Below are 684016 nucleotides of genomic sequence, written 5' to 3'. Positions count from 1 at the left end.
CGCCATGTCGCATGATCAGGATAAACCCACCACGATCAAACACCCCTTTCTCGCGGTCACCCTCGCATTCCTAGCGGTCGCGCTATTGCCGTTCTTAGTCTACTCCCTGGCCCCGGCCGATCCTTTGGCCGCGGGCCACGTCGTCTATTCCGCTGGCAAGGAGCGCGTCACGTTGCTCCATCCCACCCGTTATGAACGGTACGGATACGACGCCACCTGCATTCTCGAAGCCAAAGAACAGATCATCATCATGGAGAGTCCGGCCACGCGGATTGACCATACGTTGATCGCCCGCATGCACGAATCGTCCGATCCGATTCAATTCCCTTACTGTCCCCCGCGTGCGGAACTGATCGTGCAGGTGCATCAAGTGAAGGCGAAGGAGGGGCTGCTGACGGTGATGAGGGATGCGGTGAGAAGCATGATCGGACGATAGGCAGATTAGGTAGCATAATCGTCGTGCTCGCAGTGGCCAATAGGGAAGGATACGACCTCTCGCTTCCGCACCTCTCGCGGCAGCCCTCCACGGCGCTCTGAAGCGGAAGCCTTCTGAAATTCTCTCAGCCACGATCCTCGATCGCGGTGCTTCGGTCAGTTCCGGCTTTCCTGCTTCAGCCGCCGGGTGGCCCCAGCCGCTCCGGCGCAAGTCAGTCGTTGCCGCATCCCTCCCTTTGAGGAGAGTGGGCGGGGACAAGCCACCAATGGACTTGTCCCCGCTCGGAGCGGTATTACCGCAGGACAAAAGGGGTAGAGGAGCGGTAAGCTCCCCAAAGCCGAGAAGCTCCAAGAGTCAGGTGCTTTGCTTTCCATAGTACTCATCAAGAGCCGAACGAAACTTCTCTATTGCGTAATCGCGCACAATTCTAACCGATTCTTGCTTACCTGCTTTGTACTTCTCGATCATTTGTGACCAGTTGACTCGCACGCTTCCAAGATTTTGCCTGAGCACTGGATGCTCTTCTACTCTTCGTTGCGGATGCTCGAGTAGCAGATCATCAAACGACATTAGGGACGTATATCTGGTTGATAGCACGACCCAATAGGGAAAGAGTCCATAAAACGTCACGAATGCCCCCAGGATAGGGTCCTGCGGATGTCCGATTATTGCCACTCCGTGATTCGGAAGCGGAAAATTAAGTGATCCGTTCAACAACTGAAGGTCCGAGACCAGTCCGCAGCACAGGGAAGCTCCTTCCCCGTCTCGGATAAACCGTCGTATATCATCAAATTCCTGGCCCAAAAAAATTTCCGATGCTCGAATTTGGCTCAGCCGCTCAAAGGCAACTTTCGCAGCCAAACGGCGAAATTTATCGCCGCAGAGATTAAGCTCGATCCTTACTTCTGACTCCGCGGTATTTCCCAATGGGAGTTCAGTCCATTGGACAGATGGATACTTCCTTTCGATCTCCAACCTCTTTTCTTCAACCTGATCGCCGCGTCCGATCACCGAAAAAGATTTACTACTACTCTTCTTGTCGGACTTAAGCACCATGGGGCCGACGGGAGTGCCTGTCTCATCAAGCACGACATCCCCCTCCAGTCCCGCGATCCGCAGGACCGCCCGCAGACGAGGAACCTTCCCTCTTCTACTCTCAATGCGCCAGATGTTTTGGAAGAAAGCCAGACCTCGAATCACGGGATTTTCAACCTGACTATTGATCTGGTTGTTACAAGTCACGCAGACCGTATTCGTCGTATAGGACAATCCTCCGATTGCATCCGGAAAACAATGAGAGACAGATGGCGGATTACTGCCGGCCAGTTCATTGCGACAGTAGATGCAGAGATTGGGCATATTCATCGCACTACCAATGCTATCTTGGGTGCACTAAGGATACGTAACTATTCCAATGAGAGGGTACGGGCATTTAAGCTCCAATGCACCATGGCAACGATGTAGATGTCCTGCACATTGAAGATAACGGCGCGGAAGGGGAGAACCGCAGGCTCATGAAGTTGAAGCTGAAATTGAAGAAAGGAACAGAGCAACTCTCAGGTGCGATTTCTTGAAGAGGCTATGCAGAAACGCTTCCGGTCGAGTCGTATAGTGACCGCGTTTCTCATGTCACCTAATGTATTACAGATTCGAGGCCAGCGCGAGTCAGAGGCCTCCAAACTCTCCGTACCACCAAAATTCACTTCCTCGCCTTGATTTCGCCTGCGCCTCCGTCTACAGTCCCCTTCGCTGCACAAGTCAGACCCCACGGAGTCGGACATGGGCGAAACTCGGGTTGATCTCGAACATCTGCTGGAGGACCTGCGGGACGCCTATCCCTCGAGCCTCGAAGAAACGATTCTTACGGAGATCATCGCCAACTCGCTCGACTCCGGGGCCGACCGGATCGCCCTCGCGGCCGATCCCGCGTCGTCCACTCTGACCGTCATCGATAACGGCTCCGGCATGCAGCGAACGGCGATGCGCCGGTATCACGATATCGCCTCCAGCACGAAAGTGCGCGGGCAAGGCATCGGGTTTGCCGGCGTCGGGATCAAGCTCGGTCTCCTGGTTTGCGAGGAAGTGATGACGGAAACCAGGCGCGGCAAGACTCATGTGGCGACACGTTGGCATTTGGCGTCGCACCACCGTGCGCCTTGGAACTGGATGCCTCCGCCGGGACTGGTCGGTGAACAGGGCACCGCGGTGCGGCTCAAGCTCAGGACCCCACTGTCTCCGCTGTTGGACCCCGGATTCATCGAAGGAGCGCTGCGTCGGCATTTCCAACCGTTGCTGGAACCGTTGTTCGATTCCATTCTGGCTCCTCACTACCCAAAAGGCATTGCATTCGAAATCGATGGGCGGGTGATCGAACGGCATCCCGCGCAGGCGCCCGATGAAGCGCCCTTAGCGATTCGCATGGCCCGTCGGCGCAAGCCTTCGGCGGTGGGATATCTGCTGCGCCAAGCCGCACCGTTGCCTGAGGATCAACGGGGCGTCGCCGTCAGTACATTGGGCAAGGTCATCAAACGAGGGTGGGACTGGCTGGGTCTCACTCCGTCACAGTCCGAGCGGATCACCGGCGTGATCGAAGTGCCGGATCTGGCCGCCTCGCTCACCCTCAACAAGGGAGATTTTATCCGGACGGGCGCCCGAGGAGCGACCTATCTCGCCTATCGCAAGGCGATCCAAGAAGCCGTCTCCCGGCAACTGGAGACCTGGGGCGATGCGCGCACCGGAACTCCGGAAGCCTCGTCCCGCCTCATGCGTCCGCTGGAACGGGACCTGGACCGTGTGCTGGAAGAATTGTCCGATGACTTTCCGTTGTTGGCCTCGCTGGTCGAGCGCAAGGCCGGAGGCCAGAAGCGGCTGCCGATCAAGAGCGGGAATCTTGACCTTGAAAGCAACAGCTTCACGGCGGTGGCAACCCCGCCAGCCGGTGCAGGACCGACCGACAGTGCGATTCCCGATCAGCCACCAGCAACGGCTCCGCCGCCTGAACAAGACGCCGCAACGACCGAGCCGCCGAGTCCCTCGGTCCCACCGCCGGCCTCCACCACGTTGCCGGGCCAGGGCCGTTCCCGTGCTCCAATGCGGTATGGGCTCGGAATTCAGTTCGAGGATCGGCCCGACGATGCCGAGTTGGGACGGCTCGTCGAATCCACCGTCTGGATCAATCAGGCCCACCCCGCATACCGGCGAGCGTTGGCCTCCCGCTCCGTGGGCTACCACATTTCGCTCGCCGTCGCCCTCGCGCTCGCCCCGCTGGCTGTGGAGCCGGCTCAGGAACATACCTTCCTCACCAGATTTCTTGCCTACTGGGGCCAGGCACTTGAGCAGCCGCAAGGTGGCCGGCGACGCAGGCGATGACAATCGCATCGAAGCATCACGTGGCGACCGTCAACCCCAGCCCTGGCGCAGTGTTGAGTGAATCAATCGCGATCCGTCCTTCTTTGCTGAACATCAGAACCGGCTGGCAGATCTCGCGTTCCAACAGGTAAGTCCCGAAGGCCCCTTCTTGCGCGACCACCATATCTCGATAGGCATTGGCCACGGTAAGAGCGGCTCGTGTGAGAATGCTGGTTTCCCCGACCTGTGCGCCGACGATGATCGGTATGCCGACCTCCTTCGCCCGTTCCGCCACGGCAAGCGATCGCAGCAGGCCGCCCATCTTGGAGATGCGAATATTGATGATCCAGGTCGATGGCGTATCCTGAATCGACGCAAACTGTTCGGTCCGAAGAAAGCTCTCATCCAGGATGATCGGAAGCCCCAACTCCCGCGACAAGACCCGACAGCCATCGTAGTCGCCGACTTGAAGTGGTTCTTCTATCGCCCAGAACGGATAGTTCAAACGCTCGACATAGTCGGAGGCTTCCTGCGGGGTCTTCCACAGATTATTCGCGTCGAGACGGACAGGAAGTCCCGGATCCGAGGATTCTTTGAGACGGTCGATCTTGTGCCGGTCCATCGGAACATTTCCGGTCACCTTGATCTTGAAGTCGGTGAAGCCGATGGCAAGGTATAGGGCCAGTTGTTGCTGGAAGGTCTCCGGGTTGTCGGTTCCCAACACCGCGGAATAGCGGAAAGGCCCCGATAGGCAGGGGACCGAAAGCAGCGACTCGATCGGGCGGCACAACTCCTTCCCCAACAGGTCGAGACAGGCCGTTTCGAGCGCGCACCAGGCGGCGGGATTGCAGTCGATGAGTGCTTCATGGCTTGCCGCCCAACATCGCAGATCATTGAGAGTGGACCATTGTTCCCAGATGCGTCGATGAGTTTCGACAAAAGCCCTGGCTGATTCCACGGATTCCCCCGTCACATAGCGCCGCGGACAGCCTTCTCCGACCCCCACCAATCCCTCTGTGGAATGGGCCGTGACCAAAACGCTCTCGGTGACGGACCGGGAGGCGGACGCATGACTCACGGTCTGCTTGAAGGGAATCTCAAGGAACGTCAGATGGAGGCTGCTGATCTTCAATGGGACGATTCCCTCGCGTGGGATGTGAAACCAAACTGGCACTCGTGGGCATACTGCAGCCGCACAAGTTTAAATTGCGCTTCCCGTTGCCCGTTCTGGAGGCAATGTCGTTTATAGGCCTCGCCGGTGCCGGGCTCGAGCAGGCACACGTGCAGAAGCTGTAGCCGGCCGCTCTCTCGCTTTGCCTTGTACTCGACGTTCAGTCCAGCCAGTCGCTCGTCCACCATGCGCTCGAGACAGGGTTCGTCAGGCGGAGGCTCCAGATAGAGCCGGTATCGACCTTCATCCACATCCGCGAGCATCATGAAGAACTCACAGCTTGTCCCGACTGACTTTGCCACATCCTCGACCGCCTGGATCACCTGATGCTCGTAGACTTTTTCTCCCGTGATGTTGGTAACGCCCTTTCCCTTTTGGACGAAGCGAATCGCCGGCGTCTGATTGAACCGCCCCGTCACCTCCACGATGTCGTTCATCGCATAGCGGTACAGGCCGTTGGAAGTTGTCACGATCACGGAGTATTTCCGTCCCTCTTCGAGTTGGTCGAGCGTCACGGTGGGCGGCTGATCCCGTTCCCAGTGATGGGCCTCCACAAACTCGAAGACCTGCTCATGCAGGGTCGGCACACAACGATTGCGCACCACGTCGACATTCAGGCTTCCCAGACATTCGCTCGAGAGGTACCCCATTTCAATGATGGCGGCACCTTGTGGCAACAGGGCCGTCAGCTTCGGAATCAACAGCGCGCAATTGCCTCCGGTCCAGGTCACCACCGCGCGAAGAGACGGCCAGAGCGACGCCAACGTCAGGCGATCCTCCTGTCCGATCAATGCCCGCAGGTGGGACAGCCGCGCGGGCGAGGCGGCCGGCAGCGGCACAGGGGCGGCTCCAGCATGACCCCGTCGGGATGACAGCGCTTCGATCAGCTCGGGATATTCCCGGCGGATAACTTCCAGCAACTTGAGAATGGTCGAGGGATTGGGCGTAGCGAGGACAGACAGCGACGGCTCGGCCAGCGCGCAGGCCGCAATATGCCGATACTTCTGACCGTAATCCGCGAGCCCGCGCACGGCATCCGGCAAGCAGGATTTTCGCCGGATGGCCCAGGGGAGCGAATCCGTCATGACACCGGACATCGCCCCGTAGCCGGTCCCGGTCGGCAGGTGCCCTTCGATCGTCGCACCCGCGATGACCAGGGTCTTTCCTTGGTAGACCCCTGGCGCCCCTTGATATTGCGCAAAGGCGAAGAGTCGTTGATAGAGCCTGATCCCGCGAGCCGTGTCGCTCAGAATCGGAATCAGCTTCGGCTTCCCCGTGGTGCCGCTCGTCTGCGCGTATAACAAGGGCGGATCGGCGTTGACTCGGCGTTCGCTCGTCTGTTCCTGGCCCTCGATGTAGGGCCGCAAATCCTCATAGACCTGGATCGGCACGGCCCGGCGATAGTCGTCGAACGTGCGAAGAGCCCGAAACCGGTGCTGCTGTCCAAAGGCCGTCTCCGCCTGCCTGGCCAGAATGCGTTGGAGCAGGGCCTCTTGAACCGGTCCGGGACGGCAGGTCTTCCGAATGAAGGGAGCCCAGTCCCGCCGCTCGATCACCCACATGGAGGCGCGAACGGCCGCGTTGAGCAGGCGATCGTGCATCTGCCTCAGGCCGCCCGCTGATCGAGATGCCGGGTGAAGGGTGCGGCCATTTGATCCATGAATCCCTCAGGATACCGTCGATTGACCAGACCCAAGGTCTCGACCTCCTGATCTGCCGGCAAATATCGTGAGCCAAATACGAGGTCCCAGATGATGAGGTTGTTGCCGTAATTGCGGTTGGATTCGTCCTTCACCATGGAATGGTGCCAGCGATGCAACTCTGGCCCGCTGATGAGGTAATTCAGGAGGCCGAGCCGCACATCAATATTGCAATGCTGGAAAAAGCCGTTGACCGCATATCCCACGAAGTACAGGCTCAGGACGTCCTCGCCGACTCCCAGCACGATAAAGGGCACACTGTCAAAGAGGAACTGCAAGGCCTTGTCGATGGGATGAAACCGCCCGACGTTGAGCCAATACAGCTTGTGCGGTGCGTGGTGCACCGCATGAAATCGCCAGAACGGCTCCCATTCGTGACTGAGGCGATGGAGCCAATACCGCATCCCGTCCGCAAGCACGACCATCCACCACGCTTGCCATCCGACCGGCCAGTACGAAGGCCACCAGGCGCGCAGGGACCAGGTTTCCCCCTGGAGCCAGTGGAAGATGACCAGCACCGCGGCAAACGACAAGCATTTGGGCAACAAGACCTGAACGGTCGTCAGGAACAAGGAATCATGGGCCACCTCGCCCGGGGAGGGTCGCCACGCTCGCCGATAGGGCAGATACAGTTCGAGCAGGGTGACGAGCAGCGCGCCCAGCGTCACCGGGACGTAGGCAGCCATAAGGGATCCGACATCTCGATCAATGAGAACGAAGTGGAAGGCGACACAGACCGTCATGACGACCGGATAGGCGCCATATTGCATCAGCCGCTTCATAACACTCCCTCACGGCTCCGTTCAGTCCTCTCTCGGCGACAGGCAGAGTGAAGACGGCCGTAGAGCAGCACAAAGGCCGCCAGCACGAGGTGGAACAGAGTGGGGAGCCTGGCGCCGAACCAAAAGTGATCCGGGGCCAGGAACACCCCCACCGCCAACCGCAGGGCCATCACGCCGAAATAAACCAGCCCCAACGCCAACAGGATTCTTCCTTTCCGTGGCGACAACACGACTGAACCAGCCAGCACCTTCCAGACGGCGCCGAGGCACAGACCGATGATGATGAGTTGGATGAGGACGAGCGCCGGATAGGGGAGCACCCCGCTGTGCCAGGCGTCAAACGGCGGGAGAAACCGAACGGGAACCCACGCTTGAATGAGCTGAGCCAGGACCCTCCCGCTGAACAGGATCAACAGAACCAAGAGCACATACCCGTAGGACCTGAGCGGAAGGGAGCATGGTTGGGCGGTTTGCGGGTCGCTCATTCCGCCTTTATTGTAGAGGGGTGTCTCCGACGGACAAGCAAAAAGCAGATTACCAAGCCGTCATCCCGGCGGTCAGCCCAGCAACTCACCCAGCTCGCGCTTCGTCGCCGGCCGCCATTCGCCGGGCCGAAGCGTCCCCAAGGTGATCGGCCCGATCGCGACCCGGACCAGCCGTAATGTCGGATGCCCGACCGCAGCCGTCATTCGACGCACTTGACGGTTCTGTCCCTCTCGGATCGTCAACTCCAACCAGGCAGTTGGGACACTTTTTCTGTATCGAATCGGAACAGGACGCTCGGGCAGTTCCGGCTCGTCGGACAACAGCCGCGCCTCGGCTGGTCTCGTCCGCACACCCTTCAGCATGACCCCCTGGCGAAGCCGACGCAGCGCATGCTCGTCAGGGACTCGCTCCACCTGAACCAGATAGACCTTCGGCCAGGCATGCTCTGGATCGGTGACGCGATGGATCAAGACGCCGTTCGACGTCAGGATCATCAGCCCCTCGCTGTCGAAATCCAGCCGGCCGGCCGCATAGACGCCGGGGAGCTTGATATAGTCCGCCAAGGTCGGCCGTCTCTCCGGATCGGTAAAACAGGGCAGCACGCCGTACGGTTTATTGAAGACGATGGTAGGAGCTGGCGTGGTCAGGTCCATCCGGCGTGGTCGCGGTTTCAGAGTCCTGTGCACTGGTGTTGACTTCACGCGGCAGTCGGCGACCTCAGCTGTGCCGCTTGGTTCGCCGGGGGAGGTGCGAATCTGGTCGGATGGTCGCGAGTGGATTTCCGGAAAGTCCTGCGGCGGCCTTGAACATTCCGCGCGTGACGCAGCCTGCACCGCCGCAATTTCGGCGCGGGCCATTACAGGCTGATCACACGACGCCGGAGTAATAACGCAAGATATTCGAGACCGAGATTAGGCCGGTGATCTCTCCCCGGTCCGTGACGGCTAGGTGCCGAGTGGCCCTGTCCTTCATCATCCGCACGGCCTCGATGATCGGCCGATCGCCTTCAATGGCGGGGATCGGACTGCGCATGCAGGCCTTCACCTTGGTGATCGCCGGATCCAAGCCTTTCGCGACGACCTCGCGGGCCAAATCGGAATCCGTGACCAACCCGACAAAGGCCTTGTCGTCGGTCACCAGCAGCGACCCGACCGCCCATTGCTGCATAAGCCGGCCTGCCTCCTTAAGGGAAGCATTCACGTGCACGCTGCGCAGCTCGGACGTCATATGATGAGCCACATGGGGTCCGATCACGGCCTCGACATCGTGCCCGCTCTGAGCGACGACCGCCGCCCGGTCGGCTTCCAACTCGGCAATGCAGCTTTCCAGCACCCGCTTGCGCTGGTTGAGACTTTCCCGCTTGTGATCGCGGGTGGTCTCCCCGCCCTCCGGCGCCTCGTCAGGAAAATTTACGAGCCCGGCGGCGGCTCCGAGCTGCGCATACTCATAGGCTTCCACCATCCTGGACGTGTCGCCCAAGGCCTCTCGTATCAGTTGCTCTGCCTTGGAATCGAAGTCGTCGAGCACCTTGTCCTGATGATCTTTCCATTCGGCGATCAAAGGCACCAACTGCGCGAGATGTTGCCGAAGCCGGTCGATGCTGCGATCCAGAGAGGCTGTGCGCGAAGAGCCAGGCGTGGTCTCGTTGATCATACGCGACCCCCTTGTGGTGAGAATGGCCATGATGATACGCCCGATCACCTGATCTCGACAAGAGCCCTGGTTATCGCTTCGCCCCCGGCAGGGCTTGATAAAAGCCGTTGATCTGGACCAGTTCGATGGGCATGCCGTACAAGGACGTCAGCGCGTCACTTGTCAGCACCTGTACCTTGGGACCGTCGGCGACGACCCGTCCACCTTTCAGCAGCACGACACGCCCGATTTCAGGAGGAATCTCATGGAGATGGTGGGTCACGAGGAGCAAGGTCTTGCCCGCACGCATCAGTTTCCGCATCGTCTCGAGGTAGGCAAAACAGGCCGGCAGGTCCAGTCCGCTGGTCGGCTCGTCAAAGACCAGCACCGCCGGATCATGCACCAACGCCCGGCCCAGCAGGAATCGGCGCTGTTCTCCGGTCGAGAGCGTGCCGAAGGGCCTGGTGATCAGATTGCCGACGCCCACCATGTGCGCGATCTCCTGCGCCCTGATCCATTGCTCAGAACCGAACCGTTGATGATCATAGGTGCCGATGCTCGCATAGTAGCCTGAGAGGATCACATCCAACCCCGAGACATGCTCGAGATACCGGTGCTGGAGGTCATGGGAGACAACCCCCAAATGCTTCCTCAACTCCCACACGTTCCATCGATCGCTCCCAAACAGGCTAACCACCGTTTCGTCGTCAGGAGCCGGGTGCAGCTCGCCGGAGAGCAGCTTCAGCAAGGTCGATTTCCCCGCCCCGTTCGGGCCGAGGATGGCTGTATGTCGTCCTTGCCGAAACGAGAGGGTCAGACGGTCGAACACCTTGCTGTTGCCTTTGAAAGCCGTGACATTTCGCAGTTCGATCATCGGCGTTCGCTCGATCACAGCCAAAGACTCCGCTTCATCTCGCCTGCCGAGCTTAGCCGGGAGGGAATCGATCCTGCAATCGCCGCAGAAAGCCGATGGATCAGAAGGCCATGGCACATCGACGTTCCGCCTCCTTGATCCGGGCGTTCTTCATATGCTGTGCTAAGACCTCGTTCCGGAAGAGGGTGCGGCCATGCGATGGGAGGGGCATCGTCAGAGCGACAACATCGAAGATCGCCGCGGAATGGGTCCCATTCGTCCCGGAGTCGGCATCGGGCTCGGCGGGATTGTCCTGGTGCTTGCCGTCAGTTTCTTCACCGGGACCAATCCCCTTCAGATCCTGAACATGATCGGCGGCCTCCAGGATGGTGCTCTCCAATCAGCGGTCGAGTCTCCGGGCCCGGCACAGCCACCGCAGGATCAATTGGGGACATTCGCCTCCCTCGTGCTGGCCGACACGGAAGACACCTGGCGTTCGCTGTTCTCACAGAAAGGCCGCTCTTACAAAGAGCCCCGCTTGGTCCTCTTCACCGGTGCGGTCCGTTCGGCCTGCGGCACGGCCTCTTCGGCGGTCGGACCCTTCTATTGCCCCGGTGACCACAAGGTCTATCTGGACCTCGCCTTCTTCCAAGAGCTGTCCCAGCGGCTGGGCGCTCCAGGAGACTTCGCGCAGGCCTACGTCATCGCCCATGAGATCGGCCACCATGTGCAGAACCTGCTCGGCGTGGCCGAGCAGGTGGCCCATCGGCAGCGCCAGACCTCCGCAGCCGAGGCGAATGTGCTGTCGGTAAAGATGGAATTGCAGGCGGATTGCCTGGCCGGAGTCTGGGGCCACCACGCTCGTCGCGAACGGCGTGTGATTGAGCCGGGCGATTTCGAGGAAGGGCTGCGGGCGGCGGCCGCCATCGGCGACGACCGGTTGCAACACAGGTCGCAGGGGCACGTGCAGCCGGAAAGCTGGACGCACGGCTCGTCGAAGCAGCGGGCAACCTGGCTCCGGCGCGGCCTCGAATCAGGCGATCCCGCCGCCTGCGACACGTTCGCCGATCCCGCCGCGTAGCTCGGAGAAACGGGACGAATCGTGATAGTCTCTCCCTGGCTGCGGACACCATTCTCTCATTTTCACTCAAGTCTCCAGCCTGTTGACCGATACAGTGAGGCAAGAGCAGCAGAACAGTCTCCTCGTGTGACCACACACAAACATGATGAGCTGCACTCAGAGCTCCATGCCAGCTCGATACACGATCACCCGAACAATTCCGATCTGATGTAACCGCTCAGCCCGATGCTGAGCGCATACCGAGAGCTGAAAGGCCACCGACACATGGACTCCAAACGGAAGATCGTTCCCGTGAACGCCTCCAGAGATTTTTTCATCAACGAACTCTTTTTCTCGACGACCACTCACAAGGGCATCATTGTGTCTGGCAACGAGGTGTTCGCCCGTGTCAGCCACTACCGGCTCGAGGAGATGATCGGCCAGCCGCACAATCTGATTCGTCACCCCGACATGCCGCGCACCGTCTTCAAGTTGCTGTGGGACTATCTCCTCGCTGGGAAGTCGATCGCGGCCTATGTCAAAAACATGGCGTCTGACGGCCGCTATTACTGGGTTGTCGCGCTCGCCACACCAATCGAGGGGGATGGCTTCTTGTCCGTGCGATTCAAGCCGTCGAGTCAGCTATTTGCGCTCATCCCGGATATCTACAGCGAGTTGCGCACCATCGAACAGATGCACGAAAAGCAAGGCGACGGGCCCAAAGCCGGTATGCAGGCCGCCGGGGCCAAACTCGGCGAGATCCTGCAGGCGAAAGGCTTTGCCGACTATGACGCGTTCATGCAGGCCCTGCTCTATCAGGAACTGAACAGCCGGGACGGCATCCTGGCTCGTGAACATCTCACTATGTTCCCGCCGCTGACGCCGCGGCGTGCCGAGGAGGACCCGCTCGACGCCGCGCTCCGTATGCTGTATCAAGATTCCCAACAGATGTACCAGCACATCAACGGGGTGTACGCCCAACTCGATGAGTATGTTCACCGTAATGAGGAGCTCTGCACGCAATCACGCGCGATTCTCTCGTTGACCCGTGAATTCCAGCTCATTTGCCTGAACCTTTCAGTGGCATCGAGTCGGTTGGCGAATGCCGGCCATACGCTCACCGTGATCTCTGCACACCTTCGCGAAGCTTCCTCCTGGATTGCCAGCATCGTCTCCGGACTCGCCGCGCAGGCGGCCAAGATCTCCCAATATCTTGGGCAGACAGTGTTCGGCTTGGCGTGGGCACGCCTGCAATTTGAGATGGTAATTGCCTACTATCGTGAATTCCGGGCCGGACTTGCCGACCTCGACAATAAGACACAGCCGACCACGCACCTGAGCAGACTGGCCGATCTGCGTTTTGCATTTTGCAAGACCATGGCCTCCGTGGAACGCTCGCTACAGGATTTGTCCAAGGAACTGAAGGGGTTGAATATCGAAGTCGAAGAGCTGCGCAAAGCCATGCTCTCACTTCAGGTCACGTACGTCGGCGGGTTGGTCGAAGCTTCTCGCCTGACGGAGAACGGCGTGTTCACGACGATCTTCCATGATATTCAGAAGCACATGGACGATACCAAAATGAAGCTGGACATGTTCGATAAGGTGGTCCGCGCCCTCGATACCCTCGCCCGCCAAACCCCGAAGATCATGCACATCGCCTCCTGTGCAGGAGAGCAGATGAGGCGAGACCAGGAAAGACTGGCGGCGCTCGTCGGTCACAGTGCTCCTGACCCGGTCGTATCCGATGCATTACCGGACGACCAGCGGACACGGTCGTCGAGCACAGAATTCTTGGCTGCATAGATCCCGCCCCGGCCTTTGCAGGCGGGGACCTCCCGCTGGAATGAAGGTGGATGTGCAAGCCGACTGCTTAGCCGGCGTGTAGGGTCATCACCCCCGTCGTGAGCGGCATCTGATCGAGTCCGTCGATTTCAAGGGTTAGGGAAGGTCCTGGACGAGACGGACGCCGACACCGGTGGTCACACCAGTTGATCAAACGTCCGGCGGAGAAGGACACTGTTTAAGAGTCGGTAATCATCGACTCCTGTACGAACAGGACGACCGGAAGGAGAAGGGTCAACCATCGTCGACAGCGTTCAGGCAACCATGATCCGCTTCATTCTTTTGACTTCTTGCTCCAGCCGATTAAGGCGAGTCTCCATGGTGGCTCGCCTGTCCTCGTCCATCCTCAAGAGCCAGCTTATCAAGGTTTCATAAGGCACACCGGTCTCCCGAGCAACCCGTCTCAGACCTCGGTAGCTTCCGGGATCGATATTGATGGTGATTCGTACAGCCTTCTGCCGCGCAAATGTTGCCCGAAGCTTGGCCGTGCCTGCCTCATCCACCTTCAGGTGTTCGAGCTTTGGTTCTCTCATCGTATAACCTCCGAAACTTTCGCCATTCGGCTGATCCAATGAGACGAATCCTGCTGCCTCTCATGGTAAACCGTGTTGTGATGAGCCGTCCTGTCGAGGTTTGACCCACCCAGAACAACCGCTTCTCCTTCACAGAATGCTTCGCGTCAACGAGTTGAAAACCCTTCTTATCGAGGAACGATTCCACCGCTTCTGAAAATGTCACCCCGTGCTTGCGTATGTTCCTCAGTTCCTTTGATAAATCCCACTCGAATTCCATCTACGCGGCGATCCTCGATTGGGATGGATCATACCATAGGCCACAGCGCACGAGAAAACGCACGAAATCCGACGCCGCCGCTCACATCCTCTCCTGCTGTCACCTCCTGCCGTGCGATCGGCACATTGAGCTTGGGTGCCGGATCGTCAGAACCATGTCGTCATCCGATCGTTGCGTCCTCCCATTGGCAGCGGTTGATCGAGACTCGGAGGCTGGACGGTGGGTCTTGAGGGACAGACGATGGTCTCTGTCCTTCCTGTTCTCATGAGAAAGGGACGGGGCAATTTCTTTCAGGAGAGCAACGGGTCAGGGAACAAAGGGTTATTGGTCCCTGTCCTGGACGAGACGGAAGCCGATGGTACCGTCCCGGCCGCCGGCCTGGACCCCGTACCGGTTCGAGGCACGGAGGTTCTCCGGTTTGTTGTTCCAGGAACCGCCACGGATCACGCGCAGGCCGTCGCTTGGCCCGCTCCCCTCGTAAACACAGCCTGGGAGAAGATCGCCCGGCGCAGGCCCTCCGTATCGGCATGCTGAGCGTGCCCGATCCAACTCTGAACCGAGGCCGCCACCTTGACCCATTCCAGTCGCCCGGCTCCATAGGCCCGCGCCATCCGGCGGAATCGGCGCGCGAACCGGTGGCCGTTGTCGTTCCGCAACCGACGGCGATTCGGGAACACGACATAGCCGAGCAGGTTCAACCCATCGGCCGTGCGCGTCACATGGGCCTTATCGGGATGGAGCCTGAGCCGATCGGCGGCAAGCCGCTCACGGACGGCTGCGCGAATGTCTGCCAACCGGGTCTTGTCCTGGTCCAGCACCACCATGTCGTCCACGTAGCGAAGGTACGGCCGGACCCGCAGGACCTGCTTCATATGGTGATCCAGATCGTCGAGATAGAGATTGGCAAAGAACTGGCTCGTCAGGTTGCCGATGGGAATAGCCACGGCCCGATCGATCGGCGTGAAGAGGTCGTCGCCGGGAAAGTAATGGGGCTCACTGTCTCCTCCAGGAGATCCATCGATGATGCGATCAAGCAGGTCCAAGACGCGCAAGTCTGTGATCCGTCGCCGCAGCTTTTCCTTCAGAAGGTCGTGATCGATGGACGGGAAGTACTGGCGCACGTCCATTTTCAGGGCATACCGATAGGTCTGCGCCCAGGCTTGATAGCGGTCCACCGCCGCATGGACCCCCTTGCCGTGGCGGCAGGCGTAAGAATCCTCGATAAACGTCCGGGCGAGCGGCCGTTCGATCACGTTCATGACCGCGTGGTGCACAACCCGGTCGCGAAACGGCGCTGCCGCGATGACGCGCGGCTTGCGCTCGTAGATCGTGAACAGACGATACTTGCTTGGGCGATACGTCCCGTCCTGAAGCTCGCGCCGCAAGCGCAACAGTTCGCGCTCCAGATTCAGGCCGAACTCCGCGACGGCAACACTGCCCACGGCGCGCCTTCCGATACGCGTCGAGTAGGTTCTTAAAACTCACCAGTTCCGGCCAGAGATTGGCAAGGCGTGTCATGGCTGCATCTGAGACGGATCGCGACTGCGGAGCCAGCCGCCGATCTGCCGCCCAAGGTCATCAAACAGCCGCGCGCCATGCTCATACTGGCGCAACGCGATCACCTTCAATTCGTGAGCCAGCCTCCAGAGATGGCGCACGACTTCCAATCGCAGGTTCGCGCGATGCAGGGAGGCTGTCTTATGGTGCGTATAGGCCGCTTCAACCAGCAGCTCCAAGACCTCGATCGACCCGGCCTCCAACCGTTCGCCCAATGTAAACCGGCGCGAGCGGGGAAATTTGTCGAGCTGCGGGATCAGCCAGAGCAGCAACTCGTGGCAGGCTTGCACGGCTTGCGGAAGAGTGGTGGCCATGATTCCCTCACCCCAACCCTCTCCCAATCACAATTCGGGAGAGGGAGCATTTCGGAAGGGTAAAGGGTCAAAGGACAAAGGGCAAAGGGTTATTCGGAAATGTCCTGGACCAGACGGAACCCGAGGGAGCTGTCCCGGCCGCCGGGCTCGATATGGAAAAGTCGCCAGGCACGCAGGGACGGTGACTTCTGGCACCAGGCCCCGCCCCGGACCGCACTAGGAAGTTGTTTCTGTTCATACCAAACCGCACACCATTCCCCCACGTTGCCGGCCATGTCGTAGCAACCATACGGGCTCACGCCCTCGGGATACTTGCTGACAGGCGAGGTGCTATCCAGACGGGATTCGAGGCTGTTGCATTTGTTCTTATCGAACTCGTCACCCCAGGGGTAGATGCGCCCGTCCGTGCCCCTTGCCGCCTTTTCCCACTCCTGTTCCGTCGGCAAGCGCTTGCGCGCCCAGGTGGCATAGGCCTGAGCTTCGTGAAAGCTCACCCCAACCACTGGATGGTCGGGCTTAATAAATTTGGGGTTATTCCAAGACGCCGGAATCCGAATGTTCTCTTCCGTCTTCCATCTCCACCCCTCTTGGGACCAGTAGGCCTGATTTTCGTAGCCACCCGCCAAGATGAAGGCACGAAATTCCTCGTTCGTCACGGGATAGATGCCGATCCAATAATCATGATCGATCGTCTCACGATGTCTATCCTCCCCGTAGAGGAACGGGCCCTTGGGCACTTTCACCATGCCGGCTGGCGCTTCGGCCGACCGTGACTCCACTCGCGGCCTCGCTGAAGGAGCACCAGGGGATGGCTTTGGGTCCTCCCTTGCGGATTCACGAGCGATTTCTTGACGTGTCTTTTCAAGCCTTTGCTCGACAGCGGGTATTTCACGCTCCGGTGTCGCCTGAATTGGTCCCTGCACCGGCTTTCTTAAATATCGTTCCCGGAGCTTCTGCATGGCTGCGTCGAAGTATTCATGTGGCACGGTGAGGGCGTTGTACCTCGGCAGTTCTTGTAGCCGACCTGGGGGCGGTGTGATCTTCTCGAACTTGAAACCCTCTTCAAGAATCGGAATGATGTTACGTTCTAAGCTGATGGCATGCTCGATTTCTTGACGGAGCCAATCTTGAGGATTGTCGAAGCCTTCCATCGAACCAGGACCGAGAACAACTAGAAAATGCGCCCGCGCCGCGATTTGATTCCTGATAATGGTATCGAATTGGCCGCTGTCGATACTCTCGACATCCATGAAGACGTCATAGTCATGCGCGCGTAGATGCGAGTATATGAGGCGCGCAGTTTGCCAACTTTGCCGTCGTCGATAACTGATGAAGACTGTTTTGTGAGTCTCAGGCCGTTGATCGCTTGGCATGTTGGCGCCTCAAGGAAGCTAGTTCTTCTATTCGGGTCAGTCTGTCGCATAGTGTTTCGGTGATAGTGGAGCATAGGCCAACAGAGATCGTCGCCATGGCGGTGAGAGCGCCGGAGAATGGGTCAGGACGACAAAAGGCTACTGGTTCCGTAAAAAGGTGTCAACCAGCGGGTCTGGAGAAATACCAGTATTTACGGAGGTGGGCAACCGCTGCTCCGACGCGGCCGTCACAGGGAAAGCGCTGAACAATGATCGCACGAGGGCAACAGGACAACAGCGCGAGGACACCGACAATAACGCATCAGGGTGAGGCCTGGAATCGCGGGGCACCAGTTGCCCGGCTTTGAATGCAACGGGTCGAACGTCAGGCGAGGCGATCTGAGCCATTCGCTCTACCCACTACCTACACGATTTTCAGAAGAGCCGTCATAGCTAACCCTAATCCGATAATAATGTCTGCTGACGAGGTGACCGTCCCTGCGTCAATCCTGCTTCCTCGCCCTCGGGTACCCGTTGCTCCCCTCAATGCAACGGGTGTTGAGGGAGAGGAGAAAGGTGAGGGTGGGACCGTGAGGATGTGCCCCTCACCCTCCCCTCTCCCCCGCCCCGATGGGGCGAAGGAAATACGGGGTTATGGGGTCTCGCTTATTCTTGGATTAGGATTAAAAGCCCGTCCCGATGCTGATGCCGCCGCCGGTTCTCGTTCCCCCGCCAATGCCCACCCCGCCGGAAATGCCCCACCAAGGACCCGACCTCGCCCGCTCTGCATAGTCCTCCAGTCTCCAAAGGTGCAGGTGTTTGATGTCAAGCGTGGGGTATCGATACTCCACTTCGTCCAAGCGACCCGTCCTCGTCCCCGTCACCTGTCCGACGATCGTGATTCGGGCTCGATCCCCGACGGCCGCCGGATCCAAGAAGGTTTCCTGTCTGGCCAGAAACCGCCCCTGGCTTTCCGTTCGCTCGCGAGCGGGCCGCTGCCCCTCGTCCAAGGGAAGCTGCAACACCTCCAGCACCGTTCCCCCGTCGGCCGTGGAGGCTTTCAACACCTCGCCCCCCACCACGACCATCTTCCCCTGGTACGAGTCCGGACTCGCCAACAGTTGCTGGAACGAGACCGACGGATCAACCTGTGACTCGAGCGCGTCCGGCATAACGAATCCGGATGATCCGCAGCCGCCGAGCAGCAGCGTGATCACCGGGATGAGCGGTCGTCCCATACAACCAGGCATGTGGATACCTCCAGTCATCAGAAACAGACGATACAACGTGCCTACGGCGAGACTACCTCAGCGGCATCGCGTGAGCAAACGCCGGACCTTGGCAACTGCTCCGTCGGCATCTTGACTTCTGCAATCGCTGCATCGGACTATGCGCTGGTTTCGGTTGTTTTCATCGACACACCACCGACCCAACAAGGCCCTATGCGAATGCCTATCTCCCTGACCCGCTTCGTGCCCTGTGTGCTGATCGGATTGATGCTGGCCGGCTGCGACACGCTCTACATGGGCGCGATGGAGAAGATGGGCTATGCGAAGCGCGACATCCTGAGCAGCCGCGTCAAGGCGGCGCGGGACGCCCAGGAAGAGGCCAAGCAGGAGATCCAGAGCGCGCTCGATCAGTTCGGCAAGGTCGTCAATTTTTCCGGAGGCGATCTGGAGGCCACCTATAAGAAGCTGAGCGGCGAGCTGGAAACGAGCGAGGAGCGGGCCGAGACGGTCAGGAAGCGGATCAGCGATGTGGAATCGGTCGCCGACGCCCTGTTCAAGGAATGGAAGGAAGAACTCGATCAATACTCGAACAAAGATCTGCGCCGCAAGAGCGAAGCCAAATATGCGCAGACCAAAACGCGATACGGAGAGATGCTCGCCGCGATGAAGAAGGCCGAGCAACGGATCGACCCCGTGCTGCGGCCGATGCGGGACCAGGTGCTCTACCTCAAACACAACCTCAACGCCCGTGCCCTGTCCTCCCTGAAGGGCGAACTGATCAAGGTGGACGCCCAGGTTGATCAGCTCGTCAAGGATATGAACCGCTCCATCGCGGAGGCCGATAAATTCATCCAGGGCTTGGAGAAGGATGAGGGGTAGGCTTCCTCATCGCCCGATGCGCCAAGTTCATCTCCTTGCACAACAGGCTGAAATGAGGCTCCGACCGCCCATGAGACCCGGTTGGCGGAACATCGGCCTCATGGTTCTCGCCGCAACCTTGTGTTTCTCCGGTTGCATGCTGCTGGATCGGCCGAGTCAGCGCGTGCAAGACCTGACCAAGACGGCGACGCAGGGCCACGTCGAATCCGCCTACGAACTCGGCCTGGCCTATGAAAAGGGCCGCGGGGTCGGCCAGAATCTGAGAAAAGCCGAGCAGTGGTACAGGAAGGCGGCGGAGAAGGGCCACGTCGAGGCGCAGAACAATCTCGGCGGCCTGTACCAGGACGGGATCGGCGTCGGACAAAACTACGCTGAATCATTGCAGTGGTATCGGCTGGCCGCCGACCAGGGGCACCCCGGAGCCATCCGTAATCTCGGCTACCTGTATGACAATGGTCTGGGTGTGGCCCAAGACAAATCACGGGCTGCCACCCTCTATCGACAGGCCGCCGAGAAGGGCGACCGTGGCGCGATGATTGACCTCGGCATGCTCTATGTCCAAGGGCAGGGGGTTCCGAGAGATCCTGTGCAGGCTTACATGTGGCTGGACCTCGCGCAATCGCGATCACCGGAATCCCTGGACGTCCAGACCCAGTGGCGCATCCAAGGGACATTGGAGCAATTGGCCGCCGGCATGAGGAAAGAGCAGGTCCAACAGGCGCAGACCTTGTCGAGGCGGTGGATGGCCGCTCACCCCGTCGATCCATCACGGTAACCCGGTTACCCCCACGCCTTTTTTCCCCGCTTCTCCAGCTTCTTCCAGGCCAGGGCAAACTGTTCTCTGGCCCGCAACTTCCGCTGACGTTGGCGTTCCACCATCCGGCCGGCCGCAAAGGCCGCCGTCCGACTCTGTGATCCGTCCAGATACGACCGGACCCGCCCTTCCGCCACCACGGCATCCTGATGCATGCCCAGGATGTCCTGCAGCTCCTTGGCCCGTTGAATAAACCGGGAGGCTGGGCGCCCGACCGTGGTCTCGGCCAGCTCGGCCGCATAACGGGCCCGCTTGACCTTGATTCGGACCCGGTGCAATTCCTCATCCGATGGAAGCTCGGGCAGAGCGCGGACGGCCTTCCGCAGCTTGCGAAACTCCGCCGCCGCAATCTCGTGCAAGGACACATCCGACGGTATCACCTGCGGATGCCGGCTCCCCGCCTCCGCGAGGTCCAGCGCCGCGAGATACCGATCGGTGCGCAACGCGGAGATCAGCTCCTCCTGAACCGATGCACGATCCCGTCTGAGCCTCCGGATCAACCGGCGGACCGGCGGCGCCTCGCGCGGCTCAAGCGTGGCCAGCTCCTGTTGAAAATACTCGATCAGGACGTCCAGATCCCGAGCCGGTCCCAAGACTCCCGCCAGCCAGGAGAGCTCGCTTCGCACCTGCTCGCTCCATTCCGGCACCAACAGCGGGCGGGCGGCCCGCAGCAGGGCACGCAGCCGCCGCGTCGCCACCCGCATCTGATGCACCGCCTCCACGGTTTCCCCGATCCGGACGAGCGGATCGTGCCGCAACCACGAGGCCACTTGCGCGGACAGCAGCGCGCGCAGATGGTCGATGATCGGCGCATTCGGCGCGACCGGGGGAACCGGCTCCTGTAGCGACAGGTCCAGCGCGCGAAACATCTTCGGGCGACCGTCGTGGTCGCCGGCCCCCGCCTGCCGGAGCTGGTCTTCCAGCCGGTCGAGCACCTCCTCATCCCCGTCGAGCAGCTCGATCTCGACCTCGCGGAAGTGCCGGACCACACGGCGGTCCACGAGCACGCTGACCGCATCCAGCACGACTTCGGCGACAGGCCGGCCGTTGGTTGAGATACGTACGCCGGTACGCCAGGTCCTCATCATGACGACCGGCGCGACCGGTGTTCCCCGTAGATGCGCGAACAGCGGGTCCAGGAGCTGAACGGGCGGCCGACCCGGCCCTCCTTTCGCCTCGACTTCATATCGGCCTTCCGCACAGGGCAGCTTGAGCTGCCAGCCACTGCGTCGTTGCTGCACTCGCCGGCGCAGCGTAATGCCGGCTGTCGCTAATCGATACCCCTCTGTATCGAAATAGGTGGAGGTCAAGAGGCGTGGAGGGAACGGCGCCCCCTGAAGATCGGGCAGACGAAAACTACGCCCGGCGGAGAGCTTCCGTTCGCGTTCCAAGGAGAGCGTGACCGTCATTGCACCGGTTGCCGAAGACCCGACGGCCCGCTTTCGCGCCCGCACGCTGTCCGCCGGCAGATCCGTCACCGCGCCGCCCGAGGACCCGGACGGTTCGCCATGGTGGGAGCCGGACGGTTGCGGCATCGGAGACGACTCCAGCAGGACGATGGGAGTATGAGGATACCGGTCGCCAGACGAGAGTGCAACGCGGACAGCCGGACGTCCGGCCGGAGCGGATGATCAGGCAATCTCGATTGTTCGGGGCTGAGAGGGAGGGAGATTAGCCCGCATTATTCATGACGGTTCGTCGCGTTGCACCCGTTGCATCGGGAAGAGCAACGGGTACCCGGCAGTCGCCAGGCGTTGGACCCATTGCATGGAAAAGGGCAATGGGTACCCCCAAGCACAGCCGCGAAGGACCACGGCGTACTTGAAACAGGTTACGCTTCGTCCGGGCTTGGATTGCGCTTGACGGAACTCTTGACGCCTGTGGCCTGCGGGACCTGTTCTCGGTTGCCGGCAAGCTTGGGCGTCGGTGTGGACACGTCGGCGTTCTGGGCCCGATGCAACAGCGCATGGTCCATGAGCACCAGCGCCATCATGGCCTCGGCGATCGGGGTCGCCCTGATACCCACGCAGGGATCGTGGCGTCCGAGCGTCTCGACCGTCACCGGACGGCCCTGCTTGTCGATCGACTGTCTGGGAATCCTGATGCTAGACGTGGGCTTGATCGCGATCGTGACGACGACATCCTGCCCCGACGAGATGCCGCCCAGGATGCCGCCGGCATGGTTGCTGGCAAAGCCCTCCGGGGTCAGCTCGTCTCCATGTTCCGATCCTCGCTGGGCCACGGACGCGAATCCGGCCCCGATCTCGACTCCCTTCACCGCATTGATGCTCATCATGGCCGAAGCCAGGTCCGCGTCCAACTTGGCATAGACCGGATCGCCCCACCCGACCGGCACGCCTTCCGCCACGGCTGTGATTTTCGCCCCGACGGAATCGCCGGATTTGCGGAGTTCATCCATGAAGGATTCCAGTTTTTCCACCATGGTCCCATCGCCGGCAAAGAACGGATTGCTCCGCGCCGCATCCCAGGACACAAACGGAATTTCGATCGGTCCTAACTGGGCCAGATAGCCGCGGATCACGATGCCATACTTCTCCCCGAGCCATTTCTTCGCGATGGCGCCGGCCGCCACGCGGACCGCTGTTTCCCTGGCCGACGACCGGCCTCCGCCGCGGTAATCCCGGATGCCGTATTTCTGCCAATAGGTGTAGTCGGCATGGCCTGGCCTGAAGGTCTCGGCCAGGTTGCCGTAATCCCGGCTCCGCGCGTCTTCGTTGCGGATCAACAGCGCGATCGGCGTTCCGGTCGTCTTGCCCTCAAAGACCCCGGAGAGGATCTCGACCCGATCCGATTCCTGCCGTTGCGTGACATGGCGGGACGTGCCGGGTTTCCGGCGATCGAGTTCCTGTTGAATGTCTTCGACCGAGAGGTTCAAGCCGGGCGGACAGCCGTCGACCACACAGCCGATCGCCGGCCCGTGACTTTCGCCGAAGGAGGTGATGCAGAAGATCTTTCCAAAGGTATTTCCGGCCATGTCAGCCTTGATGGGAACGAATCGCTGCTGGCGAACCGGCTCGCCGCTCGCACTACTCGATCGTGTCGAGCTTGATGAACAGCTCTTTCAGTTGCTCGGGGGTGACGGCCGAGGGAGCGTCGGTCATCAGACATTGCGCCTTCTGGGTCTTGGGGAAGGCGATCACGTCCCGAATGGAGTCGGCTCCGCCCAGCAGCATGACCAGCCGGTCCAGCCCGAACGCGATCCCGCCGTGGGGCGGCGCTCCATAGTCCAGCGCGTCGAGCAGGAATCCGAACTGGCGCTGCGCCTGGTCCTTGCCGATCCCCAGCAGATCAAGGATTCTGAGCTGGATCTCGCGGCGATGGTTGCGGATGCTGCCGCCGCCGATCTCGTTGCCGTTCAGCACCATGTCGTAAGCCTTGGCCCTGGCCTGGCCGGGATTGCCGTCCAGGAGCGGCAGGTCTTCGTCCATCGGCGCCGCAAAGGGATTGTGCATGAACACGTAGCGGCCAAGCTCCGGATCGTAGTCCAGCAACGGAAACTCGATGACCCACAGGGGTTTCCACTCCCCTTCTCGGATCAAGCCCAGTTCCTTGCCGAAGTAGAGCCGCAGCCGTCCGAGCACGTCATGAACGACCTTCGCTTGATCCGCCACGAACAGCAACAGATCGCCGGGCTTGGCGTCCGGCACGGAAGCGAGGAACTGCTCGCGATGCAGGAACTTGGCGATGACCGATTCGAGCTGCCCCTCCCCCGTGATCTTAACCCAGGCCAATCCTTTGGCGCCGAACCCTTTGGCCAGTTCGCCGATCGCATCGATCCGGCTCCGGGGAATCTCCGCTCCCCCTTTCACAATGATCGCCTTGACGAGGCCGCCCTTGGCCGCCGTGTCCCGGAAGACCTTGAACTCCGTCGTCTTCGCAAACTCCGTCAGGTCATGCAGCGGCATGTCGAACCGCAAATCAGGCTTGTCGGACCCATAGCGCCCGACCGCCTCCTGGTAGGTCAAGCGAGGGAACGGCATCGGAAGATCCACGCTTCCAACAGCCTTGAAGGCCCGACTGATCATCTGTTCCATCGTCCCCATGACCTGGTCGCGATCGACGAATGACATTTCCAGGTCGATCTGCGTGAACTCCGGTTGGCGGTCGTTCCGCAGGTCCTCGTCGCGGAAACAGCGGGCAATCTGGTAATACCGGTCGCAGCCGCTCACCATGAGAATCTGCTTGAACAACTGCGGCGATTGAGGCAGCGCGAAGAAATAACCCGGATTGACTCTCGACGGCACCAGATAGTCGCGGGCCCCCTCCGGCGTGCTCTTGGTCAGGATCGGGGTTTCGATCTCCAGAAACCCTTCCCGGTTCAAAAAGGCACGGACCTCTTGCGTCAGCGCATGGCGGATCTGCAACAGCCGCTGCATCGGGGGGCGGCGTAGGTCTAGAAACCGGTATTTCAGCCGCAAGGCCTCGGTGACGTCCCCCTCCCCATCGATCATGAACGGCGGCGTCTTGGCCTCGTTCAGGATCTCCACCTCGTCGATCATGACCTCGATCTCCCCGGTGGCCAGATCGGGATTGGCCGAGCCTTCCGGGCGGCGCGCCACGGTCCCGCTGACGGAGACGACGAATTCGCTTCGCAGCCCATGCGCCTGCCGGTGCGCGCCGGCGCTGATCTCGGGGTTGAACACCACCTGCGTCAGGCCATACCGGTCGCGCAGGTCGATGAAGATGACGTTACCATGGTCGCGACGCCGGTGGACCCACCCGTTGAGCACGACGGTCTGCCCGACATGCTGCTTGGTCAATTCACCGCAATGGTGTGTCCGGAACTTCATGCAACACTCGCTTTCTTCGGCTGATGCTTCTTCGTCCTCGCAGGCTTGGCCCAGCCCGCTCGCCTGACCGGCCGTTTGGCCCGCGCGGGTGCTTCTCCACGTTCGACCGCCGCGACCCGCTCCTCGACCAGCTCACGGAGGACATTGGCTTCCCGATCTGTCAGGAACCGGTATTCGCCCGGCTCCAGATTGTCGAGCGACAACGGCCCCATCTTCACTCGAACCAGCTTGATCACCGGATGGCCGACGGCGTCCAGCATGCGCTTGACCTGATGCTTGCGTCCCTCGCGGATGGTGAGCTCCAGCCAGGAATTCTGCTCGGCCTTCTTGATCTTCTTGACGTGGGCCGGACTGGTCATGCCGTCTTCCAAACTGACACCCTGTTCCAACCTCCTGATCTCTTCATCCGTGAGCACGCCCTTTACTTTGATGAGATAGGTCTTGGGGACATGGTACCGGGGGTGCAACAGGGCTTGAGCCAGATCACCGTGGTTCGTCAGCAACATCAGGCCTTCGCTGTCGAAATCCAACCGGCCGACCGGAAACACCCGCACAGACACGCCGCGCAGATAGTCCTTCACGGTGGGACGCCCACCCGGATCATCCAACGTGGACATCACGTTCTTGGGCTTATTCAGGACCAGATACACGAACGGCTGCGCCGCGCTGAGATGCTTGCCGTCCACTTTGACGTGATCGCGCGCCGGATCAACCTTCGTCCCCAGCTCGGTGATCACCTTCCCGTTGACCGTCACACGGCCTGCCGCGATCAACGCCTCCGCCTTGCGACGGGAAGCCAGCCCACTACCGGCGATGAGTTTTTGGAGACGAATTGTCATCTCGTCATTCGTCAATCGTCACTCGATAAGAGTTCTCTGCTCGCGTTTGACTGTTGACGGTTGACGTCTTACTCCCACTCGATCGTGCTTGGCGGTTTCGAGCTGATATCGTAGACTACCCGGTTTACGCCCCGCACCTCGTTGATGATCCGCGATGAGATGGTCGCCAGGACTTCGCCTGGCAGACGCGCCCAATCCGCCGTCATCCCGTCCAGACTGGTCACGGCGCGGACGGCCACGACATGCTCATAGGTCCGCTGATCGCCCATGACCCCGACGCTCTTGATCGGCAAGAGCACGGCGAAGGCCTGCCAGGTGTCGCGGTACAAGCCGGCGCGTTTGATTTCCTCCAGCACGATCACGTCGGCTTCCCGCACGATCCGGAGCCGGTCCTCCGTCACCGTACCGATGATGCGGATAGCCAGCCCCGGGCCGGGGAACGGCTGCCGCCACACGATCTCGTCGGCAATGCCGAGTTCCTTGCCCAAGACACGTACTTCATCCTTGAACAGCTCGCGCAGCGGCTCGATCAGGCGCAACTTCATCCTGGTGGGAAGGCCGCCCACGTTGTGATGGGTCTTGATGGTGGCCGACGGCCCCTTGAAGCTGACGCTTTCGATCACATCGGGGTAAAGGGTCCCCTGCACCAGATAGGCAGCCTTGCCGTTCCGCATCGCTTCCGCCTCGAAAAACTTGATGAACAGCCGTCCGATGATCTTGCGTTTTCGTTCCGGATCGATGGTGCGGGCCAAAGCCGCCAGGAATTCCCGGCCCTTCCCCAGCACCCGCACGTTCATCTTGAACTGCGCGGCAAAGGTCTTGCGGACCTTCTCGACTTCCCCCTGCCGCAACAGCCCATTGTCCACGAACACGCAGGTGAGCCGATCGCCGATCGCCCGGTGCGTCAGGACCGCCGCGACCGACGAATCGACTCCGCCGCTAAGCGCGCAGATCACGCGGGCGTCCCCGACCTGCTCGCGGATCTGCTTCACGCTGGTCTCGACATAGGAACTCATCGTCCAGGTCGGCTTGCACCCGCAGATGTCGAGCACGAAGTTCCGCAGCATCCGCGTGCCTTCCGGGGTATGGGCGACCTCCGGATGAAACTGGAGACAATAGATCCGCCGCTTCGCATCCACGGCCTTCATGGCCGCGACAGGAGAATTGGCGGTATGCGCGATCGACCGGAATCCCTTGGGCATGCGCTCGATCCGGTCGCCATGCGACATCCAGACCGTTGTGGTCTTGCCCCCGCCGATGCCTTTGAAGAGATCGGAGGTATCGTCCAGCAGAAGTTCCGCGCGGCCGTATTCCCGCTTGGCCGCCTTCTCCACCTCGCCGTCCATCAGATGCGTGACTAATTGCATCCCGTAGCAGATGCCCAGCACCGGGATCTGTTGATTGAGGACCTCAACCGAAATCTTGGGCGCCTTTTTCTCGTAGACGCTCGCCGGCCCGCCGGAGAGGATAATGCCGCTGGGACGGTAGGCCAGGATCGTCGCCAGCGGAACGGTGCAGGGCAGGATTTGCGAATAGACCTGCGCCTCGCGGATGCGGCGCGCGATCAGTTGCGTGTATTGAGATCCGAAGTCGAGGACGAGAATTCGATCGTGCCAGAGTTCCATTGAACGTCAACCGTAAGTCGTCATACGTCAAGCGAGGGGATCGGAGGAAGGTCAAGCGATGAGGCCGATTGACGGTTCACGATTGACGTGCGCCGTGAACCCTACTCCCAATCCATGCGGTAGTTCGGGGCTTCTTTGGTGATGATCACGTCGTGCACGTGGCCCTCCCGCAAGCCGGCCACCGTCTGGCGGATGAAGCGGGCGTTCTGCTGCAATTCGGCGATCGTCTTGCATCCGCAATAGCCCATTCCGGAACGGAGGCCCCCGACCAATTGAAACACGACGTTCGAAAGCGGCCCCTTGTAGGGCACGCGGCCCTCGATGCCTTCCGGCACCAGTTTGGCCTCCGGCCGTCCCGCCTGCCCGTACCGGTCCTTGCCCCCGCGCTCCATCGCGCCGATGGAGCCCATGCCCCGGTACACCTTGTAGGTGCGGGCCTGGTACAGCACGGTTTCACCGGGCGACTCTTCCGTCCCGGCGAACAGGCTCCCGATCATGACAGCCGACGCGCCGGCGGCCAGCGCCTTGGTCACGTCGCCCGAAAACTTGATGCCGCCGTCCGCGATGACCGGCACGCCGGACCCGGCGGCGGCCTTGGCGCACTCGGCGATGGCCGTGAGCTGCGGCATGCCGGCTCCGGACACGATGCGCGTGGTGCAAATCGACCCGGGACCGACCCCGACCTTGATGGCGTCCACGCCGGCTCTCAGCAGATCCTTCGCCGCCTCGGCGGTCGCAATGTTCCCCGCCGTCACCTGCAACCGGGGATATTTCTTCTTTACCATCTTGACACGGTCGAGCACCGCTTGCGAATGGCCGTGGGCCGTGTCCACCACGACCAGATCCACGCCCGCCTTCACCAGCAATTCCACCCGCTGATCCGTATCCGGCCCCACCCCGATGGCGGCGCCCACGCGGAGCCGACCGTGCTCGTCCTTGCAGGCGTTCGGATACTTGATGCGTTTTTCGATGTCCTTGATCGTGATCAGGCCCTTCAGCTCGAACTGCTTGTTGACGACCGGCAATTTTTCGATGCGGTGCTCGTGCAGGATCTCCCGGGCCTTCTCCAGCGTCGTGCCTTCCGGCGCCGTCACAAGCTTCTCGCGTTTCATGACCTGCGAGACCTTCAAATCCATCCGGGTCTCGAACCGGAGATCGCGGTTGGTGAGTATGCCGACGAGCTTGCCGTGCTTCGTGACCGGAATCCCGGAAATGCGGTAGCGGGTCATCAGCTCATGGGCGTCCCGGATGGTCTGATCCGGCGAGATCGTCACGGGATCGAGGATCATGCCGCTTTCCGACTTCTTCACGCGATCCACCTCGGCCGCCTGGTCAACCGGCGAGAGGACGCGATGGACGATTCCGATCCCTCCTTCCCGGGCCATGGCGATCGCGAGGCGGGCTTCCGTGACCGTGTCCATCGCCGCGCTCATGATCGGGATGTGCACTCCGACGGTCCTCGTCACCATGGTGCGCGTATCGACCTCATTGGGCAGCACGTTCGACCGCGCCGGCACCAGCACCACGTCATCGAACGTCAGACCGATCGGAGTATTGTCATCCAGCATGAGTCACCTGTAGGAGCATACGCCTCGGCCGCGCATAGGACGCTCGTCCCGAACCCGCAAGCCTCAAGTAGAATGGAACACGAAGATGAACGACGGCCGGCCGACCAGGCGAAGATCAGAAACGCGAGGGCTCTACTCGTCAGGACGGTTGCGCGGTCCGCTGGTCGCTCAACGCCGCGGCCGCTTCCGCCTCCTCCCTCAGCCGCTCTTCTCCTTCTTCCGCCGGCATGAACTGCTGAATTCTGGCGTTAGCGCTGTCCACGACGAAGATGCTGCCCCGCGGACCCACCGCAATTCCATAGGGGAAGTTGAATTGCCCGTCGCCGTTGCCGAAGCCGCCCCATTGCGTGATGAAATTGCCCTCGCGGTCGAACTTTTCGATCCGATGGTTGCCGGCGTCGGACACATAGACATCCCCGTTGGCATCGACCGCGATGCCCCACGGGTTCCGAAGCTGCCCCGCCTCGACCGCGGTCGGACTGCTGGCATGGCCGGCGTCCACGCTACCGCCCCACTTGGTCAACAGTTGCGGCAAGACGTTCGTGCTGGTGTCGAACTTCTGGATGCGGTGGTTGCCCATGTCCACGACGTAGACAGACCCGTCGGATTCGTCGACCGCAATGCCGCGCGGAAAATAGAACTGCCCGTCGTGGTTGCCGAAGCTGCCCCAGGCCATGATGAATTCGCCCGTGAGGTCGAACTTTTGCACGCGGAAATTCGCGCTGTCCACCACGTACACATAGCCCCGCACGCGGTCGACGGCGATGCCCCAGGGCGCGTTGAACTGTCCTTCGCCGTTGCCTCGCGAGCCAAACTTCATGAGGTAGCCGCCGAGCTTGCCATCGAACTTCTGCACGCGGTGGTTGTTGGTGTCCACCACCCACACGTCGCCCTTCGCGTCGCAGGCGATTCCCGTCGGGTTGTGGAAGCTCCCGTTGGCCGACCCGAACGACCCCCAGAGAATGATGAAATTGCCCGCGCTGTCGAACTTCTGGACGCGATTGTTGCCGTTGTCCACCACGAATACGCCGCCCTGTTGATCGACGGCCAAGCCATACAACGGGGGCATGAACTCGCCGCCGTGCAGCAAGGAGGCTCCACGTCCCGGCTTCCCCCACTTCGACACGCAGAGATAACCCGACGTATTGACCAGGATCGTCGCGCTGGCCGGGACCGAAATGTTCTGCCCCAGATCCTTGAACCACACGTAGATCGTCTTTTGCCCGTCGCCCGGCGACAGCACGAACGGAATCGTCGCTCCGAACTTCAGGGCCGGCTCGACCTCCACCCACCCGGGACTGCCGGCCATCGGAGCCATCGGGTTCTCGGAGATGTAGTAGGCCCCCACACCAGAATCCACGTCGTTGGCCGAAATCGTGACGATGATTTCCGGGGTATTGGTCATGAACGCGCCGTGGTTGATCACGGCGGACGGGGTTTGCGGCGCGGTCATGTCGATCAGCACCGGGGTTGCCGTCACCTCCGCCGAGAGCCCGCTCTCGACCTCGCCTTCGTAAACCGCGGTCAGCGCATAATAATAGGCGGTGTCGTTACTGAGCCCGCTATGGACATAGGGATTCTCCACGCCTTCAATCTTGGTGGCCCCTTCTTTCGTGAAGCCGGAATTGGTGCTGAAGTAGAGGTTGTAGGAGACGGCTCCGGGCATCTCCATCCAGCTCACCGTGACCTCGGTATCACCGGCCTTGGCCACGACGCCGCGCGGAGTCTTGTCGTCCCCGGCTTCCTCCCGTTTCGCCTGGAGCGTGCGGTTCAGCTCTTCTTCGGTCGGCACGTATTTGATGATGCGGTTGTTGCCGCTGTCCACCACGAACACGTTGCCTTCCTTGTCGATGGCGATGCCGGACGGGAAATTGAGCTGGCCTTCGCTCAGACCCCGGTTGCCCCACGAACAGAGAAAGGTCCCGTTGCCGTCGAACTTCTGGATGCGATGATTCTCCTGATCCACAACATAGACGTACCCCATGGCGTCACAGGCGACGCCCCAGGGACGCTTGAATTGCCCCGGTCCGCCGCCCTCGCGCCCCCACTTCGTCAGGAAACTCCCGCGGGTGTCGAATTTCTGGATGCGGTGGTTCCCCTCTTCTGACACGTAAATGTTTCCGACGAAATCGACCGCAATGCCCCGCGGGTAGAAAAATGCGCCGTCATAGCTGCCATCGCGCCCCCACTTGAGGAGCGGCGTGCCGTCGTGGGCGAACTTCTGAATGCGGGCGTTGCTCGTGTCCGACACGTAGAGGTTGCCTTCGCGGTCGGTCGCCACTCCCCAGGGCACATCGAAACGCCCGATGTCGGCGCCTCGCCAGGCAAAGCCGAATTTGCCCCAGGTATGCATATAGTTGCCGTCCGAATCGAACTTCTGAATACGGTTGTTCCCGCTGTCCGCTACGTACACCTCGCCCTCGGACCCGACGGCCACACCGCGCGGATAATAAAACTCGCCCTCGGCGGCCCCGGGATTGCCGCCCCACCGAGCGAGAAACTTGCCGGTCTTGTCGAATTTCTGAATCGAATGGTTGTCGGTGTCGCCCACGTAGATATTGCCATCCTTGTCGAGGGCGACCCCGGTCGGAGAGTTGAATTCGCCGTCATCCACCCCCTCGCAGCCGATGATCTGGGCGACCAGATAGGGCGACGGAATCGTCATGACTTCTTCGGACTCCGGGCTTTCCCCCTTCTGCGTGACCACCGTGACGACATAGTGGTAGCAGGTGCCGTTGGCGAGGTCTTCATGCAGGTAGGGCGAGGAGGGGCCTTCGATGCAGGTGCCCTTTTCTTTGGTCACACCGATCTTGGTCTTGAAGTCCTGGGGGCCTGCGATCGGCCGCGTCAATTCGGAGAATTTGATCTGCACGCCTTTGGTCGTCATGTAGTAGATGTTGTAGTACATGGCGTCCGGAACCGGGTCCCAGGTCAGCAACACACGGCCGTTGCCCGGCTGAGCCTTGAGATTCGCCGGCGCGGGAGGAAGTTCTTCTTCTGCCGTCACTTCGCCGGTCCCCCACTCGTCCGACCCGGACTGGGCGGACAGCAGCAGGCGGGATCGATGATCTTCTTCCTCGAAAAGCCAGGTGAGACTCATGGGGTTGCCTCGTTCCTTTGTTCAGGATTTCAACTGCTTAGATTGCGCTCGCGTCATGACGATTCTTAAGAGGTGGGAGTCTAGCAAAGGCTCAAGAAGGGCGTCAAGGAGCGGAGCCGAGCAGGGCTTCAGCAGGGATACAGAGCAGGCCGCGGGCCATGGAACAAGCAAGATCTGCGGCCGCCGGCATTATTCCAGCCCATCAGAACACAGGGGAGGAAGGCTGCGGAAAGACGGACTGATCAGGCGTTGGCCGACTCCGGAATCAAATCCGGCATGGTCTCAGCCTCATCCGTGGCTTCGATCCTATCGTTGGATTCGTCGATCGTGAGGCAGGGAGCATCGTGCAATTCCGGCGATAACGAATCTGCCGAGGCCAGTCCCGCCTGTTCCTCGGCCATCGCATGGGAGCAGTCCGGCTCGGGATCGCGCTCGTCGCCCGTCCCGCCGAGGGCCTCTTCGCTCAGGAGCGACACTTGATCGCCCTCACCCAACTCCTTGAATTCACGCAGCGGCGGCAGATCGGCCAGACTCTTGAGCCCAAAATGTTCCAAGAAATGCTTGGTCGTGCCGTACATGATCGGGCGGCCAGGCTCGTCCTTGCGTCCCACCATCCGGACCAACTTGCGCTCGAGCAGCGTCCGCAGGACACCGGACGTCTCCACGCCGCGGATTTTTTCGATCTCTCCGCGGACGATCGGCTGGCGGTAGGCGATGATCGCCAACGACTCCACCGCCGACCGGGACAACTTGGCCGGCGCCTTGGCCTTGTCCAAGCGCCTGATCCAGGGCGCAAACTGTTCTTTGGTGGCCAGCCGGTATCCGCCGGCCACCTGGACCACCTGGAGCGCGCGTCCCTCCTGCTGATAGTCCTGCTGGAGTTCACGCAGCGCCATCTGCACGTGACTTTTGGTCACATGGCCGAGAATCGCCGTGCAACGCTCGACCGAGAGCGGCTCGCCGGACACGAACAGCAGGGCTTCCAGTACGGCCTTGATCTCCGCATCGGCCGGGTGCGCCTCGTCCCGTTCGCCAGTCATCGCTGGATTCGTGACGCCGGATGGATCGACTTCGGCCGTTTCGTTCGGATCGCATATCCCGCCCACATACGCGCCGTCTCCGTTCGATTCATTCTGCGCCGATATTTCAAACGACTCGGCCGCCGGCTCGATTCGATCACCGAGGTCACTCATCGCCCCACCTCCTCGTCCTTCTTAACTCTCTTCGACCTGGTCTTCGACGTCGGCCATAGCCGTAAACGTCCGCGAGATCAGGATCGTGCCGAACAACTCCGCTTGATAGGCGCGGATGATTCGCAGCCGGATCAATTCGAGCAATGCCAGGAACGTCACGATCACCATCGCCCGCGTGATCGGCCCTTCGAACAACTCACCGAACGTCGCCGATTCCCGAGCCTCCAGCCGTTCCACAATGACATTCATTTGGTTCCGAACCGTCAGGTGATCGGGAATGATGTCCATGACGGTCGCGGCCGGCGTACGGGCAAGGATGTCGTGCAAGGCATCGACCAACTCAAACAAAGAGACATCCTCCGCGAGATATTCCTCCGGTTCCTCGGCCGGCAAGGGTTCAGGCGGCCTGGTGAAGACGTTCCGCCACCGCCGCGACTGGTCTTCCAGTTCAGTCGCCGCCTCCTTGAACTGCTTGTACTCCAAGAGACGACGGACCAATTCTTCGCGCGGATCGGGCCCGTCCTCGTCGTCAAGGGCGCGCTCCTCCACCGGCAGCAACATGCGGGATTTGATCTGCAATAGGGTCGCGGCCATGACGAGGAATTCTCCCGCCACGGCCAGATTCAACGAGCGCATGGTTTCCAGATAGTCGAGATACTGCTGGGCAATCAGCGCGATCGGAATATCGTAGATGTTGATCTGGTTCTGCCGGATGAGGTGGAGCAACAGATCGAGCGGACCTTCAAACTTCTCAAGTCGGACCTGATAGGGAAGTTCGACCTGCTCCACAGTATCCTCGGCTTTATAGTTGAATGTTCTCGTACAAGGCGGGCCGTTTTTTCTTATAGCAGCTTATTGGGGGTAGGGGCAAGCCAAAACTCTATATGTGGTAGGTTTTTCAGCCGTTTCGGCTGGACGGGCTTCGCGATCGATAGGTCTGCTTGAGGATCAACAGGGTGAAGATCACGGCGACCGCCGCAACCAGATAGACCGGCAGATAGACGGGCCAGGACGCGGACCCGCTGGAGGGCAACAACCGCTCTCCCTTGAACTTCGTCCTCATAAATTCAGGCGCCTGCTCGAACACGGCGGTCGAAAAATCCCCGGTCCCATTGAACTCCGCATCCGCATAACTGTTGACCGAACGAAAGCCCGCCCCGCGAAACAAGGCAGGCTGCTCAAAGACCGTGAACATGAAATAGACCTCCCGTTCGAACAGGCTCCGCGAGAAATCGGCCACCGAATGAAAATGGCTTCCGGAGAAGCCCGAGCCCTGCGTGAACCGGGCGCCGGCGAAGCGCGCCGGTCCTTGGAAGGTCACTTCCAACAGTTCCGCCAATCCGTTGAACGTGGCCTCGCGAAAGGACACCGCTTCCTGAAAGTGCGCACGGTGAAATCGTGATCGGCCGCTGAACGTCGTCCGATCGAACGTCGCGTCGTGCCAGAACCGATCCTGCACAAAGAATCCTTCGCGCGCAAATTCTGCGCCGGACCAGTCCACTGGACCCAGAAAGATGACCCGCGACCAGTCCTGGAATCCCTCGAACCTCGTGCCGGCCATCGTCACCGGCCCCTCGATCAGCAGGTATCCTTGCTTGCTGCGATGGGTTATCGATCCCCGCACCGTGGAATCCCGGATGGCAATCCCGCCCCTGACAAGGCGAATGTCCTGGGTGCCTTGCCGCGCAATCCAGTCACGCACCGCTACGGGCAGTTTTCGCATCTGTTCGTCCGATGCGACCGGCACCGCATCCAAGCTCAGATCGCCGGTTACCAGAACTCCTTGGAGGTCGACGCCCTGCCCGTCTTTCAGCGCCCGCAAGAGATCCTGTGAGGCGACGGCCTGTTGTTCCCGCTCCAGCGCGGAACAGTCCGCCCCAAGATGCCGGACGTACACCACATTCTGAGATTCACGGCCGACCGAGAGTTCACAGGACAGGACAGGGCCGACGCCGGACAAACCGCTCATCCAGATGATCACAACACTGCCGAGTTGCAGGACCCTCTTGATTGGAGAGTGAAGACTCTGACAAGTCTCCTGCCACACTCGCGGTTTCTCGACCGGCGAGATTCGCGGGCGCGCCCCATTTCTTCGAGATCGATTCACGGAATCTGCCTCACCGGCTACACTATCGCCATGATGCCCTTTGGCAGATCGCGGCTCTCCGGCCTCGCGCAGGCCGAAATGGCGGGGCCCTGTCCGCGCGCCGCCTGGTCGCCGCTCGGCATCGTCACATCCCTGGCTCTATCACTGGCCCTGGCCGCTGCCCCGCCATCCTCTGCTCAGATTGAGTCGGCAATCGAAATTCCCCTGCTCGCCGCTTTTCACGGCAATGATCGGGGCGTCCTTGAAATGGTGCTCATCCATTGGGACAAGAAACCGTCCCCCGATCCGATCGCCCTCCGGTGGATCGCCCGGGAGGTGGTCTATGGTCCCACTCATCTTCAGGCGATGGAAGCGGCCTTTCGGTATGCCATCCAGCGGGCCTCCGTCTCCTCGCACGGCACCCACACTGGAACGGTCTCGGTGCGCGGAGATTCCTACCTCCCCACGACCAGCGACGGACCCAGCGCCGGAGCCGTGATGACAGTGGGGTTTCTAGCGCTGCTACGGGGAGATCCGATTCAACGGGGCATTGCATTGACCGGAACCATTGATCCGGACGGACACATCGGTCCGGTGGGGACCATTCCGGACAAGGTCCGTGCTGCGGCTCGTGAAGGATATCGGACGATCCTGATCCCCGGAGGGCAGTATTACGATCCCCATTGGAACCTGGATCACTTGAGCGTAGAGTTGGGCGTCACCATCCGGGAAGTGAACACGATCGAGGACGCCTACTACCTGATGACTGGACGGCGATTGTAGCCGGTTGATTCGTCGGGAGGAGCAGGGATTGACAGCATTCTCGCCGTCTTCGCAACGGCGGCCTTAGTCGCGAAGGGCACCGTGGCGGACTCGCCGGACTCAGCCAGACGGATGACCTGGAAGCAAAGGTGGGAAGAGTCGACGCCCCTCCTTCTGCCCGTAAGAGGGAATGGGCTACTCTCCCGGGAATAATCCGATCCTAAACGGTTGCAGAACGGCCTCCGCTCCTGCTCCTATCGTTCGTCGTAATCGTCTCCTGAATTGCCGAGTAGATCGTCCGACTTGTCGAGGTAGCCTACGTCCTCGTCTTCGTCGTCCAGCGCGAGGTCCTCGGACATTTCATCTTCCAACGGCTCTTCTCCGAGGTCGATCTCCTCCTCTCCCAATTCTTCGTCCATCTCCTCCATTTCGTCCGGTTCGATGGGCGGGAGTGGCTTCCCCGCTGAAGCCGGCTTTTTCTCAACCGGAGCCGCCGCGGCCTTCCCTACCGCGACCGATTTCTGTTCCGATTTGTGTTCTGTCTTGCCCGCGCCCTTGCTCGCAGGCTTCTTGACCGGCTTGGCCTTCTTCGGGAGATTCCGCTTCGTCTTCTTGGCTACTGACCCCGCTCGGCGAGCCGATGCCGCTTTCGCGCTCTTCTTCTTGACGGGTTTCTTGGCAGGCTTTATGGCGGCCTTCTTCGTGGACTTTTTACCGGCTTTCTTTCCACCCTTTTTCGCAGGGGCCATCGTTCGCGTTCCTCCCTCGTCACAACCGATCGATGCTGATCACGAGGGCACCATCTAGCACGAATGAATAGAGGGTTTCAACCGCGGAATCGTACTCGATGATTCGGGCCTGACGTCTACGGTTCGACCCAAATATTGAGATAGGCCGGCAGACTGTCCGCGCCCTTGACCGTATCGGGGCCTTTCATGTCGGTGACCTGCAACCGGAACCGAAGCAGCCGCTTCGCAGAGACCTTGGGGGCGATGAACGTGGCTTTGGCCTCATTCGGTCCGGTCAGATCGACCTTGAGGCCGCGCACTTGGCTCCATTCGTATCGAAGCGGATCACCATCCGGGTCCACGCTTTGAACCCCGCTGAGCACGACCCGAGCCCCTCCTTTGACCGTCTGGTCCTCACCCGGGTTTGCCAAGGGGGGTCGGTTCGGTTCATCATCGCCGATCACCTGAACATCGAGCGTTCCGACCTTGCCGCGGTTGGCGACGTGAAGTGAGGCCCGGCCTGGGCCTTCCACTCGAATCCAACCGTCTTCGAGCACCCGGACGATGTTCGAATCGCTGGACTCAAATTGGCTGCCTGTCGAGGGGGAATCGATCGCCCGCACCAGCCCGTCCTGGAACAAGCCCACGGCCGGCACTCGCGTGAGCTTGCCAACTGGTTGGACCATCCAGGGCTTCTCCGTCTCGAACTCAATGGTCTCAATCGGAGCCGGCGGTTCCACCTGCAACAGCACCTCATCAAAGTCGGGCCTGGTTCCCAATCGCCCCTGCGTCACCTCGGCGACAGCCAGCAGACGCATCCGCCCTGCCGCCGCCAACGGCACGGTCAGGTGGCCCCCGAACGGAGGCGTGGCCGAGCTATCGGCGATCAGCGCCGGTTCGGCCAGTTGCGGCGGAACCGGCTCCTCTTCATCCCGATACCAGTAATAGGTGATCTTGCGAATTCCTGCCTCGCGCTCGACCTCAACCGAAACAGGGATGGATTGACCAGCCGTCACCACCGTCGACGGTCGCGGGGCGACCAATTCAAAGGCGGCGGTGGTCGCCACGTTCAGGCTGAACGCGCTCAGCCAGAGGAAGCCCCAGCAGATGAGACTGGGTCGCATGCCGCAACACGATTGAGCAGGTGGATCCGGGGGATCAACGGTCTGGTGCGGGCTGGCAGATTCGTGAATGGAAGGCGCCCTACGGCGCGACGAAGGAGAGAAACCGTTCGATGGCATAGGTCGTCACCTGCCCGCATGGCCCGTGGAAGTTGCTGTCGCAACCATGGGTGGCCCAGGGCAGTTTGACATAGACATGCGGAACCCGCAATTGATGCAGCCGCTCGGCCAAGCGATCGCTCTGGGCCGAAGGAATCACCGGGTCGCGGAGACCGTGAATCAACAACGTCGGCGGGGCTCCGTTGGCGAATGTGCGCGGTGAGGCGCTTTCGTAGAGGGGGCGGGCCCCAACCATCTCAAAGGCAACGCCGAGATGGCTCTGAAGCACTCTCCTGACGTCCACCACGGCCTGGCTCCCCGGATTCAGGTACCAATAGCCAAGGTCAGTGGGAGGATACAAAGCAATCACCCCGACGATTGCGGGATCGACTCGCCGATAGGCCGCCAACAGCGCCAGTTGGGCGCCGCTTCCCCGCCCCAACAGGATGATCCGCCGCGAATCGAACCCCACGCTGAGCGCCTGGCCCTTGAGGTATTGGATGGCGTCAAAGAGATCGTCAAGCGCGGCCGGATAAGGAGCGGAAGAGCCCAGCCGATAATCGATCGCGGCGACCGCATAGCCATGGTTCGTCAGGTACACGTTCAGATTCATCTGCTCGGTGCGCGAGCCCGATTCCCAATTCCCGTCATGCAGCACGATGACCAACGGACGCCTGATCGGCTCCCCGGAACCGGGCGCATTGCCCGGCGGGCGGTAGAGATCCACCTCCAACACGACATCCTCCCCGCGCTTGGCATAGCTCATGGCATAGGACTCCACCTGCGGCAAGCTGACACCGCGGAAGAGGTCCTGCCAGACGAGCGGGGCGCCGCGCGCCGGGTGTTCCGCGTTCGCGCGCGGCGCGATATGGCCCATGGCCACAGCCATATCCGCCTTCAAGACCTTTCCGTAGGCCCAGGCCTTGAACACCGGAGCGATCAGCAATACGAGGGCAAACAGTCCCAAGCATGCTCCCATCCGGCTCATGGCGCTCCCCCGCCACCCCGGCAGCCAGAGCAGCAGGACGGGAATCAGAAACCAATAGCCCCATTCCGTCCCGGCCAACGAGACGATCCAGAGGGGTCGGTTGAGCGGCGGCAGCAGGGTCAGGACCCCGACCGCCACGCAAAGCAGCCCCCAAAGTAGGCGTCCCATCGAATGAATCCTTCTCCCAAGCGCGGTCTCTCATGTAGTACAATAGCACGTGGTGGAGGGGACCCAAGGAAATTCCATGAAGGCGCCGATTGTTCGAGCCCTGATTCTGGCTGTCAGCACTATCGGCCTTGTTGGGCTTCCGCTGGAAGCCAGCATGCCGCCGCTTCAGATCACGATTGACAGCGGAGCGCCCTACTTCGTGCCGGTGTCGGCCAACGTGCCATCGGGAACCGCGATTCATTGGACCAATCCGACCGCGTCCCCCCACACGATCACCCACATGGGCTGCGTGGATGAAGAAGGGCGGTGCATGTTCGATTCCGGCACTATACTGCCGGATGGACAGTTCACGGTTCCGGGCCTGCCTCCCGGACGCTATCCCTATTACTGCCAACTCCATCCTATTATGCGAGGTATGCTCGTCGTGACCGATTCGCAGTCCGGCTCGTCGGAGACATGACCTCTGCTCTTCTCGTTCCCTTCCTTGCCCACAATAACCATCGAGTTCACGCTACCTACTCAGCTTGCACCGGCAAAAGGTCATCGTGTAGGCTGACCTGCGCTTATTCGCGCCCACAACACCTGCACACCGCACGATGAAACCATCCGTCGCCCTCCATGACCCGCTGACCCTCACGGATAACATCCTTGTCCAACGGGCCTGGCGCATCCCGGACCTCGTAATCTATCAACAGGGGCAGGACGAATGGTGGGTTGCCCCCCTCGACGACAACCTGCCACTGGTCCGCCTCAATCGGGTCGGCATGGAAATGCTCGGCTCCATGACCGGCCAAATCACGGTCGGCGCGCTGGTGGAGAAGTACGGCAAATGGGTCTGCGGGCCGGATGGCCAGTCCGGTCTCTGGCATCTTCAGCGTTGGGCCCTGCCCAACTATTCCCTTTGCTATTTTGGCACGGAACCGCCCGGCGGCCATCGGCACAAGGCCAAGTGGGATGTATTACTCCAGCAGATTCGGGAGGGCTGGTCCGGCCAAGAGGGCTTCGAGGGAGAAGCCCACCTCGCCGATTTCCACGTGCAAGACCTCAAGGAGGCGGCGGAGGACGACGGCCATTTCGACCTGATCGAAACTACGGTCTCCCACCTGTTTCGTGAGCCCAACGAAGCCCTGGGGGGGCTGACCTACGGGCGACTGTTGATCAAGCAATTGCGCCGGCTCGGCTGGTTCACCCCGAAGCCGAAGGTCATCCTCGAAGTCGGCGGCGGACTCGGCTACGTCGCGAGGGAAATGGGCAAGGATCTGTTGCCATTCGAGAAGCAGGGTATCCACTACCTGTCGCTCGATGTGACGCGGCCGTTTTTGTCTTTGCAGTGGCGACGCGCGAAGGAAGGCGGTTGGACCTGCACCGGCACTCAAGCCAACGGGGAATTCCTTCCATTGAAGGACCATTCCATCGATCTCGTGATCGATAATGAGAACATGGCCGACATGACGCCGGCGAAACTGTCGAAACAGGAACTGCTCACCGGAAGGGGCGAGACACCGTTGCATCAAGAAGCGTTGGACTGGATTCGCCGGCTCCGGCTGCCGATCGAGACCGACCCACCAGATGAGGTCATCTTCAACCTCGGGCCGCTACGATTTGTCGCCGAACTCTGGCGGGTGCTCAAGCCGGGCGGGCGGGCGTTTCTGACCGAGTTCGGAATCGAGGAAGGGTGGCCGGCTCCGGTGAAATTACCGGGCCACACGGAGTATGAAGTGCAATACACCCATTTGCGGCAGGCCGTGCGGTGGCTGGGCTTTCAGGAACGGTACCTGCCGCTTCCGCCGTTCCTCGGCATCAAGCCGGATACCAAGGTGCTCTGCACGGGCGCGGCCTATACCATCCAGCGTTTCTGTCAGGCCTTGGGAAGACCCTTCGCCGTCCGCGCCTACACCGAGCAGGAGCTCGCCGGTGCGATCAAAGAGATGTTGCCGAAACTCATCGGCTGCCACTATCACGACATTGCCGATCCGGCCTGGTTCGGCCTGATCGACTTCAAAGTCCTGCTGCTGGAAAAGCCTGGCGGCGCGCCCCGGCCCGCCTATCAGAACGCTTCGGGCTATCGGTGGTATTCGCAAAAATAAAAGGTTGGACCAACACCCATGTTGGTCCCCTGCTCCCGGAGTGCGCGCCCTCAGAAGGGCCTCACTCGACGGCCGCAATAGGACCAACATGGGTGTGATCCACGGAGGGAACGATCAGCAAGCTCGGAAGGAGCATTTAATCGCCCAAGGCAGGTACGCCAGGCAGGTTGACCCGGGCCGCCCTTCGTGCTCGCGCAACGCGCACACCAAACCAATCCGATTCTCATCAAAGGGCGGTGCTCGTTGAACGCTTCGTGCTCGCGCAACGTGCGGCCTCAGAAGGCCCTCATTGGACGCGCGCAGTTCAGGGCAGCCTGGTCGCCCTGCTGAAAGGGACAACCAAGCGAGCGCGGCTTTGCATTCCTTCTCCTTCTGAGGGTCCATGCTTCGTCTGACTCCAATCCTTGTAAGTCAGGACATCGGTCATCGTCTGATCATCCGGACTGCCAGATCGGTCAGCACTCCCTCGCGTAGCCCTAGGTCGCTCACCAGAACGCTCGGCATGCCTAGCGTTTCCATCACCGTGCGGAGAATGATCGTGCCGGACACGATGACTTCCTCGCGGCCACGTTCGAGGCCGGGCAGCCCAATCCTTTGTGCTTTGGTCCGGCTGAGCAGCGTCTGCTCAATCTGCTGGACGGTGGCGAGCGTCAATCGATAATTGTGGATCCTGGCCGGTTCGTAGGCCGGGAGTTGCTGCGCCATCGCAGCGAGCGACGTAATCGTGCCGGCCGTGCCGACAAACGTAAGGCCGGATAGTCTCGGCATGCCGGCAACGGCTGCCTCCGTTTCCTTTCGGACCCAGTCCCTCGCCTGTTCCACTTCCTCGACCGTCGGTGGATCGTGATGGAGCAGCCGTTCGGACAGACGCACCACCCCAATGTCGATCGAACGGATAGTCGGCTGTTGCCCCGGCCGGTCGAGGATGAATTCCGTGCTCCCGCCCCCGATGTCGAGTGCCAGCATGTCCGCCACGCCGGCCGGCAATCCTGAGCGAATGCCGAGCATGGTCCGGCGGGCTTCCTCCTCTCCCGAAATCAGCTCGACTTCAAGGCCGGTCTCCTTCTTGACCAGGTCCAGAAACTCGTCGCGGTTGACTGCATCACGCACGGCGCTGGTCGCCACGACCGCCACCCCGTCCGGCCGGTACGCCTCCAGCACCCCGCTCCATTCTTTCAGGGTCTCGACGACCCTCGCCATTGCCTCGGACGCCAGCCTCCGAGTCTGATCCACTCCCTGTCCGAGGCGGAGAATCCGGCGGTCGGACCGCAGCTCATGCAACCGCCCTTGTTCATCCAAGCGCGCGATCAAAAGCCGGCATGTCAAGGTGCCGACATCGACGCCGGCGAGGATGAGCCCCGCCCTCTCACGCTGATCGGTCATTCCATGCTCCGGATGCTGTCCATGTCCGCCTCGATCCGCGCCCCTTGGTCGCGCAGCTTGCGAACCTCTTCGATCCATGCGGTAATTTCTCGATCCGTCTTGATCGCGTCCAGCGTGCTCCCCTGCTCGGTCAGCCGAACGGTCCGTTCCCCGATATCCTCGTGCACTTGATCCAGTTGATCTTGAATCTTTCGCAGTTCCAATCGCAGCTTGAGCAACTCGGACTCCTCCATGGCCCGGTTGGCGGCCTCGGCCGTCCCCTGCCGGAGCGTGGCCCATCCTGCCTTCAGATCCAACTTCAGACGTTGCAACAGACCCATCGCCGTTCCTTACTCTGCCATGAACCCGTTATCCAAAACTTTTGGTTACCCCACGTCGCCGAGGGCCAGTTTCGCCTGCCACCGTCGCAACATGGCGTTCCGCAGCGGTTGATGCTCGGGCGTCGATAACCCCGGATCTTGCTCCAGGAGCGCGAAGGCCTCCTTCCGCGCCTGCTCCAACAGCGCTGCATCGCGTATGAGGTTGGCGACGCGAAAATCCGGGAGCCCCCATTGGCGCGTGCCGAACAGTTCCCCCGGCCCGCGAATCCGAAGGTCCTCCTCCGCGATCACGAACCCATCAGTCGAACGGAGCAAGGCGTCCAACCGCTGCCGGGCCGGTGAAACCTGATCGTGCGGTTGCCCCGCAGCGCCTCGGCTACCCATGTGCGACCCTGCAGCCCCGCTGAGAAGCAAGCAGTAGGACTGTTGCGCGCCTCGTCCCACCCGCCCGCGTAATTGATGCAACTGGGCCAGGCCGAATCGCTCGGCATGTTCGATGACCATGACCGAGGCATTCGGCACGTCCACTCCCACCTCGATGACGGTCGTCGCAACCAGCACCTGGATCCGGCCGGCCTTGAAGGCCGACATCGTCGCGGTTCGTTCCTCCGTCTTCAATCGGCCATGGACCAGGCCCACGTGATAATCCGCGAACTCCTCTTGTTGGAGACGCTCGGCCGCCTGCATCGCCGCCTCCAGATCAACCTTCTCGGATTCCTCGACCAGCGGATACACGACATAGGCCTGTCGGCCGGCCCTGATCTCGTCTCGAACCACCTGATAGGCCCGGCGCCGCTGGGATTGATGAAAGGCCAGGGTGCGAATGGGTTTGCGGCCCGGCGGCAAGCTGTCGATGACCGACACGTCCAAATCGCCATAGACGGTCATCGCGAGGGTCCGTGGAATCGGCGTGGCGGTCAGGACCAGCACATCCGGCTGGTACCCCTTCTCGGTCAGGGTCTTTCGCTGCATCACGCCGAACCGATGCTGCTCATCGATCACGACCAGGCCCAACCGGGCAAATCGGACGGTTGATTGGACCAACGCATGGGTTCCGATGACGACCTGCGCCCGGCCGTCGGCAATCTGCTCCAGCCGCTCCTTGCGCAGCTTCCCCCGCTCCTTGCCGCACAAGAGGACACAGGACAGCCCCAGGCGATCGAGGAGCCCCGTGAGATTCAGATAGTGTTGCTCTGCCAGCAGTTCGGTCGGGACCATCAAGGCCGCCTGGTGGCCGGACGCACAGGCGGCCACCAGCGCGTGGAGCGCCACCACCGTCTTCCCGCTGCCGACATCGCCTTGGAGCAGCCGGTTCATGGGATGAGGCGAGGCCATGTCCTCGAAAATGTCCCGGATCACCCGTTCCTGCGCCACGGTCAGTCGAAACGGCAGGATGGATCGCAGCCGTTGCACCATCGCCGGAGCCGCCTGGCTGCGGAGCAGTTTCTGCTCGCGCTGCACTCCGCGATGCCGGTCTGCGAGCGCCAATTCAAGCAGGAAGAGTTCTTCGAACGCCAGTCGCCGATGGGCGGGACTGACGCCCCGGTCCAGTTCCTCCAGCCGCACCGGCTCCACCGGACGGTGCGCCCATCGGAGCGCATCGGGCATCGCCATAAGCTTCTGTCTTGCCTCAATCGAGTGTGGAAGGATATTGACGACATCCGCCAAGCTGTCGTGAAGCACGTGATCGATCAGCACCCGCATCTGGCGCGAAGTCCAGCCGCGGGTCTCATGATAGATCGGCACGATACGGCCGATATGCAGGGTGCGTGGACTCGTCGAATTGACCGAAGCCGCTGGATTGACCGAATCGATCCGCTCGTACTCCTCGACTTCCATACGGAGATCCATCCAACCGCTCCGCCCCATGACAACCCGGCCGAGCAACAGCACGGGAGTGCCGACCGCCAACTGCTCTTCCAGGTAAGGTTGATTGAAGAACAGGGCCAGGAGCCGGCCGGTCGCATCCTCGACCGTAACTTCCAGAATCGACAGCCGCCGCTGGGGGATCTTCTTGAGATGCGTTCTCCAGACCGTCCCGCAAATGATCCCGCGAGACCCGGGGGTCAGCCGGTTGATGCGGGTCAATCGAGACCGGTCTTCATACCGCCAAGGGAGAGACCAGAGCAGGTCCTCCACGGTGACAATGCCCAATCGAGCCAGGAGGGCGGCCCGTTTGGGACCCACCCCCTTGAGAAACTGCACGGCCCGCTCCCAGAGGGGCCGCCGATCTCCGACCGGTTTGGTTGAAGAGGTTGGCCTGGTCGTCGGAGGCGACGCAGTTCCTCCTTGAGCGACCTCGACCCGCTCCGACGCCAACTGCCGCAACAGCATCCTCGCCCGCTGGACGCGGCGCTTGCGCTCTTCCGCATCGGAGGTCTGATCGAAATCCTGGAAGAGTTGTCTCAGGACCAGCAGGTTGATCTCCACCGGCACGGCATGCGGGCCCCGCGCCAGCGCTTGCAAGACCTGCTCGCAGACAAAGGGCCCCAGGCTTTTCACTCCATGGACATGGGCATAGTTGTCGCGCGCGGCGAATTCGATCGGCCGGCTCAGCCGCTGAAGAATATCTTTGAACTCGGTTGCGGACGCTGGCGCTGTGGGGGGCTGCACCGGGTACTTCCAGGAGCCTGGGTCTCAACCGTTTGGGTAGAAGCGGCATCGTAGCATAGGGTCGGAGGCGGCACAACGAGACCACCCGCGACATGTGGGAGGATTGCGCAGGGAGCCGGCCGTTCTCTCAATTCGGAGATTTGTTCGACAGGCGAAGAAACATTGCTACACTACGGCACAGATCCGTAGTGGACCGTTGAAATACGATTTTGACATCCCTCATGTATCGACGGAACATTTCGCATCTCCTCAGTTCGGTGGGGATCGCTCTGGCCCTGTTCGTCGTCTATCAGGCGTGGTTCAAGCCGGTCTATCTTCCACCCTCCCAACCGATTTCCACTCCGTCGTCCACGGCCGACAAGGCGAAGCCTGAGTCGCCCCCTCCTCCCTCCCAGATCGAGCAGGATCAAGTCCGCGAACAACGGAGACAGATGCGCCTGCTCGCTCCCGGCAATCCGCCCCCCGATCACCGGTACGCCAATCTCTTGCAAGAAGCCCAGGAAGAGTTGGAGAAGCACCAGGCCGGCGGCGCGCAAGCCAAACTGATGGAGTTACCGCCGACAGCCTTGGCGGAGGCCAAGGTCGCGCGGTATGCGGCGGCGCTCTGGAATAACCTCGGCTTGGAACATGAGCGGACCGGGGATACAAAGGCGGCGGCCCAGGCGTACGCCAAGGCCGTCTCGATTGAACCGGGCAACCGAATAGCCTTGCTGAATCTGGCCCATGCCTACTGGGCCCAGCGCGACCCGCAGCTCACAACGGATTTTCTTGAGCGCCTTATCGGCCTTGCGCCGGATGAGCCGTTTCCCCACCTGGCCATGGCGGACCTGCTCCAGGAGCAGGACCGGCTCGCGGATGCGGCTCAACATCTGGACCAGGCCGCCAGCCGGGCCCAGCAGGACCCCAGCCTGCGCTCCTATCTGCAAGCGGTGACCGCCAAGGTGAAACGGACGGTGCAGGTCGAACAGCAGTTCACGGCCCAATCGTCCGCCCACTTCACCGTGAAATGGGATGGAGAAGAAGATCAGACTACCTGGATGGCGGTGCTGGATATCCTCGAAGAGGCCTACCGGGACATCGGGCAGCGTCTGGGCTATTTCCCGCAGAGACCGATCATCGTCGTGCTCCACACCAAAGCCACCTTTCAAGGAGCCACGGGCAGCCCGGCCTGGGCGGATGGGCTTTTCGACCCCGTGTTGGGGCGCATTCACATCCCCACCCAAGGGGCGCTGACGGACCTACCCTGGTTGACCCGGGTGGTGCGGCATGAATTCGTCCATGCGTTGCTGCACGAGCGGCTGGGGTTGGAAGCCGGCAGCCTGCCGACCTGGCTTAACGAAGGGCTTGCGATGCACCTGGCCGGTGACCCCTGGCCGGATCTCGATGAGGTGCTGAGCGGCGTCGCCGCCGGAGAGATCACGCTGATCCCCTTGAACATGCTGGAAGGGGGCTGGGGCCGATTTCCCGGTGAACTGGCTCTGGTCGCGTATCTGGAGGGCAATTCGGCGACAGGTTATCTGATCGACCGCTTCGGAATGGAGAAAGTCAGGGAACTACTCACCGCCCTCAAATCGCGCGAACCCATCTCCGGAGCGATCCAGGACCGCCTCTACCTTCCCTACGATCAGTTCCAACGCCAGTGGGTCGAGTCGATCAATGCCAGGCTGAGCAAAGCCAAGGGATAAGTCACCGGTAGACAGCGCCACTCTCCTCTTCTATCGTGCCGACACTCCATGCCCACAGCTTGCCAAGGCGAGACGGGCGAACCGGCCAGCCAGGAATGAGCTGCGCCCGCTCCGGCTCCTCTCCGCTCACCTCATCGATCACGTCGCTGGTGGACAGCCGGTCCGTCCAGACCAACTCCTCGGTGTCCCGGTCGTAGGATCGGACGATCACTTCATAGTCTCGATTGTCCGTGTCCGCCTCGGTCCGATCGGCTTGTGAGTCCAACGCCACCCGCTCCGACTGTTCCTTCTTTGGCGTGAACAACTGCCGCCAGACCGGCTGGCCGCTGAGGCGGTCCACGGCCTGCACGATCAGGCTCGATTCGACCGTTGGGACTGTCGCGTCCCCGACAGGTCGCACGAAGGAATGCGACCACATTCCGGCGCTGGTGTGTTGGCGCGGATCGCCGCTGTCCGTGGTGACAAAGTTAAGATTGCCCTGCCACAGATAGGCGCCACTCCGCGCGTCATACACGCGCATGGGAAATTCCGTGATCGTCCGCGAGTCCAGATAGGCCGCGCCGGCAAACACCCGATCGCCCTTCGATTCCGGTTTCGTCGGATCCTCACCCACCACGTTCAGATCGAATCGTTCCTCGGAGAGCAGGTCTCCTGTCTCGGCGTCATACGTACGAATGCGGATCAGTGATGTCTTGCCTCGCTGGTACCCGAACCCCACCGCGACCACACGGGCGGGCATCGTTCCTTTATGAACGGAATCCGGATTGGTTTGAGAATTGAAGGCCGAGAGGGGAGCTTGTCCCGCCCACAGGGTAGCCGGCAGCAGAACCAGGGCGGGGAGGACCGTGAGCCAGTTCCGCATAGCCGACGCCTTTCTGTTTGGAGTTGTCCCAAAGGCCATAGTGTCTATCGAGCCATCCATTGAATGGGAATGAGGCTCAGTGTGCGCGTACGCGACGCGCACGGTAAATTCCACCGAGGTACGTTCTCCACCTAGAAAGAGCTATGGGTCCGTGGCTCGCCCGAAGGCTGGATGGAACACCTCGACCGGCTATCTTGGAAATTCCTCAAAAGTACGGGGGAAGCAGTGGCGACATGAACCGAGTCAGGCCGCATCAGAGGGCTTGACCGCGCCGAACCATCGATAACGGTGGCGGGCAAATAAGCGATAGGCCAACCGGGCGATTGGCCGGATCGGAGGAAGCTTTAACAACCTCGCGAGGAATCGACCTTTTTCCAAGTGAGGCAGCAGCTCGATGAACGCGTCAAGCCCCCGGTACAGGGTCCCGTCCGCGGCGACAAGCACCGCCACATCGGGGCGGGACGGCCGTGGAAGATCGCCCAACCATGGTTCCGCCTCCTGGCTCTGATAGGGCACGTAGGCGATCCGATGCCCGTCCTTCTCGCGCCACCGTTGAAGATGGGTCTTGGCGGCCATGCAGACACGGCATTCGCCGTCGTAGATCAGGATACATTCCCGGGAGGGTCGCGGCCGTTCGGATGGCATGATTCAGCATGGCAGACCGGTCCATCGATCCGCAAGCCTCCGGCGCGAGCCGCTGTTGATCGAGTCGCCAATACCTTGCGGCAAGCGAGCCATCCCAGTAGCATGCGGACATGGCAACCAGGCATGTGGTGATGGCGGTTTTGGCGGCATTGATGGTGACGGCCGGCTTGGTGCGGGTCAATACACCAGCCCCGGCCGACCAGGCTCAGCTCGCGTTGACGATGTGGAATATGTTCCTCTTCGGCATCCCGACCCTGTTGATCGGGGCCCTGTTGGCACGACAACGGTGGGCGCTGATGGCCGCGGTGATCTATGGGACGGTGGGACTGGCCCTGGATATCTCCACGCTCGTGTACGTGCTGACTCACGAGACGGCAGGGAGGTTCTACGGCTCGGCAGTCGGCCTGTCCGGGCTGCTGAATTTCCTCTTGATTGCCTTCGGCGGCAAGGGATTCCTCTCCGTCATCGACTCAGGGACGCTTCCAAAAGGCCGCCCTCCCAGTCACCCGTCCCCTTCTTGATCGGGATCGTGCGGACCCGCCTGAACCCAGCCTGCCGCAGCCATCCCGCCGTTTCCGACAGCGAATAGGTGTTGCCCCGCTCGGTGCAGAGCAGCATCGTCCCGGCAAACAGGTTGGCCTCCGCCGGATATAGCCCCTCTCGATCCAGGAGGAACGCATCCTGAATGATCAGGCGCCCTCCCGGGGTCAGGATGGGCACTAATCGTTTGAACAGAGCCTGGTTGTCTTCCGGGGAGTAAATGTGCAGGACATTCGAATACCAGATGACGTCATATTGTCCGGGCACATCGGCTTCCATGAAGTTCAACGGGAGATAGGAAAGCCGGGCGCCGCCCTTGTGAGTGGCGGCGATTTCACGCGCGACCTCCAAGGCCGGAGCCCGATCGCACAAGGTGGCTTGCAAGCGGGGATGCCGCGCGAGAAATTCCAGCGCATAGGTGCCGGGGCCGCCGCCCAGATCCAGCAGAGTCTTGACTCCTTTTAACGGCACTTGGACCACCACGCGAGGAGCGGGTTCCACCGCTCGATGGTGCATGGCCCAACTGAACTGGCGGCGATAGGCCGGATCGTCGGGGCTCGTATCCGGATCGACCTCGCGCCCGGTGCGCACCGATTCAGTCAATTGTGACCAGTTCGCCCAACCCTCCCGCAGCAGCTCGACATAGGCCTGCCGGTGATGGGGGCTCTTGGCATTGAGTTCGACGGCGGCCAGCCGGCTGCTCCGATACCGGCCCCCTTTTTTGATCAAGAGGCCGGCGCTCGCCAGGTTTCGGCAGAGGATGTTCAAGCCCCGTTCGCTTGCCGCCACCTGCTTGGCGAGGTCCGGGATCGACCAGGTCCCTGTTCCGATGTGGGTGAACAGATCCAGGTCCAGCGCCGTCAGGATCAGACGAGGCAGGCGATAGCCGTTGACCGCATCACGAAAGTCTTCGAACGTCCGGATGGTAGGCAGAGGCTTCATGCGAACACCCTCTCAGAACGGCCTGATGAAACAAACCATTCCAGCCTGCATGGAAGAGTGAATTGGAGCTGCGTTTACGAGGAGGCTCATAGGCGGAGCTGCTGCCGGCACCAACGGAGCAGATCGAACACCGCCTCGGGTTTCTGATAATCCACCGGCCGGGAGAACTGCACGGCGACGAAATGTTCGTTGATGTCCGTGCGCTCGGCAAACCCCGATTGCAGCAACAGCGGGCGGTACTTGGACACGGTGCGGTTCATCAAGGTCTTGGCCTGCTTCGCCAGCTCGTCGGTCGGGAGATCCTCGCAGGTGCCTTCGGAGAGCAGGCTTTTCAAGTCCTCCAGATCCATTCCGGTTTGGCAGATGAGCTGCCCGTCCGGCGACAATTCCAGCATCCACCCATCCGCGTTCAAGTCCAAGGCAAGCGCGCCGCCCGGCTCCAGCTCATAGAGCGCCGGCTCGGCCTGGACCAACCTGGTCCGCACCTGGTCCCAATCGAATGTTTGAGAAGACCCGTGGCTCATGCCAAAGACCCTGTGCCCGACTTGCGTGGGTCGACCGACGCCCTGGTGAGCCGCTGTCTGAGCACCTGCAACCGGATCGTATTCTCTTCCAACTTGGGCAACCGATATTTCCGATCCATGGCAACGACCCGCTCCAGCAATTCCGCCGCCTCCTGCAAATGGCCCTGTTCCTCGTGGCACTGCGCCATCACATACCGGGCCCCACCCGCGCGCAATTCATCGCGATGACGCTCGGCCATCGCCAGGCTGGTTTGGCAACAGGCCAGGGCTTCTTCGTAGCGCTTCTGAGCCAGATAGGTGCGGCCTTTCATCCGCCAGGCGTCCGCAATTCCGCCTGGGTTCCCTACCCGCTGCATCAGCACCAGCGATTGCTCATAATAGTCGAGGGCGCCGGCCAGATCGCCCGTTTCCCTCGCGACCAGCCCCAAATCGGACAACAGGATCGCCTTGGCCGCGGCGTCCTTGGTCCGGTTCATGATATCCAGCGCTTCCAGGTAATAGGCCCGCGCCCGGTCCCATTCTCCCGCATCCGCGCGCAGGTTGCCGAGGTTGGCCAAGGTCGTGCCGATTCCCCGTTCGTCCCCGAGTATCTTTTGCAGCTCCAGGACCTCAAGGTAATAGGCCTGAGCCGGATCCCGCCGCCCGCTGACGGCACAGATGTTTCCCAGATTCCCCAGGGTGGCGACCAACGAGCGCCGATCCCCGCTGAACCGATCGAACTCCAGCGCCTTCATGTAACAGGTATAGGCTTCGGTATAGCGTCCCGCGGCAAAGTATTCGTTTCCCCGCCGATTGAGTTCTTCGGATGAGGTGTGCATGGGGCCGCCGTTCAGGAGTTGAGGCAGGCTTCTACGGCCGTCTTGGCGCCGGTCACCAGCGACATGCCGTCGCCGACAAGGATCGTATCGAATTGGTATTTCAACAGCCGGCGTAATCCGTCCTTGGCCAGATGCGGATCAGCGTATTTCTCGGCCGGGAGCATGGACAATGCACCGGCCGGCTTCCCAATCAAGGCATCGCCGACGATGATGATGCCCCCGCCCTGTTGGATAAACAGGGCGCATTCCCCGGGGGATTTCTGATCCCGCAGATGTACGGCCCAGATGCCCCCCGGCAAAAGTTCCCCGTCCTTGTAGGTCCGGGTCGCTTTCACATCCATCTGGGGCGCATCGAGCTCCGGCACATAGAGTTGGCACTGCCATTCTCTTTGATAAACGGCGGCCTCGCGAAGATGGTCGCGGTTGGTCACGACGATGTAATCGATCCGGCCGCCCCGCCTCAATTGGCCCGCCTCTTCAGGGGCCAGCGGAGGGGGGTCCACCACGATCCGGTGTTCGCCGACGGCGAGCAGGAGGCCGTTGAAATCGAGCTGTTTCTCCGGTGAAAACCACGACCACTGCCAGACGTTGGGAAGAATCGGTTTCAGCATGGCGTGATGTCGGCCGTTCACCCGAGCGACGCCACGGCGTCCTGCACGATCTTGGTGACCTTGGCGCGGATGTCCTGCTCGGCCGCCAGATCGATGATGTCGTCTTCCGGCACCGTGATGAACTTGCGGTTGGCTCCCTTGGTGAGGGAAATCAGGAACATGCTGTTCGAAGGCGCCGTCGGAATCACCACCTGCACCGCCGGATCGACTCCCCGCACCAGATCCAGAAACTGTTGTTTGCCCTCATCCGTCTCGCTCATCTGTTCCCTTTCGCGCCGCTCGACAGCCCAATTCTCAGGCCCCGCCGCTTGCGAGCAGTTTCTCGACCTCCTGGAGGATCACGTCGGCCCCGGCCAAATCCATATTCCCCACCCGTTGCCAGCGGATCACCCCTTGCGGATCGATGACGTAGACGTTCGGGATGAACTTGCCTCCGCCATAGAGCTTATCCGTGACTTTTTTAGGATCGAGCAGATAGGGATAGGTGACCTTGACCGGGAACTGAGCCAGGAACTCCATCACATCGTTTTTCGAATTTCCCGACGAATTCACGCCGATGACCGCCACGTTCTTGCCCCTGGTCCCTTCATAGACCTTTTGCAGGTTCGTGCCCTGCATCAGGCAGGGCTCGCAAATGTGAAAGAGCCCCAGCACCACCACTTTTCCACGAAGGCTTTCGAGCGAGACGGCCTCTCCGTTGAGCGACGTCAGGCTGAACGAAGGCGCCGTCTCTCCGATCTTGAAGAAGCCGGCGGCCAAGACGAGTGGCGCCGTGACGAGCGACACCAGCAGACTTATGATGATCCAGTGCGAACGTGTCATGATGGCCTCCATACCAAGCTTCGCTTGAGCCGGCGCCCCTTTTTCGTTTTATCGAATATGATGGCGCCGGAGAAATACCTCCAGTGGCTCTTCTCCTACTTTCCATACCAAGCTTCGCTTAAGCCGCGGGCTCTTCATCGCTTCTGAGTAATCTGACACCCGCGAAGAAACACCGCCAGCGATCCTTGTCTGTTTGGATCAGCGACTCGCTATCCTAGCACGATGAATTTTTGAGCGGCAACAACGAGGCGGGGGCTTCTCGTCCCGAATGCGAGAGCGACGGGGTGACGGACCTTACGCAGACAGAGAGGAATCCGGCCGGCCGATCGACGCAATGGCTTCCCGGCCGGCTGCTCCGTCGGGAGGAAACGAGAAGGTGACGGCAAACTGCGCCCACTGATTCGTCGATTCCAGCAAGGCGCGGTCCTCCATCAGCAGCCAGGCATGTCCGCCAAGTTGCGTGCCCTGCCGTTGGACGCCGCACTGAAAGCGAACGGGGAACCCGTAAGCCCGGGCCAGACGATACAACGCGACCGCCCGAGGCAAACAGTTGCCGTTGGGATTGGCGGGAAACAACGCCAACCAGCGGTCTGTGTAATAGGCCAGCTCGGTCAGGGTGGGGAGGTCCTGCTGCCGCGGCACAACATCACGATGCAGCCAGCGCAAGACCTGCGGCAGGCGGGCGACCCGAAGGCCGAGGCGCACAACCAGCAGTACTGCCGCGCTTCTGGCGATCAGCCTGATCCTTCTCCATGAGGTGAGAGCCTCCGGGATCATAATGGACAGCAAGGTTGTGTCGTGCGTGATTCTGCCGTGAGCACAGGAGCGACCGAAAGGCCACCGAATCGTAATCCGTCACCCGTCTACCGTGAAGGTGCAACAGCTTGGCACCGCGCCGTGTCTTCACAGACGGCTGACGAATAACGTTCGCCGCATGACGACCGTTGGACTGGTCAGTGGTGAGGCTCGAACAGCCCTAACTGCAACTCTTCCGCTTTCGTGAAGGGAATCGGATAGCGGTCGGTGAAACAGGCCGCACAATACCGTTCCGCCGAGGCCGGCGCGGCCTTGAGCATGCCGTCCAAACTCAAGTAGGCTACGCTGTCGGCCGTTACGTACTTGCGGATCTCCTCGACCGTGTGGCTGGAGCCTATCAGTTCCCGCTTGGTCGGCGTATCGATTCCATAAAAGCAGGGGGCGACGATCGGGGGCGAGCTGATTCGCATGTGGACTTCTTTAGCCCCGGCGTTCCGGAGCATCTTCACGATCTTGCGGCTCGTCGTCCCCCGGACGATGGAATCATCCACGACGACGACGCGCTTGCCTTCCAACACTTCCGGAATGGCATTGAGCTTGACCTTCACGCCGAAGTGGCGGATGGATTGCTCCGGCTCGATGAACGTACGGCCGACATAGTGGTTCCGCATGAGCCCGGTCTCGAACGGAATGCCCGATCCCTCCGAATACCCGAGCGCCGCCGGCACGCCGGAGTCCGGGACCGGCACCACCAAGTCGGCGGCAACCCAAGCTTCCTGCGCCAGTTGCCGGCCGAGGGCCTTCCGCACCTGATAGACCGCATGCCCTCCGCCGAAAATCCTGCTGTCCGGCCTGGCGAAATAGACGTATTCAAACACGCACATCGCCGAATTGGCCGGGGCGAACGGACGATAACTCGCGACCTTTTTTTCGTTGATCACGACCAGCTCGCCCGGCTCGATCTCCCGCACATATTCCGCGTCCAACAGATCGAAGGCGCAGCTTTCGGAGGCCACCATCCAACTATCTCGCACCTGACCGAGACAGAGCGGCCGGAAGCCGTGGGGATCGCGCACCGCCATCAACCCTTCGTCGGTCATCAGCACGAGCGAGTAGGCGCCCCGCACCTGGCTCAGCGCGTCCACCACCCGCGCGAGCAATGTATCGGCCCGCGAATGGGCGATCAGATGGATGATGACTTCGGTATCGGAGGTCGATTGAAAAATCGCGCCGTAGGCCTCCAGCTCGTTGCGCAACATCTGGGCGTTAATGAGGTTGCCATTGTGGGCGAGCGCGAGGTTGCCCAGCGCGAAATTGACGGTGAGCGGTTGGACGTTCTTGAAATCGCTGCCGCCGGCGGTCGAATAGCGGTTATGGCCGATCGCCATATGGCCGGGGAGTTGGGCCAGCACCGATTTGGAATAGATGTCCGCGACCAGCCCCTTGCCCTTTTGAACGTAAAAGTGCTGCCCGTCCGATGAGACGATGCCGGAGGCTTCTTGCCCGCGATGCTGCAGCGCGTACAGACCCAGATAGGCCAGGTTGGCAGCCTCGGGGTGGTTGAACACCCCGAAGACGGCGCACTCGTCGTGAAATTTATCGGGCGTGATCAGTTGCATATTCCCATCGTCATTCGCCATGCGTCACACGTCATACGGCACCCGCCAACGCTTTCCGATTGGCGGGGTGACGATCGACGGTTGACCCGCCTTACGTCCCTGTGAGCGCCCGTTCAATGGCATCGGCCCAGGTCTCGTATAAGGTTTCGACGGGAAGATCGATGCGGCAACCGGCGCCGGATTCAATCGGCAGCTCAATCGTCAGCCGCTCGCCCCCGACCTTTCCGATCACGGCTGCCGGCACTCCAGCCTGCTCCGCGGCGGACAACACGGCATCACGATGCTCCGGAGTGACGGAGAGCACGGCGCGAGACTGGCTCTCGCCGAACAATTGGGCATCACGTCTGAATTGGGAGCGGGGCAATTGTACCACAGCGCCGAGTCGAACCCCAGGGGAGGAAAGGCTGCATTCCGCCAGGGCCACGGCTAGCCCCCCGTCCGAACAGTCGTGGGCGGACTGGATCAACCCCTCCCGGATCAGCCCGAGCAAACAGGTCTGTAAGGCCCGTTCTTTGTCCAAATGGAGCACCGGGGGACTCCCTTGCTCGCGTGCATGGACCACTTTGAGGTACTCGGTCCCTCCCAGATCTTCGCCGGTCTCGCCGAGCAGGATGATGTCGTCATCTACCTGCTTGAACCATTGCGTGACAGCCTGTTCAGCCCGGTCGATCACCCCCACCATGCCGATCATGGGCGTTGGATAAATCGACAGGCCGTTCGTTTCGTTGTACAGGCTCACGTTGCCGCTGACCACCGGGACGTTCAAGGCCTCGCAGGCGTCCTTGATGCCCTCAATACCGAGCACGAGCTGCCACATGATGTCGGGCCGCTCGGGATTGCCGTAATTCAAACAATCGGTGACGCCGATCGGTTCGGCCCCGGAGCAGACCAGATTGCGCGCGCATTCGGCCACAGCGATCTTGGCCCCTTCATAGGGATTCAGCAGGCAATAGCGGCTGTTGCAATCCACCGAAACAGCCAGGGCCTTCTCCGTTCCCTTCACCCTGATGACCGCCGCATCCGATCCGGGCCGCACCTGCGTGTTCGTCCGCACCATGTGGTCGTATTGTTCATAGACCCAGCGCTTGCTCGCGATGGTGGGCGAGCCGAGCAGGTCCAGCAGGACCTTGTTGGGATCGCTCACGTCGCGGATCGCGTCCCAGTTCACCATCTGGAGCATGTCCTGATAGGGAGGCTGGGCCCGGGGACGATCGTAACGAGGCCCCTCGTCGGCCAGGGCCTTGGCGGGGATGTCCGCCACGACCGTCCCGTTGTCCATGACGACGACGCGCCCCGTATCCGTCACCTTCCCGATCACCGCGACGTCCAGCTCCCATTTCTTGCAGATCCGGACGACGTCGTCCTCGCGGCCCGCCTTGGCGACCATTAACATGCGCTCTTGCGATTCCGACAACATGATCTCGTAGGGCGTCATCCCCGGCTCGCGGCGGGGGACATTCGCAAGCTCAATTTCCACGCCCGTCCCCTCCCGCGACGCCATTTCGCAGGACGAGCTGGTGAGGCCCGCCGCCCCCATGTCCTGAATCCCCACCAAGAGGTCCTGGTCCATGATTTCCATGCAGGCTTCGAGCAGAAGCTTTTCGGTAAATGGATCGCCCACCTGCACGGTGGGACGTTTCTGCTGAGCTTGGTCGTCGAATGAGTCCGACGCCATCGTGGCCCCGTGAATCCCGTCCCGCCCGGTCTTCGACCCGACATAGATCAAGGGATTGCCGACACCGGCCGCCTTGCCGAGAAAAATCCGGTCCTTCCGCGCGATCCCGAGGCAAAAGACGTTGACGAGCGGGTTGAGCGTATAGATGTCATTGAAAACCGTTTCACCGCCCACCGTCGGCACGCCCATACAGTTGCCGTAGCCCGCGATCCCCGAAACGACCCCCTTCATGAGGTGGCGGTTCTTCGGATTCTCGAGCCCGCCGAAACGCAGCGAATCCAACAGGGCCACCGGCCTGGCGCCCATCGTAAAGATGTCCCGCAGGATGCCGCCGACTCCGGTCGCGGCTCCCTGATAGGGTTCGATGAACGAGGGATGGTTGTGCGATTCCATCTTGAAGACCCCGCAGAGCCCGTCGCCGATGTCCACCGCGCCCGCGTTCTCGCCCGGCCCCTGCACCACCCTCGGTCCCGTCGTGGGGAGCTTCTTGAGATGAATGCGCGAGCTCTTGTACGAGCAATGTTCCGACCACATGGCCGAGAACATGCCCAGCTCGGTCAGGTTCGGCTCCCGCCCGAGAATCTCGACGATCTTCTTGTATTCCTCCTCCGTCAGCTTATGCTGCACGAGGAGGTCTTTGGTGATGATCATTCGGTCACATCCCACTGGCCCGGTTCATAATGCCTCATCAAATCCCGGCTTGAGTGAATAACAGCTTCAATGTAGCAGGTGTCTTGGCGAATTTCGTAGATGATGCGGTATGCCCCATGAATCAACTCTCGAAGGTTCGGCAATTGGTATTCTGGCACCATCTTCCAAGAGATGGGTACTGTTTCAGCACGCGGGGGGCCTGAACCAATCGCTTCGAGAATCGCTCCGCATACCGCGGAGAATCCATAGCGATATATCTGACAATAACTTCTAGATCCCTTAACGCTGTCCCTGTCCAGACGACTTTAGCCACTGCTCCACCTTCTTTTCCGCCTCCTCTTGAGAAATAATGTCGCCGGCGTCCGCAGCGGCCATTCCACGTTCAATCTTTTCCCTGACGTAGATGTGATATTGAATATCTTCCCAGGTGCAATCTTCTGGAAGGGATTCCAACATCTTTCTCATCTCCTCCTTGACGGTGGCTTTACTCATAGTTCATCCTCCCAGATCGTCCACCAAACACCACCCTCCGCCAGTCTCACGAATAAAGGCAACGTCTATCTCATCGGATTTTCAAGAGGCCTGTTTAACTGCCGGCGGTATATGCTCGGCAACATGCGCGGCATACCGGAGCGCAGCCAGAATTGCTCGTTGGTGAGTGAATAGGCCTCCTGTACAGCGTCAAAGCTTTCACCGGCCGCGAGGGCTCCCACGACCGTGGCCACATCAATAATTCTGGTGCCCGTCAAGCAGGGCTTCCGAAGCGAATATTGGGATCCATCGAAATGCCAGGAAAGACTTCCATAGCACCTCCGCTCACATCCCTTGACACTGCCGATTCCTTGCCCTTGTTGCCTCTTCATTCTCAAGTTTTGCAAAGGAATCCATGGCCTTGGGACACCGTATTTGCTTCAAGTGACTTTACCATCAACAAAATTGTTGACGATATTGCTGTACAGACCATCAGAAGGATCGAAGAAATCAAACACCATAAATAGGGGGTGGACCAGAGTTTTGACCAATGGCACCAGGTCAGACTCAATGCGTGAGAGCGGAGCCGCAATTTCAGATGGCACTTCTTTTTCCATCGTAGAGTAATTCCAATGGAGATCCCTTAAACCGCCTGCACTGCTTAAGACACGTTCTGTAAGCCCTCCGTGAATAACATGAATGTTAACAACCGTAGTGCTCTGAATACCAAGCCTCGAATAAAGCCTTGCGCAATACAGAAGTGCTTCCGTCATTCTAACAATGCGCGTATTGAAATAGATCTGCCCAGTCCCTTGCATGTCTTCAAAAAGGCTTTGCAGAAGATAGAAGTCTCCATTGCGCCTGAGTGACCAGTAGTCATAACTCTTCCGATCCTTCACCGCGATTTCGGCGACGATCCCGTCAGATGTAGGGCGAGGACGATACTCATCACGCGTGTCTAAGACGACCCCAATTGGCCAGCCAAAAGTCTTGATCTGAGCGTCCTTGGCAGCCTCAAGCAAAACAGTTTGTACTAGAGTGGGCTTGTCGCCGGATAGGGTAAACGTAATCTCTAAAAACCCAGGGTTGGCGGTTTTTTGGACAGCTTGCAATCCTGATATTGCTTTAGCTCGATGAACTTCTATCCAATCGTTATCCCATACCCTCAGAGGACTAACGGACGTGGGAGCGAGAATCGCCTGCCTCCGTCTAATACGCTTCTCAAGTTCAGATCGAAACTCATTCAAGTTATCCTGGTGCCAGAAAAGAATATCGTACCCACTCAGATCAAAATGAATTTTGGGGCCGCCTCGGACATGATTGTTGCTGTCGTGGTTATGGTCTTCTCGCGCCGTTAATATTAGGTTGCGAAATTTGTCAACGCCCATAGCGTACCCGACCTCTAGATAACAGTTTGGTCTTTCATTGGTTAGGTCGGCGACAATGATGTCTGAATTCTCAATGAAGGAAATGATTTCACTCTTAAGGAGTTCGCCCCTGTTGTGCTTATCCACACGCTTAGGTGCCAATCCGCAAGCGGTAAGGGCTGGCACAATCGCTTGCTCACAAACACGATCCAGATCAGCATTGCCAATCTGCATGATGATGAAGGCTTGACTCATCTACCACTCACTTTTCATACGACTGACGAAGGGCAGGGCCAGAGCGGTATTGCCGGGAGCGGTCGGGACCCATCGAGAGTGACGCAGACAGGAAAGCTGGAACTGACCGACGCTACACAGGCTGCACAGCCAGTGGCGGAGGTAATTCCAGAAGGCTTCCGCCTGACGAACTCCGAAAGGGTGACCGCGAAGGCGTCAAAGCGGCTGGCCATGCCTTTGCCCACTATCTTCATCCTAAATATTTCCGCTCTACTTACCACGCGCGACGGCCGGGATCTGCGTCGCGAATCACACGCTGGCTCGGGATACCGCTCTTGCCGATCAGATGCGTCCGCAAAGCGGCGGCGAGGACTGCCCGCAGGTCGCTTCACGCGCAGCGTCCAAGCGAACAAGTTCCGCAGCCGAGCAAATGGAGGCAGCGTGCGGTCGAGCCGGCGTGTTGAGCAGGCAGACTCCGGCCGTCACACCCCCACCTTCTTCATCGCCTCCAGCATCGACAAGAAAATCAGCTTCCCGTCCTCGTTGCCCAGCAACCCCTCGGATGCCCGCTCCGGATGCGGCATCATGCCTAGCACGTTTCCCGCCGCATTCCTGATGCCCGCGATGTTGTCGAGCGAGCCGTTGGGATTCGCCTCCGGCGTCACCCTGCCGTCCGCCGTGCAATAACGAAAGACGATCTGCGCATTGGCCTGAAGCCCAGCCAAGGTCACCGGATCGGTGTAGTAATTGCCGTCCGCATGGGCAATCGGAAGTTTCAACACCTGCCCCGGTTCGCAGCGGCCGGTAAAGGGCGTGGCCGCGTTCTCGACCCGAACGTGGACATCCTTGCAGATGAAGTTCAGCGAGCGGTTGCGCAGCATCGCCCCGGGGAGCAACCCGGCTTCGAGCAGGATCTGAAAGCCGTTGCAGATACCGAGGACCAGCCCGCCCGCCCGGGCAAACTCCTTCACGGCCCCCATCACCGGCGAGAACCGCGCGATCGCGCCAGTCCGCAGATAATCGCCGTAGGAAAATCCGCCCGGCAGGATCACGGCATCAAGCCCGGCCAGCGACGTCTCCTTGTGCCAGACCATCCGCACCGATTGCCCGAGCAGGGTCTTAAAGACATGCTCGCAGTCGTGATCGCAGTTGCTGCCGGGAAAGACAATGACGCCGATGTTCATACTTGAGTCCTGAGTGCTAAGTGCTGAGTGCTGAGAGAATCACAGACTACTACGAGGTCAACTCGTATCGGTACTCCTCAATAACCGTATTCGCCAGCAGCGTCTCGCACATCTGTTTGACCTGCGATTCCGCCTTGGCCCGGTCTTGTTCCTGCACATCCAGCTCCATGTATTTGCCGACCCGTACATTGCCGGCGTTCTTGAACCCCAGCGACTCCAAGGCATGTTCGATGGCCTTGCCTTGCGGATCGAGAATTCCCTGCTTCAACGTGACATGAATCTTCGCCTTCACGGTCGTTTCTCCTGCGCGGACGGTTTCGACAGACTGTTGATATAACGCCTGATCCGGACGATGCCGTACACGGTGGCCACCCCGGCGATCGAAAGGCCGGCGAAGACCCAGCGCCAGGGACTCTCGGGCAGGTTGATGGCCATCAGACCGACGGCTCCGGCCCAGACCAGGATGGCAGCCATGAGCCCATAGTCCATGAGCCGCTGGGCGGTCGTGGGTTTCGGCGATGGAGGCTCAGGCGCAGACACGCTTCAGCACCTCTTGATAGGCCTCTTCGATCTTGCCGAGGTCCTTCCGGAAGCGGTCCTTATCCATGGATTCCTTGGTCGTCTGGTCCCAGAAGCGGCAGGTGTCGGGAGAGATTTCGTCCGCGAGCAGGAGCCGGCCGTCGGCTAACCCGAACTCCAGCTTGAAATCGACCAGGATCATGCCGCGCTCGCGAAAGAACGGCTGGAGCAGTTGGTTGGTTTTCAGCGCCAGCCGCTTAATCTCGGCCAGTTGCTCCGGTGTGGCCAACCTGAGCAGCCGCACATGCTCGTCGGCGAGCAACGGATCGCCCAGCGCGTCGTGTTTGTAATACCACTCGACCAGCGGCGGCTCGATCGGCTCCCCTTCCTTCAGTCCCAAGCGCTTGGCCAGGCTGCCGGCCACGACGTTGCGGACCACCACTTCCAAGGGCACGATCGCGACCTTCTTCGTCAGCATCTCGCGGTCGTTGAGCCGTTCGAGAAAATGCGTCGGCACGCCACCCTGCTCCAGCAGCCGGAAGAGCCGCTCCGACACCTTGTTGTTGACCACACCCTTCTCGACGATCGTGCCGCGCTTCTGCGCATTGAAGGCCGTCGCGTCGTCCTTGAAATACTGGATCACCCGGTCCGGCCGGTCCGTGGAGAAGATCTTCTTCGCCTTGCCCTCGTACAACATCGCCCCTTTGGTGATCGTGTCGGCCATGGGTCCATCCTTCCCGTTCGCCTACCGCCGCCCCGGTTTCTCCTTGCCAGCCGGTGCCGCGCCAAAAACACGCCGGTAGATCTTGCCAAGATGTCGCAGATAGTACATCGGATCGAAGCAACGCGCGATCTCCTGCCGGCTCAAATACTTGGTGATGAAGGGGTCCTTCCCGGCCCCCTCTTCCAGCGGCGGCCCGCCCTTCCACGCCGCCATTGCGTTGCGCTGTACGGCTTCGTAGGCCTCCTTGCGCTGCGCCCCCTTCCCGATCAGAGCCAGCAACAGCCGCTGCGAATAGACCAAGCCGCCGGTCAATTCCAGATTGCGCTTCATGGCCTCGGGGTACACCAGTAGGTTCTTCACCAGGTCGGTGATCCGCACGAGCATGTAATCGACGAGGATCGTGCTGTCCGGCATGATGATGCGCTCGACCGACGAATGGCTGATGTCGCGCTCGTGCCAGAGCGCCACGTCTTCCATGGCGGCCAGGCTGTTCGCGCGCACGACCCGGGCCAGCCCGCACAAATTTTCCGAGGCGATCGGGTTCCGCTTGTGCGGCATGGCGGAGGAGCCCTTTTGCCCTTCCGAGAAAAATTCCTCGGCCTCCAGCACCTCGGTCCGCTGAAGATGGCGGATTTCGGTCGCGATCTTCTCGATGCTCGCCGCCAGCAATGCCAGCGCCGTCTGGTAGGCCGCATGCCGGTCGCGCTGAACAACTTGACTCGACACGGGATCGGGAGCCAAGCCCAATTTCTTGCACACGTACTCCTCGACCTCCGGCCCCTGATGGGCGAAGGTGCCCATCGCGCCCGAGAGCTTCCCCACCGCAACCTCAGCCCGCACCGCCCGGAGCCGCGCCAGGTGGCGTTTCATCTCTTCGTACCAGATCGCGAGCTTGAAGCCGAACGAGATGGGCTCGCCGTGGATGCCGTGCGAGCGGCCGACCATGACCGTGTCGCGATGCTCCAGGGCCTTGGCTTTGAGGATAGCCAGCAAGGATTGGACATCGCTCAGAATGATGTCCAAGGCCTGCGTCATCTGGACCGCGAGCGAGGTATCGACGATGTCCGAGGAGGTCAGCCCCTTGTGCAGGTGGCGGGCGTCCGGCCCGACCGACTCGGCCAACGATTCTAGAAACGCGATCACGTCATGCTTCGTGACCAGCTCGATCTCCGCGATCCGCTCCGGGTCGATCCGCGCCTTCTTGCGGATGCGCCTGGCCGTGCCCTTCGGCACCTCTCCGTTTCGCTCGCAGGCCTCGCAGGCGGCCAGCTCGACCTCCAGCCAGATCTCGTATTTGCGCCGGAGGTCCCAGATGGCCTTCATGCGCGGCAGGGTGTAACGGTCAATCATGGACGGGCTCGCTTATGGAAACAGTGGACACTCTGACACCCTGGCTCAATTCGTCGAGAGAATCTCGGCCCGCTTGGCAGCCAAGCGTGGTTCGCTGTTCAGAATCTTGTCGAGCACGCCGTTGACAAAACCGCGGGCCTCTTCGTCCGCGAAGGCGCGGGCCAGCTCCAAGGCCTCGTTGATGCTCACCTTCGCCGGCAGTTCCGGCATCCACAGCAGCTCGTACAGGCTCAAACGGAGGATGTTGCGATCCACGATCGGCATGCGGCTGACTTTCCAATTCGTGGCGTAGCGGCCGAGGACGGTATCCAATTCCGGCAGGCACTTGCGGACCCCGGCCACCAGACCGGTCGCGAACTCCTTGGCCTCCTCTTCGAGCGGGAACTGTTCCCAAAAATCCTGCTCCCAGGCCCCGCCCTGCTCGTGGATGTCCCATTGGAACAGCAACTGGAGCGCTCGTTCCCTGGCCTCATGTCTGGTCGATGGACGGCGGCTCATATGGGTTTCTTGCGCGGCCGCGTCCGGCGCACGGGTCTCGATTGTCCCTTGACTCCGGCGGCGGCGTCACCGGCCTGCAACTGCTTCATCACGTTGGCCATCTCGATGGCCGTCTTGGCCGCCTCCGCCCCGCGATTGTATTTCTGCGGGTCGGCGCGCTCGATCGCCTGCGCCACGGTCTCGGTGGTGAGCACCCCGAACACGACCGGCACGTCGGAATCCAACGAGGCCTGCGCGATCCCCCGGCTGGCTTCGGCGCTGATGTATTCGAAATGCGGCGTGTCCCCCCGGATCACCGCGCCCAGACACAGCACTGCGTCAAATCGCCCTGACCGCGCCATGGTCCGGGCGACCAGGGGAATTTCAAACGCCCCCGGCACCCGCACGACCTCGATCTGGTCCTCGCCGGCTCCGGCCTTGGTGAGGGTCTCCATCGCGCTGCTCAAAAGCCGGCTCGTCACGAACTTGTTGAACCGGCTGACCACGATGCCGAACCGCAATCCCGACGCGTCCGAAGAGCCTTTGATCGCTTTCATGGGTTCATGGATCGGCCGCGCAGAACCGGCTCACACCTTCCGGAGCAGGTGCCCCAATTTCGCCTTCTTGGTCTTGAGATATTTCACGTTGGCGTCCCGCGGCGCGATCTCGATGGGCACCCGCTCCACGACGCGCAACCCATACCCTTCGATCCCGACGATCTTGCGAGGATTGTTGGTGATGAGCTTGATCTGGTGCAGACCCAAATCCGCCAGGATCTGGGCGCCCACGCCGTAGTCGCGGAGATCGGCCTTGAAGCCCAGTTTCAAATTGGCCTCCACGGTATCGCTACCCTGGTCCTGCAGGCCGTAGGCGCGGATCTTGTTGAGCAGGCCGATGCCGCGTCCTTCCTGGTTCAGATAGAGCAGCACGCCCCGGCCCTCTTTCTGAATGATCTCCATGGCGCGATGGAGCTGATCCCGGCAGTCGCAGCGGAGCGAGCCTAGCGCATCGGCGGTCAGGCAGCCCGAGTGCACCCGCACGAGCGTCGGCTCGCCGCTGTCCACCCGGCCCTTGACCAGCGCGATGTGCGTCGCCCCGTCGATTTCGTTCTCGAACGCCACCGCCTCGAAATCCCCGAAGATCGTCGGCAGATGCGCGCCGGCAATACGCTTGATGAAGGTCTCGCGACGCATCCGATACTCGATCAGCGCCTTGATCGTCACGATCTTGAGCTTGTGGGTCCGCGCAAACTTCATCAGCTCCGGCACCCGCGCCATCGTCCCGTCCTCGTTCATGATTTCGCAGATGACGCCGGCCGGATAGAGCCCTGCGAGCCGCGCGAGATCGACGGACCCCTCCGTCTGGCCCGCCCGCTTCAGCACGCCGCCCTTCTGCGCCTTCAGCGGAAAAATATGCCCGGGTCTCGCCAGGTCGGAGGGTTTGGACTTGGGATCGATCGCCACATGAATGGTCGTCGCCCGATCCGCCGCGGAAATGCCGGTCGTCACGCCCCGGCGCGCATCGATCGACACCGTGAAGGCCGTGCCGAACGAGGCCGTGTTCTCCACGGCCTGCTGGGGTAGTTGCAGCTCTTCCACCCGTTCCGGGGTCAGGGCCAGGCAGATCAGCCCGCGGGCGTGTTTGGCCATGAAGTTCACGGCCTGCGGGGTGATCTTCTCCGCCGCGATCACCAGATCGCCTTCATTCTCCCGATCCTCGTCGTCGACCAGGATAACGAAGCGTCCCTTCTTGATGTCCCTGATCGCGTCTTCGATCCGGTCAAATTGTGTTTTCATAGGCTGTCGTACTTTCTCGGCCTCCCCGGACCTACCGCATTACGTGACGGCGTCACTCTTAAAGGGTTGCCCGCCGGGAGTCAATGGAGAACCGTGGCGCCGCAGCGATCCAAACGCGCCAAACATGCCGCCCATGCCGCACACCCGACCCACGGCACTATACCATCGGTAGGTCGCCGGCATACCGGGGCTGTCCCTTGAGATACCTGGCCCCGACCAGCCCCCAGCCGGCGCAGGCCGCAAACAGCCAGAATCCGAACGAGAAGGTGCCGGTCAGATCCTTGAGCCAGCCCAAACAGAGAGGGAGGAGAAAGCCACCCAGACCGCCGGCGGCTCCGACGACCCCTGAAACAATTCCCATCTGTTTGGCAAATCGGCCCGAGGCCACTTGAAACACCACGCCGTTCCCAAATCCCATGGCCGCCACGGCCGTGACGATCAGTACTACGGCCCAGGGCAGCGTGGGCAGGCTTCCGACGAAGGCGAGCAACAGGGTTATGGCGCCCAGGATCGTCGGCAGCACCGTCAGGCCGCCGACCCGGTCGGCAACGTACCCGCCCAGGGGACGGATGAGGCTCCCGACCAGCCCGCAAAGAGCGGTCAGCGATCCGGCGGCGACGACACCCACTGCATAGTGGTCGTGCAAAAAGAACGGGAGCGAACTGGAGAGCCCGACGAACCCGCCGAAGGTGATGGCGTACAGGCCGCACAACCAATACATGAACGGATCTCGCCCAACATCAACCAGAGCCGGCCGCCATGCGACCGCTCCCGTCCGTCCCAGGCGCCGGTCACTCTGGACAAGCCCGGCGAACAACAGGGTCGTCATCAGAACCGGAGCCGCCATCACGCCGAACGCGCCCTGCCATCCGGTCAACTCGGCGATTCGGGGAGCAAACCACATTGCGAGGACGGTCCCGCTGTTCGCCGAAGCCGCGATCCCCATGGCCAATCCCTGATGGGCCGGTGGATAGACGCGGCTCGCCAGCGGCAGCGCCACCGCGAAACTGGCTCCCGCCACGCCGAGCAGCAAGCCGGTGAGCAGCATGTGGAGATAGGAGGACGCGCCGAGCCAGGCCCAGCCCAAACCGGCTAACTCACACAGCAGAATGGCCAAGCCCGTCCGCTTTGCACCCATACGATCACTACTGATCCCCACCGGAATCCGAAGGAGCGCCCCGCTAAGCAGGGGCACTGCCACGAGCAGTCCCGTCTGCGTGGCGCTCAATCCTAACTCCGATGCGATCGCGATGCTCAGGGCTCCCACCAAGAGCCAGACCATGAAACTGACTTCGAAGTGCAGCCAGGCCCCAAGGAGTGTTGGCCAATGGCCTGACCGCAACGCCCGGACGATCTGCAACGGCGCTCCCCTCCGTCCGATCAGGCTACCGCCCGTCCGCCTGTGGTCATCCATCAATAGGCACCCCTTGGATCAGAATCGTCACCACTATAGGGGACCGTTCGGCTTTGCAGCAAGTTGCGGCGATTCTGGATCGAGAGGGATTCACGCGGGCTCATGGCTGAATCAGATTTGGTCCCGCGCGGCCGTTCTGTTTATAATGAGCCTTTTTGATCCGCCTGCGTTCAGACCGGCAGGCAACATGCGCCATGTCGCGCATGCACTCACGATAGACCACTACGATCGCCCAAGACGCATGAACGACCCGGACCTCCCCTTGCAGGACTCCCCCGAGACAGAAGACGAGTTGGACGAGCCGACCGAGGCGGATCTCGCGGAGGGGCCGACTCCCGGGGAGAACCAGCCACCCGTCGAGGAGATGCCCGAACCGCCCCGGGACAGCGGCACGGCGCTCGTACCGGTGTCCTCGCTCCAGTTGTACCTGGCCGAGGTTCGGAAGTATCCCTATCTCTCCAAGGAAGAAGAGCTGGAACTCTTCCATCAATACCGGGTGCTCGGCAGCCGGGAGGCCGCCGTCAAACTCATCCTCGCCAACCTGCGCGTGTCCGTCGCCGTCGCGTCTGAATATTTCCACACCGGCTTCGATCAGATGGACCTGATCCAGGAGGGGAACGTCGGCCTCATGCAGGCCATCAAGAAATTCGACGTGACGAAGAATGTCCGGTTCCATGCTTACGCCGCCTGGTGGGCGCGCGCCTACATTCTCCGCTATCTTCTCAACAACTTCCGCCTCGTTAAAATTGGCACGACGCAGGACCAGCGGAAGCTGTTTTACAACCTGCGGAAGGAAAAGGCCAAGCTGGAACGGGAAGGCTATGCCCCGGACACCAAGCTCCTGGCGGATCGGCTCCAAGTCCGGGAGCGGGACGTCATCGAGATGGATCAGCGGCTCGGGAACTGGGAATTGTCGCTGGATCAGCCGCTCAGCGAGGATTCGGACGGCACCCTGTTGGACGTGCTGCCGTCCGCCGAAACCGGCCACGACGAACGATTCGCCCAGGAGGAGCTGCGAGCGCTCTTCCGGAAGAAACTGGCCGAGTTCACCAAAACTCTCGATGAGCGCGAAGAGGATATTCTCCGCAACCGTCTCCTCTCGGAGACCCCCCTCACCCTGGAGGATCTGGGAAAGAAATACGACATTACCAAGGAACGGACCAGACAGTTGGAGGCCCGGATCATCAAACGGCTTCGCGACTACCTGAAGAAAGAGGTGAAGGATTTCGAATTTCTGCGTTCATGACCTGACCGGACAGAAAATTTTTCATCGATATTTCCATAACTTATATCAATCTTCCCGAACCGGACAGACCGAAGCAAAGTTTTTTCCATTCCGCCTCTTGACTCGGCTGGCTTCATCACTATCTGTGGGGGCGATCCGGAGAGACGGAATTTACCTGGTTTCGGCGTCATCGACGATCAACTCACAGGTTCGCTCAACCGTCCACATCAACAGCAGGCTCTGACCCTAACAGGAGGTTTTGGTATGGCTACGGAGACGAAGGAGAAGCAGGAAGAGAAGACCGGGAGCGCCTACAAGAATTTCCAGCCGCTCGGCGACCGGGTGTTCATCACCTACACGGAGGAGATGGAACGGACGGCCGGCGGGATCTATGTGCCCGAGACGGCCAAGGAAAAGCCACAGCGAGGGACCGTGCAGGCGATCGGCGAAAAAGTCGAGAAGTTGAAAGTCGGCGACCAGGTGCTCTTCGACAAGTACTCCGGCACCAAGCTCAAGATCGACGATACGGACTGCCTGATCCTCAAGGAAGAGGACGTGTTAGGCAAGTTCACAAAGTAACGACCCTCACCGGTATTTCATCACACGCACATCACTGTTGAAGACGATCGTAAAGGAGGATCACGATGGCAAAGCAACTGCTGTATGACGAGCAGGCGCGGGCGGCGATTTTGAAGGGTGTCAACCAATTGGCTGACGCCGTCAAGGCGACGCTCGGGCCCAAGGGCCGGAATGCCATTCTCGATAAGAAGTTCGGCGCGCCGACGATCACCAAGGACGGCGTGACCGTGGCGAAGGAAGTCGAGTTGAAGAATCCGTATGAAAACATGGGCGCGCAGCTCGTGCGCGAAGTCGCCAGCAAGACCAGCGACGTCGCGGGCGACGGCACGACCACAGCGACTGTGCTGGCTCAGGCGATCTATCGCGAAGGGGCCAAGAACATCACGGCCGGCGCCAATCCGATGGACCTCAAGCGCGGCATCGATCGCGCGGTGGAAACCGTGGTCGCCGAGTTGAAGAAGCTCAGCAGGCCCTGCCAGAGCAAGAAGGAGATCGCGCAGATCGGCACGATCTCGGCGAACAGCGACGCCACGATCGGCGAGCTGATCGCGGAAGCCATGGAGAAGGTCGGCAAGGACGGCGTCATCACCGTCGAAGAAGCCAAGTCGATGTCCACCTCGCTGGATGTCGTCGAGGGCATGCAGTTCGACCGCGGATACATCTCCCCCTATTTCGTCACCAACGCCGAGCGGATGGAAGCCGTCCTGGACGAGCCGCTCATTCTGATCAACGAAAAGAAAGTCAGCAGCATGAAGGACCTGCTCCCCTTGCTGGAGCAGGTGGCCAAGATGGGCAAGCCGCTGGTGATCATCGCCGAGGAAGTCGAAGGCGAAGCGCTGGCGACCCTGGTGGTCAACAAGCTGCGCGGCACGTTGAACGTCTCCGCCGTCAAGGCGCCGGGCTTCGGCGACCGCCGGAAGGCCATGCTGGAGGACATCGCGATCCTGACCGGCGGCCAGGTGATCTCCGAGGATCTCGGCCTCAAGCTGGAGAACGTGAAGCTCACCGACCTGGGCCGCGCTAAGCGCGTGACGATCGACAAGGACAATACGACGATCGTCGAGGGCTATGGCGACCAGAAGAAGATCGAGGGCCGCGTGAAGCAGATCAAGGCCCAGATCGAAGAAACCACGTCCGATTACGACCGCGAGAAGCTGCAGGAGCGGTTGGCCAAGATCGTCGGCGGCGTGGCGGTCATCAATGTCGGCGCGGCGACCGAGACCGAGATGAAGGAGAAGAAGGCGCGCGTGGAAGACGCCCTGCACGCGACCAAGGCGGCGGTGGAAGAGGGCATCGTGCCCGGAGGCGGAGTCGCCTATCTGCGCTGCCTGAAGGCGCTTGAGAACCTCAAGCTCGACGGCGATCAACAGGTGGGCGTGAACATCGTCCGCCGGGCCCTCGAAGAGCCGATCCGCCAGATCGCGGAGAACGCCGGCGTCGAGGGGTCCGTCGTGGTCAACAAGGTGAAGAGCGAGAGCAAGTCGAGCCTCGGCTTCAACGCCGCGAACGACCAATATGTGGACATGCTGGAAGCCGGCATCATTGATCCAACCAAGGTTTCGCGCTGCGCGTTGCAGAACGCGGCGAGCGTGGCCGGCCTGATGCTGACGACCCAGGTGATGATCACCGAGCTGCCGGAAGAGAAGAAGGAACCGCTCGGCGGCCACGGTCACAATCACGGGATGGACGGCATGTACTAAGCCGCACGAACAGCGGCTGTGTCTCGCGGGCCGGGCGGGGAGCATCCCCGCCCGGCCCGTGCGTTTTTTACGGCGCTGCGGCTCTGCCTCCTCAGCCCTGCCCTCTTCCCCAAAGGGGAGAAGGCAATCTCGCGACTCAGCCGCGGGCCGCGGAGACCCGCTTCATGACCCGGCGTAAGAGCGCAGACTGTTCCGGGTGCACGAAGAACGTGCGGAACAAGCCGTTCACATATTCCGTATGGCTTCGATGGTCCGCGAGAAAACACGCCATGGCCTCGGAGCGATTCGCGGCGTCGTATCCGAGCCGAACCGCGCAACGGGTCAGTTCCTGCGCGTCTTCCGGCAGGGCGTGGGTCTGGAGATCGTGCACCATTTGGAGCTTATGCTCCACGTCGCGCAGAAACACATAGGCTTTGGCCAGTGTCTCCGCTTCCGACCTTGCCAGCAGCCCCGCTTCCTGGAATCGTTTCAACGACGCCTGCGTGCCCCGCTGCCAGATCGCCGGCATCCGTCGCCCCCCGAGCAATTGAATGCTTTGGACCAGGAACTCGATTTCGCGGATGCCGCCGGTCCCGAGCTTGACGTTGCGCGACTCCTGGCCTCGCTTCGCGATCTTCCGATCGATCATGTCCTTCACCCCCCGGACTTCCAGCAGGAGGCGGCGGCTGTCACTCTCGGTCGGATGCCCGTGCCCCAGGATGAACGGTCTCATGCGCCGAAGAAACGTCCGCCCCACCTGCTGATCACCGGCTACCGGCGCCGCTTTCAGCAATGCCATCCGTTCCCACGTTTGGCCGCGGGTCGCGTAATACTGTTCATAACTTTTGAGCGAGCGGCACAACTGTCCCACCGTGCCCTCGGCCCGAAGCCGCAGATCCACCCGGAAGACGGTCCCCTCCGTGGTCACGTCGGTCAATGCATGGGTCAGTTCCCGGGCAAGATGTTCAAAATATTCCTCATTGGTGATACCGCGCGCGCTTTGTGATGCCCGCTGCCCTTGGTTGTCCGGGCCGGTGGTCATCCCGTCGTCCGAATAGACATAGATCAGATCAACGTCCGAGCTGTAGTTCAGTTCCCGCCCTCCCAACTTCCCCATGCCGATCACGGCGAATCCGCTGTCCAACCATTCGCCCCGGCGATTCCGCTCGCGCGGACGGCCGTAGAGGCTTCGCAGGTCCGCCTCTACGATCCCATAGGCCGCGTGAATCAGCACACAGGCCAGGTCAGAGAGGGCGGTCGTCGTCTCCGACACGGAGGCCAGCCGCAAGAGATCGCGCATTCCGATCCGCAGCATCTCCCGCCGCTTGAATCGTCGCAGCGCGTCGAGTTGCAGTTCCTTGGCCGACACGTTGCTGAGCATGTGATCAAGCGATATGCGCAATGTGCGCGGCGTCGGAGCCTGATCCAGCACTCCCGGACTGGCCAGCCAATAGACCAGGGTTGGGTCTCGGATGAGCGTATCCGCCATGGCCGGACTGTTGCCGAAGATCACGCAGAGGTAATGGAGCAGCCGGGGCGACTCCCGGAGATAGTCGTATAACGTCCCCCGGTTGAGGGTGGCCTGGACGTACCGATCCCAATGGACCAGAGCCCGGTCCGGATCGGCCGTCTCGGCAATCCCGGCCAGCAAATCGGACAGGATGGCGCCCAACTTCTGGCGTGTCAGCGGATCGCCCGCCAGGGATTGGATGTTCGCGTCCGCCTCGCGCCAGTCGGTCAGCCCGTAAGGACGGAGCAGCCGTGCGACCTCCTGCGGATCGAGTCCTTCCGCAAAGAGCAAGGGGGTCGGGTCCGGCCGGTTGTGTTGAGACATAGAAGACACAGGCGCGCGGACGAGGGATCGATGTTTACTTCGCATCGCGATGGATTATACTGGCGGGACTCTGCAAGGACAACGAACCCTCATCTCGGAATCCTGGAGGTCTTCACAGGGCCATGAAGCGGGCGGCCGCATCCGCGATTGATCGTCCGGAACTGATCGAGCGGCTCCAGCGCCACTGTCAGCAGATCGACCCGGCTGTCATCCGCGACTTCGTCACGCGGATGGACGAGGACTATCTCCGGCAACAGCCGATCGACTTGATGGCGACGCACCTCACGCTCGCCGATCGCCTGACCCTGCGGGAGCCTTGCCAGGTGCAGATCTCACCGTATGCGGACGGCCTTCTGACGATCTCGATCGTGGCCTACGATTATTTTTCGGAGTTTGCGGCCATCTGCGGCCTCCTCTCGGCCTTCGGGTTGGACATCCGCGAAGGGCTCATTTACACATTCGAGGAAGCCGGCCCAGCCCCTGCTGCGCCGGTCCGTCACCGGTTCGGACGACCCCGCGCGACTCGCCCCGGTCTCAGTCGCAAAAAGATCGTCGATCTCTTTCGCGTCCGGCCGCTCGACCATGTCCGCTTCGGGCCGCAGGAACAGCACCAACTGATCGACGAGCTGAGCCTGATCGTCCGGTTGCTGGACGAGTCCCGCCTTGAAGATGTCCGGCGCCAGGTCAACCGCCGCCTGGTGGAAATGCTGAGCCGCCGCCGCGGGGCCTTCACCACGTTGCTTGAGCCGGTGGAGATCCGCTTCGATAATCAGTCGTCTCCTACCGACACGATCATGGTCATTCAATCGACCGATACGCCGGCCTTTCTCTACGCGCTGGCGAACGCGCTGGCCATGCGCAACATTTATATCCATAAGGCCCGGGTCGAAAACCGCGGCCTCCTCGTCCATGACGAATTCCACGTGCGGAACCGGCAAGGCCAGAAACTCTCGGACCAGGCCGAGCAGCAGGAGCTGCAACTCACCGCGACCCTGATCAAGCAATTCACCCACGCCCTCACCTTCGCTCCGGACCCGGCCAAGGCCATCGCCCATTTCGATCTCTTTCTCGACGAGCTGATGGGGGCGCGACGCGGGACACGAATCGCAACCAGGCCGGTCGGCCTCTTGCGGATCATCCATAAGAAAACTCTGCCGCTGCTCGCCCAACTGCTCGGGGCCAGCGATTTTCTCTGGGAGGACTTCCTCCGGCGGCAACACGCGAACCTGCTGCCGATGCTCGAAGACTACCAATCGCTTCCCATGCGGGTGCCGAAAGCCAAGCTGGCGACATCGCTCAAGCAACGATTGGCGCGCTGCCGCACGGAAAAGCAGCGCCGGCAGGCCTTGAATCAGTTCAAGGATCAGGAGCTCTTCAGGATCGACATGAAGCACCTGCTGGAGAGTGATTCCGGCTTGCCGGAGTTCTCCCTGGCCCTCACCGAACTGGCCGAAGTGATCCTTGCTCAAACCTTAGAGGACTGTCTGAAGAAACTGACCAAGCTCTTCGGCGTCCCCCGCCTGGCCGGCGGAAGCCGTTGTCCATCCGTGCTGCTCGGCGCCGGCAAGCTGGGAGGGCGCGAACTGGGGTATGCCTCCGACATCGAGATCATGCTGGTCTATGAGGGGTCCGGCCACACGGCCGGAGCCTCCAAGATGGCCAACAGCGAGTTCTTCGAGCGGCTCGTCCAGGAATTGTTGCAATGGATCGAGGCAAAACAGGAAGGGATCTTTCACATCGACGTCCGCCTGCGGCCGCACGGGAGCAAGGGCTCGCTCGCCAACACGCTGGATGAGTTCAAACAGTATTACAGCCCCATCGGGTCCGCCGCGCCGTTTGAACGGCAGGCCTTGATCAAGCTGCGTGCGATCGCCGGCGACGAAGGGCTTGGCCGGCTGGTTGAGCGCCATCGAGACGATTTCGTTTACAGCGGCGCTCCCTGGGATTTAACCATCGCGCTCGATCTCCGGCACCGGCAGGTCGCGGAATTGGTCGAGCCTGGACGCTTCAACGTGAAGTACAGTCGCGGCGGGCTCATCGATATCGAATATGCCGTCCAATATCTGCAACTCATGCACGGGCATCAGCATGCGACGCTGCGCACGCCCAATACCTTGGCCGCGCTCGCCGCGCTCGTCTCCTGCGACATCCTGCCGGCCGAAATCGCAGCACAGCTCCGCGAAGCCTATCTTTTTTTCCGCCGGCTGGTCGACGGATTGCGCATGGTCCGGGGGAACACGAGGGACCTGTTGCTCCCGCCGGCGGACTCGGACGATTTCGTTTTTCTCGCCCGGCGGATCGGCTACGGGCGCGAGGACTGGGCAGCCGGCGCGCGGCAATTCCAGGCCGATCTCGATCGTCATTCGGCAACCGCCCGAGGTTTCTTCGATCGGTCGTTTGGCGCGTGAGAGGTAAGAGCACCCAGCGACTCGCCTCCGAAATACATGCTGCGCGACGAGAAATAGTGCCAAAACTCAATACTCATGCCTGACCCTATCTACGACCCTTCAGGATGGCGAACCCTGCCATGACTAAGGATGAATTCATAGAATGGATGTTATACATAATGAAAAGGAGTCCAGCGCGAGATTCCGGAGAAGTGACATACGAATATCTCAGAGAACACATGGCGAGGCTTCTCGTTCAAGAGCCTGATGAACGCAAAGTAGCGCTGGACGCACTGCGCTCGTGGTTGGCGCTCCGAAGAGAACCTGAGAGCATGGCCGCAGCTATGCTTGCTGCAGGCCTAGGGTTTATTGAGTTGCGCGAGGACCTTCATCGACTTCTTGAGGATATTGAAGCGGGACGATCAAACTTCAATCCTCGTATGAAGGCTTATTATGCCGAAAGGGCTCACAACTATTTGACCGCATTATACAACATCGTGCCTGAGTGAATGTGCGATAGAACTAACCGCGTTGTTCCCGAGCGAGCCGAATTGGCCTAGGTTTGAAATGGCCCTGATTGGACACTCGCCAGGAGCGATCGTTCCTACCAGGATGACTGTGTCGGGAGTCGTTGATTCGTAAATCCGAGGGCTCGCCGAGGCAGATTCCTCTGTCTCCCTAGGAGGCCGGTGCTGATCTTTCAATCTGTGTCGATTCCCGTCGCGGTTTCTTGCAGTAACACTGCTACTGGCTCGAGCTGCCGGACGATGATAGCCCCTTCCACCAAGTTCCTTTCCCGCACGATATCGATCTCGTTGCCCTTCCCGAGAAATGCCTGGCTCGTACCTTCCTGACTAACAATCCCAGGTAGCTGTGCTGGGTGAGTTGCTGCTTTCCCCGCTGCCGGTTGGAATTGTGTCTTCCTGTCCGCTTCCCGCTTCGTGAGTTCTTCGGGCGATGGCCGCGACGGGGCAATCTACAACTACGACGCCAACGGCAACCTGATCAGCGGCGGCGGGCGGACGTACACGTATAACCTCGAGAATAAGCCGCTGACGATCTCCCACAACGGTGAAACGACTTCGTTCGTCTACGACGGCGATGGCGGGCGGGTGAAGAAGATCGCCGGGACGACGACCACACGCTATATCGATCGGTTCTATGAGTGCGACAACACGAGTTGCACGCGGTTCATCTTCGCCGGGGACACCCGCATCGCCTCGGTGGCGGTCACGACGGGGGCCGTCCACTATTGGCATCAAGACCACCTGGGCTCCAGCAGCGTCATCACCGACGGTACGGGCGCTCTGGTGCAAACGCTGACCTACTATCCTTACGGGGAGACGCGGACCAACGAGAGCAGCGCCACCCCGACGGTGGATGTTCCCTATAAATACACCGATCAAGAACTCGACAATGAGACGGGGCTCTACAACTACAACGCACGGCTGTATGATGCCGAAATCGGAAGGTTTATCTCACCGGACAGCATTGTGCAGAACTATACCGACCCGCAGACACTGAATCGATATAGCTATGCACGAAACAGTCCGCTGCTCTATACCGATCCAAGCGGGCATATCTTTGGCATAGACGATATTCTCATTGGGGTTGCAATCGGGGCCATATTGAGGGGTACCACATCGGCAGTGACAGGCGGGGATTTCTTGCAGGGCATGGCAATCGGCGCGGTTACCGGTGGTTTTATGGGAGGGGCAAGTGCCATTACGTCCGGGATCGCAGCAACAGCAGAACAAGCAGCGCTCATATATGGCCTAGCGGGGGGAGGCGCAGGTGCGACATCTTCGGCGATGACCCGTTCAGATATCGGAATGGGGGCCTTGACTGGCAGCGTGTTTGGCGCGGCAAGCTCATTCGGGACTCCGAGCTTCAGACCATTTGGGAATATGGAATGGGGAAGTATCGGGAACAGACTGTTCAACAGCGCTTTGACAGGATCGGTTTTTGGTGCAACCTATGCCGGGATAACCGGAGGCGAGATTGGACGGGCTGCGATGTGGGGAGCGGTAGGCTGGGCTGCCGGAGAAGCGGCGAACATGGCGATCGGGCATGCCTATGGTTATATTGCATCGGACATGACAAAGCCTACATTCAACGACGGAGTGTTTGTCTATAATGTCGATACACCAGGATTGGTTACCTTCGGAAATGTCATCGCTGGACCAGAAATACAACTTGGTGATCCTTTATATAGGGATAAGCAGTTAGTTCCAGGAAAGACCATTAGAGACCATGAAGTTGGTCATATGCCACAAGGGACTCAATTTGGGCTGGCATACATTCCAGCTCATGCAGCTTCTTTGACCGTAGGTGGAGCAGTTGGATTTATAAATGGAACGGGGTTCATAGATGGTTCTCATAGGTTTGGTCTCCTTGAACGTTATTATCATCCGGTGCCACAATGGTAACGTGAAGAGGTGAAGTAGAACGAATTATGAAACTCTTTTTAGTGGCGGGATTACTGCTATGCTTAGCCGGTTGCGAGAAAACGGGTTATGAGATCATCTTGACAACTGACTCTCTGAGCTACAGTGATATTTCCACAATGGAATCTTTACTCAGCAGCAAGGGGTTTGTAGTCGAAGGAAGAGAAAAAGAGGTTACCTTTAAGCACTATCCGAACGAGGTGCAAAGTACTTTTTTAAAAATTATACCTGATAAGCCCTACGGTGTTTTAGTGGCCAAATTGGGGGGGGCCAGGCATGAGTATTGACTTTTGAAGCGCTCCGTCAAATCAGCGATTTGAGCCATTGCTGCTGACCCCGAATGTGGCGAGCCACTGCTGCGCGAACTCGACGGACTGTGGAAGTTTCGCGTTCGCCGGTTCCGCATTGTCTACGCCGTCAATCGGAAGACCCGCACGATTCGCATCATGACCGTCTGCCATCGCCAATTTATCTATGAAGAGCTCGCCTCGCAGCATCGAAAGAAGGATGAGCCCGCATTATTCATGACGGTTCGTCGCGTTCCACCCGTTGCATCGTGAAGAGCAACGGGTACCCGGCAGTCGCCAGGCGTTGGACCCATTGCAATGAAAAAGAGCAATGGGTACCCCCAAGCACAGCCGCGAGGGACCAAGGCGTACTTGAAACAGTACGTCGAGGGACTAAGCGGCGAGCACGCCCGCCATACCAAGCTTCGCTTGAGCCGCCGCGTCCGATCACATCGCGGCGGAGAGGTACGTTGCCTTCGACTTCTCATTTTGGCTCTGTCGCAGCGGCGAATCGGGGCGCCCGTTGCTCCTCTGTTGCAATGGGCCAAAGCAGCAGAAGCGTTCATGAATAATGCGGGTTAGGCCGGCCTGGTAGACTCTGGTTCCTGACGTGCGGCAGGTGCTATTCCACCCACACCAGATTGAGGGATAGCGCTTCCGCCGCTTCGCGCTGCCTTATATCAGCGGTAACGAAGGGAATGGTCAAGCTAACAGCAGCCTGGAAGCTGAGTGCGGATGCGACATGCAGGGCATCGAGCGTTCTGAGCCCTGTTTTCTCGACTAGCTCTTCGGCATGACTGAGCACGATTGGCCCGACTTCAATCAACTCCCAGTAAGCCCGATCCTTGTGAAGTCTTGCCCGAATAGCGAGAAAGTCACGCTGGGTCAATTCGCCGGCGGCTCTCCTTCGGGCCAACGCAGAGAGGACTTCGACTGGAGCCACGGCGGAAGAAAGAAACCGATACCGCTGGAATAGTTTTCGCGCAACAGAGGACCCTGCTTCCTTGACGTATCGTTTCACCAACATGCTGGTGTCAAAATAGGCCCAGGGCGCCGGCGTCACCGGTCATCTCGCCCTTCGCGAACCGTCTTGGACAGTGATTCACCACGCAGCACCCGTGGCTTCCAGGACGGCAGTACCCCCCGCTTGGCTGCCGGCCTCAGGAATCCGGCCGTCTCAAGCCTTCGGATGGCCGACTCGGTTTGGTCAGAGGGGTGAATGGGCCGAATCACTGCGAGCGGCCTACCACGCTCCGTTAACAACACTTCCCGGCCACCCCTGACAGCCTTTATCAGCCGAGAGAATTGCTGGTTCGCATCACGAAGACCAATCTGCACCAGTGCACCCCTATGAAGTAGTGACATCACTACTGTATATCTGGACGCGAGGCAACGTCAAACTTCCCCTTCACGCGACCCGGCAGGCCGCGCGCTCAGTCGCCGGAGGCGCAGCCGCCGCCGGCTTCCTTTGTTCGCGGCCCCGCACCCGATGCATCTTCTCCCTCGTGTGATACGGGAGCAGCCCTTCGAGGACCATCGGCAACCTCTCGCAGGGGATGTCCTCCATGAGCTTGATCGCCGGTTTGGGGTCCGGCCCGGACCGCCCACCGATATAGACATCCACCGCCTCGACCACTTTGCCATCGACCTTGGCTTTTTTGCCCAGCAAGCCCACGTCCGCCACCAGATGGTTGCCGCAGCCGGCCGGACAGCCCGACCAGTGCATGGTGATCGGCTTCAAGGTCGTGCTCAGTCTTGCCTCCAGCGCCTTGGCCGTCTGGACCGCTCGCGATTTGGTTTCGATCACCGCCAGGTTGCAGTAGTCGCTCCCGACACAACTCACGAGACCCCGATAGAGGGCATTGGGATTGTAGGTGAATCGTTTGAGCAAGGGTTCCTCGGCCAGCTCACCGACCTTCCGATCGCTGACATTGGGAATGATCAGCGCTTGATTGGGCGCCAGGCGCACCTCCCCGTTGCCGTACTTATCAGCCAGATCGAGCACCTTCACGAGATCGCCCGCCGTGACCCGTCCAACGAGGACCTTCAGTCCCACATAGTTCATCCCCCGTTGCCGTTGCCGGAAGATCCCAACATGGTCTTGCTCACCATGCTTCCGAGCATCGACGCCGGCCGGCCGCAGAGGTTTTCCCACCCGCGCTTCAACCTCCGCTCTGAACCGGGCCTCTCCCCAGGCGTCGATCAAAAAGGCCAATCTCGCCTGCGTGCGATTCTCCCTGGGCCCATGGTCGCGATAGACTTCCAGGATCGCCCGACAGACTTCCAGCGCCTCTTCCGGACTCACAAAGACATCCAGGGGCGTGGCGATGCGATACCCGCCGGAGCCAAGCTTGCCGCCCACCAGCACATTGAAGCCGACGCAACGGTCATGGCCCAGATCGTAGTAGGCGGGGACCAAGGCCAGATCTTGCGTTTCCATGTGGACACAGTTGTGCGGGCAGCCGGTCACGGCCACATTCAGTTTCCTGGGCAAATTGGAAAAGGTCGCGTTTCCGATAACCTCCTCGTTGATAGCCCGCGCCAGTCCTATGCTGTCCACGATCTCATCCGGACTGAGCCCTGACACCGGACAGGTCATCACGTTCCGCACGTTGTCCATGCCGGTTTGCAGCGATGTCAGTCCGACTTCTTCCATCCTAGCAAACACTGCGGGGACGTCTTCGATCCGCAGGTGCCGAAGCTGGATTTGTTGGCGCGTTGTCACATCCAGCAAACCGTTCCCATAGGTCCCAGCCAGGTCCGCCAACACCCGCAACTGGCACGTCGTCGTCAGCCCTCCGGGAATCCGCACGCGGAGCATGAAGAACCCCGCCGTCGGGTTGCGCAAGAAGAGGCCATGCCACTTGAGCCGCTGGACGTCAGCCTCCGGAATCGATTGCCACCCGGCCGCCGCGTAGTGGGCAATCAGGTCCCGAACCACCAGTCCGTCTCGCTCTCGTTTGATGGCCTCGATCTTGTTCATAACAATCCTTTCGTGCCTTTTGTGCCTTTCTCGATTATCCGCCGCCGCGCTTGCCTTGCATCTCCTTGTCGTAAAACTCCAGCATCTGTGCAATCTCGTCCTTGGTCATGCCTTTCTCCATCCATCGGTGTGTCTCCTGCGCCAGGAGATCCTTGGCGACCGCCGGAGACAGCTCCCTCACTTTTGGAAGAAATTTGACATAGAAGTGTTTGGCCACCTCGTAAAAGCCCTGCCAATGCACGTAATCCGGCGCCATCTTGGACAGGCCATGGCGGGCGCGCCGGCCTTCATGGTGCCAGAGTTCGTAGAACACCCATTCGATTTCCTCGTCGAACGGCGTGGGCGTGATCTTCCCCAGTTCCTTCAGCCGGTCCATGGCGACCTTCGCCGGCTTGCCGAACTTCTCGTTATAGAGCGCGATCCCGCTATCCATCTGCGTGAAGAACCGCTCGACGATCTGCTCGCTGTGGCAGGACGAGCAAACCTGGGTCATGGCCTTGCGCCTGGCCTCGTGGTTTTCCAAGCGCGTCGAAATCACCGGACGCAGGGTCCAACTGATTCGGTCTCCGACATCGTGCGTCACCTCCTGGGTCGAGGTCGCGCTCATGTGGCAGGTGGCACAGGTGGGGAATTGATAGTCCTTCCCGGGCAACCAGGCGTCTTTTGGATGGCTGAGCTTCATCTTGTCCTTGTTTGCCGTGAACAGGACCCCGTGCTTGCTTTCATAGTAGGCCTCGATTTGCGGATGGTCCGGCCCCATGTGACAACGCCCACAGCTCTCCGGCTGCCGCGCTTGCGCCACGGAGAACCCGTGCCGCGCATGGCAGGCAGAACAGGTGCCTTTCGATCCGTCGGGGTTCACCCGGCCAATCCCCGAATTCGGCCAGGTCGAGGGATGGAGCTTCCCGTTTTCCATCACCTTGACCACGCTCCCATGGCAACCGGCGCATCCGGTCGTGCCGACCTCCGGCCCCTCCACGACGTTGCCGAGAAAATTGTCCAACGAACCGATGAATTGGGCGGCCTTGGCATGATGGGACCGTTCGAACTGACCAGCCTCCTTGTCATGGCAGCGCATGCAATCCTTGGGGGTCACGAGCGTGGAGATCAGGAAACCTTCATGGTCGTAGGCATCGGCGTCGCCCTTTTCCGCCCGGTGACATTCGACGCAGCCGATCCCTTTCGGCGCGTGGCGGCTGACCTTCCAATCGTTGATCCCACCTACCGAGACATCCTTCGCCAGGTGGCAATCAATACACTTCTTGTTCTCCGCCGAGACAAACGGCCTGATGCCGCCCTCGCGTCGCTCTTCCACCTGCACGTAACCGACCCCGGTCAGGGCCAGAAACAGGATCAGACACAACCCGCCGATCATGTAGCGAGTGAAATTCAGGGCGCCGTTGCCCCCATGCGCCGGCTCTGTCTTGTTCTCCAGTTTGTTATCCAGATCATCCATTGCTAGCTCCCTCCAGAACTGTTCCCTTGCCCGACTAGGTTCCGGTTACACTCACATCCTCGTGTCCAGATACATCAGGACGATCATCGTCCCAAGGGCGATCGCCCCCACCACCCCATTGATGAGACCCATCGGCCAACCCCGCTGCGCCAGCGCGCGATCCACGAACGGATAGACGACGAACAACCCCGCGCCAGCAAGCAACCCCCACAAGGCGACCGGTCCCGGGAGCAAAGAAATCACCATATAAGGCGCGGAGAAATACCAGGGCGGCGACACGTCCGCTGCAACCTCTTGAAGATTGGCGGGCGGCCCCAAGGTCGGCGGAAAGATCATGACCAGATCCACGATCAACAACAGCAGCCCCACGGCGACGGCCCCCATATACAGGGTGTGAACCGGATAGAACGGATGGAAGCTGCGGCTCCCGGCCACATCCGCGAAGCCGATCAACCGCACGGTGATGACGTGCCCGCCCACCAGCACGACGAGCAGCACCGGCAGCAACTTGGTGTGCAGGTCATAGAGCCGCAACAACGTGTTGTCGGAAACCTCTTCGCCTCCGCGCAGCAGGTAGAGAAGCGGTGTCCCGACGATCGGCAACGAGCCCAGCATATTGGTGACGACCGTCATGCCCCAGTAGGAGACATTGTCAAAAATCAATGAGTAGCCGGTGAACCCCATCGCGAACGTCACGAACAGGACGATCGAGCCACTTACCCATTTCAATTCTCCCGGCGTCCGGTAGGCGCGCGTGAGAAACACACGGATCACGTGGAACAGCAGGAACAGGATCATGAGATCCACGGAAAACTTATGGACGCCCCGTATGAACCAGCCCAGGTACACCTCGTGCGTAATGTGCTCGACGCTCTCATAGGCCTTCCCCGGCGACGGCACATAGTAGAAAGTCAACAGCAGCCCGGTCGTCACCAGGAACCCGAACAACGTCAGCGGAATCGCTCCGAGCGTGTAGGGCCACCAATCCAGATGCTCGGGCAGGTCCTTCTGGATATAGTCGATCCAGCTCTTGCTTTCACTTTTCGATTCGGCTACTTGCGGTGTTGGTGATGTAGTCGATGCCATGTTGCCCCGTTATGACTGAGTGCTGAGTGCTGAGAACTGGGTACTGAGAAGGAAGCTACCAAGTCCCTAACCTCACTCTTCACCGTCGATCTCTGTCACGCGCTCTGAATGTTGACGTACAACTGTCCTCCCCGTTTGACGATGTCAAAGCGGTCCAACGGGCGAGGCGGCGGTCCCGCGATGTTGAGTCCACGCTTATCGTAAATGCCCTGGTGGCAGGGACAGACAAACTCTTCGCGCCGCTTGTCCCAGGACACCAGGCAGCCCAGATCGGTACAACGCCTGGAAAAGGCGGCGATTCCCTCGCCGGTTTTCAGCACGAGCAGCTTGTGTCCGCCGAACTCCATCGGGACGGCATCGTCCAGCGGCAGGCTCTCCTCGGTTCCCAGCAGGACCGACTCGATCCGTTTCGGTCTGTGCGCCGGCACCAAAAACTGGAAAAATCTCAGGCCGAGTAGACCCATCCCGAACAGCAGGCCGAAGCCCATCACTGCTTGGCTCAAAAATCGCCGCCGCCCCACATCATCGTGAATGATGGCCATAAGCCTCCTATCCCTTCTCTCCATGTTGTGACAGATCCAATCCCATCGCTTCCGCCGATTCGTCCACGCGCGGCGAGACCACGAACGCCAAGCCCTTCAACAGGAGCAGGGTCATCCCTGCGGCGAAGGCCGCGACGGCGCCGGCGGCGACCAACTGCGCGAAGAACTGATAGGGATAGCCGTAGAACAGCCCGTCGCTTCCGTCCGGATTGACCTCGGTCGACGCGAACAGGCCCGTCGCCACCATGCCCCAGGCGCCGCCGACCCCGTGCATACCGAACACGTCCAGCGAGTCGTCATAGCCCAGGATGAGCTTGACGTAATTCACGGCCATGTAGCAGAGCCCGCCGGCCCCGATCCCGATGACGACGGCGGATAAGGGACTCACGTAGCCGGCTCCCGGCGAAATGGCCACCAGACCGGCCACGACCCCGCTGGCCATGCCCAACGCCGTCGGTTTATCCCGTTGCAGCCATTCCGCCGCCATCCATACCAGACCCGCCGCCGCGCCGGACAGTTGGATCGCAACAAAGGCGGTCGTTACGGTGGACATCGAGGCCGGTCCCGCTCCGGCGGACAAGCCGAACCAGCCGACCCACATCAAGCCGGCCCCCAGGAACGAGAACGGCAAGTGATTGGGCAGGATTTCGACCTGACCATAGCCCCGCCGCTTCCCCATGACGACGGCCGCGACCAGGGCGGTCACGCCGGCGCTGAGATGGACGACCGCGCCTCCGGCAAAATCCAGCGAGGCCAGGTTCGCGAGCCACCCTCCGGCCCAGAGCCAGGACACGACCGGTCCGTATACCAGCAGGCTCCAGAGCAGGCCGAACAGGAGAAAGAACAGGAAGCGGACCCGCTCCACGATGGCGCCGGCCACCAGAGCCAGCGCCAGCGATGCCATGACGGCGTGAAAGAGCGGACGCAGCGATCCGACCCCATCCCGCCCGTAGGTCAATCCCTCGCCGACGCACAACCACGCAAGCGAGACGACCGCCAGGGCGCTGAATGGCATGCCGATCGTGTTGAGCACGTTCTTTCTCCGCACCATCCCTCCGTAAAACAGGGCCACGCCCGGGACGACCAGGGTCGCGAGGCTCGTCGCGATCAGCGACCAGAGGGTCTGGGCCGCCGCCTGCGTCATCTCATCCCCGTCAGCGAGACCTGGTAATGGCGTTCCGTCGCACGCCGCAACGATACTTCTCCTGATCGACTGAGGTGGTCGATCGCGCCGAACACTTGCACCCAATCCAACCCGGACCGATGCCAGAGACTCTCAAGGGTCTGCTCGCCCTCTTGACGTAAGATGTCGATGACCATGGTTTCCGTCGTTGTCATAGCCATGTTCGCCTCCATACCAAGCTTCGCTAGAGCCGGCGGCTCATCGGGCGTAGCCCCTCTTCATTGATGCCGCCGGAGAAACACCGCCGCTGCTTCTTCTCCTTATTACCCATACCAAGCTTTGCTAGAACCGGCGGCCCTTCATCGTCTTTTCGTCACTGTGCCGGCGGAGAAGCACCCACGCCCGTTTCCCTTCCGTCGTTTTTCATAGGCCGCCGGAGAAACTGTTCATCAACCCATCACCAAAAACAAAAGGCGCCGCGATGCAAGGGAGGGCGCCTCATCACCCTTCCCGCTCACCGCCGGCGCCTTTGCCAGCCAATCCGACAACACTGCCGGATCTGTTGTTCTATTCTGCGCTTACATCCTCACTCCATTGTGAGGTGCCTGCGATCAAACTACCGGGGCCAGCTCATCCCTCAACTAAACCTGTGCCCACACCAGCCGCTCTAAGATCACGGGCAACGCATGAATCAGAGGCCGTTTTCAGCATCAGGAATAGGCACGCTCGTTGTGCTGGCTGAGATCCAACCCCATCCGTTCTTCCTCTGCCGTCACGCGCAGGCCGACCACCCGATCGACTAATTTCAAAATGACCAGCGTCCCCGCGGCGGAAAAGAAGCTCACCGCCACCACGGCTAGGATCTGGACTCCAAAGAAATGCAGGTTGCCGCTCCAGAGCCCGTCGGCCCCGGATGCGTTGACGCCCTTGGAAGCCAGCAATCCCGTCATCACCATTCCAAACACTCCGGCCACTCCATGGATGCCGACCACGTCGAGCGCGTCGTCGTAACCGAGCTTGCCCTTCTTCATGATGGCCCAATAGGACAGGGCTCCGGCCACCCCTCCGATCAGCAGCGCTGAAACCGGGCCGACGTAGCCCGCCCCTGGCGTCACCATCGCCAGCCCGGCCACCGCGCCGCTTGCGATTCCCAGCACCGTCGGGGTTCCGCGATGGGCCCATTCCACTGCCAGCCAGGCCAGCGCCCCCGCGGCGGCGCCGATATGGGTGGCCGTAAAGGCGATGACCGCGGTTTCGTTCGCGCCCAGGGCGCTGCCCGCGTTGAAGCCGAACCAGCCGAACCACAGCAAACCGGTCGCGAGAAGCACCATCGGAAGATTGTGCGGCGCCAGATAATCCGTCCCGTAACCCTGACGCGCTCCGAGGACGAGCGCGCACACCAGCGCGCTCACGCCCGAGCTGAGGTGCACCACTGCGCCCCCGGCGAAATCCAAGGCTCCCAAGCGGGCCAGCCATCCGCCGCCCCACAGCCAGTGCGCGATCGGGCAATAGATCGCCAGCGACCAGAGTCCGGCGAAGAGGACGAGCGCGCTGAATCTCATGCGCTCGGCAAAGGCGCCGGTGATCAAGGCCGGCGTGATGGCCGCAAACATCATCTGAAAGACCATGAAAGCTTGATGCGGGATCGTGGGGCCATAGGCCGCATGCGGCGCCAGCCCCACGCCGCTCAACCCGATCCAGTCCAGATTGCCGACCAGGCCCTCGGTGTCGGGACCGAACGCCAGGCTGTAGCCGACGGCCATCCACAAGAGACTGACCAGGCACACGACCACAAAAGTCTGCATGATCGTCCCCAGCACGTTCTTGCTCCGGACCAATCCGCCATAGAACAGCGCCAGCCCCGGCAAGGTCATGGCCAAGACAAAGGCCGACGACACGAGGACCCATGCGGTGTCGGCCTCGTTGATCGCCGGCGCCGCTGCCGGCACTTGGCCCCAGGCCGACCCGGCTGAGGCCAGACCGGCGATCACTGCCAGCCCGAACCGTGCAAGACCCATTCGATGCATGATGCTTGCTCCGCGATAGACAGAAAATCTCGGGTTCCGGATTCAGAAGGTCTTGTACTCCAGCCATTTGCCATTGAGCGTGATCTTGCAGCGGGCCTCTCCCTGGCTGCCGGTCACCTTTTCCATATCAATGGAGAAGTCGATCGCGCTCATGATCCCATCGCCGAACATCTCGTTGGCCTGTTCCCGCAGGGAATCGCCGTACACGCCGATGATTTCCAACAATCGGTATTTGAAGGGGTCCGTGGTGTTCGGATAGTCGGTCCGGACCGGAAATTTGCTCAGGGCCTCCGTGGTCGCGCCATCGAGATCCAACAGCGCGCCGACTTTCTTGGCTTCGTCGAGCGTGAACCGATGATTGCCGTTCAGCGCCGCCGCCACAAAGGTCGGGTTCTTCCCGACCGTCTTGGCGATTTCGGCGATCGTCACGTTCTTCTTCATCCGCTTGTCTTTGATCGTATTGCGCACCGTCTCCTTGTCCATGTGCCCCTCCTCGGTTATGCCGCCCTGTCGACGGAACGGCTATGTGTGCCTGCCTCGCTTAGAACCGCACCAGCACCGGCTCTTCAACGGAACGCCCGCCGGAGGCCGACCCGACCCCGCCGGCATGGGCCGCATGCCGGACCAGGAAATGAATCACGTGATTTCTGATCTTGTAGTAATGGGGATGATCGATGATCGACTCCCGCGAGCGCGGTCGCGGGATCGTGACGTCCACGATCTCGCCGATTCGAGCGGACGGTCCATTGGTCATCAACATGATCCGATCCGACAACAGAATGGCCTCATCCACATCATGGGTGACCATGAACACCGTGTTCTTCGACGTGTTCCACATTTGAATCAGCTCTTCCTGGATCACGCCGCGGGTCAAGGCGTCGATCTGGGCAAACGGCTCATCGAGCAGCAGGACTTTCGGTTCAATGGAAAAGGCCCGCGCCAACCCGACCCGTTGCTTCATGCCGCCGGACAAGGCCGCCGGCCGTTTCGCCTCCGCCCCCTTCAACCCCACCAGCGCAATGTATTTGTTGACGTGCGCCGCCACTTGCGAAGGCTCCCAGTCCTGATAGGCCGATCTCACAGCCAGGGCGATGTTCTCGAACACCGTCATCCAAGGCATCAGGGAAAAATTCTGAAAGACGACCATGCGGTCCAGCCCCGGCCCCGAGACTTCACGGCCTCCGAGCAGAACCCCGCCTTCTGACGCCTCATCCAGCCCGGCGATGATATTTAGCAGGGTGCTCTTGCCGCAACCCGAATGGCCGATGACCGTCACGAACTCGCCCTTGTCGATCTTGATTGTGACGTCCTTGAACACGCAGACCCGCCCCTCGCCCAATGGGCTGGGAAAGTACTTGCTGACGTTGTCGATTTGCAGAAAGGCCATGGGTTACTCCTGATAGGTGACCAAGCCCGCCAGCTTGTTGAATCCCGAATCCAAGATCACTCCCACGCAGCCCACGACGAGAATGGCGAAGATGACGCCGGAAATATCGAGGTTGTTCCATTCGATCCAGCTCAGATACCCCACCCCCAGCTCGCCGAGCAGCATTTCCGCCGGGACCACCGCGACCAGCGCGCTGCCGAAGGAGATCCGCAGGCCGTTGACGATCGTCGGGGCCGCGCCGGGCAAGATCACCTTGAAGAGCCGCTTGAACCAGGACAATTGGAGGATCGCGGCGACATGCAAATAGTCCTTGCGCAGACCGTTCACGCCGAAGGCCGTCGTCGCCAGGGTGGGCCACAGCGCCGCCATGAAGACGACCAACACCGCAGTCCACTTCGGATCCTTGACCGTGTAGAGCAACAGCGGCATCCAGGCCAGCGGCGAGATCGGTTTCAGAATCTGGATGTAGGGGTTCACGGCCTTGAAGAGCACCTTGTTCAGTCCTAACAACACGCCCAGAATGATCGCCACCACCGAGGCCGCCAGGAGGCCGGCGCCGAACCGCGCGACCGTGTAGAGCACGAGGTAGCCGATCCCGTGATCGTTCGTCCCCTTCTTCACGAAGGCCTCGCTCAGCTCGACCCGCGCCTTCTCCAGCACGGCCAGGGGGCCCGGCACTCCCTTGACCTTTTCCTTTTCGGGATTCCACTGATAGGTGCCGCTCTCCGTGCGGACGATGTCGCCATTGAACTCCATCAACTGGAGCTGTTCCTCGGTCATCCCTTTGGGATCGAACGGGGCTCGCAGCGTGAAGAGCTGCCACCCCAGTAGAAATAGAAACAGGATGAATCCGGAAATGAACCATGGGTTGCCGCCGGTCTGTCCGGCCATCGCGCGGACCTTCTTTCCATTTGCCGCCGGGCCGGTCCGTACCGTTGCCTCGACTCCGATCGACTTCCCGCCCGCCACCGCCGTCTCCGTCAGCATATCCTGTTCTCCTCCTCCCGGCGTCACGTGCTGCTCACGCCATCCCGTGGATCTTGAAGCTCTTCACGTAGGCCTCGGCTTGCTGCGGATCGAACTCGCGGCCCATGATCACGTGTTTCGTCGTGGTGCTGGCATGGGTGGGATAGCCGAGTTCTTTTGCGATCCGATCGCAGTCGGCGGCGCGATAGACCTGCTCCGCCACCGCCTTGTAGTTGACGTCCCCCTTGAGATGGCCCCATCGTTTCATTTGGGTGAGAATCCAAACGGCCATCGAATGCCAGGGGTACGGATCGAAGTCGATCCGGTTCGGCTCCTTTTTGATGGCGCCCAGCCCATCCGCGTAGGTGCCGGTCAGGACCTGCTCCAGCACCGTGACCGGCTGATTCAAATAGTTGGTCGGCGCGACGGCCGCGGCGATCTCTTTGCGATGCGCGGGGTTCGAGGCATAGTGCGTTGCATCGACGATCGCGCGGAAGAGCGCCCCGAAGGTATTCGGATAGCGCGCGGCGAAGTCCTGCGACACGGTGAAGGCGCAGCAGGGGTGCCGGTCCCAAATCTCCTTGGAGAGCTTGAAGATGAACCCCACGTTTTCATACACCGCCCGTTGGTTGAACGGGTCGGGTCCGAGATAGCCGTCCACGTTGCCGGCCTTCAGGTTCGCGACCATCTCCGGCGGCGGCACGACCCGAATCTGCACATCTTTGTCCGGATGCAGGCCTCCTTCGGCCAGGAAATACCGCAGCAGATAGTTGTGCATCGAATAATCGAACGGCACGCAGAACCGGAATCCCTTCATGTCCGCCGCCGCTTTGACGTTCTTGTGCTTGATATGCAGCGTGATGGCCTGTCCGTTGATGTTCTCGACAGCGGGCATGTAGAAGGGCTTCGGGACGGAGCCAGCACCCAACGTGATGGCCAGCGGCATCGGCGTCAACATATGGGCCGCGTCCACCTCGCCATTGATCGCCCAGTCGCGGATCATGGCCCAACCGGCGGCCCGCTTCACCGAGGCGTTCAGCCCGTGCTTCTTGTAGAAGCCGAGCGGCTCGGCCATGATGATGGGGGTCCCGCAGGTGATGGGAATGAAGCCCACGCTCACATCCTTTTTTTCCGGTTTCCCTATCGGATCCGCCGCCAGCGCGACGATCTCCCGAAGGGGGAGGATCTGCTCGATTACGGTCATCAGCGTCGTCGCTCCTAGCGCCGCGAGGAATCGGCGCCGCGAGGTCCCGGCGCTCTCAAGGACGGCATGAGCCAGCGACTCCTTGACCGTTCGCTCGAAATACTCGTCGGATGAGAGCAGCGGTGCCTCGGACGTGCCCGCTTCGCGTGTTCCCCTGTCATCGCTCATAGTCGGCTCTCCTTTGCCGGTTTTTCCGCTCTTCGCCGGCACGCCGTGAGTCATCCTGCGTTCCAACTCCAAAAAAAAGCGTCCTCGATCCCCATGACCGGGAACGGAGGACGCCATTGTCCTGCCTGAGCCTGTCGGCCACCGGCCCGAGACCGCCCTGTCTCGTCGTGACCGCTAAAACGAACGGCGTCCGCCACCCTTTTCAGAATGACGGACGCCGTTGTCCGTTGACTTGGTTATGAGAGCCGTACTGACGACGCCGTTGTCCCAGTTCGACTCTTGAGCGTGGCTTATACCACGCTTCCCCGCCCGCCGTCAACCGCCACGTGGGAACGGTCCGCGACAGGCCGGTCTCTATGCGTCGTAATAGAGGAAATACTCGTATGGATGCGGCCGGAGGCGCATCGCATCGACTTCCTTGGTCCGCTTATAAGCGATCCAGGATTCGAGCAGATCCTCGCTGAACACTCCGCCCTTCAGCAGGAACTCATGGTCCTTTTCGAGCGCCACGAGCGCCTCGTCCAAGCTCCCAGGCATGGTCGGAATCTTCGCCGCCTCTTCCGGCTCGAGATCGTAGAGGTCCTTGTCCGCCGGTTCTCCGGGGTTGATCTTGTTCTCGATTCCGTCCAGACCGGCCATCAGCATGGCCGAGAAGGCCAGGTACGGGTTGGAGGTCGGGTCCGGGAACCGCACCTCGATCCGCTTGGCCTTCGGGCTTGGTGAGTACATGGGAATCCGGATGCCCGCCGACCGGTTCCGGCTGGAATAGGCCAATAGCACCGGCGCTTCAAACCCGGGCGTCAGCCGCTTGTACGAGTTGGTCGTCGGGTTCGTGAGCGCCGCCAAGGCCTTGGCGTGCTTCAGGATGCCCCCGATGTAGTACAGGCACAGTTGGGAGATCCCCGCATATTCCTTCCCGGCGAAGAGCGGCTTCCCCTCTTTCCAGATGCTCTGATGGGTATGCATGCCCGAGCCGTTGTCGCCGAAGATCGGCTTCGGCATGAACGTCACGGTCTTGTTGTGGCGCTTGGCGACGTTCTTGACGATGTACTTGTACATCATCATCTTGTCGGCCGTAGACACCAACGTGTCAAACCGGATGTCGATTTCCGCCTGGCCGGCCGTCGCCACCTCGTGGTGATGCTTTTCGACCATCATGCCCGCTTTTTGCATCTCCAGGATCATCTCGCTGCGGATGTCCTGCTGGGTATCGGTCGGGGCCACCGGGAAGTAGCCTTCCTTGTGGCGGATCTTGGACCCCAGATTGACGCCGTCATGCCCGGCGTTCCAGATTCCTTCTTCCGAATCGATGAAATAATAGGAGCTGTGGCTGGTTTGGTCGTACCGCGCCTGGTCGAAAATGAAGAACTCCGCCTCGGGTCCCCAGTAGGACACGTCGCCGATCTTCGTGCTCTTCAGGTGCTGCTCGGCCTTCTGAGCGATGTAGCGCGGATCGCGGTCGTAATTCTCGCGCGTGACCGGATCGACCACGTTACAGATCAGGCTCAGGGTCGGCACAGCCGCAAAGGGGTCCATGCAGGCCGACTTGGGATCGGGGATGGCCAGCATGTCGCTGTTATTGATAGCCCGCCATCCCCTGATCGACGAGCCGTCGAATCCCGACCCGTCTTTGAAGAGTCCTTCGGTCATTTCCTCCACGGGAATGGAGAAATGCTGCCAGGTGCCGATCAGGTCGACGAACTTGAGATCGACCACGGCGACCTTGTTCTTCTTGGCAAGTTCCAACACTTCCTTCGCTGTCATCCCCCTCCTCCTTTCAGAACACTGGCTCCAACGGTGTTGCCAGAACTGTTCGGTGACTAATAGTCGCGGGGCCGTTGATCGAGATACTCGTCGATGGCCTTCTTCAGGGTCGTCCGAATCTCCTCCCGCCTGGACGACTCCTCGATTTTGCCGCCGCCCCTCGCATCCGTCACGTAGAACACGTCCGCGACCTGATCGAGCCTCGTCGAAATCCTCGCCGCATGGACCGACAGGCCCAACTCGAAGATCGTCTTCGCGATCACGTACAGCATGCCTTGGCGGTCGTCCGCGAACACATCGATGATTGTCAAGCGATCATGCGTTTCCTGATCCAGCCTGACCTCGGTGCTCTGCCGCAACACCGAGGCCCGGCGGTCCACCCCGAGACGCCCGCCGCGGGCCAACAGCGCCTCCACGGATTCCAGGCCTTTCAGCACCCGGCGGATCGTCTCGCTCACCTCCAGGCGGCGCTCAAGCGGCGGCGCGCCCATAAAGTCCGGGTCCTGCACCTGGAAACGGTCGAGCACCACATCGTCCCCTCTAGTCAGGATTTGAGCATCCAGAATGCGCAATCCATGGGCAGCCAACACGCCGGCGATTTTCGAGAACAAGCCGGGTGTCACCGAATTCCACGTGATCACCGTGTACTCGCAGGTCCCCAAGTCGGCATGGAAGTCGGTTTCCACCACGACCTCGCCCGGCGCCAGCCTGCGGACCGCGGTGAGGTGCATGGCGATTCTGGCCGGGGGCGTGGCGTGCATGTACCGGACGGGGAACCGGCCCAGTTCCTTTGCGATGTCACTGTCCGACATTGGATCGGCTCCCATCGCCGTGAGGGCCGCCTGCACCTCCCGCACGACCCGCAGCAGGCGGCCCGGATCGTTGGGCGCTTCGCGCTCGCCGGACAGCTCCGGCAGGGCGCGCAAATACAATTCGATCAGCAACGACTCCTTCCACTTCGTCAGGACCCCCGGCCCCACCGCGGCGATGTCCGCCGCGGTCAGCACGAGCAGTTTCCGCAACACCTCCGGGGTCCCCACCGCCCTGACGAACGGCAGCAAGACCTTTTCATCATACGGATCGCGGCGAAAGGCCGTGTGGGACATGAGCAGGTGCTGGCGGACCAGGAACGTCAGTGTCCGCCGGTCCTGCTCGTCCATCACCAGGCGGTCCGCCAGATCTTCGGCGATGCGCTGTCCGACCTCACTGTGGTCCTCCTCGCACCCCTTGCCGAGATCGTGCAACAGCACGGCCAGATGCAAGATGTCCTTACGATGAATTTCCCGATAGACCTCGCCCAGAATTCCCTGATCCGTAGCCAACGCTTCCGCCTTGCCCACCGCGAGCAAACTGTGCTCGTCCACCGTGTATTTGTGGTACTGATTGAATTGCATCAACCCGCGCACGGTGGCGAACACCGGCACGAACTTTTCGAGCAGCCCGACCTTATGCATGGTGGACAGGATGCTGGACACCGGACCAGGTCCGGCGACAATCCGCAGAAAGGCCCGTCCCACCTCGGGGCTCCGGAAGGGCTCTTCGTCCATCTCCTTCACGCTGTGATGAATGAGATCCAGCAGGTGCGCGTCGATGCGGAGATTCCTGGCCTGCGCCAACTCGAACAGGCGTAACAGCAGGAGCGGGTCGTCCAACACCCGCATACGGAGATCGGCCGGCACGGTAATCGTCTCCCCTTCGACCGTAAAGACCCCCTCCATCCTCGGCCCCGGAATCCAGCGCGACAGCTTCGTCCAGAGGGATACGCTGCGCGAGCGGTCCACGAACCGCATGCTCAGGTCATGCAGCCCCATCGTGCAGCGGTAATATTGTTGCATAAACTGCTCGACCCCGCGCAGGTGCGGCCGATCTTCGTACCCAAGCCGCTCCGCCAGCCAGATCTGCTCATCGAACGAGAGAATCTCCTGCGCCATGCCCGCATGGAGATGCATGAGGCTCCGCACCAGCCAGAGAAAATCCTTGGCCTCGGTCAGGGCGAGATAATCCGACCTCGTCAGCACGCCGCGATTGGCCAGCTCGGTCAACGTGCCCACCCCGAACCGCGCCAGCGCCACCCATTGCAGGAGGTGCAGATCCCGCAGCCCGCCCTTGCTCTTCTTGACGTTCGGTTCGAGCAGGTACACCGTTTCGCCGAACTTTTCGTATTCCCGCTGACGCTCGTCGATCTTGGAGAGAATGTACCAGTCCACCCGCCGGTTGACGATCCGGCTGGTAAACCGGTGCCGAAATTCCTGGAACAGCTCCGCGCTGCCCGCCAAGAATCTGGCCTCCAACATGGAGGTGCGGATCGTCAAATCGTTCGCCGCCAGGTCCAGGCAGTCCCCGATCGTTCTGACGCTGTGTCCGACCTGAAACCCCAAATCCCACAGGTGATGGAGCACGGCCGTGGAGAGGGCGGCCCCCTGGTCGGCCGCTTCCGGCCGGTACAAAAACATGACGTCGATGTCGGAAAAGGGAAACAGTTCCCGACGGCCATATCCGCCGAGGGCCACCAGGCAGCAATGTCTGAGCCCCGTTTCCGTCAGGCGGGAATCTCCGGACCGGACCACGTTCCGGTAGCGCCCGGCGATCAATCCATCGACGAAATCGGTGAAGCCGGCCACCACGTCGCCTGGCGGAGCGCCGCCGAGCAGGCGCTGAAAGATGGCCCGCCGTTCATCGGAGAGCGTGGCGCTCATCGGCTCGCCGGTCGCACCCGGACTTGACCGAGCGCCGGTCACCTGAGGGACAGCCTGATTCACAATGCGCTCTCGCCGGTTTCTCCGGTGCGGATACGAATCGCCGACGCCAAGTCCCGAACGAAGATTTTGCCGTCGCCGATGCTGCCGGTTTTGGCGCTTCGCGTGATGGTTTCGAGCACACGCGGCACCTGCGCGTCGGTCACCGCGACTTCGACTTTGACTTTGGGAACGAATTCGATCGTGTATTCCTGCCCCCGGTAGGTCTCCTTGTGCCCCTTTTGCCGGCCGAAACCCTTCACCTCGGTCACCGTCATGCCCTGGATGCCGATTTCGAGGAGCGCGTCTTTCACCTCGTCCAGCTTGAAGGGTTTGATGATGGCCTCAACAAGTTTCATGCGTCTCTCCTCTCCTCCTCATCGGACGGACTGTGGTGCGATGAACATGACCGAGACGGCCTACGAATAGGCGCGCTCGTTGTGCTGCGCCAGATCGAGGCCGCTCGACTCCTCATCCGGCGTCACCCGCAGTCCGGTCAGGACATCCAGGACCTTCAGCAGCACATAGGTCATGACCAGCGAAAACCCGGCGACGACGACGACCGTCAACGCCTGGACGCCGAAGAACCCCGGGTTGCCGAACAACAGACCGTCGGCTCCTCCGGCATTGACGGCTTTGGAAGCAAACAGGCCCGTCGCCAGGATCCCGGCGATCCCTCCAACACCGTGAATTCCCACGACATCGAGGGCGTCATCATAGCCGAACTTCCCCTTCCACACAATTGCGAAGTAGCAGAGAAATCCGGCGATCGCGCCGATCATCAAGGCCGAAAGGGGACCCACATAGCCGGCTCCGGGCGTCACCGTGGCCAGACCTGCAATGACGCCGCTGGCCATGCCCAGCACGGTCGGCTTGCCCCGGTGCATCCATTCCACCAGCATCCAGACGAGGCCGCCGCATGCGGCGGCCGTATGGGTGGCCACGAAGGCCCCCACGGCGACGCCGTTCGCCCCGAGCGCGCTGCCCGCGTTGAAGCCGAACCACCCAAACCAGAGCAGTCCCGTCCCGAGCAACGTCAGTGGGAGGTTATGGGGCGCCATATAGTCCGTCCCGTAACCGCGCCGCTGGCCGAGCACCAGCGCGCAAACCAGCGCGCTGACGCCCGACGTGATGTGCACCACGGCCCCGCCGGCAAAGTCCAAGGCTCCCATCTTGGCGAGCCACCCCCCGCCCCAAATCCAATGGGCCACAGGCGCGTACACGACCAGAGACCAGAGAATGCTGAAGAACAGCATGGCGCTGAACTTGATCCGCTCGGCATAGGCTCCCGTGATCAACGCGGGCGTGATCGCCGCGAACATCAGTTGAAAGACCATGAATGCTTGATGCGGGATGGTCGGCCCATAGGCCGGATGCGGGTCCATGCCGACTCCCGCGAGCCCGACCCAATCGAGCCCGCCGATCATCCCGCCTTTGTCCGGTCCGAACGTCAAGCTATACCCCAGCAGGATCCAGAGCAGGCTGATCACGCTCAAGATGCTGAGGCTGTGGAGAATGGTCGCTAGCGCGTTCTTTTTCCGGACCAGCCCCCCATAGAACAGGGCGAGGCCCGGCACGGTCATGGCCAACACGAGGGCCGAAGAGGCCAAGACCCATGCCGTGTCGCCCGTGTCAGCCTTCAGTGAAGGCTCGGCTCCTTGCGCGAAACAGATGCCGCCACCAGCCGCGCTCACGATGAGCAGCACGGCACCGATCACGAGAGCCGGCCCCACGGTTTTGGATCCTCCTCGATATATCCTCACTCCTCCCTCCCTTGCTGCCGCGGTCGTTGCTTTCTGCCTGGCCCTTGTGCGGGCGGCGCGACGGTCCGCGCCGCCCGCGCCCCCGTGATGAGCGTGACTAGAACGTCTTCGTGAATTTGATCTTGTAGAAGTCCTGATTGTCGGTCAGGTCCCGCCCCACCGTGAAGCGGAGCGCCATGCCCCCCGCCAGCTTCATCTCCGCATAGGGGCCGACCCACCGGTAGTAATCCTGCTGGGCCCCCGGCGCGCTGTTGTCCCGCGTTGTCAACAAGTGCTCGTAATGCCCGCCGATCGACCACATGCTGTTCAGCCGGTACCCCGCGTTCACCCAATAGTGCAGAAAATCCCAGGTCCCCCGGTTCCCGGTCGTGCAATCCGGAAAATCAGACACACAGCCCGCTCCAGCCCCGCCCGGGCTGCCCCCTTCGTTGCGCCCCGCCTTGTAGTAGCCCATATAGAACTCGCCCTCGAACCGGCTGTCCAAATAGTTCACGGTGATGTTCGGCACCCAGCCGTCGAAGGCCGTTGTCCGTTCGTTGCGGCTGCCGCCGCCCTTGGGGAAGGCCCCGCCGCGGGAAGAGAGCAATTGGCCGTGCACCGTCCCGATCATCGGGGTGATCGAGAGACGGTCGTCCAGGAATTTGAGGTTCACGCCGAGGTCCAGTTCAAGCCAGGGGTTGGAGTCATGCACGCCGAGGCCCTGAATGTCGGTCCAGTAGGTGACGTTGAAGGCCAGGGCCAGATTCTTGGTGAGTCCATAGGTGCCGTAGACCTGCGGGTTGAAGCCGAAGAAGCTGTCGGCCTGCAGAGCCATGGTCACGGAGACCGGATGTTTGGTCGTGTCCATCAAATCGTCCTCGGCTCCGACCGGCATCGGACCGCCGCCCAGCCCTCCTGCAACCATGAGCCAGATCAAGAGCCCCTTCCTCCATCGATGCGCTTGCGCCATGCTCCCTGCCTCCTCCTCAGTAATGTGAGTTGCTTGAACCGGCGATCGTGTCTCACTCATGATCCGCCGCTCCCCTTTTGTGAGCCCAGGACTTCCTGGAACCTCCGCGCTCGGGCTCGCCGGTCAGCCTCGATACCGATTGGTGATCGGCATCCGGCGGTCCTTCCCCAAGCCCCGATGCGTGATCTTGATGCCCACCGGCGCCTGCCGGCGTTTATATTCGCTGTGGTCCACCAGCGCGATGACGCGCTCGACCGTCGCCCGGTCGAACCCCATGGCGGCAATTTCGTCGGGAGATCGGTCATCCTCGACATAGGCCTTGAGGATCGGATCCAGCACCGGATAAGGAGGCAGCGAATCCTCGTCGCGCTGATTCGGCCGCAGCTCAGCGGTCGGCGCCCGCTCCAACACCCGCTTGGGAATTATGGTCGCCTTGCCGAGGCTGTTTCGGTACCGGGCCAGTTCATAGACCATCGTCTTTGGCACGTCCTTGATCACGGCGAAACCCCCGGCCATGTCCCCGTAGAGCGTCGCGTAGCCGACGCTCAACTCGCTTTTGTTCCCGGTCGTCAGCACGAGGTGTCCGAACTTGTTCGAGATCGCCATCAGAAGATTGCCGCGGATGCGGGCCTGAAGGTTCTCTTCGGTGACGTCCGACGGATGGTCTGCGAACGTGGGTGCCAGCGCAGCCCGATACGATGCGAAGAGTTCTGCAATCGGAACGGTTCGGTATTCGATGCCGAGCCGGCTTGCCAGATCAGCCACGTCCTCATGGCTTTCGATGGACGTGAACGGGGACGGCATGAAAAGCCCCAGCACATTCGCCGCTTCCAACGCATCCACGGCAATCGCAGCGGTCAAGGCCGAATCCACTCCGCCGCTCAGACCGATCACCGCCCGTTGGAATCGGTTTTTCCGCACGTAATCCCGCACGCCGAGCACCAGGGCCCGGTAGACTTCTTCGAGTTGATCCATCGGCTGGGCCAGGCTCGGCACGGCCCGGGGCGCATGACTCGGCGTTTCGTACGCCGGCACGACCATGCGTTCGACCGAGCTGGGGAGACGGCCGCCAGCGGCCCTTCTTCTCCCCTGGACCAGGCGACCCCGCCCGACCGCGGTCGCATTGAGATCCGTCACGAGAAAGTCCGCTTCAAACGCCTTGGCCCTGGCAACCACTTCGCCCGTTTGGTCCAGCACCACGCTGTTGCCATCGAACACCAATTCATCCTGGCCTCCCACCGTATTGGTGTAGGTCACGATGACGTGGTTGTCCCGCGCGCGCGTGGCCAACATCTGCTCGCGTTGACGGCTCTTGGCGATATGGAAAGGGGAGGCGTTGATGTTGACGATGATCTCCGCCCCGGCCGCAGCCTGGAACTTGGTCGGCCCTTCGGGTAGCCAGATGTCCTCGCAGATGTTCACGCCGATCGTCGTGCCGTTCAACACGATGACCGGGCTGCGCTGTCCCGGATAGAAGTACCGGCTCTCATCGAAGACGCCGTAGTTCGGGAGGTACTGTTTCGCGTAGGTCGTGACCAGGCGGGCATCCACGATGACCGCGGCGGCATTGTAAAGTTCGTCCCGTCCCGCCGGGACGGCGGTCGGCTTCATCCGCTTGGGTTCGGCGCCGACGCCCTGGGCCACGTAGCCGACGACCACCGCCAGGCCGTGACATTCCGGGATGAGCGCTTCCAGGGCACGGCGGGTGTCCTCGATGAACCGCGGCTTGAGCAGGAGATCCTCCGGCGGATACCCGGTGAGCGCCAGTTCGGGGAAGGCCACGAGGTCGGCCTTGGCCTTGCGGGCTTCCTTCACTCCGGACATGACCGCCTGAAGATTTCCGTCGAGATCCCCCACCGTGGGATTGATCTGGGCCATGGCCACTCGAAACGTCCGCATCAGTCCTGCCCTACCGTCTTGGAGATCCGCTGAGGAAGCCCAGGCACCCCCGTCAGCATCCCGCGGCCAAAAAAAAACGCCCTCAATCCCCATCGCTGGGAAAAGAGGACGTCGTTGTCCCTTGTGCTTTGTCAGACCATCCAGTCAGACGCCGTTGTCCCCGGATGTTGGGCGCACTTATAACAGCCTCCCCGCGGTCCTGTCAATCTCTTCATGACATCATGACCTCGTAGGCATCCTCCCTTACCGCCAGCAACTGAGCGGCTAGTTCACCGGCTCCGGACCCCAGGCCACTCCCACGGCCACGGTTTGTCACTCCCGCGGAAGCTGTCGGAGCTGAGCCACGACCTGTCTCGCATCGTGGAACAGGTTCGCGCCTTCCGGAATCCTCCCCTTATGGACGCGCAGCAGCACCGAGGTGGTCCTGGAGAGGATCACATTGTCGAACCGTTCCCCCATTTCGAAATAGTCATACCCTCGCTGAAGCGTGACCTCCGCGCAGCGGAGCTTGATATAGTCATCCATGCGTTCCTGCGGCGTGAAGAGTCCGGCCCGATACTCCACCCGAAATTCATTCTCGGCGACTTGCGTCACGTCCTGGCCGGTCGTCTGCTCCAATGGCTTGTAGCTCGTCGTCGCGCATCCGGAGAAGCTCAGCAGCAGCGCAACGCCGACCATGACTGCTCTGGGCCTCCGCTGGATCAGCAGTCGATCAGACATCGCTTGACCTTTTCCATGCTCACCTCGGTGGGGCTTTCCTTGCGGGGCGGCGACGGCCCCTTTTGCCATAATGGCCGACCGGTTCGCAAGCCGTGCGTCGAAGGAGGGTTGCTCGACCGCCCAAATCGCGATTCGGGGCGGCGCTGTGACTCCTGACATCGTCTTCCGCACCTCCCGCAAGCGCTGAGCTGACACCCATACCAAGAGGTGCGCATTTTTGATACACTGGCCCCTCAAACAATCATGAAAGCACCAGAAGTTTCTCCCCCTGTTCGTTCGTCTTCTGCCTCGCGACTTATCCTGTTGCTGCTTGTCAGTCTCATCGTGCACCTGAGCGGCTGTGGATTGTTCTCGCCGAAGCGAACCCTGCTGTACGACGGACCGAGAGGATCCATCCTGCTCGAAACCGTTCCTCAACGGGGCTCCACCGCTGGGTTTCGGTCGGTGACGGGACTCCAGGCTTCTCATCCGATCATTCTGGAATCATCGGTCATTCTGGCAAGCTTGCGCGGCCTTTCGATACGACCAGACTCGGCCACTGTCTCAGCCTCAAACGGCTCGATACGCGTCAGCCCGGTCCTTTCATACGAAGATGCGCAGTTTCTGGCTCCGTTGATCAGCACCGCCCTCTCCGCGGCTACAGCCGATCAATATGTCATCTTTCGAGTGCGGAGCTCTCCCGGAAGCTCGGAAACGGACCACAGAGCCGGCACAGGAGTCGATTCGGGGCTATCGCAGATGCCTTCGATCGAGCAGAAAGAAACGGCGGGCGCGCTCTATGTGCGGGGGCGGGCGCTGCACATCATTTTGACGAAATATCGCGGTCGTCCCGACGCAACCCGCGCTCTGGACTCTAGTCCCGCCGACTCGAAAGACCTGGCTGGCCGTACCCTGCTCTTCACGCCGGCCTCAGCCCTACGGACTGACTTGTCTCGGCGTGAGGTATTGCCGCTGCCCGCCGAGCTGCCATCGGTGTCCGTGGACTATCAAGCCCTTCCGCGCACGCCGGAACCACCGGCGCCTGCGCCGGCTCCTACGGCAGGAGCGCCCGAATCACATCTGGCGCCGCCCGCGGCATCCACAGCCGAAGAGGTCCGAGAATTGAAAGAACTGGTCGTGAAGAAGGATCTGGAACTGGAACGACTGCGGGATGAGATTAATCGCTTAAAGCAAGACTTGAAAGACCTGGCCGCTCAACAACGTGGGACCGCCGGGTCCCACAAACAGCCACCGCGAACAACGCCCTCCACACCGAAACCGTAACGCACAGGTTCTCTTAGGCGAGCTTGCCTCCACCTGCCGCCTGTTCCTCGATCTCTCCCGCGAGAAGAATCGCCTCGGCGACCTCCCGCATCGATTTGCGCAAGGTCATGCTTTGCCGTTGGATCAGGCGGAACGCTTCCTCCTCGGTCAGTTTCCGGGTCCGCATCAGATAGCCCTTGGCCCGCTCCACGACCTTCCGAACCGCCAGCGCCTCCTGCATCTCAAACGACTTGTCGAGCAACGTCGTATGTTCGATGGCGATAGCCGCCTGATTGGCGATGGCCTGGACCACCTTGGTTTCTTCGGCCGTGAAATGGTGCGAGACGGACGTGTAGGTATTGATCACGCCCAGCGCCTTGTCCCTCACCAACATGGGCACGGACAGCAGCGAGCAGAGGCCTTCCTTCCTGGCGATGTCCGGGAACATATAATCGTGTTCTTTGGTCACATCCGGCACGATGATGGGCCGCCGCTCCTGCACGGCCCGGCCGCTGATGCTTTGACCGACTTTCAGGTGCGGCTTCCGGCGGTAGGCCTCGCTCAAGCTCTGCGTGGCCACGATGCGCAGCTCGCCCTTCTCATGGTCCAAGAGCATAATCGAGCAGATCTTGGAGTTCATCAGTTGCGCGACCATGGCCACGATCAACTGAAAGATGTCTTCAATCAGCCGATTGGATGTCACGGTCTCGGAGACCTGCGAAAGCGTCTCCACCTGCAGGACTTTTCTCCGCATTTCTTCATAGAGGCGCGCGTTCTCGATGGCGCCGCCCACTTGATTGGCGATGGTCGTCAGCAGCGCCAACTCGTCGGCCTGATATCGGCGGGGACGTTTGTGTTGGACGTTGATCACGCCCACCACTTCCTTTTTGGTCAGAATCGGCACCGACACGAACGCCTGATACCGATCTTCCGGCAGGTTGTGGAACACCTTGAACCGCGGGTCATCGCTTGCGTTGCTGGGAATCACCACGCTCATGCGCTCCCGCGCCACCCAGCCCGTGATGCCCTCTCCCAAGCCGAGCGTAATGCGGCCGATCAGCCTCGGGTGGGGATTTTTGGAGGCACGAAGCACCAGTTCGTCCTTGCCCGGCGACAGCAAATACAGGAGGCAGGCATCGGCGTGCGTGACTTCCACGACCACCTCCACAATATGCTTCAGGACGGATTCGAGATCTAACGTATTGCTGATGGAATCGCTGATGCGGTGAAGCACTTCCACCTCACGCGATTTCTCTCGTAAAGCCTGTCGGAGACGATCTGTGGAATTGTGCAAGGCTTTGGTCATACGAGGAGTGTTGTCGCTGGTACCTGACATTGCGTGGGCCGCCACGGCCGGCTGTTAAGCATGCTCTTTCCTTACCCGGGCGAACCACTGCCGAAACTCATCACGCTGCACGGGGGCGATGCGTACCTCTCCGATCCGAACGGGCCACACCCCATAGACCGTGCCCTGGACCACTTTCTTGTCATGCTGCATGGCCGTCCACATTTTCTCCATCGAAACCCGAGGAAGACGGTACGGCAATCCGGCTGCCTGCGCCAACGTACGAATCCGTTGGACCACATCCGGTTGGCAATAGCCTAAATGAACCGCCAACGAGGCTTCCGCCACCATCCCGATCGCCACCGCCTCTCCATGAATCAGCGACCGATAGGCCCCGAGCGCCTCCAGCGCGTGGCCGATGGTATGGCCATAGTTCAAGATCCTCCGGCGATCGCCTTCCCGCTCATCCGCCCCCACCACGGCGGCTTTGATTTCACACGATCTCCGAATGACCGCAGCCGTCGCCTCCCGATCCAACTTGAGCACGGCCGAGATGTGCTGCTCCAGGTATTGAAAAAAATCGGGGTCGGCGATCACGCCGTACTTGATGACCTCGGCCAACCCGGCTGTGATTTCGCGAACAGGCAGAGTCTGGAGGGTCACCGGGTCGATCAACACCGCCCGCGGTTGATAGAACGCGCCGATGAGGTTCTTTCCCAACCGATGATTGACCCCGGTCTTGCCTCCCACGCTCGAATCGACTTGCGCAATGACCGTGGTCGGAACCTGGACGAACGGCACTCCCCGTAGATAAACGGATGCGGCGAAGCCCGTAAGGTCCCCCACGACGCCGCCGCCCAAGGCAACAAGGAAGGAACTGCGTTCGAACCGCTCCTTGACCAAGATATCCAACACCTTCCCCATCCAGGCAAGCGTCTTGGCCCGCTCACCGGACGGAACCGTGATCAGATGCACACGATATCCTGCCCGTCGGAGCGCCGCCATCACCTCAGGCGCGTACAAGCGAGCGACGGTTCGATCGGTGACTAACCCCACCTTTCCTTTTGCGCCCAACCCTTTGAGCCGAGCCCCCACCTCCCCCAGCAATCCGGGCTGGATCACAATCGGATATCCCCGCTCTCCGAGGGAGACGGTCACCTGCGTAGAGAAAGGTATGGTCGTAGCCGACATACGCTGACAGCACTCGGATGCACCAGCCCAACCAGATTTATCAGCGCGCGCTCTGTCTGTGGAACGCTTGAGGAATGCCATCCGGCTGCCGGGCAGGCGAGATGCCGAGATAGTAGCACAGGATCGTGGCCAACTAAAAGTCTGGTCAGGGGCTGCGACTCGAGTGCTGTGGGGCATCCGAACAACGACGAACAGATGGCTTGCTGACGGGCGCCAGCGGGGATATCGGAAGCAGCCGGTTCAGAATGACGGTGAGAGTGATGCCGCAGGAGGCTGAGCGCGTCTCTTATGCGTGCCGGGCTAGGGTGCACCCGCCGCGCAACTCGGCTTCCGGCCGAGCAAGCCACACGGCGACCTCGGACCTACCGGATCTCGTCAGCTCTTGACGATGTTCGGCGTCAGGAAGATAAGCAACTCCTGTCTCGCAATATCCTCGACTTTGTTCTTGAACAACCAGCCGAGTACCGGAATCCGCGAGAGATACGGAACCCCGTTCACGTTGTTCTGCTGTTGATCGACGTACACGCCGCCGATCACCATGGTCTCGCCATCTCGAACCAGGACTTGCGTTTGAGCCTCCCGCTTGTCGATGCTGGGCCCCGCGGGATTGCTTCGCGCTCCGACGGCGTTTCTGGTTGCCCGTACCTTGAGCATGATTCGCTTGGTTACCTCGTTCGGATCACGCGACGTGATCTGCGGCGTCACCTGCAGTTCCAGATTCGCGTCAACGAACGTGGTCTGCGTGCCCTGCAACGAGACGGTTTGGAACGGAATGGATTCGCCCTGAGAAATCTTGGCCTCCCGGTTATCCAACGTCGTGATTTTCGGCGAGGCGATCACCTTGGTCAACCCCAGGGCCTCTCCAGCGGAAAGACGAAGATCCAGCAGCGCGCCGTCCGTCTTGCCGAATTGAAATCCGACCGCCGGAATAGGCTGAAGACCGGCCACCGTCGCCGGCAAATTTACCAGGAAATCGCTGACCGGCTGGCCGAACGACCCCGTGGTGCCGGCCCTGAAGTTGGCGACTCCGTTCGCGGACCCGAGCGTATTCACATTTTGAAAGCCCCATTGAATGCCGAGGGAACGGGTGTAGTTCGTGTTGGCTTGCACCACCCGCGCTTCGATTTCCACCTGCGGCAATTGCAGGTCGATTCCATCGACGAGCTGCCGGAACATTCCGATTCTGGACTCGATGTCCCGCACAATCACCGCATTGCTCGCGTTGTTGAATTGCATCTGTCCCCTTGGGCTCAGATACTGCCGCAACGACGTCACCACCTCCTGCGCAGGAATGTTGCGCAGATAAAAAATGCGCGTCACGATCTCTTCGGCTTTACTCTTGGCTTCCTTGGCTTTCGCTTCCTCCTCCTGCTGTTTGGACAGATTCATCAAGGTGTCCACCCAGACGATGTTGCCCTGCTTCATCATTCCAAGGCCGTTCATGCGCAGCAACATGTCCAGCGCCTGATCCCACGGCACGTTGGCCAGCTTCATCGTCACCTTGGATTTAACCCCTTCACCCACCACGATATTGAAGCCACTGACCTCGGCGATCAGCCGCAGGACGTTGCTGATTTCGGCCGCTTGGAAATCCAGCGAAATCCGCCGCCCGACGAAGCGCGGCTGGTCGACGACAACCTCATCCTGATTTTTTTGATCGATTGCGGCGGTGAGTTGCACCAGTTGCGGCTTCATGGCCGTCCCCTGGTTCGGGTGCTGAACGGCGTGGACGGCGCGCGGCGCAGAGCCGAGAGTGGCAACAGACCGTACGGACATTTCAGGAGATGAGCCGGCGCCCGAAAAGCGTTCCGGCTCTTGCGCTTGAGCTTTTGGAAGCACGGTCTTTCCCGCCGTTCCCGCAAGGTGCACGATCAGGCCGCTCGGCGTCGACTCAACAGAATAGGCCGCTGGCTCCGTCAGATCCACGACTAGCCGAACCTTCTCGCTGTGACGTCCGAGGCGAACCCGCTGGATCAGTTGATCCTTCCTTCCGACCTCCGGGACAACGGCCTCGGACGACACACGTGGCAGATCGATAACGAGACGATTCCCCTCGATGAGGCGCACGTCGTGGGACAGCCGCCCGTCGGCCGAGACCACGATTTGGACGCCCTGCGCATTCGGATGCACCTCGACGGCCTTGATTGTCGTGGCCGTCATGGACAACGCCATGTGGATCGGGAACTCCACCTGCAAGCTGTCACCATCCCGCGAGATATCGGGATCGGCCGGCTCTGTGAGCTGAAAGACAATGCGCGAACCCTTGATTGGCGAGGCGATATTTTCACGGATGAGTTTGACCACTGGACCTTGGTTCACGACTGCTTCGCCGGAGGCCGTACCCCAGGAATGGCCGGGCAGCACAATGGACACCATGGGCGGCACCGAGCTCTTTCGAACTTGATAGACCTCATCTTTCCTTACCCCTGCAATTGTGACACGCACCCGGTCCGGGTAGGGCGTGATATGCAGTCCGGAGAGCATCGGCCGCTCCTCAGCAGGTGCCGGTGGTTGACTCGTCTCACCCTGAGCTAACGACGCTCCACCACCTACCATCACCAAAACCGCCGCACCCGCGAGCCAGTTATGCCGTTTCATTCTGCCGCCTCTTTTGGATGAAGGAGCTTAACGTATTCCCGCTCCTGTTTATTCCCGTAGACGTCTGTAAATCGCTCCACAACGATCACGCCTCGCTCGGTAATCGATGTCACAAGGCCGTTATTGGTTCCTAGCCGCGTCCCCTTCCGGATGACGTAACCCTTCCCATCGGGAGTTTGCACCATGCCTGTGTATCCATACCCTCCCCACACGACGGCAATGAGATTGATCTCGGTTACGGCAACCCGTTGCAGAGGAGGCAGGGCTTCGTCGGTTTTTCTGTCGTCGAGTTGCACAATGGCGACAAAGGGGTCACGGCGTCCTGCAGGATCATACACCGGCACCTCGGTCTCAAATGCGCCAAGGACCGCCCCCGTCCCGGCCAAGGCTTCCGGTTGCCCCGGAGTGCTTTGAGGGGGACGCAAGGTGGACGTCGCTTCGCCAACGGCCTGGCTCGGGATGGATGCCGGCGACACAGGCACCATGCCTCCAGGTTGTTTAGCTTCGGAAGCCGGTTGTGCGAATCCCATAGCGGGCACGATGAGAGCCATTAAAATAATTGGAGGGCCCACCCAACCCAATTTGACATTGACAGGCAACAGCTTCACATCGCTCATCTTCATCGCTTGACATTCCCCGGAAGCGTCGCGGGAACAGCAGGACTTGACGCATTGACCGATGCGACTCGCTCTTCCGGCGCCGCAAAGGCCACCAAATCAAATACAGTTTGCGTCACAACCCGTCCTTTTTCGACCTGTGGATTCCCCATCCTCAAGTCCGACACATTGATAATACGGGGCAAGCGGTTGACACGGTCAAAGAAAATAGCCGCCGTATGGTATCCGCCGGTCACCTCGACGCTGACCGGCATCCGGACAAAGAGCTTGGAAGGGTCTTCAGCAGGAGGAGCAGGTTTCCACAGTTTGATATCCAACCCAAGCCGAGATCCGAGATCCGACAGTTGCTTCAGCAGCATCACGGCCTCCTCGGATGGCGGCAGCCGCTCTTTTTTCTTGGCGAGCTCGATCTCCAACTGTTTAGTCGCCGCGACCAGTTCATCGAGATGTTTCACTTTGATCGTGAGATTCTGAACTTCCGCATCCAGTTGGACAATCTGAGTTTGGAGCTGGCTGATCTGTTCGTTCTCGGGCTCGATATAGTAGTAGTACACTCCGGCCATGATCCCGGCGATGATGAGTCCCAGCAGCGCCAGCTTCTGGGACAGTGGCACGCTATGCAGAGAATCCAGATTCAGTTTGGGCATGTCCACTGTTTAGGTCCTCAGCGCGAAAGTGATCTTGAAGCTGAATACTCCTGTCTTGCCTTCGGTCGCTGCGCGGGACTCCATCAGTTGAATCGCGGTAAAATATTCCGTTCGACGCAGATTATTCACGAACTCTACGATGTCATCGTTCGTAAGCGCCCGTCCTTCGACCTCCACTCGCCCTTCCTTCATTGACATCTTCGACAGCCACAACTTCAGCGGATCAAGACTCCGGCTGAGATGGTCCATCACTTTCACTGGACCGGACCGTGATTTTTCGAGCTGATCGATAATCCGATTCTTATCTTCGAGCGTCTTCTTCTTTTGTTCAAATCCATCAACTTGCTTGACCTGTTCCTTGAGCGCGGCGATTTGTCTCCCCTTTTCCTGCTTCTCCTGTTCTTTGGCTTGACGCTCCTCTTGAAGCGCGCCCACGTACCACCAGGCGATCAGCAGCGTGAGCCCGATGATGGCGGCCCCACTCATGGCCTCCGCTCGTGCCCCCCACTGCGCGGGTTGCGCTTTCTTGGCCCGAGGTCCGGCGATAAGATTGATCCGAATCATCAGTCCCCCATTACACGCAACGCAAGGCCAACGCCCACCGCGGCAACGGCGCTCATTTCATCAAGCGTGGCAGGATCGACATCGGCTGCCGTGCAGTCAATCTCCTGAAAGGGATTGGCTAATTCGACTTTGACCCGCATACGATCACGAAGTTGTTCGAGTAATCCACTTGCTTTGGCCCCCCCTCCACAAAGAAGGAGGCGCTCCACATCTCCGTCTCCAGCCGTACTTTTATAGTAATCAATGGTGCGCCCGATCTCCGACGCCACCTCCGCATTGAGGCTCTCCATGACGCTCCGAACGACCTCCTCTTGGCTGCTGCTCGGACGTTCGCTCTTCTTCACTTCTTCCGCCTCTTCGAAGGATAGGCCCAATTCTCTTTGAATGGCTTCCGTGTAACGATTGCCTCCGAGAGGAATATCCCGGGTAAAGAGCGACGCGCCATTCTGAACGATATTGACGTTCATCACGCTGGCACCGATATTGACGATCGTCGTGACGTCTCCCTTGGTCATCGGGTAATTGACCTCATGCATGTTTTGGATGGCAAAGGCATCCACGTCCATAACACTGGGGGTCAATCCCGCGGTCTTGACCAGTTCGCAGAGCTCATTCACCTTGTCCTTCTTCGCCGCTACGAGCAAAATCGACATCTGGCCGTCGCCGTCCCCACTGCCGTCCGTCCCGTTCAACACATGAAAATCCAGATTGACCTCATTGATATCAAAGGGGATGTATTGTTCAGCAGCCAGCTTAACCTGCTCTGCCAGTTCATTATCCGGCATCGGCGGCAGGCTGATCTTTTTCACAATCACCGCATGTCCTGAAATCGAAATGGCCGCCTGTTTGTGCTTGATTCCTTGCTCGGACATGAGCTCCCGAATGGCCGCGACGACGCGGCCTTCGTCCATGACGGTTCCGTCGACAATGACCTCCGGCTCAAGCGGTTTCACCGCACACTTTTGCAGGACGTACCGACCCTTCACTTCCTTCAACTGGACCAATTTGATCGCGCTGGAGCCGATGTCGAGTCCGATAAGCTGCCGCCTGGAAGAGAGAAGAGTTGAAAAATCGGCTGACAGGACGTTGCGTAGTTGTGCCAACATAGATGAACCGCCTCTATCGCTCGACACACTCCATCGAAGACATTCCAGCACAGACCTTTATGCCTAGTTCTTTATAGGGCCTGATCTGTACTTGACTTTTCGTTTTAGTTCACACGCAGTGTGGGACATTGCCAAGTATAGTCCATGTCCTACATGTGTCAAGCAAAGCGCCGTTCAGTGCGCGCGTTGCGGGAGGACTCGACCGATTAAGACTTGTGAATGTCGCGATGAAACAGGATGGGCTCGAATCCTTGGGCGGCCAAGGCGTCCCGGACATGGCAGGCCACGGCGATAGAACGATGGCGCCCCCCCGTGCATCCGATGCCGATATTCAGGTAACTGCGGTGTTCCCGTTCAAACAGAGGGATCAGAAACTTCAGCAGATCGAGCAGCTTCTCGACAAACTCGCAGGCCGCGGAATCCTCCAATACGTACGCTTGCACCCGCTTGTCTTCGCCCGTTAAGGCTTTCATCTCCTGATGAAAATACGGGTTCTTCATAAAACGCACGTCGAAAAGCAGATCAATGTCATACGGAACGCCGAACTTGAATCCGAAGGTGATGAGAGAAATCGTCATGCGGCGACCCGCCGCCTCTTTGTGTATGTATCGGCTCAGCACCCCTTTGAGGTCATGAACGGTCAAGTCCGAGGTGTCGATGATCAGGTCCGCGATGTCGCGGAGGTCCTGCAACCGTTCCTTCTCGACACGAACGGCGTCCAGGAGAGGGGCTTGGGGCATGACCGGATGAGGCCGACGCGACTCAGAGAACCGCCTGACCAGCACGTCTTCTTTTGCTTCAAAAAACAGCAGGCGGAGCTTGTAGTCTCTTCGCCTGATGCCTTCCAGATTCGCTCTCAGATCACCGAGAAACGCGCGCTCACGAATATCGATACCCAAGGCGACGTTTCTGACCTCATCGCCCTGCTGCCGACACAACTCGACGAAAGTTGGGAGCAGCGCGGGCGGCAGATTATCCACACAGAAATACCCTTCGTCCTCAAAGCACTTCAGGGCATGCGTTTTCCCGGAACCCGACAGGCCGCTGATGATCACCAACTGAAAATCCGTCATTGAACTCCGCCCTATGGTTGAGCCTGCGGCACAATCAGTTCGACCGCGCCGCCGGCGCCGCGGCGCAATGCCAACACTGATCCTGATGCAGCTTCCGTGAAAAAGAGCAACGAGGCCGCTTCCATCGGCAATCGACTGAGCGCTTCATGAACCGTCAATGTTTCAGCCTGGGTCCGGTTGACCGAAACGCTCTGCGCCTCTTCCGCTTCTCGGGACGGGATTCTGGCCAGTGTCTCCCGGCGCCTCGCTCCTTTATGGCTGACGAGCTTGTCCTTCTTTTTCCGCATCTGCCGATCGAGTTTATCGGTCACGTCGTCGATCGAAGCATACATTTCATGCGACGAGGCTTTGGCACGATATTGTTTCCCGTTGAAGACGCAGACGATCTCGGCTTGATGGCGAAATTTCTCCACGGACAGAATCATCTGCACACTGCTGAGCGGCAGGCTGTATCGCCCCAGCCGCTCGACTTTCTGCTGCACATACTCCCGCAAGGCATGGGTAATGCGAATGTGACGCCCCGTAATTACAATGTTCATCGCTCGCTCCGTTTCATTTGGAATAGGCGACCGGCTTGACTCTTGAACACCTCGACGCTTATGCATGGAGATTCAATAACTGGCGGGAGCATGGCCTCGCCTCCCCTTCAGTGAGGAGAAGCCCAGAGGTGAGCTCGATTCGTGGTCAGAAAAAACGCTTCCGCTGGCTGGCAGAGGGGATGTTCTCTTCGGCTCGGTACTTGGCAACGGTCCGCCGTGCAATCATGATCTGTTGGCCGCGGAGCCGGGCGGCAATCTCCTCATCCTTCAGTGGGTGAGCGCTGTCCTCTTCCGCGACCATTCGGCGAATCATTTCCCGCACCGTCACCGACGAGAGCATCTCTCCCTGCAGGTCGGTCCGCTGAAGCCCCGCATTGAAGAAATATTTCAACTCCACCATTCCTTGAGGACAATACAGATATTTGTTCGCGGTGACGCGGCTGATCGTCGACTCATGCATCCCCACGTCGTCGGCCACCTGCTTCAATACCAACGGACGCAAGTGCTGCACGCCCTGTTCAAAAAACGCTTCCTGGAATTTCACGATGCTGCTGACGACCTTGACGATCGTTTTGTTGCGCTGTTCGATACTGCGCAACACCCATTGGGCCGCACGCATTTTTTCATCGAGGTAGGCTTTGGTTTCCCCCGAGGCCCCCTGCGTCGCCAGAAGCTGCTTGCAATAGGGGCTGATCCGCATCCGTGGCAGACCTTCGTCGTTCAGGAGCACAACCCATTGGCCTTCGTGTTTGACCACGAACACATCCGGCACAATCACATGATTGTCTGTCGAGGAGAACGGACGGCCGGGCTTGGGCTCCAGCCCCTCGATGACGCGCGTGGCTTCGAACACCTCCTCGCAACTGACATCCAGGGTCTTGGCGATCTTGGCGTACTGCTTTTTCTCCAGATCCTTCAGATGATGGAGAATGATGGACTCCACGACCGCCCCCCGCAAGGCCCCGGGCCTGGCGCCGATGGACCCGATCGGGCTGCGGCCGAGATAACCCAATTGCAGCAATAAACATTCCGGCAGGTTGCGCGCGCCGACGCCGGCCGGGTCGAACTTCTGAATTTCGCTGAGGACGTTCTCCGCTTCGGTCGGCGTGAAATCGGTGCCCGCGACGACTTCCTCCAGCGAAATCCTCAAATAGCCGTCGTCGTCAAGATTGCCGATGATCAGACGTCCGATCATCTTCTCCCGTTCCGATAACCCGCACAGGGAAAGTTGCCAACGCAAATGCTCCTCCAGCGACGTGGCCGTGGTAAGCGTCTGTTCGAAGGACGGCATCTCATCCTGCCCCCCGGAAGGATACTCCACATCGCCGGCACGGCGGTCGCTGTCGAAATAGTCCTCCCACCCCGAGGCCGACAGCTCTTCGGGGTTGTCGCGATCGTTCGCGGTGCCGGCCGATTCGGCCGAGGCGACGGTGTCGTTGGAAGGCTCGACGGGCGGAACACCGTCCTCGCTTGCCGCCGCCTCGGCCTCTTCCACCTCCGACTGCACTTCTTCGAGAACCGGATTCTCGAGCAGATGCTGCTCCAATGTCTGTTGCAGTTCCAGACGGGACAATTGCAACAGCTTGATCGCCTGCTGGAGCTGCGGCGTCATGATCAACTTTTGGCTGAGTCTGAGATCGAGCCTGAGTTTCATGATGGATATCCCGTGAACCGGCGCTACAATTGGAAGCGGTCTCCCAAGTATACCGCGCGTGCCACCGCACTATTCACGATGACTTCCGGCGTTCCCGCTTCCAAGATCGTGCCCTCGTTGATGATGTAAGCACGATCGGTAATGGACAAGGTTTCCTGCACATTGTGGTCGGTAATCAGAATGCCGATGTGCCGGTGCTTCATGCGGGTGATGATGTGCTGAATCTCCGCCACCGCAATGGGGTCAATGCCCGCAAACGGTTCGTCGAGCAACAGGAAGCGCGGGCGGGTGGCGAGCGCGCGCGTAATTTCTAGCCGCCGCCGTTCGCCGCCCGAGAGCGCATAGGCTTTGCTCTTCCGAAGCGGCGTCAGGTCCAATTCCTTCAGCAAGGCTTCCAACCGTTGTTCCTGTTCTTCATTCGACAGCTCGAGCATTTCAAGAATCGCCATGATGTTGTCTTCCACCGACAAGCGCCGGAACACGGAAGACTCCTGTGGAAGGTATCCAAGGCCGAGACGAGCCCGTTGGTACATGGGCAGCGCGGTCACGACCTGCTCGCCGAGACTGATGGTCCCGGCATCCGGCTGGCAGAGCCCCACCATCATGTCGAAGATCGTCGTCTTGCCGGCGCCATTGGGCCCCAGCAACCCCACGATTTCTCCCGCGGTCACATCAAGCTGGACTCCTTTGACGACCGTCCGGCCTTTGAAACTCTTGACCAGTCCTTCCCCGGCCAGGCGGTCTTCGACGCGAGCCTGACTCCGAGCGACACTGTCCACAGGGATGAGGCTCACGGCCTTTCCCTTACTCATGGCGACCGGCGTTCTCCTTCTGGAACGATGGTGACATGGGAACCGCCTTCCACAACGCTGCGATCTTCCGCCAGGAACATGGTGATCTTCTGCCCCGTGACACGGGTTCCACGTTGCCACACCACGGGATCTCCCGTCAGCACAATTTTCTCTTCCTCCTGATAGAACACCGCCTTGCGGCAGATGGCGCGCCCCTCATCCTTTTCGATCGTGACGTTCCCGCTGGCTTCGATCAGGCACACCTTGCGGTCGGATACCGTCGGCATGGCTTGGCCAGCATTAGGCTTCTGATCCCGTCCCGCCGCGGGCTTTCCGCGCGAAGCCCCCTCCCCAGACCCGCACGAAGCCGTTTGGCCGCCCGGTGACGCCGCGCTGTCGGCTTTTCCCTGATACAGCATCACCATGGTATCTGAATGCACCACCAGCGGCCCCCGTGTGAGGACCACTGCCCCTTCAAAGATCGCTTTGTTCTCCTGATTCCGGACCGTCATCTTCTTCGCGGTAATGGTCGTTTTCTCATCGGGTGTGGCCCGCTGTTCCTGGGCCAGAGCCGAAGCCGCGCAGAGAAGGCCGGCCACGACGACACGGCTACTGAGCCGCGTCAAGGTCCACACGCACATCGTCCAATACTTGAAACTCTTCACGCTCCACCTTCCCCAATAACCCCCGTCCCGTGATCCGCATGCCCTTGCCTTCAATGATCACGGGGTCCTGCGTCTCCAATTCCTGGCGCTTGTCGGTCCACTGCACATGATTGGTGTAGATCGTATAGCCTCCATCGAGATGAATGACAAGGTCCCGTTCGCGGTTTTCGATTTCGAAGTTCTTATTGGACGTATTGAGCCGTGCCTCGTCTCCTTCAACCGTCAACTCACGCCCGCGCACGCCAAACAACGTCACCTCGACCGTCTTTAACAATGCATGGTTTTGTTCTTCATAGAGGCTAGCCTGCTTGGCCTTCACCTCCCATTGGACCACGCCGTCTTTCGTCTGCGTAAAGGTAAACTGCTCCATCCCGGCATCGGCTTGATCACGCAACGGCTTGGGCGCAGCGGTCCGTGGGGACGTCGACTCAGTTCGGGTCAGCAGGAGGTACGCGAGAAAGGTGCTAGAAACTACCGCAAGCGCGAGCAGAAACCCCCGAACCCACTGTTGCCAGGACATCACAGAAGCGAAGGTCACGACACAACGCGATCTTTAACTGGCATGATAGTAGCATGGAGGTCGGTCCAAGTAAATAAGTCGCAGGTAGGGAAGCGCGAAGCGGGAGTGTCCAGATGCAGCGGCGTATCCGGCTGAAGCTAGATACGCCGCGGAGAGAGTGAGTCAGGGAAACGCTTAGGTGCTGCTGATGGGAGCGGCCGCCTCACCGGTGCCGGTAGCTGGGCCGGATGATGCAGATCCGGGCTTGGATTTCTTGGCCGCGGGAGCTTCCTTCTTCGAAACCTGCGCCGCCTGAGCCACCAGTTCGATGGCCACCATATGCGCCGCATCTCCGACGCGCCGCCGGGTCTTGATAATCCGGGTATAGCCTCCGGGCCGGCTCCGGAACCGATCCGCCATCTCTCCGAACAACTTGGAGACCACGTCCTTGCGCCGGATAAACCCCAGCGCCCGCCGACGGGCCGCCAATGTCCCCTCCTTGCCGAGCGTGATCATGCGGTCGGTGAACCCCCGGACCTCTTTCGCCTTGGCCTCCGTGGTTTCGATCCGCTCATGATCCAGCAGCGACGTGACGAGGCTGCGAAACAACGCCCATCGATGCTTGGTTTGCCGTCCGAGTTGTCTTCCGCGTTTGCCGTGTCGCACGGTAGCCTTCCTTTTCCCTTAAGAAGAAACGTCGGGTTTGCTGTTGGATTCGCCGGCGCCTTGCAGCGCCGCCGGCTCAAGCTTCATCCCGAGGCCCAGTCCCATCTCCGTCAAAATTTCCTTGATTTCGTTCAAGGACTTCTTTCCGAAATTCTTCGTCTTCAGCATCTCCAATTCGGTCTTCTGTACCAAGTCGGCGATGGTCTTGATATTGGCGTTCTTCAAGCAATTGGCCGCGCGGACGGACAGTTCGAGTTCGCTGACATTGCGATACAGATTGCGGTTCACCGCCTGGAGCTGCTCTTCGGCGCCGGCTTCCGGCTTCGCCTCCAGCCGATCCTCCGGACTCACGAAGATATCCAAATGGTCGCGTAGAATCGACGCAGCCGTCGACAGCGCGTCCCGGGGGGAAATGGTGCCGTCGGTCCAAATTTCAAGGGTCAGCTTGTCGTAGTCGGTCATCCGTCCGACCCGCGCGTTCTCAACCTGGAAATTGACGCGCTTGACCGGGGAAAAAATGGAATCGACCGCGATCACCCCGATCGGCAACCCTTCCTCTTTGTTGCGTTCGGCCGGAACATAGCCGCGTCCGTGCTTCACGACCATTTCGATGTCGATCGTGGCGTCCTTGTCGAGCGTGGCGATGTGCAGATCCGGGGTCAGGATGCTCAAATCTCCGTCATGAACGATATCGGATCCCTTGGCTTCCCCCGGACCCTTCTTGCGGAGACGGATCGTTTTCGGTTTTTCCCCTTGGAGGGCGAGGCGCAGGCTCTTGATATTGAGCAGGATGGTCGTCACATCCTCGGTCACTCCCGGAATCGTGGAGAACTCATGCAAGACTCCCTCGATACGGACACTCGTGACCGCCGCGCCGGTCAATGACGACAACAGCACGCGCCGCAAGGCATTCCCCACAGTGGTACCAAAACCTCGCTCAAACGCCTCCGCCGTGAACTTCCCGTAGACCGGGGAGAGCGTTTCTTTGTCGACTTCGACCCGCAGCGGGATCTGAAAGTCCTTCATGAGCTTGATCATGGGTCCCCCTTCATCTCACCAATGTTAGACGCCGCCTCCCCGGCACAGATGCGGGAGGCCGGCGGAATTCCGATCATGCGATGTTATCGTGAATACAACTCGACCACGAGTTGTTCATTCACCGGGACGGCGGCGTCCTGTTTCGTCGGCGTGGCCTTGACGGTGCCGCGAAAGGCCGTCCGATCCAATTCCAGCCAGGCCGGCACCCCGCGCGAATCGACGGCATCCAGAGCCGACAGCACGGTCGTGATCTCCCGGCTGCCCGGACGAACCTCGATCACGTCTCCGGTCTTCAAGACCTGCGACGGAATGTCAACCTTACGGCCGTTCACGGACACATGCCCGTGGCCGACCAACTGGCGGGCCTGTTTGCGGGAGACGGCGAAGCCGAGGCGATACACGACATTGTCGAGCCGACTTTCGAGCAACGACAGCAGGATCTCGCCCGTGACCCCGGTCCGCCGCTCGGCGCGCTGGAAGACGCCCCGGAATTGCCGCTCCTGCAGGCCGTAAATTCTTCGCAGCTTCTGTTTCTCGCGTAGCTGAACGCTATAGTCCGTCGTCCGTTGCCGTCCCTGCCCGTGCTGACCAGGGGGATAACTCCGTCGCTCGATGGCGCATTTCTCGGTCATGCACCGGGAGCCTTTCAGAAACAGCTTTTCTCCCTCTCGACGGCATAATCGGCAGACGGGACCTCGATACCTCGCCACGACATCACCTCGTTGCTTGAGAATGAACGCTCATTTGCAATGGACTCCTATGCCCGGATTCCGGACCGCTCACCGATTAGACACGCCGGCGCTTCGGAGGCCGGCATCCGTTGTGGGGGATCGGCGTCACATCCCGAATCAAATTGATCCGCATGCCGGCACCCTGGAGCGCCCGGATCGCCGACTCGCGTCCGGCCCCCGGCCCGTTCACATAGACGTCGACCTGGCGCATGCCGTTTTCCATCGCCTTCCGGGCGGCCGCTTCACCGGCTCGCTGCGCCGCGAACGGGGTGCTCTTCCGGGATCCCTTGAACCCTTGATTCCCGGCGCTGGACCACACAACCGTGTTGCCGGTCATGTCCGTAATGGTCACGATGGTGTTGTTGAAGGAAGCTTGAATATGAGCTACGCCGCTCTGAACGATCTTGCGCTCTTTCTTTTTGCCCTTCTTGACACTCATAGATCAATCCTTGTCATCGCTCACGCCACTCGGCTATGCGCCGGCCGGGGTCAGCTTTTTGGGTTTACTGCCGGCGGACGACCGCCGTCCCTTCCGGGTCCGCGCATTGGTCTTGGTCCGTTGGCCTCGAACCGGCAACCCCTTCCGATGGCGCAGCCCCCGATAGGTCCCGGTATCGACCAGCCGCTTGATATTCATGGCGACTTCTTTGCGCAGATCGCCCTCGACTTTGTGCTCGCGCTCGATGACCTCGCGCAACTTGATGATATTGTCCTCCGTCAGATCCTTGACCCGTATCGTCCCGTCGACGCCCGCCTTGGCGAGAATTGCCTGGGCGGCGGCGCGGCCGATTCCGTAGATATAGGTCAAGCCGACATCCGTGCGCTTCTCACGCGGCAGATCTACTCCTGCAATCCGAGCCATATTTCCTCCAGCGCGTTAAACGCGAAACGTGAGCAGCCGCGATCCGTTTAACGTTTCACGGTTTACGTCTTCTAACCTTGCCGTTGTTTGTGGCGGGGATTCTCGCAGAGGACCCGGACCACCCCGCGCCGACGCACCACTTTACATTTTGAACAGATGGGTTTCACCGACGACTTCACCTTCATACCACCCTACTTTCCTGTACAACCCGGCTTCCTAAAACCGGCTTGTCCTCGTCATTTGAAGCGATATGTAATCCGTCCCCGGGTCAAATCGTACGGCGAGAGCTGCACCGTCACCTTATCTCCCGGCAGAATCCGGATGAAGTGCATCCGCATCTTGCCCGAGATGTGAGCCAGGATCTTGTGCCCGTTCTCCAGCTCCACCCGGAACATGGCATTGGGAAGGGTCTCGGAGACCGTGCCCTGCACCTCGATGACATCTTCCTTGGACACGCTCGTGACGCCTCCTTCAGGCCCTGCCGTGCAATCGCGCCCCCGATGCCTGCGACAGCACGCGGGCCGGACCGCTCGGCTGAATGGCAATCGTATGCTCAAAATGGGCGGACAGGCTTCCGTCCACCGTAACGGCCGTCCACTGATCGTCCAGCACCCGCACCGCGCTCCCGCCCGCATTGACCATCGGTTCGATCGCCAGGACCATGCCCCACTTCAACCGCGGCCCTTGTCCGGGCTTCCCGTAGTTCGGCACCTGCGGCTCTTCGTGCAGTTGCCGCCCGATCCCGTGCCCGACGAAATCCGTGACAACGGAGTAACCAGCGGCCTCGACACAGGTTTGCACGGCATGGGAGATATCCGACAGCCGGTTCCCGACCACGGCCTGCTCGATTCCGGCATACAGCGCGGCTTCGGTCACGCGGATCAGCCGCTCGACGGCGGGATCGACGGTCCCTACGGCAACCGTCAACGCCGAATCTCCGTAAAACCCTTCCACGATTGCGCCGAGATCCAACCCGATAATGTCGCCCTCTTTGAGAACCCGCTTTGATGGAATCCCGTGCACGACTTCCTGATTCACGGACGCGCACAGCGTCCTCGGATAATTGCGATATCCCTTGAACGCGGGAAGCGCCCCTCTCATCCGGATATTCTCTTCAGCGATCCGATCGAGATATTCGGTGGTGATTCCCGGCCTGACTTCTTTCTTGAGCACCTCAAGCGTTTCAGCCACCACCCGCGCTGCTTCTGCCATCGTGTCGATTTCGCCGGCGGTCTTTAGGATGATCATGTATGCATCAGCGGGCCCAGCACACGCTGGAGGCGACCACTGACGACCTCGACGGAACCGGATCCGTCAAGATCCGCCAGAAGATGCTTCCCCTGATAATACCGAATCAACGGCGCGGTCTGCTCCTCATAGACCCGCAACCGGGCTTCGACGGTGTCGGGCTTGTCATCGCTGCGCTGGACCAAGGCCGCGCCGCAACGGTCGCAGATCTCCGCGACGCGAGGGGGCGCGAAGTCCACGTGGTACACGGCCTGACACTTGCCGCAACTGCGGCGCCCGCTCAACCGCTTGACGATGTCGCCGACCGGCACGGCAAAGTTCACGACGCGATCGAGCGTCATCCTGTTGTCTTCAAGCAGCCGCTGCAATGCTTCCGCCTGGGCGACCGTGCGCGGGAACCCATCCAGAATAAAGCCCTTGGCACAGGCCGGTTCGCCGAGTTTTTCGCGGACCATGCCGATGACCACCTCATCCGGAACCAGAGCCCCCCGATCCATGTAGGATTTGGCTTGAAGCCCCAGCGCCGTCTGTTTCTTGACCGCTTCGCGCAACAAATCGCCGGTCGAAATTTTCGGCTGATTGGTTTGTGCCGCGATCCGATCGGCCTGCGTTCCCTTCCCCACTCCCGGCGCGCCTAAGAAGACGACTCGCATGGTTTCGTTCCGTCCGCTTCCGCCGTGCCGGCTACCGCCGGCCCGGCAGCGGCTTATGGCCGCCGAGAAACCCTTCGTAATTTCTCATCAGCATGTGCGACTCGATCTGCTGGGCCGTGTCCAAACCGACGCCGATCACAATGAGCAACGAGGTGCCGCCGAAGTAAAACGGCACGTTCAACCGATAGATCAAAATCTCGGGGATCACGCACACAATCGCCAGATAAATGGCGCCGGCGAAGGTGATCCGCGTCAGCACTTTATAGATGAAGTCCGAGGTGTTCTGTCCGGGCCGAATGCCGGGAATAAACCCCCCGTACTTCTTCATGTTGTCCGCCATATCGACAGGGTTGAGCACCACCGCCGTATAAAAGAAACAGAAAAACACGATCAGCCCGACATAGAGCAGGGTGTAGAGGACGGATCCTGGTGCCAATTGCCCCCCGATCGATTGCACCCACGGGACCTGGATAAATCCAGCGATCGTCGCCGGAAACGCGATCAGCGAGGATGCAAAAATCGGCGGGATCACCCCCGCCGTGTTGATCTTCAACGGAATATGCGTGCTCTGCCCTCCGTACACCCGACGGCCGACCACCCGCTTGGCGTATTGCACGGGAATCTTTCGCCGCCCACTTTCCAAAAACACGATGGCGCCGACGACGGCCAACATGATCAGGCCGAGCAACAGCAGCACAAAGAAGTTCAACTGGCCGACCTGGTACAGATCGTAGGTCTGGGCCACGGCGCTCGGGAGGCGCGCCACGATCCCCGCGAAAATGATCAACGAAATGCCGTTCCCGATGCCTCGTTCGGTGATCTGCTCGCCCAGCCACATCAGGAACCCGGTGCCGGCGGTGAGCGTGATCACCGTCATCAAGCGAAAACCCCAGCCCGGATTGAGCACGAAGGCGCCCTGGTTCATGCCTTCCAGGCCGATCGCGATGCCAAACCCCTGAATCAGAGCGATGCCGATCGTGCCGAACCGCGTGTACTGGATGATCTTCTTCCGTCCCCGCTCTCCCTCCTTGGCCAGCTTGGCCAGATGGGGAATCACCACCGTCAGCAACTGTAGGATGATCGATGCGCTGATGTAGGGCATGATCCCCAACGCAAAGATCGTCAGCCGGGACAGGGCCCCGCCGGAGAAGATGTCCAGAAACCCCAGTAACGACCCTCCCTTCTCGATCAGGAACTTCGCGAGCTCGTCATTATTGATTCCCGGCGTCGGGATATGGGCCCCGATCCGATAGACGACGAGCATCCCCAGCGTAAACAGGATACGCGTCCGTAGCTCGGGAATCTTGAGAATGTTGTGGAAGCTTGTGAGAAGTCGCTCAAACACCTCGGATGACCTCAGCCCTCCCACCAGCCGCCTGGATTTTTGCTTCGGCGGACTTGCTGAACTTGTGCGCCTGAATCACAAGCGGCCGAGTCAGTTCGCCGCTTCCCAAGATCTTGACCGGCCAGGTTTTGTGCTTGACCAGCCCTGCTTCGACCAACATCTGCGGCGTGACTGGATCCCCGGCCGACAGCCTGGATAAGGCGTCCAAATTCACCACCGCGTATTCGATGCGCGTGGGATTCCGGAACCCGAACTTCGGCACACGGCGAATCAGCGGCATTTGTCCGCCTTCGAAGCCCGGTTGCTTTCCCCCGCCGGAGCGCGCCAACAGCCCCTTGTGTCCTTTGGTGGACGTCTTCCCGTGGCCTGAGCCGGGCCCTCGTCCGATTCGCTTTCGTGGCTTCGTCGCCCCTTTTGCCGGAGCCAGATCAAAGAGCTTCATTGATGCGTCACCTCAAGAAGGTAATTGACCTTCTGGATCATGCCTCTCACTTGCGCCGTGTCCGGGAGGATCACCGACTGGTTCGGCCGCCTCAGGCGCAGCCCACGCAGCACCAGGCGATGGCGCATGGGCGTGCCGATCATGCTTCGCTTCAGGGTGACCACCAGTTGTCGTGTCTGCGCCGGCTTGTCCGCTTGTGCCACGTCTTCACCTCATCTCAGCCGGCTGTTGCGGCCGCGGGGCCTTCCGCCTGACCGCGGCGGATTCGGAACACTTCGTCTGGATTGCGGAGCTGCGACAGTCCGTTCAACGCCGCTCGAACCGCGTTGAAAGGGTTGCCTCTTCCCAATGTCTTGGCGATGATATTGTGCACGCCGGCCAGTTCGACGATGGTGCGTACCGCGCCGCCCGCAATGATGCCGGTCCCCGGGGCGGCGGGCTTCAAGATAATATGCTCGGCGCCGAACCGTCCTTCCACTTCGTGCGGGATCGTGCCCTTCAAGACAGGAATCTGAACCAGGTGTTTCTTGGCCTGTTCGACGGCCTTGGAAATAGCCGCCGGCACTTCCGCGGCCTTGCCCTTCCCAATTCCCACCCAGCCTTGTCCGTCGCCGACCGCCACAAGCGCACAGAAGTTGAATCGTTTCCCGCCCTTGACGACCTTGGCCACACGGTTAATAAAGATGACCTTGTCCTTCAGACTCAACTCGTCGGCGTTAATTCGTGCCAAGTGTGATTCCCCTTCTCAGTACGTGGTCAAAGACGAGATGGTATCGGCGGCGCTCATCGCCATCCTGCCTCTCGACCACCTCGGCCGCTAAAATTGAAGGCCGCCTTCGCGGGAGGCATCGGCCAACGCTTTGATGCGCCCGTGGTACGGCCGCCCCCCTCGGTCAAACACCACCGCACCGACATGGGCGGCCTTGGCCCGTTCAGCCAACAGGAGTCCGACTGCTTTGGCCGCTTCGACGGTCCCCGTGGATTTGAGTGATTGTTTCAACGCCGCGTCAAGCGTCGAAGCGGACACCAGCGTACGGCCCGTCAGATCATTGATGATCTGGGCGTAGATGTGGCTCCGGCTCCGATACACGCTGAGCCGGGGCCGCTCTTCCGTCCCAAAAATTCGCTTGCGAATGCGCTGACGACGGCGCTCAAGGGTCTCGGCTTTCTTTGCGGTGAACATGCGACGATCTCCTACTTCCCGGTCTTGCCTTCCTTCTTACGAAGCGCTTCACCCGCGTACTTGATGCCCTTCTGCTTATAGACGTCGGGCGGCTTGATCGCGCGCAATTTCGCCGCCACCTGCCCGATCAACCGCTTGTCGATCCCGCGAAGCGTGATCACGGTCTGCTTGTCGATTTTCGCGTCGATCCCGGCCGGCAATGGAAACTCGATCGGGTTGATGTAGCCGACGTTGAAGCTCATGGTCTTGCCCTGCAACTGCGCCTTGTACCCGACCCCGTTGATCTCCAAGGTTCTCTCATATCCCTTGGTGACTCCGGCCACCATATTGCCCAATTCCGCCCTGGTCAGCCCGTGCATCGCTCGCACATTCCGCTCCTCGCTTTGCCGGGTCACGTTGACCGTGTTGTCCTGAACGGCCACCGAGAGGCCCTGGGCCAGCGGCCATGTCAATTGGCCCAACGGCCCCTTGACGGTGACCACGTTCCCCGCGACTTTGACATCAACCCCAGCCGGAATCTGAAGCGGTTTTTTCCCGATTCGTGACATATGGATAACTCCACAACCTGCCGCGAGCGCCCGGACTCCTTACCAAACCGAACAGAGCACCTCTCCGCCCAGCCCTGCCCGCCGGCATTCTCGTTCCGTCATGACCCCCTTGGATGTCGACACGATGGTCACGCCCAGCCCGCCTCGAGTCTTGGGAACGTCTTGCTTGCCGACATACACCCTCCGGCCCGGTCGGCTGATGCGCGCCGTGCCCGCGATGACCGGTCGGCCCTGCTCGACGTAGCGCAATTCGATCTTGAAGGCCGGATGTCCGCCGGCGTCCGATTTTTCAAACGGGCCGATGAATCCCTCCTCCTTGAGGATGCGCAAAATCTCGCCCTTCATCTTCGACGCGGGAACGACCACCGCATCATGGCCCCGTTGGGCTGCGTTTCGGATTCGGTTCAATAAATCTGCAATTGGGTCCGTGACCATCGGAAACTCTCACCTCACGTGAATTCGCCCGCCCTCGCCTTGCTCACCAACTGGATTTGCGGACTCCGGGAACTTCCCCCCTGAGACTCAAGAACCGAAAGCAAATGCGGCACATCTCAAAGCGGTTCAAATAGCCGCGCACTCGGCCGCAGAGGGGACAGCGATGATACGCCCGCACCTTGAATTTGGGATCTCTTGCAGCCTTCAGTTTCAGCGCTAGTCTTGCCACGCCCTTGTCCTCCGTTCACCGGAAGCGGCCTTCAACCGCCTCGCCCCATGAGCCGCCTTCTGCCCGCTCCTTACGTACGGAACGGAACTCCCATATGTTTGAGCAAGGCCTTCCCTTCGTCGTTGGTCTTGGCCGTCGTCACGAACGTGATGTCCATGCCGTGGATCGAGGCCACCGAATCGTATTGAATCTCGGGAAAAATCAACTGCTCCTTCAGCCCGAGCGTGTAATTGCCGCGGCCGTCGAACGCCTTGGCGGACACCCCGCGAAAATCCCGGATGCGCGGAAGGGCGACGCTGACGAGCCGGTCGAAAAACTCATACATGCGTTTGGCCCGCAACGTGACCTTGACGCCGATCGGCATGCCCTGTCGGAGCTTGAAACCCGCGATGGCCTTCTTCGCCCGGGTGATCACCGGACGCTGCCCGGTGATGATGCCCAACTCCGTCGCCGCGCTTTCCAGCAACTTCACGTTCTGGATCGCCTCCCCCATCCCGACGTTGAGGACGATTCGATTCAGCCTCGGCACCTGCATGGGATTCTTGTAGCCGAACTCCTTGATCAGCGCCGGCACAACCTGCTCCTTGTATCGCTCAACCACCCGCGACATTCCGGCCTGACTATCGGGAGTCGATTCGGTCTCCGCCGCCGCCAGCGCCGGCTCTTTCTTTCTCCCGCCCGACGGCTTCCCGGCCGCAGGCTTTCCGCCCGCGGGCTTTTCCGACTTGCCTTTTGGAGAATCTTTCGGACTCATGATTATTCAATCGCCTGCTGAGATTGCTTGCTCATCCGCACGCGGCGGCCATCGTCCATGACTTTGATGCCCACGCGCGTCGGCTTCTGCGTCGCCGGACAGAGCAGCATGACGTTGGAAATCGGCAACGGGGCCTCCCGTTCGACAATCCCGCCTTGCCGCACTTTCGGATTCGGCTTGGTGTGCCGCTTGATCATGTTGAGTTTTTCAACCAGAACCTTGGCCGTCCCCGGGTGAACCGAGAGGACCTTGCCGCTCTTTCCCCGCTCCCGACCGGAGATCACGACGACGGTATCCCCTTTTTTGATCCGAGACTTCTTCAGCGCCTGCATACCGAGCCGTCCTCTCTCCCGCCGTTCACAACACTTCCGGAGCCAGAGAAATGATCTTCATGAACTTTTTCCACCGCAGTTCCCGCGCCACAGGGCCGAAGATGCGCGTCCCGATCGGCTCGCCCTGGGCATTGATCAAGACACAGGCGTTCCGGTCGAACTTGATGTAGGAGCCGTCTTCCCGGCGCACCCCCTTGGTGGTCCGCACAATGACCGCCCGGCTGACATCGCCCTTTTTTACGGACGCCTGGGGAATGGCTTCCTTGACGGCCACCACGACGACGTCCCCCAGCGATCCGTACCGCCGGCCGGAGCCGCCGAGGACGTGAAAACACATCACTTGCCTGGCGCCGGAGTTATCCGCCACATCCATGTATGTATAGTTCTGAATCATCGCGTGCTCGACTCTCGCTTCGCCGACATCAATCCGCCTCGATCATCCTCGCTTGGCCACGATCTCAAGCACACGCCAGTGTTTGTGCTTGCTGATCGGACGCGTCTCCACCAATCGCACGAAATCGCCGACCTGGCATTGCCCCTGTTCGTCATGCGCCTTCAGCTTGGTCACTCGCCGCATGACCTTGTGATACTTGGGATGCGTGACGGTCCGTTGCACGCCGACCACCACGGTTTTCATCATCTTGTTGCTAATGACGTGCCCGACGCATTCGCGCCGACCCGATCTGTCCTTCTCCGTTGTGTCCATCGTCCTTCCCGATTCGGCGTTCACGACTACAGTGTCTTCTTGGCCAAGGCCGCTTCGCGGCGAATACCCTTGACCCGCGCCAAGTCTCTTCTGGTCTTCCGGACCAGCATGGGATTCTCCAGCCGACCCGTGGCCATTTGGAACCGATAGTTGAACAGCTCCTGCTGCAACTGGCGTTCTTTCTCGCGCAGTTCTTCGTCCGTCAGACCGCGCACATCCTTGGCGTCCATGGCGTTGCGTCTCCCTATGCGTCCAGTGCTCCCCGCGTCACGACCTTCGTCGCCACGGGCAGCTTATGCGCGGCCAACCGAAGCGCCTCGTGCGCCACGTCGTGCGTCACGCCGTCCATCTCATAGAGAATGCGGCCGGGCTTGACGACCGCCACCCAATACTCCGGGTTGCCCTTCCCCTTTCCCATACGGGTTTCAGCCGGCTTCTTGGTGATCGGCTTGTCCGGAAAGATTCTGGTCCAGACTTGCCCTCCCCGCTTCACAAACCTCGTGATGGCGATGCGGGCCGCTTCAATTTGGCGACTCGTGATCCAGCCCGGCTCGAGCGCCTTGAGCCCATACTCACCCAGGGTGAGCGAGGATCCGCGATAGGCTTTCCCCCGCATCCGCCCTTTCATCATCTTCCGAAACTTGACTTTCTTTGGCGCTAACACGATTCCCCCGATTTCACGCGCGCACGATGGCGATGAGACGGCGCTACAATGTCACCGCGCGGCCGTCCTGACGAGCCAGCCCGAGTTCAGCCTTGCCTTGTTGTTGAGGAACGACTTCGCCCTTGTAGATCCACGTCTTGACGCCGATCTGCCCCATGGTGGTCTTCGCTTCGGCGAATCCATATTCGATGTCGGCCCGCAGGGTATGCAGCGGCACACGGCCTTCCCGATACCATTCAGTCCTGGCGATCTCCGCTCCGGCCAGTCGACCGGCGCAGGAAATCTTGATCCCCTGGGCGCCCAATCGCAGCGCCGCGGCCACACTGCGCTTCATCGCCCGCCGAAACGCGACCCGCTTTTCCAATTGGGTGGCGATATTTTCGCTGACCAGTTGAGCGTCGAGCTCCGGCTTCTTGATCTCTTTCACGTTGATATAGACCTGTCCGCCGTATTGCTTTTCGATCGCCGCCTTCAGCTTATCGACCTCCGCTCCTTTGCGCCCGATGATGATGCCGGGACGAGCGGTGTGGATGATCACCCGCGTTTGGTCTCCCGATCGTTCGATTTCGACTTTGGCGACGCCGGCGTGGTACAGCCGGTCCTTCACCATCCGCTTGATCCGGATGTCCTGATGCAGCAGCCGCGCATAGTCCTTGGATGCGTACCAGCGAGATGTCCAGTTGGTGCTATACCCCAGGCGCAGTCCGTACGGATGAGATTTCTGTCCCATACACCCTTCTCTACGTTAAAGCATGGCGGCGCGGCGCAAGGCCCCGCCGGCAATTCGATCAGGCCGATACCGGCTTCCCTTTGGTGCCGACCACGATCGTAATGTGGCTGGTTCGTTTATGGATCGAATTGGCGCGGCCCATAGACCGCGATCGAAAGCGCTTCAGAATGGGCCCCCCGTTCACGAAGGCGCGGGCTACCCAGAGATTGTCCGCGTCATCGATGTTCTTTTGCTCGGCGTTGGACACGGCGGAGCGCAGCAGCTTCTCCACGACCTTGGCCGCGGCGCGCGGCGTGTGGCTCAACAACGCCAGCGCCTTCGGGACCTGTTGGCCGCGGATCAGATCCACCACCGGCCTGGCTTTTCGAGGCGACACACGCACATACCGGAGCACCGCTCTTGCTTCAGCCATCTCGACAACCCCTACTTCAACGGCACGGCCTTTTCCGTTTTGGCCTGTCCGTGTCCCTTGAAAAATCGCGTGGGAGAAAACTCGCCCAGTTTGTGCCCGACCATATTTTCCGTCACATAGACCGGCACGAACTTCTTCCCGTTATGCACCGCGAAGGTATGCCCGATCATGTCCGGCACCACCGTGGACCGGCGCGACCAGGTCTTGATGAGCTTTTTGTCCCGCGACGCGTTCATTTGCTCGACCTTCTTGAGCAAGTGCCCATCGACAAACGCGCCTTTCGCGACTGATCTCGGCATCCTCTTCCTCCGCGCTACTTCTTCCGCCGGGCGATGATGAATTTCTCGGTCGATTTATTATTCCTGGTCTTGTATCCCTTGGTGGGAAGCCCCCAAGGCGAGACCGGATGCGGATTCCCCTGGCCGGATTTTCCTTCGCCGCCGCCGTGGGGATGGTCCACGGGGTTCATTACCACCCCTCGCACATGCGGGCGTCGTCCCAGCCAACGGGACCGGCCCGCCTTCCCGACGGCGATATTTTCGTGGTCCAAATTGCCGACCTGCCCGACGGTGGCCATACAGGCCCCCAGCACCTTCCGCATCTCACCAGACTTGAGTCGGATCTGCACATAGCCGCCGTCGCGCCCCATGACCTGCGCAAAGCTGCCGGCGCTCCGGATCAACTGCCCTCCCTTGCCCGGCCTGAGCTCAATATTGTGCACGGTCGTGCCCAACGGCATATTGGCCAACGGCAACGCATTCCCCACTCGCACTTCCACCTCGGGCCCTGACTCGACGGTGCGGCCCACCGCGAGGCCGTCGGGGGCCAGGATATAGCGCTTCTCGCCGTCGCGGTAATGCAGGAGGGCGATGCGCGCCGACCGGTTCGGATCGTATTCAATGGCCACAACTTTGGCCGGAATCGCAAGCTTGTTCCGCTTAAAGTCGATCTGGCGATACAGGCGCTTGTGTCCAGCCCCACGGAATCGGAGGGTTTGATGCCCGTCGGAATTTCGCCCCCCCGTCCGGTGGAGAAACACCGTTAACGCCTTTTCAGGACGCTTTTTCGATAATTCCTCGCCGGTCAGCGCCGTCATGCCGCGACGACCGGGGGAAGTTGGCTGATAGATTCGCAACGCCATCGTCAACCTATTCGCAATGCGTGATCAGACGCTTTCGTACAATTCGAGCTTTTCGCCGGCTTTCAACGTCACCAGGGCCTTTTTCCAGTCCTGCTTTTTTCCGACAAAACGCCCCAATCGCTTGGTTTTTCCCATCACATTCAGAATATTGACCCGCTCGACCTTGACCTTGAGCAACGACTCGACCGCCCGCCGGACTTCCACACGGTTGGCCCGTGAGCTCACAACGAACGCCACGGTATTGCCGGACTCCCGGAGGCTGGTCACCTTTTCTGTGATCAGAGGACGGATGAGCACTTGATGCAACTTCTCACTCATGCCCAGGCCTCCTGAATTCGGCTCAGAATCGGCTGCGCAATCACGAGCGAGTCGTACCGCAACACATCGTAGACGCTCAGCCGTTCAGGCGAAACCACCTTCACGCCGGGAAGATTGCGGGCCGCCTTGACCACATCCCCCGCCCCTTCGCCGACCACCAGCAGGCTTGTTTTCTTCACCCCCAGTTGCGCCAGGACCTTCTCCAATTGACGAGTTTTAGGAGCCGCCATGGTGAGGTCGTCCACCACCACCAGGTCGCCGGCCGCTACCTTTGAGGACAACGCCATCTGCAGCGCGCGATGGTATTTTTGCTTGGGAATGCCGTACCCATACGAACGCGGCTTAGGTCCGAACACGCTGCCGCCGTGGCGCCATACCGGAGAGCGCACCGACCCGGCTCGCGCCCGCCCCGTATGTTTTTGCTTCCACGGCTTCTTTCCCGACCCGCTCACCTCTCCGCGCCGAAGCGTGGAGGCGGTGCCTTGCCGCTCGCCGGCCCGCTGCATCACCACCGCCTCATGCACCAAGACTTTGTTGGCAGTTTGGCCGAAGACGGCGGCCGGCAATTCCACCGTACCCACTTTGCGCTTATTGAGGTCAACCACATCGACGGACGGCACGGCTTAGCCTTTCTTCGACTTTCGAATGATCACAATCCCGTTCTCCGCTCCCGGCACCGATCCCCTCACAAGCAGCAGATTTTCATCGGGCCGAGCCTCGACGACCTGCAGCGCCTGCGCGGTCACCCGCTCGTTCCCCATCTGCCCGGGCAGGGTCTTGTTCTTCCACACGCGGGAGGGGTACGAGCTGCTGCCGATGGACCCAGGAGCCCGATGGAACATTGACCCGTGCGATTCGGGACCTCCTGCATAATGGTGCCGCTTGACGACACCTTGAAAGCCCTTGCCTTTGGAGATTCCGATGACGTCCACCACATCGCCCTTTTTGAAGAGATCGGCCTTCACCACCTGCCCGAGCGCCACGTCCCCGACAGGCTTGAATTCGCGCAGGATCCGGCTGGCCGGACTTTGGGACGCCTTCAAGTGCCCGCGAGCAGCCCGAGACACCTTCCGCTCCTTCACCTCTCCATAGGCCAACTGAACCGCCTCATACCCGTCCCGGTCCCTGGTCTTGACCTGCACCACCCGACAAGGCCCCACCTCGATCACCGTCACGGGAATCAAGGCGTTCCCGTCCCCGTAGACCTGCGTCATCCCCAACTTTTTGCCGATCAGTCCGTTTGTCATCTCTGTCACGCTTACAGCTTGATCTCGACGTCGACTCCGGCCGCCAGATTCAACTTCATCAGGGAATCCATCGTCTCGGGGGTCGGCTCGACAATATCGAGCAGGCGCTTGTGCGTGCGCACTTCAAACTGCTCCCGGGACTTTTTATCGCAGTGGGTGGCGCGTTGTACGGTGATCCGTTCGATCCTGGTCGGCAACGGAATGGGCCCCACGACCTTGGCGCCGCTTCGCCGAACCGTATCGACGATCTCCGCGACCGATTGGTCCAACACGCGGTAATCGAACCCCCTCAATCTGATCCTGATCCGTTGATCGACTCTCACCAGACCACACTCCCCATGCTAGAAATCACTGTCCCTTACGCCAAGATTTCCGTGACCACGCCAGAGCCGACGGTCTTGCCGCCCTCCCGCACCGCGAAGCGCAGCCCCTGATCCATCGCGATCGGACTGATCAACTCCGCCGTCACCGTCACATTGTCCCCCGGCATCACCATCTCCACCCCCGGATTCAACTGCACCACCCCCGTCACGTCCGTCGTCCGGAAATAGAACTGCGGCCGGTACCCGTTGAAGAACGGCGTGTGCCGCCCCCCCTCTTCCTTCGTCAACACATAGATCTCCGCCTTGAACTTCGTATGCGGCGTGATGCTCTTCGGCTTCGCCAGCACCATCCCCCGCTCCACTTCCTCTTTTTCTTCGTCCCCGCAGCAGCACCCCGATGTTGTCCCCCGCCTGCCCTTCATCCAAGACCTTGCGGAACATCTCCACCCCGGTCACCACCGTGCTCTGCGTCGGCCGCAACCCCACGATCTCAATCTCATCCCCCACCTTCACCACGCCCCGCTCGCACCGCCCCGTCACCACCGTCCCCCGCCCGCTGATCGTGAACACGTCCTCGATCGGCATCAAAAACGGCTTGTCGATCGCCCGCGTCGGCGTCGGAATGTAACTGTCGATCGCCTCCAACAACTTCAAAATCGACGGCACCCCCAACGGCCCTTGATCCCCCTCCACCGCCTTCAGCGCCGAACCCTGGATGATCGGGATCTTGTCCCCCGGAAAATCGTACTTGCTCAGGAGCTCCCGCACCTCCACCTCCACCAACTCCAGCAGCTCCGGATCATCCACCTTGTCCGCCTTGTTCAAAAACACCACGATGTAGGGCACCCCCACCTGCCGGGCCAACAGAATATGCTCCCGCGTCTGCGGCATCGGCCCGTCCGCGGCACTCACCACCAGGATCGCCCCGTCCATCTGGGCCGCCCCCGTGATCATGTTCTTCACATAGTCCGCGTGGCCGGGACAGTCGACGTGGGCATAGTGCCGCTTGTCCGTCTCATACTCCACGTGGCTGATGGCGATCGTCATGATCTTCGTCGCGTCCCGCCGCCCCTGGCTCTCGCTCGCCTTCGCCACCTCGTCGTAGCTCACGAACTTCGCCATCCCCTTGTCGCTCGAAATCTTCGTCAGCGCGCTCGTCAAGGTCGTCTTGCCGTGGTCCACGTGCCCGATCGTCCCAATGTTCACGTGCGGCTTCTTTCGCTCAAATTTCGCCTTCGCCATGCCTCACTCCTCCCCCATCATCCTCACAACGACTGTCATTCGCCTCGATTCTTAGCAATGATGGCTTCCGCTATCTGCTTCGGCACCTGATCGTAGCGATCAAACTCCATGCTGTACGTGGCACGCCCCTGAGTCCGCGACCGAAGGTCCGTGGCGTACCCGAACATTTCGGCCAGCGGAACCGCCGCCTCGATGGCCTGGGATCCGGCCCGAACCTTGATCCCCTGCACCTTGCCGCGCCGTCCATTCAGGTTGCCGATCACATCACCCATAAATTCCTGCGGGACGAGCACCTCAACCTTCATGATCGGCTCGAGCAACACGGCATCGGCCTTTCGGCAGGCCTCCTGGAAGCCCATCGAGGCCGCAATTTTAAACGCCATCTCGCTCGAATCGACATCGTGGTACGAGCCGTCGATGACCGTCACCCGAACATCCCGCATGGGATAGCCGGCGAGGACGCCCGTTTCCATCCGCTCCCGGACTCCCTTTTCGATCGCGGGGATGTATTCCTTGGGGACGGCGCCGCCGACGATCTTGTTGACGAACTCCAGCCCCTTGCCCGGCTCGGACGGCTCCACCGTCAGGACCACATGGCCGTACTGCCCTCGACCGCCGGTCTGCTTGATATATTTCCCCTCGGCTTCGGCCTGGCGCTTGATAGTCTCCCGATAGGCCACTTCAGGCTTTCCGACATTGGCCTCGACCTTAAACTCGCGCAGCAATCGATCCACGATGATCTCAAGATGCAATTCGCCCATTCCCGAGATAATGGTCTGCCCGGTCTCCTCGTCCGTCTTCACGCGGAAGGAAGGATCTTCCTGCGCCAGCTTTTGGAGCGAGAACCCCAACTTCTCCTGATCCGGCTTGGTCTTGGGCTCGATCGCCATCGCGATAACCGGCTCAGGAAATTTCATGACCTCAAGGAGGATCGGCTGTTTCTCATCACAGAGCGTATCCCCGGTCCCGGCGCTTCGGAGACCGACCGCCGCCGCAATATCGCCAGCATAGACGGTGTCGATCTCCTCACGCTTGTTGGCGTGCATCTTCAAAAGCCGGCCGACGCGCTCCTTGGTGCCCTTGGTCTGATTGAGCACCGCGGTGCCGGTCTTCAACATGCCGGAATACACCCGGAAGAAGGTCAACTGTCCGGCAAACGGATCCGTCATGATCTTGAACGCCAGCGCGGAGAACGCCTCGTCATCGGCCGTGCGCCTGGTCAGCTCCTTGCCGGAATTCGGGTCCACGCCCGCGACCGGCGGAATATCCAACGGAGAAGGCAAATATTCGACCACCGCGTCGAGGAGCTGCTGGACGCCCTTGTTCTTGAACGCCGACCCGCAGAGCACCGGCACAGCCTTCATCGTGACGGCCCCGGCCCGAATGGCGCGGATGATTTCTTCTTCGGTCAGCGGCTGGCCGTTGAGATATTTTTCAAGCACCTGTTCATCATGCTCGGCCACGGCCTCCAGCATCTTTTCACGGTACTGCTGGGCCTGCTCCAACAAGTTCGCCGGGATCTCTCTCACTTCATACTTGGCCCCCAGCGTCTCGTCGTCGTAATAAAAGGCCTTCATTTTGACCAGGTCGATGGTGCCGCGGAATTCGGCCTCCCGCCCGATAGGAATCTGGATCGGCACGGGATTGGCGCCCAGACGATCGATGATGGACTGGACGCTGGCATAGAAATCTGCCCCGACCCGGTCCATCTTGTTCATGAACGCGATCCGCGGCACCCGATATTTGTCGGCCTGCCGCCAAACGGTTTCCGATTGCGGCTCGACGCCCTGCACCGAATCAAACACCGCCACCGCGCCGTCCAACACGCGGAGCGACCGCTCCACTTCGATCGTGAAATCCACGTGACCCGGCGTGTCGATGATATTGATCCGGTGGTCGCGCCAAAAACAGGTGGTCGCCGCGGCCGTGATCGTAATGCCGCGCTCCCGCTCCTGCTCCATCCAGTCCATGGTCGCGGCGCCTTCGTGCACCTCGCCGATCTTGTGCGACACGCCCGTATAGTACAGAATGCGCTCGGTCGTGGTCGTCTTCCCCGCATCGATATGCGCCATGATGCCGATATTTCTGGTCCGCTCAAGCGGTGTCTGTCGAGCCACGGACAATCTCCTCGGTCACACGAACGATCACAACAAAACAACGATGCCGCCGAATTGCTTCAGCAGAACGACGATGCGGTCTTGTGCAGGTCTCTACCAGCGGTAGTGAGCAAAGGCCTTGTTCGCCTCTGCCATACGGTGGACATCCTCTCGCTTCTTCACCGCGGCGCCGGTATTGTTGGCGGCGTCTATCAGCTCAGCCGCGAGCTTGTCGACCATGCTCTTGCCCGAGCGCGTTCGTGCATACTCGGCAATCCACCGGAGGGCCAGGGACAAACGACGGGTAGGACGAATCTCGACAGGAACCTGGTACGAGGCACCACCCACACGCCGAGACTTCACTTCAACCACGGGCTTGACGTTATCCACCGCCGCACGGAAGACCTTCATCGGGTCGCCGTTGGTCTTTTGCTGAATCAATTCAAACGCGCCGTAACAAATTTGCTCCGCCGTGCTCTTCTTCCCGCGCGACATGAGCACATTGACGAACTTACCCACAAGACGGTCCCCGAATTTGGGATCAGGCAGCGTCTCTCTTAACGAAACTTGTCCACCACGAGGCATCGGCGAAAATCCTCACGAAAAAGTTCACAACCCGCGAACCGGCGGGTGACGGCCTTAATGATTCCCTACTTCGGACGCTTCGCGCCGTACTTCGACCGCCCCTGCTTGCGGCCGGCCACCCCGACGGCGTCCAGCGTGCCGCGAACAATGTGGTACCGCACGCCGGGCAAGTCCTTCACACGACCGCCGCGCACCAGCACGATCGAATGCTCTTGCAAATTGTGCCCGACGCCGGGAATGTAGGTCGTGACCTCGATTCCATTGGTCAGTCGCACCCTGGCGACCTTGCGGAGAGCGGAGTTCGGCTTTTTGGGAGTCGTGGTATAGACGCGGAGACAGACGCCCCGCTTCTGAGGGCAGCGCTTGAGCGCAGGACTTTTCGTCTTGCTCCGGACCAAGCGTCTCCCGCGCCGGACTAATTGATTGATCGTGGGCATGGTGTCAGAAAATTTCCTTCTTGAATGGCGCGTTTCCGGACAACGCCGGCTCCGCAACAAAATTCATATGCAAAGCCGGCGGATTATAATGATCTCGCTTGCCTCTGTCAAGGCCTCCGCGGCGACGCGATGGCCTTTCGCCCCCTCAGCCCTCGTTGTCACCGGCCGATGCGCTTCCTTCCGTCGCGCCAACCGGCACGGCCGCAGGAGGAGCCAATTCTTCCTCTCTCTTCGGGCTGATGACGAAGGTATCGCGGTATTCCGCAAACCCGGTACCGGCCGGAATCAGCCGGCCGACGATCACATTTTCCTTGAGCCCCCAGAGACGATCATCCTTGCCGTTGATCGCCGCTTCCGTCAGCACGCGCGTCGTCTCCTGGAACGACGCGGCCGACACAAAGCTCTCGGTGGTGAGGGCCGCCTTCGTGATGCCGAGCAGGACCGGCTTGCCGAGGGCGGGACGGCCGTTTTTCTGCAATACCTTTTCATTCTCGGCCTCGAAGGCGAATTTGCTGACCTGGCTGCCCGGCAAGAACTCCGTGTCGCCGGGATCTTCGATCCGCACCTTGCGCAGCATTTGCCGCACGATGATCTCGATGTGCTTGTCGTTGATCGAGACTCCCTGGAGCCGATAGACATCCTGCACTTCGTCCACGAGATATTTTTGCAGCTCCTTGGGACCCAGCACGTCCAGAATGTCGTGGGGATTGGCCGAGCCGTCCATCAAAGGCTCGCCGGCCCGCACCCAATCGCCCTCATGCACGTTGACGTGCTTGCCCTTCGGAATGAAGTACTCCTTCTGATCGCCCATCTTGTTATCCACGACCACCTTCCGCATGCCCTTGACGAATCCGCCGAAGGAGACCTCGCCGTCGATCTCGCTAATCACGGCATGTTCTTTCGGCTTCCTGGCCTCGAACAATTCCGCCACGCGAGGCAGACCGCCGGTGATGTCCTTGGTCTTGGTCGTTTCGCGCGGAATCTTCGCCAGCACGTCGCCGGGCTGCACGGTCGCACCCTTCTCGACCAGGATGTGGGCGCCAACTGGAAGCAGGTAGCGGGCGACGCCCGTCGCGCCGGACACCTTGGCCGTCTTGCCGTGCTCGTCCTTGATGGACACGCGGGGCCGGAGGTTGGCGCCCGTATGCTCGATCACGACTTTTCTCGACAGTCCGGTGACTTCGTCGACGTCTTCTTTCATGGTCACGCCTTCGACGATGTCGCCGTACGCCACGCGGCCGCCCACCTCGGTCAGAATCAGCAGCGAATAGGGATCCCATTCGACCAGTTTCTGCCCGACCGTGACGGGACCGCCGTCCTTGATCTTGATCTTGGCGCCGTACACCACCGGATATTTTTCACGCTCCCGGCCGGTGTCGTCCACGATCGCGATCTTCGCGTTTCGGCTCATCACCACCCAGTCGCCTTCCTTGTTTTTCACGGCAACATTGTGATTGTGAACGTCGGCTCCCTTCTTGGCGTCGAAGCTCAGGTACTTGATGTGGCCGCCGTGCTTGGCTTCCAAGACGGTCTGCTCGACCACCTTGCTCGCCGTGCCGCCGATGTGGAAGGTGCGCATCGTCAACTGCGTGCCGGGCTCGCCGATGGACTGGGCGGCAATGACCCCGACCGGCTCGCCACGCTCCACCAATCGGCCGCGGGCCAGATCCCGTCCGTAGCAACGCTTGCAAACGCCGCGCGGCGTCTGACAGGTCAGCACGGATCGAATTTTCACCCGGTCCAACCCAGCCTCGACGACCGCCTTGGCGCGCTCTTCGTCGATCTCTTCGTTCAACCCGACGATGACCTCGCCGGTCACCGGATCGCGAATGTCCTCCCCGGCCAGACGGCCGAGAATCCGCTCTTCCAACGGCTCGATGACTTCGCCGCCTTCGACCAGGGCCGTGACCATGATGCCGTCGGTGGTGCCGCAATCGTCCTCCGACACGATGACGTCCTGCGCGACATCCACCAGGCGGCGCGTCAGGTATCCCGAATTGGCGGTCTTCAGCGCGGTGTCGGCCAGACCCTTGCGGGCCCCGTGGGTCGAGATGAAGTACTGCAACACCGTCAGCCCTTCCCGGAAATTGGCGGTGATGGGCGTCTCGATGATTTCGCCGGACGGCTTGGCCATCAGTCCGCGCATGCCGCCCAACTGGCGGATCTGTTGCGCGCTGCCCCGCGCCCCGGAGTCGGCCATCATGAAGATCGGATTGAAGGCTTCGGGCCGCTTGGGATCGCCCCCGCCGCCCAACTCCTTCATCATCTCGCCCGCCACCTGCTCCGTGACATGCGCCCAGATGTCGATCACCTTGTTGTAACGCTCGCCGTTGGTGATCAATCCGTCGCTGTATTGCCGCTCGATCTCGTTCACCTCGTGCTGGGCCTTGCCGATCAGCTCTTCCTTTCGCGTCGGAATATGCATATTGTCGATGCAGATCGACACGCCGGCCTTGGTGGCATAGTGGAAGCCCGTCGCCTTGATCTTGTCCAGGAACATGACCGTTTCCTTGTGCCCGGCCTGCCGGTAGACCGCGTCGATCAGCCTGGTCATTTCCTTCTTCGTCATCAACTGATTGGCGAAACTGAACGGCAGCGAGGCCGGCAGAATCTCGCTCAGCAACACGCGCCCGACGGTGGTCTGCACGAGATTGCCTTTGATGCGCACCTTGATGCGCGCATGCTCCTCGATCTCCCGCGCATCGTACGCAATCCGGACCTCTTCCGGGGACGCGAAGATCTTGCCTTCTCCTCGCGCCCCGGCCCGTTCCTTGGTCAGCCAATAGCAACCCAACACCATGTCCTGCGAGGGCACCGCGATCGGCTTCCCGCTCGCGGGGGACAGGATGTTGTTGATCGACATCATCAGGACGCGCGCTTCGATCTGCGCCTCCACCGACAGCGGCACGTGCACGGCCATCTGGTCGCCGTCAAAGTCCGCGTTGAAGGCCGCGCAGACCAACGGATGCAGCCGGATCGCCTTGCCCTCGACCAGCACGGGATCGAACGCCTGAATGCCGAGCCGGTGCAGCGTGGGCGCGCGGTTCAGCAGCACAGGATGCTCCCGAATCACCTCGTCCAGCACGTCCCACACCTCGGGACGCTCTTTCTCGACCAGCCGCTTCGCGCTCTTGATCGTGGTCGCCGCGCCGCGCTCCTCCAGCTTGTGGAAGATGAACGGCTTGAACAGCTCCAGCGCCATTTTCTTGGGCAAGCCGCACTGGTTGAGCCGCAGTTCCGGTCCCACCACGATCACCGTCCGGCCCGAGTAGTCCACCCGCTTGCCCAGGAGGTTCTGCCGGAAGCGCCCCTGCTTCCCCTTGAGCATGTCGCTCAAGGACTTGAGCGGCCGCTTGTTGGGGCCACGGATCGCGCGCCCGCGCCGCCCGTTGTCGAACAGGGCGTCCACGGCTTCTTGCAACATGCGCATTTCGTTCCGGATGATCACGCCCGGCGCCTTCAGCTCGATCAGCCGCTTGAGCCGGTTGTTGCGGTTGATCACCCGGCGATAGAGATCGTTCAGGTCCGACGTCGCGAACCGCCCGCCGTCCAGCGGGACCAGCGGCCGCAGCTCCGGCGGCAGCACCGGGATAACGTCCATGATCATCCATTCGGGCTTGTTGCCCGAGCGGCGGAAGGCCTCCAGCACTTTCAGCCGCTTCGCATATTTCTTTTTCACCGCCGCGGACGTCGTCGTGCGCGCCTTCGCGTGCATGTCGTCCCACAGCACGTTGATATCGACGCGGCGGAGCAACTCGCGGATCGCCTCGGCGCCGATGCCGACCTTGAAGGCTCCGGTTCCATATTCGGCTTGCAGCGCCCGCAGCTTGTCCTCGGACACCAATTCCTTCTCGCTCAAATTCGTCGTCCCGGGATCGATGACGACATAACTTTCGAAGTAGAGAATTTTCTCGAGCGACTTCAGGCTCATGTCCAGCAACGTCCCGATGCGGCTGGGCACGCCCTTCAGGAACCAGATGTGCGCCACGGGCGCGGCCAGCTCGATATGTCCCATCCGCTCCCGGCGGACCTTGGACTGAATCACCTCCACGCCGCACTTATCGCAGACGATCCCGCGGTGCTTCATCCGCTTGTATTTGCCGCAGTTGCACTCCCAATCTTTCGTCGGTCCGAAGATCTTGGCGCAGAAGAGCCCGTCTTTCTCCGGCTTGAATGAACGGTAATTGATCGTCTCCGGCTTCTTCACTTCCCCGTAGGACCATGAGCGGATCTTTTCCGGAGAAGAGACACGAATGCGGATCGAGTCAAACGACACACTGTCTCGAGGTTTCTCAAACAGTGTATATACGCCTTCCAAGGTAGGTCCCCCTTGTCAGATGGTGAACTGCTCAACGCCGGCGCGGCCGACATTGGGCGTGATGCCGCGCCGATTGTTGATTCTGTCTCATGACCCGACTCGAACGCTCCAGACGCTCATGGAACGGCTCAGTCCTGCGACTTCACCAGCTCCACGTCCAATCCCAAACTCTGCAATTCTTTCACCAGCACGTTGAAGGACTCCGGCAAGCCCGGCTCCAAATATGGCTCGCCCTTCACAATCGCTTCATACATCCGCGAGCGGCCCGGCACGTCGTCCGACTTGACCGTCAAGAATTCCTGCAGCGTGGAGGCGGCCCCGTAGGCCTGCAGAGCCCAGACTTCCATCTCGCCCAGCCGCTGGCCGCCGAATTGGGCCTTGCCGCCCAACGGCTGCTGCGTCACCAGTGAGTACGGGCCGATGGACCGCGCGTGGATCTTGTCGTCCACCAGGTGGTGGAGTTTCAGCATATACATGTGCCCGACCGTCACCGTGCTGTCGAACTTCTCTCCAGTCCGACCGTCGTAGAGCACCGTTTGCCCGCTGGCCGGCAGGCCCGCCTTCTTGAGCAGGTCCTTGATCTCCCGCTCCGAGGCCCCGTCGAAGACCGGGCTGGCCACGTGCAGGCCGAGGACCTTAGCCGCCCACCCGAGATGGGTCTCCAAAATTTGGCCGACGTTCATCCGGGAGGGCACGCCGAGCGGATTCAGCACGATATCGACCGGCGTGCCGTCGGGCAAGTACGGCATGTCTTCCTCCGGCATCACGCGGGAGACGACGCCCTTGTTTCCATGGCGGCCGGCCATCTTGTCGCCCACCTGAATCTTGCGCTTCATCGCGATGTGGACCTTGACCAGCTTCAGGACGCCGGGCGGCAGTTCGTCGCCCCGTTTCAGGCGGCCGACTTTTTCATCGTACATCGTCTGCAGGATCTCGATCTGTTCCTTGGCCCGCCGCTCGATCTCGTCCAGCTCCTGCTGTTCTTCCGGGTCAGCGAGAATGGTATGGCGCAGCTCGTCGTCCGACAATTGCCGCAGCACGTCCGCCGTGAGCTTGCCCTTTTTCTTCAGGACGACCTCGCCCGAATCTGGGTCCATGATGTCCCGGCCGACCACGCGTCCCAGCATGAACTTCCGGATCTTCTTGATCTTCTCTTCTTCGATGATCCGGATTTCGTCCTGGTGGTCGCGCTGCAGCTTCATTGCGTCTTCGCTTTCGATGCTCCGCGACCGTTCGTCCTTGTCGAGCCCCTTGCGCGAGAAGATCTTCACATCAACCACGATGCCTTCCACCCCAGGCGGCACCGTCAGCGACGTGTCCTTCACATCCCCGGCCTTCTCACCGAAGATCGCGCGCAACAGCTTCTCTTCCGGGGTCAGTTGCGTCTCGCCCTTCGGCGTGACCTTGCCGACCAGGATATCGCCCGGCTTGACCTCGGCGCCGATCCGGATGATCCCGCTCTCGTCCAGGTTCCGGAGGGCTTCCTCGCCCACGTTGGGGATGTCCCGCGTGATCTCTTCCTTCCCCAACTTGGTGTCCCGCGCCTCGACTTCGAACTCCTCGATATGAATGGACGTGAACACGTCCTCGCGGACCACCCGCTCGCTGAGCAGGATCGCGTCCTCGAAGTTGTATCCGCCCCACGGCATGAAGGCGACCAGCACGTTCTTTCCGAGCGCCAGCTCGCCGCGATCGATCGCAGGCCCGTCCGCCAGCACTTGCCCCTTTTTCACCGGCTGACCCAGCCGAACGACCGGCATCTGATTGATGCAGGTGTTCTGGTTCGAACGCTGGAACTTCACGAGGTCGTAGACATCCAGGCCGGTGTCGCCCTTCTTGCGGACGTCTTTCCCCACGTCCGCACGGACGACGATTCTCGTCGCATCCACGCTCTCAACCACCCCGGCGCGCTTGGCCAGGACCACGTAGCCGGAATCACGCGCGACCACGGCTTCCATCCCGGTCCCCACCAGAGGACTTTCGGTCTTGAGCAGCGGCACGGCCTGCCGTTGCATGTTGGAACCCATCAAGGCGCGGTTCGCGTCGTCGTGCTCAAGAAACGGCACCATGGCCGTCGCCACGCTCACGACTTGCTTGGGCGACACGTCCATATATTCCACACGGTCCGGTCCGGTCATGACGAAATCGCCGGCGGAGCGGGCGGTGATCGTCTCCGAGACCAATTTCCCGTGCGAATCGACTGCGGAATTGGCCTGCGCGACCACGTACCGGTCTCCCTCGATCGCCGAGAGATACTCGATTTCATCGGTGACCCGCCCCTTGACCACCTTGCGATAGGGCGCTTCGATGAAGCCGAACTCGTTGATCCGCGCGTAGGTGGCGAGCGAGGTGATCAGGCCGATGTTCGGGCCTTCCGGCGTCTCGATCGGGCAAATGCGGCTGTAGTGCGACGGGTGCACGTCGCGCACTTCGAACCCGGCCCGTTCCCGAGTCAACCCCCCGGGCCCCAGCGCGGACAGGCGCCGCTTGTGGGTGATTTCCGCCAGCGGGTTCGTTTGATCCATGAACTGGGACAACTGGCTGCTGCTGAAGAATTCCTTGATCGCCGCCACGACCGGCTTGGCGTTGATCAGATCGTGCGGCAGCACCGTCTCCATATCGAGCAGGTTCATCCGCTCCTTGATGCTCCGCTCCATGCGCACGAGGCCGAGCCGCACCTGGTTTTCGAGCAGCTCGCCGACCGACCGCACCCGCCGGTTCCCCAAATGGTCGATGTCGTCGACTTCGCCCTTGCCCATCTTGAGGTTGACCAAATAGCGGATGACTTCGACGATATCTTCTTTGGTCAGCGTGCGTTGCTCGAGCGGCAGATCGAGCCCGAGCTTCTTGTTCAGCTTGAGCCGTCCGACCGGAGACAGATCATACCGCTTGGCGCTTTGAAACAGGTTTTCGAACAACGCCTTGGCGGTCTCGATGGACGGCGTTTCGCCCGGCCGCAGCCGCTTGTAGATCTCGACCATGGCCTCTTCCTTCGAGTTGGTCCGCTCCATCTCAAGCGTATCCAAAATCACCGGCGTGGCGGTCGCCTGGTCGAGATAGATCACCTTGAAGGCCTCGGCCTGGCTCTCCACCACCTTCTCGAGAATCTCCGCCGTCAGGCGTTGATTCTTCTCCGCCAACTTCTCCTTGGTTCGCGGATTGATGATCTCGCTCAGGACGGCACGTCCGACCAACTCGGCCGGAGCCACCGGGATCTCCTTGATCCCCGCCGCCTTCAGCTTGTTGATCATGACCTTCGAGAGCTTGGCCCCTTCCCGCACCAGCACTTCCTTGCTGCCCTTCTCCGTCAACTCGGTGGATGACTTAAGACCGTGGTGGATCTCCGGGTCGAGCTTGCGGTACAGCTTGCCCTGCGAGACATGGACCTCCTCGACGGGATAGTACATCTTGAGGAGATCGTCGCTGGAAAACCCGAAGGCCTTCAGCAGGATCGTGACCGGCATCTTGCGCCGGCGGTCGATCCGGACGTACAGGATATCCCGCGCGTCGAACTCGAAATCGAGCCATGACCCGCGGTAGGGAATGATGCGCGCGGAATACAGCACCTTCCCGCTCGCGTGCGTCCGCCCCTTGTCATGGGTGAACGAGGCTCCGGGAGACCGGTGCAACTGGCTGACGACGACGCGCTCGGTGCCGTTGATGATGAAGGTGCCGCGCTCGGTCATCAGGGGCAGTTCGCCAACATAGACTTCCTGTTCCCGCACGTCGAGCACCTTGCGCTTCGGACCCTTGTCCTCCTTGTCGAACACGACCAACCGCACGCGCAGCTTCAAGGGCACCGCATAGGTCATCCCCTGCTCAAGACATTCCCGGACGTCGTACTTCGGCGTCCCGAGCGCGTAGCTCGTGAATTCGAGCACGGCGGTATTGTTGTAGTCGGCGATCGGAAAGACGCTGGCCAGCGCGGCCTGCAACCCCCGATCGTCTCGACGCTCGGGCTCTTTTTCCATTTGGAGGAACTGCTCATACGAACGCCGCTGGATCTCGATCAGATCCGGGATCTCGATGCTCGTCTGAATCCTGGAAAAATCTTTCCGAGGGACCAACTCAACCCCACTCGTTTCCGGCATGCGTGTCGCTCCTTTGTCTCGATCCGTCCCACATCCCGGCCCCGCGGCTGCGCGTGGAGCACGGGTCAAGCCCACAGACTCGCGTGATTACTTGATCTCGACCTTCGCGCCCGCCTCTTCCAGCTTCTTCTTCATGCTGTCCGCTTCTTCTTTCGCCACGCCGGTCTTCACGGGCTTCGGCGCGCCTTCGACCAGATCCTTGGCTTCCTTCAAGCCCAGGCTCGTGAGTTCCCGCACAACCTTGATGATCTGAATCTTCTTGTCCGCCGCCGCGCTGGCGAGAATGACGTCGAACGAGGTCTTTTCTTCGGCCGGCGCCGCCGCTGCGGCCCCCGCCCCGCCGGCCGCGGCCACCGCCACCGGCGCCGCCGCGGTCACGCCGAAGCGCGACTCCAATCCCTTGACGAGTTCGGCGAGTTCCAGCACGCTCATGCCCTCGATCGCCTTGATGAAATCTTCCTGAGACAGCTTTCCTTCCGCAGTAGGCATCGTTCCCTCCCCTTTCTTGGTGTCCTGAATCGCGCTCAACACATAGACGAATTTCCTCACCACCCCGCTCAACACATAAACCAAATTCCGCGCCGGCCCCTGCATCGCGGAAAGCAGCATCGCCAGCAGCACGTCCTTCTTCGGCAGCCTGGCCACGTCGTGGATCTGGGCCGCCTGAAGCAGCTTGCCCTCCAGCACCCCGAGCAGGATCTTCAGTTTCTCGTCGCGCTTCTCCGTCCCGACAAATTCCCTCAGCACCTTGGCCGGGCTGACCGGGTCGTCATAGCCCAGAACCACCGCCGCCGGCCCCTTGAAATGAGACCGGAGCGGCGCGACCTCCGTGCCCTCCGAGGCCCGCGCGGCCAGGGTGTTCTTCACGACCTTGTATTCCGCCTTCACCCCGCGGAGCTGTTTGCGCAGCTCGGTCAGGTGCGCGACCGGCATGCCGGTGCATTCCGTCAGGATCGCCAGTCGAGCCCGCTTGAACTTGTCATTCAGTTCGGCAACCGCGACCGCCTTCTCTTCCCGTTTCATGATCGTCCTCTTCCGTTAAGCGTCACGACTCGCTCACGCCCATTGCTTCGCCAGCGCAACGGCATCCAGCCTGATGCCGGGCCCCATGGTGCTTGAGATGGTGGCGGTCTTGAGATAGCGCCCCTTGCAGGAGGCGGGCTTGGCCTTGACGACCGATTCCAGCACCGCCTGGGCGTTCTCCAACAGCCGCGAGGCTTCGAAGGAGACCTTGCCCACCGGCACGTGCACGATGCCGGCCTTATCGAGCTTGTATTCGACGCGCCCCTTCCGAATTTCACCGATGGCCTTCGCGACCTCAAACGTCACCGTGCCGGTCTTCGGATTGGGCATGAGCCCCCGCGGGCCGAGCACCTTCCCGAGCTTGCCCACCGCGCCCATGAGATCCGGGGTCGCAATCGCGCAATCGAATTCCATCCACCCGCCCTTGACCTTCTCCATCAGATCGTCAGCCCCGACATAATCGGCGCCGGCTTGCCTGGCCTCCTGCTCCTTCTCGCCCTTGGCAAAGACCAGGATGCGGATCTGCTTGCCGGAGCCATGCGGCAGCAGGGTTGTACCCCGGACCATCTGATCGGAGCGCTTGGGATCCACGCCGAGCCGGAGCGCGAGATCGACGGTTTCATCGAATTTGGCGTAGGCCGCCTGCTTGACCAGTTCGACGGCGTCCTTGAGCGGATAGGCTCGCGGCTCCACCTTCTTCAAAGCCGCCTGCATTTTCTTTCCCATGACCAACTCCTCGCGCGAATCGTTATGCCGCTGCTTACTGGATGACGATGCCCATGCTGCGGGCCGTCCCCGCGATAATGTTCATGGCGCCCTCGACATCGGCCGCATTCAAATCGGCCATTTTCTTCTTGGCGATTTCCTGAAGCTGGGCCTGCGTAATCTTGCCCACCTTGTCCTTTTGGGGCACGCCGGATCCCTTGATGATGCCTGCCGCCTTCTTCAACAGGTCCGATGCCGGCGGCGTCTTGCAGATGAACGTGAAACTGCGATCCTTGTACACGGTGATGATGACCGGGATGATGCTGTCCCCGTCCTTTTGAGTCTTGGCGTTGAACTGCTTGCAGAACTCCATGATGTTCACGCCATGCTGACCCAAGGACGGCCCCACCGGAGGAGCGGGATTCGCCTTGCCGGCCGGGATTTGCAATTTGATCTGCGCCGAAACTTCCTTCGCCATGCGCTACTCCTCTGAATGTAGAATGATGAATGTTAAATGGTGAGTCGTCTCGGTCGTCCGTTCATTTCACATTCAACATTCGCCATTGCAAATGGCTAGATTCGTTCCACCTGCAAAAATCCCAGCTCAACCGGGGTGGACCGCCCGAAAATGCTCACCATCAGCTTGACCCGGTTATGCACCTGATCCACGTCTTCCACGGCGCCGTTAAACCCCAAAAAGGGCCCGTCGATGATGCGCACGTTATCGCCCTTGACGAAGCGGATCTGCTCCCGCGGCCGCGCCGTGCCGGAATCAATTTGCTTCAGGAGCGATTCGACCTCTTCCTGAGACAGCGGGGTCGGTTGCGCGCCGCCGCCCACAAACCCCGTGACCTTCGGCGTCTCCTTGATCATCTGCAGCGTTTCATCCGTCAGCGGCGTTTCCAATTCGACCAAAACATAGCCCGGAAAAAACTTTCGCTTGGACGTGCGCCGCTTCCCGTCCTTGATCTCGATGACGTCTTCCGTCGGCACGAGGACTTGCCCCATCCTGTCGGTCATGCCCATCTGGCCGGCCCGCTCGATGAGACTGGCCTTGACCCGACCTTCAAAGCCGGCATAGGTATGGATCACATACCATTGCTTGGGCGTCGTCGCGGTTTCTTGTTCACTCATGGCTTGGCTTCCTCACAGCGCCTCTCACTGCACGATGGCCCCTCGGGGCGTCGTCCCCCCCCCACGCGGGACCGGCCCCACCGGACTAGATGATCTTGCTCACGAGCCAGACGAGAAATGAATCCAAGACGGACAGGTAGAGCGACATGATAATGCAGAAGACGATCACCACCGTGGTCGATCCGATCGTTTCAGCCCTGGTCGGAAAAGAGATCTTCTTGATCTCGCCCCGCACGTCCGTCATAAATTCGACCACCGACGCCCACAGTTTCTTGAACACGGTCTCCCTTTCCGCTCCGCGCCGTCCGGCGTGGCGACCGGCACGCCCCCCCGGCGCTGAGAATGATCCTCTATGGCCGACGATCCAGATTGGCAGGGGCACTAGGATTCGAACCTAGACTCTCGGTTTTGGAGACCGATGTGCTAGCCATTGACACCATGCCCCTCTTTTATGGTGCTGAGTACCAAGTGCTGAGTTCTGAGTAAATCGGCTCCCCGCCCCACAGCTCAGCACTCAGAACCCAGCACTCAGCACTCATTTCACTTCCTTGTGCGGCACGTGCTTCCGGCAAAACCGACAAAACTTCTTCAGCTCAAGGCGGTCCGGATCGTTCTTCTTGTTTTTCATCGTCGAGTAATTCCGACGCTTGCACTCCGTACAGGCCAGATCGATGATTTCGCGCATCTTCTTCTCCGTAATTCGTCATCCGTCATGCGTCAAGCGTAGGGCCAGTTCTCCTGTCGATTGACGGTTGACGGTGAACGTTTCTCTACGCGAGGATTTCCGTGACCACGCCAGAGCCGACGGTCTTGCCGCCCTCCCGCACCGCGAAGCGCAGCCCCTGATCCATCGCGATCGGACTGATCAACTCCGCCGTCACCGTCACATTGTCCCCCGGCATCACCATCTCCACCCCCGGATTCAACTGCACCACCCCCGTCACGTCCGTCGTCCGGAAATAGAACTGCGGCCGGTACCCGTTGAAGAACGGCGTGTGCCGCCCCCCTCTTCCTTCGTCAACACATAGATCTCCGCCTTGAACTTCGTATGCGGCGTGATGCTCTTCGGCTTCGCCAGCACCATCCCCCGCTCCACTTCCTCTTTCTTCGTCCCCCGCAGCAGCACCCCGATGTTGTCCCCCGCCTGCCCTTCATCCAAGACCTTGCGGAACATCTCCACCCCGGTCACCACCGTGCTCTGCGTCGGCCGCAACCCCACGATCTCAATCTCATCCCCCACCTTCACCACGCCCCGCTCGCACCGCCCCGTCACCACCGTCCCCCGCCCGCTGATCGTGAACACGTCCTCGATCGGCATCAAAAACGGCTTGTCGATCGCCCGCGTCGGCGTCGGAATGTAACTGTCGATCGCCTCCAACAACTTCAAAATCGACGGCACCCCCAACGGCCCTTGATCCCCCTCCACCGCCTTCAGCGCCGAACCCTGGATGATCGGGATCTTGTCCCCCGGAAAATCGTACTTGCTCAGGAGCTCCCGCACCTCCACCTCCACCAACTCCAGCAGCTCCGGATCATCCACCTTGTCCGCCTTGTTCAAAAACACCACGATGTAGGGCACCCCCACCTGCCGGGCCAACAGAATATGCTCCCGCGTCTGCGGCATCGGCCCGTCCGCGGCACTCACCACCAGGATCGCCCCGTCCATCTGGGCCGCCCCCGTGATCATGTTCTTCACATAGTCCGCGTGGCCGGGACAGTCGACGTGGGCATAGTGCCGCTTGTCCGTCTCATACTCCACGTGGCTGATGGCGATCGTCATGATCTTCGTCGCGTCCCGCCGCCCCTGGCTCTCGCTCGCCTTCGCCACCTCGTCGTAGCTCACGAACTTCGCCATCCCCTTGTCGCTCGAAATCTTCGTCAGCGCGCTCGTCAAGGTCGTCTTGCCGTGGTCCACGTGCCCGATCGTCCCAATGTTCACGTGCGGCTTCTTTCGCTCAAATTTCGCCTTCGCCATCGCCTGCTCCCCTTGGAAAATTCGTGCCCGTTAGGTTACCCACCCCGATCCACCTGAAGGCGCCGACCCGGCCGCGTGCGCGACGACGAAGCGCGCCGGTTCAAGCAAAGCTTAGTATGGAGCCCACGACGCGGATCGAACGCGTGACCTCGTCCTTACCAAGGACGTGCTCTACCAACTGAGCTACGTGGGCGTCACAGTTCGTCATTCGTCAACCGTCATTCGCCAACCGTCCCATCGCGCTGTCTACTTTTAGATTTTTCGCTTCACGAATGACGCTTGACGCTTCGCATTCTCATTTTGGAGCGGGCGACGGGATTTGAACCCGTGACAGCCAGCTTGGAAGGCTGGGACTCTACCACTGAGCTACGCCCGCCTTGATTGTTTCATCCATATCAGACAGAAGGTGTTTCTCCGGCTCGCCCCCGAACAAGCTCGCCGGCTCACGCGAAGCTTGGTATGGTGGTCAGGCAAGGATTCGAACCTTGGAAGCTCGTAAGCAGCAGATTTACAGTCTGCCCCCGTTGGCCACTTGGGTACCTGACCATGAAACCGTTACCACGATGATGCCCACACGATGCAGGCAGACCACCACACAAAGACAAAGACACCCTCTCTGCACGGTAGCAGCCGTTTCTCTTCGGATGGCTGGATTACACTGAGCAGGAAGGCCTGGTTTTTGAAACGCCCGATTGTATTGATGAAAGGCAGCGATGTCAAGTGGTCGGGAGAACAAACGGCGACGGCGGGCCCGTCGGCTATCGCGCACCGGTCGAACCGGCTCCGGACGGCATGGGGTAGGGCGAACAGCCGTGACCGGGAAACGGGGGGCGCTTGTCGCCGACAATGGTCCTGGCTGCCTGCTTGGCCACTTCACGCGGCACTTCCAGCACCAATTCCAACAGCGCGCGAAGCTCCTCTTCGGTGATGCGGTAGGCATGCGCGAGGTAGCGTTTCTTGGTGAGCGCCTGCTCGGCCGCATCTTCCGGTTCGTAATATCCACGAAATTCCCCATTTCTTTCAGCGACTTGTAGCCTCCTGACCCATTCACGCCGCACCGTACCTTCATCAGCCGTTTGACCGTTCCGTGGAGCCGCAGCCTCCAGCCTCGTCCAGACCGCCCACCCGATAAAGACAGCCCAGGTTTCATTCAACGCCTCCCAGGCTTCCCGCTCACTCAACTCCCGCTCCTCGGTGGCCCCTTTCCTCTGCACGATCGGCGTGATCAGGACAGTGGTATACCGGCAGGCCTGCCGATCCTCCGCAAGGCGGAACAACTCCCGGCCGGGTCGGCTTCGATCCGCCGCCGGTACGGCCATCAAATAATCGAGATAGGCATGAAACAGTTCATGAAAGAGCGTGCCCAGGTCACGCCGGTTGAGGTGCCGCAACGGCCGCAAGACCAGCCCCGCCTGGTTGAACGAGAGCGCGCGATTGAGCACCATGCGGTGCTCCGCCGGATGGTATTCGGCGGCATAGGTATGCAGATCTTCAAACTCGATGGTCACAAAGGAGGCGGGAATTTCGCGGAGAAAGCCGGTGGGTAACCCCAAGGAAGCGGCCTCGCGGATCAATTGCGTCCAGGGGTCCGGCACCGCTTGAGCGGCGTGAGCGGAATCTCCGCTCCCGGCCTGGGCCACATCCGGCGCGCCGACGCCTCCTCCGGACAGGTAAAGGGCGGCACCAACCGTGAGCGCGACCCATTGCTTCAGCATGACCGATCCGAGGGCAATCTCCTACCAGGCGAAAACGGCGGCTTACCAGGATGAGTGGGAGCGCGTGCGCCACTCCGGCGAGTCTTCCTCCTGGAGTTTCCACGTTTCCCAAAGATGAGACGGGAGGTCGTCGAGAAAACGCGACGGCCGGGAGAAAACAAAGCCGCTGCTGCGCTCGTACACATTGGTCGGATAGGTGAGATAGAGATGCCGCTTGGCCCGCGTCACGGCGACGTAAAACAGGCGCCGTTCTTCTTCGAGGTCGTCGTCGCTCGTCGCGGAGTAGATGGAAGGGAACCGTCCGTCCGCCACCCAAATCACGAACACGCTCCGCCATTCCAATCCCTTGGCCGAATGGATCGTCGAAAGGATGAGGGCCTCCTCCTGATCGTCGCCCTCGGCCAAGCCCCTGGTCGCCCCCTCCGGCGGTTCCAGCGCGAGGTCCGCGAGAAACGTCTCCAACTCCTGATAGCGTCCGGCCATGGCGTGCAATTGCTCAAGGTCCCGCATCCGCTTGGGATAGTCGTCGTGCTGCTGCTTCAACAGGGGGAGGTAGTATTCATAGGTGCGTCCGACGATGTTCCCGACCTGCTCCAGCGGCTTCCCGGACAGCTCCTCCAACATCGCGGCCAGATCCCGCAACCCGCCCCCCGATCGCCCTCCCACGGCTCTCAGGATGTCCCAGGGCCGGTCGGTCTTCATCACGGCGGCAATCACGTCGCGCGCCTTCTTGGGCCCCACGCCTTCGATCAAGAGCAGCACGCGGTTCCAGCTCACGACATCGAACGGATTCTGGACGACGCGCAGGTGCGCCAACAGATCTTTGACATGGGCCGCTTCGATGAATTTGATGCCGCCGCGCTTGACGAACGGCACATTGCGGCGGGAGAGTTCCAGCTCCAAATCAAAGGAGTGGAAGCCCGACCGAAACAGCACCGCCACCTCGTTGAGCGGCACGCCTTCCTCGCGCAGCTCCAGGATCTTTTGGACCACGAACCGCGATTGCGTATTTTCGCTTCCCGCCTCGACCAGGACCGGCAGCGGCCCATCCAGTTGCCGAGTAAACAGCGTCTTCTCATATTTCTCGGCCGCCCGTTGGATGATGGCGTTCGCCAACTGGAGAACCGGCTGGGTGCTCCGATAATTTTCTTCGAGCTTGTAGATCCGCGTGCCGGGAAAGAGTTGCGGAAAGTCCATGATGTTGCGAAATGTGGCGCCGCGGAAGGCATAGATAGACTGCGAATCGTCCCCCACCACCATCACGTTGTGGTGCCCGCGCGCCAGCCGGCGGATCACCTGCGCCTGCAATCGGTTCGTATCCTGATATTCGTCCACGAGAATATAGCGGAACTGCTCCGCCACCTTGCCGCCCACCCCGTCGGTTTCCGCCAGCAACCTGGACAATTTGACCAACAGATCGTCGTAGTCGAGCAACTGGCGTTGCCCCTTTTGCGCGTCGTAGGCCGCCTTGAGTTTGAGCAAGTCCTCCAGGAACTCGCTGAAGTGGGCAAACTCGTCCAGGACGACATCCTCGATCGGCTGAAGGGTGTTCTCACACTTGCTGAAGATCTCGGCAATGGTGCCCTTGCGGGGGAACCGCTTATCCTTGTCGCTCAAGCCGAGCTGGCCGCGGACGAGGTTCACGAGGTCTTCGGCATCGCTACGGTCGAGAATCGTGAAGCCGTGACCGATCCCGATCGCCGCGCCGTACCGCCGGAGCAGCGAATTGGCGATCGAGTGGAAGGTGCCGCCCCACACCCGTTCCGCTCCGGGGCCGATGAGCGCGCTCGCGCGCTCCACCATTTCCTGAGCCGCCTTGCGGGTGAAGGTCATCAAGAGAATCGACGCCGGATCCGCCCCGGCATCGATCAGATAGGCGAGCCGGTAGATGAGCGTGCGGGTCTTGCCGCTGCCCGCGCCGGCGATCACCAGCGCCGGGCCGTCGACCGCCTTCACCGCCGCCAGTTGTTGGGGATTGAGGGCGCGCTCGTAATCAAGCGACAGCCGGCGAGCGGCCGGCTCTTCGCTCCGCCGAAGGATGTAGGGCTTGACGTCAGGGTTCACAGCGCAGGGGGAACCGGTAAAATCGGGCGGCGAGAGAATCGCGCGACCCGGTTCGCGCTGTATAACATAGCGCCGACTTGACCGCAACGCACCATGGCGCCCGCCATTGCATGGTCCTTCGCCGGCTCATCGTGCTCGAACCGACCCCTGTGGCGTTAAATACCTTGGAGGTCGCGCATGAGTCGGCTATAATACGACGATTTTGAGGATACGCGGTGGCGACGTCGTTGCTCCCATACAAAGACCAGATTCGGGCGTTGGCCGAACTCATGCTGGCCATCGCCGGCGAATCGGTCACGCTCGTGAAGAAAAGCGCGCCCGATCGCGCCCTGAAGCTGAAACGCAAGGAGGAGTGGGAAGTCTATCTGGAGTTTCTCAAGGTCCTGTTCAACCTGGCGGATCGGTTGTCCGCCATGCACGTGCCCCTGGCGGACCAGCCGGAATTCATGAATCAATTGGAGGACGCGGTCAGCCATCGGCTGAAAAGTCTGCTCGCCCAAGCCATCAGCAACACCAGCGATCCCATGGAACTGGTCATGACCGTGGGCCTGACCGTGGCCGAGAGCCGGCGATTGTACGAACCGTTCAAGTTCATGGTCACCGAAGATTCGAAGCAGAAGCAGGAGATGCTGGCGCAGTTCGGGACACGGATTGCGCAGGTGATGGGCGATCCGGCGAACGGGCAAATTTCCACCTCGGCGGTGTTGTGCGCCGGCGCGGTCATTCCGGCGATGAACGCGCTGTTCGAAGGCAGGCAGCCGGAGCCGCAACCGGCGTCGCAACCCACTTCCTCACAGGGTCAGTCCGAACGCCCGGCCCAGTCCTCGGGCACCGGCAATGAGATCAAATTGGTCAGTGTTGTCGCCGCCATCACGGGAGAAGAAGTGGAGACCCGCTGGGGTTTGCATCCCCGATTCCGCCGCGATCTCACCGCCCAGGAAGTTCAGGAACTCACGCGCCTGATGAACCGCGTCACCAAGATTCTCGGGGAACGGTACGCCGCGGTGGCCTTTTCGGACCATTGGGCGACCTGGCACGAGGCGGGACATGCCTGATAGGGAGGGATCGGCGTAACACGCATGTCCGCTCACCGTCTTCCCCATCCGATCGCCCGGCTGCATGATCTCGCCCAAAACCCCTGGTGGAGTTGGCGGCTGGACGCGCGCCGGCTCTTCGAGGCCATCGATCCCGTCCTGTGGTTTCATTGCCACCACAACCCGGTGCTCCTGCTCCAGAGCGTCAACCCTGAACGGCTGACCGCTCTGGCGACCGATCCCGGATTTGCCCGGCAATACTCCGCCGTCATCAAGGCGTTCGATGAATACCGCTCGGATCGACGGACCTGGTTTGCGACTCGTTATGCGACCTTGACCAATTTTCAAGTCGCCTACATGTCGGCCGAGTTCGGATTCCACAACTCCATCCCGATTTACAGCGGCGGGCTCGGCATCCTGGCGGGCGACCATTGCAAGGAAGCCAGCGACTTGGGCCTCCCTCTGATCGGCCTGGGATTCATGTATCCGCAAGGCTATTTCCGCCAGTCCATCACCCCCGATGGCTGGCAGGAAGCGGAATATGCCCCGTTCAACCGGGACGAGTCTCCCATCAACCCGGCTCTCACGCCCGAGGGGACTCCCTGCCACATCAGCGTGGAAATGGGCGGCCGCCAGGTCTCGGCGACGATATGGAAAGTCCAGATCGGGCGGATTCCCATCTACCTGTTGGATACGGACGTGCCGAACAACGCCCCGGAGGATCGCGGGCTGTCGGCCCGGCTCTATGGCGGCGGACAGGAAATGCGGCTGTGCCAGGAGATTCTGCTCGGCCTCGGCGGAGTCCGCGCCTTGCGCGCCCTCGGGCTCAATCCAACCGTGTGGCATGCGAACGAAGGCCATTCGGCCTTTCTGACCCTGGAGCGGTTGCGCGAACACGTGCGCGCCGGCCTCACCCACAGTGAAGCCGTGGAGGCGGTCCGGCACAGCACGGTTTTCACCACCCACACGCCGGTTCCCGCCGGCCACGATGTTTTTCCTCTGGACCTGATGGAGCGATATTTCAACGGCTACTGGGATCAGCTTGGACTGACCCGATCGGCGTTTTTCCGTCTGGGCGAGCACCCGGACCATCCCGGAGCCGGTTTCAACATGACGGCGTTGGCGATGCGCCTGTCCGCGCACGTGAACGGTGTTAGCCGCGAGCATGGGCGCGTCACGCGCCAGATGTGGCAGAGTCTGTGGCCCGGACTATCGGAAGACCTAATCCCGATCCGCAGCATCACCAACGGCGTGCACGTCCCGACCTGGATCGCGCCGGAACTCCATCAACTGTACAGCAAATACTTGAGCCCTGATTGGGTGGATCGATCGGATGATCCGGCCATCTGGCAACGGGTGCCGGACATTCCCGATGCGGATCTCTGGGCCGTCCGGCAATTGATGAAGCGGAAACTGATGTCCTTTATCCGCGAGCGCGCCAGAGGGGGATGGGCCGAGGGTCGCCTGCTCGCCTCTCAAGTGCTCTCCCGCGGCACCATGTTGGACCCCGAGGCCCTGACGATCGGATTCGCCCGCCGGTTTGCGACCTATAAGCGCGCGACGTTGCTGTTTCGAGACCTGGAACGGTTGCGCCGCCTGCTCCATGACCGATGGCGGCCGGTCCAGATCGTCTTCGCCGGCAAAGCCCATCCGGCGGACGAGCCGGGCCGGCAATTCATCCACCAGGTCTTGTCCTATTGTCACGACCACAAGCTGGCCGGCCATATCGCCTTCCTTGAGAACTACGACATGCACATGGCCAAATATCTCGTGCAGGGCGTGGACGTGTGGCTCAACACGCCGCGAGCCCCCATGGAAGCCAGCGGGACCAGCGGGCAGAAGGCCACGCTCAACGGCGTGCTTCATCTGAGCGTGCTGGACGGCTGGTGGCAGGAAGGCTACGACGGCAGCAACGGATGGGGCATTCCCCCCTCCAGCCACCTCCAGGACCCGGCGGCGGAAGATGATCTCGACAGCAAGGAACTGTATCGCCTGTTGGAGGAGGAAGTGATTCCCCTCTATTACCAGCGGGATCTCGACGGAGTGCCCCGTGCGTGGCTCCAAGTCGTCAAGCAATCGATCCGAACCAATGCGCCCCGATTCAGCGCCAGGCGGATGGTAAAAGAATACATGGATCTCGTGTACGCCCCTGCCTCGACGAAAGCTCCCTCTTCATGGTAGGACGGGCGACGCATGGGTGACGGAGCCGGAAGCCGGTTCCGCTCGCTCGATCTCCAGGTCGCCCCGGACAGCTCCTCGAGAAATGGACGACGATGCCGTCCCTGAATCCTGTCATCCTCTCTCTCATGCTCCTGGCCTTATCGCCCCACCAGATTATCCCTGCGTCGGCCAAAGCGAAGCCCGCTCGTCACAAGCAGGCGGCCAGTCCCGCCGCGCAGGCATTCGACGCAGGAGAATATGATCAGGTGATCCGCTTGTATCAGACCGCGCGAGCGGACGGTGCTCAGACTCCGTCCACAGAACTCTCTCGACTGGCCCTGCGCAGCTATGCCCGGCTGGGGCGTCCGGAAGACGCCTGGCCCTTGTACCAACAGTTGATTCCGGACGGCTCCCCCGACGATCTTCCCCTGCTGCGCGAGATCGCCTGGGCGACGGTCACCAGCCGGATGCGAGACCCGCAGGAACATATCCGGCTCGCCGCCTTCGCCGTGGTGGCCGAGTCCCGAATGCAGGATGTCGGTCCGCTGCTGGAGGACAGCCTCCTGGATCCTTCGGTCGTCATCCGCGCGAAAGCGGCCGAGGCCATTGGACGGGCAAAATTGACATCCCGAGCCGGAACGTTGATCAGAGCCCTCGACGACCGCGCCCCCTCCGTACGGATTGCCGCCATGACCTCCCTGGGCGAACTGGGCGTCCTCTCGGTCCGTGAGCGGCTCATCGAAATCGCGCGACGGGAGGAAGGTCCGGAGTCGGTATTTGCCGCCGGCGCCTTGATTCGGCTCGGCCGGGAAGACATGCTGGCGGACGTGTTGGGCGCGGCGACGTATCCGGACGCGGAAATCCGCATGGCGGCGCTGGGGGTGCTCGGGCGGTTGAAACGGCCCACCACGCTCTCCGTGCTCACCCAGGCGGTGTATGATCCCGACCCATCCGTCCGTGCCTTTGCAGCCGGCGCGCTCGGAGAGTTTGGGCAGAAGTCAGGGCTTTCGGCGCTGACACATGCGCTGGCGGATGAGGACGCACGGGTCCGGGCGATCGCGGCGACGAGCGCCGGCCGCTTGGGCGGTCCCCACATCCGGTCATTGCTGCAGCCGCTCCTGCGGGATGCCGATGATTTCGTACGGGCCAGCGCCTTGGAAGGGTTGGTGCGGGCCGGAGATCAGGACGTGCTGTTGACCGCCGCCCACCTGGCCAAACATGCGGCCCCGCAAGTGCGGGCGGCCGTGGCACAGTCGCTCGCCGTCAACGGCTACAAGCAGGCCATCCCCCTGCTTGAGCAACTGGTGCGCGATCCCCAGCCGCAACCTCGATTGGCCGCCGCCCGCGCCCTGGGCCATGTCGGTGCACCAGCAGCCATCCCCGCGCTGAAGAAGGCCCTGCAGGACTCGGAACCGGCCGTCAGGATCACCGCCGGCGGCGGGTTGCTTCGCGTCATCGACCGCGGGCGCACCAGAACGAGTTGACGCAGGGTGATACGGCTATGTTGAGATTTCTCGGCCTGCTTGTCCTGATCTCGCTCTCGTTCGCCGCCGGGTATGTGTTCGGGCAGCTTCCGCTCAAGCCGTTGACGGAGAAGGTGCGGGAACTGTCCAAGAACGTCATGGACACCACGCTGGGAATCGAGCGTGACCTCCGTCGCCGCCATGGGCTGGTCGACGCCAAGGCCCGGTTGGTCCAAGCCAAGCTGGAGCTGGCCGACCGGAACTACGGCAACGCGACAAAGGAACTGGCGGAGACCATCGACGCGATGGAGCAGGCGCTCCACGGCACCAGGGAGCCGGCCGCCTCAGCACGGTTGCGGACGCTGGTGGCGCAGGTCAAGGAAGTGCGGCTGGAACTGACCATAGGGAAGAAATTCGGTCCGGGGAAACTGGACGGCATCCAGAAGGATCTTGACGAGCTGTTACAAAAGTAAACCCAGTCCGACCGCGCTCAGGCGTTGACCTCCTGTTGCCTCTTCTTCCACGCGGCGAGGATGCGCTCGACCCGCATGCGGACGACGAGATCCGGATCTTTCAACAGGGGCTTGATCGCTTCCCGCCCCCGCTCATCGTGAATGGCTTCCAAGGCAGCCGCCGCGGTGAGGCGAACAAACCAGTCTGAATCCCCGAGCATCTCGATCAACGAATCCACCGCGCTTCCATCTTTAATCCGGCCCAGGATGATGACCACTTGCTTGCGGACGGCCTCGTCCTTGTCTTTGAGGGCCTTGACCAACCGCTCCACCGCTGGCTTGCCCAGCTCGGAGAGCGCGGTGGTGGCGTCTTCCCGAAATTCATCGCTGCGCAACTGCGCGACCAGCGGCTCCAAGACCCGTTCATCTTTGATCTTGCCCAGGCTCTGGATGGCGTACTTCCGCACATCCCAATCCCGCAACAGCTTAATGAGCAGCTCGACGGCCGGAGAGCCGACGTTCGCCAGGGCTTCCACCGCCGCCTCACGCACCTGCCAGTCACCGTCGCGGAGGGCCTTGCACAACGGCTCCACGCACCGCTCATCGGCCATTTCCCCCAGGGTGACCACCGCCTCACGCCGAACGACCCAATCGGGGTCTTTGAGGAGATCGATCTGGATATCGATCTCATCCTTGACCTCTTCCTCTTCAAGAACGACGGTTTCCTCGCCCGCTTGATCCGCAGGACCTTCTCCTACGCCAGCGGCCGATGCGTCGGCGGTCAGCCGGTCGGATAGTTGATCGGTCAGCTCATCCTGAGCCGCTTGATCCGCGGAAGCGGAGGTCCCTTCGGGAGGGGTCGGTTCGTGGGTCGGTTTATCCATGTCTGTCATGCTCCTGTCGATCGAATCCGTTTTCCAGCCTTATTTTTGCTCGGAACTTGCGGCCCCGGCCGCCCGGGCTTTCCGTGCCGCCAACGCGCGCCGCTTGCGTTGGGCCCGCTTCAAGCGCTTGTGCAGCGCCCGCATCGCCGCATCCCCTTCCGGATTAGCGTGACCCGCCAACCGTTCGCGCAGTTTGGTTTTCAACCGTGATTCATCTTTGTCTTCTTGATTCTTCTTGGGCATAGCAATACGCCGCTCCTTCACGCAGATGAGACTGCAATCAAATCCGGATTTGTCGAAGTGTAGTGTGTTGTTTTGAGCCCTGTCAACGGGCCGGATCGCTAAGAGAATGAGGTGACGCTTCGACCGACCGAGAGGTGGGCAGCAAAGGCCGGACCAATACGACGCTCCCGCCGCAATCCCCACACATCACCAGGCCGGAAAAGGGTCAGGCGTTCGACCGAGGGAATCGAAACGGCCGCCGCGGGCCATTTCCGGTCTCTGTTCGGGATGACCGCTGTTTCGAGGGAGGCGAGCGCGGCGCGGACATTGTGAACCAGCAGGTCGTGACTTCCGACCACCTGAACCAGAACCGGAGAGAGGCCCTGCTCCACCATGCCCAAACGCTCAGCCGCAGCATAGGACAGGTCGAGCATGCGGCCTTCGATATAGGGCCCCCGGTCGGTAATCCTGATCAGCACAGACCTGCCGTTCACGGCGTTCACGACTCGGACCGCCGTGCCCAGCGGCAAGGTGCGGTGGGCGCCGGTCAGGGCGTACATATCAAAGACCTTGCCGTCCGCGGCCAGCCTGCCGTGAAAGGGTTCGCCATACCACGAGGCCACGCCGCGGTCCTGCGCGCCCACATCCAAGGTGACAGAGCCCTTTGGAAGCACGCTGCAGCCGCTCAGGCCAACCAGCAAGACGCCGGCCAACGCGGCAGCCAGACGGCGGTCGTGAGTGATGGCGTACATCCTGCGCTCGCCCCGTTTGTGGTTCTTGTCTTTCGCGACGATCATCTTCATGACGACCTACCGTAAGCCAGCCGCCGGTGAGCGCCAACCCCCTTGAGGTAGTCCTTTCCTCCCATCCGCGGGAGGCCAAAATTCGTCGGACCGCAAGCCGCACGGACCTGCTTCATCCTGAACAAAGACGTCGCCGTCGGGCCTGTGCCCGATCGACCTCACCCCGGTGGTGCAAGAAAATGAGGAGGCAGGGACGGAGCGGGCCCGTGCCCTGCCGAGATCATGAGGTCAGTTGAGGCGTAGCGCGCCGTTTTCAAACTTCGTCGAGGAAACCAACTTCGAGAAACTTTCCGCCATCACATCGTTGACCAAACCTTGCGCATCATCCGGACTGAACCAAAACACGCTGTCCGTGCCGCTGCCGGTCAAGGTCATTCGCACCTTGCTCCCATCGTTCTTGTTGTTGCCCTGGACCAGCACCTTCACTTTGGACGAGAGATCGGTCGAAAAGAACCCGTTCTTGGCATCCACCTCCATTTCCTGGATCTCGCCGGACACCATCACATCGGCCGAACTGGCCGCGCTTTCGGACATGACCGATGCATTCCAGCCTTTGCTTCGCAGATAATCGGCAAGGGCCGTAGCCGCCGCTTGGCCCGGATCGTTGCCACGAACCCCGAAATGCTCGATGCCGCCCAGTCGGCCGGTCTTCGTCCCGAGGTGCGACCGGTTCGCCCGCTTGTCCTCGAAACGAACGACTCCCACTGTCGGGCCGGCCCCCTTGGCCTGCTTGGCCGCCGCAGGGTCGCGCAAACTGGGAATCGACAAGCTGATCATTTCACTTTGCCCCGAGCAGCCGAGCATCATCACGACCCCGAGGCCGATTCCAAGTCCAGCAATTAGTCTCTTCACAATCCCCTCCCTTACCTAAGGATACTCTGGTGTATCTGCCTTCACCATCCAAGAACTCTTTGTTGATCCCACGGATCAGCCCGACGCCGTTGCATGCAAACCTGATTGACGCCGGCCCTAGCGCGTGGAAGAGACCGGCCTCCGAGTACCCGCCTGTGTCTGAGGTAGCTTTGGCAAGAACGAACGGCTCCTCGGGAACGGCTGCGAACTATAACGAGTCCGGCCCGTTCTGTAAAGACGCTTCTCCTTCTTGACTCGGGCCGGGCCGTGCTTATTATCAACAGGCTGACCATGCCAGGCGCGGATACCTTGACGCTGCGGCAGCGACTTAGTAGTATCCGCGAACGCCGGTGCCGCTGCGCGCGATGCCGTTAGACGTTTGCTTCGCAGAGACCGCCTCACACCCCCGTATACCGACGTTCATGACTTCGGCTCCATGATCCACGTTCACCACGTCACAAAGCGGTATGGCCAACTGACGGCCATTCAGGACGTCTCCTTCTCGGTGGAAAAGGGTGAAGTGCTGGCCTTCCTGGGCCCGAACGGCGCCGGCAAGACCACCACGATGCGCATCCTCACCTGCTTCATGCCGGCGACCGAGGGCCGGGCCACCGTCGCGGGATTTGATTGTTTCGAGCAACCGACCGAAGTCAAGCGCCATATCGGCTATCTGCCTGAAACCCCTCCGGTCTATCAGGAACTGACCGTCGAGGAATACCTGACCTTCGTCGCACGATTGCGCGGGCTGACCGGCACGACCTTGCGGCAGCGGATGGACGCGGTGGTGGACCGCCTCTCGCTGGGCACGGTGCGCGGCCGGCTGATCGCGAACCTCTCGCGCGGATACCGGCAGCGGGTCGGGCTCGCCCAGGCGCTGATTCACGATCCGCCGGTCTTGATCCTGGACGAGCCCACAGTCGGGTTGGACCCGAAGCAAATCATCGAGATTCGGCAACTGATCAAAGATTTGGCCCAATCCCATACGATTATCCTGAGCACGCACATCCTCCCGGAGGCGACCGCCCTGTGCCGGCGCGTGGTGATCATCAACGGCGGGCGCATCGTGGCGGAGGACAGCCCCGAACAGCTCTCCGCGCGCCTCCGCCGGTCGGAGAAAATCAGCGTGACGCTCAAGAGCCCGCCCGCAGATTGGGTGGAGCAATTGCGGACGATGCCCGGCATCCTGTCGGTCTTCCCCGCCGAGCACGCCCAGTCGGCCTTGATCGAATCCGAACTCGGACGCGATATGCGGGATGAGATCGCCCGCTTCGTGGTCGCCCGCGATTGGGGGCTCTTGGAGCTGCGCACCGTGTCGATGACGTTGGAAGACGTCTTCCTGCGCCTGACTCAACATGAAGAGGGTGTTCCGGCCGGACCGGCGGCATCCCCATCCCAAGGCAAGAACGGATCCGCCAGCGACACTGCTCCGCCAGCGTGACATGACGCCGATTAAAGCCATCATCGCCAAGGAACTGCGGTCCGCCTTCGTGTCGCCGATCATTTACGTGGTCGCGGCGGTCTTCCTCCTGATTTTCGGCGTCCTCGCCCAGATTGCAGTGGTCAGCGCCGGCAACCAGGCCATCCGCATGATGCAGATGCAGGGCGGGATGGCCCAGGTCAATTTGAACGACCTGGTCTTCCGTCCGATTTTCGGCACGACCTCGACCATTTTGCTGTTAATTCTGCCGCTGCTGACCATGCGGCTGTTCGCGGAAGAACGTAAACTGCGGACGTTCGAATTCCTGATGACCGCGCCGATCAGCGTCAACGACATGGTGCTGGGGAAATTCTTGAGCGCCTTCTTGATCTTCCTCGGCATGCTTGGACTGACCGGACTGGTGCCGCTCGTGCTCTCGCTGTTCAGCAGCTTCGATTGGTATCCGGTGTTGACCGGCTATCTGGGGCTCGTCCTGCTGGGCGGGTTTCTGTTGGCCACCGGCCTGTTCGCCTCGACCCTGACGGAAAACCAGATCATCGCCGCGTTCCTGAGCTTCGGCCTGTCCGTGCTGATTTGGTTTTTGTATGCCGTGGGTTCGCTCCTCGGGGACAACCCGCTCGGCCAAGCCATTTCATACCTTTCCGTCATCGAACACTTCGATCGGCTCGTGCGGGGGCTCGTGAGCACCAAGGATCTGGTGTATTTCGTCTCAGGGATCGCCTTGATGCTCTTCCTGGCCCATCGCGTCGTGGAGTCACAGCGATGGAAGTGACGCGCTTCGGCCCGGTGGCAGGACTCGCCGGCGGCATCCTCGCGTTGACGAGCGTCATCATCTATAGCCTGGCGCCGGGCCAGATATGGCTGGTCTGGCTCACATTCGGGCTGGGGGTCTGCGGGCTGGCCCTCTTTCTGGTTTCTCACCTTCACCGGCTCAAGGAGTTTTCGGCCCGGCGAACCACGAGGCTCGGCGCGAACAGCTTCCTCATGGTCGCGATGTTCGTGGCGATCCTGGGCATCATCAATTTTCTCGCTGCACGGCACGCCAAGAACTGGGACCTGTCCGAAACCCAGAGCTTTACCCTGGCGCCGCAGACCCACAAGGTCCTCCGCAGCCTCAAACAGGACGTGCATGTCACGGTCTTTGCGCAGGACCGGAGTCCGGGGTCCAATGCGTATCGGGACCTGCTAGACAGTTACCGAGGCGTCACCAACCGGGTGACGGTAACGTTCGTCGATCCCGAGCGCAGACCGGACGAAGCCCGCAAACACGGGATCACCAGGCTGAATACGGCTGTGCTCGAAAGCGGAACGGAAACGGTGCGCATCACGACGCCCTCGGAAGCCGAACTGACCAGCGCCCTGATCCGGGTGACCCGCGACAGCAAGAAACGGATTCTGTTCCTGGAGGGTCACGGCGAACATAGTCTCAACGACCGGGAGCGGACCGGATATGAAACGGTGAAAGAGGCCCTGACCAAGCAGGGCTATGAAGTGGCGTCCCTCTCCCTGCTCCAGGAATCGGCCGTGCCGGACAACACGTCCGTGCTGGTGATCGGCGGTCCCCAACGGGGAGTCACCTCCGACGAGCGGGAACGGCTGAAACAATTCGTCGCGAAGGGCGGGCGTCTGCTGATCATGGTCGATCCGGAAATCAAGACCGGGCTGGACGAGTTGTTAGCACAGTGGGGAGTCACCCTTGGGCCGGGCGTGCTGGTGGACATGCAGGACCGGTTGGCTCTAGGGGACCTGACCGCCCTGCTCGTCCGCACCTTCACCGAACATGAGATCACCCAGGACCTGAACTCCGCGGTCTTGATGCCGAGCACCCGCCACCTGTCATTCTCCGAAGAAGCCGCCAAGGAGTGGGAATTTGTGCCGCTGGCCCGCACTTCCCCACGCAGTTGGGCCGAAACGGAACTCGACGGCAAGGTAATCAGCTTCAATACCGGCAAAGACGTGCAGGGTCCCCTGCCGCTGGCCGGCGCCCTCACGCCCAAGAAGCCCCCGGCCGAAGGCCAGCCGCGGCCCGCGGTCGTCGTCGTCGGCAACTCCACCTTTGCCAGCAACGCCTACGTCAATTTTCCCGGCAACACGGATTTCTTCCTGCACGTCGTCGGCTGGCTGGCCCAGGAGCGCGACCTGGTCTCGATCACCCCGAAGGAACCGGCCTTCCGTCCGTTCGTCCCCAATCCCAACCAGGAGCGGATTCTGCTCTACGTACAGGTGTTGCTGCTCCCCGCCGCCACGTTTTTCTACGGGCTGTCCGTCTGGCGCCGCCGCCGTCGTTTGTAAACCATGTCCCGCTATCGTGCCACCATCGGACTGGCGTTACTCTTGGCTGGCCTGGGCGCCTACCTCTATCTGGTCGAATTGCCGAGCCAACAACGAGAGGAAGAGACCGAAGCGCAGAAATCCAAACTGCTCTCGTTCGACGAAAAGGCGATCACCGGCCTGACAGTCACATCCGATCACGGTGTCATCGAGCTGAAGGCGGGCGAGGCCCGCAACTGGCAGATGACCGCGCCGGTGCAGGCCGAGGCGGACACCCGCGAGGTGCAATCGATGATTCGCGCCTTGGTCCTCGGGAAGGTCTCGCGCATCATCGAGACCTCAGAAGACTCCCTGCGCCCTTTCGGATTGGAGAACCCTCCGGTCACGGTGACGGTCAGCACGCCGGATCAGCAGGAGACCTTTGCGATCGGAGACGTCGGCCCCCTCTCCTCCACGCTCTATGTCCTGCGCGGATCCGACAAACAGGTGCTCCTCACCGACTTGGCCGTGAAAGATTTTCTGAACAAGACGGTGATGACGTTCCGCCGCAAGGAGATTCTCCCGTTTGAACACGCCCAGGCCGATCGCCTCCGCTTGACCTATCCGCCGACGGAAATCGTCCTGTACCTGATGGATGCGAAGCCAGCCAAGAAATGGAAGATCCGCGCCCCCATCGAAGCCAATGCCGACCAGAGCGAGGTCCGCTCCTTCCTGTTTCGGCTGGAAGATCTGAAGGCGGTGGGCATTATCGACCCGGGCCCGGAACGGGAGGCGATCGCCAAGACCCTGAAAAAGCCGCAGGCCCAGATCACCGTCCATGCGGCCGGCGCGGACCACACGGTCAAGCTGTATCAAAGCGAGGCCAACAGCGGCGAGGCCTTCGCCGAAACCTCCGCGGCCGGACCGCTCTACCGCATCAGTCCGGCCGCGATCAAAGACCTGACCAAGGATCTCTTTACCCTCCAGGACAAGCGATTGCTGGGGCTCGACTTTGAAGAAATCGCCATGCTGGCCGTCAAGACCCGCACCGAGCAGTACACCCTTATCAATCAAAGCGGCCAGTGGGTATTGGAGGATCGGCCGGAAGAGAAACTAAGCCAAGAAACGGTGGATCTTTTCGTAAGTCGCGTGGTGAACCTGCCGGCCGAGAGCCGTGTGGTCAAACAGACCGGGTCCCTCGCGCCCTACGGGCTGGTCTCTCCGACCGCCGAGTTCACGGCCACCGGAAGAGACGGCAAGCAGAGCGGCCGCTTGGTGCTCGGCAACCAGTCGAGCGGCCTGGTCTATGCCATCGGCCAAGCCATGCCGGGCGTCTTCCAGGCTCGGGCCGATATCCTGGCTCAAATTCCTGAGAAATCGTCACTGATCAAGCCGGCGGAGCCGGAGGGAAAGAAGTCCTAGCCTTCTTATGAAGCTTGCCTTCGGCGGGCCAGTTCGTTATAACCCATCCCTCAGCCGACAGGCCTCTACCTATCGCCGATCATGGTTATCCTATTGAGGAGGGTTCACCGTATGAACAGGATCTCCGTCCGATCAACTGTGCTCAGTAGCGTCTTCCTTCTTGGACTGGCTGCGTGCGCCACCGAACAGGGCAGTATGACGGGCGGCTCCGGGGCGACCCCATCAACCGGGACCGCTGTGCGAGGCGGAGCCGATGCCACCGGAGAGCTGAATGCCTGTCTGGCCAGAATCCCGAAGGATTCCACAGCCGGCGCCCGCATGGTGGCCGAAGAAAGCTGCCGGCGCGATGAAGCCGTTCGCCAAAGCATTGTCGGCACGGCCTCGACGAAGAGCGGAGATCGGGCCTCGTCAGGAACCCAGGGCGACACGTTGGATGCCTGCATGGCGCGCATCCCCAAGGACGCCTCAGCCGGACAGCGCATGCTGGCGGAAGAGAGCTGCAAGCGGGATCAAGCCAACCGTCAATAGGGCTGTTGCCTCCTGAGAATCAAGGTTCTGCTCCGAGGGTGCTCGACGCCCTCGGAGCCTGTCGATCCTGACCGGTTTCCCTTCTCTTGCCTCCTCAGACAGGACTGTGCGAGACTCCATTTCACGCCCCCGTAGCTCAGTTGGATAGAGCAGCGGTTTCCTAAACCGCGTGTCGCACGTTCAATTCGTGTCGGGGGCACCAATCTTTTCCCCAACAGTCACGCCGACTTCCGCAGCTTCAAGATTACCGCTCTTCTCTCCAACCGAACCCGGCATCACGGTTTCGGTCACGGTTCCATCCGAAATCGAGGTAGACTCCTCGACTCGGACTCCTCGCTCCTGACTCCGTTCCGAGGTCTTCCCAAACCCTGCTACACCTTCAACAGCCGCCTTCAGGTGCGACGGACTCAGGTGAGCGTAGCGTTTGACCAGGGCCGTGGTCGAATGTCGCAGCAGGGCCGCAATAGTGCCCTCGTTGTGGCCTGTCATCGCAAGCCGAGAGGCGAAGGTATGGCGGAGGTCATGCCATGTAGCCCACTCTATCCCCGCATCCTTGACCGCGGGCATCCACACACGGCCATAGAAGTTCCGAGCATCCAGAGGGGTAGCCGGATTTTCGGATGGGAAGACCCACTTCGACCGCTGCCACGAATCGAACCCCCGCAGAATCGCCTTCGCCTCTTCGTTCAGGTGGACATACTGCACCCCACCCGCCTTGGTGGTCAGCAACGTCAGGATGCCTCGCTCCAGGTCCACATCCTTCCACTGAAGCCGGAACTGTTCGGCCTGGCGCAATCCGGTGAGGATCGCCAACCGTGCCCAAGAACCGTGAACCGACCCCAACTGCTTCAACAGCGCCTTCTCTTCCTCCAGCGAGAGAAATCGCGTCTTTCCCTTCGGCTCCTTGTACATCGACAGCTTGAGGACCGGATTATTTGCCAGCTTCCCTTGCCGCGCCGCTCCATTAAGCACATGTCGCAACCATTCCATGTAACGGTTTACCCGCTGAGGGGTCATGAGCCGATCCGTTCCCTTTTCGTCCTTGGCCTCGACAACTACGGTCGCCAGCAGCGATTGCCGCGCCTCTTCCAATGCCGTAACAGTGATTGCATTCAGCCGTTTCCCAGCAAAGTAGTTTTTCCACCACTCAGCAAAATAGCGCTCTGCGACCTGAGTCATCTGTTTCTTTGCTCCTATGGTCAACAGGTAACGGTCTATCACCGCATCGACCGGTTCATAGCCACCGTGCTGATACCGCTCTGGGAAAAATCTGCCCTCTTTCTGCTCAAGCTTGGCCTTCTCATAGAATTCCCGGGCCTTCGTCTTGTTGGGAAAGCTGCCGAACCGGCGCTCCCGGCCTTCGTGATACAGCCGCACAAACCACACCAACTTGCCAGCCGAATCCTTCTTAGCCAGCAAGCCTCGATCCTTTCGTCCCACTCGCGCCATCGCTCACCTTCCTTTCTGCCCCGTCACTGGAGCGTGTTTGAAATGTTCCTCCAACAGATGCCGAATAAACCCGCTCGCTGTCGTGCCCCCTTGCCGCAAGGTATCCAATTGCGCCTTGATCGGCTCAGGCACCTGAATCAACAACCGGACCATTTTCATTTCCCTCACCCCCTTTCCGCGATGATAAGTTAACTATCATATGATATTTAACTATGTCAAGTTATATTTGACGCATAGGGGAGTCTGGTGCTAGCCTTGGCTTCTAATGGCACGGACCCCGCCAGAAGGCACCGGAGCCTGGAACTTCCGGGACATCCCCCGCGACCTCATGCGCCGCGTGAAAATGGCCGCTGCTCACGAAGGCAAGACGGTGAAGGACTTTTTGATTGAATTGGCCGAAGCGAAGATCCAAGAGCTAGAGCGGAAGGGAATTTTACCGAAGGGGAAATAGGAAGCGAGTGGAATAGGAGGAGGCGGAAGCCGTTGACTACAAGCGGGCGGAGAATTGTCCGTTGCCGGGGTCCGGCAGATCGGCTAGAGCTGGCCTGAGCCATCTCGCGTTGAATGGTCTTCCAAGGCGGTTGCCTGCGCCTCCACGATGTCCTTGCAGGAGCGATCCACAATGATCGTGACCTGCCTTGCTTCGAGGGTGGTTTTCGGTTTCCCATACGTGTAGTGGTGCAACAGGACTTCCATGTGCGGAGCCTTGCCGCTGAGAATCCGAGCCCTGAGCCTTGTCTGGTATTCGGGATCTTCGAGCAGTCCCAGTGCGAACGACTTCATTTCAATGGTGCCTTTGTTCGGCGTGCCTCGTTTCCGCCCGCCTGTCTTGCGCCGGCCCTTCTCGAATCGCACTTCTCTACTCCCCTTCTACTTTTCGGAGGAGGTCCTCCCGAACCCAAACCAGTCGGCCCCGATAGGAAAGGCAGAACCAGCACCGCTCAACACCCGCGACATCCGTCGCCAGGTGTAGGTGATCCAGGACCGCCGGCCCGTTGATTACCCCGTCCATGGACTGCCAGTAGAGGGGACAGCTTTTTTCTTTTTTCGTACTAAGCGAAGCCGGGTCCACATTCTGAGGTCCTTCGGAATCAGGCATAGGACTATTTCCCTGTTCCACACGGCGGAGAATGTCCAGGTAGCTCATGGTGTTTCCTCTCATGGGTTACGAAATAAACGAAAGAAACGAAATAAGCCTCTTAGCGCATTCCCTTTTTTCGTTTAATTCGTTTTTTTCGTACCTGGTCGCCAGACTTTCCGGGACCGTCCATCTGTCTTGATCGTGTCCCAGTGAATCAACCCTGCCGTCGCAAGGATCGTCTTCGCTCGTTCCAGTCTGTGCCCGGACACATTTCGTGAGAACAGGTCTGACACCTGTGAATCGGAAACTTCGCCGCTCGTTCTGACGGCTCTCAAAATTGCATCTGCGACAGGATCTCCAGTCGAATCGCCAAAGATCAGACGGCTAGAAGCTTCGGCGTATTGCCACAAGGCCGACGCGGCTTCCAGGTGCACGAGGTTAATGTCCGTCTGCCCGTCCAGCACCGCGTAGAGCGCCGAGAGGCGCATGACGTGCGCCTCACCCCGCGCCAGGAGGGCACCCGCCAGGCCAGGCCGATCCGCAGAGAGATCGTGATAGATCGCCTTCCAGCCATCGCGAGCAGAAGGCGATAGACCTAACGCCCCGATGGTCCGACCGCGTCGAATCACACGCCCGAGTTCTTCCGCCAAGGTCCGAAGGACGGTTTCGTCCGGCACGGAGGGGAATGGCAATTCCTTAGACCGTCGCACGACAAACCACACAAATCGATTGCCGAATCCATTCGAGCATTCCGTGTCGGTCAAGTTGCGGAGCAATTCGTCCCTCGTCACATGCCCCACAATGCCGATATGTGGATCTGTCGCGCGAATCCGGTTTGCCTTCGTCATGGGAGCAAGGCTCAGTCCGTCCCAGGCATCGCGCAAGACCCCTGATAGCGAGTTCCCTTCTCGCGCCATGACACGAAGAACCGCGCCGAATTCGGTTTGAACAAGGAACAGCCGCTTATCTTCAACGCCAGGATCAAGACAGATCGTCACTGTCTCACCGATCAGTCGGCCTTTTTCCTTGATCGGCTCCTCCTTGTACTGTGCATCGCGCACAGCAAAGGCGAGACCTTCACCGCTGGAAAGGGTGCCCCGATACTCACCACGGGTCCACGAATCATCTGCCAGGCTCAACACCGTGTTGATCCGTTTCCCAGCCGTTCCTTTCCGGCTTTTGCTGGTTTGTCCGACCAATACCGGCCAGAAGATGAGGGGATGATAACTTCCGTCGAGAATCAGGTGAGGTGCCCGATTCAGCATAGTGCCTACTTCGGCCAAGCAAGACACCAGCAACGCGATAGGGTCAGCCTCTGTATGCGGTTCGATCAATTTGACCATTTCACCAGCCAGACCATACAGCGCGGCTTGATCGAGTACCGGCCACTCATCCGGCACAGGAGTATTAGTCGAACTGGCGTCCTGTTCGGGATCATGGTCCATTAGGCCCATCGCGGCCTGCTCCTTCCGTTGACTATCTTCGAACTGCCGGCAGGCCGCTTCAAAGCGTTGCGAGCCATTCATAGTAATCCGCTCCTTGTTCGCTCAGGACCGCATGCGCAGAGGCGATCGTGTCCAGTGCCCGATCTAGCTGTCCATCACAGCATTGCGAGATATTGAGAAGGCGCGCCGCGAGAATTGCTTGCTCCGCATCGCGTAAGGTATCCGCATGACAGCCGTCAGCTATGTCCGCTCGCTCGCGTTCCGTCCGTCGCCGCCGAGACTCCGCCAAAGCAGCCGGATCAGGCCGCTGGTCATAGAACAGATCGGCTGGTCGAATGCCAAGCGCCGCACAAATAGCCGCCAGGTCGCAGCCGGCCCAACATCGAAGCAAAATGCCTCGCTCGCCTTCAGTCACCGATAACGAGGGCGAGCGATCCGCATGCGCCGGGCACCTTGCCGTCCATCGACCAGGACCGCGAGAGCGTACGCGGTCCACTCGGCTCAAGAGATCATCGGTCGTCATAGCCCCCCCGCTGTGTTAAAGCTGGTCGTCGGAGCGCTTCTAGAACCTCACCCACCCGAAAGCGAACTCCCCTCCCAGAGCATCCCACAACATAGTGGGGCAACTGATTGTTCGCGGCCATTCGATAGGCCGTGCCCTTCCGCATCACCCCCAGCGCTTCTAGTTCCTGCGCCGTCACAAGTCGATCATCGCTATTCATCCTTTTTCTCCCCTGCTATGTGAGAGCCTCCCGTGCCGTGCCGATGCGCGGCCTCTACAAGAGGAGAATCGCGGACAAAGTCGGGGAGTTTGTTCCTAGGGGGAAGAGATGCGAACTAGCCTAATTTCTTGATGAAGTCTTTTGCATATCCGCAAGTATCTGAGCAGTCTTTGCCATGATCCGGGCAGTTAAAGCTCTGTATTTCAGCGTCTAAGCGGGTATTAGCCCGATGGGATAGAGTTTTGCGGGCCTTGAAGGGGCGGCTGAAGACAATGTAGTGGACTCGCTCAACGGACTCACGGATAGAGGATTCTTTAGGCACTGCCATATCGAAGGGGCCTTTTGGCAGTGCCCCCGTCTTTTCATATGCCGCGATCCAACGGTAGGGCACCGCCCGATAAAAATGTAGATAGAAGCGATGGTAGTCACGTTTCACGTTCTGTTGCCAGGTGGACGCCGGTTTCCTCCGGCTTCTCGGAAGTTCTTCCAGACATCGCTTCACCGCCTCTTTGAACTTTGTGGCCAAACCAGCAAGGTGATTCCCTTTGACCTTCGATAGATCCAGATGAATTGTCAGAATAGGCAGAGAATCCGCCGGAACTTTTTTGGGCAGGGAAGGCAATTGGCATACTATTCTGCTGTGGGAGTGAAAGACCGCAGCATCCTTCGGGAGAACATAGAACTGGACGCGCGGAGAATAGAAAGAGGATTGCCAATTAGTCTCTATCGTAAGAGGTTGGCTTAATGGTACGCGGAGGGTCTCAAGCCAATTGTCACGTTTTACGATATACGGATCGCCACCATGAAAACCACTAATGCGGTACTTTTCACAGATTTGTTTGTCAAGACGGGCATGCCGCTTCAACAATGATCTCCGCTGAGCGGCAGAGAGTGGGGTTGTGTGTTCTCTACTTGCAATGCGTTGACCCGTCGCTTGAAGTTGGTCAAGGACGAGTTGGTAGTGAAGGTCTCTATATTGATGAACAAGAGGTTCATCCCGTAAGGCAAGAGTCTTCAGCTCTAAGGTCGGATCAAACTCTTCCTCCTTCGATTTTCCCTTGGGCACGTCCCCTCCTACAGCCTTACCATGCAGGTCGAATCCGAGTAAGGGTCCGTTACGGGCAGGTCTTATCTACCGAAGCGAAATCTCAGCAGCTCATACAGGTGATTGAGCAGTGAGGGCTTAGAGTCTTGTAAACGCACCACAGGCAAGTCTTTTACAGTGATCTCATACGTGTGAATTACGAGCTTACGGTGTGACAAGGACGAATCACTGATGAATGTTCCTTCCCGCATTTTTGTCTTGTCATTCTCCTCTAATGGGAACTTGAGGTTATGAATTGACGGGCTCGTTTCAAGCGATACTTCAAGAAATTTCGCTCGCCAGTTGAGATTGAGCAAATCATGAAACTTGTCAGGTGCTAAGTAGAGCCATACCCGTACTTCCGCCCCGTGCTCGATGGCCACACAATCTGTATAGAGGTCGTCAGGGTGTTCTTTGTTCCATGCGAGCATTTTCACATCGGTATCCGGCGTGCGATTGACGATGGTAAAGGCAAGTCCGTTGTATCCTTCTTCGGCAACATTGAGCGTTTTCCAGCTAGTGGCAAATTCCTCACCCGTCTTTCCATTCGGCATCTCTCTGTGAAGTAAGATTTCTCCTATCCCCTTGGGAATTTGGACTTTTGTGAAATGCCCATTGTCGAAATGTACAGACTGTCCCGTTTCTTCACCAAAGGCCATACCAGGCCTCGTATACCGAAACAGCTTCTGTTCTGGGGCGTAGAGAAAGAAGAACAGCTTGCTGGTGTCGTCCCAACTCACCACATTTCACCTAGGATACGAAACTCCAGGAAATGCGTCGGCGGTTTCCTTTTTGGGAAACATGGAAACTCGAACGGCCGGGGGAAGGGGTCGCCATATGCCTCTGGCCATGTCTACGAGGGCCTCCCATCGGCCACCCGGCCCACCGGGAAACCTACCCCCGGCCTCGTCCTTAGCCAGGCCGAGCAGAAAATAAGACCCCCACCCCCTGTCTTCCGCGTCACGGTTCCAGTCGCGGTTCGAGTCCGAAAACAGTCACGGTGAGGGGATACCACAGGAGGACACAAAGAACAACGGCAGGTCACAAACCCGTTGATAGGCCTGTGCCTGCCGTTGTATGGTGTGTCTTGCTATGGTTTGGTGTTTATACCTAATTCGTGTTCCTAAACCGCGTGTCGCACGTTCAATTCGTGTCGGGGGCACCATACCGCACTTTGTGTGAACCGGCGGCTCATCGGGCGTAGCCCCTCTTCATTGACGCCGCCGGAGAGAACCTCCAGGCCTTTCAGTTCTCTTCGTTCTGAATCCTCACTTCGTTGAACCGCAAGCTCTTCATCGTTGTTTCGTATATGTCGCTTATGGCCCCCTACTTTCGTTCGCTTCCCGATTCTTCCCGGTTGCCGTAGGATGCTCTCACGTCGCACACAACGGAACTGCTTCGCCCCGTCCGAGCCTTTGGTCCGAGAAGATACATGAATCTCCGCTCCAGCCCACGAACGGTGCTTCGACTTCCGATCCACTTCCTGGGTGATTGGGGGGCCGGCCTGGGTCAGCTCATCAACCTGTCCACTCCAGGGTGCGCCATCGAAAGCCACACCTCGTTACAACAGGGAGCCTATGTAGCCCTCGAAATCCTTCAGGAAGCCTCCGCTCCGGTTTCCATCCCCCTGGCCAAGGTCCGTTGGGTCCGTCATGGCCGGCTCGGCCTTGAGTTTCTCCGTTACGACAGCGGCGCGAGAGAGCAATTGGATCGCCTCCAGAACATGTAAGCCTGGCAGCCGCCAATCCCCTTCTTCACTCAAGGAACGGACCGCTTTCTGAGCATCGCCCCTCACATCAAGGTCTCAGGCTGATAGCCACTCCTCTTTTCCCCCTCCCTGATTCATTCTCACAATACTCCGCACGACGACCAGATCCGCCGGTTTGCTGGCTGAAACCCGGATTATCGACTACATTTGGTGAAAACGGCGTCGGGCTCATAGGTTGCAAGCCCGTCTGTCGGCAGGCCTCTGGAAGGAAGGTCCATGCGCCCCAGGTCACATCACCGAGTGTCGCTGCGCTACCCTGTACGGTTTTGCGGGGACGACGTTGCCGGAAAGGGCAGGCTGGTCGATCTGTCCGGACCGGGCTGCGCGGTTCGGAGCGAAGTCACCCCGGCAGTCGGCACCTACCTCTCTCTCCAAATCGAATGTCCGGGAGGGGAAGACCCCATCGCGATTGCCCTGGCCCGCGTCCGTTGGGTCAAAGCGCGCACGTTCGGCGTGGAGTTTCTCAAGTATGCTCGAAGCGCCAAAGAACGGCTCTCCGGAATCCGACGCCTTCGCAACCACGCAGGGTCCTCCGGACATGACATCGCCTGGAGCGGGTAGCCCGGGTCCGGTTCGATCGACTCCGTTCGCGCCTGCACAAATTGCCATGTTTCTTGCCGGCACGGATACCCTCGGCTAGACTTCGACCCATGTAATGGTCCCAACCGACCAACGCCGCATCCATCGTCCGATGCCTAGAACCGCCGCCAAGGACCCGGCCCGCACCAGAGCCAAGCACGCCGCCGCGATCGAAGCGGTGAACGACAATATCCGCAAGCTGCAAGATCAACTCACCCAGGTCGAAGATCTCAGACAGGAAGGGTTCCCGTACCGGGATGCAATGAGGGCGCGGGCGGAACTCCAGGTTCGCGAATGCATCAAGTATATCTTTGGGGAGCGCTCACCTGAATTTCAACAGTGGAAGACCTATCACCTCCGCACCAGTTCCCCGTCGGAAGTGGCCGAGACAATCTCGTTGCTCCAAACCTTGATCGCCCAGTTGGAACGGAAGAAACTGGAATTGCAGGGGCTCGCCCCGCCCGCTTCCGGCCACGCCTCGACCATCCGATCGGCGCCGGCTGCGCTGCCGCCCGTCTCGACAACAGCCACGGCTGGACCGGTGGCTTCCGCAACGCCGGCCCGGATGACGACTCTATCGCCCGCTGCACCCGCTGCGATACCAGTCACAGCCACCCTCATGGCGGACCACACCGGCAGGGTCGATGATCACTCCGTCCCTTTGAGCCGACAGGCGAACACACCCGTTCATTCCGACGACTTGTCCCACGACTTGCCGCGGCCGCTTCCAGAGCAGGGCGATGCCCGTCACGGACTTTCGCCTGTGGACCAGGCCCCGGCGCCCCAGACAGCCCCTTCTCCCCCACCGCCCGGGACCAGTCAGGGTCCGGGCGTCCCAAGCATGCCCGAGCCCCGTGAGCAGGTTCGGGATTCTGCGAATCAGGGAGACGCGCCTGCTGCGGCCCCGGGGCCCCTCTCCGATCCTCCTACGCGCCTGCCGGATCCCATCGCCACGGCCCGGCATCCGACTCAAGAGCACGTCCCTGACCGCCTACCCGACCACGTCCAGCCCGAGCCGCCCTTCCCCTCCGCCATCTCCGTGCAACCGACCGAAATCCGAGCGGAAGTCTCTCCGCCGCCGGCCACCACAGCAGGCGCTGTCGGACAGATCTCCGGCCCATCAGATCGGAGCGAAGGCGAACCGGAGGACCCCCTCGATCTCGTCAGAAAGGTCTGTACGAGGTTCCACGCCGTGGTCCGGCAACTCCGGCTCCGCGGGGACGATCGAACCACCCTCGACGTGCAGGACGAGCAGGATGTTCACGACCTCCTGTACACGCTGTTGCGATACGAGTTCGACGAGGTGGCTCAAACGGAATGGCCGGCCAGCCGGCCGGCGACGGCGCCGCGCGCCGTGTCTCTCCTGCCGCGCCACCGTCTCGCCGTCCTGGCGAAGATGACCAGGAGCGGGCTGGGACCCCGCGAAATCGCCGAACAGTTGACGGCCGAGGCCGCATCCTTTCCCGCCGCCGGGCACCAAACCCTGTTCTGTTTCATTTACGATCCGGAAGGCCGGATCGGCAATCCCCGCGGGCTTGAAGCGGAACTGACCCGGGTCAGCGATGCGCAGATCGTCGAGGTGTTCATCGCCCCCAAATGACCGCCCCGGACCGGCTGCAACCTCTTCGTCCCTTTCATCGGCCGCCACGTTGACTTCGTCGATCACGATCCGTTAGTGTCCTCGCGCTGCATGGTGCTCATCCTATCTTCGGAGTAGCAATATGGCAGACCGCGCCTACATTCTGATCAACGTGGCTCCAGGACAGACCCGGGATGTGGTGAAATTCCTCTCCCAGATCAAGGAGATGAAGACCATCGACACCTGTTGGGGCAAACCCGACATCATCGCGCTGGTGGAGGTGCCCGATCAGGACGCGCTGACCTCGCTGGTATTGCAGAAAATTCACGCGATCGAAGGCGTGACCCAGACCCAAACGCATCTGGTCCACCGTTTGGCAAGCTAGTTCCATCATGACGACCGTCTCCCACCCTCGGCTCCGACGGGCCTTATTCATCGTCGCGCTGTTGGCGGGCGGCTGTGCCTCGCCCTCCGTGCCCCAGCAAGCCGATTCGGTGGAGGCCCTGCTGGACGCGCCGATGGATCAGGTCCGGGCCGCGGTGCTCGAGGTGTTCGCCTCGGAGGGCTATACCGTCGAATCCGCTCAAGGCCGCGCCGAAAACCGGACGGAATCGATTCAAACCGGCTATCGGGAGGAAATTCGCGCGCCGTGGGACTGGATGTTGCGCGTTCGTTTCGGAGTCGGCCGCACGCAGGCCGAGGCCAATCTGAACGAAGAGGGGGAGCGTTCCACCAAACTCCTGCTGACGGTGCTCCACGAGAGCAAGGGATCGCTGGCGGGAAGCTGGACTCCCTCCGATCCGCCGTTGCGGCAGAGCGCCGAACATTATCTCCGTCTGATCAAGAACGAGCTTAAGCTTTTGTAGGGTTCTCTCCGGTCCCTTCCGTGTCCTCTCCCAGATCGATGCCGAACCGCTCGGCCATCCGGTAGAGCGTCCGCCGGTCGATCCCGAGAATCTTCGCCGTCTTGACCTTGTTGCCTTTCATTTCCTTCAGCACACGGAGCAGGTGACGCCGCTCCACTTCTTCGAGCGTCAGGAGAAATTCGGACCGGTCGTCCTTCTCGAGGACGGGCGCCGCCTGGTGAACCGAGGGCGGCGCCAGAGCCGTGCGGCGGAGGGATTCCGGCAGGTCCTCCGGCAAGACCACCGGCCCATGGCTTAATGACACGGCCCGCTCGATCGCATTTTCCAATTCCCGCACATTGCCAGGCCAGGAGTACTGGTCGAGCAGCGCCAAGGTTTCTCTGGCGAAGCCCCGCACTGGATGGTCGGCCGTCCCCGTGTACTTCTGCAAGAAATGATGGGCCAACATCGCCAGGTCCTCGCGCCGTTCGCGAAGCGGCGGCAACTTGATCCGCACGACGTTGAGCCGATAAAAGAGATCCTCCCGAAATCGGCCCTCCTTGACCAGGGTTGGCAGGTCGCGATTGGTCGCCGCGATCAACCGCACGTCCACCTTGACTGAACTGGTGCCGCCGACGCGGCGGATTTCCTGATCCTGCATCACGCGGAGCAGTTTCACCTGCAACGCCTGCCCCAATTCCCCGATCTCGTCCAGAAATAACGTGCCGCCGTTCGCGGTTTCGAACAGGCCGTGCTTGACGCCGACGGCGCCGGTGAACGCGCCCTTTTCATGACCGAACATTTCGGATTCCAGCAGCGCGTCGGGCAAGGCGCCGCAGTTGACCGGCACAAACGGCATCTCGTGGCGGGGGCTGTTCCCGTGGATGGCCCGGGCCACGAGTTCCTTGCCGGTGCCGCTCTCGCCTTCCAGCAGCACGGTGCTCTTGCCCTGCGCCACCCGCGCCACGAGCTTGTACACCTCCAACATGGCCGGGCTGCTCCCCACGAGGCCGGTCAGGACCGCCCGTTCACGCAGCTCCTCCCGGAAACGGCTGTTCTCCCGGAGCAGCCTCGCGTGATCGAGACTCCGCTGGACCACCAAACAGACCTCCTCCTTGCGGAAGGGTTTGGCCAGATAGTCGTAGGCGCCCTGCTTGATCGCCTCGATCGCCCCTTCCAACGAGCCGAACGCCGTCAGCAGCACGATCGGGGTTCCCGGCCTGATGCGTTTGAACTCGCGGAGCACATGAAATCCATCCACGGCTCCCATTCGGATGTCCGTCAGCACCAAATCGACCGGGAGCTGCTGGCCCCGCTCGATCGCCTCCTGGCCGCTCCCGAAGCTCTCGACGTCATAACCTTCCTTCTGCAGCGCCTCCACGAGCAGCTCGCGCGCGACTTGGTCGTCGTCCACCACCAGGATTTTTGCCTTCGGCTGCATCATCGGTTCCTAGGAGCCTGTCCGACATTGACCTTTCTACTGCGGCAAACGATGTACCGGCATCTGCTTCGTTCTCGGCCCCGAAACATCCTCAACGTATTCCAGCGAATACGCTTCCCGTCTTCGCGGCCTGCGGCCTGGCATCTGCCAGCACCTCCTTCACCTCGTCACGAACGGCAATGTCGGACAGGCTCCTACGCGGCTCGATCCGCTCGATCCTCCATCGGCAGCGCAATGAGCACCTTCGTGCCCTTGCCGACTTCGCTGTGGATTGAGAGCCTCCCCCCATGCGCCTTGACGATTTCCCGGCTGAGAAACAGGCCGAGCCCGCTGCCCTTTCCGATCTCTTTGGTCGTGAAGAACGGCTCGACCGTTTGCCTGACATGCTCGGGCGGCATCCCGCACCCGTTGTCGTCCACCGACAGGACGGCCACGTTCCCCGGCACCTCTTCTCGAATCCGTTGCCACTCTTCCGCTTCGATCGGATCCACGGCCTGCTGTTCCGCGGACAACAGCACTTCGCCGCCCGACGGCGTGGCCGCCAGGGCGTTGGACAACAGATTGACCAGCACCTGTTGCATCTGCTCCGGATCGGCCCAAAGAACCAGGCTCTCGGGCCGGCAGGTCACGGACAGCTTCACGCCTTTGGTCACATAGGTCGGCTCCATCAGAGCCGCCACGGAGTGGAGCAATTGGAGCGCTGGCGTCCAGGCCGGATTGGGCTTGCGCTGCCTGGTGGTGCTGAGCAGGTCCTGAATGATCAGCACGACCCGATTGATTTGGGATTCGACCGTGTCGAGGCGCTTGGCCATGTCCGGCGTCAAGGCAGCCTCCTCGCGGAGCGCGCGCACATGCCAGGCGATGGAATGAAGCGGCGTACCGACTTCATGGGCCACGGAGGCCACGAGTTGCCCGACGGCCGCCAACCGCTCCGCCCGGTTCAAGGCATCCTTCACCTCGGCCAACTGCGCATGGGCCTTGAGGAGATTTTCCGTTTGCAGGGCCAGGGCCGCCCTGGCCGCTTCCTCCCTGGCCTTCCGTTCCTCCCATGTCAGCCCCAGATAGGCGACCCCTCCAAGCACACAGACCACCAGGGTTCGGTTGATGACGGCGGATACGAAGCGGCCCGGCTTTGTCGGCCGCATCAGCCCGATATAGGTCGCGATGATGCAGAAGACCAAGGTGAGGTAGAGCAATTTGCGGTTGCGGGTGGAGGCGACCAGCAGGATCGGCAGCACAAAAGCATAGGCCCCGACGACATTGGCCGGCACGAGCGTCTCGACCACCACCACAGTGACAAACAGCAAGGCGGCGATGACCAGGACGATCCGGTTGCGGTTGGTCATGGTGTCGTGGGCCGTGATGGAGGGTCAGTGCCGATCCCTGGCTCCGCATCATCGGGACGGCGAGGCGGCCGCTCCTCGCGCATGACCTGCGCGAGCCTGCGCACCAGGCGTTCGCCCTTCATGGCTTCAAGGGGAACCGAGAGCTTGCGCGACCAGTTGGGGTACTGATCGACCGTCCCCGGCAGGTTCACCTGGGAGACTTCCCTGAGCCAGTCGTCCAGGCTGGCCAGCGCCAGACAGGACGAAGAACGGGCCAGGAACCGATGGACCGGCTCCAAGAGTCGCTCGGCCTGAACCGCGCGGGAGGCTTCGACGCGGTCCGGCGATTCGGAAAGCGTGGAGGCGCGGGCCAGGGCCTCCAGGATTTTCGTCTTGTCCCGCTCCCGTTCTTCCCACGCCTGTCGCCGTGCCTCCTCCGTCGGAAACAACCCGAGCTTCGCCCGCGTCTCGAGATCTTCTCCGGTCCAAAACCCCAGCCACGTCGGCAGATCGTGGGTCGTCGTCACCGCCAGGGATCGGACCGGATAGTCGCTCGGCTGTTTCCATGATCCGTCCGCTTCCCGCTCAAAATAGAAGACCCGGTACGAGAGGATGTTGACCGCCTCAAGCTTCTCGCGTACCCAGTCCGGCACGGTCCCGAGATCCTCCCCGACCACCACGGTCTTCGCCCGCACGCTTTCCAAAGCCAGGATGCCGAGCAGATCGTCGAACGGATAGTGCACATAGGTGCCGGCCGACGCCGGCCGCCCCCGTGGAATCCAGAAGAGCCGAAACAACCCCATCACATGGTCGATCCGCAAGGCCCCACCGCGGGAGAGGTTCTGCCGCACCAACCGGATAAAGGGTCGATAGGCCTGCTCGCGCAAGGCCACCGGGTTGAACGGAGGAAAGCCCCAATTTTGTCCCTGCATGGCAAAGGCGTCGGGAGGACAGCCGCAGTCGGCCTCCATGGCCAGGACATCCTGGAGCAGCCAACCTTCCGCCCCGCTCGGATCGTTGCCCAGCGCCAGGTCATGGTATAGGCCGACCGGCATCCCAAGATCCGCCGCCACACGGGAGACCTCGGCCAACTGTTCCTCGGCCACCCATTGCATGTATTGGTGGAGCCGGATTCGATCCCGGTGACGCTCGGCGAAGGCCCGGACCGCGTCATTGTCGGGATGCTGATACTCGGCGGGCCATTTGCGCCAGACCCAGATGGGAGGCGACAACCGTTGAAAGTGCTCGGACAGGGCGGCGTAGGTGGCGTATCGCTCAAGCGATTCTCCCTGTTCCCGGCAATAGCGCTCGAAGGCTTCGCCGCGACCGGTACAGGCCCTCCGCGCTCCCTCTGTTTCGAGGAAATGCGTCGCGTCGAACGTGTGAAAAAGCTGCTCAAACACCGCCCATTTCGCGGCCTGCACCCCTTCGTAGTCCACCCAGTCCGATTTTCGACAGGCCTCGATGCGGGACCGCAATTCATCGCTCGCCACCAGACGCTGGGCCCCCGGGCTCGAGGCGAATTCGGGCACCCGCTCCACATCGACATAGAGTTCGTTCAGGTACACCCGGCTGTTCGGCGAGTAGGGACTGATATGGTGGGGACGCCGATTCTTGAGCGCATGAAGAGGGTTGACTCCGATCGCCTCGGCACCGAGATCGGCCGCGGCCCAGCGGACCAAGGCCTCAAAGTCGGTGAAATCGCCGAATCCCCAATTGCGCTGCGACCTGAGCGCATAGAGTTGGGTCCACAGGCCCCAGACACGTCCGCCGTCTTGAAAGGCGCCGGACGTGTAGCAGCCGGACGGCGTCACGATCAGGAGCGTATGGCCTTGGATGCTCCGGGACCCAACGGTCGCCACCACCGACAGGTCATGGTATCCAAGGGGCACGGCCAACGGGATGTCGAGTTGAAACTGAATATGGCGGGTCCCCTCGATGGATTGCGTATCGACAGGGGCCAATCCGGGACCGGCGCGGTCGTCGGCAACTGTCCGGCCTGCTTCGTCGCGGAGGGACCAGGCGAGAGTCCATTCGCCATCCAGGCCCTCTTCGGAAGGAACCCGCACCGCACAGGTGACGGAGGGTTGCCCGGCCTGGACGATGACGACAGGATCACAGATCCGCCGCCACGGCCGGAACCTCACCGCCTCCCAAGACCGGGTCAGGTGCTCGGGAGAGCCGGCCGGCACGCCCATGGCCTCCAGCACCGCCCGCTTGGTCTCCTCCGAAACGACATGGTGTTGCCCCCAGACATCGTAATAGTGATCGGCGATGCCATAATGGCCGAGCAGTTCGGTGAGGCAATCGGGTTCGTGATGGTCGGTCATGGAATCGGGTAGAAGTCTGCGAGATGCGCCGAGACCTGTCAAGTCACGATGACGGCGACAGCCGAACAACAGTACAATCGGACGCCGGCACGATGGAGCGACGGAGGTCCTGCATGGTCATGGACAAGCTTTCCGGCCGATATTCGTCATGCGATCAACGATACGCCTGCCCGTGAGCGCCGATTTCAACAAGCAGGACAGAGCCGATCCTTCCGATGGTCCCGGCCGTCCCCCTATTGGCGACGCCCTGGTTCGCTTCGGAACCAGCTCATGGGCCTATGAAGGCTGGCAAGGCCTGATCTACCATCGCCCCTATGCCAAGAGCCGCTTCAGCCGGGAGTGCCTCTCCGAATACGCCGCCTTTCAGCATGAGGACCGCCCCCTGTTCGACACGGTCGGGATCGATCATACCTTTTATCGTCCGGCAACGTCTTCCCAATTAGCATCTTATGCCGCCCAGGTCCCGCCGACCTTCCACTTCTGCCTCAAGGTCTGGGAAGAGCTGACGATCCCTGCCTTTGCGCGGCTTCCCCGTTACGGAAGCAAGGCGGGAAGCCGAAACCCTCGATTCCTCGATGCGGATCTCTTTCGAGATGTAGTCTATGAGCCGGCGCGACAGGGCCTCGGTGAAACCCTAGGGGTCTTTCTCTTTGAATTCCAGCGGACCGGCCTGACCGTCGAGGAGTTGCTCCGCCGACTAGAGCCGTTTCTGAATCGCCTTCCGCCTGGCCCCCGGTACGCGATCGAGATCCGCAATCCGGCCGTCCTTGGCCCTCGCTACCGGGATCTGCTCGCGGCCTACGGCGTCGCCCATGTCTACAACCACTGGTCCCTCATGCCGGACCTGGCGTCACAGCATCGGTCTCTCGGCGGCCGGTTCTCCGCCCCGTTCATCGTTGCCAGACTCATGACCCCCTTGGGCCTGGCCCACGCGGAGGCGGTCGAGCGATTCGCCCCCTACAATCGGCTGGTTCTGCCTCAGCCGCGGATGAGGCAGGACACGGTGGCCCTGATCCGGCAGGCCCGGTCCGAACATCGGACGGCCTATGTGCTAGTCAACAATCGCGCGGAGGGCAACGCTCCCATGACGATCCGGCAACTTGTCACGCTGCTCAAGTCCTGACCTGGCCCGCCTCCGCCGGCGATTGCTCGGCATCGACGTGGTTGGTAAGATGACATACGAGTTCGGCGGGAATCTGGTTCTGGTTTATGACAGCTCCCGCCCCGGAGGTTTCCATGAACAAGCCTCGACGATCACCCGGCATCGCTTCGCTCATCGGTCCGCTCACGATGGTCTTCCTCTCCGGGCTGGCTCAGACCGCGGAGGCCTCCAAGATCGAGGTTACCGGAGATTACCGCTATACCTTCCATGCGCCCGAATCCGCAGCCGACGCCAAGGCATTGGCCTGCCGTGAGGCCGCACGGATGGCGGTCAGCGCCTCATCGGTCTATCGGGACGCGACGGCTTCTCTGGTGGACTCGGCCTTGAACCGACAGATCCTCGACCAGGTCGTGAAGGACGCGCTGAAGGAGACCCGTGTGCTCGAGCAGACCGAGAAGGGGACGACGGTCTCCTGCAAAATCTCCGGCTCGCTGGAGTCGGAGGATGTCTCCCGCATCGTGCTGGCCGGCGCCAGAGGAAGCAGCGATCCCGCCGCGCTCGGAACGGATCAGAACCGCGCCATTAAGATTCTCAATGTGCAGGACGATCGGGAAGGCCACCTCCTGGTGACCTTCCAAGCCCTCCGCCGGCTGGACTGGCAGAATACGGCCTATCAAGGGACATTGCGCGATCAAGCCGACGTGATGGTGGAGTTTTTCGACGCCCAGGGACTCCTGCTCGCGACCGCACGCATTCCGGCCAGAAAGACCCAGGGAGGCGACGATGTCATGAATGCCGGCCAGGTCGGCGTGCACAAGATTGCCAAACCCCTCAATACCGCCTCCCACCGAGTCTGGGTTGCCCCTTAAGTCAGCAATCGATCAGTTACGAACAAAAAACCGGGTGAGAGGCGCCTCTCACCCGGTTTTTTCATCCCACCACCGTGTCCCGACAGTCGGGTGTTATTTCTCCGCTCCCAAGGGAGGCAAGTTGATCCCCATCCGCTCCAACCCCATGATGACGGTCAGAGCCGACGGCGAATGTTGCACGATCTCCTTCTGGACCTCGATGCGGCGCAGATCCACAAATTCCGGGGCAGTGAGCCCCAGCGCTTCCCGATAGGCGCGGTCCGCAATTCCCCGCTGTTTTTCCGCCTTCTCCCGGGCCTCTTCGGCCTTCTGAAATTCGATCATCGTGATCCGGCGCTGTTCCTGAATGATTGTTTGGGCGGTCTGTTCCAGTACGCCCTTGGGCGGCAGGATGCTGCCGACGACGACTCGGTTGAGGCGAACCGGGATGTTCTGCTTCTCCAGCAGGTTCACGCGCAACTGCTGCGCGATGGCTTCCTGCAATTTCGTGCGGGTCGTGGGATCGGTGGTCAACTGAAACAACGGATACTTTTGGACCTCCTCCCGAACCATCGTCCGGAAGGCCTCCTTCACGTTGTTGACATACCAGTTCGGCCCGAAGCGGCTGATCAAATCAGGCGACCGTCCTTCGATCACGTTGGCGATCATGAAGGCGTCAAACGAGACGGGCGCGTTTTCCGACGAGATGATGTCGAAGTGCTCGGAGTATTGGATCGGGCGCACATCCACATCGATCACCTGCGTCGTGAGCGCCACCGCCTGGCGGCCCGTCTTGACTGGGTCGGGATCGACTCCCCCATGTCCGAAGAAGAATGGCTTTTCGACCATGACCCCTTCGTGCCCCGCGTCGATCGCCACCAGGGCACAACCCGCGGTGAGGGTCATCACGCCCAGCATGGCGGCCGTGAAGACACCGGCCTGAATACCGTTCCGCATAAGGACCTCCATACCAACCTTCGGTTGAACCGGCCGCCCTTCGATGGCTCTTGGCGGCCGGAGAAAACACCTCAAGAGATTCCTCGGCCTCTGGCCTTTCTCCATACCGACCTTCGGTTGAACCGGCGCCTCTCTTACGTTTTCACAAATTTACCGGCGCCGGAGAAACCACCGCACGGGATTCACCTCGATTGTTCTAATACCAACCTTCGGTTGAACCGGCCGCTCTTCGATGGCTCTTGGCGGCCGGAGAAAACACCTTGCCGCCGACAACACCTAACGTAGCTTACGCACCGGAAAATCAGGCTGTCAAACGGGGTCGTGTGTGAAGCTCCTCATGGATGGGGCTCAATAAATCCCCGCCTGCCGTTGCAGCCATCGGACGTATCGGATGATCTCCGCCACATCCTGAGGCGTCACCCCGTCAATCTTGGGCATATCCCCGAACTGCCAATGATGCGCCCGGACCCCGTTGGCGGCCGCGCGTTGAAAGGCCACGTCGGCGTGATGGTTCGGCTCGTAGATCTTATGGACCAGCGGCGGCCCCTGGGTTGTGCCGGTGCCCCGCTCTCCGTGACAGCGGAGACAGTTCGCTTTGAAGAGCCCTTCGCCCTTGAGCACATCGGCCGGAGTTGTCCCGGCCTCCTGATTGGCACAGGACCCGCTCGCCAGCAGGCCGACCAGTCCCGCCACAATCCCAAATCCGAGGACGCCGCATTGCCGCAAGCGCCGCCGGATCGCTCTTGATGTCGGTTGGATCACCCGCCTTTTCCTCTCCTGATCTCCTCGCCTCTGGTCCGATCTTCTCTTCTTCAGCAGCGGGAGGAGCCTCCCGACATCTACGGCCTCTTCGAGCCTGTCGATGGATCGGAAGCAGGCGCGTCCGGATCAACCCCGAACTCTTCCTTCAACATCTGCGCCGTGCGGTTCATGGTGAGGCGGCGATAGATCCGCACCGACACGGGGATCACGACGATCAGCCCGATCGTCAGGTACATGAAAAATTCTTCGGGTGAGACGCTCATACTGACTCCTCGCGTCCGGCGTAGGTAATGGGATCGGTGAACCCCGCCGCCTCGAATCCTGCCAGGCGAATCTGGCAACTGTCGCATCGGCCACAGGCCGTCCCGTCGGGAGCGGGATCGTAGCAACTGTGCGTCAGGTGCAAAGGAGCCTGGTGGGCCATGCCGAGCCGGACGATCTCGGCTTTGGACTTGTGGAGCAACGGGGCGCAAATCTCGATCCCTTGCCCTTCCACGCCGGCCCTGGTGCCCAGGCGGGCCGTCGTCTCAAACGCGCGCAAGAATTCAGGCCGGCAATCCGGATAGCCGGAATAGTCCACCACGTTGGCGCCGATGTAGACACGCCGGGCGCCGATTGTTTCGGCATAGCCCACGGCCAGAGACAGGAACAGGCTGTTGCGCGCCGGCACGTAGGTGACCGGAATAGCCGCCGCTCGATCCGCCGCGGACCGTCCTTTCGGCACCGGCACGTCGCCGGTCAGGGCGGAGCCGCCGATCGAGCGGAGATCGACCTGGACAATCCGGTGATCGGACACCCCCAGCGCCCGCCCGATGGCCAAGGCCCGCTCGACTTCGACCTCGTGGCGCTGTCCGTATTGCACCGTGAGAAAAAACAGTTCGTGCCCCTCGCGCTTGGCAAGGGCCGCGGCAACCGTGGAATCCAGTCCGCCGCTCGCAAGCACCACGGCTTTCATGTCTGGGTCTCGGTCGCGGGTACGAGAGTCGGTCCGTCATGGACCAAACAAAGACTCACATACCGTTCAGAGGGAAATCAACCGTTCGAACCGAGAGGAACACACCTGAAGCAGGCGGGTCAAGCGGCACCGACAACCACGTTTGAGTCGAAGGACGGGACATTGTCCGGCGCGGCGGAGGCACGGCCTACGCGGCTAGTCCCGCTCCTCTTCCTTTTCAATTCGCTCCAACAACTCTTGCCGCGCCTGACATTCCACGCAGAGCTTCGCAAACGGCATCACCGCCAATCGCCGCTCGCTGATTTCCACACCGCACTCGGCGCAGATGCCGTATAATCCGTCGCGCAACCGCCCTAAGGCTTCGTCGATCAATTGGCGCTTGCGATTGCGCATCTCCATCAGGGAAATCCCGACTTCCCGCTCGAGATCCATGAGGGCCTGATCGCCGACATCCTTGGCCGATTCCAACCGCTGCTGCTGATCTTCCGTCACCGACTGTCCGAAGCTGCCGCCGATTTCCTTGAGAATCTCCTGCCGCTTGGCCATCAACATGCGGTGCAGCGAGTCGTACCGTTCCTGCTGGTCCGGCGTCAGCATCGCCGGCCGCTTCGGCTTGGCTTCGGGCTCCGGTTCGACCGGAAGCGCCGCGGCCCCTGCCGGCTCTTTGCTGCTGTTCGAATCTTTCATCGGGGATATGGGTTTGGTTTTGCTCATGGTCTTGACCGGCTGCTTGGCCTTCTCAGCGACCTGCTTTTTGGGTTGCGCTTTCGCCGCCATGGGGTCCTCACGTGAGGCGTGACGCGTGGGGGCCGAAAAAAGTTCGGAATCTATAACACGCCGTCATGGCTTTTACAAGGGCGCGAGCCGGCGGTCTCTCGGCCGCCTGTCGATCGAGAAGGCCTGCGTCCTACCGGATTCGGCGGTTATGGATAGGTCACCGCGGCGAACAGGTTGTACCCCTGCAACCGCTCCCGCCCCTTGAGAAACTCAAGCTCAACCAGAAATCCCAATCCGGCGACCCGGCCCCCAAGTTGCTCCACCAGATGCACCGTCGCCTCAGCGGTGCCGCCCGTCGCCAGCAGATCATCCACAATCAACACACGTTCGCCCGGCACGATCGCGTCCCGATGGATGGCCAGCGAGTTCGACCCATATTCGAGATCGTACTTCACTTCGAAGGTATCGGCCGGCAGCTTGCCCGGTCGCCGGACCGGCACAAACCCCGCCTTGAGTTGTGTCGCCAGAGCGCCGCCCATGATAAACCCCCGGGACTCGATGCCGACGACTTTGGTGACGTGATCGCGATCGAATCGGCGCTGGATATCGGCCAGGATGGCCCGAAAGGCCTCCGCGTCTTTCAGGAGGGTCGTGATGTCGTAGAACAGGATGCCGGGCTTGGGGAAATCCGGGACTTCCCGGATCAGCGCTTTATAGTTCACGTCGAGATCGAGTTCTACAGGAGGTCATCCTGCCTGATGGTCTGCCGCTCCATCGCCGCCCGGATCTTCCCCAGCGCCGCCATTTCAATCTGGCGGACCCGCTCGCGGGTCAACCCCAGTTCGCGGCCGATCTCTTCTAACGTTTTTGCCTCCCCTCCATCAAGTCCAAAACGCGAGATGACGACCATCCGTTCCTTGTCCGGCAGTTGGCGGACCCAGTTCATGAGTTCTTCCCGTCGCTGAATCCCCTCCGCGCTGTCCGCCGGCGACACCACCCCGGGGTCTTCGATCACGTCCCGGAGGAACGTATCGCTGCGGTCGTTGATGGGGCTGTCGAGCGAACAGGTGGTCCGGATCAACTGCTTGAGATCCTCCACGTCTTCTTTGGGCAGCTTGGTGCGCAGGGAGATCTCCTCGACCGTCGGTTCGCGTCCGAGTTCCCGAACCATCTTTTCGACGTCTCCGAGGTACCGGTTCAGCCGTTCGACGACATGGACGGGCAGCCGCACGAGCTTCGATTGGTTGATGATCGCCCGCTCGATGAACTGGCGAATCCACCAAGAGGCGTAGGTGCTGAAGCGGAACCCGCGCTTGTAGTTGAACTTCTCGACGGCCTTGATCAGCCCGAGATTGCCCTCTTCGACGATGTCGGCGAAGGGAAATCCGCGGTTCATGTAGCGCTTGCCGATGCTGATCACCAGGCGCAGATTGGACTCGATCATCTGGGTCCGGGCCTGTTCATCGCCGGCCATCACCCGCTTGCCGAGTTCCTGTTCCTGTTTGAAGTCGAGCAACGTGGAGCTGCGGATCTCTCGGAGGTAGGTCTTGACGGTATCCAACCCCTCCGAGCGGCCGGCGCCTCGGCCGCGTCCCTTGGAGGGCTCCGATCCGTCGAGACTTTCTTCTTCACCCACCCCCGCATCCTCGTCGGCGTCGACGGCCCGAGCGCGCTTCCGGTTTCCATAGGCCATGGAGGTCTGTGCTCGCTTTTGCACGGGATTAGTACCAGATCTGGAAGGTCTGCTCAGTGCCGGACGGCGCTCCCCACTCGATTTCCACTCTCTCGACCCTGGCCATGGGCGGCCCCTGCCGCAGCAACTCGATCAGCGCGTCCACGTCCTTCCGCACGCCTTCGATGATGGCCTCCACGCGGCCGTCGTCCAGATTCCGAACGCCGCCGAGAAGGTTCAGGCGAAGGGCCTGACGCTGCGTAAACGCCCGGAACGCCACCCCCTGGACGATCCCGCTGACCAGCACACGCGCACGAACCAACTCGCTCATGGTCAATGCTCCTGGCAGATTAGCACAACATCCTCGTGACACAAGTAAATGGGCGAATCGTGCGGCCACACACCTGTCCCCTCGTGCGTTGTCCGCGCCCGCAAGATTCTTCACAAAACGCTACCATGCTCAACCTCCCTCTGCACAGGCGAGCACAGGCGGTTCAGGCTGCTGGTTTGTGCGTATCGCATCGACTGAGAAAAGTCGAAAGAGCGACCATGAGGAGGAAATGCGGCGGGATTTAACAGCAATCCGCGAAAGGTTTCTCCGCCGGCCTCAGAGACGATCAAGCTCGGATGAACCGGCGGGTCACACAAAGGCTGGCAAAAACAAGCCAAGAACGAATCACTGAAGGTGCTCTCGGCGGCGTCATATAGGAAGGCTTCGCCTGAAGAGCCGCCGGATCACAGGTACGAATAGAAAAACCCTCACTGGAGGTGTCTCTCCGCCGGCGCAAAGAAGAGGGCTTCGCCCGATGAGCCGGCGGAACACACGAAAGACGGCACACATCTGACAAGATTAAACTGTGGTGTTTCTCCGGTGGCGTCAATAGGGAGAGGCTTCGCCTAGAGAGCCACCGGTACTAGCAAGCTTGGTATGGTCGGGGCGAGAGGATTTGAACCTCCGACCCCTGCGTCCCGAACGCAGTGCGCTACCAGTCTGCGCTACGCCCCGACAAGGCATGTATCTATCGGAGGGAGTGCGGCTAGGTCAAGGGCTCGAATCGGAGACCGTGGGCTTCCGCCACGCCTCTGTGCGTGACCGTCCCGTAGGCCAGATTCACACCCTTGGCCAAGGCTGGATCAGAACGGATGGCCCGTTCCGCTCCCTCCGAGGAAAGGCGGACTATAAAGGGCAGGGTGGCGTTGGTCAAGGCTAAAGTGGAGGTTCGCGGCACAATGCCCGGCATGTTCGGGACGCCATAATGGAGGACGCCGTCAACCTTGTAGACCGGATCCGAATGGGTGGTGGGCCGGATCGTTTCCACGCACCCGCCTTGATCGACCGCTACATCGACGATGACCGACCCGGGTTTCATCCCGCTGACCACGGCGCGGCTGACCAGCTTGGGCGCCTTGGCTCCCGGCACCAAGACGGCTCCGATCACCAAGTCGGCGTCCAGCACGGTCTGATCGATCGCCCATTGATTGGGCGCCAAGGTGACAATCCGTCCCCGATAGAGGGCATCCAACGCGCGCAGCCGCTCCAGATCCAGATTAATCACCGTTACCCTCGCTCCCATTCCCACGGCAATCTGCGTGGCGGCGCTGCCCACGACGCCGGCCCCCAAAATCACGACATGGGCCGGTGCCACCCCGGCCACTCCTCCGAGCAACAGGCCCCGGCCTCCGTGGAGCCCCTCCAGGTAATGCGCGCCGATCTGCACGGCCATGCGGCCGGCGATTTCGCTCATCGGTTTCAGCATCGGCAGGCTGCCGTCGGCCAGGGCCGTCGTTTCGTAGGCGATCGCCAGCACGCGCGCGTCAAGCAAGGCTTTGGTCAGTTGCGGCAGCGAGGCCAGATGAAGATAGGTGAAGAGCGTCTGTTGCGGACGGAACAAGGGACATTCTTCCAGCAGCGGCTCCTTCACCTTGACGATCAACTCGGCCTCGGCGAACAGGTGCGCCTTGTCGCGGGCGATCTGCGCGCCGGCCTTTCGGTACTCTTCGTCCGGAAACCCGGACCCGTCCCCAGCCGAGGGTTCCACCAGCACTCGATGGCCCAACCCGACCAGCGTCCTGGCTCCGTCCGGCGTAAGGCTGACCCGGTACTCATGGTCCTTGATCTCTTTGGGTATCCCGATGATCATCGATACCTCCCGGGTATTGCGTACTGCCACGAGTCATATTATACGCCGTTCATGCCAGGCTCAGAAGCGCTGCGCCCTCCACGTGCACCGACAGCCATGCCGGTCGCATCCGGCGCGGTGGACAGTCAGGAAAGCCCTGTTGTACACTCCTGCGACAGCGAGACCGGAGCGACGTTCAGGCGAACGTCACAGGATCAAGGACCGCGATGATGACGACGTGTGACGGATGTGGAACAGAAAAGGGGCCTCTGATGAAGCTTTCGCTCGGGAAGGACTTCTTCGGCCGTCCCTATGACCGGCTCTCCCCGTCCGCCGACCAAAGCCCGAAATGGTATTGCGAACCCTGTTCCATGCAGAAAAACCTGCAGCGCGACTATCGCGACATCCGCGGCGAGTTCGAGAAACTCAAGCAGCGTGACGGCTCCCTGCTCGATCGCCCAGAGGAGTTGCAGCGCGCCCAGTTGCGCCTGCGCGAGATCGTTACACTCCTGAGCGCCTCCGCAACGCCCCAGGCCCTGCTCGCTCCGGGAGAAGTGACGCAACTTCTCGGAGACATTCAAGCCCGCTCGCAGGCTCAGCCGGCCTGACCGCATTGTGAGACACCATGTCAGGCTTCAAGCATCACATCTTCGTCTGCATCAACCAGCGCCCCAAAGACGATCCGCGCGGCTGCTGCGCCAATCAGGGATCGGAGCGGCTGCATGCCTTTTTCAAGAAGGAAGTGGAGCGGCTCGGGCTCAAGGGGATGGTTCGGGCCAACAAGGCCGGCTGTCTCGACCATTGCGAATACGGCCCCAGTGTCGTGATCTATCCCGAAGGGGTCTGGTATTGGGTAGGCTCGGAGGCCGATGTCACGGAAATCATGGAACGCCATATCGTCAAGGGCGAGATTGTCGAACGGCTGTTGATGCCCAATCATCAACCAGGCACCCCGCCCGGACTCCCTCATCTGCACCTGTAAGCCGTCCGCGGCTCGCCCGCGCCGACACCATGGCCACCGAAGACAAATGGAAAGCCAACGCAGAAAAGGTCGCGTTTATGAAGCGGTTCCCCGGTCTGGTGACGGACTGGACCCAACTCATCGGCAAGACGGTCGAGGCCGTCGAGCCGCTGGCCGGCAAGCCGGGCGCCGTGGTGCTGGTCTTCACCGACGGGTCATTCGCCGTGGCTCCGCCGCTTGCGCCGGAACCCTGGGAGATCGGCGAGGCATTGAAAAACGCCCGTCCGCACCTGGCAGGCACGCATGCACAGGCGTATGCTGAGTATGATCGGCTTGTTCAGCAAGACCGCGAGGCACTCCGCGCGGCCAGGTTGGAAAAGATTCTGGGAGCCATCCACAACAATCTGGAACAGATCCCCGAATTGAAAGACCGGTTGAAAGAGCTGGTGAAGGAATGGAAGTGAACGAGTCCCGCGCCAAGAACATGTTCGAGATCTTCTCGCAGGGACTTTTTGAAGGAGTCAAACCGATGATGGTTGTTCGTGATCATCTGGTCCGCCACCCCGACCGCTGCACGCATCAAGCGATCTGCGTGCCGATCTGCCCGACCGGCGCCTGGCTGTCCACGCCGCCGTTCAAGTTCGACGCGTCACGCTGCCTCGAAAGCTGCCGCCTCTGCCTGGATGCCTGCCCCTCCCACGCCATCTACGGCGTGTTCAGGAAGGGGGAGAAGCTGCTGGTGCCGCAGCCAAAAAGCTGAGGGAGGTCCGGATTCCCGGCCAGAAGCTGGGCGAGATGTCGGAAACCTTCTGAAATTCACTCACGGGCTCGTTTAATTTCTGCCCTCCTTCTGACTGACTCCTGAAACTGATCAACACGTTATTCCTTCGACAATTGTTCCATGAATCGCTGAATGCGGTCTAAATACAGAGGAATCTGACGAACCGCGATAGGGAGCGCCTCGTACACTCGCTCAGGATCGATCTCATCGTATTCGTGCACGATGCGGTTGCGGAGTCCGGCGGCCATCGTATTTGCTTGGCAAGATCAGCCGTCATAACGCCGAGCGTGCCGAGCGCCAAAAAGGAATTGTAATAGTCCTTGGGCGGTGCCTGGCCCGACTCGGTGACAAGGTGGAAGTTAATGTCGATCATCCGTCCAATAGTCCGCTCCAAGTACCGCTCGGCCACAACCTCATGTATGGGATCACCGACATACTGCTCTCGCGGCAATCGCGCGAGATCGGTCAGCTTCGGCAGGTCCTGCAAGATCAAGGACATTTTTCTGGTGATCAGGGCACAATCGATCATGGGCGGGACGTCTCCGAACACAAGGCCGCCAGGCGACGAGCAACATACCGCCGCTCCAATTCCAGATAGGGCCGAAAGTCCTGGTATTGCTTGAAGGCGGAAAGACGAAGACGCGCAAATTCCTTTTCATTGCCGTAGAGCAACCGACCGGATTCGAGAATCTTCTTTAGAAACAAAGGGTCCGCGCGATTCAGGATCGCCAGATCTATGTCAGATCCGGGAAACAACACCTGAAAAGCCGCCTGGATATCGAGCATAGTCTACAAGGACACATCAGGATCGATCAGCTTGACCGCAACATCCAGGTCGCTTTTTTTATGGCTCGTCCCGCTGACTGTTGACCCGAACTGAATCACCAGGCGAATACCAAAGCGCTCGGCAAGGGCGCCCAACCCCTGAATCGAGCTGACGATGGCGTCGCGAACCGATGGCTGCCCCATAGTTTCCTCCCCAGAACCGGCCTACAGGCAGGTAGCCTAACCGAAACCACTATCGGTGTCACGCGAGGATAACAGTCATGGTCCAATGCCACAGACGAGGGAGAGAAGCTGTGGCGGGCGAACCGGCCTTTCCCGACCTTGCCCCAAGGGAGAAGGGGGAGTTAGCATACAAGACACATAGCCCTCGCCTGGGACATGCCTTGCGCGAACGGAATTCTTTGCGCGCGGTCGTGACTCCCCGTTTGATCCCCGCAGCAAGGACTCCTTGTTCCCGCAACAGGTAAGCCGCCTAGCCCGCATTATTCATGACGATTCGTGGCGAAATCGCGCAGTCGCCAGGCGAGACGGGCAAGCACAGCCGCGAAGAACCAAGGCGTACTTGAAACAGTACGTCGAGGGACTGAGCGGCGAGCACGCCCGCCATACCAAGCTTCGCTTGAGCCGCCGCGTTCGATCACATCGCGGCGGAGAGGTACTTTGCCTTCGACTCCTCATGTTGGCTCTGTCGCAGCGGCGAATCCGCGATTGCAGCAGAAGCGTTCATGAATAATGCGGGCTAGCCAAAGCAGAGGCCCCGCGCGCGTCAGCTTCGCCGTCGTGCGGTCAGAGAAGGGCAGGAGGTGGAAGGTCCCGACCTGGTTGAAACAAGGGCACCCAGGAGGTTGAACCATGGAACCAGCCAGAAAATTTCAGCCGTTCCCACGTTGGGAGGCGCCGACGTATCAGGAAGACGAGCCGGATTTCAGCTCGGGCGACCGTGAGGTCCCGGAGTGGGAGACGAAATTGGGGAAGACCATTTTTTACATCACGGTGGCGCTGAGCATCTGGTTTTTCTATTGGCTGAACGGCATCCAATGCCCCTGTTAGTCGGAACTATTCGAGTTGCTTTCTCAGCCGGTTCCAGTAGGCCGTGCCGACGTAGCCGCAGCCGGCGGTCCCGGCGGTCAACGCCATGATCTGATAGACCCTGCTGCGGGGAATTTTCACCTTGACCGCGGGATTCAACAGGTTGGGTGAGTTCTGGACCAGCTTGAGCGATTCGCCGGCCGAGAGAATCGGCCACATGCAGGCAAGCCGGAGCCGGATCTCCCGGCGCGGGATCGCCATCGTGTAGAGCCAGCCCTGGTCGAGATGTGACACGGCCAGTTTGACGAGCGTGCGCAGCGCCGGCCTGAATTGCGGCAACCGTGCGGGATCGAGCAGGTCGGTCGGCGCGAGACCCGCCTCATGGAGCAAGGGTTCCGGCACATAACAACGGCCGCGCTGCAGATCCTGCGCCACGTCCTTCACGATGTTAGTGAGCTGCAATCCCTTGCCGAATCGGATGCCGACCTGTGCCATCTCGCGCAGGTTCCACCCTGCCAGCGCCGGACGGTGCGCACACATGAGGTCCGTCCAGAATTCCCCGACGCAGCCTGCCACGTAATAGGTATACCGATCCAGATCGTCGAGGCTCTTGAGCGCCGCCGCCTGCTTTGCCGAGTCGCCGGGGAAACAAATCAGATCCAACTCCATCCCCTTGGTCAACGTGGTCAGCAGCCGTTGCACCCGTTGCCGATCGTCCGGCCGGAACTCGCCGAACAGGCGGAAACACTCGTCCAGCCGCTGGAGCAGCACCCGTTCCGCTGAATCCTGTTGAAGCGGGGCCATCTCGCGCTGGATCGAGCGGATTGACTCACGGTCCAGGTTGTCGTGCTCGAACTGCTTCTGATATTGTTTTAGGTAGGCCAGTCGCTTGGACCGGTCGATCAAATCGGTGTCCGCAATCGTATCGGCCGCCCTGGCAAAGAGGTAGGCCAGACTCACCTGATCCCGCACGGTCCGCGGCACAACGGCCAGAGTCGTATAAAACAGGCGGGAGACTTGCTTGAGAAGGTCGCGGAGGACGAGATCTTTGTCGGGCTGCGCAGGTGGAATGGTCACGGCCTCACGTCCAGACGGCCTTCCATACCCTTTTCTCGATGGCTTTTGAAGAACAGCAATTGCTTGTCGCAGTAGAACGTGAATTGTCCCTCTTTCACAGGGACGAATCGGACGGTCTTGGTTTCGCCGGCGCTGACATCCTGCTCGATGGAGACCCCGCCTTCCTTCAAGACAAAATTGTGGGGGGTGAGCACCGTCACGCTCTTCAACAGGAGCTCGACCGGTTTGCCCGCTCGGACCGCGATTCGGTTTGGAGCATAGGAATAACTGTCCAGCGTGACCGTGAGCCGCTGTATCCCGTCCGGCCCTAATTCGGCATCAACGGATGATTCTGGGGAGCCCTGGCCTGCTTCCTCGGCATGGGACCAGCCGGAAGACGCCAGCATCGCAAGCGCCGCGCAGGAGAGGACGAGCGGAGCTTTTCTCGGTTTACGCGCCTTGGTCGTCCCCATGAGCCCTTCTAGCAAATGGAATCGCCGGGGGTCAACTCGGCGACGATCGCACCCGTTCTCCCGTCGGCCCCTTGGACGCCTCTCCTCCAACCGCTTCTCGCCCTTGACCTCCGGCGGCATCCGGCTTATCTACTTCAGGGTCTCGCAGGCCCCAGAGAGGAGCCTGGATCAATATCCAGGAACATACCGAGTCCTTGTAGTATAATCTGGCAAGTTTACGATCGGGTCGGTTCCCGGCATCCAGTTCCGGCGATCCGGCGAAGGAGGAGAAGACAGATGAAGTCGTTGAAGGGAATCGTGCTGTTGCTCGCCGCCAACATCCTGATCATGGTGACGCTCTCGATCACGGTTCCGATCGTGATCAACGTGATCTTGCCGATGTTCGGCATCGACGTGCGCGGGTCGGTCGACCTCACGTCCTTGGTTTGGGCGATGGTCTTCGGGTTCGGCGGCGCCTTTATCAGCTTGGCGTTCTCGAAGCAGATGGCCCGCGCCATGCTCGACTGCTATCAAATCACCAATCCACGGACGCAGGCGGAACAGCTCGTCTATGGATCGGTCAGAGAGATTGCCGCCCGCCTCAATATCGACATGCCGGAGGTCTGGGTGTATGAATCGCCCGATCCCAATGCGTTCGCGACCGGCCCCAGCAAGAACAACTCGATGGTGGCGGTTTCGACCGGCCTCTTGCGCAACCTGAATGAGCAGGAGGTCAAAGCGGTCCTCGCCCACGAAATGGGCCACGTGTTCAACGGCGACATGTTCGCCACCACGGTGCTGGCCGGCTTGATGAACACCTTCGTGTACTTCATCGCCATGTGGGTGCGGCGTTTCTTTGCGGAGCGCGACCAGGCTGCGTTGGGGTTCGGGCTCTCGCTCGTGCTGCAAATCGTGGTCAGCATCCTGGCCTCGATCCTGATCAGTTGGTTCTCGCGCCACCGCGAATACGGCGCCGACGCCTTCTCGGCGAAGGTCTACGGCAAGGATTCGATGATCTCGGCGCTCCGCGCGATCGACCGGTGGGTGACGCAGACCCAGTTCGAGCCGGCTCCGCAGGACGCGCTGGCGACGATGAAGATTTCAGGACGCACGGGAGGCGTCATGAGCCTGTTTGCCACGCATCCGCCCATCGAGGACCGGATTGCGGCGCTGCAGCGGCTGCGGGCCTGACCAAGCGTGACCGAACGGAAAGGCGGGAGACTCTACCGTGGAGTCTCCCTGCCGCCGTCAGAGTCGATAAGACGAGAAAGAGGCGCCGGATCAAGCAAGCTTTGGTATGGCGCCCGGTTTAACCAAAGCTTGGTATGGGAATCACGCGGAGAATCACGTGAGGCGTTTCTCCGGCGCCATCATATTCGATAAAGCGATAACGAGGCGCCGGATCAAGCAAGCTTGGTATGGAGGGGTGCCATGTCTACGGTCCGTCGGTGGGTGATGAGCATCGGTCTCGGGGCAGGACTCGTCGCAGGCTGCAACTCCGGCTATCTCTTTGAACCGGGCGGCGCCCAGGCGGCCCAGGAAGGCATGCTGGCGATGGCGGCTAAGACGACCGGCCTCTATGATTTTACCCTGGACGATATCGACGGCCGTCCCCTGTCCCTCGGACAGTTCAAAGGTAAGGTCCTGTTGCTCGTGAACACGGCCAGTTTCTGCGGCAATACCCCGCAATACTCCGACTTGCAAACGATGTACGACACATACAAGGAGCAGGGCTTTGAAATTCTGGCTTTTCCAGCCAACAATTTCGGCCAGCAGGAGCCGGGGACGAATCAGGAGATCAAGAGCTTCTGTTACACGAAGTACAGCCTGACCTTTCCGCTGTTCGGCAAGATCAGTGTCAAGGGACCGGACAAGCACCCGCTCTACCGATATCTGACGGAAGAAAGCCCGTTCCCCGGCGAGGTCGAATGGAACTTCCAGAAGTATCTGGTGGATCGATCCGGCAGGGTCGTGGCCAAGTACCATCACCGGACCAAACCCCTGTCCGCCCAGATCGTTCAGGATGTCGAGAAGGCCTTGGCCAACTGACCGGGGCCTTCTCCATTCCCACCCACGCGCTTACGCTTTCCGATAAAAACTGATGTGGTCGCGGTATTGCTCGATCGCCGCCCCGAGCGCAGCTTTGCCCATCGGAATATTGGCTTCGAGCACGTCTGTGACGTGGGGCTTGTTGATTTCGACGTCATACCGAACCTGCACATTCGTCAGGACCGGCCCCTGTTTGACGTCCCGCGGCATGTAGATTTCAGTCCAGACTTCCTTCTCCACCAGGCAGACATCACGAAACCGCTCGTAGAGCAAGGTCAATTTCTCCGGGTCGGTCTCCTTCACGCGCTCGGCCATCTCCACCGGTCCTCCCCTTCCTCGTCACGCCCCGCCTCCGTGATCATGGCCATGGCCCCCGCAGGCTCCTCCCCCTTCTGCGCTCGGCATCGAAGCCGGAGCCTGAATCCCGGTGATATTCAGCGGGGTCGGATCCGGCGTTGACACACCGACGGCGCCCGTTCGGGCCGCAAAGGTGGAGAACACCCGCTGGATGGCCGCCCCGCATTCGCGGCAGCGGCTCAGGGGAGCCTCGCTCATGGATTGCAGATACTCCAATCGCTTGGAGCAGGGCTGTGGGCGCAGGCAGCGCTGCGCCAGATATTCATAGATCGGCACCGCGGACCTCGATGGACGTGACTCTACAAAGGAGGGCCGAACGAACGCAAGACCGTGAATCTCGCTATGGCTTGGCCTGGCCGGTCTGCTGAGGCTGATCGGTAATGGTGAACTTCATCGTCCCCACCTGGTTTGCGGCATGGAAGGCTTGCTGGCCAAGCGGGGTAATGTAGATTTTTACCACGTAGTTGCCTTTGGGCCAGGCGCCGTCAGGTTTCTTCAATTCCAGGTACCCGTATCGCGAGTGTCCCGGCACCTCCAGGGCATCCTTGCCGATCGGATTCTCGGAGAGCTTCCCGCCTTCTCCTTCCAAGTACCATTGAGCGCTGAACAGCGCAGGATCCTCCAACGGAGCCGCTTCAAAGACAATATAGATGACCGGGGTCTCAGGCTTGAACACCGAGCTGCCGCCCCCGATCGGCTTCAGTCTCGGGTCCTGCGTGTACCACCCCTTCCGGCCGAAGCTGTCCCATTCCTCCTCGAACCCTTCCGCCAATTTGATCCAGACGAAAATCGCCTGTGGCGCGCCTCTCCGCTGCTGGTCGAACTCCTGCAACTGCGTATGATCCACTTCCGTATTCTGCTGCTCCTTCGGCGCCATCAGGTCAACCGCTGCCGCAGTTCCCGGCCAGGCGAACAGAGACAGGGTCCCGAGAAGACAGAGTCGCAGGAGATCGCCGGCCTCAACCGATCGATTCTTTAATGTCCAGCTCTTCATGACATCCCTCTCAACAATTGGCCCCTTCCCTCTTGGAATCGGTCGCTCCCTTCTTCCCTCTATTCCTCTATTGTGCCATGGCGGCCAAGCGGACGATAGGGCCCCTCTCGACAAGCGCCGGGCGGCTTGGCCGGGATTTGCTATAATTCAGCACCGATCACGCTTCCTCAAATGGATTCACTGCCGGCTTCCTCGTCTGAACCGTGAACCAAGCCTCTGCGACAGTTCAGGCGTCTCAGGATTCTCCCCACGCCGCTGTTCGCAATGCAATAGCCTCCCGGCCTGAAGCTTTGGGAGAAGCCGATGCCCCTGACCGGGACCACCGGCATCCCCTAGCCAGCCTCCCCAAGAAGGATCAACAAGAGAGCCGGACCAGCGGAATCCGCGACGGCCTTTGCCAGGCCGTTGCGCAGGGAATCGGCGAACATTATTTCTCGGCCTTTGCGCTGATGCTCAAAGCGACGCCGCTTCAAATCGGATGGCTTTCGGCGCTTCCACAATTGGTCGGCGCATGGGCGCAGATCTATGCCACCAGCCGGGCACTCTCGCACCTTTCTCGCAAGAAGCTCATCCTTTTCGGATCGTTCGGACAGGCAGTCGCCTGGTTTCCCTTATTTCTGTTGCCCTTGCTCATCGCGGACCAGGCCGCCGCGCTGTTCATCATCGGGGTGGTGGTCTACGCCGCGCTGGGCCACGTGACAGTCCCGGCCTGGAACAGCCTCATCACCGACATCGTCGGTCCCAACCTGCGCGGCCGATATTTCGGCCGCAGGGCTCAGCTTATGGCAGTGGCCAACTTCGCCGCCCTGGCCGCCGGCGGATTCCTGCTCCACGTCAGCGAGCGTTGGTCTTCAACCTGGGGCGGCTTTGCCCTGCTCTTTCTGCTCGCGGCAACAGCCAGGGCACTGTCCTCCTTTTTTCTTGGACGGCTAGCGGACGTGCCGGTTGCCCACTCGGCCATCCAATCGGCCGGGTTTATCGACCTCCTGGTCCGCCGAAGCAGCCCCGACTTTAGGCGGTTTCTCTGCTTTTCCGGACTGATGCATGCAGCGACCCTGCTGGCCGGCCCCTATTTCGTCGTCTATCTGCTACAGGACCTCCATCTGAGCTATGTGGAATATGGCGTCTGGCTCGCGGCTCAAATGGTGGGCCAATTCGTCTCGCTTAAGGCCTGGGGACGGCTGGGCGATCGTTGCGGACATGCCGCGGTGCTGACCGTCACCGGCTACCTCGTGCCGGTGCTGCCCATGTTGTACCTGTTCAGCAACCACGTGACCTTTCTGATCTGCGTCAATTTCGTCGCCGGAATGGTCTGGTCCGGCTTCTCGCTTGGGCTCCAGAATTATATTTTTGACGCAGTCCCGGCGGGGGACAAGGGCCGAGCGGTGGCGCTGGCGAACACGATCAACGCGATGGGCTGGTTTGCGGGGGCCCTGGTGGGCGGATGGTTGGCCGGATGGCTTCCAACTCGCCTATTGGGTTTCGGGATCGAGTGGTCCCTCGTCTCGAATCTCCCTCTACTATTTCTCGTCTCCGGCTGTCTGCGGCTGGCCGTGTCGGCCCTGTTTCTACCCGGGCTGCGGGAGCTGCGAACGGAGGGACTTTGCTCGATCCGTCGCCTCCTGGCTCATCTGCCGGTCCTTCAGCCCCTCCACCGGGTCGTCCGCCGAAGCCGGGGCAAGCCTCGCGCGCCTGTGCGCCAATCGTCCGAATAAACCGCCGGACGGCCGCTACCGCATCGGCTGAGTGACATCCCTCCCCTGCCGCTCTTCTTCTTTCAGTTTGTCGAATGTTCTGTCGGCATGGCCTCTGACTTCCTGATTGGAGGGGGAAGGCGGCCCCTTGACCGGTTGCGGCGAGCTACAGCCGACCGTGGCCAGTATCCAGATGGCAAGCAAGCCTCCCGTCACGATGCTACCCGACCCTGTTCTCATCCCATTCCCTCGTCCAATCCCCATTTTCATGGCGCCTCCATACCAACCTACGGTTGAACCGGACGCCCCTCCAATTATTCTTGGCGGCCGGAGATGACTCCTCCAGTGATTCACCGATCTTCCTTGTGCAAGTGTGCCGGTCGCTCGTGTACCACATGCGGCCAAATCTTACTCTATGATCGATATGAACGCCACGGACACATCGATTTGGGACCGCGGCTCCGATTGACGGCCTCTCCGGGATTGGCTAAGGTGACTAGGTTCTTGTCGTTGTCCTGCAAGGAGGCCGCCCATGTCATTGTCCGACCGCCTGACGCACGATCTCCAACAAGCCATGAAAGCCAAAGACCAACTACGTATGGACGTCATCCGGATGATCAAGGCCGCGATCCAACGCCGCGAAATCGAACTCAAGCGCGACCTTGACGACGCCGAAATGAGCCGCGTGATGACCAACCTGATCAAGCAACGCCGTGAATCGGTGGAACAATTCGAAAAGGCGCGGCGGGAGGACCTGGCGGCCAAGGAGCGTCAGGAAATCTCGATCATCGAGGGCTATCTGCCCCAAGCCCTCTCATCCGACCAACTCACGCAACTGGTCGAGACGGTCATCCGGGAGTTCGGATCGCCCACCATGAAGGACATGGGGGCCGTCATGAAGGCCGTCATGGCGCAACTGGGCGGCCGGCCGGCGGACGGGAAGGTGGTGAGCGATCTCGTCCGTTCCAAGCTCGTCTAGGAGCCTGTCCGTCACTGACCGTTCTACTGCGGCGAATGATGTACCGGCATCTGCTTCGTTCTCGGCCACGAAAAATCCTCAACGTATTCCAGTGAATACGCTTCCGGTTTTTCGCGGCCTGTGGCCTTGCATCTGCCAGCACCTCCTTCACCTCGTCACGAACGGCAATGTCGGACAGGCTCCTGACGCTCGCGGACGAACCGCTCCTGCTATACTTGCTCCGGTACAGGCGATCGATGTGCGTCGTCCCTGACTCTTGCCGGTAATCCTGTCATGAACCCACATCATGCCTCCCTGTCGCAGCGACCGGCCGCAGAAGCCCCAATGAGCATCCTGATCGTCGATGATTCGCCGGACCAGCGCGTCCTGCTCGAAACCATCCTCCGACAGGCTGGGCACGGGCACGTGCGTCTGGCGGGGTCGGCCCTGGAGGCCTACCAGGAATTGGGCATGGATCATGGCGGCCGGCCCGGACCGGCACCGGACTTGATGCTTCTCGATATCATGATGCCCGGCATCAACGGGGTCGAGGCTTGTCGAACGATCAAGGCCTGCCCCTCCGTCAGCGACATCCCGGTCATCATGGTCACCGCCAAGACCGACACTTCCTATTTGCAGGACGCGTTCGCCGCCGGCGCCATCGACTTTCTGACCAAGCCCGTCAACAACGTCGAGCTCACGGCACGCGTGGCCTCGGCCCTGACGCTGAAGCGGGAGATGGACCGCCGGAAAGCCCGCGAGACTGAATTAAAGGAACGGAACCAGGAACTGGAGCGCGCGCTCGCCGAGGTGAAGGTGCTCCGGGGGCTCATTCCCATCTGCGCCGGCTGCAAGAAGATCCGCAACGACCATGGTTACTGGCAGCAGATCGAGGAATACATTCAGGACCATTCCGAAGCGGCCTTCAGTCACGGACTCTGTCTTCCCTGCGCCAAACGGCTTTATCCTGGCGTTTATCCGGAGTAACTGCTAGCATTCCGGCGGGTCACGAACCTGACGCGCCACACAGTCCGCGAGCATCTCCGATGGCCATCCTGGTTGTTGACGATTCCCCCGACGATCGATTGCTGTTGAAATCGATCCTGACCTCGGCCGGCTATACCGACGTCCTCCTCGCCGAGTCCGCCGCGGCCGCCTTTCGCTATCTCGGCTTGGACGGCCAGCCCCCCTCCGTTCACCATGTCGATCTGGTGCTGATGGACATCATCATGCCGGAGATGAACGGGATCGAGGCCTGCCGCCAACTCAAGGCGGTGGAGCGGCTGCGCGACATCCCGATCATCATGGTCACGGTCAAGACCGACCCGGTCGATCTCCAATTGGCCTTTGCCGCCGGCGCCATGGACTATGTGGGCAAGCCCATCAACAAGATGGAACTCCTGACCCGTGTGCGGTCGGTGCTCCGGCTGATCCACGAGATCGAACGCCGCCGATCCCGGGAGCAGGAGCTGCTTGAGGTCATGCGGCAACTGCAGGAAGCCAATCAAATGCTCCTGAGGCTGTCGAGCCTGGACGGTCTCACGGGCATCACCAACCGACGCCAGTTCGACGAGTTCCTCGACCAGGAGTGGCGCCGGGGCGCCCGTGAAAGCACGCCGCTGTCGTTGATCATGGTCGATATCGATCGGTTCAAGGAATACAACGACTCGCATGGGCACCAAGCCGGGGACGAGTGTTTGAAACAGGTGGCCGACGCGCTGATGGGAGCGGTCAACCGTCCCGGCGACCTCGTCGCGAGGTACGGCGGGGACGAATTCACGATCGTCCTTCCTGGCACGCCCGCCGAGGGCGCCGCGCAGGTCGCCGAATCGCTGCGCCGGCGAGTCGAAGCCCTCGACATTACCGACGCCAAGGGACACCGGGTCACGATCAGCCTCGGCATTGCCTGCATGGTCCCTTCGCGGGACAAGCACCACACCGACCTGATCCGGGCTGCGGATCAGGCGCTGTATCAAGCCAAAGAAGAAGGGCGCAACCTCGTCCGCCGAGGCTCATAGCCGAAGCGGCCCCTTCTGAGCCATGCCCCATCGCTGCCGTATCGACCGGTTTCTGATTCTTCAACGATTTCACGCGCACCCCTTGTTCACAGTCTAACGACCGATGCCGAAAGCACGGATTCGTCCGGTTTCCCACCCCAATCCGAGTGGAAGTCCTGGTCCCAAGGATGCGCCTTCCTCCGAAGAACGGGACCACCCCGCTCATGCCGAGTCCCATAGGATGTTGCTGGCGCTCCTTGAAGCCGGCGGCGCCGGCGCCCTCCTGTTCGACCGTCAGGCCCGTTTGACCGGAATCACCGCCAGAGCGAGGCGTCTCCTGGGAATTCCGTCGGATGTCCGTCCCGCATCCGCCGCTCACTCGGCGCAACAGAGCCGGCGCCTCTCGCTCCCTGCCGAGATCGACCACATCCTTCAGCCCCTGAAAGAGCGCCTCCTCTCGCGCCAGGCCGGCCAGGAAGCCGCAGATCCCTCCCCCCTGACGCTCCCGGTGAAAGTCGGCGGCGCAGCCGGCCTTCAGGCCGCCGTCTTTCCCTGCGGTCCGGCTTTTGACGGAATGTACACGGTCCTGTTGTCTCCGGCTTCCACAGACCTCTCGGACGTGACCACCCATTTGCGCGCCCTCACAGTCGAGCATGCGACGGACGCGATCTTCTGGGTCGATGTCCACGCCCGCATCCTCTATGCCAACGAGGCGGCGGCGCGGACTCTGGGTTATACCGCGGCGGAATTGCTGGCCATGACCTATGACCAGATCGATCCCCATTTTGCTCCGGATGTCTGGGCGGATCATTGGGAGCAATTGAGAACCCGGGGCTCGTTCTCCTTTGAATCGGACCATCGGCGGAAAAACGGGCTCGCGTTCCCGGTCGAGGTCAACATGAACTTCCTGGAGTTCGGCGGGAAGGAATACAATTCCATCTTCGCCCGAAACATCACGGACCTCCGGCAGGCGGAGACCCGCGAAATCCTGCGCCGGGAAACGCTGGAATCCTACCAGCAGGCCATCGTCAAGTTGATCAGCGACCCGACTCTGCACGACGGCCACCTGGAGACGGCCTTCCGGGCCATCACGGAAACCGCCAGTTGGTTCATGCGGGTGCGGCGCGCGAGCATCTGGCTGTATGACGACGAGCGACAGTCGATCCGCCTCCATGATCTGTATGAGCGCCAGCGGGGCCTGCACACCTCCGGCTTGGTCCTCAAGGTCGCGGACTATCCCGCCTATTTTCGGGCGCTCGAGGTGGAAGAGTTGGCGCTCGACGCCACGGACGCGAAGCAGGACCCGCGCACGAGGGAGTTTGCGGACTCCTACCTGACCCAGCTCGGCATCGGCGCCATGCTCGACGCGCCGATCCGCGTCAACGGGCGAGTCGTCGGGGTCCTGTGCCACGAGCATGTCGGCGGCCCACGGAACTGGTCGCCCGAGGAAATTTCCTTCGCCAACTCGCTCGCCTCGATCGCCACCATGGCGCTCCAGGAATGGGACCGGCAACGCACCGAGCAGGCGCTGCGCGAAGCCAAAGACACGGCGGAAGTCGCCAATCGGGCCAAGAGCGAATTCCTCGCAACCGTGAGCCACGAAATACGGACGCCGATGAACTCCATCATCGGCATGGCCGATCTCCTCTGGGAGACCGACCTGAATCAGGAGCAACGGACCTACGTGCGGATCTTTCGGCGCGCCGGCAACACACTGCTGTCGCTGCTGAACGACATTCTCGACCTGTCCAAGATCGAGGCCGGGCGGCTGGAGTTGGAATGCATCGACTTCGACCTGGGCGAGCTGCTGGAAAAGACGGTGGAGATGCTGGGCCTCCGCGCGAATGAGAAAGGCATTGAACTGGCCTACCACACCGCGCCCGACGTGCCGATGGCGCTCCGCGGCGATCCCAACCGGCTCAAGCAGATCCTCACCAACCTCCTCAGCAACGCCGTCAAGTTTACGGAGAACGGACACGTGTTGTTGCGGGTGGAGAATGACCCGGATGATCCCGCGCCGGGCGCGCTGCGGTTCAGCGTGGCCGATTCGGGCATCGGGATTCCGGCCGAGAAACTGGACGCCATTTTCCACAATTTTACCCAAGCCCACAGCGCCATTCACCGCCAGTATGGGGGAACAGGCTTGGGCCTCTCCATTTGCCGCCGGTTGACGGCAATGATGCAAGGCCGGCTTTGGGCCGAAAGCCGGTTGGGGCAGGGCAGCACGTTCTTCTGCACGGTTCGCCTGATCCCTCAAGACACCGCTCCAGGGTCAGATCCCCTCCCCGTGTCGGGGCTCCGAGGGCTGCACGTGCTGGTGGTCGACGACTACCCGGTGAATCAAGCGATCGTCCGCGAGGCCTTGACTCCCTACGGCACGTCGGTGGTGTCGGCCGAGGACGGAGCGCGGGCGTTGATCGAAATCAAGACGGCAGCGCATCAGGGGCGCCCCTTCGACCTGGTGCTGCTGGATTCGATCATGCCCGGCCTGGGTGGATTTGAGATCGTCGAACGGATCCGGACGGCCTCGGAGGAATACGGCACTCCCACCATGGTCATGCTGGTGTCCCAGAACTGGGCCGATGAAATCGCCAAGATTTATGAGCTGGGCCTCGGCGGCTATATCGTGAAGCCGATCCGCCGCTCGGAACTATTCCAAACCATCAATATCGCCCTCGGGCGCGCCAAACAGACCCAGGCTCAGGCTCAGGAGCCGGCGCCCGCCCCCAAATCCAGCGCCATGCCGGCGTTTCATCCGCTGCGCCTGCTGGTGGTGGATGATTCCCAGGACAACCAACTCTTGGTTCAGAGCTACCTGAAGGCGACTCGCGACCAGATCACACAAGCCGAGAACGGACAGGTCGCCGTCGACCTGTGCCGGACCCACCCGTTTGACGTCGTGCTCATGGACATGCAGATGCCAGTCATGGACGGACTCACGGCCACGAGGAAGATTCGGGAATGGGAACGGTCCCACCGGCGTCCGCCCATGCCGATCATCGCCCTGACCGCGCTCGTGCTCAACGAAGAGCTGGCCAAAGTCCAGGAAGCCGGCTGTACCGGCCGGCTCACCAAGCCGATCAGAAAACCGACGCTTCTCGCAGCCCTGGAACCCTATCGAAAGAAGGAGCCATGCTGAACCAGCAGACGCGGCGCGACCCGCAGCCCGCCATTTCGGTGCAGATCGACGAATCGCTCAAGGATCTGATTCCGGGATTCCTGGAGAACCGGAAGAAAGATGTGGAGAAGATTCGCCTGGCGCTGGAGCAGGCCGATTTTTCGGTGATTCAGACCCTGGGGCACCGCATGAAGGGAGACGGCGGCGGGTACGGGTTCGACGGCATCGGCGAGATCGGCGCCGCCTTGGAGCTGGCCGCCGCCAGACGCGACTGCGAGAGCATCCATCGGCAACTCGCCAAGCTGGCCGATTACCTCGACCGCATCCACATCACCTACGTATCATAGTTCCCTTCGGCTCAAAGCGTGCCCGGCGTGGTCGCTCTTTTGCCCCTGATCGCGTTTCTCGATTCTCAGTCGGTCCCGTCCAACGTTCTCGTGTAAATACGTCCATTTTCACCGTCCCCCTACAAGCCGGGTTGCTTTCAAAGACAGAATCGCGTATGCCTTTCCGCAGCAGTGGCCGTGCTGATGAGAAAAGGTGGCCGCCCCTAGGGAGAAAGGATTCTAGGGAAACTACATGCTGCGCGCGTTTGCCATGGCGCATTTCAGGTTCACCCTCGAACCGGTAGATCGCCTGGCCCTGCATCCCCGCAATCCCGGCAACACGCTCCGCGGTGCCTTTGGCGCCACCTTCAAGCGGCTGGTCTGCCCGACGCCGGCCGACTGTCGCCAGACCTGCGCGATGAAAGCCACTTGCCCGTACGGGCAGATCTTTGAGCCGAGCCCTCCGCCGGGGGGCGAACGGTTTCAGCCTAAATTGCGCCTGTCCTTCATCCCTTTGTCTCATGCATCACTCCGGACTCACACATGCGAGAGATCTTAATTTCAGTGGCGGGGTTAACGCCGCAGATCATCACCGAGACCTTGTATCACTTGACTCAAGTTCGTAAGCCACCTGCAACGATTTCCGAGGTCTGGGTGATCACGACGACTGCCGGCAAACAAAAAGCTGAGCGGGAACTGCTTCACCCACGCCACGGCCACTTTTTCCAGTTCTGCCGCGAGTACGACATTGACGCGAAGAAGATTCTCTTTGGCCATGAGCAGATTGTGGTCGTCCGAAATAAGGACGGCCAACCGCTGGGTGATGTCCGCACACCTGAAGACAATGCCGCGCTGGCTGACTTCGTCACCACATTTGTTCGGAAGAAGGCCTTGAACCCGGATATCGCTTTGCACTGTTCAGTCGCCGGTGGCCGCAAAACGATGGGCCTGTACCTGGGCTTAGCCCTTCAGCTTTACGGTCGCCCTCACGATACTCTGTCTCATGTGCTCGTCAGTCCTCCCGAACTCGAAAGCGATCCTGCCTTCTATTACCCACCAAATCAATCCAAGAGGATCACGGTGAAGGGACGGAAGCTTCACACCAGCCAGATTAGGGTCGAACTCGCTGAGATCCCTATTCTCAAGCTTCGCGGCAAGCTTCCCGCTCTCGACACGGGCGAAGTGCCCTACAGCGACCTAGTCAGGCGTGCTCAGCAAGACTATGCCCTCTTGAACACACCGCCGCAAGCCGTGGTGGATACACGAGCACTCAGTCTGCTGGTTAATGGCCGCCGTATTCGCCTGTCTCCTCTCGAAACCGCCGTGTATGTGCTCTTTGCCGAAGCCCGGCGCAGCTCTTGTGGCAAGACCGGATGTCCTGGATGCACCAAGTGCACGTTTGCGGCCTCAGACTTTCTCGGGGAAGAAGGAGTCACGCGGGTGCGCCAAGCCCTGCGAAGCCTAAAGGCCAAGGATGCTCGACTCGAGGAACTGCGAGGCTGGGGAGCCAGAGAGCCCACCGATCCGGAGAAACGGTTCCGCGAGGTCAGGAGTCGTCTGAACCGGAAGATCCAGCGAGGCTTAAGTGGGGAAACATGGCCGGCGCTTTACACCATAGCTTCGCTCCGGCCGCCTGACGCAGACCGAGTTCGCTACGGCATCCGGCTTGATCCACGGCTTCTGAGCATACGGTAGATAACAATGTTGCCGGCAAGGTTGCCAAGCTTTCTTCGCCCTTCCTTCGATGATAGTTTGGCCGTGAAAGGAGAGAGCTGATGAACCTGAATCGGCGGTCGTATGAGATCAAGCTCGTGACCCCGGCATTCCTGGCCGGCGCAGATCAACAACAGCCTGAGTTGCGCGTGCCTAGCATCCGAGGTTGTCTCCGTTGGTGGTTTCGTCTTGCGGAACATGGAGCAGGCACCTCATTGGAACAGATTCGGAAGAAGGAATCAGATTTGTTTGGTTCGACAGATAAAGGACAACGTTTGATCTTGAGGATTCGCCCGGATGGTCCTTTGAAGGCAGAAACCCCGAGCTATCGCGACCTCCCGTTTGACCATCAGTATCTCTGGTTCCCATTGAGGCCGGAGAGAAACTCAAGCCAACCGATCACACGGCCGGCACTCGCGGCAGGAACCAGTTTCAAACTGGAGGCGATCGTTCCCCCATCTATCCAGAATGGGGAACAAGTTCTAAGGCAACTGGACGATCTGGTCGCCCAATGGGTCCTGTTTGGCTCAATTGGTATGAGGAGTCGGCGATGTGCGGGATCACTGTGGTTTTCGTCGCAATTGCCCTCAGGCAGCAGCATGCCTGCTGGCAAGACGAATATTGAAAGGACCCTTGGTGATGCTCGGAAGTCGCTTCCAATTGAGCTTGTTGTCGGCTCAGAGTCTTTCGCAAAGTGGCAAGACGCAGTCAAAGCTGCTGGCAACCATTACAGAGGGCAACGCACCAAGGTGAAGGAGAACAAAGGCCGCATGGCTTTGCCAGGTCTCGGATGGCCCATCATGAAATACCGGGGCGCCAATGGGGACAAGATTATTGTGGATGGTCATGACAGTGAACGATTGGCTTCTCCAGCGATGCTGAAAGTGATTCCGGACGGCCAAAAGTTTCGTTGGCTTCTCGTCGTGATTAAACGACCGTTTGTCGATTGGATCAAATCCGGCGAAGGGGAAGTTCGTCAGGCTGAAGTGGTGGGCAACTTCGCACAAGGTTTTGAGACAGCCAGCGCGCCACAACCAAGCTTTAGTCGAGGTCCAAGACGATGAACATGAGAGGGAGAAATTCATGACCGACGAGGCAGTGTGGCGTCTGAAAGTCCACGCGTTTCTGCACGATCCGCCTGAGAAGGCACTGATTTTGTTTGAAGGTGGGCACGCAGCGCGCGGACGAGAACTGGCTGAGCGGCTTGTAGGCCCGGCTCCGCAAGGAGCCGAAGATGCAATTAAGGAAGCCGATCATCTGGCTTCTGCCGCCGACCGGGAAAAGTTCCTGGGAGGCGCTCCGGACCTTCGGTGGAGCAATAAGCCAGTATTGCGCCATCCTTTGTCCGGGGACGCAATTGATCTAGGCCAGTGGGGATGGATTGGAGTTGAACCCGACAAAGCCCGTGCTGAGGTTGACCACGCTGTGAAGCAGCTTCTTGATGCACTGGATGGTAGCGGGTCAACGACGTCGGAACGGAGATTCTGGGCTCTCTGGCGACTGTTGCCCGAATATCTGGCAAAGGGCGGAGAAGGCCGCGACCGGATGGGAATTCTATGGGAGTATCTACCGGCTGAAACGAGAATGCCGGACCACTCGATCTGGGACCACCAACGGCTGGTGTCGGCGCTTGCACCGATCTTGTGGCAGAAGCAAGAACCTGCGTTACTGCTCGTGTCGTTCGGCCCCGTGCAGGGATTCATCGGAACTGCCCGCCGCACTGCGGATCTCTGGGCCGGTTCGTTCATCCTGTCCTGGCTTGCCAGCCGGGCGATTCTTCCTCTCGCGCAAGCCTTCGGTCCGGACGCGGTGCTGTTCCCCGCTCTCTGGCGGCAGCCCCTCTTGGATCAGTGGCTCCAACAAGAACCACTCCATTTACCGATTCCCGGAGCACGAGACCCTGGTCGGGAAGCTTCGCTCCCGAACCGTTTTCTCGCGGTCGTTCCACAGGATAAGGCCAAGGGGATTGCCGAGGACTGTGTCTCAGCCCTTCATAAGGCATGGAAGAAGCTTGGACAGGATGCGTATCAGGAGTTTGCCAGGTACACCAATACATCCACCGATGACATCGCGGCATTTTTTGACCGCCAGATCCCGGCGCACCTGGAGGCCTATTGGGCGGCCTTCCCATGGCCGAGCGATCTTACCCGATGTGAAACCATCCTCAAGACACGTCTATGTGGTCTGCCGAGTATTTCAACGATTAACCTTGATGGGATCCGCGAGTACCGCCCAAACGCGGGGGCTTTCTATGGAGCCGCATACCGAGCCGTGGATCTTACACTGGGTGGAGCCAAAGCAACCCGCGTCTTTGAATCGGGCGAAGAGCCGGGATTGAAGTGCAGCCTGTGCGGTCATCGGGGGGTGATTCATCCGTCAACGCACGAGGGTAAAGGCTGGTGGAGGAAGCTTGGCGACGCAAAAGCTATCCGCGTCAAGAAAGGAGAGGCCTTGTGTGCGGTATGCCTCGTGAAACGTCTAGGGCCAGAAATTCTCACAAGCGAACTCAATAAAGCTCACGGCGTGCCATCCACGAGCGAAATTGCCGCCGCTCCCTTCAAGTTCGCAGTCTTACAGAGTGGAACCTTTTCTCGTCTAAAACCGGCCATTCAAGCGTTGGTTGATACTGCCAAGGCAGATGGGAACCTGGACGCATGGACTCTCTCGAAGGTCTGGCAAGCGACCAAGTGGCTACCCGAATCCGATCGCGGACACGCACAAGATTTCGCCCGGATTGACGGCGAATGTTTCTGGGTCTCCACCGAGCCGGAACATGAGCTTGAAGAAATTCGTGTCGCTCCCGAAATGGCGAAAGCTGCTCGCGCCCTTGTTCGGGAAGCAGAGCATCTGGACATTGCTCCCCCATTCCAATATCTCGCCCTGCTTCGAATGGACGGCGATGACATGGGGAAATGGCTTGGTGGAGACCGATCAGTCCTGCTGGATCAAACACTGCATCCTGACATAGGCGATTGGCTTCGTGGACTACTTCCCACAGATCACCCTTTGTGGCAAAAGCAACGCCGGATGACGCCAGCCACCCACGCGGCGATTAGCCGGGCCTGCAATGCCTTTGCCCTGACCGTGGTGCCGACTTTGGTCCGCGAGAAGCTCGCATACTTGATCTATGCCGGAGGCGACGATGTCCTCGCGTTGGTGTCGCTCAATGACGCCTTAGAGCTAGCCCACGACATACGACTGGCCTTTGGTGGCCACATGGAAGTCGAAGACAGCAAGAAAATTCCAGGGTTCAGCAAAGGGCGAGGCTTTTACTGGATCAACGGTGAGTTAATCCAGACATTCGGGAGCCGAGCGGGCTTGTCCGGCAGCCTCGTGATCTTCCACCACAAGTATCCGCTTCAAGTCGCAGTGGAGGAATCACGGCGTGCTGAAGAGTGGGCGAAGTCCACCGATAGCAAAGATGTGCTGGCCGTACGGATCATGCGCCGGAGCGGCCAGCCCACCCACTGCCGGATTCGCTGGACGAATAAGGACCGGAGTGCCGATCCCGTTCACGACCTTTCCGCGATTACCACAGCGGTGCGAGAAAAAGCGCTCTCTCCGCGATTCTTTTCGATCCTGAAAGGTTTGCTTGAACGGCCAGAGGCCAAACAGCTTCCGCCGGAGGCAATTCAACTACTTGTCAAACGTGAACTGGGCCGTCACTGGGACAATGGCCAGGCCGAGAAGACTCAACTCTCTCAGGACACTGTGCGATCTGCAATCTGGGAACTGCGGAACCAGACGCCATGCCGCGAAGAATGGCTTGCAGCCTTGGAGGCCGCGGTATTTTTAGCGCGGGGAGGACGATGAGGACCATCTTTCTAGAACCGCTCGATGTGTGGGTCTTCCGGGATGGTCGTCCATTCTCAGCGGGCGAGGACCATCATGCCAAGTCGGTCTTCCCTCCTTCGCCGTTCACTGTTCAAGGCGCGTTGCGATCCAAAGTGCTGGTGGAAAACTGCGGCAACCTGGACAAGTACGCTGAACGTGATGGTGGTCCGGCTTGCCCGAAGTGTGGTTCAGTGCCCGAGTGTCCCCTCCGCCAGGAAGTTGGCACTCCCGGCAATCCCGGACCGTTTCGCCTTCGCTATGTTTTGCCGGCCCACCAGATAAAAGGTTCACTTACCACCTACTTCCCTCTCCCTAGACACGTGGTCCGCGTCAAGGGGAAGACAAGCTGGCATTTCCTTTGTCCCCAGCAGGGAGCTGAGGTGACAGGGCTTCCTGCCGGCCTCCGTCCGCTGGGTGTTGCCGGAGCAGAGCCGGTGGAACACCTTGAAGGGTGGGTGGATGCTCCTACGCTTCAAACGCTCCTGGAAGGTGAAATTCTCCAAGGTCTCGACCCAACTCGCACGCGTGGAGAAAACGGAATCCTCGTCGAGGAACCCAGGGTCGGAATCGGTTTGCAGCGAGGCCGCAGGACGGCACAGTCCGGTCAGTTCTTCATCGTGGACGCTCTTCGGCTCCAGGATGACTGGGGGCTTGCTATCTCCTTCACCGGATTACCAAGCCTGCCGGTGCAGGGATTTCTGGACATTGGCGGCGAAGGTCGAGCGGGACACTATCAGACTATCTCAGATATTCAATGGCCGGCGTTGCCTGCTGAACATATCGGACGAGAGCGTCGTTTTCTCCTTTACTTCGTTTCACCCGCCCTATTTGGCAGTGACACGGCTAGATGGACATGGAAGCCGAGCTTCTTGGGAGATCAACTCACCGGGACACTGCCCGGAGCGAAAACCCGTGTCCGTCTGGTTGCGGCAGCCATCGGCTCGCCGCTCAGAGTCAGCGGCTGGGAACTTGGGAGAGGTGGCCGTGGCGGGCAGCCTCGCCCGATGCGGCCGACCGTGCCTGCAGGAAGCGTGTATTTCTTTGAACTCATCGATGGGCCAGGAGAGGACGTGTTCTCAGTCCACGGTCAGACGATGACGGATTGGGGAGCCGAGTTCGGTTTTGGGCTCGCCCTCGTTGGGAGGTGGTAAGCATGGCAAAGCTCGCAATTCCGCTTTTTCTCTATACCGAGACCCCCTTGCATCCGGGAACAGGAGCGCAGGTGGGGACGGTTGACCTTCCGATTCAGCGCGAACGCTACACAGACTATCCCATCATCCAGGGATCGAGCCTCAAGGGTGTCTTTCGATCTCTAGCACGGGAGTGCAACTGGCAGTCTGACGAAATCGCGGCGATGTTCGGGCCTGAGACTGGCGAAGCCGATAAACATGCTGGCGCGATTTCGTTCACAGACGCACGTATCCTCCTGTTCCCTGTGAGGGCGATTGGGACCGTCTTTGCTTGGACGACTTGCCCTCATGTGTTGGCACGGCTCAGACGCGACCTTACACACTGCGGCCTCGACGGTCTGCCTAATGTGCCGGCTCCACCGGCCAAGGACGGTGCGCTTGTCCCCACTGGTTCAGCACTTCTTTCGGGTTCTGCACAGCAGGGTCCAATCATCCTCGAAGAATTCTCCTATACTGCGGAGGCGAATCAGGACATTAAGCAGTTAGGCGACTGGCTGAGCCGACAACTGTTCACAAACGACGCGGCCTTTGGCTTCTGGAAAACCAAGCTTGCTGCCGACCTCGTGGTTCTTCCAGATAATGAGTTCCGCGAATTCGCAAAGACGGCCACAGAAATTGTCACGCGTGTCCGTTTGGATGAGAACACGAAGACCGTTCAGCCAGGTGCACTCTGGACGGAGGAACACGTACCGAGCGACAGCGCCTTCTGCGCGCTAGTCTTGCTTCAAGATCCAATGGCCGACAACAAGCAGGCCAGTTGGACCGCCGCGTGGGTGTCTCAAAAGATCAAGACCTTTGACGGCCAACGAATCCAAGTAGGTGGAGACGAGACCACCGGACGAGGGTTCGCGTTGGTGCGTTTCGGGGGAGGCAACGATGGGAAGGCTCGCTGAGCAGGATCGCGCCAAGTTCGCGCATGATCGCATCCAGAAAAACCGGGACGCCGGTGGAGAGACTAATGGAAAACTTGCCGGCGAGTATCGCCAGCTTGTGATGGGGCTTCCTGCCATGATCCAACAGTGCGGGCTTGGTCAGACCATGGCCTTTCTTGCCAGCAAGGGGAAAGGTCACCACGCCATGGCTCTTGCCGATCTGGAGGAGTGGCTCGAGCGATTTGACTACGCCAAAGGGAAGGACGGAGTTCTCAAAGCGCTGATGGACGGTGACAGCCGAGGCTACCGTATGGCAACAACCGAAGCTTTAGCCTATCTGCAATGGCTCAAGCGCTTCGCCGAGGCCGCCATCGAAAAACCCGAACGTGGAACAGCGCGAGGATGAAGTATGCCAACCTGGGATCGCAGAGGCAGTAGGCCGGGTTCGTCATCACCCAGGGGACCTGGGAGGCCTGGACCGCCTCCAACTCATCAAGGCTCGCCGGGCAGCCAAGCTGGGCCGCCTCAATTAAGCCGGCTTCCACTCCCCCACAAGGACAAGGTTGCAGAAGAAGTGCTGCGCCGCCTTCAACACCCTGTGCATCCAGGCCTTTGGCTCACCCGGTTTGTTCGGTGGGGACCAGTGCGTCAAGGCCCAAATCAGTGGGACTTCAAAGTAGTAACCACTACCCGCAGCGGAAAACAGAAAGAAGAAGACCGCAAACGGGATAACCTCGACCATGCGGCAAGGGCGGCCAATGTTGAGCCAGTTCGCAAGTTAGCCACTGAGTGGCGTGCTCGCCGTGAAGCGTGGCTCAAGCCGTTAGAGCAACAAGGGCTGGCCTGCCGGTTCCGCGCCAAGACTGATTGGCGTTTGGCCATCGGGCTGGCAGGGGCGAGCCCGCTTGAAACCAACATCGTATTTCACCGTCTCTACGGCGTCCCCATGCTGCCAGGCTCAGGATTGAAAGGGCTGGCATTGGCAGTCGCGAGGTCCAACGGTGAACACGAAACAATCTTCGGCACACAGAAGGCCGCGGGGCTGGTTGATGTCCTGGATGCCATCCCCATCTCACCGCCCGGAAAGAATTGGATCGAAGTGGATATCATGAACCCCCATTATCCCGACTGGTACCAACAGAAGAAAGACAAGCAAGGCAAAGCGTTGGCTCCATCTGACGATCAGAGTCCGAACCCCATCTTTTTCTTGACCGTCTCACCTGGTGTTGAATTCGAGTTTGCCCTCCTGTGCCGGACGCGAACTAACGAAGCCAAGGATGCTCTCAACAAAGCCAAGGCTTGGCTCATCGAGGGCCTGAAAACCCTGGGAGCCGGAGCGAAGACAGCCGCCGGTTACGGATACTTCGTGTGAGAGCCATGACAATCCTCGTTTTGACCGTGGGCGGGTCACATCAACCACTGGTGACGGCAATCCAAACGCTGAAGCCGGACCGAGTGGTTTTCTTGTGCTCAGACGAGACCCCTACCGCCAAGGGCTCGTACGTGCAAGTCATCGGCGAAGGCAAGATCATCAAGAGCGACCCTAAATTGGACAAACCCGACCTTCCAAATATTCCAACGCAGGTTGGTTTGTCCCCCGACCAATTTGACGTGGTGAAGATTGAGCACTTCGATAATCTCGAAGCGTGTTACCTCGAATCCATCCGGATTCTCATCAAGCTGCATCATGAGCAGCCTCACGCCCGCCTTATCGCTGACTATACAGGGGGAACCAAGTCCATGACCGCCGGCTTGGCTCTGGCGGCCGTGGATTCGGAGTGGTGCGAATTGAACTTGATTGCAGGGACCCGCACGGACCTTGAAAAGGTGAGAGATCGGAGCCAGTTTTCCAGACCCATCGCCGTGTGGGACCTGAGAGGCAGAAGAAAGCTCGAAGAGGTTCAGGCCCGCCTATCCCGCTTCGATTATGCGGGAGCAGCCTCTATGCTGGAAAGAATTGGCCAGATGCCAATCAGCGAATCCTTTTCGGACAAGGTGCGGGCCGGGTTAGCGATCTGCCGAGGCCTCGATGCATGGGACAGGTTCAATCACGATGAAGCACGGACCCTATTGCAACCATACCGGCCGTATCTCAAGGAGTCCAGCATCATGCTGGATGATCTCTGCCGAGTAGAGCCGAGAGACCCCTATCTTCGAGTTGAAGATCTGTTTCTCAATGCAGAGCGGCGAGCGATTCAAGGTCGCTATGACGATGCAGCCGCACGGATCTATCGAGCGCTGGAATTGATAGCTCAAGTGCGGCTGAGGGCGAAACACGGAATTGACACTTCGAACGTTGACTTGCAGAAGATCCCGGCACAGCGTCGGGCTTCATTTGAACGTCACCGCTCAGACACCGGCAAAATCCAAATTCCCTTGTTTCCCTCGTGGGCTCTTCTCCAAGAGCTGCACGACGACCATCTTGGGGCCTGGTTTGCCGAGAACAAATCCAAGGTCCAAGACTTCTTAGGGGTGCGGAACTCCTCCATCCTTGCACACGGACTGGAACCAATTGATTCAGCCCGGTGGCAGAACAAAGGTAACGTTGGACTCATACTCTGTCGGCAAGCTTTAGCAAGTATTCCACGATCCGAAAGAAGTGAGGTCACCGTGCACCAGCTTCCTCAAGAACTTAAAGTTTTCGAGCACGCGTAAAAGATGATTCGCTGGGTCTGTTCTGAATGCTGTGTACCATGCTGAACTCATTCTCCCTCGCCCACTTCAGGTTCGAGTTAGAGGCGGTAGATCGCCTGGCCCTTCATCCGCGCAATCCCGGCAACACCCTCCGCGGCGCCTTCGGCGCCACGTTCAAACGGCTGGTCTGTCCGACGCCGGCCGACTGCCGCCAGACCTGCGCGATGAAAGCCACTTGCCCGTACGGGCAGATCTTTGAGCCGAGCCCTCCGCCCGGCAGCGACCGGCTGAGCCTGAATCAGGACATTCCGCGGCCCTTCGTGTTCCGGCCGCCGAACGGGCTTGAGACGGTGGCTGGACCGGGCGAGGCCCTGTCCTTCGACCTGATCCTCATCGGCAGAGCGCTCGACTACTTTCCCTATTTTGCGGTCACGTTCCGGGAGTTGGGCGACCAAGGCATCGGGCTCGGCCGAGGGCGCTACGCTTTAGCTCGCGCGCTCGCGCTACGCGAGGCCGTTGCCTGTCATCCGTTTTCCGTTACCCGTGAGCAAGCTCCTGAGGGAGAAGAGGTTTACTCTTCCGCAACACAATTGGTTCGACCCTCTTCATTCCGCTTAACCTTCGATGACTGCCGCCGTCTCGCTTCTGAACGGTTCACGGGGAACAGCTTACAGCCAACGGACCGCGGATCGCGGACGACGGATAACCGAAAACGGATAGCGGTGCGCTTCCTCACCCCGACGCTCCTCAAAGCCGACGGCAGGATTGTTGAGCGCCCCGAGTTCCAGCACCTGATCAAGCGCCTGCGCGACCGCATCAACGCGCTCGGCCATTTCTACTGCGACGACACGCTCGACGTAGACTTCAAAGCCTTCGGCGAACGGGCGGAAGCCATCCGAACCGTGAGTTGCAAGATCAGATGGGAAGACCGCGACCGCCGGTCCTGGAAGACCGGTCAGGCCCACGACATGGGCGGCTTCGTGGGCGAAGTGACGTATGAGGGCGACTTCGAAGAGTTCCTGCCGTTGCTGATCCTTGGCCAGTACACCCATGTGGGAAAGTATGCGGTTTGGGGAAATGGGCAATATGAAGTGAGAGTTATATAATGGTCGCCGACTCTCGAAAGAGCGAAGCGAGATGATTGCTGTCCCCAAAGAGTTGCTGTGGGATTATCGAGAGCCCCCCCAGGATCTGTTGTGGCGTTTGCAGCGGATCGCAGACTTTTTCCCTCTCTACGGGAAAGACCGTGACACGGTGGCTCTTCTCTATACCTATCGCGATCGACTGAAGGTCGATGGAGCCACGAAAGCGCTGATTGAAGAATATCATCGCGCCTGGGAGACCCATCCCTGAACTCGATTACCGACAATTCAATTCTGACGGAGGAACAAAAAACCCTCCTTGTACGCTTCCGGAACTCCCCGCTCCGCGAGCACTTTTACCTGACCGGTGGAACGGCCCTGTCGGCGTTCTATCTTCGGCATCGGCACTCCGAAGATCTCGACTTCTTTACCGAGCAGGAAGTCGATCTGGAGTCCGTCCTCGGTTTCCTTCGAGCGATTCCACACGTCGCCAATATTCAGCATGAGCGGAAATACGATCGCCGGTTGTTCCTGCTTCATGATTACAATCAGCGGACCATGAAAGTGGAGTTCACGAAATATCCGTTTCCCCCGCTTGAGCCGCGCCTGGCCGTCGAAGGCGTCCAGGTTGACGGTTGGCGAGACATCCTGGCCAACAAACTCATGGCGCTCACGGATCGAAAGGATTTCAAGGATTATCTCGACGTCTATTTTCTGCTTCGCGAGTTTCCGACAATCAGCCTGTGGGACGCAATCCAGCAGACTCAGCGGAAATTCGGCGTCACAGGCATCGACCATATCCTCAAAGGCAGATTTCTGGAAGACCTTCCGTCGCAAGGCGAGCTGCCGATGCTCAAGCCCTATGATCCAGTGGCAATAGCGTCCTTCTATAAATCCCTGGCGAGAGAACTGATTGCCCGATCCTTGGAGAAGGAGCGATGAAGGTTCGACGGCTCACGGCGAACGGACTCCGGTTCTCCGTCGCCCGTCTTCCGTTGCCCGTCGACCGATCACGGGCTGTTGAAAGCGGTTTGCGGGCAGCGGTAGACGGTCAGCGGGATGCGGATAGCGGTAAACGGATCACGGAACACGGCTCACGGTGAGCGGCTCGCGGATTGCGGGCAGCGGTGAACGGTTCACGGACAATAGGAAGTACGCGGTGTGGGGAAACGGACAGTATGAGGTTATGGAATGGCATCAGCGGTAAGCATCCCGGCGGTGGGCGATACGAAGGATGAGAATGGTTTGGGCAGAATCGTCGATTTCGAAAAGAACGCGATAGTCGCCGACGCGGACGCGCCACACATCGTGGCCTCCCGCCAGCTTGGTCACGCCATGAGGGCGAGGATCGTTTTCGAGGGCAAACAGAACATCGGCCAACCTGGTGCGAATATCGGGAGGAAGCTTAGCGAGGTCGCGTTCCGCGGCAGGTCGGAGCAGAACCTGGTAGACCATCAGGCAGTCTTGCCAGGTTTGCCCAGAACTGCACGGATGGGCTGTGATGATCCAGGTTCAGCCTTGGCTTCTTCAGCAAGCAGGTGATCAATGGCATCCTGAAGATAGGGAGGCAGTGTTTCCCAATCAGCATGAGCGGCAAGGGTCCGAAGGAATTGCCGATAATCGTCATAGGACACAATGACGTCGATAATCTCACCCTGTTCGTTCCGGACAAATCGAGGGGGATGAAGCGATTCTTTTTCGCTCATGGAGGCACTCTAAGGCAAAGAGATGCTACCAGCACTGGCCGTAAACGGTCAAACGGGACTCCGGTATCCCGTTTTCCGTTGCCCGTCTTCCGTTATCCGTCGACCAATGACAGGTCACGGATTCCGGGCCGCGGTTTACGCTAACCGGTCAGCGGAACGCCGAGAGCGGGAAGCGGTGTGCGGATGGCGGGTCACAGTCTTCAGCGTTGTGACCTCGGATGTCACATGGGCGTGATACCTGATGGGCCACCAGTGCACACCACGCTCCATACATCGTGCGGATACAAGGTCCTGTGCACGACAAGGGCGGACGGTTCTCCATCGACCGATAACAGTTCGCAGGCGGTGGCTCGCGAATTGCGGTTCGCGGACTGCGGACGACGGTTCACGGTAAACGGATACGCAGTACACTCACGTGGGGAAGTATGCAGTATGGGGAAATGGGCGGTATGAGTTAGTGCGGTCTTTGGAAGACAAACTATATAAGAGTGATGTGATGCTGCGATATACAGGTCATCCAATTGCCGATGTCGGCGTGGCAACGTTATCGGCGTTCTGCGAGAAACCTGATCCTTCGACTTTAACCAAGAAAGATCTGCTTAAGGTGGCAAACTTTCTGGAGAAGGAATACTTCTCGGGGAAACTGCTCTCATATCTCACCTGTGTCTTTCCGAACGCTGCTTATGTTCAACCAGGTGCGCAGCCCGGTGCAAAAATAAAAATGAAATCCGAAAATATCGCGCAATTTAAACGACAAGTCCTCTATGCATTTCAGGAACCACCTGATCCTCACGCATCAGGCCTTCGCTGTATATTCTCTGGTGAACCAGCTAGCCGGATCGTCTACAGACAACACGTGCCGATGATCACGGGGGAGGACGTTCTCAACTTTTTCCCTGCAGGCACCGGCGGCCTGCCTATTTCAGGTGCCTATCTTCTGGCAATCCAAGCTTTCCCTATGGGCGCTCGTCGTTGTTACGGGCGGGCCTTGGCAGTTCATTGTCCCGATGATCCGAAGCTTACCTATGCCTTCGCTCACCGGTTCCTCAACGATAATCGAAAGCTCCTCCTTTTAACTGACAAGTCTAAAGAAAAATATCTCGATGCAAAGGCCCCGAAAACCTTAATTGTCCATGTTCTATTAGAAATTGAACACGAGCGCCGAGAATGGAGTGAGGACGAACCGGCACCATCAGTCACGGTGTATCACCTGACCAATTCCGGTCAAGGCCCTGATATTGATCTTTTCCAACTTCCTTCTGAGGTCGTCAAATTCATCCGCGCAGTATCTCGAGCTGGTACGAGTCAGGTTTGGCAAAAGATACAGTCTTCGGCGAGAGAGAGAACTTCAGAGGATGACAAGCAGAAGAAAAGCAAGGGGAGAAAGAAACACAAACAAGCTACAAACACGCACGGAGAGAAACCCTGGAACCCTGAAATGAATCGTAACTATCTCTATGATGACCTATTTGATCTACCAGCCAATGCAGCCCGCTTTGTCCGCACCTATTTTCTTCGTCAAGCCCATCGGTTCGCACGCGAGAGCGACCCGCGCCGGGACTATCACTTAACCCGGCAATTCGATCTCGTCTCCTGGGACATAACACGCCTATTTCTGAAGGAGGTGATTGGAATGGAAAAGAGCCGGATTGAGGCGATCCGTTCACTTGGCGATCGGGTCGCTCAACACATCGCATTGGACAACGACCGACGCCTTTTTCAGGGACTTTATCGGGCCAATCGGTATGTGATCTTGAGGAATCTGCTCATCAAAGCCTCCAACGTCCGTCTCAAGAAGGGACAACCTCCTTTACTGGGGCTGGATGAGTTCCTGCTCGTCTTTGAAGAAGGAGAGGAATTGGCCAGAACAGACTGGACGCTGGCCAGAGACCTGGTGTTGATTCGGGTCATTGAAGAATTGCATCGGCAGGGCTGGTTTGGCAAACAACCCGATGCGCTTCAGGAACTAGAAACCGAAGATGAAGCTGCAAATCTGGCAGCATCATAAGTATCCCTGCAAACAGGGAATCCGCTTTTGAGGAAAAGGAGGAGCGAGACATGGCTTTTGTCACTGGAATGATGTTAATCGATGCTCCAGCATCGGCGCTGAACAATGCTGGGAAGGACGAGACAGCACGGGTTGAAAATGCAATGGCTGTGAAATTTATACGCACGCCAACTGGGCCAATTCCATATGTGTCGGCACAGGCGGTTCGATATTGGCTGAGAGAAACTCTTTCGAAAAACGATGCTGCCTGGGCAATGGCACCAACGTACAAGGAAAACGAAAACCTTGCCTATCCAGCCAGCAACCCGATCGAGTATTGGGATGACGATTTGTTTGGATACATGCGCGCACCAGATTCCAAGTCTAAAGATCGTCGCCAGAAAGATCCAAATTATCAAAAGCTAACGCCGCTGGAAGAAAAGAAAGGGAAGGAAGTCAGTATAACGCGAATCTCTCCATTTAGGGTTGGTACTCTGGTCTCTCTTGGGCCAGTAAAGCTTGTCGAAGATTGGGGAACAATGGCTCGGCATGATGGAGACCCCGTTCTCTATCAGCACCAATTCTATAGAGCGACCCTCCAAGGACTCTTTTCGCTCAACCTGACCACTGCCGGCACATTTTTCAACGGAGGGCGAGTTGGTTATCGGAATCTTGATGAAAACCGCATTCAAATTGCTAGGGAACGGCACCTTCAAGAGGCAACAGTTTATGGACAACCTGCTTTCCGTTTATCCCACCAAGACCGAGCTAAACGTGTCGCATCCCTGATACGTGCGATCGGCGAGATGGAAGGTGGCGCTAAGTTGACGCTCCACTATACTGACGTAACACCGAGTCTGATTTTTGCTGCCGTCACGCGATCTGGCAACCATCCCTTTTACCGAATCGTCTGCGCCAATAGTAATGGTCAACCTGCGATCAGTCTCGATGCGCTAAAAGAAATTTTGAAGGTCTACAAGGACCAACTTCTTTCTGATGTATTTGTGGGATGGGCTAAGGGTTACTTGGATGATCATCGGCAGGCCGTCGAATTGCTGAGCGATGCTGAGCGATCTAGCATTAAATTCCGGTGGGGGCACCCGCGGGAGGCAATGATCGCTCTGGCAGAAGAACTCAAACAAAGCAATAACAAGAAATGGTACGACTGACATGCGAGTCCTTCGCATTGAGATAGAAGCGCCAACCTGCTCCTTTCGTTACCCCCACTTCTTGGTTGGACGCCAGTTAAGCTTTGACATGCCTCCTCCCTCTACAATATTTGGCCATATTGCCAGCGCCTTGGGAGAATGGCCGGACTCAACAAGTCTCCAGTTTGCTTATTGGTTTACGGCCCTTGGCAAAGGGGAGGATTTGGAAAATCAGCAGATTGTGGTTCCTGCTGGAGGACGGTTTCAAGTTGGGAGAGAAACACACTCAACTGTTCTTAATGCTACCGTGCAGCCTACTCGTCGGGAGTTTCTTTTGGGAGCCAGGCTTGTTCTCTATCTGAACCGAATAGACCTCGCTGATGCATTCTTACAACCCCGCTTTCCGGTCGTCTTGGGACGCTCGCAGGACCTGGCCTGCTATAGCAAAGTTGAAGAAGCCACACTTGAACGGTCAGACCGTGGATACTTCGAGGCAACGATTCTGCCTTCTCATTTCCGCAGGCGAACCGCACGCGGCACCACCGTCTTGATGCCGCGCTATATCGGTCCCCCACCACAGAGAGAACCAGTTTTCGATCGCTTCATCCTTCTCCGGGATATTGTTTACTACTCGTCAGTCGAAGAAGGCAACCTGTTTGGCTCCCGACAGGTGTTGCACATCAAAAACGAGCCTTTGGAGCTTTGGATTGACCCCCAATCACCTCCAAAACATGGAACCCATAGAATTGTGTGGTTTCACAGTTTCACAGGTAGTTCATAAAACAGTGGACACTGACCACAAGACAACCCTGGCGGAAATTTGGGCTAAAAGTCCACGGCCTGGTTCGACTCGAGGAGAAACCCTTATAGGCCATACCGCTGCGGTCGTAGCTCGCTTAGGCGATCTTCACGAACTATTTCCTAACCTTGCCGAGCGAGTGGGCGAGCCTCGCCTGTGGCATCGAGCGTTCTGGGCATGCGTTCTGCATGATATGGGGAAAATCGCGAAAGGGTTCCAAGCTCAACTCCGCCCGGGTGGAGAATCATGGGGGCAACGCCATGAAATCCTCTCGCTAGCATTTATTGAATGGGCTCTGCCTGATGGCAATGAAGGCGACCATCCATGGGTTGCAGCCGGTATTGCCTCGCATCATCGGGACATCAGTGACATCACTCGACTTTACTCTGAACTTGATGATTCCGAAGACGACCCTGTCTCCTCTCTGTTGGCAGAGGTGAGTGACCCCATAGTGGAAGCTGTTGCGAACTGGATAGCAATAGATTCTTCTAAATTAGCAAGGAAGAACAAACTGCCAGAGCTTGAAGTCTTTCCTGACCTGCCAGCACACCCCGCAGCCAATTTTCGTGAACTTGCAGTCTCGAGAATTCACAATGCATTAAAGGCTTACCGACGGCTTGTCCGGAAACTTGGAGAGCAACCTTCCTCGTCATCCGAAAACCTCACCGCCCTTGTCCTTCGCGGACTCGTTCTTCTCGCAGACCACACTGCTTCTGCTCATGTACGCCCTGCAGATCTCCCGTTTAAGAATATAGAGGAAATGGTGAAGATCTTGGGCCTGGGCCGCACAGATGCACTCTTTCCACACCAACGGGAGGCAGCATCGCGCTCTGGGCATGCTCTGCTCGTTGCTCCAACGGGGAGTGGGAAAACGGAAGCCGCGATTCTCTGGAGCGTCAATCAAAAGGCGAACGGTGATTGCCGTGGACGCATCTATTATCTCCTCCCCTATCAAGCTAGTCTCAATGCCATGCACGCTCGGCTCTCTCGCCATTTTCCTGAAAGCGTTTCACTCCAGCACTCCCGCGCACTTCAGGCTCTTTATCGAAACCTTTTGGAGAAAGGGTATGTCCCAGAGAAGGCAGAGATCGTCGCGCACCGCGAACAGGCTCTTGCTCGTCTCTGTCATCATCCGATACGGGTTCTGACTCCCTATCAACTTCTCCGTGGAGCCTTTCGATTGAAAGGCTACGAAGCACTGCTCACAGACGCGGTTGATGGTCTTTTCATCTTTGATGAGATCCATGCTTATGAACCAAAGCGGCTGGGCATGATCTTAGGCATGATTGAACATCTTCGAAGAAATCTTGGAGGCCGATTCTTGATTATGTCGGCAACCTTTCCGTCGATACTCGCCGGAGTTCTTCACCGAGTTCTTGGAGAGGTCGTGCATGTCAGTGCAGGAGATGCCCTCTTTAAACAATTCGCCCGTCATACCATAAGAATTGTGAAGGGCAGGATCACAGAACCCGCCGTTCTAGAACAAATCGCACAGCGTGCGTCCGGAGGTGAATCAGTACTGGTTGTCTGCAATACAGTTGCTACTGCAATCAATGTTCATCGCGCTCTTAGTGAACCACTCTCATCGATCGCTATTGTGTCTGAGCTTATCCATGGCCGCTTTAACGCCCGAGATCGATTTGGCAAAGAACAAAATCTTCTTATGAAGATGGGAACCCGCAATCGACAGCAAACAGCGACCCCGGCAGTCCTTGTCGCTACTCAGGTTGTTGAGGTCAGTCTGGATATTGACTTTGACACAATCTTCACAGAGCCGGCGCCTCTTGAATCACTGATTCAGCGTTTTGGGCGAGTAAACAGAGGTCGTCGTCATACTTCGTGTGACGTTCATGTCGTAACAGAGCCTCTGGGGGGTCAAGGTGTCTATGAGAAAGAGTATGTTGCCGGTTCGCTTCGGATACTGGAAGAAAACGCCAATACAATTATTAATGAGTCGCAGATTGGTCCCTGGCTCGACAGAATATATGCTGGCGCTATTCACGAAAAATGGGCTAAGGAAGTATCAGACTGCCAGGAGGAGTTTGCCGTAGCATGCCTGGCAAACCTTCGCGCTTTCCAATCGAGCGATGAGTTGGCGGAAGCATTCGACAAGATGTTCGATGGCACAGAAGTGCTGCCAAAGGTACTTGTGACGGAGTACGAAAATGCACTCGACCAGGACCCATTGCGTTCCGGTGAACTCCTTGTTCCAATCTCCTCTGGCCAATTCTGGCAACTTCGACGAGCCGATAAGGTGTTAAGCTCATCTGGCGCAGATCCTATTGTTGTGGATGTGCCCTATGATTCGATCCATGGGCTAAAATTGAACTAATCTTTGGGAGATTTCAGTACTCCTCGCTTTCTCCGAGCGGCCTGCCTATGCCCTGGCCTGCCTGCAGGGCTGCGGGCAGGCAGACAGGCGCTGCTGCTTCTGGAACTCTGGCGGCGGTCTTTCAGACATGCGGAATGAGATGACCAACAGCCGGCATTTGGCGATAATGCTGGGCATGCGCTGGAGATGACAATGGAGAACAGGCCATGAAGACGTACAAAGGCATCGTGAAAGGCAACACGGTGGTGCTCAAGGACAAACTGGATGTGGCGACGGGACTGAGGCCCTCGTGCTCGTGAAGGCCACGGAGGAAGAAGAACAGGACATCATCAACCGCCAAAAAGCCATGCTGGAAACTGGATTTGCGATGGGGAAGCTCCAGTATCGGAAGCGAGACGAGCTGCATGAGGATAGAGAATAGGTTTATTGCCGTGGAGGAACCTAACGATGAAAGTTTACAGAGGAGTCATCAAAGGCAACACGATTGTCTTAGAAGAGAGGCCTGACTTGCCGGATGAGTGTCAGGCTCTAGTCGAGATCAAGCCGCTCGATCAGGCCGCAAAAGACAACGAGATCACGAAGCGCCAGATTGAACTGTTGAAGCACCCGCATAAGGGTGGAAGGCTGCGCTACCGCCGCCGCGAGGAACTTTATGACCGCTGGTGAGCGGCTTATTGATACCACTGTTCTGGTTCACGCCTACGTGCATTTGGACGCACGAAAGCAGACTGTCGCGCAAGCCCTTGTCCTCGCCATTTGGAATGACGGCGGCGGGCTCACAACCATACAAAACCTGTGCGAGTTCTTCGCTGTTGCGACGAGCAAGATCGAACGCCCCATGCCGGTTGATCAGGCTGGACGCATCGTGAAAGAAATCCTCGGTTCGACGAAGTGGCGCGTCCTGGATCGGCGTCCGGGAACCGTTGTCCAGGCCATCGAGTTGGTTATACTCCATCGTGCCTCCTTCTGGGACGCAGAGGGGGCTCCGGAAATTCGGACAGTGTGGTAAGTGGTAGCCTGGCTTCACCACCGCCACCGCGAGGTGGCCGACGAGAGGAGCGAGGCAATGAAACGCACGAGACGGAATCATGGCGCCACCTTCAAGGCGCAGGTCGCATTGGCCGCGGTCAAAGGCGACAAGACGCTCGCCGAGTTGGCCGAGCAATTCAGCGTCCACCCCACTCAGATCACCGAATGGAAGCAGCAACTGGTGGGCCGGGCGGCGGACGTGTTTGGCGGGACGAAACCGTCGTCGGAGGCACCGGATCTCAAGACGCTTCATGCGAAGATCGGGCAACTGGCGTTGGAGAATGATTTTTTAGAAGGCGCGCTCATCAAGGCGGGCTTGCTGAGCGCAAAGCGATGATCGATCGCACGCATCAATTACCAATCGGGCGGCAATGCCAACTGCTGAAGCTGGCCCGGTCCACGGTCTACTACCAGCCCGTGCCGGTGTCGTCGGAGACGCTGGCCCTGATGCGCCGGGTTGACGAACTGCATCTGCAGTATCCGTTTGCCGGCGCCCGGATGCTCCGGGATGTCCTCCGGGGCGAGGGCCATGGAGTCGGACGGCGCCATGTGGCGACGCTGATGCGGCGCATGGGGATCACGGCAGTCTACCGCAAACCCCGCACCAGTCACCGGCATCCCGCCCACCGGATCTATCCCTATCTGCTGCGCCAGCTCACGATCACGCGTCCGAACCACGTGTGGGCGGCGGATATCACCTACATCCCGATGCAGCGCGGCTTCGTCTATCTCTGTGCGATCCTGGACTGGGCCAGTCGCCGGGTGCTGGCGTGGCGGCTGTCCAATACGTTGACGACGGACTTCTGCGTGGAAGCCGTGCGGGAGGCGATCACCCGGTATGGTTGCCCGGAGATCTTCAACACCGATCAAGGCTGTCAGTTCACCAGTCAGGAATTCACCGGGCTTCTGACAGCCCACGGCATTCAGATCAGTATGGATGGAACCGGGCGTTGGCGCGACAATGTGTTCGTCGAACGGCTGTGGCGGAGCCTCAAATATGAAGAGGTCTATCTCCACGCCTACGAGACCGTTACCAAGGCCCAACAGGGGTTAGGACGCTACCTGACTTTCTATAACCAGACGAGACCCCATCGGGCTCTTGACGGGCGGACGCCGGATCGCGTGTACTTTGACAACCTGCCCGCACGGCACACTGCCGCGTAGGCAAAACACCGCGAGGCGCCACTTAAGAACTGAAAGATTCTGTCCAAACAAGCGGAGCCACCTCACGTTTTGATAGCCGCCTGCATGCTGGAGCATGGCATCGGCAGTATCGTGACCGAGAATGAGAGGGACTTCAAAAAGATTCCTGGCATGACCGTCATCAATCCGTTCAAGGCTCACCTTAAGCGACACGATTAGGGTTTGGCTGTACACGCTTGCTTTCGACGGTGCGGTGCGGCCGCTGGTGGAGACTGGGCAGAGGTTCTTGAAAGGGGCTCAGGCGTCTGGCTCATGCTCGATGGCGGCGAAGCCGGCATTGACCCGCATGCTTTCCTTGCGGACCTTCCTGGAAGCGCCAGCGAGGCGCTTGGCAGGAGGATCAGCACCGGATTTACGACGCGCCTCGTTCTGGTGCTCACAGCGGAGATCCTTGGTTAGCGAGCATTCGCCCTTGAGGAATCCTGTAGCTGCAGTAATTGGATCTGGAGGAACTGGTTTACGTTTGGCGCACATTGCGTTCCTTTCTTGACCCAGAACGTACCCAATCTACAAGTCGCGGTCAATTTCTTGGACGCGGCACAAGTTGGAGCGCGGCTATGAACCCACCAGCGCCTGAACCTAATCCCCTGCCCCGTATCCATCCCGAAGTCGCGGCGCCTGAGGCCGCACGCGAACTGCCGCCTGCGCAGATCAACCTCTTCACTGGAGAGCCGGAAGCGGTGGTCGTGCCGATCGAGACCGAGCCACCCGATGGCGAGGAGCGGATCATCGATGAGGGCATTCGGATGGTGAAAACCGGCGATACCTCGCAGGTGGTGCTGTCCGGCTTCGGCATGTATCTCTCGAAGAAGAGCGAGCGGCTGTTGGTACGGCAAGGGAAGACGGTGGTTTACGAGTTTCCCTTGTTTCGCTTGAGCGAAGTCGTGGTGGCCTCACGTGGGGTGTCGTTGTCTTCGGATTTGATCGAGGAACTGTGCCAGCGCGGCATTCGCCTGAGCTTTCTCACTGGCGGTGGGAAGCCCTATGCCATGCTGAGTTCTCCCATGTTGACCGCCACGGTGATCTCGCGTCGCGAACAGTTGGCGGCCATTGCGGATGAACGGGGGGTCGAGTTCGCCAAGTTGATTGTGACCGGGAAGCTCACGAACCAGGAACGGCTGCTCCGCTATTTCGGCAAATATCTCAAGCAGGCTGATCCGGAACGATTCGCGCGCGTGGATCGGCTCGCGGATCAGATTGCGGAGCTGCGGCCGGCAGTCCAGCGGATCGCGGGTCAGCGCATCGACGACGTCCGGGATTCGTTGATGGGCTACGAGGGCACCGGAGGACGGCTTTATTGGGACGGCGTCAAAGAGATTATCGGCCAACGCGGCGAATTCATGGGACGCGAACATCGCGGCGCCACCGACGCCGTGAACGCGCTGTTGAATTACGGCTACGGCATCCTCTATTCCCAGGTCTGGGGCGCCGTGCTCAATGCCGGGCTGGAGCCCTTCGCCGGCTTCCTCCACGTCGATCGTCCCGGCAAGCCCTCATTGGTGCTGGATCTGGTCGAGGAATTTCGGCAGCCGGTGGTCGATCGGACCGTGATCGCTCATATCAATCTCGGGGAGGCCGTGACCTTGAAGGCCGGCATGTTGGATGAAGAGACCCGCTCGCGCTACGCGGCCAAGATTCTCGAACGGCTGGAGTCCACCGAGACCGTGAAAGGCAAGAAATACCAGATCAAGTCGATCATCCAGATGCAGGCGCGCAGTCTCTGTACGTTCCTGCGCCGGGAAGGCGCCTATCAGCCGTTTGGGTTCAAGTGGTGAGACCGCTGTCCGCAACCCGCTGTCGGCAACATGAGACGGGCATGGATGCGCAGAGGGGCCAGAACCTGAACATCGCTGAAGGAGCGGGCTGCGATTCAGAAACCGACTTCAGGCGCTTTCTTTGGTACGCTTATCACTCCGTCCATGAGGTGGTGACGTGTCTTGAGCTGGCGAGGCGGCTTAAACTGTTCTCCGATGGAGTCGGGAATTTGGATTACTTGCTCGACGCAGGGGATAAGCTGGCAGCGATGATTTACCGATTCATCACACGGCTTGAACCCCACCGCAAACCTGCACCAAGCAAAACGCGGCGGGCGGGCAGCGGATAGCGGACGGCGGATAACGGATAACGGACCGTGGAGGAAATCACCACGTATGTTTTGTACGATATTCCCGATGATGCGGTGCGAACGAAGATTGCCGAGGTGTGCAAAGACTACGGGTTGGCGCGCATCCAATTCAGTGCCTTTGCGGGTACGCTGACCCGCAATAAACGAGAAGAATTGTTCCTCCGGTTACGCGACACGCTAGGCGAACGGCCGGGAAAAATCCTTCTTCAACCCGTGTGCGAGAAAGACATCCGGGTCGGATTGCGCGTGGAGAACGACGATGCCGAGACCGAATCCGCATCCGGCGAAGCTGATGCTGCGGGTGAACGATCTGAAGCAGTATGAGTACTGCCCTCGTGTCGTCTATTACCAGTACGTGATGCCCGTCGAGCGAAAGGCGACCTTCAAGATGGAGCATGGGAAGTCGGCGGAGGCCCGCCTGGACATGCTCGAGCAACGGCGAGGTGTGCAGCGATACGGATTGCCTGATGGAGAGCGCCGCTTTCATGTGTGGCTCAGTTCCTCGGTCCTCGGACTGTCCGGCAAGCTGGACCTGTTGATTGAATCCTCCACGGGGCGGTATCCGGTGGATTTCAAGGAAACGACGGGGCCGGTGCGCTCCAACCATCTGCTGCAACTCTGCGGATACGCCATGCTTGTGGAAGAGGCGTATCACCATCCGGTTCCGCGCGGATTCATTTATCTGATTCCGACGAACAGTATCGAACCGGTGGAGATGACCGATGAGCTCAGAGCGAAGACCGTCGTGGCGCTCGATCGGATTCGTGAAATGATTCTGTCGCAACGGGTCCCGGCCGCCACGGAGGTCAGCTCGCGCTGCACCGATTGCGAGTATCGGAATTACTGCGGGGATGTGTTTTGAGCGGCAGTCCGCAGACCGTTGTCCGGTTTCCGCTGACGGAGGCGGGGCTCGGGAAGCGGATCACGGGTCGCGGATTGCGCGAAGTGGGTTTTCGCAAACCACCCAGGTTTTTCGACAATCGAGGGGTTTTCGATGAATCGACTTGGCGCCTGGTTGAATTGTCATTGTTTATTAAGGGCTTCGTGAGCGGTTGAAGAGTCCTTCCCGATGAAGAGGGAACTGAAAGACGGCCTGGTGAACGGACGCGATGATCTCCTTCGCGGTTGAAGAGTCCTTCCCGATGAAGAGGGAACTGAAAGAAGAGAGAAAGTAGGTGATGTCCACCACCTGATCCCGGTTGAAGAGTCCTTCCCGATGAAGAGGGAACTGAAAGGTGAACTGAGAAAGTGGGGCATCAATGGTGACTTTGTTGAAGAGTCCTTCCCGATGAAGAGGGAACTGAAAGCTACAACCGAGTGGTGCGCGATCGTGGATGGGAAGTTGAAGAGTCCTTCCCGATGAAGAGGGAACTGAAAGGGAGAAACTCTCTGTGGCTCCGGGGAAGGTGGACAGTTGAAGAGTCCTTCCCGATGAAGAGGGAACTGAAAGGATGTGTATCAAGCGTTTGATGGTGTATTCGCGCCGGTTGAAGAGTCCTTCCCGATGAAGAGGGAACTGAAAGACCAGCAGCACCTTCCCTTCGCCCCACTGTTCCACGTTGAAGAGTCCTTCCCGATGAAGAGGGAACTGAAAGTGTGGTGTCGCGTGAGGTAGCAGAACGTCTTGTCCCCGTTGAAGAGTCCTTCCCGATGAAGAGGGAACTGAAAGGTATGATTAGCCACACTAACGCAAGTAACAAGGCAGTTGAAGAGTCCTTCCCGATGAAGAGGGAACTGAAAGGGGCTCGGCATCCTATGGTAAATGAGGATTTTTCAAGTTGAAGAGTCCTTCCCGATGAAGAGGGAACTGAAAGTGTTCCGCATGTCTTCCAGGTGGGCCTTCTTGAGGTGTTGAAGAGTCCTTCCCGATGAAGAGGGAACTGAAAGCACAATAAATTTCGGTGTCTCGTTCATGTTGGTAGTTGAAGAGTCCTTCCCGATGAAGAGGGAACTGAAAGATGGATGACCTGCCTCGGGATCACTGGTACGCCTACGGTTGAAGAGTCCTTCCCGATGAAGAGGGAACTGAAAGCGGTCGAATTTACCCCGACCATCACGATCGGCTCGAAGTTGAAGAGTCCTTCCCGATGAAGAGGGAACTGAAAGTGAAAATCCAGTGCGAGAAATCCGTAAGGGCTTCCTGTTGAAGAGTCCTTCCCGATGAAGAGGGAACTGAAAGAGGGATTCTCCTGACGCGGCCATTCAACGCCGACAGTTGAAGAGTCCTTCCCGATGAAGAGGGAACTGAAAGAGATAGTACGACCCGCCCACGATGGCCCCGCTATAGTTGAAGAGTCCTTCCCGATGAAGAGGGAACTGAAAGTCCAGCGCAAGGAACGCTTGGTTGATGAGTTCTTCGTTGAAGAGTCCTTCCCGATGAAGAGGGAACTGAAAGGACCAACATGGACCATCCCTACATGCGTCATCCGATGTTGAAGAGTCCTTCCCGATGAAGAGGGAACTGAAAGAACAGTCGGACCCATCAGACAACCACGCAATAAATTGTTGAAGAGTCCTTCCCGATGAAGAGGGAACTGAAAGGTCTCAGGCGCGGCGCGAGCTGCTCCGCGTCACCTTGTTGAAGAGTCCTTCCCGATGAAGAGGGAACTGAAAGTAGGTGTCCTTCTAGGGAAGGGCCTATCTGGGGTGGTTGAAGAGTCCTTCCCGATGAAGAGGGAACTGAAAGACGCGAGGAAGTAGGTGATGTCTACCACCTGATCCGAGTTGAAGAGTCCTTCCCGATGAAGAGGGAACTGAAAGAGAGGAATTGCTTTCGGAGCGGAGCGAGAGGCGAGAAGTTGAAGAGTCCTTCCCGATGAAGAGGGAACTGAAAGGATCGACTTCGGATTCCCCTTCCCACGTCGCCGGGTCGTTGAAGAGTCCTTCCCGATGAAGAGGGAACTGAAAGACGCAATCCGGTCTTCGGCCTCTTTCCCCGGCTGGCAGTTGAAGAGTCCTTCCCGATGAAGAGGGAACTGAAAGCGGTCGAATTTACCCCGACCATCACGATCGGCTCGAAGTTGAAGAGTCCTTCCCGATGAAGAGGGAACTGAAAGACGCAGCCCTCCGTTCTGACATTCTCTGCACCATCGTTGAAGAGTCCTTCCCGATGAAGAGGGAACTGAAAGCTTTCAGGCTGGCACGGCTCGCAGCCGCCCACACCCGGTTGAAGAGTCCTTCCCGATGAAGAGGGAACTGAAAGTTCAAGATACCGTGCCGCGCACGTTCGGCAACAGAGTTGAAGAGTCCTTCCCGATGAAGAGGGAACTGAAAGGATCTACCTCCGGCAGGTGGAGCGTGAGCTGCTGCCCGTTGAAGAGTCCTTCCCGATGAAGAGGGAACTGAAAGATCGTCACGGCACGTGGCCCCAACCCAGCTCCCACGGTTGAAGAGTCCTTCCCGATGAAGAGGGAACTGAAAGGCACGAACACCGAATCTGTATCGACATAGAGCAGCCGTTGAAGAGTCCTTCCCGATGAAGAGGGAACTGAAAGTAGCGATATATCTGGATGGCGTTGATACGTCACATGGTTGAAGAGTCCTTCCCGATGAAGAGGGAACTGAAAGGATGCGAGCGTGATAGGCGCGGACCAAGTCAGCCGCCGTTGAAGAGTCCTTCCCGATGAAGAGGGAACTGAAAGGCCGGAAGCCGACAAGGCGGGTATTCCGATCTATCGGTTGAAGAGTCCTTCCCGATGAAGAGGGAACTGAAAGGATTGATCGGCGCATCCCCCCAGGGCTCCTCGACTCGTTGAAGAGTCCTTCCCGATGAAGAGGGAACTGAAAGGTTGGGTGAGCCCGCGATCCTTCCTGGCCCACTTAATCGTTGAAGAGTCCTTCCCGATGAAGAGGGAACTGAAAGGACGCTCGCGCGCATCGTCCTGCCGCGCATTCCGGCGTTGAAGAGTCCTTCCCGATGAAGAGGGAACTGAAAGTTCCTGAAAATCCAGATTGTGGATATTCCTTCATAACGTTGAAGAGTCCTTCCCGATGAAGAGGGAACTGAAAGGAGACAATGCCCCCGGCTTGAGCAAAGACTGACTGGGTTGAAGAGTCCTTCCCGATGAAGAGGGAACTGAAAGGTCTCACCGTTGCGGCTAGTCTCACCGCTGAGGGTGTTGAAGAGTCCTTCCCGATGAAGAGGGAACTGAAAGAGACAAGCTGTTTGAGTGGGCCTGGCCGCATATCCGGCGTTGAAGAGTCCTTCCCGATGAAGAGGGAACTGAAAGCACGGACTTGGGCCTGTCGCCCAGTCCGCAGCCGAGTTGAAGAGTCCTTCCCGATGAAGAGGGAACTGAAAGTGGATCAACATCTCAGACCAGCAACACGTCTCGTCGGTTGAAGAGTCCTTCCCGATGAAGAGGGAACTGAAAGGCTGAGCATGCCGGATAGCAGCATGCAAACGACAACCGTGAAGAGTCCTTCCCGATGAAGAGGGAACTGAAAGCACAAACCTGGCCGAATGAGCCGAGTGGATCTACGCGTGAAGAGTCCTTCCCGATGAAGAGGGAACTGAAAGGCCGGTCCCGGAGCCACTTCTGGGGCCAGCATTTCGGTTGAAGAGTCCTTCCCGATGAAGAGGGAACTGAAAGAACTTCGGCATCTGCGCCCACGCCAGCACCATCGACCGTGAAGAGTCCTTCCCGATGAAGAGGGAACTGAAAGAACGATTTGTAGGCGGTTGTCCCCATGCGATCCTCCCGTGAAGAGTCCTTCCCGATGAAGAGGGAACTGAAAGGCAATCAACTATTCCGGCAAGCCAACCTCGTCCCACGTGAAGAGTCCTTCCCGATGAAGAGGGAACTGAAAGCTGTCAGATGGAAAGGTCAATCATTCCTGGTACGCGCGTGAAGAGTCCTTCCCGATGAAGAGGGAACTGAAAGCCTCTCTCTGTTCCACGCTCTGCAACCGTGGGGCGAACGTGAAGAGTCCTTCCCGATGAAGAGGGAACTGAAAGACTCCGCTGAGATACGGATTGTTGGAATACGGCCGCACGTGAAGAGTCCTTCCCGATGAAGAGGGAACTGAAAGCATGGCCCGCCGGCTTGCCGTGGCGGCCGTTTAAGGCGTGAAGAGTCCTTCCCGATGAAGAGGGAACTGAAAGGCTGTTTCAGCTTGTCTTTCAGAGATGCTGCATGCCGTGAAGAGTCCTTCCCGATGAAGAGGGAACTGAAAGGTGCGAAGCCCAATCGTGATACGGCGCAACCAGGGGAAATGAAGGTCTTTATCCGCGGGCGCAAGGAAGAAGGCTACGCCTGAAGAGCCGATGGCACACGAAGTGCGGATAATAAGAAGACAAACGCTGAAGGATCTCTTCGCGGGGCGCAATGACGATAAATTCAAGAATAGCCCCGCGGCTCAAGCGAAGGTTGATAGTTAAACCAAGAGAACGGATTCACTGAAGGTGTTTATCCGGCGCCGCAAGGAAGAGGGCTATCGCCGATGAGGCGCCGGGTCTCACGAAGTGCGGTATGGTGGAGGGCACGGGAGTCGAACCCGCGACCCCTACGTTGCGAACGTAGTGCTCTCCCAACTGAGCTAGCCCCCCACCTTGGGATGCCCGAGTGCCGTCCTTCTTGACCGCAGGCACGGCCGAGGCTGAATTGCCGCGGCGACCAGAACTGCGGAGGAGACGGGGAGGAAGATCGGCACTCGGTGCGTTATTTTCGTGAACGGATTATACACGACCGATCAGGCTTGCCGCTACCGAAACCTGGGTCGGCCTGTCAGGTATTCTCTAGGCCTCATCTTCTCTACCTGCTCAGCCCCAGGTGTCTCACGGCTAGGGATTCAACAGGGAAGTTACTGCCGCCGCCGGCGCCCCCTCCACATGAACCCGCCGGCCCTCCACCCGCAACCGGCCCTCCGCATAGAGTTGCACCGCCCTGGGATAGATCCGGTGTTCTTCGGCTAGAATCCTCGTGGCCAACGTCTCCGGCGTGTCCTGCTCCAAGACCGGAACGGCGGCCTGGACGATGATCGGGCCTTCATCGACCCCCGGCGTGACGAAGTGCACGGTGCAGCCCGCCACCTTGACGCCCCATTCCAGCGCTTTCTTCTGCACATCCAATCCGGGAAAGGCCGGCAGGAGCGACGGATGGATGTTCATCATCCGGTTCTCATAGGCCTGGGTCAGCACCGGCGTCACGATCTTCATGTAGCCGGCCAGCAGCACCAACTCGACCTCGTGCTTGTGCAAGACATCGAGCAACGCCCGATCGTAGGCTTCGCGGCTGTCCGGTTGCCCCGCAAAGGGTTTGGGATCGACGAATACATCCTGAAGGCCATGCCGGCGCGCCCGTTCGAGCGCCTGGGCATCCCGCTTGTTGCTGATCACAACAACGATGTGCGCCTGCAAGGTGCCGGCTTCGATGGCATCGATGATCGCCTGCAGGTTGGACCCGCGCCCGGACGCGAGCACGCCAATCCTGACCCGCTGGCTCTTTCCGTTAACCGACATAGTCCACTCTCCGCTCGACTGCGCTTCCCTGCGCCACCTCGCCGATGATCCAAGCCGTTTCTCCTTCCTGCCTGGCCGACATGACTACCTTCTCGGCCTCCTCTGCCGGGACCACAAGAATCAGACCGATCCCCATATTGAAGACCCGATACATCTCCTCCTCTTCCACCCGGCCGAGGCGCTGAATCAGCGGGAAAATCGGCGGGATGGCCCAAGAACCCCGTCGGATGAGCCCGAGCCTGCCTTGCGGAAAGACACGCGGGAGATTTTCCGTGATCCCTCCTCCGGTGATATGAGCGATGCCCTTGATCCGGTGCGCCGCGATCAGTTTCAAGACGGTTCGGACATAGATGCGCGTCGGGGTCAACAACGTTTCGCCGAGCGAGTGAGCGAGATCATCCACTCGACTCGACACAGTCAGCACGGCGTCATCAAGCAATACCCGGCGCGCCAGCGAAAATCCGTTGCTGTGGAGACCGGTCGAGGCCAAGCCGACCAACAGGTCTCCCGGCACGATATCGTGCCCGTCGATGATCTTCTGCCGGTCCACCACGCCCACGGCAAACCCGGCCAGGTCGTATTCTCCATCGGGATAGAACGAGGGCATCTCCGCCGTCTCGCCCCCGATCAGCGCGCACCCGGCCTGCCGGCACCCTTCCGCAATTCCCCGCACCACCGTCTCCGCGACACCGATCGCCAATTTTCCCGTGGCAAAGTAATCGAGAAAGAACAGCGGCTCGGCCCCGCTCACGGCGATATCGTTCACCGACATGGCCACGAGATCGATCCCGACCGTGTCGTGTTTGTCCATCAGGAAGGCGATCTTGAGCTTGGTCCCCACGCCGTCCGTACCGGACACCAACACCGGCTCCCGATACCGCGATGGATCGAACCGGAACAGCCCTCCGAATCCCCCAAGATCGGTCAGGACTTCCGGGCGAAAGGTCGAGCGGACCAGCGGCGTGATCCGGCGGACAAACTCGTTGCCCGCCTCGATGTCGACACCTGCTTGTCGGTACGTGGCCACGGGAGGCGCATCTTAACGGAGGGAATCTATCCGGTCAACGCATATGGAGCGTCACTGAACATCATCAGTCATTCGTAACAGAAAGGGGAATCGATCATCTCGCCATTCCACCATTGACAAATGACGATGGACCATCGACGATTCTAACGCGCCAACTCCACCAACGTCTCCAGATGGGCGGTGCGGGGGAACATGTCGAAGGATTGGAGGCGGACAATTCGATACCCTCCGTCGAGCAGGCGCCGCAGGTCCCGCGCGAGCGTCGGCGGATCACAGGAGACATAGAGCAGCCGCGCATGGTCGGCGCGAAGCAGACCCTGCACACAATCCCGGTTCAGGCCCGTGCGGGGAGGATCGAGCAGAATCACGTCGTACTCCATCGATGGTTCCGCGGTCAGAAATTGCTCAACCGGCGCCACCCGAAACCGGCAGCGCCCGATGTGATTGCCCTTGGCGGCCCTTCTCGCGTCGGCCGAGGCCCAAGGATTGCTCTCCACCATGGTGACCAACGAACCCCGCTTGGCCAGCGGCAAGCCCAGCGTGCCGATGCCGGCAAAGAGTTCCAGGACCCGCAGGCCGACCGTTGGCTCCGTCCATTCGATGACCGTTTGGACCAAGGATTGGGTGACGGCCCAGTTTGACTGCATGAACGAGCGATCGCCGATCCGGAACAGCAGGTCGTCCAACCGTTCGGCGATCCAATCCTGCCCCTCCACCCACCGTTGCTCCCGCCCGCCTCGCTCACCGAGTACCACAAGCCCCACCAGGTCGGGCAGGTCTTGAGCCAGGTCCGTCACGCGGCCGATGGCCCGTTGATGAGCGGCATCGGTACGGACAATCATCAGCGTCTGATCGAACGTCGAGGAGGCCCGCAGTTCGATCGAATGCACCAGGCAGCCCAGCGAGGCCATGGCGCCGAGTCGAGTTTGGATCACGCGCACCTGTTCCCGCAGGACGGTCGTCAGCAGAAGACAATCCGTCGCCGCAACCAGCCGGACCGACCCTTCCTCGTGAAACCCCAGCGCAAAGCCGTTGCCCCGGCGCAACAGACCGAACCGCACGACCCCGCGACTCCCGTATTCCGACGGAGAAGGCACGACCTCCGGCATCGGCAGCCCGTCGATCTTGCCGACCCGCTTCAGCGTCTCCAGCAGGATTTCCTTTTTCCAATGCAGCTCGCTCCCGTAGTGCAGGTGCTGGAATTGACAGCCCCCGCAGCGGCCGTAGACCTCGCAAGGAGCCGCCACGCGATCCGCCGAGGCCCTGACCACCCGCTGGACCCAGGCCTCTTGATATTGTCCCCGCGCGGGACCGAGCCGAACCTCCACCTGCTCCCCTGGAGCCGCCCCTCGGACAAAGAGCGTGCGTCCTTCGAGGCGGGCCAGCCCATAGCCACCCTGCACCAGTTTTTCGATGTCCACGACGACCGACTCGCCCATCCGGACAGACCTCCGTCCCGTCACATGGGCGTCGCCCCATGCGCAGGACCACGATTGAACCAAGGGGATAGAACCGCGGAACGTTACTCTGCAATAAGCGCGGCGGTCTCGTCCAGGTGCTTCTTCAGGTAGGCCATGAAGGGGGTTCCACCGGTTCCGACTGCGGTGGGGTTGCTCGATGTCCGCTGGCTCTGCCGCTGAATGTACCGATCGGCATAGTCCAGGTGCGTCTGCCTGAATCGGCAGAGTCCCTGCACGCAGGCGCGAAATCGGTCCCAGAGCCGAGGCTCGCCCTGCCGTCTGTCCAGGGCATATCGATACAACTGTGAGCGTCCCTGGCGATCTCGCAACTGCTCCCAGGCTTCGATGAAGGCGCGATGCCGGGGCGGCATGTAGGTCCGCATCTCGATCAGGTACTGCCGCAGCGGGTCATCCGCATGCACCACGCCGAGCGCGGCGTCCAGCGTCGGCACGATGGAACTCTGGGCCCCGGTCTCTCCCCGGAACTGCTGGGGCTTGCCGCCATAGGCTTCCACGCCCTCATAGAGCAGCCCCTCCGGCAGAGCGGGATGGTCCTTCCATCCGTGGATGTAAGGCCGCACGCGATTGAAATAGATATAGGGATCGCATTGCTCAGGCATGCGGTCGAGAGTTCGGCACATCCCCTCCATGGCGGCCGCAGCGCCCTCCAACCCTTGCAGCACCTCGTCCGACTGATTCAGTTGCGTCGCCTGGAGCGCCCGCGCGAGCCCGGCAAGGGCGGCGCCGGCCCTCGCTTCGATTTCCACATGCACCAGCACGAACCACTCTTCGTCCACTCCACCGAGGAAATTCTGGAGCAGCGAGAGATTGCCCAACTCGATCGGGCGAGTTTGGTCGAGCCGCCGCCAATTATCCAGACAATAGGAGGCATAGGAGAGAACCGGCGGCCTTCCCAATTGCGCCAACACTCGATGCCAGGGCTTGGCCAAGTGGGCGGGCAGTTTCTTAGCCGGATGCTGGGGATGCTCCCACACGTAGGCCTGCCCGGTGAACGACAGGATGCGGGCCGCCGCCCGGTATTCGTCCTCATTCCACCGGCCCTGCTCGTCCGGCCCGCTCACGAGGTGGCTGTTCACATAGTCACGCAACCGGCGCGCGGCCAGCAGCTTGGGCAGCTCGCGGGTCAAGATTTCGAGCGGGGAATCCTGCAAGCCGGGAAAGGTGGCGAGGGGGTCCCGCACCGGGAGAAATCCGCGATCCGCCGAGACCTCGAAGTGGGTCAACTCTATGACTGCGGCATTTTGACGCATAGACGGTAGGCTGCTGGACGTTCCGACATTACTGTTAGTCTAACACCAGCCTTTCTGCGGCTGAAGACATCGCTGAAAAAGGAACGAGGGCCGGCGGCGCGTCGATCGTCAGATCTCCGGCCTGAGATCGATGTTCAGCAGCTTGATCTTCCGGTGCAAGTGGCTCCGTTCGATCCGCAATTCGTCGGCCGTGCGCGAGACATTCCAGCGATTCTCCTTGAGCTTCCGCGTGATGTATTCCTTCTCGAAGGCGTTCCGCGCCTCGCGCAAGGAATCATACTCCTTCAGCACCAGCGACGGCTGCGCCGGAGCCTGCGCCGCGCTCGGCATGGCCGGCCTTACCTGTAGCGCGGCCGCCACATGGTCGACGTCGATCTGGGAGCCCGGCACCATGATCATGAGCCGTTCGGTGAGGTTGCGCAGCTCTCGGATGTTGCCCGGCCAGTCGTACTGCTGCAATTGCTCCATGGCCGCAGGGGTGAGCTGCTTGGTCTTCAGGCCCTGCTCTTCGGAATGGATCTGCATGAAGTGACGGACCAGGAGCGGAATGTCGTCGCGGCGCGATCGAAGCGGCGGCACCGTCACCGGCAAGACGTTCAACCGGTAGTACAGGTCTTCGCGGAAATGCCCCGCCTCGATCTCCTTGGCCAGGTCCTTGTTGGAGGCCGCCAATACCCGCACGTCCACCTTGATCGTCTTGGTCCCACCCACGCGGTTGAACTGCTGTTCCTGCAGGGCGCGCAGCACCTTGGCCTGCGTGGCGAGGCTCATGTCCCCGATCTCGTCCAAGAAGAGGGTTCCGCCGTCCGCCTGTTCGAACTGGCCCCGCTTCTGAGAGGTCGCGCCGCTGAAGGCCCCCTTCTCATGCCCGAACAGTTCGCTTTCGATCAACGTTTCCGGAATGGCGGCGCAGTTGACGGCGACAAAGGGCCGGTCGGCTCTGGGACTGTGCTGATGGATGGCGCGCGCGACCAGCTCCTTTCCGGTACCGTTCTCGCCCGCGATCAGCACCCGGCTGTTGGTCGGCCCCGCCGTCGCAATCAACTCGCGCAGCCGCTGCATGGCGGGGGCCTGCCCGATCAACTCGAATCTGCGCTCGACCTTCGTCCGGAGCGACTGGTTCTCCGCTTCGAGCCGATGCTGATCAAGCGCATGCCGGACCCGAAGGGTCACGTTTTCGAGCGACAGCGGCTTTTCGATATAGTCGTAGGCGCCGAGCTTGATCGCCTTGACGGCCGTCTCGATCGAACCGTGGCCCGACATCATCATCACCTGCGCCTTCGGAAACTGCTCGCGGATCCGGCGCAGGGTTTCGAGCCCGTCCATCTCGGGCATCCAGATGTCCAGGATCGTCAGGTCCGGCTGGTCGCCGGCGATGAGCTTCAAGGCATCAACCCCGCTCTTGGCTACCTGCACCTCATACCCCTCGTCCTCCAGAATCTGCCCGAGGGAATTGAGGATCGCCGCCTCGTCATCCACAATCAGAATCGATTCCGCCATTGACCCCCCGTCAATCGTTACCCGTCACACGTCATCCGTCAAACGTGGAGTGACCGAACTGCATTCCCAACCGATTGACGATTGACGAATGACCTTTGACCACCCCGCTACACCGGCAGCTCGAAGGTAAAGACCGTGCCGCGCGGCTGATTGTTTGCCGCGTAGATCTGCCCCTCATGGTCCGTGATGATGCGCCGGCTGATGGCAAGGCCGAGCCCCGTCCCCGTTCGTTTTCGCGAGAAGTAGGGCATGAACAGCTTCTCGTGGTCCTCGGAACTGATGCCCGTTCCTTCATCGGCCACGCTGACGACGGCCCGCCGGCGCTTGCCGTCATACCGGGTCGTCACCCATAGGCGGCCTTTTTGATTCATCGCCTGAACCCCGTTGTTGAAGAGGTTCACCAGCACGCGCTTGATCTGCTCCCGATCGAATCGGACCGAAGGCAGCACCTCGTCGAAATCCGCGAGAAATTCCACGTCCTTATGGGCTCCCTGGTACAGCGCGATGACTTCGCGCAGCACATCGTGCAAGGATCCTTCTGCCATTTGCGGAGCCGGCATGCGGGCGAATTTGGAGAATTCATCGACCATATTCTTGAGGCTGCCCACCTCGTTGACGATGACTTGCGTGCCCTCGTCGAAAATCCTGTCGAAGTCCGGGGCTTGCTCGAAATACTTTTTGCGGAGCCGTTGGGCCGACAACTGGATCGGCGTCAGCGGGTTCTTGATCTCGTGCGCGATGCGCTGCGCGACCTCCTGCCAGGCCGCCGCCTTTTGCGCCTTGATGAGATCCGTCAGGTCCTCGAAGACCAGCACAAACCCGAGATCCCGGCCCGCTTCGTCTTTCATGCGCGAGCAACTGAGGCCGATGGTCAGCACCTTGCCCTGCGCTTCGACCTGTCCTTCGAGCGACAGGGTGTCCCGCTGGTCGGCGAGCATGCGGTCGTAGGCCGTTTGAAAGAGATCCAGCTTGAACTCTTTGAAGACCTCGTTCGCCGCCCGGTTCCCCACGCGGTCGCCCCAGATGCCGAGTATCCGCTCGGCCGAGGGGTTGAAGGTCGTGATCCTCCCCTGCCGGTCGATGGAGAGCAGGCCGGCGGCAATGGTATCCACCACGGTCTGCGTGTAGGCGCGGCGGCGCTCGATCTCCACGTTGGATCGGCGGAGGGATTCGTTGGCCGACTCGATCTCGGCCTTGCCGGCCCGAAGGTCTGCGGTCATGCGGTTGAAGGATTCCACCAGCGTGCCGATCTCGTCCGTCGCCTTCGCCTCGATGTGCACGTCCAAGTCGCCCTGGGCGATGGCTTCGGTGGCCTGGGCCAAGCGCTGAATCGGCACCGTGATGCTGCGGGCCACGTAAAAGCCGAACCAGGTGGCGCCGAAGAGAATCATCACGGTGACGACCGCGACGAAGAGATAGGCCCCGGCCTTGATCGGGTTCTTCATCGCGCGCATCTGCTTGTATTCGGCATACCGCTGGCCGATGCCTTCCATCTTGGCCAGCAGCGATTCGGGCAGGTATGAATCGACGACCACGACCCCATCGACCTCCGAGCGGTTGGCGCTCGACAGGATGGGCACGCCGGCCCGGATCAGCCGGCCGTTCGAGGCCTCCTGCACGGAGGTCATCTCCTGTTTGGTGTTGATGACCTGCAGGACCAGTTGCCCGATGGGCAGGTCGATGACCTGGCCCGGCACCTCCGGGGCCAGGGCCTTGGTCAAGGTCTCCATCTTGGCCGAATAGATTTCCACCCCCGCCACGTTATGGTCGGCGCGCGCCCTCGCCATGGCCGCGATCAAGAGGTCGCGCTGCGTCGGCGCCATCAAGTCTTCGCGAAAGATTTCCTGGCTGATCGCCCGGGCGCTGTTCACCGCCACGGTCATGTGGCCTGCATGGTGCATCTTGGCCACTTCAAACGAATCGCGCATGACATGATCGATCTGGTCGCTGAACCACACGTCCACGGCCTTGTCCACCACGCGGCTGGCCACGAAGGCCAGCAGCACGGTCGGAATCAACGAGAAGCCGATGAAGGCCGCGACCAGCTTGGCCCGAAAGCCCGAGCCCACCAGCCGGTGCCGGCGCTCGAAATAGGCCTTGATCAGGTTGCGTGAGAGCAACAGGGTCAAGACCACCAGCCCGATCAGATCCAGGTTGATCAGCAGGAGCACGAACGCGTAGCTGGTGCTGGGCACCAACGACCCGCCGCTGCTCTCGGTCAGGACCCCGTATTGATAGTAATACAGCGTCAGCGCCAGGCAGGGGATCAGCAGGAGCAGCACGAACCAGACGGGGCGCAGGTGGCGCGGCCGGCCTTCCGTGGAAGGAGCGGCTCCGGTTATCGGGCGGATCGACGTCCCGGTTGTGGGCAGGCTGTTGGATTCAGGCATGGAAATGTTGCTAGGACGATAGGGTTCGCCCGAGGCGCCTCTCCTGTTCCAGGGCTCCTTCGGACAACGCTTCGCTCTTCAGAGTAGCCGGAACAGTGAAGGGAATCAAACGATTTGGCGCCCGAAGAGCGGCGACATAGCCGACAGGCAAGACCAGAACGAACCGCCGGGCTTACCGGGCTTATCGCGGAGCGGAGCCGGACGAGGTCAGTTCCACGAATTTCATCCGCAACGCATAGAGCATATCGGTCAGGACCGACTGCTCGTCCGACGTCAAGTTCCCTTTGGTTTTGGTCTCGAGCAGCGAAAGGATGTCGATGATTTCCTTGGCTTGAGGCAAATTGACGGGCAGTTCCTGCTGGCCAGGGTCCAACCGCTCACCCATCAACATCAGGGCGGAGGTGCCGAGCGAAAAGACAAAGGTCGAAAACGTCACTGGAACCGGTGCGTGGCCGGCATGGCCTTCGGAAGCTCCTGCGGCGCGGGACGCGGCCGCGGTTGGGGGCTCCGCGCGGGCCCGGCCTGAAGCCGCCGGCCCTTCAGAAGCCGCTCCTGACGACTCTGCCGGTTTCTCGCCCCGACGATCCCGGATCACGAACCCCCGTTCTTCCTCAGCGCTCATGCTCGCTCCCTCGACTCAGCTCTTCCTGCTTCGATCAACGGCCCAATTCAGCGGGCAGTACGGTAGCATAGGCCATAGAGAGTCGCAAGACGACCGCGAGCCGCCGCAAACGATTGCAGCGCCCCCCGGACTCGGTATAAGCTCCTGCCACCTGTTTATGAACCAGCCGCTTCATCATCAGGTTGTTCCGGCACAGACCGGCTTCGACCGTCTGGTCCAGATCATGGCCGCTCTGCGCGCGCCCGACGGCTGCCCCTGGGATCGCAAGCAGACCCACGACTCGCTCAAACCCTATCTGCTCGAAGAAACCTACGAAGTGCTGGAGACGATTGATCAGCAGGACATGGCCAAGCTGCGGGAGGAATTGGGCGACCTGCTGCTCCAGATCCTGTTCCATGCTCAGATTGCCGCCGAGCAGGGACGATTTACCATCGAAGATGTCATGGGCTTGCTCGCGGACAAGTTGATCCGCCGGCATCCGCACGTGTTCAATAGGCCCGATTCCGGACAAGACAGCCTGAGCCCGGAAGAGGTCTACGGCAAGTGGGAACAGATCAAGAAGCAGGAACGGGAAGCGGCGGGCCGGACGCAGTCGGTGCTCGATGGAGTGCCGAATACCCTTCCGGCGCTTCTCCGCGCCTACCAAGTGCAGGCGCGCGCCTCGCGCGTGGGGTTCGACTGGCCGGATTCGCGTGAAGGGACGGCGCAGGTGCTCGACAAGGTCGAGGAAGAATGCCGCGAACTGCGGGCGGCGGCCTCCGCAGACTTGGGCGGCGACAATCGCGCGCGGGCCGGCTCGCAGGAGCAGATCACGGCGGAATTCGGCGACGTGTTGTTTTCGCTGGTCAATCTCGCGCGCAAGCTCGCCGTGAACCCGGAGGATGCGCTTCGTCTGGCCACGGGACGGTTTGTCGATCGGTTTCATTACATCGAGGCGGAGGCCCGGCGCGCCGGCCGGTCGCTGGACAGCATGACCCTTGAAGAAATGGATCGGCTCTGGGCCGAAGCAAAGAAGGCAGCACAGGCCGAGGATCGCACCCCCATGGCAGCCCCTCGCCCCTCAGGCACGGCGTTATGACGGACCAACCGAAACAAGCCGAACCGCGCGGTCCGGAGGATTCCCCGTCCCCGCTGGGCCTCAACCATTATGAGGAAGGCAAGCGGGCCGGCGCCCATCCGCTCGTGGTGATCTTTTCTGTCATCTTCGGACTCTGGATTCTGATCTTCTTCGTCTTCGCGCCGGGAAATAAACGGGACCGGCCGGATGCGTCGCTGGGCAAACCGGAAATCGGCAGCAGTCATCTGGACGACGAGGGGAGCGCGGTTATTTTCCGCGTCCATGCCACGGTACCGGAATATAAGGCTATCAGCCTGATTATTCCGCCGGAGGCGACCAACAGCCAGATCATCAGCCTTTTAAAGGATTTTCACGCCAAGCGGATGGACAACAGCCTGACCAGCCTGCTTCCGGCCACCACGCCCGGCAATACGCTTGGAGACCATGCCATCGCCGACATCTACCTGTTCAGCGACCCGACCTACGCCGCGCCGGAAGTGGTTGGCACCCTGGCCCTCGGCGCCCATGCCCCCGGCGGCCTCTATCCGTCGGCCGTTCCATTTGAAGAAGCCATGGAGCGGGTTCGCGGTCGGTACCAGATCAACCTGAACAACAGCGATCACCCGGACCGGGCCTCATTGGGGTTTGCCGACGAATCTGGGGTCCATTCGAAAAATTACAAGCCGATCTTCTGAAAGACCGTATACCTATAATTTCGCCCGCTGCCGGATTTCCTCTCGCAGGGCCTGCTGCTGCTCGATTGCCCAGGTTTCCAGTTTCGGAAGCAGATGCGCCAGGGATCCGCTGAACGGCGCCACCAATGCATCCTGCCGCCCTCCCAACAACCCCTCTTCGTTGGCAAGCTGGAGCTTAAAGTCAGCGATCCGGCGCGTGAGCACGGCATTTACAACAACCTGTTGGCCCGCCGTGCCCTGGATGGTTCCCAGCAGCCGTTGCTTGATCGGGTCCAGTTCGTTGGGAATGCCAATCTTGACCCGGACGGCATGGGGCGTCGGCCAGGTCGGCCGTTGAATCGAATAGTCATAGGAAAACACGGGCTCTCTTGGTTCTCGAAAGGGGCCACTGACATTCAGAATACCGAACGGTTCAGCCATGGGTCACTCCACTCCTTGATCTCGCCATCTCCTCATTCTGCATATGCCCAACTGACCAAACGATGGTCAATTCCGCTTGCCGGCAAGATAATCTGCAATCCGCCCCGCGCTCGCCTGTCCTTCGCGGATGCAATCGGGAATCCCGACACCGCGATAGGCCGCTCCTGTCAGCACGAGGCCGGGATAGCGGCTCAAGCCTGCCTCGATTTGCGTCAGCCGGTCCAGGTGCCCCACCGTGTATTGAGGCATTCCGCGAGGCCATCGGTTCACTTCGACATAGGTCGGTGGCGCCTTGATTCCGGCCAGGGCGGCCAACTCCTCCCGCGAACGGCTGACGAGATCCTCGTCGCTCCCGGCCAGGCTGGCCTCCCTGCCGATTCCTCCAAGATAGCATCGGACCAGCACCTGTCCCGCCGGCGCTCGGTCCGCCCACTTGAGCGAGGTCCACGTCGCAGCCAGCAATGGCCGCTGCTCGACGCGAGGCACGACAAAGCCGAATCCCTGAATGGCCGGCCGCACATCATCCGAGTGATAGGCCAACGCAATCGTCGCCGTCGAGGCATAGAGAATTTGCTCCAGCAAGGCTGAGGATGACGGGCTCAGGGGCCGGACCAGGTCGGCGGACGCAAAGGCCGGGACGGCCAGGATCACGGCATCGGCCGCGATGCGGCTCCCGTCGGACAGCATGAGATCATAGACCCATCGCCCCGCCTCGCGGGACCGCACCCGCAGCGCCTCGACCCCGACGCCCGTCTGCAAGCCGACTCCGGCTGTGGCGAGCCGCTTCACCAGGGCGTCCACAAGCCCGCTCAACCCGTGACGGAGCGTCACAAACAGCGAGGGCTTCGGACGTCCATTGGCCGGCTCCGGTCCGGACGATCGTTTGGCCAGCAGGCCACGGATCAGGCTGCCGCATTGCTGCTCCAGTTCGGGAAACCGCGGGAACGTCGCCTGGATGCTCATCTGCGTCGCATCACCGGCGTAGATCCCGGCCATCAACGGCTCGATCAGGCGATCCGTCGCTTCCCGTCCGAACCGGCGCTGAAAAAACCCCCTCAGCGATTCATCGGCGCCGATCCGCCGCCTTGGCACGGCCCATTCCAGTCCCATGCGGGCCAGCCCGCTCCAAGACAAGAGGCCGCTCCGCAGAAACGGCCCCAACTTGCTCGGGACGATCACGACCAACCCCTCGGGCAATTCGCGAAGCCGCCCCCGCGAATAGACGAAGGTCTTGCGGTGCTCGTCGTTGGTGTTGATCAGTTGGTCGCCGAGCCCGAGTTCCCGGCACAGATCCAAGGCCCAGGGCTTCTGAGAGAGAAAGGAATCGGGTCCTGCCTCGATGAGCAGGCCTCCGGCCCGATGGGTCACGATCTTACCGCCCCAGGTCGGGGCGGATTCCAGCACCCGACAGGCAAGGAGCAGGTTGCGGTCCGACGCCAGCTTGGTGAGTTCGAAGGCGGCGGCAAGACCGGCAATCCCTCCACCGACAACCGCCACTGTCTGAGGACCGAGTGTCACGGAGAGGATCAGGCTGCCGCTACCGCTTGGTGATCCTGCACGACGGAGACCAGCGTATCGACTAGGGCCGGGGAGGCATTCAACATGGGAATCCGCTCCAGGCGCATTCCCTTCGCGGCGGCCACGTGTTTCAACTCGATGTCGAGATCGAACAGCACTTCGACGTGGTCGCACAGGAAACCGATCGGCGCCACCAGCAGATCGCGATGGCCGGCGGCGCACAACTCCTCCACAACCGCCTCGACCGACGGTCCCAGCCATTTCTCGCCCGTCCGCCCCTGGCTTTGGTAGGCCAATCGCACGACCGGCTGGCGTATCAGGGCGCAGACTTCGTTCATCGTACCCTGCACCTCGTCGGGATAGGGGTCCTTCATCTCCAGAATCCGCTCCGGCAAGCTATGTGCGGTGAACAGGATCGGTACTGTTCCGCGGCGCTCGATCGGAAAGTTTTTCAGGCCGGACTCCACATTCTCGGCGATGGCGGCGATCAACCGGGGATGCCGATGCCAGCTCTTCACATAACTGACCGGACAGTCGGCGCCCAGGGATGCCCTGGCCTCTTCGACCTTGTGAATGTAGGCGCCGATGCTGAGGCTGGAATATTGGGGCGCCATGCAGACGGCAATGACCTGCTCCGGTCGATCGCGCAGCAATGCCGCAAAGGTGTCCTTGACGAAGGGATGCCAATGTCGAAGCCCGACGTAGACGCGATACGGTGATCCGCCCAACTGGTTCAGCCGGTCCTCAAGCCGCCCGGCCACCTCACGCGTGACATCGAGCACCGGCGAACGTCCGCCCGTTACCCGATACCGTTCGCGGATCTCCTCGACTAATTCCGGGGGCGTCGGACGGCCCCCTCGCACTTCCTTGAGGTAAGGCTCCACGTTCTCCAGGCAATCGGGCCCACCCAGCCCCATGAGGAGGATCGCGATCGATTGTTGTGGTCCCGGCATTGCGAACCTCTCGTCATTCGTCAATGGTCATTCGTCATTCGATACAGGACGACAATATTTAGACCTGTCCGGTTGTCGAATGACGGTTGACGCTTGCCGCTCGTTATTGCTGACTCAGCTTATGCACCATGTCGATCGCGGCGGCGACATGGTCCATCGGCGTGCCCGGCAGGATCCCATGGCCGAGGTTGAAGATATGGCCGGGGCGGCCTCCCGCTCGGTGAAGGATGTCTTCCACCCGACGCTCGATTTCGCCCAGAGGTGCAAAGAGCACCACCGGATCCAGGTTCCCCTGTACCGCAACGTCGTGTCCAAGCCTCTCCCATCCTTCATCCAGCGGGATGCGCCAGTCCAGCCCCATCACCGTCCCCCCCGCGTCCCGCATCAGCCGGAGCAAGGTGCTGGTCCCGGTTCCGAAATAGATGAGCGGCACGCTCTCCCGCTTCAATCCTTCGAAGATCACCCGGACATGCGGGAGCACGTATTCGGCATAATCGCCCGGGGAGAGGCAGCCGACCCAACTGTCGAAAAGTTGAATGGCCTGGGCCCCTTCACGGATCTGTTGCCGCAGGTACCCGGTGACCTCCCGCGCCAACTTGTCCAACAGTCGGTGCCAGGCCTCCGGCTCCCGGTACATGAACTGTTTGGTCAGGATGTAGTTTCTGGAGCCACCTCCCTCGATGGCGTAACTGGCCAGCGTGAAGGGTGCCCCGGCGAATCCGATTAAGGGGACCCGGTCATTGAGCGCCCGGCGCGCCACCCGCACGGCGTCCGCCACGTAGGCCAGGGCCTGTCCATCGGTGACGCGGAGCCGATCCACCCCATTGCGGTCGCGGACGGGATTATGGATGACCGGTCCTTCTCCTTCGGCGAATTCGAGCGACAGGCCCATCGCCTCCAACGGCAGCAGGATGTCGGCGAAGATAATGGCGGCGTCCAGCGGAAACCGCTCGATCGGCTGCAGCGTGACCTCGGCGGCCAACTCCGGCGTCTTGCACACCTCCAGAATAGAATGTTTGGCCCGGATCCTTTGATACTCGGGCATGTATCGCCCCGCCTGGCGCATAAACCAGACGGGAGTACAATCGACCGCTTCGCGGCGACAGGCTTTCAAAAATCGATCATTCATAGCTCGTGCACCGTCCGCTAGATCCCGCGCGCATTCTAGAGAGGGAGCCGGCGGCGAGTCAATTCAATGGGCAGCTCCCGATCAATGGGCAGGTTCCAAGCTGGCAGGGCCGGCTCTGGAACAAGCGCGAAGAGAGTTCCGCCGCGTCGGTTGGTTCTCACATATTGCTGGCTCAACTTGTTCCGTCGTCCTATGCTCGCTAGAAAGCCCGGAATAGGCCGACGCACATCCGATCCGATTCATGGTATGATGAAATCCGGAGCGAAGGTTGGGTCCAGCCCCTCCCTCTGACAGACGCTTCGCATAGGAGGCTATGCGTACTTTTTTCGTCGAAACAGGGGGGAAGGGGATTGACTTCAGCCTACCGTCCTGTATAAATGCCCCAATTGTGTCGAAGACCGCCGTTCACCACATCCAGGTGACCGCTGCCCGTTACGTGGCCCCCCCTGATTGATCGGGCCCATCGCCACAGATCTGGCGCCCCTGTATAACAGCGTGCGAGTCGGGTTGTGCCTCTGTCTGAATAAGAGAGCATGGGAGAGAACGAATGATCACACAGCTCACGCAACGTATCTGGTCGGTCCTTCGCATTCCGGTGTATTTGTTTGACTCGTGGCAACCCAAGCATCCGAATCCGAACCAGGACCCCTACCGTGTCGATTGGGTTCAAGCCGTGCCCTTTATTACCATGCACCTCATGTGCCTCGGCGTGTTCTGGGTGGGCCTGAGCTGGCCGGCCGTGCTGGTGGCGATGTTTTTATATGGGCTGCGCATGTTCGCCATCACCGGCTTCTATCACCGCTATTTTTCCCATAAAACGTTCAAGACCTCGCGCCTGTGCCAGTTCCTGTTCGGCCTGGCCGGAGCCTCGGCCGTGCAGCGAGGCCCTCTATGGTGGGCGGCGCACCATCGCAAACATCACCGCGTGTCGGATCAACAGTCGGACGTCCATTCGCCGATCACCAACAGTTTTCTGTGGAGCCACACCGGATGGTTCCTCGCCCCGATCAACGCGCCGACCGATGTCAAAGCTGTCAATGATCTCGCCAAGTTCCCTGAACTCCGCTGGCTCGATCGATTCGACCTCGTCATCCCGATCGCGCTGGGCACGCTCACCTTCTTCCTGGGCGTCGGCCTGAACGCCCTGTGGCCGGGGCTGGGCACGTCGGGCATGCAGATGCTGATCGTCGGGTTCTTTATCTCGACCGTGCTGGTCAGCCACTGCACCTATACGATCAATTCGCTCGCTCACCGCTGGGGTTCCCGACGGTATGAGACGGGCGATTTCAGCCGGAACAATTTCTTCCTCGCGCTCATTACCTTCGGCGAAGGCTGGCACAACAACCATCACTACTATCCGGCCTCTGCCCGGCAGGGGTTCTATTGGTGGGAAATCGATATCTCCTATTACATTCTGAAGGCGATGTCGTGGTGCGGATTGATTTGGGATCTGCGGCCGGTCCCGGCCCATGTCCGCGATTCACGGCCGCAGGAAGAGGCGGTCGCGGTCTAGCGTCTCCTGTCCCATTCCGTTTCGTCGCCCATCGACGGTCTACACCCAATCGGTTTCATCCTCTGCGCCGCCTGCGCGGCGGGATGCGCCCAGGCTGTCCCGTATCCGTTGACTCTCGGCGTCGAGCCCGGCGGCTTCTTCCGGCGTCACCACCCAGGCATCGCCAACCTGCAGTTCGATCCGGTAGTGATTCTTGCGATCGGAAAACCATTCGATGTACGGATGGGGCTGGAGAAGCGGATGGGGATCGAACGAGATCAAGCTCACTGTCCCGACTTGCGGCACCTCAAAATCAGCCAGGACCTGCTCCGCCATGCCATCGTCCTCATACCGGCTGTTCCTCAGCCGGATCGCGCAGCCGGCGATCTCGCCCTTGAAGTCCCCCGCAAGACAGAGATCAACCCACTCGATTCCCGCGAGGTAGATCCGACCGGTCACAAGTCCGGGGACACGATTGTTGAGGAAGCCCTCACGCACCCACCGTCCGTTTCCGAATTTTTGCGCCATCGGTCTCCCTGCGTCTATGACGGCGGCGCACCGGCAGCCGTTGCTCTCGTCGGGCCGGATTCGTGCCCCCAGATCGTTCCCAACAGGGTCGCGACCAGGATACATCCGCTCCCGATCCATCCCAGGCTATCCAACTGCTCCCCGAGGAACAGCGAGGACAGCCAGGCGGCGCAGGCCGGTTCCAAGGCAAAGATCAGCGCGACCTGGTGAGCCGGCACGACGCGCTGCGCCCACATCTGCACGGCGAAGGCGCCGGTCGCCAACACTCCGGTGACGGCGAGGCCCGTCAGCAATACCGGCGAGGGCCTGAAGGCCTCCGGCGCCGGCGACTCGCCCACCGACCCCAGCGCCATCACCAGGCTCATCAGAATCATCTGCCAGAGAAACAATGAGACGGACTGTCCGGTTCTGGTGAACTGTTCGAGGCAGGCGATGTGTGCCGCGAACGCCGCGGCGCAGGCGAGATTGAGCACATCGCCGAGGTTGATCGAGACGGTCGGCTTGACCAAACAGAGCAACCCCACCAGGGCGAGGCCGACGGCGATCCAGGTGAGCAGGCCGAACCGACGAAGAAAAATCGGCACGAACACGACATAAAGCACGGTGATGAAGGCCGAGTTGGAGGCGGTGGTGTAGCGCAATCCGACCGTTTGGCACAAGTACCCGAGGCTCAGCCAGATGGTGGCGATCGCGCCCATCCGGAGCACCGATGCGTTCCTCTCCAGACGATAGCCCAGGGCCAAGGCGGCGGCGACCGCCAGCAGCGCGCCGAGCAGAAACCGTAGGAAAAGAAAGGAGAGCGGGGGAAGTTGCGCGAGGGCCGCCTTGGTCGCGGGAAAGGTCGCCCCCCACACAAGGGTCGTCGCCAGAAGCGCTAACTGCGGCATGACCCCGACATGTCCGGCATGCGGCAGGCACGCCGGCTACGGCTTGCACAGCGTGCAGCGCCGGGTGAACGTGGTCCCGGCCTGCTCCATTGCCAGCAGCGCACGTTCCTTGTCCGGATAGTCGAACCATCCCCCTTCCCAAAAGTCCGACTTCAGCGGGGTGGAGGGCACTTCGGCGCACCGATCCCGATGGAGCGTGGTTCGATCAATCGAACGGGCAATGTGGACCCAATACATCATGGCGAACCCTCCGGAACAACATCAGGAGAGTCGATTACGGGAGCAACTGCCATTCGTCCTTCTCGATATGAACTTTGACGCCCGTTTCCAGTTTCTTCACGTCTTCTTTGTCGAAGAGCCTCATATATCGCTCGATGCGATCCTCGTCATCGATCCGCTCCTCTTGCATGAACCCGCCGGATGCCTTATACCGCCGAATCAAGACTGGCATGGACGCACTCCTCCTTCGCTCATCGACTGTGAAACAGGGGGCTCCCCCTGTGCATAAAGTGTGCTACAATAGTGCAATTCTTGAGGCAGGGTCAAGCCGGTTCAGACCAGCAAGCACCGACATGAAACGTTTACCCGAACCGCTTCCATAACCGCCCAGCTCATCGCCAAGCAATACGACACGAGGCCGTCCATGCCGCTCTATGAATATCGTTGTGAGAATTGTCAGGAACAATTCGAAGCCGTTCAGCCGACTTGGGCGCGGGTGGAAGACACGGCCTGTCCGAAGTGCAAAGTGAAACGCGCCACACGCCTGATGTCCTCATTCGCCTCCAAGGTTGTCGGCACGCATAAGCCCGGATTCAAGGAAATGAAGGCGTACGACATGCTGAATGAGCGTATGGCCAAGTTCGCCAAGCTGCCTCCCGTGTCCGGAATGCGCGATATGCCGGCCCCCAACGTGACGTATGAGTCGGATTCCGGCTCCAGCAGTGCACCGAATTCCACGCCGACCGGGGGATGACGCCGCACGACATGCAGCATGGTCCGACCTGCTCCTCGGGGCTCCGGCGGAGGCGCCGCCCTGTACCCTGGTTTCCCTTTTTCGGCCACGGCCTATTCCCCCTGATTGCGGCGCTGATTTGCCTCGCATCGTTTGCCGTCTCCTCGATCACGCCGGGCCTGGCCGCGGACTTGCGCGGAAACCTGACCATCGCCGGCAACGGCCCGGAGCAGCCGTTGTTCGAATCATTGGCCCGGGCTTTCGAGAAGCAGTATCCGGGCGTCTATGTCGATCTGCTTTGGGACAAAAACTCCAAACCCGCCGAAATCGTCCGGAGCGGAGAAGCGCAGGTGGCCGTCACGGGAACGGCCGATCCGGATCTGCGCTCCACTCAAATCGCCTGGGACGGGATCGGGATCGTCGTGCATCTGTCCAACACGACCAAGGACATGACCTGGCAGCAAATCGGCGAACTCTTCAGCGGAAAGTACTCGTTCTGGTCTGAATTGGGCGGGCCGGACACCAAAATTCTCCTGATCGACCGGCCGAAATACGAGAACGTGCGCGATGCGTTCGAGGAGCAATTGGGCATCGTGGGCAAGATTCCCAGCTCGGCCACGACCATCAGCCGCGACGACAAGGTGATCAAGAAGGTGGTCGGCACTCTCCCGCCGAACTCGGCCGTCTCCTATGTCTCCCTGGAACAGGCGCTGGCCGCGGTGCACTCGGGAGTAGCCATCCGTCTGCTGGCTATCGACAAGGTCGAACCTGAAGAGCCGACCGTCAAGGACGGCCGCTACAAACTTCGTCGGCCTGTGCTCCTCCTGTCGGCGAAAGAGGCTCCGCCGCTCGTGCAGGCCTTCGAGGAATTCTGTCTCTCGGCGGCCGGCCAGAAAATCATCGACGAACTCTATACTCCGCTCGGTGCTCGACCGAAATCATAACGCAAGGAGGAATTCGTATGCGGCGCATGTTCTTGACATTAGCCGGACCGGTGCTCGGAGGACTCCTCATCGCTCCCTCGCTCCTGTTGGGTGCCGAGCAGGAAAAGGAGGGACAAATGACGGAAGGCGCGGGCTTCACCCTGTTCGACGTGGAATCGATCAAAGGGTTCGATGAGAACAAGGTCCAAAAAGACCCGGTGTGCGATCGATCGAAACGGCCCCGCATCATGAAAGTCGAGCCGGACGAGGTCAAGCCCGGCGACAAGGTGACCATCAAGGGGGAGAATTTCGGCACGAAGGAATGCTTCCACGGCGTGTCCTTCAGCGCCGCCTCCAAATCCGACGTGAAATATACCCTCGTGAACGACTCGACCATCGAGGCGACCGTCCCGGACATGAAGAACGGCATGACCTTCGTGGTCGTTGTCGCGGGCGGGGGCAGCGCCCAATCCAAGGGCGTCCTCATCCTCAGCAAGTAACGATGCCCGGTTGGCGGGAGGGTCCGGCGTCCGGCCCTCCCACGTGCGATCCCGCCAGTCAATTTCCTTCGCTCCGCATCGGTTCTTCCGTGCTTCAACTTCTCGACTTCCCTACCCCGGTATGCTACCTTACGCCGGTTTTTTTCCAGATTGGGCGGCACCTGCGCATCGGCGGGCCGTCCAGAGATATTCTATTGGTTCAAGATGTTTAAGAAGATCCTGGTGGCCAATCGGGGCGAGATCGCCATGCGCATCATCCGCGCGTGCCGCGAACTGAACATCCCGACCGTCGCCATCTATTCCGAAGCCGATTCCACCGGCATCTATGTCAAAAAGGCCGACGAGGCCTACCAGGTCGGACCGGGACCGGTCAAAGGCTTTCTGGACGGGCCCCAGATCGTGGCCTTGGCCAAACGGGTCGGCGCGGATGCCATTCACCCGGGGTACGGGTTCCTGGCCGAGAACGCCGAATTCGCCAGCCTGTGCCAAGCCTCGGACCTCACCTTCATCGGACCGTCCCCCCAGGCGATTCATCTGATGGGGAACAAGGTCGAAGCCCGCAAGTTGGCGGAGAGCGTGGGCGTGCCGATCGTGCCGGGAACCGAGGGAGGGATCTCGGACGTTCGCGAGGGGCTGCGCTTCGCGCAAAAGATCGGCTATCCCGTGATCATCAAGGCCAGCGCCGGCGGAGGAGGGCGAGGGCTGCGGGTGGTGCGCTCCGACGACGAACTCCGCGACCAGATGGACACCTGCTCGCGCGAAGCCCTGGCTTCGTTCGGGGATGGCAGCATCTTCATCGAAAAGTACATCGAGCGCCCCCACCATATCGAGTTTCAGATTTTGGGCGATCGTCACGGCAACATCATTCATCTCGGTGAACGAGACTGTTCGATCCAGCGCCGCCACCAGAAGCTGATCGAGATCGCGCCGTCTCTGGTCCTCACGCCGGCTCTTCGGGAAGAAATGGGCGCCGCGGCAGCCAGACTGGCAAAGGCGGTGGATTACGACAATGCCGGGACCGTCGAGTTTCTGCTCGATCAGGAGGGCCGTTACTATTTCATCGAGATGAATCCGCGCGTGCAGGTGGAGCATACGGTCACGGAGCAGATCACGGCCATCGACATCGTGCGGGCGCAAATCACGATCGCCGCCGGCGAGCCGCTCGACGTGACTCAATCGGACGTGCACTTCATCGCCTACGCCATTCAATGCCGGATCAATGCTGAGGACCCGAAAAACAACTTCCGGCCCTGCACCGGGACCGTGACCGCCTATCTCTCCCCCGGAGGCATCGGCGTGCGGATCGATGGCGCAGTCTATAAGGACTACACCATTTCCCCCTATTACGATCCGCTGCTGGCCAAGTTGACCGTCCGGGGACGGACCTGGGAGGAAACCGTCAGCCGCATGCACCGGTCGCTGGAGGAGTACGTGCTCCGCGGCGTGAAAACGACGATCCCCTATATGAAGGCGATCATGCAGGACCCGGATTTCCGGGAAGGACGATTCGATACCTCCTACATCGAGACCCATCCCCAGTTGCTCGATTACGAGGAAACGATCGAGCCGGAGGATCTGGTGCTCGCCATCTCCGCCGCCATCGCCGCCCACGAAGGACTCTAATCGACTTCCCCCGAACCCCGTCATGGCACGCGCATCGAAGAAGAAGGCGTCCCGTCCGAGTCCGACCCCGCGCAGCGCGCGGCCAAGCCGGCCGCGCAAGGAAGAGGCCGCTCCGCTCCGCGTCCAGGCCGCTCCCGGCAAGACCCTGCACATCACGGACGTGGCGTTGCGCGATGGCCACCAATCCTTGCTGGCCACCAGGATGCGGACCGAAGACATGCTCTCCATCGCCCAGAAGCTCGACGCAGTCGGCTACTGGTCGCTGGAGGTCTGGGGCGGGGCGACCTTCGACACCTGCCTGCGCTTTCTCAAGGAAGATCCCTGGGAACGGCTGCGCGCGTTGCGGGAAGCCATGCCGAACACTAGGCTCCAGATGCTGCTGCGGGGACAGAACATCGTCGGGTACCGGCATTACGCCGACGACGTGCTGGAGAAATTCATCGAACGGTCCGCAGCCAACGGCATCGACGTCTTTCGGATCTTCGACGCGTTGAACGACGTGCGGAACGTCGATCGCGCGGTTCGCGAGGTCAAGGCCAACGGCAAGCATGCGGAAGCCGCGATCTGCTACACCGTCAGCCCGGTCCACAGCCTCGACCGCTTCGTGGACCTGGCCAAGCGGTTCGAGGACATGGGGACGGACACCCTCTGCATCAAGGACATGGCGGGGTTGCTGGCCCCGCTGGAGGCCTATCGGCTGGTCAAGCGCCTCAAGTCTTCCGTCAGCGTCCCGATCCATCTGCACACGCACTATACCTCCGGCATGGCTTCCATGGCCTCGTTCATGGCTATCCTGGCCGGGTTGGACATGCTGGACACGGCCATCTCTCCGTTGGCCGGTGGCACGTCTCATCCGCCGACCGAAACGCTGGTAGCCGCCCTTCGCGGGACGCCATACGACACCGGGCTCGATCTGCGCCGTCTGGAGCCGATCGCCGACCACTTCCGGACGGTGCGTCGGAAGTACCAGCAGTTCGAGAGCGACTTCACGGGCGTGGATGCCGAGATCCTCACGTCCCAGATTCCCGGGGGCATGCTGTCGAACCTGGCCGCTCAGCTCACCGAACAAAACGCGCTGGACCGCATGAAGGAAGTGCTCGACGAGGTGCCGCGCGTGCGGAAGGAGATGGGCTATCCGCCGCTGGTGACGCCCACGAGCCAGATCGTCGGCACCCAGGCCACGCTGAACGTCCTCACCGGCGAGCGGTACCAAGTCATCACGAACGAGACCAAGAATTATTTCCTCGGTCTCTACGGCAAGGCCCCCGGTCCCGTGGATCGCGAGATCCAGGCCAAGGCCATCGGCGACGAGGAGCCGATTCGCGGACGTCCCGCCGATCGGCTGGAGCCGGAGTTGGAGAAGCTCGCCGAGGAAATGCCGGAGACGGCTGCCACGCTCGAAGACCAGTTGTCGTTCGCCCTCTTCCCCGCCATCGCGCGGGAGTTCTTCGAAGAACGGGCGCGGGGCGAGCTCAAACCGGAGGAGTTGACGCCCCGCTCAGAAAAAGGACCGAGCGCCGCGGCGGAGCTGCACCTGGCGCCGGCGGAGTTCCTGGTCACCGTCCATGGCGAGACCTATCACATCCACGTCTCGGGTTCCGGCCGCAAGGTGGACGGGAAGCGCCCCTATTACATCCGCGTCAATGAAAAGCTGGAGGAAGTGACGCTGGAGCCGCTCCAGGAAGTGCTGGCCGGCGTGCCCGAGGCGGCCGACAGCCAACCTTCGAAAACACCGAAGCGCCCCAAGCCGCTCAAGCCGGGGGACGTGGCGCCCCCCATGCCAGGCCGGGTCGTGAAGGTGCTCGTGTCGGTGGGCGATGTTGTCAAGGCCGGCGATCCCCTGCTGATCATCGAAGCCATGAAGATGGAGAGCCGGGTGCCCGCCCCGATCGACGGCCGCGTCACCGCGGTCCATGCCGCCGAGGGCGACAACGTCAAGACGGACGAAACGCTCGTCCAGTTGGAATAGCGCCACGGGCATACAGCGATCCCCGCTCGATTTCGTCGAGTGAACCAGCCGACCCTCATTCTGACCCTCTGCCCCTTCCTGGCCCTCTGTTTGCTCGCATCCTGTTCCAGTCCGCAGATCCCCCAGTGGTTCGAAGCCTTCTCCCGCATACCCGTGCAGACCGTCGAAGTCGACGGGTACCGGCTGGCCTATCTTGACCAGGGAACCGGACCGGTCTTGATCCTGATCCACGGATTCGGCGGATCGCTGTGGCAATGGGAATACCAGCAGGTCCTCTCGCACCACGGCTATCGCGTCATTACGGTCGATCTCCTGGGCTCCGGGTTTTCCGACAAGCCGGCGTTGGAGTACCGCCCGGAGGAGGTACTGCGGTTTTTCCTGGGCTTTATGGACCAGTTGAATATTCCGCAGGCCACGTTGATCGGCAATTCCATGGGGGCCGGGGTGGCGCTCGCCGTGGCGCTGACCGCGCCGGAACGGGTGGAGCGATTGGTGCTCATCGGCGGCTTGCCGGCCGACATCAAGGGCCAACTCGCCAGTCCGTTGGTGCGCAAGGGGCTGGATTCCTCGGTTCCGACCTGGTTCGCCGAGTTGGGCGCCAAGCTCTTCGGCTCCTCCGTCGGTGAAAGAGTCCTGCGGGAGATTATCTACGACCAGTCGATGATTACCCCCGCCGTGCTCGATCGATCCGGTCGCAACCGGCGGCAGCCGGGGATCATCGGACCGATACTGGCCATCGGCAAGACCTTGCCGGAGTGGGAGTCACAGTACGCGCCCCGCCTGAGCGAGATCCGGCAGCCCACGCTGATCATCTGGGGCCATGAGGACCGGATCTTCCCGCCCGCAGTCGGACGGACGTTGTCCGAGACGATCACCGGATCGCGCCTCGTGCTGGTTCCGCGCGCCGGCCACATCCCGCAATGGGAACAACCGGAGACCGTCAACCACGCGATCCGCGCGTTTCTGAAATCTTGACATGATGCGGAACCCCGTCACAGTATGGGATCGGTTCCGGTTCCACCTGACCAATTGAAGAGGAGGCAGCTTATGCGACGGATCATGATCGTGCCTGCATACCTTCGTCCTGTATCCTTGATCGCGGCCGGGTTCCTCATGGCCGGTACCGGATGCGCAGGGATGGGCAAATCCGCGGACTCGGGATTCATGTATAAGAACTTGCCGGTATCCCAAGCCTCGGCCATGGCGGGGGATGGACACAGCGTCACCCTGTTCGGAAAGGCCATGCCTTTGTCCGGTCCGGAGATCAAGGCGGGGGATAAACTGCGGGACGCGCTGGTCACCAAGCCGGACCTGTCGCTGGTCCATATAGCCGGCACGGACGGAAAGGGCAAGGTGCGCATCATCAGCGTGGTGCCGTCGCTCGACACCAAGGTCTGTGAACAGCAAACCCATTACCTGAGCGAAAAGAACAACGGCTTGGACCGCATGATCGAGCTCATCACGATCAGCGTCGATACCCCTTTCGCGCAGAAGCGTTTTGCGGAGGAGGCCAAGATCAACAATGTGACCTTCTTGTCCGATTACCGAGAGGCCGCGTTCGGCAAGGCCCACGGCCTCTTTCTGAAAGATCCGCACATCCTGACCCGGGCGATTATGGTCGTGGACAAGGACAACACCGTCCGCCATCTCCAGTTGACGCCGGACCTGGGCCAGCTCCCCGACATGGATGAAGCATTCCGATACGCGCGCTCGCTGATCAACGCAAGCTGATGGGTCCTCGTCACTCGTCATGGGTCAGTCGTCAACGTGGCGGAGCGGCGATTCCCTTCGTCGCAATGCGATTGACGGATGACGATTGACGCAGCATCCCGCCGGGAACGTTATGGCGCACTACGACATGCTGGTGATCGGCAGCGGGCCGGCCGGGCAAAAGGCCGCGATCCAAGCCGCCAAGCTCGGGAAAAAAGTCGGCCTTATCGACCGACGCGAGGTCGTGGGAGGGGTCTGCCTCAACACCGGCACGATTCCGAGCAAATCCCTTCGCGAAGCGGTGCTGTTCCTATCCGGCTTCCACCAGCGCGGGCTCTATGGGCAGAGTTATCGCGTCAAGCACGACATCACGATGGAGGACCTGACCTTCCGCGCCAACTACGTCATCAAGCGCGAGGTGGAGGTCATTCAGAATCAGATGGAGCGCAACCGCGTGGACATGATCTTCGGGACCGCGCGGTTCTTCGACGACCACTGCCTGCATATTCACCAGGCCGGCGGACCGCCGGGATCACCGGGTCCCGGCGATCCGCTCGAACACACAGCCGACTTCATCGTGATCGCGGTCGGAACCAAGCCGGCCCGACCGTCCCACATTCCCTTTGATGACCAGACCGTGATCGACACGGACGGCCTGCTGACGCTCAAGCGCCTCCCGAAATCGCTCACGATCATCGGCGGCGGCGTGATCGGCACCGAATACGCCTCGATCCTGGCGGCCATGGGCATTCACGTCGTGCTCATCGAGCGGCGGCCGCGGCTGCTGGAATTCGTGGACGCCGAGATTATCGAAGCCTTGCAGTACCACATGCGCAGCATCGGGGTCTGGCCGCGGCTGAACGAAGAAGTCGTGGCCATCGACAAACAAGACGACGAGCAAGTCATCGTGCGGCTCCGAAGCGGAAAGGAGATCCCGGCCTCCACCGTCATCTATTCCGTGGGCCGCATGGGGGCGACCGATGGACTGAATCTCCAGTCGGTGGGGATCACGCCGGACGACCGGGGCCGGATCAAGGTCAACAAGTACTTTCAAACCGAGGTGCCGCACATCTATGCGGTCGGCGACATCATCGGGTTCCCGGCGCTGGCCTCGACCTCCATGCAACAGGGACGGCTGGCCTCCTGCCATGCGTTCGGATTGCCGAGTCAGGTGGAAACCACGTTGCTGCCTTACGGCATCTATTCCATCCCGGAAATTTCCATGGTCGGGAGGAATGAAGATGAGCTCACCCAGGCGGGCATTCCCTACGCCGTGGGGATCGCCCGCTATCGCGAGATCGCGCGGGGCCAATTGATCGGGGATGAAACCGGCATGCTGAAACTGCTCTTTCACCCCAAGACCCGAGACCTGCTGGGGGTCCATGCGATCGGCGAAGGGGCCACGGAATTGATCCACATCGGCCAGGCGGTCATGGCGCTCAAGGGCACGATCGAGTACTTCGTCGATACGGTCTTCAACTATCCGACCCTGGCCGAATGTTACCGCGTGGCCGCGCTGGACGGCATGAACCGGCTTCCACGCCCCTGGGCGCCGCGAGTCTAAAACCGTCAAACGTCATTCGTTAAGCGGGAGTCATTCATGTCGTTTTCAGCTCACTTGCGCAAACTGGCCGAGCCCATCTGGAAAGCGCAACTCCGCCATCCGTTCGTTGTCGCGTTGGGGAACGGCACGTTGCCCGAGCGGAAGTTCCGCTACTACATCCTGCAGGACGCTCGGTTTCTCAGCGACCTCGCCCGCGTCTTTGCGGCCGGCGCGCAACGGGCTCCCGATTCGGAATCAGCTCTGCGCTTCACCAAGCTGTCGGAAGAGACGATCGTCGTGGAACGGAGCCTTCATGAAAGTTACGGTAAACAGTGGAAGATGACGGCTACGCAAATGACCTCCGTGCCGATGGCACCGACCAATTACGCCTATACCCGCCACATGCTTGCGGTGGCGGCAGCCGGCTCCGCCTGCGAGATCGCGGTCGTCGCTCTCCCCTGCGCCTGGATCTATTGCGTGGTCGGCCAGCACCTGCTCAAACAGGGCCCGCCCAAGAAGAGCCATCCCTATCGCAACTGGCTGATGCTCTATGCCTCGCCCGAATTTGCGGAGGTGCAACGCTGGATGCGGGCCAAGGTGGACCAATGGGCCAAGACAGCCGGACGCGAAGAACGTCGCCGCATGGAGGAAGCTTTCGTGATCAGCTCGCGCTATGAGTGGATGTTTTGGGAGATGGCATGGACGGAGGAGGAATGGCCGGTCTGAGGAGTGGAACGGGTAAGGGCAGGATCGTCTCGCGCGCTCGCAGAGGCCGCAGGATGACGGGACATGGAAGGACACCTCCTAGAGTGGCGACGCAACGGACGCGTCGCGAGCCTTCTGTCCCAACCTTAGCGTAACAAGGGCCAGGGAGGTAGAGTCGACCTATCGACCAGCGCATGCGAAGGCTAATCACCACCTCACTCCTGACCTGCCTGCTGCTTTTTGCTTCGCTTGAGGGCATGTCGTACCTCGCGCTTTATGTGCTCTCGACCTTTGGTATCTCCTATGCTCCCCTGAGCGCCTCATTGTCCGACGAACAGCGGACACGCCTTCGCCTCCGCCTCGACGAATACCGAACGGCCGGTACGTTCGGCAGTCATCATCCAACCTTGGGATGGACTGTGCCAAAGGCCAACACAACGCAGGACTTTACGAGCAACAGTCAGGGAATCCGGGGCAAGAGGGAATACACTCTAGAGCCGGCGCCCGATATCCTTCGGATCTCCGCCTTCGGGGACTCGTTTACGTTCGGCAGCGAGGTCCTCGATCGCGATACCTGGGAGGAGCAGCTCGGCCGCAGTGATCCTCGACTGGAGGTGTTGAACTTCGCGGTTCCCGCCTATGGCCTCGATCAAGCCTACCTGCGCTATCACACCGAGGGAGCCCGCTTCGGCTCCGACATCGTGGTCATCGGGTTCATGTCGGAGAATATCCGCCGGAATGTGAACGTCTTCCGCCCGTTCTATCATCGCTTATATTGGTCCCACCTCTTCACGAAGCCGCGGTTTGTCGTGCGAGAGGCGGAACTGGTCCTGCTCCCGAACCCTCTTTCGACCGTGTCTTCATATGAGCGGCTACTGACTCATGATCGGGAGGTGCTTGCGGAGATCGGGCATGATGACTATTTCTACCGAACGCACTACCACCCCAGCCCTTTCGATTGGCTTCGCAGTGTGCGCCTGGCCCGCATGGCTTGGCATGCCGCAAGCACCCGATGGGATGGAATCTTCCGCGCCGACGGCATGTACAACGTCCATTCAGAGGCATTTGCGCTGACCGTGAAGATCTTCGACGCATTTTATCGTGAGGCCTTAACTCACCAATCGCTCCCGGTGATCCTGATTTATCCTGACCTTGGCGATCTCGATCGATACCATCGTCAAGCGCCGCGCCGCTATGAACCGCTCCTCGATGTCTTCAAGGCCAAGGGGTATCGCCACATCGACGTCCTCGATGCCTTTATTCAGTACGACCGACGGGTCAAGACGGAAGACCTGACGGTCGGCACCTGGGGCCATCTCTCCCCGCTCGGCAACAAGATCGTCGCGGACGCTCTCCTGAAATCCCTACAGGAAGAAAGGCGGTTTACTCGGCCGCAGATTCGAGAACAGGCTCGGCGGGAGCTGACGCGGATTCAACAAGTGATGCAGGCTCGCTCGTGAGCCACACCCGGCCCATTGCAGGCCACCGCCTGTCTCGCCGTTGCTGCTGACCGTGAACCAAACTTGCATTGCTCGCTTGTTCACTGAAGCGTTCGCCCACCAGCCTCTGCCGCGCGTTTAGGAGGAGTGTGTTTCCACCGCCCACCCCTTGTCCTGCCGGCGGCCGAGTATGGTAACCTCAAACCGCCGATATCGACTTCGGGAACGTAGCCGAGTCGTTCGTTCTTCCTTGAGCCATGACGACCTCATCGCCCTCGTCTTCGACCACTTCCGCTGATGCGGCGCCACCGTCAGGCCTACCGTCGGTGCGCGAGCAAGTGCTTGCGTTCTTCGGGCCGCAGAGCGAAGAAAACGAGGCCAAGCGGGCGTTGGCCGATCACCTTCAGGCATTCGTCACCGCCCCCTCGCTGGCCGAGCGATTGGATGCCTGGCTCCGCCTGATTCACTGGACTCGCCTGGGTACTAGTTCGAGCATCCGCCTCCTCGGCATCCGCATGAAGTGGCGGGAGGCCTACCTCTATTGGGAGTTGCTGCTCGACGTGCTGGAACGGGTCCCGGAAGTCCGCGCTCGCGTCCAGGACGCGATCGATAACATCCTCCAGGAAACGAATGCGGTCACCCTGTTCGGCGAGTCTGGCCTGCCCTGCGACCGGGGCTTCGTGGTCGAATTCGCCGACCGGGTGGTGCGGAAGATCCTCCCGACGCTTCGCAACGACCGGGACCTCTCGCATCTCCTCCAGCGCCAGTATCGCCACCCGGTCGAAGTCCAGTGGTTCTCGGACATTCCGCCCCCGCTGTTCGCCCGCATCGTTCGCGCCTTGACGCCCCGGTCCACGCCGGAGCAGGTGAAGGCGCTTCGCAAGGCCTTTGCCGACGGGTTTCGCCTGTTGGCCATCCGGGTGCAAGGCCAAGGCCTCTCGGAAAAATTGCGCGCTCGAAGCCATCGTCCGGACGAGGTCACGCTCTCTCCCTTCTACCGGCTGGCGCAGCTCAGCGAACAGCTTGTGACGGCATGGCAGCAGGGCGGCGAGCTTGAGGCCCTCGCGCTGGAATGGCGGCGCGAGCTGTCCGCTTGCCGGAACGAAATGCGATGGATTCAGCGCCACTTGGAAACCACCGGCGTCAGCGTCGATATCGTGTATGGGCTGGACGTGCTGCAATACTGCCTGCGCCGCATGGACAACATGCTGGACATCATCACCGCCCGTGATGACAACCAATACGCCATGACCCTTCACACCTTTCTCACCGATCTGATCCAGGCCAGCCTGCAGGATTGCAGCGCCTCCTACCTCGCGAAGGCCAGCACCAGGCTGTTGCATAAAAAGATCGTGGATCGGTCCGGCCAGACTGGCGAGCACTACATCGCGCAGGACCGCGAGGAGTATCGGCATATCTGGGTGGCCGCGGCCGGCGGAGGTATCCTGACTTCGTTCACCGCGGCCTTCAAGATGCTGATCTTTGGATTGGCGCTGGCTCCGTTTCTGGAAGGGTTTGCCTACGGGCTGAATTACGCCGTCAGTTTCATGCTCATGCAAACCTTCGGCTTGATGTTGGCCACGAAACAGCCGGCGATGACGGCGGCGACCCTGGCCACGATCATGCGCGATCAGCGAGGATCGGCCCGGCTGGACCGCATCGTGGACTTCATGACCAAGATCTCGCATTCCCAAATTGCCGCCGCCGTCAGCAACGTCGTGGTCGTGTCGCTGGCGGCTTATGCGCTGGTCGGCTGTTGGCGCGTGATTGTCGGCCGGCCGCTGCTGGACTTCGACGCGGCCGAGCACGTGTACCACACGCTCAGCCCGCTCGACAGCGGCACGGTGATGTTTGCCGCCCTGACCGGCGTGATCCTGTGGCTGTCCAGCCTCGCCGGCGGATGGATTGAAAACTGGGCCGTGTATCACCGGCTGCCGCAAGCCTTGGCGGAACATCGATGGGGCAGCCGCCTCGGCGCCGTGCGCCTCCAGCGGCTGGCCGACCACATTGCCCACAACATCGGCGGCTGGGGCACCAACATTTCCCTCGGGATGATGCTGGGGATGACGCCCGCCCTCGGCGCCTTTTTCGGCCTGCCGCTCGACGTCCGACACGTCACGCTGTCCACCGGCACCTTGGCGCTCGCCAGCGCCTCCCTCGACGTGGAGTGGTATCGCGAAGGGTGGTTTCTCAAGGCTATGGCTGGCGTGGCGACGATGTTCGTGTTGAACCTCGGCGTGAGCTTTCTGCTGTCGTTGATGACCGCGCTGCGGGCTTACGAGGTTCAACGTTCGGAGATCATCGAGTTGGGCCGCCGCCTCCTGCGGCGCCTCGTGAACCAACCGCGCGACTTTATTCTCCCGCCGCGCGAGACATTGCCGGCCCCCGACGCGCAAGCTACCCCCTGACCCGTCGCGTCAAAGGTGAGACGTCAGACGCGAGAGGAACAACGCAAGCTCTGTGGGTATCTGCGCGGTCTTTCCTCTTACGTCTCACGTTTCACGCCTCACGTCTTGCGAGCGACCAATGACGATTGACGCTTAACGTTTCACGATTCCCCGACCCCATGCCCTACGAAACCGTCTTCGAGATTTCGTGGCAGACGTTTCCCTGGCCGGTCCTGATCGTGGGGGCCACCGGGTTCGTCCTGGGCGCGGTCGTCCTCGCGCTTCGCTTCTGCCGCAGCTCCCGTTCCTGGCGAGTCGTCGGCATCGCCTTGATGATCATGGGCCTCTTCTGGTGTCTCAAGCAGGTGCTGGACCATTACCGATTGACCCAGGCCCTGGCGAGGCAACAGACACAGGTCGTGGAGGGCCATGTCTCCAACTATGAGTTTCGGATGCACGACGGGCACGGCTTCGAGTCCTTCTTCGTTAACGGCGCGGGCTTCCATTACTCCGACTTCGTGCCGTCCGGCGGCTACCATCAACCGGCCAGCCAAGGGGGCGTGATCCGCGAAGGGCTGTTGGTCCGCCTGCATTATCTGGGCAACACGATTCTGCGGGTCGAGATCGCGCGAGAACCGTGATGGCCTCCGCTGGACAGCGCGATATCGCTGAGTATAATGTGCCCTGATACTCGTTCGGAACTTCAGATTCTGCGTATCCGGAAGGTCGAGCATCGCATGGCCTGCTCTGCATAATCCGACCGCGCAACCGTCTGTTTCGATCACCAAGGACTACAGCCCATGAACGTGTTGAAACAGGTCTTGACCATCGCCGGGTCCGATTCGGGAGGCGGCGCCGGCATCCAAGGCGACATCAAGGCCATGTCCGCCAACGGCGTGTTCGCCCTGTCCGTGATCACGGCCGTCACGGCCCAGAACACGGAGGAAGTCACGGACGTGTTCGAGTTGCCCGTCTCGATCATCGCCGCGCAGTTGGATGCCGTGTTCGACGACTTTGAGATCGCGGCCGTGAAGACCGGCATGTTGTCCTCCGCGGCCGTCATTTCCACGGTGGTCCGCCTGCTCAAGCCGCAGCAAGTCGGGCAGCTCGTCGTGGACCCGGTCATGATCTCCAAGAGCGGCCAGGCTCTGTTGAAGCCCGAGGCCGTGGAGGCCCTGACCAAAGATCTCTTTCCGTTGGCGCTGCTCGTGACGCCCAACGTTCACGAGGCGCAACAGTTGTCGGGCATCGAGATCAAAACCCTGGCCGACGCCAGGCGTGCGGCCAAGGTCATTGCCCAATTCGGCTGCCACCACGTCCTTATCAAGGGCGGTCATCTGATCGCAGAACGGGGCACGGACCTCTTGTACGACGGCCGGTTCTTCCAGATCTACAAGGGCGAGTTCATCGACACGACCCATACGCACGGCACCGGCTGCACCTTTGCCTCGGCGATCACCGCGCAACTGGCAAGGGGGAAATCCGTGCCGGACGCGGTCCAAGCCGCGAAGACCTACGTCACGGAGGCCATCAGACACAGTCTGGCCATCGGTCACGGCAAGGGGCCGACCAACCACTTCTACTTTCTTCAGGGGAACGGCGCTCAATGAAGGGGGCGCTGGGGCCATTGGCCTTTCTGCTCACCGGATTGGCCTGGCTGGTGCTGTCCGCGCTGCTCGGGTTCGCGCTCTATATCGGACTGGTCCGCGGCACCTCCCTGCCGGCCTCGCTCCGTCTCATCCACGTCCACGCCGCGCTGGTCGGCGGCCTGCTCCAGATGTTGATCGGCGCGCTGCTCCATTGGCTGCCGCCGACCTTGCCGTCCGGCCGGCAGCGCCCTGCCGCCCGTCCGGGACTTTATGTTTTCCTCAATGGGGGAACCCTGGGCATGCTGATCGGCTTTGGATTATCCCACAGGGTCGCTGTCGGAATCGCAGGCCTGTTCGCCTTGATCCCGGTGCTGACTCTTCTGAGCGACGCCCTGCGTCTGGCCAAGAACCATCACGGCCTGTTCCCCTCGCCGTCGCTCTACTACGGCTCCTCGCTGGCAGGCCTGCTCCTCGGCAGCGGCGGGGGAGCGGCCATTTGCTTTGGCCTGATCCCGGCCGCCTTTGTCGCTCGGGTACGGTTCGCCCATATTCAACTGACCCTGTCCTTGTTTGTCGTGGTCACCCTGGTCGGCCTGACTCTGCACCTGGCGCCGCTTCTAACAACAAAGAGTGCGGGGCACGACCGGCTCTCGCGCCTCTGCTCGGCCTTGTTCCTTGGAGGCATGGCCGTCCTCCTCGCCGGGTTCGGCCTGGCCCTGGTCCCGCTTCAGATAACAGCCGGGACCATTCTGCTGGCCGGCGCCCTGCTCTACCTCTGGTCGATGATCCGCTTCTGGAAGAGTGCGTCGGAGCCGCGCCATGCGGCAGCGGATCAACTGGTCTTGGCCTCTTGTTTTCTGCTGCTCGCGATCGCGGGCGGGCTTCTGGTCTCGCTCAATTCACTGGGAGAGCAGCCGGTGGCCCCCTTCGGCAGCCTGCACCTGATCGCCTACACGCACCTGGCCTTCCTGGGTTTTTTCGCGCAGACCCTGTTTGCTGGTTCGATCGTTCTATTGCCGGAGATCCTGGCCTCCCGACGACTGGCCAGCGCCAAGAAGCGAGGGCCCTATCTGGCCAGCTTCACTCCCGTCACGGAACGATGGCACGCCCTGCAGGTTGCCACCCTCTGCCTTGGCACGCTCGGCCTGCTGTTGGTCGCATCCCTGACCTGGCGCTATTCGCTCGCAGAGGCTCCAATCCAACAGGCCATGTGGATCACGCTTGGCCTGCTGTTGATCAGCCTGACGATCCTGACGGTCAAGATCGGCCTGCTGCTGGGCCACCGGCCCCCTGAATAGGGAGCGACCGTCGTCCCATTCCATTCATGATCCGCCATCCTGCACCCAACCCATGAACGAAACATCGCACTTCTTCACGGACCAGGCCGGCCATAAGATTGCGGCCATCCTGACCGTTCCCTCCTCGCCGACGGATCGAGTGGCCCTGCTCTGCCACGGCTTCCTGTCCAGCAAGAACAGCTCGACGAACAAGGCGCTCACGAGGCTCCTGATTGAACGACACATCGCCACGTTCCGGTTCGACTTTTTCGGCCAAGGGGAGAGCGAAGGTCCGTTCGAGGACATCACCGTGGGCCTGGCCCTCGATCAAGCCAAGGCCGCCTTGGCCTGGGCGGCCGCACGAGGTTTTCGTCGCCTCGGGTTGGTCGGCTCCAGCTTCGGCGGGCTCATCGCGCTGCTGGCCGCTTCCGAGGCCGCCTCAAGTGAACCGGCATTACGCTGTCTCGCCTTGAAATGTCCGGTGCCGGACTTTCCGTCCATGTTGCAGTTGGAGTTCGGCTCAGACGGGTTGGACGAATGGCGGCGAAGCAACACGATGCCCGACGTGACCGGCGGTTCCGGCCGCATCAGGCTCCGGTATCGTTTTTACGAGGAGTGCCGGCTCTACGATGGATATTGCGCAGCCACAGGGATCGCCGTGCCCACCTTGATCGTCCACGGCGACCGCGATGAATTGGTGCCGGTGCAACAGAGCGAACGGCTGCTCGATTCGTTGTCAGGCCCCAAGCACCTGCTCGTGGTGCCGGGCGCCGACCATGGATTCACGGCCGGAGAACATTTCACCGCCATGACGCGCGCGATCGCCGAGTGGATGGTCAGGCATCTGTCCTAGCCATCAAGCTGCCATTCACCCGCCTCCGCAACCCCGCTGCCTTGAATGGTCCGACACGACGATGGGCGAGAGCTGCCTCAAGACGCGGCCGATTTGGCGCAGCGAAAGCCGGTGAAACTGTTTCGCGTGTTCGGCGACAGCTTGAACCGGCCATAGGTGAGGAGATATTTCGGCAAGTCGGACCAGGAACCGCCGCGCAGGACCTTGAATTGCCCCTGCTCGGGCCCCGCCGGGTTCCTCACCGGGCTCATTTCGTAATAATTCCCCAAATACCAATCGGAGACCCATTCCCAGACGTTTCCCGCCATGTCCAGCACGCCATAGGGACTCTTGCCCTTGGGGAACTGTCCGACGGGGAGCAAAACCTGGTCGTAACTGAAACGGGCGCCCAACGCAAAATTGGCCAGGTCCGAAGTCGGCTTCTGATTGCCCCAGGGGTAGCGGCGCTCATCCGTCCCTCTCGCGGCCTTCTCCCATTCGGCTTCCGTGGGCAGCCGAGCCCCTCTCCACGTGCAGTAGGCGGCGGCATCATCCCAGGTGACGCCCACGACCGGCCTGGTGCCGTGCCTCAAGAGGCTCACCGATTCCCAAAACGCCGGCGGTTGCCGTTGAGTCTCCGCGAGAAACCGCGCATAGGCTTCGGTCGTGACTTCGTGCAGGTCGATTAAAAACTCGTCAAGCCAAACTTCATGGCGGGGCCGCTCGTCCTCCAAGGCCTCCGCCCCGTCACGCCCCATCCAGAATGCGCCGGCCGGAACGGTGACCATCGGCTGATCCTGAACAGGCGCCGGCCCCGGCTCAGACCGGAACTTCCGCAGCCGATCGAGCTGCGCGTCGGCCGACGTAACCATAACCACAATGGCCAGCAACGCCGGCGCCGCAGTCCCTACCCCTACCAGCTTGGCACTGACCCGCTTAATAGACACGGCCGCCGACAATCCAATGCCGATCATCCACCACGTCAATCAGCAGCCTGGTCAGGTTCATCTGCGTGAGTTGGGCCGCCACCTCGTCCTCGGTGAACGCAGCCAGCAGCGAATGGTAGAAGTCCCGCTTCAGGATCGGCGCTTCATTCGCGGCATAGGTCTCGACGATCGCCTGGGCCGCTTCCGGTGATTCCGGCCGCAGCAGGTCCATCACCAAAACGGCGCCGCCCGGCTTCATCAGTCGCCGGACGGCATGCCAGAATTGAAGCGGATGGGGCAGATGGTGCAGCAAGCTGTTGGAGATGATCGCATCGGCCTGCTCAGCCGGACGAAACGACTGAATCCGTTCGCAGTGAAGCACGATCTGCCCGGACAATCCGGCAGCGGTGACCGCCTGTCGCGCCAGATCCAGCATGGGCGGCGACGCATCCACGGCAGTCACCCGGCAGCGGGGGTAGGCCCGTACAAACCTCGCCGGGATATCGGCCGGCCCGCACCCCAGATCAAACACCTGTCCTTCTTCGAAGTCCGGAAAATATTCGCCGAACCGATCCACGAACCCCTGATTCTCCGACTCGAAATTGGCGCGCGCATAGGCGGCCGCCTGTTCGGGATCGTCCATCAGTTCTGGTTCGAGCTGGCGTTCCATGACAATGAACCAGGTTGAGGTTGAGACTAAGGTTGAGGTCTCGTTTCAGGCTCCGGCTCAGTTTCACATTGAACCGTGGCCGAGCCCGAACCATTCCTCTCAACCTCAGCCTTGACCTTAGCCTGCGCCACAAGTTCTACCCGATCGCCCTGGCGAACCACCCCTTCCCGGAGCACCTTGGCATAGAGCCGGCTCCAGCCCGGATGGCGTTTGTGCGAGATTCGGCCGTAATCGCCGTCAAGGAACCAGCAGGCGTTGTAGCGGCAAGGCGTCGTGTAGCTCGTAAGTTCCAGTTCAACCGTCTCGCCGATTCGGAGACGATCCCCAGGCCTGACCATGCTCCAATCCAATCCGGCCAACGTGAGGTTCTCGCCGGAGGCGCCGGGGTAAATACTGTGGCCTTCCTGCCGCAGCGAGTCGAGCCGTTCGAGCGAAAACAGACACAGGGCGCGGTCCCTGCCTCCGTGCACAGAATGGTTCCGTTGCCGGTCGCCGCTGACTCCATCTGACGTGATCACCGCCTCCGCCACGGGCAGCTTGGGTACGCCGCCGTCGGAGATATTGATCTGATGAAGCCGTCCTTCTCCCAGCGCATCAGATCGGTCAATTTCCCGGTCCATCCCATATCCTGCCCGGATGTCTGACGAGGTCCCGACAGGTTTCATGGTCATCCATCACAGGATTCGGATGCGCGCAGCCGCAACGCGACCCAGCCGTCCTTCCGCTTGACCTCCGTCCCGTAGACTCCGCGCTCGGCATAGGCCAGGCGGATCTCTTCCTCCTGCTCGACCAGAATGCCGGAGAACAGCAGGGTCGCGCCCCGCTGCGCCAGCCTGGCCAGAAGCTCTGAGGTTTCGAGGAGTGTCCGGCAATCCAGATTCGCCAGGACGAGTTGCCAGGGCTCCGGGGTTTCCACAAGCTCCGCAGTAAGACGTCCCACGGTCAAGCGCAAGGTCTCCTCGTCAAACCCATTTTGAGCGGCATAACCCCTGGCGCACTCGATCGCTTCCGGGTCGCAATCCAAGCCGACCGCCCGCCCTGCTCCACAGCGAAGCGCCACCATCGCCAGAATCCCGCTTCCGGTTCCCACGTCCAGAATTGACATTCCGCCCACGACCAAGTCTTCGATCCATTCGATCAACAGGCTCGTCGTCGCATGGTGGCCGGTCCCAAAGGCTTGCTTGGGATCGATCACCAGCTCGATCGTGTCGGATCCTCCGTCCTCCGGCTCCCAACTCGGTCGGATAAGCACGCGCCGTCCGATCCGCAGCGGTGTGACTGATTGCGCCCAGAGCCGATTCCAATCCTGCGCCGGCTCTTCCCGGATCTCGATTGATGCACCCGCCGAGCCGTCCCCGAGTTGGAGCAGCACCGCCCGCAGGTGGGCGAGCCGTTCCCCACTCCACTCCCCGGCCGGCCAGTAAAAATGAACCGTTCCGTCTCCGTCCAGCCAGCCGCCGGTCACGGAAGGATCATTCAACAGGCCGAGCACCTCACCGGCATCGAGGCTGGTCCGCATCTGCACATCGATCCAATTGGATTCCACTCCCGTTCCCATTGACGCCCTCGGACGGAAATCAGTAAGGTCTGCCCACCGCATGAAGCCGCCTCAGCCTCATCAACCTCTCGCGCCCAAGGCCGCGTTCGGACGCGAACGGACCCTCCGGCGGCTGATCGCCGCGGCGGACCGGCGGATCGCAGACCATCATGCCCTGAGCCGCACGTTCACGACTGCCCGTCTCATCCTGTTCCTTGTCGGGATCGCGCTCTGCGTGACACTGTTCAAGCTCGGCTGGTACCTGGCCGGAAACACGGCGCTCGCTCTGTTGGTGCTCGGGTTCGCCGCCGTAGCGGCGTATCATAACAGGCTTGAACAGCGGATGCACCGGTGGCGCCTCTGGCGCACCGTCAAGCAGACACACCTCGCCCGCCTCCATCTGGATTGGCCGGCCATCCCACGGCGGGAGCATGAGCCCCCCGCCGACCATCCCTATGCGAAGGACCTGGATCTCCTGGGCCCGCATTCGCTGCTGCACCTGCTCGACACGACCGTGTCGTCCAACGGACGAGAGCGGCTCACGTCCTGGTTGCTGCATCCTCCGCAGGATCGGGCTCAATGGGCCGGCCGGCAACGCCTGGCCCGTGAACTCAGCCGCTTGACGCTGTGTCGTGATCGATTGGTGCTTGAAGGGTTATTGATCGGGGAACAGGAGATCGACGGGCGACGCCTCCAGGCCGTATTGTTGACTCCGGCCGGCTGGCCGACCCTGCCGCTGCTCTTGGCGATCCAGGCGGCGTTCTCTCTGGGCACGATCGGTCTGTTGGCAGCCTCCTTGGCCGGTTGGTTGCCCGGTTACTGGGTGCTGAGCTTTGCCCTTTATCTGTTCCTCTTTCTCATGGTCGAACGGAGCCAGCAGGCCTTTGAACATGCCCTCTCGCTTCAGGTGGAACTCGACAAGCTGGGCGCCGTATTGGCGTATCTCGAAGGCCGCGCGCGGGCCAAGCATGCGGCCCTGCGCGAACTCTGCGCGCCGCTCGTCCAGGCGGATCGCAGTCCCTCCCGGCACCTGCGTCAAGCGGCCCGCATCGTCGCGGGGCTTAGCGTGCGGTCCAATCCCTTGGCCCATATCCTGGTCAACCTGCCCGGTCCCTGGGATCTCTATTTTATCTGGCGCCTGCAACGGCTCCAGAGCCGGATTACAGATCATCTTCCCCAGTGGCTGGATATCCTGGCCGAGATCGAAGCCACCAGCGCCTGCGCCACCTTTGCCTATCTCCACCCGACCTACGCCTGGCCGGTCTTGAGCGACGCTCAGGAGACCGACGGCGCGATCCACGCCCGGTCGCTGGGCCATCCGCTTATTCCTTCGACGCAGCGGGTGAACAACGATGTCGGGTTGCAGGGGCAGGGTCGGCTGTGGCTCGTCACCGGATCGAACATGTCCGGCAAAAGTACGTTTCTCCGGACCATCGGGATCAACGTCTGTCTCGCGCAGGCCGGGGCACCCGTGTGCGCCGAGCGGTTCGAATGGAGCTGGGTGCGGCTGCGCTGTTGCATCCGCGTGGAGGATTCAATCGAACAGGGACTGTCGCACTTCTATGCGGAGGTCAAGCGGCTGAAGTTGATCCTGGAAGCGGCCCGCGATCGGTCCGGCGCTCCGGTCCTGTTTCTGATCGACGAGATCTTCCGGGGCACCAACAATCGGGAACGGCTCATCGGCAGCCAGGCCTACATTCAAGAGCTCGCGTCACACAACGGTTTTGGCTTGATCACCACGCACGACCTCGAACTTGCCGAGTTGGAAACGGCCGTTCCCACATTGAGCAACGTCCATTTCCAGGAAACGATCGAGAACGGAGCCCTGTCGTTTGACTATAGGCTCCGGCCTGGCCCTTGTCCGACCACCAACGCCTTGCGGATCATGGCGCTCGAAGGCCTGCCGGTGCCGACGGCCACGCCGCCGGCCGAATCTTGACAGACAGAAGCCCCTACGCCCCCAGGCCCCGTCGAGGCTTAGAAGCTGTTGGCGAAATATTCGTCGTTCGCCGTTTGCCCGAGAGGGATGGCCGGCCCGCTGCCGTCCGGCGCGATGCTGAACAGATCGCGGGGACTGTTGCTGAAAAAGTTGCCGGTCTTTTTCTCATAAACGGCGCGATCGCCTGCCGCCCCGGCAAAGGCCTCATTGTCGCCGCTGGTGGCCAAGGGCACGAGGCCGGTTCCGTCCACATTGACACTGTAGAGATCGGCCGGTCCGAGCGGTCCGCCGGTGTTGCGGTGGAACAGGACGCGGGTCCCGACCTGGCCGGCAAAGTCCTCATCCTCCGGGCCGGTCGCCAAAGGTGCCTCGATGCCGGACCCGTCCGCGTTGATGCTGAACAGATCGTCCTGCGCCCCGATCGTACGCCGGAAAATGACGCGGGAGCCCACCACTGCCGCCGCATGTTCCTCGCTCGTCGGAGTCGTGGCCAGAGGAGCCTCGCCCGTCCCATCCACATTGACGCTGTAGAGGTCGGTCTGGCCGCCCACGTTCCGGGAATAGATCACCCGCGTCCCGGCAATGGCTTCGACAAACTCATTGTCGGGATTCACGCTGAGCGGCCTCACATCCGATCCATCGAGGTTGACGCTGAAGATATCGAACTGCGAGGCCACCGACCGCATGAAGACGACTCGATTGCCGACCACCGCCCCCAGCACTTCGTTGTTGGGGCTGCCCCCCAACAAGGACGGCGTGCCGCTGCCGTCCGCATTGATCGCCACCAGGTTCGCCGGTGACATGACGTCGACTCGAGTCACAATGATCACCTGCGAGCCGGCGCTGCCGACCACGAATTCCTCGAACCCCGGGTCCGCCGCCAACGGCTTCGGATCGGACCCATCGAGGTTGACGCTGTATACATCCGTCTGTCCGCCGACGTTTCGTTCGTACAGGACCCGGTTGCCGATGATCCCACGGAAATATTCATCGTCGGCCGTATTGGCCAGAGGCGCCTGCCCGCTCCCATCCAGTCCGATGCTCAGGAGATCCCGCGGCATTCCCAGCCCCGGCGCCGTTTCCACGATCACGCGGGTGCCGCTCACGGCGGCGACGGCTTCGTCCGCCGGACCACTCAGCAGCGCGGCGCCTCCTGTTCCGTCCGTCCCCACGCTCCAGATATCCCGCTGTGAAAACGGATTGGCACGTTTGTGATACAGGATGCGCGCGCCAGCCAGTCGCGCAAACACCTCATCCTCCGGACCGGTCGCAAGCGGGACCAATCCGCTCCCATCGTTCTTGATCAGAAAGAGATCATCGTTGCCTCCGGTGTCGCGGCCGAACACCACGTTGACACCGCCCGCCGAGGGGGGCGGCGGCACCGTGCCCCCTCCGCCTGAAGCGGGCGCTCCCGAGTCGCCTCCGCCGCTGCATGCGACGATCCCGATCGCGATCGCGCCCAGAACGGCAAGGTGCAGGCTGCCTCGTGAGTTCTCCATCATGTTGTCCTCTCCTCAAGCAAGGGGTGAGTTGCCGTAGCAGGATCGACGGGCGCCGCAGCGGAAGCCGACGATGAAAAGCGTGGGCCACGGTAGCACAGCATCAAAAACACGTGAACCACCCTTTTGCATGATGGAACGCGCCTCTCTGTTCATTGCTGAGCCGAAGCGCTCATAGGACCGTTTGGACGGAGTCGATTGTTCTGATGATCCAAAGCTCTTTACTACTAGGGACAACACCAGTTGACCGAGGCTTCTACCAGGCTCACTGCGTGAGAGCGAAGTCGCGTTCCATTTGAACTTTCTTCGACAGTAGGACAAGATGCCCTCGTGGCCGGTCGATCAACCTCGTTAAGGAGGCTCTTTCGGTGAATCTTGCCGCCCGTGTCGTCATGGCTTTCCTTACGTTGCTCACCGGCTGCTCCACGGACCTTCCACCCCGCGCCTACTTTTACGAAGACCAGGGCGCGCGCTACTACGAGACCAAGTCCGGCAAGATTCTCCGCATCGAGCAGGACGGCACCGTCCTTGACGTCACCTGCGCGGAACCGGAATTGGCCCGGGGGCTCCCGCGCGAAGACGTGGTGCGGGTGCTCTGTCCGACCGGCAAAGTCACGAACCTCGGCAAGGCCAAGAAAGTCGGCGGCGACTGGGACCTGCGCGCCTATGACATCGAGCCGGAAAGCGGGACCTGCACACCCTTGTTTGCTCCGCTGTCCGATTCCTGGACCAGCGAGAAGCGCCACTCCTGCGCCAATCGGTTCTGGGAAGTCCCCGCCGCCGTCATCGTGTATCCGACGATCGCCGTGCTGGCGGTCGGCATCATCACGGCGCCGGTCTGGGTGCCGCTCTTGATCTTGTCGTCGAAATAGCGTTGAATCTGGCGGTGCGGCCCGTCAGAGCATGCAAGCCTCCCCTTCACATCCCCTCCGTGGTCTTCTGATCGCCCAATTCTTCGGGGCGTTCAACGACAACGCCTGGAAGTTGCTGGTGGCCTTGCTCGCGATTCGGCAGGTCACGGCAGCCGTCGGCCCAACGGGACCCGCCTTTGAAGCGGAGTCGCAGACACAGGCGACCCTCGCCTTTGTCGTCTTCACTCTCCCGCTCATGCTCTTTTCCATCGTTGCCGGGGTGTTGGCGGACCGAGTGAGCAAGCGAACCGTCCTCGTCTTCATGAAGGTAGCCGAAGTGGCGCTCATGGCGGCCGGTACGTTGGCGCTCTGGGTCAATCCGCTTGGCGGATGGCTGCTCCTGGTCGTGTTGGCGGGAATGGGCGTGCACAGCGCGCTGTTCAGCCCGGCCAAGTACGGCATTCTCCCCGAGTTACTCCCCTACGAAAAGCTATCTATCGGAAACGGATTGCTGAAGATGTGGACCTTCTTCGCCATTATCGCCGGCACGACTTCCGGTGGGATCTTGCTGGAATACTCTCATCAGGCCCCATGGCTGGCCGGCCTCGTACTCACGGTGTTCGCTGCTATCGGGCTTGTTGCTGCTTGGACCGTCCCACGTGTGCCGCCAGCGAGATTGGAAGGCGGTCTGTGGGCAACGCTGGCTGTCGCCAGGGAGGCAATACGCGCCGATCGTTTGCTGCGACTTGCCATCGGCATCAATATCCTCTTCTGGACCATCGCCAGTCTTTTCAGCCAGGACATGCTCATTTATGCCAAGAGCCGGCTGGCGCTGTCCGATGCGCTCTCGGGACTGCCTCTCGCGATCCTGGCCATCGGCATCGGCATCGGCTCGGTCCTGGCTGGCCGCCTGTCCGCTTCAAAAATCGAGATCGGCCTCATTCCGCCTGGCTCCATCGGCATGGTTGCAGGGCTGCTGGCGCTGGGCCTGATGCCGCCGAGTCTGACCGGCGCGCTTGTCGTGATGGCTGTGCTCGGCATCTCGAGCGGCTTCATCAATGTGCCGATCAATGCGCTCATTCAATGGCGAACCCCGGCGGATCGGCGCGGCGCCGTGATCGCGCTAGGCAATACCTTTATGTTCGGTGGCGTCCTGGCCGGGTCGTTGGGCGCCGGGCTCCTCGCCCAAATGGGGCTCTCGGCCAGTGATATCCTTCTTGCCTGCGCGGGCATCGCTCTGGCCGGGACTGGCGTGGTCTTCTGGCTCATGCCGGACAGTCTCATTCGATTCACAATTGCGTTGCTCCCCCGACTTCTATATCGGGTCACCGTGATCGGACGAAATGCTGTGCCGCGAGAAGGTGGGGCATTGCTCGTGCCGAATCACGTCTCCTTCATTGATGGCTTGCTGTTGATGGCAAGCCTGGACCGGCCGATCAGATTCGTGATGGACGCCCGATATACCGCTCATCCACTGGCCAGGCCGATCGCGCGGGCCTTGGGGGCGATTCCTATCGCTTCCGGCAGCGGACCCCGCGTCATCTTGCGCGCGCTAGGTGATGCAGGCAAAGCGCTCGACCGCGGCGAACTGGTCTGCATCTTCCCGGAAGGCCAGATCACGAGGACCGGCGGGCTGTTGCCGTTCCGCCGCGGCTTCGAGCGGATCGTGAAGGGTCGTTCCGTGCCGATCATCCCGGTCCATCTCGACCGGATTTGGGGCAGCATCTTCAGCTTCGTCGGCGGCCGATTTCTGACCAAGTGGCCGTCGCGCATTCCGTTTCCGATCACGATCTCGTTCGGGACGCCGCTGCCCTCCGATGCGCCGGTCCCGGAGGTGCGGCGCGCGGTACAGGAGCTTGGCGAGGCCGCCTGGCACCTTCGCAAGCAGGACCGCATCCCGCTGCACCGGGCGGCGATCCGCTCGATGCGCCGCCATCCGTTTCGCTTGGCCATGGCCGATGCCACGAAACCCTCCGTGCGCTGTTGGGAGGCGCTCACCGGCACGGTCGCGTTGGCCCGTCTGTTGCGGCCCCATTGGAAAGACCAACAGACGGTCGGGATCATGCTGCCGCCCAGCGTGGCCGGCGCGCTGGTGAACATCGCCGCCACGGTTGCTGGCCATCCGACCGTCAATCTGAATTACACGGTCGGCCGCGGCGGGCTGGAATCCGCGATTCAACAGGCCTCGCTGAGGACGGTCGTCACCAGCCGCCAGTTCGTCGAGAAGGCCAAGCTGGATCTCCCATCCAACGTCACCATGCTGTGGTTGGACGACCTGGCCAACGGCATCGGCGCGCCGCAACGGCTCCTCGCGATGGTCCTCGGCCTGTTCGCCCCGCTGCGTTGGCTTGAACGGGCCTGCGGCGCCACCAAGCCCACGACGATGGACGATATCGTCACGATCATCTTCAGCTCGGGCAGCACCGGCGAACCCAAGGGCGTCATGCTGTCCCACTTCAGCATCGACGCGAATATCGAGGCCGCCTTGCAGGTCTTTCACCTGGACGCCCGTGACCGGTTGCTCGGCATTCTCCCGTTCTTCCATTCCTTCGGCTATTTACTTGTCCTCTGGCTCTCCACGATCAACGGCAACATGGTGGCCTACCACCCGTCGCCGCTTGACGTCGTCGGGGTCGGAGAGGTCACCCACCGGTACCGGCTGACCATTTTCGTGGCCACGCCGACCTTCTTGCAGTTGTACCTGCGCCGCTGCACGCCCGAACAGTTCGGGTCGTTGCGCGTGGTCTTGACCGGCGCCGAAAAACTCACGGACCGATTGGCGCAATCCTTTGAGGACCGGTTTGGGATCAGGCCGTTGGAAGGCTACGGCACCACGGAATGTGCGCCGGTTGTCTCCGTCAACTGTCCGGATTTTCGCGCCGCCGGATTTTTTCAACCGGCCTCGCGCCGCGGCTCCGTCGGCCATCCCCTGCCCGGGGTCTCCCTCCGCATCGTGGATCCTGACTCGTACGAGCCGCTCCCGGCCGGGACGCCGGGCATGTTGCTGGTGAAGGGCCCGAACGTGATGAGCGGCTATCTCGGGAAACCGGACCTGACCGCTTCCGTCATGCGCGACGGCTGGTATGTCACCGGAGACATCGCCTATGTGGACGAGGACGGGTTTTTGTTCATCACGGACCGCCTCTCCCGCTTCTCCAAGATCGGAGGCGAAATGGTCCCCCACGGCCGCGTCGAAGACGCGCTGCATGAAGCGGCCGGTTCCGAGACGATGACCTTCGCCGTCACCGGGGTGCCGGACGAGAAGAAGGGCGAGCAGCTCGCGGTGCTGCACACGCTGGATGACAAGCAGATCCCGTTGCTGCTGGAGAAGCTGGCCGAGAGCGGGCTCTGCAATTTGTTCATCCCCCGCAGGGACGCCTTCGTCAAAGTGGAGAAGCTTCCCATTCTGGGGACGGGCAAGCTGGACCTGCGTGAATTGAAGCGCATGGCCACGGAGCGGCTGCGAGGGGGGAATTAGTGCTGAGTGCTGCGACGTTTTGAGAGCCGGCGACCCTGTTGTTCACAAATGTCGGTTGACGTCTGGACGGTTGACGCATGATAGCAGTCCCATGACAACCGGCCGATCACTGATCGACTGCCACGTGCACCTCGCGGCCCTGCCGGCCGGTGACAACGGCTGCTTCATCTCCAAGCGGATGCTGGCGAGCCCCCTCTTTCGTTTTCTGCTCTGGAAGCATGACCTGCCGCTGGCCCGGCCTCAGGAAGCCAACCAAAAATATGTCGAGGACCTCCGGAGGGAACTACAGGCTTCGCAATTCGTCAAGCAGGCCGTGCTGCTGGCTATGGACGGGGTCTACGGCTCCTTCGGCCAACTCGACCAGACGCACACGGAGTTTCTGATCAGCAACCGCTACGTGCTCGACATCGCGCGGCAGCACCCGGACCTGTTCCTCCCCGGCGTCTCCATCAACCCTCAGCGGCAGGATGCGGTCGAGGAAGTCCATCGCTGCGCCGGGGCCGGGGCCGTGCTGGTCAAGGTCCTGCCGAACGCCCAACAGTTCGATCCGGCCAATCCGCGATACAGGCCGTTCTACCGGGCGCTGGCTGAACGCAGGCTACCGCTGCTAAGCCACGTGGGCTATGAGTTCAGCCTGATCGGCAAGGATCAGTCGGTCGGCGATCCGGCGCGGCTGCGAGTGCCCCTGGATGAAGGCGTCACCGTCATCGCCGCGCATGCTTGCAGTTACGGTCTCATGCTCTATGAAAAGTTTCTGCCGACTTTTCAGGAATTGGCCGCCGGCTATCCGAACTTCTATGCCGACATCTCCGCGCTGACTTTGCCCAACCGCATGAAAATGCTCCTGCACCTCCGCCGCCACCCGGAACTGCACGACCGGCTGTTATTCGGCACCGACTACCCGCTCTCGGTCCTGCACCTCGCCGCCTGGGGTCGTGTCGGGGTCGGAACATTGCGCCGGCTCTTCGCCACCAAGAATCGGTTCGACCGGCAGTATCTTGTCTGCCACGAATTAGGGCTGCGATTCGGCTCGCTCGGCGACATCCTGAGTGTTCCCCGTTGACGGCTCCAGCGGACCGGCTGAGCCGTTACGACTTGAGACCAGATGGACCGTGATCAGATCCTGACATCCCTGCGTGAACGGATCGTCGCCTTCGCGACATCACGAATAGCGAGGGATCTGGCCGAGGACCTCGCGCAGGAGGTGCTGGTGGTGCTTCACGAGAAGTATCCCCAGGTCACGGCCGTGACGGAGTTGGTTCCGTTGGCCTTTCAGATCCTGAGGTACAAGATGGCGGATGCCGCTCGCAAATCGGCGCGGCGCGGAGAAGCTCATCAGACGGCCCTCGATGACCTGCCGCTTGCCGATCCGGGCAACGATCCGGCCCGCGAGCTTGAGCGGAAACAGCAGGTGGAGCGCCTGGTCAAGGCCATAGCCCAACTGGGCGAACGCTGCCGGGAGCTGTTTCAATGGAAGTTGGAGGGCAAGACCTTTCCGGAGATCCAGCAGTTGATGGGACAGGCCTCCATCAACACGATCTATACCTGGGACCATCGCTGCCGGAAGCAGCTCTTGGAGTTGATGGGAGGCGGATGGGAGTGAGAGATGTGCTGAGTGCTGAGTGCTGGGCGATTCACGAGAGGCGTTTCACGATTGACGCGTTGATTTGATATGGCTGAATCGGATCTGGAGAAATTGCTCGGCGGATTCGCCGCCGATACGCTCACGCCGGAGGAGCGGCAACGACTGTTTACCGCCGCCCTCCGCGACCAACAGTTGTTCAACGCGCTGGCGGACGAGCAGGCGCTGAAAGAGCTGCTGGCTGATCCGGCCGTGCGCCGCAGGTTGCTGCAAGCCCTCGAGCAGAGCCAAGCAGGCGCCGTGGGTGGCGGCTCGTCCTGGCTGGAGTGGCTGCGGAGGCCGGCTGGCCTGGCCTGGGGCGGCGGGCTCGCGGCTGCCGCCCTCGCCGTCGTCCTTGGCACCAAAATCTACCAGGACAGCCTGCGCGAGGCAGCTCAATCGGTTCCATCCGAGACGCCGGAGCCGGCGGTCCGCTCGACTCCGGCACCTCCACCCCGATCTCCTCTCTCCGAGCCGGATCAAGAGCCTCAGGAAAGGGTGGAATCGGCGCCAATGGCGGGGATGGCCAAACGGGATGCGAGAAGCAACAAGAAAGCGGCAGCGGAGAAGCCCGTCGCGCCTCCTGCATCCGTGCAAGACAAAGCGGCCGTTCGCCAGGGAATTCCAAAGCGAACCGAACCGGCCGGCATGCAATCCGGCAAGCCCGTTGAACAGCAGGGGCCTCCGGTTGCCGCGGATGAGCACACACATTCCCTGGCTCCAGCGGCACCGATTCCTCGACCGATGCCGCAGACCGCCGAAGAGCCACCTGCTCTGCTTCTTGCTGAGGAAGTCGGCGCGCGCGCGCGCTTCTATGCCGTAGCGCCGATGCGAGGAGCGCGGCGGGCCCCGGCCAAGGAACAGCGGCGGTCAGCAACCGAGACCCAGTCTCTCGCTGACAGGCCGGCGCTGGAACCGAAACAGCAGGCGGACGCTGGGGCGGTAGCCGCACCAGCCACGAAGCCAGTTCACCTTCTTGGATTGCGTTACAGCTTCGTCGTCACCGGAAGCGACGGACGTAACCGGGAGGTGGATGCAGTCATGGCGGCAAACAGCGGTGGTCGCGCTCGCCTGACACTGGAAGCCAATCAGGACGGCTACCTGCAAGTCCTCGCGACCATCGGCTCGGAGGAGCCGCGGGTTCTCTTTCCGGCTGAACAGACCGCGCAGCCGTTCGCGCCCGTTACCGCCCGCAACCGCATCGAGGTGCCGCTTCCCTCCGCCGTCGAGGGAATAATGCCGGCCACGTTAACCGTGCGGCTGTCCCGAACGCCGTTCGATTCAGGCGACCAGCAGAAGCGCACCGCATCAGGTCGAACTTCCTCCGATCTCCTCGTGGAGTCCGTTTCGCCGGGCGGACCGGGCGGCCCGCAGGAACAGGCCGTCTATGCCGTGAGCCAGGATCTTTCCTCTGCATCTGACCTTTCGATCGAGATCCCTCTGAACGTTCGATAATGTGTTTCCGACAGTCATTCGTGGCAGGCAGGCATCGACCCGAAGAGATACAAGCCCGTATCTTCCTGGATACGACCACCACGCATCCAGCGTTTCAAAAGTTGGCATTTCAACGACTTCCATGTCGGCCTCTCGTTTGCACCTGGACGGTGTACTTCATTCAGACGGCCAGCTACACAACAACAAGAGAGGCGCAAGATGACATCTCTACTATTCCGTTCCATCAGACTCATCGCGCTTGCCGCTCTCCCGGTGGCACTTCCAGCAGTTGCTTGGGCCGGCACCGCTGCCGTCCGCCCTGGCAGCGGCTACTTGATCGCATCCACGCCGCTCGATTCGACAAATCCCCAATACACGTCGAATGACTTTCGGACCTATGTGGTGGCGGGCTGCATCCCGAAGAACCTGCCGTTTCCCGGCCTGGTCGGTTCCGTCTGGGTCGCGTGCAACGACCTGGATTACGCGAAGGACAAGGTGGTCGAGAGTAAGTTTGTCTCCTGTCTCGACATCTTTTCGAACGGGGTGCTGCAGGGGCTGTTCATCAAGGAAGTCAACAACCGCACGTGGGAGTCGTTCCGGTTTTCCTGCCGGGAGCTTCAACCGGACGGCACGGTCGGCGACAGATGGGAGAAAGGACCCTTCCTGTTCAATTACGAAAAGGAGGGCAAGCTCTTCGAGAGCACTGTGCCGACGGGCCGACTGTCGTTCGGGATCCTGGAAGTGTATAACCAACTCCAATTGCGAGAAAGCCTGCTGCAGGTGGCCATGGAGCATGCCGCCGCCGAAGATATTCTCGAGGGCGGACTCAAAGGGCGAGACCCGGCCGATATTCGTTTCAGCGAGAAGGTGCCCGATGCGTTCGGGTTAGGCGGGTTGATCGGCATCCACCACTGGCAATGCCCGCCCGGCATGGTGGTGACGGGCGCCGCCATCGGCCACGTTCCAGACAAGAAGGGCAAGCACACCAGGCCGGTCTATCTCCTGCTGGAATGCCGAAAGCTCCTGCACGGCTAGCAGGCCCTGCCGATTGCCGCAACGCAACTGGAAGGAAGAGCCGGCTTCATTGGAAGCTGTTGTTTCAGCGGGAAGGCCGCTCGGCTGGAGCGAATGTCATCGTGACCGGCGCGCCGGGGTTGTGACTTTTGATCGTGAACTCGTCCCGAGTGAGCGTCACAATATCTGCCTGGTAGGGGAGGCCCGTTTCGATCATCGTCAGGACGCCGCCTTCGTATCTCCATTTCCCGAGTGCCGGCTTGCTGTTGGAGGACGTGATCACCAAGCTGCCGTCAGACAGGAACACATAGAGCGTCCCCGGCGCCACGCCTGACGACTCGCTGACGCTCCAGACGGTGTTGACGAAGCCGGCCGGGCCTTCGGTGGCTGGTTGCGCCTGAGGCTCCGGCGGGGCCGACTGCTCGGAGCAGCCCGAAGCCAGCAGAGCCGACAAGATGGCCAAGACCGTGAGACAACGTTTCATTGGGATCGGCCGGCACTTATGGTTTGGGCTTCAACTCCACGGCAAGCTCCCGCAGGCCGCGAGCCGCCGCAAGATCGGCGGCGGTCTGATTGGCAAATCCAGGGGCGCCGGTACCCCGCAGAGAAAGGTCGGCTCCGGCCTTCGCCAACAGTCGCGCGATGTCTTCTTGTCCGGCCATGATCGAGAGCATCAGGGCGCTGAGTCCATACTTGGCCGTGACGTTCAGATTGGCCCGGTGGGCAACGAGCGTCTCGACAAGTTGCCGATGACCGGCGTGCGCGGCCAGCATCAGACCGGTCTGACCGTAGCGATCCTTGGCATCGACGTCGATTCCACGGAGCAGAAGATCCCGCACGACCTCGACATCGCCGCGTTTGATGGCATCTTCCCAGAACAGGTCCATTGGAAGGGGTTCTGGATGTAGGAATTAGGCAGCGCGAGGAGCGAACATAATGATGGCCATGCCGGAAAGACACACCAGGACTCCCACCCAATCCCAGACCGACGGACGTACGCCATCCACGGTCCATAACCAGAAGATCGCCACCGAGACATAGACGCCGCCGTAGGCTGCATACACGCGCCCCGCAGCGGTGGGATGCAGCGTCAGGAGCCAGGCAAACAGCGCGAGACTCGCCGCAGCCGGCGCCAGCAGCCAAACCGAGCCCTCTTTCTTCAGCCATAGATAGGGCAAGTAACAGCCGACGATCTCGGCGACGGCAGTGGCTACGAAAAGAACATAAGTCTTTAGTTCGAAGACCATTGCAACCGTCAGGTTAGAATTCCGAATTCACGGGCATGCAGATTCGATTCCATTCTTTCGTTAGTCATCGCCAAGCAGAATACAAAAGTAGATACCCACGCCCTTCCGGGCGTGGGTATCTACTGCGATCTCATAACCCGCTTGCATCAGTGCCATCAGCCCCTCATATTTCTCAAGGCGATTTTCAAAAATCTTTGGCGAGAAGGTTTCGATCCTTCTGCTTCGTCTGATCACTTCGTAAGTAAGGCACCAGCAATCACACCTAACAACCCCATGAAAGATGTCCAGATTGGGTTCACGTTGACGTCTTAAGAAGTTATTCTGCCGAGCATAGAAAGCCCACCTGCTTTGTACCTTTTATTGTGCGGGTTCAATAAGGCTGTAATCACACACGCCACACCGCCGAATGCCGTGAACATACTTTCCCTTTGGAGACGTAGCCTCACCTACTCGGTGAAGAGTCTGATTGCCGCAGTTAGGGCATTTGTTCCCTTTGCCCTTTCCCATATGGCGCACAGCCTTCTGCCAGGACCACCCCACGGCTTGGCATGAACTACAGACACTTAAACTGCCTTTGTCATGAAAAGTTAACTTGCTACAGTGTGGGCACCAGGCTCCTTTTGCCATATCGCCTCCTGCAGGTAGATTGTAAAGAGCAGAAACCAAGACTCTGATCGAGGTGGTCACTTACCAGGAACTTCCAATCCCATTCAAGCCCAAGTTGCCGACACTATCAGCACTTAAGCAATCTCTGTCAAGCAGCGATCCCAGTCATGATGTCACCGAAACAGTCCAGCGATCTTATTCGCTGATGGCCTCCTTCCTCCGACCCGAGCAACAATCGCCGACTTAACTCGCTTCTTGTCCTAAACATGGAAGGGCGCTCGTGGTGGTCCCGCTGTGGCCGTCGAGCGACCGTTGGAATATTCCGTCCCACCTTGCTCACCTCACTGGAAGGGTGGCCTGATTGGTCTCTGACTGCGCGCGTCACGACCCATTGCAATCGAGAGAGCAACGGGTCCCCCGGCCCCTTCTGAGGCCGCGCGTTGCGCGAGCACGGGAGATCAACAGGCCACCCTTCCACCCCCTCTTCCTGCGGCCTCTGCGAGCACAGAGACCATACCCGCCGCCTCTCAGATCCTCTCCCTCGGCCTCCGGGAACACAGGAAAAGCAGGGGTGTCCTTCCACTCTCTGAAAGGATTTCGTCCCTCGCTCCATATAGTGTGCAGGACGCGCTAGCCTGGCGAGACCCGAGCCGGGCACTGCCTGACGCAACCCACGAGGTGGCCGATGGACTCCGATCCTCTGACCACAGGGCTCAAGGCCCGCTTTTCCTCCTTCGATCCCCGCCTCTACCAGATTGCGAGCCTCGGTACGCTCCTCCTGTACGGCCTCTTCCGGCTGGATTTCGATGTCACGCTGCTCCAGATCGTCGTCACGCTTGGAATCGCACTCCTGACCCAATATGCCGGGACAAGGCTCTTCAACCTGCCCTCGTTCGATCCCCACAGCCCGTTGATCTCAGCCCTGTCCCTCTGCCTGCTGCTCCGAACCAACGAGCCGGCCACAGCCGCGCTGGCCTCGTTCATCGCGATCGCGAGCAAGTTCGTTATCCGCTGGAACGGCAAGCACCTCTTCAATCCGACGAATCTGGCACTGGTGGTCCTGCTTGCCAGCGGGCTCGGCTGGGTCTCGCCAGGCCAGTGGGGCCAGGTCGCTTGGTTCGGCTTTTTGATCGCCTGCCTGGGCGGTCTCGTCGTGACCCGCGCGGCCCGTGCCGACGTGACACTGGCCTTCCTGGCCTGGTACGTCGGGCTGCTCGTTGCGCGCGCGCTCTGGCTCGGCGATCCGCTTTCGATCCCGCTGCATCAACTGGAGAGCGGGAGCCTACTCATCTTTGCCTTTTTCATGATCTCCGACCCGAAAACGACCCCGGACTCCCGGACCGGCCGGCTCGCCTTCGCCTGCTTTGTCGCGCTGGGCGCCCTCTTCATCCAGTTCGGCTTGTACCGTCCCAACGGCCCGCTCTGGGCCTTGATCGTCTGTTCGTTTCTTATTCCCCTGCTTGATCGGGTTTTCCCTGGCCGACGGTACGACTGGCCCAACCCTTCGCCAGACCGGCCGCACTCCACCGGGTTTACTTCTGTGCCTGTTCGATTGTCACCGTCCATGTCACAACCAAGGGGGTTCCTATGATCCGCCAGTTCCTGTTGACCATGATTTTCGCCGCAACCCTGCTGCTCTGGAACCATGCAGCCTCCGCCTTCTGCGGGTTTTACGTGGCGAAGGCCGACAGCAAGCTCTTCAACAAGGCCTCGGAGGTCGTGCTGGTCCGGCACGACGACAAGACCGTGATCACGATGGCCAACGATTTCCGCGGGCCGGTCAAGGAATTTGCGATGGTGGTCCCGGTTCCAACGATCCTCACGCGCGAACAGATCCACGTGGGCAACCCCGCGCTGCTCAAGCATTTGGCCGACTATACGGCCCCGCGTCTGGTCGAGTATTACGATCCAAATCCCTGCACCCAGTACGAGCTGATGGAACGCCGGAGCCTGGACGCGATGAAAGAGCTGGCGCCGGCTTCGCCGGCAAGCCGGGAGCGAGACCGCGCCTTGGGCGTCACAGTCGAGGCCCAGTACAGGGTCGGCGAATATGACATCCTGATCCTGTCCGCCAAGGAGAGCGCGGGATTGGAGACCTGGCTCAAGGAGAGCGGCTACCGCATCCCGAGCGGCGCCTCGGCCGTCCTCCAGAGTTATCTGAAACAGAACCTGAAGTTCTTCGTCGCCAAGGTGAACCTCGCGGAGTACAGCAAACTGGGGTACGCCTCGTTGCGGCCGCTCCAGATCGCCTTTGAATCGCCCAAATTCATGTTGCCGATCCGGCTGGGGACCGTCAACGCCGACGGCCCGCAGGAGCTGTTCCTCTACGCCATCACGAGGCGCGGGCGGGTCGAAACGACCAACTACCGCACGGTCAAGCTTCCGGAGGCGCAAGAGATTCCGCTTTATGTCAAGGACCGGTTCGGCGAGTTCTACCGGGACTTGTTTGCCCAGCAGGTGAAACGGGAGCAGCAACGGGGCGTCTTTCTGGAATATGCCTGGGACATGGCCTGGTGCGATCCCTGCGCAAGCAATCCGCTTTCGGCAGACGAACTCCGGGAATTGGGCGTCTTCTGGTTGGAGGACCGCCGGTCTCCATCGATGCCGATGGGGGCGGGACAGGATGCCTACGTGACCAGACTGCATGTGCGATACAACGCCGCGCACTTTCCCGAGGACCTGTCGTTTCAGGAAACCGCCGACCGATCAAACTTCCAGGCTCGCTACATCCTCCGCCATGCCTGGGAGGGCTCGGACGATTGTCCGGCGGCCAAGGCCTATCGGGAGCACGTGCGGCAACGGTACGAGCGTGAGGCCCTGACCTTGGCCACGCTCACCGGGTGGGATCTCGGGGCGATCCGACGCGAGATGAAGTTGGAAGGTCCGGCCCCGGACCAGAACCGGCCTTGGTACGAACGGCTCTGGAAGAATTAATGGGGGATAGGAGGTTCTGAGGTGGCCGGGGGCCGCCACCGCGACCCCCGGCGTAAGACATGATCCCCTCCAGCGCCTGACCCCTCCCAACCACAGCGTAATCGCTCGCCCATTCTTCCCAATTCAAGAGACGGATGACCGGACTTGCGGTATACCAATAGGTACCGGCGACAGCACCGACTCTGACCATCACGACCGAGGGAGCTAGCCACCATGGCGGATGACGAGCAGCAGCCCGACTCGGAATCAAGGCCGACCGTCCCCAACCAGATCGACATCGGGGATGTGGTCCTTCAAGACGGGTCTCCCACCCGCGTGGACATACAGGATCACGTCTTCCGCCGCTGGGCCGGCGCCCAAAATACAATACGCCGGGAGGAAGCGGATTCCCTCGTGTATCTGTTGCTGACCAGTCCCGACGGGTTCCCGGCCAGGTTGATCTATATCCCCGGCCAGGTCGAACCGACTCCGCGCAGTAAGCGCTCCGGTCGGTAGCGAATCCCCCGCGACACACCTGCCTCGCGACCACCACCGGCCTGGCCATGCCCCAATCCATTGAGAATTCTTGCTTGTGTCAACGGTCCAAGGCATCATAGCCCATCACCTTTTCAGGGGGTTCCCATGACACGACGAACTCGTCCGTATCGCACGTTCGGCCTCTTACTCGGACTGATGACGCTGCTGCCCGGCTGTACCACCAAGGCCACCCTCGATTCGACGAGCGACACCGTCTCGAACTTTCTCTCCTCCACCAGCGGCCGCTCATGGTTGACGGAGGACGGCCTCGTACGCGACGACATCAAGGCCGAGGCGTTCATGGCCATCAATCGGGATCACCTTGAACAGGATCTGGCACGGGGCGAGGGCGAGTATCTGACATCGGCCGGGACCTTGCTGAGTGTGCCGGCCGAGCACCAACTGCGATTTCGGGCCCATGCCCGGACGCAATTCGAGCAGCTCGCATCCGACACAACGCCCGAGCAGGGGATCCTGCCCCTGCTGATCTCGTCGGCGCGGTCCCTGTTACAGAGCAACCGGACATCGGTCCGTTAATCATCCCGCGCGCTAGGATCATGATGTCTGGATTAGCGACGGCCCTGCCGTTCCTCCACCGCCACATTTTTCATCCGACCGATTTCACCCAAGCCAGCCAGACGGCATTCATCCATGCCCTCAAGTTGGCCCTGGTCATGCAGACCAGGCTCTCGATCATGCACGTCGATCCGGACGTGGCCCAAGAACATTTCGAGGATTTCCCTCGGGTGCGCCCCATCCTGACACAATGGAGTTTGCTTCCGAACGGCAGCTCGAAAGAAGCCGTCACGTCGCTGGGCATCCAGATCAAGAAAATCCGGGCCGTGGGAGATGATCCGGCCCAGGCCATCGTCCACCATCTGGAATTTCATCCGGCTGATCTGCTGGTGCTCGGGATCGAGCAGCGGACCGGGCTCGACCGCTGGCTGCACAAGCCGGTGGCTGAGCCGATCGCCCGAGGCGCCCATCTTCCTACCCTGTTCGTACCTTCGCATGTGGAAGGCTTCGTATCTGCTCGGGATGGCACGATCAGACTGCGACGCATCCTGATTCCAGTCGAACAGGCCGAAACGGCACAACGCGCCATCGATACAGCCACCGTCACGGCGGAGGTACTGGGGAGCATGGCGCTCGACATGCAGCTCGTGCACGTCGGCGGTGATCCCATGCCGCCGGTGCAGCTCCACGAACGGCCGGGATGGAACTGGCATCAGGACCACTGCCAGGGCAACGTGGTCGATTGGATCATCGGCATGGGGGCCGAATACGACGTGGACTTGATCGTGATGGCGACCGAAGGGCATCACGGTTGGACCGATGCCCTGAGGGGAAGCACGACCGAGCGGGTCGTGCGCGAAGCCCGCTGCCCGGTGTTGTCGGTTCCTGCCGGTTAACGACGAGGCCGTGCGATGGTGGCGGAAAGCGGCCGTGGCAGATCGGAAGGGGGGCTCTCACCCGAGGAGCCGACCGGGAGCCCGCCGCGAAACAACACATGATTGGTCGGCAGGGATGGAATCCTCGACCCAGGCAGGATCACGCCAACCAGATTCAACGGATCGCAGGCGGAGAGGCGGATTTCTTGGGCGGCCACCGGATCTGATCCGCTCCCCTTGCGTAACGCGCGCAACGTCTCCACCGCTTCCGACAAGGCAAACTGGTCCCCCGTAAAACCGCTGACGAACCGGCCGCCGCGAATCTCTCCCCTCAGTTCCATCCGGCGGTATTGGACCAGCAGGTCTCGCCACGCGATCGCGTCGGATTCCCGCCCGAGCAGATCACGAAAGACCACGCCGTAGCGGCGCAACAGTTGCCGTGCAAGCGATTCGATGGGAAGGGCTGAGGGTTGAGGGTTGGGTGCTGAGTGCTCGGTGCTGAGTGCTGAGGGTGGAGCCATTGACGATTGACCGGTGGCGATTGACGGCTCAGCCCGGCGCAGCAACGACCAGCGACCGGCGCTGTGCCGGGGCCGCTGCATCCGTCCCCGCCCCTCGCCCCGGCGCCGTTTGGGATCCATGAGCGCCCGCAAACTGTCGAATCCATCGGCGGTGACCAAGCCGGCCGCCACCAGTTCCCACAGGGCCTGTTCGATTTCGGACGGCAGGTGCCCGGTGCCGTGAAGCAGCTCGGAGAAGAAGCTCGCACCTCGGTTCGACAGCATGCGCTGCACATCCTGCGCCACCACACTCAGCGCAATCTGTGGAGCCAAAGCGGCAACCGACTCGGTCTGGACAGCCCGGCCGGCCTGGGACAGCAACCAGTCAGCCTCTTCGCGGGGGAACAGGCTGATCGGCGCCAAGCTGGTCGGGATGATCCGACGGCCCAGACCGGACGCGGCTTCCCTGGCCGGAGGCTCATAGGGGGAGAGCCGACCCCACATGACCGACCCGCTGAAACAGAGGCGATCCAACAATTCCGGCTCGTATTTCGACAGGCGCGCGCGCAGCAGGCCCGATTCCCAGGAGGACGCCGCCGCCTCAAACCCCGCCAACTGCGTGATGATTTCCAGCAGGCCACGCTCGCCATGCAGGCGAGCTCCCGGAGCCACATGCTGCCAGCGGAAGAGGAAGCGCATGAATTCGGCGGCCGAGACCGGTTCGATCTCGCGGCGCAAGGCTCCGATCGTGAGCCGGTGGATGCGCGCCAGCAGCCGGCGATGACACCATTCCACCGAATAGAGTGCTGAGTCCTGAGTGCTGAGTGCTGAGGATCGCGGATGCAGTGCTGAGTGCTGAGTGCTGGGTGCTGCAGGCCGGAATTGGCCGCGCAGGACCTGCCCCTTCGCTTCCAGACGCAGAAAGGCTTGCTCGATCTCACCTTGAGAGAATCCCAATCGCGCCGCCAGTTCCGCCTCAGTGGTCGGCCCTGTGCTCTCCATCCACCCCAACGTGACGGCCTCCATGGCCTCTTCCCGATCGACTTGGCCCGACGACGGATCGGCAGGCAGGTCCGGGAGATCAGGGAATGGCGCCTCGGGAAATAGGGCGCGCGCCAGATGCGCCTGCTCCGTCGCAATCCAACCGACCAGATCACTGGGGGTCTGGCTGGCGAGCTGGTCATGATAAGCCGCATCCGGTCCCCCGTTCCGCCGGACGCTCAGCAGGCAGGCTCGACGACTCGCGACCAACTCCGGCAGATAGGGCGCCCAATCGGGGGCTTCGATCTCCGGCACCCACACGAGCGTGAGCAGCGCATCGTGCAACTCGTCGGCGTTCCGCACGACCGGCCAGGACTCCCGGGCCACCTCTGTGATGGCGGCCTGGTCCAAGGCCCCGACCTGCCCGGCCAGCTCAGGGGGCAAGGTGCGCCGCATGTCTACGGCGCGCGCCCGGCGCTCTTCCAGCGGCGCGTCGTCCAGATAGGCATAGGGGTTGGCGTTGAGGATCTCATGGCTGAAGGGGGAGGGCATGGGGGTCTCCACGGCGACCGCGCGAATCGCGCCTTCTTGGAGCCGGCGCAGCAGCAGGGTCAGCCCCTCCACGTCCATGGCTTCGGTCAGACAATCGCGGAGCGTTTCCTCCACCAGCGGATGGTCGGGAATCCGCCGTTCGACGCCACCCTCCCCGTCGTTCCGCAGATTCTCCCGGCAGGCGATGGCGTCGGGAAACACGGAAGCCAACAGGTCTTCCGCCCTCATTCGTTGAATCTGCGGCGGAACTTTTTTCCCCTTGGCAAATCGGAGCAGCGCCAATGCGCGGGAGGCGTTCCAACGCCAGCGCGTTGTGAACATCGGCGCGGCCAGCACCGCCTGACTCAGCACGGATCTGACGGTCTCTGGTTGGAGAAAGCTGAACACGGTCTCCAAGGGGAAACTGTGTTTCTCCCCCAGTGAGATCACCAGCCCTTCATCGGTCGCCGCCGCCTGCAGTTCGAAATCGAAGGTCACGCAAAAACGTTTCCTGAGCGCCAAGCCCCAGGCCTTGTTGATCCGTCCTCCGAAAGGAGCATGGATGACCAACTGCATGCCTCCGCTCTCGTCGAAAAACCGCTCGGCCACGACGGTCTCCTGCGTCGGCACCGTCCCAAGGACGGCCTTTCCGGCCAGAACATACTCCACCGCCTGTTGTGCCCCTCGGTCCGGTAACCTGCACTCCTCCCTGAGCCAACGGATGGCGGACTCGGTATGGTCCGGACCCGCCACCCGATCAAGCTCCCTGCGGACCCGGGCCACTTCCGCCGAGAGTTCAGCCGTGCGGGCCGGCGCCTCCCCGCGCCAAAATGGTATGTTGGGCGGGGCACCCTGGGCGTCCTCGACACGGACCTTTCCCATCTCGATTCCCTTGATCCGCCAGGACGTGTTGCCCAGGAGCATGATGTCGCCCGCCAGACTCTCGACCGCAAAATCCTCATCGACCGATCCGACGACGGTGCCCTCCGGCTCCGCCACCACCACATAGTTGGCGTTGTCGGGGATCGCTCCACCCGAGGTGATGGCCGCGAGCCTCGCCCCGCGCCGGCCCCGCACGCGGCGGTTGATGCGGTCGTGATGGAGGTAGGCCTGGCCGCGCCCGCGCGAAGTCGCGATCCCCTCCGCCAACATCCGCAGGACCTCGTCGAACTTCGCCCGATCCATCTCACGATAGGGATAGGCCCGCCGGCAGAGGGCGAACAGGTCGTCCTCGCTCCACGATTGGGTGGCGGCCGCGGCCACCAGTTGTTGCGCAAGAATATCGAGTGGAGCCGAAGGAACTTCAATCCGATCAAGCAGGCCGCTTCGCATCGCGCGGATCAGGGCGGCGCATTCGATCAGTTCATCCCTCGTTGCGGCAAAGAGCCGCCCTTTCGGGATGGCCTTAACCCAATGCCCGGCACGCCCCACCCGCTGCAAGCAGGTCGCAATGGCCCGCGGCGAGCCGATCTGGCAGACGAGGTCCACGGTTCCCACATCGATGCCGAGTTCCAGCGAGGCCGTCGCCACCACGACGCGGGTCCGCCCGGACTTGAGCCGCTCTTCCGCGGATAGGCGGATCTGTCGAGACAGGCTTCCGTGGTGCGCCGCCACGACATCGGCGCCCAAATCTTGAAGCCGTTCTTCCAATCGATGCGCGACACGCTCGGCCAGGCGGCGCGTGTTGACGAACACGAGGGTCGAACGGTGCGCCCGGACCAAGTCGGCCACTCGGTCGTAGATCTCGCTCCAGACGGCATTCGTGGCGACGGGACCAAGCTCGTCCTTGGGCACCTCCACCGCCAGGTCCATCGTTCGCCGATGCCCCACGTCGACGATCCGGGGAGGCGGGCGATCGCCCACGAGAAACTGGGCCACCAGCTCGATCGGCCGTTGCGTCGCCGAGAGGCCGATCCGCACCGACTTCACGTCCGTCAAGGCATCTAAGCGCTCCAGCGACAGGGCCAGATGCGCGCCGCGCTTGGTCGCCGCCACGGCATGGATTTCGTCCACGATGACCGTGCGTACCGTGCGCAACAGCGCGCGGCTCTTTTCCGCCGTCAGCAGGATGAACAGGGACTCGGGGGTCGTGATCAGGATGTGAGGCGGCCGGCGGAGCATCTGTTGCCGCTCGGCCATCGGGGTATCGCCGGTCCGCACAAGCACGCGCAGCTCCGGCAGCAGCAGGCCCTGCTCCAGGGCCGCCCGGCCGATCTCGTTCAGCGGCTGCTGGAGGTTTTTCTGGACATCGTTGCTGAGCGCCTTCAAGGGCGAGACATAGAGGACCTGGGTGCGGTCCTCCAATTCCCGATTCAACGCCTGTGTGAAGAGAGTATCGATGCAGGTGAGGAAAGCTGCGAGCGTCTTACCGGACCCGGTCGGCGCGGCGATCAGCGTATCGGAGCCCGAGCGAATCGCCGGCCAGGCCTGCTCCTGGACGTCGGTCGGCATCCCCAATCGTCGCCGGAACCATTCCGCAATGACAGGATGAAAGGACGAGAGCGGCATGGACCGAGCATCCTACCATGGAGGACGGGGCCGCTCCCTCCAGGGCATGCAGAAGAAACGGTCAGGAAAAGGACGCCGCCTGCCGGCCACGTCTATGGGGTACTGGAACCGGAACGGTTGTCGCCGCGGTCATCGACGGCGCCGGAAGTAAAACCGCGCTCGGCAGGTCTGGCAGCGCCACGGATGGAGCGCCATGAACCGCAACAGCCAATCGCGCAGCCCACGGCGCCGACTTCTCGCGCACTCGCTACCGCATTTTGGACAATGGACATCCAGCATCTGCTCGAGTTGCTGGGTTTGATCAGAGAGCGACCATTGCGCCTCGTCGGAGCGGCGGGCAAGTTCTTCATGGGGCAATGTGTGTTGATGTGTCGCCATCGAACGACCTTCGCATTCATGGACGCTTGGTCTATGGAACCGGGCGCGGCTTCGAATGCCGCGGCTGATGCATGACGGATGAACAGCTTACGTGGAAGAGATGTGTTGCTTCAGCTCACTCGATGAACCCACTGTTCTACCGAAGCTGAGGGGATACCCTAACATGTAAAATTTTCCTTATGCAACAGGCTTCTTGGCGACCGGACCGACGGTGGAATAAACTGGCTCCACTTCATGACATCTGAACAGCCGTCGCACATCCCAACTGTGATTCTCGGGGCAGGCTACACCGGCCGCCGCCTGTTCTCGCTGTTGGCTCAGGCTGGGCGTCCCGTTTTGGCGACGAGCCGCAACCCCACGACAAATCTTGAGTTTGTGCCCGATCACCTCCGCATACCGTTTACCCTGGAGGATCCGACGAAATGGTCCAATTTACCGTATCGGGCCGATCTCATCTGGTGCTTTCCCGCTCAGCCGTTGCAGTTGGTGAAACCATTCGCCGAATACCTCAGGCCACGGGTTCAGCGAGTGGTCGTGCTGGGCAGCACCTCCGCCTACGGCGTCTCCCAGGAACCAAGCTCCTATCCTCCTCCCTGGCTCGATGAGACCGCTCCCATCGACATGAGCAGACCGCGCGTTCAGGGCGAGGAGTGCTTACGACAGGAATGTAATGCCATCGTCCTCCGCATAGCCGGGATTTATGGACCGGGACGCAATCCGCTCGACTGGATCAGAACCGGCCGGGTCGGGCCCTCAAGCAAATATGTCAACCTCATTCATGTGGAGGATCTTGCCGCGATCTGCCTGGCAGCGCTGGAGCGGGGTGTCCCTGGCGAGGTCTACAACATCAGCGACGGCGTTCCGCGGACCTGGTCGGAGATTTGCCGCCACGCGGCAGAACGGCACGGTCTGCGAGCGGTAGCGACCGATCACGATTCGTCACCGGGGAAGCGGATCGCCAACGCCAAAATGATCAACGCCCTCTCTGTTCAATTGCGCAGGCCTGATCTGTTCGAAAACCTCGCCGGCCTTGGCCTCGACCCTATCGGTCCTATCCGATAATTGTCCGATAATTGGGTTTGATGAGGGCGTGGAGGCTATGACCGCAGCAGCGCGATCACGGCGAGGCACACCAGCAGATTGTTGATGCCGTGGGCGACCATGCCCGGCACGAGTGATCCGGTCTTTTCGTAGGCCCAGGCCCAGACGAGCCCGCTCCAGAACACGCTGGCAAACCCGAGGACGCCGTACCCATGCGCCAAGGCGAAGATCCCCGCGCTGATCATCGCGGCCGGCGCCAGCGAGAACCGGCGGCGCAATAGCCCGAACAGCAGGCCGCGAAAGGCGATTTCCTCAAAGACCGGGGCGAAGACCACATACTCCAGCAGGCTCAGCGACAGGATCGGCGTCGGAGCCCAAACAAGATCCGCATCGAACCATTCGGTCCAATGACTGGAGAGGTTCAACGGCTCCGCAATCCGCCCCATGATCCATTCGCCGAACAACCCCGCCGCCACGATCGCCGGGACCGCCAACCAGAGTCTTGACGCTCGGCCCGGGAGGGGTTTCAGCCCGAACCCCTCGTTGAATGTCAATCCGGCCGGTTGCAAGAGGTGCCGCTGTGCCAGCATCAACAGCGGCAGGTTCGTGAGCGGCACGGCGATCATCCGCAAGGCGGCATGTTCGGCGCTGAGAAAGATGAAGCTCACCATCAGCACGGCGCCGATCGCCCCTCCCCGCAGCAGCACATGCGCGCCGAAGCTGCCGGGCCAAGGCGGCGGCAAGGTCGAGTTGCCGTAGCGGAGCCATTGCGGGTCCCTGCTCCTTCGCCGCCAGACCATAACCAGGACGACCGCTCCTCCCGCCATGGCCGCCAACTCAAAGGCCGTGAGCCATCGCGACCAGGTGAACAGCTTGCTGGATCGGTCGGCTGCCGCCTGCTCCAGCGAGCGGGGCAGGGAGGGATCGCCGGCGCGATCGGCGAGGCGGGACGCCAGTCGATCGTAAAACCATCCGGCGGGCAACGAGTCGGCTGCCAGCGCCTGAAGCTCCATGATGGCCCCGCGATCAGCCGGCTCCGCCAGATAGGCGACGGCAAGGGCCTTGCCGAACCATCGATAGGGATCCCGTTCTTGCGACCATTGGGTGGTTTTCGCGCGTAGCGCCGAGAGGTCCTCGGATTCCGCTTCGAGAACGGCGAGCTGAAAATCGACGAGCGGGTCTTCGGAGACGACCGCCAACTCACGATACCATTGGATTGCCTCTAGGCGAGCCGTTGTCTCGCTTCCCGTCAGCCAACGATACAGCGCCTGTTCCCATTCCGATGTCCGTTTGGTGGCCTCCTCCAAATCCATGGTTCGACCGACCATGTGGCTGAGGGCGCGCTCAGGCCACGGCACACGGTCCAACCCGTCCATGGTCAACGCGATAGCGACGACGGTGCCCACGCATCCAACCAGCACCAGGGCCGCAAGCGCGGTGACCGCCCACGAGAAACGAGGCTGGTGTTGCCAGGAGCCGGGCGCAACATGGCGATCGGCCGAGTTGGATTCTGATTCCGGCTGAGGGGGATCAGGGTCCGGTTGCACCGAGGAGATCGTCGCGGGAGGATCGAACGACATATGTGTCTCGCCAGTATAACATGCGGCTTTCTTGGCGAAAATGACGGGCGTGCCACACCGGTGACGCGCAGCCCTGTCTCCGTTATACTACGCCGCCTCACTCGCAGGGTCTTTTGGACCGGGTCCGGAAAGGCGCATCACGAGCGGCATCCTGCGCCACAGGCAGAACGGCATGGCATCCACCGCTATCGGAGAACTCAATTTTCCTGCGCGGGTCCTGCTCGGTCCCGGGCCAAGCCTGGTCCATCCACGGGTGCTGCGCGCCCTGGGCATGCCGGTCATCGGCCATCTCGATCCTTCATTCTTGACCATTCTCAACGAGACGCAGGCCCTGCTCCGGGAGGTGTTCCACACCAACAATCGATTCACCCTGGCCCTGTCGGGCACCGGCTCGGCCGGGATGGAAGCGGTGCTGGTCAATCTGATCGAACCGGGCGATGCCGTCGTCGTCGGCGTGAACGGCCTGTTTGGAACAAGACTGGCGACGATCGTCGAACGCTGCGGAGGCAAAGCCTTGCCTGTCGAAGCGCCCTGGGGCCAACCGATTGATCTTCAGGTCCTCCAAGAGGTCATCAGCCGCTCCGGACCCGTCAAAGCGGTCGCGGTCGTTCATGCGGAAACCTCCACCGGCGTCCGTCAGGATCTGGAACCGATCGGCCGGCTGTGCCGCGAAGCGGGCGCGCTCTTCGTCGTTGACGCCGTCACATCCTTGGCGGGCATGCCGCTCGACGTCGATGCCTGGCTGATCGACGCCTGTTACAGCGGCACACAAAAGTGCCTGAGCTGCCCCCCCGGCCTGTCGCCGGTTACGGTGAGCGAGCGCGCTTTGGCTGCCATTCGCCGACGCCACACCGCCTGCCGGAGTTGGTATCTCGACTTTTCGCTGATTGCCGACTATTGGGAGGATCAGAAGCGCCTCTATCACCACACGGCTCCCGTCTCCATGATCTATGCCTTGCGGGAATCGCTGCGACTGGTCCTTGAAGAAGGCCTGCCGGCGCGGTTCGCCCGGCATGAACTTCACAGCCGCGCCTTGTTGGCCGGGCTCGCGGTCCTGGGCATTACTCCGCTGCCGGCGCCCGATGTCAGATTGCCGATGCTGAATTGCGTGCTGGTCCCTCGTGAGATCGATGAAGGCGGCGTGCGGGCCGAATTGTTGGACCGGTTCGGGATCGAGATCGGCGGAGGTCTGGGTACGCTCAAGGGGCTGGTCTGGCGGATCGGCCTCATGGGCGAGTCGGCCACCGCCGGCAATGTGCTCGCGCTCCTCACCGCGCTGGGCGCCATCCTGTCCCGCCGACGATGGGCGAGACACCCCGAACAGGCGGCGGCCGCCGCCGCCGCGGTCTATGCCGAGGCCGGAAGGGAGAATGGAATCACCCCATGAGGATCACACTACGCTGGTTCGTAGCCGGCCTGCTGCTCGGTCTCCTCGGATCGTGGATTGGCTTCATCCTCTGGCGGAACCTACAGGACCATCCTGCGACCATCACGCCCGAGCGCACGGCAGAATATCTCCATGCCGTCATTGAAGCGGTCCGCACCAACTACGCAGAAAACATTGTCAACCGCTTGCAGGATCAGGATATCATCCATGCCACGGAACATTGGAAGCAGGAGAAGGGGCTTCCGCTCCCCGCCCAATTCTTGATGGACAATGGGCGGCTGGTTGCGCAGAAAGACCTGCGGTTGTCCTATCGGCTGGCAAGCCTCACCCCCATCTATGTCTGGAACGGGCCCAACTCAGACCTGGAACGGAAAGGGCTGGAAGCGATCGCAAAAGACCCGGACCGGCCCTTCACCGGCTACGTCAAGACCGCCAAGGGACGATTCTTCAAGGCCGTCTACGCCGACCGCGCGGTCTCGCAGTCCTGCGTGAGCTGTCACAATACCCACCCCAACAGCCCCCGGCGCGATTTCAAGCTGAACGATGTCATGGGCGGCATCATTATCTCGATTCCGCTTGAGGGCTGACCGGATGATGATCGCGCTCCGCCACGTCCGCCTCATCGACGGCCTGGGATCGGTCCAGGAACGAGCCACCGTGGTGGTCAAGGACGATCGGATCCTCTCCGCCGGGCCGAGCCGCTCGACCACGGTTCCCCGCGGCGCGGTCGACCTGGATGTGCGCGGCATGACGGTGCTGCCGGGCCTGATCGACTGTCATGTCCATCTCGGGTTGGGCGGCGAACCGGACGTCGTAACTGTCGTCGAGACCGACTCTCCCGGCATGACGCTCCTCAAGGCCGCCCGCTACGCCGAACAGACCATTGGCGCAGGCATCACGACCGTTCGCGATGTCGGATACAAAGGTCACGGCATCTTCGCGTTGAAGCAGGCGATCGCCGCTGGTCTGGTCCTGGGACCCCGAGTCTTGGCGGCAGGTCAGGCCATCTGCATGACGGGCGGGCATGCCCGATTCATCGGGCGCGAAGCAGACGGCCCGATCGAGATCGTCCGCGCGGTTCGGGAGCAGTTGGCCGCCGGCGCGGACCTCATCAAGATCATCGCCTCCGGCGGCGTCTTGACGCCCGGCACCTCTCCGGACCAGGCACAATTCAGCCTCGAGGAAATCCGGACAGCCGTCCAGGAGGCGCAACGAGCCGGCAAACAGGTGGCCGCCCATGCGCATGGGGCCGCCGGGATGAAACAGGCCGTCGCCGCCGGGGTCCGATCCATCGAACATGCCACCTTGATGGATGAGGAGGCGGCAGAGGCCTTGGTCCAGCATGAGGTCTTCATCGTTCCAACCCTCTCGGCCTTGGCCACCACTGCCGGCTGTCCGTTAGGGGCGGGTGTCCCGGAGTCGGTCGTCACGAAGGCAAGGGACATGTCGGCCCGCCATGAAGCGAGTTTCAAGAAGGCCCACAAGCGCGGCGTGCGGATCGCGATGGGCACCGATGCCGGCACGCCCTTTAATTATCATGGAGAGAATGCGCAGGAATTGGACCGGATGGTCGCTCTCGGCATGAGCCCCATGGAGGCGATCCTCTCGGCGACCGCAAGTGCCGCCGCCCTGCTCGGCCTCGACGACCGGATTGGGACCATTCAACCGGGGAAACTGGCCGACTTGATTATTGTGGAAGGCAATCCGCTCAAACGGATCGCTCTGTTGCGGGATCGCAATCGGCTGGCGGGGGTGATGCTGCAAGGCCGCCTGGTCAGCGGACCCTTGGCGGGGGAAGTATGAAGCGTCATTCGTCAATGGTCATTCGTCAACCGACGGAGAAGGCCACGCGAAACAGGTCTTCCGCTTGAGTGACGCTTGACGAGTGACGTGTGACGCATGACGACCCTGTCATCGCCGTTGGTAGAACAGCTCCAACGCGGCCGCCCATCCATGCAGCCGCCCGGCCTTGATCCGTTCATCCAACCGCATACGTAGTTCCTGCGCCTGCCGCTCGTCGGAGGGATCGATCACCCGCTGCGATTTCATCATCTGCACCGCGACGTCCAGCAGGCGATCCTTCCGCTGGTCCATGTCGGGCGTGATGAATTCTTCCAAGATCTCCCGGCCGCGAGCCATCACGATATCTTCCCGAAACGTGTCATATCCTTGGACCGCCACCGTCCGTTCCCGAATGACGGCCAACTCGGCCTTGATCCGACCGACCTCCTTGATCCAGAGGGAGAAGATTTCTTTGCGCCCTTCGTCCTCCAGCTTCCCGAACATGGTGGCGAGGACCACATCGAGATCCGGTCCCGTGTCCTGCGGCTCGGCTCCCCAGCGCAGCCGTTCGTAGGACTTCCTGGCGTCCTGATCGCCCAACACCGCATAGGCCGCATTGACCTCTCTGATCTTCGCCTCGGCCTCGGCATTGTCCGGGTTGCGGTCCGGGTGATATTGGAAGACGAGCTTCCGATAGGCTTTCTTGATCTCCTCGTCCGACGCATCCCGCCGGACGCCGAGCACCTCATAATAGTCGATTCGCATACGTGATCCCTGCCTGGTCGAAGACGACTATACCATCACGTTTTTCAGCGCAGCAAATCACGGTGGGGCGGCGGATCACTTGACAGGGCGCCGCGCGGTCCCTAGCCTGGCGCGACGTTCGATTCTGAAAGCGCGCATGATGCCGACCTCGTTCCGATCTGTCACACGCTACCAATGGATGGTCCTCCTCGTGGCTTGGCTCGGATGGGTGTTCGACGCCATGGATGCCACGATCTACGCGATCGTCCTGCATCCGGCGCTGGAAGAACTGTTGGCGGGAAGGACCGCAACCGTCGCCGACGCGGAAGGCATCAGTTGGTACGGCGGCATCATCTTCTCGGTCTTCCTGGTCGGATGGGCGCTGGGAGGGGTTGTCTTCGGCATCCTGGCGGACCGGTTCGGCCGGACCAGAACGCTGATCGCGACCATTTTGATCTATGCCGGGTTCACCGGGTTGGCGGCGCTCGCTCAGGAATGGTGGCAACTGGCAACCTTTCGCTTTCTCACGGCGCTGGGCATCGGCGGCGAATGGGCGGCCGGCGCGGCGATCGTCGCCGAGGTCTGGCCGGAAGAGACCCGCGCCAAGGCCGCTGGGATCTTGCAGTCGGCCTGGGCCGTCGGTTTCTTTCTCGCGGCGATCCTGAACCTCCTCTTGAAAGGATACGGCTGGCGCTGGCTCTTCCTGGCCGGCGTAGCCCCGGCCCTGGTCGCCTTCCTGGTCCGCTGGTGGGTCAAGGAGCCGGACCGCTGGACCCGCGCCCACAGCGAGGAACTCGCGCAGCGCCACGACGGGATCCTGTCCAGGCTCGGCGAGTTGTTTCAGCCGCTGTTCTTACGATCCACCTTGGTCGGATCGACCCTGGCCTTCGTGGCCGTCTTCGGTCTCTGGGGCACGACCAACTGGACCCCGACCTTGATCCACTCGTTTCCGGACATGCAGGGTTTGCCCAAATCCGAGATCGCGCCGTTGGTCAGCTATGCGATCATGTGCCTCAATGTCGGCGCGCTGTTCGGCTATCTCAGCTTCGGTCCTCTCGCGGACCGTTGGGGGCGCCGCCCAATATTCGGATTGATGTGCCTGGGCAGTGTGCTCATGCTGCCGATCACCTTTCTCTATGTGGAATCTTACCGGCACCTGTTGCTGTGCCTGCCCATCCTTGGCTTTTTCAACAACGGCATCTTCAGCGGTTTCCCGATCTATCTGCCGGAACTGTATCCGACGCGCATTCGCGCGACCGGCGCCGGCTTCTGCTTCAACGCTGGGCGCGTGCTGGCCTCCGCCGGCCCCTTTCTCACCGGGTCGCTCGTCGCGACGTTCGGCCAGGTCGGCAGTGCCGCCAGCGCGGTGGGCCTCATTTATCTGGTGGGCCTGTTGGTGTTGCCGTTCGCGCCGGAAACCAAAGGACGGCCGTTGCCGCCGTAACGACGATACGCGGCCAGCACGCATGGACCGATCTCAACTCTTCGCTGATACCGATTCCGCAAGTTAAACGGCAGGTTGCGGATCTTCTGCCCGAAACAGACTCCGCCAACTTGACACCCTCCGATTCGGAGCTATTCATTATCAATACGATGACCACCACACCCCGCACATTGAGTTTCGACGAAAAGCTCGCGGCGGAGGCGGCGTTTGCGGGCCGGCCGTTCAATCCCAAATGGTCGGCGGCCGCGCGGACCGTCTACCGGGGTATCAGGCAGGCGCTTGCGGCAGAGGCGGATACTCTGGACCAGGCTTCCATGCTCGATCCTGGACCGGTCCCTGATGCAGGCGGCGAGGCGCCCGCGATCGGAGCCGATTCATCGCTTTTGGCAAGCCGGCAAGACGACCGCCATCCGTTTGATCCGCCGTCTTCCGATGAATCTCATATCGAGGCGGACGATTCCCATGTCGCGTTGCCCCACGAACAGGTGCTCCATGTCGGCGAATGGATCGAGATCACGTCGATGGCGAGGAACCTCGGCGTCCCCTTCACCGTCGGCATGACGCAGCCCGCCTGGGAGACGTTGGTGACCGCATCGGCCAGCGTGCCTGAATCGGAACATGCCGCCCGTGTTAGAGACATTCTCCTCGCGCTTCGCTTGCGACTCATGAGCGCGCCCGCGAACAAGTCGGTCATCGACGTGCCGGCCCTGTTGCCCTTTCCGCCCGATACCGTGCCACGGCCTCGTTTGTTGCTGGCCGCATTCCACCAGAGCCCCAATGCCACGACGTTCATTACCCTCCTCTTGCCCCGGGAACTCTCCGCGCTGCTGAGTAATCCCAAGGAAGAGTAACTCCTCTGAGCAACTTCCCGACCCCGTCCATTTGTCTAGACCCATTGGTCCCTTGACAAGCGAGGTCGATTTAGTCAGCATGCATCCCGCTGTAAAACCTCCGCCCGGAGGTGCTGTGCCGCGGGGCTTCATTCAGAGCGACCAGAACAGACTCTCACCGTCTCGACAACCAGGCGGGAAAGGATGAAGTACCCCAGACCTCTTCCTTCAACGAGTGCGCACAGAGAGAAGCCGTTACTGATCTCGCCCATCACTCCCGATCATTCTGATCAAGTACGAAGGTTCACTTTGTCTCCAGACACAGGAACCGGACCAGAGCGAGGAACAGTTCAGCATCGGTTGCCGTACCGCTTCTCACGCATCAGACTTCCCTTGACATCCGGCGACTTGCAAAAGAAAGGCGGTCGTGATGATCCGGAGCGATCGTGAGCGGGTTTCTTAAGGAGCCCGCTCACGATCGAAAGTCCGCACCTGTACCTCTGTGCCACGTGACCGCCGTTACCCGGTAACACACGTTTGACCTGCACCTGGGAGGCACATCGATGACAGTACAGCAAGGATTGAGGTCACCAATCAACTCCAACCATCACGGTGTTCTCGGTAAGCCATCGGATTCCCATGTCTCGATCAGCCTCCCGGTCGTGGTTGATTTTCATGGAACGCTCAGTCGAGGGGTGACCGAATATCTCGGCCTGGACTCTCTTTCATTCGTCTGTCCTCACGCGCCTTCGAAAGGATCGGTGATGTCGGTCTACATTTGCTTCGGTCGAGCGACTGCCTATATGCACCTCAGCGGCCGGGTCGCCGAGGTCAACCGGTGCGAGATCTCTGAGACAACCCGCTATACGATTTCTCTCCATCTGAATCCACTGAGTGAGACGGAGCAATCCGTTCTCCAATCTTGTTTGCATGAGATCGATGCCTACCTGACGGGTCTCACGCGACAGAAGAGCGCCCACCAACATCGGAGGAATGGCGATCCGCCTGCAGAGCGAACCAACCCCCGATCGATTCTCTCGCTGTTCGTCACCGACAACCCCTATACCCTCCCCTATCGCCTGAAGAGCCAGAACCTGTTTTCCACACTCTCGCACATGGGATCTCAGGCGGTCCGGTTAATGACCACCGTATCGCTTCGTAAATCAGCCCCGATGCCGTCCGCCTCCCTCTCGCACCGCACGCTGTTGTGGCTGCGGAGCATCCCCTTGTTCATCCAACTTGTTCGAGATCTCATGGTTCGATTCCTTCCCCGGTGCGCGTCCAGATTTCTGGTGCAACCAGTCGATTTTGTGTTCATCGGCCACCCACGCGACCTGACCGACGTCCCGAGAAAGTTTCCATTTGCGAAATTGATGCCGCCTGCCATCGTCGAACGATGGTTCCGCCACCAATGGCCGTTCGTAGCTTCGTACATTACGGGACTGAAAGCCAAAAGCGGACGATTGCTCAAGGGAGCCATGCTGATCTCTCCGCTCACCACCGAGCAAATGATTCGCAACCCTCGGGCGGCACGACAGCGCGTCCTCGAAACGGTGCGGCTGGCAGAACGCATGGGAGCTCGTATTGCGGGGCTCGGAGCCTTTACGTCCATAGTGACGAGGGACGGCAAGGATCTGCTGGACAAAGTCCACTTGGGATTGACCACAGGCAATCCCCATTCTGCGGCGATTGCCGTGCAAAACGTGCTGGAGGCGGCCGCCTTGACCAACCTCAGTGTGCCGCACGCGACCGTGGCGATTGTGGGCGGCGCCGGATCGGTCGGTTCCGCTTGCGCGAAATTGCTAGGCCCGCTCTCGGCCCATCTGGTATTGATCGATATCAAGCGGGATGAACTGGCGGCGCTGGTGTCTCTGCTCAAGCGACAGTCGATCAGCGTCGAGGGAACCGGTGCCATTGCACGGGTTGCTGAAGCCGACATTGTTATCGCGGCCACGAACAGCCCGCATGCGCTGATCGACCCGGACATCCTCAAGCCCGGAGCCATCGTGATCGACGCCGCCCAACCCAAGAACGTTTCCGAGCAGGTCTCTCATCAACGCCCCGATGTGCTCGTGATCGAGTCGGCGATCGTTCAAACGCCTGGAGTCGAGGTGAACTTTGACCTGGGGCTTGAGAGCGGCGAGGCGTTGGGCTGCCTATCGGAAACGATGATCCTGGCGGCGATCGGCTGGGAAGGCCACTATTCGATCGGGAAGGCCGATCCGCTGCACGGGTCCCATATCCTGGCTGCGGCGCGCGAACTCGGTTTTCGTCTCGCCCGCTTCCGCAATTCAACCGGCCCTATTACAGAGGAAGACCTCGTGCGTATTGCTCGGGCTCGCATCGGCGCTCTCACTGGTGTTTGATCTATCACACTATACGCTGAACGCCCACGCGCTCCCCATGTTCGGCATGGGAGCTGTTTCATTGATTCTGGGCGTTCTCACATTTCGCTCCAACCGGAAAGCTTCCGCCAATCGTCACTTCCTGATCCTCTGTCTCAGTATTAGCGCGTGGTTGACGGCCACGGGGCTGGGGTTGTCATCGACCAGCCCCACCGTCGCGGTCAACTGGTTCAGAATCGACAACGTCGGCGTGATGTTCATTTCCGTCAGTTTCTATAGTTTCTCCGCCGCCTTCCTCTCCCTCCATCGGCCCCGCTCGGTGACCATGGGCTACGTTCTCGCGGGCCTGCTGGTGCTGTTGGTGCTGCTCTCCGGTCAGTTTGTCGTAGGGGTACGGACCTTCTGGTGGGGCTATTTTCCGCAATGGGGACCGGCCTCGCTGTTCTTTTTCCCTGTGTTCACGGCCTATATGGCGGCGGCCTTTGCTGATTACTTCCGCGCGTATCGCCGGGTGTCGGCGCCCTTGAAACGGCAGCAGATTCTTTACGTGATGAGCGCGTTTCTCATCGCCTATACGGGCTCCGTCGACTTTCTTCCGGCCTTCGGCATCGAAGTGTACCCTTTCGGCTACATCCCGATCTTCCTGCTCATCGCCGTCATCAGCTACGCCATCATCCGCTATCGCTTGATGGATATCACGGTCGTCATCAACAAGGGGTTGACCTACGCCCTCGCCACAGGTGCGATCCTCATCGCCTCATCCGCCATCGCCATGCTCAGCACCCGGGCGTCCGAGTATTCGATTCCACCGCTCCTGTCGGCGCTCCTCGTCATCATCTGCGGGTCATGGGTGGCGCTGAGCAATCCGCGCGCGACGACGAACATCTCGTTCGGACTAGTCTGCGGCGGGGTGGCGCTGTGGCTCACCGGTTGCTTCATGCTCTATTCCTCCCGCACGACGTCGGAGGCCCTGTTTTGGAGCAAAGTGGTCTATGGGGGCGTCGTGTGGATTCCCGCTGCGTTGTATCACTTCTGCGTCGGCCTCTCCGGCCGAGTTCGGCATGACCGGTCTATCGGCATTCACTATCTCCTGAGCTTGGGTTTTTTAGGCTTGGTCCCGACCTCCTATTTCACCGCGGGCACCTATCAGTATTTCTGGGGTTACTACCCCAAAGCCGGCCCGCTCCATCCGGCGTTCTTGCTCTATTTTTTCACGGTCTGTGGAAGAGCGCTCAAGCACCTGTACCAGGCATCCCGGCTGGACCGTCAGGAAGCGACCCAACTGCGGCAGACCTTTTGGGCCTTCCTGATCGGCATGGCCGCTTCGAGCGACTTTGTGCCCAGCTACGGGATCGAATTCTATCCGCTGGGGTATATGATCGTCGGGCTGTGGATCGCATTGATGGCCAATGTCATCGTGAAACATGAATTGATGCAGGTGTCGTTCCCCTTCTCCCATCGAAGCAGCCCCCTCTACGCACAGCTCCTGGGCCTTCCGCCTGCGTATCTTGGCATTCTGACATTGGTCTGGCTCTTCACCGGAGCGCCACATTATCTGATGGCCGGCGCCTTACTGGCGCTCTTCATCGCCCTGGCCGGCATTCTGGCAAACCTCCAACAAACGCTGGAGGACGTCGTCGGCCAGCGCCTGTTTCGAGCCCGTTACGACGCTTATGACACGTTGGTGCAATTCTCAAAATCACTCGTGTCCATTTTGGATCTGGAATCGTTGACGCGCGAAGTGGTGGGGACCCTGACCAAAGTGATGAACATCTCAACGGCGTCCGTCTACGTCCTGGACTCTGAAAAGTCGCTCTACATCCTCACGGCCGCTCATCGCCCGCTCGCCCTTGGACCGCTCCCTTCCAGCCTGAAGTCAGACGACGGGCTGCCCGCCCATCTCGCGCTTCAGAAGGGACTGTTGGTCCGCGAAGAGCTGGAATACGGGCATGGAACCGATCCCCCTCGATCGTTGCTGGAGATCCTCCGCATCCTGGATGCGGAAGTCTGCATTCCCCTGATCAACAAGGAGCGCCTGGTCGGATTCTGCAATCTCGGGGCCCGCGCCGATCATGCCGTGTATTCCGGGCAAGACCTCAGCCTATTGATGACCCTCGGCCAACATGCCGCCATCGCCCTGGACAACGCCCTTCTGTACGAGGATCTCAAACGGTCGCAAGCCCTCATGCGGCGGACCGACCGGCTCCGCTCGCTGGAGACCATCGCCGGAGGCTTCGCGCACGAGATCCGCAACCCGCTGACCTCCATCAAAACCTTCATCCAATTGGTTCCCGACCGGCGGGACGATCAGGACTTCGTGGAGAAGTTCAGCGAAATCGTCGTGGAAGACGTCCGCCGCATCGAACGGCTCATTCAGGAGATATTGGATTATGCCCGGTACATGGAGCCGAAGCTCACGGAGGAGAACCTTAACGATATCGTGGCGTCCTGCCTCTACTTCATCCAAGTGAAGGCGTCCGCCAAATCCATCCGGATCGAGCGGGATTTCGCCTCCGACCTGCCGCCGGTGACGCTCGACCGTCAGCAGATCAAACAGGTCCTCCTCAATTTATTCATCAACGCCATGGACGCCATGGCCGCACGGGGGGGCTGTTTATCCGTCAAGACGCATTTGCTCAGGAAGCTGCATCCGGTCCCCTGGGTTCAAATCGAGGTGTCAGATACCGGCGCGGGCATCGCGTCCGAGAACCTGGACCATATTTTTGATCCGTTCTATACGACTAAGCATGCCAGCGGCGAGCATGAAGGGACCGGCCTGGGCCTCACCATCGTCCATCAGATCGTGCATGAACATCGGGGGTACATCGAGGTCAAGAGCGAGGTCGGGAAGGGCACGACGTTCTTCGTCAACCTCCCGGCGAGTCCTGAACCCATTCCATCCTGGAATCCTCAGCCCTGGCCCCTGGCGCACCAGTAATGCTGAAGGAAGACCGGATCCGCACCGGCGCGACACTCGCCACGGTCTCCCCGATGCCGCACTTTCCGGGCCTCCTCCCTCCCTTGCAAGCCAGGATTCGCCGTCGGTAGACTGAGCAAGCATAACGTGGCATCGGCCGCTTGTCCTCCGTAACGACCGGTGGAGGCCCAACATGAACCGCGCCCCGCATTCAAGCCCCGGAAACCCGGCCGGCCCCCTGCTAGCCACTCTGCTCGTCCTCGTCGCAACGGTCACGGCCTGCGGCAAAATTCCCTTCGCGCCGGCCACGGTCGTCCCGACCAAGACCTCGCTGCCCTACACGGCCACGGTGGAACTGGCCACGATCGGGGCCTTTCTCGTCCAGCCAGGGGCGACAATGTCTCCCGATCCCAACCTACAGAACCGGATCACCGCTCCGGTGCCGGCCCTCACCAACGACAAGGAGGCCTGGGAACAGGCCCTCGTCGATTACGTGGTTTCACGCCGCACCTTCCGCACCGTTGTCAAGCAGGGGGCGTCCAATGTCCGCCTCGCAATTCGGATGCTGATTTACATCGATCCAAGCCTGGGTTTCAAATTCAACACGATTTACGTCGCCCGCGCCACCGGCACGCTCAGCGACGCCGCGACAGGCCGAGTCTTGCGGGAGTACTCCGGCTTCGGCAAATCCGTCGGCGTGGTCCGGCGCACCGGCACGGACGACGACAAGGCCCCGGTCAACCAAGCAGTCCATGGGGCATTGAGCGATCTGTTTGGGAAATTGGAGAATGAGAGGCCGCTGAACGAACTTTAGAACGGAGGCTCGGGCCGGTCCACTGCAGACTTGCGCCCCCCGATGAGGGATCGGACCAAGGCCCGCTCGTCCTCCTCATTGTTCACCACGCCATTGAGACGGGCTTCCAAGAGCTTCGAGAGAATGCGTCGGTACAGGGGCCCGGGCTTAAGGCCCATCCGTTTGAGATCGTCTCCCTTCAAGGCGGGACGCATCCGCTGATAGGTCGTCACATAGGCCGAAAGCTGGCGCCGAACATGCTCAGATTTGCTCTTTGCCATCAGGAACACCAACGTTTCGTCGGAGGTCCCACTCAGTGCCCGATACACGGCGGCGGGAGAGACGGCAGGGCGACGGCCAAGTTCCCGAAAAATGCGATGCCCCCCGAACCGACCGGCACGAACAGCCGCTTCTTGCCGAGCCGAGAGCTCGATGCGCTTGAGCACCTCCCCCACCGCCTGATCCGGCAGGACCTGTAGCATCGCCATCAGGTACACCAACCAACTTTCCATCGGGCGATCCAAAAAGAGCAGCCGATACCAATCGAGCGCCTCTTCCGTTGCTTTGAGCAGCGTGCGCAAACGCGGTGTCAGCTCCAGGTCCGGATGGAGACATGCCAGCACTTCCAGCTCATCCATCAGAGCGATGGCCTTGCCAGGCTCCCGTTCGGACAGGACCAATTGCAGTTCGTCCGTCAAGCGATGCTTGGAGAGCCGCCGCAGCAGGTCCATCTTGACAACCCCCTGGATCAGCGCGCGCGTCTCCCGGCTGAGCACGAAATCAAACCGGACGGCGAATCGAATCGCACGAAACACCCTGGTCGGGTCCTCCACAAAACTCAAACTGTGCAAGACGCGGATCGTCCGGCCCTTCAGGTCCCGTTCGCCGCCGAAGAAATCGATCAGCTCTCCGAACTGCCGCCGGTTCAATCGGACGGCCAACGTATTGATCGTGAAATCCCGCCGGTAGAGGTCCTTTTTCACGGACCCCTGCTCGACCGTCGGCAGGGCGGTCGGATACTCGTAGTATTCGGCGCGGGCCGTCGCGACATCCACTTTGAATCCGTCGGCCAAGGTCACTCGGGCCGTGCCGAATCGTTCATGGACCTTCACCTGGCCCCGTTGCGCGCGGGCCAAGGCCTTGGCAAAGGCCAGACCGTTCCCCTCCACGACGAGATCAAGATCCAGGTTGTCAATCCCAAGCAAGAGGTCCCGGACAATGCCGCCCACGACATAGAGCTTGACTTCTAAACGATCCGCCAACTCACCGGCCTCCCGCATCAATGCGACGACCCGGGCCGGCAGGCGATCCTTGAGCAGGCCCGCGATATTACGGCGCCGGAATTGAAACGCCGGGTCTTCGCCCGGACGGGCTTTGACCCTGGCTCGGGCGGCCGACAGCACGTCCTCGTGGAGCGTCCGCAGCAGGTCCGTTCGCGTGATCACCCCGACCACCTTGACTCCCGCGAGGATCGGGACGAACCGCTGATTCAGCTCGATCATCTGGCGCTCGATTTCATGGAACGGCGTGTCCGACTCAGCCACATACGAATCGGTCTGCATGAATTCCCGGCAGAAGGCTTTCTCCAGATGGTGAAACGCCGCCTTCTGGACCGTCTCGCGCGAGATCAGTCCCTGATAGGCCCCGCGCTTGTCGAGCACCGGCAGGACATTGACTCCGTAGGTCGTCATGAGCCGGCCCGCATCCTCCACGCTGGCGTCCCCGGCGATGGCCTTCACCGGCCTCGTCATCACATCCTTCGCCGTCAGGGTCGGCCGGTAGCGCTCGGTCAGGAGCTTGACCAGTCGCTCCCGGACCTCGACGAGGGTTTGCCCCTTCACGGTCGCGGCGGCGGCGGCGGCATGGCCGCCGCCGCCGAACTCACGCGCGATCCAGGCCACGTCGATGATATCGGGAAGACGGCTGCGTCCGACGATCGTCACCTTGCTGTCCATGACGAAGGCGGCGATCACGGCATCCAGCCCTTCAATTTGCATCAGCCGTTCCACGACGCTGGAATAGTCGCCGCGATAACCCTCATAGGCGCTGGCGGCCAGCAGGATCTTTCGTCCTTCAAGATAGTAGGTCTCGCTTGAGGTCAGCAGGTCGTTGAGCAGGGCAATCTGCTCGGGCTCCAGATGGCGGCGCAAGGTCGCCGCCACGACGTTGAGATCGGCCCCGACCCGCAACAGGTGGGCGAGCGCCTCGACATCGCGCGGGCTCGTCGAACCGTAGGTCAACGATCCGGTTTCTTCGTACAGGCCCACAGCCAGAACTGTGGCCTCGAACGGCGTGAGCGACAGGCCATTGACGCGAAGCGCTTCGATCAGCACCGTTACCGTGGCCCCGACCGGTTCCAGCACCAGCCGCTCGACCTTCGGTCCAGGCTGGCGCCGCCCCTCGGAGGGCTCCCGCTTGACCTCTCCCTGGTGATCGACATGGTGATCGTAGATGTGCAGAACCAGATCAGGCTTGGTCCAGAGCGGGCGCAGTTGCTCGATCCGGAACAGGTCCTGCGTATCGACCAGAATGACCCGCTGCACCTCGTCCAGATTCAGGTCGCGAAGGCGGCCGATGTCGAGGTCATGGTCCTCAAGAAAGCGACGCACGCTGTCCTGGGCTCCGCCCGCCAGCACCAGCCTGGCCCCTGGATACAGCTTCCGGGCCGCCACCATCGAGGCGAGCCCATCCAGGTCGGCTTGCGAATGGGTGGTGATCAGATCCACGCGGGCATTCTAGCAATATTCAGGACGACGGGATACGGGACGCCACGGACAAGGCGAAGGATCGCCGGAACGGCTCAGCGAACGTCCTGAAAAAAAGCCCGAGGCAGGACCGGCAGGCGGAATTCCACGTGGAGGATGATCAGCAGCACCCGGAGAAAGCTTCGCCAGATGCCCATCTGCACGAATTTTCTCGCATCGGTCACAACGGGCGGCGAAAGAAGGACGGGGGTCGTCTCCCTGAGGAGGCGTTCGCAGAAGGCTACGTCCTCCAGGATCGGCTGCGGCGGGAATCCTCCGAGCCGTTCGAACAGGGACCGCCGAACGAACAGGGCTTGATCTCCATAGATGATCTTGCTCCGGCCGCAGCGGACATTGTCCAGGAACGAAATCAGGCGCAAGCGCCAGTCGTCACCCGAGAAACGGTGGAGGAACCCTCCGGCCTGCACCGAAGGATCGGCTTCCAGATCGTTCAGGCGCTTGAGCGCCCCGGGCGGCAGGACCGTGTCAGCGTGCAGAAACAACAGCCACTCCCCTCGCGCATGCGCCGCGCCCTCGTTCATCTGAGACGCGCGGCCCTTCGGCGCCGTGAAGACCCGTGCTCGCGGTTCGGCTCGCACCACCTCGCAGGTTCGATCCGTGCTGCCGCCGTCTACGATCAGCACCTCATAGTCGCCCGGTTGGGTCAACAGCGACCGCAGGGTCGTGGGCAACGCCCGCTCCTCCTGATAGACCGGCATGACGACGGAGATCATCCGACGCACCATTCCGGCACATAAAGCCGCACATCCGAGGCCCAGGCCGAGGCGTCTTCGTCGATCGTCGAGAACAGCGACGCCAACGTCAGCACCATGTCCTGCGTCAACCCGAGATACTCCTCGGCCCGGCCGCGGAGCCGATCTGGTTGGAGCGCGCCTTCAGCCCTTGCGCGATCGAGCAATCGTCTCCCAAAACCATGGTGCGCCTCCTCCTGATGCAGCAGGATTCGTCTGAGCCGCCCGAAGGGAGCGCCGCGCTTCACCAGCCCGGCTTCGATCCGGTTTAAGATGGCTTCTCCCAGACCTTCGAGGATGAGTTGTTCCGCCATCAGCGTTTCATGCAGGTCGCGCCGCGTGATCGCATCCTCCACCAAGGCCCGATAGCGTTCGAGCGGCGGCAAGAGCGGTGTCGCGCTGAGCCTCCTCGGCGCGAGCCAGGCGATCACGCCGCGAAACACGGTTGCATGCATCGACTCCTGTCTGGCTTGGCCGAGGAGAAACCGGCGATGGCCCGGGTCGGCCACGAGCGCCGCCTGCGCCGCTGCGCAATCCTGCGCCAGCCGTTCGCCATATTCGAGAAATCCCAGCAACTGGGCAACGGGCTCACGTTCGTCCGGCAGGACGATCATCGTCGGCGCTCCTTGGAGGCGTCCCGTTCAGGCTCCAGTCGTAGTCGAGGAACTCGATGGTATAGGGGGTCTGTTCCATCTCATGGACCAACGCCGGGTCGTTCAGATAGCGCTTGACGTACTGCATCAACGAACCGGAGTGCGCGGCAAAATCGTGGGTGAACCAGTTGAAGATCATCGAAAGCCGCGCCACGTGGTTGTCCCGGTCGAACCGGTTCTTGGCGGGATCGTTGATGAACTCTCTGGCAGCCTCGTCCAATTGGCGGTCGAGCTCCTCTCCGACATAGGCCGATGAGCGCAGCTTGGGACAGGAGGCCGAGGCGCAGACGATCGCAAAATGTATGCGCGGCTCCTTGAAGTCGGGGATCAGTAAGGATCGCTCGAGATCGTAGAGATTGATCGTCTCGCCCCCGACGCGATAATCGCGCGCGATGAAAAACCGGTAGCGTCCCCACAGGGAACGGGGCGAGTACCCATCGATGATGCCCTTGACGGCGAAGGCGTTATAGGCATTGATCCAGAACGCCAGCCGATCGGCTCTGGTCGGCAAGGCGTTCGGATCGACATGGTTGAGATCTGTCAGGTATTCCGCAAATCGCTTGTCCTTGGCCATACCCTGATAGTTCACCTGCCCATCCGCCACATGGGCGCGCAAGACCTGATCCCAGAGATGGTGCGAGAAAGTGCGGGAGGGAATCGCCGGATTGGGATGAAACGTGGAGGGAACCGTGGAGCAGCCGCCCACAGCCGCAAGCTGGATGAGCATCAGGATTCGAAGCCAGACCATCGCGTCACCACGGTTGGATTCAGCAAGGGTTCCGACATACACCACCGGGACTCCGGTTGCAACGGTCCCGATCACATTTGGACAGGCCGGTCCATTTTTTCGCCGCGCCGTCGTTCACCGGCCGTCCGGCCATCAGACCCTATCCCCTAACCCGCTGAAAACGCGTTGAAACAAACGGCACATCTCGCGTGTTCCATCGGCATAGGCCTTGCGAACCCGCCTCCCTGCTTTGGACATCTTGATTCCCGCAGCGGTTGAGACGCCGGCTGCCGGGGCGAAGCGAAGGAGGTACGGCTATGACGTTCACGAAATCCATGATCGCGGTGGCGCTCATCGCGGGGTTCAGCCTGGCTACCCATGCCGAAGCGGCGGAAAAGAAACGCCAGCAGAAATTCGACAGCAAGCCAGGACCGGCCCATCGCATGGTCCAGGGGAAGCTCACCAAGGTCGAAGGCAACATCTACGTCGTCGAGGACTACGAGGGCAACGAGGTCCAGATGGTGGTGAGCAAGGACACCAAGCAACTTCGTGGCGCGAAGAAGCCCGGAGATACGGTCCGGGCCGAGATTACCGCCGGTCATCACGCCAACTCGATTCAATAACCGCCCGTCCCTGCATTGCCCGCCCGAGTCGAAGGGCCGGCCCAACCGGGCCGGCCCTTCCTGTTTCGGCATCCCGATCTAGGCTGATCCCTTCCGCCGGTGCGTTATCGTTGTCGCAACCATGTCTCCGGCCTGGGCCAACTCCATGCTCACCCCTCTACCTTCACGGTGATCTCATGGAGACCGGTGGCCCCGTCCGGCGCAGGAGGCTGTTGGTCATCCGACTGCACCTGTCCGGTGCCGTCCGTCGCGCGAACCCGAATGGCATGGAGTCCGCGCCCCGGCGGCCGCCAGTCGTAGCGCCAGAACACCCAGGCAAAAGGCGAGAGCAGTGCCTCGACGTCCGCCGCCCGCCAGGATGCGCCTTCATCGAAGCTCAACTCGACCGTCCGGATGCCACGCGTGCCTGCGAAGGCAAGTCCCTGGATCAGGTGGCGAGCGCCCCGGAGCGTCGTCCCATGGACCGGCACATCAATGCGCGAAGTCGTCTTCACGGTCGCCTCATCTGTCCAGCCTGATCGTTGATAGTAACCGCGATAATCGTGGGCCACCAGGTCAATCCTCGTCAGCCACTGCACGCTCTTCATTCCATAGAGCCCCGGCACGATGATCCGAGCCGGAAAACCATGTCCAGGCGGAAGCGCCACCCCGTTCATCCGATGCGCGACCAAGACATCGCCCGCCAGCGCGCGCTCCAGGCGAATCCCGTCGGCATAGTCATCCGCGGCATGAAACACGACATCGTAGGCCTGCCGATCAGCTCCCGCCTCCTCCAGCAGATCACGAAGCGGGACACCGCCCCATTCGGCCGTGCTGATGAACTCGCCGGCCACCATGTTGCCGATGCATTCCAAGGTCACGATCTCGGAGGTCACGGGCCGTGCGACCAGTTGCCCATACGTCAATGTCAGCGGGCGTTCGACCAAGCCGGTGACGGAGAGCCGCCAATCGTCAACGCGCACCGTCGGAGGACTCCGGTAGGAGGTGACATAAAACTCGTCGTTCGGCGTAATCGGCGCGGTCGAAACGGCCGGCTTGCCGTGGAACAGGCGATCGAGGATATTACCCAGGACCGGTCTGGGATCGGTCACGATGGACCAAGCTGCAGCCCCTCCCGCGATGGCAAACAGCTCACGTCGCGACAGCCGCATGCCATTCATCAATCGATTCATGGACGGTCTTTATCTCCGATCGCTTGCGAGATCCCGCTGCGGAACTTTTCCCCAGAACATTCGGTGGACGGAGACCGAATACAGCGCCACCAGCACGATCCCCACGCAAAACCACCCAAGCCCGACGGTCAAACCATGGGGCGAGGCCGCCGCATTGTCGATCGTCAAACTGTTCACTGAAGCCCCACCGGTTGCCGTCAGCAAATTGGGATACACACCCCAGGCCGTCGCGGCAAGGAGGCCGATGATCAACAGCGATGACCCGCCGAAAGAAGCGACCTCCTGCCCGTGACGACCAGCCCAGATCGTCAGGCCCATGCCTCCGACGGCGAGGAGAGGAAAGGTCCAGCCGATTGGATGGGCGTCATAGTTGTTATGGATCGTCGGCTGCACGAACGGCACGACGCTCAATGCAACAAGCGTCAGGACCACGACGGTCCAGCCGCTCTGCCTGGCCAGATAGGATGCCCGGCGTGCCGTTTCTCCGCTGGTCTTCATCACGACATAGTTCGCCCCATGGAGCGTGAGAATGGCCGTTGTCGTGAGTGCCATAAGCAGCGTAAACCAGTCCAGGATGCCTGGCTCCGGTCCCGGCAGAAAATCCGTCCAGAAGGGTGTAAAGAAGTACCCGTCGGCATTGAGCGGAACGCCCCGAATCAGGTTCCCCAAGGCAGCCCCGAACACGACCGCCAGCAGCAGGCTGGCCAGGGCGAAGCCTGCATCCCAGAAGCCGGTCCAGAGGGGCTGGTCGAAATGGGACCGCAACTCGAGCGACAGCCCCCGCAGGATGAACAACCACAAGACGATGATCAGCGCGAGGTAAAAGCCGCTGAAACCAGCGGCGTAGGCGCGCGGGAATGCGAAAAACAAGAGCCCTCCCGAGGCGATCAGCCAGACCTCGTTCCCATTCCACACAGGCCCGATGGCGGCAAGGAGCGCCCGCCGTTCCTCGTCGGCCCTTGCGACAAACAGGTAGACGATGCCGGTCCCGAAGTCGAACCCGTCAAGCACGACATAGACGGTCAGCATGAAGGCCAACAGAACAAACCACAGAGTTTCCACGTTCAGGTCCCGCCGCCCTGTGGGACCGGCGAGAGAGCCGGCGCCGGTTCCGAAGCATGATGATCCGGCCCATGCCAGATCGTTTCAATCACCAGCAAGGTGAACAGCAGGCCGAGCAGCAGGTACAGCCCCATGAATCCCAACAATGTGAAGAGCGCGTTCCCGGAATGCACCAACGGGGACGTTCCATCGGCGGTTCGCATCAAGCCGTAGACGAGCCAAGGCTGTCGCCCGAGCTCAGCCGTCATCCAGCCGGCGGTGGTCGCAATCCAGGGAAACGGCGCCAGCAGCATCAGGCTCCACAGCCACCATCGCGCGTCATAGAGCCTCCCCCGGCAAAGCATCAGCAGCGATCCTCCCATGACCGCGATGAAGATCGTCCCGAGTCCGACCATCACGTGGTATGAGTAATAGAGGAGCGGAATGTTGTCGGGCCAGAGCTCGCGGGAGAACGCATCGAGCCCCTTTACCTGCGCATAAAGCTCGTCATAGACGAGAAAGCTGAGCGCGCTCGGGATTTCCAGCGGGTTGTCGATGGTCATCGTTTCCATATTGGGCTGTCCCACCAGCAACAGGCCGGCCCCACGTTCGGTTCGGAACAACCCTTCCATCGCCGCGCCCTTGACCGGCTGATGCTCGAACACCTGCTTCGCGTTGCCGTGGCCGGTGGGAAAGACCATGAGGCAGGAGGCGATGGCGCCCGCCACGACGCCGGTCCTCACGAAGGTCCGCCCATAGGCGATGTCGCGGCCGGACAATAGATAGAAGGCGCCCACGGCGGCCATCGCCAGCGAGGCGGTCACGACAGCCGCTGTCATATTGTGCGTGTACTGCCACAGGAGCCAGGGATTCGTCAGAAGGTCCAGGAGGCTGTCCACATGGACCCGGCCGTCGGTGCCCGTCGTATAGGCGACCGGATGTTGCATCCAGGAGTTGGTCGCCAAAATGAAGAACCCGGAGAGCCACGATCCGATGAACAGCAACAAAGCCGCCGCCCATTGGAGGCGCTCGCTGAATCGGCCCTCACCGAACAGCAGAACCCCGAGGAACGACGATTCCAGGAAGAACGCGAACAGGCCTTCCATGGCCAAGGTCTGGCCGATCACGCCGCCCGCGTAGGTGGAAAACCTCGCCCAGTTGGTCCCGAACTGAAATTCCAGCGGGATGCCGGTCACCACGCCGAAGGCAAAGCTCAGGGCGAATATTTTGGTCCAGAAACGAGCGACCGCGTGATCGTGCGCGGCGCCGCTCCGCAAGGCCTTCGTCCTCACATACAGGAGCAGCAGGGCCAGCCCCATCGTGAGCTGAGGAAACAGATAGTGAAACGTCGCCGTGAAGGCGAATTGCAGCCGATCGTAGAGAAGTGCGCTCGCCATGGGTGGATTCAGTTTCAACCCCGACGAATTTCAGCCGTCAAGTTGCCCTGAGGAGGCGCCTCCCGGCCGACTTCGTGAGGAGCACGCCTCATTTTGCGATGGCGATGGCCGGCGTCGGGTACCGCGTCAGGTCCGTGACCGTCATCTGGAACAGGTTCGACAGCACCGCAAAGGCCTCCTGATTCCAGCTCGGCGACATGCCCTCGCTGGTCGGATACTTGCGGATGAAGTAATACCGTTTATCGAACTCCACGGAGAATTCGAAGTCGCTCGGCTTCCGCTCGCTCTCCTCGATCTCCAGCGTGCGGACGGGATTCCGCACGATCGCGCGCGTCCGGGGGTCCGGCTCGACGCCGATCTCCGGCTCCTCGCCGATCCCCCTCGCGACAAAGTTGATAATGGCGTTCATGCTGCGCAACCGGATCGTGCCATGGAGCGGAAAGTCTCCGCCCGGAAACCCAGGCCGGATATCGACCAGGATGGAGTCGCCCGCATAGCGGACGGCCTCCTCCTGCAACCTCCGTCGTTCCTCGGGCGAGATTCGATTCGGATCATAGTTCGAGATCAACAGGCGTCCGATTTCCTTGCGCTTCAACAGGTAGCCGGTCGCCTCCTCCCCGTCGGACCAGCGATAGCCCTTTTCGAGGGCTGTGACAACTTCCTCCGCGCTGGGCGCCCGATGCAGCCTCACGCGCTGGGCCTCCTCATAGAGGATGGGGCCGATGAACAGGACTCGCTCCGCCTCGAGGCCGGCCAGGTGCAGGAGGCGGCGGCGGAACTCCCGGTAGCCTTCGCCTTGCGAGGGCGCGTTCACATAGAGCGTGGGTCGCTCGCCCCCGTCCACCGCGATGTCGCGGGCCATGATCCGGAGCAACATGTTGATGTCGTAGCCTTGATGGACCAGAAACTCGAACTTCGCCTCGTCGAGCGGCCGCAGCACCCGCTTCGTAAATTCTTCTCCCGTCACGGGCACGATCGTGATCGTCGGATTCTCCGCCACGCTGTTGGAGTATTCCAACGTCACCGGACGCTCGATGGCATCCCCCACGGCATGCCCGATGTTGCCGGTGATGCCGGCGTTGACGCGGAAATCGAAGGTCGCCGCGACGCTGGAGACCGCCGTGAAGTGGACCGGGCGATGGGCGCGAGCCCGCGCGATGTTCAGCAACAGCAGATCCGCCTCGACGTAACTGACCGTACGATCATATTCGATCACCGCCCGATGCATGGCGATGGGCGAGAGACACCCGGAGAGCGACAAGGCTGAGGCTAAGGTCAAGGTCGAGAGAAGTGTCGGTGGCAACAGTGCGCTCATCTTTCATCTCTTCTTCGACCTCGGCTAACCCTTAGCCTCAACCTCGACCTTCCCCCTCACGGGAGGGCTTTCTTGAACAGGATGTCGCCGTAGTAGGCCGTGGCCTGTTCCTTGGTATTGTCGGTATCGGTCATGATCGCCACGCCCGAGATCATCAAGGGAGGCTCGTTGAAGGCCCGCCTGAAGTCCTCGGCGAGATTCCGCTCCTCCGTGATCCACTGATTGAGACGGGCCGTGCCGCTTTCCACGACGACCATCATCGTCCAATCGGTGTAGGGGTTCGGGATGATGCTGCCCTTGGCCGCTTTGCTTTCCCAGATATAGTTCAGCGCGCGAAAGGGCACATCCGGGCCGAAGATGGCTTTCGCCGCTTGATACTTGGCCTTCTCAAACAGGCCCGCCCGCTCCGGATCATATTCAAACGTGATGTACAGGCGCGCCGGATAGTCGTCACCGCTCTTCTTGGTCACATCGCCCTCTTGCAGCACGTTGGCGACCTTCCAGCGCCACTGCACGATCGGATATTCGTTGGGATCGATCCTGATCTCCCTGATCAGGCCGCTCGCCGCCGCTTCCGAGACGGCCTTGACCACGAGGGTCTCCCCGTCCTTCACCAATCCGTACTGAGTGGGCTTGGGAACGTTCTTGAACGTCAGCGGCTTCCACCCGGCGGGCAGGCCGTCACGCTCGCCGGCCTGCGAAAACAAGCCGACCTCCAGCAAGACCGGAGTCTCCGCTGACACCACGGCTGCAAGGCTGAGCAGGGCGGCGGACGCGATGGGCCACGTCATGCCCATAACGGCCCTCACTACCGCCGCATCCAGGCAAACAGTTTCGTGAGCAGGGCCTTGGTCCGGGGCGTGAAGTGGGCCTTGCGCCACAAAGTCACCGCCTTCTTGTTGACCTCGGCCTGGGTCGGATAGGGATGGATGGTCGAGGCAAGCGTCTTGGCCCCGGCCCCGGCTTTCATGAGGACCGAAAACTCGCCGATCATGTCGCCTGCATGGGCCGCCACGACCGTCGCGCCCAGAATCTTGTCGGACCCTTTCTGAATATGCACCCGCGCGAACCCCTCGTCCTGCCCGTCGAGAATGGCCCGGTCCACCTCGTCCAATTTGTAGGTATAGGTTTCGACCTCGATGCCTTTCTTTTTCGCCTCTTCTTCGTAGAGCCCGACGTGCGCCACCTCCGGCTCGGTAAAGGTGCACCAGGGCATGATGAGCGACTCCGCGCTGGCATATCCCAGCCCGAGCGGATGGGGAAACAGCGCATTCTGGATCACGATCTGGGCCATGGCGTCGGCCGCATGGGTGAACTTGTAGCGCGAGCAGATGTCGCCTGCGGCATAGATTCGCGGGTTGGTGGTTTGAAGGCGCTCGTTCACTTTGACGCCGGCCTGGTCATACTCGACCCCGACCGCTTCCAGCCCCAGCCCCTCCACGTTCGGCGTCCTGCCGACCCCGACCAGGATCTCGTCCACTGTGACATCGTAATGTCGCCCGTGCGAATCCACGGCCAGGCGCTTCCCGCCCTCCGTCTTCCCAACCTTGAGGTCCTTCCCACAGCAGAGCAGCGTGACCCCGTCACGCTGCATGGACTTGAGCACGATCTCCGCGGCATCCCGGTCCTCGTTCGGCATAATGCCGTGCATGGCCTCGATCAAATAGACCTGACTGCCGAATCGCGCAAAGGCCTGCGCCAGCTCGCAGCCGATCGGACCGGCCCCGATCACGCCGAGCCGTGGCGGCAGATCCGTCAACGTGAACACCGTTTCGTTGGTCAGGTAGCCTGCCTCGCGTAATCCTGGAACCGGTGGATCCGACGCCCGCGCGCCGGTGCAGATGGCCGCCTTGGCGAACTGCAAGCTCCGGTTTCCGGCCCGTCCAACGACTTCGATACGATCCTCTCCGAGAAACTTGGCATCGCCGATGTAGACATCCACCCCCAGGCCCTTATAGCGATGCGCGGAGTCCGTGCGGCTGATCCTGGCGCGCAGCTTCCTCATCCGGGCCATGGCCGCGCCGAAGTCATATTTGATGCCGGGGGGAATGTGCAGGCCGAACTCTGCGGCCCGCTTGACATCAGCCCAGGCGGTCGCGGCCCGGATCATCCCCTTGGAGGGCACGCAGCCCACGTTCAGACAGTCGCCGCCCATCAGGTGCCGTTCGATCAAGGCCACCTTGGCTCCCACGCCGGCGGCGATCACGGCGGTCACGAGCCCGGCGGTGCCGGCGCCGATGACGACAATGTTGTACTTCCCTTGTGGTTGCGGATTGACCCAATCCGACGGATGCACGTTGTTCACCAACGTGATGTTGTGTTCGTCCATCGGCTGGACGGTGACAGGCTCACGGCTGGTTTCAGGGGTATTCATCAGTAAGGTCTGCATACTGGGCCTCATGGCTGGTCTTGTCAATTGGATGGGGGCGTCGTCGATCCGGCCGGCTCAGGCCCGCTTGGCGGCAACCTTCTTGTAGAGAACCGGCACCATCGCCAGGAGGCCCAGCAACGTGAACGCCAGCAGCACGTTCGGCGAGGCGATCTCCTTCAGCGAGTTGATCGTGCCCAACTGCCGGCCGGCATAGGCATAGACGAAGCTACCGGGAATGATGCCCAAGGCCGTGGCCGCCACATAGGTACCGACGCTGACCCTGGTCAGACCCGAGACCATGTTGACGAGAAAAAACGGAAAGAGCGGAATCAATCGCAACGTCATCAGGTAGCTGAAGGCGTTGTTCGCGAACCCCTCCTGAATGGCACCGAGCTTGCTCCCAAACTTCTGTTCGACCCAATCCCGGAGCAGGTAGCGGGCGGCCAGAAAGGCCAAGGTGGCGCCGGTGGTGGCGCCGATGTTCACCAGCAGGGTCCCGAAGAGGCTCCCGAAGAGAAAGCCTCCGGCCAGGGTCAAGATCACCGCGCCCGGGAGCGACAGGCCCGTCACAACCACATAGGTCGCAACAAACAGGACCGCCGCCACGCCGGCGTTCATCTCCGCAAACGCCAGTAGATGGTCGCGGTTGGCTTTCAGCGCATCGAGCGACAGGAACCGTCCGAGATCGAAGTAGAAGAAGGCGCCGATTCCCACCGCAATCAGCAGCAATAGGATCATCCTTCCTGAAGTGGACGGCGGGGAGGAAGTCCTGGCTTGGGCCGGCACGTTCGACATGGCGTTATCGCGTATCATGGGTGCTCCTCCGTGAAGTGTCAATCACCGATTGATCGACAGTGTGTTCCGGCACATTCTTCTCTGCCTTGTGTGTCGGCCGCCGAGATGAAATCTTGCACATCGGTGACAAGCCCCGCCGACATGCACCCCTTTCAGGGTCTTGCATCGCGCTCTTCCTAAAATACCCGCCTCTTCCACGCCCATCTGCGAGATACATGACAGGAGAACCACGCATGCCTCGACGGATCGGAAGAGAACCGACCCGTCACTCGCGGACCCTTGTGGTTTTCCGGACGTCGGGCCAATTCTTGTCGCCCTTCGCAATATACCCGGGGATATCCTCTTGCCACAGTGCTCGCACATTCAAGCTGTAGTTCAAATAGAGCTTGCCGTTCACCAGGCTGAACGCATCGGGATCGGTCTTGGCCTTATAGCCCTTGGCGGCGCCGAACGCGCAAAAGCCTCCGTATTGGGGAGCATAGCGTTCGGGGTCAGCCGTGAAGGCGTCGCGATTCGCAGCCGAAGCGAAATAAAAGGTCGAACCCTGGAATTGAGCCGTCCAGGTCGAACTCCCCTTGACCGGGCGGCGCTCCTCGAAATAAGCAACCGGATCATAGCCACGAATGGCCACCCCGCCTGGCTCGTAAAACTCGCCGGCCATCGCACCCGCGCAAATCAGGCAGATTGCCGCCATCATGCCCACTGTACTCGACGCGAGCTTCACGAGCCCTCCCCCTCGAATATGCGTCATTGGTCATCCGTCATTCGTCAATCGGCCGCCCAACAAGATAGCTCCGTCCTTCCGCTACGCTTGACGGTTAACGCTTCACGTGTAACGTGCCTTCAATCGCTTGCCACATTGACATAGACCTTGATCGCGCCTTTCTCCTCGGTCAGCAGCTTCATCATCCGGCGATACTGGTCCAGCCCTTCCACCGGATGGGTCAGCAGCTTGGAGAGCCAGCCTGGATATTCCACCTGGGCCCGTGAAAAATCGTAGACCCCGGCTTCGAAGTACTCCCGGTTTGCGTTCACGGTCCCGATGGCCACCTTGTTGCCGAGCACAAAGCCAAGATTGATCATGTCGGCGGGAACCTCGATCTTCTTCGACCCGCCCGTCACGCTCGCCAGAATCAGCACGCCGTTCTTGCCCAGGCATTCCATGGCCTCAAAGACGATCTGCGCCGCGCCGGTCGCCTCGAACATGAGATCGAACGGCCCCGCCTGCTTCGCCGCGGCCGTGATCGAGACGTCCTGCGTGGAAACGTAACGGACGCCGATCTCCTCCAGCAGTTCGGCATTGCGATAGGGCGGCTTCGACCGGCCGAAGGCCGTGACCTGAAGCCCCTTCATCCGCAACGACAGGGCCGCCAACAATCCCACGGTCCCGGCTCCGAGCACGGCGGCGCATTTGGGCCTCCAGATCTTCAACCGGCGCTGTGTCTCGTAGGCCTGGACAAGGCCCTTCTCGACGATCGACGCAGGCTCCAACAGCACGGCCACATCCTTGAGCCCTGCGGGAATCTTGACGAGATATTCCGGATCTTCGGCGAAGTATTCCGTCAAATAGCCGTGGCGGAGATTGATGCCCCGTTCATAGTAGGTATCGTCGGTCGTCATGTCGTACTGGCCGATTTGATCGTAGAGGCTCAGGCCGGGACGACGCACGGTCGGCACGACATAGTCGCCGGGAGCCAACTCCGACACGTTCATCCCGACCTCCACGACCCGGCCGACACACTCGTGCCCGATCACCAGAAATTCTTCGCCCGGCGGAGCCTGCCCGTACTCGGCGGCGTTGATCTCCTTGTCCGTTCCATCCACGCCGACCCGCAAGACCTGCACGAGCACGCCTCGCCCGTGCGGGATATCATGCACCGACGGTTTCGACAGTTCGGCCAGATGGAGGGAGTTCGGTTGTCCGGGGATCACGGCGACGGCTTTCATCGTGCTGCCTCCTTCATGGACATCCATGGACATCGCTGCTGAGTTTGTCCGCGAGCCTCCGGATTTCTTACCAACAGCGAAATGGAACGGCTACGCGGCCAACCCCAACCGGTAGATCTGCCGCACCGTATTGGTCCGGCGCCGGTCCCCCGCAAAGTACCCGTCCACGGCTTTCTTTACCTGATTGCGGCCCCGGTGCAGCAGCACGTGTTTATTGCTTTCACTGATCTTCAACCGCCGGCAGACCTCTTCCGACGTCAACTCCTCGAAGTGGTAGAGTTCCATCACCCGTCGCTGGGCCGGCGGCAAGGCCCGCATGGCGCGCGTGATCTCACGCCGGCACTCCTCGGCCAACATCTGATCCTCGGGGGTGTCTTCGTCCGCCACGCCCATCGTCCAGGGACCGCCGGCCGCCTCGCGGGCCACGGCCTCGCTTCCCTGGGCCTCCGGAGGCATCCCGTCCGACTCGTCATCCAGGCCGGCCATCGCGGAGAACGGGATCTGTCGGGACTCCTTCACACCCGCCGACTTGGCCTTGTGGATGAGGATCTGATAGAGCCAGGTCTTGAACGACGACCGGCCTTCAAACCGCTTGATGCCGTCCATGACCGCCAGCCAAGTCTCCTGCACGACTTCCTCCGCCACCGCCTCGCTCGACACATAAGCCAGCGCTTGGCGAAACAGGGGCTTCTGGTACTGATGGACGAGCTTCGCGAACGCCCCCTCTTCGCCGGCGGCCAAGGCCAACACCAACTCCTGCTCGTCCGGTGGCACAGGGGAGGCAGCCGGGCTCGGATCATCCGGCCGATCCCCGCTTGATTCCTCCGCTCGGCTTTCGGGCATCAGCTTGACGAAGGTTGCTTGACCAGTCGTTCTCCGAATGACCCTCAGCATGGCCGTCCCCCCTTGTTCGACAGAGCGCCGCGACGAACGCCGGACACTCGATGAATGACGCGTTGAGTCCCTTGAGTTGCCTCAGCAATGCAATGCCGTCTTGATCCACGAACGTGAGACCCGACAGATCCAGGGAGAGATCGCGCCCCTTCTTGGCCCGCGCCGCGCACTCCTCCTTGAGCACCTGGACCCATTCCCCCACGAGCCTCCCTTCGAGAACCAGCAGCGCCCTCCGGCCCGCTGTCCTGTTCGTGATCCGGAGCATGGTTCTGTCAACCGCCTGATTCCTCGCTAATCCTTCGCTGATCCCTCGTGACGGCGAGGGATAGAGCAACCGTAGTGCCACAGGGCGGTTCAGCGGTCTGGAAGGATCTAAGTAGGCGATGAATGAAGGGGATCGGCTTGAGAGCCTAGGAGAGGCCGCAAATGTACCAGGCGGGCGGATTCCTAAATTATTGGGAACGTCCCAATATATTGGGAACGCCGCGTTGCGCGTCAAACGTCAGACGTCAAGCGTCAATCGAAGACTCTCGCCATACACACAGGGCGATACTCTGCCGTTCTTCCGTGTATGACGATTGACGATTAACGGATTGACGGGTGACGGTTGCCGAGTGACAGGGTTCAGGCAGGTCTGGCGATGCCGAGCTTCTTCATGCGGGCTTCGAGGGTGGTGGGTTTGAGCCCGAGCAAACTGGCCGCGCCCTTCTCGCCGCTCACGCGCCAGTTGGTCTGTTCGAGCACCGTGCGAATGTGCTCCCGTTCCAATTCTTCGAGCGTCAGAACCTTGTCGATACGAGACTGCGACACACCCGCGGTCAGCCACTCGATCGGCTCCAATTCAGGCCCTTCGCTGAGGATGACGGCACGCTCCACGACATGCTCCAGTTCCCGGATGTTCCCCGGCCAGTGGTAACGCTGGAGCGCCGCCATCATCCGCTCCGGAATCCGCTCGATCCTCTTGCCCTGCTGGACCGCGAAGCGCCGCGTGAAAAACTGCACCAGGAGCGGAATATCTCCCTCACGCTCCCGCAGTGGAGGCAGGTGAATCGGGAACACGTTCAGCCGGTAATAGAGATCGGATCGGAAGTGGCCGGCCCGGACCTGCTGTTCCAGATCACGGTTCGTGGCGGCGATCACGCGCACGTTGACCTTGAAGGTCTGCGAGCCGCCGACGCGCTCGAACTCGCCTTCCTGCAAGACCCGAAGCAGCTTGGATTGGAGATCCAGCGGCAGCTCCCCGATTTCATCGAGAAAGATCGTGCCCTTGTCGGCCAACTCGAATCGCCCGATCTTCCGGCTCAAGGCCCCGGTGAACGCCCCCTTCTCGTGGCCGAACAGCTCGCTTTCGATCAAGCCGGAGGGAATCGCCGCGCAGTTGACCTTGACGAGCGGCTTGGTCCTCCTGGGGCTCACATTGTGGATCGCCCGCGCGATCAGCTCCTTTCCGGTGCCTGTCTCTCCGGTAATGAGCACCGTCGAGTCGGTCGGCGCCACCCGCTCCACGTTCTTCAACACCTTCGTAAGCGCCGGCGAGGAGCCGATGAGTTCTTCGAAATTGTGGCTTCCCTTGATCTCCTCCTGCAGATAGGTGTTCTGCGCCTCCAATCGGGCCTTTTCCTGCTCCATCAGCACGCGCTCCGTGATGTCCAGGAACATCGTGCGCGTGTAGGTGCCGCTCGGGTCCGGGCGCGACCACCATTGGATCCAGAGCGGCTTGCCGTTGTCCTTGCGGCGCAGCTCGAGCACGACGCCGCTCGTATCGGTGCCCCGGCCGATGGACTCCAGCGCCTCCTTCAGGCGTCGCTGGGCCTCGGGCGTGCCCGGGATGAAGGTCCTCCCGTAAGTGCCCTCGACCTGGTCCGCCGTGATGCCCAGAGTCTTGAGAGCCGTGCGATTGGCCCGAATGAACTTGGTGTCGAGCCCTTCGTTCACATAGGCAATGGGCGCCTCATCGAACAGGTCGCGGAGCCGCTCCTCGCTCTCCATGATCTGCGCTTCCAGCCGAGCCCGTTCCAGTTCGGCCCCCGCCCGGACTCCGAAGACTTTGAACAGCGAGAACACGCGCGGATCGTCCTGCATCGGCTTCGTGTCCATGACGGCGAGATGGCCCATGACCGTGCCGGCCCGGTCCGTGACGGGGATGGCCAGATAGCTTTCCACTCCCAACTTGGCCAGTTCCTGACGATGGTGCGGAAACAGGTCCTGCACCCGGTTCGCAAACAGACAGATCCTCCCGCTCAGGACCTCTTCGCAGGGGGTATGGGGCACGTCGTACTCGAAATTGTCCAGGAAGCCGTCCCCCTTCCAGAAGGCCAGCGTCACCACGCGCAAGCTGGTGCCGGGCACGAACTTCGAGACGAACGCGTACTTCGTCTGGAGGGCCTCGGCCAGGCTCTTCACTAGGCTTCTGAAGAAGTCCGATCCCGTCGTCGCCGCGGTTCCTTCGTCGATCTTCCGCAGCATGAGGTCGCTCCGGCGCATCGCCGCTTCGAGCTGCTTGCGCTCAAGTTCGGCGCCCGCGCGCGAACCGAAAATCTTGAAGATGGAGAGATCCTCCGCCGTGAGCGGCATCGGCTTGACGTCCAATGCCGCCAGATGGCCCAACACCTTCCCGTTTGGACTCATCAAGGGCACGGCCAAATAACTCTGCGCGCCCAGCTTCACCAAGTCCTGATCGCGAGGAAACAGGGACTGCACGTCCTTCTCGAAGTGACAGATCTCGCCGCGAAAGACGCCCTGGCAGGGTGTCCCGTCCAATTCATATTCGAAATTGTCGGCGAATCCTTCCCCTGTCCAAAAGGCCAGCGTGCGCACTCGGCGCGCGGGCTCCGTCATCTCCGAGACGAACGCATAGCGCACGCCGAGCGCCGCCGCCAGATTCTGCGTCAGCGATTGGAAAAACTGCTCCCCGACCACCGCCGCCGTGCCCTCGTCGATGCGGCGCAACAGGAGGTCGCCCTTCCGAGCCCGCGCCTCGATCGCCAACCGTTCGAACTCCGCCGCGGCCCTCGTCGCAAAGATGCCGAGGATCGAGGTGGCGCGCACCGGATCGGGCATCGGCCGGGAATCCATGATGGCCAAGTGTCCTACGACCCGATCCGATGTATCCACGATCGGCAGGCCGCAGTAACTCTCCACGCCGATGTCCTGGATGAGTTGCACCTGGGGATAGAGGGCCCGCAGGCCTTCCGGATGGTGGACGACTTTGCGCGTGAGCACGGTTTCGCAGGGGCCGCGCGCCGGCACCTCGAACGGCGGCAGGGGTCGGCCCTTGCCCCAACCGGCCCGCGAGCGAAAGGTCCTGCCGTCGTCGCTGATATGGGAAAGATAGGCGTAGTCGACTTCCAACGCCGTCGCCAGCCGTTGGACCAGCGAGGAGAAGAAGGGCTCGCCGACCTCCGACTCCACCCCCTCGACGATCTCACGAAGGACGGCGCTGGTTTTCATCAGCTCCTCATTGCGTTTGAGGAGTTCCTGCTCCAATTGCTCGTGAGATCGGATGAGGATGGGTTCGGCCTGTTTGGGGGCTGGTGATGAGTGACCTTCCTGGTCCTGGGCTTCGGGCGACGGTACCGACGGCATGTCGCAGACTCGTCGAGTGGGTGACGACATAAGGCCGAAAAGACGAGGGATTATGGCACCATTCAGCACTGGCCTCAACTCCTGGGAATCCGTCCGACCGTCCCGGCCGAATCTGTCCGCGCTTCGGTACAAACGGAGTTTCGGCTTCGCGCCGGCTTGCTGTAAGATGCGCCAGAGCACTGCGACCCATCCAGAGAAGGAATCAAGCTCATGGACAGCAACGACCGTCTGATTCAAAAGAAACAAGCCTGGGCGCGGGAGAAACGCGGACTCGGCGGGCGGGAGGTCGAGGACGAGGCGCCGGAGCCGGATCGGCTGCCGCCCGGGCAGCACCTCGTCAACAACTGGCCGGTGCTCGACCTGGGCTATAAGCCGGAGATCCCGCTTGAGGAGTGGCGACTCACCGTCGGCGGCTTCGTAGCCCAACCGCTAACCTGGACCTGGCAGGAGTTTCTGGCGCAGCCGCCGTTCCGCTCCGTCTCGGACTTTCACTGCGTCACGACCTGGAGCACCTTCGACAACGAATGGGAAGGCGTGAGCTTCAAGCACCTGATTGGCCTGGTGAAGCCGCTGAGCCTGGCGAAGTTCGTCCTGTTCAAGTCCTACGACGACTATACGACCAATCTCCCGCTCGAGGCTTGCGACGACGATGACGTCCTGCTCTGCCATTCTTGGAACGGGAAGCCGCTGACGAAGGAGCACGGGGGGCCGGTGCGGATGATCGTTCCCAAACGCTACGCCTGGAAGGGCGCCAAGTGGGTGAAGGAGATCACGTTCTCGGATCGCGACGAGAAGGGGTTCTGGGAAGTCCGCGGCTACTCGAATTCCGCCTTCCCCTGGAAGAACGACCGGTACAGTTGACCGGAGGATGAAAAGAGCCGATCGGGATTTCTTCAAATCTCGACGGGGCTGGCGATCCAGGGCCGTAGATCCCTCTCTCCACCGCCAGGCGCCAAGGCCGCCAAGGACCCCACTTGAGTTTCCGGTGATGAGGGGGAGTATAATGGCCGCGCAACTGCTCCACGGGAGGACGGACCATGGTCGCTCCCTTGCCTGCCCTGCCGCAAGGCTTCCTTTTCCGACGGCGGTCGGAATCCGGGAAACTTTCCTGTGTCACTCACGCTCGATCGGTTCGTGCAAGACAACACTCTGACCAGCGGCGGCGAGCTTTCTGTTTTCTGGTCGCGAGCCTCGTGATCACATTCGCGGTCGCGGCATTCGCCGGACTGAACGCGACCATCTCGCTGGCGGCCAGCTATTTCCCTAACCTTTCCCAAACCCATCTCGCGGAAGGAAAGGCCTTCCTCAATCGAGGCGACGTCGCAGAGGCCATCGCCGAATTTCGCGCGGCGATCAGGCTCCAACCGGACCATGCCGAAGCCTACTACAACTTGGGCTATGCGCTGGGCCGGCAGGGAGACCTCGATGGCGCTATCGCCGCCTATGCGGAAGCGGTCCATTTGCGGCCCCACGACCCCGCCTATGCCGATGTCTACGCGAACCTCGCCCATGCCCTCGGCCAGAAAGGCGACCTGGACGGCGCGATTGCCGCTTGGAAAGAGGTGGTCCGTCTCCATCCCGGCGATACGGAAGCCAGCGCAAACCTGCAACTCGCGTTGCGAAAGCGAGGCGATCTGGATCGAGTGGTCGTGGCCTGGCAGGAAGCGATTCGCTTGCAACCGGGCGAATCGTTGGCCTATGCCGGGCTGGCGACCACCCTGACTGAAAAGGGCGATCTGGATGGCGCGATTGCCGCCTGGCGGCACAGCGTCCGTTTGAACGAGAACGACGCCCTCGCGCAGCTCAACCTGGGCGTGGCGCTGGGACAGAAGGGTGATCTCGACGGAGAGATCGCCGCCTACCGCGAGGCCATCCGTCTCAAACCCAACGACCCGGACTTCGCCGAGGCCTATTTTGACCTCGCCTACGCCCTCGCGCAGAAAGGCGAGGTGGAGGAGGCGATTGCGGCCTGGCGGAAAGCGATCCGCCTGAACCCGACCGCAGGATCGGAACGCAAACGCTTGGGCCTCGCCCGCACCGCGCAGGGGAGCCTGGAGCGGGCGATTGCCGCCTGGCAAGCCCGCATCCGGGTCGATCCCGCCGACGCCTTCGCCCATTTCAAGCTGGGCATTGCGCTCGGGCAGAAGGGAGATGTGGCGGGCGAGATCGCAGCCTATCGTGAGGCCATCAGGCTCCGGCCGCATGATCCCAACCTGGCCGAAGTCTATCATCAACTCGGCAAGGCCCTGGCGCACCAGGGCGCCTGGCGCGACGCGATCGAGACCTATCAGGCGTTGGCGCGTGTCAAGCCGGACGATCCGCGCATCAAACATTCGCTGGGCGACGCGCATCGCGTGTTGGGTCTGACCTTGCTCGAAAAAGGCGAGCTGAGCCAGGCCATCGAGCAGTTGGGCATGACCCTGCGATTCGATCCCGCCAACGAGGAGGCCAAGCGCGCCCTCGCCAGCGCCCTGCTCACGGAACGCACCCAGCGACGGTAATCCCTTCAAGGTTTGGACGAGAAGAGCTTCTGGGGAGTCCGCGGCTATTCGAATAGCGCCTTGCCGTGGAAGCACGACTGGTACGGTTGATGTAGAACCTCGGGCAGGATAGTTACACACATTACGTGTGTACTTTTATAATAGATACGCCAACAGATACCTCCTCTCTTGAGACCTTCAGAAGCACCCAAGTGCCGGGGTGACGGCATGGTCCCTCGTATGGGCAAACGCCTCAGAGAAGCAGCGGCCAATGGTCAGTGTCGGAAGGGCTTGAAGACATCGACGCATCTTGACGTAGCCTGAGCTGTCCATCCCATCCTTCGTCAGCGGACCATGAGAGTCTCTTTAAGAAGCCTCTTGGAATGGTCACCTCCTCTCACGAGATCGCCTTCTCGAACCAGTCGCGCAGGATCAACTGCTTCGTCAGGAACAGGGTCATCCCAATTTGGACCATTGTTCTGGCGCCGAAGATGATCAGGTGTCCGAGCTTATGTAGAAGGAGCCGCATCATCGAAGACCTCTCACGCCATCAGGAAGAGCAACTTCCGGACCACGAGCTTGCCGAGCGAAAAGATTGGCGTTCTCTCGATCTTCGATCAGTAATCGTTGCGATTTCTCGAGGGATTAGAAGGAAGGATTGGGACGGAGGGAATCAGACGGGAGGTCCGGCGCAACCTGCTGCCGGCTGCGCTGTATCTGTTTCTTCAACCGGTGTATCGGAACGTATACGAGGGGGGATCGGAAGCTTGGGATGAGGTGGCGGAAGCCTCTCGGAACAGGTCGCTATTTCTTTATCCACTGCCCGGAAGGCGACTGAACGAAATGCCCGGGCTTGGTGTTTTGAATCGCCTTTTCGCCTGCCAGGGATTCGACATCTTTGATATTCGTCTTGTTGCGGCTTGCAATGTCCTCATAGGCCTGACGGCGCTTCTGATTGATGTCATTCACCAGGGCCTGCACCTCCCCTCCGCCGGAGACGACCCCCAGGTACCCGCTCGGCTTCTCTCCGACCAGCCCCTTGGCCTTGGCTTCATCCAACGACAGGGCCCAGGCCGGGATGCCCCACACGAAACCCATCACGACGAGCGCACCAACCAGGACGGCTTGATTCCACCGGTGCATGATCTTTCTCCTTGCCGATACGATCAGAAGAGGCCGCTCTTATCCGAGAGCACCTGATCCAATTCCTTATCAACCTTGACCCGGATCTCGTGGTCGATCTTGACGTTGAGATTGATCGTGATGGGCTTATCCGGCGGCGCGACTTCCACCCGGGGCGTGCACCCGACGAGGCCGGTTCCGGTTGCAACCATCGCAAGGCCCGCGACAACGAGGCGCCTCCGCCTATTCACCGATCTCCTCTCCTCTCTTCACGCTCCGGAGCGTCTTTGTCGCCGCCCTCGGGCTCGCCGCCACTGCCGCCCTGCCTGTCCAATCGCTCGGTGAGGGCATCCTGTACCTTCGTCACCGTCTCCAGCGTCTTTAACAGCGCCGGGATATTCTCCTGTACGTTCAGGTTGAAGTGCACCGGCCGCCCGTTCTGCCACCCGGGATTGCGCCCCTCGAGACGCGTATTCAGCAGCAGGGTCCCGTCCTCTTGATACTGCACGGACATCGCGAGCACATTGTAGTGAAAATCGGAAAGCGCTTGCAAAACCATTTCCATGTGCGGATTTGTCGACGCGACCGCCTGGCCGGCGGCCGGCGGCGGCCGGTATCGAATCACGCCGCCCGGCGGGCGGGCTTCCACCAGCCCCTCCTCGACCATGACCGCCCTGCCGCTGATGACCAGGGGCAACGTGCCGTCCAAGAGACCGGTGCCCTCCAGACCCTTCTGTTGCTCCAGGTTCAGGAGCTTCTGGACCTCGAAGTTTTGAAGCTGGAGCGTGAGCCGGTGAACCGGCTGAGCCGGATCGTATCGGAGCCCCTCGCTGACAACCTGGCCGCCGAACAGGCCGGCGCGCAGGCGCCGAAGATCGACCCAGGCGATGGTCGAGGGATCGGTCCACTCGACTTTCCCGACCTGCACCTCGCAGGACACCTTGGTGACCTCGACCGGTCCCTGAACGGACGCCACGGTCACCTTGGCCGGTTCCGGCATGCTGAGAACGTCCATGCCCTGGACCTCCACCACGACATTCGTCGACAGGCCACGGATGTCATACGTGTGATACCGTCCGTCGAGTCCGCTCAACGACACCGTCACGGTGCCCTGTTGAATCGTCGGTCGCTCCTCGGCCTGTCTTGGGTCCCCCTTCCAACTCACCGTGATATCCGACGAGACCTCGCCCCGAACGATATCGAACGGATAGGGCCAGGGGGTCGCCAACGTGCTGAGCAGGGCTTGCGGCGGCTCGAACCGGACCGGCCCCACACGCAGACGCGCCGAGCCCTGTTTCTCGGACCAGTGATGGGTGCCGGTGCCGGTCACTGATAGGAAGTTTTCGGGCGTCGTCCCCTCCACCTCGACCGTGATCATCGACTGGTCCGTTACAGCATGGGCCTGCCAGTTCGACGGAGGCAGGGTCGGCGTGGTCATGCTGGGCGCCAACCGGGAAAGCGCGAGCGTCAGATCCGCATTCCAGCCGTTCTCGACCGGCTCCAAGCGCTTGATCCCAAGATCCGCTCGATCGAGCGTGACCCTGGTCTCCTTCATAACGAAACTGGGCGCGCGCAGTCGAACCAGGCCGCGATTCATCACCCAATGTTGGCTCGGCAGATCGACCAGCAGGCGAACCGGCTCCGCGACGGCCAGGCTCACATTCGACGCCCGGAACTGGTCCATGCGCACTCTCGATGTCTTTACCACCGAGGCGCGATCGACCAGGACCTCAGCCCTGGTCGCCTCGACCGTCACCTCCCCATCTACATTCCACGTCGCCTCAGCCACCTGAATAAGGTCTTGTGCGATCGGGCCAAGCTTGCCCTCCACATGAACCGTCCCTCGCCCTGACAGCTCCTGAACTGGTGACTGGGCCAGGCTCGTAGCGATCAGTTCGGCACGGATCGGCCTCGTGGCATTCCCGTACCGAATGCGGACCGGACCCTCCATGGCCCACGATGGCGATTCGGTCGAGGGGATCAGATGGCCATGCGTGCCGGACGGCACATCGATCGTCAAGGGAGAGAAGCCCTTGGCAAGCGGATCCATCAGCCAAGCCGGCAGCTTCACCGCCGCAAGCGAAACATTGGCTCCGAAGAGGCTGTCTTCGTTCAGCGTCCAGTCGAGACGATGGCCATTGCCGGACACCCGCCCGCTGAGCAAGAGAGCCATGGTCTGTGCCCGCCCCGGCCATTCGGGGAGCGCCAACCGGAGCCGCACCTGCCCTTCGACCTTGGTCTCCGGATCGAGCCAGAGGGACTGCACCGCCGCCGACCGCGACGCCGTTACCGACCATTCGGCCATCACGGTGCCGGAGATCTGCTCGATCTGCGGGCCGAGCGGAACCATCAAGGCCAACAGGGGCGCCAGTTCCTGAAATTCCGTCTGAAAGGTCCCGCGCAGGCGGAGGTCCGATTCGGCCGGCACTTCCTCTGTACGAAAGGCAACGACCGGGGAACCCTGCCGTCCGATCCGATGCAACTCCGCCGTCATCGAGCCGGCATGTCGGCCCATCCATCGCAATTGGTAGGCGCTCCCCTCCAGGCCCTTGAAGGTCAGGGCCCCCGTGAGCACCTGCTCGCGTTCCTGGACGGTTCCGGAAATCGTCATGTCGCGAAAGGGCCCGCTGGCACGATCCCGATGCACCGTCACTTGATCCAGAAACAGTTGGTCGAGAGGCAACCGCGGAATCGGCTGGAACAGGGCTCCCAACGACAGCGCCGCCTGCTTCGATAATTCCGCTTCGCCGGTGGGCTCAGGCCCTCGCTGCTCATCTTGAAGCATGATCGAGGCACGGGGGACAACCACCGTATTGACTCGTCCCCCGAGCAGTTCTCGCAGGTCGTACTCCACCTGGACATCCTCCAGTTGGAGGCGCAGGTGCTCAGGACCCAGGTCTTTTTGAACCGACAGGCGCGGGATGCGCAGGGAGATCAGGCCCGGTCGGTCCACCTGCACGACGACCTGGTCAAATCCACGCTGGATCAGGAGGCGGGTCAACAGCCGGGACGCCAGGTCCGGCAGGATGCCATAGAGCAGGAACGTCAACCCCAAGATGATCAGCAGCAAGCCGGCGAGAATTTTGGCGAGTCGCGTCAGCACGGAGTCCCAACAGCCGCCTTGTGAAAGGGGCGGAGCATGCACCAGTAGAGGAGATCGGCGGCCGAGTCAACTGGTCTTGGTGAATTGGATACGGATTTGTCGAAGATGGGATCAGAGCGAAACCGAGCTCAGTCCGCGCCGAAAGGCAGATCCAGCACATACAGCCAGGTCCCGTCCGGTTGCCGGCGGAGTACTTCAACGCTCTTGCCACCCATTTCCACGGCCGACCCGTCAGGTCCTGTTCCAGTCAGCTTCCACTGTCCGCTGAGGACGGCCATGTCGCCAGCCTCCAGGACATAGCGGGTCGTCAGGTCCATGCGAGGCTTCAGGGCTAGAAAGCCCTGCAGGGCGGTCCGAATGGCCTCTCGTCCTTGTACCTCCTGACCCGGCTGTGGCGCCAGCTTCGCGTTCGGTTCATAGAGCGCGAGCAACCCGTCCAAATCCCCTTCGTTGAACCGCTCATTGAATACCGCATGCATGTCTTCCGGTCGGCGAATGGACATGGTCTCTCCCGACGGAGCCATCCTCAGGTCACATCCCTCTACTGCGATCGTCATTCCAATGTCTGGCAGTATTGTTCAAACTGCAGGACAAAGGCAACAAATTCGTCCCCGCCTTGCTGCCAATACCGTCCGGACGACACGTTGGTCCGCCGTTCTCGCGCCAATTGCCGACAGGCTTCCTGCTCAGCCCGTTGCACCTGCGGCTGCAGGCGCGCCTGCTCCTCCGGAGAGCGGCGTAGCAGGGACTGCTGCATCTGTTGAAGCCCGCGATAATGATCGTACAAATCCGGCTGGGGTGACACTGGCTCGGGCTCCGCCCCCGGTTCCGCCGTCGCCAGGCCTGCAACGAGAAAGATGCCCACACCAATCGCCCTCACTAACGACCATCTGTTCATGGTGCCAATCCTCTCAAGCGAGACGAATTCCTTGCTGCGCGGGAATCTTCTCGATCAACCGAAAGTCGGTGCGCACGGACGCGATCGTTTCGCCCCGCTGCTCGATACAGGAGTCATCGATCGGTCCCAGCCAGCGATCGGCCCGAGCCAAATACGACAGCCTGTACGGATCAATCCCCATGATCCGGCAACAAGTCGCATCCACCGCCGGAAGATTGCGCCCCATCACGAGCACCCCCACCTGCTTGGGATCGCCCATGATCGGGCCATCGCCTTCCATGCCGACGATGCCGTCCACAATCGCAAACTGCGGCTTCAACGTCGCGTTGATATCCAGGATCGAATTTTCGATCCCCGCATGGTGCAACACGTTCTTCGGCCAGCCATAATAGATGCCGGGCATCACGCCGAACAGGTTTTTCATCGACAACGTCGCGCCAGCCCAATGGTGCGTCTTCATTTTGGCCACGGAAACAATCCAATCGACTTCCTTGAACAGGGCGGGAAACGTCAGCGTCGGTAAGGAGGTCTGCCTCCCGACATTCGCCATCTCATAGCCCGTGATGTAATTCAGGTCGTGAAACGTGATGCGATCTTCCGTCAGCACATCCGCCAGGCCGGATTCTTCATAGACCGCCAGCGTATCTCTCCGATGACCAGGTCCTTCGGCGACCATGACGGACCCCGCCCCAAGTCCGAGGAATGCTTCAATCGCCCCACGCAGGACCAGCGGATGGGTATTGATGTGGGGCGCCCTGGAACTGGTCTCCACAAGATTCGGCTTGAGCAGAATCCGTTTGCCCTTCACTTCCTCAGCCGTCACTCCCAGCTCGCGCAGGCCACGTGAAATCGCATCGGCGATATCCAACTCGTACCGAGCCGCCTTCGCGACAAAGGTTTGAGCCTGTTGCGGCAGCCGAAGATACCGCTTGGGGAGCAGCAACCATCCGGTTCCAATGACCACCCCTGCCGCCCCTGCAAAGAGCAGATCGCGACGAGTCAGGCCTTGTCCAAGTTTCGATTCCCTCTGATTCGACACAATGCTCCTTATGATGTATGGCTCGTCGCTACGAGCCCGCTGCCCGAGGCAGCCAGGAATAGGAGACTAAGCGCGGACGTGTCGTAGGGGCCATAGCGGGATTGGTTGGCCAGACACAGTTCGACCAGAGCATCGCTGTTGGCTGGCGTCCGACCCCAAGCGGCAAGCCCGAGCAAAGCCCATCCCAACGAGAGGGGCGTCCGTAGACGACCCACCTCTCCGAGCATATATTCGAGGCTGCGTGCCACCTTGTCCTGAGAAACCTGCCCGGCCAATCCGGCCAACGCGGCTCCCGTACTTTCCGGCATCGGATGCAGTTCCTGCCCGAACACGAGCGTATTCCCGTAATTCCATCCTCCATGAGGCAACTGCCGGTCCAGCATCATCAGGATGGCCTCACGAACACGTTCATGTTGGCCAAACCCCGTTACCCGTAATGCCATCACACTCAGTGCGGTGGGCTCAATCCAGGAATGAGTGCCTGCGACCCAAGGCCATCCTTTCAAGAATGTATTGTGCGCCACAGGATCATCGGGGCGCCGATGATAGTGCACACCGCTGGCATCAAGGAGAAAATGGATCGCACGGCTCTGAGCGAGGCGGTTTGCCGGAGAATCCTGCCAGGCGAGGATGGCGAGCGCGGTCGGCCAATAGGCATCGGGATGGTTTCGATCCATCCAGACTCGGCCATCCGCTCCTTGTTCCTGGGCCAGACGCCCCCTGAGCGGTCCGAGCGATTCCTGTCGTGCCCCGGATGCACGGAGGGCAAGAATTCCCCAGGCGGTCGCATCGACCCGGAACCGACCACCGGGCAGGTCGGCCAGCCCCCCATCGGCCAGCAGCCGAGAGGCGAGGGCCGTTTCCACGATCTGGGTGAGGGACGAGCGAGACAAGTCCGCTCCGAATTATTGACCGAGCAGCGCGGGAAAGAGCACTCTCACCATGCGGATGCAAGCCGGCCCGATCGTGACGATGAACATGCTGGGGAAAATGAAGAAGATGAGGGGCAACAGGAGCTTGACCGGTAACTTGGCTGCCAGCTCTTCCGCCTTGAGCCGGCGCGTCGTTCGCATGGAATCCGCATGGACGCGAAGGGCCTGGCCGATACTGGTCCCGAATCGGTCTGTCTGAACCAGAATCGCAACCAGATTTCTCACTTCCTCCAAATCCGTGCGGTGCGCCAAATTTCTCAGCGCCTCCTGCCGCGTGACGCCCGTTCGTAATTCAAGGGCCAGGAGGTTCAGCTCATCGCCCAAAGCCGGATGGGCGCGCTTGACCTCTTCGCCGACCCGCCCGATGGCCTGATCCAATCCGAGCCCGGCCTCCACACAGACCACCATCAGGTCCAATGCATCCGGGATCGCCCGCTGGAGCGCATCCTGGCGGCTCGCAATCGCCCTGCGCAGCCACAACGATGGAGCATAATACCCGCAGGCTGCGGCCAAGACATAGTAAAAAATCAATTGCGTAGTGCTGGGGAACCCAAGGACCTTGGCTGGAATCAGGGCTATCAGACAGACGGCGATCACCGCCAGCAACAGCTTGGCGCCGACGTAGAACAAGGACGCTTTCCCGCTACGGTAACCGGCGCAGACCAACTTGCCCCGCGTCGCGCGCACCTCCTCCGAGTTGGACGGCTGATTCAGCTTACCCAACCATTCGAGCAGGGCATACACTTGCACTTTGACCTGCTCGACGACTCCGGGAGAAACCTCATCAGCCTCCGCGACGGCTCGGTCGCCATCCGCCCGTCGGCGCCAGACTTTCAGCGCCTCTCTTGAATTGAGATAGAGAATCCCAGCTGAACTCGCCAGCAGAACAGCTAGAAATGTGACGACCGCACCGATCAATGGGACATCCATGGTTGGCTCCTCAGACCTTAATCGCCACCATCCGTTTCATCACCGCCGCGCCGATCACCATCAACAGGCTGCCGACGGTCGCGAGATTCTGACCCCAGGGATCCGTGAACAAGAGCCCCATGTACTCAGGATTCATTTTAAAGAGGAGCCCCCCCACAAATAGCGGAAGGCCGAACAACACAATTGCCGACATCCGCCCTTCTGCAGACAAGGCCCGCACTCTGAGCTGCAACTCGAACCGTTCGCGGATGAGTCCGGCCAACGAATCGATGATCTCCGCGAGGTTGCCGCCGGTCTCCCGCTGGACCAGCACCGACGTCACGAAGAACCGCAAATCCACGCAATCAATCCGGTTGGTCATGTTCTGGAGCGCCTGCGGAAGGGCGACTCCCATTGCCACCTCTTCAAAGACCCGCCGAAACTCCATGCCGATGGGATCGGCCGCCTCCTCTCCAACCAGCTTCAACCCCACTGAGAACGCATGCCCGGCCCGGAGGGCTCGCGAGACGAGTTCCAGCGCCTCCGGCAACTGACGTTCAAACATCGCCATCCGTTGACGCTTGAGCCAATAGAGGTAGCAGGCCGGCAGGGAGCCCGCCGACGCCGCCAGGAGGACCGCCGGCGCAAGGGGGACGTGCAGTGACAGGGCCGTCATGAGTCCCGCCAATCCTAAGAGAGGCATGGCCAGCACGAACAGGCCCAAGGGAGTCCGACAGTCCGCCTGCCGATGGAGCGTGCGGAGAGGTTGGATGCGACGAGCCTGGAGCAAGAGAGCGTTCAACCAAGGAATGTCGCTCAACGACTCCTTGCGGACAATGTCCAATTGAGCAGCCGCTTCCGGGGCCGACCATTTCTGGATCCGCTCGATGGCGCGATCCATCCCGCGCGGAACCATGGCTCGATGCACGGCCGCACAGCCTTGCAGAAACAACAGGATCGTGACGAAGATCCCCAAGGCGATCAGGACGGTCAGCATTCGTACACCTTCAACGGGTCGAACAGATCTGCAGGCAGGGCCACGCCCTTGGCCGTCAACCGTTCGGTAAACTTGGGCCGTACGCCGGTGGCCTTGAACCGTCCTTTAACCTTCCGATTTTCGTCCAGACCGGTCTGCTGGAAGACGAAGAGTTCCTGCAGCGTGATGAGATCGCCTTCCATCCCGACGACCTCTTGCAGGCTGATCAGTTTCCTCGTGCCGTCCGACAATCGCGCAATCTGAATGATGACATCCAACGCGGATGACACGTAATGCCGCATGGCCTTCGTCGCCAGGTTGAGCCCCGCCATCGACACCAAGGTCTCGATCCTGGTTAAGGCGTCCCGAGGCGAGTTGGCGTGGACCGTCGTCAATGATCCATCGTGTCCGGTGTTCATCGCCTGCAACATGTCGAGGCTCTCCGCCCCGCGGACCTCGCCTAAAATGATCCGATCCGGCCTCATACGGAGGGCGTTTTTCACTAGCTCCCGCTGCGCGATTTCGCCCTTCCCCTCGATATTGGCCGGACGTGTTTCCAGTCGGACGACATGGTCCTGCCGGAGTTGGAGTTCGGCGGCGTCCTCAATCGTGACGATCCGTTCATTGTTCGGGATGAATCCTGACAACACGTTCAACAGGGTGGTTTTCCCCGATCCCGTTCCGCCCGAGATCAGCACGTTCAACCTCGCCTGCACGATCGCCTTCAACAATTCGCCGATTTCCGGAGTCAGGGAGCGTTTCTCGATCAAATGGTACAACTGCAACGGATCCTTGCTGAATTTTCTGATCGAGAGGGACGGGCCGTCGATCGCGAGCGGAGGAATGATGGCGTTGACCCGGGACCCGTCCGCGAGCCGGGCATCCACCATCGGCACGGATTCATCGATGCGACGCCCCACACGTGACACGATCTTCTCAATGATTTTTTTCAGGTGTGCATCATCCTTGAATCGGACCGGCGTGAGTTCGAGACGCCCGTACCGCTCGACAAAGACCTGCTTGTGCCCATTGACGAGGATATCGGCCACGGATGGATCGGCCAGCAAGGGCTCCAACGGTCCCAACCCCAATACCTCATGAAGAATATCTTGCGTAATTTGAGCCCGTTCCCGTTGATTGAGCGGAACCGATTCCTGCTGCAGGAGTTGCTCGATCAACTTGGTCAACTGGGCCGTGACGGCTTCTTGCGGCATCGCGCTCACGGCATTCAGATCGAGCAACTCGATCACACGTTGGTGGAGCCGGTCTTTCAGCGCTTGATAGTGCGAGGAGGCCTCGGCCCCGTTCATCTGTTTCATGGTCAGCATGGCGGCGTTCTGTCCCCCTTTCCGATCGACTCGTCACATACGCAACCGGTGCGCTCAGACAATGGACGGCTTGCCCTTGGCTTCGAGCCCGAGACTCGCAAAACAGCGTCCGAGCAGCGACCCCTTCTTATCCTGCCCCCGTTCGGATGCCGCTCCGCTGGCGGCGGTTCTGTCGCCGATCAGCCGATCGGCTCCCTGCACAAACCACCGCCCAAGCGAGGTTCTCGGCGCCATCATCGTCAGGGGCTTCCCATGATTGACGGCCTCGTTGGCCGTCCCATAATCGTTCGGAATCAGCCCGGCCGCTTGGACACCCAACATATTCTCGGTTTCGACCAGCAAGTCCTTCTGGTCATTCCCATAGCGATTGACGACCACCGCGATCTTGCTTCCCGGAAAGTGCGCAACTTTCAAGGCTTCCAGCAGCCGCCTGGTTCGGCGAATGACGGGCAAGGAGAGCGTGGTCACAACCACGACCTGATCTGAACTTTCCCAAGCCTCTTTGACGGCCGGCTCCAGGACATGCCCGCAATCGACCACCACATGCCGGTGCAGGGATCGAAGGAGACCGATCACCCGCATGGCGCTGCCGGGCCTCGGCTCGACATCTTCGAATCCCTCATACCCGGAGGCCAGAAGGTAGAGTCCCGACGCATGCCTCAACATCGTGCTCCTGATGATGGTTTCATCAAGCCGCGAGACATCTTCTGAAAGGTGCTTGAGTCCTTGAGCGGCACGCAGGTCCAAGAACAAACCCAGATCCCCGCCATGGACGTCGAGGTCCACGAGCGCCACGGATTCCCGTGGCCTTGCCTGTTGCACGGAGATCGCGAGGTTGGTGGCCACCGTGCTCGTTCCGAACGCGGAACCAACAGTCTTCCCCGGTCGCTAGAATTGGATTCTTGAGACGCACGAGAGCTCCGCGTTCATCTAATTCCTTGGTGACGCCTTCGCTTCTCTGCCCCTCAGCGAGCACTTCGCACCGTTGCCGGCACCCGACCCGCAACGTCTTTCTCCACTCGGGCCGGTCGGTCGCCGCCAGGATAGCAACGCTCAGGAAAAGGCCGTTCACGGCACCCCAGAACAGGCTGACTTCCAATCCTGGATAGGGCTCCTGACTCATCCACAAGCGAATGCCGTTGAACAGTCCGGCGACGAGCAATCCCAAACAGATCAGATGAGGCGCCAGACGGGTGAGGTGACTCCACTTCGGCTTATCCTGTTGCCGTCCCTTTGGAGTCACAACGAAGGGTCGTTTCTTCCAGGGGTTCAATAGGGTTTTCACATTCGCCCAGAGCAACGGGAAGCACATGGCCGTTTCGTAAACTTCCGACCAAAATGCATTGCGTGTGCCGTGACTCACCGTCCGGAGCATCACGAGCGTCGCGATATAGTAGGCCCCAAAATAGTGCACCAATGAGGCCACACTGGCTGTGACAGGAATGATTCCCATCAACAGGGCCAAGAGGGGAGCCGTCAGGCAGATCACTCGGGGCAGTCCATGGAGAAAATAATGGATGGAAGCCAGATATCCCAGTCGCTGCGGGATCGTCAGGCCGCGCAGGGTCAAAGGATTATCCTTGAAAAACATCTGCACGTGCCCGATCGCCCAGCGGGTCCGCTGCTTGATGTAGGCGTCGAAGGATTCAGGCATCAGCCCGACGGCCAGCACCTTGTTGAGGTAGCAAGACTTATAGCCCCTTGCGTGGATCAGCATGCTGGTATGGATGTCTTCCGTGACGGTCTCGGTCTTGAATCCCCCGATCTCCAGTAACGGTTGTCGCCGAAAGAGCCCGCAGCTCCCGGCAAAAAATGCGCTGTTATGGGCATCACGTCCGGCTTGGAGCACGCGATAAAACAGCGCTTGTTCATTGCGGAGGACCCGTTCCATTCGGAGATTCCGCTGGAAAATGTCCGGGTTGTAGAAGTGATGGGGCGTCTGGACAAAGGCCACTCGTGGATCATCAAAAAGCCCGACTGTTTCCTTGAGAAACACCCGTGTCGGCACATGATCCACATCAAAGACGGCAATGAGTTCACCGGTGGTTCTCTGTAAGGCGTGATTGAGGTTCCCGGCCTTGGCGCCCTGCCGATCCTGCCGCCGGATATACTGGCAACCGAATGAGGCGGCCAACGTCTTGACATCGTCCCGCTGGCCATCGTCCAGTACATAGACGGTGTATTTGTCCTGCGGATATTGCTGGCTCACACACCCGATGAGCGTGCGGCGAAGAATATCCAACGGTTCGTTGACGATCGTCACGAAGACATCGACCGTCGGGCCGCGTTTCGTCGGCACGGAACGCCGATCGAGCGGAGACCAGGCATGATAGACAAACAAGGTCACCTGGCAGAGTGCGTAGATTTCCGCGAAGTACACCGCCAGACCGGCCAGGGTGGTCATCCAGTCTTCGGTGTTCAACGTATAGACGGCACGCCAGACCATGTAGCGGATGTAGAGAAGCAGCGTGAGGAACAGAATCGCCTTCCGCCCCTTTCCCAGCCAACTCAAGGTGGCGACCACGCCCAGAAGAGCGATCGTGAAGAGGATCGAAAAGGGATCGCCGTAAAAGGCATCGAGAATGGCCATGCCCTACCTATGCTTGTCCCGGCGTTCAGAATTGGAGTGCGCGGAGACAGGATCAGCCCAGGCCAATGGGAGGCTTCGATACCAAACCAGTGCAGAAAGAGAACAACGGACAATTATTGTCACCGCCGTCTCCTTCCCCGAGACGTGCGCGACAGTCCTGCGCTTCCCTGACCGCAGCAACGCATGCGCTAAAGGTAGCGAGGGTCGACCACCCTGCACATACCTAGGAGGAAGGGACCACGTGCCCTCCAATGGTGCTTCCCCGAATGAGGGACCGTGCGAGGTCGACTCACCGGGAGTCGCCTCGAAGTGGATCACTCAGTTCTTGGTCAGAGGAAAACTGAAGGAAAGGCCGTGAGGAAACAGAGCGACGAGGAGCGTTTGATCAGCACGATCGCGGGAGAGCGGCTGGCCAGCGTGGTCGAGAAACAGGTCGTGCGAGGGATGGTGTAGACGAATGGCTGAGACTACAATCGTTCGCCGTATTTTTTGAAATGCTCCTGCTTGGCGCCTTTGATCCAGTTGTCGCGCAGGATTCGGCCCTTGAACGTATCCAGCTTGGCGTCAATCATGTCGATGTCGTCTTTGGTCCAGGAGGCGATCTGCCGGAAGTAGAACACCCCGTTGCGGTGCAGCAGCTTTTCAAGCGTCGGCCCAATCCCGGCGATGCACGTGAGATCGTCCTGCGCGCCTCCGTCCGGCAGGTGGGCACCCCATTTGGGCAGGGCTGAGTTGTTCGCTTTGGGAGCGACCGCGTGCGACTTGAGCGCCTTGGTCTTGGTCCGGACTTTTTCCAACTTCACCAGCGGAGCGCTCCCTTCCAACCGAGTGCGCAATTCTCGAATCTCTTCGTCACGCACCGCAAGGGCCAGGCGCTGCCGCTCGGCCTCGACCCGCCAACGCTCGTTTTCCCGCAGCGCGGCTTCGCGGCCGGCGGCCTGCTCGCGCAGCTCCTGCGCCTGATGATCAGCTTGTGAGAGCCGTTGTTTCAACGCCGCCAGTTCCTGCTCCCAATGCTCGGCCAGACTCCGCAAACGGTCCCGATCCTGCTCCACCTGCTCCAACCGCTCGACCGACGCCGCGAGCTTGTCGATCTCCCGTTCCCGTTCCGCCACGATGTGCGTGAGCACATGCAGTTCCCGCTCCTGCGTCTGAAAACGCGACAGCTCCTCATGCAGGCTGCGGATCGTGGCGTCTCGCTCGTCGAGCAATTGCCGCGCCCAGGCATCTTCCTGTTCGGCCGTCGCCCGGGCGGACGCCAATTGCTCGCGCAGTTCGTGAATCTCGGCCTGGAGCCGCATCCGCAAATCCTCCACGCTGCCCCGCGCGACCATTTCACCCAGTTGGGCCTGCAAGGCGGCCACTTCGGTGTCCCGCTGAGCCAGTTGCGCCGGCAACTCTTCCATCGCGACCAGTCTGGCCCGCAGGTCAGCCAGCGTCGCCTCCTGCATCGTAAGCTTAGCCGGCAGCGATTCGAGCGAGGCCAGTCGCGCGCGCAAACCCTGGATGGCCTCGTCCCGATCCGCCACCTGGCCCCGCAGTTGCGCGGCGGCCTCCTCGGCCTGCGCGATCAGTCCGACCTTGTCAGCCGCCGATTGTTGCGCGGCCTCCAGATCTCGCTGCAGGGCCTGCACTTTCCGCTCGGCGGCGGTGAGTTTCACTTCCAGCTCAAAACGCGTCACGCCGATTTGTTGGTCTTCCAGCGAGAGTTTCTTGAGCATCCAGCCGACGACGGTCCCGATCGCCGCGGCGGGCAACAGACACAGCAGCAACTCTTGAATGACGGGTCCCATGGAAAATGTCCTACGGAGACCGGAACCGGTCCCGCTTACAGCGCCTCGAACGTGACGCGCCGGTTTTGCTTGCGCCCATCCTTGGTTTTGTTGCTGGCGATGGGTTTCGATTCGCCGTAGCCTTTCGAGACCAGGCGACGCCCATCGACCCCCTTTGACGCCAGATATTGCGCCACCGCGACTGCGCGCGCGTGGCTGATCAACTGGTTGAACTTCGGATCGCCGTAATTGTCTGTGTGGCCGCCGATTTCCAGCTTCAGGTCTTTGTCCGATTGAATGATGGGGACCAACTCGTCCAAGACCTTCATCCCCCTCGGCGTCAAGGTGGCGGAGCTGACCTCGAACTCGATCGTCTTGCCGGCCAGCGCCTCATGAATCTTCGCCACAGCCGGCGAGGCCTTGGGCTGCGCCGCTTGCGCCGGAAGCTCCATCTGATTTTCGACCTTCAGCAAAGCGCCGAAAACACCGGCCAGTTCCTCCGTCCGCTTGGCCTTCTCGGCTTCATTCTTGGCCTCCCCCTTGACGATCACGTGTCGTCCATCAAACGAGAGACCGCCACTGCCCCAGGAATTGAGTTTTTGGATCGACTCGGCCGCCTTCAGCGACCAATCCTCCGCCGTGGCGCCCGGCACCACCGTCAGGTGATTGGCTACGTATCCGGCCCCGAACGCCTGGTAGGCCTTGGCGACGAGCAGTTGTTTCACCGAATCAGGGACCGCCCCGCGGAGCACAATCTTGCCGTCTTCCACCGACAGGGACAGTTTGCTCGCCTCCGCCCCACGCGTGGTGCCGGCCGTCGAGGTCATCGCCGTCCGCTGCGCGCACAGGAATGCGAGCATGAACAAGGCCGCGAGCCCGAGCGCGACCACCTTGGTCCGCGTCATGACTAGGCCGGACGAAGAAGAATGCTGAGAGAGCGGGTCTCGGGCAAACCGCACGGATATAGCTCCGGAGGGACGAACGCTGAACAGGGAGTTTTGTGCTGAAAACTACAACACTTTGAGCTAGGCCGTCAATTTCGCGCTTTGCCTACACAGGCAAAGGAAGGAACGGGCCTGGATACCCGAGCATTTTGGCCCCGGTTTCGCGTGGTCGGTCACACGCGACAGCCCGGCGACCGGCACCGCTTACTCTCTTTCCCTCTTACCCCCTTGCGCCGATCGGAGGAACACGATATCTAGGCACGCGGGAACCGAGAGCATCACCGGATGTGACGCCCGACCTCTGATGAACGACCCTTCTCTCACCGTCACCCGTATTGAACTCTGGCCGGTCGATATTCCCATCACAGACCCGTTCGTGGTCGCGACCGGGGCCCGGACCCTGGCCGAAAACGTCTTCATCCGCGTCACCCTCGCCGGCGGCGCACAGGGCTATGGGGAAGCCGCCCCCTTTCCCGAAGTGGGCGGAGAAACCAGGGAGGCCTGTGTGGCCGCGGCGACTGAACTGGCCACGACGCTGATCGGACAATCGGCGGCGGATTATCGAACCTTGGGCTATCGCCTGTACGCGCAGGCCGCTTCGCAGCCCTCGGCCCGCTGTGGGCTCGAAACCGCCCTCATCGATGCCTATTGCCATGCGACGGGACAGCCGCTCTGGGCGTTTTGGGGCGGCGCAGACGTCCGAGTGCGCGAAACAGACATCACCATTCCCATCGTCGATCTCGACAACACGGTCAGGCTGGCCCGCCATTGGTATGAGCGAGGGTTTCGGCTGTTCAAGATGAAGATCGGCCAGGACGTGGAGGGAGATGTCCGGCGGCTGGAGGCGGTGCATCGACGGTTGCCGGGGATCGCCTTTATCGGGGATGCAAATCAAGGCTATTCACGGGAGGCCTGTTTGGCTTTCGTGAGCGGAGTGAAACAATTCGGCGGTTACCTGGTGCTGCTCGAGCAGCCGGTCGCGCGGGAGGACCTGGACGGCCTTGCAGCCCTACGCCATCTCACCGGCATTCCTGTTGCCGCCGACGAATCGGTCCGGTCGCTGGAAGACGCCAAAACCGTCCTGTCCAAACAGGCAGCGGACTATATCAATATCAAGATCATGAAAACCGGGGTGGCGGCGGCACTGGAAATCGCCTCGTTCGCGCTGACTTCGGGCCTGCGTCTGATGATCGGCGGCATGGTTGAAGCGCGGATCGCCATGGGCTGCTCCTTCAGCCTGGTCCTCGGCTTCAGCGGGTTCGATGTGTTGGATCTCGACACGCCGCTGCTCCTGGCCCTAGATCCCGTGCGGGGCGGGTACCGGTACGAGGGTCCACGGCTCCACCCCTGGCAGGGTGCCGGCCTGGATATGGTTGTCGATCCCTCGCCGCAAGCCACCGTCATTGAATAGGCTTCGCCTGATCGGACAGCCGGCTGTCTTATCCGCTACCCTTCTCCATCACATTTCTTACAGTTCAGGATTGTCCCGAGATGGGCCCGACGTCCCTCCTCGGTCAAGACCCACGGCCGGCTCGTCATCGGCGGCTGATGGCGCACATGCTGCCCATGGCCGCAGGCGAGGTCGGCCACCCAATCTTGGTACTCGTCGAGATGATACCCCACGATCGGCTGATTCACGTTGCCGTTCCTTTCGAACTGAAGCTCAACTGAGCCGACATAGCGAATGTGCTAGACTGCCGCACGTTCGCCGCATCGTTCTCACAAGATCATGCTTGCCCATCACTATAAGGATCATCCCATGACGCCATCATCCAGCTTCCATATCGGATTCGTCGGAGTCGGACGCATGGGGGCCAATATGGCCCGCCGCTTGAAGGACCGGCGGTTTTCTCTCACGGCAGTCTATGACATCGATCAGGCGAAAACCAATTCGCTCGCACGCGAACTCGGCTGCGAGTCGGTCTCGTCGCCGGGCCGAGTAGCCGAACGGGCGGACACGGTACTGACGGTCGTGACGGACGATGCCGCCATGCGGCAGCTTTTCAACCCCGCCGCCCCGGAAAGTCTGCTCGCCCATGCCAAGGATCGGCTGTTTATCAACTGCGCCACCCTCTCGCCGTCGGTGCATGTGGAAGTGGAACGGCTCGTGGAACAGAGGGGCGGCCGGAGCCTGGAAGCCTGCATGGCGAGCAGCATCACGCAGGCCAGAGAGGGCCGCCTCTATCTGATGTGCGGCGGCGGGAGAGACACGTTCGAGCGGGCTAAGCCGCTGTTGGAGGTCCTGAGCGAACGGCTGCGCTATATCGGTCCGGCCGGGGAAGCCGCCAAGGTCAAGGCGCTCGTCAATATGGTAATGAACTGCAACACGGCGGCGTTGGCCGAAGGATTGGGCTTGGGCGCGGCACTCGGGCTCGACCTGACCATGCTGCGGGAGGTCTTTGCCCAAACGGGCGCCCATTCGCGCGTGCTCGAAACGGACGGCGAGGACATGCAGCAGCGGGCGCATGACTGTTATTTCTCCGCGGCCCACGCGGCGAAGGATTCCGGCATCGCCGTAAGCTTGGCCGAGACGGTGGACTTAGAGCTTCCCCTGGCCAAAGCAACCTATGAGCAGTATCGGCGGCTGGTCGCGCTTGGCAAGGGCGAGTTGGACAAGTCTGCGGTGGCGGAACTGACCTTCAAAGACCGACTGTCCTCCAATTGAATCCCATTCGTGGCCGACATTCGTACAGTCGCGGATCAGGCGATCAGAACGACCCGCCTGCCGCGCTGATCAGCCCCTCGGCTTGAGGATCATGGGAAGCCCGTGCCTCGGCCGTAAGGTCACGGCCAGTTCGATCTCCACCTTCTGCCCAGGGACTAAGGTGAGGTCATAGCGCTGCGCGATCAATGCCAGCAGGAGCACGCCTTCCACCATGGCGAAGTGGTTCCCGATGCAGGTCCGTGGTCCGGCCCCAAAGGGAAGAAAAGCCAAATGGTGATCGTTGGCCGTACGGTCGGCAGCGAACCGATCCGGATCGAACCGCTCCGGCTGTTCCCAAAATCCAGGGTGGCGATGGATGTTCCACAGGCTTATGACCACAAGCGAGCCGGCCGGCAGTAATCTGCCTCCGACCGTCGTGTCCTTGATGGTCCGCCGCTGCACCGCCGGCGCCGGCGGATAGAGGCGCAAGGCCTCCTCGAAGACCGACCGCGTGAACGGGAGCCTGGGCAGATCATCGATCGTCGGCGCCCGCCCGCCGAGCACATTGGAGAGTTCCTCCCTCAACTTGGTCGCCGCCGCCGGATGGGTCGCGAGCAAATACCAGGTCCAGGTCAAGGCGTTTGCGGTGGTTTCATGGCCAGCCGCCGCGATCGTGAGCAGTTCATCCCGCTGCTGCTCCCGGCTCATCCCTGTACCGGTTTCCGCATCGACGGCCGAGAGCAAGAGGTCCAGCAGGTCGTCTGGTTTCACGCCGGATTGCTGCCGCTCCTCGATCAATCCATAGATCATCCGATCAACCAGCCGCTTGGCCCGGAGGAACTCACGGTTCTCGGCGGTCGGCACCCATAACGGCAACCGAAATGGATTGTGAAAGGCTCGAAAGGCATAGCGGATCAACACCAGCAACGCCGGCCCCAAGGAAGCCACGTCCTTCAGGACGCTGGTGCTGAACATGGTGCGGGTCACCACCTCCAGCGCCAACTGCATCATCTCGGCGGCCACGTCGCATGGCTCGCCCGGGCGCCGTTCCGCCCATCGCGCCAGCATCTGCTCGCCGGCTTCGACCATCTGCGCGGACAGGCGCGCCACCCTTGCCCGCTGAAACATGGGCTGGATCAACTTCCGTTGCCGGCGCCACAGCTCTCCCCCGCTGGTCAACAAGCCGTTGCCGAGCACCAGCGCCAATCCGGTCGGCCTGTTCGGATCATAGACTTTCTGAAAAATGTCGGCTTGCTTGACCAACACCTCTTCTGCTAAGGCCGGATGGCTCAACAGGTACAGCTCTTTCGGTCCTAGTGAGAAACGCACAAAGTCGCCGCAGCGCTCCCGCCATGACGTCATGGTCTCAAGGGGATTGCGCTTGAACTCCAGCACGTGACCGAGAAACCACCGTTTTCCCGGTGCCTCGACGATGGAGAATGGCTCGGGCGTGGGAGGCACTGTTCAGACTCGCGTCGCTAGCGCCCTGAAGGATGTTCCCAAAGGATGACAAGCGTTCAATTTGTTATTCAACTTGCCGGAACCGCCAGCATACACGGCTCGCAGGTCCAGTTCGAGCGCCTTGTCATGGTCAGATAGAGAGTGGAACAGGCCTCGAGGAGATCTTGGTGCATCTCTGCCGCCCGGGCGGTACCATAGGTCCCGCCATGACGATTTTCCTGTTCACCATCGGACGCTCCCTGAGCTTCGTGCTCGCTGGCCTTCTCTCGCTGGTGCCGGTTGCGGTGCAGGCTGATTCGGACAACCTGCCTGACGCGACAGCTCCGGTGATCGAGGATATTCCCCTCATCTATGTCTCGGACTATTTCTCGTTCGTCGGCCGCGACAGCCAGGGCTATGTCGCCTTGGCGTTGGACAACAATCGAGGGCGCGACGGCGAGACCTATCAGGCCGAGCACTTTGTCGTCCTGCACGACGAGCGGGAGGGATGGGTGAAACTCGATGGCAACGGAGCCTATGAGAACAAACGGCATGAATTAGCGAGGATTCCTGACTCAGCATCGTTCCAATTTGAAGGCACGCCGGAAGCAGGTCTCACCATTACCAGCGCGGTCAATCAGCTCACACTCCGAATCGATCCTCTGCCGATTCGGACCAGTCGTACCCACGAACAGGCCATCGTCCGGATGGGCTCGGCCCCGGCCGTCCTGACCTGGCGTAATCGCACGATTGTCGGGCGCGTGATTTACGAATACCTGACGATGCCGAACTTCAACCGCCTGACGCGCACCTACTGGGGGTTCTGGAAGGACTTCCAAGGTCTCTCTGTATTGGCCGAGCCGAGCGGCGACCTCTACCTTCATCGCCAACAGAGCGAGCGGATCGCGGCACTCGTTGGCACCCTGGCCGGGTTTGCCGTGCTGGATGGTGAGCCGGCAGTGATGGGGCAGCTTCAAGTCGAGGTGTTGGAACGGGCCTTTGCCTGGGGCTTTTATCGCTGGCCAACCGCCTGGCGAGTGTCCTGGACCGGCCGCCACGGTGCGGCTTCCATGACCTTGACCCTTTCGGATCGGAAGACCATCGCGGGATGGGTCATCGGCGGGTTCGCCATGGGTATCGTTCGAGGCGAGCTGTCGTACGGGGGCCGGACCTTCCCTCTCTATGGCCTTGCTGAACTGTTGATGTGAGATATGGCTGGTTGTCGGGGCTCGTTGATCCTATCCGAGATTCCCTGACCCGAATGGCGCCGGGACGCCCCTCTGAACGGGCGTCCCGGCCATCGTTCTTGAACTCCCCATTCAGGAGAGGAGACAACAGCCGGCAAGGCGGTTACCGCTCGACGATATCGCTCCTCATCGGGCCGAGTGCCGCAAGTAACTCGTCCTTCTCGGCTTTCGGCACTCTGTGCGAATCCAGCGCTCCGACTAGATCCTGTACCAGGGCATCGAAATCCGCATTGGTCAAGCCCATGCCGGCATGAGTCGCCTTCATCGTCCGCCCCGTATACTTGCAGGGACCGCCGGTCGCTTCGCAGACCTGATTGACCAGATGCATTTTCAGGTTGGGAATATCCGTACTCGCAAAGAACTTGTTGATGCGGTTGTCCGCAGCCACCTTGGCCACGAACGTATCCACCACTGCCGTGATCGCCTCTTTTCCCCCCAACCGTTGATACAGGCTCGGCTTGGACGCCATCTGCGTTTCTGCGCAACCGGCCAAACCCGCAAGGCCCATTACGCCCATCAAGACCCACGACGCGGCCCGATATGACTGCCTCATCATCCTTCCTCCTTGCTGTGCATTATGGTGAAGTACCAGAACGACTGCCCTTCCGCTCAACTCACAACCGTTTCCGTCTTCCTGATTTGGTGCAGGCCCAGAAAGCCGGCCAACTGCTCCGTTGCCGCCAGTCCGCTGAGCACCTCGCCGTCCCGGCGGACCAGCATGGGCACGCTGTTCACCCCCACCTCTTCCCAATCCTGCTGCCATTGAGCCACCAGCGCGTTGATCTCAGGCCGGATTGTCAGGCCGGACAAACCCAGCCCGCGAGCGCAGGTCGCCAGGACTCGCTCATCGGAGATGTCCGCATCCGACTGCCAGAGGCTCCGATACAGCCGTCGCTTGAACACATGCCCCAGGGCGGGATCAATGTGGAGCGCTGCTGCAATCGCTCGGATGGCCGGTCCCGTATTCGGCTTTCCGCTCAGTATCCGAATCGGCACCTCCGGGGCCAGTTGGCCGACCAAGAGCACTTCGCGGCCAATCGCGGCATTCAACCGGGCGTTGCGCTCGTCCCGTGGAATCGGCAGGTGCGGCGCGTGCTGAACGCCGCGCCATTCGACCTGACGCTCAACACCGAGGGTCAGCAGCCGCTCCCCGATGGCATAACAAAACGGACAATTGGGATCGCTGTAGAGCGTCGCCACAATATATTCTTGCCGCGCCATGCGGGCCTCCCTTACAAGCCGACCGCATTTATTATTTAGGTTGCCGAATAGTAGCAGCGGGCGGGGCTCGCGTCAAGAGGGAATTGGCGAGCCGGAGACACTCTCTTGGGAGGGGGATGAACGATTTGAAGTTGGAACGTCCGAGGACAGGTCTTTGAGGATCACCTCTCGCTGAGAGGCACGCCGCAGCCGGCGCAGGAGAGCGGAAGCGCTCGTCCGGATCGTGCCGACGCGTCACGTAGGGAGTCGGGTCCAGCCGCTGGAGGAGGCCCCAAGAACAACCGAGCGAAGCCACTGGCACGATGCCGTGCGAGCAGCTTCGGCATGAACAGAAAGAACAAGACCATCAGGCTGCCTGCGACGATCAACGGCCATTGGGCCGAGACCACGCTGCTGCCCAGATAGGTAAAGGCGAAGGTCGGCGGAATCATCCCGAATAGCGTTGCCAGCGCAAAGGTTCTCAGCGAAATATTAGTGAGGCCAGCGCCATAGCTCACGACATCAAAGGAGAAGACCGGGATCAGCCGCGCGAAAAACATGAGTCCCATCAGTTGATGATCCGTGCACAGTTGGCAAAACACTGCGTCGGCCTTGAGATAGCGAGACAGGGCCTCTCGCCCGACGGCACGGGCGATGAAAAACGCTCCGATGGCCCCCACTTCCGCTCCCAGCACCGCGTAGAGGGTGCCGAAGAACGGTCCAAACGCGGCTCCCGCGGCAAGGTCCAACGGTAAGCTCGGAATCGGCGGGATCACGACCGCCCCTGCCATGCTGACAATCAGCAGGAGCGGCGCGAGGGGGCCGGCATCCTCCAACCATCGCACGATTACGGTAGGGGTAAGGTACCGCCCGTAGTCCACAACGGACAACAGCCACCAGCAGGCCGCGACGGTCAGGGCCAGACACCCGATCCTGATCCACTTTCCAACGGTCCGCGGCAAACCGGTCACGGCCAACATTCCGGCCGTCATCGGGACACCAGTTGCAGCGTGTGCCCGTCGGGATCGCGCACGAGGAATCCCTGCGCAAACCCCAGCGCGCGATCGTGCATCGGCCCCCCACTATTTGAAACGCAGAACACGCGGGCGCATAGGATCGTCATCGCAGCCACTGCGTCGGGGACGACGACCGTGACGTGCCAATGCCATAGGTCCGTCGGACTGGTGTCCGACGGCATCGGCCGGCCAGCGGCCGGCAGCTCATATTCCAGAAATTCCACTCCGGGCGGTCCTGTTTCGGTCTTCAGACCGGTGACCCTCACCCTCGCGCCCGGCAGGCTGTCCAAGTGCTCCTGTTCCATACCGACGTTCAAACTGCCGCCGGCCATCATCAGACCGAGCAGATCGCGGTAGAACTGGAGACTCTTGTCCGTGTTCCGCACCGTGATGGCTGTGTGGTCGATGCCCAGAAACAGATCCGTCCCCGGTTGATGCCACCGCGCGTTGCCTTTGCCTTGAGGGAACCAGAGCAGTTCAAGATTGTGCCCGTCGGGATCACGGAACTTGATCGCTCTGATGCCGGCGGCAGCCACATTGGAGGCGGGAATCGTCTGAGGCCGGGGCGAGATCTGCCGGACGTGATGCTTCCGGAGGCGCGCCCAGGCTTCATCCATATCACGCACCACGATCGCGACGTGTTGGAACCAGAGGTCGTTGCTGTACGAGGGCGCCGGGATCGGCCTGGCATCCGGCGGCGACAGGAATTGCATCAGCTCCAACGCCTGCTCGCCCAGTTGCATCCTGACAAGACGAACCCGCGCGCCGAAGACGCCCCAGAACCGGTCATATTCGGGCCCGTCCACCTCCACGTCGCTGACCGGTTTGAAAGTGAGCACATCCCTGTAGAACCGAATAGACCGGTCCATATCAGAGACGGTCATGCCGATGGAGTCCACAGCCTGTACCAGCGGCCCTGCCCATCCTTCCGCACGAGGGAGAAGGAACACAATCAGAAGCCAGATCGCACCTAGGTGTGGCCTCATTGCATTCGCTCCAGCAGATGGTCCCCCACTCTCAAGGCGTTCGCAATGATCGTCAACGACGGATTCACCGCGGTGCTGGAGACAAAGAAACTCGCATCCACGACATACAAGTTATCCAGATCGTGCGCCTTACAGTTCACGTCCAACGCCGAGGTTTTCGGGTCGCGTCCGAACCGCACCGTGCCGCATTGGTGCGCCGTGCCGGCAATGGGAATCTTTTTTCCCAAGTACAGGTGATGCGGCACCAAATGGCGTTCGCAGCCGATGTGTTCCAGCATGCCTTTCAGCTTGGCGGCCAGCCGCCGGTGCCCTTCCAGATTGTTCTCGGTGTAGTGCAACGAGATCGTGCCGTCCCGATCCACCAACACGCGATTGTGCGGGTCCGGCAAATCCTCCGAGGTCATCCAGAAATCCAAGGAATGGCGTGCGATGACATCGAGCGCCAACCCCGGCGCAAACGGAGGCGCCCCGGCGCGCAGGGATTCCAGATCCTGCTTTCCCACCATCGAGATGTGACCCAGCGGATAGTCCCAGTCGTCAGAGCCGGAATAAAAATCGTTCAAGCCGATCGTCTTCTGAAACACCGTCGGATTGGGCTTCTTCGAAATCGCGAGCATCACTGAATTGTTGTGGCACATATAATGGCGGCCGACGACATCGGAGGAATTGGCCAGACCGTTGGGATGCCGATCGTTCGCCGACCGTAAGAGCAACGCCGCGGAGTTGATCGCCCCGCAGGACACGACGACAATATCGGCCTTGTACGTTTCCACCTGGCCATTCCGCTCCACCACTACTCCTGTCACCGCTCGCCCTGACGGATTCGTTTCGATCCGGCTGACCAATGCGCCGGTGACCATCGACACATTGGGGTACTTCAGCGCCGGGTCCACGCAGACCACCTGCGCATCCGCCTTGGCATTGACCAGGCAGGGAAAGCCATCGCAGGTCCCGCACCGGATGCAGGCGCCCCGTTCCGGCCGCTCTTCATCACGCATGACGCCGACCGGCAAATGAAATGGCCGATAGCCCAGCTTCTGCCAATCCTCATGCAATTCCTGAATGCGCGGCTCGTGCGGGAGGGCGGGATACTTGTACGGCGCGCCGGCCGGCGGCTCGGTCGAATCTTCCCCCCTGGTGCCGTGGACGTGGTACAGGTGCTCGGCCTGCGTGTAGTACGGTTCCAGATCCTCGTAGCGGATCGGCCAGGCCGGTGAGATGCCGCCGTGATGCTTGATCTCTTCGAAATCCTGCCGGCGGAATCTCAACAGCGCGGCCCCGTAGACCTTCGTGTTCCCGCCCACATAATAATGGATGCCCGGGTGAAAGCTGTTGCCGTTCTTGTCCTTCCACCCGACCTTGGCCTTGTACTTGCTCTCCACGAACACTGCCCGTGAACTCCAATTGTCCTTTTCCCTCGGAAGGTACCCGCCCCGTTCCAGCAGCAGGATCTCCTTGCCGGACGGAGCCAGCTTGTAGGCCAGCGTACCGCCGCCGGCCCCGGTACCGATGATGATGATGTCGTAGTGGGTGGAGGTGGACATGGAGTGTAGTCGGCAAGAAGGTTGCGGCCTTACAAAGAAAAGGTGGCGGGACCAGCCAGGTTGCCGCCCATGCCCGCAGAGGCCACACAATAGGAAGAGCGGAAGTGTGACCTGATGATCTCCTGTGCTCGCGCAACGCGCACACAAGATCTTCTAGATTCTCACATTGCGGGCGGTGCTCGTTGGACGCGCGCAGTGGCAGATCAATCAGGCCACCTTCCGGTGAGGAAAGAATAGGCAAGCTGGGCAGGAGCATTCAATATAGGATAGGGCCTCGTTCCAAGGCCGAAGAAGCGTATTCAGCAATCTCGGAAGGAACATATACAGTGGGTGGTGTCACCCGCGGCGACCGCACCCAAGGTCATGCGACTCCTCGCAAGTCGCAGAGCGGCCCCCCTCCATCCTTCCTAGGACTGGAGAGAGAAATAGACGAGCAAGCTTGGAGGGAGCAATAAAGGCAACTATTTTGGGTCCAACAGATAAGTATCAATTGACACCTCTACGAACAGAAAGTAGCCTGTTTCATCATTATCGATCTCACGGGACATAGTAGAGAGCAATAAACCCATCTTCTTTAGAAAGTCGCGGGTAGCGATCTGTATCTTCGGGGTCGCTATCCTGACGTCAAGCCAATGCTCTAGTATCCCTAAACTAATTCTGATGCGAATCGCGGGCTTTACAATAAGAAATTACCGTTCTTGCCGTGAGACTTCGGCCATATTGCATCCTGAACTCTCTGCACTTATAGGCATCAATGGGTCTGGGAAGACAAATATACTTAGTGCCTTGCTCTTGCTCAGAAAGGTAATTGGCTGGCGCCCTTGGGGGCGTTCTTCCGAGAAAGCTGCTAGTCAATGTACATTGCGCATAGACTTTGAAGTTGATGGAAGGACTGTAGAGTATGAAGCGGTAATTGACTACACCACTACAGAAAGAAATACCGAGGAAGTGATAAGTGCGGCCGAGAAATGGAATCTTCGAGCAGTGACTGGCGAAGATCAGTGGGTTTCCTTTCCCTCATTTCTGTTTAGAGTTCGCCGAGAGGAGCCGAAGTATCTTCTCCCCCAATTTATTATGGAATGGAAGCGAACGGCGCTTTCGCGAGGGGCGGAAATTACGCCTGGTGATCTCCCTCAAGCATTTATGGAAGAACCCATTTTGCCCATTCTGCAAACCATCCAGGGGTTCATTTCAAAGATCAGCTACTACAGTGCTTCTCAATACACGAATCCATCTGAATGCCCCGCGTACATTACCTTGGAGGAGGATGACTATCTCCGGCATAGGAACTATGGTCGCCATGCCAAGTTTCTTCATGATCTTTACCTATTCAAAGAGAAGAGCCCGGATAGCTTTCAAGAATATCAATCTATTGTTGGGAAGCAAGGCTTAAGGCTTGTAGATAAGATCGAATTTCATCCTGTTCGAGTGCCCTCAAGTGAGGTCGAAGTCCGCACGGGGGGGCGCATTGTTAAAAAGGAAATCAAACGAGTACTAGTCGTCCCTCACTTCGTCATCCATAGCACCAAATTATCCCCTAGTCAGCTATCAGAGGGGACATTCAAAACTCTTGCCGTACTTCTGTATCTCAGTACAGACGTAAGCGAGTTACTTCTCTTAGAAGAGCCTGAAGTGTGCATTCATCATGGATTGCTATCCAGCCTCATTGAACTGATCAAGTCTTATTCAAAGCAAAAGCAGATTGTCCTGTCGACACATTCTGATTTTGTGCTAGATCAATTGGCTCCCGAAAATGTGTTCCTTGTTAGCAATTCGCGATCGTCCGGCACGGTCGCTGTTACTCTTCCGGAAGGACTTTCTGCCAGAGGTTTCAGGGCATTGAAAGAGTATCTGAGAACATCCGGAAACCTAGGTGAATTCTGGCGACACGCGGGTTTTGAGGATGTCTAGAAGCCTTGGCTTAATCGCAGAAGATCATAGCGACGTCAAAGTAATTAGAGCGCTCATACCAAGAATCACTGGTGGTCGCCACTGTAAGGTAAAACCATTCGTCGGACATGGATGCGGCAAGATAAGAGGAAAGTGCAGGCAGTGGGCCATAAACCTTCGTTCACGAGGATGCACCTCATTGGTAGTTGTCCATGACTTAGATAACAAGTCGGCGACAGATCTTGAAAATGAACTGCGGGAAGCTCTGAATCCTTCACCGATCTCAAGACACGCGATTGTTGTTCCAGTTCAAATGATTGAGTCCTGGCTTTTGTCGGACGCAATCGCAATCCAGAAAGTTTTTAATCTCCCCTCACCGCCCAATTCAATTCCCAATCCAGAAGCCCTTTTCGATCCAAAATCTAAGCTAGAAGAGTTGGTCTATATTTCTTCAGGCAAGAGAAAACGTTACATCAACACTATTCATAATGAGTTGATCGCAGCAGAGGCAAATTTGGAACGACTGCGGAAATGTGCTTCATTCCTTCCTCTTGAAGAGTTTATTCGGACTATTTTTCACAGTGCAAGGGACTAGCCCATTTCACAGCGTGCATCAGATCCTCATCCTACAAGTTAGGTAAGGTAAGACTGTGAAGTCTCGGATCACAGTTATTACTCTGTAGGTTGACGACCTTGAACGATCGCTGAGGTTTTATCGGGATAGACTTGGATTCCCCACTCCAGGTACTGCCGGAAGTGGATCTGAGTACAGCGCCGTCGCGTTCCTTGACTTGCAGGACAGCCTAAAGCTCGCCATCTGAGCACGGCTGACACAGACGATACACCGCGCAGCTGTCAGATCACTTTTCATCAAGTTCTATAACCACCTTAAATCACCCGCTTACCTTTTGCACTTCAGGCCACTACTAGCGGCTTAGCTAACCAAGCGATCTGTATCAGAATACCGGTCACCTGCAGTCAAACTACTAAAGTAGCATTGCGCAACAGCGGCGCGGGGCGAGAGTATTGGGACCGTATTTGATGTGACGGTCCGGCTTGTAAGCAGAGCCGCTTGGCTTCTGGATCATTTTGTACACAGATGGAGGCTATTACCGACTGTGGAAGACGGCGGTTTACACGGTTTTTCAGAATACAACTGCATAGCATGACATTTGCCTCAGGGAGGAGCGGCTTCGATCGCTGACGCACCAGCACGCCACTCTCATATATGAACGCTACGCGTCTCGTCTCTCTGCTGACTACGTTAGACATTTAAGAACAGGTGACACACATGAACACAACCGAGAACCATTCCACACCGCTCATCATAGGGCTCATGGGAGTACTGCTCACTGCTCTGATAGCCGGATGCGGCAGCAATGGTGGGGATAGTACGCAGCCTGGTGTCCTGAGCGTGTCGCTAACCGATGCGCCGGCCTGCGGCTTTGATGAGGTGAATGTCACCGTCGGCAAAGTGCGGGTGCATCAAAGCGACAACGCGAGTGACAACAGCAGCGGCTGGGCCGATATCACGTTAGACCCACCGCGCAAAATCAATCTGCTCGATCTTAACGATCCCACGCAACCAAATTTTGCGCTTGAACATCTCGGCGAGGCCCCGCTGGCGGCAGGCCATTACACGCAATTGCGCCTGGTGTTGGTCCCCAACAGCCCCGGTCAGCGCTTGGCCAATTCGGTTGTGCTGTCCGGCCAACCTAGTGAACTTGCGTTGGATACGCCCAGTGGAGTCCAAACCGGAATTAAATTGATCCATCAGTTCACCGTGGATCCCGGACAACGGGTCGATCTGCTGCTGGACTTTGACGCCTGCCAGTCGGTCGTGAAACGCAGTAACAATACATACGCGCTCAAACCCGTGATCAAAGCCATTCCTTTTGCGTTGAACGGCATCGAAGGCTTTCTTGATCAGTCTCTGACCAATGTCGTCGTCTCGGCCCAAATGAACGGTGCGATCGTTCGCGCGACGGTGCCGAACTCGCTGACCGGCAAATTCTTCCTCGCCCGGCTTGACCCGGCACAGTACGACGTCGTCATCACGGCGGACAACCATGCGACCGCGGTCATCGCCGGGGTGCCGGTCACAAGCGACACCAGCACGACCATCATTAGCACTCAAGCTGCGCCAATCCTGTTGCAGGCCTCCACCGCCAGGAGCATTAGCGGCACGGTGACCTTGAACCCGTCAACCGACGACCCAACAGTCTTTGTTGCGGCAAAGCAATCGCTCAACGGCGGTCCCGTCGTCACCGTGAAATCGCAACCCGCCACCCTTGTAGCCGGTAATCCACCCGGCGACTCTGAGTACGCCCTCATGCTGCCCAGCGGCGCGCCATCGCTTGGCCAATACAGCCCCACCCTGCCCATTACACTGAATGCAGCGGCGCAGTCCGCAGTGGCAGGAAAGTATACGATGGAGGCCTCCGCGATCGGATATGCCACTCAGACGGCCGTCAATGTGGATATTTCTGCTGCTGATGCGACACAGAACTTTCTCCTGAGCCCTTAAGCCTGCAAACGACAAAAGCGGGAACCGGGTTACTGCGTGAAGCGCCGCATTCTAGGAAGGAGACCGCGGCGCGCACGGTGCCATGGTTCCATCTTCCTTTCCGGTGCATTCGACAACTTCCTACGCATGGGCTTTCCGCGCCTTCGCCTTTTTCCCAGGAACGTTGGAAATGTGCTCCACCGAAGGAACCCCACATTACCCGCAAGAGTTCCATTACCTAGGGGCCGACCGGTTTCGGGTGAGTACTACGGCCAAAGGAAGAGTCTCTTCTGATTCCCGGTTCTAGGTCATTTTCAGCGCGAGCTTTTTGGAATGCTACCGCACCGTCCACCAACAAATAGACGGCGAACACCATCAGCACGGTTCCGGCAGCAAACCAATCAAAGTCTGCCGGCCCAGCCATCTGAGCGGTCGGAGGCATCAAGAAGCCCGCTATGCCACAGATGCAGCCGGCTCCTGCCATCAGACGGGCGACAAGAGTCCGTTTTCTTCCAGGCAGCATAGATCACCTCATGTGCAAGAGGTCCACTTCACCTGATTGGTTCTCCTCGCCGCTCCTCATCTTTTCCACAATCTGCTCATTCATCATCCAGGTGTCACCCTGTGCCCGTCCCTTCTATCGATAGTTTGGAAGATTGAGTCTCGGCCGCTGCAATGATACATCGACCGGACAAGAAATGCGTCGGCCCCGTTTTGGGACGCACGGAGGAGCCGGCAGGCGTCACCCTCTTATGGCGGCACGAACCAGATAGACTGATTGTCCACGCATCACGAAATCGGCATCTCGTCCTCTTGTGCCGTATTATTCGACCGAACACCGCTTCGGCGGCGCCCTCCCTCTTGAAGAGGGAAGGCGCGCCTCGATGACGTCCGATCGCCCTCCCTCAGAACTTGTTTGGAAACTGCTTGGCCAGGGCGCCGGTCAACGCATCAGCCACGACATAGATGTGTTGCTTCATGCCGTTCCAGGTCTCGGCTTCCCGCGCATACTCGCCGGCCTTCAACTGTTGGAATTGCGTGATGTGATGGGCCGCATGGGCCATGAGCAATCCGAGCACCGTATCCTTCGGCAGATAGGGATTGGCTCCGCTCAGGAATGTGGCGATTTCACCGGCATTGGCGGTGAGTTGCTTCATGGCCGCATCTTGCTGGGTGGGATTGCCCGCAACTGTCGCGTCCAAATGATCGCGAATCGCTCCGTAGTGACCGGCCAACAAGGTGAAGAGTTTGTCCGACGCCGGCTTGCCATAGAACGGCTCCACCGACCGGGCGATCTGTTCGGCATTAGTCACCACGCCCTTTTCAGCGACCTCTCGGGCCGCGGGATTCTTGTCCATCGTCGCGACTGCCACGTTACGTATGGCCAAGATGTGTCCGAGCCACAGGTCGCGGAGCGCCGCTTTGGTATCCGCTACCTTGGCCGAGGGTGCCGCCGATGGCGTGGCCGCCTGGGGGCTGTGTGTACAGGCCACCGACATGAGAACCAATACGAGTGCAGACAGTGAACGGATCACACGAGTCATGAGAAACCTCCTGGGTTGAAAGGACACCTCGATGCTTGAGAATGCGCAGAGTAGTCGCGAACACACCATTTGTCAAGTAATATATGTTATAAGTGTTGTAATAGACATTTGCGCAGTCCTTTCTGTATATTTCGGACGAGGAAATTCTTGGATGCACCCTCAAGCCACTCGCCGGGAGCAGCTCTTACGGTTGCTCTTGGAACGGAAAACAGGCCTCACTGTAGAGGAGCTGGCAGGCCGCCTGCACGTCTCGCGGAATGCCGTGCGGCAGCACCTGACCTCCCTTGAGGCGGAAGGCCTCGTGATCAAAGGCGCGACGCAAGCCACGGGGGGAAGGCCGGAACAATTGTATGTCCTGAGCACCGCCGGCAACGAGAGCTTTCCGCGCAAATATTCGTGGTTCTCGGAATTGTTATTGGATTCGCTCAGGACCGAGAAAGGAGAGGACGCGCTGATCGCGCGATTCGAGAGGTTGGGCAATCAAGTCGGGACACAGATGCAGGCCGCTCACCGTCTACCGGAGAATCCTACCGAACGGGTGAAGCACCTGGCGGCTGTCATGCAGGAGTTAGGGTATGAAGCGAAGGCGACGGAGTTATCGGGTCGCCAGCTTCCGATGATCGAGGCCACGAATTGTGTCTTTCACCAACTCGCCGCTCGCTTTCCCGAGATCTGCCATTTTGATCTCGCCCTGCTCTCGACCTTCGTCGGGCGCCCCGTCGTGCATGACGAATGCATTGTCCGGGGCGGGCATGTCTGCCGATTCAAATTTAAGCACACCTGACCGATTCAATGTACAATCGCTGCTGATGTCATCCCGCTCGCAGCGCGCGGCCTCCTGTCTCTCAAAATACATGCATTTCCCCAACATCCCGTTGACTCCTTCGTCTCCGACGAGTAGCCTGTCCCCCATTCTCACGGTGTGAATGTCCTGCACGGGGTGAGGCATTCAGCATGGCCTCTCCGTTTTCCTTCGTCATCTTCTTCCTTCTCGCTTGCGGCAGACACATGGCGAGCGGTGCTGGCTTCTTCGGGTTCGCCTGAAGGAGAACCATGGGCATTCGTATCCTTGTCGCCGATGATGAGCCGGATATTGTCTTGAGCCTCTCGGACCGGCTCAGTTGGTTGGGGCATGACGTGACCTCCGCCGACGATGGGCAAGCCGCCCTGACCGCGCTGGAGTCGCAACCGGCCGACCTCGTCTTCCTCGACATGGAAATGCCGCGCATGAGCGGCATTGAAGCCCTCAAGCAGATCAGGCGGCGCTGGCCGGACCTGCCGGTCATCATCCTGACTGCGCACGGCACCATCGGGCTGGCCGTGGAGGCCATGAAGGAAGGGGCTGCCGATTTCCTCACCAAGCCGTTCGAATCCGGCCACCTGGACTCCATCATTGCCAAGGCGCTGGAGCGCAATGGATTGAAAAGCGAGATTACCAGGCTGCTGGGAGAGATCAGTCATGACGTCAAGAATCTCCTAATGCCGCTTGTCACGGGCACGGACCTGCTCGCGGGGGAACTCGACGAGCTGTTCAAGAAACTGCCCGAGATCGAAGCGGTCCGAGCCCAGGCCAGTCACCAGGTGTGCGACGAAGTGATCCAGATGTTGCGAAATACGTCCGAGCGCATTCAGGGTCGGATGAAGGGGATTGCGGATTATGTCGCAGCCACCCGCGCGCCGCAGAGGTTCGAGTCCTGCCACCTTGTGAAGGTTGCTGACAGCGTTGCGACATCCTTGCAGGTACTGTTGGATCAGAAGCAGATTGCGCTTCGGATGGAAGGGCTCGACAACTTGCCGCCGATCATGGCCGACGAGCAGCGGCTCTATTCAGCACTCTACAACCTGGTTCACAATGCTGTTCCGGAGGTTCCTCCGCGCGGCTCCATCACGATCCGCGGTAGCCTCGACACAGCAGGCAGGTCCATCGTGCTCACCGTGCAAGATACAGGCAGGGGCATGCCACCCGCGATCCGCGACAGTCTGTTCACAACCCGCGTCCTGAGCCGGAAAGCCGGCGGAACGGGGTTGGGCACGAAGATCGTCAAGGACGCGGTCGATGCTCACGGAGGGCAGATTTCCGTGGAAAGCCAAGAGGGAAAGGGCACGACGTTTGTCATCCGCCTCCCCATCCACCTGTCGCCCGTCTCAGAGAAATCCGCAGGGTCCGTGTGAAAGGAAAGTGAGCGAAAGTCAGCCAGCCAGTACCGTTTCACTGTGCGCAGCGGCCTGCTCGCTCCTACCATGGCATGCCGGTTTTCACGCCGGTCCGCCGCTAATACCCGCGCCCGCTTCCGCTTCGGCCCATTCGGTCCATCGGCAAGGCCTCGTAGCGCTTCTTGAGATCCGGGTGTTGGTCGAGATACTCCCGGACCGCAGTTTCATCTCCCAGTACCTCCCGGCTCCGGCTTCGATATTCCTCCGCCGTCAGGCCATAGGGTTCAAGCACCTTCGCCAGGCGGGCATTGATGTCTTCCCGCATGTCGCGCATTTGTTCCGGCGACGGTCTACCGCCCTCTCCAAACGACATTCCGCCGCGGTCTTTGAAATAATTCGTCATCATCTCGCCGATGTCGATCCGCGCGCGGATAAACTTGTCGAGATCCGGAAGATTCCCTTGCTCAGCGCTCCATGCCGGCCCGCCCAGCACCAGCATCGCCAACATTCCCAGAACCGCCAGGGTCCGTCTGTGTAAGGTCATCATGACTTCCTTTCCGTTGTTCCCGTTCATCAATGCATACCAACTGCAATGAGCCGCCTCATTCTCTGCTACCTTAACGGTTTGCCGCCTGGCAGAGCAAGGAGGGCCGCGGAGCCCGCGATGTCCTGTTGACATCATCCATCCTGAAACGTAGCCTGTCGTCGCTGTCGCGTTCATTCGGATCATCCGAACAGGAGTCGATTCACGAGGAGGCGCCGATCATGCAGGTGAGATTCCGGTCGGGAACAGCCGAGGATGCCCAATCCTGCGGCTTGATCTGTTTCGAATCGTTCAAGGCCATCGCCGAGCAGCATAATTTTCCCCCGGACTTCCCTTCTCCGGACATCGCGGTGGGTCTCCTGAACTCCATCTTGTCGCGAGCGGACGTCTATTCGGTCATCGCGGAGGTCGATGGTCGCATTGTCGGCAGCAACTTCCTCTGGGAGCATGCTGTCATCGCCGGAGTCGGTCCGATTACGGTCCATCCGTCCGTCCAGAACGGGTCGATCGGCCGCCGGTTAATGGAGCATGTGCTGGACCGGGCGCATACACAACGGTTCGCGGGCGTGCGGTTGGTGCAGGCCGCCTATCACAACCGCTCGCTCTCGATGTACACCAAGCTGGGCTTCGATGCGCGCGAGCCACTTTCCACCATGCAGGGTCCTGCGCTGAAGCTGACTTTGCCGGGCTATGTCGTCCGGAAGGCGACGGAGGGGGATCTAGAGGCCTGTAATCGCCTCTGCCGTCAGGTCCATGGCCACGATCGCGCCCGCGAATTGCTCGACGCGATCAAGCAAGATACGGCCATGGTCGTGGAACATGACGGTCGTCTGACGGGTTATGCCACCTCTATCGGGTTTTTCGGCCACGTGGTCGGCCGGACAAATGAAGAGCTGAAGGCGCTGATCGGCGCAGCCCCGGCCTTTCTCGGACCAGGGTTCCTACTTCCCACCAGGAACGCCGAGCTGTTCCGTTGGTGCCTTGAGCAAGGCCTGCGCGTGGTCCAGCCGATGACCTTGATGAGCCAAGGCCTCTACCAGAAACCGCTGGGGGCCTTTCTCCCTTCGGTCCTGTACTGACCGCCGGATAAGACCAAAGTGAAATAACGACGGATTTGGCAAAGAAGAACCTCTCCGGCTGAAATACCAGTATTTCGCATGACCGGCTGTTGACAGCCGGGGCGGTGCCCGGTACGCTTGCGGCGCTTCAACTCACCGGGGGGACTCCATGTCCGTCCCGTTTCTGTCGTCTTCACGGCTCTCATTTCGACCGGACGGCATCGGACCATTTCGAAAGCACGCTCATGCATGCTGAGGCCGACGATCTCAGCCTATACGAAGAATGGCGTCATACCTTCGCGAGAGACCGTCTCCGCACCCTGTACTATCTCGGCCTTGTGGCCAATCCTGTATTCCTGTTATCCGATCTCCTGTTCTATCGAGATCATTGGCCGACACTGCTGACTCTCCGAGTGCTTCTCCAAACCGGTCTGCTCGGCATGTTCCTGTTATTCGTGCGGCGCCGGACCGCGGTCAACCCGCGAGTGCCTCTCATCGCCTGGGTGGTCATTGCCAATGTCTGCGTGGCGCATATGACGGTGAGTTTAGGGGGCTTCCCATCTCCCTATTACAGCGGCTTGAACCTCGTGTTGCTTGCGGCCGCTGTGATCGTGCCGTTCTCGTGGCTCAGCCATCTGTCGGCCCAGATCGTGACCCTGGTCTACTACTACGGCATCAATTTTCTGGGCCCCCTCCCGCCCGGAGCGGAGGCCGCCGCCGTTCAGAACTCCTTCTTCCTGGTCTGGACCTGCGTGGCTTGCCTCTTTTCAGTCTCTCTCTACGAGAAGCTGCAAGCCGCCGAATTCCAGGCGCGGCTCTCGGAACGGCGGGCCCGCGAGGAACTCGAGATCTCGCATCGCAAGCTGCTTGAGCTGGATCGGCTGAAAGATCAATTCTTCGCCAATATCAGCCACGAGTTTCGCACACCGCTCACGGTCAGCCTGGGAGCTTTCAGGGCTCTCTCCAAATCGTCGTTGTCCCCGGAAACCCTTGCGGTCGTCCAATCCGGGCTGCGGAACACTTCACGCCTCTTGTTTCTGATCAATGAGCTGCTGGAGTTGGCCCGGTTCGAGAGCGGACGGGCCAACCTGAGAACCGTCTGCGTGGATCTGGTGTCGCTGGTCAAGAACGTGGCCGCCAATTTTGAATCCTCGGAGCGGCAGCGGATCTTCATAGAAGGAACTTCGCAACTTATTCCGGCCAACCTCGATGTTCGCAAGATGACTAAAGTGATCTATAACCTCCTGGCGAACGCGTTCAAGTTCAGCGACCCGGAGGAGGGCAAGGTCTGGATCCGCTTGGCGCCGGAAGAGCAGCGCATTTCGATCGAGATCCGCGACAACGGCATCGGCATTCCCGAGAACCAGTTCGAACGTATTTTCGACCGATTTACACAAGTTGAAGGCGAAGCGACCAGGCGGTTTGAAGGAAGCGGGATCGGATTGGCTTTGGCAAAGGAGATCGTGACCCTGCACGGAGGAGACATCGGCGTCCGGAGCAGTCTCGGCCAAGGATCGACCTTTACCATCACCCTGCCCCGTGGAGAGGTCCGGCCGGAGGACGTCCTGCCGGTCGGAGAGGAGGACATGCTGGAGTTGCCGGTGCCGGAGGCGGGCGACCGAGCCGGCCAACGCGACCGGTCAGCGGATGAGACCGCGCCCGTGGACCGTCCGCTTATTCTCGTGGTTGATGACCACGCGGACATGCGAGCCTACCTCATGCGATTGCTGGCGGACGACTGTCACGTGGTCCCAGCCTGCGACGGAGCCGAGGCATTGGAGAAGGTCCGGCGGCTTCGACCAGCCTTGGTGCTGGCGGACATCATGATGCCGGTCATGAGCGGGCACGATCTCTTGCGGGCGATGCGGGCCGACGACGCGCTCCGGACGATCCCCGTCATTCTGCTCACGGCCAGGGCGGGGACGGAGGCGCGGGTGGAGAGTCTGGAGGCTGGCGCGGACGACTACGTCTGCAAGCCCTTCAATGAGGAGGAACTGGTGGCCCGGGTCAAGAACCAGTTGCGCATCCATCGCCAGGAACGGGAGTTGGAAGCGAGGACCGCTCAACTGCAAGACCTCTATGCAAAGCTCGAAGCGGCCAATGCGGAGCTTCGCGAAGCAAGCCTCAGGAAGTCGGAGTTTGTCTCGATCGTGTCCCACGACCTGCGGACCCCGCTGACTGCAATCGGCGGCTTCGTCGATAACCTATTGGAGGGCATCGGTGGACCGCTCACAGAGAAACAACGCCGATCTCTCGATCGGATCAATATGAACATCGGCCGCCTGGTCCGCATGATCAACGACCTGCTTGACCTGTCCAAGATCGAGGCCGGAACGCTGCCCTTCCAATCCAACACCATCGCCGTCGCGGATCTCGTGGACTCGCTGATGGATAGCCTGCAGCCGCTGGCCCGCGAGAAGTCGCTCCGGCTTCGGTCAACCATGCAGAACAGGGGCCTCCTGGTCCAAGGCGATCCGGACAAGCTCACACAGGTCATGACCAACCTCATTCAGAATGCCTGTAAGTTCACACCCTCAGGTGGAGACGTGTGCCTGGACGTGACCGCGGACGGGGCCGATTTCGCTCAGATCTGCGTCAGCGATACGGGTTGCGGCATTCTGCCGGACGAACTGCCGCATGTGTTCGACAAATTCTATCGAGGTACGGCTTCACGAGGAGAGGCGCGAGGAGCGGGACTGGGGCTGGCCATCGTGAAACATTTTGTGGAGTTGCATCAGGGCCGTATTTGGGTGGAGAGCGCGCCGGAGCAGGGTAGCCGCTTTTACTTTACAATTCCTCTGGCTCATCGCCCAGACCCACAGACTGCGGTTGAAACGCCGATGCCCGTGGAGCCGGCCTAACCCGCATTATTCATGAACGCTTCTGCTGCCTAGGCTTATTGCAACAGACGATCAATGAGTCGATCTGCAACAGGTGCACCGCGACGAACCGTCATGAATAATGCGGGCTAAACACGACCTCTGGTTGGCAGTGCGGCAGGGAACATCATTGACAGGTGGCGTGAGGCCCATGCAGGAATCGGAGGGACGACCGGCAGGAGGCACACACGATCAACTGGATCCTCGGATTGGAATCCCTCCTGCGCCCTCAATCACCCGCCGATACATTCGGCCTGAAACTCAGACTCATGGACCTGCTCCAACTCCCGCTTGCCCATCGCCGCCAAGATCCCGTCATAAATCTTCTGAGCCGAGGCCGACCAGGAGGGATTAAAGGGATCGCCACGAAACGCCGCCTCGGCGGCCTTGCTTTCGTCATAGGTGAGGGCACGGGGTGGCTGGGAGGTCCTTCCTGTCACCTTATCGGAATTCCGGCTGGCATCGCGTTCCATCATGCTCGGCATCATGGTGCACCCTCCTTGGAAGCGTCTTGCTGTTGCTCAGCTCTCCCCGTTGACGTCCTACCCTCTCTACGTTCCGAACCCTCCTCTCGGGTTGCTCCTCCTCTATCGGTTCCTGTGCCTCTAAATTGAGCAAGCTTAGTGCCAGCCTGGCCTCTACCAATCAGTCTCTTCGTACAGCTTGATCTTTCACATAAGTTTCCCTTTGTTGCCAGCTTTTCTCCGTTTCGATCCAGGTCTCACCCTTTGGTGTTTTTGATACGCCTGTATCGAATCCGATACGTCGGCGGATGCTGACGACCGGACTTATTGCGACTGGTCTGAGGAAAAATTCTACAGGTGCACCTGGTCAGTACCCGGCGCCTTTGGTGGTGAGCCTGATCCGATAGACGGAATCGGCACCGGTGATGAATAACGTGCGGCCATCCTCGCCCCAGGCCACGTTGGAGGTCGGTCGACCGGTTTCGATGGTGCCGAGCAACATGCCGTCGGGCGCGATCACGCTGATCCCTCCCGGCCTCGCGCCAAAGAGATGGCCATGTTCATCGACTTTGAATCCGTCCGGCCCGAAGAACGGATCCGTTCGCCAACGGGTGGCGTCGAAGAAGACACGCCCGTTCGTGACCGTGCCGTCCGGGCGAACATCGTAGGCCAACCAAGCGGCCCGTTTGGGATCGACGTCGGACACATAGAGGGTCTGTTCATCCGGCGAGAAAGCGAGGCCGTTTGGCGCAGTAATATCGCTGATCAGCAGCGTCACCACCCCGTCCGTCGAGAGGCGATACAGGCCCTGCACCGGCGCCTTCACCGGGTCGTCAAAGGCCTTGGGCAAGCCAAACGGCGGATCAGTGAAATAGAGTGCACCGTTGGACTTGAAGACTAGATCGTTCGGGCTGTTGAACCGATGGCCGTCATAGTGGTCGGCCAACACCGTCAGCCGGCCGTCCTGTTCGAGTCTCGCGATCTGCCGGTCGCCGTGCCGGCAGAGCACCAGCCGCCCGTCTCGGTCGAACGTCAGACCGTTGGAACCCGGTTCCTTTCCGGTGAACGGCGCGACTCCGCTATAGCCGCTGCGTTCAAGATAGACGCTGACTCCCTCGCCGGACTTCCACTTGTAGACCCTGTTGGCCGGAATGTCGGAAAAGAGCAAGAAGCCGCCTTCCTTATTCCACACCGGCCCCTCCACCCACGTGAACCCGCCGGCAATTCTTTCGAGCTTGGCGTCCGGTGGAACGAGCCGGTCGAAGCGCGGGTCCAGCGACCGAATCTGAGCCGTGACGATTTCTGACGCATCAGTCAGAGGAACCAGGAGCGCCAGGCAGACAAGGGTCGTGACGAAGAGAGACCAGGACGCGCCCGACAAGAACATCAGGAAACCCTCCCTGCCCGTCAGTCACCGAGGACTCCGCTTCCTTACGGGTCGCGACTTCGAGCCTCCATCCTGATTCATCCCCTCGTCGACGCCCGGATCGCCCACCGTCAATTGAACATGCCCTTCGCCCCTCCATCCTCCTTCGCATCAACCATGCCGCGCCGCACAGCGTGATCGGCTCCACCAGAAATGGGGGAGGCAAACCGCATCGTGCTCCCCGCTGGTACAACGACATCCTTGGAGGCTTCGGATGCCCGCGGCATGACGGCAAAGCGCATGGAGGTACCTGGCGCCGCCTGCTTCGCGGTGACCTGTGGAACGGCCCTTTGCCCCTGCTCCACGCCCCTGAACCGCTGAGTGGTGCCAAGGTTCTTCGAATCCCCCTCCCAAGCTGAGGCGCCGCTGCAGAGCACCATGCCCAACCCCAGGCCGATGATTGTGCGATTGATGATCCCGTGCTGTTTCATGTCGTCCCTCCTTTTTATCCTTATCCTTCTTGATCTTCGTGAGCCCTATCCCATGTGCTCACTGTAATGCCTGAGATATCATCAGTAAAATTGATTGTTCATGCATCCATCATTTATTATTCTTATCGCACGATCATGACCCTCACCGAACTTCGCTACATCGTCGCGGTCGCGCAGGAGCGCCACTTCGGACGAGCGGCTGAACGCTGTTTCATCACTCAACCGGCCCTGAGTGTGGCCATTCAGAAGCTGGAGGAGGAATTGGGCACCGCGATCTTCGAACGGAAGAAGCACGAGGTGACGCTCACCCCGTTGGGCGAGCAGATCGTGCAACAGGCGCAGCGCGTCCTGGAGGAGGCGGAGCGGATTACGATCATCGCCGCGCAGGGGAAGGATCAGTTAGTCGGGCCGTTGCGGCTCGGCGTGATCGCGACCGTCGGCCCCTACATCCTGCCGGACCTGGTCGCGACCCTCCACAAGCGAGCGCCGAAGATGCCGCTGGAGATCGAAGAGAATCTGACCGCGAACCTCTCCCGCATGCTCAAGAGCGGCAGGCTAGATGTCATCCTGATCGCGTTGCCGTTCGAGGAATCGGCCATCGTTACGCAGCCGCTCTACGACGAGCCGTTCAAGGCGGTGGTGCCGGTCACCCATCCTTGGGCGAAGAAAACCCGCATCAATGCGGAGCAGCTCTCACGCGAGCAGGTGTTGTTGCCTCATGCGGGCCATTGCTTCCGCCAGCAGGTGTTGGACAGTTGTCCGGAGCTGAGCCGGTCGGACATGGAGGGCATTCAGGGAAATTCGTTGGAGACGATCAGGCAGATGGTCGTGTCCGGTCTGGGCATCACCGTCATGCCCAGCAGCGCACTCACGGCGAAGCACCAGAACAAACGCCTGGCCGTGGTGAGTTTCGCCGAACCGATGCCGCAGCGCCGCATCGGGATGGCCTGGCGAACGGGATTCACCAGGCCTGCCGCGCTGGAGGTGCTCCGTGATGCCGTGCAATCGCTGAAGATTCCCGGACTAACTCCGGTCACATCGTCATGAACCGGCCTGCGGACCAGGCCGTACGCCGGCGACATGCGTCCGAATCTTGTAGATGCCGGAGACGGCGGTGATGTACAGCGTCTTTCCGTCATCGTCGCCCCAGGCCAGGTTGTGGGGATTCTCCGGGAACGTGATGGTCCCGAGGTGCCGTCCTTCCGGCGAGATGATCCAGAGACCGCCGGGACCCGTGCAATAGACGTTTCCCTTCATATCGACTTTCATCCCGTCCAGTGCATCCTCGCCCGGAGCGGTGGTCATGTCGAAGAACACGCGGCCATTCGACAGCCGGCCGTCCGGCTGCACGTCGTAGCGCATGATGACCTTCTTCTTCTGGTTCCAGTTGTTGACATAGAGAAATCGTTCGTCCGTCGAGAAGGCGATGCCGTTGGGCGCATCCAGATCGTCGGTCACCAGGTCGATCTTGCCGTTGGCGACCCGATAGACCCCGCTGAACGGCAACTCCTTGCGCGGATCGTCGAAGACCTTCGGGAGCCCGAACGGCGGATCGGTGAAATAGAGCGACCCGTCCGACTTATAGACCAGATCGTTCGGGCTGTTGAGCCGCCTGCCCTGGTAGCGATCCGCCAGAACCGTGATGTCGCCGTGGGGCTCGACACGAATGACGCGCCGGTTGCCATGCTGGTTGATCGTCAGCCGCCCTTGCCGATCGAGCGTGAGCCCGTTGGAACCGGGCTGGTGATATTCGCCGATATCGAACCCCGCATACCCGCTCTTGGTGCGAAACACGGAGACATCCCCATCGGCCGTCATCCGATAAATGAGGTTGTCATTGGGCACGCTGAAGAGCAGATATCCCTCGACGCCGTCCTTCCCCGGCACCCATACCGGCCCCTCCGTGAACGAGAAACCTCCCGCGAGTTTTTCCACGACGGCCGTCGAAGAGATCACCTGGTCCAGCGCCGGGTCGACCCGGACGATGCCGCCCACGCGCTCGCGCGCCGATTCGAAGCGGGACTGGGCATAGAAGTCGAGGGAGGCCGACCGGACCCAGATGAAGTTGCCCGGCGGTTTGGAGAGGGGGCCGTTGGCGCCCAGCACCGCAAGCTGAATGCGATCGCCTGGCCTGGCCCGGCGCGTCACGACCACTCGATTCGGCGCGTTGAAGCCCTTGATCACCTGTCCTCCGGTTTGGCCGAGCACGAGCGGCAAGGTCCCGTTCACCCAGACTTCGGCGTAATCGTCGATCACGATCTCAAAAACCATGGTCGAACCGGTCGGATCGAAGTTCCCGATCCGATCGGGAATGGTCACGGCGATGCGGTACCAATTGAAGCAGAGCCGGCCCGTCGAACGCCGGGCTTCCAGGTCCGGCGCGTCGATCTCCTGCCACCCCGAATCGTCGAAGTCCGCCACGCCCGCATGGGGAATCAGATCGTAGGTCCGATTCGGCGGTCCGCTGGGACCGAGATCAGCTCCGACCCTGTGATGATCGACCTCGATGATTTTCGTGTCGCTGTACCGCCACCGGCCCTTCACCAGCGTCACGCCTTCCTGCGCCATCAGGTCGATCACCGCATCCGGCTTCTGATCCAGCACCTGCGGGACGGCCAGGGCCGGTGAGCTGGATGTCGCATCCATCAAGATCAATAGAAGACTGATCAACAGTCCGATCCCAACTTGCATAGCTTCCTCCGCCCTCGTCATTCGTCAAGCACCATTCGTCAACCGCCGCATGAATTTTCACCAGACAACGGAGTGCTGACACGCCAACTCTACCCGCTTGACGACTGACCAATGACGACTGACGCGGCCTTACCTTACTTTGACCACGTAATAGTTGAACGGCGCCGACACTTCCTTGAACCAATGAGGGACCCCGTTGGGGATGATGACCACGTCGCCCGGCACCAACCGCCTGGTCTCCCCGCCTGTGACCGAGCTGCCGCGAAGCTCGTGCGGCGCGATCGGTTTCGTCCCGACCGGCTCCCCACCGGTCACCAACGTGGCGGTCCCTTCCAGGACATAGACGATGTCCGTGTCGAGCTCATGGATCTCCACCAAGCCGGGCCTGTCGCGATGGCTGGCATGCACCATATAGTTCCGGGCCGCGTGCATCATCGTTTCGTCCTCGCCCACCAGCACGGCTCCGTTTCGAAACGCGGCGGAGACCTGCCGGCTTTCGATATAGGTGACGGGCAGCGGAGTCTGCGTTTCACCTATCTTGTCTCTTGCGAGGTCCATTGATTCCAATGATTGCGCGCCAGCCATCGCGAGGTCTTCATCTTGCTGCGCGCTGGCCGCGCCGCTCACCCCGATCGCGCCGACTACCTTCCCTTCCCATTCGAGCGGAATGCCGCCTTGAAGCGGGGTGAAATTCTGAAGATCGCCCCCCAACGTCACCATCGACGTCCGCCCGCTCTTGATGGCCTCCTCGAAGGCCTTGGTCGGCTTCTTGAAGAGCGCGGCGGTCCGCGCCTTGCCGATCGCGATATTCGCGCTCGCCGCAAAGGTTTGGTCCAAGCGCTCCAAGGCCAGAAGGTTGCCGCCGTCATCCACGACGGCGATGGAGCCACCCGGCGCCTTGAGGCGGCTGGCTTCGGCCCTCGCGGCAGCGATGACTTTTTTGGCCCCTTCGAGAGTCAGCCCTCGTCTGTCGGCTACCGATTCGGCATGAGCGGTCGAACCCACCATGACCATCAGCAGTGCTCCTGTTGCCGCGTTGAGGTACTTCATGACGACTCTCCTCTCTCCTCTTTCACTTCTCATTTATCATCGGATTTCAAAAATGACCCCGCGACCGCCGCCCCCGCCTTGGCAATCGCTTCGTCCTGCTGCGGCGTTTCGCCGCTAACTCCGATCGCGCCGATCACCTTGCCTTCGACGATGATCGGCACGCCCCCTTGCAACGGTACAGCTCCATGCAGGGCCAGAGCCGCCACGCGACCGTCGCGCACCTGATCTTCGAAGACTTTGCTCGGTCGCCGGAAGATGGCGGCGGTCCGTGCCTTGTCGATGCCCACGTTCACGCTGGCAACCTGCGTATCGTCCAGCCGTTCGAGCAGCAACAGGCTTCCTCCGTCATCCACCACCGCGATCACGACCCTGGCCCCTTCCGCTTTCGCCCGAGTCTCCGCCGCGGCGACGATCTTCTTGGCTCCCTCAAGCGATAGCGTCCTTTTCTCGATCACCTGCGCCTGCACCGAGAGCGCACCGAGGACCGTGGTACTTGCCAGGACGAGCTGTAGCATCAGTTTCATGGCCATTCTCCTTCTCACAGCATCACGTCCATTGATCCGGCTGGGACGGTTCGATCTTTCCCCCATCCCAGCCGGTTGAAGGCGGTATCACCGTCCCATCGCCATGCCGTCGTGCTTCATGCTGTCATGCTTCATGCCGCCCTCGGCCCGCATGCCGTTCTCAAAGCCGGCCATCGCGATCGGCTTGGGAAAGGACGCCTCGCCGAGCAGCGCCTCGGCCCAGGCACACCAGATCTGGACCTTCGCCACGTCATGCACGTAGGGTGGAATCGTGATCGTGCGGTTCTCCTTCTCGCCGCCCAATAGGCCGCCTTTGATCTTCAGGCGGTTGAGCAGATAGACATTGCCCTTGGAATCCACGACCTGCCAGTGGGGAGCCGGCGTGTCCGGAATCTTGAAGTCCTCCGACCAGGTCAAGGTGTCCTGGTTCCCCTGCCGGCCGTGCGTGGCCGTTCCGCTGTTGGCCTTGGCCCCTTCGAATTTCGAGGTGGTATGCGCGTCGGCGGCAAACGCAGGCACGGCGCCCATCAAGGTGAAGGCACAGACGGCTGCACAGGCCGCCACGGAACCCATTGTCGAGATACGGTCCTTACGCATGGATCTCCTCCTTGTGTGAGTGTGTCGGTTCGTCTCGCGAGCCCTGCACCTCCGTGCCCGACTCGCCCATGACGCCCCTGTAGTCCGCAGCCCACCCCCGTCCTTACAGTTGCCACACTGGAGATCCAGCACTGTGATGCCCCGTTCATCCGCACGATTCATGAAATTCATTGTGGGCGGTTCGGCCTTGGGCTATCTGTACTGGAGGCGGCGGTTCCCGGCGCCTGCGAGTTCCCATTCACATTGGAGGAGGTTGTCGATGCGTCACGTTGCAATCCCCGTCGTGGCACTGTCGTGTCTGTTTGGATTTGGCTCGCTGGCTCTCGCTGATGAGCCCATGGACCTTGGAACCCCTATGGCGCCAGAAATGGGTCAGATGGCCGACGAGATGAAGGCTCATCAGGACAATATCCAGGCTCAGAAGGAGCAGATGAAGAGCGAGGTCAAGTCCAAGAAGGAGCGGATGAAGGCCGAGCAGAAACACAAGAAGGAGGCGGCCACAGCCGAGAGGAAAAAGGCGGCCAAGGCCGCCGATCGCGTCAAGGACCATCAGAAGCAGATGAAGGCTCATATGAAAGCCAAGAAGCAGAAGGCCCACTCCAGCGCCAAGGAAGCGGCCGAGGCACTCAAGCACGAGGGCGAGGGGATGAGGCAGGATCTGCCCGTGATCGTCCAGTAGTCGCAACCAGTCCGAGACCTGTTCGGCATGCACCGGCCTGCGGAGGCATCCGGCCTTCGCAGGCCCTGTTGTCTTGCGCAAAGACCGTTCGTCCTCTCTGCTGGAGCCCTCCTTCGCCGGCCCCGTAAGAACCGTCCTCCCGCTCCGACTCATCTGCAGGAGGACCTGCGATGACCACCGCGGGGGACCCCAACACTGAGACGATCGTTCGCATCGACAAGATCGAACCGGCGGAGTGGGCGGCTCAGGCTGACCCCGTTCAGGCCACGCCACGGGCCCGGCCCGACAGCCGCACCTATCGCCACACAGCGCCGGTGCGACTCAGCCATTGGGTGAATGTCGCCTGCCTGTTCGTCTTGATCGGAAGCGGGCTTCAGATTTTCAACGCGCATCCCGCCCTGTATTGGGGCGATCGTTCGGACCGTGACGAACCGTTTTTGGCCATGCGGGCGGTCAGGTCCGATTCCGGGGAGCCCCGCGGCATCACCACCATTCTCGGGCATGAATTCGATACAACCGGCCTGCTCGGCTATTCGGGAGGCCGGGCGCGTGGCTTTCCAGCCTGGGCCACGATTCCCGGGCCGCAGTGGCTCGCCATGGGCCGCCAGTGGCACCTGTTCTTCGCCTGGCTCTTTGTCGTCAACGGTCTGATCTTCTGGGCTTACGGATGGCTCAGCCGGCACTTCACCCGCGACGTGATCCCGCAGGGCCGTGACCTGCGCATGATCGGGCGCGCGGTCCGAGACCATCTACGCCTGAAGCATCCGACCAGCGAGGACGCGAAGCACTACAACGTGCTTCAGAAGCTGGCCTACGCGGCGGTGATTCTGGGACTGGGCCCCCTGATCGTGCTGACGGGCCTGACCATGTCGCCCACAATCGACGCGGCAGCGCCCTGGTTGCTGGACCTCTTCGGCGGCAGGCAAAGCGCCCGGACCCTTCATTTCCTGGCCTGCTTTGCCTTCGTCGGCTTCATCGTCATCCACGTCTCGCAAGTCATCCTCACGGGACTCGTCAACAATCTCCGTTCCATGATCACCGGCTGGTATCGACTTCCGGAAGAGGAGCAGATCCATGATCTTCGACACACCACTTGATCGGCGGCGCTTTCTCACCCACAGCCTCAAGGCAGCCGGTGTTTTTGCACTTGCCGGCTGCGACGGGCTTTCCGGCCAGGAGGGGGTGCGCAGGTTTCTGGGCAAGACGGAACGGCTGACGGACCATATCCAGCGGGCGCTCACGCCGAAGCAGGCCATGGCCAAGGAATATCGGGAGGCCGACCTGTCGGCCGTCTTTCCCGCCAACGGCAACACCGACCCCAACAATCGGCTCTACGATGCGCTCGCCGCCGATGATTTCAGGGACTGGAGGCTGATGGTGACCGGGCTGGTGGAGAGGCCTGTCAGCTTTTCCCTGGAGGAATTGAGGGCGCTGCCCTCCCGCACGCAAATCACGCGACACGACTGTGTCGAAGGCTGGAGCGCGATCGGCAAATGGACGGGCGTCCCCTTGCGGGAGATCATGGAACAGGTGCAACCACAACCGTCCGCCAGCTATATCCTGTTCCATTGCGCCGATCTGGACGAGGACAACGTGCCCTATTACGAGAGCATGGCGCTGGAAGACGCCTACCATCCGCAGACCATTCTCGCCTATGAGATGAACGACCGGCCCTTGGACGTCCCTCATGGCGCGCCGCTCCGGCTCCGCTTCGAGCGACAACTCGGATACAAGCACGCGAAGTACCTGATGGGACTGGAAGTGACCGACAGCCTGGCCGGCTTCGGTGGGGGCAAGGGTGGCTACTGGGAGGACCAAGGGTACGAATGGTACGCGGGCATCTGACAGGATGCTGAAAGGCCCGTCTGGCGGGTGATCGCGGCGTCCCAAGCTCTCATCATGCGTCAAGCGTCAGTCGTCTGGGGCAAGGAAAACATAATACCGGGCTTCGAACACCGTCACGGTTGACGATTGACGAATCACGATTGTCGTCCCCTCGCCCTTTTGAGGATCCTGCGCGACACACATATCGGCTTCACGTTAGCACCTTATGCGCCGCCTGGCTTGCCGCAGAAGATGCAGCGCCGGCGGTTGGCATGGTGCAGCTTGGGACAGGCCAATTCTTCATCTGCTTGATGTACCCACGTGAACAGCGCGGCAGCCGCCAACATTCCCGATAACGGCGCGACGAAATAGACCCACAGGGAGAAAAACAGGTGGGCGACCATCGCCGAGGCCAAGCTGCGCGCCGGGTTCATGCTCATGCCCGACAGCGGCGCCTCCAGGGAAATATACAGCGCGACCAGACAGCCGGCGCAGACGCCCGTCCAAGAGGCCAGGGTCTTATGGTTGGAGAGGGTCAACACGGCGAGCATCAATCCACAGGAGATCACGGTCTCTGCCGCAAACGCGACGATCGGCCCCGAATCGCCGGGAACCGTCACCACATAATTCACCGCCGGATCGGCGAGGTACGTCCCACCGACCAATGCTGCCAACGCAAGACCCAGCCATCCTCCGACAAACTGGGCCAGAATATAGAAGGCCGCGTCTGTCGGCCGCACTTTCCCCAGCCTCATGAACGTCAGGGTCACCGCCGGATTCAAATGGGCGCCGGACTGTTTGCCCCAGGGGGAATAGATGATTCCGATCGCGGTCAGTCCCATAGCCAGGCCGATCAGGACGCGGCGGGCGATCGGATCGGGAAGTGCCTGGTGAAACGGCGAGCCGGGATACTCCAGCAGGCTCGTGACTGCGGCTGCCGAGATCATGAAGAGCCCCAGCCCGGCTGCCTCCATGAGGTACTCGGGCCAATGTTGGCACACCATCCGACCAACTGACGGTGCCGTGGCTGATCCGGACGGGCGGACGGCCAGATCAGGGACAACCTCGGTCGTCCCGTTCATCTCATGTGCTCCTGGGTTCGATGGGCAACGCGCGGCCGGCTGACTGAGGCTGGCCCAACGGGGGAATAGCCGACCTCCTCACTAAGGTTTCTCACCTGCCCCTGAGCCAGATCGAGATAGAAGGCATAGTCCGGTTCGGCGTAGTGCTCGGCAATCACGCGGACGACTCGCTCCACTTCATGCCTATCACCGGCGGTGTGGGCCAGCGAGCCGGCCCGAGCCAAGCAGGTCGCCGCGACCGCCTTGGGATCGATCGCTGTTCGAACCGGCGGCACCGCGACCAGCGAGCGCAGTAGCCACGGAATGGCCGCGAGAGCCGGCTGCTCTTCCAAGGCCGCGCGATGCAATTCATCGGACAACCGGCGCAGATGGTCGCGGTCCTGGGTTGTCCGGCAGACCTGATGCCGGTGCCACAGGCTGGTCATGGCCCGATCCTGGTCCGGCGTGGCAGTCGGGATCTGGCAGCCGGCACAAGACAAACCGAGGAGGAGCAGCATCAGTCTCATGCCGGGGAGTCGAAATTGCCGGAACGTTCTTACAAAGTCATAGGAGCCTATGCTGGGAGGGACAAGAGATGAAGCGAGTGAGACGGCTGGCGGCACTACGCGGCAAGGGAGAGCGGTTTTCGACGCCCGGTCCGTAATCGCCCGGCAACGGGACGGTCACAGCCCGTCCATTCCCGTACCGGGTAGCGCATCCGCCGAGGACGGTCGGCCTCTCCCGCCGGCTCACAGAGGATTTCTTCCACGACCTCGCCGCACCCGGCGCAATGCCACCGGGTCACGCGCAGCGTGAGGTGTTCGTCAACACTGTTGAATGGCGGGTCTGGGATCATAGCTTGGCGGCACTGATCACAACGCATCGAAACCTCCTCCGGTTCTGATGGCGATTGGTCTCGCCGGCAACCGAATGCTTACAGAGGGCATCGCGCCGCCCGGCGAGGCTGGAGCACCTGATTCCTTCAGGACCGGAGACTGGTGCGGGCAGGGACAACACAACCGATTGGATGCTGGGGCTGGGCGTTCCCTACGGCTGCACCTGAGCATGCTCGATCTTGGTAACATGAGATCGACAGGCCGTCGCCAGTTCACGGGGATCCGCCGCAAGCCGCGTCGGAGGCTTTTCAACATACCGATCAAGCGTGGAGGGAAGAAAGGTCGTACGGTCTGACTCGTGCAACACCGCCTGGTGGAGCAGATCCGCCTGCCGGCGGGCTGTATCCAAATCCCGGCTGGTCATGCAACGCGTATAGGCCTTCCAGAGGTGATCGAACTGAGAGGGATCAATCGCGGGCCCGGGCGTAGAGGACGAGGAAGTTTGGCATCCCGCTGAGAAACACAGCGCCAACACCAACCACCATTCCGATTTCGGAATTCTGCTGCGTGCCATAAGCTCGCCTGGGGATTGAGATCAACTTGTGAGGCTTTTCTGAGTATCACATCCTGACGGCAGGCGCAAGAGCCATTATCGGCGACCGGCCTCATGGACGCCGGCACACGACCACGATTGCCTGGTTGCAGTAAGAACTGGATCAGCTAGGATCGGCGGGACCGCCGGGTGGCCGTTCGCGCTCGGGCGGTGCCCGCGGCTGGCTTGCGCGTGATCGGTCTGGTCGCCCGGGATGGCGACAGGTCTTCGAGCAGCGCCCGCAATGGTTCAGCCACCGACCAGGCCTGGGCCACACAGCCCCGAGGTAGATGCGGCGGGTCTGCATCGAAGATTTCCGAGACTTGACCGAGGCAGCATTCCTCCAGATGTTGCTCCAAGCCCTGGAGCAGCTTCCGGCCCTGCCGCCTCGTCCCCTCGTTCCGACCATACACGTTCATCCAGGCGGTGACGAAGGGACCGAGCAGAAAGGGCCAGACGGTCCCTTGATGGTACGCTCCGTCTCGCTCGACGACCCCTCCTTCATAATGGGGGCGATACTGCGGATGGTGCGTGGCAAGCGTGCGAAGCCCGACCGGGGTCAGCAAACGCTCCTGGACGATGCGCACGACGCGCCGTTGTTGCTCCTTGGTCAAGAGTTTGCCGGTCAAGGCCACCGCGTAAATTTGGTTTGGTCTCAGCGAGGCGTCGTCTCCACCTTCGCCGTCGACCACATCGTAGAGATACCCGCCCTCCTCGTACCAAAACCTGGACCGGAACGATCTGCTCGCCAGCGCACAGTCCCGGCGACAGCAAGCGGCGAACTCCGGCTCGTCGAACTTCGTCCCCAACCACGCGCCTATTTCAAGCGCCCGGACCCAGAGGGCCTGGATCTCGACCGGTTTGCCGCTTCGCGGGGTCACGACCCAATCGCCCACCTTCGCATCCATCCAGGTGAGCTGGACTCCCGGCGCCCCTCCGGTGATCAGTCCATCCGCGTCCATTCTGATCCCGTACCTCGTCCCGGTTCGATAGCCGTCGATGATCTGCTTGACCCCCGGCCAGGCCACGAGCCGGACGAACTCCTCGTCCTTGGAGTAGAAGAGATAGCGGTCCGCCGCATGCACGTACCAGAGGGAAGCATCGACCGTGTTGTACTCCGGCTGCTCGCCGGCGTCGGGAAACCGATTCGGGATCATCCCCTGTGAAATATGGTCGGCAAAGGCCTGCAAGACCTGTCGCGCTGTGCCATACCGCCCCGTCACCAAGCAGAGGCCAGGCAACGAAATGAAGGCGTCCCGTCCCCAATCGGTAAACCAGGGATAGCCTGCGATGACCGTCTGTTGCTCGCCTCGTGCGGAGATGAAGGCCTCCGTGGCGCGCCACAGCCGTCTCACCAAATCATCGCCGGCCGGTGCTTCGCTCGCCACCAACTCGCGGCGGCGGCGTTCGGCCTCCAGCAACTCCGGCATCTCCAATGCGCCGACCGGCTCGGTGGTGAACGCCAGCCATGCCTGACCGGTTTCGCGCAAGTCCAAGCGGAACTCGCCCGGCGACCACCAATCCTCCTCCCCGTCGAGGCCGCGCGTTTGCTCAACCGGAAACTGCACCCGGTAAAACCACTCCGGCTGATGGGAATATTCGCCGCCATGGTGCGCGTGGACCGCGGGGAGATCCGAATAAGGACGCCATGACACCAGTCCTTTCTCCGCCTGCGCCTCCGATTGCAGCGCCGAATTGGCATGGTGTGTCGCATGGTAATCGCGGCCCGACAGCATCGGGCGCACCTTGAGAACGACGTTCCGAGAGCCCTCAGCCACCCGCCAACGGACCACGACCAGATCTCTTCCCCGGATACCAACAATTTCCCTGGTCATTCGAATCCCGGCGACCTCATAGGTCCAGGTCGGCCAGGGATCTGAGATGAAACCTGAACAGAATCGATACCCCTCGGGATACACGGCCCCTGGATAGAGCGTGGATGATAGAGGCAGGTGGCTCTCACCAACCTCCGCCCATTCTTCAAGATGGTTGACGAGCACGACTCGATCGACCGGCGGTCTCCGAGCGGTCAACAGGAGAGCATGGTACCGTCTCGTATTCGGTCCCGCGACCGTTCCGGAGGCGAACCCGCCGAGGCCGTTCGGTTCAAGCCATTCAAGGCTGAGCGCGCGTTGGAGGTCTTGGCAGTCTACGGCTGCGATTCGCCCGGTCTTCATCCGCTCACCTTCCCGTCGCGCTGAGGCTGAATAAGGATGTCTTCATGAATGCTGAGTGCGAGGCTTCCTCATTCCCCTGATTGCTGGATCAGCTTGGCCACGAGCCCCGTCCAGCCGGTCTGGTGAGAAGCTCCGATGCCCGCCCCATTGTCCCCGTGGAGGTATTCATAGAACAGAATCAGATCGCGCCAATGGGGGTCGGTTTGGAAGAGGTCCGCGCCGCCGTACACTGGCCGTTGCCCCTTGGCGTCCCGCAGGAAGGTCCTCACCAGCCGCCGCGACAGTTCTCCCGCCACCTCCCACAACGTCACGAGACGTCCTGATCCTGTGGGACATTCCACTTTGAACTGATCGCCGAGGAAATAATGGAATTTCTGAAGGGACTCGACCAACAGATAGTTCACCGGGAACCAGACCGGACCCCGCCAATTCGAATTCCCCCCGAACAGGCCCGTGCTCGACTCCGCCGGTTCATAATCGACCCGATGTTCCACGCCCATCATGGAGAAGACGTAGGGATGTGCGCGATGGTACTGCGACAGCGCCCGCACGCCGTGAGGGGACAGAAACTCCTGCTCATCCAACATGTAGCGCAGGACCTTCTTCAGACGGGTCCGATTGACCAACGACAGAAACCGCCGGACTTCCCCGTCCTCGGACTGTGTTTCGACGTGCGAGGCGAAGTCGGGCCGGTTCTCCATGAACCATTGCATGCGATGCTTGAATCGCGGCAATTGGTCGATCAGTTCGGAATCCAGTGTCTCGACGGCAAAGAGCGGGATCAGGCCGACCATGGACCGCACCTTCAACGGCAGGGTCCGTCCGTCCGGCAGATGGAGCACATCGTAGAAAAATCCGTCTTCCTTGTTCCACAGCTCGATGTTCTCGCCGCCGATATGGTTCATCGCCCGGCAGATGTAGACGAAATGCTCGAAGAATTTGCTCGCCACGTCCTCATAGGCCCGGTTGTCGCGCGCCAGCTCCAGCGCGATCGCGAGCATGTTCAGGCAGTACATGCCCATCCAGCTCGTGGCGTCGGATTGTTCGATGTGGCCACCGGTGGGGAGCGGCGCGCTGCGATCGAACACGCCGATGTTGTCCAGCCCGAGGAACCCGCCTTGAAAAATATTCTTACCTTCGGCGTCCTTCCGATTCACCCACCAGGTGAAATTCAAGAGCAGCTTATGGAACACACGCTCCAGAAACGTCCGGTCCCCCACTCCCGTCCGCTTCTTTTCGATCTTATAGACGCGCCAAGCCGCCCAGGCATGGACGGGCGGATTGACGTCGCCGAACGCCCACTCGTACGCGGGAATCTGCCCGTTGGGATGCATATACCACTCGCGCAACATCAGGATGAGTTGGTCCTTCGCAAATTTCGGGTCCACCAAGGCGAGCGGGATACAGTGGAAGGCCAGATCCCAGACGGCATACCAGGGATACTCCCATTTATCGGGCATCGAGATCACGTCCGCATTGTAGAGATGCGTCCAGTCCGAGTTGCGGCCCCTCAGGCGGCTCGCGGGCGGCTCCGGGCCGGCAGGGTCGCCTTTCAACCACCGTGCGAGGTCATAGTGATAAAACTGCTTGCTCCAGAGGAGGCCGGCAAAGGCCTGGCGCTGGACCCGCTTGGCGTCATCGGACAGGCCGGGCGGAGCCAACTGCGCGTAGAAGTCGTCCGCTTCGGCTTTTCTCTCCGCCAACATAGTCGTGAAGAATGGCTCGGTCACGGTTTCGTTGGACGATTGATCGGTGAACCGCAAGCGGATCGTCTTCGTTTCACCGGCCCCCAACGTGAACGTGTAATGAGCCGCCACCTTCGAGCCCACGTGATCGGGATTCACCGCTTCCTTCAATCCCCGCACCACATAGTCGTTGATCCCATCTTTGGCGTACCGCGGGCCGTCGTCATCTCCCCACAGTCGTCTGGCATTGGTCTCGTTTTCGGTGAACAGGAGCGGCGGCTCGCCCTGGCAGAGGAGGCGTCGAAACCCATAGTAATCATGGGTCAGCTCGACCACGCTCATATCGTGGATCGGCTCCCCCTGTCGGAGGCGAGGCCGGCGCACATCCAAGCCCCATGACCAGGTATTTCTGAACCACAGGGTCGGAAGCACCGTGATTTCCGAAGTCTCAGGACCGCGGTTCACCACTTCGATCTGCACAAGAAGATCCTCCGGAGAAACCTTGGCGTACTCGACGATCACATCGAAATACCGGTTGCCTTGAAACACACCCGCATCCAGCAACTCGAATTCCGACTCGCGGCGTCCGCGCCGGCGATTCTCCTCGACCAGACGGGCGTAGGGAAACTCGGCCTGAGGATACTTATAGAGCCATTTCATGTAGGAATGGGTGGGCGTGGAGTCCAGATAGAAGTAGTATTCCTTGACGTCCTCCCCATGGTTGCCTTCGTTGCCCGTTAAGCCGAACGCCCGTTCCTTCAAGATCGGATCGCGTCCGTTCCATAAGGCCAAGGCGAAACAGATCCATTGATGGCGATCGCAGAATCCGGCCAGCCCGTCCTCGTTCCATCGATAGGCGCGGGAACGGGCATGATCATGGGGGAAATGCTCCCACGCCGTTCCATTCGGACTATAGTCCTCGCGGACCGTGCCCCACGCCCGTTCGCTCAGGTAAGGACCCCACCGTTTCCAATGTTTGATCCGTTTGGCATCTTCCATCAAGCGCAGATCCTCAGCCGTCTGGCCGGGTGGAGGCAGGGAACCAGCTTGTCGAGTCTTTTTCATCGGATGCCCCGTCGGTGTGAAGTGGATTTCTCTACTCTAAGCTCTCCGGTTCGGTCATTCCAAGCCTTGAAAATACAGATCCTCTTGGCAGGCATCGCCCACCTATCAAGGTGGTTTCCGGCCGCGGCCCGATGGGCGCGCCGGGGTTGGCCGCAACCGCTCACCACAAACGATGTCCTCGTCGGACGGTAAACGGACAGGGTGCCGATCCGGCTCAATTGGTCAACGAGAGAAAATAGCTGGTTCCAGGTACAGCCGGGAAGCCTGGTGATGAGATCGTCGAATTCGAGCGACCCCTCTTCGGCCAAGACGCCGATAAGCGCCGCGCGCAACGGCGTCGATTCGCCCTGCATGAAGACGGCTCCTTCCGTTGACGCAACAACACAGGTCCGGATGCCGGTTGGTCGTCAAATATGGGATGGCCTTACAAGGTGGGGCGCACAATCCTCGATCGGACAGGAGTCGTGAGACGGAATGGGCGCAGGCAGCGATTAAGCTTACGCGCCAGAAGGGCAAGGCAGCGAGCAGAGATTCACGGAAGAAGAGGACGCTCCGCGCGGCAGGTCAGCTCCAGGTGACTTGGTCCTGGTTGAGCAGGTAATCAATGACTTCGATACTGTCGCGCATCTGGTTCTGGGCCTTCTCGGACATCGGCACCACGGCCCCGACCAGTTTGCCGCCCTCAAGTTCATCCAACGACGGCATATGCTGAAAGCGGGATTTTTCGAGGTCTGATCGGTAACTCGCCACCCTTCGCCTCCCTGCGACGGTCCCAAGATGGGTTCGGGCTGGACCGTCCTGCTTCTCATATGGTTGATGTCTTGACTAAGCATAGCACAGGGAATTCACATCGTGTGCCAGGGGCGTAAGCTACTGGATTTCAAGTTAAATTTAGGGTCGGATGAATCAACGCTCAGATGAGACCGGCGCGAGCGCTCCGAGGTAGGCAAAATCGTGGACCTTGATCAGTGGACTGTCGGTACGCAATCGGAAATCGTCACGGCTCGGGTCCAGAAAGCCAGGATCGGCTGTGAGGTCGGACCCGTTGCCCAATTCCGGTGCCGGCACCGCAGGCGTTCCGGGACGAACATAGGGCTCACCGGTTTCGGAGAAGGCGTTGTGAGAGAACTGCACCTGGCTGGTCAGGGCCACCACGAATCCGACTTTGTTCAAGCTCACGATATTCCCCGACACCTCGCTCTGCGACCTGGCGAGGAAGGCGGCTGCGCCTCCGTTCTTGACCAGCGTGTTGGCGATCACAACGGCGCGGGCTTGATCCGTCACCACCACGGCCTCGAACAATTGGCGGGTGATCAGATTGCGCTCCAACCGCACGACGCTCTTCCCCGCAATGTTGACCCCGTGGTCATTGTCGTGAATCACGTTCCCGATCAGCAGCGCTTGCGAATCGGCAAACTGCACGCCGGTGGTTTCGCTGCCGCCGATCTGGCAGCGTTCGATCCGGACATCCTGGACCTGCTGGCCGAACAGCATGCCTCTGACCTTGAGATCGTGGAGCACTAGCCCCTTGCCGTTGAAGATCCCCACGGCATGCCCGCCATGCTCATTGATGGTCATGCCGCTGATCTCAATGTTGGTGGCGCCATAGGGCCACTTCCCGATGTGCAACACGCCGACCCGATCCTTGCCGAGGATCGTCACCGTATCGATCCCCTCGCCGATGAGCTTGAGATCCTCCTTGCTGTGAATGGTCACATCTTCCGGATAGACGCCGGCTTTGATCCGGATCGTATCCCCCTTGCCGGCGACGTCCAACGCCGCTTGAATCGAACGAAACTCGCCGCTACCGTCCAAGGCTACGACGATCGTGCGCGGGTCGCGTTGCTCCTGCGGCAACTCCCCCTCCCCAAGGGCCGGCGTCCCGGCTGTGCTTATCCACCAGGCGATGACTGCAATAATGATTCTGCACGGCGTCATACCAGCCTCTTACAGGCCCGCGCCCGGAGAAGTCAACGAGCGCCCTGGCAAGAATTGTCGGACTGGGAGGCGCATGGTATTCTCGCCGCGTGATCCTCGTGGGCCTGACAGGCGGGGTGGCGACCGGCAAAAGCACCGTCGCACGAATGTTTCATCAATGCGGCGCTTCTATCATCGACGCCGACCTCTTGGCCAGGCAGGTGGTGGAACCGGGACGACCGGCCTGGCGCGATGTCGTCAAGGCCTTTGGACGCGGCATTCTCAGGCCGGACCGGACCATCGATCGGGCGGCTCTCGCCGGAATCGTTTTTGCCGACTACCGGAAGCTCAGGCGGCTCGGGGCGATCATTCACCCGCGCGTGGCCAGGGAGCAGGCCAAGCACGTTCGAGCCATCGTCGAAAAACATCCTCATGCGGTCATCATTTATGACGCCCCCGTGCTGGTCGAAGCCGGCGCCCATGAGCGAATGGATCGGTTGGCGGTGGTCACGGCACGGCGTGACACGCAAATCGCCCGCCTCCGGCGGCGGAACGGGTTCAGCCGCGCCGAAGCCTTGCGGCGCATCCGATCCCAAATGCCCCTGAGCCGAAAGCGCCGGCTCGCAGACGACGTCATCGACGGAGATCGGCCGCTGGCCGAGCTCCGCCGCCAGGTTGCCCGCTTGTTTCGCACCTATTCGGCCATGGCCTAGCGCGAGGCGCTTGACCTCGCACGATCACCCGAGCCCGAGCGATGCAGCCGTTGGATCTGGTGTGTTAGAGTGCCGGCATGCGTCAGGTCGTCATCATCGGCTCCGGCCCCGCCGGCCTCACGGCCGCCCTGTACACGGCGCGAGCCAATCTGTCCCCGCTGTTGATCGAAGGTTGGCAAGCGGGCGGCCAACTCACGACCACCACCGAGGTGGAAAATTATCCCGGTTTTGCCCAGGCGATCATGGGGCCTGACCTGATGAAGGCGATGCGGGCCCAGGCCGAGCGGTTCGGCACGGAGTTTCTCACCGGCGACGTGACCTCGGTGGATCTCAGCCATCGGCCGATCACCCTGACCGTCGATGGGGAGAAGAACCTGACAACCAAAGCCCTCATTATCGCCACAGGCGCGTCGGCCGTTCGATTGGGCTTGCCCAATGAATCGCGCCTGACCGGCCACGGAGTCTCCACCTGCGCCACCTGCGACGGATTTTTCTTTCGGGGTCAGGAGCTGGTCGTGGTGGGCGGCGGCGACAGTGCCATGGAAGAAGCGCTCTTTCTCACGAAATTCGCCACCAAGGTCACCGTGGTACACCGGCGCGACAAACTGCGCGCGTCCAAGATCCTGCAGGAGCGCGCGCAGAAGAACGCCAAAATCTCCTTTCTCTGGAACAGGGTCGTCGAGGACATTCTGGGTACAGGCAAGGTGACCGGCGTGCGGCTCCGGCAGGTGACGACCAATGAGGTATCGGAACTGCCCTGCGCCGGAGTGTTTGTGGCGATCGGCCACAGGCCGAACACCGACCTCTTCAAGGGTCAACTTGAGATGGATGAGAAAGGCTATATCGTGACCCGGAAGGGAACCGCCACGAGCGTCGTCGGTGTCTTCGCCGCCGGGGACGTGCAAGACTCGGTCTACCGTCAGGCCGTCACCGCCGCCGGCTCCGGCTGCATGGCCGCCATCGACTGTGAACGCTGGCTGGAAGCAGCGGGAGATTCCTGATGCGGGTGGCCATCGTCCATTACCACGAGTTGGCTCTCAAGGGACGCAACCGTCCATTTTTCGAGCAGCGGCTGGTCGAGCACCTGCGCGGCGCGCTCAAGGACCTTGGCCTGCGGCAGGTCCAGGCGCTCCACGGTCGCATCCGGGTCGAGCTGGCGGCGGAGACCGATTGGGATGTCGTCCGGGGTCGCCTGGCGCAGGCCTTCGGGTGTACGCACTTCTTCCTGGCCCACGCCGTCCCCATGGACGTCGCACAACCGGACTTGGAACCGGTCAGGACCGCGGCCGCGGTCCTGACCGGCCGCCAAGCCTTCACCACTTTCCGCGTCAGCGCCAAGCGGGCCGACAAGCGCTTCCCCTGGACCTCGATGGACATCGAACGGGCGGTCGGCGAGCACGTCTGCGCGACGACGGGCAAGAAGGTGAAGCTGAAAGCGCCGGACCTGACGATCTATATCGAGCTGGCATCGAAGGAAGCCTATGTGGCGGTCGAGCGACATGCGGGACCGGGTGGCTTACCAATCGGAGTCAGCGGCAAGGTGGCTTGCCTGTTCTCGGGGGGGATCGATTCCCCCGTCGCTTCTTACCGCATGATGAAGCGCGGCTGCCGGGCCATGTTTGTTCATTTCCATGGCAGGCCGTTCGTGAGCCGCGCGTCGGAGGAGAAGGCCCGCGATCTGGTCAAGATCCTCACGCCCTACCAACTCGTCTCTCGCCTGTATCTCGTTCCGTTCGGCGAGATCCAACGACAGATCGTGCTCGGCGCCCCGGCCGCGTTCCGCGTGGTCCTCTACCGCCGCATGATGATCCGGATTGCGGAGGAACTCGCCAGGCGGGAGCACTGTTGGGCCATGGTGACCGGAGACAGCCTGGGGCAAGTGGCGTCGCAGACGCCCCAGAATTTGAGCGTGGTCGAGGAAGCGGCCACCCTTCCTCTCCTGCGCCCGCTCATCGGCATGGACAAGATTGAGATCACCGGCGAGGCGCAAGCCATCGGCACCTTCGAGACCTCGATCGAGCCGGACCAGGACTGCTGTCGCCTGTTCGTCCCGCCCCATCCCAGCACCAAAACTGATCTCGACCACATCCGCAGGATCGAACGACACCTCGATATCGGCGCCCTGACCAAACAGGGCCTGGAGGCCGCCGAGTCCGTCGATTTTGCATTTCCCCGCTAATGACTCTTGTCCAGCTTGGCCAGTTTTGCCCGCACCAATTTGAAATGCGCCTCAAGCTCGCGTTTGACCTCGAGAGCCACGAGCCAGTCCGGCGCCATCGTCTTGGGCTCGACCAGGAGGTCGAACTCCGCCTTGGTGTGGGCGGGAGACCCGTTTGAAGACAGTTTCCATGTGCGCGCATAGCGCTTGAAGTCTCCGCCGATCATGGTGGTCGTCAAGCCCCCGTCCGGCAACACGCGGTTTTCCCCAAGCAACCTCGATTCGCCGGGCAAAATGGGATGCGCAATGAAGACTTCGGTAATCGTGCGATCGGGCATCCGCTCGACTCTTCCGACCCGCATGGACACGTCGAACAGCTCCGGCCAGTGTTCGTAATCGGTGAACAGGGCCTGCACGGCGGCCAGCGAAGCCGGCAGATCAAGGACGGCGTGGGCCCGGACTCCGCCTTTCGGGTCGGTCGTGACGTCGAGGTGCGTGCCGATCGCCGCCACGTCCTCGAGGGCCGCCCCCGCGACTACCGGTCCGTGAAACAAGGCGAGCGCGCACCGGAGCAGCAGCCCTGCCCAGACCGTCACCGGATGCCTCATCGACCCGTCCTCTTCATGCTCCCAACTTCATGAGCGCATCCAGCAGTCGCTGATGGATGCGGCGCACGCGCTCAAGCTGCCCCTTGGCCGGAAACCGCTCATAAAAGCCGTCGGACCGGAACTCCTTGGCCAGCTTCGCCCAGGGCCGCAGCAAGTCGGCAAACGGCTTCGGCGACCGTTGCTGCTCCCAGTCGCTGATGAGTTTCCGGTCGATGATCAGGTCGTCCAGTACGCGGATCAGCGCCTTGAGCGTCACGTCCCGCGTGAACATGTAGCGTTCGTTGTTTCCCCAGACCTCGCCCATGACCTCTTTAGCGCCCTTCAGATAGTCCCGCACGAGGGCATAACAGCGATCGGCCTTCATCCCGAGATGCGACTCCATCCAGCGCTTATGCGCCGTCACGACCTTCAGCAGCTCATTGAAGATCTCCGACTGGAGCACCCACTTTTCCTGCTTGCTGCGCCCGCCCAGCCGGTTGATCTTGTATTGGAGCGGCGAGTCCGCCTCTTCATAGAGCAGGTTCACCACCTTGGCGGTGAACTTCTTTTCCGGGCTTTCCCAGGACACCTTTTCGTACAGATCCACCAGATGCGACCGGTTGATGCGCGTGTGGGTCGAGTTGATAATCACGAACATCTCGGTGGCGAAGTCCGCGCTGCGCCCGTCGAACAGCACGCAGGGCACCTCCACCTGCCCGATTTGATCCGGGTGCTTGTCCTGAAAAAAATGGAGGCCGGCCAATCGGTGCTGGCCGTCGATCACCAGATACTTGCCGCTCGGCTCGCTCAAGTGCCCCAGCGTTTCGTTCCCGTCGAGTTTCTGAAACCGCAGGGTTTCATCGGTGAACAACAGCACGGTGCCGGGGATCATGGGCTGCGTGACGACCGTCTCGTAGAAGTTCACGATCTGCTTGATCTTCTGCCGGTTGAGCAAGCGCTGGAACCCCTTTTCGCTCCGCTCGATGCTCGCGATGAACTTGGCCACCTCATCGTGCTCGGACACTTTTGTTTCCGCAATTTCCTCGCCTTCGAAGTAGTAGCGGCTGGTGAACCGCACCTTGTGCAACAGGTCCTGCGCCTTGTAGGAGATGAAGTAGAACGTGCCTTCCTTTTGGCGGATCCGCGTCGCGAGCATAGTCACTCCTCGTGCTGATTCCGTTCACTGCTTCAGAGCCGCGGCGATCTCGGCCGGCTCCAGTGTATTGACCACATCGGTGACGCTCAGCCCTCCCTTGCGGGCGACGTTCACCCCGAACGGCACGTCCTGCAAACCTTCGACTGCATGGGCGTCGGGATTGATGCTGACCTTCACGCCCTGCGCTTTCGCCGAGGGACAGAGACGCCAGTCGAGGTCGAGCCGGTGCGGGTTGGCGTTGATTTCGAGAATTTTGCCGTGCTCCTTCGCAGCCCGGATCACGCGTGCCATATCGATCCGGTACCCCTCGCGGGAGAGCAGCAGGCGGCCGGTGGGATGCCCGAGCATCGTCACATGCGGATGGGCCAGGGCTCGCACGACGCGGGAAGTCTGCTCCTCTTCCGGTAGATTGAACCGGCTGTGGACGGAGGCGATCACGAAGTCGAACGTGGCCAATACCTCATCCGGATAGTCCATCGTGCCGTCAGCCAGAATATCGGCTTCGATACCCTTCAGAATGAGGATGCCGGAAACCCGCTTGCGCAAGGCGTCGATCGCCGCATGCTGCTCGCGGATGCGGTCTTCCTTCAAGCCGTGCGCATAGAACGCCGACTGGCTGTGATCCGAGATGCCGATATAACGATACCCGAGCCTGCAAGCTTCCTCGACCATCTCCTCCAACGTCGCGGACCCGTCGCTGGCCGTCGTATGGTTGTGAAAGATCCCTTGGATGTCTTGTGAAGTCACCAGATGCGCCAGCTCGCCTCGCTCGGCCGCCTCGATCTCGCCCAACCCCTCCCGCAACTCAGGCTGGATCAAGGGCAGATCCAGCGCGCGATAGAGATCAGCCTCCGTCTCCGCCGGCGGAGACAGGGGTCCCCCATCCTCCTCCAGGTTCCACGTGAGTCGCCGAGCCTCCGCCCGCGCCTTCAGTTGAGTCAGATGCTGGGCACTGCCGGTCTTGGCAAGCAAGAGGTGAGGGGATAGGGACCTGGCGACATGGATCACCAGGGCGAGTCCCAGCGCCGACCGCCCGCGAAGGACAGGCCCCTCCTCCACGAACCGATCGTCCAGGCCATGGGCGGCGAGCGCCTGCCCGACGGAATCCGGCCGATCTGTGGCAACCACCAGCTCGATCGTGTCGGCGATCTCCATCCGACGCCGGAGATCGCCGACCAGATCCACCTGTCTGATGCCGGATGCCGACCGGCAGGCGGCCATGAGCGCCCGTGCCTCCACGATCGCGGTGGCGTAGAGCTGAAACCCCTTCCGTTTTTTGAACTGGAGAATCCCCTGCTTGATCTTGTCCTGCGTTTTCGATCCGAACCCGGGGAGCCCGACCAGCCGGTTCTCGATGCAGGCATACTCGAGTTCCCCCACCGTGGTGATGCCGAGCAGTTGCCATACAGCGAGGATTTTTTTAGGCCCCATGCCGGCGATAGCCCGCATCTCAACCAGCCCGGCCGGTACCGTCCGTTTTAGCTCTTCATAGTAGGCCAACCGTCCCGTCCGCACCAGTTCAGTGAGTTTGTCTGCCAGGGCTTGTCCGATCCCCTTCAACTCACGGATGCGGCCCGTGGCAACCAACTGGACGAGATCCTCGGTAGTTCCCTCAATGGTCCTAGCCGCGTTGTAATAGGCCTGGCTCTTGAACGGACTCTCACCTTTGAGCTCCAGGAGCAATCCAATATCCTCAAGGATCTGCGCGATCTCGCGCTTGGTGGGCGACGCCATGGCGGGGAAATTCTACGCCCCCCACGGAAGTGGCCGCAACTGATCGGCCTATGCTAGGATGCGCCCATCGTGAACTGGCGTCCTGTCATGTTCTTAGTTGCCGTGGTGATCGGAGGCGGATGGACCGCCCTGTTCTTCCTGAGAGCTGTTCCCGACTCGACCTGGGCCCAGGGCATGCCGGAAGACTCGCAGGCCACGACCGAACGGTTTTGCAGCTTCGGCATGGCCAAGGGCGAGAAGCAGCAGAGATGCGAGGTGCCGATTCTGCCGGGCTGCACCGTTGCGAACTTTCCTGGGACGAAGAAGCCCTGGACCACCATTTCCAAGGGCGGGAAGACGACCTGCCAGTTCGACCCCAAGGCCACCGATTGGAAAACCAGGATCGTCGGCGCCTGTACCAAATGCACCTCCTCGCAATGCTCCGTCACGTTCCATGTTCGTTTCACGTGTTCGTAGCGCGCATTATCCATGACTATTCCTCGCGAAAATGCGCTCGGGAGGGACGTCATCCGTCATTCGTCAATCGTGGATTGCTTCTCAGGTTGACGCCTTTGCATGTCCCGGGTGCCGAGCCACCTTCCGGCCGCCCATGTCCCTCAGCAACCGGATCAGACAGGAAGCGCTGGCGCTGGGATTCGACGCGGTCGGGATCGCCCGTGTCCCGCCGGCCGGCCAGGACAGCGGCCGAGACGGCAAGCCGTCGCCATCGGCGTTTCTGTCTCAACTATTCGATCGGCTTCGCACCTGGCTGGATGCCCAGTTTCATGGAACGATGGGATGGATGGCGCGGGACCCCGCTAGGCGGGCCGATCCCACGCAAGTCCTGCCCGGCTGCCGGTCCGTTATCTCGGTTGGTCTGAATTATTTCACCGGCCATCATGCCGACGAACGCCCCGGGCACGGACGGATCGCGCGCTATGCCTGGGGGCGCGACTATCACGAGGTGCTGGGCGTCAAGCTGACCGCCCTCTGCTCCCGCATCCAAGCTCTTGCGCCGGAGTCCCGCTCGATCTGGTACGTGGATACCGGACCGGTGATGGAGAAGGCCTGGGCGCAACAGGCCGGGCTCGGCTGGATCGGCAAACATTCCAACCTGGTCTCCGGGCAGTACGGATCATGGCTGGTGCTGGGCGAAGTCCTGACCACCTTGGACCTGGAACCGGATGAGGCAGGCAGCGACCTCTGCGGGTCCTGCTCGCTCTGCATTAAAGCCTGCCCGACCGGCGCGATCGTCGAACCCTACGTGGTCGACGCAAGGCGTTGCATCTCCTATCTCACAATCGAATACCGCGGCGAGGCCCTAGAGATTCCCGAAGTGCTCCGCCGCGGGATCGGCCATCGCATGTTCGGCTGCGACGACTGCTTGGACGTCTGTCCGTATAACACGCAGGCCTCGGCCACCATGAATGCCGATCTTCAACCCAGATCCTGGACGCTCCGACCCGATCTTGAGGATCTCAGCCGGACCACCAATGGCGACTTCCTGAGACTCACCGACCAGAGCCCGATCCGCCGAACGAAACTTAGGGGCTTCCTGCGGAACGTCGAGATCGCGCGCCGGAACCAGCAGCCATCGTAACGGTCGTCATCGCGAGCCCGGCTCTCTGGTCCCGGGATAGACGCTCGCTTCTCGACGGGGGTATGATGGCGCCAACGGCCGGTCCGTTCACATGAACAGTCCCTGAACCAGACCGGTTTCTTGTCGGCCGGCAAGAGGTCACATGCGGCCACCTCTCCTGCTCATCATCGAGGACGAAGAGCGCATGCGCCGGCTCTTCGAGCTGGTCCTGTCGCCGGAAGGCTACGACCTGCGTCTGGCCAGAAACGGGGAACTGGGTCTGCAACTCCTCGCCGACACTCCCACTCCCGATCTGATCATCACCGACCTCCAATTGGGTTCCGGCATGACCGGCATGCAGGTGCTGGAGTCGGCGAAAGCCTCCTATCCCGACATTCCGGTGCTGATCGTGACGGGGTACGGCACCGTGAAATCGGCCGTGGAGGCCATGCAAAAGGGCGCCTACGACTATATCTCCAAACCCATCGACAACGATGAGCTGAAGATCGTGGTCGCCCGCGCCATCGAGCTCCGGCGCCTCTCCCAGACCCAGCGCGTCATGTATCGGGACCTGGAAAATGAATACGGGTTCGACCGCATGATCAGCCTCTCCCCCCGCATGGCGCAGTTGAAGGCGCTGGCCCGCGACATCGCCAAGACGGATGCGACAGTTCTCATCACCGGAGAAAGCGGTACGGGGAAGGAACTGCTCGCGCGCGCCATCCATCTGGCCGGTCCGCGATCCGGAGGCCCGTTGGTCGCCGTCAACTGCGCCGGCATTCCCGAGCACCTGCTGGAGTCTGAACTGTTCGGCTACGAGAAGGGGGCCTTCACCGACGCCAAACGATCCAAGCCCGGTCGCTTTCAACTCGCCGATCGCGGCACCCTGTTCCTGGACGAGATCGGCGAAATGAGCCTGACCGCGCAGGCCACCCTGCTGCGGGTGTTGGAAACCCGTCTCGTCGAACCGCTGGGCTCGGTGCGAGGCGTCACCGTGGACATCCGCGTGATCGCCGCCACGCACCAGTCGTTACCCGATCTGGTCAAACAGGGGCGGTTCCGCGAGGACCTCTATTATCGTTTGAACGTCTGCCACCTGCACATCCCTCCGCTCCGCGAACGGCCTGAGGATATTCGTCCCCTGCTCGATGCTTTCCTCGAACGATCTCGGAGGGAAAGCGGGACCCCCCTGCGGCGGATTTCCCCCGAGGCCTTGGCGCGCTTGGAGCAATATGAATGGCCCGGCAACGTCCGAGAGCTACGGAACTTGGTGGAATGGCTCACCATCACTTGCAAACGGGACGAGGCCGGATTGGAGGATCTCCCCCCCGCCTGGACGGGCCGCGCCCCGGCCGCCGCACAGGCCGATCCGCGGCCTGGCTCCCTATTGGCCTTCGGCCTATCGGCCGACGAGATGGAAAAACGCTTGCTGCAGGAGGCCCTCGACAAGAGCCGGGGCAACATTTCCGAGGCGGCCCGTTTGCTCAAGATAACGCGGAACACGCTCCGGTACCGGATGGCGAAGTATCAGCTTTCCTAACCCGCATTATTCATGACGGTTCGTCGCGAAATCGTGGAATCGCCAAGCGTTGGACCCATTGCATGGAAAAGCGCAATGGGTACCCCCAAGCGCAGCCGTGAGGGAGGGAGGCATGCTTGAAACAGTATGTTGATCGACTGAGCGGCAAGCACGCCCGCCATACCAAGCTTCGCTTGAACCGCCGCGTTCGATCACATCGCGGCGGAGAGGTACGTTGCCTTCGACTTCTCGTTGTTGGCTTGTCGCAGCGGCGAAGCCGCGATTGGAGCAGAAGCGTTCATGAATGATGTGGGTTAACAAGGCACCGGCATGACCGCTCCGGCCCGACGTGGCGGGCTCCAACGCAAGTTCTTCTTCACCCTCCTGCTGGTCGGTATCCTGCCTGGGATCGCGGCCCTCGTCGCCACGTATCTGTACAGCACACACAGCCTGAAACACTCGATCGGCAGCGGCTTCCAAGAAATCGCCCGCTCGGCCGCCCTCCGGCTCGCCTCCACGGTGGACGCCGAGATCGATCGCGCCGAGCGCCTGGCGCTGGTGCCGGTCCACATCCGGCGGAACGTCGAGGCCGCCAATCGACGGTACGAGGGGAAGAGCCGCGACGAGATTCGATCTCTGCTCGATCGGATGCCGCCGACCGAGGACCGCCGGCGCGACAACGGCTCTTCCGGTTCTCATCAGGAAACCGTCGACTACCTGCAACAGTGGGTCGCCAAGACCCGCTATTACATCGACGTGACCGTGACCGATCGAGAGGGCGTCACGGTCGCCTCCAGCGACCCCGATGCTCCACTCTTCAACCGAGACCAACTCTGGTGGCAGGAAGTCATGGGCGGAGGCGGCGCTGCCTACGTCAGCTCGCTCAAGTGGGATGGAGCCTTTCAGGATTACGTCTTCGATGTGGCGGCTCCAATCCTGTCCCGCGACGGATCTGGTCCGATCGGGGTCGTGCACAGTCTCATCCGCCGAGGCGCTCTAATGCATACCGTCTTGACGATTCATGTCGGCGAGACCGGGCACGGCATGCTCGTCGATACGGACGGGACCCCCTTGATCTGCCCGGTGCTGCCTCCCACCAGCCATCTGATTCACCAGGCCCTGTTGAATCAATTCACGAGCGACCAACCGACCTGGTTTGTCGCGGAGGATGACGCGCACGGCGGGCACCAAACCCTCGTGGGCTCGGCCCCCGTCCGCATCGCCCACCCCCTGACACCCAAGAGCCTGGGTGGAACCAGGTGGTTTGCCTTCGTGCGCCAACAACCGGAAGAGACCTATGCGCCCATTTACAACCTGTTGATCACGGTCGGCCTGATCGGCTTCGGGTTGGTGGTGGCCCTGGCCTCCTCGGGCTTCTTCGTCGGACGCAGGATCGTGGCGCCGATCTCGTCGCTCCGGCAGGAAGCGGAAGAACTGCGGCAGCGGTTTGCCGGGCAGCCGGGCGCAGGAGGGAGAGCGGAGGCGCGACCGGCCACGCAGGGAGCCGCGGCCAGCCTCGATGAAATCGAGGACTTGGCACGGTCGTTTCACACCATGCGGACGGCGCTGGAGGAGAGCCTGTCCACGGTGCGGGAGCAGCAGGAGCAGCTCATCCGGCGCGAACGGCTCGCATCCGTCGGGCAATTGCTGGCCGCGCTCGCGCACGATCTGAGAAATCCGCTCGGCGTCATCAGGAGTTCGGCCCAGATTATGTTAGACCGCAACCGGCCTGAGCCGGTGAAGGAAGAAGTCGCGCGGTACGTGATCGACGAAGTCGACCGCCTGACCCACCGCATCAACGACTTTCTCCGGTACGCGCGGCAGAAGCCGCCCGAGCCGGAACTGGTGTCGGCGGACGCGCTGCTCCGCGAGGCGCTGCACCAGTGGAATGCCCAGGGGGGACAGGAGCGGATCCGGGTGGACCTCCGGTTGGCCCCGGACCTCCCGCTCATCTTGGTCGATCCCCATCAGGTCAAGGAAGCCTTGGTGAATCTATTCATGAACGCGAGCGAGGCCATGCCCGACGGAGGAACCTTGACGGTGGGCACCAAACGCGCGGCCAGCGGGTCGGTCGAATTGACCGTGGCGGACACGGGCCTCGGCATCTCCGAGGCCAACCTGCGACGCATTTTTGAACCGTTCTTCACGACCAAGGAATTCGGGACCGGATTGGGTCTGACGAACGTGAAACGACTGGTGGAAGACAACGGCGGGACGTTACACGTCACGAGCAAGGAAGGAGCCGGAACCGAATTCGTCCTCTATTTTCCAGCGCACTGCGACCTTCCCACCGCTGCCCGCAACTCCTCTCGCAGCGGATGATCACCTGCGCTCAGGCCTTTTCGAAGCAGCGTTCGGGGGCCTCTCAGCGGACTGCGGCGAGGATAGAGACTTGCGCTCAGGGCGCGTCGGCGGCGCAGCGGAATCCCAAGGTGGGGCCCCAGTAGGTCATCTCATCCCATCCGCGGTAGCTCGTCTGGAGTTCGAGCGGACCCTGCGCCCAGTCGCCGCCTCGCAGCACCCGGAATGAGCCCCTCGGCGGCCCCTGGGGATCATGCGGCGGGGCGACCGTATAGAAGTCCTCGGCATACCAATCCTTCACCCACTCCCAGACATTGCCGGTCATATCCAGGATTCCATAGGGGGAGGCCCCTTCCTGAAAACTCCCCACCGGTTGCGGGTTGCCCTGGTTCGGCTGGTTTTCGCCGTTCTTCGCCCGGTTGAGGATCGGGTCCTGGCTGTTGCCCCACGCATAGCGTCTGCCATCGACGCCCCGCGCGGCCTTTTCCCATTCCGCTTCGGTAGGCAAGCGCCGGCCGGCCCACTGGCAATAGGTGCGGGCCTGCATCCAGGTCACGCTGGTCACCGGAAATTGGTCCCGCGCCGGATCTTCGAACGGGCCGCGGTTCTTGGGCGGCTGGCAGACCCCCGCTTCTACACACCGGCGGTAACGGGCGTTGGTGACTTCGTACTTGTCGATCCAATAGGCGCTCAGGTGCACGCGATGGACCGGCCTCGCATCCGGCAAGCCATCGTCCGTTCCCATGAGGAACTCCCCCTCCGGGATCAGCGACATATCCTCGGGTCCGACCAGCCCGCGCTGTTTCGGCCGCTGCATCTCGCTCTGTTGGATGGGTGCGGTAGGCTCGCCCTCCTTGGCCGCCGACGCAGCCGGACTTGCCTCCCGTGCGGCGCGATCGTCCGCAACACGCGGGGCACGGGGCAAGCCGCCGGCCTCTTCAGATTTGGCCCGGGCCGATGCCGCGGCGGCCGGAGCCGGCGGGTCGCCGCGCACCGTTTCGATCCGCACCGTCACGCGCGCCAGCTCACGGACAAGGTCGCCGTTCTTGTCGTCGGCTTTCGCCTCTCGCCGGCCCTTGCCGATCGCGCTGAAATCAAACTCGGGGATGTTGGCGAGCAACGGCGTGGCATAACTGAGCGGGACCGCAAAGGACATCCCCTCGGGGATGATGCCCGAGGGATGGCTGAATTTGGTCGTCAGGATGCCGATGATCTCCCCGCGCCGGTTGAAGACCGGCCCTCCGCTGTTTCCCGGATTGATCGCGGCATCGACTTGAAACACGCGCCGCACTCCTTTGGTCCGCATGGCCGCGATCCGGCCCCGCGTCACGGAGATGTCCCGCAGCCCGAACGGGAATCCGATCGTGATCACCTCCTGATCCAATCGCACCGATCCGGCGTAGCCCAGCGCCGCTTCCGAGAGTCCTACGGTGTCGATCTTGAGCAGGGCGAGATCATGCTCCTGATCGGAGCTGACGATCAACGCCGGCGCGCGAAACTCGCCGGATGTGACCACCACGATGCGCCGCGCGCCGGCGACCACATGGTACGCGGTCAGGATATAGCCGTCGGAATGGACGATGGCGCCGCTTCCGGAGGGTCGTTCGACCGGCAGCGGCGCGGACTCCGCCGCCCAGCCGAATCGCGCCGGCAGCAGGAGCAGGCCTCCAAGGATCACGAGCAGACGCGCGAACGTCATTTCTTGACCGGAATCACCACGCTGATCGCCCCGGCATTGTGGCCGAGCTGAAGCCCTTCCTTGGGATAGCCCGTTTTATCGATCTCCCCCTTCGGCTCGCCATGGCAATCCAGACAATGCCGGGTGGCGTAGAGCGGAAACATGAGCCTGAGCGCGCCGCTTCGCGCCGTGATTTCGGTGATGGTCTTTTCTCTCGGATAGGCGGGATCGGCAAAATCCCGCAAAGCGGCCTGTTCGAACGGATCGGGGGCGTTGACGGGGTTTCGGGGAGTCAGCGCGGTCTGTTTCAGCCGGACGCCGGTCTGCTTCGTGAACTGCGCGGCCGCGCGAGCGCCGAACACGGCCGGAATGAACCCGCTGAATGTGACATCAGGACGGTTGATCTGGCTCTGCGCCTCGGCCACCACCTGTTTGCTGACGGAGACCAGCGTCCGCAGAAGGCGCGCCGTCTTCGCCGACAGACGGGCCGCGGCCAAATCGTTCAGGTCGAGGCCCGAACGGCTCCGGAAGACCTCGACGAGCTGACGCTCGAACACCTCGGGAGTAAATCCCTTTGTGCTAGTGGCCGGACTGTCGAAGAGCGGCTGGTTTTCGTTGATGACCGCGCGTCCCGAATCGAGGAGCACGGCGAGGAGCCGTGCCGTTTTCTCCGCCTCGATCAGGGCATCGAAAGTAAGGCTGCCGTCGCCATCACGTCCCCGGGTCGGAGCGGCTTCCGCGAGCATTGCGGCGGCACCCAGCAACCACACGACCATTCCCCACCGTAGGACCATCTGCGACATCAGCACCTCCCACTCACCTCATCAGTCAACGGGAGCAGGCAGATGATCGCGGTCTCGGATCTCCCAACAACGCTATGTCCGAAATCCGAGACCGCCACAATGGTAATCGTCGCCTGAACGGCAAGTCAAGGCGCGCCGGCACTACCGCGTTCGATACACGTCGATGACGAAGTTGTCGGAATCCAATTCGATTTCGACGGGCATCCCCTCGGCAAAGGTCGAGAGTTTGCTGCCGGCCAGACTGTCCACTTCAAAGACCTCGGTGCCGTCGGGGGTCGAAATTTTGATCTCGCTCCAGAATGGGTCGCTGTAGGTGAGCCTGCCCGCGATCACGCGATGGTCGGGCGCCGGTAAGCCATCGGCTCGCGCATCGATCAGAATGTTGCCGGAATCGACCCATAGATTGACCTTGTCGCCGATTCTTGCATTATGCAACCCGACGCGCTCGACCCGCCTCGGGCTGATCGCCCGCGCCTGCAGGCCGACGGGCGGTTTCACGAACACCATACCGGAGTGAATCTTGGACACGACTCCGGTCAACCCATAATAGTGACTGGCATCCACCATGCCCGATTCATCCGCCGTCGCCGGGATGGCCGCACACAGCAACAGAATTCCTCCCGCCATGAACCCTATGGCCAATCGCATGATGTCCACCTCCTTGAGAAGGGCCGAACGCCCGCTGTACAAAAAATGAAGGGAGTGGTCTGCGTCGACGCCTACGGAGTCGGCGACTGGGACGGCACCATGATCCCATACTCCTGCACCGGCGTGACCATGACCGCAAAGTTGAAGAGTTCATCCGCGGCCACATCGTGTATTCCATGGTCTCGATTGCGGAGCATCCGGAACCATTTCCCCATCTCCATCCGGACGGTCCGCTGATCCCCGCGATCCACGGCTTCCCGGACCAGCGTCAATTTGTCCTGATAGGGAGTCCAGTCGGAGTTCGGGTAGGTCGCCTTGTAGAAACTGATCGAATTCGAGATCTCATCGATCCATGCCGTCTCGGCCGCGGTCGCAGCCGGGGCGAAAGCCAGCAAGCCGATACCGAACATCGTCACCCACAGAAGGACTTGTCTCGTCATGGCAACCTCCATACCAACCTTTGGTTGAACCGGCGGCTCATTGGGCGAAGCCCCTCTTCATTGACGCCGCCGGAGAAAACCCTCAAGTGATTTGCTTCTTTTGATCCAACCTTTGGTTGAACCGGCGGCTCATTGGGCGAAGCCCCTCTTCATTGACGCCGCCGGAGAAAACCCTCAAGTGATTTGCTTCTTTTGATCCAACCTTTGGTTGAACCGGCGGCTCATTGGGCGAAGCCCCTCTTCATTGACGCCGCAGGAGAAAAACCCTCAAGTGATTTGCTTCTTTTGATCCAACCTTCGGTTCAACCGGCGCCTCTGTTTCGCCTTATCGAATCCGCCGGCGCTGGAGAAACACCGACAGGGATTTGAGTTGCTTGTCCTCCTACCAACCTTCGGTTGAACCGGCCGCCCTCGACGATTCCGAAGGACGAACCGTGCGGCGCGCGCCGATCTCGATCGCGCGCCGCGCTCTGCCTCGCCGTCCACCGCTCATCATTCCGGCACACGAATCCAGACCTCATTGTCCGTGCCTAAGTCCGGATCGAACCCCAGGTTGAGCTTCTGATAGCGGGCATGGCTTTCCCGCGCCTCCGGGCTGCTTCCCGCCATGCGCTGCTCCCGGGGCGTCGCCGCAATGCCGGCGGTCTCGCCGGCTGGTCCCCTTGCTTCCGACTTCGGCACCAGCACCCACACTTCGTTGTCGATGCCCAGATCCGGGTCATATCCCAAATTGAGTTTCTTGTACCCCAGCATGTCCTGCCCGGCGAACGGCGCCGGCCGCTCCTGGGACAGGACCATCGAGGAATCGGCGGATTGATCCGCGGCCCAAGCCTGGCCTGCCCAGAGGCAGAGCCAGACAAGCCCCGCCATCACCACCAGTCGTCCTATCGTTCGGCACACATTCATCCTGCACCTTCCTTGCAAAAGTTATGGTCTCTGGTCTCGCCTCGGAAACCGAGGCACATATGGAATCACGCGCAATCTATAGGGCCGACAGGGCGGAGGGCGATTACCCGGGGGATGGATTTTGCCTCACTCTGTCGGGTGAGGCCCGCAGACGGACCAGCGGCTACGCGCCGCGCAGGAACACCAGGATGGCCTCGACTCGGCCCGAGACGCCGAGCTTGTGATAGATGTGGTGCAGGTGGGTTTTCACTGTATCCAACGACACACAGAGGTGGTCGGCGATCTCCTTGTTCCCCTGGCCGGCCGCGGCATGCGAGAGGATTTCCCGCTCCCGTTCGGTGAGCAGGGCGAGCCCGGTCGATTTTTTCGGGCCCTCGCCGTAGATGGCCCCCACCGCCCGTCGCGCGAACCGGTCCGGCATGAAGGGCGATTCGACCTGCTTGCCCCGGTGGGTCTCGCGGATGATCCGCAAAAACTCCTGATGGTCGGCATCCTTCAGGATATAGCCGCTGGCTCCCGCCAGCACGGCGGACACGATCCGCGCATCGTCATCGTGCACCGAGAGCATCAGCACTTTCGTGCCGGGCGAGCAACCGAGAATCAATTTGGTCGCGGTGATGCCGTCCACGTTCGGCATATCGACGTCCATCAGGACAACATCCGGCTTCTGTTCCATGGCCAAGAGATAGGCTTCGTGGCCGTTGGTGGCTTCACCCACCACCATGAGATCCGGCTCCCGTTCGAGCAGCAGCCTGAGGCTCTGCCGGAACAACCGTTGATCCTCGGCGATCAGGAGTCGAATGGACATACGAACGCTTCCTGACAAGGCAGGATCACCGAGAACCGCGCTCCGCCGCCCGGGCGGTTCGCCGCCACGATCCGGCCGTGATGCGCCTCCACGACAAGCCGACAGAAATGAAGCCCGAGGCCGCGGCCGATGCGTAGATCCGTCCCGTCTTTCTTCCGGAAGAACATCTCGAAGATCTGCGGCAGGTCGGTTGGATCAATCCCCGGACCGTCATCCTGCACCTCCGTCACCACCGGCGGCCCCTGCCCTTCGCCGGCGGCGTCCGGGCCCTCTCCGTTCCTCGCCAACCGCACCGTCATGACGATCTGCCCGGCTGGAGGGGAATACTTGAGCGCATTGTGCAGGAGATTGATCCAGACCCGTTGCAACCGCCGCCGGTCTCCCCGGGTCACGATTTCACCGTCCGGCGCCTCGACCCGAATCGTCACGCCCCTGGCCGAGGCCTCCGACCGGAACAAGTGGGCCACCTCTCGCAACTCCTCGTTGACCGAAAAACGCGCGCTGGAGACCGGGAGCCCCGAATAACTGTCCTGGTAGACGTCCAGCATGTCATTGATCATCCCGAGCAGCAGGTGCGCGGTGAATTGCAAGTCCTCGATCAACGTCCGCAGCGGCGCCTCCTGAAGCTCCCGGTGCTCGGCCAGCACCTCCAGCGTCTTCTTGATCCCGGCCAAGGGGTTTCGGATATCGTGCGCGAACATCGAGGCGAACTGGCTGAGCGAGGCCAGCCGTTCGGAACGGAGCAGTTGTTGCTCCAGCGCCTTCTTCTCGGTCAGGTCGCTGAACTGCCACAGCACGTGCGTGACGGAGTCGGCCCGTTTGAGCGGAACCAAGTCCACCTCGACGGTTCGGAGGAGGCCGGAAGGGGTGGGCAGTTGTGTTTCGAACGGGGGACTCTCCTCCCCCGTGGCCAGCACCCGACGGAACCGCTCCTCTACTTGATGCCGGTCGGCGTCGCGGAACAGGTCCAGCCATCCATTCCCGATGAGCCGGCTGGCCGGGCGCTCCAACTTAGATTCGGCCCGATGGTTCACATCGCGCACGAGTCCCTCGGAATCGACCAGAATCTTGGCATCCGCGGACGAATTCCACAGGGTCCGATAATGCCGCTCCGATTCAGCCAGTTCCTGGTTCGCCCGTTCGAGCTCCGTCATGGAGCGGCCGGTCTCCCGGGCCGCCTCCTCCAGGCGAGCCAGCATGGTATTGAAGCTCTCGGCCAGCGTGTCGATCTCCCGGATGCCCTCGGAAACAGCCCGGTCCAGCGGTTGAGCGCCTTTCCCCTCCGCGATGTGCCTGACCCTCAGACCCAGTTCGTTCAACGGCTGCACGATCCGGCGGGCCAGCCTCACGCCGAGCCAGACGAGCAATCCCAGGGTAACCACCCCAAAGCCGGCTAATTTCCAGAGCAGTCCGATCACAGGCGCCTCGGTCTCATCGGGATCTTGCCGGACGACCACAGACCAGGGCCTGGCTTGGAATACCCTCGGAGGCAGCGCTACAGGCGCAGCCGCAAGAATGTCGCTCGGTTGGTCGTTGGGATCTTCGCGAAAAGCAGTCCGGGCAGTCAGTCCGGTTCTCGTCTCGTCGGCTCCGTCGCCGGAGTCCCATGGGTCAGTCCGCCAAATTGGGCAAGGCGGTCTTCGCCCACAGTCCCGGGCTAGTATCAACTGCCCCGTCGCCCCGATCCGTGTCCCCAACATCGTCGCGAGCAATCGATCCATCGCGAGCACGACCTTGAGGGCCCCGATCACCCGCGCCTCCGTGTCCCTGACCGGTACGGCCACTTCCCAGTAGCGTTGCCCTTGCTCATCCACCCGGATGTCGCTCGACCAGGGCCGTCCCTCGTCGAACACCACCGGCCACCAGGGTTGCTCATGGTAATGGGCCGACTTCATGCCGGACGGGGCGGCTCCGACCAAGCGACCCTGCCGATCGAGGAGCACCAGCGAGCGGAAGTCGCGCTGGTGTTCCTCATGCCATCGCGTGATCCCCTGAGTGCGGGCGACCAGTCCCGCCCCGTCCCGAAGCGCGTCCCTGACCTCCGGAAGCCGGCTCAACCGTTCGAGCCATTCGATTTCCCTGGAAAAGACGAGGCCGACATTGGCGGCGCCCTGCCTGGACAGTTCGACGAAACTCTGGTCGATGGTGATCTGGAGCGCCTGTCTCGCGTGCCAGTAGGCATACGCCAGGCCGAGGGCCCCGAACACCAGTCCGAGGCACAGGATGGTGAGCAGGATAGAGCGCTGGAGGCTGACCCGCTGCGCCATGATGGCCTCAGGTTCAGCGCCTGCGGAGAGGAAGCGAGTACCGGCCGCTCGGCTCGTGGCCTGCAGCCGCTTCCCTGAGAAAAACCGCGTACCGTATCAGTTAGCCTATCACCTTGGCCGGCTGATTTCATCCGGGTCGGCACGCGGTGCTGGTGGCAGCTTTCGCAGGACTGTGGAGGAAGACGGCCGGTCCGGACTCGCGGTGATCAGATCAGATGCGCAGCTCGACCAGGGTGACGCCGTCGCCCCCTTCATGGCGGTCGCCGGCCCGGAACGCCGAGACGTACGGGGAACCTTTCAGATAGTCCCGCAGGATCGTCCGCAGCTTTCCGGTCCCGTGCCCGTGAATGATGCGCAGGAGCCCTCCGCCGGACAAGACCGCCTGATCAAGCCGAGCGATCACTTCATCAAGCGCCTCATCCGCAGCCTTTCCCCTCACATCCACGACGTGGTCGATCTGCGATGGCCCCAGGCGCGACCAGTGCGGCGGGGGTTTGGAGCCTGCTCCAATTGAAGAGCCGGATCGGCCCGGTCCGGCTGTCCCGGTCCCGTGGAGGTCATCCACCGATACCGACAGGTCGGCGGCGCCGACTCTGACGCGGACCCGTCGCTTGCCGGCCGGCGCATCAAGCAGGACGCCCTTGGTTCCCAGCCCTGCGATCTCGACCTCATCACCCGGTTTCAGGTCATCGACCGGGGCAATGGATTCCGCCTCCGCCAACACCCCGGACCGCTGGCGCGCCATCGCCGCCAGCCGCTCCTTTGCCGCTTTGGCCTTCTCAGCGGTCCGATCCCGCTTAAGTTCATCCAGCACGGACTGGATCTCGCTACGGGCCCGTTGCAGTTCTTCCGTGAAGCGTTTGCGCAGGCCCTTCCGTTCCGTTTGTTCAGAGGCTCGTAGGCGCTCCGTGATCGCCGCCGCCTCGCTCGCCTGCTGCTCGGTCTCGGCACGGAGCGCGGAAACCCGCTTCCATTCCTCGGCCACCCGCCGTTGTCGTTCCTGGAGATCGCCGAGCAACCGTTCAAGCGCCTGGTCGTCACGTTGCAGACGGTCCCGAGCTGCCTCCAACAGGTTCTCATCCATCCCGAGCCGTCCGGCGATTTCGATCGCGGAGGACCCGCCCGGAATCCCCATGACCAGCCGGTAAGTGGGAGCCAGCCGCGCCACATCGAACTCGACGCTGGCATTCAGAAATCCCGTTGTCTGTTGGGCGAGCACTTTCAATTCCGTGTAGTGGGTCGTGACAACCGCCTTCACGTCCTTCTCGGCCAATTTCAGCAGCAGGGCCTGGGCCAGCGCCGCCCCTTCGGCTGGGTCAGTAGAGGTCATGGGCTCGTCGAGCAGGAGGAGAAACGGCCGCGGCTTGTTCATTCCATCTTGTCCATCCCGCTGCGCCTCAGACAAGAGCCTGAGCAGGCCGATCATCGTGACCATGTGGGAGGAAAAACTCGACAGGTCCCTGGTCAAATCCTGCGCGTCGCCAATGTCCGCATAGACCTCCGCAAACAGCGCCATTTCCGACCCTTCGTCGCAGGGCAGCAACAGGCCGGCCCGGACCATGAGCGCAAAGAGCCCGAGCAGCTTCAGGACCACGGTTTTGCCGCCCGTGTTGGCACCGGAAATCACCAACGTGCGCACGGACTCATCCAGATCGATGTCGTTGGGCACCACGTCCGGACGGGCCAACGCCAGCAAGGGATGGCGCGCCTGGCAGAGCCTGATTCGTCCCCTGTCGTTCAACGCGGGCGCGGTCGCCCGCAATTGCCCCGCCAGCGCCGCCTTGGCGTGGATCGCATCGAACCGGGCCAGGATGTCGAGCGCCTCCAGCAACGCCGGCGCCTGCTCCGCGACCAGCAACGACAGCTCGTGCAGGATCCTTCGGACTTCACGCTCGACCGCCAGTTCGGCCACCTTGATCGCATTGTTCAACTCGACCAGTTCGCGAGGCTCCAGAAAGACCGTGGCGCCGCTCGCGGACACATCGTGGACGATGCCGGGCACCGCGGTTCGCATTTCCGTTTTGACCGGGACGACGTAGCGGCCTTCCCGCTGCGCGAAATAGCGTTCCTGAAGGATGTCCTCGTACCGTTTGGATTGCAGGATCGATTCGAGGCGATGCCGCGCCTGCTGCTTGAGATCATGGGCCTGTTGGGTGAGACGGCGCAGCTCGGGGGTGGCCGCGTCCTTGATGGTCCCTTCGGGATCGATGGCCCATTCGAGCTCAGTCCGGAGCCCGCTGAGCACGTGGATCGGCGGCAGCGGAGCACCCAGAGCCGCCAGATGCGATGCGTCCTCGCGATGGCGAGAGAGGTAGCGGATCACGTCCTCGATTAGCCGAACGACCCCACACACGTCCCGAAGCTCATGGGTATCCAAGACGCCGCCTTTGCCGGTGCGCTGGAGCACGTCCCTCAGATCCGGAAACGATAACGCGGGAAACGAATCCGTTCCCGTTTGGAGAACCGCCATTTCGACCGTCTCGCGCTGGCGATCCGTCGCCTGCGCCAGGTCGGTTTCGAGCTGCAACGATCGGCAGCCCTGCGCGCCCATGCCGGATCGCGCATGCCGCGCCAGCGCTTCGAGCAGGCGCTGCCATTCAAGCGCGCGTAATGTGTCCTGTTTCAGGTCGGGCTCGTCAGCCATCGCTCGCTCCTGTGCTTCCGTTCTATGACTGCTCGCCCACGGTCGCGACCTCCGGTCCGGCTAGCTTGTACAAGGCCCCCCGATGGAATGACTTGACTCGACCGGAGGCGGTCAGTACCATCTCCGAGTCCGCGTGCTGTTTTCAACCCTTCACCTCACAAACTTTTCTCGTAGGAGTTCGCACCATGGCAATCCGTGTCGGCATCAATGGGTTTGGAAGGATCGGGCGAAACGTGTTGCGCGCGTCCTTCCAAGACCCTTCGCTGGAATTCGTCGCGATCAACGACCTGACCGACGCCAAGACGTTGGCTTATCTGCTGGAATATGACTCTGTGCACGGGCGCCTGAACGCCTCGGTCTCTCACAAGGAAGACGCCATCCTCGTCAACGGGAAGCCCCTGGCTGTGCTCGCCAAGAAAGATCCCAAGGACCTGCCCTGGAAAGACCTCGGCGTCGAGATCGTCATTGAATCCACCGGACGCTTCACCGACCGGGAGGGAGCCGGCCGCCATCTGGCCGCGGGAGCCAAGCGCGTGGTGATCTCAGCCCCGGCGAAGGACCCGGATGTGACGATTGTCATGGGCGTCAACGACGGCGCCTATGATCCGACGAAACACACGATCGTGTCCAACGCCTCCTGCACGACCAACTGTCTCGCGCCAGTGGCCAAGGTGCTGCTCGACAGTTTCGGCATCAAGCACGGCGTGATGACGACCATCCATTCCTACACGAACGATCAGCAACTTCTGGATTTGCCCCACAAAGACCTGCGCCGGGCCAGGGCCGCCGCGATGTCCATGATCCCGACCAGCACCGGCGCCGCCAAGGCCCTGCATTTGGTTCTGCCGCAGTTGAAGGGAAAGATGGACGGGATGGCGATTCGCGTGCCCACGCCGAACGTGTCGCTGGTGGACCTCTCCGTCGAGACCGAGAAGGACTGCGACGCGGCGTCGATCAATGCGGCCTTCAAGAAGGCCGCCGAAGGACCGCTCAAGCACATTCTGCAATACTCCGATGCGCCGATCGTCTCGATCGACCAGAAAGGCGACCCCCATTCCGCCACCTTGGACGCGCCGCTGACTACGGTGCTGGAGGGCCGCATGGTCAAGGTCATCGCCTGGTACGACAACGAATGGGGCTACTCCTGTCGTGTGCGAGACCTTATCAAGATGATGGCGGCCAAGGGATGACCCCGCCATCTAGTTAGGCACGCCCATCGCGCTTCCCAAGGAGCCGGCATGAACCTGCACAAGCAGACGATCGACGACATCACACTCAAGGGTCAACGGGTCATCATCCGCGCGGACTTCAACGTGCCGTTGGACGACGCCCTGCAGATCACCGACGATACCAGGATTCGCGGCACCCTGCCGACGATCAATCGGGCGGTGGACGAGGGCGCGAAGGTGATCCTCTGTTCGCACCTCGGCCGTCCCAAGAGCAAGCCCGATCCCAAATACAGTCTGGCCCCGGTGGCCAAACGGTTGCAACGGCTCCTGGGCAAGGAAGTGGTGTTCGCTCCGGACTGCATCGGCCCGGGAGTCGAAGCCCTTGTGGCCAAGATGAAGCCGGGGGACGTGTTGCTGCTTGAAAACCTCCGGTTCCACGCCGGCGAAGAGAAGAACGACGATCAGTTCGCCAAGGCCCTGGCCTCGCTGGGCGACGTCTATATCAACGACGCGTTCGGCGCCGCGCACCGCGCGCACGCCTCGATCGTCGGGATCACCAAGTTCATCAAGACTGCGGCGGCCGGCTATCTGCTCAAGAAGGAAATCGAATATCTCGAAGGCGCGGTGGAAAACCCCGTGCGGCCGTTCGTCGCGATCCTGGGGGGAGCCAAGGTGTCCGGCAAGATCGGCGTGATCGAGAACCTGGGGAAGCGGGTGGACAAGGTGATCATCGGCGGCGGCATGGCCTTCACCTTCATCAAGGCGATGGGCTATGAGATCGGCAACTCGCTCGTGGAAAACGACATGCTGGATTTCGCCCGCGGCATCCAGGACCATGCGTTCTCGCGCGGAGTCAAGTTCTACCTGCCGGTGGACTGCGTGGTGGCCGCAGGCCGAGAGCCTGGCGCGGAAACCAAGATTGTGCCCATCCAGGAGATTCCCAAGGATTGGTATGCGTTGGACATCGGGCCGGCCTCGGTGAAGCTGTTCAGCGAAGCAGTTCAAAACGCCAAGACGATACTCTGGAACGGCCCGATGGGCGTCTTCGAGGTCGATGCCTTCGCCAGGGGCACGTTGGCCGTCGCCCATGCCGTCGCCAATGCCTATGCCCTGACGATCGTCGGGGGAGGAGACACGGCCTTGGCCGTGCACCGCGCCGGCGAAACGGACAGCATGTCGTTCATCTCAACCGGTGGCGGCGCGGCCCTCGAACTCCTGGAAGGCAAGCAATTGCCTGGGTTGACCGCCCTGCCCGAACGGGCCGACTAGCGAACCGGCACGCAGGTTTCGACTTCCGCTCCAGACCTCACACCCCGCTGCATGGCACGCAACCTCATCGTCGGCAATTGGAAGATGAATCGGACGGCGTCTGAAGCGCCGTCCCTGGTCACCAGGCTGCTTGAGCTTGTTCCCGCTCAGCTCCCGGTCGAAGTCGTCCTGGCTCCTCCCTTCACCAGCATCCCCGCGGTGGCGCAGCTCCTCGCCGCCGCGAACCATCGACTATCGCTGGGGGCGCAGAATGCGTTTTGGGAAGATCGCGGGGCCTACACCGGAGAGGTCTCCGTCCCCATGCTCGCGGACCTGGGCTGCCGATACGTCATTCTGGGCCACTCAGAGCGCCGGCATCTCCTGGGAGAGCAGGACGAAGCCGTGAACAAGAAAGTGAAGGCCGTCCTCCGCCACGGGCTCTTCCCGATCCTTTGCGTGGGAGAAACCCTTGCCGAGCGCCAGCATGGACAGACCGAGGCGGTCATCCGGCGTCAACTCGATGCGGGCCTTGATGGGGTCGCCGGGCAGGAATTGAAGAATCTGACGATCGCCTACGAACCGGTCTGGGCCATCGGAACCGGCCAGGCGGCGAGCGTCGAACAGGCGGCGGAAGTCCATCGGCAGATCCGTTCGGTGATCGGCGCGATCGGAGGAATGGCCGCTGGCGGCGCCGAGGCGCTCCGCATCCTGTACGGCGGGAGCGTGACGGCGCACAACATCGGCGACCTTCTCTCCTCTCGCGAGATCGACGGCGCGTTAGTGGGCGGCGCTTGTCTCGATCCCGAAGTCTTTGCTAAGATCATCAACATTGCCGCAGAGAAAAGCTGACCTCCGAGGGAGTTTGCATGTATACGCTGCTCATCATCGTTCATATTCTCACCTGTTTTTTCATGATCGCGACCATCCTGTTACAGTCCGGCAAGGGAGCGGAGATCGGAGCGGCGTTCGGCGGATCCTCCCAAACCGTCTTCGGGAGCCGCGGCCCCGCGAATTTCCTCAGCAAGCTGACCGTCGCCTGCGCGGCCGTATTCATGGTGACCTCGTTAACCCTGGCTGTGCTCGCCAAGGAACGGACTTTTTCTTCGACCGTCATCGACCTCAACAAGAAAGAATCGTCCACTCCATCATCCTCCGCCCCGTCTTCGACGGACCAAAAGCCCGCGGAGAGCGCCCCTTCTGAATCTTCGAAGTAACCTCCCGTTCCAGGTCACAATGGCCGGGAGGCTTCACCGCCCGATTCTTCTGTGCGGATGGGTGATCGGCTGATTGGGCTGTGAGACAGCCCCATGCATCGCCGGCAGCACCGACAGGTTCCTGCGTGGTAGGATTTTAAGATAAGGTGCTTACACCGGCGTGAGCCAGTTGGAGTGGGCTGAATCCTCGCCCCGGACGATGGCGAAGAAGGCCTGTTGAAGCGAGGTCGTGATCGGCCCCGGCTTCCCGGTTCCGATCCGGCGACCGTCGATCTCGCGGATGGGGGTCACCTCGGCGGCCGTGCCCGTCACGAAGGCTTCCTCCGCCACGTACATCGCATCCCGCGTAAAGCGTTCTTCCACAACCTGCAGATTCCGCTCGCGGGCGAGCTGCATGAGGGAGCTGCGCGTGATGCCTTCCAAGATCGAGGTCAAAGGGGTGGTGATGAGCCGTCCCCGGCGCACAATGAACACGTTCTCGCCGGTGCCCTCGGCCACATAGCCGTCGGGGTCAAGCAGGATCGCCTCATCGTAGCCGTTCGCCTTGGCCTCCCGCTTGGCCAGGATGGAATTCACGTAGTAGCCGGAGATCTTGCCCCTCGTCATCGACACGTTCACATGGTGCCGCGTGAACGACGAGACGCAGGCCCTCATGCCGTGCGTCAAGGCTTCCTCCCCCAAATAAGCGCCCCATCGCCAGGCCGCGATCGCGAGCCGGATCGGGTTGTCGCCGGGATGCACACCCATCATGCCGTACCCGATATAGACGAGCGGGCGGATATAGCAACTGTCGAGCTTGTTCACGCGAACGGTTTCGATGATCGCCTCCGTCACCTGTTTCTTGTCGTAGGGGATGGCCATCATCGCGATGTGGGCCGATTCAAACAGCCGGTCCACATGCTCCTGCAGCCGGAAGATGGCCGATCCCTGCTTGCCCTTGTAGCAACGGATCCCTTCAAACGCAGCCAGTCCATAGTGGAGCGAATGGGTCAGAATATGGACGTTTGCCTCGCCCCAGGGGACAAACTTGCCGTCCATCCAGATTTGTTCACTTGCTTGCATGGGTCATCACCGGGGTGCTGGGCGCCGATCACGCCGCTTTCTCGCCGCGCCTCTGTTGACTCCGCACTTGTACCATGGACCACCATGCTCAAGCCACCATCAAGTGATTATCTTGACACGTCCTTTTTCGATGTGCTACCTGTACAGGTCTTTCAGAAGTCCAGAGCCAACATCCAGGGATACCGTCGCTATGTATGCCATCATCGCCGCAGGCGGAAAACAGTATCGTGTGGAGCCGGGCCACGTGCTCCAGGTTGAAAAGCTTCCCGGTGAAGTGGGCGCCACCGTTGAGTTGAAGGATGTCCGTTTGGTCCAGGGTGACCAGGGCGTCGTGATCGGGCAACCGACCGTCGCCTCCGCCCGCGTAACCGCGGAAATTCTTCGCCAGGGCAGGACCAGATCGATCATGGTCTTCAAGAAGAAGCGGCGGAAGAACTATCGCCGGACCAAGGGGCACCGGCAGGCCTTTACGCAGATCCGAATCACAGGCATCGAAACCAAGTAGGCACGAGGCAGGACACCATGGCAACAAATAAAGGCGGCGGATCATCCAGAAACGGTCGCGACAGCAATCCCCAATATCTCGGGGTCAAGGCTTACGGGGGGCAGGTCGTCCCTGCCGGGAGCATCATCGTGCGCCAGCGCGGGACCAAGTTCTTCCCCGGGTTCAACGTCGGCATGGGCAAGGACCATACCTTGTTTGCCAAGATTTCGGGCGTCGTCAAGTTCGACGGCGGACGCGCGCGCGCGCGGGTCAGTGTCCTCCCCGTTTCTTCTTGACCACCCTCCTTTCATCGCGCCCCTTCTGACGGAGCCTTGCTGGACAAGCCCTCCTGACTTCTGATTGAATCTCCTTCCGTGGCCGGCCCTCGGCGGGCCGGCTTGTATTTGGCTTTTATCACGCAGGCTCCCCATGTTCGTCGACCAGGTACGAATCTTCGTGAAGGCAGGGTCCGGAGGAAACGGCGCCTGCAGCTTCCGCCGGGAAAAGTACGTTCCCCGGGGCGGCCCCGACGGGGGCGACGGAGGCAACGGCGGGTCCGTGATTCTCCAGCCGTCCCATCGCCTCACGACCCTGCTCGACCTGCGTTATCAACAGGAGTATCGGGCCGAGCCGGGAAGGCCTGGCGAGGGCTCAAACCGGCATGGCAAGACGGCGCCGGATGTCGTGATTTCCGTCCCGGTCGGGACCCTGGTCATGGATGACGAGTCCGGAGAGGTCCTCGCCGACCTCACAGACGAGAACCACACCTACGTGGCCGCCCGCGGGGGACGCGGCGGGCGGGGCAACGCGCAATTCGCGACCTCGACCAACCAAACTCCGACCCACTGCCAGCCGGGACAGCCTGGCGAGGAACGTTGGCTGCGCCTTGAGCTGAAATTGCTGGCCGATGTCGGATTGGTGGGGCTCCCCAACGCGGGCAAGTCCACCTTGATCGCGGCCGTGTCAGCGGCCAGGCCCAAAATTGCGGACTACCCCTTCACAACCCTGATCCCGAACCTCGGCGTCGTCCAGTGGGATGAAGAGCACAACTTCGTCGTCGCCGACATTCCCGGTCTGATCGAGGGAGCGCATGAGGGGAAAGGATTGGGCCATCAATTCCTCCGGCATGTCGAACGGACCTCCCTGCTTCTCTATCTCGTCGATATCTCCGAATGGGCGACTGACGATCCGGTAGAGACTTTTCTGACCCTCCGCCGCGAGATCGAAACCTACGACCGGACCTTGAAGAAGCGCCCCTTCGCGGTCGCCGCCACCAAGATGGATATCCAAGGCGACGGCCGCCGTCTCGACGACCTCCGAACCTTCTGCAAGAAGCGGCGTATCCGCCTCTTCCCGATTTCGGCCGCCACGCGAGAAGGGCTCGAGGAGCTGATTCGCTTTCTCGGCAAACAGGTCCTATCGCTGAGACAAACTCCGTGCGCGAGCAACTACTGAAAGACGTCTCCCGGCTGGTCGTGAAGATCGGGAGCAGCCTGATCGCGTCCCGCAATCTGGGCCTGCGCGAGGACCGGATCGAGCGTTTGACGGCCGAGATTAGCGCGATCAAGCAGGAAGGCCGCGAGGTGCTGATCGTAACCTCTGGTGCGATCGTGTCGGGCCTGACCAAGCTGGGGCTGACCTCGTCCCCGAAGCAGTTGCCGGTCAAACAAGCCGCCGCCGCAGTCGGACAGAGCCGGCTGATGTGGGCTTATGAGAAGGCGTTCGAGCGATTCGGCCAAAAGGTCGCGCAGGTGCTCCTGACGCACCAGGATCTGGCCGATCGGCGCCGGTTCTTGAACGCGAGACATACGCTCACGGCGCTTCTCGAATTCGGCGTGATCCCGATCATCAACGAGAACGATACCGTCGCCGTGGACGAGATCCGCTTCGGCGACAACGACACGCTGGGAGGAGAAGTGGCCCATCTGGTCGATGCCGGCCTCCTGGTCATCCTGTCGGATGTGGACGGCCTGTTCACGGCCGATCCCCGCAAGCACCCGCATGCGACCTTGATTCCGCTGGTCGAGAAGGTCACGGACGAGATCCAACAGTTGGCCGGCGACTCGGCGACCCTGGAAGGAACCGGAGGGATGATCACCAAGGTCGGCACGGCCAAGAAAATCGCCGCCTACGGCGTCGGCACGCTCCTGCTGAACGGCGAGCAACCGGGGCTGTTGCAGTCCGTCCTTCACGGCTCCCAGGGCGGCACACTGTTCTTGCCGCAACCTCGCCGGCTGGCAAGCCGGAAACATTGGATCGCCTTTACCCTGCGGTCCAAGGGACGCCTGACGTTGGATGACGGCGCCGTCCAGGCCTTGGTCGAGCGGGGGAAGAGCCTGCTAGCTTCGGGCATCATCGACATTGACGGCAACTTCCAGGCCGGCGACGCCGTCTCCTGCATGACACGCGACGGGCGGGAATGTGCCAAGGGGCTGGTGAATTTCTCCGCCGAGGCGCTGTCGCGCATCAAGGGCCTCAAAACCGCCGACATCCGGGAGCGGTATGGGCAACAGGAATACGAGGAAGTCATCCACCGGGACAACCTGGTCCTGCTCGACTAGCCTTTTAACCCATGCCCCTCGCAAGAACCACGACTCCAACTGGCCAATCACCCAGGAAGATCGGCCTGCTCGGCGGCACATTCAACCCCATTCACCGCTGCCACCTCACGCTCGCCCACGACGTGCGCCAGCGGCTGAATCTCGACCAGATTCTCTTCATTCCGACCGGCGATCCCCCTCACAAGCATGCCGTTGATCTGGCCCCGGCCGAGGACCGACTTGCCATGGTGACGCTGGCCCTGGAGGGAGAACCGGGTTTAGCGGTTTCGGACCTCGAAATCCGGCGACCGGGCATTTCCTATTCGATCGACACGGTGACGCTGCTGCAACAGGAATGGGGAGCGAGCGCGGAACTGTATTTTCTTGTCGGCCTGGATGCCTTTCTGGATTTGTCCACTTGGCGGCGCGCCGGCGACCTGCTCTCCTCCTGTCACTTTGTCGTCGTCTCGCGGGCAGGCGCCTCCTTCACCGAGCTGTCTCGCGTGGAGTTGCTGCCGCCCCTCGACAACGTGGCGCTCCGTGACCTCGAGAGCAGCCGCACGGATTCGCTGGTGTTCGAGTTGCCGGCGGCACGGCGGCTATTCCTGCTCGCCATCCCCCCTTGTTTAGTCTCGGCCACGTTGATTCGCGAGCGGATTCGGCTCGGGGCCGGCCTCGACGGTCTCTTGCCCGCCCAAGTCGAATCCTATATACTCCGCAAGGGGTTGTATCGGGAGAACCATCATCTCGCTGGATTCAAAAGCTAAAGCACTGGCCATCGCACGGGCATCGCTGGACAAGAAAGCCACCGATGTGCTCGTCCTGCATGTGGCCGCACTGACCTCGGTCGCCGATTATCTCGTCATCTGTTCCGGTGAATCTGAACGGCAAGTCCGCGCCATCGCGGACAGCATCGACGGGACCCTGTCCGCGCAGCGCCATCCGCCCCTCAGCATGGAGGGCGCATCCTCGGCAAAATGGATTCTCATGGACTTCGGCGATGTCGTGGTTCATATTTTCCACAGCGCGGTCCGCGACCACTACGGACTGGAACGCTTGTGGTCGGACGCCAAGCGCGTGCGCATTCCCAGCACAATATCGCCTCCTAAGCCTGCGGAACGTCCGCGGCCGGCACGTTCTCGATCATCCGGGCTCAGCCGTGGAGCCTAAGTCATGTTGCGGTTGCTGTTCTCGATCTTCCTGTTTACGGTCGTCTTCCTGTTTTACGGCTATTTTCGCGAGCTGAATCCCGGCACCATCACCATCCGCACCAGCCCTACCGTCTCCCTCGAACTCAGCCCGGTGACGCTCGTCCTGTTGTCGATGGCCGTGGGGGTATTGATCGTGACCGTCATCGTGGGGATTCGCGAAACCACGCACCTGATCGGAGCCTGGCGCAGCACGAGGCTCCAGCGCCGGCATGAGAAGGTGACTGCCCTGCACCAAGAGGGCATGCAGGCCTTCCTGTCGCGCCGGCTCGGCGACGCCAAGGTGATTTTTCAAAAGGCGCTGGCCATCGATTCCCATCGAATTGAAACCTTGTTGTGGCTCGGCAACCTGTACCGAGCCGAACACAACTTCGTCGAGGCGATCCGATTGCACCAGACCGCCCATCGAGTCGAACCTCGCAATATCGAGGTGCTCCTCGAACTCGCCACGGACCTGGAGGGCGCCAAACGGTACGAAGACGCCTTACAGGCGCTGCAGGACATTCTGCGGATCGACTCCGACCATCTCACCGCCCTGATCCGCAAGCGGGACCTGCTTATTCGGCTGGAAAAATGGAGCGAGGCCCTGGAAATTCAACACCGGCTGGTCAAGGCCAATCTGCCGGCGGCCGACGCCCAGGCCGCGTCGGACCTCCTGGTCGGCTGCATGTACGAGGTCGGCCGGCAATTTCTCGAGCGGGGCCATCCCGAAAAAGCCCGCCGTTACTTCCGAGGCGCCATCAAGAAAGACCGGCGCTTTCTGCCGGCCTATATCGGCCTCGGAGAAATTCTGCTACATGAAGGCAAGATCAAGAACGCCGTGGAGATCCTGGAGAAGGTCTATGCGAAGACCAAGAGCATCATCATTCTCCATCGGCTGGAAGAGCTGCATTTGGAACTCGGCGAACCGGCGGAGATCATCCGCGTCTATCAGACCGCGATTCAACGCGATCCCCAGAATCCCGTCCTGCAGTTCTACCTGGGGAAGCTGTACTATCGTCTGGAGATGGTCGATGATGCCTATGACCTACTGAGCGCTCTTGAAGGGCCTCACGACCAATTGGCCGACTACCATAAGATCATGGCCAACCTGCATCTCCGCAAGCACCATATGGAAGAAGCCGTGCTCGAGCTCAAGAAGGCGCTCGGATTCCGGAAACGGGTCGTGGTCCCCTACCGGTGCCTGCATTGCCAAGCGGAATCCAGAGAATGGTCCGGGCGCTGCCGCGCCTGCGGCCAGTGGAACTCCTTCGTGGCCCTGCCCTGGCTGGGGTCGCCGGCACAGGCATCCGATCAGGAAGCCTCGCAACCGGCGCCCCGCCCGACCTACCAAGGTGTTGCATCGCCGTTTGAAACCGTGTAGTCTTCCCCTTCTTTTGACCACACAACTCCCCGCTGCCATGATGCACGACGTATTCTATCAATCCTGTTCAGTCAAGGCGCTTCGGGATGAACCGCTGACCCGCGACGAGGCGGCGGCCGTCCTGTCGGCGCCGGACGATCATCTCCTGAAGCTGCTCGACGCGGCCTTTGCCGTGCGCCGGCGTTATTTCGGCCGCAAGGTCCGGCTGCAAATGCTGCAAAACGCGAAGAGCGGCGCCTGCCAGGAGGATTGCCACTATTGCTCGCAATCATCGATTTCGACCGCGCCGATCGAACGATACGGCCTGCTGCCGCGCGAAGCCATGATGGCGGGAGCCAAGCAGGCGGCCGCGTCCAAGGCCCAGCGTTATTGCATCGTGATCAGCGGCCGAGGCCCACTCGATCGGGAAATCGACGAGATCTCCGAGGCGGTCCGCGCGATCAAGCGGGACATCCCGATTCAAATCTGCTGTTCGTTGGGATTGCTGAACGGAGAGCAGGCCCGCCGGTTAAAAGCGGCCGGCGTGGATCGCATCAACCACAACCTGAACACGAGTGAGCGGTACCATCCGTCGATCTGCACCACGCACGCCTACCAGGACCGGTTGGCCACCATTCGCCACGCGCGCGACGCGAATCTCGAGATCTGCTGCGGCGGCATCCTCGGCATGGGGGAACAGGATGAGGATGTCCTGGACCTGGCGTACGCTTTGCTGGATGTCCGGCCGCATTCGATTCCGCTGAACACCCTGCACCCGGTTCAGGGCACGCCGCTGGAAGGCTGCGACGACCTAAGCCCTCAACGCTGCCTGAAGATCCTCTGCCTGTTCCGTTTTCTCCATCCGAAGACGGAAATCAGGGTCGCCGGCGGACGCGAGCACAACCTCCGCTGGTTGCAGCCGCTGTCGCTCTATCCGGCCGATTCCGTCTTCGTGAACGGCTACCTGACGACACCGGGCCAGCCGGCGCCGGATGTCTGGAAGATGATTGAAGACCTCGGCTTCGAAGTCGAGGTGCAGGACGATCAGCCAGCCGGAGCCGGTCGAGAAGCCTGATCGGGTCCATTAACTTCCCTCACTCATAACGCAACCCCTCGGCAGGAACCTGCCTGCTCACCCAACGGGCGGGCCAGTAGCCGGCGATAAGGGCCGCTCCCATCGCCAGCGCGACCGCCTGTGCCAAGACGGGAAACGAGACGGTGAGCTGTACTGTCCATCCAAAGGACTGTTTATTGATGACCCGTACCAGCAGCAGCGCGAGGCAGAGACCGCTGGCGACACCCAAGACCGCCCCGATCACGCCGAGGTACAGCGCTTCCCAGAGGACCAGGCCGGTGACCTGTCCATCGCCCGCTCCCATGGCCCGCAGGGTAGCGAATTCCCTCTGCCGCTCCAGCACCGACGTCAGCAGCGTATTCACGATGCCCAGCATTCCGACCAACACCGCGATGACCTCCAACACATAGGTCAGCGCAAACGTGCGGTCGAAGATCGCCAGGATCTCTCTCCGCAGCTCCGCATTCTTGATCACCGTGAAAATCGGGGTGGCCCGGCTGAGCCCCAGAAATTGCGCTTCCAAGCGGCGCGCGACCGCCTCCGGATCGGCGCCAGGCTCAAGATACACCGGCACCACCGTGGCTCCCCCTTCGCCCCAGAATTCCTCAAACAGCGCACGGTCCATCACGATCTTTCCGCCGTCGGTCGCGTAATCGTAAAACACCCCCATGACCGGAAAGGTCTGCTCTCCGGCCGGTGTCGGCAGCACGATCTCGTCCCCGTCATCGAGATGCAGCGCCGTCGCCAGCACTTCCGAGATCACGACGCCGCGGCGCGCGACGGCTTCCCGCAGAACCGCTTTCGACTCGCCGTGGACGAGCAGATACCGGCTCCGTTGCGCATGGAGCGCCAAATCTCTGGCGACGATCGACCGAAGACGCCCTGCCAGCTCGATCCGGAGGTCCCGATAGGTTTCGACGGCCTCCACGCCGGGAGTCTGGGCGATCCGATCCGCCCAGGCCCGAGGAATCACCAGGTCGCGACCGCCTTCATGCCCCGCGTAGGGCCACCCACCAGGCGCGACGATCAGGTCCGCGACCACGGTCTGATCAATCCAGACCTCCACGGTCTTGCGGAAGCTCTGGATCATCAATACCACCCCGACCATGATGGCCAACCCGATCATCAGCGCGGAGACGGTGACGCCGTTTCGCCCCGGTGACCGTCCCGCTGTTTGGACGGCCAGAAACGGGAGCATGGCCCTGGGGTGGGTTTTCCACCGGTGAGGTCCTCCGAACAGGCTCCTGCCGGCACAGGCATGAATCAACAGGGGTGCCAGGAAGGAGAACCCGATCAAGAGCAAGAGGACTGAAAGATACCCTCCGACAGGGATCATTCCGATCGGAGGGACCATCGACAATAGGGCAGAGGCGCTCAAGAGCATCAGCCCGATCGAGCCATGCCGAGCGGGTCGAATAGGTCGGGCCGAGTCGTATCCGCCGGCCGACAGCGCCTGAACCACCTTCGTGCGGGCAGCTTCGATACTCGGCCCCAAGGCGCCCAACAATGAAAAGCCCGTTCCCAGGATCAGGCCTCGCATGAATAGGGGCAGGGCATCAACAGCGATATTCGTGCCGGGGGAGACAGCGACATAGAGATCCGTCACCGTTCGGCCAACCAGCAGGACCAAACGATCGGCCAACGCCAGGCCGAGGAGGCTGCCCAGCGTCCCTCCCACCATGCCGAACAGGGCGCCTTCGATCAGGAACAGGCCGGCGAGCGCCGGCTCCGTCATCCCGATCGCGCGCAGGATGCCGATTTCCCGGCGGTGCTGCGCAACCGAGAACGACAGCGTGTTGTAGATCAAAAATCCTCCCACAAGCAGCCCGACCAGGCTCAACATCAGGAGATTGAGCCTGAATGCCTGGATCATCGCGTCCACCTGCTCCCCCCGTTGCGCCGGTCGCCTGGCATGGAGCGAGGGTGGCAGCAGGGCCTCGACCTTTCGTTGTACGGTCTCCAAGGACTGTTCCGCTCCGACCAGGAGTTCGATTCGATCCACCTCTCCCACCCGTCCGAAGAGTTCCTGAGCCTCGGCGATATCCATGACCGCCAGATCGTCCCAGACGGACGACCCACGCGAGGTTCCCTCCAGGATGCCGGCCACGGTCAGCCGTCGCGGTTCGACCCCGGCGATCACATCCAGGTCCCGGCCCGGCTGCGCGCCTAGGCGTTCGGCCAATCGGCGTCCAAGCAGAACCGCATCCGATTCGAACCACCGAAGAGATGAAGAGTCCAGCCGGTCATCCCGCACGCGCACGGGCTTGATCCGTTCCAGTTCGAGCAGATCCAGCGCCAGGACAGAAAAAGCCAGACCGGACGAGGGGCGGCGAAGTCCTTCCTGGAGCACCGGCACGGCGGCGGCCACTTCCGGAATACCACGCAAGGGCACGATGATGTCCTCCGCAAGACTCCCCCTGTCGGAGACCACCTCCAGCCTCGCCCCGCCGGCGACCTCAAGCACCGCGTCCTGGAACGACTCCAGCACCACCCGATTGGCGCTTTGGAGCCCCACCGGCGCGGCAACCCCCAGGCTCACGCCGACGAGGGTCAGAATCGTGCGAAGCGGGTGGCCCGCGACGTGGCCCTTGGCCAATCGCCAGGCGCACAGCAGGAGCCCGATCATCCCGTTCCCCTCATGGACAGGTTCTCCCCGCCGGGTTGAGGAGTCGGCGGATCTTGAACAGGAAAAAAACCACAGGCCTAGGGGTTTTACCAGCAGGTAGTTTACAGAGGCCGTCGGCTGTGCTAGGCTGACAGCATTATGAGGACGCGACGAAAGACCACCAAACGAGCCAGATCCCGAGTCAGGTCACGCGCCCATGCGGCGAGCACACGTTCCGTCCCGAGGCTGGCCCTGACGCCTCGCCAGAAGGAAATCCTGCGCTGTGTGGCTCAAGGCCTGACTAACCGCGAGACGGCGCACCGGCTGCGGATCAGCGTGCGTACGGTCGAGGTGCACCGGTTCAACCTCATGCGGCGGTTGGGGGTCCGGAACGTGGCGCAGTTGCTCCGCCAAGCTTTGGCGCACAAGTTCCTTCCGAAAAATTTCCTCGCCCGGTAGGCTTGGCGCCTCAGAGCTCCCGGAGCTTCCCCCGGCACGAGTCGACCGATCCGTACCCTTTTTGCGCCAGGACCGCCGCCAGTTCCCGCTCCAGCCGCTCAAACACGTCCACCCCTTCTTCGACCAGCGCAGTCCCGATCTGGACGGCGGACGCTCCGCACAGCATGTGCTCGAACGCATCGATGCCCCGAACGACCCCGCCCGTTCCGATAATCGGCACCCGGCCTTCCAGCAGCTTCCAGAAGGCCCGAACGTTGGCCAGGGCTACCGGCTTGATGATGGCGCCGCCGAGTCCCCCGAATCCGCCTTTCGGTTTGATCACCACCGCTTCCCGGTCGGGATCGACGACCAGCGCATTGCCGACCGAATTGATCAGCGAGAGAAAGTCCACGTCCGCGCGACGGATGACCTCCGCCATCACCTGATGGTGGACGGGATCGAAATAGGGGGGCAATTTCACCCCCATGGGAACGGTGATCAGAGGCCGGACCCGCTTGAGCAGCCGCTCCGACGCCTCGGGATCGTAGCCGATTTGCGGTTTCCCCGGAATGTTCGGACAGGACAGGTTCACTTCGATCAGATCCGGCCGGCTGGCGTTGATCTCCTTGGCGATGACGAGGAAGTCGTCCTCGCACAGGCCGGCCACGCTGGCAATGATCGGCTTCTTGAAAGTCCGCAGCGCGGGGATCATTTCCGCATAGGCGAGGTAGCCCAGATTCGGCAAACCCATGGAATTGATCGACCCGGACGGAAAGCCGAAATACCGGGGCTCGGGGTTGCCCTGTCGGGCTTCCACGGTCATCGATTTGGTGACGATGGCGCCGGCGCGAGACCGGCCCAGCCGCTCCAATTCTTCGCGCGTGACGCAGCGCGCCCCGGCGGCATTCATGAAGCAGGAGGGGAAGCGAACTCCCGCGATGGTGATCGATAACTCAGGAGTCAAGCGGTGTCCTGTGGCAGTGTCTTTGGCGGGTGGTCATGAAGCAACCCGTCCTTCATCCGGCAGAGGCGATCGGCCTGCCTTGCCGCCGCATCACTGTGCGTGGCCAGCATAATAGTGCAGCCGAGTTGGCGCGGCAAGCTCCTCAAGAGCGCCAGAATCTCTGCGGCCGTTCGCGAATCCAGGTTGCCGGTCGGTTCGTCCGCGATGAGCAGTCTCGGCCTGTGCACGACTCCTCGCGCGATGGCCACCCGCTGCTGTTCTCCGCCGGACAGCTCGCTCGGCCTATGCTTGGCCCTCTCGCGAAGGCCGACCAGATCCAGACATTCCGCCACACGGGACGACAGGCTGCGGCCCGCAGAGCCGCTCAGCAATAGCGGCATCGCCACGTTTTCTTCGGCCGTCAAGGCCGGCAAGAGGTGAAAGGCTTGAAACACGATCCCGATCAGATCCCGTCTTGCCCTGGTCCATTGCAGGGAAGACCAGCCTCCGGTCGGTTGCCCATCCAGAACAATGTCGCCAGAGGTCGGCCGGTCGAGCCCGGCCACCAGGTTCAAAAGGGTGCTCTTGCCGCAGCCGCTGGGACCGGTCAGCGCAAGAAACTCTCCGGTTCCCACGGACAGCGTCACGTCGCGCAAGGCGTGGACCGGCACAGGCCCCCGATCGTAGATCTTGCTCACGGCGCGCAGTTGAACGATGTAGGTCCGGATCGACATGGAGAAGCGGGCTCGTATAGCATATCCGCCATGCCGGTTGCACCTTTCAGCCTGACGGTGGGTCCGACGGCTTCATGGTCATGGCCGACGCGGCTGGGAGCCGTAGGGCGACGCATCCTCAATCATATCCTTCCCATGTCGTGCGGCGCTTGCGGGATCCGCTTGACCGATGACCCCCTGCCATTCGCCTGTCGCTCCTGTTGGGCCCGGATCGAGCCGCTGCCGCAACCTCGTTGTCCTCGTTGCGGGTTCCCGTTCGCCTCGCCGGTCGCCCTGACCTACAGTCCCGACCACACCTGCGCAACCTGCCGGCGCCGAAAGCCCTCCTATACGCGCGCCTGGTCGCTCTTCCCGTACGAATCGCCGCTTCGAGACCTGGTCCATCTCCTCAAGTACAAAAACAAGATGGTCCTGGGATCGGTCTTGGGCCGTTTGATGTGCAAACACCTCCCGGCTTTTCCAGAGCTGGACCTCGTCTTGCCGGTCCCTTTGGGGCCTTATCGCCTGCTGGAGCGGGAGTACAACCAGTCCCTGCTGCTGGCGGATGCCATCGCCCGCGCCATCGGCAAACCGCTGGACTGGTCCAGCCTCGTTCGTATCAGGCAGACCACGCCCCAGACGGCGCTCCCCCGCAGGGCTCGGCTCAAAAATCTTCGCCGGACCTTCGCGGTGGCCAGGTCGGGGAGAATCTCCGGCCGGCGCGTGCTGTTGGTCGATGATGTGTTCACAACCGGCACGACGGTCAACGAATGCGCCAAAACCCTGCGCAGGGCGGGCAGTGCCGAGGTGTACGTCGTAACGCTGGCTCGAACCCTGTAGCACTGGGTTTCCTTTTTTCTCTCCTTCTGCTTTGCAAAGTGGCTTGACAAGATGGCCTCGTCCTCCTACGATGGCCCCATCAGCGAACCTTCCAAGCCCGTTTCACCACACGGGCGGTCGCCACCATCATCCGAGCAACACCGGTTCCGGTTTCAGGCATCGAACGACGATGGACCTTGGCAATCTGAGAGAAGAGAAGCGGGGCCAGTCGTACTTTGCCGGAGAGTACCTCTGCAAGGTGGATGAGAAGGGCCGCTTTATCATGCCTTCACCTATTCGAGAGCAAATCGAGGCGGAAGCCAGAGGCGTGGTGTTCCTCAAGGGTCCGGAGCAATCCCTGTGGATCTACACCGCTCCCGAGTGGGAGCGCGTCCTCGGCCGCATGCAGAGCAAATTGGATGAAGATCAAAGCCGCCTATTCATGCACTTTATCGTGTCGGAAGCCGGCAATTCCGATCTCGATAAGACCGGACGCGTGCTGATCCCCGGCCGTCTGCGCAAGCTGATCCCGCTGGATGAAGATCAAGAAGTGGTCCTGGTCGGCATGTATCACCGGATCGAGCTCTGGAATCCCTCGGACTGGCGCCGCTACATCAGCAAGACCGAAGATCACTATGAGCAAAACATCGGCAAGATCCTGAACCTGTTGTAAGCCTCGGCCGTCCCTTCTTCCCCTCGTGACCCGCAAACAGACTCGATACCCCGTCGCGGTGCGCGTCGTATCCTATCGCAGTAGCTCCTCCGTTTCGTCCGCTGACGTGCTCCCTCTCATAGGGCCTGTCCCAGCGTCGTCAGCCAGACCTGATTCACATCGAAAACCCCTTTCGTTCCAGGTCAAGAAAAAACGACCGGCATCGACGCCACCGGCCCCTTATCCGTATCCTCGCATCTCCGATACTTCTCTGGAAGCGATCCTCCCCGTCCCCCCGAGCATCAATCACCAATATGCGACGGTCAACGGCCGGCGCGTGTTGACTGCGGCCGGCCGCACGTACAAGGCCGAGGTCGCCCAATTGGTGGCGGTCGGACTCGCCCGCTTTCCCCGGCGAGCCTTCTTCTTGGACAGGATCCAGTCGGCCTCCCTATCGCTCACGATCCGATTTTGCTTCAGCTCGGCGCTGCGGCGGGACGTGGATAGCGGCCTCAAGATCGCGCAGGACGCGCTCTGCGCGGGATTGGGGCTCAACGACAATCGGATTACGGAAATCCACCTGTACAAGCGGCAAGACAAGCACCAGCCGCGAATCGAGGTGACGCTGTCGTTATTGGATCAGCCCCTTGCCACTTGATTCACCTCTACCTGTGTCGGTCTTGCCCGCCTGCCTTCGGATCGGTTTGCTGCCCAGCTTCGGAGTTACTTCCTTGTGGTCTACGACCCAGCCCGAATGCCGGCTACGGTTAGGACAGGACGCGACGGAAGGAGCGACACCAATGGGCGGGTACTTTGAACTGATCGCGACGATTCTGGTGACGATCTCCGCCGCACAGGCTTGCGCTCACTTGTTTGATCAGCCCACGACCAGCCAACGCAACCTTCCCTCGCCGCCGCCCTCCGAGCACCTGAACAGGAAGTAACCCAGCCGACCGATCTATTCGTAGCGAAGCGCCTCGATGGGGTCCAACCGCGAGGCCTTATTGGCCGGATAGAGGCCGAAAAAGAGCCCGACCGCGGCGGAGAAGCAGAAGGCGATCAGAATCGACGCGCCCGAGATGACCGTCGGCCACCCGGCCACAGCCGTGGCGAGCTTCGAGGCCAGCACGCCAAGCAGGATCCCGGCCGCTCCTCCGAACAGGCTCAACGTGATCGCTTCGATCAGAAATTGAAAGAGAATATGCCCCCGTTTGGCCCCGACGGCCATCCGGACGCCGATCTCTCTGGTCCGCTCGGTCACCGAGACCAGCAGAATGTTCATGATGCCGACGCCGCCGACCACGAGCGAGATCGAGGCCACAGCGAACAGCAGGTTGGTAATCGTCGCGGTAATGCCCTCCTGGACTTTGCCGATATCCACCTGGGTGCGGATGGTGAAATCATCCGGTTGGTCCGGTTGCAGCCGGTGGCGTCCCCGCAACACCTCCCTGATCCGTTCGACGGCTTCCGGCAGATCTTCCGGTCTGACCGTAGAGGCGAAGAGCGCCCCGACTGACCCGAGAAACGAGGTGCCGACGACCTTCCGCTCCGCCGTGGTGAAGGGAATGAAGACGATGTCATCCTGATCCGAGCCCTGGGCCGATTGGCCCTTGGGGGCCAGGACGCCGACGACCGTGAACGGCACATTTCTGATGCGAATGGTCGCGCCCACCGGATCTTCGCCCGGCTCGAACAGGTTCTCGACCACAGTGCGCCCGAGCAGGGCCACGCGCGCCGCCGTATCCATATCCGCCTGCGTGAAGGGACCGCCGCCCGCAAAGGACCAATCGCGGATCACCAAATACGACGGGGAGATCCCGTTGACCGGTCCATTCCAGTTCCTGTTGCCGCTGACGATCTGCAACACATCCCGCTTGGCCCAGCCGGTGTCCAACAGCAGCGGCACCTTCTTCTTCAGGTCCAGCGCATCTGCAACCGTGAGGGTTACCGCGGCTCCCTGCCCGGCTCGCACACCGCCCACGGTCGTAGTACCCGGAAGCACGATGATGACGTTGGTGCCGATGGTGGCGATCTGGGCTTGGACAAGGGCACGGGCTCCCTGGCCGATGCTGGCCATAGCAATGACCGAGGCCACGCCGATGATAATGCCCAGCATTGTGAGGGCGGCGCGGAGCCGATTGCGCGCAATGATGCGGAAGGCGGTCGCGATGGTCAGGTAGAGGAAGGCGTACATGACGGAGCAGAGATGAACGCCGGCGAAACGGCCCGGTCGCTCACGATTTCACCATCCTTCATCGTCAGTTGTCGGGACGCATGGGCCGCGATGTCGGCCTCGTGGGTCACGAGAATGACCGTGATGCCTTCATCACGGTTCAAGCCTTGGAGAATGCGCATGATCTCTCGGCTGGACTCCGTATCGAGGTTTCCAGTGGGCTCATCCGCCAGGAGAATCGACGGATCCGTGACCAGGGCCCGTGCGATCGCCACTCGCTGCTGCTGTCCTCCTGACAGTTGAGCGGGGTAATGCGATTCGCGACCCGAGAGCCCGACGCGGGCGAGCGCCGCCGACGCCCGGGCCCGCTGTTCGCTCAGCCCCAGGCCTCGATAGAACAGCGGAAGCTGGGCATTTTCCAAGGCGCTCGTGCGAGGGATCAGGTTGAAGCTTTGAAAGACAAATCCGATCTTCCGGTTTCGGATCTCGGCCAGCTCATCGGCCGAAGCAGCTCCGATATCCCGTCTCTCAAGCAGGTACGTCCCGCTGGTCGGCCGGTCCAGACAGCCCAGGATATACATGAGGGTCGATTTGCCCGATCCGGATGAGCCGAGGATCGCGATGAATTCCCCGGATTGCACTTGAAGGGTGACCCCCCGCAGCGCCGGCACCTCCACCGCTCCAACCCGGTAGATTTTCCAGACATCCCGACAGTCGATCAGATCTCCCATGAGCGATCACAGACAGGCCGGTCTCTACAGGCTTCGATCGCGCCCCGATCGCCGCTGTGCCGAGCCGAAGCCGGGCGGCAAGGTGGTTGTCCTCTGTTCTAACCTCGGCGACTCCAGGCCGACGATGACACGGTCCCCTTCCTGCAGCGTGGCCCCGATAATTTCCGTAAACAGGCCGTCGGAGAGGCCGGTTTGGATCGGGACCGGTTCCGGCCGGTCTCCGCTGCCGAGCCGCCACAGCGTTTTCCCCCTCGTTTCCGTCGCGACATCAGCCTTCGGCGCCGCCGTCGCGGCGCCGATCCCCCCGCCTCCCAGCGGAACGGCGGGCGGCACGAACCGTAGCGCGGCGTTGGGCACCTTGAGGACCTGATCCCGCTGCGCGACCACAATCGACACATTGGCGGTCATTCCCGGCTTCAATCGCAGGTCCTGGTTTTCGACTCCGACCACCACATTGTAGGTGACCACGTTCTGGACGTTGATCGGCGCATTGCGCACCTGCCGGATCTTGCCGCGGAACAATTCCCCCGGGTAGGCGTCCACCGTGAAGACGGCCGCTTTCCCTTCGGCAATTCCTCCAATATCGGCTTCGCTGACATTCGTATCCACCTGCATCTGGGTCAAGTCCAAGGCGATCAAAAACAGGTTGGGGGTGGCGAAGCTTGCGGCGACCGTCTGGCCCACCTCGACGTTACGGGCGATCACGATCCCGTTTACCGGGGAACGAATGGTCGTGTACTTCAAATCGAGCTCGGCCGCATCCAGCGTGGCCTCCGCCTGTTTCAGTTGGGCTTCGGCCAGCTTGAGCTGGGCCTGGGCGTTTTCCTGCGCCGTCAGGGCCATATCGACATCGTTCTGCGACACGAACTGCTGGGCAAGCAATCCCTTCATCCGTTCCAACTCGCGCGTCCGTTGCGCGAGGTCCACCCGCGCCTTGGAGACCGCCGCCCGCGCCATCCCCAAATTACCGGCGGTCTGATCCCGCCTGGCTTGAAAGGGTGCCGGATCGATCTGCGCGATCACGTCGCCTGCTTTGACAACCGAATTGAAGTCCGCATTGAGGCTCTTGATCATGCCCGAGACCTGGGTTCCAACTTGAACCGCAACGACGGGATTGACGGTCCCGGTCGCATTGACGACCGACACAACGGCCCCCCGTTCGAGCACGGCCGTCTTGTACCTGATCACCGTGGGGGAATCATTCGAGAACAAGAAGAGCCAGACACCGGCTCCCACGGCACCCAATAATGCGATGATCGAAACCGTTCGACGCATAGGATCGTCCCTTACAGCCTGCGCTATTCTATCAAGTCGATCCTTGTGGAGCTATCCCGCATGCCCTACGACACCCACTGTGTCGCCGCGGCTTGTTCATCGGGCGCGCGCGAGCCCCAAAGCAGGAAGGGGCTGTTTGCCGCCGCGGCAAACAGCCCCTTCCTGCTACCGCTCCAATCCTTGCCCTACGGGCTGACCGTCACGCGATCCTTGATGACGTCATAGGTTTCTTTGGGCACCACGTTCTTCGCCACCAGCTCTCCCTTGAGCCGGTAGGGACGATTGCTCACGATTTTCTCCGCCACATCTTTTGTCACACCCAACTGCTCCACCATTTCACCGGCGGTCGCCTTGTTGAGGTTCAGCGGAGCCCCGGCTCCCATCGGAGGCAGCCCGGAGGGCGCCGCCTTGGCCCCTAGCCCCGGGGGGGGCGCAGCCGACGGACCCGGAACCGGCGCGCCCGGCAGCGACAACGAGGGCGGCTGCGCGCTCCCCGGCACCGGCACGGGGGAACGATCCTTCAGCTCCTTTTGATAGCGGGCGACCAGCGATTTGAGCGTCTCGTTATGCCGCTTGACGTCCTCGTATTCGTGACGGAGGCTCCGCTGTTGCGCGCTGAGCTGCGCCACCTTCTGTTCCAGTTCCTTCGTATGGGCATCCACGGAAGACCGCTCCTTGTCGCGGCCATGTTCGATCCGTTGCAGCTCGTCGCGCGCGGCCTGGGCTTCGTTGCTGAACTTGACGTTCAGCTCCTTGAGCGTCTTGACCTGCTGCTCCAACGCGGTTTTTTGCGAGCGGGTTCGCTCCAGCTCGGTCACCGTCGCATCCTTTTCGGCAACAACCTCATTGTACTTGCCGGAACTCACACAGCCGCCGACAAGGCAGGCCGTCAGAAGTGCTCCTGTCACGGCGTAGATGGGTTTCATGGACTCTCTCCTTTCGCGTTTCATGATCCTGCAAGTTGTGGGGTGGGGACAGAGGCTCGGCCAGCTATGCTGTCATGTATTGTATCACCTCGCTTTTGTCAACTCATTTGCATTCTCAGCCGGACGGGACGCGCCGCCTGAGGGACAGGCGGACGAATCCTCGGATGGCTTGACGCGCACAGCCGCCTCTGTGATGATGGCCGCATCGCACCTCACCCGTCTCTCCGCCGTCACCGTCTCAAAGGAAGGTTCTCGTGAATGAATGGGGTCCGGAACTGGCTGTGCTGCTGGGTCTTGTCGAAGGGTTGACGGAATACCTGCCTGTCTCCTCCACAGGCCATCTCATTCTGGTCGGCCACGCCGTCGGGTTTACCGGCGAGGTTGCGTCCAGCGTCGAAATTTCCATCCAGCTCGGCGCGATCCTCGCCGTGATCGTCTACGAATGGGACAAGATCAAGACGCTGGCCGGGCGGGCCTACCGCGATCAGATCGGCTTCCGGCACATGGCGGCGGAACGGGCGCATTCCTCATGGACTCTCCTGCTCCAAGAGTCGTTTCGGCTCCACCCAAGCCTGTGGTTCATCGTCGGAATCGGGCTGGCCTTTCTGCCGGCCGCCCTGGTGGGCGTTCTCGCGCATGGGTGGATCAAAGCCCATCTCTTCACGCCTGACACAGTCGCCCTCTCATCGATCGCGGGGGGGCTGGTCATTCTCGCGGTCGAAGCCATGAAGGATCGTCCGCGAATCAAGGAACTGCCTCAGGTGACGCTCTCCCATGCCTGGTGGATCGGCCTGGCCCAGTGTGCCTCGTTGATTCCCGGCATGTCCCGCTCCGGCTCCACGATCGTCGGCGGGCTCCTGGTCGGCCTCGACCGAAAGGTCGCGACAGAGTACTCGTTTTTTCTCGCCCTTCCCACACTCGTCGCCGCGACCCTCTATCAATTCCTGAAATCGCACGCGCTCATGTCCCAAGCCGACCTGTTGGCGCTCGGCATTGGGCTGGTGGTGTCGTTTCTGACGGCCTGGGCCGTCATCGCGCTGTTCATGGGATTCGTCAAGCGCCACACGCTCCGGGCCTTCGCCTACTATCGGATGGCCTTAGGCGCGCTGGTCCTGTATGTGTTCGCGGGCTAACGGCAAGTCGAGACATTCAACGATGACCGGGGAACACGATCGCCTTCGCTGGCAGACGACGCCCGGTTGGATTAGGCGTCGGGCCGGACCGCGGCCGACGGTGGAGGGGCGTCGGCTTTCTTTTCCAGCGCAAAGTGCAGGATGAGAAAAAAGACCCCGACGCTGATCGCGGCATCCGCCACGTTGAATGCCGGCCAATGGTACTGCCCCACATAGAAATCGAGAAAGTCGATCACTTCGCCGAAGCGTACGCGGTCCAGCAGATTGCCGACGGCCCCACCGAGAATGGCGGCGATGCTGTATTGCCCCATGAGATCCCGCTCCGGCAAACGGATCAGAATGGTCCCGAGCAGCACGACGGCAAACACGGAGGTAAAGGCGAAGAAGATCAGGCGGAAGCCGGTGCTGCTGCCCGCCATCAGACCGAACGCGGCGCCGGGATTCCGAATGTAGGTCAGGCTGAACAGGTTGGGAATGATCGGGATCGACTCATGCAGTTGCATCGACTGCATGATCTGGAGCTTCGTCAGTTGGTCCGCAAAGACGACCGCTCCGCTGACCAGCGCCAGCAGCAGAAATCTGGTGCCGGCGGCGGTCACCGGATCGCCTCAAGGCACCGGTCGCAGAGCGTGGGATGGCTGCGATCCTGCCCCACGGACGACCGGTAATTCCAGCAGCGTTCGCACCTGGGTTCCGTGGATTTCTGAACGGTGAAGCGCATTCCTTCGGCCACAGGCAATGCCGCTGATTGCTTCAGGTCAACACTCGAAACAATCAGAAAGCTGGGCAGATCAGTGATGTACTGAGCAAGAAATTCATATTGCTGCTGATTCGCCTCGATAAGCACATGGGCTTCGAGAGACGAGCCGATGACCTTCTCTCGCCGTTTCTCCTCCAACGCCGCTTGCACAGCCGTCCGCACTTCCAGGAGCCTATCCCACCGTTGAGCCAGCGCCGCATCGTTCCACTCCGGAGGAGCCTCCGGGAATGAAGCGAGGTGCACGCTCCAATGCCCCGGATCGGGCACCGCTCCCTTGGGCAATATGCGCCAAATCTCCTCGGCGGTGAAGCTCAGAATGGGCGCCATGAGCTTGGTCAGCGCCACGAGGACGTCTAGCAACACTGTCTGCGAACCGCGCCGCAACGTCGAGTCCTTGCGGAAGGTGTACAGCCGATCCTTCAGGATATCCAAGTAGACGGCGCTCAGGTCCACCGAGCAAAAGTTGTTGAGCTGGTGGAAGATCGAATGGAATTCAAAGGATTCGTAGGCGGCCTTGATCTTGGGGATCAGTTGGTTGAGCCGCAGAAGCGCCCAGCGGTCGATCTCGGGCAGCCGTTCATAGGCCACGCGATCATGCAGCGGGTCGAAATCATAGAGGTTGCTCAGCAGGAACCGGCTCGTGTTGCGGATCTTGCGATAGGCCTCGACCAGTTGCCCCAGGATCTCCTGCGAGATCCGTAGGTCTTCCCGATAGTCCTGCGCGGACACCCACAACCGGAGAATTTCCGCTCCATACTGTTTGATCACGTCCTGGGGAGCGACCACGTTGCCGGCTGATTTGGACATCTTCTTGCCCGCCCCGTCCACGACGAACCCATGGGTCAGCACGGCCTTGTAGGGAGCGCGCCGGTCGGTGGTGACCCCGGCCAACAGGGCGCTGTGAAACCACCCTCGGTGCTGGTCCGACCCCTCTAGATACAGATCCGCCGGCCACCACTTGCATGGTTTCAGCACAGCGGCATAGCTCACCCCTGACTCGAACCAGACGTCCAGGATATCCTTTTCCTTCTCAAACGTCGTGCCGCCGCACTTGCCGCAGGTCGTTCCCGCCGGCAGCAACTCGGCCGCCGATCGGCCGAACCACACATCGGTCCCGCCCTGTTCGACCAGGGCCGCCACATGTTCCACGATCGTCGGATTGACGAGAATGGTGTTGCAGGCGGTGCAGGAGAACCCGACGATCGGCACCCCCCACACCCGCTGCCGTGAGATGCACCAGTCGGGGCGGTTCTCGATCATGCCGGTGATCCGGTCGCGCCCGTAGGTCGGAATCCATCGCACCCGCTCGATTTCCGCCAGCGCATCTTTCCTGAGGTCGTTCGCCTCCATCGAGACGAACCATTGTTCCGTCGCCCGAAAAATGACCGGGCTTTTGCATCGCCAACAGTGGGGATACGAATGGGTCAATGCCCCATGTCCAAGGAGCCGCCCGTTCTCTTGCAACCGTTCCACGATCCGAGGATTGGCCTTGAACACATGCTGTCCGGCAAAGTCCGGGACCGTCTCGGTGAACCGGCCGGAACTATCCACAGGCGCTAAGACTTCAAGTGGCTGCTCAAGAACCTGTGAATACGGAGAAGAGTTGTATCGAAGGGCCAATTGGTAATCTTCTTGACCGTGACCAGGAGCGATGTGAACGCAACCTGTACCTTGGTCCAACGTAACGAAATCGCCATAAAGAACAGGAGAGAGTCCTTCAGAAAGAGGCCTCTTGCATAGCAACCCTTCCAGCTTACCTCCGGAATGTATTTGTCTTGGATCAGCAGTACCTAACCTTCCTCTTACAGCTAACTTCTTGTACTCTGTTAGTCCACAAGCCTTCATTACTGCTTCCAACAACTTATCAGCGATGATCAGAACCTCATTCCCCACTTGGACAAAAGCGTAATCAAACTCTTCATTGATACATACGGCTTGGTTTGCCGGAAGCGTCCAGGGAGTTGTCGTCCAGATCACGATCGACACAGTCTTAACTTCAGAGGGAAAATTGATCTGGAGATTCGCTCTGTTAGAAAGCTCTTGGGGTGACAACACAAAAGGGAATCTGACATAAATCGAAGGCGATCGGTGGTCGGCGTACTCCACCTCCGCTTCTGCGAGCGCCGTTTGGTCCTGCGTGCACCAGAGCACCGGCTTGAGTCCCTTATAGACGCCGCCGCGCTCGACGAACTTGCCCAGCTCGCGCACGATCTCAGCTTCATAGGACGGGGTCATCGTCAGGTAGGGGTGGTCCCAATCCCCGAGCACGCCGAGGCGGCGGAACTCGTCGCGCTGGATCTGATAGTATTTTTCCGCGTACTCCCGGCAGAGCCGCCGGATCCCGATCATGTCGAGCCCCTGCTTCTTGCTCCCCAACTCTTTCAGAACCTGATGCTCGATCGGGAGACCGTGACAGTCCCACCCCGGCACATACGGGGCCTGGCACCCGGCCATGGTCTTGGACTTGATGATGATGTCTTTGAGAATTTTGTTCAGCGCGTGCCCGATATGGATATGTCCGTTCGCATAGGGAGGCCCGTCGTGCAGTATGTACAGAGGCCGGCCACGCCCGGCTGCCTGAATCGTCTCATACAGCCGCTGTTGGTCCCACCAGGCGAGCAGCTCCGGCTCCCGCTGCGGCAAATTCGCCTTCATGGGGAAGTCGGTCTGGGGCAGGTTCAGGGTCGATTTATAGTCCATCACTGAGCCACATACACGAAGATTCGCCCGGAAGTCCAGCGTTCGGGATCGGTTGGGAGGAAGGTGGGAGTCGCTCGGGGGGCCGATCAGCTCAGATCCATCATCCGATCGAGCGCCACTCTGGCCCACTGCTTCTCGTCGTCTGGGACGGTGATGTGATTCACCACCCGCCCCTCCGCCAGATTTTCCATGGCCCAACAAAGGTGCGGCGCATCGATCCGGAACATGGTGGCGCATTGGCACACGGTGGAGGACAGGAAAAAGACCCGCTTATCGGCCTGCTCCCGCTTGAGCCGATTGACGAGATTCAGCTCCGTGCCTACGGCCCAGGTGGTCCCGGCCGGCGCCTCGCTCACCGTGCGGATGATGAATTCCGTGGACCCGACTAGATCGGCCTTGTTGACCACGGTTTCATGACATTCCGGATGAACGATTACGGTCGCATCCGGATATTGCCGCCTGAAATAGTCCACATGGGACGGCTGGAACATTTGGTGGACGCTGCAATGGCCTTTCCAGAGGAGCAGTCTGGCCTTGCCGAGAGCCTCCGCTGAATGGCCGCCGTTCGGGAGGAAAGGATCCCACACGAGCATCTGTTCCGGCGGCAAGCCCATCTTGTTCGCCGTATTGCGCCCCAGGTGTTCGTCCGGGAAGAAGAGAATCTTTTCCCGTCTGGCCCAGGCCCATTCCATGATTGCCCGCGCGTTCGACGAGGTGCAGGTGAGCCCCCCATGTTCGCCGCAAAAAGCTTTCAGATTCGCCGCAGAGTTGACGTAGACGACCGGCAACACCGTCTCTTCGACCGGCATCACCCGCCCCAACGATTCCCAACATTGTTCCACCTGCTCGATCGCCGCCATGTCGGCCATGGAACAACCGGCTGCGAGATCGGGAAGGATGACGGTCTGCCGAGACCGGCTCAGGATGTCGGCGGTCTCCGCCATGAAATGCACGCCGCAAAAGACGACGTAGGGGCGATCCGCATGCCGCTGCGCGAGCTTCGCCAAGAGCAACGAGTCTCCGCGGAAGTCCGCATGCACGATCACTTCGTCGCGCTGGTAATTGTGTCCCAGCACCATCACGCGATCGCCCAAGCTCCGCTTCGCCTCAGATGTGCGGCGATAGAGTTCGTCCGGGGACAGCGACTGATACTCGGAAATGGATCGACACTCGGTCGGACGAAAGATGTCCGAATCGACGGGATGGCCGAGCACGGGCAATTGAACGCTCATCTGCACCTTTCTAGAGGGAATTTTATGAATTCTACGTGACGCATCCCCAACAATCAACGGACCCAGAAGCACTACCGTTGCGCCTTCTCCATAGGTCCCCTGGACCGGACGGAGCTCTGCATCCTGGAGTCGAAGACCTGCGAGGGAATCAGGTTCGCCCCGGAGAACATTGACACTCTCCGAACGGCAGGTGTACGATGCCTTGCGTTTGTCTCACAGCTAGGGGAGCCGAAAGGCTGAGAGTCCGGACCACCGGGCGACCCTCTGAACCTGACCTGGATAATGCCAGCGTAGGGAAGCGGCCATCTCGACACCGTTGTCCGGTTTCAAGCCGCACCCTCGTTTGGTGCGGCTTTTTTGTTTGCAGCGACGACCAAGAGAGGAGCGGTTCTCACATGACCATGCTCGTGACTCCCACAGGCTCTTCCCCTCAGGACGGAACCACGCCCCCGATCACGACACAGCCTCTTCCGGGGTCGCGAAAAACCTATGTCTCCGGCCGATTGCCCGGCGTCCGCGTTCCGATGCGGGAAATCGAGACCTCCCCGACCCGCACGCCGCAAGGAGAAGCTTCTCTTAAGGAAACAGTGGTGGTGTACGATACCTCCGGGCCCTATACAGACCCGACTGCCAAGATCGATGTCCGGCGCGGATTAGCCCCACTTCGCCGGCAATGGATCCTCGATCGGGGCGATGTGGAAGAGCTGCCGGACCTCACCTCGCAATTCGGACGGGCTCGCGCCCAGGACCCCAAGCTCGCTTCCCTGCGGTTCCAACACATCCGGAGACCGCTCAGAGCCAAGGCCGGAGCCAACGTGACCCAACTCCACTATGCGCGGAAGGGCATCATCACGCCGGAAATGGAGTTCATCGCGATCAGGGAAAACCAGTGGCGCGAGCAAGCGGCCGCCCACGGCGCCACAAACGGAAACGGAAATGGCCGGGCGGGCGGCGTCCCTGAACATCCGGGCCAAGCCTGGGGCGCGGCGATTCCACGCGCCATCACCCCGGAATTCGTGCGCGACGAAGTGGCGCGTGGCCGGGCGATCATTCCATCGAACATCAACCATCCCGAAAGCGAGCCGATGATCATCGGCCGGAACTTCCTGGTCAAGATCAACGCCAACATCGGTAACTCCGCTATCGCCTCCTCGATCGAAGAGGAGGTCGAGAAGATGGTCTGGGCGATCCGGTGGGGGTCCGACACGGTCATGGACCTCTCGACCGGCAAGAACATCCATGAGACCCGCGAGTGGATCATCCGGAATTCCCCGGTGCCGATCGGCACCGTTCCGATCTATCAGGCCCTGGAGAAGGTCGGCGGCCGCGCCGAGGACCTGACCTGGGAGATCTATCGCGATACGCTGATCGAACAGGCCGAGCAGGGCGTGGACTACTTCACGATCCACGCGGGCGTCTTGCTCCGATACATCCCCCTCACCGCCTCCCGCTGCACCGGGATCGTCTCCCGCGGCGGGTCGATCCATGCCAAATGGTGCCTGGCCCATCACAAAGAGAACTTCGCCTATACCCATTTCGAGGAGATCTGCGAGATCATGAAGGCCTATGACGTCGCCTTCAGCCTCGGCGACGGGCTCCGGCCCGGGTCCATCGCGGACGCCAACGACGAAGCGCAGTTCGCGGAACTCGCCACGCTCGGCGAGTTGACCAAGATCGCCTGGAAACATGACGTCCAAGTGATGATCGAAGGCCCCGGCCATATCCCGATGCAGTTGATCCACGAGAACATGACCAAGCAACTCGACCTCTGCGGTGAAGCGCCCTTCTATACGCTCGGCCCTCTGACCACCGATATCGCGCCGGGCTATGACCATATCACCTCGGCCATCGGTGCCGCCATGATCGGCTGGTACGGCTGCGCCATGCTCTGTTATGTGACGCCCAAGGAACATTTGGGGCTGCCCAACCGGGAGGACGTGAAGGCCGGGGTGATCGCTTACAAGATTGCGGCCCATGCCGCCGACCTGGCGAAGGGCCATCCCGGGGCCCAGGGGCGGGACAACGCCCTGTCACGGGCGCGCTTTGAATTCCGCTGGCAGGATCAGTTCAACCTGTCCCTGGACCCGGACACGGCCCGGACCTATCACGATGCGACGTTGCCGGACCAGGCGGCCAAGGTCGCACACTTTTGCAGCATGTGCGGGCCGCATTTCTGCTCCATGAAGATCACGCAGGATGTCCGGGACTATGCGGCGAAGAAGCAATTGGAAGAGCAGGAGGCCCTGGCCGTCGGCATGCAGGAGAAAGCGGAGGAATTCCGACAATCCGGAGCGGAAATTTACCGTTAACCGTGATTCGCTAGACGTGAACCGGAACAAGTCGGATTCGATCACCATCACTCACTGGTCACGTTCACGTTGCACGATTAACGATTCACGAGGTCCATATGGCCAAGCCTAAACCGGCGCCGCTCAGGGAGCGGGACATCACCCGGCACATCGCCCGGGAATACTATAAGGAGTTCGACCAGCTCATCGAGAGCGACGTGATCATCGTCGGGGCAGGTCCGTCCGGCCTGATCTGCGCCTATGACCTTGCGACGATGGGATTCAAGACCTTGATCGTCGAACAGTCGTTGGCGCTCGGCGGCGGGTTCTGGCATGGCGGCTATCTGATGAACAAGGCCACCATCTGCGAGCCGGCCAATGAGATTCTGGAAGAGATCGGCGTGCCCTGCAAACGGGTCAAGGAATGCGAGGGCATGTACATGGTCGATCCGCCCCATGCCACCGGGGCCCTCGTCGCCGCCGCTTACCGGGCCGGGGCCAAGGTCCTGAACCTGACCAGGGTCGTGGACCTCATCCTGCGCCGGGAGGGGGTGCTGGAGGGTGTGGTGGTCAACAATACGACGGCGGAGATGGCGGGGCATGATGTCATCCATGTCGATCCGATCGCGCTGGAAAGCAAGGTCGTGGTCGATGCCACGGGCCATGACGCCGTTGTTGTGGAGTTGTTGCATAAGCGCCGGCTCTATCAGCCGGTTCCCGGCAACGGCGCCATGTGGGTGTCGCGATCGGAAGAAGAAGTCATGAACCGCACCGGCGAGGTCTATCCGAACTGTTTCGTCATCGGTCTGGCGGTCGCGGCCGTCCACGGCACGCCGCGCATGGGGCCGGCCTTCGGCTCCATGTTGCTGTCCGGCCGTTACGGCGCCGAGTTGATCAAGAAGAAACTGAAAAACGAATAACGTCAAGCGTCATTCGTCACGCGTCAATCGAGCAGAATTTCTGAGATGATCACGCGAATGAAGAATGACCACTGACGAATGACGACAATGGATATTCAGGACTTTCTGATACAGGGCGAAGGCCGCGAAGAGGACAAGCGCGAAGCCTGGCACCTCTTTCAGCAAGCCTTCGAGTTGCAGCGGAAAGGCGAGTTGGAGGAGGCCGTCCGCCTCTACAAACAGTCCATCGAGACCTATCCGACCGCCGAAGCCTATACGTTTCTGGGCTGGACCTACAGTTTCATGGGCCGGATCGACGAGGCGATCGAGGAATGCCATCACGCGATCTCACAGGACCCGGATTTCGGCAACCCGTACAACGACATCGGGGCGTACCTGATCGAGAAGGGCCAATTCGACGACGCCATCCCCTGGTTCGAGCGCGCGATGCAGGCCAAACGGTATGAGAGCCCGGAATATCCGCACCTCAACTTGGGACGGGTCTATGAACGGAAGGGCGAGTGGTCCAAGGCGATCGACTGCTACAAGCGGGCGCTCACGCTGAACCCCAATTACGCGCTCGCGAAAAAATCGCTGGGACGTCTGATCAGCTCGATGAACTAGGGGTAGGCTGAGGTCCAGGTTGAGGTTAACTGAACCTTAACCTAAGCCTTTTTTAAATGAGCAATAAGACCATCCTCGTGGTCATCAACGATCTCTTCTTTTACACCAAGCTGCGCGACGCCCTGCTTCCCCAGGGCTACAAGCTGGAGCGAGCCCGCACGCAGGAGGATTTCTCGTCGAAGGCCGCCGCCAGCCCCGATGCGGTGGTGATGAACTTGAACGACCTCAGCCTGGACCCATTCAGGGCGTTGACGTTGCTGAAAGCCGATCCGCTGTTGGCCAAGGTGCCGGTACTGGCCTTCGCCAACCACGAGGAGGTCGAGACCTGGCAGCGGGCCAAGACGCTCGGCGTGTCGAAGATTGTGTCACGCAATGAATTCTCAGCCCGCACAGGCGCGTTGGTTCAGGAAATCCTGGGTGTCCGCCCATGAAGCGGTTGTGCCTCAGAGACCAGCATGTCGCAGCAGGAGCCCAGTTCGGCGAATCATCCGGATGGGAGGTGCCCCTGCGTTACGGCAATCCGGCGGACGAGCACCGGGCCGTTCGGCAGGCTGTCGGGCTGTCCGACCTGTCCCATCGAGGCAAACTGCGCGTAACCGGCGACGACCGCGTGAAATGGCTCCAGAGCATCATCAGCAACGATCTCCTGCCCCTGAAACCGGGGCAATATCTCTATTCCAGCCTGCTGACACACAAGGGCAAGATGTTGTCCTATTTCCGCGTCTATCTGCAGGAGGAGGCGGTGCTGCTGGAAGACGTGGGTGAAGTCGGGGACCTGACCCATCAGGCGATCAGAAAATTTCTTCTTTACGGAACCAAGGCCAAGCTTGAGAATCTCTCGGAAACCTGGGGACTACTTCTTGTCAGCGGCCCGCGGGCCCCGGAGTTGATCAAGGCTGCTCTTGGGGTCGAGGTCGGCTCCCTCCAACCGCTTCGCTTCCTGAGCCACGATCTGGGCGGCATTCCCATGCTGCTGAGTCGGACGGAAGAGACGGGTGAGATTGATATCGAAGTGCTGCTCCCCGCCGACCAACTCGGCACGGTGTGGCAACAACTCCTGACCGCCGGCCAGCCGCTCGGGCTCACACCGGTCGGGTCAGAAGCAAGGCAGGCGTTGCGCATGGAAGCGGGGCTTCCCGTAGCGGGGCTGGATTTGACGGAGGAGATCGTTCCTCCGGAGGCCAATCTGGAAGGCAAGGCGTTCAGTCTGACCAAGGGCTGTTACCCTGGCCAAGAAGTCGTGGCCCGGATGGACACCTACGGGAGCGTCCGGCGTCACCTCGTCGGGCTTGTCCTCAAGGCCCCTACGATCCCACCGCGCGGCGCCAAACTGTTCAGCGGCGATCGCGAAGTGGGCTGGGTCAGCAGTTCCGTCCACTCCCCTCAGTTGGGGCAGGTCATCGCCTTTGGGTTCCCCTTGCGGGACTTCAGCAAGCCGGAGACCACGCTCACGGTCGACGTCAACGGACAACGGATCGAGGCGGTCGTCCAGACCTTGCCGTTCTACCGGCGTTCGTCCGTCGCCTGATCAATCCCGAAGCAAGCGAATTCAGGACCTGAACCGGCGCGCTACCGCTCCGGATTTCTCGCGGACGTGACGGCCGCGGCAAACTCCAAGAGGGTCTTTCGCTCCGCGTCCTCCAGCGCCAGCAGCAGATGAGCCTCCTCGCCGTGCATCAACCTGAGACTGAGAAACGGGTCCTCTTGCCGTTTCTCACGATTGTTCCAGAGCGCATCGATCACCTGGACCTTGTCCAACTGTCCGACCGAGACGATGTCGTAGCGAAAGTACGAATCCCCGATGACCATGTCGAAGACCACGCCACCCGTCGTCAGTACCAGCACATTGAACCGCCCCTGGTCTTCATATCCCTCCGGCAGAAACTTATTGATATGGAGATGGGCGATCTTGCGATCCCCCAGCGCCGCTTGGATATTCTTCCTGAGCGCGTCGTAATCGATCTGCAACGCCTTCTCATCCGGCCCGGTCGCCGCCACGGCGGCATCCTTGACCCGTTCAAACACCTCGCTTGCCGTCACACTTGCCCCCATCGTCTCGTCCCCTTTCTTGTCTGTGCCATTTCATGGCGATTGCGGAGCGATGGATTCTTCAGGAGGGCCGGGGCAATCGGCGCGCCCGGATCACGCCCATGATCCCAATCGCCGCCCAGGAAAACTCCAAGAGAATAAACCCCGCCTGCTGTTCCAGCACCGCCACCAGGCCGAGCAGCAGCGACCCGATGATATTCAACGCCAAATAGCCGCCGTCCAGCTCGCGCCAGATGCCGTTCTGATTCAATCCATAGGCCACCAGCACCATCAGCGCCCCGATCACCGACAGGATTTGCAGCCACATGGTTTGTTCCCGTTCCGCCCGCGGGTACAGGACAGGACCAGGATTTCCCCTACCGACGGTAGCCTTGGGGCTGTCCTGCGCAGGGCCTCGTACCGTACCTGGTCGGCCTTCGAGAATGCAAGCGACCGGCCATCAGATCCGACTGACCCATCTGTCGTGAGTCCCTCGCGTTATCGCGCCATCACCTGATGGGTGTGGCGGACCGTTCCCTCTGCATCGACAATCTGAACCTGCAGCCGATGACGGTCCGCCGTCACCACACCGAAGTTGAAGTACCCCGAATCGGAGAACAGGGTGGTCGGGCGGAAGGTCGGCGCGGGCGCCACCGGCCGGACCGGGTCGGCCGACAAGGGACCGGCGATGAACTCATGAAAGTCCGGTTCTCCATCGCCCGACGGATCGTAGGCGTTGGCTTGGACGTAATGGACATCGGCGGCCAGCCACACGACGTTGCGGATGTCCTTCGTCACCATCGTCTCGACGATCATCCGCAGTTCATGCTCGAATCCCGTCCCATCTGCGGCCCTGGCCCAACTGTCGTGCCCCGGCGCCCTGAGCGAGCCGCCTTTCCGGCTATTCGAGAGCGGCACGCTGGTCACGATGACCTTCCAGGTCGCCGTCGATTCCGACAGGCCCCGCAACAGCCAGTCCCGTTGTTTCGTTCCCAGCATCGTTTTCTCCGGACCGTCAGGGTCGCTGTTGCGGCTGCGGTACTGCCGGGTGTCGAGGATGAAGAGTTCCACATCGGCGCCGTATCGGAACTTTCGATAGAGCCTCGTCGGGTCATTCTGCGGGGTCCCGATCGGCCAATACTCCAATAGCGCCTGACGCCCCGCCGGCATTAGCGAATCGTACGGGCCCGAGAAATTGTTGCGCACTTCGTGATCGTCCCAGATCGCCAGCACCGGCGTCTCGGCCAAGAAGCGCCTGAGACTGGCCGCGCCCCGCTGATAGCGATGCTTGGCCCGATACTGATCCGCCGTCTGCGCAGCGAACGAGCTGCCGGCGACGTTCGGGGGAGCCGAGCAGATCTCATCCCCATAGACCGTATCCCCGAGAAAGAGCATGACGTCGGCACGTTGGTTCCGCATCCGGTCAAAGATCGGGTATTCCTCCGACCCCGCCCGGCATCGGCCCTGCCCGCCCAGATCTCCGCTCCAGAGCAACGTGATCGGACTGTGCTCCGTGGAGAGCGGCGCCGTGCGAAACGTCCCCTCCTCGCTCGGCTTGGCCACCTCGCGGAAAGCGCCGGTCGCATCTCCGGCCGCAGCCCAGAACCGATAGCGATACCTCGTCGAAGGCCGGAGCCCGGTCACGAGCACCTTCACCGTATAATCGTCAGCGGCACTGGTGGCCTGGAGCGCCGTCGTTTGTCCGGCGCCAACCTCCGGATGGTGTTGCGCCTGAACTCGGTCTTGCACCGAATCACCGGTGAGGCTTCCCTGTTCTTCCCACCATTCGGCTTGAACGACCTGCGGCCCGTCGGTCCTGGTCCAGATCACCGCCGTATGGTCCGTGACATCCCCGCTGGCGATCCCCTGCGGAAACGAGGAAGAGGAAAGGGGAGCCTCTGCCGCCTCCGCGAACGGACTGCCGGGCGGCAGACCCTCCTTGTAGGTTGGAGCGCAACTCGCCAGAACAGTGAATAGGCCGGCGGCAAGACTGACAGGCCGGGAAAAGATTGGACGACTACCAAACATACTGCTCAGTCGTTTACCGGAAGGAGCCGCGAGGGTCAAGGCAAGTGTGAGGGAGGTACATTACAGGGAGGTTTCAGGCCGGTTGCTTTCCGAGAACAGCGTTGGGCATACTAAGAGCTGGAAGGTGAACCCCATGATGAGCGAACGTTGTGTGATCCAGGATTGCAGCGGGAAGCCCTATGCGCCGGCGGGCACCGGCGCGATCTGCAGACCCCATTTCGTTGATTTTCTCACCTGGCGCCGCCGCCGCGGACTTCAGATGTTTCTGAAGTACGCCGGCATGACCATGCAAGAGCGTGACGCCATCGTGGAGGAGTGGCGCAAGACCGTCAAGGTCGAAGAAGCGCCGGTTGCGCCTGCCACCAAGACCTGAGACACCTGCCCTTTTACTTCAGTCCATTCGCTCGAGGCTGCACCTTACGCGATCGTTCCTGTGATCCGGTCCCTCATATCCTACGATTCGTTAGGAGCGAGCCCGGCAGGTCACAGTCATCAAGCACTACCTTAAGGTCATTCCAACACCATGATCGCTTCCAGGGGTCAAACAATGACTCCCGACCCCTTTTAACCTTGTTCAGCGCCTCGTTGGGCCGCATGACTACCACCCTCGAACGGTGGAGTAGATGACTTCAGTCCCATCGTGTTCATGGAGGTATTGGAAGTAACCCGGAGGAAGGGCGTGGCAGAACGGCTCCAGGAGGTCATGAACGCGTTCCCAGTCTGACGGTGACAGGCTCCACAAGAACGTGCGAGGGGCTGTAAAAGCGAAGTCACAAGTGGGGTCAGGTCTTGTTATGTGCATTATCGGTGTCCTGCCGATTCACGAAGTCACAAGAAAGCGAAGTCACAAGTGGGGTCAGGTCTTGTTATGTGCATTATCGGTGTCCTGCCGATTCACGATCCGGCTGATGGTCGAATAGTGCAAGCCCACCGCCTGCCCGATCTCGGACAAGCTGTAGCCGTAGTCCACGTGGGCACGGCGGATGACCTCGTTGCGGCGCATGCGGTCGGTGCCGAGTCGGGCGGCAAACAGGTGGCTGAGCTTCGGCCGGGCGGCAAATCGTTGCTCTCGGGGAATCTCCTGAAGGGCGCGCTTGTCCTGTAGCCCCACCCGAAGCCGGTCGATGAACCGCTCGCTCCCGAGCAGCACCTGCCCCTGCACGTGCTCCCATGGGGAGCCCTGCCCCATGCCCTCGGCGACGAAGGCCCGATACTTTCGCTGAGCGGCCAGGCGCTGGCGGCCGAATTGGGAGAGCAGCCAATCCACGGCCAGAAACGGTGGCGTGGCGGCGAGGCCAGCTGTGGCCCGGTAGCTGGACCATGCATACGTCTCTGGTTTGCGGGTGCTTTTCGCGCGCACCGGATTGAGGACCACGTACCGGCACAGCTCCAGCAGATAGCTGTCCCGGTCCACCACAATGGCCTTGAAGCGGCCTTGGAGCACATGGCCCACTCGCCGGTGGCGGCGGTTAAAGGCTTGGGTATACACGCCGTTGAGCTGGCGCATGGCCTTCGAGAGATTCGCCTCCGGCGTTTCCACCAGCAGATGGTAGTGGTTGTCCATCAGGCAATAGGCGTGAAGCAGCAGGTGAAAGCGGTCGACCACACGCGCCAGCACATCGAGAAACCGCTGCCGGTCCTGGTCGTCGAGAACGATGGCGTGGCGGGCGTTCCCCCGAGCGGTGACGTGGTACAGCGCCCCCGGAAATTCAAGGCGAAGCGGGCGGGCCATGCCACCAAATCTAGCTCATCGGCACGCACAACACAAGATCTGACCCTGCTTGTTCCTAAAATCATATTCGGCACGCATATCACTGTCCCCTGCCCGCACGCACTGAGCCTTAATTAGGTGGATGGACTCCTCCTGCCATACTCATGTAGCCAGCTAACGACTCCATCGAAGTCCTTGCCGTCAAGCGCAGGCTCGGTCAGGATGAAGCGCCTTGTGGCTGGCGTGAAATGCGATGTGGTTACGAGAACACCTTTCGCGGCCCGGGTGTTGCCATGCATGATTGTGCCCAGAAGCGCTCGCGCGATCTCAGGGCCGACTGGTCTGCCCGGCGAATAGCGCTTGCATTCGAACGCGAACAGTATCTCTATGCCGTGCACATTCTTGATGGCAAGAACGTCGCGGCCTTCGTCTCCTGATCGTGGGGTCAACACCACCTGCTCGAATCCAAGCTGCTCAACGAGCGCCGCTACAAAGCCCTCGAAATCACGCGCGCCAAGTCGGTGCATCAGCTCCGGATTCCGAAGAACCTGATCGAGCAACACGAGGGGCGCAAACTGCACTCGGCGGAGTCCGTCCAGGGCTTCGGCCGGTATGATCTCGACGAGTTGAGACTCAGCCTGATGCGCAACGTCCGACGAGATATTCTCCGCCTCTTCGAGTTCGACCTCCGCCAGCATCCTCGCGGCTTCAAGGCCCAAACTGATCCGGCGAACGGTCTCGGGAAGACCGCCGAACTCGTACGCCCGTGCCAGCAAGGACAAGTCTGGAAGCGGCCGGACCGCAGCGGCTAGAGCAGCGCTGATGGCCAGCAGCTCTGCTGGGGGCTGCATCAGTCGCTGGGTTCGTTCAATCTCATCAAGCAGGGTCCGGGCGGACAACATCTCAGCCATCACGTCAGCGATCCTGGGCCGACTTTCCAGATAAGCACGAATTTGATCCTGGGCTGCGCTCATGTTATCGGCTACACGTTGAATCTCGCGAAACGAATCCCAGTAGCTCATGGATAATTTGAGGATGGATGAATCTGCGCTAACACTCACTAGAAGTCATTTCAAAACCTTCCGAAGCGTGATCAGGGCACAGGCCAGATGAAAGAAGCCCCCATAAGTGTCCATCAGGCGATCATACCGGACGGTCAGTCGCCGGAAGTTGCCCAGCCAGCCGATCGTGCGCTCCACGATCCAGCGGCGCCGGTAGCGGCGCAACTTGCGCCCGTCCTGAGGGGTGGCCCGCTGGTTATTGGCCCTGGCCGGAATGATCGGCTCAATCCCGCGACGGACCAACAGGGCCCGGGCGGCATTGCTGTCATATCCCCGGTCCGCAATCAGCCGCTCCGGCCGCTTGCGGGGCCGCCCCGGCCGATGCGGGCGTGTCACGGCGATCGTGTCGAGCGTCGCGTCGAGGAGCCGGACCTCCGCCGGGGACGCCGAATCCAGGTATGCTCCCAACGGAGTACCCGCGCCATCGACCAATACCATCCATTTTGTGCCCTTGCCGCGCTTGGTCGGCCCGACGTTGGCGCCCCCGTTTTCGCCGGCGCGAAGCTCCCATCGAGGAAGCACTCGTTCCAGCGCAGTTTCTGCGCGTCATTCAAGTGGGCCAGCAAGGCCCGCCACAGCGTCAGCAAGACCCCGCTGGCTTCCCACTGCCGCAGCCGTCGCCAACAGGTGCTCGGGCTGCCATACCGCTTGGGCAGTTCGCTCCACGGTGCGCCGGTCCACAGAATCCAGAGTATCCCTTCGAAGCAGCGCCGAGCGTCGGCAGGCGGTCGGCCGCCCTTCGGTCGGCGCGGGGCCGGGGGTAAATGGGGACGAATCTGGTCCCATTGCGCATCGGTCAGCTGGCGCCACGCCATGTGTCCTCCTTTCCTTGAAGGCCGTCATGGCGCGGATTCTACTCCTTTTCCGAGGTTTTGAAATAACTTCTAGTGTCTCAAGCTGAGTGGCGCGTAGCGCCGTCCGCTCCAAGCCGGTTGTCAGGGCGAATCGTGCGGCCCAAGGAAGCGCGCACCGTTGAAGTGGATTAGGTGCGGCGGTGCATCTTCCACCCAGACCTCGGTTTCCCACGCGATTTCGCCGAGGTATCGACCCATAACGGATCGGCTTGGGAACGCTGTCACATAGACTAACCCGGCGCGGCGCAAAGCCAGACGGTACGCTGAACTACTGTTGCTCTTCTTATAGGGCGGATTGAGGGCGATGTGGCTGTATTTCAGGAGTGGATCAACAAACAGCCCGCCTGAAAACAGATCCGTTGCGGCAGCAATGAAGTCGTCGCGGGAGTACTTGGAAAGTGTCTCGCGCAGGTAGTCGTGGAGAGACCTGTCCACCTCGAATGCATCACGTTCTACGTGGGTGAATGAAAAACCACCTGTCCGCCACCTTTCAAGAAACGCCGCAGACAGAGAGCCAATGCCGGCTCCCGGATCAAGCAAATAACAATGACCCTCTGCAGCCGGAAACAGGCTGGCCATGAAGCTCGCCGTTCTCACCGGAGTGTAAAACTGTCCGAACTGCGATTTCTTTTTCGCGTCCGTGTTCATCGACACTTGCAGTCTGGCTTGTTCTACTGCTGATGGAAACGGACGGTCTCCCAAACTTTCGTCTTAACAATGTTTAGGCGAACCCGCATAAGAGATGGATCTGCCTGATTTCTGTCGAGATAACACGCCATCAATCTTCCTTCGTGAACAATACGGGAGAACAGGTGCCTTTTCAACGTGTTGCAGCCAGTAGTGGCTTTGCAGCCGTATTAACGCAAGACCCGCCCCCAAGTCACATCCTTACCGCAGAATCCTTCATAACTTGTTCGAGCCAATACGCAACGCTGGCTCGCGTTGATGGGAATTCATGAAGGGAATGTGTGAACTGCTCCTTCTCGATATCAGACAGGGAGAGCATATCGACGAAAGAACTTGTAGCTGGGGGCAATACCTCTGACTGAACGTCTCCAAACCCTGAGTAGTCCAGAATCTCCGGCCCCATTGCAACTGCCAGGAGAAGCGCTGTAATCATGTAGGTTAGATACCAAAAGAACATGAAAAACAGACCTACCAGTAGCCAGCTCTCCCATATGGAGTACCACTGCTTACCCAGGATACTATAAATAACCGCTACCCCAAAGACACCGAAGCTTAATGAACCAACAACCAAGAGTGCGTAACGCCACAACTGTCTCGCCACAAAGTCAAATGCCAGTGTAAGTCCTATCGCCATTGAGGCTTCGTCTCTTGGTGCCCGAATAGCGATCAACGGACATGGGTACTTCGGTTCAACCGGTTGGCCAATCATTAGATCGCGAAACAATTCGCGCCTAGTTCGAAGAGTTGTCAAACTAAGCATGGAAAGGAGAAGAAAGGAAGTCACGAATGCCACATGACCAAATTGCCACCAAGTTGCCAAGGATAGAGGGAATAGATATTTCACGAAAATCGACGAGAGGTAAAGATTTGGTAGGAATTCGACTTTACGCGCCCCACGACGATGGGGACGCCATACCAGGAAAGGAGTTGCGAGGGTGATAATTCCCGCAAGCGGGTTTGTCACCGCGCTACCGTCCTCCGAGTATGTTTGCACGATGGGCCTATTCGGATTCGCGGTTGCTGCGATCGCGACGGTTCCTCCATGGCTATGTGCCACGATTACGTGCTTAGCTTCTCCCTCTTGACTAAACCATCGTTTTAGATGTTCACGAAGATCATATGCTGCTCGATCACGCGCTTTAAATGAATTGCAACCGTCCCACTTGAATGGCACAAATGCAAGTTGCGCATGAGTTTTTTGTTTCACTGTTTTGCAGAAATCGGAATCTGGCTCATACCAACTGCTACCGGATCCGAATAATCCTCTGAATGGCTTCCAATGCCGCCATCCCCATGGGCCGTTGGGCCACGTACCATGAACTGTATGTATGACTATTTTTTTGGCCACGGCAATAGCCCCGTTCCTTAAACAAGGTTCAGCGAAATAACTCTCGATCTATTTATAAAGACAAGCGCCTCACTGCTACCAACCAATAAGTCTGCTGCAGCTTCCCCGTGCAGCATACCTACAGTACCCTCAACACTCCGCTGGGAGGCAAGTCTACTTGAACCTCGCAAAAAGTACTATGTCACTTTAAACTCGACACGCTCGGTCCTTGAGGACGGCAGGACGATGGGTCCCCAACTGCGGCCGTCGAGCGAGAGTAGCCGGAGTCCGTCCTTTCGCTTTTCCTCTTCTAGCGGCGGTTCGGTCTGCCTTCAATTGCGCGCATCGGACGAGCACCCTTCCGAGGTGTGCGCGTTCTGCGAGCACAGAATGTAGACCGACCGCCACGTCCGCTTCCCTTCAGATCCACCCCCCCCGACTTGCTCCTCTTTCCTGGTCCCTTCCGCTCGGGCGAAGCGGCCATGTAGGCTCCCACTGCGCGTGTCCAACGAGGCCCTTCTGAGGGCGCGCGTTGCACGAGCACACGAGCCTATATGGCCGCTTCAGCCACCCCCCCCCCAGACTGAGTTTCACCCCTTCGCCTTTTTCTACGCTCCTCTATCAGTCTGGTGAGCAGGCTCATGTCCTCCGACTGCGCGCATCGAGGGAGCACATTCCGATCGTGCGGCCTCTGCGAGCACGGGAGGGCATGAGCCTGATCACCCTCCCCCCATCACCGGGCTGCCGTGATGGTGGATCATCAGCCACTCATCCCCCACTCGCTCAAACAGATTCGTCGCCAGGATGCGGGTCTGCACCGTCGTCTCATCCTGCTTGGTGGTCAGGTTCTCCGTGCAAATCACCCAGGCCACATCGCCGGCGACCTGGACCTCGACATCGGTCAGCTCGAACTTCATGTCGAAGGTATGGTTGAAAATCAGCACCCAGGAATCCCGCACCGCCGGCCAGCCGGAGCGGAGTCCCCAGCCCGGGTGGATACAGGTGACATAGTCCTGCTGGAGCCAGATCTTGTCCATCTGCGTGATATCGAGGCTCTCGAAGGCCTCGTAAAACGCCTGGTTGACGCGCGCCACTTCTTCGATCCGTTGTTCGATCATGAGGTCTCCTGGGTGAGGGGCCCCATGATAGCGCAGACTTGCGCGGCGTGGCGAGGCACAAAGCGAGCGACCGTCCGTCGTTACGCCGTTCGACGGACGCAAGGCGGCTGGCCCGCTCAACGAGGAGGGAAGAATTGAAGGAGGAATGCTACCGTGAGGCTGTGGCTTTCGACGGTTTCTTCTTGGTGGGGGGCTGCTCCCGCACCGGTTGGACATTGGCGGGAGCGCTATCCTTGCGCAAGGCATTGATCATCGCCTGGCGCGAGGCGAACGATTTGCCGGCCAGCGGCCCCTTGTCACAGACATAGCCGCTCTTGACCCGATGGCAGTCATGCCGGTCCACCGGCTGAGCCTTCGCCCAGAGACTGTTCGGCAGGCCGACGACCAAAACGAGCCCTGCCATGAACCCTGTTACCAGCATTGTTTTCCTGTCCATACGTCCTCCCGCGTACGTCGTCATGGGAGAAAGTATAGCAGGCGGGTCTTGTCGGCTCGTCCATCTTATCTAGGCGGAGGTTTCCTTGGTCTGATAGCCCACAAGCCACACGCCGGTCAGGATCAGGACGATTCCCAGGGCTTCCCTCGGCCCAACCGATTCCCCCAGGATCAGGGCGGACAGCAACAAAGCGGAAACAGGGATCAGGTTCACAAAGACCCCGGCTCGGGAGGGGCCGACTCCCTGAACCCCAAACAGCCAGGCCTGCTGGCCCAAGGCCGTGGCAAAGACGATCAGGTAGCCGAGCGCCACCCATCCGCCAGAAGAGACCGCGGCCCAACCCTCCTGCATCACTTTTGGGTCGGACCACAACAACGGGATCTGCAGGACGATCGAAATGAGCAGGGTGGTCCAGTTAATGGTCAAGGGCGACAGACGATCCATGACCGATCCGCTCCCGATCGTATAGAGCGCCCAACTGACTAAGCCCAGCAGCACCAGCGTGCCGCCCAGCCAGGGATTGTCGCCTGTGGCGTTCTCCCCGCCTCCTCCCGACACGAGCGCCACCCCGGCAAAGGACAGGGCGCTGCCGGCGGCGACCTTTCGAAAGGGCACGTCCTTGATTAGCAACGACGACAACAGGGCCGTGATGGCCGGACTGGCCCCGATGATCACCCCCGCCGCCGCCGCGCCGATGTAACGCAGCCCGAAGAGGGTCAACAGGTGATTGCCCAGAACGGCCAACCCCAACAGCACCAGCAACCGACGGTCGCGGCCGGCGAGCCGGATCGACCGGCCCTCTTGCAGCCACCAGAGCGGGATCAGGATGGCGAGCGCGCCGAGGCCCCGCAAGACCGACACCTCCACCGCCGAAAACGAGGCCAGGGCATACTTCTGTCCGACGATCGACCCGCCCCAGACCACCGCCGCCAGGGTCAACGAGGCATAGGCAATTGCCACAGAAGGAGAGGCCATGACGCTGGGGATAACAGCGCCATGACGAACCGTCAAGGATTATTTCCGGCCGGTGAGGTGATCACCCGCCTTGACGGGCTTGAGATCCGCGCCTAGTCTTTGATCTAACGTCCCAAGAAAGGAAACGCCGATGAGCCCATTGAACCAACCTCGTCATCCCTCCATCGCGCTTTCGATCGTGCTGGCCTGGGCGCTCGTGGCGAGTGGCTGCAGCAAGGCGCTGATCCATGACGATGTCAAACAGCCCGTCAGCAACGCGGCCCACTGCTCGGGATCGGAATGGATCGACGATTCCTCCCTGGCCGTGCTCCCCATTCCGGTCGTGGCCTTCTTTGTCCCCCACTGGAACCTCAACGACGTCAAGGCGGACGACTACCTCAAACGCTGCGGCGAGCCCTCCAAGCTGGTGAACCGGCATGTCGAAGTGGGCCGGACCGCCTGCATCCCGGCTGCGCTGACCCGCATCATCAGCCTCGGCATCTGGCAGTGGTGCCCGGCGACCATTGCCTGGCGGGCCGACGTAAAGGCCTGATCATTTGATTGAATTCTCGCCCGGCTCCGGCTTGACCACCAGCACGCCGTCCCGAATCGTCAGAAGCACCGCGCTCACGCGTGGATCTTCTGCGACCAGCCGGTTCAGGTCTTGGATGGTTTTGGTCCGGTCGTCCGGCGGAGGCTGCATGAGCACATCCCCCGACCAGAGCACGTTGTCGATCAGGATTACCCCGGAGGGCGCGATCAGCTCCAGTGCCAGCTTGTAGTACTGGATGTAGTTCTGTTTGTCGGCGTCGATGAAGATCAGGTCGAACGGCCCGCGAACCTCCCGCAACGTCTCCAGCGCCGGCCCCTCCCGGATCTTGATCTTCCTGCCGTGCGCGCTCTTCGCAAAATAGCGCCGCGCCACGGCGATCGGTTCGGGGTCGATCTCGCAGGTGATGACCTCGCCGTCCGGCGGCAACACTTCCGCCATTGAGAGCGCGCTGTAGCCGGTGAACATGCCGATCTCCAGCACCCGCCTGGCGACGACCAGCTTGGCCATCATCTTGAGAAACGCGGCCTCCAACGGGCCGACCAGCATCCTGGCCAGCTCCATCGTCCGCTCGGTTTCCTCCCGAAGCTTGCGACAGACCGCCGACTCCTCCATGGAATGTTGTTCCGCATAGGCTTCGATGTCGGAACGCACCAGATCTTCCATTTCAGACCTCCGTTATGAAACACTTTCTTCGGAACACGGCGGGTTCTCGATCAGTTGCTCGCCATCATGCCGGAGGAGGTCGATTGTGGCAACACTCAGCACGCTTGATCCGTTACGCACACAGCTTCTCACGATCCAGCAGATCAACAGCGCGGCTTCATTATTATCCTGGGATATGGAAACCTACATGCCGGCCGGAGGCGGTACGGCTCGGGCCGATCAGATCGCCACCCTGCAGGGGCTGGCACATGATCGCCTGGTATCCCCGGATATCGAGCGGTTGCTCGGCCAGTGGGTGGATCTCCAGACCGGCGAGCTTCAGCCATGTTCCGCAGATTCCTGGGATGAGTCCGCGCGATCGCTGCTCCGCGAAGTGTGGCGGGATTTCAGCCGGGCCAAGAAGCTTCCGTCCGATTTCGTCGTCCGGCTGGGCCGCGAATGTTCCCTGGCCCAGCAGGTCTGGGTTGAAGCCCGAACCAAGAACGACTTCAAGCGGTTTCTCCCGAACCTCACGACCATCCTTGCGCTGAAGAAGGAAGAAGCCGGCTATCTCGGCTACGCCCATTCTCCCTATGACGCCCTGCTCGACCACTATGAGCCCGGTTCCACCGTTGGCCAACTGGCTCCCCTGTTCGAGAAATTGAAAGCGCGGCTGGTCCCCTTGCTCAAGGCCGTGCTGGCCAGCCCGGTGTCGATCGACGACGGCGTTCTTCATGAATCCTACGACCCGGCCCGTCAGGTGGAATTCGGCCGGCTGGTTTTGACCGCGATGGGGTATGACTTCGAGCGAGGGCGCCTGGACCTGTCCGCCCATCCCTTTACGACCTCGTTTCATCCAACCGACGTGCGGGTCACCACCAGAGTGTTCGAGCGGGACCTGGCTTCCTGCTTGTTCAGTTGCATCCATGAAGGGGGGCACGGGCTCTACGATCAAGGATTGGACCCTCGCCATTACGGCACCCCGCTCGGCGACACGATCTCGCTGGGCATCCATGAAAGCCAGTCCCGGCTGTGGGAGAATTGCGTCGGCCGGTCTCGCCCCTTCTGGCGAGGCTTCTATCCGCTGTTGCAACAGACGTTTCCCGAGCAATTGAGCAAGGTGCCGCTCGACCGCTTCTACGTCGCGATCAACAAGGTGCAGCCCTCGTTGATCCGGGTGGAGGCGGACGAGTTGACCTACAACCTGCATATCATGTTGCGGTTTGAAATCGAGCAGGACTTGATCGAAGGACGCCTTAAGCTTGAAGACCTATCGGAAGTCTGGCGCGAAAAAATGAAATCCTACCTCGATGTCGTCCCCGAAACCGATGCGGAGGGCGTGTTGCAGGACATCCATTGGTCGATGGGCGCGTTCGGCTATTTCCCCACCTACACGCTCGGCAATCTCTATTCAGTCCAATTCTTCAACCAGGCCAAGCAGGAGCTGCCGGGGTTGGAACAGGAGATCGAGGCGGGACGGCTCACGGGCCTCCGCCAGTGGCTCGGGCAAAAGATTCATCACTGGGGGCGCATGTTCACCGCCGATCATTTAGTTCAGCGGGTCACGGGCCGCTCCCTTACCCCGGACCCCTGGCTGACCTATGTGGAGCAGAAGTACGGCGAGTTATATCGACTGTAAGTAGGCTGCTCAGGAGAGGAAAGGATCCTGCAGCAAAAGGCTGCGTAAGGACTCCGAACTACTCAGCACTGAGCACTCAGCACTTTTAGTTAGTACCCCATCAATTGATTGAGCTTGGCCAGCGTGGCCGGAGGGAAGGTGAACTCTTCCTTGACCTCGATCCGGTGGGGGACCAGGATCGTCGTGTGAAAGACGATATCGCGAATGGGAATTTTGTGTTCCGGGTTTTCAGGCGTCGTCAGTTCCACATCCTCCACAGACTTGATGATCTGGCTCGTGTCCTGGGGGCCGTAGTGGCCGATGACGGCCTGCATCAGCTCGAACACCTTCTTCTGCGTCTCGTTCGATTCGGTTCCTTTGGTCAGCAACGGGACGACCTCTTCCACCACCTGCTCGGTGACGGCAAAGTTCTCGACCCGCTCCTTTCGTCGCAGCGACATCAGGTCATTGTCGAGGTCCTTGCTGAAGGCGCCATAGGCAAATCGAAAATACTCGAAGTGCAGGGCCCTGATGCCTTTGCTGAACAACTGCAATTCGCAGAGGAAACAGAGTTGTTGCAACTTCACGTCGTTCAGCAGTCCATGCGGCTCCGCAAGGTGCAGCACGTACAGCAGCAGCGCCCGGTCGATGGTCATGTGGCTGGCCTGGCGCATCCCGCATGTCCCTTCCGTTCTATGATCGATCCTGTCGCTACTGGCCCGTCTGGCTGGCAGGAGCGATCCGGCAGGAAAGGGGTGCACTATAACGGCGGCGTCCAGAGGCGTCAACCACGCCGAGCAGGAAGGTGCATCCCGGTTCCTTTGGCTCTGGCTGTCTAGCCTCTTGACCGGATTACCTGTTTCGTTCTTAAATGTCCTGTCATGCCGAATCGATCGCTTACGGCAAAGCCCGTCAAGGAAATGGAGGCGCTCCGGCACCACCTTTCCAAGCACAATCTCAAGCTTACCCGCCAACGCGAGCTGATCTTGATCGAGTTTCTGAAGAAGGAGCACATCACGGCGGAGGAAATGTACCACCAGCTTGCCAAGAAAGATCCCCACCTCGGCCTGGCGACGATTTACCGCACGCTCAACCTCTTCTGTGAAGTCGGGTTCGCGCAGGCCCGGCACTTCGGGTCGCAGACCCAGTACGACAACGTGTCGCACAAGGGCCACCACGATCACCTCATCTGCACCGGATGCGGCAAGATCGTGGAATTCGAAAACGAAGACATCGAGCGGCTGCAGGAGGAAGTGGCCAGTGGACACGGCTTCACCATCAAGACCCACAAACTCGAACTCTACGGCCTCTGTTCCAAGTGCCGGAATTGACCGGCCGCCTTGTTATCGATCACTCACGGACGATGATGCATCCTCTTCAACAGATGTCGAGGCCTGTTTGCGAGAGACGCACCCTGTTCCGACGGCTTCCGTGGCTCTGGGGACTCTGCATCGCGATCTGTCTCCAATCGGCCTCGACCACCGCAGTTTGGGCAGCCGACAAGGACAAGCTGGTGGTCTATTCCGGGAGAGCCGAGCGTCTGATCAAGCCCGTGTTGGACGCGTTCCAAAGCCAGACCGGAATCCAGATTGAGCTGCTGTCCTCCGGCACGACGGAACTGATCAACCGCCTGCAGGTCGAAGGGGACCGAACGCCGGCCGACGTGCTGATCACCAACGATGCGGGCAGCCTCGAACGGGCCCGAGAATTGGGGTTGCTCCGTCCGCTCAGCCTGCCCGAGGTCGACCGGGCGATTCCCTCCCAATACCGGGCTGCCGATCAGAGCTGGATCGGACTCTCCGGTCGGTTCTGGGTGATCGTCTACAACCGGACCCTCGTGAAGCCGGAGGACCTTGCCTCTCTCTTGGATCTCGCCCGGCCGAAATGGAAGGACAAGGTCGCGATTCCGAACGCCGGCAGTGAGTACCTCCAGGCCGGCGTCTCCGTCATCAAGGAAACGTACGGCGATCAGCGGACCAAGGAGTTCCTGGCCGGCCTCAAGCAGAACGCCGGCACGAGGGTCTATGGGAAAAGCTCGCAGATCGTGGACGCGGTCGCCAAAGGCGAGGTCGCGGCCGGGATCGTCAACCACTACTATATCTATCGCCACCTGGATGCCAACCCTTCGGCTCCGATCGCCGCCATCATGCCGGATCAACAGGCCGGCGGGATGGGGGCGATCATGAACGTCGCCGGCATGGGCGTCACCAAGGCCAGCCGTCGCTTGGAGAGCGCCCGTCTGCTGGCAGAGTTTCTCGTCGCCCAATCCGGCCAAAAGCTGTTCGCGGAACTCAATAAGGAATATCCCCTGCATCCGGACGTCAAGCCCGATCCTGCGCTCGTCTCTCGAACCTCCTTCCGGGCATCGCTCGTCCCCCTCGCCAAGCTTGCCGAACTCCGGGAGCCGACGATGGCCCTGATCGAAGACGTCGGGCTTCGGTAGCACACATTATTCATGCCCGCGGCAGTCCTCCGTCGCCACTTGCCGTCGCCCCTCCAACTGCTGGTCCTGCTGATCGCAGGCGCGCTTTCCCTTCCGCTAGGCTATGTGCTGATCCAGGCCGCGACCAGCGAACCGGCCCTGTGGACCCGGTTGTGGCGGACCAGATTACCCGAATTGCTGGTCAACACCGGCTCGCTCGCCGTGACGGTGTCCGCAGCTACGCTGCTGCTCGGCCTGTCTCTCGCCTGGCTCATCACACGGTTTGAGTTTCCCGGACGGCCGGTCTGGGAATGGGCCCTGATCCTCCCGCTGGCGATGCCAACCTATGTGTTGGCCTATGTCTATTCCTACCTGCTCTCAATCGGGGGGCCGATGGATCGGCTCTGGCAGGTGGTTGCGGGACCCGAGAGTCACGTGTTCGCGCCGCAAAGTCTCACCGGCGTCACGCTCGTGATGACGCTCGATACCTTTCCCTTTGTCTATTTGCTCTGTCGCGCCGCCCTGCTGAACATGAACCTCTCCTTCGAAGAGGTGGCGCGGGCCTGCGGCGTCGGCCGCTGGCCGACCTTTTTCCGGGTCACAGTACCGCTCCTCCGCCCGGCGATCTTTGCCGGTCTCTCGCTGGTGGTCCTCTACGTCGTCTCGGACTTCGGCGCGGTGTCGCTGTTGCGCTATCAGACCCTGACCTATGCGGTCTATCAACAGATGACGGGACGGTACAATTACGCCGCCGCCAGCGTGTTGAGCCTGCTGCTGGTCCTCTTTGCGCTCGTGTTCCTCTTGACCGAACGGTGGTTCAGGCGGCGCAGCCGGTTCTACCAGACCACGGGACGATTCCGCCAAGCGGCGCGGCAGCGCCCCGGCCTGGGACGGCGGCTGGGTCTGTTGTTGTACGTCGGAGGAGTCTTCGCCCTATCCTTCGGCATCCCGGCCTGGCTGTTGGTCGTCTGGAGCGCCGGCGCGCTCCAGGAGGGTGTGCTGGACAGCCGCTTCCTCGACTTCGCCTGGAACAGTGTCTTTCTTTCCGCGACGGCCGCAACCGGCGCCGTGCTGCTCGGGACGCCCGTCGCCTATCTCAGCACCCGTCGGCCACATTGGCTCAATCATCTCTGCTTGCACGCCTCCTATGCCGGCTATGTGCTCCCCGGTCCGGTGGCGGCCCTGGCCTTGCTGGTCATTGTTATGGCCTTGGTCCCGGCCTGGTACGGCTCGGTCTCGGTGCTCATCCTTGCCTACATCCTGCATTTCCTGCCGGTCGGACTGCAGTCGTTGGAGCCGGCGATTCAGCAGGTCACCCCGAATCTGGAAGAGGTGGCCAGGAGTCTGGGCAGCACCTTCTGGAGCACCATGAAACGCGTGACGCTTCCGCTCATCCGCAATGGATTTTTCGGGGCTTGGATTCTCATGTTCCTGCAATGTATGAAGGAGCTGCCGGCCACGCTCTTGCTGCGCCCGGTGGGGTTCGATACCCTGGCCGTGCGCGTCTGGCTGGAAGCCAGCGAAGAACTCTATACCTTGGCCGCCGCCCCGGCCCTGTTGATCGTCCTGTTCAGTCTGCCGGCTTTGGGACTCCTGGTGGCGCGGGACTGGCGGGCGAGGTGATTTCTCGTTCATGCAACAGCCATGTCTATGACGTCTGCATCCGACTCGGTATCGCCGCGGGACCGGCCGACCAATAAGGCGACGGAAGAGGGCCAGTCCGCCGACCGCCTTCCGGTCCTGGAGCTTCGCCATGTCTCCTGCGCCTATGAAACCGGTAAGCCGGCCATCACCGACGTCTCCTTGACGGTGGGAGCGGGAGACATCGTTTGTCTCTTGGGACCGTCCGGCTGCGGGAAAACGACGACGCTGCGGGCCATCGCGGGGTTCGAACCGATTGCGGCGGGAGAGATCTATCTGGCCGGCAGGCTCGTGTCCTCCCCGTCCGTCCAAGTGCCGACCGAACAGCGCGGCGTCGGCATGGTGTTTCAGGAATATGCGCTGTTCCCACATCTCCGCGTGGCGGACAATATCGCATTTGGACTGACGAAGCTGGCCGGCGGCCAGCGGAAAGCCCGCGTGACAACCATGTTGGAGTTGACGGGGCTGGCCGGCTTCGAACATCGCTACCCGCATGAACTCTCCGGCGGCCAGCAACAGCGGGTCGCGCTGGCCCGGGCGCTCGCCCATGATCCCGTCGTCCTGTTGCTCGACGAGCCGTTCAGCAATCTGGACCCGGATATGACCTCCAAGATGCGGCAAGAGTTGCACGGCCTGCTGAAACGGACCAAGACCACGACCATTCTAGTGACCCACGACCACGAGGAGGCCTTCGCCATCGCCGACCGGATCGCGGTCCTGAACAAAGGCCGGCTGGAACAGCTCGACAAGCCGGAAATGATCTACCATCTCCCCGCCACTCGCTTCGTGGCGGACTTCGTGGGCCAAGCCGACTTTATCCCGGGCGTCGCACAGGACGGGCGGGTGACCACCGACCTGGGAGATTTTCCCAACCACGAAGGGTTTCCGCCCGGCACGCCGGTGGTCGTCATGATCCGGCCCGACGATATTCGCCTCTCTCCGGATCCGCAGGGGAAGGCCCGGATCCTGTCGCGTCAATTCAGGGGATCGGAAAACCTGTACAGCATTCAGTTGCCGTCTGGCCATCTCATCCATAGCGCCGAGCCCTCGACGGCGATTTATCCGCCGGGAACGTCGGTGGCCTTGCAGATTCAGGCGACCCACACGGTGCTGTTCACGCAACAGGACGGCCCGGCATCGCAGCCGACTGATAGGCCGCAACCTCCGGCGACCGGCGGAACCACCGGAAGCCGGCTCTAGCAGCCTCCACATCGAACGCGAGCATGGTTCCGCCTTCCCTCCCTCCGGACAGTGTCCGCCTGTTCCTCCCTTGGTCCCGACTCGCCACAATGGGCGGCCCGGGCCGATAAGATCGTATTGACTGGGCCTCCACGCCTATGTTATTGATAACAGTTATCAACTTCAGAAGTAGGCCCGCAGCAAGGCTGCGAGTCCTATTGTTCGCTGATGGTCGCTTCGCGAATCGAGGGTACTGGCTATGGAAGTTCTGAAAGAAACGGTCGATTACGGTGTGATTGGTTTGCTCCTTGCGCTCAGTCTTTGGTGCGTCGCGGTCGCCGTGGAGCGATGGCTGTTCTATCGCCAGGTTGATCTGACGCAATTTCCAAACCGCCAAGTCTTTGAGATTGCGCTGACCAAGCGGCTGGTGGTCATCGGGACGGTCGCGGCTAACGCGCCGTACATCGGGCTCCTGGGAACGGTGTTGGGTATCATGTTGACCTTTCACACGATGGGGACCTCGAAGACGATCGCCGTGAGCGCGATCATGATCGGCCTCAGCCTGGCCCTCAAGGCCACCGCCGTCGGCCTGCTGGTCGCGATCCCCTGCGTCGTGATGAACAATGTCCTGAGACGGAAAGTCAGCGAGCTGTTGACGCTCTATCAGGTCCAGCATGGATCGTGAACTGAACCAGATCAACGTCATCCCGCTCGTCGATGTGATGCTGGTTCTGCTGGTGATCGTGCTCACGACCGCGACCTTCATCACGACCGGCCAGATCCCCGTCGATCTGGCCAAGGCGAAAGAATCAGGCGATAAGCAGGACGTCCCGCTGATCGTCACCCTGACCGCGGACGGGCGGCTGTATTTGAACGACCAGCCGGTGCAGGAAGAGGGGGGGGGACTCAGGATTGCGATGAACGGCCATCCCAGAGAATCGCTGGTGGTCGTACGGGCCGATCGCGTGACCATCCTGGACAGGTTCGTGACCGTCGTGGATGAGATTCGCGGCCTGGGGTTCCGTCAGGTCAGTCTTGAGGTCGTCAAGTCATGAGCTCGATGAGCCTGGCTCCGCGCGCCAACGCGGTCCGACATACCCATGGCTGGACCACCTCCGTGCTGGTCCATAGCCTGGCCCTTGGAGCCGCCTTCGCCATGATGACGAACCTCAAGCCGGAGCCCTCCCCGGAAATCTTCCATTGGGAGGTTTCCACGGTGCAGGCGCCGGACCCCCAACCGGCACCGGAACCGACCCCGCCGGCCCGGACCCCGCAGCCCCCGGCTCCGAAGCAGCCTCCCGTAAAGCCCGTGCGGCCTCAACCTGTCGCCCATCCCGTCACCCATGTCGTCAAGACGATCCAGCCCGTCCAACAGATCGTGAGGCACCAGAGCGTGACGGCCGTGCAGCTCCAGACCCCGGTCACCACCTCCACCCCTCAGTCTGTGGCTCCGGTCATCCAAGCGGTTCAGACCGTCGAGCGAACGCAAGAACTGGTCGAGCTGACGTCGGCGGAAACGGTTCCGGTCGCGGCTCACAGCACCGCCGAGGTCAGGGAATCGGCGGAGGTGAAGGAAGTGCCGGTGGTGTCCACACAGTCTGCGAGCCCCGTAGCCAAGGAAGTCGTCACGGAATCCCAGGATGTTGTCACGGAACCTGTGGTCGCGGCGGTCCCGACCCGTCCTGTGGTTTCGCAACCAATCGTCGAGGCGCCTGCCACACAGGCGATCGAAGCGCCGCCCGTCTCCACTCCCACTGTTTCAGAGGTCGCCCAGACGGCGCCGGTCGTCCAACAGCAACTGTCGCCTGTCCAGGAGGCGAAGCTGGTCCCCCAGGCTGTGGGAGAGCCAACTGAGACCAAACAGGTCCCCGTGCGCTCGGCGCCCGCGACGAAGGCGGACTATGGGTGGCTTGTGGAGGCCCTGTGGGGCCGCGTCGAGCAATTGAAACATTACCCGCACCTGGCGCGGTTGAACCGTTGGGAAGGCAAGGTCATCCTGCGGGCCGTGATCAAGGACGACGGAGAGCTGCTTTCAGTCGATGTCGTCTCAAGCTCCGGCCATGCGATTCTGGACAAGGATGCGGTCGAGATTCTGAGGAAAGCGTCGCCGCTGCATTTGAAGCATCCGCTTGGCAAGCCGCAAGTGATGGTTCAAGTGCCGATCAGCTATTCCCTCCGTCGCTAATGGCACGAAAGGGCGTAGGGGTAGGAGAGCCGGTTAATAGAGGGCGTGCACGATTGAATTGGCGCATCATCCAATCTAGGCAGAGTGCAGTGAGAGAACCTTGGTCCTCATTATCATTCATCTTGCAGCAAGCTTGCTGACGTGGAGGGGTAACGTGAGACAGACACGGTTTGTTCGGGCACTTATGGTTCCAGGAATCATCCTTGCGTTCCTGTGCGGTCTCACTGGGACGGCTTCCGCCGAATCGAAGAACGACAAGGTCTTCTCCGCCACCGTGACCGATGCCCAGGGCATCGAGAGCGAGGTCAAGAATGTCCACTTCTACTGGGAGGAGAAGGTCAGCGAAACAGCGTTCGTCCCTCACGAGCTGAGACACGTTCCCGTCAAGCGAGGCACGGCGACCGTGAACGTCAAGTTCGACACGATCAAACAGATCGACATCAAGCCCGCGTCCGACAAAGGGCTCCCAACGCTGCTCATCACCCTGACCAACGGCAAGACCGGCGAATTCGGCCTGGCCATTGATGGGAAGTTCAAAGGGGAGTCCGATTTTGGTGAAGTCGAATTACCAGCCGGCGGTCTCAGGAAGGTGGTCTTCAAGTGAAGTCTGGTTCCACAACCGGGTGCCCGGGCACATGGCACCCGACCGGCTTCATGACAACCTGTCCGCAGCCGCTTTTCTTGCAGCTCACCCTTAACGGTTAGATGTTTCCGAGAGGAGGAAACAATGTGTGAACGTTCTTTTTGTAGGTGCTTATTGAGAATAGGAACTAATTTTAATATCAAACTTGTGGCAGCGGCGACCCTGTCGTGGGCGCTCGCGATGCCTTCGGGACTCACGCCTCACGCCTTTGCGCAGTCGCCATCGGCCACGGAGCAGTCGGAGGGATCTCCGAAAAGCGAGGACGCTCGTGGCGAGGAGCCAGCTCAAGCTAAAGAGGAGGAAAAGCCCATCAAGATCCCCCTGACGGAGGTCATCGGGACCGCTCCTGATGCGTTGGAGCATATTCCGGGCTCCGGACGCGTCATCACGAAAGAATCCATCGAGCAGAACCATCGCTTCACCATCAACGAGGCCCTGCGCGAGGTGCCGGGCGTCAACGTGCGGGACGAGGATGGATTGGGAATCAGGCCGAACATCGGGATCAGGGGACTTGACCCGACCCGCAGCCGCAAGGTGCACATCATGGAAGACGGGGTGCCGATCATGCTGATGCCCTACGGCGACCCCTCGTCCTATTACTTTCCTCCGATCTTCCGGTTCGACCGGATCGAGGTCCTGAAGGGCAGCGGGCAGTTGCTCTTCGGACCACAGAACATCGGCGGCGTGATGAACCTGATTACGCGCATGCCGCCCACCACGCCTCAGGGCAATTTTCAGTTCTGGGGCGGCAATTTGAATTACATCAACACTCATTTTGACTACGGGGGCACCTGGGGCAAGACCGGATATTTGGTTGACTACACCCACTATCAAAGCGATACGCCTCGGTTTACCAACGTCCGGGCCAAGGTCGATGACCTGACCTTCAAAACCGTGCACGAGCTGAGCGATCGGACCCAGATCCTGGCCAAGTTCAACTACTATCGGGAGGATTCCGGCATCGGCTATCAAGGCCTGACCGAGGCCATGTATGCGACGCAAGACCCTCGCACCACGCCGTTCAACAATGACAACTTTGACTTCACGCGCATCGGCTTCCATGTTGCCGTCAACCACATGTTCACGGCCAACCTGACCTCGACCACCAATTTCTTCGGCCACTACATCGCACGTGACTGGACGAGGCAAGCCCAGCAGGGCGTGGATGTCAACGGGAACCCCGTGGGCGGCGTTCAGCTCGGCAATTCCTTGCCCGCCACCTCCTTTGCCGTCGTCCCGGCAAACCAGCGGTTCACCAACGCCCGGGAATACTGGGTCTACGGCATCGAGCCACGGTTCCACTATATCCACAAGCTGTTCGGCATCAGCGCGGAAGCGGATTTCGGGGCCCGTTATATGTGGGAACAATCCGACCGTATCCAGTTTCGGAATTTCGCATCGGGCGTCGGAACCCCCTTCGGTTGCTTCAACAATACGCCTGGCGCCACGACCTGCTTGGGAGAGAGCAATCTCCGCACGACGAACGCCTATGCCATGTTTTTCCAAGAACGGTTGATCATGGGCCAATTTACCCTCACGCCGGGGTTCCGGGTTGAGCATATCAACTTCGATCAGAACAACCGGCTGGCCAACAACGGCGACGGGGCGTTCGGCAAAAACCATTTTACCGAGGTCTTGCCGGGCATCGGCGCCACCTATTCGTTCAACAAGAACCATATGGTCTTCGCAGGGGTGCACCGCGGCATGTCGCCGCCGCAGATTTCCGACACGGTCACGGGGACCGGCGCAGTGGTCGACCTGGATCCCGAGTTGAGCTGGACCTATGAGATCGGAACCAGGGGCAACCCGACTCCCTGGTCCGGCTATGAGTTGACCTTCTTCTGGCTGGACTTCGAGAACCAGATCATCTCCCAATCGGTGGCGGGAGGGGTCGGCGCCACGCTCACCAGCGCGGGCAAGACCATGCATCGCGGAATCGAATTCGCCACCAAATTGGATCTCTTGGACGCCGTGACCGGCCAGAACCGAGATCAGGACGTGATCTTCGACATCAACTATACCTGGGTGGCCGATGCGGAATTCCGAGGGACCCGGAACAGCTCCATCACCGGAGCCGCCCTGCTCCCGGGAGAAGCGGCCACCGTCAGCGTGAGCGGCAACCGGCTGCCCTATTCTCCCCGACATATGCTGACGGCCGGATTGGGGTATACCCATCGGCCGTTTGGATTCAGCGCTCGGCTGGAAACCCAATGTCTGAGTGACATGTTCGGGGACGACCGGAATACGGTCACTCCCACGCCGAACGGACAGCGCGGGCTGATCCAGGGCTGGTGCGTGCTCAACGCCGCGATCAACCAATATGTGAAGCCGATCAAGACCACGTTCTTCTTCGTCGGCAAGAACATGCTGGATCAAACGTTCATCGTCGATCGCACCCGCGGGATTTATGCGGGCTTGCCGGCGCTCTGGCAGGCCGGAGCCAAGTGGACGTTTTGACGTTCTGAGGAGATTCGCCGACCGATCTGGATAGATCGGATAGACGGAAAGGCTCAGCACCATGATTCAACGGGCCGTTCGGGACAGCAGCCACATCGACCATGGTGAGGACATTCGCTGCAATTGCGGACAGCTTGTCGCCCGCTGGGTGAACGGCAGCATCGAGGTCAAGTGCAAGCGGTGCCGGCGTCTCGTACGGATCGCGGTGCCGAGAGGCAGAGCCTCTCCGGCGACCGCGTCCTAACCGTCCGGCAGACAGACGTGGGCGCCGGCTGAACGGCGGCCCAATGTCGAGAGGCCAGAGGTTGTGAACCCAGAGCCCACGATCGTGTCATGCGGTCGTGGGCTTTTTTTCATGACTGAACTTGAAGAGGACGCATCCATGTCACGCGACAACCAGAGATACCCGGTGGGAAGAGGCAACATGCTGAGCATCCTGAGCGATTTGAAAGCGCTGGATTTTGGACGGCCGTCCTGCGGCATCCATTGGAGCGCCATTTCGCGCGTGATCCGGGAGCTGGAAACCTTGATCGATCGGGTTTCCCCGCGCCACCAAGGTCACGGCCGACGCACGGCCGACCTTGCTCACCGGCTGGGCCTGGCGCTGGGCCTTTCCTGCGACGAACTCCGAGACCTTACCCTGGCCGCGCTCCTTCACGATATCGGCCTGTTGACACTCCCGCCGGACCTCGTGAAGGAGCACCGCGAACTCTCGCCCCAGGAATTCGCCCGGTACCAAAATCACCCTCGAGCCGGGGCCGAACTTTTGGAGCCGATTTCGTTCTTGAAGCGGCCGGCGCTGTGGATCGCCCACCACCATGAACGGTGGGACGGCTGCGGATACCCCTATGGGCTGCGCGGCGAGTTCATCCCGCTGGGGTCCCGGATCTTGGCCGTCGCCGATACGTTCGACGTCTATCGCTCACACTCCTTGAGCCCCTCCGCCTCCAGTACCGCAACGGCGAGCGCGCTTCTGCAAATCGTCGCCGGCGCGCAACTGGATCCCGGGCTGGTTGAGCGGTTTTTGCAGATCGTCTCGACGCTCACCCTGGCCGACCCGACCTGCTCCGAATCCCATTAGGTATCCCGGATGAGCCACCCGAGGATCCATATGAATGATCGACCGCCGTCCAACATGGCCGCCTTCACTTCTGAAAGAGGCGGAGTCGTGCCCCTCCGCCTCCCGGGCGAGGCGCCCGAGCCCTCCGATGGGTCCCCCGCCCACCCTTTGTGCCGATGGTCATAAATGCAAGAGTTCAGAGAGCAAGATGGTTCATTCCTGTCATTCATCTCCGATGAAGTTTCGATGCCGCACCTAACCAGCAGGGCGCTGTACCGAAACAAGGCCCAAGCCTGGGCCAGTTGGCTTGACGAATTGCGCCGCCATTCGCCCGAATGGGCGGCGCAACTGGCTGAGGCGCGCACGAGACAGGAACTGGGGCACATCGTCTCTCGCCTTGCGATGCAATTAACGGAACAAATCGCGCCCCGGGACCATCCGCCGACGACGTTGCGTGAGCGCATTCGCATGTTCATGACCGACAACCTCCATCGCGGCTTGACATTGAAGGATCTGTCCGCATTTCTTGGATACTCAGAAAAATACTGCTCCGAATTGTTTCGGAAAGTCATGGGAGAGCCGTTTTCGCAATGGCTGAAGCATCTCCGGATTCAGGAAGCACGGCGCCTGTTGGAGGACAGTCGCGCATCGATGGCCGACGTCGCGGAATTATTGGGCTTCTCGGATCAATTCGCGTTCAGCCACTTCTTCAAGAAAGTCGTCGGCTGCTCGCCAAGACAATTCAGAACCCGGCTGCCGCATCCAGCTTGTCCACAAGATTCCGGCTTGTCATCCCAGACGAACGGAGGCTGTCGCACAATCCACGTGAGGCATGCTGATGCCGCCTCGCCCACTGCACCACCTGTTGACATTCGGCGGAGAACACGACATCCGCAAACAGCGAGGCCAATCCCTTCGCCCCGGCAACCTCGAGCTGACCGAATCGGCAGGATGGGCGCAGGATGAAATCGCCGTGTTCCCCTGGATGGACGTCATCTTGGGCGGGCGCTACACGACCAACAGCGAATACGGCGGGTTTTTCTCGCCCAAAACCACGTTTTGCTCAAGCCCGGCAACTTCCGCGGCCGCTTCACCTATACCCGCGGGTTCCGCAGTCCCACGCTGACCGATATCTCGTCCTTTTTCCTCGAGGGTGGCGGCATCGGGATCGTCGGCAATCCGAAGCTGGAACCCAAACATCGACGAACCTACACCGCCTCGCTCTTCAGTTCGACTATCTGCTTAGGAACGAGGTGCAAGTGTACGCGGGAACGGACAACGTGACTGAATCCCGCATGAACGTGAGCGCCTCCCGGGTCCCGCTTCCGGGAGAACATTTGTATTACGTGGGGATGAGGATGGCGCTATAAAGCGCCGGTGAGTCCTGCCTTGCTCCTGTCAACACAGAGGGACCCGGAAGCGACCTTCCGGGTCCCCGGCGCGCAACCTCCTTACGAGCCTTCTTTGCGCAGTTGTTCGGCCAGGTAACGCTCAAGCCCGACCTGCTTGACCGCTTCCAGTTGCGTTTCGAACCAATCGACATGCTCTTCGGAGTCGATGACCATATGTTCGAGCAGATGCCGCGTCGTGAAATCGCCCACTTTGGCGCAATGGGCGATCGCCTCGCGCAGGAGCTGCACGTCGTCCAGTTCGAACTTGAGATCGGCCTTGAACAGCTCGGCGACGGTCGCCCCGGACGCGACATGGTCCAGTCGCTCGACGTTCGGCGCTCCGTCGAGATACAGAATATGATCGATCAACCCGGAGGCATGCCCGACCTCTTCCGTGGCCGTTTCCTTCAAATGGTGCTCCAACCGCTCATACCCCCAATTGCCGCACAAGGCCGCATGCAGCAAGTATTGATGGACGGCCGTCAGCTCAGCCGTTAGGATCTTGTTGAGTCGATCAACGACGCCTTCTTTCGCTTTCATGTTCGATCCTCCGATCGGCTGTCGATGGGTCAGCCGTCCTTCTTGATTTGTTCGGCCAAGTAATTCTCCAGGCCGATCTGCTTGATCGTTTCCATCTGTGTCTCGATCCAATCGATGTGGTCATCCACATCTTTGGCCATGTCTTCGAGCATGTGCCGGGTCGTGAAATCACCGACTTTGGTGCAATGCACCACGCCGTCGCTCAGCAGCTTGAGCATGTCCTGCTCCGCCTTGAGATCCAGCTTGAATTGCTCGGGCACTTCCTCGCCGACGTTCACCGTGTTCAGGCGCTGGACGTTCGGCACGCCTTCCAGGTAGAGGATGTGCTCGATCAACTTCTCGGCGTCCTTCATCTCGTCGATGCTCCGCTCGCGCACTTTGTGGTGGAGCCGTTCGTATCCCCAGTTCTCGCACATTTTGGCATGCACGAAATACTGATTGATGGCGGTCAGGTCCGCTGTCAACACCTTGTTGAGAATATCGATCACGCCCTCTTTCGCTTTCATGGCATCCGGCCTCCTTGTCTAAAATGGAATGGAAGACGCGCGGCATGAAATCATTATCGACAGAATGACCGCACAGGTCAATAGCTTTCATAGGTATAAGTTACTAGCACTGAAAATTGTTCTCAAGATCACGCCGTTGTCCGGCGTTCATGCGGCGAGACGTGAGTCTCGCCACCAAGAATCGGCGATGACAAAACGGAAGGCGATGAACGGAGAAGGCGGGAACCGGCGGAGTGTTTAGCTGGCTTCCTTGTATCCGCAGTCGGCGTTGACGCAGCGGACGGTGGTGGCATCCTTGCCGACTTTCTCGACCAGAAACGGGGCGCTGCAACTGGGGCACGCCTTCTGAACCGGACGGTCCCACAAGGCGTACTCGCATTTGGGATAGCGCGAGCAGGCGTAGAACACCCGCCCCTTTCGCGTTCGCTTTTGGACCAAATCGCCGTCGCAGCCCGGGGCCGGGCATTTGACGCCGACCGAGAGCGCCCGGGTCGTTTTGCAGCCCGGATAGCCGGAGCAGGCGAGGAATTTCCCGAAGCGCCCGCTCTTGATCACCATCGGGCTGCCGCACTTGTCGCATCGCTCGCCGGTCGTGACCTCCTCTTTCGGGACGATCTTGATGGTGCCGTCCGGCAGGCGCTCAAAATTCTGGGTGTTCTTGCAAGGCGGATCTTCGTTGTAGCCGGGGCAGGCCAGGAACTTGCCGTTGCGCCCCCACTTGATGATCATCATGCGTCCGCACCGGTCGCAGGGGATGTTCGTGGGCGGTTCGACGATTTCCTTGGGCCCGGGAATCTGTTCCGCGACCTGCATGTCGCGCGTGAAGGGATTGTAGAAGTCACGAACCGCGTCCACCCATTCCTTGTTGCCCTCCTCGACCTCGTCCAGCTCCTGCTCCATTTGAGACGTGAAGTCCACGTTGAGCAGATCCGGAAACCCCTTCTCGAGAAAGTCATTCACCGTGCGGCCCGTCTCGGTCGGAATGAACCGGCCTTCTACCTTCTCGACATACTTGCGGTCCTGGATGGTTGAGATGATCGTCGCATAGGTGGAGGGGCGGCCGATTCCCTTCTCCTCGAGTTCTCGGATGAGCAGCGCTTCATTGTACCGAGGAGGCGGCTGCGTGAAATGCTGCTTCGGAAGCACGCCGCTCTCCACCCCTTCTCGGGACACCAATCGCAGCCGCTCGCCCTCCTCCAGCCGCGGCAAGTGCCCGTCCGGCGCGTCCTCCGTTTCTTCGCCGCTTTTCTGATTTTGAGCCGGCACGTCCGAATCCTTTCCCTCTAAATAAACCGCCGTGTGACCGGGGAACTTCACGACGGTGCCGGTGGCGCGGAAAATATAGTCGTCCGGCACTCCCACAGGGGCGGTATCCACGCGGGTGACATCCAAAATTGCGGGCGTCATCTGCGACGCGACGAATCGATTCCAGATCAGCTTGTAGAGCTGGTAGACGTCCGGCTCCAAATATTGCCGGATGGACTCCGGATCGCGAAAGACAGAGGTCGGACGAATCGCCTCGTGAGCCTCCTGCGCCGCCTTCTGCGTCTTATACACGTTCGGCGCCGCCGGCAGATAGTCGGGCCCGAACCGCTCCCGGATCAGCTCCCGCGCGGCTTCCATCGCTTCCTGGGCAATCCGCGTCGAGTCCGTCCGCATGTAGGTGATCAGGCCCACAGGCCCTTCCGAGCCGACCTCGATGCCTTCGTACAGTTGTTGCGCGAGCGCCATGGTCTTCTTCGGCGTGAACCGCAGCTTGCGGGCCGCTTCCTGCTGGAGCCGGCTGGTAATGAACGGCGCGACGGGGTTCCGCCTCTTTTCCTTCCGCTCAACGGAACGGACGACGAATTCTCTTCCTTGCACGGCGGCGACCACACGTTCCGCCTCCTGGGCCGAGGAAATCGACGCCTCCTGCCCGTTGATCGAATGCAGCTTGGCGTCGAATGCCGGGGGATTGGCGCCCTGGAGCGTCGCCGTAACGGACCAGTATTCTTCCGGCCTGAAGGCTTCCCGTTCTTTTTCGCGCTCGCAGATAAGCTTGACCGCGACGGACTGCACCCGCCCCATGCTGAGCCCCCGCCGGACCTTCTTCCACAATAACTGGCTCCCTTGATAGCCCACGATCCGATCAAGCACGCGGCGGGCCTGCTGGGCGTTCACCAGCTTCATGTCGATCTGTCCGGGTGATTGGAGCGCCCGCTTGATCGCCGACTCGGTGATTTCATTGAACAGCACGCGGAAAATCCGTTCGTTGTTCTTCTTCTTGGACTTGCCGCCGATCTCCTGCGCGATATGCCAGGCAATGGCCTCACCTTCCCGGTCGGGGTCCGGGGCCAAGTAAACCTTATCCACTTCCTCCGCCTTCTTCTTGATGTCGGACAGGACCTTGGCCTTGCCCTTGATCGTGACGTAGTGGGGAGTAAACTCTCGTTCGATATCCACGCCGAGCTTGCTGGTCGGAAGGTCCTTGACGTGACCGACCGAGGCCATGACCGTATACCCGCGCCCGAGATACTTGGTGATGGTCTTGGCCTTTGCAGGGGACTCGACGATGATCAGCGACTTGGCCATGCACACCCTTTTGCGTCGGTGTTGAACAACCACTCCCTCAAGGGGACTCCGTCCTTACCTTCTACTCCATCTTCCATGGTTCTCTCAACTATCTCAGGAGAAATAGTCCGGGTCATCGCGCTCGGCGTCAATTATAACCGAAGAACAAATTGCCCGGGTAATTGTTGAATGAGCCCCTTCATCTCGAGCGAGAGGAGCGCGGCCGACACCGAAGCCGGGCCAAGTTGGATCCGAAGCGCGAGCTCATCGATGTGCAGAGGATCGGCCGACAGCGCCGCGATCACGCGCGCTTCGTCCTCCGACAACGGGGAGATCGGCTTTATTGAAAGGTTCTGCGGCGCGGCAAGCCGCCGGCGCATCGGCTCGTCCAATTGAGGCAACAGTTCATCGATCACGTCCTGCGCGTTCTCGACCAGCTTGGCCCCGTCCTTGATCAGCCGATGCGGGCCGCGACTGGTCCCGGCTCGAACCGACCCGGGAAGCGCAAAGACTTCCCGGCCCTGTTCTCCGGCCAAACGCGCGGTGATCAACGATCCGCTGTCCATCGCCGCCTCTGTCACGACAACGCCCAACGAGAGGCCGCTGATGATACGGTTCCGTCGAGGAAAATGATAGCTGTGCGGAGGAGCCCCAAGCGCCAGTTCCGACAGGACCGCTCCCTGCGCTTCGATGTCCCGGCGCAACTTCTCATGCTCCGGCGGATAGGTGCGGTCGATCCCGCAGCCCAAGACGGCGATCGTTCGCCCTCCGGCCTCCAGCGCGCCACGATGGGCCGCCGCGTCGATCCCGCGCGCCAATCCGCTGACGATGGTGAACCCGGCCTGCGCCAGGTCGCGGCTGAGTTGTTCCGTGACGGCGCGGCCCTGCGGCGTCGACCGGCGCGAGCCGACGATTGCCACGGCATGCGCATCAGCGGGATCCAACCTCCCGGCCAGATAGAGCAACGGGGGAGGATCGGCAATGTGCCTGAGCCGCTCCGGGTACTCCCCGTCCAGACAGGAGAGCACGGTGATCCGGAGCTGATGGATCTGCGCGATCTCTCGCTCGATCTGTTCGGCCGTGCGGAGATCCACTCCGCGGACAATGGCGGCGGCCAGCGCCGGGCTGCATCCCCGTTCCCGTAACACGTCGGCCGAGGCTGAAAGGACCGCTTCCGGCGAGCCGAAGGCTCCGGCAAGTTGCGCCAACGTCGCCGGACCGATACGCTCGATGGCCCGCAACGTCAGCCAGGCCTGTAACGATTCGTCGTTCACGCCCGGACCTGCGATGACGCTGCACGGCAACCAGCACGCATCCCATGGTTCAACGACGCCGCGTTACCGGCGCCGTCAGAGTGTCGCGATGTCGAACTGCTCGATGTGCAGGCTGGCATCGGGAGTGACGATGATTTTGCACGAGGAAGCCCGCTCGAGTTCTTCCAATCCTTGCCGTTCCTGATCCTGAAGGACATCGGCCACGGCTGGATTGGCGCCCACCACGATGCGCTGGTGGTCCGGCGAACGCCCGAGCTTGCGCATTTCCTTGAAGATCTCATAGGCGACGGAGGTCGGCGACTTCGTGTAGCCCCGCCCGTCGCAGTAATGGCAGGGTTCCGACATCGCGCGCAGCAGATCCTCGCGGACCCGCTCGCGGGAAATTTCGATCAATCCCAGGTCGGAGATCCGGGATATTCGCGTTCTGGCTTTATCGGCGGACATCGCATCGACCAGCGCATGGTACACCTTGTCCCGATTGCGCTCCCGCTCCATATCGATGAAATCGACGATGATGATGCCGCCGATGCCCCGCAGCCGCACTTGATAGGCGATCTCCTTGGCGGCTTCCAGGTTATTCCGCAAAATGGTCTCTTCCTGGTCCCGCTTGCCGACGAACCGGCCGGTATTGACGTCGATCACGGTCATGGCCTCGGTATGGTCGATCACAATATGGCCGCCCGACTTGAGCCACACCTTCCGGCTCAGCGCCCGCGCGATCTCCTGCTCGATGCCGAGATGCTCGAACAGCGGATCCTGTTTCTCGTAGGGCTGAATCCGCGACGTCAGTTCGGGAAGAAAGCGGTTGACGAAATCCCGGATCGCTTCATATTCCGTCCGGGAATCGATCAACAACCGGTCCACCTTCTTCGAAAACATGTCCCGGACGACCCTGAAACTCAGAGACAGATCCGAATGCAACAGCGCGGGCGCCGGCGACTGGTCGCGTTTGGTCAGAATGTCCTGCCACAAGACATGGAGAAACTCGACGTCGGCCCGCAACTCGTCTTCCTTCACCCCCTCGCTCACCGTCCGGACGATGTACCCGCAGCCCGGCTTGCGCAGATGCTTCATGATGTCCTTGAGCCGGGCGCGCTCCTCGTCCTTGGCGATGCGCCGCGAGACGCCGATGTGCTCCACGTTCGGCATGAACACCAGATAGCGTCCGGGGAGGGACACGTAGCCGGTGACCCGCGGCCCTTTGGTGCCGATCGGACCTTTCGAAATCTGGACCATGATGTCCTGCCCTTCGGCCAGGAGCTGCTCGATCGGCTTGACTCCCTGTCGCTTGGGACGCGGCATTTCCGGGGCTTGATCGTCGTCCTCGCTGTCGAACAACGTATCCCCCGGCCCCGCATCGGTGCAGACATCCGACGCATGCATGAAGGCCGATTTGTCCAGTCCGAGATCGATGAAGGCCGCCTGCATGCCTGGCAGCACCTTCGCCACCCGCCCCTTGTAAATATTTCCGACGAAATCCTGGTGCTTGGCCCGATCGTTAAACAGATCGGTCACGACGCCGTTGTCGAGCACCGCGACGCGGGTTTCCTCCCGCGCCACATTAATCGCAATCTCCAATCCCATGGGTCACACTCCTCACTAAAGTTTGATCGCCGCGGAGAGCCCGCATCCCTGACGGGGCGCACCAGACAGGCAATCGGAACACATCAGGCCTGTCGTGGCTCTCCGGCCGCGCAAGTCGCTCGAATAATCCCCGAAGACCGCCGCGATCCGTTCGATCCCAGCGGCCCCTCTATTGTAGAGGCTACCGATGCAAAAATCCCTCACCCGCAGTCTTCACGAGAGTCGTGATATTTCCACCCAAGGCGGGCTAATAGAACAGCGCCAACCGGCGCCGCTTCACATTCAACAGCAGGCCCAGGGCCGCCAGCGTGGTCACCGTCGCGCTCCCACCGTAACTGACCAGCGGAAGGGGGATCCCCACGATCGGAAACATGCCTGCAGTCATGCCGATGTTCACGACCATGCAGAAACACAGCATGGCCACCACCCCCGCCGCCAAGAGCGAGCCCAACAGATCCTTGGCGCGGAGCGCGATCTCCACCGACAGTAAAATCAAGATCAAAAACAGCGCCAGCAGGACGACGACTCCGGCGAATCCCCATTCCTCCGCAAACACCGCGAACACGAAATCGGTATGGCCTTCCGGCAGAAATTTGAGCTGGCTTTGCGTCCCGCCGTACAGCCCCTTGCCCAACAGCTCGCCGGACCCGATCGCGATCTTGGATTGCAAGGCATGGTACCCTTTTCCGCCCGGATCGTAGGCTGGATCGACGAACGTCATGATCCGCTGCCGCTGATAGTCGTGCAGGGAGTTCCACATGACCTCCCAGGCGAACGGGAACAACATGAGCGAAAACAACAGAATGATCCCGAGCGCTTTGGAACGCATGCCGACCACGAGGAGCATGGCCGCATAGACGGCCAGGAAGCTCAACCCGCTGCCCAGGTCCGGTTGCTTGAGGATCAGGAGCAACCCCGGAAGCATGATGGCGCCGGGAATCAGCACCCGCTGTATCCACCCGCTCCGAGGGGCGGCCGCATAGTAACTGGCCAACACCAGGATGAGGACCAGCTTCGCGAACTCCGAAGGCTGAAAGGCAAACGGCCCGATCGGAATCCAGCGCTGCGCGCCCCGGCTGCTCTTGCCCATGAACAGGACCACGACCAGCAAGACCAGCACGATCGCATACAGCACGTACGAGAGCCGCGCGATCTTGTGATAATCGACCGCCAGCATCAACATGAACGCGACGGCGCCGAGCCCGATCCAGATGATCTGTTTGAGATAGAACGGCAGGCTGGCCCCAGGCTGAGTGTAGGTTACGCTGTAGATCGACAAGACTCCGATCGCCAGCACGGCGCCGATCACGGCGATGAATTGCCAGTCGAAGGGATCGAACCGCCGTTCGTCGATCATGCGGGAAATCATCAGCGGGGCTCCTGGATCGGCTCATTTCGCTGGGTGGGAGGCGTCATGATTCCGCCCATGACGACCGGCGCCTTCGGCGCCATGGTGAAATAGGCTTCAATGACTTCCTTGGCCAGGGGGGCGGCGGCCGAGCCGCCATGGCCCATGTGTTCGGCCAGCACGACAACGGCGATCCGCGGAGACTCGACCGGCGCATACGACACGAACCACGCGTGGTCCCGAAATTTCTTGGGAATGTCCTTCTCCGGTCCTGTCCGAAGGGCGGCCGTCTGCGCCGTACCGGTCTTGCCCGCGATGTTCACGATCGGTGACTTGGCGCGGGTCGCCGTTCCCCGGCTGACCACATCGGCCAGGCCCTTCTGGATGGCCTTCAAGGTCTCCGCCTTGATGGGCAGGGTTTCTTTGGGCAGGGTCGGCGTCTCCTGCCATTGCCCGGTGGTCCGGTCCAGCACAGCCTGAATCAACCGAGGCCGAAACAACACGCCGTTGTTGGCCACCGCCCCGACCAGGCTCGCCATTTGGAGAGGCGTCACCGTCACATATCCCTGTCCGATGGCGACCGAAATCGTCTCGCCCGGATACCAGGGTTCGCCCCTCACCCGCTCTTTCCAGGCGGTGGACGGCACAATCCCGACCCGTTCCGAGGGCAGTTCGATGCCGGTCTCCCGCCCCAGCCCGAACATCCGGGCGAACTGGGCGATGGTGTCGATGCCCATCCGCTGTCCCACCGTATAGAAATACACGTCGCAGGAATGCACGATGGCTTCATGCAGATCGACCGATCCATGGCCGCCTGCTTTCCAATCGCGGAAGAGCCGCTTGCCGAACTGATACCCGCCGTTGCAGTACACGGGCGTGGCCGGCGACACCGTATGGCTTTCGAGCGCCGCGGCGGCCATGACGATCTTGAACGTCGATCCCGGCGGATACTGCCCTTGGATCGCCCGATTCGTCAGCGGCCGGCGCTCGTTCTGGACGATCTCTTCCCACTGCTTGGCCGTCAATTCGCGAGACATCAGGTTCGGGTCGAACGCGGGGCGGCTGGCCAACGCCAAGACTTCCCCCGAGGTCGGATCGAGCGCGACGATCGCCCCGTCCTCCTCGCCCAGGAGCTGCTCAGCCAGCTTTTGCAGGCGGGCATCGATCGTCAAATAGAGGTCATCGCCCGATCGCGGCTTGTCCACGAAGACGGTTCGTTTCGCGTGGCCGAGCGCGTCGACCTCCACGCTCTTCTGCCCTGACCGCCCGCGGAGCAGGCGATCGAAGGTCTTCTCCACCCCATATTGGCCGACCAAACTCCCTTGATGCAGGTCTTCCGAGTCCCCTCGCTCCAATTGCTCCGCCGACACCTCCCCCACATAGCCGATCAGGTGTCCGCCCACGACTCCTTCCGGATAGTTGCGTTGCGATTCGACCTGAATCATCACGCCCGGGAGCTGCAAGCGATGCGATTCGATCAACGTCGCTTCTCTGAGCGTCAGGCGATCCTTGACCTTGCGCGGAAGCAGCTTGGGTCCCTTGACGGAGAGTTTCTTTTCGATCAGCTCCGGATCAAGGCCGATCAACACGCTCAGGCGCGCCGCCAACTCGGCCCGGTCCTTGACGTCTTCCAACGTGACGTACAGGGTGAAGCTGGGGACGTTGTTGGCCAACAGCACGCCGTTACGGTCATAGATGAGGCCCCGCGCCGGTTCCAACAGCACGGTTCGAGTTCGATTGTTCTCCGACAGGTCGCGATAGTAGACCCCGTCGCGCACCTGGAGATACCAGAGACGGACTCCCAAGAGGACCACGACCAATAACAGCCCGATGCGCAGGATCGCCAGCCGTCGCTGGATTTCCCCCAGTTCCGCATCCGACGTCCCGTAACTCATGGGAACTCTCTCCCCGAAACCCGACAGGCGAGGCTTCAATCCTCTCGCAACACCGAAGGGTGGAAGGAATAGTATCTGGCCGCCACCTGCCGGACGCCCCAAAACACGGCGACGGCCAAGATCGCGTCCAACAGGGCCTGGGGCAGCAAGAGCGTCGGCACCGCGAGCACCGCATCCCACAGCGCGTGGCCGCGGGCCAGATACAGAAAGGCCAACCCGCTCAGCGCGGACAGCAGGACCACGGCCATGGCTACAACGGTCGACGACACCTGGACGACCTGCCGGCCGATCAGGCCGGCCAAGATGCCTAAGACTCCCTTCGTCACCAAATTCGGAAACGCCACTCCCGCTGAGAACAGGTCCTGGATAAACCCGAGCAGGATGCCCATCAAGGCCCCTTCGAGCTCATCCGTCAACAACCCGATCAGGCAGACCGCCACCAGAATAAGGTCCGGTTCGACCAAGGTGGTGCTGGCGCGGCCCAACACCGTGGTCTGAAGCGGCACCAGCAGGAAACAGAGACTCAGATACACCCAGAATTTCATGGGGTCGTCTTTGGCGTTCTCTTGGGGGCGAGTTGGAAGGTATCGGACTCTGGCGCGTCGGGCAGTTTGGTGATGACGAGGACTTCCTCCAATTTCGAGAAATCGGCCGCCGGTTCGACTTCCGCGACCTGAAAGCCTTCGCCTTCCTCCTTTTCGATCTTCGTCACCACGCCCACGGGCAACCCACGGGGAAACCCGCCGACCAATCCGGAGGTCACGATCCAATCCCCTGTTCGGACGCCCGAGAGGAGCGGAATGTATTTCATTCGGATGGACCGTTGAGGCGTGCCTTCGACAATGCCTTCATCTCGCGTCCGTTGCAACAGCGCGGCCAGGGCGTTATTGGGGTCCGTCAGGAGCAACACGACGGCCGTGGAGCCGGTCGTCTTCACCACCCGGCCGACGACCCCCGCGGGCGTCATCACCCCCATTTCCGGTTGGATGCCTTCCGATTCACCCTTATCCAATAACACGGCCTGATACCAGTTCGTGGCGTCTTTCCCGATGACGCGGGCCGCCACCGTGTCGAACCCGGCCCGTTCCTTGAACTCCAGCAGGGCGGCCAGCCGTTGTCCGGCGGCCGCCGCTTCCCGCAATTGATTGTTCTGTTCGCGGAGCAGCGCCGTTTCACGCTCCAACCGCTGGTTCTCTTCGTAGACGTAGCGGAGCGCCACATACCCGTCCCAGAGGTCCGTCACGGCGGTGGTCAGAGAGGACCAGGCTTCCAGAGGCCAGGCCAAAACATGGCCGAGCGGCCCGCCGAACTGGAGCAGAATCCCTTGAGTCTGAGCCGGCAGCAACAGGAGGAGGAACAGCAGGAGGGTCACCAGCCCCAGGAACCACCGCCTGGAGCCGTATGTCAGGCGCACCATTGCCATCCGCATTCCGGATGGAACCGTTACCGGGCGCTGCTGTATTGGGACATCACCGAGACTTTGCGCAGGAGGTCCAGCTCATCCAGGATCTTGCCGACCCCCAACACCACGGAGGTAAGCGGGTCATCCACCGTGATGATGGGCAGATTGGTTTCCTCGCGCAAGCGCGTGTCCATCCCCTTCAGCAGCGATCCGCCCCCCGTCAACACAATGCCTCGATCGATGATGTCCCCGGCCAGTTCGGGAGGCGTATTCTCGAGCGCCACCTTGATGGCATTGACGATCGTCCCGATCGGTTCCTGTAAGGCTTCCCGTATTTCTGCGTCATCGACGACCAATGTCCGGGGGATGCCCGAGATCAGATCCCGGCCCTTGATCATCATCGTCTTCCGCTCCTCAAACGGATAGGCGGACCCGATTTCCACCTTGACCCGCTCGGCCATGTGTTCGCCGACGAGCAGATTATACTTCTTCTTGATGTAGTTCATGATCGCTTCGTCCATGCGATCTCCCGCCACCTTGACGGATTCGCTGTAGACGATGCCGCCCAGTGAAATCACGGCGATGTCGGTCGTCCCTCCGCCGATGTCCACGACCATGTTGCCCGAGGGCTCCGTGATCGGCAGGCCGGCGCCAATGGCGGCGGCCACCGGCTCCTCGATGAGGTAGACCTCGCGGGCGCCGGCCAGCTCGGCCGAATCGCGCACCGCGCGCTGTTCGACCTGCGTAATTCTCGACGGCACGCCGATGATGATGCGCGGGCGGACAAACGCGCTGCGATTGTGCGCCTTCTGAATGAAATGGCGGAGCATGTTCTCGGCCATCTCAAAATCGGCGATGACGCCCTCCTTCATGGGCCGCACCGCGGTGATGTTGCCGGGCGTCCGCCCCAACATCTTCTTGGCGTCCGCGCCGACGGCCAGCACCTTCTCGGTTTTCTTCTCGACCGCCACCACCGACGGTTCATTCAGCACGATGCCCTTGCCGCGGACATAGACCAAGGTCGTGGCCGTCCCCAGATCGATGGCAAGATCGTTGGAGAACCACCCGAGCAAATCGCTTCCTAGTCCCACCGTGTCTCCCCCTTATCCTCCGGCCACAGCCTGTCGGGATCGGCGCATGGCGTCCGCCCTGTTCGTTTCATCGACTGTCCGGCATGTCGAGCTGATCGGCGTCCACGACTTGTGTTTGGGCCAGAATATCCCCGAACCGGAGCCCGCGGTCGTTTCCGAGGACGAGCAGGCCTTCAACGATCAGGACGGCGAGCGAGAGCAGCCAACCGATGTACGGAACCTGATAAAGCAGAAAGACCAGCGCGACCGGAAGATTACGGACGATCGACTCGCCAAACGAGGCGGCCTCGCGGCGCCGAAGGCTCCACGTTCGGAGTCCCACCAGCCGCTTGCCGAGGCTGCGCCCCCCCGACAACCCATCGGCCGCCAACAGATAGGCCAGCCCCGCGAAGAACCCAATTGGCGGAACCGCCTGGTCGATTGTGGCTGCAATCAGGAGGTCCGCGCTTCGAGCCAACCCACGGTTGACGACGTGAGCTTTAGGGTAGACTTCGGTCAGTAGATGGCTTCGCGCCCGTTCTTCCTGGAGGACTCCGTCACCTTGCAACTCGACCGGCAGTATAACAAATCCCTCCGACCATCACAAACAAACGGCTGGATTTTTCAGGCTGGTTCCACAGGCGAGGCCCCCTCCAGGCGAACCGCCAGACCCCTATTCTCCGGCTAAGCAGGGCTGAGCGCCAGGATTTTGCTTCGCGCCAAGGCCAAAAGGGTCTGTTGGACCGCTGCTGTGAGGCGCAAGAGCGTGCGGCGGGCATGATGGATGACTGTGCCGACCGTATTGAACACCAGAAATCGCAGCCGCTTCGCCCGGGCGTCGGAGAAATCTCCGGGTAGCGCGAGGCGCTTCAACGCGCTGAGCAGGTTATACGTGAGCACGTTGAGCCGGAACCAGGCGGCATTGGCGCCAAACTTCCCACTGGGCAGGGCCTCTGCCGCCAACTCGTTCTTGAGGACATGATGCACATGCTCCACCGTCCCGGCCTTCTCTCGGTGCCAGCGGATCAGGGAGCGACCGTCGCCCTCCCGGTTGGTCACGATCGCGAAGTGTTTCGCGGTGCTGCCATCCGCGAACAGCTCGCCTTGGCGGTGTCGCGCGCGAATCGCCAAGTAGCGCCGCGCGCAAGGCCGACCCTTCCGGTAGTCCTTATCATCGGGGACAGAGGGCACCTCGGCCCACTCGCGGATCATATCCGGCTCGTCGCGGTCTGGTTGCCAGGCGGTCTCCGGCAGCCGCTCGATCTCGGCCCGCAACGGCGGGCTCATGTCCGCGCTGATTGCGTAGCCGATCCCTCGCGCCGGCTCCTCGCACCACGCCAGCACCTCCTGTTCATACAGGGCGCTGTCGCCCCGGACGAAGAGCTGCTCCACGCCGGCTGGCAACGCCGCCACGGCCCGCTCCAGGATGCGCACGTTGCCGCAGCCCGCCGGCACGTTCCCATCCCGGAATTCGTCGTGGACGACCAGGTCCTGCTCGGCCCAGACGACCACGACGGGTTGATAGCCCGACGTGCCCTCGTACGTCACCGTCGCCGTGCGCTTGTGGGCTTCCAGGATCGTGGCATCCACATCCAGCGTGGCGGTGCGCTGCGGCATCTGCTGCTGCACCGCGGCGAGGATGCGCCGGTTCGCGGCCCCCACGCCCGCCAAGGGCGCCGACTCCTCGGGCACGGCCGTCTGCTCGCCAGCACGCAGCAACGGGAGATCCTCGACATGACACGCCTCCAAGAAGTCGCGCATCGTGGTGGCCGCGGGCAGCTCATAGCCCAGCAGGGCGGCCAGTGCGGCATCGGCGCGCAGGGTCGTGAGGTCCTGGCAGCGGTCCCCGCCCGCCGCCCACAGCGCGATCAGCGTCTCCACCCACTGCGCCGACGTCACGCCGCGCTGCCGCTGTTTGATCCGGACCTGCTCATTGACGACCTGCGCCGCTCCGACGCGGCGAAACAGCTCGATCACCAAGGGCACGCCCGCATGCGCGGTGACCAGACGGGGATCAATGCGGTCGTCAATCTCGAACGGCAGCCGAGGACTCGCAAACGGCTTCTCAGGCATCAACCTCCTCCTTGGTTGGCGAATCACCCATTGGGTGAATCACCTCGCAAGGCTGATGCCATGCGGTCGCCTGCTGCTCATGCGTCCAGACCGATTCCGTGTCCATCACGGTTGGGAGCTTAGCCGGAGAATAGGGCAGACCGGCCCGCCTTGCTTGCCCCGACGAAGATTCAGTAGAATCATCTTTTGAGCTGGCAAGGAGACGACCACGACATGATCAAACTGCTGCGCGAAGTGAGTCATGACCATCCATGGATCCTCAAGACCATCATGGGCGTGTTGGCGGTGGCGTTCATCATCACGATGGGCTGGTGGGGATTCAGCGAGCAGGCGTCCAATGAGATCGCCATGGTCGGCGACCAGAAGATTCCGCTCGACGAGTTTCGCCGGGGATACGAGAACGCCTATCGCTTCTATCGAGACAACCTCCAGGGCGAGGTCAAGGAGGAGACCATCAAGCAGATGGTGCTCGATCAACTGATCGACACGCGATTGTGGCTTCAGGTCGCGCGCGACCTGAACCTGACGGTGACGCCCGAGGACCTGCGCGAGTACATCGTCAGCCGGCCCGATTTCCAGCGGGATGGCAAGTTCGATCCCGATCTCTACCGGAGAATTCTTGCCGCCAACCGCCTGACCCCGGCAACCTTTGAAGCGATGCAGACCACCGAGTTGCTCGCCAACAAGGCCCGAACCCTGGTCCGAGATTCTGTCGCGCTCACGCCTGAAGAGATCAGCGAGGCCCACTCCCTGGCCGCCAGGCAACCGCAGGGCGAAGCCGGCAAGGGTTCCAACAAGGACACGATCTTCCAGGATTTCCTCTTTCAGAAGCAGCAGCGCGCCATGGTCGCGTACGGGCAGGCTTTGAAGTCGAAGATTCCGGTCAAGATCCACAAGGAGTTGCTGTAGCTCGCTTGCTCGCCTTCCTCAGAGAATCAGCATCGCGTCGCCGTAGCTATAGAATCGATACCGTTCTTCGACCGCCGCGCGATAGGCGCAACGGAGGTCGTCGATCCCGCAGAACGCCGCCACGAGCATCAGCAAGGTGGTGCGGGGGAGGTGAAAGTTCGTCAACAGCGCATCCACCGCGCGGAATCGATACCCCGGCGTGATGAAGAGGTTCGTGCTGCCTGAAGCCGGTGCGAGCGCCCCTTCTTCGTTCACCGCCGATTCCAGGGCCCGTACGACCGTCGTCCCCACGGCCACGACCCGCCCACCCCGGTTTTTGGTGTCGCGAACAGCCTGAACGGTCCGTTCGGACACCAGACAGGCTTCCGCCTCCATGTCGTGATCTTCAATCCGTTCGACGGTGACGGGCTTGAAGGTCCCGAGCCCAACATGCAGCGTCACCGTCGCCCAGCCGATGCCGGCCGCGCCCAGCCATTCCATCAACTCCTTGGTAAAGTGCAGGCCGGCGGTTGGGGCCGCGATCGCTCCCTCCTCCCGGGCAAACACCGTCTGGTACCAATGGCGATCATCCGGGCAGGGTGGCCGCTTGATGTAAGGCGGCAACGGGATCTCACCGGAGGCTTCCATGATGGCGGCAAGCGGCGTCTGCGACGCGACTTCAATCACGGCGCGCTCGTCATGCCGCTCGACGACGACTGCGCGCGTCCCTTCGGTCAATTCGAGCACCTGCCCCGGTTTGACGCGACCCTTCAGCAACACGTCCCAGCGGAAAGGGCCGATCGGTCGCACACAGAGCAGATCCACCCGACCGCCGGTCTCAACCTTCCGCCCGTGAAGCCGGGCGGGCAACACCTTGGTATCGTTGACCACCAGCAGATCCCCGGCCTGCAAGAGTGTGGGCAGATCCCGCACCTGATGATGGGCCAGATCGGCTCGCCGGTCCGATCCGCCGCCGGGCCGACCTCGCCGAAGCACCAGGAGGCGGGCATTGTGTCGTGGTTCGACCGGCTGAGACGCGATCAGCAAGGGATCGAACGGAACCTCAAACTCGGAGAGCCACATTACGACTGGTTGGACGGAATCTGGGGAGACAGGTCAAGCTGATCGACGCGCATGAGGTCGGTTCCGGGATAGTAATAAGAGAGGATCGTGCTGAACGAATATCCGAGTTCCGCCATCTCCTTGGCTCCCCATTGGCACAACCCCACGCCGTGCCCAGCCCCGAACCCGTTGAAGACGACATCGGCCCCGACCGCTTCGACCTCGAATCGCGCGCTGGGCAGGATCGAATAGCCGACGATCTTCCGGAGGTCTTCCCCGCGGAGCAGCAGTTCCCCGCCGGAATGGAGGATTCTGATGCGAGTCACCCGTCCGGCCCGGCTGTACCCGAAGGGGGTGACCGTGGCGACAACGCCGACTCCGATTCCCTGTTGCCGGAGCGCCCGTTCGAGCTTGTCGATCGGGACGGCGACGCGCCACCGATAATAGGGGGACTTCATGTCGAAGGGGCAATCCACGCCCCGCAGATAGGGCAAGTCTTTCGACCAGACGTTCAGCGCGTCTTCCGTCGGTCCGGCGGCGGTGGAGGAGAAGGCGGCATAGATCGGTCTCCCCTGAAATCCCACCGCGAGCCCCTTGGTCTCCTCCACCGCCCGCAGGATCCGCTCATCGACCCCTTGCCTGCCTTGATAGACCTGATCTTGCACGCCCGCTACCACATCGTAGTCGCGGCCGGCGCTCATCGTCCGCTGATAGAGGGCATATGTCCTGGCCGCCACAGCCTGCGCCTTCAGCACTTCAGAATGCCACCCGGCGCTGACCTCACCTGGAACCACTCCCTTGGTGTAATCCTCCAGATCGACGTCGTTCACGACCATCAACTGCCGCCCATGTTGAATGACCTGCAAACCGCCCGACAGGGTCCACTTGGTGAGAGTCCCGACCCCGGCATGGCTACCGGCCGGAGCCTTTCCCGCAGCAGCCGTGGTTTGGACCAGTCCGACCACAAGACCGGTGCGCCCCCCATGAACCGTCAGTCGATCCGAGGACGAGGCGGCGCCGGACAAGAGAAGCCCCGTATTCCCCGCTGTGACCATCACGGGAGATGGCAGATGACGTTCCCGGCCATCGGCCCCCGAAACCAGGAGGGCGCCCTCAGCCTGCACCTCGACCTGGCTGGCCTCCGCCGTCAACAAGACCCGGATGGTGACCCCGGAGGCGGCCTCTGCGACCGGCGGCATCCCGGCTGCCATAATGGCAAGCAGCCAGCTTCCAAGGAGCCATCTGGAGGGAAGCGGGGTCATCGCTTGAACAGGATGGAAAGGATGAACCACAAGAGGCTCAGGACCACGCTGACGATCAGGCCGGTCGTGAGCGGAGCATAGAACGTGAAGTTGTCCCGCTTGATATAGAGATCGCCGGGCAGACGCCCGAACCATCCGCCCGAGTCGCCGAGGCCCGGCAGTTTCCCTGCCAGCACAAGCAAGCCGCCCAAGGCAACGAGCAAGATGCCCCCGAGTATGAGCACCCTCCCCAGCCAGCCGAACCCGTCCATGGCGTTACCGGATCAGCAGTTCCGCAATTTGGACGGCGTTGAGGGCGGCGCCCTTTCTCAGATTATCCGCCACCACCCACAGATTGAGGCCGTGGGCGGTCGATTCGTCTTCGCGAATACGGCCGACATAGACGTCGTCCTTGCCCGCCACATCGAGCGGCATCGGATAGAGTCGATGGGCGGGGTCGTCATAGACCTGAATGCCGGGAGCCGACGCCAGCAAAGCGCGGGCGTCGTTGGCGGTCAATTTCCGCTCGGTTTCGATGTTGACGGATTCCGAATGCCCGACGTAGACCGGCACGCGCACCGTGGTCGCCGTGACCCGGATAGCCTGGTCTCCCATGATTTTTCTGGTCTCATGCACCATCTTCATTTCTTCCTTCGTGTACCCGGTCGGCAGAAAATCATCGATCTGCGGCAGGCAATTGAACGCAATCTGATACGGATACACTTTCGGCTCCGGTTCCTTGAAGCTGAGCAGCGCCTTGCATTCGGCCAGCAATTCGTCCATGGCATCCTTCCCGGTTCCGGAGACGGACTGAAACGTGGTCACGACGATCCGCGTGATCTTGGCGGCGTCATGCAGGGGTTTCAGGGCGACCACCATTTGGATCGTCGAGCAGTTCGGGTTGGCGATGATGCCCTGGTGGCGAGCCGCGTCCGCCGGATTCACTTCCGGCACGACCAACGGAACCGTCGGCTCCATGCGCCAAGCCGCGCTGTTGTCGATGACCAGCGCCCCGGCCTTGACCGCGACCGGCGCGTACTCGCGGCTCACGTCGCTGCCGGCGGAAAACAGGGCGATGTCCACCCCCGCGAACGACTCCTTCGTGAGTTCCAGCACCGGCACATCCGTCCCCCGGAATCCGACCGTCCCGCCGGCCGAGCGGCTTGAAGCCAGCGGCACGAGCCGCTCCACCGGGAACGCGCGTTCTTCGAGCACTTCAATCATTTCCGCGCCGACCGCGCCGGTGGCGCCGACGACTGCGACGGTATAGGCGGGTTTGGTCTTCAACATGGTCGAGTCCTTCCTGATCGGGATCGACGGACTCCTGTCGCTACACGATCAGCTTGCGTATTCGATGGTTGAACGTGTCCGCGATATAGACATGGCCCGCTCCATCGATGGCAACCCCAAACGGGTAATTCAGGCTGGCATCGGAGGCCGGCCCGCCGTCCCCGCCGAATCGGGCCTGTCCTGTTCCGACGAGGCGCGTAATGATCTTCTTACGCCGATCCCAGCGGCGCAACAGATGGCTGTCGGAATCGGTAATCAACAGGTGCCCCTCCCGGTCTACGGCAATTCCGTATGGGCGCGAGAGGCTCGTGGACCATTCGTTGGGCACCCCTTGATAGCGATACTCGCCGCCGTCACCTGCGACCGTGCGAATGACGCCGGTCACGGAGTCCACCGCTCTGATGCGACCGTTGAACGTATCGGCCACATAGAGTGTGCCATCCTCGCCCCAGGCGAGTCCACTGGGCCCGGCGAGCCCCGCCTCAATCGCCGGCATGCCGTCGCCGGTATAACCGGCCTCTCCGGTCCCGGCCACCGTGACAATGACGCCCGTGGCCAGATCGATCCGGCGGACGCGATTGTTGCTCTGATCGGCGACATACAACCCGCCGCGACCGTCGAGCGCAAGCGCGGCCGGCTCGTTCAAGGCCGCCTTCACCGCCGGTCCTCCCTCGCCGGAAAATCGGCGTTGGCCGGTTCCCGCGATCGTCGTGATGATGCCAGTCCGGGCATCGACACGCCGCACCCGGTGATTCATCGTATCCGCGATAAAAAGGGTCCCGTCCGCATCGACTGCCACCGCGGAGGGAAAATTCAGCCGCGCCTTGACGGCCGGCCCCTCGTCTCCAGCATAGTGCGCGCTTCCGTCCTGGGCCTTGCCGACCACGAATCGGACAGTGCCGCCGAGGTCCGCCAGTTGAGCGAAGCGCCCTTCGGTTTGCGGCACCGGATCGGATAGGGGGTCCTCATCGGCGCCGTCCGTCACCTCGGAGACGTGATCGCTTCCGGCAGACGGGATAGACGCGCCGGATTCCCCGCGGCCCGCCACGGTCGTGATGACGCCGGTTGCAGCCTCTACTTTTCGGATGAGGTGATTCTCCGCATCCGCGATATAGAGGTTTCCGTGAACATCGACCGCGACCTGCTTGGGCTCGTTGAGCCGAGCCAGCAATGCTGGCCCTCCATCACCGGAGCAGCCCGATTCTCCCACGCCCGCGATCGTGGTGATGATGCCGGAATCAAGAGAGACTGAGCTATTCATCGCCTCGCCAGCCTGCATCAGCCCAGATTGCGGATGATCGCGTCGGTCATTTCGCCGGTTCCCACCAGCCGCGTTCCCGCACTGTGGATGTCCTTGGTCCGGTAGCCCAGGTCCAGGGTCCGCACGATGGCGGTTTCGATAGCGGCGCCTTCCTTCTCCAACTGAAAGCTGTAGGACAGCAGCATGGCCGCGGAGGCGATGGTCGCAATGGGATTGGCCACGCCCTTCCCCGCGATATCCGGGGCGCTCCCGTGAATCGGCTCGTACAAGCCCACTTGTGCTCCGATGCTCGCCGAGGGCAACATGCCGATCGAGCCGGTGAGCATGGCCGCCTCATCGCTCAGAATATCGCCGAACATGTTGTTGCAAAGCAGCACGTCGAACTGTTTGGGGTTGCGCACCAACTGCATGGCGCAGTTGTCCACATACATATGATTCAACTCGACGTCCGGATAGCCCTTCTGCAGCTCCGTCACGACGCGACGCCACAACTCCGACGACTCCAACACATTGGCCTTATCCACCGAGGTGACCTTGCGCCGGCGCTTGCGCGCCGCTTCGAAGGCGACTTTGGCGATCCGCTTGATCTCGTCGGTCGTGTACACTTCCGTGTTCACGCCCCGTTCGACTCCGCCGATCTTTTCGATCCCTTTCGGCTTGCCGAAGTAGATGCCGCCGATCAACTCGCGGACTACCAAGATGTCGATGCCCTCGATGACTTCTTTCTTGAGGGTCGATGCGTCAGCCAGAGCCATGTAGAGTTTGGCCGGCCTCAGGTTCGCGTACAGGCCCAGCGCTTCTCTCAGTCCAAGCAGGGCCCGTTCGGGCCGCAGGCTGTAATCGAGACCTTCCCACTTGGGCCCGCCGACCGCCCCCAGCAGCACCGCGTCGCTCTGCTTGGCGAGGGTAAGCGTCTCCTGCGGCAACGGGACGCCGATCTTATCGATAGCCTGTCCGCCGACATCGGCCGAAACAAAATCGAAGGCATGCCCGTGCCGTTCGGCCACCGCCTTGAGCACCTTGACCGCCTCGGGAACCACCTCCCGGCCGACTCCGTCACCAGCTAAGACTGCGATTTTTGCCTTCATGCTACGCTCCCGCCGTCGTCACACAGTTGCCTTGCATTGCGCCTGTCGCCACGCCTCGCTCGAACCATTACTCGCAGATTTCCTCATCCTCCGGCCGCCAGGCCGGATCTACCAGACAGAGGAATTCGATCTCATCCGTGCCCGTATTCGACAGGCTTTGCGTCGCCTGCGGCGGGACGTACACGACGCTCCCGGCGCCAACCGGCCGGCTTTCCTGGTCGATCAAAAACAGCCCGGTCCCGCCCAGAAAGTAATAGACTTCCGAGGACGCCAGCCTGTGCCATTTGGAGCGCTTGCCCGGAGCCAGGCGCCCATGCGCCAAGCTGTACCCCAGCTTCAGGTCCTGCTTGCCCGGATGGAGCAGTTCCCGAAGGCTCGTATGGTCTCCGGCCAGAAACTCCACGCAGTCGGAAAGTTGAACGGTCACCACTCCGGCACCCCTAAAAGAACGTCACTCTACCCGTCGATCGTCCATCAAATCAAGCTGACCTTCTGGAGGCCTGCGGCATCCTTGCTGGCCCAATAGGCCAGTTTATTGAGCGCGTTGAGATAGGCACGGCCGGACGCCACGATAATGTCCGTGTCCGACCCGTGGCCGGACACCACCCGTCCGCCTTCCTCCAGCCGGACCGAGACTTCGCCCAGCGCATCGGTGCCGCCGGTGATCGCCTTGACCGCATACATCAGGAGCTTGGCCTTGGTGCCGGTCATGGCCGCCATCGTCCGAAAGACCGCGTCCACCGGCCCGTCGCCATGGCCTGTCTGCTTGACGACTTGCCCGTCGAGACTCAGCTCGATCGTCGCCGTCGGCTGTTGATTCGTGCCGCTCTCTACGTGCAAGGACCGGAGCGTCACCCGTTCGGCGATTTTGGCCAGCTCATCGGAGACGATGCTCTCCAGATCTTCCTCATAAATGTCCTTTTTCTGATCGGCCAACCGCTTAAACCGCTCGAAGGCCTGATTCAGCTCCTCGTCGGACAAGCGATAGCCCAGTTCTTCGAGCCGTTGCCGGAATGCGTGCCGGCCCGACAATTTGCCCATGACCATCTTACTGTCCACCAGCCCGATCGATTCCGGCCTCATGATCTCGTAGGTCGTCTTGTCCTTCAGCAGCCCGTCCTGGTGAATGCCGGAGGCATGGGCGAAGGCGTTGGCCCCGACGATCGCCTTGTTGGGCTGCACGATCATGCCGGTGATCTTGCTGACCAACCGGCTGGCCTTCAGAATTTCTTCGGTGTTGACCCTGGTGTCGGCCCCGTAGAACGCCCGTCTGGTGCGCAGTCCCATGACGATCTCTTCGAGCGACGTGTTGCCGGCCCGCTCGCCGATGCCGTTGATGGTGCATTCGACCTGGCCCGCCCCTTCCAGGATCGCGGCTAACGAGTTGGCCACCGCCAGCCCGAGGTCGTTATGGCAATGGACAGAGATCACGGCCTGAGCACTGTTCGGCACCCTCTCGCGAATGCCGCGGATCAACCCGCCGAATTCCCAGGGGACCGCATAGCCCACCGTGTCGGGGATATTGACCGTGCCGGCGCCGGCGGCGATGACGGCCTCGATCACTTCATACAGATACTCGGGGTCCGACCGGCTCGCGTCCATGGGGGAAAACTCCACGTCCTCCACGTAGCTCCTGGCGTGATGGACCATCTCGACCGCCCGCCTCTTGGCCTCCGCACGGGTCATCCTGAACTGATGTTTGAGGTGAATGTCGGAGGTGGACAGAAACGTATGAATCCTCACCTTGGGAGCCCCCTTCAAGGCTTCCCAGGCCCGATCGATGTCTTCCGGGCGGGCCCGCGCCAGACTGCAAATGGTCGGGCCCTCCACCTCGTTGGCGATCCGGCGGACTGCCTCGAAATCACCCGGCGAGCTGTAGGCGAACCCCGCCTCGATCACATCCACCCCCAGACGGGCCAGTTGCTTGGCGACCATGACCTTTTCTTCGACGTTCATGCTCGCGCCGGGCGACTGTTCGCCGTCCCGCAACGTGGTATCAAAAATTCGGATCATCCGCAGGCTGTCCATGGCGCACCTCCATCCCTCGCTTGGCGTGATCCGCCGGCTCTTCAGGCGCCGCCTCTCTTCGTTGGCGCCGGCGGAGAAACACCTCCAGGAATCCTTCCCTCTATCAGCCTCCTGAAACAAAAAAGCCTTCATCCCCCCAGGGACGAAGGCTTTCGCGCTCCGTGGTACCACCCTGATTCGATGGCGAGCCGGCTGGCCGGCCCTCCATCCTTCATTGTCGCCCGTCACGTGGGCCACCCGGAATCTGCTACTGGCTTCACAGATTCGGCTCGGAGGCGAGTTCTGCGGGCGACCGGCTGGTTTGCACCGTCCACCAGCTCTCTCAAATCGGCCGCTGTCGCGTACTACTCCTCGTCAACGCCGCTACTCTCGATGTTCCATCACGGGCGTTTCCGGCCTGGTGCCCCGCTTGCCCGCTGTTTTTGTCAGCAGGGCTACCACACGGGCCAACGGGCCCGACACCGCATATCCAGCAAATGTGACGAATAACATAACCTGAGGCCAGGCCACAATCAACATCAGCGCGAGAATGCCCCACACGAGATAGGTGAAGTGCTGCCCTCGCCTGAATTTGAGATCCTTGAAGCTGCGATACTTGAGCGTGCTGACCATCAGGAACGCGAGGCTGAGCGTGATGATCAGGATCAGGATCGGCTTGACCTCGGACCCCATCTTCGTGATGTGAAGATCGAAAATGACCAGCGAGGCGATCACTCCCGCCGCAGCCGGAATCGCCAGCCCTGTAAAGTACTTGCTGTCCGCGGTGGCGACCGTAGCATTGAACCGGGCCAGCCGCACCGCTCCCATCGCCACGTAGGCGAACATCACCGCGACGCCGAACATGCCGTGCTCGGTCAAGGCGAAGGAATAGATCAGCAGGCCCGGGGCCACTCCGAATGACACGACGTCCGACAGCGAATCGAACTCGACGCCGAACTGGCCGGTGCTGTGCGTCAGCCTGGCCAGCTTGCCGTCCAGCATGTCGAAGATCATCGCGACGAGAATCGCGATCGCGGCAGCCAAATGGTCGCCGTTGAAGACCGAGAGGACAGCGAACACGCCGCAGAACAAATTCCCGGTCGTGCACAGGTTGGGAATCAGGTACATGGCCTGTCGTTTTCGATTGCCCTTGGCAAAGGCGCCGCGCATGCCGTTCGTTTTCATCGGAGTTCTCCCACGATCGTTTCCCCGCCCTTCACGCGATCCCCGACGGACACCCGGATCGAGCTCGCCGCCGGGAGATAGAGATCCATGCGCGAACCGAACCGGATCAACCCGTATCGTTCCCCGGTTGTCACCCGCGCACCCGCCGTAAGCCAGCACACGATCCGGCGCGCAATGAGGCCGGCCACTTGGACGCAGAGGACCTTGGCGCCTTCCGCCGTCTTGAGGCAAAGGGCATTCTGCTCGTTCTGGATCGTCGCTTCCGGCTTGTTCGCCGCGATGAACTTGCCGGGCTGGTACACAATATCTTCGACGGCGCTAGCGCAGGGAATCCGGTTCACGTGCACGTCAAACACGTTCAGAAAGATGCTCACACGGATGCTCGCGTCTTTGATATAGCGCGGCTCGAATTCCCGGTCGACGGCGATGACTTTTCCGTCCCCCGGAGCGACCACGATCCCCGCTTGTGTCGGGACCTGCCTGGCCGGATTCCTGAAAAACCACGCGGTAAAGAGCGTGAGCGTGCCGAAGAGGCAGGTCGGGATCGTCCAACCGGCCAGCCAGGCCCCGCCCGTCAGGACGGCCGCCCCGGCTACAAACGGCATCCCCTCCCGGACGATTGGTATTCCGACCGCGCGATCAGCCATCGAACGCTTAATTTTTGGACTTATCGACCAGCTTGCCCTTTTTGAGCCACGGCATCATGGCCCGGAGCTTGGCGCCCACCTGTTCGATCGGATGTGCCTCTCCCTTGGCCAACAGGGCATTATACACCGGCCGGTTCGCCTGGTTCTCCAAAACCCATTCTTTGGCGAATTGCCCGCTCTGGATTTCCGAGAGGATCTTCTTCATCTCGCGCTTGGTCTCGTCGGTGACGACGCGGGGCCCCCTCGTGATATCCCCATACTTCGCCGTGGTGCTGATCGAGTAACGCATGTTGGCGATGCCGCCCTCGTAAATCAGATCGACGATCAGTTTCACTTCATGGAGGCATTCAAAGTAGGCCATCTCCGGGGAATATCCGGCTTCCACCAAGGTCTCAAACCCGTTTTGGATCAGCGCCGTGAGGCCGCCGCAGAGCACGACCTGTTCGCCGAACAGATCGGTTTCCGTCTCCTCGCGGAACGTGGTCTCGATCACGCCGGCTCGCCCGCCGCCGATCGCGCTGGCATAGGCCAACCCAACCTGTTTGGTCGTGCCGCTCGGGTCTTGGTGGATCGCCAGGAGGCAGGGCACGCCGCTGCCCTTGGTGTATTCCGATCGGACCAGGTGTCCCGGCCCCTTCGGCGCCACCATGAACACATTGATGGAAGCGGGCGGCACGATCTGGCCGAAATGAATATTGAATCCGTGGCCGAACGCCAGATAGGCGCCGGGCTTGAGGTTCGGAGCGATCTCCTGCCGATAGAGCGCCGCCTGGGCCTCATCCGGGGTCAAAATCATCACGATGTCGGCGGACTTCACGGCATCGGCCACCGGCATGACCTTGAGGCCGCTGGCTTCCGCTTTTTTCCAGGAACTCCCCTCGCGAAGGCCGACGACGACGGATAGGCCGCTCTCCTTCAGGTTGAGGGCATGGGCATGGCCTTGGCTTCCGTAGCCGATGATCGCGATCTTCCGATTCTGGATCTGTTGAAGATCCGCATCCTTGTCATAATAGATCTGCATGGTACGCTCCTCGGTCAACACCAGACCAACGATGATGTGTGAAATGAAGGGCGCGCGGGCGGACCGCCGCTCTCGAACGGCAACTACTCGCGCACGACTTTCTTCGCGGCTTGCGGAGCCGCGGCCCGCACCGGTTCGCGGCCGATGGCGACGCGGCCGGTTCGGACGATGTCCTTGATGCCGAGCGGCTGCAAGAGGTTGATGATCGCTTCGATCTTCTTGGGATCGCCCGACACCTCGATCGTGTAGGTGGTGGGGGTGGAATCGATCACGTTGGCGCGAAAAATATCCACGATCCGCAACGCCTCGGCCCGGTCTTCCTGGCGCGTATGCACCTTGATCAAAGCCGTTTCACGGGACACGAACTCGCTCTCGTTGAGATCGACCACCTTGATGACGTCGATCAATTTGTTCAACTGCTTCACGATCTGTTCGATGATCCGATCGTCCCCGCTGGTGACGATCGTCATCTGGGACATGGTCGGGTCCAGGGTCGGAGCCACCGACAGGCTTTCGATGTTGAACCCGCGCCCGCTGAAGAGTCCGGCCACGCGGGACAGCACCCCGAATTTGTTCTCAACCGTGACTGAAATGATGTGTTCCATACGTCAACAGTGCTGGGTGCTCAGTGCTGAGTGCCGCGAATGAAAAAGCTGTTACCTCAGCACCTAGCACTCGGGACTCAGCACTTTCCCTAGGCGGTGAGCACCGTATCCTTGTCTTCCGGCAGGACCTTCCCGACCGCTTCCTGTTTTTTCTTGAGTTCGGGCGAGTCGCTCAGGATCATTTCGTGGTTGCATCCGCCCGCCGGGATCATCGGATAGCAATTCTCGAACGGATAGGTCGGCACGTCCAGGATCACCGGTCTGTCGATCTCGATTGTCTCCCGGATCGCCCCGTCCAACTCGGACACCTTCGACGCCCGAAGGCCCACGGCTCCATAGGCTTCGGCCAACTTCACGAAATCTGGCGAGGTGCCGAGATCGCTGCAGGCGTACCGCCCCTCGTAGAACAGATCCTGCCACTGCCGGACCATCCCGTGGAATCCGTTATTGATGACGATGATTTTCACCGGCAGCTTGTGGGCCACCGCCGTGGCCAATTCCTGGGTGTTCATCTGGACGCTGCCGTCTCCGGCCACGCAGAGCACCAGCCGGTCCCGGAAGGCCGCTTGCGCGCCCATCGCCGCCGGGAATCCGAAGCCCATCGTGCCCAGCCCACCGGAGGTCAGCCACCGATTGGGTTTGGCCAACTTGAAGTACTGAGCGGTCCACATCTGGTGTTGCCCGACGTCCGTCGACACGATCGGATCCCGATCTTTCGTCAATTCATAAAGCCGCTTGATCACATGCTGCGGCTTGATCTTGCCGTTCGGGTCCTGCTCATAGGTCAAGGGATGCGCCTGCTGCCATTCCTTGATCTGGTCCCACCAGGGCTTGCGCAGGTCCTTTTGCTCGCCGTTGACCGTCGCCCGCAGGATCTGATTGAGTTCCTGCAGCACGCGCTTGCAGTCGCCCACGATCGGAATATCGACGTGGATGTTCTTGCGAATCGAGGTCGGATCGATGTCGATATGAACGATCTTGGCAAAGGGACAGAACTCCGACACCTTGCCCGTGACCCGGTCGTCGAACCGGGCCCCCACGGCGATGACGAGATCGGAATAATGCATGGCCATGTTCGCCCAATAGGTGCCGTGCATGCCCAACATGCCCATTGAAAGAGGATGCTCCCCTGGAAACACGCCCAACCCCATCAAGGTCATATCGACCGGAATCTGCGTCAGCTCGGCCAGTTCGAGCAACTCCTTTGACGCGCCCGAATAGGTTGCGCCGCCGCCGACATAGAGGATCGGCTTTTTCGCCTTCATGATGGCTTCGGCCGCCTGCTTGATCTGCCATTTGTTGCCGTCATAGGTCGGGTTATAGCCGCGGATCGACACGGACGACGGGTAGTTAAAGTCGGCCTTGTTCATGGACACGTCTTTCGGGATGTCCACCAGCACCGGGCCAGGCCGGCCGGTCGTGGCGATATAAAACGCCTCCTTGATCGTCACGGCCAAGTCGTTCACGTCCTTCACGAGAAAATTGTATTTCGTGCAGGGCCGGCTGAGCCCGACGTTGTCGGCCTCTTGGAACGCATCGTTGCCGATCAAACTGGTCGGCACCTGCCCGCTGAAGCAGACCAGAGGCACCGAATCCATATAGGCGTCGGCCAAAGCGGTGATGACGTTCGTCATGCCGGGCCCCGACGTCACGAGCGCCACGCCTGCCCGTCCCGTCGCCTTGGCATAGCCCTCGGCCATGTGCCCGGCGCCTTGCTCGTGTCGAGCCAGAATCACTTCGAGATCGCTCTGCTGGTGCAGCATGTCGAAGATCTTCAACACCACGCCGCCCGGGAGGGCAAAGATGGTCTTCACCCCCTCGCGCTTGAGTGATTCAATGAAAATCTCCGCTCCTGTGAGCTTCATCTATAAATCCTCCCCCTCAAGTGAAACAGCCGGGATAGACCGATACGGCTCTTCCACAAGTGAGTTGCAGACTGTCAATTTCTCGTTGAAAAAAGAAGAGCTTAAGGGTTGACATACTATCATTCGCTCCGCCCGTGGGTCAATACAGGGATCTTCACTCGGCCTGGGCAGGGTCCTTTCCACCTGGTCCGCATGATAAGGTGCAGCCTGCCATGCCAACCAAGAAGACCCGTCTCACGATCGTTTCACGTCCAGGCTGTCACCTCTGTGAGGTGGTGGAGAGAATGGCCTATCGACTTCAGGACGAATTATGTCTGGACATCTCCAAATGCAACATCGAGGAGGACGCCGACCTTCTTCAGCGCTACGGCGATCGGGTTCCGGTGGTCCTCCTCGACGGGACGGAGATTTCGAGTGGAACAGTGACGCAACCGGCTCTGCGGCGAGCTATCACGCGGGCCAGCGCATGGGCGCGTTGGAGAAAGCCTATAAGCCGGATTCTGTCCCGCCTGAGTGAAACACCCAGCCGGGGATGATCATTTCTCTAGGATGCGGGTTGCCCCGCACCTCAAGCGACCTACCCGAGGACCTCGGCCGGGCCAGCCTAGCGGCACATGGATGCCGTCGTCCCCCTATTTGGCCTTGCTCCGGGCGACGCTTACCGTGCCGTTGATGTCGCCACCAACGCGGTGAGCTCTTACCTCACCGTTTCACCCTTACCTGATCTGCGCGGGTCATAAGACACTCCGCACAGCCCATCGGCGGTTTGATTTCTGTGGTGCCGGTGTCGGATCGCTCCGCCTGGGTGTTACCCAGCGCCCTGCCCCTGGAGTCCGGACTTTCCTCCGACGGACTTGCGCCCACCGGCGATCACCCGGCTTTCTCCAACGCGTGCCGTAGTATACGAGTGATGAGGGAGACGCTGCAAACGACGCCAAGGAGGCGGCTTGCGCGATCGGGCGAGTCAGGCGGGTTGGTCAGGCCGCCAGCGCGGCCCGCCATCGGGGCAATAGGGCTTCCAAACCAGCCTGTGCGAGATATTGCTGATCCAGCAGGGAATCATGGGCTCGGCTCGGATGCCGCTCATGATCAAGCGCATCGGCCACATGCACGGCGGCCAGGATAGAAAAGCCTTTGACCGGGCACAAGGCTGGCTCATGGTGGAACGCCACGGCCTCGACGATCGTGTCCCGCAATCCCCAGAGACCGAGCAAATGGGCGCTCAACTGCGCATGGGTCGCGCCAAACACGTCCAACTCCGCCGCGGACAAGGACACCCGGCGTTCCCGCGTATATCTCCGCACGGTCTCGTATTCCCGCGGAAGGTTGGTTTGCAGCACGATCCGCCCCACATCGTGGAGCAGGCCGGCCAGGAAGGCGCTCTCGATGCCCAGCCCTCCGGCGTCTTCCAGCGACGCAATCGCCCTCGCCTGTGTGGCGACGGCAAACCCATGCCGCCAGACTTCCTCGATGGAAGAACCGGACGCTGCCGGTTCCTTGACCTGCCGATAGACCTGGCATCCCAGGACCAGCGATTTGACGTTTTCGATGCCGAGCACCGCCACCGCCTGGGTCACGTTCGCCACCGGCTGGCGGATGTTGTAGTAGGCCGAATTGGCGACTTTCAAAATGCTGGCTGCCATCCCGGCGTCTTTCGCGATGACGGTCGCCACCCGCTCGGCCGATGAATCCGGCGACTCCAATACGCCGAGCAGTTCCTCGTACAGGGACGGCAAGGTGGGGAGTTGTCGGATCTGCGCAACCAGCCGTTCCAGCGCCGAGCCGGTCACCTGATCCCGCAGCGCGCAGGCCCGGGCCATCGAGGCGCGCAACATCGCCGGCGTCAAAGGCTTGGGCAACACCTGATGGGCGATCTTGAGGGCCCGGCGGGCGGATTCCTGCGGCATCGCCCCGGTAAACGCAATGCGCACCGTCTGCGGCGATCGTTTCTTCACCTCTTGCAGCAGGTGAATCCCGCTCGTGCCGGCCAGATGGATGTCGGCCACCACGACATCCACGGTCCCGTGGGTCAGAATGCGCAATGCGGCCTCGGCCTCAGGCACGAACTCCATGTCCCAGTCCGTCGCCAAACTCGATAGGGACAGGCGCAGGAAGTCCAGGACCGGTTGTTCATCGTCCACAAACAGTAGTTTCTTCACTCTCCGTCCCCCACTGCGCTTCCCCTCTCCATTGCAAGGATGCCGTTCTCTCGTTGTCGGCCGGACCGGGGACGATCTTGAGGACAACCATTCCTCAGACCGCCGCCTTCCACTGCGCGAACCGGTCGGCGAACCCGATCTCGGCCAGATACTCGTGATCCACCTTGCCGGACTCCATGCCGGACCGTTCAGCCTGCGCGCAGCCGTCGGCGACATGCACGGCCGTCAAGACGCTGAATTCTCTCCGATGCGCCGACCGAGGTTCATGATGAAAGACGACCGCCTCCACGACGGCCGCTCCTAATCCCCATAGGGCGAGCACATAGCCGCCGACCTGCGCATGGGTGGCATGCAACACAACTCGTTCCGCCTCCACGTCCGTCAACCGCTCACCTTCCATCAACTGCCGAACGGCCCGGCATTCCGCCGGCATCTGGGTTTCCAGCACCAGCCGTCCCAGGTCATGCAGGAGACCGGCCGTAAAGGCCTGATCCAGGGCCAGGCGCCCGACTTCCTCCATCGAGACGAACTGCCGGGCGGACTGGGCGACGGCCAGTCCGTGCCGTTGAAGCGAGGCCACCGTGGCCCGGTCTGACTCGGCCGTCTGCAAGGTTTGGTGCACGCTTGCGCTGAGCACCAACGCGCTCACGGTCTCAAGGCCCAGCAGAGCGACGGCGTGGGCGGGGCTGACCACGGTCCGCCTGAGATTGAAAAAGACCGAATTCACGATGTGCAGGAGATGGGCTGCCAGGCCGGCATCCTTGACGATGATCCGCGCGGCTTGGTCGATGGTGCTGCTGTCGTCTCGCGCAACCGTCACCAACTCTTCATAGACCGACGGAAGACTGGGCAACCGATGGAGACCGCTGACCAGTGTCAACAGCGCGGCGCTGCCGAGTTGGTCCCGCAGCGCGCAGGCGCGGGAGACCGTCCCCCACACCAGTTCAGCACTCAACGGTTTCGGAAGGACCTGGTGGGCGACCGCAAGCCCGCGCACCACCAGATCCTGATGCGCGCACCCCGAATAGGCAAGCCGCACGACCTGCGGATAGCGGCGCTTCACCTCGGCCAGCAACTCCAGACCGCCCATGCCGCCCAAATGGATGTCGGTCAACACGACATCGTAGGTGGACTGTTCCAGGAGCGCGAGCGCCTCGGCTGCGCCTGCGACGAAACTCAGGTCGCATGCCTCGCGCAGGACCGCCAACTCCTGTTGGAGCAGGCGCAGTGCGGCAGGGTCGCCATCAACGAGCAGGATTCGCTTCATGAGCGGTTGCGCGCAACAGGACCCACGCGCCCCTCTCGCTTGTCGGACGTCGACCGCATCAGCTTGAGTTGGGAATCAGATCAGAAGCGTGCGGCGACGGGAACAGGCCCCGGAGATCTGCGCGATGGGTCTGAGTGATGACGAACAGCGAAGACCGCTCTCCGGCAGGCATCTACCGGTGCCCGATCGGCGGCAACTCCGCGCCAGACCCACAACCCTGGGCCGGGCAGAGCGGCAAGGCCTCCGGCAGCCATTCCTGCAACTGTTTGATGCGGGTTTCGTGGGCCGGGTGGGTGGACAAAAATTCGGACGGCGTTTCCTTCGAAAGTTGCGCCATCCGTTCCCAGACTCGCACGGCCTCGCGGGGATCATAGCCGGCCTGTGCGGCAAGCAACATGCCGATATAGTCCGCTTCGGACTCGTGCTTGCGGCTGAACGGCAACAGCACGCCCACCTGCGCTCCCACCCCAAGCGCGGCCATGGCGCCGTTTCCAAGAATGGGATCGACACCGGCCACGGCCAGCCCGACGTTCGCGACCGTCAGCGCCCCCTGCGCCACCACGTTCTGGCTCATGCGTTCGCCGCCGTGTCTGGCCAGCGCGTGCACGACTTCATGCCCCATGACCGCAGCCAGCCCCGCTTCATTCTTCGATACGGCGAAGATCCCGGTATAGACGGCGATCTTTCCTCCCGGCAGGGCGAAAGCATTCAAGGTCTGATCGTCCTTGATCACGCTGACCTCCCACTGAAACTGATTGGCCAGGTCGGCGTATTTGGATTTTTTGGCAGCCTCGATCACGCGGGCTGCCACCCGCTTGACCGGCTCGACCTCCCGGGGATCGGTCGAGAGCTTGACCTTGGGATCTTGGAGCACCTGCTGATAGGCTTGCGCGCCCAACTGCATTTCCTGACCGGAGGAGACCATCATCAATTGCCACCGGTCCGTATACGGATTCGTCACACAGCCGACCAAACCCGCGGAGACCGCCAGCAGCCAGGTGGCCAGCCATCTCGTTCCGAAGCAGGCCGGTCTTGGATCTCCCTTCATGTGCCTTCCCCTCGTACGTGGAACAATGCGCGCGCTCTTCATTGACCCCTGTCAGAGCCTTTGTTAGAGTACGCGACCGTTGCGCGACCTGCAAGCAGGCCCGCCTCGCGGATCTCCTCCCATGCTCGGGTTTCATTCGATCCCTCGCATCGGCATCGACGAATCGGGCAAAGGCGACTACTTCGGCCCCCTGGTGATCGCCGCCGCCTTCGTGTCCCCGGATCGGGAAGCCGATCTCACGCTGCTCCAGGTGAGAGACAGCAAGCGCATTTCCGACGGCCGCATCCTGGAGATGGCCGGGGATATCCGCCTGATCTGCCCCCATCGGGTCGTCGCCATCGGACCCGAGCGGTACAACGCTCTCTATACCAAGATCAAGAACCTCAACCGCCTCCTGGCCTGGGGTCATGCCAGGGCCTTGGAAAACCTGCTCGAACAGGTCTCGTGCGAATTGGCAATCGCGGATCAATTCGGAGATGAACGGTACGTCCAGCGCGCCCTAATGGAGAAGGGAAAAGCCATCCGGCTGGTGCAACAGCCCAAGGCCGAGGCGGATCTCGCGGTGGCCGCCGCATCGATCCTGGCGCGGGCCGAGTTTCTGAGGAGATTACGCCGTTTGTCGGAGGAGGTCGGCACGACACTCCCAAAAGGCGCGTCGAACGCGGTGGAGTTGGCGGCGAGGATGGTGGTCAAGAAGCACGGCGAAACCGGGCTGGCCAGGGTGGCCAAACTTCATTTCCGAACCACCGAGACGATCCTTCGCGACCTGCGCCAGCCTCACAAGGACTCGCCGGCTTCGTCGTCGTAATCATGGGGAGACCCGGCTGCGGCCGGAGCCTCCGCGGGCAACTCTCCCTCCCAATAGAGGATCCGATGGCAATAGCCGCACACCTGAAGCTCGTCCGAACGTTTGACCTCGGCGACCAATTGCGGCGGGAGTTGCAATCGGCAGCCCTGGCACGTTCCGTCCCGGACGGATGCGAGCGCGTGGTCCTTCCGCTGAACCTTGAGCTTTTCGTATCGCTCCAGTAAATCGCGCGGCACTGCCGCCGCCGCGCCGCGCTGCTGCTCGTCCAGCACGGCCAATTCCTTGCTCAAGGCCGCGTCCGACTCATCCAGCAGCCGTTGTTCCCGTTCGAAGGCCGCTTCCGCCTCCCGGACCCTGGCCTGCGCCGCGGCCATCTCGCGCTGGAGCTGCTCGATCGTTTCCATCAGACCCAGAATCTTTTCCTCGACCTCGCCCTTCTTCTTGTTCGCCATCTCGATCTCGAACAGGTGGGCCTGGTATTCCTTGTTGGTCTTGATCTCGCCGGTGCGGGCTTTCATTTTTTCGATGTGCGATTCCTGCGCGTCCAGATCCCGTTCGCAGGTCCGGCGTTCTTTGGTCAAGGCCTCGACCGAGGCGCCGGCCTGCTTCAAAGCCTCCGTGGCCGAATGCAAGGGGGCGCGGGCGGCGGCGAGCCGGTCCGGAATCAGACGGCGCTGGTGCTTGATCTCCGCGATCCGGAGGTCGATAGCCTGCAGTTCGATCAGGCGAGGGAGATGAGGATTCAACGGTCTCCTGGGGTCTCGTTCACGGCGCCCGACATCCGGCCGTCGCCGGCACGGGCCCGGCTCCGGTGGTGGGCCCACTAGGACTTGAACCTAGGACCAACTGATTATGAGTCAGCCGCTCTAACCACCTGAGCTATGGGCCCAGCCTGTCGCGTTCCCGGACGTGACCGGTAGTTTACAAGCTTTCGACGAAGCTGCGCAATTTCTTGCTCCGGCTGGGGTGGCGGAGCTTGCGCAGCGCCTTGGCCTCGATCTGCCGGATCCGCTCGCGGGTCACCTCGAAGTCCTGGCCGACCTCTTCCAATGTATGGTCGGTCGCTTCGCCGATGCCGAACCGCTTGCGCAACACCTTCTCTTCGCGCGGCGTCAGGGTCTCCAACGCGCTGTTGATCTGCCGCTGCAAATCATAGCGAATGGCGGCCTCCAGCGGCGAGACGGCCTTCTTGTCTTCGATAAAGTCGCCGAGATGGCTGTCCTCTTCCTCCCCGATCGGCGTCTCCAGCGAAATGGGCTCGCGCGCGATCTTGAGGATCTTGCGCACCTTGTCCAACGGCATGTCCATCCGTTCGGCAATTTCCTCCGGCATCGGTTCGCGCCCCAGCTTTTGGACGAGATGCCGCGAGGTGCGGATGAGTTTGTTGATCGTTTCAATCATGTGCACGGGAATGCGGATCGTCCGCGCCTGGTCCGCGATCGCGCGGGTGATGGCCTGCCGGATCCACCAGGTGGCGTAGGTGCTGAACTTGTAGCCCCGGCGGTATTCGAACTTGTCCACGGCCTTCATGAGGCCGATGTTGCCTTCCTGGATCAGGTCCAGAAACTGAAGTCCGCGGTTGGTGTATTTCTTGGCGATGCTGACGACCAGCCGCAGGTTCGCCTCGACCAGCTCCGCCTTGCCCCGCTTGACCTTCTCGTCCGCCTGGTCCAAATGCTTGACGGCGTCCTTGATTTCCTCCGCGGACACCAACGCTTCCTCGGTTTCGATCTGGCGGATCCGGGCCTTGGCCGCTTGATAGACCTTTTTGATGTCGAGCAGGGTCTCTTCCGAGATCCCGGTCTTCCGCTTTACCGCGAGGAAATCCTGTCTGGTGCGGCCGAGCCGGCGCAGGGCTTCCTGGCCCGCCTCTCCGCTGATGCCCGTCCGCCGTTGGCAGTGGCTGATTTCCCGCTCGGCCGCGCGGATCTGGTGCGCGACATCCCTCACGCGCTGGACCATCCGGTCCTTCAAGACCGCATGCAGATTGACCGCCTCGATCTTCTCGACCAACTGCCCGCGCACGGTCTCGATATGTTTCTTGACCTTCTTCTGCTCCGCCGGATCGTTCCCGATCTGCTTGGCCTTGGCGCAGAGGCCGCGATAGGCGGTCGAGACCTTCCGAACCTCGTTGAGGGCCTCCAAGGTCCGCACCCGCAATTCGGTGTCGTCCCGCTCGCCCCCCTCTTCTTCTTCCTCGAACTCCTCCTCAGAGATCGGAACGATCTCCCGCACCTTGACCTTGTCCAGCTTCAACTGCTCGCGAAGGGCCAGGATATACTCGATCGTCATCGGCAGGCCGTAGACGATCGAGGCAATTTCCATTTTGCCTTCCTCGATGCGCTTGGCGATCTCGATTTCGCCTTCGCGGCTGAGTAGGGCCACGCTCCCCATTTCCTTCAGGTAGAGGCGGACCGGGTCGTCCGTGCGGCTGAGCGCGCCAGGGGTCAGGTCGATTTCCCGTTCGTTTTCTTCGCTCGCGTCGCCTTCGTCTTCCTCCTCGGCTTCCCTGGATTCGGCCGCCTTGGGCTGGCGTTGAGCGTCGGCCGATTCCACGATGTCGATATCCATCTCTCCGAACATCGTGACCAGCGTATTGAGCTGATCCGGCGACACGACATCGGGGGGCAAGGTGCTGTTCAGCTCCTCGTAGGTGAGAAACCCCTTCTCCTTCCCCATCGAGATCAGCTTCTTGACTTCACTCATGAATTCCTGTTTCGGCATACCGACTCCTCAACTCCGATCCCCTGTTCCCTACCGATACGCGGCCTTCTGCAATCGTAACTCGTTGACTCGCTCGTTCAATGTCCGCACCTCGTCGGTACGGCCTGCTTGGCTGGCTTCCTTGAGTTGGGCGACCAATTCGGCGAGCAGCCGCTCGTGACGCCTTCGGTCCAGCTTCTCCAGGCATCCACGGATCGATGCCTGCGCATCTTCATCATGGCGTTCCTTCACCGACAGCTCGGCCGCCAGGACCCGGGTTGAATCAACCCCGAGCAACTCGTCCAGCAACGGCCGGAGCAGCAACCGTCCGTCCGCCCCGCGATGCCGGAGCGCCGCCTCTGCGATCGCACGAGTGGCGGGATCGACAAACGAATCAGGCCGCAATCGGCCAAGGTCCTTGGACGAACACTGGCCTTGCAAGAGCAGATGGATCAGTTCCCGCTCCTCCGGGTTGATGTTCTTTTGGAGCACGGGCGCCGCCGCATGAAAGGAGGGGCGACGGGTCGCTCGGCCGGCCCTCTCAACAGAGAGGTATCGCTCGGCCAGCCGCTGCTCGTTGATACCCAGCCGCTCCGCCGCCTGCCGCAGTCGCTCGGCCTTTTCGACGGGATGGCTGATCTTCTGAATAATCTCCACCACGGCGTCCGCCGCGCGCACCTTTTCCTCGATCCGGCCGGAAACAGCCCGTCGCAAACTCTGATCGAGCGCGAAATCCCATAGGCTCGGAGCCTGCTCCAGCAACCGACCGAATCCCTCCGCGCCATGAGCCCGAACAAAGGTGTCGGGGTCATGCCCGTCCGGCAGGCTGACCACGTTCACCGCCAAACCTGTGTCCACGAACAAATTCAACGTGCGCAACGCCGCGCGCACACCGGCTGCATCGGGGTCGAACAATAGCACCACCTGCTTTGCATAGCGGCGCACCGTGCGCACATGCTCGGGGGTCAATGCCGTCCCCAATGTAGCGACCGCTGTCCGGATGCCGGCTTGGTGGAGCGCAATCACATCGAAATAGCCCTCGACGATGATCAGGGTCTGTTGGCGGCCGGCCGCTTCATAGGCTGCATCGAGCGCATAGAGGGTCTGGCCCTTCTTAAAGAGCGGCGTATCTCTGGAGTTGAGATATTTGGGCTCGCCCGGCCCGACCACCCTTCCGCCGAACCCGACCACTCGGCGCCGGAGATCGGTAATCGGAAAGATCACCCGCCCCCGGAACTGGTCGTAGCTGCCGGCACCCTGGGCGCGGGCCCCGCTGTTGCGGGGAACCGCCAGGCCAGCCTCACAGATCTCGGCCTCCGAGAATCCGTCCTTCATGAGGGAGCGGACCAACCGCTCCCAATCCGGTGCGGCATAGCCGAGGCCGAACTGGTCCGCGACGACTTGGTCGATGCCGCGGGATTCCAAATAGTCGCGCCCCGGCTTCCCGATGGCCGGCTCGCTCAATGTATGCCGGAAATGCGCGGCGGCAGCTTGGTTGACCGCCTCCAACCGCCTGCGTCGCTGTGCATCCTGATCGGTTTCAGCCGCCGAGGTCTCGGGGACCTGTACGCCCACCCGGCGCCCTAGCTCCCTCATGGCTTCGGGAAACGTGAGGCCGGACACCTTCATGAAAAAGGCGATGGCGTCACCGCTGGCCCCACAGCCGAAGCAGTGAAACAGTTGCTTCCCGGGACTGACCGTGAAGGAGGGGGTGCGGTCGTCGTGGAAGGGACAACAGGCCTTGAAGTTCTGTCCCGTGCGCGTCAGGGTCATGTGACCCGACACCACATCAATGATGTCGAGCCGTTCCTTGATTTGGGCCAGGATGGCGTCTGAAATCGGGCCTCGACTCACCGCGAGCGAACCTTCCGAGCTGTGCGAGCCCGGAGCCAGCCTACAGTCCTCAGAGGCTCACCCCGGTCTTAGTGAAATAGAGGCAAGAATTGACCGTTCAGGCTAACAAACGATGGGGATCACTGTCAATGAGAGGACGAACCGTGGACCGCGGTGAAGCGCGGCCGGCATCCGCCGGCAGAACCGTCGCAGGCACATGGACCCTCGCTGAGGCAACCGATGGCGCTGGAGGCGGACTTGTTCACCATCATGCTATCCCGGCGGCCAGGTCATGGCCCGCCCGCCGAGCAGATGGAAGTGAAGGTGAAACACGGTCTGGCCGCCGTCCCGACCGCTGTTCGCCACGATCCGATAGCCATGTTCGCCTAAGCCCTTTTGGCGGGCCACGGCGGCGCAAGCCAGCAGCAGATGGCCCAGGATGGCCTGGTCCTCCGGGCCGCACTCACGGAGGGAACTCACATGCTTCCTGGGAATCACGAGGACATGCGTGGGCGCCTGGGGGTGGAGGTCCTCAAAGGCCACACATTGCGGGTCCTGATGGACGATCTTGGCGGGAAGGCTTCCCGCTGCAATACGGCAAAAGAGACAGTCACTCACCGGCGCCTCCTTCCCCGGGGTGAGCCGGACGAAGCCCAGACTTGCCATGGCGGGCAGCCAGTTCCCGGTAGACATCGCTGAGGGGGATCTCGTTGGCTTCCAGGACGATCAGGGTGTGGAAGAGCAGATCGGCCACCTCGTAGACAATCTCCTCCCGCTTGGCGTTCTTGCCGGCGAGCAGAACCTCCCCGGCCTCTTCGACGACCTTCTTGAGGAACCGATCCGGCCCTCCTTCCAGCAGTTTGGACACGTAAGACCCGGCGCGTGGGTTCGCGCGCCGGTCGCGGACGGTTTCCGCGATCCGTTCCAAGATTCCGCCCAACGCGGCGGACGGGTTCCGATCCTGCCCCTCGCTTCCCTTCAACTCGGTGAAAAAGCAGCTCTGCTTGCCTGTGTGGCAGGTCGGGCCAACCGGTTCGGCCTTCACCAGAATCGTATCCTGATCGCAATCGATAAAGAGGTCCTTCACGATCAACCGATGGCCCGAGGTTTCCCCCTTTTCCCACAGTCGCTGCCGGGAGCGACTCCAAAAATGCACGGAGCGGGTGGATCTGGTCCGATCCAACGCCTCCCGATTCATATACCCCAGCATCAGCACGGACCCGTCCCGCCAATCCTGGACGATCGCCGGGATGAGCCCCCGGTCATCGAACTGCACCTCTTGCTCGCCGTCCGCCATGTTCTCCATGTTCTGCATGCTCTGCATGTTCCGATTCTGATCCGCTACCGCAAGCCTTCCACTTATCGCAGGCCTACTGGCTTGGCCTCTGTGGCCAGGCGCACCGGCACCCCACGCTCGGCCAGGTAGGCCTTGGCCTCCGGGATCGTATAGGTCCGGTAGTGAAAAATTGAAGCCGCCAGCACCGCGTCGGCCATCCCTTCGGTCAATCCCTGGTAGAGGTGCTCCAAGGTGCCGACTCCGCCGGACGCAATGACCGGAATCGAGACAGCCCGGGACACGGCCCTTGTCAGTTCAATGTCGTACCCAGCCTGCGTCCCGTCCCGATCCATGCTCGTCAGGAGAATCTCGCCGGCCCCATAGGCCTCCATCCGCTTGGCCCACTCGATGACATCGAGACCGGTGTGACGACGCCCTCCGTGGGTGTAGACCTCCCAGACATTCGGATGGCCCGAACCGGCGCGCTTCGCATCGATCGCGACCACGATACATTGCGTGCCGAACCGGCTTGCCGCGGCCTTGACGAATTCTGGCGACGCGACAGCCGCGGTATTGATGCTGACCTTATCAGCGCCCGCGGTCAGGAGCGCGCGGATGTCGTCCAGGCTGCGGATGCCTCCGCCGACCGTCAATGGCATGAACACCTGCTCGGCCGTGTGCGCGACCACATCCAGGATGATCGCGCGGGCCTCATGGGACGCGGTGATGTCGAGAAAACAGAGTTCGTCCGCGCCTTCGCGATCATACAGCTTGGCGATCTCGACGGGGTCCCCCGCGTCGCGCAGGTTGACAAAACTCACGCCCTTGACGACTCGGCCGTCCTTGACGTCCAAACAGGGAATGATGCGTTTGGTGAGCATGGCTGAGAGCTAGAGCGAGGTCCTATGATCGCACCGCGCGGATCGCTTCGGCAAAATCAAGCTTGCCGTCATAGAGCGCCTTGCCGACGATCGCCGCCTCAAGACGAGGGCCCAAGCTTTGAATCGCCACGAGATCCTCCATGCGCGTGACGCCGCCCGAGGCGATAACCGGGCATGGCGCATGATCGGCGACCTCTTTCAAGGCCGGGAGGTTGGGGCCTGCGAGCATGCCGTCGCGCGCAATGTCCGTATAGACGACCCCCGCCAGCTTCAGTCCCTCCAAGCTCCGGATCAGTTCGACTGCCGATGTCTCGGAGACACTAGTCCATCCTTTCACGGCTACCTTTCCGTTGCGGGCATCAACCCCTACCAATACCCGCCCCGGGAACTCGCGACAAGCCTGTTCGAGAAACGGCCGGTCTGTCAGCGCTACTGTGCCAAGCACCACCCGCGCCACCCCGATCCGGAAATAGCGCCGCACGGTCTCGATCGATCGAATGCCACCGCCGACCTGCACCGAGAGATCGACGGCCTTCACGATCCCTTCGATATGGGTGTCGTTGCTCGGCTTTCCATCGACGGCCCCGTTCAAATCGACCACGTGGAGCCAGGTCGCGCCTTTCTGCTGCCACCCGCGCGCCACGGAGGCCAGATCGTCCGAATAGACCGTTTCTTGAGCCATGTCGCCCTGCCGCAACCGGACGCAACGGCCGTCTTTGATGTCAATCGCCGGAATCACCCGCATGGACCATCACCCTCGATTCGTCGAGCCTTGTCCGCCGTATGGAAACTCCTTGAGCACCTTCTCGACCCCATAGGCCGCCAGCTCTTGCGCGGTGACAAACGCGCCCTTTCGCTCGATAAACCCCCACAGGTCTTCATTCATCGGCCTCTGCTTCTCGTAATAGTTGCCCACCCAGAGAGTGACCCCGTCCGACCCGACGAGGCGCAGCTCAAATCCCACCACGGCCGGGTCGGCTCCCAGCTTGCTGCCGACCCGTTCCCGATACACCAGCACCTTGCCGAACACGACCGCATCCACACCCAGTTGTGTGGCGATCTTGGGCGCGAGGTGTTGGGGTTCGTCACCCTGGGATTCGGCTGCGCTCTCCTTCCAGGCCCGTTCGCCCTCCTGCAGCGACCGCAGGGTCAACCCCGGCCGATTGCTGAGCCGGTCCCAAACCAAACGGGTGACAATCTCGGCCGCTGCCGGAGGCACGACGGTCGTGGCCTGCTCGGTCGGTTGGGTGTCGGGCGGGATAGCGACCGTTATATTGGATCGTCTGGCGCTTGTCGGGACCGACAGTTGATTGGCTCGATCGTCCACCACCTGAGGAGTCTCCAGGGTCTGGAACGGCAGCACCGCGACCGACTTGATGTGATAACGCTCGGCATAGGGAGACGTTTCCGTCTTGACCTTGGTCGGTCCGCATCCGCTTCCCACGACCACAAATCCCGCCACAGCCGCATAGAGCACGAGTCTGAATGCCCATGAGACCCTTCTACTGGCGCATTCCCCGCTCATTGCCAGGCCCCGAAATTCTTGACGATCCGCAACCCGACCGACTGGCTCTTTTCCGGATGGAACTGGCAAGCCACGACATTGTCCCGCCAAATACTTGAGGCAAACGACAGGCCGTAGGTGGTCGTGGTCGCGATCACCGATGGATCGGCCGGCGCCACATAGTAGGAATGCACGAAGTACAGGCTGGCCCCGTTCTCGATCTCGGCCAACGGCGGGGCGCGGCGCTCGATCGTGATCTGATTCCACCCCATGTGCGGCACTTTCAATCCGGCAGAGCCGGCTGGCCGGCTGTCCACCGACGGCTTGCAGGTCCAGGGAAACCGGAGGACACGACCGGACAGGATATCTAATCCCTTGTGCAGGCCGAACTCTTCGCTCTCTGAAAAGAGCACCTGGAATCCCAGGCAAATGCCGAGAAACGGCTTGCCGCTTTGGATGGCGGCGCGGATCGGCTGAATCAGCCCGTAGTGGTCCAGATTCTTCATGCAGTCAGCGAAGGCGCCGACGCCTGGTAACACGACATGGCTCGCGTCGCGAATGACTTGCGGCGAGCGCGTGACCACCGCCGGACAGCCGACGGTTTCGAAGGCCTTCTGCACGCTGCGCAGATTGCCCATCCCATAGTCGATGATGGCGATCATGCTGAGACAGGCCAGGGTCGAGCGATGAACGGACTACAAACTGCCCTTGGTGGATAGCACGCCGGAGACCCGCGGATCAATGGAGGTCGCCTGGTCGAGGGCCTTGGCCAGCGCCTTGAAAATCGCCTCCATGATGTGATGGGGATTGCGGCCGTACATCAGATTCACATGCAGGTTCAGCCCACCGTGCGTGACGAAGGCCTGAAAAAAATCCTCGAAGAGACCCAGGTCGAAGGACTTGATCTTCCGGTCCGGCAGGGTCACGTTGTAGACGAGATAGGGCCGGCCGCTGAGATCCACCGTCACCTGCGCCAAGGTTTCATCGAGCGGCGCCGAGGCAAACCCGAAGCGCTTGATCCCAGCCTTCTCCCCCAAGGCTTGATGCAGGGCCTTGCCCATAACGATCCCGACGTCCTCGACGGTGTGGTGCTCGTCGATGTCGAGATCGCCCTTGGCCTGGACGGTGAGGTCGAAGAACCCGTGCTTCGCCCACAATTCAAGCATATGGTCGAGGAAGCGGATGCCCGTGTCGATCTTGCTCTCGCCGTTCCCATCCAGCGTCCATTCGACGCGAATGTCCGTTTCTTTCGTGGCCCGGTGAATGCCGGCCTGCCGCGGCGCTCCGTTCTTCTTCATAGAAACCTGCTTTCTGCCGACTTGGCATGCGCGTCAAACCCTTCGATATGGGCCAGCCTGACCAGAGGGTCCTTCACCCGCTGCAGCTCCTCCTTGGTGAAGGACACGATGTTGCTGATCTTCACATAGTCGTTCACCGAGAGGGCGGAAAAGAACCGCGCCGTCCCGCCGGTGGGCAGCACGTGGTTCGGCCCCGCGATATAATCCGCGACGGCCGGCGGCGTATAGCGCCCTAGGAACAAAGCCCCGGCATGACGAATGCGCTCCAGATAATCGAAGGGTCGCTCGGTCGCGACCGACAGGTGCTCGGCGGCAATCTCGTTCGCCACGTCGATCGCCCGTTCCATCGATTCGACGACAAACGCCACTGCGTGCCGGCTGATCGCCTTGGCGGCGATGGCGGTCCGCGACAACTGCTTCACCTGGGCTTGCACGGCTCGCGCCACATTGTCCGCCATTTTACGGGACGGCGTCACTAGATAGACCTTGGCATGCTCGTCATGCTCGGCTTCGCAGAGCAGATCCGCCGCCACGTGGGACGGGTTCGCCGACTCATCGGCCAGCACCAACAGCTCGCTCGGTCCGGCCATCATGTCGATGCCGACCACGCCGTAGAGGAGCTTCTTCGCGGTGGCGACATAGATATTTCCCGGGCCGACAATCTTGTCCACCTTGGCGATCGTCTTGGTCCCATAGGCCATTGCGGCCACGGCCTGCACTCCCCCGACCCTGTAGATTTCATCGACCCCGGCAATATCAGCCGCCACCAACAAGTACGGGTTGATGCCGGCCTGTCCGGAGGGCGTGCACATCGTTACCCGCCGCACCCCTGCGACCTTGGCGGGAATGGCGGCCATCAACACGGTGGAAGGATACACCGCCTTTCCACCCGGCACGTAGAGCCCGACGACATCCAAGGGCAGCACGGCCTGCCCTAATGTCGCCCCCTGTTCCTGATACATCCAGGTCTTGGTCCGCTGTCGCTCGTGGAACGTCGCGATCCGCTGCGCGGCCAGCCTGAGCGCATCGCCGTCCTCCTTGCGGATCTTGTAATAGGCTTCCTTGATCTCCTCCGGCGTGACGCGCATCGCGTCCGGCGTGAGGCTCACCCGATCGAATTTCTTTGCATAGCGCAGCACTGCCCGATCGCCGCCGCGCTCGACCGCCTTGAGGATCGTCCGCACGGCCGGCTCGACCGCCCCGGTGTCCTGCCGCCCCCGCTGCACGACCTTCTCAAGCGCGGCCTTGAAGCCCCGGTCTGAATAGGCAATCACCTTCATGCAAGACTCCGATCTCGGCCGGCAAGGGCGCCGCGCTCTGCGGATCGAGGCCGTTTCCCGCCTCGGCCGGCGGCGACCATTTTCCCATCACCGGGCCGAGTCCTCCGCAACGCTTCAAGCAACGACATCACCGCCTGGTACTTGAGCTTCAGGCTGGCCCGATTGACGATCAGCCGAGCGGTCGAGCGGGCGATCACGTCGATTTCCACGAGATCGTGCGCTTTCAACGTATTGCCCGTTTCAACCAGATCGACGATGCGATCGGCCAAGCCCAGTACCGGCGCCAATTCGATCGAGCCGTACAGTTTGATGATTTCGACCGGAATGCCCTTTTGATTGAAGTACCGCTCCGTAATGGTGGGATACTTCGTCGCGACCCGGACCTTGGACGATAGCCGGCTCCGCGACTCCTGGCCACGGAGCGCCGCCACGGACAGCCGGCAGGCGCCGATTTTGAGATCCACCGGCTCATAGACATCCGGGTTCTGCTCCAGCAACACATCCTTGCCGACGACTCCGATATCCGCCGCTCCATGCTCGACATAGGCCGGCACGTCACTGGGTCTGACGATCAGATAGGTGATGCCACGATCCCCATAGGTGAACACCAGCCTACGGCTGTCTTCGGTCAGGTCCTTCGTGGGATAGCCGGCCTCGGCGAACAGGGGCAACGTTTGCCCCAGCAGCTTCCCTTTGGATAAGGCAATGGTCAACATGACGTTTGCGCGCCGGTGGTTAAGCGATCTTGACACTCTGGGAGCCCTTCTGCCGTTGGATGATGCCCCCGAGCGCGCCGAGCTTTTCCTCCAGCCGCTCGTACCCCCGGTCCAGGTGATAGATGCGTGACACTTCGGTCACCCCGTCCGCCGCCAGACCCGCCAAGACCAGTCCCGCGCTCGCGCGAAGGTCGGAGGCCATCACCGGCGCGCCAGTCAATCGCTCGCAACCGGTCACGACCGCATGGTGGCCTTCGATCTTGATGTCGGCGCCCATCCGTTGCAACTCCTGGATGTGCATGAACCGCCCTTCAAAAATCGTTTCCGTCACCACGCTGGTCCCCCTGGAGATCGCCAGCAACGCGACCATCTGAGCCTGCATGTCAGTCGGAAAGGCCGGATAGGCCCCGGTCTTGATATCCGTGGCGACCGGCCGTTGATCACACCGGACGCGAAGGGTTTCTTTTCCCTCTTCGACCGTCACCCCGCAGGCCCGGAGCTTGAGCGTGAGCGATTCCAAATGGTCGGGACGGCAGGACTCCACACAGACATCCCCGCGCGTCATGGCGCCCGCCACCAGATAAGTGCCGGTCTCGATCCGATCGGGGATGACTTCATGGTCCGCTCCATGGAGCTGCCCGACTCCTTCAATCGTGACGACGTCGGTCCCGGCCCCCTCGATTCGGGCTCCGCGCTTGACGAGGAAACTTGCCAGGTCACCGACCTCCGGCTCCTTGGCAGCGTTTTCGATCACGGTCACCCCGTCAGCCAGACAGGCCGCCATCATGAGGTTCTCGGTGCCCGTGACGGTCGAGACGTCGCAATAGATGCGCGCCCCCTTGAGACGCGACGCCCTGGCTCGGATATAGCCATGCTCGATCGAGACTTCCGCTCCCAGTTTGGCCAGGCCGGCGAGGTGAAAATTGACCGGGCGAGAGCCGATCGCGCAGCCTCCTGGCAGCGATACGGTCGCTTCGCCCCATCGCGCCACGAGGGGGCCAAGGACCAGGATCGACGCGCGCATCGTCCGAACCAAATCATATGGAGCTTCGCTCGATCGGAGTTGATCGCACTTGGCGACGACTCGATCCCCTTCCTGGCTGATCGAGCAACCCAACAGGTTCAGCAGCTTGATCATGGTCACCACGTCCACGACCCGAGGCACGTTGGACAGTTCGCACTCACCCGCGCCGAGAATGGTCGAGGCCAGGATGGGCAAGGCTGCGTTCTTGGCTCCGCTGGCCTTGATGGTGCCCCGCAACCTGGTTCCTCCGCTGATGACGAGACGGTCCATGGAGAGACTTGCCGACTACTTGACGCGTTTATTCACGAGAGGCTCGATTTTGCCCTTTATCCGCGCGGATTGCTCGCCATTTCCACGATCAGGCTGGCCGCTCCGCCCACACGATCCGTTCGATCCCCTGTTGATCTGGGATGGTGCGAATGGTCCGATACCCGCCCTGCGCCCGCACCAAGTCGACGCAGGCCGGCGCAGATCCCGCTCCCACCTCCATGGCCAAGATCCCACCGTGAGCCAGGTACCGGAGAGCCCCCGAGATCAGCCGCCGATGGATCGTCAGCCCGTCCGGACCGCCTGCCAGCGCCAGACGCGGCTCAAACCGCCCAACTTCGGGCTGGAGTCTATCCAATTCGTCTTCAGGAATATAGGGGGGGTTGGAGAGGATGGCCGTCACTCGCCCTTGAGCCGAAACAGTCTCAAGCGGCTCCAACAGATCCCCTTTCATCAACGTCACGCGATCGGCAACCCCATGCCGCATCAGGTTTTCATGGGCTACCTGGAGGGCAGCCCGCGAGCAGTCGATCCCATAGATTTCCGCCTGCGGCAAGTTTAGGGCAAGACTCACCGCGATACAGCCGGAACCGGTTCCGACATCTGCGATCAAGGGTCTCGGAGTCGTGACCAGTCGCCGCGCCGTTTCCTCGACCAACAGTTCCGTCTCGGGTCGAGGGATCAGCACAGCGGGAGTCACGGTGAAAGCACGACCGCAAAACTCCTGGCTGCCCAACAGGTATTGCAACGGCTCCCGCGCAGCCCGCCGGCGCAACAGGTCCTCAGCCCGCTGATGCTGAACCGGCGAGACCGGTCGCTCGCCGTCGAGCCGAAGCTGAAGGTGAGTCCGTTCCAGCACTGCTTCGAGAATCCACAGGGCCTCCTGCCCTGCCGATTCGATCCCAGCCGCCTGGAGCCGCTTGATTCCTTCACGCAGCAGTGTCGTGATGGTTATCCGGCCCGCTTCCTCTGCCAGGGATTCGGCCATCGGTCATGCCTCTTGCGGCGAGTTCGTTTGAGCCTGGGCCTGCGCCGCGCGCAATCCCTCCACGATTTCGTCGAGGTCGCCTTCCAGCACCTGATCCAGGCGATGAAGAGTCAGGCCGATTCGATGATCGGTCACCCGGTTTTGCGGAAAGTTGTAGGTCCTGATCTTCTCGCTGCGGTCACCGCTCCCGACCTGGGCCTTGCGATGCTGCGCAATTTCCGCCTCCTGTTTTTCCCGTTCGGCTTCGACGATGCGGGCCCGCAGGGTTCGCATGGCCTTGTTGCGATTCTTGAGCTGGGAGCGTTCGTCCTGACAACTCACCACAACCCCGGTTGGAATATGCGTGATCCGCACCGCCGAATAGGTGGTGTTGACGCTTTGGCCGCCGGCGCCGGATGAGCAGAAGGTGTCGATGCGAAGATCCTTCGGATCGATCTTCACCTCCACCTCATCGACTTCCGGCATCACCGCCACGGTAACGGCGGAAGTGTGAATGCGTCCACTGGCCTCCGTGACGGGCACCCGCTGCACCCGGTGCACGCCGCTCTCGTACTTGAGATGGCCGAACGCGCCCTTTCCCTCGACAAGGACGATGATTTCCTTATAGCCGCCGATCCCGGTCTCCGACGCATCGACCAGCTCGGTCCTCAGCCCTTTGCGCTCCGCGTACTTCATGTACATGCGGAGCAGATCGCCCGCGAACAGGGCGGCCTCCTCGCCTCCCGTGCCGGCGCGTATCTCCAGGAAGACGCTTTTCTCGTCCCTCGGATCTTTGGGCACGAGCAACTCGAACGCGCGCTGTTCAAGCTCGCGGCGACGGGCTTCCAGCTGCTGCGCCTCCTCCTGGGCAAGCCCGCGCAGGTCCGCGTCCGCGGCGCCGTCGTCGAGCAACTGCAGGACCTCCTCCTGCTGCCGGAGGAGGTCCTGTCGAGCGTCAAACAGTTGCGCGAGATCTTCGAGCTCTAGTCGTTCTTTGTTGAGCTTGCGAATGAGGGCCGGCTGGGTAAGCACGGCCTCGTCGTGAAGTTGGCGGACCAATTCATCGTGGCGAGCCTTGGCCGCTTCCCACTTGGAGAGCAGAGCGGTTTCCTTGATGTCCGACACTGGTCCGTTGGCCACGGGATGGCCTCTCGTTTCCATGTTGGCAGGTGACGTGAGACATGACGCACCGGCTGCGAACTATGTGGCTTTCTTGGCGTACTTCTTTTTAAACCGCTCGACCCGCCCTTCCGTATCGACGATCTTCTGCATGCCCGTGAAGAACGGATGGCAGCTCGAACAGATATCGACCTTCAGATCACCGACCGTCGTGCGCGTGCTGAACCGCGCGCCGCAAGCACAACTGATCCAGGCCGTCCGGTACCCGGGATGAATGCCTTTCTTCATGTACGTATCCTTTCAAGCTCCACCCAGTTAGCGATTCATCGACAACAGAAAATCTTGATTGCTTTTGGTTCCCTGCATCTTGTCCATCAAGAACTCCATGGCCTCGACCGTTCCCAGCGGACTCAGCACCTTCCGCAGGATCCACATCTTATTGAGGCGATCCTTGTCCACCAGGAGTTCCTCTTTTCGCGTGCCGGACTGGGCGATGTCAATAGCCGGGAAGATCCGCTTGTCCGCCAGCCGGCGATCAAGGTGGACTTCCATATTGCCCGTTCCCTTGAACTCTTCGAAAATGACATCGTCCATGCGGCTGCCGGTATCGACCAGGGCGGTCGCCATGATCGTGAGGCTCCCCCCGTTCTCGATGTTGCGGGCGGCGCCGAAGAACCGCTTGGGGCGCTGCAACGCATTGGAATCCAATCCGCCGGACAGAACCTTGCCGCTCGGCGGCGCGATCGTATTATAGGCGCGCGCCAGACGGGTGACGCTGTCCAGCAGAACAACAACATCCCGCTTGTGCTCGACGAGTCGCTTGGCCTTCTCCAACACCATTTCCGCAACCTGGGCATGGCGCTGCGCCGGCTCGTCGAACGTCGAGCTGATCACCTCGGCGCGGACCTGCCGCTGCCAGTCGGTGACCTCCTCCGGACGCTCGTCGATCAGCAAGACGATCAAGACCACCTCGGGATGGTTCTTGATGATGGCCCGGGCAATGGCCTGCAAGAGCATGGTCTTGCCGGTTCGCGGCGCAGCCACGATCAATCCACGCTGTCCCTTCCCAATGGGCGTAGTCAGATCCATGACCCGCGTACAATACTCTTCCGGATCGTATTCGAGCTTGATCCGCTCTTCGGGGTACAGCGGCGTCAGGTTGTCGAACAGAATCTTGTCCCGCGCGACCTCCGGATCCTCGAAATTGACCTTCTCGACCTTCAAAAGCGCGAAATACCGTTCGCTCTCCTTGGGCGGCCTGATCTGGCCCGAGACAATGTCGCCGGTCCGGAGATTAAAGCGGCGAATCTGGGAGGGAGATATATAGATATCATCCGGCCCGGGCAGATAATTTGAATCGGGCGCCCTCAGGAATCCGAATCCATCCGGGAGTGTTTCCAAGACTCCCTCGCCGAACACCACGCCGTTCTTCTCGGTTTGCGCCTGCAGGATGGCAAAGATCAGCTCCTGCTTGCGCAAATTGGCCGCGTTCTCGATTTTCAGGTCGCGGGCCACTTCGTTCAGATCGGCGATTGACTTCTGCTTCAATTCAGCCAAATGCATACAATCCCCCTTGGCAGGTCACACTACCCCGCTCGTGCTGCTGCACGTAATAGGACGTGAATAATATGAGAAAGTGACAACAATAACGACTGATCTCACGCGACCTGATTAATTATTGTGGTCTTATGGGTACTTGATGTAATGGACAAGTTCTGGTGGTTCGCCTCGGCTAGATCTCGGGTTTATGCATGGCCTGGCTAGAGTTGAGAGGTCTTGGCATGGGAAATGGATGACGAGCGGCCGGTTGACTGCGCGAGCCGATGGCCCTTATTGTCGTTCGCCCACTGGAGGCAGCCACGAATAGCACAGCACGAAACCTCATGTATCAGGAGCCTTCCGGCTTCCCCGAATTGTTGTTCGCGAAATCGACTCCGAGAGTTGGCGTAAAGCGGTTGGGGTAATCAGGGTCCGGTAAGTACGATCAATGTCATGCTAACGCCGGGATATTGTAATGTCAAGTAGCAGACAGAAATTCCCGCCCTTTACTGTTAGGTGCCGTCTTGTTCATTCAGAAGGTCTTCAGCCGCGACTTCTCCCGCCCGCGAGACCCGTTGCGTCACTCTGCGGCTTGTGCTAAGCAGTCGCTTGAGGAACAGTCCCATGGATGAACATGAGCCGACCGATCCCCAGGAACGAACCTTTTCTCTCACGGAAGCGAACGTCCTCATTCCTCACTTGAGAGCGCAATTTCTGCGCATCCGAACGGCCCGCGCCGTCCTGGCTAAGATCGGAGAGGAGATCCGGAAGGCCAGCGCGAACAGCGAAATGGGAGGCGGCAGCCCTTACGGAGGCCGCTATCTCCAATCCCTGGATGACATTGCGAGCGGCATCCTGGCGCTACAGGAAACCGGCGTGTTGATTAAGGACCTGGACAGCGGGCTCTGCGATTTTCCGCACCATTCGGAAGGCCGCATTGTCTACCTCTGCTGGCAATTGGGCGAAGAGGAAATCCGTTGGTGGCACGAAATCACCAGCGGCTTTCAAGGCCGACAGCCCCTTGAATCGCTGACCCGATAGCGCTTGAACATTTCACGACAGATCATCTTCTGCATCATTGTCCCATAAAAGCCAGAAGCGGTTGAACATATGATGAAATTCGTTATTCTTGGCTTCGACGGCCCCGAAGGAGAAGCGAGACGAAAAATCCATCGACCGGCGCACCTGGCACGGTTGGAGCCACTCGATGCCCAGGGCCGAGTGGTGCTGGCCGGGCCCTTGACGGACAAAGCAGGAAGCCTGATTGTCATCGAAGCTGATTCGTTTGAGGAGGCTCAACGATTCGCGCAGGAAGACCCCTATGTCCGATTTGGCGTCTTCGAACGGGTGGAGGTCCATCCCTTTATGCAGGTGTTCCCGAAAGCGGCCCTCCCTTCATAATCTCGTCCAGAGCAGCTCCTCCGGCCTTTGACTCATCCCTCCAGGCGAGCCGCTCTCTCTTCCCGCAGGTCTTCGGTTGACGGTCGTCTTCGTAAGCCCGCGCACTTCAACCTTAAAAACACCCCGCGCTTCACCTCTCACGGTTTGCCCGAAGCACAGTCGGGCGGTAAGCTTTCAAGACAGACTGCTCTCCGACGACGGCCACATGCTGTTTCGCATCCCGTTATCAGTCTTCACTCTGACGGTTATCCTCGCGAACTGTCCCGTTATCCTGGCGGGCGACCTTCGGACCGTCGTCAGCGAGGCCGTCTACGTCATGGCGGACCGAGATACGTTGGCTTCGGCAAAGGAAGCGGCGCTGCTCCGGGCCAAGCAGAAGGCCATCGAGCAGGCCGGGGTGTATGTGGAAAGTTGGTTTACCGACGCATCACGCGAGACGGCCACCGACAGTCGCCACACCAGCTCATTGGTGATCCGTACCATTGCGGCGGCCATCACCGAGACGGAACTCCTCGACCAAGAAAGTTCCATCACCGAAGGACGGCCATCGTTTTATGTCAAGATTCGAGCCGTGGTGGATCGCACACATTTGGCCGAGGCCGTCCGGCGATTGCGATTGGAGGACCGTTTTGCCAGCCATCTTCAACAGCTCAAAACTGAGAATTCCAGCCTCAAGGCCGAGCTTTCCAAGCTGACCCATGAACTGGAAGACTATCGAAACAATCGAAGCCCCGTCCGCATCGAAACGCCGGATGAATTGGTCCAGCGAGCGTTCAAGACCTCCCGGCTTTCCGAGAAAGTGCTATTGGCAACGCAAGCCATCAACATGAATCAACAATTGGCGGAAGCCTACGTGGTGAGGGGACAGACGTACCTGAAGGCGGCCAGCGCGACGAAGGCACGCGAGGGTCCCGATACAGACTTCGACCTTTTCATTCGCATGGCCTCCGACGACTTCTCCCGAGCCCTGGCCATCGACCCCTACCAGACCTGGGCGCTACTGGGCCGTGCGGAACTGCATAGTCTCCAAGGCCACCCTGCCGAATCCCTGAAGGATTATCGGCGGCTCCTGGACATCGACCCCCTCTTTGATCTGGCCCGGCAACAAATGACGGTCTTGGCGATCCACACAGCCAAGAATCAGATGGCCGCCCGTCGTTGGATACAGGCATCGACAACGCTGGATAGCCTGCTGGGCGATGACCCGCTGCCTTCATGGGTCCCGTATCAGGTCGAAGCCTACCTCCTTCGTAGCAGGGTCCGCAGGGCGCTTCACCGCCAGAAGGACGCGCTTGAAGATCTCAACATGCTGTTGGCCGCCCTTCCTCTTCACACGGAGGCCCTGCTCCAGCGCGGGCGATTGTACGAAACCCTTGGCCTGACCGGAGAGGCAATCTCGGACTTCGAGCAGGCCTGCGCCCTGGGCCTGAAAGCCGCTTGTCGATCTTCCTCATAATCACGCCTGTGGCGCGTTGACACCGTTCAGAATCGCTCGCTATAGTAACCGCTTAGATCACGTCGATGGACCTGAAATCGAGGGATCGCGCGCTTAGCCCGAAAGGCCTAAGTTGTGGATCGAGCGATGGCCCGAAATTTCTCCACGGTGGGCCTTCTGTGAACTTGCACAACTCGCTGAGAAAGCATAAAGTGTGGGCCAGCTTCCGCCACGAGCGCGCAATCTCATTTTCTCTAACGTCGGAGCCCGATCAACAATGAGCGAATATCGTGTCTTACCAGGCCCAGAGCATTTCTTGCCTCCCGCCGCCGCATCCATGGGCATCGTCCTGCCGAATCCGGGAGAAGCCCATATCAACGGCGTCATCGTCCCGGAAGAAAAGGCCATGGAGGAGGCGGCACGGCAGTTTCTCATGGCCCGCGTTCCGACGATCTTCCCCGGCCCGTTGGTGCTGTGGGCCTGGAATGAAAAGGCGGCGAAAAAGGCGGCGGCGGTCCGGCACCTGTATGAAACGATCAAGGAATGTGTCACGCCCGAACAAAAGGCGATGCTCATTCCCATGCCCGACTATCGTCCCAAGTACCCGAAAATCAATCCTGAAATCGAGATCAACCCGAACCACCCGAATCTGACGATCTGGCACAACAAGATCGATGCCTGCATGTTCGTGGGCGTACATTGCCACCAAGCGAACCTGTCGCTCAAGATCATCCGTGGCGGCACGTCCTGTTATACGATCGCCATGTGCGCCCAGGCTGGTCACGAGGACGCGATGCTGTCGTTCCGCGACGCGACGGTTGAAAAAATCCTGCGTCTCGCGGAGTGGGTCAAGAGATTGAAAGGCTCAGTCACCGTGCGCAAAACGGCCGGGCGCAGTACGGCATCCAATTAAACCCATCGACCTAATCCGGAAGCCCGAATGGGCTGACTGACAAGGAGGCTCGATCCATGGCTGACGTCAAATCCCTGATCGGGACACAAAATAAAAAAGGGCAGACCTACACTGACCCGTGGAAGATGATGCACGAGGCGCCTCGCACCCCGTCGTTCTACACGGGCAGCGAGGTGATCAAGGAGGCCATCCGCCGCGCCAGTTGCGACGTGATGATCGCCTACCCCATTACGCCGCAGTCGGAAGCGGCGGCCTTGATCGGGGAATTGTTTGCAGAGGGTTATATCGGCGATTACTTCCGTGGAGAGAGCGAGTTTGCCGTCATGTCGCAATGTGCCGGCGCCGCATTCGGCGGAGCCCGCGTCTTCACGACCACCGCGGGACCGGGCACCATGCGCGCAATGGAAAACTTCCCCATGTGGGCCGGCGCGCGGCTGCCGATCCAGATGATCGTGACCTGTCGGGGCATCAACTCCCCGTTGTCGATCCAGCCCGATACGCTCGAGATCTCCTACCTGCTTAATACCGGTATGCTCGTCTGGCACGCCGAGACCGCCCAGGACTTCTTCGATTGGATTCTGAAGGGCTACATGGTGTCCGAGGAGCCCGATGTGCATCTGCCGCTGGCCCTCTGCTGCGACGGCTTCTTCGTCACGCATACGAAGGACGTCGTGCAACTGACGCCGGCCGATATGTGCCTGCCGCCCTACGATCCCTACCGCTCGCCCGTCCCCTGCATGGATATGGAATGTCCGCCGGTCCGGATGATGCGCGATCCCTTCGTGATGAAGAGCAATTACATCAGCTACGCCACCCATGCCAGTTGGCAACAGGAGGTGTGGGCGGCGGTGGAGCGCTCGCGCAAGCATACGAGTCACTGGATCAACGGCCTCATCGATGCGGAGAACACGGACGCCGACGTGATGATCGTGTCGTCGGGCACGGCAGTCTCTCAGGGACGGGAAGCGATCCGCCTGTTGGAAGACGAGGGCGTTCGGTGCGGTCTCGTGAAAGTGAAAGCGCTGCGCCCCTGGCCGGGCGAGGAAATTCGCGAAGCGACCAAGCACGCGAAGCATATTTTCGTGCCGGAGTTCAACGTCACCGGCTGGCTGGCGAAAGAGATCCGGGCGACGATTCCGAACAGCGACCGCGTCCACGCCGGTCCCCATGTCTGCGGCGGGATGACCATGCCGCCGGAAATCATCGTGTCGGAAATCAAGACCGCGCTCGGGATGAAGACCTTCTCCCTCGCCGGACGCGGCAGTTGAGACGCAGACCGGTCAGAGGTTCATGAGGATCAGCCAACAGAGTTTGCCATACCGATAGACTGACGCCGTAGAGGAGGCCCCAATGAGCAAAGAGCGGATTAAGATCGCACCGGAACTCTTCGATATCATGCCGCCGGAGTATCAGGATCTCGTCCAGCGATCCACCTATGGAAAAGAAGACCGCGGATGGAAGGACATCGGCAACTCCAAGGAGTTGATCGAGCAACATTCCTTGTGCGCCGGCTGTCCGGAATCCATGGCCTTCCGGTACATTCTCGCCTCTTTGCCGGCTCCCGAGGACACGGTCATGGTCGGGTCCACCGGCTGTACGAGCCTCGTGTTCCCCATGGTGGCCGTCCACAACATCCACTCGCTGTTCGGCAACCAGAACGCCATCGCCTCCGGCTTGAAGCGGGCCCTGACGGTCCGCTTTCCGGGCAAGGTCAAGGATGTAGTCGTGCTGGCGGGCGACGGAGCGACGGTGGACATCGGATTGGACATGACCTTGCAGGCCTGGTTCCGCCAGGAAAAGTTCACCACGATCTGCTTCGACAACGAGCTGTACGCCAACACCGGCGGCCAGGAGAGTGGGCTGATGCAGAAGGGCTTCGTCGCCAAGATGGCGCCGGTGGGCAAGCTGTTCGACAAGGTGCGGTTGCCGGAAATCGCCCGCGAATCGGGCTGCCATTACGTGGTGAATTGCACGGTGAGCAAGCCCTCGCTCGTCGAGAAAGTCATCCGCAACGCCGTCATGATCGCCCGGGAGATCGGACCGACCTATCTGCAACTCTATACGCCCTGCATTCTGGAGATCGGCAAGAACAGCATGGAGGGCCTCCAGGAAATGCGGGATTCCGAGAAGCCGACCGAGCGGTTCGCCTACAAGGAGTACATCAGCGAGCCGGCCAAGCAATTCCTGGCCGAGATGGCCGCCAAGGAGAAGGAAAAGAAAGCCGCCGCCAAGCAATTGGCCGGGCAGCAGGCCTAAGCCACCAAGAGGATCGACCATGATTAAAAAACGACTGAATATCCGAATGTCTGGTTTGGGCGGGCAGGGCGCCGTCACGGCCGCGCATGTCATGGCGATGGCGGCCAATCGGGACGGGAAGTTCTCGATCTCCAATCCGTTCTTCGGCGCGGAGAAGCGGATGGCGCCGGCGGAAAGCTATTGCCGCATCGGCATCGAGCGGATCTACGACCGGGGCGAGCTGGTCTTCCCCGACGTCATCGAGGTGTTCCATCCCCAGGTGATCACGATGGGGAAGAGCTACACGATGCCCTTCTATTCCGGCATCAAGGAAGGCGGCGTGGTGATCATCAATTCCGACGTGCCGCTGCTGTCCGAGGAAGACATCGAGCGGCTCAAGGATTTGAACGTCGCCACACTCTACATCCCGGGCACCCAAATCGCGCTGGAAATCGCCGGCACGGAGCTTTCCACGAACATGACCATGATCGGCTCGGTGGCTGGCATCACCAAGTGCGTGACGATGGAAGCCCTCGACGGGGCGCTCCAGGAGCGGTTCGGCAAGAAGTTCGTCGCCTCGGGCGGCACGGCCTCCTTGGACGAGGCCATCAAGAAGAAGTTTGCGAAGAAGGAAATGCTGCTCCAGAAGAATCTGGCCACTGTTCGGCGGGCCTATGAGATCGGAGCGGAGTGGGCCGAGAAAAACAAGGTGGAACTGCGGGTCGGAAATCCGGCGGTCGCGGCGTAATCGAGAGAAGGAAACAGGACGCATGTATAACGTAGCCCAAGTGATCGACGAAAAATGCACCGCCAAGAAGGGATGCCGGCTGTGCATTATGTATTGTCCGGAGGCCAACTGCCTGGACCTCAATGTCAGCAAAATGGTCGCGGAGGTCACCATCGAGCGGTGCAAGGGCTGCGAGCTCTGCGTCGTGGTTTGTAATGCGGCCAAGCACCAGGCGATCGAGATGGTGGCGGTCAGCGCCGACGGCACGCTCATGTCCAAAAAGGGAGAATCCGCCGCCTTGGGTCAAGCCTACCAAGGTTGAGCCTTCGTCGCGGTAGTTGCAGAAACCCCATGGCGTCCGCGCCGTGGGGTTTTTTTATTCGATCCGAACCAGGCAGGGAGCGCACCACGATGGAACGGGAAGACAATACCGTCACCGCATTACTCATGGATATCGCCGGGCTGCTGCGGGAGTTTCCTCAGGCGCTGGAGCAGCGGGCGGCCGAGATCCAGGCCACCGGCAAGGATCCGGAGCTGGTCGGCAAGTTGATGAAAGGCGCGGACGCCATGCGGGACAGCGGCAACATCTACCTGTCCTGGGCCAAGCACTATGCCGACCTCTCCGAGGGGAATTCCGACGCCTCGACGGAGGACGACGAGACCGAGGATTTCGACGTGTAACGGAACTCAGCGAGGCGGTATTCCCTTCCCCTGAGTTTGTGCTACAATCGCGCCCTGCCCGACCTCAGCGAGGTCAGCTTCCATACGAAGATCACGTTCCCCGGTAGCTCAGTTGGTAGAGCGATCGGCTGTTAACCGATTGGTCGCAGGTTCGAGTCCTGCCCGGGGAGCCATCATCGGAAGGGCAGCCTCTCAAATGAGCGGTAGCCCTTCCCACTTTTTACCCATCCCGCGTAGTCAAAACTCCCAACCGTGGTCAGTTCGACGACGTCGGTTGTCACGGTTTCGCCGGGTGACTATAATTGATCCATGCCTTCCCACAGCAAAAAAAAGAGGGCCAAATCATCCGTCCGATCCCGCGCGACTCGAAAGAGGCGGGCTGTTTCAATTGGGGACCGGATCGTGCAACTCGCTCGGACTATTCCTCCCGCGGAACTCCATAAACTCCCCACTGACCTTGCCGCGAATCACGACCATTACCTCTACGGCAGTTCAGCGCGGTGAAGGCAGTCTTCGCCGATACCGTCTACTGGATCACCCTCACCAATCCACACGACCAGCACCACGAAGTGGCCTGTAAAGTTTCAGCCACCCACGGCCGGGGCAGAATTGTGACCAGCGAAGCGGTGTGGAGGCAATCCTCAGCGATCCTCTCGTAACAGTACTGCGGTTAAGCCGACGCTCATTCCAGAAAGGCTTTGCGTTCTATAAGGCCAGACCTGACAAAGGTTACAGCCTGACTGACTGCCTTTCGATGACCATGATGCGGGAACGAAAGCTACGGATGGTTCTGACCAGTGACCGCTACTTCGAGCAAGAGGGCTTTACCGCTCTGATGCTCCGCACGGGATCCCGCTGACCATGAGTCCGCCCTACCGCGACGTGAATATCTGGAATAGTAGTGTTCGTGCCAGATAGAGGCTGGGGAGCCACCAGGGCCGGTTTCATCTACAAGATATTTCCTTCTCCAATTCTTCGACCAAAAGCGGTTGTCCTTCTGTCCCAATGGCCTCGGCTGACGCAGGGCGAGCACGCCGGGTCCGCCATCATGCGATCGAAATGGGGATCGTCGCCGGTGTCTCACGTTTGGCCGCTGCTCCCTCTGAAGCTCGACCGGAGTCGAATGCCGGTCGCAGCGGCACCCTCGCGGCCGGCGGCATTATACAACCGCGATGGCTCCACCCTCTGTGCTCATCCCTGCCATCCGAGGCCAATGAAATGACACACCGCCGACGGACGTCCGGGCTGGCTCTCCAAGGAATGTGGTGACGGTTGAGTTGTCTGATCGTTGCGGGAGGCCGGACCAACCGGAGGTCAAGTCCGGCGATTGCTGGAAATTAGATCTAGGATGCCCGACCTTTCTGTTGCGTTTTGATTCGGTCCGACCTCTCTGACCTGCCGAACGCCTCCGATGATTTCATCGCGCCGCCCGCCGATCGCGTGTTGTAGGGCCAATGCGGCGGTCAAGTTTCTCGCTGCTTGGTGCGGAGGCCTTCGTGATCGGCGCGTGACGCTTCGCGTGCGCCTCTTGGAGTTGGGCCCGCCACTGCGCCAACTGGCGGTGTTCAAACTCGGTGATCCGGAGGCCGCGCCAGTGCTCGGTGCCCCGAATCAGCGCAGCGTACATGAGCTTGAGGACGGCCCGCTCGCCGAACAGCGTGCCTGCCGCGTCGAGGCGCCGCCGTTCCTCCAGAAACAGACGTTCCAGTAAATTCGTCGTCCGACAGATGCGGCGATGGCGTGGCGGGCAGTGCAGCTGCGCGATGCATGCCTCAAAATCCTCCTCGAAACACGCCACCGCGGTCGGGTACTCGGAACCAAAGCGCTCGACGACCTCTTCGCGCGCGACTCGCGCCAGGGCCAGCGACGGCGCGTGATAGGCCGCGCGGGCGGCCGCCGCAAACTCCGCCCGGATCTCTTCGGGGAGCTTCGCCATCAGATTGCGCATCCGATGGGCCAGACACCGCTGGCGCAGCGACGCCGGGAAGCACTCCTCGACCGCCCGGATCAGCCCCGGCGCCCCATCGGTGATCACGAGCACGGGATCGCCCAGGCCCCGGCGCTTGAGATCTTCGAGAAACTCGCGACAGCAGTCGGTGGACTCTTTTGTGCCGGGCGCCACATGTAGCAGCAGCTTCTGGCCTTCCTCGGTGATGACCCACGCAACCAAGACCGCCTCGCGCGCCGCACCGGGCCGCAGGCGTTCGGCGAGTCCATCCAGAAACAGATAGAGCGGGACGATGTCACTGAGATCCCGCGTGGCAAATGCTTCATATTCGGCCCAGAGCGCTTCGGTGATCTCCGACACGGCCGTCCGCGACAGGAGCGAGCGGCCGTCGGCGTCGGTGAACAGCGCTTCGATATCGCGGGTCGAGCAGCCGCGGGCGAAGAGTTCCAAGCCTAAGCGCTCCAATTCCGGAGTGCGCCCTTTGAGCCGCCGGCGCAGGGCCCGCACGAGGTCGGGCGGGACATCGCGCACTTGGGGGACTGCATAGCGGACTTCCCCTTCGCTCGTGGCCAGTCGGCCGGGGCGGATCCCATTGCGGTAGCCCTGAGCTCCCACGGGGCGGCGCTCATAGTAGTCCCGGCCGACGGTGTCTCGCACGGCCGCTTCCAGCGCTTCTTCGATCACCCGCTGAATCCCCAGTTTGACGAGGGCCGCCTTGGGATCCTGCTCGGTGCCTTCCTCGGTCACCTTGCGAATCGCTTCCGTTGTTCGTGCCGACGGTGGTACTCTCTGCATGGGGTGTCCTCCTTTCCTTATGGCAGCCCGAGTGTATCACTCGGGCGAGGGCACCCCTTCTTTTTTCCAGCAATCTTAGGACGTCACCCAACCGGAGCGACCTTGCGCTCGGGGGCACGCTACTCGTTGCATACAAAAGAAAGGGGGGAGTCTGACGACACCCCCCTGGCCCCCCAGGATGCGTCCGCGTGTCCGCCGGCGAACGGGAATCCTATCAATCAATGTCCACTTTCCCTAACCAGTTCCGTGTTCAGACGGGAGGAGTTAAGTATTGACCGATTACCACAAAGACGATAACGTACGTTGAGCCAAAGTGGAGTTAACTATGACCTCACTCAAGGTACAAGAAGGGGAGATCCTCGTACAGGGACATTTCGCAAGGCCTATTTTTGGCATTCTCGATCCCCCAGCGTCTCGCGTGCATTCTGCGTTTTTTACGAGTCTTGCCCCATTTGGGATCAATATCAACGACGTCAAGCTTGCTCATGGAGTTCCTAATCTCTCGGAGGCGAGTGTTACTTACCCTCTCCTCAACTTCAGTTCGATGGTTAAGCTTTCGTTAGATAAAATGGAAGTCGCGTGTTTTAATACTTCACGCCTACAACGAGATGAGATGTCAGCCATTTTCACTAAATCTTTCCACTCTCTAATAGAGATAGTACCAGAAACTGAAATAAGAGAGTTCGCCGTTAACATTTCATTACACACACTCTTGGATGACAAACAGCCTGATGAATTCTGGCGAAGCTTTTTGCCAACAGTTCCGAGAGGCATTGGTCCTTCTTCTGGCCAGGGAGTCGTTTTTTACTATGGGGGCCACGACAAGACTACTGCATCCTCTCTCGTTTTCGACATGTCCGCGCGGGTATCTGGCGGGATCTTCTTTCGAACGTCCATAAACTTCGATGGTGCCAAGGTTTCCATAGAAGAACTCCCCAGTGCTGCAGAACAAGCATTCAATACGCTTTCTAGCAACCTAGATTTAACCCTGACCTAGGAAATCATGTTAGAATCACTCATCGAATCTAGAAATAGTCAGACTACTTCTCAGCCTCCTTTCCGGTCGGAAATCCTCAGCCGACAACGGTACGCTATTGGCAGTAAAGAGCTTCAGGCCCGGGCTAGTACTCTGCTCCAACCTCACCGCCCTTCCTCCCTTCTAGGAATAACCTCCTTGCTCGATGAGCAGAACTCTCCCATGTCATCTCTCTTTATTGCCTGCAAGGGAGAACCTAAGTTAAAGCCATCCGGAACTCTCAACTTCTCACTATCGGACCTCAAGAATGAGCTTCTTCTCAGAGACGTGAAGGATCTCTTATCAAAAGGAGAATTGGCACGAGCACGTCAATCGATGGTAGGAGCGATGAGTGCAGGACTAAGACTGACTGAACCTCTTCTCAAACTCTACGATGCTCTCTCATCAGAGAGAGTAGTCACTCAATCTCGACAATCACCCCGACGAAACAATGAAGCAACGTGGATCAAGGGGAATAGGTCATCATACAGGGGGAAATGGGTTGCAGTTCTCGGTGAAAATGTCGTTGCATCAGGCGATACTTTTAAGGAGGTCTTGGCTATTGTGAGGCAACAAAGGCTGACAACAACTCCCATCCTCCACCATGTGGAGTGAAACACTTTACTTATGTTGATGTTTAATGGAGAGCCTTTCACAACTGGCAGTTGCCTATATCATGACGACCTGGTTGGTTATGATGCCACTGATTCCAAACTCTTCATTGAAGTCCGAGTTGGCACGCTAGAAATACCGGTGTTTGCTATGGTTGACACTGGAGCACCATATTGCATCTTCGAACCTGAACTTTTGGCTGAGTCAGGCTATTCGTTTGACCGTGACACTGCGATTCCACTTTCTACAAGATTCGGCCCGATCAGGGGATCGATCCATAGAGTCCCGCTCACTCTAGTTGCTAATGAAGGAGAGACCTTAGAGCTGGACTCTACTGTTTTCCTTCCGCAATCATGGAAGGGCAATTTTATTGGATTTATGGGGTGTCTACAAAGAATACGTTTCGCAGTAGATCCCAATAGCAATACTTTTCATTTCGGTAAGTATGCTTCATAGGGACTCGTTTCATACTCTCGATAATTACGACACCTCACTTCGGTAGACATTTCGTTCCTGTATCAATCCCACGTATCCATAGCCCCCCGTGTTACTGAGCCGGGGGTGGTTCCCGCCCGTCCGGCTGTCGCCGGATCGGGCGGCACATCCTGAGAAACATTGCCCTGGCTGGCAAGTTGGAAAGCGCGGCACATGTTTTCTTGGATGCGGAAACTGACAGAAACTACTTTGAAACCATAGACTTATCTAGGCCTAAAGATTTTTTATGTAGGCCTATTGACCTACCAGAATATGGGCTTACCTATACAGTTAATCTCAAGGAAGGAGGGCCAAGTGTCCAGGAACTTCATAGGACTATTGGCATGATCGCCACGCATTGAAAACGGGACGCCACCATACCGAGTGTAGGTGGTATCCGAGATCCACAATGGGCCTCTTCAGGATAGGTATGCCTGAAGGGGCCTTCTTATGAGGAAAGGACGCGACAGAACGGTTTTCCAGCGGGACGGTGAATGGTTCAACAAGCGGAACGATGCGGACAAGGCATCAAGCAGGCACGCGACCCAGAGAGAAGCAGAGGCTGCGGCGAAAGAGATGTTGAAAAATCAAGGTGGTAGTGAACTAACCATACAAGGTCAGAATGGCCGATTTAGGAGCAAGGACACCATTGAGCCAGGCAACGATCCCTACCCACCTCGAGATAGAGAGCACTAGCAGGAAATGCGATGATTGAATTAACTGGGACATTCGAGGCGGTCGGAAGCGATGGCCAAATATATGCCATCTGCCCATATACAGAATATATTCCGGCTGGAGCGTTTGGAGATCCTGAGCGATGGTCGAGGGTCTAAAGGAGCTCCGCACGCCCGATGGACTTCACGTTAATCGATTGGGAAGGGGCGAGTATCAGATTGTCCAGACAGGCGTTTCTCTTCGCTCAAATTCGCCTGATGCACCATAGGGTGCGCTGGACTAGTGAGGGTTGTCCACCGAGTGCTCTTTACCCTATACAACAGTGGTTTGCAAAATGACAGATTTGCTTAAAGGGAAAATCAACGTCGGCCTGTATGGCGTAATGGCAATGAACCTCGTAGTGTTCTACGTGCTGCTACAGAATGAGCCGCTTTTCAACGCAAATTGGATGATACTTGTTCGAGACTTGGGCACCGCGGTACCAGCTGGTGTTGGCCTTGCCCTAACTGGAATCCTAAATGCCCAACTAACATCGGATGCAAAAGCACGACTTGTGTTCATGCGTTGGAATAATCCACTCCCAGGCAGTGAAGCCTTCACAAAATACATCAAATGTGATTCACGCATTGATGTCGCCGTCCTCAAGAAGTCTTACGGGCCGTTTCCAAGCGATCCCCGCGCGCAAAACGCACTGTGGTATAGGCTATACAAGTCTGTAGAAGCAGAACCGGCAGTCGTACAGGTTCATCGTGCTTTCCTATTTGCCCGTGACTACACCGCCCTTGTATTCATAGTCGGCATCGTACTTGGACTAGTCGCGCTTTTCCAATTCCATTCCACTAGGGTGGCAATCGGCTACCTGTTGCTTCTCACCCTTCACTTTGAAATGGCACGTCGAGCAGCAAGCAATCACGGCAGGCGCTTTGTTACAACGGTACTTTCACTGAAGTCTGCTGGCAGATAGGGAGGCGCCAATGAATGACTTTTTCGAGATCGATTTTCTAGATGTCGAAACAGACAAGAGTGGAGATGCCATATCCTTGCGTTACCAAGTGAACGGCATTACTTCCATCCATGTGGTTGACGGCGGGTTTCAAGATACGGGGAAAAAGGTTGTAGAACATATCCGACAGTATTACGACAATCCCAACCATATCGATCGAGTTATAGTTACCCACCCCGATGGTGATCACGCCGGGGGACTGCGAACCGTCCTAGAAGAATTCCGCGTCGGAGAACTTTGGATGCTCCGTCCATGGATCTATGCGCATGAAATCATATCGCGGTTTTCCAATTTCTCATCGGTTGACAACCTAAGACGAAGGTTAAAACAAATTTATCCCAACCTTTCCGCTCTTGAGGCAATCGCTCTGGAACGTGGTATCCCGATACGCGAGCCTTTTCAAGGTGCGGTCCTTGGTGCCTTTACCATTCTTGCACCCACGAAAAAGCGTTATCTGGATCTGATTGTTTCTTCTGAACGAACCCCGGAATCTCCAGAAGAAGTTAGGCAGACGGGTACGACTATCCTGACATCCTTTCTTCATAAAGCGGCAACTGAGGCAGTCCGTTTGTTGAAGGCAGCGTGGGGAGTGGAAGCATTCTCTCCTGAAGAGACAAGCGCTGAGAACGAAATGAGTGCAGTGCAGTATGCAAACATCGCCGGGCAGCGCATTGTGTTAACGGGTGACGCTGGTCGTGCCGCATTAACGGAAGCCGCCGACTACGCTCCCTACGTCGGCTTACAATTGCCTGGCATTCATCGCTTTCAGGTTCCCCACCACGGCTCTAGACGCAATGTATCGACAGAACTCCTTAATCGTTGGCTCGGGTCCCGTTTGCCTAATAAACCACAACCAGGGCAAGAAACATTCACGGCAGTCATAAGCTCTGCAAAGAAGGACGAAGATCACCCTAGGAAGGCGGTCATTAGAGCATTAATCCATCGTGGCGCTAAAGTACTAACGACAGAAGGCAAGTGTATCTGCATAAGCCGGAATAAACCTCGCGCAGGCTGGGTTCCAGCAACGCCAGAGGATTACCCCGAAGAGCAGGAGAACTAAGTATACCTAGGTCCTCTTTACTGTCAGACGAGAGATACGTATCACTAGAAGGTAGGAGAGACCAATAGAAGGGCATTTATGGCCATACAAAGACTAGTTTTCGCAAGCAAGTCTGAACGTGATAACTATTACAAATTGCGGAGGCAATGGGGGGATGGATACAACATTTACCCTAACCTTCCATTTCTAATGGTTTTCAATACGAATGATTTGTTCGATCTCAGCACGTCGGAATTAAAGAGAAGTGAACTTTCTAAGCTCGAATGGAGTCGACTAAAAAAAACGAGCATTGATTACACCCTTTGCGATGGTAAGGATATGCCACTGCTGTGCATTGAATTCGACGGATTCCAAGATGGCTTTAACGTTGGAACGAAGTATTATACCGATTTTCCATCCGATCCTTGGCGCCTAGAAATAACCGAGTTGAAATTGAAGGTGGCTCACAATTCGATGTTTCCATACTTTGTCGTTGGCTCTCACCACTTTAAAGACTTCTCAGATGGAATTCGGCTCACCATCGTTGATGGCATTATCGGAGAAGTCTTGACGAAACGAGCTTCGCAAGGACGGTTTAATAATGGCTTTTCACCGGAAGAGGTTGGTTACACACAAGAGCAATTTAATCAGCTTCACGAATTGGAACAACGAGACATTATTCAAGATTGGGTCTTGTCGGTGGAAGTAGAGATGGAATTTGCTCATAATCCAGTAACCCTTAAATGTGGACAGCTTCAGCAAGAAGTGGGTCTATATGGTCACTCCACCAGGTACCTCGAGTACCCAAAGGCACCAGGCATCGAGAATATGAAGGAGCGTATCAAAGCGTTAGAAAATGCAACCTTTTATGGAGTTGAGTGCGTAATTGAAACGTCAGACTTAGGAGATGTAAAGAGGACGTGTTGGCTTCCCAACTTCAAAACGCCTTACTTCACTGGATTGGGTCTAATAGAAGAAGTGGCGCAACTATTAGCATTGGATTGGATCAAGAGACAACGGGAACGAAAATCGTTATCATAAGTTAAACTACCTAGTGTCATGCAGATCGTGACCGTACACAATAGCCCAATTTCGTATTGCAAGATGTAGGAGCAAACAATTTCGTGTGAGCAACGTCGCTTCGATACAGCTCGACTGATTGTTAAGAACATGCGTCTATGAAGTACACCCAGCAGAGGGCATCAATGACCTCTGGGCGCCAGATTCTTCAGATCGGAAACGACACGGTTGTTTCGAGTTCACCTCACACCCATGGATTTCTCCCTTGGCAACCTAGCACATGGCCGGATCCTCCCGCCATGATAGATGCCAACTTTATTTGTGTCCTGGAGAGAATACTTAAAGAATCTATTCTTGATGAGATTGGTAACGTTATCGAAGACGCCAAGAAAAGCAATAATGGCCTCCAGCATAGAGGTCATGTGGTCGGCCTCGCTTTAATGTGCTCGCTCGATGCAATCTCAGCATATGGCTATCGAGCCCAATCAAAAACCTATATGGCGGACTTTATTAGTAAGCACTTTCCGCCAGAATATAAACAATATGCGGGTCGTTTTTATCACATCTACCGGGCGAGTCTTGTACACAGTTGGAATTTGTTCGAAGCGACATTGTTCCCGGGCAACGAATCGATATGCAACACGCAAGGCGTCCTTTCGTTCGGCCTGCTGCATTTCTTCGGAGCACTGAACGAAGCCGTAGAAGACTTTCTTGGTCAACTAAAGTCTGACGCTAAGCTTCAGGCGAACGTCTTGACGCGGTATACTTCGCTGAAGAAAACTGCAAGGTCTTAGTAACCTTCATGCTGTATTGAGCATATTGTGGTTTTGGTTCGAGCTTTGGACTTCATTGCCCAGGTGTCCCTTCAACAGCGATCGCATAGCCAGATAGCCAAATTGATCAGCTATCTATCACGGTCGTGGATTCGAACAGACAACTTCCAGTTCTCAGATCTGCCATCGCCGGGGAGCCATTCTAATCCGGAAGTGTGTACTCCTGTCACTCTAGGGTTCACTAAGGCCCCACTTGATCGCAGCATTACCGCCTCATCGCTCGCCATTGAAGTGTCGGGGCTCACCAGTCCTGACCTAGTCTGTGCCCGCTTGACCGACGAAGCGGGATTTCAGCTCTGCCAAGCCCTATGGCACAATGCCGCCGGTATTCCGCTGGGATTCCATCCCATAGGCGCGACCGCAGGCCGGTGAGAGCCTGAGATATTCTTCAACTGCTATTCGGTTGTTCCGGCGCGGACTATCTGCCGACATCCTCATTGGTTGCCGGACTTGATATGGACCCTCGGCCGGATGCACTCCCGATAGAGAGAGCCCGGACCAGGCTTCTACCGGAAGTCTTCACCACCTTTCTCATGCTCGGGTTGACTTCGTTCGGCGGGCCGATCGCGCACCTCGGCTACTTCCGACGGGAATTCGTCGAGCGGCGCAAATGGCTCGGCGAGGGCCAGTATGCGCAACTGTTGGCCCTCTGCCAGTTTCTCCCGGGCCCCGCCAGCAGCCAATTGGGATTCTCTCTCGGCCTCTTGCGGGCCGGCTGGGCCGGCGCCATTGCCGCGTTTCTCGCATTCACGCTGCCCTCAGCCCTGTTGCTGTTTGTGTTTGCCTTGTTGATGCCGCAGTTCTCGGGCGCCACAGGCAACGCTGCGATCCACGGTCTCAAGCTCGTCGCTCTGGCCGTTGTCGCGCAGGCGGTGCTCGGAATGGCCTGGCAGCTTTGCCCGGATGTCGTCCGTGCGACGATCGCGACGTTCACCGCCCTTGCCATCCTGGCATCCGGCCAGGCCTGGACTCAGCTCCTGGTCGTCGCGCTCGGCGCGGTTGCCGGCCTGGCCTTCTGCCGCAGCGCGGCACCGATCACGGCCGGCGGCTTACAGCCGCCCTATGGTCCGACGCTCGGTTGGGCTCTGCTTATGGCCTTTGCGCTGCTGCTCATTGGATTGCCGGTCGCTTCCCATGGACCTGACGGCTTGCTTGCCGTCGCAGAGGCCTTCTATCGGGCTGGCGCCTTGGTGTTCGGCGGCGGCCACGTGGTCTTGCCTCTGCTCGAAGAGTCGGTCGTCAAACCAGGTTGGATATCTGCCGACGAGTTTCTCGCCGGATATGGAGCCGCACAGGCGGTCCCTGGCCCGATGTTCTCACTGGCCGCGTACCTGGGCGCGCGGCTGCCGGGAGACGAAGGCGGCTTCGTCGGAGCCTTTCTCGCGCTGATCTCGATTTTTTTGCCAGGTTTCCTGCTGGTGGCCGGCGTGCTTCCTCTCTGGCAGACCATTCTCAACCGGCCGGCTGCAGCGAGGGCCATTGCCGGCATCAACGCCGCCGTCGTCGGGATCTTGGGGGCAGCGCTGTACGACCCGATCTGGAGGAGTGCCGTGAACGGACCGGTCGATGTGGCCATTGCCGCAGTCGGGTTTGCTCTGCTCGCAGCCTGGCAGGCCAACGCCTTGGTCGTCGTGGCCTTGTGCGTCGTCGCGAGCATTGCGGTGGTGACACTGCTTTAACAAGATCTGGCAAAACCATCGGGAGCAAGAGTTGTTCTTCTTAAAGACACGGAACCGCACCGGATCGCAGATGGAATCGGAACAGCCTGCTGCCTGCTCAAAGAATCCGTCCGGCGCGGCCACAGCCGGTAAAGACATGAAGCAGGTGCCTACCGCGCGTGTGAATCGTTCGCCAATCTGATGATAAATCTTGGCCAACGGGGAAGGCTGCATGCCGGCGTCTCATCCCAAGGAGCCGCCTCACCACTGGAAGGATGTTGTCCTCGAAGGACATCCGACAGGGTGCAGGTTCCGCTCACTCGGCCAGGCGATGCAGGATCGTATACCGCGTGAGGTCGGCGGTGGTCTTGAGCTTCAATTTCTCCAGAATACGAGACCGGTAGGTGCTGATGGTCTTCACGCTCAAAGCAAGCTCGTCGGCAATAGCGCTGACGGTCTTGCCTTGGGCAATCAGGCTCAGCACTTGGAACTCGCGATCGGAGAGTTTATGGTGAGGAGGCCGATCCACCGCCTGGAAGTGACCAGCCTGCAAGACCGTCCCCCTAGTATCTAGACCCGGTTTCCCATCCCCATCGCGGTCCGACCGGCGTGGCGGTGTCCGCGAGCGGAAAGCTTGTCTGGACTTGCGGCGTCACGGCGGGAATGGGACGCTCCCGTAACGTGATCACCGTCCGATGGAGATCTCCCGCCCGCAGGAATTCGACGTCGACCTTGTCTCCGATGTGCAAGGTTTTGATTACCTGCAAAAATTCATCCGGCGACCGCACCGGTTGGTCCTGGATGGAGAGGATGATATCCCCGCCCAACGTCCACGGAGTGCCTTCCACCACGATGTGCAGCGCGCCGCCCAGCAGCCCCGCTTCCGCCGCAGGACTGCCTTCCTCCACCTGTTCGACCAGCCACCCCTTGGTCAAGGGGAGCGAGAACAGCGTCAGCATCTGGTCGGTTGGGAAGCTGCCGGTCACGCCCAACCAGGGCCGCGCGACATGTCCGTTCGTCTTCAGCTCGTCGAGGACGGCCTTGGCGCGGTTGATCGGGATCGCAAAACCGATGTTCTGGGCGCCGGGAATGATGGCGGTGGTAATGCCGATGACATCGCCGTTCGAATTCATGACCGGCCCGCCGCTGTTGCCGGGATTGATCGGCGCCGTGGTCTGAATCATGCCGTCGTCCATTCCCGTCCCCTGTCCCCGCATGTGGCCCCATCCGCTGACAATGCCGCTGGTCAGCGTGAAGCCCAGGCCGAAGGGGCTGCCTACGACGAGCACCTTCTGGCCCACCTTGATGCGATTCGAATCTCCGAGCCGAACGGTGGCGAGCTGGCCTTTGACCGGCGCCAATTTCACCACGGCGACGTCGGTTTGCGGATCGATACCGAGCAGCTCCGCGGTGACCCGCTGCCCATCGTAGAGGGTGGCGGTGATGGTCGAGGCGCCGGCGACCACATGGGCATTGGTCAACACCGTCCCCTCCCGGTCGAGGATGAAGCCGGCCCCGAACCCAACAGCCGAGGAGCCGGGGACGCCGTTGTGGCGCACGGATGAGGTGGACAGAAACACGGTCGCGGGCGCGACGCGCTCATATAGCCGGACGGTTTGATCCTCTTCGAATGCGGCCGCCAGGGAGGAGTGGGTTTGGCCGGACGCGATGAGCACCGTCCATAGGAAGAGACAGTGCGCCACCCGGCGCCGGCAGTCCGCATGCATGCGTCGTGTCATGTCGTTCTCTCCTTACGCAACCGCTCGGCTCCGGCCCCGCCGATGAACGGTCGCCGAGAGGCCCATATAGAGTGAAGGGCTCAGGCCGTGCCGCCGACCGGCGAAGCCTCCCGTTGTCCTGCGGTCGCGGCGGAATCCACGATACCCAGAAACAGGGGACCACTCAGCGGTTTGGTCAGCCAGGCATAGGCGCCCAACTCGACGGCGAGCCGGGACAGATCCGTATCGAGCCCTGAGACGATAATGACCGGCCTCCGGTCGTCCTGCTCGCGCGCATGCGCCATCACCTCGAGGCCGTTCAGGCCCGGCATCTGAAAGTCGGTGACCACCACGTCGAACGGCTCGGCCTGGATCCGCCTCAACGCCTCCTCCCCGTCGCAGGCCTCGCTCACCACATATCCCTCGCCGGCGAGGAGCCAGGCCATCAGCGATCTGATCTCTTCGCTGTCATCCACCACCAAGATGCGCTTCCGTCTGGTTTCCATGGTCCCTCCCTTGAGGATCGATCGGTTTCGCGCTGTCCGTGCGGTCTCCGCACCATTGCCGGGCTTCCTGCCCACGTCGCATTCGTGGTTCGTCGATCCCTGACCCAGTCGGCGCGCCGTTGTCCCCGGCGGCTACGGCCCTGCGGCGGACCCCGCATGCGGCGGCATCTCCTGGGAGAACCGCTGGGTATCGGACGGGCCGGGATTGATCAGCACCGGCACCTTGAGATCATCAGGCAGCAGCACAAATTTGGCATTGGTGCTGTCGTACAACTTGAAGCGCAGATAGTCCGGCGTCAGTGTCTTCGCGATCGTCTCCTGGGCCTTGGCCTGTCCGTTCGCTCGAATCTTCAGCCCCTCCGCCTCCCCTTCCGATCGGATCCGGATGGCGTCGCCCTCTCCCCTCGCTCGCCGACGGGCGATCTCGGCATCCTTCTCGGCGATCACCAGCTCGAAATCCTTTTGTTCCTTCTCCTGCTCCTTCGCCTGTTTCCGCTCCACCGCTTCCAGCACCAGCTTGGCCAGTTCCACTTCGGCCAATGCGACGCTCGCCACCTCCAGGTGCCGGCCCTTGAGTTTTTCCACCACCACCGCCTGCACCTTGCTCGCGATCTCCGCGCTTTGTTCTGGCACGTTGACCATGGGATAGTTGGACACCACGCTGCGCACCGCCGCCAGCAGTTCGGGCCGCACCACGCGCGGATAGAAATCCGGACCGATTTCCTGGGCAAGGAAATAGACCTCCTCCGCGATGGGCCGAATGATGATGGCGGCCCGCAGCTTGACGAGAAGATCGTCGGAGCTCAGCGCATCGACGGTCTCGACAAAGCTCTGCCACCGGACGTCATAGACGAACACGTCGTTCCACGGCGCCCGCCAATAGAGTCCGCTCTTCAAGGTCTCGGTCGTCAGGCCTTCGGTGAGCGGGTACCAGCGCAGGCCCCGCTGCCCGGGATGCACCGTCGTCGCACAGCTGCACAGGATCAGGAGGAGACCACACAGCCACAGCGCCGTCCAATGCCGGTTCATGGTTCCTCCACGGCCCGCCCCTCGGCCAAGTCCTGGTGTCGACCGGCCAGACGTTCGTGTTCCATGGCCGCGGCACGATAGGACTCGGCCAGCAACTTCGTTCCCTGGACCCAGTCTGACGAAGGACCGAAGAGGTGTTCGTACTGAATAGCCCGCACCGTCATGTCCTCCGACTGCTTCCAGAGCCGGGCGGCCTCTTGGTGGTAGTACCGCGCAATTTTCCGGTGATCGAGGGACGGATCTCGCGACCCGAGTTCCAGTTCTGTTGCGGGAACGGCGCATCCGCCCATCAGGCAGACCTCCCAGACCAGCAGGCTTCCCACGAGCATCGCGGTACATCGGCTCATTGGCCGGCACCCAAGCCGTCAGCCCTCACGCTCCTGCGCGTCGGCGGGGCGGGAGCCGACACCGTACTCTTGAAGATCCGGGTCCACCCGTACGAGATCAAAATCCCGTCTGCTTGGCGCCACCACGATCTGTCCCCGCTCACGCAAACGGCGCAACGCGGCGAACAGATCGCCCGTGGGACGACCGGGCAATAACCCGACCAGCACCCTGAACGGCAACCGAGGGCGGATGGCGAGCAGAGCGAGCACCTGCCGCTCCAGGGACCGGGAGAACGAGACAGGACCCCCTGTGTAATCCCTTCCGCCACTCATCCATCGTCTCTCCCTGGTACGCATATCAGATGTCAATCGACGGCGACGACGGCACGTGGTGCGGTCGGCCTGCGCGCCGCCGGTTTTGAGCGGTGCAATTGTTGATCCGTGGCGCTGTCGAGCGGATGGTGAAGGGATTGTGGGATCTAAGCCGTGGCGGGCGCAGCAAAAGTCGCTTCGAGGTTCAACACAATCGGTCGCGAGCGGATCGCCCGCTCTCATCCGTCAAGACGCCCCGCACGGTGCGCATGGTGCGGATCCGATCGAAATCCAGGTCACAGACTGAAGCACCCAGCAGAAATCCGCGGATGGAGACCGGTGGACGGATGGCGCCGACTTGTTGCGATAGAGTCCCGTCACCCTCCGGCGGGCTGTTCCATGAACGAGTCCGATCTATCCGGCTCGGGATGGTCTTATCCTGTCGCCGCACTGTCTTGCGTCGAGGGGGCTCGGCCTCCGATTCATGAAGCCGAGCCCTCCTCTCTCACGAGCCTATCGGCGTTGGGTCTGCATGTCGGCGCTCACACCGTGACCGCGCCATTCGCCATACCCCCAGATCAACGCCCCCAGCAACATCACCACGCCCACCGCGATATCATTCTGCATCGCAGGCCCTGTTTCCGCGTACCCGAGCAGGAAGGGCGCGGCAATCAGCCAGACGGCGACGACAGCCAAAATCCATGGCAGGTATTTCATAGTTTTCTCACCTCCTTCTCATGAGTGACTCTTGTCACTTCTACGGACGAGTTCCCAAGGGAGCGGCATCCTTCTCCGCAACGTCCGATCGCCTTATCCGGCCGCGTGGGATCGAGGACTATCCGCACCGGGCCCAACCCGGTACTCCTGCGGTCCTTCCTCGCCGGACAACGGAATGGGAATCTCCCGCAGTTGGCGCCGGCGCCGTTGCTCCTGCTCCCGCTCATACGCCTGCTGCAGCGCGCGATCGGTCATGGTCAAGACAAGGTCGTATGATTCCGTTCCTTCCCGCACCTTCCGGACTTCGGCGAGCGCGATCAGCGTCCGCTCATCCTTCCACACGGTCTTCTTGACTGAAAACACATCCGGTCTCGGATCGAATTCCTCGACCTGCTCGGCCACCGGCTCCCCGTAGGACTCTTTCAATCTGGCAAGAAGCCCCTCATGGCCCAGAGGAATGCGCTCAAGGTTGTAATGGATCGCCATCTCCTGCAAGGCATTCCGATAGAACCGATATTCGATTCGCCGGAGGTGACGATCGTTCGGGAGCACGGCAAAAGACCGTTGTCCTCGCTCATCCCCCGCCACGGCCGTTCGCCCTCTGTCGGAGGCGGCCGCCACCAGCTCGTGCCGGGGCATGCCGAGTCGGACTCCCTGGAACGAACGAGGGAGCGCGCGCTTGACCTCGGTTACTGTCTCCCCGGCGTAGCCCGCCGTAGGCCAGCATCCTCCGAACAGCAGGATGGCCCCGACAACCAGCGACCCCATCATGGCTCGACGAGTCATGGCGACGCGCTCAACCTCCTTTCAGCTCTTCTATTGACACCCTCCTTACCGGGTTGACCAACGTGATGCGTGAATTCGGCTGGATAGAGAGGACTCTGTGAAGGGCCGGGAGGTGTTCGGTGGATGACCGCCGCGCCAGACAGTGGGCCCTTCACCAAGTCCATCCGGTCCAGCAGGTCATGTGACGCCATCCTGAATAACGCAGGATCGGCCGGGGTCAAGAGGCGGGGGAAAGGGGCCAAATGGGCCAACGGCCCGTCTTTCCAAGGAAAGACGGGCCGTTGCGGTTGGCCTCGCAGGGGTCACCACCGGGTCAGGCCACTTTCACTTCAATGGCTTTTGGTTTGGCCTTCTCCGATTTGGGCAGGCGGAGGTTGAGCACGCCATCTTTGTATTCCGCCTTCACTTTGGCGTCATCGACCAGGTCAGGAAGCGTAAAGCTCCGGACGAACTGCCCGTAGGACCGTTCGATTCGGTGGAACTTGAGGTCCTTGTCCTCTCGCTCCTGTTTCCGCTCACCCTGCAACGTGAGGATGCCGTTCTCCAAGGTGACCTTCACATCCTCCTTCTTCACACCGGGCAATTCCGCCTTGATCTGGAACTCCTCATCGGTTTCGCTGATGTCCACGGACGGCGTCCAATCCGCCCGCACCATCATCTCGTTGCCGTCCGCCGTGGCGGTGGCACGGCCGAATAGACGGTTGAGCCGATTGGTCATCTCCTCCAACTCACGATAGGGATCCCAACGTACCAGGTTCATCGCTGCTCCTCCTTTCTCGATAGTGGGTTCCATTCAACGTCGTGGCATTGACGCCTCAGCTCGCCGCGTCTCTGTGATCACCCGCATGGAACCAGAGGCGTCACTCGGTCTTGCGGATAACAAATAATTTTCGGCGGCGTCCGATCAAGGGGGAGGCCACAGGCTTGCCCCCATGGCTTGGCCGGGGCCTTGACTTCATGTCACAGGCAATTATTCTGCTAATCGAAGCGCTGGAGAGCCGATCACCGCCGTCTCGGCGGAACTTCACGGCGATCCTCCAGAAACAACCCAACCCAACAGCAAAGGAGGGACATATGCGAATTACTGCTGTGCTCTGCACGCTGTCCCTGCTGGTCGGCGGGGCGGCGCTGATGATGGCGAAGCCGGCGGAAGCGGCCGGGTGGCTTTCCGGATCCGAGTCGTATGCAGCGCCTTGGGTGAAAGACATCGAAGACGAGCTCCTCAAGAAAGATTATCGGTACGTGTTCGTCAACGATCCTCGCACGCCTCAAGCATCCGTGCTGCGGCTGCTGAATCAAGCCGCCAAGGCCCTGGAGGCTAAAGACTCCGCGCTTGCGGAAAAATTTGTTCAGGAGTCGCTCGGGGTTCTGGAAGAGGGAGTGCGCAAACACTACTTCTCCGCATCCGATATCGAACCGATTACCAAGTTCATTCGCGAGCACACTCCCATCAAGACCAGTTAAGCGGCCTTCAGGCCTGGCTGCGGGCCCGGACCTGGCCCGCAGCCAGGCGCCCAGCGATCACCCCACACCAACGGGCACCAGCCTGTTGTCCATTGAGCGGCCGTTCGGCTACTGCCGCGTGGGGGAGAAGGCCTGAGAAGAAAAGAAAGGAGACGTGCCGGTACAACGCAGCCGAGAGAACTGCGGAGGTCACACCCCATGAATCACGATCGAGTGTCCGCTCGACGATTGCCAGCGATGTTGGCCGTTTGGCTGTGGATCATGTGGTGCCTCACCCTCGCTGGGCCGACCTGGGCTCAGGCCCCGGCTGACGGCCGGAGCCTCTCCCGGACCGTCCCCCTCCGCACGGCGACCGTCCCTCCTGCCGCCACAGCCGCCCCGAGCCAGCCGTTCATTGCGGTGGCCAATCAGGCCAAGGCCTCGGTTGTGAATATTTCCTCGGTCCGCAAACGCGAGCGCGGGGGCGAGCGCCTCCCGGCCCCGTTCTTCGATGATCCCTTCTTCAGGCGATTCTTCGGCGACGAGTTCGAGCATCGGATGCCGGGCCCCCGCGATCGGCGTGAGCAGGGGCTGGGCTCAGGGGTCATCGTCAGCGTGGACGGCTATATCATCACCAACCACCACGTGGTGGAGGAGGCCGACGACGTGACCGTCTCCCTGCCGGACAAACGCACCTTCAAGGCCAAGATCATCGGGACCGACCCGAAGACGGATTTGGCGGTCATTAAGATCGACGCCGCGAATCTGCCCGTCCTGCCCTGGGGCGACGCCGGGCAGTTGCAGGTCGGCGAGATGGTACTGGCCGTGGGAAACCCCTTCGGCTTGAGCCAGACCGTCACCATGGGCATCATCAGCGCGGTCGGGCGCGCGAACATGGGGATCGTGGACTATGAAGACTTCATCCAGACTGACGCGGCGATCAACCCCGGCAACTCCGGGGGCGCTCTGGTGAACCTGAAGGGCGAGTTGATCGGCATCAACACCGCCATTTTCACGAGAAGCGGCGGCTACATGGGCATCGGGTTCGCCATCCCGAGCAACATGGCCAAGAGCGTGATGGAGAGCCTGATCGCCCACGGGAAGGTCGTCCGCGGCTGGATCGGCGTATCGATCCAAGAGGTGACTCGGGAGCTGGCGAAGGAGTTCGGCACGGCGGAAACCACCGGAGCCCTGATCTCGGATGTCATGGACGAGAGCCCGGCCACCAAAGCCAAGCTTCAACGGGGCGACATTATCACGGCCTATAACGAGACCACGATCCGCGACCCGAACCACCTGCGATCGCTGGTGGCGGAAACCAAGCCGGGCACGACGGTGAAGCTGTCGATTCTCCGCGACAAACAACCGCAGGAGGTCAGTCTCACCATCGGCGAACTACCCAAAGAGCTCGCCAAGGCCGGCGGGCGAAGCTCGGAAACCGGGAAGGGCGAGCATGCGTTGGCCGGCATCACCGTGGAAAATGCGGCGGATGGCCCGGAGCGGTTCGGCCGATCGAAGAGACGGGCGGGAGTGACCGTCGTCGATATCGAACCCGATAGCCCGGCGGAACGAGCCGGCGTGCGGATCGGGGATATCATTCATGAAATCAACCGCAAGCCGGTCAGGAACGTGCAGGATTTCGAACGCCTGACCAACCAGCTACGGCCGGATGCTTCGGTGCTCGTCTTGCTGAGCCGAGGTCGGGCGACGATCTTTCTCACGATTCATCCTGATCGGTAAACCCGTGGGTCGCGGTCTGGGACGAAGTGCCGTCACGGCGGTTGGTTGCGCCGGCGATTCCTGTGGTCGATGACCGGGAGATGGCAGGAAAAGAGATGAAAGGCAAGGGGTGGTGGAACGAGCCTCGCTGGATCCAGCCCTGGTTACGAGCCCGGCGGAACCGTGCCGGTCACCGTCATTAAGGGGCTGGGGTCCGACATCCAGGCATTGGTGACCCAGACGGCCATGGCAATGAGCGCCACCAGCAACCACAGGAACTCCTGATCTCCGCATTGTTTCCAGAATTTCACGGTACGATCCCTTTCCCCTGTCAGTCCGCCAGGATTCTTGTTCGTCGAACCGAAACGGAGCAACAGCCGTGCCTTGTTCCAAGTAGCCGGAAAGACTTGGCCTGGCCGATTTGAACCATCCATAATCGAGCGATTTCGCACGAACCGCACCGTGCGATTTCTCCGCCATCAGTGAGGCTTCCGCTTCTTGGCTGGGACATTGCCGCGACCGGGGCCCTTATCAGGTTGGAGGGCGCCTCGCCCCGCCTCCGGTCCGAGTTTTCCCGAACCGGGTCCGATGGAAGGGCTCAACGGATTGAAGGCGGCACCGAGATCCGGACTGCGCGGCGGGACGCGCGACTCACCCACCTCGTCATCGAAGGGTTCGACCCGCAGCTCGGGCGCCGGGCGCGGGTCGCAGCGGCTGTCCATTGGTTGGTTGGCCTTCCCTCCCTCTCTGTCGCATTGCATCGGCTCGGCCAAAGCTTGCTGCACAAGGAGCAGGGTCACAGCCGCAGCCAGGATTCCGCCCGTGAGGCCCGCCGTACTTCTGTCGCGATCCACCACTTCCTCACATCCACCGCGGAAGTCACGACGCGTTGGCGTCCGTCTTCACCTTCGATATCGGCGGATTGTTGTCTCGGGCCTTGATAGGTTTCGCCTGACGCCCCTGCTCCGCCGGCGTATGTTCGCTGTCCCACACCAGATTCTTTAGAATGATCTCTTCGGCCATGACCTGCGCGGTCGAAAATTCATCCTCGAACACGTCTGTCTCGTAATCTTGTCCCGACGCGGTTGCTAGAGAGGTCCAGGTCGACTTGCCCGGCTCCTTGATGTTGATGCTGGTCACGGTCGACAGGCCGGGCCGAATCGGTTGCCGGCGGAGTTCATCCATGGGCAATCCGATCCGGACCGGCACCCGTTCGACGATGTGAATGAAATTGCCGGTTGAATTGTCGGGCGGGAGCAGCGCGAACGCGCTGCCGGTGCCCGGGACCAACCCTTCAACGACCCCGTGAAAGGTGTAACTCTTGCCGTAGAGATCGACCGACACGAGCGCGGACTGTCCCGGCTGCACGTGGCGCACCTCGGTCTCCCGCAAGTTGGCTTCGACCCAGAGGTGATCCAGCGGCACGATCGTCATGAGCTGCGAGCCGGGCGTGACCCGGTCCCCCACCTGTGCCTTGCGTTTGGCGACATAGCCGGACACCGGCGCCCGGATCTGCTGCCGGTTATATTCAAGATAGGCGTCGATGAACTGGCTCGCGGCCAGTTCGACGGCGGGATGCTCCATCACGCTGGTCCCGCCGACCTGAGCCGTCAGCGCATCATATTCCGCCTGCGTCTCGCGGACCTCCGACTCCAGCGCATGCATCTGATCCATGGCATTCTGCATGATCTGCTGCGAGACAGCCCCGCTGGGCGTCGCCTGGCGATACCGCACGAGATCATGGCGGACCAAATCGAGCCGGGCGGTTCGGGCCGCCAATTTCTCCCCAGACTGCCGCCGCGTGGCGAAGAGGGCGGCGATCCGGCGGACGGTTTGGCCCAGCTCGCCCTTGGCCTTGCCCAGCGCCGCCCTGGCCAGGTGTTCCTGGAGACGAAGCACCACGTCGCCTTTGTTCACGTACTGGGTTTCCTCCACAAGCACGTGAGTAATGATGCCGGTTGCTTGGGCCTTGACGGGCACGAGGTTGCCGGTCACATAGGCGTTGTCGGTCCGCACCCAGAAACGATCGTAGGACCACCAGTAGGCGGTGTAGGCCAAGCCCGCGACCAAAAACAGCACCGCCATCAACAGGAGCCGACGGTTGCGCCTGGCGCGGATGACTTGCCGGCGAAGTTTGGGGGATTCCGGCTGATTCTGCACGTCCGTCATGTCCAACGTTCTTCCTTACAATTTGGGCTGGCGGGTGACATCCTCGTTGAAATACCCGCCTCCCAGCGACTCGATCAGATCCACCATGGCGACCAACTGATCGCTTTCCAGTGCCCGCAACGCATACTCCTGCTCCAGCAGGGGAAACCGGTGCTTCAAGACCTCCCGGTCGTCGTCCAGCCCGCTGGTGAGCCGCACCTTCGCCAAATGGTAGTCGTCGTCCAACGAAGCCAGCAGGCGGTGGTGCGATTCCAGGATCGACCGGGTGGTATGCCAGGCACTCAAGCTGTCGGCCACCTCGCGCATCGCATCGAGCAGGGTTTCGTTGTACAGCTCGACCGCGGCGTCATATTCCGCGCGCTGGGCCTTGAGTTCGCCTCGCAACCGTCCGCCCTCGAACCAGGGCAGCCGCAGGCCTGGCGCCACGCCGTAGGAAAAGCTTTGGCCGGAGAACAGCAGTTTGCCGAGCTGATCCGCTCCTTTGGTCAGGACCAGGGCGTTGAAACCCACAAACGCCGTGAGGTCGATGCTGGGCAGAAACTGCGCCTTGGCGAACTTGATCCGCCTCGCCGCGGCGTCGGCCCGATAAAGCGCCGCGGCCAGGTCCGGGCGCCGCGCCAGCAAGCCGATCGGCAGATGGTCCGGCAAGGGAATCTGCTCGGGGATGGTCACCGCGCGATGCGCGAACAGATCATGCGCCCCGTCCGGCCCCTTGCCGCTCAACCGGGCCAGCAGATGGCGTTGCACATCCAATTGATCGCGGACGCCGGCTTCCCGCTTGTTGACCGTCTCCAATTCCGCGATCGCCTGTTTGACCTTGAACCCATCATCCAACCCCAACCGGAACCGGGTCTCGGCCAGGCGGTGCAGGTCCCGCCTGATATCAACCATCGTCCGCACCAGCTCCAACTGTTGTTGGAGCGCCAGACCCCGGAAGTAGGCGCGGGCGACCGCCGCAGTCAGCCGCAACCGCACTTCCGCCAGCTCCGCATCCTCCGACGCCGCCTGTCCCAAGGCCGCTTCGAGGAGGGCCCGGTTCTTGCCCCAGAAATCGAACTCGTAGCGGAAGCTCAGCGGATTGATGATGCCAAGCAGAAACCGCGCGCCGGCCACTTCCCGGTTCAAGGCCGCGAACACCCCGTGCTGAGACAGCCGCTCGTGCGTGAGGGAGGCGTCCGCATCGAGAAACGGCAACAGCCGGGCCCCTTCCACGCGGACCAGCGCTTGGGCCTCACGAAGCCGGGCGTCGGCTTTCCTGAGGCTGGGATTGTCCTTGAGCGCCGTCTCCTCCAGGACATTCAGCTCCGGACTGGAGAAGCGCGTCCACCACTGATCATTGGGCCACTGTTCCCGCGAGGAGGCGAAACTGGCCACTTCGGCGACCATGTGATCCATGGACGGCGTGTCCAGAATCTCCGCCCGCTCCCTTTCCTCCTGGTACCAGGCGCAGCCGCCCGCCAGCAGAACGGCGGCCAGTCCCACCGCCGTGAATGTTCCTGAAACAGACCGCCGACGCATCACGGTTGCTCCGCCAATTCTTCCGCCTGCCATTCCCGCAACCCCTCCGGCGACTTGTCGCTGGCCGCATGGTTCGAGCGCGCCAACCACACCAGCGCGGCCAATCCCAAACAGAGATAGCTGCCCACAAGGAAGGCGTCGTTCAAGGCCAGGATGCCGGCCTCTTGCTTGACCAGCAGTTGCAGCTTCTTGTGCGCCATCTCGAAGTCGAAGCCCAACGGTTGCAGCTTGGTGATGAACTGTTGCACCGCGTCGTAGGACACCGACACTCGGCCGCCGGCATGGTCCGCAAGTTGTAATTGGTGCAGCGGGCCGCGCCGAAACAGGATGACCCCCTGCATGGTGATCCCGAACGCGCCGGCCGCGATACGCAGGAGGTTGGCGGCTTCCGCCGCCCGCATCAGCCGGTCTCCCGTCAAACCATGCAGCGTCAACACGGTCAGGGGCGTGAAGAACGAGCCCAGGAAGATCCCTTCGACCAGCATGGGCCAGAAGATCTGATCGAACGAATGCGGATCGTCGAACAACCCGATCCAGTAATAGGTGGCGGCAAATCCCAGCAGGTTCAAGCAGGCCATCAGCCGGACATCCAGGCGCGCCACCAGATGGTGCATGACGGCGATCATGGGCACGCCAAAGATGAACATCGGCAGAAACACCAAGCCGGCCAGATAGGACGAATAGCCCATCAGCAACTGGAGCTGGACGATGAACAGGGACAGCAGGCCCTGGAGGGAGAAGAAGCCCACGGTGAGGCAGATCAAGCCGATCGCCACGTTGCGCACGGCAAACAGCCGCAGATCGATGGCCGGATGCTCTTCATCCAGTTCCCAAATGATCCAGGCCGGCACCGCCACGACGACCACCAGCAGCATCAGTTCGAGAAACCCCGAATCGAACCAATCGAAATCGTTGCCCTGGTTGAGAATCGTCTGCACGCCGCCGAAGATCACCGCGAGCAACAGGAACCCGACGAAATCGAAATTGACGCGGCAGGGGACGAACCCGCGGCCATACAACAGGCCCCCGATCAATCCAGCGATCAACAGGCTGACCGGCACGTTCAAAATGAACAGCTCGCGCCAGCCGAGCTCATCGGCAATCCATCCGCCGACCGGAAACCCGATGGTGAAGGGCAAGAGTGTATAGAAACCCCAGATGCCCAGGACGAGCGCCTTTCGCCGGTCCGGATATTCTTTCAACAGCATGGCCTGGCCGATCGGCAGGGTGAGGCCTCCGGTAAACCCCAGCAGAATACGGGCCGTGAGGAATTGCGGGATCGCGGTGCTCACCGCGCAGAGCAGCGACGCCAGCGCATACAGCACGAAGGCCCCCACGAATACCCGATAATCGCCGAATCGACAGGCCAACCACCGCGACACGGGAAACGCCAGCGCGAGCGCGATCATGAAATCGGTCTGCGCCCAGGTGCCGAAGCTGGGGAGCACGCCGCCCAGATCTCCCGACACATGGGGCAGGAAGGCGATGTAGGAGGCCGCGTTGAAGAGCACCATGGCATGGGCGATGCCGAGCAGGACATTGAACAGCGTCAATCGCCACCCGCGCAATCGCCGCGGAAAGGGTCTCGGGCTGTTCGACCAGCGCTGCATCACGTCCTGCACCATGGGCTCATCTCCGTGGTCGTGATCTTCGTGCCGCAAGATTTTCCCACGCGGCCGGTTCTATTCATCGAGTGACGGAGTACCCCGGCGTCTCGGCGCGGGGCTCTCGTTCGACGGCATAGGCCGGCGCGGGAGTCCCGACCGGTAGCGTCGCCGTCGCGGCGTTCGCCCTGCTCGAATGGGTTCCGTAAATGGCCAGTCCGGTGAAGACCATGCCGCCGACGAGATTGCCGAGCGTGACGGGAATTTGGTTCCACAGCCACCAGGTAGAGAGGTCGATATTAGCGCCCAGCAACACCCCGACGGGAATCAAGAACATGTTCACGACCGCGTGCTCGAATCCCTGGGAAAAGAACAGCAGCGTGGGGCCCCAGATCGCGACCATCTTTCCGGAGAAGGAGGTCGACATGTAGGCGGCCACCACGGCCAAGCTCACCATCCAATTGCACAGGATGCCCTTGGTAAAGGCGGCCAGAAGGCCGGCGGAGCCGTGCAAGGCGTAGTAGTTGGTCTTGGCTTCGGCAATGGCGATCAGCTTGGTCCCCACCGCGTTGATCTGCGCGTCCCCGGCCGTGGTCAGCGCGATCGCGAACAACCCCGCATAGAGCGTGCTGCCCATGAGGTTGCCGAGAAAGACCAAGCCCCAGTTGGCCAGCACCTGCCGGATGCCGGCGTTTTCCTTGCCCGCCGCAGCCGCGCAGGGGAGCAGGGCGAAGCTGCCGGTAATGATCTCTGCCCCGAGCAAGATCGCGAGCGCGAGGCCGAACGGAAACAAGATGCTTCCGACGATCCAGTACCCGGTTTCGACCGCCGCCGTCACCGCCATGCTCGTCCCGATGCCCAGGTAGGCGCCGGCCAACATGCCGCGGAGTATCAAATGCCGAGGCGGCACGTTGAGTTTGTACACCCCGCCGGCCAGCATGCTCTCCACCACCCCTTGCGGTTTCACGTAATCCATGGCGCCTCCTTCGTGCCGACTCGATCCGTTCGCGTCGTCCGTCTGTCAGACATCATCCGACACAGAGTCGGCGGAGCAATGTCCATGCCCGCATGTATTTGACAGGCAGGCCGGCTGATGGCCGCAGCCTTGGCGCAGAGGACGAATTGGCCGAAACATCAAGCCGCCCGCGTCCTCATTGAGCAAGCTGGTCGATCGAGACCAACGGGAGCAGACGCGACGAGCGTGGAAGGGGCGAGCGGCCTGTGCGATTTCGCTCTGAATCGCCCGGAAGGAGAGGATTAACGAGAGAGGGCATCGCGGCAGGCACGCAGGGTGATCACGAAACGAAACGACGCGTACCGTTGCAGAACACGATTCGGATGAAAGGGAACAGTAAGAAGTGAAAAGGGAGGAGAACGGAGAAGCGGAAGGAGGGCGCTGGAAGCTACTCGTCCTCGGCCTTTCTCAAGCGGCGATCCAGTGCAAACCTGGTCAATCCCAGATGCTTGGCGGCGGCGGTCTTGTTGTAGTCGCTGAGACGGAGCACTTCCTGGATGATCGCCTGCTCGATGTCCGCCAACGACTGTTTCCCGAGCTTCGCTTCCACCCGCAGCAACTGCTCCTCTCCCTGCACCACCGTCACGGCGGTCTGCCCGACCCGGTTCCGCAGTTCGGCGGGGAGATGGTCGGCCGTCAGCATCTGCCCCTGACAGAAGATCATCGCGCGTTCGATGATATTCTCCAGCTCGCGAATATTGCCGGGGTACGCATATTGTTGGAGCATCGCCGCCGCGTCCGGCTCGATCTCCATCACGTCCTTGCCGAACTCCTTGCCGTAGCGGAACAGGGCCCGCCGGCACAGGGGAAGGATGTCCTCCACCCGCTTCCGCAGCGGCGGCAACTCGAACGTCATCACGTTCAAACGGAAGAACAGGTCTTCACGGAAGAGTCCCGACGCGACGGCTTTTTTGAGGTCCCGATTGGTGGCGGCGATCAGCCGAAAGTCCACCCCGATGTCGTCGGTGCCGCCCAGCCGCCTGAAGGAACGCTCCTGAAGGACGCGAAGCAATTTTCCCTGCATCGCCAGATCGAGGTCTCCGATCTCGTCCAGGAACAACGTGCCGCCTTCCGATTTCTCCAGCAGGCCGATCTTCCGTTGCGAGGCGCCCGTGAAGGCCCCTCGTTCGAACCCGAACAGCTCGCTCTCGAACAGATCCTTGGGAATCGCCGTACAGTTGACCCCGATGAACGGCCCCCTGGCGCGCGCGCCGTTGTGATGCAGCACCCGCGCGAGGAACTCCTTGCCCGTGCCCGTCTCCCCCAACAACAACACGGTCGACCGGGCGCTGGACGCCACGTCCCGCGCCTGCGCCAGGATCTGTTGCATGAGCGGGCTGTTCGCTTCCAGGTTGGACAGGGCGTACTGGCTGTCCTGATCCCGCCCCTCCTCCTCCAGCCTGAGGCGAAGGCCCAGCAGATCGATGGCGCGCGCCAACACCGGCTCGATGCCGTCCAGATCCACCGTTTTGATGAGAAAATCGTAGGCGCCCAGCTTCATGGCCTCGACGGCGCCCTGCACGGTGCCGTACGCGGTCAGCATGATGATCAGAGCCTGGGGCGCGAGCGGGCGGACTTTCTTGAGCGTGTCCAGCCCGCTGAGGCCCGGCATCTTCAGGTCGAGCAGGATCAAATCGGGGATCTCGTGCTCCACGGCGGCCAGCAACGCGTCGCCGGACTCATACCCGACGACCCGATGCTTCTTGCGGGAGAGCCGCTTGACGATGGCCGACCGGATGGCGGGTTCGTCGTCCGTCACAAAGATGGTGATCTGCATAGCTACCCCTCGATGACCGTCACGTCCTGGCGGACGGGCAGCCAAATCCTGGCGCTGGTGCCCTTGCCGACCTCGCTGGTGAGTTGGATGTCGCCCCCGTGCGCTTCGATGATGTTGCGGCAAATGGCCAATCCCAGTCCGGTGCCGCGATGCTTGCCCTTCGTGAAAAAGGGCTCGAACGCATGGGCCAGATCCTCGCTGTGAATTCCGCAACCGGCATCGGCGACCTTGAGCACCAGGCCGGGGCCGCGGTCGCCCGGCATCGAGAACGCGCTAAGGGTGACGCGCCCGCCTTCCGGGGAAGCGTCGACGGCGTTTTGGATCAGGTTCAGCAGCACCTGCTTGAGTTGATCGCGATCCGCGTGCAGCGTGAGCCCGCCGGGCGGCACCTCCTTCGCCACCTCGATTCGCTTGGCCGCCAGGGACGCCTCCAGCACCTTCACTGTTTCGCCGAGCAGGTCCTCAACCGCAAAGGTGATCGGGGCCACTTCCCGAGGCCGCGCATAGTCGATGATCTGGTTCACGATGCGGTCGAGCCGTCTGGTTTCACGCAGGATAATCCCCAACTCCGCATGGCGCGGATCCGACTGCGGCGTATCATCCATCAGCAAGGCCGTCGTGGAGCCGATCCCCACGAGCGGATTTCGGATCTCGTGCGCGATGCCGGCCGCCACCTGGCCCAATGTCGCCAACCGTTCCGAGCGGCTCAACCGTTCCTGCAAGAGGTCCAAGGCCGTGATGTCGATGTTGAATCCCTGATACATGATGGTTTGACCCGCCGCGTCCTTGATCGGAATGCGGCGGCTCAGCACCTTGCGGACCGTCCCGTCCTTCTGCAGAAACCGAAACACGGTCTCGCAGGGCCGATCCTGCTCGATCGCCTGGGCGAATTCCGTCAACACGCGCTGGCGGTCCGAGGGATGGATGGAATGGCGGAACATGTCGGGGTTCATCTGGTCATCCGGGTCCAGACCGGCCAGGGTCTGGTTGTACCGGTTGCTGAAAGTGATGCTCATGCCCTTGGTGGTGAAGATGCCGAACGGCGCGTGGTCGACCAGGCTGCGGTATTTCGCCTCGGAGGCGGACAGGTCCTGGTTGACCCCCCGCAGCTCGGCTTCCGATTCTTCCAGTTTCGACAGGTGTTCCTTGATCTGCACGCTCATCGCATGCATGACTTGGGTCAGGTGTCCGATTTCGTCCTGCCGCTCCAGGACGGGAACGGCTGGCACAGCCCCGGACGGCGCGCCTCCGACGGCCCGGGCCAGACCGATCAGCGGTCCGGTGATGGACCGGGCGACCAGGTGCAGCGCCAGGACCGTCAGGCCCAACGTCAGCGCCCCTCCCCACAGCACCACGTACAGCAACGACGTCCGGTCCAGGCTGACGCTCGCCAGCCTGGCGTTCAGCAGATTCCGTTGGAGCGCCGTGAATTGCGCCATGCCGTTTCGGATGCCCGCCATCAGGACTCGCCCCTGGCCTTCCTCGATGTAGTGCTCGGCTTCCTCCTGCCGTCCCGCCTTCAATTGCTGAATCAGCGCTTCCTTCTCCCGCACCATCTGCTCGACGAGGGCTTGGACCTCCTCGATCATCGCCCGCTGCGACGGGTCTTCGCTGACCAGCCCTTCCAGCATGTTGCCCAGGATGAGGATGCCCTCGCGGGCGGTTTGGAAGGGACGGAGAAAACTGTCCTGGTTCGTCAAGGTGTAGCCGCGGAAGCCGGTTTCCAAGTCCACCGCCAGCCGCATGTATTCGGAGGAGAGGGCCTGGGCCTGATAGATGCGTTGCAGCTCGTCCTCGTCGTGGGAGAACACCTCCACGCTCTGATAGGTCACCAGGCTCAGCATGATGAGCGCCGCAAGGGGGATGACGGAAGCAAGAAGGAGCTTGCGTTCGATGGGAAGATTGCGAAACAGGCGGGCGAGCTTCTCTCGCATGGGGTCTCCGCGCGAACAAGCCATCCTAAAGACCGGCTCCATCCCTTGTCAAACATCGTGGAACCAGTACGGGCAAGGGCCATACCAGCTCCGCCGGTCCTCCCTGCGCCGGAATCCTGGCAAGGCGCGGATCGTCATCCGGCAAAGCGAGCTAATCCGCACGGAACGCACCGTGCGGATTCGTGTCCAGGCTGAGCGAGATGCGGCCGCGCCGTCCCGGACCGAAAGGACGGGAAGAGAATGGACCCTCTGCCCAGCCATGCCCCGGCGCGTTCAGGCGACCGAGGAAAAGACAAGCAGGGATAGGACCGAATCTTGCGTGGGGTCGTAAAAAGGAATGCCTCCGTTCTCAGGGGTGAAACCGCCAAGTAAGGAGACTCAGCCCATGGGAAATCGTTCTCGGCAGCTCCGCTGCTCTTCACCCGGCGCGATCCATCCGGCGCCCTCGGCACCCTGTGGCCGCTGCGGCGGGCTGCTTGTTACCGATACCCTCTTTGACCATCTCGGGCCCCGCTGGGAAGAACGCGATGCTTGCCACCGGTGCGTCAATTGCGGCTCGATCGACGATCCCGTGATCCGGGCCAACCGATGCCGCGGCGCCGATTCGCCGGCCTTCCGACGGAGCGCCGGAGCACGGACGCCGACCACCCCGATCTGGATGGCATGCGCGACCGGGCGCCGGTCGAGCCCGAGCCTCGGCCCCACCGGCACCGACTGATCTTCACAAGGAGGAACCGCCATGACGCACGACCGCACACACCTGTGGGCCATTGTCTTAGCGGGCGGGGAAGGGGAACGGCTGAAACCCTATGTCCGGGAGTGCTACGGAACGGACCGGCCCAAACAGTTTTGCTCGTTCGCCGGCCGTCACACGCTGGTCGAGGAGACCGTGCTCAGGGCCGAAACGTTTTTGCCACCGGAGCAGGTGCTGGTCGTCGGGACCGAGCACCATCTCCCGTACCTGTTGGAGTGTCTGGGCCAACGGCCTCCGGGCACGATCCTCATTCAACCGGAAAGCCGCGGCACCGCCCTGGGCGTGCTGCTGCCGCTGGCGCATATTCTGGATCGCGATCCGAACGCCGTGATCGCCCTGTTGCCGTCCGACCATTTCATTCGCCCGCATGAACGGCTGGTGGAGGCTGTGGCGAACGCCGAGGCCTTTCTGGCGGCGGATGCCGCCGATCACATCGTCCTGCTTGGGGCGGAACCGGCGTCGCCGGAGCCCGATTACGGCTGGATCAAGCGAGGCGTCACGCGGAGCCGCATCGGCGGGCAGACGTTCGAAAGCGTCGCCGGCTTTGTGGAGAAGCCGTCGCGCGAACAGGCGCGCAGCCTGCTGGCGGACGGATGGCTCTGGAACACCGGCATGCTCGTGAGCCGCGCCTCGGTGCTCCTGCAGGTGATGTGCGCCGGCTTGCCGGAATTGACCGCCGGCTCGATGCTGCTCCGCCGGTTCATCGGCACGGATTGGGAACATGCCGTCACGGCGGAAATCTATCGCACCGTGCCGTCGTTGAATTTCTCCACCGCCGTGCTCTCCCGACAGACCCATCGTCTGGCGCTGTTGCCGCTCACGCAGATGTCATGGTGCGACTGGGGCACCAAAGAGCGCATTCTCCAAACGCTCTCCCAGCACCCGGAGCTGCCACGACCGTACGGCGTCCCTTCGTTTGCGGCTTATCGCCGGGAAGTCGCGACCAGGTAACGGACGGGGACGGGCACCGCCGCGGACCACGGAGCCAATCCCCGGGTACGCATCCATATCAGAAACGGTTGCCGATGCCTTGATGATTAGACAAGATACTTGCGAAACCGGTCGAGGCGGACGGTCAATTCGCGGGGATTGAAGGGCTTGAGGATATAATCGTTGGCGCCGGCACGGAGCGCCTGTCGCACGTCCTGCTCGGAGCCGTCTGCGGTCAGCATAATCACGGGGACCCGCTCCCACCCCGGCTTCCTCCTGATATGGGTGAGCACATCCAGCCCGTTGATGAAGGGCAGGTTGATGTCGAGCAGAATCAGATCGAGATGATCGTGCGTATCCACGAGTCCCTGCGCTTCCATCCCATCTCTCGCATGCAGGACCACATAGCCGGCCCGCTCCAGCAGGAACTGGAGCAGGCTCGCCGTATCCTCCTCATCCTCCGCCATCAGCAACAGCGGCCTGATGGCCTCCTCCGGCGTCGGGCTCGGCGTATCCGGTGTCGTCATCGGCTCTCCTCAGGCGTTACGTATTGCACATCGATCGTCGCCAGATACCGTTCAATCGCTGCCAGGCCCTCGAGGACCGCCGCGCCATGGCCCGCCTTCGCCGCTTGCTCGAGAGCCGCAGCCGATGCCGTCAACTCGTCGAATCCGTAGCTTCCGCCCGCGCCCTTGATGCCGTGAGCCAGTTTGCTCACGGTTTCGTACTCGCCCCGCGCGGCCGCCTCACGCATGGCGGTCAGCTCCTTGCGACGGTTGTCCATGAATCTCGGGATCATCGGCGCAAAGTCCCGGTCGATGCGCACGACGGTCTGCGCTCCCTCTGCCGGCCGGGCCGCCGAGTCATGGGCTGTCCCGCCCGCCGGTTCGTCGGCCCTTGCGCACCCCGGTTCGTTTCGGTTCATGGAAGCGCTCCTTGGTCCTCGAGACGAAGCCCGTATCGGGCAACCGCGGCGAGCAATGTCTTCTTCTTGATGGGTTTGGTCATGTGCGCGTCGCAGCCGGCGGCAAGACTCTTCTCGACTTCCTCCCGAAGCGCATTCGCGGTCAGCGCCACGATCGGGGTGCGCGGGCGCCCCTGGACCTGTTCCCACTCCCGCATCATCCTGGTCGCATCGTAGCCGTCCAGCTCCGGCATCTGAACGTCCATGAACACCAGATCATAGGCCGCCGCCTTGAACCGCTGCACCGCCGCCACGCCGTTCTCGGCAAAGTCCAAGCTCCACGGCCGATCCTTGAGAAACAGGCGGATCACCTCCCGGTTGTCCTCCAGATCCTCGGCAACCAGGATGCGAAGCGGTACAAGATCGGGCGGGGTTACCTGCTCCTCTCGCGTCCGCGGCGACTCAGAATCCGTACCTGAAGCCGATCCCAACCGGCTCAGGATGAGGCTTACCAGCGCCTGGCGGCGAACCGGCTTGCTCAGACAGGCTGACATTCCGGCTGCCGCGGCTGGCGCCTCTTCTCCGCTCCCGCAGGAGGAGGCCAGCAGGATAGCCGGCAGGCCGATGAATTCCGGCGAGGCCCTCATCTCGTCCGCCAAGGGAAGACCGGACGGTGCGGCCACCAGCCGGTCGACGATCAGCAGATGCACCGGCTGGCCGGTCTCGCGGGATCGGCGCAGGACGTCCAAGGCCGTCGGCCCATCTGGCGCCTCGATGACGTCTCCGTTCAGATGCGTCACCGCCTGCCGGACGACATGGCGCACGCTGTGGTTGCCATCCACCACCAAGATGCGGCGTCCCGCCAGATCGGGCTGACGCCCGTCCGGTTCAGATTCCGGCATGGTCACCGGCGGCAGCCGCACCGTGACGTGGAACGTAGCACCCAGCCCGGCCAGGCTCTCGGCCCGAATGGTCCCCCCCATCAATTCCGCCAGCTTCTTGCTGATCGCCAACCCGAGGCCGGTGCCCCCATACCGACGGGTCGTGGAGGAATCCGCCTGGGTAAACCGCTCAAAGATCGCCTGCAGCTTGTCTTCGGCAATCCCAATGCCGGTGTCGGTGACGCTGAACTGGAACCGGTCCGGCTCCGAGGATTCGGCCTCGCGCCTCGCCCGAATGACCACTTCACCCCGTTCCGTGAATTTGATCGCGTTGCCGACCAGGTTCACCAGGATTTGTCTGAGCCTGGTCGGATCGCCGCAGACCTTCGCCGGAAGCGCCGGGTCGATATCGGTCACCAGCTCCAGCCCCTTGGCATGGGCGCGCACGGCCAACATGTCGGCCGTCGTCTCGATCAGGTCCGGCAGGTCGAAGGTGATGCTCTCCAACTCCAAGTACCCTGACTCGATTTTGGACAGATCCAGGACGTCGTTGATCAGATCCAGCAGGCCGGCTGCCGCGCGGGAGAGCCGCCGGACATAGGCCTGTTGCTCCTGTGTCAGCTGGCTCTCCGCCAGGAGATCAGCCATGCCGACGATCGCGTTCATGGGCGTCCGAATTTCATGGCTCATGGCGGCCAAGAAATCGCTCTTGGCCTGTGTCGCGGCCAAGGCCTGGTCCCGTGCCTCCATAAGCAGCAAGTTCTGCCCCTCCAATTCCACCGCCGCCTTGGCCAGATCCTCTTCGGCGCTCTTGGCCTTGTGAATGTCGGTCAACGAGCCAGCCATGCGCACCGGCTTGCCGGCTTCATCCCAAATGGCCTGCCCTCTGATCCGGAACCAGCCGTAGGCGCCCGGCTTTTTCAGCAGCCGGATCTCCACATCGAACGGTGTTTTCATGTAGAGGTGATCGTACAGGGCGCTCAACACCCGGTCTCGGTCGTCGGAGTGCGCATACGTCGTGAAACTGTCGAACCGGGAGGCCATTTCGTGATCCGCGTAACCCAGGAGTTCTTTGAACCGGGGCGAGTAGTAGAACTCGTTGGTCACCACGTTCCAATCCCAGATCCCGTCGCTCGATCCCTTCACGGCCAGGTGAAACCGCTCCTCGCTCATCCGCAGCGCTTCCTCGATCCGCTTGCGCTCCGTGATGTCCGATAGAAAGGCGTGAAAACAGGTCTGCCCCGCGACCTCGGCCGACGTCACCGCCAGCTCGACGGGGAATTCGGTTCCGTCCCGTCGCAGCGCCGTCGTCTCGACCTGCCTGTTCATCATCCTGGTTTCACCGGCCTCCAGGAATCGCCGCAGCCCGGCCATGTGGGCCTGCCGGAATCGCCGCGGGATGATCAGATCGGCCAGCAACCTACCGCAGGCCTCGTCACGCCCCCACCCAAACATCGACTCGGCTTTCCGATTCCATTCCATCACGTAACCCGCCGCATCCATCCCGATGACGGCGTTGAGCGCGGTATCGATGATGAGCCTCGTCCGCGCCTCGCTGATCCGCAGCGCGTCGTCCGAGCGTTTCCACTCCGTGATATCGCGCACGAACCCCGTCCACAAACGGCACCCCCCGATCATCATTTCGCTGATCGAGATTTCCAACGAAAACACGGCGCCGTTCCTCCTGCGACCCAAGATCTCCCGCCGACAGCCGGGCGGCCCTTGGGGCTGTTCGGCCAAGTACTGCACGAGCAAGCGGCCGCACAGGCTCCGATGGGGATCCGGCAGCAATCGCGCAACGGTCTCGCCTATGATGTCCTTCGCGCCGTATCCGAAGATCTCCTCAGCCGCCGGATTGAACGATTCCACCAGGCCCTGCTCGTCGATCGTGAGAATGCCATCGACCGCGTGGTCAAAGATCGCGCTCACGCGGGCGGTCTGGCGCCGCAAGGCATCCTCGGTATTCACCCGCTCTGTGACGTCCTGCGCGGTTCCGACCATCTTCTGAGGCCTACGGGCCCGATCGCGGATCACGGTTCCTTGGCAGTGGATGAAGCGGACGACGCCGTCCGTCCGGTTCACGCGACAGGTTAGGTCGTAAGGCGCGTCCTCGTGAATCGCCCGGTCGACAGCCGCCAATACACGATCCCTATCCTCCTCGTGCAGTGTCGCCACGAACACTTCATAACACGGCTGTATGGCTCCCGGCTCATACCCGAAGATACGATAGAGCTCGTTCGACCACAGCTCAGCGCCCGTCGCGATGTCCCATTCCCAACTGCCCAAATGCGCCAGCCGCTGCGCCTCGTTCAGATTCCGCTGATGGTCCAGCAGCGATTGCTGCGCCCGCTTCATCTCTTCGAGCGCGTGCTTTCGCTCGGTGATGTCCTGACAGGTCCAAAGCAGCCAGACCTCCTGATCCTCCTCGGACAAGAGCGACAGGGAACAGTCGAGCGCGACGGCCTTTCGGGACTTCCGCTCCCCCATGACTTCGCCCTGCCAGGTCCGGCGTTGGCAGAGCACCGGGAGAATGGTCTGTTCAACGGTGGCCACCCAGGCCGGCGAAAACAACGTCTGCCAGGATCGACCCGTCAATTGAGCCACGTCGAACCCGTACAGCTCCGCAAAGGCGTGGTTGAGATAGGTCAAGCGGCCCTCTCGATCCAGGAGCGCCACACCCTCAGGACTGCGGTCGATCGCAAAGCGCAACCTCGCCTCCGCCGCCCGGGCTGCGCGTTCGGCGGCGACGCTACGGCGCAATTCCCGATTCCGCAGGCGGAGTTCCATTTGGCTCATCACCTGCCGGCCCAACGCCGCCATGGCCGCCCGCTGCTCGCCGGACAGGTGTCTGGGCGTCCGATCGATGACGCAAAGGGTGCCCAGGGCATAGCCGTCCTCCGTCACCAGAGGCGCTCCGGCGTAAAACCGGATCTTCGGCTCGCCCGTGACCAACGGATTGTCGGCAAACCGCTCGTCCGCCAGCGCATCCGGCACGATCAACAGATCTCGCTGGAGGATGGCATGGGCGCAGAAGGCCATGTCGCGGGAGGTCTCGCAGGCGGAGAGGCCGGTCTTCGCCTTGAACCACTGCCGGCAAGGATCGACCAGGCTGATCAACGCGATCGGCGTCTCGCAGATCTGAGCGGCCAGCCGTGCGAGATCATCAAAGGCCGGTTCGGCTTCGGTATCGAGGATCTCGTACCGGTTCAACGCCTTCAGGCGCTGTGCTTCGTCTTCCGGCAGCGGGGCGACCATCATGGGCTATGGCGGTGGGTTCGCAACGGCATGTGTTCACCGGGAGGCCGCGGCACAGTCCAGTTTCCCTGTCTGGACGGACCGCTCCCTTGATCCTCCCCCTTATCGGCAGTCAGGCCTTCCCTCTTAACCACCCCTCCGGCGGCCGCTTGCAAGAGGGGCGGTTCTCTCTTAGGCTACACACAGCCCTATGGGTATCGAAGCGTGGTCGTTCACCCCCCACCCTCTCCTCCGCAACCGACACGCGATGACGCTGTTCCCGCGTCTCTTTCCCAGGCGAGGGCTGCTCCGGGGCCTGCCGATCGAACCCCGTCTCTTTCGGGTGGCGGAAGACAGTCAGGTGCTCGGGTTCTGCCATTGGCAGCCCCGTCGCTCGACCGCCCATACCGTGGTCCTGTTGCACGGCCTCGAAGGGTGCAGCGAATCCCAATATATGCAGGGGTTTGCCGCCAAGGCCTATAGGGCTGGCATGAACGTCATTCGCCTGAACCAGCGGAATTGTTGCGAGACCGAGCACCTGACCCCGACGCTGTACAACAGTTCGTTGAGCGGCGACATCCGTGCCGTCCTTATGGAACTCGCCGAGCAGGACGGGCTGGAGCAGCTCTGGGCCGTCGGCTGGTCCATGGGAGGCAATCTGGTGCTCAAGATGGCCGGCGAAGCGGGAACGACCATGCCGGCGCTTCGAGGGGTATTCGGGGTATGCCCGGTGATCGACCCGGAGGCCTGCGTCCAAGCGTTGGAGCGGCGCGCCAATTGGATCTATGAGCAGCACTTCGTCATCCGGCTGAAGGCCAGGATCCATCACAAGGCCAAGCTGTTTCCCGGCCGCTACAGCACGGCCCCGCTCGCCCGCATCTCCCGGCTGCGGCAGTTCGATCACCTGTACACGGCGCCGGACGCCGGCTTTTCCAGCGCGGAGGAATACTACGATCGGGCCGGCGCCAGGCACGTGGCGTCCAACATTCGTGTGCCGACCCTGATCATCACCTCCTGCGACGACCCCTTCGTGCCCTTCTCGATTTTCGAGACGGAGGCGGTGCGGGGGAATCCTCAAATCAGGGTTCTCGCCACCCGACACGGGGGCCATTGCGCCTTTGTGCAAAGGCGGCATCCGGAAGAGGACGGTCACTGGGCGGAGCACCGGATCGTCGAGGCGATGCTGCGTCAGTCCAGCTAACCGTTTGAGCCGGTCACCGAAGGTTGCTCGCACAGCCCTTGTGACCAAAAGAACCTCTTCGACCAACCGCCGTATCGCTTTCCATGGCCATGACCTTTGAGGACGCCCGCCATCTGTTGGCCCGAACCGGATTCGGTGGCACGCCGGATGAGATCCGCCAATGGAGCGCCTGGGATCGGAACCAGGCCGTCGCCAAGCTACTCGACCAAGCGACCACCAGAGCCGTGACGGCATCCCCGGCTTGGATCAATCGGCTTCCGCCCGCGCCGGCCGAGCGCAAACAGATGGGCCAGGCCGAAAAGAAAGCCTTTCGCGAAGAGCGAAAAGAAGAGAGCCTCGAACTCAAGGCCTGGTGGTATCGGGAACTGCTCGCCACTCCCTCCCCACTGACCGAGCGGATGACCCTCTTCTGGCACAACCACTTCACGTCCAGCTTCCAAAAGGTCAAATGGCCGCCGTTTCTCTATCGGCAGAACGTGCTGTTTCGCTCCCAGGCACTGGGATCCTTTCGGGAACTGCTGTCGGCCGTCGCCAAGGACCCGGCCATGCTGCTGTACCTCGACACCCAGCAGAATCAGAAAGACCGGCCCAACGAAAATTTCGCGCGCGAGCTATTTGAGTTGTTTACGCTCGGCGAGGGCCGCTACAGCGAGCAGGACATCAAGGAGGCGGCGCGCTGTTTCACCGGCTGGCACGTGGATCGGCGGACCGGCACTTTCCGCATGAATCAAGCGAGGCACGATCACGGGATCAAGCGCCTGTTCGGCCGCACCGGCCCCTTCATGGGCGACGATGTGTTGCGCATGACCTTGGAACAGTCTCATGTTGCCGTCCACCTCACGCAGAAGCTCTGGAAGGAGTTCGTGTCCGACCAGCCCGATCCACAGGAGACCGAACGCCTCGCCGACCTCTTCCGTCGCAGCGACTACCGTATCAAGACGCTGCTCCAGGCCCTCCTGACGACGCCGCAGTTCTGGGCGAGCGAGAACCGTGGCATCCTCATCAAATCTCCGGTCGAGTTGCTGGTCGGCACGATGCGGCTCTTCAACCTTCCCCTCCCGGACCAGATCTCGCTCGTGCGGGCGGGACGCCGCCTCGGGCAGGACCTGTTCGATCCGCCCAATGTGAAAGGGTGGCCCGGCGGCGTCAGGTGGATCACCACCGCGACGCTCCCGGCCCGATGGCACATGCTGCAACAGAGCATTCGCGGGCATGAAGTGGGGCACAGGCATGGGGAGAGCATGGGCATGGGAGGGGATATGGGTGATGGAAACGGCATGGCCGACTGGCTCGCCACCGAGCCGGAGGAGATCCTTCAGGTCACGCTGCTCCCGATTCCACCGGTGCGACTACTTGATCCGGGAGAAGACCGCCGACAGGTCGTCCGTCAGTTGGTGCTTGATCCGGCCTATCAGTTGAAATGAAGGTGACATGAGGCGCCGCATGAATCGACGCGAATTTCTGAAAGCCTTGGGCGCGATTCCCTTGGTCTTCCTCGCCCCTTCCTGGCTTCAGCGGAGCTGGGCCGCAGCCAACGGCGCAGACAGATCAAACCGGGAGGCATGGCAACGGACCCTGCTGTTGCTCGAACTGCATGGCGGCAATGACGGCCTGAATACCGTCATTCCCTACGGAGACCCACGCTATTATCAAGTCCGCCCGCGACTCGCCATCCCGCGCGAGCAGGTCAAACAGCTCACGCCGGAGTTGGGATTGCATCCGGCCTTGGAACCGTTGATGCCGCTCTGGGAGGCTAAGGAACTCGCCGTGGTCGCAGGCGTGGGCTATGACAGCCCGAACCGGTCGCACTTCCGTTCGATTGAAATCTGGGAGACCGGATCGGACAGCGAGCAGACCCTCGATGAAGGCTGGCTGGCGAGGCTCTTTGCCCGGCATCCGCTCCCGGAGAGTTTCACCGCGGAGGGCATCGTGCTCGGCCGAGGTGAGGCCGGTCCCTTGGCCGGCGGGCACAGCAGGATCGTCACGCTTCAGGACCCAGCGCAGTTTCTCCGGCAGGCGGAGTTGGTCCGGCCCGTGGACCGGCTCACGACCAATCGCGCCCTGGCCCATATCCTCGAAGTCCAACGGGAGATCGCTCGCGCCTCAGGAGATTTGGAGCGGCGCTTGAAGCAGGCGGCGCCGTTTTCCGCACCGTTTCCCGCGACCAGGATCGGCAAACAACTGGAGATCGCCGCGACGCTCATGAGCGCCCGCGTGCCGGCGGCGGTCATCAAGGTCACGCACGGCAGTTTCGATACCCACGCAGGCCAGCTCAACCAGCACCAGCGACTGCTTCAGGAGCTGGCCGAGGCTTTGACCGCCTTTCGCGCCAGCCTGCTCCAGGAAGGCTTGTGGGACCGGCTGCTCGTGATGACCTATTCGGAGTTCGGCCGGCGTGTCGCCGAGAACGGCAGCCAGGGGACGGACCATGGGACGGCGGCGCCGCACTTCTTCATGGGCGGCCGCGTCAAGGGCGGACTCTACGGATCACAACCGCCGCTCGCGGATTTGCAAGCGGGAGACCTGAGGCACAGGGTGGATTACCGAAGCCTTTACAACACCGTCATCCAAGATTGGTGGGGCTTGCGCAGCAACCTCTTCGGCGGCTCAGCCTTTCCACCCATCAATTGCCTGGGCTCATAAGCACAGGGAACTGCCATTCAGGCCGCAATTTTGAAATTGGGTGACGTTTCCCCATCTCATCGACAATTCCGGCCGACCATGGGTGGACCGCTCCGGACGGCAGCATCATGCATTGGTCCAAGGTCTCGCATTTTGGAGCCTGTGCTCTTGGCCTCCGGCTTCTCTCAGGCCGCGCCGGGGCGCGATGCCGTCGCCGGAGGCAGCCCGAGCGGCTGTTCGATAGACCTATTCTCGCGGTATCGCCGCCCTCCGGACCCATCCCGTCCAGCCGGATGACTGCAGCACCTACCAGCGCGACCATGTTGAATGAGTTAGTCCTTGGCTCCGTATTCTTGAAGAAGGGCAATGACCTGCTTATGGCCAAAATGTCTCGCGCCGCTAAGAGCTGTCTTTCCATCGGCGGTCCTCCCGTTGACATCGGCACCATGTTCCAGCAAGAGCCGCACGACCTCGACAGAGTTTGCCACTGAAGCGAACATCAAAGCTGTATCTCCATAATGAGACCGAGCGTTAACCTCAGCTCCTTTATCAAGAAGAGCCTGTGTTATGGCTACAGATGTCGGGAGCGAATCGGTAGCAAGCATCAGGGCTGTGAACCCGTGCTTATCTTTAACATTGACATCGGCCCCCTTTTCCAGCAGCACCCGCACAGTCTCCAACTGGCCCCAACCAACGGCCCACATCAACGCCGTCTCGCCATCCTCGCCTTTCGTATTGACATCAACCCCTGCCTCGATAAGAGCCCTAACTTTCGCTGTCTTACCAACACGGGCTGCCTCAAGGAGCGGGTCGCTAGGAAAACGCACCCCAGCACAGGCCGCTATAATCGCGACGAACGTAAGCACCAGGGTTATCCTGATTACATTCACCGCACACGGACGGACCACCTTAGGGAGCATAGTCGTAATCATTCCTAAGCATCGTCGTAACCATTCTTATCTGATACGCCCGTGCTTTTCTAAGACGTCTATCCTGACGCGGATAGGATAACTATGGATTGAGCGGCAGGATACGCGCGCGAAGTCGAGCTTCTTCTATGGTGATCAGCGCTCCCTGTTGAAGGATTGCCTCGTATTGTCGCAGGGCTTGAACGACGAGATCCTTTAGGCGCATAGGCGCGAGGTCCTGTGCACGAACTTGAATGACACTTGGTGCCGCGGCTCGCGAAATCGCCAAGATCGCTCCAAAATCCAAATCGTTGGTGAACAGCACGTACTTGTTCTCGTGTGCCCACCTGAGGACCACAGCATCCGACGCTCGACCGTCGCCGACAGACGACCAGTGTTTCGATGGGAAGCCATGAGCTTCAAGGGCGGATACCCAGGATGGAGACAGGTTCATGTCGACAAGGACCTTCACGCTCGCGTGAGGGGGACTTCGATCTCTTCAGCACGCCATGCGGCGTAGGACAGCGCCTCAGCGATGTCTGGTTCCTCGAGGTAGGGATAGAGCTTCAGAATGTCTTCTTTGGAATGGCCGGCAGCCACAAGACCAACAACGGTTCCAACCGTCACGCGGAGCCCGCGGATGCAGGGCTTGCCGCCCATCACCTGCGGGTCCGTGGTAATCCGTGTGAGTTCTTTCATAGGAGCACCTCAGATTGTGGCCCCTAGTATAGCGCAAATGCCTCGTGCCGGTTAACTATCGAGCCTGCGATAGCCTATTCGGGCTGCATAGCATGATCGCCGATGCCTCTCCTGTCGACGTCACCCGGTGAGATCATAGATCTTATCGCCCTATTGTCTACAGATACGTTAGATACGTTTCAGCATGTCGTGATGACGGGTCACCTTGTCGCTCGGCTGTTTCGCCCAGATCGTCCTTGGTACAATGATTGGCCATGGTCGAGGCTCTCACCAGGCGTCGCTTCGTCTTCACCAGCTTGGGTTCAGTCGGACTCTGGCTGCTGGCCCCAGCTCTCTCCCGCGCCGACGAGCTCGCCTGTCTGCTTACGCCGCCACAGACGGAAGGACCTTACTATCCTCCGCAGCGGCAGCTTGACGCCCTCTTAGACAAGGACGGCGATTTGACTTTCGTAAATGGCAAATCCGGAAGGGCGACCGGACAACTACTCTATGTCACCGGCCACCTCCGAGACAGCCATTGCCGTCCCATCGAAGGGGCGCTAGTCGAGATCTGGCAGGCCTCGGCCAACGGCCGCTACCACCACCCTCGAGACGCGGGGAATCCGGCCCCGCTCGATCCCTACTTCCAATATTGGGGGAAGGCCGTGACGGACCGGGAGGGGCGCTATCTCTTCAAGACCATCAAGCCGGGCGAGTACGAGGCGGATCGCGGCTGGATCAGGCCGTCGCACATCCACTTCAAAGTCCGCGCGCCCAACGGCCGGGACCTGACGACGCAGATGTACTTTGCCGGCGATCCGCACCAAGAGGACGACTACATTCTCCGCCGCGTTCCTCCGGCCGAGCGCAGCCGGGTGATTGTCCCGATGGAAGCCCCGGCCGGAGATTTCGAGGCGGCGGCAAAGGTCTGCCGCTTTAATCTGACGCTGTAGCGTCCAGCGTTCGTTCTCTGTTCATTGCCGCCACACCCTTTTTTCTCTCCTATCGCCTCGCTGCCATCGATCTCTTTCTTGGTAGCACACCAGCGCAAGCTGAGCGATTCTGCACGGCTCGCTCATCGTCATTGCTCACACTCGGCGGTCTTTCGCTTGCGGCTCATGCAGAGGCCCGTCGCCCGAAATCCCACCAACAGGCTGAATCTCCAACGTTCACGGCCTCGTCGCCTGCTCGCGCATGGCTCTGGCACGCTCCTTTCAGTGCAAGGTTCTCAACATCGAGTTCGTGCTGATGTCTCCGGTTCATCGTCGCCATCACCCTATGCTTGAAGTCTCCAGGGCATCGCGTCACCGTCGATCTGCGACAGGGCCCGGAACAGGCAGCCGGACAGGGTCGCTGCGACGTCATCGGAAAGTGATCGAGAGGCCATCGACCGTGCCCGGCCACGGTGCTTCGTGATATATCGTGATCCTCCACGGCACACGGTTCATCTCGACGGACTCCTCTCCCACTCACGCGATGAGTCTCGCCGTCCAAGTCTTTGTAATCCCGCACCGCGCTCGGATGATCGCCCTGCAAGTCTTGCCCGACATCGAGTTTGCGAACCGTCTCATCAAGAACTACGTAGCCCTCTTCAGTCTTCCCGTACGAGCGGGCGGACCCGGACAGGACTCAGCCGTGGGTAGGAACGTGATCGATCAAGCACCTCGACAGGGAATGCGATATCGGGCTGGAATCCTTGGGTTCCTGTTCTTCATGAGCCTCGCAGGGTTAGGCGGTTGTCACAGTTCGTGGCGGTTCGCCAGCTCTCACCTGCAGCTCGGCAACGCCCAGTTCATGGAGGCATGGAGAACTTACAGCCATTGCCGCTCAAGCTTAGAACCGGACGAGATCCGCGCGGATCTTCGGCACCTGACCGATCTCGCGGAGGCTGAGACTATGCAACACCATGCCCCGAGGCTGCTGCCTGCTGCGATACGGTCTCTCATGGCAACGCTCCCGTCGCGGCTGGCGGTTGACCCTCAATCAATGGTGGCGGCCTGCGCGCTCCACGGCGGTCACGTGGCTCAATGGGCGGGACGGTCCGATTTAAGCGAGGAACTCTTCGGTTCGGTGGCAAGAACGCAGCACGAGCCGGGCGCCGCTTATTATGCGGTTGAAGCCCGCCGGAGGCTCACACACATGAAAGAGGAGAGGCCGGTCTTATGGCAGCGGATGCAAGCGCCCATTCCCACTTCTTCGGAATGATGGACTCCACAGCTCGGTCCCTTCCCGCGACCCAACGGAGGCTCGCGGCGGAGCCCATGCGGACAATGTGGCGGTGGAGGCTCCGGCTGTCGTGAGCACAGGCTACGACGTTGACCTCTTGTGCATCGGCAGCGGCCCGGCCGGGCAGCGAGCCGCGATCCAGGCGGCCAAGCTCGGCAAACGAACCGCGCTCGTGGAAAAACGCCGTTGCCTGGGAGGCATCTGTCTGGACACCGGAACCATCCCGAGCAAGACGTTCCGCGAAGCCGTCTGTTCCCTCGCCAACCACAACGGTCTGCTGCGCCCCGGCACAGCCGTTCGCACCGGACTCGAGGGGACGCGCCGCCCCTCTGTAGAAGAACTCTTCCAGGGCGTGGGACTGGTCACTCAACGAGAGTCCCAGGTCATCGAGCAGCAACTGTATCGGAACGGGGTCGAGTTGATCAGGGGAGAGGCCTCGTTTGTCGATCCCCACACGCTGGCGGTGGTCTCCGAAGAAGGCCGGCGCACCGTGACCGCCGCCAACATCTTGATTGCGGTGGGCACGACCCCGGCCTTGCCCCCCGGCGTGCCTGTGGATGGCGACGTCATTCTCACCAGCGATGACCTGCTGCGTTTGAGGCGCCTGCCCAAAAAGCTCGCGGTCGTCGGCGGGGGCATCATCGGGATCGAGTATGCGTCGATGTTTGCCGCATTGAACGTCGAGGTGATGCTGGTGGACAAGCGGGACCGGCTCCTGGAGTTTCTGGACCGCGAGAGCGTCGATGAACTCATGCACCAGATGCGAGGCCGGCGCGTGACCTTTCGATTGGGCGAAGCCGTCGAGCGGCTGGACGTCGCCGCGGGAGAGCCGCGGCAAGCCGTGCTCCATCTGGAATCGGGGAAACGGATCGTCGCGGATCACGTTCTCTATTCGGTCGGGCGGATCGGCGCCACTGGGCGGCTCAACCTCGCGTCGGCGGGGCTCAGCCCGGACGATCGCGGACGGTTGGCAGTCGATCGGCAGTTCCGCACGGCGGTGCCGCATATCTACGCGGTCGGCGATGTCATCGGCTTTCCAAGCCTGGCCTCGACCTCGTTCTCGCAAGGACGGCTGGCGGCCTGTTATGCGTTCGGCGTGGAGGCGGGGCCGATGATCGAGCACCTGCCGATCGGCATCTACGCCCTCCCCGAGATCTCCGCGATCGGCGCGCCGGAACATGAGCTGACGCAGAACAAGATCCCCTACGAGACCGGCATTGCGCGATATCGGGAAATCGCACGGGGACAGATTCTCGGGGACGACAGCGGGTTTCTGAAGCTGCTGGTCCATCGCGAGGATCAGCGGTTGCTGGGCGTCCACGCTGTCGGGACCGGCGCCACGGAACTGATCCATATCGGCCAGGCCGTCCTGGAATTGGGAGGGGGACTCCAGTATTTCCTGCGGACCGTGTTCAACTATCCCACGTTGGCGGAATGTTACAAGGTGGCCGCATTGGACGCCTCCAACAAACTGTGTGCATGAACGAAAGGGTGGTCAGCAGATGAAAGTCCTGGCCGTTCATCCCGGTCCGCTGATGTACACCAAGATCTATCTGCGCCTGGAGCCATTGGGGTTGGAGCTGGTCGCGCAAGCGATTCGAGCGGCGGGTCATGATGTGCGGCTGATCGATCTGCAGGTGGAGACCCAGCAGGATTATGTGCGGCTGATCGAGGAGTGGCGGCCGGACGCCGTCGGCTTCTCCTGCAACTACCTGCCGAACGTGCCGGAGGTCATCGACCTCGCCAAGCTCGCGAAAGCGCGGCTGCCCCGGACCGCCGTCTTTGTCGGCGGCCATAGCGCCTCGTTCGTCGCCCGGGAGCTGCTCGACCACGGCCAGGGCGCGATCGATTGCGTCGTCAAGGGAGAAGGCGAAAGCGTGGTGGCGAGTTTGCTGTCGGCGTTCGAGCAGGACCGCCATGCGGTCTCGAGCCTGCCGGGCTGCGTGACGATGGCCGGCGAAGGGCCTCCCCCGCGGTTCGTCACGAGCTTGGATGCCGTCCAGCCGGCCCGTGATCTGCTCCGGCATCGGCGCAAGTACTTCATCGGCGTCCTGGACCCCTGCGCCTCGATCGAGTTCACCCGCGGCTGTCCCTGGGACTGTTCCTTTTGCAGCGCCTGGACCTTCTATGGACGCAGTTACCGCGCGCTCAGCACGGACCGGATCATCGAGGATCTCGAGCGGGTCAAGGAGCCGGGGATCTTCATCGTCGATGACGTGGCCTTCATCCAGGCCGAGCATGGGATGGCGATCGGAGAAGCGATCGCCAGGAAAGGAATCGGCAAACAGTACTACCTGGAGACGCGCGGCGATGTGCTCCTCCGGAACAAGGAGGTCTTCCGATTCTGGAAGCGGCTCGGGCTCAGATACATGTTTCTGGGCGTCGAAGCGATCGACGAGGAGGGGCTCAAGAGACATCGCAAGCGCATCTCGTTGGGGAAAAACTTCGAGGCCTTGGAATTCGCCCGCTCGCTGGGCATTACGGTCGCGATCAACCTGATCGCCGATCCGGATTGGGATCGCCGGCGGTTCGAGGCCATCCGCCAGTGGTGCCTGGAGATTCCGGAGATCGTCAACATCAGCGTCAATACGCCCTATCCGGGCACGGAAAGCTGGGTGACGGAATCCCGGAAGATTCAGACGCGGGACTACCGGCTGTTTGACATTCAACATGCGGTCTTGCCGACGAGGCTGCCGCTCCCCGAGTTCTACGACGAATTGGTCAAGACCCAGCGGATTCTCAACAATAAGCATCTGGGCTGGGCCGCGCTCAAATCCACGGCCAAGATCGCCGCCGGGCACGTGCTGCGAGGCCAAACCAACTTCGTCAAGATGCTCTGGAAATTCCATAGCGTCTACAACCCGGCGCTGCAACTGTCCGACCATGCGCAGCCGGTCCGATACGAAATGGCCCTGCCTCAATCCCGCGCCGACGCCGCCTCCAGGCCGCTCCTGTATATCCACCCGGCCCGCGGGCGGCATGGGCGCAACCTCGATGAGGCCACGGAACAGTTCGTGGAGCACACGAGAACCGGCCAGAGCGTCTGACAGGGCGGGAAGAGAAGCGGCTCACCAGGAGGGCGCAAATGAGAAGGCACGGAGACGCTCGTGTTCGGCCGGCGCGCTTGAACGCATGGCGAAGGAAGCAGGCCAATCATGTTACTGCACGAATCATTTCCAAGGAGGTGGCCCGATGAGAGTCTCGAACGTCAAGATCCTCAATCCCGTTCGCGCCCTTCGGATATTCGGCCAATCCGTCTGGCTGGACTCGATCGATCGGAGCTTGATCGCTTCCGGCAGGCTTCAGCATTTGATCACCGAAGATGGGCTTGGTGGCGTGACTTCCAACCCGGCGATCTTTGAGAAGGCCATCACGGGCGGCGCCGACTACGCCGCGGACCTCCATACATTTAGGAGGGAGTGCGGCCTGGACGCGAAGGCCTGCTACGAGCGGCTGGCCATCGAGGATATCCAAAGCGCGGCCGACCTCCTGCAGCCGGTCTATGCGCGAACGAAGCGGCGCGACGGCTACGTGAGCTTGGAGATCTCGCCCTATCTGGCCCGAGACACCAGGGGCACCGTCGACGAGGCACGACGATTGTGGGATGCCGTCGGACGCGACAACCTGATGATCAAGGTGCCCGCCACGCCGGAAGGCATCCCGGCCATCGTGCAGTTGCTCAGCCGGGGGATCAATGTCAATGTGACCCTCATTTTCTCTCAGGACGCCTATGCGCGCGTGGCCGAGGCTTGCCTGCTGGGCTTCGAGCAACTGGGAGAGCGGGGCGGCGATGTCGGCAGCGTGGCCAGCGTCGCCAGCGTGTTCGTCAGCCGCCTGGACACGGCGGCGGACGCCTCCATCGACGCGCGCCTGAAGACCGCCACGAGAGAAGCGGACCAGATCCTCTTGAAAAGCCTTCAAGGAAAGGTGGCCGTGGCGAATGCCAAGCTGATTTACCAGCGCTATCGGACCCTGTTCTCCGGTCCGCGATGGGACGCGCTGGCTGCACGAGGCGCCATGCCCCAACGGGTGCTCTGGGCGAGTACCGGCACGAAGAATCCCCGTTATCGCGATGTGCTGTACCTGGAGGAACTCATCGGTCCCGAGACGGTCAGCACGGTTCCGCCCGCAACCTTGGAGGCCTTTCGTGATCACGGGCACCCGGAATTTCGGCTGACCGAAGGGATTGAGGAGGCAAACAACACGTTGACGGAACTCCAGCGGGCGGGAATCTCTTTGAAGGAGCTGACCGATCGGTTGTTGGATGAGGGGCTGCAGTCGTTCAGAGCCGCCTATGACCGGCTTCTCGACGTGATCGAGCACCGGTCCAAGGCAGACCAACCGGAACGATCGAATGGTTGCCCGTTCGCGCTGCCGGCTTCCTCGCCCTATGGATCAGGTCTTGGCCAGAGGAGGTAGGCAATGAAAATGAGCGTGTTGTTGCTGTTGCTGACGCTGATCCTGATGCCGGCCGCGAGCGACGCGCGTTGCCGCACGATCGGGGAGAGCGCCAGCCTCGGCAGTGAATACGGCATGTTCCCGATGGACCCGGCGGTTCGTCTGGTCCATGCCGGACAGGAGCGCGAGAGTATATTGATGCAATGGGCGGGATACGGGCTCGGCGTCCCGCTCTTTTTCGTTTCCGTACCGTTCGGCATGGCCGGGGCCGTGGTCGGCGCCGCCTCGCATCCCTGGACAAGGTGCATGGAGTCCGGAAGTTGAGCGATTACGACGGATATCGGGAAACGGCTGAGTGAGATCCGCGACGATTCATCCGCCCGAGAGGTGGGCCTTCACTTCCTGCACGTAGGTCTTGAAGGGGTTCGGCATCATGAAGGGGTCGCGGCCGCGCAGTTGGAACGCGGACCAGTTGATGATGTAGGCGGGATAAAAGCGGTCGCGCACCGGTTGATCGTCGGAATCCGGCGGCGGCCCACAGGCGGGCAGGTGACGGACCACTTCAGACCGGCCGAACGCGCGGGTGTCGCGGGGAGGCCGGTCCTGCGCCAGCTCGACGGCCCGATCGGCCATGAACCGCGGCACCTTCCCTTCTTCCAGCAAGCCGAAGTAGAGCCCGCGGCCGGCGTTCAAATTGTGGTACTCCAGGTCCAGGCTCTTGAGCATCGGATCATCCCACCCGACCCGCTCCGCTTCCCGATAGGTTTCGAGCAGCCACAATTTGCTGGCCCAATCGACCCGGCCGACCAGCTTCGTATAGTCGCCTTTGAGATCCTGGAGCACCTGCTCCCACTGTTCCAGCACCCAATCCGTCTCCTGGTCCTGGCCTTTACAATGGCGCTGCGCCGCCTCCAGATACTGTTCCTGAATATCGAGCGCCGAGAGCGTCTTCCCCGATTCCAACGTCACGAGCCATTTCCTTGCCTGATCTTGCGAGATCTCTTGCAACGACTCGACCGGATCGGCCAACTGCAACCCGTCCGGCGCATGGCCTTCCTCGATTAATTGCAACACCAGCGCCGTCGTGCCGAGCTTGAGGGCGCTGGCGTACTCCGCCATGTTCGAATCGCCCAAAAGCAGGTGGATGCGCCGGTAGGCATTCGGATCGGCCAGCGGCTCGTCGCGGGTGTTCACGATCGAGCGGTTGCCCTGCACCCATTCGAAAAAATCGTTCATGATGTGATCCGCGCGCTGCGACAGTTGAAAATCCACCCTGGGACCGTCCCGCCCGTCCAGCAACCGGCTTCTCGGCAGGATGATCTGCCCGCGCGGCACCCACATCTCGTCCACCGTGGCCGCCCCCACCCGCCCAGATCCCGTGAAGATCTGCCGGGTCACCAGAAACGGCAGCAGCTTGGACAGGCCGCGCCGGGTGAACGGGAACCGCCGGGAGACCAGATAGTTTTCATGGCAGCCGAACGTGGCGTCCGTCTCGTGGTCGATGTTGTTCTTGATCAGCGACACCGCGCCGCCCAAGCCCAGGTCGTCGATGGCCTGCTGGATCAGCAAATCGCCGGCCCGGTCCGATGCCACGACATCCGCCAACGACCCGCATTCGGGCGAGGCATATTCGATATGCCCCATGTCGAGGTACAGGCGTCCGGCGTTGGTCAGGAACCCGCCGTTGCCGGGCGGCTCATCGTGCCCGCGGTGATGCAGGTCGAGCACGCCGCGCTGCTGCACGTTGAAGATATAGTCGCGAATCCGGTGGGCGTACCAGGTCGGCGAATGGTCGGGCCGGTCCTCGTTGACGAGGAGCCCGTATTCGGTTTCAAGCCCGAAGATCTTGTTCAACATCGTGGAGACAGGTTTAGGTTGAGGCTGAGGCTGAGAGAAAGTAGGAAGACTGGATCGCGGTCTATCCTGAACCTCAGCCTAGACCTTCACTTCTTAGATCGTTCGGCAGCAGACTTGTCACCTCGTCCGCCTTGACCGTACGGTATTTCGAAGACCCGGGCGTCTGCCGTTCCAGCACCGCGCATTCCACCGTGCGGTCGGCCATCTGCTCGCGCAGGTGGGCGGTCACCGCGGCGGGATCAGCCTTCGATTCCGGCTTCGTCTTTGCGTCCGAGTCCCTCGATGTCCGGTCCCGCTCTTGTCCCTCGTCCTCCCGGTCATCGCCGGCCGCTCGGCTCTGAGCCAGGGAACCCAGTCCCCATACGCGCAACGCCGCCTCCAGTGCGGCGGCCAAGGTCAGGGTTCCGGAGGCGCCGGCCTGTTTCAGCTCAGTCTGCATCAGCTTTTGAATGGAGGGAGTGGCGGCCAGCACCGCGCAGCCGGTCGTCTCTTCGAAGGTGCCGTCGTAGTTGATCGTCAGAAACGCATCCTTCCCAGCCTTGGTGCCCAACTCGGCCAGCAGAATCTTGACGATCCACGGAGCCTTGTAGATTTCTTCAAACGCCTGCTTGATGGAAGGGGCCAAGCCGTATTTCATCAGCCGCGCGCCGGTCACGTCCGAGGGAGAGCGGTTGAATCCCTCCAGGTGAGCCATCTCCAATAGGCCGAACCGCAACTTTTCCAAATCCGCCGGATGCCCCATGCCGCCGAGGCCGATGCGGTCGTAGATTTCGTAGAGCTTGGGCGTCCCCTTGCTGAGCGTCAGCATCACCACGCCGTCTTTATAGGAGAGGGCGACGACCGGGCTGCCCTGCTTGAACTGCTCGTCGAGGTACTGCCGCCGGTTGCCGACCGCCTCGACCCAGCGATAGGGTTCTTCATACATGACACGTCACCTTTCGCAGGCTGTTGAAAAAGCCCCGCTCGCATGAAATCTGCGCAGGCGGGCTCGGCAGCCTGCTCGCGTCACCCGACACGGGCGACCTTGGTTTCAAACAGCGCCCTCAGATCCTGGTCCGACAGGGTTTCCACGCCCTTCTCCGTTATCAGCTTCACGACCGGATAGAGGTTGGCTTCCCGGTTCACTCCGCCGGTCGCCGAATCGAACTCCGCGGCGCTCGTCAACAGGCGCAGCGCCTGCATCGCGGCCTGCTCCCTCGTCTCCTCCCGCAACGGCCGCTCGCCCCACGTGTTGAGATAGTGCAGAATGCCCCGGATGGTCGGGGAACCGGAACCGGACACCGCATACTCCACCCCTTCAAACTCCGCGCCCAAGATGTCGTAGAAATAAATCTTGGCCTGTCCCGCCTCATGGTCATACCCGGCGAATAACGGCGCCACGGCCCCGGTGCCGGAGAGGGCCGCCGCGACATTGTCCTTGAGCAGCTTGGACACAGCGCGCAGCTTGCCCTCGAAGCTCAAGTCCTGCAGTTGGCTCCGGCGGTAGTATTTGAACGAATGTTCCAGCACCCGGACCATTTCATAGGCCGTGGCCGGCACGCCGGCGATCGCCATGACGCTGTAGCGGTCGATCTCGAGCACCTTGTCGGTGCGGTCGTACATGACCATGTTGCCGGCGGTCGCCCGCCGATCCCCCGCCACAAGCACGCCGTCCCGATACTTCATTGCCAGGATCGTCGTCGCCTTCACGATCTCCTGCCCGGCCTTGGCGTCGGAGACGGCCGGCGCGCCGAACTGATACCCCCGTTCCTTAAGAAGCTGAAGAAAGTCGCCTTGCATGCCCATAGTGGTCTCCCTGCGGCGTTAAGCGTGATTTGTCATCCGTCAATCGTGAACAATGAGACCCTCTATCGCATTCTTCTCTGACAACAAATGACGCGTGACGCATGACGGTTGACGTCTACTGCCCCGTCCGCTGGCGGTACCGTTCAGCCTGCTTGGGATCGACCTTCTTCATGCGCTTCAGCAAGTTATCCTTATCCGGCGAACCGGTTTCCGGTCGCTTAGGACCGCCCTCGTCGTCCGAGGGACGGACCGGTTTCGGCATCGGTTCAAACGGTCTCCGTTCCATGGACGTGAGCGGAACCGGAGTGAGACGTTCGCTTCCCGAACCCGCAAGACCGGTGTGTGGATTTCGCATGATCATGTATCGATGGTTCATGACGATCTATCCTTTCGCCTGTCGTTGATCCCACTGTTCCAGCAAGTCCGCCGGCGAGTCCGCCGTTTCGAGCAATCTTCGCAGCGATCGGACCGATTCCGGATCGAACAGGTCTTCCAGATCGAGCACGGAGGAGAACAGCCCGTTGCGAAACTGAATCCGTTCCCACTGCACCGCCTTGATCTGATCCGGGAACCGTTGCACGCAGAGCCCCCGAATGCCTCCGCGGGTGTCCGCCGGCCCTTCCTTCATCGCCCGTTGGATCTCGTCGTCCGACACCAGGCGGGCGGTCTTGCCTTCCTGCTCCAATCCCAGGAACAGGCCGCGCTCCGGGTCCACGTTGTGATACTCCAGATCGAGGCTCGCCAGCCAGGGATCATCCCAGCCGATCCGTTCCTCCTGCATGAACGACTCCAAGAGCCAGAGCTTCGTGACCCAGTCCAGCTTCCCGACGAGCCGCGACCGATCGCGCCGCAACCAGGCCAGCGTGTCGTGCCATTCGCGCAGGATCCAGTCGGTTTCTTCATCCGTTCCGGCGAGCACCTGCTGGGCCGCGTCGTAATAGACTTCCTGCAGCTCCAGGCCGCTCATGGCCCGCCCGTCCGTCAACGGCACCCGTGCCTTGAGATCCGGGTCCCGCGAGAGCTGTTTCACCGCCTCCACCGGCCGGCTGAGTTCGAGTCCCGGCGCCTCGCCCCGCGCGATCAGGTCCAAGACCAGTCCGGTCGTGCCCACCTTCAGCGCGGTCGCGTACTCGCACATGTTCGCGTCCCCGATGATCAGGTGCAACCGCCGGTATTTTCGCCGGTCGGCATGAGGCTCATCGCGGGTATTGAGCAGGGGCCGGTTGTGCATCGTGTCCACGCTCAGCTCGGTCTCCATGAAATCGGCCCGCTGGGATAACTGGTAGCAGCCGGAGACGTATCGGCCCTCCTGGGCTTCGATCCCGACCTTGCCGGCCCCCGCGATGATCTGCCGGCTGACCAGAAACGGCAGCAGGCCGGACACGAGCGACGTGAAGGGCACCGAACGGGGCATGAGATAGTTGTCGTGGCAGCCGTAGCTGTGGCCGTGGAAATCCGTGTTGTTCTTGTAAAGCCGGACGTGCGGCCCTCCGAGGGCCTGGTTCCTGCGGACCGCCGCCGCCTGAACAATGCGCTCGCCCGCCCGGTCCTGTGCGATCAGGCTGGCCAGGGTCCTGCATTCCGGCGTCGAATATTCCGGATGCGTATGGTCGTTGTAGAAGCGCGCGCCGTTCGGCAGGACCAGATCGCTCTTCATCTCATGGAACGAGAAGGGCCGGTGCGCGTCCTGCTCGGCGAATTCGCCCTCTTCCCTGTCCTGCTGGAGGGCGGACACGCGAAAGCCCCTGGCATCTTCATGGGGATCTTCACCGCGGTAATCCCATCGTCGCTCAAAGGACGCGACCAGATGCGCCCGCACCAGCTCCATGGATTCCACCACGGGATCGACCATATCGAGGTCGTCCCGCGTGATCCCGTATTCCGTTTCAATGCCGAACAGTCGCATGATGGGCTAAATGATCTGGTTGACGAGGCGCTCTTCCGACGGCCGCCCCCGCCGATAGGAAGAGATGCCGACGACCTGGTCCGGATGGTGATCGAGCAGCTTGAGCCACTCTTCCGCCGCATCGTCGGGCGGCAGCACTTCGCCTTCGCGAAACTCCGCCTGCACGGCCTTCAACAGATCGTCCTCGGTCAGGCCCGTCGCGCCGCCTTCGATCAACCCGCCGGACGACCCATCCGTTGAATGGATCTGCCGGTCGATCGCCCGCTCCTTGGCCCGCTGCACAATGGAGGCCAGGATCGCGCCGCTCAGCAGATCACTGCGATAGAGGGTCTTGGTCTGGCCGTTGCGCAACCGCACGGCCAGCATGCGATGCTCCTCCGAGCGCCGGAAGATCGCGTGGAGCACCGTTTCGACCAGCGCCTCCCGGACCGCTCCGGCATCACCGTCATGATGGGCTAGCAGCGGTTCCGCAAACGGCAGGTCGTCTTTCAGATAGACCTTGAGGATCTCGGCAGCCGCCGCTCGGTCCGGCCGCTCGACCTTGATCTTCCGATCGATCCGCCCCGGACGGAGCACAGCCGGATCGATCAAGTCCGGCCGGTTGGAGGCCAAGATGATCACGACGTCGCGCAGCGATTCGATACCGTCCATCTCGGTGCAGAACATCGGCACCAGCGTGTTGGTGATGTTGAAGGACCTCATCGCCCGCCTGGTGCCCAGGATCGACTCGGCTTCGTCGATAAAGATGAAGGGCAGCGCCCCTTCCTTCCGCCTCGCCCGGGCCTGGGCGAAGATCTCGCGCACGATCCGCTCGGATTCGCCCAGCCACATGTTCAGAATCTCCGGCCCCTTGACGTGCATGAACGAGCCGCGCGTGATCGGGACGGTTTCGCCCTCGGATGACCGGGATTCCGCCGCCAGCTTCGACAAACTCGCGGCCGCCGCCTGGCCGATCATGGTCTTGCCGCAGCCGGGCGGCCCGTAGAGCAGGAACCCCTTTGGCTGGGTGAACCGGTATTTGGCAAATGCCTCGGCATGGACGAGCGGATATTCGATGGCCTTGCGGATCGCGGCGATCGCCTGTTCCTGCCCGCCGATCTGGTCCCAGGTGACCGAAGGCACTTCGTCCAACAGGTGCCGAGCCGCCTTCCGGTCCTCGATCCGCTCGATCGCAATCCGATGGGTCGGATCCACCCGGACTTCGTCCCCCGCCTTCAATTCCACGCCCACCAGATCGCCCGATCGCTGAAGAATCAGGGTTTGGCGTCCCGGCTCCGCCTCGAAGCGGATCCGGCCGTCCGGCAGCGCTTCCGCCACGCGGAGCACCGGCCCGTTACGGTCGTAGCCGAGCGTCTTGATCAGGGCATAGGCTTCGTTGACCAGGATCTGCGTGCCGATCTTCAAGTCGTCCCGGCTCACCCGCGGATCGACGGTCGTGTAGTACTCCGCCCCTCCCACCGCAATGCGGGCGAGGCCTTCTCCCGGCAGATCCAGCAGAATGCCGATGCGATTGGCCGGCGCAGTCAGTTTCTCCACGACCGTCTGGAGCTTCCTCAGCTCCGCATCCTTCTCTTGCAGATGCACGGCCCCCTGGAGCACCGCATGCCGCAGCTTCAGAAGCAGCCGCTGCCGCGGGTCATTGTCGGGAAAGGCTTCAAGACATTGGTCCAGCAACGCGATCAGATCCGGCTGGTCCGACCGATGCCGGCCGGCCGATCCGGTTCCCTGATGCTTCTCCTGCGAAGGGCCTGTCTCTGGGTTTCTTTCAATATGATCGCTCATGTGTTTGTGACCTCGTGCTTTGATCTTACCGACCCGGCCCTGCAGATATCAATTCACCGCCTGGAGCGTCACGACGACCTGCTGGCGCCGATTGCCGCGCAGGATGTCCAGGGTCACTCGATCTCCGACCTTGCGTTGATCAAGCACGGCCATCAGATCGTCCACGACTTCGACAGATTTGCCGTCCACGGCGACGATGATGTCGCCGAGCTCCACGCGGCCGCTCACCGTCTCCCGCGATCCTCGGAGACCCGCCTGCTCCGCCCCGCTCCCGCGCGCGACCCTGCCGATCACGAGCCCTTTGATGCCCCATCGCTTGACGATCGCATCCGGCACCAGCGACACGCCGAGTCCGGGCCTGATCAACTTGCCGTGCTTGATCAGCTCCGGGACAATCCGGTTCACCATGTCCACCGGCACCGCGAACCCGATGCCGGCGTAGGCGCCGCTCGGACTGAAGATCTGGGTGTTGATCCCGATCAGCCGGCCGGAACTGTCCAACAGCGGGCCGCCCGAATTGCCGGGATTAATGGCGGCATCCGTTTGGACGACCCCTTCGATCGTCCGCTCGGTCATGGATTTGATGGTCCGGCCGAGCGCGCTGACAACCCCGGTGGTGAGGGTATGGTCCAATCCGAACGGATTGCCGATCGCGAGGACCTTCTGTCCGACCTTCAAATCCTGCGAGCTGCCGATCGGCAGGGGAACCAACTGATCGGGTGGCGCCTGGATCTGCAACACCGCCAAGTCGTGGTCCGGGTCGAGCCCGACGATCCGGGCACGATAGGTCGTCCGGTCCGCCAGCGTCACGTCGATGGCGTCGGCGCCGTAGACCACATGGAAATTCGTGACGAGATGGCCTTCCTTGTTCCAGATGAATCCGGAGCCGGACCCCTGCGGCACTTCCATGACATTGAGCGACCAGGGATCCCGCCGGATCGCCGTGTTGGCGATGAAGACCACCGACTTGGCGGCCTTCTCGAACACGGAAATCGTGACTTTTTCATCAGCGCCGAGTTCGGCGGCGGGCGCCACCGGACGAGGATGGACTTCCGGGCCTCGATAGGCAGGCCCCAAGGGACGGCCCCAGTCGTCGGCGGCCAAGCCGGAGGAGGTCAGGCCGAGCCATTGCAACTGGTCCGACATGTCCCACGCGCCCCACGCACAGAGCAGGAGGGCGAGGCGGGCGATGGGCCGGCAGCCGGCGGTGGGTTCATTCACCGATGATTTGCACGACCAGATCACGGGTGCGTCCCCGCGTGTCGAAATCAAGGAGGACGATCTGTTGCCAGCTCCCGAGCGTCAATTGCCCCTGGCAAAACGGAACCGTCACCGACGGCCCTTGCAACTGGCCCCGTTGGTGGCTGTGGGCGTTGTCCTCCCCGTGATTTCTCACATTGTGCTGCCAGTCCGGATCGGCGGGAATCAGCCGATTCCAGACCTGGGTCGTATCGGCCCTGACGCCGGGCTCATCCTCGATGATGAGGACCGAAGCGGTCGTATGTTTGACGAAGACCGTGACAATGCCGTCGCGAAGACCGGACTGAGCCACGGCGTCCGCCACCGGCTTGGTCAGGTTTTCGATGTGGCCCTGTCCGGAGGTCCGGATCTGGAGCAGCGTCGTCCTTACGGGCATGCGGAGACCTCTTGCGCGAACCGCCTCATGAACCGCCGCTCGCGCAGAGTCAAGCCGGTGCCGCGCGCGGACGCAAGCAGATCGTCGAAGACGCCGGCCGCGGCCAATTGCTTGAGCGCGGACAAGACGGGAGCGGAGAGGATCCCCTCAGCCTCCAGCCTGTCCAAATAGCGAAAGGCCTCCTCCAGCGATTCGGAGCGCCGTCCATAATAGTCGCGGCCCCGTTCCCTGTTGCTGTACGCCTCGAACTGTTCGCAGGCCACCAACACCTCCGCCAGTTGCTTCACCCAGCGCGGCGCGTCGTTCAGCCGCTCGGGGTAGTAATAGTACAGCATGACCCGCTGCATCCAGGGTTCCCACCGCACGCCCAGCCGAACTAGCGACGGCTTGACGGCGCGCAGGCGCCGGGCGAGCCTCCGCGCATAGCCCAACCGCATTTCAATCTGTTCGCGCGCCCAGACATCCATGGCCATGCCGTCACGTTCGATCTCTCGCCCGAAGCGAGCAATGAAGGCCTCCGTCTCGGACCCGTAGGCCGTGCGTGGATAGCGGGCTCGCCATTCGCGCGGCCTGGTCGGAATGCCCCGCCGCTGCGCCCAGGACCAGAGCCGTCCGAACAGGCGCCGGTCGAGCCCGGCGCGCCCGAGATCATGCAGCAGGCAGGCAATCTGGTATTGCCGGACTATTGTAACCCCATAGCCGAGAGACAAGGCCACCGCCCCGCAGAGGCGCGCCGTACGCAGGGCGTGGGCCCGATCATAGCCTCGGATGACCTTCCCGGGCCGGCGGGGGTCCGGATATTCATAAGTGCGGAGGAGCCGAGCGGCAAACGAACGGGACAAGAGTAGCGGGGCGTAACCGTTCCCCATAACCGTCGGTGCACAGTAGAACAGAAGACGACAGCGGTGACGCGTTGAATCGAACTCAGTTGAGTGATCTCGACGATCTTGAAGCGACCGGTTGCTGAGAATATCTGCGCTCGAAAGACACTGTCAAGGCGCGGAGAGGAAGGAAGTGCTCGCGACCCCACGGCTTGTCTGTTATGCTTCAGGCGACATGCCCGCCCACCGCATTCATGGCCCGAGCCGGTCCTCGGCCGCCGCCTTCGCCCTCCTATCCTGGCTCGCGCCGATGGCTGCAACGGAGGCGGGTTCCTTCGACTCCCTCACCGACCTGACCGGCAAGGCCGTCCCGATCGTGACGTTCAAATCCCGCGACAATTTTTCGAACGAATACCGCTATGACGTAACCATCAGGAACGTGGGAGCGGATCCGCTGGTCGGCGACTCCATCGTCCTCGTTCTGGACAAGGTCACCAACGTGGGCGGCGAAGAGAGGGAACCGCTCAAGAACGAAACGCTGCTCAACCGCATGGACATCCTCGGCGCGGACGGCTACACCGATGAGGGCAAACCGTTTTTCTACGCCTCCCCCGAAATCAACCAGGATCTCCAGCCGCAGAGCGACACGCGCCCCGTGAGCATCCGGCTGCGCAATCGGGACTATGTGGCCGTGTTCACCCTGTCCTTCCGCATCTTCGGCCAGCGGCGGGAGCGTGAGAAGGAAAAGCCGGCCGTGAAGGCGGTGGAGCCGCCGCCGAAGCAGGCCCCCGGCAGGCCATCGCTGGACAAGCTCATTCAACTCTTGATCAAGAAGGGGGTCTTGACCGAGGAAGAGAGCCGGAGCCTCCAGCAAGTCCCGCCCCATGAGCAATCCCGATGAGCCAGCCTGACTGCGTCGCCTGCCGAGGTGCCTGGCCGGCGCCACGCCTGCGCATCGCGGACTGCGGCCTGACCGTCGCCTACCTCCACGAAGACCAGTTTTTCGAGGGTTGGACGGTCCTGGTGCTCAAGCGCCATGCGACCGAGCTGTTTCACCTGACGGAGGAGGAACGACGCCGCCTCATCGAAGAGGTCTCGGCGGTCGGCGAGGTCCTGTCGAAACAATACCGTGCGAACAAGATGAACTACGAGCTGCTGGGCAACCAACTGCCCCACATCCACTGGCATGTGATCCCGCGCCGCCCCAACGACCCTGCGCCCCTGGAACCCGTCTGGCGAGTGGCGCATCAACCGGTCACGCTGACCGAACCGCAGGCCTCGGAGGTCGCCGGCCGACTGCGCGACCTCATCCGTCTGCAGGCCGGCGGCCGGTTCTTCACTGGCTCCTAGCGACGGAATAGGCGTAATCTGTCAAGCGTCAACCGTCATGCGTCAAACGATAACAACAAGGGGACGCTGCACCAAGACTCACCAATTGTTTTACGATTGACGTGTGACGAATGACGACTGACGGGCCTGCGACGCCGCTCCTAGCCGATGGTTCGGAGCACGTTCATGACCGCCATCCCCCATCCGACCGGCCCTGATCCATGGGCGTAGATGAGATTGGGCACCTCGACGGCGGCATCGTAGGTTCCGTCGGGCCGCCGAACCAGCACCGGGTAATCCACCTGCCGCAACAGGGGGACGTCGCTCAAACTGTCGCCGATGCCGATCGTCACCACATCCTGCCGCCGGAGACCGGAGAGCCATTCCCGCAGATACCAATCGAGCAGAAACCGGCAGGCCGCCCCCTTGTCATTGTGTCCGGTGAGGTGAAAAAACCGGCCTCCGCGGGTCCACTGTAATCCCCGGCCCTTGATGGCCTTCAGGACATGCGGCGCCGACTTGGCGGAGCCCTCGACCAGGAACGGTTCATCGTATTCGCGTTGCTTGGCCAGGCGGGCCTCCTCGGAACTCAAGCCCGTGCGATCGGCAATCTCCTCAGCCTCCATATCCCCGAACCCCCGCACCTCGACCCCGGCCTCCGTCGAAATGTCGTGCAGCGCCTGCCTTAAGGTGGCATAGGGCGTGCCGAACTCAACGGCCCGATAACGGCCCGGCTCGCGCTTCTGGCTGACGGCCGCATGGGCGGGACGGTCCGGAAGGTACACCGCCCCTCCGTTTTCGATCACGAAGGGTTCCTCCAGCTCCAAGCGAGCCCGTATCTGCTCGAGTTCCATCCTGGTCTTGCTCGACACGAGCACGATCGGCACGGCCAGAGCTCGCAGCAGATCCAGCGCAGGCCTCGCCGGCTCCCACGAATAGGTCACGCTGTCCAGGAGACTGCCGTCGAGGTTGGTCAACACCATGAGACGCCGCATGGGCCCACATCCTCCCCCATCCCGCTGTAGGTTCCGTCCGTCACAGGTGACGCAGATCGTCAGGCTGGCGCCATCGAGTCCGTCCGTAAAATTGCGCCTCCAGCCACTGTTTGGCCAAGTCTTGCGCGCCGAGCCCGCAGGCCAACGTGGCCGCGAGGACAATACCGCCGAAGGTGATGGCAAAACCCACCACGACGATATGTTCGGCGATCCCCAACTGCTCCAAGGCCATAGCGGCGGCCGCCAACAGCAGCCCCCATCGGGCGCAGGCCGCCAGCAGCTTCGCCGGAGGCAGGCCCGCGTTCACCGAGGCGATCAACACGGCCCGTGAGACAAAATTCGAGAGCACATAGCCCGCCACCATGATCACGCAGGCGGTGAACAGATAGGGAATATAGGCCAGGAGCGCCTGGGTCGCATGGTTGATCGCCTCGACGTGGAGCGCCCCGATCGCCGCCAGAAGCGCAAATCCCAGGACGATCCAATAGCCCGTTTGCCCGAGCATCCGCGAGGGATTGACCTTGACCCCGCCGCGCAGCAGCGCCGTCGTGAAGCCCAGGCGATCGCTCAGCCGGTCAAGACCCACCAGGCGGGCCGCGCGCTCGATCAGGACCCTCGCGCCCCAGGCCAACAACACCCCGCCGATCAAGATGAGCGACATGGCCAGCACATTGGGCAAGACCGCCAACATGCGCTGCGCCATTGTCTCAAGCGGTTCCAGCAACACCGAGGCCGAGGACGTCGCAAGAGGCGGATTCAACAGTGGATGCATCGCCACGGTGATCCTTGATTTCCCCCAGGGCCGGATCGGACCCGGCTATGAAACGGAGGCCATGGCGGCGGTCGGATCCCACTGGTGGTCGTTCTCGACGACGTCGATCAGCCGGCTGAACACGTCCGGGACGGCCGCGGCGACCCGGCTCCAGTTCGAGATCATCGGCACCCCGAGCGGATCGTTCTGAAAGGATTCCGTAGCCAGCTTCATGCCATGGAGAAAGACCTCGACCGCCTTCCGTTCTTCGTGCCGGTCGAACCGTAAGCTGTTGATTGCGGCGTCATGTTCATAGCGCCCGATGGCCTCTTGCGCCCCCTGGAGGTACGTGGCCTGTAGGGTTTTGAGGACGCCGTCGGACAGGACCAGCCCTTCGCTGGCGAGGTTGCGGAACAGCGCCTTCGTGATGTCCACGCACATCTTCAGCAATCCGGCGTTGGGATCGCCCCCCGACAGGTCCTGGTGCTTGTGTTCGTAGGTATCGGCGATATCCACCTGGCAAACCCGCCGCAAGGCGCAATTCCGGTGGATCTCCGACAGCACGCCGACTTCCAACCCCCAATCGCCGGGAATTCGGTTGATCCAAGCCAGATCCTTCACCATGGCAAACTCGCCGGCAAGGGGATACCGGAAACTGTCCAGGAAGGTCAGAAGCGGCTGCGGCCCCGCCAGCTTCTGCAGGCTCCGAACCAGCGGAGTGAAGAAGAGCCGCGTCACGCGGCCGTGCAGCCGGTCGGTGATGCGGCTGTAGTAGCCCTTGCAGAACTCATAGCCCATGTTGGGGTTCGCGATGGGATAACAGAGGCGGGCGAGATAATGGCGCGTGTAGCTGAGAATGTCGCAGTCGTGCAACGCCAGGACCCGGCTCCGCCCCCTGGCCAGCACGTAGCCGAACGCCATCCAACAACCCCGCCCCTTGCCCGCCAACCCGATGTCGATGGCGCAGGATTCGAGCCGGCGCAGAATGTCCTGAATGCCGGGGCCGTCGTTCCAGATCAGGCGGACCCGCTGCGGCAGGACGGAAAAATATTCCTTGGCGTACCGAAATTCGAGCGGCGAAGCCTTGTCCAGCGAGATCACGATCTCGTTCAGGTAAGTGACGTCCCGGAGCGTCGCAACGATCTGCCGGAGCGCGGGACGAGACAATTCGGCGAACAGGGAGGGCAGCACCAGCGCGATCGGATTGGTTTCGGCGTAGGCTCGCAGGTCCGCCTCAAGCTGAGGCAGATTATCCTGACCGAGCCGGTGCAACACGGTCACGACGCCGTTTTGGAAAAAGTCCGACACGAGGGCTCCTTTCAACCCGGGCGGTCGCGCGATCTGTACGGGTAATGGCGACGCCGCTGCGTGAGGGCCTGACACGCACCGGCGCCGATGCGGTGCTGATCCCGTGGAACGGATGTCGGCGGGCGCCGGACCGGCGCCCGCCGGATTCTCGTCGCTCGTGCGCCGAAATCCGACCCTAGCGGGCAGGAAGGCGGCTGCGGCTTTTCGCGACGGCTTTGATGATCTTGGCGGTCTTGATCGATTCGAGAAACCGATCGGCCGGCTGTTGCGTCGGTTGAGCCAGCTCAACCGTATACCATCCGGAATCCAGATCGCCCTTCCGCGCCTGGATCTCCTGGAGCCAGCGATCGATGCTCTCTTCGGATGTCCCGTCGTGGAACGACACGAAGAACTTCAACGGGGACCCGTCCGGACGGGCCTCGGCCATCTGCGTCTGGGACGGCACCGATTCCGTCCGTTCCTTCTCCTTGGCCAGCATCGGCCCGGCATCCCCCGTATCCTTGACGCGGGACGAGACATCCACCCCCGCCGTCTTCAGCCGGTTCACCAGATCCTGATTCTTCTTCTCCAGCGAGCTCACCTGCTTGGCGAGGTGTTCGTTGGCCAACGAGAGACTGTGCAGCTCGTCGCGCAATTCCTCCCGGTCGGTTTGCATCTGGCTCATCATAACCCTGGCCATCCGCTCCACTTCCAGATTGGCCTGCCGGGCCACGCGCTCCTGATGCTCCTCCATATGTTGCACCGACACCACTTGCGTGCCCATCAGCCGCTGTTGTTGCGACAGCTCATCCATCGCGCGCTGCACGATCGAGATGGCCTTTTGATTCCCCTCGGCGACCGCCGCGGAGGACGCCTGCGCCTGCAGGACCTGGTTCACCTTCGCTTCCAGGCGGTTGATCGCGTCCTGCGCCTGGGCCTGCACGGCGGAAGCCAAGTCCTGTTGCGCCCGCTGGACCGCGCCGATCGTCTGTTCCGTCTGCTGCATGCGGTCGAAGAGCCGATCTCCGATCAAGAACGTCACCGCCGCCAGCAGCACGACTTGCGCCACCAACATGGCCCGCAGGCCGAAAGCCGGCGCGCCCACGGCCGGTCCGGTCGCCGGCAGCACGCTGCTCGCCGCGCGCCCGAGCCTGCTCCACCAGGCCGGCGCGGCCGCGTAAGCCACGCGTAACGACCCGCCCTCCAGCCGGTTATGGATGGTGACATCCAGGCTGTAGCCCGGCCAGGCCAGCCGCTGCGACTTGAGCCCGAGTTCGGGCGCGGAAAGCCCGCCCAGCAACATGCCGGTTTCGGTCCGCACCTCGAACGAGTGGATGCTCCGCTCCCGGCTGGCAAACGCAAACGTCGGATCGCTGCTGCGGCAGTTGAGGCTGCCCACGCACTCATGGTTCACAAACACCTGAAGCGCATCGGGGCGTTCCTCACGACGGCGCTTCGGAAGCTCGTGAAGCGATTCAAGCAGTCGTTGTCGATACGCGTTGAGATATGCGTCCTGTTCCATGATGACCATGCCCTCCCCGTGTTCCCATCAGCACTCCGATTACACCGGTCTTGTGTAACGGGCGAATCTGTAAATCCATCGCGATCTGTGTCGTGCTGTCCACGGTGTCATACCGCATTCGACCCACTTCCGCCAAACATTCATGGCAAAACGCCAGGTGCCACACGCGATAATCATGCCCGAAATCCTGTCGGAACAGTTCCTGCCAGCGCTCCCGCGAGAGGCAGGGATAATGATCGGGTTCGCTCTTCCGATAATGGGCTTGAAGGATCCTGAGCAATCGCCGGCCCTCCAGGTTAAAGGCCTCCGGATCGCGCCGCTTGTTTTCCTCGATCTCGGTCAGGTCGCTTTCGTCCAACCCGACTTCTTCCAAAGTCCGCTGCCAGCCGGTTTGCCGCCACCGTTCAAAATTCTTATAGACCCGCTGGCTCTCGGCCGATCCGAACCCGAGCAGCCGGACCACCTGTCCCTGGCGCAATCCGTACACATGATAGAACAGCGCCATCAGGGCATCCCGGCTGACCACCGCCCGCGAGGCCAGTCCATCCAAAAATCGGCCCAGCGGCGACAGCAGATCGGGGTGATAGCAGAGCGGCTGCGGCTGGCTGAAATACTTCGCGATTTGACTCTCCAGCAAGAACAGGGGCCGGCAGGGCACTTCTGCCCGCCCGCACACAATGAACCGCTCAACCAACTCATAGCCCCAGCGAAGGGCCAATTTCTCATGGGTCGTGTCGTTCACCCATTGGCCGGTTTCCTTGAGAAATCGTTTCGTGTGCTGGGTGGCCCGGTCCAGCAGCTCCGGCAAGGCCTCGACCATGGCGCGGTCGAACTCTTCGGAAGAGGTGATCAGGAGACTCAGTCCCGAATTCGCTTCCTGCACGGCATTCATATGTCCCTCGTCCTTCGCTTGACGCGAGGCGCATGTTCCTTCTCCCGCAGGCCTCGGTCAAGCCGGAAGGAGAAAGAGATCTGAAGCCAAGCCGCCACAAACAGGTATAGAAACGCGACGGTAGGGAAGATCAGACCGGGCGGCAGGCTATTGTGGGATGTTTTCCCAAGACAAAGCAACTGGATTTTTTGCGGCCCCTGACCGGAGATTTGTCTATTGGAGGGGACCTCCCCCTTTTGATACTCGTGAAGATGCTAGAGGATGGGGTGGGCGGCGCCGGAACGAAAGCCTGCGTCGGGCGCGGCTCATACTCTGAGTCGTTTCTCAATCATCAATCACTTCACATTTACTCGTAGGGAGGTTCCATCATGAAGAAGTTTGCTGGATTGCTGGCCTTTGCGGCGTTGTTGAGCTTCACCACCGGCTCCTTCGCGTTCTACGGCGAGGAGAAGAACGAGGGTGGCAAGTTCTCCGAAGAGAAGAAGAACGAGGGCGGGAAGCTCTTCGATGAGCAGAAGAACGAAGGTGGCAAGCTCTCGGATGAGCAGAAGAACGAGGGCGGCAAGCTGTTCGACGAGAAGAAGGACGAGAGCGGCAAGTAAGCTCGCTTGACGTCAGGCCGTCGGCCATCGCAGACGGCCTGTTCGGTTCATTCAAGGAAAGGGGGGCGGCGGCAACGCCGTGCCCCCTTTTGTTTTTCGCTTATCCAAATCCGTCCGCGCCATGACCGCGGCTTCTGTACCGCCATAGCTCGTGAGCCAGGCTGTTACATCGTTTCATTTGCGAGACATGTGGGCCATGAAGGACACAGACCGTCGCATGAAGGAGACAGTCCTCTTTCATGCCATCGAGCCTGTTCTCCCCGTCATTCCTTACGGCATTTTTTTGCTTTATTATGCTATCGCATGGTGCTTGCGCAGCACGGCATTCCACGACGCAGAGGAGGGCTCACCATGGAACCCCGCGTATGGCCGAAGATACTCATCGTCGCTGCTGTATTGAGTCTTGTTGGTTGCATGTTGCCCCGCACGACGAGGACCGCGGTGATCCACGACGTCAAGGTTGAAGATGAGCTGTCGTCCGAGACCCTGATGGTTCAACCAGGGGACGAAATCCGCTGGATTAACCTGAGAAAGCAGGATGTCAGCATCGATATTCCCAATCTGACATCGGACAAACTTAGTTGTCAGCGCGGCTTCCGGAATTGGATGGGTCTGGTCACCGAAGCGGTGAACATACACCCCAATGAGACGGTATCTCTCTGCTTCAAGGCGCCCACGGTCGTCCACTACAACGTCCGCGCGGAGACGGCCTTGGCGGGTGGGAAGAAGTTGTTGCCTGGTACCCTGAGGGTCGGAGAGCCTCAATTACAATCCTCAGAGAGAAAACGGGACTAGGGAATGTCCGGGCAACGGTCTATTGGGCTGATGGCAAGGGGTTTGGCCTTGGCGGCGCTCGTGTCTGCGGGCGCCGCTGCATCGGCCGGCGAGATCGAGCGCCGTCTGGAGGGCTCGCCCCCAAGTCTCTCTACCCTCCAGCGAGGGACTCCTGACCGTATTCCCGGCCCGACGGTCTCCGCTCCCCTTCCGGATCAGTCCACCAGGTTGTTGCGCGAACCACCGACCATCACCGGAGAGATCCACGTCGGCGACCACACATTGATCCCCTATCTCGGCGCCGGATTCGGAGGCGGCTATGCCACCGAACGGGATCGGATGCTCGGCCAGGACCCGACACTCCAGCAAAAACACATCCTGGGCAACATGAACGGCGGCGGATATCTGCCGAACGAATTTCAGATGGGCTTCCGCATCCCCTCTAGCCCCCTACTCAGCCGTCAATCGACAGGCGTCAATCGTCAAACGATAAGAAAGCGACAACGCTCGCAGAGTCTCGATGTTCTTACGATGGATGACCGACGCTTAACGAATGACGACCATCTTCACGCAGCCTCCCGGCCCCCGCGCCTCGAATTTCCTCTCTTGATCGGGTAGAGTCTCCGCTCCCGGCGCCGGCTGTCACGGCGCGCCGTTCCGTTCACCCGCTCCGCTGTGACCGCCATGCTCGCTGCCTCGTGGATCAACCGGTCGGTGCTCGGGATCGTCCTCGCGACGTTCTTCTCCGATGTCAGCCATGAAATGTGCACGGCGGTCCTCCCGCTCTACCTGGCCACATTAGGGCTGGGGCCGGCCGCGCTCGGCCTGATGGAGGGCCTCGCCGATTTTCTGGTCAGCCTTTCCAAACTGGCCGGCGGGGTCGTCGGGCACCACACGGATTACAAGCGCCCCCTGGCCTCGCTCGGCTATCTCATCACCGCCTTGGCGACCGCAGCCATGGGACTCGCCGCGGGCGTCAGCGCGCTGGTCGGCCTTCGCAGTTTGGCCTGGATCGGCCGTGGCTTTCGCGGACCGCTGCGGGATGATCTGCTCGCAGACGCCGTCGAGCCCACTCACTATGGACGGGCCTATGGATTGGAACGGGCCGGTGACATGCTCGGGGCGGTGCTCGGCCCCTTGACCGCCGCGCTGCTGATTTGGGGCGGGAGTGAATTCCGCACGGTCATTCTCTGGACCGTGGTTCCCGGGCTGTTGGCTGCGGCATCCCTCTTCTTCCTCACGAAGGAACGACATCGGGGATCTTCGGCAACCACGCGCCAGCCAAGCCATCGACCGGGCCTGTCGGCCTTTCCCCGTTCGTTCTGGATCTTGCTCGCGGGCGTGTCGCTGTTCGGCCTGGGAGACTTCTCCCGGACATTCCTCATTTGGGTCGCGGCCCAACACTTTGACGGCCCGGTGGCGCCGGGAGCGGCGATGCATTCGGGCATGACCCTTTCCACGGCCGTGCTCCTCTATGCGCTGCACAACCTCGTGAGCGCCGCGGTGGCCTATCCGGTCGGCCACCTGGGAGACCGAGGGTCCAAGCTCCAGATTCTACTTTGGGGTTACGGACTCGGCGTCGTCACCAACCTGCTGCTGGCCCTTGCCGGCGGATCGACCGGTGGGATTCTGGCCGTGATACTGCTATCCGGCTGCTACATCGCGGTGGAGGAAACGTTGGAGAAGGCGGTGGCCGCCGAGCTGCTGCCCCGCGCGATGCGGAGCTTGGGGTTCGGCCTGCTGGCCTGCGCCAATGCGGTCGGCGATATGTTGTCGAGCCTCTCGGTCGGCTACCTGTTGGAAGCGCAACGAGCCACCGTGGCGTTTGGAGCGGCGGCGGCGGTCGGAGCAATGGGCCTCCTATGGTTGGTACTCATGCGGGGCCGGATCACACCTACCGCGGCGCCGTGACTCCGAACCAGCCCGTCATTCGTCATTCGTCATCCGCAAGAACGCCGAGGCTCGGCATAACGTTCTCTCCCAATCCGTTTGACGCATGACGGTTGAAGTCTGTCGATTGACGTCTGTCGATTGACGATTGACCATTGACGGCAGCCTCCTATCCCTCCTCGCTTGGCCCGTTGATCCGTCTCGCAGGTTTGCCCAGGTGTGATCCCTCCGGCAGCAGATGCGTCGGCACAAAGGCCGCCCCGGCGATCACGGTGGGAACGACCGCGCTCGCGATCACCGCCGCCACGAGATAGGAATATTGCTCCTGCGTCACGATCTCGTGCGCCAAGCCATAGATGGCCGAGATCGTCCCGAAGGTCAGGCCGGTGGACATCAACAACGTGTAGTACCAGCGTTCATTGCGTTCCCGCCGAAACAGGCTGATGACCGGATAGAGGCCGAAGATCTTGGAGACGACCTTCGCGACCAAGAGCACCATCAAGATCAAAGGCGCAGCCAGCAGCGCAGGCAGCGACACCAACGTTCCCGCCCGGATGAAATAAAACGGCGTGAGGAAACCGACCGTCAAGGTCCGGAGCCGGCGAATCCAATGGGTATCGCGCGCGGCGCTCCCGGCGAGAACCATCCCGGCCAGATAGGCCGGCAGCACGGCTTCGCTTCCGGACCAGAGGGCCAAGGCGCCGAGGCCAAAGAGCACGACCATCACCCATTTCGTCCGGATCGCCGCCGTCCGGTTGGCATAGTGACGGGTCAACCAGGTCGTCAGTCTGGGCAAGGAGGAGATCGCGACCGCGCTGCCCGCGAGAAAGATCAGGGTCTTGTAGGTAAAGGGCGCAAAGAGGACGCCGAGCGCAACGACCGTTCCGAGATCGTTGACGAAGCAGGACCCGAGCAGGCCCTTCCCGAATTCCGTCCGGTTGAACCCCGTTTCCAACAGCACGGCATAGACCACCGCCATGGAGGTCGTGGAGAGAGCCACGCCGCAGAGCCAACTCGCCTTGGCATCCCACCCGAGGACAGAGAAGGCCACCGCGGCGCAGCCCAGAAACGGCGCCAGAAAACCGATCAGTCCGACCATGCCCACTTCCTGGAGCTTGGTCCGCATGACCTGAGGATCGAGTTCCGCGCCGGCCAGAAACGTGAGCACGACCGCCCCGGAGGAAGCAAGAAACCTGATCCAGTCCGAGTCGGCGGCCAGGACATGCTCGATAGGAAGCCAGCCGGCGAGGGCGGCGACCGCCACGCCCAGACAGATCTCGATCAGCGCGATGGAGAGGCGAAGGTGGGCGGCGATCAGAGCAGAAACAACGGCGAGGGCCAGCCAGAGCGCAGCGGTCGCAAAGATGGGGTCCATGCAGGAGTCCTCCGTTCCGGCCGAAGAAACCACAAAACCGCCTGGTGGCGGGGATCACGACATTCGTGACCACTCCATGGCTACAGCCATCTGTACCGTAGGAGTCATCAGCCCGGCCATCGGCGGTTTGATCTGGGGGACTCCATCCCCAACTGCGTGATGTCGAGAGCGTACCAGAGATCGAATGCGAGGGGCAAGACGACGCGCACTACTCACCGTAGACGAGAAATCTCATCGCGGCACTGTCCATGGCATGGGCCGTAATGCGCGAGACATGAATCCTGCGGCTGGAAGAAGCCTCGGCTCGTACAGCAGTAAGTCCGGCACCTTGACGTGATGCTTGTGTAATACATAGACTACACAAGCATCTATGAGGAGGTCACCTATGGCAGTCTTAACGTTGAGGCTCGATGAACAAACGGATCGGAAACTGCGGAGGCTCGCGAAGGAGAGCGAACGCCCTAAGAGCTACTTCATTAAGAAGGCGCTTGAGCTCTACCTTCAGGAGTACGAGGATTATCAGATCGCCTTGGCTCGCCGCGCCGATAGGGACGATGACATTCTCACCCTGGCGCAAGTGAGGAAGGCGCTTGGCATTTGAACTACGCTTCAAGAAAACAGTCCTCAAGGACCTTCAGGATCTTCCACAGCTTGACCAGGAACGGCTGCTGGAGGCCATACATAAAGAGTTGGCTCCAAGTCCGTACCAGGGCAAGGCGTTGACGGGTGAGTTCAAAGGGCTGTACCGCTGGCGCGTGGGGCGCTTCCGGATCGTCTATGAAATTCAGAAATCGCCGTCCGTTGTTCTTATCCTTCGGATCGGCCTCCGGAAGGATGTGTATCGGTAAGAGCACCGATCCTACCGGCTCCGTGAACACCGATAAGGGCCGCGACACTCCAAGGCCCACAGTAGGGCATGCCGCATAGATGGATGGTTGCAAGATAAGCAAACGAAGCCACAGAGCATCTTTTCCCTCTTCAGCCGAAACAACAAAACCGCCTGGTGGCGGGGATCACGACATTCGTGACCACTCCATGGCTACAGCCATCTGTAGCGGAGGAGTCAGCAGCCCCGCTATCGGCGGTTTGATTTGGGGAACTCCATCCCCGAGCGTGATGTTCGACAGAATCTGCGAGAGAGCAACAGAGCTCGAACGTGACCGGCAAGGCGACGCTGAATCATTCACAGTGGCCGAGGATGATGTCACGGCCGACTAAACGGCATGAGCCGTAATAGGCGAGACTTGAATCCTGCGGGAATGCTGTCGCATCTGCCAAAGGTCATAGGCATTCTGTAGCCTGAGCCAATGCGCCGCATCGGGTTTCCCGAACGTCATTTCAAGCCGTAACGCCATCTCCGGCGTCACCGTACCGCGCCCGTTCAGTACCTTGGACAGGGTCTTGCGGCTCACTCCGAGATGGTGGGCCGCATCGGTGACGGACAAGCCCAATGGGTCGATCACCAACTCCTTGAGAATCTCTCCCGGATGGGCCGGGTTGTGCATGCCCATAGACTCACCTCCTCAATGGTAATCCTCATAATCTACAATGTCGCCATCGCCATCGGTGAATCGGAAGGTCAGACGCCAATTGCCGCTGACTTTCACCGCCCAGGTGCCCTTGCGTTCGCCTTTCACTCTAGCCTTTGTTCTGGGCCGGTCCTATGATTTCATTCCCTTCTTCATTCCCGAGTCTGGCAGTGGAGAAAGAATATGTCGGCTCTCCCGGACCGCGATCATAACCATCGGCGAACAGAACACTTGTACGACGTGAATGCATGCGAGAATTTGGCGCACAAGGCTCGTTCCTCAGGTACGATTTGAAATCGATTCATATACCACACGAACAGGGGAAGGAGTGCGAATGCCAGTAAATTGGAGAGATACATCGCCCACCCCGCAAGAACCAAGAGGAAGCCGAGGTACATCGGGTTACGGGTGAAGCGGTAGATGCCCGAGGTCACCATGGTCGTGGTCGCCTCCGGTGTGAGCGGATTGACAGTGGTTTTCGCCCGGCGGAACGCCGAGACGCCCACCGAAACGATCGCGAACCCCAGGGCGCACAAAATAAGGGCGAACACCGAGCGCCATGGCAGTGCGATGGTGAACGCAGAATAGGCAGAGGCGAGCCACATCAGAACGCTGAACAGGAATACGAGCGCAAGTGGGGGCACTTTCAATTCTAGCGCATTGAACACGTGAGTCGTGAACGGAGAGAGGTAATCACCCACAGCCCCAACAATACATCCAAGCTCCCGCAAAAGCTGGGCCACCAGGTCGGGACGCCAGAGTTCTCAATGATAACATCATGCACAAGATCAAAGAGACCGTGTGCAATGATCCCAGTCCCCACTAGCGTGGGAAGAAAGAGAGCCCCGATTATCGCTACCATTGAAAACGCGATGGCTATTACCAGTTCCCAGACCAACACGTGACTTGAACCGTCTAAAACTGCGAACAGCACATAATATGACGCGATGACGACGAGAACAGTGGCATAGAAGCTGCGGTCTTCATCGAAGCGTGTGAACTTGGCAAGTGCTGCGATCGCAATAGCAAGGAGAACGCCAACAACAACGGCCATCAGGTAACGCCTCGCGGTGTCGAATGAGGAACCGACCCAGTTTACATTTTTGATACGGGCAGGTCTATTGCGTGTGAGGGATAGCAGCGAGGAAAACAAAGCGGGCGGGAGTCTTTTCTTGTGAAGCTCACAGACATCCTTTGTCATGCTCTTGCAGAATCCGCCGGCTTCTCCGCCCGCACGAAGGCGCTCATGAATGTACCGTCCACGGCGGCGGCGATGCGCGCGACATCCGCCTCCATCCCGGCCAGGAACTCCCTGGCGTCCTCCGCGCGGTAGATCCGCGTGGGCTCGATCGTGATATCCTGAAAACCGGCCTTTGCAAGCAGGCGCCGGTACTCGCTCTCTTCCAAGGCGCCGGCGACGCAGCCGGCCCAGAGTTCCATGCTCTTCTTGATCTCCGCCGGCACGGCCCCCCGCACGACGATGTCGGACACGGCCAACCGGCCTCCCGGTCGAAGCACTCGGAAGGCCTCCGCCAGCACCCGTTCCTTCTCGCCGGACAGGTTGATGACGCAGTTCGAGATGATCACATCCACCGACTGGTCCGGCAGCGGGATCGCTTCGATCTCGCCCTTGAGAAACTCCACATTGGCGACCCCGGCCTTGGCCTGGTTCTCCCGCGCCAGGGCCAGCATTTCGTCGGTCATGTCGATGCCATAGACCTTGCCGCTCGGTCCGACCCGTTTGGCCGACAGCAACACGTCGATGCCGCCTCCCGATCCCAGATCGAGCACCGTTTCTCCCGGATGCAGTTCGGCCAGCGCGGTTGGATTCCCGCAGCCGAGCGAGGCCGCCAAGGCTTCCGTGGGCAATCCATCGGTTTCATGCGCGCCGTAGAGGTTGGACGTGATGGGATCGAGCTTGGCTGGATCGAGTCGAGGACCGCAGCAGGAGCTTCCCCCCTCTTTGACCCGCAGCGCGGCTTGTCCATATTCCTTTTTCACTGTTTCCCGAATCTCATCGGTATTCACTTGGTCCTCCGGTGATCGCGGCGCCGTCCTGACGTGGAGCAACCGTCTCCCCCTCACCTGTCTCCACGCTCGGATTCCATTCTACTGCGAGAGTCGGCTTCGATACATCGGCGCGCAATGGACCTTGCCATATGAACTTTGCCGCATGGACCTTGCCCCGCGAACCGGCTATGATTTGCGGTTCCAGTTTCCGATAGATGATGCGGGCCGGACTCTTATGGCAAGCGACAGACAATCTTCGACTGTGACGGCCGCATCGACCACGGACCGAACGCGCTGGACGACCACGCTTCTTCCGCTTGCCCTGTTGGTCTGTTTCGCGGTCGCGGTGGGGTTGGGGCTCTATGCCCTGTCCTCCTTGCGCACCATCATGGTGGCTGAACGGGGCAGCGAGCTGGCGCAGAACGCGGCCGCGGTCGCGGACACGCTCGACCGGGTGCTGTTTGAGCGCTTCGGCGATATCCAGTTGTTCGCCAACGACGGCATCCTCCGGGAGGGGACGCCGGCCGACAAGACCGCGAGGCTCCTGCACTACAAACACCTCTATTGGTATTACTCCTGGCTGGGGGTCACCGATGAGCGGGGCCGCCTCATTGCGGCGACCGCCCCGTTTTCCCCGCAGAGCGCCGCCGGCTCGATCCCCGACACGTTTGACGGGGTACGGCGGACCGGCATGGTTCACATGGAAGACGTGCATGATTCGCCCGATTCCCCCGGGACCTTGGTTGTGGGATTCTCCGCGCCGCTCTATGGGGCGCGGGGAGAGTTTCGCGGGATGGTGATCACCCGAGTCCCGGTCGAGAATCTGCGAACCGTGTTCGAGCAGGAGGGCCGGCTGCGCTATGGAGAAGGCGCCTACGATTGGCTGCTGCTCGCTCGGGACGGCACGATCATCAGCGAGAAAACCGGACCGACGGGCGCAACGGAGAGTCCGATCAAGGTGGAGTTGCTCTCGCAAGCCAGGGCCGCCGCCGACCGGGACCGGCCCGGGTATGTGGAAGAACTCCACCATCGCCGGGGAACCTCCGTCGTGACCGGCTATGCGAGAACCAGAGGGTATCGCAACTTCGGCGGATTCAACTGGACGGTCCTGTTCCGCCTGGACCACGACGAGATCTATGCCCCCATCGATCGATTGATCTGGCGGGTGGGAGGGATCGGCCTGCTGATCACCCTCCCGCTGACCGGATTCGGCATCTGGGTGTCCTGGAGACTGGGGCGCGAGCGGAACGATCTCCTGAAGACGCGGCGCGAGTTGGAGGAGTCCGTGGCGGAACTCGGCCGATCCAATGCGGAATTGCAGCAGTTCGCCTATGTGGCCTCGCATGACTTGCAGGAGCCCCTCCGGATGGTGAGCAGCTACACGCAGCTTTTGGCGAAGCGGTACAAAGGCAAGCTTGATGCCGACGCAGACGAGTTCATCGCCTATGCGGTGGACGGCGCCACCCGCATGCAGCGGCTCATTCACGATCTCCTGGCCTATTCCCGGGTCAGCACCAGAGGCCGTGACTTCGAAGCCGTCTCGCTGGAAGCCGTGCTGATGTATGCGCTGGACAACCTGAAAAAGGCCATCGAGGAGAGCGGCGCGGTCGTAACCCATCAGGAACTCCCGGTCGTGACGGGCGATGAACGGCAGTTGGTGCAGCTCTTCCAGAATCTCCTGAGCAACGCCATCAAATTCGGAGAGAATCAGCCGCCGCGGGTCCATGTGTCCGCCAAATCCGCCGACAGCGCCTGGCTGGTTTCCGTTCGTGACAACGGCATCGGACTTGAGCCACAATTCGCGGACCGGATCTTCGTCATCTTCCAGCGGCTGCACAACCGGGCGGAATACCCGGGAACCGGCATCGGCCTTGCCATCTGCAAGAAGATCGTCGAGCGCCACGGCGGGCGCATTTGGGTGGAATCAGAGTTGGGCAAGGGAGCCACGTTCTATTTCACGATCCCCGTTCACCACGGGAAGTCCGCAAACCCCGAGGCGCGGCCAATGCCCCGGACGCCGCGTACCTGACCGAGTTGAGTCATCCCGGATCGTAACAGCAAAGGAGCAATACCATGGTCGTTCCAGAGCAGGTGACTCCAATTGAAATTCTCTTGGTCGAGGATAACCCCGGCGATGTCCGCCTTACGATGGAGGCCCTGAAAGAAGCGAAGGTGATCAACAACCTGACGGTGCTCAAGGACGGTGCCGAAGCCCTGGCCTTTCTTCACCGTCAGGGCCAGTATGCCAAGGCGCCGCGCCCTCACCTCATTCTCTTGGACTTGAATCTGCCCAAGAAAGACGGGCGCGAGGTGCTCGCCGATATCAAGGCCGACCCCACGTTGAGGCGCATTCCGGTCGTCGTGCTGACCACCTCTCAAGATGAACAAGATGTGTACAAGAGTTACAACCTTCACGCGAACTGTTTTATTACGAAGCCGGTCGATTTGGAGCAGTTCGTCAAGGTGGTCCGATCCATCGAGGACTTTTGGCTCGGCATCGTCGTCCTGCCGGTCAACGGGAGAGGCTGAACCAGGTGAGGAGCGGCGGCCTCACACACATTCTCCTGGTCGAGGACAACGCGGGGGATGCGCGCCTCTTGCGGGAGCTCCTGTCGGAGGCAGGCGCCGGTCGATTCAAGCTCATCCATGCCGACCGGCTGGCAAGCGCCCTCACCGAACTGAGCCAAACCGGGATCGACGTCATCCTGTTGGACCTCTCCTTGCCGGACAGTCACGGGACCGAAACCCTGGCCCGGGTGCTTGCGGCCTCGAACGGGATCCCCATCGTTGTGATGACCAGCCTGGACGACGAAGAGCTGGGCCTCCAATTAATCCAAGCCGGAGCCCAAGACTATCTCGTGAAAGGACAGGTCACCGCCCCGCTGTTGACCCGCGCCCTGCGATATGCGATTGAACGCAAACGGCTGGAGAGCGAACTGCGGGAGAAATCCCGCCTTCTTCAGTCGGTGCTGGACAGCATGGCCGACGGGGTGGTCATGGCCGATCAAGCGGGAATGTTCCAAGTCTGGAACCCGGCAGCCGAACGCATTGTGGGCGCCGGTCCGGCCAATGTCGGAATCGGCCAGTGGTCGGACCATTACGGACTCTTCTTGCCAGATAAGACGACGCTCTACCCGCCCGATGACTTGCCCCTCGCCCGAGCGGTTCGTGGGGAATCCGTCGCCAATGTCCTGGTGTTTCTCCGCCGGCCGGATCAGGCCGAGGGCATCTGGCTCAGCGTCAACGCGAGGCCGTTGCGGGACGAGAACGGGCGGATCAATGGCGGCGTCGCCGTCTTCCGCGACATCACGGTCGCCAAGCGGATGGAAGAGGCGCTGTGTGAAACCGAAGAACGATTCAGAACGATCATGGACCACAGCCCGGCCCTGATCTTCATCAAGGATCTCGAGGGCCGCTACCTGCAGGTCAACCGCCGGCTCGAGACCCTCATCCATCTTCCAAACGGATCATTGCTCGGCAAAACAGACGAGGACGTCTTTCCTCCCGCACAGGCCGCCGCGTATCGTGCCAACGACCGGCGGGTGCTCGAGGCCGGCGCCCCGATGGAGTTCGAGGAGGCGGCGGCTCATCCGGACGGCCCTCAGACATTCCTGGTCGTGAAATTCCCGCTGTTCGACGCGCAGGGCCGGTGCTACGCCCTGTGCGGCATCGCAACCGACATCACCGACCGCAAGCGGGAGGAAGAAGAGCGGCAGAAGTTGGCGAAGGACCGCCTCCTGCTCCTGGAATCTACCGGGGAAGGCATCTACGGGATGGACCGGCAGGGCCGCTGCACCTTCATCAACAGAGCCGCGGCCCGAATGCTGGGGTACCAAGCGAGTGAGGTGCTAGGGCAGGAGATGCATCAACTCATTCATCATTCGTTCGCCGACGGTTCGGCATTGCCTCGCGCGCGCTGTCGCATCTATGAGGCGTTCATCAGCGGACAAGGGTGCCAGGTCGAGGATGAAGTCTTCTGGCGCAAGGACGGAACCTCGTTTCCGGTCTCCTATTCGTCGTTCCCGGTCCTGGAACAGGGAGAGATTACCGGGGCGGTGGTGAACTTTGTCGATTGTACGGCGCGCAAGCGGCTGGAGGAGGAACGGAGCCAACGGGCGGCGCGCCTGCTCCAACAGCAGTCGGCCCTGATCGGCCTCACCCAAAGCCGATTGTTTCAGAGCTCGCCGCTGATGGCGACGCTGCAGCACATCACCGAGGTGGCGGCGAAGACGCTCGCCGTCGAGCGGATCAGCGTGTGGCGATATACGGACGACCGGACGGCCATTCAATGCGTCGATCTCTACATCCTGAGCCGGGACCGGCATCTGTCTGAAGTCACGCTCCAGGTCGCGTCCTGTCCCAGCTATTTCCAAGCGTTGGCCACCTCCCATATCATCGCGGCGGACGATGCCCAGCGGGACGAACGGACCGCCGAATTGGCCGGTTACCTGTCGAAGATCGGCATCAGCTCGATGATGGATGTCCCGATCTATCTCTTCGGACGGCTGGAAGGCGTGATCTGCCATGAACAGGTCGGGCCGCCCCGGCGATGGACGGATGATGAGCAGATGTTCGCCGTCGCCATGTCGAATCTGATTGCCCTGGCCTATGAGCAATGGGAACGCCGGCGCGCCGAGGAGCAGCTCCAGCAATCCCAAGACCGCCTCAGAAATCTGACTGCGCGGCTCGAATCCGTTCAAGAGGAGGAGCGGACCAGAATCGCCCGCGAGGTTCACGACGAGCTGGGGCAAGCGCTGACCGCCGTGAAGCTCGAGCTGTCGCGGTTGCGCGATCAGTTGCCGCAGGCCCCTCTATCTCTCGTGGACACGCTGCAATCGATCTACGCGCTCGTCGATACGACGATCCAATCCGTCCGGCGCATCGCGACCGAACTCCGCCCGGTGGTACTGGATCAGCTCGGCCTCGTCCCGGCCATCGAATGGCAGGCGCGGGAGTTTCAGTCGCGTACGGCGATTCAATGCACCCTCGATATTTATCTGCGGTCTGTGTCGCTCTCCCAAGCCGGCTCGACAGCCATGTTCCGGATCTTTCAAGAGATCCTGACCAATGTAGCCCGCCATGCGCGCGCCTCCGCCGTTAACATTAATCTCCAGGAACAGGCCGGCGCTCTCGTGCTCGAAGTGCGCGACAATGGACGCGGCGTCACCGATGCCGAATTGTCCAACCCGAAATCGCTCGGCCTGGTCGGGATGCGGGAACGGGCCCTGCTCTTAGGCGGGGAGACCACGATCAAGGGGACTCCGGGGAAGGGCACGACCGTGAAGGTGAGAATTCCCCTTGATGAGAGGCGGCCGGAATGATGCACTGGACGGGGAGTTGCCCTGCCTGTCGTGTAAGGGATCGAGAAGAGGAGCCGATCGTGACCAAGATTCTCGTTGTGGACGATCACGCGGTGGTTCGGCACGGCGTCAAGCAGATTCTCAGCGAACAGTTCCACGATGCCGTGATCGGAGAGGCCCCGAACGCCGAGGAACTGTTCAGGCAGGTGCGCAAGGAGCGGTGGGACATCGTGGTGTTGGACGTGGGCATGCCAGGAAAGGGCGGCCTCGATGCTCTGAAAGACCTCAAGCTGCTTCACCCGAAACTCCCCGTGTTGGTCTTGAGCGCCTACCCCGAAGATCAGCTCGCGCTCCGGATGTTGAAGGCGGGCGCGACCGGGTACCTGTCGAAAGACAGCGCGCCGAACGAATTGGTGCAGGCCATCCGCAAGATCCTCGGCAGTGGGAAATTCGTCAGCGCCGCGGTGGCCGAAACTCCTGGCCTCGAACCTGGAAACGGAATTGGACAAACCGCTCCACGAGCAGTTGTCGGACCGCGAGTACCAGGTGCTGTGCCTGATCGCCGTAGGAAAAAGCTTGAAGGAGATCGCGGACGATCTGTCCGTCAGCGTCAGCACCGTCAATACCTATCGGGCGCGCATCCTCGAAAAGATGCAACTGAAGAACAACACCGAGCTCACCCATTACGCCATCGAGAATCGCCTGGTGAACCGCCTCGTCACATAAGCGTCTTGCGTCCTGTTGTCGCCTTCCGTCGCCTTCCCTGTTCCTGCCAACTCCCCCGGAACAAACCCGTAGCATCATCGTCGACAGCGACGATCGACAAAACGTCGACACAGCAATTGTGCAGATGTCGATGATGTCCGAAACTCTTTCCCGGTACATATGGCGCCATCACTGAAGTCGGTGTGGGGGGCAGTTATTCGCCGTGCCCGGCCTTGCCGGAGCCGTCGCCGCTTCGACCTTCCCGTCGACGATCCTCAGAACCCACGCGGCAAGCAACAAGGAGGGTCATATGCCTGGGACCGATCGCCACCTACCCACATCGACACTTGTCCAGCATAGGAACGAAAGGAGGCCAAGCATGACCCGTATGCCCCGCACCGGCAGAGCGCGCGTGCTGATCGTCGATCCTGATTTGCGATTTGGGCTGACCCTGGCCGATTGGCTGGCCGCCAACGGATACCATCCGATCCTGGTCAGGTCCCTGGGGACCGTGCTCGACGAACTGGGCGACATGCAGCCCGATGCCATCCTGCTGAGCTCCGATCCGCTCCGGCAGGAATGGCCCGCGCACAGCGGCGACGCCTTGAGGCTGGTCCGGAGCGCCTGCCCCACTGTGCCCGTCATCACGATTACCAAATCCAACCAGAATACCTGGCTGGATATCTTCTTCCGGGACGGCGGCAAAGAGTCGCTGCCGAAACCGGTTGAACTGGCACGGATGGTGGGCTGGCTCAGAACGAAACTGGACAGCTCGTCCACCCATCCGGTCGGCCTCGTCAGGCCGGGGGACGGGAGCGTGGCGATAATGGAACAGTCAACGGTTCAGTAGGGAGGACTCTATTCATGGCGCAGTCACGGAAACGCAAGACAGGGGACCGCACCGGTGCAAACGGCCATCAACAAGCACAGCCCACCCAGCAGGCAGTCGAGACCAGCAGTCCGGCGCCGGCGGACGGCAACGGCACGCAAGCTCCTCACCACCTCCATGCCAGTATCGCCGCGCTCGCCTATAACCTGTACGAGCGTCGAGGGCGGGCGGATGGCTTTGACGTGGACGACTGGCTGAAGGCCGAAGAGCTGATCGCGTCGCAAGCCGGCATGCAAGGGGCGTAACGGCCGTTCATTCGCCCTGCATCACATGATCTGACCCATGGTCCTGAGGGAGGGATCGATTATGGAAGACATACTGCGTGAGATCCGACCTCATCGCCGGTTATCGGCGCTCCCTTTGCTGCCGCCGCCCGCCGCCGAGCACGCCGAGCCGATCGGGGCCAAGGGCTACCGCCGCGTGACGTTGAATCTCCCGGCGGACCTGGTGGAGCAATTGCGGAATACCGTGTACTGGACCCCGGGCGTGACCTTGACGGGATTGATCAAGGACGCGCTTCATGAATTCCTCAGCCGATGGGAACAGCGAAACGGCCGCCGTTACCCGGCACGATTGGCCGAACTCAAATCCGGCCGACCCAGAAAACTCCGGAACGGGAGCAGCCTCCCGTCGTCCTACCCTCCAACCGACGTGCTCTCAGAACAGGGATTCCAGAGTCCGGATCGCATCCCGCAGTCCGGACCGGTTGCCGAGCAGCGCTGACAGATCAGAAAAGGCCTCGTCCGTCCTGAATGCCGGCGCGGCGCCGCCTTCGTTTCGTTGTCGGTCATGAGGCTCCATTGGCCGCGACCCATCACCCGATCGCGAGAAGGTATTTCCGGCTGGATGGATCAACGAGGCAGACTCTGCTGAATACGTCGATCGATCCGGACACCATGACCTTCTGTCAGTCATGGTTCGCACGCTTCTACCCCGGTCAGGGTCCTCGCCCAGATCAAGCAAGGAGTGGTTCGCCGATGAATGACTGATTAAAGCAGGAGGCCGACATGGAAGGTCACGGCAAGCGGGTCCTGATCGTCGATGACAACAGGGACGTGAGACATGTGATTTCTCTTCTCCTGATGAGCGCCGGTTATACCGTCTCCGAAGCAGGCGACGGGGTGGAAGCGGTGGCAGAACTGAAACGGCGGCGCTATGACGTCATTCTCACGGATGTGCGGATGCCGCACATGAACGGGAGAGAGTTGTTGAAGATCTGCCGTGACCAGTATCCTCTGACCCCGGTGATTGTCCTCTCCAACGACTTCCATTCCCCAGCCGACAGCCACCCGCCCGTCAGCGCGGAAGACGGGGCTTTTGCTTGTCTCTCAAAACCGGTCGATGCCCGGCTCTTGCTGTATGCGGTCCGGAATGCATTGGCCGATCCTGATCCCACCGCTCACAACGCCGCCCCCTTGCGCAAGGACTTGGCGTTGCACTGGAAACCTGGTCCGCCGCCCGCGTGACGACGGAGCTGGCTTAAGGTGACTGAGCCCATCGGACAGGGTGACTCTTGCCCATCACACATGCATGGAGTAGGCTATTGGAGTCACCACGGTCCAGCCTATGTTTCTCTACAATCCATCCCTTGCCCGACTCGGCCTTGCGGCGGTCCTGTGGGGATCGCTTCACTTGGGGCTTGTTGACCAGGCTGTTGCGAAGACCAGGGATCTGGTCGCTACGCCGAGCCTGATGGATTCCCCCGTCGCACGGTTCGACAGCCGGATGAGGGACTCGGCCATTCAACGGCATGACAGCCGAATGAGGGAGAGCCCCACGCAACTGATCGGCAACCCGTTCGGCCCCTATCGGTTCGCCACCTCCCCGAATCTGCAAGAGGCCTGGGCCTCCAGATTGGCGGCAGGCGGATTCCCGGCCATGTTGCAAACGATTGATGGAACGGTGCTCGTGCTGCCTCCCTATGCAGCTCCTCCGCTCGCGATGGAAGTATTTCTTCAACCTGAAGCGTATGACCAAAGCGAGGCGGTTCCTGTCGTCCCACCATCCCCGGTCGCGCCGGCCAAAATCATTTCCTTCCGCTGCGGCAAGCCGGTCACGCTCACCGTCCCTTATGGGAAGACCCTGGCCGACGTGGAAGCCAGTCCCTGCGAATAGCCTCCCTGGGCGCCATCACCCCATAAGTCAAAACTCGGTCAACGATTCAATCGAAGATTGATAGTGATAGGGGGCGATCCTCAGCGGCTCGGAGGAGCGGCGGGAAGCTTCTGCTGGATGCGCGCGAGGTAGGTGGACATGAAATGTTCCGGCACATCTTGAATGCTCAGGTTCTTAAGATTATTCCAGAATGAGAGCACGGACAGGCGTTGCGCCTGGTGATCGGAGTAATAGCGATAACTGAGACCATCCTCCAAGACGACTTCCGGACCAAAGTGCTGAAAGGGCCCTTCGTCCAGGACCGCAAACACCTCAAAGGGCGGCAACAAGGGCACCGGGTCCTTGTCGTTCACGAACCGGAGCAACGGCAGCGTCCGATATTTGCGAGCCCCCTCGCGATTCGTCACCTTCGGCTGGCCGAACGTGATCGCCGGTCCGAGCTTCGCTCCATCCTCCTTTAACAACATGAGAACGATCACCGCCGCGGCGCCGCCGAGGCTGTGGCCGGTGATGCGGGTTTCATAGTCCGTTTTCAACAGCGGCTTCGCGAACTGGTAGACCTGCAGCGCGGAATCCGCGAATCCCTTGTGCAGCGGGATCTGGAGCCGGCTGTCCACGACCTTGTTGTAATCCACATCCAATCGCATGTTGACGAGGTTGGACGTGCCGCGGACCACGATCCACTGCACGCGGTTGGCATCGTCCTGCTCCACATAGGCCCGTATCCCGGAGGAGAGAGGTGGACTGATCGTGATGCGCACTCCTGCGCCGCTCCGCTGCTGAATCGTCGCCTCCTGTTCGTAGGCGAGCGCGGCATGCTGCGCATACTGAAGCGCCTGCACAAAATGCAGCGGCGTGGGAGGGACTGAGGGTGTGGGGGTGGTTCCGCAGGAGGACAGATTCCCCGCCGTCAGCGCGAGGATCGCCAGCATCATGGTCCAACGAAGCGCGCGGGATCGGTCGGCCGGCTTCATGCTGATTCGCTCCTTCGATGAGGGATGGAGGGACACAGACTTTCTATCGGTCTCGGCGAGAGAAGTCAACCGGGGATTAAGAAACCGCGATCGAGGATAAACATCAGTGCTCCCCAATCCATGAATCCAGCCTCGGATGGTTAAACATCCATTGCCGCACCATTTTTTTTCAGCCACTCCCTCCGCTCACGAAAATTCGGCATGACCTTGTCGATCTCATTCCAGAACGCCTCCGCGTGGTTCAGATAGTGGAAGTGGCAGAGTTCGTGCACGACGATGTAGTCGATGATGGTGGGAGGGGCCATCATACACTTCCAATGGAACGCAAGATTCCCTTTCGGCGAGCACGAAGCCCAGCGGTGGCCGAGTTCCCGTACGTCTATATCTCGCGGTCTGACTCCAACTTTCGGAGCGTAATACCGCACACGCTCCGGGATCCATTCCAGGCCCCGTGCGATAAAGTAATCGCGGAATGCGGACTTGGCCCCTGCGACTTCGCCTCGGTTCACCAGATCGCGCCGCAGCCAAAACCGACCGCTCTTCAGCAGCAAGGGCTCGTCTTGATCGCCGACGAGGATCAGCCGGTACGAGCGCCCGAGATACAGGAACCCTTCCCCGTTGCGGTACTCGCGCAGAACCTTCGTCGCATTCAAATCGCGCCATTCGGCCAGCGTCCTGTAGATCCAATATCGCTTCGCCTTGACGAGATCCTCGATTCGCTGGTGCGGGATGCTCGCTGGCACGCGCACCACCACCCGCCCGTCTCGCTCCACGACAATATCCGCCGTGGTCCGCCGGCTCCGGACGACGTCATACGAAAGATCGGAATCGCGCGATGCTCTCATGCGATTAGGTTCTTATGCCGCTTTTCGGCCAGCTTCACGATCTCGACCGCGATCCGCTCGTGTCGCTCGACAAGTTGCGGAATGTTCGAGAGGAGAATTTCGGTGTCGATGTTGCCCCTGAGCTTTTTTACTTCGATCGGTTTCTTCCAGAAATCGATGATATCGATCGTCTGCTGCAGGATCTCCACGATGCGGGCAATGACGGTTTTCAGCAGCAGCCGATACTCAGCCGGCGCGTCCTGGCCGTCGAACGCGAGTTGAAGCACGTAGTCGTAGAAGGTCGTGGCCTCCTTCGTCAAACCCTCGGCGGCGTCCTTGCGCCCGGCCAGCGCCTCCTCCCTGAGCTGTTCATACGCCTCGGCGAGCGCTTCCCAATTGTCCTTCTGCTCCTGAATCAGTTTCTCCAACTTGTCGCTGAGGCGCTTGTAGAAGGACGGATCCTCTTCGACGTGCACGGTGCAGTGTTTCCGGATGGCGTGTTCCATCTCGCTCGCCTTGGCTTCAGGATCCCCGCCCGCATGTTTTCGCACGTTGGCCATGAAATCATCGGAGAGGAGTTCGATGGGGGGAATCTTCGGGTTGATGCCGAGATCGACGAGGTGCTCGTTGATGAGCGCCTTCACCTTCGCCCCCGCGTCGGCCAGGTCGAGCGAGTCGTCTTTGTACCGCTCCTTGACCATGCGCAGCAGGTACCCGAAACGTTTGGCCGGCCCCCGGTACGGATGCCCGGCTTCGAGGGGCAGGATCAGGTTCAGGCTTTCAAGAAACTTCTTCAGGTACACCTCAAAGTCAGCCCGCCGCTTGATATCCTTCATCGCACCGACGGCCGCATGCACCACAGCTACTTCCTTGTCCGGAGTCGCGAGCGTCCCCGCCACAAAAGCCTCGATCTCCGTCACGCCGGCCGACCGGAAGTGCTGCAGAAGCCGTCGATACCGTTCTTCCAGGATTGGCAGCTCGGTGAGCAGATTCTTGAGCCCCTGCTGAATGTCCTGAGCGTCCTCCGCCGCATAGATGGACAGGGCATGGCTCAAATGATTGGCCAGCCCGATGTAATCGACGATGAACCCGCGGTGCTTGCCCGGGGCCACCCGGTTCACCCGCGCGATGGCCTGGAGGAGGTTGTGCTCCCGTAGCCGCTTGTCGATGTACATGACCTGCTCGATCGGGGCATCGAAGCCGGTCAGGAACATGTCGCAGACGATCAGGAACGCGATCCCGGTCAAGTCCTTGGCCGGATCATCGAAATCAAAAGGCTTGCAGAAGTTCTCCACCGCGTTCCAGCGCTTCGCTTCCTTGCGAGCCTCGGTGATCACCGCCAGCTCGTTGGTGACATCGGCGGACAAGACCGTGACGGCCTTGAGGAACGCAATGCGCCTGATGAGCGCGTCATCCGGCCGGGGCTCGACCTTCTCCCGAGCGATCCGCTCGGTCAACGCAGCACGGATCGCCTTCTTGTAACGAACCGCCGCGAGCTTGGAGTGACAGACCACCTGCGCCTTGAAGCCATCAGGCAGGATATTGTCGATATAGTGATTGACGAGATCCCGCGCGATCGCCTCGATCCGCCTTTCGGCCTCGAGAATGTCGCCGCTCGCCCCATACTTCTTCTTGATGGCGAGGAGTTCCTCCTCGGACCGCTCGCGAAACAAGTCCTCGAACTTCGTATCGAATGCGTGTTTATCCCTCAGCGCGGTGTCCGCCGTCCGCCCCTCGTAGAGGATCTGCAACGTCGCCCGGTCGTTCACCGCGTCCATGAGCTTGTACGTATCGATGTAGTCGCCGAACCGTTTCACCGTCCGTTTGTTGCCGTGCTGTTCCGTAATCAGCGGCGTGCCGGTGAACGCGATTCGAGTGGCGTTCGGGAAGGCTTCGAACAGGTTGTCGCCGAGATCGGAGCTTTGAGTGCGGTGCGCTTCGTCGATCATGAGGAGGATACGCTCGGACCGATTGACGACGCCGAACGTGTCAGCCTTGGGAGGCTTGCCATATCGCGCCAGCGTTTCGGCGACCATCAGCGGCAATTCCTCCGTCCGCTCCATGAACTTGTGGACCATCACCATGTTGACGTCGGAGGCGTCGGTGCTCAGATGCGCCCGGAGTTGGACGGTGCTCGCGATCACGTTGACTTTGCCGCCGATGAGCCGGGCTGTCGCGGCAAGCTGTTCCTCAAGGTCGATGCGATCATTGACCATGACGATCTTGAAGTCCGAGAGGTCCGCGGAGGCGCGCAGCATCCGCGCCACGAAGACCATCGTCAGCGATTTGCCGGACCCCTGCGTGTGCCAGACGACGCCGGACCGTGCCTCCGCTGTTGTGCCCAGCCGCAGACGCTCCACGATGCGCCGGGCGGCCCGGTACTGCTGGTAGCGGCACACCACCTTCACGCGCTTGCCGGAGTCTGTATCCATGAACACCGTGCAGGTCCGCAGCACATCGAGCAGCGTGTCGGGCGCCAGCAAGCCCTGGATCATGCGCTCCTGCTCCCGCTCGATGCCGAATGGCGGCTGATAGGCACGTCGGCTTTCCGGCCAGATGTCCTTCCAGGCGTAGAAATGTTCATGGCCCGACGTGATCGTGCCGAACTCGGCTCGTTCGCCGCAGGTACGGATCAGAACGAGATTGGGATAGAACAGGCGCGGCTCCCCTTCTCGTAACCCTGCCGCACTCGTTTCGGGCCGCGCGTTGCGGTAGCGAAGCAACTGCTCGAAGGCGGCATGGAGCGGGTTGGCTGTGTTCGGATCGCCGATCTTCGCCTCCACCACCACCAGCGGGATGCCGTTCACGAAGAGGACAATGTCCGGGATGATGCAGGCCTTCACGCACCCCGGCGTATCGATCCTGAATTGGTTCACGGCGTGGAAGGCGTTCCGCTCCGGATGGGCGAAGTCGATCAACTGCACCACCGGATCGGCTTCTCCGGTCAGTTCGTTCACGTCCACCTGGGCCTTCAGAAAGAGGGCCTGAACCGCCTCATTCGCTTCCAACAAGGTGCGGTTCGGCCGCCGGAAGATCTGATCTCGCAGATCATCCAACTGCCGATTCGTGAGCCAGACCCTTCCATCAACGGTGCGGTTGAGCGAGCGGACCGCCCGGCGAAAGACCTCCGGCAGGAGACATTCCCGGAAGCTGGTGCGGAGGCTCTCGGCTGGGTTGGAGGGAATCAGCCCGTGGCCCTGGTCAATGACCGTCCAGCCCAGCGAAGCGAGCTGATCGAGAAAGGGCTTTTCGACGTGCAGGTATTCGGACATGGGGCTATCCGTACAGGACACGTTCCAAGGATCGGAAAGCCTTCTGACGTTTGGCCGGTTCCATCCGAGAAAGATTTTGTAGCTTCCACTGAACGGCCGGCAAGTTCTTGGCTCCGGGAATGGGAAACATGCTCCAGTCTGCATCGCCCCGCTTGACCGCTAGCAGAAACTGCCGGTCCTCTTCCGTTAGCGACCGCTGAATGGTTGTGATTAACTGTTCGCGTGCGGCATCCAGCACTTCCAATGTGACCAGTTCGATCGCCATCCCGGCGAACTCACCCTCATAAATAGCCCTGTTGTCCTTACGCGTTGGAGCGATCAGTTCCGCCATCGGCCGGTTGTGGCTGATCAAGTACACGAGGAAGGCATTCTTTAAGCGCGGCGTAATTCCCTCCGCCGCCAACAAGAGGCGTACATCGAACAAATCGCGCGGATGTTGTCGGTCCAACGCGGCGCAGAGTTTCCCTGCATACAAATCTTCGAAACTCAGCACCTGCACCTGAGCATAGCCGAACTCCGCCTGCGCTCGTGGCACCAGCTCACGTAGTTCGGACGAATAGACACTTCCGCGCAACACCGGCGTGACTTCAATCTTGACGCGAACACCCCCACGTTCCACCACGAGTTTGAACCATCCCATCGTCCCGCTCAACACTGAGCCTTGCACGTTCACGCCAGGGACGGCGCGCGCAATATCTGCGGCAATCGCCTTCAGCGCTTGATCGATTGCAGTCAGACTGGTCTCGCGATCTTGAACCGGTAAATAGGCCAGATCAATATCGACGGACAAACGAGGCATGTCCCGGACAAACAGATTCAAGGCTGTTCCGCCCTTGAGGGCGAAACAGCCTTGGCGCGCCACATGAGGCAGCACCGTAACCAGCAGACGAACTTGCTCAGTAAACCGGTTGTCCGTGACCATGCACCATGGTCCTAGGAACGGTGATCAGATACTTCGTATCCAGCGCACCGCCTTTGACCACTGCGCGTTTGCCGTGGCCAAGATCGACTCCCGTTGTATCGAGCTTCTTGAACCAGGCGTACTCGTGTCTCTCGGCAAACCACAGGAAGAGTCGCTTCGCCAGCACATGCGAACAGGATAATAGCAACTCGCGGATCAGCGCCGGGCGAAGGACCGAGGCACCTTCGAAAAACTTATCCGCGAAATCGAAGCTGTCCTCAGTACGGACATCCGCCAGATACTCCAAGAGCGCCAATTCCACGGTGGCATACGGCACCGGCCAATCCCAGGCCCCAAACGGCTTTGAGACAAGAGCCCCGCCCGGCAACGTCTTGAAGAGCTTTCCGCGATGAACGGTAAACGTATAGTCGGCCGGGAATCTTTGCACCCAGGGCGGCACCTTTGACGTCGTGTAGAGGGACACCCTGGTGACACCCTGCAGTGGCAGGTAATGCGCCAATCCCTGCAGTTCCAGGGCGGTGCGCCCTCCGACGTGAACTTGGACGCCCATTTCGTTCACCGAATAGACAACCTGTTCCCACTTGAGCGGAGGCCCCGGCCGTCGGTAGAGACCGTGAGAAACGGCTTCGAGCTTTCCTGATCTCAACCAGAAGTCCACAAGAGGGCGAGTGACACCGCGCGTTCGTAGCCATGCGCGATTGACGAGCTGCCCCTCCGGAGGGAGCCGATCCAACGACGTCTTCTTTGATGGGAGAGCCATGGTTTACATTAGTCGTCAAATGCATACAGTATGTATGCATTTTATAACTATTGCAAACCCATTGAAGTGACGAGCTGTTCTACCTTGAATGGCGCTGGATGGTTTACAAATTGAACATTTTGCAGTCAATAGCTATGCAATGGATGGCCTATCTAAACCCGAATAGTAATTTCCTATGGTTGCCTAGCTTAGTACCCACACCCTTGGTGGCCCCTTTCGCTTCTGCTCAGGCCTTCCCCTTCGACTCCTCCACCTTCACACGCACGGTTAAGAGAGTGGTGAAGAGTAAAGTTTGAAGGGTGAAAACAGCAGTCATGGGCGTCTCCCCCGAAGTTTCTTGCAGATGCTCGTGAGGATGGCGATGAGTTCATTACATTCATCTGTCATCACACTGAGTCGAGCTGGATCGACAAGTTTCACCGACGCAAGAAGCCGAAGCCAGTAATGGGTCTCACGCGCTTCTTTACAGGCGATGGAATACTTGCTGAGGAAGTCTGCTTCACTTTGTGAGGCCTGGCCTTCCTCTACATTCGCGCCGATGGAGGTTCCCGATCGCAAGAGCTGGCGACAAAGCGTGCGCGAGACCCCTTGCTTGCTCTCCAGAACAAGACACAGCCTCACGATTTGTCGGGCAAACTCAAAAGTCCGATCTGGAAGAGAGACGGGCGAAGTTCGACGAAGAAAGTTCTCCTTCGCTCCCGCCTTCATTTCATCCTTCACACTTCCGCCCTCACCCATCCCAATTTGTTTCTTTCACACTTCACCCATCCACCCTCACCCTTCCAGAAAGGAGGTCGTGCATGAGGCCCTGCTTTTCTTTCTGGAGTTTCGCAAGCTGCTCTTCGCAAGCTCTTATCGCAGAATCCTGTGTTTCGTATATCTCAGAAATCCGCGATCGCTCCCACCCCTTAGGCCACGGAATTATTAACGGGCGCAGGTCTTCAAGGTTGATATTTCTCTGTGCCGTCTGAGGAGCGCGAGACTCCAACCAGGATTTTCGCCGCCGTATGCTGAGTTCAATAAACCTCGCATCCTCTCGCGTCTTGGGCTGAACCCCCACAAGGCTATCGGGCGCACACATCGGCATCCCAAGGATGCACGTATCAGCAATATTGGCTGCAATTGTGACCATGATTGTGCCCGGAGGGAATAACTTGCTCACTGACAATCCAAGCTCATTAAGGCTTTGAGCGTAGCTTTTAAGCGTTCGCCCTCCAGCAAACGCGACATCACCTGTTTGTATAAAGGGGTATTGTCCGCCGTAGAACCGAGGATCATTTCTTGGCCTGACTGTGAATTTTCCGCGGTCAACCTCAGAAACCATATCAAGCCGAACCACTTCCCATTCCTTCGGAATCCAGCCGAGGGGAGACTCTTTGTAAAGGTGGGGCGCTTCGACGCGGGTGTGACGGAGTCGACCGTCAGGCGTGACGCCGCGGGTGAAGAGGTCGTGCATCAGCCCAGCCTTAATTTGCTGATACTTCGCAATCAGCGCCTCCGTCTGCTCAATCGCCTCGTCCACCGTCGAAAGGATTTCGGCGATGCGGCGCTGCATTCCAAGAGCCAATGAAGGCACTGGAAGGGCAGACAAATCCTTTGACCCAATAGCCAGGAATGTCGATCCCTGACTACGCCGGTGCAGAAAGCCAACATTCTGTTCTATGGCGTGAAGCAGGAAAATGTTATCGGCAACGTCTTGCTTAGCGGACACTGCTCCAAGCCCGCGCCCGATGCAATAGTCCATATCCGCAAAGTTGGTTGTTCCAACGGGTGCTCGGACGCTCATTAAAACTGATCCTGATTTCGCTACGCGAAGCGGCGGAGAGCAGTGAAGCTTGGCGGCTGGTACCCTCTTGCCGAACTCCGCACAGCCTTGAAGAAAGGGCAAACCACGCTCTCCGGTGTTGATGCACGAGGATTGTGGCGATTGGCCCATCGTAATTGAAGCCAACTCACTAAGAGGTGTTTCTCGCCAGCCCTCACTCATATCCCAACTCTTCCAGAAACTTCTTCAGCTTCGCCGCCTCGGCGTCCCGCTTCGCCTCGATCGCTTTGGCCGTCACGGCGTACTTTGCGTACAGATTTTCCAGTGCGGCGGTGCAGGCTCGTTGGTCGGCGCGGAGGTAGCCTTCATAGGTCTGAACGAGAATACGATGGAGGCGGTCGAGGATCACGCGGCGGGCCTCGTTGCGGTCGATCTTCTCTCGGGCGGCGGCCACGAGTTCTTCTTCCCTTTTTTCCATCGCACGCAGGTCGGCCTTCAACTGCTTGGCTTCATCTTCCAGCGCCTTGTGACGGGCCAGCCGTGTCTCGGCCGACTCGGCGCGGGCGTGGAACTCTGCTTGATCCCGCTTTTCTTTCTTCGCTAACTTGGCCTGGGCCCTGGCTTCCTTGATGTCGGCTTTCAGGGTCTTTACCTCCTCGTCGGGCAGCACACCCGTGTCGTTGGCATCATCATAGTCATCATCGTCGGCTGCCGCGAATAGGCCGGACAATTCCGCCAAGCGCCTCCGCTTCTGCTCCATCTCGACGAGGATGTCGGGGAACTGGCTCTGGAGAATTTCGTCATCCGGAACGAGTTCCGGCCCCCACCCGCTGAATGCGATGGATTTGAACTCCGGCTTGAAGAACTCGAAGTAGCTGGCCAGGGCGCCGCGAATCTGATGCTCATTCAGTAGCGTCTGATTCGCAAAGGCCTTGGTCGCACTGGCCAGGAGCCTGCTCCGCAGCTCATAGACGTTGCCTTTCTGGCCGTTTGTCGGCGCAAGGACTTCAATGAGCGGGAGCTGCTCTTTCCACCAGGACTCCAGCATGTCGAGAAAGCGCGCACGAGCTTTGGCCACGCCTGGATCGCTCTTCACCAATTCGGCGAGTGCGCGGAGGTCGGCGACGGCGGGAGCGAAATCGGCATAGAGCCCCTCACCCTTGCCCTCTCCCTGAGGGAGAGGGCCGCTATTGACGCGTGGAACGAAGACCCGCTCGCGGAGGCCGGGATAGTTGTTCCAAAAACGGGCGAGGGCGTCGATTTCGCTCACGGGCACGCCGCCCTGCAGATGCGCCCGCACGTCGTGCGGTTCCGGCGGCGGCGCGTTGTCCACATAGCGGCGGATATTGCAGTTGTAGTCCTCGGCTTCGATCTCGCTCACCGGGACGAGACGCGCATAGCCTTCGATATCCTTCCGCTCCCGATACACGTGGACGATTTTCGAGATGTCTTCCGGACGGAGGAAGTTCTGCGCCTTCCCCTCGCGATATTCCCGGTCGGCATTGATGAAGAAGACATGCTTGCGGTCGGCCGCTCCTTGCTTGTTCATCACCAGGACGCAGGCCGGAATGCCTGTGCCGTAGAACAGGCCGGCCGGCAGGCCGATGACGGCCTCCAACCAGCCGCGTTCGATGAAGTGTTTCCGGGCTTCCTTCTCCTCCCCGCCCCGAAACAGGACGCCGTGCGGCATGATGGTGGCCATCTTCCCTTCCGCCTTGAGCACGGCCAGCATGTGCTGGACAAACATCAGATCGGCCTTCTTGCCCTTCTCCGGCATCCAGACGGCGAAGCGGCCCGGATACTCGATATCCTTTTTGATGTAGTTCTGGCTGAAGGGCGGATTGGCCAGCACACGGTCGTAGCGCTTGAGTTCGTTGTTCTCGTCCTTGTGCTGGGGACGGCGAATCGTGTCTTCCTGGCGGATGTCGGCATGGGCGATGCCGTGGAGGAGCATGTTCATCTTACAGATGGACCAGGTGGTCCCGATGCTCTCTTGCCCATACAGCGAGAGGTCCCGCGGGTCGCCGCCGCATTCCCGGATATAGTCCCGGGTCTGAATGAGCATGCCGCCCGACCCGCACGTCGGGTCGTACACGCTCATACCGGGCTGGGGATCGACGATCTCGACCAGAGTCCGCACCACTTCCGCCGGGGTGTAGAACTCTCCCGCCTTCTTTCCCGCCGAGTCGGCGAAAAACTTGATCAGATATTCGTAGGCTGCGCCAAGCAGGTCGGGAAACTCGAAGTTCTCGTCGCGGAGCGGAATCTTCTCGAAGTTCTGGACGAAATTGGCAAGCGTGTCGTCGTCCAGCGTCCGCTGACCGATCTTGCGGTTGAAGTTGATGTGCTTGAGCACGTCCTGCAGCGGATCGACGTTCGCGTCTTCCAACGCTTCGAGCGCCTTGTTGAGGCCGGTCCCGACGTTGGTCTTGAGGTGGCGAATCTTCGACCAATGGGCATTTTCGGGAACGAAGAAGGTGTATTTATCCGGATTGGCAAGTTGCGCGGCAATTTGGCTCTCGGACATCCCTCTCGCCTTGAGATCTTTGGCAAGCTGCTCGCGCTCCTGATCGAACAGATCGCTCATCCGTTTCAGGAAGAGCATGCCGAAGATGTATTCCTTGTATTCGGATGCATCCATGTTCCCGCGCAAATCGTCGCAGGCGCGGAATAAAAGACCCGAGAGTTGGCCGAGGGTGAGCTTAGTCATGTCACAGACTATGCAGCCATGGAGGTCGGACTCAACATCCCGAGAGGAAGCACCCGCCGGCGAACGTACCTGTCGAAAACAAGCAAGTCAAGCCGCTTCCAGGCACATTTCGGGCCAACAAGAACCTGGCACTCAATAGAACAAGGCGTTCTCTGGCTCCTCACCAGAAGACTGGATTGGAAGTGAAGCCTACGGGAGGATTTCTCCGTTCGCCGTCGATAAATCGGCGAGCGGTTCAACCGAAGGTTGGATCAACCGGGAAGAATCACTGGCAGTTCTCTGTAGCGGCGCCAATGGGGAAGAGCTGCGCCCGACGAGCCGCTGGTGTAGAAATGGAGGTTGGATTCGGCACTCCGCTCGATTATTTCTCCTTCGGTTGTGATTTCGCCTTCGTGTTTCCTACAGGTCCTGCGCTGGGACCCTTCGCCTCGGCACCGCCTGGTCCGACCTCCGCTGACGTGGCCTTGAATGGCCCCGCGCTGGGGCCTTTTGCCTCAACGCCCCCCGGTCCGACTTCCACCGATGCGGCTTTGAACGGGCCAATACCGATCTTCGCTTCGGCGCAGCCCAAACACGCACTTGCAGTGATTATGGCGACAAGGACCTGCGTCACTTTGGTCACTTTGTGAGTCGTTTCCATACGTGTCCCTCCGATTTATCCGCGATGTGGATCACTCCAACTCACTTCTCAAGCAAAGAGATGAGCGGTGCATGGCCCAACATCGGTGATGCGCTTCATTAACCATACCAAACTGCCGCCATCTGGGCAAAAAGAAGCTCACAGAGTGCCCTTCCAGAACATGTTGCTACACCAGGGTGCAAGGCCGCTTGAGAGCCAATGACCGGACGGTTACGCGCCAGCCTGATGAACCGCCGGTTCAACCGAAGGTTGGTTCAAACAATCACTGGTGGTTTTCTTCAGCGGAGCTATTGAGGATGGGCTACGCCCGATGAGCCGCTGGTACACATGAAGGTTAGTAACGGGAATCCTTGGAGGGGTTTCTCCGCCGGCGTCCATGAAGAAGGCTGCGCCTGAAGAGCCGGCGGGACTCACGAAGTGCGGATCTAACAACAAGACTACTGGCGGTTTTCTCCGGGCGCGTCATATACGGAACACCGATGAAGAGCGCCCGGCTCACACGAAGGTTGGATCAAAAGAAACAATCACTGGAGGTATTTCTCTGCTGACCTTCGTTACGATAAGTTTCAAAATAGGTCAGCGGCACAACCGAAGGTTGGATCAGGAGAACAAGCCACTTGCGGTTTTCTCCAGCGGCGTCAATGGGGAGGGGCTTCGCCCGATGAGCCGCTGGTACAACCGAAGGTTGGTATGGAGCCGGCGACTGGGATCGAACCAGCGACCTGCGGTTTACGAAACCGCTGCTCTACCAACTGAGCTACGCCGGCATGCTGGTGAGGGTTCGAATGCGGAAGTCGGCATGATAGCGGCCCCGCCACTCGCTGTCAACGAAGCTGCCGCTCATTTCAGGCGCGTGAGCACGACCTGCGCCAGCGCGTCGTCCGCCGGCGACGGCCGGCAGGTGGGTTCCTGCTGATTGCCGAATTCCGTGCGGGCCACGTCCTGCACCTGCTCCTTCACGTACCGGCACAATTCACCGAGCGACACGCGTCCGTCCTTCTTCAGGTCCGCCCCTCCGGCCAAGCCTTTCAACAGGTGATAGGTGAAGAGCCCATGCCGGCCGAGCGGATAATCATGCGCCTCCTGCAGCGCCTGATTGCCGATTACCTGCACAATCTTGCCGGAATGGGCCGTGAGATCGGGCGTCTCCCACCGAGGCGGCGACGGATTCTGCGCTAAGCCGCCGCTCGACGGTTCAAGGGACAACTCCAAAAACACCAGCGCCCGTTCGATCGGCAGCCTCGCCAAGGCCGCGTGGAGGCGCCGCAGCGGATAGTGCCGCTCCGTCGAGGACGGCAGCGCGTCGTAGGGCGCCAACTCCACCGCCCCCGTCGTCGGATGAACCGAGGCCTTGCCGGACACATAGAGATAGACGAGCGACCCCGGTTTCACCTGTTGGGGCAGCCAAGTCTCGAACGTATCCACGAAATCGTCGCGCAGCGCGCGCCGCCCGGTGAGCAGCTTGAGTTGCGATGCCGGCACCCCGACCACCGTGCGCCAATAGGCGGCGGTGATCTCCGCGTCATGGACGGCATAGCGACCGCCGGCCTGACCCGCATCCCGGTAATTCCCGATCCCGATGGCGATCCCGATTGCTTGCGGCTGTCCGGTCCCGCGCGGCTTATTGGGAATTTGGTCGACGTCCACCGAGAGCACTTCGATCTGATCCGCCGATCCGGGCCGTACCGCCACCATGAACGTCTTGGGCGACGGGATTTGTATATGGTCTCCGCTCACCAATTCAACCGTCAATTCCCCCTGTTCCACTTGCTTGACCGGAGGCGCCTTGGCGGTCGCGACCAGCCGCGTGCGTTCCCCCGCCGACAATGCCGCCACGCGCAGAGGTTGGGTGAATTGCTCCGCGATCCGTCCCTTGCCGCTATAGCGGATTTCGAGGTCCGATACGGGAGCTGGGCCATGGTTGGTGATTTCGACCTCCAACGTCATCTGCTCGCCCTGCTCCAGCACGTGGTTGCGGTTCTCATCCCGGAGCATTGCGCGAAAGGACAGGGTAGCGGAGGGCCCGGCCGACTCCGGTTCGAGACTCCGTTCATTCGTCTCCGCAGACGCCCGAGACTGGAGAACGGTCTGTGTCTCCACCGAGCCTGACGCGCTGTCGCGAGTCGACGCAGACTGGCATCCGGCCAGCATCCACAGACTGATCGTGATGACCACGAGCCTTGGAGCCATCATGGAACTCGCTTGGAACGCTGCGGAGGGGGGACGTGAGCTATACGCCAGGACCCGCTCATTCGCTAGTATACTCAAACGACCTGTTAACACAATAGGACGCCGGTTTGGGGTATCTGCCATCGCCGCCCTACACGTTGACTCCCCCGCCGCCGGTTCGTTAAGGTCCTCCTGTGACCGCCCCCCGTTCACGCGCATCCGACGCCTCGGCCCGAATATCCGGCGAGACATCCGCGCATGACAGCCCGGACCGCTCCCGTTGGACCCACCTGGCGCGCCTGATCCGGCTCCGATCCCAAACGGGCACCTTGTTGCTGGCCCTGCCCTCGCTCTGGTCGCTTGCCCTTGCGTCCCACGGCCGTCCGGACGGGGAATTGGTCTGCCTGTTCCTGGCCGGCGCTTTTCTCATGCGGAGCGCGGGGGTGATCCTCAACGACCTGGCTGACCGTGACGTCGATCGTCACGTGGCCCGCACGAAATCCCGCCCGCTGGCGGCCGGGAGCCTCACGGTGCGCGACGCGTGGATTGCGGTCCTTGTCCTGCTCAGCCTGGCGGTCCTCCTGCTCTTACGGCTGCCGCCCATCACGTGGCTGCTAAGTCCGTTCGCGGTGGCGCTGGCCGCCGGCTATCCCTACGCGAAGCGGTTCGTCTCCCTGCCCCAGGCCGTGCTGGGGGTGGCGTTCGGTTGGGCGGTGGTGATGGCCTGGGCCGCCGCCCGGCACAGGCTTGAACTGCCGGCCTGGTTGCTGTTCGGCAGCACCGTCTGCTGGGCCGTGGCGTACGACACGGTCTATGCGCTGCAAGACCGCATCGATGATCAAAAGATCGGGGTCAAGTCCTCGGCGCTGCTGTTCGGAGAGGCCGCGTGGCTGGCGATTCTTGGGTTCGAGGGGCTGATGCTGGGATTCTTGGGGCTCGCCGGATGGGCCGAACAGATCGGGCCGGCGTTCTACGCCATCCTCGCCGGCGTCGCCATCGGCATGGTCATCCAAACGTGGCAGGTCCGTGAGCCAATCCCGCCGGCCCTGGCCTTTCGATTCTTCCGCCAGCACGTGTGGTTCGGGCTGGCGATTCTGGGTGGGATCCTCGCAGGCTATTGGTAGGATGCTGAGACGGCTCGCTGGCCGGGGACGTTCACCTGGAGGGTGAACCAACGCTCTTTTCCAGCATCCTACGGGTCATCCTTCGACGAACGTTCTTTACCTTGGGCGGGCTCAGCTCGCGGGCTTATCGGCGACTTGAGCCTCTCGCGGCGCTCGCAACGTGCTGAGATACAGGCTGATGGCCTTGGCGTCCTGATCGCTGATGCCGAGGTTGGGCATTCGGCTCTCCGGCTTCATGGCCTGCGGATACTTGATCCAGCGGTAGACCCAGCTCGGGTTCAGCCGGAACCCGGCACGATCCAGCGCCGGCCCGACCTTGCCTCCCTCCTGGTTCACCGCGTGGCAGGCGTTGCAGCCGTATTTGTTGGTGTAGAGCCGCTTTCCAAGCTCGGTCGATTTTTCGGCGGCATCGGGTTTCATCGCGAGGTCCGGCCTCGCCACCTGGGGGAATTTCGGGCGCTTGGCAAACCGCTCATCGACGTTCTTCGCCTCGTCCAGCGCCTTTTTCGCGGCGGCCAAGGCGGCGGCCTCTTTGGCATAGGCGTCGTCGTCGACCTCCTTGCCCTTTTGCTCCGCCTCTTCGTTGGCCTTCTTTTCCGCCGCTTCGTAGGCCGCCTTGGCTTCATCATACTTGGCTTGCGCGGCCTGCAAGGCGTCTTTGATTTCCTTCTTGCGCTCTTCGACGTTGTAGGTCAGCTTCATCCCGTGCAACGTGCGGACGTAGGCGACGATCGACCAGATCTCCTCTTCGGACAGGGTGTACTTGAACGTCGGCATGGTCGGCACGGCGAACTCATCGTCTCCGATCTTGTCTCCGCCTTCGGGGCTGGTGTCCTTCATGTCCCGCGAGATCGTATTGAAGATTTCTTCATCCTTGAAGGTGGACATTTCGGACTTGTTCGACAGGTCCTTCGGCTTGGGGTCCGGCATCGACGCCCAGTTGTAGCCTTCGTTCTGCCGGCCGTTTTCGCCGTGACAGTGGGAGCAGTAGTGGTTGTACAGTTCCCGGCCCTTCGACACCTGCTCGCTCTGGAACAGCGCGCAGCCGACGATGCTGCTCGCCGCCACCACGCCGAGCACGGCGCCGCCCACGACCATCCTTCGCCAACGTGCCTGTGCGATCATGCCGAGGCTCCCTTCTTGAGCTTTCGGATCAGGACAAACTGGAAGGCGGCGGCGATGCCCATCGCCATGAGCGCGTACAGATAGGCTGAGTAATCCGCCGGCGGCTCGGCGCGGAAATACCACCAGGAGGAGACGGCCTTCTGGGATCCTTTCTCCTTCACTTCGCCGCTTTCCGTCTTGATGCCGTCCCAGACCGCAAACGCAATGTTGATGAACTCGCCCGGCTTGATCTGCGTGTCTTCTTCCACATTGCCCGTGGTGAGGGCTCGAGAGAAGACGACCCGCCACTTGCCGTTGTCATACACCCCCTTGGCCTTCACGTCCTGGTCGGCCTGCGGCCTCAGCGTTCCGAAGCCCTTGGCCGTCATGTCGACCGCCTTGCCATCTTTGTTCTTCCAGTACCAAATGTTCACCGGACCGCCTTCGACCTGCAACATGGGCTGGCCGTGGGCGAAATGCGCCTTCTTGTCGCCGACCATGAACTCCAGGGCCGCCGCATCGTCCGGGTCCTGCGTGGGATCTTCGTATTCGAGCATGATGGCGATGTTCGTCCCGTCGTGCAGGCTCCGCACCTTCACGCTGTTCACCGTCACCGCCTGAATGCGCTCTTTCCAATGCACCTGGGGAGACATCGGAAACTCTGAGGCCGGCGCCTGGGTCCAGGCGGCGGCCGTGGGATCGTCCACCGGCAGATTGCCCTTCACCATATTGGCCCGGACGGCGACGCTCTCCTGGGCCACGGCAGCGGTTGCCATGAGCATCAGGCCGAGCAGCCCCCCGCCTATGATTGTCACCGGTCGTCCCCAGGATGCGCTGCATTGCGACATAGCGGCCTCTCTCACCCAGTCTTCAGTGTGTCCGACGGAGGGTCACTCCCACGTTCTCGGCTTTTGATGCGCCCCGTCGTATTCACCCATAATAATCTTCCAAATCCATTCGTCCGGCAGCTCGACCTCCCAGCGCGGCATCGCCGATTTCCAGGGCATGCCCTCGATCGGCAGCCCGACCCCGCCCTTTTTGATCCGCCAGAAGAGATAGCTCTCCTGCAACATCGCAATCGTGGTCGGATCGGCGAAATTGGCCGGCGGCGGGTTGAATCCCTTGGCGGCCACGCCCTTGCCGTCGAAATTGCCGCCGTGGCAGGGCGAACAGAAGGCCGCATAGAGCCCCTTCCCCGTCATGATGTTCTCCGGCGTGTTGGGCACCGGATTCGCCAGGCCTGTGTACTCGCCGGGAGGCGCCGGGTGTATGGTGCGGTTTTCGGCAGGCGGTTGATCGCTCGGCGCCGTGCTCCCGTAAGTCTGCCAACCGATCAAGAGCGGAAACAGGATCAGCACCGCCAAGCGGGCTCCCTGCAACGCGCCGAGGTTGTCGCCGGTGATGAAGCGCGAGATCGGCCCCCAGAAGGCGTCCTTCGACGCGCCGCTCAAGGTGCCGAAAATGACGATCCCGGACAGGGTCAGCATCAGATACAAGAAAATCAAGCTGTTGGGGAGCGGAGCCGTAAACAGCGGCATGCCCAGCTTCAGGAACGCCCACACGGCGACCATCAGAATCAGCGCCTTAGTGAGAACTCCCCCTTTCATGGTCCTTCCTCCCGTTCTCTCCGCTCGTTATTTGAGGCTCGCCGCCTTCGCCAGTTGAGAAGCTTCGGCTTTTTGGGTCGGCTGGCCGTTGGGCTGCGGGCTCGTCGTGTCGAGATCGGCCGTGCTCACCGTGATCGGCTCGCCGCTCATCTGCTGCAAGAAGGCAATGACCGACAGGATTTCGTTTTTCGACAGGCCGATCGGGTTCTTGTTGATGTAGGGCATCCGCGCCGGATACTCCTTCGGCGGCCCCTCATGGCGATAATCGAGATAGATATAGGCCTGCGGCTGGGTCAGGCTCTCATACATGAATTCCTTGGACAGTTTCGCGCCGATGCCCTTGAGATCCGGACAACGGGCTGACTCGCTCGGACCGATCGAATGGCAAAGGGCGCATTGGCCCTTGCTGAAGAAGATCTTCTGGCCGATGGCGGCCATGTCGGCCGGCGTCTTGATCGTCGCCAGGTCGATCTTCTCTTCCGCCGGCGGCAATGACGCCATCTGCGGGACGGCCAGGGCGACCAGCGCAAAGAGGCCGAGCACGATCATGACGAAGCCCATGACCCGGACGAATCTCGCCGGGATAAAGAGGAGAATGGCAATCCCGCTTCCGACGATCGCCAATCCGATCAACTGAAGCAGCGCGACTTCACTCATAGTCGGACGTCCCTTTCAAGCTGTCTTCACTTCTCCCGGGGCGACGCACTCATGCTATCCAAGGCCGGCGATCCGCCCGCCATGGCCGGAATGGCGCCCGGCACCATTTTGCCCTTGGGTTCTTCGTGGCCACCCTTCTCCTTGGCCTTGTCCCCCATGGTCGCCACCCAGAAGATGAAGGAAACGAGCAGGCAGAACAAGAACGTGTTCAACGCCATGAAGGCCGCGGCATAGCCCAAGGCCGGCGAATAGGCATATTGCGAGGAGTCGCGCATGACGCCGTAGACGTGCCAATGGACGCGCGACGACGACCGCGCATAGCCCATGAGCGTCATGAGCAGGATCACCATTACCGCATTGAGCACCAGCGCGTAGCCGGCCCGAGGCGGCATCTGTCCCCAGACCATTTCCGTGGTCGTGCGGGCGCTCTTCAAGAGCAGCGCGGTGAGCGGCGTGATCGTCAACATGACAAACAGCACGATCAGCACCTGCGAGGTCGAGAAATAGTTGATGCGAACGATCGCGGGAACGAAATAGCCCCAGACGCCGAGAATGATGACGGCAATAGCCGCGATGAACAGCACCGCGTTCATGACCGCTTTCGCAAGCTTTGCCCAGGTCGCCGTTTCCTGCTTGCCGGCGCGCCAGTACATGATGAAGCTCATGAAGGTCACGAGGATCATCAAGTTCGCCACGGTCATCTTTGCGCTCATCACGCCGAAGACGCCGAGCAACGGATGGTGCGTGCCTCCCATCTTTCTGGCCTCTTCCAAGCTGGCGACCAGCGAGTGCGGTGTCATCCAGACGCCGAGACAGAGCAACAGGATGATGAGCATCGCCATGATCGGCTTGCGATACTGCACCTCCGAGCCTTGAATCCGGTGCGTGATGCCCATCCAGAAATAATAGTTCGAGCCCAGGAACAGGACCCCGATCAACATGGCTTGCAGGATGAACAGCCAGGACAAGAACCCGCCCATGAGCGTGATGCCCATCTGCTGGTTGTACTGATAAATTTCGCGCATCAACCAGTAGCCGGCGAAGGGCAGCGGCAGCAGGCCGAACACGCCGATGAAGTTGCCGACGTACCCCATCCAGTCGTAATGGTTGCGCTCGTCCGGGGTCTTGGCCGACAGGTACCGAACACCGGCATAAGCGCCGCAGATGTAGCCGCCGAGCACGACGTTGGCGATGAGCCGGTGGATATTGACCGGCCACCAGGTCGGATTCCAGGTGGCGGCCCAGGCCCTGGCCAGGTCCGATCCTTCGGAAATCACTACCGGGCTGGCTTGGAACGTCGCCCACGAGTTCGGCACGATCATGATGAAGAAGGCGAAGACGTTGAGCAGGAATCCCAGGAACACATGGAAGGTCTTGGCTCCGCCTTCCGACATGGCGTCCCACCCGTACCAATAGAGATACAGCGTCGCGGTTTCGAGCAGGAACAGGAGACAATAGACGACAAAGGAGGGGAAGAAGATGTCGGTCAGGTAATTCATCAGCTTTGGATAGAAGCCGATGAGCATGAACAGGAGAATGCCCCCGAACAATGCCGTAGTCGCGTAGGAAGAGGTCAGCAGCTTGGTAAACTCTTTCGCCAGCTTGTCGTAGCGCTTGTCGCCTCCCTTCCAGCCGACGATCTCGCAGACCCATGCGAAGATCGGGACGCCGAGCACGAAGCCCGCCAGCAGAAGGTGCAACTGGGCGATGATCCAAATGATGTTCCGGCTGCCGATGCCAGGAATATCCCGATAGGCGACTTGCGCGGAAGCCGCCCCGCCCTCTTGAGCCAGTCCCAGAGCCGGAAACAGCACGAACGCGCCGAGCAGCACCACGGCCGTACCCAGCCACCCCGTCGGGCGCGTGTTGCGTAACGCCTGCTTGAGATCGTCGAGATATCGGTTCATGGCTGATCTCCCTTGCTTGGCCGGCGCCTTACGGCTTGGCCGCTTGCGGCGCGGCAGGCTGGGCCGGCCCCTTCGCCCCGTCGGATTTCGCGCTCGCCTTTTCCTTTGCCTGCGGCTTCGGCTTTCCCTTTTGTTTTTCCGCTTCCAGCTCCGCCTGCCTGGCTTCCAGCGCGACGACTTGGGATTCCACCTGCGCCAGGACTTTTTCACCCTTGGCAATACGGTCAGCCGGTTTGACATGTGGCGCGGCCTTCACCTCCGGCTTCTTATAATCCTGATGGGGATGCGGGGTCGTCACCGGCATCGCTCCCCAGAAGACGAAGATCAGCAAGACGCCGGCGGCGGTCACCGAGGTCAGCATCAAGGTTTGATCGGCCGGGATGCGCATGAGGTCCCAGCGGGTCACCAGGTGCTGATAGGACTCGCTCAAGGGCGCCGCCTTGGCCGCTTCCCGTTGAATAATCGCGCCGGCGATCTTCAATCCGACGGCCAGCAGAATCACCAGCGAGATGGTGGAGATCGAGCCCCAGATCATCAGCTCGACCCCGATCCGCTCCGCGACCGGCAGGCCCTTCATCATCTCCAATTCCATGAACCAGTGCGCCAGATCCTTGCCGATCCCGGTCACGAGCCCTTCGATCAGCCACAGGAGGGTCACATAGAAGCCGCCGGCTAGGACAAGGAGGCCCCAGAGCCGGACCCCAAACGATCCTTGCGGCTCGACCTTCAATCGCTCGATGAAGACCGTGCGGGCGGCCAGGCCGACGGCCCACATGTCGATGGGAATGCAAAGAACAAAGAGGATGCCGAGGCCGGCGCCTTCTCCCAAATGAAGGTCGGCCAACCCCTGCAACGCCGGCACGGAAAGCAGGGACACGGGCGTGGTCAACAGAAAGAGGAACGCGACGCCCATCATGTGTTCAAGGTGCATGCTGCCCATGGCCATCATGAGCAGGGCCAGGCCCAGCTTGGCTGGCAGTCCGGTCCAACAGGCCGACCAGAGGACGTGAAGGGCAAGCTTCATTGAGGACATGAGATCTGTGCTCTGGTTATTCGAGGAATTCGCGATTGATAATGGCCGAGACCGTGAACACCAGGATGCTGCCCATCACGACTAGCCACCCGATCAGCGCGAGCGGCCGCTTGAAGATATTGCGCTCGGGATCTCGGTCGATAAACGGCAACGCCGCCAGGAAGAGCATGAACAGACCGGGCAACCCCGTGGCTGCCACGAACTGCCCGAACTCGCCGGAAAAGATCTTCAGGCGCAGCATCTGGAAGAGAAACAGAAAATACCATTCCGGTTCCGGATGATACTCCCCGGGGTCCGGCGTGGCTTCTTCGAGCAAGACGACCGGCTCCCAGAACGCCAGGCAGGCAGTCGTGAAGAATACCGCCACCATGGCGACGATGTCCTTCCAAATCTGCCTGGGAAAGAAGTAATCCGTCTTGGCCTTCAACTCCTCGGGGCTGCCGCGGAACGGTCCGGCCGGCCCCGCCTTTCTAAACAGGAACAGGTGCAGGCCCGCCAGGCCCATCAGGAGCGCCGGCAGGATCATGACATGGATGACGAAGAACCGGCTTAAGGTCATTTGGCCCGGAGTCGGGCCGCCTTTCAGAAAGCGCGCCATGAAGTCGCCGACGATCGGCGTCTTGTCCATGATCTCCACGCCCACTGTGGTCGCCCAGTAGGCCCGCTGGTCCCAGGGGAGCAAATAGCCCGTGAACCCGAACCCCATGACGAGGCCGAACAGGGCCAAGCCGACCAGCCAGATCATTTCCCGGGGCTTCTTATAGGCGCCCCATAGAAACACTTGGGACATGTGCGCGAAGACGCAGACGACCATCGCGGTCGAGCCCCAGAAATGGTAACTCAACAGGAACCAGCCGTAATCGACCTCGTGAATGATGTACTGTGTGCTGGCGTAGGCATGGTCCGCCGTCGGCACGTAATAGAACATCAGGAGTACGCCGGTGACGGCCTGCATGATGAAGATGAAGAGCAACACCGACCCGAACACATAGGCCCAGCGCGAACCGCCCGGCACCGGTTCGTTCAGCATCTTGGCCTGCAACTTCTGCAGGCCGATCCGCTCATCGACGAATTGGACGACTTTTTCGATCGGGGACGGCTGTGTCGTGGTGGATGGCGTGTCCATTTTGAGATACGTCGCGGCTAGATAATACGGGTTTGCGTCTTGGTGCCGGCCTTGAATTCCATGTCGATGATCTTGATGTCGCCGCTCGGGGTCACTTGAATGGGCAATGGATCGAGAGGACGAGGCGCCGGCCCATCGAGCACCTTGCCCGCCGCGTCATAGATGCTGAGATGGCAGGGGCAGAGAAACACCTCTCCCAGCACCTTGTGCTTCCGCCACTTGTAGCCGCAGCCGAGATGGGGACACTTGCCCGAGAAGGCCACATAGGGGACGTCCTTCTTGTTCGTCCACACCACCCGCCCCTTCTCATCACGAAAATCCATGTCCTTGCCGTGGTAGATCTTGTCCAACACCTCGGGCGTCGCCTTCAAGACCCAGGCATTCTTGTCGATTTCCTGCTCGGGCATGTAGGCTTCCTTGACCTTGCGCTTGAACTTGAACTGGACTCCGGAATCGTCCTTCTTGATCTTGTTCGCGTTGCCGATGCTGATCCAGCCGTTGTCGAACGGCTGATACATGGGCTTCATGAGATAGCGCAGGACCGGCCAAGCCAGCGGCAGGCCGATGAACAGGCCGATCACATGGGTGAACTTGGCGAAGAAATTCCGGCGCGGCACGTTCCGTTCCAACTCCGGAAGGGGGACCAACACCTCCCCCGACTCCACATGCAGGTGATCTTCGAGGTGCGCAATCTCGATGTCGTGAATGCTGACATACCCGTCCCGCGTGAACGCAGGCAGCCCTTCGACTTCGCCGGAGGACAGCCGCAGTTGCACCAGATCGTCTCCGACCGACTGGATATGGATGGACTCGATCTGCCGTTCCGGCCCGCCGCGACCGTTCACCGACACCACGAGGTGGCTGATGTGGTGGGACAGCGGATCGACGATGATGCGGGTCACCTCGCCGATTTCACGATCCGTTCCGCGGACTTTCGATCTGAGCTTTGGCTGTTGCATCGTCTTATTTCTTTTTGATCGGCTTGGGTGTATTGACCGAGGTGTTCTTCATCGTCCCCAGCCAGGCCGCCAGCACATCCACGTCCTTCTCTTCCATCAGCTCCTTGTATTTATCCGGCATCTTCTTCTTCTCGTATTCCTTCTCAAACCCTTCGGCCATAAAACTTTGCGGCTCGAGGATCTTTTCCTTTATCTCGGCGACCGTCATCAAGGAGCCGATGTTATCCAACTCCGGACCGCGCTTTTTCCCACCCTCCCCCTTCAGCTTGTGGCAGTTGTAACATTCCTGCAGTTGCCACTGCTCGAATCCCAACCGCTCCAGCTCCTTGGGGTCGTTCACGGAGGCGCCGCCGGACGGCGTTGACGTCTCGACCACACCGGCTCCCGCGGCCGCCGCCCCTTCCTGAATGACATCCTTCCCGAGGTTCTTGATCCGTTCCTGCAAGGCCGCGGCCTTCTCGTCCAACGCCTTGACCTTGGCGATCAGATCTTCCGTCTTGCCCTGCTCGGTCAGCTTTCGCTTGGGAGCCAGAATCTTCTCGATTTTGCCCTTCTCGTCTTCCGGATCATACTGCGGCAGGAGCGAGGCGCCGCCGATATAAAACACGGACAGGATCAGATAGAACACGATCAGCGCCACGATGGCTTTGCCGCCGCTGATCGGTTTCACGGAGGGAGCGTCGAGGAGCATGTACACGAGCATGCCCAGCATGGCGTAGGCAAAGAACATGTACTGAAATATCTCCGGAAAGCCGAGGATCTTGGCGGCGACGAGCAGCCCCACCCCGACCACAATCCCACCGATCACTTTCCGTATCACGTTCGGTCTCCTTCCCTGTATTTCCGAAGCTCCGCTCGCAAGGTTGCCTGATGCCTATTTCGCTCCTGCCGGAACCGGTTTGGCCTCATGCGCATGGCCCTTGGGTTCGGAGGCGCGCAAGGTCACGATGATGGCGAAACTGACGACGATATAGAACAGCAGCGTGATCGCCGTAATCCACCAGGCGGAATAGGCCAGCGTCGGCGTATAGGACTCCGGCGTGAAGTCGGGCACCAGGTTGTACGTGTGGAAATATTTCCGAAGCAGCGAGCGCACGGCCCCCATGAGGCCCATGGTCCAAATCGCGCTGAAGGCCAGGAAGATCAGGACGAACTGCGAGGCGAAGTCGATCTTGCCCCACACGATCGTGCCCTGCCGGATCGCCCGGTTGTACATGATGTAGTTGAGCACCGTCACGAACACCAGCGTGAAGGCGGCGGCATTCTTCGCCGGCATCAGGGCGAGGAAATTCCATTCCGAGGGAAGCTCCAATTCCTCCACCAGCTTGGCGCCCGTCGGGACGAACCCGTGCGGCGTCATCCAGATGGCGTTCCCGATGACGATCATCAAAAAGCCCAGCTTGATGAACGTGCGCGAGGAGACGGTCATCGGGATGAACTTTCCCAGGATGGCCGGGAGCACCACCAGCGGGGCCAGAAACGCCAGGGAGGTCGGGTCGGGGGCGGGATAGACCGTCCAGGCCCAGGTCATCACGAACGGCGTGGCGATCATCGCGATGAGCGTGAACAACGACATCCGCACGCGCTCCACGCCTTCGATGCGCTTCATGCTCAGCCAAATATAATAGTTGCTCGCCAGGAAAATCAGCCCGACCATGGCGCCCTGCATCTCGAAGAACATCGAGAGTTGGTCGGCCATCATGTAGGGGCAGATGGAGGCGTCATAGTCGCAGAGTTCGTAGGCCAACAAGTAGCCCATGAAGGGAAGGAACAGCAGCGCCCCCACGCCGATCAGATTCCCGACAAACCCCATCCAATCGTAATAGGCCCGATCCTCTTCCTTCTTCGACCCCAAGAACTGATAGGCCGCGATGAGGCCGGCGATAAACCCGCCGAAGGTCACGTTGCCGACCAGGCGGTGCAGGTTCATCGGCATCCAACTGTAGTTGTAGACCTTATCCCACAGCGTGGCGCTCTGGATGAACTCGACGATGGATGCGCCCTCCGCCTTGGCCGGCGTGTTCATGAAGGCGGTCGGGCCGTCGATGACAAAGAGCGTCACCGCTCCGATCAGGTTCAGCAGCACGCCCAACGCGATGTGCCGGCCCTTCTTGTCGCCCTTCATCGCGTCCCACGTGTAGAAATAGAGATAGAGGACGATCGTTTCGCTGATGAAGAGCAGCGGATAGATCACCGCGAAGATGAGAAAGAAATGATTGATGAGCCAGGTGGTGAATTGGGGGTAGGTCGCCAGCAACACGAAAATGAAGAGGCCGCCCGTGAGCGCCGTCATGCTGTACAGAATCACGGTGACTTTCGTCACTTCCTTGGCCAGCCGGTCGTACCGGGGATCCTGCTTCCTGTATCCCAGCCACTCGGAGATCACCACGAAAATCGGCGCCCCCAGGATGAAGGCGGCAAACAGGATGTGCAGTTGGGCGACGATCCACACCGCCGTTCGGTTTCCCGTGTATGGAAACTCCGCAGCCGGGGGATTGGGCACTTGGGCATACGCCGCCGAGCCCCAGACCGTCAGCAGACCGATCGCGATCAGCAGATTTCGGTGCCAGCCTTTCATGATGTCTCGTCGCCCCTCCACTCGTCTGTTTGGAAATACTTACTTGCTTGCCACCTGCCCGGCCGACACCCATGCATTCGACTTTGGATCCCAGCTCTTGCCGGCCAGACCGAACGTGCGCTCGAAGGCAACGAGCTTCCAGCGATCCTCTTCCGAGAGCTTGCTCTTCCAGGCCTTCATTTTGGTATTGGGCACCCCTTCCGAGATACGCCAGAACCAGACCGAGTCGGAATACAATTTCATCCGCTCGCCGACGCGGAAATCTCTGGCCCCGGCCTTCACCGGCTTGCCGTCCTTTCCATGGCAACTGGAACAATTCACGTCAGGGTTCTTTGCGCCGATGTAGATCTCCTTCCCCTCTTCCACAATCTTGGGGTCGGTCCACCAGCCTTCGGGCATGTGTTTATCCGCATACTCGGCCGGGGCGGGCGGCGGTGGAACAATTGGGCCTTCCCCTCCTTCACCCCCGCAACTGGCGAGCGCGATCCCCATGCCCGCGATTCCAAGCACCCACGTCATCCTGGTCCAGCTTGCTTGTTTCATAATGACTTGTCCGCTCCTTTCTGTCCCGCGGGCCGTACCCATCCCGCAGGTGTATGAAGACCGCAATAACAGATCGTTGGCCCTGGTGATCGATTCCGGCCCTTACTCCGGACATGAAAAAACGCTTCCGCCCGGGTCGACGACGTCGGCACAAGCAAAAGCGCTATTTTTTGCGAAACCGGCCGAGGGTCACTCGCTCACCCATCCTCACCCAGCGTCATGAACCGATCCGGCAAGGACACTCCGACGACCCGCGGACCAGCGTCTGTCTATTGAATTTATCGTCGCTGCTTCTTCTGTCGTTTCCGGGACGGCTGCGCACGCTGCTTGCCCCGCATGATGCGGATGCCGGTCAATGCCGCGACCCCGACCAGACTGCCCGCTACGGTGACATAGACCCACCGCGGCAGCCCTTCCACCGTGCTTTGACAACCGGACCCGAAGTCGACGCGAACCTTCCGCTCGGTTTCAAGATCTTTCGGATCGAATTGAACCTTCGTCCGCTGTTCCTCTCCAGCGGCCTGAATGACGAGAACGTCACCGAGATTGTCGTTATGGAGATGCAGGGTGGCCTTGTAATATCCCCGTTCGTTTGTTTCGACCGTTTGCCCGAGTGAGATGCGAGGGTCTTTGACCACCACCTCGCTCTTCCCAACCGGCCGCCCGCCGTCTCCGCAGACAAACCCTTCGACGGTAAACCGGTGATCGGCTTCGTGCGTCGCCGTCACAACCGGCGCCCACCCAAGCTGCATCATGATAAACGCGCCGGCCGCTCCCAGAACCAGCCGCACCAGCCTCGGAAGCGCCATTGCAAAACCCCGCTTCCAGAGCGGCAGAGAGCGAGCTTGCAACATCATTGCGACGCCGGGTGCCGGCCCCTTAGAGGGCGAGACATTTAACACAGGCACCACCTATTGTCAACACAAACACCGGTGCCAAAGGCCTCTGGCTTCGCTTCGACGCGGGGATTCTGAAGCGGCGCGCGTCGCAAGAAATCACAAAGAATCGGTCGGCGGCGCAGGGTATGCGCGGAACCGTCACCCTGCGATGCGGGAGCGTCTGAACATGGGACGAACCATCGGAGACCGCGCCGCCCAAGCGCGTGCGGTTCAACGCCACGGCCAGGAGTTCAGGACGGAAGGTGTCGTCTGGAGGATCGGCTCAGGAGAACGTCAGAATGGAAATTGGCGCCGCCGAAACGTCGCTAGAGGTGTCCCCTTGCCCGCGCTTCCGCTTCCACGCGGGCGGCTTCGGCCTGTCGTTGGAATTCTTTTTTGGCGGCCCAGGCTTCCCAGGATTTGCCGTTGGCTGTATCTTCCCCGCTGAACTCAATCTCCTCGATCTGACCGTAGGGAATCGTTCGAGCGGGGCGCTGCACGCCCCGATCAACCGGGAAGATTTCGACGTAGGGGGCATCGGGATGGGCGCCCGAGTTCACCCGGTTGAACAGGTAGCCTTCGACGGTTTCGCCGTGACGGAGCCGAAGCCGCACATCGCCGCGATAGTCGAACGCCAATTCGATCGCCTTGGCCAGCTCCGCCTCCGAAGCCGGAGTGAACCGCCGGGCCTGTAGCGACCTCTCTTCAGGCTCGTGATACTTCGTGTCCGTCATGTCGAGGCGGTCGTGGTTGAAGGAGAGAAGGACCGGAGCCATGCCGGTTCGGGCCCACCATGGCGCGAACGGTCCGCGCCAGGCCGCCCCATGACCCGAAGGTGTCGTTCACGGCTGAGGCCTCATACCCGCAATGGACCATGCAGTCGGCGCACTTCTCGTGCCGGCCGGTTCCGTATCGGTCCCAATCGGTGCCCTCCATCAGTTCGCGAAACGTCTTCACGTATCCGTCTTGAAGCAAATAACAGGGCCGCTGCCATCCAAACACGTTGTAGGTGGGATTGCCCCAAGGGGTGCATTGGTACTCGACATGCCCCATCAAGAATTCAAGGAACATGGGCGACTGGTTGAACCGCCAGGAGCGCTTCCGGTCCCGCAACAGCTCGCTGAACAGCTCCTGCGTCCGCTGTCGCTTGAGGAAGTGTTGCTGATCCGGCGCCTTCTGATAGCTGTACCCGGGAGAAATCATCATCCCCTCGACGCCCAAGGTCATCATTTCATCGAAGAACGCCCGAACCCGCTCCGGCTTGGCGTCGTCGAACAGGGTGGTGTTGGAGGTCACGCGGAAACCCCGCTTCAAGGCCGCCCGGATGGCACGGACCGCCACGTCATAGACGCCGTCCCGGCAGACCGCGTGGTCGTGCTCCTCTTTGAGGCCGTCCATGTGGATGCTGAACGTGAGGTACTTGCTTGGGGCGTAGTCGTCCAGCTTTCGCTCTAACAGCAACGCGTTGGTGCAAAGATAGACATAGCGCTGCTGGTTGACCAATCCCCGGACGATCTCGGGCATCTCAGGATGGATCAGCGGTTCCCCTCCCGGGATGCTGACCATGGGCGCGCCACACTCCTCCGCCGCCGCCCAGCATTGCTGGGGGGTCAGGCGCATATCCAGGACATGGTCGGGGTATTGGATCTTGCCGCACCCGGCACAGGCTAAGTTGCATCGAAACAACGGCTCCAGCATCAGCACCAGGGGGTAGCGGGCAACGCCCTTGGCCTTCTGGGTGAGCACATATTTCGCGACGGTATAGGCTTGGGAAAGCGGTACGGCCATCCCTTTCTCCTTCCTCACTGGTCTTGATGGAAATCGGCCTGAAAATTGGCCAATTCTGTGGATTGAGCCGTGGCATCTTACCATCGGCCTTTTAAGGGCGTCAATTTATGCGGGGTTGAAGGTCTCAGACTTGGCCGTGCCTCATGTTAAGAGAATGAGAAAATCTGCCTGGTCCCGCCCCAAAAACAAGGCCGATCATGTCCGGTTATGACCCCTCTCAGCCCATTTCAGAACGGCGCCCGTTCACAGGACAAATCGAAAACTGTGTATAACTCGATGTGGCTGCGACAATCCGGAAAGTCGCACTGGAAGCGGGTTTTGGCCAGTATTGGTTGTTACGGCATCTTAACAGGAGATTGTGGGAGGAGGGTCTGAAAACAAAGTCAACCCACAAGATATTGCGGTTGGATAGGGGCCGATCGCAATGCCTAAAAAATAGGCAAGTCGCTCATTGCCGCGTGGTCTGCTGCGAGAACGCCATTGTTTTGTGACTTGTGCACAAGTTTATCCACAGAGTTTGGGGAAACCTTCTCGTACAAGAGTGAACACAGAAAACCTAGAGAATTTCGTCTCTTTTCGTCAGGTCATTTCGGACCCATGAAATAAAAATCCTGCGCGGGAATTTCTCCATCCAAAGCCGCGGCCTTTCCTCGAAAGCACCATAGCTCTCCATGGCATCGAACAGTATGGTGTCTATCCGGCGCTTCCAATTCCTGTGGTTCATCATCGTGAGGTCCACCATGATCGCCTCAAGACATTCAGCACCTGGGCAGCAGGCAGTCGATACGAGACCACGGGTATGGATGAGACATTGTCCCTCCTGTTGTCTGGTCCTTCGAAAGGTCGACCCGCAAGCCCCCTGGACTTGCGAATGTGGATGGAAAGGAACCCAATCGTGGTAAACTAACAGTGGAGGTTGAAATGGCGACCGGCACTTTTTCCCCACATGATCTGAAGGGCGCCCTGATTCTCTTCCTATGCTTTGCCATGTTGGCGTTCATCTGCGGCTTGGCGGCGCTGTCCACGGTCATGCGCCCGGCCAAGTGGAGTGACCGCCTAGAGAATCGGTAGAGGACAACCCGACAGCCTTGGCCCGGCATGCAGGCCGATGGTCCCTGCTTGCAGCCCGGTTCTCTCTCGCACATCGTTCATCGATCCTCCCTCGCTCCGAGCGATTCTTTCACCTGAGGTCACAGGAAGGTGATCGCGGTGTGTTCCAGACTCGCCCGGGGCTCACAGCTTGAGATTGGAGCCCGGCAAGGATCGGACAAGAATAAAGAACGCCGGGCGAAGGACATGCGCGGATTAACGCGGCGTCCCTCGCGGCATCAATGAAGAAGGCTTCGCCTGCTACTGAGGCATTTCCCGGCGGACATCAACGAAGTACGGCGCGCCTGACAAGCTGGTCAGCCACACGAAGTGCGGTTTGGAGGCGCCGAGCGGGTTCGAACCGCTGCATCGCAGTTTTGCAGACTGCTCCCTTAGCCACTTGGGTACGGCGCCCCACGAAGAGCAAACGAGGCATTATAGCGGGCATGGGAAGGCGAACTCAACCGCTGGGTGCGGTAGGCGGCGTGGATCAGCGCGACGGAAGAACTGGGATTTCGCGGCGACCTGTGCTGGTCGATTCCGAGGAGGCGAAAGACTGATTCCAGGCTGAGGGATTCCGGTCATGTCCGGAACCTCGAGCTTGAGAGGTTTCCTCATGGCCTTGCGCTTCTTTTTCTTTGGCCATCACTTCGACTTCGGCGATCAACGTGTCCATCAGGTCGGCCATCGGCACCTTCCGATCCAACTTGCCCTTCTTGAATAGAATTCCGACGCCCTCGCCTCCGGCGATGCCGATATCCGCCTCTTTGCCTTCGCCGATCCCATTGACGACGCAACCAAGCACCGACACGTTCAGCGGCGTCTTGATGTGACCCAATCGCTTTTCGAGTTCATTGGCCATGCGCACCACATCGATCTCCACCCTGCCGCAGGTGGGACAGGCGATGACGTTGATGCCGCGGTGGCGCAACTCCAGCGATTTCAGGATCTCGAACCCGACACGGACCTCTTCAACCGGATCGGCGGCGAGTGAAACCCGCAGCGTATCCCCGATGCCGTTCATCAGCAGCCACCCCAGTCCGATCGAAGATTTGACCGCACCGGTCAAGACGGTCCCGGCTTCGGTGATGCCAATGTGCAGCGGATAATCCGACTGGTGGGCGAAGATCCAATAGGCATCCACCGCCATATGGACATCGGACGCCTTCAACGACACCTTCATATTCGTGAAGCCGATATCTTCCAACGCATGTACGGCGTTCAACCCGGACTCGGCCAATGCTTCGGCGGTGGGATATCTGTACTTGTCGAGCAGGTGGCGTTCCAGCGAACCGGCGTTGACGCCGATCCGGAGCGGAATGCCCCGGTCGCTGACGGCCTTCACGACCTCGGTGACCTTCCACCAGGCGCCGATGTTTCCAGGATTGATGCGGACGCAATCCACCGTTTCCGCCGCCTTGAGCGCCAGCCGGTAATCAAAGTGAATGTCCGCGATGATCGGGATGTGGATCTGGGATTTGATCTTAGGAAGGGCGGCCGCCGCTTCCATGTCCGGAACCGCCACGCGGACCAGCTCGCAGCCGGCCTGTTCCAGTTGGTGAATCTGCTCCACCGTCGCCGTGACATCGCTCGGGTGTGGAATCGTCATGGATTGGACGGAGATCGCGGCATCCCCGCCGATCCTGACGTTCCCGACGGTAACCTGTCTGGTCTTTCGACGACGGATAAACATTCCGACCGGCTCCCTCAACTCCCCTGCTCGTCGCCTTCCGGGTGATACAGGCTTTCTCCCCTCAGGGAAAAGGTCTCTCTCCTGACGTTGCGCGCACGGACCTCGCCTCCCTTGGTGGAAAGCTGCTCCCAGAATCCCTTCACGGTTTGGTAGATGCCTTCCGCTGTCAGGCCATACTTTTCCCGAAGCAGGTCTTGCGGCCCCTGCTCGATATACCAATCCGGAAGCCCGATCAATTTTGTGGGAACGGTGATCCCCTGCTCGGCCAGGGACTCAAGCACCGCGGAGCCAAACCCTCCCATGCGCGATCCCTCTTCCACCGTGACCAGACAGCGGGTCTGGCCCGCGACCCTCGCGATCAACTCGTCGTCCAGCGGCTTCACAAACCGCCCGTTGATCACCGCGACGGACAGGCCGTCTTCCGCCAGCCGTTCCGCGGCCTTGACCGCCTGGCCGACCGTCACCCCAATCGCCGCGATCGCGACATCCGTTCCCTCGCGCAACAGCTCGCCCTTGCCGATTTCGAGGACAGCCGGCTGCTGATCCATCGGGACGCCGAGACAGGTCCCCCGCGGATAACGAACCGAGGCCGGCCCGTCGTACGACAGGGCCGTCTTGATCATGTGCTGCAACTCGTTTTCATCTTTCGGCGCCATCACGACCATGTTGGGCACATGCCGGAGATAGGCGAAATCAAACGCACCGTGGTGCGTGGTGCCGTCTTCCGCCACCAAGCCGCCGCGATCGATGCAAAACGCCACCGGCAGGTTCTGCGTCGCCACGTCGTGGACGACCTGGTCGTAGGACCGCTGCAGGAAGGTCGAATAGATCGTGACGACCGGTCTCATGCCCTCCGCCGCAAGTCCGGCCGCAAAGGTGACGGCATGCTGCTCGGCGATGCCGACATCGTACAACCGATCGGGGAACTCCTTCTCGAAGGCGGTCAGGCCGGTGCCTTCGCACATGGCGGCGGTGATCGCAACGATCCGGCGATCTTCCTTGGCCAACTTGATCAGCGTGTTGACCGCGTGCGCCGTGTAGCTCGGGCGCGGCGCCTTCTTGGCCATCTCCCCGGTTTCCCGGACGAAGGGAGGACAGGCATGGAACCAGACAGGGTTGTCCACGGCCGGCTGATACCCGAGCCCTTTCTTGGTGATGACATGGAGCAACACCGGTCCCCTCATCTTCAGCACGTTCTCCAGCGTCGGCAACAGGTGCTCGAAGTTATGGCCGTCGATCGGGCCCACGTAGTGGAACCCCAGTTCCTCGAACAACAGGCCCGGCAAAATCATGCCCTTCGCCAATTCCTCGGCACGGCGCGCCATCTTCTGCATGTCCGGTCCGATATGAGGAATGGCGCCCAGCAATTGGGAGGTTTCCTCCCGCACCTTGGTGAAAAACTCGCCGGTGAAGGTGCGGTTGAGATAGGACGAAATCGCCCCGACGTTCTTGGAAATCGACATCTGATTGTCGTTCAACACCACGATGAAATCGCGGTTGGTCCCGCCCGCATGGTGCAGCCCTTCCAAGGTCATGCCCGCCGTCATGGCGCCGTCGCCGACGACACAGACGACCTTGTGCCTCAACCCCTGCTGGTCCCTTGCCTCGACCATGCCGTAGGCGGCGGAAACGCCGGTTCCCGCATGGCCGGCGTTGAACGTGTCGTATTCGCTTTCCTCCCGTTTGCAGAAACCGCTCAAGCCTCCGTATTGCCGCAAGGTGTGGAACTGCTCGCGGCGACCGGTCAGAAGCTTATGGGTATAGGCCTGATTGCTGGTATCCCACACGATCTTGTCCTGTGGTGTATTCAGCAGGTAGTGCAGCGCCACGCTCAGCTCAACGACCCCCAGATTGGAAGCCAGATGGCCGCCCACGCTGGAGACCACCGAGATGATCTGTTCGCGTATCTCCTGGCACAGCAACGGAAATTCCTTCGGAGACAGCTTCTTCAGATCTGCGGGACTGTGTATCGATTTGAGCAGGGACATTGCTTACGCTCCTTGTTAGGTCTCACCGCAAAGGTCGTCTCGCGTCTACAATTTCGCGATCGAGCAGGTCGGAATGGAAAGTGCCGGCAGAAGAGTGATGGCAAGCCTCTGAATCAACGAGGATGGTTGCACATTCGACGCCCAGAGTCAAGCATTGTCGGCTCCGCAGCCCGCTAGAAATAGAAATGCAGTCCGACGCCCAGCCATTGCGTCTTCTGCGTAAAAAATTGCCCGTCCGGGAACGGCCCGCCGTAATGTTCGATCAACAGTTGAATCGCCCGCCCGTCGAGACGAAGATTTTCAAACTGCACGCCGGCCATCACTGAATGGCCCACGCTCCATTCGGTCCGTCCAAACAATTGCACATCTGCATAGGCGACCGGCCTCAAGCGACCCTGCCAGTAGGTCGTCGGACTGGTGAGTTCGGCCCCGAACTGGACGGTGCCGTTGCCCAACCCATCCGGCGACTGCCGCAACAGGACGCCTCCGCCTCCGTAGACCCGCAGCCAGTCCCAGGCATCATAGGACAATTTGAGATCGAGACGGTCATAATTGACCTCCACCCGCTTCGTGCCGGAATTTTCAAGAAATTCATCCCCAATGTGCGAGCTTTGATGGTTCAACCGCAGCAATGTCGACCACTTGCCGCCCCGATACGCATAAAAGAGCGCAAGCGTATAGTCGTTGTTGAGCAGGTCGTTGGACCCGGATGAAGAACTCAGATCGAACAGGCTGAAGAGCCCGGCTTGAAATCCGACTTCCCACTGGCCCCGGGCAGAGGGTGCGCCGCGATAGACCGAGACCGCCCCTCCGACGTTCGCCGCCGCGCCGTTCTTGAACTGGCTGTTGTCCAAGAACCGGCGGTAGGTGACGGAGAAGTGCGGCCATCGAGGGTCCGCGTGGAGCGGATCAAAGAGCAGCCCGCGCGGGAACCAACGGGAGAACGGTTCGCCGACGCTCGCCCCGACAGCGGGAACCGTTCCAGCCGGGACTGTGGCCGAGCCCTCCGGCTCCATCTCAATTTCGATCCTGACCACTCCTGGAATCCGCGCGAGCGCCGCCCGAACTTGGTCGGCCCGTAACCCTCCAAGATCCCGCGCACGAAGGAGCAGGACCCCGTCGGTCACGGTGACCGACGCCCCTTGCAACCGAAATTCCTGTTCCAGTATTCCCGTCGCATAGCCGGCGATGAAGGCATCGTCCACCGCCTCCGCGACTCCCACCGGACAGAGCGTCAGCACGATCGCCCAGAGTACTGCGCGAGCCTGTCCAGTATGCTGCCTCCATCCTTCACCGGCCGAAGCTTTCTGACGAATGATCCGTTCCGTTTCCCCCGGCATCGGCGCCGTTCGGCAGCGCATGTGTGTCCTTTCATTGGATGGCTCGTTTCCCATGTGAGCCCTGGAGTGTTCGGTTAGTACGGAAAATCCAGCCCCGCAAACACTGCGCCCCCTTCAGGGCTGTATCCGTAATCGACGCGGCCCACGACGTTGGGACGGACAATGCCGCGAAACCCGATCCCCGGCGTGACCTCGTAATCCCGGTTGATGCGCTGGCTGAACGAGCTGAACACCTTGCCGGTATCGACGAAGGGGGCGATTTCGAAGTCGGCCGCCACATTCGCCACCCTGGTGCGCAACACGTGGATGCGCTGCTCCACGCTGAGGGCCACCAGATGTTTGTCGATGAATCGATCGACGCCGTAGCCGCGCAGATTGTTCTGTCCTCCCAAGGAACTCTGTTCAAAGAAGGGCACCCGGTCGCCGAAGGTCATTTGCAGGTCGGCTCGCACGACCAGGATGATGTGCTTGGAGGGACTGGGGAAGAGCTTCTTGATCTCGATCTCATAGCGTTGATAGAAGGGATCGCCCGGCAAGTGGTAGTTCTGGTTGATTTCCGCATAGGCCGTGATTTGCGCGCCGTCGGTCGGCGTCACCAAATTGTCGCGGGTGTCGTAGTGGAACGTCAGGCGGTTGCCGAAGATCGTGGCGCCCTGCACTCCGTCGACGGTGGGAAAGACGTCTCCGGTGAACGGCAGATCCGTGGCCCCCCGTTCCAGCCGCACATCCCGGAATCGCTGCCCGAACGCCAGTTGGGTCACCTCGTTGAAATAGATCCCGAACTTCCACTCCGCGCGGATCTCGCGATCGGTGTAGTTGGTCTGGTCCGCCTCGACCGTCTGCTGGCTGATGCCGAAAAACCGGGCCGTGGCATTCTTGAAGAAGGCGCCACCGACGGTGAACGCATAGCGACCATCGGCGAAGGCGGGATCTGTATAGTTCAGTTGGAGCCGGTGTTCGATCTGCTCGGCCTTTGAGCCGATGAAGCGGAGTTGGCGTCCTCCGGAGTCATAGCGGAACAGGTTCAGGGCGGCTCTGGTCCCGACAATGGAGTTGTGAATAAGGAGCGGCGCAACGATGTATTTGAGATCGCCACTCGGCTCGGTGATGAGGATGGGAACGATCAGGCCGCCGTCGCTGCCGTCATTCTTGGAGGTGCCGACGGCCGGGACCGGAAAGTATTTGACCTCGGCCCAGAGGGGAGCCGCAAGGCACAGGACCACCCCCACCCAGATCCCAACGACCAGGGTCCCCAGAAGACGACGAGCAGACATGACGACTAGGGGGTCTTCGACGAGGCGGCAAGCTTGTCGGATTTCTTGCGGAGCTGCTCGACCAGGTCCTGGTACGATCCGTTCTTGAGAATCTTGCTGAACTGGCCCCGATAGTTGCTGACCAGGGAAATCCCGTCGATCACGACGTCATAGACGCGCCAGTCTCCGGCCCGGTTGATCAGGCGATAATCCAACGGCACTTCGGCCTGTCCCAACATGACCTTGGTGCGCACTTCACCGTACTCCTTCTCCACCCGCTCGCCCACGTAGTTGATAGGCTCGCCGGAATAGGACTCCACGCGGTCCGCATAGGAATTGATCAGCAGGCTTCGGAATAATTCCACGAACTCCTGTCGCTCCGCCTCGGACAGCTTCGTCCATTGGGCGCCCAGCGCACGCCGGGACATTTCTTCATAACTGAACCGCGACGCCACGACCGCCTCCAGCTTTTGGCGGCGCTCCTTGGACTTGTCCTGACCTTTGAGTTCCTTGTCCGCCAGGATTCGCAGGGCGTCGTCGATGCTGCCCTTCACGGCTTCCATCGGCCCGGCCGCAAGCGCCCAGGTATGGCGCGCGCCGGCCAGCCAGTCGAGGCCGACCGCCAGGCTGAGCGTCAAGGCGAGTATCCCCACGAGTCGCGTGCTGTGACCGCGAGACTGTCTCCTCGAAACCCTGTGCATCGTGCTCTCCTTCCCGCCAGCAGGTTCCCGGCCTTATTTGTTCTTGTCCCCGACGTTCCCATGCACATATTGACTCACGAGTTCTTCGAGGTCCAGCCCTGATTCGGTCTCGCGAATCTTCTCGCCCGGCTTCAGCGGATCTCCGCCGCCGCCCGGCGAGATCGACACGAATTTTTCTCCGATGATGCCGCGGGTCTTGATCGACGCAATGGTATCATCGTACAGCTTGACTTCGTCCTTGATCTGGAAGGTGACCAGGGCGCGATCATCCGTCAGGCCGATGTCCTTGATGCGGCCGATTTCCACACCCGCGATTTCCACCGTCGCCCCCGGCTTGAGTCCCGAGGCGGAATGGAACTCGGCCTGGACCGTGTAGTGTCCGCCGCCGATCAATTCCAGCTTTCCCAATTTAATGGACAGGTAGCCCAGACACAACAGCCCGCCGAGCACGAAGAGGCCGACCACGAATTCCAATCGCTCATGTGTCATGCGCGTTCTCCCATCATCCCGCCGTCGAAACCGGATGGACCGGATAGAGTCCGCCTACGGAAATGAACTCGCGGACCACCGGATCCTGCGTCTTGACGAATTCACCGGACGGAGCCATCTCCGCGATGACACCGGCATGGATCATCGCCACATAATCCGAAAAGGAGAAGACCTCGGGGATTTCGTGGCTCACCATCACGGCCGTGAATCCGAACGTGCGCTGCATGTCGCATATCAGCTCGTGAATGGTCTTGGCCATCAGGGGGTCGAGCCCCGTCGTCGGCTCGTCGAACAAAATGATCTCCGGCTCCATGACCAGGGCGCGCGCCAGGCCGGCGCGTTTCTTCATGCCCCCGCTGAGCTCGGCCGGAAACTTGTGTCCCATGCCCTTGAGTCCCACCTGTTCGAGCTTTTCGTCCACCCGGCGATTGACCTCCGAGGCCGGCAGCCGCAGCTTTTCCCGGAGCGGAAACGCCACGTTGTCGAAGACCGTGAGCGAATCGAACAGAGCGGCGCTCTGGAACAGCATGGCGAAACGCTTGCGCACCTCATTCAGCCGCTGGGCGTGCAATCTGGCGATGTCCACCCCGTCCACCCACACCTCGCCGCGATCGGGCTGGAGCAGCCCGATCATGTGTTTCAACAACACGCTCTTGCCTTCACCGCTGCGCCCGATGATCGTCGTCATCTTGCCTTTTGGGATCGCCAGCGTGATCCCGCGCAGCACCTGCTGCTGCCCCAGGGTCTTGTGGACGTCGTTCAGGCGGATGATCGGCTCCGGCTCCATCGCGCATTCCTCAGAGCAGCACCGACGTCAGGAAATAGTCCCATACGAGAATCAACACCGACGACAGCACCACCGCTTCCGTCGTGGCCGTGCCCAATCCTTCCGCGCTCATCCGCGTGTAATAGCCTTTATAGCAACAGATCCAACTGACGATCAGCCCGAAGCTGATCGACTTGAGGATACCGCCGTACACGTCTTTCCACTCCACCGCCGACTCGATCGAACTCCAATAGGACCCGGAATTCACGCCCAGCAACTCGACGCCCACCAGATGCCCGCCCCAGATCCCCACCACGTCGAAGATCGCCACGAGCAACGGGACGCCGATCAGGCTCGCCACCACCTTGGGAGCCACCAGATACTGCAAGGGATTCACCGCCATAGTATCCAAGGCGTCGATTTGCTCGGTGATCCGCATGATCCCGATTTCCGCCGTCATGGCGGAGCCGGCGCGCGCCGTGACCATCAGCGCCGCCAGGACCGGCCCGAGTTCCCGGATCATGCTGAGCGCCACGGCCGATCCCAACAACGCTTCTGAGCCGAATTTCCTGAGCGTGTAATAGCCCTGAAGCGCCAGCACCATGCCGGTGAAGGCCGCCGTCAACACGACCACGAACGAGGATTTGAAGCCGATGAAATGGAGCTGCTTGATGATCAGCCTGAGCCGAAAGGGCGGGCGAACCTGCCAGGCCGCCGCGCCGAGGATAAACAACAGCATCCGGCCCATCTCGGCCAGAATCCCCAGGCCGGCCCGTCCCAGTCGGCGAATCGTCCGCGGCATCACGGTGGTCATGACATCAGCCCAAAATATTCTTATACCAAGACTGGAAGGAACCGTTCAAAAAAACCCGTCAATTGTGCAGCCGCCTCGCGACTCTGCCGATGCAGGCGAAGCAACCGGCTGCAGCGCTTGGGACTGAAAAGCAGCGACGTCACCTCCCCGGCTTTGAGCAGCCAGGATGCGCCGGGGTCGATCCACCGATTGAAATCCATCGGCAGGGTGTCATCGAGGAGGTCCGACGCCGCGCGCACGATCACGAACGGCACCGTATAGGCCCGCGCCGCTTCCGCCAACGCCGCGCTTTCCATATCGAACGCCATTCCGCCGAACAATTCCGCCACGGCCCGTTTCTGGGCTGACGTCCACAATACACGATCGCTGCTGAGATAGGGGCCGATGCGCCCCTCGAATTGATACCGAGCCAAGACGGAGCCTGCCTGCGCCAGCAACGCCCCATCGGACGGAATGTCGGACCAGGGTCCCGCTGCGCCGCCGGCGCGCGGCAGCGCCCGCACACGGTTGCCGATCAGCAGGGCCCCGGCCCGGCCCTGGCTCAGATCGCAGGCGAATCCGGCCGACACGACGGCGTCCCAGCGAGCCTCGGCAAGCAACTGTTTGGCCACCGCTCCGGCGACGGTTGGCCCGATGCCGGACTGGATCAGATAGACCCAGAGCCCGCCGCAATGGCTCACGAGACAGGGAATCGTCCCCAAACGCGTCCGCTCGCAACTGCCGAGCGCGGCTTGAACGGCTTTGATTTCCCAGGTCGTCGCCGCGAAGATGCCGACGCGGTGCACGTGTCAGGCAAGGGGGATCAGGCGAGCCGCAGCAGGGCCGCAGGGGGTCATGGGATCAGACCCGATACTCGCCGGAGGTTCGCGCGGCCTGCTGGAGCTCATCGGCTCGAGCACAGCCCCGGGCTTTGATGTTGCGGTACATCGCCAGCGCCCAGAAGGGAAAATACTGGCAGTACCAGTGGTAGCGCAGATAGAAGACGCGCGGGAAGCCGGTACCGGTATGGCGGACCTCCTCCCACGACCCGTCTTTCGATTGATGGCGAACCAAGTAATTGATCCCCCGCACGACGCTGAACGACTCCGCTTCTCCGGCGCAGAGCAAGGCCAGCAGGGCCCAGGCGGTCTGCGAAGGGGTGCTGTCGCCCCGGCCATGGTGCGCGCCGTCGGCATAGGAGAGGCAGGACTCGCCCCATCCGCCGTCGGGATTCTGGTGCGTTTCGAGCCAAGCCACGGCTCGGCGGACGTACGGCAGCGACAGGTCCTCCCCGATCGCCTTCAACCCGGCAAGCACAGACCAGGTTCCATAGATGTAATTCACGCCCCAGCGGCCGTACCAACTGCCGTCCGGTTCCTGCTCCCGCTTGAGAAACCGCAGCGCCGGCGCCACAGCCGGATGGGATTGGTCGTACCCAAGCGCCCCGAGCATCTCAAGACACCGGCCGGTGAGGTCCGCCGTGCTGGGATCGAGCAACGCCCGGTGGTCGGCAAAGGGGATGTAATTGAAGACCATGCGATTATTGTCTTTGTCGTAGGCTCCCCATCCGCCGTCCGACCCCTGCATGGCCATGACCCATCGGAATCCCCGCTCGATGGCGGCGCGCTTGACCTCTTCGTTTGCGCCCTTGGCCTTGGCCAGCGCCATGAGGACCACCGCCGAATCGTCCACGTCCGGATAGTGCTCATTTTCAAATTGAAAATACCAGCCGCCGGGCTTGGCGTGAGGCGCGGACACTTGCCAATCCCCGACCGTGCGCGTCTGCTTGGCCAGCAGCCAATTCGCCGCCTTGACCATCGCGGGATGATCCGGCGCAAGCCCAGCCTCGACCAGCGCATTCATCAACAGGGACGTGTCCCAGATCGGAGAGAAGCAGGGCTGAAGGTGCAGCGTGTCCACCGGCTGTCCCTGGTCGAAGGCGGTGCCGTGGACTTCCAGCTCTTCGATTTCCTTCAACGCCTTCACGACCAGCGGATGGTGCGCGTCATACCCCAAGCAGCGGAGGGCGAAAATCGAATTGGCCATGGCCGGATAGATGGCGCCCAACCCGCCGGTTCCGTTGAGTCGTTCCAACATCCATTTCGCGGCGCGCTCGAGCCCGTATCGACGGACGGATTCGACCGGACGCCCGTCGTACCATTTCAACAACCCGTCCAATGTGATGAAGACATTCCGCCACGTGAACCAGCGGGCATCCTTCTTAAAGGGCGGGAACTGGCTGAAATCGAGCTGGTCTTTCGGCGTGACATAGAGTTCGTCGATGCCCTGCTCTTTGGGAATCCGGCAGAGGGGCCGATGGGCAAACACGATCAGGAGCGGGATCAGGACCGCCCGAGACCAATAGGAGATGGCGTAGATGCTGAAGTAAAAGTCCTTGGGCAGCAGCATGATCTCCGGCGGCATGCTGGGCACGCCCCGCCAGTCGTATTGCCCGAAGAGGGCCAGAGTAATCTTCGTGAACACGTTGGCCGAGACGACTCCGCCCATGGCCAGAATCCGCTCCCGCGCTTTGAGCATGAAGGGTTCGGACGCCGACACCCCGGCCAATTTCAATGCGAAATAGGCCTTCACGGAGGCGCTGATCTCGGCCGGCCCGCCGTAGTAGATGGCCCAGCCTCCGTCGGCCAACTGCGTGTGTTTCAGATAACTTACGACCTTGCGCTCGCGCTCGGGATCCGACAGCCTGAGAAAGCGACGCAGCATCACGTATTCGGAGATCAGAGTCGCATCCGCCTCCAACTCCGCAACCCAGAAACCCTCGCGGGGATCCTGCCGGGACAGCAACCAGGCCTGGCTCCGGCGCAACGCGTCATCAATGGAATCGGGCTGGCTGAGGGCCGTGCCGGTCACTCGGCGGGGATGGGTTTCCGTGGCGGCGCCCAGACGCTCGTTCCTGGCGATCAGGCGGAGCAGGGGTAGGCGAGGCCGGGCCGACCCGGTCCGCAAGCGAGCGGGCATGGCGCCAAGCAAGCTCCCCGACAAGCGGGAAAACAAATTCTTCAACCTCGTGATTTCAGTCGTACCGGGCGTCATTGACCAGAATAGCCCCCTTGCGCCTTGAAGGCTTCCATGGAATCACCCTTCTGCCTGGCGGTGAGATGAAGGAAAGCTTCGAAATTCTAAGGGCATATAAACAAACGCCTCCCGTCAAGTCAAGGGAGAAGGCAATCCCTACCCCCCGGCGGCAGGTGGCCGAACCGATCAGGAAGCGTGTTGAAGGCTACGCAGGCTGCAAATCGGTCAAGCGAACCGAGACGAGTTTCGACACCCCCGGCTCTTCCATGGTCACGCCGAACAAGGAATCGGCAATGGACATGGTGCGCTTGTTATGGGTGATGACGATGAACTGCGCGCTGGCCGCCAGTTCCCGCAAGACCCTGGTGAACCGGCCGATATTCTCTTCATCCAGCGGCGCGTCGATTTCGTCCAGAATGCAGAACGGCGTGGGGCGGATCAGAAAGCTGGCGAACAACAGGGCCATGGCGGTGAGGGTCTTTTCGCCGCCGGAGAGCATCGTGATGCTCTTCAACCGCTTGCCGGGCGGCTGTGCCACGATATCGATGCCGGGCTCGGCCGGCCCGTCACTCTCGCCCTCCGCCTCCGGCTCCGGCTCGACGGACACGAGTTCGGCCCTTCCTCCTGGAAACACTTTCTGAAACAATTCACCGAACTTCTCCTGCAATTGCGCAAAGGTTTCCTGGAACAGCTCTTTGGTAGTCCGATTGATCCGTTGGATGATTTCTTTGAGCGACTTGATCGATTTCGTCAGGTCTTCTTCCTGGCTGGTCAGAAACTGATAGCGTTCTTCAAGCTGACGATGCTCGTCAATCGCCGCCAGATTCACGCCCCCGATCTTCGCGAGACGATCGCGAATCTTCTGCAGCCGGTCCCGCAAGGCCTGGCGCTCCTCTTCACTGGCCACCTGGAACTCGATTTCAGCCGGCGCGCCATCGGCCTCCTGGTCCCCGGGAACGGTTCTCGGCAACTCGACCTGATAGGTTCCGGTGAGGGTTCCTTCGACCACCTCCAATTGCATCTGCACCTGAGCCCGTTTGACTTCGACCTCAAGCCGCCGCTGTCGGACGGACTCCATGCGCTCCCGAAGCTCGGCGACGGCGCGCTCCACATCCTTGAGCAGTTCCGCTCGTTGGGCCAGCGCCTCCTGGGCAGCCACCGACCGAGCCTGAATCTCATCCGCCCGCCGCCCCAACTCCTGACAGACTTCCTGGTGGCGACCCCGCTCGGACAGACTGGCCTGCAAGGAGGCCTTCAATTCCTCCTGTGCCTGCGCCAACTGCTCAAGCCGCACCCCGCACGCTTCCAGATGCCGTCGGAGGCGCTCACGGTCCGCGGCCAAGTGCTCGCGGCGGGCCCGTAGAGTGCCGACAGCCAGCCTGGCCTCGGTGGCCCGCTCCTGTGTTCCCTCCATCTCCTGCTGCGACTGTTCCTGCCGCTGCTGTAACCGCGTCACCAGCCCGGCCATCTCATCACGCTGCGCCACGGCTTGCCGGCACTCCTGCTGCTTGGCGGCGATCTGATCCGCCAGACTCTGCGCGTCGGTTTCCGACTCCCGCCGTTCCTCGCCAATCCGATCCATCCGCCCCGTCAGCTCGACCAGACTCTGCTCCGACCCGCTGTGGTCCTTCGAAAGCGCCACCGCCTTCAATTCGATCTCCCGGAGATCGACTTGGAGCGCCTGGGCCCTGTCCCGCAGTTGATTCAGATGCTGATGCAGGTGCTCGCGCGTGGCCCGGAGCGTTTCGATGCCGGCGAGCAGCGTCGTTCGATGCTCCTCCAACTGCTGCACTTCGCGGCGCCGTTGAAGCACGCCTCCCGACACCTGGGCCGACCCGCCCGTGATCACCCCATCGGGCTCCAGGATTTCGCCAGCCAGTGTCACCAACGTCGGGCCGGTGGGGCCGATCCAGTCTCCCTGCTCCCACAGCCGAAGGGCCTGGTCCACATCGCTCACAATCACGGCTCGCGCGAATAAGGAGGCCAGGGCCTGCTGAGAATCGCGCTGGACTTCGACGACGTCGGAGACCCGTCCAAGCACGCCGGGCTGGTCGGAGAGCGTCGGCCACCACCCGGGCGTGTCAACCGGCTCGGGTTGTTTCTCCGAGCGGAAGCTGAGAGGCAGGAAAGACCCCCGTCCGAGATCCTTCTGCTTCAAAAAGGCGATCGCCTCGGACGCATGGCGCGGACTATCGACGAACCAGGCGCGCACCCGCTCGCCCAACAGCGCTTCAATGGCTCGGTCATAGCCGTTGGCCACGACCAGACATTCGGCGATCGCATCGCGAATCCCTTCGCACGCGCGTACGGAGGTCGTCGCCTCCTCGCCTTCGCGCCCGTAGCCCATTTCCTCCCGCACCACGGCCTGCAACGTCCGCAGCCGCGACTCAGTCGCCGCCAACTGCTCCAAATCACGGGCGCGGCGCTGATCCGCCGCCGCCAACTGTTCGCCTGCCTGCGTCAGCTCGCGGGCGGTCGCCTCCTGCTCGGACCGGATCGCCGCCTGCCGCTCTCCGGCGATCTCACGATCTTTGCTCAGCAGGCTGAGTTGGTCGTGCAGGTGTTGCCGCCGTTGGCTCAGTTCGTCCGCTTCACGGGCGAGCCGGGCGGCTCGCTCCCTGTTTTCCTGGAAGCGGGCTTCCAACCGTGAGATTGTACTCTCTCCCGCCACCACGAGGGACGAGGCAACCAGCAGATTCCGGTTGGCCTCGCGCTGTTCCGCCTCGAGCGCGTCCTGACGCCCTCGCAGGTCCCTGAGTTGGCCCTCCAACCGGTCCGCCTGGGCCACCCGTTCCTCCAACTCCGCCTCCAGAATGGCCAACTGCTCCACCAAGGCTTCCACATCGCGCATGGCCTGGGCGCGATCTTCTTCGCAACGGGCGGAGTCGGCCACCGCCTGGGCCTGTTGTTGTTCGAGCAGTTGCGCCCGGTTCCGTTCGATCTCGACCTGGCCGAGGGCCTGCGCCCGTTGCGTCTCCACCGAAGCCAACTCCTGTTGGACCGTCTGGAGCAGTTCATGGTCCCGCTGCATGGCCAATTTCAGCTCCTCCGCCTTTGCATCAAGACGCCCATGGTCGGCCGACAACTCCGCCTCGTGGTCAGCCAACTCCTGCGCCTCCAGGTCCACGGCTCCCCGGCTCGCTATCAGCTTTCGATAGTCGTCGGAGAGCAACCGGATCTCGATCGTCCGCCCTTCCTTCTGGAGCGAATCGTAGGCGCGGGCCTGCTGAGCCTGCCGTTCGAGCCAGTTGAGCTGCTTCTTGACCTCTCCGATGACGTCCCGCACCCGGACCAAGTTTTGTTGCGTGGCCTCGAGCTTGCGCAGGGCCTCGGCCTTTTGCTTCTTGTAGCGGACGATCCCGGCCGTCTCTTCGATCAGCTCCCGGCGGCCCTGCGGGCTGGCGTTGAGAATCTGATCGAGCTGGCCCTGGGCGATCACGGTGTGGCCCTTGGTGCCGGCCCTCGTATCCAGCATCACTGAGCGGACGTCTTTCAAGCGGCAGAGCGTCTTGTTCAGCAGGTATTCGCTGTCGCCGTTGCGGAAGAGCCGGCGGGTGACCATGACCTCGGAATAGTCGCTGAGCAGGCTGGACGCATCGCCCATCCCTTGCAAATCGCCCGGCTGGATGCCGGCGATGACCAACGTGACCTCGGCCATCCCCATCGGCTTGCGGATCTCGGTGCCGTTGAAGATCACGTCTTCCATCCGTTCGCTGCGGAGCGTCTTTGTGCTTTGCTCGCCCAGCACCCAGAGAATGGCGTCCACCACATTGCTCTTGCCGCTCCCGTTGGGACCGACGACCGCCGTAACTCCCCGCGGAAACTCAATCTTCGCCTCTGCGAAGGACTTGAACCCGACCATCTCCAGGGACTTCAGAAACATGCGGGCCCCTCCTCTATGAAATGGGTGACGGCAACCAAGGCAGGGACGAACAATGAGCGGCTTGTAACACAGCCGATGGGACAAATCAAAGAAAAATACCGTATGCGGGGGACTCAAGAACCATGGCCCACCAGATATAGGGCCGGTTGGACTAATGACCGGGCTAAGACAGGCCTGTCAGCCGGTTCTTCAGGCTTGGGCCATGACCAGAAAAGGGCGTGAGTACGTGGGGAACCTGATTCAAGGCCTGGTGATCAAGCCGATGAACCGCGTCGCGCGCCGACCGGCTCGATAGACACGAGTTCGCGGGGCAGTTGGAACTCCACGTCCTCCTCGATCACGGTCAAGTCCTCCACTTCGGCGGGACCGTATCGTTTGAGAAAGTCCACCACCTCGCTGACCAGCACTTCCGGCGCCGAGGCGCCGGCCGTAATGCCGACCGCCTGGACGCCGTTCAGCCATTCCGGGTTGATGTCCTGCCAGGAGTCGATCAGGTAGGAAGTGATCCCGCAATCCTCCCCCAATTCCCTGAGTCGGTTGGAGTTGGAGCTGTTCGGCGATCCGATGACGAGGATGAGATCCACGAGCTTCGACAGGGCCTTCACCGCGTTCTGGCGATTTTGGGTGGCGTAGCAAATATCTTCCTGGTGCGGGCCCTTGATGCCGGGGAACCGGCGGTTCAAGGCGGCCACGATATCCCGGCATTCATCGACGCTCAAGGTCGTCTGGGTGACATAGGACAGGTGCACGGAATTCTCCACCTGCAACCGCTCCACGTCGTCAACCGACGACACGAGGTGAAACTTGTCCGGAATCTGGCCGAGCGTCCCGATGACTTCCGGGTGGCCGGCGTGCCCGATGAGGATCAGCTCGTAGCCCTGCGTATAGTCCCGATTGACCTCGTTGTGGACCTTGATCACGAGCGGGCAGGTGGCGTCGATGACCTTCAGCCCGCGCCGGTTCGCTTCCCGCCAAACTTCCTTGGCCACGCCGTGCGCGCTGAAGATGACGATCGCCTCGTCGGGCACCTCATTCAGCTCCTCCACGAACACCGCGCCCTTTTGCCGCAGCGAGTTGACGACATGACGGCTGTGGACGATCTCATGGCGGACGTAGATGGGCGCGCCGTACTTCTTCAAGGTCAAATCCACGATATCGATCGCGCGATCAACGCCGGCGCAAAAGCCGCGCGGGTTGGCCAGATAAATCTTCATAAGGCTCGTCTCCTTCGGGCCGGAACCGATGCCGGGCATCACGCCCTCCTCTTCCGGAACGCCAGGGCTCACGATACGCCAGATCTCGCGGAGGCGTCAACCGAATTGACGGCTGCCCGATTCTTCAGCCGTACGACTCCCCGATTCCTCATTTCTCATTTCTCATTCCTCATTCTTCACTCCTCACGGCTGCCGGCTTCCCGCGCGACCACCTCGACGGCCCGGGAGGAACCTTGACACTTGATCGGCCCCGCCTTACGCTGTGCGGGGATCGGCAATGGCCACCAACAAGAAGATTCTCATCGTCGAGGATGACAAGGATATCCTCGAACTCGTCAAGCTCTACCTCGGCAAAGAAGGCTTTCGCACCGCGACCGCCTCAACGGGCACGGATGCGCTCAAGCAGGTCAAGTCGGACAAACCGGACTTGATCGTCCTGGACCTGATGCTGCCCGAAATCGACGGCCTCGAGATTTGCAAGCGGCTGCGCGGCGCTCCGGACACGGCCTCCATTCCGATCATCATGCTGACCGCGAAGGCGGAGGAAGCCGACACGATCGTGGGCCTCGAATTGGGCGCAGACGATTACGTGACCAAACCCTTCAGCCCGAAATCCCTCGTGGCGCGGGTCAAGGCGCTGTTTCGCCGCCTGGACCGCCAACAACAGGGGACGGTTTCCGTGCACACCTACGGGCATTTGGTCATGGATCTGTCGCGTCACGAGGTGCGGGTTCAGGATCGTGAAGTCGTCCTCACGGCGAAGGAGTTCGGGTTACTGGAGTATCTGCTGCGCAATGTCGGCCGGGTCATGACCCGCGACACCCTGCTCAATTCGGTCTGGGGCTACGATTATTACGGAACCACCCGCACCGTTGATGTGCACGTCCGTCGGCTCAAGCAAAAGATTCCCCTGCTCAATGACGCCATCGTGGCGGTCAAATCACTGGGTTACAAACTGAAGGAATACGACGCTCCGGCATGAACCTGCCGTTTCAATGGAAAGTTGCCTTCGGGATTCTCGCGACGGTTCTGATCGGCCTCTCCCTTTCCTCCTGGTTGACTCTCCGCATCGTTCGGCGCGGATGGCCCGACGCCCTCCCCGCCTCTGTTCAGACCGATCTTCTGTTGGCGTTCGGAACGGCGTTGTTGATCGCCATGGGCGTGGGCATCGGCATTGCGCGCCGCCTCACCCGTCCCCTGAGTGAAATGACCCAACTGGCCAAACACCTGGCAACCGGTGGGTTGGGCCACCGCATCCGGTCGGCCCCGCCGGATGAAGTGGGCCAACTCGGCGACGTCCTGAACCAGATCACCGACCAGTTGCAGGCCAAGATTCACGAAGTCTCGGAGGATCGGGCCCAACTGCTGGCCATGTTGACCGCCATGGTCGAAGGGGTGATGGTCCTGGATTCCAAAGGACAGGTCCTGCTCATCAATCCGGCGCTCGAGCGCATGTTCGGGCTCCATTCGCAGCCGGCGCGCGGCCGTCCCTATTGGGAACTGATCCGCCATCCCGATCTGAACGACCTGACGGCGCGGGTGCTGGAACGGCGCACCGGACAGACCGGGGAATTGTCCCTTGCGCTCAGCGGGCGGACGCTTCGGGTCGAGGTGTCGGTGGCGGGAGGCCGGCGGGAGCATGAAGCCTGCGTTGTCCTGGTCTTCCACGACATCACGGACCTCCGCCGTTTGGAAACGGTCCGGAAAGATTTCGTCGCCAACGTCTCGCATGAGCTGAGGACCCCGCTCACGTCGATCAAGGGCTATGTTGAGGCGCTCTTGGACGGGGGCAAGGACGACCCTGAGACCATGGCCAAGTTTCTCGACATTATTCTGCGTCAGAGTAACCGCCTGAATTTGATCCTGGACGACCTGCTGCAATTGTCCCAGATCGAATCCGGCGTGGCCCTGTTCAAGCGGGATCTCGTGTCACCGGGCAACGTGGTGGAGCGGTCCCTCGCGATCATCCAACCCTTGGCGGACAAGAAAGGGCACCGGATGCACCTTGAGGTCGCGGAGGGGTTGCCGGGGGTGATCGGGGATGAAGATCGGCTGGTTCAGGTGCTGACCAACCTATTGGACAATGCGGTGAAATATACCCCGGACGGCGGGACCATCACGGTTCGGCTTCAGGCTCTGGAACCGACTCCCGGCGCCGAGGTCGGCTCGATCGAGCTCAGCGTGGCGGACACCGGCATCGGCATCCCCGAAGGCGACCGCCCGCGGGTGTTTGAGCGGTTCTACCGGGTGGACAAGGCCCGCTCCCGTGAATTGGGCGGGACCGGATTGGGGCTGGCCATCGTGAAGCACATCGTGGAGCAACACGACGGGCAGGTCTGGGTGGAGGGCAACCAGCCCGCTGGCAGCCGATTCGTGGTCCGGCTCCCGGCCGCGCGCCCCGGACAGCTCACCGCCCCTCAGACAAATCTCGCCAACAACAGGTAGAAGCCCGACGCCAAGAGCGCGGCGCCAGGCAAGGTACAAATCCAGGCGAAAATGATCCTGGCGGTGACGCCCCAGCGCACGGCGGACAACCGCTTCACCGCTCCGACTCCCATGACCGTCGTCGTGATGGTATGCGTCGTGCTGACAGGCAGGCCGAAATGCGCGGTGCTGAGCAGGACCATCGCCGCCCCCGTCTCCGCCGCGAAACCGTGCACCGGCTCCAGCTTCACGATCCGCATGCCCAACGTGCGCACGATCCGCCAGCCTCCGGCCGCCGTGCCAAGCCCCATGGCCAGGGCGCAGGATCCGATGACCCAGTTCGGCACCTCGGTCGTGGGAATGACGCCGCCGGACACCAACGCCAGCGTGATGATGCCCATCGCCTTCTGCGCGTCGTTGGCGCCGTGGCTGAACGCCATGAAACTGGCCGAGACGATCTGAAGCCGCCGGAAGAGACCGGTCGCCCAACCGCGTGACGCGCGGAAGAAGATCCAACTGATCGCCACCATCAGGCTCAGCCCGATGGCAAATCCCAAAAACGGCGACAGGACCATCGCTTCCATCACGGCGCGGAGCCCGGAAAACTTCACGACCTCCCATCCACCGTGCGCGACCGACGCCCCGACGAGCCCCCCGATCAATGCATGAGACGAGCTGGTCGGCAGACCCATCAACAGCGTGATCAGATTCCACACGATGGCGCCTGCCAACGCCCCGGCCACCACGGCCTGCGTGACGGACGTCGGCTCCACGAGGCCCGACCCGATCGTCTTGGCCACGGCCGTCGACATGTAGGCCCCGGCGATGTTCAGGATCCCCGCTCCCGTCACGGCCACAATCGGGCTCACGGCCCTGGTCGACACGACGGTGGCGATCGCGTTCGCGCTGTCGTGCCAGCCGTTCGAAAAATCGAACAGCAGGGCCAGCCCGATGACCAGCAGCAACAGCCCGCTCACTTCTAGCATCGCGAGAATCTCACCGGACGGGACGGCTGCCCGAAGGGCAGCTTCGAAGGAAGGGGCGATAGGGATAGGAGGCAGGCATGGGGGCTGTCAATGGTGTTTCAACACAATCCGTTCGAGAATGTTCATGACGTCTTCGCAGCGATCCGCGCCGTTTTCGAAATCCTGGTAGATCTCTTTCCACTTGATCACCATGATCGGGTCCGACTCCTTCTCGAACAACATCGAGAGCGCATCGCGCGACAGCCGATCGGCCTCGTTCTCCAGTGTGTTCACCTTGAGGGTATATTCCCTCATTTCTCCGTTGCGTCTGCCCAACAGGTCCACGGCCGAGGCCACAGCGACACTCGCCTGATAGAGGATGTCGGCAAGCCGGACGGCCATGGGCGTCGGCTTGGATACTTTATAAATCACGAAACAGTCGGCGATTTCCTCGGCCACGTCGAGAATGTCGTCCAGCGAACTAGCCAGGTCGTGAATGTCTTCGCGGTCGATCGGGGTAATGAATGTCTGGTTCAATTTCTTTGCGATCTCGTGCGTGATCTCGTCCCCGATATGCTCGACTTCCTTGATCCGCTTGGCCTGCCCGGCCGGATCGTGAAAATTTTCCATCATCTCCTTCAAGAGACGGCTGCCTTCGATGACGTTATGCCCCGCTCTGCGGAACAGTTCAAAGAACGCTTCTTCGCGTGGAATCAATCCAAACATCGGTCCCTGCCTGTTCCTTTCAACCTTGTTCAATATGAAGCGGCCTACCAACGGATCAAGGCGGTCGCCCAGGTCAGGCCGCCGCCGAAGGCTCCCAGCAACAGCAGATCGCCGGCAGTGAGGCTGCCGCCTCGGACGGCGCAGTCCAGGGCCATCGGCAGCGATGCGGAAGAGGTGTTGCCGTACTGTTCGATAATCGACGTCGTTTGATCGGGCGACAGGCCCAAGCGGCGCCCCAGCGCCTCCAAAATCCGCCCGTTGGCCTGATGGAACACCGCCTGCCGGAGGTCCGATATCGTCAGTCCGAATTCTTTCAGCAGGTCCTGCACCGCGGCGGCCAGCCGCCTGACCGCCAGGCGGAACACCGGCGTGCCGTCCAGATGAATCGCATGGCGCCCCTCGCGCACCGTATCGGCCGAAGACGGCAGGCGCGATCCCCCAGCCGGCAGGCGGATCAATCCGTGGTACGCTCCGTCCGTGTAGAGCCGAACCCCCAGAATGCCCCTCCGTTGCGGGTACATCGTCTCTTCCGCAACCAACACCGCCGCCCCCGCTCCGTCCGCGAAGAGCACCGCCGTAACCGGGTCCTGCTTGTCGAGGAAGGCGGATTTCACCTCCGCCGCCACTATGAGGCAGGTCTTCGCCTGTCCTGATCGAATCAGCGCATCTCCCACGGACAGCCCATACAGAAACCCGGAACAGGAGGCCGCCACATCAAAGGCGGCGACGGGACGGCCCCCGAGCGCCCGCTGGACATAGCAGGCGGTGGAGGGAAACACCGTGTCGGGGGATGTGGTGGAAACAATGATGGCATCCGGACTGGACGGGCCGCACCCGGCCGCTTCCAGGGCCCGCCGCGAGGCCTCCACCGCCAGATCCGACGCCGACTCATGACCGGAAACCCACCGCCGGGACCTGATCCCGGTCAGCCGGTGGATCTGCTCCGGTGGGGCGCCCAAGGCCGAGCCGATCTCGCGGTTATCGACCGTCCGTTCGGGAGCGGCCATTCCTGTTCCGACGATGCGGCTCGTAAGCATCCTTGCGCTCGCTGATGGATCGGGTGGACTCTGTTTGGTGAGCCCGGCGATTATAGGGGCCCCTCTTCTGATCGTCAATGCAAGGCTCCTGGTCGGCGCCGGCATGACATGCCATTGATGTGATGAGCCCCTGGTGGTCGCGCGAATGACTGTTAAATGAATGTTAAATGAGTGTTTTCTGTTGCGAAGAACCTTATCGTTTGATACAACCGGCCCGGCCCATGATGACACTGCGATCCCTTTCCGCCCACCACCTCTGCTCCCTGTTGGCAGCCGTTAGCTTGGTCCTGTCCGGTTGCTCCGGCAATCCGAAGCCGACCGATGCGCAGGGCAAGGCATTGAGCAACACGGACGAGCAGATCTTCGTCGGGGACACCATCGAGAAGAACTATGACCCGCACGTCATCATCAAGCGGGCCGAAGCCTTCTTCGACAAGGAGGAGTATGCCGAGGCGTCCATCGAGCTGACGCACTTCATGGAGTTGCATCGAGCCCATGCCTTGGCGCCCTACGCTCAGTTTCGGCTTGGAGAGGCCTATCTCAAACAGGCCCGGACGATCGACCGGGACCCGGAGCCCGTGCAAAAGGCCATGGCCGCGTTCGAAAAGCTCCGAACCGATTATCCGTCCAGCGCCTATGACTCGCAGGCGGTCGCCCGAATTCATGATTGCAAGGATTGGCTCGCGCAGACCCACATGTTTGTCGGACAATTTTATTACCGCCGCGAGGCCTATCTGGCGGCCGCCCATCGCTTCGAGGCGATCCTGAAGGACTATCCGGAAATGAACGTCGCGCCGGACGCGCTCTATTATCTCGCACTGTCCTACAAGGAACTTGGCGCCACCGACTGGGCACGGGAACAACTGGCCTTGCTGTCCGACCGTTTCCCGACAAGCCCGATCCGCGCCCAAGGCGACAAGCTGCTCGCCAAACTGGGAGGCCCGCTCCCGGTGGCGGTCGCCAAGACCGACGTCGAGAAGCCTGCGCCCTCGGCTCAAGCCGAGCCTGTTTCTGCCGAGCTTTCGCTGGCCTCGCTCGTTCTGCCGGAACCCGAGCCGCAGCGCGCCACAATCCCGCAGATCACCCCTCCGACGGTCCCGGCTTCCGCTTCGGCTCTTCAACCCAATCTGACGTTATGCCGTCTCGGCGCCTGGTGTTGACGCACCGGCCTTTCCGTCACCGCCTCTTCGGATCCTGCTCGACGAATCTCCCAACTGGTTACGGCCTGGCGCGGAAGACGTGAGGAACCCAATGCGAGAGAGAGGCCTTGACCGAGCGTTTGGCCAAAGCGAGAAAGGTTTGGTAAGTCTCGTGCCCTTGAAGCACCCGATAGTAGAGCTGCACGAACTCCTGGTACCGATGGGCCAGCCGGTGACAGAGTCCCGGAAAAGAGTACAGAATGGAGGCCATGCGGGACGCGACCCGGAATTCCGGATAGATCTCCCGATAGACGGCCCGGCTGTATCCTTCCAGGCTCTGCGAGAGCCCGCGCACGACCTCCACCGCGCTGCGAGAGGCCAGTTGGCCTGATTTGACCGCGTAGTAGATGCCTTCACCAAACAGCGGGTCCACCAGGTGGGCGGCGTCCCCGATCAACATGATCCGTCCGTTCACCAGTTCCACCGCGTCAGGCTTTGATTCGTCGAGCACACAGGGGTTGAAGAGAGGGAGCGGATGGCCCTGAGGGGGAGGAATCGTCCAGCCCATGCTTCTGAGTCCCTGTTCCCCTTGCACGAAGCGACTGAAGACTCGCCTCGGGCTTGCCGAGGGTCCGCGAAACTCCGCGATCCCGACGGAGAGCCGCTCGTTCTTGGGGAAAATCCACCCATACCCGCAGGCCGGAGTTCCCAGTTCGATTCCCACGACACGCTCGCGCGGATAGACGGGCGACCGTCCGATGTCGATTTCGCTTTCCAGCGTCGGCATGCAGCGGCGTGGCCGTCGCGAAAACAACCGTTGCGCGACAACACTATTCGCCCCGTCGGCTCCGATCAGGACCTTGGCGCGATATCGCCCCTGGTCGGTGTCGATCTCCACCCCGTCCTGCACGGGCGTGAAGCGCTTCGCCGATTCTCCTTGGCGGATCTCGGTCCCGGCCCCGCGCGCCCGCTCGACCAGACAATGATCGAACCGGTCTCGCATGACCATGTAGGCGATGGGCGACGACGATTCAATGGTGAAGGGGTCGGCACCTGCGCAGGCGAAGCGCACACCGTAGATGATGTGCTCGATGACGCTCTGGAACGCGCTGCCGAGCAACTGGTCGATGCGGGCTGAGAGTCCGCCTCCGCAGACCTTGTACCGAGGGTGCACACCCTTGTCTAAGGCCAGAACCTTGAGCCCGGACCGGCTGCATTCGTACGCGGCGGCGGCTCCGGCTGGGCCGAGGCCGACCACGACCACGTCGAAGGACTGCAGGTCAGGCAGCAGAGGCATGGCTCGGACGCTACTGGCCGAGATACCACCCGATTCCGTATCGTTCGAGGAAACTCGTGATCAGCGTCAGCGAGTTGGCATAGACCAGGACCCCGACCACGACCAGGAGCACGCCGCTGACGGTCGACACCCCCCGCAAGTAGCCGCGAAATTCCTTGAAGTAGGCCAGAAACCGGTCCACGCCCAGCGCGGTGATGAACAAGGGCAGCCCCAGGCCTAGCGAGTAGAAGGCGAGCAACAGCACCCCTTGGGACAGTGCTTCGGTTGTGCTGGCGTAGAGGAGAATGGTGCCCAAGACCGGTCCGACGCAGGGTGTCCAGCCGGCGGCGAAGGCGACGCCGATGAGGAACGAGCCCAGATAGCCGGCGGGCCTGGTCCGGAAGTGCAGCCGCCGCTCCGTCCGGAACAGGCTCAGGTTCAGAAGGCCGAGCAGGTAGAGGCCGAACACGATGATCAGGATGCCGCCGATTTTCCGCAGGTGCTCCTGATAGGTCATCAGGGCCTGCCCGATCAGGCTGGCGGAGGCGCCGAACGCGATGAAGACGCTGGAAAACCCGGCGATGAAGATCAGCGCATTGACGACGATCTCCCGCCGATACCGGACCCGTTCCTCGGCATCCGCAAGCTGTTCGACGGACAGGCCGGTAATGTAACTGATGTAGGAGGGCACCAGCGGAAGCACGCAGGGAGACACAAAGGACAACAGGCCGGCGGTGAAGGCCGCAAACATCGAAATCTGTTGCACGCTATCCGTCATGACGGGTCTCTCCCACGAAATTCCGAATCAACCGCACGGCCTCCGGGGAGGCCCAGTCACGGGCTCCGAAGATCCGTTGCCGGAGAATCCCCTGGCGGTCCACAATAAAGGTCATCGGCAGGCTCCGCGCCCCATAGATGAGCCCGACTTGGTAGTCGGCATCGTGCAGGATCGGAAACGACAGGCCCATTTCCTGGCGGAAGGGTTTAGTCACGGCCGCGCCCTGAGGGTCCGTGGACACGGCCAGTATCTCAAAATCTCTTCTCGCAAAGGTTCGATAGAGGCTCTCCATCGCCGGCATTTCGACCCGGCAGGGACCGCACCAAGTCGCCCAAAAATTGACCATGACGACGGTGCCCCGATAACTCTCCAGCGAGACGGCATTCCCGCCGAGATCCCTCAACCTGAATGTTGGCGCGGGCTCCCCGATGGCGACCGTCACCGGCTGGACACGGCCCAGGCCTGATTCATTGGCGGAAGCGGACGGCGGCGACACCGGGTCCCCCCCGTCACAGCCCGACAGGACCGCGATCCCCATCACGAGAACGATGCTGCGACAGATCTGGCCCATGGTCGGCATGGTCGGAAGGTCTGGCGCTCAGGCGCCGGCTGGAGATGCGGTGACCGCTTGTGCCGACTTTACGGCTTTGAGCAACTGCGTAAGCACCTGGAGGTTGTCCTGCCTGGTCCAATCGCGAGGACCGATGACTTTCTCCCGCAGGATGCCGTCCTGGTCAATGATGTAGGTTTCCGGGACTCCCATCAGCTTATAGCGTTTGTCGGTCTGGCCCCAGGAATCCACCAACACGGGAAAGGTCAGATTCATGTTCTTCACGAACGGCGGGATATCTTTCTTGGTGGTGACCCGGTCGATGCTCACCGCCAGCATCACCAAGCCGTCCTTCTCGAAGTTCTTGTACAAGACCTCCATCGACGGCATTTCCTCCTGACAGGGTTTGCACCAGGTCGCCCAGAAGTTCAGAAACACCACCTTGCCCCGATAGTCGGACAGCCGGACGGTCTTGTCGGCGAGGTCGGGCAGCGCAAAATCCGGCGCCGGCTTGCCGACCGTGAGGGGCTCGTACTTGGCGCTCTGCATCCAGACGACCCCGAACACCACAGCCAGCACAGCCGCCGCTGTCAGCACGATGCCGACTTGGGAACGGGCCGGAGCCGGGGCATTCCTTCCCTGAGACGGCCCGGGGGACGGTGCGGCTGAAACCGTCTGAGCCATGGCCCTGTCCCGATCACGCATAAGCATGCAGACCCGAGAGCAGGAAGTTCACGCCCCAGAAGCAGAAGATCACCATCAAGAATCCAAAAATGGCGTAGATAGCGGCCCGGTGCCCTTCCCATCCCCGCGTCATGCGGGCATGGATATAGGCGCCGTAAATCAACCAGACGATCAGCGACCAGGTCTCTTTTGGGTCCCAGCTCCAATAGCCGCCCCAGGCATAGTTCGCCCACATGGCCCCGAGAATGATGCCGAAGGCCAGCAGCGGGAAGCCGATCATGATGGCCTTGTAGCCCAGCTCGTCGATGGTTTCCAAATCCGGAAAGGCCGCAGCGATTCCCCCGCTCTTGCCTTTCCGTTCCGCCCGTTCCTTGAACAGGTACATCACGCCCAATCCGCCGGCCATCGCAAAGGCGGCGTAGCTGGTGAGGGTGACGGACACGTGGATGTAAATCCAGTAGCTGTTGAGGGCCGGCACCAGCGGCTCGGCCGTCTGATAGCGATAGGGCAACAGCGACGCGGCGCCCATGGCGATGAACCCGATCCCGACGACGAACGCGCCGATCGCCTTGATGCGGTACCGCATCTCCAAGAGCACATAGCCCAGAATGATCGCCCAGGAGACATAGGCCATTGCTTCAAACTGATTCGACCAGGGGGCGAAGGTGCCGGAGAGCTGCATCCGCTCATAGGCCCGCATGAACAGCGCGCCGCTGTTCACGATCCATCCAAACACGGTGACCAGCGTCGCGACCTGTCCGAGCTGGCTGGCCCACCCTTCGTCCCGATCGTCATACGTCTCCACCGGATGGCCCGCCGGCGCAAACTGCATCACCGGCCGCCGGACGAAGAGATAGGCGATGTAGAGCGCCAAGGCCGCCAAATACAGCCAGAAGGTCATATCGAACAGGAATAGGGACTTGAGCATGATGGACCCTCCTAGAACTCTATGGCTCGCTGATCCTCGTGGAAGCTTAGCCCGATTTGGTTTCCACGTGCTGGATCAGGCGCTTGAATTCCCGCTGAAAATCGATCTGATTCTTGTGCGTGTTTCCGCCGATGTGCAGCACGACGCCGTCGTGCTGCGGCACGATCTTCGCCCACAGGCGCCGGTGATAGATGAACGACGACAGCGTGATTCCTACCACGATCATGGTCGAGCCGATCCAGACGATGTTCACGCCCGGATCGCGCGTGATCTGCAATCCCGTGAACTTCTTTGGTCGATAGCCGACCAGCTCGAAACTGTATTTCGACCCTTGGATCTCAAACAAGTCCGGATAATGATAGAACACCCAGGGGGTCGCCTCCAACGTTCCGCGCTCATTCATTGCCAATCGCAGGGCAGGATTGGCATGTTCCACCGTCTTGGAATAGACCTTTTTCTCGGATGAATTGAAGGCAAAGTCCGCTACGAAATCGGTGGCCGTGAGCTTAAGGCCGAGATTCTCGATCACCTTCTCCTTTTGCCATTCCAGATCGACTGTCGCAAGGACCTTGTCGGTTTCCTTGTCCTTGATGTTGAGGCGCGCCACCTCGATGCGATCCCAGGCGTCGCCATAGCTCGACTGATAGAACCAGATGTTCTTATAGACGAGCGGGTCGTTCACCGTGATGGTTTTCGTGAGCGCCGGGCTGCCCTGGTCGATCACCGTTAACGTACTATTGTACGACTTGACGGCCCCGTTCTCGTAGTAGTCGATCCAGAATTTATCGACGTGCAGGTCGAAGTTCCCACGGGGGATATGGTAGGTCTGCCCTTCCATGCAGACGCCGAAGTCCTGGAACCCCCAGAGACTCCCGATCAACCCGCCCAGCACGATCACCGTCGCGCTGAGATGGGCCATGTGCGCCCCCACGCGCCCCATGATGCCCTTCGTGGCGTAGAGCGACACGCCTGAGGCTTCGTTCTTGGCCAGCACCCGATAGCCTTTTTCCGCCAAAAACCGGACGAGCCGCTCGCCGATATACTCCTTCGTCCCCGCCGCCGAGATCTCGGCGGAATGTTTCATATTCTTGATGAACGGCAGCGAGACGTTCACCTTGTCCTGCTGCATCGAGCGCCAAACGGCGGGGAATCGCTTGTAGAAACAGGTCAGCGAATTGACGCAGAGCAGGCCGAGCAGGCTGGTAAACCACCAGGTGTGGTAGACATCGGTCAGACCGAGACGCGTGAACCAACGGTAGGCCTGTTCGCCATATTCCTTGATGTAGGTTTCGGGGCGCTCATTCTGTTGAATGACGGTGCCGATGGTGGCCGTGACCGCCAAGATCAAGAACAGGAACATGGCCAGCTTGATCGACGCGAAAAACTCCACGACCTCACGGGACACCTCGTCCCACCCGAACCCTTGGGCAGAGGCGCGGGGTTTCGGCGCGGGCGGTTGTTGAAGGGCGAGTTCCGGCTCTCCGTCCATAATCAAAAAAGACCCGTGTTAATCGAGGGTTCGGAGACACCCTGACCGTTGCCTGGAACCCGTTGAAATACCGACCGGCATCCTTGATCCGACCCAGGTGCTGGGAGTATTCGAGAAGCGTGCGGTTTCCTAGTTCTCGGCGAGTGTCTCAATCGGTTGACCATCTTACAAACCGCATAAAATCACTGTCAAGCAAAGGACCCGCACCGGGACCTCGCTCCAGCCCCTACCAAAGAAATGAGCCTTTCCATTTGACATTGCCCTACGGCTGGGGTACCACTCATACGTGCGTGCCCGTGGGAAGAGACTGTAGTCCCGACTGACCTCAACTGAGAACCCCTAGCAAGAGGTTTCGATGCGCAATAACTATCTGTTCACCTCCGAATCCGTCACCGAAGGCCACCCGGACAAGATCGCCGACCAAATCTCCGACGGCATTCTCGACGCGCTGCTCGCCCAGGATAAACATTCCCGCGTTGCCTGTGAAACCATCCTGACCACCGGCATTGCCTTCGTGGCCGGTGAGATTTCCACCAAAGCCTATGTCGAAATTCCCGACATCGTCCGCGAAGTGATCAAGAACGTCGGGTACGGGGACGCCACCTGGGGGTTCGATTACCAGACCTGCTCGGTCCTGACCTCCATCCACAACCAATCTTCCGACATCGCCATGGGCGTGGATTCCGGGGGCGCTGGGGACCAGGGCCTGATGTTCGGCTATGCCACCAATGAAACCGCCGAGCTGATGCCGATGCCGATCGTGCTGGCCCACCGCCTGACGCGCCGCCTGGCCGAAGTCCGGAAGAAGAACATTCTGGGATGGGTGCGGCCGGACGGCAAATCCCAGGTGACCATCGAATACCGGAACGGGAAACCCGTGCGGATCGATACCATCGTGGTATCCACGCAGCACAGCCCGGAGATCTCCAACAAGGTGATCGAACGGGAGATCATGGATAAAGTCATCCGGCCCGTCATGCCCAAAGGGCTCTACGATCCCACCAGCGTGAAGCACTACATCAATCCGACCGGCCGGTTCGTCGTCGGCGGCCCGATGGGGGATACCGGGTTGACCGGACGCAAGATCATCGTGGACACCTACGGGGGCCACGGGAGCCACGGGGGCGGGGCCTTCTCCGGCAAGGATCCGACGAAGGTCGATCGCTCCGCCTCCTATATGGCGCGATATATCGCCAAGAATATCGTGGCGGCCGGGCTCGCCGACCGTTGCGAAGTCCAGCTTGCCTATGCCATCGGCGTGGCCGACCCGGTCTCCGTCCTGATCGATACCAAGGGCACGGAGAAGGTGCAGACGGATAACCTTGAAAAAGTCGTGCGCAAGCATTTCCCGATGACGCCCCGCGGCATCATCGACCATCTGAAGCTTCGCCGTCCCATCTACCGGAAGACCGCCGCCTACGGCCACTTCGGCCGGAACGAACCGGAGTTTACCTGGGAGAAGACGGACAAGGCGAAGGTATTACGCAAAGAAGTCGGACTGTAATTCCCCCACACCGGCCATGAGTGAAGGGGACGGATGTCGCGATCCGTCCCCTTTTTCTTGACCAGAATCGACCATCGATAGAATCGACCATCTAGAAGGAGGACCCGTGGATTACGACGTGAAGGATCTCGGACTAGCAGACCAGGGCAATCTCAAAATCGAATGGGCGGAGCGCACGATGCCGGTCCTGCGCCTGATCAAGCAGCGATTCCAACGGGAAAAGCCGCTTCAGGGCATCCGGATCACCGCCTGCCTGCACGTCACCACGGAAACCGCCAACTTGGCCAAGACGCTCAAGGCCGGAGGGGCCGATGTCCGGCTCTGCGCCTCGAATCCCCTCAGCACACAGGACGACGTGGCCGCGGCCCTGGTGAAGCATGAAGGCATTCCGGTCTTCGCGATCAAAGGCGAGGACAACAAGACCTACTATGACCACATCGAATCGGCCATCGGTCATAAGCCGCACGTCTCGATGGACGACGGGGCCGACGTGGTCTCCCATCTCCATTCGAAGCGAAAGGAACTGCTCAAACACGTCATCGGAGGCACCGAGGAAACGACCACGGGTGTCATCCGGCTGCGGAGCATGGCGGAGAAAAAAGTGCTGCGCTTCCCGGTCATCTCGGTGAACGACGCCGATACCAAGCACATGTTCGACAACCGGTACGGCACCGGACAAAGCACCTTGGATGGCATCGTGCGCGCCACCAACCGCCTCGTGTGCGGGTCCACCGTCGTCGTGGCCGGCTACGGCTGGTGCGGGCGCGGCATCGCTATGCGGGCCAAGGGAATGGGCGCGGACGTGATCGTGACCGAAATCGATCCGATGAAGGGACTCGAAGCGGTGATGGACGGCTACCGGGTCATGCCGATGGAAAAGGCCGCGCCGATCGGGGATTTCTTCATCACCGTCACCGGCAACCTGAAAGTGATCCGCAAGGAACACTTTGCCGTTATGAAGGACGGGGCCATCGTCTGCAACTCCGGTCATTTCAATGTCGAGCTCGATATCCCGGCGTTGGAGAAGCTGAGCAAGAAGAAGCGGCAGATTCGTCCAGGCGTGGACGAGTACACGCTCAACGGCGGCCGCCGCGTGAGCCTGCTGGGCGAAGGGCGGCTGGTGAACCTCGCCACCGCGGAAGGCCATCCTTCCAGTGTCATGGACATGAGCTTCGCCAACCAAGCGCTTGGCGCCGAGTATATCGTGAAGAACCATAAGATGCTGGAGAAGAAGGTCTATCCGGTGCCGACCGTCATCGATAAGGAGATCGCCCGTCTGAAGCTCGCCGGCATGGGCATGGCGATCGACAAGCTGACGAAAGAGCAGGAGAAGTATTTGGCGTCGTGGGAGATGGGCACGTAAGGGTTTGGAGAGAGCACGGGTGCTTCCCGTGCTCGCAGAACCCACACGGTGAATGGGCGAGCGCGGCGGTCGGTCTGCCTTCTGTGCTCGCAGAACCCGCACTCCTCAGAAGGGTGCTCGTTCCATGCGCGCAGTTGAAGGCAGACCGAACCGCCGCTCGAAGAGGAGAAACAATATAGCCCAGCGGCACTCAGTGAACGCGCGCGATTGAGGGTATCCGCCCCTGCCCCAGCCAGAAAGAGCGATAAAACTGGAAGGCCGCCGTCTCCGGCGGCCTTTTCTTTTTCAGGTTAGTTGTTTCCCTCCTCAGACGCCGGGCGGGTCCCCGCCGCTCCGGCGGACCTTCGCTCGACCCTCGTGCCGTCCACCGCTTGACAGCCAAGAAAGTGAGTGTGTACGCCAAGGCCACTGCTGGAAGGTGGCCTTGGTCTATTTCTTATAACCATGAGCAACACATTTCAGAGGGTCTGAATCACATTGGGATAGTCGCTTCGATTCGTCGTTTGAGCTTCACAAATAGATCTCCTTCATCCTTCCAAACAATGTGATTGTACTGTCTCGTATCAAAATGAGTGCTCTCTAACTCATCTTCACGACATGTCCAGATCACAGGGATACCTAAGCCAAGAGCATACCCTGCCTCAAAATAGACTCCTCCCCGATGGCCAGTGAAATCGGCTATCAAGAATCGGCTCTTTCTGATTTCTGCTATGATCGCATCGCAGATCTTTTGGTTGTGCTCTTTCAAGTCCATCCGCAACGCCTTGTACCCAACGACATCGCAGGCGCTCGCAAAACCATTCTCCCAAGCCTTGTCGAGACTACTGTCAAACCACATCGCCACAAAAGTTTGCTTGGATTTCTCCCCCGCTATGGTACGTTCCAATTCAGCAATTCGCTCTAACCCCTTTGCTGTCAGTACGAGACCCATCTCCTTCAATATTGGGCCGGTTCTCACCCAACCGGCCTCCTTCAACGTCTCCATAATAAAATTGAAAGCGTCCTTATGTTCCGCAAATAGCACAGGACCATCCTGCTCAAGGTCCAGGCAGACCTCGTCCCCTGGGTGTTCTGAAAGTCTATGGAGGTTTTTTAGGGCACGAGAGGTCTTGTCAATAGGTGTGTAAATGGAATCAGGCGGCGACATCCTCGTGGGCGACAGTGGCCTGCTTCACTCCATCGACATAGCGAGTGCCGGCATATACAGTCGGTAGCAGCTCCGGCGCATTCAGGCGTCGGAACGTCTGTTCCGCGACTTGTAAGACTTTCCAGATCAACGCCGTCGCTGACTCGATGCGTTTAAACCGCTTGCCGGCCGCGGTCCGAAGCCGCACCGCGGCGAAGGGAGACTCGACCACGTTCGTCGTGCGCAGATGGCGCCAGTGTTCCTTGGGGAACTGGTAAAAGGTGATGAGCCGCTCCCAATCATGATGGAGCCGTTCGACCGCCTTCGGGGCCAGCGCGCGGTACCGGCGGCTAAATTGATCGCGTAACCGCTCACAGGCTGCCTGCGTCTCCGCATACGGCAGGGTCTTGAGCCAGGTGCTTGCCTCGGCCTGGTGGGGCTTCGGGATGGCATCCAACACATTGACAAGCCGATGGTTCCAACACCGCTGTTCGGCGGCCGTGGGCTGTTGCTCCGCCAGCGCCGCCCAAATCCCCAAATGGCCATCGGCAATGGTGCAGCGCCATGGTTTCAGCCCCCGCATCCGCAGATCCCGCAACACCGCGCCCCATGACTCCTTCGATTCGCGTTGCCCGCTCTCCACGGCCAAGACGACTTTGCGGCCATCCGTCAGCGCTCCGATCAGGATCAGCAGCGCCGCCTTGCTCGCCTCCAGCCCCGCCTTCACATACAACCCATCCGCCCACACGTACACGACCTCCAGGTCATCGAGTCGTCGCCGCGTCCAGGCTTCATACTCGACCTTCCACTGCGCCTTGAGTCGTTGGAGCGAGGCGGGGGACAAGGGGGCGCTCTCGCCCATTAGCCCACGCAACGCCAACTCGAAATCCCCGAGGGCCAAGCCGTGCAGATACAACTGGGGCAGCAGCTCGCCCACCTGCTTCGTGTGTCGCTTGAAGAGCGGCAGGATCCGACTGACGAAGCGCTCCGCGAGCCTCCGCACCCTCGGCCGCTGCAGGGTGATCGTGCCGCAGGTGAGCGTCACCTTCCGCGGCTTGCCATACCCGTTGCGATACCCGTCCGGCGCATCCACGTGAGTCCGCCGCGCCGACTTCGCCCGGCCAAGTCGCATCGTGACGTCTTCCACTAACAGCCGTTGGACGAACTGCTGGATGTGGCCGCGCACAAATTCCTCCAGATGGTCCCATAGACTCCTTGACTCGACGTCGGTCCCTGTGCTCTGCTCCTTCACGGCGGTGTCTCCTTTCTTGGCCGGGCCTCGGCCCGGTGGGTTTGATCACCCGAAAGGTTGCCACCGCCCTCTTCCTATTTCCACACCTTCTGGTTATACCTCGGGCACGATCAAGTCTCTCACTGATTGAAAGAGGAAAACCCTGTCTAATGATCTCTTCCGCTGTAGTTACAGGTGTATCGAATTTCTTGTTTGCCGGTAGCTGACTAAAAATTCTAATGCGCGGGTCACCGCGCAATGTCCTTTCCCTCAGATAGGCAGCCATCTTGGCCCTATCCTGCATGCTCATGCCAGGAGTCTGGAGGTGACTTGCAGCCTCACCGGCGATTGAATAATCGCCACATCGTGGGCAGTCACACTCCATGACATCCTTACCTGCAACTTGTCGAACATCCCTGCATTGAAATCTACAAATCGGGCAGGGAACAGAATTATTCATGGTCTCACCCTCATTATTCATGGCCTTACCCTTTGCATGACTGTCTCAATGCGCTGACTGTATCATAATGGCCTTCACCTAACGAGCAAGGACCATTCCTTGAGGCTGTCGTTCTTTCACTTGTAGGCGGACATCGTGCAGAGTACAGAACCTCGTCCCTGAGACTCATGGCTTCTATGCAATAGCTGTCGTTGACAAGCATGGCGGCAGGGGCCTAGGCTCACTCCACTTCCCTCATGGCCTCCACTCCGACATACGACCCTCAATTAGCGCGGACGCTTGTCTTGGATGAGCTGTTCGACCTGTCGCTGTACAAATCGTTGCGGGAGGTGTTTCCGCGGGATGCGGAGATGCGGCGGACGTTGGATGAATTGATCGCGGTCGAAGCCCACCACCTGGCCTTCTGGCAGAAGTTCTTCAACCTGAAGCTCGACCGGCTCGATCCAGGCCGGCGACTCAAGCTCTGGTTCATCACCTGGTTGTGCCGGCTGTTCGGCGCGACGGCGGTGCATCTTGTCCTGGAAGCGATCGAAGTCTATGGCGTGCGCAAATATCTGTCGCTCTGGAGAAGTTACCAGGGCCAGCCTTTGGGCGCCGCCCTCCAGAACATCCTGCAGGACGAGTTCAAGCACGAGGACGCGCTGGTCACGAGATTAACCGAGCGGAAGATCAATGCCGAGAAGATCCGCAATATCTTCCTGGGCTTGAACGACGGGTTGGTGGAAATCCTGGGCGCGGTCAGCGGCTTCTTCGGCGCGTTCGGCGACGCGGTGACGGTCCTGATGGCCGCCGCCACCACCGCTGTCGCAGGGGCTATTTCGATGGGAGCCGGGGCCTTTGGCGCGCTGAATTCCGAACAGGAGGTCCGGCGGACCGAGTCGGGCAAGCGCCTGTTCTTGGGGGAAACATCCGAGCAGGCCGAAATGGCGGAACAGCCCTTCCAATCGGCCCTGTTCGTGGGAGGAGCCTATTTCCTCGGCGCGCTGGTACCGGTGCTGCCGGTCGCCTTCGGCGCCCAGTCGGCCTGGCCGTCGATCGTGGCGGCGGGCGTCATGAGCGTATCGGTATCCACGGTGCTCGCCTTTCTCTCCGGCATGAATCTCCGCAAACGGATCGCGCTCAACCTGATCATCGTCATTGTGGCGGTCTCCGCCACCTACGGCATTGGGTTGGTCGCGAAGCGGCTTTGGGGAGTCTCGGTCTAAGAGGGGCTGGCAGGCGTAGAAGAGACGACTACGGAGCGGGCACCATCGGCAACTCTCTGGAACTTCCCGCCTCCTGTTGAATCCGGAGGCGCTCGGCCCTCGATTCCGTCAGGACCTTGTGCAGCATGTCGTCCGTCAGTTGCGTGAGCTGCGCCGCGGCGTCTTTCATGTCGGCATGCTCGACCGCGCGCGAGAGGACTTCCGCCTTGGTGGCGCCCTTTTTCTGTCCCAAGAAGGGCTTCATGATCAGATAGGCCACGTCGCGCACCGGCATGAACCGCAGGAACCGGCGGAGGAGCCTGTAGGTTTGGACGGGGTAGTGGAAGATCTTGTAGAGGAACAGCCGCCGCAGGCCCTCTTGGCGCACCCGGTTGATCACCTCGCCGGGCAAACAGGTCGGATCGATCTCCGAGCACTTGAAGTACTTGTACCAGTCGGTCGCCTCATTGACCAACCCCCGTTTCACATATTCCTGCCACAAGGGCGTACCGCGATAGACGCAGAGCCGATTGAAGCCGAACGTGTCCAGCGGCAGTTTGGAGGCGAAGTCGAAGGTCGCCTGCATGTCCTCGACCGTCTCATCGGGGTTCCCGACCGTAAAGAAGCCGTGCACGATTTCGATGCCGGCCCGCTTGGCGTTCTTGACCGCCGTCTTGACTTCGTCCAGTGTCTGCTCCTTCTGCAAGCGATCGAGGATTTTTTGACTTCCGCTCTCGATGCCGAACATGACCGTCCGGCAGTGGGCTTTAGCCATCGCCGGAAAGAGATGCTGCGCCACCGAATCCACGCGACCCTCAATGCCCCACTGGATCGCCAGCCGTTCTTGACCGATGCCGTGACAAATGGCGTCGATCCGCTTGGGTTGCAGCAGGAAGTGGTCGTCCACGAAATAGACGGAGCCGTAACCCAGTTCTTCCAGGTGCTTCAACTCGGCCACCACATGCTGCGGGCTTCTGGCCCGCCACTTCCCCTCGTTGAAAATCGGGATGTCGCAGAATACGCAGGGCCAGGGACAGCCCCGTGAGGTTTGCATGGTCGTGAACCGCTCCATGGACAGCACGGCGGGTACATCCAACGGCATTGATTCGACAAAGTCGAGGTCCAGGCTCTCCCGGTCCGGAAACGGCCACTGGTCCAGGTTCCGCTCCATGACGCGATTCGGATTCTGGACGACCTTGCCGTCTTTCGCCCAGGTCACCCCGGCCACCTCTACCGGATCATCGAGCCGTTCAATCAAGTCGAGAATGAGCTGCTCCCCGTCGCCGCGGCAGACAAAATCCACCTCCGGACATTGCAGTTTCACCAGCGACGCGTTCAAGCTCGCAAAGACTCCGCCGAACGCCAGCTTCACCCGGCTGTTGGCCGCACGGATTTGCCGGGCCAGAATCTTTGCATAGGGGTAGCTGGTCGTGCTCAGGAAGCTCAGTCCGACCAGCACGGGTTGGCGGTGGTTGATGGCCTCGATGATGACCTCGTTCGGCGTCTCCGGGTTGGCCTGATCGAACATCACGCAGTCATGGCCGGCCTGCTTCAGCACCGCCGAGAGCGACATGATTCCGATCGGAGGGAATCCCATCACCCGCAGCCGCCCGTTTTTGGCTCGGGTTTTGGCCGGCAAGGCATAGAATTGCGGGTCGCGAACGTGGACGAGAAAGATTAACACGCGGTGACGCCCCTTCTTTCAGTGAACGCCGCTCACGGTATGGGAGCGGTTTTGAAACGACGGTGACGCGGACGGACAGGATCAGGAAGACGGATCAGAGATGTGTCGGAAGATGATCAGACTCCTTGAAGTTGGAACCTAACACGAATCGAAGGAGAATGGGAAGAAAAAGCTTTGCCGGGCGTGGCGGATAGAATCCGGTCCGGATCACGTCGGACGCACACGCCCTTTCTTGCCGGTTGCCGGGTTCCGGTATCGGAAGGACTCACCGCCCGAGCGCGGTTTTCACGGTGGCGCCGATTTCGGCTGGATTCTTCACCACCCGCACGCCGGCTGCTTCAAGCGCTTTCATCTTTTCGGAGGCCGTCCCCTTGCCTCCGCTGATGATCGCCCCGGCATGGCCCATGCGGCGGCCCGGCGGCGCCGTGATGCCGGCAATGAAGCTGACCACCGGCTTCTTCACGTTTTTCTTGATGAACTCAGCCGCCTTTTCCTCGGCATCCCCGCCGATCTCGCCGATCATGACGATCGCCTGTGTCTCGGAATCGCTTTCGAACAGCGGTAGCACATCGACGAAACTGGTGCCGTTGACCGGGTCTCCGCCGATGCCGACGCAGGTGGTTTCGCCGAGCCCGAGCGTGGAGAGTTGGTGCACCGCCTCATAGGTGAGGGTGCCGCTGCGCGAGACCACCCCGACCACGCCTCGCTTATGGATGAACCCCGGCATGATGCCGATCTTGGCCTCATCCACCGTGATGATGCCAGGGCAGTTGGGACCGATCAGCCGGACATCGCGGCCCCGCAAGGCCCGTTTCGCCCGCACCATGTCATTCACCGGGATGCCTTCAGTGATGCAGATGATGAGCTTGATCCCGGCATCGGCTGCCTCCAGTATCGCATCGGCCGCAAACGGCGGAGGCACGAAAATCAGCGAGGTGTCGCACTGGGTATGTTTGACGGCTTCGCGTACCGTGTTGAAGACCGGAATCCCCTCGACCTGCTGGCCGGCCTTTCCCGGCGTCACACCGGCGACTACCTG

Annotated in this window: 644 protein-coding genes, 11 tRNA genes, 1 other RNA gene, 13 pseudogenes, 1 CRISPR repeat array and 3 riboswitches (1 of these 673 running past the window's edge); of the genes and pseudogenes, 233 read left to right on the top strand and 436 right to left on the bottom strand. The window is 61.0% G+C overall.

The annotated features are described in order from the left end of the window. Positions 1–4 precede the first annotated feature (4 nt). Positions 5–436 carry a hypothetical protein gene (locus QWI75_RS08650; RefSeq protein ID WP_289268298.1) on the top strand — a complete coding sequence of 144 codons (432 nt, stop codon included), beginning with the start codon at positions 5–7 and terminating at the stop codon, positions 434–436. Positions 437–790: 354 nt separating this feature from the next. On the opposite strand, the gene QWI75_RS08645 is transcribed toward QWI75_RS08650, so the two are convergent. Next, complete coding sequence (locus QWI75_RS08645; protein ID WP_289268297.1) at positions 791–1801, bottom strand: HNH endonuclease; 1011 nt, start codon at positions 1799–1801, stop codon at positions 791–793. A 414-nt stretch (positions 1802–2215) separates the two neighbouring features. Here QWI75_RS08645 and QWI75_RS08640 point away from each other — a divergent pair, with 414 nt between their 5' ends. Beyond that, on the top strand, positions 2216–3805 hold the full coding sequence (locus QWI75_RS08640; RefSeq protein ID WP_289268296.1) for an ATP-binding protein: 1590 nt from the start codon (positions 2216–2218) through the stop codon (positions 3803–3805). A gap of 16 nt (positions 3806–3821) precedes the next feature. Here the strand turns inward: QWI75_RS08640 and QWI75_RS08635 are convergent, their stop codons facing one another. The 7 genes from QWI75_RS08635 to QWI75_RS08605 form a co-directional block, all read right to left on the bottom strand. After that, positions 3822–4916, bottom strand: a complete 1095-nt coding sequence (locus QWI75_RS08635; RefSeq protein WP_289268295.1) for a mandelate racemase/muconate lactonizing enzyme family protein — start codon at positions 4914–4916, stop codon at positions 3822–3824. Next, positions 4913–6556 carry a GH3 auxin-responsive promoter family protein gene (locus tag QWI75_RS08630; protein WP_289268294.1) on the bottom strand — a complete coding sequence of 548 codons (1644 nt, stop codon included), beginning with the start codon at positions 6554–6556 and terminating at the stop codon, positions 4913–4915. Before QWI75_RS08630 ends, QWI75_RS08635 begins: the two co-directional genes overlap by 4 nt. A 5-nt stretch (positions 6557–6561) precedes the next feature. Continuing rightward, positions 6562–7437, bottom strand: a complete 876-nt coding sequence (locus QWI75_RS08625) for a sterol desaturase family protein (RefSeq protein WP_289268293.1) — start codon at positions 7435–7437, stop codon at positions 6562–6564. Continuing rightward, positions 7434–7970, bottom strand: a complete 537-nt coding sequence (locus QWI75_RS08620) for a spirocyclase AveC family protein (RefSeq protein ID WP_441946979.1) — start codon at positions 7968–7970, stop codon at positions 7434–7436. Before QWI75_RS08620 ends, QWI75_RS08625 begins: the two co-directional genes overlap by 4 nt. 24 nt (positions 7971–7994) lie before the next feature. After that, positions 7995–8576: a pseudouridine synthase gene (locus tag QWI75_RS08615; protein WP_289268291.1), complete on the bottom strand. Its 582-nt coding sequence runs from the start codon at positions 8574–8576 to the stop codon at positions 7995–7997. Positions 8577–8790: 214 nt separating this feature from the next. Further along, positions 8791–9576, bottom strand: coding sequence for a CBS domain-containing protein (locus QWI75_RS08610; RefSeq protein WP_289268290.1), 786 nt, complete (start codon positions 9574–9576; stop codon positions 8791–8793). 70 nt (positions 9577–9646) lie between these two features. After that, a complete protein-coding gene (locus QWI75_RS08605; protein ID WP_289268289.1) occupies positions 9647–10429 on the bottom strand; it encodes an ABC transporter ATP-binding protein in 783 nt (260 codons plus the stop codon). Positions 10430–10622: 193 nt separating this feature from the next. On the opposite strand from QWI75_RS08605, the gene ypfJ reads away from it, so the two are divergent. Both ypfJ and QWI75_RS08595 read left to right on the top strand, forming a co-directional pair. After that, a complete protein-coding gene (ypfJ, locus tag QWI75_RS08600) occupies positions 10623–11489 on the top strand; it encodes a KPN_02809 family neutral zinc metallopeptidase (protein WP_289268288.1) in 867 nt (288 codons plus the stop codon). 264 nt (positions 11490–11753) lie between these two features. After that, positions 11754–13271 (top strand): PAS domain-containing protein, encoded by a 1518-nt coding sequence (locus QWI75_RS08595; RefSeq protein WP_289268287.1) that lies wholly within the window; start codon positions 11754–11756, stop codon positions 13269–13271. Between the two features lie 293 nt (positions 13272–13564). Here QWI75_RS08595 and QWI75_RS08590 read toward each other — a convergent pair whose 3' ends face one another. From QWI75_RS08590 to QWI75_RS08570, 7 genes are all read right to left on the bottom strand, one after another. Next, positions 13565–13843, bottom strand: a complete 279-nt coding sequence (locus QWI75_RS08590; protein ID WP_289268286.1) for a hypothetical protein — start codon at positions 13841–13843, stop codon at positions 13565–13567. Then, positions 13806–14102 (bottom strand): BrnT family toxin, encoded by a 297-nt coding sequence (locus QWI75_RS22765; protein WP_370693559.1) that lies wholly within the window; start codon positions 14100–14102, stop codon positions 13806–13808. The genes QWI75_RS08590 and QWI75_RS22765 overlap by 38 nt, the downstream gene beginning before the upstream one ends. A 321-nt stretch (positions 14103–14423) precedes the next feature. Further along, complete coding sequence (locus QWI75_RS22760; protein ID WP_370693558.1) at positions 14424–14549, bottom strand: SUMF1/EgtB/PvdO family nonheme iron enzyme; 126 nt, start codon at positions 14547–14549, stop codon at positions 14424–14426. Further along, positions 14546–15544 carry a reverse transcriptase/maturase family protein gene (locus tag QWI75_RS08585; protein ID WP_289268285.1) on the bottom strand — a complete coding sequence of 333 codons (999 nt, stop codon included), beginning with the start codon at positions 15542–15544 and terminating at the stop codon, positions 14546–14548. Before QWI75_RS08585 ends, QWI75_RS22760 begins: the two co-directional genes overlap by 4 nt. A gap of 72 nt (positions 15545–15616) precedes the next feature. Beyond that, entirely contained in the window at positions 15617–15973 is a 357-nt protein-coding gene (avd, locus tag QWI75_RS08580) for a diversity-generating retroelement protein Avd (protein WP_289268284.1), read from the bottom strand. Positions 15974–16062: 89 nt separating this feature from the next. After that, positions 16063–17346, bottom strand: a complete 1284-nt coding sequence (locus QWI75_RS08575; RefSeq protein ID WP_289268283.1) for an SUMF1/EgtB/PvdO family nonheme iron enzyme — start codon at positions 17344–17346, stop codon at positions 16063–16065. Positions 17347–18008: 662 nt separating this feature from the next. Beyond that, entirely contained in the window at positions 18009–18563 is a 555-nt protein-coding gene (locus QWI75_RS08570) for a Slp family lipoprotein (protein ID WP_289268282.1), read from the bottom strand. Positions 18564–18767: 204 nt separating this feature from the next. On the opposite strand from QWI75_RS08570, the gene QWI75_RS08565 reads away from it, so the two are divergent. Together QWI75_RS08565 and QWI75_RS08560 are read left to right on the top strand one after the other, a co-directional pair. Then, complete coding sequence (locus tag QWI75_RS08565; RefSeq protein WP_289268281.1) at positions 18768–19433, top strand: DUF2959 domain-containing protein; 666 nt, start codon at positions 18768–18770, stop codon at positions 19431–19433. A 70-nt stretch (positions 19434–19503) separates the two neighbouring features. Then, positions 19504–20208: a tetratricopeptide repeat protein gene (locus tag QWI75_RS08560; RefSeq protein ID WP_289268280.1), complete on the top strand. Its 705-nt coding sequence runs from the start codon at positions 19504–19506 to the stop codon at positions 20206–20208. Between the two features lie 5 nt (positions 20209–20213). On the opposite strand, the gene QWI75_RS08555 is transcribed toward QWI75_RS08560, so the two are convergent. The 10 genes from QWI75_RS08555 to QWI75_RS08510 all read right to left on the bottom strand — a co-directional run bounded on the left by QWI75_RS08555 (position 20214) and on the right by QWI75_RS08510 (position 35352). Further along, complete coding sequence (locus tag QWI75_RS08555; protein WP_289268279.1) at positions 20214–21782, bottom strand: CYTH and CHAD domain-containing protein; 1569 nt, start codon at positions 21780–21782, stop codon at positions 20214–20216. Positions 21783–22078: 296 nt separating this feature from the next. Continuing rightward, positions 22079–23242 (bottom strand): chorismate synthase, encoded by a 1164-nt coding sequence (aroC, locus tag QWI75_RS08550; protein ID WP_289268278.1) that lies wholly within the window; start codon positions 23240–23242, stop codon positions 22079–22081. A 52-nt stretch (positions 23243–23294) separates the two neighbouring features. Continuing rightward, on the bottom strand, positions 23295–25058 hold the full coding sequence (gene aspS, locus QWI75_RS08545; RefSeq protein WP_289268277.1) for an aspartate--tRNA ligase: 1764 nt from the start codon (positions 25056–25058) through the stop codon (positions 23295–23297). Then, positions 25055–25897, bottom strand: coding sequence for a pseudouridine synthase (locus QWI75_RS08540; RefSeq protein ID WP_289268276.1), 843 nt, complete (start codon positions 25895–25897; stop codon positions 25055–25057). Before QWI75_RS08540 ends, aspS begins: the two co-directional genes overlap by 4 nt. Before the next feature lie 68 nt (positions 25898–25965). After that, entirely contained in the window at positions 25966–27522 is a 1557-nt protein-coding gene (guaA, locus tag QWI75_RS08535) for a glutamine-hydrolyzing GMP synthase (RefSeq protein ID WP_289268275.1), read from the bottom strand. A gap of 101 nt (positions 27523–27623) precedes the next feature. Beyond that, on the bottom strand, positions 27624–29090 hold the full coding sequence (gene guaB / locus QWI75_RS08530) for an IMP dehydrogenase (protein WP_289268274.1): 1467 nt from the start codon (positions 29088–29090) through the stop codon (positions 27624–27626). Between the two features lie 139 nt (positions 29091–29229). Continuing rightward, on the bottom strand, positions 29230–32190 hold the full coding sequence (locus QWI75_RS08525) for a 6-bladed beta-propeller (RefSeq protein ID WP_289268273.1): 2961 nt from the start codon (positions 32188–32190) through the stop codon (positions 29230–29232). A 242-nt stretch (positions 32191–32432) separates the two neighbouring features. Next, positions 32433–33383, bottom strand: a complete 951-nt coding sequence (scpB, locus tag QWI75_RS08520) for an SMC-Scp complex subunit ScpB (protein WP_289268272.1) — start codon at positions 33381–33383, stop codon at positions 32433–32435. Positions 33384–33404: 21 nt separating this feature from the next. Next, positions 33405–34172, bottom strand: a complete 768-nt coding sequence (locus tag QWI75_RS08515) for a segregation and condensation protein A (protein ID WP_289268271.1) — start codon at positions 34170–34172, stop codon at positions 33405–33407. A 109-nt stretch (positions 34173–34281) separates the two neighbouring features. Then, positions 34282–35352 carry a pentapeptide repeat-containing protein gene (locus tag QWI75_RS08510; protein WP_289268270.1) on the bottom strand — a complete coding sequence of 357 codons (1071 nt, stop codon included), beginning with the start codon at positions 35350–35352 and terminating at the stop codon, positions 34282–34284. A gap of 216 nt (positions 35353–35568) precedes the next feature. Between QWI75_RS08510 and QWI75_RS08505 the strand changes: the two genes are divergently transcribed. After that, complete coding sequence (locus QWI75_RS08505; RefSeq protein ID WP_289268269.1) at positions 35569–36252, top strand: S16 family serine protease; 684 nt, start codon at positions 35569–35571, stop codon at positions 36250–36252. Positions 36253–36485: 233 nt separating this feature from the next. On the opposite strand, the gene QWI75_RS08500 is transcribed toward QWI75_RS08505, so the two are convergent. The 3 genes from QWI75_RS08500 to QWI75_RS08490 all read right to left on the bottom strand — a co-directional run bounded on the left by QWI75_RS08500 (position 36486) and on the right by QWI75_RS08490 (position 39335). Next, a complete protein-coding gene (locus QWI75_RS08500) occupies positions 36486–36980 on the bottom strand; it encodes a hypothetical protein (protein WP_289268268.1) in 495 nt (164 codons plus the stop codon). Positions 36981–37096: 116 nt separating this feature from the next. Continuing rightward, a complete protein-coding gene (locus tag QWI75_RS08495; protein WP_289268267.1) occupies positions 37097–38083 on the bottom strand; it encodes a PKD domain-containing protein in 987 nt (328 codons plus the stop codon). A gap of 79 nt (positions 38084–38162) precedes the next feature. Further along, positions 38163–39335, bottom strand: a complete 1173-nt coding sequence (locus tag QWI75_RS08490; RefSeq protein ID WP_289268266.1) for an alpha/beta hydrolase — start codon at positions 39333–39335, stop codon at positions 38163–38165. A 76-nt stretch (positions 39336–39411) separates the two neighbouring features. On the opposite strand from QWI75_RS08490, the gene QWI75_RS08485 reads away from it, so the two are divergent. Continuing rightward, positions 39412–39795: a cupredoxin domain-containing protein gene (locus tag QWI75_RS08485; protein WP_289268265.1), complete on the top strand. Its 384-nt coding sequence runs from the start codon at positions 39412–39414 to the stop codon at positions 39793–39795. A gap of 136 nt (positions 39796–39931) precedes the next feature. Next, positions 39932–41422: a class I SAM-dependent methyltransferase gene (locus QWI75_RS08480; protein ID WP_289268264.1), complete on the top strand. Its 1491-nt coding sequence runs from the start codon at positions 39932–39934 to the stop codon at positions 41420–41422. Between the two features lie 423 nt (positions 41423–41845). Here the strand turns inward: QWI75_RS08480 and QWI75_RS08475 are convergent, their stop codons facing one another. Genes QWI75_RS08475 through recG form a run of 3 tightly spaced genes read right to left on the bottom strand, consistent with a single transcriptional unit; the run spans position 41846 to position 45738 of the window. Further along, positions 41846–42805, bottom strand: a complete 960-nt coding sequence (locus QWI75_RS08475; protein WP_289268263.1) for a Ppx/GppA phosphatase family protein — start codon at positions 42803–42805, stop codon at positions 41846–41848. Then, complete coding sequence (locus QWI75_RS08470) at positions 42802–43125, bottom strand: hypothetical protein (RefSeq protein ID WP_289268262.1); 324 nt, start codon at positions 43123–43125, stop codon at positions 42802–42804. Before QWI75_RS08470 ends, QWI75_RS08475 begins: the two co-directional genes overlap by 4 nt. Positions 43126–43170: 45 nt before the next feature. Continuing rightward, entirely contained in the window at positions 43171–45738 is a 2568-nt protein-coding gene (gene recG / locus QWI75_RS08465) for an ATP-dependent DNA helicase RecG (protein WP_289268261.1), read from the bottom strand. 221 nt (positions 45739–45959) lie between these two features. Between recG and QWI75_RS08460 the strand changes: the two genes are divergently transcribed. Continuing rightward, on the top strand, positions 45960–47423 hold the full coding sequence (locus tag QWI75_RS08460; protein WP_289268260.1) for a peptidase MA family metallohydrolase: 1464 nt from the start codon (positions 45960–45962) through the stop codon (positions 47421–47423). A 1-nt stretch (position 47424) separates the two neighbouring features. Here QWI75_RS08460 and QWI75_RS08455 read toward each other — a convergent pair whose 3' ends face one another. Continuing rightward, the gene (locus QWI75_RS08455) at positions 47425–48285 is read right to left on the bottom strand and encodes a PQQ-binding-like beta-propeller repeat protein (RefSeq protein ID WP_289268259.1); all 861 of its coding nucleotides are present in this window, start codon (positions 48283–48285) and stop codon (positions 47425–47427) included. 243 nt (positions 48286–48528) lie between these two features. Beyond that, positions 48529–48930, bottom strand: a complete 402-nt coding sequence (locus QWI75_RS08450; RefSeq protein ID WP_289268258.1) for a thiol-disulfide oxidoreductase DCC family protein — start codon at positions 48928–48930, stop codon at positions 48529–48531. A gap of 110 nt (positions 48931–49040) precedes the next feature. On the opposite strand from QWI75_RS08450, the gene QWI75_RS08445 reads away from it, so the two are divergent. Then, positions 49041–49451, top strand: coding sequence for a hypothetical protein (locus tag QWI75_RS08445; protein ID WP_289268257.1), 411 nt, complete (start codon positions 49041–49043; stop codon positions 49449–49451). Here the strand turns inward: QWI75_RS08445 and QWI75_RS08440 are convergent. The 22 genes and pseudogenes from QWI75_RS08440 to QWI75_RS08345 all read right to left on the bottom strand — a co-directional run bounded on the left by QWI75_RS08440 (position 49393) and on the right by QWI75_RS08345 (position 67424). Beyond that, a complete protein-coding gene (locus QWI75_RS08440) occupies positions 49393–50412 on the bottom strand; it encodes a class I SAM-dependent methyltransferase (RefSeq protein ID WP_289268256.1) in 1020 nt (339 codons plus the stop codon). The two genes, QWI75_RS08445 and QWI75_RS08440, sit on opposite strands and share 59 nt — an antisense overlap. Before the next feature lie 86 nt (positions 50413–50498). Next, positions 50499–50936, bottom strand: a complete 438-nt coding sequence (locus QWI75_RS08435; RefSeq protein ID WP_289268255.1) for a hypothetical protein — start codon at positions 50934–50936, stop codon at positions 50499–50501. Further along, a complete protein-coding gene (locus tag QWI75_RS08430) occupies positions 50933–51754 on the bottom strand; it encodes a tetratricopeptide repeat protein (RefSeq protein WP_289268254.1) in 822 nt (273 codons plus the stop codon). Before QWI75_RS08430 ends, QWI75_RS08435 begins: the two co-directional genes overlap by 4 nt. 11 nt (positions 51755–51765) lie before the next feature. Then, a complete protein-coding gene (locus tag QWI75_RS08425) occupies positions 51766–52365 on the bottom strand; it encodes an MBL fold metallo-hydrolase (RefSeq protein WP_289268253.1) in 600 nt (199 codons plus the stop codon). Positions 52366–52382: 17 nt separating this feature from the next. Next, a complete protein-coding gene (locus QWI75_RS08420) occupies positions 52383–52625 on the bottom strand; it encodes a hypothetical protein (protein WP_289268252.1) in 243 nt (80 codons plus the stop codon). Between the two features lie 34 nt (positions 52626–52659). After that, complete coding sequence (locus QWI75_RS08415) at positions 52660–53187, bottom strand: peroxiredoxin family protein (RefSeq protein ID WP_289268251.1); 528 nt, start codon at positions 53185–53187, stop codon at positions 52660–52662. Positions 53188–53481: 294 nt separating this feature from the next. Then, the gene (locus tag QWI75_RS08410) at positions 53482–53976 is read right to left on the bottom strand and encodes a lasso peptide biosynthesis B2 protein (protein ID WP_289268250.1); all 495 of its coding nucleotides are present in this window, start codon (positions 53974–53976) and stop codon (positions 53482–53484) included. Between the two features lie 164 nt (positions 53977–54140). Next, positions 54141–55583 (bottom strand): amidophosphoribosyltransferase, encoded by a 1443-nt coding sequence (purF, locus tag QWI75_RS08405; protein ID WP_289268249.1) that lies wholly within the window; start codon positions 55581–55583, stop codon positions 54141–54143. 70 nt (positions 55584–55653) lie between these two features. Next, on the bottom strand, positions 55654–57888 hold the full coding sequence (purL, locus tag QWI75_RS08400; RefSeq protein ID WP_289268248.1) for a phosphoribosylformylglycinamidine synthase subunit PurL: 2235 nt from the start codon (positions 57886–57888) through the stop codon (positions 55654–55656). Next, positions 57885–58135, bottom strand: a pseudogene (locus QWI75_RS22755) (type II toxin-antitoxin system RelE/ParE family toxin). The gene purL and the pseudogene QWI75_RS22755 overlap by 4 nt, the downstream one beginning before the upstream one ends. Positions 58136–58167: 32 nt before the next feature. Beyond that, entirely contained in the window at positions 58168–58380 is a 213-nt protein-coding gene (locus tag QWI75_RS08395) for a hypothetical protein (protein WP_289268247.1), read from the bottom strand. A 65-nt stretch (positions 58381–58445) separates the two neighbouring features. Then, positions 58446–58751 (bottom strand): DUF433 domain-containing protein, encoded by a 306-nt coding sequence (locus QWI75_RS22750; RefSeq protein ID WP_370693557.1) that lies wholly within the window; start codon positions 58749–58751, stop codon positions 58446–58448. 48 nt (positions 58752–58799) lie between these two features. Continuing rightward, complete coding sequence (locus QWI75_RS08390) at positions 58800–59981, bottom strand: hypothetical protein (RefSeq protein WP_289268246.1); 1182 nt, start codon at positions 59979–59981, stop codon at positions 58800–58802. 461 nt (positions 59982–60442) lie between these two features. Continuing rightward, a complete protein-coding gene (gene purQ / locus QWI75_RS08385) occupies positions 60443–61144 on the bottom strand; it encodes a phosphoribosylformylglycinamidine synthase subunit PurQ (RefSeq protein WP_289268245.1) in 702 nt (233 codons plus the stop codon). 49 nt (positions 61145–61193) lie between these two features. Continuing rightward, positions 61194–61436 carry a phosphoribosylformylglycinamidine synthase subunit PurS gene (purS, locus tag QWI75_RS08380; RefSeq protein ID WP_289268244.1) on the bottom strand — a complete coding sequence of 81 codons (243 nt, stop codon included), beginning with the start codon at positions 61434–61436 and terminating at the stop codon, positions 61194–61196. Then, positions 61433–61684: a hypothetical protein gene (locus tag QWI75_RS08375; RefSeq protein ID WP_289268243.1), complete on the bottom strand. Its 252-nt coding sequence runs from the start codon at positions 61682–61684 to the stop codon at positions 61433–61435. Before QWI75_RS08375 ends, purS begins: the two co-directional genes overlap by 4 nt. Beyond that, complete coding sequence (gene purC / locus QWI75_RS08370) at positions 61671–62387, bottom strand: phosphoribosylaminoimidazolesuccinocarboxamide synthase (protein WP_289268242.1); 717 nt, start codon at positions 62385–62387, stop codon at positions 61671–61673. The genes QWI75_RS08375 and purC overlap by 14 nt, the downstream gene beginning before the upstream one ends. Positions 62388–62408: 21 nt before the next feature. After that, the gene (purB, locus tag QWI75_RS08365; protein WP_289268241.1) at positions 62409–63737 is read right to left on the bottom strand and encodes an adenylosuccinate lyase; all 1329 of its coding nucleotides are present in this window, start codon (positions 63735–63737) and stop codon (positions 62409–62411) included. Between the two features lie 45 nt (positions 63738–63782). Further along, positions 63783–64235, bottom strand: a complete 453-nt coding sequence (gene nusB, locus QWI75_RS08360) for a transcription antitermination factor NusB (protein WP_289268240.1) — start codon at positions 64233–64235, stop codon at positions 63783–63785. Next, positions 64232–64771, bottom strand: coding sequence for a 6,7-dimethyl-8-ribityllumazine synthase (gene ribH, locus QWI75_RS08355; RefSeq protein ID WP_289268239.1), 540 nt, complete (start codon positions 64769–64771; stop codon positions 64232–64234). Before ribH ends, nusB begins: the two co-directional genes overlap by 4 nt. Positions 64772–64801: 30 nt before the next feature. Continuing rightward, positions 64802–66010 carry a bifunctional 3,4-dihydroxy-2-butanone-4-phosphate synthase/GTP cyclohydrolase II gene (locus tag QWI75_RS08350; RefSeq protein WP_289268238.1) on the bottom strand — a complete coding sequence of 403 codons (1209 nt, stop codon included), beginning with the start codon at positions 66008–66010 and terminating at the stop codon, positions 64802–64804. A 157-nt stretch (positions 66011–66167) separates the two neighbouring features. Then, a complete protein-coding gene (locus tag QWI75_RS08345; RefSeq protein ID WP_289268237.1) occupies positions 66168–67424 on the bottom strand; it encodes an MFS transporter in 1257 nt (418 codons plus the stop codon). Between the two features lie 241 nt (positions 67425–67665). On the opposite strand from QWI75_RS08345, the gene QWI75_RS08340 reads away from it, so the two are divergent. From QWI75_RS08340 to groL, 3 genes are all read left to right on the top strand, one after another. Then, positions 67666–68670: a sigma-70 family RNA polymerase sigma factor gene (locus tag QWI75_RS08340; RefSeq protein WP_289268236.1), complete on the top strand. Its 1005-nt coding sequence runs from the start codon at positions 67666–67668 to the stop codon at positions 68668–68670. 243 nt (positions 68671–68913) lie between these two features. Next, a complete protein-coding gene (locus tag QWI75_RS08335) occupies positions 68914–69228 on the top strand; it encodes a GroES family chaperonin (protein ID WP_289268235.1) in 315 nt (104 codons plus the stop codon). A 65-nt stretch (positions 69229–69293) separates the two neighbouring features. Beyond that, on the top strand, positions 69294–70928 hold the full coding sequence (groL, locus tag QWI75_RS08330) for a chaperonin GroEL (protein ID WP_289268234.1): 1635 nt from the start codon (positions 69294–69296) through the stop codon (positions 70926–70928). Between the two features lie 136 nt (positions 70929–71064). On the opposite strand, the gene QWI75_RS08325 is transcribed toward groL, so the two are convergent. Continuing rightward, the gene (locus QWI75_RS08325; protein WP_289268233.1) at positions 71065–72741 is read right to left on the bottom strand and encodes a [protein-PII] uridylyltransferase family protein; all 1677 of its coding nucleotides are present in this window, start codon (positions 72739–72741) and stop codon (positions 71065–71067) included. Between the two features lie 122 nt (positions 72742–72863). Between QWI75_RS08325 and QWI75_RS08320 the strand changes: the two genes are divergently transcribed. From QWI75_RS08320 to QWI75_RS22745, 5 genes are all read left to right on the top strand, one after another. After that, positions 72864–75149 (top strand): [protein-PII] uridylyltransferase family protein, encoded by a 2286-nt coding sequence (locus tag QWI75_RS08320; RefSeq protein WP_289268232.1) that lies wholly within the window; start codon positions 72864–72866, stop codon positions 75147–75149. 119 nt (positions 75150–75268) lie between these two features. Beyond that, positions 75269–75637, top strand: a complete 369-nt coding sequence (locus QWI75_RS08315) for a hypothetical protein (protein WP_289268231.1) — start codon at positions 75269–75271, stop codon at positions 75635–75637. Between the two features lie 432 nt (positions 75638–76069). Then, positions 76070–77557, top strand: coding sequence for an RHS repeat-associated core domain-containing protein (locus QWI75_RS08310; RefSeq protein WP_289268230.1), 1488 nt, complete (start codon positions 76070–76072; stop codon positions 77555–77557). Between the two features lie 26 nt (positions 77558–77583). Beyond that, entirely contained in the window at positions 77584–77862 is a 279-nt protein-coding gene (locus tag QWI75_RS08305; RefSeq protein WP_289268229.1) for a hypothetical protein, read from the top strand. 36 nt (positions 77863–77898) lie between these two features. Further along, positions 77899–78135 (top strand): type II toxin-antitoxin system RelE family toxin, encoded by a 237-nt coding sequence (locus QWI75_RS22745; RefSeq protein ID WP_370693630.1) that lies wholly within the window; start codon positions 77899–77901, stop codon positions 78133–78135. Between the two features lie 349 nt (positions 78136–78484). On the opposite strand, the gene QWI75_RS08300 is transcribed toward QWI75_RS22745, so the two are convergent. The 20 genes from QWI75_RS08300 to QWI75_RS08210 all read right to left on the bottom strand — a co-directional run bounded on the left by QWI75_RS08300 (position 78485) and on the right by QWI75_RS08210 (position 100634). Beyond that, positions 78485–78925: a type II toxin-antitoxin system VapC family toxin gene (locus QWI75_RS08300; RefSeq protein ID WP_289268228.1), complete on the bottom strand. Its 441-nt coding sequence runs from the start codon at positions 78923–78925 to the stop codon at positions 78485–78487. Further along, positions 78922–79227, bottom strand: coding sequence for a type II toxin-antitoxin system Phd/YefM family antitoxin (locus QWI75_RS22740; RefSeq protein ID WP_370693556.1), 306 nt, complete (start codon positions 79225–79227; stop codon positions 78922–78924). The genes QWI75_RS08300 and QWI75_RS22740 overlap by 4 nt, the downstream gene beginning before the upstream one ends. 43 nt (positions 79228–79270) lie before the next feature. Then, positions 79271–80845 (bottom strand): ferredoxin-like domain-containing protein, encoded by a 1575-nt coding sequence (locus tag QWI75_RS08295; RefSeq protein WP_289268227.1) that lies wholly within the window; start codon positions 80843–80845, stop codon positions 79271–79273. Positions 80846–80879: 34 nt separating this feature from the next. Then, the gene (locus tag QWI75_RS08290; protein WP_289268226.1) at positions 80880–82301 is read right to left on the bottom strand and encodes a multiheme c-type cytochrome; all 1422 of its coding nucleotides are present in this window, start codon (positions 82299–82301) and stop codon (positions 80880–80882) included. Positions 82302–82352: 51 nt separating this feature from the next. Then, on the bottom strand, positions 82353–83387 hold the full coding sequence (locus QWI75_RS08285) for a cytochrome b (RefSeq protein ID WP_289268225.1): 1035 nt from the start codon (positions 83385–83387) through the stop codon (positions 82353–82355). Between the two features lie 95 nt (positions 83388–83482). After that, positions 83483–83929, bottom strand: coding sequence for a QcrA and Rieske domain-containing protein (locus QWI75_RS08280; RefSeq protein WP_289268224.1), 447 nt, complete (start codon positions 83927–83929; stop codon positions 83483–83485). Between the two features lie 7 nt (positions 83930–83936). Further along, positions 83937–85073: an ammonium transporter gene (locus tag QWI75_RS08275; protein ID WP_289268223.1), complete on the bottom strand. Its 1137-nt coding sequence runs from the start codon at positions 85071–85073 to the stop codon at positions 83937–83939. Continuing rightward, positions 85070–85273 carry a hypothetical protein gene (locus QWI75_RS08270; RefSeq protein WP_289268222.1) on the bottom strand — a complete coding sequence of 68 codons (204 nt, stop codon included), beginning with the start codon at positions 85271–85273 and terminating at the stop codon, positions 85070–85072. Before QWI75_RS08270 ends, QWI75_RS08275 begins: the two co-directional genes overlap by 4 nt. Positions 85274–85762: 489 nt before the next feature. Then, positions 85763–86980 (bottom strand): ammonium transporter, encoded by a 1218-nt coding sequence (locus tag QWI75_RS08265; protein WP_370693629.1) that lies wholly within the window; start codon positions 86978–86980, stop codon positions 85763–85765. Positions 86981–87121: 141 nt separating this feature from the next. Further along, positions 87122–87562 (bottom strand): cyanase, encoded by a 441-nt coding sequence (cynS, locus tag QWI75_RS08260; RefSeq protein WP_289268220.1) that lies wholly within the window; start codon positions 87560–87562, stop codon positions 87122–87124. Between the two features lie 58 nt (positions 87563–87620). After that, entirely contained in the window at positions 87621–88466 is an 846-nt protein-coding gene (locus QWI75_RS08255; protein ID WP_289268219.1) for an ABC transporter ATP-binding protein, read from the bottom strand. Between the two features lie 3 nt (positions 88467–88469). Further along, positions 88470–89453, bottom strand: a complete 984-nt coding sequence (locus QWI75_RS08250; protein ID WP_289268218.1) for an ABC transporter permease — start codon at positions 89451–89453, stop codon at positions 88470–88472. A gap of 34 nt (positions 89454–89487) precedes the next feature. Further along, entirely contained in the window at positions 89488–90804 is a 1317-nt protein-coding gene (locus tag QWI75_RS08245) for a CmpA/NrtA family ABC transporter substrate-binding protein (protein WP_289268217.1), read from the bottom strand. Positions 90805–91158: 354 nt separating this feature from the next. Continuing rightward, on the bottom strand, positions 91159–92568 hold the full coding sequence (glnA, locus tag QWI75_RS08240) for a type I glutamate--ammonia ligase (RefSeq protein ID WP_289268216.1): 1410 nt from the start codon (positions 92566–92568) through the stop codon (positions 91159–91161). A gap of 56 nt (positions 92569–92624) precedes the next feature. Beyond that, positions 92625–95327 (bottom strand): [protein-PII] uridylyltransferase, encoded by a 2703-nt coding sequence (gene glnD, locus QWI75_RS08235; RefSeq protein WP_289268215.1) that lies wholly within the window; start codon positions 95325–95327, stop codon positions 92625–92627. After that, positions 95324–95662, bottom strand: coding sequence for a P-II family nitrogen regulator (locus QWI75_RS08230; protein WP_289268214.1), 339 nt, complete (start codon positions 95660–95662; stop codon positions 95324–95326). Before QWI75_RS08230 ends, glnD begins: the two co-directional genes overlap by 4 nt. Positions 95663–95722: 60 nt before the next feature. Further along, positions 95723–97036 carry an ammonium transporter gene (locus QWI75_RS08225; RefSeq protein ID WP_289268213.1) on the bottom strand — a complete coding sequence of 438 codons (1314 nt, stop codon included), beginning with the start codon at positions 97034–97036 and terminating at the stop codon, positions 95723–95725. Positions 97037–97163: 127 nt separating this feature from the next. Then, positions 97164–98015 carry a DUF6733 family protein gene (locus QWI75_RS08220; RefSeq protein WP_289268212.1) on the bottom strand — a complete coding sequence of 284 codons (852 nt, stop codon included), beginning with the start codon at positions 98013–98015 and terminating at the stop codon, positions 97164–97166. Positions 98016–98138: 123 nt separating this feature from the next. Beyond that, a complete protein-coding gene (locus tag QWI75_RS08215) occupies positions 98139–99914 on the bottom strand; it encodes an NAD+ synthase (protein WP_289268211.1) in 1776 nt (591 codons plus the stop codon). 312 nt (positions 99915–100226) lie between these two features. Continuing rightward, positions 100227–100634: a CC0125/CC1285 family lipoprotein gene (locus QWI75_RS08210; protein WP_289268210.1), complete on the bottom strand. Its 408-nt coding sequence runs from the start codon at positions 100632–100634 to the stop codon at positions 100227–100229. Positions 100635–101372: 738 nt separating this feature from the next. Here QWI75_RS08210 and QWI75_RS08205 point away from each other — a divergent pair. Continuing rightward, positions 101373–101897 carry a hypothetical protein gene (locus QWI75_RS08205; RefSeq protein WP_289268209.1) on the top strand — a complete coding sequence of 175 codons (525 nt, stop codon included), beginning with the start codon at positions 101373–101375 and terminating at the stop codon, positions 101895–101897. Between the two features lie 13 nt (positions 101898–101910). On the opposite strand, the gene QWI75_RS08200 is transcribed toward QWI75_RS08205, so the two are convergent. The 64 genes and pseudogenes from QWI75_RS08200 to QWI75_RS07885 all read right to left on the bottom strand — a co-directional run bounded on the left by QWI75_RS08200 (position 101911) and on the right by QWI75_RS07885 (position 152497). Next, positions 101911–103116 carry a GAF and ANTAR domain-containing protein gene (locus QWI75_RS08200; RefSeq protein ID WP_289268208.1) on the bottom strand — a complete coding sequence of 402 codons (1206 nt, stop codon included), beginning with the start codon at positions 103114–103116 and terminating at the stop codon, positions 101911–101913. A 120-nt stretch (positions 103117–103236) separates the two neighbouring features. Beyond that, the gene (gene aroB, locus QWI75_RS08195) at positions 103237–104283 is read right to left on the bottom strand and encodes a 3-dehydroquinate synthase (RefSeq protein ID WP_289268207.1); all 1047 of its coding nucleotides are present in this window, start codon (positions 104281–104283) and stop codon (positions 103237–103239) included. Positions 104284–104727: 444 nt separating this feature from the next. Beyond that, positions 104728–106836, bottom strand: coding sequence for a type IV pilus secretin PilQ (locus tag QWI75_RS08190; protein WP_289268206.1), 2109 nt, complete (start codon positions 106834–106836; stop codon positions 104728–104730). 110 nt (positions 106837–106946) lie between these two features. Next, positions 106947–107573 (bottom strand): pilus assembly protein PilP, encoded by a 627-nt coding sequence (locus QWI75_RS08185; RefSeq protein ID WP_289268205.1) that lies wholly within the window; start codon positions 107571–107573, stop codon positions 106947–106949. Further along, positions 107570–108214: a type IV pilus inner membrane component PilO gene (locus QWI75_RS08180; RefSeq protein ID WP_289268204.1), complete on the bottom strand. Its 645-nt coding sequence runs from the start codon at positions 108212–108214 to the stop codon at positions 107570–107572. The genes QWI75_RS08185 and QWI75_RS08180 overlap by 4 nt, the downstream gene beginning before the upstream one ends. Positions 108215–108223: 9 nt before the next feature. Then, entirely contained in the window at positions 108224–108778 is a 555-nt protein-coding gene (locus QWI75_RS08175; RefSeq protein ID WP_289268203.1) for a PilN domain-containing protein, read from the bottom strand. Further along, positions 108778–109911: a type IV pilus assembly protein PilM gene (pilM, locus tag QWI75_RS08170; protein WP_289268202.1), complete on the bottom strand. Its 1134-nt coding sequence runs from the start codon at positions 109909–109911 to the stop codon at positions 108778–108780. Before pilM ends, QWI75_RS08175 begins: the two co-directional genes overlap by 1 nt. Before the next feature lie 179 nt (positions 109912–110090). Continuing rightward, the gene (rapZ, locus tag QWI75_RS08165; protein ID WP_289268201.1) at positions 110091–110957 is read right to left on the bottom strand and encodes an RNase adapter RapZ; all 867 of its coding nucleotides are present in this window, start codon (positions 110955–110957) and stop codon (positions 110091–110093) included. 11 nt (positions 110958–110968) lie between these two features. Beyond that, complete coding sequence (gene hpf / locus QWI75_RS08160; protein ID WP_289268200.1) at positions 110969–111496, bottom strand: ribosome hibernation-promoting factor, HPF/YfiA family; 528 nt, start codon at positions 111494–111496, stop codon at positions 110969–110971. A 145-nt stretch (positions 111497–111641) separates the two neighbouring features. Beyond that, a complete protein-coding gene (gene rpoN, locus QWI75_RS08155; RefSeq protein ID WP_289268199.1) occupies positions 111642–113150 on the bottom strand; it encodes an RNA polymerase factor sigma-54 in 1509 nt (502 codons plus the stop codon). Positions 113151–113173: 23 nt separating this feature from the next. Further along, on the bottom strand, positions 113174–113962 hold the full coding sequence (gene lptB / locus QWI75_RS08150) for an LPS export ABC transporter ATP-binding protein (RefSeq protein ID WP_289268198.1): 789 nt from the start codon (positions 113960–113962) through the stop codon (positions 113174–113176). Continuing rightward, the gene (locus QWI75_RS08145) at positions 113959–114606 is read right to left on the bottom strand and encodes an LptA/OstA family protein (protein ID WP_289268197.1); all 648 of its coding nucleotides are present in this window, start codon (positions 114604–114606) and stop codon (positions 113959–113961) included. Before QWI75_RS08145 ends, lptB begins: the two co-directional genes overlap by 4 nt. Continuing rightward, on the bottom strand, positions 114551–115126 hold the full coding sequence (gene lptC, locus QWI75_RS08140) for an LPS export ABC transporter periplasmic protein LptC (protein ID WP_289271641.1): 576 nt from the start codon (positions 115124–115126) through the stop codon (positions 114551–114553). Before lptC ends, QWI75_RS08145 begins: the two co-directional genes overlap by 56 nt. A gap of 174 nt (positions 115127–115300) precedes the next feature. Then, positions 115301–115771 (bottom strand): 50S ribosomal protein L17, encoded by a 471-nt coding sequence (gene rplQ, locus QWI75_RS08135; RefSeq protein ID WP_289268196.1) that lies wholly within the window; start codon positions 115769–115771, stop codon positions 115301–115303. 18 nt (positions 115772–115789) lie between these two features. Beyond that, entirely contained in the window at positions 115790–116809 is a 1020-nt protein-coding gene (locus tag QWI75_RS08130) for a DNA-directed RNA polymerase subunit alpha (protein WP_289268195.1), read from the bottom strand. A gap of 83 nt (positions 116810–116892) precedes the next feature. Then, positions 116893–117519 (bottom strand): 30S ribosomal protein S4, encoded by a 627-nt coding sequence (gene rpsD / locus QWI75_RS08125; protein ID WP_289268194.1) that lies wholly within the window; start codon positions 117517–117519, stop codon positions 116893–116895. Positions 117520–117595: 76 nt separating this feature from the next. Continuing rightward, on the bottom strand, positions 117596–117979 hold the full coding sequence (gene rpsK, locus QWI75_RS08120) for a 30S ribosomal protein S11 (RefSeq protein ID WP_289268193.1): 384 nt from the start codon (positions 117977–117979) through the stop codon (positions 117596–117598). A 33-nt stretch (positions 117980–118012) separates the two neighbouring features. Further along, positions 118013–118402, bottom strand: coding sequence for a 30S ribosomal protein S13 (gene rpsM, locus QWI75_RS08115; RefSeq protein ID WP_289268192.1), 390 nt, complete (start codon positions 118400–118402; stop codon positions 118013–118015). 71 nt (positions 118403–118473) lie between these two features. Continuing rightward, the gene (gene rpmJ, locus QWI75_RS08110; protein WP_289268191.1) at positions 118474–118587 is read right to left on the bottom strand and encodes a 50S ribosomal protein L36; all 114 of its coding nucleotides are present in this window, start codon (positions 118585–118587) and stop codon (positions 118474–118476) included. A gap of 51 nt (positions 118588–118638) precedes the next feature. After that, positions 118639–118857 (bottom strand): translation initiation factor IF-1, encoded by a 219-nt coding sequence (gene infA, locus QWI75_RS08105; protein WP_289268190.1) that lies wholly within the window; start codon positions 118855–118857, stop codon positions 118639–118641. Between the two features lie 16 nt (positions 118858–118873). Then, positions 118874–119650: a type I methionyl aminopeptidase gene (map, locus tag QWI75_RS08100; RefSeq protein ID WP_289268189.1), complete on the bottom strand. Its 777-nt coding sequence runs from the start codon at positions 119648–119650 to the stop codon at positions 118874–118876. After that, positions 119647–120303 carry an adenylate kinase gene (locus tag QWI75_RS08095; protein ID WP_289268188.1) on the bottom strand — a complete coding sequence of 219 codons (657 nt, stop codon included), beginning with the start codon at positions 120301–120303 and terminating at the stop codon, positions 119647–119649. The genes map and QWI75_RS08095 overlap by 4 nt, the downstream gene beginning before the upstream one ends. 31 nt (positions 120304–120334) lie before the next feature. Then, positions 120335–121648 (bottom strand): preprotein translocase subunit SecY, encoded by a 1314-nt coding sequence (gene secY / locus QWI75_RS08090; protein WP_289268187.1) that lies wholly within the window; start codon positions 121646–121648, stop codon positions 120335–120337. After that, entirely contained in the window at positions 121641–122090 is a 450-nt protein-coding gene (gene rplO / locus QWI75_RS08085; RefSeq protein ID WP_289268186.1) for a 50S ribosomal protein L15, read from the bottom strand. Before rplO ends, secY begins: the two co-directional genes overlap by 8 nt. After that, complete coding sequence (gene rpmD, locus QWI75_RS08080) at positions 122087–122293, bottom strand: 50S ribosomal protein L30 (RefSeq protein WP_289268185.1); 207 nt, start codon at positions 122291–122293, stop codon at positions 122087–122089. Before rpmD ends, rplO begins: the two co-directional genes overlap by 4 nt. 14 nt (positions 122294–122307) lie before the next feature. After that, entirely contained in the window at positions 122308–122820 is a 513-nt protein-coding gene (rpsE, locus tag QWI75_RS08075; protein WP_289268184.1) for a 30S ribosomal protein S5, read from the bottom strand. Positions 122821–122907: 87 nt separating this feature from the next. Further along, positions 122908–123273: a 50S ribosomal protein L18 gene (gene rplR / locus QWI75_RS08070; RefSeq protein WP_289268183.1), complete on the bottom strand. Its 366-nt coding sequence runs from the start codon at positions 123271–123273 to the stop codon at positions 122908–122910. Positions 123274–123284: 11 nt separating this feature from the next. Then, positions 123285–123821 carry a 50S ribosomal protein L6 gene (rplF, locus tag QWI75_RS08065; RefSeq protein WP_289268182.1) on the bottom strand — a complete coding sequence of 179 codons (537 nt, stop codon included), beginning with the start codon at positions 123819–123821 and terminating at the stop codon, positions 123285–123287. Positions 123822–123860: 39 nt separating this feature from the next. Next, positions 123861–124256: a 30S ribosomal protein S8 gene (gene rpsH, locus QWI75_RS08060; RefSeq protein WP_289268181.1), complete on the bottom strand. Its 396-nt coding sequence runs from the start codon at positions 124254–124256 to the stop codon at positions 123861–123863. A gap of 43 nt (positions 124257–124299) precedes the next feature. Beyond that, a complete protein-coding gene (locus QWI75_RS08055; protein ID WP_289268180.1) occupies positions 124300–124485 on the bottom strand; it encodes a type Z 30S ribosomal protein S14 in 186 nt (61 codons plus the stop codon). Positions 124486–124555: 70 nt separating this feature from the next. Next, positions 124556–125095, bottom strand: a complete 540-nt coding sequence (gene rplE, locus QWI75_RS08050; RefSeq protein WP_289271640.1) for a 50S ribosomal protein L5 — start codon at positions 125093–125095, stop codon at positions 124556–124558. 146 nt (positions 125096–125241) lie between these two features. Beyond that, entirely contained in the window at positions 125242–125571 is a 330-nt protein-coding gene (gene rplX, locus QWI75_RS08045; protein WP_289268179.1) for a 50S ribosomal protein L24, read from the bottom strand. A gap of 25 nt (positions 125572–125596) precedes the next feature. Beyond that, a complete protein-coding gene (gene rplN, locus QWI75_RS08040; protein WP_289268178.1) occupies positions 125597–125965 on the bottom strand; it encodes a 50S ribosomal protein L14 in 369 nt (122 codons plus the stop codon). Between the two features lie 42 nt (positions 125966–126007). After that, positions 126008–126277, bottom strand: a complete 270-nt coding sequence (gene rpsQ / locus QWI75_RS08035) for a 30S ribosomal protein S17 (RefSeq protein WP_289268177.1) — start codon at positions 126275–126277, stop codon at positions 126008–126010. 26 nt (positions 126278–126303) lie between these two features. Then, positions 126304–126507: a 50S ribosomal protein L29 gene (gene rpmC / locus QWI75_RS08030; protein ID WP_289268176.1), complete on the bottom strand. Its 204-nt coding sequence runs from the start codon at positions 126505–126507 to the stop codon at positions 126304–126306. Between the two features lie 14 nt (positions 126508–126521). After that, complete coding sequence (rplP, locus tag QWI75_RS08025; protein WP_289268175.1) at positions 126522–126941, bottom strand: 50S ribosomal protein L16; 420 nt, start codon at positions 126939–126941, stop codon at positions 126522–126524. Positions 126942–126984: 43 nt separating this feature from the next. After that, positions 126985–127671 carry a 30S ribosomal protein S3 gene (rpsC, locus tag QWI75_RS08020; RefSeq protein ID WP_289268174.1) on the bottom strand — a complete coding sequence of 229 codons (687 nt, stop codon included), beginning with the start codon at positions 127669–127671 and terminating at the stop codon, positions 126985–126987. A 58-nt stretch (positions 127672–127729) separates the two neighbouring features. Continuing rightward, positions 127730–128083, bottom strand: coding sequence for a 50S ribosomal protein L22 (rplV, locus tag QWI75_RS08015; RefSeq protein WP_289268173.1), 354 nt, complete (start codon positions 128081–128083; stop codon positions 127730–127732). A gap of 11 nt (positions 128084–128094) precedes the next feature. Next, positions 128095–128382: a 30S ribosomal protein S19 gene (gene rpsS, locus QWI75_RS08010; RefSeq protein WP_289268172.1), complete on the bottom strand. Its 288-nt coding sequence runs from the start codon at positions 128380–128382 to the stop codon at positions 128095–128097. A 14-nt stretch (positions 128383–128396) separates the two neighbouring features. Further along, positions 128397–129224 (bottom strand): 50S ribosomal protein L2, encoded by an 828-nt coding sequence (gene rplB / locus QWI75_RS08005; RefSeq protein ID WP_289268171.1) that lies wholly within the window; start codon positions 129222–129224, stop codon positions 128397–128399. 24 nt (positions 129225–129248) lie between these two features. After that, positions 129249–129542, bottom strand: coding sequence for a 50S ribosomal protein L23 (gene rplW, locus QWI75_RS08000; protein WP_289268170.1), 294 nt, complete (start codon positions 129540–129542; stop codon positions 129249–129251). Beyond that, on the bottom strand, positions 129539–130162 hold the full coding sequence (rplD, locus tag QWI75_RS07995) for a 50S ribosomal protein L4 (RefSeq protein ID WP_289268169.1): 624 nt from the start codon (positions 130160–130162) through the stop codon (positions 129539–129541). The genes rplW and rplD overlap by 4 nt, the downstream gene beginning before the upstream one ends. Positions 130163–130165: 3 nt before the next feature. Beyond that, positions 130166–130789 (bottom strand): 50S ribosomal protein L3, encoded by a 624-nt coding sequence (rplC, locus tag QWI75_RS07990; RefSeq protein ID WP_289268168.1) that lies wholly within the window; start codon positions 130787–130789, stop codon positions 130166–130168. An 11-nt stretch (positions 130790–130800) separates the two neighbouring features. After that, entirely contained in the window at positions 130801–131112 is a 312-nt protein-coding gene (gene rpsJ / locus QWI75_RS07985; RefSeq protein ID WP_289268167.1) for a 30S ribosomal protein S10, read from the bottom strand. Positions 131113–131147: 35 nt separating this feature from the next. Then, positions 131148–132354: pseudogene (gene tuf, locus QWI75_RS07980) on the bottom strand (elongation factor Tu). A 35-nt stretch (positions 132355–132389) separates the two neighbouring features. Next, positions 132390–134471, bottom strand: coding sequence for an elongation factor G (fusA, locus tag QWI75_RS07975; protein ID WP_289268166.1), 2082 nt, complete (start codon positions 134469–134471; stop codon positions 132390–132392). A gap of 93 nt (positions 134472–134564) precedes the next feature. Beyond that, positions 134565–135035 carry a 30S ribosomal protein S7 gene (rpsG, locus tag QWI75_RS07970; RefSeq protein ID WP_289268165.1) on the bottom strand — a complete coding sequence of 157 codons (471 nt, stop codon included), beginning with the start codon at positions 135033–135035 and terminating at the stop codon, positions 134565–134567. A 65-nt stretch (positions 135036–135100) separates the two neighbouring features. After that, the gene (gene rpsL / locus QWI75_RS07965) at positions 135101–135472 is read right to left on the bottom strand and encodes a 30S ribosomal protein S12 (RefSeq protein WP_289268164.1); all 372 of its coding nucleotides are present in this window, start codon (positions 135470–135472) and stop codon (positions 135101–135103) included. A 145-nt stretch (positions 135473–135617) separates the two neighbouring features. Then, a complete protein-coding gene (gene rpoC, locus QWI75_RS07960; protein WP_370693555.1) occupies positions 135618–139790 on the bottom strand; it encodes a DNA-directed RNA polymerase subunit beta' in 4173 nt (1390 codons plus the stop codon). 128 nt (positions 139791–139918) lie between these two features. Beyond that, complete coding sequence (rpoB, locus tag QWI75_RS07955; protein WP_289268162.1) at positions 139919–143881, bottom strand: DNA-directed RNA polymerase subunit beta; 3963 nt, start codon at positions 143879–143881, stop codon at positions 139919–139921. An 87-nt stretch (positions 143882–143968) separates the two neighbouring features. Next, a complete protein-coding gene (gene rplL, locus QWI75_RS07950) occupies positions 143969–144370 on the bottom strand; it encodes a 50S ribosomal protein L7/L12 (protein WP_289271639.1) in 402 nt (133 codons plus the stop codon). 27 nt (positions 144371–144397) lie between these two features. Further along, positions 144398–144904, bottom strand: a pseudogene (rplJ, locus tag QWI75_RS07945) (50S ribosomal protein L10); the annotation flags it as partial. Positions 144905–144937: 33 nt separating this feature from the next. Beyond that, entirely contained in the window at positions 144938–145630 is a 693-nt protein-coding gene (gene rplA / locus QWI75_RS07940; RefSeq protein WP_289268161.1) for a 50S ribosomal protein L1, read from the bottom strand. A gap of 34 nt (positions 145631–145664) precedes the next feature. Beyond that, positions 145665–146087 carry a 50S ribosomal protein L11 gene (gene rplK / locus QWI75_RS07935; RefSeq protein WP_289268160.1) on the bottom strand — a complete coding sequence of 141 codons (423 nt, stop codon included), beginning with the start codon at positions 146085–146087 and terminating at the stop codon, positions 145665–145667. A gap of 95 nt (positions 146088–146182) precedes the next feature. Next, positions 146183–146743, bottom strand: a complete 561-nt coding sequence (nusG, locus tag QWI75_RS07930) for a transcription termination/antitermination protein NusG (protein ID WP_289268159.1) — start codon at positions 146741–146743, stop codon at positions 146183–146185. A gap of 85 nt (positions 146744–146828) precedes the next feature. Continuing rightward, on the bottom strand, positions 146829–147023 hold the full coding sequence (gene secE / locus QWI75_RS07925) for a preprotein translocase subunit SecE (protein WP_289268158.1): 195 nt from the start codon (positions 147021–147023) through the stop codon (positions 146829–146831). 90 nt (positions 147024–147113) lie between these two features. After that, a tRNA-Trp gene (locus QWI75_RS07920) sits at positions 147114–147189 on the bottom strand. 89 nt (positions 147190–147278) lie between these two features. Beyond that, complete coding sequence (gene rpmG / locus QWI75_RS07915) at positions 147279–147428, bottom strand: 50S ribosomal protein L33 (protein ID WP_289268157.1); 150 nt, start codon at positions 147426–147428, stop codon at positions 147279–147281. An 85-nt stretch (positions 147429–147513) separates the two neighbouring features. After that, a pseudogene (gene tuf / locus QWI75_RS07910) lies at positions 147514–148718 on the bottom strand (elongation factor Tu). A gap of 117 nt (positions 148719–148835) precedes the next feature. After that, positions 148836–148911: transfer RNA gene (locus QWI75_RS07905), tRNA-Thr, on the bottom strand. Between the two features lie 108 nt (positions 148912–149019). Continuing rightward, positions 149020–149094: transfer RNA gene (locus QWI75_RS07900), tRNA-Gly, on the bottom strand. An 84-nt stretch (positions 149095–149178) separates the two neighbouring features. Then, a tRNA-Tyr gene (locus QWI75_RS07895) sits at positions 149179–149264 on the bottom strand. A 212-nt stretch (positions 149265–149476) separates the two neighbouring features. Beyond that, positions 149477–150433, bottom strand: coding sequence for a hypothetical protein (locus QWI75_RS07890; protein WP_289268156.1), 957 nt, complete (start codon positions 150431–150433; stop codon positions 149477–149479). Positions 150434–150475: 42 nt separating this feature from the next. Then, positions 150476–152497, bottom strand: coding sequence for an ATP-dependent helicase (locus QWI75_RS07885; protein ID WP_289268155.1), 2022 nt, complete (start codon positions 152495–152497; stop codon positions 150476–150478). Between the two features lie 215 nt (positions 152498–152712). Here QWI75_RS07885 and QWI75_RS07880 point away from each other — a divergent pair, with 215 nt between their 5' ends. The 4 genes from QWI75_RS07880 to QWI75_RS07865 all read left to right on the top strand — a co-directional run bounded on the left by QWI75_RS07880 (position 152713) and on the right by QWI75_RS07865 (position 157627). Further along, on the top strand, positions 152713–153552 hold the full coding sequence (locus QWI75_RS07880; RefSeq protein WP_289268154.1) for a hypothetical protein: 840 nt from the start codon (positions 152713–152715) through the stop codon (positions 153550–153552). A 24-nt stretch (positions 153553–153576) separates the two neighbouring features. Further along, the gene (gene glgP, locus QWI75_RS07875; protein ID WP_289268153.1) at positions 153577–155712 is read left to right on the top strand and encodes an alpha-glucan family phosphorylase; all 2136 of its coding nucleotides are present in this window, start codon (positions 153577–153579) and stop codon (positions 155710–155712) included. Between the two features lie 92 nt (positions 155713–155804). Further along, positions 155805–157175 (top strand): HEAT repeat domain-containing protein, encoded by a 1371-nt coding sequence (locus tag QWI75_RS07870; protein WP_289268152.1) that lies wholly within the window; start codon positions 155805–155807, stop codon positions 157173–157175. Between the two features lie 17 nt (positions 157176–157192). Further along, on the top strand, positions 157193–157627 hold the full coding sequence (locus QWI75_RS07865) for a hypothetical protein (protein WP_289268151.1): 435 nt from the start codon (positions 157193–157195) through the stop codon (positions 157625–157627). A gap of 17 nt (positions 157628–157644) precedes the next feature. Here the strand turns inward: QWI75_RS07865 and QWI75_RS07860 are convergent, their stop codons facing one another. The 4 genes from QWI75_RS07860 to QWI75_RS07845 all read right to left on the bottom strand — a co-directional run bounded on the left by QWI75_RS07860 (position 157645) and on the right by QWI75_RS07845 (position 160367). After that, positions 157645–158490 (bottom strand): HEAT repeat domain-containing protein, encoded by an 846-nt coding sequence (locus QWI75_RS07860; RefSeq protein ID WP_289268150.1) that lies wholly within the window; start codon positions 158488–158490, stop codon positions 157645–157647. A 39-nt stretch (positions 158491–158529) separates the two neighbouring features. Beyond that, positions 158530–158733, bottom strand: a complete 204-nt coding sequence (locus QWI75_RS07855; RefSeq protein WP_289268149.1) for a hypothetical protein — start codon at positions 158731–158733, stop codon at positions 158530–158532. 98 nt (positions 158734–158831) lie between these two features. Then, complete coding sequence (locus tag QWI75_RS07850; RefSeq protein WP_289268148.1) at positions 158832–159515, bottom strand: septal ring lytic transglycosylase RlpA family protein; 684 nt, start codon at positions 159513–159515, stop codon at positions 158832–158834. A 228-nt stretch (positions 159516–159743) separates the two neighbouring features. Further along, a complete protein-coding gene (locus QWI75_RS07845; protein ID WP_289268147.1) occupies positions 159744–160367 on the bottom strand; it encodes a hypothetical protein in 624 nt (207 codons plus the stop codon). A 436-nt stretch (positions 160368–160803) separates the two neighbouring features. Here QWI75_RS07845 and QWI75_RS07840 point away from each other — a divergent pair, with 436 nt between their 5' ends. From QWI75_RS07840 to QWI75_RS07815, 6 genes are all read left to right on the top strand, one after another. Beyond that, the gene (locus tag QWI75_RS07840) at positions 160804–161805 is read left to right on the top strand and encodes an ABC transporter ATP-binding protein (RefSeq protein ID WP_289268146.1); all 1002 of its coding nucleotides are present in this window, start codon (positions 160804–160806) and stop codon (positions 161803–161805) included. Between the two features lies 1 nt (position 161806). Then, positions 161807–162577: an ABC transporter permease gene (locus QWI75_RS07835; RefSeq protein ID WP_289268145.1), complete on the top strand. Its 771-nt coding sequence runs from the start codon at positions 161807–161809 to the stop codon at positions 162575–162577. Continuing rightward, positions 162568–164097 (top strand): GldG family protein, encoded by a 1530-nt coding sequence (locus QWI75_RS07830; RefSeq protein WP_289268144.1) that lies wholly within the window; start codon positions 162568–162570, stop codon positions 164095–164097. Before QWI75_RS07835 ends, QWI75_RS07830 begins: the two co-directional genes overlap by 10 nt. 3 nt (positions 164098–164100) lie before the next feature. Then, on the top strand, positions 164101–165477 hold the full coding sequence (locus tag QWI75_RS07825; protein ID WP_289268143.1) for a DUF4340 domain-containing protein: 1377 nt from the start codon (positions 164101–164103) through the stop codon (positions 165475–165477). Between the two features lie 111 nt (positions 165478–165588). Next, on the top strand, positions 165589–166005 hold the full coding sequence (locus QWI75_RS07820) for a hypothetical protein (protein WP_289268142.1): 417 nt from the start codon (positions 165589–165591) through the stop codon (positions 166003–166005). A 125-nt stretch (positions 166006–166130) separates the two neighbouring features. Next, positions 166131–166207 (top strand) — tRNA-Arg (locus tag QWI75_RS07815). Here the strand turns inward: QWI75_RS07815 and QWI75_RS07810 are convergent. The 6 genes from QWI75_RS07810 to QWI75_RS07785 all read right to left on the bottom strand — a co-directional run bounded on the left by QWI75_RS07810 (position 166186) and on the right by QWI75_RS07785 (position 172526). Then, a complete protein-coding gene (locus QWI75_RS07810) occupies positions 166186–167454 on the bottom strand; it encodes a tyrosine-type recombinase/integrase (RefSeq protein WP_289268141.1) in 1269 nt (422 codons plus the stop codon). The two genes, QWI75_RS07815 and QWI75_RS07810, sit on opposite strands and share 22 nt — an antisense overlap. Before the next feature lie 3 nt (positions 167455–167457). Further along, entirely contained in the window at positions 167458–167613 is a 156-nt protein-coding gene (locus QWI75_RS07805; RefSeq protein WP_289268140.1) for a hypothetical protein, read from the bottom strand. 375 nt (positions 167614–167988) lie between these two features. Then, positions 167989–168309 (bottom strand): hypothetical protein, encoded by a 321-nt coding sequence (locus QWI75_RS07800; protein WP_289268139.1) that lies wholly within the window; start codon positions 168307–168309, stop codon positions 167989–167991. Between the two features lie 366 nt (positions 168310–168675). Continuing rightward, the gene (locus QWI75_RS07795) at positions 168676–170061 is read right to left on the bottom strand and encodes a hypothetical protein (RefSeq protein WP_289268138.1); all 1386 of its coding nucleotides are present in this window, start codon (positions 170059–170061) and stop codon (positions 168676–168678) included. Positions 170062–170817: 756 nt separating this feature from the next. Continuing rightward, complete coding sequence (locus QWI75_RS07790; protein WP_289268137.1) at positions 170818–171768, bottom strand: hypothetical protein; 951 nt, start codon at positions 171766–171768, stop codon at positions 170818–170820. 62 nt (positions 171769–171830) lie between these two features. Further along, positions 171831–172526, bottom strand: a complete 696-nt coding sequence (locus tag QWI75_RS07785; protein WP_289268136.1) for a hypothetical protein — start codon at positions 172524–172526, stop codon at positions 171831–171833. 692 nt (positions 172527–173218) lie between these two features. On the opposite strand from QWI75_RS07785, the gene QWI75_RS07780 reads away from it, so the two are divergent. From QWI75_RS07780 to QWI75_RS07760, 5 genes are all read left to right on the top strand, one after another. Continuing rightward, on the top strand, positions 173219–173515 hold the full coding sequence (locus tag QWI75_RS07780) for a PilZ domain-containing protein (RefSeq protein WP_289268135.1): 297 nt from the start codon (positions 173219–173221) through the stop codon (positions 173513–173515). 255 nt (positions 173516–173770) lie between these two features. Further along, positions 173771–174115, top strand: a complete 345-nt coding sequence (locus tag QWI75_RS07775) for a PilZ domain-containing protein (protein ID WP_289268134.1) — start codon at positions 173771–173773, stop codon at positions 174113–174115. A gap of 130 nt (positions 174116–174245) precedes the next feature. Next, a complete protein-coding gene (locus tag QWI75_RS07770) occupies positions 174246–175733 on the top strand; it encodes a PD-(D/E)XK nuclease domain-containing protein (RefSeq protein ID WP_289268133.1) in 1488 nt (495 codons plus the stop codon). 121 nt (positions 175734–175854) lie between these two features. Further along, complete coding sequence (locus QWI75_RS07765; RefSeq protein WP_289268132.1) at positions 175855–176097, top strand: Lrp/AsnC ligand binding domain-containing protein; 243 nt, start codon at positions 175855–175857, stop codon at positions 176095–176097. A gap of 7 nt (positions 176098–176104) precedes the next feature. Further along, on the top strand, positions 176105–176578 hold the full coding sequence (locus tag QWI75_RS07760) for a hypothetical protein (protein ID WP_289268131.1): 474 nt from the start codon (positions 176105–176107) through the stop codon (positions 176576–176578). On the opposite strand, the gene QWI75_RS07755 is transcribed toward QWI75_RS07760, so the two are convergent. From QWI75_RS07755 to malQ, 3 genes are all read right to left on the bottom strand, one after another. Continuing rightward, complete coding sequence (locus QWI75_RS07755; RefSeq protein WP_289268130.1) at positions 176565–178001, bottom strand: sigma-54-dependent transcriptional regulator; 1437 nt, start codon at positions 177999–178001, stop codon at positions 176565–176567. The genes QWI75_RS07760 and QWI75_RS07755 overlap by 14 nt on opposite strands. A 191-nt stretch (positions 178002–178192) precedes the next feature. Beyond that, the gene (locus QWI75_RS07750) at positions 178193–179344 is read right to left on the bottom strand and encodes a sensor histidine kinase (RefSeq protein ID WP_289268129.1); all 1152 of its coding nucleotides are present in this window, start codon (positions 179342–179344) and stop codon (positions 178193–178195) included. Continuing rightward, positions 179341–181653 (bottom strand): 4-alpha-glucanotransferase, encoded by a 2313-nt coding sequence (gene malQ / locus QWI75_RS07745; RefSeq protein ID WP_289268128.1) that lies wholly within the window; start codon positions 181651–181653, stop codon positions 179341–179343. The genes QWI75_RS07750 and malQ overlap by 4 nt, the downstream gene beginning before the upstream one ends. 148 nt (positions 181654–181801) lie before the next feature. On the opposite strand from malQ, the gene QWI75_RS07740 reads away from it, so the two are divergent. Next, the gene (locus QWI75_RS07740; RefSeq protein ID WP_289268127.1) at positions 181802–182776 is read left to right on the top strand and encodes a DUF72 domain-containing protein; all 975 of its coding nucleotides are present in this window, start codon (positions 181802–181804) and stop codon (positions 182774–182776) included. 113 nt (positions 182777–182889) lie between these two features. Continuing rightward, entirely contained in the window at positions 182890–183624 is a 735-nt protein-coding gene (locus QWI75_RS07735) for a hypothetical protein (RefSeq protein ID WP_289268126.1), read from the top strand. A gap of 93 nt (positions 183625–183717) precedes the next feature. On the opposite strand, the gene QWI75_RS07730 is transcribed toward QWI75_RS07735, so the two are convergent. From QWI75_RS07730 to ald, 10 genes are all read right to left on the bottom strand, one after another. Beyond that, positions 183718–184560 (bottom strand): SPFH domain-containing protein, encoded by an 843-nt coding sequence (locus QWI75_RS07730; RefSeq protein ID WP_289268125.1) that lies wholly within the window; start codon positions 184558–184560, stop codon positions 183718–183720. 348 nt (positions 184561–184908) lie between these two features. Beyond that, positions 184909–185322: a c-type cytochrome gene (locus QWI75_RS07725; RefSeq protein ID WP_289268124.1), complete on the bottom strand. Its 414-nt coding sequence runs from the start codon at positions 185320–185322 to the stop codon at positions 184909–184911. A gap of 77 nt (positions 185323–185399) precedes the next feature. After that, on the bottom strand, positions 185400–185585 hold the full coding sequence (locus tag QWI75_RS07720; RefSeq protein WP_289268123.1) for a hypothetical protein: 186 nt from the start codon (positions 185583–185585) through the stop codon (positions 185400–185402). After that, complete coding sequence (gene queC / locus QWI75_RS07715; protein ID WP_289268122.1) at positions 185582–186277, bottom strand: 7-cyano-7-deazaguanine synthase QueC; 696 nt, start codon at positions 186275–186277, stop codon at positions 185582–185584. The genes QWI75_RS07720 and queC overlap by 4 nt, the downstream gene beginning before the upstream one ends. Positions 186278–186472: 195 nt before the next feature. Further along, complete coding sequence (locus QWI75_RS07710) at positions 186473–187054, bottom strand: TraR/DksA family transcriptional regulator (RefSeq protein ID WP_289268121.1); 582 nt, start codon at positions 187052–187054, stop codon at positions 186473–186475. A gap of 146 nt (positions 187055–187200) precedes the next feature. Next, entirely contained in the window at positions 187201–187716 is a 516-nt protein-coding gene (locus QWI75_RS07705) for an adenine phosphoribosyltransferase (RefSeq protein ID WP_289268120.1), read from the bottom strand. Between the two features lie 14 nt (positions 187717–187730). Then, positions 187731–188687 (bottom strand): sigma-70 family RNA polymerase sigma factor, encoded by a 957-nt coding sequence (locus QWI75_RS07700; protein WP_289268119.1) that lies wholly within the window; start codon positions 188685–188687, stop codon positions 187731–187733. Between the two features lie 28 nt (positions 188688–188715). Then, complete coding sequence (locus QWI75_RS07695; RefSeq protein WP_289268118.1) at positions 188716–188997, bottom strand: acylphosphatase; 282 nt, start codon at positions 188995–188997, stop codon at positions 188716–188718. 598 nt (positions 188998–189595) lie between these two features. Continuing rightward, positions 189596–189672 (bottom strand) — tRNA-Pro (locus tag QWI75_RS07690). A 31-nt stretch (positions 189673–189703) separates the two neighbouring features. Next, a complete protein-coding gene (gene ald, locus QWI75_RS07685; protein WP_289268117.1) occupies positions 189704–190807 on the bottom strand; it encodes an alanine dehydrogenase in 1104 nt (367 codons plus the stop codon). Positions 190808–191058: 251 nt separating this feature from the next. Between ald and QWI75_RS07680 the strand changes: the two genes are divergently transcribed. The 4 genes from QWI75_RS07680 (at position 191059) to QWI75_RS07665 (ending at position 192507) form a co-directional block, all read left to right on the top strand. Next, positions 191059–191394, top strand: coding sequence for a hypothetical protein (locus tag QWI75_RS07680; RefSeq protein ID WP_289268116.1), 336 nt, complete (start codon positions 191059–191061; stop codon positions 191392–191394). Between the two features lie 17 nt (positions 191395–191411). Then, positions 191412–191768: a (2Fe-2S) ferredoxin domain-containing protein gene (locus QWI75_RS07675; protein WP_289268115.1), complete on the top strand. Its 357-nt coding sequence runs from the start codon at positions 191412–191414 to the stop codon at positions 191766–191768. 77 nt (positions 191769–191845) lie between these two features. After that, a complete protein-coding gene (locus tag QWI75_RS07670; RefSeq protein WP_289268114.1) occupies positions 191846–192211 on the top strand; it encodes a hypothetical protein in 366 nt (121 codons plus the stop codon). Continuing rightward, positions 192202–192507, top strand: a complete 306-nt coding sequence (locus QWI75_RS07665; RefSeq protein WP_289268113.1) for a hypothetical protein — start codon at positions 192202–192204, stop codon at positions 192505–192507. Before QWI75_RS07670 ends, QWI75_RS07665 begins: the two co-directional genes overlap by 10 nt. 119 nt (positions 192508–192626) lie before the next feature. Here the strand turns inward: QWI75_RS07665 and QWI75_RS22735 are convergent, their stop codons facing one another. Beyond that, positions 192627–192776: a HepT-like ribonuclease domain-containing protein gene (locus QWI75_RS22735; protein ID WP_370693554.1), complete on the bottom strand. Its 150-nt coding sequence runs from the start codon at positions 192774–192776 to the stop codon at positions 192627–192629. A gap of 541 nt (positions 192777–193317) precedes the next feature. Then, the gene (locus tag QWI75_RS07655; RefSeq protein WP_289268111.1) at positions 193318–193497 is read right to left on the bottom strand and encodes a nucleotidyltransferase domain-containing protein; all 180 of its coding nucleotides are present in this window, start codon (positions 193495–193497) and stop codon (positions 193318–193320) included. Between the two features lie 669 nt (positions 193498–194166). Here QWI75_RS07655 and QWI75_RS07650 point away from each other — a divergent pair. Next, a complete protein-coding gene (locus tag QWI75_RS07650) occupies positions 194167–194364 on the top strand; it encodes a hypothetical protein (RefSeq protein WP_289268110.1) in 198 nt (65 codons plus the stop codon). Between the two features lie 6 nt (positions 194365–194370). On the opposite strand, the gene QWI75_RS07645 is transcribed toward QWI75_RS07650, so the two are convergent. Together QWI75_RS07645 and QWI75_RS07640 are read right to left on the bottom strand one after the other, a co-directional pair. Continuing rightward, entirely contained in the window at positions 194371–195420 is a 1050-nt protein-coding gene (locus tag QWI75_RS07645; protein ID WP_289268109.1) for a phytoene/squalene synthase family protein, read from the bottom strand. After that, positions 195417–195872, bottom strand: coding sequence for a cupredoxin domain-containing protein (locus QWI75_RS07640; protein WP_289268108.1), 456 nt, complete (start codon positions 195870–195872; stop codon positions 195417–195419). Before QWI75_RS07640 ends, QWI75_RS07645 begins: the two co-directional genes overlap by 4 nt. Positions 195873–196148: 276 nt before the next feature. Here QWI75_RS07640 and htpX point away from each other — a divergent pair, with 276 nt between their 5' ends. Both htpX and QWI75_RS07630 read left to right on the top strand, forming a co-directional pair. Beyond that, positions 196149–197042, top strand: coding sequence for a protease HtpX (gene htpX / locus QWI75_RS07635; RefSeq protein WP_289268107.1), 894 nt, complete (start codon positions 196149–196151; stop codon positions 197040–197042). A 240-nt stretch (positions 197043–197282) separates the two neighbouring features. Then, on the top strand, positions 197283–197900 hold the full coding sequence (locus QWI75_RS07630) for a glutathione peroxidase (protein WP_289268106.1): 618 nt from the start codon (positions 197283–197285) through the stop codon (positions 197898–197900). A gap of 30 nt (positions 197901–197930) precedes the next feature. Here the strand turns inward: QWI75_RS07630 and QWI75_RS07625 are convergent, their stop codons facing one another. The 3 genes from QWI75_RS07625 to QWI75_RS07615 all read right to left on the bottom strand — a co-directional run bounded on the left by QWI75_RS07625 (position 197931) and on the right by QWI75_RS07615 (position 199251). After that, positions 197931–198215 (bottom strand): hypothetical protein, encoded by a 285-nt coding sequence (locus QWI75_RS07625; RefSeq protein WP_289268105.1) that lies wholly within the window; start codon positions 198213–198215, stop codon positions 197931–197933. A 24-nt stretch (positions 198216–198239) separates the two neighbouring features. Continuing rightward, positions 198240–198533, bottom strand: a complete 294-nt coding sequence (locus QWI75_RS07620; protein ID WP_289268104.1) for an FmdB family zinc ribbon protein — start codon at positions 198531–198533, stop codon at positions 198240–198242. Between the two features lie 64 nt (positions 198534–198597). Beyond that, complete coding sequence (locus tag QWI75_RS07615; protein WP_289268103.1) at positions 198598–199251, bottom strand: hypothetical protein; 654 nt, start codon at positions 199249–199251, stop codon at positions 198598–198600. 290 nt (positions 199252–199541) lie between these two features. Here QWI75_RS07615 and QWI75_RS07610 point away from each other — a divergent pair, with 290 nt between their 5' ends. Further along, positions 199542–200966, top strand: coding sequence for an MFS transporter (locus QWI75_RS07610; RefSeq protein WP_289268102.1), 1425 nt, complete (start codon positions 199542–199544; stop codon positions 200964–200966). A gap of 15 nt (positions 200967–200981) precedes the next feature. On the opposite strand, the gene QWI75_RS07605 is transcribed toward QWI75_RS07610, so the two are convergent. Further along, entirely contained in the window at positions 200982–201185 is a 204-nt protein-coding gene (locus QWI75_RS07605) for a hypothetical protein (protein ID WP_289268101.1), read from the bottom strand. 292 nt (positions 201186–201477) lie between these two features. Between QWI75_RS07605 and QWI75_RS07600 the strand changes: the two genes are divergently transcribed. From QWI75_RS07600 to QWI75_RS07525, 17 genes are all read left to right on the top strand, one after another. Further along, on the top strand, positions 201478–201924 hold the full coding sequence (locus tag QWI75_RS07600) for a GatB/YqeY domain-containing protein (protein ID WP_289268100.1): 447 nt from the start codon (positions 201478–201480) through the stop codon (positions 201922–201924). 324 nt (positions 201925–202248) lie between these two features. After that, positions 202249–202890 (top strand): response regulator, encoded by a 642-nt coding sequence (locus QWI75_RS07595; protein WP_289268099.1) that lies wholly within the window; start codon positions 202249–202251, stop codon positions 202888–202890. 59 nt (positions 202891–202949) lie between these two features. After that, positions 202950–203921, top strand: coding sequence for a GGDEF domain-containing response regulator (locus tag QWI75_RS07590; RefSeq protein WP_289268098.1), 972 nt, complete (start codon positions 202950–202952; stop codon positions 203919–203921). Between the two features lie 220 nt (positions 203922–204141). After that, on the top strand, positions 204142–207039 hold the full coding sequence (locus tag QWI75_RS07585; protein ID WP_289268097.1) for a response regulator: 2898 nt from the start codon (positions 204142–204144) through the stop codon (positions 207037–207039). Further along, positions 207033–207365, top strand: a complete 333-nt coding sequence (locus QWI75_RS07580; RefSeq protein ID WP_289268096.1) for an Hpt domain-containing protein — start codon at positions 207033–207035, stop codon at positions 207363–207365. Before QWI75_RS07585 ends, QWI75_RS07580 begins: the two co-directional genes overlap by 7 nt. 232 nt (positions 207366–207597) lie before the next feature. Then, positions 207598–207903, top strand: a complete 306-nt coding sequence (locus QWI75_RS23055) for a hypothetical protein (RefSeq protein ID WP_502890202.1) — start codon at positions 207598–207600, stop codon at positions 207901–207903. Further along, positions 207888–209039, top strand: coding sequence for a CRISPR-associated ring nuclease Csm6 (gene csm6 / locus QWI75_RS07575; protein WP_289268095.1), 1152 nt, complete (start codon positions 207888–207890; stop codon positions 209037–209039). Before QWI75_RS23055 ends, csm6 begins: the two co-directional genes overlap by 16 nt. An 80-nt stretch (positions 209040–209119) precedes the next feature. Continuing rightward, entirely contained in the window at positions 209120–210121 is a 1002-nt protein-coding gene (gene cmr1, locus QWI75_RS07570) for a type III-B CRISPR module RAMP protein Cmr1 (protein WP_289268094.1), read from the top strand. Positions 210122–210140: 19 nt separating this feature from the next. Next, positions 210141–212870, top strand: coding sequence for a type III-B CRISPR-associated protein Cas10/Cmr2 (gene cas10, locus QWI75_RS07565; RefSeq protein ID WP_289268093.1), 2730 nt, complete (start codon positions 210141–210143; stop codon positions 212868–212870). Beyond that, the gene (locus QWI75_RS07560) at positions 212867–214042 is read left to right on the top strand and encodes a type III-B CRISPR module-associated Cmr3 family protein (protein WP_289268092.1); all 1176 of its coding nucleotides are present in this window, start codon (positions 212867–212869) and stop codon (positions 214040–214042) included. The genes cas10 and QWI75_RS07560 overlap by 4 nt, the downstream gene beginning before the upstream one ends. 2 nt (positions 214043–214044) lie before the next feature. Next, on the top strand, positions 214045–214974 hold the full coding sequence (cmr4, locus tag QWI75_RS07555; protein ID WP_289268091.1) for a type III-B CRISPR module RAMP protein Cmr4: 930 nt from the start codon (positions 214045–214047) through the stop codon (positions 214972–214974). After that, complete coding sequence (gene cmr5 / locus QWI75_RS07550) at positions 214958–215359, top strand: type III-B CRISPR module-associated protein Cmr5 (protein ID WP_289268090.1); 402 nt, start codon at positions 214958–214960, stop codon at positions 215357–215359. Before cmr4 ends, cmr5 begins: the two co-directional genes overlap by 17 nt. 168 nt (positions 215360–215527) lie before the next feature. Further along, positions 215528–216325, top strand: coding sequence for a type III-B CRISPR module RAMP protein Cmr6 (cmr6, locus tag QWI75_RS07545; protein ID WP_289268089.1), 798 nt, complete (start codon positions 215528–215530; stop codon positions 216323–216325). 5 nt (positions 216326–216330) lie between these two features. After that, on the top strand, positions 216331–217608 hold the full coding sequence (locus tag QWI75_RS07540) for a TIGR02710 family CRISPR-associated CARF protein (RefSeq protein WP_289268088.1): 1278 nt from the start codon (positions 216331–216333) through the stop codon (positions 217606–217608). A gap of 38 nt (positions 217609–217646) precedes the next feature. Further along, positions 217647–218693: a CRISPR system precrRNA processing endoribonuclease RAMP protein Cas6 gene (gene cas6, locus QWI75_RS07535; protein ID WP_289268087.1), complete on the top strand. Its 1047-nt coding sequence runs from the start codon at positions 217647–217649 to the stop codon at positions 218691–218693. Positions 218694–218724: 31 nt separating this feature from the next. Further along, positions 218725–218940, top strand: a complete 216-nt coding sequence (locus QWI75_RS07530; protein WP_289268086.1) for a hypothetical protein — start codon at positions 218725–218727, stop codon at positions 218938–218940. Further along, a complete protein-coding gene (locus QWI75_RS07525) occupies positions 218910–219611 on the top strand; it encodes a nucleotidyl transferase AbiEii/AbiGii toxin family protein (RefSeq protein ID WP_306417605.1) in 702 nt (233 codons plus the stop codon). Before QWI75_RS07530 ends, QWI75_RS07525 begins: the two co-directional genes overlap by 31 nt. 255 nt (positions 219612–219866) lie before the next feature. Here QWI75_RS07525 and QWI75_RS07520 read toward each other — a convergent pair whose 3' ends face one another. Both QWI75_RS07520 and QWI75_RS07515 read right to left on the bottom strand, forming a co-directional pair. After that, complete coding sequence (locus QWI75_RS07520) at positions 219867–220124, bottom strand: type II toxin-antitoxin system RelE family toxin (RefSeq protein ID WP_289268085.1); 258 nt, start codon at positions 220122–220124, stop codon at positions 219867–219869. Then, positions 220124–220375, bottom strand: coding sequence for a hypothetical protein (locus tag QWI75_RS07515; RefSeq protein ID WP_289268084.1), 252 nt, complete (start codon positions 220373–220375; stop codon positions 220124–220126). Before QWI75_RS07515 ends, QWI75_RS07520 begins: the two co-directional genes overlap by 1 nt. 496 nt (positions 220376–220871) lie before the next feature. Between QWI75_RS07515 and cas8a1 the strand changes: the two genes are divergently transcribed. The 5 genes from cas8a1 (at position 220872) to QWI75_RS07490 (ending at position 227062) form a co-directional block, all read left to right on the top strand. Beyond that, complete coding sequence (gene cas8a1 / locus QWI75_RS07510) at positions 220872–222383, top strand: type I-B CRISPR-associated protein Cas8b1/Cst1 (protein WP_289268083.1); 1512 nt, start codon at positions 220872–220874, stop codon at positions 222381–222383. A 50-nt stretch (positions 222384–222433) separates the two neighbouring features. Then, on the top strand, positions 222434–223531 hold the full coding sequence (gene cas7i / locus QWI75_RS07505; RefSeq protein ID WP_289268082.1) for a type I-B CRISPR-associated protein Cas7/Cst2/DevR: 1098 nt from the start codon (positions 222434–222436) through the stop codon (positions 223529–223531). A gap of 1 nt (position 223532) precedes the next feature. Further along, complete coding sequence (cas5, locus tag QWI75_RS07500; protein ID WP_289268081.1) at positions 223533–224291, top strand: CRISPR-associated protein Cas5; 759 nt, start codon at positions 223533–223535, stop codon at positions 224289–224291. Then, a complete protein-coding gene (gene cas3, locus QWI75_RS07495) occupies positions 224242–226641 on the top strand; it encodes a CRISPR-associated helicase Cas3' (protein WP_289268080.1) in 2400 nt (799 codons plus the stop codon). Before cas5 ends, cas3 begins: the two co-directional genes overlap by 50 nt. A gap of 289 nt (positions 226642–226930) precedes the next feature. After that, complete coding sequence (locus QWI75_RS07490; protein WP_289268079.1) at positions 226931–227062, top strand: hypothetical protein; 132 nt, start codon at positions 226931–226933, stop codon at positions 227060–227062. 153 nt (positions 227063–227215) lie between these two features. Here the strand turns inward: QWI75_RS07490 and QWI75_RS07485 are convergent, their stop codons facing one another. Beyond that, positions 227216–227596, bottom strand: coding sequence for a hypothetical protein (locus tag QWI75_RS07485; protein ID WP_289268078.1), 381 nt, complete (start codon positions 227594–227596; stop codon positions 227216–227218). 111 nt (positions 227597–227707) lie between these two features. Here QWI75_RS07485 and QWI75_RS07480 point away from each other — a divergent pair. Next, positions 227708–228834 (top strand): IS3 family transposase gene (locus tag QWI75_RS07480; RefSeq protein WP_289268077.1). Its coding sequence is split into 2 segments (ribosomal slippage): positions 227708–227954 and positions 227954–228834, totalling 1128 coding nucleotides; the frame shifts between segments, so codons are not numbered across the junction. A 276-nt stretch (positions 228835–229110) separates the two neighbouring features. Here QWI75_RS07480 and QWI75_RS07475 read toward each other — a convergent pair. Further along, complete coding sequence (locus QWI75_RS07475) at positions 229111–229347, bottom strand: hypothetical protein (protein ID WP_289268076.1); 237 nt, start codon at positions 229345–229347, stop codon at positions 229111–229113. An 83-nt stretch (positions 229348–229430) separates the two neighbouring features. Here QWI75_RS07475 and cas1 point away from each other — a divergent pair, with 83 nt between their 5' ends. The 4 genes from cas1 to cas4 are packed head-to-tail and all read left to right on the top strand — an operon-like array spanning position 229431 to position 231860. Further along, positions 229431–230648 carry a CRISPR-associated endonuclease Cas1 gene (cas1, locus tag QWI75_RS07470; RefSeq protein ID WP_289268075.1) on the top strand — a complete coding sequence of 406 codons (1218 nt, stop codon included), beginning with the start codon at positions 229431–229433 and terminating at the stop codon, positions 230646–230648. Positions 230649–230689: 41 nt separating this feature from the next. Then, positions 230690–230977, top strand: coding sequence for a four helix bundle protein (locus tag QWI75_RS07465; protein WP_289268074.1), 288 nt, complete (start codon positions 230690–230692; stop codon positions 230975–230977). 27 nt (positions 230978–231004) lie between these two features. Beyond that, positions 231005–231322 (top strand): CRISPR-associated endonuclease Cas2, encoded by a 318-nt coding sequence (cas2, locus tag QWI75_RS07460; protein WP_289268073.1) that lies wholly within the window; start codon positions 231005–231007, stop codon positions 231320–231322. Beyond that, positions 231258–231860, top strand: a complete 603-nt coding sequence (gene cas4, locus QWI75_RS07455) for a CRISPR-associated protein Cas4 (protein ID WP_289268072.1) — start codon at positions 231258–231260, stop codon at positions 231858–231860. The genes cas2 and cas4 overlap by 65 nt, the downstream gene beginning before the upstream one ends. A 189-nt stretch (positions 231861–232049) precedes the next feature. Further along, a CRISPR array of direct repeats spans positions 232050–236174; the repeat unit is 37 nt; unit sequence GTTGAAGAGTCCTTCCCGATGAAGAGGGAACTGAAAG. 296 nt (positions 236175–236470) lie between these two features. Here cas4 and QWI75_RS07450 read toward each other — a convergent pair. The 8 genes from QWI75_RS07450 to QWI75_RS07415 all read right to left on the bottom strand — a co-directional run bounded on the left by QWI75_RS07450 (position 236471) and on the right by QWI75_RS07415 (position 245728). Beyond that, a tRNA-Ala gene (locus tag QWI75_RS07450) sits at positions 236471–236546 on the bottom strand. Positions 236547–236780: 234 nt separating this feature from the next. Continuing rightward, positions 236781–237458 (bottom strand): phosphoribosylglycinamide formyltransferase, encoded by a 678-nt coding sequence (gene purN, locus QWI75_RS07445; RefSeq protein ID WP_289268071.1) that lies wholly within the window; start codon positions 237456–237458, stop codon positions 236781–236783. Next, on the bottom strand, positions 237448–238485 hold the full coding sequence (purM, locus tag QWI75_RS07440; protein WP_289268070.1) for a phosphoribosylformylglycinamidine cyclo-ligase: 1038 nt from the start codon (positions 238483–238485) through the stop codon (positions 237448–237450). Before purM ends, purN begins: the two co-directional genes overlap by 11 nt. A gap of 143 nt (positions 238486–238628) precedes the next feature. After that, positions 238629–239924 carry a 23S rRNA (uracil(1939)-C(5))-methyltransferase RlmD gene (gene rlmD, locus QWI75_RS07435; protein ID WP_289268069.1) on the bottom strand — a complete coding sequence of 432 codons (1296 nt, stop codon included), beginning with the start codon at positions 239922–239924 and terminating at the stop codon, positions 238629–238631. 83 nt (positions 239925–240007) lie between these two features. Beyond that, positions 240008–241216, bottom strand: a complete 1209-nt coding sequence (locus QWI75_RS07430) for a PrnB family protein (protein ID WP_289268068.1) — start codon at positions 241214–241216, stop codon at positions 240008–240010. 108 nt (positions 241217–241324) lie between these two features. After that, positions 241325–242716 (bottom strand): sigma-54-dependent transcriptional regulator, encoded by a 1392-nt coding sequence (locus QWI75_RS07425; protein ID WP_289268067.1) that lies wholly within the window; start codon positions 242714–242716, stop codon positions 241325–241327. Between the two features lie 107 nt (positions 242717–242823). Continuing rightward, complete coding sequence (locus QWI75_RS07420) at positions 242824–245106, bottom strand: sensor histidine kinase (protein ID WP_289268066.1); 2283 nt, start codon at positions 245104–245106, stop codon at positions 242824–242826. A gap of 181 nt (positions 245107–245287) precedes the next feature. After that, on the bottom strand, positions 245288–245728 hold the full coding sequence (locus tag QWI75_RS07415; RefSeq protein ID WP_289268065.1) for a DUF1844 domain-containing protein: 441 nt from the start codon (positions 245726–245728) through the stop codon (positions 245288–245290). A gap of 157 nt (positions 245729–245885) precedes the next feature. Here QWI75_RS07415 and mazG point away from each other — a divergent pair, with 157 nt between their 5' ends. Beyond that, positions 245886–246806 carry a nucleoside triphosphate pyrophosphohydrolase gene (gene mazG / locus QWI75_RS07410; protein ID WP_289268064.1) on the top strand — a complete coding sequence of 307 codons (921 nt, stop codon included), beginning with the start codon at positions 245886–245888 and terminating at the stop codon, positions 246804–246806. Then, positions 246803–247480, top strand: a complete 678-nt coding sequence (locus tag QWI75_RS07405) for a hypothetical protein (protein WP_289268063.1) — start codon at positions 246803–246805, stop codon at positions 247478–247480. Before mazG ends, QWI75_RS07405 begins: the two co-directional genes overlap by 4 nt. A gap of 12 nt (positions 247481–247492) precedes the next feature. Here QWI75_RS07405 and QWI75_RS07400 read toward each other — a convergent pair whose 3' ends face one another. From QWI75_RS07400 to hemE, 4 genes are all read right to left on the bottom strand, one after another. Next, entirely contained in the window at positions 247493–247900 is a 408-nt protein-coding gene (locus QWI75_RS07400; protein ID WP_289268062.1) for a hypothetical protein, read from the bottom strand. A gap of 66 nt (positions 247901–247966) precedes the next feature. Continuing rightward, entirely contained in the window at positions 247967–249418 is a 1452-nt protein-coding gene (gene hemG, locus QWI75_RS07395; RefSeq protein WP_289268061.1) for a protoporphyrinogen oxidase, read from the bottom strand. 8 nt (positions 249419–249426) lie between these two features. Then, the gene (gene hemH / locus QWI75_RS07390) at positions 249427–250371 is read right to left on the bottom strand and encodes a ferrochelatase (RefSeq protein ID WP_289268060.1); all 945 of its coding nucleotides are present in this window, start codon (positions 250369–250371) and stop codon (positions 249427–249429) included. A 103-nt stretch (positions 250372–250474) separates the two neighbouring features. Further along, the gene (hemE, locus tag QWI75_RS07385; protein WP_289268059.1) at positions 250475–251500 is read right to left on the bottom strand and encodes a uroporphyrinogen decarboxylase; all 1026 of its coding nucleotides are present in this window, start codon (positions 251498–251500) and stop codon (positions 250475–250477) included. Positions 251501–252047: 547 nt separating this feature from the next. Here hemE and QWI75_RS07380 point away from each other — a divergent pair. Continuing rightward, positions 252048–253013, top strand: a complete 966-nt coding sequence (locus QWI75_RS07380; RefSeq protein WP_289268058.1) for an acyl-CoA desaturase — start codon at positions 252048–252050, stop codon at positions 253011–253013. A 39-nt stretch (positions 253014–253052) separates the two neighbouring features. Here the strand turns inward: QWI75_RS07380 and QWI75_RS07375 are convergent, their stop codons facing one another. The 4 genes from QWI75_RS07375 to QWI75_RS07360 are packed head-to-tail and all read right to left on the bottom strand — an operon-like array spanning position 253053 to position 254858. Continuing rightward, entirely contained in the window at positions 253053–253520 is a 468-nt protein-coding gene (locus QWI75_RS07375; protein ID WP_289268057.1) for a hypothetical protein, read from the bottom strand. Between the two features lie 14 nt (positions 253521–253534). Further along, a complete protein-coding gene (locus tag QWI75_RS07370; protein ID WP_289268056.1) occupies positions 253535–254407 on the bottom strand; it encodes a DMT family transporter in 873 nt (290 codons plus the stop codon). A 36-nt stretch (positions 254408–254443) separates the two neighbouring features. Then, entirely contained in the window at positions 254444–254647 is a 204-nt protein-coding gene (locus QWI75_RS07365; protein WP_289268055.1) for a hypothetical protein, read from the bottom strand. Between the two features lie 34 nt (positions 254648–254681). Continuing rightward, a complete protein-coding gene (locus QWI75_RS07360) occupies positions 254682–254858 on the bottom strand; it encodes a hypothetical protein (RefSeq protein WP_289268054.1) in 177 nt (58 codons plus the stop codon). 192 nt (positions 254859–255050) lie between these two features. Here QWI75_RS07360 and QWI75_RS07355 point away from each other — a divergent pair, with 192 nt between their 5' ends. The 15 genes from QWI75_RS07355 (at position 255051) to QWI75_RS07285 (ending at position 271877) form a co-directional block, all read left to right on the top strand. After that, complete coding sequence (locus QWI75_RS07355) at positions 255051–255380, top strand: FmdB family zinc ribbon protein (protein ID WP_289268053.1); 330 nt, start codon at positions 255051–255053, stop codon at positions 255378–255380. Beyond that, positions 255377–256303, top strand: a complete 927-nt coding sequence (locus QWI75_RS07350; protein WP_289268052.1) for a substrate-binding domain-containing protein — start codon at positions 255377–255379, stop codon at positions 256301–256303. The genes QWI75_RS07355 and QWI75_RS07350 overlap by 4 nt, the downstream gene beginning before the upstream one ends. Positions 256304–256320: 17 nt before the next feature. Beyond that, positions 256321–256782, top strand: a complete 462-nt coding sequence (locus tag QWI75_RS07345; RefSeq protein WP_289268051.1) for an IPT/TIG domain-containing protein — start codon at positions 256321–256323, stop codon at positions 256780–256782. A 204-nt stretch (positions 256783–256986) separates the two neighbouring features. Further along, positions 256987–258405 (top strand): acetyl-CoA carboxylase biotin carboxylase subunit, encoded by a 1419-nt coding sequence (accC, locus tag QWI75_RS07340; protein WP_289268050.1) that lies wholly within the window; start codon positions 256987–256989, stop codon positions 258403–258405. Between the two features lie 202 nt (positions 258406–258607). After that, positions 258608–260374: a sodium-extruding oxaloacetate decarboxylase subunit alpha gene (gene oadA / locus QWI75_RS07335; protein ID WP_370693628.1), complete on the top strand. Its 1767-nt coding sequence runs from the start codon at positions 258608–258610 to the stop codon at positions 260372–260374. Between the two features lie 39 nt (positions 260375–260413). Then, a complete protein-coding gene (locus QWI75_RS07330; RefSeq protein WP_289268048.1) occupies positions 260414–261349 on the top strand; it encodes an alpha/beta fold hydrolase in 936 nt (311 codons plus the stop codon). A 72-nt stretch (positions 261350–261421) separates the two neighbouring features. After that, a complete protein-coding gene (gene tpx / locus QWI75_RS07325; protein ID WP_289268047.1) occupies positions 261422–262105 on the top strand; it encodes a thiol peroxidase in 684 nt (227 codons plus the stop codon). A 112-nt stretch (positions 262106–262217) separates the two neighbouring features. Continuing rightward, positions 262218–263648, top strand: a complete 1431-nt coding sequence (gene sthA / locus QWI75_RS07320; protein WP_370693627.1) for a Si-specific NAD(P)(+) transhydrogenase — start codon at positions 262218–262220, stop codon at positions 263646–263648. A 36-nt stretch (positions 263649–263684) separates the two neighbouring features. Then, positions 263685–264353, top strand: coding sequence for a thiaminase II (gene tenA / locus QWI75_RS07315; protein ID WP_289268045.1), 669 nt, complete (start codon positions 263685–263687; stop codon positions 264351–264353). Between the two features lie 173 nt (positions 264354–264526). Continuing rightward, on the top strand, positions 264527–265792 hold the full coding sequence (locus tag QWI75_RS07310) for an SGNH/GDSL hydrolase family protein (RefSeq protein ID WP_289268044.1): 1266 nt from the start codon (positions 264527–264529) through the stop codon (positions 265790–265792). 305 nt (positions 265793–266097) lie between these two features. After that, the gene (locus QWI75_RS07305) at positions 266098–268179 is read left to right on the top strand and encodes a transporter-like protein (protein ID WP_289268043.1); all 2082 of its coding nucleotides are present in this window, start codon (positions 266098–266100) and stop codon (positions 268177–268179) included. A gap of 158 nt (positions 268180–268337) precedes the next feature. Continuing rightward, positions 268338–268799: a hypothetical protein gene (locus QWI75_RS07300; protein WP_289268042.1), complete on the top strand. Its 462-nt coding sequence runs from the start codon at positions 268338–268340 to the stop codon at positions 268797–268799. A 168-nt stretch (positions 268800–268967) separates the two neighbouring features. Further along, positions 268968–269768, top strand: coding sequence for a bifunctional hydroxymethylpyrimidine kinase/phosphomethylpyrimidine kinase (gene thiD, locus QWI75_RS07295; RefSeq protein ID WP_370693626.1), 801 nt, complete (start codon positions 268968–268970; stop codon positions 269766–269768). Next, a complete protein-coding gene (locus QWI75_RS07290; protein WP_289268040.1) occupies positions 269765–271045 on the top strand; it encodes a hypothetical protein in 1281 nt (426 codons plus the stop codon). Before thiD ends, QWI75_RS07290 begins: the two co-directional genes overlap by 4 nt. Before the next feature lie 52 nt (positions 271046–271097). Then, positions 271098–271877 carry an alpha/beta hydrolase gene (locus QWI75_RS07285; RefSeq protein WP_289268039.1) on the top strand — a complete coding sequence of 260 codons (780 nt, stop codon included), beginning with the start codon at positions 271098–271100 and terminating at the stop codon, positions 271875–271877. A gap of 77 nt (positions 271878–271954) precedes the next feature. On the opposite strand, the gene QWI75_RS07280 is transcribed toward QWI75_RS07285, so the two are convergent. Genes QWI75_RS07280 through QWI75_RS07265 form a run of 4 tightly spaced genes read right to left on the bottom strand, consistent with a single transcriptional unit; the run spans position 271955 to position 275010 of the window. Next, positions 271955–272830, bottom strand: coding sequence for a formylglycine-generating enzyme family protein (locus tag QWI75_RS07280; RefSeq protein ID WP_289268038.1), 876 nt, complete (start codon positions 272828–272830; stop codon positions 271955–271957). Next, the gene (locus tag QWI75_RS07275) at positions 272793–273452 is read right to left on the bottom strand and encodes a class I SAM-dependent methyltransferase (RefSeq protein WP_289268037.1); all 660 of its coding nucleotides are present in this window, start codon (positions 273450–273452) and stop codon (positions 272793–272795) included. The genes QWI75_RS07280 and QWI75_RS07275 overlap by 38 nt, the downstream gene beginning before the upstream one ends. A 26-nt stretch (positions 273453–273478) precedes the next feature. After that, positions 273479–274072, bottom strand: a complete 594-nt coding sequence (locus tag QWI75_RS07270) for an MOSC domain-containing protein (protein ID WP_289268036.1) — start codon at positions 274070–274072, stop codon at positions 273479–273481. 47 nt (positions 274073–274119) lie between these two features. After that, the gene (locus QWI75_RS07265) at positions 274120–275010 is read right to left on the bottom strand and encodes a 50S ribosomal protein L11 methyltransferase (protein WP_289268035.1); all 891 of its coding nucleotides are present in this window, start codon (positions 275008–275010) and stop codon (positions 274120–274122) included. A gap of 40 nt (positions 275011–275050) precedes the next feature. Here QWI75_RS07265 and QWI75_RS07260 point away from each other — a divergent pair, with 40 nt between their 5' ends. After that, positions 275051–276928, top strand: a complete 1878-nt coding sequence (locus QWI75_RS07260) for a MutS family DNA mismatch repair protein (RefSeq protein WP_289268034.1) — start codon at positions 275051–275053, stop codon at positions 276926–276928. A 38-nt stretch (positions 276929–276966) separates the two neighbouring features. On the opposite strand, the gene QWI75_RS07255 is transcribed toward QWI75_RS07260, so the two are convergent. Then, positions 276967–278430, bottom strand: a complete 1464-nt coding sequence (locus QWI75_RS07255) for a TolB family protein (protein WP_289268033.1) — start codon at positions 278428–278430, stop codon at positions 276967–276969. Between the two features lie 365 nt (positions 278431–278795). On the opposite strand from QWI75_RS07255, the gene QWI75_RS07250 reads away from it, so the two are divergent. The 6 genes from QWI75_RS07250 to QWI75_RS07225 all read left to right on the top strand — a co-directional run bounded on the left by QWI75_RS07250 (position 278796) and on the right by QWI75_RS07225 (position 286846). After that, the gene (locus QWI75_RS07250; RefSeq protein WP_289268032.1) at positions 278796–279299 is read left to right on the top strand and encodes a hypothetical protein; all 504 of its coding nucleotides are present in this window, start codon (positions 278796–278798) and stop codon (positions 279297–279299) included. A gap of 31 nt (positions 279300–279330) precedes the next feature. Next, on the top strand, positions 279331–282756 hold the full coding sequence (locus QWI75_RS07245; protein ID WP_289268031.1) for an acyl-[ACP]--phospholipid O-acyltransferase: 3426 nt from the start codon (positions 279331–279333) through the stop codon (positions 282754–282756). A 91-nt stretch (positions 282757–282847) separates the two neighbouring features. Next, positions 282848–283819 (top strand): amidohydrolase family protein, encoded by a 972-nt coding sequence (locus QWI75_RS07240; protein WP_289268030.1) that lies wholly within the window; start codon positions 282848–282850, stop codon positions 283817–283819. Between the two features lie 42 nt (positions 283820–283861). Further along, positions 283862–284359 (top strand): RNA polymerase sigma factor, encoded by a 498-nt coding sequence (locus QWI75_RS07235; protein WP_289268029.1) that lies wholly within the window; start codon positions 283862–283864, stop codon positions 284357–284359. 69 nt (positions 284360–284428) lie between these two features. Further along, positions 284429–285832 (top strand): hypothetical protein, encoded by a 1404-nt coding sequence (locus QWI75_RS07230; protein ID WP_289268028.1) that lies wholly within the window; start codon positions 284429–284431, stop codon positions 285830–285832. Between the two features lie 198 nt (positions 285833–286030). Continuing rightward, positions 286031–286846 (top strand): hypothetical protein, encoded by an 816-nt coding sequence (locus QWI75_RS07225; protein ID WP_289268027.1) that lies wholly within the window; start codon positions 286031–286033, stop codon positions 286844–286846. A 64-nt stretch (positions 286847–286910) separates the two neighbouring features. Here the strand turns inward: QWI75_RS07225 and QWI75_RS07220 are convergent, their stop codons facing one another. The 3 genes from QWI75_RS07220 to QWI75_RS07210 are packed head-to-tail and all read right to left on the bottom strand — an operon-like array spanning position 286911 to position 288072. Then, a complete protein-coding gene (locus QWI75_RS07220) occupies positions 286911–287309 on the bottom strand; it encodes a hypothetical protein (RefSeq protein WP_289268026.1) in 399 nt (132 codons plus the stop codon). A gap of 16 nt (positions 287310–287325) precedes the next feature. Beyond that, positions 287326–287712: an ankyrin repeat domain-containing protein gene (locus tag QWI75_RS07215; RefSeq protein WP_289268025.1), complete on the bottom strand. Its 387-nt coding sequence runs from the start codon at positions 287710–287712 to the stop codon at positions 287326–287328. A gap of 24 nt (positions 287713–287736) precedes the next feature. Beyond that, positions 287737–288072, bottom strand: a complete 336-nt coding sequence (locus tag QWI75_RS07210) for a YnfA family protein (RefSeq protein ID WP_289268024.1) — start codon at positions 288070–288072, stop codon at positions 287737–287739. Positions 288073–289363: 1291 nt separating this feature from the next. Here QWI75_RS07210 and QWI75_RS07205 point away from each other — a divergent pair. The 5 genes from QWI75_RS07205 (at position 289364) to QWI75_RS07185 (ending at position 293540) form a co-directional block, all read left to right on the top strand. Beyond that, complete coding sequence (locus QWI75_RS07205) at positions 289364–290269, top strand: RnfABCDGE type electron transport complex subunit D (protein ID WP_289268023.1); 906 nt, start codon at positions 289364–289366, stop codon at positions 290267–290269. Beyond that, positions 290266–291612, top strand: a complete 1347-nt coding sequence (locus QWI75_RS07200) for a DUF2330 domain-containing protein (RefSeq protein ID WP_289268022.1) — start codon at positions 290266–290268, stop codon at positions 291610–291612. The genes QWI75_RS07205 and QWI75_RS07200 overlap by 4 nt, the downstream gene beginning before the upstream one ends. 213 nt (positions 291613–291825) lie before the next feature. Next, positions 291826–292107, top strand: coding sequence for a hypothetical protein (locus QWI75_RS07195; protein ID WP_289268021.1), 282 nt, complete (start codon positions 291826–291828; stop codon positions 292105–292107). Positions 292108–292233: 126 nt separating this feature from the next. After that, positions 292234–292665, top strand: a complete 432-nt coding sequence (locus QWI75_RS07190; RefSeq protein ID WP_289268020.1) for a DUF3015 family protein — start codon at positions 292234–292236, stop codon at positions 292663–292665. 20 nt (positions 292666–292685) lie between these two features. Beyond that, positions 292686–293540, top strand: a complete 855-nt coding sequence (locus tag QWI75_RS07185) for a universal stress protein (RefSeq protein ID WP_289268019.1) — start codon at positions 292686–292688, stop codon at positions 293538–293540. Here the strand turns inward: QWI75_RS07185 and QWI75_RS07180 are convergent. Next, positions 293537–298039 carry a DEAD/DEAH box helicase gene (locus QWI75_RS07180; protein ID WP_289268018.1) on the bottom strand — a complete coding sequence of 1501 codons (4503 nt, stop codon included), beginning with the start codon at positions 298037–298039 and terminating at the stop codon, positions 293537–293539. The two genes, QWI75_RS07185 and QWI75_RS07180, sit on opposite strands and share 4 nt — an antisense overlap. A 612-nt stretch (positions 298040–298651) precedes the next feature. Here QWI75_RS07180 and QWI75_RS07175 point away from each other — a divergent pair. Then, positions 298652–299479, top strand: coding sequence for an NAD-dependent epimerase/dehydratase family protein (locus QWI75_RS07175; RefSeq protein WP_289268017.1), 828 nt, complete (start codon positions 298652–298654; stop codon positions 299477–299479). A gap of 35 nt (positions 299480–299514) precedes the next feature. Here QWI75_RS07175 and QWI75_RS07170 read toward each other — a convergent pair whose 3' ends face one another. After that, positions 299515–301038, bottom strand: a complete 1524-nt coding sequence (locus tag QWI75_RS07170) for a CPBP family intramembrane glutamic endopeptidase (protein ID WP_289268016.1) — start codon at positions 301036–301038, stop codon at positions 299515–299517. Between the two features lie 172 nt (positions 301039–301210). Here QWI75_RS07170 and QWI75_RS07165 point away from each other — a divergent pair, with 172 nt between their 5' ends. From QWI75_RS07165 to QWI75_RS07155, 3 genes are read left to right on the top strand one after another with little or no spacing between them, the layout of a single operon-like run. Further along, positions 301211–302425, top strand: coding sequence for a pyridoxal-phosphate-dependent aminotransferase family protein (locus QWI75_RS07165; protein WP_289268015.1), 1215 nt, complete (start codon positions 301211–301213; stop codon positions 302423–302425). Then, on the top strand, positions 302422–303012 hold the full coding sequence (locus QWI75_RS07160) for a Tll0287-like domain-containing protein (RefSeq protein WP_289268014.1): 591 nt from the start codon (positions 302422–302424) through the stop codon (positions 303010–303012). The genes QWI75_RS07165 and QWI75_RS07160 overlap by 4 nt, the downstream gene beginning before the upstream one ends. Positions 303013–303016: 4 nt before the next feature. After that, positions 303017–304228: an amidohydrolase family protein gene (locus tag QWI75_RS07155; RefSeq protein ID WP_289268013.1), complete on the top strand. Its 1212-nt coding sequence runs from the start codon at positions 303017–303019 to the stop codon at positions 304226–304228. A gap of 540 nt (positions 304229–304768) precedes the next feature. Here the strand turns inward: QWI75_RS07155 and QWI75_RS22730 are convergent. After that, a pseudogene (locus QWI75_RS22730) lies at positions 304769–304972 on the bottom strand (DnaJ domain-containing protein); the annotation flags it as partial. Positions 304973–305108: 136 nt separating this feature from the next. Here QWI75_RS22730 and QWI75_RS07145 point away from each other — a divergent pair. From QWI75_RS07145 to QWI75_RS07125, 5 genes are all read left to right on the top strand, one after another. Further along, entirely contained in the window at positions 305109–306395 is a 1287-nt protein-coding gene (locus QWI75_RS07145; RefSeq protein WP_289268011.1) for an MFS transporter, read from the top strand. A gap of 149 nt (positions 306396–306544) precedes the next feature. Further along, complete coding sequence (locus tag QWI75_RS07140; RefSeq protein WP_289268010.1) at positions 306545–307246, top strand: hypothetical protein; 702 nt, start codon at positions 306545–306547, stop codon at positions 307244–307246. Between the two features lie 743 nt (positions 307247–307989). Next, on the top strand, positions 307990–309591 hold the full coding sequence (locus tag QWI75_RS07135; protein ID WP_289268009.1) for a hypothetical protein: 1602 nt from the start codon (positions 307990–307992) through the stop codon (positions 309589–309591). Continuing rightward, positions 309584–312508 (top strand): ATP-binding protein, encoded by a 2925-nt coding sequence (locus tag QWI75_RS07130; RefSeq protein WP_289268008.1) that lies wholly within the window; start codon positions 309584–309586, stop codon positions 312506–312508. Before QWI75_RS07135 ends, QWI75_RS07130 begins: the two co-directional genes overlap by 8 nt. A 172-nt stretch (positions 312509–312680) precedes the next feature. Further along, on the top strand, positions 312681–313301 hold the full coding sequence (locus QWI75_RS07125; protein ID WP_289268007.1) for a hypothetical protein: 621 nt from the start codon (positions 312681–312683) through the stop codon (positions 313299–313301). Here QWI75_RS07125 and QWI75_RS07120 read toward each other — a convergent pair. The 4 genes from QWI75_RS07120 to QWI75_RS07105 form a co-directional block, all read right to left on the bottom strand. Further along, positions 313298–316006 (bottom strand): CBS domain-containing protein, encoded by a 2709-nt coding sequence (locus QWI75_RS07120; RefSeq protein WP_289268006.1) that lies wholly within the window; start codon positions 316004–316006, stop codon positions 313298–313300. The genes QWI75_RS07125 and QWI75_RS07120 overlap by 4 nt on opposite strands. A 74-nt stretch (positions 316007–316080) precedes the next feature. Next, positions 316081–316758, bottom strand: a complete 678-nt coding sequence (locus tag QWI75_RS07115; RefSeq protein ID WP_289268005.1) for a TIGR04283 family arsenosugar biosynthesis glycosyltransferase — start codon at positions 316756–316758, stop codon at positions 316081–316083. Continuing rightward, positions 316755–317390 carry a hypothetical protein gene (locus QWI75_RS07110; RefSeq protein WP_289268004.1) on the bottom strand — a complete coding sequence of 212 codons (636 nt, stop codon included), beginning with the start codon at positions 317388–317390 and terminating at the stop codon, positions 316755–316757. Before QWI75_RS07110 ends, QWI75_RS07115 begins: the two co-directional genes overlap by 4 nt. Next, on the bottom strand, positions 317365–318177 hold the full coding sequence (locus tag QWI75_RS07105; RefSeq protein ID WP_289268003.1) for a DUF547 domain-containing protein: 813 nt from the start codon (positions 318175–318177) through the stop codon (positions 317365–317367). Before QWI75_RS07105 ends, QWI75_RS07110 begins: the two co-directional genes overlap by 26 nt. A 296-nt stretch (positions 318178–318473) precedes the next feature. Here QWI75_RS07105 and QWI75_RS07100 point away from each other — a divergent pair, with 296 nt between their 5' ends. Beyond that, positions 318474–318779, top strand: a complete 306-nt coding sequence (locus tag QWI75_RS07100) for a hypothetical protein (protein ID WP_289268002.1) — start codon at positions 318474–318476, stop codon at positions 318777–318779. A gap of 149 nt (positions 318780–318928) precedes the next feature. Here the strand turns inward: QWI75_RS07100 and QWI75_RS07095 are convergent, their stop codons facing one another. The 12 genes from QWI75_RS07095 to QWI75_RS07040 form a co-directional block, all read right to left on the bottom strand. Further along, on the bottom strand, positions 318929–319951 hold the full coding sequence (locus tag QWI75_RS07095; RefSeq protein ID WP_289268001.1) for a molybdopterin-dependent oxidoreductase: 1023 nt from the start codon (positions 319949–319951) through the stop codon (positions 318929–318931). A 9-nt stretch (positions 319952–319960) separates the two neighbouring features. After that, complete coding sequence (cydB, locus tag QWI75_RS07090) at positions 319961–321013, bottom strand: cytochrome d ubiquinol oxidase subunit II (protein WP_289268000.1); 1053 nt, start codon at positions 321011–321013, stop codon at positions 319961–319963. A 2-nt stretch (positions 321014–321015) separates the two neighbouring features. After that, on the bottom strand, positions 321016–322389 hold the full coding sequence (locus tag QWI75_RS07085; protein ID WP_289267999.1) for a cytochrome ubiquinol oxidase subunit I: 1374 nt from the start codon (positions 322387–322389) through the stop codon (positions 321016–321018). A gap of 88 nt (positions 322390–322477) precedes the next feature. Beyond that, positions 322478–323704: a hypothetical protein gene (locus tag QWI75_RS07080; RefSeq protein ID WP_289267998.1), complete on the bottom strand. Its 1227-nt coding sequence runs from the start codon at positions 323702–323704 to the stop codon at positions 322478–322480. Between the two features lie 56 nt (positions 323705–323760). Further along, complete coding sequence (locus QWI75_RS07075; RefSeq protein ID WP_289267997.1) at positions 323761–324501, bottom strand: DUF3047 domain-containing protein; 741 nt, start codon at positions 324499–324501, stop codon at positions 323761–323763. Positions 324502–324512: 11 nt separating this feature from the next. After that, on the bottom strand, positions 324513–326093 hold the full coding sequence (locus QWI75_RS07070; RefSeq protein ID WP_289267996.1) for a mercuric reductase: 1581 nt from the start codon (positions 326091–326093) through the stop codon (positions 324513–324515). 57 nt (positions 326094–326150) lie between these two features. Further along, the gene (locus tag QWI75_RS07065) at positions 326151–326888 is read right to left on the bottom strand and encodes a TVP38/TMEM64 family protein (protein ID WP_289267995.1); all 738 of its coding nucleotides are present in this window, start codon (positions 326886–326888) and stop codon (positions 326151–326153) included. Positions 326889–327135: 247 nt separating this feature from the next. Next, positions 327136–327621 carry a YHS domain-containing (seleno)protein gene (locus QWI75_RS07060; RefSeq protein ID WP_289267994.1) on the bottom strand — a complete coding sequence of 162 codons (486 nt, stop codon included), beginning with the start codon at positions 327619–327621 and terminating at the stop codon, positions 327136–327138. Positions 327622–327713: 92 nt separating this feature from the next. Beyond that, complete coding sequence (locus QWI75_RS07055) at positions 327714–328817, bottom strand: glucose 1-dehydrogenase (RefSeq protein WP_289267993.1); 1104 nt, start codon at positions 328815–328817, stop codon at positions 327714–327716. A gap of 90 nt (positions 328818–328907) precedes the next feature. Further along, positions 328908–329660, bottom strand: a complete 753-nt coding sequence (locus QWI75_RS07050; RefSeq protein WP_289267992.1) for an RNA polymerase sigma factor — start codon at positions 329658–329660, stop codon at positions 328908–328910. Next, positions 329614–329976 (bottom strand): STAS domain-containing protein, encoded by a 363-nt coding sequence (locus QWI75_RS07045; protein ID WP_289267991.1) that lies wholly within the window; start codon positions 329974–329976, stop codon positions 329614–329616. The genes QWI75_RS07050 and QWI75_RS07045 overlap by 47 nt, the downstream gene beginning before the upstream one ends. A 359-nt stretch (positions 329977–330335) precedes the next feature. Next, entirely contained in the window at positions 330336–333296 is a 2961-nt protein-coding gene (locus tag QWI75_RS07040) for a sigma-54-dependent Fis family transcriptional regulator (protein WP_289267990.1), read from the bottom strand. Between the two features lie 210 nt (positions 333297–333506). Here QWI75_RS07040 and QWI75_RS07035 point away from each other — a divergent pair, with 210 nt between their 5' ends. Together QWI75_RS07035 and QWI75_RS07030 are read left to right on the top strand one after the other, a co-directional pair. Continuing rightward, entirely contained in the window at positions 333507–334157 is a 651-nt protein-coding gene (locus tag QWI75_RS07035) for a sulfite oxidase-like oxidoreductase (protein ID WP_289267989.1), read from the top strand. A 332-nt stretch (positions 334158–334489) separates the two neighbouring features. Then, positions 334490–335797 (top strand): tetratricopeptide repeat protein, encoded by a 1308-nt coding sequence (locus QWI75_RS07030; protein WP_289267988.1) that lies wholly within the window; start codon positions 334490–334492, stop codon positions 335795–335797. 376 nt (positions 335798–336173) lie between these two features. On the opposite strand, the gene QWI75_RS07025 is transcribed toward QWI75_RS07030, so the two are convergent. The 15 genes from QWI75_RS07025 to QWI75_RS06955 all read right to left on the bottom strand — a co-directional run bounded on the left by QWI75_RS07025 (position 336174) and on the right by QWI75_RS06955 (position 351350). Next, positions 336174–336308 (bottom strand): hypothetical protein, encoded by a 135-nt coding sequence (locus tag QWI75_RS07025; RefSeq protein WP_289267987.1) that lies wholly within the window; start codon positions 336306–336308, stop codon positions 336174–336176. Between the two features lie 272 nt (positions 336309–336580). Further along, on the bottom strand, positions 336581–336919 hold the full coding sequence (locus QWI75_RS07020) for a YdbL family probable chaperone protein (RefSeq protein WP_289267986.1): 339 nt from the start codon (positions 336917–336919) through the stop codon (positions 336581–336583). Positions 336920–336942: 23 nt separating this feature from the next. Next, positions 336943–337110, bottom strand: a complete 168-nt coding sequence (locus tag QWI75_RS07015; RefSeq protein ID WP_370693625.1) for a YnbE family lipoprotein — start codon at positions 337108–337110, stop codon at positions 336943–336945. Positions 337111–337145: 35 nt separating this feature from the next. After that, positions 337146–340001: an intermembrane phospholipid transport YdbH family protein gene (locus QWI75_RS07010; RefSeq protein ID WP_289267984.1), complete on the bottom strand. Its 2856-nt coding sequence runs from the start codon at positions 339999–340001 to the stop codon at positions 337146–337148. A gap of 128 nt (positions 340002–340129) precedes the next feature. Beyond that, on the bottom strand, positions 340130–340504 hold the full coding sequence (locus tag QWI75_RS07005) for a YybH family protein (RefSeq protein ID WP_289267983.1): 375 nt from the start codon (positions 340502–340504) through the stop codon (positions 340130–340132). A gap of 50 nt (positions 340505–340554) precedes the next feature. Further along, entirely contained in the window at positions 340555–340899 is a 345-nt protein-coding gene (locus QWI75_RS07000) for a hypothetical protein (protein WP_289267982.1), read from the bottom strand. A 13-nt stretch (positions 340900–340912) separates the two neighbouring features. Next, complete coding sequence (locus tag QWI75_RS06995) at positions 340913–341938, bottom strand: DUF362 domain-containing protein (protein ID WP_289267981.1); 1026 nt, start codon at positions 341936–341938, stop codon at positions 340913–340915. An 8-nt stretch (positions 341939–341946) separates the two neighbouring features. Continuing rightward, entirely contained in the window at positions 341947–342831 is an 885-nt protein-coding gene (locus QWI75_RS06990; RefSeq protein ID WP_289267980.1) for a prenyltransferase/squalene oxidase repeat-containing protein, read from the bottom strand. Positions 342832–342843: 12 nt separating this feature from the next. After that, positions 342844–343800, bottom strand: coding sequence for a type II secretion system F family protein (locus QWI75_RS06985; RefSeq protein ID WP_289267979.1), 957 nt, complete (start codon positions 343798–343800; stop codon positions 342844–342846). Positions 343801–343810: 10 nt separating this feature from the next. Continuing rightward, positions 343811–344776 (bottom strand): type II secretion system F family protein, encoded by a 966-nt coding sequence (locus tag QWI75_RS06980; protein WP_289267978.1) that lies wholly within the window; start codon positions 344774–344776, stop codon positions 343811–343813. Further along, positions 344770–346083, bottom strand: coding sequence for a TadA family conjugal transfer-associated ATPase (locus QWI75_RS06975; protein ID WP_289267977.1), 1314 nt, complete (start codon positions 346081–346083; stop codon positions 344770–344772). Before QWI75_RS06975 ends, QWI75_RS06980 begins: the two co-directional genes overlap by 7 nt. A gap of 54 nt (positions 346084–346137) precedes the next feature. Continuing rightward, positions 346138–346749 (bottom strand): CpaE/TadZ family protein, encoded by a 612-nt coding sequence (locus QWI75_RS06970; RefSeq protein ID WP_289267976.1) that lies wholly within the window; start codon positions 346747–346749, stop codon positions 346138–346140. Between the two features lie 22 nt (positions 346750–346771). Next, on the bottom strand, positions 346772–348673 hold the full coding sequence (locus tag QWI75_RS06965) for a glycosyltransferase (RefSeq protein ID WP_289267975.1): 1902 nt from the start codon (positions 348671–348673) through the stop codon (positions 346772–346774). 467 nt (positions 348674–349140) lie between these two features. Beyond that, complete coding sequence (locus QWI75_RS06960; RefSeq protein WP_289267974.1) at positions 349141–350466, bottom strand: helix-hairpin-helix domain-containing protein; 1326 nt, start codon at positions 350464–350466, stop codon at positions 349141–349143. A 35-nt stretch (positions 350467–350501) separates the two neighbouring features. After that, positions 350502–351350 carry an OmpA family protein gene (locus QWI75_RS06955; RefSeq protein ID WP_289267973.1) on the bottom strand — a complete coding sequence of 283 codons (849 nt, stop codon included), beginning with the start codon at positions 351348–351350 and terminating at the stop codon, positions 350502–350504. A 343-nt stretch (positions 351351–351693) separates the two neighbouring features. Here QWI75_RS06955 and QWI75_RS06950 point away from each other — a divergent pair, with 343 nt between their 5' ends. Next, positions 351694–352800: a dipeptide epimerase gene (locus QWI75_RS06950; protein WP_289267972.1), complete on the top strand. Its 1107-nt coding sequence runs from the start codon at positions 351694–351696 to the stop codon at positions 352798–352800. A 35-nt stretch (positions 352801–352835) separates the two neighbouring features. Here the strand turns inward: QWI75_RS06950 and QWI75_RS06945 are convergent, their stop codons facing one another. Further along, positions 352836–353027, bottom strand: coding sequence for a DUF3565 domain-containing protein (locus tag QWI75_RS06945; RefSeq protein WP_289267971.1), 192 nt, complete (start codon positions 353025–353027; stop codon positions 352836–352838). A gap of 73 nt (positions 353028–353100) precedes the next feature. Here QWI75_RS06945 and QWI75_RS22725 point away from each other — a divergent pair. Next, positions 353101–354054 (top strand): annotated as a pseudogene (locus QWI75_RS22725) (NAD(P)-dependent oxidoreductase); the annotation flags it as partial. A gap of 69 nt (positions 354055–354123) precedes the next feature. On the opposite strand, the gene QWI75_RS06930 reads toward QWI75_RS22725, so the two are convergent. Continuing rightward, positions 354124–355494, bottom strand: coding sequence for a cytochrome P450 (locus QWI75_RS06930; RefSeq protein WP_289267970.1), 1371 nt, complete (start codon positions 355492–355494; stop codon positions 354124–354126). Between the two features lie 206 nt (positions 355495–355700). Here QWI75_RS06930 and QWI75_RS06925 point away from each other — a divergent pair, with 206 nt between their 5' ends. Beyond that, positions 355701–356681: a hypothetical protein gene (locus QWI75_RS06925; protein ID WP_289267969.1), complete on the top strand. Its 981-nt coding sequence runs from the start codon at positions 355701–355703 to the stop codon at positions 356679–356681. Positions 356682–356823: 142 nt separating this feature from the next. Here QWI75_RS06925 and QWI75_RS06920 read toward each other — a convergent pair whose 3' ends face one another. From QWI75_RS06920 to QWI75_RS06900, 5 genes are all read right to left on the bottom strand, one after another. Then, on the bottom strand, positions 356824–357276 hold the full coding sequence (locus tag QWI75_RS06920; RefSeq protein WP_289267968.1) for a group I truncated hemoglobin: 453 nt from the start codon (positions 357274–357276) through the stop codon (positions 356824–356826). Positions 357277–357329: 53 nt separating this feature from the next. After that, positions 357330–357941, bottom strand: a complete 612-nt coding sequence (locus QWI75_RS06915; protein WP_289267967.1) for a DsbA family oxidoreductase — start codon at positions 357939–357941, stop codon at positions 357330–357332. Between the two features lie 161 nt (positions 357942–358102). Continuing rightward, a complete protein-coding gene (locus tag QWI75_RS06910) occupies positions 358103–358912 on the bottom strand; it encodes a TVP38/TMEM64 family protein (RefSeq protein WP_289267966.1) in 810 nt (269 codons plus the stop codon). Continuing rightward, positions 358909–359922: a VOC family protein gene (locus QWI75_RS06905; protein ID WP_370693553.1), complete on the bottom strand. Its 1014-nt coding sequence runs from the start codon at positions 359920–359922 to the stop codon at positions 358909–358911. Before QWI75_RS06905 ends, QWI75_RS06910 begins: the two co-directional genes overlap by 4 nt. Then, complete coding sequence (locus QWI75_RS06900) at positions 359919–361466, bottom strand: GMC family oxidoreductase (RefSeq protein ID WP_289267964.1); 1548 nt, start codon at positions 361464–361466, stop codon at positions 359919–359921. The genes QWI75_RS06905 and QWI75_RS06900 overlap by 4 nt, the downstream gene beginning before the upstream one ends. 660 nt (positions 361467–362126) lie before the next feature. On the opposite strand from QWI75_RS06900, the gene QWI75_RS06895 reads away from it, so the two are divergent. The 4 genes and pseudogenes from QWI75_RS06895 to QWI75_RS06885 all read left to right on the top strand — a co-directional run bounded on the left by QWI75_RS06895 (position 362127) and on the right by QWI75_RS06885 (position 365883). Further along, a complete protein-coding gene (locus QWI75_RS06895) occupies positions 362127–363377 on the top strand; it encodes an AAA family ATPase (RefSeq protein WP_289267963.1) in 1251 nt (416 codons plus the stop codon). Further along, entirely contained in the window at positions 363370–363951 is a 582-nt protein-coding gene (locus QWI75_RS06890; RefSeq protein ID WP_289267962.1) for a DUF4276 family protein, read from the top strand. Before QWI75_RS06895 ends, QWI75_RS06890 begins: the two co-directional genes overlap by 8 nt. A 55-nt stretch (positions 363952–364006) precedes the next feature. Beyond that, positions 364007–364174, top strand: a pseudogene (locus tag QWI75_RS22720) (VOC family protein); the annotation flags it as partial. 473 nt (positions 364175–364647) lie between these two features. Continuing rightward, on the top strand, positions 364648–365883 hold the full coding sequence (locus tag QWI75_RS06885; protein WP_289267961.1) for a DUF4382 domain-containing protein: 1236 nt from the start codon (positions 364648–364650) through the stop codon (positions 365881–365883). A gap of 884 nt (positions 365884–366767) precedes the next feature. Here QWI75_RS06885 and QWI75_RS06880 read toward each other — a convergent pair. Further along, entirely contained in the window at positions 366768–367406 is a 639-nt protein-coding gene (locus tag QWI75_RS06880) for a hypothetical protein (protein WP_289267960.1), read from the bottom strand. A 151-nt stretch (positions 367407–367557) separates the two neighbouring features. Here QWI75_RS06880 and QWI75_RS06875 point away from each other — a divergent pair, with 151 nt between their 5' ends. Both QWI75_RS06875 and QWI75_RS06870 read left to right on the top strand, forming a co-directional pair. After that, positions 367558–368190: a helix-turn-helix transcriptional regulator gene (locus QWI75_RS06875; protein WP_289267959.1), complete on the top strand. Its 633-nt coding sequence runs from the start codon at positions 367558–367560 to the stop codon at positions 368188–368190. Between the two features lie 269 nt (positions 368191–368459). After that, positions 368460–369578, top strand: a complete 1119-nt coding sequence (locus QWI75_RS06870; RefSeq protein ID WP_289267958.1) for an ATP-binding response regulator — start codon at positions 368460–368462, stop codon at positions 369576–369578. 100 nt (positions 369579–369678) lie between these two features. On the opposite strand, the gene QWI75_RS06865 is transcribed toward QWI75_RS06870, so the two are convergent. After that, complete coding sequence (locus tag QWI75_RS06865; protein ID WP_289267957.1) at positions 369679–370107, bottom strand: hypothetical protein; 429 nt, start codon at positions 370105–370107, stop codon at positions 369679–369681. 218 nt (positions 370108–370325) lie between these two features. Here QWI75_RS06865 and QWI75_RS06860 point away from each other — a divergent pair, with 218 nt between their 5' ends. Next, complete coding sequence (locus QWI75_RS06860; protein ID WP_289267956.1) at positions 370326–371183, top strand: GNAT family N-acetyltransferase; 858 nt, start codon at positions 370326–370328, stop codon at positions 371181–371183. A 224-nt stretch (positions 371184–371407) separates the two neighbouring features. Continuing rightward, complete coding sequence (locus QWI75_RS06855; protein ID WP_289267955.1) at positions 371408–374023, top strand: ATP-binding protein; 2616 nt, start codon at positions 371408–371410, stop codon at positions 374021–374023. Between the two features lie 251 nt (positions 374024–374274). On the opposite strand, the gene QWI75_RS06850 is transcribed toward QWI75_RS06855, so the two are convergent. The 3 genes from QWI75_RS06850 to QWI75_RS06840 form a co-directional block, all read right to left on the bottom strand. Beyond that, positions 374275–374529, bottom strand: a complete 255-nt coding sequence (locus QWI75_RS06850; protein WP_289267954.1) for a hypothetical protein — start codon at positions 374527–374529, stop codon at positions 374275–374277. A gap of 343 nt (positions 374530–374872) precedes the next feature. Next, positions 374873–375892 carry an SMP-30/gluconolactonase/LRE family protein gene (locus QWI75_RS06845; protein WP_289267953.1) on the bottom strand — a complete coding sequence of 340 codons (1020 nt, stop codon included), beginning with the start codon at positions 375890–375892 and terminating at the stop codon, positions 374873–374875. 110 nt (positions 375893–376002) lie between these two features. After that, entirely contained in the window at positions 376003–376362 is a 360-nt protein-coding gene (locus QWI75_RS06840; protein ID WP_289267952.1) for a hypothetical protein, read from the bottom strand. Positions 376363–376497: 135 nt separating this feature from the next. Here QWI75_RS06840 and QWI75_RS06835 point away from each other — a divergent pair, with 135 nt between their 5' ends. After that, complete coding sequence (locus QWI75_RS06835) at positions 376498–377409, top strand: hydrogen peroxide-inducible genes activator (RefSeq protein WP_289267951.1); 912 nt, start codon at positions 376498–376500, stop codon at positions 377407–377409. Here the strand turns inward: QWI75_RS06835 and QWI75_RS06830 are convergent. From QWI75_RS06830 to QWI75_RS06815, 5 genes and pseudogenes are all read right to left on the bottom strand, one after another. After that, entirely contained in the window at positions 377404–379053 is a 1650-nt protein-coding gene (locus tag QWI75_RS06830; protein WP_289267950.1) for an SMP-30/gluconolactonase/LRE family protein, read from the bottom strand. The two genes, QWI75_RS06835 and QWI75_RS06830, sit on opposite strands and share 6 nt — an antisense overlap. A 129-nt stretch (positions 379054–379182) precedes the next feature. After that, complete coding sequence (locus QWI75_RS22715) at positions 379183–379464, bottom strand: cupin domain-containing protein (protein WP_370693624.1); 282 nt, start codon at positions 379462–379464, stop codon at positions 379183–379185. Positions 379465–379617: 153 nt separating this feature from the next. Then, positions 379618–380067, bottom strand: a pseudogene (locus tag QWI75_RS22710) (GlcG/HbpS family heme-binding protein); the annotation flags it as partial. Positions 380068–380132: 65 nt separating this feature from the next. Further along, positions 380133–380627 (bottom strand): GlcG/HbpS family heme-binding protein, encoded by a 495-nt coding sequence (locus QWI75_RS06820; RefSeq protein WP_289267948.1) that lies wholly within the window; start codon positions 380625–380627, stop codon positions 380133–380135. Positions 380628–380714: 87 nt separating this feature from the next. Further along, a complete protein-coding gene (locus QWI75_RS06815; RefSeq protein WP_289267947.1) occupies positions 380715–381224 on the bottom strand; it encodes a hypothetical protein in 510 nt (169 codons plus the stop codon). Between the two features lie 355 nt (positions 381225–381579). On the opposite strand from QWI75_RS06815, the gene QWI75_RS06810 reads away from it, so the two are divergent. The 3 genes from QWI75_RS06810 (at position 381580) to QWI75_RS06800 (ending at position 383748) form a co-directional block, all read left to right on the top strand. After that, complete coding sequence (locus QWI75_RS06810) at positions 381580–381903, top strand: hypothetical protein (RefSeq protein ID WP_289267946.1); 324 nt, start codon at positions 381580–381582, stop codon at positions 381901–381903. Positions 381904–382073: 170 nt separating this feature from the next. After that, a complete protein-coding gene (locus QWI75_RS06805) occupies positions 382074–383000 on the top strand; it encodes a cytochrome b/b6 domain-containing protein (RefSeq protein WP_289267945.1) in 927 nt (308 codons plus the stop codon). Then, positions 382978–383748, top strand: coding sequence for a molybdopterin-binding protein (locus tag QWI75_RS06800; RefSeq protein ID WP_289267944.1), 771 nt, complete (start codon positions 382978–382980; stop codon positions 383746–383748). Before QWI75_RS06805 ends, QWI75_RS06800 begins: the two co-directional genes overlap by 23 nt. Positions 383749–383951: 203 nt before the next feature. On the opposite strand, the gene QWI75_RS06795 is transcribed toward QWI75_RS06800, so the two are convergent. The 8 genes from QWI75_RS06795 to QWI75_RS06760 all read right to left on the bottom strand — a co-directional run bounded on the left by QWI75_RS06795 (position 383952) and on the right by QWI75_RS06760 (position 393081). Next, a complete protein-coding gene (locus tag QWI75_RS06795; RefSeq protein WP_289267943.1) occupies positions 383952–384809 on the bottom strand; it encodes an MIP/aquaporin family protein in 858 nt (285 codons plus the stop codon). Continuing rightward, positions 384806–385306, bottom strand: a complete 501-nt coding sequence (locus QWI75_RS06790; protein ID WP_289267942.1) for a hypothetical protein — start codon at positions 385304–385306, stop codon at positions 384806–384808. Before QWI75_RS06790 ends, QWI75_RS06795 begins: the two co-directional genes overlap by 4 nt. Positions 385307–385835: 529 nt before the next feature. Next, entirely contained in the window at positions 385836–386198 is a 363-nt protein-coding gene (locus tag QWI75_RS06785; RefSeq protein WP_289267941.1) for a hypothetical protein, read from the bottom strand. A gap of 146 nt (positions 386199–386344) precedes the next feature. Beyond that, on the bottom strand, positions 386345–388393 hold the full coding sequence (locus QWI75_RS06780; RefSeq protein WP_289267940.1) for an amylo-alpha-1,6-glucosidase: 2049 nt from the start codon (positions 388391–388393) through the stop codon (positions 386345–386347). Positions 388394–388461: 68 nt separating this feature from the next. Then, a complete protein-coding gene (locus QWI75_RS06775; RefSeq protein WP_289267939.1) occupies positions 388462–391143 on the bottom strand; it encodes an MGH1-like glycoside hydrolase domain-containing protein in 2682 nt (893 codons plus the stop codon). Further along, positions 391140–391496: a hypothetical protein gene (locus tag QWI75_RS06770; protein ID WP_289267938.1), complete on the bottom strand. Its 357-nt coding sequence runs from the start codon at positions 391494–391496 to the stop codon at positions 391140–391142. Before QWI75_RS06770 ends, QWI75_RS06775 begins: the two co-directional genes overlap by 4 nt. 211 nt (positions 391497–391707) lie before the next feature. Beyond that, on the bottom strand, positions 391708–391893 hold the full coding sequence (locus QWI75_RS06765) for a hypothetical protein (protein WP_289267937.1): 186 nt from the start codon (positions 391891–391893) through the stop codon (positions 391708–391710). 156 nt (positions 391894–392049) lie between these two features. Continuing rightward, positions 392050–393081 carry a right-handed parallel beta-helix repeat-containing protein gene (locus QWI75_RS06760; protein WP_289267936.1) on the bottom strand — a complete coding sequence of 344 codons (1032 nt, stop codon included), beginning with the start codon at positions 393079–393081 and terminating at the stop codon, positions 392050–392052. Positions 393082–393170: 89 nt separating this feature from the next. On the opposite strand from QWI75_RS06760, the gene coaE reads away from it, so the two are divergent. The 3 genes from coaE (at position 393171) to thiI (ending at position 395952) form a co-directional block, all read left to right on the top strand. Continuing rightward, on the top strand, positions 393171–393773 hold the full coding sequence (gene coaE / locus QWI75_RS06755; protein WP_289267935.1) for a dephospho-CoA kinase: 603 nt from the start codon (positions 393171–393173) through the stop codon (positions 393771–393773). A gap of 77 nt (positions 393774–393850) precedes the next feature. Further along, positions 393851–394774 (top strand): thioredoxin-disulfide reductase, encoded by a 924-nt coding sequence (gene trxB / locus QWI75_RS06750; RefSeq protein WP_289267934.1) that lies wholly within the window; start codon positions 393851–393853, stop codon positions 394772–394774. After that, entirely contained in the window at positions 394774–395952 is a 1179-nt protein-coding gene (thiI, locus tag QWI75_RS06745) for a tRNA uracil 4-sulfurtransferase ThiI (RefSeq protein WP_289267933.1), read from the top strand. The genes trxB and thiI overlap by 1 nt, the downstream gene beginning before the upstream one ends. On the opposite strand, the gene QWI75_RS06740 is transcribed toward thiI, so the two are convergent. From QWI75_RS06740 to polX, 3 genes are read right to left on the bottom strand one after another with little or no spacing between them, the layout of a single operon-like run. Beyond that, positions 395949–396539, bottom strand: a complete 591-nt coding sequence (locus QWI75_RS06740; protein ID WP_289267932.1) for an SRPBCC family protein — start codon at positions 396537–396539, stop codon at positions 395949–395951. The genes thiI and QWI75_RS06740 overlap by 4 nt on opposite strands. A 13-nt stretch (positions 396540–396552) precedes the next feature. Next, positions 396553–397674 carry a DGQHR domain-containing protein gene (locus QWI75_RS06735; protein ID WP_289267931.1) on the bottom strand — a complete coding sequence of 374 codons (1122 nt, stop codon included), beginning with the start codon at positions 397672–397674 and terminating at the stop codon, positions 396553–396555. Between the two features lie 24 nt (positions 397675–397698). Then, positions 397699–399408: a DNA polymerase/3'-5' exonuclease PolX gene (gene polX, locus QWI75_RS06730; protein ID WP_289267930.1), complete on the bottom strand. Its 1710-nt coding sequence runs from the start codon at positions 399406–399408 to the stop codon at positions 397699–397701. Positions 399409–399477: 69 nt separating this feature from the next. On the opposite strand from polX, the gene QWI75_RS06725 reads away from it, so the two are divergent. The 4 genes from QWI75_RS06725 to QWI75_RS06710 all read left to right on the top strand — a co-directional run bounded on the left by QWI75_RS06725 (position 399478) and on the right by QWI75_RS06710 (position 404807). Next, positions 399478–399864: a hypothetical protein gene (locus QWI75_RS06725; RefSeq protein ID WP_289267929.1), complete on the top strand. Its 387-nt coding sequence runs from the start codon at positions 399478–399480 to the stop codon at positions 399862–399864. Positions 399865–399997: 133 nt separating this feature from the next. Continuing rightward, entirely contained in the window at positions 399998–400987 is a 990-nt protein-coding gene (gene queG / locus QWI75_RS06720; RefSeq protein WP_289267928.1) for a tRNA epoxyqueuosine(34) reductase QueG, read from the top strand. A 142-nt stretch (positions 400988–401129) separates the two neighbouring features. Next, the gene (locus tag QWI75_RS06715) at positions 401130–402506 is read left to right on the top strand and encodes a sigma-54-dependent transcriptional regulator (RefSeq protein ID WP_289267927.1); all 1377 of its coding nucleotides are present in this window, start codon (positions 401130–401132) and stop codon (positions 402504–402506) included. 309 nt (positions 402507–402815) lie between these two features. Next, positions 402816–404807 carry a sensor histidine kinase gene (locus tag QWI75_RS06710; protein ID WP_289267926.1) on the top strand — a complete coding sequence of 664 codons (1992 nt, stop codon included), beginning with the start codon at positions 402816–402818 and terminating at the stop codon, positions 404805–404807. Positions 404808–404883: 76 nt separating this feature from the next. On the opposite strand, the gene QWI75_RS06705 is transcribed toward QWI75_RS06710, so the two are convergent. From QWI75_RS06705 to QWI75_RS06670, 8 genes are all read right to left on the bottom strand, one after another. Next, a complete protein-coding gene (locus tag QWI75_RS06705; RefSeq protein ID WP_289267925.1) occupies positions 404884–406485 on the bottom strand; it encodes an SUMF1/EgtB/PvdO family nonheme iron enzyme in 1602 nt (533 codons plus the stop codon). Continuing rightward, positions 406482–407267 (bottom strand): Tll0287-like domain-containing protein, encoded by a 786-nt coding sequence (locus QWI75_RS06700; RefSeq protein WP_289267924.1) that lies wholly within the window; start codon positions 407265–407267, stop codon positions 406482–406484. The genes QWI75_RS06705 and QWI75_RS06700 overlap by 4 nt, the downstream gene beginning before the upstream one ends. A 141-nt stretch (positions 407268–407408) precedes the next feature. After that, a complete protein-coding gene (locus QWI75_RS06695) occupies positions 407409–407915 on the bottom strand; it encodes a hypothetical protein (RefSeq protein WP_289267923.1) in 507 nt (168 codons plus the stop codon). 71 nt (positions 407916–407986) lie between these two features. Next, on the bottom strand, positions 407987–408355 hold the full coding sequence (locus QWI75_RS06690) for a hypothetical protein (protein ID WP_289267922.1): 369 nt from the start codon (positions 408353–408355) through the stop codon (positions 407987–407989). 492 nt (positions 408356–408847) lie between these two features. Further along, entirely contained in the window at positions 408848–409261 is a 414-nt protein-coding gene (locus QWI75_RS06685; protein ID WP_289267921.1) for a hypothetical protein, read from the bottom strand. 163 nt (positions 409262–409424) lie between these two features. Continuing rightward, positions 409425–410069 carry a response regulator gene (locus tag QWI75_RS06680; RefSeq protein WP_289267920.1) on the bottom strand — a complete coding sequence of 215 codons (645 nt, stop codon included), beginning with the start codon at positions 410067–410069 and terminating at the stop codon, positions 409425–409427. Further along, positions 410051–412336: a sensor histidine kinase gene (locus tag QWI75_RS06675; protein WP_289267919.1), complete on the bottom strand. Its 2286-nt coding sequence runs from the start codon at positions 412334–412336 to the stop codon at positions 410051–410053. The genes QWI75_RS06680 and QWI75_RS06675 overlap by 19 nt, the downstream gene beginning before the upstream one ends. 211 nt (positions 412337–412547) lie before the next feature. Then, positions 412548–414980: an endonuclease MutS2 gene (locus tag QWI75_RS06670; protein ID WP_289267918.1), complete on the bottom strand. Its 2433-nt coding sequence runs from the start codon at positions 414978–414980 to the stop codon at positions 412548–412550. Between the two features lie 185 nt (positions 414981–415165). Between QWI75_RS06670 and gap the strand changes: the two genes are divergently transcribed. Genes gap through secG form a run of 4 tightly spaced genes read left to right on the top strand, consistent with a single transcriptional unit; the run spans position 415166 to position 418611 of the window. Further along, positions 415166–416170 (top strand): type I glyceraldehyde-3-phosphate dehydrogenase, encoded by a 1005-nt coding sequence (gene gap / locus QWI75_RS06665; RefSeq protein WP_289267917.1) that lies wholly within the window; start codon positions 415166–415168, stop codon positions 416168–416170. A gap of 48 nt (positions 416171–416218) precedes the next feature. After that, positions 416219–417418 carry a phosphoglycerate kinase gene (locus QWI75_RS06660; RefSeq protein WP_289267916.1) on the top strand — a complete coding sequence of 400 codons (1200 nt, stop codon included), beginning with the start codon at positions 416219–416221 and terminating at the stop codon, positions 417416–417418. A 51-nt stretch (positions 417419–417469) separates the two neighbouring features. Then, positions 417470–418246 (top strand): triose-phosphate isomerase, encoded by a 777-nt coding sequence (gene tpiA, locus QWI75_RS06655; RefSeq protein WP_289267915.1) that lies wholly within the window; start codon positions 417470–417472, stop codon positions 418244–418246. Positions 418247–418263: 17 nt separating this feature from the next. Further along, positions 418264–418611: a preprotein translocase subunit SecG gene (gene secG, locus QWI75_RS06650; protein ID WP_289267914.1), complete on the top strand. Its 348-nt coding sequence runs from the start codon at positions 418264–418266 to the stop codon at positions 418609–418611. A 150-nt stretch (positions 418612–418761) separates the two neighbouring features. Here secG and QWI75_RS06645 read toward each other — a convergent pair whose 3' ends face one another. Continuing rightward, entirely contained in the window at positions 418762–419673 is a 912-nt protein-coding gene (locus tag QWI75_RS06645) for a branched-chain amino acid transaminase (protein ID WP_289267913.1), read from the bottom strand. A gap of 190 nt (positions 419674–419863) precedes the next feature. On the opposite strand from QWI75_RS06645, the gene rplU reads away from it, so the two are divergent. The 8 genes from rplU to bioB all read left to right on the top strand — a co-directional run bounded on the left by rplU (position 419864) and on the right by bioB (position 426322). After that, positions 419864–420178 carry a 50S ribosomal protein L21 gene (gene rplU, locus QWI75_RS06640; RefSeq protein WP_289267912.1) on the top strand — a complete coding sequence of 105 codons (315 nt, stop codon included), beginning with the start codon at positions 419864–419866 and terminating at the stop codon, positions 420176–420178. 17 nt (positions 420179–420195) lie between these two features. After that, the gene (gene rpmA / locus QWI75_RS06635; RefSeq protein WP_289267911.1) at positions 420196–420453 is read left to right on the top strand and encodes a 50S ribosomal protein L27; all 258 of its coding nucleotides are present in this window, start codon (positions 420196–420198) and stop codon (positions 420451–420453) included. Between the two features lie 133 nt (positions 420454–420586). Then, positions 420587–421612: a GTPase ObgE gene (gene obgE / locus QWI75_RS06630; RefSeq protein WP_289267910.1), complete on the top strand. Its 1026-nt coding sequence runs from the start codon at positions 420587–420589 to the stop codon at positions 421610–421612. After that, positions 421594–422718, top strand: coding sequence for a glutamate 5-kinase (proB, locus tag QWI75_RS06625; protein ID WP_289267909.1), 1125 nt, complete (start codon positions 421594–421596; stop codon positions 422716–422718). Before obgE ends, proB begins: the two co-directional genes overlap by 19 nt. Positions 422719–422729: 11 nt before the next feature. Next, positions 422730–423464, top strand: coding sequence for a nicotinate-nucleotide adenylyltransferase (gene nadD, locus QWI75_RS06620; RefSeq protein ID WP_289267908.1), 735 nt, complete (start codon positions 422730–422732; stop codon positions 423462–423464). Further along, entirely contained in the window at positions 423406–423867 is a 462-nt protein-coding gene (gene rsfS, locus QWI75_RS06615; protein WP_306417604.1) for a ribosome silencing factor, read from the top strand. The genes nadD and rsfS overlap by 59 nt, the downstream gene beginning before the upstream one ends. 3 nt (positions 423868–423870) lie before the next feature. Continuing rightward, entirely contained in the window at positions 423871–425268 is a 1398-nt protein-coding gene (locus tag QWI75_RS06610; protein ID WP_289267907.1) for a tetratricopeptide repeat protein, read from the top strand. A gap of 37 nt (positions 425269–425305) precedes the next feature. Then, on the top strand, positions 425306–426322 hold the full coding sequence (bioB, locus tag QWI75_RS06605; protein ID WP_289267906.1) for a biotin synthase BioB: 1017 nt from the start codon (positions 425306–425308) through the stop codon (positions 426320–426322). A 19-nt stretch (positions 426323–426341) separates the two neighbouring features. Here bioB and QWI75_RS06600 read toward each other — a convergent pair whose 3' ends face one another. Beyond that, positions 426342–428948 carry an ABC transporter permease gene (locus QWI75_RS06600; protein WP_289267905.1) on the bottom strand — a complete coding sequence of 869 codons (2607 nt, stop codon included), beginning with the start codon at positions 428946–428948 and terminating at the stop codon, positions 426342–426344. Positions 428949–429086: 138 nt separating this feature from the next. Between QWI75_RS06600 and QWI75_RS06595 the strand changes: the two genes are divergently transcribed. After that, positions 429087–429386, top strand: coding sequence for a LuxR C-terminal-related transcriptional regulator (locus QWI75_RS06595; protein WP_289267904.1), 300 nt, complete (start codon positions 429087–429089; stop codon positions 429384–429386). Between the two features lie 10 nt (positions 429387–429396). Here QWI75_RS06595 and QWI75_RS06590 read toward each other — a convergent pair whose 3' ends face one another. Beyond that, on the bottom strand, positions 429397–430329 hold the full coding sequence (locus QWI75_RS06590) for a dihydroorotate oxidase (protein ID WP_289267903.1): 933 nt from the start codon (positions 430327–430329) through the stop codon (positions 429397–429399). Next, positions 430326–431042, bottom strand: coding sequence for an ABC transporter ATP-binding protein (locus QWI75_RS06585; protein WP_289267902.1), 717 nt, complete (start codon positions 431040–431042; stop codon positions 430326–430328). Before QWI75_RS06585 ends, QWI75_RS06590 begins: the two co-directional genes overlap by 4 nt. 30 nt (positions 431043–431072) lie before the next feature. Between QWI75_RS06585 and QWI75_RS06580 the strand changes: the two genes are divergently transcribed. The 4 genes from QWI75_RS06580 to QWI75_RS06565 all read left to right on the top strand — a co-directional run bounded on the left by QWI75_RS06580 (position 431073) and on the right by QWI75_RS06565 (position 433436). Further along, positions 431073–431861 (top strand): ComFC family protein, encoded by a 789-nt coding sequence (locus QWI75_RS06580; protein ID WP_289267901.1) that lies wholly within the window; start codon positions 431073–431075, stop codon positions 431859–431861. 169 nt (positions 431862–432030) lie between these two features. Continuing rightward, positions 432031–432513: a division/cell wall cluster transcriptional repressor MraZ gene (locus QWI75_RS06575; protein WP_289267900.1), complete on the top strand. Its 483-nt coding sequence runs from the start codon at positions 432031–432033 to the stop codon at positions 432511–432513. A gap of 25 nt (positions 432514–432538) precedes the next feature. Next, positions 432539–433150 (top strand): RusA family crossover junction endodeoxyribonuclease, encoded by a 612-nt coding sequence (locus tag QWI75_RS06570; protein ID WP_306417585.1) that lies wholly within the window; start codon positions 432539–432541, stop codon positions 433148–433150. 142 nt (positions 433151–433292) lie between these two features. Further along, positions 433293–433436, top strand: a complete 144-nt coding sequence (locus QWI75_RS06565; RefSeq protein ID WP_289267898.1) for a hypothetical protein — start codon at positions 433293–433295, stop codon at positions 433434–433436. 14 nt (positions 433437–433450) lie between these two features. Here QWI75_RS06565 and QWI75_RS06560 read toward each other — a convergent pair whose 3' ends face one another. The 4 genes from QWI75_RS06560 to QWI75_RS06545 form a co-directional block, all read right to left on the bottom strand. Beyond that, entirely contained in the window at positions 433451–434686 is a 1236-nt protein-coding gene (locus tag QWI75_RS06560; protein WP_289267897.1) for an ABC transporter permease, read from the bottom strand. Continuing rightward, on the bottom strand, positions 434665–435396 hold the full coding sequence (locus QWI75_RS06555; RefSeq protein ID WP_289267896.1) for an ABC transporter ATP-binding protein: 732 nt from the start codon (positions 435394–435396) through the stop codon (positions 434665–434667). The genes QWI75_RS06560 and QWI75_RS06555 overlap by 22 nt, the downstream gene beginning before the upstream one ends. A gap of 24 nt (positions 435397–435420) precedes the next feature. Continuing rightward, a complete protein-coding gene (locus tag QWI75_RS06550) occupies positions 435421–436671 on the bottom strand; it encodes an efflux RND transporter periplasmic adaptor subunit (protein WP_289267895.1) in 1251 nt (416 codons plus the stop codon). A 185-nt stretch (positions 436672–436856) separates the two neighbouring features. Beyond that, positions 436857–437597, bottom strand: a complete 741-nt coding sequence (locus tag QWI75_RS06545) for a hypothetical protein (RefSeq protein WP_289267894.1) — start codon at positions 437595–437597, stop codon at positions 436857–436859. Between the two features lie 254 nt (positions 437598–437851). Here QWI75_RS06545 and QWI75_RS06540 point away from each other — a divergent pair, with 254 nt between their 5' ends. Then, a complete protein-coding gene (locus QWI75_RS06540; RefSeq protein WP_289267893.1) occupies positions 437852–438730 on the top strand; it encodes an undecaprenyl-diphosphate phosphatase in 879 nt (292 codons plus the stop codon). 71 nt (positions 438731–438801) lie between these two features. Here QWI75_RS06540 and lspA read toward each other — a convergent pair whose 3' ends face one another. The 3 genes from lspA to nadA all read right to left on the bottom strand — a co-directional run bounded on the left by lspA (position 438802) and on the right by nadA (position 443422). After that, positions 438802–439329 (bottom strand): signal peptidase II, encoded by a 528-nt coding sequence (lspA, locus tag QWI75_RS06535; RefSeq protein WP_289267892.1) that lies wholly within the window; start codon positions 439327–439329, stop codon positions 438802–438804. After that, a complete protein-coding gene (ileS, locus tag QWI75_RS06530; RefSeq protein WP_289267891.1) occupies positions 439326–442190 on the bottom strand; it encodes an isoleucine--tRNA ligase in 2865 nt (954 codons plus the stop codon). The genes lspA and ileS overlap by 4 nt, the downstream gene beginning before the upstream one ends. Before the next feature lie 86 nt (positions 442191–442276). Then, positions 442277–443422 (bottom strand): quinolinate synthase NadA, encoded by a 1146-nt coding sequence (gene nadA, locus QWI75_RS06525; protein WP_289267890.1) that lies wholly within the window; start codon positions 443420–443422, stop codon positions 442277–442279. 211 nt (positions 443423–443633) lie between these two features. After that, a riboswitch (TPP riboswitch) is annotated at positions 443634–443736 on the top strand. 87 nt (positions 443737–443823) lie between these two features. Here nadA and thiC point away from each other — a divergent pair. The 5 genes from thiC to ygfZ all read left to right on the top strand — a co-directional run bounded on the left by thiC (position 443824) and on the right by ygfZ (position 448761). After that, a complete protein-coding gene (gene thiC, locus QWI75_RS06520) occupies positions 443824–445731 on the top strand; it encodes a phosphomethylpyrimidine synthase ThiC (protein WP_370693623.1) in 1908 nt (635 codons plus the stop codon). Between the two features lie 98 nt (positions 445732–445829). Beyond that, positions 445830–446630: a sulfide-dependent adenosine diphosphate thiazole synthase gene (locus QWI75_RS06515; RefSeq protein ID WP_289267888.1), complete on the top strand. Its 801-nt coding sequence runs from the start codon at positions 445830–445832 to the stop codon at positions 446628–446630. 78 nt (positions 446631–446708) lie between these two features. After that, positions 446709–447233: a tetratricopeptide repeat protein gene (locus tag QWI75_RS06510; protein WP_289267887.1), complete on the top strand. Its 525-nt coding sequence runs from the start codon at positions 446709–446711 to the stop codon at positions 447231–447233. Between the two features lie 56 nt (positions 447234–447289). Then, positions 447290–447664, top strand: a complete 375-nt coding sequence (locus QWI75_RS06505; RefSeq protein ID WP_289267886.1) for a PleD family two-component system response regulator — start codon at positions 447290–447292, stop codon at positions 447662–447664. After that, a complete protein-coding gene (gene ygfZ, locus QWI75_RS06500) occupies positions 447661–448761 on the top strand; it encodes a CAF17-like 4Fe-4S cluster assembly/insertion protein YgfZ (protein WP_289267885.1) in 1101 nt (366 codons plus the stop codon). The genes QWI75_RS06505 and ygfZ overlap by 4 nt, the downstream gene beginning before the upstream one ends. A 41-nt stretch (positions 448762–448802) precedes the next feature. Here the strand turns inward: ygfZ and QWI75_RS06495 are convergent, their stop codons facing one another. The 3 genes from QWI75_RS06495 to QWI75_RS06485 all read right to left on the bottom strand — a co-directional run bounded on the left by QWI75_RS06495 (position 448803) and on the right by QWI75_RS06485 (position 451289). Beyond that, positions 448803–449285, bottom strand: coding sequence for a hypothetical protein (locus tag QWI75_RS06495; RefSeq protein ID WP_289267884.1), 483 nt, complete (start codon positions 449283–449285; stop codon positions 448803–448805). 58 nt (positions 449286–449343) lie between these two features. Further along, positions 449344–449589, bottom strand: a complete 246-nt coding sequence (locus QWI75_RS06490; protein WP_289267883.1) for a CBU_0592 family membrane protein — start codon at positions 449587–449589, stop codon at positions 449344–449346. Between the two features lie 170 nt (positions 449590–449759). Further along, positions 449760–451289, bottom strand: coding sequence for an alkaline phosphatase D family protein (locus QWI75_RS06485; protein WP_289267882.1), 1530 nt, complete (start codon positions 451287–451289; stop codon positions 449760–449762). Positions 451290–451422: 133 nt separating this feature from the next. Here QWI75_RS06485 and QWI75_RS06480 point away from each other — a divergent pair, with 133 nt between their 5' ends. Then, positions 451423–451662 (top strand): hypothetical protein, encoded by a 240-nt coding sequence (locus QWI75_RS06480; RefSeq protein ID WP_289267881.1) that lies wholly within the window; start codon positions 451423–451425, stop codon positions 451660–451662. A gap of 483 nt (positions 451663–452145) precedes the next feature. Here QWI75_RS06480 and QWI75_RS06475 read toward each other — a convergent pair whose 3' ends face one another. From QWI75_RS06475 to QWI75_RS06440, 9 genes and pseudogenes are all read right to left on the bottom strand, one after another. Continuing rightward, the gene (locus QWI75_RS06475; RefSeq protein ID WP_289267880.1) at positions 452146–453021 is read right to left on the bottom strand and encodes a transposase; all 876 of its coding nucleotides are present in this window, start codon (positions 453019–453021) and stop codon (positions 452146–452148) included. A gap of 113 nt (positions 453022–453134) precedes the next feature. After that, complete coding sequence (locus tag QWI75_RS06470) at positions 453135–454022, bottom strand: restriction endonuclease (protein WP_289267879.1); 888 nt, start codon at positions 454020–454022, stop codon at positions 453135–453137. 45 nt (positions 454023–454067) lie between these two features. After that, positions 454068–454583 (bottom strand): IS5 family transposase, encoded by a 516-nt coding sequence (locus tag QWI75_RS06465; protein ID WP_289267878.1) that lies wholly within the window; start codon positions 454581–454583, stop codon positions 454068–454070. A gap of 113 nt (positions 454584–454696) precedes the next feature. After that, a pseudogene (locus QWI75_RS22705) lies at positions 454697–454876 on the bottom strand (transposase); the annotation flags it as partial. Between the two features lie 120 nt (positions 454877–454996). Then, a pseudogene (locus QWI75_RS22700) lies at positions 454997–455161 on the bottom strand (BsuBI/PstI family type II restriction endonuclease); the annotation flags it as partial. 634 nt (positions 455162–455795) lie between these two features. Beyond that, the gene (locus QWI75_RS06455) at positions 455796–456950 is read right to left on the bottom strand and encodes a lipase family protein (RefSeq protein WP_289267876.1); all 1155 of its coding nucleotides are present in this window, start codon (positions 456948–456950) and stop codon (positions 455796–455798) included. A 698-nt stretch (positions 456951–457648) separates the two neighbouring features. Beyond that, positions 457649–458047 (bottom strand): nuclear transport factor 2 family protein, encoded by a 399-nt coding sequence (locus QWI75_RS06450; RefSeq protein ID WP_289267875.1) that lies wholly within the window; start codon positions 458045–458047, stop codon positions 457649–457651. A 148-nt stretch (positions 458048–458195) separates the two neighbouring features. Beyond that, positions 458196–458483, bottom strand: coding sequence for a hypothetical protein (locus QWI75_RS06445; RefSeq protein ID WP_289267874.1), 288 nt, complete (start codon positions 458481–458483; stop codon positions 458196–458198). A gap of 69 nt (positions 458484–458552) precedes the next feature. Beyond that, positions 458553–459443: a DMT family transporter gene (locus QWI75_RS06440; protein ID WP_289267873.1), complete on the bottom strand. Its 891-nt coding sequence runs from the start codon at positions 459441–459443 to the stop codon at positions 458553–458555. A gap of 145 nt (positions 459444–459588) precedes the next feature. Between QWI75_RS06440 and QWI75_RS06435 the strand changes: the two genes are divergently transcribed. Then, positions 459589–459990 (top strand): hypothetical protein, encoded by a 402-nt coding sequence (locus QWI75_RS06435; protein ID WP_289267872.1) that lies wholly within the window; start codon positions 459589–459591, stop codon positions 459988–459990. Here the strand turns inward: QWI75_RS06435 and QWI75_RS06430 are convergent, their stop codons facing one another. Then, on the bottom strand, positions 459991–460653 hold the full coding sequence (locus QWI75_RS06430) for an O-methyltransferase (RefSeq protein ID WP_289267871.1): 663 nt from the start codon (positions 460651–460653) through the stop codon (positions 459991–459993). An 85-nt stretch (positions 460654–460738) separates the two neighbouring features. Between QWI75_RS06430 and QWI75_RS06425 the strand changes: the two genes are divergently transcribed. Continuing rightward, on the top strand, positions 460739–462271 hold the full coding sequence (locus tag QWI75_RS06425; protein WP_289267870.1) for a carboxypeptidase M32: 1533 nt from the start codon (positions 460739–460741) through the stop codon (positions 462269–462271). A gap of 89 nt (positions 462272–462360) precedes the next feature. On the opposite strand, the gene QWI75_RS06420 is transcribed toward QWI75_RS06425, so the two are convergent. After that, on the bottom strand, positions 462361–462924 hold the full coding sequence (locus QWI75_RS06420; protein ID WP_289267869.1) for a hypothetical protein: 564 nt from the start codon (positions 462922–462924) through the stop codon (positions 462361–462363). 207 nt (positions 462925–463131) lie between these two features. Here QWI75_RS06420 and QWI75_RS06415 point away from each other — a divergent pair, with 207 nt between their 5' ends. The 12 genes from QWI75_RS06415 to QWI75_RS22695 all read left to right on the top strand — a co-directional run bounded on the left by QWI75_RS06415 (position 463132) and on the right by QWI75_RS22695 (position 474803). After that, the gene (locus QWI75_RS06415) at positions 463132–463581 is read left to right on the top strand and encodes a Fur family transcriptional regulator (RefSeq protein ID WP_289267868.1); all 450 of its coding nucleotides are present in this window, start codon (positions 463132–463134) and stop codon (positions 463579–463581) included. Between the two features lie 53 nt (positions 463582–463634). Then, positions 463635–464693: an extracellular solute-binding protein gene (locus QWI75_RS06410; RefSeq protein ID WP_289267867.1), complete on the top strand. Its 1059-nt coding sequence runs from the start codon at positions 463635–463637 to the stop codon at positions 464691–464693. 12 nt (positions 464694–464705) lie between these two features. Further along, complete coding sequence (locus tag QWI75_RS06405; RefSeq protein WP_289267866.1) at positions 464706–466295, top strand: ABC transporter permease; 1590 nt, start codon at positions 464706–464708, stop codon at positions 466293–466295. 21 nt (positions 466296–466316) lie between these two features. After that, positions 466317–467513, top strand: coding sequence for an ABC transporter ATP-binding protein (locus tag QWI75_RS06400; protein WP_289267865.1), 1197 nt, complete (start codon positions 466317–466319; stop codon positions 467511–467513). Positions 467514–467751: 238 nt separating this feature from the next. Further along, a complete protein-coding gene (gene exbB, locus QWI75_RS06395; protein WP_289267864.1) occupies positions 467752–468177 on the top strand; it encodes a TonB-system energizer ExbB in 426 nt (141 codons plus the stop codon). Then, positions 468167–468547, top strand: a complete 381-nt coding sequence (locus QWI75_RS06390; RefSeq protein WP_289267863.1) for an ExbD/TolR family protein — start codon at positions 468167–468169, stop codon at positions 468545–468547. The genes exbB and QWI75_RS06390 overlap by 11 nt, the downstream gene beginning before the upstream one ends. A gap of 5 nt (positions 468548–468552) precedes the next feature. Further along, positions 468553–469677, top strand: a complete 1125-nt coding sequence (locus tag QWI75_RS06385; protein ID WP_289267862.1) for an energy transducer TonB — start codon at positions 468553–468555, stop codon at positions 469675–469677. A 154-nt stretch (positions 469678–469831) separates the two neighbouring features. Beyond that, the gene (locus QWI75_RS06380) at positions 469832–470281 is read left to right on the top strand and encodes a hypothetical protein (RefSeq protein WP_289267861.1); all 450 of its coding nucleotides are present in this window, start codon (positions 469832–469834) and stop codon (positions 470279–470281) included. A gap of 219 nt (positions 470282–470500) precedes the next feature. After that, positions 470501–472777, top strand: coding sequence for a TonB-dependent receptor family protein (locus QWI75_RS06375; RefSeq protein WP_289267860.1), 2277 nt, complete (start codon positions 470501–470503; stop codon positions 472775–472777). 61 nt (positions 472778–472838) lie between these two features. Next, a complete protein-coding gene (locus QWI75_RS06370; protein ID WP_289267859.1) occupies positions 472839–473021 on the top strand; it encodes a hypothetical protein in 183 nt (60 codons plus the stop codon). Between the two features lie 180 nt (positions 473022–473201). Continuing rightward, positions 473202–473858 carry an HD-GYP domain-containing protein gene (locus QWI75_RS06365; protein ID WP_289267858.1) on the top strand — a complete coding sequence of 219 codons (657 nt, stop codon included), beginning with the start codon at positions 473202–473204 and terminating at the stop codon, positions 473856–473858. 165 nt (positions 473859–474023) lie between these two features. Further along, positions 474024–474803, top strand: coding sequence for a helix-turn-helix transcriptional regulator (locus QWI75_RS22695; protein ID WP_370693552.1), 780 nt, complete (start codon positions 474024–474026; stop codon positions 474801–474803). Between the two features lie 42 nt (positions 474804–474845). On the opposite strand, the gene QWI75_RS06360 is transcribed toward QWI75_RS22695, so the two are convergent. The 13 genes from QWI75_RS06360 to QWI75_RS06300 all read right to left on the bottom strand — a co-directional run bounded on the left by QWI75_RS06360 (position 474846) and on the right by QWI75_RS06300 (position 489470). Next, entirely contained in the window at positions 474846–475037 is a 192-nt protein-coding gene (locus QWI75_RS06360; protein WP_289267857.1) for a hypothetical protein, read from the bottom strand. Between the two features lie 251 nt (positions 475038–475288). After that, positions 475289–475768 (bottom strand): bacterioferritin, encoded by a 480-nt coding sequence (gene bfr / locus QWI75_RS06355; protein WP_289267856.1) that lies wholly within the window; start codon positions 475766–475768, stop codon positions 475289–475291. 29 nt (positions 475769–475797) lie between these two features. Next, positions 475798–476274 (bottom strand): bacterioferritin, encoded by a 477-nt coding sequence (gene bfr / locus QWI75_RS06350; protein WP_289267855.1) that lies wholly within the window; start codon positions 476272–476274, stop codon positions 475798–475800. Positions 476275–476511: 237 nt separating this feature from the next. Further along, positions 476512–478845 carry a type I DNA topoisomerase gene (topA, locus tag QWI75_RS06345; protein WP_289267854.1) on the bottom strand — a complete coding sequence of 778 codons (2334 nt, stop codon included), beginning with the start codon at positions 478843–478845 and terminating at the stop codon, positions 476512–476514. Positions 478846–478976: 131 nt separating this feature from the next. After that, on the bottom strand, positions 478977–480098 hold the full coding sequence (dprA, locus tag QWI75_RS06340; RefSeq protein WP_289267853.1) for a DNA-processing protein DprA: 1122 nt from the start codon (positions 480096–480098) through the stop codon (positions 478977–478979). A gap of 75 nt (positions 480099–480173) precedes the next feature. Continuing rightward, positions 480174–481682 (bottom strand): Rne/Rng family ribonuclease, encoded by a 1509-nt coding sequence (locus QWI75_RS06335; RefSeq protein WP_289267852.1) that lies wholly within the window; start codon positions 481680–481682, stop codon positions 480174–480176. Positions 481683–481929: 247 nt separating this feature from the next. Then, entirely contained in the window at positions 481930–483051 is a 1122-nt protein-coding gene (gene rodA / locus QWI75_RS06330) for a rod shape-determining protein RodA (protein ID WP_289267851.1), read from the bottom strand. Next, positions 483051–484925, bottom strand: coding sequence for a penicillin-binding protein 2 (gene mrdA / locus QWI75_RS06325; protein WP_289267850.1), 1875 nt, complete (start codon positions 484923–484925; stop codon positions 483051–483053). Before mrdA ends, rodA begins: the two co-directional genes overlap by 1 nt. 35 nt (positions 484926–484960) lie before the next feature. After that, on the bottom strand, positions 484961–485470 hold the full coding sequence (locus tag QWI75_RS06320; RefSeq protein WP_289267849.1) for a hypothetical protein: 510 nt from the start codon (positions 485468–485470) through the stop codon (positions 484961–484963). Then, positions 485467–486342: a rod shape-determining protein MreC gene (mreC, locus tag QWI75_RS06315; protein ID WP_289267848.1), complete on the bottom strand. Its 876-nt coding sequence runs from the start codon at positions 486340–486342 to the stop codon at positions 485467–485469. The genes QWI75_RS06320 and mreC overlap by 4 nt, the downstream gene beginning before the upstream one ends. A gap of 26 nt (positions 486343–486368) precedes the next feature. Further along, positions 486369–487418, bottom strand: coding sequence for a rod shape-determining protein (locus QWI75_RS06310; RefSeq protein WP_289267847.1), 1050 nt, complete (start codon positions 487416–487418; stop codon positions 486369–486371). A gap of 67 nt (positions 487419–487485) precedes the next feature. Continuing rightward, the gene (locus tag QWI75_RS06305; protein ID WP_289267846.1) at positions 487486–487965 is read right to left on the bottom strand and encodes an RDD family protein; all 480 of its coding nucleotides are present in this window, start codon (positions 487963–487965) and stop codon (positions 487486–487488) included. Positions 487966–488081: 116 nt separating this feature from the next. Beyond that, positions 488082–489470 carry an IS1380 family transposase gene (locus QWI75_RS06300; RefSeq protein WP_289267845.1) on the bottom strand — a complete coding sequence of 463 codons (1389 nt, stop codon included), beginning with the start codon at positions 489468–489470 and terminating at the stop codon, positions 488082–488084. A gap of 213 nt (positions 489471–489683) precedes the next feature. Between QWI75_RS06300 and QWI75_RS06295 the strand changes: the two genes are divergently transcribed. Beyond that, positions 489684–490379: a SurA N-terminal domain-containing protein gene (locus QWI75_RS06295; protein ID WP_289267844.1), complete on the top strand. Its 696-nt coding sequence runs from the start codon at positions 489684–489686 to the stop codon at positions 490377–490379. Positions 490380–490397: 18 nt separating this feature from the next. Here the strand turns inward: QWI75_RS06295 and queA are convergent, their stop codons facing one another. From queA to ilvB, 13 genes are all read right to left on the bottom strand, one after another. Beyond that, the gene (gene queA, locus QWI75_RS06290) at positions 490398–491441 is read right to left on the bottom strand and encodes a tRNA preQ1(34) S-adenosylmethionine ribosyltransferase-isomerase QueA (RefSeq protein WP_289267843.1); all 1044 of its coding nucleotides are present in this window, start codon (positions 491439–491441) and stop codon (positions 490398–490400) included. Beyond that, complete coding sequence (locus tag QWI75_RS06285) at positions 491441–492619, bottom strand: SpoIID/LytB domain-containing protein (protein WP_289267842.1); 1179 nt, start codon at positions 492617–492619, stop codon at positions 491441–491443. The genes queA and QWI75_RS06285 overlap by 1 nt, the downstream gene beginning before the upstream one ends. 59 nt (positions 492620–492678) lie before the next feature. After that, complete coding sequence (locus tag QWI75_RS06280; RefSeq protein ID WP_289267841.1) at positions 492679–492933, bottom strand: DUF2905 domain-containing protein; 255 nt, start codon at positions 492931–492933, stop codon at positions 492679–492681. 4 nt (positions 492934–492937) lie between these two features. Then, positions 492938–493951: an aspartate-semialdehyde dehydrogenase gene (locus QWI75_RS06275; protein WP_289267840.1), complete on the bottom strand. Its 1014-nt coding sequence runs from the start codon at positions 493949–493951 to the stop codon at positions 492938–492940. 40 nt (positions 493952–493991) lie between these two features. Beyond that, a complete protein-coding gene (locus QWI75_RS06270; RefSeq protein WP_289267839.1) occupies positions 493992–495212 on the bottom strand; it encodes an NHL repeat-containing protein in 1221 nt (406 codons plus the stop codon). Between the two features lie 17 nt (positions 495213–495229). Beyond that, entirely contained in the window at positions 495230–496300 is a 1071-nt protein-coding gene (gene leuB, locus QWI75_RS06265; RefSeq protein WP_289267838.1) for a 3-isopropylmalate dehydrogenase, read from the bottom strand. Between the two features lie 67 nt (positions 496301–496367). Beyond that, complete coding sequence (locus QWI75_RS06260; RefSeq protein ID WP_289267837.1) at positions 496368–496727, bottom strand: cupin domain-containing protein; 360 nt, start codon at positions 496725–496727, stop codon at positions 496368–496370. A 47-nt stretch (positions 496728–496774) separates the two neighbouring features. After that, positions 496775–498328, bottom strand: a complete 1554-nt coding sequence (locus QWI75_RS06255; RefSeq protein WP_289267836.1) for a 2-isopropylmalate synthase — start codon at positions 498326–498328, stop codon at positions 496775–496777. Between the two features lie 363 nt (positions 498329–498691). Continuing rightward, positions 498692–499492 (bottom strand): CDP-diacylglycerol--serine O-phosphatidyltransferase, encoded by an 801-nt coding sequence (gene pssA / locus QWI75_RS06250; RefSeq protein ID WP_289267835.1) that lies wholly within the window; start codon positions 499490–499492, stop codon positions 498692–498694. Beyond that, positions 499489–500139 carry a phosphatidylserine decarboxylase family protein gene (locus QWI75_RS06245; RefSeq protein WP_289267834.1) on the bottom strand — a complete coding sequence of 217 codons (651 nt, stop codon included), beginning with the start codon at positions 500137–500139 and terminating at the stop codon, positions 499489–499491. Before QWI75_RS06245 ends, pssA begins: the two co-directional genes overlap by 4 nt. A gap of 7 nt (positions 500140–500146) precedes the next feature. Further along, entirely contained in the window at positions 500147–501160 is a 1014-nt protein-coding gene (ilvC, locus tag QWI75_RS06240; protein ID WP_289267833.1) for a ketol-acid reductoisomerase, read from the bottom strand. A gap of 83 nt (positions 501161–501243) precedes the next feature. Then, on the bottom strand, positions 501244–501765 hold the full coding sequence (gene ilvN / locus QWI75_RS06235) for an acetolactate synthase small subunit (protein WP_289267832.1): 522 nt from the start codon (positions 501763–501765) through the stop codon (positions 501244–501246). A gap of 89 nt (positions 501766–501854) precedes the next feature. After that, positions 501855–503630, bottom strand: coding sequence for a biosynthetic-type acetolactate synthase large subunit (gene ilvB, locus QWI75_RS06230; protein ID WP_289267831.1), 1776 nt, complete (start codon positions 503628–503630; stop codon positions 501855–501857). 212 nt (positions 503631–503842) lie between these two features. Between ilvB and QWI75_RS22690 the strand changes: the two are divergent. Further along, positions 503843–504070: pseudogene (locus tag QWI75_RS22690) on the top strand (glutaredoxin family protein); the annotation flags it as partial. 33 nt (positions 504071–504103) lie between these two features. On the opposite strand, the gene rnpB reads toward QWI75_RS22690, so the two are convergent. The 4 genes from rnpB to QWI75_RS06210 all read right to left on the bottom strand — a co-directional run bounded on the left by rnpB (position 504104) and on the right by QWI75_RS06210 (position 508104). Continuing rightward, an RNA gene (gene rnpB, locus QWI75_RS06225) (RNase P RNA component class A) lies at positions 504104–504516 on the bottom strand. A gap of 91 nt (positions 504517–504607) precedes the next feature. Next, positions 504608–505789 carry a response regulator gene (locus QWI75_RS06220; RefSeq protein ID WP_289267830.1) on the bottom strand — a complete coding sequence of 394 codons (1182 nt, stop codon included), beginning with the start codon at positions 505787–505789 and terminating at the stop codon, positions 504608–504610. 94 nt (positions 505790–505883) lie between these two features. Continuing rightward, positions 505884–507056: an HDOD domain-containing protein gene (locus tag QWI75_RS06215; protein WP_289267829.1), complete on the bottom strand. Its 1173-nt coding sequence runs from the start codon at positions 507054–507056 to the stop codon at positions 505884–505886. Positions 507057–507228: 172 nt separating this feature from the next. After that, on the bottom strand, positions 507229–508104 hold the full coding sequence (locus tag QWI75_RS06210; protein ID WP_289267828.1) for a M48 family metallopeptidase: 876 nt from the start codon (positions 508102–508104) through the stop codon (positions 507229–507231). Between the two features lie 121 nt (positions 508105–508225). Here QWI75_RS06210 and rnhC point away from each other — a divergent pair, with 121 nt between their 5' ends. After that, positions 508226–508912, top strand: coding sequence for a ribonuclease HIII (gene rnhC, locus QWI75_RS06205; protein WP_289267827.1), 687 nt, complete (start codon positions 508226–508228; stop codon positions 508910–508912). Here the strand turns inward: rnhC and QWI75_RS06200 are convergent. From QWI75_RS06200 to rho, 18 genes and pseudogenes are all read right to left on the bottom strand, one after another. Then, the gene (locus QWI75_RS06200) at positions 508882–509658 is read right to left on the bottom strand and encodes a zinc ribbon domain-containing protein (RefSeq protein ID WP_289267826.1); all 777 of its coding nucleotides are present in this window, start codon (positions 509656–509658) and stop codon (positions 508882–508884) included. The two genes, rnhC and QWI75_RS06200, sit on opposite strands and share 31 nt — an antisense overlap. A gap of 66 nt (positions 509659–509724) precedes the next feature. After that, a tRNA-Ile gene (locus tag QWI75_RS06195) sits at positions 509725–509801 on the bottom strand. 32 nt (positions 509802–509833) lie between these two features. Further along, positions 509834–511636, bottom strand: coding sequence for an RNA polymerase sigma factor RpoD (gene rpoD, locus QWI75_RS06190; protein ID WP_289267825.1), 1803 nt, complete (start codon positions 511634–511636; stop codon positions 509834–509836). Positions 511637–511666: 30 nt separating this feature from the next. After that, positions 511667–513469, bottom strand: coding sequence for a DNA primase (gene dnaG / locus QWI75_RS06185; RefSeq protein WP_289267824.1), 1803 nt, complete (start codon positions 513467–513469; stop codon positions 511667–511669). A 252-nt stretch (positions 513470–513721) separates the two neighbouring features. After that, the gene (locus QWI75_RS06180; protein ID WP_289267823.1) at positions 513722–514066 is read right to left on the bottom strand and encodes a histidine triad nucleotide-binding protein; all 345 of its coding nucleotides are present in this window, start codon (positions 514064–514066) and stop codon (positions 513722–513724) included. Next, positions 514059–514772 carry a bifunctional phosphoribosyl-AMP cyclohydrolase/phosphoribosyl-ATP diphosphatase HisIE gene (gene hisIE, locus QWI75_RS06175; RefSeq protein ID WP_289267822.1) on the bottom strand — a complete coding sequence of 238 codons (714 nt, stop codon included), beginning with the start codon at positions 514770–514772 and terminating at the stop codon, positions 514059–514061. The genes QWI75_RS06180 and hisIE overlap by 8 nt, the downstream gene beginning before the upstream one ends. A 35-nt stretch (positions 514773–514807) precedes the next feature. Continuing rightward, entirely contained in the window at positions 514808–515605 is a 798-nt protein-coding gene (gene hisF / locus QWI75_RS06170) for an imidazole glycerol phosphate synthase subunit HisF (RefSeq protein WP_289267821.1), read from the bottom strand. Between the two features lie 22 nt (positions 515606–515627). Continuing rightward, positions 515628–516350 carry a 1-(5-phosphoribosyl)-5-[(5-phosphoribosylamino)methylideneamino]imidazole-4-carboxamide isomerase gene (gene hisA / locus QWI75_RS06165; RefSeq protein WP_289267820.1) on the bottom strand — a complete coding sequence of 241 codons (723 nt, stop codon included), beginning with the start codon at positions 516348–516350 and terminating at the stop codon, positions 515628–515630. Positions 516351–516356: 6 nt separating this feature from the next. Further along, a complete protein-coding gene (locus tag QWI75_RS06160) occupies positions 516357–517082 on the bottom strand; it encodes a hypothetical protein (protein ID WP_289267819.1) in 726 nt (241 codons plus the stop codon). 44 nt (positions 517083–517126) lie between these two features. Next, on the bottom strand, positions 517127–517771 hold the full coding sequence (hisH, locus tag QWI75_RS06155) for an imidazole glycerol phosphate synthase subunit HisH (protein ID WP_289267818.1): 645 nt from the start codon (positions 517769–517771) through the stop codon (positions 517127–517129). A 33-nt stretch (positions 517772–517804) separates the two neighbouring features. Next, on the bottom strand, positions 517805–518407 hold the full coding sequence (gene hisB / locus QWI75_RS06150) for an imidazoleglycerol-phosphate dehydratase HisB (protein WP_289267817.1): 603 nt from the start codon (positions 518405–518407) through the stop codon (positions 517805–517807). Further along, on the bottom strand, positions 518404–519687 hold the full coding sequence (hisD, locus tag QWI75_RS06145) for a histidinol dehydrogenase (RefSeq protein WP_289267816.1): 1284 nt from the start codon (positions 519685–519687) through the stop codon (positions 518404–518406). Before hisD ends, hisB begins: the two co-directional genes overlap by 4 nt. A gap of 101 nt (positions 519688–519788) precedes the next feature. After that, positions 519789–520403 (bottom strand): annotated as a pseudogene (gene hisG / locus QWI75_RS06140) (ATP phosphoribosyltransferase); the annotation flags it as partial. Between the two features lie 19 nt (positions 520404–520422). Beyond that, positions 520423–521697 (bottom strand): UDP-N-acetylglucosamine 1-carboxyvinyltransferase, encoded by a 1275-nt coding sequence (murA, locus tag QWI75_RS06135; RefSeq protein ID WP_289267814.1) that lies wholly within the window; start codon positions 521695–521697, stop codon positions 520423–520425. A gap of 88 nt (positions 521698–521785) precedes the next feature. Continuing rightward, positions 521786–522682 (bottom strand): peptide chain release factor N(5)-glutamine methyltransferase, encoded by an 897-nt coding sequence (gene prmC, locus QWI75_RS06130; RefSeq protein WP_289267813.1) that lies wholly within the window; start codon positions 522680–522682, stop codon positions 521786–521788. A gap of 3 nt (positions 522683–522685) precedes the next feature. Then, positions 522686–523762: a peptide chain release factor 1 gene (gene prfA / locus QWI75_RS06125; RefSeq protein WP_370693622.1), complete on the bottom strand. Its 1077-nt coding sequence runs from the start codon at positions 523760–523762 to the stop codon at positions 522686–522688. 99 nt (positions 523763–523861) lie between these two features. Beyond that, complete coding sequence (gene rpmE, locus QWI75_RS06120; RefSeq protein ID WP_289267811.1) at positions 523862–524068, bottom strand: 50S ribosomal protein L31; 207 nt, start codon at positions 524066–524068, stop codon at positions 523862–523864. Positions 524069–524095: 27 nt separating this feature from the next. Continuing rightward, positions 524096–525343 carry a transcription termination factor Rho gene (gene rho / locus QWI75_RS06115; protein ID WP_289267810.1) on the bottom strand — a complete coding sequence of 416 codons (1248 nt, stop codon included), beginning with the start codon at positions 525341–525343 and terminating at the stop codon, positions 524096–524098. Positions 525344–525943: 600 nt separating this feature from the next. Here rho and QWI75_RS06110 point away from each other — a divergent pair. The 10 genes from QWI75_RS06110 to QWI75_RS06065 all read left to right on the top strand — a co-directional run bounded on the left by QWI75_RS06110 (position 525944) and on the right by QWI75_RS06065 (position 532884). Then, a complete protein-coding gene (locus QWI75_RS06110) occupies positions 525944–526360 on the top strand; it encodes a DUF2203 domain-containing protein (RefSeq protein WP_289267809.1) in 417 nt (138 codons plus the stop codon). A gap of 69 nt (positions 526361–526429) precedes the next feature. Continuing rightward, positions 526430–526720 carry a YciI family protein gene (locus tag QWI75_RS06105; protein WP_289267808.1) on the top strand — a complete coding sequence of 97 codons (291 nt, stop codon included), beginning with the start codon at positions 526430–526432 and terminating at the stop codon, positions 526718–526720. A 205-nt stretch (positions 526721–526925) separates the two neighbouring features. After that, entirely contained in the window at positions 526926–528176 is a 1251-nt protein-coding gene (locus QWI75_RS06100; RefSeq protein ID WP_289267807.1) for a tetratricopeptide repeat protein, read from the top strand. 256 nt (positions 528177–528432) lie between these two features. Further along, on the top strand, positions 528433–529068 hold the full coding sequence (locus QWI75_RS06095; protein WP_289267806.1) for a carbon monoxide dehydrogenase beta subunit family protein: 636 nt from the start codon (positions 528433–528435) through the stop codon (positions 529066–529068). A gap of 56 nt (positions 529069–529124) precedes the next feature. Beyond that, positions 529125–530336, top strand: a complete 1212-nt coding sequence (locus QWI75_RS06090) for a transketolase C-terminal domain-containing protein (RefSeq protein WP_289267805.1) — start codon at positions 529125–529127, stop codon at positions 530334–530336. Between the two features lie 82 nt (positions 530337–530418). Further along, positions 530419–531324 carry a thiamine pyrophosphate-dependent enzyme gene (locus tag QWI75_RS06085; protein WP_289267804.1) on the top strand — a complete coding sequence of 302 codons (906 nt, stop codon included), beginning with the start codon at positions 530419–530421 and terminating at the stop codon, positions 531322–531324. 19 nt (positions 531325–531343) lie between these two features. Beyond that, positions 531344–532051 (top strand): 2-oxoacid:ferredoxin oxidoreductase subunit gamma family protein, encoded by a 708-nt coding sequence (locus tag QWI75_RS06080; protein WP_289267803.1) that lies wholly within the window; start codon positions 531344–531346, stop codon positions 532049–532051. Positions 532052–532073: 22 nt separating this feature from the next. Then, positions 532074–532352, top strand: a complete 279-nt coding sequence (locus QWI75_RS06075) for a pyruvate ferredoxin oxidoreductase (protein ID WP_289267802.1) — start codon at positions 532074–532076, stop codon at positions 532350–532352. 89 nt (positions 532353–532441) lie between these two features. Next, positions 532442–532711, top strand: coding sequence for a hypothetical protein (locus QWI75_RS06070; protein ID WP_289267801.1), 270 nt, complete (start codon positions 532442–532444; stop codon positions 532709–532711). A gap of 97 nt (positions 532712–532808) precedes the next feature. Further along, positions 532809–532884, top strand: a tRNA-Asn gene (locus QWI75_RS06065). A gap of 1244 nt (positions 532885–534128) precedes the next feature. Here QWI75_RS06065 and QWI75_RS06060 read toward each other — a convergent pair. Further along, positions 534129–535454 (bottom strand): IS256 family transposase, encoded by a 1326-nt coding sequence (locus QWI75_RS06060; protein ID WP_289267800.1) that lies wholly within the window; start codon positions 535452–535454, stop codon positions 534129–534131. 325 nt (positions 535455–535779) lie between these two features. Here QWI75_RS06060 and QWI75_RS06055 point away from each other — a divergent pair, with 325 nt between their 5' ends. The 8 genes from QWI75_RS06055 to chrA all read left to right on the top strand — a co-directional run bounded on the left by QWI75_RS06055 (position 535780) and on the right by chrA (position 543804). Then, on the top strand, positions 535780–536451 hold the full coding sequence (locus tag QWI75_RS06055) for a hypothetical protein (RefSeq protein ID WP_289267799.1): 672 nt from the start codon (positions 535780–535782) through the stop codon (positions 536449–536451). 201 nt (positions 536452–536652) lie between these two features. Next, entirely contained in the window at positions 536653–537084 is a 432-nt protein-coding gene (locus QWI75_RS06050) for a DUF5678 domain-containing protein (RefSeq protein WP_289267798.1), read from the top strand. Positions 537085–538005: 921 nt separating this feature from the next. After that, positions 538006–538251 carry a DUF2188 domain-containing protein gene (locus QWI75_RS22685; protein WP_370693551.1) on the top strand — a complete coding sequence of 82 codons (246 nt, stop codon included), beginning with the start codon at positions 538006–538008 and terminating at the stop codon, positions 538249–538251. Positions 538252–538564: 313 nt separating this feature from the next. Beyond that, positions 538565–539194, top strand: coding sequence for a hypothetical protein (locus QWI75_RS06045; protein WP_289267797.1), 630 nt, complete (start codon positions 538565–538567; stop codon positions 539192–539194). Positions 539195–539204: 10 nt separating this feature from the next. Beyond that, a complete protein-coding gene (locus tag QWI75_RS06040) occupies positions 539205–540293 on the top strand; it encodes a ComEC/Rec2 family competence protein (protein WP_289267796.1) in 1089 nt (362 codons plus the stop codon). 78 nt (positions 540294–540371) lie between these two features. Continuing rightward, positions 540372–541313: a hypothetical protein gene (locus QWI75_RS06035; RefSeq protein WP_289267795.1), complete on the top strand. Its 942-nt coding sequence runs from the start codon at positions 540372–540374 to the stop codon at positions 541311–541313. A gap of 137 nt (positions 541314–541450) precedes the next feature. Beyond that, on the top strand, positions 541451–542086 hold the full coding sequence (locus QWI75_RS06030; protein WP_289267794.1) for a hypothetical protein: 636 nt from the start codon (positions 541451–541453) through the stop codon (positions 542084–542086). Positions 542087–542580: 494 nt separating this feature from the next. Then, positions 542581–543804: a chromate efflux transporter gene (gene chrA / locus QWI75_RS06025; protein ID WP_289267793.1), complete on the top strand. Its 1224-nt coding sequence runs from the start codon at positions 542581–542583 to the stop codon at positions 543802–543804. 295 nt (positions 543805–544099) lie between these two features. Here the strand turns inward: chrA and QWI75_RS06020 are convergent, their stop codons facing one another. From QWI75_RS06020 to QWI75_RS05980, 9 genes are all read right to left on the bottom strand, one after another. Further along, on the bottom strand, positions 544100–544336 hold the full coding sequence (locus tag QWI75_RS06020) for a response regulator transcription factor (RefSeq protein ID WP_289267792.1): 237 nt from the start codon (positions 544334–544336) through the stop codon (positions 544100–544102). Between the two features lie 10 nt (positions 544337–544346). Beyond that, positions 544347–545522, bottom strand: coding sequence for a S1C family serine protease (locus QWI75_RS06015; RefSeq protein WP_289267791.1), 1176 nt, complete (start codon positions 545520–545522; stop codon positions 544347–544349). Positions 545523–545602: 80 nt separating this feature from the next. Continuing rightward, positions 545603–546007: a response regulator gene (locus QWI75_RS06010; RefSeq protein WP_289267790.1), complete on the bottom strand. Its 405-nt coding sequence runs from the start codon at positions 546005–546007 to the stop codon at positions 545603–545605. Between the two features lie 132 nt (positions 546008–546139). Beyond that, complete coding sequence (locus tag QWI75_RS06005) at positions 546140–547036, bottom strand: prohibitin family protein (protein ID WP_289267789.1); 897 nt, start codon at positions 547034–547036, stop codon at positions 546140–546142. Beyond that, positions 547033–547383: a hypothetical protein gene (locus QWI75_RS06000; protein ID WP_289267788.1), complete on the bottom strand. Its 351-nt coding sequence runs from the start codon at positions 547381–547383 to the stop codon at positions 547033–547035. The genes QWI75_RS06005 and QWI75_RS06000 overlap by 4 nt, the downstream gene beginning before the upstream one ends. Positions 547384–547401: 18 nt before the next feature. Beyond that, positions 547402–547695: an L-asparaginase family protein gene (locus tag QWI75_RS05995; RefSeq protein WP_289267787.1), complete on the bottom strand. Its 294-nt coding sequence runs from the start codon at positions 547693–547695 to the stop codon at positions 547402–547404. Positions 547696–548187: 492 nt separating this feature from the next. Beyond that, a complete protein-coding gene (locus tag QWI75_RS05990) occupies positions 548188–548391 on the bottom strand; it encodes an SPW repeat domain-containing protein (protein WP_289267786.1) in 204 nt (67 codons plus the stop codon). 93 nt (positions 548392–548484) lie between these two features. Further along, positions 548485–549177, bottom strand: coding sequence for a hypothetical protein (locus QWI75_RS05985; protein WP_289267785.1), 693 nt, complete (start codon positions 549175–549177; stop codon positions 548485–548487). Positions 549178–549490: 313 nt separating this feature from the next. After that, positions 549491–549937: an Hsp20/alpha crystallin family protein gene (locus tag QWI75_RS05980; protein WP_289267784.1), complete on the bottom strand. Its 447-nt coding sequence runs from the start codon at positions 549935–549937 to the stop codon at positions 549491–549493. Between the two features lie 314 nt (positions 549938–550251). Between QWI75_RS05980 and QWI75_RS05975 the strand changes: the two genes are divergently transcribed. Together QWI75_RS05975 and QWI75_RS05970 are read left to right on the top strand one after the other, a co-directional pair. Beyond that, positions 550252–550641, top strand: a complete 390-nt coding sequence (locus tag QWI75_RS05975; RefSeq protein ID WP_289267783.1) for a hypothetical protein — start codon at positions 550252–550254, stop codon at positions 550639–550641. A gap of 198 nt (positions 550642–550839) precedes the next feature. Then, complete coding sequence (locus QWI75_RS05970; RefSeq protein ID WP_289267782.1) at positions 550840–552360, top strand: DegQ family serine endoprotease; 1521 nt, start codon at positions 550840–550842, stop codon at positions 552358–552360. A 143-nt stretch (positions 552361–552503) separates the two neighbouring features. Here the strand turns inward: QWI75_RS05970 and QWI75_RS05965 are convergent, their stop codons facing one another. The 8 genes from QWI75_RS05965 to QWI75_RS05930 all read right to left on the bottom strand — a co-directional run bounded on the left by QWI75_RS05965 (position 552504) and on the right by QWI75_RS05930 (position 562356). Continuing rightward, positions 552504–552650: a hypothetical protein gene (locus QWI75_RS05965; protein ID WP_289267781.1), complete on the bottom strand. Its 147-nt coding sequence runs from the start codon at positions 552648–552650 to the stop codon at positions 552504–552506. A gap of 168 nt (positions 552651–552818) precedes the next feature. Then, the gene (locus QWI75_RS05960) at positions 552819–553193 is read right to left on the bottom strand and encodes a hypothetical protein (RefSeq protein WP_289267780.1); all 375 of its coding nucleotides are present in this window, start codon (positions 553191–553193) and stop codon (positions 552819–552821) included. 25 nt (positions 553194–553218) lie between these two features. Continuing rightward, positions 553219–554508 carry an HlyD family secretion protein gene (locus QWI75_RS05955; RefSeq protein WP_289267779.1) on the bottom strand — a complete coding sequence of 430 codons (1290 nt, stop codon included), beginning with the start codon at positions 554506–554508 and terminating at the stop codon, positions 553219–553221. A gap of 15 nt (positions 554509–554523) precedes the next feature. Continuing rightward, positions 554524–556026: an efflux transporter outer membrane subunit gene (locus QWI75_RS05950; RefSeq protein WP_289267778.1), complete on the bottom strand. Its 1503-nt coding sequence runs from the start codon at positions 556024–556026 to the stop codon at positions 554524–554526. Next, entirely contained in the window at positions 556026–557651 is a 1626-nt protein-coding gene (locus QWI75_RS05945; RefSeq protein ID WP_289267777.1) for a DHA2 family efflux MFS transporter permease subunit, read from the bottom strand. The genes QWI75_RS05950 and QWI75_RS05945 overlap by 1 nt, the downstream gene beginning before the upstream one ends. Before the next feature lie 61 nt (positions 557652–557712). After that, on the bottom strand, positions 557713–558606 hold the full coding sequence (locus tag QWI75_RS05940; protein WP_289267776.1) for a formate/nitrite transporter family protein: 894 nt from the start codon (positions 558604–558606) through the stop codon (positions 557713–557715). A gap of 427 nt (positions 558607–559033) precedes the next feature. After that, on the bottom strand, positions 559034–560422 hold the full coding sequence (locus QWI75_RS05935) for a sigma-54-dependent transcriptional regulator (protein WP_289267775.1): 1389 nt from the start codon (positions 560420–560422) through the stop codon (positions 559034–559036). A gap of 2 nt (positions 560423–560424) precedes the next feature. Beyond that, entirely contained in the window at positions 560425–562356 is a 1932-nt protein-coding gene (locus tag QWI75_RS05930; protein ID WP_289267774.1) for an ATP-binding protein, read from the bottom strand. 385 nt (positions 562357–562741) lie between these two features. On the opposite strand from QWI75_RS05930, the gene QWI75_RS05925 reads away from it, so the two are divergent. Together QWI75_RS05925 and QWI75_RS05920 are read left to right on the top strand one after the other, a co-directional pair. After that, positions 562742–563074, top strand: coding sequence for a hypothetical protein (locus QWI75_RS05925; RefSeq protein ID WP_289267773.1), 333 nt, complete (start codon positions 562742–562744; stop codon positions 563072–563074). A gap of 21 nt (positions 563075–563095) precedes the next feature. Beyond that, positions 563096–564061 carry a sugar phosphate nucleotidyltransferase gene (locus QWI75_RS05920; protein ID WP_289267772.1) on the top strand — a complete coding sequence of 322 codons (966 nt, stop codon included), beginning with the start codon at positions 563096–563098 and terminating at the stop codon, positions 564059–564061. Positions 564062–564147: 86 nt separating this feature from the next. Here the strand turns inward: QWI75_RS05920 and QWI75_RS05915 are convergent, their stop codons facing one another. From QWI75_RS05915 to QWI75_RS05905, 3 genes are read right to left on the bottom strand one after another with little or no spacing between them, the layout of a single operon-like run. Further along, positions 564148–564567 (bottom strand): response regulator transcription factor, encoded by a 420-nt coding sequence (locus QWI75_RS05915; protein WP_289267771.1) that lies wholly within the window; start codon positions 564565–564567, stop codon positions 564148–564150. After that, the gene (locus QWI75_RS05910) at positions 564564–564965 is read right to left on the bottom strand and encodes an Hpt domain-containing protein (RefSeq protein ID WP_289267770.1); all 402 of its coding nucleotides are present in this window, start codon (positions 564963–564965) and stop codon (positions 564564–564566) included. The genes QWI75_RS05915 and QWI75_RS05910 overlap by 4 nt, the downstream gene beginning before the upstream one ends. Beyond that, positions 564962–569083, bottom strand: coding sequence for a PAS domain S-box protein (locus QWI75_RS05905; protein WP_289267769.1), 4122 nt, complete (start codon positions 569081–569083; stop codon positions 564962–564964). The genes QWI75_RS05910 and QWI75_RS05905 overlap by 4 nt, the downstream gene beginning before the upstream one ends. 244 nt (positions 569084–569327) lie before the next feature. Here QWI75_RS05905 and QWI75_RS05900 point away from each other — a divergent pair, with 244 nt between their 5' ends. From QWI75_RS05900 to QWI75_RS05890, 3 genes are all read left to right on the top strand, one after another. Beyond that, entirely contained in the window at positions 569328–570260 is a 933-nt protein-coding gene (locus QWI75_RS05900; RefSeq protein ID WP_289267768.1) for a YheT family hydrolase, read from the top strand. A gap of 83 nt (positions 570261–570343) precedes the next feature. Then, a complete protein-coding gene (locus QWI75_RS05895; protein ID WP_289267767.1) occupies positions 570344–571684 on the top strand; it encodes a DUF1800 domain-containing protein in 1341 nt (446 codons plus the stop codon). A gap of 19 nt (positions 571685–571703) precedes the next feature. Beyond that, complete coding sequence (locus tag QWI75_RS05890; protein WP_289267766.1) at positions 571704–572903, top strand: DUF1501 domain-containing protein; 1200 nt, start codon at positions 571704–571706, stop codon at positions 572901–572903. 311 nt (positions 572904–573214) lie between these two features. Here QWI75_RS05890 and QWI75_RS05885 read toward each other — a convergent pair whose 3' ends face one another. The 3 genes from QWI75_RS05885 to QWI75_RS05875 form a co-directional block, all read right to left on the bottom strand. Further along, complete coding sequence (locus QWI75_RS05885) at positions 573215–573802, bottom strand: ankyrin repeat domain-containing protein (protein WP_289267765.1); 588 nt, start codon at positions 573800–573802, stop codon at positions 573215–573217. Between the two features lie 91 nt (positions 573803–573893). Next, on the bottom strand, positions 573894–574262 hold the full coding sequence (locus QWI75_RS05880; RefSeq protein ID WP_289267764.1) for a DUF5615 family PIN-like protein: 369 nt from the start codon (positions 574260–574262) through the stop codon (positions 573894–573896). Then, positions 574259–574489: a DUF433 domain-containing protein gene (locus QWI75_RS05875; protein WP_289267763.1), complete on the bottom strand. Its 231-nt coding sequence runs from the start codon at positions 574487–574489 to the stop codon at positions 574259–574261. Before QWI75_RS05875 ends, QWI75_RS05880 begins: the two co-directional genes overlap by 4 nt. Before the next feature lie 254 nt (positions 574490–574743). On the opposite strand from QWI75_RS05875, the gene QWI75_RS05870 reads away from it, so the two are divergent. From QWI75_RS05870 to QWI75_RS05850, 5 genes are all read left to right on the top strand, one after another. Continuing rightward, positions 574744–575421 carry a dioxygenase family protein gene (locus QWI75_RS05870; protein WP_289267762.1) on the top strand — a complete coding sequence of 226 codons (678 nt, stop codon included), beginning with the start codon at positions 574744–574746 and terminating at the stop codon, positions 575419–575421. 1325 nt (positions 575422–576746) lie between these two features. Further along, a complete protein-coding gene (gene sthA, locus QWI75_RS05865) occupies positions 576747–578177 on the top strand; it encodes a Si-specific NAD(P)(+) transhydrogenase (RefSeq protein WP_289267761.1) in 1431 nt (476 codons plus the stop codon). A gap of 19 nt (positions 578178–578196) precedes the next feature. Beyond that, on the top strand, positions 578197–579741 hold the full coding sequence (hpnR, locus tag QWI75_RS05860; protein ID WP_289267760.1) for a hopanoid C-3 methylase HpnR: 1545 nt from the start codon (positions 578197–578199) through the stop codon (positions 579739–579741). A 145-nt stretch (positions 579742–579886) separates the two neighbouring features. After that, entirely contained in the window at positions 579887–581113 is a 1227-nt protein-coding gene (tal, locus tag QWI75_RS05855; protein ID WP_289267759.1) for a transaldolase, read from the top strand. Positions 581114–581116: 3 nt separating this feature from the next. Beyond that, complete coding sequence (locus QWI75_RS05850; protein WP_289267758.1) at positions 581117–581416, top strand: hypothetical protein; 300 nt, start codon at positions 581117–581119, stop codon at positions 581414–581416. Positions 581417–581464: 48 nt separating this feature from the next. On the opposite strand, the gene QWI75_RS05845 is transcribed toward QWI75_RS05850, so the two are convergent. From QWI75_RS05845 to QWI75_RS05805, 9 genes are all read right to left on the bottom strand, one after another. Next, positions 581465–582949: a proteasome accessory factor PafA2 family protein gene (locus tag QWI75_RS05845; RefSeq protein WP_289267757.1), complete on the bottom strand. Its 1485-nt coding sequence runs from the start codon at positions 582947–582949 to the stop codon at positions 581465–581467. 73 nt (positions 582950–583022) lie between these two features. Next, positions 583023–583874 carry a hypothetical protein gene (locus tag QWI75_RS05840; protein WP_289267756.1) on the bottom strand — a complete coding sequence of 284 codons (852 nt, stop codon included), beginning with the start codon at positions 583872–583874 and terminating at the stop codon, positions 583023–583025. Between the two features lie 80 nt (positions 583875–583954). Beyond that, positions 583955–584734 carry a proteasome subunit alpha gene (locus tag QWI75_RS05835; protein WP_289267755.1) on the bottom strand — a complete coding sequence of 260 codons (780 nt, stop codon included), beginning with the start codon at positions 584732–584734 and terminating at the stop codon, positions 583955–583957. A 115-nt stretch (positions 584735–584849) separates the two neighbouring features. Continuing rightward, the gene (locus QWI75_RS05830) at positions 584850–585110 is read right to left on the bottom strand and encodes a ubiquitin-like protein UBact (RefSeq protein WP_289267754.1); all 261 of its coding nucleotides are present in this window, start codon (positions 585108–585110) and stop codon (positions 584850–584852) included. Positions 585111–585116: 6 nt separating this feature from the next. After that, positions 585117–586640, bottom strand: coding sequence for a proteasome accessory factor PafA2 family protein (locus tag QWI75_RS05825; protein WP_289267753.1), 1524 nt, complete (start codon positions 586638–586640; stop codon positions 585117–585119). Positions 586641–586646: 6 nt separating this feature from the next. Continuing rightward, on the bottom strand, positions 586647–588422 hold the full coding sequence (locus QWI75_RS05820) for an AAA family ATPase (protein WP_289267752.1): 1776 nt from the start codon (positions 588420–588422) through the stop codon (positions 586647–586649). Positions 588423–588470: 48 nt separating this feature from the next. Next, positions 588471–589643: a S1C family serine protease gene (locus tag QWI75_RS05815; RefSeq protein WP_289267751.1), complete on the bottom strand. Its 1173-nt coding sequence runs from the start codon at positions 589641–589643 to the stop codon at positions 588471–588473. After that, positions 589636–590058, bottom strand: a complete 423-nt coding sequence (locus QWI75_RS05810) for a secondary thiamine-phosphate synthase enzyme YjbQ (protein ID WP_289267750.1) — start codon at positions 590056–590058, stop codon at positions 589636–589638. Before QWI75_RS05810 ends, QWI75_RS05815 begins: the two co-directional genes overlap by 8 nt. Continuing rightward, complete coding sequence (locus QWI75_RS05805) at positions 590049–590927, bottom strand: hypothetical protein (RefSeq protein ID WP_289267749.1); 879 nt, start codon at positions 590925–590927, stop codon at positions 590049–590051. The genes QWI75_RS05810 and QWI75_RS05805 overlap by 10 nt, the downstream gene beginning before the upstream one ends. Positions 590928–591072: 145 nt before the next feature. Between QWI75_RS05805 and QWI75_RS05800 the strand changes: the two genes are divergently transcribed. Further along, positions 591073–591780 (top strand): hypothetical protein, encoded by a 708-nt coding sequence (locus tag QWI75_RS05800; RefSeq protein ID WP_289267748.1) that lies wholly within the window; start codon positions 591073–591075, stop codon positions 591778–591780. Beyond that, positions 591777–592229: an HIT family protein gene (locus tag QWI75_RS05795; RefSeq protein ID WP_289267747.1), complete on the top strand. Its 453-nt coding sequence runs from the start codon at positions 591777–591779 to the stop codon at positions 592227–592229. The genes QWI75_RS05800 and QWI75_RS05795 overlap by 4 nt, the downstream gene beginning before the upstream one ends. Before the next feature lie 140 nt (positions 592230–592369). Here QWI75_RS05795 and QWI75_RS05790 read toward each other — a convergent pair whose 3' ends face one another. The 5 genes from QWI75_RS05790 to QWI75_RS05770 form a co-directional block, all read right to left on the bottom strand. Continuing rightward, positions 592370–593203 carry an HAD-IIB family hydrolase gene (locus tag QWI75_RS05790; protein ID WP_289267746.1) on the bottom strand — a complete coding sequence of 278 codons (834 nt, stop codon included), beginning with the start codon at positions 593201–593203 and terminating at the stop codon, positions 592370–592372. 40 nt (positions 593204–593243) lie between these two features. Continuing rightward, a complete protein-coding gene (locus QWI75_RS05785; protein WP_370693621.1) occupies positions 593244–593975 on the bottom strand; it encodes a mechanosensitive ion channel family protein in 732 nt (243 codons plus the stop codon). Positions 593976–594020: 45 nt separating this feature from the next. After that, positions 594021–595262: a glycosyltransferase family protein gene (locus tag QWI75_RS05780; protein ID WP_289267744.1), complete on the bottom strand. Its 1242-nt coding sequence runs from the start codon at positions 595260–595262 to the stop codon at positions 594021–594023. A 175-nt stretch (positions 595263–595437) separates the two neighbouring features. Further along, positions 595438–596763, bottom strand: coding sequence for a hypothetical protein (locus tag QWI75_RS05775; RefSeq protein WP_289267743.1), 1326 nt, complete (start codon positions 596761–596763; stop codon positions 595438–595440). Then, positions 596717–597655 (bottom strand): hypothetical protein, encoded by a 939-nt coding sequence (locus QWI75_RS05770; protein ID WP_289267742.1) that lies wholly within the window; start codon positions 597653–597655, stop codon positions 596717–596719. The genes QWI75_RS05775 and QWI75_RS05770 overlap by 47 nt, the downstream gene beginning before the upstream one ends. Before the next feature lie 368 nt (positions 597656–598023). Here QWI75_RS05770 and QWI75_RS05765 point away from each other — a divergent pair, with 368 nt between their 5' ends. From QWI75_RS05765 to QWI75_RS05750, 4 genes are all read left to right on the top strand, one after another. Continuing rightward, positions 598024–598257 (top strand): hypothetical protein, encoded by a 234-nt coding sequence (locus QWI75_RS05765; protein WP_289267741.1) that lies wholly within the window; start codon positions 598024–598026, stop codon positions 598255–598257. A gap of 351 nt (positions 598258–598608) precedes the next feature. Then, on the top strand, positions 598609–599052 hold the full coding sequence (locus QWI75_RS05760; protein WP_289267740.1) for a hypothetical protein: 444 nt from the start codon (positions 598609–598611) through the stop codon (positions 599050–599052). Between the two features lie 30 nt (positions 599053–599082). After that, on the top strand, positions 599083–599649 hold the full coding sequence (locus tag QWI75_RS05755) for a hypothetical protein (RefSeq protein WP_289267739.1): 567 nt from the start codon (positions 599083–599085) through the stop codon (positions 599647–599649). A gap of 66 nt (positions 599650–599715) precedes the next feature. Continuing rightward, positions 599716–600942, top strand: a complete 1227-nt coding sequence (locus tag QWI75_RS05750) for an MFS transporter (protein WP_289267738.1) — start codon at positions 599716–599718, stop codon at positions 600940–600942. A gap of 148 nt (positions 600943–601090) precedes the next feature. On the opposite strand, the gene QWI75_RS05745 is transcribed toward QWI75_RS05750, so the two are convergent. Further along, entirely contained in the window at positions 601091–602296 is a 1206-nt protein-coding gene (locus QWI75_RS05745) for a cation:proton antiporter (protein WP_289267737.1), read from the bottom strand. A 91-nt stretch (positions 602297–602387) separates the two neighbouring features. Next, positions 602388–602455: riboswitch (Fluoride riboswitch) on the bottom strand. Between the two features lie 226 nt (positions 602456–602681). Here QWI75_RS05745 and QWI75_RS05740 point away from each other — a divergent pair. Both QWI75_RS05740 and QWI75_RS05735 read left to right on the top strand, forming a co-directional pair. After that, positions 602682–602897: a ribbon-helix-helix protein, CopG family gene (locus QWI75_RS05740; protein ID WP_289267736.1), complete on the top strand. Its 216-nt coding sequence runs from the start codon at positions 602682–602684 to the stop codon at positions 602895–602897. Next, on the top strand, positions 602887–603144 hold the full coding sequence (locus tag QWI75_RS05735) for a type II toxin-antitoxin system RelE family toxin (RefSeq protein WP_289267735.1): 258 nt from the start codon (positions 602887–602889) through the stop codon (positions 603142–603144). The genes QWI75_RS05740 and QWI75_RS05735 overlap by 11 nt, the downstream gene beginning before the upstream one ends. A gap of 202 nt (positions 603145–603346) precedes the next feature. Beyond that, positions 603347–603414, bottom strand: a riboswitch (Fluoride riboswitch). 96 nt (positions 603415–603510) lie between these two features. Here QWI75_RS05735 and QWI75_RS05730 read toward each other — a convergent pair. The 5 genes from QWI75_RS05730 to QWI75_RS05710 all read right to left on the bottom strand — a co-directional run bounded on the left by QWI75_RS05730 (position 603511) and on the right by QWI75_RS05710 (position 605853). Next, entirely contained in the window at positions 603511–603807 is a 297-nt protein-coding gene (locus QWI75_RS05730; protein WP_289267734.1) for a HigA family addiction module antitoxin, read from the bottom strand. 12 nt (positions 603808–603819) lie between these two features. Further along, positions 603820–603933: a type II toxin-antitoxin system RelE/ParE family toxin gene (locus QWI75_RS05725; RefSeq protein ID WP_289267733.1), complete on the bottom strand. Its 114-nt coding sequence runs from the start codon at positions 603931–603933 to the stop codon at positions 603820–603822. Positions 603934–604031: 98 nt separating this feature from the next. Then, entirely contained in the window at positions 604032–604493 is a 462-nt protein-coding gene (locus QWI75_RS05720) for a methyltransferase family protein (protein WP_289267732.1), read from the bottom strand. Continuing rightward, the gene (locus tag QWI75_RS05715) at positions 604478–605026 is read right to left on the bottom strand and encodes a DUF6010 family protein (protein WP_289267731.1); all 549 of its coding nucleotides are present in this window, start codon (positions 605024–605026) and stop codon (positions 604478–604480) included. The genes QWI75_RS05720 and QWI75_RS05715 overlap by 16 nt, the downstream gene beginning before the upstream one ends. Next, positions 605023–605853: an arsenite methyltransferase gene (locus QWI75_RS05710; protein WP_289267730.1), complete on the bottom strand. Its 831-nt coding sequence runs from the start codon at positions 605851–605853 to the stop codon at positions 605023–605025. The genes QWI75_RS05715 and QWI75_RS05710 overlap by 4 nt, the downstream gene beginning before the upstream one ends. Positions 605854–606070: 217 nt before the next feature. Here QWI75_RS05710 and QWI75_RS05705 point away from each other — a divergent pair, with 217 nt between their 5' ends. From QWI75_RS05705 to QWI75_RS05660, 10 genes and pseudogenes are all read left to right on the top strand, one after another. Beyond that, a complete protein-coding gene (locus QWI75_RS05705; protein WP_289267729.1) occupies positions 606071–607864 on the top strand; it encodes a sensor histidine kinase in 1794 nt (597 codons plus the stop codon). 44 nt (positions 607865–607908) lie between these two features. After that, a complete protein-coding gene (locus QWI75_RS05700; protein WP_289267728.1) occupies positions 607909–608364 on the top strand; it encodes a response regulator in 456 nt (151 codons plus the stop codon). Between the two features lie 5 nt (positions 608365–608369). Beyond that, positions 608370–611156, top strand: a complete 2787-nt coding sequence (locus QWI75_RS05695) for a PAS domain S-box protein (protein WP_289267727.1) — start codon at positions 608370–608372, stop codon at positions 611154–611156. Further along, positions 611153–611503 (top strand): annotated as a pseudogene (locus QWI75_RS05690) (response regulator); the annotation flags it as partial. The gene QWI75_RS05695 and the pseudogene QWI75_RS05690, both read left to right, overlap by 4 nt. Positions 611504–611576: 73 nt before the next feature. Continuing rightward, positions 611577–611861: a response regulator transcription factor gene (locus tag QWI75_RS05685; RefSeq protein ID WP_289267726.1), complete on the top strand. Its 285-nt coding sequence runs from the start codon at positions 611577–611579 to the stop codon at positions 611859–611861. A gap of 358 nt (positions 611862–612219) precedes the next feature. Beyond that, complete coding sequence (locus QWI75_RS05680; protein WP_289267725.1) at positions 612220–612690, top strand: DNA-binding transcriptional response regulator; 471 nt, start codon at positions 612220–612222, stop codon at positions 612688–612690. 14 nt (positions 612691–612704) lie between these two features. Next, the gene (locus tag QWI75_RS05675) at positions 612705–612974 is read left to right on the top strand and encodes a DUF2934 domain-containing protein (protein WP_289267724.1); all 270 of its coding nucleotides are present in this window, start codon (positions 612705–612707) and stop codon (positions 612972–612974) included. A 61-nt stretch (positions 612975–613035) separates the two neighbouring features. Further along, complete coding sequence (locus QWI75_RS05670) at positions 613036–613452, top strand: hypothetical protein (protein WP_289267723.1); 417 nt, start codon at positions 613036–613038, stop codon at positions 613450–613452. A gap of 284 nt (positions 613453–613736) precedes the next feature. Beyond that, positions 613737–614195, top strand: coding sequence for a response regulator (locus QWI75_RS05665; RefSeq protein ID WP_289267722.1), 459 nt, complete (start codon positions 613737–613739; stop codon positions 614193–614195). Positions 614196–614295: 100 nt separating this feature from the next. Continuing rightward, complete coding sequence (locus QWI75_RS05660; RefSeq protein ID WP_289267721.1) at positions 614296–614844, top strand: hypothetical protein; 549 nt, start codon at positions 614296–614298, stop codon at positions 614842–614844. An 80-nt stretch (positions 614845–614924) separates the two neighbouring features. Here the strand turns inward: QWI75_RS05660 and QWI75_RS05655 are convergent, their stop codons facing one another. The 10 genes from QWI75_RS05655 to QWI75_RS05610 all read right to left on the bottom strand — a co-directional run bounded on the left by QWI75_RS05655 (position 614925) and on the right by QWI75_RS05610 (position 628904). Then, a complete protein-coding gene (locus QWI75_RS05655; protein ID WP_289267720.1) occupies positions 614925–615818 on the bottom strand; it encodes a lipase family protein in 894 nt (297 codons plus the stop codon). 140 nt (positions 615819–615958) lie between these two features. Next, positions 615959–616663, bottom strand: coding sequence for a M48 family metallopeptidase (locus QWI75_RS05650; RefSeq protein WP_289267719.1), 705 nt, complete (start codon positions 616661–616663; stop codon positions 615959–615961). After that, positions 616660–619914 (bottom strand): type I restriction endonuclease subunit R, encoded by a 3255-nt coding sequence (locus tag QWI75_RS05645; RefSeq protein WP_289267718.1) that lies wholly within the window; start codon positions 619912–619914, stop codon positions 616660–616662. Before QWI75_RS05645 ends, QWI75_RS05650 begins: the two co-directional genes overlap by 4 nt. Positions 619915–619918: 4 nt before the next feature. Beyond that, entirely contained in the window at positions 619919–620836 is a 918-nt protein-coding gene (locus tag QWI75_RS05640) for a nucleotidyl transferase AbiEii/AbiGii toxin family protein (protein WP_289267717.1), read from the bottom strand. Next, entirely contained in the window at positions 620811–621596 is a 786-nt protein-coding gene (locus QWI75_RS05635) for a type IV toxin-antitoxin system AbiEi family antitoxin domain-containing protein (protein ID WP_289267716.1), read from the bottom strand. Before QWI75_RS05635 ends, QWI75_RS05640 begins: the two co-directional genes overlap by 26 nt. A 312-nt stretch (positions 621597–621908) precedes the next feature. Then, positions 621909–622316 carry a four helix bundle protein gene (locus tag QWI75_RS05630; protein WP_289267715.1) on the bottom strand — a complete coding sequence of 136 codons (408 nt, stop codon included), beginning with the start codon at positions 622314–622316 and terminating at the stop codon, positions 621909–621911. Between the two features lie 40 nt (positions 622317–622356). Continuing rightward, the gene (locus QWI75_RS05625) at positions 622357–623532 is read right to left on the bottom strand and encodes a restriction endonuclease subunit S (protein ID WP_289271635.1); all 1176 of its coding nucleotides are present in this window, start codon (positions 623530–623532) and stop codon (positions 622357–622359) included. Positions 623533–623575: 43 nt separating this feature from the next. Continuing rightward, complete coding sequence (locus tag QWI75_RS05620) at positions 623576–626071, bottom strand: N-6 DNA methylase (RefSeq protein ID WP_289267714.1); 2496 nt, start codon at positions 626069–626071, stop codon at positions 623576–623578. Positions 626072–627402: 1331 nt separating this feature from the next. Further along, positions 627403–627478: transfer RNA gene (locus QWI75_RS05615), tRNA-Thr, on the bottom strand. Positions 627479–627551: 73 nt separating this feature from the next. Further along, positions 627552–628904: a caspase family protein gene (locus QWI75_RS05610; RefSeq protein ID WP_289267713.1), complete on the bottom strand. Its 1353-nt coding sequence runs from the start codon at positions 628902–628904 to the stop codon at positions 627552–627554. A gap of 170 nt (positions 628905–629074) precedes the next feature. On the opposite strand from QWI75_RS05610, the gene ubiA reads away from it, so the two are divergent. Further along, positions 629075–630004, top strand: coding sequence for a 4-hydroxybenzoate octaprenyltransferase (gene ubiA / locus QWI75_RS05605; RefSeq protein ID WP_289267712.1), 930 nt, complete (start codon positions 629075–629077; stop codon positions 630002–630004). A 111-nt stretch (positions 630005–630115) separates the two neighbouring features. Here the strand turns inward: ubiA and QWI75_RS05600 are convergent, their stop codons facing one another. The 14 genes from QWI75_RS05600 to hpnH all read right to left on the bottom strand — a co-directional run bounded on the left by QWI75_RS05600 (position 630116) and on the right by hpnH (position 644184). Beyond that, positions 630116–631129, bottom strand: a complete 1014-nt coding sequence (locus QWI75_RS05600; RefSeq protein ID WP_289267711.1) for a c-type cytochrome — start codon at positions 631127–631129, stop codon at positions 630116–630118. Then, complete coding sequence (locus tag QWI75_RS05595; RefSeq protein WP_289267710.1) at positions 631126–631923, bottom strand: ethylbenzene dehydrogenase-related protein; 798 nt, start codon at positions 631921–631923, stop codon at positions 631126–631128. Before QWI75_RS05595 ends, QWI75_RS05600 begins: the two co-directional genes overlap by 4 nt. Before the next feature lie 75 nt (positions 631924–631998). Further along, positions 631999–632715, bottom strand: a complete 717-nt coding sequence (locus QWI75_RS05590) for a c-type cytochrome (RefSeq protein ID WP_289267709.1) — start codon at positions 632713–632715, stop codon at positions 631999–632001. Positions 632716–632742: 27 nt separating this feature from the next. Next, positions 632743–633372, bottom strand: coding sequence for a c-type cytochrome (locus QWI75_RS05585; RefSeq protein ID WP_289267708.1), 630 nt, complete (start codon positions 633370–633372; stop codon positions 632743–632745). Positions 633373–633398: 26 nt separating this feature from the next. Then, the gene (locus tag QWI75_RS05580; protein ID WP_289267707.1) at positions 633399–635279 is read right to left on the bottom strand and encodes a cytochrome ubiquinol oxidase subunit I; all 1881 of its coding nucleotides are present in this window, start codon (positions 635277–635279) and stop codon (positions 633399–633401) included. Between the two features lie 28 nt (positions 635280–635307). Continuing rightward, the gene (locus QWI75_RS05575; protein ID WP_289267706.1) at positions 635308–636312 is read right to left on the bottom strand and encodes a hypothetical protein; all 1005 of its coding nucleotides are present in this window, start codon (positions 636310–636312) and stop codon (positions 635308–635310) included. Between the two features lie 16 nt (positions 636313–636328). Beyond that, positions 636329–637438 carry a cytochrome b gene (locus tag QWI75_RS05570; protein ID WP_289267705.1) on the bottom strand — a complete coding sequence of 370 codons (1110 nt, stop codon included), beginning with the start codon at positions 637436–637438 and terminating at the stop codon, positions 636329–636331. A gap of 17 nt (positions 637439–637455) precedes the next feature. Next, positions 637456–638397, bottom strand: a complete 942-nt coding sequence (locus QWI75_RS05565) for a QcrA and Rieske domain-containing protein (protein WP_289267704.1) — start codon at positions 638395–638397, stop codon at positions 637456–637458. A 4-nt stretch (positions 638398–638401) separates the two neighbouring features. After that, positions 638402–639217, bottom strand: coding sequence for a c-type cytochrome (locus tag QWI75_RS05560; RefSeq protein WP_289267703.1), 816 nt, complete (start codon positions 639215–639217; stop codon positions 638402–638404). Positions 639218–639271: 54 nt separating this feature from the next. Beyond that, on the bottom strand, positions 639272–640975 hold the full coding sequence (locus tag QWI75_RS05555; protein ID WP_289267702.1) for a cytochrome ubiquinol oxidase subunit I: 1704 nt from the start codon (positions 640973–640975) through the stop codon (positions 639272–639274). 39 nt (positions 640976–641014) lie between these two features. Next, entirely contained in the window at positions 641015–641518 is a 504-nt protein-coding gene (locus QWI75_RS05550) for a c-type cytochrome (protein WP_289267701.1), read from the bottom strand. Between the two features lie 278 nt (positions 641519–641796). Then, positions 641797–642327: a hypothetical protein gene (locus QWI75_RS05545; RefSeq protein WP_289267700.1), complete on the bottom strand. Its 531-nt coding sequence runs from the start codon at positions 642325–642327 to the stop codon at positions 641797–641799. Positions 642328–642722: 395 nt separating this feature from the next. Then, complete coding sequence (locus tag QWI75_RS05540) at positions 642723–643130, bottom strand: hypothetical protein (protein ID WP_289267699.1); 408 nt, start codon at positions 643128–643130, stop codon at positions 642723–642725. After that, entirely contained in the window at positions 643102–644184 is a 1083-nt protein-coding gene (gene hpnH, locus QWI75_RS05535) for an adenosyl-hopene transferase HpnH (protein ID WP_289267698.1), read from the bottom strand. The genes QWI75_RS05540 and hpnH overlap by 29 nt, the downstream gene beginning before the upstream one ends. A 921-nt stretch (positions 644185–645105) precedes the next feature. On the opposite strand from hpnH, the gene QWI75_RS05530 reads away from it, so the two are divergent. Beyond that, the gene (locus QWI75_RS05530) at positions 645106–645255 is read left to right on the top strand and encodes a hypothetical protein (protein ID WP_289267697.1); all 150 of its coding nucleotides are present in this window, start codon (positions 645106–645108) and stop codon (positions 645253–645255) included. A 356-nt stretch (positions 645256–645611) separates the two neighbouring features. Here the strand turns inward: QWI75_RS05530 and QWI75_RS05525 are convergent. The 13 genes from QWI75_RS05525 to ispH all read right to left on the bottom strand — a co-directional run bounded on the left by QWI75_RS05525 (position 645612) and on the right by ispH (position 662429). After that, positions 645612–645687: transfer RNA gene (locus QWI75_RS05525), tRNA-Cys, on the bottom strand. A gap of 76 nt (positions 645688–645763) precedes the next feature. Continuing rightward, positions 645764–646966: a flavodoxin-dependent (E)-4-hydroxy-3-methylbut-2-enyl-diphosphate synthase gene (gene ispG, locus QWI75_RS05520; RefSeq protein WP_289267696.1), complete on the bottom strand. Its 1203-nt coding sequence runs from the start codon at positions 646964–646966 to the stop codon at positions 645764–645766. A gap of 14 nt (positions 646967–646980) precedes the next feature. After that, the gene (dxs, locus tag QWI75_RS05515) at positions 646981–648954 is read right to left on the bottom strand and encodes a 1-deoxy-D-xylulose-5-phosphate synthase (RefSeq protein WP_289267695.1); all 1974 of its coding nucleotides are present in this window, start codon (positions 648952–648954) and stop codon (positions 646981–646983) included. A 173-nt stretch (positions 648955–649127) separates the two neighbouring features. Continuing rightward, positions 649128–650315, bottom strand: coding sequence for a DUF1207 domain-containing protein (locus tag QWI75_RS05510; RefSeq protein ID WP_289267694.1), 1188 nt, complete (start codon positions 650313–650315; stop codon positions 649128–649130). Between the two features lie 53 nt (positions 650316–650368). Continuing rightward, a complete protein-coding gene (locus QWI75_RS05505) occupies positions 650369–651568 on the bottom strand; it encodes a BamA/TamA family outer membrane protein (protein ID WP_289267693.1) in 1200 nt (399 codons plus the stop codon). Between the two features lie 5 nt (positions 651569–651573). Then, positions 651574–652248: an MlaC/ttg2D family ABC transporter substrate-binding protein gene (locus QWI75_RS05500; protein WP_289267692.1), complete on the bottom strand. Its 675-nt coding sequence runs from the start codon at positions 652246–652248 to the stop codon at positions 651574–651576. A gap of 33 nt (positions 652249–652281) precedes the next feature. Further along, positions 652282–652737 (bottom strand): outer membrane lipid asymmetry maintenance protein MlaD, encoded by a 456-nt coding sequence (mlaD, locus tag QWI75_RS05495; RefSeq protein WP_289267691.1) that lies wholly within the window; start codon positions 652735–652737, stop codon positions 652282–652284. 13 nt (positions 652738–652750) lie between these two features. Beyond that, a complete protein-coding gene (locus QWI75_RS05490; RefSeq protein ID WP_370693620.1) occupies positions 652751–653509 on the bottom strand; it encodes an ABC transporter ATP-binding protein in 759 nt (252 codons plus the stop codon). A gap of 25 nt (positions 653510–653534) precedes the next feature. Then, positions 653535–654305 carry an MlaE family ABC transporter permease gene (locus tag QWI75_RS05485; RefSeq protein ID WP_289267689.1) on the bottom strand — a complete coding sequence of 257 codons (771 nt, stop codon included), beginning with the start codon at positions 654303–654305 and terminating at the stop codon, positions 653535–653537. 32 nt (positions 654306–654337) lie between these two features. Continuing rightward, positions 654338–655102: a 5'-methylthioadenosine/S-adenosylhomocysteine nucleosidase family protein gene (locus tag QWI75_RS05480; protein WP_289267688.1), complete on the bottom strand. Its 765-nt coding sequence runs from the start codon at positions 655100–655102 to the stop codon at positions 654338–654340. Positions 655103–655157: 55 nt separating this feature from the next. Next, complete coding sequence (shc, locus tag QWI75_RS05475; RefSeq protein WP_289267687.1) at positions 655158–657275, bottom strand: squalene--hopene cyclase; 2118 nt, start codon at positions 657273–657275, stop codon at positions 655158–655160. Positions 657276–657537: 262 nt separating this feature from the next. Beyond that, positions 657538–661215 (bottom strand): chromosome segregation protein SMC, encoded by a 3678-nt coding sequence (gene smc, locus QWI75_RS05470; RefSeq protein ID WP_289267686.1) that lies wholly within the window; start codon positions 661213–661215, stop codon positions 657538–657540. Between the two features lie 254 nt (positions 661216–661469). Continuing rightward, entirely contained in the window at positions 661470–662429 is a 960-nt protein-coding gene (ispH, locus tag QWI75_RS05465; RefSeq protein WP_289267685.1) for a 4-hydroxy-3-methylbut-2-enyl diphosphate reductase, read from the bottom strand. A 277-nt stretch (positions 662430–662706) separates the two neighbouring features. Here ispH and QWI75_RS05460 point away from each other — a divergent pair, with 277 nt between their 5' ends. Continuing rightward, positions 662707–663411, top strand: coding sequence for a response regulator transcription factor (locus tag QWI75_RS05460; RefSeq protein WP_289267684.1), 705 nt, complete (start codon positions 662707–662709; stop codon positions 663409–663411). Beyond that, entirely contained in the window at positions 663408–664874 is a 1467-nt protein-coding gene (gene pnpS / locus QWI75_RS05455) for a two-component system histidine kinase PnpS (protein ID WP_289267683.1), read from the top strand. Before QWI75_RS05460 ends, pnpS begins: the two co-directional genes overlap by 4 nt. Here the strand turns inward: pnpS and QWI75_RS05450 are convergent. From QWI75_RS05450 to QWI75_RS05440, 3 genes are all read right to left on the bottom strand, one after another. After that, positions 664847–665839 carry an inorganic phosphate transporter gene (locus tag QWI75_RS05450; RefSeq protein WP_289267682.1) on the bottom strand — a complete coding sequence of 331 codons (993 nt, stop codon included), beginning with the start codon at positions 665837–665839 and terminating at the stop codon, positions 664847–664849. The genes pnpS and QWI75_RS05450 overlap by 28 nt on opposite strands. Positions 665840–665926: 87 nt before the next feature. Beyond that, positions 665927–666544, bottom strand: coding sequence for a DUF47 domain-containing protein (locus QWI75_RS05445; protein ID WP_289267681.1), 618 nt, complete (start codon positions 666542–666544; stop codon positions 665927–665929). A 44-nt stretch (positions 666545–666588) separates the two neighbouring features. Next, the gene (locus QWI75_RS05440; protein WP_289267680.1) at positions 666589–667581 is read right to left on the bottom strand and encodes a 3-oxoacyl-ACP synthase III family protein; all 993 of its coding nucleotides are present in this window, start codon (positions 667579–667581) and stop codon (positions 666589–666591) included. Between the two features lie 221 nt (positions 667582–667802). Here QWI75_RS05440 and QWI75_RS05435 point away from each other — a divergent pair, with 221 nt between their 5' ends. Further along, positions 667803–668741, top strand: coding sequence for an outer membrane protein assembly factor BamD (locus QWI75_RS05435; RefSeq protein ID WP_289267679.1), 939 nt, complete (start codon positions 667803–667805; stop codon positions 668739–668741). A 58-nt stretch (positions 668742–668799) separates the two neighbouring features. Here the strand turns inward: QWI75_RS05435 and QWI75_RS05430 are convergent, their stop codons facing one another. Genes QWI75_RS05430 through resB form a run of 6 tightly spaced genes read right to left on the bottom strand, consistent with a single transcriptional unit; the run spans position 668800 to position 674425 of the window. Next, entirely contained in the window at positions 668800–670017 is a 1218-nt protein-coding gene (locus tag QWI75_RS05430) for an NAD(P)/FAD-dependent oxidoreductase (protein WP_289267678.1), read from the bottom strand. Between the two features lie 10 nt (positions 670018–670027). Next, on the bottom strand, positions 670028–670774 hold the full coding sequence (locus QWI75_RS05425; protein ID WP_289267677.1) for a cytochrome c biogenesis CcdA family protein: 747 nt from the start codon (positions 670772–670774) through the stop codon (positions 670028–670030). After that, positions 670764–671345, bottom strand: a complete 582-nt coding sequence (locus QWI75_RS05420) for a TlpA disulfide reductase family protein (protein WP_289267676.1) — start codon at positions 671343–671345, stop codon at positions 670764–670766. The genes QWI75_RS05425 and QWI75_RS05420 overlap by 11 nt, the downstream gene beginning before the upstream one ends. A 27-nt stretch (positions 671346–671372) precedes the next feature. After that, the gene (locus tag QWI75_RS05415; protein ID WP_289267675.1) at positions 671373–672008 is read right to left on the bottom strand and encodes a redoxin domain-containing protein; all 636 of its coding nucleotides are present in this window, start codon (positions 672006–672008) and stop codon (positions 671373–671375) included. A 13-nt stretch (positions 672009–672021) separates the two neighbouring features. Continuing rightward, a complete protein-coding gene (gene ccsB, locus QWI75_RS05410; protein ID WP_289267674.1) occupies positions 672022–672936 on the bottom strand; it encodes a c-type cytochrome biogenesis protein CcsB in 915 nt (304 codons plus the stop codon). 46 nt (positions 672937–672982) lie between these two features. Continuing rightward, on the bottom strand, positions 672983–674425 hold the full coding sequence (gene resB / locus QWI75_RS05405) for a cytochrome c biogenesis protein ResB (RefSeq protein ID WP_289267673.1): 1443 nt from the start codon (positions 674423–674425) through the stop codon (positions 672983–672985). Between the two features lie 355 nt (positions 674426–674780). On the opposite strand from resB, the gene metK reads away from it, so the two are divergent. Together metK and ahcY are read left to right on the top strand one after the other, a co-directional pair. After that, on the top strand, positions 674781–675929 hold the full coding sequence (gene metK / locus QWI75_RS05400) for a methionine adenosyltransferase (RefSeq protein WP_289267672.1): 1149 nt from the start codon (positions 674781–674783) through the stop codon (positions 675927–675929). 106 nt (positions 675930–676035) lie between these two features. After that, a complete protein-coding gene (gene ahcY / locus QWI75_RS05395; protein WP_289267671.1) occupies positions 676036–677292 on the top strand; it encodes an adenosylhomocysteinase in 1257 nt (418 codons plus the stop codon). A gap of 472 nt (positions 677293–677764) precedes the next feature. Here the strand turns inward: ahcY and QWI75_RS05390 are convergent, their stop codons facing one another. Then, on the bottom strand, positions 677765–678316 hold the full coding sequence (locus QWI75_RS05390) for a TIR domain-containing protein (protein ID WP_289267670.1): 552 nt from the start codon (positions 678314–678316) through the stop codon (positions 677765–677767). Between the two features lie 109 nt (positions 678317–678425). Beyond that, positions 678426–679670 (bottom strand): IS256 family transposase, encoded by a 1245-nt coding sequence (locus tag QWI75_RS05385; protein ID WP_289267669.1) that lies wholly within the window; start codon positions 679668–679670, stop codon positions 678426–678428. Positions 679671–680393: 723 nt separating this feature from the next. On the opposite strand from QWI75_RS05385, the gene QWI75_RS05380 reads away from it, so the two are divergent. Next, entirely contained in the window at positions 680394–681314 is a 921-nt protein-coding gene (locus QWI75_RS05380; RefSeq protein ID WP_289267668.1) for a VIT1/CCC1 transporter family protein, read from the top strand. A 28-nt stretch (positions 681315–681342) separates the two neighbouring features. Here QWI75_RS05380 and QWI75_RS05375 read toward each other — a convergent pair whose 3' ends face one another. Continuing rightward, entirely contained in the window at positions 681343–682977 is a 1635-nt protein-coding gene (locus tag QWI75_RS05375; RefSeq protein ID WP_289267667.1) for a B12-binding domain-containing radical SAM protein, read from the bottom strand. 265 nt (positions 682978–683242) lie between these two features. Continuing rightward, on the bottom strand, positions 683243–684016 hold the 3' portion of the coding sequence (sucD, locus tag QWI75_RS05370; protein WP_289267666.1) for a succinate--CoA ligase subunit alpha. Its footprint extends 99 nt past the window's final position; the window shows 774 of its 873 coding nt (coding positions 100–873); its start codon lies beyond the right edge, outside the window; it ends in the stop codon at positions 683243–683245.

Origin of the sequence: Nitrospira tepida (assembly GCF_947241125.1) — a bacterium.
In the GTDB taxonomy this organism is placed as follows: Bacteria; Nitrospirota; Nitrospiria; order Nitrospirales; family Nitrospiraceae; genus Nitrospira_G; species Nitrospira_G tepida.
Note: the sequence above shows the minus strand (reverse complement) of the source record. Positions and strands in the feature narration are given on the sequence as shown.

Bases quoted from the DNA above. Each gene is read 5' to 3' on its own strand.
- QWI75_RS06505 (WP_289267886.1), top strand. From the start codon at position 447,290: ATGAGCAATAAGACCATCCTCGTGGTCATCAACGATCTCTTCTTTTAC.
- purQ (WP_289268245.1), bottom strand. From the start codon at position 61,144: ATGAACATCGGCGTCATTGTCTTTCCCGGCAGCAACTGCGATCACGAC.
- nadD (WP_289267908.1), top strand. From the start codon at position 422,730: ATGCCCCTCGCAAGAACCACGACTCCAACTGGCCAATCACCCAGGAAG.
- QWI75_RS08215 (WP_289268211.1), bottom strand. From the start codon at position 99,914: ATGCGGACGTTTCGAGTGGCCATGGCCCAGATCAATCCCACGGTGGGG.
- tpx (WP_289268047.1), top strand. From the start codon at position 261,422: ATGCGACGGATCATGATCGTGCCTGCATACCTTCGTCCTGTATCCTTG.
- QWI75_RS07780 (WP_289268135.1), top strand. From the start codon at position 173,219: ATGAATCTCCGCTCCAGCCCACGAACGGTGCTTCGACTTCCGATCCAC.
- QWI75_RS06880 (WP_289267960.1), bottom strand. From the start codon at position 367,406: ATGACTCGTGTGATCCGTTCACTGTCTGCACTCGTATTGGTTCTCATG.
- QWI75_RS08190 (WP_289268206.1), bottom strand. From the start codon at position 106,836: ATGCTCTCCGGACTGCATATCACGCCCTACCCGGACCGGGTGCGTGTC.
- avd (WP_289268284.1), bottom strand. From the start codon at position 15,973: ATGGCCACCACTCTTCCGCAAGCCGTGCAAGCCTGCCACGAGTTGCTG.
- QWI75_RS08290 (WP_289268226.1), bottom strand. From the start codon at position 82,301: ATGGATGATCTGGATAACAAACTGGAGAACAAGACAGAGCCGGCGCAT.
- rplN (WP_289268178.1), bottom strand. From the start codon at position 125,965: ATGATTCAGAACTATACATACATGGATGTGGCGGATAACTCCGGCGCC.
- rplB (WP_289268171.1), bottom strand. From the start codon at position 129,224: ATGGCGTTGCGAATCTATCAGCCAACTTCCCCCGGTCGTCGCGGCATG.
- QWI75_RS05835 (WP_289267755.1), bottom strand. From the start codon at position 584,734: ATGGGCATGCAAGGCGACTTTCTTCAGCTTCTTAAGGAACGGGGGTAT.
- smc (WP_289267686.1), bottom strand. From the start codon at position 661,215: ATGTTTCTGAAGTCCCTGGAGATGGTCGGGTTCAAGTCCTTCGCAGAG.
- QWI75_RS05505 (WP_289267693.1), bottom strand. From the start codon at position 651,568: ATGTCTGCTCGTCGTCTTCTGGGGACCCTGGTCGTTGGGATCTGGGTG.
- QWI75_RS06080 (WP_289267803.1), top strand. From the start codon at position 531,344: ATGATTAAAAAACGACTGAATATCCGAATGTCTGGTTTGGGCGGGCAG.
- QWI75_RS07580 (WP_289268096.1), top strand. From the start codon at position 207,033: ATGCTGAACCAGCAGACGCGGCGCGACCCGCAGCCCGCCATTTCGGTG.
- QWI75_RS05935 (WP_289267775.1), bottom strand. From the start codon at position 560,422: ATGCAGATCACCATCTTTGTGACGGACGACGAACCCGCCATCCGGTCG.
- QWI75_RS07740 (WP_289268127.1), top strand. From the start codon at position 181,802: ATGCGATCAACGATACGCCTGCCCGTGAGCGCCGATTTCAACAAGCAG.
- QWI75_RS06845 (WP_289267953.1), bottom strand. From the start codon at position 375,892: ATGTTCTTGTCGGGCGCGTCCTGGTCTCTCTTCGTCACGACCCTTGTC.
- QWI75_RS23055 (WP_502890202.1), top strand. From the start codon at position 207,598: ATGCTGCGCGCGTTTGCCATGGCGCATTTCAGGTTCACCCTCGAACCG.
- cmr5 (WP_289268090.1), top strand. From the start codon at position 214,958: ATGGGAAGGCTCGCTGAGCAGGATCGCGCCAAGTTCGCGCATGATCGC.
- QWI75_RS05500 (WP_289267692.1), bottom strand. From the start codon at position 652,248: ATGCACAGGGTTTCGAGGAGACAGTCTCGCGGTCACAGCACGCGACTC.
- QWI75_RS05775 (WP_289267743.1), bottom strand. From the start codon at position 596,763: ATGGAACAGGACGCATATCTCAACGCGTATCGACAACGACTGCTTGAA.
- rplW (WP_289268170.1), bottom strand. From the start codon at position 129,542: ATGAGTGAGAAGTTGCATCAAGTGCTCATCCGTCCTCTGATCACAGAA.
- QWI75_RS07860 (WP_289268150.1), bottom strand. From the start codon at position 158,490: ATGGATAAACCGACCCACGAACCGACCCCTCCCGAAGGGACCTCCGCT.
- QWI75_RS08650 (WP_289268298.1), top strand. From the start codon at position 5: ATGTCGCATGATCAGGATAAACCCACCACGATCAAACACCCCTTTCTC.
- QWI75_RS07050 (WP_289267992.1), bottom strand. From the start codon at position 329,660: ATGCCCGAAAGCCGAGCGGAGGAATCAAGCGGGGATCGGCCGGATGAT.
- QWI75_RS06585 (WP_289267902.1), bottom strand. From the start codon at position 431,042: ATGTCGATCCGGACCTACATCGTTCAACTGCGCGCCGTGAGCAAGATC.
- rpsH (WP_289268181.1), bottom strand. From the start codon at position 124,256: ATGGTCACGGACCCAATTGCAGATTTATTGAACCGAATCCGAAACGCA.
- QWI75_RS07520 (WP_289268085.1), bottom strand. From the start codon at position 220,124: ATGGTCTACCAGGTTCTGCTCCGACCTGCCGCGGAACGCGACCTCGCT.
- QWI75_RS08505 (WP_289268269.1), top strand. From the start codon at position 35,569: ATGGCGGGGCCCTGTCCGCGCGCCGCCTGGTCGCCGCTCGGCATCGTC.
- QWI75_RS05565 (WP_289267704.1), bottom strand. From the start codon at position 638,397: ATGCAACAGCCAAAGCTCAGATCGAAAGTCCGCGGAACGGATCGTGAA.
- QWI75_RS07225 (WP_289268027.1), top strand. From the start codon at position 286,031: ATGACATCTCTACTATTCCGTTCCATCAGACTCATCGCGCTTGCCGCT.
- QWI75_RS06415 (WP_289267868.1), top strand. From the start codon at position 463,132: ATGCCGAATCGATCGCTTACGGCAAAGCCCGTCAAGGAAATGGAGGCG.
- QWI75_RS06970 (WP_289267976.1), bottom strand. From the start codon at position 346,749: ATGTTGAGGCATGCGTCGGGACTCTACCTTCTGGCCTCCGGGTATGAG.
- QWI75_RS05925 (WP_289267773.1), top strand. From the start codon at position 562,742: ATGGGAAATCGTTCTCGGCAGCTCCGCTGCTCTTCACCCGGCGCGATC.
- rplU (WP_289267912.1), top strand. From the start codon at position 419,864: ATGTATGCCATCATCGCCGCAGGCGGAAAACAGTATCGTGTGGAGCCG.
- QWI75_RS06560 (WP_289267897.1), bottom strand. From the start codon at position 434,686: ATGTACGCCTTCCTCTACCTGACCATCGCGACCGCCTTCCGCATCATT.
- QWI75_RS05645 (WP_289267718.1), bottom strand. From the start codon at position 619,914: ATGTCCGAATACCTGCACGTCGAAAAGCCCTTTCTCGATCAGCTCGCT.
- QWI75_RS05575 (WP_289267706.1), bottom strand. From the start codon at position 636,312: ATGTCCTCAATGAAGCTTGCCCTTCACGTCCTCTGGTCGGCCTGTTGG.
- QWI75_RS06775 (WP_289267939.1), bottom strand. From the start codon at position 391,143: ATGAAAAAGACTCGACAAGCTGGTTCCCTGCCTCCACCCGGCCAGACG.
- QWI75_RS05890 (WP_289267766.1), top strand. From the start codon at position 571,704: ATGAATCGACGCGAATTTCTGAAAGCCTTGGGCGCGATTCCCTTGGTC.
- hisH (WP_289267818.1), bottom strand. From the start codon at position 517,771: ATGATCGCCATCATCGACTATGGGATGGGCAATCTGCGCAGCGTGCAG.
- QWI75_RS05610 (WP_289267713.1), bottom strand. From the start codon at position 628,904: ATGATGGCTCCAAGGCTCGTGGTCATCACGATCAGTCTGTGGATGCTG.
- QWI75_RS06030 (WP_289267794.1), top strand. From the start codon at position 541,451: ATGAAGTACACCCAGCAGAGGGCATCAATGACCTCTGGGCGCCAGATT.
- QWI75_RS08460 (WP_289268260.1), top strand. From the start codon at position 45,960: ATGTATCGACGGAACATTTCGCATCTCCTCAGTTCGGTGGGGATCGCT.
- rpmC (WP_289268176.1), bottom strand. From the start codon at position 126,507: ATGGACGCCAAGGATGTGCGCGGTCTGACGGACGAAGAACTGCGCGAG.
- QWI75_RS05445 (WP_289267681.1), bottom strand. From the start codon at position 666,544: ATGTTTGGATTGATTCCACGCGAAGAAGCGTTCTTTGAACTGTTCCGC.
- QWI75_RS08485 (WP_289268265.1), top strand. From the start codon at position 39,412: ATGAAGGCGCCGATTGTTCGAGCCCTGATTCTGGCTGTCAGCACTATC.
- QWI75_RS07180 (WP_289268018.1), bottom strand. From the start codon at position 298,039: ATGCCGCTCTCGTCCTTTCATCCTGTCATTGCGGAATGGTTCCGGCGA.
- QWI75_RS07850 (WP_289268148.1), bottom strand. From the start codon at position 159,515: ATGAAGATGATCGTCGCGAAAGACAAGAACCACAAACGGGGCGAGCGC.
- QWI75_RS06545 (WP_289267894.1), bottom strand. From the start codon at position 437,597: ATGAAACCCATCTACGCCGTGACAGGAGCACTTCTGACGGCCTGCCTT.
- QWI75_RS08540 (WP_289268276.1), bottom strand. From the start codon at position 25,897: ATGACAATTCGTCTCCAAAAACTCATCGCCGGTAGTGGGCTGGCTTCC.
- pnpS (WP_289267683.1), top strand. From the start codon at position 663,408: ATGAACCTGCCGTTTCAATGGAAAGTTGCCTTCGGGATTCTCGCGACG.
- QWI75_RS05920 (WP_289267772.1), top strand. From the start codon at position 563,096: ATGACGCACGACCGCACACACCTGTGGGCCATTGTCTTAGCGGGCGGG.
- QWI75_RS07735 (WP_289268126.1), top strand. From the start codon at position 182,890: ATGAACAAGCCTCGACGATCACCCGGCATCGCTTCGCTCATCGGTCCG.
- glgP (WP_289268153.1), top strand. From the start codon at position 153,577: ATGTCCGCTCACCGTCTTCCCCATCCGATCGCCCGGCTGCATGATCTC.
- QWI75_RS06950 (WP_289267972.1), top strand. From the start codon at position 351,694: ATGAACGACCCTTCTCTCACCGTCACCCGTATTGAACTCTGGCCGGTC.
- QWI75_RS07865 (WP_289268151.1), top strand. From the start codon at position 157,193: ATGTTGAGATTTCTCGGCCTGCTTGTCCTGATCTCGCTCTCGTTCGCC.
- QWI75_RS08510 (WP_289268270.1), bottom strand. From the start codon at position 35,352: ATGAGCGGTTTGTCCGGCGTCGGCCCTGTCCTGTCCTGTGAACTCTCG.
- obgE (WP_289267910.1), top strand. From the start codon at position 420,587: ATGTTCGTCGACCAGGTACGAATCTTCGTGAAGGCAGGGTCCGGAGGA.
- purF (WP_289268249.1), bottom strand. From the start codon at position 55,583: ATGGCGAATGACGATGGGAATATGCAACTGATCACGCCCGATAAATTT.
- QWI75_RS06255 (WP_289267836.1), bottom strand. From the start codon at position 498,328: ATGGACAGCCTGCGGATGATCCGAATTTTTGATACCACGTTGCGGGAC.
- mrdA (WP_289267850.1), bottom strand. From the start codon at position 484,925: ATGAGTTACGGGACGTCGGATGCGGAACTGGGGGAAATCCAGCGACGG.
- QWI75_RS06975 (WP_289267977.1), bottom strand. From the start codon at position 346,083: ATGCTGACCATGAAACAGATGAACGGGGCCGAGGCCTCCTCGCACTAT.
- rlmD (WP_289268069.1), bottom strand. From the start codon at position 239,924: ATGGGCGAGTCGGTCGTCGTGGACATCGAAAAACTGGTGCAGGGTGGC.
- QWI75_RS08130 (WP_289268195.1), bottom strand. From the start codon at position 116,809: ATGATCAAGCTCATGAAGGACTTTCAGATCCCGCTGCGGGTCGAAGTC.
- QWI75_RS05915 (WP_289267771.1), bottom strand. From the start codon at position 564,567: ATGACGACACCGGATACGCCGAGCCCGACGCCGGAGGAGGCCATCAGG.
- QWI75_RS05975 (WP_289267783.1), top strand. From the start codon at position 550,252: ATGCGAATTACTGCTGTGCTCTGCACGCTGTCCCTGCTGGTCGGCGGG.
- QWI75_RS08295 (WP_289268227.1), bottom strand. From the start codon at position 80,845: ATGAACAAGATCGAGGCCATCAAACGAGAGCGAGACGGACTGGTGGTT.
- hisA (WP_289267820.1), bottom strand. From the start codon at position 516,350: ATGCGGGTGATTCCGGCGATTGACATCAAAGACGGCCGTTGCGTCCGG.
- QWI75_RS08285 (WP_289268225.1), bottom strand. From the start codon at position 83,387: ATGGCATCGACTACATCACCAACACCGCAAGTAGCCGAATCGAAAAGT.
- QWI75_RS08175 (WP_289268203.1), bottom strand. From the start codon at position 108,778: ATGATTCGGATCAATCTTATCGCCGGACCTCGGGCCAAGAAAGCGCAA.
- QWI75_RS05435 (WP_289267679.1), top strand. From the start codon at position 667,803: ATGATGACACTGCGATCCCTTTCCGCCCACCACCTCTGCTCCCTGTTG.
- QWI75_RS06280 (WP_289267841.1), bottom strand. From the start codon at position 492,933: ATGGACGGGTTCGGCTGGCTGGGGAGGGTGCTCATACTCGGGGGCATC.
- QWI75_RS06335 (WP_289267852.1), bottom strand. From the start codon at position 481,682: ATGGGATTGGAGATTGCGATTAATGTGGCGCGGGAGGAAACCCGCGTC.
- QWI75_RS07005 (WP_289267983.1), bottom strand. From the start codon at position 340,504: ATGTCCATTCGCCGACCGGAAGACATGCATGCGGTATTCAATGAGCGG.
- QWI75_RS07155 (WP_289268013.1), top strand. From the start codon at position 303,017: ATGATGATCGCGCTCCGCCACGTCCGCCTCATCGACGGCCTGGGATCG.
- QWI75_RS07135 (WP_289268009.1), top strand. From the start codon at position 307,990: ATGTCGGTCTACATTTGCTTCGGTCGAGCGACTGCCTATATGCACCTC.
- ispG (WP_289267696.1), bottom strand. From the start codon at position 646,966: ATGTTTATCCGTCGTCGAAAGACCAGACAGGTTACCGTCGGGAACGTC.
- QWI75_RS06680 (WP_289267920.1), bottom strand. From the start codon at position 410,069: ATGTCCATTCGACTCCTGATCGCCGAGGATCAACGGTTGTTCCGGCAG.
- QWI75_RS07630 (WP_289268106.1), top strand. From the start codon at position 197,283: ATGTCTACGGTCCGTCGGTGGGTGATGAGCATCGGTCTCGGGGCAGGA.
- ygfZ (WP_289267885.1), top strand. From the start codon at position 447,661: ATGAAGCGGTTGTGCCTCAGAGACCAGCATGTCGCAGCAGGAGCCCAG.
- QWI75_RS05850 (WP_289267758.1), top strand. From the start codon at position 581,117: ATGAAAATGAGCGTGTTGTTGCTGTTGCTGACGCTGATCCTGATGCCG.
- QWI75_RS05870 (WP_289267762.1), top strand. From the start codon at position 574,744: ATGGTCGAGGCTCTCACCAGGCGTCGCTTCGTCTTCACCAGCTTGGGT.
- QWI75_RS07160 (WP_289268014.1), top strand. From the start codon at position 302,422: ATGAGGATCACACTACGCTGGTTCGTAGCCGGCCTGCTGCTCGGTCTC.
- cas8a1 (WP_289268083.1), top strand. From the start codon at position 220,872: ATGCTGCGATATACAGGTCATCCAATTGCCGATGTCGGCGTGGCAACG.
- QWI75_RS06015 (WP_289267791.1), bottom strand. From the start codon at position 545,522: ATGACACGACGCATGCATGCGGACTGCCGGCGCCGGGTGGCGCACTGT.
- QWI75_RS06215 (WP_289267829.1), bottom strand. From the start codon at position 507,056: ATGAAGCGAATCCTGCTCGTTGATGGCGACCCTGCCGCACTGCGCCTG.
- QWI75_RS07040 (WP_289267990.1), bottom strand. From the start codon at position 333,296: ATGCCGTCGGTACCGTCGCCCGAAGCCCAGGACCAGGAAGGTCACTCA.
- QWI75_RS05750 (WP_289267738.1), top strand. From the start codon at position 599,716: ATGCTCGCTGCCTCGTGGATCAACCGGTCGGTGCTCGGGATCGTCCTC.
- QWI75_RS08180 (WP_289268204.1), bottom strand. From the start codon at position 108,214: ATGCCCAAACTGAATCTGGATTCTCTGCATAGCGTGCCACTGTCCCAG.
- QWI75_RS08500 (WP_289268268.1), bottom strand. From the start codon at position 36,980: ATGGCCCCTGCGAAAAAGGGTGGAAAGAAAGCCGGTAAAAAGTCCACG.
- cynS (WP_289268220.1), bottom strand. From the start codon at position 87,562: ATGGACAAGGAGACGGTGCGCAATACGATCAAAGACAAGCGGATGAAG.
- QWI75_RS08475 (WP_289268263.1), bottom strand. From the start codon at position 42,805: ATGACCGATCAGCGTGAGAGGGCGGGGCTCATCCTCGCCGGCGTCGAT.
- rpoD (WP_289267825.1), bottom strand. From the start codon at position 511,636: ATGCCGAAACAGGAATTCATGAGTGAAGTCAAGAAGCTGATCTCGATG.
- QWI75_RS07270 (WP_289268036.1), bottom strand. From the start codon at position 274,072: ATGGACCGGGAAATTGACCGATCTGATGCGCTGGGAGAAGGACGGCTT.
- queA (WP_289267843.1), bottom strand. From the start codon at position 491,441: ATGTGGCTCTCCGAGTTTGAGGTTCCGTTCGATCCCTTGCTGATCGCG.
- QWI75_RS08350 (WP_289268238.1), bottom strand. From the start codon at position 66,010: ATGAAAACACAATTTGACCGGATCGAAGACGCGATCAGGGACATCAAG.
- QWI75_RS05945 (WP_289267777.1), bottom strand. From the start codon at position 557,651: ATGGTGCAGGACGTGATGCAGCGCTGGTCGAACAGCCCGAGACCCTTT.
- QWI75_RS07655 (WP_289268111.1), bottom strand. From the start codon at position 193,497: ATGGGGCAGCCATCGGTTCGCGACGCCATCGTCAGCTCGATTCAGGGG.
- QWI75_RS05745 (WP_289267737.1), bottom strand. From the start codon at position 602,296: ATGGACCCCATCTTTGCGACCGCTGCGCTCTGGCTGGCCCTCGCCGTT.
- QWI75_RS05840 (WP_289267756.1), bottom strand. From the start codon at position 583,874: ATGTATGAAGAACCCTATCGCTGGGTCGAGGCGGTCGGCAACCGGCGG.
- QWI75_RS08250 (WP_289268218.1), bottom strand. From the start codon at position 89,453: ATGCTGACGGAGACGGCGGTGGCGGGCGGGAAGTCGATCGGAGTCGAG.
- QWI75_RS07695 (WP_289268118.1), bottom strand. From the start codon at position 188,997: ATGAGCGAGTTGGTTCGTGCGCGTGTGCTGGTCAGCGGGATCGTCCAG.
- rpsQ (WP_289268177.1), bottom strand. From the start codon at position 126,277: ATGGACACAACGGAGAAGGACAGATCGGGTCGGCGCGAATGCGTCGGG.
- QWI75_RS22685 (WP_370693551.1), top strand. From the start codon at position 538,006: ATGAGGAAAGGACGCGACAGAACGGTTTTCCAGCGGGACGGTGAATGG.
- QWI75_RS07080 (WP_289267998.1), bottom strand. From the start codon at position 323,704: ATGAGCGCACTGTTGCCACCGACACTTCTCTCGACCTTGACCTTAGCC.
- QWI75_RS07485 (WP_289268078.1), bottom strand. From the start codon at position 227,596: ATGGAGTATAACCAACTCGATGGCCTGGACAACGGTTCCCGGACGCCG.
- QWI75_RS07400 (WP_289268062.1), bottom strand. From the start codon at position 247,900: ATGGCTGAACCGTTCGGTATTCTGAATGTCAGTGGCCCCTTTCGAGAA.
- QWI75_RS05425 (WP_289267677.1), bottom strand. From the start codon at position 670,774: ATGACGGATAGCGTGCAACAGATTTCGATGTTTGCGGCCTTCACCGCC.
- malQ (WP_289268128.1), bottom strand. From the start codon at position 181,653: ATGACCGACCATCACGAACCCGATTGCCTCACCGAACTGCTCGGCCAT.
- leuB (WP_289267838.1), bottom strand. From the start codon at position 496,300: ATGAAGGCAAAAATCGCAGTCTTAGCTGGTGACGGAGTCGGCCGGGAG.
- ccsB (WP_289267674.1), bottom strand. From the start codon at position 672,936: ATGCTCAAGTCCCTATTCCTGTTCGATATGACCTTCTGGCTGTATTTG.
- QWI75_RS05730 (WP_289267734.1), bottom strand. From the start codon at position 603,807: ATGGGCATGCACAACCCGGCCCATCCGGGAGAGATTCTCAAGGAGTTG.
- QWI75_RS05460 (WP_289267684.1), top strand. From the start codon at position 662,707: ATGGCCACCAACAAGAAGATTCTCATCGTCGAGGATGACAAGGATATC.
- QWI75_RS22750 (WP_370693557.1), bottom strand. From the start codon at position 58,751: ATGAAGAGGCAACAAGGGCAAGGAATCGGCAGTGTCAAGGGATGTGAG.
- thiI (WP_289267933.1), top strand. From the start codon at position 394,774: ATGCGGGTGGCCATCGTCCATTACCACGAGTTGGCTCTCAAGGGACGC.
- QWI75_RS07255 (WP_289268033.1), bottom strand. From the start codon at position 278,430: ATGATGGAGAACTCACGAGGCAGCCTGCACCTTGCCGTTCTGGGCGCG.
- QWI75_RS22695 (WP_370693552.1), top strand. From the start codon at position 474,024: ATGCAAGAGTTCAGAGAGCAAGATGGTTCATTCCTGTCATTCATCTCC.
- resB (WP_289267673.1), bottom strand. From the start codon at position 674,425: ATGGACGGAGAGCCGGAACTCGCCCTTCAACAACCGCCCGCGCCGAAA.
- QWI75_RS05485 (WP_289267689.1), bottom strand. From the start codon at position 654,305: ATGCCGCGGACGATTCGCCGACTGGGACGGGCCGGCCTGGGGATTCTG.
- QWI75_RS06960 (WP_289267974.1), bottom strand. From the start codon at position 350,466: ATGGGACCCGTCATTCAAGAGTTGCTGCTGTGTCTGTTGCCCGCCGCG.
- QWI75_RS05550 (WP_289267701.1), bottom strand. From the start codon at position 641,518: ATGAAACAAGCAAGCTGGACCAGGATGACGTGGGTGCTTGGAATCGCG.
- QWI75_RS08185 (WP_289268205.1), bottom strand. From the start codon at position 107,573: ATGAAGATGAGCGATGTGAAGCTGTTGCCTGTCAATGTCAAATTGGGT.
- QWI75_RS07420 (WP_289268066.1), bottom strand. From the start codon at position 245,106: ATGCCTGAATCCAACAGCCTGCCCACAACCGGGACGTCGATCCGCCCG.
- QWI75_RS05540 (WP_289267699.1), bottom strand. From the start codon at position 643,130: ATGACGGACACGAAGTATCACGAGCCTGAAGAGAGGTCGCTACAGGCC.
- QWI75_RS06915 (WP_289267967.1), bottom strand. From the start codon at position 357,941: ATGGCGCGGCAAGAATATATTGTGGCGACGCTCTACAGCGATCCCAAT.
- QWI75_RS05640 (WP_289267717.1), bottom strand. From the start codon at position 620,836: ATGGTCACGGACAACCGGTTTACTGAGCAAGTTCGTCTGCTGGTTACG.
- QWI75_RS06435 (WP_289267872.1), top strand. From the start codon at position 459,589: ATGAGCCCATTGAACCAACCTCGTCATCCCTCCATCGCGCTTTCGATC.
- QWI75_RS08305 (WP_289268229.1), top strand. From the start codon at position 77,584: ATGAAACTCTTTTTAGTGGCGGGATTACTGCTATGCTTAGCCGGTTGC.
- QWI75_RS07475 (WP_289268076.1), bottom strand. From the start codon at position 229,347: ATGTGCGCCAAACGTAAACCAGTTCCTCCAGATCCAATTACTGCAGCT.
- QWI75_RS06070 (WP_289267801.1), top strand. From the start codon at position 532,442: ATGGAACGGGAAGACAATACCGTCACCGCATTACTCATGGATATCGCC.
- QWI75_RS06365 (WP_289267858.1), top strand. From the start codon at position 473,202: ATGCTGAGCATCCTGAGCGATTTGAAAGCGCTGGATTTTGGACGGCCG.
- rplL (WP_289271639.1), bottom strand. From the start codon at position 144,370: ATGCCTACTGCGGAAGGAAAGCTGTCTCAGGAAGATTTCATCAAGGCG.
- QWI75_RS05790 (WP_289267746.1), bottom strand. From the start codon at position 593,203: ATGCGGCGTCTCATGGTGTTGACCAACCTCGACGGCAGTCTCCTGGAC.
- QWI75_RS06450 (WP_289267875.1), bottom strand. From the start codon at position 458,047: ATGATCGAACAACGGATCGAAGAAGTGGCGCGCGTCAACCAGGCGTTT.
- QWI75_RS05820 (WP_289267752.1), bottom strand. From the start codon at position 588,422: ATGAGCGATCATATTGAAAGAAACCCAGAGACAGGCCCTTCGCAGGAG.
- purC (WP_289268242.1), bottom strand. From the start codon at position 62,387: ATGGCCGACACGATCACCAAAGGGGCGATGTTGTACGAGGGCAAGGCG.
- QWI75_RS07515 (WP_289268084.1), bottom strand. From the start codon at position 220,375: ATGAGCGAAAAAGAATCGCTTCATCCCCCTCGATTTGTCCGGAACGAA.
- rpmJ (WP_289268191.1), bottom strand. From the start codon at position 118,587: ATGAAGGTGAAGTCGTCGGTGAAACCCATCTGTTCAAAATGTAAAGTG.
- QWI75_RS05450 (WP_289267682.1), bottom strand. From the start codon at position 665,839: ATGCTAGAAGTGAGCGGGCTGTTGCTGCTGGTCATCGGGCTGGCCCTG.
- QWI75_RS07285 (WP_289268039.1), top strand. From the start codon at position 271,098: ATGAACGAAACATCGCACTTCTTCACGGACCAGGCCGGCCATAAGATT.
- hemH (WP_289268060.1), bottom strand. From the start codon at position 250,371: ATGCCGGGACCACAACAATCGATCGCGATCCTCCTCATGGGGCTGGGT.
- QWI75_RS07350 (WP_289268052.1), top strand. From the start codon at position 255,377: ATGACGCCGCACGACATGCAGCATGGTCCGACCTGCTCCTCGGGGCTC.
- rpoN (WP_289268199.1), bottom strand. From the start codon at position 113,150: ATGAAACTCAGGCTCGATCTCAGACTCAGCCAAAAGTTGATCATGACG.
- QWI75_RS07670 (WP_289268114.1), top strand. From the start codon at position 191,846: ATGAAGCGGTTCCCCGGTCTGGTGACGGACTGGACCCAACTCATCGGC.
- groL (WP_289268234.1), top strand. From the start codon at position 69,294: ATGGCAAAGCAACTGCTGTATGACGAGCAGGCGCGGGCGGCGATTTTG.
- cmr1 (WP_289268094.1), top strand. From the start codon at position 209,120: ATGAACCTGAATCGGCGGTCGTATGAGATCAAGCTCGTGACCCCGGCA.
- QWI75_RS07365 (WP_289268055.1), bottom strand. From the start codon at position 254,647: ATGATGTATTGGGTCCACATTGCCCGTTCGATTGATCGAACCACGCTC.
- QWI75_RS07585 (WP_289268097.1), top strand. From the start codon at position 204,142: ATGTTGCTGGCGCTCCTTGAAGCCGGCGGCGCCGGCGCCCTCCTGTTC.
- QWI75_RS08640 (WP_289268296.1), top strand. From the start codon at position 2,216: ATGGGCGAAACTCGGGTTGATCTCGAACATCTGCTGGAGGACCTGCGG.
- QWI75_RS05415 (WP_289267675.1), bottom strand. From the start codon at position 672,008: ATGGCTCAGACGGTTTCAGCCGCACCGTCCCCCGGGCCGTCTCAGGGA.
- QWI75_RS07840 (WP_289268146.1), top strand. From the start codon at position 160,804: ATGATCCACGTTCACCACGTCACAAAGCGGTATGGCCAACTGACGGCC.
- QWI75_RS07700 (WP_289268119.1), bottom strand. From the start codon at position 188,687: ATGGCCTATGGAAACCGGAAGCGCGCTCGGGCCGTCGACGCCGACGAG.
- QWI75_RS05900 (WP_289267768.1), top strand. From the start codon at position 569,328: ATGACGCTGTTCCCGCGTCTCTTTCCCAGGCGAGGGCTGCTCCGGGGC.
- QWI75_RS06660 (WP_289267916.1), top strand. From the start codon at position 416,219: ATGAACCTGCACAAGCAGACGATCGACGACATCACACTCAAGGGTCAA.
- QWI75_RS07825 (WP_289268143.1), top strand. From the start codon at position 164,101: ATGTCCCGCTATCGTGCCACCATCGGACTGGCGTTACTCTTGGCTGGC.
- QWI75_RS07145 (WP_289268011.1), top strand. From the start codon at position 305,109: ATGATGCCGACCTCGTTCCGATCTGTCACACGCTACCAATGGATGGTC.
- QWI75_RS05430 (WP_289267678.1), bottom strand. From the start codon at position 670,017: ATGCCTCTGCTGCCTGACCTGCAGTCCTTCGACGTGGTCGTGGTCGGC.
- QWI75_RS07855 (WP_289268149.1), bottom strand. From the start codon at position 158,733: ATGCCCAAGAAGAATCAAGAAGACAAAGATGAATCACGGTTGAAAACC.
- rplA (WP_289268161.1), bottom strand. From the start codon at position 145,630: ATGGGAAAGAAAATGCAGGCGGCTTTGAAGAAGGTGGAGCCGCGAGCC.
- QWI75_RS06480 (WP_289267881.1), top strand. From the start codon at position 451,423: ATGATGAGCGAACGTTGTGTGATCCAGGATTGCAGCGGGAAGCCCTAT.
- QWI75_RS07765 (WP_289268132.1), top strand. From the start codon at position 175,855: ATGGCAGACCGCGCCTACATTCTGATCAACGTGGCTCCAGGACAGACC.
- QWI75_RS08315 (WP_289268231.1), top strand. From the start codon at position 75,269: ATGACTAAGGATGAATTCATAGAATGGATGTTATACATAATGAAAAGG.
- purN (WP_289268071.1), bottom strand. From the start codon at position 237,458: ATGTCGGTTAACGGAAAGAGCCAGCGGGTCAGGATTGGCGTGCTCGCG.
- QWI75_RS06385 (WP_289267862.1), top strand. From the start codon at position 468,553: ATGAGCCTGGCTCCGCGCGCCAACGCGGTCCGACATACCCATGGCTGG.
- QWI75_RS07465 (WP_289268074.1), top strand. From the start codon at position 230,690: ATGGATGCGCAGAGGGGCCAGAACCTGAACATCGCTGAAGGAGCGGGC.
- QWI75_RS05810 (WP_289267750.1), bottom strand. From the start codon at position 590,058: ATGCCCGTAAGGACGACGCTGCTCCAGATCCGGACCTCCGGACAGGGC.
- csm6 (WP_289268095.1), top strand. From the start codon at position 207,888: ATGCGAGAGATCTTAATTTCAGTGGCGGGGTTAACGCCGCAGATCATC.
- QWI75_RS05910 (WP_289267770.1), bottom strand. From the start codon at position 564,965: ATGAACCGAAACGAACCGGGGTGCGCAAGGGCCGACGAACCGGCGGGC.
- QWI75_RS06470 (WP_289267879.1), bottom strand. From the start codon at position 454,022: ATGAGCTACTGGGATTCGTTTCGCGAGATTCAACGTGTAGCCGATAAC.
- QWI75_RS05625 (WP_289271635.1), bottom strand. From the start codon at position 623,532: ATGGGCCAATCGCCACAATCCTCGTGCATCAACACCGGAGAGCGTGGT.
- hisIE (WP_289267822.1), bottom strand. From the start codon at position 514,772: ATGCAGAGCATGCAGAACATGGAGAACATGGCGGACGGCGAGCAAGAG.
- QWI75_RS08615 (WP_289268291.1), bottom strand. From the start codon at position 8,576: ATGGACCTGACCACGCCAGCTCCTACCATCGTCTTCAATAAACCGTAC.
- QWI75_RS05650 (WP_289267719.1), bottom strand. From the start codon at position 616,663: ATGAGAGCATCGCGCGATTCCGATCTTTCGTATGACGTCGTCCGGAGC.
- QWI75_RS07370 (WP_289268056.1), bottom strand. From the start codon at position 254,407: ATGCCGCAGTTAGCGCTTCTGGCGACGACCCTTGTGTGGGGGGCGACC.
- QWI75_RS06420 (WP_289267869.1), bottom strand. From the start codon at position 462,924: ATGCGCCAGGCCAGCCACATGACCATCGACCGGGCGCTGCTGCTGTAC.
- scpB (WP_289268272.1), bottom strand. From the start codon at position 33,383: ATGAGTGACCTCGGTGATCGAATCGAGCCGGCGGCCGAGTCGTTTGAA.
- QWI75_RS05635 (WP_289267716.1), bottom strand. From the start codon at position 621,596: ATGGCTCTCCCATCAAAGAAGACGTCGTTGGATCGGCTCCCTCCGGAG.
- QWI75_RS07100 (WP_289268002.1), top strand. From the start codon at position 318,474: ATGACGTTCACGAAATCCATGATCGCGGTGGCGCTCATCGCGGGGTTC.
- QWI75_RS07755 (WP_289268130.1), bottom strand. From the start codon at position 178,001: ATGATGCAGCCGAAGGCAAAAATCCTGGTGGTGGACGACGACCAAGTC.
- QWI75_RS07425 (WP_289268067.1), bottom strand. From the start codon at position 242,716: ATGGCGGAATCGATTCTGATTGTGGATGACGAGGCGGCGATCCTCAAT.
- QWI75_RS07870 (WP_289268152.1), top strand. From the start codon at position 155,805: ATGCCGTCCCTGAATCCTGTCATCCTCTCTCTCATGCTCCTGGCCTTA.
- QWI75_RS08270 (WP_289268222.1), bottom strand. From the start codon at position 85,273: ATGGCTATGACAACGACGGAAACCATGGTCATCGACATCTTACGTCAA.
- QWI75_RS07065 (WP_289267995.1), bottom strand. From the start codon at position 326,888: ATGATACGCGATAACGCCATGTCGAACGTGCCGGCCCAAGCCAGGACT.
- QWI75_RS07345 (WP_289268051.1), top strand. From the start codon at position 256,321: ATGCGGCGCATGTTCTTGACATTAGCCGGACCGGTGCTCGGAGGACTC.
- QWI75_RS07185 (WP_289268019.1), top strand. From the start codon at position 292,686: ATGATGTCTGGATTAGCGACGGCCCTGCCGTTCCTCCACCGCCACATT.
- lptC (WP_289271641.1), bottom strand. From the start codon at position 115,126: ATGTCCTGGCAACAGTGGGTTCGGGGGTTTCTGCTCGCGCTTGCGGTA.
- QWI75_RS07220 (WP_289268026.1), bottom strand. From the start codon at position 287,309: ATGAAACGTTGTCTCACGGTCTTGGCCATCTTGTCGGCTCTGCTGGCT.
- hpnR (WP_289267760.1), top strand. From the start codon at position 578,197: ATGAAAGTCCTGGCCGTTCATCCCGGTCCGCTGATGTACACCAAGATC.
- QWI75_RS08480 (WP_289268264.1), top strand. From the start codon at position 39,932: ATGAAACCATCCGTCGCCCTCCATGACCCGCTGACCCTCACGGATAAC.
- QWI75_RS06805 (WP_289267945.1), top strand. From the start codon at position 382,074: ATGACCACCGCGGGGGACCCCAACACTGAGACGATCGTTCGCATCGAC.
- QWI75_RS07360 (WP_289268054.1), bottom strand. From the start codon at position 254,858: ATGCCAGTCTTGATTCGGCGGTATAAGGCATCCGGCGGGTTCATGCAA.
- QWI75_RS05590 (WP_289267709.1), bottom strand. From the start codon at position 632,715: ATGAAAGGGGGAGTTCTCACTAAGGCGCTGATTCTGATGGTCGCCGTG.
- QWI75_RS06910 (WP_289267966.1), bottom strand. From the start codon at position 358,912: ATGACGGCCGGAATGTTGGCCGTGACCGGTTTGCCGCGGACCGTTGGA.
- QWI75_RS05670 (WP_289267723.1), top strand. From the start codon at position 613,036: ATGGAAGACATACTGCGTGAGATCCGACCTCATCGCCGGTTATCGGCG.
- trxB (WP_289267934.1), top strand. From the start codon at position 393,851: ATGCGTCAGGTCGTCATCATCGGCTCCGGCCCCGCCGGCCTCACGGCC.
- QWI75_RS08590 (WP_289268286.1), bottom strand. From the start codon at position 13,843: ATGAGAGAACCAAAGCTCGAACACCTGAAGGTGGATGAGGCAGGCACG.
- exbB (WP_289267864.1), top strand. From the start codon at position 467,752: ATGGAAGTTCTGAAAGAAACGGTCGATTACGGTGTGATTGGTTTGCTC.
- QWI75_RS05805 (WP_289267749.1), bottom strand. From the start codon at position 590,927: ATGGGGAACGGTTACGCCCCGCTACTCTTGTCCCGTTCGTTTGCCGCT.
- QWI75_RS07290 (WP_289268040.1), top strand. From the start codon at position 269,765: ATGAAGGGGGCGCTGGGGCCATTGGCCTTTCTGCTCACCGGATTGGCC.
- ileS (WP_289267891.1), bottom strand. From the start codon at position 442,190: ATGGACTATAAATCGACCCTGAACCTGCCCCAGACCGACTTCCCCATG.
- QWI75_RS05580 (WP_289267707.1), bottom strand. From the start codon at position 635,279: ATGAACCGATATCTCGACGATCTCAAGCAGGCGTTACGCAACACGCGC.
- QWI75_RS05885 (WP_289267765.1), bottom strand. From the start codon at position 573,802: ATGCTCCCTAAGGTGGTCCGTCCGTGTGCGGTGAATGTAATCAGGATA.
- mreC (WP_289267848.1), bottom strand. From the start codon at position 486,342: ATGGTGCGCCTGACATACGGCTCCAGGCGGTGGTTCCTGGGGCTGGTG.
- htpX (WP_289268107.1), top strand. From the start codon at position 196,149: ATGAAGTCGTTGAAGGGAATCGTGCTGTTGCTCGCCGCCAACATCCTG.
- QWI75_RS08610 (WP_289268290.1), bottom strand. From the start codon at position 9,576: ATGATCAACGAGACCACGCCTGGCTCTTCGCGCACAGCCTCTCTGGAT.
- QWI75_RS08340 (WP_289268236.1), top strand. From the start codon at position 67,666: ATGAACGACCCGGACCTCCCCTTGCAGGACTCCCCCGAGACAGAAGAC.
- rpoB (WP_289268162.1), bottom strand. From the start codon at position 143,881: ATGCCGGAAACGAGTGGGGTTGAGTTGGTCCCTCGGAAAGATTTTTCC.
- QWI75_RS06485 (WP_289267882.1), bottom strand. From the start codon at position 451,289: ATGTTTGGTAGTCGTCCAATCTTTTCCCGGCCTGTCAGTCTTGCCGCC.
- QWI75_RS05555 (WP_289267702.1), bottom strand. From the start codon at position 640,975: ATGAAAGGCTGGCACCGAAATCTGCTGATCGCGATCGGTCTGCTGACG.
- QWI75_RS06285 (WP_289267842.1), bottom strand. From the start codon at position 492,619: ATGCCGCCGGTCGCAGAGGCCGCCTCCGGGGTCACCATCCGGGTCTTG.
- QWI75_RS06035 (WP_289267795.1), top strand. From the start codon at position 540,372: ATGGCCATACAAAGACTAGTTTTCGCAAGCAAGTCTGAACGTGATAAC.
- ilvC (WP_289267833.1), bottom strand. From the start codon at position 501,160: ATGCAGATCTATTATGACAAGGATGCGGATCTTCAACAGATCCAGAAT.
- QWI75_RS06495 (WP_289267884.1), bottom strand. From the start codon at position 449,285: ATGGGGGCAAGTGTGACGGCAAGCGAGGTGTTTGAACGGGTCAAGGAT.
- QWI75_RS05825 (WP_289267753.1), bottom strand. From the start codon at position 586,640: ATGCGACTGTTCGGCATTGAAACGGAATACGGGATCACGCGGGACGAC.
- QWI75_RS06980 (WP_289267978.1), bottom strand. From the start codon at position 344,776: ATGCTGACCGTCCTGATCGCCTTGGGGATCTTCGTCACGATCCTGTTG.
- QWI75_RS06370 (WP_289267859.1), top strand. From the start codon at position 472,839: ATGATTCAACGGGCCGTTCGGGACAGCAGCCACATCGACCATGGTGAG.
- QWI75_RS05895 (WP_289267767.1), top strand. From the start codon at position 570,344: ATGGCCATGACCTTTGAGGACGCCCGCCATCTGTTGGCCCGAACCGGA.
- QWI75_RS08395 (WP_289268247.1), bottom strand. From the start codon at position 58,380: ATGAGTAAAGCCACCGTCAAGGAGGAGATGAGAAAGATGTTGGAATCC.
- QWI75_RS06555 (WP_289267896.1), bottom strand. From the start codon at position 435,396: ATGGGAGATCTGATCGACTGTCGGGATGTCTGGAAAATCTACCGGGTT.
- ald (WP_289268117.1), bottom strand. From the start codon at position 190,807: ATGATCATCGGGATACCCAAAGAGATCAAGGACCATGAGTACCGGGTC.
- QWI75_RS06760 (WP_289267936.1), bottom strand. From the start codon at position 393,081: ATGACGCCGTGCAGAATCATTATTGCAGTCATCGCCTGGTGGATAAGC.
- QWI75_RS05830 (WP_289267754.1), bottom strand. From the start codon at position 585,110: ATGAACCATCGATACATGATCATGCGAAATCCACACACCGGTCTTGCG.
- QWI75_RS05995 (WP_289267787.1), bottom strand. From the start codon at position 547,695: ATGAGTGGCGGAAGGGATTACACAGGGGGTCCTGTCTCGTTCTCCCGG.
- QWI75_RS07165 (WP_289268015.1), top strand. From the start codon at position 301,211: ATGGCATCCACCGCTATCGGAGAACTCAATTTTCCTGCGCGGGTCCTG.
- QWI75_RS07105 (WP_289268003.1), bottom strand. From the start codon at position 318,177: ATGGTCTGGCTTCGAATCCTGATGCTCATCCAGCTTGCGGCTGTGGGC.
- QWI75_RS06795 (WP_289267943.1), bottom strand. From the start codon at position 384,809: ATGAACGGGACGACCGAGGTTGTCCCTGATCTGGCCGTCCGCCCGTCC.
- QWI75_RS08625 (WP_289268293.1), bottom strand. From the start codon at position 7,437: ATGAAGCGGCTGATGCAATATGGCGCCTATCCGGTCGTCATGACGGTC.
- rplF (WP_289268182.1), bottom strand. From the start codon at position 123,821: ATGTCACGAATCGGGAAAAAACCGCTTCAGATTCCGGCTGGGGTTGAT.
- QWI75_RS06050 (WP_289267798.1), top strand. From the start codon at position 536,653: ATGTCATCTCTCTTTATTGCCTGCAAGGGAGAACCTAAGTTAAAGCCA.
- QWI75_RS08630 (WP_289268294.1), bottom strand. From the start codon at position 6,556: ATGCACGATCGCCTGCTCAACGCGGCCGTTCGCGCCTCCATGTGGGTG.
- ispH (WP_289267685.1), bottom strand. From the start codon at position 662,429: ATGAAGATTTATCTGGCCAACCCGCGCGGCTTTTGCGCCGGCGTTGAT.
- thiC (WP_370693623.1), top strand. From the start codon at position 443,824: ATGCTCGTGACTCCCACAGGCTCTTCCCCTCAGGACGGAACCACGCCC.
- QWI75_RS05990 (WP_289267786.1), bottom strand. From the start codon at position 548,391: ATGAAATACCTGCCATGGATTTTGGCTGTCGTCGCCGTCTGGCTGATT.
- ypfJ (WP_289268288.1), top strand. From the start codon at position 10,623: ATGCGATGGGAGGGGCATCGTCAGAGCGACAACATCGAAGATCGCCGC.
- QWI75_RS07205 (WP_289268023.1), top strand. From the start codon at position 289,364: ATGGACTCCGATCCTCTGACCACAGGGCTCAAGGCCCGCTTTTCCTCC.
- QWI75_RS07310 (WP_289268044.1), top strand. From the start codon at position 264,527: ATGCGAAGGCTAATCACCACCTCACTCCTGACCTGCCTGCTGCTTTTT.
- QWI75_RS06715 (WP_289267927.1), top strand. From the start codon at position 401,130: ATGCGGCCACCTCTCCTGCTCATCATCGAGGACGAAGAGCGCATGCGC.
- rapZ (WP_289268201.1), bottom strand. From the start codon at position 110,957: ATGACGGATTTTCAGTTGGTGATCATCAGCGGCCTGTCGGGTTCCGGG.
- QWI75_RS07415 (WP_289268065.1), bottom strand. From the start codon at position 245,728: ATGAGCGCTGAGGAAGAACGGGGGTTCGTGATCCGGGATCGTCGGGGC.
- QWI75_RS07760 (WP_289268131.1), top strand. From the start codon at position 176,105: ATGACGACCGTCTCCCACCCTCGGCTCCGACGGGCCTTATTCATCGTC.
- tal (WP_289267759.1), top strand. From the start codon at position 579,887: ATGAGAGTCTCGAACGTCAAGATCCTCAATCCCGTTCGCGCCCTTCGG.
- rplV (WP_289268173.1), bottom strand. From the start codon at position 128,083: ATGGCTGAAGCAAGAGCGGTGCTCCGGTATGTGCGTGTGTCGCCTCGA.
- QWI75_RS08490 (WP_289268266.1), bottom strand. From the start codon at position 39,335: ATGGGACGCCTACTTTGGGGGCTGCTTTGCGTGGCGGTCGGGGTCCTG.
- QWI75_RS07115 (WP_289268005.1), bottom strand. From the start codon at position 316,758: ATGATCTCCGTCGTCATGCCGGTCTATCAGGAGGAGCGGGCGTTGCCC.
- QWI75_RS06705 (WP_289267925.1), bottom strand. From the start codon at position 406,485: ATGACGTTCGCGCGTCTGCTCGTGATCCTTGGAGGCCTGCTCCTGCTG.
- QWI75_RS06085 (WP_289267804.1), top strand. From the start codon at position 530,419: ATGAGCAAAGAGCGGATTAAGATCGCACCGGAACTCTTCGATATCATG.
- QWI75_RS22765 (WP_370693559.1), bottom strand. From the start codon at position 14,102: ATGGAATTCGAGTGGGATTTATCAAAGGAACTGAGGAACATACGCAAG.
- purB (WP_289268241.1), bottom strand. From the start codon at position 63,737: ATGATTGACCGTTACACCCTGCCGCGCATGAAGGCCATCTGGGACCTC.
- QWI75_RS06865 (WP_289267957.1), bottom strand. From the start codon at position 370,107: ATGATGACCTTACACAGACGGACCCTGGCGGTTCTGGGAATGTTGGCG.
- bfr (WP_289267856.1), bottom strand. From the start codon at position 475,768: ATGAAAGCGAAAGAAGGCGTCGTTGATCGACTCAACAAGATCCTAACG.
- QWI75_RS06005 (WP_289267789.1), bottom strand. From the start codon at position 547,036: ATGAACCGGCATTGGACGGCGCTGTGGCTGTGTGGTCTCCTCCTGATC.
- QWI75_RS08220 (WP_289268212.1), bottom strand. From the start codon at position 98,015: ATGGCGCAAGCGCATCGATGGAGGAAGGGGCTCTTGATCTGGCTCATG.
- QWI75_RS08455 (WP_289268259.1), bottom strand. From the start codon at position 48,285: ATGCGGAACTGGCTCACGGTCCTCCCCGCCCTGGTTCTGCTGCCGGCT.
- ilvB (WP_289267831.1), bottom strand. From the start codon at position 503,630: ATGAAGCTCACAGGAGCGGAGATTTTCATTGAATCACTCAAGCGCGAG.
- QWI75_RS06110 (WP_289267809.1), top strand. From the start codon at position 525,944: ATGGATGAACATGAGCCGACCGATCCCCAGGAACGAACCTTTTCTCTC.
- QWI75_RS06700 (WP_289267924.1), bottom strand. From the start codon at position 407,267: ATGTCGCAGATGGTCCTACGGTGGGGAATGGTCGTGTGGTTGCTGGGT.
- QWI75_RS07035 (WP_289267989.1), top strand. From the start codon at position 333,507: ATGGACAGCAACGACCGTCTGATTCAAAAGAAACAAGCCTGGGCGCGG.
- QWI75_RS07770 (WP_289268133.1), top strand. From the start codon at position 174,246: ATGCCTAGAACCGCCGCCAAGGACCCGGCCCGCACCAGAGCCAAGCAC.
- guaA (WP_289268275.1), bottom strand. From the start codon at position 27,522: ATGGAACTCTGGCACGATCGAATTCTCGTCCTCGACTTCGGATCTCAA.
- murA (WP_289267814.1), bottom strand. From the start codon at position 521,697: ATGGACCGTCTCGTCATCAGCGGAGGAACCAGGTTGCGGGGCACCATC.
- QWI75_RS08435 (WP_289268255.1), bottom strand. From the start codon at position 50,936: ATGAGCCACGGGTCTTCTCAAACATTCGATTGGGACCAGGTGCGGACC.
- QWI75_RS07060 (WP_289267994.1), bottom strand. From the start codon at position 327,621: ATGACGCATATTCGAGGGGGAGGGCTCGTGAAGCTCGCGTCGAGTACA.
- QWI75_RS05680 (WP_289267725.1), top strand. From the start codon at position 612,220: ATGACCCGTATGCCCCGCACCGGCAGAGCGCGCGTGCTGATCGTCGAT.
- QWI75_RS06095 (WP_289267806.1), top strand. From the start codon at position 528,433: ATGAGCGAATATCGTGTCTTACCAGGCCCAGAGCATTTCTTGCCTCCC.
- glnA (WP_289268216.1), bottom strand. From the start codon at position 92,568: ATGACAGCGAAGGAAGTGTTGGAACTTGCCAAGAAGAACAAGGTCGCC.
- QWI75_RS06685 (WP_289267921.1), bottom strand. From the start codon at position 409,261: ATGAATGTGTGCCGAACGATAGGACGACTGGTGGTGATGGCGGGGCTT.
- polX (WP_289267930.1), bottom strand. From the start codon at position 399,408: ATGGCGTCGCCCACCAAGCGCGAGATCGCGCAGATCCTTGAGGATATT.
- bioB (WP_289267906.1), top strand. From the start codon at position 425,306: ATGATGCACGACGTATTCTATCAATCCTGTTCAGTCAAGGCGCTTCGG.
- QWI75_RS06885 (WP_289267961.1), top strand. From the start codon at position 364,648: ATGAACACAACCGAGAACCATTCCACACCGCTCATCATAGGGCTCATG.
- bfr (WP_289267855.1), bottom strand. From the start codon at position 476,274: ATGAAAGCGAAAGAGGGCGTGATCGATATTCTCAACAAGGTGTTGACA.
- QWI75_RS07240 (WP_289268030.1), top strand. From the start codon at position 282,848: ATGACAACCGGCCGATCACTGATCGACTGCCACGTGCACCTCGCGGCC.
- QWI75_RS07110 (WP_289268004.1), bottom strand. From the start codon at position 317,390: ATGATCGTCCTGCCGGACGAACGTGAGCCCGTTGCCCAGTTGCTGGGA.
- QWI75_RS06925 (WP_289267969.1), top strand. From the start codon at position 355,701: ATGACGATTTTCCTGTTCACCATCGGACGCTCCCTGAGCTTCGTGCTC.
- QWI75_RS05440 (WP_289267680.1), bottom strand. From the start codon at position 667,581: ATGCTTACGAGCCGCATCGTCGGAACAGGAATGGCCGCTCCCGAACGG.
- QWI75_RS07795 (WP_289268138.1), bottom strand. From the start codon at position 170,061: ATGAATGGCTCGCAACGCTTTGAAGCGGCCTGCCGGCAGTTCGAAGAT.
- QWI75_RS07750 (WP_289268129.1), bottom strand. From the start codon at position 179,344: ATGACCAACCGCAACCGGATCGTCCTGGTCATCGCCGCCTTGCTGTTT.
- QWI75_RS08390 (WP_289268246.1), bottom strand. From the start codon at position 59,981: ATGAGTCAAGCCTTCATCATCATGCAGATTGGCAATGCTGATCTGGAT.
- cas7i (WP_289268082.1), top strand. From the start codon at position 222,434: ATGGCTTTTGTCACTGGAATGATGTTAATCGATGCTCCAGCATCGGCG.
- QWI75_RS05765 (WP_289267741.1), top strand. From the start codon at position 598,024: ATGAAGAAGTTTGCTGGATTGCTGGCCTTTGCGGCGTTGTTGAGCTTC.
- QWI75_RS06550 (WP_289267895.1), bottom strand. From the start codon at position 436,671: ATGCGTCGAACGGTTTCGATCATCGCATTATTGGGTGCCGTGGGAGCC.
- QWI75_RS07265 (WP_289268035.1), bottom strand. From the start codon at position 275,010: ATGGGAACGGGAGTGGAATCCAATTGGATCGATGTGCAGATGCGGACC.
- QWI75_RS07730 (WP_289268125.1), bottom strand. From the start codon at position 184,560: ATGCGGAACGGTATTCAGGCCGGTGTCTTCACGGCCGCCATGCTGGGC.
- QWI75_RS07070 (WP_289267996.1), bottom strand. From the start codon at position 326,093: ATGCAGACCTTACTGATGAATACCCCTGAAACCAGCCGTGAGCCTGTC.
- QWI75_RS06905 (WP_370693553.1), bottom strand. From the start codon at position 359,922: ATGAGGCCACACCTAGGTGCGATCTGGCTTCTGATTGTGTTCCTTCTC.
- QWI75_RS07355 (WP_289268053.1), top strand. From the start codon at position 255,051: ATGCCGCTCTATGAATATCGTTGTGAGAATTGTCAGGAACAATTCGAA.
- QWI75_RS07235 (WP_289268029.1), top strand. From the start codon at position 283,862: ATGGACCGTGATCAGATCCTGACATCCCTGCGTGAACGGATCGTCGCC.
- QWI75_RS07300 (WP_289268042.1), top strand. From the start codon at position 268,338: ATGCCCTACGAAACCGTCTTCGAGATTTCGTGGCAGACGTTTCCCTGG.
- QWI75_RS06690 (WP_289267922.1), bottom strand. From the start codon at position 408,355: ATGACGAGACAAGTCCTTCTGTGGGTGACGATGTTCGGTATCGGCTTG.
- QWI75_RS07605 (WP_289268101.1), bottom strand. From the start codon at position 201,185: ATGAGAACAGGGTCGGGTAGCATCGTGACGGGAGGCTTGCTTGCCATC.
- QWI75_RS05755 (WP_289267739.1), top strand. From the start codon at position 599,083: ATGGCAAGGGGTTTGGCCTTGGCGGCGCTCGTGTCTGCGGGCGCCGCT.
- rho (WP_289267810.1), bottom strand. From the start codon at position 525,343: ATGCATTTGGCTGAATTGAAGCAGAAGTCAATCGCCGATCTGAACGAA.
- QWI75_RS06890 (WP_289267962.1), top strand. From the start codon at position 363,370: ATGTCTAGAAGCCTTGGCTTAATCGCAGAAGATCATAGCGACGTCAAA.
- QWI75_RS22735 (WP_370693554.1), bottom strand. From the start codon at position 192,776: ATGGCCGCCGGACTCCGCAACCGCATCGTGCACGAATACGATGAGATC.
- map (WP_289268189.1), bottom strand. From the start codon at position 119,650: ATGATCATCCTAAAGACCGCCGGCGAAATCGACACGATGGCAGAAGCA.
- hisD (WP_289267816.1), bottom strand. From the start codon at position 519,687: ATGAAGGTGATTGCCTATTCAGACCGGGGCTTCAAGGCCGCGCTTGAG.
- QWI75_RS07260 (WP_289268034.1), top strand. From the start codon at position 275,051: ATGAAGCCGCCTCAGCCTCATCAACCTCTCGCGCCCAAGGCCGCGTTC.
- QWI75_RS07805 (WP_289268140.1), bottom strand. From the start codon at position 167,613: ATGAAAATGGTCCGGTTGTTGATTCAGGTGCCTGAGCCGATCAAGGCG.
- QWI75_RS07530 (WP_289268086.1), top strand. From the start codon at position 218,725: ATGATTGCTGTCCCCAAAGAGTTGCTGTGGGATTATCGAGAGCCCCCC.
- shc (WP_289267687.1), bottom strand. From the start codon at position 657,275: ATGCCCGCTCGCTTGCGGACCGGGTCGGCCCGGCCTCGCCTACCCCTG.
- rplK (WP_289268160.1), bottom strand. From the start codon at position 146,087: ATGGCGAAGGAAGTTTCGGCGCAGATCAAATTGCAAATCCCGGCCGGC.
- chrA (WP_289267793.1), top strand. From the start codon at position 542,581: ATGGACCCTCGGCCGGATGCACTCCCGATAGAGAGAGCCCGGACCAGG.
- QWI75_RS06675 (WP_289267919.1), bottom strand. From the start codon at position 412,336: ATGGCGCAGCGGGTCAGCCTCCAGCGCTCTATCCTGCTCACCATCCTG.
- QWI75_RS06830 (WP_289267950.1), bottom strand. From the start codon at position 379,053: ATGCAAGTTGGGATCGGACTGTTGATCAGTCTTCTATTGATCTTGATG.
- QWI75_RS07650 (WP_289268110.1), top strand. From the start codon at position 194,167: ATGGAACCAGCCAGAAAATTTCAGCCGTTCCCACGTTGGGAGGCGCCG.
- QWI75_RS07830 (WP_289268144.1), top strand. From the start codon at position 162,568: ATGGAAGTGACGCGCTTCGGCCCGGTGGCAGGACTCGCCGGCGGCATC.
- QWI75_RS05700 (WP_289267728.1), top strand. From the start codon at position 607,909: ATGGTCGTTCCAGAGCAGGTGACTCCAATTGAAATTCTCTTGGTCGAG.
- QWI75_RS05785 (WP_370693621.1), bottom strand. From the start codon at position 593,975: ATGCATCCACTGTTGAATCCGCCTCTTGCGACGTCCTCGGCCTCGGTG.
- QWI75_RS06785 (WP_289267941.1), bottom strand. From the start codon at position 386,198: ATGGCACGCAGCAGAATTCCGAAATCGGAATGGTGGTTGGTGTTGGCG.
- QWI75_RS07095 (WP_289268001.1), bottom strand. From the start codon at position 319,951: ATGAATCGATTGATGAATGGCATGCGGCTGTCGCGACGTGAGCTGTTT.
- QWI75_RS06375 (WP_289267860.1), top strand. From the start codon at position 470,501: ATGCCTTCGGGACTCACGCCTCACGCCTTTGCGCAGTCGCCATCGGCC.
- QWI75_RS08495 (WP_289268267.1), bottom strand. From the start codon at position 38,083: ATGCGACCCAGTCTCATCTGCTGGGGCTTCCTCTGGCTGAGCGCGTTC.
- accC (WP_289268050.1), top strand. From the start codon at position 256,987: ATGTTTAAGAAGATCCTGGTGGCCAATCGGGGCGAGATCGCCATGCGC.
- QWI75_RS07085 (WP_289267999.1), bottom strand. From the start codon at position 322,389: ATGGCGAGCGCACTTCTCTACGATCGGCTGCAATTCGCCTTCACGGCG.
- QWI75_RS06695 (WP_289267923.1), bottom strand. From the start codon at position 407,915: ATGCGATTGGCCATAGGGTTCATGGCGGGAGGAATTCTGTTGCTGTGT.
- QWI75_RS05940 (WP_289267776.1), bottom strand. From the start codon at position 558,606: ATGGATTACGTGAAACCGCAAGGGGTGGTGGAGAGCATGCTGGCCGGC.
- QWI75_RS06920 (WP_289267968.1), bottom strand. From the start codon at position 357,276: ATGATGAGGCAGTCATATCGGGCCGCGTCGTGGGTCTTGATGGGCGTA.
- QWI75_RS07590 (WP_289268098.1), top strand. From the start codon at position 202,950: ATGGCCATCCTGGTTGTTGACGATTCCCCCGACGATCGATTGCTGTTG.
- QWI75_RS05980 (WP_289267784.1), bottom strand. From the start codon at position 549,937: ATGAACCTGGTACGTTGGGATCCCTATCGTGAGTTGGAGGAGATGACC.
- secG (WP_289267914.1), top strand. From the start codon at position 418,264: ATGTATACGCTGCTCATCATCGTTCATATTCTCACCTGTTTTTTCATG.
- cas6 (WP_289268087.1), top strand. From the start codon at position 217,647: ATGCTGAACTCATTCTCCCTCGCCCACTTCAGGTTCGAGTTAGAGGCG.
- cmr4 (WP_289268091.1), top strand. From the start codon at position 214,045: ATGGCAAAGCTCGCAATTCCGCTTTTTCTCTATACCGAGACCCCCTTG.
- QWI75_RS08275 (WP_289268223.1), bottom strand. From the start codon at position 85,073: ATGACGCAGGCGGCGGCCCAGACCCTCTGGTCGCTGATCGCGACGAGC.
- hpf (WP_289268200.1), bottom strand. From the start codon at position 111,496: ATGAACATTGTAATTACGGGGCGTCACATTCGCATTACCCATGCCTTG.
- QWI75_RS05845 (WP_289267757.1), bottom strand. From the start codon at position 582,949: ATGTTGAACAAGATCTTCGGGCTTGAAACCGAATACGGGCTCCTCGTC.
- QWI75_RS05655 (WP_289267720.1), bottom strand. From the start codon at position 615,818: ATGAAGCCGGCCGACCGATCCCGCGCGCTTCGTTGGACCATGATGCTG.
- QWI75_RS08440 (WP_289268256.1), bottom strand. From the start codon at position 50,412: ATGAAGCCTCTGCCTACCATCCGGACGTTCGAAGACTTTCGTGATGCG.
- QWI75_RS06000 (WP_289267788.1), bottom strand. From the start codon at position 547,383: ATGAGCCGATGTACCGCGATGCTCGTGGGAAGCCTGCTGGTCTGGGAG.
- QWI75_RS05930 (WP_289267774.1), bottom strand. From the start codon at position 562,356: ATGCGAGAGAAGCTCGCCCGCCTGTTTCGCAATCTTCCCATCGAACGC.
- QWI75_RS06600 (WP_289267905.1), bottom strand. From the start codon at position 428,948: ATGATCGGGCTCCTGCTGTGCGCCTGGCGATTGGCCAAGGGCCACGTC.
- QWI75_RS06405 (WP_289267866.1), top strand. From the start codon at position 464,706: ATGCCCGCGGCAGTCCTCCGTCGCCACTTGCCGTCGCCCCTCCAACTG.
- rplX (WP_289268179.1), bottom strand. From the start codon at position 125,571: ATGCAGGCGCTGAAGAAGTCTCGGATCAAAAAAGGGGATACCGTCGTC.
- rodA (WP_289267851.1), bottom strand. From the start codon at position 483,051: ATGATTTCCCGCATGATCGACGAACGGCGGTTCGATCCCTTCGACTGG.
- QWI75_RS07560 (WP_289268092.1), top strand. From the start codon at position 212,867: ATGAGGACCATCTTTCTAGAACCGCTCGATGTGTGGGTCTTCCGGGAT.
- QWI75_RS07020 (WP_289267986.1), bottom strand. From the start codon at position 336,919: ATGCACCGGTGGAATCAAGCCGTCCTGGTTGGTGCGCTCGTCGTGATG.
- QWI75_RS07190 (WP_289268020.1), top strand. From the start codon at position 292,234: ATGACACGACGAACTCGTCCGTATCGCACGTTCGGCCTCTTACTCGGA.
- QWI75_RS06860 (WP_289267956.1), top strand. From the start codon at position 370,326: ATGCAGGTGAGATTCCGGTCGGGAACAGCCGAGGATGCCCAATCCTGC.
- QWI75_RS06770 (WP_289267938.1), bottom strand. From the start codon at position 391,496: ATGCAGGGCGAATCGACGCCGTTGCGCGCGGCGCTTATCGGCGTCTTG.
- QWI75_RS07125 (WP_289268007.1), top strand. From the start codon at position 312,681: ATGAACCGCGCCCCGCATTCAAGCCCCGGAAACCCGGCCGGCCCCCTG.
- QWI75_RS06245 (WP_289267834.1), bottom strand. From the start codon at position 500,139: ATGGCTGATCGCGCGGTCGGAATACCAATCGTCCGGGAGGGGATGCCG.
- nusG (WP_289268159.1), bottom strand. From the start codon at position 146,743: ATGAGTGAACAAGAAACCGCGACGACGCCCAAGCAATGGTATGTGATC.
- QWI75_RS06740 (WP_289267932.1), bottom strand. From the start codon at position 396,539: ATGAGGCATCCGGTGACGGTCTGGGCAGGGCTGCTGCTCCGGTGCGCG.
- QWI75_RS08205 (WP_289268209.1), top strand. From the start codon at position 101,373: ATGCCTTCGATCGAGCAGAAAGAAACGGCGGGCGCGCTCTATGTGCGG.
- rpmE (WP_289267811.1), bottom strand. From the start codon at position 524,068: ATGAAGAAAGGCATTCATCCCGGGTACCGGACGGCCTGGATCAGTTGT.
- dxs (WP_289267695.1), bottom strand. From the start codon at position 648,954: ATGTCCCTGCTCAAATCGATACACAGTCCCGCAGATCTGAAGAAGCTG.
- QWI75_RS08450 (WP_289268258.1), bottom strand. From the start codon at position 48,930: ATGCCATCCGAACGGCCGCGACCCTCCCGGGAATGTATCCTGATCTAC.
- QWI75_RS06900 (WP_289267964.1), bottom strand. From the start codon at position 361,466: ATGTCCACCTCCACCCACTACGACATCATCATCATCGGTACCGGGGCC.
- QWI75_RS06090 (WP_289267805.1), top strand. From the start codon at position 529,125: ATGGCTGACGTCAAATCCCTGATCGGGACACAAAATAAAAAAGGGCAG.
- tpiA (WP_289267915.1), top strand. From the start codon at position 417,470: ATGGCACGCAACCTCATCGTCGGCAATTGGAAGATGAATCGGACGGCG.
- rpsG (WP_289268165.1), bottom strand. From the start codon at position 135,035: ATGCCTCGTGGTGGACAAGTTTCGTTAAGAGAGACGCTGCCTGATCCC.
- aroC (WP_289268278.1), bottom strand. From the start codon at position 23,242: ATGGCCGGAAATACCTTTGGAAAGATCTTCTGCATCACCTCCTTCGGC.
- QWI75_RS06710 (WP_289267926.1), top strand. From the start codon at position 402,816: ATGACCGCTCCGGCCCGACGTGGCGGGCTCCAACGCAAGTTCTTCTTC.
- QWI75_RS05705 (WP_289267729.1), top strand. From the start codon at position 606,071: ATGGCAAGCGACAGACAATCTTCGACTGTGACGGCCGCATCGACCACG.
- QWI75_RS07375 (WP_289268057.1), bottom strand. From the start codon at position 253,520: ATGGCGCAAAAATTCGGAAACGGACGGTGGGTGCGTGAGGGCTTCCTC.
- QWI75_RS07625 (WP_289268105.1), bottom strand. From the start codon at position 198,215: ATGGCCGAGCGCGTGAAGGAGACCGACCCGGAGAAATTGACCTTGCTC.
- QWI75_RS06210 (WP_289267828.1), bottom strand. From the start codon at position 508,104: ATGAAGGGAGATCCAAGACCGGCCTGCTTCGGAACGAGATGGCTGGCC.
- queG (WP_289267928.1), top strand. From the start codon at position 399,998: ATGTCCCTCAGCAACCGGATCAGACAGGAAGCGCTGGCGCTGGGATTC.
- QWI75_RS07600 (WP_289268100.1), top strand. From the start codon at position 201,478: ATGTCATTGTCCGACCGCCTGACGCACGATCTCCAACAAGCCATGAAA.
- QWI75_RS07405 (WP_289268063.1), top strand. From the start codon at position 246,803: ATGACGGACCAACCGAAACAAGCCGAACCGCGCGGTCCGGAGGATTCC.
- QWI75_RS05740 (WP_289267736.1), top strand. From the start codon at position 602,682: ATGGCAGTCTTAACGTTGAGGCTCGATGAACAAACGGATCGGAAACTG.
- QWI75_RS06985 (WP_289267979.1), bottom strand. From the start codon at position 343,800: ATGGATGTCCCATTGATCGGTGCGGTCGTCACATTTCTAGCTGTTCTG.
- rplE (WP_289271640.1), bottom strand. From the start codon at position 125,095: ATGTCGCGGGTGGTTGAGCGATACAAGGAGCAGGTTGTGCCGGCGCTG.
- QWI75_RS06010 (WP_289267790.1), bottom strand. From the start codon at position 546,007: ATGGAAACCAGACGGAAGCGCATCTTGGTGGTGGATGACAGCGAAGAG.
- QWI75_RS05795 (WP_289267747.1), top strand. From the start codon at position 591,777: ATGAGCCAGCCTGACTGCGTCGCCTGCCGAGGTGCCTGGCCGGCGCCA.
- queC (WP_289268122.1), bottom strand. From the start codon at position 186,277: ATGAAAGCCGTGGTGCTTGCGAGCGGCGGACTGGATTCCACGGTTGCC.
- QWI75_RS07000 (WP_289267982.1), bottom strand. From the start codon at position 340,899: ATGAACAGATGGTCGTTAGTGAGGGCGATTGGTGTGGGCATCTTTCTC.
- aspS (WP_289268277.1), bottom strand. From the start codon at position 25,058: ATGAAGTTCCGGACACACCATTGCGGTGAATTGACCAAGCAGCATGTC.
- QWI75_RS06390 (WP_289267863.1), top strand. From the start codon at position 468,167: ATGGATCGTGAACTGAACCAGATCAACGTCATCCCGCTCGTCGATGTG.
- ribH (WP_289268239.1), bottom strand. From the start codon at position 64,771: ATGAAAGCGATCAAAGGCTCTTCGGACGCGTCGGGATTGCGGTTCGGC.
- QWI75_RS07230 (WP_289268028.1), top strand. From the start codon at position 284,429: ATGGCTGAATCGGATCTGGAGAAATTGCTCGGCGGATTCGCCGCCGAT.
- QWI75_RS05985 (WP_289267785.1), bottom strand. From the start codon at position 549,177: ATGACTCGTCGAGCCATGATGGGGTCGCTGGTTGTCGGGGCCATCCTG.
- QWI75_RS05770 (WP_289267742.1), bottom strand. From the start codon at position 597,655: ATGAATGCCGTGCAGGAAGCGAATTCGGGACTGAGTCTCCTGATCACC.
- QWI75_RS07640 (WP_289268108.1), bottom strand. From the start codon at position 195,872: ATGGGGACGACCAAGGCGCGTAAACCGAGAAAAGCTCCGCTCGTCCTC.
- QWI75_RS06300 (WP_289267845.1), bottom strand. From the start codon at position 489,470: ATGCCTGAGAAGCCGTTTGCGAGTCCTCGGCTGCCGTTCGAGATTGAC.
- QWI75_RS07430 (WP_289268068.1), bottom strand. From the start codon at position 241,216: ATGCGTCAAAATGCCGCAGTCATAGAGTTGACCCACTTCGAGGTCTCG.
- rplO (WP_289268186.1), bottom strand. From the start codon at position 122,090: ATGAAGCTCTTTGATCTGGCTCCGGCAAAAGGGGCGACGAAGCCACGA.
- QWI75_RS05660 (WP_289267721.1), top strand. From the start codon at position 614,296: ATGTTTCTCTACAATCCATCCCTTGCCCGACTCGGCCTTGCGGCGGTC.
- rnhC (WP_289267827.1), top strand. From the start codon at position 508,226: ATGCTCGGGTTTCATTCGATCCCTCGCATCGGCATCGACGAATCGGGC.
- rplR (WP_289268183.1), bottom strand. From the start codon at position 123,273: ATGTTCACCGCAAAGAAAGCCGAGACCCTTGAGCGCCGTCGTCAGCGC.
- QWI75_RS06320 (WP_289267849.1), bottom strand. From the start codon at position 485,470: ATGAAATTCTGGGTGTATCTGAGTCTCTGTTTCCTGCTGGTGCCGCTT.
- QWI75_RS06360 (WP_289267857.1), bottom strand. From the start codon at position 475,037: ATGTTTGGGTTCCAGCTTCGGATTGCCGACGATCCCGATGCCGCCACC.
- QWI75_RS06855 (WP_289267955.1), top strand. From the start codon at position 371,408: ATGCATGCTGAGGCCGACGATCTCAGCCTATACGAAGAATGGCGTCAT.
- QWI75_RS06820 (WP_289267948.1), bottom strand. From the start codon at position 380,627: ATGAAACTGATGCTACAGCTCGTCCTGGCAAGTACCACGGTCCTCGGT.
- QWI75_RS06840 (WP_289267952.1), bottom strand. From the start codon at position 376,362: ATGAAACAGCACGGGATCATCAATCGCACAATCATCGGCCTGGGGTTG.
- QWI75_RS07195 (WP_289268021.1), top strand. From the start codon at position 291,826: ATGGCGGATGACGAGCAGCAGCCCGACTCGGAATCAAGGCCGACCGTC.
- nadA (WP_289267890.1), bottom strand. From the start codon at position 443,422: ATGAGCGTTCAATTGCCCGTGCTCGGCCATCCCGTCGATTCGGACATC.
- QWI75_RS06575 (WP_289267900.1), top strand. From the start codon at position 432,031: ATGGACCTTGGCAATCTGAGAGAAGAGAAGCGGGGCCAGTCGTACTTT.
- sthA (WP_370693627.1), top strand. From the start codon at position 262,218: ATGGCGCACTACGACATGCTGGTGATCGGCAGCGGGCCGGCCGGGCAA.
- QWI75_RS05905 (WP_289267769.1), bottom strand. From the start codon at position 569,083: ATGATGGTCGCCCCGCTGCCGGAAGACGAAGCACAGCGCCTGAAGGCG.
- QWI75_RS07025 (WP_289267987.1), bottom strand. From the start codon at position 336,308: ATGATGCGGCTCCTTCTACATAAGCTCGGACACCTGATCATCTTCGGC.
- QWI75_RS07280 (WP_289268038.1), bottom strand. From the start codon at position 272,830: ATGATCGGCATTGGATTGTCGGCGGCCGTGTCTATTAAGCGGGTCAGT.
- rpsS (WP_289268172.1), bottom strand. From the start codon at position 128,382: ATGCCGAGATCAGTCGCGAAAGGCGCGTTTGTCGATGGGCACTTGCTC.
- QWI75_RS06445 (WP_289267874.1), bottom strand. From the start codon at position 458,483: ATGGACAGGAAAACAATGCTGGTAACAGGGTTCATGGCAGGGCTCGTT.
- QWI75_RS05600 (WP_289267711.1), bottom strand. From the start codon at position 631,129: ATGATCGCACAGGCACGTTGGCGAAGGATGGTCGTGGGCGGCGCCGTG.
- mazG (WP_289268064.1), top strand. From the start codon at position 245,886: ATGAACCAGCCGCTTCATCATCAGGTTGTTCCGGCACAGACCGGCTTC.
- QWI75_RS07200 (WP_289268022.1), top strand. From the start codon at position 290,266: ATGATCCGCCAGTTCCTGTTGACCATGATTTTCGCCGCAACCCTGCTG.
- QWI75_RS08335 (WP_289268235.1), top strand. From the start codon at position 68,914: ATGGCTACGGAGACGAAGGAGAAGCAGGAAGAGAAGACCGGGAGCGCC.
- QWI75_RS08645 (WP_289268297.1), bottom strand. From the start codon at position 1,801: ATGAATATGCCCAATCTCTGCATCTACTGTCGCAATGAACTGGCCGGC.
- QWI75_RS08570 (WP_289268282.1), bottom strand. From the start codon at position 18,563: ATGGGACGACCGCTCATCCCGGTGATCACGCTGCTGCTCGGCGGCTGC.
- QWI75_RS07775 (WP_289268134.1), top strand. From the start codon at position 173,771: ATGCGCCCCAGGTCACATCACCGAGTGTCGCTGCGCTACCCTGTACGG.
- QWI75_RS07175 (WP_289268017.1), top strand. From the start codon at position 298,652: ATGACATCTGAACAGCCGTCGCACATCCCAACTGTGATTCTCGGGGCA.
- QWI75_RS22715 (WP_370693624.1), bottom strand. From the start codon at position 379,464: ATGGTGCATGCCAGCCATCGCGACAGGCCCGGCTTGGTGGAGATCCAT.
- guaB (WP_289268274.1), bottom strand. From the start codon at position 29,090: ATGCTGGATGACAATACTCCGATCGGTCTGACGTTCGATGACGTGGTG.
- hisF (WP_289267821.1), bottom strand. From the start codon at position 515,605: ATGCTCACCAAACGCATCATTCCCTGTTTGGACGTCAAGGACGGCCGA.
- QWI75_RS06295 (WP_289267844.1), top strand. From the start codon at position 489,684: ATGATCAAACTGCTGCGCGAAGTGAGTCATGACCATCCATGGATCCTC.
- QWI75_RS05875 (WP_289267763.1), bottom strand. From the start codon at position 574,489: ATGAAAGAACTCACACGGATTACCACGGACCCGCAGGTGATGGGCGGC.
- QWI75_RS06870 (WP_289267958.1), top strand. From the start codon at position 368,460: ATGGGCATTCGTATCCTTGTCGCCGATGATGAGCCGGATATTGTCTTG.
- QWI75_RS05420 (WP_289267676.1), bottom strand. From the start codon at position 671,345: ATGGGCCAGATCTGTCGCAGCATCGTTCTCGTGATGGGGATCGCGGTC.
- rpsK (WP_289268193.1), bottom strand. From the start codon at position 117,979: ATGAGTGTCAAGAAGGGCAAAAAGAAAGAGCGCAAGATCGTTCAGAGC.
- QWI75_RS05570 (WP_289267705.1), bottom strand. From the start codon at position 637,438: ATGGACACGCCATCCACCACGACACAGCCGTCCCCGATCGAAAAAGTC.
- QWI75_RS05955 (WP_289267779.1), bottom strand. From the start codon at position 554,508: ATGACGGACGTGCAGAATCAGCCGGAATCCCCCAAACTTCGCCGGCAA.
- QWI75_RS08575 (WP_289268283.1), bottom strand. From the start codon at position 17,346: ATGCCAAGCGATCAACGGCCTGAGACTCACAAAACAGTCTTCATCAGT.
- QWI75_RS07015 (WP_370693625.1), bottom strand. From the start codon at position 337,110: ATGGTTGCAACCGGAACCGGCCTCGTCGGGTGCACGCCCCGGGTGGAA.
- QWI75_RS08280 (WP_289268224.1), bottom strand. From the start codon at position 83,929: ATGGCCATCATTCACGATGATGTGGGGCGGCGGCGATTTTTGAGCCAA.
- ilvN (WP_289267832.1), bottom strand. From the start codon at position 501,765: ATGGAACACATCATTTCAGTCACGGTTGAGAACAAATTCGGGGTGCTG.
- metK (WP_289267672.1), top strand. From the start codon at position 674,781: ATGCGCAATAACTATCTGTTCACCTCCGAATCCGTCACCGAAGGCCAC.
- QWI75_RS06790 (WP_289267942.1), bottom strand. From the start codon at position 385,306: ATGCTGCTCCTCCTCGGTTTGTCTTGTGCCGGCTGCCAGATCCCGACT.
- QWI75_RS08555 (WP_289268279.1), bottom strand. From the start codon at position 21,782: ATGCCGCAACCGTCCGGCTCCCACCATGGCGAACCGTCCGGGTCCTCG.
- QWI75_RS06565 (WP_289267898.1), top strand. From the start codon at position 433,293: ATGGGCGGGTACTTTGAACTGATCGCGACGATTCTGGTGACGATCTCC.
- cas10 (WP_289268093.1), top strand. From the start codon at position 210,141: ATGACCGACGAGGCAGTGTGGCGTCTGAAAGTCCACGCGTTTCTGCAC.
- QWI75_RS06100 (WP_289267807.1), top strand. From the start codon at position 526,926: ATGCTGTTTCGCATCCCGTTATCAGTCTTCACTCTGACGGTTATCCTC.
- prmC (WP_289267813.1), bottom strand. From the start codon at position 522,682: ATGGCCGAATCCCTGGCAGAGGAAGCGGGCCGGATAACCATCACGACA.
- hpnH (WP_289267698.1), bottom strand. From the start codon at position 644,184: ATGGCCGTACCGCTTTCCCAAGCCTATACCGTCGCGAAATATGTGCTC.
- QWI75_RS08445 (WP_289268257.1), top strand. From the start codon at position 49,041: ATGGCAACCAGGCATGTGGTGATGGCGGTTTTGGCGGCATTGATGGTG.
- QWI75_RS05620 (WP_289267714.1), bottom strand. From the start codon at position 626,071: ATGACTAAGCTCACCCTCGGCCAACTCTCGGGTCTTTTATTCCGCGCC.
- hisB (WP_289267817.1), bottom strand. From the start codon at position 518,407: ATGAAGAAGAACGGAGCGCCGCGGCAGGCCGGCATTCACCGGGCCACG.
- QWI75_RS06780 (WP_289267940.1), bottom strand. From the start codon at position 388,393: ATGAAGACCGGGCGAATCGCAGCCGTAGACTGCCAAGACCTCCAACGC.
- QWI75_RS06270 (WP_289267839.1), bottom strand. From the start codon at position 495,212: ATGAATAGCTCAGTCTCTCTTGATTCCGGCATCATCACCACGATCGCG.
- QWI75_RS06580 (WP_289267901.1), top strand. From the start codon at position 431,073: ATGCCGGTTGCACCTTTCAGCCTGACGGTGGGTCCGACGGCTTCATGG.
- QWI75_RS07820 (WP_289268142.1), top strand. From the start codon at position 165,589: ATGAACAGGATCTCCGTCCGATCAACTGTGCTCAGTAGCGTCTTCCTT.
- QWI75_RS05665 (WP_289267722.1), top strand. From the start codon at position 613,737: ATGGAAGGTCACGGCAAGCGGGTCCTGATCGTCGATGACAACAGGGAC.
- QWI75_RS07075 (WP_289267997.1), bottom strand. From the start codon at position 324,501: ATGGGCATGACGTGGCCCATCGCGTCCGCCGCCCTGCTCAGCCTTGCA.
- purL (WP_289268248.1), bottom strand. From the start codon at position 57,888: ATGATCATCACCAAAGACCTCCTCGTGCAGCATAAGCTGACGGAGGAG.
- QWI75_RS07140 (WP_289268010.1), top strand. From the start codon at position 306,545: ATGACCACCACACCCCGCACATTGAGTTTCGACGAAAAGCTCGCGGCG.
- mlaD (WP_289267691.1), bottom strand. From the start codon at position 652,737: ATGACACATGAGCGATTGGAATTCGTGGTCGGCCTCTTCGTGCTCGGC.
- QWI75_RS08345 (WP_289268237.1), bottom strand. From the start codon at position 67,424: ATGGATGACCACAGGCGGACGGGCGGTAGCCTGATCGGACGGAGGGGA.
- oadA (WP_370693628.1), top strand. From the start codon at position 258,608: ATGCGGACCGAAGACATGCTCTCCATCGCCCAGAAGCTCGACGCAGTC.
- QWI75_RS08560 (WP_289268280.1), top strand. From the start codon at position 19,504: ATGAGACCCGGTTGGCGGAACATCGGCCTCATGGTTCTCGCCGCAACC.
- QWI75_RS07210 (WP_289268024.1), bottom strand. From the start codon at position 288,072: ATGGTCTTCGAACTAAAGACTTATGTTCTTTTCGTAGCCACTGCCGTC.
- QWI75_RS08320 (WP_289268232.1), top strand. From the start codon at position 72,864: ATGAAGCGGGCGGCCGCATCCGCGATTGATCGTCCGGAACTGATCGAG.
- QWI75_RS08415 (WP_289268251.1), bottom strand. From the start codon at position 53,187: ATGACACGTTCGCACTGGATCATCATAAGTCTGCTGGTGTCGCTCGTC.
- gap (WP_289267917.1), top strand. From the start codon at position 415,166: ATGGCAATCCGTGTCGGCATCAATGGGTTTGGAAGGATCGGGCGAAAC.
- QWI75_RS06895 (WP_289267963.1), top strand. From the start codon at position 362,127: ATGCGAATCGCGGGCTTTACAATAAGAAATTACCGTTCTTGCCGTGAG.
- QWI75_RS08565 (WP_289268281.1), top strand. From the start codon at position 18,768: ATGCGAATGCCTATCTCCCTGACCCGCTTCGTGCCCTGTGTGCTGATC.
- QWI75_RS07380 (WP_289268058.1), top strand. From the start codon at position 252,048: ATGATCACACAGCTCACGCAACGTATCTGGTCGGTCCTTCGCATTCCG.
- nusB (WP_289268240.1), bottom strand. From the start codon at position 64,235: ATGAGCCGCCGTCCATCGACCAGACATGAGGCCAGGGAACGAGCGCTC.
- QWI75_RS06810 (WP_289267946.1), top strand. From the start codon at position 381,580: ATGGCGCCAGAAATGGGTCAGATGGCCGACGAGATGAAGGCTCATCAG.
- topA (WP_289267854.1), bottom strand. From the start codon at position 478,845: ATGGCCAAGTCGCTGATCATCGTCGAGTCCCCTGCAAAGGCCAAGACC.
- QWI75_RS06060 (WP_289267800.1), bottom strand. From the start codon at position 535,454: ATGCAGAGAGTACCACCGTCGGCACGAACAACGGAAGCGATTCGCAAG.
- QWI75_RS08325 (WP_289268233.1), bottom strand. From the start codon at position 72,741: ATGTCTCAACACAACCGGCCGGACCCGACCCCCTTGCTCTTTGCGGAA.
- QWI75_RS06275 (WP_289267840.1), bottom strand. From the start codon at position 493,951: ATGTTGAAGACCAAACCCGCCTATACCGTCGCAGTCGTCGGCGCCACC.
- QWI75_RS05510 (WP_289267694.1), bottom strand. From the start codon at position 650,315: ATGCGCTGCCGAACGGCGCCGATGCCGGGGGAAACGGAACGGATCATT.
- QWI75_RS08470 (WP_289268262.1), bottom strand. From the start codon at position 43,125: ATGGGTCTGTTGCAACGTCTGAAGTTGGATCTGAAGGCAGGATGGGCC.
- rplC (WP_289268168.1), bottom strand. From the start codon at position 130,789: ATGACAAACGGACTGATCGGCAAAAAGTTGGGGATGACGCAGGTCTAC.
- QWI75_RS05950 (WP_289267778.1), bottom strand. From the start codon at position 556,026: ATGCGTCGGCGGTCTGTTTCAGGAACATTCACGGCGGTGGGACTGGCC.
- QWI75_RS05715 (WP_289267731.1), bottom strand. From the start codon at position 605,026: ATGACAAAGGATGTCTGTGAGCTTCACAAGAAAAGACTCCCGCCCGCT.
- QWI75_RS07710 (WP_289268121.1), bottom strand. From the start codon at position 187,054: ATGGCGGCGAAAGCGCAACCCAAAAAGCAGGTCGCTGAGAAGGCCAAG.
- QWI75_RS06955 (WP_289267973.1), bottom strand. From the start codon at position 351,350: ATGACGCGGACCAAGGTGGTCGCGCTCGGGCTCGCGGCCTTGTTCATG.
- QWI75_RS07540 (WP_289268088.1), top strand. From the start codon at position 216,331: ATGACAATCCTCGTTTTGACCGTGGGCGGGTCACATCAACCACTGGTG.
- hemE (WP_289268059.1), bottom strand. From the start codon at position 251,500: ATGAATGATCGATTTTTGAAAGCCTGTCGCCGCGAAGCGGTCGATTGT.
- QWI75_RS06965 (WP_289267975.1), bottom strand. From the start codon at position 348,673: ATGGCCATTCTCGATGCCTTTTACGGCGATCCCTTTTCGATCCTCTTC.
- QWI75_RS08605 (WP_289268289.1), bottom strand. From the start codon at position 10,429: ATGATCGAACTGCGAAATGTCACGGCTTTCAAAGGCAACAGCAAGGTG.
- QWI75_RS06515 (WP_289267888.1), top strand. From the start codon at position 445,830: ATGGCCAAGCCTAAACCGGCGCCGCTCAGGGAGCGGGACATCACCCGG.
- QWI75_RS07245 (WP_289268031.1), top strand. From the start codon at position 279,331: ATGCAAGCCTCCCCTTCACATCCCCTCCGTGGTCTTCTGATCGCCCAA.
- QWI75_RS08525 (WP_289268273.1), bottom strand. From the start codon at position 32,190: ATGAGTCTCACCTGGCTTTTCGAGGAAGAAGATCATCGATCCCGCCTG.
- QWI75_RS07835 (WP_289268145.1), top strand. From the start codon at position 161,807: ATGACGCCGATTAAAGCCATCATCGCCAAGGAACTGCGGTCCGCCTTC.
- QWI75_RS06430 (WP_289267871.1), bottom strand. From the start codon at position 460,653: ATGGAAGATCTGGTGCGTTCCGACATCGAAGCCTATGCGGAACAACAT.
- QWI75_RS07045 (WP_289267991.1), bottom strand. From the start codon at position 329,976: ATGCTCCGGATCACGAACAGGACAGCGGGCCGGAGGGCGCTGCTGGTT.
- QWI75_RS06105 (WP_289267808.1), top strand. From the start codon at position 526,430: ATGATGAAATTCGTTATTCTTGGCTTCGACGGCCCCGAAGGAGAAGCG.
- QWI75_RS05545 (WP_289267700.1), bottom strand. From the start codon at position 642,327: ATGGCGCTTCCGAGGCTGGTGCGGCTGGTTCTGGGAGCGGCCGGCGCG.
- QWI75_RS06735 (WP_289267931.1), bottom strand. From the start codon at position 397,674: ATGCTCGCGACGCGGATCCGCCAAAAGGAAGGCACGTTCTACTTCATC.
- QWI75_RS05585 (WP_289267708.1), bottom strand. From the start codon at position 633,372: ATGAGTGAAGTCGCGCTGCTTCAGTTGATCGGATTGGCGATCGTCGGA.
- pssA (WP_289267835.1), bottom strand. From the start codon at position 499,492: ATGAAAACGAACGGCATGCGCGGCGCCTTTGCCAAGGGCAATCGAAAA.
- rpmA (WP_289267911.1), top strand. From the start codon at position 420,196: ATGGCAACAAATAAAGGCGGCGGATCATCCAGAAACGGTCGCGACAGC.
- rpsL (WP_289268164.1), bottom strand. From the start codon at position 135,472: ATGCCCACGATCAATCAATTAGTCCGGCGCGGGAGACGCTTGGTCCGG.
- cas3 (WP_289268080.1), top strand. From the start codon at position 224,242: ATGGAACCCATAGAATTGTGTGGTTTCACAGTTTCACAGGTAGTTCAT.
- rpmG (WP_289268157.1), bottom strand. From the start codon at position 147,428: ATGCGCGAAATCATCGATCTGGCCTGTACGGAGTGCAAGCGTCGGAAT.
- QWI75_RS07615 (WP_289268103.1), bottom strand. From the start codon at position 199,251: ATGAAGAGCTGGACATTAAAGAATCGATCGGTTGAGGCCGGCGATCTC.
- cas1 (WP_289268075.1), top strand. From the start codon at position 229,431: ATGAACCCACCAGCGCCTGAACCTAATCCCCTGCCCCGTATCCATCCC.
- QWI75_RS06510 (WP_289267887.1), top strand. From the start codon at position 446,709: ATGACGACAATGGATATTCAGGACTTTCTGATACAGGGCGAAGGCCGC.
- QWI75_RS07215 (WP_289268025.1), bottom strand. From the start codon at position 287,712: ATGGACCTGTTCTGGGAAGATGCCATCAAACGCGGCGATGTCGAGGTC.
- QWI75_RS08430 (WP_289268254.1), bottom strand. From the start codon at position 51,754: ATGCACACCTCATCCGAAGAACTCAATCGGCGGGGAAACGAATACTTT.
- QWI75_RS08420 (WP_289268252.1), bottom strand. From the start codon at position 52,625: ATGAGCGAGACGGATGAGGGCAAACAACAGTTTCTGGATCTGGTGCGG.
- QWI75_RS06040 (WP_289267796.1), top strand. From the start codon at position 539,205: ATGAATGACTTTTTCGAGATCGATTTTCTAGATGTCGAAACAGACAAG.
- QWI75_RS06875 (WP_289267959.1), top strand. From the start codon at position 367,558: ATGCACCCTCAAGCCACTCGCCGGGAGCAGCTCTTACGGTTGCTCTTG.
- QWI75_RS06410 (WP_289267867.1), top strand. From the start codon at position 463,635: ATGTCGAGGCCTGTTTGCGAGAGACGCACCCTGTTCCGACGGCTTCCG.
- QWI75_RS07275 (WP_289268037.1), bottom strand. From the start codon at position 273,452: ATGGAACGCCAGCTCGAACCAGAACTGATGGACGATCCCGAACAGGCG.
- QWI75_RS05970 (WP_289267782.1), top strand. From the start codon at position 550,840: ATGAATCACGATCGAGTGTCCGCTCGACGATTGCCAGCGATGTTGGCC.
- rpsC (WP_289268174.1), bottom strand. From the start codon at position 127,671: ATGGGACAGAAATCTCATCCGTACGGACTGCGCCTGGGGTATAGCACC.
- QWI75_RS07890 (WP_289268156.1), bottom strand. From the start codon at position 150,433: ATGCTGAAGCAATGGGTCGCGCTCACGGTTGGTGCCGCCCTTTACCTG.
- QWI75_RS05760 (WP_289267740.1), top strand. From the start codon at position 598,609: ATGGAACCCCGCGTATGGCCGAAGATACTCATCGTCGCTGCTGTATTG.
- lptB (WP_289268198.1), bottom strand. From the start codon at position 113,962: ATGAGTAAGGGAAAGGCCGTGAGCCTCATCCCTGTGGACAGTGTCGCT.
- QWI75_RS07595 (WP_289268099.1), top strand. From the start codon at position 202,249: ATGAGCATCCTGATCGTCGATGATTCGCCGGACCAGCGCGTCCTGCTC.
- QWI75_RS06595 (WP_289267904.1), top strand. From the start codon at position 429,087: ATGAGGACGCGACGAAAGACCACCAAACGAGCCAGATCCCGAGTCAGG.
- QWI75_RS22740 (WP_370693556.1), bottom strand. From the start codon at position 79,227: ATGTCACTACTTCATAGGGGTGCACTGGTGCAGATTGGTCTTCGTGAT.
- rpsM (WP_289268192.1), bottom strand. From the start codon at position 118,402: ATGGCTCGGATTGCAGGAGTAGATCTGCCGCGTGAGAAGCGCACGGAT.
- QWI75_RS06475 (WP_289267880.1), bottom strand. From the start codon at position 453,021: ATGGCCCGCCCGCTTCGCCTTGAATTTCCGGGGGCGCTGTACCACGTC.
- QWI75_RS07680 (WP_289268116.1), top strand. From the start codon at position 191,059: ATGAAGCTTTCGCTCGGGAAGGACTTCTTCGGCCGTCCCTATGACCGG.
- QWI75_RS07810 (WP_289268141.1), bottom strand. From the start codon at position 167,454: ATGGCGCGAGTGGGACGAAAGGATCGAGGCTTGCTGGCTAAGAAGGAT.
- QWI75_RS06645 (WP_289267913.1), bottom strand. From the start codon at position 419,673: ATGCAAGCAAGTGAACAAATCTGGATGGACGGCAAGTTTGTCCCCTGG.
- cas5 (WP_289268081.1), top strand. From the start codon at position 223,533: ATGCGAGTCCTTCGCATTGAGATAGAAGCGCCAACCTGCTCCTTTCGT.
- QWI75_RS08230 (WP_289268214.1), bottom strand. From the start codon at position 95,662: ATGAAACTTGTTGAGGCCATCATCAAACCCTTCAAGCTGGACGAGGTG.
- QWI75_RS08425 (WP_289268253.1), bottom strand. From the start codon at position 52,365: ATGCTGAAACCGATTCTTCCCAACGTCTGGCAGTGGTCGTGGTTTTCA.
- QWI75_RS06815 (WP_289267947.1), bottom strand. From the start codon at position 381,224: ATGCGTAAGGACCGTATCTCGACAATGGGTTCCGTGGCGGCCTGTGCA.
- QWI75_RS06800 (WP_289267944.1), top strand. From the start codon at position 382,978: ATGATCTTCGACACACCACTTGATCGGCGGCGCTTTCTCACCCACAGC.
- QWI75_RS05675 (WP_289267724.1), top strand. From the start codon at position 612,705: ATGGCGCAGTCACGGAAACGCAAGACAGGGGACCGCACCGGTGCAAAC.
- QWI75_RS06045 (WP_289267797.1), top strand. From the start codon at position 538,565: ATGACAGATTTGCTTAAAGGGAAAATCAACGTCGGCCTGTATGGCGTA.
- QWI75_RS06490 (WP_289267883.1), bottom strand. From the start codon at position 449,589: ATGTGGCTGCAAATCCTGTCGGTGATCGGGGCGCTGATGGTGCTGGTG.
- QWI75_RS06670 (WP_289267918.1), bottom strand. From the start codon at position 414,980: ATGGCTGACGAGCCCGACCTGAAACAGGACACATTACGCGCGCTTGAA.
- QWI75_RS07170 (WP_289268016.1), bottom strand. From the start codon at position 301,038: ATGTCGTTCGATCCTCCCGCGACGATCTCCTCGGTGCAACCGGACCCT.
- QWI75_RS06835 (WP_289267951.1), top strand. From the start codon at position 376,498: ATGACCCTCACCGAACTTCGCTACATCGTCGCGGTCGCGCAGGAGCGC.
- QWI75_RS07720 (WP_289268123.1), bottom strand. From the start codon at position 185,585: ATGAGCGTCTCACCCGAAGAATTTTTCATGTACCTGACGATCGGGCTG.
- QWI75_RS07665 (WP_289268113.1), top strand. From the start codon at position 192,202: ATGGAAGTGAACGAGTCCCGCGCCAAGAACATGTTCGAGATCTTCTCG.
- QWI75_RS08255 (WP_289268219.1), bottom strand. From the start codon at position 88,466: ATGGCCTTTCTGCAAATCGACAACGTCAGCAAGTACTTTCCCAGCCCA.
- QWI75_RS08095 (WP_289268188.1), bottom strand. From the start codon at position 120,303: ATGCGAGTCGTCTTCTTAGGCGCGCCGGGAGTGGGGAAGGGAACGCAG.
- QWI75_RS06610 (WP_289267907.1), top strand. From the start codon at position 423,871: ATGTTGCGGTTGCTGTTCTCGATCTTCCTGTTTACGGTCGTCTTCCTG.
- QWI75_RS06850 (WP_289267954.1), bottom strand. From the start codon at position 374,529: ATGATGCCGAGCATGATGGAACGCGATGCCAGCCGGAATTCCGATAAG.
- QWI75_RS06400 (WP_289267865.1), top strand. From the start codon at position 466,317: ATGTCTATGACGTCTGCATCCGACTCGGTATCGCCGCGGGACCGGCCG.
- cas4 (WP_289268072.1), top strand. From the start codon at position 231,258: ATGCCGAGACCGAATCCGCATCCGGCGAAGCTGATGCTGCGGGTGAAC.
- QWI75_RS07055 (WP_289267993.1), bottom strand. From the start codon at position 328,817: ATGAAAGCCGTCGCCGTGATCCCCGGACAACCGAACTCCCTCCATCTG.
- QWI75_RS08210 (WP_289268210.1), bottom strand. From the start codon at position 100,634: ATGTCTGATCGACTGCTGATCCAGCGGAGGCCCAGAGCAGTCATGGTC.
- QWI75_RS06055 (WP_289267799.1), top strand. From the start codon at position 535,780: ATGACCTCACTCAAGGTACAAGAAGGGGAGATCCTCGTACAGGGACAT.
- QWI75_RS06075 (WP_289267802.1), top strand. From the start codon at position 532,074: ATGTATAACGTAGCCCAAGTGATCGACGAAAAATGCACCGCCAAGAAG.
- QWI75_RS07675 (WP_289268115.1), top strand. From the start codon at position 191,412: ATGTCAGGCTTCAAGCATCACATCTTCGTCTGCATCAACCAGCGCCCC.
- QWI75_RS05530 (WP_289267697.1), top strand. From the start codon at position 645,106: ATGGCGACCGGCACTTTTTCCCCACATGATCTGAAGGGCGCCCTGATT.
- QWI75_RS08595 (WP_289268287.1), top strand. From the start codon at position 11,754: ATGGACTCCAAACGGAAGATCGTTCCCGTGAACGCCTCCAGAGATTTT.
- tenA (WP_289268045.1), top strand. From the start codon at position 263,685: ATGTCGTTTTCAGCTCACTTGCGCAAACTGGCCGAGCCCATCTGGAAA.
- QWI75_RS08245 (WP_289268217.1), bottom strand. From the start codon at position 90,804: ATGAGCGATGACAGGGGAACACGCGAAGCGGGCACGTCCGAGGCACCG.